The organism is Streptomyces sp. So13.3, from assembly GCF_005860785.2.
GTDB classification, from domain to species: Bacteria; Actinomycetota; Actinomycetes; order Streptomycetales; family Streptomycetaceae; genus Actinacidiphila; species Actinacidiphila fildesensis.
Map to the genome: position 1 here is coordinate 8,209,599 of NZ_CP048835.1, position 913,565 is coordinate 9,123,163.

Genomic DNA, 913,565 nt, shown 5'->3' on the forward strand with positions numbered 1-913,565 from the left:
TCCCGTACGGCGCGGCGTCCCGGTACGGCTCGATGCCGTCAGCGCCCCTGCGCAACAGGGTCGCCGCGCCCGACGCGTTGCCCCGCAGCGCGTGGGTGAGCCCCACGGCGAGCTGTGCCAGGGCGCGCCACAGCGCCCGCTGCGGCTCGTCGGCCGCCTTCCACGCGTCCTCCAGCACCTCATGGGCGTGGAACGGCAGCCCCGCGTCGAGCAGTCGCTGCGCCTCGGCCAGCGACTGCCCGGGGGAGCGCGGCACGCCCTCGGGCTGCCGCTCCACGCCGGGCGCCCCGTACGGCAGGGGCCGGCCGAGTCCGTCGCGTGGCCGGGCGTTGCGGGCCCGCCCTGACGGGTCGCGGTCGCGGTCGTCGGGCAGGGCACTGTCGTACGGGGAGGTCTCGTCCATCGTGCGATTGTTCATCAGTTCCCCTCCCGGATGTGTGAGGGACGGGTCAGGACATCTGGGACGGATGTCGGCCCGGAGGCCCCCAGCGGGCCCGGACTTTGCGAGTATCGCTGCCCATGAGGCCCGTCACAGTGCCCGAAACGCGAACCAGCCATGGCCGCCACCGCGCGCGGCACCGGTCCCGGCGTCGCGCTTCCGGCCGGACGGCCGCCCTGGCCGGGGTGACGACGGTGTTGTCGCTGGCCACCGCAGCGGCCTGGTTCGGGTTCGGTTCCATCGGCCCGATCGACCCCCTCATCGGCCCGCGGTCGCAGGACCGGGCGGCCTCGGTCCCCGCCGTCGTCAGGACCGGCGCAGGGCCCCCGTCGGCGACCGTGGCCGACGCCGCCCAGGACAACGCGCCCGCCGGCCACGCGACCGACCGGATCCCCGGTCTTGGCCCCGCCACCCTCGCGGCGATCCCCACCGCCTCCCACCAGGTACTGCTCGCCTCGGGCCGGGCGAAGGACTCCTCCGACTCCACCGTCACCCTGTGGACCCGGGCCGCCGACGGCCGCTGGCGGGCGGGAGCCGCCTGGCCCGCGCACAACGCCCTGCGCGGCTGGACCGGCACACACCAGGAGGGCGATCTGCACAGCCCCGTAGGGGTCTTCACGCTCAGCGACGCCGGCGGCTTCAAGCCCGACCCGGGCAGCGGACTGCCGTACCACCGCTCCCAGGGCTTCACCGCGGGCGGCACCGGATTCCGCGGCGAGGCGCTGGGCGGGTCCTTCGACTACGTCGTCGCCATCGACTACAACCGCGTGCCGGGTGCGTCCCCGCTGGACAGCAGACAGCCGCTGGGCAAAAGCCGCGGCGGCGGCATCTGGATCCACGTCGACCACGGCGGCCCGACGCACGGCTGCGTCAGCCTGTCCGCAGCACACATGGTCGACCTGCTGCGCGCCCTCGACCCGCGGAGCCACCCGGTGATCGCCATGGGCGACGGGGCCTCACTGGCGCGCTGAACCGACCCCCGGGCCGCGAAAGTCATGAGATTCGTGCCGGAGCCGGGGAACTTCACGGGCTGGGAACACGTCTGAACGGTGGGGAGTTGGAGCATGAAGAGATGGTGCGGCGGCCCGGTGGACCGGAGCCGGGATACTGGCCGGCGTCTCGCGCCGGGCGCGGGCATGCCGGAGTTTCGAGCCGGCCCTGAGGTCCCTTGGGCTCAGGGCGGCGGGCGGGGAGAATCCTGGCCGCGTCCTTGCGGGGGCGCGGCCAGGAACCTCAGAGCTTCGTTACCTTCGAGTACGGCTTGATGATCCGTACCTGGCGGGATCCGAAGTCGGCAAGCACGGCGACCTCGTCCTCGACACCGATGATTCGGCCGAGTCCATAGACGTCATGCGTTACCCGGTCACCCACCTCGAAGTTCTCGACGGGAGGGGCGACCGGAATCCGGAAGGGGCTGGCGGGCAGGTGGCGGCGGGTCACGGCTGATTTCGTCATTACCCCCAGTATGGCCCCTCTCAGGCCCCTACGGTCCTCCCAGCCGGATCGCTTTCTTCCGGACCACCGTCGCGGAGTACCGCCCGGTAGGCAGCTGATGGTGCCCGGCGGGGCCATCTGCTGAGTTCATCGCGGCAGCGGTCACTGAGCGTGAATCACCGGTAACGGCCTTGGAGGCCGCCACTGGATCTTCCGATTTCCGCCTGCGCGACATCTGTCCACGCCGGAACGCTCCTGTACAGCGTGCTTGCGACTACCGTCGGTTCCGTATCATCACTCTCGGCGATCGTCCTTTTTGTGGGCCCTAGACAAGCCGCTGCAAATAGCCGTTGGCCACCAGCCACATGACGTTGAGAGCGGTCGGGGAGCCGGGCACGAGGGTCGCGTCCAGCTGGTACTGGAGGCCGTAGCCGGGCTGTGCGAACCAGGGTGCGATCGGTCCCGCGTCCACGGTGAAGGGCTTGAGGACGCGGTAGTCGTGGTAGTTGCAACCGGCCGCGGGAGTGCCGTCCAGGCTCTGCGGCGGGATGGAGCGGTTGGCGTACGGCAGGCCCTCGGGTGCGAGGAAGGAGCCGTACTCACTGCCGAACCGGTCGATGTCCTGGCCGGGGAGCAGGGTCTGCTGCCACTCGACGGGCCGGCCGTCGGGGCCGATGACGTAGCCGTTCTGGGGCGGGTAGATCCAACTGGTGCCGGTGTTGTACGTCGACAGGAACGCCTGCTCGGAGAGCCCGCCCGTGCGCTGGTACAGGAACAGCTCGTTCCCGACGGCGCCCCTGGTGGGCAGCACCTCCGGGCCGAGCCGTGGGTCTCCTTCGAAGAGGGACGCCGAGCACTCGGTCCGTGCGGTGCCGGCGTTCGCCGGCTCGGTGGTGGTGGCAGCGGCGGCACCGGCGGTGGAGAGCAGTAAGGCTCCCGCCACCAGTGAAACGAACAGCTGACGCAGCCTCATATAGCCCCTGGTCAATCGGGTTGGTCACGAGTTGCAACCGGAGGATCACAGCAGACGCAGTGGGGGGCGGGCAATGGCGCCCAAGCGTTCGAACGGCGGCGAGGGGGCCGGGATCGGAGGCGTAGGGGTTCGAAATGCTGCCGAGCTATTTGTGGGCCGCCAGGCCCGTAAATAGTCGATTTCGAACCCCTGCGCCGGAGAGCCCGGCCCCGGTACCCAGGACGCACCCGGCTACCCCGCAAGCACCCGCGCCCGACACTCGGCCGGCGTGCCCCACGCCGTGCGCAGCGCGGTCGCCTTGCCGATCCACAACGAAAGGTCGTACTCGGCCGTGTAGCCGATCGCCCCGTGCAGCTGGAGCGCGGTGCGGGCCGCCGCATAGGCGGCTTCGCCGCAGGCGACCTTGGCGGCGGCGATGTCGCGGCCCGCGCCCGGCGAGCCGCCGGCCAGTGCCACCGCCGCCCCGTAAAGGAGCGGGCGGGCGAACTCCAGACCGAGGAGGGCGTTCGCGAGCTGGTGCTTGACGGCCTGGAAGCCACCGATGGCGGTGCCGAACTGGGTGCGCTGCTTTACGTAGGCCACCGTCTGTTCCACCAGGGCGAGGCCGGTGCCCAGGGACTGGGCGGCGGTCGCGAAGGAGGCCCAGTCGGCCGCCTCGCGCACGGCGTCCCGTACGGCCGGGCCGGACATGAGCGGTTCGCCCCCCGTGGGGCGGGCGAGCCGGCGGGCGGGGTCGAGCGAGGCGCGGACCGGCCCGTGGCCGGTCGCGAGCGCGAGGCCGTCCGCCACGACATGGAAGACCGCGTCAGCGGCATCCGCGTCCAGGGCGTACGAGCCGGCCGGCGCCAGCGTCACGAGCACCTCGCCGGAGGCGATGCGCGGCAGCCATTCCTTCGCCGGACCGCGGTCCCCGAGTCCCCGCAGGAGGGCGCAGACGGCGATGGTCTCGGCCAGCGGCCCCGGCACCGCGTGCCGGCCCAGCTCCACGAATGCCGCGGCGAGTTCGACGGGGAGCGGTCCGAGGCCGTCGTACTCCTCGGGGACCGCCAGGGCGAAGACGCCGGTCCCGGCGAGACGTTCCCACAGGGCGCGGCCCGGGCCGTGGTCGCCCGCCGACCAGGCGCGGACGACGGCCGGGGTGTCCGCCGCGGCCAGCAGCTGGTCCAGGGTGCGGACGAAGGCGGTCTGTTCGGCGTCGAGCAGGAACCGCATCACCGGCGTCCCTTCGGGAGGCCGAGCAGCCGCTCGGCGATGATGTCGCGCTGGATCTCGTTGGTTCCGGCGTAGATCGGCCCGGCGAGCGAGAAGACGTAGCCCTCCGCCCAGCCGCCGCCGTCGTCCCCGTCGGCGAGTTCGCCGTCGGAGCCGAGCAGGTCGAGGGCGGTTTCGTGCAGCCTGATGTCGAGTTCCGACCAGAAGACCTTGTTGAGGCTGGACTCGGCGCCGATGTCCCCGCCCTCCGCGAGACGGGAGGCGTTGGTGAAGGTGAAGAGCCGGTAGGCGCGGGCGCCGATCACCGCGTCGGCGACCCGGTCGCGCAGCGCCGTGTCGTGCGGGTCCGCCCGCTCGCGCCACAGCGCGGTCAGACGGTCGGCGGCGGCCAGGAAGCGGCCGGGGCTGCGCAGGGTGAGGCCGCGCTCGTTGCCCGCCGTGCTCATCGCGACCCGCCAGCCCTGGCCGGGGGCGCCGATGATGTCCTCGTCGGGGACGAAGACGTCGTCCAGGAAGAGCTCGGCGAAGGCGGGCTTGCCGTCGAGGCGTCCGATGGGCCGTACCGTCACGCCCGGCGCGTCCAGGGCGAACATCAGGTACGTCAGACCGCGGTGCGGCCGGTCCGCCGCCGGGTCGCTGCGGAAGAGGCCGAACGCGCGGTCGGCGAAGGCGGCGCGGGACGACCAGGTCTTCTGTCCGTTCAGCAGCCAGCCGCCGTCGGCGCGGGTAGCGGTGGAGCGCAGCGAGGCCAGGTCGCTGCCCGCTTCCGGTTCCGACCAGGCCTGCGCCCAGATGGTCGCGCCGCTCGCCATGGCGGGCAGGATGCGGGCGCGCTGCTCGTCGGTGCCGTGCTCGAAGAGGGTCGGGGCGAGCAGGTTGATGCCGTTCTGGCTGACCCGGCCGGGCGCGTTCGCGGCGTAGTACTCCTCCTCGAACACCAGCCAGCGCAGGATCGAGGCGCCCCGGCCGCCGTACTCCTCGGGCCAGGACACCACCGACCAGCGGGCGCCGGACAGCTCGCGCTCCCAATCGCGGTGGGCGGCGAAGCCCTCGGCGGTCTCCAGGGAGGGCAGCGCGGTGGCGGGGACGTGCGCGGCGAGCCAGGCGCGGGCCTCGGCCCGGAACGTGTCCTCCCCGGGCGTGAAGTCGAGGTCCATCGGATTCCGTCCTCCCCTACGAGCCTTCCCTAACAAGTGTTTGGTAGATTAACGTACGCCCCGTCAGCCGTCGAGGAGGAGTTCCGCGTATGACCGCGAACCTGGGTACCCCGCCCCCGTATCCGCAGGGGCACGACCTCCTGGCCGGGCGCACCGCCGTCGTCACCGCGGCGGCGGGCGCCGGTATCGGCGGCGCCACCGCGCGCCGACTGCTGGAGGAGGGCGCGAGCATCGTCATCGGCGACGCGCACCCCCGCCGGATCAAGGAGTCCGCCGAGGCGCTGGCGGCGGAGTTCGGCGCGGACCGGGTGGCGGGCGTGGCCTGCGACGTCACCAGCGAGGACGACGTCACCGCGCTGTTCGACCTCGCCGAGGAGCGGCACGGACGGCTCGACATCCTCGTCAACAACGCGGGGCTCGGCGGGACCACCGAGCTCGTCGACATGACGGACGAGCAGTGGTCCAAGGTCCTCGACGTCACTCTCGGCGGCACGTTCCGCTGCACCCGTGCCGCACTCCGCCGGATGCGGCGGGCCGGCAGCGGCGGCGTCATCGTCAACAACGCCTCCGTGGTCGGCTGGCGCGCCCAGGCGGGGCAGGCGCACTACGCCGCCGCCAAGGCGGGCGTCATGGCGCTCACCCGCTGCGCCGCCGTCGAGGCGGCCGCCTACGGGGTCAGGGTCAACGCGGTCTCGCCCAGCCTGGCCATGCACCCGCACCTGGCGAAGGTCACCACCCCCGAGCTGCTCGCCGAACTGACCGAGCGGGAAGCCTACGGGCGGTACGCAGAACCGTGGGAGATCGCCAACGTGATCGTCTTCCTGGCCAGCGGCTACTCCTCGTACCTGACCGGCGAGACCGTGTCGGCCAGCAGCCAGCACGCGTGAGGCGAGAATGACCCGGTGCCGAAAAGCAGCCAGAGCAGCAAGAGCAGCAAGAGCAGCAAGAAGACGACGATGACCGCCGCCCCCGAGCGCCGCGGCGAACTCCTGGCGACCGCGGCCGAGGTGTTCGCCGCGCAGGGCTACAACGCGACGACCGTCCGGCGCATCGCCGACGAGGCGGGAATGCTCGCGGGCAGCCTCTACTACCACTTCGACTCCAAGGAATCGATGGTCGACGAGATCCTCTCGACCTTCCTCAACGAACTGTGGGCCGGGTACGACGAGGTGCTGGCCGCCGGCCTCGGGCCCAGGGAGACCATCGAGGCCCTGGTCACGCAGTCCTTCAAGGAGATCGACCGGCACCGGGCGGCGGTGGCGATCTACCAGAAGGAAGCCAGACACCTGGCCGCCCAGCCGCGCTTCGGCTATCTCGCCGACTCGCAGGTGAAGTTCGAACGGGCCTGGCTGGGGACGCTGGAGCGCGGGGTGGCCGCCGGAGTCTTCCGCGCCGACCTCGACGTCCGGCTCACCTACCGGTTCGTCCGCGACACCGTCTGGGTCGCGGCCTCCTGGTACCGGCCGGGCGGACAGCACAGCCCGGAGGAGATCGCCCGGCAGTACCTGTCGATGGTGCTGGACGGCGTGGCCGTCCGGAGCTGAGCCGAACAACCGGCATGGACGACCGGCATCGACAACCGACATGGACGAAGCGACATTCGTGAAGGACACCGAGGAGTAGTCATGGCCGAGGCCTACATCGTCGAAGCGGTCCGCACCCCGATCGGCAGGCGCAAGGGCGGACTGTCCGCCGTGCACCCCGCCGACCTCGGCGCACATGTCCTCAAGGCGCTCATGGAGCGTTCGGGAGCCGACCCGGCGGCGGTCGAGGACGTGGTGTTCGGCTGCCTGGACACCGTCGGCCCGCAGGCCGGCGACATCGCCAGGACGGCGTGGCTGGCGGCGGGCCTTCCCGAGGAGGTGCCCGGGGTGACCGTCGACCGGCAGTGCGGCTCCTCCCAGCAGGCCGTGCACTTCGCCGCCCAGGCGGTGCTCTCCGGCACCAGCGACCTGGTGGTCGCGGGCGGTACCCAGAACATGTCGATGATCCCCATCGCCTTCGCCAGCCGGCAGGCCGCCGACCCGCTCGGCCTCACCGAGGGCCCGTTCGCCGGCTCGGAGGGCTGGCGGGCCCGCTACGGCGACCAGCCCGTCAACCAGTTCCACGGCGCCGAACTGATCGCCGACAAGTGGGGCATCACCCGTGAGGCGATGGAGGAGCTCGCGCTGCGCTCCCACCAGCGGGCGCTGCGCGCCATCGACGAGGGACGGTTCGACCGCGAGATCGTCGCGTACGGCGCTGTGACCACCGACGAGGGACCGCGCCGGGACACCAGCCTGGAGAAGATGGCCGCCCTCAAACCGGTGGTGGAGGGCGGCAGGATCACCGCCGCCGTCTCCTCGCAGGTCTCCGACGGGGCCTCGGCGATGCTGATCGCCTCCGAGCGCGCGGTCGCCGAGCACGGCCTGACGCCGCGGGCCCGGATCCACCATCTGTCCTGCCGCGGCGAGGACCCGATCCGGATGCTGTCCGCGCCGATCCCCGCGACGGCGTACGCGCTGAAGAAGACCGGGCTGTCCATGGACGACATCGACCTGGTCGAGATCAACGAGGCGTTCGCCCCCGTCGTGCTCGCCTGGCTCAAGGAGACCGGCACCGACCCCGGAAAGGTCAACGTCAACGGCGGCGCCATCGCGCTGGGTCACCCGCTCGGGGCCACCGGCACCAAGCTGATGACGACGCTGCTGCACGAACTGGAGCGCACCGGCGGCCGGTACGGCCTGCAGACCATGTGCGAGGGCGGCGGCCAGGCCAACGTCACCATCATTGAGCGGTTGTAGGGCCGGTCCTGGAACGGCGGGGCAATTCGTTCGACGGCTCCCACACCCGGTGGCAGGCTTCCCGGTATGACGTCGACTCCCGCCACGACGCGTGATCTGCGCGCGCTTCCCAAGGCCCACCTGCACGTCCACCTGGAAAGCACCGTGCGGTGGCAGACCCTGGCGGAGATCGGGGCCGCGAACGGGGTGGAGATCCCCGCGCATCTGGTGGACGGCGGACACGCCTTCGAGAGCTTCGCGGACTTCTTCGCGCAGAACGACCTGGTCCGGTCCTGCCTCCGCCGGCCGGCGGACTTCCACCGGATCGCCTACGAGTTCTGCGAGGACGAGGCGGCCAACGGCACCCGCTACGCCGAGGTGTCCTTCACCGCCGCCGGCCACGGCGAACGGCTCGGCGATCTCGACATGCCGCTGGTGAGCGTGCTGGAAGGGCTGGCGGCGGGCCAGGAAACGTTCGGCATCGAGTGCCGGGTGCTGCTCGACCACTCCCGCCGCCGGTCGGTGGAGCGCGCCTGGCGCACCCTGGAGCTCGCCGAGCGCCACGCCGGGGCCGGCGTGGTGGGCATCGGGGTCGCGGGGGACGAGGCGCACCCCGTCGAACCGTTCGCGGAAGTCTTCGTCGCCGCCCGCAAGGCCGGGCTGCACATCGTGCACCACGCGGGAGAGGCCTGTGGGCCGGAGAGCATCCGTGCGGCCCTGGACATCGGGGGAGCCGAGCGGATCGGACACGGCATCCGGATCCTGGACGACGAGGCACTCGTCGCCGAGGTGCGGGAGCGGCGGATCCCGCTGGAGGTGTGCCCGTCGTCGAACGTCGCCCTCGGCTTCGCGGCGTCGCTGCGCGCGCACCCGCTGGAGCGGATGCGCGCGGCCGGGCTGTTCGTCACGCTCAGCACCGACATCCCGTCGATGATCAACGTGTCACTGGCGCGCGAGTACGAGCTCGTCCGTGACGCCTTCGGCTACGACGACGAGGTGCTGGCCGAACTGGCCCGCGCCGGAGTGGACGCCTCCTTCGCGCCGGACGGGACCAAGGCGCGGCTGCGGGCGGAGATCGACGACTGGCTGGCCCAGGGCGCCTGACGACCGGGCTGCGGGGGCTTACCGCACCGGCTCCCGGGGCAGCGCGCCGAGCGCCGCCCAGGCCTCCGTCATGATCCGGCCGACGAGCTCCGCGCACGACGGCAGGTCCTCGATCAGGCCCGCGACCTGGCCCGAGGCCATCACCCCGAGGTCAGTGCGGCCCTCGACCATCGACGCCTTGAGCATCATCGGGGTGTTGGCGGCCAGCAGCACCTGGCTCCAGGTCAGCTCCTTGCCGTGCTTCATCGCGAGACCATCGCGGACCATCTGCCGCCAGCCGAGCCCGGAATCGTGCTTGAGCCCGGCCGCGTGCCGCAGGGCGCGCAGCAGGGCGGCGGGCCGGCCCGAGCGTTCCAGGGCGTCGACGAGTTCCGAGCGCAGCATCCGGTGCGGCAGGCCGTCGACCTTGGTGGTGACGGTGACGTCCTTGACCGACGCCGCCAGATAGCGGGCCTTGACCGCGGCCGGGACCGTGCTGTCGGAGGTGAGCAGGAAGCGGGTGCCCATCGCGATCCCGGCCGCCCCGTACGCCAGGGCGGCGACCAGCCCGCGGCCGTCGAAGAAGCCGCCGGCCGCGATGACGGGGATGCCGACGGCGTCCACGACCTGCGGGAGCAGCACCGTCGTCGCGACGTTGCCGGTGTGGCCACCGCCCTCGCCGCCCTGCACCAGAACGGCGTCGGCGCCCCACGCCTCGACCTTCTCCGCGTGGCGGCGGGCGCCGATGGACGGGATGACGACCACGCCCGCGTCCTTGAGGCGGGCGATCAGGTCCCGGGACGGCGCCAGGGCGAAGGACGCGACCCGCACGCCCTCCTCGATGAGGATGCCGACCCGCTCGGCGGCGTCGCCCGCGTCCGCCCGCAGATTGACGCCGAACGGTGCGTCGGTCCGCGACCGGACCTCTTTCACGGCAGCGCGCAGTTGCTCCGTCGTCATGGTGGCGGAGGCGAGAATGCCCAGCGCCCCCGCGTTCGCGGTGGCGGACACCAGCCGGGGGCCCGCCACCCAGCCCATCCCGGTCTGCACGATCGGGTACCGCACTCCGACGAGCTTGGTCAGCGGGGTCTCGAACGAGGCCGGGGTGTCGAACGACGCGGGGGTCCCGTCGGGCGGCCCGCTCATGCCCGTACCTCGCGGTCCCGCAGGCCCCGGGGGTCGATCACCTCGCGGATCAGCCGCAGTTCGGCGTCCGTCGGCTCACGGGTGAACGGGACGTCGGCGGGGATCACGAGCGGGAAGCCGGTGGCGTCCTGCACCTGTTCCGCCGTTACCCCCGGGTGCAGGGAGCGGATCCGCATCGACCGGTCCGGGGTGTCGAAGTCGAAGACGGCGAGGTCGGAGACGACCCGGCGGATCTCGTGGAACCGGGTCGCGGTCTTCCCGGCCGTCGCCGCGCGGTCGTAGCCGACGCCGCTGACCATGTCGACCCGCGCGACGAAGACCCGGGAGGAATGCCTCGGCACCCAGTAACTGGTCGGATTGTTGAGGGTGTTGACGGGTGCGCCCCGGGAGCCCAGCAGCTGGCGCTTGGGCTGTTCCCAGTCGCCGATGCAGGAGATGTTCTGATTGCCGAACCGGTCCACCTGGCTGGCGCCCATCATTACGTGCCGTTTGCCACCGGTGACCATCGCCAGGTGCTGGCGGTACGGCAGCCAGCCCTCGATCAGCTCCGACGCGCCCCCGATCGCCGGGACGTCGCCGATCAGCATCGCCTCGCCGTCGGTGAGCAGCAGATCGGGCGAGAAGGTGAGCTTCGCCAGCCGGGCGCCGATCGCCGGCACGGTGCCCATCGGGCTGGCGAGGATCTCACCGTCCCCGCGCCAGGCTTCAGCACACGCCACCACGCAGTACTCGGCGCGGGTCACGCCTGAAGTGTCCTTCGCGTTCATGCGCCCTCCTTCGCGAACGCCGCCACGGCGGCCTGGTAGGTGTCCTCGTCGCCGGACAGGAAGCGGTCGGTGAACTCCCGCCATGCCGCTGGGTCGGCGGCGGCCTTGGCGTACGCGCTCTGGAACGCCTCGTCCCGGTCGTAGTCCGGGGCGCAGGACGTGAAGTGGGCGCCGTTCGGGGTCTCGACGACCCCGGTGACCGAGTGCCGCTTCACCAGCAGTGTCTGGGGCGCGCCTGCCTGCAGGAGCTCGGCGCTGTCGACGATGCGTTCGCAGCTGACGTACGCGGTGTCGGCCGCCTCGCAGAACAGGTCGTCGAAGTACGGGTCGGGGCCCAGGTACTGGCCGTTGCCGAACGCGTCGGCCCGGTTCAGGTGGACGAGCGCCGCGTCGAGCCGGAGGGCGGGCACGGCCACCAGTTCCTCGCCGTCCTCGTACGGGGAGACGACGGTCCGCAGGCCGGGGTTGACCCGCATCAGGTCCGAGCCGAGCCCGGCCCGGATCGGCATGAAGGGCAGCCGGTGGACGGCGGCGGTCAGCCCCCACATGAACATCGCCTCGTCCAGCTCCGTCATCTCGAAGGCGGCGCTCTCGCGGGCGGCCCGGAAGTGCGGTTCCAGCGGGATCGAGTCCAGGGTGGTGAAGGCGGCGACCAGTTTGCGGATCTTGCCGGCCGCGGCCAGCAGTCCGACGTCGGGGCCGCCGTAGGAGACCACGGTCAGGTCCGTGACGTCCGAGCGGAGCAGCGCCCGGATCAGGGCCATCGGCTTGCGGCGTGACCCCCAGCCGCCGATGCCGAGGGTCATCCCGCTCCCCAGCCGGCCGACGACCTGGTCGGCGGTCATGGTCTTGTCCGTACTCACCGCTCCTCCTTCACCGGTTGCCCGGGGGTGGTGGCCTTCGCCGGTTCAGCAGACTTCGCCGGTTCAGCAGACTTCGCCGACTTCGTCGACACGAACGCGTCCCGGTGCCGGTCGGCGAGTCCGCTGAGGTTGGCCTCGAAGGTGAAGCCCTGCTCGAAGCGGTAGCTGCGGCGGACGTCCACCGGGTCGATACCGTTGATCGCGGCCTTGGCCAGCCGCAGCAACTCGCCGTCCTTGGCCGCCATTTCGCGCGCCAGCGCGAGCGCGGCGTCCAGCACCTTCTCGCGGGGCACGACCTCCCACACCGAGCCGTGCCGGTGGAGCTCCTGGGCGGTGGCGGTGCGGGAGGTGAAGTACAGGGCGCGCATGAGGTGCTGGGGGACGAGCCGGGAGAGGTGGGTGGCGGCTCCGAGCGCCCCGCGGTCCAGCTCCGGCAGCCCGAACGTCGCGTCGTCGCTGGCCACGATGGCGTCGGCGTTGCCCACCAGGCCGATGCCGCCGCCCAGGCAGAAGCCGTGCACGGCGGCGATGACCGGTACCTCGCAGTCGTAGACGGCGCCGAACGCGTCGGCGCAGCCGCGGTTGGCGCCGATCAGCGCCTGGTGTCCGGGGGTGCGCTGCATCTCCTTGATGTCGACGCCCGCGTTGAAGCCGCGGCCCGCGGCGGTGAGCACGACACAGCGGACGGCCGGATCGGCGCCGGCCGCGCGCAGCGCGTCGGCCAGGTCGAACCACCCTTGTACGGGGAGGGCGTTGACGGGCGGGAAGTCGACGGTGATGACGGCGATTCCGTCTTGCGGGGCCGAGGTGGAGACACCCATGATGAGGATCAGCTACCTTTCCACCAAACATTTGTTAGGTAGAAGGTAGCAGCGGATCGAGCGCTGCGGGAGGTGCCAGTTGACGGTCACCGTCGATCTGTCCGGACGCGTCGTCGTCGTCACCGGCGGCACGAGAGGCGTCGGTGCGGGGATCGCCCGCGCCTTCCTGGAGGCGGGCGCCGAGGTGGTGGTCTGCGCGCGCCGCCCCCCTGACGAACCCGTCACGGCGGACGGCCGCACGGCCCGCTTCGTCCCCCTCGACCTGCGGGACCCCGGCTCCGTCGACGCGTTCTTCGCGCGGGTGAAGGACGACTGCGGGCGGCTCGACACCCTGGTCAACAACGCCGGCGGGACGCCGTTCCGGCTGCTCGCCGACGGCGGCGCCGCCCGGCACGCCCGGGTCCTCGAACTCAACCTCACCACCCCGCTGACCGCGTCACTGGCCGCCTACGAGGTGATGCGCGATCAGGAGACCGGCGGCTCGATCCTCATGATCGGCAGCGTCAGCGGCGGCCGGCCGTCACCCGGGACCGCCGCGTACGGCGCCGCCAAAGCGGGGCTGGACAGCCTCGCGCGCTCCATGGCCGTCGAATGGGCCCCGGCCGTACGCGTCAACACCCTGGTCCTCGGCATGGTCCGCACGGAGTTGTCCCATCTGCACTACGGGGACGACGCCGGTATCGCGGCCGTCGGCCGGACCGTGCCCGCCGGGCGGCTGGCCGAGCCCTGTGAGGTCGGCGACGCCTGTGTCTTCCTCTCTTCGGAGCGCGCCGCGTACATCACCGGGGCGAGCCTGCTCGTGCACGGTGGCGGCGAGCGCCCGGCCTTCCTCGACGCCGCCACCGTCAACCGCGATCAGGACATGGCGACATCGTCACCGCCATCGTCATCGTCACCATCCCCGTCAACCGCGAACAAGGAGAGCTGACATGACCGAAGCCGGAATCTGCGAGGGCCGGGTCGCCGTCGTCACCGGTGCGGGGCGCGGTCTCGGCCGCGCGCATGCGCTCGCCTTCGCCGCCGAGGGCGCGCGAGTCGTCGTCAACGACCTCGGGGTCGGGCTGGACGGTGCCGGGGGCTCGGGGGGTCCGGCCCAGCAGGTCGTCGACGAGATCCGCGCGCTGGGCGGCGAGGCGGTCGCCAACGGCGACGACATCGCCACCTCGGCCGGGGCCGCCGCCCTGGTCGACACCGCGCTCGACACGTTCGGCCGGCTCGACACCCTCGTCAACAACGCGGGGTTCCTGCGCGACCGGATGCTCGTCAATCTCGACGAGGACGACTGGGACGCGGTGATGCGCGTCCATCTCAAGGGTCATTTCCTGCCGCTGAAGCATGCCGCCGCGCACTGGCGTGCCGAGGCCAAAGCCGGCCGCACCCCCGATGCACGGGTGATCAACACCAGCTCCGGGGCAGGGTTGCTGGGCAGCGTCGGGCAGGGCAACTACTCGGCGGCCAAGGCCGGGATCATCGGCCTGACGCTCGTCGCCTCCGCCGAGATGGCCCGGTACGGCGTCCGCGTCAACGCCATCGCGCCCGCCGCCCGTACCCGGATGACCGAGCGGACGTTCGCCGACACCATGGCCGCGCCAGGGGATGACGCCTTCGACGCCATGGCGCCGGAGAACGTCTCCCCGTTGGTGGTCTGGCTCGGCTCCGTGGCCTCGGCCGCCGTCACCGGCCGGGTCTTCGAGACCGAAGCGGGCCGGATCACCGTCATGGAGGGCTGGCGGCCGGGACCGACGGCCGACAAGGGCGCCCGGTGGACCCCGGCGGAGGCCGGCGAGACCGCTCTGAAGCTGCTGGCCGACGCCGAGTCCCCGCAGCCGGTCTATGGGGCGTGAAGATCCCGTCCGTGCCATGAAACGGTTCTGCGACAACGAGGGGCCGGTGATCCAACTCCGTCGGGGAAACGGCATAGTGGAGGCCGCCCCGGATGGGGGCATGACAAGAAACGTACAAAAAGCACGTACCTGCACGTACATGGGGGAACAACTCAATGCCATTCATTCGACGGTCCGCCCGAGCCGCGGCGGCGGTGACCGCGCTGCTCGCGCTCACCGCCACCGCCTGCGGCCCGGACGACAGCGACGCGGCGGCGAAGCCGACCGCGGCTGCCAGTACCTCGGCCAAGGCCGACCCCGGTTCCGACGCCAAACTTCCGAACGGTCTGCCCACCAGCATCAAGGACCTGGAGAAGTGGAAGCAGGGCGACTGGAAGAACTGGGACAAGTGGGCGCGTGAGGCGGCCGACTTCGCCAACCCGGTCATCAAGGACCTGTGGAAGCCGGCCCGGATGTCCGGGGCGAAGGAGAACCAGAACACCGTCCAGTCGAACTTCGGCTCGGACCAGGGGACCACCGACCCCGCTCCGCGCCCGGTGGCGGCCAAGGAGGTCGCCCGCCCGTACCACCAGCACGCGGCACCGGTCGGCAAGATCTTCTTCGACAGCCCCGACGGCCCCAAGGTCTGTTCCGGCACCGTCGTCGACGACCCGGCGCACCCGGGCAAGTCGAACCTCGTCTGGACCGCCGGCCACTGCGTTCACAGCGGCTCCCGGGGCGGCTGGTACCGCAACCTCATCTTCGTCCCGTCGTACAACGACAACGGGCTGTCCGCCTCCCGCGTCGACAGCTCCCCGCAGCGCAACGTCACTCCGTACGGCGCATGGTGGGCCGACTGGGCGCAGACCTCCTCGCAGTGGATCGCCACCGGCACCCACTCCGGCGGCGGCGGTTCGCCGTACGACTTCGCGGTGCTGCACGTCAAGCCGGAGAACGGCGGCGGCAAGTCCCTGCAGGAGACCGTCGGCGCGTCCCTGCCGGTGTGGTTCGGCGCCCCGTCGCCCACGCTGTTCAGCGGCATCGGTGCCTGGGGCTACCCGCAGGCGCCGCCGTACGACGGTGCGCGGATGTTCGACTGCATCGGCAAGCCCGGCCGGCTGTCGATGGGCGCGAGCATGCCGACCGAGTACCGGGTCGGCTGCACGATGACCGGTGGTTCCTCGGGCGGCGGCTGGTTCACCACCATGCCGAACGGCAAGACGGCCCTGGTGTCGAACACGTCGATCGGCCCGTCCAACGACACCTGGCTGGCCGGTCCGCATCTGGGACCCGAGGCGCAGGGCGTCTACAACGCGATCAGCCGGAAGTTCCGCTAGCCCGACGGCAGGTGGGACGGCTCCGGTGATCACGGCGGCAACGCGGTGAAGTGAATGAGCTGAAGAGGAGGCCCGCCCCCCGGATTCCAGGGGGCGGGCCTCCGTGCGTCAGGTCTGGGTTCAGCTCTGACTCAGCTCTGACTCAGGTCGACGCCCGGGTAGAGCGGGAACCCGGCCAGCAGGTCGGCGGAGCGCCCCGCGACCTGGTCCGCCACGGAGGGGTCGAGCACATGACTCGCCTTCGACGGAGCGCCGCTCGCGGTGGTGCCGGGGCGGGTGTTGGCCAGCACCGTGTCGATCAGGCCCGCGATCTCGTCCATCTCCTGCACACCGAGCCCGCGGGTGGTGAGCGCCGGGGTGCCGATGCGGACCCCGGACGTGTACCAGGCGCCGTTCCGGTCCTGCGGGACCGAGTTGCGGTTGGTGACGATGCCGGCGTCCAGCAGCGCGGCCTCGGCCTGGCGGCCGGTGAGTCCGTAGCCGGAGACGTCGGCGAGCACCAGGTGGTTGTCGGTGCCGCCGGTGACGAGGGAGGCTCCGCGCCGCAGCAGCCCCTCGGCCAGCGCGGACGCGTTGTCGACGATGCGCCGGGCGTAGTCGCGGAAGTCGGGCCGGCGCGCCTCGGCCAGCGCCACCGCCTTGGCGGCCATCACGTGCGGCAGCGGACCGCCGAGCACCATGGGGCAGCCGCGGTCGACGTGCTCGGCCAGTTCGGCGTCGCACAGGACCATGCCGCCGCGCGGCCCGCGCAGCGACTTGTGGGTGGTGGTCGTGACGATGTTGGCGTGCGGCACCGGGTCGAAGTCGCCGGTGAGCACCTTGCCCGCGACCAGGCCGGCGAAGTGCGCCATGTCGACCATCAGCGTCGCGCCGACCTCCTCGGCGATCTCCCGCATGATGCGGAAGTTGACCAGCCGCGGATAGGCGGAGTAGCCGGCGACCAGGATGAGCGGGCGGAACTCGCGCGCGGTCTCGCGCAGCGCGGTGTAGTCCAGCAGGCCGGTCTTCGGATCGGTGCCGTAGCTGCGCTGGTCGAACATCTTGCCCGAGATGTTGGGGCGGAAGCCGTGGGTGAGGTGGCCGCCCGCGTCGAGTGCCATGCCGAGCATCCGCTGGTCCCCGAGCTCGCGGCGCAGCGCCGCCCAGTCCTGCTCACTCAGGTCGTTGACGTGCTTGACCTGGGCCCGCTCCAGTGCCGGGCTCTCCACCCGCTGGGCGAGCACGGACCAGAAGGCGACCAGGTTGGCGTCGATGCCGGAATGCGGCTGCACGTAGGCGTGCGTCGCGCCGAACAACTCGCGGGCGTGTTCGGCGGCGAGCGCCTCGACGGTGTCGACATTGCGGCAGCCGGCGTAGAAGCGGCGGCCGACCGTGCCCTCGGCGTACTTGTCGCTGAACCAGTTGCCCATGGTCAGCAGGACTGCCGGGGAGGCGTAGTTCTCGCTGGCGATGAGCTTGAGCTGGGCGCGCTGGTCCTCGATCTCGGCGCCGATGGCGTCCGCGACGCGCGGCTCGACGGCCCGGATGACATCCAGCGCGCTGCGGAAGGCGGTGGATTCGGTCGATTCGCCGGGCTTGATGCTGAAGGACGACGGTTCTGCGGCCATGCGGGGCCTCCGGAACGAGAAGGGAAGGGCCCAGGCGCGCGGCAGCACATCGTCAGGAGACGGAGCCGCTCCCCGATGGTCGGTCCCATCCAAGCGCCAGTCACGGCTCACGCCGACCCTAGCAGCGCGGCCTGCGACGTGCCCGGTGCGGACTCAATCCGTCCGACTGCCGAGATAGCGGCGCAGCACCCGCTTGCACTCGGCGATCAGCGCCGGGTCGCCGTCCGGGTCGGTACGGAAGGCCAGCCGCAGGACGGCGTCGGCGCACTCCAGGGCGACGCGGCCGGCCAGCCGCGAGGCGGCGGGGTCCAGCAGCCCGCCGGTGAGGGCCCACAGCCGGTCGGCGACCGCGGTGTTGTTGTCGATCTCGGTGTCGAGCAGATGCCGGGCGGTGGGTTCCTCGCGGCCCACGGCGCCGAAGTCGACGACCCCGAATCCCGGCACCGCGCGCCGCATCGCGACGAACTCCTCGACGGCGAGATCCACCAGGGTGGCGATGTCGTGGGGGGACTCGGCCGCGATCCGCCGGGACAGGCGGTCGGTGTAGCGCTCCAGATTGCGAGTGGCGAGCGCGCCGAGCAGCCCGTCCTTGCCGGGGAAGAACTGGTAGAGGGTGCCGATCGGCACCTCCGCCCGGCGGGCCACCTCCTTGGTGGTCAGCGCGGTGTAGCCGACCTCGTCCAGCAGGACGGCGCACGCGCTGAGGATGCGCTCGACGCGCTCGGCGCTGCGCCGCTGCACCGGACTGCGGCGGACGGCGGCGGAGGCGGGTCCGGTGGTGGAGCCCGCGGCCGGTCCGGCGGCCGGTTCGGCGACGGGGGCGGCGTTCTGTGTCTGTTCCTGCATGGGGCCACTCTGCCGGATCCCGTCCGCGATCGGCGACCCGCTATCGTGAGCATTGCTCATGTTCTGCGTTCGTCCTGCGCCATGCGCCATGCGCCATGCGCCATGCGCCAGGTCATGCCATCTGCCATCTCGTGCCCGTTCCCGTCCCGTCAAGGAGTGAGCCAGTGCCGGACCCGTCGACACCGCAGCGCCCGCAGCTTCCCGAATCGTTCGTCTGGGGCGTCTCCACCGCCTCCTACCAGGTCGAGGGGGCCGTCGCCGAGGGCGGCAGGGGGCCGTCCGTCTGGGACACGTTCACCGCGCGCCCCGGCACGGTCCGCGACGGCCACACCGGAGCGGTGGCCTGCGACCACTACCACCGCTATCCGCAGGACGTTGCCCTGATGAAGGACCTCGGGCTGGACGCGTACCGCTTCTCCGTCGCCTGGCCGCGCGTCCAGCCGTCGGGCAAGGGTCCGGCGAGCGCGGCGGGGCTGGACTTCTACGACCGGCTCGTCGACGAACTGCTCGCCGCCGGCATCGCGCCCACCCCCACCCTCTTCCACTGGGACCTGCCGCAGGCCCTGGAGGACGAGGGCGGCTGGCTCGAGCGCGCCACCGCCGAACGGTTCGCCGAGTATGCGGGAGTGGTGGCCGACCGACTCAGTGACCGCGTCCGGCGCTGGATCACCCTCAACGAACCCTTTGTGCACATGGTGTTCGGCTACGCCTTGGGCGTCCACGCGCCCGGCCGCGCCCTGATGCTGGACGCCCTGCCGGCCGCCCACCACCAGCTGCTCGGCCACGGGCTGGCGGTCGCGGCGCTGCGCGAGCGCGGCGCCGCCGAGGTCCTCATCGCCAACAACTGCACGCCGGTGCGCGTAGTGGGGGACTCCGCCGCCGACCGGGCCGCGGCCGCCGCGTACGACGCGCTGCACAACGGCCTCTTCAACGACCCGCTGTTCCTGGGCCGCTACCCCGACCTGTCGGCCTATGGCGTCGGCCCCGACCTCGGCGGCGCGGTCCTGGACGGCGACCTGGAGATCATCGCCGCACCGCTCGACGGCCTCGGCGTCAACTACTACAACCCCACCTGGATCCAGGCCCCGGCCGACGACCCCGCCCTGCCCTTCGCCGAGGCCCGGGTCGAGGGCTACGAGCGGACCGCCTTCGACTGGCCGGTCGTACCCGACGGCCTCACCGAGCTCCTCACCGGACTGAAGGAGCGCTACGGAGCCGCCCTGCCACCGGTGTACATCACCGAGAACGGCTGCTCCCAGACCGACGAACTCGTGGACGGCCGGATCACGGACACCGCGCGGATCGGCTATCTGGACGGCCACATCAGAGCGGTGGCCGACGCGGTGGCCCTCGGGGTGGACGTACGCGGGTACTTCACCTGGTCCCTGCTCGACAACTTCGAATGGGCGGAAGGGTTCCATCAACGATTCGGGCTGGTCCACGTCGACTTCGAGACCCAGGTCCGCACTCCCAAGGACTCCTACGCCTGGTACCGCTCCCTGATCGCGGCTCACCGGGACGCCGGACCCGCCGTTGGAAGCGGATCCGGATCCAGCGCCGGGTGAGAAGTCTTGGCGGCGCGGGGTGGGGTGGCTACACTCGCGCCAACATGAGCAGTACTCATGTTCTGCCCTGGACTGAGGAGAGCTCATGCGCGCCGTGACCGCACGTCCGCCGGCCGCGCTCGACGAACCCACCGTCCGGGTGCGGCCCGGCTGGACCGCCGCGCTGAGCCTGGCCAGCCTCGCGGTGTTCATGGCGTTCTTCACCCCGATCCAGATCCTGCTGCCCCTGCAGCTGGAGCATCTCGACGAGGCGCACAAGGCGGCGAACCTCGCGTGGGTGACCGGCGCCGGCGCGCTGGTCGCCGTCGTCGTCAATCCGCTGGCCGGCGCGCTGTCGGACCGTACGACCGGGCGCTGGGGCCGCCGCCGGCCATGGATCGTGGGCGGCGCCCTCGCGGGCGCCGCCGGGCTGCTGATCACCTCGGCGCAGCACACCCTGCCCGGCATCGTCGCCGGCTGGTGCCTGGCGCAGAGCGGTCTGAACGCGATGCTCGCCGGGGTCACGGCGCCGGTGGCCGACCAGGTGCCGGTCGGGCAGCGCGCCGCGGTCTCCGGCTGGACGGGGATCATGCAGTCACTCGGCCTGGTGCTGGGCGCGCTGCTGGTGACCACGGCCGTCTCCGGCGTCGGGCCCGGCTATCTGCTCACGGCACTGCTGGCCGTCGCCCTGGCCCTGCCGTACGTGCTCTGCTTCCGGGACCCCGTCCTGCCGCGCGCATTGCGCCCCGCCTTCCGTCCGCGGGCGCTGCTGAGCGGCCTGTGGGTCGATCCGCGCGCCCACCCGGACTTCGGCTGGGCCTGGCTCACCCGGTTCCTGATCAACCTCGGCAACGCGCTGGGCACGCTCTATCTGCTCTTCTACCTCACCGACGAGGTGCACCACCCGGACCCGGACACCGGAGTGCTGGTGCTGACCGTCATCTACACCGTCTCCGCGACCCTCACCGCGATCCCCGCGGGCATCGCGTCGGACCGCATCGGCAGACGCAAGGTGTTCGTGGTCGTGTGCAGCGTGATCATGGCGGTGGCCGCGCTGCTGCTGGCGGTCGCCCACACCTGGACGGCGGTGATGATCGCCGCCGCGGTCCTGGGCGCCGGGTTCGGCATCTACCTCGCCGTCGACCAGGCGCTGATCACCCAGGTGCTGCCGTCCGCCGCCGACCGGGCGAAGGACCTCGGCGTCATCAACATCGCCAATTCCGGACCGCAGGTGCTGGCCCCCGCCGTGGCCGCGCCGATCGTCGCCCACTTCGGCGGCTATCCGGGCCTGTACGTGGCCACCGCCCTGGTGACCCTGCTCGGCGGTGCGCTGGTGCTGCGTATTGTCGGGGTGGACTGAGGATCACCGACGAATGCCAGAAGCGGGCGCGGCGACGCGGCTGCGGAGAACCCACGGAGCACCGGCACCATGTACCTCCCCGTGCAGACGCACGTCGCCCACGGCACCGGCGTCATCGCCCTGGACCGGCCCGAGGCGCTCAACGCGCTCGACCTGACCATGGTCCGGGCGATGACCGAGGCCCTCGAAGAGTGGCGGGAGGACGACGGCGTCCGGTCGGTCGTCGTCCGCAGCACCTCGCCGAAGGCGTTCTGCGCGGGCGGCGACATCCGCACGATCCGGGCGGCGAGCCTGCGCGGTGACCATGCGGCGGTACGGGAGTACTTCGCCGCGGAGTACGGGCTCAACGCGCTGATCGCGGCCTTTCCCAAGCCGTACACCGCGCTCATCGACGGTTTCGCGCTCGGCGGCGGCCTCGGGATCTCCGTGCACGGCACGGCGCGGGTGGTGACGGAGCGGGCGGCGCTGGCGATGCCCGAGACCGCGATCGGCTTCTTCCCCGACATCGGGGCGAGCCACTTCCTGCCCCGGCTGCCCGGCTCCGTCGGCCGGTATCTGGGGTTGACGGGCGCCCGGATCGCGGGCGCGGCGGCGGTCGGCTGCTCGCTCGCCACGCACTATGTGCATTCCAGTGAACTGCCCGCGCTGGAGGAGGCGCTGACCGGCGGCGGTGAGCCGGCCGCGGTACTGGACCGCTTCGCGGTGGCGGCACCGGCCTCCGAAATCGGTGCGCACCTCGACGCCATCGACCGTTGCTTCTCCGCACCCGAGCTGCCGGAGGTCCTCGAACGGCTGGCGGCGGAGGACGGCGACTGGGCGGCCGACACGCTGGCCGGACTGCGGCGCATGTCGCCGACGAGTCTGTTCGTCACCTTCGAGCTGCTGCGGCGCGGCGCCGGTTCCGACCTCGGCGCCTGTCTGGACCGGGAGCTGCTGCTGGCCTGCCGTACCGCCCGCGCCCATGACTTCATCGAGGGCGTGCGGGCCGCGCTGGTCGACAAGGACCGGAACCCGCGCTGGTCGCCCGACCCGCTCACGGACGCGGACCGGGCCGAACTGCTGAGCTGGTTCGACGCGTAGGGCCCGGCCGTCCGGCCACGAGCGGCCGGTCACGAGCGTCGGGCCGCCGGTCACGAGCGGCCGGCGGCCGCTCCCCGGATCCCAGGTCCGGGGAGCGGCGTTCTTTTCCGGGGCTGCCTCAGCTCACGGCTTGGGCAGGGTGCATCCCGGCAGACTGAGGTTGATCTTGTTGCCCGCGCCGACGCACTGGGTGATCAGATACGTCTCCTCGGCGTAGTTGATGCCCTGGTGCACGGTGATGTTGCCGTTCTGGTCGACCTCGCACGGGTTGTCGAGGGTGCAGCGTCCGCCGTCCTCGTTGCCCGTGTTGTTGATGGCGACGACCTTGCCCGTCGCGGCGTCGACCACCGGGGAGCCCGAGGTGCCACCGATGGTGTTGCACGACGAGGTGTAGCGGACCGAGTCCTTCCAGATCCAGCTGTCCTCGTGCAGCCGGTAGACGAAGGCGTCGATGTTGCAGCTGTAGATCCGCTTCCAGTAGCCGGACACCACCTTGATGGCGGTCCCGGCGACGGGGTGGGTCGCGGAGAGCTCGAGCGCCGCGATGCCGTAGCTCGACTGGATCTGCGCGTACGTGGTGTTCAGCTGGTAGAGCGAGATGTCGGTGTCGGTCATGGTCGCGTAGGCGACCTTGGTGGCCCGCAGTGTGGCGACCTTGGTCCCGGCCGAGTTGAGCAGGCTGAACGTACGGCTGGACGCCACGTTGACGATGGACTCGCCCGGGTCCAGGAAGCCGCCCGACAGGCAGTGCCCGTTCGACATGACGATCGCGGGGTCGGTCGGCACCGAGGTCGGCATCTTCACGACGGAACCCGAACAGTTGCTGAGCGCCACGGTGCCCGCGAAGTTGACCGTGACGGCCGCCTTCGCGGTGTGTGCGGGCGCCGCATCCCGGCTTGTGGCCGATGCGGACGCCGCACCGGTGCCTGTGAGAGCCGCGCCGCCGAGCAGCAGGGCAGCCAGGACGCCGACGAGAGGTCTTTTCATGTGGGGGGTCCTCTCCAGACCGAAGTTCTTTCGGCATTGTCATGAGCATTGTCGGGATTGGCTGGTGCCCCGGCAATAGGGCCTCATGTCCGGTCCGTTCGCGGCTCGGCCGGTACGTCATGATCGGTTCATGGACAGGACGCTGCGGGATGTCGCGGAAGTGGGGCCGTTCTTCGCCGTCCGGACCGGGCCCGGCGAGACCGGTGCGGACGGCGGGGGCAGCGCGGACCACGGCCCCCGCGCGCACGGCTACCGGCCGCTCGCCGAGCTCTACGCCACGGACCCGAGGCGCGCGGTGCACCCCGTCCGCGAGCGGGCCGCCGACGTCGCCGGGCGGCTGGGCACTCCGGAGCTCCGGGTGGGCGCCTCCCTCGCCTTTCAGGGGCTGGCCGCCCGGCTGTGGTCGGTGGCCCTGGGCGCTGCCGTCCTGGCGGGCCGGGTCCCCGACATGGCCGCCGACCGGGTGTGGTGGAACCCGGCTCTCAGTGCCCCGAACGACCTCTGGCTGCCGCACCCGTCGGCCCTTCCCGACTCCGACGACCTCGCCGGCCAACTGGCCGGGACGGTGCTGGCCGGGCATCTGGTCCCGCTGCACCACGCGACCCGCGAAGCCTGCCCGGTCTCCGGCGGGCTGCTGTGGGGGAACGCCGGCTCCGCGCTGGCCGGTTCCCTGCGGGTGCTCCACACCTGGTGCGTCGCACGGGGCCGGACGGCGGAGGCGCGCAGCGCCCTGGACCTCACCGCGCGGCTCTTCCAGGAGCCGCTGCTGAGCGGCACCGGGACTCTGGACGCAGGGGATGTCAGCTTCGTGCGGCGCAGTTGCTGTCTGTACTACCGGGTCCCGGGCGGCGGCCTGTGCGGCGACTGCGTCCTGCGGTGATCGCGTGCGACCACGTGCGACCACGTGTGTCCGCTCACCCACTGGCCGCACCTCGCACGGGATTCGGCCATCGCCTGTAAGTCGCGGGCGGATGACCGAATCCATGTCACGACGCTCTGCCGCACGGCCGGTTGCCCGCTCCGAACGCGGGAGCGGGCCGCGGCCTTTCGTCGGTATGTCAGTGCATGATGCGGCTGTTCTGGTAGGCGCTGTCCCGCCACTCGTGGCCCTGCTTCACGATCGTCCATGTCTGACGGCCGACCCGCTCCGGTGGGACATCGATCTCGCCAGGAAGCTTCAGGCCGCCCTGGGTGACCACGATTCCGACATCCTTGCTGATGCACTTGACATTGAGGACATTCGCGACCGGAAGGACGTCCTTGTAGGGGCCCGTGAAGATGGCCGACATGTACGCCCGGATCTCGTCACGGCTCTTCAGGTAAGTGTCCTCACCCGGCACGATGAAGCTCGCGTCCTCGGTGAACACATCACCGAACGCTGTTAAATCATGGGCGACCCACGCCCGGCTGACTCGCTGCGGTACGTCCGCGAGGGCGGCCTTTTCCGCGTAGCACGAGCCGTGGCCATGCCCGGCGCCCTCTGTATCGGCCGTGGCGCCGCTGGCGACGCCACCGGGGACGACCACGGCGAGTACGACGATGCCAAGGCCGGCGATGATCGGCGAGCGGATATGTCTGCGCATACTGTCTTCCCGTCTCTCCTGGTGGAAACCTGCCAAGGAATCTGACAGGTGTCGGCTATCGCCGCAACGCCTTCCAGGAATAAGCCCGCCGGCATGCGCCTGCACCGGAATGGATCATGCTGGCCCAGGAATGTGTAATTCCACATTCGGGCGACCCCGCGGGCGGCCGGAAGGCCCGCTGGTGGCGGGCGCGGTGCGCCGATAGGAATTCCGCTGGCCTGCGAAGTAGTCACGAAATCTCTGGAAATTCAACGATCGGGAGAAGCGGGGTAATTACGCGTCATCTTCCGGTGCGATGGGCGGTCTGTCGCGAGGCCCTGGCGCGGGGGAGGATTACGCACGGAACCGGGCGTGCTGATGATGCGGCCCTGAGACCCTGAGCAGAGGTGGGACACCCATGCCGAACGGCGCGCAGACCCTGATCCGTACGCTCGTCAAGGGTGGGGTCGAGGTGTGCTTCGCCAACCCCGGTACGTCCGAGATGCACTTCGTCGCCGCATTGGACGACGTGCCGGAGATGCGCGCCGTGCTGTGCCTGTTCGAGGGGGTCGCCACCGGCGCGGCCGACGGCTACGGCCGGATGACCGGCCTGCCGGCCTGCACCCTGCTGCATCTGGGCCCCGGGCTCGCGAACGGTCTGGCGAACCTGCACAACGCGCGCCGGGCACACAGCCCGGTCGTGAACATCGTCGGCGACCACGCCCTGCCCCACAAGCCGTTGGACGCCCCGCTGGAGTCCGACATCGACGCGCTCGCTGGCACGGTCTCGGGCTGGGTGCGCCGGACGACGGACGGCGCCGATCTGCATCTGGACGCGACCCAGGCGATCATCGCCGCGTCGAGCGGGTCCGACGGCGCCGTCGCCACGCTCATCCTGCCCGCCGACGTGTCCTGGTCGGAGCCGGGACCGTCCCACACGGCCATCGCGTGGCTGCGCAGCGATGAGCCCGGTCCGGTGTCCGAGCAGGCCGTGACCGCCGCCGCCAAGGCGCTGCGGTCCGGTGAGCCCGCGGCGATCCTGCTCGGCGGCGGCGCGACGCGTGAGGCCGGGCTGCTGGCCGCGGCCCGGATCGCGGCCGCCACCGGAGCGAAGCTGCTCTGCGAGACCTTCCCCGCGCGGCTGGAGCGCGGTGCGGGGCTGCCGGAGGTCGAACGGCTCGCCTACCTCGCGGACTTCGCCACCGCCCAGCTCGAGGGCGTGAAGCACCTGATCCTGGCCGGTGCCCGCTCGCCGGTCTCGTTCTTCGCCTATCCCGGCAAGCCGGGCGACCTGGTGCCGGAGGGCTGCGAGGCGCGGGAGCTGGCCGGCGCCGCCGAGGACGTCACCGCCTCGCTCCAGCGGCTCGCCGACGAGGTGGCGGCGGATGTGAAGGCGGCGGACGTGACGCCGGCGGCCCGTCCGCGGCCCGCGCGTCCCACCGGCCCGCTCACCGCCGAGTCCGCGTCCCAGGCGATCGGGGCGCTGCTGCCGCCGGGCGCCGTCGTCGTGGACGAGGCGAACACCTCGGGGCTGTGGCTGCCCGGCGTGACGGCCGGCGCTCCCCGGCACGACTGGCTCACCCTCACGGGCGGCGCGATCGGCCAGGGCCTGCCGCTGGCGACCGGCGCGGCGGTGGCCTGCCCCGGCCGGCCCGTGGTGTGCCTGGAGGCGGACGGCAGCGCGATGTACACCCTCTCGGCGCTCTGGACGCAGGCGCGCGAAGAGCTCGACGTGACCACCGTCGTGTTCAACAACGGCTCCTACGCGATCCTCAACCTGGAACTCGAGCAGGTGGGTGCCGCCGCGGCGGGTGAGCGCGCCCGGCGGCTGCTCGACCTGTCCGGGCCGGCCCTGGACTTCGTCGCCCTGGCCACGGGAATGGGCGTGCCGGCGACCCGGGCCACCACCGCGGAGGAGTTCACCTCCCAGTTCGAGCGGGCGCTGGCCGAGCCCGGTCCACATCTGATCGACTGCGTCGTGCCGCCGGTCTTCTAGGGCGTGTTGCGAAAGTCCCGCCTGGCCCACGGCGTCTGGCACGCGTCCTCGCTGCGTTGTCGGGCTCGTCCACGTACGTCCGGTACGAGGACGACCCTCCGCCTTGCGAGCGCACGCACCGGACGCCGTGGGCCACGCCCTCCGGGCGAACGGCGCTCCTTTCGCAACACGCCCTAGTCCGAACCGGGGCCGGCCTCCACCGGTCCTCCTCGATCAGCCGCCGTGCGCGCGCAGCCACTCGTGGACGGTGTACGCGGCGCCGGTCCCGGTGCGCGCGCCGCGCACCCGGGTGCCGCCGTCGACCACCAGATCCGTCCCGGTGATCCAGCCGGCGTCGTCGGAGACCAGCCACAGGACGGCGCGCGCGACGTCCTCCGGCTCTCCGATCCGGCCCATGGGCAGCCCGGCGGCGATCTGCGGCTCGGCGCCCTCCCACACGAAACGGGCCATCTCCGTGCGGACCAGGCCGGGGGAGACCGCGTTGACCCGGACGGTCGGGGCGAGTTCGCCGGCGAGTTGGCGGGTGAGGTGGAGGAGGGCGGCCTTGCTGGTGCCGTAGGCGCCGATGTTGGGGCCGACGCCGTGCGCGCCCTCGGTGCAGATGTTCACCACCGTGCCGCCGTGCTCGCGCATCCAGGCCCGCCACGCGCACTGGACCAGCCGCAGGGGTCCGTCCACGTTGACGGTGAAGGCGTCCCGCCAGGCGTCCGGGTCGACGTCGACGAGCGGGCCGAACGGGGCGTTGGTACCGGCGTTGTTGACCAGGATGTCCACCCCGCCGAGCTCCTCGACCGCGAGCGCGACACACGCCTCCGGATGCGCGGGGTCGCCCACCGATCCGGCCAGGCCGGTGGCCCGGCCGCCGAGCGCGCGTACCTCCATGACGGCGGCCCGCAGTCCATCCGGGTCGCGGGCGGTCAGCAGGACCGCGGCGCCCGCCCCGGCCAGGGCGTGCGCGACGGCGAGGCCGATGCCCCGGGAGGCGCCGGTGACGAGGGCGGTCCTGCCGTGCAGCGGGGGAGTTGTCGCCGGTGTGGTCATGGGGCACCGTCTCATGATGGTACGTCAGTTCGAAAGGCGTCACCGTCGTCTCCTCGTCGCCTCCCCGTCGCGTCAGCGCGTCGACCGCGCCACGGAAGCGCCATGGAAGCGGCCGTTCCTGCACGAAGTCTTGACGCGCTCAAAGCGCACGAGTTAACTCACGCCTCGAACTAAGCAGTAAATCAAGGTCTGAATTAAGTCACGCACCAGGGCAAGTGCCGTAGAAAGGCAACCGGACCCATGCGCTCACTCACCCGTCCCCACACGGGCAGTACCAGGCTTCACCGCACCGGCCTCCGCCGCGCCGTCACCGGGCTGCTGGCGGCGGCGGTCGCCGTCGTCACCCCGATGCTGGCCACGCCGCTCACCGCGCACGCGGCGGGCGAGAGCGTCCAGGTGTGGCTGACCACCACGTCTGACTCGGGCGGCCGCAACGTCGTCAAGGGGCTCGAACAGCAGGCGCCGATCGCCTTCACCGCGGGCAGCGGTTCCGGCCAGTCCGTCACCGTCGACGAGAACACCCGCTACCAGCAGTTCGAGGGCGCGGGCGCGTCGTTCACCGACACCGCCGCCTGGCTGATGAACTCCAGCGGAGCGCTCAGCGCCGCCACCCGCGACGCGGTGATGAAGAAGCTCTTCGACCCGGTCAACGGCATCGGCATCGACTTCCTGCGCAACCCCATGGGCGCCTCCGACCTGGCGCGCGACAACTACACCTTCGACGACATGCCCAGCGGGCAGACCGACCCGGGCCTCGCGCACTTCTCCATAGCCCACGACCTGGCCGACGTCCTGCCGCTGACCAAGCAGGCCCGCCAGCTCAACCCCGCCGTCAAGGTGATGGGCGTGCCCTGGAGCGCGCCGGCCTGGATGAAGGACAACGGCAGCATGAGCCTGGGCTGGCTGCAGGCGCAGTACTACGGCGCTTACGCCCAGTACTTCGCGAAGTACCTGCAGGCCTACCAGGCGGCCGGCGTACCGGTCGACTACATCTCGGCGCAGAACGAGCCCACCTGCTGCGGGGGCTATCCGTCCATGCAGTGGAACGGCTCCGGTCTGGCGTCCTTCACCAAGAACAACCTGCTGCCCGCGCTGCACACCGCCGGGCTGTCCACCAAGGTCCTGGCCCTGGACTGGAACTGGGACCAGTACGACGCCTTCGCCGCCCCGACCCTCGACGACGCGGCGATCCGCAACGACCCGAACTTCGGCGGCATGGCCTGGCACGGCTACGGCGGCGACGTCGCCCAGCAGACCACCGTCCACAACAGGTACCCCACCGTGAAGGCCTTCGACACCGAACACTCCGGCGGCACCTGGATCGCCAACCAGCAGAAGGAGGACATGCACAACCTGATCGACTACACCCGCAACTGGGGCCAGAGCTGGGTCAAGTGGAGCCTGGCCGTCGACCAGAACATGGGACCGCACAACGGCGGCTGCGGCACCTGCACCGGCCTGGTCACCGTGCACAACGGCGACAGCCGCAGCGGACAGGTCGACTACACCGTCGAGTACTACACGATGGGCCACCTCACCAAGTTCGTGAAGCCCGGCGCCTACCGGATCGCCTCCACCGCCAACACCTCGGTGCCCAACGTCGCCTGGCGCAACCCGGACGGCTCGAAGGCGCTCATCGCGTACAACGACACCGGCAGCGCCCAGCCCGTACGCGTCAACTGGGGCAACCAGTCCTTCGCGTACACCCTGCCCGCCGGCGCCTCGGCGACCTTCACCTGGACCGGGACCCCCGGCAACGGCGGCGGTTCCACCGGAGCGATCACCGGCTTCGGCGGCAAGTGCGCCGACGTGGCCGCGGGCAGCAGCGCCAACGGCACCGCCGTCCAGCTCTACGACTGCAACGGCAGCGCGGCCCAGCAGTGGACCGCCTCCGCCGGCACCTACAAGGCGCTCGGCAAGTGCCTGGACCTGGCCGCCGGGGGCACCGCGAACGGCACCAAGGCCCAGCTGTACGACTGCAACGGAACGGGCGCCCAGCAGTGGCAGCCCGGCAGCGGCGGAACACTGGTCAATCCGGTGTCCGGCCGATGCCTGGACGCCACCGGGATGAGCTCCGCGAACGGGACCCGGCTGCAGATCTGGGACTGCGCCGGCGGCGCCAACCAGCAGTGGACCGTTCCCACCGGCTGACCTGCACGTAGGCTTCCGGGTGTCATCACACGCCCAGCAGGAAGAGGCCGCACCGTGTTCGCTCTGCACGCGCTGTGGAGAGCGGATCAGCGGCTCGCCCTGTGGGCCGAGGGCTCCCGGCAGCCGCCGGTCCCCGCGCCGGGCCACCCGTACGCCGTTCCCGGATCCGCCGTCGCCGAGTTGCTCGGCGACGGCGGATCCGCGCTCGGCTGGCTCGCCGGCCGGGCCCACGCAGGCCCGACCGGTCTGCTGCTCCCCACCCGCGACGGCGCGCCGCTGGCCTCGCCGGAGCTCGGCGGTCCCACCGCCGCCAGGGGCGTGCCCGTCGCACCGTGGACCGTCCCCTCGCTGCTCTTCGAGCCCGCGGAGGCCGCACTGCTGCTGGGCGAGCTGTCGACCGCGGGACTGCCCGAGGCGCCCTACGGTGCCGCGCTGCGCTGGCTGATCGCCGCCCACGACCTGGCCTGGCGCACGGTCGGACGGGGCAGGCTGCTGCCCGTGCTGGTCAGCGAGGCCGGAGCGCCGTACGCCCGCTGGCGCCCGGTCCGCGACGACGCCGGCTGGCAGGAGGCCGGCGAGCTCGCCGCCGCCGCGCCGCAGGAGTGCCGCGCCGAGCACCACGACGGCCGGCCCGACGGCCGTGCCGCCGCCACGATCCTCACCGACCTGCTCGACGTCCTCACCGACCGTGAGGCCCGCGCGGTCCTCGACGACGAACCCGAGCTGCTGCGCACCGCGCGCGGCCGGCGCCCCGCCACGACCGCCACCGAGCTGTGGCTGCGGGCCCTCACCTCGCCCACCGGCCGCGTCGAGGGCGCCGACCCCGACGAACTGGCCGAACTGGAGGAGCGGCTCACGGCCTGGCACCGCTCCGAGCCGCCCGTCCACGGCCCGCTGCGCGTCTGCTTCCGGCTGGTGGAACCGGTGGGCCCGGACCCCGCCGACCCGCGCGGCCACCCCTCCGACGACAACTGGCGGCTGGACTTCCTGCTCCAGGCGTCCGACGAGCCGTCCCTCATGGTCCACGCCGACGACGTCTGGAGCGAGGGCCCCGCGCTCAGCGCCCTGGAACGCAAGACCGCCCGCCCCCAGGAGGCGCTGCTGTCCGGTCTCGACCGGGCCGGCCGCGCCTACCCCGAGGTGCGGCGCGCGCTGCGCGGCAACCGGCCCGCCGGGCTGCCACTGGACCGGGCCGGCGCCCTCGGCTTCCTCCGGGACGCCGCTCCCGCACTGGCCGACGCGGGTTTCGGCGTACTGCTCCCCACATGGTGGCAGCGCCCCCAGAAACTCGGCATGACCCTGACCGTGCGCACCCCGCAGCCCGGCGCCGTGGACATCGGCAGCCTGGCCGACCAGGACGCCATCGTCGCGTTCCGCTGGCAGGCCGCGCTCGGCGACCAGCCGCTGACCCCCGCGGAACTCGCCGAGCTGGCGGCCGCCAAGCAGCCGCTGATCCGGATCCGGGGCCAGTGGACCGAGGTCGACCCGGACACCATCGCCGCCGCTCTCGCCTTCCTGGAACGCGACGGCAGCGGCGCCACGGACTCCGGGCGGATCCTGCGGATCGCGCTCGACCCGGACGCCACGGCGGGCGGGCTGCCGGTCGCGTCCGTCAGCGCCGACGGCCGGCTCGGCGAACTGCTCTCCGGCCGCGCCGACCAGCGGCTGCGCCCGGTCGCGGTGCCCGCCGGATTCGGCGCGACGCTGCGCCCGTACCAGGAACGGGGGCTGGCCTGGCTCAAGTTCCTGTCGGAGCTCGGGCTCGGTGCCGTCCTCGCCGACGACATGGGGCTCGGCAAGACCGCCCAGGCACTGGCGCTGCTCGCGGTGGAGCACGCGGAGCACGCCGATCGCGCGGATCACCCGGATCACACGGCTGAGATCCGGCCGACGCTGCTGGTCTGCCCGATGTCGCTGGTCGGCAACTGGCGGCGCGAGACCGCCAGGTTCGCCCCGATGCTGCGGGTCTACGTCCACCACGGGGCCGGCCGGCTGTCCGGCGCCGAGTTGCGGGAAGCGGTCGCCGGCGCCGATCTGGTGATCACCACGTACGGGCTGGTGCAGCGCGACACCGAGGCGCTCACGCAGACCGTCTGGCGGCGCGTCATCATCGATGAGGCGCAGCACATCAAGAACTCCGCCACCCGCCAGTACCGGGCGGTCCGCGAACTGACCGCCGACCACCGCATCGCACTCACCGGCACTCCCGTCGAGAACCGGCTGGCCGAACTGCACGCCATCCTGGACTTCGCCAACCCCGGCCTGTTCGGTTCGGCGATCCGCTTCAAGGAGCGGTACGCCGTTCCCATCGAGCGCGACGGCAGCGAGGCCGCCGCGCAGGCGCTGCAACAGCGCACCCGGCCGTTCGTCCTGCGGCGGCTGAAGGGCGATCCGGCCATCTCGCGGGACCTGCCCGCCAAGCAGGAGATGACGGTGCTGTGCAATCTCACAGCCGAACAGGCGGCGCTGTACCAGGCGGTCGTCACCGACCTCCTGGAGCAGATCAAGGAGAGCCGCGGCATCGAGCGCAAGGGTCTGGTGCTGGCGTCGCTCGGCAAGCTCAAGCAGGTGTGCAACCACCCCGCGCAGTTCGCGCACGACGGCTCGCCGCTGGCGGGGCGCTCGGGGAAGGTCGCCCGGCTGGAGGAGACGCTGGAGGAGGCGCTCGCCGAGGGCGACAAGACGCTGTGCTTCACGCAGTTCGCCGAGTTCGGTTCGCTGCTGCAGGGGCACCTGGCCCAGCGGCTGGACACCGACGTCCTGTTCCTGCACGGCGGGGTGCCCCAGCGGGCCCGCGACGAGATGATCGAGCGCTTCCAGGACCCGGACGGCCCCTCGGTGTTCCTGCTCTCCCTCAAGGCCGGCGGCACCGGCCTCAATCTGACCGCCGCCAATCAGGTCATCCATGTCGACCGGTGGTGGAACCCGGCGGTCGAGGAGCAGGCCACCGACCGGGCGTTCCGGATCGGACAGCGCCGTGACGTCCAGGTCCGTAAGTTCGTGTGCGTGGGCACCGTGGAGGAACGCATCGACGCGATGATCGAGGCGAAGCGGACCGTGGCCAGGGCTGCCGTCGGATCCGGCGAGAACTGGCTGACGGAGCTGTCGACCGACGCGCTGTACGACCTGGTCGGTCTCGGCGCCGACGCGGTGAGCGAATGACGGGGCGGCCGGGGCTGCCCGGCAGGGCGCGCTCTTGGTCCCAGCGGTTCGCCGACCGGCTGGAGGCCATCGGCGCGACCGTGCCGCCGGGCCCGCCCGCCGCCGGGGTGACCGGGCTGGAGGTCGAGGCCGGCGCCGTGACGGCCCGGGTCAGGGAGGGGCAGGCGCGCTACGACGTGCGGATCGGGCTGGCGGAGTTCACCCCGGCGCAGTGGACCCGCGCCGTACGGGCCGTCGGCGCCGACCCCGACTGCCGGGCGCGGCTGCTCGACAACGAACTGGCTCCCGACGCGGAGGACCTGTTCGCCAGGGCCGGCCTGCGGCTCTTCCCGGCGCGCACCCCGGATCTCGCGATGGAGTGCTCGTGCCCCGACTGGGCGCTGCCCTGCGCCCATCTCAGCGCGGTGCTGCGGAGCCTGGCCGACGCGTTCGACGCCGATCCGTATCTCGTCCTGACCTGGCGCGGGCGCACCCGCGAGGAGCTGCTGAAGGAGCTGCCGCCCGCCGTGCCGCGGCGCGAGCCGGCGGACTCGGCGCTGTTGCTGCTCGGCCGGCCGGCGATCACCGTCCGCGGCCGCGGTCTGACCGAGGTGCTGGGGCCGGCCTACGAGGCGTTCACCGGCTGGTGACCCGGTCCTGAGGCACGTCGAGCAGGCGGGCCATCGCCACCGGCCCGCCGGGATCGGATCTCCGATGTCCCGCTGCGACTGCGGCTATTGGTCGGGATCCGAGTGCCTGTTCTAGGCTTGGATCATGGAATTCGAGATCGTCAGGGAAAGCATCACCATTCCGTCCGGCGACGGCTCCATGGGCGCCCACCTGGTCCGGCCGCAGGCCCCCGGCCGTTACCCGGGTGTGGTCGTCGGCTTCGAGATCTTCGGGCTGACCGCGCACATCCGTGACGTCGCGGAGCGGATCGCCCGTCTCGGCTACACCGTCATCGTTCCCGACTTCTACCACCGGGCCGGAACGGGCATCGACTTCACCGACGACCCGGACGGCCGCGTCAAGGGACTCGAACTCAGCGGCGGGCTCACCCGCGAGGGGGCCGTCGAGGACATCCGCGCGGCCGTGGACCATCTGCGGGGCGCGGAGCTCGCTGCCCCGTCCGTCGGGATGATCGGCTTCAGCTTCGGCGGCCATCTCGCCTATCTGGCCGCCACTCAGTTCGATCTCGCGGCGACCGCGGTCTTCTACGCCGGCTGGCTCGCCAGCTCCGACATCGGACTCGGCCGCCCGGGGCCGACCCTCACGCTCACCGAGGGCATCGCCGAGCACGGCGGCCGGCTGGCCTTCTTCGTCGGTGACGAGGACCACGCCGTCCCCGCCGCGGACCGTGCCGCGATCGGCGCCCGGCTGGCGGAGGCCGGCGTGCGGCACGAGATCATCGTCTACCCCGGGATCCCGCACGGGTTCTTCTGCGACGTCCGTGACTCGTACCGCAAGGAGGCCGCGGACGACGCCTGGATCCGCGTCCAGGAGCTCTTCGCGGCGGAACTCCCGCGGCCCGCGTAGCGCGTGGCGCTTCGTCCAGCCGGCCGGGCTTCCCGGCCGGCTGGGGAGCGCTCTCCCTGAACGTCCGATGTGTCATCAGGGCTGTCGATGCGCGTAACGAACTCCCCTCGGTTCATCGAACAATCGGGCTCAACTGGTCCGATCTATTGACGCAATTGGAAGGTTTCTTTACCGTCCTGTGCGGTAGAGGTTCGGCCCATCCGCCGCAGTTCGACTGTGACTTGTCATGCCTTGATCAAGTACTGGGCCGAGCACGGATTCCGTAGGAGGACGCGCAATGCCGAGGCCCCCCACCCCTCGCCGATTCACCCCGAGAGCCCTGATCGCCACCGGGGCGGTCACGGCCACCGCCGCCGGACTGCTCGTGGCCGTCGCCGGAACAGGCAGTGCCGCTCCCGTGCTGCTCAGCCAGGGCAAGCCCGCCACCTCGTCGTCCGACGGCGGCACCGGATACGCCGCGAAGCTCGCGTTCGACGGCGACACCGCGACCCGCTGGGCGAGCGTCAGAAACGTCGACCCCCAGTGGATCAGGGTCGATCTGGGCACAGCGGCCACCATCAGCTCGGTCAAGCTGGTCTGGGACCTGTCCTGCGCCACGGCGTACAAGGTCGAGTTCTCGACCGACGGCAGCACCTGGAAGAGCGTCTACTCCACCACCACGGGCGACGGCGGCACCGACGACCTCGCGGTCAGTGGAACCGCCCGCTACGTCCGCACCACCGGCACCGCCCGCTGCCGGCCCACCATGGGCTACTCGCTGCAGGAGTTCCAGGTCTTCGGCGGCGGCAGCGCCGACACCCAGCCCCCCACCACCCCGGGCAACCTGCACTCCACCGGCTCGACGCCGACCAGTGCCGCGCTCGCCTGGAACGCCTCGACGGACGACGCGGGCGTCGCCGCGTACGACATCTACAACGACGGCAACAAGATCGCGGAGGCGGCCGGCACCGCCACCACCAAGAACGTCACCGGGCTGACCCCCAACACCGCGTACCGCTTCACCGTCTTCGCACGGGACGCGGCGGGCAACGTCTCCCCGGCCAGCAACCTGGCCACCGTCACCACTCCGCCCAGCTCTGACACCCGGCCGCCCACCGCGCCCGGCGGGCTGGCCGTCACCGGGACGACCTCCGGCAGCGCCTCGCTCAAGTGGACGGCCGCGACCGACGACACGGGCGTGACCGGGTACGACGTCTACAACGGCACGGACGTCATCCTCCCCGACGTCACCGGCACCACGGCCACCGTCTCCGGACTCGCCGCCGACACCTCGTACACCTTCACCGTCAAGGCCAAGGACGCGGCGGGCAACGTCTCGCCGGCCAGCAACCAGGTCACGGCGAAGACCCTGCCCGACAGCGGCAGCGACAAGACCCCCTCCAGCATCAAGACCGTCTCCACCGGCTGGACGATCCCCTGGGGCATGAGCTGGCTGCCCGACGGCTCCGCGCTCATCACCGAGCGCGACTCGTTCAAGGTCTTCAAGCTCACCCAGGCCGGTGCGCGGACCCAGATCGGCACCGTACCGAACGCGGTCACCACCGACGGTGAGGGCGGCCTCCTCGGTATCGCGGTCTCGCCCAACTGGAGCAGCGACCACTACGTCTACATCATGCACACCGCCTCGGAGGGCAACCGGATCGTCCGGATGACCTACGACGGCTCGACGCTGAGCGGCTACACCCAGCTCGTCGGCGGCATCAAGAAGAGCAAGTACCACAACGGCGGGCGCCTCAAGTTCGGCCCCGACGGCTACCTCTACGCCACCACGGGCGAGGCCCAGACCCCCGACCTCGCGCAGGACAAGAACTCCCTCAACGGCAAGATCCTGCGGATGACCACCGCGGGCAAGGCCGCCCCGGGCAACCCGTTCGGGACGCTCATCTACTCCTACGGCCACCGCAACCCGCAGGGCATCACCTGGGACCCGCAGGGCCGGCTGTGGGAGGCCGAGTTCGGCAACTCCAAGTACGACGAACTGAATCTGATCACGCCGGGCGCCAACTACGGCTGGCCCACCTGCGAGGGCAAGTGCTCCACCTCCGGCATGACCAACCCGAAGGCGCAGTGGGCGGTCGCCCAGGCGTCGCCCAGTGACATCGCCTACTCCGACGGCGCCATCTACATGGCGGCGCTGAAGGGCCAGCGGCTGTGGCGCATCCCGGTCAGCGGGACCACCGCGGGCACTCCGGCGGCGTACTACGTCAACCAGTACGGCCGGCTGCGGACCGTCGAGAAGATCCCCGGCAAGAGCGCGCTGTGGCTCTCCACGACCAACTGCGACAACAACGGCAACGCCGCCGACGGCGCGGACAAGGTCTTCCAGATCGAGCTGAAGTAGCAGAACCGGAACCGGGGCCGTGAGGCCACCGGTCGCAGACCGCCGGGCGGGGAGCAGGGGGCCCCGCCCGGCTTTGCGTTTCCGCGGGTGCGTTTCCGCAGGTGCGTCACCCCTTTGGCGGTGGGAGCGGGAGTACTCCTTCACGGAGTGTTCGGCCCGCGGACCCCCGCTCTTTCCGTGTGCGGGGCATGAATTGACGCAGTGGCGGGAACGCGCACAGCCCGCCCGGCAGCCGGTCGTGCGGGAGTCCGGGTGCCGGGACACGCTTACGCTGGGCGGATCGCCGCATCGCCGTAACCGCATTGTCGCTGTATCGAGACCACCTGTACCGAGGAGGGGCCATGACGCTTGCCCAGGCTGAACGGGTCAAGTGGCAGGGCGGGTGGCAGCGGACCTCGGTACGCTCCATGGCCGTCCTGATCCCCGTACTCGCCCTCGCGGTGCTCGCGGGCCGCCGTTGGTCGCTGATCGACTCCAGCGCCGACCAGCTCGGCGCCGCCGACCGCCAGTGGCTGGCCGTCGCGGCCGCCGCCGCCGTCATGACCTGGATCTGCTCGGCCACCGCCCAGCAGGGCGCGGTGGTGGAGTCGCTGCCGCCGGGACGGCTGCTCGCCACCCAGTTCGCCGCGTCCGCCGCCAACCACCTGCTGCCGGCCGGAGTCGGCGGCAACGCCGTCAACCTGCGGTTCCTGCTGCGCCGCGGACTGCCACCGGGCCGCTCGGCCGCCGCCCTGGGGGTACGTGCCGTGGCCGCCGCGGTGGTACGCGTCGGCATGCTGCTGATACTGCTCGCCGTCTTCCCGCACGCGCTCAAGGTCGACCGGGTCACCCCGGCCGGCCCCGCCCACCCCGTCGTCATCGTGTCGGTGGTGGCGGGCTGCGCCGTGGCCGGCGCGCTGCTGCTGCTCCTCGCCGGCCGGGTCCGGGACCGGGTGCGCACCTTCTTCGGCACGATGGTGGTCGATGTGCGGGCCCTGCACTGCAAGTCGGCACGGGTCGCGGCCCTGTGGGGCGGATCGCTGGCCTTCCCGGTGATGCACGCGACCGTGCTGGTGGCGGTGATCCAGGCGCTGAACGCTCCCGTGCCGGTCAGCGGAGTCGTCCTCGCGTACCTCTTCGCGAGCACCGCCGCGGCCTGGCTGCCCGCCCCCGGCGGCCTCGGCTCGCTCGACGCCGCCCTGGCCTTCACCCTGGTGACCGCCGGCGCCTCGGCCGTCGTGGCCACGTCGGCCGTCCTCGGCTACCGGCTCGTGACGGTCTGGCTGCCGCTGATCCCCGGTGTCCTGGTGCTCGCCGCGCTGATGCGGCGCCGCGTGCTCTGAGCGCCTGCTCCGCGCCGGCCCGAGCTGCGGCCGGTGGTCACAGCGGCCGGGAGTATGGTGCGGTCCCATGGTGGAACCACGGGTCGATCCGGCAGGTCGGGGGCGGGTCCTCGTCGTCGACGACGACGCGGCGATCCGCCGCTCGCTGGGCCGCGGCCTGCGCCTGGACGGCTTCCGCGTCACCGAGGCGGACGGCGGGCGGGCGGCGCTCGCCGGGCTGCGCGACGACCCGCCGGACGTGGTGGTGCTGGACATCTCCATGCCCGGCATCAGCGGTATCGAGGTGTGCCGGACGCTGCGCGAGGACGGCAACGACATACCGGTGCTGATGCTGTCGGCCCTGGACGAGGTCGCCGACCGGGTCGCCGGGCTGCAGGCGGGCGGCGACGACTACCTCGTCAAGCCGTTCGCCCTCGACGAGCTGGTGCTGCGGCTGCACGCGCTGCTGCGCCGCCGCCCGCCCCGGCGGACGGACACCGTGCGCGCCGGCGGCCTGCTGCTCGACCCGGCGGCCCGCACCGCACACCTCGACGGCACCGAGCTGCACCTCACCCGCCGTGAGTTCGAGCTGCTGGAGACCCTGGCCCGCAACGCGGGGATCGTGCTCACCCGCGACCAGCTGCTCGACCGGGTCTGGGGCTACGACTTCGACGTGCGGACCGATGCCGTCGACACCTTCGTGAGCTATCTGCGCCGCAAACTGGAGGCCGGTGGCCGGTCGCGGATCGTGCACACGGTGCGCGGGGTCGGCTTCGTGCTGCGCGACAGCCCGGCGGAGGGCGCGCGATGACCATGCGGCTGTCGACGCGGATCGCGATCGCCGTCGGCGTGCTCGTTCCCCTCCTCGTGCTCGCGTCGGGCTGGCTGCTGGTGCGGCTGGTCGCGAACGATCTGCACGCCCAGGCCGACGCCCATCTGCGGGAACGCGCGGCGGCGATGGCGCAGGACGCCCGCAACCTGCTGCGGGTCACCGCGGCGGACCGGTCGGCCGCCGCCGAGCAGGCCAAGGAGAAGCGGCTGTTCACCTCGGCGCTGGACGTCGGCATCCGGCTCATCGGCCCGGATGGCACCGTGACCGGCGGGCCGCAGCCCGGCGCGTCCTTCACGCTGCCCGCCGACGCCCGCCGGCCGGTCACCGTCCGCGACGGGCAGCGGAGCTGGCGGGTGCTGTCGGTGCCGGTGGTCGCCAAGCGCCCGGCGGCGACCGGCACCCTGTGGATCTTCTCGCCGGACACCGCGAGCCAGTCGCAGATCCAGCTCGTGCGGCGGCGGGTGGTGATGGTGGCGCTGCTGGGCGCGCCGCTGGCCGCGGCCGTCACCTGGCTCGCCGCCACCGCCGCCGTACGCCCGCTGCGCAGGCTCCAGCGGCGGGCCGCCGGCCTCGACCCGGGCACCAGCGCGGCCCGGCTCGACCACGAGCCGTCCAGGATCGCGGAGGTCGACGACCTGGCGCTGACGCTGCGGACGGTGCTGTCCCGCTACGACGAACAGGCCGCGCGCACCGCCGAGGCGCTCGCCACGGCCCGCTCCTTCTCCGCCGCGGCCTCGCACGAACTGCGGACCCCGCTGATGAGCATGCGGATCAACCTGGACGTACTGGGCGGCCACCCCGGCCTTGACCCCGCCGAACGGGCCGAGATCGTGGCGGACCTGAGCCGGGAGCACGCCCGGCTGCTCGGCCTGCTGGTGATGCTGCGGGCGCTGGCGCAGGGCGACCTCGTGGAGGCCGACGCCTTCGGGCCCGTCGATCTCGCCGAGGTCGTGGAGTCCGCCGCCGCCGCGCTGCGCGGCAGCCGGCCGGGCACGGCACTGACCGTGCGGAGCGGGCCCGGGCTCCTGGTCCACGGGTGGGAACCGGGGCTGCGCTCGGCCGTCGACAACCTGATCGTGAACGCGCTGACGCACGGGGGCGGCGCGGTCGACGTGACGCTGAGCGCCGGGGAGGACGGGCACGGGCCGGGTGAGGTCGCCGGTCCGTTCGTCGTGCTCACCGTGGACGACGACGGGCCCGGGGTGCCGCCGGCGTCCCGGCAGCGGGTCTTCGAGCGGTTCCGGCGCGGCTCCGACAGTTCCGGCTCCGGCCTCGGTCTGACGCTCGTCGCGCAGCAGATCTCCCTGCACCGGGGCACGATCCGGATTCTGGACCGGCCGGCCGGCGAGGGCCGTGCCGCCCGGGGAGCCCGGTTCGAGGTACGGCTCCCGCTGGCCGTGACCGGCCGGCCGGACTCCGGACTCCCATCGCGCAGGGACTGGTTGAGCGGGGAAACGGCGACGGGAACGGGACCAGTGACGGGACCAGTGACGGACCGGTGACGGGAACGGCGCCCGGTCAGGCCCCACAAGGTTTCCACAAAGACCGCTCCTAGCGTCGTTCCGCGGCCGGGCACCGTGCCCGGTCCGTCGAGGAGGACACCATGCGCACCACTCGCACCACCCGGACGGCGATCGCCGCGTGCGCGGCCGTCGCCGCGCTGCTCGGCGCGGCGGGAAGCGCGGCCGCCGCGCCGTCCGCGCCCCCGACCGGGGACGGCGCCAAGGCGGTCTGCAAGCGCGCCCCCAAGGCCGACGCGCGGATCGACAAAGCGCTCGCCCGGCTCAACGGGAACGCCGCCACGAAGGGATCCGTCGCCCGGCTCACCCAGCGCGTCGCCAACGCCAAGTCGGCCGGTCACAGCGAGATCGAGACCTATCTCAACGACCGGCTGACCTTCCGCAAGTCGCTCGTGCCGACGCTCCAGCAGCGCCAGAAGGACCTCAAGTCGGTCCTCGTCTGGTGCCAGGCCAACAACAGCGGAACCTCGAAGTGACCACGGGATCACGGCTGGCCGCGGTCACCGCGACGGTGCTGCTCTGCGCCGCGCTCGCCACCGGCTGCGGTGACAAGGGCGGTGGCGCCGACGGGTCCGCCACCATTCCCACGCCGTCCGGTTCGCAGCTCGCGCACCTCGACAAGGTCGTCGGCGACGCGGAGTCGGCGGCGAACGCGGCGGAGTCCGATGCCGCGTCCGACGCCGCGTCCGACAACTGACGGACGGCTCACGTAACCTGTGCGGCCATGGAGTCGATGGCACGGACTTTGTGGCTGCGCACGGAACCACTGCACGCGGTGGTCTACTTCGACGCGCAGTGCCGCGAGATGGGGCGCTCGCTGGGTCTCAAGGGCTACTGGATGGGGTACTTCGCCACCCGGTCCGCCCCACTGGGCCGCGCACAGCCGTCGGTGGTGACCGCCGCGTTCGGTGTGTTCGCCCCCGGACCGGTCGCCCGCGCGCTGCCCGCGTCCTGGGACATCACCACCCCCGAGCGGGCACTCGACCTGCGGGTCGAACGCTCGGCCGCCGCCCTGCGGGCGCTCGATCCGGAACTGGAGCGCCGGGCGGAGCGGCTGACCGGTCCGCTGGGCGCGATGGTGGCGGACGCACCCGCACTCGCCCGGCCGGTGTTCGCCGCCAACCGGGCCCTCCCCGACCGGGCGGACCCCGTGGAGCAGGTGTGGCAACTGACCACCTCACTCCGTGAGTTCCGCGGTGACGCGCATCTGGCCGTACTCGCCGACCGCGGCCTCGACGGCTGCGAGGCACTGCTCCTCGCGGCCGCCGACGGCCGGGTGCCCGCCGACTCCATCCGGCAGGACCGCGGCTGGACGGCGGAGGAATGGGCGGGCGCCGGTGCCCGGCTGCGCGAACGCGGACTGCTCGCGGCGGGCGGTGCCCTCACCGAACGCGGACGCGACGAGCGCCGGTCGATCGAGGACGACACCGACCGGCTGGCCGGCCGTCTGCTGCGCCCGCTGTCCGGCGACCGCGCGCAGGCGCTGTTCAGCGACCTGGCCCCGGTGGTGGACCGCGTCCTGGCCGGCCAGGTGCTGCCGTTCCCGAACCCGATCGGCCTGCCCCGGCCGGTGCGGCCGCTGTAGCCGGGTAGCCGATCGGAACGAGCCGGGTCGTCGGACCGCGAAGCTACTTGGCGTCGGCGTAGCACTCCACGACGTTCGTCTCCAGCGGGAAGCGGACCGGGGTGTCGCCGAAGACCAGGCGGCGGGCCTCCTCGCCCGCCGCGGCGACGGCGGCCTCGACGGGGCCCGCGAGGCCGGTCGGGGTGTGCACGATGATCTCGTCGTGCTGGAAGAAGACCAGTTGCGGCTCGGGGCCGATCGCCGCGAGGCGGCGCCGGGTGGCGGCGAGCATCGCCAGGGCCCAGTCGGAGGCGCTGGCCTGGATGATGAAGTTACGGGTGAAGCGCCCCCAGGAACGGGCGGCCCGCCGGTCGGGCGAGGAGCCGTCGTCGGAACCCGATCCCGAACCGGATCCGGAACCCAGGTCCGCGTCCTCCGTGTCCAGCCAGCCGGAGGCCGGCGTCGGGGAGGTGCGGCCCAGCCGGGAGCGGACCACGCCGCCGCCTTCACCGATGCGGGCGGCGGATTCGACGAGGCCCATCGCGTCGGGGAAGCGGCGGCGGAGAATCGCGAGCAGCTGACCCGCCTCGCCGCTGGTCTGCCCGTACATGGCGGCCAGCAGGCCGATCTTGGCGCGGCTGCGGTCGCCGCCGAACGCGGTGCGCGCGATGCCCGCGTAGAGATCGCCCTCCGCCGCCGCGGCGGCCAGGCCCGTGTCGGCCGACATCGCCGCGAGCACCCGGGGCTCCAGCTGGCCTGCGTCGGCGACGACCAGCCGGTGGCCGGGGTCGGCGACGACGGCGGACCGCAGCAGCCGGGGGATCTGCAGGGCGCCGCCGCCCCGGGTCGCCCAGCGGCCGGAGACCACCCCGCCGACGACGTACTCGGCGCGGAACCGGCCGCCGCGCACCCAGCTCTCGCGCCAGGCCCAGCCGTGGGCGGCGTGGATCCTGGACAGTTCCTTGTAGCGCAGCAGCAGCGCCGCCGCCGGGTGCTCGACCTCGCGCAGCACATGCGAGCGGGTCGACGGCAGCTGGACGCCGACCCGGGCGAAGGCGGGCAGCACCTGGGCGGGGGAGTCCGGGTTGACCGGGCTGCCGAGCGCCTCCTGGACCTGGGTCGCGAGTTCGCCCAGCAGCTTGGGGCGGGCGCCGCCCGACGGGCGCGGGCCCAGCAGACCGGTCAGCAGTTCGTCGTGCACGGCGGCGCTCCACGGCAGTCCGCCGCGGCCCATCTCGGCGGCGGCCAGCGATCCGGCGGACTCGGCGGCGCACAGCAGCCGCATCCGGCCCGGGTGCTCGCCCTCCTGGAGCCGGCGCTGCTGCTCGGCGTGCACGGCGACGACGGCCGTCAGCGGATCGGCGTCCTGCGGCAGGTGGTGCCGGTCGGCCGCGAAGAGCACCGGCTGGTCGTCGGCCGCGCCCTCCCGGGCGTCCTCGGGGACCGGCAGATCCTTCAGCCGCGCCCACGCGGCGCCGAGCGAGCGCGGCTGTCCGTGCCGGCCGTCCCGGCCGAGCAGCAGCGTTTCGACGAGTTTCAGATCGTGGCAGCGGGCCGGCCGTACCGGCAGCCGGTCGAGCAGCCGGGGGTACAGGTCCTCGGTCGCCGCCCACACCCAGCGCGGCCCGCCGGACGCCTCGCGGGCGGCGATGGCGGCGGCGAGATCGGCCACCCGCTCGGCGGACCCGGTCGGTACGCCCTCCTCGTCCAGCACCAGCAGCCGCCCGCCGTGCCCCACGGGGTCGGGTGCGACGGCGACGCGTGGCGCGGAGGGCAGAGGAGTGCTCACGGGTCGAGCGTAGAGCGGGGCACTGACAACGGGCCGTGTGCAAGGCGGCCGGTCAGCGGTCCAGGAGCGTGTCGCGGTGCTGGGCGCGGTACTCGTCGAGCAGCGCCATCCGGTCCGCCGTGGTGAAGGGCCGGTACGCCGCGCCGCAGGGGCCCGCGTCCGGCGGGGACCACCAGACCGGATCCGCGCACGAGAAGCCGGTGCGGCGCAGGCCGACCCGGTGGACCTTGTTGGTGGCGGTGACCGGCATCCGCGCGGTCACGCGCACGAAGCGCGGCGGCATCTTCGTGCCCAGATCCGGCTGGGCGGCGAGGAAGGCGGCGAACGCGGCCGGGTCGAAGGCGGCGCCGTCGTGCAGGGCGAGGGTCGCCATGACCTGGTCGCCCGCCACCGGGTCAGGGACGGCGTAGACGGCGGCCGAGGCTGCGTCCGGGAAGCGGGCCAGGATGTTCTCGATGACCGCGGCGGCCAGGTTCTCGCTGTCGACGCGCAGCCGGTCGTCGCTGCGCCCGGCGAAGTGGAAGAAGCCCTCGGCGTCACGGAAGAACAGATCGCCGGTCCAGTACCAGTCGCCGCGCAGCCGGTCGGCGACGGCCTGCTCGTTCTTCCAGTAGCCCTCGAACGTGCTCCGGCCGCGGTTGACCAGCTCGCCGATCGCCTCGTCGCCGTTGAGCAGCCGGCCGTCGGCGTCGAAACGCGCGGGCGGGCGTTCCCGGCCGGTGCCGGGGTCCACGACGGCGAGATCCGCACCCGGGGCGGCGCGGCCGATGGCGCCGGGTGGTGTGCCGGGGGAGCGCTGGATGGCGGCGCCGCCCTCGGAGGAGCCGTACCCCTCGATGAGCGGGGCGCCGAAGCGGGCGGCGAAGCGGGTGGCGTCGACGGCCCCGGCCTCGGTGCCGAAGCCGTGCCGCAGTGGGTGGTCGCGGTCGTCGGGGCGTTCGGGGGTCGCGAGCAGGAACTGCACGGCGCGGCCGACGTAGGTGAAGTACGTGGCCCCGTAGGCCCGTATGTCGGGCAGGAACCCCGAGGCGGAGAACTTCCGGGTCAGGGCGACTGCGGCCCCGCCGGTCAGTGCCGGGGCCCAGTTGGCCATGACGGCGTTGCCGTGGAACAGCGGCATGCAGATGTAGTGGACGTCCTCGGGCACCACGCCCAGGAAGTCGACCAGTGCCTGCCCGGCGTGGGCGAGGCGGCCCTGGGAGCAGATCACCGCTTTGGGGGTGCCGGTCGAGCCGGAGGTGAAGTACAGCAGCATCCGGGTCCCGGGCGTGACCTCCGGCGCGGGTTCCGGCTCGGCGCCCGCGTACGGGGCGAGCAGCGCGTCGTACGCGGGGTCGTCGACGACGAGGACGCGGTCGCGGGCGAGCGACGGTCCCAGGTCGAGGCCGTCGAGCAGCGGGAGGTGGGCGCGTTCGGTGACCAGCAGGGCGCATTCGGTGTGGGCGATGTCGCGGGCCAGTTCCGGGCCGCGCCGGGTCGGGTTGACGCCGACCACGGTGGCTCCGGCGAGTGCGGCCGCGCCCAGCCACAGGGGGTACTCGGGGACGTTGTCCAGCAGGACGCCGACATGCGGCTGCGCTCCGGGCGGCAGCAGATCGCGCAGCAGCGCGGCGCGGGCCGCCGACGCGGCGGCGGTCTCGTGGTGGGTGAGGACCAGATCGCGGTACTTCAGGCCCGGCCGGTGGTCCTTCCACCGCGCGCGCACCAGCTCCGCGACCGTGGTGCCGGCCGCGGAGCCGGTGTCCGGGGTGTGAGCGGCCCCCGCCGTGTGCGTGCTCCCCATCGCCGCCTCCCGTCCGTTGGACAGCAAGCGGCACCATAACTGACTAGTCGTCAGATGTGGAGGGGGCGATCGACGGCGGGGGCCGGTGCGAGCGGTCGGGGTGCTGCGTCAGGAACCCTGCTGAGCCTGCTCGACGGACTTGCGGACCTCGTCCATGTCCAGCGCGCGCGCCTGGCCGATCACATCGTCCAGGGCCGCGGCCGGCAGCGCGCCGGGCTGGGCGAAGACGGCGACGCGGTCGCGGACGATCATCAGCGTCGGGATCGACTGGATGTCGAACGAGGCGGCCAGCTCCGGCTGCGCCTCGGTGTCCACCTTCGCGAAGACCAGGTCCGGATTCGCCTCGGCGGCCTTCTCGTAGACCGGGGCGAACATCCGGCACGGGCCGCACCAAGCGGCCCAGAAGTCGATCAGGACGAAATCGTTCTTGGTCACGACCTCGTCGAAGTTGTCCTTGGTCAGCTCGACAGTGCTCATGGTGCGCATAACGGGGTGTGCCGATCGGATATTCCGGCGACTTCACTCATCCGGGTGATGGGGTGACCGGGTGCAGTGGCGATCAGTGGGTGGGTCTCGTTGGTCCTGTCATGGGAACGACGGAATGGGCCCGGGACAGCGGCGGTGCGAACGACGGAGCCGCCTGGCGCGTCACCCGGGGTGGAACGATTCCGCACGGCTCGGACGTCCCGGTGTACGCCGCCCTGGCCGACCAGTGGCGGTCGGCCGGGCGGATGGTACCGGGGCAGATCGACGCGGAGTGGGCCGAGCTGGTCGGACGGATCCCGCGGTTGACGGGGGTGTGACGACCGGAAGCGGGATGTGACGGCCGCAGTCGGGATACGGCGGGAGAGCGGCCACGAACGGCCCTGCCGCGGTCCGGGACGCCTCAGCCCTCGTCGAAGACCAGGTCCTCGGGCGGACGGTTCATCCGCACCGTCTGGCCCGAGACCTCCACCACCGTCTCGAAGCCGGTGTACTGGCCGCGGGACACGATCAGCACGCGGTCGCCCCGCTGGTCCAGGAAGGCGGCGAACCCGGCCAGCGACGGGTCTCCCGCGCCCAGCGCCAGGTAGTCCGCCAGCCGACGGAACAGCTTCGGCATGATCACGGCCTCCGAGGTGATCGACTCCAGGCCGTCGATCCGCGCCCCTGACTGGGTGACGTCCAGCGACCACAGCCCGACGCCCTTGGACCGGGCCGCGTCCACCGCCGCGGTCAGCGCCTGGCGCAGATCCACGTACAGATTCCGGTAGTACGTCGGATAGGCCAGGCCCTCCGCGAGCTGGTGGAAGTTGGCCGTCTCCTCCAGCAGCGCCGCCTCCACCCGGATCCGTTCCCCGCTGGTGCCCGGCGCCGCGCCCTTGCCGACCAGGGCCACGCACCGCCCGTACAGATCGGCGCCGCGGCTGAGGAGGTAGCCGGGCAGCTGCGCCGGCTCCGCCGCGCTCACGGTGCCGTGCCCGTCGCGGGTGACCCCGGTGAAGCCCAGCCAGGACAGCAGCTCCCCGGCGGCCTGGTCGGCGTACGGCGCCGGCTGGTGCAGTTCATGGCCGTGCGCCGGTATGTAGTGCGTCTCCAGGGCGTCGATCGCGTCCAGCCGCAGCTGCGCGCCGCCCGTCGCGTTGCGCTGCACCCGGTGCTTGCCCTCCACCAGGTCCCAGTGCGCCGGATCGGTGGGGTAGAAGCGGATGGAGTCCCCGTCGGGACGGGCTCCGGTGATCCGGTACGTGCCCTCGATGACGAGCATGGGCATGGCGACGCCTCCTCAGCGTGTCCACGTATCCGCCCGGTCGGCGCGGCCGGCTGTCCGCCGCGGGCCGCCCGCGGATCCTCGGTGGATGTCCCGCGCGGTTCCCTTCCCTCCAGCGTGACGCAGAAATCCCGGCGGCACCGGGGACCGGCCGGTAACGGCGGGCTGAATTCTTCTCATCAACCCACAGCGTGGACGCCCCCTTGAGCTGGATTCGAGGGCCGGTACACATCCTCGGACGCATCGCCCGGAGTGACCCGAAAGGAACCTGCTGTGAACGTACGCGCGACGTTCCACAAGCCGGGACGGCGGCCATGGTGACGGTCCTGCGGCGCGCCGGTGCCGGGGAAGGCGCCCTGGCGGTCCCGCAACTGCGCCATTCGTCCTGGGAGCTGGCGGCCCGCTTCGACCGGGAGCTGGGGGACCCGGGCGACCCTGCCACCGTCTTCTCCTACCAGGAAGCCGTCCGGCTGGACGACGCCGAGGAGTTCCCCGACGAGGCGTGCGCCGCCCTCGACGCCTGGGGCCTCGCCGACTACTACGTGCCCGCCGACTACGGCGGGGTGCTCACCGGCTTCGAGGACCTGCAGCAGCTCATCCGGATGCTGGCCCGGCGCGATCTGACGGTCGCCGTCGGACACGGCAAGACCTTCCTCGGCTCGGTGTCGGTGTGGGTCTCAGGCGACCACGCGGCGGCGGTCCGGCTCGGTGCGCTGGTCAAGGCGGGTGCCCGCGTCTCGCTCGGCCTGACGGAGCGCACCCACGGCAGCGACATCATGGCGGGCGAGCTCACCGCGGAACCGGTCGGCCCCGGCTACCGCGTCAACGGCGAGAAGTGGCTGATCAACAACGCCACCCGCGGCCGGCTGCTCAGCCTGCTCGCCCGAACGTCGCCCGTCGGCGGCCCGCGCGGCTTCACCCTGCTCCTCCTCGACAAGGAGGAACTGCCCGAGGAGACCTACCGCTGCCTGCCCAAGGTGCCCACCCACGGCATCCGCGGGGCGGACATCAGCGGCGTCGTCATCCAGGACGCGGTGGTGGGCCCGGAGGCGGTGGTCGGCGGGGCCGGCGGCGGTGCGGAGCTGCTCCTCAAGTCGCTCCAGCTCACCCGGACGCTCTGCCCGTCGCTGTCGCTCGGCGCGGCCGACCACGCGCTGCGGCTGGCCATGGAGTTCGCCAGTGAGCGGGTGCTCTACGGCCGACGGCTGACCGAACTCCCCCTCACCCGGCGCACCCTGGCCGAGGCTTACGCCGACCTGCTGGTCTGCGAGGCGCTGAGCACGGTGGCGACCCGCAGCATCCACGCGCTGCCGAGCGAGCTGAGCGTCACCTCCGCCGTCGCCAAGTACCTCGTGCCGACCATCATCGACGGACAGGTCGCCTCGCTGGGATCCCTGCTGGGCGCACGGTCGTTCCTGTCGGGCGAGTTCGCCCACGGCAGCTTCCAGAAGGTGGCCCGCGACCACCGCATCGTCGGCATCTTCGACGGCAACACCCTCGTCAACCAGTACTCGTTGGTGGCGCAGTTCCGTTCGCTGGCCCGCAACTACCTCGGGCCGCTGGACCACCGCCCGCGGTTGGGCACCCTGTTCAACCTGAGCCGGCCGCTGCCGCCGTTCGACCCCGAGCGGCTCACCCTGCTCTCCCGCTACGGCAGCAGCGTCCTGGGCACCCTGCCCGCCTCCGTGACCCGGCTGGCGGACGCGGCGCTGCTCGACCCCGCGCTCGGCGGCGCCGCCCGGTGCGCCGCGGAACTGCGGGTGGCGGCCGACGCGCTGCACCGCAGGATCGCCCGCCGGATGGAAACGGTGGCGGCCGCGTCACCCGAGAGCTTTACCGACGCACGCAAGTACGGGCTCTGCTTCGCCGGGGCCGCCTGCCTGGGACTGTGGCTGCACAGCCACCGTGAGGCGGAGGCGGGCGGGACCGGCGGGCTCTGGCAGGACGGTCTGTGGCTCGAAGCCGTACTGAACCGGCTGCTGGCCCGCCTGGAGGCGCGCCCGGCCGCGGGCGCCGCGGAGGACCCGCTGTTCGAGCGGCTCTACACACAGCTGACCCAGCAGTACCAGGACGGCAGTCTCTTCTCGTTGCTGCCCTGCCCGATAGCCGAGGGACCGCCATCATGCTGAAGGACAACAGCTCCCGCCCGCAGCCGGGCCCCGTCCCGGACGCCGGACCGGCGCAGCCGGCCGGGCTCCGGTCGGTGGACCCGGCGGAAGTCGCCATCCAGGCCAGGGTCGCCGAACTGGAGCAACTGCTCGGCGACCCCCGCGACCCGGACAACCCCTTCGGGCACGACGCGTTGCTCGCCGCCGACGACCGCAGCGAACTCCTCCCCTCCGCGGAGGACGCGCTCACCGGCTTCGGCCTCAACCACGAGTTCGTGCCGGTGGAACTCGGCGGGCGGCTCGCCCGGGTGGACACCCTCGCCCGGGTGCTGCGACCGGTCTTCCGCCGGGACGCCTCACTCGCGCTGGGCTACGGAGTGACGTCCTTCCTCGCCGCGGTCGCGGTGTGGGCGGCCGGTACGCCCGAGCAGCGCCGCTGGACCGCCGACCTGCTGATGGGCGGCGGCCGGCTGGCCATCGCCTACCACGAGCTGGCACACGGCAACGACTTCGTCCGCAACGAGTTCACCGCGCTCCCCGACGGCACCGGCTTCCGGCTGGACGGCCGCAAGGAAGTGATCAACAACGCCGGGCGCGCCGAGGCCCTCGTCCTGTTCAGCCGCACCGCGAAGGAGGCCGGCGCCCGCAGCCACTCCGTGCTGCTCGTCGACAAGAGCGTGCTCCCCGCCGACCGGTTCGAGCATCTGCCGCGCTACCGCACGGTCGGGGTGAAGGGCTGCGAGATCGGCGGCTTCCACTTCCGTGACTGCCCGCTGCCCGGCGACGCGCTCGTCGGCGGGCTCGGCGAAGGCGTGGAGATCGCCCTGCGGTCCTTCCAGATCACCCGCAGCGCCATTCCCGCGATGGTGCTGGCGGGCGCCGACACGGCGCTGCGCACCGTGGTCGGCTTCGCCGTCGACCGGCAGCTGTACGGCCGTTCGGTACTGGAGATCCCGCACGCCCGGTCCACCGTGGCGGGCGCCTTCACCGACCTGCTGATCTGCGACTCCCTCGCGCTGGCCGCCACCCGGGCGGTCCATCTGCTGCCCGGCCAGACCAGCGTGTACGCGGCGGTGGTGAAGTACCTGGTGCCCAAGTTCCTGCAGGACGCCACCTACGACCTCTCGATCGTGCTGGGCGCCAACTTCTATGTACGCAACGGCGAGTACGGCATCTTCCAGAAGCACGTACGCGACCTGCCGATGACCAGCCTCGGACACGCCGGGACCGCCGCCTGCCAGGCCACGATCATTCCCCAACTGCCGCGGCTGGCCCGCAAGTCGTGGTTCGCCGGCGAACCCGCCCCCGCCTCGCTCTTCCGCAGCTGGGAGGGTCTGCCGCCGCTCGACACGAGCCGGCTGTCGCTCGCGGCGGACGGTGACGCGCTCGCCGCCTCCCTGGTGACCGGGTACGACTGGCTGCGGGCCACCGGCAGCGGGGGGACCGACGCGGCCGCACTGATCGAACTCGTCCGCTCGCTCGTCGAGGAACTGCGCGAACTGCAGGGCGAGTGCACGGAGATGCCGCCCGAGGACCGCACCGTACTGGCCAGCCCGCACGCCTACGCGCTCGCCGACCGGTACGCCCTGGTGCTCGCGGGATCCGCCGTCCTCAACGTATGGCGCGAACAACTGGGGGGCGGCTCGCCGTTCCTGGCCGACCCGGCCTGGCCGACGGCCGCGCTCGCCCGGATCGCCCGGCGGCTGGGGCTGCCCGTCCCGGAACGCACCCGGGACGAGGTGGACTGGCTGCTCGGCGAGGTCCTCGACCGCTACCACGGCGAACGCAGCTACGACCTCTACGACAGCCCCCTGGCCGGTTGAGCGGCACCGAGACACAAGAGGAGTCGGACATGGTGGTTCCCGGCAGCGCTGTCCAGGAGCGGGAGTTTCGCGGGTGGCTCCTGGAGAAGCTCGGCCAGTACCTGCGGCGCCCCCCGGCGGACATCGACATCAGCGTGCCCTTCGCGGAGTACGGCATCGACTCGGTGGCCGCGCTGAGCATCTTCGGTGACATCGAGGACGGATTCGGGCTCTACCTGGAGCCGACGGTGGCCTGGGACCACCCCACGGTGCAGTCCCTCGCCCGCTATCTGGCCTCCGAGTCCGCCCGCAGCGCCACCGGCCCGCTGACGCAGGCCCCTTACGGCGAACCGATCGGCGGGAACCAGGCGGGCGGCGACCCGAGCGACCCCCGCGACACCCCCGGGACGGCGGGCTGGACGCGGAACACCCCGGGAGGTGGACCGCGGTGAACCCGATCGCCGTTCTCGGCCTGGACTGCCGCTTCCCAGGGGCCCCCGACCCGGGGGCGTACTGGGACCTGCTCGCCGCCGGAGCCGACGGGGTCGGGCCGAGACCCGCCTCCCGCCGGGTCGGGGACACCCGGCGGGCGAGTGTGCCCGCGGCCCGGCCCGACGGCGGATTCATCGACGACGCCGACGCGTTCGACCACGCCTTCTTCGGCATCGGCCGCGCCGAGGCCGCCGCCATGGACCCGCAGCAGCGACTGCTGCTGCAGACCGCCTGGCGCGCCCTGGAGGACGCCGGCATCAACCCCAGGGACCTGGCCGGCAGCGGCACCGGGATCTACGTGGGCGCCATGGCCGACGACTGGTCCCGGCTGCGGCTGGCCGACGACGCGGCGATCACCCCGCGCACCGGCACGGGCGCCGGCCGGGCGATCCTCGCCAACCGGCTCTCGTACCAGCTGGATCTGCGCGGTCCGAGCCTCACCGTCGACTCCGCCTGCTCGTCCGCGCTGATCGCCGTGCACCTCGCGATGGGCGCGCTGCTGTCCGGCGAATGCGACATCGCCCTGGCCTGCGGGGTCAACCTGGTGATGTCCGACGTCCTGGACGAGATCTACGGCCAGTCCGGGCTCGCCGCCCCGGACGGCCGCTGCAAACCCTTCGGCGCGCAGGCCAACGGCATCGGCCGGGCCGAGGGCGTCGGCGCCGTCGTCCTGCAGCGACTGGAGGGCGCCCGCGACGAGGGCCGTCCGGTCCGCGCGCTGCTGCTGGGCAGCGCCGTCAACCAGGACGGCCGCAGCAACGGCATCATGGCCCCGTCCCGGCGCGCCCAGCGCGAGGTCATCCAGGCCGCCTGCAAGCGGGCCGGGGTCGAGCCGCAGCGGATCGGCTGGGTCGAGGCGCACGGCACCGGCACCCCGGTCGGCGACCTCATCGAGGCCCGCGCGCTCGGCGACGTGTACGGCGGGCTGCGGCCGGAGCCGTGCGCGATCAGCTCGGTGAAGGGCAACATCGGCCACGCCGAGGGCGCGGCGGGTATCGCGGGCCTGATCAAGGCCGTGCTGGCGCTGGAGCACCGGCTGGTCCCGCCGGTCAGGACCGTGGGCGGCGAGCACCCGGGACTCGACCTGGCGGCGCACGGCCTGCGGCTGCTGACCGAACCGCTGCCGCTGCCCGAGGGCGAGATGCTCGCCGCCGTCTCCAGCTTCGGCATGGGCGGCAGCAACGCCCATGTGGTGCTCTCCTCCGCGCCCCGGCAGACCGCCCCCATCGCCGCCCCGCAGACCAACAACGGTGAGAGCGGTGAGAGCCCGGGGGTGTTCACGCTGACCGCGCCCACGGCCGAGGCGCTGCGCCGCAATCTCGTCGTCCAGGCCCGCTCGCTCGCGGCCCGCGCCCAGGAGCCGGTCACTCCGCTGTGCTGGACCAGCAACCTGACCCGCACCGGCATGGCGTACCGGATCGCGATCCCCGCCGAGGACACCGCCGGGCTCGCCGCCGCCCTGGACGCCGCCGCGGAGGCGGGCGAGGGCGTGCCGGAGCCGCCGGAACCCCCGGTGGTGGCGTTCCTCTTCACCGGCCAGGGCGCCCAGTACCCCGGGATGACGAGCCGGCTGTACCGCGAGTCGCCGCTCTACCGGCACTACCTCGACGAGGCGTCCCGGGCCCTGGAACCGCACCTCGGCGGTTCGATCACCGAGCTGCTGCTCGGCCGTGACGAGCGGGTGCACCGCACCGGCTGGACCCAGCCCGCCGTCTTCGCCGTGCAGTACGCGCTGGCCGGCTACCTGGAGGAGCTGGGCGTGCGGCCCGGCGCCGTACTCGGGCACAGCATCGGCGAGTTCGCGGCGGCCGTCACCGCGGGCGCGCTCGGTCTGGAGGACGCCGCGGCGCTCGTCGCGGCCCGCGGCACCGCCATGGAGGCGCTGCCCGAGGGCGGCGGGATGCTCGCCGTGCGGGCGCACCCCGACGACCTGCGCGAAGTCCTCGCGGGCGAACCGCTGGTGGGTCTGGGCGCCGCCAACGGCGCTGCCGCGTCCGTGCTGTCCGGCGATCTGGCGGGCCTCGCCAGGATCCGCGAACAGCTCGCCGCGCGCGGCGTCGGCTGCACCCCGCTCAAGGTCTCGCACGCCTTCCACTCGGTCCTGATGGAGCCGGTGCTGCCCGGCTTCCGCACGACGGCTGATGGGATCACCGCGGGCGAGCCGCGCATTCCGTTCTTCTCCACCGTCCGCGGCGGCCTGCTCGCCGGACGCCCGCTCGACGCCGACTACTGGTGCGAACACATCACCGGCAGCGTCCGGTTCGCCGACGCCGCCGCCGCGCTGCTCGGCTCCGACGTCACGCATCTCGTCGAACTCGGCCCCAAACCCGTCCTGCTGCCCCTTGCCCGGCGGCTGCCCGGAGGCAGCGGGCTGCCCGGGATCTCGGTCGTCCGTGACGCCCACAGCGGCGCGCTGACCGCGGCCGAGGCGGCGGCCGCGCTCTACACGGCCGGGGTCGACATCCGCTGGGAGCTTCTCTACCGCCCCGAGGACAAGGTGCACGCCCAGCTGGCGCCGCAGAGCTTCGATACCTCGGCCCGGTTCTGGTACGAGCCACCCCGACCCGCGGCGGCGCCGGCCGGCGAACCGGGGAGCCCGGTCCTGTCGCTGGTGCGCGCGGACTCCGGCCCGCGGGCACCCGAGCACGACGGCGGCGGGCTCGCCGAGGCGGTGCGCGAGACGGTCGCCGGGATCACCGGCGCCGAGGAGGGCACCCTGCGCGACGACGACCGGTTCTACGACGACCTGGGCTTCGACTCGGTGATGTTCATGGAGCTCAAGTACCGGCTGGAGGAGGCGGTACCGGCGCTGGGCGAGCTGTCGATCCCGGAGATGATGTCGAGCCTGGTCTCGGTGACGACCCTCATCGGCTACCTGCGTGAGCAGCTCGCCAGGGTCCCCGCCTGATGACCCGGCGCCCGCCCTCGGAGCCCGGCATGCACCTGCTCGCGGCTGCCACCGCGCTGCCCGGCCCGGCGATCGGCAACGAGGTGCTGGCCGGGCGGCTCGGGCTCTCCGCCGAGTGGGTGGAGATGTTCATCGGCACCCGGACCCGGCACTTCGCCGTGGACCTCGCGGGCGGCGTCGGCTGCCTGCTGGCCGACCTGTGCGAACAGGCCGCCGTCCGCAGCCTGGAGCGGGCCGGGCTGACCGTGCGCGACCTCTCCTTCGTGGTGCTGGCCACGGCGACCCCGGACTCCCTGATGCCCACCACGGCCGCCGTCGTCGCCGACCGGCTGGGCGCCGCCGGCATCCCGGCCTACCAGCTGCAGTCGGGCTGCTCCGGCGCCGTCCAGGCGTTCACCCTCGCCGAGGCGCTGCTCGCCCAGCAGCCCGCCGGGCCCGGCGGGCCGTACGGACTGGTCCTCGGCGGGGACGTCTGCGCCAAACACCTGGACCTGGAGCAGGACTTCCGCCGGATGCCGCCCGCCCAGCTCGTCAACTACGTGATCTTCGGCGACGGCGCGGGCGCCGCCGTGGTGAGCGCCGCCCCGGCCCCCGGCAGCGCCGCCTTCCACGGGCTCGGGAACCGGCTGGCCCTGCCGGGCCAGCCACCGGGCCAGCACGTCGAGTGGTACGGCGCCGCCGACCGCGACAGCGCGCTGCCGCCGGTCTCCGAGGACTACAAGGCCGTCGAGTTCCTGGTCCCGGAACTGGCCCAACAGGTCTGCGCCGACCTGCTGGACACCCTCGGCTGGTCGGCGCCCGACCTGGGCTACCTGCTGCCACCGCAGCTCGGCGGTCTGATGACCCGGCGCATCACCGCCGCGCTGCGCGCCGGGCTCGGGGTGGAGAAGGCGGTCGAGATCTCCTGCGTGGCCGACACCGGAAACACCGGTAACGCCCTCGTGCTGAGCCAGCTGGAACAGCTGCTGCCCCTGCTGACCCCAGGAGCGCGGGCGCTGTGCGCCTGCGTCGAGTCCAGTCGGTGGATCTCGGCCGGTTTCGCCCTGGAGGCGTCATGAGGACCGTGCAGGACAACGGAATGAAGGAGGAGGCACAGTGACAGGAGTCGAGGACATGATCACCCTGCTCAACCAGGAACTGGGCCTGTTCCTGCGCCCGGAGGACGCCGGGTCGCCCCTGGACGCGCTCCCGGGCTGGGACTCGCTACTGCTGTTCCGGCTCGTCGCGGTACTGGAGGAGGAGGCCGGGCGGCCGCTGCCGGTCGCCGAGGTCGTCACGGCGGGCACCCTCGCCGAGATCCACGCGCTGGCGGTGGGGCTGTGACGCCCCAGGCCGCGTCGGGTCAGGCCGGGACAGGCCGGACCACGGCACGTCAGGACACCGCGCGGTCCGACCGGGCCCGCCGCCACACCCGGTACTTCCTGCGGTGGGCCCGTGCCGCGGCCCCCGTGCACCTGGGCGCCGACATCGACATGACCGGCGTCCAGGCACACCGGGCCGCGGCCCGTGCCGAGGGCCGCAGGTACTCCGTGGTGAGCTATCTGCTGTACGCCGCCGGCCGGGTACTGGCCGACCACCCGGAGGCCAACGCGACGACGGCCGGCGGTATCGTGCCGCGCACCCTGCGCTACGAACGGGTGCACGCGAAGCTGGCCATCGACAGCGGAACCGCCGACGAGGGCCGGCGCGCGGTGCGCGTGGCGGTGCTGCCCGACGTGGACCGGCTGGACCTGGCCGGAATCCAGCAACTCGTCGACCGCTACCGGAACGGAGCCGCCGAGGACCTGCCGGGAGCGGAGGGGGTGCGCCGGCTCGGCCGGCTGCCCCCGCCGCTCGGGCACCTCGCCTTCCGGACGGCCGTGAGCAGCGGGGCCCGCCGGGCCGAACTGCTCGGGACCGTGGCGGTCAGCTCTCTCGGCCACCGCAGGGTGGACACCTTCCACTCCTACGGTGGTACCGCGGTCACCCTGACCGCGGGCCGGATCGCCGAGGTTCCGGTGGCCCGTGCGACGCGAGTCGCCGTGGCGCCGGTGCTGCGCCTGGGTCTGACCTTCGACCACCGCGTGCTCGACGGCGCGGCGGCCGCCGACGTACTGGACGACCTGGCACTACTCCTGGAGGCATGCGATGCCGCTCTTCCCGGGGGGTGGGACGCCCCCCAACGCCGTTCCGGTGATCGGCCGGCCCATCAGGGTGACCAGTCCGGAAGGCCCGTGGCACCGCGTGGTTGAGGCGCTGGACGAGCGTGGCAGCGTCATGGTCCACGCCCTGCTGTCGGACTGGGTGCCCGAGAACCTCGACGACCCGGAGCTGCGCCCGGTCCTCGGACGGGACTGGCACCGCTACCAGGCGATGCGCCACCACCATGTGCGGGAGCGCTTCGCCGCCTCCCGGCTGCTGCTCAAACACGTGGCGGCGCAGGCGATCCAGGCCCCGCCGGCCACCGTGGAGCTGGCCTACAAGCCCGGTGGCCGCCCGTACCTGCGCGGCTGCGACCAGATCGACATCAGCCTCAGCCACACCGAGGAACTGCTGCTGGTCGGCATCACCCGGCGCGGCTGGATCGGCGTGGACGCCGAGCTGGAGGACCGCTCCATGCTGGTCTCCGGCATCGAACGGCAGGTGTGCACCCCGTACGAGCGCACCATGCTGTCCCAGGTCAGGGAGAGCGACCGCAACCAGGAGATGGTGCGGCTGTGGACGCTGAAGGAGGCGTACAGCAAGGCCATCGGCCAGGGCATGCGGTTCCGGTTCAACGAGTTCGGCTTCGGCCCCAGCGGGCATCCCGTCCAAGTGCTCAGACCGGACGGCTCGCCCGGCACCGGTGAGGAGTGGGCGTTCGGCACCTGCCGCGTCGAAGGCCGCTACACCGCCAGCTGGGCGCTGTACGACGCGGGCTTCGGCGACACCGACGACACCCGGGCCGGCACCATGCTCGACGAGGGCCTGGTCACCGCGCTGCTGCACCAGCCGGCCGAGGCGCCGCAGCCGGCCGCCGAGGCCACCGCCGCGACCGACGTGCCGCTGACCGGAGCCGGAGTGGCGGCATGACCGCCGCCCCGCCGCCCGCCGGGACCGACGTGGTCGTGGTCGGCGGCGGGCCGGCCGGACTCGCGCTGGCCCTCGCACTGGTACGGCTCGGGGTGCGCACGACCGTGCTGGAACGCTCCGCCGGCGGCCGCCGCGACTTCCGCGGCGAGTCGCTGTCCCCGGACGGCGTCCGGCTGCTGGACCGCTGCGGCGTCCTGGAACAATTGCGCGCCATCGCCCTGCCGGTGCGCCGGCTGGAGGTCGCCGACGGCGGCAGGACCGTACTCGACGTCGGCTTCGAGTCCTTCCCCTATCCGTACCGTTTCCCGCTGGAGATCCCGCAGTCCCTGCTGCTCGCGGAGATCGAGGCCGCGGCGCGGTGCCAGGACGGCTTCCGGATGCTGCGCGGCTGGACCGCCAAGGGCCTGCTGTCCGCGGACGGACGGATCACCGGTGTGCGGGCCGCCGGGCCCGGCGGGGTGGAGTGCGAGATCCGCGCCCGGCTCACCGTCGGCGCGGACGGCCGCTACGGCAGGATCCGCAAACTCGCCGAACTCGACGCCCGGGTACGGCCGCTGGACCGGGACGTGATCTGGATGCGGCTGCCGCGCCCCGTCGAGTGGACGGACGCGGCCTACCGGATCCGGATCCGCGGCGACCGGCACGCCCTGCTGCTCCCCGACTCCGGCGGCACTGTCCGGGTGGGCCTCAACATCCCCAAGGGCGGCCTGCGCGAACTGCGCAGATCAGGGCTGGACGCGTTGCACGAACGGCTCGGCGAGCTGGCCCCCGAACTGGCGGAGCCCGCCCGGCAGACGCTGCGGGACTGGTCCGACACCGCGCTGCTGGACATCTTCAGCACCACCGTGCCGCATTGGTCGGCGCCGGGCATCGTGCTGATCGGAGACGCCGCGCACACCCTGTCGCCGGTCCTCGGGCAGGGCGTCAACCACGCCCTCGCCGACGCGACGGCCCTCGCGCCGCTCGCCGCCGCGGCGCTCCACAGCGGGGAACCAGCCGGACTCGACCGCGCCACGGGACAGTTCCAGCGACAGCGGTCCCGCGAGGTGGCCCGCTCCCGGCGGCTGCAACTGCGCCAGGAGCGGATCTTCACCTGGTCGGCCCCGGCCGCCGTGGCGGTGCGCCGCGGCGTCTACCGGGCGCTCGACCGCTCCGCCCGGCTGCGTGCCCGGATGCTGGAGCCGGCGTACTTCGCCGACCAGCGGGCCGAGCGGGCCCGCGGCGCACGGCGTGAGGACCACGACGAGCACGAGCAGGAGGCGCGGACATGACCACACGGCTCGGTGCCGACGACGCCATCGGCCTGGAGGAACTGCGCGGGCTGTCCCTGCTGCACGCACAGGCCCAGGGCATCGAACCCGGCGCCGCCCAGGAGCTGCTGGCCCGGATCACCGAGCCGTGGGGCGACCGTCCGCGCTCCTGGGGACGCGTCTGGAGCGCGGAGGGCGACCGGCTCACCGGCCAGGGACTGCACCTGGAGGCCTCCCGCCACTACGCCATGGCCCGCTTCCCGTACCCCGGGGACGCGCCCCGCCAGGAAGCCCAGCGCCGCTGCGTCGCCGCGTTCGACACCTGGCGGGCGGAACAGGGCGCGGGCATCGAGCGGTTGGAGGTCCCGCTGGAGGACGGCACCGCCGTCTGCTGGACCGCCGGGCTGTCGGCCACCGACCCGAAACCGCTGATCGTCGTCATGGGTGGCATCGTCAGCGTCAAGGAGCAGTGGGCGCCGCTGCTGGTGCACGCCGAGGCGTTCGGTGTCGCGCTCGCCGTCACCGAACTGCCCGGCGTGGGCGAGAACACCGTGCCGTACGGGCCGCGTTCGCCCCGGATGCTCTCCGCGATCCTTGACGCGCTCTCGGGCCGGGCCGATGTCAGCCGCACCGCCGCCATCGCGCTTAGCTTCGGCGGCCATCTCGCGCTGCGCTGCGCCCTGGTGGACTCCCGGCTGGCCTGCGTCGCCACCGTGGGCGCCCCGCTGCGGCTCTTCTTCGAGGACGAGGCCTGGCAGCGCCAGGTGCCCCGCACCACCCTCGCCGCGCTGGCCCACACCACCGGCGTCCCGCCGTCCCTCGTCTTCGGGTACACCCGCGGCTGGGGCCTCACCGACGAGGAGCTCGGCGCGCTGCGGATCCCCGTCCACTACATCGCCGCGCTGCGCGACGAGATCGTGCCGCTGGGCGAGGCCGCCGTGCTCCGCAGAGCGGCCGTCCCGGGCGAGGTGACGGTCCTCGACGACGTGCACGGCGCGCCCGCCCACCTCGACCACACCCGCGGGCTGCTGCTGGGGGCCGCGCTCGCCGCCGCCGCGCCGGCGACGCCCGGCGCGGTACCGGAAGCCGCCTGATGACCCTGAACCCCCGCGGCGCAACCGCCCCGCCGGTCACGCACACCGCCTCGCGGGGCCGGCCCCCGACCCCGCCGTCGGCCCCCGCCACGGCCCGCTGGAGCGGCGCTCCGGCCACCTGGGCGCACCGCCACCCCGTCGGGCGCGCGGTGAGCCTGGCAGTGGGCCTGGGCGCGCTGGGCGGCGCGGTGGCGCTGGGCGGGAGACACGACAAGGTGCTGTGGTTCTGCGCGGTGGCGCCGGACACCGCCCTGCTGCTCGGCATCGCCGGAGCGCCCACCTGGCACCGGATGCCGTCCTACGCGGTGCGCCCGTACAACGTGCTGCACTCGCCCGCGGTCCCGGCCGTCCTGCTGACGGCGGCGGCGCTCACCGGGCGCCGCCGCCTCGCCGTCGCGGGCCTCGCCTGGCTCGGGCACATCGGCTGGGACCGCGCCTGCGGTTACGGACCGCGGGACGCGGCCGGCTACGTCACCAGGTGACCGGCAGCGCCGTCAGCCGGTTCACCAGCAGTCCGGTGTGCATCGTGATGTCCTGCTCGGGAACGGCCAGCCGCAGCTTCGGCAGCGCGCGCGCCAGCGTCGTCAGAGCGATCTCCAGTTCGGCGCGGGCCAGCGGCGCGCCCAGGCAGTGGTGCACACCGTGACCGAACGCCAGATGCGACGGGCCGGGCCGGCCGGGGCGGAAGCTGTCCGCGTCCGGGAAGACCCGCTCGTCGCGGTTGGCGGAGCAGATCGACGCGATGACGGCGCTGTTGGCGGGGATCGGCACGCCCGCGACCTCGGTGTCCCGCAGCGTCACGCGCAGCGGGCCGCCGTCGCCCATCGGGTTGTAGCGGAGCAGTTCCTCCACCACGGAGGCGGGCCGGCGCAGCAGCGCCGCGAAGCCGTCCGGCTCGCGCAGCAGGGTGAACGCGCAGGTGCCGATCATTCCGGCGGTCGTCTCGTGCCCCGCGACCAGCAGCGTCATCGCCATCGTGAGGAGTTCCAGATGACTGAGGCTGCCGTGCTCGTCGTGCGCCTGCACCAGCGCGCTGAGCAGATCGTCGCCGGGCTCGAGGCGCTTGGCGCCGACCAGGTCCGCGAGATACCCCACCAGTTCGTCGCGGTTGGCCCGCATCACCTCGGGGGAGTGCGCGGTGAGCGACAGCAGCGCGTCGGACCAGCCGCGGAAGCGGTCCCGGTCCTCGTAGGGCACCCCCAGCAGTTCGCAGATGACGAAGGCGGGCAGCGGGAACGCGTAGGCGCCGATGAGGTCGACGCCCTCGCCCGCGGTGATCATCTCGTCGACGAGCCGCTCGGCGGCCTGCTCGATCCGCGGCCGCAGCGCGCGCACCCGGCCCGCGGTGAACTCGGCGGTGACCAGGGCCCGCAGACGGGTGTGCTCGGGCGGGTCCAGGGTGAACAGACCGCCGGCGTCGAACGGCATCGCGGTCAGTTTCGGCGCCTCAGGGAGGACGGTGGCCGCTCGGCTGAAGTCGGCGCCGCCGAGCACTTCACGGACATCCTCGTAGCGGCTCACCAGATATCCCGGGTCGCCACTGGGCAGGGTGACCCGGGCGACCGGGCAGCCCGCGCGGAGTTCCTCGTAGGCCGGTGGCACCTGCGTCGCGGACGGCCGGGGCGGCGGGTAGGTGGTCACAGTGACACTCCTCGGGGGCGGTGGAGCGCCGGAGCGCGCCCCGGCCGAGCGTCCGCCGCCGGGCTCGTGATCCGGTCGACGTCCCGTCAAGGAGATCCGGTGGAACCGGATCAGAACTTCCATGACTCGTGCTGGAGTCGTCCTTGAGCGGCTGCGGACACCATGGACGCAGCGCCGGACGGAGGCGCGGAATCCCACGGAGGCCTTAGATGAGCCAGCTCGCCAAGTGGTCTGTCACCTACTTCCTGGGCCCGGTCTACCGGGCGTTGGTGACCTACGGGACGTTCTACGTGCCCATCACCCCGTACCTCTACCCGTCGGGCCGGACCGCGGGGCTGGGACGGCAGCAGCGTAAGCCGGGCCACGACTACGCAGACCCGATCGCCGGCTACGCGGGCCCTGCCGACGGGCACCCGGAGACGGTCCGTCCGGACGTCCCGCTGAGTGCCTTCGAACGGGAAGCCGCCCGCCAGCTGGGCCTTGTCCACGAGTTCGAACGCCCCTGACCACTCAGGTTCAAGGCGGGTTTGAGGCGACGAGCTCATTCTGACCCCGTACGGCGACGCCAACGGGGGAGCAGCCTTGTCTGGACAAGCGGACTTCGCAGAATTAGTGCGGCAGCAAGCGCAGGCGCGGACCGGCCAAGAGGCCTTCGCCTTCACCGGGGAGGGACGCGACGGGGCCGCGACCGTCGACCGGATCACCTACGGCCGCCTCGACCGGGAGGCCCGGCGGCTGGGCGCCTGGCTGCAGGACCACAACGCGGCCGGTAAGCGGGTGTTGATACTCCAGGACCAGGGTCCGCTGTTCATCGCCTGCTTCCTCGGCTGTCTGTACGCCGGAGCGGTCGCGGTGCCCGCCCCGCCACCCGGCGGCACCCGCCGGCACATCGAACGCGTGGCCGGCATCGTGAAGGACTCCGCCGCGTCGTTCGCCCTCACCGACTCCCGGCACGCGCCGGTCATCTCCCAGCTGCTGGCCGAGGCCGGCCACGGCGACGTGGTGTGCCTGGCGACCGACGCGCTGCCCGCCGACGCCATCGCGCCGGCCGACCCGGACGACTGGCGGCGCCCGGACCTCTCGCTGGACGACCTCGCCTTCCTGCAGTACACCTCGGGCTCCACCAGCGAGCCCAAGGGCGTGATGATCTCGCACCGCAATCTGCTCGCCAACCAGCGGGCGATCCAGCGGGCGATGGGCACCGGGGCCCGGTCCAGGATCGGCGGCTGGCTGCCCTTCCACCACGACATGGGCCTGGTCGGCCATCTGCTGCACCCGCTGTGGCTGGGCGCGCAGGGCGTGATCATGCCGGCGATGAGCTTCGTACGGCGTCCGGTGCGCTGGCTGCAGATGGTCTCGGAGTACGGGATCACCACCGGCGGGGGCCCCAACTTCGCCTATGAGCTGTGCGTACAGCGCGTCACCGACGAGCAGGTCGCCGAACTGGACCTCTCCCGCTGGGAGAACGCCGTCAACGGGGCCGAGCCGGTGCGGGCGGAGACGCTGTGCGCCTTCGCCGAGAAGTTCAAGCCCGCCGGTCTCGACCCTTCCGCGCTCTACCCCTGCTACGGCATGGCGGAGGCGACGCTGCTGGTGTCCGGCGGCATCCCCGGCAGCCGGGCGCCCCAACTGCCGGTGGACGCCGGCGCGCTGGAGCGGCACCGGCTGGAGGACCCCATGCCCGGCCGGTCCGTCCGCACCCTCGTCGGCTCCGGTCTGGTCCGGGACTTCGACCTGCGGATCGTCGACCCGGAGAGCGGCCGGGTGAAGATGCCCGGGGCGATAGGCGAGATCTGGATCCGTGGCGACAGCGTCGCCCAGGGGTACTGGAACCGGCCGGCGGAGACCGCGTACTCATTCCAGGCGGTCACCTCGACCGGTGAGAGCGGCTTCCTGCGCACCGGAGACCTCGGAGTGGTGCGGGACGGCGAGCTGTTCGTCACCGGCCGGCTGAAGGACGTCATGATCGTCGCCGGGCGCAATCTGTACCCGCAGGACGTGGAGCGCACCGTGCAGCGGGTGAGCGCCCTGTTCAGCTCGACGGTGGTCTTCGCCGTCGACTCCGACCGCGAGCATGTGGTGGTCGTCCAGGAGGTGAGGTCAGGGCGCACCTTCGACGCGGATCTGCCCGGCCTGGTGTCGGCGGTCCAGCAGAGCGTGTCGCGGGAGTTCGCGATGCCGGTGCGGAACGTGGTGCTGGTCCGGCCCGGGACGGTCCGCCGGACCACCAGCGGAAAGCTGCAACGCGCCGCCATGCGCCAGCTGTTCCTCACCGACCGGCTCCGCCCCCTGCACGAGGTCGTCGACCCGGACCTCAAACGTCTGGTGCGGCACGGGTAGGACCGGCTCAGGACCGGGCCGGAGGTCGTTTCCTGCGACCATTGGTATCGGCCGTTCACGTAATCTGCTCATCCGTATGCCTAACGTGGCTGAATCTGCGATCCTGTGACCCGGAAGTTGGCAGTTGGGAGCCGGGAGGCGCGACGCATGATTCACGTTCTCCTCGCGGAGGACATGCACATGGTCCGCGGTGCGCTGGTCGCCCTGCTGAACCTCGAGGTCGACATCAAGGTCATCGCGGAGGTCGAGTCCGGGGACGAGATCGTGCCCACCTCCGTTCGGACACGCCCCGATGTGGCAGTGATCGACATCGACCTGCCGGGCATCGACGGTCTGACCGCCGCCGCGGACCTGCATGAGCAGATGCCGTCGTGCCGGACGTTGATCCTCACGAGCCTCGGCAGACCCGGCAACCTCCGCCGGGCCCTGGACGCGCATGTCTCCGGTTTCATCCTCAAGGACGCGCCGCCGGCCAAACTGGCCCAGGCGATCCGCAGCGTGCGCGCCGGAGAGCGGGTGATCGACTCCCAACTGGCCCTGGCCGCCTGGGACACCGGCGAGAACCCGCTCACCCGGCGGGAGGTCGAAGTCCTCCGGCTCACCGCCAACGGTGCGGAGGCGGTGGAAATAGCCGCCCGGCTGTTCCTGTCGGTCGGCACGGTCCGCAACTATCTGACGACGATTCTCGCCAAGCTCAACGCGCGTAACAAGGTCGACGCCATCAGGATCGCCCGCGACGCCGGTTGGCTGTAACGGCCCGGCGTGAGCTCTACGCCGCCGCGCCACTCAGCGGTACCAGGGCGGTCAGCCGGAACCAGCCGTCCTCGGCGGCCGCGGCGTTGAGCGTGCCGCCCAGCTCGCCGAGTCTCGTACAGAGGTTGTCGAGGCCCCTGCCGTCGCGCCGGGCGGTGACGGACGGGGAGGTGTTGAGCCCGTCGTTCTCCACCCGCAGGCGCACCACGCCCTTGTCCAGGATCGCTTCTATGACGCAGTTCTGCGCCTTGCTGTGCCGCAGCAGATTCGACACCCCCTCACGCAGCACGGTGGAGAGCACGGTGTTGACCCGGTCCTCGAGCGGGCCGCAGTCGACGGTCACGACGGTGGCTATGTCGGCCGAGACCAGCACGGCCCGGGTGGCGGCTATCTCGGCGGCCAGCGACATGTCGCGGTAACTGCTCGCCACCATGCGGACGTCGGACAGTGCCTGGCGGGAGATGGCCAGCATCGTCGAGATCTCCTCACAGGCGCGTTCCGGGTGGCTGTTGACCAGCCGGTAGACGAGCTCCCCCTTGAGGGTGATCGCGGAGAGGCTGTAGCCGAGCAGATCGTGCAGATCCCTGGCGACCCGGTCCCGCTCCCGGGCCACCGCCAGCCGGGCGAGTTCGGCGCGGGCGGCCTGTACCTCCACCAGCAGGTCTCCCAGCCGGGTGAGGCCGAAGACGGAGAGGCCGATGGTGCCGACACCACACGCGTAGTAGAAGGCGCTGAACCCGTCGGACCCGAGGTGCTGTTCGATGAAGAACATGCTGATCGCCACGGCCGACGCGCTGAGCCAGGAGACTTTGCCACGAAGGAACAACAGGAGTGATCCGGCGAAGTAGCCCGGCATCCCCACCCAGCTGTCCTTCAGGATCAAGAAGGGGATATAGGTGAGCAGCCCCTGCATCGACAGCGTCCAGATCCAGTAACGAGGTCTGTCACCGCCCCGATTGGGGAGGGAATGGAGGTTCTGCAGCAGGAATAGCGCAACGAGTATGCCGGCGCCCCATGCCATCTCCGAAGTCGGCACCTGGCGGGCCAGCATGCTGACGATTCCCAGCAGCAGATACCCCAGCATGGTCAAGGCCACGATCGCCCGGCCGAGCCGGGGCACAGGAATGTCGCCCCCTGGAAAATCGTGTTCTACCTGCCCCCGTACACCGACCATTACCTGTCTCCCCTGCAGCAATGGATCAGCGGTCATCGTGCTGAGCACCAGGCCGTGCCGGAAGACTACTCGCTACAGGCTGAACATGACCTGCTGTTGCCGCGCATCGTTCGCCCCAATCACTGTCATTGACGGGGTATCCCATGGCACTTTCTGCCTCCGCGGAGGTGTCGTCCGGTGCCAGCGGGCCGAGAAGGAGCTCGCCGATACTGGATTCCTCGCGCCAGTCCAGTCCGAAGGCCTGCGCCGACGTTTCGATGTCTCCGCTGCCCAGCGGCAGGGGAGCGAGCCGCATCGCCGTGGCGACCAAGCACATCGTCTGCTGGACCACGCCCACATGCTTGAGCGCGAGGGCGTACCACATACCGCTGTACTTCCATGACAACCTGCGGAAGCGGGCGGTGATGGTGATCAGGACCTGTGGCGTCGTGGTCATACCCGCGGCGGCGCTCGCCTGTGCGAGCAGTTCGGCAGCGGAGTTCGACGGGTCGTCCAGCCGTACCAGACAGTGGCCGTAGGGGTCGTAATAGTAATTGCCGGCCGCCAGTCCCACGCAGCGGCTGAGAGTGATGTAGCACTCCAGCTCATAGGCCGATCCGCCACTCGGATAAGGACGGCTACTGGCGGGATAGGAGGCGGGCTCCAGACCGATGCTGCTGTAGAGGGAACGGATGCGCGCTATCCGGTAGAGGAACTCACCCAGTTGCCGATCACTGAGCGGCTCCTCCGCATAGGTGCGGGTGGACCGGCGGGTCTCCAGTACCGCGGTCAGCGGCGGGTCCGCCGCCAGCACCGTGTCGAGATCGGGCCGGTACAGCGGGATGCGTACGCCGTCGGGCGCGCTCTTGACCGCCGGTTCCGGGGACAGCTGTCCGAGATAGGGGAAAGTGGCCCCGAAGTCGCCGTCATGGCGGCCGAGCCGGGTGCGGGTGTGGAAGAGCAGTTCGTTCGGGGTCCAGGTGATGAGCGAGGGATCGTGGTCCTCGGCGAAGACCACCACCCCGTTCCCGTCCTGTTCGCCGAGCGTGACCATGCCGGCGGCGGCGAGGTAGGCGATGATGTCCGCCACCACGCCCTCCGCCACCGGCAGCGCGGCCGTTGCCGCTTTCAGAGTGGTCGCCTTGCCGAGCACCCCGATCACCCAGGCCGCCTCGGGCCGGCGGAACTGCGCCCGGTGCAGGGACAGCGCCGAGTCCAGGACCAGCAGCTCGTCCTTGGTCTGCAGTACGGCGAACCGGGAGAGTCTGATCGGCTGGTCGGGCGGCACCGCCCGGATGTCCAGCCGGGCGCCGCGGGCGATCGGGACCATGTCCAGGAGTTGCGGTTCGGTGTCGTCCAGGCCCAGCGAGCGGACGACGAGGTAGGAGACGCTGTCGAGGAGTGTGAGCAGGCGGGCCCGGTCGCTCGCGGTGATCTCGCCGTGCGGCCGGGGGGTGGCGCGCAGGATGTTCTCCAGGTCCACCGGCCCGAAGCTCATCCTGCGCAGCGATTCGTAGACCAGCTCATCGGGACCGGTCAGGAGCACGTCCCCCCACCGGCTGTGCAGCACCGCCCCGCCGGCGGAGGATGCCCGTTCCAGATGGACGTCCTCCCGTAGCGACCACAAGGAGACCCTGCGCAGGTCGGTGCCTACGTCCGGGCGTGGTTCTGAATGCACAGGAGGTCTCCTTCGGATGCGGTGTTGCGGACGCGATGTCAGAGGAAGAGAGGAACCGGATTGAGGTTCTCGTACCCCAGCGGCGTCGTGCGACGGCCGAGCAGGACCGGAACGTCGAACAGGCGGCCCGGTGCGAAGCGGGCCCAGAAGTGGCGCAGCCCCGGCACGATGACCTTGACGACCGGCAGGCCGATGTCGGGCCGCGTCTGATCGAGGACGAGCAGTTCCATTCCCTTGGCCTCCACCAGACGCTGGATTCCCATGACGTCGTCGAGCAGGTCCGGATGGGCGGTGTACGGGTAGTCGTCCGGGGTGGACATCGGAGCCAGCGGATCAGGCAGCAGATACGGTTGGTTGGCGACGGTGGCGGTACGGCACCAATCCAGGATGTCGTTGCCCGAACACTCGTAACCCCCGCCGTCCGGTCGGGCGTTCATGACAAAGGGCAGCATCTGGTCGAGCTCGGTGAGTGCCCGGCGCAGCGCGACACGCATGTCGAAGTGGGCGCCGAGCCCGATCACGATGTCCTCGTCCTCCTTGTCCGTACGCCGGGACAGGGCCGCAACCGCGGGGATGCCGAAGTCGGCGGTCAGGTCCAGGGCCCACAGCTCGCGGTTCCGGCCCGCGTACAGGGAGCGCCGCTCGGCGATCCAGGGCTCCTCGAACGCGCTGAGACTGAGCCCCGGATGGCGGGTGCGGTTGTACCACCACAGGGCCGTCGAATCGCGCTCCACGAGTTCGAGGAAGCCCTGCACGATGGCGTCCTCCAGGCTGCTTCCGGCCGCACACCCGTTGGAGTCGGCCGAGCAGAAGCCGCCGGAGGATTCGGGGGTGTTGTAGTACAGCATGCTGGTCGGCAGCAGCCGCTGCCGCTGCTCGGTGAGCGACCAGACCGGTGTCCAGTCCACGTCGGCGGTGACGTCGAACTCCTCGTTCACCTGTTGGAAGTCCCCGTGCGCAGCGTTCCAGCGGTCCCGGTCCGCGTACTGGCGCTCGTCGAAGAGCTGGCAGCGGTTCGGGTGGATGGCCGGCTCGCCGAGGTTCCGCAGCGAATCGCGTACGCGCAGTTCCTCGCCGGTGAACACACCGGAGAACCTCTCGAGCGCCTCGCACAGCGCCCCGACCTCGGCCTCCACCGAGGTCACACCTTTGCCGGCGCTCATACCGCGGAAGCCGTGCCGCAAGGAGCGCAGCCCCGGCGTCCCCAGCGCCATGTTGTGGCCCGCCCGGTACACCTGGAGTCCGGGTGGCGCGGCCGGGTCGGGGTCGAGCCGGCTCACCACCCCGGTCAGCGGGCTGACCTGCGTCCGGTAGCGGGCCAGGACGTTCTCGGGAGAGGCGGACCGGTCGCCGCTGCCGTTCGCGTACGCCTTGGAACGCGAACGCAACGGCAGCGGACGTCCGATCCGTTCGGTACTGAGAGAGGGATCCCCGCAGAAGGCGCACTGCGGGCGGCGCTGTACCGCGTGATGACGGGCCGTCATCGTGAAGTTGTCCAGGGTCAGTACGGACTGCTGCCCGTGGTAGCGGTGCCCGGCCATCCATTTCGCCGCTTCGAGAGCCACCATGTGCAGTCCCACCCCCTGGCTCGGGGGTATGGAGGCCTGCGGAATCAGCAGTGGACCGGAACGCCCCAACGTGCGCTGGACGTGATTCTCCACTTCCCGGTGACCGCGCAGTCGGTGGGCGAGGCAGTTCCAGCACGGGCCCTCACCCGGCTGGAACACGGGGCCGAGCCAGATGTCGGCCCCGTGCGGCTTCGCCAGCAGCCACGGCCGTCCGGCCGCGCGATGCGATGCGTCGACCGCGGCCAGTTCGCTGGCCAGGTAGTCGTCGCAGACCACGACGGACAGGTCGGCGCCCGGGATTCCGCAGCTGGACCCCGTCACCGCGGAGGTGGCGTGGACCGACACCCCGGTGGCCTGCAGCGCGGCCCTTACCGCGCTGCCGTCGACCGCGCCGACCGTGAGAATGCGAACCGATCCGTCCGCCAGCCGGGCCGCGGTCTGCGCGCCGTCGAGCCCGGCCAGTTCCCAGAACGCGAGCCCCGTCCTGGCCGGGTTCTCCAACGTGCGTGCGGTACGCCGGAAGTCGACCAGTGCGGCATTGGCGAGTTGGGCCAGTACGTATCCGATTTGCTCCGGGGCGAGTTCCCGTCCGGCGTCCCGGATTATCTCGTTGATTCCCCGGCGGCCGTCCATGAGCGGAGCCATGAGCTCCAACTGCGGACAGTCGATCATCTTCACGTCCCGCTCGGAGAAGAGATATGTCCCCTCGCCCGGTATTACCTCAGCGCGCAGATGAGCCTTGAACTCCGTCATAGCAGCATCCCCCTGTGCCGGCACGGTTTTAGTGGATCATCCCTTGGCGCAGAAACAACTGACGGAGCCGCGTGCCTTCATCTCTCCCGTGAAGTCCTCGATCACCAGCGCCAGTTGCGGTGCCGGCGGGAGGGCGGGGGTGCTGACGTCGCCGGCGACGTGCAAGCCGAACTCGGCGAGTACCTGGGAGGGGTTCTGTGCGTACCGGAGGCTTAAGGCCGGCTCGATCCAACTGAGCGCCACCAGCTCCGCGAAGCGCCAGTCCTGCTCTATTGCGTCCATTCTCGTTCTCCAGTTCTGTGACCTGTTCATGGCCGGTTGATGCGTTCCTGGCGGTACACCGAGGAGTGTGCGGCTGAAAATCGGGCAGCGAACAGTGGGTCGGTCATGGAACTCATGTGAAGATTTCATGATCTCGGAATCCCGCCCTCCCCTGAAACCCGTGAAGATCTCACTGTTCAGGTCAATGCCCTCGATGGGAACCTTTGCTCGTGCTCCTATGTGCGCAGCGATCGCCGGGTCGAGACGACACAACGGCGGCGTGGAACGGGGAGAGGACGGCACCGATGGAGATCAACGTCTTGGGACCATTGACGGCGAGCGAAGCCGGCACTTCGATTGTGCCGAGCGCCGCCAAGCCGCGGCAGATCCTGGCCGTTCTCGCTCTGAACGCCAACCATGTCGTGACTGTCGCCAGGTTGATGGAGGAGCTGTGGGGTTCCGATCTGCCGCGCAGTGCTCCGACGACGCTGCAGACGTACATTCTGCAGCTCCGCCGGAAACTGAGCGCGGCGCTGGGGTCGGTCACCGGAGCGAAGGACGTGCTGGCCACCCGGCACAGCGGCTATCAGCTGAGCATGGACTCCGCGGCCATCGACGCCTGGCAGTTCGACCAGCTGACGGTGGCGGGATACGCGGCCTACGAGGCCGGGGACGTCGCCCGGGCCTCCCGCCGGCTGAGCGATGCGCTGAACCTGTGGCGGGGGCCGGCGCTGGTCGACCTGCAGCACGGAACGCTGCTCGAGGTCGAGGTCATGCGGCTGAGGGAAAGCCGCCTCGCGGCGCTGGAGCGCCGGCTCGACGCCGACCTGGCCATGCGCCGGCATCATGAGTTGCTCGGCGAACTGGCCGGTCTGACCGCGGAATTCCCGCTGCACGAGAACCTGCACGCACAATTCATGCTGGCGCTCTACCGGTGCGGCCGCCCTTCGCAGGCGCTCGAGGCATTTCGCCGGCTGCGGTCCGGTCTCGTGGACGAGCTGGGGCTCGAGCCTTCCGCCCGGGTGCAGCGCCTGCAACGGGCGATTCTCTCCGCGGACCCGGTACTCGACGGGGTTCACCCCGGCGCGGTGGTCGGAGTGGCGAGTATCGGCTGAGGCCCGGCCGGCTGCTCCAGCCTGCGTCCAGTGACCTTCCAGGCGGCCTGTGGACGATCGCGGCATCCGTCCGGATGCGGGCGGAACAAGTCCAGGAGGCGGTCGGCTGTGGGTGGATATCTGGCGGTGAGACCAAAAATGGCCGCCAGGCTTCGGCTTTTCTGCTTTCACCACGCGGGTGGCGGCGCAATGTCGTTCGCTCGATGGCAGAATCGTTTCGGCTCTGACATTTCCGTTATCCCGGTACGGCTCCCCGGACGTGAGACGCGATTGCGTGAAGAGCGCGTCACCGATGGAGAACAGTTGTCGCGCGAACTGGAAGCCGAGCTGGGGCCCTTTCTCGACCGACCGTACGCCCTCTACGGGCACAGTCTCGGCGCCCTGGTCGCCTACTCCTTCGCCCTCCACCACCACAGGTCGGGAGGACGTCCGCCCGAGGTGCTGACGGTCGGAGCCTGCTCCGCACCGCACTTGGGGATGCCGGACCTGGAGGGTGCGGAAGGGTCCGACGAACGGGTGCTCTCGGTGATGAGGGCGTCCGGCGGCATCACCAGCCAGCTGCTGGACCGGCCGCAGTGGCTGCAACTCACGATGGCGATCATGCGGGACGATCTGCTGCTCGCCGCCGGCCTGCGGGCCGCGGCGGGAGACCCGCTCCCGTGCCCGGTGCTGGCCGTGTCCGGCCAGGACGACCTGCTGGTACCGCCGGGTGCGGTACATGCCTGGTCCCGCTACGCGCCCGAGGGTTTCCGGACGGGCTCGGTGCCCGGGGACCACTTGTTCGTAAGGGACGCCGACCTGGCCGATCTGCTGCGCGCCGAGCTCGAAGAGCGGCGTCCGCTGGAACCGGCCATCTGACCCTCGAGAGGAGCCGAGAAGATGGACATTGGTGTGCTTGGCCCCTGCCGGGTGACGCAGGCGGGACAATCAGTCGTCCCGACTGCGATCAAGCCCCGCAAGGTGCTCGCCCTGCTCGCCCTGCAGCCGGACCGGGTGGTCTCGGTGAGTTCGCTGATCGAGGAGTTGTGGGGCGGCAATCCGCCGCGCAGCGTGCAGACCACCCTGCAGACGTACATCCTGCAGATCCGGAACCTGATCACCAGGTCACTGGCCGGTGAGGACCAGCGCGATCTGCCGCTGGGAGCCAAGAGCGTCCTGGTCACCGAGGCGGGAGGCTACCTGCTAGACACCCAGGGCGGTGTGGTGGACTCCGTGGAGTACGAGCGGCTGGCGGGTGCCGGCCACCGGGCCCTGGAGTCCGGCGACCACTCCGGGGCAGCGCTGCTGTTCCAGCAGGCGCTCGCACTGTGGCGCGGCCCGGCGCTCGTGGACGTGCAGGTCGGCCCGTTGCTGGAGGCGGAGGTGACTCGGCTGGAGGAATCGCGGATGAGCATCCTCAGCCAGCGCATCGAGGCCGATCTGCAGCTCGGCCGGCACCACGAGATTCTGGGCGAACTGGCCGGGCTGGCTGCCCAGCACCCCACGCACGAGAGGTTGCAGGGCCAGCTGATGCTCGCCCTGTACCGGGCCGGCCGCCGGGGCGGCGCCCTTGAGGCCTACCACCGCATGCGCGTGGTGCTCGGCAGGGAGCTGGGACTCGACCCGTCCGCGGCGTTGCAGGAACTGCAGCAGGCGATGCTCGCGTCGGACCCGGGACTCGAATGCGACCCGGTCGGTTCGCTGACCGGCGGGGGACCGCTGCGAGTGGTGCGCGCCGGCTGACCGGCACAGTGACAGGGCGGGCCGGCGCGTGGATCAGGATTCGCGGGCCGAGATCTGGGTCAGGCAGGTGAGCAGGCTCCGGTTGAAGGTGGCGATGAAACCCTCCGGCGTACCGGTGTCGCGGGGCCGTGAGAGATACGGGGCGAGCTTGCGCTCCACCTCCTGGACGCCGGGCTGGGAGGCCATGAAGCGGGCCACGTCCTGGAGGTCGCCTTCGTACTCGATGACCCGGACCATCGTGGCGTCCCTGATGAAGACAGCGGTGGCGAGGATCCGGGTCGTCTCCGCGCCGTCGGCGCCCTCGACGACGGGGGAGCCCACCCGACGGAATCCGCCGAAGATCTCCCCGATCTCCTTCTCATAACCGGCCTTGATGTCGTAGGTGATGGCGGCGAACGGCATGGGCGGCCTCCGAAGGCGGCAAGGGGGTCGGCGGACCTGCTCGGTCCCGCCGATGCGGGCCGGGAACGGCCCCGGCACCTATCGTCACCCTCGCGCTCTCGCGGCACTGGAGCGCTGCTCGGCCCCCGCACGAGACGTTCGCGCGAGGGCCGGGCCGACTTGGGTGATCGTGGCTATGTGCCGGCTGCGTCCTGCGCCCCGGGATGCGAGGGGGCAGGAGGCCGGGGGGCGGACAGTCGTACGTCGATGAGACTGAGCCCGTACCGTTCGACCGCGTCCCGCAGATCCGCGGTGGTCGGCGGGCGGTCCGGGTGGATCGTGAGGTCGAGCCGGCGCTGCGCGGCGGGACCGTAGAGGCGGATCAGCCGGAGATAGCCGTTCGCGATCCGGACCGGGTCCGTCACCAGATCCAGGCGGGCGGGCCGGCGGTCCCCCTGCCAGGTGATCTCGGCATCCCCACCCCCCGCGAAGTTGTGCCGCCAGTTGCCCGAAGTGGCCAGCACCAGATCCTCGTCGAGGGTGTGCGCGCCCACCGGGATGGTGAACGCCCGCCCCGTGCGCCGGCCGGTGAAGTGCAGCAGCAGCAACCGCTGCGCCATGGGTCCCGGAGCAGGCGCGGACAGCGCGGCGATCACGGCCGCGTTGTCAGGCAGGCCCTCGTCGCCAGGCCGTCCCAGTTCGATCAGGGGCCGCGCGGTGGGGCTCATCGGAGCACTGCCACGGCCGAGGCGGTCAGGATCAGGGCCACGATCGCGAACGCGGTACGCAACGCATGCCAGTTGCGCCACTGCTGGCGCGGGTCCTGCCAGTCGGGGCTGAGGTTGTTCTCGTCCTGGCTCTTCACCCGGTTGTTGATCGGCACGTTCCGGGTCTGGGAGACAACGGCGACACCCACCATGAAAGCGCCCGCCACGGCGAACAGCGGCCGGCTCGCGGTGGACTCGGTCCGGAAGGCCGCGAAGACGTCGACGACCACGGAGGTCATGACGAGGTACGGCATGATGTGGTCGTAGCGGCGGCCGAGAAGCCTGTGCGTCGTGATGTACCGGTCCGCAGGCATCGCGATCAACGCGGGCATGACACTGATCGCCACGGCGAACAGCACTCCGGCGACGATGCCGGTGCCCAGGATCACGGCGACGCTCAGCACTTGCAGCAACACCATGCTCATCCCTCTCTCGACTGTGGGTCCACGGTCAGTTCGCGGCAACGTCGCAGGGATCTCTCGGCGGGTACTGGAAGACCGGTCGAATCCGGGACGCGGCCGCGGGCCGGGCTCCGCAGCACCACGGCGCCGGGGGAGCGCTCGCGACCGCCCCGGCCCACTCCGGCTCAAGTCCTTCTGGAGGAAGGGTGGTCACGCTGCCGTCCGGGTCCTTCAGCGGGCTCACGACAGTGAGGAGAGGAAACCGGATGAGTGATTTCACTCTGCAGGAGCTGACCGCGAAGCTGCGCGAGTGCGCGGGCGAGCCCGACGGTGTCGACCTCGACGGAGACGTCCAGGACACCCCCTTCATGGAACTCGGATACGACTCGCTCGCGCTGCTCCAGGTGACCGGTGTCATCAAGCGGGAGCGCAGGATCGACCTTTCGGACGACGCCGTGGTCGAGGCGGAAACACCGCGCATCCTGCTGAAGATGATCAATACCAGCCTGGCGCAACCCAGCTGACCAGCACAGCACGGCCGTCCCGCCGGGCGACCGGTCGCTGTCGAGATCGAATTCTGTGGGAGGAATCGGATGCCGTACGGAGCGATCATGTACCGGGTGAAGCCCGGTCACGAGGATGAGATCGCCAAGATCTTCGAGAATTTCAACCGGGTGGACACCGCGGACCTGCGGTCCGACGACGGTCAGCAGACCGGTCGCATTCTCGGGACCGGACTCTTCATCAAGGACGATGTGATGGTCCGGGTCATCCACTACGAGGGTGATCTGGCTGCCGTGGGCAAGCACATGGCCACCCAACCGGGCGTGCATGCGGCCGAGGCCCGGTTGGCTCCCTATCTGCAGGAGGAGCGGGACACATCGTCCCCGCGGGCGTTCGGCGAGTACTTCCGGAATGCCTCCATGCGCAGCCTCCTCCAACTCGACGTGGAAACGCTGGAGACCAAGGCGTGACCGCACCCTGACGGGGTCGTCTCCCGGAGCTCCGTGCGATCGGGCCGATCGCACGGAGCTCCGGCGCGTCCCCGGCCGGCCGCCCGGCCCACCGGCTCCGACGCGCTCCGATGCGCGATGCAGTCCGATTCGAGCAGGTCTTTAGAGCCAGCTGTGACGGTTCCGGCTGATGGTTCGAGGAACTCGTATGAAGGAGGTCGACGGTGCACCGGACATTAATCGTGGCGAAGATGCAGCCGGGTAAGGCAGACGACATCGCGAAGATCTTCGCTGAGTCGGATGCGTCGGATCTGCCGCACATGATCGGCGTGTCGCGACGGACCCTCTTCGCTTTCCACGATCTGTACTTTCACCTGGTCGAGGCGGACGAGGACATCACCGACGGCCTCTACCGGGCGCGCAGCCACCCGCTCTACGACGACATCAACCGCAAGCTCGCGGAGTGCGTGTCACCGTACGACCCGAACTGGAAAGAGCCCAAGGACGCCATGGCCGTGCCCTTCTACGTGTGGACTCCGGAGCAGGGGAGGATCCAATGACCACGCAGCAGCCTGTGCGCATCTCGGCGAACGAGGTCGCGTCCAACCGCAAGCGCGGTGGCGACATCCGGGTAACGCTCAGTCCGGTGACTGCGGGCTCGACCTCGGGCTTCGGCGGAGTGATGTACCTGGACCCGTCGGAGTTCGTGACCGAGCACTACCACCCGTACTCCGAGGAGTTCATCCACGTCATCGCCGGAGAACTGGAGATGACGCTCGACGGTGAACCGCTCAAACTCGGCCCGGGGGACTCCCTGCTGGTGCCGATCGGTGTACGCCACCGGCTGGTCAACATCGGTGAGGTCCAGGCGCACTGTGCCTTCCACCTCTCCCCGTTGGCACCCCGGCCCGACCTCGGCCATGTGGACACCGAGAAGCCGACCAACCCCCAGGCGCCCAACCCGAACGTGGGCGGGGCCCCGTGAGCCGTCGCGCGGTGGTCACCGGGATCGGTGTCCTGGCACCAGGAAGCCTGGGCCGAGAGGGCTTCTGGGATCAGCTCTCCGCCGGCCGCACCGCCACCCGGCGCATCACCCTCTTCGATCCCGCGCCGTTCCGCTCCCAGGTGGCCGCGGAAGTCGACTTCGATCCGGCCGCCGCCGGTCTGACTCCCCAGCAGATCCGCCGGATGGACCGTGCCGCGCAGTTCGCCGTGGTGTGCGCACGCGAGGCGCTCGCGGACAGCGGAGCCGAACTCGCCGCGCTCCCGCCGGAGCGGATCGCGGTGTCCATCGGCAGCGCGGTCGGCTGCACCATGGGCCTGGAGGAGGAGTACGTCACCCTCAGCGACGGCGGCAAGAACTGGCTCGTCGACAGCAGTTACGGGGTACCGCACCTCTACGGCTACATGGTGCCCAGCACCCTGGCGGTGGAGGTCGCCCACGCGGTGGGAGCCGAGGGCCCCGTGTCCCTGGTCTCCACCGGCTGCACCTCGGGTCTGGACTCCATCGGACATGGAGTGCAGCTGATCGAGGAGGGTTCCGCCGACATCGTACTGGCGGGCGCCACCGACGCCCCGCTCTCCCCGATCACCGCCGCCTGCTTCGACGCGATCAAGGCGACCACGCCGAACAACGCCGACCCGGAACACGCCTCGCGGCCGTTCGACCGGGACCGCGACGGCTTCGTCCTGGCCGAGGGCTCGGCGGTCCTCATCCTGGAGGAGAAGTCGGCCGCGGAAGCTCGCGGCGCCCGCATCTACGGGGAGTTCGTCGGGTTCGCCGGACGCAGCAACGCCTTCCACATGACCGGTCTCAAGGCCGAGGGCCGGGAGATGGCGGAGGCCATCAGGGCCGCCCTCGACCAGGCGAAACTCGACCCGACCGCCGTCGGCTACATCAACGCCCACGGCTCGGGCACCAAACAGAACGACCGGCACGAGACCGCCGCGTTCAAGCGGAGCCTGGGCGACCACGCCTACCACGTGCCGGTCAGCTCCATCAAGTCCATGGTCGGCCACTCGCTGGGAGCGATCGGTTCCATCGAGGTCGCGGCCTGCGCGCTGGCCCTGGACCGCCAGGTGGTCCCGCCCACCGCCAACCTGAAGAACCCCGACGCCGAGTGCGACCTGGACTACGTGCCGGTCACCGCCCGGGACCACGCCATGGATGTGGTGCTCAGCGTGGGCAGCGGATTCGGCGGCTTCCAGAGCGCGATGGTGCTGGCCAGGCCCGGCGCTGTCCCGTATGAGAGGAGCTGACGGTGAGCAGCGCGACGAACGGATCGTCGGCCGCCCCGGTGATCACCGGTCTGGGAGTCACCGCGCCGACGGGTCTGACGGCGGACGAGCACTGGGCGGCGGTCCTGGCCGGGAAGCCGGCCATCGGCCGGATCACCCGTTTCGACCCGTCCAGCTATCCGGTCCAACTCGCCGGAGAGGTAGCGGACTTCGACACCAAGGCCAGGGTGCCCAGCCGGCTGATCCACCAGACGGACCGCTGGACCCACCTGGGTCTGTCCGCCGCCGCCGAGGCGCTGGAGGATGCCGAGGTGGTGCCGGCCGAACTGCCCGAGTTCGAGATGGCCGTGGTCACCGCGGCTTCCTCCGGCGGCACCGAGTTCGGCCAGCACGAGATGGAGAACCTGTACCAGCACGACCCGTCCTGGGTCGGTGCCTACCAGTCGATCGCCTGGTTCTACGCGGCGTCCACCGGTCAGATCTCCATCCGGCACGGCATGCGCGGACCCTGCGGTGTGCTCTGCTGCGAGCAGGCCGGCGGGCTGGACGCGATCGGGCAGAGCCGTCGGCTGCTGCGTGGCAGCTCCCGGCTGGTCGTGACCGGCGGAACGGACGCCTCGCTGTGTCCGTACGGTCTGACCGCCCAGTTGAGCACCGGGAACCTGTCCACCGTCAGCGACCCGGGACGGGCCTACCTGCCGTTCGACACCGCGGCCAGCGGCTATGTGCCCGGTGAGGGTGGCGCGATGCTGATCCTGGAACGGGCCGCGGACGCGGAGGCTCGCGGCGCCGGCGGCTACGCCCGGGTGCTCGGTTACGCGGCGGGGTTCGACCCGGCGCCCGGATCCGAGCGCCCGCCGGCGCTGCGCCGCACTCTGGAGGCGGCCCTCGCGGACGCCGGAGTGACACCCGCCGGGGTCGACGTGGTCTTCGCGGACGCGTCGGGTGTTCCCGCACAGGACGCGGCGGAAGCCGCGGCGATCCGGGCCGTTTTCGGGCCGGGCAGCGTGCCGGTCACGGCTCCCAAGACGCTGACCGGACGGCTCTACGGCGGTGGTGCGGCCCTCGACGTGGCGACCGCCGCGCTGGCCCTGCGTGACCAGGTGATCCCGCACACCGTCGGACCCGAGTCACCGGTTCCCGGGTACGGCCTGGATCTGGTGCTCGGCGAACCACGGGCCGCCGCGCTGCGCACCGTACTGGTCCTGGCCCGGGGACACGGCGGTTTCAACGCGGCCTTGGTACTGGGACGTCCGGCTTCCTGACAGCGGAGCGGGACGAAGGCGAGAGACAAGGGAGAGTGGCGATGGCCGGGCACACCGACAACGAGATAGTGATCAACGCACCGATCGACGAGGTCTGGGAGACCACCAACGACGTGGTCAACTGGCCGGATCTGTTCAGCGAGTACGCCAAGGCCGAGATCCTGGAACAGGACGGGCAGACCGTGACGTTCCGGCTGACCATGCACCCGGACGACGAAGGCCGGGTGTGGAGCTGGGTGTCGGAGCGCACCCCCGACCCGGTGACCCGCACGGTGCGCGCGCACCGGGTGGAGACCGGGCCGTTCGAGTTCATGAACATCTACTGGGAGTACACCGAGACACCCGAAGGCGTGCGGATGCGCTGGGTGCAGGACTTCCACATGAAGCCGCAGGCACCCGCGGACGATGCCGGCATGACCGAACACCTGAATCGGAACACTGCCATCCAGATGAAGCTCATCAAGGACAAGGTCGAGGCCGCTTCCCTCCGGAAGTAGCCGCGGACGTACCCCCGGAGGTCACCGGTGCCCGCTCTCCTCATCCCTCTCGTGCTGCTGATGAACGGGCTCGCGGCCGGATGCATGCTCGGTACGCTGCTCGGCGGCTGGCCACTGCTCGCGGGTCTGCCCGACGACGGCTACGTCCGGACCCACGCGTTCTTCTCCGGCCGCTACGACCCGTACATGCCCATCTGCACGCTGGGCACCCTGCTGGGCGACAGCGTTCTCGCCGCCGGTGTGGGTGACGGCTGGGCCAGGGCCTGCTTCACCGCCGCGGCACTGCTCGCGCTCTGCACCGTGGTCATCTCCTTCGCCAAGAACGTCCCCGTCAACCGGTGGATCCGCACCGTGGACCCGGACAACCTGCCTACCGGCTTCGACGCCACGGAGCGCCGCAGCCAGTGGGGCCTGTGGAACAAGCGGCGCAGCGTGATCACCATGCTCGCCCTGCTGTCCAACTGCGCGGCGCTGGCCACGCTTCTTTGAGGAGGAACAGATGGATCTCGAACTGCAAGGAAAGAAGGCGCTGGTCACCGGCGGCACCCGTGGTGTCGGACGCGGCATAGTGCTCGCACTGGCCCGCGCCGGCGTCGATGTCATCACCTGCTACCTACAGGAAGGGGAGCGGGTCGCCACCCTGGAGCGCGAGCTCAAGGAGATCGGCGGCGACCACCACGTGCTGCGCGCCGACCTGAGTGACCCCGCGCAGGTCGCGAGCCTGCTGGAGCAGGCGGGCAGCCTGTACGGCCACCTCGACCTGGTGGTCAACAACGCGGGCACCATCAGCCACATCCCCTACGCGAAGCTCCCGTTCGAGGAATGGCAGCGCATCGTCGCCACCAACCTCACCGCCACCCACCTGGTGACGCAGAACGCCCTGCCGCTACTGGGCGAGGGCTCCTCCGTCGTGAGCATCGGATCCAAGGGCGCGGAGGCGGGGATCCCGCTGCGGGCGCACTACACGGCGACGAAGTCGGCACTGGTCGGGCTCACCCGCTCGCTCGCCAAGGAGCTGGGCTCCCAGGGTATCCGGATCAACGTGGTCGCCCTCGGCGTCATCGAGACCGAGGCGCTCTACGACCTGCCGCAGGAGCAGCAGGACCTGATGGTCCAGCGCTACAGCAGCAAGACCGCGCTCGGCCGGCTCGGCCGGACCGACGAGGTCGCCGGCGCCATCCTGTGGCTCGCCAGTGACCTGTCCCGCTACGTCACCGGTGCCACCATCTCGGTCGACGGGGGAATCTCCTGATGGCCGGCGGAGCCTTCCGGGTGATGCTGGAAATGACGATCAAGCCCGGTCTGTCGGCGGAGTTCGAGCAGGAGTGGCGCAGTGGTACCGACGCGGTCACCGGCCACCCCGCGAACATCGGCCAGTGGCTGGCTCGCAGCACCGCCGACGAGGACACCTACTACATCGTCAGCGACTGGGTCGACGAGACGGGCTTCCGGGCGTTCGAGGACGGCAAGGCGCACGTCGCCCATCGCGAGCGACTGCACGCCTACCGCGCCTCGGCGACCTTCGACACCATGCGGGTGGTCGAGCACATCCAGGGAGCCGCCCATGCCGCCTGAGGCGGGCGAGGTCCTGGTGATGATCCATCACCAGGCCCGGGACGAGGCCGAGCTGGCCGCGGTGCGCGAGGCGTACCACGTGGTCAGCCGGCGGCTCGCCGACGTGCCGGGAATGCTCGCCAATGAGTTGCTGCAGTCCGCCCTCGACCCCTCGGCCCTGACCGTGGTGAGCCGGTGGGCGGATCTCGCGGCCTTCCAGTCATGGGAAGAGGGCGCCGGGCACCGCGCGGACACCGCTCCGCTGCGGCCGTACCGCGACACACGACTCTCCGCTCCGTTCGGTATCTACCGGGTCGACGCGGCGTACTGAAGGAGGAGCAGATGGAGCAGGGACTGGCCGGCAAACGCGTACTGATCACCGGCGGTACGCGCGGCATCGGAAGGGCGGCGGCACTGGCCTTCGCGCGCGCCGGCGCTCGCGTCGTGGTGGTGTCGCGCAGCGCGGGGGAGGACGGCGAGTCACTCGCCCGCGAGTTGAAGGAGACCGGTGACGGACATCTGCTGCTGCGCGCGGACGTGACCGACGCCGCCGACGTCCGTACGGTGGCCGCACAGGTGAGGGAGGCCGTCGGGGGGCTCGACGTTCTCGTGAACAATGTCGGAGTGGACGGCCAGGTCTGGTTCGCGGAGCTGCCCGAGTCCGAATGGCACCGGGTTTTCGACCACAACGTCACCTCGGCCTACCTGATGACCCAGGCCGCGCTCGACCTGCTCGTCGACGGTGCCTCGGTGGTGAACATCGGATCCTCGGTGGCGCTGCGCGGCCGGGTCCGCGGAGTGCACTACACCGCCTCCAAAGCCGCGCTGATCGGGCTCACCCGCGCGCTGTGCAAGGAACTCGGGCCTCGTTCGATCCGCGTGAACACCATCGCGCCGGGTCTCACCGAGACCGAACCGGGCGCCGGTCTGCCGCCGGAGGCCGTGGAGCGGATCGTCGGGATGACCGCGCTCGGCCGGATCTGCACTCCGCAGGACGTGGCGGGCGCCGTGCTCTTTCTGGCCGGCGACACCTCCCGCTACATCTCGGGCGCCACGCTCAATGTCGACGGCGGGGTCTGACCGTGGACATCGGACTCGGGCTGCCCACCACCGTTCCCGACAAGTCCGGGCCTGGACTGGCCGCCTGGGCGCGTGCGGCCGAGGACTCAGGTTTCACCACTCTGGGCGTGCTGGACCGGCTGGTGTATGACAACTTCGAACCGTTGATGTCGCTGGCGGTGGCGGCCGCGGTCACCACCCGCATCAAGCTGGCCAGCACCATTCTCATAGCCGGCTATCGCGGTGGGGCGGCGCTGCTCGCCAAGCAGACGGCGACCCTCGACGCGGTCTCCGGGGGGCGGTTCACGCTCGGTGTCGCCGCCGGAGGCCGTGACGACGACTACAAGGCCACCGGCGCCGACTACGCCGGTCGGGGGGCGCGGCTGGACGAACTCCTCGGTGAACTCCGCGACATCTGGAGCGGGGAGGGTCCGGGGCCCGTCATCGGTCCGCTCCCCGCCGGGCAGGGCGGTATCCCGCTGCTGGTCGGAGGCCATTCCCGGACCGCGATGAGGCGTTCGGCGAGATTCGGCACCGGCTGGATCGCGGGCGGCAGCTCGGCCACGGCCTACGGGGAACTGGTCCGCCAGGCACAGCACGAATGGACGCTGGCCGGGCGCACCGAACGGCCCAGGATGGTCTCGCTGGTGTATGCGTGCCTCGGCCCGGACGCCGGATCGACGGCGGGCCGCTATCTGCGCGACTACTACTCGTTCATCGGCGTGAAGGCCGAACGGGCCGCCAGCGGCGTGCTCGTGGACGCGGCGCAGATCCGTGACGCGGCCCAGGCGTACGCGGAGGCCGGTTGTGACGAGCTGATCCTGCTGCCGTGCACCGCGGACTCCCAGCAGGTGAGTCTGCTCGCGAAGGCGGCCCTGTAGCCCCTTTTCAGGGACTTCGCACACAAGATTCCGGCCCGGACTCGTACCATGAGTCCGGGCCGGGATCTTGTGTGCGTGTTGGCCTGCGGGTGGGGCCGCGGGGCGGTGGAGTGCCGGAGGCGCCCGTCACGTCAGGTGTGACGGGCGCCTCCGGCGGCTGTGGGACGGAGCTGTGTTACCCGAGGCCGGCGGCCCGGGAGAGGACCTCGGTCAGCACCTGCTGCGGGTCCGCCACCGGCCCCTGCGAGCGCCATGCGACGAACGCGTCCGGGCGGACCAGTACCGCGCCACCCGGGCCCACGCCGTACACCGAACCCCAGTCGCGCTCCTCGCCCGGTGTCAGCTCGGCGCCAGGGCCCACCAGGTGGGCCCTGAGCGGCACACCGAGCTCTGCGGCGGCCTTCACCGCGGACTCGGCCCACGCGGCGCCGGAGGCGTCCGTGAGGAGCACGTAGGAGTCCCAGAACAGGTCGATGGTGGAGAGCTTCGAACCGTTCCGCTCCACCCATAGGTGCGGCGCCCTGGTGCCGGGCTCGCCCTTCAGTTCCAGGTGCGGAGTGAGCACCGGACCGGTCTGGTCGTGAGTGATGGCCTCCGACTTGTACCGGTACCCGAGGGTGATGATGATGTCGTCCACCATCGTCGCCCGGTCCTCGTCGGTGGCGTAGCCGTGCCGGATGCGGTTGCGCACCATGGCCTGCTCGGCCATGGCGGAGCCGACCGCGTGCCGCTCCTCGTGGTAGCTGTCCAGCAGGACGTCCCCGGCCCAGCCCTTGATGACGGCGGCCAGTTTCCACGACAGGTTGTGCGCGTCGTGGATGCCGGTGTTGGCTCCGAACCCGCCGGCAGGCGGGTGCAGATGGGCGGCGTCCCCGGCCAGGAAGATCCGTCCGGTCCTGAACCGCTCGGCGACCAGCTGGGCGCCCTGCCAGGGAACCTTGGCGACGATCTCCACGTCCATGTCGGGACGGCCGGAACCGGTCCTGACGATGTCGATGCAGCGCTCGTCGGTGAAGTCCTCGGGCTTCTCGCCCTTGTCCGGGAAGTAGATCGGGGCGGCCAGGAAGGGGTCGCAGCCGTGCAGCCGGGACAGGCCCATCAGAGTCCCGTTGACATTGGCGTAGCACAGGATGAACGGGCGGTGCTTGATCAGTGATTCCAGCTCCGGAGCCTTGAAGTAGATGCTCAGAGCGTCGAACACCGTTCCGCGGCCGCTGCGTTCCACGCCCAGCTCGGTCCGCACATGGCTGTTGGCGCCGTCCGCGCCGACCAGGTAGCCGGCCCTGATGGTGTAGCGCCGACCGGTCTCCAGCTCCTCGGCGACGGCCGTCACGCCCTCGTCGTCCTGGGTGAACTCGATCAGCTTGGTTCCGAACCTGATGTCGGCACCGAACTCCCGGGCCTTGTCGACCAGGACCCGCTCGTAGCGGTCCTGGCCGCAGCCCATCACGCGTTCGGGGCTGACGGTGGGTCCGTCCAGTGAGGGCGACTCGAGGACGACGGCGTTGTCGATGTCGGCGAAGGTGTCGACCTGGATGATCCCGCCCTCGAAGAAGGGGTGCGAGTCTCCCATCTCCAGGGCCCGGATGTCCTTGCCGATTCCGGCGGCACGGAACAACTCCAGGGTGCGCGACTGCAGGCCGGGGGCCCGCGGCAGCGTGGAGGTCGCCGTGCGCTTTTCCAGCAGAAGAGTACTGATCCCGTGGCGCCCGCTGAACAGGGCGGTGGACAGCCCGACCGGTCCGGCACCGACGATCAGTACAGGGATGTTCACGTCATACATGCGTATCCCCTCAGGAACACTGCCATGCGGACTGTCCGCGGCACAGGTAAGGGGTACTGACCGGTGCTCAAGGATGCCTGGCCTCCCGGTCGGGTCCGTTGGCCCGCCTGCGGTTCGAGGCGTGTTCGAGGTCAGCTCCACGGCCGGCTGCGAGCGTCACGACGATGACACCGGCGCCTGGTGGCCAGGCGTCCAGGAAGGAGTCCGCCCGATGACGACCACCCCCCCGGACGTCAGTACGGCCGCCGGGATCCTCCGGCTCGGCAACGCGTTCTGCGATGCCAAGGCCCTGCTGACCGCCGTGGAACTCGATCTGTTCACGCAACTGCAGGAGGCCCCGTCCGGCGGGGCGACCGCCGAGGAGATCAAGGGGCTGCTGTCACTGCACGGCCGGGGCCTCAGCGACTTTCTCGATCTGCTGGTGGCCCTGAAGGTGCTGCAGCGCACCGACGGCGTCTACCGCAACGCGCCGGGTACGGCCAAGCACCTGGTCCGCACCGGGGACGCCTATGTGGGTGGCTTCCTGCTGCGGTCCAGCCGCAACCTCTACCCGGCCTGGGGTCGGCTGGAGGAGGCGCTGCGCACCGGCAAGCAGCAGTCGGGCAGCCACTACGACGAAGTCACGCAAAACCCCGCGATCCTGCGCCAGTTCATCGGCAGCATGGATGCCTTCACCAACGTTCTCGGTGCCCAGCTGATCGAGGCGTTCGACTGGTCCGGATTCACGTCCGTACTGGACGTCGGTGGCGCCCGGGGCAATCTGTGCTCCCAGATCGTCAAGGCCCAGCCGCATCTGGCCGGGCATGTCTTCGATCTTCCGGAGATGGCGCCCTTCGCGAAGGAACTCGCGGAGGAACTCGGCATCCCCGGCAAGGTGGAGTTCCACGGCGGCAGCTTCTTCAGCGACCCGCTGCCGCAGGCTGAGATCGTGGTCATGGGCCATGTCCTGCACGACTGGGACCCCAGCCAGCGCAGCTACCTCATCCACAAGGCGTACGACGCTGTACTGCCCGGTGGAACGCTGCTCGTCTACGACCGGATGCTCGACGACGAGCCGGAGCACGCCGAGAACCTGGTGATCAGCCTCGACATGCTGCTGGTCACCGACGGCGGTTCCGAATACCCGGCCGCGGAGATCGTCGGATACGCGGAGCACGCCGGCTTCGCCGGCACCGAGGTCAAGCTGCTCGGCGACTACGACACGCTCGTTGTCGCCCGTAAGGCCGCCTGAGCACCGCCACTGCCGTACACAGCACTCCGCCCCCGGTCCTGGAAGAGGACCGGGGGCGGAGTGCTGTGTACGGGGCTGTGTCAGCTCGCCGGCTCGGGCTCCGGCTGCTTGTCCGCGACCCCGGCGCGGGACCGCGGGATCTGCGTGCCGAACACGCGGCGGGACGGCCACCAGGTGCGGTCGTCCAGCTGCAGCGCGAGCGCCGGAACCAGCAGGGACCGGACCACGATGGTGTCGAGCAGCACGCCGAACGCGACGATGAACGCCTGCTCGGCCATCGACACCATCGGCAGGACCGCCAGCGCCGCGAAGGTCGCGGCCAGCACCACGCCGGCCGAGGTGATGACCCCGCCGGTGCGCTGCAGCGCGGTGAGCGTGCCGGCCCTGGTGCCGTGCGCCAGCGACTCCTCCCTCACCCGGTGCATGAGGAAGATGTTGTAGTCCACGCCGAATGCCACCAGGAACACGAAGCCCATCAACGGGACCGACGGGTCGGCGTTGGCGAAGTGGAAGACGTGATTGAACACCAGTGCGGAGATTCCCATGGTGGCCGCGTACGACAGCACCACGGTGCCGATGAGCAGCAGCGGCGCCACCAGCGCCCGCAGTAGCAGCGCCAGCACGATCAGAATCGCCACCAGCACCAGCGGAACCACGACCTTGAGGTCCCGGATTCCACCGGCCCGGGTGTCGATGGAGATGGCGGTGAAGCCGCCGACCTTGGCATCCGCGTCCGGAACCGCGTGCACCGCGACCCGGATCTGCTTGACGGTGTCCACGGCCGCCGGTCCGTCGGGTGTGGCGGCGAGCACCGCGTCGACCTCGGCCAGCCCGTTGACCACCTTGTTCAGCCGGGTGACGGAGGTGACACCGCTCACCTTGCTCGTGGCCGCGACGACCTGGTCCGCCGTGGCGGCCTTGGTGATGATGGACACCGGCGTGCCCGAGCCGCCCGCGAAGTGGGCGCCGAGGATCTTCTGGCCGGTCGAGGAGTCGGTCGTCTTGGTGAAGCTGTCGGTGATGGCGATCCCGGACGCCTTGAACTGCGGGACGAAGCAGGCAGCGAGCAGCAGCACGACGCCCGCGGTGAGCCAGACCCTCCTGGGCTTGCGGCCGACCAGGCCCGCGACCCGGCCCCACAGACCACTACCGGTGCGCTCGGCGGTACCGAAGGCGGGCCGGAACGGCCAGAAGACGCCACGGCCGGCGAGGGCCAGGACGGCGGGGATGAAGGTCAGTGCGGCCAGCATGGAGGCCGCGACGCCGATCGCGGCGACCGGTCCCATGCTGCGGTTGCTGTTGAGGTTGCTGAAGAGCAGGCACAGGGTGCCCAGGATGACGGTACCGCCCGAGGCGAGCACCGGCTTGAGGATCGCTCGCCAGGCGGTGCCCAGGGCCTCGTACTTGTTCTGGGTGCGGCGCAGTTCCTCCTGGTAGCGGGCGATGAGCAGCAGCGAGTAGTCGGTGGTCGCGCCGACCACCAGCACTGACAGCACGCCCTGGCTCTGGCCGGTGAAGGTGATCGAGCCGTGCTTGGCGAGCCCGTAGACCACGGCCCCGGCCACGCCGCTGGCGCACATGACTCCGAGCAGGACCAGGAACGGCAGCGTGGGACTGCGGTAGACCAGCAGCAGGACCAGGATCACCAGTCCGACGGCGACCAGCAGCAGCTGCCCGTCGATATTGCTGAACGCCCCGGCGAAGTCGGCGAACATCCCGCCGAGTCCGGTGACATGCCCGGCCAGCCCCGGGTGCTGCGACGCGTTCGCCCGCAGCACCTTGACCGCGTCGCTGACCGGCTTGGCCTGGTTGACGAGCGGAACGGTGAACTGCAGGGCGCGGCCGTCCTTCGACACGCTCACCGGGCTCACGGGGCCGCGCAGGCCGGCCAGCTTTCCCGCGGCGGCGGCGTCGGACCGTACGGCGGCCTGGTCGGCGGAGGTGACACCGGACGCCCGTTCGTAGACCACTACGGCGGGGTAGGTCTTGTTGTCGGAGAACGTGGACTGCAACTGGTCGGCGTGTACTGACTCGGCCTTGGCGGGCAGGTACGCCGCGCCGTCGTTCGTGGCCACATCGCCCAGTTTCTGACTGAACGAGCCGGTCGCACCGCTCACCAGGAGCCATCCGAGGATGAGCAACAGCGGCACCAGCCACCGCAGCCGGCGACCTGACGCCTCCGTGCGCCTAGGGGTCATGGTGGGGTTCCTCCGTACATTCGGTGACACATCGCGTGATGCGGGGGTGCTCATGGTCCCGCTCGGGGCTTGAGCGCAGGTCGAGCGACCGGCGCGTACAATTTCGGCCCCTGTTGGCCTGAAGCGGGCCTGTATCGGGGGAGTCCCGCCCGCTGGCCCGGCCGGTGACCGGCCCTTTCGAGCACCCGTCCAGCGGACCTCCACCCGGTGGGGACACGGTGTGCCGATCGCGTGCCCTCACTACCTGAAGTTGCATTCGTCGGAGGATGGAGATGTCCATGCGTGAGTCGACCCAGATCCTCGTAGTGGGAGGCGGACCCGCGGGAGCCACCGCGGCCGGCCTGTTGGCGAAGGAGGGATTCGAAGTCACGCTGCTGGAGCGGGAGCGCTTCCCGCGCTATCACATCGGCGAGTCGATCCTGCCGTCCTGCCGGCCGATCCTGGAGCTGCTCGGCGTATGGGACAAGGTGGAACGCCACGGCTTCCAGCCCAAGGGAGGCGCCTACTTCTTCTGGGGGGACGAGGAGTGGGAGGTCCGCTTCAGCGCCATGGGCGATGACAACCCCAGTGCCTGGCAGGTCGTCAGGTCCGAGTTCGACGAGATCCTCCTGGACCATGCCCGCGAGCTGGGCGTCGAGGTCGTCGAGGGCATCTCCGTCAAGGAGCTGGAATTCGACGGGGACCGTCCGGTGGCCGCGCTGTGGGCCGAGACCAAGGACGCCGCCAGTAAGGGCCGCATCGCCTTCGACTACATCGTCGACGCCTCCGGCCGCAACGGTGTCATCGCCACCAAGCACCTGAAGAACCGCAAGCTCCACGAGGTCTTCCGCAACGTCGCGGCCTGGACGTACTGGAAGGGCGCCAAGCCGCTGCCCAAGGGCCCCGCGGGCGCCATCGGGGTGGCCTCGACGGCCGAGGGCTGGTTCTGGGTGATCCCGCTGCACGACGGCACCACCAGCATCGGGCTGGTCACCGGCAGGGACAGGTTCAACGCGCAGCGCGCCGAACTGGGCAGCATCCAGGCCGTCTACGACCAGTCGGTCGAGCAGTCGGCCATCATTCAGGAGCTGATCGCCGGCGCGGAGCGGGTCGCCGACTTCAAGGTCGAGCAGGACTACTCCTACGCCGCGGAGTCCTTCGGCGGCCCCGGCTTCCTGCTCAGCGGCGACGCCGCCTGCTTCCTGGACCCGCTGCTGTCCACCGGCGTCCACCTCGCCACCTACAGCGCCATGCTGGCCGCCGCCTCCATCTCCAGCGTGCTGCGCGGAGAGGTGACGGAGGAGCAGGCCTGGGAGTTCTACGGGACGGTCTACCGCCACGCCTACGAGCGACTGCTGGTCCTGGTGTCCGTCTTCTACGAGAGCTACCGCGGCAAGGACTACCACTTCTACAACGCGCAGCGGCTCACCGAGCAGCAGCGCGACGGGCTCAACATCCAGGATGCCTTCGACCGGATCATCACCGGCATCGCCGACCTTGAGGACGCCCAGGACGTCTACGCCAAGGTGCAGCAGCACCTCACCGGCGCGGAGAGCGGCGACCCCATCCCGTTGAACAACCTCAACCGGGTGCACGAGCAGAAGGCGGCGCCGATGACCGAGGAGAGCGCAGTGAGGGGGCTGTATCTCTCCTTCTTCCCCAAGCTCGGTCTGCGGCGGGCCGGCGAGTGAGCGCGGTGTGGGCGGCGTCCTGACACTGGTTGTCCGTGAAGGACCCGGGAACGGCCCAGCGGCCGGGGGCGGGAGCCGAGGCTCCCGCCCACAGCCGTTCGCCGTGCACACTCGGCAGCACGGCACGGCACGGCACGGCACGGCACGGCACAGCACGGCAGCGGGCGGAAGGGGAGTTCCCCCTCCGCCCGCTGCCGTGTGGCCCGACTTCTAGGCCGAGTGCGCGACGCGCTCGGCTTCCCGCTCGGATTCCAGGTTCGGTTCCACCACCACCAGTGATGCCGGCAGGGTGTCGCGTTCGATCTGCTCGGTCGGGTAGATCAGCCGCAGGATCGGTCCTGCCATGAAGGTAGTGACCATGGCCATCACGACCATCAGCGAGTACAGCCCCTTGTCGAGGACGCCGAGCTGCACGCCCACGGTGAGGATGACCAGCTCCGTCAGCCCGCGGGTGTTCATCAAGGTGGCCAGTACGCCGGAGTGCCGGGTGGAGACGCCCTGCAGCTTCGCCCCGGTGAAGGCTCCGATGAACTTGCCGGAGATGGCCACCAGCAGGATCAGTCCGAGCTCGCCCAGATCGCGCGTGCTCAGGTGCGACAGGTCGACCTTCAGCCCGGCGGTGACGAAGAAGACCGGGAGCAGGAAGACCATGCCGACGTTCTCGAAGCTGTTCAACAGTCCTTCGCGGACGACCTGCGGGCCGCCGCGCGGCATGACGAGTCCGAAGAGGAAGGCGCCGAAGATGAAGTGCACGCCCATCCACTCGGTGGCCCAGCAGGACAGCATCAGCCCGATCAGCACCGGGGTCAGCACCTGCGGCGAGAGCCGGCCGGACGTCGAGTGCGTGGCGAACAGCCGCCGGAACAGTGGTCGGACCACGCCGATCATCAGGGCCAGATAGACCGGTGCGAGCAGGGTGTGCCACTGCCCGGTACCGCTGGCGATGGTGGTCACCACCGCCAGCAGCGACCAGGCCAGCAGGTCGTCGACGGCCGCGCAGGCCAGCGCCAGGCTGCCGACGGGTGTGCGCTGCATTCCGCGGTCCGTCAGGATCCGTGCGAGCACCGGAAAGGCGGTCACCGACATCGCCGCTCCGAAGAAGAGGACGAAACCGGCGGTGCTGTGGGCCGGGTGACGGTGGCTCAGGTGCAGTGCCAGTACCACCCCGAGGCCGAACGGCAGCAGGATCGAGCTGAGTGACACCGCGGCGGCGATCCGGCCGCGGCCGCGCACCAGGGAGTGTTCGAGCTCGAAGCCGATGACGAACATGAAGAGGATCAGCCCGAGGTTGGCCAGTGCCGAGAGGAACGGACCGACCGAGGCAGGGAAGAGGTGCCGGGCGACAGCGCCGTTGAAGAGCGTGGGGCCGAGCAGTATCCCGCCCAGGATCTCACCCAGCACGGGAGGTTGGCCGATGGCCTTCGCGCCGGCGCCCAACAGTCGGGCTAATAGCAGGATTACGGCGATTCCCAAGAACAGTGTGGCAGCCTGACTTCCTGTCATGGCGTCTACTCCTCGTATGTGGCGGACAGTGTCATGTCATGCCCCGCGGGGAGCGGGTGACCGGGACCCGTCGGGGCCCCGCCCGTCGGTCGGTACCGGGCTCCCACACCACTGGATGTCGCGTCACCTGACTGACATGCCTCCGATGAGTACCGGGCCTGCCTCAAGGACGCCTGGCAGACGAGTCAGGACCCGCCGCCACGGGGCCGCCGCGCCCGCCCGGGCGGCACCGGTCGACCGCAGCCCCATCGGAGTTCGAGCGGGAGCCGGGAACCTGTGCGCGGAAGCCTGGAGGAATGGAACCGTCCCACCGCCGATGGCCGGCCCCGAGCCGGCCGACGAACCGGTCCGGGGCGACATCGCCCTGCTGGAGTACCGACCGGTGCCAGGGTCTGTCCGGCTGGACAGGCCCTACCCGGCCCCGGTACGGACCCGACGACACAGCAAGAAGGTGTGTGGATGCCCATCCCGCTGCCCGACCCGATGAACCTGCCGGCCGAGCGACGCTGCCCGCTCGATCCGCCGGAAGAATACGCGCAGTTGCGTGCCGAACGGCCGCTGAGCCGTCTGCGGCTTCCGGGCGGGCGGATCGGCTGGCTCGTCACCCGCTACGAGGACGTGCGCGCGACGCTGGCGGACCAGCGCTTCAGCCCGCCCCTCATCCAGGTGACCCCCGCGACGGACCTGCCGCTGCCCGAGGAGGAGCTCCAGGTACCGCCCGGGGTGTTCTCCGCGATGGACCCTCCCGAGCAGAGCCGGTACCGCCGGCAGGTCAGCCGGTACTTCACCCGCAAGCGCACCCGTGAGATCACTCCCCGACTCACACAGATCATCAACGACCAGCTGACCGCCATGATCGACCACGGCCCGCCCGTCGATCTGGTCAGCTGGTTCTCCCAGCCCATCCCGACCCGCGTCATCACCGAGATGCTCGGCATCCCCGAGCCGCACCGGGCCGAGTACCAGCGCTGGATCCTGGCGATGCTCTCCCTGAAGACCGACGCCGACCAACTGCGCGAGGCCAGCGACGGCCTCTACGGAAGCCTGGGCGAACTCGTCCGTGCCAAGCGCACGGCGCCCGGGGACGACATCGTCAGCGACCTGCTGCACCACGGCACCAGTCCGCTCAACGACGACGAAGTCGTCGGCATCAGCGCGCTGCTGCTGATCGCCGGGCTGGAGACCACCGCCAACATGCTCGGCCTCGGCACGTTCGCCCTGCTGCAGAACCCTGACCAGGCCGCGAAACTGCGGGCCAACGAGGATCTGCTCGACACGGCTGTCGAGGAGCTGCTGCGATACCTGACCATCGTGCAGTTCGGCCTCACCCGCACGGCGCGTGAGGACACCGAGATCGCCGGGCAGCTGATCAGGGCCGGCGAGACCGTCGTCACCTCACTGGCCGCGGGCAACCGTGACCCCGGTGTGTACCCCGATCCGGACCAGCTGGACGTGAGCCGCCAGGGGGCGCCGCACATGGCGTTCGGCTTCGGTGTGCACCAGTGCCTCGGCGCCCATCTCGCGCGGGTGGAGATGAAGATTGCCTTCGAGGCCCTGCTGCGCAGACTGCCCGGGCTGCGGCTCGCGGTGCCGGCCGAGGAAGTGCCCACCGGTGTGGACAAGGTCTTCTACGGAGTCCACTCGCTCCCGGTGACCTGGGACACCTGATCCACCGCGGGAAGTGACAGCGCGAAACGAAGCCGGTCCCGGTCGAAAGCCGGGGCCGGCTTCTCGCTGCGCCACTGGGCCGCTCCGTCGCATCGGCTTCGCCAGGGCAGCGCCGAGCGGGCCCGGAGCTGCTTGCTCCGGGCCCGCCCGACCGACTGCCCTGCTGCGGATTCAGGAGGCGGTGGCCTCCAGCGCGTAGTAGAGCCAGGGGCAGGGAAGCGCGGTCGCGGTCGAGAGCTTCAGACCCGCGTCGGTGAACAGCTGGGCATACTCGCTCTGGCTGCGCTCCAGACCGGTGGTCATCACCAGCATCTCGATGTCGGAGATGGCACCGCCCAGCGCGTCGCCCGGGTCCTCGTCCTCGCCCTCGGAGAGCACTGAGGACAGCACGACCACCCGCCCGCCCGGTGCCATCGCCTTGCGGATGTTGGAGAGGATCTGGACGCTCTCCTCGTCGTTCCAGTCGTGGAGGATGTTCTTCAGCACGTACAGGTCGGCGCCCTCGGGAACCGAGTCGAAGAACGAGCCCACGACGACCTCGCAGCGGTCACCGACCCCGGCGTCCTCGATCACGGCAGCGGCCTCGACCACACCGTTGGCGGTGTCGAAGATGGTGCCCTGAAGGTGTGGATTGGCGGCCAGAATGGCGGTCAGGTGGGTGCCCTTGCCGCCACCGCAGTCCACGATGGTCTTGAACCGGCTGAAGTCGAAGTGCTCGACGATCGCCGGCACCTGGGCGTCGCTGCCTGCGGACATCGCGGCGTGGAAGGTGGCCGCGAGCTTGGGATTGGTCTTGATGTAGTCGAACAGCGGTGCGCCGTTGGCGATCTGGAACGCGTCCACACCGGTACGGATCGACTCCTCGAAAGCTCCCCAGGCCGCCCAGATCTCGGGCGCGGCGTGGTAGTCGGACAGCGGGCCGAAGAAGGCCGACAGCGGAGCGAGGTGGTAGCCCTCGCTGTCGACGGTGAGCAGCTTGGCCTTCGTGGCGGCGTACAGCAGGCGACGCAGGCTGCCGGCATGTGCGTCGGTGACCTCGACCAACTGTGCGGCGGTACGCGGCCCGTCGGCCAGGGCGTCGAGGACGCCGAGCGATGACACGGCGGCGCCTATCTGGTGCAGGGCGAAGCCGAAGGAAAGCGGAAGGTATTCCGCCGCGGTCGCCGGCTGTCCAGAGATCTGACTGCTCATTGCACTCCCCATGGTTCCTTAGTTCGGCCCGCCGCGCGGCGCGGCGGCGGTCAGTCCTTCCGGCACGACACCAGCGTGTCGTGGTCGGCCAGTGGCCGGTGGGTGATGGAGCTGAAGCCGGTGGCTCGGGCCTGTGCTCCCAGCTCGGCGACGGTGTACTCCCTGCCGCCTTCGGTGACCAGCAGCATGTTCAGGCTGGCCACCAGGTTCTCGGTGTCGTCCCGGCGTTCGCCGAGCATCCGGTCGTAGACCAGCACTGTGCCGCCGGGGCTCAGGGCCGTGTATGCCTTGGTCAGCAGCAGCCGGCGTTGGTCCGGGTCCCAGTCACTCAGGTTGTGGCCGAAGATGATCACGTCTGCCGGCGGCAGCGGATCTCTGAAGAAGTCTCCCGCGTGAAAGTGCGCCCGTTCCGTGAGGCCGAGTTCGGCCATGTGCTCGTCGAAGACCGGCTCCATCTGGGGCAGGTCGAAGACATGCCCGACCAGGTCGTCACGGGCGGCGAGCAGCTGCCCGGTCAGATGGCCCCGGCAGCCGCCGACGTCGAGGACGGTGCGGAACCTGGTGCCGTCCAGGGCGTCCAGAAGCTTGGCGCCGAACCCCTCGGTGAGGCCGTCCATCATCCGCGCGAAGCGGTCGACCGCCACCGGGTCCTGCAGCATTCCGGCGAAGTCGCCGTCGGCCTGCGGCTTGCCGGTGCGCAGTGCCTCTCCCAGCCGCCCGTAGACGTCGTACAGATTGATGTCCGCGCCGATCAGGAAGCCGGTGACGGCGCCCGGACGGCCGGCGACCAGATGGCGATCGGCGCCCTCGGCGTTGTGGTAGCGGCCGTCCACGTCCCGGCGCAGCAGGCCGCGGGCGGCCAGCAGGGCAAGGAACTCCGGCAGCCCGCGGCCGTGCAGGCGTAGGAGCGTGCGCAGTTCACCGGCGGTCGCCGGGTTCTGGGCGAGGACCGTGAACAGATCCAGACGGACGGCGGTGAGCAGGGCCTTGGCGTCGCAGAACGCGGTGCCGAGCCGGATGATCCCCGCTGCGGTCCCAGGGTCCGCTCCGGTCGATGTCATGGGCGGTTCTCCTTTCACCGGCGGCAATCTCGCAGCGGCGGACCGAGGATTGCTCGACTGGCGCTAGGGCCTGTCCGGCCGGACATGGGGCGGACATGAAGGGCACCTCATAGCTACCGCTGGGAGGTGGTCCCCGCCTCGGGCGGGTGCGGTGGGGCGGGTATCGACCGGGCTTCGAGCCGGTCACCAGACCGAGCGCCCAAGCTGTGCGCGATACAAGCGGTGAGTGTATTGAGAGGGCGGTTCCCGTATGAGTGAGTCGTGCCCCGTCGGCTACCCCATCCCCTGGGCCCCGACCCCGGACATCCCTGAGGAGTGGAAGGCACTGCGCGAGCGGTCGCTCGTGGAGATCACTCTGCCCAGCGGCGAACCCGCCGTGCTGGTCACCAGGTACAAGGACGTACGGCGGTTGTTCGCAGACGAGCGGCTGAGCCGCAACACGTTCGGCCGGGCGTCGAGGGTGTCCGCCAGCAACGACCTGTTCGGCGACCCGAATGTCGACAACGATCCACCGCGCTATCTGGAGGAGCGCTCCGTGGTGATGCGGGCGTTCAGCGCCCGCCGCATCGAGGCGCTGCGCGTGTTCGTCAAGAAGGTCGTCATCGACCTGCTGGACGAGATGGAGGCGGGACCGCAGCCCGCCGAGCTGATGGAGGCGTTCGCATATCCGCTCCCCATCCTGGTGATCTGCCAGATGCTGGGAGTGCCCGCGGAGGACCGCACGAAGTTCCGCCGACTGATCGACGGCTATCTGTCGGTGACCCGGCTGCCGGAGGACGAGGTCGAGGAGTGCCGCAAGCAGTACTGGGACTACCTCACCGAACTGATCGACTCCAAGCGGGCCCAGCCCGGTGACGACCTGATCAGCGAGCTGATCGAGATCAGCCGGGAGGACCCGGGCAAGCTGACCGACTACCAGCTGCAGAACTGGGTCAAGACCCTGCTGATCGCGGGCTATGTGACCACGGCCTCGCAGCTCGGTACCAGCATGGCCGTCCTGTTGCACCGCCCGGAGGTCGCCGACGATCTGAAGGCCGACCTGTCGCTGGTGCCGTCGGCGGTGGAGGAGCTGCTGCGCTACCAAATCATGGGCACCTCGCTGGGCACGCTGCGGTACGCGGTCGAGGACATCGAACTGTCCGACGGCGCCGTCGTCCCGAAGGGCTCCTCGGTCCTGCTCTCCCAGGAGTCCAACCACGACGAGGAGGTCTTCGAGGACCCGCTGACGCTGGACATCCGGCGCGAGGACAACCACCACCTGACCTTCGGTGCCGGCATCCACTTCTGCGCCGGCGCGGCACTGGCCCGCATGGAGCTGCAGGAGGCGACCGAGGGCCTGCTGCAGCGCTTCCCCGGACTGAAACTGGCCATCCCGGGTGACGAGTTGGTGCGTCCCGAGGGCGGCTTCCTCGCCGGGTACACCAACGTCCCTGTGACCTGGTGACGGCGGTGGGCAGCCTGAGAGTCTCCGCCAACCAGGACACGTGTGTGACGAGCAGCCTGTGCGTCTACCGGGTGCCCCAGGTGTTCGACCAGGACGAGGACGGCCTGGTACTCGTCGTGAACGCGGAGCCGCCGCAGGAGCTGCGTGAGGATTTGCTGCACGCCCAGCGGAGCTGTCCGACCCGGTCGATCCGGATCGAGGAACCGGCGGTCGGCGCCGGCGCCGACGGCGCCGACAGCGGTTCAGGGCAGGCCGCGACCGGTTGAGCACCGGGCAGAGTTCCGGCCGGGCCCCGCCGTTCCCCTCCTGGGAGCGGCGGGGCCCGGCCGTGTCCGCCGGGCCGCCGCACTCCGTACCCGGGGCCGGGGTGCGGCGAGCCCTCAAGCGGCAATGGAGGCAGCGGCAAGCGCCGCGTGCTGCCATGGCGGTATGCGTATCGTCTTCACTTCCTGGGCGTGGCCGTCACACCTCTACGCGATGGTGCCTCTCGCGTGGGCCTGCCGGGTCGCCGGTCATGATGTGCTGATGGCCAGTCAGCCGGCCCTCACATACGCCGTTCTGCGTACCGGCCTGCCCGCCGCACCGGTCGGGCAGAATGTGGACGCGGAGGCGGTCTTCCGGAACATCGTGCTGACGCCGCCTTCCGCGCAGCCGGGATCCGGCGGCGGTCCGCGCGTCCTCGACCTGCTGAGCAACCTGGCCCAGGCCATGGTCGACGACCTCGTCGAGCTCGGAAGGGAATGGCGCGCCGACCTGGTCGTCTTCGATCCCACGGCCTTCGCGGGGCCGCTGGCCGCCGCCAAGCTGGGCATCCCGGCCGTGCGCCATCTCTACGGCACCGATCTGATGAGCGTCGTCGGGCGGTTCGTGACCGGTGCGCTCGGTCCGCTGAGCGAGAAGCTCGGCCTGGACGGCGTGGACCCGTTCGGGGTGGGGACCGTGGACCCGTGCCCCGGGGGACTGCAGGTCCCCACCGCCTCGCGGCGCCTGCCGATGCGGTACATCCCGTACAACGGCCCGGGGCTGGCGCCGCCTCGGTTGCCCGAACGGTCGGGCCGGCCCCGTGTCTGCATCAGCTGGGGTACCACCATGGGCCGGCTGGATCCCGGGCTCTTCCTCGCCGGCGACGTGGCCCGGGCGATCGACGGCCTCGACGTGGATGTGGTGGTCGCGAGCACGCGCGGCCAGCGGGAGCTGCTCGGCACGCTGCCGGACGGCGTCGACGTGGTGGAGTCCGCACCATTGCACCTGCTGCTGCCCCAGTGCGACCTGATGGTCGCCCACGGCGGCGCGGGGACGCTGCTGACCGCCCTGTCCCAGGGTCTGCCTCAACTCCTCGTTCCCCGGCTGCCCGACCATGTGCGGCACTCGGGCCGGCTCGCCGAGGCGGGCGCCGGAGTCGTCCTCCCGGCGCCGGTGGACGGACCGGAGCCGATCCGCGAGCGGCTCGCCGAGTTGCTGGCCGGGCCCGGATACCGGGAGAGCGCCCAACGGCTGCAGGAGGAGATGCGCCGGCAGCCCGCACCGGCGCAGGTCGTCGGAGAGCTGGAGAGCATCGCTGCGGGCGCACCCGCGACGTGACGGTCGCGGCCGGCCGCCCCCCGACTCCGTGTCCAGGATTCTTCGACCGGCTCTCAGTGCCCCGGTGCGAGCCTCGCAGGACTTCCGGCCGGCCAGGGCCCAGGCCCTGTCCGGTCGATCACCCCTGGATGAGGAGTTCCTCATGTCGGCGCCCACCTCCACTCTGCATGTCGTCATCATCGGCGCGGGAACGGGCGGGCTGTGCCTGGCGCACGGCCTCAAGCGCGCCGGAGTCAGTGTCGCGGTCTACGAAAGGGACGCCACACGGGCCGACGGGCTGCAGGGATACCGGGTCGGGATCAACCCGGACGGCACCCGCGCCCTGCGCGACTGCCTGCCCCCCGATCTGTACGCCACGTTCCTGGCCACCTGCGCGCGGCCGCCGGAGTACGTGAACTTCCTGACCGAGGGGCGCAAGGAGGTCCTGTCGCTGGACGGCTTCAAGTCCGACGACGCGGTCGACAGCGAGAAGTCCGTGTCCCGGATGACGCTACGTCAGGTACTGCTGACCGGCCTGCAGGACATCGTCCACTTCGGGAAGACCTTCAAGCGCTACCGGACCAATGACGACGGTTCCGTCACGGCGTTCTTCGAGGACGGCAGCTCGGTGGACGGCACCGTGCTGGTGGCGGCGGACGGCAGCAACTCGCGGGTCCGGCGGCAGTACCTGCCGCACGCCCGGCTGGAGGACTGCGGGCCGATCGGCATCACCGGCAAGGTACCGGTCACCGATGAGACCGTGGCGCTGCTCACCCCGAAGATGCGGCGCGGCATCTCGATGATCTACGCACCCAAGGGCGTCTTCTGCATCTACCACGCGATGGAGTTCCCCTGGGACGCCGATGGCGCCCCCAAGGACGGCATCGGTTCCAGCGACGCCGAGCTCCTCGGGCAGTGGCCCGGGCTGACCTTCGACAATACCCGTGACTACATCAACTGGGGCTATGTCACCCGTGCCAAGCGGCTGCCGGACGACACCTTGAAGATGAAGGGCCCCGACCTGTACCGGCTGGTCAATGAGCGCACCACGGACTGGCACCCAGACCTGCGCAAGCTCTTCGAGCTCGCCGACCCCAACAGCTGCTTCCCGATCAAGATCCGTACCGCGGTCCCCATTCCGCAGTGGGAGACCACCCACGTCACGCTGATCGGCGACGCGATCCACACCATGACCCCCGGCCGGGGGGTCGGCGCCAACACGGCACTGCGCGACGCCCGGCTGCTGTGCCGGATGCTCGTCGCCGCCCACGAAGGGCGGGAACCGCTGCTGGCGGCCATCCGCGACTACGAGACGAAGATGATCGAGTACGGGTTCGACGCCGTCAAGGAGTCCCGTAAATCGGGCGGCGGCACCGGGCCCGACCAGCCGTTCGTCGGCCGGATCCTGCTGGCCGCGCTGCGTACCACGATGCGCGTCGTCAATCACCTGCCTGCCCTCAAGCGCCGACTGGCCGACTCCGACCGGTCCTACCGCGGGCACGGCCGGGAGGACTAGGACGGTTCGGCCGGTCAACCGTCCAGGACGCCACCAGGCTCATTCGAGCAGTGGTCGATACGGTCCCTCATCGGGAGAACACGGCGCGCGGGAGGGAACAGATGCTGTACGAGGAACTCGCCGAGATCTGCGGCCCGGTGCTGCGGAAAGTGCTGGACCATCCCTTCTGGGCCGGCCTGCGGGACGGCTCGCTGCCGGTCGGGTCACTGGCACGCTTCGTCGAGCAGGACGCCGGATTCCTGCTGCCGGCCTACGCCCGCGCGCTGGCCCGCTGCGCGGCCGTCGCGCCCGACGAGGCGGACACCTTTCTGTTCGGGCAGTCGGTCACCGGCACGCTGGACGCCAGGGACGAGTTGCGCTCGTCGTACCTGTCGCTGGCTGGCGAACTCGGCCTGCCGGAACTCGACGCCCGGCCGGCGATCCACGCGGCCACCCACGCGCACACCTCGTTCTTCACGGCTGCCAGCGCCTCTTCCTTCCATGCGGGCGTCGGCGCGCTGCTGCCCATGGTGTGGTTCAACGCCGAGGTGTCCGACAACCTCCTGCGGAACGCCGTACCCGGCACGCGCTACGTGCCCTGGATTCGCAGTTACCACCCCGGTGAGTCGTACCAGTACGCGGTGCAGGCCTTCCGCGACATGGCCGACCGGGTCGGCGAGAGCTCCTCGGCCGCCCAGCGCCGGGTGATCATCGACCAGTTCTCCCTCAGCATCCGGTACGAGTGGGCATTCGCCGAATGCTGCGCGGGACAGCCCTCGTGGCCGGTCTGAGACGAGCGGCCACCGCACCGGCGGGCCGACGAGAAAGGCGAGCAATGGCCACCAACGATCTCGACCTGATGGATCCCAAGGTGTTCAACAACGGGATCCCCTACGACTACTTCCGCCAACTGCGCCATTCCGAAGGGCTGCCGCTGGGCAAGGACACCGACGGCGAGCGGTTCTGGTACCTGACGCGCCATCGGGACGTGTCCGAGGTCTCCCGGGACACCAAGCGGTTCTCGTCCAGCCCGACCACCATGACCTCCATCCGCAAGGTGGACCCCAGCCCGCCGATCATCACCTTCCTGGACAGCCCCGACCACACCAGACTGCGCAAACTGACCTTCAAGGCGTTCGCCCCGGCACGACTCGCCGCTCTGGAGGGGCCGATCCGCCGCATCGTCGACTCGCTGCTCGCCGAGGTGGCCGAGAAGGGCGAGTTCGACCTGGCGGAGGACATCGCGCTGCGTCTCCCCTTCGAGGTCCTGCTCGAGCTGCTCGACATCCCGGCCGGCGACCGGGCCATGATGCTCGGCTGGGCCGGCCAGACGGTGAACCTGGGTGACGCGGAGTACGAGGCGGCCGCCGCCGAGGGCGGCCTGGACTCCTTCCAGAAGATCTACGAGTACCTGCTGGACTTCGCCCGTTACCGCGCCAAGAACCTCACCGACGACTGCTTCTCCGTCCTGCTGTCCGCCCGCTTCAACGGTGAGCGGCTGGGGCTCCCTGACCGGCTCACCCCGGACGAGGTCGGGCTGTTCGCCTCCACGCTGATCACGGCCGGCAGCGAGACCACATACTGCTCCGTCACGGGCGGCGTCCTCGCCCTGATGGAGAACCCCGACCAGCTGACCGCGTTACGGGGCGACCGCACCCTGATGCCCGGCGCCGCGAACGAGGTGCTGCGCTGGGTAACTCCGGTGACCCACTTCGCCCGCAGGGCCCTCGTCGACACCGAGATCGCCGGCCAGCCGATCGGCGCGGGCGAGCGGGTGGTGATGTGGTACACGTCGGCCAACCGGGACGAAGAGGTGTTCACGGACCCGGACCGGTTCGACATCGCCCGCACTCCCAACCCGCACCTCGCCTTCGGCGGCGGCGGTCCGCATGTGTGCATCGGCAACGCGCTGGCCACCATGGAGCTGCGCCAGTTCCTCGAAGGCATCGTCGACCTGCTGTCGCGGCTGGAGATCGCCGGTACGCCGGTGCGCCCCGAGACCAACTTCATGAACAGCATCAAGTACCTGCCCATGCGATTTCGCTGACCCGGGTGGATGTGACGAATGACCAGTGAGAACGCGGCGACCCCGCCGCGTACCGCCCTGATCACCGGAGCCAACCGCGGCATCGGCCGCGCGGTCGCCGCCGAGCTCCACCACCGGGAGCTCCAGGTTGTGGTGGCCGCGCGGCTGGCCGGCGAGGGCCGCGGCGCGGCTGCCGGGATCGGTCCCGGAGTGCGGTCGTGCGTACTGGATGTCACCGATCCGGACAGCGTGAAGCTGGCCGGATCGGAGGCCGGGCCCGTCGATGTGCTGGTGTGCAACGCCGGCGTACTGCTGGACGCCCGCACCGATCCGCTCTCCGTGCCGTTGGAACTCGTCGAACGGACCTTGCGGGTGAACCTGCTCGGCACCTGGCGCGTTCTGCAGGAGTTCGTTCCGCCCATGGTCCAGCGGGGATGGGGCCGGGTGGTGATCATCTCCAGCGGCACCACCGCAGACTTCGGGGGCCGGCTCTTCGCCGGTACTCCCGGCTACTCCCTTTCGAAGAGCGCGCTCAACGGGTTGACGACCATGCTGGCGGCCCAGACCGCCGGGACCGGTGTCCTGGTGAACGCCGTGAACCCGGGCCGGGTGCGCACCCGGATGATGCCGACCCAGGAGCAACTCCCTGAAGCTGCCGCCCGGTTCATCGCCGAGGTGGCGACCCTTCCGGACGACGGACCGACCGGGCACTTCCTCACCGAGAAACGCGGATCGGGCTGAGCCCGCGGCGTCCCAGGAACAGGAGATCCGATGCAATTCGACTTGACCGGCAAAACGGCCGTGGTCACCGGGGCCGGCAGCGGGATCGGGCTGGCGTCCGTCCAGGCACTCGCCTCGGCGGGCGCCCAGGTGCTCGGCGGTTCCCGGACCATCAGCCCGGAGCTGCTGGACGCCACGCCGCACGTGTTCGAGGTCGATCTGCTCACCGAGGCGGGACCGACGGCGCTGCTGGAACACGCGCTCGGCACATTCGGGGGCGTCGACATTCTCGTCAACAACGTCGGTGGCGGGGTGAAGCTGGCGACCGGGTTCCTCGACATCGAGGACGAGACCTGGCGCCACACCTTCGAGCTGAATGTCTTCAGCATGATCAGGACGACCAGAGCGGCGCTGCCCAGTCTGGTCGAGCGAAGGGGCGCGATCATCAATATCGGCTCGATGAACGCGAGCATGGCGGACCCGGCACTCGGCCACTATTCGGCTGCCAAGGCCGCACTGGCCAACATCAGCAAATCGCTCTCCCTGGAATTCAGTTCGCAGGGCGTCACCGTCAACACCATCTCCCCGGGACCGGTGCGGACGCGGCTGTGGACCAATCCGGAGATCGCGCGCCGGCTCGGGATCACGACCGAGGAGTTCCTGGAGACCGTCCCCAAGATGGCCGGTCTCTCCACCGGCAAGATGATCGAGCCCGATGAGATCGGGGCGCTGGTGCTGTTGCTGGCCTCCGGCAAGGTGCCGAGCATCACCGGCTCCGACTACTTCATCGACGGCGGCATGAGTCGGGCCGCCGTGCGCTGACCGGGTCACCCGCGAGCGGGAACAACAAGGAGTCGGCCCCAGCCATCAGGCTGGGGCCGACTCCTTGTTGTTTACGTCAGCCGGCGGTCGCGGTGAAGATGGCGACCGCACCGCGAATCGTCACACGGTACTCGGGGAAGTACTTCGCCAGCTGCCGTTCGAGGCCCGCCGGGTCGTCCCCCTGGTTCTGGAAGTTGCCGCGCCGGTGCTGCTCCAGCACCATTTTGCTGGTCAGCCTGTTCATCGGAACGCCCTCGGCGAGCACGGTGGTGCCGAACAGCACACCACCGGGCCGGAGGGTCTCCGCGACATGCTTGAGGATGATGCCCTTGGTGTCCCAGCCGCCGGGGATGGTGTGGAACACGAGGTTCATGGCGGCCGAGTCGAAGTGCCGGCTCGGCAGTGGCAGCGGTTCCATCAGATTGGCCTGGCAGATCGCCGGCCGGTAGCGGGCCAGTCGGCCCGCGGACATGTCAAGGCATTCGGAGTTGAGGTCGAGCAGGGTGAGTTCCGGCGTCTTGGTCGGGAACCGGCACTTGTCCACGAAGTAACCGGTGCCGGGGCCGATGTCCAGGTGACGGTTGCCGGCGGAGGAGTTGTAGAGCCGCCGCATGACTCCGGCCGGGCAGCGCCACACCACACGGCAGAACACCCCCAGCACCCATTTGTCGTAGATCCCCAGCCTGCTGCGGCTGTACACCTGTTGCGCATGAACGATCCGTGGGTCCAGCTCCGCGGACTCGGGAGCGGAGGCGGGAGTGTCGCTCGTCATATGGCTCTCCAGTGTTCTCAGCGGCGCCGGAAACGGGCGCTGCCCAGGGCAGCGAAGACAACCGTGATCCCGGCGGTCCAGATCAGCGAACGTGAGACGAAGTACCCGGCGTCATGACCGAGCAGAGCATGGGCGTGGCTGCCCAAGGTGAGCGCCCGCACCGCGTCGGCCATCACGGTGACCGGCTGGTTCTCGGCGAATGCCTGGAGCCATCCCGGCATGGTCCCGACCGGCACGTAGGCGCTCGATGCGAAGGTCACGATGAAGACGACCATCGACACGCCCTGTGCGGACTTGACGTTGCCGGTGAACAGCCCGACGGCGATGAAGACCCAGCTGAAGGCGACCCCGAACAGCAGGCACAGCGCGAACGCCGCCAACCCGCTCAGGACGGATGCGTGCAGCCGGAAGCCCACGGCGAAACCGACCCCTGTGGTGATCGCCAGGACGAACGCCAGGATCCCGGTGTCCGCCAGTACCCGGCCGGTCAGCACGGCCGAGGACGGAAAGGGCATCGACCGCAGCCGGTCGATGAAGCCGCCCTCGACGTCCTCGGCCATCCCGATGGCGGTGCCCAGCGTCTGGAAGAGCACACCGGCGGTGATGAAGCCCGGGACGGAGAAGTCGACGTAGTCCAGGCCCTGACTCGTGCCGATGGCGCCGCCGAAGATGTAGCGGAAGGTCAGCATGATCGACGTCATCTGCAGGACGCTCAGCACGATGAGTTCGGTCCTTCGCCAGAACGTCAGCGTGGTCCGTTTCGCCAGGAGCCCCGTACTCGTCAGCAGGCCGGCCCTGCTCTGTGATGTGGCGACCGCGGTCGTCATGGGCATTCCATCCTTCCGGATCCGGTCACACCGATTCGGCGGCGGACAGGGCGTGCTGCTTGTTGGCTCCGACCTCTTCCTCCGGCCGCTGATCGGTCAGCGCGAGGAACACCTCGTCGAGGCTGGGCTCGCGCACGCTGATGTCGGCGAGATCCACGGCCGTTCCCTCGATCGACCGCAGTCCCGCGATCAGCCACTGGGCCGTGTCGTCGTTGCCGGGTCCCGCGGCCACGCTGACGCACCGCGTCGCCTCGTCCACCTGCGGCTCGGCGCCGTTCTCGCGGGCCAGCGCGGCGGCGACCTTGGGCAGGTCCGCGCGGTCGTGCACATGGACCTCGAAGACCTTGCCACCGATCCTGCTCTTGAGCTCGGCAGGGGTCCCGGAGGCGACCGTGCGCCCCTCATCGATGATCACGATGTGGCTGGCAAGGCGATCGGCCTCGTCCAGGTACTGCGTGGTCAGCAGGACATCGGTGCCCTGTTCGAGGAGGGCGTCGATCGCGTCCCACAGATCGAGCCGGCTGCGCGGGTCCAGCCCGGTCGTCGGCTCGTCCAAGAGCAGCAGGCGCGGGGCGCTCACCAGGCTGGCGCCCAGGTCCAGTTTGCGCCGCATACCGCCGGAGTAGGTGCGCACCAGCCGGTCGGCGTCGTCGGTCAGGTCGAACAGCTCCAGGATGGCGGTGGCATTGGCGCGGGCCTGCTTGGCCCGCTGGCCGAACAGCCGGGCCACCAACTCCAGGTTCTCCCGGCCGGTCATGGCCTGGTCCACGGCGGCGAACTGGCCGGCGAGGCCGATCGCCCGGCGGACCGCTTCCGGCTCTCGCCGGGTGTCGTGGCCGACGACGCGCAGCTCACCCTCGTCCGGGTAGAGGAGGGTCGCCACCGCCCGCACGAAGGTCGTCTTCCCGGCCCCGTTGGGGCCCAGCACCGCCACCACCCTCCCGGACTCGACCTCCAGGTCGAGTCCGTTGAGGGCGGTCTTCTTTCCGAAACGCTTGACCAGTCCCCGAGCTTCAATCGTCAGCGCCACAAGATTTCACCTCGTTTGCTTCGCATCCGTGTGAGGGCATGGCCTCCGGCCCATGGTGTAAAACGGCACCGGAGTGCCACTGGAGCGGGACTTGATCGGCGGCACGGCGGCACGACACGCGATCGGCTGTCCGTCAGACCACCAGTTCCACGTTGTAGTGCGACAGCCAGGAGTTGAACTGCAGCGCCGTCTCGATGTGCATCCGGCTCGGCCAGTCATTGGCGGCGCCCGGGTTGCGCAACGTGTGTTCCACCGCCTTGTTGTCCAGGTACGGCAGGATCGGTGAGTTCGGATCGCTGATCAGCGCGGTCAGTTCCTCGTGCAGCATCGCCGTGTAGGCGGGATCCTGGGTGACCGGCCACGGGCTCTTCTTGCGCTCCAGCACGGACGCCGGCAGCAGATCGCGCACGGCTGCCCGGAGGATGGACTTCTCCCGGCCGTCGAAGGTCTTGAAGCTCCACGGAGTGTTGTACAGGTACTCGACGAGCCGGTGGTCGCAGTAGGGCACCCGCAGTTCGAGGCCGTGGGCCATGGAGAGCCGGTCGCTGCGGTCCAGCAGCATCGGCATCCACCGGGTGAGCGTGAGATAGCCGATCTCCCGCATCCGGTACTCCTCGGGGCTCTCGCCCTCCTGGTGCGGCGCCTCCGCGGCGGCCTCGTGGAAGGAGTCCGTGTAGTAGCGGCGCATGTCCAGCTTCTGCAGCAGCCCGTCGTCGAAGAGCCCCCGGCCCTGTCCCTTCATGGAGCTCGGCTGCAGCGCCTCATGCGCCACCCAGGGGAAGGCGTCGGCGCCCACGGTCTCCGGATTGAACATCCAGTTGTATCCGCCGAATATCTCGTCCGCGACCTCGCCGACCAGCGCCACCGTGGAGTGCGTCCTGATCTCGCGTGAAGTGAGGTAGTTCGAGGTGTCCATGTCGCCGAGCGTCGAGGGCGCGTCCTGCGCGAGCAGCGCCATCAGACGGGTCTTCGGGTCCATCAGGTCGTGGCTGCTCAGCCGGATGTTGACGTGGTCGGAGGAGAGGTGCTCCGCGACCTCGATCGCGAAGGGCTCGTCCGGCGAGAAGCGGACGTCGTCCGCCTGGAACTTCTCGGCGTAGTCGTCGAATGTGGTCACGAAGGTGCGCAGCCGCGCGCCGTCCAGCTTCCAGCGCCACTGGGCGGCGATCGCGGTGAGCGAGCTGGAGTCCAGGCCGCCGGAGAGCGCGGTGCACAGCGGCACGTCGGCCACCAGCTCGCGCAGCACGATGTCCTCCAGCAGCGAGCGGACGTTGGTGATGGTCTCCTGCAGGGTGTCGGTGTGCGGCCGGGCCTCGAGCTCCCAGTAGGTACGGTCGACGACGCCCGCGCTGCCGATGGTCAGGGTGTGGCCGGGCAGCAGCTCGCGCATGTCGCGGAAGACCGCCTGCCCGGGCTTCTTGGCGACGGCGAACATCTCCCGCAGGCCGTCGGCGTCGACGACCGGGCGGATCAGCGGGTTGGCCAGCAGGGATTTCGGCTCGGAGCCGAACAGGACGCCTTCGGGCAGCCGGTGGTAGAAGAGCGGTTTGACGCCGAACCGGTCGCGGACCAGGAGCAGTTCCTCGCGGCGCAGGTCCCAGATGGCGAAGGCGAAGATCCCCTCCAGCCGCTTGGCGCAGTCCGGGCCCCACTCCAGGTAGGAGCGGAGCACCACCTCGGTGTCGCTGCGGGTGCGGAACTGGTGGCCGCGCCCCTGCAACTCGGTACGCAGCTGCTTGTAGTTGTAGACCTCACCGTTGTAGACGATGACGGCGACGGGGCGCCCGTCCTCCTCCACCGTGAGCGGCTGCACGCCGTCGGCCAGATCGATGATCGCGGTACGGGTGTGCCCGAGCGCGGCGTGCCTGCTGACCCACAGCCCCTGGTCGTCCACACCTCGCTTGGCGACCGCGTCGGTCATCGCTTGCAGCACCGACCGCTTCTGCGACAGGTCCTGCCCGAAGTCCACCCAGCCGGCGATGCCGCACATCTGTGTCTCCCTCAGTTGTGTTCTGAAAGCCGTCTGTCTTCCAAAAGTCGTCGGCAGCATGCGGGTGCCGGTTCGAAGGGACCTTGACGCCTGCTAGATCCCGCCGTTCCACCAGGCCTCCACCGTGGTTCAAGTGAGGTTCGAGGCGGTGCCCCGAACCTGTGCGGACGTTGATCCGGACGAGAGGTGGACGTCGATGACCGCGCAGGACAGCGCTTCCGGGGCCCAGGGCACAGCCGGATGGTTCGACGCGAGCCTCCCCCCACAGCAGCAGGTGCTCGGATTCCTCTACGCCAAGTGGGTCATCGGGGCGCTGCGGGCGCTGGTGGAGCTGAAAGTGCCCGACGCGCTGGCCGACGGACCGCGGACCGTCGCGCAGATCAGCGAGACGACGGGCACGGATGCCGACGCCCTCTACCGGGTGCTGCGTGCGGTCGCCGCGGCCGGCGTGTTGGAGGAGCGGACCGACGGCAGCTTCGTACTGACGCCCGTCTCGGCGGGTCTGGTTTCGGACGCCACCGACGGCATCCGGGACATGTTCCTGTTCGCCTCCGACCCCACCCTCTGGCGGCCGTACGAGAATGTGGCGCACAGCGTCCGCACCGGCGAAGCGGCCTTCAACAACGTCTTCGGGATGTCGTACTACGAGTACACCAAGGCCAATCCGGCCAGCGGCGCGGTGCTGGACCGGGCGATGAAGCAGAACCACTATCCCGGTACCGACCGGATCTTCGCCGAATTCGACTTCGGGCGCTTTCCCCGGATCGCGGATGTCGGCGGCGGCAGGGGCCAGTTCCTGGCCGAGGTGCTGCGCCGCCACGCCGGAGTCACCGGCGTACTGGCCGACCAGGCCCACACGGTCGCCGACGCCAAGGAGACCTTCGCGGACGACGGGCTGGCGGACCGGGTCGAGATCGTCCCGACCGACTTCTTCGTCGAGGTGCCCGCCGGCTGCGACGCATACTTCATCAAGCACACGCTGCACAACTGGGCCGACGACAAGGCCGAGCTGATCCTGCGCCGGATCAGGGAGGCCATCGGCGGCAACGGCGAGGCGCGGCTGCTCATCGTGGAGAACCTGCTGCGCGGTCCCGGCGAGTGGGACATCGGCAAGCTGATCGACGTCGAGTCCCTCGCCGTGCTGGGCGGCCGTGAGCGCAGTCGCGAGGAATGGAACCACCTCACCGCCGCAGCCGGTTTCGCGCCGGCCAACGAGCCGGTCCCGGGTGACATCGCCCTGCTGGAGTACCGGCCGGTCTAGGAGCGCGCGCCGGGAATCCGTGCCAGGCTCCAGTACGGGGAGCCCGTGGCGCCGGACCGGCAGGGGCGGCGGGCGGGACCGTACGGCGGAGTTGTGGTAACGGCCTCAGGAGTTCGAGATGGATCTGGGTTTGACGGACAAGCGGGTGCTGGTCACCGGCGCCACGCGGGGCATCGGCCGGGCCACTGCCCGGGTGTTCGCCGCGGAGGGCGCACGGGTCGCGGTCACCTACCACAGCAACGAGGTGGCGGCGAAGGAGCTCGTCCAGGAACTCGGCGGAGCGGACCGGGCCTGCGCGGTCCCCTACGACCTCGCGGTACCCGAGTCGATCGAGCAGGCTGTGCGCTCGATCGAGGACCGGTGGGGCGGCGTCGACGTGGTGGTGGCCAACGCCCAGACCTGGGAGTGGATCAACCCCCAGGAGATGCCCCAGTACCAGGACTTCCCGATGGACTTCTGGCTGTCCAAGTACCGGGAGAACGTCGAAGGCCATCTGTGGACGGTGCGTCAGGCCCTGGGCGGGATGCGGGAACGCGGCTGGGGCCGGGTCGTCCTGCTGTCCTCGGTCACCGCGACCCACGGAAACCCCGGTTCTGAGATCTACAGCGCGGCCAAGGCGGCCCTGCACGGATTTGTCCGCGGACTCATGTGGACCGGCGACGGCGTGCTGGCGAATGTGGTGGCGCCCGGCGGCACCCTGACCGAGAGCCTGGAGGCGGTGGACCCGGCGCTGCTGGAGGTCGCCGTACGGGAGACGCCCAGCGGCCGTCTGAGCACCGCGGACGATGTGGCCCGGCTCATCGTCTTCCTGTCGTCCGAGGCGAACGGCAATGTCAACGGGCAGGTCATCCATCCCGCCGGCGGGCGCTGAGATGCTGCGGGACGAGCTGTCGGCGATCGCGAAACCGGTGCTGGCCGCAGTGTTGGAGCATCCCTTCTGGGACGGTCTGCGCAAGGGCACGCTGCCTGCGGACTCGCTGTGGTACTTCGCGGAGCAGGACGCGCGCTATGCCGTGCCGGCCTATGCGCGGGCGCTGGCCCGCACGGCCGCGATCGCCGACCAGGACGCGCACAGCGCCCTGATGAGCGGAGCGGCGAGCGTCACCCTGGACGCGGTCGGCAGGATGGACGGCGAACTGGCCGCCCTGGCGGCGGAGCTCGGCAGGACGGTGCGGACCGTGGCGGTGAGTCCCGCGACCCATGCACACACCTGCTTCATGCTGGCGGCCCCGGCGGTCTCGTTCGGCGCCGCGTTCGGCGGGCTGCTGCCCATGACCTGGTTCCACCAGGCCGTCTCGCGCGATCTGCGGGAACGGTGCGTGCCCGGGTCGCGGTACGAGGCGTGGATCGATCAGTACTGCCCGGAAAGCGGTTTCCACGACTACGTGGAAGCCTATCTGAGCATGATCGATGAATTCGGCGAGCAGTGCTCGCCCACCGACCGTGCCACGCTGGCCGAACACTTCCTGTTCGGCGCACGGCATGAACTGGCTTTCGCCGATTCTGCTTTCCGGCTGCAAGCCTGGAGCGTCTGACCTTCCGCCCGGTTCACGCAATTCTTGAGCAAGGGTTGACCACGCCGTCGCAGACTCGCCGAGACAACGATTTTCGGCCAAAGTTACCGCGAGGAGCAACGGCATGGTTATCACCTGGCGCTCGAACAGAGCGCGTCGCGGGGGTCAGGACAGAAGACCGGCCCGGAGAGTACTCGCTCTCGTTCTCGGCCTGATGGCCGGAATGACCCTCGGTGTGTCAGGCACCTCGGCCGCCGCCGATTCACAGGGCGGCCAGCGGTACTACCTCGACTGCGCGGCCGGGAACGACGCGGCGGCCGGTACGGCGCAGGGGTCGGCATGGCGGACTCTGGACCACGTCAACGCGCTGGTCTTCCACCCTGGTGATTCCATTCTGCTACGCAGCGGCACCACCTGCCAAGGCACCTTTTCGCCAAAGGGTTCCGGTACCGAGGACCGGCCGATCGTCGCCGGTTCCTACGGTTCGGGAGCGCGTCCGGTCATCGTCGCCGACGGCGCCCGCGCGGTGGTCTTCCTGCACAACGTGCAGTACTGGGAGCTCCGGAACCTCGACATCTCCGACCGGGCAGCCGGCAACGGTACCTCGCGCACCGGGATCTACGTGCTGCTGGAGGATTACGGCACCGGCCATCACTACGTGATCGACGGCGTGAACGTCCATCACGTGGTGGGCATCGACGCCACGGGGCCGGCGAACGAGGACAGTGCGGGCATCCTGTTCAAGGCCACCGGATCCACCGTGGCCACCGGGTTCGACGGGATCCAGGTCACGGGAAACACCGTCTCCGGCGTCGACGGCTACGGAATAGCGACATCGTCCCAATGGTCGCTCCGCCCGCTGCTCACCTCCGGAACGAACACCTTCGTGCCGATCTCCCATGTGCGGATCGCCGGAAACCGGCTGTCCGATCTCGGCGGTGACGGGATCGTCGTACAGAACGGCATCGACCCGCTGGTCGAAGGCAATGTGATCGACGGATTCGGGAAGCGCGCCACGGCCTTCCACGCCGGAATCTGGTCGTGGAACTCCGACCGTCCGGTGATGCAGTACAACGACGTGTCGCACGGCTCCTCCTCTCCGCCTGCCTTCGCCTTCGACGTCGACATCGCGGCTGCCGGTGTTCTCTACCAGTACAACTACAGCCACGAAAATGCCGGGTTCATGCTGCTGTGCACGAATCCGGGCGAGAAGAGCGCCGGGGCGACCATCCGCTACAACGTCAGCGAGAACGACCGGGGCGCACTGTTCGGTACCACCGAACTCCCGCTGGTCACCAATGGCTGCGGCAGCGTGCAGCCGGATGTCCGCTTCTACAACAATGTGATCCACACCAAGTACGCGAGTGGGCTGATCGGGAACTTCGGGGAGACGGCTGTCGCGTACAGCAACAACATCTTCTCCGGAAAGCCGGGCGGTTCGACGATCGGCGACCCGATGGCGTCCTTCGACCACAACCTGTACTTCAACGTCACCTCCGCACCGACGGTCGACGCACACGCCGTCGCCGCGGACCCGGCGTTCGTCCGGCCCGGCGCCGGCCCCCTGGGGTACCTGCTGAAGTGCGGATCGCCCGCCATCGGTGCGGGTGTCCTCATCGCCGGTGACACCGGACACGACTTCCTGGGATTCCCGGTGCCGCACGACGCGCCGCCGAACATCGGGCCGCACCAGTCACCCTGCGTCCACGTCTAGGACACGGCGCAGGGCCGTCAACCGCGGCTCGACCGGCTCCCCAGCCGTCACTCACACAATCACGGGACACGAGCTCGAGGAGGAACGCCATGGATATCGGGGTCTGCCTGCCGACCGCCGTGCACGGCGCCGACAGTAGTCAGTTGATCGAGTTCGCGCGCCGCGCCGACCGTCTCGGATTTCACAGCCTGACGGTGACGGACCGGGTCGTCTACGACAACTACGAGGGCATTGTGACGCTCGCCGCAGCAGCGGCGGTCACCGAGCGGATCAACCTGGTGACAGCGATTCTGCTGGCCGCCACCAGGCCCAGCCCGGTGGAGCTGGCCAAGCAGCTCGCCAGTCTGGACCGGCTCTCCGACGGGCGGCTCATACTCGGGCTCTCCGCGGGGATGCGCGAGGACGACTACGTGGCGACCGGAACCGACTACGCGACGCGCGGGCGCCGCCTGGACGCCATGATCGAAGAGATGCGCGAAGTCTGGCAGGGCAGGGGCCCGGTTCCCGGTGTCGGTCCCCGCCCCACCAACGGTGACATCCCGTTCTGGGGTGGCGGCCACTCGCCGGGCGGCCTGCGCCGTTCCGCGAAGTACGGCATCGGCTGGATCTCACCCGGTGGACCGCCGCACAAGTTCGGCGAACTGGTCGCGAACTTCGCGAAGTTGTGGGCCGAGGAGGGCCGCACCGGTACGCCGAGAATGGCCGCCAACTGCTATGTGTCGCTCGGTCCCGGCGGCAAGGAACTCGCCACCGAGCACATGCTCAGCTACTACGCCTACATGGGCAAGGTGGCGGAGCACCTCGCGGCGGGCGCGATCACTGAGGAAGACCGGCTGCGCCAAGTGGTGGACGCCTACGCGGCGAACGGCTGTGACGAGCTGCTGCTGCTGTCGGTCACGGCCGATCCCGATCACCTGGACCGGATAGCCGACGTGGTGCTGCGCTGACAACCAGCGCCTCCGCATCACACCCGCATCCGGCCCCGACCTCGTAACAGGAGTAGTTGATGGACACTGCCCGCGATTCGGGCCGGCCGCTTCGGATCATCATCATCGGTGGTGGCATCGGCGGACTGTGCCTCGCCCAGGGGCTGAAGCAGGCCGGTATTGAGGACGTCGCCGTCTATGAACGCGATCAGTCCGCCCGGGGCCGGATGCAGGGGTACCGGCTGAGGATCAGCCCCGACGGGGAGCAGGCGCTGCGAGAGGTCCTGCCTCCCCGGTTGCAGGAGCTCCTCAGCGCCACCTCGAACCAGCGCGGCGAGGAGGGCCTGGCGGCGTACGACGAGCACCTCGAACCGAAGTGGGCGCCCACGTTCAGCGATCCGCGCGGAGATTCACCGGACAAGGTGGACGCCGTGGACCGGGCGACGCTGCGCCGGATCCTGCTCGCCGGCCTGGACGACACAGTGCGCTTCGGCAAGCGGTTCACCCACTGCGAGCAGGTGGGCGGCCGCGTGGTGGCGCACTTCGACGACGGCGACTCGGACGTGGGCGATGTGCTGGTCGCCGCCGACGGGGTGAACTCCACGGTGCGCACCCAGTTGCGGCCGGCTGACCGCGCGCTCGACCTGGGCGTGCGGGGTGTCCTGTCGCGCACCCCGAGGGCCCAGGCCGTCGCTGCCGGGTTGCCGGATGCCTTCAAGGACCGCTTCGTCTATGTGATCGGTTCGGACGGATACCACCTCGGACTGATGCCCATGGTCTTCCGCGAGCAGCCGGACGACGCCTCGGCCCGGCTGTGGCCAGGACTGGAATTCGAGAAGACCGACGACTACTACATGTCGGTCTTCAGCGTGCACCAGGACTCCCTGGGGCTGTCCGACGACACGTTCTTCGCGATGAGCGGCGAGGAGCTCAAGCAGCTGGTGCTGGAACGGACCACCAACTGGCACCCGGACCTGCGGGCCGTGTTCGCCCACGCGGAACCCGAGGAGACCCACCCGGTCGCGCTGCGGGCGACGTCGCCGGTCGAGCCCTGGGAGCCCGGCAATGTGGTCCCGCTCGGGGACGCGGTGCACACCATGCCTCCCACCGGTGGGGTCGGTGCCAACACCGCGCTGCGCGACGGGGCCGCACTCACCCGGGCACTGACCCGGGTGAGCCGCGGTGAGCAGTCACTGACCGATGCCGTGACGGAGTACCAGACGGAGATGGTCAAGTACGCGACCGAGGCCGTCGACATGTCGTTGAAGATCGCCAAGTGGTCCATCCAGATTGATGTCGACGGGGGACAGACACCTTCGAGCGTGTCCAGTGTCTGATCGGAACGGTTCGGCCGGTGCCGGCCGCCATGCCGTGGTGGTGGGCGGCGGCATCGGCGGCCTGTCCGCGGCTGTCGGGCTGCACCGGCTCGGCTGGCGCGTCACCGTACTGGAGCGCGCCGATCGGATGCGTGAGTCGGGGGCGGGTATCTCGCTGCTGACGAACGCCCAGCGCGCGCTCGACCGGCTCGGGGTCGGCGATGCGGTACGCGCCCTCTCGGCGACCATGGATCCCGGCGGCGAGGGCCTGCGGGCGGCGTCCGGGCGGCGGCTGCAACGGCCGGCCGATCCGGCCTTCCTGCGCGAGCGCGGACTGTCGATCATCGTCCTGCCCCGGCCGGACCTGCACGGCACGCTGCGCGCAGCCCTGCCGGAGGCATCGCTGCACACCGGCGCCGACGTCACCGAGGTCACCGACGTGACCGACGGCGCCCGCGTCAGCTACCGGACCGAGGGCGGCGAGCGGACCGTGCACGGCGACATGGTGGTCGCCGCGGACGGCACGTTCAGCCGGATCAGGAGCGCCCGCTGGCCGCAGGTGCCACCGCCGGTCTACAGCGGCCACAGCGTCTGGCGGGGTATCGCCGAGGGGTGCGACGGCAGCGCCGAGCCCGGCGGCAGCACCTGGGGCCGGGGCCGGGAGTTCGGGCGGATGCCACTGGCCGCGGACCGCGTCTACTGGTTCGCCGTGGCCAATCTTCCCGAAGGTGTCCGATACCCCGACGAACACGCGCAGGTGCGAGAGCGGTTCGGCTCCTGGCATGACCCGATCCCCGCGCTGATCGCCGCCACGCCGCCCGACCGGGTGCTGCGCCACGACGTCTTCGAGCTGGCACAGCCGCTGCCCAGCTATGTCTCGGGCCGTGTGGTGATGCTCGGCGACGCCGCCCACGCCATGACCTCGGACCTCGGACAGGGTGCCTGCCAGGCGCTGGAGGACTCGGCCGTGCTCTGCTCCGTGCTGGCGGCCGAGGCCGACATCCCCCGCGCGCTCGCCGGCTACGACGAACTGCGGCGGCCCCGGTCACAGGCGATCGTCGAGGCCTCCCGCCGGATGGGAGAGCTGAAGCTGAACGAGCGGCGCCTGGAGCTACTGGTGCGCAACGTGAAGCTGAGAATCGCGCCACCGCGTGCCGGACAGAAAGGGGTGGCCGGTGTTGGCGACTGGCACCCCCCGGCGCTGCCGGAACCGGTCCCGGTTCCGGAACCTGCCGGGCCGGTTTCCACCCGGCGTCCTTGAGGAGGACGAACGATGATCCTGGTCTTCGGAGCCACCGGCAATGTCGGCAAAGAGGTGGTCAACGGGCTGGTCGAGCGCGGGAAGCAGGTCCGGGCCTTCACCCGGAACCCGTCCCGGGCCGTCTTCGACAGCGAGGTGGAGGTCCGCACGGGAGACCTCGACGACAGCCGGAGCATCCGGGCCGCGCTGGAGGGGGTGGACGCGGTGTTCATGCTCTCCGCGGGCCCCGACGCCCTGTCCTACGACCTCGCCGTGGCCGAAGAGGTGCGGCGCGCGGGTACGGCGCGGGTGGTGCGGATGTCCTCGGTGGCCGCGCTGCCGCCGGTCGAGACTTCGTACGGCCGCGCGCACGCCGAGGCGGACCGCGCGTTCCAGGACTCGGGCGCGGCGTGCACGATGCTGCGCGGTGCGACCTTCATGACCAACGCGCTGCAGTGGCGGGCGTCGATCAGGTCCCACGACACCGTCTACGGGGTGTACGGGACGATCGCCCGCGCCCTGGTGCATCCGGCGGACGTCGCCGCGGTGGCCGCCACCGCCCTCGTCACCCCGGGCCACGAGGGCCGTAACTACACGGTCACCGGCCCGGAGGCGCTCACCACCGACGACGCGGTCCAGCGGATCGCCAAGCTGCTCGGGCGGCCTCTGAGCTACGTGGAGATGCCGGTGGAGAAGGCCCAGCAGGCCATGGTCGGCGCGGGTCTGTCCGCCGAGTTCACCGAAGGGCTGCTGGCCGTGCAGAGCGATCCTGATCCGGCGCGCGGTGGTATCCCGCTGCCGACCGTGGAGTCCGTCACCGGTCTTCCTCCCCGCACCTTCGACAGCTGGCTGAAGGACCATCAGGAGGATTACAGCTGAGCGGAGTTGACTTCACAGAAACGGCCCTCGGGCATGCACACCTCCGCGCGGCGGGGTGCGTGCCCGAGGGCCGTCCAGCGTCCTGACCGCCGGCCGTCACATCGCGACAGGGGTGCCCCTTGAGCCGGTCTCGATCGGGTCCTGCCAGCGTTCCGCCGACCACCGGAGGTGCTCCGGCGGCGTCCAAGAGACCGGCGGTGAGACGTGAACGGCAAAACGAGCAGTGGCGGCACCGATGCCCCGCCCTTCCGGGTGATTCTGCGGATGGAGATCCGCCCGGGGGCGGCGGTCAACTTCGAGCACGCGTGGCTGGAGGTCGCAAGGGTGATCGCCCTCGATCCCGCCAACCTCGGCCAGGTGCTGGTGCGCAGCGCCGAGGAGGAGTTCGTCTACTACGTCTTCACCGACTGGATCGACGAACCCAGCTTCCGGGCGTTCGAGCGCAGTGAGGCGCATGTCGAGCACCGTCGCCGACTGAAGCCCTTCCGGGTCGGGGGTCAGATGATCCTCAGCCAGATCGTGTACGACCTCGGCGGTCTGGGCGCCGCCGCAGCGACCGCCTGACCTCAGCGAGGAGTGACATGGACGCGAAGCAGCTCGCCTTCATCGGACTGGGAAACATGGGTGGCGGAATGGCGCACACCCTGCTCGACGCCGGTTACCCGCTCACGGTGTACAACCGCACGGCAAGCAAGGCCGAGCCGCTGGTCGCCGCAGGAGCCCGGGCCGCCGCCACCCCCGTCGAGGCGGCGACCGGCCATGGGGTGGTGATACTCAGCCTGAGCGACGAGCACGCCGTGGAGCAGATCCTGTTCGGCCTGCTCGCGCCGGTGCTGGAGCCCGGCACCGTGGTGATCGACACCTCCACCGTCTCGCCCCGCTACGCCAGGGAGTCCGCGGAGCGCCTCGCGCAGCTGGGCGTACGCCGGGTGGAGGCGTGCGTGGTGGGCAATCCCTTCCAGGCCCGCAAGGGTGAGCTTCGGGTGTTCGCCTCGGGCCGGGACGATGACATCGCCGACGTGCGGGACATCCTCGACACCATCGGCTCCGAAGTGGTGCCGGCCGGGGCACCCGGCATGGCCACCACCATCAAGCTCATCTTCAACCTGCTGCTCGGCGCCCAGGTAGCCGCACTCGCCGAGAGCGTCGCCTACGGGGTGAGCGCCGGACTCGACCGCGACATGCTCATCTCCTCCATCGTCGGCAGCGGGTTCAGCTCGGTCGTGATGCGCTTCCGGGCGAATCTGATGCTCAACGGAACCTACGAACCAGCCTTCTTCCGCGCCGAGTTGATGGAGAAGGACCTCCGGCTGGCCAACCAGGCCGCACAGGAGGCAGGTGTCACGCTGCCGGTACTCGACATGGTCCGCGCCCGGTTCGCCGAGGTCATCGAGGCCGGGGACGGCGACAAGGACGCGTCCGTCCTCGTCGAGCACACCAAGCGTGACCAGTCCGCGTTCGGCTCCTGAGAGCCGCCCCCCGACGCCGTAACCGCGTCAACCCCGTCTTGAGCGGCCTTGCAGGCACTGCACGCAACATGGCCTGAGGTTGCCGACCATCTGGAGGAACCGTGTCCCGCCGCCTGTTCACATCGGAGTCCGTGACCGAAGGTCACCCCGACAAGATCGCCGACCGGATCAGCGACACCATCCTGGACGCGCTGCTCCGGCAGGACCCGACATCCCGGGTCGCCGTGGAAACCCTGATCACCACCGGGCAGGTGCACATCGCCGGAGAGGTGACGACCAACGCCTACGCCGACATCGCCACCCTCGTCCGGGAAGCCGTGCTCGACATCGGCTACGACTCGTCCGCCAAGGGCTTCGACGGCGCCTCGTGCGGTGTCTCGGTCTCCATCGGAGCGCAGTCCCCGGACATCGCCCAGGGCGTTGACACCGCCTACGAATCCCGCATCGAGGGTGGCGAGGACGACCTCGACCGCCAGGGCGCCGGCGACCAGGGCCTGATGTTCGGCTATGCCTGCGACGACACCCCGGAACTGATGCCGCTCCCGATCGCCCTCGCCCACCGGCTGGCCCGACGGCTCACCGATGTGCGCAAGGACGGCACCATCGCCTATCTCCGGCCCGACGGCAAGACCCAGGTCACCGTCGAGTACGACGGCGACAAGGCGGCGCGGCTGGACACCCTGGTGGTCTCCTCCCAGCACGCCTCCGACATCGACCTTGACGGTCTGCTCGCACCCGACGTGCGCGAATACGTCGTGGAGCCGGAGCTCAGGGCACTTGCCGAGGCCGGCATCGGCCTGGACACCGACGGCTACCGGCTGCTGGTCAACCCGACCGGCCGGTTCGAGGTCGGCGGTCCGATGGGTGACGCGGGGCTGACCGGCCGGAAGATCATCGTCGACACCTACGGGGGTATGGCGCGGCACGGTGGTGGCGCATTCTCCGGCAAGGACCCGTCCAAGGTGGACCGTTCCGCCGCCTACGCGATGCGCTGGGTCGCCAAGAACGTCGTCGCCGCCGGCCTGGCCCGCCGCTGCGAGGTACAGGTCGCCTACGCGATCGGCAAGGCCGCTCCGGTCGGGCTGTTCGTGGAGACCTTCGGAACCGAGACCGTACCGGTCGAGCAGATCCAGGAGGCCGTCGGAAGCGTCTTCGACCTGCGTCCCGCCGCGATCATCCGGGACCTCGACCTGCTGCGGCCGATCTACGCCCAGACCGCCGCCTACGGGCACTTCGGCCGGGAGCTGCCCGACTTCACCTGGGAGCGGACCGACCGCACCGAAAAGCTGGTCGCCGCAGTGCGGGGCTGACCTCAGCCAAAGGAGAGAAACAGTTGTGAAGATCGCCGTCACCGGATCCATTGCGACCGACCATCTGATGTTCTACCCCGGCCGCTTCACCGAGCAGTTGCTCGCCGACCGGCTCGACAAGGTATCTCTTTCCTTCCTCGCCGACGACCTGGAGGTCCGGCGGGGCGGGGTGGCGGCCAATATCGCCATCGGCCTGGGACGGCTGGGAATCCGGCCCCTGCTGGTCGGGGCGGCGGGCGTCGACTTCGCGGAGTACAGGCAGTGGCTCGAGGGCAACGACGTCGACACCGCCTCGGTACGGGTGAGCGAGACCCGGCACACCGCGCGCTTCGTCTGCACCACCGACGCGGACCAGAACCAGATCGCGACCTTCTACGCGGGTGCGATGTCCGAGGCCCGGGAGATCGCCCTCGCCCCGGTCGTGGAGCGGGCCGGTGGTCTCGATCTGGTCGTGGTCTCGCCCAACGACCCGGACGCGATGCTCCGGCACACCGCGGAGTGCCGTGAGTTGGGCATCTCGTTCGCCGCCGATCCCTCGCAGCAGCTCGCGCGTCTCGACGGACCATCGGCCCGGCAGTTGGTGACCGGTGCGACCTACCTGTTCACCAACGACTACGAGGCCTCGCTGCTCCAGGAGCGCACGGGATGGACCCACTCCCAGCTGCTCGACCAGGTCGGCACCTGGGTGACCACCCGCGGCGCCGACGGTGTGGACATCGCGCGGGCCGGCGAGCCGACCCTCTCCGTGTCCGCGGTGCCGGACGCCACGGTGGTGGATCCGACGGGAGTCGGTGACGCCTTCCGGTCGGGCTTCCTGGCAGGCGTCGCCTGGAAGTGGTCCGACATCCGCTCCGCCCAGCTCGGCTGCGCGCTGGCCTCAGTGGTGCTGGAATCCATCGGGACCCAGGAGTACGAGATCTCACCTGCCGAGCTCACCGCCCGTATCCAGATCGCCCACGGCGACGAGGCGGCCGATGCGATCGAGCCCCAACTGGTGGGCGTGTCATGAGCGCGGCCGCCCGGTCGGACGCGCTGCGTCGGGCATTCGCCACCCGGGTGGTGGTGGCCGACGGCGCGATGGGCACGATGCTGCAGGCCCAGGACCCCTCGATGGACGACTTCGAGAACCTGGAAGGGTGCAACGAGGTTCTGAACGTCACCCGGCCGGACATCGTGCGGTCGGTGCACGAGGAGTACTTCGCGGCGGGTGTCGACTGCGTCGAGACCAACACCTTCGGCGCCAACCTGGCGGCACTGGGGGAGTACGACATCCCCGAACGGATCCACGAACTGTCCCTGACGGGCGCCCGGTTGGCCCGTGAGGTGGCGGACGGCTTCGCCACGCCCGACCGGCCGCGCTGGGTGCTCGGCTCCGTCGGCCCCGGCACCAAGCTGCCCACGCTCGGCCACGCACCCTACGTGGCGCTGCGGGACGGCTACGAGGCGAATGTGGCCGGGCTCGTCGAGGGCGGCGCGGACGCGATCCTGGTGGAGACCACTCAGGACCTCCTGCAGACCAAGGCCGCCATCCTCGGCGCGCATCGCGCTCTGCGGAAACTCGGAATCAACCTGCCCATCATCACGCATGTGACCGTCGAGACGACGGGCACGATGCTGCTGGGTTCCGAGATCGGTGCGGCGCTGACGGCGCTGGAACCGCTCGGTATCGACATGATCGGTCTGAACTGCGCTACCGGGCCGGCCGAGATGGGCGAGCACCTGCGCTATCTGTCGCAGCATGCCCGTATCGCCGTCTCGTGCATGCCCAATGCCGGCCTGCCGGTGCTGGGCAAGGACGGCGCGCACTACCCGCTGTCGCCGGAGGAGCTCGCTGACGCGCACGAGACCTTCGTGCGGGAGTACGGGCTGTCGTTGGTCGGCGGCTGCTGCGGCACCACCCCCGAGCACTTGCGGCGGGTCGTGGAGCGGGTGCGGGGCCTGGACCTGTCGCCGCGCAACCCGCGCCCCGAACCAGGTGCCGCGTCGCTCTACCAGACGGTGCCGTTCAAGCAGGACGCGTCGTATCTGGCGATCGGTGAGCGGACGAACGCCAACGGGTCGAAGAAGTTCCGTGAGGCCATGCTCGAAGGCCGTTGGGACGACTGCGTCGAGATGGCCCGCGACCAGATCCGCGAAGGCGCGCACCTGCTGGACCTGTGCGTGGACTACGTCGGCCGCGACGGCGCCCTCGACATGAGTGAGATCGCGGGCCGTTTCGCGACCGCGTCGACGTTGCCCATCGTGCTGGACTCCACCGAAGTTCCTGTACTGAAGGCCGGGTTGGAGAAGCTCGGTGGTCGCGCCGTCATCAACTCCGTCAACTACGAGGACGGTGACGGACCTGAGTCACGTTTCGCGCAAGTCACCGCACTGGCCTCGGAGCACGGTGCCGCGTTGATCGCGCTGACGATCGACGAGCAGGGCCAGGCCCGCACCCCCGAGCACAAGGTCGCCATCGCTGAGCGCCTCATCACGGATCTGACCACCAACTGGGGCATCCATGAGTCCGACATCCTGGTGGACTGCCTGACCTTCACGATCGCCACCGGCCAGGAGGAGTCCCGCAAGGACGGCATCGCCACCATCGAGGCGATCAGGGAGTTGAAGCGCCGCCACCCCCTGGTGCAGACGACCCTCGGCCTGTCGAACATCTCCTTCGGGCTCAACCCGGCCGCCCGCGTCGTACTGAACTCCGTGTTCCTCAACGAATGCGTTGCGGCAGGTCTGGACTCCGCGATCGTGCACGCCGCGAAGATCGTGCCGATCGCTCGTATCCCCGAGGAGCAGCGGGAGATCGCCCTTGATCTGGTCTATGACCGGCGCCGTGAGGGCTACGACCCGCTGCAGGCCTTCTTGGAGGCCTTCGAGGGCGTCGACATGAAGTCGGTGAAGGCCGGCCGGGCCGAGGAGCTCGCCGCCCTGCCACTGGACGAGCGGCTGCAGCGGCGGATCATCGACGGTGAGAAGAACGGCCTGGACCGCGACCTGGACGAGGCGCTCGCGACCCGTCCCGCGCTGGCGATCGTCAACGACACCCTGCTGGAGGGCATGAAGGTCGTGGGCGAGCTGTTCGGTTCGGGTCAGATGCAGTTGCCGTTCGTGCTGCAGTCCGCGGAGGTCATGAAGACCGCGGTCGCCTACCTCGAACCGCACATGGAGAAGTCCGACGCGGAGGGCAAGGGCACGATCGTGCTGGCCACGGTCCGTGGCGACGTTCATGACATCGGTAAGAACCTCGTCGACATCATCCTGTCCAACAACGGCTACAACGTCGTGAATTTGGGGATCAAGCAGCCGGTGGCGGCGATCCTGGACGCGGCGACCGAGCACAAGGCCGACGTGATCGGCATGTCGGGACTCCTGGTGAAGTCCACCGTGATCATGAAGGAGAACCTGCAGGAGCTCAACCAGCGCAAGATGGCCGCCGACTACCCCGTCATTCTGGGTGGCGCAGCATTGACCCGCGCCTATGTCGAGCAGGACCTGCACGAGATCTACGAGGGCGAGGTCCGCTACGCCCGCGACGCGTTCGAGGGCCTGCGGCTGATGGACGCGCTGATCGCCGTCAAGCGCGGTGTGCCGGGAGCGACGTTGCCGGAGCTTAAGCAGCGGCGGGTACCGGTACGTCCGGCCATCGTCATCGAGGAGCCGGACGAGGAGCGCGGCTCGGTCCGGTCGAACGTGGCCACCGACAACCCGGTCCCCACCCCGCCGTTCTGGGGCAGCCGCATCATCAAGGGCACGCCGCTGAAGGAGTACGCGGCCTGGGTGGACGAGGCCGCGCTCTTCAAGGGCCAGTGGGGCCTGAAGTCGGCTCGCGGCAGCGGTCCTTCGTACGAGGAGCTGGTGGAAACCGAAGGCCGGCCGCGGCTGCGGATGTGGCTCGACCGGCTGCACACCGAGAACATGCTCGAAGCGGCCATCGTCTACGGCTACTTCCCCTGCGTGTCCAAGGGCGACGATCTGATCATCCTGGGCGAGGACGGCGGCGAACGGACCCGCTTCACCTTCCCCCGGCAGCGCCGCGGGCGCCGGCTGTGCCTGGCGGACTTCTTCCGCCCGGAGGACTCCGGCGAGACCGACGTCATCGAGATGCAGGTCGTCACCGTCGGGAACCGGGTCTCGGTCGCGGCCAACGAGATCTTCGCGGCGAACGCGTATCGCGACTACATGGAACTGCACGGGCTGTCGGTGCAGCTGACCGAGGCACTGGCGGAGTACTGGCACGGACGGGTCAGGTCCGAGCTGGGCATCGCCTCAGCGGACCCGGACAACCTGGACGCGATGTTCCGCACCGAGTACCAGGGCTGCCGCTACTCCCTCGGCTACCCGGCCTGCCCCAACCTGGAGGACCGCGCCAAGATCATGGACCTGCTCCAGCCGGAACGCATCGGGGTCAACCTCTCCGAGGAGTTCCAGCTGCACCCCGAGCAGTCCACCGACGCGATCGTCATCCACCACCCGGAAGCCAGCTACTTCAACGCTCATGGAGGCCCCTCATGAGCACGCTGCGCGAGATTCTGGCCTCGGGAACCCGGTCCTTCTCCTTCGAGTTCTTCCCGCCGAAGACGGACGCGGGCGAGCGCTCGCTGTGGGAGAGCATCCGGCGGATCGAGGCCGTCGCCCCCACCTTCGTCTCGGTCACCTACGGCGCCGGCGGCTCGTCCCGCTCCCGCACCATCGCGGTCACCCAGCGGATCGCCGCCCAGACGAGTCTGCGCCCGGTGGCCCATCTCACGGCGGTCGGGCACTCGGTCGGTGAACTGCGGCGCATCATCGGGCAGTACGCCGACGCGGGCGTCCGGGACGTCCTGGTGCTGCGCGGCGACCCGCCGGGCGATCCGCGCGGTGCGTGGGTGCCGCACCCGGACGGGCTGAACCACGCCCGGGAACTGGTCACGCTGGTCAAGGGGTCGGGGAACTTCAGCATCGGCGTCGCGGCCTTCCCCGAGCGCCACCCGCGTTCACCCGACTGGGAGACCGAGGTCCGGCACTTCGTCGCCAAGGCGCGGGCCGGGGCCGACTACGCCATCACCCAGATGTTCTTCCGGGCCGAGGACTACTTCAGGCTCCGGGACCGGGTGGCCGCCGCGGGATGCGATCTGCCGATCATCCCGGAGATCATGCCCGCCACCGACGTCCGGCAGATCCGGCGCTTCGCCGAACTGAGCAATGCGACGTTCCCGGACGATCTGGCAGCCCAGTTGGCGGCGGCCGAGCACGACCCGGACGTCGCCCACCGGATCGGGGTGGACCACGCTACGCGGCTGGCCCAGCGCCTGCTCGACGCCGGCGCTCCGGGGCTCCACTACATCACCCTCAATCGGTCCACGGCCGCCTTGGACATTCACCGAAACATTAGGAGTGCAGATGCCGTTCCTCACCGCCGCTGATTTCAAGGTCGCGGACATCTCCCAGGCCGCTTACGGCCGCAAGGAGATCACGCTGGCCGAGCACGAGATGCCCGGCCTGATGTCGATCCGTGCCGAATACGCGGCCTCCAAGGCGCTGGCCGGCGCGCGGGTCACCGGTTCACTGCACATGACGATCCAGACCGCCGTCCTCATCGAGACGCTGGTCGCGCTGGGTGCCGAGGTCCGCTGGGCGTCGTGCAACATCTTCTCCACCCAGGACCACGCGGCCGCCGCCATCGCGGTCGGCCCGAACGGCACCCCCGAGAACCCGCAGGGTGTGCCGGTCTTCGCCTGGAAGGGCGAGAGCCTGGAGGAGTACTGGTGGTGCACGGAGCAGGCGCTGACCTGGCCGAACACCCCCACCGGCGGCCCGAACATGATCCTGGACGACGGCGGCGACGCCACCCTCCTGATCCACAAGGGCGTCGAGTTCGAGAAGGCCGGCGAGGTCCCGGCCACCGCCGCCGACGACTCCGAGGAGTACGGCCACATCCTCCAGCTCCTCCGCCGCACCATCGGTGAGAACTCCCAGAAATGGACGCAGCTGGCGTCGGAGATCCGCGGCGTCACGGAGGAGACCACCACCGGTGTTCACCGCCTGTACGAGATGATGCAGGAGGGCTCGCTGCTCTTCCCGGCCATCAACGTCAATGACGCGGTCACCAAGTCGAAGTTCGACAACAAGTACGGCTGCCGCCACTCCCTGATCGACGGCATCAACCGTGCCACCGACGTCCTCATCGGCGGCAAGGTCGCCGTCGTTCTCGGCTACGGCGACGTGGGCAAGGGCTGTGCGGAGTCGCTGCGCGGCCAGGGCGCCCGCGTGGTGATCACCGAGATCGACCCGATCTGCGCCCTGCAGGCGGCGATGGACGGCTACCAGGTCGCCACCCTCGACGACGTCGTCGAGACCGCCGACATCTTCATCACCACGACCGGCAACAAGGACATCATCATGGCCGCCGACATGGCCAAGATGAAGCACCAGGCCATCGTGGGCAACATCGGCCACTTCGACAACGAGATCGACATGGCCGGCCTGGCCAAGATCCCGGGCATCGTCCGGGATGAGGTCAAGCCGCAGGTCCACACCTGGAAGTTCACCGACGGCAAGGTCCTGATCGTCCTCTCCGAGGGCCGTCTGCTGAACCTCGGCAACGCCACCGGTCACCCCTCGTTCGTGATGTCCAACTCCTTCGCGGACCAGACCCTGGCCCAGATCGAGCTGTTCACCAAGCAGAGCGAGTACCCCACCGGCGTCTACGTGCTCCCCAAGCACCTGGACGAGAAGGTCGCCCGTCTGCACCTGGACGCCCTCGGCGTCCGGCTGACCACGCTCCGCCCGGAGCAGGCCGCCTACATCGGCGTCCCGGTCGAGGGCCCCTACAAGGCGGACCACTACCGCTACTGAACCATCGGCGCAGTCCGGCAAACCGACAAGGAAACCATGAGCATCTTCGAGCTGGAACGACAGATGACCGGTGCTCCACCGGAAATCGTGCCGCCCGCGTCACCGAACCTGGACCCGGACTCCGTCGACCTGCCAGCCGGGACCGCGACCGCTCCGGCGCCCGCGGACATGCTCGGCCGGATCGCCGAACTGGAAGGCCGCAAGGCGGAGGCGGAAGCGGGGCCGAGCGAGCAGGCCACCCGCAACCAGCACGACCGCGGGAAGTTCACCGCCCGCGAGCGGCTGGAACTGCTCTTCGACGAGGGCACGTTCAACGAGGTCGAGCCCTTCCGCAGGCACCGCGCGACAGGGTTCGGCCTGGAAACCCGCAGGCCCTACACCGACGGAGTGGTGACGGGCTGGGGAAAGGTGCACGGCCGTATCGTCTTCGCCTACGCGCATGACTTCCGGATCTTCGGCGGTGCGCTCGGCGAGGCGCACGCCGAGAAGATCCACAAGTTGATGGATCTCGCCGAGTCCTCCGGCGCCCCGCTGGTCAGTCTCAACGACGGCGCGGGCGCCCGGATCCAGGAGGGCGTCACCGCGTTGGCCGGATACGGCGGGATCTTCTCCCGCAACACCCGGTCCTCCGGAGTGATCCCGCAGATCAGTGTGATGCTCGGCCCGTGCGCGGGCGGCGCCGCGTACTCGCCGGCGCTCACCGATTTCGTGTTCATGGTGCGCGGGACATCACAGATGTTCATCACGGGGCCCGATGTGGTGCACGCGGTCACCGGCGAGGAGGTCACGCAGGAGGTACTCGGCGGCGCCGACACCCACGCGGCGACCTCGGGTGTCGCGGCGTTCGCCTACGACAACGAGGACGAGTGCCTGGAGGAGGTCAGGTTCCTGCTCTCGTTGTTGCCGGCCAACAACCGCGAGCTGCCGCCGGTCTGGCCCTGTGACGACCCGGTCGACCGGCCCAACGACGTGTTGGTGGATCTGGTGCCGGCCGATCCGACGCAGTCGTACGACATGCGGGCCGTCATCGAGGAGATCGTCGACGAGGGCGACCTGTTCGAGGTCCATGAGCGCTGGGCCACCAACGTGGTGTGCGCACTGGCCCGTATCGGCGGCAATGTCGTCGGTATCGTCGCCAACCAGCCGGCCTCGATGGCCGGAGCACTGGACATCCAGGCTTCGGAGAAGGCGGCCAGGTTCGTGCAGACCTGCGACGCGTTCAACATCCCGCTGATCACCTTGGTCGACGTGCCAGGCTTCCTGCCCGGCAGGGACCAGGAGCACAACGGCATCATCCGGCACGGTGCCAAGTTGCTGTACGCGTACTGCAACGCGACCGTCCCGCGCATACAGGTGATCGTGCGCAAGGCGTACGGGGGCGCGTACATCGTCATGGATTCGCGCTCCATCGGCGCCGACCTCTCCTTCGCCTGGCCGAGCAACGAGATCGCGGTGATGGGGGCCGAGGGCGCCGCGAATGTGGTGTTCCGCCGTCAGATCGCGGCGTCGGAGGATCCGGAGGCCACCCGGCAGCTGCTGGTCGAGGAGTACCGACAGGAGTTGGTGCACCCCTACTACGCGGCGGAGCGCGGGCTGGTCGACGATGTGATCGACCCCCGCTGGACCCGGCGCACACTGACCCGCTCCCTGGAGATGCTGCGGTCCAAGCAGCAGGTCCTGCCGGCCCGCAAGCACGGGAACCCCCCGGTATGAGCGAGCGATGGGCGGTGGAGCGCGGCGACGTCGGCCAGGAGGAGTTGGCGGCCCTGGCGGTGGTCCTGGCGAGTCTTTCGACGCGCGCCCAGGTACCCGGGCCCGAGACCGAACCCTCCCGCGCCGCATGGCGCCAGGGCTACGGGTACCAGAGCGCGGGCTCCTGGCGGGCGGCCGGACGATGACGCCGGGCCCGCCGGCCGCGGCGCGGTGGAGGGCGCGCGGGATGCAGCCGCCCTCCATGGCTGTTCGAGCGGGAATGCCGACCCTGGCACTCCCGCGCGTCGGACTTCAGGAGCGGAGAGGACGGCAAGGATGACGAAGGTGCCCTGGGACAAGGCGTTCGACGAAATACTGAGATCCAGCCTTCCCCTGCTGAAGCAGGACGAGGCGCTGCTGCCGAGCACGCCGCTGTCCGAGTACGGTCTGGACTCGATGGGGATGATGCAGCTCATCGCCCGGCTGGAGACCTCGCACCGGGTGACGTTTCCGCCCGGCACGATGCCCTCCTCCGCGTTTGCCAACCCGGGAGTGCTCTGGGGCATGGTGCAGGCCGCACAGTAGGCGACGGAGTGGGGGGAGCCGGACGGCGGGCACCGCGGTCCCGCACATCGGCGCCGGACCGGGCTCGCCGGTTGGTCGGAGCACGGTTCCCGGGGGACGGTCGCCGGGGCGTCCTGGCAGTACTGAGAAGAGGGTCCCGCACGCGAATCGCGCCCCGCCGGTGACACGGACCCGGCGGGGCGTACCCGTGTGCCGGGTACTACCCGTCGAGTTCGGCGCGAACGCCTTCCAGGACCGCGTGCAGGGCCCGGGCGTTGACCTCGGGTGCGATCATCGGCACCGACCGCCCGGCGAGCAGGGCCTCGCTGTCGGCGACCATCGACGTGACGTCGCCGCAGCCGTCCTCGATCCACTGCTCCATGCGCATGCGTACGGCGATCCGCAGTTCGTCGCTGATCCCGGTCCAGTCGAACATCGGCAGTTCTGCGGTGAGGACCGGAATGCGCAGTGTCCGCTCGATGTAGAGGCCGGCCGCCTCGCTGTCCGTGATGCCGATCTGTGCTGCTGCGAAGTAGGAATAGGTGCGCGGGCCGAGATGGTGCGTCCACTCCACCTCGTCGAGCGGGGCGTCCGGGAACGCACCGGCCGGCGCGGAGGCGAGCAGCCGCTCGGCCTCGGGCCACCGGCGATTGCCGTACATGTAGGGGATCCGGGAGAACGCGTCGTTGTGGACGAGGATCAGTGCCGCGGGGGCGGCCAGCCGGACCAGCCGGCGGAAGTCGGCGGCATGGTGCTGGGCGGGTGTGACCGGAACGGCGGTGTGCGCGAACTCCGTCTGCTCCTCCAGCGGCTGCAGATAGCCGGTCCGCAGGAACTCCCGGAAGTCGCACGGCAACGGGAAGCACCGGTCGGCGGGCGGCGGATCCACCGGCCAGACCACCGCCACCTGCCCGCACCCGTCGGCCAGCTTCTCCAGCGGCCGGTGCAGGGCGTACCCCAACGGTTCGTTGGCGTGCGGCATCAGCGCCAGGGCGATCACGGGATCGCCCGAGCCGAACCACTCGATGGTCATCTGCGGGCGGCCGGGCCAGGCGTACTCGGCGTCGTCGAGCGGAAGCCGGTAGCGGGGCCGGGAGATCCATTCCATGAAGGCACTCACCAGATGCTGTAGCCGCCGTCCACGACGAGTACGTGGCCGGTGACGTGGTCGGACATGGCGGAGGCGAGGAAGAGCAGCGGTCCGTTGAGCGCGTCGGCGGGGCCGACTTTGCCGTCCGGCATGAAGCGCTCCTGGAAGCGCCGGCCCGCCGCGGAGGCGAAGTAGGCGGCGTTCTTGGGGCCTTCGAGGTAGCCGGGGGCGAGCACGTTGATCTGCACGCCGGACGCCGCGTATTCGAGTGCGGCGCTGCGCGTGAAGCCGATCAGGGCGGCCTTGGCCGCCGCGTAGGCCGGGACGGTGGGGACGGGGTGCAGGGCCAGGACCGAGGAGACGTTGATGATCTTTCCCCGGCCACGGGCGGCCATCCGCGGCGCGAAGCGGCGGCACAGCCCCGCGGCCGTCTTGAGGTTGATGTCGAGCATCCGGTCGATCAGTTCGTCGTCGGTGTCGGCCAGCGGCCGGGCGTCGCCCGCGCCGACGTTGTTGACCAGCACATCGGCATCGCAGCAGTCGGCGGCCGCGTCCTGGACGGCCTGGTCGCACAGGTCGCCGCAGAGGTGGTCGGCGAGGATCCCGGCCTTGCGCATCTCGCGCAGCGGTTCCTCGTTGCGGTCGATGCCGACGACCGCGGCGCCCGCGGCGGAGAAGGCGGCGGCAGCTTCCCGGCCCACCGCTCCCGCGGCGCCGGTGAGCACCACCCGGCGGCCGGCCAGCAACCAGAGATCCGGCCCGGTCATACGGCGCCCTCCTTCTCCCCGGCCGGTGCGGGGGCCCGTCGGCTCCGTGCGGCTCCGGACCGGATCACCAGCGTCGCCCCGGCGCAGGAGAAGAGCAGCGCGCTGACCAGCGCCAGCCCGTCCGGTTGCAGCCGGGCGACGAGAATGCCGAGGAACGGGGCCAGGACGGCGAATCCCAGGCTCGACGCCGTGGTGACCACGCTCATCGCGGTGGCGTCGCCGCGGTCCGCGAGATCCCGCAGCACCAGGGCCCGGTACGAAGGCAGCAGCCGCCCCTGGGCGCACTGCACGACGAGGATCCCGGCCAGGACGAGGGTGACGGATGTCGAGGCCAGGGCGGCGGACGCGGCGACGGCGGCCAGTACCACCGTGCCGGTGCCGAGCCCGCCGGGTGCCAGGTGCAGCAGCAGAGCGGCCCCCAGCGCCACGGCGGCGGCGACCAGGCCGACCAGCCGCTCGTCGATCCCGGCGGCCACCACGTACACGGGCATCAGATACAGCAGGATCGAGAAGGCCGTCCCGGTCAGCACCATCGCGGTCAGGTCCCAGCGCAGTCCGGCCGTCTCGCGCACGGCGCGCACGACGCCGGTCAACTGGGCGGCCAGACCGGGACGTTCGCCGTCCGGGGCGGCGCCGCGTACGTCGGGGACCGTCAGGACCAGGCCGACGGTCAGGCAGAGCACGATGCCGCTCGCCACGAAGGTGGCCCGCAGGGAGATCAGCGAGAACGCGCTGGCGGCGGCGAAGACCACCGCGTTCCAGCCCAGCGCCCCGGCCTGGAACAGCCGCTCCCCGGACTCGAATTCCGCGTCGCGTCCGGCACGCCGCAGCAGGGCGCCGGCCAGGCCCGCGTCACTGCCCTGGGTGAGCGCGGTGGCCGCCGCGAACAGCGGCTGCATCAGCCAGAAGACCAGCGCGTGCGGCCAGCAGCCCAGCAGCAGCGCGGCGGCGCCCTCCATGCCGGCCCCGATGGCCAGCGCCTGGCGCGGACCGATCCGGTCGGCGAGCAGCCCGGCCGGCAGGTCCACCAGCACGATCAGCAGTGCGAAGACGGCCTCGATGACGAGGAGAGTGCCCAGCGACACCCCGACCTGGCGGGCGTACAGCACGATGTAGGGGAGGAAGAAGTAGCTGCGCAGCAACAGCCGCGCGCCCAGCAGGCGTCCGTACGCGGTGGGCCAGGGGCGGTTCACCGGCGGGCTCCGGACGGGCTCAGCGCCTCCCAGCTGCCGGGCTCCTTCACATCGAGCCAGATCAGCTCCCGGTAGACGCCCTTGTAGTACGAGCAGTGCTCCGACTCACGGTCGAGCCGCTTGAAGTGCGTGTAGCTCTTGTGCACGCAGCCGCCGTGGCACATCTGCTTCCAGGTGCACTTCGCGCACTCGTCGATCTCCTCGACATGTCGCTCGCGGAGCTGCCGCACCACGGGGCTGGTGTCGAGGACGTCGCGGATCGTCTCGCTGCGCAGGTTCCCGATGACGAACTCCGGCTTGCCGACCATCTCCTCGCACGGGTAGAGGTCGCCGTTGGTGTCGACGGTGATCATGTTGACCCCGGCGCCGCACGGGTTGCGCATGCACATGTACTCGCGCTTGAAGGAGCGCAGCGAACCCAGCTCGCCCGCGGTGAGGTTGGCCAGCGGGACGCTGGGGGCGCCGGACCGCCCGAGGCGGGCCACATGCCGGACGACGCCGAGGTACGCGGCCAGGTACCGGTCGCCGGTGAGCCACTGTTCGAGGCCGGCCTTCCCGGTGGTGAACACCGGCAGGAACCGTACGCTGGCGACGTCCAGCGCGGCCATCGAGTCGTACATCTCGACGATGCGGTCCGCGGTGCCGGCGTGCACGACACACACCGCGTGCACCGCGATCCCCAGCTCCTGGAGCCTGCGGATCCCGCGCACCACACCCCGGTACGAGCCCTTGCCCGCGTGGTCCACCCGGAACTCGTCGTGCGTCCCGGGAGTGCCGTCCAGCGAGACCCGGACCGAGAAGTCGTTGTCGGCCAGGAACCGGCACACCTGCGGGGACAGGTTGTAGGCATTGGTCTGGATGGAGAACCGGACCTCCTTCCCCGCGCGGGCGTAGACCCGCTGGGCGTGCGCGGTGACCTCGCGGATGGCCGGCATGGCCATGGTGGGTTCGCCGCCGTGGAACTCGAAACTGGTGAACCGGGTGGGCATCTCGACGAGTTCGTCGACGGCCTTGCACATCACCTCGGCGGAGAGCTGCTCCCGGGGGATGCCCTCCTCGATGGTGTAGCAGTAGGTGCACGCCAGATTGCACCAGTTGTGCACATGGAAGATGCCCAGCACCGGATAGCTGTTGTGAGCGGCCTTCGGGGAGATCAGTTCCAGGCCAGGGGCTGGGCGGGTGGCGGAGGTGCCGCGCACCCGCTGGTCCAGCTCCAGCAGGCCCCGGTCGAAGAGCTCGCGGACGGTGTCGTGGGTGACGCGGGCGATCGGGTCACCCAGCGCATACAGGTCGCTGAGGGAGGCGGGGCCGTTCGCGTCGAGATGTGCGAGCAGGGCCAGTGCGCCGGCGTCCTCGGTGACCGTCCAGCCACCGGTGCCGGGCGCGACCACCAGTGTCTTCCCCGTGGCTACGCCGTCGCCGGCTTCGAGCTGGAGATGGTCGGAGACCCCGATCCGGGTGTCCGGCGCCAGGTCGATCGGCATGTGGCGGCCTTCCCTTCCCTACCGTCCGGCTTCCGCTCGCTCTGCGTGGTGCCGCGCTGCCACCTCCGGCCGGTGCCGGAAGGGGTGTGGCGCGGGCGTGCCCGCCCATGGCGTACGGGCACGCCCCTCGTTGTGCCGCTGCTCAGGTGGCCACCCAGGAGGGCTCCACCGACTCCTCGTTCTGCTCCGACTCCTCCAGCTCTTCCGGCTTGCTGGAGGGGGACGACATCTTCTTCTCCGACATGAGATTCACCTCCTCCTCGATCCGTGGGACGGGTAGGTGAAGGGAAGGTGGCGAACGGCTCTCGAGCCGGGGTCGGGAGGTGCTGGACGTGCAGGTGGGTCACGGCAGCGGCTGGGGCGGCGTGGGTCCGGTGTAGTGGCCACTGGGACGCAGTCGCAGCGGGCGCTCCTGGTACTCCTCCAGCGCGTGGGCGATCCAGCCGGCGGTGCGGGCCACCGCGAAGACCGCCTCACCCGCCTCCGCGGGCATGCCGGCCGAGACCGACAGCACGGCGAGCGCGAGATCGACGTTGGCGTGCAGCGGGGTGTACCGCGCGGTCGTCTCCACCACTTCGCGGGCGGCGGTGAGTGCGGGGGCCGCCTGCGGCAGGTCCTCGAGGAGACCGAACAGCATCCGGGCACGCGGGTCCTCGCCCGGGTACAGGCGGTGGCCGAGCCCCGGGATCCGGCGCCCTTCGCGTAGGTGGTCGGCGACGACCGCCGCCGCGCTGCCGCGTTCCAGCACCTCGGTCAGCAGCCGGTGCGCGAGGCCGCTGGCGGCTCCGTGGAGCGGTCCGTCGACCGCGCCGAGGCCGGCGGAGACGACGGCGTACGGGTGGGCGCGCGCGGAGGCCGCGACCCGGGCGGCGAGGGTGGAGGCGGCCAGGTCGTGGTCGATGAGCAGGGTGAGCGCGGCGTCGAGCACCCGCACCGACGCCTGGTCGGCGGGGTGCCGGGTGAGCCGGGGCCAGAGCCGCTCGGCCAGCGCGCTCTCCGGTCCGTCCGCCGCGTCGGCCTCCCGTACGGGCAGGGCGCTGACCAGGGTGGCGATGAGGGCGGGGGCGGCGGCCAGCACGGTGGGCGCCGACAGGTCGAACCGCAGCGGATCGGTGACGGCCGCCGCGATCGTCGCCGCCCGGAGCCGGTCCACCAGCCCGCTGTGTCCGGGCAGTGCCTCGACGGCCCGGCGCGCGGCGGCGAGGCTCTCGGGCGGCGCGGTGAAGCGGATGCCCGGCGTCAGTTCACCGGTCCACAGCCACGCGGCGGTCTCCTCGTAGCCGTAACGGGCGGCGAGGGCGCAGGCGTCGACGCCCCGGAAGTAGTAGCGGTCGGTGCCGATGAGGGTGATGCCGGTCCTGGCGGTCAGGGCTCCGTCCGACAGCCCGTCACCGCCGGAGCCCGCGGCCCGGTCCGCCGCCGTACCGTCGCCGGCCGGCCGGCCGCGTCCGGACCGGCGGGCGAGCGCGTCCACCTCGGCGGCATCGAAGGTGCTGCCGCGGCCGCCGGGCGCGCGCCGGCTGGTGAGCAGCCCGCGGCTGACGTACGCGTAGACCGTCTCGGGCTTGACCCCGAGCCGGTCGGCCGTCTCCCGGGTACTCAGCCGCTTTCCGCTCCCGCTCGTTCCGCCGCCCGTGTCGTCCGTCATGAGCCACACCGTATCCAGTCGTGTCCATATTGATTCAATCAACGTTGACAAGCATTGAATCAATCATAGACAGTCGAATCAACATCCAGGGAGGAAAACCATGGCCACCACCGAGCGGAACGCCCCGATCGATGTACCCCGCGGACTGAAGGGAGTGGTCGTCACCGACACCGCGCTCGGCGACGTCCGGGGCCTTGAGGGCTTCTATCACTATCGCCAGTACTCGGCCGTGGAGCTGGCGGAGACCCGCACCTTCGAGGACGTCTGGCATCTGATGTTCCACGGCACGCTGCCCGACGCGGCGGGGCGCGCCGCCTTCACCGCGCGGACCGCCGAGCTGCGCCGGCTGCCCGCCGACGTCCGGGACGCCCTGCCCGCCATAGCCCGCTCGTGCGCGCTCGCCGGACCCCTCGCCGGACTGCGCACCGCCCTGTCGCTGGCCGGCGCCTCGGCCGGCTTCCGGCCGCTGTACGACATCGACGCCGACCGCCGCCGCGCGGACGCGCTCGCGGCGAGCGCCCTCGTGCCGACGCTGCTGACCGCGCTGCACCGGCTCGGCCAGGGACTGGCCCCCGTCGAACCGCGCGCGGACCTGCCGTACGCGGCCAACTACCTGTACATGCTGACCGGGCAGGAGCCCGAGCCCGCCCGGGCCCGGGCGATCGAGCGGTATCTGATCTCCACGATCGACCACGGCTTCAACGCGTCCACCTTCACCGCCCGGGTCATCACCTCCACCGGCGCGGACCTGGCCGCCTGTCTGGTCGGCGCGATCGGCGCGCTCTCCGGGCCGCTGCACGGCGGCGCGCCGAGCCGCGCGCTGGACACCCTGGACGCCATCGGCACGCCGGAGCGCATCGACCCGTGGATCCGCGAACGCGTTCTGGCGGGCGACCGGATCATGGGCTTCGGGCACCCGGTCTACCGCACGGAGGACCCGCGCTCGCGGATGCTGAAGGAGATCGCCCGGGGCTTCGGCGGGCCGCTGGTGGACTTCGCCGTCCAGGTCGAGGAGCGCGTCGAGGCGATCCTCGCCGAGCTGAAGCCCGGCCGGGAACTGCACACCAACGTCGAGTTCTACGCGGGCGTGGTCATGGAGCTGTGCGGGCTGCCCCGCGAGATGTTCACCCCGACCTTCGCCTCGGCCCGGGTCGTCGGCTGGTGCGCCAACATCCTGGAGCAGGCCGAGGACAGCAAGATCATCCGTCCGGCGGCGCGCTACACCGGGCCCCCGCCGCCGCAGCCGGTCCCGGCGATCTGACCGGCGAACCGCGGTCCGGCCGGGCGCCGGTGGTGGCCCGTGCGGCCCGTGCGGCGGGTCAGCCGACGGGCCGGCGGTCCACCGGCGTCACCGGATTGCGGATGGTCACCGAGGTGCGGCGCGGACCCGACCACGGAGCCGGAACGGCGTCGATGTCCCGCGCCAGCCGGTAGGCCAGCGCCTCGTAGTTCACCCGCCACCCCCTGAAGTGCGGCCAGGCCTCCTGCGGGGTGCGCTCCATCGGATAGCCCTGGTCCGCCATGCGCTGCACGCCGCGCAGGTACTCCGCGTACTCCAGGATCAACGGGTCGTCCGGCAGCGGATCGTGGTTGTACGCGACACCGCGCATGTCGGCGATGTCGCGCAGGCAGACGAAGCCGCCGCGCAGCGCCATCCGCACCTCGGCCTGCGGCCGGGAGGGGTTGAGCGCCAGCCGCAGGGCGGCCGCGTCCATCACCGACAGCAGGCTGATCAGCCAGTTCCGGGTGGCCCGGGGCGAGCGGAACATGATGAGCACCGGGTAGGTCGTATGGCTCTCGCTCACCTCGGCCGCCCACCGCTCCCAGTTGCGGAACAGCTCGGTGAGGCTGTCCAGCAGCTCCACCTGGGCGTACCGCGCCAGGATCTCCGGCCCCCACGGCGGGCTCCCGGCGCGGGCCTGCAGCATCGTCACCTCGGTCTCGCGGCGCGCGTACGCCCCGTAGAGCGTCGGCAGATAGCCGATCTGCAGACCGATGACGATCGGGCCGGTGGCCGCCGCGCAGAAGTCGATGGCCGTCAGCGTCGGGCGGCTGCTGCTGGCGAAGCCGAGGGTGAACAGCGAGGAGCCGGCCTCGAACAGCGACGTCTGGGGGCCGAGCCCGCTGACCGCGGCCTCCAGCAGGGCGTAGCCGCCCATGAAGCACGCCAGCCAGCTCATCAGCGTGATCACGATCGCCAGCGGGGCCGCGGGCGCGAGTACCCGGTCCTTGCTCTCGATGCTGTCGCAGTGGTCCGCCACCAGTTGGAAGGGCGCGTGCACCAGCCGTTGGACGATCTGGGTGAATCCCGAACGGCTCGCCCGCGGTATCACCAGCGTCCGCAGCACGGAGGAGTAGATGCCGAGCACGATGGCGGTACCCACAACGCCCAGCAGTGCGCGCAACACGGTGTCCTTCCAGGTCGGAGCGGGCCGGAAGATCGACTCGCTTCGCGGGAAAGCGTAAGCGCGGCCGCACCGGAACCGGCCGGGGCACGCGCGGCACAGATCACATACCGACTGGTCGGTCACCCATTCCCCTGGCGCCGCGCACGCTCTACCGTGAAACCTGCGGGAACACGGCCCATGACGGACCGGGAACGACCAGGAACGACGAGGAACAGCGGAAGGAGTCGCGTTGCGCGCGATCCAGATCACGGAGTTCGGCGGACCCGAGGTACTGCGGCAGGTGGAACTGCCGGCGCCCGAGGCACAGCCGGGACACCTGCTCGTGGAGGTGTCGTCCGCGGGGATCAACTTCGCCGACACCCACACCGTCGAGGACAGCTACCTCTCGCGCTCCACCCTGCCGATGGTCCCCGGCGCCGAGGTCGTCGGCCGCACCTCCGACGGCCGCCGCGTCGTCGCCCTCGCCGACAACGGCGGGTACGCGGAGATCGCCGCCGTCCGCGAGTACCTGGCGCACGACGTCCCCGAAGGCGTCAGCGACGGCCAGGCACTCGCGCTCATCGTCCAGGGGCTCACCGCCTGGCACCTGCTGCGCACCTCCGCGCGGATCGCCGCGGGCGAGAGCGTCGTGGTGCACGCGGCCGCGGGCGGCACCGGGTCGCTGGCCGTGCAGCTCGCCAAGTCCTTCGGCGCGGGCCGGGTCATCGCCACCGCCTCCACCAAGGAGAAGCGGGATCTCGCGCTGGAACTGGGCGCCGACATCGCGGTCGACGCCGACGCCGAGGGGATGAAGGAGCGGCTCGTCGAGGCCAACGACGGCAAGAAGGTCGACATCGTCCTGGAGATGACCGGCGGTCCGGTCTTCGACGCGTCACTCGCCGCCCTCGCGCCCTTCGGCCGGCTGGTGACGTACGGCATGGCCTCCCGCGTCCCCCCGACGCCGGTCCAGGCCGCCCAGTTGATGGGCCGCTCCCGCGCGGTCGTCGGCTTCTGGCTGATGCACTGCCTCGGCCGCCCCGGCATGTACCGCGAGCCGATGGCCGAGCTCCTGGCGATGACGGCCGACGGACGCCTCAAGCCCCAGGTCGGCGGCGTCTACCCGCTCGCCGACGCCGCCCGCGCCCACGAGGACATCCGCGCGCGGCGCACCCACGGCAAGCTGATCCTGGACGTGACGCGCTGAGCCGCCGCCGGCGGCAACTGCCCGCAGGGCCGGCCGGCGCCGAATGACCCGCTGATCCGGAAACCCGTGGCCCGTCGTGTTCGTTGTCCAAGATGCACCATGGACAACGGAGTACATCTCTCCCGCCGGTTCCCGGTCTGGGGAGCGTTGGGCCTGTGAGCCGACGCGCCGTGAAGCGCGGAACGGAATCCCTGATTCCCGGCCGGTTTTGATCCCTTTGTTCCGCCCCGAGCGGCCTAGGGTGGAGATCACATCCGAGAACGACCTGGAGGCAGTGGCGTGACGGCGTACAACGAGAAGGAAGTACAGATCAGCCCGACGGAGTGGGTGGCCACGCAGGCGCGGACCTACGAGGAGTCCGGTGGCACCAAGGGTACCGACATGAACGGCTCGCCCTGCCTGCTCCTGGACTACCTGGGCCGGCGCAGCGGCAAGTGGCACCGGACGGTGCTCATCTACGGCCGGGACGGCGCCGACTACCTGATCGTCGCCTCGAAGGGCGGCGACGACAACCACCCACTCTGGTACCTGAGCCTGCAGGACAACGCCGAGGTCCATCTCCGCGTGGACACCGAGCGGTTCGCCGCCACCGCCGAGACCCTGTCGCCCGACGAGAAGGCCCGCGTCTGGCCCCACCTGGTCGACGTCTACGGCCCGTACGCGGACTACCAGCAGAAGACCGAACGGGACATCCCCGTCGTGCGGCTGCGCCGGGTCTGATGTGACATCGGCCGGGGGAGGCGGAGGCGCTGATGGTCTGCGCCGCCGCTCCTTCGCCGCCCCCGGAGGCGGGGTCTCGTAGGCGGGCCCGGCGGCCGAGTGCCCGGCCGGTCGTGCGACGTGCGGAGGATCTTCGGCCCCGCGGCCGTCAAGCGGGCGGGGTAGCGACGTCAGCCCGCAGGTCGATCCCCGGCAGGTGAGGCCGACGGAACACTGATGGCATGTCAACCAACACGGTCTGCTGACCCTGTGGGAGCCCCTGGTGCTGGCCTTGGCCTACGGCTACTACCGCCGTCGCTGCCGCCCGGCCGTCCGAGCGGTGGCGGACGTACGGCTGTCAGCCGCGGTTGCCCTGTACTCCGAAGTTGCATGGACCCCACTGGGTGAGCCCGGAGAAGACGTCCTTCTCCCAGGTGTGCGCGAACAGTTGGAACTGCTGGATGTTGTCGGGCGAGAACGGGATGCTGATGCGCAGGACGTGCGGCAGACCGGGGTCAGGACCGCCGTCGACGGCGAGCCCCTGGCCGTCCGCCGCCGTGTACGAAACCGCGAAGGGAACGGCCGAGGTGATGTCCAGGGTGCCGCGCCAGCCGTCGTGGTCCATCTGCCAGCGGCCGACCCAGAAGGCGTCCGTCTGCGGGGCGGCGTCCTGGGCGGCGACGTCGATGATGTAGCGGCCGCCGAGGATCGGCCGGTCCGCCGAGTCGTAGGACAGCTCGATGAAGGCATAACCGATGGAGTGAAATCCCGGGCGGCCGCGCATGTTCCGCTCCGGTGCTTCATGCACCGGCGGGCTCCGCCGCGGCCCGGGCGGTGGCGGGCGGCGGCTACGCGCTCGGCCGTGGCTCCCGTTCGTCGATGACGCGCTTGATCTTTCCGACCGAGCGCTCCAGGGTCTCCGGATCGACGACGGCCACCTCCACCGTCACGCCCACTCCGTCCTTGACTCCCTGCGCGATGGCGGCCGCCGCCGCGGTCCGCTGCTCGGGGCTCGCGCCCGGGCGTGCCTCGGCGCGTACGGTGAGCCGGTCGAGACGGCCCTCGCGGGTGAGCCGCAGCTGGAAGTGCGGTGCCACGCCGGGGGTGCGGAGCACGATTTCCTCGATCGCGGTGGGGAAGAGGTTCACCCCGCGCAGGATGATCATGTCGTCGCAGCGGCCGGTCACCTTCTCCATCCGGCGGAAGGGGCGCCGCGCCGTGCCGGGCAGCAGCCGGGTCAGATCGCGGGTGCGGTAGCGGATGACCGGCATCGCCTCCTTGGTGAGGGAGGTGAAGACCAGCTCTCCGCTCTCGCCCTGCGCCATCACCTCGTCGGTGAGCGGGTCGACGACCTCGGGGAAGAAGTGGTCCTCCCAGATGTGCAGCCCGTCCTTGGTCTCGACGCACTCCTGCGCCACCCCGGGGCCGATGACCTCGCTGAGCCCGTAGATGTCGACCGCGTCGATGTCCATCCGCTGCTCGATCTCCCGCCGCATCTCCTCGGTCCACGGCTCGGCCCCGAAGATGCCGGTCCGCAGGGACGTCGAGCGCGGGTCGATGCCCTGCCGCTGGAACTCGTCCAGCAGCGTGAGCATGTACGAGGGAGTGACCATGATGATGTCGGGCTTGAAGTCCTGGATGATCCGGACCTGGCGCGCCGTCATACCGCCCGAGGCCGGGATGACCGCACAGCCCAGCCGCTCGGCACCGTAGTGGGCGCCGAGGCCGCCGGTGAACAGGCCGTACCCGTAGGCGATATGGATCCTCTGTCCGGGCCGCCCGCCCGCCGCGCGGATCGACCGGGCGACCATGTCCGCCCACATGTCCAGGTCGTTGCGCGTGTAGCCCACGACGGTCGGGGCGCCGGTGGTGCCGCTGGACGCGTGAATCCGCCGGATGTCCGCCTCGGGCACGGCGAACATGCCGAACGGGTAGTTGTCGCGCAGATCGGCCTTGGTGGTGAAGGGGAACCGGGCGAGATCCTCGAGAGTGCGGCAGTCCTCCGGCGACACCCCGGCCGCGTCGAACGAGTTCCGGTAGAAGGCGACGTTGTCGTACGCGTGCCGCAGGGTGGCCCGCAATCGCCGCAGCTGAAGATCCCGCAGCTCCGCGCCGCTCAGCTGCTCACCGGCGTCGAGGAGGGCGCCGCCCGCTCCCGACCGATCGTTCGGTACTGTCGTCACGGGCTCAAGTAATCAGGATCCGCATCGCAGGTCAAGAGACGCGCGATGATCCACAGACTTCCGTGCGGCCGGACCGGCGCACCGTGCGGTAGTGCTTGACCCGGGCACCCGTGCCGTCCGAAGGTGGCCCGGGGCAGGTCCGGCAGCGGGGAGGCGTCATGGTCGCGGTGCACAGCAATACGGTCGACGGGGTGTTGCGGCGCAGCGCCCGGCGGGTACCCGACCGGGTGGCGGTGCGGTTCGGGGACCGGACGTGGACCTATCGGGAACTCGACGAGGCGGTGTCCGCGGCGGCGGCCGTCCTCCTGGAGCGCGGGCTGCGGCCGGGCGAACGGGTCGCGGCCTACGGGCACAACTCCGACGCCTATCTGATCGGCTTCCTCGGCTGTGCGCGCGCCGGCCTGGTGCACGTGCCCGTCAACCACCATCTGGAGGGCGAGGACCTCGCCTACCAGCTCGGGCAGTCCGGCAGCGTGCTGGTGCTCAGCGACCCGCAGCTGCGCGACCGGCTCCCCGCCGGCGTCCCCGTCCTGGCGCTCCGGGACGACGACACGTCGCTGCTCGCCCTGCTGCCCGCCGCCGGGCCGGCGACCGGTGCGGCGGAGGCCGGGGCCGAGGATCTCGCGCAGCTGCTCTACACCTCAGGGACCACCGCGCTGCCCAAGGGCGCGATGATGACGCACCGCGCGCTCGTCCACGAGTACGTCAGCGCCGTCACCGCGCTCGGCCTGCGGGAGGGCGACCGGCCGGTGCACTCGCTGCCGCTCTACCACTCGGCGCAGATGCATGTCTTCCTGCTGCCGTACCTGATGGTCGGCGCGGAGAACACGATCATCGCGGGACCGGATCCGCAGACGGTCTTCGACCTCGTCGAGGAGGGCCGGGCGGACAGTCTCTTCGCGCCGCCCACCGTATGGATCGCCCTCGCCAACCACCCGCAGTTCGCCGAGCGCGACCTGAGCGGACTGCGCAAGGCCTTCTACGGTGCCTCGATCATGCCCGTTCCGGTTCTGGAACGGCTGCGCGCCCGGCTGCCGCACCTCGCCTTCTACAACTGCTTCGGGCAGAGCGAGATCGGCCCGCTCGCCACCGTCCTCGGCCCGGACGAGCACGAGGGCCGGATGGACTCCTGCGGCCGTCCGGTGCTGTTCGTCGAGGCCCGGGTGGTCGACGAGGCCGGCAAGGACGTACCGGACGGCACACCGGGCGAGGTCGTCTACCGCTCACCGCAGCTCTGCGAGGGCTACTGGGACAAGCCCCAGGAGACGGCGGAGGCCTTCCGCGACGGCTGGTTCCACTCCGGCGACCTCGCCGTGCGCGACGCCGAGGGCTATCTCACCGTCGTCGACCGGGTGAAGGACGTCATCAACTCCGGCGGCGTGCTGGTCGCTTCCCGGCAGGTCGAGGACGCGCTCTACGGGCATCCGGCGGTCGCCGAGGTCGCCGTCGTGGGACTGCCCGACGAACGCTGGATCGAGGCCGTCACCGCGGTGGTCGTGGCGCGCGGCGACGTCACCGAGGACGAACTGCTGGAGTACGCCCGCGGACAGCTCGTCCACTTCAAGGCGCCCAAGCGGGTGCTGCTCGTCGACGAACTGCCGCGCAACGCGAGCGGCAAGATCCTCAAACGCGAGCTGCGCGACCGCTTCGCACCGGACGCCGGGACCGCCTGACGCCCGGCGCGCGATGAGAGGATCGGCGCATGATCTTCCGCACCGCCACCCGCGACGACCTGCCCGCCCTCATCGCCCTGCTCTCCGAGGACACGGTCGGCCAGCCGGTGCCCGCCCAGGACGCGGCCGCGGTCGACGAGGCCTACAGCCGCGCCTTCGACGCGGTGGACAGCGACGCGCGCAACGAAATCGTCGTGCTGGACGACGGCGCCGGCACGGTGCTCGGCTGCCTCCAGCTCACCTACATCCCCGGTCTCGGCCGGCGCGGCGCGGAACGGGCGCTCATCGAAGGCGTCCGGGTGCGGTCCGACCGGCGCGGCGCCGGACTGGGCCGCGCACTGCTCACCCACGCCGTCGAACGCGCCCGCGGCCGCGGCTGCGCCCTGGTCCAGCTCACCAGCAACAAGCGGCGCACCGACGCGCACCGCTTCTACGACTCGCTCGGCTTCGTCCGCAGCCACGACGGTTTCAAGCTCGCCCTGTAGGTTCCGCGGCCGGGCGCACGGCCGCTCATGGTCCCGGATTTCCCCGTGGAGTTGGCGGTCACTAAGCTCCCCGGATGATCACCAAAAGACGGCTGGCGGCCGGCCTGTGCGGCCTTGCCGCAACTCTCGCCGCCGGACTGTTCCCGGCGTCCGCCGCCGCGGACGAGCCCACAGCGCAGGAACCACCCAAGATCGACCTGGTCCTGGACGTCAGCGGGTCGATGAGCGCGCGGGACGTGGACGGGAAGTCGCGGATGTCCGCGGCGCAGCAGGCGTTCAACGACGTGCTGGACGCGGTGCCGGACGATGTCCGGCTCGGCATAAGGACGTTGGGGGCCACCTATCCCGGCAAGGACATGAAGACCGGCTGCCAGGACAGCAAGCAGCTGTACCCCGTGGGCCCGGTCAACAGGACCGAGGCGAAAGCGGCCGTCGCGACGCTGCGCCCCACCGGCTGGACCCCCATCGGGCTGGCGCTGCGCGGCGCAGCCCAGGACCTGGCGGGCGGTGACGCCACCCGCAGGATCGTGCTCATCACCGACGGCGAGGACTCCTGCGGCCAGCCGGACCCCTGCGACGTCGCCCGTGAACTCGCCGCGCAGGGCACCCACCTGGTGGTGGACACCCTCGGCCTGGTGGCGAACGACAAGATCCGCAAGCAGCTGAGCTGCATCGCCGAGGCCACCGGCGGCACGTACACCTCCGTCCAGCACACCGACCAGCTCTCTTCGCGCATCAAGCAGCTGGTACGGCGCTCGGCGCAGACTCCGCCGGTCGTTTCGAAGGCGGTCCAGGGATCGGCACAGTGCGGGAACGCGGCCGGCATCACCCCGGGCGTGTACACCGACCGCGAGGAGTTCGGGCAGCACCGCTACTACAAGGTCGCGGTGACCGACGGCCAGGAACTGCGGGCCACGGTCAGCGTCGGCGCCGACCGGGCGGTGAACGCGGACTACGGCGTACTGCTGCGCGCGGTGAGCGGTGAGGGCCAGGAACTGGTCCGCGGCTCGGACGCCGGCAGCGGCCGGACCGATGTGATGTCCTCCGGACTGCGCTACGTCTACCCGGAGAAGGACACCGACTCGGACGACGCCCCGCCGCCACACACCGTGTGCCTGGAGGTCAGCAACTCCTTCTCGGCGCCGGACGCCGTCAAGCGCACCCCGGGCCTGCCCGTCGAGCTGACGCTCGACCTGGTCGACGCCCCCGACGAAGCCGGTGATGTCGCCGCGTTCGGCCTGGGCCGCGGCTGGGTGCTGCTCGGCGTCCTGGCGGTCACGGGACTGTTCGCCGGACTGATCTGGGGCTGGCTGACCCGCTGGCGCGTCGCCGTATGGAGGAGCAACTGATGCGTACGACACGTCTGGTGACCGCCGCACTGCTCACCGGGGCGGCCCTGCTCGGGCCCGCCGCGACCGCGCTGGCCGACACCCCCGGCGCGAGTCCGAGCACGGACCCCGCAGCGAGCCCCAGCGGGAGCTCCGGCACCGAGGAGGAGGCCGCGCCCACCGAGGCCGGCACCGCCTTCCGTACCGCCACCGCGATCCGGCAGGGACAGGCCGCCACGGCCGCCGCCTCGACCGGCGACTACCTGTACTGGATGTTCCCGGCCGCCGCGGGGCAGACCGCCACCGCCAAGGCGACGGTGACACTGCCCGACCAGGCCAACCGGCACGGTGCGCAGACCTGGCAGATCGACGTCTACGACGGTCTCCGCCGCCGCCAGCCGTGCGTCTCGGGCGACCGGACGGTGAAGAGCCCGGACTCGGGTCCGTCCGTCACCCTCACCTGCACCCTGCGCACGGTGCGGCCGATCGCCGACACCAGGTCCAACGACCCGCTGCCGGGCGCGTACTACGTACGGCTGACCGTCATCGATCTGCCCGCCGACGATCTCGGGCAGCCGTTCAAGGCGGAGGTGCTCGCGACGACGAAGGACGCCGGGGGAGCGCACTCCGAGGGCGGCGAGCTGGCCGTCCCGCTGACCCCCGCGACGCAGCCGGACGCGCTGGCCGCCCCGGAGGGCGGGTGGACTTCCGGCTGGTGGTCCGACCGCTGGCTGTGGACCGCGGGCGGAGGTGTGCTCGGCGCGCTCGCCGCGATCGGCGGCTACACCCTCACCAGGGGACCGCGCCGGTCCTCGGCCCGGGTGCCGTCCCAGGGGTACGCGGGGCCGCCCAGCGGTTCACGGGACGCCGAGGCGTACTCGAGGCACTGAACGGCCGGGAGAAGGCGGTCGGAGGTCGGACCGCCTTCTCCCCACCGTCAGGGCGAGACAGTCAGGGCGACAGGGTCAGGGTGAGACGGGCGATCCGGCCCTTCTCGCCCGACGCCCAGCAGCTGAGGTCGGGGGCACAGTCGACCGTGTCGAAGGACCCGGAGTCGAACTGCCGCCAGCCGCGCCCCGAGTCGAGGGACAGATCGCTGCCGGTGGGCCCGACCGCGATCGCGGCGAAGCCCGGATAGGGGAGCCACGCGACACCCGAGCGGTACGCCTGCGGTGGCGTCGCGGACACCGTCCAGGTGGCGCCGCCGTCCCAGCTGACCGCTCCGGCGCTGGGCGAGGCCTGGTCGGCGCGGTAGTCGCCGCCGACGGCCAGGCCGTGCCGGGCGTCACGGAAGGCGAGGGCGAAGACGCCCTTGGCGGGGTCACCGGCCGGGATCACGGTCGGCGCCGCCGTCCACGTCAGACCCCGGTCACCGGAGTGCAGCACGCGGGAGGCCGCGCCGCCGCCGGTGGCCAGCCACACGTCACGGCTGCCCGACGTGACCAGGCACTGGCCGCTCGCCGCGAAGGAGGCCTCGCCGTCCTGCGCGGCGGGCATGCCGTCGGAGGGCAGCACCCGCCAGCTGCGGCCGCCGTCACCCGTGGACAGGATCCGGTACTTGCCGTCCACCGGGTCGCTGACGGCCAGTCCGTTCTTCGCGTCGAAGAACGTCAGGCAGTCGTAGAACGCCTTCGGGTCGGGGTTGCGGAAGGTCTCGGTCCAGCTGGCGCCGCCGTCCTGCGTCCGGTAGACGCGGGAGGTGTCGCCCTCGCCGATCGCCAGGGCCACCGCGTGCCGCGCGTCGAACGCCTCGATGTCGCGGAACTCCAACTCCGCAGCGCCCGGCGGGGACACATTGCCCCAGCTGGCGCCGCCGTCGGTGGTCCGCAGGACGGTGCCGGCGGAGCCCGCCGCCCAGGCGGTCCTGCTGTTCACCGCCGACAGGCCGCGGAACCGGGACGTCGTTCCGGTCGCCTTGAGCTCCCAGCCGAGCTTCGGCAGGCTCACCTTCGCCCCGTTCGCCTGTGGCGCGGCCGGCTTCGTGCCGCCCGGCTCCGGGCCGGCCTGCGCGGGAAGCGCGGCCACCGCGACCAGTGCCGCCCCGCACAACCCGATCGTCACCGTACGTCTCAGTATCCCCATGGCACTCATGCCGCGGAACGTAGCCGACCCCCTCGATGCCGTCCAGACGGCACCGAGGGGGTCGGCGGATGCTGACCGGGTGGATTCATCCCGTGCTGGCCGCCTTGCGGGGCAGCAGCAGGACGAGTGCGGCGAGGGCGACTTCGACGGCGATGAGGAAGCCGAGACCGAGACCGAAGGCGTGCGGGAAGGACTCCGGCTGTCCGCTGCCGACCGCGTCGTAGAAGATGATGCCGATCAGCGCGACGCCCAGCGCTCCGCCGATCTGCTGGATGGTGGCGACGGCGCCGGAGGCGGAGCCGACCAGCTGGGGCGTGACGCCCCGGAGCACGATGGTGGTGAGCGGTGCGATGACCATGCCCATCCCCAGTCCGTCGAAGAACAGCCCGGGGACCAGCCAGCCGATGCCGCCGGTGGTGCCGATGCGGTGCGAGGCCTCCCAGAGGAGTGCCAGGCCGAGGACCATGCCGAGGGCGCCGACCGAGATGGTGTGCCGGCCGAGCCGTGCGGACAGGTGGTGGGCGGTGGTCGACGTGATCATGTAGCCGGCGCCGATCGCGGTGAAGACCACTCCGGAGGCGAGTGCGTCCAGACCGCGGCCCTGCTGCAGATAGAGGGCGAGCACCAGGAAGAACGACGCCTGGCCGATCCAGAACACCAGCTGGGCGAGGACGCCGACGGTGAACGTCCGCTCCCGGAACAGCGCGGTGTCGACCAGCGGGTCGGCGCCGCGGCGGCCCAGGCGGTGCTGGTGCACGGCGAACTCCGCGAACAGCAGGGCGGACAGCGCCAGGCACAGCCAGGTCCACAGCGGCCAGCCCTGCTCGCGGCCCTGGATCAGCGGCAGTACGAGGGCGACGACGGCGAGGGTCGACAAAGCGACACCGGTCACGTCGAGGCGGGGGCGCTGCGGGGCGCGGGACTCGGTCAGGGCGCGCGGGACGAGCAGCAGTGTCACGGCGCCGACCGGCAGGTTGATGAGGAAGCAGGTGCGCCAGTCGAGTCCGAAGAAGTCCGCCTTGATGAGCAGGCCGCCGATCAGCTGGCCGAACACCGCGCCGATACCCATGGTCAGCCCGTACATGCTGAACGCGCGGGCCTGGGCCTTTCCGGCGTAGTCGGTCTGGATGATGGAGAGCACCTGCGGGCCCATCAGCGCGGCCGCCAGGCCCTGCAGGACGCGGGAGGCCACGAGTATTCCGGCGGTCGGGGCGATGCCGCAGGCCACGGAGGTCAGGGTGAACAGCGCCAGCCCGACGGCGAAGATCCGTCTGCGGCCGAACATGTCACCCAGCCTTCCGGCGGTGATCAGCCCGGTGGCCAGGGCGAGTCCGAAGCCGGCGACCACCCACTGGATCGACGCGGTGCCGGCGTGCAGGTCCACCTGCATGGACGGGATCGCGACATTGACGATGAAGAAGTCGAGGGCGGTCATGAAGGTCGCGATCAGGAGAACCAGCAGGCCCAGCCCCGGCCGGCGGGCGGGCGGCCGCTGACGGTCGGCGGCGGAGGGGATGGTGCGTTCGTCGGTGAGGGGCGATGCCATGGCGGAACTCCTGTGGACGATAGGGCGACGGGGCGTAGGGCTGCGGCGGGGGCGGGCCGGACGGGCCCGCCCCCGGGGCGGTTGCTCAGGCCGCCGGAACCTTGTCGAGGAAGCCGAGGACGCTGCGCAGCCGGCCGTCCCCGGTCAGCACCGCGACGTCGAACCCGATCACCAGCGACTCGCCGCCGGCCGGGCCCAGTTCCCAGGTGAAGCGGGCGATGTTGTGATGGGCGTCGACGGGCCCGCCCAGGGTGAACACCAGTCCGGGGAACTGGGCCTGCACGGCGCCGATGGTCGCGTCGATCGCGTCACGCCCCTCGGCGACCACCAGCGGGTCGGTGTACTCGGCGTCGTCGGCCCACAGTTCGTCGATCGCCGCGCGGCGGGCAACAGGGTCGGTCTCGTTCCAGGTGGCGAGGTAGCGCTCGACGAGGTATTGGGTGTCGCTCATGTCCGGGGTCTCCCTGCGGGTCGGTGCGCGGCGTGCGCTGTCGTGTTGTTTGCTGTGCTGCGTTCCTGCAGGTCAAGACGTTACGGAGATCGAAGGGACGCGGAATCAGTCATCGTTAGGTACTTGGGTGCGGATCGGCGGCCGTCTCCGCGCTCGGGGCGGCAGCGCGGTACGGGATGATTCGGGCGTCGGCGCGAGCCTCCCGGCGGTAGCGCCGGCAGCCGCGGAGGGCGATGCCGAGACGGCGGAGGAGCGCCCGTCGCTCGCGTTCGTGCCGCGCTGCGGTGGTGAGGGCGTTGCTGGCGGCCACGACCAGGGCGACGTTCGCTTCGGCCAAATGCCGCTTCGCGGCCGCCAGGTCGGCGAGCGCCTGCTCGAGGCAGGCGTCCCGCCGGCGGATGGTGGTGAGTCCGAGCACGGGATCCCTCCTGCTGCGCTGGTCGAAGGGCTCGCCTGCGCGGCGCTCCCGGTGTTCGTCGGCGTGGACGTAGTACGCGACGGCCTCGTCGCGGGTGAGTCCCTGGGCCTCGGCGATCTCGTCCCAGGTGGCAGCGCCCTCAAGGGCGTCACGCACTGCCTTCCACCGGCCGTCCAGCAGCCGGCGGACGAGCTCGGCGTTCGCCGCCAGCGACTGCAGCGGAGTGACGTGCGGCACGGCCAGTTCCAGGGCCGCCCGGTCCGCCTGGTCGTGGTCGCCCGACTCGACGGCGAGTACGTGAACGATTTCGATCCGGGCCAGGCGAGGGCCCTGGTTCCACCGTGCCAGCAGCTGCTCCAGCGTCATGGGCTCAGGCATCCGCGGTCACCGCCTCCGTGCCCTGGGCAGGGGTGCCGGGCCCGGTCGCGGCGAGCCCCTCGGTCAGCGAGATGACGGCGCCGGCCGGGGGAGCAGCGGCGGCCACGGGAGCAGGGGCGGGTGCCGGCAGATAGGGCACGGCGGGCCGGAGCGGGCCCACTTGGTGGACCACGTTCGCCAACGAGCACGGAACGTTCTGCCCGGCGGCGACGAGGAGCGGCATGTCGTCCGGACCCCTCCGGACCAGGTACTTCCAGCGGCAGCCGTCCCGGTCGACCATCGGGCGGCCGAGGTCGTGGACGCGTCCGTACAGCCGGTACGGGTCGATCGCGGCGGCGGCGAGAGCGTCGAGCAGCTCGGGCACACCGTGTGCGACCAGCCGTACTTCGGTGTCCTGCAGCCGGCCGTACGTGACCTGGGCGTTGCCCACGGACCGCCCGGAGTCGTGACGGGAGACGCCGGTCTCGGCCATCCAGTGGTCCCAGTCCTCAAGGGACCTGACCCGGACGGCGACGACAGCGCGGTCGTAGTCGGTGCCGATCTCGATCACGTCGGCGTGTGAGACGTACTGCGAGAGAAGCCACCCGGTGACCTGCATGGCTCGGTCGCACCGCTCGTCCCACGCCGTGGCGGTGAGTTCGAGCTCGGTGGCCTCGCCCTCGGCCTCGGCCATCGGCGCCCGAGCCGGGCGGCCAAGACCCTCGGCGGACGTGATCAGCCCGGCCGCGTCCATGGCCGTCGCGATGCGCGTCGCCACGTCACCGGTCGTGAACTGCGCCAGCCCCTCGTGAATGACTCGCGCGGCGCGGGAGAGGTTCGGATTCATCAGGCCGACCGCATCCCTCGACGGCACGGTCGGCTTACGCAGCGCAGCGCCGGCTTCCGGCCCGCCGAAACCTCCTCGATAGCCGCCAGGCCGAAGGCCTCCAGCTCGGGCGGGAGATGCCCGCAGTGATCCGGGGCCGTCACCATCGACTCATGGCCCAGGCGCCGCTGCACAGCCATGCGGCTGCCCCGCAGGGGTCACAGCAGCCGCATGGCTGTGCCGTGGATCGCGGATCGCAGGCGTCTTCTCCCGGCCCGGCGCCCGTGCCCGCCCGCTGCTCCCCGGCCGGAATCCCGTAGGGGACTACAGGGAGACAACAGGCGTGGTCTTGAAGCGGACCTGTGCCTACCGGTTGGCTGTGGACGATCACTGTTCGTAACCCGCCCGTGGAGGCAGCCCGCGGATGAGCCCACCTCCGCCCCCCTTCGGCTTCTCCCGGGCCAAGGACGACTTCGGCTTCGATCCGGCCCTCGACGACGTCGAGCTGGTCGCGGCGCGCAGCGCCCTGGGACAGGGCCACTGGTCCGAGGTACGCACCTTGCTGGCCGAGACCGGCGACCACTGGGACCGCCGCGGTCACCGGCTGGTCGTGCTCGCCGAGGGCCCGGCCACCGCCGCGTGGACCCGCGAATGGCAGCTCGCGGAACCGGACAGCCAGGACGCGGCGATGCTGCTCGCGTGCTCCACGGTGTTCCGCGCCGTGGCCGGCAAGGCGAACCCGGAAGTCGCGCGGGAGGCCTGTCTCGCGGTGGCCCGGCTGGCGCCGGCGGACCCCTCCCCGTGGCTGGCGCTGCTGATCCTGGCCCGCCGCACCGGTACCGACGAGGACCAGGTGCGCGCCTTCGACCAGGTGCGCGGCCGGCACCGTAGCCACCACCACGCGCACCATCTGATGACCGCGTGCCTGGCCGAGCGTCAGAAGACGGACCGGAACGACCCGTTCCATGAGGTGTACGAGTTCGCCGAGTGGGCCGCGGGGGAGGCACCCGAGGGTTCGCCGCTCGCCGGACTGCCGCTGCTCGCCCACATCGAGCGCTACCGGGTGCTCGCCGGGACCGGCGCCGAGCCGAAGGATCCCACCGGCCTGCCGCACTGGACCAGCGGCCGCGGCCGGCAGAGCCTGCGCACGGCGTTCGACTGGTGGCTGGAATGGCACGGTGGCGACCATCCCCGGCTGGAGCTGGATCTCAACCTGCTCGCCTTCGCCATGGTGCACAGCGGCCGTCCGGTGGAGGCCGCCGCGCTGTTCAACCGGATCGGCCCGCACGCCACCCGGCGGCCCTGGTCGTACTTCGGCCGCGATCCGAAGAAGGCATTCCGCGCCGCGCGCAGCTCCGCGCTCGGTTTCGGTTCTCCGTAGGACCCGACGCTCACCTCACCGGAAGGACACCGCAGCCATGCTGACGGGCAGTAAGACCGAGATCAGCACCTTCAAGGGCCAGGAACGGGCGCTGCGCGCCGACCGGATCGGTACGACCGGGCTCCTGCTCTCGGTGCTGGCGGCCAGCGCGCCGCTCATGGTCGTCGCGGGCGTCATGCCCACGACGTACGGTGCGACCGGCATCGTCGGGCAGCCGCTGCTGTTCGTGATCCTCGGTGTGGTGATGGCGCTCTTCAGCGTCGGCTACGCGGAGATGAGCCGCCATGTGCACAACGCGGGTGCCTTCTACGCCTACATCGCCCGCGGCCTCGGCGCCACGGCCGGTGTCGGCGCGTCCTTCGTAGCCCTCGTCTCGTACAGCCTCATGCAGGTCGGCATCTACGGCATCTTCGGCTTCGAGGTCGTCGGCCAGCTCGACCAGCACTTCGACATATCCGTCGACTGGTGGATACCGGCGCTCTTCGCGGTACTGCTCACCGGCGCGCTGGGCGCGCTGAAGATCGACCTGAACGCCAAGGTGCTCGGCGTGCTGCTGGTCGTCGAGTGCGCCCTGGTCATCGTGTGCGACATCGCGTTCGTCGCGGATCCGGACAAGAGACAGGGCCTGACCCTGACCGGCTTCGACCCCAGCACGCTGACGGGCGCCGGCCTCGGAATCGCCCTCTGCTTCGCTGTCGTCGGCTTCGTCGGGTTCGAACAGGCCCCCGTGTACGCGGAGGAGACCAGCAAGCCGGGGCGCGCGGTGGCGCGCGCGATGTTCCTCGCCGTCGCCTTCGCGAGTGTCTTCTTCGCCCTCACCTCATGGCTGATCGGCGTGGCCGCCGGTCCTTCGCAGGTCGTGGGCGCCGCGCAGGAGCAGAGCGCGGGCCTGCTGTTCGGTCTCACCGAGTCCCGGCTCGGCGGCACCTTCACCGACCTGCTGCACGTGTTCTTCCTGACCGGCATCTTCGCCTCGATGCTCAGCTTCCACAACGTCGTCGCCCGCTACGCCTTCGCGATGGGCCGCGAGGGCCTGCTGCCCTCCGCCGTGGGCCGCACCTCCAAGTCGAGCGGCGCCCCCGCGATCGGCTCGATGCTGCAGACCGTGATCTCCCTCCTCGTCGTGGTCGCCTTCGCGGTCACCGACGACAAGCCGGCCGGCGACCCGACGGTGCCGGTGCTGCGGCTGTTCACCTGGGGCGGCAACGTCGGCGCGGTCGGCGTCATCCTCCTCATGGCGGTCGCCTCGGCCTCCGTCATCGCCTTCTTCGTCCGCCGCGGAGCCGGCCGCGCCCAGATCTGGCGGCTGCTGAGCGCCGGGGTGGCCGGGGCCGCCCTGCTCTTCGTACTCGTCTACGCGGTCAAGGACTTCGACGTGCTGATCGGTCCCGACCAGGACGCGGCGCTGGCCTGGATCCTGCCGGGCATCGTGGGGATCTCCGGCGTCGTCGGCATCGTGCTGGGCCTGGTGCTGAAGGCACGGAAGCCCGAGGTGCACGCCCGCGTGGGCCTCGGCAACGAGGCGTTCCAGCTGGAGAAGGCCGCGGTCTCCGAGACCTCCGCCTGACCGCTCGCACCGGCCCGCCACGCCCTGGAGGCGCGGCGGGCCGGTGTCGTTTCCGGGCCCCGCCCGTCCGGCCCTTGCCAGGACTGGAACACGTTCCTAACATCACTGATGTGACATCACTACTGTCAAAGTGATCGGGGAGCCGATGGACGTGCAGGCAGGTCCCGGCCCACTGGCCGGCGTCAGGGTCGTGGAGCTGGCCGGCATCGGCCCCGGGCCGTTCGCCGCGATGGTGCTGGCCGACCTGGGCGCCGATGTCGTACGGGTCGACCGGCCCGGCGGTTCCGGGCTGGCCATCAACCCGACGTACGACATCACCAACCGCAACAAGCGGTCGGTGCTGCTGGACCTGAAGTCCCCGCGGGGCCCCGCCGCCGTCCTGGACCTCGTCGAACGCGCCGACATCCTGGTCGAGGGCTACCGGCCGGGCGTCGCGGAACGGCTGGGCGTCGGCCCCGAACAGGCGCTGGCCCGCAACCCCCGGCTGGTGTACGGGCGGATGACCGGGTGGGGCCAGGACGGCCCGCTCGCGCACACCGCGGGCCATGACATCGGCTACATCGCCATCACCGGCACGCTCGGCATGATCGGCCCGGCCGACGGCCCGCCGGCCATCCCCGCCAACCTCGTCGGCGACTACGCGGGCGGCTCGCTCTACCTCGTCATCGGCGTTCTCGCGGCTCTGCAGCACGCCCGCACCACCGGTACCGGACAGGTCGTCGACGCCGCGATCGTGGACGGCACCGCGCATCTGACCTCGATGATCCACGGCATGGTCGCGGCCGGCGGCTGGCAGGACCGGCGCGGCGCCAACCTGCTCGACGGCGGCTGCCCGTTCTACGGCGTCTACGAGACTGCGGACGGCGGCTACATGGCGGTCGGAGCCCTGGAGAAGCGCTTCTACGCCGAGTTCACCGCTCTGCTGGAGCTCGGCGAGGACGCCCCGGACCGCGGCGACCTCGCCCGCTGGGGCGATCTGCGCGCCGCCGTCGCCGCCCGCTTCAAGACCCGCACCCGCGACGAGTGGACGGCCGTCTTCGAGCAGTCCGACGCCTGCGTCGCCCCGGTCCTGTCGCTGCGCGAGGCCCCCGGCCACCCGCATCTCGCCGCCCGCGGCACCTTCACCGAGGACGCGGCATCGTCCAGCCCGCCCCGCGCCCCGGTTCTCCGCCACCCCCGGCGCCGTACGCCTCCCGCCCGCCCAGCCGGGCGCGCACACGGCGGAGGTCGCCCGGGACTGGCAGGTGCCCGCGCTCGGCCAGGGCGCCGAGCCCGGCCACGGCCCCGCGTCCGACGCGTCCGAAAGCCTTCGAGGAGACACATCCGTATGAAGCGTGAGATCTTCACCTCCGACCACGACGCCTTCCGTGAGACCGTGCGGACGTTCCTCGCCAAGGAGGCGCTGCCGCACCACGAGCGCTGGGAGAAGGCGGGCATCGTCGACCGGGAGGCATGGCTGGCCGCGGGCCGCCAGGGTCTGCTCGGCGTCGCGGTACCCGAGGAGTTCGGCGGCGGGGGAGAGCCGGACTTCCGCTACGGGGTCGTGCTGGGCGAGGAGTTCACCAGGGCGGGCGTCTCGGGGCTGGCCATCGGCCTGCACAACGACATCATCGGCCCGTACCTCACCTCGCTGGCCACCGACGAGCAGAAGCGCCGCTGGCTGCCCGGCTTCTGCTCCGGCGAGATCATCACCGCGATCGCCATGACCGAGCCGGGCGCCGGCTCCGACCTGCAGGGCATCCGCACCACCGCGGCCGACCACGGCGACCACTGGATCCTGAACGGCTCCAAGACCTTCATCTCCAACGGCATCCTCGCCGACCTCGTCATCGTCGTGGCCCGCACCGGCCACGAGCCGGGCCAGGAAGGCGCCAAGGGCCTGAGCCTGCTGGTCGTCGAACGCGGTATGCCGGGCTTCGAGCGTGGCCGAAACCTGGACAAGATCGGCCAGCACGCGCAGGACACCGCGGAACTGTCGTTCAGCGATGTGCGGGTGCCGAAGACCAATCTGCTGGGCGGCGAGAACCAGGCGTTCCTGCACCTGATGACCAATCTCGCCCAGGAGCGGCTGGCCATCGCCGTCTCCGGGATCGCCGCCGCCGAATCCGTCCTGGAGCTGACCACCGAGTACGTCAAGCAGCGCGAGGCGTTCGGCCGTCCGCTGGCCAAGCTCCAGCACATCCGGTTCGAGATCGCGGAGATGGCCACCGAATGCGCCGTCACCCGGTCCTTCATCGACCGTTGCATCACCGAGCACAGCGCCGGCGGCCTCGACGCCGTCCATGCCTCGATGGCCAAGTGGTGGGCGACGGAACTGCAGAAGCGCGTCGCCGACCGCTGTCTGCAACTGCACGGCGGATACGGCTACATGGCCGAATACCGGGTCGCGAGGGCGTTCACCGACGGCCGTATCCAGACCATCTACGGCGGCACCACGGAGATCATGAAGGAGATCATCGGCCGTTCCCTGCTCGCCTGATCCCCCGACCGGTCTCCGGACCCCTCATTCCCGAAAGGCACCCGACGTGAGTCCCGAAGCGTACGTATTCGACGCCATCCGCACCCCGCGCGGCCGCGGCAAGGCCAATGGCGCACTGCACGGCACCAAGCCGATCGACCTGGTGGTCGGCCTCATCCACGAGATCCGCCGCCGGTTCCCCGGCCTGGACCCGGCCGCGATCGACGACATCGTGCTGGGCGTCGTCGGCCCGATCGGCGACCAGGGTTCCGACATCGCCAAGATCGCGGCGATCGCCGCCGGGCTGCCCGACACCGTCGCCGGCCTGCAGGAGAACCGCTTCTGCGCCTCGGGCCTGGAAGCGGTCAACCTGGCGGCGGCCAAGGTGCGCTCCGGCTGGGAGGACCTGGTGCTGGCCGGCGGCGTGGAGTCCATGTCACGCGTCCCGCTCGGCACCGACGGCGGCGCCTGGGCGATGGACCCGATGACCAACTTCGAGACCGGCTTCGTCCCGCAGGGCGTCGGCGCCGACCTCATCGCCACCATCGAGGGCTTCTCCCGCCATGACGTCGACTCCTTCGCGGCCCTGTCGCAGGAGCGGGCGGCCGAGGCGTGGAAGGACGGCCGCTTCGCCCGGTCCGTCGTCCCGGTCCTGGACCGCAACGGACTGACCGTCCTGGACCACGACGAGTTCATCCGCCCCGGCACCACCGCCGAGACCCTCGCCGCCCTCAAGCCGTCGTTCGCGACGGTCGGCGAGGCGGGCGGCTTCGACGCCGTGGCGCTGCAGAAGTACCACTGGGTCGAGAAGATCGACCACGTCCACCACGCGGGCAACTCCTCGGGCATCGTGGACGGCGCGGCGCTCGTCGCGATCGGCAACCGCGAGACCGGTGAGCGCTACGGCCTCACCCCGCGCGCCCGTATCGTCTCCGCCGCCGTCTCCGGCGCCGACCCGACGATCATGCTGACAGGCCCCGCGCCCGCCGCCCGCAAGGCGCTCGCCAAGGCGGGCCTCAGCATCGGTGACATCGACCTGGTGGAGATCAACGAGGCGTTCGCCGCCGTCGTGCTGCGCTTCGTCCGCGAGATGGGCCTGAGCCTGGACAAGGTCAACGTCAACGGCGGCGCCATCGCCATGGGCCACCCGCTCGGCGCGACCGGCGCGATGATCCTCGGCACCCTCATCGACGAACTGGAACGGCGCGATCTGCGCTACGGCCTGCTGACGCTGTGCGTCGGCGGCGGCATGGGCATCGCCACCGTCATCGAGCGCGTCTGACGCCGCGTCCAACCCCCTTACGGAGAGCCTGAGATGAGCGAGTCCACCACCATCCGCTGGGAGCAGGACGGGAACGGCGACGGAATCGTCACCCTGATCCTCGATGACCCCAACCAGTCCGCCAACACCATGAACGCGGCCTTCGCCGACTCCCTGGACGCCGTCCTGGACCGGCTGGAGGCCGAGGCCGACACCGTACGCGGCGTCATCATCACCTCCGCGAAGAAGACCTTCTTCGCCGGCGGCGACCTGCGCGACCTGATCCGTGCCACGCCGGAGAACGCCGCCGAGGTCTTCGCGGGCTCCATGCGCATCAAGGGCCGGCTGCGCCGTCTGGAGACCCTCGGCAAGCCGGTCGTCGCCGCCATCAACGGCGCCGCGCTCGGCGGCGGGTACGAGATCGCGCTGGCCTGCCACCACCGGATCGCCCTGGACGCCCCCGGCTCCAAGATCGGTCTGCCCGAGGTCACCCTCGGGCTGCTGCCCGGCGGTGGCGGCGTCGTGCGCACCGTCCGGCTGCTCGGTATCGCCGACGCGCTGCTCAAGGTGCTGCTGCAGGGCCGGCAGTACGCCCCGCGGCAGGCGCTGGAGGCCGGTCTCATCCATGAGGTCGCCACCGACCGCGAGGAGATGCTGGCCAAGGCCCGCGCGTTCATCGACGCGAACCCGCAGGTGCAGCAGCCCTGGGACGTCAAGGGCTACAGGATCCCCGGCGGGACCCCCAAGAGCCCGGCGTTCGCGGCGAACCTGCCGGCCTTCCCGTCCAATCTCCGCAAGCAACTGGCCGGCGCCCCGTACCCGGCGCCGCGCAACATCCTCGCCGCGGCCGTCGAGGGCGCCCAGGTCGACATCGACACCGCTCTGGCGATCGAGGGCCGCTACTTCACCGAACTGGCCTGCGGCCCCATCTCGAAGAACATGATCCAGGCGTTCTTCTTCGACCTGCAGGCCGTCAACTCCGGTGCCAACCGTCCGCAGGGCATCGACCCGCGCCCGGTCACCAAGGTCGCCGTCCTCGGCGCCGGGATGATGGGCGCCGGCATCGCCTACTCCTGTGCCAAGGCGGGCCTGCAGGTCGTCCTGAAGGACGTGTCCGCCGAGGCCGCCGAGCGCGGCAAGGCGTACTCGGCCGCGATCCTGGACAAGGCGCTCGCCCGTGGCCGCACCACGCAGGCCAAGCGGGACGAGCTGCTGGGCCGCATCAGGGCGACCGGCGACCCGCGGGACCTCGCGGGCTGCGACGCCGTCATCGAGGCGGTCTTCGAGGACCCGTCGCTCAAGCACAAGGTCTTCCAGGAGATCGAGGACGTCATCGCCCCCGACGCCCTGCTCTGCTCCAACACCTCGACGCTGCCGATCTCGCTGCTGGCCGAAGGGGTCAAGCGCCGCCAGGACTTCATCGGACTGCACTTCTTCTCGCCCGTCGACAAGATGCCGCTGGTGGAGATCATCAAGGGCGAGCACACCAGTGCGGAGGCGCTGGCCCGCGCCTTCGACCTGGTGCGGCAGATCCGCAAGACCCCGATCGTCGTCAACGACTCGCGCGGCTTCTTCACCTCGCGCGTCATCGGGCACTTCATCAACGAGGGCGTCGCGATGGTCGGCGAGGGACTGGATCCGTCCTCCGTCGAGCAGGCCGCCGCCCAGGCCGGCTACCCGGCCAAGGTGCTCTCGCTGCTCGACGAGCTGACGCTCACCCTGCCGCGCAAGATCCGCGCGGAGTCGCAGCGCGCCATCGAGGCCGAGGGCGGCAGCTGGCAGACCCACCCCGCCGAAGTGGTCCTGGACCGGCTGATCGACGAGTTCGGCCGCACCGGCCGCAGCGGCGGCGCCGGGTTCTACGACTACGAGGACGGCAGGCGGACCCGGCTGTGGCCCGGTCTGCGCGAGCACTTCAGCAAGCCCGACGCGCGGATCCCGTTCCGGGACATGCAGGAACGGATGCTGTTCTCCGAGGCGCTGGACACCGTCCGGCTGCTCGAGGAGGGCGTGCTGACCTCCGTCGCCGACGCCAACATCGGCTCGATCATGGGCATCGGCTTCCCGGCCTGGACCGGCGGCGTCCTGCAGTACATCAACGGCTACGAGGGCGGACTGCCCGGCTTCGTGGCCCGCGCCGGTGAGCTGACGGCGGCGTACGGCGAGCGCTTCACCCCACCCGCGCTGCTGGTCGCGAAGGCGGAGAAGGGCGAGACCTTCACGGACAGCTGAGGCTTTCCCCGCCCTTGGCGTACGGGCTTCGGTCTCAGTCCCTGCCGGACGAGGCCGAAGCCCGCAGCTCCTCCGCCAGCGACCGTTGGAAGGCGGTCACCAGGGCCTGGACCAGGGCCGGCTGGATGTACTCGGTGAGCGAGCGCATCCGGGCGGTCTCCTCCGGGCTCGGGTCACCGTCCAGATACGGCTGCCAGACCTGCTCGCGGAAGAGCTTCTGCAGCTCATGGGCGACGGCCCGGGTGTGCTTCAGCACGATCTCGCGGGTGGCGAGCACCGTCTCCAGCGGGATCGGCACGTCCAGCAGCCGCACCCCCAGGTGCAGCATCGCCGGATTGACCAGGAAGACCTCGGGGCGGTCGGTGCGGTCGAGCACACCCATCGCCGACAGCCGGTCCACATCGTGGTCGGTCAGCGCCCGGCCCGCCCGCCGCTCCAGCTGCGCGCGCGGCGTCTCCTCGGCGGAGTCCGGCACCCAGGCGGCGACCAGCGCCCGGTGCATCGCCAGATCCTCCGCGGTGATGTCGGCCGGCAGCTGGAGGAGGTAGCGCTCGATCGCCGCCAACGTCAGCCCCTGGTGCTGCAGTTCCTCGATCAGCGACAGCCGCGCCAGGTGCTCGGGCCCGTAGAGCCCCACCCGTCGCGGACCCAGCACGGGCGGCGGGAGCAAGCCCTTGCTGCTGTAGAAACGAAGCGTACGGACGGTGACTCCGGCCCGCGCCGCCAGCTCGTCGACGGTGAGGCCGGCCGGCTGGATCAGGGACTGCGCCATGCGCTGCGCCTCGCTTCCGTCGGTACCCCGGTGCCGCCCCGGTCGATGCGGCGGATCGTGCTCAACAGTATTGCTGTCTCAGCGATGGTGTGAAAGCTTGCGGTTCCCGTACTCCACCAGGTTCCAGGAGACCGGCCGCCAGGCCGGCCAGGAGGCCGTCATGCCCACGATCCTGCGACTCCCCGCCGAACCGTCCGAGCTCACTCTCCCCGCGCTGCTGCTGCGCAATGCCGAGGACCACGGGGATCTCCCCGCGCTGTCCTGGCGCACCGCCGACGGATCCGGCTGGACCACCCTCACGTGGTCGGATGTCCGCCGCAAGGTGGCCGTCCTCGCCTCCGGCTACGCCGCGATCGGCGTGGAGCGGGGCGAGCACGTCCTGCTGATGATGGGCAACCGCCCCGAGCACTGGCTCTCCGACCTCGCCCTCGTCCACCTGGGCGCCGTGCCGGTCTCCGTCTACGGCACCGCCGCGCCCGAACAGATCGGCCATATCGCCCGTCACAGCAGGGCCCGGCTCGTGGTCGTGGAATCGGCGCGCGAGGGCGCCCGGTGGGAGCCGCTCCTCGACGACCCGCAGACCCGGCTGCGGCGGATCGTCGTGGTGGAACCCGGCGAGGCGGGGCCGCACGTCGCGTACTCCTCGATCGCCGCGCAGGGCGTCCGGCTGTACGACGCCGACGCCTTCGAGAAGGGCTGGCGCGCGGTGGACCCGGCCGACCCGCTCACCGTCGTCTACACCTCCGGGACCACCGGCGACCCCAAGGGCGTCGTGATCTCGCACCGCAATGTGCTGCTCAACGGCATCGCGCTGGACCGCGTCGCGGACTTCCCCGGCCACGCCGCGAGCATCTGCTATCTGCCGTTCGCCCACATAGCCGAGCGCATGCTCGGAATCTATCTGCCGGTCTTCCGGGCCGGGCACGTCCACCTCTGCGCCGATCCGCAGGCCGTCGCGGCGACCGCCAGGGAACTGCGCCCCGTGCAGTTCTTCGGCGTGCCCCGGGTCTGGGAGAAGCTCACCTCCTCGGTACGGGCCGCCCTCGGCCTGCTGCCCGAGGAGCGGCGTGCGGCCGTCGGGGCGGCCGCGGAGACCGCGCGGGCCGTGGTGAAGTGCCGCGAGCGCGGCGAGGAGCCCGCACCGGCCCTGGCCGCGGCCTACGCCGAGGCGAAGGCCGCGGTGCTCGACCCGGTGCTGGCCCTGGCCGGCTTCGAGCGGCTGACCTGGACGGCGAGCGCCGCCGCGCCGATGCCCGTCGACATCCTGGAGTTCTGGGCCGGCTTCGGCCTGGTCATCGTCGACGCGTGGGGCCTGACGGAGACGACCGGCGTTGCCACCACCAACAGCCCCGGCGGCTTCCGCTTCGGCTCCGTCGGACGCCCGCTGGACGGAGTGGAGGTACGGACCGCGGAGGACGGCGAGATCCTCGTGCGCGGGCCGATCGTCTGCGCCGGCTATCTGCGGCCGGACGGCACGGTGCTCCCCGCCACCGACGCCGACGGGTGGTTCCCCACCGGGGACGTCGGCCGGATCGACGAGGACGGCTATCTGTGGATCACCGACCGCAAGAAGGAGATCATCGTGCTCTCCTCGGGCAAGAACGTGGCCCCTGCCGCCGTCGAGAACGCCCTGAAGGAGCACCCGCTGATCGGCCAGGCCCTGGTGCACGGCGACGGCCGCCCCTACCTCGTCGCCCTGCTCGTCCTCGACCCCGAGCTGGCTCCCGCCTGGGCCGACCGGGAGGGCCCGGAGGCGCTGCGCGCCGAGATCGCCCGCGCGGTCGCCACCGCCAACGCCCGGTTGAGCCGGCCCGAGCAGATCAAGCGCTACCACCTGCTCACCGATGAGTGGGGGCCGGCCACCGGAGAGCTCACCCCCTCGCTGAAGCTGAAGCGCCGGGTGATCCGCAGTACGTACGCTGAGGAGATCGATTCCCTGTACGAGGGGTAGGACCTGTGCACCACCGACTCCTGCGCGCGGCGCTCTCCGGGCTGCTCCTCGTGACCGCGTGCGCCGCAGGGCGCCCCTCCGCGTCACCGCCGTCCGCGGACAGCTCCTCCGGAGTCGGCGACCCGCTGTTCCCGCTGGCGGGCAACGGCGGGTACGACGTCTCGCACTACGGCCTCGACCTGGACTACGACCCCGCGACCCGGGTGCTGCGCGGCACCGCGCGGATCACCGCGCGTGCCACGCGGGGTCTGCCGACCTTCAACCTCGACCTGTCGGGCCTGGAGGTCGGCAAGGTCACCGTCGACGGGGCCGGGGCCGTGAGCTCCCGCGCCGGGGCCGAACTGACCGTACGGCCGGCCCACGCCATCGGTTCGGGGGCGGAGTTCACCACCGTCGTCGAGTACTCCGGGGTCCCCGGCACCATCAAGGACGCCGACGGCTCGCACGAAGGGTGGGTCCGTACGGACGACGGCGCCGTCGGCCTGGGCGAACCGGTCGGCTCGATGGCCTGGTTCCCGGGCAACAATCACCCCTCGGACAAGGCCGCCTACGACATCACGGTGACCGTGCCCGAAGGCCTGACCGCGGTGTCCAACGGGGAGTTGACCGAGACCCGCACCACGGGCGGCCGGTCCACGTTCCGGTGGCACAGCGCCGAGCCGATGGCGAGCTATCTGGCGACCGTCGCCATCGGGAAGTTCCAGGTGACCCGGTCGGCCACAGCCTCGGGACTGCCGGTCTACGTCGCCGTCGACCCCCGCGAGGCGGGCGAGGAGCGGTCCGGTGTGCTCCGCAGGATCCCGCAGATCGTCGACTGGGAGAGCGGGCTGTTCGGCCCGTACCCCTTCTCGTCCACCGGCGCCATCGTGGACCGTGTCGACGGCGACACCGTCGGCTACGCCCTGGAGACCCAGACGAAACCGGTGTTCCCCGGCGACCGGAAGGGCACCACCCTGGACGAGCCGACCCTGGTGCACGAACTGGCGCACCAGTGGTTCGGCGACTCCGTCACCCCCCGCACCTGGCAGGACATGTGGCTCAACGAGGGCTTCGCCACCTACACCGAGTGGCTGTGGGACGAACAGCACGGCGGTGACAGCGTTCAGAAGCACTTCGACGCCACCTACCGGGACGACGCCCAGTGGGCGTTCCCGCCGGCCGACCCCGGCAAGCCGGAGAACGTCTCCGACGCCCCGGTCTACGGACGCGGCGCGATGGTCCTGCACAAGGTGCGGCAGGCCGTCGGGGACGAGCGGTTCTTCGCCATCCTGCGCGGCTGGGCCACCGGGCACCGGGGCGGGAACGTCGACTCCGCCGAGTTCACGGCCTGGTGCGAAAAGCAGTCCGGCAAGGACCTCAGCGGCCTGTTCGCCGTCTGGCTGTACGGCGACGGCCGCCCCGGAACGCCTTAGGAGCAGCAGGCGTTCGCCCTAAGAGGTGGGGGCCGCTTCGCGCAGCGGGGCGCCGACCTCGTGCATGTGGCTGAGCGCCTGGGCGTACGAGTCGAGCAGCCCGGTCTCGGTGTAGCGGACGTCCAGCCGGTCGCAGTGCTCGCGGACCAGCGGCTGGGTGAGGCGCAGATGCGGGCGGGGCATGTTCGGGAAGAGGTGGTGCTCTATCTGGTAGTTGAGCCCGCCGAGGAACCAGTCGGTGACCAGCCCGCCGCGTACGTTGCGCGAGGTGAGGACCTGACGGCGCAGATGGCCCCAGCGCGACCCCGGCTCCGGCATCTCCATGCCCTTGTGGTTCGGGGCGAAGGCGGAGCCCAGGTGCAGACCGAACAGCGCGTGGTGCAGCAGCGCGAAGGCGATGGCCTGGCCGACCGGCATCGCGATCAGCAACAGGGAGATGTAGCCGAGGAGATGGGTGGACAGCAGGGCGCCCTCGACGCCGCGCTCGCGTGCGGGGCGGCTCTTGAGGCTCTGGAAGCTGGACACCTTCAGCGCGATGCCCTCCAGCAGCAGCATCGGGAAGAACAGCCGTGCCTGGTGCCGGGTGAGGAAGCGTGCGAAGCCCTGCCGTTCGACGGCCTGGGCCCGCGTCCAGACCAGTGCGCCCACCTCGACGTCCGGGTCCTTCTCGATGTGGTTGGGGTTGGCGTGGTGCCGGTTGTGCTTGTCGTTCCACCAGCCGTAGCTCATACCGAGCAGCAGATTCGCGTGCACCAGGCCGATGAGCCGGTTGCGGTCCCGGCTGCGGGCGATCTGCTGATGTCCGGCGTCATGGCCGAAGAAGGCCGTACGGGCACCGAAGACCGCGGCCGGCAGGGCGAGGAGCAGCACCAGCCAGGAGCCGCCGAGCAGCAGCACCCCGCTCCATATCGCGCCCAGCGCGACCAGGTTCAGGGCGATCGCGGCGGCGTAGTACCCGGGCCTGCGTTTGAAGAGCCCGTGCTCCTTGACGACCCGCAGCAAGGGGGCGAAGTCGCTGCCCGCCGGACAGTCGGCGCCGTCGGCGGCGTCGGTGACAGGGGCTGCGAGAATGCTGACGGGGGGCATGGGTGCTCCTCGATGCTGGCGTGCGGAATCCGTATGTCGAACCTACGGATCAGCGGCCCGGAGCAGCCATGACGGCATCACCCCAACCGCTGGGGTGCCAAGCCCCCGGATATTCGGGGGCTAACCCCCGCACGGTCCTGCAAGTATGGGCTGCGTGACGGCAACAACAGACCACGCTGCCCGGTGGGAGACCGTCCCCCTGGCGCCGGGGCATCCCGAGGCATCCGCGCTGCTGCGGCAGTACTACGTCGAACTGGTCGCCCGGTACTACGACCGGCCGGCGACCGACGCGGAGGTGGACCAGGTCCTGCTGGACGAGCTCAGCGACGACTTGGTCGTTCCCACCGGTCACTTTCTGGTCGTACGCCGTGACGGCGTGCCGATGGGATGCCTGGGCGTGCGGGTGCTGGACCGGGACACCGGTGAACTGACCCGGATGTTCGTTCGCTCCGAAGCCCGGGGCCAGGGCGTCGCGAGCCGACTGATCGCCGCCGCGGAACTCGCCGCGCGCGACATCCTGGGCGTGGCCGTGCTGCGGCTCGACACCCGCAAGGACCTGGTGGAGGCCCGCGCGCTGTACGCCAAGCACGGATACCGCGAGATCCCCGCCTACAACGACAGCCAGTACGCCGACCACTGGTTCGAGAAGACGCTGGTCTGACTCCGCCGGGGGCGCGGTACGGCTGCGGGCCGTCCGCGCCGTCCCGGCCCGCGCGGGCATAATGCACGCAGAAGTCCAGCGGAGAGAGCAGGTTCAGCATCGTGACGATGTCTGTTGCAGGGTCGGTCGGGCCGTCGGTCGAGCGCAGGATCGCCGAGGAACTCGGGGTACGGCAGGCACAGGTGCAGGCGGCCGTCGATCTGCTCGACGGCGGCGCCACCGTGCCGTTCATCGCCCGCTACCGCAAGGAAGCCACCGGCACCCTCGACGACGCGCAGCTGCGCACCCTGGAGGAGCGGCTGCGCTACCTGCGGGAGCTGGACGAGCGGCGGGCCGCGATCCTGGAGTCCGTGGAGTCGCAGGGCAAGCTGGACGACGCGCTGAAGGCGCAGATCCTGGCCGCCGACTCCAAGGCGCGGCTGGAGGACATCTACCTGCCCTTCAAGTCCAAGCGGCGCACCAAGGCGCAGATCGCCCGTGAGGCCGGTCTGGAGCCGCTGGCGGACGCGCTGCTGGCCGACCCGGGGCTCGACCCGCAGACGGTGGCCGCCGGTTACGCCGACGCGGAAAAGGGCGTCGAGGACGCGGCCGCCGCGCTGGAAGGGGCCCGCTCCATCCTCACCGAGCGGTTCTCCGAGGACGCCGACCTGGTCGGCGAACTGCGCACCCGGATGTGGTCCAGGGGCCGCCTAGTGGCGAAGGTGCGCGAGGGACGGGAGGAGGCCGGCGCCAAGTTCTCCGACTACTTCGACTTCACCGAGCCGTTCGCCAAGCTCCCCTCGCACCGCGTGCTGGCCATGCTGCGAGGCGAGAAGGAGGACGTCCTCGACCTCACCCTGGAGCCCGAGGAGCCCAGCGAGGGCCCCAGCAGCTACGAGCGCAGCATCTCGCACCACTTCGGCATCGCCGACCGGGGACGGCCGGCCGACCGCTGGCTGGCGGACACCGTGCGCTGGGCCTGGCGCACCCGCTTCCTGGTCCGGCTCGGCATCGACCTGCGCGGACAGCTGCGCCAGGGCGCCGAGGACGAGGCGGTCCGGGTCTTCGCCTCCAACCTGCGCGACCTGCTGCTCGCCGCACCTGCCGGCACCCGCGCCACCATGGGCCTCGACCCCGGGTTCCGCACCGGTGTGAAGGTCGCCGTCGTCGACGCCACCGGCAAGGTCACCGCCTTCGAGACGATCTACCCGCATGTGCCGCGCAACAAGTGGGACGAGTCGGTCGCCACCCTCGCCCAGCTCGCCCGCGAGCACTCCGTGGACCTGATCGCGATCGGCAACGGCACGGCGTCACGCGAGACCGACAAGCTCGCCGCCGACCTGATCCGGCTGCACCCGGACCTGAAGCTGACCAAGGCCGTGGTCTCCGAGGCCGGCGCCTCGGTCTACTCCGCGTCCGCCTACGCCTCCGCGGAACTCCCGGAGCTGGACGTCTCCATCCGCGGCGCAGTCTCCATCGCCCGGCGCCTGCAGGACCCGCTGGCCGAACTCGTCAAGATCGATCCCAAGTCGATCGGTGTCGGCCAGTACCAGCACGACCTGTCCGAGCTGAAGCTGTCGCGCTCGCTGGACGCGGTCGTCGAGGACTGTGTGAACGGTGTCGGCGTCGACGTCAACACCGCCTCCGCGCCGCTGTTGCGTCGGGTCTCGGGCATCACCGAGGGCCTGGCGGGCAACATCGTCGCCCACCGTGACGCCAACGGGCCCTTCCGGTCCCGCAAGGCGCTCAAGGACGTCGCCCGGCTCGGCCCGAAGGCGTACGAGCAGTGCGCGGGCTTCCTGCGGATCCCCGGCGGCGACGACCCGTTGGACTCCTCCAGCGTGCACCCCGAGGCGTACCCGGTGGTGCGCAGGATCAGCGCCACGGCCAAGACGGACATCCCGTCGCTGATCGGCAACGGCACCGTGCTCCGGGCCCTGAAGCCGCAGGACTTCGTCGACGACTCCTTCGGGCTGCCGACCGTCACCGACATCCTCGCCGAGCTGGAGAAGCCCGGCCGCGACCCGCGACCCGCCTTCAAGACCGCCACCTTCAAGGACGGCGTCGAGGAGATGAAGGACCTGCAGCCCGGCATGCTGCTGGAGGGCGTGGTCACCAACGTCGCCGCCTTCGGTGCCTTCGTCGACGTCGGCGTTCACCAGGACGGCCTGGTGCACGTCTCGGCGATGTCCCAGAAGTTCGTCTCGGACCCGCGCGAGGTCGTCAAGCCCGGTGACATCGTGCGGGTGAAGGTCCTCGAGGTCGACATCCCCCGCAAGCGCATCTCGCTGACGCTGCGGCTGGAGGACGAGGCCACGCCGCGCGGTCCGCGGGACGACCAGCGTCAGGGCGGCGGCGGTGGCGGCGAGCGCCGGGGCGGCCCGCCCCGTCAGGCCCGGGGAGGCCAGGCCCGGGCGGCCAGGGCGGCGGCCGGGGCGCCCGCGACGACCGCGGTGACCGGCGCGGCGGCGGTTCCGCGGCTCCGGCGCCCGGCGGCGCCATGGCCGACGCGCTGCGCCGCGCGGGCCTGGACCAGGGAAAGGGCGGCCGCTGACCCGTCGTCACTTTCTACGGCCGGCGCGGGCGCGCCGGCCGTAGAGTGGGTTACCGCCGGTGCCGGGAACCAGGGGGTATGCCGTGGGACGCTACGACCACTTACGCGAGATCCGCCGGCTCGATCCTGAGCGGGACTTCCTGCGGATCTACCGGATCAGCGCGACCCTCGAATTCCCCTGGGACTTCGCACGGGCCCTTGAGCTCGCCCTCTACCGCACCTACGCCGTCCCCAGCATCGGGCGGCTGCTCGCGGAGACCGCGGAGCTGACGGACCGTTCGCAGAAGCGCTACGACGACACCGCGCTGCTGCTCGACGCCGTCGTCGAGCACGGCTTCGCGAGCGGGAGCGGCCGCACCGCGATCCGCCGCATCAACCAGATGCACGGGCGCTACGACATCAGCAACGACGATCTGCGGTACGTGCTGTGCACGTTCGTCGTCATGCCGAAGCGCTGGCTCGACGTGTACGGCTGGCGGCGGCTGTCGCCGCACGAGCTGCGCGCCACGGCCGCGTACTACCGCACCCTCGGCGCACACCTGGGCATCACGGAACTCCCGCGGACCTTCGAGGAGTTCGAGTCGCTCCTCGACGCCTACGAGGTGGCGCACTTCGGCTGGGACGAGGGCGGCCGCAAGGTTTCCGACGCGACCCTGGACCTGATGGCGTCCTGGTACCCGGCCCCGCTCGCCCCGCTGGCCCGTGCCGGTGCCCGCGCGCTGCTCGACGACTCGCTGCTGCGCGCCTTCCGCTACCCGGCGCCGTCCCCGGCGGGCCGGGCCGCGGTGCGCGGAGCGCTGCGGCTGCGGGCCCGCGCGGTCCGGCTGCTGCCGCCGCGCCGCACTCCGCACTACGCCCGCCAGAACCCGGAGATCAAGGGATACCGGAACGGCTTCGACATCGCGGAACTGGGCACCTTCGGGCCGGGCGGCTGTCCGGTGCCGCACGACCGGGCCGGGCACAACCGCCCCGGCTGAACCAGAAGTTGTCTCGTATCCCCCTTCTGTCATGGCGGGTACAACCGCTACGGTCCGCCCGTGCTCATACATGCGCGGGGAACCCGCACCCATTGGATATCCGCCGTGGTGGCAGTACTCGCCGCCCTGGCCGCCGTACTCACCGCACCGACCGCCGCACACGCGAACACCCGGGACGCGGGGACGGTACGGCAAGGACTGAGCCAACCCGACTACTCCTATGCCGACGCCATCCGCGAATCGGTATGGGTGGACACCGGACTCGACGGCGACGCGGACGGCAAGGCCGACCGCGTCGCCGTCGACATCGTCCGGCCCAGTGAACCCGCCAAGGCCGGCCGGAAGATCCCGGTGATCATGGATGCCAGCCCCTACTACTCCTGCTGCGGACGCGGCAACGAGGGTCAGCTGAAGACGTACGACGCCAACGGCCACATCGTCCAGGCGCCGCTCTTCTACGACAACTACTTCGTACCGCGCGGCTACGCCGCCGTCCTGGTCGACCTGGCGGGCACCAACCGCTCCGACGGCTGTGTCGACGTCGGCGGCCGGTCCGACATCCAGTCCGCCAAGGCCGTCGTCGACTGGCTGAACGGCCGCGCCAAGGGCTACAGCGCCCGTGCCGGCGGCCAGTCCGTCAAGGCGAGCTGGACCACCGGCGCCGTCGGGATGATCGGCAAGAGCTGGGACGGCACCATCGCCAACGGCGTCGCCGCCACGGGGGTCGCCGGTCTGAGGACCATCGTGCCGATCAGCGCGATCAGCTCCTGGTACGACTACTACTTCCACCAGGGCGCGCCGCTCCAGGACGGCCCCGAGTGGCTGTCGGACGCCGTCGAGAGCCCGGACGCCCAGGCCCACTGCGCCGCCCAGCAGCAGAAGATCATCGCCGGTTCGCCGCGCACCGGTGACTGGACCCCGTTCTGGACCGAGCGCGACTACGTCAAGGACGCGGACAACGTGCGCGCCAGCGTCTTCGCCGTCCAGGGCATGCAGGACCTCAACGTCCGCACGAAGAACTTCGGTCAGTGGTGGGACGCCATCGCCGCCAACGGCGTCGAGCGCAAGGTCTGGCTGTCGCAGACCGGACACGTCGACCCGTTCGACACCCGCCGCACCACCTGGGTGCCGACCCTGCAGCGCTGGTTCGACCACTACCTGCTGGGCGTGCGCAACGGCATCGAGCGCGAGCCGATGGCCGACATCGAGCGCACCCCCGACCACTGGACCACCGACCGTGTCTGGCGGCCGGCCGCGACCACCGGCACCCGGCTGAACCTGCGCGCCGGCACCACGCCCGGCGTCGGCACCCTCGGCACGAAGCCCGCCGCCCACGGCAGCACCGCGTCGTTCACCGACGACCCGGCGCTGTGGGAGGAGGACTGGGCCGCCCAGCCCGACGCCGCCAACCCCGCCAGGACGGCGTTCACCACCGGGGTCCTCACCAAGGACCTGCGGCTGTCCGGCAACGGCACGGTCACCGTCACCGCGACGTCCTCCACCACCAGCGCGCACCTGTCGGCGGTGCTGGTCGACCTCGGCCCGGCGACCATCCGGAACTATCTGGGGGCGGGCGAGGGCATCAAGACCCTGGCCACCCGTTCCTGCTTCGGTGACAGCACGGCCGGTGACAGCTCGTGCTTCCTCGACACGGCGGCGGACACCACCACCGTCGACCACACCGTGTTCAGCCGGGGCTGGGCCGACCTCGGCCACTACGCGTCCCTCGACCACGGAGTGCCGCTGACCCCGGGCAAGCCGTACACGATCACTCTGAAGCTGGCCGCCACCGACCATGTGATCCCGGCCGGCCACCGCCTCGCCGTCATCGTCGCGGGTACCGACGGCGGGCTGATCCTGCCCGCCGACACCACCCCGAAGATCACCGTCGACCTGGCCCGTTCGGGTGTGAACCTGCCGCTCGTCGGCGGCTACGGCGCTCTGCGCACCTCCACCGCGGCGGTGACCCCGCAGGCCCGCGGGCTGCGCGCGCCGGCCGTCCCGCGCCCGGCGTTCGACGGGCTCCCGGCGGCGGCGCGGCTGCGCTGACACCGAACGGTCCCCGTCCCGGCCGGACCCGGCCGGGACGGGGAATCGTGTCATGGCGGGCACCGTGCTCCTCGTAGACTGCCCGGATGACTGCTGCTGCCCTCGACGAGACGTCCGAGACGAGCGACGCGCTGCGCGTCCTGCACCGTGTGTTCGGCTACGGGTCGTTCAGAGGGGCGCAACAGGAGATCATCGATCATGTGGTCGCGGGCGGTGACGCCCTCGTCCTCATGCCGACCGGCGGCGGCAAATCGCTCTGCTACCAGATCCCCGCCCTGGTCAGGGACGGCGTCGGTGTGGTCATCTCGCCGCTGATCGCCCTTATGCAGGACCAGGTCGACGCGCTCACCGCGCTCGGTGTGCGGGCCGGATTCCTGAACTCCACGCAGGACATGGACGAGCGCCGGTCGGTCGAGGCGGCCTTCCTCTCCGGCGAGCTGGACCTGCTCTACCTGGCGCCCGAGCGGCTGCGCTCCGAGGCGACGCTGCGGCTGCTGGACCGCGGCACGATCTCGCTGTTCGCGATCGACGAGGCGCACTGCGTCGCCCAGTGGGGCCACGACTTCCGGCCCGACTACCTCATGCTGTCGGCGCTGCACGAGCGCTGGCCCAAGGTGCCCCGCATCGCGCTGACCGCGACGGCCACCGAGGCCACCCACGGCGAGATCGCGTCCCGGCTGAACCTCAAGGACGCCCGGCACTTCGTGGCGAGCTTCGACCGCCCGAACATCCAGTACCGGATCGCCCCGAAGGACGACCCGAAGAAGCAGCTGCTGGAACTGCTGCGCACCGAGCACCCCGGTGACGCGGGCGTCGTCTACTGCCTCTCGCGTGCCTCGGTGGAGAAGACCGCCGAGTTCCTGGTGGGCAAGGGCATCGACGCGGTGCCGTACCACGCCGGTCTCGACTCGCGGGTCCGGGCGGCGAACCAGTCGCGGTTCCTGCGCGAGGACGGGGTGGTGGTCGTCGCGACCATCGCGTTCGGCATGGGCATCGACAAACCGGACGTGCGCTTCGTCGCCCACCTGGACCTGCCCAAGTCCGTCGAGGGCTACTACCAGGAGACCGGCAGGGCCGGGCGTGACGGCCTGCCGTCCACGGCCTGGCTCGCGTACGGCCTCCAGGACGTCGTGCAGCAGCGCAAGATGATCGAGACGTCCGAGGGCGACGAGGCCCACCGCCGTCGGCTGGGCACGCACCTCGAAGCCATGCTGGCGCTGTGCGAGACCGTGGAGTGCCGCAGGGTGCGGCTGCTGGCCTACTTCGGCCAGCAGAGCACCGCGTGCGGGAACTGCGACACCTGTCTGACCCCGCCGGAGTCGTGGGACGGCACCATCCCCGCGCAGAAGCTGCTCTCGACCGTGCTGCGGCTGGAGCGCGAGCGCCACCAGAAGTTCGGCGCCGGCCAGATCATCGACATCCTGCTCGGCAAGAAGACGGCCAAGGTCATCCAGTTCGACCACGACACACTGTCGGTGTTCGGCATCGGCACCGAGCTCGGGGTGTCCGGCTGGCGCGGTGTCGTCCGCCAGCTACTGGCCCAGGGGCTGCTCGCCGTCGAGGGCGACTACGGCACGCTGGTGCTCACCGACGCGAGCGCCGAGGTGCTGGGCCGCAAGCGCGAGGTGCTGCTGCGGCGCGAGCCGGAGAAGGCCGCCCGTGCGGAGAAGTCGGCCAAGTCCCGCCGGGCCGCTCCCGTCGACCTGCCCGAGGCACTGCTGCCGGTGTTCGAGAAGCTGCGCGCCTGGCGTGCCGCCAGCGCGAAGGAGCAGGGCGTCCCCGCGTATGTGATCTTCCACGACGCGACCCTGCGCGAGATCGCCACGGCCGCTCCCGCGGACCTGGCGGCGCTCGGCACGATCAGCGGCGTCGGCGAGAACAAGCTGGCGAAGTACGGGCAGCAGATCCTGGACACGCTCTCCGGCACCGAGCGCGAGCCGGAAGCGGCGGACGAGCCGGAGGGGTTCGGCGACCTGCCGGAGCCGGAGGACGCGGAGGATCCGGCGGGGGAGCCCGACCCGGAGTTCTAGGGAGGCGGCCCCTGGCCGGCCCGCGCCGAGCGGACCGCACCCGCGAGGGCGAGGACCCACAGCGCGAGGGTCGGCCACAGCAGCGCGCGCCCGGCGGTCTCCGCCGCCGGGACGTCCGCCGCGGCGGCGACGGCGAGGCAGGCCACCGCCGTCATCCCGAACGGGAAGACCGTCGACCAGCGGCGGACGTCGTAGTGCGGGCGCGGCCACCGCACCTCGCACACCAGCAGCACGGCGAACCAGCACAGGTCCAGCACCAGCAGCACGACGGTGACCACGCGCAGTGTTCCGTGCGCCGAAGGGGCCCAGCGCAGGGGTCCGTTCGCGGCCGACGCGGTGACGAGTTCGGAGCCGGCGAGCGCGGAGATGGCCAGCGCGCCGCCGGCCACCCACTGATCGCCGCTGCCGGTCCGCAGCTGGCGGACGTCGAAGCGCGGCAGCACAGCGGCGTAGAGCAGCAGGCCCAGCACGAAACACGCCAGCGCCGCCCACATCAGCCAGGTCTGCCGCTCGGCGAGAGCGAGGCTCCCGGCCAGTACGGCCAGGCCCTCGGTGGCGACGCAGACGAGGAAGCCCGCCCCCGGCAGCCGTGGCTTCCAGTGCCGGACGACGGACGGCAGCAGCACCGGCCACAGCGCGGCGGCCACGATCAGCAGGGCCGCCGCCACGCCCTGGCGGCCCTGGAGCGACAGCCGGGTGCCCAGCACGGTCGTCGCGGCGATCGAGGTGAGCGCGGCCGGGGTCCCGGCCTGTGCCTTCCAGGTGCCGCGGTCCAGCAGCAGCCGGTCGGCGAAGAGCACGGCGAGCAGCAGCCACGCCGCGACCGCCACCACGAGGAAGACCGCGGAGGCCGCGTCGTACCCGGTCAGCCGCAGGCCGACCGAGATGATCGCGGTCGCCATCGCGGCCCCTCCGGCGGCGGGCGGGCGATCGGCCCACCAGTGCCGCGCGGTCACCCGTGCGGGCACCGGACGGTCAGTAGCGCAGGACGAGGGCGACCCGGCCGTCGTCGCTGAGCGAGTCGTCCGGGACGAAGCGGACCTCGGTCTCCTTGTCCAGGGCGGCCTCGATGAGCTGGTCGACGACGTCCTCCTCGACGCCGTCGGCCGCCGTGCCGCCCTCGACCGGCACCAGGTGGCCGTCCTGGATGCGGGCCGCGGCCTGGAAGTGCTCCTCGACCAGCAGCAGCGATCCGCGGCCCTCGGTGACCGCCCGCCAGGCCTCGTCGAGGCCGCCGGCGAAGCGGCGCCGGCCGCGCGCGGAGTCGAGCTCCTCCAGCCCATCGGCGTTCCGCTTGGCCGTGTACTCCTCGAACACCGGCCGCAGCCGTTCCGAGAGCTCGTGCGCGGGCGCCTTGTCGAGCCCGGCGCGGTCGAGGCGGCCCACCAGATCCTGCGGGTGCTGGGACAGCTCCGCCAGGAGGGTGACGGTGCTGGCCGTACCGACCAGGAAGACCGGCCGGCGCTCCTGGTTCAGTGCCTTGTCCAGGGCGGCGTCGACGGACCGCAGGTACTGGCGCATCCGCTCTTCGCGCTGGTGGCCGGGGACGGAGCCGATGTTCGGCCCGGGGACGGCGTCCTCCGGGTCCGGGATCCCGGGCTTCAGCGGGAAGCCGTGGCGCTCGACGGGCACCAGCCGTTCGCCGGATCCCTCCCAGAGCAGCGTCGCCTCCTCGGACACCACGAGCACCCAGTACGGGCGGGCGTACAGCCGCGCGGCGACGAGGTTGCGGGTGAGGAAGGTGTTGGCGAAGACGAGGCGTTCCTGGATCTCCACGGGGGAGGACAGTTGCCAGATGTGCCGTTCCCCGGGGGCGAGCAGGACCAGCAGCCCGTCCTCCGCGTGCAGGAAGTCGACGTCCTGAGCCACCAGGTCCAGCTGCCCCTCCAGGTCGAGCCGGTCCGCGCGCGAGACCTGCGGGTCGTCCGTGAGGCGCTTGCGCGCTTCCTCGAGCAGGTTGCGCAGCCGGATGGGGTCCTGGGCGTTGTCCGGCCGGTGCCGGTGGGTGGGCATCAGCAGCGAGACCGCCGGATAGGGCCGCGGCCGGCGCAGACCTTCGAGGATCGCGGGGGTCAGTTCACTGGTGTGCATGCTCGCCCTCTCCACATGCCCGCCGCGGGAGCGGGCGGATCCGTCCTACCAGGGGAACAGGCTTACGGGCGGAGCGCGACTCGCAGAGCACCACTCGCGGGGTGCCGGGCGGGCCTCGGGAGCCCCGATTCCATCTTCTGAACGCCGTTCCGCGGGTCAAAGGGAATCCTTCGCCCGAAACCCGGCCAATCGAAGGCCGGGTCGACGCGAATCCTTGACGTGTTCACGGGTTTCTTCTAACTTCGCCTCTCACCACGATGGTTCATACCAATGCACATAGTTCACAGGTGTGAATCTCGGGGAGTTGACGCCACCCCCACCGGAAGGCACCCCCCATGCGCACCGGAACCACTCCGCGCCCCCCACGCAGGCGGAGAACCCTGGTCATCGCCTTCGCCGCCGTCGCGGGCCTGCTCTCGGCAGGCCTGGTCGCGGGCCCTGCCCTCGCCGCCAGGACGGCATCCGCCGCACCGCAGAGCCGAACCGTCGCCGCCGCACCGAAGAGCCCTGCGGTCGCCGGCGCCCCCGCCACGTTCGCCCATCCCGGTGTGCTGGTGAGCCGCGGTCAGCTCGACTTCGTCCGTGCCCAGGTCCGGGCGGGTGCCCAGCCCTGGAAGGCCGCCTACGACAAGATGCTCGCGAGCCCGTACGCATCCCTGTCGCGCACCCCGAAGCCGCGCTCCGTCGTCGAATGCGGCTCGTACTCCAACCCCAACTACGGCTGTACGGATGAGCGCGAGGACGCCATCGCCGCGTACACCGACGCGCTGGCCTGGTACATCGGCCAGGACCACCGCTACGCCGACAAGGCCGTCCAGCTCATGGACGCCTGGTCCGCGGTCATCACCAACCACACCAACAGCAACGCACCGCTGCAGACCGGCTGGGCCGGCTCGACCTGGCCCCGCGCCGCCGAGATCATCCGCTACACCGGGGCCGGCTGGTCCTCGGCCGGTGTCACCCGCTTCGCGACCATGCTGCGCAACGTCTACCTTCCGAAGGTCATCAACGGCTCCCAGAGCAACGGGAACTGGGAACTGAGCATGATGGAGGCGGCCGTCGGCATCTCGGTCTTCCTGGAGGACCGCGCCAGCTACGACAAGGCCATAGCCAAGTTCCGCGGCCGGGTGCCCGCCTACATCTACCTGCCCTCCGACGGCGCCCTCCCCAAGGCACCGCCCGGCGGCAGCATCGACACCAGCGCGGAGATCATCAGCTACTGGCAGGGCCAGCGCACGTTCACCGCGGGCCTGACCCAGGAGACCTGCCGCGACTTCACCCACACCGGTTACGGCATCTCGGCGATCTCGCACATCGCGGAGACCACCCGCATCCAGGGCCAGGACCTCTATCCCGAGGTCGGTGAGCGACTGCGCCAGGCGCTGGGCTTCCAGGCCAAGTACCAGCTCGGCGCGGCCGTACCGTCCTCGCTGTGCGGCGGACACCTCAACCTGGGCCTCGGCCCGGTCACCGAGGTCGGCTTCAACGCGCTGCACAACCGGCTCGGCATCGCGATGGCCAACACCCAGCGGCTCACCGAGCAGCAGCGTCCCGCGGGCTCGAACAACCTCTTCGTGGCCTGGGAGACCCTGACCCACGCCGCCAACGCCGGCTGACCACCGGGGCGACAGATACGGGGCCGGGCCGGTAGGGCGCCGAGGCTCTCCTACGCTGGGGGGTTCGATCACCCCTCCAGGAAGCAGCGCGCGATGCACCAGCCCGGCCCGGTACCCGATGCCACCGATGTCCCACCGTTCCCCGCCACCGGCCGCCGAGTACTGGTCAGCGGTGCCTCGCGCGGCCTGGGCAGGGCGCTTGCCCAGGCATTCGCGGCCAACGGCGACCGGGTGGCAGTGCACTACGGCTCGCGCCGTGAGGAGGCCGAGGAGACCCTGGCGGAGCTGCCGGGCACCGGCCATGTCCTGCTGGGCGCCGATCTCGCGGACCCGGCGGCCACGGCCCGGCTGGCGGCCGATGCGGCCGACGCTCTCGGCGGCATCGACGTCCTGGTGAACAACGCGGCCGTCAACACCCCGCACCCGCCCGCGACCACCGGCTACGAGGAGTGGACCGACACCTGGCAGCGGCATGTCGCCGTCAACCTGCTCGGCACGGCCAACCTCAGTCATCTCGCCGCGAACCGGATGATCGCCGCGGGCACCGGCGGCCGCATCGTCAACATCGGCTCGCGCGGTGCCTTCCGCGGTGAGCCGGACCATCCCGCCTACGGCGCGACGAAGGCGGCGGTCCACGCACTGGGCCAGTCCCTGGCCGTCGCACTGGCACCGCACGGCATCGCGGTGGCGTCCGTCGCGCCCGGCTTCATCGAGACCGACCGGGTCGCCCACCGGCTGGCCGGCGCCGGCGGCGAGGCGATCCGCGCGCAGAGCCCGTTCGGCCGGGTCGCCGCGCCCGCCGAGATCGCGGCCGCCGCCCTGTGGCTCGCGTCGCCCGCCGCCCTGTGGGCCTCCGGGACCGTCCTGGACGTCAACGGCGCCTCCTACCTGCGGACCTGACGGACCGGGAGCCATCCGCTCGCCGGTCGCCGCGGGCGGCAATCCTCCGTACGGGGTCTTCACTCGAACGTGTGAAACGCGCGGCGTCTGCGCGGGGCGAGTCGTCGGGGACGGCGTCGGCGTGCTTGCCCGGTGCGGACAGCCGGACGCGCCTCCGGCCGCCGTCCGCTCGCGACGAACGGTCCTGACACGCCCCGACCTGACGTGTCCCCAGTCGGCGCATTCCAGCGGGCGATCACCGGGGGCCGCCCTCATGGTGAAGGGAAGGCCGCCGCACGAGCGGCCGGATCCACCGTTCGAGAGGCACCACCGTGACCGACAGCTTGCACGATCTGCGCCGCTGTACCTTGGCGATCGATCTGGGGGCTGCACGGACCCGCGTCTATGCCAAGCGCGCCGGACTGATCGTCGACGAACCGAGCCTGGTGGCCGTCGACATCCGTAACGGGCGCCTTGTCGCGATAGGCGGCCTGGCCGAGCGCATGGCCGGCCGTACCGCCGAATACGTGCGCGTGGTCCGTCCGTTCTCCGGCGGAACCGTCGTCGATGTGGACATGGGCATCCTGATGCTGCGCCACCTCCTCGGCGACAAGGCGCGCAGGGCCTGGCTCCGTCAGTCCAAACCGCGGATAGCGGCGGCCGTCCCGTACGGCGCAGGACCGCAGGCACGCCGGATCCTGTCCGAGACGCTGACGGACCTGGGCGCCCGGCAGGTGGAACTGGTCCACGCCCCGCTCGCCGCCGCGGTGGGTTCCGCGATCCCGGTCGGACAGCCCGAAGGCAGCATGATCGTGATCTGCGGTGCGTCCGAGACCCAGGTCGCGGTGCTCTCCTTCGGCGGGATCATCGCGGGCGAGGTCCTCCCGGTCGGGGGGAACGCCATGGACGACGCGGTGCTCGAACACCTGCGGATCCACCACGATCTGATACTCCCGCACCAAGGGCTGCTGCCGCTGCACCAGGTGCTGTCCGAGGCGGTGGCGGAGCCGCAGTCGAACACCGAGGTGCACGGCAAGGACGTGTCCAGCGGACTCGCCCGCTCCCTGAACCTGGAGACCGGCGGGGTGCGGGAGGCGATGCGCGATCCGCTGTCCGCGCTGGTGAGCGGTATCGGCCGGGTGCTGCGGCGCTGCCCGCCGGACCTGGTGGTCGACATCGCCGACCGCGGCATCATCCTCACCGGCGGCAGCGCCGTCCTGCCCGGTCTCGACACCATGCTGGGGACCGCGACCGGCATGCCGGTGCACATCACGAAGGACCCCGCGCTCTCCACCGTGCTGGGTCTGGGCATGATGATCGAATCTGCCGAGGCCACCGAACCCGCCGTCGAAGAAGAGGTGGCGGAGGTCCGGCCGGAGAGCGCTGTGCGGGCGGCGAGCCAGGAACTCGCATGACCACCCGGTCGTACGGGCCGGCCACGTCCATATCTTCCGGGGAACTCCCCGGGGTCGGGAGCGCGTGATGACCCTGGCACCGGTTCTGGAGCGCTTGCGACGGTGCACCGTCGCCGTGGACCTGGGAGCCGACAGGACCCGGGTCTACCTCAGGGGCCACGGCCTGATCGCCGACGAGCCCAGCGTCGTCGCGTTCGACACCGAGCGCGGCGAGGTGGTCGCGATCGGCACCACCGCGGAACAGCTGACCGGCCGCGCGCCGGAGCACCTCCTCGTCATCAAGCCGGTGGCGGGCGGAATGGTGGTCGACGTCGAGATGGCGCGGCGTCTGCTCCGGCATGTGGCGGGGTCCAGACTGCGCCGGGCCAGGCTGCGCACCCCGGTGCTCAGGGCAGCCCTGAGCCTTCCGTACGACGCCCCGCCGGTCGCGCGGCGCACCGCGCTCGAGACGCTGGCGGGCCTCGGACTGCGCCGTGTCGAGCTGGTGGACTCGCTGCTCGCGGCGGCCGTCGGCTGCGGACTGCCCGTGGAGTACCCGGAAGCGGCCATGATCGTGCTGGCGAACGCCGACAGTACGCAGGTGGCGGTGCTCTCGATGGGCACGGTGGTGGCCGCCGAGACCGTGCCGGTGGGAAGCGACACCATCGACCGGGCCGTCGTGGAGTACTTCCGCGGCCACCACGAACTGGCGCCGTCCTTCCAGACCGTGAAGTCGCTGCGCGAGGCGATCGGCGGGACCGCGCCCGCGGCCGAGGCGGACGTCGAGCTGAACGGCCGGGACATCGTCAGCGGCCTGGCCCGCTCGGTGACGGCCGACGCCCACGCGGCGCGGGACGCGATGCGTGGCCCGCTGCGGCCGATCCTCGACGGGGTCAGCATGGTCCTGCGGCGCTGCCCGCCGGACCTGGTGGTCGACATCGCGGACAGCGGACTCACGCTCGGCGGCTCCATCTCCCGGATGCCGGGCCTGGACTCCCTGCTCCGGTCCGCCACCGGGCTACGGGTGCAGATCGCGGAGCATCCGGACGGGTGTGTGGCGCGGGGAATGGGCGCGATGATGGAAGGGCGGATCCTTCCGGCGCGGCAGAGCGTGGCGGTCAGGTAACCGGCACGCCGGATTCCCCCCGGAGCAGGGGTGTTGCCGGCCCCACCCCCGTCGGGTGTGTGGGGCCATGGAGCGGCGTAGCGCGGGACGGAAGGCTGAGGGGAGCAGAAACCCAGTGCTCACCGCACCTTCACCGCAGGGGAAGCCCATGTCCCGATCCGCTCGTACCGCCCGCAGCACCCACATCGCCCGGGCCGCGGCCACCGCGCTCGTCCTCGCCCTCGTCGCCGGTGTGCCGGCCGCCGCACTCGCGGCCGACGGCCGCCCCGCCGCCGCGGGATCGGCCGCTCACCACGCGGACGGCCGCGGCACGTTGCTCTCCGCCGTGCCCGTCGCCCTGCTGAACCGTACGAAGACGGACGCCTACGTCGAGAGCCAGGGATTCGACGTGCCCGGCGCGCGGTACGCGACCGCCTCGTACCGCATCACGTACCGCACGATCGGCACCGACGGCCGGCCGACCACCGCCAGCGGCCTGGTCTCCCTGCCGGTCGGCGGGCCCCGCGAGCTGCGGACCGTCTCCTATGAGCACGGCACGCGCGCCGAGAAGAAGGGCGTGGCCTCCACGGACCCGGACACCGCGGACCGCGCGGTCGCGGTGATGTTCGCGGGCGCCGGGTTCGCCGCCGTGGCCCCCGACTACCTCGGGCTGGGCACCGGCCCCGGACATCACCCGTACATGGACATCGGCACGGAGACCAGCGCCTCGCTGGACATGCTGCGCGCGGCCCGTACGTTCGCGGCCGGCCACGGCCGGACGCTGCAGCGGCAGGTGCTGGTCACCGGATTCTCCCAGGGCGGGGTGGCCTCGATGGGGCTCGGCCGGGCGCTGCAGGGCGGAGCCGACCCGTACTTCAGGCTGCAGGCGCTCGCGCCGGTCAGCGGCCCGTTCGACGCGCGCGGCGCGGAGCTTCCGGCCGCGTTCGACGGCCGGCTCGACCCGGCCATCGCCGCCTACTACCTCGGCTACTTCACGACGTCCTGGAACCGCCTGTACCCGCTCTACGGTTCGACCTCCGAGGCGTTCCTGCCGCCTTACGACCGGACCGTGGAGCAGCTCTTCGACGGCAGCCACAATGACGAGGAGATCCTCGGCGCGCTGCCGGGCGACCCGCGCAAGCTGTTCACCCCGGCCTTCATCGACACACTGCAGCACCCCACGGGCGCGTTCGCCGAGGCGCTGCGCGTCGGGGACTCCACCTGCTCGGACTGGACGCCGCGGGTGCCGGTACGGATCTTCGCCACCGAAACCGACCGGGACGTGGCGATCGCCAACAGCGAGCACTGCCAGGCGCAACTGCGGGCGAACGGGGTGCACGCGCCCCTCCTCCACGCGGGCGAGGCGGGGCACATGTCGTCGCCGTTCGTGGCCTACCCGCAGATCCTGAGCTGGTTCGAGGAACTGCGCCGGGGCTGAACCGGAGTCGGCCCCGATCGTATTCGGGGCCGATCCGGAGCCGATTTCGGGCCGAACCCGAACGGATCCGGAACTGATCATTGAACTGCCTCTTGGCGTTCCTTCGTTGCGGTGCTTGAATACACCCGCCCGGTTAGGAAAGTTTCCTAACTAAGGCGTGAGCAACCTCCTGAGCCCCGAAGTGGCCGCCCCCCGGCCGGAAGCGGAGAGCACGTGAACGACCACCGCGCAGGACGATCCCGTAAGCGCCTGACCCTTCTCATAGCTACCGGACTGCTGGCAGCAGGCGCCACCCCCCTGGTGATCGCGGCCAACGGCAACGCCGCGACGCCGGTGGCCGCGCACAGCGCCGGTGTCAAGGCTGCGGCGGGCGTCGGTCTCGACGACGCCCACAAGAAGGACATCGCGATGCAGCTGGTCTCCAGCGCAGAGAACTCCTCGCTGGACTGGAAGTCGCAGTACAAGTACATCGAGGACATCGGTGACGGCCGCGGCTACACCGCCGGCATCATCGGCTTCTGTTCGGGCACCGGTGACATGCTGGACCTCGTCCAGCTGTACACGGACCGCAAGCCCGGCAACGCCCTTGCCAAGTACCTCCCCGCGCTGCGCAAGGTCAACGGCACCGAATCGCACTCGGGCCTCGGCTCCGCGTTCGAGAGCGCCTGGAAGACCGCCGCCAAGGACGCCGCGTTCCAGACCGCGCAGAACGACGAGCGCGACCGGGTCTACTTCAACCCGGCTGTCAACCAGGCCAAGTCCGACGGCCTGCGCGCGCTCGGCCAGTTCGCCTACTACGACGCGATCGTGATGCACGGACCGGGCACCGACAGCACCAGCTTCGGCGGAATCCGCAAGACCGCCATGAAGAAGGCCAAGACCCCCGCCCAGGGCGGAAACGAGACAACGTACCTCAATGCCTTCCTCGACGCCCGCAAGGCCGCGATGAAGACCGAGGAGGCGCACAGCGACACCAGCCGTGTCGACACCGAGCAGCGCGTCTTCCTCCAGAAGGGCAACTTCGACCTCAACCCGCCGCTGAGCTGGAAGGTCTACGGCGACAGCTACAACATCGCCAACTGATCGCCGGCGGGGCGGGCCGCACCGGAAGCCATCCGGTGCGGCCCGCCCCAACAGCCGCTCCACGTGCGCCCCTTGTGGTGGCCAAATCGTTGCGTCTACCCTGTGGGGCGCCAGTCCGGCCCCCGGTCGTGGAAGAGGACGAGGTCTATGCCCTTACGTGGTCGTCACCGCCGCTACCGGCCCAGCCGGGTCTCGCAGGCCTCCCTGACCGTCACCGCCGGCGGAGCGGGTCTCGCCCTGCCGCTGATCAGCGTCAGCGGCGCGGCGGCAGCGCCGCTCAACACCTGGGACAAGGTCGCTCAGTGCGAGAGCACCGGGGACTGGAACATCAACACCGGTAACGGGTACTACGGCGGGCTGCAGTTCGCGTCGAGCACCTGGAAGGCCTACGGCGGCACCGCGTACGCCTCCCGCGCCGACCTCGCGTCGAAGTCCGAGCAGATCGCCGTCGCGGAGAAGGTACTGCGCGGCCAGGGACCGGGAGCATGGCCGGTGTGCGGCCCCCGGGCCGGGCTCACCCGCGACAGCGCGGCTCCGCAACAGGCCCCGGCGCACCCGAAGAAGACCACTCCCGTGAAGACACCGGTGAAGGTCTCCACGAAGGCCGCGCCCGCCAAGTCGGCACCGGCCGCCAAGCCCTCCTCGCCCTCGACACCCGGCAGGACCACGGCCGACGCGTATGTCGTCGTCAGCGGCGACACGCTGTCCGGTATCGCGGCGGACCATCACACCAAGGGCGGTTGGCCCCAGCTGTACTCGGCCAACCGGCAGATCGTCGGCGGCGATCCCGACCTGATCTTCCCCGGCCAGCATCTCAGCCTCACCGGTACCGAGCGTCCCGTGGCCAGGACCCAGGCGCCCGCCGTGAAGCCGCAGCAGCACGAGAAGGCGGCGCCCGCCAAGGCCCCCGCCAAGCCGGCGGCGACCCACAAGGCGGCGCAGAAACCGGCCCAGAAGCCGGCGCAGTCCGGATCGACCTTCATGGCACCGGTCAGCGGGGTCAGCCCGAGCACCCCGTACCACGCGTCCGGCGCCAGCTGGTCGAGCGGGTACCACACCGGCGTCGACTTCCCGGTCTCCACGGGCACCTCGGTGAAGGCCGTCGGCAACGGGACGGTCGTCTCCGCGGGCTGGGGCGGCGCGTACGGCTACCAGGTCGTCATCCGCCACACCGACGGCAGGTACAGCCAGTACGGGCATCTGTCGCAACTGTCCGTACGGTCCGGGCAGCCCGTCAACCGCGGTCAGCAGATCGGGCGTTCCGGCTCCACCGGCAACGCCACCGGACCGCATCTGCACTTCGAGATCCGCACCGGGCCCGAGTACGGCTCGGACATCAACCCCCTCACCTACCTGCGGGCACACGGCGTCAGCATCTGACGCCGGCGGGACCGCCGGTACCCGGCGCCGGGCCGCCCCGGCACACCCGTCGGCCGCCGGGGCGAGGGAATTCACTCTTTCGAGGGACAACGCGCAGCGGGCACCACCGCGCGCGTGAAGGCGGGCATGCCTTCATGACGACAGGTCAGGCCCGGCCCAGGTATCCCTCCGAGGAGTCACCATGACGCTCCCTCAGCTGCTGAACGTCTTCACCAGCCGGCAGCAGACCGACTCGCCCGTCCCGCACGGGGCGTCCAGCGCCCTCGACCTCGTGGTGGACCTGGGAACGGCGACCACCCGGGTGCACAGCCGGAACGGCCCGGTGAGCGAGGGCGCCTCGGTGGTGGCCGTGCGTACCGGGACCAACAAGGTGCTGGCGATCGGCGAGGACGCCCGGAAGATGCTCGGCCGCACCCCGCCCGGCATCGTCGCCACCTCCCCGCTGCGCCACGGGGCGATCACCGAGTTCGAGGCGGCGTCACGGCTGCTGTGGCACGTGCTGGGACGCAGACGGCAGTGGACGGCGTGGGCGCCGCCCCGGGTGATGGTCACCGTCCCGGTCCTGGCCACTTCGGTGGAGCGCCGGGCCCTGCAGGACGCGCTGCACGCGGCCGGCGCCCGCCAGGTGCGGATGCTGCCCAAGCCGATGGCCGCCGCGCTCGGCGCCGGGCTGCCGGTGTGGGACGGCGACGGGTGCATGGTCGTCGATGTCGGAGCGGGCACCACCGACGTGGCCGGGTTCGCCTTCGGCAGCATGGTCGCGTCCTCGTCCACCGCCGCGGCCGGGGACACCTTCGACGAGGTGATCGCCGCCCACCTGGAGAGCCGGCACGGGCTGGCACTGGGCGTCCGCCGGGCGCAGGACATCAAGACCGGCCTGAGCGGTACGCCCGGCGCACGGGGCCCGGCCGCGCTGTCGGTGACCGGCCTCGACGGCGACACCGGCCGGCCCCGTACGGTGCAGGTGACCATGGCCGAGCTGACCGAGGTCGTCGCGCCCTACGTACGGATGATCGCCGAGACGGTCGGCGCGGTACTCGAACAGAGCCCGGCCAGCGTCGCCGACGACATCGCCCGGCAGGGGCTGGTGCTGACCGGCGGCGGCTCGCTCATGGGCGGCCTGCGCGAACTGCTCGCCGAAGTGGTCGGCATGCCCGTCATCCCGGCGGCCGATCCGATGTCCTCGGCGATCCTCGGTGCCCGCAAGTACCTCACCGAGGCGAAGTTCCTGCCCCAGCAGATGCTCCCGGTCTGATCCGGCGGCCGGGTGCGCCGCGGCTCAAGGCGCTTCGGTGCCGGGGTCGCCCAGGACGTACAGCCCCGGGAGGTTGACGACGACCGCCTCCTGGGTGCTGCGCGCGATCACGACGACGGCCTCCTCGTCGTCGCTCGGGTTCTCCTCGCGGTGCGGGACGAAGGGCGGCACGAAGATGTAGTCGCCGGGCGAGGTGCGCAGCCTGACCTCTTCCCTGACACCGTTCGACTCGTCGAGGAAGACGAACTCGGGGTGGCCGCTGACGACATGGATCGCGGTCTCGGACGCGCCGTGATGGTGGTCGGAGGACGCGGTGGCCGGCGCGACGTGCGTCTGGCCCATCCAGATGCGCTCGGAGCCGACCGCGGGCCGGCCGCCTACCGGTCGCCGGACGGCCGTCCGTGCGAGTCCTGTGGCGTCCCCGTTCCCCCTGTTGACGGCGGTGCCGCTGCCGCCTGCTCCAGGCCCCTCCTCGTCGCCGTACCGCTGCACGTGCACCCGCGCGCCGTTCCCCCGCCGACACCGCACGCCCGCACGTTCCGCACACCCTCACTCCGAATCCTTCCGCGCCCTCGGTACCCGACGAGGCGCCGTACGGCGCTGCCCCCATGCCCCCGCCCGCGCATGTTCCGCACGGCCGAAAAGGGTGGCGCACGCCCATGCAGTTCTTCCGCACCCCCTCCACCACCGCGGACGCCGACCTACCCGCCACGCTCCCCGCGGGCCTCGGCAGACGCTCGTTCCTCGGGCTCGCCCTCGGCGCCGGCGCCGTCCTCACCCTGGCCGCCTGCGGCTCGGACGCCCCCCGGCCACCGCCGGCGGCACCGGAGGAACCCTCAAGTGAGGCTGGGCGCTGCCCACTTCATGGGACCCGGTGATGTCCTCGGCGGGCTGGGACGTGCACGTCCTGTCGCTCGTCTACGCGGGCCTCACCAAGGAGAACGAGAAGGGCGACCCGGTTCCCGCCCTCGCCGAGTCCTGGGAGTACAACGCCGACGGCACCTCGGTCACCTTCACGCTGCGCAAGGGGACGACGTTCAGCGACGGCACCCCGCTCGACGCCACTGCCGTCAAGAAGAGCATCGAACGCGGCCGGGACCACCCGAAGTCACTCATCGCCGCCCAACTGGCCAACTCCGACTCGGGGCGACCCTGGGGGATCCGGTCCGGCGCCGCCCCGGCCGGGCGCCGGCCTGCGGGGCGGCCGTCCGGCGCCCGTCGCCTCCGCGCCGCATAGGGTCTCCGGCATGAACGACTCCTTGAGGCGCGGCGGACCATTGTCGACACGGCTGTTCGCCGTCGGCGCCGCCGTGCTGACGGTCGCGGTGGCGCTGGGCGTCAGGGCGGGCGCCACAGGTGCGACGGAAGCGGTCGGCAAGTACGCCGGGGACGCGCTGTACACCGTGCTGCTCCACGCGCTGGTCGTCCTCGCCGCGCCTCGGGTGAAGCCCCTGGTGGCGGTCGCGGTCGCCCTCGGCGTCAGCTGGGCCGTCGAGTTCGCTCAGCTCAGCCCGGTACCCGGCGAACTGTCCGCGCGCAGCACACTCGCGCGCCTGGTCCTCGGGTCCACCTTCAACGCGCCCGACCTGTTCTGGTACGCCGTCGGAGCGGTGTTCGGCTGCGTCGTCCATTTCATGTTGAACGCGTTCAGTTCTCGGCGTACAGTCGGCGTCGTACGGGAGAATTGAACGCGTTCAACGTAGGGGTGGGGCGCCGTGACGGCTCTGGTGAACCTGATCGTCATGCTGGGCATGCTCGTCGTGGTCCCGTGCGGACTCACGCTGATCCACGGGCCGGGTATCGCCGCGGTCCGTGTGTTCTGGCTGGTCGGCGCCGTGCCGGGGAGCGTGGCGCTGTGGCTGCCGCGCGGCGGTCCGGCGACCGGGCTCGCCGCCGTCTACGCCGCCGCCACCGTGGTCCTCGCCGCCACCGCTCCGTTGCGGCTGGCCCGCACCCGGCCGCTCGCGCCCCGCGAGATCGCGGTCCTGACCGCGCTCGTCACCCCGTCGGTGGCGGGACTGGCGCTGGTCGCCGAGCGGTCGGGCCACCGGCTCCTCGGCTTCGATCTGAAGATCCTCGAGCTCACGGTGCCGCACTTCCACTTCGCCGGCTTCACCGCCGCGCTCATGGCCGGGCTGGTCTGCCGCGCCACCCCAGGCCGGGTCGCGGGCCGGCTCGCCGCGTTGAGCGTGCCGGTGGGAACGCTGCTCGTCCTGGCCGGCTACTTCATCGACGACTGGGCCGAGCTCGCCGGAGCCGTCGTCCTCACCGCCGGAATGTGGCTGGTGGGCCTGCTCACCTGGCGCGAGATCCGCACCGGCGCCCCCGACCGGCTCACCCGCGGTCTGCTCGGCACATCGGCGGCCGTCCTCCTGGCGACGATGCTGCTCGCCCTGAGCTGGGCCCTGGGGGAGGCCACCGGCATTCCGCACCCCACGCCGGCCTGGATGGCGGCGACCCACGGTCTCGGCAACGCCCTCGGCTTCGCGCTGTGCTCGGTGCTCGCCTGGCGCCGACTGCGGCCGTCGGATGAACAGCCATACGAACGGCGGGATGAACAGCGAGTTGAACGGCCGGTCGAGCGGACGGCCGCTCAGCCGGACGTACGGCTGGAACCCGATGGACGGCTGGAACCCGGTGGACGACTGGAACCTGGCGGACGACCGGAGCCGGACGAAGGGCCGGAACCGGTCCGCGACGGTGCCGAGAAGGGCGTCCTGACGGCGGGTACCCCCGCATGACGCCGAACCCCGGGCGGAAGCCCGTCGCGAACGCCGGTCCCCGCCGGGATCCGGTCCCGAGCTATCCCGAGTTCGGCGCCACCCGGCACGGGGAACTGCCCGACGGATACCACCACCTGCACCACGAAGTCGTGATCGGACGGGGCCGGGAGGTCTTCGAGAGGGCGGGCGCCGCCGTCACCACCTGGCAGATGCACCGCGCGGCCGGTGTCCGGATCCGGGCCGGAGCGCCGCGCGCGGAGCCCGGGATCGCGGTGGAATGCGCGATCGGCGTCGGGCCGTTCCGGATCGCCGCCCCCTGCCGCGTGGTGTGGACCGCTGACGAGGCCCAGCGGATCGGCTTCGCCTACGGAACGCTGACCGGGCATCCGGAGTGCGGTGAGGAGTCCTTTGTCGTGGAGCTCCTGCCCGACGACTCCGTACGGTTCACCGTCACCGCGTTCAGCCGCCCGGGCCGCTGGTACACCCGCCTGGCCGGGCCGCTCGTACCGCTCTGCCAGCGCCTCTACGCCCGACACTGCGGCCGGACCCTGCGGCGGCTGGCCGCCGCGCCGCCGGTGGATGCGGCTCCGATCGGGTAGCCCGAACCCTGGAAGGGACCCGGACAGGACCGGGGACAGCAGGGCCGGGAACGGGCGCTGTCGCAATGATGTGTTCACTTCTTGAACACACAGTCGTGCATCACGGATCCATTGCTTCGCGAACCGACCTCTTACATTGCTGACACGTGTCATCTACGCTCACCGACAACGCCCCGCCGCGGCCTCCGGAGCCGGTCGGTTCGACTACTGGCGCGCGTTCCCCTCGCTCTGCCCCCGTTCCGCCGTCTCTTCCGTTGAAGGGTCCACCGATGAGCACACTGCTTCCCGAAGAAGGGTCTTCGGTCCTCGCGCCCGGAGGTCCGGACGAGGTCATGCGCCCCGTCAACCGCTACCGCCTGGGCCCGCTGTACGTCACGCTCCCGCTCGCGAACATCGCCCTGTACCTGCTGTGGCTGGGCGTGGGCAGCTTTCTGCTGCCGATCCAGGTCGCGCAGATCACCGGCACGAACGACACGGGGGCGCTGTCCACGGCGAGCACCACGGGCGCCATCCTGGCGACCGTCGGCAACCCGATATTCGGCCAGCTCTCGGACCGCACCCGATCGCGCTTCGGCCGCCGCGCCCCGTGGATCCTGCTCTGCGCCGGGATGGGCGCGCTGGCACTGATCGGCCAGGCGCACGCGAACTCGATCGCCATGCTCGGACTGAGTTGGGGCGTCGTGCAGTTCATCATGAACGGCTACCAGGCGGCGCTCACCGCCTGTATGCCGGACCGGGTCCCGCAGTCCAAGTACGGCACGTTCTCCGCCCTCGTCGGACTCGGTGTGCCGCTCGGCACCATCGTCGCGGCGCTGGTCATCGGTGGTGTGCCGGGCAGCAAGTTCGGACTCGACGGTGTCATCGGCGGCTTCGGCGGCCGGTTCGCGGGGGAGAAGGGCTACTACCTGATCGCGGCCTGTGTCGTCGTGGCCGCGCTGATCTTCACCGTCGTGTCGCCCGACACGTCCGCCCGGGACCTGCCGCGGCAGAAGTTCGACCCGCGGGCGTTCCTGTCCAACTTCTGGGTCAACCCGAAGGAACACCCCGACTTCATCTGGGCCTTCCTGTCCCGGCTGGGGGTCATGCTCGGCTACTTCGTCGTCCTGACCTACAACATGTATCTGCTGGCCGACTACATCAAGATCCCACCGCAGGACCTGCTCCCGACCGTCGGGTTCCTGATGATCGTCAACGCGGTCTGCACGATCGCCGCCGTGATCCTGATCGGCCCGCTCGTCGACCGTGTCGGCAGGATGAAGCCGTTCGTCCTGGCCTCCGGCATCGGGGCTGCGCTGGCGCTGACCCTTCCGATGATCTCGCCGACCGAGGGCGGCATGGTCGCCTACAACGTCGCGGGCGGAGTCGCCTTCGGCGTCTACATGGCCGTCGACATGGCCCTGATCACCAAGGTCCTGCCGGCCACCGCGGACGCGGGCAAGGACATGGGTCTGATCAACATCGCCAACGCGGGCCCGCAGATCCTCGCCCCGACCGTCGCCGGCTGGATCGTCAGCGCCGCCGGGTACGAGGCGCTGTTCCCGGTGGCCGCCGCCGTCTCCCTCGCGGGAGCCGTCCTCGTGCTGCGCGTGCGGGGTGTGCGATGAGAATCCGTGACCACCGCGGCACCGTCACGACGCTGCTCGCCGCCGGAACGCTCGTCCTGCCGCTGAGCGGCAGCGCGAACGCCGGAACCGGCAACCACCATGACAGCGAGCCGCTCGCCGGGATGCGGATCCTGATGAGCAACGACGACTCCATGCAGATGGCCCGCCCCAACGCCTCCGACGGCAAGGGCCTTTACGAGGTGCGGCGCGCGCTGTGCTCCGCCGGAGCCGACGTCGTCGTCATGGCGCCCTGGGCCAACCAGAGCGGCGCCGGTACGGGCGCGGCCGGCAGCGGCTCGCTCACCGTGCAGCGGCGTACGGTCCTGCCCGCCGGCTACGGCCAGGACTGCGCTGGTGCGCCCGCCGCCGGCGCCGTCTTCGGAGTGTGCAAGGGCGCCACCGCCTGCGACGCCGCGAGCGTCAGCGCCACCCCGGTCGACACCGTCCGGCTCGCGCTGAACGGCGGCCTCGCCGCCAAGGCGGGCTGGACGACAGCCCCCGACCTCGTGGTCACGGGCAGCAACTCCGGGCCCAACGTCGCCTCGGTGGTGAACGATTCCGGCACGGTCAGCGCGGCTCTCGCCGCGATCGAGGAGGGCACGCCCGCCGTCGCCCTCAACAGCTCCTACGACCCGACGGTCACCACCTCCCTGGAGGTCGCCGACCGCACCTACCGGCAGACGGCCGACTTCGGTGCCGCCTTCATCGGCTCCCTCCGCCATCGCGGGCTGCTGACCACCGACTTCGTCGTCAACGTCAACTACCCGTACCTCGCCGAAGGGCAGCAGCCCCGGAGCACCGTCCGGTCGTCGGTGGGCAGCCAGAAACTGATCCAGCCCAGCTACGCACAGACCGCCGCGAACGGCGACACGTTCACCGTGGGCGACGCCCTCTGCGCCGCCGACAACCCCAAGTGCCGTCCCGCGACCAAGCGCGACGCCGACTACCGGCTGCTGCAGCAGGGGAACGTCACCGTCACCCCCATCACTCCTGACCGGACGTTCGAGGGCCGCGAGGCCGGGCGGCTCGAACGCTTCGTCAGGACCGGCCGCTGACTTGACCTCAGCGGCCGGACGAGGACACCGGCCCCGGCACTCCGGAGGGGAAGTGCCGGTGCCGGTGGCCCTCGCACCGCACCACCGCCCAGCGCGGGCCGAAACCACTGCGCACCACCGCCGACCCGGCCGACCTTTTTCACGGTGGCGGCGCCCGTGCGCGGCGGTGAGCCCACAGAGCCGACAGAACGGAACCAACCCCTGTGTCCCAGCATCCGACGACCCGCCCACCGACCCGCGCACCCCTGCTCCAGGCACCCGACGGCACACCCTTCCGGGACCTGAACGGCAACGGCGTCATGGAACCGTACGAGGACCCCCGGCTGCCGGCCGGCGAACGGGCGGCCGACCTCGTCGGGCGCATGACGCTGGAGGAGAAGGCGGGTCTGCTCTTCCAGACGATGGTCGGGATCAACGCCGACGGCACCCTCGTCGAGCCCGAGACCGGCGCCGCAGACGACGACCCGATGCGCGCCTCCACCTCCCGCATGGTGACCGGCAAGCTGATGAACCACTTCAACCTGTTCGGCGCCGCCGCCCCGCGCCGGATGGCCGAGTGGAACAACCGCCTGCAGGCGCTCGCCGCGACCACCCGGCTCGGTATCCCGGTGACGATCTCCACCGACCCGCGCAACGGGTTCATGGACAACCCGGCCGCCAGCGTGCACACCGAAGGCTTCTCGCTGTGGCCGGAGCCGCCGGGCCTGGCCGCCATCGGTGACGAGGAACTCGTGCGGCAGCACGGGGACATCGTCCGCCGTGAGTACCTCGCCGTCGGCATCCGGCTCGCCCTGCACCCCATGGCCGACCTGGCGACCGAACCGCGCTGGGCGCGCGTCGTCGGCACCTTCGGATCCGACGCGGGCCTGGCCGCCCGCATGGTCGCCGCCTACATCCGCGGGCTGCAGGGCGAGACCCTCGGCACCACCAGCGTCGCGGCGATGACCAAGCACTTCCCCGGCGCCGGGCCCCAGCTCAACGGCGAGGACGCGCACTTCGCCTACGGCCGTGAGCAGGTCTACCCCGGTGACAACTTCAAGCACCACCTGATCCCCTTCGAGGCCGCGTTCGAGGCGGGGACCTCGCAGATCATGCCGTACTACGCGATGCCCGTCGGCACCGAGTACGAGGAGATCGGCTTCGGCTTCAACAAGGGCGTCATCACCGGGCTGTTGCGCGGCACCTACGGCTTCGACGGCATCGTCTGCACCGACTGGGGGCTGGTCACCGACTCCGAGATCTTCGGCGCGCCCTTCCCCGCCCGGGCCTGGGGCGCGGAGCACCTGGACCGGCTGACCCGCGTCGAGCGCATCCTGGACGCCGGCGCCGACCAGCTCGGCGGCGAGGCCTGCCCCGAACTCGTGGTCGAGCTGGTGCGCGGCGGCAGGATCAGTGAGGAGCGCATCGACGAGTCGGTGGGCCGGCTGCTGCGGGAGAAGTTCGTCCTGGGCCTGTTCGACGATCCGTTCGTGGATCCCGACGAGGCCGCCCGGATCTGCGGCAGCCAGGAGTTCAGCGACGCGGGCACCGCGGCGCAGAGCCGCTCGGTCACCGTCCTCACCGACCGCCCGGCCGCATCCGCCGCGCCGCTGCTGCCCCTCGCCGCCGGACTGCGGCTGTACACCGAGGGCGTCGACCCCGAGGTCGCCGCGCGCTACGGCACCGTGGTCGCCACGCCGCAGGAGGCGGACGTCGCGGTGCTGCGGATCGCCACCCCGTTCGACCGGCGCACCGAAGGCTTCGAATCCTTCTTCCGCGCCGGCCGGCTGGACTTCACCGAGGACGAACTCCGTCCGATCCTCGATGTCGTCTCAGCGGTGCCCACGGTCGTCGACATCTTCCTCGACCGGCCGGCGGTGATCCCGGGCATTGCCGAGCAGGCGGCGGCCCTGGTGGGCACCTTCGGGGCCTCCGACGCCGCGGTGCTGGACGTGCTCTTCGGCAGGGCCGCGCCCGAGGGGCGGCTGCCCTTCGAACTGCCCCGGTCCATGGCCCAGGTCGAAGCGGGCCACGAGGACATGCCCAACGACTCCGGCGACCCGCTCTTCCCCTTCGGGCACGGGCTCACCATCGGCTGACGTCCTGCCCGCCGGTGCTCCGCTGTCCGCCGTCCGTCCGCCCGTACCGCGGGCGGACGGCGGATTCACGCTCTGGTGATGACGGAGAACTCCGTGCCGAACGGATCGGTGACGGTCGCGATCCTGCCGTAGGTCATGTCCTCGGGGACACCGGCCGTGCCGCCGGCCGCCGTGGCCCGCTCCACCGCGGCGTCGGTGCCGTCGACCTCGAAGGTGGTGGCCCAGGCGGACGACGGAGCGTCCGGCAGGCCGAAGATGCCGCCGATCTCGTAGCCGTCCGGACGGCGCAGGAAGGTGAAGTCGACGTCCGGGAGATCCTTGTTGGAGTCGAGCGTGTAGCCGAACACCGCTGTGTAGAAGGCACGGGCCGGGCCGGGATCCGGGGTGACCAGGTCGTTGCGGACCAGGGACCCGGGCTCGTTCACGATCTCGCAGCCGACGTGCGCCCGGCCCTGCCAGAGACCGAACCGCGAGCCGACCGGGTCCTCGGCAAGAGCCATGCGGCCCTGGTCCATGACATCGCCAGGGGCCGTGATCAGGGTGCCGCCGGCCTCGGTCACGCGCTTGGCCGTCGCGTCGCAGTCGTCGGTGGCGATGTACATGGTCCAGCGCGGGGACGCCCCGGCCGGTTCCCGCTCCGGGTCCTGCACGAGCGCCGCGACCGGCTTTCCGCGCAGCAGACACATCGTGCAATGACCGCTCTCCGCCGACCCCACGGCGTACTCCCAGCCGAACAGCGCGCGGTAGAACTCCATCGCGCGCTCGCGGTCGGGGACGACGAGATCGATCCACGTCGGCGTACCGTCCGGTGGATTGCTGGTGACGTAGCTCATCGCACGACCCTTCGTCGGAACCTGTGGGTCTGACGTTAGGAGTCATCGCGGTCAGGTGCTGTCCGCAATGCGGCCGCGGCGGCGGGCGGGTTTACGTCGTCGGGGCGCCGCGCACGGTCAGCTCGGCGAGGAGCTGCCGGGTGGCCTCGGCCACCGCGTCCACCGCGTGGTCGAAGACCTCGCGGTTGTGAGCGGCCGGGGCGCGGAATCCGGAGACCTTACGGACGTACTGCAACGCCGCCGCCCTGATGTCGTCGTCATCGACGTCGGGGGTCATCGGGGGTCGGAGAGTCTTGATGCTTCGGCACATGACTCCAGTGTGCTCCGCCCCTCGGACAGTCGGCCGGGACAGGCTCCCGGCCGACCGGTCGGTACTGTCGTCCCACAGGGGGCGGCAGACCACGCCCCGCCGCACGACCGACACCGGACGGGGGTGGACATGACCAAGCAGCCGACCGTGGCCCAGCGCCGCCTGATCACCGCCGCCGACCCGAACACCGGGCTGCTCCGCGGCTCGCAGGCGCTGCTCGACGCGCTCTGCGGCCAAGGGCTCGCCGTGAAGCACCCACGCGCGCCCCACCGCTGCTATCTGACCCCGGCCGGACTCGCATTGCGCACCGAACTGCTCACGCCCCCGCCCGAGCCCACCGCCGACCCGCCGCCCGAGGTGGAGACCTTCGCCGCGCGCACCGGCGACGAGCCGGCGACGGCCGACGATCCGCGCCGGGCCCGGGAGGTCGCCGTCGCCTGGGAAGGGCTCCTGGAGCTGCGCCGCGTCACCAACCGAGGGATCACCGACCAGCCCTGCCCGTGGGAACGCGCCCACCTCGTCTCGGGCGCCGCCCTGGCGCTGGAGGCGGCCGGCTGCTCCCCGGCGGTGGCAGGCGAGGGCGGATATCGGGTCGGCCCCGCGCAACAGCCCGAGGCCGTGAGCGTGGAGTGGACCGGCGGCGGCGCCGAGCCCGCCGCGGTCGGAACGGCCGCCTGCGCGGCCGCGCTGGAGCGCGCCGGCTGGCAGGTCACCGAGCATCCGGACGGCGCGGGCGGGCGCTTCCTGCTGGCCTCGCCGCGTCGCGCGTGACGATCCTCTCGCCGCGTACAGCACTATCGCTGTACGCTGGTGCAATGTCGAAGCATGTGACGATCCGCCTTGACGAGGAATTCCTCGAGCGACTCAAGGTCCGCGCCGCTGAGCAGGGCACCACGGTCACCGCTCTGATCACCGAGGCCGCCAGGCGCGAGCTGGACGAGAACCGTGACCGGTTCCTGGCCGCGGCGGCGGACTTCAACAACGAGGAAAACTGGGCGTACGTCCAGGAGAGGTTCGGCCCCAAGTCGTGAAGATCGACCTGACCTGGGCCTGGAACGTCCTGGCCCATCACCTGCCGTCCGACCCCACGGTCTGGGACCCTTCGGGTATCGAGGCCGCCATAGCGCGTCATGCGTCCGACCTCGTCATGGCGCCCGACAGCCCCGGCCACGACACGGCCTGGCGGGCCGCCGCGCTGCTGCACACCCTGACCGTGTGCCCGCCGCTCGAATCGCCGATGAACGAGTTCTACGCCATGGCCATGACCCGTTCGTACTGCGCCGCGGCGGGCTGGAAGACGCTGCCGGACACGGTCGCCCTCGGCGATCTGGTGGACCGCGTCAAAACCCACAGGACCGGGATCCAGCAGGTCGCCGAGGTGCTGCGGCCACTCAGCTGAGTGCGTAGGGGCCCGTTCTCGCCGGGTCCGGCACCGGCAGCGGGTTCGCCGCGCAGCTGGTGTCGTGGGCCGGAGCGGCTCCGGTGAGCAGGTAGCCGGTGACGATGCCGTCGACGCACGCGTTGCCGTTCAGATACTGGCCGTGGTCACCGCCGCCGGTGACCGTCACCGCCGCCGCGGGCAGCGCCGCGGCCACCATGGCCGCCACCACCGCGCCGGACTCCGCGGAGATCCTCCACCGTGACATGCCGAACCTGAACAGCGTTCCTCCTGGAGGGTGTTGCCGTCGCACTCCCGCTGTTCCGGCGTACCGGGACGAAGACCGATCCCGCTGGTGCCACTCCCGCGGTGGCATCAGTGCCACCGCGGGCGACCGGTGCCACCCCGGCCCCCGGTCACCGTGATCACCCGGCTCGGTATCCTGCACCCGACGCCGGCGAAGAACTCTCCGCGCCGCGCCCCGAAGGCCGCAGGAAGGGACCGGTGACCCATATGGCCAGCGTGCCGAACGTGCCGAACACCCGTGACGTCTACATCGTCGACGCCGTCCGCACCCCCGTCGGGAAGTACGGTGGCGCGCTGTCCGGCGTCCGCCCCGACGACCTGGCCGCACACGTCCTCAAGGCCCTGGTGGACCGCACACCGGAACTGGACCCGGCCAGGATCGGCGATGTCTTCTTCGGCAACGCCAACGGCGCGGGCGAGGAGAACCGCGATGTCGCGCGGATGGCCGTGCTGCTCGCGGGCCTGCCGGTTTCGGTGCCGGGCGTGACCGTCAACCGGCTGTGCGCGTCCGGGCTGGAGGCGGTGGTCCAGGCGTACCGGGCGGTCGCCCTCGGGGACGTGTCGATCGCCGTCGCCGGCGGCGTCGAGTCGATGAGCCGCGCCCCCTGGGTGCTGCCCAAGCCCGACCGCGCCTTCCCGGCCGGCCATCAGGAGATGTACTCCACGACCATCGGCTGGCGCATGGTCAACCGGCGCCATGAACCGGCGTGGACGATTCCGCTCGGCGAGGGCGCGGAACTGATCGCCGACAAGCACGGCATCACCCGTGAGCAGCAGGACGCCTTCGCCGTCGCGAGCCATGAGAAGGCGGCGCGCGCCTGGAAGGACGGTCTTTACGACGACGAGGTCGTCGCCGTCGAGGGCACCACCCTCGTACGGGACGAGACGATCCGCGACAACACCTCGGTGGAGTCGCTGGCCAAGCTCAAGACGGTCTTCCGTGCGGGCGGCACCGTCACTGCGGGCAACGCCTCGCCGCTGAACGACGGCGCCGCCGCCCTGCTGATCACCGACGAGGAGGGTCTGGCGGCCACCGGCCGTGAACCGCTGGCCCGCATCCGGGCGAGCGCCGTGTCCGGCATCGAACCGCAGTACTTCGGGCTCGGCCCGGTGGAAGCCGTCAACCGCGCGCTGACGCGGGCCGGCCGGGGCTTCGGCGACCTGCGCACCTTCGAACTCAACGAGGCGTTCGCCGCGCAGGCCCTCGGCTGTTTCGCGGAGTGGCCCGGCCTCGATCCGGCGGTCGTCAACCCGCGCGGTGGCGCCATCGCCATCGGCCACCCGCTCGGCGCGTCCGGCGCCCGTATCGCCGGTGCCGTCGCGCACCAGCTGAAGGCCGCGGGCAGCGGTACCGGGCTCGCCGCGCTGTGCATCGGGGTGGGGCAAGGGCTCGCCCTGGTCCTGGAGCGCTGATGCGCACCACGGTCGGGATCATCGGCGGCGGTCCCGCCGGACTGCTGCTGGCGCGGCTGCTGCATCTGGCGGGCGTCGACAGCGTCGTCCTGGAGTCCCGCGACCGTGCCTACGTCGAGCAGCGGCAGCGCGCGGGAATCCTGGAGCAGGCCACCGTGGACGCGCTGCGCGCGTGCGGGGCGGGGGAGCGGATGGACCGGCAGGGGCTGGTCCATGACGGTGTCGAGCTGCGGTTCGACCGACGGGCGCACCGTATCGACTTTCCGTCCCTCACCGGCGGGCGCCGGGTGATGGTCTACGCCCAGACCGAGGTGGTCAAGGACCTCATAGCCCTGCAACTGGACGGTGGCGGGCCGCTGTTGTTCGAGGCGAGGGCCACTGCCGTCGAGGGCGCGGACACCGACACGCCCGTCATACGGTTCACGCACGAGGGCCGCGAGCGGACCCTGGAGTGCGACTACGTGGTGGGCTGCGACGGCTTCCACGGCGTCGCCCGCGACGCGATCCCCGAAGGCGTGCGGCAGACCTTCGAGCGGGTGTACCCGTACTCGTGGCTGGGGATCCTGGCCGATGTGGCGCCGTCGTGCGACGAGCTGATCTACGCGCACTCCCCGCGCGGGTTCGCGCTGCACAGCATGCGTTCGCCTTTGGTGAGCCGGCTGTATCTGCAGGTGCCCAACGGCGAGGATCCCGCCGACTGGCCGGACGGGCGGATCTGGGACGAGCTCGACGCCCGTTTCGCGATCGACGGCGACTGGAAGCTGGACCGGGGGCCGATCACCGCCAAGTCCGTGCTGCCGATGCGCAGTTCGGTCACCGAGCCGATGCGGTACGGGCGGGTGCTGCTGGCCGGGGACGCCGCGCACATCGTGCCCCCGGCGGGTGCGAAGGGCCTGAACCTGGCCGCCGCCGATGTCATCGTCCTGGCGCGGGCGCTGGCGGAGCTGCGGGACACCGGATCGGCGGAGCTGCTCGACGCCTACTCCCGGACGTGTCTGCGCCGGGTGTGGCGCGCGGAGCACTTCTCGTACTTCTTGACGACCACGCTGCACAACGAGCCCGGGCAGTCGCCGTTCGCCACCCGGCTGCAGACCGCCCAGCTCGACCGGATCACCGGGTCCACGGCCGCCGCCACCGACTTCGCCGAGAACTACACCGGCCTGCCGATCGGCTGACGGGACCTACGGCCGACGGGGTCGGCGTGGCCCGTGAACGCGCTCACCGGAACCCCCTCCCCCCGTGGGAGCGGGTGCCGGTGAGCGTTCGAGCCGTGGGACGGCCGTCGGTGCGTGCGGTCAGCCGGCGTCCGGCGCCGCCCCGGTGAGCAGGGCGAACTGGGCGCCCGCCGGGTCCAGGAGCATGGCCAGCCGGCCGACCCCGGGCGCGTCGTCCGGCGGCATGATGGCGGTGGCTCCGTGCGCGACGGCCGTGGCGAAGGTGGCGTCGCAGTCGGCCGTCCCGAAGTACGGGTGCCAGTTCGGGGTGCTGCCGGGCCCGGTGCCGCCCGGGGGCAGTTCCATGAGGCCGCCGTGCTCCGCCTCGGCGTCGGTGCCCGCCGGGCGGATGAGCGTGTAGGTCATGCCGGGCATCGGGGCGTCGTTGAAGTCCCAGCCGAGGACCTGGTGGTAGAAGGCCTTCGCGGCGGCCGCGTCGGTGGTGTGGAGTTCGACCCAACACAGCGCGTTGTCGGCGGTCACCAGGTCCAGACCCTTGTTGTCGGCGGGCTGCCAGACGTTGAACCCGGCGCCGGCCGGGTCGGTGAAGACGGCCATACGGCCCATCGTGAAGACGTCCATCGCCGGGAACGGCACGGTGCCGCCCGCCTGCTCCACGGTCTTGGCGGTGGCGTCCGCGTCGGGCGTCATGAAGTACGGCGTCCAGCGCGGTTCCACGCCCTCGACCATGATCGGTCCGACACCGGCGACGGTCTTCCCGTCGAGGACGAACATTCCGTAGCCGCCCGCGTCGGGGCCGGCGGACTGGAAGTCCCAGCCGAAGACCGCGTTGTAGAACGCGGCGGACGCCGGAATGTCGCGGCTCGCGAGGTCGAGCCAGTTCGGCGCGCCCGGGACGTAGTCGGTGGAGAGCATGAGGGGTTCCTTCCAGCTGTTCTCGCGGTGCCTGCCCGGCGCGGGGTTCGGGCGCGGCTGTCTGTGAGGTAGACGATCCGCCGCCGCAGAACTCATCGTCCCTGCACGCCGCATTTCTGGCGACTTATGGTTCTTGGTAATACATCCGATATCTGATGTCTGGCATGTCCGAATCATCGAGGCTCTGGTTCGTCCCAGGGGTCACTCTGGGAGCCATAGATCCAGCCAGTTGTTGGTTCGACGATAATTGTTAGGGTTATTGACAGATGTTTCAGCGCTGCTAGATTCCGTTTAAAGGTCCAACCTTTGCTACCCGATCAGCCCCCGATGCAGGGGATTCAGGGTGAGGGGATCATGAACGGATTACGTGCTCTGACGGCCGCGCTCGCGGCCTGCGCCGCGCTTGTCGCGCTGAACGGTCCACCGGCGGCGGCTGTACCCGAGAAAGCCTCGGTCACGGTTCCAGCCCCGGTTCCGGTGTCCGCTCCCGGCGTCGCCGCCGCCGGTACCGACTGGTCGGTCGCGATGACCGACTCGACGATGGCGCGCTTCACTCCCAGCCAGATCGGCGGCTGGTCGTACCCCGTAGGCCTCTACCTCTACGGCCAGTACCTCGTCTACCAGCGCACCCACAACCCCAAGGACCTGGCGTACATCAAGAGCTGGGTGGACCGGTTCGTCGACAGCAAGGGCGCCATCGGCCAGAGCTTCAACAACCTGGACAGCATGCTCGCCGGCCGGCTGCTGGTGATCATGCGCCACGAGACCGGCCAGGCGAAGTACGGGACGGCCGCCACCAAGATCCGCAATCGGCTGGCCACGTACCCCAGGACCTCCGACGGCGGATTCTGGCACTCCACCTCGGACAGCCGCGCCCACCAGCTCTGGGCCGACGGCACGTTCATGGTCAACCCGTTCCTCGTCGAGTACGGGCGGGAGTTCAACGACACCGCGTACGCCGACGACGAGACGACCAAGCAGCTGGTGGTCTACGGCACCCATCTCCAGCAGCCGAACGGCCTGCTCAAGCACGCCTACGACGAGTCGAGGACCGCGAGCTGGGCGAACCCGTCCACCGGGCTGGCCCCGGAGTACTGGTGCCGGGCGGTCGGCTGGTACGGAATGGCGGCCATCGACGTCCTCGACAACATCCCGGCGAACCAGCCGCGCCGGGACCGGCTGCTGGCCATCCTGCGCAACCTGGCGGCCGGTATCGAGCACTACCAGGACCCGGCCACCGGGCGCTGGTTCCAGGTCGCCGACAAGGGCACCCACTCGGACGACTGGACCGAGACGTCCTGCTCCAGCATGTTCACCTTCACCCTGTCGCGCGCGGCGGAGCAGGGCTACATCGACCCGCACTACGCGGCGGTGGCGCGGCGCGGCTACCAGGGTGTGCTGGCCAAGGTCGCGCTCGGCACCGACGGCCGGACCAACCTCTCCGACATCTCCATCGGGACCAACGTCGGCACCTACGCCTACTACATCGGGCGCACCCGGGCCACGAACGACTTCCACGGCCTCGGCGCCTTCCTGATCATGAACGAGCAGCTCCGGGGGACCACCGGCAGCAGCTCGCCGAAGGCCGGGGAGTGACGTGATGAAGCGAATCGCAGTTCTCGTGGGTCTCGCCCTGTTCGTCTTTCTCGGACTGGCGCAGGCACCCGCCATGGGAAGCACGGCCGGCTCCGCACCCGGTTCCGCACCCGGCGCGGCGGCCCGGGCGGCCGCCGAGTTCAACGTCCGGGACTACGGTGCGACGGGCAACGGCTCGACGAACGACACGGCCGCCGTCAACAAGGCGATCACCGCCGCCAATGCCGCCGGCGGAGGCACCGTCCGCTTCCCGTCCGGCAGTTACAAGTCCGCCAACTCGATCCGCCTGAAGAGCAATGTGACCCTCCAGCTGGACTCGGGCGCCACGCTCACCGGTTCCAGCGCCGACACCTACGACGCGGCGGAGTCCAACCCGTACGACGCGTACCAGGACTACGGGCACAGCCATTTCCACGACGCCATGATCTGGGGCGACCGGCTCACCAACATCGGGTTCACCGGATCCGGGACGATCGACGGCGGCGGCAACCTCATCACCGGCAACCCGAAGGCCGGCGAGGCGGACAAGATCATCTCGCTGACGCGCTGCAACGGCCTGACGCTCAGCGGGATCACCCTGCGGCGCGGCGGCCACTTCGCCGCGCTCATCAACGGCTGTTCCAACGTGACCTCGGACCGTCTGACGATCGACACCGCGAGCGACCGGGACGGCTGGAACATCATCAGCACCACCAACGCCGTCATCACGCATGCCGACATCGCCGCCAACGACGACGCGCTCGTCTTCAAGAGCGACTACGCGCTCGGCGCGAAACTCCCCAACGGCCATGTCGTCGTGCATGACTCACATCTGTCGGCGCGCTGCTGCAACGCCCTGATGTTCGGCTCCGAGACCTGCGGGGACTTCACCGACTACCAGTTCCAGGCGATCACGATCACCGGCGCCGACAAGTCGGGCCTCGGCATGGTCTCCATGGACGGCGCCGACATCTCCGACGTCCACTACCGCGACATCACCATGACCGGTGTGCGCTCACCCATCATGCAGAAGATCGGCACGAGAAAACGCTGCGGCAACAGCCCGGGCGTCGGTCACATCAGTGACATCACCTACGACAACATCACCGCGACCGGCGCCTCGCCCGCGTTCAGCCCGACCCTGTGGGGCGAGTCCGGCGGCAACCACATCGACGGTGTGACGTTCCGGAACGTCAACATCACCGTCCCGGGCGGCAGCGGCACCACGGCGGTCACCGTCCCGTCCAACAACCCCACCGACTACAACCCGAACAGCATCGGCACCCGCCCCGCCTACGGCTGGTACCTGCACAACGCCAACAACATCACCTTCACCGACAGCTCGGTGCGCTTCGCCGCCAACGACGGCCGGCCCGCCGTCCTGGCCAACACCGGCAGCACGGTGAAGTTCGACCACTTCACCGCCCAGCGCGGCACCAACAGCCCGTACGACCTCGGCTTCCAGGGCGTCACCGGCTACTGCGTCGCCAACAGTGCCAACACCACCGGCGGGGCGCTGCGCGTCAACGCCACCGGCTCGACCGCCGGTTGCGCGCCGCCGTCCGCCGCGCGGTACGAGGCGGAGGACGGCTCGTACTCCGCGGGTGGCACGGTCGACACCGATCACACCGGCTACAGCGGGACCGTGTTCGTGAACTCCGCGAACGCGGCCGGCGCCTACGTCCAGTGGACGGTGAACGCCGCGCAGGCCGGCACCGCGGACATCACCCTCGGCTACGCCAACGGCACCACGGCCGACCGCCCGATGGACATCACCGTCAACGGCGCCGCGGTCCCGGCCGGCACGGCCTTCGGCGGCACCGGCAGCTGGAACACCTGGCACACCGCCGTCGTCACCGTCCCGCTCCGCGCGGGAGCCAACACCATCCGCGCCACCGCGCCGACCGCGGCGGGCTGCCCCAACCTCGACTACCTGGACGGTCCGGTATGAACGCGATGGACAGGAGGGCGGACCGGAGGACGTTCGTGCGGCTGCTGGCCGTGGTCGCGCTGATCCTCGGTGCCCTGCTGCTGCCCGGCACCGCGGCGCGCGCCGATCTGCAGAACCCGCGGCAGGACTTCCTGCGCGGCTCCACCAGCGGGCTGTTCCTGCACTGGGGCGAACGCACCGCCCCGGCGCACACCGACTGCGCCCAGTGGGAGTCCGATGTCACCAACGGCGGCTGGACCCCGGCGTACTGGGTCAACGAGGCCCAGAAGCTGCATGCGCAGTACCTGGTGCTCGCCACGTTCCACAGCCGGCTCGGCTACGCCCGGCCGTGGCCGTCGGCGATCCCCGGCAGCTGCAGTACCCACCGCGACTTCCTCGGCGAACTGATCACCGCCGCGAGCGCGAAGGGCCTGAAGGTCATCCTCTATATGACCGACGACCCGCAGTGGCATGCCGAGGGCGGCCATGAGTGGCTCAACTCGGGTGCCTACTCGTCGTACAAGGGCAAGACCGTCGACCTCACCACCCGTGATGGCTTCGGGGAGTTCTCCTACGACAACTTCTTCGAGGTCATGAACCGCTATCCCACCCTGGGCGGGTTCTGGATCGACAACGACAACGCGTACTGGGAGAGCCACAACCTCTACGCCCAGATCTACCAGAAGCGCCCCAACTACACGATCAGCAACAACAACGAAGACACCCCCATCATGGACATGATCAGCAACGAGCAGAAGACCGGCATGTCCCCGGCGTACGACTACCCGCAGGCGCTCTACACCGCCGGCCCCCGGCTGACCGAGGCCGACTTCAAACTGCCTTCCACCGGGGCCTGGTGGTACGACGGCTCCAACCCCGCCGTCGACCGGGCCCTCACCCTCGGCCGGCTCATCACCAACGCCGGATCGTCCGTGAAGGCGCTGATGGCCGAGACCGCCCAGGTCAACGGCAGGTTCCCGTCGAACCAGGAGGCCTTCAACACCTTCGCCAACAGCTATCTGAACCCGATCTGGGAATCGCTGCACGGCACCGAGGGCGGCGGCTATCTGTACGGCGGCCTGCAACCCGGAGCCTGGAACGACGGCGCCCGCGGCGTCACGACCATCAGCACGTCCGACCCCGACCGGCAGTACATCCATGTCGTCACCCCGCCGTCGACGAGCACGCTGCGCCTGCGCGACAACGGGTACCGGATCTCCGCCGTCACCGATCTGCGCACCGGCGCGCCCATCGCCTTCAGCCAGTCCGGCGGCAGTCTCACCCTGACCGGGCTGGGCGGCTGGGATCCGTACGACACGGTCTTCAAGGTGACCGCCGACGGCCGTACGGGGATCTATCCGGCCTCCTCGTACACGATGAGCGCCAGTGCCTCGGCGAGCGGCCACGGCGCCCCGGCGGCGGCCGACGGCAGTTATCTGACGTACTGGGACAGCAATCAGACGCTGCCCGTGCGGCTCGACTTCGACCTCGGATCGTCGAAGCCGGTGCGGTACGTCGGCATCAACCAGCGGGAGGACTCGGTCAGTTACGCCCGCTCCGCCACCGAGCAGTCGGCACGCATCAAGGGCTACAACGTGTACGTCAGCAGCGACGGCAGCACGTGGGGGAGCCCGGTGAAGTCCGGCACCCTGCCCAGCGCCCGCGGGGTCGCGACCATCGACATCCCGGCGGTCACCACCCGTCATGTCCGCCTCCAAGTGACCAGCACCTACGCCGCCTCCACCGACACCGCGCGCTACAAGCGGCTGCGCATCGACGAGACCTGGATCGGGTCCGGGTACGCGACCGGGAGCACCGGTCCGTCCCCGGCCCGCTACGAGGCGGAGGCCGCCGCCTTCTCCGCGGGCAGCTCCGTCGACTCCGACCACACCGGGTACACCGGGACCGGCTTCGTCAACACCGGCAACGCGTCCGGCGCGTACGTGGAATGGACGGTCGACGCGGCGGCCGCCGGAAACGTACCGCTGGCCGTCCGGTACGCCAACGGCACCACGGTCAACCGTCCGATGGACATCGCGGTCAACGGCACGACCGTGATGTCCGCAAGGGCGTTCAACGGCACCGGCGACTGGAACACCTGGGCCGACTCGACGCTGACGGCGGCGCTGCACGCCGGGGCCAACACCGTCCGGGTGACCGCGACCACGGCGACCGGCGCGCCCAATCTCGACCATCTGGACGTGGGGTAGCGGGATCGCCCCGGGAGGGCCGTTCGCCGCGATCGGCTAACGGTTCTCCCGGGGCCCCTTGACAGAAGGCCCGCGTGGCGCTCCCATGCATTCTTGGTTAGGAAACTTTCCTAACCGTGTCCCGCGTCCCGTCCCGCTGTCCTGAGGGAAGGTCCCCACGTGCGCATCCCCATCCCCCGAAGACTCCTCGGTCTGACCCTGACCGCATCGCTCGGCCTGCTGTTGCCGCTGGCCGCCGAGGTACCGCAAGCCCAGGCGGCCACCACCCGCTACGAGGCCGAGAACGCGACACTGTCGCAGTCCTCCGTCGCCACCAACCACACCGGGTTCTCCGGCACCGGCTTCGTCGACTACACCAACATCGCCGGCTCCTCCGTGGAGTTCACCGTGACCGCGGCCGCCGCGGGCAGCGGCACCCTCGTCCTCGGCTTCGCCAACGGCACCACGGTCAACCGCCCCATGGACATCGCGGTGAACGGCACGACCGTCGCGTCCGGGGTCTCCTTCGCGGGCACCGGCTCCTGGGACACCTGGCAGACCAGGACCCTCACAGCGACGCTGCTGGCCGGCAGCAACAAGATCCGCGCCACCGCGACCACCGCCAACGGCGGGCCCAACCTCGACTACCTCGACGCGAACCCCCAGGGCGGAGGCGGCGGCGGTGGACCCACCGTGCCGTTCGGCAGCCACCAGTTCCCGTACACCGCGGGCACCCTCAAGCCCTCGGGCGCGCAGAGCACCATCGACCAGGCGGTCGTCACCACCTACAACCAGTGGAAGGCCGCCTTCGTCAAGCACAACTGCGGCAACGGCTGGTACGAGGTCATCTCGCCCGACGCCGACCACCCGTACGTCGCCGAGGGCCAGGGCTACGGCATGGTCGTCACCGCGCTGATGGCGGGCGCCGACACCAATGCCAAGACCGTCTTCGACGGCCTGGTGAAGTTCATGCTCGCGCACCCGTCGGTGAACAACCCCAACCTGCTCGCCGCCGAACAGGACAGCTCCTGCAAGAGCGTCGACGGCTCGGACTCCGCGACCGACGGCGATCTCGACGTCGCGTACGGCCTGCTGCTCGCCGACCGGCAGTGGGGAAGCACCGGCACCTACAACTACAAGAACCTCGCGGTCCAGCACATCAACGCCATCAAGGCCAGTGAGGTCAACTCCACCACTCACCTGATGCTGCTCGGCGACTGGAGCGGCTCCGGGGAGTCCCACCACTGGATCACCCGGTCCTCCGACTGGCTGATCGACCACTTCCGCGCCTTCAGGACCGCGACCGGCGACAGCGCCTGGGACACCATCCGCACCGCCCACCAGAACCTGATCACCCAGCAGCAGGCGAGCTACGCGCCCAGTACCGGACTGCTCGCCGACTTCGTCGTCAACACCAACACCACCCCCAAGCCCGCCGCGGGAGAGGTGCTCGAAAGCCCCAACGACGGGGACTTCGGATGGAACGCCTGCCGTGACCCCTGGCGGGTGGCGACCGACGCCGTCACCAGCGGTGACCCGGCGTCCCTCGCCTCGGCCCGCAAGCTCAACGCCTGGATCAAGACCAGGACCGGCGGCAACCCCGCCAGCATCGTGACCGGCTACCACCTGAACGGATCGACGTTCGACAGCGGCCACGACATGGCCTTCACCGCACCGTTCGCGGTCGCCGCCCTGACCGACCCCGGTTCCCAGGCCTGGCTCGACGCCCTGTGGAACAAGCTGGCCGGCACGCCCCTTGACGCCTCGCTCTACTACGGCGGCAGTGTGCAGCTCCAGTCGATGATCGTCGTCTCCGGCAACTACTGGATTCCCTGACGGGAACGACTGGGGCACCTCCCAGCGGTAGCTGGGGGAGGGCCCGGTGGAGAGCCTTCCGCCGGGCCCGTCGGTGCGACAGGACCTACGGCGTGGCCCGCCCGTAGAGCACCAGCGCCCAGATCAGACAGCCGAGCGCGCCCGTGGCGGCCACCGCGCGGAAGAGGTTCCAGCGGACCCACCGCGTCTCGAAGCGCTCACGGACCGCGGCGAGAGCGGAGGCGCCTGCCGACCCCGGGTCGCCGGCCGCGGCGAGCTCGTCGTTGAGCGGGATGTTGACCGCGAACGTGGAGACCAGCGTCAGCACGTACAGGACGGCAGCGGCGCCGATCCAGGGCAGCGGACCGTCCGGGGCGTCCCCCGGCAGGTGCAGCGCCCCGGCCAGCAGGGTGAGCACCAGTGACCCGCCGAAGCCGAGGGCGAACCAGCCGTTGAGGATACGGACGTTGATCCACTGCATGCCGTCGACGAACGTCCGGTCGTCGGCCCTGCGCAGACCGGGCATGACGGCGCAGGCGAAGCCGTAGTACAGGCCCGCGATCAACCCGGTGGTGATCGTGGCGCCCACCAGTGCGACCGTGCGGAACTCGTCCATCGTCGAAACCTCCCTCAGCGGACCGCCGGGCCGCCGTGCGGCTGATCGGTCATGAGGACAGTCAAGCCGTAACAGCCAGGACCGGCCATGATGCAGAGCCTCAACTCCATACGCGTGCGTCCACCCGGACGTCTAGGCTGAAAGACATGGACGCACTCGCCGGTCTCCTGGACGGGCCCCGGGCCCGTGGCGCATTCCTGATGCGGTCGGTCCTCGACCCGCCGTGGTCGCTGCGGATCGAGGACCGCGCTCCGCTGACCCTGATCTCCCTGGTGCGCGGCGAGGCGTGGGTGCTGCCCGAGCACGGTGCCGCGGTGTGCCTGCGCCCCGGCGACATCGCCGTTGTCCGCGGCCCCGCCCCGTACACCGTCGCCGATACTCCGGACACGCCGCCGCGGATCGTGATCCACCCCGGGCAGCTCTCCACCTCCACGGAGGGCGACGAGCTGTGCGAGACCATGGACTTGGGGGTTCGTACCTGGGGCAACCGCCCGGACGGCGCGACGATGATGTTCACCGGCACCTATGCGATGGACGGCGAGATCAGCCGGCGGCTGCTGGAAGCGCTGCCCACGCTCCTCGTGATGCCCGCCGACTCCTGGGACTGCCCGCTCGTCGCGCTGCTCGGCGAGGAGATCGTCCGCGACGAGCCGGGTCAGGAGGTCTTCCTCGACCGGCTGCTGGACCTGTTGCTGATCGCCCTCGTCAGAGCGTGGTTCGCCCGGCCGGAGGCCGAAGCGCCCACCTGGTACGTGGCGTTGGCCGATGCGGTGGTGGGCCAGGCGCTGCGGCTGCTCCACGACCACCCGGCGCACCCTTGGTCGGTGGCCACGCTCGCGGCGAAGACCGGGGTGTCGCGTGCCGCGCTCGCCCGGCGGTTCACCGAACTCGTCGGCGAGCCGCCGATGGCGTACCTCACCGGATGGCGGCTGTCGCTCGCCGCCGACCTGCTGCGGGAGCCCGATGCCACGGTCGGCTCGGTGGCCAGAAAAGTAGGCTACGGAAGCGCGTTCGCCCTGAGCACCGCCTTCAAGCGGGTCCGCGGCATCCGGCCGCAGGAGCACCGGGCGGGCGTGTGACGGCCCAGGATCCAAGGAGAGGAAACGGCGCGATGTCCGAACGGCGCGACGCGGCCGGCACGGCGCAGGTGCGGCTCGAGACCTGGGCGGAGCGGGATCTGGAGCTGCTGCGGCTGACGAACTCCCCGGAGATGACGGAGCACCTGGGCGGCCCGGAACCCGAGGAGAAGCTGCTCGTACGCCATCAGCGCTACCTGGACATCGAAGGCGCCGGAACGGGACGGATGTTCAGCGTCGTCCTGCTCCCGGAGGGCGTGACGGTCGGCACCATCGGGTACTGGGACCGGGTCTGGCAGGGCGAGACGGTGTACGAGACCGGCTGGGGTGTGCTGCCGGGGTACCAGGGCCGGGGGATCGCGGTGGCGGCTGCGACCGCGGCCATCGCCGACGCCGCGGCCCGGCGCACGCACGGGTCCCTGCACGCGTACCCGTCCGTCGACCACCCCGCCTCGAACGCGATCTGCCGCAAGGCCGGGTTCACCCTGGTCTCCGTCTGCGACTTCGAGTACCCGCCCGGGAACCCGATCCGGTGCAACGACTGGTGTGTGGACCTGACCGCGGTCGGCCGCTGAGGGCCGGTGGAGGACGGTCCCGCCGCAACGCGGCCAGGGAGTTTCGACATGGCGAAATGTCAGCATTTGGCACCATGGCCGCAGGTGGCAGGGTCGGACGTACACTGAAGAGGTGTCGGGCAGGCCCCTGCTCCGCCCGGCCACCTGTATGCACCACCTGTATCCAACCGTCTGCGGCCAGACCAGAGAGTGCTGCCGCCCGGAACTCGGCCGACCCCGGAACGGGTCCTGAGCCGGTCCGGACGCACGCCGCAGTTGTTGCGCAGTGACAGGTAGCGGTCCTCGGCCGATCCGGCCCTTCGGTCCGCACGCAGATCGCCCCCCTGTGGGGACCGCTCGCCTTCACGCGTACCACCGCCGGTGCCCCGGCTTCCGCGTCGCATGTGCACCGCACTGCGCCGGAGCGGGTCCGCACCCGGCCGACAGCACGATCCCCGGCAGCCGGGTACCGGACGACCGGTGCCGGGACGCCGGGTCATGGTCATCATCGCGGTATCCGGTTTGCCCTCACCCCTGCCGACAGGCCGGGCCACCCGCAGTGCACCACCGGCCGCTTCCGAGGGGATAGTTGTGAAACTCAGTGCACTGCTCGACGGTCACGACCACCACGTACTCCAGGGCGACCCGGCGACGCCGATCACCGCGGGAATGAGCTTCGACGCCCACCGGGTGACGGCCGGCTCGCTGTACATCGCCGTACCGGGCCACGAGGACGGCGGCCCCGAGCTGATCGGGCGGGCGCTGGAGCTGGGCGCGGTCGCGGTACTGGCCGAGGGCGACGCCCCGCACCTCGCGGGCCTGCCCGCGGCGGTCTGCGTGGTCCGGGTGACCGACATCCGCGCGCTGGCCGCGGTCGTCGCGTCGCGCTACTACGGTGAGCCCGGCCGCGCGATGGACGTCGTGGCGATCACCGGCACCAACGGCAAGACCTCGGTCTCGTACATGGTCGAGGCGGTCCTGCGGATCGCCGAGGGCGTGAAGGTCGGCGTCATCGGCACCTCGGGCAGCCGGATCGGCGACGAGTCGATCCCGATGCCGAGGTCGGTGCTGACCACCCCGGAGGCACCGGACCTGCAGTACCTGCTCGGCCACATGCGTGACCGCCGGACGCCCAGCGTGGTGCTGGAGGCGACCTCGATGGGGCTGCTGCAGCGCCGGGTCGAGGGCGTGTTCATCGACGTCGGCGTCTTCACCAACCTGACCCAGGACCACCTGGACGACCACGGCACGATGGAGCACTACAAGAACGCCAAGATGCGGCTGTTCCAGGGGCTGTGCCGGCGTGCGGTGGTCAACGCCGACGACCCGGTCAGCGCCGAGATCATCGCGCTGATGCCGGACACGGTGACCACGTACGCCCTGGACGCCCCGGCGGACTACCGTGCCACCGACCTGGTCGTGGACGCGGCGGGCAGCCGCTTCACGCTGCACCACGCCGGCCGCAAGTACCCGGCCGCGATCCCGGTCCCCGGCCGCTTCTCGGTGGCGAACGCGCTGGCCACCCTGGCGGCGTGCCATCTGCTCGGCCACGACCTGCAGGGCCTCGTCAGCGCTCTCGACCGGATGCCGCCCACCCCCGGCCGCTTCGAGCGCTACACCACCCCGCAGGGCTCCTGCGTGATCGTGGACTACGCGCACTCCCCGGACTCGCTGGAGAAGGTCCTCACCACCATCCGCAGCTTCGCGGCCGGCCGGGTCATCACCGTCTTCGGCTGCGGCGGCGACCGGGACATCACCAAGCGCGTCGCCATGGGCACCATCGCCGGCGAGCTCTCCGACCTGTGCGTCCTCACCTCGGACAACCCGCGCTACGAGGACCCCGAGGGGATCCTTGACCAGATCGCCCCCGGCCTGGTCCACACCGGGATCCCGTTCCAGCGGATCACCGACCGCCGGGACGCGATCCGCTACGCGCTGTCCGTCGCCGGTCCCGACGACGTCGTGCTCGTCGCGGGCAAGGGCAGCGAGCCGTTCCAGATCATCGGTGACGAGCTGCTTCCGTTCAGCGACATGGGCGTGGTCCGCGAGCTGGCGCTGGAGCCGGCCGCAGCGGCCCTGTAGCCACCGCCGGCCGTGCCGCGATGCGACAGCCGGTTCTTGCTCAGGCCAGTCGCATCGCGAAGGTCACGACAGCGCCGGGGGAGGCCGCGGCGATCACCAGCCGGTCGGCGAGCAGGCGGGTGAGCCACAGCCCGCGGCCGGCCGGGCCGCCGTTGATCCCGGGCGCCAGCTCGGGGATGACGTCCTCGGAGAAGCCGGGACCGGAATCGCTGATGCGGCACTCCAGTTCGTCGCCGACCCTGGTCAGCGCCAGGGCGCCGTCCCCGCCGGCGTGCTCCACCACGTTCGAGGCGAGCGCGTCCATGGCGAGGACGAACTCGCCGCGGCGCGGTTCCGACAGCCCCGCCAGGGACGCGCGCTGCTCGATGAGGACCCGCAGCCGTGGCAGGTCCTCCCCGGTGAACGCCACCTTCAGCAGGCACTCCGCCGGTTCGCCGGCACGGCCGCCGGCCGGGTCGGTCAGCATCGGCGCCCCATCCCGGTCAGCACCAGCCGGGCCGAGCCGTGCTCGCCCAGCGCGCGCAGTACGCGGAGCTGGCCGCTCTCGCAGCGGACCTCGACGCGGTCGTGGCCGTCGGCGGCGCGAACCAGCCGGAGGAGGTCGTCGGCGCACCGGACGCTGAGGAAGCTCAACTGCGTCAGATCCACGACGAGTTTGCGGGCGTCCGCGGTGCGCGTGAGCGCCTCGCCGACGGCGGCACCGAACTGCTCGCCGGTGGCGAGGTCCGCCTCGCCGATCAGCCGCAGCGAGCCGTCCCCGTGCACCGCTCGCAGTTCGCCGAGCCGGGTGAGCAGATTGACGGGGTGTGCCCGGCACATCCGCGCCAGGACGTCCTCGTCGAACCAGCGGCGGTCGTACGCGCAGATCTCGCTGTAGGAGCCGTCGGTGAACAGGTGCCCGGCGTGGGACTCGCGATGCATCATCACGTCGATGTCGGCGTCCAGGTCCGGCACCCAGTGCATGTCGATGAAGGTGCGCAGCCCGGTGTACCCCTGCCGGCCCGAGAGGGCGGTCTCCTCGCGGATCCGCTGCCACTGCCGCTCGGGGGTGAAGCCGACGTCGGGGCGGATCAGCGACCGCATGCTGGTGAGCACCAGCTGGCCGCGGGCTCTGACCCGGGCCATCGAAGGGCTGTCGGCCTCCAGCCGGGACCACACCTCGTCATCGCTCACCTGGGGAGCGGCGAAGACCATCACCTTCTCGCCGCGGGCCAGCCCCGTCCAGGCGAAGGTGGTCAGCACATCCCAGTTCGACTCGTCGTCGCCGTAGCTGACGAAGCAGTGGTCGCCGGCTCGCATGCGTTGCACGGAGATCGTGGCGGGATGGACCTCATCCCAGACAGGCATCGCCCCTCGCTTTCTGCGACCCGTACCGCTGTTTCCGCGGACCGGAGTCGTGGCAAAGCTAGCGAGTCTGCTTCCGGACGCGACATGCGCCGGCGGAAGTGAACGATGGCGTAAGGAAGTTGCCCTTCCGTTTTCAGGAAGGGTCGCGATTGGTCATTGCCTGATCACATCTGACCGTTCGCCGGGGCGCGGCCAGGGGCGCGGCCGAGGGTGCGGGGCGCGGGTCAGCGCGGAGCGCCGCGTCCTACCACTTCGAGCGCTGCATGAAGCGGCGGTGCGCCGACTGGGCGGAGTCGGAGCGCTGGACGGGCACGGGCGAGGGCTTCTGCTGCGGACTGTCGGTGGACTGGCTCGGGCCGCTGGTGGTGCCGGGCATGATCTTCGTCCTCCCTGTCGGTGTCGGTGGCGCTGTACATCAGGAAGGCGCCAGGTTAACCGCCGGGTGTGCGGTACTGGCGTCTCTCCGGGCCGTATACCCCCGTTCGGGGGACGCATCCGCTGTTGTCCGAACTGTTGACGGGACACGGTCACGGTCTTACCGTCCGATGGCGGTGGACTGAGTTGTCTTCTGTTCGCTTTTCGCAACCCTTCTCCACAAACCCCAACGGCCGTCTCTGTCCGGCCGCGAAGAAGGAGCCCCGCGTATGCGAAGCCCGCACGCCGTACCGCAACAGCGCGCCGTAGCGCACCCGCGCACCTTACAAACCCTGCGAACGCCCCTGACCGTACTGCTCGTGCTCGTCATGGCGGCCTTCGCCGTCCTGCAGGCCCCGCCCGCCCACGCGGCGGTGAACACCGCGATCGCCGTCGACGGGAACTCCGCCGGCCGGATCTTCGACGGAGTCGGAGCGATCAGCGGCGGCGGAGGCAACTCGCGGCTGCTGGCGGACTATCCGGAGCCGCAGCGCGGCCAGATCCTGGACTACCTGTTCAAGCCCGGCTACGGCGCGGCGCTGCAGATCTTCAAGGTCGAGATCGGCGGCGACACCAACTCCACCGACGGCGCCGAGCCCAGCCATGAGCACACCCGCGGCACCGTCGACTGCGGTACCGGGTACGAGTGGTGGCTGATGGAACAGGCCAAGGCCCGCAACCCCGCGGTGAAGCTGTACGGCCTCGCCTGGGGCGCGCCCGGCTGGATCGGCAACGGCAACTTCTGGTCCCAGGACATGATCGACTACCTGATCGCCTGGATGGGCTGCGCCACCCAGCACGGACTCCGGATCGACTACCTGGGCGGCTGGAACGAGCGCGGCTACAACAAGGCCTGGTACGAGAATCTGCACGCGACCCTCGCCGCGAAGGGATACGGATCGACGAAGATCGTCGGCGCGGACTCCGACTGGTCGGTCGCCGGGGACATCCGCGGCGACGCGGCCTTCGCCGCCTCCGTGGACATCGTCGGCGCGCACTACCCCTGCGGCTACATGTCCGCCATGACGTCCTGCTCCACCACCTCAGACGCCCTGGCGACCGGAAAGCAGCTGTGGGCGAGCGAGAACGGTTCGGAGGACTACAACACCGGTGGCGCGCCCATCGCCCGTGCCATCAACAGGGGTTATCTGGACGCCAAGTTCTCCGCGTTCATCAACTGGCCGCTGGCCGCCGCGCTCTACCAGAACCTCCCGTACAACACCGACGGAATGCTGACCGCCACCCAGCCCTGGTCGGGTACGTACAGCGTCGGAAAGAGCACCTGGGCCACCGCGCACACCACCCAGTTCACCCAGCCGGGGTGGCAGTACCTGGATTCCGGCAGTGGCTACCTGGGCGGCGACCGGGCCAACGGCAGCTATGTCAGCTACAAGTCACCGGGAAAGACCGCCTGGAGCACCGTCATAGAGACCCTCGACGCCACGGCCGCGCAGACCGTCAGCCTCAAGACCGCCGGAGGACTGCCCGGCGGCACGGTGCACGTCTGGTCCAGCGACTTCGCCTCCGGCCGGCAGAGCGACTACCTCGTGCACACCGCCGACCTCACACCCGTCAACGGCGCCTACCAGCTGACCCTGCAGCCGGGCCGGGTGTACTCGGTGACCACCACTGCAGGACAGGGCGCCGGAACAGCCGCCTCACCCACCCGCGGGCTGCTCGCACTGCCCTACTCCGACGACTTCCAGTCCACCCGGCACGGCGGCGAGGCCCGGTACCTGGCCGACATGAACGGCTCCTTCGAGGGCGCGGCCTGCGGCGCGGGCCGCACGGGCACCTGCGTACGGCAGATGGCCACGACGACCCCCATCACCTGGGACAGCGGCAGTGACCCGTACGCGACCCTCGGCGACCTGAGCTGGTCCGACTACACCGTGTCGGCCGACGCGATGCTCGAACAGGCGGGCGCGGTCCAGCTGATGGGCCGGGTCGGCACCCAGAAGGGCTTCTCCCCGGGCAGCATCAACGCCTACTACCTCAAACTCACCAACACCGGGGCCTGGTCCATCCTGCGCAACAGCGCCACCGGAGCGGTCACCACCCTCGCCTCCGGCACCGTCGCCGCGCCCGGCACCGGCAGCTGGCACCGGCTCGCGCTCACCTTCGCCGGCCGCACCATCGCCGCGACCATCGACGGCACGAAGGCCGGCTCCGTCACCGACGACTCCTACGGGGCGGGTCAGGTCGGTATCGGCACCGCCGGGTACGTGGCCGCCCAGTTCGACAACCTCAGCGTGACGCCCGGCTCCCCGGCCGCCGTGTCGGGTACGTACACGCTGGTCAACCGCAACAGTGGCAAGGCGCTCGACGCGGCCGAGCAGGGCACTGCCGACGGCACGCCCATCATCCAGTGGACCCGCAACGGCGGCGGCAACCAGCAGTGGAAGATCACTCCGGCCGCGGGCGGCTACTACACCGTCACCGGAGTGGCCAGCGGCAAAGCGCTCGACGTACCGGGCGCCGCCAAGGTCGCCGGGACGCAACTCGACCTGTGGACGTCCAACGGGGGCGCCCACCAGCAATGGCTGATCGTCCCCAGCGGTGGCGGCTACTACACGCTGGAGGGCCGCGACAGCGGCCAGCTCGCCGACGTCAGCGGTGCGTCCACCGCCGACCAGGCGCCGGTCGTCCAGTGGCCGGCCAACGGCGGCAGCAACCAGCAGTGGCAGCTGGTGCCCGTCTCCTGATCCGTTCCGGCCCTTCGCCGTGCCTCCGGGGCGGCCGGTCCAGACCCTGCCAGTGGTAGGAACCGCGCTGGTACGTGCCGCGTGCGTACGCGGTACAGGGGGCTGGGTCGGCCGCGCCGGGCGGCGAAGTATTCCTTCCGGGAGCCCGCGGCACGATCGGTGCGGCGGGCCCGGTATCCGGAGGGAACGGGACGATGGCGATTGTCGAAGGGGTGCCGGCCGGCGTGGAGGCGCCGGCCGGCGGGTCCGTACGGGAGTCCGTGCCCGACCGGATGACGGGCCGGCTGCGGCTGGTCCTGGTGGTGCTGCTGGTCGCGCAGTTCATGCTGGCCGTGGACTTCTCGATTCTCAATGTGGCGCTGCCGGTGGTCGGCCAGGGGCTCGGGTTCCCGCTGACGGACCTGCAGTGGATCGGTACGTCGTTCGCGCTGGCCGCCGCGGGGTTCACGCTGTTGTTCGGCCGGATCGCCGACATCGTCGGCCGCCGCCGGCTGTTCCTCGCCGGGCTGGCGGTGCTGGGGGTCTCCTCGCTGGTCGGCGGGCTGGCGGTCAGCCCTGGCATGCTGCTGGCCGCCCGGGTCGCCCAGGGGCTGGCGACCGCGGCCGTCACCCCGGCCGGGCTGTCGCTGCTGACCTCTTCCTTTCCCGAGGGCCCGCTCCGCGACAAGGCGCTCGGTCTCAACGGCGCCCTGATGTCGGCCGGCTTCACCGCCGGCGCGGTCCTCGGCGGTGTACTGACCGACCTGCTCTCCTGGCGCTGGGCGTTCTTCGTCAACGTGCCGGTCGCCGTCGCGGTGCTGATCGTGGCCCCGCTGGTGATCAAGGAGACCCGCCCGGCGGTCCGCCCGCGGCTGGACGTACCCGGCGCGATCGCGGTCACCCTCGGCCTGCTCGCCCTGGTCCTCGGGCTGACCACCGCGGGGGAGAAGGGGTGGGGTGACCCGGTGGCTCTGGTCTCCCTGGCGACCGGCGCCGTACTGCTCGGCGTGTTCTACCTCGTCGAGAAGGGCGCGTCCGCTCCTCTGGTGCCGGTGGCGATGCTGCGGCGCCGCACCGTGATCTGGGGCAACGTCGCGGGCCTCATCGCCTTCGTCACCGAGACCTCGCTGGTCTTCCTCATGACCCTCTATCTGCAGAAAGTGCTCGGCTTCTCCCCGCTGGCGGCGGGTCTCTCCTTCGGTGTGCTGGGCCTGGGCACCGTCGCCGGCGGTCTGGTCGCGGCCCGGGTGATCGGCCGGATCGGCACCAGGGCCACCCTCGTGACCGGTGGTGTCGTCCAGGCCGTGGCGACGGTGGCGCTGGTCGCGCTGGGCGACGACCGCGGCTGGATGGCGCTGCTGCTGGCGGGCACCTTCCTCGGCGGGATCGGCAACATGCTGGTGATCGTCGGCTTCATGGTCACCGCCACCTCCGGCAACCCCGACGCCGAGCAGGGCATGGCGACCGGGCTGGCCACCATGACCCAGCAGGTCGGCATCACCATGGGCGCCCCGGTCATGAGCGCCATCGCCACCGCCGGGATCACCGTCTCGTCCGGCACGGGCGCGGTGCTGGACGGCATCGGGAACGCGGTCCTGGTGAACGCGGCCCTCGCGCTGGCCGGAGCGGTCCTCGCGGCCCTGTTCCTGAGCGGCACACGGCGGACGTGACGCGGGTCTCACACCCCATTCCGGCGGTGTGCCACAAGGGCGCCGCGCACCCGGGTCGCCGCCGGAAGGCCCGCATCCGCCATGGATGCGGGCCACGTGCTATCGTAGATCTCAGTTGCAGTTGTGGTACCCATGAAACTTTGTGTGCACCTGACGGTTACATCCCTCAGGTGCATTTTGTTTTTCCGGTCATCTCCGGATGGGCTCATTGCGGCGACGCGGAACACGTGAAGTGCGTGTTCCGGCTGTGCCCCCTATCAGAGGAGATTTGACATGGCTACTGGCACCGTGAAGTGGTTCAACGCGGAAAAGGGCTTCGGCTTCATCGAGCAGGACGGCGGCGGCGCTGACGTCTTCGCCCACTACTCGAACATCGCCGCCCAGGGCTTCCGTGAGCTCCAGGAAGGCCAGAAGGTCTCCTTCGACGTCACGCAGGGCCAGAAGGGCCCGCAGGCCGAGAACATCGTTCCCGCCTGACGCTGACAAGAGCTGAGCCAGGGCCCGCACCTCACGGTGCGGGCCCTGGCCGTTGCCCGGACTCCGTAGGACCTCCCGGGCACCATTCACCACACGGACCTCATCGGTCCGGTATTCCGGCCGCCACTTCTCAGTAGGCGCCGTTTTCATCGGAGTTCACCGCGCGGATATTTCCGCCGAACTCCGCATTCGTCATTTGCTTCGGTTCGTTTCTTGCGATTCCTTGCGCGGCTGCCGGCCGCCGGGACTTCCTCGACACGCGCCGCCTCGAGGAAGGTTCCGCATGAACCGCACCACGCGCTCGAACAGCCCCTACTCCCGCAGCAGCCGCACCGGCGGCTCGGGCAGTGGCGGCAGCTACAGCAGCCGCTCCGCCGGCTCGGGCAACAACACCGCCGGTTTCACCGGCCGCTCCCGCTCGCAGTCCCCGAACCGCTCCGGCGGTTCCGGACGCCGGCCGGCCGCGCTGCAGGGCGAGTTCGCCCTGCCCGTCACCATCACCCCGGCGCTTCCCGCCGTCACCACCTTCGGCGCGCTGGACATGCCCGTCGAGGTGCTCAAGATGCTCACCAGCCTGGGCATGAACGAGCCGTTCCCGATCCAGGGCGCGACGCTGCCGAACTCGCTGGCCGGCCGTGACGTCCTCGGCCGGGGGCGTACCGGCTCCGGCAAGACCCTCGCGTTCGGTCTGGCGCTGCTCTGCCGCACCGCCGGACAGCGTGCCCAGCCCCGCCAGCCGCTCGCCCTGGTGCTGGTGCCGACCCGTGAGCTGGCCCAGCAGGTCACCGACGCCCTGACCCCGTACGCCCGCTCGCTGCACCTGCGGCTGGCCACGGTCGTCGGCGGTATGTCGATCGGCCGCCAGGCCAGCGTGCTGCGCGGCGGCGCCGAGGTCGTCGTGGCGACGCCGGGCCGGCTCAAGGACCTGATCGACCGGGGTGACTGCCGGCTGGACCGGGTGGCCATCACGGTGCTCGACGAGGCCGACCAGATGGCGGACATGGGCTTCATGCCGCAGGTCACCGCGCTGCTCGACCAGGTGCGCACCGACGGCCAGCGGATGCTGTTCTCGGCCACCCTGGACCGCAACGTCGACCAGCTGGTGCGCCAGTACCTGCACGACCCGGTGGTCCACTCGGTGGACCCGTCGGCCGGTGCGGTCACCACGATGGAGCACCACGTGCTGCACGTGCACGGCGCCGACAAGCGCGCCACCACCACGGAGATCGCCGCCCGTGACGGCCGGGTGCTGATGTTCCTGGACACCAAGCACGCCGTCGACCTGCTGACCCGCGAGCTGCTGGCCAGCGGTGTGCGCGCGGCCGCGCTGCACGGCGGCAAGTCGCAGCCGCAGCGCAACCGGACGCTGGAGCAGTTCAAGACCGGCCACGTGACCGTGCTGGTGGCGACCAACGTCGCCGCCCGCGGTATCCACGTCGACAACCTGGACCTCGTCGTCAACGTCGACCCGCCGAGCGACCACAAGGACTACCTGCACCGCGGCGGCCGTACCGCCCGCGCGGGGGAGTCCGGTGTGGTCGTCACGCTGGTGCTGCCGAACCAGCGCCGCGACATGACGCGTCTGATGGCCGACGCCGGCATCACGCCGAAGACGACCCAGGTCCGTTCCGGCGAGGCCGAGCTGACCCGGATCACCGGTGCCCAGGCCCCGTCCGGTGTTCCGGTCGTCATCACCTCCCCGGTGTCCGAGACCGCGAAGCGCAGTGCCGCCTCGACCCGCGGGCGCCGCAGCCGTACGGCCCAGGCTCGTCGCGCCGGTGCGCCGGATCGTTCCTCCAGGCCCCGTACGACCGCCGTCTGACCGTTGCCGGCCAACGGCCGGCAGCACCCCGAATACCGCCGGGCCCCACTGACGAGTGGGGCCCGGCTTTTCGTTGTCGCTGTCAGGCGGAAGGGCCGTCAGGCGGAGGCGTCGTCAGGCGGACGCGTCGCCGGTGCGCGGCTCGGGCGGAGCGACCGGGAGCAGGGCTTCGCCCACCCCGTCGGCGAGCGTCAGGACCTGGTCCGCACCGGTCAGTTCGAGCGTGCGCAGCAGTTGCGGGCTGACGTCGGCGAGGACCAGGACGTCCCCGCGGTCCTGCAGCGTCTGCCGGATGGTGAGCAGCAGGCCCAGCCCGCGGGAGTCGCAGAAGGTGAGGCCGGCGCAGTCCAGTACCAGGCGGGACCGGCGGGTGTCGCCGTCCTGCTGGGCCGGCAGCTCGCCGTTCCCGGCCCGGCCGTCCTGCCGGGCCCGGAGCAGCTCGGCCACGGCGGTCGCCAGGACGTCCTCGCTGTCGAGGTCGAGCTCGCCCGCCAGCGCGAGTACGTCGACATCCCCCTGGCCGTGGCGTACGGGCCGCACCTGCAGCCGAGTCATGGTCGTCTCCCGAAGATCAAGATCGAGGAAATCTGGGTGTGCTCACGTCGCCCCCACCCCGCCTTGCCACGGGTCGGCCGACTCCGTGGCGAGGTAGCGCGAGGGAAGCGTACCTGGCTTCCCGGCGTGCGTAAATCTGCCTCGGCCACGATAGACATTTCCCGATCGGGTTGTTAGGTTTTCTGACGTAATGCAGGACGTCGGTGATCTCCGGCTGTCGCCTCCCCCGAGTGGGCTGTCCGCCGCAGAGGTGCAATGACCCCCAGAACCCGTACGAACACGACCGACAGGTTCGACGACGACGACTACCCCGCCTACACCATGGGCCGGGCCGCGGAGATGATCGGCAGCACGCCCGCCTTCCTGCGGGCGCTGGGTGACGCGCGGCTGATCACCCCGCTGCGTTCGGAGGGCGGCCACCGCCGCTACTCGCGCTACCAGCTGCGCGTCGCCGCCCGCGCGCGCGAACTCGTCGACCAGGGCACGGCCATCGACACGGCCTGCCGCATCGTCATCCTGGAGGACCAGCTCGAGGAGGCCCTGCGCCTCAACGAGGAGCTGCGCCGCGGGGCCGGCGGCCCGCCGCCCGGGGACGACTGACCGTCCGGGCGGCGCATCCGGGCCGGACGGGGCGGTGCGGGCCCGTGCCACGACGGCGCCGGAGCGCCTAGGGTCGGTGCTGTGCTGAGCATCGTGGATGAACTGACCGGCCCTGGTCCGCTGCGGATCTGCGCCCATGCCCCGCAGGACGGCGATCCGGGCGATCTGACCGGACTGCGGGTGCTCCTCGTCGCCGACGTGCTGGCGCGCGTCGTCGAGCTGCGCGGCAGGGCGGTGCTCATGGGGTGGACCGGACCGCAGGTGCCCTCCGCCGACGGGGCGGGCATCCGTCCGGCCGACGCCACCGGCACCCTCGAGGAGATCACCGAGACACTGGGCGGCCCACCGGTCGTGCACATCACCCATCGCGCCTACGAGGGCGCGGGCGGCGCCAGCCTCCGCGTCGGCGAGGCGAGCGCCACGGGTCCGGACCCGGTGAACGGGGACATGCTCGCCGTGCGCGTGCTGCTCCTCGGCCACCCGCACCACGAACCGATCGCCGTCACGTCCGAGGAGATCGCCGTGGCCGGCCGCCTGCTGGCCCGCTGGCGGCGAGCGGTGGCCGACTGGGCCGAGGAGCCGTCCAAGCCGATGGCCGCCGACCTGGTGCGAACGGCCCGGGCCACGCTGGAGGACACCCTCGACACCTCCGAGGTGCTGCGGCTGCTGCGCGGGCTGGAGACGGCCGGTGAGGTACCGTCCGGCGCCAAGTTCGAGACCTTCGCGCATCTCGACCGGGTTCTCGGCCTGGAAGTCGTCCGCGAGATCGGCCGCCCGCGCTCCGCCGGGGCACCGGCATGAGCGGGACGCGGCGACTGGTGATCCTGCGGCACGCCAAGTCCGCCTGGCCCGACGGCGTTCCCGACCACGACAGACCGCTGAACCGGCGCGGCCTGCGCGATGCCCCCGCCGCCGGCCGGTGGTTGGACGAGGCGGGCCGGCTGCCCGACCTCGTCCTGTGCTCCTCCGCCCGCCGGACCCGCCAGACCTGGGAACTGGCCGCCGCCGAGCTCGACGGCGCTCCACCGGTCCGCTACGAACCGCGCCTCTACGCGGCGGACGACGACGATCTGCTCGACGTCGTCCGCGAAGTGGCCCCCGATGTCGGGACGTTGCTGCTGGTCGGCCACAACCCCGGCCTCCAGGAACTGGCCCTGCTGCTCGCCGGCGAGGCGGCCGGCGACACCCTGGAGCGCGCGCGGACCAAGTTCCCCACGTCCGGCACCGCCGTGCTCACCTGGAGCGGACCGTGGTCGGCCCTCGAGCCGGGGTCCGCCCTGCTGACCGACTTCGTGGTTCCGCGCGGGCGGCGTGAGGAGCGTTCCTGACGGCCGGCGGCCGGAAGGGCGTTCCCCGCCTCAGCGGAAGGTCCCGGCGGCCGCGACGGTCGCCGGGGTCGCGACGCTTCTGACGGGTCCAGCGGCCTTGACGGGTCCGGCCGTTCTGACGGGCGCGGTGGTTCCGAGGTGCGCGGTGGTTCCGACGGGCCTGGGAGCGGGGGCGACCAGCGCCGGGTCGACGGTGAGGGCGGTGACGCCCAGCGGCGCCCCGAGCTCGTGCAGCGCGGACGCGGACAGTCTGATCCACTCCTGGCCGGCGCCCAGCGCCGCGACGAGCCGCCGCTCGGTGGTGAAGGCGACGGCGGTGCGGCCGCCGAGCGGGGTGCGGAAGAAGCGGGCGCTGCAGCCCGCGGAACCCGGCCGGACAGGGACGAGAAGTGGTCCGGCCGGGATGCGTTCGGAAGGTTCGGGATCCTCCGCGTACTGGTGCTCGACCATCACAGTGCTCCTTGAAAGAGGCGAAGCGTACTCCGGCGTGATCGCCGGCGCCGCTCCGATGAAGGTATCCCCGCGCGGGGGGTCGTCGATCACGCTCCTTACGGGGGCTTGATGCGGCACCGGCCCCTTTGACGCGCTCCTGACGGGCAGCTGACGGGGCGCGGAGCGGCGTCCTGAGGCCTGCGCCGTCAGGGGTGCATCAAAGCTCCGGCCTGCGCGTCAAGCACGCGTCAGGGAGGGAGGCGGGGCCCGGACCTGCGGGCATAGCGTGATGGCAGTGCTCCCGGCGATCACGCCGGAGAGCATTTCGTCTCCCTTCCGGAGGACCGCCATGTGCCTGTGCCAGTACCAGGACGAGGACGAACCCGAGCCGACCGAACGGATCGCGGCCGGTTCCTTTGTCGTCCCGGCGCCGTCGGACCAGCCGGCTCCGTACGTCCGCACCACCCTCTGCGCCCGGTCGGCCCCGGCGTACCCCGCCGCCGGCCCTGACGTCGTCGCTCCCGCTCCCGTCAAGACCCTGGCGCCGGACAACTGGCGCCACGCGGACCGCACGACGCCGGCGCGCTGCGCATGACCGCCACCTCGCTCGTACCGGCCCTGGCCACGGCGCCGGCGGTGGACCCGTCGTCGCTCGTCGTCTGGCCCGCCTCCGCCCGGCCCGCCGCCCACGGCGATGTCACCGTCGCGTGCGTCTCGCTTGCGGAGGCGGCCGACCGCTTCGGCACCCCGCTCTACGTCCTGGACGAGGGTGAGATCCGCGACCGCTGCCGCACCTACCGCGCCGCCTTTCCCGAGGCCGATGTGATCTACGCGGCCAAGGCGTTCCTCTGCCGTGCCCTGCTGCACTGGGTGGAGGAGGAAGGCCTGGGCCTGGACGTCTGCTCGGCGGGCGAGTTGGAGCTCGCCGTCACCACGGGATTCCCGCCCGAGCGGATCGTCCTGCACGGCAACGCCAAGAGCCCCAAGGACCTGAGCGCTGCCGTACGGCTCGGCGTCGCGCGGATCGTGGTCGACAGCGCCTCGGAGATCAACCACCTGGCCGTGCTGGTGCCGAGGGGCACCCGGCAGCAGGTCATGGTGCGCGTGGTGCCGGACGTCTCGGCGGGCGGCCACACGGCCGTCAGAACCGGCACCGACGGGCAGAAGTTCGGCCTGTCGATCACCGACGGCTCCGCCGAGGAGGCCGTCGACCGGATCCTCGGCCGGCCCGAGCTGGAACTGGTCGGCCTGCACTGCCACATCGGATCCCAGATAGCCGACGTCGAGCCGTACATCACGGCGTTGCGCCGGCTGATCGGCCTGATGGCGCGGATCCGGGACGACCACGGCGTCGCCCTGCCGCAACTCGATCTCGGCGGCGGGCACGCGGTGGCCTACCGGCCCGGCGAGGACGTCCTCGACGTGGCCGCGCTCGCCGCCCGGGTCCGCGCCGAACTCGCGGAGGGCTGCGCCCGCGCCGGGCTGCCGGTGCCACGGCTCACCATCGAGCCGGGACGGGCGATCGCCGGCCCGGCGGGCGTCGCGCTCTACCGCGTGCTGTCGGTCAAGGACACCGGCGGGCAGCGCTTCGTCGCCGTGGACGGCGGCATGAGCGACAACCCGCGGCCCGCCCTGTACGGGGTGCGCTACGCGCCCCGGCTCATCGGCCGCGGCTCCACCGCCCCGGTGCGCCCGGTCACCGTCGTCGGCCGGCACTGCGAGGCCGGTGACGTCCTCGCGGCCGGTGCGGCACTGCCGGACGACGTCCGTCCCGGCGACCTGCTGGCCGTCCCCGTCGCGGGCGCCTACCACCTGTCCATGGCCTCCGGCTACAACCTGGTGGGCCGCCCGCCCGTCGTCGCCGTCCACGACGGCACCGCCCGGCTCCTGGTACGCCGCGAGACGCTGACGGACATGAGCCTGCGCGACATCGGTCTGTAGGACGCGTCAGCCAGGACCCGTCAGCCAGGAGCCGTCCGTCTGGACCATTCCGTCAGGACCCGTCGTCCTGCCGCGTCCGGGCGTGAGGCTGTCAGAGGGCCGTCAAGGATCCCGCCGGCCGTATATCGGGTCCGTCAAGGGATGCCGCTGCCCGCGCTTCGCGGGGATCCACTGGAAGGACAAGGAACCGGGGCGCAGGGTCCACGGTTCACCGGTCTCAGTAGAGAAGGAAGCGAAACCACCATGGCCGAGGCCACGCGGATCATCGTCGGCGTCAGCGGATCGCTGAGCAGCCTGGCCGCCCTGCATCGCGGCGTCGCCGAGGCGCGCCGCTCCGACGCCCTCCTCGTGCCGGTGCTCGCCTGGGTGCCGGTGGGCGGCGAGATCGCCTACCGCAGGACGCCCTGCCCGCCGCTGCTCAAGGAATGGGAGCGCGCGGCCGGCAAGCGCCTGGACACCGCCTTCGAGCAGGCCCTCGGCGGCTACCCCAACGGCCTGCGTATCCGGCCGCTGATCGTGCGTGCCGGGGCCGGTCAGGCGCTGGTGCGGATCGCCGACCGGCCGGACGACCTGCTCGTGGTGAGTGCGGGCCGCCGCGGCCCGCTGACCCGGATGTTCCACGGCTCGGTGGCCCGCTACTGCCTGGCCCACGCCAAGTGCCCGGTGATCGCCGTACCGCCGTCCGACCTGCTGGAGACCCTCGAACGCGCGGGGCGCCACGGGTTCCCGTTCCCCAACACCCGCTTCGGAGCGCGCTATGCGACGCGGCGCCCCGACGAGATGAGCCCTGTGGGTGAAGATCCGTATCGCCCGTCATCAACCTCATGACGGTTTGTCAGGCCCGGCGGGCCTTCTTTCGCGTCGCGGCCTTCGCTGTGCCCGCGGCCTTCGCTGTGCCCGCGGCCTTCGCCGTGCCTACGGCCTTCGCCGTGCCCGCGGCCTTCCGTGCCGGCTCTTTCCTGCTCGACCTGGTCGACCAGGTGAACTCGATCTCGAGCTCGATCTCCCCATCGCCGATCTCGACCTCGATCTCGCTGCGAAGGTCGTCGGCGATCCGCAGGCTCAGCGTTCCCGGGCTGAGTTCAAGTTCGGCATCCTCACCTTTCCTCAGCGCGGCTGCGAGTGCTGTGAGCTGGTCAGCCGCCTCAAGGCGTGTCAGTGAGCGCTTCTGCTCGAACTTGAGGTCTTTCATGGGTGTCTCCGATCCGGAAACGGGATGGGCGTCGGGCGTCGTATCAGGGCCATGCGCGGGCGCGTAGGGAACACGTCGTCCTCAGCGATGGCGGCGATGCCCACGAAGATCATTACCGCGCGTCCGCGCTCGGCCGCCCGGCCTACTTCCAATGTCGACCCACCGGGATCACTCCGCACCTCGGGGTGCCTGACCGACAGCGCTCGATGAGCAACTCGCAGCCCATCTGTGCAGGTCGGAGCGGTGTCGTAACGCATACGGCGACGACGTGACCGATCACGACAAACGGGCTCTCCCCATCCGGGCCCGCACCTGGTCGGACGCCTGCACCCATGGCCCGGCGGACCATGCGCCCCCATGCGGGAGCCCACGATGGGTTCTACGATTGGGGAAGCTTCACGCTCGCGGAACGCGGTTCTCTCCGCCTCATATCTCCCTCTCTCCCTCGAGATATCTCCCTGAAGCTCGAAACTCACCAGGAGGCCATGCGACATGTCCACTGCGTTGGAAACCCCTGTCCTGGACACCCTTGCTGCCATGACGGTCGACTCGATCGAGCGATGCGGGATGGCACCCGACATGTTCATCGTCACGCGTATCGCGGCACTCGCCGCCTCGGATGCCCCGCCCATCTCTTACGTGGCGCATATCGACCCCGCACTCCAAGCCGGTCTGACCGCCGAACAGGTGCAGGACATCCTGGTCGCCATTGCACCCATCGTCGGCACCGCCCGTGTCATGACGGCAGCAGGCAACATCGCCACGGCGCTCGGCATCGCCATCGCCGTCGCCGATGCCGAGATGGACGCCCAGGGCTGAATCTCCGTCCGCTCGTCCCGCCGCAGCAGCAGTCGATGTCCGAAGTCACTCCGCCGACCTGAGTCCACCAACCGGTCCACCAACCGGTTGACCTCCGTGGTGGGTCGCGGGTCCGCGCTCCGGGACAGCTGGGACGATTCGGCCCATGGCATCCAAGGCAGGAACCGCCGCGAGTTCGGCAACGGCGCGAATCGTCCTGCTGGCACTCGCTGCCGGCCAGTTCCTGATGGCGCTCGACAGCTCGGTCATGAACGTCTCCATCGCGACGGTGGCCGAGGACGTGGGCACGACGGTGACGGGAATCCAGGGTGCCATCACGGCCTACACCCTCGTGATGGCGATGTTCATGATCCTCGGCGGCAAGGTGGGGGCGCTGATCGGCCGCAAACGCGCGTTCATGATCGGCTGCGTCATCTACGGCTGTGGCTCCCTGACCACGGCGATCGCACCGAACCTGCCCGTGCTGCTGTTCGGCTGGGCGTTCCTCGAGGGGATCGGGGCGGCACTGATCCTGCCCGCCATCGTGGCACTCGTGGCGAGCAACTTCGTCGCCGAGCGCCGTCCCGCCGCTTACGGTCTCGTCGCGGCCGCAGGGGCCGTGGCGATCGCGGTCGGGCCGCTCATCGGGGGTGTCGCGACGACGTACTTCTCCTGGCGATGGGTCTTCGCCGGTGAGGTCGTGGTGGTGCTCGGCATCCTGGTGCTTGCCGCCCGCATCGTCGACACGCCGATCAGCGAGCGGCCGCGCATTGATCTCGTGGGCGCCGTGCTCTCCGCGCTCGGGCTCGGGATCTTCGTCTACGGCGTACTCCGCTCGGACGAATGGGGCTGGTTCCAGCCGAAACCCGACGCGCCCTCGTGGCTCGGGGTTTCGCTGGTCGTGTGGCTGATGCTGGCCGGCCTACTGCTGATCTGGCTCTTCCTTCGCTGGGAGGCCCGCATGGTGGAGCGGCACAGGGAACCTCTCGTCGACCCGGCCATGCTGCACAACAGGCAGCTCACCGGCGGACTGACCATGTTCTTCTTCCAGTACCTCGTTCAGATGGGCGTCTTCTTCGTCGTACCGCTCTATCTGTCCGTCGCCCTGGGCCTGTCCGCGCTCAAGACCGGCGCCCGCATCCTGCCGCTCTCCGTGACGCTGCTGGCGGCCGCGATCCTGATTCCGCGCCTCTTCCCGGATGTCTCGCCGCGGCGGGTGGTGCGGCTCGGGACCCTCGCGTTGCTCGCGGGCGCGGTGATCCTGATGGCCGCGCTCGACGCGGACGCCGGCGCGGAAGTCGTCACCATTCCCCTCCTGTTGATCGGACTCGGCATGGGCGCGCTGGCCTCCCAGCTCGGGTCGGTCACCGTGTCCGCCGTGCCCGAAGCCCAGAGCTCGGAAGTCGGCGGCGTTCAGAACGCCGTCACCAACCTGGGCGCCTCGATCGGTACGGCGCTCGCCGGGTCGATCATGATCGCCGCGCTGTCGACGTCGTTCCTGACCAGCGTGGAGCAGAATCCGGCGGTCCCGGCCGACGTCAAGAGCCAGGCGGCTGTCGAGCTCCAGAGCGGCGTACCGTTCTTGTCGGACGCCCAGCTCAAGTCCGCCCTCGGCGACGCCGGCACGAGCGCGAAGGTGACTCAGGCGGCACTCGACGCGAACGCCGACGCCAGGATCGACGGCCTGCGCGCCGCACTCGCCATCCTCGCCTTCAGCGCTCTCCTGGCGATGTTCTTCACCTCACGGATCCCGACGACCCAGCCCCGTTCGACGGAGCCGTAGCGGGCGACCTCGACGGCGGGTTGAGACCGAGTGCGGGGCCATCGCGGGGCTGGGACGGTCCGGTGAGGAATCCGCTGAGCAGGACCGGGGCTGTTGCCGTGATCCTTGCGTCCACGGACGGTCCACGGACGTGGCCGGATCAGAAGGGAGCAGTGCCGATCTCCTTGCCCTGGGCGTCCCGCAGTTTGATCTCGGAGGAGTGGTCGGTGCCCTGGGTACCCGGCAGTCCCAGGGCGAAGTAGGTCTGGGTCAGGCCCGGGAGCCGGAAGGTCGGGGTGCTGTAGTGCACGCCCTTCCAGACACAGTCCACCGACTTCACGCTGGGACTGACCTGCCCGATGGTCACCCACCCCACGGAGCCGTGGCCTGACGGAGCGTCGATCGTGTAGCCGGTGGTGCTGACGCCGCCGTCCGAATTGGCCGGCTGCTGGTCGCAGCCGAACATGCCGGCTGTGCCGGTGTCCGGGCCGGTCGCTGCCACGACCGCGGTGCAGGAGGTGCCGCCGCCGGCGTGCACCAGCCCCAGCTTCCAGGGGACGCCCGCGATCTTTCCCGAATGTTCGGGGAAGGTTCGGTAGATCGGGAAGGGCGGATCCTGCGGCGTGCGCGGGGCCTTCGTTGTCGTGATGCTTGGCCGGGGGATCGCCGGGGCCTTCGGGGTCGTAGCGGCCGGTGGGGACATCGGGGTGGCCGTGGTGCCCGCGGAGTTCGCCTGCGCCGCCAGCCAGCCGCCTCCCCCCAGCACCGTCGCGACAGCTACCGCCGAAAGCCCCAGCAGGGCCCGCCGCGTCCGACGTTGCCGCCGGCCGGAGGTCACGATGGCTCCCAGCGGCACCCGGCCCACCTCACTGTCCTGCGACAGCCGCTCGAACACCGCTTTCAGACCGTCCTCGGTAGGGCTCGTGGGGTCGTTCATGACTGTCCTTCCGAAGGGTCGAGCCGCAGCGCGGGATCGAGCCGAAGCTTGGCCAGTGCCTTGGAGGTCTGGCTCTTCACGGTGCCCACCGAGCAGCCCATCGCCGCAGCGACCTGCGCTTCGGTCAGGTCCGACCAGAAACGCAGCACCAGAACCGCGCGCTGCCGCGGCGGAAGCGCCGCCAGCGCCCGGTTGACCGTCACCCGCCACGCGGCGGCGGGTGCGAAGTCCACCGAGGCGGCCGCGCTCGCCTCGGTCCGGCGGTCCCACGCCACTTCCCGCACCCGACGCCGACGCATCCGGGTGCGGTGCGCATTGACCAGGACCCGATGCAGATAGGCGTCCACGTCCCGCGCCCGCGACACCTTGTCCCAATGGGCATAGCAGGACGCCAGAGCGGTCTGGGCCAGATCCTGCCCGGCGCCGACATCACCGGTCAGCAGATAACCGGTCCTGACGAGCGATGGCCACCGCCTCGCCGCCAGCAGGTCGAAATCCGGTATCCCCTCACCCTCCTCGACCGGTTCCGCAGCAACTCCGGGGGGCGCCGTGCCACGCGCTTTCACGTTGAAGATGCTCATGACCCCCTTAGAGTCACGCGACACCGCAAATGGTTGCCCGGTCACCTCAGATCACCGACTGAGCGGTGCCGCGGGCACCACGAGGAGCGCGCCGGCGGCACTGAACCGCTGCCCCTGGCTCTACGGCAGCAGCGGCGCCAGGAGTTCTTCGCCGGCGGGGTAGGGGAGTTCGGCGGGCAGGAGCCGGTCCGCGGTGTGCAGGTCTCCGGCGCGTACGAGGGTGTGGATCTCCTGGGCGAGCGGCGTCACGTCGGTGATGGTGACCGTCCACTCGTCCGCGTATCGGCGGGCGGCGTCGCCGGTGAGGCCGAGTTGGAGGGAGCGGTACGGCAGCGGCTGGAGGTGGAGATCGCGTTCCGGGTCCCATTGGACGCGGGCGGGGGAGCGTTTGAGGTCGCGCTTCCAGGTGGCCAGGTTGGGTTGGAGCCCACGCTCGTAGTGGGAGAGGCAGGCATGGCGCAGCGCCCACTCGAAGCCTTCACGGGAGATTTCGACGGCGAGTACCGTCTCCTGGTCCTCCTTCATGCCCCAGCCGCAGCGGTACATCATCCAGAGGAACGAGGGCTTGATCCACGTCAAGCCGCGTTCATAGTCCCTTTCGGACTTGGACCGAGAGGATGTCCTCGTGCTGGATGCGCCTGCCAAGGGAAACGTCGTGCGACATCAGCCCAGGTAGGGCTCAGCGCGGTGCTCCATGAAGTGGCGGATTCGGAGCTGCTGAGTGTGATGCATCGGAAGCTCGGCAATCTCAGCCTGGGCGATGAATCGGAGCTCCGTCGACTCATCCGACATGGCGAGTCGACCACCAACGACTCGGGCGGTGAAGCAGATGTTGAACTGCCGTCGTACTTCGCCGTCCGAGTAGGCGATGACGTGCCGCGGGTCGGTGTACGTGCCGACAAGCCCGGTGATCTCCACGTCCAGGCCGGTCTCTTCCTTGACTTCACGGACTGCGGTACCTGGAAGCGAGTCCGTCATGTCCATACCGCCGCCCGGCAAGGCCCAGAGGTCGTTGTCCGTCCGCCGCTGAAGCAGGATACGGCCCTCCTCGTCGGTGACGACAGCGGACGCTGCCACGACCAAGCTGTTGGGCTTGGGCGCTTTGGGGTCGTCGTAGTACTCAGTCCGGCTCGCGGTCACGTCTCCTGTACCTGCGTCGCTGTCGCCCACACCGCATCGAAGCTTCCCGCGTAGGTGTCGAACATTCCACCATCGCCGTGCCGGCGGAGGTGCCAGACGGGTGCGCCGTATGCGTTCACTCCCCAGACATGGGCATTGATCAGGGCCTGGTCATCGGCGCGATACAGCGAGTTGTACAGGGTGGTCCCGTGCGTCCGGACCTCGATCCCGGGCACGCCGACGAGTGGCGTGTAGTGCATGAGGGCGAGTCGGCAGCGTGATTCGATGCCGTGCCCGAAGCGTTCCTCCTGGCCGCGCTGCCGGACGTTGGGATCGTCCGGATCCCCAATGGCGATGCGAACCGCGCAGCCATCGGCGGCTCGCTCCCGCAGAAGCTCATTGAGGCGGGGATACGCCTCGTGCAGAAAGATGGCGGCGTACACCAACACGTCGATCTGCTCGTGTGCCTGCGACAGCATGTCGACGAACGTCGACGCGGGAATGTCAGCGCGCTGGTCATAGAGCGCTACCAGTTCGGGACTGACTGCTCGGGCAGCACGGGCCTGCCTGAGCGCTGGCCACAGAGCGTGCACGTCTTCTCCTAAGGTCTCTGCCGCCAGCATGGCTGTGACGCGGCGTGGTGTGCGGCCGAGATTGACCCATCGCTCAACGGACTTCGGGTCCACCTCGGCCTTTACCGCGAGGGCGGCGTATGTCCAGCCTCCGGCTGCCATGGCGGCACGTAATCTCTCGTTCGGCATCTGAGTCTCTCCCCACCTGACGGGACGGCACTAGGGACGTTCTACCCGGTGTGGGACGTCCCGAAGTGGGTTTTGGGGGAGGTTCCAACGTCCTGGTGATGCGCGTGATGATCCCGGCATGAGCAATGACGGGATTCCTGAAGTCGGCGCGCTGGCAGTGGATACAGCCAAGCGGCGCACGGGCCACGTCATGGGCCGCGTAGGCCCGTACATCCAACTGCGGCCAGTCGGCGGTGGAACGGAATGGGGCGCCTGCCCGGAGGACGTCAAGCCTGCCGGGACTGACGGTCAGACTGGTACGCGGGTCGACGACGCGAGCAGCGTTGAGGACCGGTGGTCGTGATGGCCCGCGTTGCGGCGCTGAGGGTACAGCGCGGGGACCGGGTCAGTGTGCGCGGTCAGTGGCGAGAGGTGAAGGCGGTTCGTTCGGACCGGTTTGCCTCGGGTGGCCTGGTAGTCGTGCTGGTCTTCACCTCTGGTCTGGCCCTGCGGCTCAATGCGGCGGACGGCCTGGCGGTCGAACGTGGTGGCCGGGGGCTGCGGTGATGGTGGGCAGGGCGGTCTATCGGTACACGGATTGGTCGCTGGCCACGGACACAACGGCTAGCGGCCCGATCTATGCGGCGGAGTGCACTTCGTGCGGCGAGGCGTCGGCGGCAGCGGATGAGCAAGAGGGTCCGGAGGTGTGGTGCTTGCGCCATGCCGGGCTCACCGGGCACACGGGATTCCGTGGCGTGATCACGAGCTTCTTCCGGGCCTCGCTGGTGGAAGGTCCACGGTGAGGGGCGTGGGTGCGCGCGAGCGGGTGGCGTCAGCCGCGTTCGTGCTGGAGGTCTGGTGGTGGCGCCACGTGACGGATCGCAGGTTGTTCCGCTTGCTGGATGGGGAGCGTGCCCGGATCGCTGCCGGGATGTCCGATGCCCGCGCGCAGGAGGGTCTGCGGAGGTTGCCGGGCGGGTTCGCAGAGCTGGTGCGGCCGAAGCGCGGGAGGGTCGCTCCCTGCCCCCATAGGTCGGGCCGGGGTCGTCGTTCCGGGAAGGTCCGGCGGCTTCCGTTCTTGACCTTCCCTGGCGCAGCGATGTCACCGTGAGTTCGAATCTCACATCCTCCGCAGCCAGAGACACCAAGTCGGCCCCCGACCAGGGACATCGGTCGGGGGCCGTTCTCATGCGTGTTGCCTGCGGGCGACCGTGGTTCCCCGTGGTTCCCCGTGGCTTCCCGGCAGATCGGGCACGGAAGGGGCACGGGGATCAACGCTGGGCGCTGGCCGAGGTCTGGTAGTCGAGGGTCGCGTCAGGGGGGCCACAATGCAAGATCGCGTCGACTGCGGCCCAGTCGCTGAGAGGCACGTCGTAGCAGTAGAGCATCCAAGGATCGTCCGGGTCCGGAGTGATCACTTCTCGGAGTTGGATGATCTGCTCGCGGCTGATCGGGCGCTCAGTTCGCAAGAACTCGTCGTCCTTGCTGAAGCCGTCCAAGGACCAGACGACGGACGGTTCATCTATTGCCATGCACCGAGCCTAACGGCGCCCTCGGCCTGATCATGCGGTGCCCGCCACGCTGCTCTTGGCTGCCATCCCGTCTGCCGTCGTCCCGCTTTGTCGTATCCGCTGTGGCATCTTGAGGAACATGATCGAACCCGATTGACGCGCGCGACCCGGCGTCAGATCGAGCGCAGCGACGTCGGTCAGCTTCGCACGGTCCTGAGACGGCCCGCGAGACAATCCTCTACGGACTCACCCATTCGTCCAGCCTGAGCTTCACCTGGTGATTGTGGTCGGCATGCCAGATCACCTGACCGGTGACTACAGCGCCCATGCGGGGTAGATCCATCTCGGGTGGCATGAGTGTGACCTCCGCCAACCCCACTGCGTTTGGCACGCCATCTATCCGGACAAACACGCCGAAGCGTTGGCGACCGATGACCTGGCAGCTGATCGTTGCTCCTACCGGGAGTGCGAACACGGTCGCCGGCCAATCTCGGCGAACGTCCTCTTCGGCCGGGATTCCGGGCCCCGCCGGCCACGCGTACTCAGACATGGGCCGATCATGCCAGTGCGAGGCTGGCCTGTAGAGCCCTAGTTTGGAAGACCAGGGATGCGGATGCTGGCCGACCTGGGAAGCGTCTGACCTGCCCCAGAGCGGAAGCGTCGCCGGGATTCCCCGCGAATCTCCGCCGCTTCCCGCCGGACCGGGCACGGATCGGGCAGGGGGTTGCTTGCTAGTAGCGCAAGCGAGCTTCATCTCCGTCGATGGTGAGGATGTACTCGGTGAGCGGGGTGCCGCCCCCGGCTGGAACGAGCGTGAGCCCAAGATCACGGATGGGCCTCAGGACGCGCATCATGGCGGTCCCCTCAGGATCGGGCCCGCGTAGAGCCGCGAAGGCATCAAATAGCGGCCTGATCGGCTCCCAGGCCGGCGTGGGAGCGAAGCGCAGGAGAAACCTCGGCTGGTCGACGTCATATCCGGTGAGCCGGCCGAGTAGCGTCTCGCCGTCCATGAGATCCCAGTCCGACGTTTGCCAGTGCTCGTTCATATTGCCCCCGGTTGTCTGAGGCACATCCGCTGTGGGGGAGCGCCGAGGTGCGGATCATATGAGTTCGGCCGGTGGTGCCGGGCCACCCCTTGACGGCTCGGAGACGGCCCGGGTGGATCAGCTCGTTCGGCGGCGGGTTTGTACGCACCTCCGCTTCAATGTCCACCATGGAACTCCGAGAGGAGTGCCCGTGGACGGCTGACAACCACAGGGCCGACGATGGTATGCGCCGCGTCTGAGTGGTCAAGGAGACCAACACCCCATGCAGGCCATACCTGTGGACACATCCCGGCTCGGCGTACTGCGGTGCGCGGTGGCGCCGGAGGCCTCCCGGCAGATGCTCTCCTGGCGCTCCACGCCGGTCTGGTCGTCGTCGTTCACATGGGAGATCCGGCAGTAGATCGCGGCCGGCTCCCCTTCCCAGTCGGTGCGGCTCTTCTTCGTCCGCTGTGGTCCGGCTGCCTGGTTGGCACGCAGCGCGCGCCGCAATCGTGCTTCGGACTGCTGGTTGTTGGTGTCGGGCGTCATGGAAAAAGACTATGAGCGCGGCTTGATCCACGTCATCCGGTCCCGTTGCCAGGCCGCCGGGAACCGGCCGGTGCTCGCCGCCGGGAGTCCGATGTGCGGCGAGTACGCCTGGTAGACGGTGACGGTCGTCTCCGTGTGCAGTGCGCGGATCCGGTGTTTCGGTTCGGCCAGGAGGTGTTTCGGTTCTTCCACGGGATACAGGGTGCGGCCACCGGCCGCGGGGGCGCCAACGGTTTCTACGGGTGGGTCGGGCCCAGGGTCCAGTAGACGACGGACAGGGTGGCCATCGAGACGAGGGTGGAGACCATCACGGAGTCGCGGGCGAGATCGGTGTCCAGGTCGTACTGGCGCGCGTAGATGAACGCGTTCTGGGCGGTGGGCAGCGCGGAGCAGAGGACCACGGCGAGCAACTGGTGCTGCGGCAGGTGCAGAAGGAGGCCGCCGACCGCCAGGGCGATGAGGGGCTGAACGAGGGTCTTGAGCACGACCGTCACGCCGACCTCGGTGAGCCGGCCCGTGCCGGTCGCGGCCGGGCGGCCGTGCAGCGACATGCCGAGGGTGACGAGGGCGGTGGGAACGGCGGCCGCGCCGAGCAGTTCGCAGGAATGGCCGAGGGCCGTCGGAAGCTGCCAGCCCGCGGCGGAGACGACGGCGCCGAGGGCGGAGGCCATGATGATCGGGTTGCGCACCGGCATCCTCAGCATCCGGGTGAGGCCGCCGCTCCTCCAGCCGGCGCCGGTGCCGGCGTCGAGCAGGGTCAGGATGAGGGGGGATATCAGCAGCACCTGGAAGAGCAGGATCTGGGCGACGAACGAGGCGTCTCCGAGTACCTGCAGGGCCACCGGGATCCCGAGGTTGGCCGAGTTGACGTAGCCGGCCGCCATGCTGCTGATCGCCTGGTCGGCGAGCTTGTGGTGGAAGAGCCGGCGAGCGGCCAGGAGGCCGAGGGCGCAGACCACGACGGTGCCTGCGGCGAAGGCGATCATCGAGGTGTTCGCGAAGGTGTCGAGGCGCGCCTTGGAGATCATGACGAACAGCGCGGCCGGCATGGCCACATGGAAGACGAACCGGCCGAGGACGGGTTCCGCCTGCTCGCCCAGCAGACCCGTGCGGCTGACCAGGTAGCCGGCCGCGGTGAGTATCCAGATCGGGGCGAAGCTGGAGAGCAGGGAGGGCATGAATCCTCGGGTCCGGTGGGTCACGGGCGCGGCCCGAAGGGGCCGCGGGTCGGCGGTTTGCCGCCGTCCATGATCCCCGCCCGCTTCCCGGCGCCTCCGGCAGGGCATGCCTGAGGGCGCCGCCGCGCCGACCCGCCGCCGCGACCCGCTGCCGCGCCGCGCCGCCGCGCCGCCGCGCCGACCCGCGGCGGCTCCCGTCGACCCGGCCGGCCCCGGCCTAGGCCGTCAGCGCCTCGGGGGCGTCCTCTGCGCTCTCCGCGCACGCGGTGACCAGCTCGTCCAGGGAAACGTCCAGCGCGGCGGCCAGCGCCGCCACGGTGAAGAAGGCCGGGGTCGGTGCCCGGCCGGTCTCGATCTTGCGGAGGGTCTCCGCGGACAGTCCCGCCGCGGCGGCGACCTCCACCATGCTGCGGTCGCCGCGGGCCCGGCGCAGCAGCGCGCCGAAGCGCTCACCGCGTTCACGTTCCCAGGGGGTCAAAGGAGTTCTCACCATGACCGTGATACTAATACCGGTATAAGTATTGGGCATCATCGAGGTCATCAGTCAGGGGTCAGCAACATGGTGGAGATCAAGACCGACGCGGCGCTGGAGGCGATGCGCGAAGCCGGGCGCGTCGTGGCCCAGGCGCTCGGCGCCGTCCGCGCGGCGGCGGCCGTAGGGGTCCGGCTGCGGGAGCTGGACGTCGTGGCCCGTGGCGTTCTGCGCGCGGCCGGGGCGCGTTCGCCGTTCCTCGGCTATCGGCCGGAATTCGCCCCGGTGCCGTTCCCCGCGGTGATCTGCGCCTCGGTCAACGACGCGATCGTGCACGGCATCCCCGGCGACCACCGGCTGCGCGACGGCGATCTGGTCAGCATCGACTGCGGAGCCGAGCTCGACGGCTGGACCGGCGACGCCGCCATCAGCTTCATCGTCGGCACGCCGCGTCCCGCCGACCTGCGGCTCATCGACGCCACCCAGCGGGCGCTGGACGCCGCCATAGCGGCCGCCGTCCCGGGCAACCGGATCGGGGACATCTCGCACGCCGTCGGCACCGTCGCCAAGGCGGCCGGCTGCGGGATGCCCGCGGACTTCGGCGGCCACGGCATCGGCCGCCGGATGCACGAGGATCCGGGGGTACCCAACCGCGGCCGTCCCGGCCGCGGCTTCCCGCTGCGGCACGGTCTCGCGCTCGCCATCGAACCGATGCTGATGGCGGGCGGACGTGACGACTACCGTACCGATCCCGACGGTTGGACGCTGCGCACCGTCGACGGCAGCCGGGCCGCCCACATCGAGCACACCGTCGCCGTCACCGCGGAGGGCCCCCGCGTCCTCACCCTGCCCTGACCCGGGTCAGGGCCGCAGGTCGCTGTGCCCGCAGACCCAGGCCAGCGCGTCGTGCACCCCCTGGATGTAGTCGCGCGGGATCGTGCGCTGGGTGGCGTCCGCCAGCTGCACGACCGCGGCGTCCGCCTCGGCCGTCAGCAGGGGCAGATCCGGTGCCCCCTCGCACGAGGCGCCCGTGACCGGCGCCGGGTCGCCGCGGCCCAGCGCCCACAGGTAGCCCGTCAGGGCGCCCCGGGAGAGCTGCGTCTGCTGGGCCGGCCCCGCCCCGACGGCCTCCAGGGCGTGAAATGCCTCCTCGACCTCGGCCAGTGACCTGGTGCCGACGGTCTGTTCCTTGTGCGGCTCTGCGCTGGGAAACCTCATACCTGTACGTATGTCCCCTCCCGCGCCGCTGATGTGTGCCCGGGCGGGGGACAGGATCCCGTCCGGGTAGACCGGCCCGTCCGGTGGTCAGACACACCCGGCCGGTGCGTCCGGCTTGACGGTGTCGAGGTGGGTCTCCACCCACGCGCGCAGCACGCCGAGCGGCACGGCCACACCGCGCCCCAGCTCCGTCAGTTCGTACTCCACATGCAGCGGGACGGCCGGGTAGACGGTGCGGTCGACGAACCCGCTGTCCTCGAGCCGGCGCAGGGTGCTCGTCAGGACCTTGGGGCTGATGCCCTGGAGGCGGCGCTGCAGTGCGCCGAAGCGCTGCGGCCCTTCCTCCATCGCTCCGATCGCCAGCGCCGTCCACTTGTTGGCCAGCAGGTCCAGCACGTCGCGGCACGGGCACAGCGCGGCGTAGACGTCGTGCTGTGCGTGGTTTCCTGTCGTGCACGCGATGGTCATGGCCACTGCCTTTCCCGGTCGTGGAGGGTGGGCGACACGCCGGTTGCGTTGCCGCTCACGGCTCCCACCTGTGATGCTTTCCAAAAGATAGTAGTAGCCCTTGCAGGTAACCACTACCCCATGGGTAGCGTCCACGGTGTTGACGATAACCGGTCGGCGCGCTGTGTGCGCGCCGGCCCCACCCCCCCCACCGGGAGCCATCAGATGAACGAGAAGCCGACCATGCGCGCGATCACCCAGGACACCTTCGGCGGCCCGGAGGTGCTGCATCTCACCGAGCTGCCGCGCCCGGAGCCGGTACCGCACGAGGTGCTGGTGCGGGTGCGTGCCGCCGGGGTCAACCCGGTCGACTGGAAGACCCGGGAGGGCGGCGGCATGGCCGGTGCGCTGGGCGCGCCGCCGTTCGTGCTCGGCTGGGACGTCTCCGGCGTCGTGGAGCAGGTGGGGTTCGGCGTGCACACCCTGGAGGTCGGTGACGAGGTGTACGGGATGCCGTCGTTCCCCCGGGAGGCCGGCGCGTACGCCGAGTACGTGACCGCCCCGGCCCGGCACTTCGCCCGCAAGCCCGCCACGCTCGACCACGACCACGCCGCCGCGGTACCGCTCGCCGCGCTGACCGCCTGGCAGGCCCTGACCGTCACCGCCGGAGTCACCGCAGGTCAGCGGGTACTGATCCATGGCGCGGCGGGCGGGGTCGGGCACTTCGCCGTGCAGTTCGCCAAGCATCTGGGAGCGCACGTCACCGGGACCGCCCGCGCGCCGAAGCACGCCTGGCTGCGCGAACTGGGCGCCGACGAACTGGTCGACTACACCGCGGTCCGCTTCGAGGACGTGGTGCGCGACATCGACGTCGTCCTCGACCTGATCGGCGACGAGCACGACCGTACGAGTACCCGCTCGCTGGACAGGCTGCACCCCGGCGGGATCGTCGTCGCCGTCCCGTCGGGTGTCTCACCCGCGCTCATGGAGGCGGCGCGGGATCGCGGAGTGCGGGCCGCGGCGTATCTCGTGGAGCCCGACGGGGCCTCGCTGGCCACGATCGCCGAACTGATCGACAAGGGCGGCGTCACCGTCGAGGTCGAGGACGTCCTGCCGCTGGCGGAGGCCGCCGAGGCGCACCGTCGCGGCGAGCAGGGCCGCACGCGGGGCAAGCTCACCCTCCACGTCGCGTAAAGGGTCGGAAAGGCGTTCAAAGTGAACGTCAACCCTGAGGGATATCAAGGGTTGAGGGGTGGGGCTCCGTGAATCAACCCGGGCCTCTCCCCGCATTCCCGACGGGGAGCCAGAAGGGCCGGTGACGAGGCGGCCTGGATCAGGACGGGTCGTGGTTGACCTCGGAGGCCATCCGCGGGTGGAGCACGCCGGGGTAGAGCCGGGCCTTGGCCACCGGCTCGGCGACGCCGCCCTGCGGCACCATCTCGACGACGCCCCAGGGGCTGTCCGGCAGGAGCACCGGGATCACGTACGAGGCCGAGCAGCCGACGCAGTCGTACTGGTCCTCCCAGACCTCCACGTCGACCAGGCTGCCGGGGTTGCGCGCGACGTGCTTGTGCAGGGCGTGGCAGCGGCCGCACTTCTCGCCGGGCTCGCAGGTGCTGCCGCACGGGCACGGGAGGTCGAGCCGGACGGGGGGCTGCCAACGCTGGACGCGGCACGCCTCCGCCGTCTGCGAGGTGTGGCGCATCGCCAGGATGTTGCGGGCGGCGACGTTGTACGTCTCGCCCGTCGCGGTCATCCGGTCGCGGATGACGTCCTTGCGGGCACGGTTCGTCGTCATACAGTCCTCCAGCGGTTTTCCACGCGGTCCCGCAGAAGGCCGGGAAGACCGGACTGAGGCGATGGCGTGAGTCGATGACCCTTGTCCTCGCCCTCGTGACCCACCAGCGCGGGCCCAGGCTCGGAACAGGCAGACGCGGCTGCCGTCCTCCACGGTACCCGGAATCGGTCACGCCGATTTCCCCCGCCGTGGCGGTGCCACGGCGGGGGACGGGCGGTGGTGGGCCGGCGCCGGTTACGCCGCGGCTCCGTCCGGGTGCGGGACGGCGGTGACCGGGGCGTCCCAGTCGATGCGGTAGCCGGCCTGCCAGGCCGACTTCTCCGGCTTGTTCAACTTCATGACCAGGGGGAGGAGCAGATCCCGCAGCACCCGGCCGACCGGTCCTGCGGCCTTGTTGCTGTTGGTGCGGTTGGCTTCCTTGATGATCCGCTCGACGCGGGGCCTGCGCAGGTCCTCGTAGGCCGCGAACGCCTCCTCGTGCGGCAGGTCACGCAGGCAGCGGGCCAGCTGGACGGCGCTTTCCATGGCGAGCGAGGCGCCCTGTCCCGAACTGGACGAGGCCGCGTGCGCCGCGTCGCCGATCAGCACCATCCGCCCCCGGCTCCAGGCCGGGACCCTCGGCATGTTCTCCATGGGGCCGGCGATCAGCAGGTCGGCGGGGTCGGTCTTCAGCAGCAGGTCCGCAGCGGGGACGCGATCGCCGGTGAACGATCCGGCCAGCACGCGCAGCCACTCCTCGGCGCCGGTCCGCCCGGCTTCGGCCACGGTCATCGGCTCGGGGTGCGGCAGGTTCACGAACCACACACCCGACGAGTCCTCGTGCACCTGGTAGCCGAGGAAGGCGCGCTTGCCGAACATCATGTACATCTTGCCGCCGGTCGGGGGCAGTCCGGTGTTCCTCACCGGGGCGCCGAAGCTGACCAGGCCGCCGTAGTTGGGTTGGGGCGCGTCCGAGTCGATCAGCGAGCGCACCGTGGAGCGGATGCCGTCCGCCCCGATCAGCACATCGGCCGTGGCCGTCGTCCCGTCCGCGAAGTGCGCGGTCACACCGTCGTCGCTCTCCTGCGCGGAGACCAGCCGCTTGCCGTGCACGGTGCGGACACCGCGGCGGGCCGCCTCGTCGTAGAGCACCCGGTACAGATCGGCGCGCCAGACGAACTGCGACGACTCGACGCCGGGCGGGCTGCCGAACTCGCCGAGCCGCTTGCCGTTCCAGCTCTGCAGCACGATGTGCGTGGTGGGCGTGCCGATGGCGCGTACGAGGTCGCCGACTCCGATGACGTCGAGGGCGCCCAGACCGTTGGGCGCCAGGCCCAGCCCGCCTCCCACACCGTCCGCCCTGCTGTCGTAGGCCTCGTACACGGTGGCTTCGATACCGGCTTGGTGCAGGGCGATCGCGGCAACCGGGCCGCCGATGCCGCCGCCGATGACGAGGGCGGTTCGGATGGTGGAGCGCATGACGTGGTCCTTTCCCAGCGGGTTTGTGCGGACACCGCAAGCATCGCATATCCACTAGTTGCAAGTCAACTAGTGGATATGAACCTATGCATCGGTTCATGGTTCACAAGGAGCGCAGGCGAAGCCTTCCCGCTCAAAACGCGAAAACCCCCGCGCCGTCACGGCAGCGGAGGTTTTCGGGCGGAGTTCTTCGGAGGGAGCGTCCGGTCGTCGGGGACCTGGGAGCGGGCACCCTGGTTGCGGCCGGTCAGCCGACCACGGCGACGGGGGCGTCCCAGGCGTTGTGGTCGACGGTGACCGTGGCCCCGCCGAAGGTCTCCTTCTTGTTCACCGCGTACTGGTGGCCGCGGCGGTGGCCGGTCCACAGGGTGGAGGCGAAGGGGAAGCCGGTCGTGGTGTCGGCGTTGTTGTCGTAGCGGGCGTACCAGAGGGCGTTCGGGAGGTCCGCCGTGTGGTTGCCGGCGGCGGTGGCGATCGCGGCGGCACTGGACTGGCTGAACCCGTAGAAACCGGCCCAGTAGCCCTTCGCGTGCGCCGCCCGGTCCCAGGCCTGCACATAGGTCAGCACGGACTGGACGCACGAGGCGTTGCTGATGTCGTACGCCTCCATGTCCAGATAGATCGCACTGCCGGAGCGCATCCCCAGCGCGGACGCCTTCGCGACGGCGTCCGCGCCGTCCGACGTGCCCAGCGAGGCGGCGTTGGCGGCGGTGATCCGCTCGGGGTTGTTGCTCGTCTGGCACGGCGGCTGCGCCCCGACGTACAGCGGGATCAGCTGCCAGCCGGCCGCGTGCACGGACCGTACCCAGGAGTTGGTGAGCTGCGGCTGCGCACAGCCGCGGTTCTTCCCGCCGATGTAGACGGCGGCGGCGCCGTACGGCGAGCTCTTGCGCCAGGCGTTCATGGTGGTCAGGTTCGGGGCGGTGCAGGTGTCGAAGGCCTGACCGGTGAACACCCGCGACGCCGGCAGCTGCACCAGGCTGTTGGACTGCCCCGGCGGCTGCTTGACACCGGAGTGCGTGCCCGCGGCCGTGGTGGCGGCCGGGGTGGCGTGGGCGGACGGGCCGCCCGGGGCTCCGGCCGGCGGCGTGGTGCCTCCGGGGGAGGAGGCACCCGCTGCCGGCTCGGCCGCTCCTGAGGCGGACGGCTTGGCGGTTCCGGCGGTGGAGCCGGTGCCGGTGGCGCCGTCCGGCGCCGTCCCGTCGGCGAGGTTCTTGGACTGCTGCGTGCCGTCGTGCCCCCGCGAGGACACGGCCTCGGCCGCAACGGCGCCGCCGCCCGCGAGCAGGATCAGGCTGGCGACGGACAGCGCTATGTAGCGGCGCTGCTTGGGCTGGCGACGGTTCGGCACGGAGTCCTCAACAGGTGGGCGGGACGGCCCGGATCAGGACCGGCGGTTCGGTGATCGACTGAGTACATATCACTTTCTCCGCCGTGTCACCAAAACCCTGGAGGTCGAGCTGGTATTCGGCGGACCGGTGGGTCGGCACGTAGCCCAGTCCGTCGTCCATGGCGCGGCGCGACGCGGCGAACGTCCCGGCGAGGTCGTCGGGGACGGTTCCGGCCCAGGAGACCAGCCGGCAGCCGGGGTGCGGGCGTTCGGTGAGCGCGGCGAGGTCCGCGCGCTCCAGCGGGAGCCGGGCGTAGGTGAGTGCCAGGACCTTGCGGGGCCGGTGCGTGCGCACTCCCGCCCGCCCGAACCGGTCAGCCGGTCCGGGCAGTCGGCCACCCGGTCGGCCGGTCAGCCGGTCCGGGTCAGCGTGAGGTCGTCGACGTCGAACAGGAATCCGCCGCCGCCGTTGAAGACGAGGAACAGGCCGGTGCCCGCCCTCGGGGTGAGAGACGCGGCGGTATCGGTGAAGGTGTCCCAGCTGCCGGTGACCGGGACGGTGACGGTGCCGAGCAGCGGTCCGGTGGGGGATCCGGCGTGGACGGCGGTGGTGCCGCCGGAGCCCGCCGAGGCGACCCGCAGGGAGATCCGGGTGAGGTGGGAGGTGTCCTCGGCGGCGAAGCCGATCCAGTCGCCGGCCTCGATGTAGCCGGCGGTGCGAGCGCCGTGGGCTCCCGCGTGGTCGGCGGCCTGGACTCCGTTCTGGCTGGTCCAGTTCTCGGCCTGGAGCGTGGTCGTGGTGGGGGCCGTCGAGCCGGGGGTGAGGGTGATGTCGTCGACGTCGAACAGCGCGCCCTGGCCTCCGGAGTAGGTCAGGTACAGGCCCGGTGCGGTGCCGGACGTCAGGGGCGTCGACACGTTCGTGAACGTCTCCCAACTCCCGGTCACCGGCACGGCGACGGAACCGAGGAGCGGACCCGTGGCGGAACCGGAGTGGAATCCGATGGTGCCGCCCGCGCCCGCGGAGGCGACCCGCACCGTCACCGTCGAAGCGGTCCGCGGGTCGAGGGCGGCGTAGCCGCTCCAGTCACCGTTGTCGATGTAGCCGGCGGTCGCTCCGCCGTGCGCCGCCGCGTGCGCGGCGGCCTGGACCCCGCTCTGGCTGCTCCAGGCCTCCCCTTGCACGGTGGTGCCGACGGGGGTGCCGATGGGGTTGTCGCAGGCGGAGCTGACGGCTCCCGCGACGGTGCGGATGCCGCCCAGGACCAGCGTGGTGAACGCGGGATCGGCCCAGCTCTCCTGGGTGTGGCCCATGCCGGTGTACCAGGCGCGTCCGCCGTCGTAGGGGTGGCACCAGGTGTTGGGATGGTCGCCGCCCATGGTGCCGCCGGAGTAGCTGCTCTCGTCGAGCGCGGTCAGGACGTGCACCTGCGCCCGGGGGTTGGCGCGGTAGTTGTACCACTCGTCGGTGCGGGTCCAGCGGGCCGGAAGGTGCGCGGTGGCCGGGTCGGTGCGGTCCTCGACGGCGACGGCGGCCTGCTGGATGGCGGGATGCGAGTCGAAGTACGCCCCGACCAGGCTTCCGTACCAGGGCCAGTCGTACTCGGTGTCGGCCGCGGCGTGCACTCCCGCGTAGCCGCCGCCCGAGCGGATGTACTGCTCGAACGCGGACTGCTGGGCGGCGTCGAGGACGTCCCCGGTGGTGCTGAGCCAGATCACCGCCTGGTACTGGCCGAGGTTGGCGGTGGTGAAGGCGGCGCTGTCCTCGGTGGCGTCGACACCGAAGCCGTTGTCCTGGCCGAGTTTCTGGATGGCGGCGATCCCGGCCGGTATGGAGTCGTGCCGGAAGCCGGCGGTCTTGGAGAAGACCAGCACCTTGAAGGCCGGAGCGGCCTGGGCGGAGCAGGTCAGGGCGAAGGGGGCGAGCAGGCCGAGCAGCGCGGCGGCCAGGGCCGGCAGCAGCGGCCGGCGGGGCGCGCCGTGCGTGCGGCGGAACCGGATGGATGGGTACATGGAGTGCCTTTCCGCAAGATAGGTGAGTCAGGCGCTGCGGGTGAGGGTGAAGTCGTCCACGTCGAAGAGGTAGTCGCTGCCGCCGGTGAAGGTCAGGCAGAGCGTCGTGGCGGGGTTGGCGGTGAGCGTCGTGGAGACGTCGGCGAAGGTCTCCCAGCCGCCGGTGCCGGTGACGGCCACGGTGCCCAGGACCGTTCCGGTGGCCGATCCGGCCCGGATCTGGAGGGTGCCGCCGGCTCCGGCGGAGGCGACCCGGGCGCTGAAACCGGTGACCTTGGACAGGTCGGTGCCGGCGTACGTTGCCCAGTCGCCGCTGTTGATGTAGCCGGCGGTCTTCCCGCCGTGCGCGGCCGCGTGGTCGGCGGGCTGCAGTCCGCCGGTGGCGGTCCAGCTCTCCGCCTGGGTGACGGTGGTGAGGGCGGCACCGTTGGTGACGGTGAAGTCGTCGACATCGAAGAGCGAACCGCCGGTGCCGCCGTGGAAGACCAGGAAGAGCCCGCTCGTCGTGGAGGGGGTCAGTGGGAACGTCAGGCTGGTGTAGTTCTCCCAGCCGCCGGTGACGGGGACGGTGACACTGCCGAGCAGCGGTCCGGTGGCCGATCCGGCACGGGCTTCGAGGGTGCCGCCGATGCCGCCGGAGGCGACCCGTACGGTCAGCCCGTTGGCATGTGTGAGGTCGGTTCCGCCGTATCCTGCCCAGTCGTTGTTGTCGATGTAGCCGAGGGTCTGGCCGCCGTGCGCGGTGGCGTGCGGGGCGATCTGCACGCCGGCGGAACTGGTGAACGCCTCACCCTGGACGGCGCCCGGCACCGTGCCGGACCCGCCGAACGTGAACTGGTCGAGGTCGTAGAGGTTCCCCGTACCGCCCTTGAACACCCAGTACAGGGTGTGGGTGCCGGTCGGGGCGGTGACGGTTCCGGTGACGTCGGTGAAGGTGTTCCAGTCGCCGGTGACCGGGACCGTGGCGGATCCGATGAGCGTGCCGGTGGGGGAGTCGGCCCGCAGTTCGAGGGTGCCGCCGGAGCCGGCCGAGGAGGCGCGGGCGGTGAAGGTGGTGATGCCGGCCAGGTTGTAGGGGGTGAACGAGATCCAGTCGCCGTTCTCGATGTAGCCGACGGTCGTGCCGCCCCCGGCCGCGTCATGGCCGGCGGGCTGGACGCCGCTGGAGCCGGTGTAGTACTCGGCCTGCTTGGTCGCGGTGGGTGTGACGTTGGTGGCGGTGCCGGTCAGCGCGGGCTGGCCGTTCGCGCCGTTGTCGGTGTACGAGGCGCGCCAGACGCCGAACAGGTTGGCGGAGCCTGCGTGTTCACCGTCGACGACGGTCTGGATGGTGCCCGAGCAGCCGGTCGCGTCGGTCATGGCATGCGCGTGGCTGTCGTGCCCGAGCAGGTACTGGACCTGCACCCGGGAGCAGTCGACGGCGCTGTCCTCGGCGTCGGTGACGGTGACCCGGAAGGGGACGGCGTCGCCGAAGTGGAAGATCTGGCCGTTGGCGGGCGCGGTGACGGTCAGCACCGGCGCGGTGTTGCCGACGGTGACCGTGACGCTCGCGGTGCCGGTCAGCCCGTGGGTGTCGGTGACGGTGAGCTTCGCCGGGTACTGGCCGTTGGCGGCGTAGGTGTGCGACGGGTCCGCGGCGGTGGAGTCGGTGCTGCCGTTGCCGTCGAAGTCCCAGGCGTAGGTGAGCGCGTCGCCGTCGGGGTCGGTGGTGCCGGCGGAGGAGAAGGTGACCGCGAGTGGCGCCCGGCCCGAGGACGGGGTGGCGGCGGCCTGGGCGACGGGTGCGCGGCCGCCGGCGCCGATCGCCTCGATGCGGTACAGCCCGGAGAAGGAGTCGCCGTCACCGAAGCCGGTGCCGTAGTCCAGGACGTACAGGGCGCCGTCCGGGCCGAAGGCCATGTCCATCACCTGGGTGCCGGTCCAGGGGAAGTCGGTGATGGTGCCCGCGCTGCCGTCCGCGTTGACCTGCACGTCCTTGATCCAGCGGCGGCCGAACTCGCCGATGAAGGCATGCCCGTCGTAGGACTGCGGGAACTTCACCGAGGAGGAGAGGTTCGGGTCGTAGTGGTAGACCGGGCCGCCCATGGGTGACTCGCTGCCGCAGCCGAACTGGGCGACGCTGCAGTCGTCGTACTTGATCCAGGACGACCGGGCGGCCGGCAGCTTGCTGATGCCGGTGTTGTTGGGCGAGCTGTTGACGGGGCCGCCCGCGCAGTCGAACTTCGCGCCCGAGGTGCTGGTGCCGAAGTCGAAGGCGTTGTACGTCTCGTTGGTGGTGTTGGTGCCGGTGCAGTACGGCCATCCGTAGAAGCCGGGCGAGGTCACCCGGTCGAACTCGACCTGGCCGCCCGGTCCCCGGGTGGCGTTCAGCGCGCCGGCGTCGGGCCCGTAGTCGCCGATGTAGACGGTGCCGGTGGGGCGGTCGACGCTCATACGGAACGGGTTGCGGAAGCCCATCGCGTAGATCTCGGGCCGGGTCTTCGCCGTGCCCGGCGCGAACAGGTTCCCGGCCGGGACGGTGTAGGTCCCGTTGGCCTCGGGGTGGATGCGCAGCAGCTTGCCGCGCAGGTCGTTGCTGTTGGCGGCGGAGCGCTGGGCGTCGTAGGCGGGATTGCGTGACGCGCGGGTGTCCAGCGGGCTGTAGCCGTCGGAGGAGAAGGGGTTGGAGTCGTCGCCGGTGGTCATGAAGAGGTTGCCCGCGGCGTCGAAGTCCAGGTCGCCGCCGACGTGGCAGCACATGCCGCGGTTGGTGGCGATCTGCAGGAGCTGCTTCTCGCTGGCCGGGTCGATGGTGTTGTCGGCCCGCAGGGTGAAGCGGGAGAGCTGGTTGTGCCCGGCGAAGGGTGCGAAGTCGGCGGCGGTCCCGTCGGAGGGGGCGTCGGCCGCCGGGGTGTTCAGGACGGGGGAGTAGTAGACGTAGATCCAGTGGTTGGTGGCGACGGCCGGGTCGGTGGTGATGCCCTGGATGCCCTCCTCGTCATGGGTGTAGACGGGCAGCGTGCCCGCGACGGACGTGGTGCCGCCGGCGTCGGTCTTGAAGATGGTGCCGCGCCGGTCGGTGTGCAGGACCGTGCGGTCGGGGAGCACCGCCAGGCTCATCGGCTCGCCGGTCTGCGCGGTGCCCCGCGCGAGCTGGACCTGCTGGAAGGCGGCCGCGGCGGCTGCGGCGTCCGGGTGCGGGCCGTCGTGCGCGGCCGCCGGGGTGATGGCTCCGGTGGCGCCCAGCAGGAGCAGCGCCGAGGCGAGGAGAGCGGTGAACAGGGTGCGGAACCGGACGCGGCGTGGACGTGGACGTCTCGCGGGCCTTGCGGGCAGGACTGAACGCACGGGGTTCCCCTTCCAGGGCAGCGCGAAGCCGCCTTGCGGAAAGGACGCCCCGCCGAGGCGTCCGGTGACCGGTCCTCCTGAACTCTCAGGAGGTGTTCGTTAGTTGAGGGGAGAAAGTAAGTGGGCCGGGAGCAGTCGTCAAGAGGTCCCGCACCGGTTATCGGTGCGCCGCGGAGCCGCTGCGCGGCAGCGGGAGCCGCGCGGTGTCGATGGCGTCGATGATCGACGACGCTCCGCCCCTGGCCGCCGCGGTGAAGCCGAGGGTGGACAGCGCGACCTGGCAGCCGCCGAGGTGGGGCGCGATGGTGTGCGCGGCGAGCGTCCGCCGGGCGGGCGGCATGATCCAGGGCGCCAGCGTCACGAAGTAGCCCCCGAGGATGAGGGCCTGAGGGTTGAACAGATTGAGCAGGATCGCCGATCCGCGGCCCAGCCACTCGCCGACCCGGACCAGCGCGGCGGTCGTCCGCGGGTCGCCGGCCTCGGCCCGGCGGGCCACCTCGGCGACCTTCGCGGCCAGGTCGGTCAGCGGCTGCGCCGTACTGCCGGCCAGGTCCGGAGCCGCCTGCTGGATGATCGAGCCGATGCCGACCAGCGCTTCGAAGCAGCCTCTGCGGCCGCAACCGCACAGCGGACCGTCCTGCATCAGCGTGATGTGCCCGACCTCGCCGCCGTACCCCGAAGAGCCGCGCATCAGTGCGCCGTTGATGATCACGCCGCCGCCCACGCCGACCTCGCCGGTCAGATAGACGAGGTTCTGGGTGTGCGCCAGCGCACCGCGCCGGTACTCGCCGACCGCCCCGAGGTTGGCGTCGTTGTCCAGCGACAGGGCGACGCTGCTGTCGTCGAGCTGCTCCCGGAAGCGGTCGACGAGCGGGAACTCGTGCCAGCCGAGGTTCGGCGCCTCGGCCACCTCGCCGTCGGAGGTGCCGATCAGACCGGGGACCGCGATGGTGATGCCGAGCACCTCGCGGTGCTGGCGTGCCATCTCGCCCATCGCCCGGCGGGCCAGGTCGGCCAGTCGGACGGCACAGCCCTCGGCGCCCAACTCGGCTGCCTGGACCGGCTCGTGCCAGGTCAGGACGTCGCGTTCGGCCAGGTCGACCATGACCGCCGACAGATAGTCGACGTTCACCTCCAGGCCGAGCGCGGTGAAACGCCGGCCGTCGAGGGTGAGCATGACGGCGGGCCGGCCGATCCGCCGCTCCTCGCTCGCCCCCACTTCGACGACGATGCCACGGGTGATCAGCTCGGCGACGATGTTGGAGATGGTGGCCTTGTTCAGCCCGGTACCGGCGGCCACTTCGGCCCGCGAACACGGTGCTTCGCGGCGGATGAAGCGCAGGACGACGGCGAGATTGGTCTCCCGGACATCGATGAAGTCGACAGCTCCGCTGCTGACGGGCCGCATGGCACACCCCTTTGTGCGAAGCATTGACAGTCGTTAGTCGCGACCACAAACTAAGTCGCACCGCACCGGGGCGTCAAGGTTCCGACTGCCCCTCACGTCACCTTAATCGACCGGTAATCGCAGGTCACAGAGGTGCGCCAGGACCGGTGCCGCTCCGCCGCACAGCCGCACACGTACCGCCGCTCAGCACCACAGCCGCTTACGTACCGCCGCTTTCTGGCGCCACCGAGGAGGTCCCCGTGACCGCCACCGCAGATCCACCCCTGCTCGCGATGCGGGGAATCGTCAAGGAGTTCCCGGGCGTCCGCGCCCTGGACGGGGTGGACCTCGAGGTCCGCGCCGGCGAAGTGCACTGTCTGCTGGGGCAGAACGGGGCCGGCAAGTCCACGCTGATCAAGGTGCTGTCCGGCGCTCACCACCCCGACGCGGGCGAACTGCTGTGGCAGGGCGAGCCGGTACGGCTCTCCCACCCCACCGCCGCCATGCGGCTCGGCGTCGCCACCATCTATCAGGAACTCGACCTCGTGCCCGGCCTCAGCGTGGCCGAGAACATCTTCCTCGGCCATGAACCGGCTTCCTTCGGTGTCACCCGGCGCGGCGAGATGCACCGCAACGCCCGTGAACTGCTCGGACGCCTCGGCCACGCCGAGATCCCGCCGTGGAAGCCGGTCGGCCAACTGCCCGCGGCGGCGCAGCAGGTCGTCAGCATGGCCCGCGCGCTGTCGCACGACGCCCGGCTGATCGTGATGGACGAACCCTCCGCCGCCCTCGCGCACGACGAGATCACCAACCTCTTCCGGATCATCCGCGAGCTCGCCGCCACCGGGGTGGCCGTCGTCTACATCTCGCACCGGCTGGAGGAGATCCGCGAGATCGGCGACCGCATCACCGTCCTCAAGGACGGCCGCACCCGGGCCGTCGGACTGCCCGCCCGCACCACCCCGACCGCCGACGTGGTCGCCCTGATGACCGGCCGCGCCGTGGAGCACACCTTCCCGCGCCGGCCCGCGCCGGGAATGCGCAAGGGCGGTCCCGAAGTGCTGCGCGTCGAGGGGCTGTCGGTGGCGGGCCGCGTCCACGACGTCTCGTTCAGCGTCCGGGCCGGCGAGATCGTCGGGATCGCGGGGCTGGTGGGCTCCGGCCGCTCCGAGATCCTGGAGGGGATCTACGGCGCCCGTACCCCGCTGGCCGGCCGCGTCCTGCTCGGCGGTGCGCCCCTGCGCCCCGGCAGCACCACGGCGGCCGTCCGCCGGGGCATGGGCTTCGCCCCGGAAGAACGCAAGTCGCAGGCGCTCCTCATGTTGGAGAGCGTCGGACGCAACATCACCGTCGCCTCGCTCAGCCGCTACACCCGCTACGGCTGGTTCGACCGCCGCCGCGAATCGGCCGACGCGGCCCAGCAGATCGCCGCCGTACAGCTGCGCCCCGACGATCCGGAGCGGCCGGTACGCACCCTGTCGGGCGGCAACCAGCAGAAGGCGGTGCTGGCCCGCTGGCTGCTGCGCCGCTGCAAGGTGCTGCTGCTGGACGAACCGACCCGGGGCGTCGACGTCGGCGCTCGCAGCGAGCTGTACGCGCAGATGAGAGCGCTGGCCGACGCGGGTCTCGCGATCGTGCTGGTGTCCAGCGAGGTGCCGGAGGTACTCGGTCTGGCCGACCGGATCCTCGTGCTCCGCGAAGGCCGGGTGATCCACGCCTGTGACGCGGTGGACATCGACGAACACGGGGTCCTCGACCTGGTGATGGAAGGAAGCGCGCTATGAGCGACACACCACACGCCCCCGCCCCGGGCCTCTCCGCTCCCGCCGACATCCCCACCGCCGTTCCCGAGGCGGACGAGCACCGCCGGGTGGAGGAGCTCGCCGCGCACGCCGCCAAGGAGGGCGTACGCACCGGGCCGTTCGCCTCCCCTGGGCGGGATCGGCGGGCTCGGGGACGCGGCGGGGATCCGGCGGCGGCCGGGGCGCCGGCGCGCTGCGGCATCTGGCGCTGGTGATCGCCCTCGGCATCCTGTGCGGCATCGGGGCCGTCACCAAGGGCAGCAGCTTCGCGACCACCAGCAACATGGTGCTGATCCTCAGCCTCGCCGCGGTGATCGGGGTGGTCACCGTCGGGATGACGTTCGTCATCATCGGCGGCGGCATCGACCTGTCGGTCGGCGCGCTGATCGCGCTCGCGTCGGTGTGGTCGACCACCACCGGCAGCCAGGCCCAGGGCCCGGCCGTCATGATCTTCACCTCCGTACTGGTCGGCACGCTCTGCGGGTTGCTGAACGGTCTGCTGATCGCCTACGGGCGGCTGGTCGCGTTCATCGTGACGCTGGCGACGATGGTCGCCACCCGCGGTCTGGCCGAACAGCTCTCCGACCGCAAGTCGCAGATCGTCACCGCGGACACGTTCCTGTCCATCGCCGAGACCCGCTGGCTGGGCATGCCGCTGCTGGTCTACATCTTCGCCGCGGTCGTCGTGCTGGGCTGGCTGGTGCTGAACCGCACCACGTTCGGCCGCCGCACCTTCGCCGTCGGCGGCAACCCGGAGGCCGCCCGGCTGGCGGGCATCAACGTCCGGCTGCACACCTGTCTGCTCTACGTGGTCTCCGGTTTCTGCTGCGGAATCGCCGCCGTGATGCTCACCGCGCAGGCCAACACCGGTGCGAGCACCCACGGCATGCTCTACGAACTCAACGCCATCGCCGCGGTCGTCGTCGGCGGGACGCTGCTGACCGGCGGCTTCGGCTCCGTGCTCGGCTCGATCCTCGGCGTCCTGGTCTTCACGACCATCACCGACCTGTTCATCCTCAACAACCTCACCACCCCCATCCAGGAGATCGCCCAGGGCGCGATCATCATCGCCGTCCTGCTCATCCAGCGCTGGGGCCGTGGCCGGTCCGTCACCACCTGATTCGGAGACCGATATGAGCACCAGCTTGGACCGCAGACACGTCCTCTTCGGCGGGGCGGCGATCGGCGCGGGCGCCCTCCTCACCGGATGCACCAACAGCAGCGACAACGACAAGAGCGCCCCGCAGGTGAAGGCCGGCGCGTCCTCGTCGGGAGCGACCGCGGGCAAGGCGGTCACCATCGGGTTCTCGGCCCCGGCCGCCGACCACGGCTGGACCGCCGCGATCACCATCAACGCCAAGGCACAGGCCCAGCAGTACTCCGACGTCACCCTCAAGGCGACCGAGGGCACCAATGACGTCGCGGCTCAGATCCAGCAGGTGCAGTCGCTGATCGACGCCAAGGTGGACGCGCTCGTCATCCTGCCCTTCGACGGCAAGGCCCTCACCGAGATCGCCAAGAAGGCGATGGCGTCCGGCATTCCGGTGATCAACCTGGACCGGATCTTCGCCAGCGGACTGGCCTACCGGACCTGGATCGGCGGCGACAACTACGGCATGGGCGTGAACGCCGGCAACTTCATCGCCCGCCGGATGAAGGCGGCGGGCAAGAGCGATCCGGTCATTGTCGAGGTCGCCGGGATCGACAACCTCGAACTCACCCAGCAGCGCAGCAAGGGCTTCAAGGACGCGCTGGCCGCCAACGGGCTGCGGCTGGCGGCCCGGCAGGCCGCCGACTTCACCGCCGCCACCGGCCAGCGGGTCACCGCGCAGCTGCTGCAGGCCACTCCGAAGATCGACGCGATGTGGAACCACGACGACGACCAGGGGATCGGCGTGCTCGCGGCGATCAAGCAGGCGCAGCGTGACAAGGAGTTCGTCGTGGTCGGGGGCGCCGGATCCCGCAAGGCCATGGAGTCGATCAAGGCCGACGACAGCCCGGTGAAGGCCACCGTGCTCTACAGCCCGAGCATGGCGTCGTCCTCGATCACCGTGGCCCGGCTCATCGCCCAGGGCCATGGCATGGCCGACCTCGTCGAGCACGAGGTACCGGCCTCGGTCACCACCTTCTCGGCGGTGGTGACGAAGGAGAACGTCGACCAGTACATGGCCGTCGGCTTCTCGTAACCACCCGGCCGGACGGCGGCGCGGCCGTTCCGGAAACGAACGACGGAAACGAAATCCGGAAACGAACGACGGAAAGGGATCGACGACGATGTCCCCAGCACAGCCACCGGCCCTCGGCGTCGGCCTGGTCGGGTACTCCTTCATGGGGCGCGCCCACTCCCAGGCCTGGCGGTCCGTGGGCGCGTTCTTCGAGCTGCCGCGCCGCCCCGCGATGGTGGCCGTCGCCGGCCGGTCGGGTCCCGATGTGGCGCGCGCAGCGGAACAGCTCGGCTGGGCCGAGGCCGTCACCGATGTGAAGGAGCTGCTGGTCCGCGACGACATCCACGTCCTGGACATCTGCACTCCCGGCGACAGTCATGCCGAGCTGGCCGTCGCCGCGCTGGAGGCCGGCAAGCACGTGCTGTGCGAGAAGCCGCTCGCCAACACCGTCGCCGAGGCCGAGGCGATGACGGCGGCCGCCGAACGGGCCGCCGCCCGCGGTGTCCGCTCCATGGTCGGCTTCAACTACCGGCGGGTGCCGGCCATCGCGCTCGCCCGCCAGCTGGTGGCCGACGGCAGACTGGGGCGGATCCGGCACATCCGCGCCCAGTACCTCCAGGACTGGATCACCGATCCGCTGTTCCCGCTGGTGTGGCGGCTGCAGAAGGAACGGGCGGGCTCCGGCGCCCTCGGCGACATCGGCGCGCACATCATCGACCTGGCGCAGTTCGTCGGCGGCTCCCGGATCACCGGCGTCTCGGCGGTGACCGAGACCTTCGTCAAGGAACGCCCGCTGGCCGGCACCTCGGACGGGCTCGCCCCGGGAGCGGCGGCCGGCGGGACGGGTCCGGTCACCGTGGACGATGCCGCCCTGTTCACCGCGCGCACCGCGGCCGGCGCGCTCGCCTCGTTCGAGGCCACCCGGTTCGCCGCGGGCCGTAAGAACGCCCTGCGGATCGAACTCAACGGATCCGATGGGTCACTGGCCTTCGACTTCGAGTCGATGAACGACCTCTGGTTCCACGACCACACCGAGAACGCGCGGACCGCCGGTTTCCGCCGCATCCTCGTCACCGAACCCGACCACCCCTACGCCGGCGCCTGGTGGCCGCCCGGCCATCTCCTGGGCTACGAGCACAGCTTCACCCATGAGATCCGGGACTTCGTGCAGGCGATCGGGGACGGTTCCGATCCCGCACCGTCGTTCGCCGACGGACTGCAGGTGCAGCGGGTGCTGGCCGCCGTCGAGGCCAGCGCGCGCGACGACAGCCGGTGGACACCGGTCGGCTGACCCAGGACCTCGTTCGACCGCCCCCCTCAGCGCGGGGTGGTGGCTCCTGCCGCCGACAGGCGCCGCCGCCCCGCTTTCCACCGGCCGTCCGACAGCCGACGACCGGACCGACCCGCTTCCCGCCGGAGGACCGCCATGCCCCGTCCCGTCACCCTCTTCACCGGCCAGTGGGCGGACCTGCCCTTCGAGGAGGTCTGCGCGCTCGCCTCCGGCTGGGGATACGACGGCCTGGAGATCGCCTGCTGGGGCGACCACTTCGAGGTCGACCGCGCGCTCGCCGACAGCAGTTACGTACCGCGGCGGCTGGAGATTCTGGAGAAGCACCACCTCAAGGTGTGGGCGATCTCCACGCACCTCGTCGGCCAGGCCGTCTGCGACCACCCCATCGACCAGCGCCACCAGGACATCCTCCCGGCCCGGATCTGGGCCGACGGCGACGGCGAAGGGGTACGCCGCCGTGCGGCGCAGGAGTTGAAGGACACCGCCCGCGCCGCCGCACTGCTGGGCGTCGACACCGTGGTCGGATTCACCGGCTCGTCGATCTGGCACACCGTCGCCATGTTCCCGCCCGCGCCCGCCGCCATGATCGAAGCGGGCTACCAGGACTTCGCCGACCGCTGGAACCCGATCCTCGACGTCTTCGACACCGAGGGCGTCCGGTTCGCCCACGAGGTGCACCCGTCGGAGATCGCCTACGACTACTACACGACGGTCCGCGCGCTGGAGGCCATCGGCCACCGGCCCGCGTTCGGTCTCAACTGGGACCCCTCGCACTTCGTCTGGCAGGACCTCGACCCGGTGAACTTCATCCTCGACTTCGCCGACCGGATCTACCACGTCGACTGCAAGGACGCCAAGGTCCGCACCGGGGACGGGCGGCGCGGCAGACTCTCCTCGCACCTCCCGTGGTCCGACCTCCGGCGCGGCTGGGACTTCATCTCCACCGGGCACGGCGACGTGCCCTGGGAGGACAGTTTCCGGGCGCTGAACGCCATCGGCTACACCGGACCGCTGAGCGTCGAATGGGAGGACGCGGGCATGGACCGGCTGCTCGGTGCCCCCGAAGCGCTGGCCTTCGTGCGCCGCCTGGCGGCGATCGAACCCCCCACCGCCTCGTTCGACGCGGCGTTCTCCGCGAAGTGAACGCTCAGCGGGAGTCGGTCGACGGCAGCAGCAGGTACGTTCCGCCGGTGTCGTCGACATGCACGACATGCGCGCCGACCCGGACGACCTGCACCGGTCCTGCCCGCCAGGCGCCGCACGGGCCGCCGCCGTCCGGGAGAGGTCCCCAGATCTCCCGGAAGGTGCTGCCGTCGGGGTTGGTGCCGGTCTCGGTCAGGTTCTCGCCGTCCGGCCTGAGCGTGCCGGTGTCGTCGCCGGCCTCGCCCACGTCATGGTGGAAGCGGACCTGCTCACCGTCGTACGAGGTACGGCCGGCGAAACCGCGGCTGTCCGCGTAGTACGCGCCGGCCTGCAACCACACCACATGGTGGTCCTCGCGCAGCGGTCCGCCGTCGCGGCTGATTCCGGCGCGCAGCCACGCGCCGCGGGTGGGAACGTTCATGCCGCCCAGCCTGCCCGACGCGGTACCACCCCGTCGGTCATGCGAGGAGCTTGCCGGCCCGCGCGTACGCCCACTGCAGCAGACCCGCGGTGACGGCCGCGCTCACACACACCGTGAGGAGGAGATGCTCAGCCGTCGGTGTGTGCAGGGCGAGCACGAAGGGAACGATCAGCGCGGCGATCGCCACCAGCGGTCCCGACAGGTACCAGGCCAGGAAGAGCACCGGGCCGACGCTGCCGGTCGGACTCTGCGCGGGCGACAGCAGCAGATGCTGCTTGGACACACCCCGGCAGGCGTTCACCAGGCCGGCGGCGACGAACGCCGGCACCACGGCCGGCGCCAGCGCAACGCGCACCCCGCCGCCGAGCAGCACCACGCAGACCCCCGCGACCAGGGCGAACACCAGCCCCAGGACCACGGGCACGATGGTGTGCCGCAGCATGAGGCCGCCGTACGGGTACGGGGACCACGAACCGCGCCGGGTGTCGTCGGTCTCCAGCCGGGCCGGTTCCAGAAGCTGTGCGACGGCCCAGTAGCCGAAGACCAGTGCGGCGGCCGTGGCAGCGACGCCCCCGGCGTGCCGTGAGTCGGCGGCCACGACCGCGCTCAGGACCGCGAGCACGGACAGCAGAACGGAACGCCCGATCCGGCCGGGGGCGTGGATCAGCGCGAGCGCGTCGCGCCACGGCACGGCCAGGGCCGCGTGGCGCGGGGCGGGCAGCTGCAGCCGCGCGGGGCGCGGCGTCCCGGAGGCGCCCGCGGCGACCTGGCGGGCGGTGCGCAGTTCCACCGTCTGCAAAGCGGCCAGCACACCGGTCGTGGTGCGGGACCGCTGCCGCACGGTGGCCAGCGGTAGCGAACCCGCCGCCCGCCGCGCCAGCTCGATCGCCGCCGCCGTGACGGCCAGCGCCAGCAGCGCCGCGACCGGACCGCCCGGCACGGCTGCCGGGGTCGGCGACAGGGCGGCGATACCGCTCCAGCCCCACGGCCCCGACCACAGCTCGATCCGTTCCAGCCAGGTCACCCGGTGACCTGCCGCCGCCAGCGCGCTCTGCGCGGCGAGGGCCAGTACGAGGAGACCCGCGTACGGGGTCGCGGTCCGCACCCACCGGGCCACGGACTCGCGGGCTTCGACGGCCACGGCGAGCGCGGTGGCGAGCAGCGGTACGCACACGCCGCCGACCCCGCACCAGGCGAAGGCGGCCGCGAGCCCGGTCTTGACCGTCAGTCCCAGCGTCACCATGCCGATCACGGAGGCCAGCAGCCCGACCGAGAGCGACACCCCGCAGGACACCCAGAACCACGGCAGCAGGATGCGGGAGATCCGCACCGGCTGGGTCAGCAGCCAGTCCGCGGTGTCGCGTGGCGGCACCACCGGTCCCCGCCACAGCGCGTCGCGCGCGGCGACCAGTAGCGCGCCGAGTGCCAGCGCGCAGACCCCCGACGGGACGGCGGCGAGGATCGCCGCGCCGTGCACGGTGTAGTCCGCGCCCATGGAGCTCTTGATGAACAGACTGAAGCCGGGGAGCACACCCCACACGACCAGGATCAGCAGGACGCAGTAGACCGCGAAGCCGACCTGGCCGGCCCGCTTGCGGCGGTGCGGGGAGCGCAGATTGCGCAACAGCAGCAGCGCCTCGGCGGTCCAGTCGTCCTCCTCCTCGTCCCAGGAGGCGTCCCGCTCATCGTCGAGGCCGCCGTCGGCTCCGTCGTTTCCGGCCTGTTCCCCGGTGTGCCGCGTCGTCGTACTCACCGGGCCGCGCCCGCGACGCCGGTCTGCCACGTGGTGTCGGCCGCGTCGTCGGAGAGCACCTCATCGGGTGTGCCGTCGGCGACCAGCTTGCCCTCGCGCAGCACCAGCACCCGGTCCGCGACCGCGCGCGCCAGCTCGGCGTGGTGGGTGACCAGCAGGACGCCCACCCCGTCGGCCGCCTCCGCGGCGATCAGGTCGGCCAGCCGCCGCCGCGCGTCGGGGTCGAGCCGCTGCTCGGGCTCGTCCAGCAGGAGCAGATCCCGCGGCCGCACGAGCGCGGACGCCAGCAGCAGCGACTGCAGCTGCCCGGAGGAGAGGCCCGAGGGCAGCGACCTGGCGTGCTCGCTCAGCAGCCGGTCGGCGAGTACATGATCGATCCACGCGTCCGCACCCTCCACCCCGTGCGCGACGGCGACGAGCTGCAGGTGCTGGCGCACGGTGAGGTCCGGGTAGCACGCCACGGTGTCCCCGACCACCGCCACCCGGGCCCGCACCCGGGCGTCGTTCTCCGTCATGGGCCGGCCGTCGAAGGTGACCTTGCCCTTGGTGGGCTTGTCCCGCCCGGCGGCGATCCGCAGCAGTGTGGACTTCCCCGACCCGTTGTGGCCGAGCAGCGCGACGCACTGGCCGCCGTCCAGCGAGAGGTCCACCGGATGCAGCACCGTGCGCTTTCCGTAGGAGCGGCTCACGCCGGTGAGTTGCAGTAGCGGTGCGCCCATCGGCCGTGCTCCTCAGAACGTGTCCTTCACCTTGCTGAGGCGAACGGTATCCGAACACGAAGGTGTCTCCCGCAGCGACGGGGGCGCTGCGGGAGACACCCGTCCGGTTGCCGGGCGTACACCAAGGGGGTGTCAGTCCTCCCGATGGTGCGTCCGGCTCGGGAGCAGGAAGGCTGACGCGAAGGCCGCGGTCAGCAGCCCGGCCGCGATCCAGAAGGTCACCTGCATGGCCCCGTCGAATCCTCCGGTGCCCCCGTGGGTGAGGCAGCTCAGGAAGACCGTGCCCAGAGCTGCCACCCCGATACTGTTGCCCACCTGCTGGAAGGCGTTCAGCAGTCCGGAGGCCGAGCCGGTCTCCTTGATGGCCACGCTCCCGATGGCGATGTTGTAGTAGGGCGTCAGTACGCCGCCCATACCCAGTCCGATCACCAGCAGCGCCGGCAGCAGCTGCCACGCTGTCACCGTTTGATCGCTGGAGTGGATGTTGGCGACGACGACGGTCAGGGCCACCGCCCCGACGGCCAGGGCCCCCAGCCCCGCCTGCAGGGTCGCCCGGTCACCCCACCGGCGCACCAGCACCGCTCCGGCGAGGGCCGCACCGATGGCCGAGCCGAGTGTCCAGGGCATCATCACCAGCCCGGCGTCCAGGGCCGAGAACCCGTGGCCGAGCTGCAGCTGAACGATGAGCGCGAACATCATGCCGCTCAGCGCCACGTAGTACAGCATGCCCAGCAGCAGCGCGACGACGAACCGCATGTTGTTGAACAGCCCGAGTTCCACGAGCGGGGTGCGCCCTGCCGCGGCACGGCGCCGCTGGTGCATCCCGAAGACGACGAGCACGGGTAGTGCGGCGGCCATGCTGATGAAGCACCAGGCGGGCCAGCCCTTGTCGCGTCCCTGCATTAGGGGGTAGGCGAGCAGGAGCATCGCCGCCGCCGCCAGCGCCGTACCCACTCCGTCCAGCCGGCGCGATCGGCCTCGGTCGGTGGGGCCGGTGCCGGGGATGAGTTTGATCCCGCCGATGACCGCGGCGAGACCGATCGGTGCGTTGACGAAGAACACCGCGCGCCAGCCCAGGCCGAACAGGTCGCCACTGGCCAGAGCGCCGCCCAGGATGGGTCCGATGATCGCCGCCATACCCACGACCGGGCCCATCATGCCGATCGCCTTCGGGAGTTCACGCCCCGGGAACAGCTCCCGCATGATGCCGAGGCCCTGCGGGACCATGATGGCGACGAAGAACCCCTGCAGGCTGCGCATCCCGATGAGCATGTCGGTGTTCACGGAGAGTCCGGCGACCACCGACGCGACGGTGAAGCCGGCGGTGCCGACCAGGAACACCCGCTTGAGGCCGAAGATGTCGCCCATCCGCCCCCCGGTGATCAGCATCGTGGCGAAGGCGAGGGTGTAGCCGGCGGTCATCCACTGGAGATCGGAGTAGCTGCCGTGCAGTCCGGTGCGGATCGTCGGGCCGGCGGTGCTGACCATCATGGAGTCGAGCAGGTCCATGCAGTGGGTGGCCAGGACCGCGGCCAGCGCGTACCAGCGCAGGCGGTGCCTTGCCGGGACGGCGGTGGTGGTGGCCTCCGCGACGACAGCCATGAGGGATCCCTTCGAAGAACTGCGCAGGCAACTGCGAGCAGGGTTCCCCGAAGCGCTCCAGCATCGCTTGAGACTCCCGGACCGCCGAAGCGATCAGGCCCGGATGCGGTCCGGGCCGGACGTCAGTGGGCGGCGAAGTCCTGGGTCCACCAAGGGCCGCCGGAACCGAGGTGGGCGCCCACTCCGATGTGCGTGAACTGGCAGTTGAGGATGTTGTCCCGGTGTGCGGCATCGCTCATCCAGTCGGCGACGGCACGGGAGGCGGTCGACGGGCCGCGGTCGATGTTCTCGCCCCATCTGCTCCACGTGTAGCCCGCGGCGGTGATCCTCGCGTCCGGGCCCACCCCCTCCGGGGTGTCGTGCTCGTAGTAGCCACGGGCGGCCATGTCGTCGGAGTGTGCCTGTGCCGCCGCATGCAGCTTCGCGTCCGCGCGCACCGGGCGGCAGCCGTGCAGCGCCCGCTGCGCGTTGACCAGCTCGGTGACCTGCTGTTCGAGGGTGGGCCGGGGACGGGCGGGCGGCGCCGCGGGCTTGGTGGTCGGAGGTAGGCGTCGCGGTCGGCGTCGGAGATAGGGGGGCGGGCGCGGTGGTCACGGGTGCGGTGGCCGCCAGGGGGGGCGCGCGGCAGCGGCGCGGGGACGCCTGACCGGGTCCCCACCGCAGCGCGGCCACCACCGCTGTGCCCGTCACCAGCATAGCACGCCGGCGACGACGGCTGGCGTACTGGGGCCGCCGGGAGCGCGGCGGTTTTCCGCGCGAGCCCGAGCCGCGTGAGCCTCCCGAGCCGCCACCGGGCGGTGCGAACCGCCGGGGCCGTGCGCACCGGCGGGACCATGGGCACCGCTTGAACCACCCGAGCCGTGTGCTGCGAGCGGTGAGCCGGTCTGGGGGGGCCGGCAGGCTTGGCCGGGGAGCCGAGGCCGGGGGAGTGGAGGACGGGCACCAGGCTGAGCCGGGCGAGCAGCCCCTCGGCCGGTACCAGGTCGGCGGCGCGCCCGGAGCAGTCCGGGCAGTCGCGGGCGTGCCGGGCGATGCGCTTGCGCCACAGCGCGGACGGTATCTGGTCCCAGGGCGCGACGAGGTAGCCCAGCTCGGGGCAGCGCGGTACGGCGGCCAGCGCCCGCACCACGAGTAAGGCCGGTCTCCAGCTGCTCCTTCATCCGCTGGACGCGCACCGCCGCGTGCCGTGCCGGGACCCCGAGCCCGGCGGCCAGCTCCTCGCGGGTGATGACGTCGGCCGCCTCCAGCCACCACAGGGACAGCAGCTCCCGGTCGTCGGCGTCGAGCCAGCGGGTGGCCTCGGCCACCTCCCGGCGCTGCCCGGACAGGCCGAGCCGCCAGATCGTCAGGTCGGTGAAGTCGGCCGTCGGGTCGGCGATCTCCCGCGCCTGGTCGAGCCCATCGGCGCGGGGCGTACCGCTCGCCGACCGCAGCCGGCGGACCTGGTTCATGGCGATGGCGACGAGCCAGGAGCGGAAGGCCGCCGGATCGCGGAGGTCGGGCAGGGAGCTCAGGACGCGCAGCATCGTCTCCTGCACGACGTCGTCGACATCGGCATGCCCGTCCAGCGCCCGGCCCACGATGTTGTAGACCAGCGGCAGATACGCCGCGACCAGCTCCTCGCGGGCCCCTTCGTCCCCGGCCCTGGCGGCCGCCACCAGCGCGGCCCCGCTGTCCCGCTCCACGTCCGACCGCTCCCGTCCACCGTCTCGTGCCGTGTTGCCCCGCACCGTCCGTGACCTCAGGAGGCCGCGCCGAAGTCCTGGGTCCACCAGGGACCGTTCGCACTCATGTTGATGCCGACGCCGATCTCTTTGAAGGCGCAGTTGAGGATGTTGTCACGGTGTCCGGGGCTCTTCATCCAGCCGTCCATCGCGGTTTGGGCGTCCTTGGGGCTCTTGTAGATGTTTTCGCCCCATGTGCTCCAGTGGTAGCCGGCGGCCGTCATCCGCGCGCCCGGCCCGACGCCCTCAGGGGTGTCGTGCTCGTAGTAGTTGCGGGCGGCCATGTCATCGGAGTGCGCCTGGGCCGCGGCCTGGAGCTTCGCGTTGACGGTGACGGGTTTGCAGCCCTGTCGGGCGCGTTCGGTGTTGACCATGTCCACGACCTGCTGCGCGTACCGGGCGGTGGTTCCGCCGCCGGACAGCGTGCCCGAGGAGGGTGCCTTACGGGAGCCGACGCCCGTGCCGGTCCCCCCGGTGCCGGTGCCCGTTCCGGTGGTGTGCGGCACGGTGGTGGCCGGGTGGGTGCCCGGCCGCTGCGCGGAGGGGGTCGCCGTGGCGGAGGCGCTGTGGGAAGGGGTGGCGGGGGCCGCGGATCCCGTGGCGGCCGAGGCGCCGCCCGGGGGTGTAAACCGGATCGGGGGCGTCCGTGACCGGCGCGGGTCCGGCGGCCGCACGCGTCTCGTCGGTCCGGTCCGTCGTCGACTGGACCACGGTGTACCCGCCGCCCGCGACGGCTATGAGCGCGGCGGCGCCACCGACGGTCGCCGCCCACCGCGAGCGGCGCCCCCGGTGCTGCCCGCTCCGCCCGCTGTGCCGCCCGGCGCTGCGGCCCCGCCCGGCGGCCGAATGCGTGCCCCGGCCGTCCGGGCGCTGCTGGTACGGGGCGCTGCTCGCGCCCGGTTCCGGGGTGGACGTCGGGGGCTGGGTCTCACGGTTCACGCGGCTTCACTTTCCGGTGCGGGGTCTGCTGGGTGCGGGTGCACACACAGGAGATCCGGCGGGCGGAGGCCGATAACAGAAATCCGCGGACGAGTTCCGGCAGGCCGTCAGGCGGGGGTGCGGCTCCGCGCCCAGAGCATTGGCGGCGGCATGCGGTGGAAGACACCGGAGCAGGGCACGGCCACCTCCGTGCTGGTCGCGACCTCGCCGCTGCTCGACGGCATCGGCGGCCGGTACTTCGAGGACTGCAACGAAGCCGCACCGAACGAGCCGGGCAGCTGCAGTGGGGTCGCCCCCTAGGCCCTCGACCCCGAAGCGGCCGAGCGGCTGGTGTCCGTGGGGACGCCGGCCTCGTAACCGGACGCTCCGTCCTCCGGACCACGGGGCCGGCCCGGGGACCTGAGGCGTCCGGTGCCCGCGCCGGCTCCGGGCGGCGTGCCGGGATCCTCCCGCGGCCACGGAGCCACCGGATTGCCCACCCACCGGGACCCCGCCGGCACACCCTCGCCGCGCATGACCAGCGAGGCGGCGCCGACGCAGGATCCGGCGCCGAGCACCGAGCCGGGCAGCACGATGGAGTGCGGGCCGAGCGTGGCGCCCGCCCCGACGTGGACCGCGTCGAGACGCATCAGCCGGTCGTGGAACAGATGCGTCTGCAGGACGCACCCGCGGTTGACGCTGACGCCGTCGTCCAGCCGCACCAGATCCGCCTCGGGCAGCCAGTGGCTCTCGCACCACACCCCACGGCCGATGCGCGCACCCAGGCTGCGCAGCCAGATGTTCAGGAACGGTGTGCCCGTCAGGGTCGTGCCGATCCAGGGCATGGCCAGCTCTTCCACGAAGTTGTCGTACAGCTCGTTGCGCCAGACGAAGGACGACCACAACGGGTGCTCGCCCGTGCGGAAGCGGCCCACCAGCATCCACTTGGCCGCGGTCGTGAGGAGCAGCGCGACGATGCCGGCGCCCACGCTCACCAGACCGGAGACGGCCGCGCCGACCAGCAGCCCGTACGTGGTGAAGACGGCCTGCAGCACCGCGAGGGACCCGGCGCCCAGCAGCGCGGAGCACAGCACCGGGACGACACGGCACAGTTCCACCGCCGAGCGGGCCAGCACCAGCCGGCGGGGCGGGTCGTAGGTACGCCCGGGATCGGCGTGGTCCGGGACGCGGGGCAGCGGGAAGCCCGGCCGTCCGGTCCAGGACGAGCCCGGCTCCGCGTGCTCGGGGGCGTCGGACAGCACTCCGATGAGGGCGTGGTCGGGCAGCTCCCGTCCCGGGCCGACGATGCCGGAGTTCCCGACGAAGGCCCGGCGGCCGACCCGTGCGGCGCCGAGCCGCAACCAGCCGCCACGGATCTCGAACGGGGCGACGAGCGAGTCGTCGGCCAGGAACGCGCCGTCGTCGGCGCGCAGCAGTCCGGGCAGCGCCAGCACGGTGGACGCCTCGACCCGGCGGCCCACCCGGGCGCCGAGCAGCCGCAGCCAGACCGGGGTGAACAGGCTGGCGTAGAACGGGAAGAGCGAGCCGCGCGCCGTGGTCATCAGACCCGACACGATCCAGGTGCAGAAGGCGACACCGCCGTGCGCGCGGTGATGACCGGGCTTCACCGGGATGCCGAACAGCCGCACGAGGACGACGATCAGCCCCGCGTACGCCACGACGCCCACCACCATGAGCAGCGGGGTCAGCCCCAGCAGCCGCACCAGGACCCCGGTGAGCGTCCCCTCGCCGCGGACCGCCTGGTACGTCATCCACAGCGCGGGCGCCGCCGCGATCAGCGGCAGCAGGTTGAAGACCGGCAGGGCGAGCGCGTAGGCGAGGTCCCAGCGGCGTGCACGGCGGTGGTCGGGGAGCGGCCAGCCGTCGCCGGCCTGCGGTGCGCCGGTGACGGGGCGGGCGGGGGAGCCGTGCCACTGCCGGTGGTCCGGGACGTCGCCGAGGACGCAGCTGCCGGGCGCGATGTCGGCGCCGTCGCCGATCCTGGCACCGGGCATCAGGGTGCTCCGGGTGCCGACGCGGGCACCGGCCCCGATCTCGACGGCGCCCAGGTGCAGGACATCGCCGTCCAGCCACCACCCGGCCACGTCGGCCTCCGGTTCGACGGCGCATCCGTCGCCGAACCGGGCCATGCCCGTCACCGGCGGCGCGGTGTGCAGATCGACGTCCCGCCCGACCCTGCAGCCCAGCGCGCGGGCGTAGTGCCGGGCCCAGGGTGTGCCGAGCAGCGAGGCGATGTTGAACATGGCCACCGTCCGCTCCGCCGCCCACAGCCGCAGATGGAACCGGCCGCCGCGCGGATAGGAACCCGGTCGCATCCCGGCGGTGAGCAGCCGGGCCGCCGCCGAGCCGATGGCGACCCGGCCGGCGGCGCTCGACAGCACCATCCAGCCGCCCAGGATCAGCCACCAGGAGGTGTGCGGCGCCCAGGGCAGCGGCCCGATCAGGTTGTCGACCGTCGCGAGGCCGAGCATCCACCGCAGTCCGCCGAGCGTGTACAGCACGGACAGCACCAGCAGTTGAACGGCTCCGGCGCGGCGCGGCGTCGGCCGGACCTGCCGTTCCTCGCGCGGGCCGCCGCCGAGTTCGTCGAGGTGGGCGGCGAGGTCGCGCAGCCGGGGGCGGCCGTAGACCTCCGCCACCGAGACCCCGGGGTACCGCTCCCGCAGGACCGAGACGAGTCGCGCGGCGGCCAGGCTGGTGCCGCCGAGCGCGAAGAAGTCGCTGTCACCGGTGACGGGCAGGCCGAGCGCCTCCCGCCACTTCCCGGCGAGCCAGGCCGCCGTCTCCCCGAGCGTGGCGCCGTCGCCCGACGGGTCCGCTCCGGTACCGGCGGTCGTCGGCAGCGGCCAGGGCAGGGCGTCGCGGTCGACTTTTCCCGAGGTGCGGGTCGGCAGTTCGTCCACCACGGCCAGGGCGGGGACCAGCGTCGCCGGAAGCCGTTCGAGCAGCAGGGCACGCGCCGCAGCCGAGTCGAACCGCGGCGGGTCCTGCTGGGCGGTCGCGTCTCCGCCGTCCTGTCCCTTCTCCCCGTCCGGTGGGTCCAGGACGAGGTAGCCGACCAGTACCTGGCCGCCCGCCGCCGTGTTCCGCACGGCCGCCGCGGCGGAGCGCACCCCGGACAGCGCCCGCAACGCCGCGTCGATCTCACCGAGTTCGACCCGGCGGCCGGCCAGCTTCACCTGCTCGTCGGCGCGCCCGACGAAGACCAGGCCCTCAGGTTCCGCCACCACCAGGTCACCGCTGCGATAGACGCGCGGGCCGCGCAGCCACGGGTGCGGACAGAACTTCTCGGCGTCCTTGGCGGGGTCGAGGTACCGGGCGGCGCCGACCCCGCCGATCAGCAGTTCTCCCGTCTCGTGCCAGGCGACGGGCTTGCCCTCACTGTTGACGACGGCGATCTCCCAGCCGTCCAGCGGTGTGCCGATCCGGACCGGCTGCCCCGGCGTCAGCAGCGCGGCGCACGCGACCACGGTGGTCTCCGTCGGCCCGTAGGTGTTCCACAGCTCGCGGCCCGGCGCTGCCAGCCGGTCGACGAGTCCGGCCGGGCACGCCTCACCGCCGAGGATCAGCAGCCGCACCCGGGCCAGCGACTCCACGGGCCACAGCGCCACCAGCGTCGGCACCGTGGAGGCGACGGTGACGCCCCGTTCGACCAGCCAGGGCCCCAGGTCGACGCCGGCCCGCACCAGCGACCGGGGGGCCGGTACGAGGCACGCCCCGTGCCGCCAGGCCAGCCACATCTCCTCGCACGAGGCGTCGAACGCGACGGACAGCCCCGCCAGCACCCGGTCGCCCGGGCCCAGCGGCGCGTCCGTGAGGAAGATCCGCGCCTCGGCGTCGACGAACGCGGCGGCCGAACGGTGGCTGACCGCCACTCCCTTGGGACGGCCGGTGGTGCCGGAGGTGAAGATGATCCAGGCGTCGTCGTCGGGTCCCGGGCGGCCCGGCCGGCCACCGGGCCGCTGCGCGGGGCGCGGCACGATCTCGCATCCTGCGCCGATCACCGCGCACACCGCGGCGTCGGCCCAGATCAGCTCCGCGCGCTCGTCCGGATCGTCGGCGTCCACCGGTACGTAGGCCGCCCCGGTGTGCAGCACTGCCAGGATCGCCAGATATAGCTCCGCCGTGCCCGACGGGACGCGCACCCCGACCCGGTCGCCCCTGCCGATGCCCGCGGCCGCCAGTCGGTCGGCCAGTTCCGTGACCCGGGCCGTCAGGGCGCGGTAGTCGAGCAGCCCGGAACCGCCATCGGCCCGCGAGCCCGTGCTGGTGTCCAGAGCGGGCGCGTCGGGATGCGCCCGGGCCGACGCCTCCAGCACATCGAGCAGAGTTCTGGCCGGTGCCGCCCCGGCCACCGGCCACACCGCCCCGGCCGCGAGTCCTGGGGCGCCGCCACCGAAGCCGCCGGTGCCGGTTCTGGCTGGGACTTCGCCACGTTGTTCCGGTGCTTTCACTTACCTTGCTCTCGCAGTGTGGCTCAGATATCGGTGCGCGGCGCCCGGTCCCGCCGCCGCGGGAGTCGGGGCCCGCACGGCCCCGCGAGACCGTGAGACGACACTGGTGGTGGATGCACGTTCCCGCGGTGTCCCACGCAGGGGAACGCCTTGTATGCACCCAAATGATGTCATTCACTGATGTGATGGGGCGGTCGGCCGGCTGCTGCGGCCGACGTGCCGCGGCCGGGGGCCGGGGCCAGGGGAGTTCGGCCGCCGGCCCGGGCCGGCCCAGGAGCCCGTCACGTCCGCGGACGTGACCTCCGGTACAGCACGGTGCCGCCGATCAGCAGGGCAGCGCCCGCCGGTACGGTGAAGCCCAGGGAGTCCGTGCCCGTGTGCGCGAGCGACTCGCCGGCCTCGGCCTGGACGAGCGGGGCCTGATGACCCGCCGGTACCGGCACGGTCAGCCGCGGAGGCGCGGGGAGGGTGCGGACGGGAGGCGTGTCCGGCCGGTTTGAAGAGACGTTTCCGCTCGACGGGTTCCCGATACCCACGACGCTGACCGCGTTCCCCGTGATGTTCACCGGCAGATCGATCGGCAACTGCAGGCCGTTGCCCGACAGGAGCCCCGGCGAGCCCTTCGTCGCGCCGTGCGCGGCCGAGTCGCCGGTGGTCGTGGACCGGGCGCCTCCGGTGCCCTGGCCGGCGGCCGGACCCGCGGCAGGACCGCCACCGTGCGAGACGTCGGCACATCCGTTGCCGGACGACGGGTTGAGCAGGCCGACCACACTGACCGTGTTCCCGCACAGGTTGACCGGAACGTGCACCGGGATCTGCACCGAGTTGCCCGACAGCACCCCGGGAGATCCCACCGAGTCACCACCGGCGCCCGCGTCGGCGTGCGCGTATCCGGCACTGGCCAGTGCTCCGCCGGCGACCATGGCGGTGAGCAGTCCCTTTCTGGCGACCTGTTTCATAGGTTTCCTGCCTTCCGGAATTCCACGCGGACCGAACGTCCGCACCCGTCACAACGCACCGGAGGCATTCGGGTTATGGCTCATATGTATTTCACTCCCTTCGAGTGGTCGTGTACGGCCCGGCCCAAGTGGCCTGGGGTTCCGGCCTCGCGCGCGGCGGAGCACCCGGCCCGAAGCGGCGAACCGCACGTCCTTTAGCATGTCGGAGCATGACGTTCACCCACCGCCCGAGCGGCGTTCCCGAGAGGCCCGTCCTCGACGGGCTGGAAGAGAAGTGGTCTCAACGGTGGGACACGTCAGGCGTATACGTATTTGACCGCTCCAGGACGCGCGAGCAGGTGTTCTCCATCGACACCCCGCCGCCCACCGTCAGCGGTTCGCTGCACGTCGGCCATGTCTTCTCGTACACGCACACCGACGCGATCGCGCGGTACCAGCGCATGTGCGGCAAGGAGGTCTTCTACCCGATGGGGTGGGACGACAACGGCCTGCCGACCGAGCGGCGCGTGCAGAACTACTTCGGTGTCCGGTGCGACCCGGCGCTGCCCTATGACCCGGAGTTCACCCCGCCCGAGAACCCGGGGAAGCAGCAGCTCCCCGTCTCCCGGCGCAACTTCATCGAACTGTGCGAGCGGCTGACCGTCGAGGACGAGAAGGCGTTCGAGGACCTGTGGCGCCGGCTCGGCCTGTCGGTGGACTGGACGCGGACGTACCAGACGATCAACGACGAGGCCCGTGCCACCTCGCAGCTCGCTTTCCTCAACTGCCTCGCCCGCGGCGAGGCGTACATGGCCGAGGCACCGACGCTGTGGGACGTCACCTTCCGCACCGCCGTCGCCCAGGCCGAACTGGAGGACCGCGAGCGGCCGGCCGCTTACCACCGGCTGGTGTTCCACGGCGCCGACGGCCGCCGCGTCCTGATCGACACCACCCGCCCCGAACTGCTCCCCGCCTGCGTCGCGCTCGTCGCCCACCCCGACGACGCCCGCTACCAGGACCTGTTCGGCACGACGGTCCGCACCCCGCTCTTCGATGTCGCCGTGCCCGTGCTGGCGCACCAGCTGGCCGACCCGGAGAAGGGCTCGGGCATCGCCATGGTGTGCACCTTCGGCGACACCACCGACGTCACCTGGTGGCGCGAACTCCGGCTCGACACCCGCCCGGTGATCGGCTGGGACGGCCGCTTCACCGCGGATCCGCCCCCGGGCGTCGACTCCGAAGCGGCGCGCGCCGCCTACGGCCGGCTGGCCGGAGCCACCGCGCACACCGCCCGCGAGCGCGTCGTGGAGATGCTGCGGGCCGGCGGCGAGATGGAGGGCGACCCGCGGCCGGTCACCCACACGGTGAAGTTCTTCGAGAAGGGCGACAAGCCCCTGGAGATCGTCACCACCCGCCAGTGGTACCTGCGCAACGGCGGGCGCGACGTCCCGCTGCGTGAGGAACTGCTCCGGCGCGGCGCCGAACTGCGCTGGCACCCCGAACACATGCGGGTGCGCTACGAGAACTGGGTGAGCGGACTCAACGGTGACTGGCTCGTCAGCCGCCAGCGGTTCTTCGGCGTGCCGATCCCGGTCTGGTATCCGCTGGACCAGGAGGGCAACCCGGAGTACGACCGGCCGATCGCCCCGGACCCGGCGGCGCTGCCGGTCGACCCCAGCACCGAGGCGCCCGCGGGATACACCGAGCAACAGCGCGGCGCGCCCGGCGGGTTCACCGGCGACCCCGACATCATGGACACCTGGGCCACCTCGTCGCTCACCCCGCAGATCGCCGGCCGGTGGCTGAAGGACCCGGATCTGTTCGAGCGGGTCTTCCCCATGGACCTCCGCCCGCAGGCCCACGAGATCATCCGTACCTGGCTGTTCTCCACCGTCGTCCGCTCGCACGCCGAACACGGCGTACTGCCCTGGAAGCACGCCACGATCTCCGGGTGGATCCTCGATCCGGACCGCAAGAAGATGTCGAAGTCCAAGGGCAATGTGGTCACCCCCGCCGACCTCCTCGTCCAGCACGGTTCCGACGCCGTCCGCTACTGGGCCGCCAGCGGCCGTCCCGGCACCGACACGGCCTTCGACACCGGCCAGATGAAGATCGGCCGCCGGCTCGCGGTGAAGATCCTCAACGCCAGCAAGTTCGTCCGCGGCTTCGGCGAGGTGCCCGACGGGACCCCCGTCACCGGTCCCCTGGACCGCGCGATGCTCGCCGAACTCGCCGCGGCGGTCGAGGAGGTCACCGCCGCGTTCGAGGACTTCAACTACGCGCGCGCCCTGGAGCGAACGGAGCACTTCTTCTGGCGCTTCTGCGACGACTACGTCGAACTGGTCAAGGACCGTGCCTACGGCGCCGAGGGCAGTGCCAACGGATCATGGGACATCGACGGGACGCACTCGGCCCGCGCGGCCCTGACCACTGCCCTCGACACGCTGCTGCGGCTCTTCGCCCCCGTGCTGCCGTTCGTCACGGAGGAAGTGTGGTCCTGGCACGCCGAGGGCTCGGTCCACCGTGCGGCCTGGCCCGCGGCGGCGGAGATCCGCGCCCTGGCCGCCGACGGGGACGGAGAGCTGCTGGCGACGGCGGCCGAGGTCATCGCGGCGGTCCGCAAGGCCAAGTCGGAGGCGAAGGTGTCCATGCGCGCCGAGGTGAAGGAGGCCGTGGTCTCCGGTCCGCGTGAGGTGCTCGACCGCTACGCCCTCGTCGACGCCGATGTGCGTGCCGCCGGCCGGATCGGCGCCGTGGAACAGCAGGAGGACGCCGGACCCTTGGCGGTGCGCGTCAGTCTGTGACCGGCCGGACGGCCAGTCCGTGACCGACCGGACGGACCGAAGCGGCTGCCCCGGGCCCATGAACCGGGGCAGCCGCGGCTGCGGGGCGCGATCACACGCCGGGGGGGAGCGGTCAGTTGTGGTCGGCCCGGCGGCGGCGCAGCATCACGACGCCGCCGGCCGCGACGCCGAGGAGGGCGATGCCGCCCGTGATCCGGCCGGTGTTCATCCCGCCGACCGAACCGCCCAGACCGGTCCTGGCACCCTTGCTCGCCGTGCCGACCTCGAACTGGTAGGTGCTGGTTGCGCCACCGGGACACGCGACGTCGATCGAGTACGTGCCGGCCTTGATGGCGGACCTGATCGTCGCGGTGCCGGTGTAGATGCGCGCCGAGCCGGTGGAGAGCTCGACCTTGCCGGTGAAGGCCTCCGACGTGGCCGAGGCCGAGGAGGCGGTGCAGCCGCCGCTGACGGAGATGACGACGGTGGAGCCGGGCATGGCCGGGCTCGGGGTGACGCTCAGCGAGGGCTGGTCCGCGGCGTACGCGGCACTGGCACCGGCTCCGATCGCGACGGAGGCGAGGGCGGTGGCAGCCAGGACCGTGGCTATGCGACGCATGGTGCGAACTCCGTTCACCGACACGGGGAGCGCACGATGTGCACGCAGTCGACTCCATGCCTGAGATCCATCCAAAGGGGATATGTATCGGCCCGCGCATCCTCGCCGGGGCCCGAGCGTCCCTCGGACGGCGGCACCCGACGTCGTCCTGGGCAGCGATCCGGCAGGTCACAGCATCATGGGCGGGAGGGACGGCCGCTGCCCGGCGCACCGCCGAACGAGTGGGAGCGCCACGGCCGGGGCGCCACTCGGCGACCGGAGGGGCGACCGGGCGGGTTCGGACCGGGGTGGGACCGGGGCGGGATCGGTCGCCGCGACACAGGCCGCACCTGCACAAAATGTGCCGACCGGCAAGGCGTTCGGCGAAATTCACCCACAGGACTGAACCGCCAGCTGCCTGCACGTTTCTGCTTTTCCCACGGTCCCTTAGAGTTCAGGGATGTCGCCCGGGACTCCGGTGGTAGTCCGTATGGCTGAGTGCTTCCGTCGATCCGGAAGCTGTTGGACAGGGGACCGCGCATGGATGAGGACACCCAGCCCGCCACCGCGGGCCAGACCTCCCTCCGGTCGGACTCCGCGCTGTCGCGGCGCCGGCTCGTCCACACCTACGAGCGGGGCGAGTTCACCGTGGTGGAGTTACGCGGGGAGATCGACCTGTCCACGATCGAGGAGGTCGGCGCGGGCGTGTCCGCCGTGACGGAGTCGCCGGGCGCCCTGGTGGTCGTGGACCTGCGGCCCGCCCAGTTCTTCGACTGCGCCGCCTGACGCTGCTGGTCCGCACCCACCGCCGGCTTCTGGAGCACGACGGCTGGATGGGGCTGGTCTGCACCCATCCCTGGCATCTGCGGATCCTGCGGCTGGCCGGCCTCACGATGGACCTGCGCCCCGTCGCGACGGTGGAGGCCGCCTGCGCCCGCGCACCGCGCAAGCGCCCGGACTGACGCAGCGCCCGCAGTGACGCCGGCGGTACGGCGGCCCGGAGTCGGACGGGCTCAGCCGCAGGTGATGTTGGCGTGGTCGAAGGACGCCGTGAAGGGCCGCTTCTGCGGATCACCCTGGGGCGACTGGGCGCGGTTGACGACGGAGAGGCCGATCCGGAGTTCCGGTGTCCCCTTGCCTCCCGACGTGCCCGGAGTCGGCGCCTGCCCCAGCTGCTGCCAGTCCGCCGCACCGCTCGCCCGCCAGGACGCGGTCACCGTATCTCCGGCGCGCCGCAGCCGCAGTTGGAGGCTGGTGGCGTCCGTCCTGACGAGCGTCCTGCCCTTGGCCGCCGCGGTGGTGAAGGCGTAGTCCACGGTGACGTACTTCCCGTCGTCCCTGAAGTACTCGAAGGTGATGCCGCCGGTGTCGCCGTAGCCGCGCTCCAGGCGGATGTACCCGAAGTCGGCCGCGCTGAGGAAGAGGCCGGCTCCCTGGTAGGTGTAATGCGGGGACGCGTTCACTTCGGTCTCGGCGGTGAAGTTCCCGTTCACCTCCCGGTAGAACATGGGCGCCCTGGCACCGATCGAGGGGATGTCGGCGCGCAGATCGGCGCCGTCGGCGGCGGTGATGTCGAGCTTGCCGCCGGGGAGCGCGATGGTGTCTTCCATCTTGTTGATCGGATGCCAGCCGGCGGCGCTCACGTTCGAGGTGAAGGGGTCGTTGATGCCGCCGCAGGGCAGCGCGGTGGCCGGGCCGTCCGGGGCGGGTGAGGCCGTGCTCGGCGCGCCCGAAGCCTTGCTGTCCCCACCCGTGTCGTCCTTGTTCCCCAACTGGTTCAGCGCGATGGCCACACCGCCGCCGATCAGCAGCACCGCGACGGCCACCGCGAGGATCGCGCGGCGGCGCTTCGGCGGCCGCTGGACTCCGGGATGCTGCGGGGCCTGCGGGGCCGGGACGGTGGAGTACGCGCTGTGGCTGCCGGGTCCGTTGTACCCGGTCCCGCCGGAGGCCGGGACGAACGGCGGCGGGCCGAACCCCGCGGGCGGGCCGGCTCCCTCCGCACGACCCGATCCCTCCGCCGGACCGGGATAGCCGTAGCCGGACGGCGCCGGTGCGGTGAGCGGAGCGGTGGGGGCCGGAGGGGGGTCCAGCACGGTCCGTTCCTCGTCGAGCATCCCCGACTGCCGCAGGATCGCCCGGGTCAGCGGCGCGGGCAGCCAGCGCCCGCCCGACGCGAACGCCGCGGTCGGCGCCTGATCGGGGGAGTCCAGCCCGTCCAGGATCTGCGCCGCGCTGGGCCGTTCCCACGGGTTCTTGGCCAGACAGCTCCGAGCCAGCGGGCGCAGTCCGCCCGGCAGGTCGTCCACCTCGACCTCGTCGTTGACCACCCGGTAGAGCAGCGCGGGGGTGGGGCCGGTGCCGAAGGGGGACCGGCCGGTCGCGGCGAAGACCAGCACCGCGCCCAGCGCGAAGATGTCGGTGGCGAAGGTGACCTCGCCACCGGTGACCTGCTCGGGCGCCATGAATCCCGGTGAGCCGATCGCCGATCCGGCCATCGTCAGCCCCACGGACTCCAGCGCCTTGGCGATGCCGAAGTCGATGACCTTGGGACCGTCCAGGGCGAGCAGCACATTCGACGGCTTGAGGTCCCGGTGGACCAGCCCCGCCCGGTGGATGGCGACCAGTGCCTCGGCGAGCCCGGCGACGAGCATGCGCACGGAGTCCTCGGGCAGCGGGCCGAACTCCGTCACGGCGCTGGTGAGGGACGGTCCGGGGACGTAGCCGGTGGCCAGCCACGGCGGGTCCGCGTTCGGATCGGCGTCGATGACCGGTGCCGTGAAGACCCCGCTGACCCGTTTCGCGGCCTCGACCTCACGGGCGAACCTGATGCGGAACTGCGGGTCCTGGGCCAGATCGGCCCGGACCACCTTCACCGCGACGGACCGGCCGCCCGGTGAGCGCGCCAGATAGACCTGCCCCATGCCGCCCGCGCCGAGCCGTGCGCTGATCCGGTACTGCGCCACCTGCCGCGGATCCCCGGGCCCCAGTTGTTCCACCGTGCCGCACCCCCTCCGGAACCCGTGCCGGCCGGGCGCCGCAAGCTCCCCCGCCGACGTCGCATCCGGCCCACGATCAGAGTAGAGCCGCGCGGCCCGCGGTGGGGTGTGTCGCGCAAGTCGGCGTGCCGCCGGATCCGGCGGGGCTGTCGAGCCCCGCCTGCCCGCCCGCGCTGTTGGCTATCGTGGCTGATCTGGGAGAGAGGACCCCTGTGGGCGAGAACAAGGAACGCATGCTGGCAGGCGACTGGTACCTCCCGGACGACCCCGACCTGGGTGCGGATTCCGAGCGGCGAGCCGAGCTGTGCGCGGCCTACAACTCGGTCGACCCGGGTGCGCGGCCCGCACCGGCCGAGCGTCGCAAGCTCCTGGAGCACCTGCTCGGCGCGGTGGGCGAAGGGGTGGTGATCCGTGCGCCGTTCCAGTGCGACTACGGGCGTCAGATCACTGTCGGCGCCCGGACGTTCGTGAACTTCGGTGCGGTCTTCCTCGACGCGGCGCCCATCACCATCGGAGCCGACGTGCAGATCGGTCCTAACGTCCAACTGCTGACGCCGGCCCATGAGCTGGACACCGAGCGGCGGCGGGCCGGCTGGGAGAAGGCGGTGCCGATCACGATCGGCGACAACGTCTGGCTCGGCGGCGGGGTGATCGTCTGCCCCGGAGTGACCATCGGCGAGAACACCGTGGTCGGCGCCGGTGCGGTGGTCACCAAGGACCTGCCGGCCGGCGTCCTGGCGGTCGGCAATCCGGCCCGGGTCATCCGCTCGCTGGACACCTGACCGCCCTGGTCGGAGGGGGTTGACTTAGAGCGCTCTCCAGGATGCAGACTCCTGCTCAAAGCCCGGCACCGATGGGCTCGACGAGGGGAACGCACATGCGGTACCGCACGATCGGCAAGGACCCGGCGACCCGCCGCGAGGTGAGCGTGCTGAGTCTCGGCGCCATGCTGTTCGGCACGATCACCGATGAGGCGACATCGTTCGCGATCCTCGACCGGTTCGTCGAAGCCGGCGGCACCTTCATCGACACGTCCAACAACTACGCCTACTGGGTCAACGGCACCCAGGGCGGCGAGAGCGAGGAACTGCTCGGCCGTTGGCGCCGCAGCCGCGGTGCCGGTGACGAGCTGACCATCGCCACCAAGCTCGGGGGGCGGCCGCTCGCCCCCAGCGCCACCATGGCCCTCGACGTCGAAGGCCTGTCGGCCAAGACGATCCGGGAGTCCGCGGAGCGCAGCCGGGAGCGGCTCGGTATGGAGAAGCTGGACCTGCTGTACGCGCACACCCAGATCACGAGCGTACCGACGCAGGAGATCGTCGAGAGCTTCGCCGAACTGGTCGCCGAGGGCGCCGTCGGTCTGCTCGGGGCGAGCAACCACTACGCGTGGCGGGTGGAGCAGGCCCGCAGCCTGGCCGCGGCGGCCGGCCTGCCGGGGTACGAGGTCCTGCAGTTCCACCACAGCTATCTGCGGCAGCGCACCGACTTCCCGAGCCGGCGCTCCCCGGACGGCCAGGAGGGCGTGCTCAGCGGCGACCATCTCAGCTATCTGCGCTCCGACCCCGAACTCGCGCTCGTCGCCTACTCGCCACTGCTGGGCGGTGCCTACGTCCGTGAGGACAAGCCGCTGGGCCCCGAGTTCGACCACTCGGGCACGCCGGTCCGGCTCGCCGCACTGCGGCAGGTGGCCAAGGAGACCGGGGCGACCGCCAACCAGGTGGTGCTGTCCTGGCTGATCGGATCCGAGATCCCGGCGATCCCGCTGGTCGGCGCCTCCTCGGTGGCGCAGCTGGACGAGAGTCTGGCCGCGGTCGACCTGGAGCTGACGGCGGAACAGCGCGAGCGGCTGGACGCGGCGCGGTAACCCGTCGCCTGCGGCGGGCACCCTCGTACCGCCGGTGTGATCTCCGACCCCGCCCCGATGCAGGACCGACGGCCACGGCGTTGCGGCTCAGCGGAACTCGTGGACCACGTCGATCGTGCCGGCGATGTGGGCGTTGAACTTGTCGAGCTCCTCGGCCGGGACCCACAGTTCGAGGATCGTCCGGCCGCCGGCCTGCTGGACGGGGTACCGGGCCACGAAGTCGGAGTCGACCTCGAAGCGGGTGACGAAGCCCGCGCCGTCGTGCTTGACGTTCCAGTCCCGGGCGATCCTGACCGCGTAGTCCTCGTTGAGCACCGGGTAGAAGATCGGCTGCTCCGGCAGGCGCGGCGGCCAGGCACGCCACTCCAGCTCCCGGACCAGCTCCAGCTCCTTCGGACCGGTCGGGCGCCAGAGGGTTGTCGTCGGTCGGCCGGTCATGGTGAGTGCCTTCTGCGGAGGGGCGGAAGTCGGTGATTCCGCTGGTCAGGAGAGTGCAGGATAGCGGCGCCGCGCGTCGGGCGGCCAGGGAGTTCTCCGGGGCCGGGGCCGGGGCCCGTGCGCCGGGAGTGCCGATTACCGCTGGGGCCGCCGCGTTCGGCAGGATGCGGGTATGACCGAAATCCGTACCCCCCGCCTCATCCTCCGTCGCTGGCATGACGACGACCTCGCGCCCATGGCGGAGATCAACGCCGACCCGCAGGTGATGCGCTACATCGCGGACGGCTCGGTCCGTGATCTGGAGAGCACCGCAGAGGCCATCGAGCGCTGGGAGGAGGAGTGGGACGAGGAAGGCTTCGGGCTCTTCGCCGTCGAGCTGCTCGCCTCCGGTGAACTGGCCGGATTCACCGGGCTGTCCGTGCCCAGCTTCCTGCCGGAGGTGCTGCCCGCCGTGGAGATCGGCTGGCGGCTCGGCCGGCAGTTCTGGGGCCAGGGCTACGCGTCGGAGGCCGCCCACGCCACGCTGGAGTTCGCGCTCCAGGATCGCGGCCTGGACCGCGTCATCAGCATCGCCGCGGTGGGCAACGACGCCTCCGAGAACGTCATGCGGAAGCTCGGCATGGTCGTGGAGCGTGAGACCGTGCACCCGGAGTACGGGACGCCGCTTCGCGTGCACAGCATCGACCTCACCGAGTACCACGCCTGACGCGAACGGGCCCCGGATCAGACGCCAGGGATCGAGGCCGTGGCGAGCTTCCGGAGCTCCTCGTAGTCCCAGGTGAGAGAGCCGTCGCGCAGGGAGTCGAGGACGCCGGTGACCCATGCCAGTTCGGCGCCGGTGATCGTGCGGACGTATTCGGTCTCCAGCATGGTCACGCGGGGAAGTTGGAAGCCCTCGGCCTCGGTGGCCAGTGCCGCGTCCAGTTCGGCGATCTCCCGGAGCAGCAGGTCCCGGCGCTCGGTGAGCAGCTTCTGAGCGGTCTCCGGGGTGAGCATCAGGAAGAAGGAGAGCGCGGCGGGGAACTCCGGGAACTCGTTGCGTGGCGTGGAGAGGATCTCCGCGAGCCACTGGCGTGCGGCGTCCCGGCCGCTGTCGGTGACCTGGTAGGTCGTGCGCTCGGGATACCGGTGATCGCGGTCGGTGTCCTGGACTTGGATCAGCCCTGCCTCCTGGAGCCGGCTGATCATCTTGTAGAGGGTCGCGCGCTGGCCGACGTTGACGACCTGGTCCTTGCCCCACTGCTTGATGAGGCGCTGGATGCCGTACGGATGCATCGGGCCGTTCTCCAGAAGGCTGAGGATCGCCAGGGCCAACGGGGAGCGCCGGAACTTAGTGGTCACAGAGATAAATGTACACCGCCCTCCTACTAGTTGCCGGAACACTAGAGGGTGTGCCACTATGAAGCCATGGCGAACACAGAGAACCTCCGCGAAGACTTCACTCCCGACAACGGCCCGGTCTGCATCGACGCGGACCACACGATGACCAAGCACCTCGGCAACTGGACCAAGGCCAACCGCTTCCAGATCCGCACCCGGCGCGGCGCGGTCGTCCTGGACCTGCGCTCTCCCGAGATCGCCGACGGCGACATCCACGTCCACGTCGACATCGACCACGGCATGCTCAAGCTGCTCGTGCCCTCCGACGCGACCATCGACCACTTCGGGAGCCTGTCCTGGGTCGGCCGCGGCCGCGTCAAGGACCTCGAGAGCGCCTCGGCGACCCCCAGCGGCCGCCGGATCCACATCAGTGGCAAGGTGCACGGCGGTGAGATCCGCGTTCACCGCAACGGCATGGCGCACCTGTCCGCGATCTTCTCCCGCGCCTTCCTCGAAGACGCCAAGCGCGCCCGCCGCGAAGGCGTCCTGCCCACCGTCGACGACCCGACCCGCTCCGTCTCCGGCACCACCGATCGGTGACCCGGTGCCGCCACGTCAGTAGTCAAGAATTCCGTTCCACGAACATGGTGAGGGCGGCGCGGATCCTCCACGGATCCGCGCCGCCCTCATTGCTTTGCAGACCGCTTCCGGGCAGTCGGGCAGCCGGGGAGCCGGTCTACTCGGGCCAGGGCGAGTTCTGGATGGTCTCCACGAAGTCGCCGCGCTCGAACCCCGGGACGAAGTGCTGGAGGACATCGGCCTTCACGTTCCCGAACGTCGTCTCCGGCTTCGGGGCGATGCCCGCGGTGAACGCCTCCAGGATCCGCCGCTTGAAGTCCGGGCGGGGGTGCAGCGCGGTGATCTCGGCGCGGTCGCTGTCACGGATGTCCCGGTATCCGATGCCCAGGACGTCGTACTCGACGCCGGCGGTGAGCAGCGCGACCTCAGGCTCCATGAAGCCGGGGATGCCGGGGGTGGTGTGCAGGGCGATGGCCGTCCAGACCCGCCGGATGCCGTCCTCGGGGAGACCGTGGCCGAGCAGGAAGCGGCGTGCCTCGTCGGCGCTGTCCACCTCGAAGCGGCGCCCGCTGCCACGGAAGGTTTCGCCGAGGCCCAAGTCGTGGAACATCGCTGCGACGTAGAGCAGTTCCGCGTCGAACCGCAGACCGCGGTTGGCTCCCTGCAGGCTGCCGAACCAGTAGACGCGGCGGGAGTGGTGGTAGATCAGCTCGCCGACCGTGTCGCGCACCAGCTCGGTGGCCTCGGCTGCGAGTTTGGTGTCCGGAACGGACACTCCGGCGGCGCTGGACTCCTGGACCGTCATGGAACGGCTCCTCTCCTCTGCTCGGGGAACGGGCCCGACCGGCCCTGGTGACTGTTCCAGCCTGCTCGCGGTGCCGGACGCCGCGCCATGTCGCTGAAGACAGGAACCCCACAGATGCGGACATGCGGCTACCGTGGACGGGTGCAGCGCCAAGTGATCGTCTTTGCCTTCGACGGGGTGCGGCTGATGGACGTCGCCGCTCCGCTGGAGGTCTTCGCCACCGCCGCGCGGGACACGGGCGCCTACGCCGTGCGGGTGTGCACCCCCGGGGGACGGGACGTCATCACCTCCACCGGCCTGCGGATCGCGGCCGACCTCTCCGCGGAGCAGGCCGAACGCACTCGGTGGACGGACGGGGACGCCCCGGCGGAAGCGGTTGGCCCCGGGGAGCGGGCGGGCCAGGAGGTCACGCTCATCGTCCCCGGCCCCGCCGAACTCGACACCCTCCGGAGGGAACCCGCCCTGGTCGAGCAGGTGGCTCGGCTGGCGGCGCGGGCGCAGCGCGTGGCGGCGGTCTGCACCGGGGCGTTCGCGCTCGCGGCGGCCGGCCTGCTGCACGGCCGCAGGGCGACGACGCACTGGGAGCACGCGGCGGAACTCGCCCGCCGGTACCCGGACATCCGGGTCACGCCCGATGCCATCCACGTCCAGGACGGGACCGTCCTCACCTCGGCCGGGGTGACGGCCGGCATCGACGTCTGCCTGGCGATGGTCGAACAGGACCACGGCCCGGAAGAGGCCCGCCGGGTCGCGCGTGACCTGGTGGTTTTCCTGCAACGGCCGGGAGGGCAGTCCCAGTTCTCCGCCGCCTCCCGCATCACCGCGACGCTCCACCCCGTCGTGCGTCCGCTGTTGGACGCCATCGCGGCCGACCCGGCGTCCGACCACAGCCCGCAGGCCCTGGCCGGGCAGGCCGGTGTGAGCCCGCGTCATCTGTCCCGGCTGTTCCGCGATCACACCGGCAGCACCCCGGCCGCGTACGTGGAGACCATGCGGCTGGAAGCCGCCCGGATGCTGCTGGAACGCGGCGAGAGCGTGACTTCCGCGGCCCGCCACAGTGGACTGGGCAGCGACGAGACCCTCCGCAGGACCTTCGCCCGCCACCTGGGAACCACGCCCTCCGCCTACGCCGCGCGCTTCCGCAGCACGCGCACCGAGGTTCCGCCGGCTCCGGCAACCTGACGTAACGCCTCGTGAACGCCTGTGGGGCCGGTCCCGTCCGGGGCCGGCCCCACGGGCAGTGTCAGACCTCCGCGGTAGCGTCGAAAACCGGTCCGTGAACCGGCGGACGGCGTATGGCTGAGGAGGACCACGATGGGAAACAGGATCACGGTCGACCGGCAGGGCCTGGGCCGGTCACTGACCCAATGGGGAGACGTCTACGGCACGTCCTACCAGCGCGACTTCGCCTCCCTCAGCCGATCCCACCGCGGCCGGCCCGTCGCCGAGATACTTCCCCTGCTGCGCCGGGCGGCCGAGAACGCGAGGCTCGGCTTCTCCCCGGCCGACCTGCTGGAACAGGCCGAAGCCATCAGCACCGGCGCTCCGTACGAGGTGCGGATCGGGTGAGGTGAGCGGTGGCGGGCCGGGGAGGCGGGCGAGTTACGGCCGGGGCTCGCCGAACCAGCGCCATGTGGTCACGCGGGGGTGGCCGGGCAGTTCGGCTCGCCCGGTCGCCCACAGCAGGGTGGGCCAGGGGTGGGTGGTCCGCGGCGCCTCCGGGAAGAGCCGGTCGAGCACGCGCGAGCAGATGTCGGTGGGCGGGGTCCAGGCGAGGCCGAGTCCCTCTGCCAGATCGTGGGTGTGCACCAGGGTCTCCACGATCCCCATCGCGGCGAACCCTTCCGGATCCGACACGCCGAAGCCGTGGAAGGCGCGAGTCCGCGATGGCGTCGTGCGCACCATGGCGACCAGCAGGGCACCGCACGCCTCCAGCACCTGCAGCAGTCCGTCAGGTCCCGCCGTACGGTCCGCGTGGACGGCGTTCGCCGGGCCACCGGGTCGCCGGCTCTCCCAGACGAACGGCACCTCACCCTCCAAAGGCGGTGTCCTGGGGCCCAGTTGAGCCGCGTAGGCGAACAGATCGTCGCTCAGGTGCTCGACGGTCTCCCAGCAATCCCACTCCAGCGAACCGGCCTTACCGTCCCAAGCCGTCGTGGGCGCGTTCCGCAGGGCGGCGACGGCGAGCTGGACCGACCGGTCGAGATCGTCCGCAGTCACGGCGGAAGGCGCGGATGACGGTGCGGCGGACGGCGACGCGGCGGCGGAGGGCGACGGTGAGGCTTCCGATGATGCAGACATGGCAGGACCGTACCCGGCCGGAAGCGTTGCGCGCCGCGCTGCGGTCCCGATCTGCGCGCCGCGCTGCCGTGCCGCTGACCGCTTCCGGATACGACTAGCGCTTGTCGATGTGCACGTCGGTCGACTTCACCCGGGCGGTGACGGTCACCCCGACCGCCAGCCCCAGCTCCTCCACGGCCTCCCGCGTCACCACCGACACGATCCGGTGCGGCCCGGCCTGGATCTCCACCTGAGCGGCCACATCGTCGAGCGTCACGCCCGTCACGATCCCGCTGAACGCGTTCCGCAGGGACGTCGCGACCGCGTCGGGCCCCGTCGGTACCCCGGCGGCCCGCTCCCCGGCGAACGCGGCCAGACTCACCCCGTCGATCACCCGGTTCCCCGGGCCGTGCCGGTCCATCCGGATCTGGCCACCGTCGGCCCATCGCCGGACCGTCTCGGGACTCACACCCAGCACTCTCGCTGCCTGGCCAATGCTGTAGGACGACACGTCCGCACGATACCCGTGCGCCGCGCGCCGGCGGCTTCCGATCCGCCGGATCCCGGACGCGCCACGGCACGGCCAACTTCGGCGGCAGCACCGGCAGGTGTGTACGTTGGCCCAGTCCAAACGGCTCACTTCGCTCCGAGATCCGGACATCGGTGCCGTACGGCGGGGCAGCACACACCTCAGCAGCTCTCTACGCAGGAGAATCCGCATGACGACCGTCGAGGACCACGAGCAGACGCTGCCCGGGGCCGGTGCGCCAACGGTGCCGGGCGAGCTGTCGTACCCGGAACGGAAGCAGCGGATACGGCGCCGGCTGGAGCGGCTCATCGGTATCGCGGCGACCGAGAACAACGCCCTGGTGCCGCTGCGCAACGGTGACGAGATCTTCGCGGCGATGCTGGGCAGCATCCGGGCGGCGCGGTACACGGTCGACATGATGACCTTCGTCTACTGGCGCGGTGCGATCGCCCGGGAGTTCGCGGCCGCGCTCGCCGGCCGGGCCCGCGAGGGCGTGCGGGTCCGGCTGCTGCTGGACGGATTCGGCAGCCGGCTCATCGAGCAGGAACTGCTGGACGAGATGGAGCAGGCCGGGGTGCAGGTCGCCTGGTTCCGCAAGCCGCTGTGGCTCTCACCGCTCAAGCAGAACCACCGCTGCCACCGCAAGGTCCTGGTCGTCGACGAGTCGACCGGGTACACCGGCGGCGTGGGCATCGCCGAGGAGTGGTGCGGCGACGCCCGCGACGAGAAGGAGTGGCGCGACACCCATGTGCAGGTGCGCGGCCCGGCGGTGGACGGTATCGCGGCGGCGTTCGCCCAGAACTGGGCCGAGTGCCACGCCGACCTCTTCGACGACCGTGACCGCTTCATCGAACACGCTCCGCAGGGCGACGCGATCGTCCAGGTGGTGCGCGGCTCCGCCAGCTTCGGCTGGCAGGACATGCAGACCCTGATCCGGGTGGTCATCGAGTCGGCCCAGGAACGTCTGCGCCTGGCCACCGCGTATTTCGCACCCGACGCCTTCTTCATCCATCTGCTGTGCGAGGCGGCCCGGCGTGGGGTGGAGGTGGAGATCCTGCTGCCAGGACCTCACACCGACAAGCGGGTGTGCCAGCTGGCGGGGCAGAACTTCTACGAGGAGCTGGTCGCGGCCGGAGTGAAGATCTGGCAGTACCAGCCGACGATGATGCACGCCAAGGTGATCACCATCGACCATGTCGCCTCGCTCATCGGGTCGACGAACTTCAACCGGCGCTCGCTGGACCATGACGAAGAGGTCATGCTGGCCGTTCTCGACGAGACCTTCACCGCCACCCTCGACGGGCACTTCGAGGAGGACCGGGCGGTCAGCGAACTGATCGAATCCGGCTCGTGGAACCGGCGTTCCTCCATGCAGCGGCTTCAGGAAGTCGCGGTCATCCCGATCCGGCGTTTCCTGTGATGCCGGTGGCGCCGGGAGGCAGCAGGAGTCCGGCGGCCTCCTCGACGCCGTCGGTCAGCGTGAGGACCTGGTCGGCGCCGGTGAGTTCGAGGGTGCGCAGCAGCTGATCGCTCGGCGCGGCCAGGACCAGGGAGCCGCCGCGGTCGTCCAGGGTCTGCCGCAGGCTGAGCAGCAGCCCCAGTCCGCGTGAATCGCAGAAGCTGAGTTGGCCGCAGTCCAGGATCAGCCGCACCTGGCCGGTGTCCAGCACCGATGCGGTGGCATCGGCCAGCACCTGCTCGCTGTCCAGGTCCAGTTCACCGACGACCGCCAGAACGGCCACGCCGTCATGACGGTGTATCCGTCGCGCCTGCAAGCGCGTCATGGAGCACTCCCACTCGAAGATCGACTGCCCCGTGCCGTCATTCTGCCAGGCGGTCCGCCTCCGGTCAGGCGCTTCGCACACTTGTGCCCTCGTGCACCGATGGAACCCGGCCGGACCAGCAGAACAGGACCGGGGCCGGGGACTGGGATGGAGTGGTGAGTGGTCCCCCGGCCTTCCGGAGACCTTTCGGGAGCCTTTCCCGGAGCACGTCCCAGAACAGTGTCCAGAGCACATCCGAGGAGAAGCGATGATCACCATTGTGTGTCACTGCGGCGACAACATCGGCCTCCCGAGCGGGACCGAAACCGATCAGGACGATGGGCGTATCTACCACGGTGACGACGACGGCAGGCCCACGGCCTGCCCGCTCGACGACGAAGGGGAGATCCGCGCCTAGCGAGACGTGGGCCGGCCCTGGGCCGTGCACGTCGTGGCGTGGTCGTTCACGACGCCGACCGCCTGGAGATAGGCATAGGTGATGGTGGTGCCGACGAAGGTGAAACCACGCCGCTTCAGGTCCTTGCTCAGCCGGTCGGAGAGATCGGTGCGCGCCGGCAGCGGATCCGTGGGCCGGGGACGGTTGACCACGGGCGTGCCGTCGACCCACTGCCACAGGTAGGTGTCGAAGGAGCCGAACTCCTCGCGTGTCGCGATGAAGGCGCGGGCGTTCTTCACCGTGGAGGCGACCTTGAGACGGTTGCGGACGATACCCGCATCGGTCATCAGGTCGTCCAGCTTGGCCTGCTCGTACCGGACGATCTTCCGGTAGTCGAAACCGTCGAGGGCCTTGCGGTAGTTCTCGCGCTTGTTCAGCACCGTGGACCAGGACAGACCCGCCTGGGCGCCTTCCAGGAGCAGCAGCTCGAACAGATAGGCGTCGTCATGGGACGGGACGCCCCATTCGGTGTCGTGATAGTCGGCCATGAGCTCGGAGCCCTCGGACCAGGCACAACGGGTGACGGTACCGGCGGTCGCTGCGCTCACGGGCTGTCCTCGGGGCTGCTGGGTCGGGCAGGGAATGTCGGGCAGGGCATACGGACTCGGCCGCCGCCCCGGAACTGCCGGCCCGGGGCGGCCGCCGGTCCGGATACACCGGATGCTACTGCGGGGCACTGACAGTCGCGGGTGCGCGACACCGCACTGCGGGGTGGTGGCGCGCACGGGCCGCCGGATCTTCTCCGGACGCCGCGGAACCGTGGTGTGATGGCGCCGTGAGCAGCGCAGCAGAAGAGACCAACCGCCGCATGCTGCGGGCCCGGGACGCGATGGACCGTGCCTACGCGCAGCCGCTGGACGTCGCGGCCCTGGCCCGGATCGCCCATGTGTCGCAGGCCCACTTCGCCCGCACCTTCCGGGCCACGTTCGGGGAGACGCCGCACCGCTATCTGCAGCGCCGCCGGGTCGAGCGCGCGATGTTCCTGCTGCGGGAGACCGACCACAGCGTGACGGACATCTGCTTCGAGGTCGGCTTCGGCAGCCCGGGGACCTTCAGCCGCACGTTCCGGGACATCGTCGGCCGGTCACCGAGGACGTACCGCAAGGAGGCGGCGGCCGCGAACGTACCGACGTGCTTCACGATGGCGTGGACGCGGCCGAGCGCCTGACCGCAGTCACTGCCCGTCGGCGCTGTCGGGCCCCTCCGGAGACCGAGCAGTTTTGGATAAGTTTTCGCCCGGCCCGCTCGGTAGCGTGATGCACATGTTCACCGCAATCACGCACTCACAGATCTACGTCCTCGACCAGGACGAAGCCCTCGACTTCTACGTCGGTAAGCTCGGCCTGGAGGTCGGAGCCGACATCGACATGGGCTTCATGCGCTGGCTGACCGTCAGCATCCCGGGTCACCCCGAGCGGCAGATCCTGCTGGAGAGGCCGGGCACTCCGGCGATGTCCGAGGAGACGGCACAGCAGGTCCGCGAGCTGGTGACCAAGGGCGCCATGGGCGGCCACCTCATCTTCAGCACGGACGACTGCCGCAAGACGTACGAGACGCTGCTGAGCCGGGGCGTCGAGTTCACCGAAGAACCCACCGACCGCCCGTACGGAATCGACTGCGGCCTGCGCGACCCCTTCGGCAACAGCATCCGCTTCACCCAGCCGAAGGCCTGAGGCCCCTCCGGGTCACGACCGCTCCAGCGGCTGCTGTCGGACAGCAGCCGCTGGAATGGCACGGACTAGAGGAACTGCCAGGTGGGCTTCGCCGCGTACGTGGCGCGGAAGTAGTCCGCGAGCTTGAGGCCGGACGCGGCCGCTTCGTCGATGACGACGGTGGCATGCGGGTGCAGCTGCAGCGCCGAGGCCGGCACCATCGCGGACAGCGGGCCCTCCACGGAGAGCGCCACGGCCTCGGCCTTGGCCTCGCCGGTCGCCAGCAGCACCAGGTGGCGCGCTTCCAGGATGGTGCCGATGCCCTGGGTGATGACGTGGTGCGGAACCTCGTCCAGCGAGTCGAAGAACCGGGCGTTGTCCACGCGGGTCTGCTGGGTGAGCGTCTTGATGCGGGTGCGGGAAGCGAGCGAGGAGCAGGGCTCGTTGAACCCGATGTGCCCGTCCGTGCCGATGCCGAGCAGCTGCAGGTCGACACCGCCCGCGGCGGCCAGCGCGCGGTCGTAGTCGGAGCTGGCGGCGGCGACGTCCTCGGCGGTGCCGTCGGGGCCGATGAAGGACGCCTCGGTCAGTCCGAGCGGCTCGACGACCTCGCGAAGCACCACCGAGCGGTAGGACTCGGGGTGCCCCTTGGGGAGGCCCACGTACTCGTCGAGCTGGCAGATGCGTGCCCGCGAGGCGTCGAGGGTGGCGGCGCGGACCCGGGCGGCCAGCGCTTGGTAGATCGGCAGCGGCGTCGATCCGGTGGCAACGCCGAGCAGGGCGTCGGGCTTGCGGGCGAGCAGGCCGGCGATCGCGGAGGCGATGAGTTCGCCGCCCGCTTCGGCGTCCGGAACGATCACTACTTCCATGCTGATTCCACCGTTCTGAGGCATACATATCGTGGTGTAGACCAATTTACCGGAGGAGGGCGGCGGACGGGGCGGCGGTCCAGCACTCGGAACCCGCGGTACGGCAAAGGTTCACGACCAGGTCACGCGCTATCCGCCGGCCGCCAGGATCCGTTCCAGCACGTCGGCATAGCGCGTCCGCCGGTCCGGTCGGGCGTGGTCGGCCGCGTACCGCAGAGCGGGGACCGCCGGTGCGCCCATGACGATCAGCCCCTCGGCCGCTGTCTTCCGGACAACGGGATGGGCGTGCTCCAGCAGTCCGGTGATGGCGGGGATCGCGGGCTCCCAGCGCGCGTGGCTCAGGGCCAGGACCGCCGTGCGGACGACATTCGGCTCGGGGTCGTCCAGCAGCACCGAGGTGTGCCGCAGATACGTCCGCCGGTCGAGCACCGTCCGTGAGGTCCGGTGGGCGTGCAGGCGCACCCTGGGCCGGGGATGGCGCAGCAACTCGCCGATCAGTTCCGTCAGTTCGGCATCGTCGGGGTGTGCCCCGGCCAGCCGGGTGAGCGCCCGGCGGATCTGGTCGGGGGTACCGGTACGGGCCAGGTTCATCATCTCGTCCCGGGACGGACCGGGCACGGCTCCTCCCGGCGTGTCCTGGGCGCGGGCGCGGAGCGCCGCCAGAGCGGCGGCGTCCTGCGGCCCGGCGTCCGGGCCGCGCAGGGGGCCCTCGACGAGAAGGAGCCCGTCAGCGAGAGCGTCGTGGCCCTCGGCGCGCAGCCGCCGGCAGATCCGTTCCAGCGCGGGGGTGCGCAGCGGCGCACGGCCGGTGAGCAGATCGAGGAATCCCCAGGCGCCGGCGTCCAGGCGGCCGGCCAGGTGCTCGGCCAGCGCATCGGCGGGCACCCGGCGGAGCAGGTCACGGGCGGTCGGACGGAACGCGGGCGAGCCGTGCTCCCAGTACTCCAGCAGCAGCGGGACCAGCGGAAGCAGATCCCCCTGGTGGAGCTGCCCGGCCACGCGGGTCACCCGGTCGGGCAGGATCTCCGGGCCGCGCAGTTCGACCAGGCCGATGCCGGTCAGCAGACGCGCCACCTCACCGCCTACCCGCACCGTGACACGGCCACGGAGGAACGCCCGCAGTACGAGAAGCCGGGTCTCCGGCTCGGGCCACTCCAGGAGCGCCCCCGCGGCGGTGTCCCGGCGGTCCCGGTCGGCGGAGTCCAGCAGGGTCAGCAGGCGCTCCCGAAGGGCGGTCGAACGGGGCTGGTCCAGGTCGTCGACCCGTACGGTGCGCGGTGCGGGGACTGCCTCGCGGGCGGTCTCGGCGAGGGTCCAGGCCGGTGCGTCGAGCGGCTGGAGATCCGTCATCCAGTCGAGGAGCGCATCGCGCGCGCAGGGGCGGGCGAAGGCGTACGCGTCGACCAGCGCGGCCAGCCGCTGCCGGGAGCCAGGGACGTCGTCGTTGCGGTGGCGCAGCTCCTCCAGTGCCAGGGTGCTCGGGGCGCGTACCGCGGAGTCCAGCGCGCCCTGCCATGCGGCGACCTCGGCGGATGCCTCGGCGGCCTCCCGGGTGCCGGCCCGGGCGGGGGAGTGAGGGTCCGGAAGGACGGTGAATGCCTCCCGCAGGACAGCGGACTCGGCCTGCCAGGCGTCGGCACCGAGCCGGGCCGCGGCGAGCGCCTGGTCGAGGTCGGTGCGCAGCAGTACCGCTCCGCACCGGCGCAGCAGCGTCAGCGTGCAGCGGTCGCCTGCCGGAGCGGGCGGCAGCGCGCGCACCGCGTCGGCGAGAACCGACCTCCCGACGGCGGACAGCTTCGGTGCGAGGGCTTCGAGAACGGCGAGGAGGGCGTCGCGATCGGCGGCCGCGAGGGCGCCGGGTCCGCCGGCGAGTTCGTCGAGCACGACTCCGGTGGAGCGGGACAGGACCGTCAGCTCGTCGTCCGTCCACGGCGCCGGGCACAGGCGCAGGGTGAACCGCAGGACAGGGCCTCGGACGCGGGGTTCCGCGGCGGCCAGCCGGAGCCAGTCAGCCAACAACGGGCGCAGCGCCGTCAACTGCCCGGCGGTCGGCGGATCCGGCCGCTCGGCGATACGGAGGGCGACCGAGGGGTCCCAGCCCCGGGTCGTCAACGACCGTACGTCGCGGTCCGGTTGACCGTCCCCCGCCGGCCGGCTGCCGGGAGGTACGTCGATTCCGTGCCGGGTCATGGCCGTTGCCAGATCCTCGACGGTTCCGGCCGTGAGGTGGACCCGGCCGGCTGCCACCAGGGCGAGCAGAGCGGGTGCGACAGGGGAGGCCTGGTGCTCCAGCGCGCGGACCGCGCGTGCGGACAACTCGCCGTCGAGGCCCGCCAGCAGCAGTCCCCGGGTGCGGTCTTCCCCGTGGTGACCGGATCGGGGCCCGGAGTCGTGCCCGGAATCGTCCTCCGGAGGGTGCTCGGCGGCGGCGAGGACGGTCGCCGCGTACGCGGCGCCGAGGATGGCGCGCAACGCTGCGACCAGTGCGTCACGTAGCCCCGGATTGTCGTGGTGGCCGAGCCGGAACAGCAGTTTCGGCACCGTCGCCGGCGTGCCCACCAGGGCCAGGACCCCGGCGGCGGTCTTCTTGATGTTCATGTTCGGATGGTCGAGACACGCGGCGACCGCACCGGCGGCCCCGCGGGCCCGCGCATGGCCCAGGGCCAGCAGCGCCTGCCGTACCGTCTGGATGTCCTGGACGTCCCGGGTGGCGGTCAGCGCGATCAACGACGCCGACAGCGCCTGGGCGTCGTCGCCGGTGGTGTCACGGGCGAGCAGCGCGATCACGTGCTTGCGCACCTGCGGGTCGCGATTCCGCAGCAGGCGGTGCACCCGTCGGCGGGTGCGCGCGTAGGGCACCCGCAGCAGCAGTTCGAGCAGGATCGTCCGCTCACCGTCCGACACGCCCGGCCGGTCCAGCAGATCGAGCGCCATGCTCGCGACCAGCGCATGACCGGCCGCCCGCGCGGTCGTGGCGTCGAGCAGACAGGCAGGCCGGATCCTCCCGCGTTCGTGGAGACGAACCCCCAGAGCACACACGGCATTGAGGACTTCGTCGGGAACCGCAGGCTCGCCGGCCGGCGGCCGGTCGCGGACGGGCCGCGCCGCGCCGCTCGCCTCCTCGGCCGCGAGATCGGCCACGACGCGCAGCAGGAGGTCCGCGACGACCGGCAGGGTGCCGACGGCCGCGTGGGCGGCCAGTCTGCACAGGGAGGCGACCGGCTCGTCCGGGTCCAGATGGGAGCTCAGGAGCGCCAACTCCTGTTCGTCCGGGCCGCCGAGGTCGGCCGCGATACGGCGGGGGAGATCGGCGGCGTCGAGACGGCCGAGGAGAGCGCGCCGCTGCTCCGGATCGGTCGTCAGCAGCCAGAGCAGTTCCAGGGCGCGCTCGCGTACGGCGCGCAGGTGAGGTGCGATGACCCCCGGGTTCTCCGCTCCGGCGAGACCGAGCCCTTCCCGCAGCGCCGCCACCGTCCGGTGCCCGCCGATGGCTTCCAGGGCGTCGAGAGCAGCCGCGGGCACCGAGGTCAGGTGCGCGATCACCGTGTCCTCGGCGCCGGTGTGCCGCAGCCTGCGGATCGCGTCGAGCAGCGGTCCTGGCTCGGGAGCGGACGGAAGCAGACGCGTGATCGCCTCCCCGATCCGCGGCTCCTCGCTCCCGGACCCCTGCTCGGACAGAGCGACGAGCAGGTCCATCCTCCGTGGCCGGTCGGGGTCGGCGGCGGCTGTCTCCCGCTCCAGCAGGACATGGGCCATGGTCCGACGGCAGGTGAACAGGATCGTCGCGAGCTCACCGGCCGGAATCGAGTGATCGGCCAGCGCCAGGCCGACGATGGCCGGCACGTCCGTCTCCGTGGGGAAGTGCCCGCGCCGGTGGAGACCCCGCAGACACGTCACCACCGGTGCGGCGAACAGCAGCGGGTCCTGCGCGGCGCTCGCGGTCAGGCGGGCGATGTCAGCACGGTCGGCCAGGTCGCCGAGGAGTTCCATCGCGCGCCGCCGGAGAGCCGGCGACAGGTCGGGATCGTCGACGACCCGCAGGAGGTGGTGGCGGTGCCCGTGCCGGGCCGCGGTCGTGAGCGCGGCCTCGGCTGCGGCCGGCCCGGCGTTCGCCGAAGCCGGGCCGAGAAAGGGGGCCAGCAGCCCGGCCGGCAACCGATCCAGCGCCGCCCATGGCTCGGCTAGCTCCTTGAGCACGTCGGCCGTGACGTCGGTGACGTCCGTGGTTCCGGCACCGAGCAGCCGCATCAGCTGTTCGCGGACCAGCGCCGGAGCCAGCAGCCCGGCGTGCAGGCCCTGCCGGGCCAGTCGCAGCGCCGCGGCCGTCAGCACCGGGTCGTCGGTGCGCGCCAGCTCGTCCACGAGCTGCCCGGGTCGGTGCGCGTCGGCGACGGATGCTCCCCGTACGGCCTGGTACAGCAGCTCTCCCGGCGGTTCCTCGCGGAGCGCCGCCGGATCGTTGAGGAGCTCCGCGCGCAGCCAGGCGATCCGCACCCGCACCGGCAGCGGCGCCGCACGCCACAACGGCCAGGGCCGCCCGTCGAGGTGCGGCCCCAGCCGTTCGTAGAGTCCTGCCAGTACGAGCGCCGCCTCCGGCGGTCCGGCCGCCGATCCCGGCAGCTGCGCGGCGAACGCGGCCGACTCGACGTCGTCGGGTCGGGGGTCCGAGGCGAGCCGCTCGCTCAGCAGGGTCAGCCCCAGGTACCGGACCCGGGGATTCTCGTGCCGGACGAGACGTCCGAAGACGTCCGGCGAACAGTCCCGCACGTCCAACCGGGCCGCCAACCGGACGATGTCGGCCCGGCGGAGCGCATCGTGGAAATCTTGGTCTGCCGGAGTCGTCATCACCGGATGCTAGCCGCGGCGATTCCGGCTCCACCAGCCGGTTTCCGGTAGCGGGTATCCGGAGGACCCGGCCTCAGTTCACATCGATCGCGGTGATCACGGGATTCCCCAAGGGCGCGGACTGCTCGTCCAGACCGGCGCCGCGCAGCGCGCTCTCGGCGAGGGCGAGGGCCTCCGCACGTGCTGTACCGCTGTTCTCCGCCTCCACTTCCAGACGGAGGGTGAACGTGGAGGTGTCCGGGTTCAGGCTCAGCGCGTCGAGGTCCGCGGACTCGCCCTCCGCGACTTCATGGGGATCGGTGCCCTGGAGAGCGGCCAGGATCTTCCCCCTGGTCTCAGGGGTGAGCGGCGCCTTCAGGGTGCCCGGCAAGGAGACGACGAAATTACTCATGAGCGTCGACTACCCACTGCCGGGCATTTCCCACCAGGCCGGTGCCGGTGAAGCGCCCGGACGGGGCACAGCGTGCGCGGCGGCCCCTGGGCGACATTCCCGCAGGCGGCGGGCCATGGACGGGAGTCCGCGTCGATCGTTCCCCGGGAACGGTCCGGCCGTTCCAATCGTCTACAGTGCTGTAGACAGACAGCTCCGCCGCGGGCCGCCGGTAACGGACCGTGCCGGGCGCTCGGTGGGTGAGGAGGCAGGCCGGCATGATCGCGAACCGCGTCGACCCCGGCGATACGCGGCCGCGCGCCCACTTCCCGCTCTCCCTGGCCGCCGCCGCGGTCTGCGCAGGGGCCTTCGTCCTGCTGGCGGTGTTCGTCCTCATCCGCCACGGAGCGCCGTTCCCCGGGGACGGGGCCGCGCACACCTGGTCGATGGTCCACCGGCCGCACCTCGCGTTGACCGTGGCGCGCCGGATCACCGCGAGCGGTACGGGGTTCTGGCCGTACGCGATGGCGGTGGCCGCCGGGCTGATCGTGGGGCGTGACACCCGGCAGCGGATGTACGCGGTACTCGGGGCCGCGGTCTTCCTCGGCGTCGGGCAGGCCGTCCGGTACGGCCTGATGGAAGCGATCGGCCGGGCCCGGCCGGCCGTCGGCGACTGGGCCGGCCACGCGTCCGGCTTCGCTTTCCCGTCCGGGCACGCCACCACCTCGGCGATGGCCGCCGGTCTGCTGGCCTGGGCCGCGGCCGTCCGCGGCCGCCCGGCGGTCGCGCGAGTGTGCTGCGCCGTTCTGCTGTGCTGGGCCGCGGCCGTCGGCGGCACCCGGGTCTACCTCGGCATGCACTGGCCGAGCGACGTCCTTGCCGGATGGCTACTGGCCGCGGCGTGGATCGGTCTCGGCGCGACCCTTTACGCGCGGTACTTCGCGCGCCGTGGCCTGGATGGCGGCAGGCCCCCGAACTGACGATGCGTCACCCTGCCGCCGGTCAGCGGACGGCGTAGCCCCGCAGGCCGTTCTCGACGAGATCGAAGGCGGCCTTGGCCCGTGCCACCGCGTCCTCGTACATGGCGCCCGGGCGGGCCGTCGCGTTCACCGGGGTGCCGCTGCCGCCCGGCCCGGGTCAGGTACAGTGTTGCCGTCGTTACCAATGATCAACTGAGGAGGTGGGACCCATCACCGCTGTATCAGGTCGGGTGCTCCCCCTTCGCGGCCGTGCGGCTCACCGTCAGGCATAGGTGACCCGCGGGAGCGCCCAGAGGCGTTCCGAAAGGCTCATCGTGCCGGCTTCACCATCAGTGTTTCCCTTCCCCGCCATCGTCACCAGGCTTCGCGCCGCCGGCTGTGTGTTCGCCGAGGACGAGGCGGAGTTGCTCGTCTCCACCGCACGGACCCCCGCCGAACTCGCCGCCATGGTGGAACGGCGCGTCGTCGGTCTGCCCCTCGAACACGTCCTCGGCTGGGCGGAGTTCCACGGCCACCGGTTCGTCGTCGACCCCGGGGTCTTCGTGCCCCGCCGCCGCACCGAGTTCCTCGTCGATCAGGCGGCGGCCCTGCTCCGGCCGGGGTCCGTGGTCGTCGACCTGTGCTGCGGCTCGGGCGCCCTGGGCGCCGCGCTGGTGTCCGACCGGAACGGGGACCCGGGTTCCGGGCCCGGCCCGGTGGAGTTGTACGCCGCCGACATCGACCCGGCCGCGGTGCGGTGCGCCCGGCGCAACGTCGACGCCGTCGGTGGCCAGGTGTACGAAGGGGACCTCTACGCGCCGCTGCCCGGTCCGTTGCGGGGCCGGGTCGGAATCCTGCTCGCGAACGTGCCGTACGTACCGACCGAAGAGATCGAACTGCTCCCCACGGAGGCCCGGGTCCACGAGGCCCGGGTGGCACTCGACGGCGGTACCGACGGACTGGACGTCCTGCGGCGGGTGACCGCGGAAGCGGCCCGTTGGCTGGCCCCGGGCGGCCATCTGCTCTTCGAGACCAGCGAGCGGCAGGTACCGGAGGCCGTCGGCATCGTCGCCCGCGACGGACTGATTCCACGGGTGGCAACTTCGGAGGAGCTGTACGCCACCGTCGTCATCGGCACCAGGCCGCCGGGGTAAATCCGGGTGTGCTCCCGGCAGCGCGCGTGATACTCCTCGATGCCATGGAAGATCTTGTGACGGCGCGGCTGGTGCTGCATCCGATGAGCGTCGTCGAGGCGCGGCAGGTGATGGCGGGAGTGCCCGGGGAGGGGGCCCGGTGGGCGCCGGGGTATCCGGACCAGGGGGATGTCGCCGGCGCCCGGCGCTTCCTGAACACCTGTGAGCAGAGCGGGGATCCCCAGCCGTTCGGCGCGTACGAGCTCCGCCGCCGCGAGGACGATCTGGTGATGGGCGGGCTGGGTTTCCACGGCCCCGCGGACGAGAACGGAGGCGTGACCATCGGCTACGGCCTGGTCCCGGCCGCCCGGGGGCACGGCTACGCGGGCGAGGCGCTGCGCGCACTGCTGGTGTTCGCGCGCGCCCGCGGCATTTCCCGCGTGCACGGTGACACCGCGCGGGAGAACATCGCGTCGCAGTGCGTCATGGCCGCGGCGGGCATGCGGCTCGTCGCGGAGGACGAGCGGCTGCGGTACTACACGATCGAGTGGACGGGGATGCCCGGGACGACCTCGGAGAACGCCTGACCGCGCCCCGGTGGCACCGGCTGCCCGCCCTCACGCTGCTACGTCCCGGAGGGTGGGTTGTTCATGGTTTGCGTGCCCTCTCGGCGTCCCGCGCGTTACATCGATCATGAACGTTCGTCGATTTCTCACTGCCGCCGCCGCAAGTTCCGCGCTTCTTGCCGCCGCCGCCCCCTGTGCCCAGGCTCTTGACTTCGGAGGAACCCTGAGTGGCACGGCGCAGACCGCCGCGACCACCGGCCAGCAGGCCAAGGAAGCGGCGCAGGGCGTCGTCGGAGACAAGCTGGACAGGAAGGTGGGAGCGGTCAAGGACACCGTGAAGGCGGGCAAGGACGCGGTGAAGGCCGGCCACGAACTGGTCAGCTGAGCGCACCCGCAGTTCGGGCGCCGTCTCCCGGTCCTCCTGTTCCTCCCGGTCGGCGACCGGGTGACGCTGCCGGCGACACCAGGAGGATGCGTCGCGGCCCGGACCGGCGCGGGTAACTTCACACCCACGCCGGTCCGCCCGAAGCCCCGTGCCGGTCACCGGCTCAGGTCCGATGCCTGAGCCCTCCATGATCGGGAAGGGGTGGGAGATGCCCGTCGTACCTGATCCCGTCGTCAAACTCGTCCAGAGGTCCAACGAACCGGTCGTCGCCCAGACCCTGCGCTCCACCGCGGCAGCGGTCATCGCCTATCAGGCCGCGGTGTGGCTCACCCCCCAACCGGCCCCTCTGACGGCGCCGCTGACCGCGCTCCTCGTCGTCCAGGTCACCCTGTACGCCACACTGACGACGGGGATCCGCCGCGTCAACGCGGTGGTGGCCGGCGTCCTCATCGCGAGCGCCTTCAGCTCCCTGGTCGGGCTGAACTGGTGGACTCTGGGCCTGACGATCCTCACCTCGCTGGTCATCGGACGCTTCGTACGGGTGGATGAGTTCGTCCCCGAGGTCGCGATCAGCGCCATGCTCGTCCTGGGTGTCAGCCAGGTGGCGAACACCGCGTGGGACCGCATCCTGGAGACCCTGATCGGGGCCGGCGTGGGTCTGCTGTTCAACCTCCTGTTCGCGCCACCCGTCTGGGTGGAGTCCGCGGGGGAGTCCATCGAGGGGCTGTCCCGCCGCATGGGCCGGCTCTTCCGCGACATCGGCGCCGAGCTGTCCGGGCACACCCCCGTCGAGCGCGCCGCCGGCCGGCTGCACGAGGCCCGCCGTCTCGACCACGACATCGTCGAGGTGGACGCCTCCCTGCGGCAGGCGGAGGAGAGCCTGCGGTGGAACCCGCGGGTCCGCGAGGGGCTGCTGTCCCGGGTCGTCCTGCGGACGGGCCTGGACACGCTGGAGATCTGCGCCGTGGTGCTGCGGGTCCTGACCAGGACGCTGACGGACCTCGCGAAGGAGCGCACCGAAGAGGCGCTGTTCCCCGCCGACGTGGCGGTCGCGCTCAACGAACTGCTGCGCCATGTGGCCATCGCCATCGAGAACTTCGCCGTGCTGATCACCACGCAGGTCAGCGCCAACGCGGAGGAGGCGGAGGACGAGCTGAGCCGGGCGCTCGAGCAGAGCGGCGCGCACCGCGAAACGGTGGCGCATCTGCTGCTGGACAAGGTGCGCGAGCACCCGCGCCAATGGCAGCTGCACGGGGCGCTGCTGGCGGAGATCGACCGGATCCTGGACGAGCTGGACGTGGAGAAGCGCTCGGTCCGGCTGGTGGAGGAACTCGACCGTTACTCCCGTGAGCAGCGCGAGCGCTTCCCGCGCCTGGACACCTTCAAGCGGCGCCTGCTGGGCTCGGGTCCGCGCCTCTCCCGGGCCGATCCGTGATGCCGGATACGAGCCCGCAGGGGTGTCGGGCGGTCAGTCGACCTTGACCCAGTCCAGGGTGCGTTCCACCGCGCGCTTCCAATCCGCGTAGCCCGACTCGCGGCGGTCCTCGTCCCATTCGGGATCCCAGCGGTGGGCCTGGTTCCAGTTGGCCCGCAGCTCGTCGGTGTCGCGCCAGAAGCCCACGGCCAGGCCGGCCGCGTAGGCCGCGCCCAGCGCCGTGGTCTCGGCGACCTGCGGACGGATCACGGGCACGCCCAGTACGTCCGCCTGGGTCTGCATGCACAGGCTGTTGGCGGTGACGCCGCCGTCGACCTTCAGTACGGCCAGGTCGACACCGGAGTCCTTGGCCATGGCCTCGACGACGTCGCGGCTCTGGTAGCAGATCGCCTCCAGGGTGGCCCGCGCGATGTGCGCGTCGTTGTGGAAGCGGGCCAGACCGACGATGGCGCCGCGCGCGTCGGAGCGCCAGTACGGCGCGAACAGGCCGGAGAACGCGGGCACGAAGTAGACGCCCGCCGAGTCCTCGACACGGCGGGCCAGGGTCTCGCTGGCCGCCGCGTCACCGATGATGTGCAACTGGTCCCGGAGCCACTGCACCGCGGATCCGGTCACCGCGATCGAACCCTCCAGCGCGTAGACCGGGTCCTGGCCGGCGAATTGGTAGGCGACGGTGGTCAGCAGCCCGTGCTGGGAGCGCACCGGACGGTTGCCGGTGTTGAGGAGCAGGAAGTTGCCGGTGCCGTAGGTGTTCTTCGCCTCGCCCTCCGCGAAGCAGACCTGGCCCACGGTGGCGGCCTGCTGGTCACCGAGGATTCCGCTGATCGGTACGCCTGCCAGCGGGCTGACGTCGGGCGACTGACCGTACCCGGCCGGTTCGCTGGACGGTTTGATCTCCGGGAGCATGGCGCGGGGGATGGCGAAGAACGACAGGAGTTCGTCGTCCCAGGCCAGCGTCCGCAGGTCCATCAGCATGGTGCGGGAGGCGTTGGTGACGTCCGTGATGTGCACGCCGCCCCTCGGGCCGCCGGTGAGGTTCCACAGCACCCAGGTGTCCATCGTGCCGAAGAGCGCGTCGCCGCGCTCGGCGTCCGCGCGGACCCCGTCCACGTTCTCCAGGATCCACTGGACCTTGCCGGCGGCGAAGTAGGTGGCAGGCGGCAGCCCGGCCTTGGCGCGGATCACCTCGCCCTTGCCTTCGCGCTCCAGGGCGCTGGCGATCCGGTCGGTGCGGGTGTCCTGCCAGACGATGGCGTTGTAGTACGGCCGCCCGGTGTGCCGGTTCCACACCAACGTCGTCTCGCGCTGGTTGGTGATGCCGAGGGCGGCCAGGTCGCTCGCCGCCAGATGGTGCTTGTTCATGGCGGTGGCGACGACCGAGCGGGTGCGCTCCCAGATCTCCACCGGGCTGTGCTCCACCCAGCCGGCCTTGGGCAGGATCTGCTCGTGTTCCAGCTGATGGCGGCCGACCTCGTTACCGCCATGATCGAAGATCATGAAACGGGTGCTCGTCGTGCCCTGGTCGATCGCGGCGACGTAGTCCGCCATGTCGGTTCCTCCACGCGTGATCGCTGCTGACGGCCGGCCGGGACGGCCGGTGGAACGGCTCCGTGCCGGGGACGGGATCCGGGTATCTGTCGGAGACGGCCGCGGTCACTCGTCCTCGGGCAGGATGCTGCCCGCCGGCTGTTCGGCGTGCTCCGGCAGGAACGGTCTGACGACGTAGTGGTAGACGGCGGCGCCGATCGGGCCGCCGATGAGCGGGCCGACGATGGGCACCCAGAAGTAGAGATCGCCGTACTGGTCGCGCCACGCGCTGTTGTAGCCGGTGATGTAGCTCGCCAGCCGCGGACCGAAGTCACGGGCCGGGTTGATCGCGTACCCGGCGTCGGTGCCGATGGCCATGCCGATCGCCACCACGAGGAACCCGATCAGCAGGGGGCCCAGGTTCGCCTTGGGAGCGGTGTTGAGTACATCGGTCAGCGCCATGATGACGAGCAGCAGGATGGCCGTGCCGATGATCTGGTCGCGGAGCGCGCCCCATTCGCTGATCGGGAAGACGCCGTTGCCGGGCAGGGTGGAGAACACCCCCTGGGTCTTGATGGTGTGACCCGGGTCCGCCTTGGCGAGGACTTCGGAGGAGTTCCAGCGCACCAGCAGCGCGGCGGTGAAGGCTCCCGCCGTCTGTGCCAGCGCGTACGGGGCGACCCTCGCCCATGGGAAGCCGCGGAAGATGGCCAGCGCGAGGGTCACGGTCGGGTTGAGATGCGCGCCCGACAGCCGTGCCGCGACGTACACACCGAAGGTGACGCCGAACCCCCACGCCCACGCGATGCTGTCGTGGTCGCCCAGGTCGGCGGCGACGACCTGGGCGACCACTCCCACGCCGAACAGGATGAGCACCAGGGTGCCGAGGAACTCGGCGAGCAGTTCGCCCAGCAGCCGGTGCGAGGCCAGCCGGCCCACCACTTTGGGAGCATCTGTCGTATCGGCCATCGGTCCAGCCCTTCCCGACGCGTGGGCCCGCTCCCCGTCGCGGTGCCGGTACTGCGATGTGCCGGCGTCACGACGTGTCGGTGGACCCGCTTCCGACTCACGTCTGACCCATTCGACAGGTACAGCGGCCCGGCGGCACCGCGGGGAGCCCCTCGTGCTGCCGAACGAGTGACGCGGCGCTTCCCGCCGCCCCGCGGCGGCCAAAGGCCGAGGTCATGGAGGGGCGGCGGGGCGCGGCCGTTCCACCGGGGAAGAGAAGTCCGCAGAAAGCCCGAGAGGACTTGAGTCGTGCTCGAATACCGGTCGAATCGTGGCCAATTCTTTCTCAATGGCACGTCAACTCGAAGTAATGGATCGTATGTTCATATTGCGGAGCCGGAATCCGCCTCGCTACGCTTCCGGGGATTCGAGAGGAAACACTCCCCTTTTCCCCATCTCTGCGGGTATTCCGCCCGGGACGTAGGACGGCCTCGCCATGACCGCTGCACGTCGCACGTCGCCCGGCAGCCAGTCCCGGGACTTCTGGCTGTACTGGTCGGCGGGCACCTCCGACGCGCTCGGCACCCAGGCCTCGGGCCTGGTACTCCCGCTGCTGCTGCTCGGTCTCGGCTCGTCGCCCGGCACCGTCGGCGTCCTGGCCTCGGTCTCCGCGATCGGTGGACTGCTGGCCGGGCCGCCCGCGTCCGTGCTGGCCGACCGGCGCTGGCGACGGGGGATGATGGTGGGATCCGCGCTGGTGGCGGCAGGTGCGATGGGTGCGATAGCCGCTGCCGCGGCCTGGGGCCGGCCCTCGCTGCTCCTTCTGTGCTCGGCCGCGCTCGTCGAGCGGGTGGCCACGGCGTGCTACGAGGCGGCCGCCCGCGGGACGCTGGTCACCGTGGTGGCGCCGGTCCACTATCCGCGTGCCATCGCGCGGCTGGAGGCGGGGGAGCAGGGCGCGCTGGTGGCCGGCCCCGCGCTGGGCGGCCTGCTGTTCCCGCTGGCCCGCTGGCTGCCGTTTCTCATGGACGCTCTTTCCTATGTGTTCTCCGCTCTCTGCGTACGGGCCATCCGAGCCGATCTCAATCCGCACCAGAAATCGGAGGATTCGCCTCCGCGCTTTACCGAAGAATTCCTGGCCGGATTACGTTTCGTGCGCAACGAATCGTTTCTTCGATTTGTGCTGCTGTGGACGGCAGGCGTCAACGGGCTCTTGACAGCGCTGTATTACGGCGCGGTGTTCAGCATCCGCGGCCAGGGCTCCGGCACCGCGTCCACCGGTCTCGTCCTCGCGCTGTCGGGGGCCGCCGGGCTGGTCGGCGCCGCCGCCGCGCCCCGGCTCGCACGGCGGATCCCCGCCGCGCGGATCGTGATCGCCGCCTCCTGGACCATGGTGCCGGTCGCCGCCGGCCTGGCCTTCGCCACCCACGCCTGGGTCTACGGCCTGCTGTTGGGCTCCGTGTCGCTGACCGTCCCGGCGGTCGCGGTCGTCCTGCACTCGCGGGCCGTCCTGGTGACCCCCGACCAGCTCCAGTCCCGGGTCGGCACCACGCTGGACACCGCCTGCGGAGTCGCCTCCGTCCTGGCCCCGGCCGCCGCCGGACTGCTCACCGACCACCTCGGGTCCACCCGTACGGCACTGCTCTGCGCGGCCGGGCTGGCTGTGCTCGCCGCCTACGCCACCGCGACCGCGGCCCGCCGGTTCCTGCCCTCGGACCACGACCCCGACCGTGAACCCGGCTCCGACAACGACCCGGCCACCGACCCGAACCACGACCCCGCCCTGCTGTCCCGTCCCCAGCCGCTGGAAGCCGGTGAGCCCTCATGAGCGATCTGCCCGCCGTCCCCGCCACCCCCGTCGGCCGGGACTCCGGACTGGGCTACCAGGTCTACCGGCCCGTGCTGCCCGCCACCTGCCGGCGGTCGCCCGGTCTGATGGTGCTCACCGGGGACGTCGACGGCCGCTGCGAGGTCTTCGCGTGGGACGCCGCCACCGGCGCCGCCCGCCAGGTCACCGACCGCCCGTACGGCACCCTGCTGTACGCCATCGACGCCGATGCCGTCATCTGGTGGTTCGACGAGGACCGGAACGGCCGCGGCACCTGGTGGATCCAGCCCTTCTCCGGCGGTCCCGACACCCCGGGGCTGACCGGCACCGGACCTGGCCGCCCCTGCGGGCTGGCCGTCAGCGACAGCGGGACCGTCGCGCTCGGGCTCGGGGACGAGCACGGACTGCGCGTCCACCTGGGCCCCCGGGGCGGCGCCGGACGCGAAGTGCTGCGCACCGACGGTCACGGCCTGCTGGTCGATCTCGCCCCGGCGGGCGACCTGCTGGCCGTCGCGCGCGGTGCGGCCGGAAAGGACGCGGTCACCCTGCTGACACCGGACGGCGCTGTGGTGGAGAGCCTGCCGGGCACCGACGGTCGGCTGTGGGCACTTGGCTTCGCCCCCGGGCGCAGCACCCCCGAACTGCGCCCCGGGCGCAGCACCCCCGAACTGCTGCTCGTCGCCGAGCGCGACGGCCGCTACGTGATCGCCACCTGGCGCGCCGACACCGGACTCGAACTGCACCGCTGGTGCTCCTTCGACACCGAGATCACCGCCCGCTGGTGCCCGCAGGGCCGCACGGTACTGGTCCGCCAGGACCGGCACGGCCGCAGCAGGCTGGTCACCGCGGACCTCGACCGGCGTGAACTGGCGCCCGTCGCCGTCCCCGTGGGCACCGTGCTCGACGCGGCCCCGCAGCCCGGCGGCGATGTGCACTACCTGTGGACCGACGCGCTCACCCCGCCGCGCACCCGCTCCCTGCTCGGTGCGCCGCTGCCCGGTCTCGAGGCGGTACCGCCGCCGATCGCCGGCCGCGCCGACGATGTGTGGACCCAGGGTCCCGACGGCCCCGTGCACACCCTGCTCACCGTGCCCAGCGGCACGGCGGGACCGTACCCGCTGGTCTTCCTGGTGCACGGCGGCCCCGCCGCGCACGACCGGGACGCCTACGACCCGGCCGTGCACTCGCTCGTGGAGTCCGGCTTCGCCGTCGCCCGCGTCAACTACCGCGGCTCCACCGGCTACGGACCGCGCTGGCGGGCCGCGTACGGACAGGGCGTGGGACTGACCCAGGTCGCCGATCTCGCGCTGGTCCGCGCCGACCTGGTGCGCCGCGGCATCGCCCGCGCGGACGCGATCGGCCTGTGGGGGACCTCCTGGGGCGGCTACCTGGTGCTGCTGGCGCTGGGCACCCGTCCCGACCTGTGGCAGGCGGCCGTCGCGGTCAAACCGCTGGCCGACTGCGCGACGGCGTTCGCGGCCGGCACCCCGGCGCTGCGCGCCCTGGACACCGAGCTGTTCGGCGGCACCCCGCTGCAGGTGCCCGAGATCTACGCGCGTTCGTCCCCGTCGAGTTACGCCGCCTCGGTCCGGGCACCGCTGCTGGTGGTCGCCGCGACCCAGGACGCCAAGTGCCCGCCGGAACAGGTCGAGACGTATCTGGCGGCGCTGCGCGCCTCCGGCGTCCGGCACGACGCGCTGTGGCTGGACAGCGGTCATGACGGGCACGACGGCGGCGACCACGTACAGGTGCTGCACCGGGCGCTGGTCTTCCTGGACCGGCATCTGCGCGGCCCCCGTCGTCCGCAGCGCGCCGCGTACGAAGAGCTCCCCGCCCCGTCAGGGGTGGGGGCCAGGGGACCGGCGGCCGAACCCGCCGGTTCCACCCGCCGGAACGCAGAGAGGAGGTAGCCACCATGCAGAAGGACGTCATCCACAACGATCCGCTCGAGGACGAGGCGGAGAACCGGAAGCCGGGCGTGGGGGTGGTCATCAGGATCCCCTTCCGTAACGCCGACGAGCCGGAGAACAGCTGAGTCCGGAGGCCGGCCCGGCTCAAGCCGCCGGGCCGGCCCACTCCGCACCACCCGATGCACCCCGTTACCGAATCCCTGTGCTGAACCCCTGTGCGACGAGGAAGAGAAGAAGCCGTGCGCGTACTCCTGGTGAACATGCCCTGGTCCCCCATCGACCTTCCGTCGCTCGCGCTGGGCATCCTCAAGCGCAGCGTCGACGAGAAGACCCCCGGAGCGAGTGCGGAGGTGTTGCACGCCAACCTCGAATACGTGGACTGGATCACCCGACGGCGGGAGTTCACGCTGGAGGACTACGAGTACTTCTCGCTCTCCTCCTACTTCATGGGATGCGGCGACTGGGTCTTCTCCGCCGCCCTGTACGAGGACCCGCAGTGGCGGGTCGCCGAGTTCACCGAGGCGATGAAGGGCCGGCTGCGCAAGGAGCGCATGGCCATGACCCTCGAACTGCACGAGGACGCGGCCGAGTTCGTCCAGCTGATGGCCGACCGGATCGTGGCGGCCGAGCCCGACGTCGTCGGCTTCACCTCGACGTTCCAGCAGAACACCGCGGCGCTGGCCGCGGCCAAGTACGTCAAGCGCATGGCCCCGCACATCCGCATCGTCATGGGCGGCGCCAACTGCGACGGCGCGCAGGGCGAGTCGGTGCACCGGAACTTCCCGTTCGTCGACTTCGTGATCCGCGGCGAGGGCGAGCAGACGTTCCCCGCGCTCCTGACCGCGCTCCAGGAGGACACCGACCTGACGAAGGTCCCCGGTCTGTGCCACCGGGTGGACGGGCGGAGCGTGGCCAACCCGATGAGCACCGTGCCGATGCCGCCGGCCGCCATCCTGCCGCCCGACTACACCGGCTACTTCGAGCGGCTGGTCGCGTCGAAGGCCCGGTCCTGGGTGGAGCCCAAGCTGGTGGTCGAGGGCGCCCGCGGCTGCTGGTGGGGCGAGAAGCACCACTGCACGTTCTGCGGCCTCAACGGCTCGTCGATGCAGTTCCGCAGCAAGAGCCCGGACACCTTCTACGAGGAGATCATCGGCCTCGCAGAGAAGCACAAGGTGCTGGACATGTACGTCGTCGACAACATCCTCGACATGGGCTACCTCAGCACCGTCCTGCCGTGCATCATCGAGAGCGACTACGACCTGCGCATGCACATCGAGATCAAGTCCAACATGCGCGTCAACCAGCTGCAGATCCTCGCCGACGCCGGACTGATCTATGTGCAGCCCGGCATCGAGAGCCTCAACAGCCGGGTGCTCGACCTGATGGACAAGGGGGTCAGCGGCACCCAGAACGTGCGGATGCTGCGCGACGGCGCCGCGGTGGGGCTGTCCATCTCCTGGAACTACCTGCACGGCTTCCCCGGCGAGACCGCCGCCGACTACGACGACGTCATCGCCCAGATTCCGGCACTCGAGCACCTCAACCCGCCGGTCGACCTGTCGGCGCGGATCGCCATCGAACGGTTCAGCCCCTACTTCAACAAGCCCGAACTGGGCTTCTCCGAACTGCGTCCCGCGGAGCCCTACCGGCTGACGTACGACCTGCCGGAATCGGAGATGCTCGATCTGGCGTACGTCTTCGACGTGCCGCCGCGCGGCGTGGGCGACGAGACGGTCAAGCCGCTCAACGACGCCCTTGCCGCCTGGAAGACGAACTACCGCAGCAGCCGTCTCACCCACGCGGACCTCGGTGACCGCGTCATCCTGGTCAACCGCCGGCGCGCCTTCGACTGGACCACCCTCGAACTCGCCGACCCCGTCCAGGTGTCCGCGTTCCGGCTGCTGGAGCAGCCGCACGCGCCGGCCGCCCTCACCCGCAAGATCGCCGCCCGTAACCCGGGGGTGGCGGTCACCGAGGCGTCGGTCGAGGAGCTGCTGCTCGAATGGCGCCGGCTGGGAGTGGTGTTCACCGACGGCGGCCAGTACGTCCACGTGGCGCCGCCGGCGGTCAACGAGGACATGCTGCGGCTGGACTTCATGCGCTACGCCCACCAGGTCCGGCAGGTACAGCCCCCGGCCCTGGTGTGACCGGCCCCGGCACCTTCTCGTCGCTGGATCAGCACCGGCCCCGCACACAACAGCACCAGCGTCCGCGCACGCGAAGGAGACTCCGTTGAGCATCACCACCGACACCACCCGGCCACCGGCCACGCTGACGATCACCGCCTGGCGCGACCACGATCCGGCCGCCTGCGAGCTTCCCGGCATGCTGCTGGGACGGCTGGAGGTCCAGGGCGGCGGATCGGCGGCGGTCCGGCAACTGTGGGACCAGGGCGCGCGCCGGGTCGAACTGCCGGGCGTCGTCGATCTGACCGACCCCACCGCGGCCGCGGACACCGTCCGTACTCTGTGCCTCATCCGCGATCTGACCGCCCGCGCCGTCTACGTCGACTGGCGGCTGCGCACCGGACCGGATCCGGAGGCCTGGCTGCCGCTGAACCATCTGCACCCGCCCCTGGAGGTGGAGGGTCCGCCGGACCCCGAGGAGGTGGTGCGCCAATGGCGCGACGGGCACTACCTGTGCAAGTGCATCTGGCGCAACGGTCCCGGCTTCGTGCAGATCCGCGACCGGCGCTGGGGCGAACTGCACCGCTTCACCGCCGAGGAGCCGCACTACCACCGGGCGATCACCCTGCTGGAGCACGGCGCACCGGCCGCGGAGCTTCCCGCGGACGTGCTGGCCGACTTCCGCGAGGAGCGGCTGATCGGTGAGGTCGGCGAGCTGGCGTGGTGGCTGCCGTACCGGATCCAGCGCTGGATCCACACAGCGATGGTGGTGTGAGCTCCGCTCTCCTTCAGCTGGTGTCGTGGCGGCCTCCTGCGCAGGCGATCGATCGTAACGATCGGAAAGCGATCGATATGATAGAGGCGTAGAGTGCGGTCATGTCGTGAGCGGATCGCACACGGCTGGCCATTGCTGCCGCGACCAGGGGGAATCCAATGCGGATGCACGTCGACCAGCGTCATGAACTGGTGCTGAAGCTCGTCCGCGAACGGGGCAGTATCCGGGTCGCCGACCTGGCCGCCGAGCTGGGCGTCTCCTCCGTCACGCTACGCCGGGACGTGGAGACGCTGGCCGAGCAGGGTCGGGTGCGCAGGCTGCACGGATCGGTCGTCTGGCCGCACGATCCGCAGGCCGCCGACCGGGCCGCGCCGAGCGCTCCCGCCGCCCCGGCCGGCGGCGGCCAGGGGCCCGTGATCGGCATGGTCGTGCCCACCACCGACTACTACTTCGCGGCCGTCGTCGCCGGCGCCCGCGAGGCCGCCGCCGCCCGTGGCGCGCGCCTGGTCATCGGCCTGTCGCAGTACCTGCCGCACGAGGACCGCGCGCAGGCCGCGCGGCTGCTGTCGACAGGCGCCGACGGGCTGCTGCTCACCCCGAGCTGGGGGCACGGCGTGCCGGAGCCCGGCCAGGAGGAGTGGATCGCGCAGCAGGGCGTTCCCGCCGTGCTGGTGGAGCGCTGGGCGCCGCTCGGCAGTCCGGCGGCGGCGCTGGACCGAGTGCGTACCGACCACGCGCACGGCGCCGCGCTCGCCGTGCGCCATCTGGCCTCGCTCGGGCACCGTACGGTCGCGCTGGCCGCCCAGGAGAGCCCGACCGCCGTGCAGTTGGCCATCGGGCACGCGGCCGCGGTCGAAGCGCTGGGACTCGACCCGGCCCCCCGGTCGCCGCTGGAACTCGAGCCGTCGCGCGACGAGTCCGACCGGTTCGACCGGACGTTGGAGTACCTGTGCGACGCGGTCGGCAAGCACGGGGTGACGGCGACGCTGGTGCACAGCGACGCGGACGCCATCGTGCTCATCCCACGGTTGCAGGCGCGCGGTGTGCGGGTGCCCGAGGACCTGGCCCTGATCGCGTACGACGACGAGGTCGCGGGTCTCGCGGATCTGCCGCTGACGGCGGTCGCCCCGCCGAAGCGCGTGGTCGGGGCGCTCGCCGCCGACCTGCTGCTCGACCGGCTCGCGGAGCACTCCCAGGGGGCCCCGGCGCAGCCGCGCCGGCATGTGGAGCTGCTGCCGGAGCTGCGGGTACGGCAGTCCTGCGGTGCGGCGGCCGGTAGCACGCTGAGCGAGTGATCGCAGTTATCTGATCGATATTCGATCTAGACGATCGAATCACTCATTCGCTCTTGACGGCGATCGATGTTGCGCAAATGATGGCCTGCATTCACCTCATCTGTCGGGGTCACCGTAGGAGCACGCGCAATGAAGCCCATCTCCCAGCCCACCTCCCGTACGACCCGTCTCGCGCTCGCGGCCGTTGTGGCCTCCCTCGCGCTGGCCACCACCGCCTGCGGTGGGGACAAGGCCGCGGCCGGCGGCGCCGCGCCGGACGCCAAGCCGGTCACCCTGACGTACTGGGGGTGGGCCAAGGGGGCCCAGGCGACCGTCGACGCGTTCAACAAGACCCACAAGGACATCCACGTCAGGTACTCGGAGATCGCCGGGGGTCCGGACGGATACTCCAAGATCACCAACGCGGTCAAGGCCGGCAACGCCCCCGACGTGGCGGGGATCGAGTACACCCAGCTTCCGGAGTTCGCCAGCCAGGGACTGCTCGAGGACCTGACCGAGCGGGCCGGCGACACCGTCAAGCAGAAGTTCCCGGCCTCCATCCAGGACCTGGTGACCTTCGGCGGCAAGACCTGGGCCGTGCCCTACGACGTCGCGCCCCAGCTGTACTACTACCGCACGGACCTGTTCCAGAAGTACGGCATAGCCGTCCCCAAGACCTGGGCAGAGTTCAAGACCGCCGGCGAGAAGCTCCAGCAGGCCGACAAGAACGTGCACATCGCGTCCTGGCCCGACAACGACGCCGTGCTGCTCGCGGCCCTCGCCTGGCAGGGCGGCGGCAAGTGGTTCAGCACCGAGGGCGACGCCTGGAAGGTCGGCATCAACGACGCCGCGTCCCAGAAGGTCGCCTCCTACTGGCAGGGACTCGTCGACAGCGGCGTCGTCAACTCCATCCCGGCCGGCAGCGAGGACGAGACCAAGGCCAGGACCTCCGGCACCGTCGCCAGCTTCCTCGGTGCCTCCTGGAGCGCGGGCGGCATGACCGTCGCGATGCCGAAGCTGAGCGGCAAGTGGGGGATCGCCCCGCTGCCCACCTGGGACGGGAAGCCCGCCAGCGGCGGCTACGGCGGCACCACGTACGCCGTGCCGAAGGGCAGCAAGCACGTCAAGGAAGCGGCCGAGTTCTCCCGGTGGGTCACCACGGACGCCGCCGCCGTCACCGCCCGCCTCAGCTCGCTGACCTCGCCGAGCAGCGCCCTGCCCGCCAACGTCGAGATGCGTGACGTGGCCGCGAAGGCGTTCAAGGGCGGGGCCTACTACGCGGGCTTCGACGTCTACAAGATCGCCGGTGCGCAGGTCGACACCATCGTCCCGGGCTGGACGTTCGGCCCCGTGCAGATCGCGACCAACACCGCCATCACCGACGCGGCGGCCAAGGGAAACCTGACTCAGGGACTGACGGCAGGTCAGGCGTCCGCCGAGAAGGGCATCAAGGAGCGCGGGCTGAACCTGGTCAAGTGACCGCCGGGCCGGCGGGACCGCCCGCCGGCCCCGTCGTCCGGTCTCCGGCCACCCGCCGGGCACGCGCTGACGTGCCCGGCGGGCCCCACTCCCCACGACCCCGCTCCCAAGGAGTCCCCCGTGGCAGTACCACTCGCCCGGACCCCGCGCCGCCGCGCCGCCGCCCGACCGGGCCAACGCGGCGCCGTGACCGTGCTCCTGGTCCCGTTCTTCGCCCTGTTCGGCCTCGTGATGGTGGCGCCCATCGGCTACGCGGTGTGGATGAGCCTGTTCCAGGAACGCTCCTCCGGTCTCGGCTTCGGCGGCACCGAACGCGTCTTCTCGGGCCTGGGCAACTACTCCAGAGCCCTGTCCGACCCGGCGTTCCGTACCTCGTTCCTGCACATCGCCGTGTACTGCGTCGCCTACATCCCGGTGATGATCGGCGGCGCGCTCGTCCTCGCGCTACTCCTGGACTCCGCCCTCAGCAGGGCGAAGCGCTTCCTGCAGCTCGCCCTCTTCCTGCCGCACGCGGTGCCCAGCATGATCGCGGCGATCATCTGGATCTACCTCTACACGCCGGGCCTCAGCCCGGTCACCGGCTGGATCGAGAGCCTCGGCGGCAACTGGGCCTTCTTCTCCGCCGACCACGCGCTCTCCTCGATGATCAATATCGCGGTGTGGCAGTGGATCGGCTACAACATGGTCATCTTCTACGCCGCGCTGCAGGCCGTCCCGCGCGAGACGCTGGAGGCGGCGGTGGTCGACGGGGCGGGCGAACTGCGGATCGCCTGGCAGATCAAGGTGCCGGTGATCCGCTCGTCCGTGGTGCTGACACTGCTGTTCACCTGCGTCGGCGCGGTCCAGCTCTTCAACGAGCCGAAGATCCTCTCCAGTCGGGCCTCCTCCCTCGGCTCGACCTGGTCACCGACCATGTACATCTTCAAAGCCGCCTTCGAACGCCATGACTACGGTCTGGCCGCCGCGTCCTCGCTGCTGCTGGCCCTGGCCGCCGCCGCACTCTCCTTCATCGTCAGCAGGATCGGAAACCGGGGGAAGACGGCATGAGCACCCTTGATCTCGACGGCCGCCAGGCCGTCCCCGGCACGCTTCCGGCCACCCCCGTTCGCGAAGGACCCGGGCCGGACCACCGCCCCACCGGACGCTCCCGGCGCCGGCGCCCCACCGGCGCCCTGCTGTCCCGGGCGGCAGTCAACGGCCTGCTCGCCGTCGCCGCCCTCTACACCCTGATGCCGCTGGCCTGGCTGCTGATCGCGGCGACCAAGGACCACGGCGATCTGTTCGGCACCGGCGGCTTCACCCTCGGCGCGTTCCACCTCTTCGACAACCTCCGGGCCGTGTTCACCGCCGACGGCGGCATCTACGGCCGCTGGCTGCTCAACAGCCTGCTGTACTCGCTCGTGGGCTCGCTCGTCTCGACCCTCATCTGCGTGGCCGCCGGATACGCCTTCGACAAGTACCACTTCGCGGGCAAGGACAAGCTCTTCGGTGTCGTCCTGGCGGGCATCCTCGTACCCGGCACCGTCATCTCGCTGCCCATGTACCTGCTCGCCTCCGAGGCCGGCCTGGTCAACACCTACTGGGCGGTGCTGATCCCGTCCCTGGTCAACCCGTTCGGGGTCTATCTGGCCCGGGTCTTCTCCGAGGGCTACATCCCGAACGAGGTGCTGGAAGCGGCCCGGATGGACGGCGCGGGCGAGCTGAAGACGTTCCGGACCGTCTCGCTGCCCATGCTGGCGCCGGGCTTCATGACCATCTTCCTGTTCTCGTTCACCGGCAGCTGGAACAGCTTCTACCTGCCGCTGATGATGCTCAACGACCAGCACCTCTACCCGGTCGGCCTGGGCATCTACAACTGGAACACCGTCGTCGTGAACAACCCCGAGTACTACAGCCTGGCGATCACCGGAGCCCTCGTCGCCGTACTGCCCCTCATCGCCGTCTTCATCGGCCTGCAGCGCTTCTGGCGCTCCGGCCTCACCGCCGGAGCCGTCAAGTGAACCGTCCCCGCACCGTCCTGGCCATGAGCGCCGAGACCCGGGACTCCGTCCTCGACCCGGCCGCGCTGCGCCGGCTGGAACGCACCGTGCAGATCGACACCGGCCTGCTGGCCGTTGACTTCAGCCCCCGTGACACCGCGCTGACCAGGGCCCTGAGCGAAGCGGAAGTGCTGTTCACCGGCTGGGGCTGCCCGCCTCTGACGCGGCAGGCGCTCGCCGGGATGCCCCGGCTGCGCGCCGTCGTGCACGCGGCCGGCTCCGTCAAGGGCCATATGACGGAGGCGGCCTGGGAGTGCGGCATCACGGTGTCCACGGCCGCGGCCGCCAACGCGCTGCCGGTCGCCGAGTACACGCTCGCCGCCGTCCTGTTCGCCAACAAGCGCGTCCTGGCGGGCGCCGAGGCCTACCGGCGTACCCGCGACCGGGTCCGGTTGCTCGAACATTTTCCGACGGTCGGCAACTACCGCCGCACCATCGGCGTGGTCGGCGCTTCCGCCGTCGGCCGCCGCGTCATCGAACTCCTGCGGCCGTTCGATCTCACCGTCCTCGTCCACGACCCGTATCTCGAACCGTCGGAAGCGGCCCTTCTGGGCGCGACCCCGGTCGAGCTCGACGACCTGGTGCGGCGCAGCGACGTGGTCACCATCCACGCCCCCGAACTGCCCGAGACCCGGAACCTGTTCGGCGCCGCCAGGATCGCCCTGATGCGGGACGGCGCCACGCTCGTCAACACCGCGCGCGGTTCGCTCGTCGACACCCAGGCGCTCACGGCCGAACTCGTCTCCGGCCGCCTGCACGCGGTCCTGGACATCACCGTCCCCGACGTCCTCCCGGCGGGCTCCCCGCTCTACGACCTGCCGAACGTCCTGCTGACCCCGCACATGGCCGGCTCGCTGGGCGGCGAACTGCGGCGGCTCGCCGACACGGCCATCGATGAACTGGAGCGGTACGCGCAGGGGTTGCCCTTCGCGCACCCGGTGCACGCCGCCGCACTCGTGCACTCCGCCTGATCCGTCTCGTCCGCCACCACCGGCCACGTACGTTCCGCCCGAGAGGAAACCCCGTTGTCCGAGCCGTCCCAGCCCGCATCCACGCCGGAGAAGGCGCGTCGTGTCCTGGTCGTCGGGATCGACGGTGTCCGTCACGACGTCCTCCTCGCGCTCCCGACCCCGCACATCGACGCGGTCGCGGCCGCCGGCTTCCTGGCCGCCGTCGAGGTCGCCGACGGCACGCCCACGATGTCGGGGCCGTGCTGGGCCACGATCACCACCGGGGTCACCGTCGACAAGCACGCGGTCTGGAGCAACGACTTCTCCGGGAACCGGCTCAGGGTCTTTCCCGACTTCGCCACCCGCCTCGCCCGGCAGGACGGCAGGCGCACGTATGTCGCCGCCGGCTGGGACCCGCTGGTCACCGTCGCGAACGGCGGGCCACTCTTCGCGCACCCGTCCCGGCTGAGCTACAGCGCCCCGGCCGCCGACACTCCCCAGGCGTGGGAGGACTGCGACGAGCAGATCACCGAGGACGCCGTGCGGGTCCTCGGTACCGACGACCCCGAGGCCTCGTTCGTCTACCTCGGAGCCCCGGACGAGACCGCCCACTTCCTGGGCTGCGGGGCGGAGTACGAGCGGTCCGTCGTCCGGGCCGACGAGCGGCTGGGCCGCATACTGGCCGCCGTTCGCCACCGGGCCGGCTACGACGACGAGACCTGGACGGTGATCGTGGTGACCGACCACGGCCACGTCCGGGCCGGCGGCCACGGCGGTCGGTCGGGCGCGGAACGCACCGCCTGGGTGGCCTGCTCAGGACCGGACGTCACTGCGGGCCGCACCCCGGACCGGGTACGCCACGAGGACGTGGCGGCGCATGTGTACGCGGCCCTGGGCCGGACCGCCGACCGGCACTGGACGCTCGACGGACGTCCGTTCACCGCGGCGCCGCGCGCGGTGCTGTTCGACATGGACGGCACCCTCGTCGACACCGAATCCCTGTGGTGGCAGACGGTCGCGGCGCTCGCCCAGGAGCTCGGCCACGAACTCGGCGACGCGGACCTGCCGGCCGTCCTGGGCCGGAGCGTCCACGACACCGCCGCCCATCTGCACGACGTCACCGGCACCGGCCGCGAGCCGGCCGGGCTCGCCGCCGAACTCGACCGCCGGTTCCTCGCCGCCGTCCAGGAGCGGACCGTCGCACGGCCCGGTGCCGTCGAACTCCTCGACCTGCTGGAACGCGAGGGCGTTCCGGTCGGGTTGGTGTCGGCGTCGCCGCGAAGTGTCATGGACGCCGTACTGAAAACCCTGGGCGCGTACCGCTTCCAGGTCACCGTCGCCGAGGGCGAGACCCCCGCCACGAAGCCGGCCCCCGATCCGTATCTCGCCGCCGCCGGGTCACTCGGCGTGCCGCCCGCCGCCTGCGTCGCGGTGGAGGACACCCCGGTCGGGGTGGCCTCGGCGGAGGCCGCGGGCTGCGTCGTGCTCGCGGTGCCGTCGCTCGCACCCATCCCTGCGGCGCCCGGCCGGACGGTGCGCGGCAGCCTCGAAGGGATCGACCTCGACTGGCTGAGGACGCTCGTCGCCGCGGGGAACGCGTCAGGACCCCTCAGGCAGGGTGGTTGAAGTAGCGGTCGCCCTTCTCGATGAGATGGGACGAGTAGATCCAGCCCAGAGCGGGCTTGCCGCGGAAGAGTCCGACGTAGTGCCGGGCGGTGTCGACCACGACGGGCCGGGCGAAGCAGGCGAACTGGTTGCGCTGCTTCTCCTCCGCCCACGCCATCGCGGCCGGATCGACGCGCTCGCTGACGAGGACGGGGAAGACGGCGACCCCGGTCTGCATCCCCACGGGGAGGCCGCCCTTGTTCTTCTTGGCGAAGCTCAGGGTCTGCGTGGTGAACGTGTCGATGGTGGCCGCGGTTATCTCGGGGACGGCCGCGGCGATCGTGAACACATGCAGATTGGTGGCCATCCAGCGCAGCCGGAAGTCGGACCGCCGGCCGACCAGCACGCGGACACCGGACCAGTCCTGCCACTGCGGGTTGCAGCCGTCGGCCGTCAGCCGGCTTTCCACCGCGGCCAGATAGTTTCGTGGTGACTCTTCGCTCATGGACGTGATTGTCCCCGGAACCGCCGCCCCCGTGAAGATCCCGGGAGGGACGGACCCGAAGCGGGTCCGTCCCTCCGTACGACCGGGCGGGCTCCGCCCGTTACACGGAGGAGGAGGCGGGAACCTCGGACCGCGCGGGGGTCACGGAACCGGTGTCGTTGCCGTCGTGCGAGCCGGAGGCGAAGACCGCCGCGGCCGGTGCGACGGCCGTCACGGTGTTGTTGGCGGCGATCCGCCCGAACAGCGCGTCGAGCGACCAGCGGCCCGGCCCTGCGACGACGATCAGCAGAAACGTCCAGGCGTACAGCGCGGCCGGCTCGCCGCCGTTCTGGATCGGCCACAGGGCGTGCTGCTGGTGCTCGGTGAAGTACGCGTAGGCCATCGAGCCGGAGCAGATCAGCGCGGCGTACCGGGTCCCGAGGCCGAGCATCACCAGCCCGCCGCCGACGAACTGGATCACCGCCGCGTACCAGCCGGGCCACGTACCGGCAGCGACGGTCCCGCCGCCGAACGCACCACCGAGGACACCGAAGAGCGAAGCGGCGCCATGGCACGCGAAGAGCAGCCCGACGACGATCCGGAACAGCGACAGCACCTGCTCCTGAGCGAGGGCGGCCGACGTCCGTGAAGTGGAGAAACGCATGGGGGGTCTCCTACGGCAGAAAGGGAGGTACCGATGCGGGAAGAGTAGGAAGATTGGTTGAAGCCGGGCTTAAATCCCGTGCGGCACCCGTGTGTCGCCGACCGCGGTACAGCCGAATGGCGGAACGGCGTGTTGACGCCCACGGCATGCCACCCCACCGCCAAGGGCGCGGGGGCACGGCTCAGTGCGGGAACGTACGCGGCGGCCGCTGCCGGGGCAGGTCGTCGCGGAACTCCGCTATTCGGCTGCTGATCTGACGCACGAGCTGGGTGTCCTCGATGCGGTCGAGGTAGCGGGAACGGCGAGCGACACCGTCCAGATCGAACGAGAAGTACAGGGTCATGAGGGGGTTGATGAAGAGTTCGGAACGCCGGGTGCGGTCGGTGAACCGCACATCGCCGAACTCCCCTCGTACCGCCGCGGCGATCGAGCCGTTGACGATGCTCGGGTGCACGGCGGTCTCCGCCTGGGCATGGGCCACCGCGTCCAGGTACAGGGCGCCCTCGGGGGTGTCCCGGGGGACGGACAGCGCCCCGAGATACGCGCCGTCGCGGTCGAGAGCGGCGATGTTCTCCAACACGTGGGAGTGGTTCACCCCGTGGTACGCGTCGATGCCGAAGCCCAGGCACACGACGAGCCGGTTCGGTACCGCGAGTCCGCGCACGGCCGCGAGGCTCGCCATGTCCTCCTCCGGCGTGCCGAGCCCCGACTCGTCGCCGCGCATGAGGATGTCCGTGCCCCCGTCGACCAGCACGATCGCATCCACGGCGAGGTGGCCGACCAGCGCCTCGTAAGCCGCCCGCAGCGGCTGCACCCCGATCGACGGGAAGGCGTACACGGTCTCCGGCATGCCCTGCCGCCGCAGCCAGCGCGCCAGCGTCCGCTCGGGAAAGTACTCCGCGGCCGACACGGTGTCCGGCCCGATCTCGGCGACGTCCGGCGCGAGCCACACCTCGGAGTCGAGCCCGTGGAGATCGCTGAACGAGAAGTTCGCCAGGTGGACGTCCTTGCCCTGGGCCCGGAGCGCCAGCGCCAGCGGCAGACCGGCGTACACATCGAAGCCACCGCCCGCGCCGGCGATGAGCACCCGGCGGGCCGGTCCGAGGCGTGCGAAAAGGGGCGGTACGGCAAAAGAGGACATGGCAGGGGATCGTACCGGCGTAGCCGGAACCCGGAGGTGCTGTGGTGTATCCCTTGGCGTGGAGGACGGATCCGGCGCTGCCCGGACGCCGTCCCCGCATCACCCGAAGGGAGCCGCCGCCGTGGCCACTGTCCTGCGCGATGCCTGGAAGACCCTGGTCCCTGATCTCGACAGCCGGCATGGGCCGCTGCCACCGCTGCTCCTCGCGCTGACCGTCGTCACCGGGCTCGTCGACGCCTTCAGCTATCTGGTGCTGGGACATGTCTTCGTGGCCAACATGACGGGCAACGTCGTCTTCATGGCCTTCTCACTGGCCGGTGCCGAGGGTTTCTCCCTGATGGCCTCGCTGGTGTCGCTCGCCTCCTTCGTCGTGGGGGCGGTGATCGGCGGGCGGAGCGCCAACCGCTTTCCGGACCACCGCGCACGACTGCTGCTCGCGGCGACCGCCCTCGAAGGCGTCCTCGTCCTGGCGGCCTACCTGAGCAGCGAACTGACCGCCGATCCACCGTCCACGGCCGCCCGCTATCTGCTCATCGTTCTGCTCGGCCTGGCCATGGGCGGGCAGAACGCCGCCGCCCGACGGCTGGGCGTCCCCGATCTCACCACCACGGTCCTGACGCAGACCATCACCGGTATCGCCGCCGACGGGCGGCTCGCGGGAGGCACCGCCGGCAAGACCGGCACCCGTGCCCTGTCGGCGATCGCGATGTTCCTGGGAGCCGTGGCCGGCGGGCTGCTCATCCACAACTCCGACCCGGCGCTGCCGCTGCTGATCGCCGTTCTGACACTGGCGGCGATGGTCGCGGTGGCGGCTCTCCAGGTCCGCTCCACGCGGCCCTGGATCGCCGCCTGACGCCACTGCGCGTCCGCTACGCGTGCGGAGGCGGTGTCACTCCGTGCCGTGCACCGGCCGCCAGAGCGGGTACATCGCCTCGGGGTCAAAGGGCAGGGCCAGCGGCTCGCCGAGATCGGTGTAGCCGTGCCGCAGGTAGAGCTTGCGGCTGGCGGGGCTGGTCGCCTCCAGATAGGACGGGCGGCCGGCCCGGTCGAGCGTCTCGTGGTGCAGCCGGAGCAGCAGCGAGCCGATGCCGTTGCCCTGCAGGTCCGGGTGGACGACCAGGAACGCCAGGTGCTCGTAGTCGCCGAGATCGGTGGGATGGGCGCGCTCCATGGCCTCATCGAGCTCGTGGAACCGCCCGACGTGCTCCTGGCACGCGGCCGACAGCAGCTCGTCGTAGCCCTCAATGGCGGGGGAGGGCTCCGGGAGCCAGACCGCGGCGGCCCGCAGATCGTCGGTCACATGGACCGTGCCGTGGCGCAGCGCGTGTCCGACGAGGATCCGGAAGAAGTGCGGGAAGATCGCCGGGTGCCGTTCGCGCACGGGGACCAGCCAACTGTGCAGCGGCAGTTCGTCGAAGACGGTCGCCAGGAGCCGGGCGACGGTCTCCTCCTCGGCGATGACGGCCTGTCGGACGGATATCCCGGTCACGCGCGCACTCCTATGGTCGGCTTCTGGCGGCCGGCCCAGATCCTATCCGCCGTCCGTCGGCAACCGGTCATCGACCAGGGCGACTTCCCCGTCCGCCCCGGGCCGGCGGGGGAGGGCCGGTGCCGATTCCGTAGACTCCGGTTTCGGAACGGGGCCGCCGTAGCGGCCGCCGCACAGCCGCTGGGCGGGACGACGTACGCCTGAGTCCATGAATGCGAGGCAGACCGATGACCGCCGATCAGCACCCGTACCCCCTCATTCCCGGCACCACGGGTTCGGAGACCGCCGATTCCGTCGACGAGGCGCACGCCGTCCGGTCGTCGGTCCGCCGGGACGCGCGGGGCATGGTGCATCACGAGGCCGAGGAAGCGCTGGAGAAGGCCCGGTCCGAGGAGGACGGTGGCGAACACGGTCGGGATGGCGAGGACGGCGAGGACGGTCCCATCAGCCCGGCGGTCGAGGAGTGGGAGCGCATCGTCGATCTGCTCACCACGCACGCCGGCCCCTACGACCCGGACTCCGATCCGTTCGTGCAGGGCGAACTCACCGCGCACGCCAACCGGGCAGCGGCCCGGCGGACCGAAGGCAACGGCAACACCAACGGCACCGACGGCACGGACACCGGCGAAGCCGGCGCCGATGACGCCAGGGACACCCTGTTGCGCGCGCTGGCCCGTACCGGGGTACGGGACGGAGCCGGCAGCGAGAACGAGTCCGTGGTGTCCCGGATCGTCCAGGCCGACCCGGCCGCCGCGCTCGCCGTGAGCCGCTGGCTCGACGCCGCCTTCGCCTCCGGCCGCGCCCGGACCGAGGACTGAGGACCGGCCTTCTCCAGGGACCTAGCGCCGGCCGAGCAGAGCCATGTCCGCCTCGTCGAGTACGAGGGCGCCCGCCGCCATGTTCTCCGCCAGGTGGGAGAGCGAGCCGGTGCCGGGGATCTGAACGATCGAGGGCGAACGGGCCAGGCCCCAGGCGATGGCCACTGGGATCGCGGTCGCACGGTGCCGCTGCGCGACCTTGTGCAGGTTCTCGTCGGAGAGCGGGCTGTGACCGCCGCCGAGCGCGAAGAACGGCATGAAGGTGAAGAACGGTATGAAGGTGCAGGAACCGGCGCGCGAAGCGTGGGGCACGGCAGTGGAATCCCGGGGCCGAGCAGTGCGGGAGGGCCGCGGGGTTGGCTGCCGGGCCGGGCGGTCCGGCAAGGGCCGTCCAGTTGGTACCACAGTGTTGTGCGCCGGCGTGGGCAACGCCGTGTGGATGAGGCGGGAAACCGTATGGGGCTCCGGAGCCGGCAGGCGGCTCCGGAGCCCCACGCACGTTTCCCCGAGCCGTGGCCGGTTGTCCGTCCGCCCGGGACCGGGCGCCGGGGTCCGGTGCGGAGCTCAGGGGGAGGAGACTGCACCAATGACAGTTCAACGCCGCCCGCTGGGCACCGGACCGCTCCCCGACACCGATCCGGACGAGGGGCGGGCCCAACGGGCGATGACGCCCGCCGAACGCGCGGCCGCGGAAGCGGCGAGAGCGGCGGTGGAGGAGCAGCTTCCGGCGGAACCGGCGTCCGTGAGGCGCCCACTGGGCGACGGCTCGCAGCCGGACGCCTGATCCCGGGCCGCCGCCCTCGAAACCCCTGACGCATCGGCCGGCCGTCAGGGGCCGGGCGGCGTGGCGGCCTGGAGTCGTCCGCGTAGGGACTGTTCTCGCGCGGGCTCCGCGGATCACCGGGCTCCGGATCACCGGGCCCCGGACCGCCCGAGCCCCGGATCACCTGGTTCCGGTCATCCGGGTTCCGGATCACCCTCCGCGCCGTCGCCGTGCTGCTCGTACCAGCGCCGGATCCGTTCCATCTTCCAGATCACCGCCCGGTCGATCTCCTCCGCGCTCAGCCCCGTGGCGGCCGACAGGGTGTCAGGACCGATGAGGTCCTCGGGGCGGCCCTGCAGCGCGCGGCTGATCTTTCCCGCCCACAACTCCTCGGCCACGAACGGGCGCCTCCGGTACTCGTCCCGCAGTGCGGTCAGGTGCTCGGGCGAGCAGACGACGATCAGCCGCTTCCCGTCCTTGCCCGGATCCCGGGCATGCACCGCCGAGGAGTCCGGCACCAGATCGAGGCGGCCCTGCGCACCGATGCGCTGGCCGCAGAGGTCGCAGATGTCCGGGAACGGTGCGGGCTCGTCCGATGCCATACCCAAGGGCTACCCCGAAGTAGCGCGCCGATAGCGGCCCACCCGCCGGCGTGGGGTGGTCACGGGGGCGCTCGTCGCGGGCCGGGCTCCCAGCGCCCACGCGGCCCGGAATCCCCACTCTAGAGACATGGGATGTCTCAGTCCAGCCCACCCCTGCCTCGATGGAGACAACCGCGCTTCCTTTTGTTCAAGATGGCATCGCACAAGCGATATTGGCCACTTGCCTTGGGGTTCGAGGGCGACGTAGAGTCCGAGCGAAAGTCGAGACATCGGATGTCTTCCAGGCTCCGGTTCTCCACTGCCCGCGCTCCACACCCCGGCCGATCAGAGAGAAAAGCTCCGTGAAACTGCTGCGCTTCGGCGCCTCCGGCCATGAGCGGCCGGGCGTCCTCACCGACGAAGGTGCGGTGCTCGACCTGTCGGCGCTCACCTCCGACATCGACGGGGCGTTCCTCGCCTCCGGCGGTCCTGACCGGGTCCGGACCGCGCTCGCCGCGGGCACCCTGCCCGTCGTGGACGTCACGGGGCTGCGGGTGGGTGCCCCCGTCGCGCGCCCCGGCAAGGTGGTCTGCGTCGGCCTCAACTACCGCGGTCACGCCGAGGAGACCGGCGCGGCCATCCCGCCGCGACCCGTGGTCTTCATGAAGGATCCGGGCACGGTGGTCGGGCCGTACGACGAGGTACTGATCCCGCGCGGATCGTCGAAGACCGACTGGGAGGTCGAGCTCGCGGTCGTCATCGGCAGCCGGGCCCGCTATCTGGAATCGCCGCTGCACGCTCTCGACGCCGTCGGCGGATACGCGGTCAGCAACGACGTCTCGGAGCGCGAGTTCCAGCTGGAGTTCTCCCCGCAGTGGGACCTCGGCAAGTCCTGCGAGACGTTCAATCCGCTGGGCCCCTGGCTGGTGACGCCGGACGAGGCCGGCGACCCGCAGAAGCTCGGCCTGCGGCTGTCGGTCAACGGCACGCAGCGGCAGAACAGCGCGACCGGCGACATGATCTTCGACGTGGCGTATCTCGTCTGGTACCTGAGTCAGTACATGGTCCTGGAGCCCGGCGACGTCATCAACACCGGCACTCCGGCGGGGGTCGCCCTCGGCCTGCCGGGGACCCCGTACCTGCGCCCCGGCGACACCGTGGAACTCGCCATCGACGGTCTCGGCGCGCAGCGTCAGACGTTCGCCCAAGCGTGAGAGGCCCGTTCATGACGCCGACCACCGCCCGGATCACCGCGGTCGACACGTACGACATCCGGTTCCCCACCTCGCGTGAGCTGGACGGCTCGGACGCGATGAACCCGGATCCCGACTACTCCGCCGCGTACCTGATCCTGCGCACCGACGCCGGTGACGGGCTGGAGGGCCACGGGTTCACCTTCACCATCGGGCGGGGCAACGACGTGCAGGTCGCCGCGATCGACGCGTTGCGCGGGCACATCGTCGGCCGGCCCCTCGACGCCCTGTGCGCCGACCCGGGATCATTGAACCGCGACCTGATCGGGGACAGCCAACTGCGCTGGCTCGGCCCGGAGAAGGGCGTCATGCATATGGCGATCGGTGCCGTCGTCAACGCGGTGTGGGACCTCGCCGCGAAGCGCGCGGACAAGCCGCTGTGGAAGCTGCTGTCCGACGCCGACCCAGAGTGGCTCGTCTCCCAGGTCGACTTCCGCTACATCGCCGATGTCCTCACCCGTGAGGAGGCGCTCGGCCTGCTGCGCCGGGCCGCGCCGGACCGGGCCGCGCGTGAGGCGGACCTGCTGCGACGCGGCTACCCCGGATACACCACCTCGCCCGGCTGGCTCGGCTACTCCGACGAGAAGCTGACGCGGCTCGCGCGGCAGGCCGTCGCCGACGGTTTCAGCCAGATCAAGCTGAAGGTCGGCGCCAACCTCGGTGACGACATCCGGCGGCTGCGGGCCGCCCGTGCCGCCGTCGGTCCCGACTTCCGGATCGCCATCGACGCGAACCAGCGGTGGAACGTGGGCGAGGCCATCGAGTGGACGAAGGCGCTGACCGAGTTCGACCCGTACTGGGTCGAGGAGCCCACCAGCCCCGACGACATCCTCGGCCACGCGGCGGTGCGCGGCGCGGTGGCGCCGGTCAAGGTCGCCACCGGGGAGCACGTCCAGAACCGCATCGTCTTCAAGCAGCTGCTGCAGGCGGAGGCGATCGACATCCTGCAGATCGACGCTGCCCGGGTCGGCGGCGTCAACGAGAATCTCGCGATCCTGCTGCTCGCGGCGAAGTTCGGGATCCCGGTGTGCCCGCACGCCGGCGGAGTCGGACTCTGCGAGTTGGTGCAGCACCTGTCGATGTTCGACTACGTCGCGCTGTCCGGTACGACCGAGGACCGGGTCATCGAGTACGTCGACCATCTGCACGGGCACTTCGAGAACCCGGTCGTCATGCGGCGCGGGCACTATGCCGCGCCGCTGGCACCCGGATTCTCCGCCGAGATGCTTGCCACGTCGATCGAGGAGTACACCTATCCGGACGGCACCTTCTGGGCCGCCGATCTCGTCGGCCGGGAGACCGCGGCATGAGTGACCTTTCCGTCGGGAACAGACACAGCCGGGAAGAGACACGGAACGGGCCCCAGCAGGATCAGGCCTGACCACGAACAGGCACGGAGGGAGACCCGCCATGAGAGTCGCGCTGCACACGAAGGTCCGCGAGGACCGCATCGAGGAGTACGAGGCCGCGCACCGGCAGGTGCCGGAGGAACTGGTCACCGCGATCCGCGCGGCCGGTGCCACCTCATGGACGATCTGGCGCAGTGGCACCGACCTCTTCCATGTCCTGGAGGTCGAGGACTACGCGGCGATGATCGCCGAACTGGCCAAGCTCCCGGTCAACGTTGCCTGGCAGGCCCGGATGGGTGAGCTGACGGAGATCGCGCACGACTACTCGGCGGGCGGCTCCGACGCGTCGCTGCCCGTGGTGTGGGAGCTGTGACCCGGATGCGCATCGTCGATTCCCATCACCATCTGTGGGACCTGGCGGTCCGCGACCAGGACTGGATCACGGGTGACGCGCTGGCCCCGCTGCGCCGGAACTTCGCCCTGGCGGACCTGGAGCCCGAGGCGCGTGCCGCCGGAGTCGAAGCGACCGTCGTGGTCCAGACGGTCACCGTCCCGGAGGAGACGCCGGAACTGCTGGCTCTCGTGAACGGCGACAACCTGGTCGCCGGTGTGGTGGGCTGGGCCGACCTGACCCACCCGGGCATCGCCGACACCCTCGCCGCCCTGCGGGAACTGCCGGGAGGCGACCGGCTCGTCGGCATCCGGCACCAGGTGCAGAGCGAGCCGGATCCGCGGTGGCTGCTGCGCCGGGACGTGCTGCGCGGGCTGGCGGCCGTCGCCGCGGCGGAACTCGTCTACGAGCTGGTGATCCTTCCGCACCAGCTGCCCGCCGCGTACACGGCCGCCGAGCTGCGGCCCGAGCTCACCTTCGTCCTCGACCATCTCGGCAAGCCGCCGATCGCGAGCGACGAACTCCGACCCTGGGCCGATACCGTGCGCCAGCTGGCCACGCTGCCCAACACCGTCTGCAAACTCTCCGGGATGATCACCGAGGCCGACTGGGACACCTGGACGACCGCCGGTCTCGCACCGTACGCGGACACGGTGCTCGACGCGTTCGGCCCGGACCGGCTGATGTTCGGATCGGACTGGCCGGTCTGCCGGCTGGCCGGCTCGTACGCCCAGGTCGTCGCCACCGCACGGGAGCTGACCGGCTCCCTCGGCCCGGCCGAGCGCGAGGCGGTCTTCTCCGGCACCGCCACCCGCGTCTACGGCCTGTGACGGAAGCGGACCAGGAGTGGGCCGGGAGCGGGACCAGAATCGGGACCAGGAGTGGACCCGCAACCGGCCACCCGCCCTTCCAAATGGCTGATGGCTTGGAAAACCATTAGGAAGAGGTTTACAGTCGGGACCATGGACACCTCGGATCCGCAGCCCGGCGCGCCGCTGCTCGGTGAGCCGCTGCCGGTCGAGCTGATGAACACCGTCTGGGCCGACCGGGACGGTCTCCATGACGCGCTGGCCGACACCGACGACCTGGCGCGATGGCTGCGAGCCGTGGCCCCGCGCTTCGAGCCCGCGCTCGCCCTGGACGAACCGGCCGCGGCTTCCGGGCCGTCGCTGCCGGCGCCGCTCCTGGACCGGTATCAGCAGCTGCGTGACGCGCTGCGGCGGCTGGCGGCCGTCGTCACCGAGGACCCCCGCCCGGCGGCGGCCTCGGCGGCTCCCGATCTCGCGGCGGCGGTGGAGGCGGTCAACCAGGCCTGCGCCTACGCGCCCGAGTGGTCGCGGCTGGTGTGGCCCGAAGGGGGAACGCCGTCCCTCGCCACAGCCAGTGCGCCGTCACACGCCACCGCGGCGGCCGCAGCCCTGTCGCGGATCGCGGAACAGGCCGTCCAACTGTTCGCCGGACCGGACCGGGGAGCGCTGCGGGCCTGCCGGGCTCCCGGCTGCGTGCTGTATTTCGTGCGGGCCCACCCCCGCCGGGAATGGTGCTCGGCGAACTGCGGAAACCGCGCCCGCGTCGCACGCCACTACCAACGGCACCACGCCGATTCCCCCGCGTAGTTCGGTCGGGGCACGACCCGGCCGGCTGAACGGTCGGCCGGCCGGGTCGTGCGTCACTGATCAGGAGCAGCTGATGATCAGCGAGGTGATGACGGTGCAGGTGCGGGTGGCGCTGTTGTTGGCGGAGTTCAGGTCGACCGGCGCACTGGCGGTGCGGGTCGCGGTGACGCTGTAGGGCAGGTTGAGCGACAACAGGCCCACGGGGACGGTGAAGTGGCGCGTGGTGGCGGCGCCGGAGGCCAGCGTTCCCACGGTGCAGTTGATGTGGCCCGCGCTGACACCGCAGTCACTGGAGGTGGCGGTCATCGGCGTGGGCAGAGCCGCGGTGACCGCTGCGGAGGTCAGTGCGGAGGGACCGTGGTTGGTGACGGTCAGCGTGTAGTTGATCTTCCCGCCGAGCAGTCCCGGCGCGGGGCCGGCCACCAGGGCGACACTCACATCGGCGGCGGCGTAGGTGAAGTGGTCGGCGGCACTGACGGCACTGGTGCCGGCCGCCGTGGTGACCCGCACATCCACCGTGCCGACCGTGCCCGCCGGAGCGACCGCGGTGCAGGAGGTCGGCGAGCAGGTGACGGCGGCGGCGTTGTGCCCGGCACCGAAGGTGACCGCGGTGGCGTCGGACAGGGCCGTACCGGTGATGGTGACGGTGGTGCCGCCCGCGGGCGGGCCCGTGTTGGGGCTGACCCCGGTCACGACGGGCGGCGGAACGGGCGCGACGGTCGTACCGATCGCCACGCCGATCGGGTTGCGGCCGACCGCGGTGGTGGTGGCGACCGCGGCGGTCGCGGTGTCGATGACGGAGGCGGTGTTGGAGCCGAGGTTGGCGACGTACACATGGGCGCTGTTCGGGGTGACCGCCACGGCGGTCGGGCTGGAGCCCACCGGTGTGGTGGCGACGACGGAGTCGGTGGCGGTGGTGTCGATGACCGACACGGTGTTGGAACTGACGTTGGGTAGGTAGACATGCGCACCGTCCGGTGCCGCCGCCACGCCCTGGGGGCCGAAGCCGACGGGAATGGTGGCGGTGACGGTGTTGGTGGCGGTGTCGACCGCCGACACCGTGTTGTCGCTGGCGTTGGCGACGTAGGCGGTCGTGGCACCCGCCGGGACCGCGTGGGCCGGGGCGGCAACCGCCGTGAGGCCGGTGAGGCCCAAGGCGGCCGACGCGGCCAGTGCGGTGAACCTCTGACGCCTTCCGGGATGCGGATTTCTGGCGAGACCCTGGCACTGCCTGGCGAATTACGGACCGTGTCCACCCGCGCGGGTGGGCGCGCCCGGGACCCGGTTCGGTGCTCGGTTCGTGGCGGCCGGGACGATAGGCTGATCAACGCCACATGCCGCACTTCCGGCGTACGGTCGCGGCCGGGGGGCCGTCCGACCGGCCGGGACGGCAGGGGGAAACCTGCGACCGATGGACGGTCTCTACGCCAACTACATGCACCGGCCTGCCCTCGCACTGCCTCCGGGCACGAGGGCCGGGGAGGATCCAACGTGTCACGCCAGGTACACACCGTCGGTCCGGACCGGCCGGATGCCTTCCGCACCATCGGTGAGGCCCTGGAACGGGCCCGGTCCGGAGCCGTACTGCGGATCCTCCCGGGCAAGTACGAGGAACGGCTCACCATCACCTGCTCGGTGACCCTGCTCGCCGCCGAGGGTCCCGGCACGGTGGAGATCGCCCCCCGGCACGGAACCGCCCTCACTCTCCTCACCGACGCCGTCCAGCTGACCGACCTCGGACTGCGCGGCTACGATGCCGAGCTGCCGGTCGCCGACACACCGCGCGGCCAGCTCGCCATGGACGGCTGCGACATCACCGGCTCCGCCTGGACCGCGATCCTCAGCCGTGCGAGCGGCTCGCTGGCACTGCGCGACTGCCGGATCTCCAACTCGACCGGTGCTGCCGTGGTGATCACCTCTGGCGCGGAGAGCTACCTCGAAGCCTGCGTCATGGAGAACCTGGGCACCTCCGGTGTGGTGATCGCCGAACGCGGCAGCGCGACGGTACGCCGCTGTGTCCTCCGCGACGCCCGGGGGAACGGCATACTCGCCAACGGCGAGGCGCAGGGCGTCGTGGAGGACTGCCGGATCTCGGGAACCGAGAAACCCGCGGTGGCGCTCGAGGGCGAGAGCGCCCTGCGGGTCGTCAGGACCGAGGTGCACGACGCGGTGGTCGGCGTCTACATCACCTCCGGCGGCCGCAGCGTCCTGGAGGACGTGTCGGTCACCGGAACCACCGGCCACGGCTTCGTCCTCACCGCCGGCACCGCACCGCACCTCACGCGCTGCCGGAGCGAACGCACCCGCGGCCACGGCCTGCTGGTGACGGACCGGGCCCGTGGCACGTTCGAGGAGTGTGTGTTCCACACCGCCGAGGGCGCGGCGATCCGGGTCGCGGGACCGTCCTCGCCGGTGTTCACCGGGATCCGGGTACAGAACAGTGCCGCGGTCGGCGTGCTCCTGGAAGAGGAGTCGGCCGCGGAGTTCGACGGACTCGACGTCGAGGGAGCCGGGGAAGCGGCCGTCCGCGTCCGGTCCGGCGCCGCTCCGGTGCTGCGCCGCGTACGGATATCCGACGGCGCGGGACCCGGGGTCGAGGTCACGGCCGGCGGCCGCGGCCGGCTGGAGGACAGCAGCATCGACCGGACCGGCGGAGCGGCGATCCGGGTGGAGGCGCAGGGCACCCTCAGCGTGGCCGGCACCGTGGTGCGCGCGCCGGAGGGTTTCGGGGTGTCGGTGGGGTCGTCCGGCACGGTCACGCTGCGCGACTGCGATGTCGAGGGCGCCGTGGCCGGGGGCGTCCTGGTGGAGGACGGGGGAGAGGTCGCGGCGACCCGCGTCCGGGTGGAGAGGTCCGGAACCCACGGAGTGCTGGTCGCGGCTGGCGGCCGCGCCTCGTTCACCGCATGCGAGGTGTCGACGAGCGACGGTGACGGGATCAGGGTGCAGAGCACCGGGCCGGTGACGATCACCGCCTGCTCCGTACGGGAGAACCGGGACAGCGGACTGCGGCAGACGGTGGCCGGCGAACGGCTGGTCGTGGCGGAACTCGACAGTTCGGGCAACGGAGTTCCCGACATCTGGGGCACCCCCGAGGCCGCGCGGGAGGCGGGCGGTGGCCGGCTGCCCGCCGGGACGGCACCCGCGCCGGTCCCCGGGCGCGCGACCGAGGGTCCGATCGGCGAACTGGAGGCGCTGATCGGCCTGGCCGGCGTCAAGCAGCAGGTGCTGACACTGATCAATCTGAACCGGCTCGCGCAGCGCCGGGCGAGCCTGGGTCTGCCGCTGCCGCCCATGAGCCGTCATCTGGTGTTCGCGGGACCGCCCGGCACGGGCAAGACCACGGTCGCCCGGTTGTACGGCAGCATCCTGGCGCAGCTGGGCGTTCTGCGCTCCGGTCATCTGGTGGAGGTGTCGCGGGCGGATCTGGTGGCGCAGGTCATCGGCGGCACCGCGATCAAGACCACTGAGGCGTTCACCCGGGCGCTGGGCGGTGTGCTGTTCATCGACGAGGCGTACACCCTGCTCTCGGACGGGAAGGGTTCGGGCGCCGACTTCGGCCAGGAGGCGATCGACAGCCTGGTCAAACTCATGGAGGACCACCGCGACGACGTTGTGGTGGTGGCCGCGGGCTACGGCCCCGACATGGAGTCGTTCCTGGCGTCCAACCCGGGACTCGCCTCGCGGTTCACCCGCAGTATCGAGTTCGTCGACTACACGACCGACGAACTGGTCACCATCGTCGACAGCATGTGCACCGCGCACCGCTACGAACTGGACCCGTCCGCCCGTGAGGCGCTCGTGGTGTGTTTCGACCGGATCCCGCGGGACGCGCTGTTCGGCAACGGCCGGACCGCGCGCAAGACCTTCGAGGAGATGGTCGACCGGCAGGCGTTCCGGCTCGCGGAACTGCCGGACGCCAACGAGCGCGACCTGACGCTCCTGGTGGCCGAGGACGTCGGGGTCTCCACGGAGGACGACACCGCCGGAACCGCCGGGCCCGGACCGCTGGACAGGCTCCAGGCGATGGTGGGTCTGGCCGCGGTCAAGCGCGAAGTGACGGACCTGGTCAATCTGCTGGCGACGACGAAGCGCCGGACCGAGGCCGGGCTGCCGGGTCCCCGGATCAGCAACCATCTGGTGTTCGCCGGGCCGCCCGGCACCGGCAAGACCACGACCGCCCGGCTCTACGGGGAGCTGCTGGCCTCGCTCGGGGTACTGCCGCAGGGCCAGTTGATCGAGGTGTCCCGGGCGGACCTGGTCGGCCGCTACATCGGGCACACCGCGCAGCTGACCCGGGAGGCGTTCGACCGGGCGCGCGGCGGTGTCCTGTTCATCGACGAGGCCTACGCGCTCACCCCGGAAGCGGGGAGCGGCTCGGACTTCGGGCAGGAAGCGGTGGAGACCCTGCTGAAGCTGATGGAGGACCACCGGGACGAGGTGGTGGTGATCGCGGCCGGCTACACCGAGGAGATGGACCGCTTCCTGGCGTCCAACCCCGGTCTGGCGTCGCGGTTCACCCGGCATGTGGAGTTCGAGAACTACACGTCGGAGGAACTGGTCACCATCGTCCGCGACCACGCGCTGGCCAACGGGTACGAGTGCGCTCCGGGAACCGCGGCCGTGCTGACCGAACTCTTCGACGCGGCGCCCAGGGGCAGATCGTTCGGCAACGCCCGGCTGGCGCGGCAGACGGTCGAGGCGATGATGACCCGTCAGGCGGGCCGGGTGGCCGCGCTGGCGGAGCCCGATGTCGAGGATCTGCGCATGCTGCTGGTGAAGGACATTCCGCCGGCCGGTGCCCGGCACGGAGTCGGCGGATGAGTACGAACGGCGGCCGGACGGAACCGGCCAACCGGCGCGACCCCGAGGAACACTGCGTGAATGCCACCGTCCCCGCCCGTCCGCGCCCCTTCGCGCAGCGCCGCTGGCCGGCCGCGGCCGCCGGTGCGGTCCTGCTGACCGTCGCCGCCGTACCGTCCGTGGCGTCCGCGGACGGGATCGACCTCCCGCCCGTCCCGACGGCGGTGGACCGGGACAAGCCGTGCACAGCTGCCTCGTCGACGGTGGCCCGCGCGGTTCCCTGGGCGCAGCAGAGCCTCGATCTCACCCATGTGTGGAAGCTCGGCCAAGGCGCTGGAGTGACGGTCGCGGTGGTCGGCACCGGTGTGTCCGGCACCGCGCCCACCCTCACCGGACAGGTGTCCGCGCTGGGGGACGCCGGTACGGACTGCGTCGGCCACGGTACGTTCCTGGCCGGTCTGATCGCCGCGCGGCCGAGCGCGGGCCAGGGATTCTCCGGGATCGCGCCGCGCTCCCGGATCCTCGCGGTGCGCGGTACGGGTGATCGCGGGGAGCCGGACGCCGGCCGGCTGGCCGCCGGTATCACCTCGGCCGCCGACGCGGGCGCCAAGGTCATCGTGGTCGGAACGGCGCTGTCGAAGGAGACCCCGGCACTGCGGGCCGCCGTGCGGCACGCGGTGGACAAGGACGCCCTGGTGGTGGCCCCCGCCGCGCCGGAGACCTCGTCACCGGACGCCGCACCGGCCCCGGCGTATCCGGCGGCGCTGCCCGGGGTCCTCTCGGTGGTCGACACGGGCCCGGAGGGCGTCAGGCCGCAGAATGCGCCGGTGCCGGAGCGGGCCGATCTGTCGGCGCCGGGCGACGGAATGGTGAGCGTGGGACCGCGCGGCGGCGGCCATTGGACGGCGTCCGGCAGCGCGGAAGCGGCAGCCGTGGTGGGCGGGGCGGCGGCGCTGGTCCGTTCGTACCACCCGGAGCTGACCGGGGCCGGGGTACGGGACCGGCTGCTGGCGACGGCGTACCCCGGAGCGCAGCCCGCGCTGGATGTGTACGCCGCGGTCTCGGCGGTGCAGCCGCCGAGCGCGCGCCCCGAGCGAGCGGTCGGGCCGCGCACGGTAGCGGTGCCTGCCGCGGTCGTGGGCGGCGGTGCGCGGCACACCGCGCTGCTCGTCGCGGGCGGTGCGGCCGGTGTACTGGTGCTTTCCGTGGTGCTGATGACCGTGGTTCCCCGGGGCCGTGCCCGCCGCTGGCGGCCGGGTACCTTCGGAGCCTGAGCACATACACCGGGACGCCCGGCCGCCGGAGCGGCGGCCGGGCGTCCCGGGATTCCTACGGTGCGGTCGCCGGCTCCTGCGGAGCGTCCGGGAGCGCCAGTTGGACCATCGTCGTCCTGCGGCGGGCGATCCGCAGCGCCCGGCCCGGCGGCAGGGTGCGCGGCTTGACGTTGCCGAACAGATATCCCTCGGCGGCCGGGCAGGACATCAGCAGGGCGGGTGTGTTGACCTCCTGCATGCGGCGCAGCAGGGCGTCGTTGAGGCCGCGGCCCGCGCCGGCCGCCGAGCGGGCGACGATCACATGCAGTCCGACCTCGAAGCCGAGCGGCAGATGCTCCAGGATCGCGTCGAACGGGCTGCGCATGGCGGTGGAACCGATCATGTCGTAGTCGTCGACCAGGACGAAGATACGAGGCCCGGTCCACCAGTCGCGCAACCGCATCCGGGCGGGGGTGATGTCCTCGCCGGGCAGCCGGGTGGTCATCGCCCGGCCGGTGCCGTCGATGAGGTCACGCAGCGGGTCGGCGGAGACCGCGTGTCCCAGCCGGTACTCCTCGGGAACGGCGTCGATCAGACCGCGGCGGTAGTCGACCACCAGCACCTTGGCCTCGGCCGGGGTGTAGCGGTCGGTGATCGCCTTGGCGACCAGCCGCAGGACGGACGTCTTGCCGCTCTCGTTGTCGCCGACCACGATCAGGTGCGGGTTGTCCGCGAAGTCGTGCCACACGGGGGCGAGCAGATCCTCGTCCACCCCGATGGCCATCCGCAGATCGCCGTCGGGTGCGGGCATTTCGGTGGCGCTGAGTGAGGTCGGCAGCATCCGGACCCGCGGGGCCGGCGGGGCATCCCAGCTCTCGGCGACCGCCTCGACGAACGCGGCCACGCCCTCGGAGAGGTCCTCGGGATCCTCGATACCGTCGATGCGCGGAAGCGCACCGAGGAAGTGGAGCTTGTCGGGCGTCAGCCCCCGGCCGGGTACCCGCGGAACCGCGGCGGCCTTGCGGATGTCGATGCCGGACTCCATGGGGTCGCCCATCCGCAGTTCGAGGCGGGTACCCGTCTGGTCGCGGACGGCGGGGGAGAGTTCGGCCCAGCGGGCGGTGGTGATCACCACGTGCACGCCGTAGTTGAGGCCACGGCCGATGACCCCGTTGACCACGGAGACCAGGTCGTTGAAGTCGTTGCGCAACGTGGACCAGCCGTCGATCACCAGGAAGACATCGCCGAACGGCTCCTCGGGGAACTCCCCGGCCGCGCGCCGCCGGCGGTAGGTGGCCATCGAGTCGATCCCGCGCTCGGCGAAGAACAGCTCGCGCTGGTTCAGCAGTGAGGTGACCTCCGAGACGGTGCGGCCGATCCGCTCGGTGTCCATCCGGCCCGCGACGCCGCCGATGTGCGGCAGGCCGGTGAGCCCCGCTAGGGTGCCGCCGCCGAAGTCCAGGCAGTAGAACTGCACTTCGCGCGGACTATGGGTGAGGGCGAGAGCCGAGATCAGGGTGCGCAGCAGGGTGCTCTTGCCGCTCTGCGGACCGCCCGCGATACCGACATGGCCGCCGGCTCCCGACAGGTCCACGGTGAACAGTTCGCGCTGCTGCTCGAAGGGCTTGTCGACGATGCCGACAGGGACCACCAACCGGGCCCGTACCTGGGGATCGGAGACGGTCAGTCCGTGTGCGGCGTCGGGCTCCAGCGGCGGAAGCACCTGGTCGAGGGTGGGTGGCAGACCCAGCGGCGGCAGCCACACCTGGTGGGCCGCCGGTCCGGCGTCGGCGAGCCGCTCCAGTGCGACGGAGAGCAGCGTCTCCCCGTTGTCGGGTTCCGGTCCGACGGGATCCGGGTCCGGGTCGGGCGTCGAGGGAAGATCGCGGGGGACCGTCCAGGAGGTGGTCCAGGGCACGATCTGGCCGGCGACCCGTGACGGTGGAATGGCACCGGCCCTGCTGCCGCGGTGCGGTCCTGACACGTAGGCGGCCCGGAAGCGGGTGAGGGCTTCGACTCCGCTCTTGAGGTAGCCGCTGCCGGGCTGCGGCGGCAGGTGATAGGCGTCGGGGACGCCCAGAACGCCGCGGCTCTCCATCGCGGAGAAGGTGCGCAGTCCGATCCGGTAGGACAGATGGCTCTCGAGTTGGTGCATGCGCCCCTCGTCCAGGCGCTGGGAGGCGAGCAGCAGGTGTACGCCGAGGCTGCGCCCGAGCCGTCCGATCATGACGAACAGTTCGATGAACTCCCGGTGTGCGGCGAGCAGTTCGCTGAACTCGTCGACGACGACGAACAGCGAGGGAAGCGGGGCGAGCGGTGTCCCGGCGGCGCGGGCCTTCTCGTACTCCAGAACCGAGGTGTAGTTCCCGGCCTTGCGGAGCAGCTCCTGCCGACGCATCAGTTCACCGTGCAGGGCGTCCTGCATACGGCCGACCAGCGCGCTCTCGTCCGCGAGGTTGGTGATGACCGCTGAGGTGTGCGGCAGGCTGTCGAGTCCGAGGAAGGTGGCGCCGCCCTTGAAGTCGACCAGGACGAAGTTGAGTGTCTCCGAGGAGTGGGTGAGGGCCAGGCCCAGCACCAGCGTGCGCAGCAGTTCGCTCTTGCCGGAGCCGGTGGCGCCGATGAGCATGCCGTGCGGTCCCATGCCGCCGAGCGCCGACTCCTTGATGTCCAGCTCCACCGCGGTGCCGTCCTCGCCGATCGCGATGGGCACCTTGAGCCGGTCGGGACCCTCGGCGCGGCGCTGCCACAAGGTGGCCGGTACGTGCCGCCGCAGATCGGGGATGCCGAGCAGGGCGGTGAGTTCGGTGTCCGCGGCCATCGGCTCGCCGGCATCGGTGTTGATGCCCACGCGGTACGGGGAGATCAGGGCGGCGAGGCCACGGGCGCCGACCGGTCCCAGCGCGTCGGGGCGGCCCAGGTCGGTGGTCTGTTCCTTGCGTTCGCGGTCCGTGCGGACCAGCCCCACCGTCCCGTCGTCCACCTGGAGCCGCAGGGTGGTGCGGCCGGGCTTCCAGGACAGTTCGCCGGACAGGTCGATGACCACGGTGTTGCGGTAGCCGGGGCCGTCCGCACGGTGCCCGCCGGGAACCTTGCCGCCGTCGACGATCAGGACGGTGTACGGCTCCTCCCTGCCGGGCATGGCCTCCGGGTCGAAGGGCGATCTGGCGGTGAAGTCCGCGCCGAGCCGGTCCTCCAACTCGCCGAGGGTGGCACCCACCAACCGGGCGGGGCCCGCGCCGTCCTGCTCGCCCGGGTGCTGGGTGTGCGGCAGCCACTTCACCCAGTCCCACTCGGCGCGCCGTTCGTCACTGACGCACAGCGCGATCCACAGATCCTCGGGCGAGTGGAAGACGGCGAGTTGGGCGAGCATCGCGCGGACCAGGGCCCGGCTCTGCGCCTCGTCACCGCGCAGCAGTACCCGTGACCAGGCCCGCAGATACAGCGCGATGGGCTGGTCGGGCACGGTGCCGTAGGCCCGGATGAAGCTGCGCAGTGCGTGCGCGGACAGCGGTTCCAGGTCCTCGACCGGCTTGGTGGACATCGGTGCCAGCCGGACGGACAACCGCTGGTCGCCGACCGCGACCCGGATCTCGGCGAAGTCCTCGTCGGTGGGCCGGCGCTCCCAGAGCCGGGTGGTGCGGACCAGGGCCCACAGTCCGGCCGGCTCGGGATGGCGCCAGGCCAGGGCGAGTTGCTGTTCACCGATGGTGCGCCGGACCCGGCGCCGGGTCTGGGCCAGGTACCGCAGGTAGTCGCGGCGCTCGCCGCGCAGCCGGCGCTTGCGGTCTCCGGAGGTGCGCACCAACTGGCCGACGACCATGGCGACGGAGGAGAGCAGCATCAGGCCGATCGCCATGTAGCTCATGACGGTGGCCTCGCCGGGGCGGACGAACATCAGCAGCATCGCGACCGAAGTGAGTCCCATCGGCAGGTACATCCACATCGCCGAGGAGTTCGGCTGGGCCTCCGGGAGCGTCGGCGGCTCCTGCAGACTCAGCTCGCCCTGGGGCATGTCGGGACCCCGGCGCCGGGCAGGCCGCCGGAACAGAACCGTGCTCAAAGGGGAAGACTCCTACGGATCGGGGCTCTGTCCTGCCAAGGCGCTCACGCGCGGGGCGAAGCCATCTGCGTACTGGTTTCGCACGACGATCGATCGTCCAGGGATCTCCGCGTCACGGGTTTTCCCATGGCGTGGCGGCGGACTGCGAACGACGGGCTGGTCTGGCTGAGCCGATCCGGGGAACCCCTTCCCGATCACGGCTCAGGGAGACCGTACGTCAGGAGTGCGCCCGATGGCGAGCTAGGGTCTCGAATCACCGCTCTGTCATGATGCTGTCCGATCGTCAGGTGATCGTGAGGCAACGCCACAGCGGTAACGTGCCTCCTCATCCTCGGAACAACCCCTCATCGAAGTGTGGCGCTCCCATGACTGAATCCACGGTGGCCGGCCTGTGCCGGCTGACGGTCCGCACCCCAGAAAGGGTCGTTGACCTGGCAGTACCCGTCGCGGTCCCGATCGCCGACCTGCTGCCTGCCCTCGTCTCCTACGGTGGCGACGACTTGGCGGAGAGTGGCCTCGAACACAGCGGCTGGGTACTCCAGAAGCTGGGCGGCGAGCCGCTGGACGAGGAGAGCACCACACAGTCGCTGGGACTTCGCGACGGCGAAGTGCTCTACTTGCGGCCTCGCGCCGAGCAGTTGCCCGAGGTACATTTCGACGACCTCGTCGACGGTGTCGCCACGACGATGCGGGCCCGTGGGAACGCCTGGGACGCGCGGTGCAGCCGGGTGGTGCTCCGCGCTGTGGTGATGGCGGTGCTGGCGGCGGGTCTGCTGGCGCTCGCGCTGCCCGGCGGCGACCGGCAACTGCGTGCCGCGGTGGCGGCGGTGGCCGGAATCGTCGTGCTGGCCGGCGCCGCAACGGCGAGCCGGGCGGTGGGAGACTCCGCCGCGGGTGCGGCGATCGGCCTGATGGCGGCGCCGTATCTGGCCCTGGCCGGTGCCTTGTTGCCGTCCGGCGGCGCGGCGAAGGCGCCGGTGGGAGAGCTGCTGGGCGCCCAGCTGCTGGCCGGTTCCGCCGCCGGAGCGGGTGGCGCCGTACTGGCGGTGGCGGCAGTGGCCGCGTATGTGCCCCTGCTGACGGCACCGGCTCTGGTGGCCCTGGCGGGGGTGGCGTGGGGTTCGCTGATGCTGCTGATGGAGGTTCCCGCGTCCCATGCGGCGAGCATGACGGCCGTACTGGCCCTGGTGTTCGGCGCGTTGGTGCCGGCGCTGTCCGCGCGGCTCTCCGGACTGCGACTGCCGGCGCTGCCGACCAATGCCGAGGAGTTGCAGCAGGGCATCGATCCGCACAGCAACGAACTGGTCGTGGTGCGTGCCGCGCTCGCCGAGGAGTGGATGACGGCCCTGTTCGCGGCGGCCGGTCTGGTCTGCGGCGGCTGCCTTGCGGGTCTGCTGCTGGACCACCCGAAGCTCCCGGCCCTGATCACGGCCGGAGTGCTGGCCCTGGTCCTGCTCCTGCACGCACGCGGGATCGGCGGTGCGTGGTCCCGGCTGGCGGTGCTGCTGCCAGGACTGGCCGGCGGGCTGCTGATGGCCTGCGTCGCGTCGGCCGCGATCTCCCCGGGCACGCGACCGGTCCTGGTGGGCGTCCTGTTGGCGGTGGCGGCCGCCGCGGCGATCGCCTCGTGGTCCGTGCCCGGCCGGCGGTTGGTGCCGTACTGGGGCCGGATCGCCGACCTGCTGCACTCGATCGCCGCCGTCGCGCTGCTGCCGCTGGCGCTGTGGGTGCTCGGCGCGTTCGGCGCACTCCGCGGCCTCGGCAGCTGATCCGGTGACGGTGCGTTCCTCGGCAGCGCTTCCGACGGCGCTTCCGACGACTACGGCTCCGGCGACTACGGCTTCGACGACTACGGCTTCGACGACTACGGCTTCGACGACTACGGGGGAGGGACATCATGCAGTCCAGGCGTGATCAGGTACAGGCGCACATGTTCGTCGTCGGCAGGCTCACTTCGGGCATGCTGCGGGCGGACCCGGACGCCCCGGAGAGCCCGGTGGGCCGCACTATGCGCGGGCTGGGCGTCGGCATCGCGGTGTCGCTGCTGCTCTCGGTGGGCTTCGGGCTGTACGGCATGCTCTCGCCCGGCGGCGGCCAGTCGTTCGGAGACGGCCGGTCGCTGATCGTGGAGAAGGAGACCGGCAACCGGTACCTGCTGCTCGAAGGCACCCTGCGGCCCGTCACGGACTACGCCTCGGTGCGGCTGATTCTCGGCGAGCAGCCCAAGGTGCGGACCGTCACGGTCCGTTCGCTGAGCGGGCTGCCGCACGGACTGCCGATGGGCATCGCCGGCGCGCCGGGAGCACTGCCCGCGCCCGGTGATCTCAATCAGGGCATGTGGTTCGTGTGCGCCACCACGGTCGCGGACCCGTCGGGAACCCCGCTCGCGCGGACCTCACTGAGGATCGGGACTCCGCGCTCCGGTCCCGACCCGGTGGCTGCCGGCCGGGACCCGGGCGACCAGGCACTGCTGGTGTCCGCTCCGGACGGTGCCCGGTACGTCCTGTGGCGCAATCAGCGACTGCGGCTCGACACGGCCCACGGCGCGGCACAGGCACTCGGCTACGCGTCCGCTCCTGCCCGCCCGGTCAGCGGAGCGTTCCTCGACAGTGTGCCGGCCGGCCCCGATCTGACGGCGCCGGAGATCTCCGGCGGTGGCACTTCCGGGCGCTCGCTGGGTGGAGCGGCGACGAGAGTCGGGCAGGTCTTCCTGGTCCGTCCGCCCGGTGGCCAGGAGCAGTACTACCTGATGACCACGGGTGGACTGCGGCCGGTGTCCGCGACGGTGGCGGCCCTGGTGCTCGGTGACCCGCGGACCACACAACACGCCTACGCGGGAAGGCCGGCCACGGCCCTGCCGCTGGGCGCCGACCAGTTGGCGGGCGCCGTGCCGCCCGCGACCGGGGGGACGACGGTTCCGAGTGCCTCGGACGGGCTGCCGGCGGTGCCTCCCCGGCTGCTGGCACCCGCGGACGGAGACGGACTGTGCGTCACGGTGCTGCCGGACGGGGCCAATCCCCGTGTCGGGCTCACCGTCGTGCCGGATGCGCGGGCCGCGGTCACCACGGTCGCTGTGCCCACCGGACTGGGTACCGCGCCGGCCTGCCTGCCGGTGGACCAGGTGTCGGTGTCCGCCGGGGGAGGAGCACTCGTCCAGGCGCTGGGCGCGGGCGGCGGCAGCATCGGATCCACCGCGTACCTGGTCACGGACACCGGAGTGAAGTACCGGTTGGCGTCGAAGGCCACGGCCAAGGCACTGGGCTACGACGGGACCGCCGCTCAGGGGGTGCCGTCCCGGTTGCTGGCCATGCTCCCCACCGGACCGACGCTGGATCCGGCTGTCGCCGCGCGAACGGTGACGGCTCCGCCTCTCTCCACCGGGTGCCGGGGCTGACCCGGTACAGGACCCGAGCCGCGGCACCAACGCCCGGTGGAAGGGAAGTTGACGAACGGCAGATATCAGACGTTGTCGAAGTTCGGCCGGATATATTGCGCCACGGTGGAACCGGACGGTTCCTGCGGCACTCTCCCCGGTCACATGTTTGATCATCGCGACTCCGCATGTCAGATGTGCAGCGCCAGACCTCAGACCTCAGCACCGCCCGTCAGAGCGGTGCCGACTCAGGGAAGGACTCCTCCATGGCGGAAGAGAACATCATGAACGGGCAGAAGTCGTCCGTCGCGTCGACCCGCAGCGGTATCGCGGCGCTGGAGCAGGCCTTCAGCGGCATCATGCGGATCCGCAACGACGTCAACTCCACGCAGCACACGCTCGGTTCGGGCTACCAGGGCTCCGACGGCGGCGGCTTCCAGAAGCTGCTCACCGCCTGGGACGAGCAGGTGGACGTGATCCTGCGGAACCTCGACAGCATGGTCGACACGCTCAACCAGACCATGGCCAAGCACAACGAGCAGCAGGGGTCCACGAACCAGGACATCGACTCGGCGTTCAGCCGGTCCGAGGCCGCCTTCAAGGCCATCACGGGCTGATCGCCCGACTCCGGTCGGCCAGGGCTGACCCCGGCCGAATCAGGTTCCTGACGAATCGTTCCCCCAGCACGGTGCCCGCGAACCGCGGGCACGCTCACCGAGGAGAGACCCCGTATGGCCGGCAACACGAGCGACGGCTTCATCCACGTCGACTACAGCTCCATGAACAACTCCGCCGACGACATGGTCCAGCAGACCAAGGCCATCGCGGCGACCATCGCCAGTCTCGACCAGGAACTCAGCACCCTGAAGGCCAGCTGGTCCGGTACCGACGCCGAGACCTACACCGGCAAGCAGCAGGCGTGGGACAACGCGGTCAAGGCACTGGAGCAGATGCTCACCTCGCACGCCGGTCTGCTCGGCCAGATCTCGGACAGCTACAAGTACACCGAGAACAGCCTGCAGCAGATGTGGAGTTCCGTGAAGATCGGCTGACGCCGGTCCCCCATAGCCGCGGCGCCGGCCGCCGCCCGCCCCCGTGGCGACAGCCGGCGCCGCACCCGACTCCCCCCTTCCCCCACCCTGTCAGCGGGGTCCGGACAACCAGCAGGAGCAAGTCGTGGCAGAGGCCGTAAACCTGACGCACTTCGACGGGGCGTCCCTGAAAACCTTCCTCCAGGACCACCTGATGCCGTTCGCCAATGATCTGAAGGCGATCCAGGACGACACCAGCGACGGCATCGCGTCCATGCCTCACGTGGCCGAGCGGCTGGCCGACACCAAGGCGGTTCATCTCTCCCCGCCCCTGAACATCGGGTACATGGGAAACGACGGCGGGGGCATCGTCGGCCATGCGCTGATCGCGAACACCGTGGCGGTGGCGAAGTCCGTCGGCGATGTCATGACGTCGCACGAGAAGCTCTTCAGGGACATCAACAAGGACCTCCTGGCGACGATCGACAAATACCTGAAAGCCCAGGGCGACAACCTCGATTCCATCGACGGCCAGAAATTCCTGGAAGGCATGAAGGACGTGGACCTGGACCTCGTGCCCAAGGGCCAGCCGCCGACGGTCCCGCCGACCGTACCGCCGCCGGTGACCAAGCCGTAGAACACCACCGGCCCGGTCCTTCCGCCCTGTTCCGCATTGCTTCTGGAGACGCACCGTCATGGCAGAGAAAACACCCGCCGACCCCCACACCTGGGAGGGGGCGGTCGCGTTGGTCACCGGCTTCGTCGGACCCACCCGGGAGGAGGTCGGGAAGATACCCGGAAGCAGCGAGATCCCGTGGCTCAAGGTGAACATTTCCAAGAGTTCGCCGTCGACCTCCCACACCTTGACGCTGAAGTACTGCGACGAACCGGACGGGGCGTGGAGTGTGACTCTCCTCGAACCCACCTACAAATACATCACGGTCGACTTTCCGTTCAGCGGGGCGACCCGCGGCCAGGACTTCAGCAACGGTGGCATAGCGGGGGTCTACGACTGGGGGTACGGAAACGCACTGGCCAAGCTCAAGAGCGCTCCGTACACCACCAAGGGATTCTCCGTCGGCCTCGACTACATCGTGGACGACACCGCGGCCGTCGATCTGACGAGCTTCGAGAAGACGGCCAGGGCTTTCGACCGGGCGGGAGAGTTCTTCAGGAAGCACGCGGACACTCTCGCGGCCTGGTCCAAGAGCCTGGGTGAGCCGGAATCGGCCTGGCGGGGAAATGCCGCAGGAATGTTCGCCCATCTGATCGACGAACTCGACACGGCTTATCAGAGCTACCAGAAGCAGTTGGAGCCGACCGGCTGGACCACCACCAACCATTCGGTCACCGACCCCTCGTACTCAAGCCTCACGCTGCAGGGGGACGGGCTGATCCGGGCGCAGATCGCCCTGCACACCTGTGTGGAGACCCTCCAGACCGCATGGGACAAGTGGATCAAAGCCGACAAGGCGACAGTGGCTTCCACGCTGCCGGACGGGACGGCGGGCACATCGGGTGCCCACTACCTGCCCACCAACACCACCACTGTTCTGTTGAACGAAATTGTCGACTGGGTCAATGCGAACAACACCGGGAAGATCCAGTACGGCACGTTCGTCACTACGGGCGAGAGCACGTTCAAGTCCACGACGACATGGGGAAAGCTCAGTGACATGGCCACCTGGAAGGCCATTGCGGACGAGGCGGTCAATCGCTGGAAACTGAACATCAAGGCGCAGCTCGACGCCCAGGTGGTCATCGCTCTGTCCGCGCTCAACGATGCCTGGAACGACATCAGCGACGGCAGCTCCGTCACGGGCGGCGGATTCAATCCGGGCGTGATCCACACGCTGACCCAGGACCTCGCCGACGACGTGACGAAGGGGACTCTCGACGACAAGAAGGACCCGGACGGCAACGACACCAAGGACAAGGACGGGTCCGGCGGGGCGGGCGACAAGGACGATCCAGGCGGTAAGGGCGGCCACATTCCGCCGAATCAGGTGACCTCGCACATCAAGCCGCCCGGCGGTCCCGGTCGGACCATCAAGAACCCGGACGGCAGTACCTCCACCCGTAACCCCGACGGCAGCACCACGACACACAACCCGGACGGCAGCGTGACCGTCCGCAAGCCGGACGGCAGTCAGATCACGACGGAGCGGAACGGGCAGACCCATGCAGGGGGTCCCAACGTGCTGCTCCCGCCCCCGCCGCCGCAGTCGCACATCCCTCCCGGCTCCGACCCGCGCAACCCCCTCAATCCGGGCGGCGGCGGTCCGCGGACGGTACGGAACCCGGACGGCAGCCAGACCACGTACAACCCGGCGGACGGCTCCCGCAGCACGAAGTTCCCCGACGGCACCACCACCACGATCGCCAAGGACGGCACCACCACGACCGTCAACCCGGACGGTGCCACCACGGTGCTGCACAAGGACGGCAGTGAGACCGTCACCTACCCGGACGGCACCCGCACCACCATCACCAAGGACGGCACGTCCAGCACGCACTACCAGGACGGCAGCAGCACCACCCATACCAAGGACGGGAAGCTCGTCACCACCGACGCGTCCGGCCACAGCACGGTCACCCGCCCGCCACCCGGAACCGTGGTCCACAACCCGGACGGCGGCACCACGACCTACAACGCCGACGGCAGCACGACCTCGACGCATATCAACGGGACGAAGACCACCATCGACCCGAAGGGCATCGTCACCACGACGGACCCGGACGGCACCAGGACCGTCTCCGATCTGCAGCACGGCACCTCGACGATCCGCTATGCCGACGGCAGCACGGCCGAGGTGGGCCAGGACGGCAGGGTCACCACGCACCACAAGGACGGCAGCAGCACTGTCCTCGCCCAGGACGGCACGCTGACGACCAAGGACCCGTCGGGCCACAGCACCACGACTCACCTCGGGGCCACCGACGACGGTTCGGCCGGCAACCCGGGCGGTCCCACCGTGCGCCACGGCAACGACGGGTCGACCACGACGACCTACTCCGACGGGACGGTCACCAAGAAGCTGGCGGACGGCACGGTGACCACCACCTATCGGGACGGCAGCACCTACACCACGGCTCCCGACGGCCGGGTGACCACCACACCGTCGAACGCCACGAGACTGCTGCAGGACTCCATGCACCGCGGCGGACCGTTGAACACGCCGATCCCGCTGGGCTCTTCGCATCCGCCGCCCGGCCTGGGAGGCGGCAGCGGACTGTCATCGCGGCCGGCCGGCGCGCCGGGCGAGACCGCCGGCGGGCCGGCGGTCCGCACCACGTCGACGCGTGCGTCCGGCTCGGCACTGGCGGCGGCCGAGGAGGCCGCCGCCCTCAAGGCCGGAGCCCGTCCGGCGACCACCTCCGGATCCGGAATGCCGATGATGCCGCCGGGCGGTGGCGGTGGCGGCGCCCCCGGTGCCGGAACCCAGAGCGACGAACGGGAACGCGTCACCTGGCTGGCGGCGGACGAGGACGTCTGGGGCACCGACGAAGGCGGCGCACCGGCCGTCATCGGACGCTGACCCACGCACCTCCCGTACCCTGCACCGCACAAACCGCACCCCACCGCACCCGCAGTCAGGAGGAACCACCGTGGGCAGTTCCATGGAGGAGAGCATCAACAAGTCGCTCGCCGAGTTCGAGGAGCGCCGCGCCCAGATCATGGAGCTGCAACGCGAGTTCCAGAGCGCAGCGGTCACCTCCACCAGCAAGGACCGGACGGTGGAGGTCACCGTGGACGCACAGGGCGGTATCACGGGACTGCGCTTCCTGAACACGAAGTACCGCACCATGCCGTCCGCCGAACTGGCGGCCGTGCTCATGCAGACGATCGGTGACGCCCGCGCGCAGGTGGCCCAGCAGGTGCTGGAGGCCTTCCAGCCGTTGAGCGGGAAGCAGCTCGGTGGTGGCGGTGCTGGAGGCGGCGGCCTGGACTGGGAGCAGTTGTTCGCACCGCTGCGGGCGGAGGGGATGACCACCCCGCCCGTCCGGCCCCCTTCGGGCAGTGGTCCCGCACGCACCGCACTCTCCGACGAGATCACCGAGGACGACGAACCCGCCGCCCCGGCAGCCCCTTTCCCCACCGACCGGAAGGACGAACGATGAGCGCCCTGAACGCCTCGACCCACGGCATGAAGGCGGGGGCCGTCACGACGAGCGATGTGTCCGCCTATGTCCACGAGATGATCAAAGACTTCACGCAGGGTGTCCAGGGCTGGTCCTCCTACGCGGGCACCGATGAGATCGGCGCCGCGTTCCGCGAGAAGTACGACCAGTCGGGACGCGCACTCGCGGACGCGGTCACCGGCTACGGCACCGCCGTCGAATCCAGTGCCCAGACCGTTCTCGACGGGGCCGCCCGGCTGCAGCACACCCAGAACAACGCGAACGGTGCCATGCCGCACCACAGCGGGAAGAAGTAGCACCCAGTGGCGATCCAGATCCCGTCGGAGTTCAAGTCCTTCATGGAAGTGCTGAGCGGCATGAAGATGCCCGACGGCAACGAGGACAAGATGTTCGCGCTCGCCGGCGTGCACCGGGATCTGGAGAAGCGGCTCAACGATCTGCCACAGATGCTCAACGACTGCGTGTCCTACACCGCCGGCTCGTTCAGCGGCCCGGCCGCGCAGCAGTACCGGGAGGCGATGGCGCCCTTCCTGAACAGCACCGGCATCGACTACATCAAGTCGATGTCGGGACAGGCCGCCATGATCGCCGAGTTCACCTCGGACACGGCGACCCAGATCCAGTACGCCAAGTACATGATCATCGCTCAGTGCATCGAACTGATGCTGGAGCTGGCCATCGCGCTCGCGCTCGCCTTCTTCACCGGCGGCGCCTCGATCCTCGAGTATCTGGCGAGCCGCGCCGTCGTCGAGTTCTTCATGAAGAACATGCTGGCCAGGATCCTCGGCCAGATCCTGCTGCACGAAGTCATCAGCATCGGCATGGGTGCGGCGATGGACAGCATGGTCCAGTGGATCCAGTTGCTGCAGGGCACCCGGGACCACTTCGACACCAAGTCGCTGATCGAAGCGGTGAAGTTCGGTGCCATCCAGGGTCTGATCACGCTGCCGATGGGCGCGGTGGGCGGGCTGCTCGGGAAGGGTCTCGGCAACCTCTTCGGCAAGAACATCTCCAGGGAGATCAGCAACACGGTCGGCAACACCCTCGGGAACAAGGCGTTCGGCAAGGAGTTGGGGGACATCCTCGGCCCCGCGCTGACCCGCGGAAACGGCCCGCTCAGCGAAGCGGCGGCCAACGCGCTCACCAGGAACGTCGGGAAGGCCTTCGCCGACCGGCTGGGCACCGCGGGCGAGCGGGAGATCGCACGCGCAGCAGGTGAGAAGTGGGCCAGAGAACTGCTGGGCAACTTCGGGAAGTCGACGCTGCCCGCCGCTCTGCGTACCTCGCTGGCCGGGCTGGAAGGCGTCATCGGCAAGGACCTGATGAAGGCGCTGAGCAAGGGCGTGCCCGACACGCTCGCCCGCGATCTGGCCCGCTCGTTCGGCAATCACCTCGGCCAGGGCCTGACCGAGGGCGTGACCCAGGTACTGGCCGAGGGCACCTACAACCTCATCTTCGGCGAGAACCACACCTTCGAATCGTCCGCGCTGACCTTCGGCTCCGGTGTGGTCGGGGGCCGGCTCGGGCATCTGGCGGAGACCGCCGGCAGTCATATCGGCGTCGGGCTCCACGAGAAGGTGTTCGGCGGATCACCGCAGGCAGCGGGCATCGGTACCCCTCCCACAGGGCTCACGGCGGGCTCCGGGAACGGCGGGACAGCGGCCGCCGCGACGACCGGCGGCGACACGACCACGACACAGGCCCCGACCACGACCGGCGATTCCACCACCGGAACGGGGACCGACGAGACGCTCCCCGTGCTTCCCCTCAGTGAAGTGACGGACAGCGACTGGGAGGAGTACTGGGGTGCGCCGGACGCTCATTCCGGCGCGGATGACTCCACGATGGACAAGGGCGACGGGGAGAGCAGCCCTCCTGTTCCCGTCATGGCGGCACCGATCGCCGTTCCCACGGCCTCCGGACCGGCCAGCTCGACTACTCCTACGACCCCGACGACCGCAACCCCGGGGAACGCGGGCCGGACCGTATCCGGACAGCAGGAGAAGCCCGGCGGCACCCCCGTCGCCGCGGAGACTCCCGGCAGCACCGGCACCGGCACCGGCAGCGGTACGTCCGAGGGCGGCGAGAGCTCGCCGACGCCGATCACCACGACGGACTCCTCGCCGGACCTGAACCCGGACGTGACGCCGGATGGAACCCCGGACGGGAATCCGGACGGGACGCCGGATTCCCCCCGGGTTCAGCCGGACACCGAGTCGGGGGAGCTGCAGTACCTCGCCGTCGGAGACGATCACCACACCGCGCCGCCGGAAACCGAGGCGCCCGTCTCCGTGGCCACGACGTCGGCGAACGACCCCACAAGGCCGCCCACCACGCCACCGACCGAGCCCCCCGCCGCCGTACAGCCACCGCCGACCAGGATGCTGGGAGCCCTGCCGGGCACCCAGACCGCACACGCGCCGGATGTGACCACGTCACAGGATCACTCCCAGACCCCCGTCGTCACGGCGACGCCGGACGTCGCCGTCGTTCAGCCCCCCGTTCAGCCCCCGGTGCAGGCCCCGCCGCTCCTGCGGATCGCCGGCCGCTACTACGTGCCCACCGAGGGCCCGAGGGCGGGCGAATACACGTGGCAGAGCTATGAGGACTCGGCGACGGTGAAACTGCTGGGGCCGAACGGCGAGGAGGGCCTCACACCCGACAAGGTCACCGACTGGTTCGCGGAACACGGCATCGCGCTGCCGCCGGGTGGTATCCGGGACGCCCTGGACCACTTCCTCTACGACACCGCGCGGGACGCTCCCGTCGTCTACACACCTGATCAGGCGCGGCAGTTCAGGACGGAACTCGCCGCCCAGTCCTCGGCGAAGCACGCCGAGGCGCAGGAGCGGGTCCTGCAGGCGGTGTCAGGGCTCGCCAGGAGGATCACCGAGACGTATCCACCGGAAGAGCACGTCTACATCGGGCTCGGACGCAGTCCGGGCGCGGTGATCGCGGCACTTCAGGTGCACGCGACCACGGAGACCCAGGCCCACTCGATACCCCTGTCGGCGTTCCGCCCGGGGCCGGAGAGCCCCGGCTCGATCCAGTACCAGGCGTTCCTGCAGGGGCCCCAGCGCATACCGTCGGCTCCCTTGACGCTCGAACAGCGGGACATGCTGTTCGCTCACTTCGACGAGTTCGTCCCCGAGATCCCGCTCGGCAAGAGCGTGGTGCTTATCGACTACACCCAGGGCGGCCTCTCCCTGTTCGCGGCCGAACGGTTGCTGGGTGAGTACTTCGTCGACAAGGACCGGACCGACGTCGTCGTCAACTCCCTCGCCCTGCACCAGGACATCAACACGGACAGCATCCACCGCACCTACGCCGGGATCGGCAAGCCCCGGGGCATGTTCCAGGACCCCGGCGACTGGTTCGCGAACACGTCGGCCCGCGAGGAGTGGGCACGACGGGTCGAACTGCTCTCCCTCCGGGCGGACGGAGAACTCGGCCCGGACGGAAAGGTGCTGGGGGAGTCCTTCAAGCACGAGGCGTTCGACGGGCTCTCCGAATTCGGCTCGTACAAACTGCTGGAAGTGGACCCGGCGACCTTCGATGCGGAGCGGCCCCGGCGCGTGGACGGTGAGCAGGCGACGGGCTACCACCAGACGCTCAAGCGCCAGCTCGGGGAGAACCAGGACGCCCCCGCCCCGATCCACACCACCAGCGAGGAGCCGACGGCACCGACCGCTCTCCACAGCCCTGACCAGGTGGGCGCCACACACCCGGACTCCCCGCACCCCGCGCCGGATTTCGGCGACCGGCAGGTGGTGTTCAAGGGTTCCGTGCAGGAGCAGATCCGGCAGGTGACGGAACGGTATCCGTGGCTGCCGGACGTGAACCCGCACCGGGACACGATCGAGGAGGCGCGGACCAACTGTCTGCTGACCGCGATCGCCACCGACATGTCACTGGCGGAGAACGTCGGCCACCAGGCGCCGCCCGCGGAGCTGAGTCCGGCCGACCATCTGGCCAACTACCGGCAGGACCGCCCTCCGCTGCCCGTGCACTCGTACGAGGACGTGGTGGCGGCGATGCACCAGGCCGGTCCCGGCGCGCGCGGCATGGTCGTCATCGGGACCGCCGGCGACCCCGTCGCGCACGTCCTCAACGTCGTTCACGACGAGAACGGCATCGTCTTCCTCGACGGCCAGACCGGCCTTCTCGCCGATCTCCCGCATGCCCCCGACCGGCTGGAGTTCTTTCCCACCCACGGCGATTTCAGCGAACCGACCACCCCGCACCATGAGGGCGTACCGGACGGCGGAAGCGGGCCACTGGGCGCCATCGTCAGCAAGAACCGCTGGCCGGCGGAGGTGCCGTCCGAGAAGCAGTGGAAGAGCTCGTCGAGTGTGGCGCTGGCGACCCGGCCGGACGCGCTGACCGCCCTCGACCACGCCGTCACCGCCTTCCACACCGCCCCGTCGGCCACACCGTCCGAGCGCCGGAGCCGGCTCGACGCCCTGCAGACGGCCGTCGAGAGTTGGGAGGACAAGCACCGGACGTTCACCGGCGAGGAGATCACCGAGAAGCGGGTGGGCGCGGTCCGGGACCTGCGCGGCTCGGTGGACGCGGCGCGGGTGCGGCTGGCTCTTGACCTGCGGGGTCCGCAGGCCGGCGACCCCCTGCCGTTCGTGGAGTACCGCCGGGTGGCCGTTTACTCCGCCGGTGCCATGACCGAGCGGGACGGGACGTTCCTGGGGGAGCCGAGGACGGACTACGAGGCGGCGAGGCAGGAGCTTCCCGGCTCGGCCCGCGAGGCCGACATCCGGGTCCGGATGCTGGAGACCAGGATCCGGGAGGCCCACGCCGACTTCGTGCGCAAGCAGGAGGCGCATCCGCCGGGTGAGGACCTGCTGGGTCTGTTCACCGCGCCCGAGTGGTTCTTCAAGCGACCGGAGATCCCCTTCACCCTCGGGGAGAAGGAAATGATCATCACGTCGATGCTCAACCTGAGCGCGGAACTCCCCGGGCTGCTGATCGTGCCCGGATCGACGGTGTGGTCCGAGCCGGGCACGCCCGGGAGCGTTGCCGCCGACGGGCAGGTCTTCCGCGGCGACACCACGTTCAAAGCCGGTACGTCCGCTGTGCTGAACGGACGGCTGGTCCATGAGACGACGAAGAAGTCCGAGGGCATGGACGTCACGGGCTATACGCCGGACCGGGACACCCGCCGGACCATGGGCCCGGACCGGGCGGCCGTCGCGCAGAAGCGAGGTGAGGACTTCGCCCATGACTTCAACCGCGCGGGATCCGGCGTCACCGACACGGCGGCCTTCACCGTCGGAAACCGGACGATCACCGTCGAGATCTGCCTCGACCACGCCAAGAGCCGGGCGTTCGACGAATTGAGCGCAGCCCCGAAGGCCGATCTCCAGATCGTTGTCTCGCACGGCGCCGCACTCACCCGTTCCGCCCTGCGGGCGGGCGGTATCGCCGTCCACAACGATGCTTCGGACCACTCCGGGAACACGGCCGGCGCCGTCCGCTCGGTGCACCGGGTCGACGACGAGGCCATGGTGCACTTCCCGCGGCCGCCGGGGAATGCCAGGCCGGCGACGGAGGTGCGTGAGTTCCACACGTACGCCGACGTGCGCAACCTCGACATGGGCATCCACGACCTGCCCGGCGCTGCCCAGCACCTCCTGGGTGCCGTGTCCGGCGGCCACCACGTGCCGACGGTGGGAGCGGAACCGGATCTGGGCACGCAGCGCGTCGTGCACGGGGGCTCGTCCGACGAGCTGACCCGCGCCGGGCTGGTGGAGCGGGACTATCCGTGGCTGCCGGGCGTGAACCCGTTCCGGGACACGATCGAGCAGGCCCGGACGAACTGTCTGCTGACCGCGATCGCCACCGATCTGTCGCTGTCCGAGGGCGTCGGCCACCAGGCCCCGCCCAGCGAGCTCAGCCCTGCCCACGACCTGGCCAACTACCGGGACCGCCCGCCGGTCACCGTCACCTCGTACGCGGAGGTCGTGGCGGCGATGCACCAGGCAGGGCCCGGGGCCCGGGGCATGGTGGTGGTCGGGACCGCCGGCGATCCCGTCGCACATGTCTTCAACGTGGTCCACGACGAGAACGGTGTCGTGCTCCTCGACGGCCAGACCGGGCGTCTCGCCGACCTCCCGCCCGCGCCCGACCGGCTGGAATTCCTCCCCACACACGGCGACTTCCCCGAGCGGGACCCGTCGCCGCACCACGTGGCGGACGCGGGCGGCGACGAAGGACGGGAGGGGCCGCTCGGTGCGACGGACCGGGACAACCCGTCGGTCAGCACGCCGCCCAGGATGCCGTCCACCGCCGAGTGGAAGGCGTCCTCGGAGGTTTCGGGCTCCTTGAGGTCGCGGCGACTGCGGGACATCGATGCCGCTCTCGACGCCTACCACGCACCGTCCGGATCGGAGCGGACACTCACTCCGCAGGACCGGCTGAGCAGGCTCGGCACTGTACAGAAGGCCATCGAGGCCTGGGAGAGCACGAAACGGGACTTCACCGGAGCAGCCGTCGTCAGCGACCGTTCCGGCGCGGTCGCCGGGCTGCGGGGGTCGGTGGACGAGGTCCGCAGGAACCTCACACTCGAACTGCGGTCGTCCCTCGCCCCCGATCCGGGTCCTGCCCGGCGGTTCGAGCGGATCGCCGTCTACGGGGCCGGCGCCATGACGGACCGGAACGGTGCCTTTCTCCGTGAGTCGGAGGCCGCGCACGACCGCGTCATGACACGACTGCCCAGCACGGCCACCGAGGTCGACATCCGCATCGAGATGCTGAGCGACCGGGTCCGCGAGGCGCACCGTGATTTTCTGGTGCGGCAGCGGTCGGAGGCCGACCCGGACGCCCTTCTGGGGCTGTTCACCGCCCCCGAGTGGTACTTCAAGCGCCCGAAGATCCCGTTCACCCTGGGCGAGAAGGAAATGATCATTACGTCCATGGTCGCCCTGAGCCGGGAGCACCCGGATCTTCTGATCATTCCCGGGTCGACGGTGTGGGCGGAGCCGCACCCTTCCGGGAACGGCATCGTCATCAAGGCCGGATCGTCCGCGGTGCTGAACGGCCGGCTGGTCCATGAAACGACCAAGATGCGGGAGGGACTCGACGTCGACGGCTATACCCCCGGCCGGGAGGACCGCGCCGACTGGAAGGAGGACCGGAAGCGGCAGGCGCAGGCCCTGGCCAACGATCTCTACAACGGGTTCAACGCCGCGGGCAGTCAGGTCACCGACAGAGCCACGTTCACCGTCGGCAATCGCACCATCGCTCTGGAGATCTGCCAGGACCACAACAACCGGCGCGCGGTCAACGAGCGGACTCCCGCCGATGTCCAGATCCTCGTGGCGCACGGCTCCGATCTCCGCAACTCCGCTCTCCGGGACGGTGGCATCGGCGTCTTCAACGACGCCACCGACCACAGCACCATCATCGAGGACCCCAAGCCCGTGGGGGCGATGCGTCAGGTGAAGGTCGCCGACGGCGCCGAACGCCCGAACGCCTCCAGACTCCTGACGAACCGCACGCGATTCATCGAGTACGGCGATGTGGACTCCCTCTACATGGGCGTCTACGACCTGCCGGCGAACCCGGACCCCGTCCCGGGCGCCGTCGCGGAACCGGTTCCGGACACCGTTTCCTCCGACGGCCTGCTCGGCAGTGTCTGGAACATGAGCACACTCTCCTCGGAACTGCCGACGGAGACCGGCGGTCCCGGTTCCACGACGGTTTCCACCCGTCCCGGTTCCCTCGCCGACGAGACGTTCCTCGCCATCATCGGCGGCCAGGACACGGCAGCCCCGGAACACCCACAGGGCACGAAGCGACTCCGCGACGCGGACCCGGACGCGCACACCGATCCGTCGCAGGAGACGCCACCGGCCAAGCGCCCGTACACCGACGCCCCCCAGGGCGACCGGGGACTCATCGACCGCGGACTCGTGCCGCCCACCCCGGAACAGCACCGTGCCCTGAACGACCACGTCGCCTCGCTGAACCTCGCCGACGGCCAACTGCCGCACGTCACCTCCGAGTTGCTGCGCTTCGTCGCACCCACCGAGGACCGGGCGAACTGTCTGGAAGCGAACCTGTCCCTCTGGGACACCCTCGACGGCCGCCCCCGTGCGGCCGGCACGCTGCCCGGCAGCAGCCCCGAGCGGCTCGCCGTCTGGTCCCTGAGCAAGCTCCAGGGTCCCGCCTGGCACTTCGGCGAGGGCCCCCAGGGCATGGAGCAGGTCCGCACGCTCGTCCGTGACGGCGGCCCCGGCACCCGTGCTCTGGTGCTCGTCGCCGGAAACGGTGAGGTCGGGCACGCCGTCACGGTGCTGCACACCGCCGACGGGCGGATCCAGCTGATCGACCCCCAGCAGCGGACCGTTCACGACATCACGCAGGGCGACACCACCCCGCCGCTGCCCGACGACTCGTCGCGGCACAGCGTGTGGGCGCACGTCCGTGACGGTGACGGCATGCTGCTCAGGGGTGAGGGACAGTACGACGAGTCGCTGTACCACGACCATGCGGAAGGCACGTCGGGCCGTGACTTCGGCATGCTGCCCGGCGGGGAGGGCGAGGGCCTGCAACGGCTCTTCCCCCGGCGGCCGGCCGTCGAGCTTCCCGGCTGGAAGGCAGCCGCCGAGTCGTTCGAGACCCGGGTCGCGAAGCACGCCTACCGGCTGAGCAGGGGTGCCGGCCCCGCTCTGGACACCAACTCGCCGGTCACCAAGGCCCTCGCACGGCTCAAGAACGGGCTTGACGAGTTCTTCGGTACCGCGTCGGCGGCCGTATCCCTGCGGCCGTTCCTCAAGAACGACCGTGGCAGTGCGGGCCAGATCCAGCGCACCGGTCTCGCCGACGGCCATGTCGTGGAAATGCTGACGGGCGGAAATCCGCGGGAGAAGTTCACCGCCTTCTACAACGCCGCCTATTACGCCTCCAACGCGGGAACTCCCGCGGAGGACCGCGGGTTCAAGAAGGCCCTGATCGAACTGATGAGGACCGAGGACTGGGCCGCCGCGGGAAGAATGGGACTCGACGTCGACGCGTTGAAGTCCTACCGGGCGCAGCTGTACGGACCGCGGCGGGAGAACCTCCACGGTTTCCTGGAGCGGGCGCTCCCCGGGCAGGCCTACATGTTCGCCAACGATCCCTTCGCGCTGGGCAATCTGATCCTGTCGAAGGACGGTGCGACCTCGAGCCTGGTCGAGATGGTGCTCAGCCAGATATACCGCACGGCCCGCCCGGTGGACGACCACGAGTTCGGTTCCGGGAAGCTCACACCGGCTCAACTGGAGCGGCACGAGGCCGAACTCAGCGCGCGGGAACTGCGCTTCCTCCAGGACCATCAGGAGCTGGTCCGCATTCTCGGGGTCGACCTCGCCGCCGCCGAACTCGCCACCGTCCCCCGACTGCCCAACGGACTGCCCGACATCGAACAGATCATGCGCGATACGCCGGGGGCGGTGAACGTGAGGTACCGGGCGTCGGTGGAGCTGCCCGGAGCCTTCGAGAGCCATTTCACCCTCCACGAAGTGACGGTCCTGGTGGAGGCGCGGATGCGGCCGCGGGAAGGTGACCTCCCGCCGTTCATCAACGGACTTCCGGTCTCGGGGCCGGAACTGCCGCTGAGGTCGATCGGAGGCGAGGCCTACTACACGCTGGCCGAGTCCCGCTGGACCCGGGACATGGAGCAGCGCGGCATCCCCGTGATCGCGGGACTGTCCGGCACCACGACGAGAATGCTCAGCGCGTTCCAGTGGCTCAACGTCAGCGGCGCGACCCAGGCGGAATTCCTGGTCGGCCTCATCGGCTGGATGCGCCTGCACAACGACCACTCGCTGTACGAGATCCTGCGCGGCGCGCAGATGGCCGGTTTCGAGGGGGAGGGCGGCCGGAAGTTCGACCTGACCGACGCGGCGTCGATGTACCGCAGCCTCAGCGCGCTCGGACCGGCCTTCGACATGCGGACCTTCCGCGAGATACCCGTGGCCGACCGGCTGGGACCGGACAACCCCGACCCGATCCCCTGGCGGTACGGCCTGCTGCCGCACGAACTCCTCTACCGCGATGCGGCGCACAGCCCCGAAGGGTTCCTGGCGCTCGAGCGTGATCCGCTCGATCCCCAGGCGGACGATCCGCTGGAGCTGGCGACGGATCTGACACGGGAGCTGTTCGAGGAGAGCGTGACCCCCGGAAGTTCGGGAAACACCGAACTCGCCGACTGGTTCACCGCCCACCACCTCGATGCGGCGGACCTCGTGGTGACCTTCAACAAGGCGCACATCATCGCGCTGCTCGCGTACACCGGAAGCAACCACACGCTGATCAACCTGGCGATCGAGAGGCAACTTGGCGCGGACAGCAGGGTTCCGCTCCTGGACTCGATCTCGGTCGCCGCTCGCCTCAAGCTCCGGGGTTTCGTGGCCAAGGAACTGGCGGGGACGGATCCGGAGCTCCCCAGCATGTTCTTCCACGACCGGGCCGTGGCCGAGAACATCAGGGACTTCCACGCGGCTCCCGCGACCGACCTCGTGACGAGAGGCAGGCTCGAAGCGGAGCTCTACGCGAGGGTCGACGAACTCCTGCCCCGCATCGTCAAGGAGGCCAAGCTGCACGCCGACATGGCCGTGGAGGCGCTCCGTATCCTTCCCGGCGCCACCGCCGGACCCTTGTGGCGCGGTGACTGGGCGGCCGGCGCCGACACGACGTCACTCGGGGTCCTGGGTTCGCTGATGTTCACCTATTCCGGCGACACCGTGACGACCAGCAGCATCGCGAGCAGCAGCACCGACCATGACGTCGCGCTGGGCTTCGCGACCGACAACCCTTTGCTGCCCATGACGCACCGCGTGCTCCTGGAGATCACGCCGAACGGAGCCAACGGGCGGGACATCCACCCCTTCTCCGCGATCGACGGGGAGGGGGAGGTCACCTTCCTCCCCGGTGCCCGGCTCCGGATCACCGGGCGGGAGTGGCGAACGAGGTACGTCCCAGGGCCGAACGGCGCGCTGGAGCCACGGAAGTACGAGCTGATCACCTTGACGGAAGTGTGATCCGCCGCGCGCACGGTCGTACGCACACCATCGCAGGCACCGGACATCGGAGTACACGCATGACAACTGGCCGCCACGGCTGCCGCCCGCGCGTCGGACCGCGGAGCGTCGTATGACGCCGCGACGTCCCGCGCTGCCGCGCTGGTTCGGTGCGGCGGAGCGGCCGCAACCAGGAACCGACGGAACACCGGACGCTGCCGCCGGTGCCCCCGCCCCGGCGATCGGCCGACCCACCGCGGTCGCCCTGGCAGCCACCGGCCCGGGCACCGGCGAACCGGAAGCGTGCGCACCCGGCACACATCGGCTCGGCAGCACCGTGCTGCTGTGCGACCCCGGGGCCGCAGCCGAGCAGACCGACGCGCTGATCGCGCTGGCCGGCCGCGTCGAGCCGGTGCCCGGGCTGCCGACGGTGCTGGTCGCCGTGCCCGATACGGCGGCCGACGCCCTCTGGCCCGCGCTGGGCGCGGCACTGCGGCGGCTGACGGACGAGGGGCTGCGAGCGCGTCCGGCTCGTGATGTCGGGCGGCGGCCGGGCGGCCGGCCATGCCTCCTCGGCCCAGCAACTCGCCGACGCCTGGCGGCTCACCGTCGTGGCGCCCGACGCGCCGGCGGTCGTGACACCCGGCGGCACCCTCTTCGTCCCCGACCCCGCCTCTCCCGGCGGCGGTTGGTGGGAATGCGCCCCGGTCTCCCGCCCGCGCCGCTCGGCCGGCGGCACCCGGCCCCGGCCTGGCAGTCCGACATCGCCAGGATGGGGACCCGTGACGTCGGTGGCTGCGTCGTCGAACAGATACCCGCGGGCCTGCTTCTGCGACCCGCCGAGTCGTCCGCCGCGGCGGCGGGCGACCTGGCCTTCGCGGTGCCCGCCGACGCGGACCGCCCCACCCTGCTCGTCGGCAGCGCCCGCAGCCGCCCCGTACCCGCCGGGGATCTCGCCGAACTGCTCGCCGCGCTGCCGGCCCGGTCCCGCACCGCCCTGCGGCTGGCGCCCGCCGACCACCGGGACCTGCTCCCGGCCGCGTACGAGGTGGCGGACCTGCTGGGCGCGGACATCGAGGTGCTGACGGGACTGCCCCTCACCACGTCCACCACCAGTGCCGCACCGGAGGCAGCGGAGAGCGCGACGCGGAAGACGGCGGTCCGGCGGACGCAGGTGCTGGTCGGCGGGGTCGACGGGGCCGCGCTCTGGCGCCCCTTCGTCGAGTCGGTGTCCTGCGCCCCTGTCGGTGCGGACGGCATCCGCCCGCCGGACTCGCCGATGTCCTGGCGGAGCCCGCCCATCCGCGGGGCCCGCCCCATCGGCGACGGCACCTTCGATCTGGGCGACGGCTGGAACGTCCTCCTCACCCGCTGGGGCCTGTGGTTCGGCGCCGGGGACGGGCTTCCCACGGATCTCGGCGCCCGGCCGGTGAACCCGGAGACCGCGGTGGTCGTCGTGTCCGCGGCCGGTACCGAGTCCGCCCAGGACGCGACGTTCTGGCTGGCGCTGACCGATGTGCTGGACGCGTTGGAACCGGACTTCCGCGACCACGCCCTGCTGACGGCCGAGGGCGCCTTCACTTTCCAGGACCGGCACGCGCTGCGCCGACTGGCGTCCGGCCGGCGGTTCACCCTCGCGGCGGACCAGCCGAGGGGGCACGGTTTCCCGACCGCGCGCAACGAGGCCGCCGCCGTCACCGGGGCGGTACGGCCGGAACGCGGGACAGCGCCCGAACCACTGCCGACCTCCGCTGCCGCGCCTCCCACGGGAACGGTGGCCGAGCCGGCCGCCGCCGTGGCGGCCCGCTCGGTCACCGTTGCGACGTGCGGAGTTGCGGCCGTCGCCCAGGTCGCCTCATCCCAGGCATCGCTGAGCGCCCAGCCGGCCGCGTCGCCGTCCGCCACCGGCGGTGCAGCGACCCGGGAGGAAGTGTCGACGGCGGGCCGCACCGTCGTTCCCGCCCTGTCCGTGGGACATCGCCTGGAGAACGCCCGGAGCAAAGGACGATCCGAGCTGCCTGCATCCGTCCTGGCCTCGACGGCGGAGCCGCTCGTCGCACCGGACCGGACGGCTTCGCCGAACTCCGTGCCCCTCACGGGCGGGGAGTCGCCGGCGCGGGAGCCGGACGGGCAGGCAGCGGCGACACCCCCGGCGCCGGTACCCCTGACGACCAGCAGCGCCACCGTGCCCTCCTTCGGCGGGGCACAGGCGTCCGTGACCGAGCCCGCGGTAGCCGCGACGGGCGGTCCCGCGACCGCTGCGGCATCTGCGGCTGCCGTGGCCGCACCGGTAGTCCGGTCGGCCGCACCGGTCCCGTCGTCCCCGGCGTCGACGCCGTCCCGGGTGTCGCCACTCCCAGTGTTGCCATCCTCGACGCCGGCACTCCCGGTGAGTGCGCCTTCGTTCTCCCCTCCCGCCGCGGAGTCCGAAGCGGTGCAGGCGGAGTCCTGGCCCGTACCGGCCTGCACCGCTGCCGACCGGGCAGCCCTTCGTGACCTGGTCGGCGACCGCTGGGAGCGGCATGCGGGCGCGGTATCCCGGGCGATGGTCCGGATGCCGGCACTGCGGGCCCGTGACGAGGACGTGGCCAGGGTCGAACTGGGCGCCGCGCACCTCTTCCTGGGTTCCGGCGACGCCGATCCGTTCGGCCCGGAAGCCCTGGTGGCGGGCATGCGGCGCGCAGACGCGGGGACCGCGGCCTATTGGGCCTGTCTGACCGCCGGACTGCGACGGCTGCCGGTGTACCGCGGCCCGGTGCTGCGAGCCTGGGACCCCGGCACCGATCCGGCCGGCGGGCAGGAAACCGGCGGATCGCTCCTGGTGCGGGAACCCGTCACCGCGCTGCCCGCAGCCTCCGCCGCCCGGTACCTTCCGGCAGCGGTGGGGCGCTACGCGGTCCACACCACGACCGGTCGCCGCACCGGCGCCCTGCTGGGTGCGCCGGACAGCGGCGGCGCTCCCGAACAGATCGTCATCCTGCCGGGCACCCGGCTGCTCGTCTGCGCCGTCCACGCCGCCACCGGAGAACTCCCCGGGCGGCTGCTGCTCCATGAGACCCCGTCCGGCGCCGGCGGACGATCGCTGCCCGCCGCGACTCTCTCCCGGCTGGAGGAGGCGGCCCGCTGCGGCACCGACGTCGCGTCCTCCGCGACCGCCTGGCCGCGGCAATGCACCGGCCGACTCGGCTCGTACCTCTCCGCCTCGTAACCCTGGAAAGCAGGTCAGCACCATGAGTACCTCTACACCCCGGACGCCTGAGAACGAGTCAGGTGACGGAGGCGGACGTCCGGCGACGAGCGGGGAGTCAGGTGCCGAGCAGGCACGCCCCGCCGTGCTGCACGCCGCCGTGCTCCCCGTCGTCAGCGGTGAACCGGGCGCGGGCGCGCTGCCCGGCGCGGCGATGCCGGGTGCCGGTATACCGGCGGTGGCCGCCGCGACCGCTGCCGCGACCGCCGCTGCCGCGACCCCATCGACCTCTGCTACCCCATCGACCTCCGCGACCACAGCCGCGGTGCCGGTCGCTCCGGCCACCGTGGCCGCTGCCGTCACCGCGCCGGATCCTGCGACCGGCACCGTCCCCGCGTCCGCGTCCGCAGCGACCGGGGAGCGGGAGCCGGCCGCGGCAGCCGCGAGTGCTTCGGAAGGCGCGACCGCTGAGGCGACGGCTGCCGCGACCGCGACCGCAACGGCGGAGGGCGAGGCGGAAGGCGAGGCCGAGGCGGCCGCTGTGGCCGCGGGCGGTACGGGGAGCGGTCCGCGTGGGTTGCTGGCTTCTGTGCCGGGCCGTCCGGGCAAGCCCATGCTCGCGGCGGCCGCCGTGGTGGGTCTGCTCCTGGTCGCGGTGCCGTTCCTCGTCTCGGGCTCGGACGACGCTCCCGCCAAGAACACCGCCAAACTCGCCGACGGCAGCCCGATCGGCCCCGACAGCACGCTGCCGGGCCTGGTCCCGGGCACGCAGTCCTCCGCATCGCCCGGGACGACCGGTAATCCGGGCGGGGCGCCCACCCAGGCCACAGCCGGCGGTCCGCCGCAGGCCGGCGCACCGGCGGGTGACGCGCCCTCGGGCCAGGGCAACACCAACCGGCAGGCATTGCCGGACGGGCCGCCGCAGACGTCCGGTTCCGGCGGCTCCTCCGGCTCCGCCAGTTCCGGAGGCGCGTCCGGCGCGGCGCCGAACGGCTCCACCGGCGCCCCGCAGGGCCGGCCGAGCGGCAGCGGCACGACGGGCCCCGCCAACTCGCGTCCGGCGGCTTCCGTACCGGTCTTCAGCATGCTGATCGGTCCCGGTTGCGGAAGCGGCGGACTGACTGTGAAGGGCACGTACAAGGACGGCACCAAGGGCTGGCGGTACGGCAGTTCCGGCTGGATCGGCAACGGCTGCGACGGTGATTTCAACGCCATGCCGATGAGCGGTTCCGCGACCAAGGCCGACAGCGGCCAGTACGCGAGCTGGCTGTTCTCCACCGGCTCGGTGAAGAGCGGGACGTGCACGGTCTATGTGTACGTCCCGTCGTCGAAGGACATCACCATGGTGGGCGGCAACCCCGCCCACTACGCGGTCCGCGGATCGTCCTCCAGCGACCACCTCGGGTACTTCAAGATCGACCAGGCCGCGAATCCCGGCCGCTGGGTCAACGGGGGTACGTACAACATCGCGACGCCCCGGCTCGAAGTCTTCCTGGACAACCGGGGCGTGGACTGGGGCAGTGGCAACACGAACCGTCACATCGCCGTCGGCCAGGTCAAGGTGGACTGCAAGGGCAGGTGAACGACGTCCGGCCCGGCGGTACGGCACGAGCCGTTCCGCGGACCGGACGGGACGGCTTCCCGGCGGCGGCGGTGAAATCGCCGGCCCGGACGTCCGCGGGTCTGGGAGGATGGCTCATGATCGACATCACCTTCGCCCTCGGCGACATCACCGGACAGCACGCCGACGCGATCGTCAACGCCGCCAACTCCTCGCTGCTGGGCGGCGGGGGAGTGGACGGGGCGATCCACCGCAAGGGCGGGCCCGAGATCCTGGCGGAGTGTCGTGCGTTGCGGGCGTCCCACTACGGGAAGGGGCTGGCGACCGGCCTGGCCGTGGCGACCACCGCGGGACGGCTGCCCGCACGTTGGGTGATCCACACCGTCGGCCCGGTCTGGTCGCCGGACGAGGACCGTTCGGACCTGCTGGCGTCCTGCTACCGGGAGTCGCTGCGGGTGGCCGACGAGCTGGGAGCGCGGACGGTGGCCTTCCCGGCGATCTCCACGGGCGTGTACGGATGGCCGATGGAGGACGGGGCACGGATCGCCCTGGCGACGGTCGGGGCGGCGCAGACGGCGGTGACCGAGGCCCGGTTCGTGCTGTTCGACCAGGACGCCTACGACGTCTTCGCCGCACAGGCCTGATGCCCGCCGCCCCCTTGAGGGCGGCGGGCGGCGGGAGCGGGAGAGCCCGGCTCAGTCGCCGAGGAGTTCCCATTCCAGCTTGGCGAGCCGGTCCGGGTCGGCGAGGAGGTTGATCTCGGTGACCTTGCCGTTGGCGACGTTGAAGCCCATGACCGAGAACAGCTGCCCGTCGGGGACCGTGACGATCCCTGGTGCTCCGTTGATGAGCGCGGGCCTGGCGTACGGGGCGTAGGCCGCGAAGGTGACCGCCTGCTGAGCCACTTCCCGTGCGCCGCGGATGAGCCGGGAGACCTTGCCGGCCTCGGAGGCGGTGCCGATGTCGGCCCGCATCAGGACGTCGGGGTGGAGCACCGCCACCAGCGCGTCGAAGTCACCGCCGCGCGCCGCGGTCATGAAGGCGTCGACGACCTCGCGCTGACGGCTCAGATCCGCGTCGGGAGCCGGCGCCGCTCCCTGGACGCGGCGCCGGGCCCGGCTGGCGAGCTGCCGGGTCGCGGCGGGGGAGCGGTCCACGATCGGGGCGATGTCGTCGAACGGCACGGCGAACATGTCGTGCAGGACGAAGGCGAGCCGTTCGGCGGGCGGCAGCGTCTCCAGGACGACGAGCAGTGCGAGACCGACCGAGTCCGCCAGCAGCACCTCGTGCTCGGGGTCGAGTCCTTCCGCGCTGCTGATGACCGGGTCGGGCACATGGACGTCCAACGGGTCCTCGCGGCGCGTGGTGCGCGACCGCAGCGTGTCGAGCGACACCCGGGCGACGATGGTCGTCAGCCAGCCGCCCAGGTTCTCCACACCGTCGGTGCCGGCGCGGCTGGCCCGCAGCCACGCGTCCTGCACGGCGTCGTCCGCTTCGCTCAGCGAACCGAGCATGCGGTAGGCCACTGCGCGCAGATGGGTGCGGTGGGCCTCGAACCGCTCCGCGAGAAACTCTTCGTCGTTCATCGGTCACATTCTCCCGTCGCCCGGTGTCCTATCCATGACCCGCGAAGCCCCGTCGATGTGACCGGAGAACGGTCCCGGCGCGATCCTGGCACGGTCCCGGCGCGCTATTCGCTGCTCTCGGTGGTGTCGCAGGCGAGCTCCTCCGGCTGGATGATGCGGGTGAGCAGGGCGATGAGCTGCTCACGTTCCGCGGGGGAGAGAGCCGCGGTCAGTTCGGCGTTCGCCTCGTCCCCCAGCGCCTCCGTGCGCCGCAGGCGCCGCCGGCCGCTCACCGAGATGGCGATGGCGTTCTTGCGGCGGTCCTTGGGGTCGGGTGTACGGGTCACCAGACCGCGGCTCTGGAGTTCGTTGACGATCGCGACCATGTCCTTGGGGTCGATGCTGAGACTGCGGCCGAGCTCCGCCTGCGACACCGGCCCCAGCTCGGCGACGGCCGACAGGACCGCGTGATGCATCATCCGCAGGCCCTCGCGGGCGAGGGCCCCGGCGACCAGGTGGTGCCCCCGGGCGGCGGCACGCCCCAGGAGCCAGCTGGGCAGTTCACGGATCCGGGCGGGGGCGTACGGGTCTTCGGCCATGCCGTCAGCGTACCGAACAAATCATTGGGGCGCCCAATGACATTCTGATACCGTTGGGCTCACCAATGACCTGGAGGTGCGTTCATGCGGCGTGTCCGCTTCTACGAGTACGGCGGCCCGGAAGTGCTGCGCGTGGAGGAGGCCGAGGAGCCCACGGCCGGACCCGGTGAACTGCTCGTCCGCACGGAGGCCATCGGCGTGACGCTGCCCTCGGTACGCAAGGTCCGCGGTGAGGGCGGCGGAACGCCACTGCCGGGAATTCTGGGCGGGGAGGTCGCCGGAGAGGTGGTCGCGCTCGGGCCCGGCGTGACGGACTTCGCGGTCGGGGACCGCGTCACGTCCCTCACCTTCACCGGCTCGTACACCGAACTGGCCGTCGCGCCCGCCGTCATGGCGAGCCGGCTGCCGGACGGCGCGAGCGCGGTGCGGGCCGTCGCCCTGGTGCGCGGCGGGCAGGTCGCCCTCGCCGCCCTCGCCACCGCCCGTACCGCGCCGGCCGAGTCGGTCCTGATCACGGGAGCCGCCAGCGGGGTGGGGCACCTGGCGGTCCAACTGGCCCGGATCCAGGGCGTTCAGCGGATCGTCGCGGCCGTGAGCTCGCCCGCCAAGGCGGACTTCCTGCGCGCGCAGGGTGCGGACGAGGTCGTGCTGTACGACAGCGAGAACTGGGGCGAGCCCGTCGATGTCGTCCTGGACGGCGTCGGCGGTGATCTTCTCCCGCGGGCCGTGGCCGCTCTCGCGCCCGGCGGACGGATGGTCTTCTTCGGCTCCGGTGGTGGCACGGTCTCCGCCTTCGATCTCCTCGCGGGCGCCAAGACCATCACCGGTCTCACCATGGCGCGATTCTCGACCACCCAGCGGGAGTTGTACGACCGGCACGGCGAGCTGCTGTGGGAGCTCGCGCTGTCCGGGCGGCTGCGGCCCGCGGTGCACGCCGAGATCCCGCTGGCCGAGGTCGCGCGGGCGCACGAGATCATCGAGGCGCGGGCCAACCGCGGCAAGGTCGTTCTGATTCCTTGAGGCTCCCGGATGCGGGGCCGGCCGTGTCTGCAGCGAACGGCCGTGTGCTGCAGACGCAGGGGACGAGGCCCGGTCCCGCCGCTCCGCTGGAGCGGCGGGACGGACCGGGGCTGCGGGCCGTACCGGTGTCGCCGACCGATCGGGCCATCGGGCCGGACCCCGGCCGGGGTTGCGGAGATCCTCAAGCCGTGGCGCCATCAGCCCCGCGATGCCAGGGCGGCCAGCGACGCCAGCGTGCCGGGCCAGTCGGCGGTGATGCCCGGGCCGATCTGCGGTCCCGCCTCGTCGGAGCCGGCGCCGCTGATCTCCATCCGGTACACCACTCGGATCCGGTCCTGGCCGAGCCGTTCGATCCGGTGCATGGTCCGCAGCAACAGATCGCCGAACCGGGCCTCGTCGACGAACATCTCGTTCTCGACCGCCTCGGCGACGACGAGCAGTACCGGGTCGTCGCCGGGCGGCGTCATCGTGATCCGCGCGCCGGGTGCGAACGGGCCGCTGATCTCGATCTTCTCGATCTCGGCGTTCCAGGCGCCCCAGTTCTCGACGTCCGCCCAGAGCCGCCAGACCGCCTGGGGGGTGGCGCGGGTCTCGATGCTGCTCTCGTATTCCCACATGGTGGCCTCCTCGACTAGTTAATCTATCCATAGATTATCTGCGCGACGACTATCTGTCCAGCGGTTGGTGCCCCGCTTCTGCGGCGATCTACGATGCGCTGATGATCGAAGGAAACCTGGTGAGACTCCGCGCGTTGCACGCGGAGGACCTGGACCATCACGTCCGCTGGCGCAACGACCCGGAGGTGGTGCGCTGGGCCACCGGCGGCGATCCGCGCTTCGGCCCCGTCACCCGGGTCGCCGTGGAGCGCGGCTTCGACACGATGCTGGGCCTCGATCCCGCCGACTCACGGGTCTTCACCGTGGAGGACCTGGTCGGCGGCAGGCCGATCGGCATGGCCGACTACCGTGACCTCGACCCGTTCGCGGGGCGGGCCACGGTCGGCATCACCATCGGTGAACGGGACCGCTGGGGCCGGGGACATGGGACCGAAGCGCTGCGCCTGCTCGTGGGGCATCTCTTCGACACCTGCCGACTGCACCGGGTCGAACTCGACACCTGGAGCGGCAACGAGCGGGCCGTCCGCGCCTTCACCAAGGCCGGGTTCCGTGAGGAGGGCCGGCGAAGGGAAGCCGTGCTGGTGGCGGGGGAGTGGTACGACAACGTGCTGTTCGGGATGTTGCGCGAGGAGTGGCGGGAATCGTCCGGCGGTCCGAGCGGGCGCACGGAAAAGGATGCCGCTCCGATCGCGTGAGCCGCCGATTCTCCGGGAAGCGGCCGGGAAGAGACCCAGAGGAGGCGGGAAGAAGCCCTGAAGCGGTGCGGCCACGTCGATGGAGGAAATCCACCCGCGGCCGCGGGACGCGCCGATAGGCTCCGGGTCCGTAGCCCGCATTGCGCTGGGGAGTGATCGTATGCACGTATTCGAGGTACGCCGCGGCGAGCTGATGGAGTCGATAGCGGACCAGGCGGCGACTGCGGGCATCGCGGACGGGGCCATCGTGTCCCTGATCGGCGCGGTGGACGCTTTTACCGTCTCGACGATGTCCGGGACCGATGCCACGAAGGATCAGCGCACGTACTACACCTGTCCCGCCGAACTCGGCGGAACGGGGGAGATCCGGGACGGCGACGTTCACATTCATGCCGTTCTGGCGATAGCAGGCGATAAGGCCATCGCTGGGCATCTGCTCCATGCTCGGGTGGAAACGCACTTTGTGCGGGCCTACGTACTCCCCGCGCTTCCCGCATAGTTCGGGCGGCCGTCCGTGAACTCCCGGCGGGGCGCTATGCGGAGCCGGAGGGAGCTCCTATAGCGGCCCGGGCGCAGCACCGGATCGCTCTGTCGTGCTACCCGTCCGTACACGTGAGCGGACGGTAAGTGATTTCTATACGACCCCCCGCATTACTGCTAATCTGCGGCCTATGGCTCAGAAAATCGTAACCATTTACACCGACGACCTCACCGGCAAAGAGTCGGCGGAGGCGGCCACTCACACGTTCGCCGTTGATGGCGTTGTCTATGAAATCGACCTCGCCCCTGACAGCTTCGACTCTCTTCTCGAAGCGCTGAACCCCTTCATTGCGGCCGGACACAAGGTGGGCCGGAACAAGGGCGCGAGCGGACCGCGCAAGCTCGCCGGCGCCGGTTCCGAGGACACCGCCAAGATCCGGGCCTGGGCCAAGGAGAACGGCTATGACGTGAACGACCGCGGGCGCGTCCCCGCGGCGGTTCGCGAGGCATACGAAAAGGCGCACTGAAACCCGTACTCGTCTCGTCCTACGACGGCCCCGTCGCTCTTCCGGAGCTCCGGGGCCGTCGTCGTCCGTTGCCATGGCTGCCGTTGCCCGCGCAGCCGGAATTCCGCGTCCGCGACGACGAGTACCCGAAGTCCTTCTGTCGTCGGCGAGTTGCCGGGCCGCGGACGGTCCGCCACCCGATTCCCTCGGCAGGCTCTCAGCCTCTGACGGTCCGGCCCAGCGCCAGTTCGGCGAGGAGCGCCGCCGCGTCGCCCAGGACGCAGTCGTCGAAGGCGGCCTGCGGGGAGTGGTTGTACGCGGCGGTGGACGGGTCGCGGTCGGCCGGGCAGGCGCCGAGCATCAGATAGGCCGACGGGACGAGTTCGGCGACGACGGCGAAGTCCTCGGAGCCGGCGACCGGGCGCGGCATGTCGAGGTAGCGGCCCGCTCCCAGGAGTTGGCGGGCCGTCTCGGCCGCGAAGGCCATCTCCTCGGGGTCGTTGACGGTGACCGGGTAGCCCTCGGTGACGACCGCCTCCACCGTCAGCCCGTGTGCCCGGCCGATTCCCTGGACGACCAGGGGCGCCTCCTCCAGCACGCGGGCCCGCGCCTCGGGCGAGAAGGAGCGGATGGTGGTGCCGAAGACCGCCTCGTCCGGGATGACGTTCTCGGCGGTGCCGGCGTGGAAGCTGCCGACGCTGACCACGACCGGATCGAACGCGTCGAAACGGCGGGTCACCATGGTCTGCAGTGCGGTGACGGCCGCGCAGGCGGCCGGGATCGGATCCAGGGCGAGATGGGGACTGGAGCCGTGCCCGCCGCGTCCGTGCATCGTCACAGTGAGGGTGTCGGCCGCAGCCATGATCGGTCCGGGGCGGGTGGCGACCCAGCCGTTGGGCAGCTGCGAGGCGGCGACATGCAGGGCGTACGCGGCGACGGGCCTGCTCCCCGCTGCCTCCAGCACACCTTCCTCGATCATCAGCCGGGCGCCGCCCAGGCCCTCCTCGCCGGGCTGGAACATGAACACCACCGTCCCGGCCAGCTCGTCGCGCCGCTCGCAGAGCAGCCGTACGGCGCCGACCAGCGCCGCGGTGTGCAGGTCGTGGCCGCAGGCGTGCATCACCCCGGCCACGGCGGAGGCGTACGGCACGTCGTTGGACTCCTGCACCGGCAGCGCGTCCATGTCCCCGCGCAGTAGCACCACAGGTCCCGGCAGCGCGCCACGCAGCACGGCGGTGACGGAAGAGAGCTGCTTGCCGAGGGTGATCTCCAGCGGCAGCCCCTCCAGCGCGGCCAGCACCCTGGCCTGCGTCAACGGCAGGTCCAGTCCGATCTCCGGCTCCCGGTGCAGCGCCCGGCGCAGTGCCACCAGCTCGGCCTGGAGCGCGGCGGCGGACCGGCGAAGGCCGGCATGACGGTGTGCTGCATCAGTCATGGCATCTCCTGACGAGGTCGTTCTCCCATCCTCGCCGCTATCGGGCGTCTTGGCAGGGAAGGTCGAGGACCGGCCCGTCGGGGCGGGCCCTGCCCCGCCACCCGGGCTCCCACATTTTCTTCCTGAGTAGCGATGACTTTCGACCGGTGCGACGGTCAATACAGGAGCAGGGCAGAACACCGACGAAGCGAGGAGAGTCCCATGCCGCGGATCACCCCCAACCTCTGGTTCGACACCGAGGGCAAGGAGGCCGCCGAGTTCTATGTCTCCGTGTTCCCGAATTCGGAGATCACGAGCATCACGCACTACAACGACGCCGGTCCGCGGCCGGCGGGAACGGTGCTGACGGTCGCCTTCGTGCTCGACGGCCAGGAGTACATCGCGATCAACGGCGGTCCGGAGTTCACCTTCACCGAGGCGGTCTCGCTGATGATCAACTGCGCCGACCAGAAGGAGATCGACCACTACTGGAGCAAGCTCTCCGAAGGCGGCGAGGAGGGCCCGTGCGGCTGGCTGAAGGACCAGTACGGGCTGTCCTGGCAGGTCGTCCCCGCCGGAATGGACGAGCTGCTGAACGACGCGGACCCCGGCCGCGCCCAGCGGGCGATGTCGGCCGTCCTCGGGATGAAGAAGCTCGATGTGGCCGCCATCTACGCCGCCGCGGACGAGGCGTAGCCGCGAACGGTGACAACTGCGGGAGCCGCGGCGCGGGCCCGGACGGACGTTGTCCGGACGCGGCCCGCGCCGCCGCTCCGACCGCCTGCGGCTCCCCGCCACTCCCTGCGGTTCCTCGCGACGAACCGGGAACGGGCTCCAAATCGGTTCGCCGGACGGGGGGTTGCTAGGGTGCGCCGGTGTCAGTTTCTTCGCGCGATTCAGCGGCCGGTGCCGGATGGCACGGCCAGGAGCCCGGCCAGTTCGAGAGCCTGATGCCGGAGCGGGTCAAAAAGCTCTCCTGGCTGAACCCGGCGACCCTGTGGAGCGCCCGCAACGGACCGCTCGCCTCCCTCTTCGGTGACCCGACCAACGAGGAACGACAACGCTGGGTGGCCGGGCAGCTAGACCGCGGGGTCCCGGCGGACTTCGTCATCGAGCGGGACGACCCGGAAACGTACTCCTTCATGCTCATCGCGGACACCGGCGAGGGCGACGCGCCCCAGTACGCCGTGGTTCCCGGACTGCTGGAGGCGGGCGAGGGCTCCCGGTTCGCGGTGCTGTCGAGTGACGTGATCTACCCCGTCGGCAGCGCCGACGACTACGGGCCCAAGTTCTTCCGGCCCTACCGGGACTACAACGCGCCGATCTACGCGATACCCGGCAACCACGACTGGTACGACGGTCTGACGGGATTCATGCGGGTCTTCTGCGAGGCACTGGCGCTGCCCGCGGCCGCCCGCCCGAAGGTCCTGTCGGCCGGCTGGTGGCGGACGCTGCTGTGGAAGAGCCCGGCGGCCGCCGACGAGCAGCGGCTGGCGGAGGCGCGCTCGCTGCGGTCGGCCCCCGCGCAACAGTCCGAGCAGCCCGGACCGTACTGGGCCATCGATTCGGGGCCGCTGCGCATCATCGGCATCGACACCGGGCTGCTGGGCGGGATCGACAAGGAGCAGGGGGAGTGGCTGCGCCGCGTCTCCCAGGGCCCCAGGCCCAAGATCCTCGTGACCGGTTCACCGATATACGTGGACGACAAGTACCATCCGTGCGCCATCGAGGGCGGCGGCACCGTCGATGAGATAGTCCGCGACGCGGACTGCCACTATGTGGCGGCCATCGGCGGTGACATCCACAACTACCAGCACTATCCGGTGGATGTGGACGGCCGCACCATCGAGTACGTCGTCTCCGGAGGCGGCGGAGCGTTCATGCACGCCACCCACATCATTCCGCGGGTGACGGTGGCCGGAGTCACCGAGCAGGATTTCCGCTGCTATCCGCTGCGCGGGGACTCACTGGCCTTCTACGGCGGGCTCTACGGTCGGCGGTTGCGGATGAAACGATTCTTCGCACTCACCTCCGAGCAGGCGTCGGCGGTCATCGCCAAAAGGCTCGGCATTCCCCCGACGCGCACGACGACGGCTGCGGTGACCCTGCGGACCCGGCTGGTCGCCTCCCTTCTCGGGGTGCCCTCCCGTCCGCACGGCAGGTCCTGGTTCCGGCTCCCGGTCCGCAAGATCTACACACAGGTGCTCTCACCGGGTTCGGTGACGTACACCCCGCCGTTCTTCAAGAGCTTCCTGCGCCTGGACGTCACCCCGCAGGACCTGCGGATCCGGTGCTTCGCGGCGACCGGCTACCGCGAGCAGGAAGTCGCCCCGCCGGTCGAGGACGACTTCACGATCCCACTCGGCTGAGCGGGGCCACCGGCGGGCAGTTGGCGGGGCGGACGGTGGCGCGGTGTTTCCGCCGGTTGCCGCCACCTCCGCTCCACGGCGCTGCGACGACGGTCAGGCGCGGCGAAGCCGCCGCAGGGCCTCCTCGGCGCTGAGGGAGTCGTCGTCCTTGCTGTCGTTCCAGCGGGCGAGGGTGCTGGCGGCTGCCCGCAGCAGGTCGTCCGGCAGGCTGGCGGCGGCCGCCAGGTCGGCAGCCTCCTCCAGTTCGGGTCCCCAACGCCAGGCCCGGGCGGCCGTACCCGCGATGCGACCCGGTTCGGCGAGTGGGGAGCCGGTGAGGCGCGACGTGAGGGCGATGAGCTCCTGCCCGACGCCGTGCTCCTGTGCCATCCCGAGCGACAACGCGGCCATCACCTCGGACGTCTTCCGAAGGCCCGCATAGGCGAGTTTGAGTGCGGAGGCCTGGCCGACCTCGGCTCCGAGCACCTTCGTCGTCACGTCCGTTCCGGCGAAGAGCTTCTCCACGACGGCCGCCGCGGGCGCGAGCCCTGAGAGGTAGAGCGTCGGCGCCTCACGGCCGGACGGGGGAGTCCCGGTCACCGCGCCGTCGAGGACCAGCGCCTCCGGCAGCAGGCCCACGATCCGCTCCATGCGCTCCGGCGAGATGGCGTTGGCCTCCACGTACAGGCCCTCGAACCCGTGCGTGCCGGCCTCCCGCGCCACGTCCTCGGCCGCGGCCGGCGGGCACAGGCTGATGACGATGTCCGCCCGTTCCAGCAACTCGGCCGCCGTCGGGACGGGTTCCAGCCCGAACCGGGTGGCGCGGGCCACGGTCCGCTCACTGCGCCCGGCTCGGCACCACAGCACGGTCGCCGCGTGGGTCGCGGCCTGGGCGGCGACGGCCGCACCCATGCTGCCCGGGTGGAGGATCCCGACGATCGGCTTGGCCACGGGTGAGGCTCCTTCATAGGTGTTCGGCAGGGCGTCGATCGCGTCGACGACCGTGTCGACGGTACGGGCCCGGGCGGGCTGTTCGTCAAACCGGGATCTTCCTCATGGGGCTTGTCGGAGTTGGAGCAGTTTCTGTCTGGACCATTGACAGGGCACTGCTGCGCTCGCATTCTGAGAGCGCTCTCAGCCCGGGTGGTCCGGACCACCCGGCCAGGAGCCGGCCCCCGGGCGGCCGTACCGGCCCCGACCCCCCACCTCCCCCCACGTGGTGTGCAAGAGCAAGGAGCAAGCGTGTTCGCCAAAAAATGGAAGCTGTTGGTGTCGCTGATATCGGCGGCGGTCATCGGCACAGGTCTCGCCACCATCGGGCCCATCGCGCCCGCCGGAGCCGCGATACCCGCGACGATTCCGCTCACCTTTACGAACAACTCCGGCCGCGGCGAGCAGATCTACATCTACAACCTCGGGACGCAGCTCTCGACGGGCCGGCAGGGCTGGGCCGACGCGAACGGTACGTTCCACGCCTGGCCCGGCGGTGCCAATCCCCCCGCCCCGGCGCCGGACGCCGCGATCACGGGACCTGCCAACGGCAAGTCCATGACGCTCCGGATGCCGAAGTTCTCCGGACGGGTCTACTTCTCCTACGGCCAGAAGCTCGTCTTCAAACTGGCCCTCGGCGGGCTGGTGCAGCCCGCCGTGCAGAATCCCAGCGACCCGAACCACAACATTCTCTTCAACTGGTCCGAATACACGCTCAACGACTCCGGGCTGTGGATCAACAGCACCCAGGTCGACATGTTCTCGGCGCCCTACGCCGTAGGCGTCAAGCTTCCCAACGGTTCGACCAAGTCCACCGGCCACCTCAAGCCGGGCGGATACAACGGCTTCTACAGCGCGTTGCGCGGTCAACCGGGCGGCTGGGCCCATCTGATCCAGACCCGCGCCGACGGCACCGTGCTGCGCGCGCTCGCGCCCGGCCACGGCATCGAATCCGGCGCGCTGCCGGCCACCGTGATGAACGATTACATCAACCGGGTGTGGAGCAAGTACACGAGCTCCACGCTGACCGTGACGCCGTTCGCCGACCAGCCGAACACCAAGTACTTCGGCAAGGTCTCCGGCAACGTCATGAACTTCACCAACAGCTCAGGCGCGGTGGTCACCACCTTCCAGAAGCCCGACGCCGACAGCATCTTCGGCTGCTACAAGCTGCTGGACGCGCCGAACGACCTGGTGCGCGGCCCGATCTCCCGCACCCTGTGCGCGGCGTACAACCGCTCGACGCTGCTCGTCAACGCGAACCAGCCCGACACGAGCTCAGCGAGCTTCTACCAGGACGCGGTGACCAACCACTTCGCCCGGAAGATCCACGCGCAGATGGTCGACGGCAAGGCGTACGCCTTCGCCTTCGACGACGTCGGCAACCACGAGTCGCTGGTGAACGACTCGAACCCGCAGCAGGCGTACATCACTCTGGACCCGTTCAACTAGGCGCGGTCCTGAGTCCTGTCGTCGCAGTAACGCCGCCCGCCCGGAAGCCCCCGGGCGGGCGGCGGCGCGTGGCCGCCGTGGCTGTCGCGGCTGTCGTCGGGTCGTCCGCCGGCGTCAGGCGGCCGGTGAGTGCGTTCGCTGCCGGTGGACGTACACATAGACGAGGTCGAAGTAGAGCTCGACCCAGGAGACCCTCTTCGCCGGAAGGCCGGTGTCCGCGCCTACGATCCCGCTGTCACTGGGCATGGGCCCGATAGTAGTGATCAGCGATCACCCCACCGGGCCGCCCGGACGGCCCCAAGAGCTGTCGCAGGCATCCATGGGGGACGCCGCTGTCCTTCTGGGGGCGCCGACCGGCATCATGATCGGACGTCAGCAGCGCGCGGAGCGGGGGAGACAACACGATGGCGGCTCCACCACAGGCCGGGCCCGACGGGACCGCCGACCCGGCCGGAGCGTCGAGGACGCCCGGCGGCCTGATCATCTTCTTGAACGGCACGTCGAGTTCGGGGAAGTCGAGCATCGCCAAGGAACTGCTGGCCATCCTTGACGAAACCTATTTCCACATGCCGGTGGATGCCTTCCACGCGATGCGATCACGACGGGACCTCGGACCGGACCAGCTGCCGACCATGCTCGAACGCACCTGGATGGGGTACCACCGTGCGGTCGCCGGCATGGCGGCTGCCGGGAACAACGTCGTGGTGGACCATGTCCTGAGCGCCCGGTGGCGGCTGCTCGACTGTCTCGACCTGTTCGCTCCCGAGGACGTCGTCCTGGTCGGGGTGCACTGCCCCGTGCAGGAACTGGAACGCCGTGAGCAGGAGCGGGGCGACCGCCCGCCGGGTCTTGCCGCAGGCCAGCTCGCCCAGGTCCACGCCCATGGGATCTACGACGTCGAGTGCGACACCAGCGCGGCCGGTCCGCTCGACTGCGCCCGGCGGATCAGGGATTTCCTGCCGCGGCGGCCCACCCCCACCGCCTTCGAGCAGTTGCGACGGGTGGTCCGGGGTGCGAGCTGATAGACCTGGGGCCATGCTTCACGAACCGGACTCCGACCCCGCGACCTTGCCCGGCTTCGCCACCCCCGACGAGCCGGTCGGCGGGCGTCCGCGGGTGCTGTGTCGGCTCTGTGGGCGGCCGTTGAACGATCGGGAATCGCGGTTGTGGGGGCTGGGGGAGGGGTGCCGGAACAAGCTTGATACCCGTAGTGCGCCCCGGCCGGGGGTCAATGATGTCGAGCAGGAGCAGCTGCCCGGGACCTGACTCCGGGCCCGGGGGCGGGGAGGCGGCCGGGTCAGGCGGAGGGCGGGTCTGTCAGGTCGGAGATGCGGGAGCCGTCGAGAGGGGCCCGGTACCAGACCTCGGTGGGGGAGCCGGAGCCCCAGTACTCGGTCACGACCACCGTCGCGTGGCCCGCGCCGCTGCCCTCGTACCGCACGGACCTGTCGGCCGGAACGTTCTGTGCTCGGAAGACCGGGTCGGCCACGTTCGTCTCGGCCCAGGCATCGAGCTTGTGGTTCAGCGCGGGGGTGAGGAACTCGTTGCGGACCTCGCGCGGGTTCATGGCCGGGTTGGTGCCTTCGACGGCGGCCCGGTACTGGTCGTAGAAGGCTGTGACCCGCTTGACGGCGTTCGACTCCTGACGAACGGCCGCCACGGTGGCGGGCGCCGCCCCGTCGGCGGCCTGCGCCGGAAGGACCAGCAGGCCACAACTCGCCACCAGAGCCGCGGTACAGGCGCCGATCACGGCACCGCGCAGCTTCGAGCGGTAGGTCATACGTGTCTCCTCGACGACAGGGCCTGGCGGCCGCGAACCGATCCGTTACGGACGGTGACCAGCTAACCACTCACGGACGACACCGCCCAGAGCGCCTGGGGGAAGGTGTCGTCCGCGAGCTGTGCCGTCGGAGGGTGCTGTGTCAGTGCCTACCCGTGTCGGCGCGGCGGCGCAGGACGAACAGACCGCCGGCGCCGACGAGGAGGAACGCGCTGGCGAGCGCCGCGATCGTCGTGCTGTCGCCGCCACCACCGGTCGTCGCGAGGACCGTTGCGCTGGAGGAGTCCGAAGGGGACGGCGTGGCGGGACGCGTGGTGGACGGCGTCGCGGAGACGGGTGTGGCCTTCGTCGGGGTCGACGACGGCTTCGCCGGCGTGGTCGTCGGCTTCGTGGGGACCGTGCAGGCGGTGTCGGGGGATGTGGGGAGAACGTCCAGGTTCTGCGCGACGAGGTTTCCGGCCGTCACCTGGACGTACCACTGATATCCGGGAGCCCACTCCACGAGGATCTTCCTGGTGACCCCGGCCGCGGTCGGGTGCGCGATGTGCACGGTGCCGAACACCGGTCCCGCCATGCCGGACGCCATGCGGAGCACCACGGAGATGTCGGCCGGAGTACCCGAAGGGTCCTTGTCTGTGACCGTGATCGCAGCCATCGGCGTACCGGTGCTCGTGTCGCACGCCGCTACGGCGTTCGCACTGAAGTCACCGATGCTGCAGGCGACGGCGGGACCGGTGGCGAGCAGAAGCGCGCCCGCCCCGGCTGCGGTGGCGGCGACCAGCCCGCGCTTGGATATCACAGATTCCTCCACACAGTTCATGACGGCGGGCGCGCCAAAGGCAACGGTGTCCGCACGGTGCCCCGCGCCATCGCGTGAACTTCGAGACCGTCAGAAACCGGTCTCGGGCACGCGGGCTTTGGGGGCGTCACTCATCGTCAACGCCTGCGCGGCTCCTGTCAACTTGGTGATCGCAAAGGCGAATGCAAAGGAACCGCAAAGGCAAAACCCAAGGCAAACAATGATGCAAGCACCGTGTCAGAAGGCCGTTTTGGGCGGGTCAGCCGATGGGGATTCCCGCGAAGACACGCCCGCGGTCGGTCCACCCGCCGTGACCGTCGCCGCCGTTCCAGCTGTACACACCTGCGGCGTTGGTGCCCGCCTCGGTGAGGACGTAGTCCGCGTTTCCGTCACCGGTGAAGTCGGCGAAGGAGACCAGTGCGGCGTTGCTGGTCACGCCCGACGCGATCCCGCCGAGCGACAACCAGCTGCCGTGGCCGTCACCGCCCCGGTTGAGGTACGTCTGGACGGCACCGCTCGCGGCGATCGCGCTGTAGTCGGCGCGGCCGTCCGCGTCGAAGTCCGCGAACCGGACTTTGGTGGCGTCGGTGGTGACGCCGGTCGCGATCTGGCCGAGCGAGGACCAGCCGCCGTGGCCGTCGCCTCCGCGGTTGAGGTAGACGGTGACCGAGCCGTTGGTGTTGATGAGGACGTAGTCCGTTCTGCCGTCTCCGTCGAAGTCCGCGAACCGGACCCTGGAGGCGTCGGTGGTGACGCCGGTGGCGATCTGGCCGAGTGAGGACCAGCCGCCGTGGCCGTCGCCTCCGCGGTTGAGGTAGACGGTGACCGAGCCGTTGGCGTTGATGAGGACGTAGTCGGCGCGGCCGTCTCCGTCGAAGTCCGCGAACCGGACCCTGGCGGGATCGGTGGTGAGACCGGCGGCGACCCGGCCCAGGTCGGACCAGCCGCCGTGCCCGTCGCCACCGCGGTTGAGGTGCACGGAGACCGCGCCGCTGCTCGCGACGGCCAGGTAGTCCGCCTTGCGGTCACCGTCGAAGTCGGCCCAGCGGACCTTGCCCGTACCGCCCGCCTCGGTCCCCGCGCCCAACGGAGCTCCGCCCACCGCCCAGCCATCGGTGAAGGCCCGGTCCAGCGCCCCGTAGAACGGCTGGGCCATGCGCCGGTAACCGGCGTCGTTGGGGTGCAGACGGTCGACCCGCTCCGCGGCGGTCAGCGCGGGCGGCTCGACGTAGCGGAACTCCTTGCCGGCCTGCTGCTCCGCGCCCGCCAGGGCCCGCAGCCGCGCGTTGTACACGCCGGTCTGCGTCTCCAGGCCGGGAGTGGTCGGGATCAGACCCATGGTGAGGACGGTGATGCCGGGCCGGTCGGCGAAGATGCGGTCGACCAGTGCGGTGAGCCGGTCCGGGGCATGGGCGATGTCGATGCCGCGGTCCAGGTCGTTGATGCCGATGTGGAGCAGCACGACATCCGGCCGCGTCCCCGCCAGCCAGCCGTCGACACCGCTGCGGATCTGGTCGATGGTGTAGCCGCTGTGCCCTTCGTTGGAGAAGTCCGGCAGGGTTCCTGAGGCCTGGGAGCCCACGAGCCGCACGGAGTAGCGGGACTGGCCGGCCACCAGGTTCCACAGCGGCAGCCGGTACGACGAGCTCGTGGCGCTGCCGACGCCCCAGGTGATCGAGTCGCCCAGCGGCATCACCCGGAGGACGGGCGGCGGGGCGGGCTGCGCGGCGTGCGCTGCGGAAGGCAGCAGCGCCAGCGCCACGGCTGCGCCGAGGGTGACGGTGAGGGCGCCGCCGATCCGCCGCGTCCTGGTGCGCGGGCTCATGACGCCGCGTTCATCAGGTCGAGCGCGCTCTGCTGCCGGGCCGCGTCCGCCGCGTCCGGTGGGCCCGACCAGCGCAGGCCGTACTGGTCCAGCGGGTTGCGGTCGGCCGCGTACGCGCGATCCGCCTGCCGGTGCAGGTAGGCGGTGAACGGATGGTCGGGCAGGGCCGCGTCGAGCCGGGCCAGGCCGCGCACGTGAGCGCCCTTGAAGGACGGGCCGTCGGCGCCGCACCCGCCCGTCTCGCAGGGGTCCCGGAGAATGCCGTCGGCGGTGTTGAGGACCGTGGACGTCGTCGCCGCGACCGCGATCCGGCGGGCCGCGGCCAGGACCGCCGCGTCGTTCGTCGCGCGGTGCAGTTCGGTGAGGCCGGCCAGGAGCGTCCCCTGGTTGTAGGACCAGACGGTGCTGCCGTTGTTCCTGCACGTGGACATGCTGATCCCGTCGTTGACGAGGTGCGAGGAGTTGACCAGGCCGGTCCGCTGGAACCAGGACCAGCCGGCCTGGGCCCGCTGCAGATAGCCGGTGTCGCCCGGAATCCGGTTGTGCAGCGCGGAGTTGAGCTGGATGTACAGGGAGTTGGGAATGGCGTTCTTGGTGGTCCGCGAGGTGTTCCACCAGACCCCGCCGCCGCAGGTGGTGTCCCAGTACGCGGCCATGTGGTCGGCGTCCGCGCGGGCGGTGCTCAGGTACCGGCTGTCGCCGGTGAGGTCGTAGGCCGCCACCCACGCCAGCCCCCACCAGCCGGAGTCGTCGAGATAACCGTTGCGGAACTGGCCGCCCTGGGCGTTGATGTTCAGGTCGTAGGTGCGCGCGACGGCGTACGTGTAGCTCGCCATGCCCGTTACACGGATGTTGTCGATGACCGCGGTCAGGGCGTTCGCCGAGTTCCACCAGCCCGTCGTGTCGAACAGTCCGGTGCCGTAGTCGTAGAACTGCATCTGCGCGGTGGCCGCCGCGGTCCGCCGTTCGCCCGCGTTCCAGGTGGAGCGCGCCCAGGCGGTGCAGGCGAAGTCCGCCCGGTCGCCGGCCTTGCCGCAGGCGCGCAGGGCGCCGACGCCGTGGGCGTTCCAGTCGTCCACGTTGTACATCGGCGTCCGCCGGCCGCGCAGGCCCGCGGGCACGGTGCCGTCCCCGAGCCGGCTGCCCGAGCTCCAGGTACGGCCGCCGTCGAAGGACCGGTCGAGCCAGACCTCATCGCCGGCGTTGCCGTTGTCGATCGACGCCCAGCCCATCGCGTCCTGGTCGTCGAAGTGCAGGGCGATGACACGGGAGAAGACGCCCGCGGTCACGGGCGCGCGGTCCTGCGGGGAGAGGGCGGGATCGCGGCCGTCGCAGTACCTGTTGCAGACGGGCGCCATGACGGCCTGGACCGGAGGGAGGGAGGATGCCTCCGGCGAAGCCGACACAGCAGGCACTGACAACGTTGTCGACAGTGCTCCGGCGAGCACGATGACGAAGAACCGGACTGCCTTCACGGGACCTCCGGAGACTTGACGGCCGGGGGAGCGACGGGCACGAAGTCGGAGAGCGCTCACAGAAGTTAATGCGGCCGAAAGGGTCCGTCAATGTGCCCGGACATGATGATCTTTCGACGGGCGGGGACCGGCCACGGCGGCGTGGTGTGATCTCGGCTGATTCGTACGCGTGTACCTTTCGGGTAGCGCTGCCCGTTCGCCTCAGCGGACGGGACCGATTGTCAGAAGGTGCCCATGTCTTCGTTGTTCTCCGAAACGCTCCGCCCGGAAACCAGCCCGAACCAGCAGTCCCCGGGACCGTCGACGGATCCGTTCCTCTCGCCGGCCCTTCTCCCGTTCACCGCGGCGGAGTCGGACGGTGAGTTCGACCAGGAACCGGAGAACGCCCCGCGATAGCCCCGGCCAGGGCATCCCCGACCGGGGATGTGCTTGTATCCAGGAACGTGATGGGGTCTGTCCCGCAGTGCTGCGGGGCCCGTTGGACCTCTGCTGAGAGCAGGAGCGGTGATGGCGAAGAGCTATCGGGTCGGTGCCGGTGCACGGGTGGTGAACCGGGTGTTCGCGGTGATGACCCGCTTCGGTATCGGCAAGGGGTACCGGCACATACTGACCGTTCGGGGCCGGAAGTCGGGGCAGCCGCGTTCGACGCCCGTCGATGTGATGGAGTCCGACGGCCGGCGCTGGCTGGTCGCCGCGTACGGAGTCACCAACTGGGTGCACAACACCCGGGCCGCGGGGCAGGTCACCATCAGCCGGGGCGGCCGCTCAGAGGACCTGCGCAGCGTCGAGCTCGGGCCGGCGGAGAGCGTCCCGGTGCTGCGCCAGTACCTGCGCGAAGTCCCGGTCACCCGTGCGTACTTCGATGTGACTCAGGATTCGACGGACGAGGAGTTCGCCGCCGAGTCCGTGCTTCATCCGGTGTTCCAGCTGCTGCCGTCCGCCTGAGGAATGCCACCGCCGGCCGCCCCGTTGAGCAGGGCGGCCGGCGGTGGGTTCATCGAGGTGCGTGGATGCTGTCAGCGGCCTGCGGGCCGGAGTGCCGTCAGCTGCTGTGCGAACGGCACCACTTGTTCGGCCGCGGCCGGGGCGGCGGCGGGCCTGCCGGCCAGCTGGTCGGCCGGCTCTCCCGCCGCGCGGGCGATGCGGGCGGCGAGACCGTCCGTCGTCGCGTCCCCGCCTGAGCCCCAGTCCTCCGATGCGGCGTAGACCGCGGTCGGCATGACGAGCGCCCGCAGATAGGCGAAGAGCGGTCGCATCGCGTGCTCCAGTGCGAGCGAGTGCCGGGCGGTACCGCCGGTGGCCGCGATGAGTACGGGTTTTCCGGCCAGCACCCCGTTGTCGAGCACGTCGAAGAACGACTTGAAAAGGCCGCTGTAGGAGGCGCTGAAGATCGGGGTCACGGCGATCAGGCCATCGGCCTGTTCCGTCGCCTCGATGGCGTCCCGCAGTGCCGCACCGGGGAAACCGGTCACCAGGTGGTTGGCGATGTCGGCGGCGAGTTCGCGCAGTTCGATGACGCGGACCGTGACCGTACGGTCCTCGTCCCGGTCGCTCAGCGCGCGCCGGGTCGCCTCACCGAGCCGGTCGGCCAGCAGCCGGGTCGAGGACGGCTGGCTCAGGCCGGCCGAGACGACGACGAGATGCACGGTGTTCATGGGCTCCTTCTCTCCGGAGGGTCGACAGGGGTCGACGGATACGACGGCTCAGGCGGCGTCGGCCGGGCCGGCCGGGTCGGCGGCCCGGTCGCGGGCGACCAGAGCGGCGTGGGTCGGGCCGTCGGGCACCCCGGCCGGCCGGGCCGAGGCGAACTCCTTGCGCAGGACCGGCACGACCTCCTCGCCGAGCAGGTCGAGCTGTTCCAGGACGGTCTTCAGCGGCAGGCCCGCGTGGTCCATCAGGAACAGCTGGCGCTGGTAGTCGCCGAAGGTGTCACGGAAGGTCAGGGTCTTGTCGATGACCTCCTGCGGACTGCCCACGGTCAGCGGTGTCTGGTCGGTGAACTCCTCCAGCGACGGGCCGTGGCCGTAGACGGGCGCGTTGTCGAAGTACGGGCGGAACTCCCGCACCGCGTCCTGCGAGTTCCTGCGCATGAACACCTGCCCGCCGAGACCGACGACGGCCTGCTCGGGGGTGCCGTGGCCGTAGTGGGCGAACCGCTCCCGGTAGAGCTCGATGAGCCGCACGTAGTGCTCCTTCGGCCAGAAGATGTTGTTCGCGAAGAACCCGTCGCCGTAGTAGGCGGCCTGTTCGGCGATCTCCGGACTGCGGATCGAGCCGTGCCAGACGAACGGCGGAACGCCGTCGAGCGGCCGGGGCGTGGAGGTGAAGGACTGCAGCGGCGTACGGAACGTGCCCTGCCAGTCGACCACCTCGTTGCGCCACAGCTCGTGCAGCAGCGCGTAGTTCTCGACCGAGAGCGGGATGCCCTGGCGGATGTCCTTGCCGAACCACGGGTAGACCGGTCCGGTGTTGCCGCGGCCGAGCATCAGGTCGACGCGGCCGTCGGCGAGGTGCTGCAGCATCGCGAAGTCCTCGGCGATCTTCACGGGGTCGTTGGTGGTGATCAGCGTCGTCGAGGTGGAGAGGATGATCCGCTCGGTGCGCGCCGCGATGTAGCCGAGCATGGTCGTCGGGGACGACGGCACGAAGGGCGGGTTGTGGTGCTCGCCGGTCGCGAAGACGTCGAGACCGACCTCCTCGGCCTTGAGCGCGATGGCGACCATCGCCTTGATCCGCTCGTTCTCCGTGGGCGTCGCCCCCGTGGTGGGATCGGCGGTGACGTCGCCGACGCTGAAGATCCCGAACTGCACTGTGCTCACCACATCCATGTAGTTGCTGATTCAACTATCACCGGGAACGACGGGGCCCGCGTCTCTATTCCCGGCCTTTTCCGCAGGTCGGGCCAGGGAACCCGCTCCCCGCACGGGCGGCTACCGAGTGTGATGGTCGACTCGTTCCCGGCGGAGCCGTCACGGGCCGGGTGATCGCTTCCGAGGCCTTGCGCCCGTTGGCCCGAAGGGGTGCGGGCCGCGGCCGGAGGCCCGCTGAGCGGCCGCACGCGGCAGGGTGACGCATCACGCGAAGATGGCGCAAACTGCCTTCCCCAAGGGCGATTTGGCCAATTGGCGCCTTTGCCTCCGGCTGCGTCCGGTGACTAGGGTGTGCGGTCTGTGGTGGATCCACCTATCCGGCGCTCCCTTCCCTCGCCCGGTTCCCCGCGCGCCGGGCGCCCCGATCACCCCGAACACTCCGAGGCAGCAGCACCATGAGTTCAGCGGCACTCTCCGCCCCGCGGTACGCGACACGCGAGACGGACGAGCGGTTCACCGCTTTGATCGGACCCCACCGCCAACCGCTTCTGCGCTACGTGCGCTCGCTCCTGCCCAGCGACCCGCAGCGGGCCGAGGACGCCGTGCAGGAGACCCTTCTGAGGGCCTGGCTGGCGTCCCCCACCGGCTCGGGGTCGCGGCGCGCCGACGGCTTCCAGCCCGGTCTGCCGTGGCTCTGCACCGTGGCCCGCAACGTGGTCATCGACTGGAGTCGCAGGGACGGTGTCCGCCCCGCCCTGCCCACCGCGTATCTGCCCGAGACCGCCGCCGTCGCGGACGACCAGGCCCGGGTGGTCGACCGCACCCACCTCGTCGAGCTGCTCGCCCCACTCTCCCGCCCCCACCGTGAGGTTCTGGTGTACACGTACCTGCTCGGATGTTCCGGCCCTGACACGGCACTCGCCCTGGGAATCCCGACCGGAACCGTCAAGTCCCGTCTGCACCACGCGATGCGCGACCTGCGACGTTCGGCCGCCTACTCGCGGGAGTGCGCGTGACCGGCCGGACGGCACCCGTCGCCGGCCCGCAGCCGCTCGCCCTGGCGATGCCGGACCGGAACTCCTGGCTGATCATCATCGGCCTGCTGGTCGCGCTGGTCCTGCTGATCTGGGTGGCCGCCCGGATCATCAAGTCCCAGGGCGGGTTCCGGCGAACGTGCCGGCGCGTCGTCTGGGAGACCCGGATGACCCGCCTCGCGTTCTCCCAGCCGTTCCGCGCCTACCGGCTGCACCGCCGCTGCGCGCGGATGCTGACGTCCTTCCTCGCCGACCCGGAGGCCCGGGTGCTCGCCGGCGCGGCGCTCGACCGCGCCGACGCGGCCCAGGGCGTCGGCTGCTACGCCCCGACCGTGTGGATCGCTCCGTCGCGTGACCGGACGCGGGTGGTCATCGCCGGCCGGGATCCGCTCGGCCCCTCCGGGGAGTGGACGGATGCCACCGACGGGCCGGGGGAGTGGACCTGGTCCGCCCCGGCGCAGGCGGAGCCGCCGGAGCCCTCGTCCGTCGCGGAGGACCGGGACCGGCTGCTGCTCGTCGTCGGTGTCGACCGCCGAGTGCCGGGGGTCGTCCTCGTCGACTGGCTGAGCGGCCCGCCCTCGCTGGTGGTCGAAGGCGACGGGCGGGTGGCGCGCAGCGTCGTGCACGCGCTGACCGCGCAGCTCGACAGCCTGCCGGACGGGCCGGAGGTCCTCGTCTCACGGGGCCTGCATCCGCGTTTTCCCGGTCCTGAACTCGACGAACTCATCGATGAGTTGTCCGTGCGCGAGCGCACGGAGGCTTCACCGGAAGTCGATCCGGACAGGGAATCGGACGGAGATACGGACGGGGACACGGACCCGGACGGTGGCTCGTACGCCGGGCTGCCGCCGATCCTGGCGTGCTGGATGCCGACACCGGAGCAGGCGGAACGGCTGGCCGTGCTGAGCGCCGAGGGCAGGGCCCGGGTACTCGTCGGCGGCAGCCTCCCCGGCTCCAGCTGGACCCTGCACGCGGAGTCCGACGGGCGGTTGCTGGGCCCCGGCATGCAGATCGACGTCGAGGCGGCCTCGCTCGGCCGGGCCGTGGGCCGCACCATCCGGCGCCTCCGGTCGCGCGCTCGTGCCACGGCTCCGGTGACGACTCCTTCCGTGAGCGCAGCGCCTGGAGCTGCGGAAACGCCGCCGGTGGCGACGACCGCCGAAGCGACGGCCGGCGAACCCGGTTCCGGCGACCCGGACTTCACCGAACCAGCCGCCGTATCGCCCGCTGCCACCGCCGGCTCTTCGACGCGGCCCGCGGACCCTTCCCGGAACGAACGCGATCCGCTCCCCGCGACGGCCGTCGTCCCCGCCCCCGCGCCCGCACCGGACTCCTCCCCGGACCCGTACCCGTACCCGGACCCGGAAGGGGAACTGGACCCGGAACCCGCTCAAGCGCCGCCCCGGCCGCCGCCTCCGCCGCCGTCCCAGCCCTCTCCCTGGACCCGGACCTCGACCTCGCGGGCCCAGGCCCGCCGCCGCGCCCGCGCGGTCAGCGGGCATCTCCGCCGCGTCACGTCCCCTGCCCGCCGCCCCCGGCGAAATCCCGGATCGGACTTCTTCCACCCCGTGAGACTCTTCCTCAGCATCACTCCGGCCGAAACGCCGGACCAGGGCCGCGATCTCATGATCGACGCCACCGGCGCCACCACCGTCGGCGCGCTCGTCGCCAGACTGGCCTCTGCCGGCCGGGAGACGACGGGTGCTCACGGCGGCGATGAACTGCCCCCGCTGTATCTGGGGGACCGCCGGCTTCCCGCCGAGCTGCCGCTGTCCGCCGCCGGGGTGCGGGACGGAGCCAGGCTCGGCCTCGGTGGACCGGCCGCGCCGGAGAGCGGGGGTTACGGCCCGCTGCGCGACCTGCTGCCGCCGCCGTCCCGGTCCGCGGACGGCGAACGGCTGCCGCGCGGCCCCCGGGTGGAACTCCAGCTGGTCGGCGGCCGGGACGCCGGGCGGGTCTGGCTGCTGGAGCCCGGCACGCACGGTGCCGGCCCGCTGCCGGGCAGCGCGGTCCTCCTGGAGGGCCGGGACGTTCCGTCGCAGGGAGTGCGGATCACCGTTCGTCCCAACGGGACCGTCCTGCTCAACACCCATCAGGCCGAGGGCGTCGCGCTGTCCGCGCCCGAGCCGCCGCCGGCCCGGCCGCGCGCCGACGCGATCCCGCTGCCGCCCGCCCCCGCCCCGGAACTGCCCGATCCGTACGCCGACGCCCATGAGCCGCTGCCACGCGGCTGGCAGGAGTGGCCGCTCGGCGGTGAACTGGTGCTGGGCGAATTCCTGCTGCGGGTGGCGGAACCCACCGAGGCGGACGCGGCCGTCACCGTCTCCGCCGACGGCGCGTTCCTCGACTTCAACCGGCCGCCGCGGATCATTCCGCCGCTGCTGCCGGAACGCTTCGTCCTGCCGTCGCCGCCGAGCCCGCCCACCAAGCGCCCGGTGCCGCTGCTGGTGGTGTTCGCGCCGCTCCTCCTCGGCGTCGGCATGGTCACCATCCTCCATTCGTACTTCTACCTGATGTTCGCGGTCTTCAGCCCGGTCCTGGCCATCGGCAACTGGATGAGCGGCCGCAAGAGCGGACGCCGGGAGTACACCGACGGCGTCGCCAGCTACCGCGCCCGGCGCGCCTCCCTGGAACAGGACATCCAGCAGAAGGTCGACCGGGAACGGCGGTTGCGGGTGGCGGGCGGGCCCGACCCGGCCGACGCCGGACTGTGGGCGGTCGGCCCCGGCGCCCGCCTGTGGGAGCGCCGCCGCGGTCACCCGGACCATCTCGTACTGCGGGTCGGAACGGTCAACCAGTCCTCGCTGCTCACTGTCGAGGACACCTCCCGCGAGGACAACCACCGCTCCGTCAACTGGCGGATCCCCGACATGCCGGTCGGCGTCGACCTGGCCGGTGACGGTGTGCTCGGCATCGCCGGCGAGCGCGACGCGGCCCGCGCGCTCGCCCGCTGGGCCGTGGCCCAGGCGGCGATCCTGCACAGCCCCCGCGATGTGCGGATCACCGTCCTCACCGATACGGCGGGAGCCCCGGCCTGGGAATGGGTGCGCTGGCTGCCGCACGCCCGGCCCGGCCGTGGCGGTGTCTCCGCGGAGAACTCCGGCGGTCCGGCCGTCACCCTCGGCAACGACCCGGAGACCGTCGCCAACCGCGTCTCGGAACTGGTCTCGGCCGTCCGCGCCCGGATGCGCGCCCGCAACTCCGCGATGAGCGGGGCGCTGCTCAGCGAACCGGACCTCGTGGTGGTGCTCGACGGGGCGCGGCGGCTGCGTGACGTGCCCGGTGTCGTGCAGGTGCTGAAGGAGGGCCCGGCCGTCCGGGTCTTCCTGATCTGCATCGACCAGGAGGAGCGCATGCTCCCCGAGGAGTGCGTCTCGGTCTGCGTCGTCAACGCCCGGGACGTGACGCTGCGCCGCACCGGCAGCGCCGACCTCACCGAGATCCGCCCGGACCTGGTCGACACCGACTGGTGCGAGCGGATCGGCCGGGCCCTCGCGCCCGTCCGTGACGTCACTCCTGACGGCTCCGACGGTCTGCCGGACCGGGTCGGGCTGCTCGGACTGCTGGAGCTGGAGCCGCCGCGCGGCGAGGAACTGGCCCGCAGGTGGTCCAACCGGCCGGCCTCCACCGCGGCGCTGCTGGGCGTCGGCTACACCGGTCCCGTCACCTTCGACCTGGTCAAGGACGGCCCGCACGGGCTGGTCGCCGGTACCACCGGCGCCGGCAAGTCCGAGCTGCTGCAGACGCTGGTCGCCTCGCTCGCCGCCGTGAACCGGCCCGACGAGATGACGTTCGTGCTCGTCGACTACAAGGGCGGCAGCGCGTTCCAGGACTGCGTGCGACTGCCGCACGTCCTGGGCATGGTCACCGACCTCGACAGCCACCTGGTGGAGCGCGCCCTGGCGTCCCTCGGCGCGGAACTCACCCGGCGTGAGCGGATCCTGGCCAATGTGGGCGCCAAAGACCATATCGAGTACCGCGCCATGCGGCGGCGCGATCCGTCGCTGGCCGCGCTGCCCCGGCTGCTGCTGATCATCGACGAGTTCGCCACGCTGGCCCGGGACGTCCAGGAGTTCATCCCCGGCCTGGTCTCCATCGCCCAGCGCGGCCGCTCCCTCGGCCTGCACCTGATCCTGGCCACGCAGCGGCCCGCCGGCGTCGTCACCGCCGACATCCGCGCCAACACCAACCTGCGGATCTCGCTGCGTGTCACCGACAGCATGGACAGCATGGATGTTCTGGAGGTCAACGACGCGGTGACCATCTCCGCCGCGACTCCGGGCCGCGCCCTGGCCCGGATCGGACACCGTTCCGTCCTGCCGTTCCAGACGGCCTTCGTCGGAGCGCCCCGCGCGGGGAAGAGCGCCGAGGGCGAGCTGCCGCGTCCGGACGCGGCAGCCGGTACCGGGGTCGAAGCCCGACCGACGGCTGAGCCTCCCGTCTGGACCAGCGAGGTCAACTGGTCGCTGCTGGGCCGCACGGCCGCCGAGCCCGGCCCCGAGCACGCCTCGGACGCCGACGCCCCGGACCACTCGGACGACCCCGACGCCCCGACCGATCTGACGGCGCTGGTCGAAGCGATCCGGGAGGCGGCGGAGGAACTGGACGTGCCGCACCAGCCCAGCCCGTGGCTGCCGGCGCTCGAGCACGCCGTCTCGCTGCACGACCTGCCCGACCGGCCGGACCTGCCGAACGGCCGGCTGGCCGCGGTCCCCTGGGCACTCGCCGACCTGCCGGGCATCCAGCGACAGGAGCCCCTGGAGCTGGACTTCTCCCAGTTCGGGCACTTGTACATCATCGGCACCCCGCGGTCGGGGCGCTCCCAGGCGCTGCGGACGATCGGCGGCGCGCTGGCCCGCCGGCACTCCTCGGCGGACGTGCACCTGTACGGGATCGACGCGGCGGGCGGCGCGCTCGCGGCGCTCAGCGCGCTGCCGCACTGCGGTGCCGTCGTCCCCCGGGCCGACCTGGAACGCCTCAACCGCCTGCTGGCCCGCCTCCTCGGGGAGATGGGCCGCCGTCAGGAGCTGCTGACCCAGCACGGCGTGGCCAACCTCGCCGAACTGCGCACCCTGCTGCCGGCGGCCGAGCGGCCCGCCCACCTGGTGGTCCTGATCGACGGCTGGGACTCGTTGACCGCCCTGCTCGGCGACCACGACGGCGGCCGGCCCGTCCAGGAGCTCACCGCGCTGATCCGCGAGGGCGCGCCGATGGGCGTGCACGTGATCGCCACCTCGGAACGCGCCCTGCTGTCCGGCAAGGTCGCCTCGCTCAACGACGAGCGGCTGCTGCTGCGGCTCACCGACCGCAGCGAGTACATGCTGGCGGGTATCCCGGCGAAGCTGATCCCGGCCGTGGTCCCGCCGGGGCGCGGCTGGCGCGGCGGCAGCGCCGCGGAGGTGCAGGTGGCGCTGCTCGGCGAGGTGTCGGGCGGCGTGCCCACCGGCCGCGAACAGGCGGAGGCGCTGCAGCGCATCGGCGCCGAGGCGACGCGCCGCGACCGGGACGTCCCGGCCGCCCGGCGCCCGGCCCGGGTGATGACGCTGCCGAAGCAGGTGACGTTCACCGATGCCTACGCGAAGGTGCCGGCGGCCCAGCGGCGTCCCCTGTGGGGGCTGTTGGGCATCGGCGGCGACGATCTGGAGCCGGTGGGTGTGGACTTCGCGGCGGACTCGCCGTCGTTCCTCATCAGCGGTCCTCCCGGGGCGGGCCGTTCCACCGCGCTGGCCAGTCTCGCGGTCTCGCTGCTGGCCGGCGGGACCCGGGTGGTGGCGATCACCCCGCGCGAGTCGCCGCTGCGCGGGCTGCGCAGGCACCCGCAGGCCGTCGTGCTGGAGTCGCCCGACCCGATGGCCGACGAGGTCCGCGAGGCGCTGGAGTCCGGGACCGGGCCCGCGGTCGTGCTGGTGGACGACGCGGACCTGCTCGCCCAGATGCCGGCCGCCGACTCGGTGCTCCGTGACATCGCGGCCACCGGACGCGACCGCGGCTACGGGCTGGCGGTCGCCGCCACCGCGGAGACCCTCACCTCGGCGGGCATCGGCTGGCTGGGCCAGGTACGACGGGTCCGCAAGGGCGTCCTGCTGTCCCCGCAGTCCCCGGCCGAGGGCGATCTGCTGGGCATCCGCGTCCCGTACGACCTGCTGCGCGGCCGGCCGACGCCCGGCCGCGGGCTGACCGTCGACCCGGTGTCGGGTCTGCTGGTGTCGGTGCTCGTCCCGGAGACGGTGCTGCGGGCGGACGACGCCTGATCCGTCGTCGGCCTGTCGCGGAAAACGCGCGCGCCCGCGGCCACCCGGAAAGGTGGCCGCGGGCGCGCGCGTTGCCGTCAGGCCTGGTTGGTGCTGGCCGCGATGTCGGCGTCCATCTTCTCGACGGACTCCTTGATCTTGGTGAACTGCATCGCGAAGCTGTTGATGCTCTCCACGGCCTGCTGCAGCGAGGCCGTCAGCTTCTCGTAGGCGGCCTTCATCGCGGGACTGCTCTGCTGCATGAACAGGCCGTTGTCCAGCAGCCCTTCGACGGAGGTCTTCGTCGACAGCAGGTGCGGGTTGATGTCGTTGACCGCCTGGTTCATCACGCCTGAGACGCGCAGGATCTCGGTGTAGTCAAGGTTGATGTTGCCTGCGGGCATGGTGCGCTCCCTTGGTTGTGGGGTGACCGTGGTGCCGTTCCCGGCTCACGGGTCGGGCCGGTTCCGGCCCTAGTCGTCGTCGGACGTCGTCCAGCCGCTGTCGTGGTCCGCGCTGTCGCTCTTCCACTCCTCGGTCCGGCCGTCGGTCACCACGGTCTTGGTGCCGCTGCCGTCCTCGTTGACCTCGACGGTCGTGACGACCTCGTGGCCGTTGAGGTCCACCGAGGAGTGCGTGGTGCCCTTCACGGTCTGCTGGTTGCCGTCCTTGTCGGGGCCGACGGTGGTGTAGGTGGTGTCCGAGTCACGGTGACCGGTGGTCGTGTCGTAGACCGACGTGGTCGTGCCCGTGGTCGTGCTCTCCTTGCCGTCGGGGTCCTTGGTGGTGCTGGTGAAGTGGTCGTTGGTGTTCTTGGTGTTCCCCGACTCGGTGGTCTGGCTGTTGCCGGTCGTGGTCGTGACATTGCCGTAGACATCGGTGGCGGACGAGTCGTACGTGCCGTCGGCGTGGTAGTTCGTGGTGTCCGTACTGGTCAGGCCGGTGTTCGTGTGCTGCGTCGTGGTGATCTTCGTCGGCTTGCCGTCCGGGCCGTACTCGTACGTGGTCGTGGTGGTGTTGCCGTGACCGTCGTCGGTGGTCCAGGTGCCGGGCCGGTCCGCGGGCGGCTTGGGCGCGTGCGGGTCGTTGGGGTCGGCGTTTCCGGCCGCGACCGCCGCCTGCCAGTCGTCCCAGATCTTCTTCTGGGTCGTGTACAGATCCGCGGCGAGCGACGCCTCCTGCTTGCTCGCCTCACCGGCCAGCCGGAAGTCCCAGTCCGCCCAGCCCCGCGCCACCCCGTCGTAGAGGTTGCCGAGCTTCTCCAGCTTCTCCTCCGAGCGCTTGAAGGAGCTCTTCCACACGGAGTAGTAGGCGCGGATGGCCGTGGAGACCGACGCCGCACCGGTCTCGTTGACCGTGTAGTCCTGCTTGCCCTCGCGCGCCGCCTGGACCTGCCCCTTGAGGGTGCGGGCCTTCTGGGCGACCTGGTTGAGCAGTTCGTAGTCGACCGCGATGTCGGGCACAGCCACTCCCGGGGGACGGAGTCGGGGACGGGACGCGTACGTAAGATCAAACGCACCCGGGATCCGAACGGTTCAGTGATCCGGATTACACCCGGCTCCGCGGCCTGTGACGTCGTTCACAGAGTGAACCGATCAGGCGCGCTCTGCGTAGACATGATGTCCGGTGCCGTGGAGACCGGCTCTTGCCTACGGCCGATCGCCGCCAGGGGGTGCTTGAACGTGGGAACGCGTCCAGGGGACTGGAGTGCGCTCGGCCTGGACGGCGATCCCACCCCGGGAGACCCCGCCACCCTCACCGTCGTCGCCGACGCGATGCGCGATCTCGCCACCTCGGCCGGGACCATCAACACCGGGCTGAAGGAACTGCAGGTCACCGCGGGCGACGGCCAGCGCTTCATCGGCAAGACCGCCGACGCGCTGCGCGACAAGGTCGACGACCACCTGTTCAAGTTCGTCGGGCGGGTGGAGGAGTCCTTCCACACGGCGGAGACCGCGCTGCGCACCTACAGCACCGTCGTCACCAACGCCCAGGCCGAGGCGGACCAGGCGTTGTCCGCGGCGCAGGGGCTGCCGCAGGACGACGCGCAGCTGCCCGGCCTCAAGCAGCGCGCCAGTGACGCCAAGGGCGACGTGTCCACCGCGGCGAAGGAACTGCGCAAGCAGCTGCACACGGCGGGCGAGCTGATGGTCCAACCGGTCAGCGACTGCGACCTGTTCTGGGAAGTCTTCCAGTGGCTGACGATCATCCTGTCGGTGCTCGCGATCTTCACCGGCGGCATCCTCGCCGTCATCGCCTGGGGCATGAACGCCGTCCTGCTGATCAAGACGATCGTCGCGTTCAGCCAGGGAAAGGCCAGCGGTCTGGAGCTCGGACTCGCCTTCCTCGGTGTGCTCTTCCCGACGACCAAGGGCATCAACGTCGGCGCCTTGCTGAAGGGGCTGGGCAACAGCCTCAAGGGTGGCGTCAACGGCCTGGCGATGGCCGGGAAGAACATCTGGTCGCAGATCGGCCACTTCTCCACGCTCACCGGCCTGCCGAAGTTCGTCATCGCGCCCATGGTGATCGGCTCCCACCTCGGCCCCGCCCTCAAGATCGACCTGTCCGGCCTGCTGCGCGGGATCAGCAACGGTGCCAAGGGCGGCTGGAACACGATGGTCACCGCCATCCACAGCGACTGGGTGAAGTTCACCGGGAACGTCGTCGGCGACTGGGCGAAGGTCGGAACCTACGGGCTGGTCAACATCCAGCGGATGGGACGGTTCGGGATCGCCGCCCTCGTGCCGCTCAACGCCACCGAGATCGGCGTCCTCGGCTTCGGCGGCGCGGCCCGGCTCGCGTTCGGCGAACGTGTCCTGGGCATTCCCCACCCTGAGCTGCACGAACTGCTCGTCAACGCGGGCCGCACGGACGCCGCGCTGCACTTCGGCTCGCCGCTGGCGGGTGGCGGACACGGCACGATGGTGCCGTCCCCGATGGTGTCGCCGGGCGGACTGCACTTCTCGCCGGGGACGTTCAGCCCCAACTCCTCGCTGGGCGCGCTCTTCCGGCCGGGCGCGGGGTTCGGCGCGGCCGGCACCACCAACCTCGTCCACCTCGCCCTGGGCTCGATGCCCACCGTCAACCTCGCCCACCTCGGCATCGGTTCGCTCGGCACCATCCGCGGCGCCGGGCTCGACGGCCTGCACGCGCCGGGAGCCTCCCTCAGCGTCCCCACCGCGGTGAACCCCGGCTCGGGCGCGCTCAGCATCGGCGGTCTGCACGGCATCGGATCCCCCTCCGTGGTCGGCCACGCCGGCGGTGCGCCCGGCCTGCACATCACCGGTCTCGGGGCGCCGCACCCGGGCGGACTGAGCGTCGGCGGGTTGTCCCTGGTCACCCCGCCGCTGCCGCACGGCATGACGATGCTGCCGGGCGGTCTGAGCGTGCCGCTCACCCACGGCGCCGGCATCTCCGCCGGGTCGCAGCTCGTCCACAACGCGGACCTCGCGGCCGGCCACGTACGGCTCGACAGCAATCTGCTGCTGCCCGGCCACACCGCCATCGACCTGCTGCGCGACGCGCACGGCTCGTCCCCGATGGTGCACATGGACCAGGTGGTCTCCGGGGTGCACCCGGGAACGACGAGCGTGCCGCACACCGTCGGCATGGGAGAAGGCGTCACCATGGCCCGCGGCGCCGTCGGCCACGCCGAAGCGCTGAACGACCTGACCTTCCCCGAACTGCGCGCCCTGGCCTCGGGGGACGTCGCCGTGACCGGTATCCGGGCCGACGGCATCACCCTGCGCATCGGGGACTCCGCGCCCAAGACGATCGACGCGCACGCGGTGGCCAACACCGCCCCGGTCCCGCCCGCGCCCGTCGCCCATGTGGCGACCGGCTCCGTGACGGGCGTGCCCTCGGCCGGGGTGCACGGCGTCCAGGGCGAGCACGCGCTCACGGTGCCGGTGCAGCCGGGCGTCCGGACCACGCCCACCGCTCTGGCGGACCGCCCGTTGCCGTCCGTCACGCATGGGGCGGCGGTGCACCCTGCCCCCGCGCCGCGCGCGTTCAACACCCCTGGACCGCTCCCGAAACCCACCCTGTCCACGCACGACCTGGCGATGAGCCTGCTGCGTGGTGACGACGAGCTCCGTGCGCCGGTTCCCACCGGGCTCAGCGCCCACTCCGGTGCCCCGGCCGGCGTCTCCGCCAAGCCGGGACTGGACGCCGCTGGCGCCGGCCACTCCGGCTCCGCGAAGGGCGCGCTCGACCTGGTCGCCCGACCCGGCACCCCGGTCAAGGCCGACGAGGTGCCCCTACCCGGCACCCTGCACGTGGCGGTGGCCGAGGTCCCGGTGCCGCATCTTCCCCCGCGCGTGGACAAGGGCAAGGGCATAGCGGTCGATCAGCCCGCCGTGGTCACCCCGCTGCCGCCCGGCGGGCGGTTCGGTGGCCGTGCCGCGGAGTTGGTGATGAACCAGCGGATCCACGCCGCGCGGCAGATCGTCATCGGCGGCTCCAGCGGCTCCGAGGCCGTCGCGAAGCTCAACGCCTGGGCCAGGTACGAGCAGTCCACGACCAAGCTGGGCAAGGCCGAGCAACAGCTCGACCACGTGACCCCGCCGCCCGGCCAGGGCGCCTCCACCGGGCCCACCGCCGCCTACCGGACGGCGCTGGCCGACGTCGAGCGGACCGGAGCGGCCGTCGACAAGGCCGAGGACGCCCTGATCGCGCTCGGCATCGACGCCCGTGCCACCCGCATGGAGATCCGCTCCGTCACCGGCAAGATCTTCACCGACCGCGGCGGCCTGCTCGGCGGCGCCCCCTCGACCCGCCCCCGTCCGCCGCGCCCCGGCGCAGCCGACCTGAACACACCGTCACCGACCGCCTCGCACACCGCCGCCGACGACGCGATGGACGTCGACGTGCCCTCCACCGGCCCGCACACCACCGGCCGGACAGTCCCGGGCGGCTCCACCCCGCACACCGTGCCGCACCCGGCCGGCCACGACGTCACCATGTCCCCGCCCGCGCGGCACGGCGACGACGCGATGCAGATCGACACGCCCGCCCCGACCGGCGGCGCCCATACCTGGCACCCGCCGGCGGGTGCCACGGCCGATCAGCACACCGCGGTCAACGACGCCTTCGCGCACCTGGGCGGGCACACCCCCGAACCGCTGACCGCCGACCGCTATGCGGCCCTGGTGCACGGAAGCGTCGAGGAGTCCCGGCCCATCGCGTACGTGGTGAACGCGATCGTCAACTACCGGGAGCTGCGCGGCCTGCAGTCGTTCCTGGACTCCGTCACCCACAACCTGACCGGCTTCGACGGCCGGGTCGCCGTCGTCATCGGCGTCAACGGCCCGCGCAGCGAACTCGCCGCGATCCGCGGGGCCATCGACAACGCGCTCGGCGGGGCTTCGTTCCCGCACCCCCTCGCCCTGGTCGCCACCCCGATGGCACCCAGCGCCAAATTCGCGTACGGCACGGCCCGCAACGCGACCATGACCAGCGCCGCCAGCACCCATCTGGCGGAGACGATGATCAAAGAGGGTAAGCACCCCTACTTCTCGATCATGGACTTCGACGCCCACCCGCACACGGTGCCCAGCGGTGAGCACGTCTTCCGGCACTTCGACGAGGCGCTGGGCGCTCACGGTTCGCCCGGGTTCCCGCCGCTGCGGCCGCTGATGATGTCGGGCGGCTACCGCATGCCCGACACCGCGGTGGCCGGCGTCTCCGAGGACCTGGTCAAGGTCACCAACGAACGGCTCGCCGCCGATGCGGCGAAGGCCCCGAAGCCGGCGAAGGCGGCCACCGACGGGGCGGTGAAGAAGCCCAGGGTGCCCAAGGTCAAGGGCGATGTCACCGAGGACTTCCTGCCCACGCTCGACGCGCGGATCCGCCTCGACATGCGGATCCGCGACCGGCTGGCGGGCATGCACCCGCAACTGCCCTACTCCCCGGAGCCCAACCTCTTCGTCGACGCGGCCGCCGTCATGCTGCACCGCCCCGACGCGCCGCCGGTCCGGTTCGGCAACGGGGGCGCGGAGTTCCAGACCCTCAGCGAGCGGCTCAACCTGCTCAACGCGTGGGAACTGGACCGGAACCTGCCGCTGCCGGCCTTCGGCGGTGTCAGCCACATCCAGCTGTCGGACCTCCTGAGCCGGATCGACGACGCCTTCCGGACCGACCGCCCGCCGCTGAACCAACTGGAGCTCCACCAGGCCCAGGCCGTGCTGCACGACCTGGCGAACGCCGTACGCAACGGCGACCCGCTGGTCGGGGCGCTCAAGGCCGACCGGGCACCGACGGTCCTCGACGGGCTCGCCGACGCGCTGGGCCGCGGTGCCCACCTGCCGGGCGTCCCGGCGGCCGCCGCCCGCGAGGCACGGCAGATCCTGTGGCGCACCGGCGAGGCGCTCGACGCGCGGCTGACCCTGCGCGAGCTGAACGCGGCCAACCACGTCCTGCCGGAACGCGGAACCGCGTTCCTCACCGACTTCCAGGGCGCCGCGATCCCCACCGACGTGTCCCGGCTGCTGAAGGACCTGTGGAAGGACGGCACCCTTCCGCAGGACCACGCGCACATCAAGAAGCCGCTGGACCGGCTGTTCAACACCGACGCGTCGGGCGGCAACGCGCAGGCGGGCCGCAGCGGACTCGCCCTGGCCCCGCACCGCGACGACTGGATCGCGAAGCAGTACGCCAAACTGCGGCCGGACCTCAACAACGGCCGGCCGTTCGACCCTCTGTGGCCGTCGCGCCACGGCGCCGGCGACCCGCCGCGTCCCACGGCCGGGGCCCTGTCCGACGGTCTCGACCCACGGCTGGGCACTCCGGTGACGCACCCGGTGGGCACCGCGGTCTCCACCCCGCTGCCCGGCGAGGGCGCGGCGGTGTTCGCCGGGATCGACCCCGCCGAACTGCGGCTGGTGTCGCACAGCCTGGCGCTCAGCGCGGACACCACCCACTTCCTGCGCCACCTGCGGTACTTCGCCGCGGAGCACCTGCCGACCCGGGCCATCGACCTCTCACCCGGCTCGCTCTTCGCGGCGCTCGACCGCGCCGACGGAACGGCGGGTGATCTGGACCCGGCCCGGATGCTGCAACGTGCCTTCGACCGGATCGACAGCGTCGGCGGGGTGACGGCGGCGACCGCACAGAAGCGGCTGAAGCTGTTCACCGACGGTCTGAACGCCCACAACATCGGTGTCGAGGACTTCTTCGTCCGGCTCGTCCAGGGACGGATCCACCCGCCGACGGACACCCTGCAGGGTCTGCGCGCGACCGTCGGTGGTGCGCACTTCGCCATGGACGAGGGCAGCCTGCATGTACTCAGTTTCTACGCGCACGCGGTGGGCCGGGACATCCGGGTGACGGGCGGCGACGGAGTCGCCCACCTGATCAACGGGCCCACCAGCGGCAAGCGCGCCCGCGACCTCCTGGACATCACCTGGCACGACGGCCCCGGGGGCGGCGGCTGGCACGCACGGCTGTCCGACGGCTCGGATGCGCCGCTGCCGCCCGTGGAGCGCGGCGGCCCGCCGCCGGGCGCCGACGGTCGCGGTCCGACCAAGCGACCCCGCACCGACGCGCCCGGCGGCCGGCCCCCGCACGCGCCAGGACGCCCGGACCACAGCGTGCCGTCGACGGACCCGGGCACTCAGGTCAAGGGGAAGGGCCGGGCGTCGGCCACCGCTTCGTCGTCCACACGGGGCGTGGAGCCCGGCGGCTCCACCTCGGCCGCTCCCCAGGTCACGCGCGTCGATGCCGAGGCTGCCGCATGGCGCGCGTACACCGAGGCCACCGGTGAACTCGGCTCGGCACAAAGGGCACTGCAGGCGCTGGAACGGGGGACCGGCAGCGCCGGCGCGGGCACTTCCCGCGCCACGTCCGGCGCCTCGCACGCCTACAACCAGGCGATGGACCTGATGCGCCGGGCGAACACGGCCCTGAACCGGGCCGAGGCCGAACTGGGCAGACTGGGCATCGACCTGCAGGCCGCCATGCACAATCTCACCCTCAACCCCGGCCGCCACCGGCCGCCACCGCCCTCCGGAGACGCCCCGTGACCCCGCCCCCCGCCCGACCGGCGATCCTCTACGTCGCCGATCCGGAACGGCAGCCGACGGCGCACCCGACGATCACCGCGGCCCTGAACGCCGCGGCGGACGGCGACGAGATCCGGATCGCCCCCGGCGACTACGCCGAGGCCCTGCGCGTCGAACGGAGTGTCTCGCTGCTGGCCTGGACGGCCGATGGTGAGGACGCACCCGTCCGCCACGGCCCGGTGACCGTCAACGCCCCCGACGAGGACCGGCCCGGCCTCGAAGTGGCCGCCGGCGCCAGGGTGGTGCTGCGCGGGCTGACGATCCGCGGTGGCGCGGCGAACCGTCCCGCCGTACGACTCGCCGGCGGCAGCACCGCATGGTCCGGCGGCGGCATCACCCGCGGCCGGCTGGAAGTCCTGGGCGACGCGGCGGCCCGGCTGTGCGACACGACGCTCACCGGAGCGACCCTCACCGGCGCCCTGCTGCGCACCACCGGCACCGTGCATCTGACCGACTGCGTGCTGGCCGACGCCGACGGCACCGGACTGGTGGCCGGCGGCTCCACCCACCTCGAACTGGAACGCACCACCGTACGAGGAGCGTCGGGCTCCGCGCTGCGCATCCGCGAGAGCGCCAGGGTCCTCCTGCGCGACAGCCGGATCGACCGCGCGGGCCGCAGCGGCCTGCTCGTCGAGGACCAGGGCTCCGCGCTCCTGACGGACTGCCGGATCCGGGACTGCGGCGCCGAGGCGGTCCGCGTCCTGGGCAGTTCGCCAGCCCCCGTGGACCCCGCCGGGGCCGACGACCGGACGGTCCGCGCCGACGACGGCGTACGCCTGCACGGCTGCGAACTGACCGGCTCCGGCACCGACGCGGTGAGCGTCACCGGCCCCGGCCATGTGCTGCTCACCGCGTGCGTGCTGCGCGACAGCGGCGGTTCGGGCGTGAGCGCCGGGGACGACTCCCGGGTGTGGCTCGCCGACACGCGGATCGTCCGCACAGCCGCCGCCGCGCTCCGGGTGCACGGCGCCGCCCGGCTGACCGCCGGGCAGAGCACCGTACGGGACTCGGCCGCCAACGGCCTGCTCGCCGCGGACGACGCGACGGTACGGCTGGAGGACTGCGAGGTCGGCGAGTGCCGCTTCAGCCCGGTCCACATCGGAGGGCGGGCCACCGTCGTCCTCACCAGGCTGCGGGCGTCCGGATCACCGGAGCACGGCGTGCACGTGGTCGGCGACGCGACCGTGGAGATGACGGACGGGTCGATCGCCCAGTGCGGGATGTCCGGTCTCGACATCGCCGGGGAGTCACGCGCGGAGGTACGGGGACTGAGCGTGCTGCGCTGCCGCAACGGCATCACGTCCGCGTCCCGGGGTCCGGTGCGGCTGCTCGACTGCGAGGTGACCGACGGGGAGCGGGCCGCCGTCGTGCTGGGGCCCGGCGAGATCGAGCTGACGGGCGGGCGGCTGCTGCGGCCGGGCACCGCCGGGCTCGTCGTCGAGGCGGGCGCGCGGCCACGGGTGACGGATCTGGAGGTCCGGGAGGCGGCCGGCTCAGGAGTGGTGGTGGCCGGGGACGCCGAGCCGCGGCTGAGCGGGGTCCGCATCGTCCGGCCCGGCAAGAACGGCCTCATCGTCGAGGCCGGGGGAGCGGGACTGTTCGAGGACTGCGACATCACCGGACCCGGTTTTCCCGCCGTGCACCTAGGCGCCGGGGCGACTCCCGTGCTGCGGCGGATCCGGGTCCATGACGCGGACGAGGACCTGAGCGCCGACCCCGGGGCCGATCCCGTGGTGGAGGACTGTGTCTCGGTCCGGGTGACATCCCCCCTGTGGCCCGCCGCTTCGCTTCCGGTCGCGGTGGCGTCCGGCCCGTCGGGAGCACCTGAGGTGAAGGGCTCCGGGGAGAGCGAGCCGGCCGGGGAGCCCGAGGAGAGCCTGGACAGTCTGCTGGGCGAACTCGACGAACTCATCGGACTGGCCCGCGTCAAACAGGATGTGGCGTCGCTCGTCAAGCTGATGCGGATGGTGCAGCGCCGCAGTGCGGCGGGACTCGCGGCGCCCCCGCTGAGCCGGCACCTGGTCTTCGCGGGGAACCCGGGGACCGGCAAGACCACCGTGGCCCGGCTGTACGGCCGGATCCTGGCCGCGGTCGGGTTGCTGGAGCGCGGCCACCTCGTCGAGGCCGACCGCTCGGCGCTGGTCGGCGAGTACGTCGGCCACACCGGGCCGAAGACCCAGCGGGTGTTCCAGGAGGCCATGGGCGGTGTGCTGTTCATCGACGAGGCGTACTCACTGGCGCCGGTCGGCGGCAGCGCGGGCAACGACTTCGCCCAGGAAGCCATCGCGACCCTGGTCAAGCTGATGGAGGACCACCGGGACTCGGTGGTGGTGATCGTGGCGGGTTACCCCGCCGAGATGGAGCACTTCATCGACTCCAACCCCGGGCTGGCGTCGCGGTTCAACCGGACGCTGCTGTTCGAGGACTACGACACCGCCGAACTGGTGCGGATCGTCGAACAGCACGCCGCCTCGCACCAGTACGACCTGACGGACGCGGCCCGGGCGATGCTCGACACCTACTTCGCCCATGTGCCCAGGGACGGCCGGTTCGGCAACGGCCGCTCCGCCCGCCAGGCGTTCCAGGCGATGACGGAGCGGCAGGCCTACCGGGTCGCGGAGATCGACGAGCCGACCGATGACGATCTGGTGACGCTGTCCGAGCTCGACCTGCCGGAACTCGACACCCAGCCCGCGACGTAGCGCCCGGGCGGCTGCCCCTGTCGGGTCAGCGCAGCCGCCACTTCTGGTTGGGCGTGCCCTTGCAGGTCCACAACTGGACCTTGGAGCCGCTCGCGGTGGCGTTGTTCGCCACGTCGACGCACTTGTTGGCCTGCGGGTTCACCAGGTCGCCTGCGCCGCTCATGATGAAGCGCTGGGCCGGGTTGCCGCTGCACCGGGCCAGCTGGATGAGGGCCCCGTCGTCATGGGATCCCCAGGCCACGTCCATGCAGTAGCCCATCGACCGCACCGTGCCGTCGGACTGGAAGTCCCAGCGCTGGCTGTTGGCCCCGTTGCAGCTGCCGATCTGCAGAGCGAGGCCGTCGGTCCCCGTGCCACCGGGGACGGTGATGCAGCGACCCGAACCCGTGCCGACCACGGCCGAGCCGGGAGCGATGGAGGGCTTGGGCTTCGGCGCGGGCGCCTTGGACGGCACCGAAGCCGGCGGAGCGGGCCGCGGCCTGCTCTGCGGCTGCCCCCCAGCGGCGATCGGCGGGGCCGCGACCGAACCGGGCCCGTTCGGGGCGGCGGGCGGCTGGGCCGTTGCCTGTGACTGGGGCTGCGTCCCGGAGGACGTCTGCCGCGGGGTCGCGGCGGGGGTGGTCGGGGTCCCCTTGGACGGCGCGGCGACCACCGGACGGTCGGCTGCCGCCGTCTCCATCGTGAGGTCGATATGGCTGATCAGCGGCACCGTCAGGGCGGCGATACCGACCACCGCCGCCACGGCGACGGTGGTCGCCCAGACCCGCCGGCCGGGCAGCAGCCCGCTCCGGGGCACCGTGGGGCGGCGCGCGAAGGTGTCGGAGAAGCGGGGCTCGGAGCTGTCGGGACGCTCGGAGGACTGCTTCGGGGGAAGGGACGCCACGTGGTCTCCTGTCGGGATCAGGAGGTGTGCGCAGGAGGCGCCGGCGCAATGCCATCAACCGTTCCCAGAGGGCGGGTTGAGGCACTGACCACTCGCTCTGACCTCGCTCACCGGATACGTGGCCAGTGTACCTATCTCCCGCCCGCGCCTTTCGCGGGACCCCACCGGGCGGACCCGCGGACATTCACCGGCCGTGTGCCGCGCACCCGTCCCCGCCCTGGCGCCCACGTCTCCATATCGCCCTGATCCGGACGGAGTTCTCCGGGCCCGGGTATTGACCCGCACCGTGTTGCCCATCATTCTGAACGCATGTTCAGAACGAACGTTCAGAACGAACTCGGGCCGGCCGACGTCGCGGTGATCGGCGGCGGTATGGCGGGAATGGCGACGGCGTTGCGGCTGCAGGCCGCCGGAGTGTCCACGGTGGTGCTGGAGGCGCACGGTCATGCCGGCGGGTGTGCCGGCTACTACCGCAAGCGGGGCTTCTCGTTCGACGTGGGGGCGACGACGCTGGTCGACTTCGCGCCCGGCGGGGTCGGCTCCGAGCTGCTGGAGAGCGTCGGTATCGCACCGCTGGACGCACACGAACTGCCGGGCTACCGGGCCTTCCTGCCCGACCGCGAGGTCGTACTGCACCGCGATCCGGCCGCCTGGCATGCCGAGCGGCTGCGGATGCTCGGTGACACCGACCGGCACCGGCGCTTCTGGGACCTGCTCGACCGGTTGGCGGGGACCTTCTGGCGGGCCAGCCGGTCGGGTGTGCGGCTGCCGGTCCGCGGTCCCGCCGACGCGCTGCGGGACCTGCGGGCGATCGGCATCGCCGGGATTCCGCTCGCCCGCCATGTGAACCGGACCCTCGGGGACGCGCTGCGCGCCCACGGCCTGCGGGACGACGCGGCGCTGGTCGGGCTGCTCGGCATGCTCGTCGAGGACACCGTGCACACCGGTGTCGACGACGCGCCGCTGATCAACGCGGCGCTCGGGGTGACGATCCGGGGCGCCGGACTCAGCCGGCACACCGGCGGTATGCACGGTTTCTGGCGGGTCCTGGTGGCGCACTACCGGGGACTCGGCGGCCGGCTCCGCACGGGGTGCGAGGTGTCGCGCGTCGACGGCGCGGCGGGGAGCTATCGGGTGACGACCCGGCAGGGCGTTCTCCTGGCCCGGCGCGTGGTCTGCGCGATACCCGCCGTCACCACCGCCAGGATCTGCGCCACACTGCCGGTCGCCCGCAGGCTGCGGCCGTTCCTGGAGCGCGACGCGGACGCGTCGGGCGGCGCGTGCGTGGTGTTCCTCGGGGTGCCCGACTCCGAGGTGTCCGGCCAGGAGCTGACCCACCATCAACTGCTGCAGTCGTACGACCGGCCGCTGGGCGACGGGAACAACATGTTCGTCTCCGTCTCCGAGCCGGGGGACCCGCTCAGCGCCCCGCCGGGGCACCGGGCGGTGATGATCTCCACGCACACCGATCTGGCCGACTGGGCCGGGCTCGACGCGACCGCGTACGAGCAGCGCAAGAAGGAGATCGGCGAGCGCCTCGTCACCTGTGCGCGGCGGGCCTACCCGCGGTTGGGGGAGCGGGCCGTGATCGCCCAGACCGGCACGCCCCGCAGCTACGAGCGCTTCGGGTTCCGTCCCGCCGGCGCGGTCGGCGGTCCGCGCCAGCACCTGCGCAACACCAATCAGCACGCCGTCCCGCACGATCTCGGCGGACCCGGCCTCTGGCTCGTCGGGGACTCGACCTGGCCAGGACTGGGCACCGTCGCCTGCGTGCTGGGCAGCCGCATCGTCGCCGAGGGCATGCTGCGTGAGAAGGGATCGACCCGGTGAAGCAGTCCGACCCGGTGGACCGGCCCGACGCCGTCCACCAGCCCAGCCTGGCCGAGCTCGGTGCGGACCTGCTGGTCACCTCGCGCCGGCGGCGGCTGATCGCGCTGTGCCGTCCGTTCGCGGGGGTGTCGCTCTTCGCGGTCGTGGCGTGGCTGCGCTGGTGGTGGCTCACACCGGTGATCGTCTTCGGCGTCTTCGTCTCGGTCGTCACCGTCACGCACGACGTCGTGCACCGGACGATCGGCCTGTCGGCGCGGGCCACCGACTGGGCGCTGTTCGCGACCGGGCTGGTGCTGCTGGAGAGTGGGCACGCGTACCGCGCCACGCACACCCAGCACCACCGGCTCTTCCCGCACCCCGACGACCCGGAGGGACACCCCGCCGACCTGTCGCTCCTCGGTGCGCTGCTGCACGGACCGGTGTTCCTCGTCCGCCTGTGGTTCTGGTCCTACCGGCGCGGCCGGGACCGCGGTTGGCTCCTCGCGGAGGCGGCCGTGCCCGTCACGGTGCTCGGCGGCGGCGTGGTGCTCTGGCCGTACACGCCCGGAGTGCTGGCCTACGCGGTGATGATGATCGTCGGAAGCTGGGTGTACCCACTGCTGACGGTGTATCTGCCGCACCACGACTACGGTGACACGCCGCTGACCCAGACCCGTACGCTGCGGGGCCGGATCATCCCCGCGATGTTCCTGGAGCTGACCTACCACCTCGAACACCATCTGTACCCGCAGGTGCCGAGCCACCATCTGCCGGAACTGGCGCGCCGGCTCGAGACGTACCTCGCCGCCAACGGCGTCCGGGCGGTGCGTGTTGTCTGACACCCGTGGCCGGGTACTCGACGCCGCCCTGTCCTGCCTCGTGGCGCACGGCTTCGGCGGCACCACCGCGCGGGCGATAGCGCAGGCGGGCGGCTTCGCGCCCGGCGTCATCTACTACCACTTCACCGATCTGGACGACCTGTTGGTCGCGACGCTCGCGCACACCTGCGAGGCGCGCGCCAAGCGGTACCGGGCCGAGTTGTCGGACGTGGACCGCGCCGGGCGCGCGGTCGAGGTGCTCCGGATGCTCTACGACGAGGACACCGCGGTCGGGCACATCGCCGCAGTCCAGGAGATCTACGCCGGAGCGCGACCGGGGTCGCGGCTCGCCGCCCAACTGTCGCTGGAGACCCGGCGCTGGGAGGAACTGGCGGAGGAGCTGCTGACGACGCTGCTGCGCGGCAAGCCCCTCGCCTCCGTGGTGCGGGTGCCCGTGGTGGCCAGCGCGGCCGTGGCGTTCTACCTCGGCATGGAGACCCTCACCCACCTCGACGGCGACCGGTCGCGTCCGGCGGCGCTCTTCGACCAGGCCGCTCGGATCGCCACCGTCTTCGACCGGATCCCGCGGCTGCGCCGGCGATCCTCGTAGCGCCTCGCCCGCACCCCCATTCACCGTCTGCCGCACCCGCTGTGAGACTGGCTGCCTGATCGCCGTCAAGGAAAGGCCGCTCCTCATGAAGATCCTGGTCACCGGGGCCTCCGGCCACGTCGGTGGGGAGCTCGTCTCCCAACTCGCCGCGCAGGGGCGTGCGGTGCGCGCCCTGGTGCGCGACCCGTCGGCGTTCGAGGCGCCGCCGGGCGCGGAGGTGGCCGCGGGAGACCTCAACCGGCCGGAGAGTCTGACGGAGGCTCTGAACGGGGTCGACGCGATGTTCCTGCTGGGCGGGTTCGCGGACATGCCCGGTGTGCTGGCCGGCGCGCGAGCCGCCGGCGTGCGGCATGTCGTGCTGCTGTCCTCACGTTCCGTCGTGGGCGGCAACCCGGAGAACGCCGTCGTCGCGATGCACCAGGGCTCCGAAGTGGCGGTGCGCGAATCCGGCCTGGGCTGGACGCTGTTGCGGCCGAGCGGATTCATGTCCAACACCTTCGAGTGGCAGGGCCAGCTCCGTGCGGGCGACATCGTGCGCGCGCCGTTCGCCGGGGTGCCGATCGCCGCGATCGACCCCCACGACATCGCCGCGGTCGCCGCGGCCGTGCTGGGCCGTGACGAGCACCACGGCCACAGTCACCCCCTCAGCGGCCCCGCCGCGCAGCGCCCCGTCGAGCGCGCCGAGATCCTCGCCAAGGTGCTGGGCCGGCCGCTGCGCTTCGAGGGGCAGCCCGATGACGAGGCACGGGCCGAGATGCTCGGCAACGGGGTTCCGGAGCGCTATGTCGACGCGTTCTTCCGCTTCTTCGTCGACGGCGAGTTCGACGACACCCCGGTTCTCCCCACGGTCGAGGACCTCACCGGGCGTCCGCCCCGGACCTTCGAGGACTGGGCCCGCGCTCACGCCGACGCCTTCCGGTGAGGTACGAAACGCTCGGTCACCGTACCGGTCCGCCGCGTCGGACGAGGGTCGCCGGCTGCGGCGTGATCACGCACCGAGGCGGTCGTATAAGCGGGCCGCAGGTGGGGTAGAACGGTGGCGGACATCCTGATCCGGGGTGTCCGCGGCGCCCGTTGCGGGCGGCACTGTCACGGACGAAGGATGCAAAAACGATGGCCAGCGGCACGGTGAAGTGGTTCAACTCGGAAAAGGGCTTCGGGTTCATCGCCCAGGACGGCGGCGGCGCCGACGTCTTCGCCCACTACTCCAACATCTCGGGCACCGGCTATCGCGAGCTCGCGGAGGGCGAGCATGTGACCTTCGATGTCACGCAGGGCCAGAAGGGACCGCAGGCGGAGAACATCGTCCGCGGCTGACACCCCGGGTGCGGGAAGAGACCGGCGCCCCGCCGGCCCGGTCTCTTCCCGGAACCCCGCTCTCTCCCGCAGGCCGTCCCGGGCCGCGGACGAGACGTGGGCCACATCCCTGGCGTGGATGTCACATCGCGAGTGGCCGGGCCGCTCTCAGATGGTGACCACGACACAGGGAGCACCCAGTGAAACTCACCATCTTCGCCGCGACCGGCGGGATCGGCCGGCAGATCCTCGACCAGGCCGTCGGGGCGGGCCATGACGTCACCGCGGTCGTGCGGAACCCGGCCAAGGTATCCGGACCGATACGCATCGTCACCGCCGACCTGGCCTCCGCCGATCCGGAGACACTCCAGTCCGCGATCTCCGGCGCGGACGCCGTTCTGTCCGGTCTCGGTGCCCGCTCGAAGTCCGAGGCGGGCGTGGCCTGGCAGGGGACGCGGGCCATGGTGCAGGCGATGCGGGCGACGGATGTCCGGCGCATCGTCGTCGTCAGCGCGGCCCCGATCGGCACAGTGGCCTCGCCCGGCGTTCCGAACCCGCCGAAGCACGATCCCGGCGACGGATTCCTCATGCGTCATGTGTTCGGCCCGCTGGTGAAGGCCGCACTGCGGGACCACTACGCCGACCTCGCGCGGATGGAGGACATCCTGCGCGGGAGCACCCTGGACTGGACCGTGGTCCGGCCCCCGAAGCTGACCGACAAGGCCCTGACCGGGACCTACCGCACCGCGTACGAACAGAACGTACGAGGCGGTTGGTCGGTATCGCGCGCCGACGTCGCCCATTGCATGCTCGACGTCCTCGAGCGCCCCGAGACGGTCGGCCGGGCGATCGGCATCGCCGGCTGAGTCCGAGAGCCGACAGGGCCGGTGACGTGACCGGCCATCGGCGACCGGCGACCGGCGAAGAACCCCGCGGAGAGCCCGGCCCGCACGGGGGGCCGGGCTCCTCGTCGTGCGGGACGACCCGTGGTTCAGCGTGGGGCGAGGGTCGTCCCGAGCCGCTCGGTGGTGTTCCCGTACGGCAGATCGGAGAGCGACAGGTCGGTGCAGAACCGGGTGACGAGGTCGGCGAAGTCCGCGATGCGCTCGACGGGCGCCAGGTGATCGGTCTCCTTGATGGTGGTGAACCACGCCGCGGGCAGCTGGGCGGCCACCTCGCGGCCCATCTCGGGCGTGGTCAGCGTGTCGTACTCACCGGTGACCACCAGGCTGGGGATGGCGGGCGACGGTTCGGGGCGGTACCACTCGTGGCGCATCAACCGGGTGTTGTGCTCGGCGGACTTGCGCAGCTCCTCGGGGCTCTGGCCGACGATCTGCTGGTAGACCAGCCGGGAGACGGCGGCGTGCTTGCGGACATGGCCGGTGCCAGGAGGGGACATGAAGCGGTCCGCGAGTTCGCGCGCGATCGGCTCCGTCTCACCGCGTTCGATCATGACGGACCAGCGCTCCATCGCCTCGGCGTAGCCGGCGGGGATACGGGTGGTCATGCCGACCAGCAGGAGGCGCTTGACGAGTGCGGGGTAGTGCTGGGCGAAACGCAGACCGATGGCCCCGCCGTAGCAGGCGGCGACGAGGTTGATGCGGGGCAGGCCGAGCTCCTCGACGAGGTGGCGGACGGCCGCCGCCAGGAAGTCGACCCCGTACTTGGCGGGCAGGAAATCGGCGGTGCCGTAGCCGGGGAGGTCGACGGTGATCACCTGGCCCAGCGGGGCCAGCCACTTCTCGTGGCGCACCCAGGAGTTGCGGTCCTGGGACGATCCGCCGAGAACCAGGACCGGCTCGGTGCGGGGGGTGCCCTGGCGCACGATGCGGCAGGTGAAGCGGAAGCCGTCGAAGGTCAGATCCCGCTCCTCCACCCGGACGGGTGGGGTCGTCCCCTGGTCTCCCAGGACTCCGTGGGCCGCCTGGGCCTGTCCGGGGAGGGTGGCGGTGGCGCCGAGCCGGTCCGCCCCACGGTCCTGGGGAGGTGCGGTGTCGGTGGACATGAAGGGCTCCAGAATTCAGGGAGGGCGGTGTGACGCCGTCCCCGGCCGCGGCGGGCGGGAACGGCGTCCGGACCGTTCCGCCTGTATGACGTGACCCGGGAGGAGTCGGCGGACAGCCCGGTGACGAAGAGCGAACGCCCAGCGCCCGCCGTGCGCTGCGTCCACGCACAAGGGGCCGATCGCCGCTTCGATCACCAATAGGTGTTCGTTGCAGTCTGTTTGCCCGGATTGGTCGGAACACCCTTTGCGGGGTTGATTCACCTGTTCAGGTGATGGGAGACGTCACTCTGGGTGAACGTTCCGAGGAGCTCTGCTGACGTTCGTCACACGAAGGAGCCATCTGCCGCGGCACTCCGTACAGGAGCTCGCGTTGAACCTCCGACCCGTTGAGGCGCCGGGCCGCGCACGCTCCCAACAGGGTCCGGGGCCCGGCGGGTTGGACGTACCGTTCTCCCAAGGTCGCTTTCGCAGCTCGCACGGGGGAATCTCATGGCCATCGACTACGTCAAGCGTCCCGCCGCCCCCAGCCCGGCGATCGATCTCGTGAAGGTGCGGGCCAGTGCGCCCCGGCTCGTCGATCTGTACAAGTCGGCCCGGGTCTCGCTGGAGAAGGCCGGGATGGCCGGTCAGCGCGCCGCGGTCTATCTGGTCCTGGACCGCTCGGGGAGCATGCGCCGTTACTACAAGAACGGCACCGTCCAGCATCTCGCCGAGCAGGCGCTCGGCCTGGCCGCGAACCTCGACGACGACGGTGTCGTGCCGGTGGTCTTCTTCTCGACGGAGGTCGACGGTGTCGCGGACCTCGGCCTGACCGACTACGAGGGCCGGATCGGCGCCCTGCACGCGGGCTTCGGCCGCATGGGCCGCACCAACTACCACCTGGCCATGCAGGCGGTCATCGACCATTACGCCGACTCGGGCGCCACCGATCCGGCCTTCGTCATCTTCCAGACCGACGGCAGCCCCAGTTCCAGGACCGCCGCCGAGCATGTCCTGTGCACCGCCGCCCGGTTGCCGATCTTCTGGCAGTTCGTGGCCTTCGGGAACCCCGACGACCGTCAGTTCGACTTCCTCCGCAAGCTCGACGACCTGCCGGTACCGGCCAAGCGCGTGGTCGACAACGCGGGGTTCTTCCCCGCGGGAGACGATCCGCGCGCCCTGTCCGATGCCGAGCTCTATCAGCGGCTCACGCAGGAGTTCGGTTCCTGGATCACCGCCGCCACCGCCGCGGGCATCATCCGCTGACCCTCGTGTCCCGAAGCAACAGGCCGGGCGCGCTCACCTCGGCGCCGCTCACGCGTCGTCCCAGCGGAACAGCCGCACCGCCAGCAGGGTGAGCACCGCGGTGAAGAGCAGCAGCCCGCCGATCGTCGGCAGCGCGTCGCCCCAGCCGCCGCCCCTGGTCAGCACGTTCTGCATGGCCGTGGACAGATGGTGCAGCGGCAGCACCGTCGAGATCGTCTTGAGCCAGCCGGGAGCGCTGTCCAGCGGGAAGAAAGATCCGGACAGGAACGCCATCGGCAGCACGATCAACTGTGCGGCCGCCGTGGCCGTCTGCTCGGTCTTCGCCCAGGATCCGACGAGCAGGCCGATCGACATGAACGCCAGCGACCCGGACAGCACCAGCGGCAGCGCGATCCACCACTGTCCGGTGAGTTTCAGCCCGTAGTACGGCAACGTCGCCACCCCGAGGAACACGGCCATCTGCAACAGCGCCACCAGGAGCGTCACCGCGACCGGGGCGGCGACCACGGCGGGCAGCCGCACCGGAGCCAGCCGCAGCCGGCGCAGGATGAACTTCTTGCGCCACACCACCAGGGTCAGCGCGGCCGTGAACGTGCCGGAGGTGGCGATGGCCCAGCCCAGCAGGCCCGGGGTGAGGTACTGGATCGGCTTGGTCGACAGATCCTCGACCTGGGACGCCTGCAGGACGTACGTGGGCGGAGCGTGGCTCGCGTCCTGGTTGGCCTGCTGGACGATGCCGTTGACGACACCCTGCACGGTCGCGGCGCGGGTGGCGTCGGCGACGGAGTAGCGGAGCACCAGCCGGCCGTCGGGGCCCTGGCTGACCAGTCCGTCGTCGTCGCCGTTCCTGACCTTCTCGAGGGCGTCCGCCTGGTCGTCGTCCCGGACCAGTGTCACCTCCTCGTTCAGCTGCGCGCGTTGGTCCGGCGTCATGGAGTCGAAGAGGACGACCGGGCCGTTCTGCAGCAGCGTGATGTGGGGTGCCGAGGCGCCCTTGAACAACGAGCCGAACAGCAGCAGGAACAGCAGCGGGAACAGAACCGTGAAGAACACCGCGGCGCGGTCGCGGCTCCAGCCCAGCAGTTGGGCTCTGGCGAGGGAGCGGAAGGCGGTCATGCGCGGTACTCCCGTCCGGTGAGCTGCAGGAACACATCCTCCAAGGTGGCCCCGCGCACCTCCAGGCCGCGTAGCGCGTCCTGCTCCGCGAGCAGGGCGAGCACCGGGGCCGGGGTGCGGGTGGCGATCGTCAGGGTGACGCCGTCGTCGGCGACGTCGGCCCGCGTTCCGGACCCGGCCAGCAGCTCACGCGCCCGGTCGGCGGTGAGCCGGCCGGACTCCACGGTCAGCCGGGTCGGTGCGTCCAGCTCCCTGACCAGGGTGGCCGGCGGATCGGTCTTCAGGATCCGGCCGTGGTCCATCACCGCGACCCGGTCGCACAGGATCTCGGCCTCGTCCAGGTAGTGGGTGGTCAGCACGACGGTCCGGCCCTCGGCGTTGATCTCCCGCAGCAGATCCCACAGATTGCGGCGGGCCTGCGGGTCGAGACCCGTGGTCGGCTCGTCGAGGAACAGCAGCTCCGGGTCGTGGACCAGGGCGCAGGCGATGGCCAGGCGCTGCCCCTGGCCGCCGGACAGCTTCTCGGCCGCGGTGCCCGCCGAGTCGGCGAGTCCGACCCGGGCCAGCATCGCGTCCGCCCGCGCCGCTCCGACGCCGTACAGCGAGCCGAACGTGACGATCTGCTCGCGCGCGGTCAGCCGTTCGAAGAACGCGGACGCCTGCAGCTGCACCCCGATCCGCGGCAGCAGCGCGGAGTTGCGCGGCCAGGGGCTCAGTCCCAGTACCCGCGCACTGCCCTCGTCCGGCTTGCGCAGCCCCTCCAGGATCTCGAGGGTCGTGGTCTTCCCGGCCCCGTTGGGCCCGAGCACCCCGAAGAACTCCCCGGACTTCACCTCCAGGTCGACGCCGTCGACGGCCTGGACGTCCCCGTACCGCTTGCGCAGCCCTTCGGCCGCGATCGCTGCAGTCATGGGCACACCTTAGGGGCGGTATTCGGCCCCACCGGGCTCGATCGCCTGTTCCCGTCCCACCGGTTCCGAAGCGGAACGGGAGCGTCCGGGGCAAGCGGGGGGAGTGCGGAGGCGGTGGATCGCGCCGGGGTGGGCAGGCGCAGGGCAGGCGTGAAATGGCCGGGAGGCGCTGGGTGGTGGGGTCGCCGGTCCCAGGAGGAAGGCTGACGAGGGTGATTCTCGATGATGGTTGAGCGGTTCTTGAAGGTCTCCGTCGCGAAGGGCGGCGTCGCGGAGGCGCGGGCCTGGGCCTGTGCACAGCTGGAGGGGTTCAGCTGGCCCGCGCACTGGCGGCCGGACTACAACGTGGTCGCCCTGTTGGTGTCGGAGCTGGTGACGAACGCGGTGCGGCACGCCTCCGGCGCCGTGGGCCTGCGGCTGATGTGGGACGAGCGGCGGCTGCGGATCGCCGTGGACGACTCCTCCACGGTCCTGCCCGTGGTGCGACCGGCGCGGCCGGACCTGCCCGGCGGGCACGGTCTGAACCTGGTGCAACGGCTGTCCGGCGGCTGGGGTGTGGTCCCGCGGGCCGGAGGCAAGCGGGTGTGGGCCGATCTGGTCCCGGGCTAGGCCGCCGTATCCCTGATAGCAGCGACGCGCTTCCGTACACTTGGTCCAGCTGTGGGCCCGGGCTCCCTCCGGGCCCATCAGTATGTCCGCCCGCTGCTGTCCGCCCGCTGCTGTCCGCCCACCGGTGTCCGCCGCCCGGGTGGTCCGCGTCCCTCGATTGGCCTGCCGGTGTGGCGCGACCGCGGCATCCGGGTCATGATCGGCTCGGTAGCCCCTGCTGTGAGGAGCGGATGTTCATGTCGGAGCGCAGCCGTCGCCAAGGAGCCGTAGAGGCCCCCTCCAGCCTGCCCATGGGCCACCCGCTCGGCGAGGTCGGCGACGAGTGGCTGCCCGGCGCCCCCACCCGGCCCCGCGAGGACGGCGACCGGACGGCCCCGCCCACCGGGAAGCACACCCCGTCCCGCAACCTCGCGTACGGCGACTACTGGGTCGAGAAGGACGGTGCCGACGGCGGCAGCGGCCGCAACGGCGAACGGAACGCCTGACCGCTGCGGAACGCCTGGCCGTTGCGGAAGGCCCGGCCATGGCGGAACGCCCGAGCACTGCGGAGCGGACGCCGGTGAGCCCCGGGCCACTCGCGGCTCAGGGGACCCGGACCAGGTGCACCGCCGTGCTCGCCCAGTCGCCGTGCGGCAGGTCGGGGAGCAGGCCGTACCCGGTCAGTACCGCCGCGGAGTGCACGGAGCCACTGTCGGCGTCGCGGTAGCGGGCGGTGGGGTCGAGGCCGGCCAGCCGTAGCGGCAGCCGCGGACCGCCGTGCCGCGGAGTGCGCCGCCAGACCAGCAGCAGCGCCTCGCTCCGGTCGGCCGCGGTGTACTGCACGGCGGCCGGGCCTTCGTCGACGGGACCGCGCGGCCGGTGCAGGGTGCCGTGCTGCACCAGATGACGTACCCGCTTGTACTGCGCCAACAGGGCCGCGCCTTCGGTCAGTTCGTCGTCCGACCAGCGGGTGAGGTCGCCTCCGATGCCCAGTACTCCGGCCATCGCGACATGGAAGCGGAAACGCAGCGGCACGGTGCGGCCGGTGAGCTGGTTGGGCACATCGGTCACCCAGGCGGCCATGGTCCGGGCCGGGTAGATCTGGCCGTAGCCGTGCTGGATGTGCATCCGGTCGGCCGCGTCGGTGTTGTCGGAGGTCCAGGCCTGGTCGGTGCGGGACAGGATGCCCAGGTCCACCCGGCCGCCGCCACCGCTGCACGTCTCGATCCGCAGGCCGGGGTGGTCGGCGCGCAGCCGGTCGATGATCTCGTAGAGGTGGTGCACGTACGCCGTTCCCACGCGGTCGGCGCCGTCCGGCTGATCCGGCCAGCCGGCTTCGCTGAAGGCGCGGTTCATGTCCCATTTGAGGAAGTCGATGCCGTTGTCGCCGACCAGCCGGGTCAGCCAGCCGTACGCCCAGTCCGCGACGTCCCGGCGGGCGAAGTTCAGCACCAGCTGGTTGCGCAGCTCGGTCCTGGCGCGGTGCGGGAAGTGCAGCACCCAGTCCGGGTGCGCCCGGTAGAGGTCGCTGTCCGGGTTGACCATCTCGGGCTCCACCCACAGGCCGAACCGCATGCCGAGCTGGTGCACCTCACGGACCAGCGGGGTGAGGCCCTGGGGGAAACGGTCGGGGGACGGGGTCCAGTCGCCGAGTCCGGCCCGCTCGCTGCGGCGCGCGCCGAACCAGCCGTCGTCCATGACGTACAGCTCCACACCCAGCGCCGCCGCGCGGGCGGCCAGCTTGAGCTGGCCGGGCTCGTCCACGTCGAAGGCGGTGGCTTCCCACGAGTTGTAGAGCACGGGGCGCGTCTCGTCGGCGTGCGGCAGTACGTGGGCCAGGGTGTACGCGTGCCAGGCCCGGCTGGTCGCGCCGAAACCGCCGTCCGAGTGGAGCCCGGCGAAGCGGGGCGTGGTGAACTCCTCGCCGGGGCCGAGCGGCAGGACCGCCCCGTCGTGGCCGGCGCCGCCGGTGAACCCCGCCCGGCCGTCGGGGGACCGCTGCACGGTGATGCGCCAGCTGCCGCTCCAGGCGAGGGCCGCACTCCACACCTGGCCGTGGTCCTCGGTCGCGTCGCCGGCGTCCAGCATCACCCAGGGGTTGGTGTGATGGCTGGTGATGCCCCGGCGGCTGGTGAGCGTCGTCTCGCCGAACGGCACGCGGTCGCGGTGCAGTTGGGTCTCGGCCGACCACTGGCCGGTGACATGGCTGAGCCGGTGGTCCTCCCGGGCCGGAACGGTCCACGCGGCGGAGTCGGCACGGGGCAGCGTGACGGTGTCGTCGCCGGTGTTGCGCAGCACCGTCCAGCGTTCGATCACATCGCTGTCGTCGTGGACGCGGTAGTGGAGCGCGATCTCCAGGGGGTAGTGGCGGTCGCGGAACTCCAGGACCAGTTCGGCGGCCCCGGGCGCCGGTTCGTGCACGTGGTGGCCCGTCGCGAGCCATTCGAAGGCGCGGGTCCCGTCGGCGAAGCGCACCTGCAGCGACGGGACCCCGAACCGCGCTCCGCCGTCGACGGGCAGTTCCTCACCGACGGGTGGCGGTCCCTCGAAGCTGCTGGCAGGCGGGGGCGGGGGAGTGGCGAGCTCCTCGGCCTCCGCGAGGGTCAGCCGCGGTCCCCACGCGAGGTGGCAGGGCGCTCCCGTCCCGTCGACGCGCAGCGCGTACGAGGTGCGCGGGGTGCGGAGCAGCCAGACCCCGGTGTCGGGGGCGAAGGAGATCACAGGCATGGATCCTTACGTTCAGATAGCGCCTCGAGAGCAGTCGGCAGCCAACCCCGCTTGCGATCACCTGTCAATACCCATGACGGCACCTGCATTTGGAGGTCAAGATCCCACTGGGGCGACATCTTGAAAGGAGCTTACTTCTTTCATTGACAGCGGAAAAGAACCCCCTTACGTTTCGGCCATGCACTCGTCGCCTCGTACCGACGTGGTTCCGGCAGCGACGCCGGCCGCCTCCCTGGTCTTCACCACCGTGCTGTCCCACGGTCCGCTCACCCGGATCGAGATCGGCCGGCGGACCGCGCTGTCACCGGCGGCGGTCACCAAGGCGGTACGGCCGCTGATGGCGGCCGGCTATCTCGTCGAAGGCGTGGACGAGGAGGCGCGGGCGTCGCTGGGACGGCCCGCCAATCCCGTACGCGTCGACGGCGGCCGGGCGCTGTTCATCGGCGTCAAGGTGACCGGCGACGAGATCATCGCGGTGCTCACCGATCTGTGCTGCCGCATCCGGGTGGCCCGGCACGTCCAGCTCACCGCCCGCGACCCGGGCGCCGTGCTCGCCTCCATCGGCGCACTCGTCCAGGAGCTCCTCACGGAGGCCGAAGGGTTCGGTGTGCAGGTCAGCGGGCTGGGGCTGGCGGTGTCCGGCGATGTGGACCGGGTGGCAGGAGTGGTGCGCTACTCACCGTTCCTCGACTGGCGCGACGTGCCGCTCGCGGAACTGGCCGGCACGGTGACCGGCCTGCCGGTCACCGTCGACAACGACGTCCGCGCGCTCACCGTCGCCGAGCAGTGGTTCGGGGCCGGGGCCGGCGTGTCCGACTTCGCGCTGGTGACCGTCGGTGCGGGTATCGGCTGCGGACTCGTGGTGCACGGACGGGTGGTCTCCGGCGCGCACGGCGTCGCCGGTGAGATCGGCCATCTGTCCATCGACCCGCTCGGGCCGCTGTGCCACTGCGGAAACACCGGGTGTGTGGAGGCGATCGCCGGTGACGCCGCCATCATCCGCCGGGTCCGTGAGGTGACCGGACTGCCGGTCACCGACTCCGCCCGGGCCCTGGAGCTCGCGCACCAGGGCGACCCCGGCGCGCGAGAGGTGTACGCGCGGGCCGGGGAGGCGATCGGCCGGGCCATCGGGGCCGTCGTCAACGTCCTCGGACCGGAACGAGTGATCATCTCCGGCGAGGGACTGGCGGCGTACGACCTGTTCGCCGAGCACATCCGTGTCGCCTTCACCGCGTCCGCCTTCGGTACCGCCGCCCAGTGCGACGTCATGACCCGTCCACTGCCCTTCGAGGAGTGGGCGCGCGGCGCCGCGGCCACCGCGATCCAGTCCTTCATCGGCATCGACACGTAACGCACGTCCCCCGACCCCCACGGCGTGCCCCCCACGCACGCATGCCCCCCCACGCACACGTACGACCACCATGCCGCTCCGCAACGCCCTGCGCACGCCCATGCCCTCACAACAGGAGGTCCGACCCATGCGGTCATCCTCGTACCCCTCCACACCCCCCATGTCCGTCACCGCGTCGCCGGCCCGCCGTGCCACCCGGGCCCTGCTCGTCCTGGCCCTCGCCGCCGGCCTGACGGCGACCGTCCCGGCCGCGATGGCCTCCTCTCCCGCGGCGGCCAGGACCTCCACCGCTCCCACCACCGCCCGGGCCGCCGTAGCCGCGCCCGCCCAGAAGCCGTTCATGGGCTGGTCCAGCTGGAGCATGCAGTCCTCGAAGTACCCGGGGCTCAACCCCGACGGCGACTACAGCTACCTGACCGAGAAGAACGTCCTCACGCAGGCGGGCGCGCTGGCGTCGAAGCTCAAGAAGTACGGGTACGAGTACGTCAACATCGACGCCGGCTGGTGGCGTGACACCACATGGAAGCCGGAGTTCGACGGGTACGGCCGCCAGGCACCCGACCCCGTCCGGTTCCCGCGCGGCATGAAGCCGGTCGCCGACGACATCCACGCCAAGGGTCTCAAGGCCGGTATCTACCTGCCCGCGGGGTTGGAGAAGGAGGCGTACGGCGCGGGCAAGGTGCCGGTCTGGAACGCGCCGGGCTGTACCACCGCCGACATCGTTCACGGCGACCTGCGCACCACCAACGGCTGGGACAGCGCCTACAAACTCGACTTCTCCCGGCCCTGCGCCCAGAAGTACATCGACTCGCAGGCCCAGATGTTCGCCGACTGGGGCTACGACTTCCTCAAACTGGACGGTGTAGGACCCGGCTCCTTCAAGAGCGGTGACAACTACGACAACGTCGCCGACACCGCCGCCTGGCAGAAGGCGATCGCCACGGCCGGGCGTCCCATCCACTTCGAACTGTCCTGGTCGCTGGACATCAACCACGCCGCCGACTGGAAGAAGTACTCCAACGGCTGGCGGATCGACACCGACGTCGAGTGCTACTGCAACACCCTGGTGTCGTGGGAGAACTCGGTCGACGACCGATGGGCCGACGTGGCCGGCTGGACCCGGCACGCCGGACCCGGGGGCTGGAACGACCTCGACTCCCTCGACGTGGGCAACGGCGCGATGGACGGCCTGACCAAGGCCGAACGGCAGAGCTACGCGACCCTGTGGGCCATCGCCAAGTCCCCGCTCTACACCGGTGACGACCTCACCCGCCTCGACGACTACGGCGTCTCGCTGCTGACCAACCGCGAGGTCATCGCGCTCAACCAGGGCAGCACCCCGCCCGCCCGGCCCATCACCGCCTCCGGCGACCAGCAGGTCTGGAGCGCGAAGAACGCCGACGGCAGCTACACCGTCGCCCTGTTCAACCTCGGCAACGGGCCCGCCGCCGTGACCGCCGACTGGTCGTCCCTCGGCTTCTCCGGCCAGGGAGCGGTCCGTGACCTGTGGAACAAGGAGAACCTCGGCACGTACAAGGACAAGGTGACGCAGGCGCTGCCGGCCCATGGCTCGCGGCTGTTCACCGTCACGCCGCACGGTCCCGCGCAGCAGATGACCGGCTACGAGGCCGAGTCGGCGGCCAACACCCTCAGCGGCAACGCCGGGATCGGTGACTGCGCGGCCTGCTCGGGCGGCCACAAGGTCGGCAACCTCTACCAGGGCGGCAAGCTCCAGTTCAACAACATCGTGGTGCCGAAGGCCGGCCGCTACGTCATCAACGTCGCCTACATCAGTGGTGACGCGCGCCCGGCCCAGATCTCCGCGAACGGCAACGGGGCCACCGGTCTGAAGTTCCCCTCCACCGGTGACTGGGGGACCGTCGAGACCGTCGGTGTGCCCGTGACCCTCAAGGCGGGCAGCAACACCGTCACCTTCGACAGCGGCGACGGCTACGCCCCGGACATCGACCGGATCGACGTGCCGAAGCTGTCGTGACGACCGGGTGCGGGGTCCGACCTCCTCCGGGCCCCGCACCCCCGTCCGCACCCCCACAACGTCCCGCCACAAAACGGAGTGCACCGTGGACGACCAGAACACCGACTCATCCCCCCGCCGGCCGAGCCGGCGGGACATCCTCTCCCTCGCCGCCGCGGCGGGTGCCTTCACCGCACTCGGCAGCCTGCCCGCCTTCGCGGCCACCGCGCCGGCGGCGCGACCGTCCGAGTCCCCCCTGCTTCCCGAGGCGTCGACCACGCGGTTCTGGTACCCGGCGCCCGCCTCCGACACCGCGATGATCGAGCAGGGGCTGCCCATCGGCAACGGGCGGCTGGGCGCGCTCACCGGCAACGACCCGTCACGCGAACTGCTCCTCCTCACCGACGCCACCCTGTGGACCGGCGGCCGCAACGCCGTGCTCGACGCGGACGGCCAGTTCCCCTACGCCCGGGAGAACTTCGGCTCCTTCACCCTCCTGGGGCGGCTGACCGTCGACATCCCCGACCACGACCTCTCGGCGGTCTCCGACTACCGCCGTGACCTCGACATCAGCCAGGGGATCGTCTCCTCGTCGTACGTCCGCTCGGGAGTGACGTACGAGCGGCAGATCTTCGCCAGCCACCCGGACGACGCCATCGTCCTGCACTTCTCCCAGCGCGGTGGCGGCCGGTACACCGGAACGGTCACCCTGGCGGGCACGCACGACGAGACCACGACCACGGACGGGGCCCGTACGTACGCGTCGTTCGGTGCCGCCTTCCCGGACGGCGGACTGCGCTACGGCGCCGCGGTGACGGCGTACAGCTCCACCGGCACGGTGACCACCGACGGTGCGCGGATCTCCTTCGCCGGCTGCAAGGACCTCACCGTCGTCGTCAGCGGCGGCACCAACTACGCGCCCGACGCCGCCGCGGGCTACCGCGACCCCGCCCTGGACCCGCAGAAGCTGGCCCGGAGCAAGGTCCTCACGGCGGCCCGCCACCCGTTCACCTCGCTCCTGCACTCCCATGTCGCCGACCACCGGGCGCTGTTCGACCGCATGGGCATCTCGCTCGGCGAGTCGTCCTCCGTGCAGCGCGGCCTCGACACCTGGGAGCGGGTACGCGCCCGCGCCAGGGACGGCGAGGCCGACCCCGAACTCGAGGCGTCCTACCTGCAGTTCGGCCGCTATCTCATGATCGCCGGATCGCGTGACAGTCTGCCGCTCAACCTCCAGGGGCTGTGGCTGGACGGCAACGACCCGGACTGGATGGGTGACTACCACACCGACATCAACATCCAGATGAACTACTGGATGGCCGACCGGGCCGGCCTGTCCAGCAGCTTCGACGCCTACGCCGACTACTGCCTGGCGCAGCTCCCGTCCTGGACCGAGCTGACCCGCACCCTCTTCAACGACCCGCGCAACCGCTACCGCAACTCCAGCGGGAAGATCGCCGGCTGGACCGTCGCCATCTCGACCAACATCCATGGCGGAGGCGGCTGGTGGTGGCACCCGGCGGGCAACGCGTGGCTGTCCAACTCGCTCTTCGAGCACTACGAGTACACCCAGGACGCGGCCTACCTCGCCAGGATCCACCCGCTCCTGAAGGGCGCCTGCGAGTTCTGGGAGGCGCGGCTGCTCACCACGACCGTCACCGACCCGGCCACCGGCAAGGACCGAGAGGTCCTGATCGCCGACAGCGACTGGTCGCCCGAGCACGGCCCCCTCGACGCCAAGGGCATCACCTACGCGCAGGAACTGGTGCGGGCGCTCTTCGAGAACTACCGCACCGCGTGTGCCGTCCTCGGCCGGGACAGCGGCCACAGCAGGACCATCGCCTCCCTCCAGGAGCGGCTGTACCTGCCGCAGGTGAGCCCGAAGACGGGCTGGCTGGAGGAGTGGATGTCACCCGACAACCTCGGAGAGACGACCCACCGGCATCTCTCGCCGCTGATCGGGCTCTTCCCCGGCGACCGGATCCGCCCCGACGGCTCCACCCCCAAGGCCGTCGTCGACGGCGCGACCGCGCTGCTCACCGCGCGCGGGATGGAGAGCTTCGGCTGGGCGAACGCCTGGCGCAGCCTGTGCTGGGCCCGGCTGAAGAACGCGGACAAGGCGTACCAGCTGGTCGTGAACAACCTGCGGCCCTCCATCGGCGGGACCAACGGGACCGCGATGAACCTGTTCGACATCTATGAGGTGTCGACGGGCCGCGGCATCTTCCAGATCGAGTCCAACTTCGGCACCTCGGCCGCCATGATCGAGATGCTGGTCTACTCCCGCCCCGGCCACATCGAACTGCTCCCCGCGCTTCCCGACGCCTGGGCGCGTTCCGGCTCGGTCACCGGCGTCGGGGTACGCGGCGGTTTCGTCATCGACCTGCGCTGGCGGGACGGCAAGGTCACCGAGGCGCGGTTGCGCAGCGTCGGCGGCCGCAGCACCACAGTGTCGTACGGGGGAGTGTCCCGCGCTCTCAGCCTCAAACCGGGCGGTTCCGTCACACTGCGGGACTTCAGCCGGTGAGCCGCCGTCCGTGGTTCCCGCTCGGTGGCCGTGCGGCAGGAGTCGTCGGCGCCCTCGTCGTCGCGCTGTGCGCGCCGGCCGCCATGTCCTCGGCGTCGGCAACTTCTGCGGTGCGTCCCTCCCACCAGGTGGTGACCTGGGGGGCGAGCGCCGACCGGATGGGAACGGCGGTCGCCGACCACAGCTACCGGCTCGTCGTGCGCACCAGGGTCGGCGGCGGCAGCCCGCGGATCCGGCTGTCCAACGCGTTCGGAGACCACCCGGTGACGTTCGACAGCGTCTACGCCGGGCAGCAGAAGGACGGTGCCCAGCTTCTCCCCGGCAGCAACCGCCGCCTCACCTTCGGCGGTGGTCAGGCCGTCACGGTGCCGCCCGGCGCCACCGTGTACAGCGATCCGCTGTCCGGATCGCTGGCGGCGCAGAGCAATCTCGTCGTCAGCCTCCATGTGGTGGCGGCCGAGGGGCCGGCGACCGGCCACGGCATGGCCATGCAGACGTCCTACGCGGCGGGCGGCGACCACGCAGGCGAGGAGGGCGCGGGCAGTTGGACCGAGCGGATCGGATCCTGGTTCTACCTCGACGCGGTCAGCGTGGAGACCGGGGCGGACACCGGCGCCGTGGTCACGCTCGGCGACTCGATCACCGACGGCTGGCAGTCGAGCACCGACACCGACCGCCGGTGGCCCGACTACCTCTCGCGGCGGCTCCAGGGCGCGACCGGCATCGGCATCAAGGGCGTCGCCAACGAGGGGATCTCCGGCAACAAGGTGCTGGCCGACGGCGCCGGACAGAGCGCCCTCGCGCGGTTGCAGCGCGATGTGCTCTCCCAGCCCGGGATCCGCACGGTGTTCCTCTTCGAGGGCATCAACGACATCAAGGCGCACAGCGGCGTCACGGTCGACGACATGATCGCCGGCTACCGGCAGATCATCGACCGGGCCCACGCGGCGGGCGTCTGCGTCGTCGGCGGGACGGTGCTGCCCTTCAAGGGGTGGTCGGAATTCGATCCCGCCAGTGAGGCCGTACGCCAGGGCGTCAACTCCTTCATCAGGAGCGGCGGTGCGCTGGACGCCGTCACCGACTTCGACAAACTCCTGCGCAGCCCGTACGACCAGGAGCGGCTGCTTCCGGTCTTCGACGGCGGCGACCACCTGCACCCCAACGACAAGGGCATGCAGGCGATGGCCGACTCGGTCGACCTGACGAGCCTGCGGTGCACCCGCTGAACTCCGCCGGGCCGGCGCCGTCCTGAGCCGGCGCCGACCCCGGAATCCGACGCTCCGACGCCGGGCCCGACCGGGCCCGACCGGGCCCGGCGTCCGCCGGATGTCACTGTTCGGAACTGTTCGAGAGATCTAACATTTTCCTCATAACTGTCTGCAACGCTCTTCCCTGTGCGACTCAGGATCCGCACATCAGGGGAGAGGGACGCAGATGTCAGGCGCGCGGGACGAGACGCACGAACACGACGGGGCCGCACGCGAGGAGATACCCGAGGCCACGGTCGACGGCCCGCCCGCCGCAGCAGCGCGCGGAACCCGCCGTCGGGCCAAGAAGATCGTCGCCTGGACGGCCGTCGGCACACTGGTGCTGCTGGTCGTCTCGGGCGGCGCGATCTACTACCGGCTCAACAGCAACATCAAGAGTTTCCCCGCCGAGGCGATGAGCGCGGAGCGCCCGCCCGCCGCCGTACCCGACGCCACCGGGAACACCCCGGTCAACGTCCTGCTCATCGGCTCCGACTCACGCGGCGGCGCCAACAGCAGCCTCGGCGGCGGAGAGAGCGGCACGGCCCGTTCGGACACCACGATCCTGTTGCACGTCTACGCCGACCACAAGCACGCGATCGGCATCTCCATCCCCCGCGACACCCTGGTCACCATCCCCGCCTGCCGGCTGCCGGACGGGAGCTGGACCAGCGAGCGGACCCACACCATGTTCAACGAGGCCTTCTCGGTGGGGGAGACCGACGCGGGCAACCCGGCCTGCACACAGAACACGGTCGAGAAACTCACCGGCCTGCGGGTGGACCACACCATCGTGGCGAACTTCGAGGGCTTCGCGGCGATGACGAAGGCCGTCCACGGGGTGGAGGTCTGTCTGCCGAACGACATCTACCAAGGTGACGTCAACCCGAAGCTGGGCGCCAGGGGCGATCTGGTCCTCAGCAAGGGCAAGCAGAACGTCCAGGGCCAGCAGGCGCTGGACTACGTGCGGCTGCGGCACGGCATCGGCGACGGCTCCGACATCGGCCGGATGCTGCGCCAACAGGCCTTCCTCGGCTCGCTGGTGTCCAAGATCAAGGGGCAGGGCATCAACCCCACCACGCTGCTGCCGCTCGCGGACGCCGCGACCAAGTCGCTGATCGTCGACCCCGGTCTCGCCTCGGTGGCGAAGCTGCTGGAGTTCGGCTCGTCGCTGAAGAACATCGACCTGCGCGACCTCAAGTTCCTGACCACGCCCTGGCGTTTCAGCGGTGAGCGCGTCGAGCTGGTCCACCCCGCCGTCGACACCCTGTGGGCCACCCTCAAGGCCGACCGGACCATCGACGGGCAGGACGCCGCAGGGTCGCCGACCACCCCGCCCGCGACGTCGACACCGTCTGCTCCGGCATCGCCGTCCGGGACCCCGGGCGCGGGCGTCAAGCTCGTCGTGCTCGACGGCACCGCGACCACCGGTCTCGCGGGCAAGGCGGCGACCACCCTGGAGAAGGCCGGCTTCAGCGTCAGCGGGACGGTCACCGCCTCCTCCCAGACGTACGACACGACGGTCGTCGAGTATGGAGCCGGCCGGCGCGCCGACGCGCAGAAGGTCGCCGCCCTCTTCCCCGGCGCCACCCTGTCACCGGTCTCCACCGCCGGGATCAGGCTCGTCCTCGGCAAGAACTACACCCTCGGCCAGGATGCCGCGCAGCCGACCGGAACGCCCACCGCGCTGCCCTCCACCGTCGTGGCCGACGCCCGCTCCGCGGACCAGGACACCTGCGCCAACACGGTCTTCGGGTCCGGCGGCTGACGGCCCCCGCAGGTTCTCGGCCACGCGCGCCTGACGGAGCCCGGCGGACGGTCCCGCCGGGCGAACGGCGCGATCCTGTCCGGCACCCCGCCCCACTCGGTGCTCCGAAGGTGGATGCTGGAGGGGAGGAGATGTGTCGCCATGCGTACCGGGAGTGAACCGCTGACCGCGCGCAGTGCCCTGCGCCTGCGGCTGGGACTGGCCGCGTTCGGGCTGGCCTGGGCGGTGGTGGGCGCTGTGGGGTTCGCGGTGGCGGGTCATACGGCGTGGGCGGTCACGTTCGCGGTGGTGGGAGTGGTGGCCGTCGTGGACATGCTCGTTGTGGGCCGGCACATCCACCAGGGCGCGCACTACCAACCGGGCCGGGACATTCCGCCGTATCGGCCAGACCGTGGCGGCGACACCCACCTGCGGCACCACGGCCCCTAGCCGGGCCCGCCCAGCAACTCTCCGGTCAGGACCCGCTGCAGCCAGGCGTCCGGCGGCGAACGCGTCAGGACCGGTCCGACACCGCCCGCTGTCAGGGGGCCGATGCGCCGGGCCAGGCACCGTTGGCGGCCAGGCCGAGGATCAGCGCGGCGATGTTCCAGGCGTCGTCCTCACCTCGGTGGTGGCGCCCCTCCAGCGGCAGCCCGGCGATCCGCAGCGCCTGCGCCATGCCGGGGCGCTTGCGCAGTCCGTGCGCCTCGGTGAAGACCAGCTTCGCGTTGGTGTGCCGGCTTCCGAAGGGGTACTCCGTGCCGGTCGCCAGGCACTGCCGGGTGAACTGGTGCCGGTCGTAGTCGCCCCAGCTGGCCCACGGCCGGCTCCCGGCCCGGTGTTCGGCGGCCAGCAGCCGGCAGGCCTCGGAGAAGCCGACGCCGGTGTCCACCTCGGCCTGGGTCAGACCCGTCAGTTCGGTGCAGAAGGCGCTGACGGCGGACCGTGCGGGCCGCACCAGGATGCGGTGCCGCGCGACCCGTTCGCCCGTGTCGAGGTCGACGACGGTCAGCCCGATCTCGATGATCTCGCTCACCGCCCCGGGAGGCGGTTCGCCGGCCCAGCAGGTCGCCTCGACATCGATGACGTTCAACAGTCCTGTGGCGCTGTCCATGCTGCCGAGGGTAGGAGACGCCCACCCGCAGGTCACGTCGGTTTACTCGCCTTACTCGCCGGTGGTGCCGTCGATGCACTCCCGGAGCAGATCGGCCTGACCGTTGTGCCGCGCGTACTCCTCGATCATGTGGGTCAGGATGTAGCGCAGCGAGTACACCTCGTCGCCGTAGTGCCCGGTGTCGTCCAGCGACGCGGCCGCGTCCACGATCGCGCGGGACCGCGCGCACTCCTCGTGCCAGGCCCGGAACGCCTCGTCGGGATCGGCCGAGTCGACGTCCCATTCGCTGAACCGGCCGGGCTCCGGACGCGGCCAGTAGGGCTGGACGTTCTCGTCGTTCAGTATTTTCCGGAACCAGCCCCGCTCGACCTCGACCAGGTGCCGGACCAGTCCGAGCAGCGACAGCTCCGAGGGCGGAACGGCCCTCTCCCGTAGCTGCTCGGTGGTCAGTCCGGTGCACTTCATCTCCAGCGTCTCGCGCTGGTACTGCAGGAAGGCCGTGAGGCTGGCGCGCTCGTCCGCGATCCACGGCGGCTGGGTTCTCTCGTGATCTTGCATCGGGTCATCATGCCAACCGGGGTGGCCGCTCGCCGGGATCAACCGGCCGGTTCCCGAGGCCGGGGCGCGATGCTGTGGGCGTCCATCTCGGGCCTCCTGGTTGGTTACACTGTCAAAGAATCTGCACGACTGAAGTATCTGCATGTGTGCAGATATTATTGAAGGGGAGGCTGCCCGGGATGTCAACCGTTCGCCGGGAGGACGCTCATCGCATCTACCGCCGCTACGTGGACGCGGTGGTGCTCAACGGGCAGGCGAGTGCCGAGGCCGCCGGGCTGCACACCACCGACCTGCGCGCCCTGAGCGTTCTCGACCTGGCCGGCAGCCTCACCTCCGGCGAACTCGCCGAGCGCACCGGACTGACCACGGGCGCGACCACCCGGCTGATCGACCGCCTGGAGCGCCGGGGCCTGGTGCGCCGGGCGGTGCACCCGGCCGACCGGCGCAAGGTCATCATCGAGCCGGTGGCCGGAGCCACCGGGGGCGTGGACGTCGAAGCGGTGGCCGGTCCCGCCCGCCGCCGGGTCGGCGCGGTGCTCGCCCGGTACACCCCGGAGCAACTCGACGTCCTCTTCGACTACTTCGAGCACGCGGCCACGGCCTACCACGAGGCCACCGAGGAGCTGCGCAGTGACGCCGCCCGCCCGGCCGGCGTCACTCCGGAGGGTGCTCAGGAGTGACGGCAGCCGGATAATTCGTGGTGGATCCCGCGCTGATCACCGATGATGGCTGGCATGTCCATCCGTGGGAGGACCAGGCAGTGACAGGCGATCGGGAGGAATCTCTCGAGGCGGCGCCGACCGGCCGGCTCGTCGAGATCGCCTGCGACGAGTCGGGTTCCGACGGCGAGAATCTCCTGGGCGGCAACACGGATGTGTTCGCCCATGCCAGCGTGCGGTTGGACGTCGCGCTCGCGGCGGACAGCATTCAGGAGATACGGAACAGAATTCGCTCGCCCGCGCAGGAGTACAAGGCGAATCACCTGCTCCGCGAGAAACACCGGCCGGTTCTCACCTGGCTGCTCGGACCATCGGGACCGATCCACGGCCATGCGCACGTCCATCTGACCGACAAGGCGTTCTTCGTCGTCGGAAGGGTGGTGGACCTGCTCGTCGGGAAAGCGACGCACGCGGCCAGTGCGGGTCTGAGCCAGGACGAGGAAGCCCATTCCCTTGCCGTCGCCCTGTATCGCGAGGGTCCCCGGTCCTTCGGGCCGGAATTGTGGCGCGAGTTCCTGGAGTCGTCCAACCATCTGATGCGCACCAAGAACCTCTGGGGCACACGGACCCCGGTCGACTCGTTCTTCCGCACCATCGACAACCTTCGCAGGACCGCCGCGGGCGGGTCGGTCGACGACATCCTGGAACGGCTGGCGGCGGCCCGATCGCCCGCGGATTCCTTTCGGGCCCGGCTCCTCGACGACCCGACGGTGATTCCCGCGCTGGACCCGCTGATCCCCTCGATCGTCCGGACCGTTGCGCACTGGAGCGACGGCAACAAGCCTGTCTCCATCGTTCACGACCGGAACAACACGCTGACGGACGAGCGGATCGCGCAGCTCAAGGAGATCTTCAGCAGGCCGCACCCTGCTGATCCCGGGTACGGTCCGCGCGGCCGGCTGACGAGCGTGACGCTCGTCAGCTCCCGCTCGGACGCCCGCATCCAACTCGCCGATTTCCTCGCCGGCGTGGCGCGGAAGATCGCGTCGGACGAACTCAACCAACGGGGAGATGCGGAGCTCACCGCACTGCTGCGACCGTATGTCGATGAGTCGTCATTCTGGGGAGACGGCAGAAGCTGGTCCCTGCTGAGTCCCGTGCCGAGTGCCCGGCGATAGTGCCGCCCCAGCACCCCGGTCCTGCCGGTCCCGCCGCCGGAAATGCCGGCCACCTCGGCGGGCACCCCTGTTACCGTTGGCGTATGGAGATCACCAGGCACATCACCACCGCGACCGCGCGAGCTACCAGCTCGTCGGTTGCCGCCGCCTGACCTCACTCCTCATCCCCGGCGACCGGAAACGGCCGCCGGTGCGCTGTACGACTCCTGTTTCGCAGTCCGTGCCCACGGTTCCTTTTCCGGTCCCCACGACCCGAAGGAACCGCCGCCATGAACACCGACCGGACCGTCAGCACCTTCATCGACTTCTTCCGCGACCGCGGACACCAGCGCATCACCGGTGACTCGCTTCTCCGGCCACCCGGAGACCCGGTGCTGTTCACCACCTCCGGCATGCACCCGCTCACCCCGTACCTGCTCGGCCGCCCGCATCCGCTCGGTCAGCGGCTGGTCGGCCTGCAACGCTGTCTGCGCACGACCGACCTGGACGAGGTCGGCGACCGTACCCACCTGACCGTCTTCGAGATGCTGGGTTCATGGTCGCTCGGGGACTACGGAGGCCCGCAGAGCCTGCGCTGGGGCTACGAACTGCTGCGCGACGGCTTCGGCATCCAGCCCGGCCGGCTGCATGTCACCGTCTTCGGCGGCGACGACCAGGTCGGCCCCGACACCGAGTCCCTGCGGACCTGGAACGAGCTGAGCGTGCCGGTGGAGCTGACACGCGAGGACAACTGGTGGTCCAACGGCCCCACCGGGCCGTGCGGACCCGACTCGGAGATCTTCGTATGGACCGGCGACACCCCACCGCAGGGCACCCCGACCAGCGATCAGCGATGGGTCGAGGTGTGGAACCACGTGAAGATGCGGTACCACCGCCACGACGACGGAAGCCTCCAACCCCTGCTCCGGCCAAGCATCGACACCGGGCTGGGTCTGGAGCGGCTCCTGACCGTGCTGCAGGACAAGCCATCGGTCTACGAGTGCGACATCTTCGACCCCTGGACGAGCACGATCTCCGGCCTGTGGGACCTGGACGAGTTCTCGCTCCGTGTCGTCTGTGACCACCTGCGGTCCAGCATCGTGGTCATCGGCGACGGCGTCCTCCCGTCGAACACCGGCCGCGGCTACGTCCTGCGCCGGCTGACGCGCCGGGTGCTGACCACCTTGTGGCGGGACGGCCCCTCGCGGACGTTGTCCGACCTCCCCACGGAGCTCTTCGAGCACACTCTCGACCACTTCCGGCAGACGGGCGAGGTCGGATCCGTGCGCGATGTGCTGCTCGACGAGGAGCGCCGCTTCTCGAAGCTGCTGGAGCGGGGCCGGCTGGTGCTGTCCCGGCAGGGGTTCGACGGGCCGCTGCGCGAGGAGGACTACAGCTATCTGCACGAGACCCACGGGCTGCCGCGTGAACTGGTCGTCGGACTCCTCACCTCCGAGGGGCGGTGACCAGAGGGCTCACCATCAGAAGACCGGCCGTCGCGGCCGTCGGCGGGCGGACCCGACGGCGAGCAGGAACCACCCCGTGTGCGGGATCCACTGCTCGGCCCAGCGCCAGGCGTCCCCCGGCGGGGCGTCGGATGGAAGGAAGGCGATGTCCACCTCGTCGGACCACCCCGAGGTGATGCCGTTGACGATTCCGCCGGGGATGTTGGGGAAGTCCGACGCGTAGTCGACGTTGTTACGGCCGCGGCCCTGGATCATCGACGCGTCGAACGGGTTGCGGCCGGTGATCCACGCCAACTGGTCGTCGGCGAACGCGCCGAGCCGGGCGCGGTCGTCCTCGGCGACGCCGTCGAGGGCGGCACACGCGGAGGCGGCCGCGGCCAGTGAGGCGATGGTGGCGTTCTCGCCCTGCCACCAGTAGCCCGTCTCATTGGCATGGGGGAAGAAGAACGCGTCCTCGGCCGATTCGCCGGCGGGCTGCACCCGCTGGCGCGGATAGCCGAACGGGTTGGGGACCGCGTGGGTGCGGCGCAGCGTGTCGAGCATGGCTTCCAGAGCCAGTGCCCGGGCCGGACCGGCCTCGGGGGAGCCGGGCAGAACGGTGGCGAACCGGGTCAGCGCGAGCACGGGCAGTCCGGCCTCGGCGGCGTGGAAGAACGGGCGTCCGGCGGCGTCCCCGGTGAACCATCCGGGGCCGTCGGGGGGTCGTACGTACCGGGTGAGGAGTGAGCGCACCCGTCGGCTGGCCGCTTCCCGGGCTCCGGTCTCCGGGGCTCCGTTCTCCCCGTCCGCGCCCGCCGCCACGAGTTCGGTCGCGGCCAGCAACGCCGTGTAGTCGTCGACGATCGACTCCGTGCCGTCGTCGAGATACTCCAGGTTGTGGGCTTCGAGATGGACGAAGCCCTGGACCGCGGCGGAGAGGTACTCGGGGCCGGTGAAGTCACCGTGGTCGTCGAGGGTCGCGGCGCGCGCCAGGGCCGCGATGGCCAGGCCGCCGCCCTGCCGGTAGGCGGCCTGGTAGCGGTCGGTGCGTACGCACTCCGCCAGCGGCGCGGTCACGACGCGCTCGTCGAGCTTCTTGGTCAGCGCGTCGAAGATGCCGGTGTAGAAGTACCCCTCCGGCGCCCGGAAGCGGACGAGGAAGTCCGCGCCCCACAGCGCCTCGTCGCGCAGCCGTGCGCCGAGGGAACGGACCAGCGCCGAATGGCGCTCGGCGATCGCGTCACGGGCGGCCATCATGGCCCACGCGCACAACGGCATCTGCTGCGGGCTCATCGTGCGGGTGTACGTGAGGTGGTTGAGGAACTTGCTGGTGTCGCCGCTCGCGTCCAGCCAGCCGCCGCGCGCGTCGACCTCCCGGCGGGTGTCGTCGCCCCACAGCACGGCGTGCCGGTCCTTCCGGTCGATCTCGCCGCTGGATCGCATCGCCTTGAAGTACGCCAGCACGTCGGACATCGTTTCGCGCTGCAGCCGGTCCTCCGCGACCTCGAAACGATCCGAGACGGTCCGGCGGCCGTCGCCGTCGACGACACGGACCGCGTAGCGGCCCGGCTCCAGGTCCTGCGGCAGCTCCACCCGCGCGAACGGGCCGCGCCGCCAACCGGGCACCGCCTGGACGGGACCGGCCGTGAGGCGGCGGACGACGAGCGCGTCGGCGGTGAGCAGTTCGACCCGCTGTGGAGCGCGGCCGTCGGGCAGGACCGCCACGACGGCCTTCGACGCACCGAGCCCGTAACCGAGATGGCCGAGCAGAACGGCCGGCCGTACGGTGCTCGCCCCGTCGTTCACGTCGTTCACATCGTCAAGGTCGTCCATCGAGCGCATCCGCGAGCACCGCCCCTTCCACCGCACCGAAGCTCTACGGCGAACCTACGCCCCTCCACCGGCGACGGTGCTGAGCGGCTGCCCGGCCGTACCGGCACCCTGCGCGGATCCGGGACACCGTGGAGCGGATATTGTCTCCGCCATGTCAGTCGATCTCGGATTCCTCTGCTCCACTTGCGGCGAGCACCACGAAGAGCTCCCGATGAGCTACTCCACCATGGCCCCGGACATCTGGGAGCCGGCCTTCGCCAACGACCCCGACAGCATCCTGTCGTTGGACCAGTGCGTGATCAGGAACCAGGCCTTCTTCGTGCGGGGTCTGATCGAGATACCCGTGATCGGACGCACGGACGTCTTCGCCTGGGGCGTGTGGATCTCCCTCAGCCGTGAGAGCTTCGCGCGGGCGAGCGAGCTGTGGGAGACCCCGGGCCGGGAGACCGAACGGCCGTACTTCGGTTGGCTGTCGACGGAACTGAGCCTGTATCCGGAGAGCACGACCGACCTCAAGACGAACGCCCACACGCGCCCCGTCGGCCGGCGCCCGCGGGTGGAACTCGAGCCCACGGACCACCCGCTGGCGGTGGAACAGCGCACCGGCATCACCATGGACCGGGTGCGGCAGATCGCCGAGGCGGTCCTGCATCCACAGCGCTGACAGGCTCGGTACCCGGCTCGCCACCTGGCTCGTGGGCACCCCATGAGATCCTCCTCGCATGCTTCTCGACACGCCCCGGCTCCGCCTGCGCCACTTCCGGCCCGCCGACGCGCCGGCGCTCTCGGTGTACCGCTCGGACCCGGAGGTGGCCCGCTATCAGGGCTGGTCCGCCCCGGTGTCCGCCGAGTCGGCGGACGCGCTCATCGCGAAGTTCAGCGACGATCCGACCCGGCCGGGCTGGTTCCAGTACGCGATCGAGCTCAAGGAGGACGGCTGTCTGATCGGCGATGTCGGGGTGAACCTGAACGAGAACCTCATGCAGGCCGACCTCGGCTTCACCCTCGCCCGCGACCGGCAGGGCCACGGATACGCGACCGAAGCCGTGAGCGCCGTGCTGCAGGACCGGTTCGCCGGCGGTCTGCGCCGGATGTCGGCGGAGTGCGATGCCCGCAACGTGAGTTCGGCCCAGCTGCTGGAACGGCTGGGGTTCCAACTGGAGGGGCGGCGCCCCGCGTTCACCTGGATCAAGGGCGAGTGGACGGACGATCTCCTCTACGGACTGCTCGCCGACAGGCCGTTCAATCCGGATGCGCCGGCGGACGGCTTTCGCGCAGAATTCACGGATGAGCGCTGATACACCCAGGTCGCCGCAGGCGAGAGCCCTGCGGCACGTCGCTGCCCGGTCCACGGGCGGACCGCTCGACGCCGGGCTGCGCGTGACGATGAACCTCCACCCCGACCGGTGGACAGGCGGACTGCCGATTCTGCGGCGACTGGCGCAGGACGGCGTCTACTCCTCGCAGTTCGTGACCGGCACCAGCAACGGCGGCCTGACCGCCCACCCAGGCGGGGACCGGTGGCGCTGGGAGAGCCTGATCTTCGGCGGCGCCTACGACGATGCCGCCGCGCACGAGCGCCCGGTCTATGGCGCGCTCAACTTCCGTCACGAGCACATCGGTGCGGCACCGCGATTCGGCTCCTCGCACTTCCGGCTGACCGCCGAGGCCGTCGCCCGGGCCACGTTCTGCTATCCGGACAGCTCCACCGAGCCGTCCGACTTCGGCGTCGCCACCAGCTGCGCACTCGTCGAACTGGCCGCGGCCGGGAAGCTGGACGCCCTGGACGGCCATGTCGAGGCGCAGATCCACGGGCCGGTCCTGCTCGACCGCGATGTGGAGGCGTTGGTCCTCGATCCCAGCTATCGCGGCACGGAGGTGGAGGCCGAGGCCGCGCGGCTGCCGTGTCCCGTCGAATGGCACGGCGGCTTCCGGCTCACCGTCGAGAACCTGCGGCGCCACCCGGACTTCCGCGGCCAGGAGTACGTCGATCTGGGCGCCGCCATCGCGGTCGACGGCCGGCTCGATCCCCGGATCATCGGAGACGCGGCCCGCACCGGCCGCTACGACGCCCAGGCGCTCAAGAAGGTCTGGCACTGCCTGGCGCGCTTCGGCGCGCCGCTCCGGCCGTCACACCGGTCAGTAGTAGCCCTTCTCGCCGTCGACGAGCTCCCGGACGGTGTCCATGTGGCCGGCGTGCCGGGCGGTCTCCTCGATCATGTGGAGGAGCATCCAGCGCAGTGACGCGGCGGCGGCGCCGAAGTCCGGGTGCTTGCCCACCGTGTCCAGCGAAAGGGACGCGATGATCTCGTTGGACACCTCGCAACTGCGCTCGTATTCCGCCAGGAGCTGCGCGAGGGGGATGTCGTCGACCATCATGTCGGCATCCTCGGGCCCGTCGTCGAACTGCGGACCCTCGGCCTTCCTGCCGAGCAGCAGGACCTCGAACCAGCAGTGCTCGACCCACCGCATGTGGGAGACGATGCCCGCGATCGTCATGTGGGGAGAGGTCGGGAGGACCGACCGGTGGGCGTCCTCCTCGGACACGCCTTCGCATTTCCAGCGGATGATCGCGCGCTGCATGTCGAGCCAGCCCACCAGTTGGGTGCGTTCGTCGGCGTCGTAGGGAGGGCGGATGCGGGGAGAAGGAGTCATGGGCGCCGACGGTATCGCAGCCCCCGGCGCGGGCGCACGGGAGTTTCCCGGGCGCACCGGTGCTCTCCGCCGGACGGATCCGGCCGGCCGCGTCAGACCAGCTCCGCCGGCCGTCGCCGCTGGTCCACCCCGGCCTGCTGCGCAACCGCGGCTACACCGGCGGGATCCTGGTCGCCGTGGCGTTCTTCGCCTCGTTCACCGGGCAGATGCTGGTCCTGTCGGTCTTCCTGCGGGGACCGCTGGGGCTGTCCCCGCAGAACGCGGCTCTGTCCATCGCACCCCTCGCCCTCGGCATCGCCATCACGGCCGGCCCGGCCCGAGGTCTGGGCCCCGGGCGCCCGCCGGTGCGGCCCGCACTCACCGGCGGGCCGCACCGAGGGCGGTCACTCGGTGTCGACGGCCGCGGCCAGGGAGATGTCGATGTGCCGCAGCGCGGCCACTGTGAACGACGTCGCGAACTCGCCGGCCAGCCGCGGACTGAGCGAGCCGGTGCCGAGAGCGCACCGCGCGCCCTCCACGGCGAGACCGACGATGAAGGAAGCGCACAAGGTCGCGCTGGCCCCCCACGGCGGCTGCCCGTGCGATGCCGCGAACTCCCTGATCAGGTGGGCGATCCGGTCGGTGGCGGCGGTCATCAGCCGGTGCCGGGCGGCCGGGACGGTGCCCGAGGCCTCCGAGCCGAACAGGAGGCGGAACTCATGGGGATGCGCGGCGGCATAGTCGAAGAATGCGAGGGTTCCGGCGCGCACCTGGTGTTCCAGCGAAAGGCGCTCCGCCGCGACCTGGGCATCGAAGAGCTGCCGGGCAAGAGTCTCCGCGGCCCGTTCGCTGCAGCGCTTGTAGAGGTCTTCCTTGCTTCCGAAATGCGCGTACAGCGTCGGTTTGGTGGAATGGGCGCGCGCGGCGATGGCCTCCATGGTGGCGGCCAGATAGCCTGCCTCCGCGAAGATGACGCATGCGGCGTCCAGCATGTGCGCTTCTCTGGAATGGGAGGCCGCGCGTATGCGTGGCCGTCCGGTTACGGAGAGATCTTCAGGTGATGGCGTGGCGCTCCCCGCATCGATCATGAATGGCACTTTACTCCACGGTAAAGTCGACATAGGCTTTACTTCGCGGTAATGCTGCCCTGTGCGGTGAAACCGTCAAGATCTTTTGAGTACGCATAGGTATCCCGTACTCGGCACGACCCACTCCCCCTTGGGAAGTGGCCCCATCCCGTGTCCCGGCCGCCCACGCGAGGGCGTCCCGGGCCCAGTGGAGGCCCTTATGCGCCGACCTCGCCCTTCCACGGGCGCCCCCGCCGAAGCAGATCTGCTGGGGCAGCTGGGTAGTGGGCGGCATTATGAAGGCCCAGCCCTGCACCAGGACCGGTCCCTGCCGATGGTGCCGCGGCAGGATCTCCTGACGGGTGGCCCCTGGCCGTTGCCCCGTACGCCGACGGCGTGTCGCCAGGCCCGGTCGGCGCTCCGCCAGGTGCTGCGGCAATGGGGGATGGAGCATTTCACCGATACCGCGGAACTCCTCGTCAGCGAACTGGTCACCAATGCGGTGCGTTACGCGCCGGGCCCCATCCATCTGACCGCCCGGGGCGGCCATGCGCTGCGCTGCCACATCGATGACGGCAGCAGGCTGCTTCCCCGGCTGCACAACGCCCGTCCCGACGACGAATTCGGCCGGGGCCTCGCCCTGGTCGACCAACTCGCCAGCGACTGGGGTGTGGACCTCACCGACTGCGGCAAATCCGTCTGGTTCGAGCTCAAGGGCGCGAAGCCCCTGAAATGAGCGACAGCCGGACGGGCGGGTCCGGAATTAACTTTCCTGCCGATGACCCGGGGCGAATGGGCCGTCCAGCGCGGCCCATTGAAGCAGCATGATGGTTTTGGCGTCGGCGATGTCGCCGGACCGGATCAGGTCGAGGGCCCGGGTGAAGGGGAGTTCGACGACTTCGATGTCCTCGCCTTCCTCCGCCAGTCCGCCGCCACCCGTGTCGCGTGTCGCGGAACTGTACGGCGCCGCGTAGAAATGCAGGCGTTCGGTGACCGATCCAGGGCTCATGTAGACGTCGAAGACATGCTCCACCGCACCGATGGTGTGCCCTGTCTCCTCCGCGGCCTCGCGCCGTATCGCCGTCTCGGGGCCGTCCTCGTCGAGCAGGCCGGCGGCGGTCTCCAGGAGCATGCCGTCCGGGTGGCCGTTCGCGTAGGCGGGGTAACGGAACTGGCGGGTGAGCAGCACGGTGCCACGGTCGCGGTCGTGGAGCAGTACGGTGGCGCCGTTGCCACGGTCGTACGTCTCACGCTGTTCGGTGCTCCAGTGGCCGTCCGAGTGCCGGTAGTCGAACGTGGTGGTGCGCAGGACGTACCAGTGGCAGGACAACAGCCTGACGTCCCGGACCACGACCCGGGGATTGCCGGTCAGGTCGAGGCCGTCCTGGTCCAGCCGGGTCCGGCCACGTCGGTCGGGTGTGTCGATGCCGGCCGTCATCGGGCGGCGGGGATCTCGTCGAGGTGGTGGAAGACCTGCTTGCCCAGCGCTTCGGCCTGGCTGGTCATCAGATCCGCCCCCGCGGAAGGTCCGCCGATGCGCCAGACGGCGTCGCACCTCGCCAGCAGGCGCTCCGCGACGGGATGGAAGATCTCGTCGAACGCCGGGTCGCCGATGCCGGCGGAACCCGCGGTCTCGATCAGCGGCAGGGCCAGCGCCTCACCGGTGACGGGCAGGTGCCCGGCCCGGAACAACGTCAGGGCGGCCTGGTTCATGGCGTGGACGTTGGCGGCGAGCTTCACCGGGTCGTCTCCCGTGCCGGACCGGTAGGGGCCGGCGACCAGGATCATCAAGGGGTGGAACGGGGCGGGCATCAGGCGCCTTTCGTCGGTACGTGTGGTGCGGCAGAGGCGGTGCGTCGGCCGTTGTGCGGTGGGCGCGAGCGGCGGACCCGGTCGGATCGGACCTGGTCGGATCGGGACCGGTCAGATCAGGTGGGTGCGGACGCCGGCATCGCGCAGTGCGGCGAGCGTGGCGGGTCCGCCGGGGTGCGTGTCCGGGTCGTCGCCGGCCGCGTCGGTGACGAAGGTGTCCACGGCGTTCAGCGGGGCGACCCGGCTGAACGCCTGCACCCCGAGCTTGGTGGCGTCGGCCACCGCGACGGTGCGGCTGGCGCGGGCCAGCGCGGTCTGCTTGACCGCGCAGTCGTCCAGGGAGAACTCCGACCAGCCGTGATCGGCGTGCACGCCGCCGATCGACATGACGAAGCAGTCGAAGGCCAGTCCGTCCACGGCTCGCAACGCCAGCGGTCCGATCAGGGACCGCTCGCCCGGACGTGATTCCCCGCCCAGCACGAGCAGCCGGATGCCGGGCTGGTCCGCCAGCCGTACGGCCGCCTGCAGACTGAGGACCGCGACCGTCAACGGTGCCCGCGCGATCAGATGCCCGGCGACGTGCACGGTGGTGGTGCCCGCGTCGAGCAGTACGGTCTGCCCCGGTTCCACCAGTTCGGCCACGGCCGCACCCAGCCGGTCCTTGGTGGCGGCCTGCCAGGGCTCACGCGCCGCGAAGCCGGAGCCCTGCTCGGGGAGACCGGCCGCGACCGCGCCGCCGTGCACCCTGCGCACCATCCCCTGGCGTTCCAGCTCGTCCAGATCCCGGCGCACGGTCATCTCCGACACGCCCAGCCGCCGGGCCAGCTCGGCGACCCCCATCCGCTCGGCCCCCTGGACCAGGCGCAGCGTGACGTCGAGGCGGTTCGCAGTACTCATGCCCCCAGTTCTAACATGAGTGTGTTCGTTTTGGTAGATCAATGTGAGATACGCTTGAGCCTGGCCAGGGGGAAACGTGCCGGGGCGGACGGCGGGAGTGCTCGCCGTCCGCCCCGGTTCAGGCCGTTCGCTCTGTCCCGGTCAGCCGGTGAAGCCGATCCCGAACAGGTGCAGCGTGCCGTCGGCCGTCACCGGCAGGGTGACGCCGGCGATCTGCTTGCCCGCGGTCAGCGGGAGCTTGCTGCTGAACAGGTACGTTCCGACCATGTCCTTGGATCCGTCGCCGACGTTCCGGTACGGGGTCCCGACGACCGTGGTCGTCCCCGGGAGCGGCGTGCTCCCCCCGGCGTTCAGCGTCCAGTCGGACATGGCCAGCGTGACCTTCTCCGTGGAGCCGTCGGTGTAGGTGACGGTCACCGCGCCGCTGGTGCCCTTCGAGGGGGCGTTGATCGCGGCTCCCAGGAAGCCGATCGCGGTGGCCTTCGCCGGGGCGGCGACCGGGATGGTCTGGCCCGCGGCCGCGATGTTGTCCGGCTTGCCGCTGCCGCCCGGCCAGGGGTAGGCGATGCCGTCGGCCGTCACGGTGCCGCCCGTCTTCACTCCGGCCGCGTCCAGCGCGTTCTGCGAGTAGGCCCAGCCCTGCTCGTCGAAGCCGCCGCCGAAGGTCTTGCCGTCGGGGTACACGCCGGTCCCGGTCGCGTACGGCCACAGCGCACCCGGTGCGGCCACCGCCACGTGCAGCGCGGTCGACGGAAGGGTGCCGCCGTCGCTGCCGGTGAGACTGATCGGGATCGAGTAGGCGCCCTCGGTACTTCCCGCGGTCACCTGGAGTTGCTGCTCGGCCGGGGAGTGCGCCGGGACGGTGAGGGTGCCGCTGGAGGTCGCCATCGTGACACCGCTCGGCGGCGTGGCGGTCCACGCGACGGTCACCGGGCTGTCGGAGATGTTGGCCAGGTTCAGCGTCCCGGTCCCGCTCGCGCCCGGTGCCAGGACGAGCCCGGCGCCGGACGGCCCGGTCGCGGCGATGACGTCGCGCTGTCCTGTGCTGTCGGAGGGCGGTGCGTCGGCGGCCGCCGAGCCCCAGGACGTGTTCGGGGTGGCCGCGAGGGTGTAGTCGAGGGTCGCGCCGCCGGACAGCTTGCTGAAGCTGGTCCACGGCTTGTTCCACGCCGCGCCGTTGACCTTCAGCCCCTGTACGTACGGGCTGCCGGTGGCCGCGGCGGGAGCGTTGATCGTCACGGTGCGACCGTTGCCCAGGGTCACCTTCGCGGTCGGGAAGACGGGGCTGCCGAGCACCAGGGTATCGGTGCCGGGGGTCTCCGGGTACATGCCCAGCTCGGACCAGACGTACCAGGACGACATGGCGCCCAGGTCGTCGTTGCCGAAGGAACCGACGGGGGCGTTGAAGTACAGCTGCTGCTGCACGTCCCGCACCGCCTTCTGCGTCTTCCAGGGCCGGCCCAGGTAGGCGTACTCCCAGGGGATCTCCACACTGGGCTCGTTGCTCAGATCCGCGTGGGTGCTGTCCGGCTCGGTGAGAGCGGACAGCAGGCCGTCCAGATAGCTGCTGTAGGCGGCGGCCCCGCCGCGCGACTGGATGAGCGCCTGGAGGTTGAACGGGACCATCGGGGTGTACTGCGCCGAGGTTCCCTCGACGAACCCGTTGGACGTGCCGGGGGTGAAGCCGGCGGCGAACTCGCCGCTGGCCAGCTTCGCCTGCAGGTAGCCGGTCTGCGGGTTGAAGACGTTCTGCCAGTCCTGCGCCTGGCCGGCGAAGGTGGAGTAGAGGTCCTTCTTCCCGAGGGACTTGGCGAAGGCGGCGATGGCGTAGTCCGCGCTGTCGTACTCCAACTGCGTCGAGACCGGCCCGTAGAAGTTGCAGCAGCCCCATGTGCTGTTGTCGATCGGCAGATAGCCCTTGGCGTCGCGGACGGCCTGGCCCGGACGGTCGCCGTTGGGGTGCGTGGCCTGCCACGTCATCGCGGTCAGCGCGTCCCCGGTGTCGAAGCCGCGGGCGCCGAACGCGTAGGCGCCGGCGATGATGCCGTCGGCGGGGTCGCCGACCATCACATAGCTCTCACCGTTGTTCTGCGCCCACTTGGGCAGGATCCCGATCTGGTGGTAGCCGTTGAGCATCGACGTGACCACGTCGGAGGTCACGGCCGGAGCGACCATCGCCATCAGCTGGGTCTGCGACCGGTAGGTGTCCCAGCCCGAGTAGTTGGCGTACTGGACGTGACCTCTGGCGGTCGTATGGATCTGCCGGTCCATCCCCATGTACTGCCCGTTGCTGTCCGAGAACACGTTGGGGTGCAGCAGGGAGTGGTAGAGCGCGGTGTAGAACTGGGTCTGCTGGTCGGTGCTGCCGCCGCCGATCCTGATCCGTCCGAGGGTCTGGTTCCACGCGTTGTGCGTGGCCTGCCGGACCGTGTTGAAGTTCCAGCCGTGGATCTCACTCGCGACGTTGCCCGCGGCGTTGGCGTCCGAGGTGTACGAGATGCCGACCTTCGCGGTGACGGTCGCGGACTTCGACGTGTCGAATCCGAGATAGACGCCGTTGGCGCCGACCACCGGCGGGTTGGAGGGGGCCTTCACCTTCGACGCGCCGGCCCCGCCGTGGGTCGTCGGCCGCTGCTTCGACGGGAGGGTGAAGTGCGCCCCGGGCGTGGCCGCCCGGGTGGTGGCGGCGGGCAGCTGCTGCTGGGGAGCGCCCAGCTTCAGCGCCTTGGCGTTCGGGTCGACCGTGCTGCCGACCCAGGTGCCGCTGCTGCTGAACGGCCGGTCGAAGCTGATCGTGAAATGCAGGGTGTATGTGTTGTTCGCGCCGCAGAAGTGGCCGCTGTCGATCGCGCCGGTCACTTCATGGTCGTTGACGATCTGCGCCCGGGTGCCGTCGATCTTGGTGGCGCCGCCGCTCAGCTTGAGCAGGAGATGGGCGTCGGAGCCGCTGGGAAAGGTGAAGCGGCCCATGCCGGCGCGGGCGGTGGCCGTCAGTTCGGTGTTCACGCCGGAGCCGTCGGTGAGTGCGTAGTAGCCGGCCTGCGCGGTCTCCTTGGCGTGGTCGAAGCCGACCGAGGTCGCGGCCAGGTCGCCGGTCAACGCACCGGTGAACGGAAGAATGGGCAGATCGCCGGCGGCCGGACATCCGGGCCCGGACAGGTGCGTCAGGCTGTAGCCGGAGATCTTCTTGTCGTTGTACTCATAGCCGCCGCCGTCGGGCCGGTGCGGGGTCGTGTCCGGACTCCACTGGACCATCCCGAACGGCGCGTCTGCGCCCGGGAAGGTGTCGACCGCTCCGGAGGTTCCGATGATCGGGTTCACCAGCGAGGCGGGATCGTCGACGAGTCCGGCCGCGTGCGCCGCCGGGGCGCCGAGCGCCTGAACCGGCAGCGCCACCAGAACGGCCGCGGAGAACGCGGCCACAGCGGTACGGAGGACGGGCGCGCCAGTGCGCCCATATCGTGTCATCACGTGGCTCCAGGAGACGATTGGGGATCTTCTAGGTGACATACGTGCGCACTTACCGAAGGCAGAGTTGTGAACTGTCCAGAACTGTTGGTCCACCGACTGACAACGTTGTCAGACCGGATCAACAAATAGTGAAGCCGCCCCCTGAGGGAAAGTCAACAAGGCCTGCCACCAACCGAGTCGGGCCACCGGTGGGTCGCCGATAGGGGGTGCGCGTGCACGCATTCGGTGCAGAACGTACAGAAGCGCGGCAGTCAAGAGGGCATGTCAGGGCGGTGGTTGGCCGCAACTGTGGGCGCCGGTGCCTGGTATTCGGAGCAATGAAGAGAGCGGCGAATTCAACGCCGCCGGGTAATGCAATCGCCGTTGCACGGGAGTCATTTCCCCGTTCTGGGGTGCCTTTATCGCGCGGGTTCGAACCGTTCGTAGCCCGGCGCCGGGACGGGCTTGGGGGACGGGCCGTAGGCGTTCGTGTAGGGCTTGCTGTCGCTCACCAGGTAGATGAGCAAGAAGATCCAACCGACGAGCGGAATGACGCCCGCAAGGAGATACCAGGCCGACCGGTCGGTGTCGTGCAGTCGGCGCCAGATCACGGAAATGCACGGCAGAAGGGCGGCGATGCCGTACGCCGTGGAGAGGTACGGGCCGGCGCCGAGCGACGACTCGGCGACCTGCAATGCGAAGCTGATGATCATGGTGACCAGGTAGAACTGCCAGAACTCCTTGCGGCGTGCGCGCCCGCGGAAATTCAGATGGTTCCGGAGCGCTTCCAGGTACCAGTTGATGGGGTCCTTCAAGGACGGCGATGGAGCCTGTCCGTGCGGACCAAGCCAAAGAAATGAATTTATGGGGCGGGAGTCCGCAGGTCAAGCAGTTGCCCGCCGGGCCGGAGAGGTGCGGGGGAGCGCTGTGCCGGGTCCGTTCTGGCCGGCTGAAGTGGTCGTGCCGACGGTCTGGCGTTGACGTCAGGGTCAAGGTCTACCGTCGGGGCATGCGGATCGGTGAGTTGGCGGAACGGGCGGGTGTGACGACCCGTGCCCTGCGGTATTACGAGTCGCTCGGGCTGCTGCCCGCGCGGCGCGCCGGGAACGGATACCGGTCCTACGGCGAGGACGATCTGCGCCTTCTGGCGCAGATCCGCACGCTGCAGGATTTCGGCTTCGGGCTGGAAGAGACCCGCCCCTTCGTCGAATGCCTGCGTGCCGGACATCCGGAGGGGGACTCATGTCCCGCTTCGCTGGACGTCTACCGGCGCAAGCTCGCCGAGCTCGACGACGTCATCGCGCGGCTGCGCGAGGTGCGCGAGCAGGTCGGGGCGCAATTGGCGCGCGCGGAGGTGGAGGCCACCGCGCAGGCGCCGGAGAGCTCACCGCCGCGGTGCGAATGGGCCGGATACCCGGACAACGAGGGGAAGAGGAGCTGAGATGGCGCAGGCGACAGGATTGGCCACGGTGACGGATGCGACGTTCGCCGAGGAGGTGCTGGCGGCCGAGGGACCGGTGCTCGTGGAGTTCACCGCGGACTGGTGCGGACCGTGCCGGATGATCGCCCCGGTGCTGGAGGCGGTGGCCGAGGAGCAGGCGGGCCGGCTCAAGGTGGTGCTGCTCGACGTGGATACGAATCCGGAGACGCAGGCGGCGTACGGCGTGCTGTCGATGCCGACGCTCATGGTCTTCAACGGCGGGCAGCCGGTGAAGTCGATGGTCGGAGCCCGCCCGAAGCGGCGGCTCCTCCAGGAGCTCGACGACATCCTCAACTGACCGTCCCGGCCGCCGGGCGCTCCCCGCCCGTACGCCGGCAGCCCCCGACCGTGCAGCACGGCCGGGGGCTGCCGGTGTGCCGGTCATCCGTTGGTGTTCACCCAGCCGTCGCCCCCGAAGTCCTGGCTGATCTGACACATGGCGATGTTGTAGCCGCCCGACGCCTCGGCCTTCGAGATCACCTTGCCGTTGACGAGGATCGAGCACTTCACGTGGCCCCCACCCTGCAACTGCGCGGTGATCGAGTAGTACATGGGCGTCCCCAGCGGCTTCGTCACCTTCAACGGCACCTTCCCCGAGAAGCTCGACCCGGCCGGTCCGTAGGTGACCTCGGCCGTGCTGCCCTCCACCAGGTACGTCACGGTCTCCGCGGCGGCCTTCGTCTCGGCAGCCGGAGCTTTCGACGGCGGCTTTGTCGCCTGCCCGGTCGTCGCGGCCTTCTGCGAACCGGGTGCTGCGGCCGGTGCGGACGCGGTCGGAGTGCCGGCCTTGTCGTTGCTGTCCTTCTTGCCCCCGCCGGCCACCGCGGCGATCACGCCGATCACGACGCAGAACGCCGCGACCGCGATGAAGGCGGTCAGGCAGCCGTTCCTCTTGCGCCTGGCCGGTGGTGCCTGCGGCGCCTGAGGTTGTTGAGGTTGGCCCCAGCCCTGTGGTTGCTGATACGACACGATGCCCCCAAGGTCTCAAAAAGTTGAGGATTGAAGCATCTCGCCCCACATGTCACCCAGTACTCATAGTTACCAGTCCGTGACACAAAAAACCAGGAGAGGTACGGAGAAAGGCGGATATTCGGTCATCAACCGCCTCCTGGAATGTTATTTCCAGAGTTCGGGTAGCCCGGAAAGCCGGTTCTGCCTGCCCGCCGGCCCCACTCACCCGTCCGTAGCGGTGGGGCGGGCTCGTACGTGCATGCGTTCGCCCTGTGCTCCGAACAGGCTGAGGAACTCGACCGGGTGCGTTCCGGCGTTGGCGAAGCCGTGCGGGGTGCGGGTGTCGAATTCGGCGGCCTCGCCGGCGGTGAGGACGAGGTCGTGATCGCCCAGGGCGAGTCGCAGCTTGCCGGACAGGACGTAGAGCCATTCGTAGCCCTCGTGCGTCCCCTGCTCGGGGCGGACGTCGGCACCGGTCCCCACCGGGAGGATCTGTTTGTAGGCGTGCAGCCCGCCGAGGTGGCGGGTCAGGGGCACGAAGGTCTGGCCGTGCCGGGTGAAGGGGCGGGGGCGGATGCGGGGGTCGCCGGTGTCCGGCGCGCCGACGAGTTCGTCCAGCGCCACACCGTGGGCCTTGGCCAGCGGCAGCAGGAGCTCCAGGGTCGGCTTGCGCTTCCCGGACTCCAGGCGCGAGAGGGTGCTGAGCGAGATGCCGGTCATCTCGCTCAGCTGCGCCAGCGTGGTGCCGCGGTCGTGCCGCAGCGCCCGCAGCCGGGGTCCCACCGCGGTCAGTACACCGGGAATGTCGTCGTCTGCCATATATCCATTTGCCATCCCGGCAAGAAACTTTGTCAAGCGGGTGCCGATGGGATGACGATCGCGGTGAACGGAGGCGAGCGACATGACGACACACGCACAGCAGACGACGACCACCGCTGCCCTGGACGAGGAACAGCGCTACGACGTCGTGATCATCGGAGGCGGCGCCGCGGGACTGAGCGGAGCACTGACCCTGGCCCGCGCACGGCGGTCGGTCCTGGTGATCGACGCCGGACAGCCCCGGAACGCCCCGGCGGACGGCGTCCACGGGTATCTGGCGCGCGAGGGCACACCACCCGGGGAACTCCTGGCGGCCGGCCGCCAGGAGGTGATCGGTTACGGCGGCGAGATCGTGTCGGGCACCGCGGCGACCGCCTTGCGCCGCGCGGGCGGGGACTTCCGCGTCGTCCTCGCCGACGGGACCGCGGTCCTGGCGCAGCGGCTCCTGGTCACCACGGGCCTGGTCGACGAGCTGCCCGCGGTCCCCGGTCTGGCCGAACGGTGGGGGCGTGAGGTGCTGCACTGCCCGTACTGCCACGGCTGGGAGGTACGCGACCAGCGGATCGGCATCCTGGGGACCGGTCCCCTCGCCGTCCACCAGGCACTGATGTGGCGGCAGTGGAGCAGCCACGTCACTCTCTTTCTGCACACCGCGCCGGAACCGGGTGACGAGGAGTACGAGAAGCTCGCCGCCCGCGACATCACGGTCGTCACCGGCGAGGTGTCCGGTCTGATGACGGGCGGCGACGACCGGCTCTCCGGCGTGCGGATGGCCGACGGCCGGAAGGTCGCGTGCCAGGCGCTCGCGATCACCCCGCGACTCACCGCCCGCTCGGCGATCCTTGCCGGCCTCGGCCTCGAGATCACCGAGCAGGAGATGGGCGGCCAGGTGCTCGGCAGCTACATCGCCGCCGATCCTCTGGGCGCCACCGCGGTGCCCGGCGTGTGGGTGGCCGGCAACGTCACCGGCCTGTTCGAGCAGGTCATCGGATCCGCTGCCGCAGGAGTGCGAGCGGGCTCGGCGATCAACGCCGACCTGACGGCCGAGGACACCGACCGGGCCGCCGCCGCCCGTCGCGCCCCCTTCTCCCCGCAGGTGGAGCGCGAGGTGTGCGAACGCGTTCTCGGCGACCGCCGGCACGGCTTGTGATCCGGCCCCACCGGATCCGAACTCATTCGGCCCAGCTACGCACCATCCCCAACGACACCGCAGATCTGACGAAGGATGCCCCGATGACGGATCACCTCGACCACGCCTCCGCCGAAGAGTTCTGGGACGCCCGCTACGGTTCCAGCGACCGCATCTGGAGCGGCAACCCCAATGCCGCCCTGGTCCGCGAAACGGCCGGACTGACCCCGGGAAGCGCCCTGGACCTCGGATGCGGGGAGGGAGCCGACGCGCTGTGGCTGGCGCAGCAGAACTGGAAGGTCACCGCCGTCGACATCTCCCGGAAGGCACTGGAGCGAGGGGCCGAGCATGCGGCTGCCGCGGGTGTGGCCGACCGGATCGACTGGCAGCGGTGCGATCTGGCGGTGTCGTTCCCCACCGGCGCCTTCGACCTGGTCTCCGCCCACTTCCTGCACTCGCCCGTCACGATGCCGAGGGAGCAGATCCTGCGCAGCGCCGCGGCGGCCGTCGCCCCGGGCGGTGTGCTGCTGGTCGTCGGGCACGCCGGATCCCCTTCCTGGGTGGCCGACAAGGGTCACGCCCCGCACTTCCCCACATCTGAAGAGGTCTTCGCGGGCCTCGATCTCCCGGCCGGGCAGTGGGAGGTGCTCCTCGCGGACGTCCACGAGAGCGGGATGACCGGTCCCGACGGGCAGCCCGCAACCCGCACGGACAACACCCTGAAGCTCCGGCGCTTGGCGCAGTGATCCCCTGCCCGTAGGACTCGCCTCGCCCCCGTCGGTAGGTGCCGACGGGCCGGGTCACCTGGACAGCGGGAAGCGGCGGCAGCAGGACGGTCAGCGCGATCAGCACCGCGATGCTCAGGACACCCATCACCCCTGTTCGGTGGTGTTCGTTCGAAAGGCCATGAGCCCATGGAACAGTCGCAGCCCGCTGCGATCCGGCGGGTTTTCGACCTCACCCTGAGCGTTCGCGAGCGAGCCGTCACGTCAGCGATGCCGATGAGCCGTTCAGCCGGAGGCTCCGTCGGCATCGGCGGCCTCGGCGGCGGTACGCTCGGCCCGGCGCGCGACGGCGCGCAGCACCTCGAGCCTGATGAACGCGGCACCGCCCAGCCGGATGAAGAGCCAGTAGGGGCGGAAGATCCGTCGCGAGCGGGCGTCGGTGGCCCGCACCCTGGTCTCGAAGGAGACGACGGTGGCGTCACCGTCGGGCACCACCCGCAGACTCATGGCCGCCTTCGCCCACCCCGGCTCCGCGAATCGGGCGAAGGCATCGGCGTCGCCCGGCTCGATCGGTGCGGACGGGGGCCGAAGCCGCCAGAACTTGGCGACCATGCCCTTGACCAGCTCCGCTCCCTCCACGGTGCTGAGGGTCGGCGTCGGGAACGTGTCGAGAAACGGGCCTTTGAGCCGGTTCCGGCCGGTCGTCCGCAGCAGCATCAGCCGGCGCGAGACGGGGAGTTCCTCGGCGGTGACGTCGAGCAGGGCCCGCCATACGGTGGCCGGGTCCGCCGCGATGTGCCGGGTGAAACAGGAGCGGAAGTCGTGGACCGGAAGCAGGCGGTCGAGTTCCATCGGGTCACTCCGGAGTGTCGAGCCCGGCGGCCACCGCGTCGGCCAGCCGCCGGGGCAGGTCCGACGGCGGTGTGCCGCCGAGCATGAACAGATGGACGAAGACGGTGCCGAGCAGTTGCGCGTGCGCCAGTACCGGATCGGACCCGCTGCGGATCTCACCCCGCTGGGTGGCCCGTTCGAGGATCCGGGCCAGTACGTTCTGCTGACGGTCGATGAACGTGGCGGCGAACCGGGTCGCCAACTCCGGGTCGGCGGCGATGTCGGCGATCAGCCCCGGCAGCGCCTTCCGCGCGTGCGGCGCGGACAGCAGGACGATGATCTGCTCGACGAGAGCGGTCAGATCGGCCCGCAGACCGCCGAGGTCGGCGGGCGGGGCGATCTCCGTCCCGTGCACCACGGCCACGAACACCATCTCGGCCTTGGACCGCCACCGCCGGTAGATCCCCGCCTTGCCGACCCCCGCCCGGGCCGCGACGCGGTCGATGCTCAACTGCTGGTACCCGACCTCGTCCAGGATCCCCCGTACGGCGTCACTGACCGCCGCGTCGACCTTGCCGTCCCGCGGGCGTCCTCGGTTCATGGCCTCAGCATAAACGAAACGGATCGATCCGTAAATGAACCGGCGAGGACAACGGGCCCGATGCGCCCGGGGCTCACACGTCCCGGCGCCGCACGACAACGATGGCGACGACCACCGACACCAACGCCCAGCAGCCGAGGGCGATCCAGGACCCGGTGATCGTTGCCGGGTACTTACCCGGGTCGAAGTACGGGTTGTCCGGGTTCTCCTTCAGCCGGTCCACCGCGGCGATGGGCAGGCAGTGGCCGATCTCCTTGAGGAGCTTGTACCGGTCACCGCCGAACATCAGGGGAGCGATGAACAGCAGGGACACCAGGCCGACGATCGTGGCCGTGGCGTGCCGGATGACGGCGGCGAAGGCGATGCCGATGAGGGCCGACACCGGGACGATCAGCGCGTACGCCGTGACGGCGCGCAGACAGCCGGGGTCGTTGATCGAGAGGCCGACATGGCGTGAGGCCAGCATGGCGTTGGTGCCGAAGAAGGACGCCGTCGAGATGATCACGCCCATGACGAGGGTGACCGCGGTGACGACGACCACCTTGGCCGCCACCACCGCTCGCCGGTCGGGTACGGCGGCGAACGTCGTACGGACCATTCCGGTGGCGTACTCGCCGAAGATCGAGATGGCGCCGACGCTGGCCGCCGCGAGCATCATGAGGTAGACGGCGATGCTGTTGAGACCGTGGAAGAGCGGGTCGTACCGGTACGGGGGCATCCCCGGCCTCGCGGACTGGTCGATGTAGGTCAGGTCGGTGTGGACGGCGTTGAGATTGACCGCGATGGCGACCAACGCGCTGACCACCAGCACCCAGTAGGTCGACCGGAGCGACCGCATTTTGATCCACTCGGCCGCGAGCAGGTCCACGAACCGCACCGCGGGATCGGTCATTCGCGCCGGCGGCGTTACGGCGGTCGAGGTCATCGTGCTCATCGGGGATCTCCTGCGAGGTATTCAACGCTGTCGGCGGTGAGTTCCATGAACGCGGTCTCCAGCGAAGAGGTCTGGGTCGCGAGTTCGTGCAGCATGATGCGGTGCAGGTGGGCGAGTTCGCCGATCCGGGCCGCACTCAGTCCGGCCACCCGCCCCACCGTGCCGCTCTCATGACGCACCGACGCACCCTCGGCGGTCAGTACGGTTGCCAGCGCGTCGAGTTCGGGCGTCTGCACGGTCACGCCCGTGCCGGTGCTGCGGGCCGAGAAGTCCTCCAGGCTCTGGTCGGCGATGAGCCGGCCCTGACCGATCACGATCAGATGATCGGCGGTGTGCTCCATCTCGCCCATCATGTGGCTGGAGACGAACACGGTGCGGCCCTCGGACGCCAGCCGTCGGAACAGGCCGCGCACCCACAGCACGCCTTCCGGGTCCAGGCCGTTGAGCGGTTCGTCGAACAGCAGCACCGGAGGATCACCGAGCAGAGCGCCCGCGATGCCCAGCCGCTGCTTCATCCCGAGGGAGAACCCGCCGATGCGGCGCCGCGCCGCCTTGGCCAGCCCGACCTCCGCCAGGACATCGTCCACGCGGTGCAGCGGGATGCGGTTGCTGCGCGCCAGGGCGGACAGATGCGCCGCGGCGCTGCGCCCGCCGTGCACGTCCTGCGCGTCCAGCAGCGCGCCGACATGGCGCAGTCCGCGCGGCCGGTCCGCGAACGGGACCCCGTCGACGGTGACGGACCCGCCGGTCGGGGTGTTCAGTCCCAGGATCATCCGCAGAGTGGTGGACTTGCCCGCACCGTTCGGGCCGAGGAATCCGGTCACCTGTCCAGGTCGCACGGTGAAGGTCAGGGTGTCGACGGCGAGGGTGTCGCCGTAGCTCTTGGTCAGTCGGTCGGCTTCAATCACGATGCCAACGGTGCCGGTCCGGCAACCGGTGCCGCATCGGGCCGGCGGCCACCTTCCGCAAGTGCCGAGGTGGCCCCGGGGACTACATCCACGGGCCAATGCGCAGGTGGAGGCCGGTGACCTACGATCGGGCCATGACCGTCACCCACCGTCCTCCATTGCTGAAGCGCTTGCCCATGGGCGTGTGGGTCGGCGCCTTCTGGTCGACGCTCATCCTTGTGCGCTCCTTCCAACGGCCGGACGAGTTCCGTCATCTGACCGAACTCGACGGCAACATCGAGGGTGGCCCGCTGCTCATCGTCGCGGTCGTCACCACCTTCGGCGCCCTGCTGCTGTTCCGCGCGCCGCTGGCGTCACTCGGCCTGGCGCTCGCGGGCGTCGTCGTCGCCCTCGGATCGCGTGTGGTGGAGGCGCCGATCGTGGTCTTCCTGCTGGCCGACGGAGTGGTGGGCTACATCGCGGCCACCCGCTCGCGCCGGATCTCGATCCTCGCCGCCATGCTGCCGGTCGTTCTGGTGACGGCTTTCACGGTCACCCGGCTGATACGCGAAGGGGACGCCGGGATCGCGGCGGAGGCCGCCGTCGCGTCGACCGCGGTCATCGCCTGGCTGATCGGCAACACGATCCACCAGAGCCGCGCCTACACCGAGACGCTGCGCTCCCGGGCCACTCAACAGGCGGTCACCGCCGAGCGGCTGCGGATCGCCCGCGAACTGCACGACATGGTCGCGCACAGCATCGGCATCATCGCCATCCAGGCGGGTGTGGCCAGCCGCGTCATGGACAGTCAGCCCGACGAGACCCGCAAAGCACTCGACGCCATCGAGGCCACCAGCCGCGAGACCCTGTCCGGGCTCCGGCGGACGCTGCGCGCGCTGCGCCAGTCGGATGCGGACTCGGCGCCCCTCGACCCGGCGCCGGGACTGGCCGACGTCGGACAACTGGTCGCGAAGACCAGGGAAGCCGGTGTGCGCGTCGACGTCCGGTGGCGCGGCGAACGCAGACCCGTGCCCGCCGACATCGACCTCTCCGCCTTCCGCATCATCCAGGAGGCGGTCACCAACGTCGTGCGGCACTCCGGCACCCGGGACTGCAGCGTGAGCGTCGACTACCGGGACGAGGAGTTGTCCATCGAGGTCGTCGACCTCGGCTGCGGCGGCGAGGGGGGAGCGGGGTACGGCATCGTCGGTATGCGCGAGCGGGTCAGCCTGTTGCACGGCGAATTCAGCGCCGGCCCGCGGCCCGAAGGCGGCTTCCGCGTTGCCGCACGGCTCCCGGTGCCCGCCGGGGCCGGGATGGCCGGGGTGACCGCCCGATGATCCGCGTCATCCTCACCGACGACCAGCCCCTGGTCCGCACCGGCCTGCGCGTCCTGATCGCCGACACCCCCGACATCGAAGTCGTGGGTGAGGCCGCGAACGGCGCCGAGGCGGTGTCCCTGGCCACGGAACTGCGCCCCGACGTCGCCGTCATGGACATCCGCATGCCCGTGCTGGACGGCATCGGAGCCGCGCGACTCATCACCGAGGACCCGCAGTTGCCGACGCGCGTCCTCGTCCTCACCACGTTCGACGACGACGAGTACGTCTACGCCGCGCTGCGCGCCGGAGCGAGCGGATTCCTCGTCAAGGACATGCCGCTGGAGTCCATTCTCGACGGGATCCGCGTCGTCGGCGCCGGTGACGCCCTGATCGCCCCCAGCGTCACCCGCCGCCTCATCGCGGAGTTCGCCGGCCGCCCCGAGCCCACCACCCCGCACCCCGCCCCGGTGGACGGCGTCACCAACCGCGAGCGCGAAGTCCTGACACTCGTGGGCCGCGGTCTGTCCAACACCGAGATCGCCGAGGAACTCGTCATCAGCGTCTCCACCGCAAAAGCCCACGTCGCCCGCCTGTTCACCAAACTCGCCGCCCGCGACCGCGTCCACCTCGTCATCATCGCGTACGAACTCGGCCTCGTATCCCCGCCCCGCTGACGCCTACTGCCAGGGCTTCCCGCCTTTCCCTGTATCAGGCGGCGGCCCATGCCGGGTCGCGTCCGGTGAGCGCGACGATGCGGTCGAGGAGCGGGGCGTCGGAGGGGATGGCGACGGCGGGGCCGAAGATGCCCTGGCGGGCGGGGGACTGTCCCGGGGCGGCCAGGGGCTCCACGAACTCGCGGCAGCCTTCGAGCGTTTGGACGTCGGCGGAGAACGGCTGCCCGGTGGCGCGGGCGATGTCCCAGCCGTGGATGGTCAGTTCGTTGAGGCCCACCCTGCCGATCATGCCGGCGGGCATCGTGACACCGCCGACCTCCGTCATCCCCTCCCAGGCGGCCGGATCGCGCCAGGCCTCGGCGAGGGTGGTGAGCTGCTCGGGGATGCGGGTGCGCCAGTCCGCGCCGAGCCGGGAGGCGTCGGGGGAGGGCGGTTGGGAACCCTCGCTGAGCGGCGTTTTCCGGGCGGCGATGAGGAAGGCGTGGGAGAGGCCGTCGACATGGTCGAGGAGGTCGCCGAGGGTGTACTTGGCACACGGTGTCGGCGCGGTGAGCTGTTCGTCGGGGATGGCGCTCAGCAGGTCCGCCAGTCGCTGGGCCGCGGGACCGAGGTCGAGCATCGCTGTCATGGGAGTGACTCCTTCGGCGCGTGTTCGCAGTATGCGTGGCAACGAAGGGGTAGACGGCATGGCGCCGCGGAACTCATCGGTCGCGCCGATGGTCGCGCCGATATTGTTTCGCGCGGCAGCCTGGAGGCCCCCGGACGGCCGCGTCCGACCTGGTGGAGCCCGGCCTAGTGGAGACTGCGCTGCATCCACGGCACGAGGTCGCGCTCCTCGTGCAGGAGGTACTGGTCGATCTCGCCGAGCACGAGCTGCGTGGTGAGCGTCATGCCCTCGACGGCCACCTTGCCGGCGATGACGTCGTCCAGACGGCTCAGCAGCTGAGCACCGTCCTCGCGATCGCGCACCACCGCCACGGAGGCCTTGTCGTGCCGCTCCAGAAGCGGGTGGACCGTCGCTTGTTTCGCCGCGTAGTGCGCCCGGAACGCCTCCCGGAACGCGGGCAGGCCCTCCGGTGCGCCCGTGGGAACCCTGTGCAGGTCCTGCAGGGTGGCCCGCAGGGCGCGGCTGCGGGCGATGAGAGCGTCCGTCGCGACGGTGTGAATCTCGTGCGCCTGCGCCTCGTCGTGCCGGCGCTTCTCGGCGTTGGCGTTGAATTCCGCCCCGTGCTGGTTGATCTCGTGCGGACCCTGGGGGTGGTCCTGCGACGGGCGGTTCTGCGACGCGTGGTCCTGATCCGAAGCGGTCATGGTGGGCGACACCTCCTGGTTGCATCCACTCACGCTGTCCTGGTACCCGCAATCCAGGAGCGGACGCCGCCGCGGACGCCACGTCCCCACGAATGGACGCCCGGCCGGGGCCGGGCGTGTCCAGGGTGATCGGGCCGGCTTCCGCCGCGCGCACGGATGGCCGTCCCCGGCATTCGCCGGCCCCTCCAGGACGACCATCAGTACTTTGTCCGCGTCGGATGTGGTCCCGGCGTCAGGACTCTCTCTTGTTCCTCATCATCATTCCTGCCGCCGCGAGGCCGAGCAGGCAGATGACGGCGCCGGTGATGATGTTGTTCCACATCGCGCCGGTCTCGGGGTGACGGATGACCACCCACGGGGAGACGATCAGCCAGACGCCGATCGCCGCGCACGCCAAACTCATGCCCTGCATGCGATCCGGGGCCATGGTCAGACACAGCGCCAACACGGCGACCGCGATGCCCATGATCAGGTTGTTCTGTGCCAACTGCGGGGACGTGGGCGCGAAGTGCACCGTCCAGGGCGAGATGGCGGCGTACAGCCCGGCCAGGAGCAGCAGTCCGTCGACTCCTACGATCCCCCGGCCTCCGAGCACGCGGGCGTAGCGATCACGCATTTCCGATACGTCCGGATGTGCTGCGATATCCCCCGGGCGGTGTGACACGTCGGCCATACGACTCGCCTCCTTCGGCTTATGCAAGTCTGACCGCGTTTGCGGTATCTACCGCGAGTCCATTGTGCGCCTAAGTTGCCGTTATGTGTAGGTTCTGCCGTGCCGTGCTGGCGGCCTCCGCCGGACGGGGTGTCCGACATGATGTTGGACACCATGTCCGACTGCCATTAACTTAGGAAATGTCCGATCTGGAGGGAGTGCGATTCGGAAACGCACCTCACCGGAAGGACCGGAAGGAGGAAGGAATGGCCTCGATCACCCGTCCCCGTTCGCAGCAGTCCCAGCGGCGCGCCGGCACCGAGCGCGTGGTGTTCGCCGCGGTGCAGCGCCTCCTCGACGCGGGGGAGTGCTTCACCGAACTGGGTGTTCGGCGCATCGCCAGCGAAGCGGGGATCGCGCGCTCCACCTTCTATCTCTGCTTCCAGGACAAGACCGAGGTCCTGATCCGGCTGACCGCCACGATGAAGGACGAACTCTTCAGCAGGGGCGCGGCCTGGCGCCCCACCGGTCCGGGCGGCGGACCCGAGGCGCTGGCCGCCGTCTACGCGGGCCGGCTCGCGTACTGCCGGGAGCGGGCGCCACTGCTGGCCGCCGTCGCGGAGGTCGCCGCGTACGATCCGGTCGTTCGCGAGGCCAGGGCGCAGGAGATCGAGCGCTTCGCGCACCACATCGCGTCGCTGCTGGAGGAGGAGCAACGCGAGGGCCGGCTCTCCGCGGACGTCGACCCGGTGACCGCCGGACAGGTGCTCGCCTGGGGCGGGGAGCAGGTCATCGCCCGTCAGGTGACGACCGGCGGCGCGGAGGACGACGCCAAGGTCGCCCGCGAGATGGCGTACGGCCAATGGTTCGGCACCTACCGCCGCCGGCCTGGCCCTGACGGGACGCCGACCTGAGCCTGGCACCGAAGTGATCATCCCTGCGATGCTGATGCCCCGGACCGGCTGGAGGGGTGTTCGTCCTGATACCAAGCACGACGGGGAGCCGATGAGCACGCGGTCGGCACGTCCGCCCAAGGCCTTCGGCTATCTGACCGTCATGTCCGTCGTCATGATCATCGTGGGGCTGGGCGGATTCATCATCACCCTGGTGTTCACCATCCCCGGTCACGCCAAGGTGACATCGTCCCTGAAAAGTCGCGGAGTTGAGGCTCAGGGCACGGCGACGAGGTGCCAGCAGGGCACCACCGACGAGAGCGGTACGGAGCAACCCGTCACGTGCTGGGTACGGTTCACCCCGCCCGGCGGGCACTCCGTCGAATCGTCACTCGCCTTCAAGACGGAGCGAGTGGGCGACGGCACGGCCATGGCGATCGTGTACGACCCGGAGGACACGGCCGTCGTCGCCCGCCCCTCGGACCTCGGCTACTGGAACTCACTCGTCCGGAATTCGTTGGACGTGGTTCTGCTGGCCATCTCCGCCGTCATGGTCCCCCTCGGAATCGCGGGGCTCCTTCTGCGGCGCTTCCTCTCGCGGTTCAGCCTGCGGCCGGTGCGGAACCTGGCGCCCCGCCCCTGAAAACGCCCCCTGAACGCCCCTGAGAAACGGCAGGGAAAACGGCACTGGCCGCCGGTGGTCACCGGCGGCCAGAACGTTCGAGCGGGGTGTGTCAGTGGTTCGCGACACCGTTGCCCGACAGGACCGGGATCTGGTCCAGGATGTGCGACAGCGGCTCGTCGCCCTTGATCTGCGACGAGTTCTCGGTGCACTGCTGGTTCTGCGGCGAGGACAGGACGTTGATGTCCTGCACGCTGATCGGGACCAGGCCGACGAGCGAACCGACGTTGGCCTTCGCCGGCAGGCCGATGCAGGGCTTGTTGAGCGAGCCCTGGATGAGGCCGAACGAGGGGCTCATGTAGCCGCTCGTGTAGGTGTTGCCGTACGACTGCTCGGAACCGTTGCCGTTGGTGGTGCTGGCGCCGCCCGAGTCGCCGATCGCCATCGCGGGCGCGGCCATCGCGGCGGTGGCGCCGACGACGGTGACAGCCACCGCGGCCGTGGCGAGGAACTTCTTGATCATCACAAGTCCTTTTTATGCGAAATTGACCTGGTACCGGGTCTGCCTGATCAACTGTCCCGCGCGGATTTGGTTATGGGGCTTCACCCGTATGGAGGCAAACGAAAGGGGCTCCTGGGACTTGGAGTCCAAGTCCCAGGGGCGCCGGGGATCCTGCGTGCTGAGGTGTTGTCAGGCGGCGTATTGACGTTGATGGGTGCAGGGATCCGCGGCGAGTCCCGAGAGCTCTTCCTCCGCGACGGCCGGACCGGCCTGGAGCGCGGCGCTGACCAGGGTGATGAGCAGGTCGATGTCGGTGCGGCAGTCGAGCCGGACGGTCACCCAGCCGGAACCGTGGTGCACCCGCAGTGCGGTGGACTCGCTCAGCGCCGGCAGCAGTTTGGCGACCATGGTGCGGGACAGGTGCACCTCGGCTTCCTGCGCGCTGTGGAAATGGACTATCTCCTGGGCGCCTGTGCGCACGCAGTACTCACTGCCGCAACTGGCCCGGCCACCGGTGAGACCAGGCCAGCTCATCAGCTGTTCCCTGGCATGTCTGGCAGAGTTCATGGCATCAGCCTGCCGCAGATTCCCCGTCGCGCACAGAGGTTGGGGGCGCCATCCGGCCGCCGGTAGGCCGCCGTATGCAACGTCACTGGTCAGGGCCGCCGAATGCGGCCGAAATTCTTGCTGTGGTCGATGCCGTTCTGCCCTCCGGGGATGTGTGACCGGAGGGCGGCCGTGGGTTCGTCGAATGTCACGAAGGCTGACCTGTCCGGGTGAAATCTGCCCTGCATGAGGGTGTGCCTCGCCCCATGAGTGGTCCGAGTGTGCCTGCCGGTGGAACGTTGCCCGCTCGACGGCCCGTGTCGATGCGACCGTCCCGAGCCGAAGCCCATACAGCACGACAGCAAAGGTCTGGCATGCAGAAAATTCGAAGTGCCCTCGTCCTGGGTCTCACTGCCGCTGCGGCGATGGCCCCCACCGTGGCCATCGCCGTACCCCTGGTCACCGACTCCGGCTCCTCCCATCACCGCAGCGTGCTCCCCCGTTCCGGCCACGGCGACACCTCCTGGACCGACTGGTACGGGTGGAGCGACTGGAACCTCTGGAAGGACTGCGGCCACGGTCCGTGCGGGCCCACCGGTCACGCCGGTGACACTCACAAGGAGGAGCACGCGAAGGGCGGCTACGGCAGCGATTCCGGTGGCAGCACCGGGGGCTCCAGCTCGGGCGGCTACGGCAGCACCTCGGGCGGTTCCAGCGGCGGTTCGTCGGGCGGTTCCGGCGGGTCCTCCGGCGGCCACAGCACCGGTGGTTCGACGACCGGCGGTTACGGCAGCACCACGGGCGGATCGTCCGGCGGTTCGTCCGGCGGGTCCAGCGGCGGATCCTCGGGTGGCACCCATGGCGGGACCACCGGCGGGACGCACGGTGGAACGACCGGCGGCTCCACGTCCTCGGGCGGTAGCAGCTCGGGTGGCACCAGCGGTGGGTCCTACGGCGGGACGACCGGTGGCAGCACGTCCACGGGCGGTTCCACCGGCGGTACCCACGGAGGGACGACCGGCGGCACCCATGGCGGAACGACCGGCGGAACGCACGGTGGCACCACGTCCTCGGGCGGTTCCTCGTCGTCCGGTGGCTCGTCGTCCTCCGGCGGCACCTCGTCCTCGGGCGGCACTTCGTCGTCCGGTGGCACTTCGTCGTCCGGCGGCACCTCGTCCTCGGGTGGTTCCTCGTCCTCCGGCGGCTCATCGTCCTCCGGCGGTTCCTCCTCTTCGGGCGGCACCAGCACGACCGGTGGCAGCACGTCCACGGGCGGTACCTCTGGTGGCACTCACGGTGGAACGACCGGTGGCAGCCACGGTGGAACGACCGGCGGCAGCCATGGTGGGACGACCGGCGGGCTCGCCGAAACGGGTCTGGGTGGCAACGAGCTGGGGCTGGAGATCGCCGCGGCAGCCAGCCTGGTCGCCGGTGGTGTCTTCGTGGTGGCAACCCGCCGCCAGCGCCGTCAGCAGTAGCCGGCCGTTGTCCAACGGCGTCGCGTGAGCGGCGCCAGGGAGACCGTCGGATCCCCGGATCCCGTCCGCCCGGATGCGCTGAGCGCTCCGGGCGGACGGGCCGAACCTCCCGACCTCCCGCAAGAGATCAGCTGACGAATCAGCCGGCGCATCAGCCGGTGAGGTCGACCGGCACTGTCAGAAGATGCGTGCCGTTTCGTTGCCGGAGTGTCCGGCGGTGGACCCGGTGCTTCCCGTCCGGTCAGTACGGCCCGGCCGTGGGGCGCTCAGAGGTGCGCGTCCAGGAACGCCGTGAGCTGCTCGCGGGTCATCGGTCCGGTCCCGGTCGCCGTCACCTCTCCTTGGACGAGCAGGAGAAAGGTGGGTGCGCCGGTCACGCCGTAGCGCTTGGTGGCCGCGGGGCAGCGGGTGATGTCGGTCTTCACGGTGGTGAGACGGTCCCCGTACGCGCCGGCCAGTTCGCGCACGATGGGGTCCATCTCCTTGCACGCCTCCGACCAGATCCCCCAGAAGTAGGCGAGCACCGGTCCGTCGGCCCTCGCGAGGATGAAGTCGAACTCCTCGTTCTCCATCGGTTGGTGGACCCGGCTGGCCATCGACTCTCCTTGTATTGCGATCGGTACGGCAGCGATCGCCCTGGCCCGCTCCCGCGGGCTCGCTGCTGTGCCACATCACATCACGAGGTCAGTTGGCCAGCGCTCCCAGCAGGATCAGGAGGACGATCAGCGCCGCCACGATGATCATGGAGTTGCGGAGGGCGTGCGACTCCTTGGGAATCGCCGGCGGCGGTGGAGGCGGCAGAACGACGTTGAAGTCGTCCTGGCCGGTACGCCCCGCGCGCTCGCACCAGGGGCAGGCGTGCAGATGCGAGCTGTAGGTGTGGCGGGGCCGGACGGGGCAGCTCTGGACCCGGCCGCGTTCGTGGTCCAGCGCCCGCAGCCAGTCCTCGGCGGAGGGACGGGCCTGCGGGTTCGACACGCCGGGGCCGAAGGCGGCGCGGGCGAGGTTCAGCAGGGTCGGCGGCAGGACGGCCGGGTCGATGACCCCGCGCGGGACGATGATCCGCTCCGGCTGGACCACGTACGAGCAGCTGGCGGCGATGTTGTCCTTGACGGTCGACTGCGAGTCGCTGTCGTGCGGCACACCCCCGAAGGGATGGTTCCCCACCGTCAGCAACTGGTAGACGAGCACGGCGAGCGCGAAGTCGTCGCTGGCCGGAGTGGCCGGCCCGCCCTTCTGCCGCTCCGGGGCGCAGTAGTCCGCGGTCTGCATCAGGCAGGGGAAGTACTCCTGGGTGGCGGGATCGGTGAAGGCGATGGAGTCGCAGTCCAGGAACGTGACGAAGCCGTTCGCGTCGACCACGACGTTGTTGCTGGAGAAGTCTCCGACGACCAGGCCCTCGTGGTGCATCCGGGCGGTCATGAAGGCCAGGTTCCAGCTGACGCCCAGCAGGAATCGCCAGTCCACCCGCTCGGGGAACAGCCGCAGCCGCTGCGCGCGGGTGAACAGCCCGACCAGGCGGATGTGCTGCGGCTCGCCGAACCGGTTCATGGCGTAGCCGAGGAAGTCTCCGCCGGGGCTGCGCGCCGGAGCCGTCGGCCAGGCCAGCTCGGACGGCTGGGCGCGGTCGGTGGGCCGGCCGCCCAGCGGGGTCATCGTCAGCATCCGGGCCAGCCGTCGTTCCTGCTCGGGCCCGGGGGTGTCCCGGTAGAGCTTGACGACGATCCCGTCGTTGCCGACCACGGTGTACACGGCGGCCTCGCCGCCGCTCTTGAGCGGCTGCTCGGAGAGTTCCACCGGCAGGCCGTTCAGCAGAATCCTGTGCCCGGTCATGGGCGCACCGCCCTCAGCAGCGTCTTGTCGTCGGCGTTGACCGCGGTCAGCTTGTCCGACCGCAGGAGTACGGCCAGCGCCTCGTCATCCTCGTCAGGGTCGTCACCGGGGGAGTCGAGCGTCCGCAGCATCGCGGCGACGAAGGACGCCCTTGGTTGGTGCGGCTGTCCGTCCACCCAGGTCAGGGCGATCTGCGCGAGTCCGTCCGTCGACAGCAGCACACCGTCGACCTCGGGGTCGCGGACGCAGGCGGTACGCACCCACCGCTCCGCGTCCGTCGAGGTGAGGAACACGGTCTCGTTGCTGTACTCGCTGGCCGCGGCCGGCTGGGGCAGCAGATGGAACTGCGGCACACCGTCCACGGTCCCGGCCCTGAGCACGACGAAGCCGTCGCCGACGCTGAGATAGCCGATCCATCGCGGGGTGAGCACCGCCACCGTGAGCGTGGTGGCGAAGTCGTTCGACTCGTCCCCGGTGCGCCGCAGGAACTCGTCGCGGACGTCCAGGAACGCCTCGCGCAGCGCCGCGCGCACACCGGAGGCGGTCGGGGGCAACTCGGCGGAACGCCGGGTGAAGCACTCGACGGCCAGCTGCACCGCGAGCGCCGAGCCCTCGTCGGAACGGGCGCGGCTGCCCGCTCCGTCGGCGACGGCCAGTACCGTCACCGAATCCTCCGGCGGTCCGGAGACCGTGTACAGCCAGGAGTCCTGGCACGGGGTGCCGGTCCGCCGGTGGCGGTAGCCCTCGACGCTGACGCCGCGGACCCGCCACTGCGCGCCGGGGCCGCCGCTGCTGTCATCGTCCATGTGTCGTCTCCCAGTACCCGTCAGTACTCTTCAGGTCCCGTCGGTTCCGGTCCGGATCAGGATTCCCAGGCGGGCCGCTGGGTCTTGAACTGACTGAAGATCTTCTCGAAGACCTCGTCCCCCGCGCCCCTCTGCTCGGCGTTGGCGCTGGCCGACATCATCTGCAGCAGCTCGCGGAACGGGAATCCGTGCAGCCGGGCGTTGAACGTCGGGGCGAAGGCCCGCAGGACCTCCTCACCCCGGTCGGTGATACCGCCGACGCCGATGGCGTAGAGCCGGAACCGCCGCGCCCGCTGCTCCTCGGTGAGCACCGGGACGACGCGCCGCCAGGCATCGGTGGGGTGCCCGGTCGCGTCCGTCGGCAGGCCGTCGGTGACCAGACAGATCTGCGGACGGTAGAACTGCAGGCCGAGCTGGCGCAGTTCGGCCTTGCGGGCAGCGACGATCTGCATCGACAGCTCCAGCGCCTCGGCCATCAACGTGACCCCGGCCGCCTTCAGTTGCGGCGGCTGGAACAGGTGTGCGGGGACGAACGGACTGACCGGGCTGTTGTACGGCAGCAGATTGGGGCCCTGCCAGGCACTCACCCCGGCGTCGCCGAAGGTCAGGACGGCGACCTCGACGCTGTAGCTGAGGCTGACGTCGTCGTGCAGTTCCCGGGTCCAGTCACGCAGCGCCTCGTTGAGGGAGGCGATGGGCGCGCCGAGCATCGAGTGCGAGGTGTCCAGACACAGGACGAGCGGGAGGCGCTGCGCGTTGTTCTCGATCTCGATGTCCGCGTACTGGTACGGCAGGGTGCTGGCCTGCTGGTTCACGCGCACGGTCATGGGGTGGGTGTTATCGCGCATGGTCTCTCCGTCGGGTGTCGGCCGGGAAGGCGAGCAGGACGTGCGGGTCGTGGGAATCGTCATGGGGGTCGGGGCGTGCCACGTCGACGGGCTCGCCCGTCCCCGGCGCGGATTCCGCGGGCTCCGACCAGACCGCGCGGAACAGACACTCGTCGATCTCGACGTAGCCCTGCGGATGGAGGTCGGTGGCGACCGTGGCGCGACGCAGGTTTCCCGGCCGCGGTGCCCGGCGGGCTCCCGGCAGGTGCGTGGGCACGGTGGGGGCGCGGGATGCCATCGGATCGGCCTCGTGGCGGGATGCCGGGGCGTCGTGGTGTGCCGGGGCGTGGGCGGAGTGGCGGCCGGTGCCCGAACGGCGGACGGCCACCGCGAGCAGGGCGAGGAGCACCCCCAGGAGGGCGGTGATGGAGCCGATGAGCAGCCAGTTGGTGTGCTCGCCGGCCGGTGTCTTCTCGCCCGGGCAGGGGCTTGTCGAGCTGGATCCCGGTTTGGTGGTGGCCGGTTTGCCGGTCGTCGGTTTGCCGCCGGGCGGCTGCTTGGCGGGCGTCGTCGTCCTGGGCGCGGTCCCGCCCGCGGACGGCGTCACACAGGTCGGTGACGTGGCCGGGCAGTGCGCCTTCGGGTCGGCGGGCTTCGCCGGGGCCGTCGTGCAGGGCGCCGGTGGGTCGGCGGGTGCCGCTGCCGCCGGCACGGCGGCCGTGAGGCCGAGCAGCAGCACCGCTGTGAGGATCATGGCGATCGGACGACCGCGCTGCGCCGTGTCGGATGGCACGAGAGGCTCCCCAGCTCCTTCTACTCGCGGATTTCTACAGTTCGAAGACGCGGTGGCACCGGGTGAACATCTGGCGTGCGTGCTCGGTCCATTTGGTGGCGAGTACACCGAACTGCTGATGGTTCATCCGGCAGGTGAGGGGAAGGGTGCAGACGCCGGCGAGGCACGGGCCCGGCCCTCGTACGTCCCAGACCGAGAGCATGGGGATCAGCTGCTCGGTGTTCCAGGCATTGGACGCCGCGGCGGCCAGAGCCAGTTGGTCGGGCTTGAGGATGTGACCGTCCGTCATGAAGGCCACCAGCAGATCCCTGGTCGCCATGAAGCGCACGGTCACCGGGTGGTCCGAGCCCGCCAGGTCGAACTCCAGCGAGATCGCGGCATCGTCCTCGGTCGACCGGTAGTGGCTCCGGTCCGCCCAGGCACGCACCAACCTCCGCCAGCTGGACCCGAGCTCCATCTCGCCGGTGGGCGCGGACTCAGAATCCGCCACGGCCCACCGCCTCTGCCACCATGCGGTCGGTCAGCCCGGCATCGAGGAGGGTCTGCGCGTGGAGCAGCAGGCAGGACGGTACGGACGTCACCGATCCCCGGCTGTGGTTACGCGCGTTGAGGTCGTCGGTGCGTACCCGGATGCCCTCGGCGACGGCGGGCGGCGGCCACGAGGGGACGGGTGCCGGTTCGGGATCGGGCTCCGGCGCGTCCGGTGCCGTTTCGCGGGGGAGGACCTCGTCCAGCAGCGCGGCTAGGTCCGGCCGGTCCTGCGGGGACTTGGCCAGGCAACGTTCCAGCAGGGGGCGGAGCCCCTCAGGGACACCGTCCAGCGCCGGCCGCTCATGGATGATCCGGTACATCACGCCGACGCCCGAGCCGAACGGCGCGACCCCGGTCGCGGCGAAGGCCAGCACCGCCCCGAGGGAGAAGACGTCGCTTGCCTGCTTCGCCACCTCGCCCCTGAACTGCTCCGGGGACATGAACGGCGGTGTACCCATCACCGTTCCCACCTGGGTGATCGTGTTCGCGGCGGCGCCGAACAGCGAGATCCCGAAGTCGATGACCCGGGGGCCGTCCTCGGCCAGCAGGACGTTGGCAGGCTTGAGGTCGCGGTGCACGACGCCCGCGGCATGGATCGCCTGCAACGCCTCGACCAGCCCGGCAGCCATCACCCGCACCGCCGACTCGGCCAGCGGCCCGTCCGCCCGTACCGCCTCGGCGAGTGACGGACCGGGGACGTACAGCGTGGCCAGCCACGGCGGATCGCCTTGGGTGTCGGCGTCGACGACGGCCGCGGTGAAGGCACCGCTGACCGCTCGTGCCGCCTCGACCTCCCGGGCGAAGCGGAGCCGGAATTCCGCGTCGGCGGCGAACTCGGGACGCACCACCTTCACGGCCAGCGCCCGGCCGCTCGCAGACCTGCCGAGGTACACCCACCCCATACCGCCCGAGGCGAGCCGACCGACAATGCGGTAAGGCCCCACCATTAGCGGATCACTTATCGGAGTCCGCACTCCGCCCCCTGTTCACGGCTTCCGTCCCCGGCTCGCCACAGGCAGTCCGCGCCCCGCCGTCGTGGTTGCTCAGAGTGTCCCGCAAAACGCATCAGGAAGTTATGGGAACCGTCGGATATTCTCGGGATCTCGCCGTGTTCGGACCGGCATTGGCGCCTGCCCGCCGATACGGGCCGTTCCAGCTCCGTCGGTCGAACACCTGACTCGGTCCCAGGCGCAACACCGGACCCGACCGCCCCCGTGGGACGCGCAGGTCGCAACCGGGCCCGGTTCGAGCCTCATCCGGCAGCGTGCGTGGCGCCGGCCGGGAGGATCGGTCCCGGCCGGCGTTTCGCGTGGTCTCGCGTGATCAGTGGTCCTTGGTGAGGAATGCGCCGACGAACCGGCGGATCAGTTCGGCGGCGATCAGGGCCGGCAGGGTCGGTGCCGGGAAGGCGATGTCGAGGTGGATGCGGGGTGCCAGCTCGGCGCCGAGGATGGCGACGGCGAGCAGCAGGACGAGTGCTCCTCGCAGCCGGAATCCGCGGTGGGGCTGGTGGTGGTGTTCGCAGGTGGGTTGGTCAGTGTGCCTGTGTATGGGCACTCGGCGGGTACCTCCCTGGCTCGTTGCCACTCGTCGGCCCTGAATACATCGGACGGAGGGTTGCAGCCTTCCGCCCGTAGGGCTTCTCAGAAGAATGGGGCGCCGGGGAAAGGGCCGTCCACCGGATATCGCGAATTGACGCTGATCCCCGGGCGAGGAGGGGGGTGTTTCGGCCATTCATTGCCGCGGTTCGTAGATCGAATCGTCAACAGGGCTGGTCGCAGGGGGTGATGGGCATTCGTGTCGCATATCGGCCGACCTGCTCGACCGCGGCATCCATGGGGTTAAGGGCTTGCGCGAAGCAAAATGATCTGCTGACATTGTTGATGAGACCGCGCTGAATCCGGGTCCACCGGATCAAAGCCTTGTGCGGCACCCGAGTCGGTGCCGAAGGCCGATAGCGGTCGTTTTCATGGCTGACCCCGGCCGTTGCCACTCGTCAACAGGGGAACTGCCGGGCTCCGTTGCAGCGGAGGCCGGCCGCGCCGTCATCACTCCGCAGGACGCAACCTCATGGGGTTGCCGCGCCCGGGGAGATCAGGCCGGTCTCGTAGGCGAGGACGACGGCCTGGACCCGGTCGCGCAGCCCGAGTTTCGACAGGATGCGCGCGACATGTGTCTTGACCGTGGTCGCGCTGAGGGTCAGCCGCTCGGCGAGCTCGGCGTTGCTCAGGCCGGTGGCGAGCAGGCGCAGCACTTCGAGCTCGCGTGGTGTGAGCCCTGACAGGTCGCGGTGGACGGCGGACCTGACCTCGTCGCGGTGGGCGAAACGCTCGATCAGCCGGCGGGTGATCGTCGGTGCGAGCAGCGCGTCGCCGGACTGCACCAGGCGTACCGAGGCCACCAGATGCTCGGGAGACACGTCCTTGAGCAGGAAGCCGCTGGCGCCCGCGGTGAGCGCGGCGTAGACGTAGTGGTCGAGGTCGTACGTGGTCAGGATGAGGATGCGGGTGCCGGCCGCGCCGTCGCCCAGGATCTGCCGGGTGGCTTCGAGGCCGTCCATCTGCGGCATCCGGATGTCCATCAGCACGACGTCGGGCCGGGTGCGCCGGACGGCCGCGATCGCTTCGGCGCCGTTGGCCGCCTCGGCCACCACCTCGATGCCGTCGGCGGCGAGGATCATCCGGAACCCGGTGCGCACCAGTGCCTGGTCGTCGGCGATGACGGTACGCAGGGGCTGCTGGCTCATAGGGCTCTCCACGCGCTCATACGGCTCTCCACGGGACTCGGGCCTCGATCTTGTATCCGCCGCCGATTCTGCGCCCTGCCACAAGCGTTCCGCCATAGACCGCGAGCCGCTCCCGCAGACCGATCAGCCCGCGCCCGTTGCCGCCCTGCGCGTACGTCCCCTGCGTGCCGCCGGTGTCGGTGACCTCGATCTCCAGCCACGCGTCGTCGTGGCCTATGGTGACGGACGCCGTCGAGCCGGCGGCGTGCTTCATGGTGTTGGTCAGCGCCTCCTGGACGACGCGGTAGGCGGTCAGATCGACGCCGGGTGGCAGCGGCTCCGGCGGGGGAGACAGGGCGACGGTCACCGGCAGCCCGGCGGCGCGGACACGTCGGACGAGGTCGTCCAACTGGTCGAGTCCCGGTTGGGGTTCGAGCGCGTCGCCGGTGCTTTCCGAGTGTCCGGTGCCCGAGGCCGCGATGAGGCCCATGACATGGCGCAGTTCACTCATCGCGGCCCGGCCGCTCGCCTCGACCGCGAGCAGGGCCTCCTTCGACTGCTCGGGCGCCGTGTCCATGACCTTGCGCGCCGCCCCGGCCTGGATCACCATCACGCTGACGTTGTGGGTCACCACATCGTGCAGTTCGCGGGCGATCCGGGAGCGCTCCTCGTCGATGGCCTCGCGCATCGCCTTCTCCTGTGCCACCTGCAGTTCGGCGAACCGCAGCTGGGTGGCTCTGAGCCGCAGCTGCCAGTAACGGACCACGCTCGCGATCAGCGCGACGACCAGCAGGACGAAGAGCCGGCCCGACCAGAACGGCAGTGCGGGGTCGGTGGTCCGGTCGAAGGTGGCGGCGAGCACCGCCGCGAGCGCGAAACTGCCCATCGTGGACGTCAGGTTGCGGCTGTGGACGAGGGCACTGCAGGCGGCGATGAGGCACACCACGAGGGTGAACCTGGTCGTGTAGTCAGGACCGGCCAGCGTCGCGCACATCACCACCCAGAAGACGGCGAGCGGAAACCGCCGGCGCGCCGCCAGCGGCAGCGCTGTCAGCGCCCCGAGGACGTAGGCCTGTATCGCCGGGTGGAACTCGGTGCCCGGCACGGGAGCACCGGGTGGGAAGGGCGGCCGTTCGGGCGGGAGGGGCCGGCCGGGCATGGAGCAGGGGTCCAGCGCCGGATCGGGCCCTGCCGGCCAGCCGGCGTCGAAGTGCAGCCTGGACACCGCGAACAGCACCAGCGCCGTGAGGGCCAGCGCGAGCGCGGCATCGGTGACGACAGCCCGCCTCGACAACCGGGGAGCCTGGCCGTCCGGGCGCAGCGCGTCGCGCACCTGCCGGCGCCATCCCTGTCGTTCATCCGTTTCCACCAGCACATTGTCGGCGCCGCCCGCCCTGGGCACATCGGCCTCAGCGATCAGGGCTCCGGCCGTGCGGAGTACTTCGCAAGGATGACGCCGCGGCCGGGTCCTCCTCGTGGGCGACCCGATGTCGGTGCACCGGCCGACGCGCCTCCGCAGCGGGCGCACCTAGCTTCGGTCCTGCCAGCGGGCCGCCCGGGGGAGTCCCCCCGAGGACGCGGCCGTTGCGACCGGAAGGACCGACACCCCCATGGGGAACGTGATCGAACTGCGTGGCGCCGTCAAACGCTACGACAACGCGGACGGGCCCGCGCTCGGCCCGCTGACGCTCACCGTCGAAGAGGGTGAGGCCGTCGCCGTCACCGGGCCGTCGGGCAGCGGCAAGTCCACGCTGCTGAACCTGGTGGCCGGGCTGGACAAGCCGACGGAGGGCACCGTGACCGTCGGCGGCACACGGATAGACAACCTCGGGGAGGGCGGGCTGGCGCGCTTCCGCCGCGAGCGCATCGGGATCGTGTTCCAGTTCTTCAATCTGCTGGACGACCTCACCGTCCTGGACAACATCGTGCTGCCGGCCCAACTGGCGGGTACGGCCCGGGGCAAGGCGGCGACCCGCGCGCACGAACTGCTGGAGACCCTCGGCATCGACCAGCACGCCCGGGCCTACCCGGGCCGGCTGTCCGGAGGCGAACGCCAGCGCGTCGCGGTCGCGCGGGCGCTGATCAACCGCCCGGCGCTGCTGCTCGCCGACGAACCGACGGGTGCGCTGGACATGGCGTCCGGGCGCGACGTCCGTGAACTGCTGATCGATCTGCACCGGGGCGGGCAGACCATCGTGCTGGTCACCCACGACCTCGATCTCGCCGAATCGTGCGCGGGCCGGACCGTCCATCTGGTCGACGGGCATGTCGCCCTCGACCGGAACAGCGGCGCGGGGGCCGTCCGATGAGCGCACTGGGCAAGGTGGTGCGCGCCGGCGTCGGACGGCGCCGGGTCCAGACCCTGGTGATGATGCTGACCACGATGATGGCGGTCACCGCGTCGGTACTGGCCGGCGGGCTGCTCGTAGCGTCGCAGGCGCCGTTCGACCATGCCTTCGCCCGCCAGAACGGCGCACACCTGACCGCGCAGTTCGACGCGGCGAAGGCCACCGCAGCACAGGTCACGGCCACCGCGCACGTCGCCGGCGTGACGGCCGCCGGCGGCCCGTATCCCGTCCTCTCGCTGCGCCCGCACATCGGCGAGAACGGTTCCGGGATGCCGCCGGGCGGCCGGACGCCGGAGCTGACGTTCGTCGGTCGTGCGGACGCCGGCGGGGCGGTCGACGACCTCGACCTCGTCGACGGCAGATGGGCGACCGGGCTGGGGGAGACCGTGCTGCGCACCCTCGACTCGCCGTTCGGCGTGGGCGACCGGATGACCTTCCCCGAGCTGCCGGGCAGTCCGACGCTGACCGTGGTCGGGCTGGCCACCTCGGTGGGCGACAGCGCCGAGGCGTGGGTGTCCCCGGCGCAGCTCACGCAGCTGACCGCACTCGGAGCCCGGCCCGAATACCAGATGCTCTACCGCTTCACGAAGGCCGCCACGGACGCCCAGATCAGCGCCGATCGTGCCGCGGTCGCCGCCGCGGTGCCACCGGGATCGATGACCGCGGCGGCGTCGTACCTGACGATCAAACTGGCCGCGGACAGGACGTCGGCGACGTTCGTGCCGTTCGTCGTCGCCTTCGGTGTGCTCGGTCTGTTCATGTCGGTCCTGATCATCGGGATCGTGGTCAGCGGCGCGGTCGGCGCCGCCACCCGGCGGATCGGCATCCTGAAGTCCCTGGGCTTCACTCCGGGCCAGGTCGTGCGTGCCTATATCGGCCAGGCACTGATCCCCACGACGGTCGGTGCCGCGCTCGGCGTCGTCCTCGGCAATCTGCTGGCGATCCCGGTCATGAGCATCGAGGGCAGCGCCTACGGCACCGGGACCATGACGGTTGCCCCGTGGATCGACATCGCCGTGCCCGCCGTCGCCCTCGCCGCGGTCGTCGCCACCGCGCTGGCCCCCGCCCTGCGTGCCGGGCGGCTGCGTACGGTCGAGGCGATCGCCGTCGGCCGGGCCCCGCGGGCCGGGCGCGGGCGGGTGGTCCGGCAGCTGCTCGGCCGGCTGCCGCTGCCGCGTCCGGTGAGCCTGGGCCTGGCCAACCCCTTCGCCCGTCCCGGGCGGTCGGGCACGATGGCCGCGGCCGTGATCTTCGGAACGGTCGGAGTCACTTTCGGCGTCGGGCTCGCCCTGTCGCTCAACGGCATCGAGAGCGGCCTCAACCAGCGAACGGCCGACGACGTCCTCGTCCGGACCATGGGTGCGCCCCCCGACGACGCCGGAGGGGACGTGGGACCGAACAGGGCCGGGAACGGGCCTCCGGCCCTGGCCGATCCCGCCGCGATCGCCGCGAAGATCGGCGCGCAATCGGGGACCCGGCGATATTTCAGCACCGGTGAGACCAAGGTCGGCGTCGCGGGGCTCGCCGGCCGGACGACCGTGATCTCGTACCAGGGCGCCTCGTCCTGGGGCTCGTACCGGATGATCTCCGGATCCTGGTTCGACGGCCGCGGCCAGGCGGTCGTCCCGTCCGGCTTCCTCAACGCCACCGGGACCCACGTCGGGGACACCATCACCCTGAGCAACAAGGGCCGCAACGCCCCGGTACGAATCGTCGGCGAGGCCCTCGACCTGCGGGACGAAGGGATGAGCATCCTGACCGACAACGCGTCCCTGGCCGGACTCGGCGCCGTCGTCGCCCCGGAGTCGGTCGAGTTCCACATCGACCTCGCGCCGGGTACCGACCCGCAGGGCTATCTGCGATCGCTCAACACCGCCCTGAAGCCGCTGGGCATCACCGCCGTACGCAACTCCACACAGACGAGCAGCACGGTGATCGCCATGGACACGCTGGCCGCGATGCTCACCCTGATGCTGGTCGCGGTGGCGGGCTTGGGCGTACTGAACACGGTCGTCCTCGACACCCGCGAACGCGTCCATGACTTCGGGGTGTTCAAGGCGCTCGGCATGTCGCCGAGGCAGACGATCACGATGGTCATCACCTCGGTCGCCGGGATCGGACTCGTCGCCGGTGTGGCCGGGGTCCCGATCGGCATCGCGCTGCACGACTACGTGCTGCCGGTGATGGGTGACGCCGCCGGTACGAGGTTCCCGGCGCAGGACCTCGCGGTCTACCACCTTCCCGTGCTGGTCCCGCTCCTCCTGGGCGGACTGGTCATCGCGACCGCGGGCGCACTTCTCCCCGCCGGATGGGCGGCCGGGACCCGCACCGCGACGGCGCTGCGCACCGAGTAGCCGGCTACGGGCGGGAGGATCCGGAACGCCGTGTCGTCCCTCCGGGACGGGCCGGGTCGGCGGGGCCCTGGCGGGGAGGGCCCCGGCCGGCCGGCCGTATGCGCCGTGCTCAGCGGGTGGCGGAACACCTGACATCATCAGGGGATGGAACGCGTTATTGGAGCATGTGACGGAGCCGCCAAGGGGAACCCGGGCCCGGCGGCGTGGGCCTTCGTGGTCGCGGACGCCCAGGGACGGCCGCAGCGCTGGCAGGCGGGGCCGCTGGGACACTCGACGAACAACGTCGGTGAGCTGACGGCACTGGAGCAGCTGCTGACCGCGACGGATCCGGCCGTGCCCCTGGAGGTCCGGCTGGACTCCACCTATACCCGTGACGCCGCAACCAAGTGGCTGGTCGCCTGGAAGAAGAACGGCTGGAAGACGGCCGCCGGGAAGCCGGTGGCGAACCGGGAGATCATTCAGCGCATCGACGCCCTGCTGGCCGGCCGCGACGTCGAATTCGTGTACGTTCCCGCGCACCAGGTGAACGGTGATCCGCTCAACGCGATCGCCGACAAAGCCGCCAGCGACGCCGCGATCAGCCAGCAGCCGAGCAGCGGAACCGGCGCCGAACTCCCCGTGCCGGATGCCGTGACCCAGGCCCCGGACGGCGCTCGCTCCGGTCGCAAGGCCGCCGCGTCGAAGCCGCGGACCGGCAAGGCCTCGTCCGGCACGATCGAGGCGAGGTACCCCGGACGGTGCCACTGCTCCGGCTCCTACGCCAAGGGCGAGTTGATCGCCAAGGTGGCGGGCGGCTGGGGTCACGCCGCCTGCGCGGAGGCGGCGGGCAGAAGCTGAGCGCGGCGGGGCTCACCGGGACGTCACGCGGACCCGATGTTCACCACGCGTGCCCAGTCGGGCGGAGAGCCCGGTACATAGTCGGGATCGTCCTGCCGGGCCCAGGACCGGGCTGAACGCTGCCGGGGGAACAGACCCACTACCGTCCGGCACGGCGGCCGTGAGCTCGGCCAGGGTGTCTGCCCGTCGGTCAGGACCACGATGACGTCCGGCCGGGACTGCGCCCGGAGCGCCTTGGCGAAGCCCGAGCGCAGATCCGTCCCCCCGCCGCCCATCAGCGGGATTCCCTCGCCCTGGCAGAGCGGGTGCACGATGCGGGCCGCCGCGTCGCACGGCACCACGGTGATCAGGTCACGACGGCCGCCCACGGCACGGGAGATGGCGGCGACCTCGAGGAGCGCGCTGCCCAGCTCGGCGTCACTGACCGAACCGGACGTGTCGATGACCACGGAGACCCGGGGCGGTCTGCACCGGAGGCTCGGCAGCACGGTGCCGGGCACCCCGGCCGAGCGCCGCGACGGCCGGCCGTAGCTGTAGTCCTCGCCCGCGCCGGAACTGGAGGCGGCCGAGCGGACCGCCGCGCCCAGCAACTCCCGCCACGGCTGCGGCGGGTGGAACACCTCCTCCGCCCACCGTTTCCACCCCTTCGGGGCGTTCCCCGGACGGCCGTTGATGCCCTCCGCCACCCGGAACCGGACCGCGTCCCGCTCCTGCTCGCTGAGTCCGTGCGCGCCGTCCGGTCCCAGGTCCCACTCCCGGTCCAGCTCGTCGGCGCCACTGCCGCAGTCCAGCCAGGCCGCGGCCAGGGTGAGCGGCCCGAGGCTGAACCGGGGCAGATAGTCCTCCATGAGCTTGCCTTCCGGCAGCCCCAAGGAGACCGGTTCGACAGCACCTTCGGGCCGGACCAGTCCGTCACCGAACGCGTCGTCGTTGATCTCGCAGTCCGCGGCGATGTTCATCCGCAGCCGTTCCCCCGGGCCGGTGAGTCCCTGTTCCCGCGCGACCCGGTCGCTGCGCCCGTGGTGGTCGCGCAGGAGGTGCGAGACCTCGTGCACCCATACCCCTGCCAGCTCCTCCACCGGCGTCCGGTCCACGAATCCCGGCGAGACGTAGCACCGCCAGTGCCGGTCGACGGCCATGGTCGGTACCCGTTGCGACTCGACGGGGTGCAGGGCGAACAGGGCGGTCGCCAGGTACGGCCGGGCCCGGGCGGCGTGCAGCCGGGCCGTGAAGAGCTTGTCGAGGTCCAGGGTCCCCGCTGTGTCCGGGATCATCGGCTTGCCTTCGTGGTGACCGAGGCCCGGGCCGCCGCCTGGTCCGCCCGCCGGGACATGGTCACCGCTCCGGCGAGCCCCTCGATCGACGCCGGAACGTCCCAGTCCGCGCGGCGCAGCGACGCGAGGGTGGTCGCGGGGACGACCACCAGGTCCGGGGCCCCGGTCTCCACCGCCCGGGCCAGGAGCTCCCATGCCGCGTTCCAGCGGGACTTCTCGGGACGCTTGCGGACCGCGTCCACCACACCGTCGAGCACGGCCTGACGCAGATCCCCCCGCTCGGGCAGCACGGCACTCGCGGGGTCGGCGAGCAGCGTCTCGGGGTCCGGGAGGTCCATCCGGTCCAGGCTCGCCAGCAGCTCCAGCCCCGGACCGTCTCCCACGGTGCCTCTGACCAGCAGGGAGAGCACCTCCCGGGAGGAGCCGGCCGCGGTCGCGAAGGCGATGAGGCACAGCGTCATCTCCCAGCTCCGGGGAGACGGCCAGGCACCGCCGCGGCGCGTCTCACTGCTGGGCAGCCGGTGCACGAGCGCGGGGCGGACGGACAGCAGCCCGCACACCGCGCGACGGGCGAAGTCCACCGCCACCGGCAGCCTGTCCGGGTCGAGCAGCGGCAGGGTCGCCCGGGGCCAGGTCCCGCCCAGGCCGCGCACCACGACCTCGTGGTCGTGCGTCCACTGAAGGTGGACGAAACGGTTGGCCAGCGGCGGGCTCAGCTCCCAGCCGTCGGCGGCCGAGGAGCGCGGGTTGGCGGCGGCCACGATCCGGACCCCGGGAGGCAGTTGCAGGGAGCCGATCCGCCGTTCCAGCACCAGGCGGAGCAGCGCGGCCTGGACGGCCGGCGGCGCGGTGGACAGTTCGTCCAGGAACAGCAGCCCCCGACCGGCCCGTACCAGCCGCACGGCCCAGTCCGGCGGGGCCATCGGGACCCCCTGCTCCGCGGGATCGTCTCCGATGACCGGCAGGCCGGAGAAGTCCGACGGCTCGTGCACGCTGGCGATCACCGTGGTCAGTGGCAGGTCCAGAGCCGCGGCGAGCTGCGTGAGAGCCGCGGTCTTGCCGATACCCGGCTCGCCCCACAGGAGGACGGGCAGGTCGGCGGCGACAGCAAGGGTCAGGGCCTCCAGTTGGTTGTCGGGGCGCGGTTCGGTCGTCGCGTTGCGCAGCAACGTCAGCAGGTCGCCGGCGACATCGAGTTGGGGGGCGCGAACCGGGTCGGAAAGGGTGTCGGGGGCAGCGAACGGAGTGCATGTGGGCATGTTTGATCACCTTTGGGTTCGTGAGGGGTCGAGCGGGGGGCAGGGGAGGGCGATCCCCGAGGTCAGCGGAGCGTCATGTGGCGCGGGTGGGAGCGGCTGTCGCGGGGACGCAGACGATCCGGGGAATTCGGGGGGATGCGGCCGGGTCCGGGGCCGATCAACCCCGACCGGTACAGCCCGTAGGTGATCCGCCGCTGCGCCGCCGTCTCCAGTTCGTCGCGCAGCGCACCGGCGCGTAGCAGCGCGTCGGGGCCCAACAGGCCCTCGACGACGGCCAGCGCACCGGCGGTGTCGCCGTGGTCCAGGCGTTCGCGGACTCCGGTGAGGCAGTCAGGACGGCGGTGCGCCGCATCGATGGCCTGCAGACAGGGAAGCGGAGTGCCGGTCAGAGCGACCAGCAGTTCCTCCCGCCGGATCTCTGCCGGGTCGTGGTCCAGTGGGGCCAGTACCCCGTCGACCAGGGCGATCCGGTGCTGAGCTCCCCGGCACTGCACGAGGCGCGGCTGTCCTGGCCGGTGCGGAGACGGGGACGGACCGGCCGGCGCATGATCCGGTACCAGCGCCGAGGCGACCAGCGGATGCAGCCGGTCGACGTCGATCGAACCGGTGCGGATCAGTTCCAGGTCGGGTGGCACCCAGGCCGCCGCGTCGGGCAGGACCGGCAGCGCGGGATCCCCGCCATCCATGGTCGCCGCCGCGATCCGCAGCGTGGGTGGCCCGCCTCCGTCCCTGTCGGCGACGAGGTCCAGGACCAGCCGATGCCGGGCCCCGAACCGCACGGCGACGGGACCGGTCGGCCGCCGCTCGGCGTGGAGCAGGATGCCGGCCTCGGCAGCCCACCGGTCAACAGCGCAGTGGCGCCCCGGTGGTACTACCGACAGCAGCTCGGTCCCCAGGAGCTGAGTTCCCGGCTGCTCAACGCCGGTCAACTCCGCGTCCATCACGGCGGGTTCGGGCGCGGGGTGGCCGTCGGCGGTCCACCGATCGGCCCCGGACCGGATCCACAGTTCACCGGTCCTGCGCGCGTCCCACAGGTGGCGGTGCAGATCGAGGCGGAACCGCCGGTTGGGATGGGGATGCGGATGGCGGGCGGTGCCGGCCTCGGAGTGGGTTCCGTCCCACAGCGCGAGGCTGATCCGCTGACCCGCGTCCGCCCAGGCCGGCGGAGTCCGGGCCACGAGGTGCAGCGGCCTTGCGCCGTCACGCCCCGCGTCGTCGTACCGAGCCAGGGCCATGGTCAGGCCCGGGCGCAGCAGCCCGTTGGGAGCGATGCGCGGCATGTGCCAGCGCAGCAGGTCGGGCACCAGATGGCGGAGGTCGGCCCGGAGTTGGGACGCGATGGCGTGGCCGTACGTACGTGCCACGGAACGCAGACGGAGATCGACGTCGATGCCTGCGGCAGCGCAGGCCCCTGCCCAGTCCCCGGCACGGCGGCGGGCGGTCGCAGTCTCGATCATGGACGGCGGCACGGCGAACTCACGCACGCGCAGCCAGAAGGAAAGGCGGGAATCCCTGTTCGCGGTCTCAGTGAGCATCAGCACTCACCTTGCGCGGACGGGTCCCCCAATCTGTGAACAGAGTGAGTCATCATCGCGGTGATCGTAGCGCTCCTGACGACGATCTGCCAGCTCCTTCCGGTCCGGGCCGACGCGCGGTCGGCTGATGTGACAGCGGCCCCGGCGCCCCTCGCGCATCCGCGAGGGGCCCCGAGGCCGGCGTTCACGTCAGGTCACCGCCACCGGGTCATGGGTAGGCGACCACGTTGCTGGGAGTGGTGTTCGAGGCGGTCAACGCCCCTGTGTCGTTGATGACATGGGTGATGGTGCCCACGCCGCCGAGCGACACGGTCAGCGCGTCATGGAACCGGACGCCCGGGGTGTTGGGAACCTCGAAGGCGTGGTAGCTGTTCACCGCCGGATTGACGTTGAAGTAGCAGTAGCTGCCGAGTCCCCACGCCTCGTGCGTGGTGACACCCGCACCCACCTTGTACGCGGCGTACCCGTTGACTCCCGCCGCGCTCATCCACGCGCCCTGGTTCGGCACGTCGTACGGCATCTCGTTCTGGAAGAAGATCGTCTTGCCGTTCTGGCCGTTCCAGATGACCTCGTGCTTCTGGTAGTGCTCGACGAACAGTCCGGTCGCCAGGACGCTGCCACCGTTGACGATCACGCCGGTGTCCGCCGTGTTGGTCGTCCAGCCGATGGTGCCGGCGTTGCCGTGGTCGGCCCGCCAGGCCCAGATGTGGTCGATGATCGTGTTGTTGCTGTTGACGATCAGGCTGGTCGTGGCCTTGCCGGCGATCTGGCCGCCGATCCGGAAGAACACGTCCTGGATGGTCGTCGGGTTGCCCGCGTGGTTGGCGGACGATCCGGCCGGCCCGACGGTCAGCAGCGCCGCCGAGTTGGTGGTGCCGGCGTCGATCAGCAGGCCCTTGAGCCGGACACCGTCCACGTCGGCGACCTGGATCGCGTCGACGCCGTTGTCCGGAACGAAGGTCGGGTAGCCGATGCCGAGGACGACGGTGTTGGCACGGTTGATGTTGAGCGTCTGGTTCAGGTGGTAGACGCCCGGGGTGACGAACAGGTTGCAGCCCTGCGAGAGCGCGTTGTTGATGGTCGCGGCGGTGTCGCCCGCCTTGACCACGTAGAACTGGCTCATCGGCTGCGAGGTGCCGGGAGTGCTGCCGTTCGCCCAGCTCGCGCCGGAGGCGTTGGTCCGCAGCGACGGGAGGAACACCCGGTACTTGCCGGTGCCGTCGACGTACAGGTACGGCACGTCACGGGAGACGGGGGTGGTGGCCAGCGTCGTCTCGGGCGGGTTGGGGAAGGTGTTCGCCGGAGCGCCGGTGGTGCCGGAGAAGACCATGTTCCACACGCCGCCGGCCCAGCTGCCCAGGTTGCTGTCCCGGGTGTACCACTGCTGCTGCGAGATGGACGCGGCCTGGCCGCTGACCTTGGTGTCGGCGACATAGCCGCCGCTCGCCCAGCCGTAGCTGGCCGGGTAGAGCTGCAGATCGCCGTGGACGTCGATGCGGCGGAACGGGGCGGCCTGGGCGACGGCCCAGCGGTTGCCGCCGACCGGGTTGATCGCCAGGTTCTCGGCCGAACGCCAGAAGTTCTGCGTCGCGTTGCCCGCGTCGGAGGCGTTGAAGGCGTCCACGGTGACGTGACCGTTGATCGTCACGTCGTCCGGGTTCTGCCCGAGACCGGCCACCGAGGTGTAGAAGCCGACGTTGTCGTTGACGGCGTACGTGCCCGGCTTGAAGAGCTGTGCCACGCGGTTCGAGCTGAACTGCGCGGTGTTGGTGTCCTTCATCTGGGCGAACTGCGCGTCGAGCTGCGCCTGGATGGTGGCGCTGGACATGCTCGGGTCGTAGATGTGGACGTTCGGGCCGAAGTTCGGCGTGTCCGACTGCGTGGGGCAGCCGGCCGATGCGCCGATCGTGTAGGTCGCGCTGGCCACGGCCGAGTCGGTGAGGCCGGACTTGACGGCGATGGCCTTGACGGTGGTGGTGGCCGTGACACTGATCGGCGCGCTGTACAGCGTGGACGCGGCGGTTGGGGTGGAGCCGTCACGGGTGTAGTGGATGCTCGCGCCGGCGGTCGCGTCCGCGACCGTCACGCTCTGGGCCGACGTGTAGCTGCCGCCCGCCGGATTGAAGGTCGGTGTGGCCACCGAGCCGGTGCCGCCACCGCCCTGGGTGTACGTGAAGTGGGGCGTGTCGTACTGCGGCCCGCTCTTCTCGTAGGTGAACCAGTACTCCAGGACCGACCCGTTGGTGAGTGAGCTCACGGTCTGGGTCCAGGTGCCCGCGCTGTTGGCCATACGGACGTTCTGCTGGCCGGCGCTGTTGACGAGGTAGTGCACATCGACGTAGAGCGCGGCCGTGGTGGGTGTGAAGGAGATCTGCGCCTGCGTCGCGTTCAGTTGCGTGACGCTCTGGGTGTAGTCGGCCGCGGCAGCCGAGGCGGGACCGGCGAGCTGGCTGAGGCCGAGCAGCCCGGTCAGCACGAGCACGAGCGCACTCAGGAAAGCGACGCTGCGCTGGTGGAGACGTGGTGGCGGACGCATGCGGCCGGGAAGGGCGGTGCTGCGCATGGGTGGGGGGTCCTTTCGCCTGGTTTCGTGAAGTGAACACCGAGTCGGCGCGGAAGAAAGGTGAAGATGGTCTCGAAACTGCGGATTAGAGTTACGTGAGACCAATTAGCCTTTGATTCAAGCTATTGAAAACGCTCTCAATCTACGGATCGCCGAGACACTGGATCTGTTTAGGCAGTGTTAAGTGGCAGCGGCGAGCCGTCAAGACGATGCGCAGAATTCAACTCTTGAACGCCAACTCCGGCGAGGTGGGCCAATGTTCGGCCGCGGGCGTCATCACTTCACGGGTCGGGCGAGGGAGCTCAGGACCCACCGGTCGGTTCGAGGCGGATCAGGATCCGCCGGTGGGGCCGAGGGGGATGAGGACCCGACGGTCGGTTCGAGAGAGCTCAGGACCCGCCGGCCAGAACTCGCAGCAGGCGTGCCACCTCCACCGCGACCGCGTCGCGGGCCGGGCCGAGGTACTTGCGGGTGTCGGAGACACCGGGATCGGCGTCGAGGTACGTCCGGACCGCCCGGGTGAACGTCTTGTTGAGGTGGGTGGAGATATTGACCTTCGTCATGCCCGCCGCCACCGCCCGGATGAGGTCCGCGTCGCCGACTCCGGACGAGCCGTGCAGGACGAGCGGGACGCTGACGGCGTCGCGCAGCCGGGTGATCAGCTCGAAGTCGAGGACGGCGTCGCGGGTGTGCATCGCATGGGAGCTGCCCACCGCCACGGCGAGCGCGTCGACTCCGGTGGCGGCGACGAAGTCCCGCGCCTCGTCAGGATCGGTGCGGACGCCCGGGGCATGCGCGCCGTCCTTGCCGCCGACCTCGCCGAGCTCGGCCTCGACCCACACCTTCCGGCTGTGGCAGTGCGCCGTGATCTCCCGGGTGGCGGCGACGTTGTCGGCGTAGGGGAGCTTGGCTCCGTCGAACATGACGGAGGTGAAGCCGAGTTCCACCGCCTCCCGCACCAGGCCCGCCGATTCCGCGTGGTCGAGATGGACGGCCACGGGGACGCTCGCGGCCCGCGCGATGGCCAGCGAGGCGAGGGCGATCGGTTCGAGGGCACCGTGGTAGCGGGCGGTGTTCTCGCTGATCTGCAGGATCACCGGACGCCCGGCCGCCTCGGCGCCCGCGACGATGGCCTGGGCGTGCTCCAACTGGACGACGTTGAACGCGCCCACGCCCGCGACCCTTCCGGCCGCGTCGTCGGCGATCTCATGGGTGGGTGCGAGCGGCATGGACTTCCTCCACAGGAACGGCGGTACGGAAACGGCGGTAGGCGTCGGCGTCGAAGTCGCCCGCCGTGGGACGCAGGACGGCTGCGGCCGACAGGGCGACGGCCTCGCACAGGACGGCGGGCCACGGTGCCCCGGTGGCGAGCCCGGCCGCGAGCGCCGCGACGCATGCGTCGCCCGCCCCCGTCGGGTTGCCGGTCAGCCGCTCGGGCGGCGTCGCACGCCAGGAGCCCTGCGGGGTGATCGCGTGCAGCCCGTCGGGACCGCGGGAGGCCACGACGGTACGGGCGCCCATCGCCCGCAGTCCGGCAGCCGCGGCCGCGACGTCCTCACGGCCGGTGACGGCGGCGAGTTCATCGGTGTTGGGTTTGACCACGTCGGGGCCGGCGGCCAGCGCGGCGCGCAGTGCGGGGCCGCTCGTGTCCAGGACCGTGGCGACGCCCTTGTCGCGGGCGAGGGTGACGAGGTGTGCGTACGCGTCGGCGGGCAGGCCCGGCGGAAGGCTGCCGGAGAGCACCACCACATCGGCGTCGCGAAGGAGTCGTGTGTACCGCGCGGTGAAGGCCTCCCACTCGCCGGTCGTCACGGACGGCCCGGTCTGGTTGAACACGGTGGCATCACCGTCCTCGCGGGAGACGACCGTCACGGTGCGCCGTGACTCGCCCGCCACGGGCACCAGTTCGTCCCGCAGTCCGGCCGCCCGCAGTTCACCGCGCAGCCGGACGCCGGTGTCACCGCCGCACAGTCCGGTCACGACCGCCGGCCAGCCCAGCGTGGCGAGCACCCGGGCGACGTTGACGCCCTTGCCGCCGGCGCGCTCGTGCACGGTGTCGACCCGGTGCGAGGTGCGGGGCACGAGGCTGTCGACGAAGTACGTGACGTCGAGGGCCGCGTTGAGCGTGACGGTCAGGATCACCGTGACCCGACCCCCGCGGAACCGGCGGTGGCGCCGCGCATGGCGAACTCCCCGTCTCCGGTGCCGGCGCCGGTGCCGGTGCCGGTGCTGGTGCTGGTGCCGCGCGTCGCGGCGTCCACGGCCTGCCACGCGTACAGTCCGGCGCCCAGGCAGCCGGCCATGTCGCCCAGGGCCGCCCGCACGACGGCCGGCCGGCGCTGGAACGTCAGCCGCTGGGCCAGCCGGGCACGGACCGGCTTCAGGAGGGTGTCGCCCGCCTGGGCGAGGCCGCCGCCGAGGACGACGAGTTCGGGGCCGAGCAGCGAGGACGCGGTCGCCAGGGTCGACGCGAGCGCGTCGACCGCGCGGTCCCAGACCGCCACGGCGTCGGCGTCGCCCTGCGCCACGAGCGCCGCCACCTCGTCGGCGCCCTGGAGGGTACGGCCGGTCCGTGCGGTGAAGGCCGCCTTGATCGCGACCGCCGAGGCCACCGTCTCCAGGCAACCGCGGCCGCCGCACTGGCACTTGGCGCCGTCGGGATCGACGACCACATGGCCGAGTTCGCCCGCGTGACCGCCGGCCCGGACGGGCCGCCCGTCGCTGATGACGGCGGCGGCGATGCCGGTGCCGATGGCCACGAAGAGCACATCGCGGGCGCCGCGGGCCGCCCCCAGGACGCATTCGGCGAGCCCCCCGGCCCGGACGTCGTGCCCGAGCGTCACGGGGAGCCCCGTGCGGCGTTCGAGAAGGTTCGCGAGCGGGAGGTCGCGCCAGCCGATGTTGGCCGAGTAGACGGCGTGCGAGAGGTCCTCGTCGACGTGGCCGGGGACCACCACGCCGACCCTGCGGACCCGCAGTCCCTCGTCACGGGCCTGCCGGGCGAGCGCCCGGAGCGTCTCGGTGATGACGTCCACCACCGCTTCCGGTCCCGCTGCCCGGGGGGTCGGCCGGCGCACGGTGGCCAGCAGCAGTTCCCGGTCGAGAAGCGCGCCCTTGATACCGGTGCCGCCGACGTCCAGCGCGATCACGCACTCGCCGGCGTCCTGTCCCTCACGCATGGCGGCCCTCCAGAACGACGGAGCGGGTGAGGTTGCGCGGCCGGTCCGGGTCGTAGCCGCGGGCCTCGGCGATGGTGACCGCCAGCCGCTGGGCGCGCACGAGGTCGGCCAGCGGGTCGAGATCCCCGGCCCTGGCCCCGTGCTGGGTCTGGGTCTGGGTCTGGGAGTGGGCGACGAGCGTGCCGCCGACCCGGGCGACATCGTCCTCGAGCCCTTGCGGCAGCGAGCCGAACATCCACGTCACGCGCCCGGGTCCGGTGATGCTGATCGGGCCGTGCCGGTACTCCATGGCGGGGTACGCCTCGGTCCACGCGCCCGCGGCCTCGCGCATCTTCAGCCCCGCCTCCAGCGCCAGACCGTAGGTCCAGCCACTCCCGAGGAAGGTGAACTGCTCGGCGCCGCACACCTCGGCGGCCAGTTCCTCGGAGACGGCTCGCTCGGCGTCCTGGGCGGCCTCGGCGACGGAGCGCACCCCTGGCGGCAGCGCGCCCTCGGCCTCCAGATGGGCGCGGAGCAGGGCGAGCACGGTGGTGGCGAACCGGGTCTGTACGACCGATTCCTCATCGGCGAAGTCCAGGACCACCAGGGCGTCGGCCGCGGTCATCACGGGAGTCGCGGGGTCTGCGGTGATCGCGGTCGTGGGCACGCCCGCGGCTCGCGCCCGGCCGAGCAGGTCCAGCACCTCGGTCGTGGTGCCGGAACGGGTGATCGCGAGGATCCGGTCGTAGCGGCGCCCGGCCGGGAATTCCGAGGCGGCGAAGGCGTCGGTCTCGCCGTGGCCACCGCTCTCGCGCAGCTCCGCGTAGGACTGCGCCATGAACCAGGAGGTGCCGCAGCCGACGACCGCCACGCGCTCGCCCCGGCGGGGGAGTGCGGCGGCATGGGCCGGGAGCGATCGGGCCGCCTGCCGCCAGCAGGCGGGCTGGGTGGCTATCTCGACGGAGGTACGGGAGGGGGTGGCGCTGGGCATACGACGCTTCCTTCAGAGTTGGTGACGACGGCACTGCACTCGGGGGAGGGGTGATCGAAACTGATTCAATCATGCCTTGTTCGAGCAAATATGAGCGACTCTGCTGGTCTTGCGGAGTATTCACGAGCTGGGCGCCCAGGTCCAGCCGCCGTTACTCGAATGTTGCGAATCGGCAGGTGGAGAGCGCTTACTGGCCAGGTTGGGCGGCGTGAAGCCGGTAGTCGCCCGTGTCTGCGGCTTGCACGGTGAGCCTGATTCGCATGCGCACAGTTGTTGACTCGCCAGCGAGTCTGAGCAGATTATGTCAATCGCTCGTAGCGCCCCGCCCCCGTGCCGTACGGCGACCCCCCACCCCGAAGGAGCCACCCACCGTGGCAACCAGACTCCGCAGACCGCTCACCGTGGTCCTGAGCGCCGCCCTGATACCCGCCGGCTGTCTGCTGGGCACCGGCCCGGCCGCCGCGAACGACGGCGTGAGCCAGCCGGCGGCGAACTACTCGTCCGCGGCGACGCCCAGCACGCCCATCGCCGCCCTCCCGCCGATGGGCTTCAACAACTGGTCCCGTTCGACGTGCGCGCCCCAGGCGCCGCTGGACGGCTCCAACCGGCTGGACTACTCCTTCCAGCAGTACATGAAGGACAACGCCAAAGGGCTGGCCGACACCGGTCTGATCGCCAAGGGCTATCGGACGATCACCGTCGACGACTGCTGGATGTACCGCAACAGCTCCGGCTATCTGCACGGCGGGCTCAACTGGGGCGGCGCCACCGACGTCCGCAACCCCGCGAAGCAGCCCGGCTTCGACTACGAACTGACGGCCTACGGCGACTACCTGCACAGCCTTGGCGCGAAGTTCGGCATCTACGAGACCTCCGGCACGCACACCTGCAGCACCGCCACGCCGACCGCACCCAACCTGCCCAACGGCAGCGAGTACTACGAGCAGAAGGACGCCGACTCCTTCGTCTCGTGGGGCGTCGACCAGCTCAAGTACGACAACTGCGGCGACGAGGAGCCGGTGCAGACGCTCGACACCCGCATGTCCAACGACCTGCGGACCGCGGTCACCTCCGCGGCCGGCAGCGGTGCCACGCCCAACATCACGTTCAACATCTCCGCCCCGGCCGGCTACGGCAACGGCTCCACGAAGTTCGCCGCGATGAACTGGGTGCGCGGGCTCGGCCAGCTCTGGCGGGTGGGCCCGGACATCTGGAACTACGGCGACGGCAAGAATCCGTGGAACGTGCCGCTGGCCGGCTACAACTTCGGTGCGTACCAGAGCTTCGACAACACTCTGGAGCTCAGCCGCTACCAGGGGCCGGGCAACTGGAACGACGCCGACATGCTGCTGATCGGCGACAACGGTATGACCACCGCCGAGGAACGCAGCCAGATGGCACTGTTCTCCGCACTGGCCGCACCCCTGGTGATCAGCACCGATGCCCGTAAGTTCCAGCCGTCGTACATCGCCGCCCACCCGGCGGAAGCGGTGCACCTGAACGCGTCCGTCGCGATCCTGGGCAACTCCGAAGTGATCGCGGTGGACCAGGACCCGCTGGGCGCCGGCGGCTACCGCGTCTCCGGCGGTGGGGCCGACGCGGACGGCTCCCCGGCCGCCACGACCGGTGACGACGTCGTCCTCAAGCCCCTCGCCGACGGCAGCAAGGCCGTCGTCGTGCTCAACAAGGGCTCCGCGGCCACCAACTACTCGCTCTCCCTCGCCGGTCTCGGCTTCAGCGCCGCGGGCTGCGGCTACGACGTCCGCGACCTGTGGGCACACAGCAGCAGCACGTCGACCGGGTCGGTGCCGCTCACGCTCGGCGCGCACGACAACGCGATGCTCAAGATCACTCCGCACGCCGGCTGCGGCAGCTTCACCCCGAGCGGACAGATCACCGCTTCACGCGACAACTGGGGCAAAGCGTCGCTGTGCCTCGACAACTACCGATCCGGCACCGCCACCAACAACCCGGTCGACCTCTATCCCTGCACCGGTGGCTCCAACCAGCAGTGGCGGCGCAACTCCGACGGCACGGTCCAGCTGCTGCAGTCCGGCACCACGAACCTCTGTCTGACCGCACAGAGCGGTACGACCACCGGGGCGATCAACGGGAAGTCCGGTCAGTGGGCGGGCGTCGCCCCGTGCGGGTCCGCCGCCGGCTACCAGACCTGGACGTACAACCGGGACGGAAACCTCAAGCTCAGCGGCACCACCAAGTGCCTCGACAGCTATGGCGGGGCGACGACCACGAGCGGCACGCCCGTCGACCTGTACACCTGCGGAACCGCACCCGGCTCGCTCCAGACCAACCAGACCTGGGCGGCTCCCTTCAACGCTCCACCCGCCGCCTGACCTGACGGCGACCGGTCCGGCCCACGGGGTCCGCGGCGATGTCCAACGCCGCGGACCCCTTCTGTCGTGTGCTCTCCCGGCTGTCCCGCCGGCGGCGGGAATGCTCACCTCACTGCTCTGACCTGGAGCTAGACTCCCCCCATGCTCAAAGTTGACAGAATCGCCCGGATCCTTGATCACGTTTCCAAGGAGGGCAGTGCCGACGTCCATGTGCTCACCGAGCTGCTCGGAGTGTCAGGGGCGACGGTCCGGCGCGATCTGCAGACGCTGCACGAGCAGGGGCTGCTGCACCGCACCCGCGGTGGCGCGGTGACCGGCACGTTCAACCTGGAACTGCCGCTGCGCCACCGGGCGGGACGCCAGCAGGACGAGAAGCGGCGGATCGCGCTCGCCGCGGCCCGTCTGGTCCCGGACGGAGCGGTGGTGGGGATGACCGGGGGCACCACGGTCACCGAGATCGCCCGGGCGCTGGCCGACCGCAGCGGTATCACCGTCGTCACCAACGCGGTCAACATCGCCGCCGACCTGATCGCCCGGTCCGAGATCCGTCTCGTGGTCGTCGGCGGGAACGCCCGGACGGCCAGCTACGAACTGGTCGGACCGGCGGCCGAGCGGATGCTCGCCCAGTACAACCTGGACATCGCCTTCATCGGGGTGGACGGCCTGACCGCGAGCGAGGGCTGCACCACGCACGACGAGATGGAGGCCCACACCGACCGGGCCTTCCTGCGCAACAGTGCGCGCTCCGTGGTCGTCGCGGACAGCACCAAGATCGGCCGGGTGACCTTCGCGGAGATCTGCCCGCTCGCCGACATCGACGATCTCGTCACCGACGACAGCCTCGACGAAGCGCGGGAGCAGGCCATCGTCGAGTGCGGCGTCCGGGTGCTGCGGGTCTGACGTGGGGTAGCGGCACTCAAGGATCAGGTAGCCGCCTGAAGTTGGTCCAGACCTATTGACGGTAGGTCTGGACCAATCTACCGTGGGCGACGCTCGCGACGAGTCCTGTGCCTTCTGCCAACTCACCCACTGTCCTGCGCCCGTGGACGCCATGTGGACCCGGTGATGGTGTTCATGGAGAGACGGAGCGAAACATGATCGGTCGGACATCACGTCTGCTGGGAGTCGGCCTGGCGACGGCCTTCGCCGTCCAGATGCTCGTCGCCGCGGCGCCGAGCGCCGCACCCCAGGCCACCGTGTGCGCGGTCAAGTCGAAGCCGGCGGGCAAGGTACTCCAGGGGTACTGGGAGAACTGGGACGGCGCCGCGAACGGTGTGCACCCCCCGCTCGGCTGGATCCCGATCACCGACGCCCGCATCCATGATCACGGCTACAACGTCATCAACGCGGCGTTCCCCGTCATCCACTCGGACGGCACCGTCCTGTGGCAGGACGGGATGGACTCGACCGTGAAGGTGCCGACCCCGGCCGAGATGTGCCAGGCCAAGGCAGCCGGTCAGACGATCCTGATGTCCATCGGCGGTGCGGCGGCAGGGATCGACCTCAACTCCACCGCTGTCGCGGACCGGTTCATCGCGACCGTGGTGCCGATCCTCAAGGCGTACAACTTCGACGGCATCGACATCGACATCGAGACCGGTCTCATCGGCAGCGGCACCATCACCAAGCTGTCCGCCTCGCAGGCCAACCTCGTGCGCATCATCGACGGCGTCCTCGCCCAGATGCCCTCGAACTTCGGTCTGACCATGGCGCCCGAGACCGCCTACGTCACCGGCGGCAGCGTGGCCTACGGCTCGATCTGGGGCGCGTACCTGCCCATCGTCAAGAAGTACGCGGACAACGGCCGGCTGTGGTGGCTGAACATGCAGTACTACAACGGCAGCATGTACGGGTGCTCCGGCGACTCCTACTCCGCCGGCACGGTCGCGGGGTTCACCGCGCAGACCGACTGCCTGAACAAGGGACTCGTCGTCCAGGGCACCACCATCAAGGTCCCCTACGACAAGCAGGTCCCGGGACTGCCCGCCCAACCGGGCGCCGGGGGCGGGTACATGGCACCGAACCTGGTGTCCCAGGCCTGGAACAAGTACAGCGGCGGCCTCAAGGGGCTCATGACCTGGTCCATCAACTGGGACGGCTCGAAGGGATGGACCTTCGGGAACAACGTCAAGGCCCTCCAGGGGCGCTGAATCGGGCTTCATAGCATTGCGACGATGACCTGGCAAACGTGCAGGTCAAGAGGGGTCCGGTTTTTCGAAGCCGGGCCCCTGGTTTTTCCCGTGCTGGGATGGTGCTGGGATAACTCACCCTTCGACACCTGTCATCACCCTTGATCATCTCTACCGTGCTGGGATCGTGCTGGGACGGCTGCGAGGCCCCGTGCCGGGCCGCAGGCGTCGTTCACTGCAGACGAGGTAGACCCAGCCGGACGGGCCCGAACCCATATATTTTCGTCTCCACTCCGAGGTTCTCTGCGCTGTGCCTCTCGGCTTTGCCAGGCAGGATCACTGACCTGTGGAGCTGCCAGCGCTCTCGCAGTGCTACGGAAAACATCATTGTCGGCGTAGGCGCGACTCGCCCCTCGGAAACCTTCGTGGCTGTCTATGTGCGACGAACCCCACAGGGCTGATGACGACACTTGTCCGCCGTCCCGCGAGCCAGCCGCGCCGGCTAATGAGTCGGACGTCCTGGGAATCTGAATGAAGTAACGGAAATCCGCTATGTGCCCCGGCGCGAGGGCGGATCCGCGCCGGAGGGGAGAGGCCGACGACCTCGGCGCGTACGTCGTGAAGTTGTCCAGCTGACGGCTTTGACCTGGAGTGATGTCGCTGAACGGGGCTCTGGCCTGGGCGGATCCGTCTTTCTTTCAGACTCGTGCCCGGTTGTGCAGTTGATACTCCCCACGCGCTCCCCAGAGGCGCTCGCACTCCCCAAATTCTCCCCAAGAGGTACTGCCGTAGGAGCATCGCCTGTCCCGTCTGGCGGTGCAGGTGTGGGTCGTGCCGATTCGCTTTGCGTAAGCGCTCAGAGGAGGTGTCCGCATTCGCCCAGTCAGATGTCGCGGAAGGGACCACGCGAGTCCGTGACCTGCCGGAATGGCAGGCTGCTGGGCGCCGACCAGCGAATATGGTCTTTCGGTTGTTTCACGGTAATGCCCGTTGATGCGGCCGGAAGTCCCAGAAGAGTCCCAGGGTCGGTGGCCATTCTTGGGGCTCTGCGCAGTGGTCGAGGCTGCATCTGGGCTGGGGTTCGTGCATCGGTGCTCGGCCTGGAACGAACGGCATCGTACGTGTCTGCAGCAGCTCGACGCTGGGGCAGACAGCTTGCTGGCTGCGCGGGCATGGTAGTTACCGGTTGGTTCATGGCGTTGGCTAGGTCATCCTCGAACTACCCCCGCTCGCGCGGGGAGACCTTGATGGTTGACAGGTTCAAAGCACGCGAGTTCGCAGAATCCTGGACGCCCCTGGTGGGGAACCCGCACGGGGATGGCCGCTTTCTGCCGCGTTCCGCGGCGGGTTCGCGCGGTGACTTGCCCGGCGTCGCGGTGTTTCAGAAGCCCGTCTGAATGCAGTCACGTAATCGGGCCGGGTGGTGAGGACCGGCCAGCTCGGCCGCAGCCCGTTAGCCAGGTCCCCTCGCCTCCATAAAGAGCTGCCGTGAGTAATAAGACGACGTTTCCTTTGGCGGGGGTTGTCATTGTGTTGGTATGACGAGTCTTGCTGAGCATCTGGTCTCGGATGAGTTGTGGGAGTTGTTTCGGCGGGTGGTGCCGGAGACGGTGGTGGTGCGTCCGCAGGGCGGGGGCCGTCGGCGGGCCGGCGACCGTGAATGCCTGACCGCGATCGTGTTCGTGGCCACGTCTGGATGCTCCTGGCGGCAGTTACCGCCGGTGTTCGGGCCGGCCTGGCCCACCGTCTACCGACGTTTTGCGCGGTGGACCCAGCTGCGTGTCTGGGCCCGCCTGCACCGCGTCATCCTCGATGAACTCGGTGCTCAGGGGGGTTTGGACTGGTCACGATTCGCCGTTGACTCCGTAAGTGTCCGCGCCCTCAAAGGGGGCAGCTGACCGGACCGAATCCGACCGATCGCGGCAAGTTGGGATCGAAAATCCATCTCGTCGTCGATCGTGCCGACCTGCCCGTCTCTGTCGCCATCTCGGCCGCCAATACCCACGACAGCCTGGCCCTGCAACCGCTGGTCATGGGGATCCCGCCCGTCCGCAGCCCTCGCGGTCCGCGGCGTCGCCGCCCGGCAAAGCTCCGCGGCGACAAGGGCTACGACTATCCCTACCTGCGTCGATGGCTCCGCGAGCAGAACATCATTCCTCGCATCGCCCGGCGCGGCGTTGAGAACTCACAACGCCTGGGCCAACACCGCTGGGTGGTCGAGCGCACCATGTCCTGGCTCGGCGGATGTCGTCGCCTCCACCGACGCTACGAACGCAAGCCCGAGCACTTCCTGGCGTTCACTGCCATCGCCACCAGCCTCATCAACCACCGCCGACTCACCAAATGAAACGACTTCGTAGCCTCATTGATCTTGATGCTGCCGGGCACGGGCGGCGCGAGACCCGCTCGGTACGCACGCTCACGGTCACCGGCCTCGGCCTGGAGTCCCCCACGTCGTCCAGGCGGCGAAGATCCTGCGGCATCGCACCGACGTCAAGACCCGCAAGGTCACCCGACAGACCGTCCACGCCATCACTGACATGACCGCGCGTGAGGCATCGCCGCAGCTCATCGGCCGTCTCGCCAGGTCGCAGTGGGGCATCGAGGCCGTCCACCACGTCAGAGACGTGACGTTCGCCGAGGACGCCTCCAAGGTCCGGACCGGACACGGACCGGAGAACATGGCCACGCTGCGGAACTTCGCGATCAACACCCTTTGGGACGCCGGCCACCACAGTATCGCCGCCGGACTGCGGGAGGTCTCCTACACGCCGTTCACCCGCTCGCTCGACCTGCTCGGGCTTGCCTGACCAGCATTGCCACATGATCACCTGGACTTTGAATCAGCCCTGCCGGGCGACCCGCTACCGGCGCGATACCGTCGACCAGGGCGGGGCTCTGCGTGACGTCGTTGACGTTGGCCGCGGTGGTGATGACCTTGAGCGGGGTGCCGCGTCCGTCGCAGATCAAGTGGTGCTTGCTGCCCGTCTTGCGCCGGTCGACAGGGGACGGACCGGTGTCGGCAAAACCTCTTTCGCGCGGATGTGGGAGCCGTCCACGCGTGCCCGTGACCAGTTGAGTCCGCCGACCACGTTCAACTCGGAGAGCAGGATGCGGTGCAGCTGGTCGAAGACGCCGGCCTGCTCCCACCGTCCAGGCGGCGCCAGCAGGTCTGCCCGGAACCGAACCCCAGCTCCAGCGGCAGCAGTTGCCAGGCAATATCGTTGTAGAGGACCTACAGAATGCCCTGCAGACGGAGCCTGTCTGCCACCGGCCGTTGCTGCCGCCCTGGGGACCGCTCGGGCCAGGGCGGCAGCAACGGCTCGATCAGTGCCCACAAGTCGTCATCCACGATTCACGGCCGAGTAATCACACCATCACGAACGGCCGAATCATCTTACCGGTTACGCCCGACCAGGGCATCTCAACAAGATCGTGTTACGACCTCTCAGACCTCGTTGGTGCTGCTGCCGGGCGACGGCTTCGACCGGCCCGGGTGGTCGGTCGGGGTATCACCTAGCCAACTTGCACTGCCTCAAGATCGGCCACCGGCTTTGCAAGATCCTCAACGGCTGCCGCGCGGATCGGTGGGGCCTCGACGTCCTGACGCGCGGCGGTGGCCCTCCGGCGCCGCGCCTGCCGATGGGCCGCCGGCGGCGGGACTCAGGGCCGTGCGACGAGGCGGGAGGCGAGCCGGCCGCGGTAGTGGTCGACCACCACGGCGACCATGATGACCGCGCCGGTGATCATCTGGCGCTGGAAGTCCGATACACCCATCAGCAGCAAGCCATTGGTCAGTACACCCAGCAGACAGGCGCCCAGCAGCGTGCCGACCATCGAGCCCTTGCCGCCGGACAGCGAGGCGCCGCCAATCACCACGGCGGCGATCGCGTTGAGCTCGTAGCCGCTACCCAGGATCGGGCTGGCGATGTTGAGGCGGGCCATGTACGTCACGGCGGCGATGCCGACGGTGAAGCCCGCGATCACGAACGCGGCGACCTTCACCACGCCGGTGCGGTGCCCGGAGAGCCGGACTGCTTCCTCGTTGCTGCCGATCGCGAAGACGAGCCTGCCGAAGACGGTCCGGGTGAGTACCAGATGTCCGACCGCGACCATCAGCAGGGATATCCAGAAGAGAGTGGGGATCCCCAGCAGCGTCGAGGTGCCGAAGCGGTTGAAGCTCTCGGGGAAGTCGTACAGCGTCTTGGCGTCGGTGTACTGCAGTGCCGCGCCCCGCGCCACGTTGAGCATGCCCAGGGTGACGATGAAGGACGGCACACGCCAGCGTTCCGAAACCAGCCCGTTGACCAGCCCGCAGCCCATGCCCACCAGCGCGGAGACCAGCACGGCGAGCAGTACCGCGGCGGACGTGGACAGTCCGCCGGCCGTCAGTACGTCGCCGGAGACGACGGCCGACAGTGCCATGACCGACCCGACCGACAGATCGATGCCGCCGACGAGGATGACGAAGGTCATGCCGACCGCGAGCATCGTGTTGAGGGTGATCTCGGTGGCGATGTGCGTGATGTTGTCTGAGGTGGCGAACTTCGGTGCGGACAGCGTGAAGATGGCCACCAGGGCGAGCAGGGCGATACCGATACCGGCCTCGCCCATCACCTGCTGAGCCAGCGAGGAGGCCGGGTGCGGTTTGCGGCCGAGCGTTACGGAAGTCATGGGGTGTCACCGTTCGTGGGTGCCGGAGAGTCGGCGGAGGTGTAACCGGAGTAGGCCAGGGCGAGGATCTGTGAGCTGTCGAAGTCCTTCCGCTGCACTTCGCCGACGACGCGGCCTCGGGAGAACACGAGAATGCGGTCACAGATCCCCATGAGCTCCGGCAGGTCGGAGGAGACGACCAGGAGCGCTTTGCCGTCGGCCGCGAGGTCGACGAGTTGCTGGTGGATCTCGTAGCGGGCACCGACATCGATGCCGCGCGTGGGCTCGTCGACCACCAGGACATCGGCGCCGGCCAGCAGCCAGCGGCCCAGGACAACCTTTTGTTGGTTGCCGCCTGACAGCGTCCTGACGGGATGGCGCACCCCCGGGGTGCGCACCGCGAGCCGGTCGACCGCCTGGCGGGCCAGCCGGTTCTCCTCGGCGCGCCGCAGGACTCCACCGCGTGAGATCTTCCCGATGGCGGCCAGGGTGATGTTCGCGGCGAGGGGCATGTCGAGGACCAGACCCTGACTCTTGCGGTCCTCGGTCAGCAGGCTGATGCCATGCCGGACCGCGTGCTTGGGGGAGGCGATGCGGACCGGCCGGCCCTTGACCAGAACGGTTCCGCCCTGGCGCGGATCCGCGCCGAACAGGGCGCGCACGGTTTCGGTGCGCCCCGAGCCGACGAGCCCCGCCATGCCCACGACCTCACCGGCATGCAGGGCGAATGAGACCGGCTCGCCGCCGCGTGGGTGCAGCGCGTCGGCCCGTAGCAGTTCAGGACCCGGCTCGCGTGGCACGTGCGGCGGGTACTCGTGCTCCATGTCGCGGCCGACCATGAGTTGGATGACGTCGGCGGTGCTCGTCCCGGCCAGTTCCTGGGTGGCCACATGGCGGCCGTTGCGGAAGACCGTCATTCGGTCCCCGAGCTCGAAGACCTCCTCCAAGTGGTGGGAGATGTAGAGGACGGCGGTGCCGCGCGCGGTGATCGCCCGCAGCAGGGTGAACAGGCGAGAGGTCTCCCGCGGGGTGAGGGTCGCGGTGGGCTCGTCCATCACCAGGACCCGGCAGTCCTGCCACAGGGTCCTGGCAATCTCCAGCAACTGCATCTGGGCGATGCCTAGCCGCTCCACCTTCGTCTGCGGCCGGACCTCGAGCCCGACCTCGGCGAGCAGCTCCTCGGCCCTGCGGTGCAGTTCCTTGCGGTTGACCAGCCCGTGGCGACGCGGGAGGTTCTGGAAGAACAGGTTCTCGGCCACGGTCAGGTTGGGCAGCAGGTTGAGTTCTTGGTGCACGACCTGGACGCCGGCCTGCATGGCCGCCGCCGGGTCGGCGGGCTGGTAGGGCTTCCCGCCCAGCGTCATGCCGCCGGCATCCGGCTGCTGGATGCCGGCGAGAATCCGGACCAGGGTCGACTTGCCCGCGCCGTTCTCGCCCAGCAGGGCGTGCACCTCGCCGGGGAGCAGTTCGAGCCGCACGTCGTCGAGGGCCAGTACGCCGGGGAACTGCTTGCGGATCCCGGTCGCCTCCAGCACAGGGGCCGGGGGGCTCGGGAGTCGTGCGGTCATGAGGTTCTGCCTTCCGGCATGGGGTTCCGCCTTCCGGTCCTGGTCAGCCGAGGTCGGACGCGGTGATGACCTTGACGTCGGTCTTCACCCAGCCCTGGACCTTGTCGCCGGCGATGAGCTTCATGGCCTGGTCGATGCCGTCACCGGCCTGCTTCGCGGCGAACTGGTCGACGGTCGCGACGACGCTGCCGTCCTTGACGTACGGCCGGATGGCCTCGATGTTGTCGAACGAGGCGACCTTGATCTGGTTCTTCTTGCCCGCTGCGGCCACGGCCTTGACCGCGCCGAGCGCCATCGAGTCGTTCGAGGCGAGGATCCCCTGAAGGTCCGGGTGTGCGGTCAGCATGTTGCTCACGACGGTGTAGGCCTCGTCGGTCTCCCAGTGCGCGGTCTTGGAGTCGAGCACCCGCAGACCGCCGGCGGCGGCCGCGGCGACGAAACCGGCTTTGCGCTGCTGGGCGTTGGCGGCGCCGGGGTTGCCCTCCAGGATGACGACCTTGCCGTCTTTGCCGAGCGCCTTGGCGAGCACCGCCCCCGACAGCCGTGCGCCCTCGGTGTTGTCGGGTCCGACGAACGGGACGTCGAGACCGGCGGCCTTCAGCGCGGCGTCGTCGAGCTTGACGTCGATGTTCACGACCTTGATGCCGGCCTTCACGGCGCGCTTGAGCGGGGCGACGAGTGCCTGGGAGTCGGCGGGAGCCAGCACGAGGGCGGCGGCCTTGTCGGTGATGCACCGGTTGATCGCGGCGACTTGGCCGTCGATGTCGGTCTCGTTCTGGATGCCGCTGGCGGTGAGGGTCAGGTCGCCGCGCTGTCTCGCGTGGTCCTGCGCCCCCTTCTCCATGGTCTGGAAGTACTCGTTGCCGAGCGACTTCATTACCAGGCAGACGGTGGGCTTTCCGCCCTTCGAAGTGCCGTCGCTCGTGGCTCCGTCGCCCTCCTGGCCGCAGCTGGTGAGAGCCGTCGCGAGCAGGAGTGCGGCGGTGGCGGACAGGACAACAGGCTTGCGGATCATCGTGGACTGCCTTCCATTGGAGGTGCGCTGAGGGTGTGCCGAGGGTGCGGCGGGGTGGCCCGCCGCAGGATCTGCGGGAACGGAACAGGGTCAGGGCCTGTTGTCGCCCTCTGACGTCGCGCTTTGGCGTCGAGTCGGGCGTCGGGGTCAGAACGGGACGCCGGCGCGGAGTACCGCGTTGGCGTAGGGGGTGGCCTCGCCTGTCCTGACGACCACGCGGGCACCGAGGGTGAGTTCCTTCAGCCGGTCGTGCGGTACCCGGTCGACGCTGATGCCGGCGAACTGGCGGTCGAGACCATCCAGGAGGGCTGGGTCCCGAGCCTCTTGGGCGACGCTGGCGTGCTCGACCACAAGCTCATGGAGCACAGCGGCCAGCACCGGGAGGAACGGCGGATCGCCGCGCTGCCACACCAGGTCCACGGTCTCGGTTCCCGGCCGGACGGGAAGTCCGGGGTCGGCGACCACGAGGAGGTCGCCGTGGCCGAGCGAGGTGATCAGATGCAACAGCCGGGGGTGCCACAGCCCGTCAGGACGCATGGCGCGCCTCCGTATCTGTACCCGCACCGATACCGGTATCTGGATCGGCGTCCACCACCAGCGCGTCGACCTCGGCCCGGGAAGGGAGCGACTGCTGGGCGCCGTGCCGGGTGGCCGCCAGGGAGCCCGCTGCGCAGGCCAGACGCACGGCCCCGGGCAGCGGGCGGCCGAGGCCCAGTGCGATGGCGAGTTGCGCGCAGAAGGCGTCGCCCGCGCCGACGGTGTCGACCGCGTCGACCTTGAAGCCCGGTTCCGTGTGGAGACCTGCCGCGTCGGCGGCGACCGCGCCGGCCGCGCCGAGGGTGATCACGACGGTTGCGGGCCCCAGCAGCCGGAGCTTCTGCGCGCGTGCCGTCCACTCCTCGTCCGGGACCGTTCCGGCAGCGGCGCAGGGGGGGCCGAGCAGGCCGACTGCCTCCGTCTCGTTGACGACAAGGACATCGGTCTCCCGCAGCAGGTGGGAGAGCAGCGGGCTGGGCTCGGGCAGCGGAGCGGCGTTGAGTACGGTCAGCGCTCCGGCGGTGCGAGCCGCGCGGGCCGCGGCCAATACGGAGGGCAACGGCACTTCGAGCTGGAGCAGCACGGTGTCAGAGCGTTGGGCGGCCTTGCCGCCGGTGAGCGTGCACAAGGTGGCCTCGTCGAGGCGCCGGTTGGCGCCGGGGGACAGGGTGACGGTGTTCTCCCCGTCGTGCTGGACCACAATCAGTGCCAGCCCGGAGGACGTGTCCGGGACCGAGGCCACCGCCCGGTCGTCGATGCCCTCGGCAACCAGGGCGGCCCGGAGCTCCGAACCGTGGGCGTCGTCGCCCAGCAGTCCGACCATCAGGACCGCCGCGCCGAGCCGGGCCGCGGCCACCGCCTGGTTGCCGCCCTTGCCGCCGGGGCCGCGCACCACATCGGCGCCGGAGACCGTCTCCCCCGGCCGGGGGAGACGGGGGACGGTGACCGACAGGTCCATGTTGAGGCTGCCGACTACGATCAGTCGTTCATTCATCGCTGTGCTCCGCCGCTTTCATCGCTGTGTTCTCCGCCTGCCGGATCGGGGCAACCGCAGGAGCCGCGGGCCAGCAGGGTCACGGGCAGGACATCCCGGCTGAGCGCCAGGTCCGGGTCCTTCATCCGGTCGAGCAGCCGCTGGACGGCGGTGCGTCCGAGGGCTTCGAAGGGCTGACGCATGGTGGACAGCGCCGGGCAGGTGTAGGCGCCGGCTGCTATCCCGTCGAACGAGACCACGGCCACGTCATCGGGGACCGACAGCCCCAGTTCGGTCGCGGCCCGTAGCACTCCGGCGGCCTGTTCGTCGGAGGTGACGAACAGGGCGTCGACGGAACGGTCGCGTGAGAGCAGAGCGCGACCCGACCGGTAGCCGTCCAGCCGACCGAAGGAACCGTGCAGCAGTGGCGCGGCGTCCGGGCAGGCCTCCCAGCCGGTGCGGCCGCCGGAACCGGACCCGGCCTTGAGCCCGGCCTGCTCCAGGGCGCTGCGCCAGCCCGCCACACGGTCGACGGTGGGATGGATGCCGAGCGGCCCGGCGATGCAGCCGACCCGGCGCCGCCCGTGGGCCAGCAGGTGGTCGGTCGCCTCCTGGGCGCCGCGCACGTTGTCGACCAGTACGTACGAGGTCTCCACACCGTCGAGTTCACGGTCGAAGACCAGACTGGGCACTCCGGAACGGGCCAACTCGGCCCGCCAGGGCTGGTCACCGTGCGAGGGGATGAGGACGAGCCCGTCCACCTGCCGGTCGACGAAGGTCCTGATGTACCCCGCCTCGCGCTGTGGATCGTCCACGCTGTTGCCGACCAGGAGCGTGTATCCGGCTGCCCAGGCGTGGTCCTCCAGAGCGCGGGCCAGCTCCGCGAAGAAGGGGTTCGCGGCGTCGGGAACGACCAGACCGAGCGTCATGGTGTGGCTCATGCGCAGCGACCTGGCTACGGCGTTCGGCCGGTATCCGAGCTGCTGCACCGCCGCCAGTACCCGTTCCCTGGTCGCCGGAGCGACCGAGCGGGGCCCGTTGTTGAGTACGTAGCTGACGACCGAGGGGGAGGTGCCCGCGAGCTGGGCCACGTCCTGCCGTGTTGCCATGGTGCGGCTCCTGGAACGGTCATGGAATGGGAGGGTCCGGATGCCGCAACACGAATTGGCAACTCGTGTTGCGGCGGGGTTACGAGATTATGAGAAGCAACGCACGCAACCGCAAGAGGCCGGACGCACCGGATCGCACCGGATCACCTTGGATGACGGCAGATCGCTCCGGACGGCCGTCAGGGCCGTCGCAGCAGACCGATGTAGAGGTCCCAGAATCGCCGCATGTCCAGGTCCAGGATGAGCGTCGCCCGCTGGGTGCCCACCGGGTTCGCGGGCGCGGAGAACTCGTCCAGCCCGTACCCCAGCGCCCGCCCGTAGTCCGGACCGAAGGACGCATCCACATCGACATAGCGACTCTGCGATGTCTTGACGACCTGGGGGTCGAGGAAGACCGCGGCCGTCAGCGCGTCCCACAGGAAGGTGCTGCGCCGCGGGTCTGCCGCGAACATCGGCCCCTGAAGGTCCTTGAACATCGTCTTGACGGGAGTCGGCGCTCCCGCGGTGATCGCGTCATACTGGGCCTTGGTGTAGCGCACCTTCACGCAGACGTCATCGGGCACGATCGTCTGCTTCGGGAAGGGTGTCCGCAGTGCGATGCGCGCCGACTCGGGGTCGAACCACCAGTTGAACTCGGCCGCGGGCGTGATGTTTCCCGGCTTGTCGAAAGCTCCGCCCATGTAGATGACTTCCTTGACGAGCGGCACGATCTCCGGGTGCGTGCGTACCGCCAGCGCGAGATTGGTCGCCGGGCCCACCTCCAAGAACGTGACCTGGCGCGGATAGCGCTTCACCTGGTTCACGATGAAGTCCGCGGCGGCCGAGGTGCTGGGGTGCGTGCTGGGATAGCCGCCGTAGGGCGGGCGGGGGAGCCGGTCGTACGCGGGAGGACGGGGGCTGTCGAACGCCCCGGCCCAAGGGGCCTTGCCGTACAGGGCGTTCTCGGCGGCCAGCCGCACCTTGCGGCCGGGCATGAGCGGCTCGCCCGCGCCTGCGACGACCGGGACATCGCGGCGTCCGATCAGTTCGAGCTGGCGCAGCGCGTCCGCTGTGCCTTCCTCGACCCAGGTGTTGCCGCTGACCACCGTCACGCCCAGCAGGTCCACCGAGGGATGCTTGGCGAGCATGAACATGGTGACCGCGTCATCGTTCAGCTCACCCATGTCGGCGTCCAGGATCACCTTGCGCCGGTCGGCAGGGTGCCGCTCGTCCGCTTGCTCGGCCGCTCGCGCGGTGATCACCGGCCCCGGCGTGGGTGACAGGGTCTGGCCCGAAGCCGAGACGGTGGGCACGAGCAGGATGAGGACGAGCAGTGGACCGAGTGTTCTCTTGCGCATGGAGCCTCCTCGATATGCGGTGCGCACCGACGGCGCGACCGGCCGCGTGATTATGGGAAGCAACCCCGGCAACGGCAAGGCGCACCGCACTTCCCCCTGACGTTCGCGGCCGAAGCCGGAGGCGCGGCAGAGTGGCCGTCAGAGGAAAGTGCCTGGGAACAGTAGCGGTCACCGGTGCTGCCGGGCGGAGAGGATCCGCGGTGCGCGCCGCTCTGCAGGACGACGTGTCACGTCTCGCGCTCATCGATCGGGTCGACCTCAACGCGCAGGCGCTGACCGCCCTGCGCCCGGCCGGGGCGACAGGTGCGGACGCCCAGCCTGCTGGCCCCCGGGAACGCACGGCGCTGACCGGGCCGTCCCCGCCCCCACACTTGCAACCGGTACCGAGGTACAGGTTTACCGTCGGAGGTGTCCCCGCTCTGGGGACGTGACGACGGGAGTGAGTGCGATGAGCGATCTGGCTTGGGTGCCGCAGTCCTGCACGCTGCCCACCGAAGAGCGACCCCTGCGGGTCGCGGAGTGGGACGCGCTGTTCTCCGAGCGGCTGACCTCCTCTTCGAGGCCCGAGCCGCTGCGACTGCGCCTTGACCTGGCTAACGGGCCGGGCATTGAGGAGCGGGTCCGGGATCTGGTGGCGCGCGAGAGCGGCTGCTGCTCGTTCTTCACCTTCACCACCACCCCCGGTGAGGACCTGATCGGCCTGCACATCGCCGTGGACCCCGCGCACGAGACGGTCCTGGACGCCCTTTCCGCGCGGACGGCCGACCGGGTGCAGGAGTGAGCGCGGGCCTGCGCAGTGGCCAGGTCGCCGAGGCGGCCGGGGTGAACATCCAGACCCTGCGCTACTACGAGCGGCGCGGCCTGCTGGCCGAGCCGAACCGCAGCAACGGCGGCCACCGCCTTTACAACGAGGACGCGGTGACCGCACTGCGGGTGATCAAGGCCGCCCAGCGCCTCGGGTTCACGCTGGAGGAGGTCGCCGAACTCCTGGAGGCCGGCCGCCACCGGCACGGCCGCCCCGTGGCAGGACTCCAGGAGCGCGCCGCGGCCAAGCTCGCCAAGGTCGACGCGAAGATCGCCGACCTGACCACCATCCGCACCGCCCTGACCGCGGCCGTCGAGGCGGGCTGCAACGACCTGACTGTCTGCGCCGCAAGTGCCTGCTGCCCCATCCCTTTCACCCACCTCGCCGAGGAGAACCGCCATGCCGGACCATGCTGCTGACCCCCGCCCCCACAAGACGCCGAAGGCCCTGGGCGGATTGGCCGCGCTGGCCTGCGTGGCGTGCTGCGCACTGCCCGTCCTGATCACGGCGGGCGTCGTCGGGGCCGGCGCGGGGCCGGTGGTGGGCTGGCTGCCCGCCCTCGCCATCGTGCTGGCGGTGCTCGCCGCCGGCACCTGGTGGCTCGGCCAGCGCCATGGTTCCTGCTCCTGCGCGCCCAAGACCGCTGGCGAGGGCGGGTGCGGCTGCCAGGCGTCCGGCGAACCGCTTAAGATCAGCGGCGCGGGCCGCCAGTAGGGTCAGCCATCTGGTTACTGAGGTTGTAGACGTGGTGTCGTGAGTGTGAGGCCGGTCGCGGCGAGGCATCCGTCGATGATGTCGCTCCGGTATTGGATCTGACGGAGGCCATGTCGGAGTCTGCGGATGAGGTGGTCCGGGTCGGTGAAAGCCGTGTTCGCCTGGCTGGCCCGGCGGAGAACCGACCAAATGCTCTCGACGGGGTTGAGATCAGGCGCGTAGGGGGGCAGGTGGTAGCCGGTGATCCAGTCGTGCGCGTCGATGAAGGCCCGCATCCGGCGGTCCTTGTGGACGTTCAAGTTGTCCCAGATGAGGACGATCGGACCGTCGAGCTGCTGGTGCGCGGCGATGAGGAGGTCGCGGTACTCGGTCCAGGCGAAGCTCTTGCGACCGCCACTCTTGTGATCCGTATGCCGTCTGGGCCGGTAGATCAGACGGGATCGTTCGCCGGGCTTGTAGCAGCAAGGGCCGCTATAAAAAAGCGGCGCTGGGAACGGCCCCGGACCCGGATGACCGGGGTCGATCCACGGCGGCCCCAGGTGCGGGAAGTCGGCGGCGTCATCGAGAACCCGGCCTCGTCCTCGAAGACGAGCCAGGTTCCGAGCGCCGCTGCGGTGGTTCCAGGTGCGGCTACACCTCCTTCACCCAGCCGGCCACGGCCGCCTGAGGAGCCCCGAGGTTTCCGGACATGGGTCCAATAGGATCTGTGTAGCAAGGAAGCGAGGGAGAAGTGGCGCCATTAAGTAAGTACTCACCGGAGTTCCGTGATGAAGCTGTCCAGTTTGCGTTGCGGTCGAGTAAGACGATCTCCGAGGTTGCCCGAGACCTTGACCTGAACCCGGAGACCCTCCGCGGCTGGGTGAAGAAGCACGAAAAGCAGCTGGAGCCGACCCCTGACACGGAGTTGACCGTGCCTGGGCGGGCTCGCTTGAAGGAGCTCGAACGGCGCAATCGTGAACTCGAGATGGAAGTGAGCTTCCTGAAAGAAGCCGCCTTAGATTCAACGGGTCAAGGCAACACTCTCTGCAGGTGTGCGGAATCCCAGGCACTTGCGCGGACGGTTGTTGAGCTTCGTCGCGATGGCGTCAAGATCGTCCTGGCTGAACGTCGACAGGTTCGTCCCCCTGGGCAGGTACTGCCGGAGCAGTTTGTTCGTGTTCTCGTTGGTGCTACGTTGCCAGGGGCTGCGCGGGGTTGCGAAGAACACGTCAACACCCGTAGCGGCGGTGAACTGCTTGTGCGCTGCCAGTTCCATGCCGCGATCCCAGGTCAGGGTGGCGTGTAGTCGGGAGTCCATGCGGGCGTAGGTTTTGGCGAGGGCGGGAACGACTACGGCGGTGTGACGGCTGGCGAGTTTCACGACGGTGAGGAAACGCGACTTCCTGTCGACCAAAGTGGCGACCTGGCTGTTGTTCGAGCCGATCATCAGATCGCCTTCCAGATGCCCGAAATCGCTGCGGTGCTCCGCCTCTTGGGGCCGCTCCTCGATCGGTCGGGCATCGATGATCTGCGAACGCCACTGGCCTTTCACCGTGTGGCGCTTGTTCTTCCGGATCGGGCGGCCAGTTCGAAGGCGCTTGCACAATTCGCGGGGAACCACCTTCCAGCGGGTGGTATAGATCGACCGATAGATCGTCTCGTGACTGATCTGCATGCGCGGGTCGGTCCCGTGATGTAGACGGAGGTGTCCGACGATCTGTTCAGGCGACCACTCCTCCTTCAGCAAGACCAACACCTGCTGCCGCAAAGCGGGTTCACGAGCAAGCAGGCAGTGCTTCGGACGCTTCGCATGAGCGAGCGACCGTTCCTGCGCGGCAATCGCCCGGTAGACGTCGCGTCCGCCGTTTTTGTTGACCTCGCGGCTGATCGTCGACACCGCACGCCCCAGGCGGCCGGCCAAAGTCCGGTAGGACTCGCCGGCACAGAGCCCGCGCGAGACCTCCTCCCGCACCCACGGTCAGACTGCCCGCGCGCGCCTTGCGGAGTGAGGGAGCGATCCCTCCGTGATGCTTGAGGACGGTGAACACCGAGCCGGGCGGCTTGCCGATCTGCCGCGAGATGACACTGATCGACTCCCCGGTCTTCCACCGCCGCCACAAGTCAACCTTCATCTCGTCCGACATCCCCGGCCGACCCATCTTCGCCATACATACCGTCCTCAACCAGCACCGTTGCGTTGATCCGTTGAATCTAAGCCCGCGCCGGCCCCGCCTGCGGGCAACGCCCCCACAACCTCAACCTGAGCCCGCGCAAGCTGGCCACCAGCGGCACGTCCGGCCACCAATCCAGTCTTCGGCCGGCAACGAATGACTAGTGGGAGGGCCGCACCGAGTACCGGATCTTGATCCCGGGTCCGGGTCCTCACGCCGGAGCAACCGGTCGGCCGCTGCACCGGCACCCCCAGAAGGGCTGTGTGTCATGACCAGGAGCGAGTTCGAGAAGATCGTAGCCGAGGCCGCTGCTCGCATACGGCGCACAGCATTCCCGGCGCCCACATGTGCGGAAGAGCGAGAGCACGCGGTTCATACCCAGCACGCCGAGTACGGCGGATCCGCCCATTAGGGGCCTTTGCCGGCAGAGGGTTTCGGCGGTTGGACGTTGCCCGGTCCACCATGTCGCAAGTGGCCCACGGCATCCGGCATCGATGGGACGTCAGAGCCGTAGAACAGCTGACTCCGATCATCTGGCGGCGCCAGGGATCCTCTGTTCCGGTTCTCATGGTCCCCCGAGGCCTCAGAGCACCACCGTCCCAGCGGTCGCGTAAGCCTTCCGAGGCTCCATCACCCGTACGAGGGTTCTGCACCGTAAGGAGTACGCGCACGGCTACGGGTACTGACGGGTGGGCGCTCGGACCAATCGGGGAGTACTGCCGTTGATGCGCAGGACGGCCCTGAATCCGTCCTGCCGCCCCGCGTGGCCCCGGCGACGAGTCGTGGCTTCAGCGGTTGCGCCGAGGGGATGGCCGGCCGTTCCTGGCCCGGGGCGCCCTGCTTCGGTGAGACGGCCAGACGCACCTCCCTCCTCTGTACCTCAGGTCACACGAGGGTGATGATGCCGTCGACCCGAGCGGAGTGGATGACCACGGAAGTCTCGCGCACGTACCGCTCACGCAAGGCAGCGGTCCGCTCGTATTCCTCCTCCGTCGCCAGCGTCTCGGCCGCTTCCCTGATCATCACCAGGATGGTCGACATGCTGGTCGCGCAGCGCGATGCCATCCGGATTCTGCAGGCGAATCCGTCGATCAGCATCCAGCCGGAGACCGACACCGCCCCCTTCGACGCGATGCGCGAAGCGCCGTCACGGTTCTCTAACGTCGCCGTCGCCGATCACTGTCCGTGGTGAGTGGACAGGCATCCATGACAGACGCCAGCCGTTCGCCAGAGGAGAGATCAGGACACTGGCTGACGAGAACCGCGTCGGATGTCGGGCCTGTACCTGCGGCACGCGTCGATTGCCGAAATCCTGAGCACGAACCGGCTGCCCATCGTCGAGATGCCGCCGACTGTGCGACATCCGGGAGTTCGCGGAGGCCGTCGGCCGCGCCTTCTTCGGTCCTTCGAGGATCCCCTTGTTCACCCGGGAGGGTGAACCTCGCCGATGCGCGGGTGATGCGAGCAATCCGCTGGGGCCGTGGCACCGAAGGGGCTGTGGACGTGCCTGCGACGGAGTGGGCGCCGAGAGAGATGGGGCGTGATGGGCGTAGAGCGCATCGACACCCGGCTGCTGGAAGAGCTCAGCGAGCAATCCGAGGACCTCAACAGCGACGCACTGCGGATCACCGGCAGCGCGTTGGACGACTTCACCGAGGCCACCGCGCCCCGGTCGCGTCGTTGGTGGCAGCGGTCGGGGACGCTCGCCGGTGTGGCGGGGGCAGCGGCAGTGCTGTCCTCCGTGCGGGCCTCGGCCACCACCGCGGACGACATCATGGCGCTGCAGACCGCGGCGTCTCTGGAGAATCTGGCCATCAGCGTCTACCAGACCGCTGCGGGGCTGCCGTTCATCAAGGACGGCAACAAGACGGTCGCGGCGTTCATCGCCAAGACCACCACCCAGCACCAGGCCCACGCCAAGGCGTTCAACGCCGCCGCCACCCAGGCGGGCGGCAAGGCCCAGACCGGCCCGGACCCCAAGTACGCGGCCGTGGTCAAGGAAGCCCTGCCCACCATCAAAACTCCGGCCGACGTGGTCGCGCTGGCGATCACGCTGGAGGACGTCGCCGCCCAGACCTACACCAAGAACGTCGGCCAGGTCAGCGACGCACAACTGCGCAAGCTCTTCGCCTCGGTCGCCCCGGTCGAGGCTCAGCACCGTGCGACACTGCTGGCCGTCCAGGCGCTGCTGGCCGGAAACCTCCCCGACCTCATCGCCATCCCCACGGACGCGGCCAAACTGCCCGCCGCCGCCGGCAGCGTCGGGTTCCCCGACGCCTTCTACCCGACCAAGAACGCCTCGCCGATCTCCGAAGGAGCCGTGAAGTGAGCACTGCACACGACGGCTGGGAACTGCAGATCAGCGAGCAGCAACTCACCCGACTGACCCGCGACATGGACGAAGCCCACCGCGAGACGCTGCCCGCCATGCGGGCCGGCGCCGTCGACCTGGCCGAGGAGATCCGCACAGCGGAGCGAACGAACCTGGGGCGCCGCCGCTTCCTGCTCGGCGCCGGAGGTGTCGCGGCCGCCATGGCCCTGGCGGCCTGCTCCAGCAGCGACAAGAAGTCTGGCTCGTCGGCGTCGCCGTCGTCCTCCGGAGCGGCATCCGGCAGCGGCCAGTACACCGGGGACCTGAAGGTCGTCGCGCTGGCCACCGCGCTGGAGAACCAGGCCGTGGGCGCCTACCAAGCGACCCTGGCCGCAGCCAAGGCGGGCAAACTCGGCACCGTACCGCCCGCGGTGGCGACGTTCGTCACCACCGCGATGGCCCAGCACGCCGACCACGCCAAAGCCTGGAACGCGGTCCTGACCGGCGCCGGCAAGCCCGCCATCACCAATGTGCCGCTGTCCAACCAGGCCGACGTCACCGCCGCACTCGGCAAGGCGACCGATGTCGGCTCCGTCGCCAAACTGGCCCTGCAGTTGGAGGACCAGGCCGCACAGACGTACCTGTTCGCGACCTACAACGTCATCAGCCCTGCCGGGATCAGCACCGCCGCCACCATCGCCCCCGTCGAGGCGATGCACGCCGCGATCCTGCACTACGTGCTCGGTCAGTACCCCGTCCCGGACGACTTCCTGCCCGTGGACAAGGCCGCCAGCACCACCCTACTGACGGTCTGATGATGCATGGTGCGCCCCGGGCTCCCAGCGTGTCGGGGACCGGGGCGCACCACGTCCTTGGTATCGCTATCCCATGTCAATCATTGCCGTCGATGGATGGGGCCCGCAGATGAACGTCAACGCCAACCGAGTACGTCCCCGTCGCGGACGCCTGGCCGCCGCGAGTGCCATCTGCGCACTGCTCGCTGTGACGGGCTGTTCCAGCTCCAGCTCCGGCGGCTCGTCCTCCTCCACCGTACCGGCCTCACCTCCCGCGGGCACCGCGTCCGGAGCAGCGGCCCGCATCGTCATCAAGGACTTCCTGTTCAACCCGGCCTCGCTGACCGTCGCACCGGGCACCGTGGTCACCGTCCTCAACGAGGACAAGACCCCGCACACCGCCACGGCCACCGACTCCAAGGCCTTCGACACCGGCACCATCGCCGGCGGCAAGTCCGCAACGTTCAAAGCCCCCGCGACAGCGGGGAACTACAGCTACATCTGCAACATCCACCAGTACATGAAGGGCACCCTCACCGTCCGCTGAGGTATCCCAGCCCCGTCGGCCGTCGCCGCAGACACCGAAGGAGTCGGCCATGACACCTGCCCCAACGTCCCGCAGCGCCCGCCGGACCACGCGCCGGGCATGCCGGGTCACTGCCGCAGTGGGCTTGGCCGTCGACGCGTACGTCCATGCCAAGTCCCCGACCCCGACATCGAGGGCCGATACCTGGAAGAACTCATCCACGCCCCCCTTCCCGAGTGGCTGCGGTCTCGGCACCCATTTCGGCTTCGGCCTGGGCGGCGATCGCCTCCTGGCGGGCCCGGTCCTGCGGGTCCAGGTAGTCCAGGTGGTTCCAGCGCGCGGTGTCGTAGCCGGTGTCGGCGTTCCACGGGTAGACCGCGCTCCACGGCCGGTTCCACGCGCGTTGCAGGTCCTGCCGGGAGCTCAGGCGGTCACGGCTGTCGAGGAAGATGTCCTTGGCCAGCTTGTCCAGCTGCCAGTGGGCGGTGTTGGCCGCGTCCTGCACGAGGCTGTCCAGGGCGAAGGCCATCTTGTAGCCGGTTGTGCCGTAGTGGTCGTCGCGCTGGACAGCCAAGAGCGGGGCGAGGAATGCGTCGATGGCCTCGGTGTCGGCGGCGGTGATGTCGTCGGTGTAGTGAAGGGTGCGGTTGAGTGCGGCGGGGTCGGTCACGGGCGGGGGAGTCCCGTCGGTCGCGGCGCCGGTCGGACGGGGCGTCATGTCCCGGTTTATCGCCTCGGATATGAGAGGACATACACCGCCTATGTCTCGATTTAGGTAGATCTGTAACCTGGCCGAAATCACCCTGGGTGGGGCCTTTAAGGAGAAAGTCGCGACTGATCGAGCGCACCCGGCTGTATGGTTCGACCACCTTTAGCCTGATAGCTCCTATCCGGTTCGAGGATGCCGCGAACGAGGCTTTCGTCTCACTCGAACGAGCGATATCCCTGCCAAGTGCACTGTGGGTCAGCGGACTTATGGCCAGTCAGCCGAACCGCAGCGCCTACCTCAGCGACCTTACCGATGCCTGCTGGGCCCTGATGGAACCGACCATGACGGCATGGAGGGCCGAACGGCAGAAGACCTCGCTCGGACTGGGCGGTCAGGTCACCGACCTGCGCGAAGTCATGAACGCGATTCTCTACGTGAACCACACGGGCATCCCCTGGCGCTACCTGCCGCACGACTTCCCGCCGCCCAGCACCGTCTTCTCCTACTTCAGCACCTGGACCGCCGACGGCACGATCGAGAACCTCGGCGTCCGGCTGCGTCGGAGGGTCCGTGAGCAGGTGGGACGCACTGCCGAGCCGACCGCCTGCGTCATCGACGCCCAGAGCGTCAAGACCGCCCACAGCGTGCCCAGCAGCACGCAGGGCATCGATGCCGGGAAGAAAATCGTGGGCCGCAAGCGGAGCATCGTCGTCGACACCCTCGGCCTGTTACTGCTGGTCACAGTGACCGCAGCCAGTGTTTCGGACAACGACGCCGGCAAGCAGTTGCTCACCCGGATCGCCGTCGCCCACCCCACGATCACCAAGGCCTGGGTCGACACCGGCTACAAGACCCGAGCCATCGAACGCGGAGCGGCCCTGGGCATCGATGTCGACGTCGTCCCGCGGAACACCCAGGTCAAGGGCTTCTCCGTGGTCCCGAGACGCTGGGTGGTGGAACGAACTTTCGGTTGGATCATGATGCACCGCCGACTGGCACGGGACTACGAGACGAAACCCGCACACTCCGAGAGCATGATCCGCCTCGCCATGATCTCCAATCTCCTGAAGCGGGCAACCGGCGAAAGCACCATAACCTGGCATAATCCATGAAATGCCACTCAAGCAAGCCCCTGCGAAGTTCCGAGCAAGGTGTATCGGTAGCCGATGACAGTGAGCCTTTTCCATCATCGCTCTGAGCTGGCTGGGCGCAGGGTGGGGACGGCTTGAACGAAGGCGGTGGCCGACAGATCAAACACCAGGCACCAAGGGCCAGCCAGAATACGAGTCAGGCCCCGCGTCGGGACGGCACACCCATACTCACAGCCGGAGTAGTACGGGCGGTCCGCGGCGAGGCGATCGATGGGCAGCAGCGTGCCGTCCAGCAGGACGAAGGCTTTCGTCGACGCGGTGCGGGCGGCGTCGGCCAAGGCGGGCGCGAGGTCGGCCAGGAGGTCGATGGCCTCGGCGACGTAGAGGTAGGCGGTCGTGACTCCGACGCCGAATCCGGCAGCGAGCTGGGCGTAGGTGTGTCCCACGCGCAGGTGGGCGAGTGCGAGCAGGGCTCGGCGGCCCGCGCTCAGCCGCCGCCACCTGGACCCGATCGCACGGCGGTGCCGCCGCAGTTGTTGCGCGAGGAAGCGCAGCGTGGAGCTGGACACGTCGACGCGGACGGGTAGACCAGCATGCGAAGCCTCTGGTGGAGACGGTTCTCTTGGTCGAAAACTCATCTACCAGGGGCTTCACCCTGTTGTCAGCCCAACGGGCGCACTGCTGACGCAGGTTGGAAAAGGCTCAGTAGCTCGAAGCGGCCACGCCGATCAACGGAGCGGAGACAGAACCCGGCGTATATGGCCGACTCGTCCGCCGCCTTATATCGCCGCAGGTCAGAGCGTGATTTTCAGGGCGGTCATTCCGGCCGGATCGAATCCGGCTCGAATGTGCCATCAAGAGCGCCCGCCGCACGCGCGGCTTGGTTGCGCAAACGTGGAGGCCCTGACCAGGGACGATTCCGGAGCGGAGAGCGGAAGGCCATACTCCCCGTACATCCGTGTTTTGTCCGGAAGACTCGGAGAGGACGCGATCGCCGCACGACGGTCTTCTGGGCTTTACCGCAACCCAGACCCATCCGGTGCTGGTGTCAGTTCCGAATACAGGGTGTGAGTTGATCCCGGCGGCCTTGGTAAAGCCCCTTCGGTCGCTGTTCCTCCCTATGGCACAGGAGCCCCTCATCCCATACGGCACCGGACTGCCGCGGGGCTTCGTTTGGAGCACGCCATGAACAAGACTCTCCTCCCCCTGGTGGGTATCGCCGCGTTCGCCATCCCGCTGGCGCTGCCCGCGGTGGCATCCGCGCAGTCCACCGGCGGCGGTGCGAACTATCAGGCCACCCTCGACCCGGTGGCCACCAACATGGTCGACGGATCCGGCATGGCCACCGTCACCCTGTCGGGCAACCAGGCCACCGTCTCGGTGACCGCCAACCAGCTGCTCGACGCTTCCCCGCACGCCCAGCACATCCACATCAAGGGCTCGGGTGAATGCCCGAAGGCGGACGCGGCCCATGACCACAACGGGCACAAAGCCATCAGCACCACCGACGGTCTGCCCGCCTACGGCAAGATCGGCACGTCCCTGACCACCAAGGGCGACACCAGCCCGAACAGCGCGCTGGCCATCGATCGCTTCCCGGCCACCGGCTCGTTCCACTACACCCGCACGATCACCGTGACCCCGGACGTGGCGGCCGCAGTGCGGGCCGACAACGCCGTGATCGTCGTGCACGGCATCGACTACAACCACAACGGCAAGTACGACAACGTCCTGGGCGCCAGCGAGCTGGACCCGAAGCTCCCCCAGGAAGCCACCGCCCCCGCCATCTGCGGAGCCCTCAACGCCATGCCCACCGGGGGAGCGGGCACCGGTGACGGAGCCACCCAGGCCTCCACCGGCGGCAACAGCGCTGATCTGATCGCCACCGGCCTGGGCGCCGCAGCGGTCGCGGCACTGGCCGGCACCCTGATCCTGCGGCGCAGGAACGCCGCAGCCCAGCGATGACCGACGGGACCGGGCCCGGCACCAGCCCCGAGCCGGACCCGGAAGCCGCCGCCCCCCGTCCGGCGGGGGGCGGCACCCGCCGCCGCACCATCATCGGACTCACCGCAGCACTGGCCCTGGCCGCAGCCGGCGCCGCCGTCGCCCTCACCGGCGGGCCCAGCAGCAGCGTCCCGCCACCCCAGCCCCCAGCCGTGGCAGCACCGGCCGCAGCGGCGCAGCCCACCTCACTCCAGCCGCCCGGCCCACCGGCGCCGCACTCCTCCACCGGACCCGTACTCTCGGCATCCGTACCGGTGGCCCTGGATATCCCCGCCATCGGCGTCCACACCACGCTGCTGTCCCTGGGCCGCAACCCCGACGGAACCGTCCAGGTCCCCTGGAAGCCCCTGCAAGCCGGCTGGTACAAGAACTCACCCACCCCCGGACAGCTCGGCGCCTCCGTCATCCTCGGCCACGTCGACTCGAAGGAGACCGGGCCCGCCGTGTTCTACCGGCTCGGCGCCCTCAAAGCGGGCACCCGCATCAGCGTCACCCGGGCCGACGGCACCACCGCCGCCTTCACCACCGACTCCGTGCGGGCCTACCCCAAGGACGACTTCCCCACCCTCGACGTCTACGCCACAAACGCTGACCGGCCCCAACTCCGCCTCATCACCTGCGGCAATTGGGACCCTGGAACCCACACCTACCTTGGCAACATCGTCGCCTTCGCCACCCTCACCGGCACCGCCTAAGATCACCTTGCCCGGGTGCCAAGCGGCCAACCGCCGGCCTGACTCACCTGCTCAGAGGACGACTGCACGAACAACTGTCAAGACAGGGGACCGTTCGGGCAGGTCGGCGTCATCGAGTGGGCAGATCCCCTGGATGCGTTGGGCGGCGTCACCGACGCCCCTTAAAGGAGACGAAATGTTCGGTTATCGCGTTCCCGCCCCCGACGAGGCGATGCTGATTTCAGGCGGCAGGCGGGGACTGGAAGGTGCGCCGTTCCGCGTGGTGACCGGCCACGGAAAGTTCGTGCTCCCCGTCTTCCGCAAGACCCGCTTCCTCACCCTGGCGATGTGCGAGGCCGAGGTCGCCGAGACCTGTGTGACCAAGCAGGGCATCGCCCTGTCGGTGACGGCCGTGATCGCCTTCAAGGTCGGCAACGACAGGGAGAGCATTGTCAACGCCGGCCAGCGGTTCCTTTCCGACCAGGACCAGATGTCGGTACTGACCGGCCGGATCTTCGCCGGTCATCTGCGCTCCATCATCGGCTCGATGACGGTCGAGGAGATCGTCACCGAACGGCAGAAGCTCGCCACCGAGGTGCTGGAGACCTCCAAGACCGAGATGGCGAAGATCGGGCTGACCGTCGACTCGCTGCAGATCCAGTCGATCGACGACGGCAACACCGGATACATCGCCGCGATGGCCGCACCGCACAAGGCGGCCATCCAGCGGCAGGCCCAGATCGCCCAGGCACAGGCCACCCAGGCCTCGGTCGAGGCGGAGCAGGTGGCCGCACGGAACCAGGCCGAGTACGCCCGGCAGACCGCCGTGGTGAAGGCCGAGTACTCGGCCCAGGTGGACCGCGCGCAGGCGGAGTCCGCGCAGGCCGGCCCGCTGGCGATGGCCCACGCGCAGCAGGAAGTGCTCATCGCCCAGACCGAACTGGCGCACCGCCAGGCCGAACTCAGGCAGCAGCAGCTGCGGGCCGAGATCGTGAAGCCCGCCGAGGCCGAGGCCGAGCGGATCAAGGTGCTGGCGATCGCCGAGGCCGAGCGGATGAAGATCCAGGCCGAGGCCGCGGCCTCGTACGACCGGGTGGCACTGGACCGGATGCTGATCGACCAGCTGCCGCTGATCGTCAAGGAGGCCGCCGGCGGCCTCGCCGGGGCCAATGTCAACGTCCTCAACGGCGCCGACGGCCTCAGTGAGATCGCGGCGGGACTGGTCGGCCAGGGGCTGACCATCCTGGACTCGGTTCGGAAGAACCTGAGCGGTTCCACCGAGTACCCCCGTCCGGGCAAGGACAACGGCCTGCTCGAGCTGCAGGGTTACCTGAAGCCGGCCGCCGGGCCCACGGAGCCGGTGAAGCCGAAGCCCACAGACAAGGACACAGAGAAGGACACCGGCCGGGACAAGCCGACCGACGGCCCGATCACGATCGACTAGCGGTCCAGGCTCACAGTGCCCACAGGGGTGACGCCGAAGGTCAGAGCCGCGACAGTGTGGTGGCGTAGTTGGGGGCGGTGTGTTCGGGCTGGCTCCCGTTTCGGTAGGCGCGCAGGAGTGTTCCGGCGAGGACTACCCCGGCGGCGATTCCGTAGGACCAGGGTTGGAGTAGTTCGCTGGGCAGTGCCATGGCGTTGCCGATGTAGAGCACGGTGCCCGCGAGGGGGACGGCGAGCCATTCCCAGCGGCCGTCGAGGGCGACCAGCGCGATCACCAGCAGGGCGTACCAGTAGTAGGAGGGCGAGGTCAGGAGCAGCGCGGTGCCGGTGACGAGCAGCGCGCCGCTCCACGGCCGGTCCGGGTCGCCGCGGCGCATGACGTAGAGGGCGGTCAGCGCGATCAGGGCCACCGCGACCGGGGCGGCGACGCCGTCCGGCAGGAACAGCCGCAGCAGCGCGAACCGTCGGACGCTGCCTGATTCGTACCCCTCCTCCTGCAGATAGCCGGGCAGGTAGCCGAGGACGCCGAAGCCGGAGGTCAGGATGTACGGCAGATAGGCGAGTGCGATCACCAGGACGGCGGGTACCAGGACGCGCGCGGCGTCGCGGGGGCTCCGGCGGGCGAGGGCGCCCGGCAGGACGACGGCGGGCAGCAGTTTGACGGCGATGGCCGCGCCGAGCAGCGCGCCGCGGCGCGGCAGGACGGACGTACCGAGCGCGAGCACGGTCAGCAGCACGCCGAGCGTGTCGATGTGCGCGTCGTTGACGGCCGCGAAGGACACCGCGGGACACCAGGCCCACAGCGCCGCGCGCCGTGGATCGCCGCGCCGCCGCAGGACGAGGAGCAGGGCGGCGGTGGTCCCGACGGTCAGCAGGGCGCCCGCGATCTGGGTCGGCTTGTGGCGGGCGCCGTCGGGGGACAGGGCGTGGACGGCGAGGAACCAGCCTTCCGCCACCGGTGGGTAGATGGTGTTCACGGCGGGCCGGTTGATCCGGGTGCAGTCCGCGCCGACTGCGCGCAGATCGGGTGCCGGGCAGTCGGGGCCCGGCGGGAAGAGCCAGCGGTCGCGCAGCCCGGCCAGTTCCGGCGCGGCGGGCGGGTGGGCGTACGGGGAGATGCCCGCGGCCTGCACCCTGCCGTCCCAGGCGTAGCGGTACATGTCGCTGCTGGTGCGCGGCGGCCCGCTCAGCGCCGCGAGCGACAGCGCGGCGCTGCCGGCGAGCACCAGGACCACGGCGGCGCGCACGGGCACCTTGCGGACGGCCCACACGGCTGCGGCGAACAGCACCCAGGCCGCCGCGTACCAGTACAGGAGGTGGCGCGGGTGTGCCTCGGAACCTCCGATGCGGATGGTGACGGCGACGACGGCGGTCAGCGCGGCGACGAGGACTGAGGTGCATACGGTGCGGACTCCCACACCGTCCACCGTGGCAGGCGGATGCCTGGATGGGCTCACGACGGGCCCGGTGTCCACAATCCGTAAGGACTGATCGTCTCCTGGGGGGCTGATAAGTAGTGAGATGAGCGGCATCCCTGCCGGTGCGGCCGTGGCAGTTGTCTCAATGCGTTTCGGGAAACGAACTCGGACCGGCGGAAGCGGTCCCATGTCGCGTGCATCGACCCCGCTGAAGTAGACGTCTGATCGCCGATCCGCAGGAAGTCGTTGTGGAGTCAGTCGTTCCGCAGTTCTGTGAAGTGGCGGCCGTCCACGGACCACTCCTCGATCGTCGTCCAGCCCGTGCCGTCGGCGGCGGATCGCAGCGCGGCCGCGCCCAGCCGGGCCCAGGGGAAGTCGCGGCCGTACCGGCCCCGGCCGTCCTCCACCCGTACGGTGAAGCGCTCGTCGACGTCGTAGGCCGCGGCCTCGACGAGCAACCGGCCACCGGGGGCGACCAGTTCGCCCACCCGTGCGAGCAGTGCGCGCGGGTCACCGCCGATGCCGACATTGCCGTCGATCAGCAGGGCGGTACCCCAGCGGCCTTCGGCGGGCAGCCGGTCGAAGACCGACCGGCACAGCACCGCTCCCCCGATGCCACGGGTGCGGGCCACGGCCGCCGGGCTGACGTCCACGCCGAGGGCCGGTACTCCGGTGGCCGCGATCGCCGCCACCAGCCGGCCGGGACCGCAGCCGATGTCGAGCACCGGGCCGCGCCGGCACCGGAACAGCAGCGCGGTGTCGGCGGCGTCCGGCGCCGCGCACCACCGCTCCACGTCGAGGGGCAGCAGCCAGCCGTCGGCCCTGCGCAGGAAGAGCGGGCCCCGGCCGGAGCGGATCGCGTGCGCGTACGGGTCGTCGATCCAGGGCGCGGGGGCCGGGACGGGGGCACCGGTTCGCTGCGCGATCGTCGCGGTCGCGCCGTCCACCGGCGTCACAGGGCCTCCGTCCGGCCGGCATCGGCGTGTCCCGCCGGCATCGGCAGGATCCGCAGCGGCCCTGGCGGAAGGTCGGCCGCGCGCAGCGCGGCGGCGAAACGTGAGCCGGGTGCGCGGGCGGCGACCTCTGCGGCGTCGGCGGCGGTGTCCACGTCACGCAGCACCGGCAGGTCCCTGACGCGCAGCCCGGCGTCGGTGAGACGGGCGCGCTGGATCTCGCCCGTCCGGTCCGTCGACATCGGCACCCCGGGGAACAGCGTGGGATCCGGCTCGGCGAGGCCGACCGCCCAGAAGCCGCCGTCCTGCGCCGGGCCGAACCACGCGTCGCAGCCGAGCCAGGCGTCGGGCCGCAGCGCCGGCTCCAGCAGGGCCGGGGTGAGCTGCGGGGTGTCCATGCCGACCAGCAGCGTGGGCCCGGTACAGCCGGCGAACGCCGCCGCCAGCCGTTCGTCCAGACCGCCGGACACCTGCGGAACAACATCGAAGCCCGGCGGCAGCCACGGGCCGGGCGCGCCGTCCAGCACCAGCACCCGACGGCGGGCCGGGGCGCGCAGCACCGCGTCGAGGGTGTCGGCGAGCGCCGCCTCGGCCAGCGCCGCCGCCTGCCGCGGCGAGTACGGCGGGGTGAGCCGCGTCTTGACCCGTCCCGGTACCGGCTCCTTGGCGATCACCAGTAGCGTCGTCATGCCGGGAGCGCCGGTCATCGGGCGGCCTGACCGGCTCGAACGGCCTGGGCCGGCCGGACGGGCTGCGCGGGCTCGGTGACCGCGGGAATCCGGCCGTCCATTGGCGTGCCGACCGCAGGCTGCCGCAGCACGGCGCTCATGTCCCGGACCGCGTGCCAGGTCCCGCGCCAGGTGCCGGTCACTTTGGAGCGGCCGGTCCTGGGCGCGTACGGGACGTCGGTCTCGGCGATCCGCCAGCCGGCGTCGGCCGCGCGGACCAGCATTTCGAGCGGGTAGCCGGACCGGCGGTCGGCCAGTTCCAGGCCGAGCAGCGCGGTCCGCCGGGCGGCCCGCATCGGGCCGAGGTCGTGCAGCCGCAGACCGGTGCGGCGGCGGATGCGCCGGGCCAGTTCGAGGTTGGCGAGCCGGGCGTGCGGCGGCCAGGCGCCACGGGCGGTCGGCCTGCGGCGGCCGAGCACCAGGTCGAGATCACCCCGCAGCACCGGGTCCACGACGGACGGCAGCAGAGCGGGGTCGAGCGAGGCGTCACAGTCGCAGAAGCAGACGATGTCGGCGGTCGCGGCGAGCAGTCCGGCGTGGCAGGCGGCGCCGAAGCCCCGGACCGGCTCGCGGACCACCGTCGCGCCGAGGGAGGCGGCCAGGACGGCGGAGCCGTCGGTCGAGCCGTTGTCGACGACGATCGCCCGCCAGCCGGACGGAATGCGCTCCAGCACCCAGGGCAGGGCACCGGCCTCGTCCAGGCACGGCAGTACGACGTCGACGGGCGGTGTCGGTGGGTTCGTCACGCTCCTCACCCTACGAAGCAGAAACCGACATTCCGGGCTTTGGATCCTTACGAAACACGTACATCGGCCTTCTGGGCCTACGGACCTGCCCGGTCACGCTGTTCTGACACGCTCGACGCGGCCAGACGTGCTCACACCGTTTCAGGCTTCGTCATCCGGTGCCTTGTGCCCAGGTGGAGGTTGAGGACCTGGTCCGGCAGATGGAGAGCCAGTTGGCGGTGCGCCAGGACCGGGCTGCATGGGTGGCTGGGGGCGCGGGGTGCGTTGGCGCCACATGGAGGTAATCAGGCAGAGGGCTGAGGCGGCGAAGAGTGCGGCGGTGATGAGCAGCCAGCGGCCGAGGAATACGTCGGAGGGCAGGCCCGTAGCTAGGTGATAGCCGGGGACCTTGTTGAGGATCAGGGGGTACCAGGTGATCAGCAGGAGCAGTGCGACGAAGGTCGGCACGCGCAGGTAGTTGATCCACTGCTTTGGGGTGCGGTGGTGTTTCCCGGAACCGCCGCGGGAGCCCAGAAGGGCTTGTGTCGCACGGTCGGTGACGGTGTACAGGGGGAGCAGCACCAGATCGTGGATGAGGGCCGCTCCCACGAACCAGATCACGATGCGGAGGGTGTCACCTTCGAGGAGTCGGGTCCCTGCGTATGCGGTGAGGGCGAAGGAGCACAGGATGAGCAGCAGGTGCAGGGGGGAGGCGCCGTAGCGGGCGCGGACGCTTTTCACAGGGTGCTCCCGAAGGTGAGGCGGGTGACCCATTTGGTGTTGTGCACGCCGGGGTTGGCGGGGACGATGATGCGGGCGGGGTAGCCGTGGTCCGGGGTGAGATCGGCGCCGTTGACCCGCAGTGCCAGCAGCGACCGGGAGTCGCGGACCTGGTTGTCCCGCAACACCGTTGACCGGAAGGCGCCGCCACGCTGTACGGATTCCACCGCGACGCCCGGCGGGCTGGTGTGCAGGCCGACGAGCGCGGCCAGGTCAACAAGCCGCACGCCGGACCACTCCTGGTCGTCGGTGGACCACCCCTCCACGCACGCGATCGGCAGTGAGGCTCCGTGTTGTGGCAAAGCCAGGACCTGGGCTCGGGTGAGGACGATCTGCCGGGTGCCGGCGCGCACGGTCAATCGCCACTCCGGCCCGATGTCACGGGCCCGGATGCCGACGTCGGCCGCCGTCTTGTTGATCTGGAAGCCGCCTGGACCCGAGCCAGGGTTCGGGCCGCCGTGCGGGGCCAGCAGCGCGACGCGGCGCAGTGGCCCGCCGATGCTCTGCCCGGCCGTGACGACCAGCAGGGCCGCGGATCCCAGGCCCACCATCCCCAGCGCGCCGCGTCGCGACATCGTCGGCGGGGCCGGCCGCGGTGAGACCAGACCTGTCGCGTCCATGGGTTCGGGCTCGGCCCGCCCCAGGGGGGTGCGCAACTCTGTGCGCATCCGACGGCTGCGCAGGGCGCGGACCATGGCCGGAATGCGGAACGCGATGTGGACGACGAACGCGCCGATGAACACCCATGCTCCGTAGAAGTGCAGGGTGTAGAAGGAGCCGGGGAAGATGTAGTGCAGTTGGATGTTGAGGATGCCCGTGATGAACTCGAACAGTGCGCCGCCCACCAGGAGCAGCAGTGACAGGCGCTCCAGCGCGTGGCTGACCGAGCGCACCGGAGGCCACGAGAACAGCTTGGGGATCACCGACCACAGCTTGGCCAGCAGGATCGGGATCAGTACCACTCCCAGCGTGACGTGCACGCCTTGCAGGAGCCGGTAGAGCCAGTAGGGGTGGGTGGGCCAGGAGAACAAGTAGAACCCCAGAATCCCCTTGTCCGGGGTCTGGTCATTGACCGGCGACAAGTCCGGGTTGTACGCGGCGTAGGACAGCAGCCCGGTCAAGAACATCACCGTGATACCCACGAGCAGAATCAACCCGAACACCGACGTCAGCCACGGGCCGCGCAACGGGCTGCGCCAGAACCCCGGCCGGGCAGGACCCGGCGGCGGGCCCGCCGCCAACAACGCACGCAACCGACCAGGCCGCTCAGGCTTCGCCGCCGGGTTGGCACTGGCGGGGGAGGTATCGGGCTGCTGCGTAGCTTTGGGCGGGGGTTTCGCTGCTGGCTGCCCGGGGGTGCTGTCTGCCGGTGTGCTCGCCCCGTCCGCCGGAGGCTGCGGCTGCGGCTTGGGGGGTGGGCGGCGGGCGTCCTGTCCGTCGTCAGGGGCGTCCATCTCGGTTCCTTCCCAGTTACACACAGTGTCCGGGAAGACCGTACGTCGTAACCATTGGCGCACGGCGGTAGCGACTCCTTACGATTCGCGCCGTTCTGCCCGCAAAGGGCACCGGGTGCGTCACTGGCTGGGGCGCACTGCGGCGCCGATCGCCTGCAGGCCATAGAAGTGGTTTGTCGGCCACCGACCAGCGGCGGAGACTTACCCCGGCCTGTCGGGGAGCCACAAGAGCAGGGCACCGTCTGCTATCTCGGCGAGCTGCCTTCTGCTTCGTGGATGGCGCGGGCGGCGTTGACCAGGCCAATGTGGCTGAGGGCCTGCGGGTAGTTCCCAAGAGCCTCGCCCGTGGCGCTGGAGACTTCCTCAGCGAGTAGGCCCACATCGTTGGCTTGGGCCAGAGCTGTTTCGAACACCTGCCGTGCTCCGGAGACATCACCGCTGATCGCCAGGGCGTGGGCGAGCCAGAAAGTACACAACAGGAAAGTGCCCTCCTGCGTCGGCATGTCGTCCTTGAGGTAGCGATGTACCAGCCCCCGCGCGTCCGTGAGTTGCGATCGGATTGCTTCGACGGTTGACCGCACACGGGGGTCGTTGCCGGGAAGGAATCCCACCAGGGCCAGCACGAGGGCGGAGGCGTCCAGTTCCTCGCTGCCGAAGGATTGGGAGAACGCTCCCATCTGATCGTTCCAGCCCTCTCCCTCGATCGTGGTGCGGATCTCCTCCCGGATGGCCTTCCAGTCCTGGACGCGATCGGCTGCTTGCAGGGCCGGTGCCATGTCGATGGCACGGTCCAAGGCGACCCAGCACATGAGCTTGGAGTGCAGGAAGTGCCGGCTCGGTCCGCGCACCTCCCAGATGCCCTGATCGGGTTCGCTCCACCGGCGAGCCGCCGCCTCCACCGCCTGTACGAGAAATGTCCGGACCGGCAGGTCGAGCGGCATCTCATGGGGCAGGCACTGGTGGGCGGCGTCGAGGAGTTCGCCGTAGACGTCCAGCTGCCGCTGCCGCCAGGCGTCGTTGCCGGTACGCACCGGGGCGCTGTGGCGCCACCCGGTCAAGTGGGGCAGGGGCCGTTCGCTCAGGTCACGTTCGCCGCCGATGCCGTACATGACCTGTAGGTCCACGCCGCGCTGCAGCTGGGTGGCTGCGGCGCGGGCGAGGAAACCGAAGAAGGCGCCCTTCTCCATGTCGCAGGATGCGGTGGCCAGGGCTTGGAGGGTGAAGCTGGCGTCGCGTACCCAGGTGTAGCGGTAGTCCCAGTTGCGGTCTCCGCCGATGCTCTCGGGGAGCGAGGTGGTGGCGGCCGCCACGATCGCCCCCGTCGGGGCGAAGGTGAGCGCCTGCAGTACCCGCCCGCTGTGCTCGACCTGCTCCTGCCACGGCCCGCGGTGGTTTCGGCACCCATTTCGGCTTCGGCCTGGGCGGCGATCGCCTCCTGGCGGGCCCGGTCCTGCGGGTCCAGGTAGTCCAGGTGGTTCCAGCGCGCGGTGTCGTAGCCGGTGTCGGCGTTCCACGGGTAGACCGCGCTCCACGGCCGGTTCCACGCGCGTTGCAGGTCCTGCCGGGAGCTCAGGCGGTCACGGCTGTCGAGGAAGATGTCCTTGGCCAGCTTGTCCAGCTGCCAGTGGGCGGTGTTGGCCGCGTCCTGCACGAGGCTGTCCAGGGCGAAGGCCATCTTGTAGCCGGTTGTGCCGTAGTGGTCGTCGCGCTGGACAGCCAAGAGCGGGGCGAGGAATGCGTCGATGGCCTCGGTGTCGGCGGCGGTGATGTCGTCGGTGTAGTGAAGGGTGCGGTTGAGTGCGGCGGGGTCGGTCACGGGCGGGGGAGTTCCGTCGGTCGCGGCAAGGGTCCGGCGGGGCGTCTTGTCCGGTCTGCTGCATCGAATAGGGAATGTTATCCGAGGCGATGGACCAGGAGAGGTCGCGACGAACTCGCGTCACGGTTTCGCGGACAAGCGGCATCCGGACGCTGGCTGCCCCGGCGAACAGGACCGAACGCGACCGGAATCCCTGCCCCGGCACAGGGCCCGACTCCGTTCCGGTAGCGTCGCGAGCACCAGGCCTTGTTGTCGCAGTACTCCGCGTCCCGCACGAATTCCGGCACGGCACGCTTCTCCCGCTGTACCCATAGAGGGCAAAACGGCAGCCCGATGCGATACGGCGAACTGGATGATCACTGACGCGTTCCGGGAGGTGCCCGGCCCTGAGGACGGGCGATTCCGCCGACCGGTTGTACTCGATGGCATCGCGTCCGGCACGCTGGAAGGGTCTGCCCGGCTGAATCACGCTCTGGGTCGGTGTGGTTATCCGTCCGGGCCTGCGGGGGTGTGAGAGACCGGGGCATGGAACCGGTCCCGAAGGCGTTGCCGCGACGATTCATCCTGGCCACCGGCGTCAGCCTCCTGATGGCCGGCTGCGCCCAATCCGCCGAACCTGCCGAGGGAGAACCCGGCGCTACTCGTACGGGCCGGACGCCCATCACACCGACCACAAACGCCATGCCACTTCCACCAGCAGCCGCGGCGGCACCCCCCGCGGCGGTGCCCGTTCCCGCTGAGCCGGCTGAACCCGCTCTACGTACGTCACCGTTGTACGAACTGTCGAACCCGGATCGCACGGCCATCGCGCTGACGTTCGACGATGGCCCGAACACGGAGTACACCCCGAGGATTCTGGCGCTTCTGGCCCACTACGACATCCGTGCCACGTTCGTGGTGGTGGGTCAGAACACCGCTGACAACCCGAGTGTCCTCGCACGGATCTATGAAGCCGGGCATCAGATCGCCAACCACACCTGGTCCCATCCCGACCTGCGTCGTCTGTCGTCCGGGGGCGTCCGCGACGAACTGGAGCGCACCAGCGACGTCGTCGAGTGGGCCACCGGTGGATGCCGTACCCGTTGGTTCCGTGCTCCTGGTGGCGACTTCTCTCCCAAGGCGCTGGATGCGTGTTTCCAGCTGGGGATGAGTCCTCTGGCGTGGAGCGTGGATCCTCAGGATTGGCGATGCCCCGGCCAGAATTACATTGCCTCGACCGTGTTGAGCACGGTCAAGCCGGGGGCCATCATCCTCAATCACGACGGTGGCGGAAACCGGGCCCAGACCCTTGCCGCTCTCAATGACTACATCCCACGCCTGTTGGACGCCGGCTACACCTTCACCACGCCGTGACCGCGCGCGACCGACCCAGCACAGCGGAGGCCAGGAGACAAGTCCGGGGGTTGAGGCACTCCTGGGCGACCGTGCCGTCAGGGCTTGGTGAGGTTGGTGTAGAGCTTGGCCCAGGCGATGTCCTGTGCGGTGGCGGGCTTGGTGTCGCAGAAGGGCAGCGTTCCCTTAGCGGTGTAGTACTTCATCATCGCCAGGACGGCCAGGGTCTTGGCATCACTTCCCCCGGTGTAGTCCTGGCTGGGCAGCACGCTCTGGTGGGTTCGGCAGGTGGGTTTCTTGCTGTCGGAGGTGGTGTCGAGTGCCCCGGTGCGTGCGGCGGAGGAGCCGCAGTCGGTGAGCGCGAGCGCGCCGAGCACGAACAGGGTGGCCCAGCGGGTACGAGCACGTGATGCCATGGTGGTCTTCCTGCTTTCCGGAGTGATGGAGAGGCCGAGGTGCCTGTTCACAGCGGCATGGCCCGCAGTGCGGTGCCCATCCCGACGGCCAGGATGAGTAGTGCGGTGCTCAGCGGGGTGATGCGTGCGCCCCACGTCGCGAGCCGGCCGGCCCGTCCGCCGTTCAGGGCCGGGATCCGGTCGCGCAGTTTCAGCAGGAGCAGGCCGGCGGCGGCGAGGGTGGCGGCCATGCCCAGGCCGTAGCAGAGGACGAGGACGACGCCGAAGGCGGTTCTGCCCAGGGCGATGGAGCCCAGCAGGACGATCAGGGCGGAGGGGCTGGGTACGAGGCCGCCGGCGATGCCGATCCCGATGAGGCCGCCCTTCTTACGGCCGCTCGACCCGCCGAGATGATGGTGACCGAACAGCCCATGGCTGTGCCCGTGCCCCCCATGGCTGTGGCCGTGTGGGTGATCGTGGCCACTGTGGCTTTGGTGGCGCTGCTCGTGGTGCTGGTGAGCAGTAGCGCTCGGCGCCGCATGGTCGTGGTGTGACTCGGGTCCCGTGGCGAGCGCTGCCTCTGTCGTCGTGCCGGCTGCGGCGACGGCCGGGTTTCCGACAGAAGCCGTGACGAGTTCGCCGGCTCCGACGGGCTCGGCGGCGGCGGCGACCGCCACGTCGTGGCTGTGCGGATGGTCGTGGCCGTGCTCGTGGTTGCCGTGGGTGTGGCCGTCGTGTGCGGGGGCCCGGTCCGCGGACCGGGCCCCCGCCCGGGTGCGCGCGGTGCGGAGGGCTGCGGGTAGGAGCCAGATTCCGGCGGCGATGATGACGAGGCCGCTGATGGTGCCGAGCCAGGCGAGTGCCTGTTCGCCGACGAGTGCGGAGGAGACGCTCAGCGCGGTGCCCAGGACCAGGACGGACGCGGTGTGGGTGAGAGTGACGGTCGTGGCGACCGTGACCGCGTCGCGCGGCCGGCCCTGCCGGCCGGCGAGGTAGGCGGCCATAATGGTCTTGCCGTGTCCGGGCAGCGCGGCATGTCCCGCACCCAGGACGAGGGCCAGCAGTACGGCGAGCAGTCCGACGGGAAGGGTGAGCCGGTCCCGGTCCGTGAGGGACCCCAACCGTGCGTCCAGAGCCGCGTACCAGCCGCCCAGCAGTCCCGAACCCGGCGCGTTCGCCGCGACGGCCCCCGGGCCGTTGCCGAGGGTGACGCGGGTGTGGCGGGCGTCGGGCGGATTGGACAGCAGGTCGGCGGGGTACTTCCGCAGCTCGTTGGAGATGGAGGCGGCGGGGACGTCCGAGGAGCCGATCCGCGTCCCGTCGCCCTGGGCGGTGATCTCGTGCCAGCCGATGTGGGACGGATTGACTCCGGTGGTGAGTTCGAGGGTTCCGGTGGCACCCAGGTCCGCGGGCGCGCTGAACCGGCACTCGAGCCGGCCGGTGTCGAGACCGGCCTGGCCCCGCACGAGCCGGTAGTCGGTCGTCATGACCTGGAGGTGCAACGAGACGGCGCGTGAGGACCCGGTCCCTTGGGGTTGGGCGGTCGCACGGATCGCGCGGGCGATCGTGGCGCAGGTGGTGCGGGCGTGGGTGGCGGCTTCGGCGGCGCTGAGCCGGCCGTCGTGATCGCTGTCCAGGGCGGGCATGGCCTGGAGGGTGGGGATCTCGGCGGTGTCCACCACTACCAGGTCATCGACCCGGTCGGAGTGGAGCGTCAGACCGTCGTACCGGTTGACGGTGAAGTTCCCCAAGGGGTGGGCGGACGCGACCGGTGCGGCCAGGAAGAAGAGCACCGGGATCCCGGCGAGGAGAAGTGCGGCGCGTCGTGAGTGGGCACGGATACGGGTCATCGTTGTCCTTGGAGGCGGGCCAGGCGCGCTTGTGCGTCGGGTGCGCGCAGCGGGGAGAAGGCGGGGTTGGCCGACAGGGCGCCCGTCAGGTCGGTACGCGCGGCCTGGTCGTCGCCGATCGCCTGTTCGATGACGCCGCGGTGGTAGCGCAGCGTGGCATCGCGCCAGCCGAGCCGGTTGGCCTCTTTCGCCAGGGGCAGCGCTTCTTCGTCGCGTCCGGCCCGGTGCAGGGCCCAGCTCAGGGCGTCGGCGACCAGCACGCTGTGGCGGCGGCCCCATTCGGCGGTGAGCAAGGTGACGGCGAGCCGCGGGTTGCCGTGGTCGGCCTGGTACTGGCCGAGGTTCAGGTCGTCGACGACGCCGTTGGCGGCGAACAGCTTCTGCTCGGCCTCCAGGACGCTGTACTGCGCGCGGGCCTCCGCGGTGCGGCCCTGGGACTCCAGGAGTTCGCCGAGTTCGAGCACGTACTGGGGTTGGGGGACGCGGGTGATGGCTGCCTGGTAGTCGGTGACGGCTGCGGCGGTCCGGCCCAGCGCGGCCTCGGCGCGGGCGGCGCCGGCGAGGGCGGCGGTGTAGGTCGGATCCAACGCCAACGCCTTGCGGTAGTGCGTCAACGCCACCGTGGTGGAACCCGTGTTGAAGGACAGCTCGCCCAGGTAGTGCTGACAGAAGGCCTGGTCAGCCGGGTTGGACGCGTCCTCCAGTCCGCGTTGGAGGGCTTGTGCCGCCTCATCGGTCCGGCCTTGCAGTTCCAGCGTGTAGGAGGCGCGGGTGAAGGACGCGGTCGAGGGGTGCAGATCCAGCATCCGCTGGACGGCGGCCTGGGCTCCGGCGTCGTCGCCGAGTTGGGTCAGGGCGTCGGTGAGTGCCCCGTAGGCGGCCCATGCGTACGGATCGTCGGCGACGGCCTGATCGGCCCAGGTGCGAGCCTGAGTGAACTGGTGCCGGGCGTTCGCGAGTCCGGCCATGCCGGTCTGCGCGGTCGTGTTGACGTCCGGTTGCAGCGTCAGCGAGCGCCGCAATGCCGTTTCCGCCTTGGGGTACAGCGTCGGGTCGACGGTGAGCCGGGCCTGCTCGACGTATGCGGAGCCCAGTTGCGCCCACGATGCGGCGTCGGCCGGCTGCAGGCGCAGCTTGTCCTGGAGCTGGCTGACCACCGCACCGATCGACAGCGCGGTATGGGCCGCGTCGGCCGCCGGAGCGGGCGCCGCCGTGGGGGGAGAGGAGTTGGAGGTGTGTTCCAGTGCCGCGAATCCGGACAGGCCGGCACACAGCGCGGCGGCGGTGGCGATCAGGGCGAGGCGGCGCATGAACGACATCCCTCATTGGCGGTTGTTGCGTACCGGTATGAACGACAGATCCGGGCCCTGCGCGGACGAACCTGCGGCTGGATCGTTGACAAGGGCCGGTGCGGGCAGGTGGCGTCGGCCCGCACCGGCCTGTGGGGGACTAGCCGGGATTAGCCGGCCTGGTTGACCGAACCGGTGTACGGCAGGGCGACGTACGGGAACGTGGTCCCGAACGGGGCGCCCGGCCCGTTGACGCCGTCACCGGCGGCCAGTGCCTGGATCAGGTGACCGGGAGTGGCGCCTTCGAGTGCCTGGATGGCGATGTCGATGACGTCGTCACCCATGCGGCGGCCGTTGGGGAAGCCCTGGAAGTCACCGTTGAGCACACCGAGCCGGTCCGGGTTGGCCGTGACCGGTGTCGACATGTTCAGCCGCAGTTCCTCGGCGGGAACGAACCGCTTCTTGTTGATGTCGAGGTTCATCAGCTGCGAGTTCAGGTCCACGGCCAGCGGCCCGTTGGTCGCCTTCGCGATGCCCGTCAGGAAGATCTCCTGGAGGTCCTTGCGGGGGGTGGCGGGTGCCGGGATGCCGTAGATGCCCTGGATGAGCTTGGGCAGCTCCGGGTCGAGGACCTTCGCGACGACCTTCGGCTGGTTGTGGTCCTCCGACGGCGGCAGCGCGTTGAAGGCGTTCTTCAGCCCGGCCGGCACGACGGCCTCGTTGACCAGCGGGTTGCCCAGACGTGAGACCTGCACGTACTTGCCCGTGGGGGTCTGCTTGCCGGGGCTGAGCTGCATGGTGCGCCGCTCGGTGGAGCTCCACACGCCGATGACCGGGTTGCGCTTGGCGTTGCCCTTGTAGGCGAGCTTGGACTTGGGCACCTGGATGGACAACGTGTTGACGTTGTAGCCGTTCAGGGTGTTGTGGCCGGTCTCGGAGAGGTCGCCTCCGTAGAGCAGGTCGAAGACCCGCAGATCCAGGAAGAACGGGTCCGCGGCCTGCGTGGCGACGGTCTGGCCGCCACCGGGCAGCTTCTGCGTCGCCTGGTTGCGGAGCCTGCCGTAGTTCGGCATGGACGCCTTGCCGACGTTCGAGGGCGTGGCGATGCCGTCCGCGACGAGCGTGACCGGCTTCTTGCCCGCGCGGATCTCCTGCAGGCAGTAGTGCTGGCGGAACAGCAGCGTCTTGTCGTTGAGGTTGTTCACGACGCCGTTGTTGTACAGGAACGTCTTCTCGCCGCGCAGGTCCTCGTTGCGGAACGTCCATCGGTAGGTCAGGTCCGGCTTGCCGGTGCCCTGGCTGTCGATGTTGATGTCGTAGTGCGCGTCCTCAGCGAATGGATAGAAGTTCGGCCCGCCGTTCGGCTCCTGGAACGGGATCCAGTTGGCCGTGAGCGTCACCGTGTCGGACTTGTCCGGGCTGGTGAACGCGTACAGGTCGGTGTTGTCGACCTGCGGGTCAGCCGCGATCAGCGGTGCTTCCCGGTGACTGGACGCCTGGCCGACACCCGTGCCGGGTCCTGCCAGCGCGGCGCCGGCGACTGCCGAACCGAGCGCGAGCAGCATCGCCGCGGACTTCCACCGACTGCTGCCGGCGGGTGATGCGTTTGCGGTCATGAAGATTCTTTCTCTCGCGAACGTGGGGACGGTCTCGGAGGTTTGGACCTCCGCATGCTCTTCGGAGCCAAGCGCACTGCGGATTGGCTCCGATATGAAACTCCACTCAATGGAGAGAGTTTTCCAGCCACCCCGCCGATGGATTTAATGGGACTATTTTCTGCCCAGGAATCAAGATGCCCAGGTCATGCGGGTGGTCGAGGAGGCTGGATGATCGTTTCTGCTCTGCATCCCGTGCTGCGCAAGAGGATTACGCGTTTAATTCTCTCGACCGGAACCTCCGACCAGCGGGTCCATAAAGGTATCGCCGTTGGCCTGAACTTATGCGGCCATTTGAGGGTTGGCATCGCCCGGTCGCACAGGTGGACGATATTGTGAGTGGCCTCGGACTTGAGGTTCGGTAAATTGCTTATTCTTTACTGCGCATCAGTTGCAAGTAGGAACTCCGTGCTTCTACGGTGAATGAGCTACGCCTGACCGGACCGGAAGAAAGCAGTCCCATGGCGCTCACCTCCACCTCCCCCGCTCCTTCGTCAACTCTCGTCGCGCCGGTATCGCGCTGGGCGCGCCTGCGCACATCGATGACCAGGCAGGAATGGACGCGCCTTGGCGGCATGGCCGCGTTCATCCTGGCGTTGCATGTGATCGGCTGGTTCACGCTGGTGGTGATCGTCGCACCGGAGCACTACACGGTGGGCACCAAGGCGTTCGGCATCGGGATGGGGGTGACCGCGTACACCCTCGGCATGCGGCACGCTTTCGACGCCGACCACATCGCGGCCATCGACAACACCACCCGCAAGCTCATGGGTGAGGGTAAGCGCCCGCTCTCGGTGGGCTTCTGGTTCTCCCTCGGCCACTCCAGCATCGTCTTCGTCCTTGCGTTCCTACTCTCGCTGGGCATCAAGGCCCTCGCAGGACCGGTCCAGGACGACAACTCGAAGCTCCACCACCTGGCCGGCCTGATCGGCACCACCGTCTCCGGCGCCTTCCTCTACATCATCGCGGCCATCAACCTGGTGATCCTGGCCGGGATCTGGAAAGTCTTCCGGAAGATGCGCACCGGTCACTTCGACGAAGCGGCCCTGCAGGAACAACTGAACAACCGTGGCTTCATGAACCGCTTGCTCGGACGGGTGATGAAGTCGATCACCAAGCCCTGGCAGATGTATCCGCTCGGCCTGCTGTTCGGCCTGGGCTTCGACACGGCCACCGAGATCGCCCTGATGGTCCTTGCCGGTTCCGGCGCGGCCTCCGGACTTCCCTGGTACGCGATTTTGTGCCTGCCGGTCTTGTTCGCCGCAGGCATGTCCCTGCTGGACACCATTGACGGATCGTTCATGAACTTCGCCTACGGCTGGGCGTTCTCCAAACCGGTCCGCAAGGTCTACTACAACCTCACCATCACCGGGCTGTCCGTCGCCGTCGCTCTCATCATCGGGACCGTCGAACTGTTCGGACTGCTCGCGGACCAACTCGATCTGCACGGCCCGTTCTGGGACTGGGTCGGTGGTCTGGATTTGAACATCATCGGCTTCATCATCGTCGGCCTGTTCTTCACCACCTGGATCATCGCCATTGGGGTCTGGAAGTTCGGCCGCATCGAGGAGAAGTGGACAGTCGGGCTGCACTCCGCCGAGCCCTCCGCCGACTGAACCCCTCGCGGGCCCCGGCCGTACGTCAGCGCTCACGTCGGTCACCGAATGTGAACCTGGCGGTGTGAGCGTGCTGGTCTGCGGCATCCCCCGGACGGTCTTCGTGACGGGCCATGCAGGAATTGGTGTGTTTGTGTCACGGAGTGACGCCCGGCGTCCGGTTCGGGCTGCTTCCCCTGGGAGACTCGTATGCGTGCAGCGATAGTCGTTCCTGCTCTGGCGCTCGCGTTGGCCTGTCCCTTTGCGTCGGCCACCACAGCGGCGGCAGGCGACGGGCACGGTGACGGCTTGAAGGTGATGGGCCTCACCGTCGACCAGCGGCTCGTCAGCTTCTCCGAGGACGCGCCGTAGTCGCTCCGCTCGGGCGGCCGTGTGCACGGCCTGCAGGGGGACACCAAGCTGGTCGGGATCGACTTCCGTGTTCAGGCGGGGAAGCTGTACGGCGTCGGCGACAAGGGTGGCGTCTACACTGTCGACCGCGACGCGAACGCCAGCAAGGTCTCGCAGTTGACCGTGGCGCTGCAGGGCAACAACTTCGGCGTCTTCAACCCGGCTGCCAACCGTCTGCGGGTGATCAGCGACACCGGTCAGAACCTGCGCCACAACATCGACGATCCCGCCGCCCCTCTCACCACCACCGTCGACGGCACCCTGACCAACCCCGCCGTCCCGCCCGCCACCACGCCCACCACCGCGCTTGGTGTCACCGGCGCCGCGTACACCAACAACGACCTGAACACCGCGACCGCGACGTCACTGTTCGACATCGACACCGTCAACGTCCGCGTCTCGCTGCAGTCCCCGGCCAACGCCGGAACCCTCGCGCCCACGGGCGGTCTGGGAGTCAACGCGGGCCCGTCGGCCGGTTTCGACATCTACTACTCGCCCAAGGCCGGAACGAACCGGGGCTTCGCCGCGCTGCAGGCGAGCGGCACCTACGGCTTCTACCGCGTCAACGTCCTGAACGGAAAAGCCGACCGCGTCGGCAACTTCCCCACCGGCCAGCAGGTCTTCGACATCGCCCTCCCGTTGGCCCAGGACAACTCCCAGCCGCTGGGCAGCATGGATGCCAGCTTCGTCCAGTAGACCGAACGCGGCCGGGATCCCTGCCACGGCACACGGCCTGGCCTCGTTCGAGCCCACCGGCCTCGCAGCGCTCTGGCCACCAGCGCCATAGGAGTGGCCCTGCACCCAGTGCGCGGATCAGCCCGCGTGCTCCCCGCTCCCGCGGAGCATCTGCTGGACGTCCCCGTCCGCCTCGGCCAGTCCCAAGGGTCTTCGAAGGTCCGGCTGGCGTCCTCCAGTATCTCCTCCCCGGCCGGGCAGGACCCGGCGGCGGCCCGGTGTTCGCCAGCCGGCCGGTTGCTGCTGGCATCCGCCCAGGCGAACCCGGGCGAGTGACCTCTGTGTCGAAGACGCCGCCGCACTACTACGTACCCGCGCCCGCTCGCACGTGTGGCCGTCCACGCCTGCAATGTCGTTTACGCAATCATGCGCGACGAAGCACGGGCTGCGTCTGAGAGGTTGCGCAGGAAGTCAAGGGCGGCAGGTGACGCTAGGCAGTTGCCCGTTCCGGGGGGTCAGTAGCCGCACGCAGCGGGTGGTCCCGTCGAGTGTGTCGGCCAGGTGCCGCAGCGTCGTAGCGTCATCAAGGTCCGCGTCCACGTACCGCTGCGCGATCTTCTGGTAAATGGAGATGACTTCCCTCATAGCGGTCAGTGTCCCGGCGGAAGGGCTGACAGCCTCACGGCGGTCAGCCGCCGCGACGCATTGCGCGGTGCGTTCCAATTGCCGCAACAGCGCATCGCCCCGCTCCACGAGCTGGACCAAACGAAGCCGTGGATCGGGGTCCGTACAGCCGACGACAGCTTGATACATCCAGGAAGACTAACGGGCCGTCGGAGGCCGACTGGCGGGCTGAGGCTCGTCCGGAGCGCAGCGCGCTGCTCAAAGTGCCAGGCCAGCACGGGCGCGGACCTTCTTGCCGTCAGTCAGACCGACAGCCCAGGTGGGTGCGCTCACGCGGTTGACGATCTCTCAGCCGTGCCTTCCCACCTGGGCCGGGTTCGTTACGGAGTGCTGGGAAGCGCGGCGAGAATGGCCCGCGCGTTGGGGGCGTGCAGCGGGTTGAATCGGGAGTTGATGGTCAGGGTCAGGGTCAGATCCGTCCGCGCTGCCGCGCTGTCACCGAGGGACTGTTGGATCAGGGCTCGGTGGTAGTGGAACAGCGCGTTGCGGGTGCCCTGGGCGAGTGCCTCGTTCGATTCTTCCAGTGCTTCGCGGTCACGGCCGTTCGTGTGCAGGGCCCAGGCCAGCGCGTCGTGGGATTCGAGGAACGGGCGGGTCCGCAGACCTTGGCGGGCGATGGTGAGGGCGTCCTGCGGGTTGCCGTGGTCGGCTTCGAACAGGGCGGCGTCGGAGTCGAGGGCGACTCCGCCCGCGGCGAAGAGTTTCTGCTCGGCCCTAAAGACCTGGTACTGCTGGTTTGCCTCCTGGGTGCGGCCGAGGGACTGGTAGAGCTCACCGAGCGCGAGGACGTACTCGGGCTGCGGGACTCGCTGCACGGCTTGGGTCAGGTCGGCGATCGCGGCGTCCGTCTTGCCGAGCGCCGCTTCGGCCTGGGCCTTGGCCTGGAGCAGGGCGACGGAGGAGGGGGCTTCGTGCAGTCCGGCCTGTGCCTGGGCCAGTTCACCGGCCGGATCGCCCGTGTTGAAAGCGAGTTCGCCGAGGTAGTAGTGGGCGAAGCCCCGGTCGGCGGGCCCGGCCGCGTCCTGGAGAGCGCGTTGCATGTCGGTGCGGGCGGTGTCGGTGTCCCCGCGCAGTTCCGCGACATACGAGGCACGAGACAGCGACGGCGTCCCCGGTTTGAGGTCGACCATGCGCTGCACGGCGTCGGCAGCCTCGCCGTAGCGGCCGAGTTGGGTGAACGCGTCGGCGAGGGTTCCGTACAGCGAGGAGTTGTACGGGTTGACGGCGACGGCCTGCCGAGCCCAGTTAAGTGCGGGGGTGAAGTGGTGGCGGGCTGCCTCCAGGGCTGCCATGCCGCCCAGTGCGGTGAAGTTGTCTGCCTTCTGCACGGCCAGCGAGTGCTTGAGCAGCTCCTCCGCCTTGGGGTAGTACGACGGGTCCGCGGTGGCTTTCGCCTGCTGGACGTAGTCCAGGCCGAGCGTGGCGAGCGCGACGGGATCCTGCGGGGTCTTGCGCAAGTGGTCCTGCAACCCGGTGATGTCCGCCGCGAGCGGATCACTGACCGGAGCACTCACCGCGTCGGCGGCGGGAGTCCCCTGCTCGGATCGTGCGGCCGGCCACGGAGAGAGGCCGAGGCCGCCGGCGAGGAAGAGACCCACTCCCAGGGCACTGGTGATCACCGCGAGCCGGATGTGGTGACGGCGTGCGGGGCGCATGCGTTCGGACTCGGTCAATTCCCGCTCCGGTCTGGGACATCTGATGGGGAGGCGGCTGATGGCGGTGCCGCGGGTTGTGGGTCGGCGGGGGTCGCGTAGACGACGATGTTGTCGCGGTACTCGTGCAGGGCCTTGTCGTAGGTGCCGCCGCAGGTGATCAACCGCAATGCGGGGGCGCCGGCGGTGGCGTAGACCTGGTCGTCGGGAAAATCCTCTTTGTCGTACTGCCGCAGCGCCCGGACGGTGAAGGCGAGGTGGGAGTGGTCCTCGCGGTCGATGGTGATCGCGTCCCCCGGTCGCAGGGAGGACACGTTGTAGAACGCGGCCGGGCCGGTACGCGAGTCGACGTGGCCGACGATGATCGCGGCGCCAGGATCCCCCGGACGGGGGCCCTCGCTCCACCACCCGACCTGCTGCGGGCCCTCGGGGACGCCGAGGTGGCCGTCCTGCCGCACCTGCAGATGGATCAGGGTCTTGTCGAGGTCGATCCCGGGTATTCGGATACGCACCGGCGCCGGAGCCGAAGCTCCGGCAGAGGCGGTCCGGCCCCCGCCCTGGGAGACGGGGAGGGTTCCGACGTCCGCGCTCCTGGCGGGTCCTGGCCCGGCGGTGATGAGGGCGCAGGTGCCGAAGGAGGCCAGCGATATGCCCGTCAGGACGGCGAGGGACGCGGCCACCCGGCGGGGGCGTGCCGGGCGGAACCTGCACAGCCCCCGCGGCCGCCTGCGCTCCAGTGCGGAGCGCAGGCGGCCAGGTGCGGCAGGGGTGGTCACGGACGGCCTGCGTGCCTGCGCCGGCGCAGGTACAGCACTCCGGCCACGGCCAGCAGCGCGCCGCCGCCCAGTGCGGTGGCGGGAACGACGGTGGATCCGCTCAGGGCGGTGCCGCCGAGGCCGGCTCCGATGCCGCCGTCCGGCCGCTGCGAGTCGGCCTGGTTGACCGCGGCGGTGTTGGGCAGTGCGACGTACGGGAAGGAGGTGCCGGTCTGGCGGTAGGGCGTGTCGACGCCGTCACCGGCCGCGAGCGCGGGAACGATCTTCCCGGTCTGCGCGGCGCCTTCCAGGGCCTGCAGCTCGATGTCGACGACATCGTCGTTCAGGCGTCGGCCGTTGGGGAAGCCGGCCAGGTCCTGACCCAGGACCCCCAGACGGCTGGGGTTGCCGGACGGCGGCACGGCCATGTTCAGCCGCAGCTCCTCCGCCGGGGTGAAGGCGTCCTTGTGGACGTCGGCGTTGAGCAGCTGCGAGTTGAGGTCTGCCTTGATCGGTCCGCAGTCCTTGCACACACCGGTCAGGAAGATCTCCACCAGGTCGTCGCGGGGCGCGGCCGGGGCGGGGATACCGTAGATGCTCTGCACGAGCTTCGGGACGATCGGGTCCTTGACCTTGTCGACGACCGGCGTGACCGTGTGGTCCTTGTCCGGGGTCAGCGCGTTGAAGGCGTCCTTGTACTTCAGCGGCACGACCACCTCGTTGACCAGCGGGTTGCCCAGCCGGGACACCTGGTGCCAGCCCGCCTCGGTGGGCGGCCCGCCCTTGGCGTCGTTGCCCTCGCTGCCTTCATTGCCCTTGGACTGCGAGCCCTCGTCGCCCTTGCTGCCGGAAGCGGCGACCTGGACACCCTTGCGGTCGGTGGTGGACCACACGCCGATCACCGGGTTGCGGGTGGCATCACCCTTGAGGGCCAGGTCCTTCTTGGGGACCTGCAGGGCGATGGTGTTGACGTTGTAACCCGCGAGCGTGTTGTGGCCGCTCTCCTTGAGGTTCCCGCCGTAGAGCAGGTCGAAGACCCGCAGGTCCAGGAAGAACGGGTCGGACGCCTGACCGGCGTAGGACTGCCCGCCCTCCGCCAACGGCACCACGGCCTGGCTGCGCAGCGCGGCATAGTCGGGCATCGAGGCCTTGCCGGTGTTCGACGGGGCCGCCGGCGCGTCCTTGAGCAGGGTCTTGGAGTTCCCGCTCGCGTCGGTGACGGTCAGGTTGTACGTCTGGCGGAAGTTCAGGTTCGCGTCGTCCACGGAATTGACGACGCCGGTGTTGTAGAGGAACTGGTTGGCGTCGTCCCGGATGTGATCGGTGAACGCCCAGGTGTAGGTGGCGTCAGGCTTACCGTTACCATCGCTGTCGATCTTGATGTTGTAGCGGGCGTCGTTGGCGAACGGGTAGAAGTTCGGTCCGCCGTTGGGCTCCTCGAACGGGATCCAGTTCGCCACCAGGGTCACGGTGTCGGGCTTGTCGGGGCTGGTGAAGGCGTACACGTCAGTGTTGTCGACCTTCGGGTCACCGGCGGTCAGCGGTGCCTCGCGGTGGCTGGAGGCGGAGCTGACCCCGGGACCGAGGGTCGTCAGAATGCCGGCGGCGACCAGGGCGAGAGTGCCCACGGCCGCGAGGGTTCGCTCGGCGGGGCGGGTCGGACTCTTGCGGCGTCGCGGATGGGATCGTGGCATGGGACATCCGTTCCAGGTGAGAGCCGGTGCCTGCCCAGTGGCCGGCGTGGCGGCGGTGTGCAGCGAGCGCTCGGAGCCGCACACGGAGCCATGCACAGAATGCCCGTAATGTGACTTAAGCTACGAATAAAGCACCATGGACTCAGAGCCCCCGCAACGCTCCTGGGCCGAACGTGGTCACCCGGCGCTCAACCGTGTCGCCACCCGAGTGACCGGCAGCCACGTGCGGTTATCGGACGCCTCTTGCGGGCAGCGTCCGCCGGCGGGCCGTCTTCGCGCATGGCCGCCGACAGGGCCGGCCCAGGCGGCCGTCGTCCCGCGCGCAGGGAGGTCCGAGCACCGCCACCCCTATGGCCATCGGCGCACAGCCGACCGCATCGGGCGTCACCGTCCCGATATCTGGGTATTGCGTCCTTCGCTGGATGGTTGTGCGGGAGTGACCGTTTCCAGCCTGGGCACGCGGGCGGGTCGAACTCCTCCCGCCGCCCAGCTGAGGCGAAGGGGGAGCGGATGAGCCCACGGTTTCCCGACCTGAAGGATCTCGGCCTGCTGAGCAGTGAGGAGTCGGGGGCGCTGCGATGCCTGAACCGCGCGCACGTAGAGCTGCGTGGAGAGTGGGAATGCGCCCGCGCCCTGACGCGGAGACTGCTGGCCAAGGCCGATCTGGAGGAGGGATACACCGGACAGGGCCCAACGCCGCATCATCAGCTCGCGGCGCGAGCGGCCTCTTCGGCAGCGGTCGCCTACGAGCGGACCATCGGGGAGATCACCTGGCGATACGCCAGCGCGGCCACTGTCCTGGGCATCACCATCTGGGACCGCCTGACCTGCGGCCGACCACCCCTCAGTACCCAGACCCTGGAAGTCCTGGCGGCGGAAGAACCCACCTTGGGCCAGTTGCGCGGCATCTTCTCCGGGCCCTACGCGCGGCTTCTGGCGTTTCGAGCCGACGAGCCCTGGAGGTCCGCGGGCATGGAGCAGGTGGACCTGCTCGGTCTGCTGGAGAGCGCCTCCTTCAACGTCACCCACACCAAGACGAACGGCCGCTATCCGGAAGAGTCCGAAGCCGCCGACTGCCGGCTGACGACGGCATCGCCCCCCGACGTCGATGCCTTCTGGGAAGACCTCCTCCCCCCAGCACTGCACCTTGCGGAAGCAGTACCGTTCGCGATCGCACAGCGACTCACGAGCGGCAGCTCACCAAGACGCTGACCCCAGGAGGCAAAGACGCGTACCGGCCGGCGGGGCAGCTCCTTCCGGTGACACTGCCCCTCCCTGCTTTGGCATCCAACGACCGTCTCCGCTAACGCTCTTGGCACAGGTATGCCGGCATCTCGTTCGCAGGCCACCCGGATGGCTACGACGATTGCACCAACCCCGCCCACACACCCGGCGGGCGGCTCCTGCGCACGCCACACTTCACAAACGGACCCGCGCATCATGAACAAGGGGTCGTGGAACGCGAGCGAATGCGCGTGCCGTGCCAGGTCGGCAGGGAAGGCTTCGTCCGGTGCTGTGGTCACCGAACGAAGCCCCCGACCCTTCCCGGGGCAGCGGGAAAAGCAGACCGTGCACCGACCACATCACTCTGGAGGGCTGGCATACGATCCGGCAGAAAGTGGATCACCCGTAGGCCGGCCGCGCACGCCGCACCGCCGCACGACGCTAGACCGGCAACCCGATCAGGCGCGCCCCACGCGCCGGAGCGCGATCAGTGGTCGCAGTTGGCCATGCCGGCGCCGTGCATGTCGCTGCCGTGGTGGTCGTTGCCCCACTGGGCCGGACCGCTGTGGTCATCGCCGCCGCGGTTGTCCTGGCCCCAGTTGCCCTCGCCGCGGTTGTCCTGACCGCCCTGGTCACCCATGTGGTGGTCTGAGGTGTTCTCGCAGCGGTTGCCGAACGCCGGGTTCAGCGCACCGAGCACGCTGACGGTGTTGCCGCACACGTTGACCGGAATGTGGATGGGCACCTGGATCAGATTCCCCGACAGCACACCGGGCGAGCCGATCGCGTAACCCTGCGCGTCGGCGTCGGCGGCGGCCAGTCCCGCACCGCCGAACAGGGCGGCGCCCATAGCTGCAATGACCGTGGCGGCCTTGGCGATACGCAACATCAAATCTCCCTGAGGGTGAGACAGCTCCGCACCGGGTGCGGTACGGACCTCACGATCAAGACCACACTCAGCACCATGGACCGCTCCGTGACACGCCCTTTGCGTCCGGGTCGAAACCATATTCACCGCAACAGCTCTCTTCCGGTGCTGTCGACCCGTTCATCGACCGTGCGCGGGGCCTTCCCGATCAACCACGACAACGCCGCAACTATCGGATAACTGCTGGCGGCGCTCCTGCAGGCTTCACCCACCGAGGCACACCTCGACTTCACGCAGGTCCCCCGCTTGGGCACGGCGGCAGCCTCGGTGTTCTTCCCCCTGATGGCCGCCGCCCGCGCCCACCGCACTACCCTCATCGTCCACCGCGCCGACCTGTCCCTGCGCGCCGCGCTCCACGAACTCGGCCTGGACCGAACGGGACTGTCCTACAGCGGCGATCCCATCTGACGCCGTTCGCCGATCGGCGCGGGGGCAGCGTCTGGAGACGCGTCACAGCCGTGTCATGATCTCGCTGGCGTCCGGCGTGGGTCCGGCGCGCGGGAGAGAGATCATGAACCCCTACCTTGCTCTGCCCCTTCTCCTCATAGCGTCGCTCATCGCCGCCGTCGGCCTCGCGGCGGTCACCCGTGGCTGGGTGCTGCCCAGGAATCGGCGTCACGTCCGCAACCCTCGTCTCTATGGCTGGGGCCAGCTGATAGTGGCCTTCGCCCTGTGCTGGCAGCTTGTCTTCGGCATGCTGAGCCGCGATCCCGAAACCCGGGCGTGGGGCACCCTCACCGGCGCGGTGATGCTTGTGGCCGGCTTCATCGTCGCGTTCATGGGCCAGCTCACGAGTAGTAGACGCAAGGGCAGCAGCACGCGGTAGAGGAGCGCGGTGGCAGGGGGATCGCCAAGGCAGCGTCTGTTCGTGATCTGCTGAGCTGAGCGGCCTTGATCCGACCTTGGCGGGGTCTGTGGAAAGGTGGGCCCGCGGATCCCAGGTTTCGATGGGGGAGGCACTGCGGCTGCTGGACGAGCTGAACCTGGCTGTCCGGGTGCCGGAAGGGGGCGCCTCAGACGACGCGCGATCGCGCTGGGCAGACAGTATGGAGAGCGAGGAGAACCCCGTCGTGCGGGCACGTGGGGCGCGCCGGTATCGCGGGCCGGACAATGTCCGGCCCGTGCGCACAGCCGGTGCGGCCAGGAACAGAAAGCACGTGAACACGGTGATGCCGATCCGGCGCCAAGTCATAGGCGATGAAGCCCCTGTACTGAACTTGATCGGGTGATGTCGGGCTGTTTGCCGGACAGCGCGTGGGTGGCTTCGGTAGTCCTGGTGGGGTGAGATATCCGCAGGGCGGCGGCTTGACCGACGCCGAGAGGGCCGGGCGAGAGCAGGTCCGGCTCCAGGCCGTGGCTGGCTTCGAGGCTGGCGAGAAGAATCGGGAGATCGCTGCCTCGTTGCGGGTCTCGGAGCGGTCGGTGGAACGCTGGCGGCGCCAGTGGCGCGAGGAGGGCCTGGCCGGGGTGGCGTCGAAGGGTTCGCCTGGCCGGCCTCGACTGTCGGAGACGCAGATAGCGCGGCTGGAGCGGGAGTTGGAGCGTGGCCCGCTGACGCATGGGTGGGCCGACCAGCGGTGGACGCTGGCCCGGGTGAAGACGATGATCGGCCGCCTGTTCCATGTCTCGTACACCGTGGAGGGCACGTGGCGGCTGCTTCGGCGGCACGGTTGGTCGTGGCAGCAGCCCGCCCGGCGCGCGATCGAGGGGGACGACGACGCGGTGGAGCTGTGGCGGCGGGAGGTCTGGCCGCGGGTAAGAGCACCGCGGCGGTGAACAGAGCTTGGGTAGTCTTCGAGGACGAGGCCGGCCAGTCGATGACGCCAGGAGTTCACGTCGGGTGTCGGGATCCGTGGCGATGTTCACGACCGTGCCTCGGCGTAGCCGGGAGTGGCATGGATGTCCGCGCCGTGGCGTAGGAGCAGGTCGGCCGCGCGGAGCTGACCGCCGGGTAGTAGCCGGGCCAGTCGGTGGCGATATGCAGCGCAGTGCGTCCTTTTGAGGTGCCGCCGAAGCGGGCCGTCGCAAGGGCGGGGCGTTCACCGAGCAGTCGGTGCACGGTGGGGAGGTCGCCGCCGCGGATCGCAGCAATGAGGTCTGACACGGCTGGGTTTTCACTGTCCAAGTCCATGCGGGGATTTTCTTCCGGCGGTTCGACCTTCGGCTGTGTTCCCACCCGCCAAGGACCGGCGGCCGTGATACCGCCTGGCACCAGGACGACCGGCCGGCAAACACTGGCTTCGTACGTGTAGACGGCGGGCTCCATCAGGTGGGTTCTGACTCCTGGCGGTCGCTCCGTGATCGTGCGGGTGACGGGGCCGTGGCGGGCGTTTTGCCGCGGCCAGGCGTCGGCGTGGTGGAGGGGAGCCAGGGGGTGTGCGGGTCGTGGCGAGCGCGTTCGCTCTGATGGCGGATGGTTGTAATACCGGTTGCGCCATGGGCACCGGTGTTCGGCATATACCAGTTTGATCATGGGTGGACATGCGGACGGCGATGATCGCGTGGAGCCTTTGTTGACGGGACGATGATGCTGCCTCGCCCGCCCCAGGCGGCCGCTCCTGGCGCCTGGTGCGGCTTGGCGCCGGGTCGGCTGGTGTCCGTCGCCGTTCATCGGCCGTCCCGGTTTCGTCTCTGAGCTTCACCCGCGCGCCGCGCTCGCTACGGTCGCGCGGTGTCATTCCTCCACGCATTGATCTTGGCCTGCGCTGGTGGTTCGACGCTTGCAGTATCGATTGTCCTGCCGCGCGTGTGACGGCCTTGACCCCACCGGAGGTGCGTGTCCCTGTGAACACCGACGCCAGCCCCACCAGCAAGCGGTGCCAGCTGGGTGCAGTGCTCCGCAAGCTTCGGCAGGCCAAGGGCATGACGTCTACCAGGGCAGCGGCATTGTTGTTGGTCTCTCAACCGAAGATGACCAGGTTGGAACTCGGCCAGCGCCGCATCAGTCAGCGCGATGTCCGTGATCTCTGCCGGATCTATGAAGTCGAGGAGCAGCAGGTCGTTGACGCTCTCATGCAGTTGGCCCGCGCGTGCGGGCGGCAGGCTGAGGCCAGCCTGCCGCCGGCGCGAGAATCTGGCGTTTGTTCTCGATGTGCCGGCTTCGTGTCCCCAGCCTCCCCACCACCAACAGCGGGGGACGGAGGGGATGGTAGGAGGGAAGTCCGAGCTTCAGTGGGGCTGCGAGAGCATCACTGGTGCAGGTCAGAGACCTGTCCGAGGACGGGTTCACATGAAAGCGGCGAACGGGTGGATGCCGGGTCGGTTGAACGGGTGGCTGCCGCCCTCTGAGCAGGTCCGAACGTCGCCAGATACCCCTGCAGGGACCTCTCACTGCATCTAGTGCCGCATCAGGCAACGTTTGCCCCGGCTTGAGTTGCCCCCCGCCCTTGCGGTGGGGATGGGCGATCTGGAAGGCTCCCGCACATGCCGATCTTGGTGAGGGCCGCCGAGTGGGAGGACGTGCCGGCGCTTGTCCGCCTGCGTCTCGCGAATGCCGAAAGGCATGTTCAACTCGATCCGGCCGTCTACCGCGTGCCCGACATCGAGGCTGTGCGCAGGCATTTCGAGGAGGTGCTTGCGGCCGAGTCCAAGGTACTGATCTTGGTTGCCGAGGTGGTGGGCGACGTGGTGGGCATGGTGGAGGTCATCCTGCTGGCGGATCCTCCGGACCATCAGATCCTGACTCCCCGCCGTGCGGCCGACATCCACACCGTCGTCCTGGACGGGCATCGCGGCGAGGGTGTCGGGGCGGCCTTACTGATGGCGGCGGAGAATGCTGCCGCGGAGCATGGTGTCTTGATCATCTATGCCGGCATCTTCGCGCCGAATGAGGGAGCCGTCCGTTTCTACGCTTCGGCTGGCTTCGGACCGCGCGGAACCTTGCTGAGCAAGGAGCCAGGCGCGCCGTCGGTAGAAGGAGATGACACATCACCGGATACGGCCGCAACAATCCCTTCTCCTTGCCCCACAAGCGGGCATCCACCCGCCTGCTCAGCCCCGTCGCACCCTTGAGCTCAACCACGCTCCAGAGATACCAACCGCCACTGACAACGAGCCCCTGAACTACGCCCGGGGGCCCACGGCGGCGTCGAACCGGACGGGCGATCGCTTTGAGGGTGTCTCGACCGGCGCGGACCACCCCCGCTCGCACGGGGAGAACGGACACTGCGACCTCGACGAAGGCGGCCCGGACGGAACACCCCGCTCGTGGGGGGAGCACTGCGGTCGGCGCCCGCCAGAGACTACGGGATGCCCTTGACGAGACCGCCCCGTGAACTTCGCCGCGTACTCGCCGCAGCCACCCGCAGAAGTCCAGCCACGGCCCGACGCAGCCCGTGGGCACCTGCTCACGGGAGGGGGTGCACCGGATACGTCGAGAGGTATCACCTCTACCCTGACCTGTGAAAAGGGTTCGTCCGGCGGGCAGGCCAGATGGGTAAAGGGGTGGTGCGCCCAGCAGGACTCGAAGGTGCGGCCAAGTGCTTAGAAGGCACTCGCCCTATCCACCGAGCGATGGGGTCTGACCTGCGAAAACGGAGCCCTCCGGGCGCTCGCACCACGATCTTGTGGGACGTATGTGGGATTTCGATCCCCGCGAGCCGTGGGAAGTCGGACTCCACGCGGCGGACGGAGATAGCCTCTCACGCCACCTTCACACCCCCGAAGTCCCTCGCGGAAACAATCCTGCCCCGACTCGGCGTTGATGATCTCCGAGGCGAGGAGGGGAAGGTGTCGGGCCTGAAGCTGTTCCGCACGGATACGACCATTGGCGGCATGACCGAGGTCATGCCGCATCTTGCTGAGGTCGAGGCCGATGTGCAGGGTCTGGTCGAGGCGCACATGGAGACGCTGCTAGGCGTCCGGTTCCTGGCCAGCGAGTACTGCACTGGGCCGATTCACGGCGGTCGGATCGACTCGCTTGGCCTGGACGAGAACGGGTCGCCGGTCATCGTGGAATTCAAGCGCGGGGTCGACGCAGGGGCGATCCATCAAGGGCTCTTCTACATGGCCTGGTTGATGGACCACCGCCGCGAGTTCGAGCACCTGGTCCGCGACCAGCTCGGGGCAACGGCCGCAGCCCAGGTGCTCTGGAGCGCGCCAAGGCTGATCTGCATCGCCGGCGACTTCACGCGCTACGACGTACACGCCGTACGCGAGCACCGCAGGTCGATCGACCTGGTCCGCTACCGGCTGTTCGGCAGCGACCTGCTCGGCCTGGAGACCCTCGCGTCCGTGAGCAGCGGGACTCAGGCGCCTCGGCGGGCACGTCGACAGGCCGGCGCACGCACGGCAGCCGACATCCAGGGCGCGTCGATGGCCGACCTGGCGACGGCGGTTGACGAGGCGTTGCGTGGTCTGGGCGACGGCGTGAGCCGCGTGGAGCGCAAGCAGTACCGGGCGTATCAGCGGCTGCGGAACTTCGCCTGCGTCTGTCCGCCCCAGCGGAGCAAGCTCCTGGTCTACCTGAAGGTCGACCCGAAGCGCGTCGACCTGGCTCCCGGGTTCACCCGGGACGTGTCTGGGCTCGGCCACCACGGGACCGGCGACTTGGAAGTACAACTCCGCACGACGAGGGACGTGGAGCGTGCGCAGGACCTGTTCCGTGCGAGCTACGCGGCGGGGTGATCGTCGAGGGCGTGGGCGGTGGGCGGTGGGCTGTGATCGTCGGTCGGTCCTTTCGCCGAACGGGTATCTCGTGGCGGTGGACTACTAATGATGCGCGGGATCGCCGGTTTGGCTAACCGGCGATCCCGCGCTATGTTGCCCCGCTTGGGTCCGCCGCGGCCAGGTCCCAGACTCGCGATCGTGCTGCGGCCCGCGCCGACCGGATCGCGGCCAGTGCCTTGGGTCCGGCTGCGGCAAGGGCGTCAATGAGCCGGGAGACCGGGGTCGGATGCCACCGGGCCGAACACGTCGGGCTCGGCCCGCAGCATGGCGACATCGGCCAGGCAGTCCCCGCCCAAAGCGACTGCGAGCGCGACATCCAAAAGGACCTTGCCCGGGTCGTGCACCGCCCGCGGCTTGCGCCACGGCGCCAATGCCGCCGATATCGCGGTGTCCAGGCCGGACTTGCGGACCGTCTCGACCAGCAGCACCGCCCCGGCCTGCGAGACGGCTCCGCTGCCACCGCCCTCAACGCGGACACGCGGTACAACCCGATACGCTTGCTCACCTGGAGAGTGCTCTTTTCCGTGCAGCCAGCAGGACCCTAGACAAGTCCCATCGTTGCAGGTCAGGAGCACTCTCCGCTGATTTGATCAAGTATCGGACAACCTGCCTCGTGAAAGCGCGAGGTTAGGCACGCCAGGCCGACTGGAGCGCGATCGGCGTACTCTCCCCCGGTCAGGCCCCGAAGGCGCGATCGCACCGCCCAGCCCTGCTCCGAAACGGACCGCCAGATGTTCGGACGTGCGGGCTTCGCCCTCTTGCGAAAGCGCGTCCATCCAGCCACAACCCGGTAAGGCCGTAAGTCTCTTGCTTCACCTGGCCGATCTGGTCCCCGGGCAAGTCTTCTGTAGTCACGGCGTACTTGTTGCTGCGGGCGCCCCGCGTGGCGGACGGCACCCGTGGGCTGTTCCGGTGCGGATGTGCCGCGGGGTGCCCACCGCACCGCGGGTCAGTACGCCTGACCGCTGAACGGGAGCCGGACGTGGAACTCCGCGCCTTTGGGTGAATCGGCGATCCACGCCCGCCCGCCGTGCGCGGCCGCCACGTCGCGGACGATGGCCAGCCCGAGTCCCACGCCGCCGCTGTCCCGGTCGCGGGCGCCCTGGACCCGGAAGAACCGGTCGAAGACGCGCTCCCGGTACTCGGACGCGACTCCGGGACCGTCATCGGCCACGACGAGCTCCACCCCGTTCTCGTCGGCGGCGAGGGAGACGCGGACGACGGAGTCCGTATGCCGCTCCGCGTTGTCGAGCAGGTTGCGGACCACGGCCCGCAGTTGCCCGGCGCGACCCCTTACCCGTACGGCGGACAGCCCGGACAGGTCGACCTCGACCTCGCCCCTGGCCCGGATCGCCGCCGCCTCCAGCAGCACCAGCTCGTCCAGGTCCACTTCCGAGACCTCACGGGGGTCCTGGGGTGCGCCGGTGCCCGAGAGCAGCAGCAACTCCGTGACCAGCCGGTCCAGCCGGTCGGTCTCTCGGTGCACATCCCGGGCGAGAACGTGCCAGTCGGTGCCCGCGGGGTGCGCCAGCCCGACCTCGGTACGTGCCTTGAGCGCCGCCAGCGGGCTGCGCAGCTCGTGCGAGGCGTCGCTGACGAACTGCCGCTGGCGCTCGCCCGCCTGCTGGAGGCGCTCCAGCATCGCGTTCATCGTCCTGGCCAGCCGGCCCAGTTCGTCGGTGCCGGGGAGCTCGGGAACTCTGCGGTCGAGCTCGCTGGAGGTGATCTCCGCGACCTGCCGGCGCATCGCCTCCACCGGCCGCAGCGCCCGGCCCACCAGCAGCCACGCCGTACCGCCGCCCACGAGCAGGAGGGCCGGGCACGCGATGAGCAGGGCGGACAGCGCGGCCTGGACGCCTTCATCGACGGGTTCGAGCGAGGCGGCGGCGTAGACCGAGACCGGCTGGCCGGCGTGGTCCGCCGGAAGGCCGACGGCCCAGTACGCGGCGCCGTCACCGATCGGCGGCTTGTGCAGCGTCGCGCTGACGGAATGCTGGTCCGTGGCGCGCTGCGGCAGGAGCGGGCCGTGGCCACGCAGCTCGGGGCTCGATGCCAGCACGTTGCCGTGCCGGTCCACGATCTGTACGACCGGGCTGTCCTCACCGGCGTCCGGCGGCCTCGGCAGCGCCCCCGAGCCCAGCTCCGCCACCGTGTCCCGGGCCCGCTGCCGGGCGGCGGTCTGCGCGTTGCCGGTGAGGTCGTGCCGGACCAGGAGGAGGACCAGCACCGAGGCGATTACCAGGCCGATGCCGACGACGAGGACGGCGAGCAGGGTCAACCGGAGCCGGATGCCGCTCAGCCAACCCCGGGGCCGCCACCCCGGGCGGCCGCCGGTCCGGCCGGTCACCGGCTAACCGCCTTTGGGATCGAGCCGGTAACCAACCCCGCGCACCGTCTGGACCGTGTGCCGGGCGAAGGGCAGGTCCACCTTCCGGCGTAGGTACCCGATGTAGACGTCCAGCACCTTCGACTCGTCGTCGAGGGCGAAGTCCCACACCTCGTCCAGCGCCGCGCGCCTGCCGACCGTGTGCCCGGCGCGGGCCATGAGCAGCTCCAGCAGGGCGAACTCCCGCGGCGTCAGCTCGATGTCGACCGCGCCTCGCCGGCAGCGGCGCGCGCCGCGGTCGAGCACGAGGTCACCGGCCACCAGCAGGTGCGCGTCGGCCGCGGTCGAGCGGCGGGTCAGCGCCCGGATCCGGGCCAGCAGCACCCGGTACGAGAACGGCTTGGCCAGGAAGTCATCGGCCCCGGTGTCGAAGGCGCGCAGCTGGTCGCGTTCCGCGGTACGGGCGGTGAGCACCAGCACCGGTGTGGTCACCCCCGCGTCGCGCAGCCTTGCGCACAAGGTGAGGCCGCCGAGCCCCGGAAGCATCAGATCGAGCAGGACCAAGTCGTACGAGTGGTGCAGCAGCCGGTCCCATGCGACCAGTCCGTCGCCCACCGTCTCGACGCTGAAGCCGTCCTGCCGCAGTCCCTCGGCCAGCGCCGTGGCAAGGGCTGTCTCGTCCTCCACGACGAGCACCCGGCCGGACCGCTGAGCTGCCACCGCCACACCTCCACCCTACCTGGCACCGACCGTAGGCACCCTCGGTAAGAGAACGGCAAGAGCCCGTCCCGGCCGGTCACGGGCGCTGTCCTGGGCGTCCGCAGAAAGCGCCGCGCCTCTTAATCGTCCCTTACCCGTCCCTGCACACGATGTGGATCCACCTCATCCCCAGGGAGGGGCCATGACCACCCGCAAAGCCACTCCGCCGGCGCTGGCCGCCGTCGTACTCGGCACCACCCTCGTCCTCGGCGCGTGCGGTTCGAGCGGCTCGTCGCAGTCGTCCAGCACCACTCTCCCGTCGGCCACCTCACCGGCCTCGCCGACCACTCCCGCCGACCCGGCGTACCACCCGACGATCGTTCCGTCGGCCTTCACCTCCCACGTCACCAACCCGTACTTCCCGCTGCGCCCGAACACGACCGACGTCTATCAGGGCACGCGCGACGGTCAGCCGCAGCGCGACGAGGTGGTCATCAGCTCCGAGATCCGGACGATCATGGGCGTGCGCTGCCAGGTCGTCAGGGACACCGTCACCAGCAACGGGGCGCTCGTGGAGAAGACCACCGACTGGTACGCGCAGTCCTCGACCGGAGATGTCTGGTACTTCGGCGAGGCGACCGCGGAGTACGTCAACGGCCAGATCAGCAGTACCCACGGAACATGGGAGGCCGGAGTGGACTCCGCCCAGCCGGGCATCATCATGAAGGCCCACCCGAAGCCGGGCGACAGCTACCGCCAGGAGTACCGGCCAGGCCAGGCCGAGGACACCGCGAAGGTGCTGCAGACCACGGCAACGGTGAAGGTGCCGGTGGGGACGTTCCACAACGTGGTCGTCACCAATGACACCGATCCGCTCAACCCCGACAAGTCCGACCACAAGTCGTACGCGTCCGGTGTCGGCATGATCCACTCCGAGCGTGTCCGCAGCGGCCACCACGAGGTGATCGACCTGGTGAGGTACGGCTGATGTCCGCGCCCGCCACCCACGCCGCCCTCGCCATCGAGGCCGACGGGCTGTATCTCATCTACCGCGAGCGCGACGTGGAGACCGTGGCGTTGCGCGGAGCGGAGATCAGCCTGCCCGAGGGTGCCTGGACCAGCCTGATGGGCCCCTCGGGCAGCGGCAAGAGCACGCTGATCCATGTCCTGGGGGGTCTGCTCGACCCCAGCGGCGGCCGGGTGCTGATCCGCGGGGAGGACCTCACCCGGCTGCCGCAGGCGGAACGTGCGCTCCGCCGTCGCCGCCACATCGGCATGATCCTCCAGCGGGACAACCTCCATCCCCTGCTCGACGTAGCCGGCAACGTCGCCCTGACGCTGCGTCTGGACGGGCGGCCGGCCGCGCAGGTACGTGCTCGGGTTGCCGAACTGCTGGCGCGGGTGGGCCTGTCCGCCCACGCCCGGCAGCCGATCGGCAAGCTTTCGGGCGGCGAGGCCCAGCGCGTGGCGATCGCGGCGGCCCTGGCGCCCCGCCCCGACGTACTGCTGACCGACGAGGTCACCGGAGAGCTGGACGAGGAGACGGCCGGCGAGGTGCTCGACCTGCTGGCCGACGTCCGTGCCCGTGAGGGCACGGCGATTCTGACCGTCACCCACAACCCGCTCGTGGCCGAGCGGGCGGACCGAATGCTGAGGATGCGCGATGGGATCGTCATCGAAGCCGGGCGCGGCACGGACTCCGGCTGACACTCCGGCTGACGGACTGGCCGCCGGGGCCGTGCCTGCTGTGCCCGTACCCGCCGTGCCTGTGCCTGCTGTGGAAGCCGTCCAGCTCACCCGTGTGCACCGCGACGGGCGGCGGGAGTTGAAGAGCCTGGACGGGGTGTCCCTGACGGTGGCGGCCGGGGAGGTGGTGGCCGTCACGGGCCCGAGCGGGGCCGGCAAGACCACGCTGCTGCACCTGCTCGGCGGCCTGGACCGGCAGCACGAAGGGCGGGTACGGGTCGTAGGGGTGGACTGGCAGACGCTGCGAGGCAGTGACCGTGCCCGCTTCCGGCGGCGCAACTGCGGCTTCGTGGTCCAGGGTCTGGCCCTGCTGCCGCAGGCCACGGCCGCCGAGAACGTCGAGGTGCCGCTGCTCCTGGACGGAATCCCCGCCCCGGACCGGCGGGACCGGGTGGCGCGGGCGCTGGGCGGGGTGGGCCTGGCGGATGAGGGTGCGAAGCTCCCCGACCAGCTTTCCGGCGGTCAGCAGCAGCGGGTGGCCATCGCGCGGGCGCTGGTGAACGATCCGGCCGTTGTCCTCGCGGACGAGCCGACCGGCAGCCTCGACTCGGAAACCGCCGCGTCGGTCGTCCGGCTGCTGCTCGCGGCAGCCAGAGAGCACGGAGCGGCCGTGGTGCTGGTGACCCACGATCCGGCCGTCGCCCGTTACGCGGACACCGTCGTCCGCCTGCGCTCGGGGCGGCTCGAAGCGCCTGGCGGCGAGGGCGGCGTCCCAAGGACCGGTGCAGGCCCGACCGGCGGCGCCCCAGGGACCGATGCAGGCCCGACCGGCGGAGGCCCGGCCGATGCAAACCCGACTGCAGGGAGCCCACCAGGCGGAGACCCGACCGGACGCGGACCGAGCACCGAAAGCCCGACCCTCGACGACCCGACCACCGCGGCCGGCGAGCCCCGTACGGAGGAGTGATCGCGATGTTCTGGCTGGTCCTGCGGACCGTACGCCGCGCGCCGCTGCGCCTGCTGCTGGCCGCGCTCGCGGTCGCTCTGCCCGTGGCGACGCTCGCCGCGACCCTGCTCTACGTCGACGACAGCTCCCACGTCATGACGAGGGTCGCGCTCTCGCCGGTCCAGGTGGAGATGCGGGCCGTGGGCACCTCCCTCGGCATCGATCCGCAGGTGCTGAGCAAGCAGCTGAGCACCGTGCCGGGGGTGAAGAGCGCGGATGTGTTCGGAAGCGCGGACGTGGTCGTCTCGGCGCCCGGCGCCTCCGGGCGGGTGAGCGCACGGCTGTCCGCCGTATCGCCCTCGTACCTGGCGCATCACCCGTGGGTGCACACCAACGGCGACCTGAGCAAAGGCGTCCTGCTCAATGACGCCGTCGCGGGCTCGCCCGACTTCAAGGGGGCGACCCGAGTCTCGATCGACCTGCGCGGCGACGTCAAACCGCTGGGCGTGTCGCTGCCCGTCGCCGGACGCGCGGACCTCCGGGACGCGACGACGTGGTTCGCGATCCCCGCGGGCGATGTGCAAGGTGACGTCGTGGTAGCTCCCCGCTCGATCATGGTGGACTACGACACCTTCCGGCGCCTGATCCTGCCCGCCGCCCGTACGGCACTCGGCGGCGCCACCTCGATCACCAACCCGGGCCTGTCGGAGCTGCCACCGGTCAGCCTCGAATCGCATGTGGCCGTCGACCACCGGGCCTACCCCACCGATCCGGGCGCCGCCGAAGTATGGTCGGGACAGCTGCGCAGGTCGCTGGAGCGGCAGGTGCCCGGCCAGGCCCTGGTCGCCGACAACGCCGCCGAACCCCTGCACGAAGCGGGCACCGACGCCACCAACGCCAGGACGCTGTTCTTCCTGCTCGGCGTCCCGGGCGTCCTCGTGGCCGCCGCCCTGGGCCTCGCCGTGGCCTCGGCCCTCGCCGAGGCGCATCGCCGCGAAGAGGCGCTGCTGCGGCTGCGCGGCGCGTCGGACTCCCACCTGGTGCGGCTGGCAGTCGGCCAGGGGACGCTTGCCGGAGGGGTGGGGACCGTCATCGGCCTGGGCGCCGCCGCCGCAGCCGTCTCCGGTGGCGTCGGCCACGCCGTGTGGCACGGGATCCCCGCGGGTCAACTGGCACTCGCCGTCGCCCTGTCCACCCTGGTGGGGACGGTCGTCACGGCCGCCCGCCTCGTTCCCTTGATTCGGGCCGGCCGCAAGGCGGCCCTGGTTACCGACCGCCGCCTGCTGGCGCCCCCGCGCCCGCCGCTGTGGCGCCGCGGGCACCTGGACATCGTGGCAGTGGCCGTCGGGCTGGCCATCCTGGCCGGGAACGTGATCGTCGGCGGGCTCAAACCGGCGCCGGTCCAGGGCCCCGCGCTGGCGCTGGCCTTCTACGTACTGCTGGCACCGCTCGCGCTGTGGCTGGGCATCAGCCTGCTCACCGTCCGCGGTCTGCTGCGGCTGCTCGCCCGGTACAGCCGTCCCGACCGGCCGCGCCCGTTGACGACGTGGCCGGCGACCGCCCTGCGCTGGCTCGGCCGCCGTCCCGCGCGTGCCTCGGTGTCCCTGACTCTCGGCGTGCTCGCGGTCGCGTTCGGGACCCAGACGGCGACGTTCGCCGCCACCTATCACACGGCAACACGTACCGACGCCCGGGCGGCGTTCGGCGCCGACCTGCGGCTGACCCCGAACACCGAACTCGTCCAGCCCCCGCCCCACCCGGGACCCGGCGTCCACGGCGTGACGCCGATCCACTCGATCCCGGCCCGCGCCGGAAGCGACCGCAAGACGATCATGGCGGTCGACCCCGCCTCGTACCGCTCGGCCACCGCCATCGCCCCGCAGATCACCAGCGGCGGCGGGCTCGACGCACTGGCCGGCAGGCCGTCCGGTGTGCTCGTGTCGCAGGAGATCGCCACCGACTTCGGGGTGGCCCCGGGCGACACGATTCCCGTCACCGTCTTCCCCGACGACCTGGACCTGTCCCAGCAGCTCGATCTGCACGTGGTCGGCGTGTACCGGGCCTTCCCACCCACCGACCCGCTCTCGGAGATGGTCATCAGCACCTCGACCGTGCCCAACCCGGTGCCGCCGGCCGACTTCTACCTCGCCCATGTGGCCTCCGGGCACAACCCGGCCCAGGTCGCGGCCCAGCTGCGGCACGACGGTTCGACCGCCGGCTATGCGGTCTCCACGCTTGCCGAGCGCATCCGCCAACAGCAGCGGGGTCTGACCGCGCTCAACCTCGACGGCCTGAGCCGGATCGAAGCGGTCGCGTCCGCCGGGATCGCCTCTCTGGGGGTCGGCGTGCTCGGCGCGTTCCTGGTGATGGAGCGCAGAAAGGAATTCGCCATCCTGCGAACCGTCGGCGCCGACACTCCGCGCACGCTCGCCGGTCCCCTCACCGATGGTGCCGTCGCCGTGGTCGGCAGCCTCGTCATCGGCATTCCCGTCGGCCTGGGCCTCGGCGTCCTCTCGGTCCGCGTCCTCAGCCTCTTCTTCGCCCTCCCCCCGCCCCTGGCCACCGTCCCCTGGGGCGCCCTGGCCGCCCTCGGCGTCCTGGTCCCGGCGATCTCCGCGATCGGCCTCACGCTGGCGCTGCGCAGAATCAACCGGACCGAGGTCACGGCGCTGCTGCGTGAGCCGTGAGATGCGAGGCACGGGGCCCTGGAGCGGAGAGCGCGAAGGTACCGGCCGGGACGGGGAACAGGAAGGGGTGGTCGTGGATGGGGTCGCTGGGGTCGGCCGGGCGGTGTCGACGCGGTCGGTGACCGGGTGTATGGGCTGGATGCGGGCGCGGATGACTACCTGACCAAGCCGTTCAGTTTCGCGGAGCTGTTCGCGCGGCTGCTGGCGCTGGTCCGCCGCGGCGCGAGCGAGCGGCCCGTGCTCCTTGCCGTCGGGGATCTGCGGCTGGACCCGGCCGGCCCCAGGGTGTGGCGCGGGCGGGAGGAGTTGCGGCTGTCGCCGAATGAGTTCGCGCTGCTGGAGCTGTTCCTGCGGCATCCGGGCGATGTGCTGACCCGCACCAGGATTCTGGAGCATATGTGGGCCTTCGCGTACGACGGGGTGTCCAACGTCGTCGACCAGTACGTGGCCTATCTGCGGCGCAAGATCGATGAGCCGGGCGGGGACGCACATTTGGAGACCGTTCGCGGAGCCGGATGCCGGCTGCGGGTTCCGAAGCCCGAGACGGGTGGGTGAGCGGTCATGCCCTTGCGGTGGCGGCTGGCGCTGCTGTTCGCCCCGGGCACCGCGGTGGTGATCGCCACGGCCGGACTGCTGATTCTTCAGCAGCTGACCGCGGGCCTGAATTCCTCGCTGGATGCCACGCTGCGTACACGGGCCGCCGCGCAGGTGCCGTGCCTGGCCTCCTCCCACGGGTGCCTCAAGAGGTGCACGGCTCAGAGTGTTGTGGGCTGGCCGGGCCGGGAGCGGTTGTTGGGGCCGCCGCGGCTGCGGAGGGTGACTCCGGCGTCTACGAGCACGCGGTGGATGAATCCGTAGGAATGGCCGGTGAGCGTGGCCAGCGTGCGGATCGAGGCACCGTTCTCGTAGTCCGTGGCGAGTTGGGTGGTGACCTTTTCGCGTGCGGCGCCGATGAGTCGTTTGCCCGCCACTGCGCGTCCCCCTCTCCAATGGGTCGTTGGCGGAGGTTCATTAAGGAACCTCCAACGGTTGGCAGAGGTCTGCCCCGAACCGCGAGGCGCACACCGGTGACGATGACCGTGTTGTCGGAAGGTCCCGTGCTGTCCCTCCCCGCCTAGTGCTGAATTCCTCAAAGGCAGTAGACGTAGCGTCGGCGTAGGTGTCGGGTGGGTGGGGCGGGTCTGCCCCAGATCCAGGGTTTGGCGCGGGCGTTGAGTTGGGTTGTCGCGAGTTCGGTGGCGTGGGTGATTTCGTCGGGTCCGGCGAAGCTGTGGCCGGCGAGTGCGACTTTGCGGAAGATGCGCCACCAGCCTTCTTGGAGGTTGAGCCAGCAAGCGCTGACGGGTATGAAGACGTGGTGAATGCGGGGGTGGTCCTCGAGCCAGGTTCGGGTCGAGAGGCTGTTGTGCGAGGACAGGTTGTCGGTCACCACATAGATGTCGCCTGCAGGGTTGGCTTCCTCGATGCGTTGGAGGAACTGCTGGTAGAAGGCACTATTGCGAGACGGAGCGGTCATGGTGACCTGCTGTCCGTCGCGGATGCGGAGGCCGCCGTAGACCCAGGTTTTCTCCGGGCCGCGGCCGTAGTCGAGTTCTGCTTTGATGCGATGTCCGTCCGGCGACCAGCCCGGCGCCGCATGGGAAGGTGCGCGGGATTACCGGTCCGAGCTCGTCGACGCAGATGACCGTCGCGTCGGCGGGCGGGCAGGTGTAGAGGCCGACGACCCGCGTCCTCGAAATCCCGGTCCTTTGAGCGGATCCAGGAACGGGTGCGGCGCCATCGGACGCCTTCGGCCACCAGGATTCTGCGGACTTGGGACCGGCCCACTTCGATGCCGCCGCGGCGGGCAGCCTCAGCCAGGGCGTCGAGTGTCCACTGCGGTGCCCCTGACTCGTCCTGCGCCGCCAGTTCGCCGTCCTCGTGCCTGGTCAGACGTCCCGGTGGCTCCTGTCTGACCAGCGCGATGATCCGGGACCTCTCGGCCTCGGTGATCCGGCGCGGCGACCGGCCCCGCGACCGGCCGGTCCTCCAGCCCTTCCACCCCCAGCTCATTGAAACGGTGCAGCCACCACCGCACCGTCTTCGCATGACACCCCAGCTCCACGGCGATCGCCGCCACCCGCAGACCGTCCCAGCTCAGAACAATGATCTGTGCTCTGAGCACCAGGTCAGCCGGTGCCTTCCGAGCCCTCGTCAGCCGGTCGATCATCAACGCCTCATCCGGACCCGAAGCAGGCCGAGCCCGCAGCAATGTCGGCACCATCCACCCCCCCAGCGCACTCCTCAACACACCGTGTATACCCATAAGTTGAGGAATTCAGCACTAGTACTGCAACGGTCTTTGCTCTGATGTGTGTGCAGTTTCTGGTGGTGTGTGGCCGCGTCGTTTGTAGTGGCTGATGCGGGCTTGGAATTGTCGTCGTCGGCGCCAGTGTGACCAGTGCAGGATGTGGTCGGTGAGGTGGGCGCGGGGCCGGGTCAGGCGGGTGGTCAGGCGCCGGATTTCGGGGAGGGTCAGGGCGATGAGCTGGGAGGATCCGTTTCTGCTTTCTCTGTGTGTCGAGCGCGCGGGCGCGCAGGACGGTCAGGCAGGCGTGGGCGGCCATGGCGAGGGTGATGTGGCGGTGCCAGCCGGGGTAGCGGCGGACCTGGTAGTCGTCCAGGCCGCATTCCTGCTGGCGGTCTGGAAGCACTCCTCGACGGCCCACCGGCTACGGGCGACGTGGATCAGCTCGTCGAGGGTGGTCTCGGCGGGGCAGTAGGCGATGTAGTAGGAGATCTCCTGCGGTCGGCTGACGCTGCGGCGGGCGATGACCCAGTGCCGGCGGTCCTCGCGGTGCCACGGGCGGACTTCCACTCTGGCCCAGTCGTAGACGCGGGGCCGTGGGCGCCGTTGCCGCAGGAACGGCGTTTCCACTTCTGCCGGGACAGTCCGGGAAACAGGTCGTGAACCGGGTGGTCCATCGCCCATCGGGTCACGACGGTGTCGTGGCGGGTGGTGGCCATGACGTGGAAGACATCAGCCTGCTCGAGTTCGGTCCGCCAGCCTTTGGAGAAGCCGTAGGCGGCGTCCGCGGTCACCCACCGGAAGGGGATCTTCTCGGTGATCGCCCGGCGGACCATGGCCTTGGCGGTCACCACTTTCGTCTCGAAGGCGACCGTGTCCTCGATCCCCGCGGCCCGGCAGCGTTCCCGGTCATCGGTCCATGACGTGGGCAGATACAGGCGGCGGTCGATCAGCGTGCGACCGCGGGCGCATTAAGATAGGCGAGGAAGACGCCCACCTGACAATTTTCTGTTCGGTGGCGGTTCCGGAGTATTGGCGCTGGACTCCGGCCGAGCGGACGCCCTTTTCAGGAACCCGGTGTCGTCCACGATCAGCACCGCTTCGGGTCGCCGAGATGTTCCACGACGTAGTCGCGGACATCGTCGAGGACTTCGTCGGCGTCCCAGTCGCACCGGTTCAGCAGCCGGTGCATGCGATCGGGGGCCGCGTGGCCGGCCTCCTCCGCGAGCGTCCAGCCGTTCTTCCGCTCGAGCGGAGCGATCAGCCCCTGCATATACGCCAGTGCCGACTCCCGGGGCTCCGACCGGGCGAATCGGTGGACGAACCGCTCGTGCAACTCACCCAGACCCGCCGCCCACGACCTGACATCACCCAGTTCCCCACCCATAGTCAGATCAACGACTGTCCTGGCCACCAGTCACGCCAAACGCCGTTGCAGTACTAGGGCGTGTGTGGGGTTGTGATCAAGGCTGTGATTCGAGGTGTCGGATCCAGAGGAGGCCGGCACATAATTCGAGTCCGGCCTGGTAGCTTTCGGGTTTTTTGTCGTAGCGGACGGCGAGGCCGCGCCAGTCCTTGATCTTGTTGATGGTGCGTTCGACGCTGTTGCGGAGCTTGTACAGCTGCTTGTCCCAGGTGACGGGCCGCCCGCCGCGTGAGCCGCGGTTCTTGCGGTGGGCGGCCTGATCCTTCTTCTCGGGGATGACCGCTTTGATCCGACGTTTACGCAGGTGGGAACGGTTCTTGCGGGACGAGTACGCCTTGTCGCCCGCGACTGCGTCGGGCCGGGTGCGGGGTCGACCGACTGGGCCGGGGACGCGGATCTTGTTCAGGACGGGGATGAACTGCGGACTGTCCCCGGCTTGCCCCGCGGTGATCTTGAGGGAGAGGGGCAGGCACTGCGGCACGCAGGACAGGTGCGTCTTGGTGGTCAGTCCGCCGCGGGAACGCCCCAGGTCAGCGGCGGCGAGCCGGGCCTTGCGGCGACGCCTCACCCGTCGTCGTTCCTCCCGCTCCGGGTCCGGTTGTCCGTCTTGTTCCTGGCTGGTGCCCCTTTTTCTGCGGCGGCCTTCTCCAACGCGTCCAGGATCTCGGGCTCCACGATCATCCCGGCAGCATCGTGATGGGCCCGGACCGTAGTCGAGTCCACGCTGACCAGCGACAAGTCCACCAAGCCCCGCTTCGCCGCCTCGGCGATCGCACCCTGGAACACCGCGGTGAACACCCCGGCATCCCGCCACTGTCGAAACCGGCCGTAAACGGTCGACCAGTGCCGAACCGTTCGGGCAACTCCCGCCATTCGCCCCGTTCCTGAACCGCCACGACGCCCTCGAAGTGCGCCCGCAGGTTCTCCGGGTACGGCCCGTACTCACCGACCGGCAGGAACGGAGAGACGAACTCCCACTCAGCATCCGAAAGTTGAGGTCGAGACACCCCACCGTTCTACCCCAAAGCCCCCCGCCCCTACCGCCCGGGGACCCACGAGATCACAACCCCACACGCGCCCTAGTACTGCAACGGTCTTTGCTCTGATGTGTGTGCAGTTTCTGGTGGTGTGTGGCCGCGTCGTTTGTAGTGGCTGATGCGGGCTTGGAATTGTCGTCGTCGGCGCCAGTGTGACCAGTGCAGGATGTGGTCGGTGAGGTGGGCGCGGGGCCGGGTCAGGCGGGTGGTCAGGCGCCGGATTTCGGGGAGGGTCAGGGCGATGAGCTGGGAGGATCCGTTTCTGCTTTCTCTGTGTGGCGCGCGGGCGCGCAGGACGGTCAGGCAGGCGTGGGCGGCCATGGCGAGGGTGATGTGGCGGTGCCAGCCGGGGTAGCGGCGGACCTGGTAGTCGTCCAGGCCGCATTCCTGCTTGGCGGTCTGGAAGCACTCCTCGACGGCCCACCGGCTGCCGGCGACGTGGATCAGCTCGTCGAGGGTGGTCTCGGCGGGGCAGTAGGCGATGTAGTAGGAGATCTCCTGCGGTCGGCTGACGCTGCGGCGGGCGATGACCCAGTCTTAAGCGGTCCTCGCGGTGCCACGGGCGGACTTCCACTCTGGCCCAGTCGTAGACGCGGGGGCCGTGGGCGCCGTTGCCGCAGGAACGGCGTTTCCACTTCTGCCGGGACAGTCCGGGAAACAGGTCGTGAACCGGGTGGTCCATCGCCCATCGGGTCACGACGGTGTCGTGGCGGGTGGTGGCCATGACGTGGAAGACATCAGCCTGCTCGAGTTCGGTCCGCCAGCCTTTGGAGAAGCCGTAGGCGGCGTCCGCGGTCACCCACCGGAAGGGGATCTTCTCGGTGATCGCCCGGCGGACCATGGCCTTGGCGGTCACCACTTTCGTCTCGAAGGCGACCGTGTCCTCGATCCCCGCGGCCCGGCAGCGTTCCCGGTCATCGGTCCATGACGTGGGCAGATACAGGCGGCGGTCGATCAGCGTGCGACCGCGGGCTTAAGCATAGGCGAGGAAGACGCCCACCTGACAATTTTCTGTTCGGTGGCGGTTCCGGAGTATTGGCGCTGGACTCCGGCCGAGCGGACGCCCCTTTTCAGGAACCCGGTGTCGTCCACGATCAGCACCGCTTCCGGGTCGCCGAGATGTTCCACGACGTAGTCGCGGACATCGTCGAGGACTTCGTCGGCGTCCCAGTCGCACCGGTTCAGCAGCCGGTGCATGCGATCGGGGGCCGCGTGGCCGGCCTCCTCCGCGAGCGTCCAGCCGTTCTTCCGCTCGAGCGGAGCGATCAGCCCCTGCATATACGCCAGTGCCGACTCCCGGGGCTCCGACCGGGCGAATCGGTGGACGAACCGCTCGTGCAACTCACCCAGACCCGCCGCCCACGACCTGACATCACCCAGTTCCCCACCCATAGTCAGATCAACGACTGTCCTGGCCACCAGTCACGCCAAACGCCGTTGCAGTACTAGGGCGAAGCTGCGTTGCCAGTGTCGGCCGACGGGGGGTGGGGTGGGTTGAGGGCGAGATGACTCAGCATGGCAGCACTGTGACGGATCTCGGGGCATGAGGTGGCAGCCGGCTCCGGGGGGCCTGTGCATAGGCGGCCAGGGCGGGCGCTCGCATGCCTCGTTACCGAGTGTCGGTCCGACCGCCGAGCGCCGTATGAGGACGGGCGCTGGGGCTATGCCAAATATCGTCGGGGCAGGCCAAGGTGGTCTAGGTTTCCCCCAATTCCCTTCCGCAAGCCATGTGTCTTGTCACCTCGTCGAGGGGGAGGGGCACATGTGATGCTTGGCATCGGCCGATGTCAGCATTTCAATGGAATGTTTCCATATGGAACATGTATTCGCAGGTAAGATACGCGAAAATCCTTGATTTGACGGTCAATGAGGGCGCTTACTGCAAGAAGTTGTTGGTTCGGAATCCGTCATTCCGGTGTGACGATCCTGCAAGATCCTCAAGTTGCGTGCCGTTCGGGTGCGCCGATGCAGGGTGGGGAACGTCGTGGGGCGCAGGAAACGGATGATCGGGCGCTGGCCGAGTGCGGGCTCGGGCCGGATGGCTGTGGTGGGCGGAATGACGACCGCAGCGTTGCTGGCTGCGGGTGTTGCGGCGGTGCGGGCGGTAGCGGCGGGGCCGGATGTGCCCACGCAGGCCGAGGCGTTGGTGGACAGTGTGAAGCCGGTGCTGACCGCGACGGTGTCCAGCCCCGCCGGGGGCAGGTCACGGCGAGGTTCTTCGCCGGCACCTACGCGGCGAACGGCGCCTGGGACCTGGTCAACGGCGGCACCGTCACGGTCGCTTCAGGGTCAGTGGCCCGGTACACGATCCCGACGTCGATGCCGTTGAACACCGAGTTCGACTGGCAAGTCCAGGCATGTCAGGGCAGTGTGTGCTCGGCCCTGACGCCGCTGGCGGACACGCACGTGTCGCCCATGCTGGGCGCCGGGGCGCGGGGCAACGCGACCCGGCTGTCGTTCTCCGCCGGGGATCACGTTTCCGCACAGGTGGAGGTCGGCTCGGGCAACCTGCTGGTCAACACCTCGGACCTGACGCTGCCGGGCATCAATGGCAATGTCGGCCTCGGGGCGGCGTCACGTCAGCCGCCGATGCAGGTGCTGTTCGAGCAGGCGGACGCGCAGGTGGACGTGCAGTTGTCGCTCGTGTCGTTCAGCAGTGAGCCCAAGACGGGGACCGCGCCGACGGTTGACACGTCGAGGTCGAAGTCCCCGTCGGGGCGGTAGTCCGTCGCCGCCTTGAGGACGGAACCGGTCGTCTGTTGTGCCATCTCATGCCTCCAGAAGAGGTGGGTAGGGATGTGCCTTGCGTGCTGTGCTGCCTGGCCGTGCGCCCGAGGAGGGGCTAGGGCCAGGTGATCGTGACCCGCGTGTGCCGTCGCTCGATGCGGCGTCCGGCGGGGAGTCGGTCCTCCGGCGTGCCCGCCGGGCGGACCTCGATGTGGGCGCGGTCGCTGCGGTGCTCGCGGTCCCAGGTCTGGATCTCGGAGACGACGCGCTGGGCAAGCTGCTCCCCGTGTTGGCCGTGCCCGATCGCGCCCAGCTCGAAGCGGTCCTCTTCTTCCGTGGCCCGCACGGTGCGGTAGGCGAAGCTGCCGCCTTCTACGAGGGTCGGGACACCGAGGGGCGAGGCAGAGGCGACCAGCCCGCGTTTGCGGGCGCCGGGCTTGGCTGCCAGCAGTGGCAGGTTGTCCAGCGCCGTCGTCAACCACAGCCCAGGTGCTCGTTGGACTCCATGCCGCCCAGAGTTACCCCCGACCACGCCGTTGCCCGTGGCGCGAACAGCGCCTCGGACAGCGCCTTGGTGTCCGGCTCGGGGTGGCCGTCGATGCGCAGGCCGATCTCCTCGCCCTCCGTGTCGTGCAGGACGGCAAGCCCTACGCGGTTCTCGCCAGCGCCCTGCATCGGGACGAAGCCGCACAGCTCGAAGCCGTCGCTGACCAGGTGATCGCCCTCGCGGACGAAGGCGACGGTGCGCGTCAGGCCGCGCATCCGCAGGGGGACGACGAGCCGACCACCCTCCTTGAGTTGCTGCATCCAGGCAGGAGGGATGTCGGCGGCTTGCACCGTGACGACGATCCGATCGAAGGGTCCGTGGTCGGGGGCGCCCTCTTCCGCGTCGGCGGTGAGAACGGTGACGTTCTGGTAGCCAGCCGCTGTGAGGAAGGTCGTTGCCCGGTCCGTCACCTCGGAGTCGATGTCCATGGTGACCACGTGGCCCTCCTTCCCCACCATCTCGGAGAGGTAAGCCGCGTTGGGGCCGCCGGAGCCGACCTCCAGCACGGCCATTCCGGGCTCGATCCGGGCCTGCTCGATCTGCATGGCCTGGACCCTCGGGGCCGAAACTGAGCTGATGTCCACGCCGGTGGCATCCGTCTTCGTCACGGCCGCGAACTCCGCATCGTACGACTTGGCTGGCTCCACCTCGGGGGTGGCCAGGTGCCGCGGGACGGCACGGAAGGCGGCAACGACGCGGGGGTCCCGGGCAGCTCCAAACTCGATGAGGCTCTGCACCATGGCGTCACGCAATTGCTGTTCGTTGAGAGCTGCTTGGCCCGTGTCGGTCGTCATGCCGGGGACGTTAACCACCAGTGATCTCCTTCGTGGCGTTGCGCCATGCTTCGAGCGGATTTTGCAGGGTGGCGCGGGAAACGAGGGCAAGCTGCCCGCGCCGGGTGGGTAACCGCCCGTCGGTCCGATCGGTCACGTCAGGACCTACGAGCGGTGGCTATGGTCAGCGGCAGCGGCCGACCGGGCGGGTTGGCATGCCGCGCGGACAGCGGCCTTGCTGTAGCCGTAGAACCGGCCGCGCGCCGCGTCGTCGTAGTCGCAGGCCGGCGGTCGGCCGCCCCACTCGACCAAGTGGCAGGTGTCGCGGTAGGGGGAGGGGCGAAGACGCAGGTCGGGGAAGCCCGGTAGGCCCTCCAAGAGGCCGCGTGTCTTCTCCGCCAGGATCAGCAGGTCGAAAGACATGAATCCGCCACGGCGCGCTCCGCCCACGGGGACGGCCAGGAGCGGTGCCCGGTGGACGCAGACGGCTACGGCGTGATCAAGCAGCGACGGATCAGCGAGACGACTGCCGATGTACTCGAAGTCGTAGGCGAGCCGTGCCGGAACAAGGCGCGGGATAAGCGGGCGGATGACGGTCACGCCACCCCCTTGATGGAGTCGAACGCGACCAGCTGGTCCAGTAACTCGCCGACGACCCATCCCATCTGCCGCAGATGCAGCACGGCGTGACGGTAGTCGCCAGGCATCTCGCTTGCCCGCAAGGTGCGCGCCCGCTGAATGAGCGTGTTCGCGTAGGCCGACTCCTGCCATGCCCGAGTGGAAACAGCGATGTTCACGAGCCTCATGAGGTGGCCGCGGGATCGCTGAACGAAGTCCTCGATGACGTCCTCGGAAGGGGCGATGTCGTCCAAGGCCGTGGCGACGTCGTCAAGGAGGTCTTCGCTCTCATGCGCAGTCCAGGCCCAGCGGAGCAACAGGCCATGCACGTCGGTCAGGCCAGCAGCGTCCAGCGGAGGTTTCCACGGGGTGACGGTCTGGGCTTCGGGTTCGGCGGCCTGCGGTCCGGTCGTCGCAGGGCACGCCAACCTGCGGTGGTGAGTGCGAACGGTCATCGGTCCGCCCCCGGAAGGCTCAGCGTGCACCAGGTCGTCGTACCGTCGGCGCTGACCCCCCAGTCGTCGGCAAGGGCAGCAACGAGGAAGAGGCCGCGGCCGGTCTCGCTGGAGTCGCCCACCACACGCAACTGCGGGCGGAGGGCGGAGCCATCGTTGACCGCGAGCAACAGGCCCTGGAGGGTGATGACGAGGCGGAACTCGATTTCTCCACCCTCGCCGTACCGCAAGGCGTTGGTGACGAGCTCGCTGACCAGCAGCTTGGCGTCATCCAGGAGCGCAACCAGCCCCCAGGACCGCAGCTTGGACGTACTGATGCGGCGAAGCCGTCCCACCCACTGGCCGTCAGGGTCCCGTTCGAGTGCGCCGCCAGCCGCCGCGCCGCTGGAGATCCGCACCGCGAACTCGTCGCAGATGGGCTCGGCCACGCCAGGAATGGCCGCGGTGGGGGTGGTGATGCTCGCCGCTGAGCGCGTTACCCGGGTCATGAGAGCGGCTCCTCTCGTCTGGTGCGGAGGAGACGCGACACTTTCAAGGCCGAGGTCCGATGCGCGGCGATGACGCCCGTGCCGACCGGGCGCATGCCGGTGGCGGTTAAGCGGACCTGTATCAACCGGGCGCCGGCGCTGAGGATGATCCGCGCGCGATCAGTGGCCGTTCGGGCGGGGCCGAGGTGGACGAGAGAAGGGACAACGACACCGTAGGCGTCCGCCAAGGCGAGGGTATCGAGGAGTCCGACGAAAGCCGGCGAGTAGAAGTCGTCGGGGGCGTGCTCGACGAACAGGGCCGCCATCCTCAGCTCGTGAGTTCGGCAGTAGTCATCCAAGACGGCCGACAAGGCGAGACGGCGGCCCCGCGTCGTGCGCGTCAGCCGCACGAAGCCGTACACGTCCGGGTGGGGGACGGGGCAGTGCTCAGTGAGGGGGACCACGCGGCTGACCTCCACAACGGGACGGGTGGACTGAACCCTTCGAGCCTGACGCGGTCCCACCCCACAGGGAATGAACGGCTGTTGCACCTTTGTGGCACTTCCGTGGCCGCTCGCATACCGTCCGTGATTCCATGGCGGCAGGAGGGAGGCGCCCCGTGGTGAGCGTGAGGCGATGGACCGGCCACGAGGCAGGCTTGCTGCGACAGGCGCTGCGCATGAGCGTGCGTGCCTACGCAGCGCACCTCGGCGTCGGCATCCGCACTGTCTCCAAGTGGGAGAAGTTGGGCGCGGCCACCGGTCCATGGCCCGATACGCAAGCCATCCTCGACACAGCCCTCGCTCGTTCTGATGCTGCCGCACAAGCCCGATTCGAGCAGTTCCTCGGGTTGTCCTCGGGGCAGCGACCGAGGGGAACTTCGTCGCCCACGATCGCCGACCACGAGACTTGGACGGAGGATCTGGAGCGGATCGTGGTGTGTCTCGACCGCCAGGACTTCTCCTTCGCCGCCACCCTTCTGGAACGTTGGCTCGGCCGCGCCCAAGCGCGCGAGCTCGACGATCGTGGCCTGTACCTGTACGGGCGCTCGTTGGTCCTGTCCGGCGACCTGCGCCGCCTCCAGGGCACCCTTCAGGACTTGATGACCGCCAAGCGGCTCTACTCCGACGCCCACGACGTATTCACCGAACTCGACATCCCCCGCCGAGCCGCGCAGATCGAACTCTCCCTCGCGGTGGTCACCGAGATGGCCGGACACCTCACCCCAGCGGCCTCCCTCTATAAACAGCTCACCGGCGACGAAAGGCTCGGCTCGGCCGACCGCGCCCGTGCCCAACTGTGGATCGGCACAGCTCTGGCCAAGGACGGCCGAAATGAGTTCGCCATCCAGGTCATGGGGCAGGCGGCCCAGTGGTTCGAGGAACTGGACGAACCGGAGGACTGGGCGACCGCCCAGCAGAAGCTCGCACTTGCGCACCGCGGCGTTGGCGACCTCACCCGGGCCTTGGCTTACATCGATACGGCTCGCAGCAATGGGCGCTTCGAGACCCCACTCCAGCGCGTCCAGATCGAAACTGCGCACGGCCACATCCTGCTCACTGATCCGGCCACCCGCAGCGCCGGGAACACCGTGCTCGACCGGGCATCGGACATCGCCACCCAATACGGCCTGAAACACCAACTGCGAAGCATCAAGACCGTTCGCAATAGCAAGGAGTACACGTGACTGACCAGGCCCCAATCAGCGACGCGGATCGAGCTGACGCCCGCGCCATCTGGGACTTCCACCAGATGGGCCACGAGCTGAGGCCGTGCTCCGCCGCGATCACCCTCGGCAGCCTCGATCTCGGTGTGGCCACCAACACCGCCGACCTCTATCACGCCTGCATGTTCCCCACCGTGGTATTCACCGGCGACACCAGCACGGCCACCAAGGCTAGGTTCCCCCGCGGCGAGGCCAACCACTACCGCGAGCACGCGCTCTTCCTGGGGGTGCCGGATGCGGCGATCTTGCTGGAGCCCAAGGCCACCAACACCGGTCAGAACATCGGCTTCTCCCGCGAGGTGCTGGAGAACGCAGGCATCGCAGTAACCACCCTGCTCTTGATCTCCATGCCCTATATGCAGCGCCGCGCCTACGCGACGTGCCGCAAGCTGTGGCCCGAGGTGGAGCCAGTCTGCGTCTCCCAGCCCTTGACGTACGACGAGTACGTCAAGACGCACGATGACGAGAAGCAGTTCATCGACATGCTGATGGGCGACATGGAACGGGTGATGGAGTACCCCAAGCGCGGTTTCGCCATCGAGCAGCACGTTCCGGAAAGGGTCCGCGATGCCTTCGACCGCCTCCGCACCCGCGGCTACGACAGCTGGCTCCTGCCCGCTTGACCATGCCGCGCTCTTGAGTGCACCGCCGGTGCGCACGTGCGCGATTCATCAGCCCAACCTCCTGCCCCGCCTTTCCACACTGGCGAAGCTCTACGTGGCTGACGTCTGGGTGGTCCTCGATGATGTCCAGTTCGTCCGCCGCGACTACCAGCACCGGGCCCGCCTCGCCGCACTCGATGACCCGCAGCAGCACCAGTGGCTCTCCTCGAGACCCACCTCCCGCACGGCCGCGCAACGTTGATCCGCGATGCTCGACTCGCGGACCCGCAGCGCGCGGCCCGCCGCCTCCACCAGCTACCCGCGCAGCACTACCGCGCCAGCCCCCACTGGCAGGTGCTGCATGCTGCGCTCGAACCAGCCGTCCGCACCATCGCTGAAACCGCTGGCACAGCAGCCGTCGCCGAGGCCACCACCGTTGCCTGCTGAACCTCCTGGGCTGGCGCGGCTCCGTCGTGCGCAGCAGTGACCTCGCCGCTTCCTCGGACCGCTCGGTACGTCTGGCTGACCTCACTACGGCGGTCGGCGCCGACACCTACCTCTGCGGCACAGGCGGCCTGCGATACCTCGACCGACGCCCCTTCGCGGAGCGGGAGCTCAACGTCCACGTATTCCGTCCGCCAGCCGCCGAGGACCTGTGGGCCGGAGCGGCGAAGATCTCTGCTCTGTGGGCGCTTGCCGCGTATGGGCCTTCCGGAGTGGGGGCAGCGTTCAACGACCTGCGCACGACCCGCTGATTTGACGCCGATCCCGCCTAAACCTCATCTGGGCGGGGGCCGAACGCCCGTCCGCAGCGCGGGTGCGAGATGGGCCAGGCCGCCGCTTCCTCAATGCTGCATAGCGTCCCGGTCGCCTTGTCGGGGTCCTGGTGACTGGCCCACCCGCAGCCAGGCCCTTCGAAGACTTCCATGAACCGCACGCCGGCCTCGCGGGACCGGTTCAGGGTGCCGGCAATGGCTGAGGACGACGGAGGCGCCGAGTTCTTGGTCGACAACCCGTCTGCCGGGAGCTGCACCTCTCCCTCAACGTCGCCTCCAGCCAACTAACTTGCTACGCCGCCAGGTTGGAAAAGCCTCATAGTGTTAAAGACGAGATCACCGAGTGGCCGTCGATATACCGCGCCAGCGGACGTGACCCACCGGGCGACGGGGGACAGCACGTGGGAACGTGCGAAGGGGAGTGTCGGAGCTCCGGTGCCGTCTCGGGCGCGGCCAGTCTTGCTCGGCTCTTGACCAACTACCCGCGTCTCAGCCGAATGTTCGCTGAGTATTCGCCCACGGCAGACAAGAAAGAGCTCGCAAGGACTGGAAGCTTTCACCGAAAGCATGCCAACATTGCATGATCCGGAAAACCACCATGGCGGACAGGTAATTGCCCCTGTGTGGGGGTGCCCATATTTTTCGAGACACCGAACTGCACAGGATTCGCCTCGCTTTTCTTATCCTTGCCCTAGGAGGCTCGTCTGCTGAATCCTACGATCCAATCCTCTCGCTTCGTCTCCCCGCCCTCTCGAAGCGCCGCGGGATGAGTGCTTTAGGCAGAAGGCAGGGGAGTACCGCTCCGTACCCACCGCGCTATGCCCTCTGTCTATGCGGCCAGCCTGTTGATGAGGATCTCCTGCAACGTGGGTACCGCAGCGACCCGGCGGTCAAGAGACATCAGTGGCGCATGCCGGAGCCGCAACTCTCCATGCGAGCTGTGCTGTGGGCGCCACTGCGCGTGTCGGGGGCGAAGCCTGAACGCTAAACGGCCCGCTGGAGATCGTCACGGACGATGCGGCCCCGGCACAGGGTCCGTGAAGGCTGGCTTCCTGGCTGCGGCCGGTCCGACGGCTTGCCTTACCTGCTGATGTGGCGCGCAACATAGACGACAATCGCCGGTTAGCCAAACCGGCGATTGTGGGGACCATCGAAGAGTTCGCATCAGCTGCGCTTGGCGGCGGAGCTGGAGCGGTGCAGCGCATTGTGCCAGCGTCGTGACTTAGGAGAACGGCACCGTTCGCTGCTACCCAGATCACCGCGGTGCCCGTCGCTGAACTGCAACGGCGCCTCTGCACGATGGAGAGTCACGTAATGCAGTGTCGACCGAATGGCTCCGCTGAGGTAGGCGGAGAGGTGACGAGTTGACCGCCGCGGGGAGCAATCGCCTGCTCACACCGGAAGAAGTTGCCGCCTGGCTGAAAGTCAGCGAGACCACCGTGAAGAACAAGTATCGGGCATGGGGGCTCAAGGCTCAGAAAGTCGGCCGCCTTTTGCGGTTTCGCGAGCGCGACATCATTGCCTACCTTGATGACAACTACGGATAACGGCTGCTCTGCCGTTATATAGCCGAAAGGTGCCACGCATGGCTACGGTTTTCCAGCGATGCAAGTCTGATCCGAAGGCCGCCGCATATCCTTGCGTGAAGCCCCGTTGCGGCCACTCGTGGACAGTGCGATATCGCGAGCCGGGCGGTAGGACAGCGCGTCAGCGCGAAAAAACCTTCGCCAAGAAGACGGGTCCGGGCGGGGCCGATGTCTTCGCGGCGAGGGTCGAAACCGACAAGGACGACGGTCTTTACGTTGACCCCAATGCGGGCAAGATTACAGTGGGCGCCTATGCTGAGGACTGGCTTGCCCGCCGAATAATTGGGGAGTCTACGTATGTAAATTACAAGGGCTTTATCGATAACCATCTCATACCGATGCTCGGCCATAGGCCGATCGCAGGGGTAGCAAAGAGAGAGAAACGGATCCGGGAGGATCCGGCCAGGGATGTGAAGAACGCCGCCGGAAGCCAAGCAGTCGACGAGGACGAGATTCCGACTCTTCCCGAGGTCCGCCGTCTTCATGAGTGCATGCCACAGCGGTACAAGTTGACCGTCTGGCTTCAGGCGGGGGCTGGGTTGCGGGTCAGCGAAGCTCTGGCCTTCCATGTCGGGTGCCTACGCCGCGACGTGATCCGGGTTCGTTGGCAGGTCAGCCGGAGGGCGTATCGCGAGGACTGCAAGGCTCGCCTCATACCTCTGAAGCACCGAGAAGAGGGGGAGTACCGCGAGGTCCCGGCCGCCCCCTTCCTTTGCGCCGAGATCGACGCCCATGTTCAGGTGTGGGCTCCGATCCCGCTCACTTTCCAGAATGCGGTGGGGAAGATTCGGCAGGTCGAGGTGTTCTTCGCCCCTCGCGAACCGGGGAGGGAGGTCATGCCCACCGCAAATACCTACGGCCATTACTTCAAGAGGGCGTGCGTGGCCGCCGGTTTGGTCGATGCAGAGGGCAGGCCGCGATACCATCCGCACTCGTTGAGGCACTTTTTTGCTTCGACCGCACTGGCGGCCGGCATCCCGATTCACGAGGTTTCGCGCTGGCTCGGCCACCAGGGCTTCGGCGTGAAGTCGGTATGACCGGTTCGCGATCATGGAATGTCCAGAATGTGCAGCGGTCGGGTGGCGTCGCGGGCGTTTCTCCGGAGGGCGGCGGCGATGCATTGTCGGCCGATGAGGCGGAGTGCTCCGATGGCGAGGTTGCGCCAGGTGGCCATGGCGCGGGGCGCGTTGCCCGACCGTAGTTGCGATGCGTCCTCGGCGAAGGTGGTGTCTCGCACGTGATGCAGAGCTTCCACCGACCAGTGCCCGCGGATCAGGGCCGCGAGCTCGGTCGGGTTGGCCTGTCCGGCGTTCAGGCTGGTAACCGCGTACACCGTCTTGATGCTGATCTTCCCGGTCTTGCGGTTCACCCGCCGACGTTTGAGCTCGATGGCCTGGGCTGCTCCGGGAAAGAGCAGGCCGGCGACGGTGCAGACCTTGATGCGGCGGATCTCGCCTCGGCCGTGTCCCTTCTCGGTAGTGCGGTTCTGTAGCGGGATCTGCTTCCAGGGGAGGGACTTCATCTGCTTGCGGAGCTTCTTCTGGTTGCCCTTGACGATCACGATGTAGTGGGCTCCCCGGCCGGTCAGGTACTCGGCGTGCTCGCGCTGGGTGTGCATCGCATCGCTGGTCACGACCGCCCCGCGCAGATCGATGTCGTCCAGCAGGGGCTGGAAGCATGTGATCTCATTTGTCTTGTTCTCGACATCAACCTGCCCCAGGACGACGGAGGTTGCGTGGTCGACGGCGGACAGGAGGTGGATCTTCCGGCCGTGCGCGCGGGCGGCTCCGCGCAGGGACTTGCCGTCCACCGCGATCGCCCGCAGCAACTTCCCGGCGCTCTGCGGGAGCCGGGAAGACAGCCAACCGCCGACGGCCCGATCCAGCACATCGCCGTCGACCTGGGTCAGGACCCGGCGGATCGTGGTCTCGCACGGGGCCTGGTGACGGCCGGTGAAAGGGTCGCGACGGGCACCGAGCCGAGCCAGGACCAGTTGCGGTGCGTCGGCCGCCCACTCGCTGATCGCCAGCAGAGAGGTCGCACCAGTGAGCACCGCGGCCGCACAGATGGCGAGCACGCCGACCAGAGGATGCAACCGGCCCCGTGGATCACGGGGATCAGTCACCCTCGCGAGACAGACCAGCAGGCCGGGACACTCCTGAGCCGCCAGAGACGGCGAGGCGGTGAGCTGGTCAAGCCCGGCGGGCATGGGAGATGATTCAGCGAGAGCAGGCACGGTCTTCCAGCAAGGATCATGGGACGTAGACACTCACATGATCGCTGGCAACCGCGCCTGCCGCATGTTGCCACCTACCCCACCAGCAAGGCCAGTTGGGGCGAACCCGCTCAAGTCGACTTCACGCCGAGGCCCTGGCTCGGCCACAAGTCGATACGGTCGACATCTACGGTCACCTCGTTCCAGAGTCATGGGACCGATGTCGAGGCATCATGCAGTCGGCATTGGCAGAGGCGACCTGACCGGTGCCTGCGCTTGCTGTGCTGGGACGCCGCTCCCGTGCTGGGTTGGTGCTGGGATACTCGCCCCGGAAACCGTGCTCTCGCAGGTGAGAGCTCTGCATGTGGCGTTCGGGAACAACGTCAAGGCCCTGCAAGGTCGTTGACGCTGTTCCCGGCCCGGACGCGGTCCGCCGCACGGTCGGCGGCGGACCGGTCTACGAGGTGCGCTCCAGGACCATGGCCATGCCCTGACCTCCCGCGGCGACGACGCTGACCAGGGCGGTGCTCCGGTCGTCATGGCGCAGCGCCGTGAGCGCGGTGGTGGTCAGCCGGGCCCCGGCCGCTCCGTACGGCTCGCCCAGGGCGATGGACCCGCCGTGCGGGTTCATCCGCTCGGGGTCCAGGCCCAGTTCGGCGCAGTAGGCCAGGACCTGGGCGGCGAAGGGCTCGTTCCCGGCGACGGTGTCGAGGTCCGACAGCGACAGCCCGGCCCGCGCGAGTGCCGTCCGGGTCGCGGCGACCGGGGCCGGGCCTTCGGTCTCGGGTGTGGCGGCGCTGACGCCGGTCGAGAGGATCCTGGCCAGCGGGATGTGGCCGTGGGCGCGGGCGTACTCCTCGGACATCACGACGACGGCCGCGGCTCCGTCCGACAGTGGCGCGCTGTTGCCCACGGTGATCCGGCCGTCGGGACGGAAGCGCGGCGGCAGGGCGGCGAGGGTCCGTTCGGTCACTCCGGTGCGGGGGCAGTCGTCCGTCGCGGTGGTCGTACCGTCAGGGCTCTTCACCGCGACGATGTCACCGAAGTGGAAGCTCTCGGCGAGGGCGAGTTGGGTGAGCCGGTGGGAACGGGCGGCGTAGGCGTCCATGTCGGTGCGGGTGATGCCGTAGACGTCGGCGACGTTCTCGGCGGCGAGACCTACCGGGATGTAGGGGTCGGGCGTCCCGCCCTTGTCCCGAGGGTCGCTCCAGGGCGCCGTGCCCGGGCCTGAGCGCTCGACGGTGCGCTGCCCGGCGACTCCGAAGGCGGGGTTCTCGGTGCCGGGCCAGGTGTCCGAGCTGCCGTGGGCGAGCCGGGACTGGGACTCGACCCCGGCCGCGACGACGACATCGGCGTCACCGCAGCGCACGGCCTGGGCGGCCATGCGGACGGCCTGCAGGGAGGAGGTGCAGAAGCGGTTGACGGTGACGCCGGGGACGTGGTCCCAGCCGAGCAGGATCGCGGCGATCCGGGCGATGTTGAACCCCTGCTCCCCGCCGGGCAGCGCACAGCCGACGACCAGGTCGTCCACGCTTTCCGGTAGCAGCCCCGGAACGCGGGCGAGGGCCTCGGCGACGGTACGGGCGAGCAGGTCGTCGGGGCGCACCGCGGCCAGCGAGCCCTTGTGGGCGCGGCCGATGGGTGTGCGGACGGTGGAGACGATCACGGCGTGCTGCATGGCGGACATCCTGTGCGATCGGGGTGGTGGGAGGGGACGTTCGGGGCGGTGTTCGTAGTGCCAGGAGAAGTTCCGGCGCGTGTCCGGAGGTGGGCGGAGATTCAGAGGTGCAGAGCGGGCCGGTGGGTGCGCAGCCACAGGTCCAGGTCCAGGACGAGCTCCAGCCCCTCACGGGGGAAACGTTTCGTGCCGGAGGGTTCCAGCAGCAGACTCCGCACCGCGCGCACGTCGAGCAGGTCGGTGGCCGGGCTTCCGGTGGCGAGCAGCCGGCTGACCTGACCGGTGAGCGCGGCACGGTAGGCGGGGTCGCGGACCATCGGATAGGGGCTCTTGCGGCGGGCCAGGACCGGTGGGGGGAGCAGGTCCGCGACGGCGGCGCGCAGCAGGCTCTTCTCGCGGCCGTCGAAGGTCTTGAACTCCCAGGGGGTGTTGAAGACGTACTCGACCAGCCGGTGGTCAAGGAACGGAACCCGGACCTCCAGGCCTGAGCCCATGCTGAGACGGTCGGTGCGGTCCAGCAGGCAGGGCAGGAAACGGGTCAGGTTGAGGTAGCTGTCGCGGCGCAGCGCGGCCTCGCCGGGCGTGGTGCCCGGCAGGTGCTCGATCTCGGCGGCTGCGGCCGCGTGCAGGTCGGCGCGGTGCGCGGGCAGTTCCAGAGCCGCGGCCAGAGCGGGGTCGAGCAGCCGGGTGAGGTCCGACCGGTCCAGCACGGTGTCCCAGGGAAAGGATTCTACTGCCGTAACCCGAGGGGTGAACCAGCGGTAGCCGCCGAAGATTTCATCGGCCCCCTCTCCGGACAGGGTGACCGGGAAGTGCTCGCGGACCGCGCGGAACAGCAGCATCAGCGACGTGTCGAAGTCGCCCATCGTCAACCCGTCGCGCAAAGAGCCGACACGGGAGCGGTGGGACGGATCCGCGAGATCCTGGGCCGCCGGGGCGACCGTGCGGTGCGCGGTGTCCAGATGGCGCACCATCAGGTCGGCGTAGGGTCCGTCCGGGTCGCGCTCCATGGCGTCCTGGCCGGAGGCGCCGGCGCCCAGGTCCACCGACAGCGTGTGCAGGACGTCGACCTCGGGGCGGGCCAGGGCGGCGATGGCGCTGGAGTCCAGCCCGCCGGACAGCAGGACACTGACCGGGACATCGGCCCGCAACTGCCCGGTGACGGCCTGGCCCAGCAGGGTGCGCACCCGCTCCACCGTGGTCGGAAGGTCGTCACGGTGTTCGGCGGGCGTCAGCGACCAGTAGCGGCGGGTACGCACACCGTCGGGAGTCAGGGTCGTCACGGTGCCGGGCTCGATCTCCCGTAGCCCCGCGAAGGCGCTGCGCCCCGGTGTCTTGATCATCGGGTGGGCGGACAGCAACAGTTCCCGCAGCCCGTCCAGCTCCAGCCGGGCCGGCACGGCAGGGTGCGCCAGCACCGCCTTGGGCTCGGAGCCGAACACCACCCCATCGCTGGTCCGCGCGTAGCACAGCGGCTTGATCCCGAACCGGTCGCGCACCAGGGTCAGCCGCCGGTGCGCGGGCTCCCATGCCGCGTACGCGAACATCCCCTCCATGCGGGCCGGAGCCTGTTCGCCCCAGGCGTCGACGGCCTGCAGTACCACCTCGCTGTCGCAGCGGGTCCTGAACCGGCGCCCGCGCGCGGTCAGTTCCGCCCGCAGCTCCGCGTGGTTGTACACCTCACCGGTGAACACCACCGCCAGAGCCGTGCGCCCGCCCCGCGTCAGCACCAGCGGCTGACGCCCGCCGATCAGGTCGACGGTGGCCAGGCGGGTGTGCCCCAGCCCCGCCGCATCCCCGGTCCAGGCAGCCGAGGCATCCGGCCCCCGGCAGGCCAGCGTCTCCGTCATCTCCTTGAGGGAGACCTCTTCGGTCCCCGAGGGCGCGCAACCCGCGAACCCGGCATAGCCGGCCAGCCCACACATCGGTGAAACTCCCCACGCCTCCGCACGCGCGGCAGGCTGTAAATCCCAGGACCCCGCCCCGTGACGCGTGTGCCGGCCGCGGCTACGGATCCGCGACCGGACTCACTGCGCCGGCCGCCATCACTGAAACGATCAAGGCCCGACCAGGTCACCGTCGGAGCACGGTGATCCGGCGCGCAGGGCGTCCGGGGTGCGCCGGCAGCGGTGCCGGGCGAGAGTGGAACGGTGCGGCGGGCCCGCCGACGTGCCGCTCCCGCGGCGACGGCGACCGGCGGAGGCAGGCGGCCGGCCCGAGGAGGCCACGATGGAACCGGTGAAGGCGCTGGACCGGATCGCCTTTCTGCTGGAGCGCGCCCAAGCGGCGACGTACCGGGTGGATGCGTTCCGTACGGCGTCGGAGGTGGTCGCGGGGCTAGGGCCCGAGGAGGTCGCCGCACGGTCGGCGGCCGGCACGCTGCAGGCGGAGAAGGGCATCGGTCCCAAGACGGCCCAGGTCGTCAAAGAGGCGCTGGCCGGGGCCGTGCCCGGCTACCTCGAACGGCTGGAGGCGGAGGCGGCGGCGCCGCTCGCGGAGGGCGGAACGGCGCTGCGCGCCCTGCTGCGCGGCGACTGCCATCTGCATTCGGACTGGTCGGACGGCGGCAGCCCCATCGAGGCGATGGGCCGGACCGCGGCGGAACTCGGGCACGAATGGGCTGTGCTCACCGACCACTCGCCCCGCCTGACCATCGCCAACGGACTGACGGCCGAGCGGCTGCGCCGGCAGCTGGAGGTGGTGGCCGAACTGAACGAGCGGTGGGCTCCGTTCCGCCTGCTGACGGGTATCGAGTGCGACATCCTCGCCGACGGCTCCCTCGACCAGGAACCCGACCTGCTCGACCAGCTCGATCTGGTGGTCGCCTCGAGCCACTCCGAGCTGCGGATGGACTCTCCCGCCATGACCCGGCGCATGATCAATGCGGTCGGCAACCCGCTGATGGACGTCCTGGGGCACTGCACCGGCCGTCTGCTGTCGGGGCGGAACCGCCCGCCGTCGCAGTTCGACGCGGCAGAGGTCTTCGCGGCCTGCGCGGAGGCCGGAACGGCGGTCGAGATCAACAGCCGCCCGGAACGGCTGGACCCGCCGCGCGACCTGCTGGTCCAGGCCGTCGACGCCGGGGTGTTCTTCGCCGTCGACACGGACGCCCACGCGCCCGGTCAGCTCGACTGGCAGATTCTGGGATGCGCGCGCGCCGAGACCTGCGGAGTGCCGGCGGAGCGGGTCGTCAACACCTGGACCGCACCCCAGCTCACGGAGTGGACACGTACCCGGAAGCCGCCCTCGGACGGTGACTCTGCGTGACGACCCTGTCGGCCGTGACCGCCGTTCGCGGTACCGGTCCGCGGCCGCTGTCGGGTCCACGTGCGGCATAAGGGTGTCAACGCCAGCGAACAGGCATGAACAGTGGCAAAGTGAACGGTGTCCCCCTGCGTGAGGCGAGGCTGCAGACATGGCTCCTTCTGAAAGCGCGGTCCAGGGAGCGCCGTGTTGGGTGACCCTGACCGCCGCCGACCTGCCGGCGAGCAAGGCCTTCTACAACCGCGTGCTCGGCTGGCAGTACCGGCCCGGATTCGGGCTCGACGAGTACGCCGAGGCGATCAGCGACGGCGAACCGATCGCCGGTCTCGGCGAGACAGGACACTCCTTCGGCGTTCCGGCCTGCTGGTCGGTGCACTTCGCGGTCGACAGCGTGGACCGTGCCGCCGGGCGGATCCGTGAACGGGGCGGTACCGTCGCCGTCGGCCCACTCCCGTTCGGTCCGGGCCGGGTGGCCTGGGCCATCGATCCGGCAGGCGCGCCGTTCGCCCTGTGGGAAGGGCCACGGGAGCCGCACTGGTCCCCCAGGGGCGGCGGTCGGGGTCTGTGGATCGAGCTGCACACCCGGGATGTCTTCGCGGCGGCGATCTTCTACAGCGAGGCCCTGGGCTGGGACACCGAACCACCCGAGCGCTGCACCCTGCGGTACGAGAACGACCAGGTGTTCGTCGACATCAACGGCCGCACGGTGGCCGCCCTGCACGGCGGAGCGGTGGAGGAGGCCCCGGACCCGAAGGTCCGCCCGCGCTGGCAGGTCACCTTCAGAACCCCCCACCCGAACATGGCCGCAGAACGCGCCGAAGCGGCGGGCGGAGCGATCGTCAGCGCGCCGGACGACACCGCGCCGGGTTTGGCGACACTCCTCCGGGATCCGGAAGGCACGCTGTTCAGCGTCGCCGCACAGACCGCGGAGATCGGCCCGGAGGAAGCGACGCCCCACCAGCCGTCGGACACGGTCTAGGCCGAACCGCCGGGTTCGGGGAGCTGTGCGTGCTGGTACAGGGCGAACAGCATGCCGTGCACCGGTTCGGACTCGGCGTCCTCCTCGGTCTCGTCGATCAGCCGGGCCAGCCTTTCGCCGAGACGTTGCGCCTTGGCGGGGCTCAGGTGCAAGTGGCGCAGGGTCAGATGGGTCTCGGCGGGGGAGCGGTCCAGTTCCTGGGCGAAGGCGCCGAGCATCGCCGCCGTGCCGGCCGCCTCGGGTTCGGCGACGATCATGCGCCGGGCGACGCGCTGGTAGTACTGCTCGGTGCCGCCCCGGACCTGCCGGGTCTCGGCGACGTGGACGAGGCCGGCCGTCCGCAGCACCTTCAGGTGGTGTGCGACGTTGCCCCTGGCGGTCTCGAGGTGCGCCGCGAGCTGGCTGATGGTGGCGGGGCGAAGGCCCAGGGCGAACAGCAGCCGTTGGCGCAGCGGGTGGGCGAGCGCCGCGAACTGCTCCGGCGAGCCGATCTCCTGGACTTCCTGAGGCGTCGGGGGGTAAGAGGGTTGCTCGGGCATGAGCTAAGTGTCCAATACTCTTGACGCTTTTGGAAGAGCGGTGTTCTACTCCCTGCCATGACCACCATGACGCAGATCAGTACCGCTCCCGTCATCGAGGAGACGGCCCAACTCGTTCTGGAGCACTACGTTTTCCCCGAAGAGGCCGAGCGCCTCGCGACCCTGTTGCGGCGGCGCCTCGCCGAGGGGGCGTACGACGTCGACAGCGCGGAGGAGCTCAGCCGGCTGGTCACGACCGACCTGCAGTCGGTCAACGGCGACCGGCACCTGCGGCTGCTCCATCACACCGAACCGGTGCCGAAGGAGCGGGGCGCTGCCGCCCTGGCCGCCATGCGCAGGGATTTCGACGCCACGCTCGGCGGTGTTCCCCGGGTGGAGCTGCGGGACGGCGGGGTCGCCGTGCTGGAGCTGACTCCCATGCTCTTCCCGCTGGACTGGGCCGCCGAGCCGCTGGCGGCCGCGCTCACCCTGGTCGCCCGGGCCGACGCCCTCGTTCTGGACGTGCGCGGCAACCGCGGCGGGGACCCGGACACGGTCGCGTTCGTCTGCAGCTACCTGCTCGATGAGCGCACCCACCTCAACACCATGTACTGGCGCGACGGTGAACGGTTCGGGCAGTCCTGGAGCCTGCCGTACGTCCCCGGAGCACGCTTCGGCGGCAGCAAGCCGCTGTACGTGCTGACCAGCGGCAGCACCTTCTCCGCTGCGGAGGAACTGGCCTACGACCTGCAGCAGTTGGGCCGTGCCGTTGTCGTCGGCGATGTGACGCTCGGCGGTGCGCATCCCCGCCAGGGCTGGACGGTGCACCCGCATCTGGAGGCGAGCATCCCGACCGGCCGCGCGATCAACCCGGTCTCCGGCACCGACTGGGAGGGCACCGGCGTACAGCCGGACGTCGTCTGCGCCGCTGCCGACGCCCTCGACCGCGCCCACGCGCTGGCCCGTACCCGGTTGACGGACGCTACCGGCTGACGCGTCCCTCGGGCTCGCGGCGGCGGGGATCCGGGGGACCTCAGCCCCGGATCCGGTCCAACTCCCGTTCCGCGAAAGCGCGGAAGCTGTGCGGTGCGCGACCGGTGAGGCGCTGGACGGTGTCGGTGGTGCGGTCCTCGGCGCCTTCGGCGATGGCGCGGTCCATGCCGGCGAGCATCGCGGCGAACCCGGCGGGCATGTCGGCGGCCAGGCGGTCGCGCATCTGCTCGTAGGTCAGCCGGTCATGGGTGACGGTCCGGCCGGTGGCCCGGGTGAGGACGGCGGCGATGTCGTCGTAACTCAGGGCCTGCGGACCGGTGATGATCAGGTTGGTGTTCGGGGCCTGTGCCGCGGTCAGTGCGTGTACGGCGACGGCGGCGATGTCGTCGGCGTCGACGAACCCGACGCGGCCCTCACCGGCCGCCGTTCGGATGGTCCCGTCCGCTCTGATGGTCCGGGCGTGCGCGTGGTCGCCGGTGAAGTTCTGCATGAACCACGAGGGGCGCAGGACCGCCCACTCGGAGAACAGGCCGGGCAGGGCCTGGTGCACCTGCCCCACGGCGGGGCCGCCGGCGGGGATCGCCGACGAGCTGAGCAGGACCGCCCGGTGGACGCCGGCGGCGCGGGCCTGCCGGAGGAAGGGCAGCATGACGGCTGCCGGGTCCGGAGCTCCGAGCGGCGGGATGAGATAGACCCGGTCCGCGCCGTCGAGCGCGGCTTCGAAGGAGGTGGGGTCGTCCCAGTCGAACCGTACGGGAACGGCCCCGGCCACGGGGGTGGCGCGTCGGCCGGCGGCCCTGACGCGCCGCCCTTCGGCGGCCAGCCGCGCGGCGACGCGGCTGCCGGTGGTGCCGGTGGCACCGATGACCAGGGTGAACTTCTCGGACCCGGTCATCGGTTGCTCCCGGCGAAGTCGGTGGCGGGGTCCTGGACGGCGAGCGGGTTCCAGTAGTCGCGGTAGCCGGTGATGAGGCCGTTCCTGACGGTGACCACGGCGATGTAGGTCATCTCGAAGGGGCCGTCGGTCTCCACCAGGCGGCCCACGGCGCGCATCTCGACCACGATGGTCTCCGGGACGACGGTCTGGTGGATCTCCACGGAGGGGAAGTCGTGCAGGTCTATGTGGTCGGGGTAGCCGCGCATGTACTCGGCCACGGCCGCCTTGCCCTCCAGCCGCTTCGGCCAGCCGTCCGGGGCGAAGGGGAACTCGAGGATCCCGTCCTCGTCCCACAGGTCGGTCCAGGCGGGGATGTCCTTGTCCAGCAGTAGCTGCAGGCCGTGGCGGTAGAGGTCCGCCGGTGCGGTGGTCACGCTCATGGTTGCTCCATCCCGTACGATACGGACCGTGGGTCCGTTTCATATGGGAGACGATACGGACCCGGGGTCCGTTTTGCAACCGGAGGAACCGCATGACCGAACGCAAGCCACGCGCGGACGCCACGCGCAACCGGGAGGCCGTTCTCGCCGCCGCCGACACACTCTTCGCCCAGTGCGAGAGCCCTCAGTCGGTCACCATGGCCGACATCGCGGCGGCGGCCGGCGTCGGCAAGGCAACGCTCTTCCGGGGGTTCGGCGACCGCACCGGTCTGATCCAGGCGCTGTACGAGACGCGGCTCGCGCCGATCCGGCTCGCCGCCGAGGAGGGGGCGCCACCTCTGGGGCCCACCACCCCGCCCCTCCAGCGGGTACCCGCCCTCCTCGACGCCCTTCTGTGCTTCAAGCTCGACAACCGCCACCTCGCCCTCGCGCTGGAGGGAACCGGCGGCGACAGCCCTTATGCGGCAGAGCACTACGAGCTGTGGCACGGCACCCTCCGGACCGCGCTGGAACGGATTCCCGGATTCGCCGACAGCGACTTCACCGCCCACGCGCTGCTCGCCGCCACCCGCGCCGACCTCGTGGAACACCTCGTCGGCCAACAGCGGACGTCTCGCAAGCAGTTGCGGGCCCACCTGGCGGCCTTCGCCGCCAGGGTCCTGAGATCACGGGCAACGGACGGCTGATCCGGTGCTTCCGTGCGGGGCGCGGCCTCGGCCGTGGTCGTCGGCCCTGATGAGCCGTCACCCTCCGGCCGCCCGGCGGGTGACCCGCATCAGGTACTCCCTGCGGTGGAGCGGATCGTGGTCCGACCGCGGCCGGTCGGGGACCGCACCGCAGACCGGTTGGTAGTGGTCGAATGCGCACTCGAGTACGCCTTCGCCGCGCGTCAGCGACGGCATCTGCCGCTCCAGTGCGTGCACCGAGGCGGCCGGGATCTCGCCCTCCACCACGTACGACGAGCCCCGTACCGCCGAGGTCTGCGGTACGGCACGCAGCCGTGCGAGCACGGGCAGCACCAGCCCGAACATGTCCGCGGGGATGTCCAGGCCGAACCGGTGCATCGGCTCGTACACCCGGCTCACCGCCTGCTGCAGCGCGCTCATCAGCACCAGAGGCGTCAGGTTGCGGAAGTCCCCGGCGGTGCTCGACATGCTCTTGTCGAAGACGGCATGAGCGTGACTCTGCCGTGCCGCATAGCCGGAATGCGTCATGGTGACCGTGCAGTCGGTGACCTGCCAGCCGTGGATCCCCTGCTCCAGCGTCGTCCTGACGGTCTCCTCGACCGCCTTGAAGAACGAGTACGGCATCGAGCCGAGTTCGACCTCCAGCCGGAACCCGACACCACTGCCGACCGGTGCCGGGTCGATGCGCAGTCCCACCGTCGCGAGGAACGGATTGGGATCGACGTGGATGAACTCGGCGGCCGCGCCGGTGCCGACCGGCCGTTCGATGTGAATCGTCGTCGTCTCGCGGAAGGCGACGTCGACGCCGAAGTCGTTCGCCAAAGTGGCCTGGATGACCTCTTTCTGTACTTCGCCGTAGAGCGAGACGGAGGTCTCCTGGCGGAGACCGTCCTGGCGCAGGTTGATCAACGGGTCCTGCTCCGCGAGCTGTGTCAGGGCGACGTGCAGTGCTCCCTTGTCGGCGGGGCGAAGCGGCGCGACGATCGTCTCCAGGGTCGGCGGGGCGAAGTGGTGACCGTCCGGTCGCGTCGCGCGCGGAACGCCGATGGCGTCACCGATACGGACATCGCCGATTCCCCACAGCTTGCCGATCTGACCCGCGGTGAGGGCGTCACCCGGGACGTCCGAGCCGCGCTCGTAGACGCTGAGCGCGGTGACCTTCCCCTCCTCGTCCCCACGGAACGGCAGGCGGTCCCGCACCCGCACGGTCCCCGAGAACATCCGGACGTATGCGATCTTCTCCCCGGCAGAACCCCGTTCGACCTTGAAGACGGTGCCCGAGACCGGACCGTCGGCATCGTCCTCGGCGGTGGGCAGCAGTTCGGTGATCCCGGAGATCAGCGCATCGACCCCCGCACCGGTGATCGCCGAGCCGAAGAACACCGGATGCACCAGCGCCCGCTTCGTCTGCGCCGCGAGTTCGCCCCGCAGCCGGGGACAGGAGAGCGCGGCCTCGTCGTCGACATACGCTGCCAGCAGCGCTTCGTCGCGACCGGTGAGGAGATCGACGAGTCCGGACCTGAAATCGGCGTCGGCGGCGTTGTAGGGCCGGGACGTTGCGCCGCGCGTGCCGAGCGCGGTGGCCGGGCCCATCGAGATGCTCGCCGGAGCCAGTTTCTCGGCGATGCTACGGAGCACGTCGTCGTACTGGGCTCCACTGCGGTCGATCTTGTTGACGAAGATCAGCGTGGGAATCCCCAGCCGCTGCAGCGTGCGCATCAGCACACGGGTCTGCGCCTGCACGCCCTCCACGGCGGAGATGACCAGCACAGCTCCGTCGAGCACGTTCAGCACCCGCTCCACCTCGGCGATGAAATCCGGGTGGCCGGGGGTGTCGATCAGATTGACGGTGACGTCGTCGACGACGAACGAGGCGACGGCGGACTTGATGGTGATGCCGCGTTGCCGTTCCAGCGACATCGAATCGGTCTGCGTACTGCCGTCATCGACACGGCCGATCGTGTCGATGACCCCTGCGGCGTGGAGCAGCCGCTCGGTCAGGCTTGTCTTTCCGGCGTCAACATGCGCCAGGATTCCCAGGTTCAGCGTATGCACTCGGTGTCATGTCCTTGAGATAGATGGCAATTCCCTCCTGGATGGACATGAACGTTCCGCACATAATCGGGACTCCTGGATCGATCGGGCTGTCAAAGGGAAGTGCAGCAGACGGCCGCCCCGGGAGGCAACCGCTTTATGGCCCCGGGGTTCGAAGCACCGGAACGCCGACTGCCCACCGGCGAGGCCGGCGGGCAGTCGGAGAAATGCGGGCGGCATCGGCCGCTCAAGGTCAGGCGAAGTGGGCGTCCCGCACCGGGACGGCCTTGGGGTTCGGGCCGAACGCGTTCGTCTGCTGCTCGCTGTCGGCGCTCAGCATGACCAGCAGGCAGATGTCGCCAATGAGCGGGACGGCTCCGAGGAGCACCCACCACCCTCTGCGCCCGCTGTCGTGCAGCCGGCGGACGGTGACTCCCAAGGCGGGAAGGAATGTCGGAACGATGTACACCAGTACGAGCCACGGCGATCCGATCGCCCAGTCCAGGATCATCAGGGCGGCGATGATGATGCTGTGGAACAGGGTGAACATCCAGTATTCCCGGCACCGTGCGCGCCCGCCGAATACCGCATATTTCTTGAGTACGTCGAGGTAGTAGTGCATTTCGTCCCCCCATAGGACTGATAGGCCCGTCCTAGTGGATCAAGCCAGACGGGAGAACCATATGGGGGTGATGTGCACTGGTCAAGGGGAAATGTCCCCCTGGTTGAGGACCGGCTGGTCCCGGTCGGCGGGCAGGCTTCTCGCGGATCTTATGAGGCCCCCTGGCCCCTGGGTGCCAGGGGAACCGGGAGGGTCAGGGGGCTCAAGAGACGCGTGGAAGGAAGCTGTTGCCCGCCGGCCGGGATTGCGGTCAGAGCCTCGGGTCGACCGGTTCTGACTCCAGGGCCAGGACCGCGAAGACCGCCTCGTGGACACGCCACAGGGGTTCGCCCGCCGACAGTCGGTCCAGGGCTTCCAGGCCGAGGGCGTACTCGCGCAGCGCGAGTGAGCGCTTGTGGCCCAGGAAGCGGGAGCGCAGCTTGGTGAGGTTGTCCGGACGGGTGTACTCGGGGCCGTAGATGATCCGCAGGTACTCGCGGCCCCGGCACTTGATGCCGGGCTGGACGAGGCGCCCGTTCCCGCCCCGGACCAGGGCCTGGAGCGGCTTGACGACCATGCCCTCGCCGCCGGCGCCGGTCAGTTCCAGCCACCACTCGGTACCCGCCGCGACCGACTGCTCGTCGGCGGTGTCGACGACGATCCGCCGGGTCGCCTGCAGCAGTCCCGTCGGGTCGTTGGAGACCAGGCGGTCGATCAGCGTGAGCTGCTCGTCGTGCGGGAGCGCGGCGAGGCTGCGGCCCTGGACGGCCAGGATCTGGAAGGGCGCGAGACGCACCCCGTCCAGGCCCTCGGTCGGCCAGCAGTAGCGCCGGTACGCGTCGGTGAACGCGGCGGCGTCGGTGGCCCGGCCGCGCTGGCGCGCGAGCAGGTCCGACACCGCGGTGCCACGTGCGGAGGCGGCCTCCAGGGCGGCGATCGCGCCCGGGAACACCGCGCCCGACGCGGCGCCCACGGCGGCGTACTGCCGGCGCAGCAGACCGGACGCCTTCAGCGACCAGGGCATCAACTCGGCGTCGAGCAGCAGCCAGTCCGTCTCCAGTTCGTCCCACAGCCCGGCGGTGGTGACGGCTTCCCGCAGGCGGGCCAGGATCTGCTCGGTGACCGCCGGGTCGTCGAAGAACGGGCGCCCGGTGCGGGTGTGCAGCGCGCCGCTCACCCCCGGCTCGGTGACACCGAAGCGTGCCCGTGCCACCTCCGCGTCACGGCAGACCAGCGCCACCGCGCGCGAGCCCATGTGCTTCTCCTCGCACACCACCTGGCGCACACCGTCCGCACGGTAGGCCGCGAAGGCCTCGTGCGGGTGCTCCAGATAGCCCTCCTCCTGCGAGGTCGCGCAGGGCGACATCGTCGGCGGCAGGTAGGCGAGCAGCCGCGGGTCGACCGCGAACCGGCTCATGACCTCCAGCGCGGCGGCCGCGTTCTCCTCGCGGACCGCGACCCTGCCGTGCTGCGACGTCTCGACCGCGCGACGGCCCGCCACGTCGGCGAGGTCCAGCGGTCGGCCGTCGTGGCCGCCCGGTGTCTCGGTGACGAGCGGCTTCACCGGCTCGTACCAGACGCGCTCGGCCGGCACGTCGACGAGTTCGCGCTCGGGCCAGCGCAGCGCGGTCATCTTGCCGCCGAACACCGCGCCGGTGTCGAGGCAGATGGTGTTGTTGATCCACGACGTGTCGGGGACGGGCGTGTGCCCGTACACGACGGTGGCGCGGCCCCGGTAGTCCTCGGCCCACGGGTAGCGGACGGGCAGGCCGAACTCGTCGGTCTCGCCCGTGGTGTCGCCGTAGAGCGCGTGCGAGCGGACCCGGCCGGAGGTACGGCCGTGGTACTTCTCGGGCAGGCCGGCGTGGCAGACCACGAGCTTGCCCTCGTCGAGCACGTAGTGGCTGACGAGCGACTCGATGAACTCCAGCGCGCGGGCGGCGAACTCCGGCTCCTCGCCGGAGATCTTGTCCAACTGCTCGATGGTCTCGGCGAGCCCGTGGGTGTGCTGCACGTTGCGGCCCTTGAGGTAGCGGCCCAGCTTGTTCTCGTGGTTGCCCGGCACACACAGCGCCGAACCGGCGGCGACCATGCCCATGACGAGGCGCAGCACGCCGGGGCTGTCGGGACCGCGGTCGACGAGGTCCCCGACGAAAACGGCGGTGCGCCCGAGCGGGTGCACGGCGCCCACCGGCCGGCCCGCCGCGTCCCGTTCCAGGGCGTAGCCGAGCTTGTTGAGCAGCGTCTCCAGCTCGGAACGGCAGCCGTGGATGTCGCCGATGATGTCGAACGGCCCGCTCAGGTGCCGCAGGTCGTTGTAGCGGCGCTCCAGGACGATCTCGGCGTCGTCGATCTCCTCGGTACCGCGCAGGATGTGCACCTTGCGGAAGCCCTCACGCTCCAGTCCGCGCAGGGAGCGGCGCAGTTCGCGCTGGTGGCGCTGGACGACGTGCTTGGGCATGCCGGCCCGGTCGGGGCGCGCGGCGTTGCGCTCGGCGCAGATCTGCTCGGGCACGTCGAGGACGATGGCGATCGGCAGCACGTCGTACTGGCGGGCGAGGCCGATGAGCTGCTTGCGGCTCTCGCTCTGGACGCTGGTCGCGTCGATGACGGTCAGGCGTCCTGCGGCGAGCCGCTTGCCCGCGATGTAGTGCAGCACCTCGAAGGCGTCACGGCTGGAACCCTGGTCGTTCTCGTCGTCGCTGACCAGGCCGCGGCAGAAGTCGGAGGACAGGATCTCGGTGGGTTTGAAGTGACGGGCGGCGAACGTCGACTTGCCGGAGCCGGTGGCTCCGATGAGGACCACGAGGGACAGGTCGGTCACGGGAAGTGTGCGCTTGCTGGTCATGCGGCCGACTCCTCCTTCGGGGTCTGAGCGGTCGGTGAGGTCTGGTCGGATTTCCGGGTGAAGGCCGCCAGCTGCGTCGGCGGCCCGACCTCGGGGTCGTCCGGTCCTACCGGGACGTACGCCACGTGGTAGCCGTGCCGCTGTGCGACGCGGTCCGCCCAGTCGCGGAACTCCGCGCGGGTCCACTCGAACCGGTGGTCCGCGTGCCGGACGTGTCCCGCGGGCAGCGTCTCCCACCGCACGTTGTACTCGGAGTTCGGTGTCGTGACGATGACGGTCCCGGGCCGGGCGGCGCCGAAGACGGCGTACTCCAGGGCCGGCAGCCGCGGCAGGTCGAGGTGTTCGATGACCTCGCTGAGCACGGCGGCGTCATAGCCCTTGAGCCGGGTGTCGGTGTACGTCAGCGAGCCCTGCAGGAGCTTGACGCGGGCGGCCCGGTGTTCTCCCATCTGCTCCAGACGCAGCCGGCGGGACGCCGTGTGCAGCGCCCGCACCGATACGTCGACACCGACGATCTCGGAGAAGCGGACGTCCTTCAGCAGTTCGCCGACGAGCTGACCCTGCCCGCAGCCGAGGTCCAGCACCCGGACCGCGCCCGCGGAGCGCAGCGCTTCGAGGATCGCGTCGCGCCGCTGAGCGGCCAGCGGCGCCGGCTTCTCCTCGGTGTCGGTGCTCTCGTCGACCGCGTTGTCGATCTCCTCGACCTCGATGTCGTCGGCGTCCGCGAGCCGGGCCAGCTCCAGACGCTCCATGGCCTGGCGCGTCAGGGCCCGGCGGCGGGACAGATAGCGGCTGGCGATCAGCTGCTGCTCGGGGTGGTTCTCCAGCCAGCCCTCACCGAAGCGCAGCAGTTTGTCGACCTCGTCGGACGAGATCCAGTAGTGCTTGGAGTCGTCCAGGACCGGCAGCAGGACATACAGGTGCCGCAGCGCGTCCGACAGCCGCAGCTCACCCTCCAGCGTCAGCCGTACGTACCGCGAGTCGCCCCACTCGGGGAACTGCGGGTCCAGCGCGATGGGTTCGGCTCCGACGGTCCAGCCCAGCGGCTCGAACAGCGCCCGCACCAGGTCGGCGCCACCGCGGGCGGGCAGCACCGGTACCTCGATGCGCAGCGGCAGCGGGGCCGCGGCGCGTTCGGGGTGCGTGCGGCACTCTCCGCGCAGGGCGCTGGAGAACACAGTGCGCAACGCGACGGCCAGCAGTGACGAGGCCGCGTACGGCCGGTCGTTCACATACTGCGCGAGCGCCGCGTCGGGCGCCCCGCCCCGGTCCTTGCCCGTGCCCTTGGCACGCCGCACCAGCGCCACCGGATCCACCTCCAGCAGGAGCGCTGCCGTGCAGATCTGTGCGGACGCCTCGGGGTAGAAGACGTGCGCGTCGCCGTAGGAGGTCGAGAAGGCCTGGGCCTTCTCCGGGTGCTTGTGCAGCAGGAAGCCGAGGTCCGTTGCGGGACGCTCGTCGTTGCCGGTGAGAGATATCGTCAGGAACACATGCACGAGTATTAATGGCTTCACCCGCTGCCACCAGGCATTTTTGGTGACAGAACAGGCTCGGCGCCCCCTGCGGAGCGACGGCCCGGTGGTCAGACGCTCCGGGCGATGCGCTCGAGCAGCGGGATGGCGGCGGCCAGTTGTGCCCGCTCGGCAGGGGTCAGTTCCTCGGAGATGGCCCGGGTCAGCCGGCGGGCGCGTTCCTTGTGGGCCCCCAACAGGCCTTCCCGTCCCGCATCGGTGAGCGAGAGCACGATCCGGCGGCCGTCGTCCGGGTCCGGAGCCCGGGCCACCAGCCCACGCTCCTGCAGCCCGGAGATGATCGTGGACATCGACTGCGGGCGGATGCCCTCACCCGCGGCGAGCTCGGCCGCGGCGGCGGGGCCTTCGCGGCCGAGCCGCACCAGTACCGAGGTCTGCGACAGGGTCAGTTCGCCGTCCGGCTTCACCTGCCGCAGTCTGCGAACCATCGGCCCCAGACAGGCGCGCAGGTCGGCCGCGATGCGTGCCGCGTCACTCTGGATCATCACAGTCATCAGTATAAACTTATCAGTTCTCCCTTATGATATAGGTGTCTCATGAGTGATTCCCTGACTGCCGAAACCATCCGGATCACCGGGCACGGCGGCGACGAGATGGAGGCGTACCTGGCCCGGCCCCACGGTCAGGAGCAGCGTGGTGGTGTGGTCGTCATCCACCACATGCCCGGCTACGACCGAGGCACCAAGGAGATCGTCCGCCGCTTCGCCGAGCTCGGCTACGACGCGATCTGCCCCAACCTCTACTTCCGCGAGGCACCGGGCGCCGCTCCCGATGACGCGGCGGCGGTGGGCAGGGCGAACGGCGGAGTCCCGGACGCGCGGCTGATCGGCGACGTCGCCGCCGCGGCGGCCCACCTGCGGGCGCTGCCCACCAGCAACGGCAAGGTCGGCGTGATCGGCTACTGCTCGGGCGGCCGGCAGAGTGTGCTGGCGGCCTGCAACCTGGACCTGGACGCCGCGGTGGACTGCTACGGCGCGTTCGTCACCGGCACCGTGCCGGCGGAGTTCCCGCTGCGGATCACCAACCTGGTCGACCAGCTGCCCCGGCTCCGCGCTCCGCTGCTCGGGCTGTTCGGCGCCGAGGACAAGTACCCCACCCCCGAGCAGGTGGCCGAACTGGGGCAGATCCTGACCGCCAACGGCAAGGACTTCGAGTTCCACAGCTATGAGGGCGCGGGCCACGCCTTCTTCTCGACGGACCGCCCCGCCTACAACGTGGCGGCGGCCAACGACGGCTGGGAACGGATCACCGCCTTCTACGCCGACCACCTGGGGGCCTGAGCATGTGCACCTACACGACCGTCAAGGACTCCGTCGACGGCAGCGCCAAGGGGCCGAACGGCTCCTGGTTCCATGTCACCGATGTGACGGTGTACTTCGACCACCCCGTGCACGCCATGGCCGAGCACACCCTCAACATCGACTTCGCCGACCCCTCCAAGGGCCCCTCGGCGCGCGTCGCCCTCGAACTGACCGAGGAATCCGGCCGCCGGCTGATCGCCGCCATCCAGGAAGCCCTGGCGGCGGTCCCGGCCGAGCTGACGGTCTGACGGCGGGTCGCTGCAGCCTTCTCGTGGCCGCCGACGATTGACCAGGCGGGAGCCGTAGGGCGCTCGTCAGCCGTGTGTGGTGTCGATGACGCAGAAGCGGTTGCCCTCCGGGTCGGCGAGCACGATGAAATCCGCGTCGTCGGGATAGAAGTCCCAGTCGACGCGCTCGGCGCCGTGGGACACCAACCGCTCGACCTCGGCGGCCTGGTCGGCCGCGTCTCCGGCGTAGAGGTCGAGATGGATCCGCGGCTGGTCCTGGACCGGCGTCTCGCTGCGGCCGAGGGACAGCTGTGCCCCGGTGCCTTCCGCCGGTACCAGGACCACCCAGTCGTCCTCGGCCTCTTCACGCGGCACGTATCCCAGGGCTTCCATCCAGAAGGCCGCCGCGCGCGGCACGTCCGAGACACCCAGCACGATGGAGCCGATTCGCAGCATGGGTCGATTCTGGCAGTCGCCGGCAGCCGGCGGCAGCACCGGCACAGCGACTGAGCCGCGCGGACGGGGAGCCCTCGTCGCGTCGGGCCCCGGCTCTCAGGCGTCCGCCGCGTAGCGCCAGAAGTCCCGCATCACGGCGGGCGGGGTCGGGCCGGACATCTCCAGTTGGCTGAGCAGGATGGTGACCGCGCCGGTGGACGGGGTGATGTGAGCCGCCGTTCCGGTGCCGCCGACCCAGCCGTAGCGTCCCGGCACGTTCCACGGGTCGACGGCCGCGACGTCGACGGAGCCGCCGAAGCCCCAGCCCTGGCCCTCGAGGAACAGCAGGCCGGCATCGCGCTGCGACCGGGTGAGGTGGTCGGTGGTCATCTGCCGCACCGATGCGGAGGACAGCAACCGGCGGCCGTCGACGGTTCCGTCGGCGAGCAGCAGCCGGGCGAAGGCGTAGTAGTCGTCGACGGTCGAGACCAGTCCGCCGGCGCCGGACGGGAAGGCCGGCGGGCTGCTCCACTGCCCGTCGGGGGCGTCGACCAGCTCGGGTCCGCCTGCCGGATCGGTTCGGTAGTAGCTGGTGAACCGGTCGAGTTTGCCGGCCGGTACGTCGAATCCCGTGTCGGCCATGCCGAGCGGCTCGAAGAGCCGGTCGGCCAGGAACTCGGGCAACGGACGGCCCGCAACCCGGGCGATCAGCACACCCAGGATGTCGGAGCAGGTGTTGTACAGCCAGACCTCGCCCGGCTGGTGGAGCAGCGGAATGCCGGCGAGCGTCGCCATCCAGGCGTCCGGCGCCGCGGTGAGCTGCGGCTGGGGCGGTCCTTGCTTCAGCTCGCTGAACAGCAGACCGACCGCGGGCAGCGAGAAGTCGGACGGGAAGCCGTACCCGGCGCGGAAGGTGAGCAGATCGGCCACCGTGATCGCTCTGGCGGCCGGGACCACATCGTCGACCGGGCCGGCCGGGGTACGGACGACCGTCGGCGACGCCAGTTCCGGCAGCCACTGCCCGACCGGGTTGTCCAGCGCGATCCGGCCGTCGTCGACGAGCATCATGAGCGCCGCGGCAATCACGGGTTTGGTGATCGAAGCGATGCGGAAGATCGAATCCCTCACCATCGGAGAGATGCCGTCGACGTCGGCGGAACCGACGACCTGCACCTCCACCTGGTCGCCGCGAGCCACCAGACCCACCGCTCCCGGCGTCGGCCCGTCGCTGACATGCGTTTTGAGGATGTCGTGCAGGTTCGTCATCGGTCCACCTTCTCGAGTGTGCGGTCGGAAACAGGACTCCCGGCGCGGCACGGAGTCATCGGTCCCGAGCCGTCCGATTCGATCCGGCCCGGCGCGACCCCGGTCCAGCCGCCCGCCCAACCCCCCGTCACGACAGTGGCTTGTCCAGCACCGCCTTGCTGTGGCTGAAGGTGTCGATCGAGTACTCGCCGTGATACCGGCCCATCCCGCTCTCGCCGACGCCGCCGAAGGGGAGTTCCGGGGCGGTGAGGTGAGCCACCGGGATGCCGAAGGTGAGCGCGCCGGAGGAGGTCTCGGTCAGCAGGCGCTGCTTGGTGTCGTCGGACGCGGTGAACGCGTACAGGGCGAGCGGCTTGTCGCGCTCGTTGATGAACGCGATCGCGGCGTCGAGGTCCGGCACGGACACGATGGGCAGGACCGGGCCGAAGATCTCCTCCTTCATGACGGGGGAGTCGGGGGCGACATCGGCGAGCACGGTGGGTGCCAGGTAACGCGTCGCGCGGTCGTGCGTGCCGCCGGTCACGGTGCGTCCGCTGTCGAGGAGGCCGGTGAGCCGGTCGAAGTGCCGCTCGTTGACGATGCGCCCGTATTCGGCGGAAGCGGCGGGGTCGGCGCCGTACAGATCGTGCACGGCCGAGGCGAGGTACGGCTCGACGGCCTTGGCCGTGTCGCCGATGGCCAGCACGTAGTCGGGGGCGACGCAGGTCTGGCCGGCGTTGAGGAACTTCCCGAACGCGATCCGCTGCGCGGCCGCGGCCAGATCGGCGTCCTGGTCGAGGACCACGGGGCTCTTGCCGCCGAGCTCCAGCGTGACCGGCGTCAGGTGCTTGGCGGCGGCGGTCATGACGATCCGGCCGACGGCACCGTTGCCGGTGTAGAAGATGTGGTCGAAATGCTGCTCCAGCAGCGCGGTGGTCTCCGGGATCGCGCCTTCGACGACCGCCACGGCCTCGGTGTCGAGGTAGCGGGGGAGGAGCCGGGCCATCGCGGCGGAGGTCGCGGGCGCCAGCTCGCTGGGCTTGACGACGACGCAATTGCCGGCCGCCAGCGCTCCGACCACCGGCGTCAGGGCGAGCTGGAGGGGATAGTTCCACGGCGCGATGACCAGGACCACGCCGAGCGGGTCACGGACGACGTACGCCTGCGCCGGCAGGAGCTTGTCGGGAAGCGCGGCGGGGCGCGGGGCCAGCCAGGTGTCGAGGTGTGCGAGGGTGTGGTCGATCTCGTTGATCGTGAAGCCCACCTCCGTCCGGTAGCCCTCCTTGAGGCCCTTTCCCAGGTCCGATCGCAGAGCAGCGGTGATCTCGTCGCTGTTGTCCACGAGGAGGGTGCGCAGGGCTTCGAGCTGGGCGCGGCGCCAGGCCGTCGGCTTGGTGCGACCGGTGGCGAAGGCGGAGCGCAGGCGGTCGACGACGCCGGTGGCGTCCAGGTCCGGGGTTTCGTCATGGTGTGTCATGAGACCCAACGGTACACAAAACGAAAAGCTTTCGTTTCGTATACCCTGATGACGTGACCGAGCACACCGAGAACGATTCCCCCGTACGGGGCAGGCGCCGTGACATCGGCCGTGACCGCGTCCTGCTCGAAGCCACCCTCGAGGTCCTGTACGAGAAGGGCTACGGCGGGCTGACGACGGCCGAGGTCGCCAAACGGGCCGGCGTGTCCACGGCGACGCTCTACCGCCGGTGGAGCTCGAAGCAGGACCTGGTCATCGGCACGGCCACCCAGTGGGCCCGTGACCTCGGACCGGGCGAGGACACCGGCACCCTCGACGGAGACCTCACCGCGCTCCTGCGGGACAAGGCGAGAACCCTGGACGGACCGGGAGGCCGGCTGCTGCACGTCCTGATCGGTGAGGCAGCCCACAACCCGGCGCTGGCCCAGGTCCTCGACGACGCCGTCGTCCAGCCCGTCCGGGACCGGGCCGCCGCGCTGGTGGCGCGCGCGGTCGGGCGGGGCGACATCCCGCCCCTGGAGGACACGCACGTGCTGGCCGACCTGGTGGTGGGAGCGATGGTCAGCCGGGTGTTCCTGACGCCCGGCCCGTCCTCGCCGTCACCCACGGGCGAAGCGATGGCCCGCGAACTGCGCCCGTTCCTGCTGCGAGCCCTCGGGGCCCGCCCCGCCTGACCGCCGGGTCCGCCGATCGTCCGCTCCCGCCTTCAGACATCGTCGAGCAGTGCGAGAACCCGTTGGAGACCGTCCTCGCCCACCGGCACCTGCAGGACGAGCAGCAGGTCGGGATCCTCGACCGGGCGCACCTGGTAGATCTCCAGGTCCAGCCGCCCGATCCGGGGGTGATCGATCGCCGTTGTGGCCGGGCGGAAATAGCGGACCGGGTACTCCGCCCACCACGCCCGGAACTCCGGGCTGGCCTCGGACAGCTCGGCCACCATGACGGCGGATCGCGGATCGTCCGGCTGCTCCCCGACGGTGGCCCGGAACTGGCTGAGCACCGCACGCGCGGCCGTGCTCGGTGCCGGAGGTCCGCCCGACCAGGCGGAGATCGCGGCGATCCGGGCCCGTCACGACATCCAGCAACTCACCCCGCTCACCACCACGCCGCCCACGCGCTGAGCGAGTCGAAGGCCGCCCCCAAGATCCCCGGGGGCGGCCTTCCTTCGGGGTTCTCTACCGCGCGGTGTTCGTGCGGGCCTTGCGGCGGTGGATCAGCAGCGCGAGGCCGGCGCCGCCGGCCGCGAGTACTCCGGCGGTGATGCCGAAGGGGAGGACGGCCGAGGAGGAACCGGTGTCGGCGAGCGTCTGCGGAGCCATGTTGCTGGCCGGACCCGTGGACGCTGACGGCGCGGGCACCGGCACCGGGTTCTTGGGGATGTCCTTGACGGACGTCACCGAGCCGTCCGTGTTGAGCAGCACCTGCTTGCCGTTGGGGTGCTGGAAGTCGAAGGCCGACGCGAGCGATCCGGCACGGGTGTCGAAGGAGGCGTCGCCGATGCGGTCGGTGTGCCAGTTGTCCTCGATGAACCGGGTGATCGAGGCCTGCTCGGTGCGGGTGTGGTCAACGGAGTTGACCTTGCTGTAGGGGGAGATGACCAGTAGCGGCTGACGCGTGCCGGGGCCGCAGCGGTCGGCGTAGCCACCGGCCGCGGCGGGGCCGGCCTGGCAGGCGGGGCTGTCGACCGTCTTGCCGTTGGAGCCGATCGCGGTGTTCTTCGAGCCGTTCGCCGGCTTGGCGTAGGCATGGTCGTACCAGCCGTCGGAGTCGTCGTAGGCGACGACAACGGCGGTGTCCTTCCACTGCGGCGACTGCTGCACCTTGTTGATCTGCTCGACGAGGAAGTGCTGCTCATCGATCGGGTCGGAGTAGGCGGCGTGGCCGTCCTGGAATTCCGGCGCCTTGAGGAAGCTGACCGAGGGCAGGTTCCCCGCCTTCAGCGCGCTGTCGAAGTCGGTGAGGTCGTAGGTGTGGTTGGCCGGCCCGTTGTGGCCGATCTCGGCGACGCTCGCGGGCGCCAGGTGGTGCGGGTTCGACGTCGACCTGTAGTACTGGAACGGCGAGTGGTGCGGGCTGTAGTCAACGACCTGGGCGCCGCCCAGGTTGGCGTGGGTGGTGCCGGCGCACTTCGCGTAGTGGCCCTGCTGCCCGTCCCAGGCGGTACTGGGGCGGAATCCGCCCTGGAACCAGCCCCAGCTGACCTTCTGGGCGTTGAGCAGATCACCGATGTTGCGGCCCTGCAGAACCGCGAGGGCGTTCTTGCTGCTGTGGTCGGCGTCCGAGCAGTCGTCGAAGGCCGGGTCCGGGTCGTTGATCAACGTGCCGACGCCCTTGGCGTCGGGCGAGACGACGGCGTACGGGTCGGGCGTCGCCGTCTGCTTCGGGTGCTCGGTGCCGGAGGCCGGGTCGACGGAGATCACTCCGTGGGTCTGCGCGGAGATCAGATTGATGGCCCCGGGGGTCGACGGTCCGTAGGTCGTGCCGTAGGAGTTGTCGCCGAGCGAGTAGTGCTGGGCGTAGTTCCACATCGCGGTGACGGTGTTGCCGTCGTAGTAGTCCATGACCAGGCCGGGCTCGCCGAACAGGTTGCCGGAGCACTTGCCGGAGTCGGTGTTCTGGACGTACTCGTCGGCCTTGCCGCCGTTGGCCGCGTACTGCTCGGGGCCGTAGTTGTGGTTCTGGTCGCAGGTCATGGCCTGCTCCGGGCCGAGGCGCTTGGGCAGGTACTGGTTCGGGTTCTTCTTCAGCAGGCCGGCGGTGCGCAGGGTGTCGATGTTCTTCGGGGTGCGCTTGTCCGCGGTGAACGTCGTACCGTCGGTGTTCGCCGCCACCGGGTAGGTGCCGAAGTAGTGGTCGAACGAGACGTTCTCCTGGAAGATGACCACCAGATGCTTGACCGGGGTGGTCGTCGCGGCGCCGCCGGGGTGGTAGTTGGGGGAGTCCGCCCGGGCGGGGCCCGCCCCGCTGAGGAGGGTGAGTGCCGCGGCACCTGCGCATGCTCCCCAGCGCGCGGCCCGGCGTCCGGGATCCGTCGCTCTTCCTGCGTTGCCCATGTTCTGTCAGCCTCCGCTGTCGACCGGTCGCGATGTAGGTTACGGAACGCGATCCTTCGTTCGGCCCGCGACACCCTGACCGCCTATCAGTGTCGTGCGGATGAACAGCCGGTCAGGAACAACAGGCCAACGCTTGACTTGCCGTTGACCGTTCCGGGCGGGGCGTCACCGAAGTCTTCGACTGCTATGGGCGTATATGCGGGTTCTGGGTGAGCAGGGCCCGTCCCAGCCAGTCGGTGCGGTCCCGGACTCCGGGCAGGACGAAGAAGTAGCCGCCCCCGAACGGCTGGACGTAGTCCACCAACGGCTCGCCCGCGAGGCGCTTCTGCACGGTCTCGAACTGCCGGACCAGGTCCTGCTGGTAGCAGGAGAAGATCAGCCCCATGTCGAGGTTGCCGTTGCTGTCCATGCCCCGGTCGTAGTTGTAGCCGCGGCGCAGGATGCGCTGGCCCTCGGTCTGCGGGGTGCGGGGGTTGGCGAGGCGGATATGACTGTCGAGCGGGATCACATCGCCTTTGGGATCCTGCGTGTACCTGGGCGCGTCGAACTCGGCGTCACCGTCCAGCGGCGCGCCGGTGTCGCGGCTGCGGCCGAACATCCGTTCCTGCTCGGTGATCGAGACCCGGTCCCAGAACTCGACGAGCATCCGGATCAGCCGCACCACCTGGTAGGTGCCGCCGGCGGTCCACCGCGGTTCGGCGCCCGCGCCCACCCAGAGCAGCCGGTCCGCCTCGGTCGCCTTCGCCGTGTCCGGGTTGGCGGTGCCGTCCTTGAACCCGAGGTGGTTGCGGGGCGTGCCGCTCGGGCGGGGCGGGCTGGTGAAGCCGTCCATCCGCCAGCGCACCTGCAGACCGCCGCGGGTGTGGCGGGCGATGTCGCGCAGCGCGTGCAGCACGACGTCCGGGCTGGACGCGGACAGTTGCAGGCTCAGATCGCCGTGGCACCAGGCCGGGTCCAGATCGTCGTCGGGGAACGACGGCATCACGCCCAGCCGCGACGGCTTGAGGTCCGTCAGTCCGAAGCGGCCGTCGAACAGGGAGCTCCCCACCCCGGCCGTGACGGTCAGACCACCTGACGGGACCTGCGGGCCGAGCACGCCGGAGTCGGACGGCGGTGCGGTGATCCCGACCGGGGGCGGGGTCCCGCCGGCGGCCAGGAACCGGGCCCGGTCGGTGAGCGTACGGAGGAGCTCCGTCAGCTCCCGGCGGCCCTCGGCGGTCACGTCGAACGAGACCATCGCCGTGGCGCGCTGCGGCGGCGTGAGGATTCCGCCCTGATGCGCACCGTGAAAGTCACCGGGCGCGGTGGGCGTGTCCGTGGAGTCGGCGGCGGACGTGGCCGCGCTGGGCCCGGCGTCCGACACGGCGGCTCCCGACACCGCGGCTCCGGCCACCGCCGTACCGATACCGGCGGCCGCACCGCGCAGGAATCCGCGTCGTCGCACCTGGCTCATGTCGTTCTCCGTACATCGCACATGGCCGCCACCGGAGCCAGCCGCTCCACCAGTTCACTCATGTCGCTGTTGATCCGCTGCCGGTCCGCGCGGGGCAGCGTGCCCAGCGGAGCCCAGGTCCCGTCGTAGTCGAAGGAGTCGAGGGTGTGCTGGGTGCGGTCCAACCAGGCGTCCAGTCGCGGCAGTTCAGGGAACCGGGTCGCCAGCAGCGGGTGCAGCCGGCCGAGCAGCTCACGTGTCCCGTCGAGATTGGCGCGGGCGGTGGCGAGGTTGCTGCCGCTGCCGTAGTCGGTGCGTCCGGTCAGTTCCCGCTGCACGGTGTTCTCCAGGATCTCGTGCGCGCGCAGCCCCAGATCCCCCGGATCCATCCGCTCCTGCGGCCACCCGTCCCGCAGCGCCCGCACCGCCTCGGCGAGAGCGTCAGCGGGCCCGCGCAGCGACGCCGCGGACTCCCCGTGCCACAGCCCGTACTCGACGCGGTGGAACCCCGCGAAGCCGGGGTCGGCAAGGCCGCCGGGCAGCCCTGCCGTCGTTCCGTTGATCGCGGAGTCCGCGTCCCCGAACGTTCCGTACGCCGCGCCCATCCGCTCGTAGACCAGATGCGCGGGCAGCCACGCGCGCCGGGCCGCCGCCAGGTCGCCGGCGTCGACGGCGTCCTTCAGCGCAGCGGTCCGCTCCGCCAGCTCGACGGTTCCGGCCTGGATCCACTGCTGGTAGGCCAACGTCGGCGGGATGAGATCGTGCGCCGTCACGGGCACGGCGGCCGGTCCCCGCGCGGCCGACCCTCCGCTCACCCGTACCGTGGGACCGGTGACGGCGTCCGCGTCGTCGGGCAAGCACTTGAACGCGTACGTACCGTTCCCCAGCAGCACGCGCATCGGCCGGGTCGTGCCGGGCGCCAACCCCTCCACCTCGCCGTAGACCGCGCCGGTGGCCGGATCCAGGAGGTCGACCTCGGCGGCCCCGCTGGAGGTGTTGCGGAGATCGAACACCTGCGTCCCCGGCTGGGGGCGTACCCAGCCCTGTCCGCAGCTGCTCCGCGACACCTCCACGGAGGTGTGCGGCAGACCATCGTCCGCGTGCGGCGGCGCGGGGTCGTCCGCCGTCTGCGGGCCGTCCGGCGACCCCGCCCACAGGGCGACCCCCGCGATCAGTGCCACGGAGGCGACCACGCCTCCCGCCAGCCACACCTGCCGGCGGCGTCGGTGCCACGGCGGCCGGCCAGGATCTCCGACCTGCCCCGCAGGATCGTCGGTGTCCTGGCCGGGGTCGGAGACGGGGCCGGGGCCGGGCACAGCGGGCCTCCAAGGATGTCGGCGGTGGGAAGGCGGCGTCGTTGCATGGTAGGGCGAAGCGCGGGAGTCGAAGGACGGGTTTACGCTGGTAGTGAGGTCCGCTCCGGAGGTGCGCTGTGCCCCGACGACATCATTTCCACCTGGATCATCTCGGCCATTCGATCACCGTCAATATCCGCTCCGGCGTGAGCCGTGACGTCGAGGTGTTGGTCGACGGCAAGGAAGTCGCCCACCAGCGTGTCCGCGCCGGGTCGAGTGTGCTGACGGCCGAACTGCCGGAAGACCCCGCCCAGCCGTTCCAGATCCGCATCCACCAGCCACGCTTCGGCTCCAGCGTGCCCCAGTGCGTCCTGAGCCTGGACGACGTGGACCGGACGATGCCGCCCCGCCTCGTGGCGTGAGCCTCCGTTACTTCACCCTGTGCAGGCCGGCAACGACGGGACGGCGCGCTGCACTCCGTGGTTCTGATCCACGAGGGTGATCCGTCGCAGGTGTCATGGTTGAAGTCCGGTCAACGGCCGGGTCCCGGGGCGTGATGGTGCGCCCTCAGGGCCCGGCCGCGCTGTTTGATCCAGCCCGTGATCCACCTCGTGATCCACCTCCGCGTCCGCCGCCGCGGCGCTCCTGGCGGCCGGTCCGCTGCTCACCGTCGAACACTTTTGCGTCGTGATCTTTTGGTGGGGGACATCACCATAATTCCCGTACAACCCGAGGATTTGTCGCTCCTTCGGCTTCATTCAGGAGATTTTCGCGTCTGAACCCGTATAGCGCCGGACGTTCTGCAAGATCCACTCCGTTCAACTTTCCACATCTTGCGAGGGAATGTCCGGTAAGGAGCCAACGGGTAAGACACTCCTTTCCACTCGCGGCCGCCGCCTGCGAACATCCCGGTCGGGAGATCACGAAATGTGACTACCCGTTGGGATTCCTGCCTTCTGGGGTCGATGTACCCGAAGGCGACAAGATGGGGGCCGTACATGTCTGAACTCACCCGCCGCAGCGTGCTGCGCGGCGCCGTCACGGGCGTTGCCGCCGCCGCGTTCACCGGGGTCGCGCTGGGCCTGCCGGTGGCGCTGGCCGCCCGGGGCACCGGGAACGACACCGGGAACGACATCGACAACACCGCGGGGTCCGTCCCGCACACCGGACCTGAGGCGTTCGACGAGACCTACCGGGGCCGGCGCATACACGGCGCGCCGCGGGCCGCCGGCGGACACCACCACGGGGGGCCGGGCTACGCGGTGTTCGTGGACGGCAAGGAACTGCATGTGATGCAGAACGCCGACTCCTCCTGGATCAGCGTCGTGAACCACTACGAGACGTTCGCCACGCCGCGTGCTGCGGCCCGGGCCGCGGTGCTCGAACTGCAGGGCGCCGCGCTCGTCCCGGTCGCTGTCTGACCCGATCGTCGCCCGACCCGAACCGCCGCACCTTAATCCGACCCGTCGCGACGCGACCCGTCGGAACCCGAACCACCCGCAAAGGACGAAGACTCTTCATGGCAGTCCGTCAGAACCAAGCGAACCTCACCGCCGCACAGAAGCGTGCCTTCACCGACGCCGTACTGGAACTCAAGCGCAGTGGCCGGTACGACGATTTCGTCACCACGCACAACGCGTTCATCATGTCCGACGTCGACAACGGGGAGCGGGTCGGCCACCGATCGCCGTCCTTCCTGCCCTGGCACCGCAGATTCCTTCTCGAGTTCGAGCAGGCGCTGCAGTCCGTCGACTCCTCGGTCATGCTGCCGTACTGGGACTGGACCCGGGACCGTACGGCGTCCGCCTCCCTGTGGGGCGCGGACTTCCTCGGCGGCGACGGGCGCGCCAGCGACGCGCAGGTGACCACCGGCCCGTTCGCCTTCAACTCCGGACGGTGGGCGGTGAACGTCCGCGTCGACTCCCGCAACTATCTGCGCCGCCAGCTCGGCGGCGGAGGCCGCCCCCTGCCGACCCGGGCCGAGGTCGATTCCGTCCTCGCCATGCCCGTGTACGACATGGCGCCGTGGAACAGCCAGTCGAACGGCTTCCGCAACCACCTGGAGGGCTGGCGCGGAGTCAATCTGCACAACCGGGTCCATGTGTGGGTCGGCGGCCAGATGGGCACCGGCGTGTCGCCCAACGACCCGGTGTTCTGGCTGCACCACTGCTTCATAGACAAGCTGTGGGCGGACTGGCAGCGACTGCACCCGACCTCGCCGTACCTGCCGGCCGCGGGGACGCCGGACGTCGTCGACCTGCGCGACACCATGAAGCCGTGGAACGACATCACCCCGGCCGACCTGCTCGACCACACCTCCCGCTACACGTACGCGTGACCTGACCCGCCCGGCGGCGGAGGCGCGGACCAGGAGCGGTGGCGCTGTCGGAGGTGCGGTCTATCGTGACGTCATGAGCGCTTTGAGCCATGACCGCCATTGCTCCGAGATCGTCGCGCAGACCGGCTTGTTGTACGCCTCCATCGAGGGTGCGGACCTCACGGTCCCGGTGCCCTCCTGCCCCGGGTGGAACGCCGGCCAGCTGCTGCGGCACCTCGGCGGCGGCCAGCGCTGGGCCGAGGAAGTGGTCCGGAAGCGGGTCCTGGAGCCGATCCCGGACGATCACTTCCGTGATCTGTCCGCGTACACCCACGAGGATCCCGCGGTGCTCGGACCGTGGCTCGTCGAGGGCGCCGCGCAGCTGGCGGAAACGCTGCGCGGCGCCGGGCCGGACACGAAGGTGTGGACCCCGGTCACCGGGGGCACCACCGCGTTCTACGCGCGCCGGTTCCTGCACGAGACGCTCATCCACCGGGCCGACGCGACCCTGGCGATCGGCAAGAAGTTCACCGCCGAGCAGGAGGTCGCCCTCGACGGCATCGACGAGTGGATGGAGCTCGGCGCTCTGCCGATGCACTTCGAGGTCCACCCCTGGATGCGCGAACTCCTCGGCCCCGGCCGCACCCTGCACTTCCACGCCACGGACACCCCGCCGCAGGCGGCGGCGGAGTGGCTGATCGATCTCACCGGCGACGCCATCGTCTGGCGCCGGGCCCATGAGAAAGCCGCAGTCGCCGTACGCGGCCCGCTGTCCGACCTCCTGCTGATCATCTACAAACGCCTCCCGGCCCGGACCGAAGGCATCGAGATCATCGGCGACGTGGAACTGCTCGACTTCTGGCTGGAACGCATCGGCTTCGGGTGACGCGCCCTCCCGGATTTCGACGCGGTATCGGCCCGTCGACCGCGACCCGGCCGAGCCCGTCCCGGCGCTGTCCGGCGGGTTCTCGCCGAAGGGCGTAGGTTCCGGCAACTTCCTCCCCCCGCTGGATCTCCAGGCCGACCCGGCGCTCGCCGGGGAACTGCGCACCCTGGTCGCCCGTGCCACGCCGGCCCGTCCGCCGACGTGGCTGACGGATCCGGTGGTGGCGTGCCGCGTGGGCCAAGCATCCCTCCCGGCCGGCGCGGACGGCGGCCCTGGCCCAACCTCGTGTCCCGCTGCGCCCCGGAGTCGTGGAAGCCCTGGCGGGCGGGTTGGCCGTGCAGGTGGCGTGGGGTCATGTGGCACTGGCCACCACCGAGTCGGGCCTGTCCCATGCGGGCAACAGCTGGTCCACCGCACTGCAGGTCGGGTGGAGTGCGGCGGTGGCGGCGCTCCTGGCGGTCTCGGGCCGGCGGTACGCCGAGTTCCGGCGAGCCGGCGGGAACGTCCGCGGCCTGCCGGCACTTGTCGGGCTCGCTCTCGGCCTGGGACTGTGGCGGGCCGGTTCCTGGATCTCGACACCGGCGTCAGCAGCCGGTCACTGCCGTTGACCTGGATCGGAGCGATCGACGCGCTGTTGCTGCTCGGCTTCTCGGTGGGGCTCGCCACCTGGGTGGCCTACCTGGCCGGCGCCGGGCTCGGGATCCCGGTCGGAGCAGGTCGCAGTCAGGTCCCGGAGGGCCCGAACGGCAGGCCGGGCGGTGCCCTTTGTCGTCGCGGTCGCGTGTGTCGCTCATGGCGGCCACGCCGGCGGCTTCGCGGGACGTGCTCAAGGTCGGCGAGGTGTCCCGGACCACGCCCGTGGGACGGGGCGGCGGAACTGCACATCTGGGTCGTCGGAGGCGGGGACCGGCGGAAGCAGCTGCTGACGATGATGATCGATTCGCTGACCCACTGATGCGGCTGCGGCCCGGGGTCCCCGGTCCGCACCACCCTCCCGATGGGGTCAGGCAGTTCGGGGGCGGGGCTTGAGGACGGCGAAGGGCGCGCCGAACGGGTCGGCGAGCCAGGCGATCCGGCCGACGTCCGGTACGTCCTCGGCGGGTGCGAGGACGGTGCCGCCGTTCTCCTGCACCCGGGTGACGATGTCGTCCGCGTCAGCCGCGTCGAAGTACGGAATCCAGCGCGGCTCCATGCTCCCCTGGGCGGCGACCATTCCGCCGAACGAAGCGTCCTCCTGCTCGCCCTCGGCGGTGGAGAGCACGGTGTAGGTCATTCCGGGCATCTTCATCTCGCTCGACCGCCAGCCGAAGAGCGAACGGTAGAAGGACAGCGCGGCCGACGGGTCAGGAACGTGCAGCTCGACCCAGAGCAGCGTGTTGTGTTCCGACGTCTTCTCCAGGCCTTTGACCGCCCCCGGCTGCCAGACGGCGAACTCGGCGCCGCCCGGGTCGGTGAGGCAGGACATCCGTCCCGCGTCCATGACGTCGAAGGGCTCGACCCGCACGGTCCCACCGGCCTGCTCGACCGCCTTGGCGGTGGCGTCCGCGTCCGGGGTCCGGAAGTACACCGTCCAGGCCGGGGCGGCGCCCTCCTCGGTGAGCTGCCCCAGGGCCGCGACCGTCTTGCCGTCCTTCTGGAACAAGCCGTAGCCGCCCGCGTCGGGGCCGGCGGACTCGAAGGTCCAGCCGAAGACCGCCGCGTAGAAGCCGGCCGTCGCCGTGGTGTCGGGGCTGGCGAGGTCGAGCCAGTTGGGTGCGCCGGTGGTGAAGTCGGTCGTGAGCATCGTGACGATCCTGCCTCTCGCGAATGCGGTCGGAGCATGAGCGCGGGGAGATCCACCCCGAGGTGAACGATCCCTAGCGGATCGTAGCGAAACGCCCACCGGAGGACATCGCGAATGGCGGAGCGGCGGCCTCGAAAACGGGGGCCGGCGGCTCCTGTGGGCCTGGAGCCGCCGGCCCGCCGGCCGCGCGGTGCGGGGTCCGCGGTGCGGGGTCCGGGTCCTGGGCGGGTCAGATGCCGTCGGTGAACAGCAGCTTGTTGGGGGAGGTCTTGCTGACCGAGCTCAGGACGCCCTTGGTGGCGGTGTCCGCCAACCAGGCCGTGATGTCCTGCGGAGTCGCGGCCGGATGGGTGGTCTTGTACAGCAGCGCGGTCCCGGCGACATGCGGAGAGGCCATGGAGGTGCCGTCCAGAGCGACGCTGCCGCCGCCGAGCTTGGCCGACACGATGGCCTGTCCGGGGGCGTAGAGCGACACGCACTTGCCGTAGTTGGAGAAGTCGGTCTCCTGGTCCTGCCGGTTGCTCGCGCCGACGGCCACGACGCTCCCCGCCGACGCCGGGGAGGTGGTGCAGGCGTCGGTCGCTTCGTTGCCCGCCGCGACGACGGGCAGGACGCCCAGGTCGAGGAGGGAGCTGACGGCGCTGTTGACCATGGAGGACACCGGGCCGCCGAGTGAGGCGTTGAGGACCGCCGGCTTGCCGGGGTTCATCGCCGCGTTCGCTCCCGCCCATTCGAGTCCGGCGATGACTTTCAGACTGCTGCTCTTGCCGGCACAGTCGAGGACCCGGACGCTGATCAGCGTCGCCTGGCGTGCGACGCCGTACGTCTTGCCGCCGATGGTGCCCGCGACGTGGGTGCCGTGGCCCTCGCAGTCCGCTCCGTTGCGTCCCTGGGACGGGAACGCGTCGAAGCCGGGAACGGCGCGGCCCTCGAACTCACTGTGGTTGTAATCGATGCCGGAGTCGAGGACATAGGCGTTGGCGCCGGCACCCGTGGCGGTCACGGTGAAGGTGTTGTCCAGCGGCAGGTTCGGCTGGTCGATCCGGTCCAGGCCCCAGGACACCGAAGGCGCCACCGCGCCGGCGGCCGCGGTCGTCTTCGCCGGGGTGCCGGGCTCCGGCGCGCGGAACTCGGCGTCCTGCTCCACGGCCAGGACGTTCGGGTTCGCCCTGACCTTGGCCAGCTGAGCGGCCGACATCTTGGCGCCGAAGCCCCGGAGCACCCTGCTGAACCTGAACAGGGAGGACACCCCGGACTTGGTCACCGCATCGGCGACGTTGGCCTTCGGCTTGAGCTGGACGATGTACTGGTCGGCGATGGGGGACGACGCCGGGACGCGGAGCGGCGCGAGAACGGGTGCGCCCGCCCCGGCGGGGCCGGGCTTCGCGGCGGCGGACAGCGGACCTGCGGTCACCAGGGCAGCGGTGACGGCGGTCGCGATAGCGAGCTTGCTTCTGGTTTTCACTGGCGCAGGCAATCATGCGCGAACATTCATATTCCAGGTCATATGCCGCGAGTCGCGTAATTTCTGCGCGAGGGGCACGGGCCCGCTCCTCGAACCGTCAATGGAACGCAAACCGAATCGGGCCGAATGAGTTCGCCGGTAGCGGGTGCCTTGGGGAAGTCTGCGAGAAGTGCTGTGGAGGATAAGGGTTTCTCCTAATCTGTCCAGTGGGTGTTCGAGCCGTAGTGGCCAGGAAATGGATCTCGCGCTCCGCGGCGTGATCTTGGGGAATGTCCGGACCTGACTACGGCGCGAGTCCGTCCAAAACTCTGGGGGGAACCAGATCATGTCCAATCAGTCCGGCACCACACGGCCGAGCGCTCCGGAGCCGAGCGATCCGACCCCGAGCGATCCGACCCCGAGCGATCCGACCCCGGGCAATCCGGCCCCGGGCAATCCGACGCCCGGTATTCCGCGACCGGGCAATCCGCCGCGACCGGTAAATCCACCGTAGGGTGCCCCGCCGAACGCGGCCGCCGGCCGGAGCGACCTCAACACGACGCTGACGAACATCAGAGAACTGCTGACCAACGTCGTCGGCATCGTCACCGTGCTGGCCTCCGCGCTGGCGACCTTCGGAGTCGGCGCCGTCGTCGGCCACAATGTCGCCTCGCCCGAGCCTGGCCCGACCATCACCGTCACGGCGCCGCCGGCCAAGGTGGCGACCCCGCCGACCACTCCCGGACCCGATCCGACCACTTCGTCGCCGGAGTCGCCGCCCGCCTCGACCAACGGAACGGTTCTCGGCAGCTACAGCGTCAATCTCGGTTTTGGCCACTCCATACCCCTTGGCCCCACGAAGCCCACGCAGTCCCAGTTCAGCACGACGGGATTAGGGGATCTGGGCACGGCCGCGCCCGCGGACCATCTGGTGTTCGTGCCCATCAACGGGGACAAGATGCTGAGTCTTCCAGCCGGCAGCACACCCAATTACGAGGCCTGTGCGAGTAACACCGTGTTCGCCAATCAGGCCGACAGTGCTCCGGGAACATCGTTCTGTCTGATCGAGAACGGCAGAATGGCCGGCGTCACGATCTCGTCGGCCCAGCCGGCCTATGTCGTACTGAACGTCACGGTGTGGGCGAACACCGCCTGATCGACGAGCGACCCGGGTGAAATCCGCCGGGTCGTGAATTCCGCGACCGAACGGTGTTCCCCCGGTTCACCCGGGGGAACACCGGTCCTTCAGGTGGGGAGATGCCACTGCTGGTTGGCGGCGGCGCTGTTGCAGGTCCAGATCTGCAGCCGGGTGCCGTTGGCGGAACTCGGTCCCGAGGCGTCGAGGCAGCGACCGGAACCGGCGTTGACCAGGGTGTTGTTGGTGCTCGGCGTCCACTTCTGAGCGGTGGTCCCGTTGCAGTCGTACAACTGGACCTTGGTGCCGTTCGCGGTACCGGCGGCAGTGACGTCCATGCACTTGCTCAGCGCCTTCACGCTGCCGTCCGCGCCCACCGCCCAGCTCTGCGCGCCGGTTCCGTTGCAGTCGTAGAGCTGCACCGCGGCACCGTTCGTGGAACTCGCACCCGCCACATCCACGCACTTACCGCCGTAGCCCGTGATCGCACCCGAGCCGCCGCCGGTGCCCGTCACCGTCAAGCTGTAGGTGGCTGTCTGGGCACCCGACGAGCCGGTGCCGGTGACGGTGATGGGGTACGTGCCAGGTGCGACCGCCGAGGTCGTGGCCACGGTCAGCGTCGAGCCGCCTCCCGAGGTCACCGACGCCGGGCTGAACGACACGGTCGCTCCCGACGGGGCACCGCTCGCGGTCAGCGCCACGCTCTGCGCCGTACCGCCGGACGTGACGGCCGTCGTGACCGTGGCGGTGGCCGACGCGCCGGGTGCCACCGTGCCCGAGGCGGGCGTCACGCCGAGCGTGAAGCCGGCACCCGGATTGGACGCACCGCCGCCACCGAGCCACTTGATGCCGTTGAGGAGGAACTGGTTCTGCTGGGCGCTCGCGAAGGTCGACGACAGCGCGGTGTTGGTGTCGTAGTTCATCGCGTTGTGACCGAAGTTCGCGTACAGCATCTTGTACTGGCGGTTGGTCCAGATGATCGGGTAGTAGCCGCTGTTCCAGGTCTGGGCGGGGTCCGTCCCGACCGGGAAGGTGGACGGGTCGAGGGAGGCCAGGATGTCGATGTTCGGGTTCTGGCGCAGATCGTTGTTCCAGCTGTACCACTCGCTGACCGACGAGGCGATGGTGGCCGGCAGCCCTGCCATCGACGGGTGTGCGTGGTCCTCGACCTTCAGCGTCTCGGCCGTCGGGCCCCAAGTGTTGCTCTTGAAGGTGCCGGTGCCCAGGAAGGTGTTGTGGTACCAGGACCAGCTGTTGGAAGTGGAGTCGTTGTAGGCCGAGACGTGGAAGCCCATCCAGCCGCCGCCGTTGTCCATGTACGTCTTGAACGCACTCTGCTGGGCTGCGGTCTGCGGGTGGTTGTCCAGGAACAGGACCACTTGGTACTTGGTCAGGTTCGCGGTGTTGAGCTGGCTCCAGTCACTGGTCGCGGTGTACGTGAAGCCGTTCTCCGCGGCGTGCTGCGGGAACCACTGGTTGGCCTCGTGGACGAAGCTGATGTGCGCCGCGTCGTAGGTGCCGTCGTAGAACGCCAGCACCTTGAAGGTGGGGGCCGCGTGCGCGGTGCCCGAGTCCGGGACGGCGGTGAGGCCGAGCAGGAGCATGCAGAGCGCGAGCAGCCGTATCAGTACGCGTTGCACGGGGAGTGCCGTGCGGGTTCGCAACATGGGACGGGGTTCCTCCTGGGCACGGCGGAGTGACAGTGGGGGGATCGTGCGGAGAGACCGAGGTGCGGGCGTCGGCAGCGAACAGGTCGGACGGCCTACCGACGTTCTCCTGACGGAGCATCAGTAGAAGACTTCACTTTGTTCACGACTTAATCCAGGTGGTGATTTAACCGAGGGGACACGACCCCGTCAAGACCTCGCACAGGCCCCGCAGTTGCCGCTCGCCGGCGATTGCCGGCGGCTCACGCAACCCATGGGGGCGCTGTACTGCACTGATGGCCCCGGAAAGGCGGGAAGGGGACGCCGTGGTCTTGACAGCGTCGTGGTCTAGTCCAAGCATGGTCGTGGTCGTACAGCGTTTCAGGACACTGTCCCGACCCGCTCGGGCCGCACCTCGACCGGCCGTACATCAACCGTGGGACTCTGCCTGGGGCTTGTCGTGTACCGACTGTTCCGACGCTGCGGGGCGCCGGAAGCGGTACCTTGCCTCAGCTGACCCCTCGTACCCGCGTGCCCGCACGGGCCGGTATGTGTAGCCCAGGTGTCGCCATGTCCCGTCCGTCATGCCCTGTCATGTTCTGTCGTACGACGAGGACGTGAGTGCTTACCCCCCGTCGTCTCTGTGCCCGGAACCCGCAGCCCCCCATCCGTGAAGCGAGGAGCACGACTGCCTTCCGGCTTTCCACCGTCCCCCACTGAGGAGCCCGTCATGTCGGCGTCACCCCCCACCCGACGCATCAGCCCCCGCCCCCTCGCACTGTTCGCCGCCGCCGTGCTCCTGCTCTGCGGCTGGCTCCAGCAGGCGCTGTCCCCCCAAGCCTCCGGAGCCGAGAACACGTCTCCCGCGGCGGCCGCCGCCACGTTCACCGATGACTTCAACGGTGCCGCGGGAAGCGCGGTCGACAGCTCCAAATGGGGCTACGAGACCGGCGACAACGTCAACAACCACGAGCGGGAGTACTACACGAGCGGTAACCACAACGCTGCCCTCGACGGCCAGGGCAATCTCGTCATCACCGCCCGCAAGGAGAACCCGGCCAACTACCAGTGCTGGTACGGCACCTGTCAGTACACCTCCGCCCGGCTCTCCACGCCCACCAAGTTCACCCAGGCGTACGGCCACTTCGAGACCCGCATGAAACTCCCGCGCGGCCAGGGCATGTGGCCCGCGTTCTGGATGCTCGGCAACGACATCGGCACGGCCGGCTGGCCCGGCAGTGGTGAGATCGACATCATGGAGAACGTCGGCTTCGAGCCCGGCTCCGTACACGGCACCATCCACGGCCCCGGCTACTCCGGAGCCGGCGGCATCGGTGCCGGTTTCACGCTCCCCGGCGGCCAGAGCTTCTCCGACGCCTTCCACACCTTCGCCGTCGACTGGGCGCCGAACTCCATCAAGTGGTCCGTCGACGGCAATGTCTACGAGACGCGCACCCCCGCCGACCTCAACGGCAACCGCTGGGTGTTCGACCACCCCTTCTACCTGCTCCTCAACCTCGCGGTGGGCGGTGACTGGCCCGGCGACCCCAACTCCGGCACCACGTTTCCGCAGCAGCTCGTCGTGGACTACGTGCACGTCACCACCAGCGACACCTCGGGCGGCGGCACCGGCCACCCGCTCACCGGAATCGGCAACAAGTGTGTCGACGTAGCGGCGTCGAACAGCGCCAACGGCACGCCCATACAGCTCTACGACTGCAACGGAACGGGCGCGCAGGCCTGGACCTCCTCGTCCGACGGCACCCTGCGAGCGCTCGGCAAGTGCATGGACGTCACCGCCGCGGGCACCGCTGACGGCACCAAGATCCAGCTCTACGACTGCAACGGCACCGCAGCGCAGAAGTGGACCGCGGGCGCCGGAAGCACTCTCGTCAACACGGGATCGGGCCGCTGCCTGGACGCCACCGGCGCCAGTTCCGCCAACGGCACCCGGCTCCAGATCTGGGCCTGCAACAGCTCCGCCGCCAACCAGCAGTGGCACCTCGCCACCTGACCGACACGTCGGAACGTCAGGTGCCCGGCCGGCCCTTGAGCCGGCCGGGCACATCTCGGAGCGCTACGGTCGTTCGCTCGGGACCGGCTGAATCGCGGACCACCGGGCGAGCATCCGCTGACGCATGTCCGTGCTGAGGCTGCTCACGCCCTGGAGCGAGGCATGGCCGGCGGCCATCCTGCCGACGACTCCGAGTCGGTGGACGAGCCGCTGCCGAGCGGTTGCCGTACCCCACTTCCAGTCCCGCCTCGGGACACGTGCCAGGTGGTCGGTGCCGTCGCGGTGTGCACGCTGGACCAGCGCGTCGCCGCGGATCAGCCAGCCGGCGCACGCGTCGGTGAGGTCGCCCTGGATCTCCGATCCGGTCGCCGCGCGCCACGCGGTTCGGTAGGCGTTCTCGGCCCGCTCCAGCAGCGGTTCGTTCGCCGAGGTGACGCACCAGCAGGTGGGAAATCCGATGCGCAGATAGGCGAGCTCCATGACGCCGCTGCCCAGCGAGGCCTGCTCGAAGTCGATGAACCTGACTCCCGCCGTGGTGTGCAGGTCGTTGCCAGGGCACGGATCCCCGTGCAGAAGCGCATGCCCGGGTGCTCGGTCGAGCCGGTCGATGAGGGCTTCGAGTTCTTCGGACACTCCGGGCGGCACGGGAGCCTCCAGCACCGCGGCCAACCGGAGGAACGCGTCGACGTCGTCCTGACCCGGACCCTGCCAGCGGGGGAGCACGCCGACATCCTGCGGACCGGTGGTGGTGTGCAGCTGGGCCAGCGCGGCGGCGTAGTCGACGATCCAGTCGCCGGCGGGTTGTTGGTGCTCCCAGTGCTCCAGCACCACCACACGCTCGCCGGGATCGGTGGCCAGCAGCGCGGGCACCACGGGTGATGCGGCCCGGCCGGCCAGCCGCAGAGCGGTCACCTCACGTGTGTACCGCTCGGCGGCGTCGGGGCCCTCCACGAACTGCTTCACCACGGCCGACGCTCCAGGCAGCTCAACGCGCCACACACGTGAGCGGGGGCTGCTGCCCAGTCTGCGTGAGCGACCGGGCGATCCCAGTTCACTCCTCAACTCGTCCCCGAACGGCAGCCGCGATCCCATGGGCCCATCCTTCCATGCGGCTCCGCGCCGGCCGGCTGCCCCTGGACCCTGGCGCTCCACCCTGCTGCGAGCGGGCTGGGCCGTCATGGTGAGGGGCGGACAGGCCCGACTGTTGATCATCGCACTGATGTTCCGAGCATGCGCGTCCAACGAGATCGTGATCTGTGACGGGAGTGATCTTGAGCGAGTGGATGGCCCATTGCGGGCTTCAGTTCGAGCTGCGATTGTTCACGTTCAGTGCTACGGATTTGGTTTAGAGTCCCATCATGCAACTTCCTGCCTTCGTTGACCTCCGGCCAATCGGCAGGTGCAACTTGACTTGTCCCTTCTGTTTCGGGCCCAGGCATGAGGTTCCCTCCATGTCTCGAAGGGACGCCCTGCGGGTTGCCGAAGTATTACGAGATGCCTGCGTGCAGGGAGTGGTGGTTTCTGGGGGCGAGCCCACGCTTCTGCCTTATCTGGCGGACCTTGTCGGCGCGTTGCATCGATCCTCTCCCTCGGGAGACCCGGGGCCGCGAGTCGTCCTCAGTACCAATGGGCTGGCGCCTCTGCGAACGATGGAGCGCATCCTCCCCAGCCTCTCCTGGATCGCCCTGCCCCTGGAATCCGCGGACCCCATCGAACACGCGGCCTTGCGGACAGGCGTCGCACCGCATCGCGAGAAGGTACTCGCGCTGCTCGCGGAAGTGCGAAAGAACCACAAGCCGGTTCAGGTCAAATTGGGGACGGTTGTCACGCATCTCAACCTTTCTGGGGCTTCTAGGGTTCTCGACCTGATTGAGGAGGACTCCTGGCTTCCCGATGTGTGGAAGGTGTACCAGATGTCGGAGACCAACTACGGTGCGGACAATCGGGACTGGCTCGCGGTCAGCCAGGAGGACTTCGACGAAGTGGTCAGGAAGTGCGAGAAGGCCGCTGCCGAGCGTGGAGTCACTCTGCGTGTCTATCGGAACTCCACCCGCACGGGCAGCTACTTCTTCATCGACCCGGACTGCGAGATGGTGGTGGTCGACGAGGCCGGCGAGCGGCGTATCGGAAACCTGTTCGACGAGCTGGCGAAGTGCTCGGAGGGGATGAAGGGCGCATTTCCCTCAGGGGAGCTGATTTCTCTGACGAGAAACATGGACAACTTCGTGAACACCTACCCTGATGCGTGAGGGACGGGGATGGCGGAGCACGTACGGGTAGGCGTCCAGGCGATCGTGCGGGTCGGGGATCGTGTACTCCTCGGACTGCGTGCCAATGCCTTCGGTGCCGGCACGTGGGGACTGCCCGGCGGTCATCTCGAACTGGGTGAGACCTTGATCGAGGCCGCCCGCCGGGAGTTGGAGGAGGAGACCGGTGTCCGCGCCATCGGCGCGCGGGTCGTCTGCGTGACGGATCCTGATCCGGCTGCGAATCACCATATACAGGTCGGAGTAGAGGTGCTGGCGTTTGAAGGGGACATCCGGGTATGCGAGCCGGAGCGCTGTGTGAGGTGGGAGTTCTGGCCGCTGGATGCGTTGCCGGAGGCGCTCTTCGTCGGTTCGGTCGGCGTTGTCCGAAGTTTCAGCGCGGGCGCTCTGCACCTTCCTTGACGGCTCTTCCCGGCTTGTCGTCACTCAGCGCGGACACCACATCGCGAAGAATCTGCTTGTGCTGTTCCTCGTGGGCGCCGAACTGCCCCCAGGTGCTGGCCAATTCCCACTGGGTATTGAATGCGGCCACGCTGTCGTCGTAATATCTGCTGCTCTGGCTGAACCGGATCTCGAAGGCACTCAGTCCTCGACGGGTCCGGAAGTCAGGGTTGGCCGTCAGATAGGGTTCAAAGAATCCCATGTCCGTGGTGAGGAGCGTGGACCCGGAGATGTCCATCGGGGTCAGCCGCAACTCGATGAGGTCTCCGTACTGTTCCTGAAGCCGCAAGTAGGACTGGATCACCGGGAGGAACGTTTCCAGGTAGTACTGGCTGTCCTCGACGAGGTCCACGATGTTCTGAACGTTGGCCTTCTCCGTCGTCGCGTCCCGCTTGCTGAAGACGGCCAGGCTGTTCCATGGGCTGCTGAGCACGACATGGAAGTGGATATGTCGTTCGAGAGCACGAATGATCGCTGGGTAGAACAGATCCACGTGGCTGAGAAAATATGAGGCACCGGCATGCGCGATCAGCCGGATGATGGATCGCTCCCTCGTGAGCGCCGACTTCTTCGCTTCGTTGCGCTCGGTGTTCTGCTGAGGTCGGTACACCTGATCGATCAGGTAGGGAAGTTCCTGGGCGGGTGTCACGGCGGCACGCAATTCAGCGAGTTTTCGACGCACTTCGCGTGTCTGGGGATGATCCCTGCCGAGTGTCGCCGAGGCGTTGTCCGCGACTGTCTCCAGCATGGCCACGGCGCGTTTCCTGCGAGCGTCGAACGTCGGGCCTTGCTCCGCTGCAGTGAACTCTGCTTCCGCCAGGGACGCCTGCGTGACGATGGTCTGCCGATGGTCGGAACCGAGAATCGCCGAGGCGTTCAGGGAGATGGTCTCCAGATCACCCAGGGTCTGTTCGCTGACGTCGGTGTCGTCGGATGCTGCGGCCACCTCGAACTTCGCGGCGGTCAGGGCCGCCAGCGCCGCGATGGCTCTCGGATGTTCACTTCCCTTGACGCGAATGAACTGCTCGGCCGAGGTGCTGAAGTCGTCCAGTGCTCGCCCGATGGCCGGCTGGTCCTGCTGGATCCTGGCTATCTCGAGCAACACCCAGTCGGTGGTCAGCCGGGCTTCCGGATTGTCGACGCTCCAGTACTTCCCCATGGCCCGCACCGACTGTTCGGCCCATATTCGGGCGTCCTCCAGGTCGTCCGCCCGCAGACTCACGGCACTGAGGTTGGAGAGGATCCGGGCGAGCTCAGGGGCGGCGCTGCGGCGCGCCCTGTTGAGGGCGCAGCTCAGGACGAGCCGGGATCGCTCCACATCACCGTGTTCCGCCAGCAACATGCCGAGGTCGTTCCAGACGGCGGCGGGATAGATCTCCTGGTCGGCCTCCGATATCTCCATATGGCGCAAGGTCAGATCGGCTATGGTCAGCGATCCCTGCTTCAGGCCGATGGCCGACAGGAGCTTCGCGAAATGGGCGAGTCGCTGAGCGATCGCCTGGTGAGGTTCCCCCACCAGGTCGCGGTGGCGGAGACACGCCACGAACCGTACGAGGAGGTCATCTCCCGTCGGACGGGATTCGCCGGCTTCCAGGAGGTAGCCCTCCGCCAGTTCTATGGCGTCGTTCAGGGTCTCGAGTGCGTTCACGTTTCCTTCCGGAGCCCCGGCGCCCATGGGTGATCGTTCTGTCATGACAGCCGTCCCCTCCACAACGGGTATATGTTGCCGCCCAGATCGGATTTTTCGAGGGCCTCCGCTATGGCCTTTCTGGATGAGGAGTCGTCTTCCAGATCGCTTTCTTCCGCTACGGCGTAAGGCTTGACCAGCGGGGAAGTCTGGATCCCTGCTGTGCCGTTCGCTGCCGAGCCGGCGCCGGTGCCCGGCCATACGCCGGTCGGGACGACCAGTCTGATACCTGCCAGGCTGCGGACCGCCTCCTCTATCGTCACGGCGAATGCCGAGTCGGCCGGCGCCGTGCAGTACGGCGGCCTCTTGACGAGGAGGCCCAGTACGGTGGATGCGCGATGAGGGGCTTCTCGTTCGATCGGACTGCCGGAGAACTGGCGGTGGTCGTCGCACGGACCGTCGCACTGCAGGCGGAGGGCGTTGACGACCCTGTGCTTCGTACTGCCGTAACGCAGGGAGACTTCGACGACATTGCCGGACAGAAAATCGTCGGAGTCCGATAATCGATGAACGGCCTTCCAGGGGTCGCCGTGCTTCACACGATCGAAGAATGCTTCGGGAAGCGGTGGCGGCTGTTGGAATCCAAGCCTCAGTAACGCCAGGTCGGACAGCATGTCGTAATCCTTCAGCAGCCCCGTCGCGAACGTGCTGTCCGGTAGGCGAACCTTCAACAGCTCACTGTCGGAAGGGCGATCCCGAAGGCAGTGCTCGGCGGTGACAGCGAAGTTCCGTGTCAGTCTTACCCCGAATCCCAGGAGGAGATCGTCACGGAATATCTCTATGAAGTTCTCATTGTGCGTCACGCGTCGGGCCCCCCGTTCGGTTCCGGAATCGAACCCCCTTGCGCTTTCCGTGCCCATCGGCACGCGCCTCCGCGCGCAGCAGTTCCACGAAGCGCCGGTCCGCCTCCTCCGCATTCCTGACCCCCTCCGTGACGATCACCCATAAGGGATCACGGTCGGAGCGCCGGGGGTTGGTCTCCTCCTGGGTCTTCCATATACCCCAGGCATTGATCCACTCACGCATGGCCTCGAAGGTCTTTTCATGCGCCGCGAGGAGCTGATCGGAACCATAGATCTCGAGCTTGGCCAGTACGGGGGTGATGTCCGCCCGGTCGGTCTGGGGATTCCGGCGTTCGGGGAGGATTCCCGTCCGGAGCATCTCCCCGCGGTCGTGGGCAATACGGTGGATCAGGATCAGGGCTTCGTCGTAGACCGCCATCCGCCGATCCCAGACGCGATGTTCGCGCTCACGCCTGGTCGTGGAGCGCTGCGCGATCCCCACGCTGAGGAGCGAAGCGAGGGCGCCCAGCGCTGTTCCGATCAGTACGGCCTCAGGGGGAGTCAGTCTCACGCCGCCATCGTGGCGCCCAGCCCGGGTGTACGGGTCCGTAATCAGCGAAGTGCGGTTCGGGACAGGGCTCCGTGAGCGATTTTCAGCCTGTCGGCAGAGACGGGGGATGTCCCGTGCCGTGGGACGGGGGCAGCCCGGCGGTGCGGCGCAGCCAGTCGTCGAGAGCGAAGAAATCCCGGTCGGTCAAGCCCCAGCGGGGGTCGACCCGGTGGAGGAGGGCTTGTCCCTGATGCTGTGCGGAGACCCAGGTGCGGTCGGCGTCGGTGATCTCATCGTCGACCCAGACGAAGGCGCGACCTGCGGCCCATTCGACGAGCGCGCGGGTCTTCCAGTGCAGTCCGGCCCGCTCATCCAGAGCATCCGGATCATACGGCTGGTTCGGGTCGTTCCGTTCGTCCTGGTCCTCGTCCTCGTCGGAGGGCTCGGGCCAGTTCACGACCGGCAGATCCGGCAGGCCGAGCAGCGGGGCGATGCACTCGTTCGCGTCGGCCATCCATGTCGTGGCCCAGACCAGATCGCACGGCAGTGCCGCCAGTCGGGGGCCGTACTCGGGATTGATCCTGGCCAACAGCGGATGCGATCCGGCTCCCTGCCGACCGGTACTCGTCCGATACGTCGGATAGCCGTTCGGATGCTGTTGCGGTGTCGCCCCGAACGGGATGAGCGGGCCGTCGACGTCGAGGAAGAGCAGTGGGCGCTGGACGGATCCGTTCACGGTTGCACGATAGTGGTCCCTTCGCCGGGGACTGTCGCTCGACGCGAGCCACCGACTGGTGTGTCAGCGGCAGCTACTACGGTGGTGGGCAACGAACGGCACGAGCGAACACCCGGGCGACCAGCGGGGGCACACATGACGGACCGGCCCGGACTTCCGGAGGACCTGGACCGGCCTGCGGTCGAGGCCGTTGCCGCCGAGATCCGCCGCCGCGGTGGCACCCGACTCACGACCAGCCGGCACCCGGGCGAGGACGGCCCCGAGCGCTTCTACCTGGGGGCTCGGTGTCCGGCCGACGGGTGAGATGAGCGGAGACCAGACGGTCGGGGAATGGGACCTGAGCCAGCACTGATCCGATCCTCTGCGACGCCGGGGCTGCCGCGTCGGATGCGCTCAGATCAGCAGGAACCCCGCGATGACCGACGCCGCGTTCGCCGTCACGGATGCCGCGTACGGGACCGGGCCGTTCAGCCGGAGCATACGGCGGAGGAGCAGCGCCTCCACCATGCATACGGTTGCCTCGGCCACGGCGAAGTATCCCCAGTAGTCGGCGGCCGGGACCTGGGCGAGGAACCACCAGAGGGGTGGGTGCGTCACACAGTTGACCATCAGGGCGGCGGCACCGGCGCGCGCCGGCCGGACGCGGGCCGATACGGTGAGCGCCGCGATGTAGACAGGGACCTCGACGAGCAGCGTCAGGGCGAGGGCGAACAGGTACGGCACGGCGGGATCGTGTCACGGGGAGGGGACGGATGGCGAGCGCGCAGGCGGCGGGCCTGCCCGCCGTGCGGGGGCTGGGTGCCGCGCCGGTGGCGGGGTTCGTGTGCGCGGCGGCCGTCGCCCTCGTGGCGGCGTTGCGACTGCCGGCCGGGACAGCGGTCATCGGGCTGGCGACGTTCGGAATCCTGCACAACGTGCTGGAACTGCGGTACGTGGCCGGCCGCTTCGAAGGGGTGCTGCGCGGGCCGTTCCTGCGGCTGCTGGGCCTGCTGATCACGGGGATCGTCGTGTGCCGCCTGCTGCCGCCGTCGACGGCGACGCGCACCGGCGAGATCCTGCTGGCCTACGGGCTGCTGGGCACCGCGTGTGCGCACGCGCTGCGCTCCCGGCTGCAGCTCCTGGTGGCCTCGGTCGCCGTGCTCGCGGCGGCGGCCGGCACCTCACTGGCCTTCCCCGCCTACCACTTCGTGGTGCTGACGCATCTGCACAACGTCGTCCCGCTGCTCTTCCTGTGGGAGTGGTCGCGCCGGTTGCCGCAAGGGCGGGCCACCTTCCGTGCGGTGCAGTGCGGATGGGTCCTGGTGGTGCCCGCACTGCTGATGGCCGGGGCGTTCGACCACTGGCTGGCCGCCGGTACGGCCTGGACCGACCGGTTGTCCGCCGCGTACACACCGCCGGCGTGGCTGGACTCGACGCTGAGTCTGCGCTTCGTCGCGGTGTTCGCCTTCCTGCAGACCATGCACTACGTGGTCTGGGTCTGGTTCCTGCCGCGCTATGCGCCCGATGCGACGCGGTCGTTCGAGCGACGGGTGCCGGTCGTGCGCGGCTGGCGGGCCTGGGCGCTGGGCCTGGGCGTGGCCGTGGTCCTCGCGTCGCTGTTCGCGACGGACTACGCGCAGGGCAAGGCGCTGTATGCGGCGATCGCGAGCTACCACGCCTATCTGGAGTTTCCGGTCCTGTTGATGCTCATTCTGGGACTGGGGCCGGTCCCGGCTCCGGTCGCCGGGCCCGTCGAAGGGAAGAACACACGTGTCTCTACTGGCTGATGTCGCTCCTGATCCGCCCTCCTCGGGCGGGCATGTCGTCCTCACCGTGGTGGGGGTTGTGCTGCTGGTCGGTGTCCTCGTGCTGGTCATGGTCGCGCTGTCCCGCCGCAAGTGAGCGGTGCCGGGGGCGCGCGTCAGCGACGGATCAGGCGGACGTGGGTGACTGCTGCCGAGCTGACCTGCTCGGCCACCTGGTAGCCGTCGATCGATTTGCCCCAGTTGTCGAACAGGCGCACGCCCTTCCCGGCGAGCATGGGCGTGACGACCAGGTGCAGTTCGTCGAGCAGCCCGGCACGCACGTACTGCTGGATGGTGCCGGGGCCACCGCCGAGGCGCACGTCCTGGCCCGCCGCGGCTTCGAAGGCCCGCCGCAGCACCGTTTCGGCGGGCTCGTCGGTGAAGTGGAAGGTCGTTCCACCCTTCATCGGCAACGACGGCCGCAGGTGATGGGTGCGGACGAACACGTCATGGTGGAAGGGCGGGTTGTCACCCCACCAACCGGTCCATGACTCGTCCTGCCACGCTCCCCGCACGGGCCCGAACATGTTGCGGCCCATGATGGTGGCGCCGATGTTCTCGTCGCCCCGCTCGACGTAGTCGGCGTCGATCCCCGCTGTGCCCTCGTCGCGGGCGCGCAGCGCGGCGAACATCCACTCGTGCAAACCGTCGACGCCGTCCCCGAAGGGTGCGTCCAGGCGCTGGCCCGTGCCGGTGGCGTAGCCGTCCAGGGTGATCGTGATGTTGTGTGCGCGCAGCTTGCGCATGGCGTTCTCCTTGGTCCGTCTCTCGTTGTTTTCCGCTCTCACCTATGCGTCGAACGAGATACGGCCGAATCGACAGCTCCTCCGAGAATTCTCCCTCAGGCGAGATCGATATGGACGCTGGTGGACTTCACGCGGGCAGTCGCCTGCATGCCGACCTGCAGTTGCAGTTCCTCGACGGCCTCGCGGGTGAGCAGTGAGACCAGCCGGTGCGGGCCGGCCTGGATCTCGACCTGGGCGGCGACGTCGCCCAGTTTGACCGCGGTGACGATGCCGGAGAAGGCGTTGCGCGCGGATGTGTACGCCTCGCCGTTCTCCGCGGCGGCCTCCTGCGCGACTTCGACGCAGAAGGCGGCAAGGTCCGGGCCGTCGACGAACCGGCGGGTGTTCTCGCGGCGGGTGGGAAAACGGCCGGCATCCGCCCAGCGCCGCGCCGTGTCGACGCTCACGCCGAGCAGGTTCGCCGCCTGACCAATGGTGTAGGACTCCATGAGCCGAAGACTAAGCCCAACTCCGCGCGTCCCCGTCGGCGGCAGCGCTGGTGGACACGGTTTTGGAGACCCCCGGGCGACACGCCACCACCCGCCCCACGACCGGTGGCCGGTGCTCCGGTCCGCTGACCGGAACGCGGCATGACAGGGGGCTCCCGTCACTCCCATGCTGCAGACCGTCAGTCCGACTCCTTCGTGGGATTCGGCGATGTCGAAGCGGGGGCGGGTCATGAGCGACGGAGCGGATTCCACGGTGGAGGGTGCGGTGCTGTCGCTGCCGAAAGGCGGCGGTGCGGTCGGCGGCATGGGGGAGACGTTCACTCCGGACCTGTTCACCGGGACGGGGAATTGCACGGTGCCGATCACGGTCCCCGCCGGCCGGCTCGGATTGGCACCGCACCTGTCGCTGGGATACAGCACCGGCAACGGGAACGGGCCGTTCGGCCAGGGATGGCAGCTGAGCCTGCCGGGGGTGTCCCGCAAGACGTCCCGAGGCATTCCCCGATACGCGGAAACGGAGACGGCCGGGCCTGCCGGGCCCGGGGCGGACCGGGCCGATGTGTTCGTCCTGTCGGGGGCCGAGGATCTGGTGCCCGTCGACGGTGGCCGGCCGGGCCGGGTGCGGTACCGGCCGCGGACGGAGGGCCTGTTCGCGCGGATCGAGCACGTCAGGGACGCCTCCGGGAACTACTGGGAGGTCCGCGGGAAGGACGGTCTGCTGACCCGTTACGGGACGCCCCGTCCGGCCACCGCGGACGCCACCTGGCGCGACCCCGCAGTGGTCGCTGATCCCGATGACGCGAGCCGGGTCTTCGGGTGGCGGATCACCCGGACCGAGGACGCGCTGGGCAACGTGATCCGCTACGACTATCTGCGCGACCACGGCCAGGAGGCGGGGCACACGTGGGACAGTCCGCTGCTCGCCCGGATCTCCTACGCGGACTACGGTGACCGGGCCGAACCGTCGTTCCTCGTCGCGGTGGACTTCGACTACGAGTCGCGGCCCGACGCGTTCTCGGACCACCGGTCCGGGTTCGAGGTGCGGACGTCGTTGCGCTGCCGCACCGTCCGGGTGACCACCCACGCCGCGGACGGCATCGCCCGGGTGGCCCGGGAGTGCCGGTTCACCTACCAGCAGGCCGGGTTCAACGGTGTCTCACTGCTCATCCGCGTCGACGTGGTCGGGATCGACGGCCAGGATCAGCCGCCGGGCCAGGACCCGTTACTGGAGAACCTGCCGCCGCTGACCTTCGGGTACTCGGGGTTCGATCCGGCCGTGCGCCGGTTCGAAGCGCTGGCCGGGCCGGCCCTGCCGACGGCGTCGCTGGGCGACCCGACGCTGGCCCTGGTCGACCTGCGGGGGACGGGACTTCCCGACCTGGTCGAGTTCGGGGCCACGAAGCGTGTCTGGCGCAACGCCGGCGGCGGTCGGTTCGAGCTTCCCCGGCAGATGGCCGAGGCGCCGCCGGTGTCCCTCGCCGATCCCGGGGTGCGGTTCATGGACGCCGACGGTGACGGCCGCGCCGACCTGGTCGTGCCTGTGGTGACCTCGGGCGGCCGGACTTCCGGTGCGACCGCGGGCTACTACCCGATGACTTTCGCGGGCGGCTGGAGCCATCGCTCGTTCCGGCCCTACCGGCAGTCGCCGTCGGTCCGGCTCTCCGATCCGAACGTGAGACTGCTCGACCTGGACGGTGACGGGCTCACCGACGTGCTGCGTTCGGGTACCCGCCTGGAGTGCTGGTTCAACGATCCCGACCCCCGCCAGGCGTGGCAGCGCACCTCACAGAGCACCGGACCGCTCGTGGATCTGGCGGATCCCCGGGTGCGGTTCGCGGACATGACCGGCGACGGACTGCAGGACATCGTGCTGCTCCGCAACGGGAACATCGCGTACTGGCCGAACCAGGGCCATGGCCGCTGGGGAGCGCGGGTGACGATGCGCCGGTCGCCCCGGCTGCCCGACGGCTTCGATCCGCGCCGGGTGCTGCTCGGCGACGTCGACGGGGACGGCGCGGCCGACCTGATCCATGTCGACCACGGGCGGGTGCTGCTGTGGGGCAACCAGTCCGGCAACGCCTGGACCGAAGAGCCCGTCACCATCACCGGCACTCCGGCCGTCACGGGAAGCGATTCGCTCCAGCTGTCCGACCTGTACGGAACCGGGATGGCCGGCCTGCTCTTCAGCCGGGCCGACGACGGTTCGGGGAGGCCGCACCTGCGCTTCCTGGACTTCGCCGGTGGCGTCAAGCCGCATCTGCTGACCGGTATGGACCACCACCTCGGAGCCACCACGCAGGTCACCTACGCGCCGTCGACGCAGGAGTACCTCCGTGACCAGCACCATCCGGAGACTCGCTGGCGCACCACCCTGCCGTTCCCGGTGCAGGTGGTGTCCCGGGTCGAGGTGAGCGACGCGCTCTCGGGCGGCCGGCTGACCACGAAGTACCGCTATCACCACGGCTATTGGGACGGCGTGGAGCGGGAGTTCCGCGGCTTCGCGATGGTCGAACAGCTGGACAGCGAATCCTTCGGGACGGCGCCCACGACAGGGCCCGGCGCCGTGCCGGACGGGCACTTCTCGCCGCCCACCCTCACGAAGAGCTGGTTCCACCCGGGACCGGTCGCCGCCGTGGAGGCGGGGGAGTGGACCGAACTGGATCTGTGGCACGAATACTCCGGCTTGGACGTACCGATGCTGTCCCGCCCCCCGGGGCAGACCGCCTTCCTGGCCGCCTTGCCCCGAAGCGCCCGCAGGGCCGCGCTGCGGACGCTGCGCGGACAGCTGCTGCGCACGGAGCTGTACGGTCTGGACGGCACCGACCGCGAGCACCGCCCCTACACCGTCACCGAGACGATCTCCGGGGTGCGGGAGGAGTCGCCACCGCCGGCCGGCTCCGGGGACGGGCTGGAGGACGTGCGGGAACGAATCTTCTTCCCGTTCAGCCTCGGCAGCCGGACCACCCAGTACGAGCGCGGCGACGACCCGATGACCCGGTTCACCGTCCCCAGCGGCTACGACGGGTACGGCTTCCCGGCAGGGCAGATCTCCATCGCCGTTCCCCGGGGCCGCGACCCGATGGCCGCCGTCACCGCCGCACCCCAGCCGTACCTGGCCACGTATGCCACCACCGAGTACTCCCGCCGCGACGACGCCGACCACTATCTGATCGACCGGGTGGGCCGGACGACCAGCTACGAAGTGGTCAACGACGGCCGGCTCAGCGTCGCGCAGCTGCGCGACGCGATCCTTTCCGGCCCGACGGAGGCCGGTCTGTCGCTGCGGGTGATCGGCCACGCCCGCACGTACTACGACGGCGACGCGTTCACCGGACTGCCACTCGGCACCCTCGGCGACCACGGGCTGCCGGTCCGCACCGAGTCCCTCACGTTCACGGATGCCTTCCTCAACGCCCTCTATCCGCCCGGCGACCCGCTCGCGATCGGACCGCGGCCCGTGTATCTGGCCCCCGGCGGGGTCGCGACCTGGCCGGCCGAGTACCCGCCCGGGTTCCGCGCGGCGCTGCCCGGTCTCGCCGGCTACACGCACCACACGGACACCGACGTGCCCGGATCGCCCGGCGGGTACTACGTGACCGGCGCTCGGCGCCGCTACGACGTGCACGTCGCCGGCCGGGTGCCGCGAGGACTGCCGGTCGCGTCGCTCGACCCGCTGGGCGCGCAGAGCCAGATCGTCTACGACCAGCACGATCTGCTGCCGGTACGGCTGATCGATGCCGTCGGCCTCGAGACCCTCGCGGTGCACGACTACCGCATGCTGCAGACCAGGGAGACGACCGACGCCAACGGCAACACCGGCACGGTGACGTTCTCTCCCATCGGGCTCGTCACCGCCCACTTCGTGCGCGGCAAGCGGGGCGAGGGTGACCGCGACGCGGCGAGTTCGCGGACGACCTACGATCTGCTCGCTTTTGCCGAGCGCGGTCGACCCGCCTCCGCGCGCACCGTCCGCCGGGTGCGCCACGACACGGACACGAACGTCCCGGCCGCCCAGCGCGACGAGGTGATCGTGTCGGTGACGTACTCCGACGGGTTCGGGCGGCTGCTGCAGACCCGCTCCCAGGCGGAGGACACCCTCTTCGGCGACCCGACCCACGGCGGCGGCGCCATACCCGGCGAGGACCTCGCGCCGGTCGGCGACACCACCGGTCGAACACGCGGCCCCGCGGACCCGGACAACGTGATCGTCTCCGGTGCGCAGGTCTACGACAACAAGGGCCGGGTGGTGGAGAAGTACGAGCCGTTCTTCTCCACCGGCTTCGACCACGTCCCGCCGCTCGGTACCCGGACGGGCCAGAAGACAAGCATGTTCTACGATCCGCGCGGGCAGGTCGTACGAACGCTGAACCCCGACGGCAGCGAACAGCGCGTCATCCTCGGAATCCCCGCCGACCTGGCGGTTCCCGAGGTGTTTGTACCGACGCCATGGGAGTCCTACACCTACGACCAGAACGACAACGCGGGTCGCACCCACGGTGACACCGCGGGGGCGTATCGCGGTCATTGGAACACCCCGGCCAGCACCGAGGTCGACGCCCTGGGCCGTACGGTGCGCACCGTCGCCCGCAACGGGGTGGCGGACGCCGACCTGTTGACCTCCAGATCGGTGTACGACATCCAGGGCAATCTGGTGACGGTCACGGACGCGCTCGGACGGGATGCGTTCCGGTACCGCTTCGACGTGGCCAAGCGGCGCTGGCGTACGGACAGCATCGACGCGGGGCGCCGGGACAGCGTTCCGGACGCGCTCGGCAATCCGGTCGAAGCCCGCGACAGCAAGGGTGCGTTGACGCTCGGTGTGTCCGATGTTCTGGGCAGGCCGACTCATGTCTGGGCGCGGGACGACTCCGCAGGGTCTGTGACACTGCGCCGGCTCATCGAATACGGGGACGGTGGTGCCTCCGACCAGCCGGCCACCGACCGGGCCGCGGCCCGCGTGGTCAACCTGCTCGGCCGTCCGGTGCGCCAGTACGACGAGGCGGGCCTCGAAACCGTCACCTTGGTCGACTTCAAGGGCAACGTGCTGGAATCCGCCCGGCGGGTGATCGCCGACGCGCCGATCCTCGCCACGTACACGGCGGCGAAGACCAAGGGCTGGCAGGTGGTGCCGTTCCAGGTGGAGTGGACACCCGCGGCCGGACAGGGGCGGGCGGCGCGCGATGCGCAACTGCTCGAACCCGGTGGCTACGTCACGACGACGGGCTACGACGCGCTCAACCGGGTCGTCAGACACGTGCTGCCGACCGACGTGGAGGGCCGACGCAGAGAACTCCACCCCACGTACAACAGGGCGGGCGCACTCGAGGGGATGCGCCTCGACGACGCGGTCCATGTGCAGCGGATCGCCTACGACGCCAAGGGACAGCGGTCCCTGGTCGCCTACGGCAACGGGGTGATGACCCGGTACGCCTACGACCCGCACACGTTCCGGCCGACCAGGCTGCGGAGCGAGCGGTTCACCCTCGCCGCTGACGGGCTGACCTACCGTCCGACCGGAGCCGCACTGCAGGACTACGGCTACGACTACGACCTCGTCGGGAACATCCTCACCGTCCGCGACCGGGCACCTGGCAGCGGCATCCCCAACAACCCCGACGCGCTCGGTGCCACCGACCCCGTCCTGCGCAAACTGCTCGGCAGCGGTGACGCACTCGACCGGCGGTTCAGTTACGACCCGGTCTACCGGCTGCTCGCCGCGACCGGCCGCGAGTACCAAGCGCAGCCCGCCGGGGATCCGTGGAGCGACCTGCCGCGCGGCACTGATGTCACGAAGGCGCAGGCGTACACGGAGACGTACCGCTACGACGCGGTGGGCAGCGTCCTCAGCCTCGGCCACAGTGGCACGGGCGGCTTCAGCCGCGCCTTCGACGTCGCGACCGACAGCAACCGGCTGCGGGCGATGGCCGTGGGGAAGACGCCGTACACCTACACGTACGACAGCAACGGCAACCTGGTCGCCGAGACGACCTCGCGGCACTTCGCGTGGAACCACGCCGACCGGCTGAAGGCGTTCGCGACCCAGACTCCGGGCGCCGAACCCTCCGTCCACGCCCAGTACCTGTACGACGCGTCCGGCCTGCGGGTGAAGAAGATCGTCCGCCGCCAGGGCGGTGCCGTCGAGGTCACCCACTACGTCGACGGCACCTTCGAGCATCACCGCTGGGCCGCTGCGGCGCCCGCATCGGCGGCCGCCCCGGGAGTGGGCGAGAACAACCAGGTCCACGTCATGGACGATTCCCGGCGGGTCGCGCTGGTCCGCCTCGGCCCCGCCCACCCCGAGGACCGCGGCCCGGCGGTCGCCGTCCAGCTCTCGGACCACCTCGGCAGCAGCACTGCCGTCGTCGACGGCGCGGGCACTCTCACCAACCGCGAGGAATACACCCCGTACGGCGAAACCAGCTTCGGCAGCTACACCCGCAAGCGCTACCGCTTCACCGGTTGCGAGCGGGACGAGGAGAGCGGTCTGGCCCACCACTCGGCGCGCTACTACCTGCCGTGGACGGCTCGTTGGAGCGGCTGTGACCCCAGGGGACCGGCCGGCGGCGTCAACCAGTACCAGATGTGCGGCGGTGGCCCGATGAACAGGACCGACACCGCGGGGACGGACTGGGAGTTCACCTGGGATCCGCGGGAGTGGGAGCCCCTCGAGTTCACCAAGGAGGAGATCGCCCCCCGGGTGGAGGGCGGGGCCAAGGTACTGGGTGGCGCGGCGGCCTTCGTCGCGGGAGCGGCGTTGTGCGAGACGGGCGTGGGCTGCGTCGTCGGCGCCCCGCTGATGGTGGCAGGCGCTGACGTCGCAGGTTCGGGGGCGGTGCAGGCGCTGGGCGGCAGGCCTCGGCCCACCGCGGTCGGCGCTCTTCTCGGCCCCTCGGCGCAGCGTCTCGAGGAGAACTTCGTGAGCGCGGCAGGTCTGGCTCACACGGCCGCTCAGGGATATGTGATGTGGAAGACGGGCCGACCGCTGGGAGCGGTGCCCAGCGGCTCGGCTCCGAAAGGTCCCGGCGCGACGTCCGCCGACGGTGGCGGGCGGTCAGGTTCGCCGGGCGGGGCGGGTGCGCCGCCGGCCGAGCCGACCTACCTCAAGTCCACGGCCAGTGACCCTGCTGCGACTGTTCAGCCGGCAGCCCCGAGCGGTCCGGCACTCTTCCGGGGCACAACACGCGGTTATCAGGGCAGCGCCGGAACGCAGCGGGTGGGGATCACTCCCACGACCACCGATCCGGGAGTCGCCACCGTGTTCGGCGCGCACGCCGAACAGTTCGGGCAGTCGGTCATCCAGATCGCACAACCGGGGGATCTGGTAGGAGTCGCCACTCACGAGGGATACATCGCCTCGGAGCTGGAAGTCGGAGTCGAGCTGAGCCCCGCGGAGTTCGCGAGCCGCGCCAGCATCGAGATCCCGACGAGTGCCGCCCGTGCGATTCTGGGGCGGATGGGAATCGAGATACCGGGGCGGATGAGTATCGAGAACATCTCGCCGACTTTGGCCAATACCCCGAAACTCACTTTGGCACAGACCCAGCAGTTCATCAAGGAGGCCGCCGCCCATGGCAAATAGAGCCCGCATCAGCGTCGAGGACACCGAGGAAGCGACCGTCGACCGCGCTGTGTGCATCGTGCGCTGCCTGGAGGGTGTGGTGTCCCCCGGGGACATGTTCGACGTGGCCACGTCCACCGGCGGCGAGGACGCTCGGGTCGCCTTGTATGTCACTCGCATCTGGCGCTACGGCAGGCCGATCGACCTGCTCGGTCCTCCGCACTCGGCGAAGGTCGAACTGACAGGTCAGGGGACGCTCTCACTGCCGGGCGTGACGCACCTGACCATGACGACAGGCGCATAGCACCGTGTCGCGCCCATGCCTTGTCATGAAACCGCTCATTTCCAGCAGATCGACTATCGGACGGGGTTTCTCGTGATGGACAGAGAATTATCAGCAGTGGACTCCGGGCCGGTGGAGTCCATCATCGAGCAGCCGGGGCCGACGCCGGACCCCATCCAGCCGTCGGTGAGCGTTTCCGCGCAGGCCGGGCGGGTGGTGGCGGGAATTGCCGCCACGGTGTCGGTGGATGCCTTCCGAGGTGCGAGCTTCAGATGGGATTTCATCAACGGGAAATGGATATCGACTCCTCTCGTCGCGTACGTACAGACCGCCGTCAGCATCGACGGCGTCGAGAAGGCACGGGAGAACCGGAGCGGTGGGGACTTCGCTCTGACGTTCCCGACGCCTGGTACCCACACGGTCACAGCTCAAGGCGTCACCGACACGGGGCGGGTCTTCGTCTCCGGCCCGGTCAATTTCCAGGTGGCGGCGGCGGTTCCACCGGCTTTCACGGTGACGGCGCCGGCCGAGGGTGCGGTGGTCGATCTGGGGGAGAGCCCTGGGTCGGTCGATCTGAGGGTCAGCATTCCGGCCGACCAGTTCTTCCCGGTCACGGTCAGTATCGCCGTGGACGGTCAGTTCGTTTCGGCCGAGACGATCTCCAGCACCCAATACCAGAAGACCCTCACCCTCAGCTCCCTGCCGCTGGGACCGCGGCCGATCGCGGTGACCGTCGGCGACCGGGACGGTTTCACGTCGACAAAGGTCCGCACGATAACCGGCCGTGACGTCGGACTGCCCCGCGCGCCCGTCGTTCCGCAGGCCGACGTTCTCGGTGACAAGGACGGGCAGGGGACCGCGCACATCAGCGGAACCGCGGAGGACCCCCAGAGCGGGATGATCGGCGGAAAAGCGGCGGTGGCCTGGGCCCTGAGTCCCGAAGGAACCAGAACGACGGCGCAGGCACTGACCCCCGGCGACTTCCGCAAATGGCTTGCCGACGTGCCGCTGAAAGGGTTCGGCGCGCACACGATCTATGTGTGGGCGACCGACGCGGCAGGCAACACGATGCTCAAGCCGACGGAGTTCCCGGTCGTGGTCATCAGCGACTTCAAGCCGAAGACGCTGGAGGAGCGGCTCAACGAACGGGAGTATCTGGTTGCCCTGCTGTCCTTCGCCCAGGAGCAGGTCAAGGTTCCGGGACCACCGGAGGCGTCGCTGGACACCGCCACCCTTGTCCGTGTTCTGGGCCAGCCGCTCGACCGGCTGAGCCAGCCGCTGTCCGCGGCCGCTGACCAGGGCAACGTCGACATCAACCAACTGCGTGTGCCCGTGGAACTGCTCCGGGCACGCATCGCGGCCACCGGGACCCCTGCCGGGCCCGGAGCGGCAGGCGAGGAGGCCTACCGCAATGCGGCGTACACGTCGCTGCTCGCCGCGGTGGGCACCTCCTACGCGGAGCTGCGGCTGGTCCGGGGCGCCGCGCCCGCCGTTCGCCAGGCATTGGCGGCACGACTCGGCATCCGGTTGTCGGCGGCCAAACCCGATGAGCTGGACCAGCTGGTACTGGATGGCCCGGGCCTCACCGAAGCGGCGCTGGAAACCCTCTTCGGTCTCACCTCCACCACCCGGTCCGACCCGCTGCGTACGCCATCGACCCCGCTGCTGCTCACCTGGCAGCTGGCCGGGCTGGCGCTGTCCTGGGCCGATCAGGACCAGCACCCGACGACGCCGCGGGCGTACGGGGTGCTCGCCGACCCGGATGTGATCAGCGCCGCCGACGTCATCGAGGGTCCGAACGGTGACCCCGTCCGGCTGTTGCTGACGCAGCGAGCCGGGACGCTCGCCGGCTACGAGCAGATGCTCGACGCACTGCGCGTCAATGCCGCCACCGCGATCCTGGGACTCACGGCCATGGTGACCCAGGCGTTGCCCGGTGCCGACCTCGCCCGTTGGGAGAGCAAGGAGAACCAGGGCGCCGACATCAGTGGCCTGCTCGCGTCGGTCGGACTGAGCCGCCCCGGTTTCCTCCTCCTGCGGAAGCTCGCCCGGCTCGCCGCCACCGGGAACCTCTCGGCCGCCGAGTGGAAGGACGCCGTCTCGGTCCTCACCGGGGCCCACAAGCGCCAGCTGTTCCCGGTCTGGACGACCCAGGAGACCGCGTTCGCGCTCTCCCCCGACTACTTCGTCCTCTCCGGTGCCGGTCCGCGGGTCAGCACGTACCGCGTCGACAGCGATGCCCGTCACGACTGGCAGTCCGTGCTGCGCAGCCGGACCACGCAGCGCGCGGACATCATCGAAGGGAACGGGCAGGCAGTCATCGCGGCCGAGCAGGTCGCCCTGCCGATTCTGCGCGACGCCCTGCTCGACGACCTGAAACCCACGACCACGGGTGTCATCGGGGAGGAGATGACGGCCCTGTTCCTCGTCGATGTCCTCGCCGGCGGATCGCTGCGCACCACCCGCGTCAAGCAGGCGCTGGAGAGCATTCAGTCGCTCCTGTCCGCCAAGAGATCCGGCGAGATGCTGCCGACGCATCCTGCGTTCAGCTGGAGACTCGGCAACCCGGACACGTTCACCCGCGCATGGGTCTGGATGGGTGAAATGGGAAGCTGGCAGGCCGCCACCACGGCGTTCCTGTTTCCCGAGCGGAATCTCGACCCGACCCTGCTGGTGCCGCGCGGCAGGCCGCAACTGGCCGCCTTCTTCGAGGCCATCCGCGGGCCGGGCGTCTTCAGCGCGCAGAAGGCCGTGAAAGCAGCGGGCGACTACGCGGGCTCGGCCTTCAAATATCTTGATCCCCCCAGGTCGGCCACGCACCAGGACGACCTCAGGAGGCTTCAGGTGGGCAGGCCGGACGCGGAGAACCGGGAGACCTTCTGGGCCGTGCCTCTCCTGCTGGCCCAGCGGCTGCAGACCGCCGGTGACTACCGTGCGGCGCTCGACTGGTACTGGCTCGTGTACCCGTACGACGACGGCGTGGCCAAATCCTGCTACCTCCGGATCGCCACCGAGACAGCGGTCCGCCCCGATCTCAAATTCCCTCCCCAGTGGACGGAGAAGCTGGATCCGTTCGGGCTCGTGGACAACCGTCCGGCCCCCTACACCCGTGCCACGCTGCTGGCGGTGATCCGGTGCCACATCGACTTCGCGGACTCCGAATTCAGCCGCGAGACGGGTGAGTCGGTCGCCCACGCCAGGACCCTCTACCTCGCCGCCCGCCGACTGCTCTCCGTTCCCGCGCTGCGCCCGCTCGAGCCGATGAATCCCGGTGAGCCGATCCTGCCGATCCCGGAGCTGGAGTCGCTGTCGGCGCGGGTGAACGTACAGCTCGCCAAGTTGCGTCAGGGGCGGAACATCGCGGGCATGCCCCGTACGCAAGGTGTCGTCGGGACGATCACGGTGAGCCAGCCCACGCCCTTCCGCTTCAAGACGCTGATGGAGCGGGCGCATCAACTCGTGTCCCAGGCAACCCAGATGGAGGCGGGCTACCTCGCCGCACTCGAGAAGTACGACGATCGCAGCCTGCGGGCCTTCGACGCGGGCAAGGGGATCGATCTGACCAACGCACAGATCGGCCTCGCCACCAGTCGGGTGACGGAGGCCAACGACGCGGTCAAGGCGGCGGCAGCCCAGCGTGCCAAGGCCGACGTCATGGTCAGGACCTACGAGCGGCAGATCGGTCTGCCGCCGAACCAGTACGAGCGCGACCTCCTCGACCAGTACGGCGAGATGAGATCCATCCGGAACACCATCAACGCCGTCGACACGGCGGTCGGTGTCCTGCAGCAGGCGTACAACGCGGCTGACCTCGCAGGTGCGGTCTTCTCCGGCGGCGCCAGGCCGGCCATAGCGATGTCCATCACGGCCGGACTTGTCAGCAGGGGCATCTTCCAGGCCAGCGAGAACACCCTCCAGGCACGGATGGATGCCAACCAGCTCAAGGCCGGCATCGAGCAGCACAAGGACGAGTGGCGCCTGCAGAAGACCTCTGCCGAGCAGGACTCACTGGTCGCGGCCGCGCAGATGGTGACGGCCAACGACCAGGTGACGATAGCCACTCAGGAGCAGGCGATCGCCACCCTCCAGCGCGACCAGGCGACAGCGACGCTGAAGTTCCTCAACGACCAGTTCACCAACGCCGATCTGTATCTGTGGATGAGCAACACGCTCGGCGGGACGTACCGGTACTTCCTGCAGCAGGCCACCGCCACCGCGCGGCTGGCGCAGGCGCAACTGGCCTTTGAGCGGGCCGAATCGGCCCAGACACTGATCGGCAACGACTACTGGCAGACGCCGGCCGAGACGACCGACACCAGCAATCAGGTCAATCGCCGGGGGCTGACCGGAGCGGAACGGCTCAGCCAGGACCTGAGCGGCCTGGAGGAGTACGCCTTCCGGTCGGAACGCCGGCGTCTCAACCTGTCCCAGACGTTCTCCCTCGCCCAGCTCATGCCGGTGGAGTTCCTGGAGTTCCGTCGTACCGGATCCATCGCCTTCGCCACCCCGATGTCCCTGTTCGACGGTGATTTCCCCGGTCAGTTCTGCCGGATGATCAGCCAGGTACGCGTCAGCATCGCCGGGCTCTTTCCGCCGGAGCGGGGCGTTCGCGCCACGCTGGCCTCCAACGGCATCTCCCGGGTGACCACCCGGCAGGACAGCGGCTTCAAGGACATCGTGGTGCGGCACGACCCCGGAGTGGTCGCTCTGACGTCACCGGTCAACGCCAGCGGGGTCTTCGAACTCGACGCCCAGGCCGACATGTTGCGGCCGTTCGAGTCCAGCGGCGTGGACACCACGTGGGAACTCCACCTTCCGCCCGCCGCGAATCCGATCGACTTCGCCGCGATCGCCGATGTGATGCTCACGATCGACTACACGGCCCTGTACGACGACGGCTACCGCAGCCAGCTGATCAACCGGTTCAACGGATCCCGGGAGCGCGGTTCGGACCGGGTGTTCAGCCTGGCGACCGACTTCCCCGACCAGTGGTACGACCTCAACAACCCCGCAGACCCGAAGGCCCGCTCGGTCACGCTCAACCTGCGGGACATCGATTTCCCGGTCGGGATCTCGGGCCTCGTCACCTCCGCGGTCGCCGTCCGGCTCGACAGTGGTGAACCGGTGCCCAACACGCTGCTGTCGCTGCGTCGCATCAAGGGCGGTGGAAGCGCCACCACCACGGAAGGCACGGCCAGCACCCGGCGGGGCAACGCCGCGACCTGGGCCTCGCTCTCCGGAACCAGTCCCAGGGGAGACTGGCTGCTCGGATTCGGCGAGGACGCCGCTGCTCTGTTCGACTCCGGCAAGCTGGACGACATTCAGCTGGTCATCAGCTGGACCGGGCAGGGACCGGCCTGGACGTCCTGACCCGATGACCATCCGCCCGGACGGGCGGCCGCGCACAGCGGCTGCCCCTCCGGGCGGTGCCATGAACGTCAGGCGAGCCAGCCGTAGGGCAGCCGGAGGACGGCGGCCACACGATCGGCGACGACCGGAGCGTGCGGTGGAACGCCTCCGTCGGCAAGGCCGCGGGTGAGATGGAGATGCAGGGACTGGAGCGTGGCGAAGGTGTTGAAGGCCCAGGGTGGAACGGGGCCGGGGCCGCCACCGTCGAGGGCGTCCGTCACGATGCCCAACCAGCCGGTGGCCTGCTCGGCCGTCAGGTCCGGAGCGAGCAGGATGCGGCTGAGCGCGTGGGCGAGACGGGCATCCTCCAGCTGCGCGTAGCGGTAGTCGGTGTGTTCGGCCGTCATCCGGCGGGCGCACAGTTCCAGCAGTTCGGTGCGGCGGGCGGGCAGCGCCTGTCCGAACGCGGCGGCCGCGTCGGCGCCGTGTGCGACGGCGTGCAGCCAGCCGAGGGAGTCGTCCCAGCCGCGGGTGTCGAGCTCCGACGGGTACCAGGAGGCGAAGCCGGCGTACCAGCGCTCCGCGGCCGTCCGCGGCACCGTGCCGGGGGCGGCCTGTCCGCGGGTCAGAACGCACCGGAGCACGAGGGGCGCGAAGGTCCTGGCCTGGATCTCCCGATGGGTGAAACGGTCCGCGGCGGCGTCACCGAGGTCCTCCAGAACCTCGTCGAGGTGACCTTCGCGTATCCAGCGCGCGGCGGCGGTGTAGGCGTGCTCGTCCCGGACTTCGGGGTCGGGGGACACGAGCATGGCCGACAGCTCGTCGCCCAGCCGGGCGACCGGTACGGCGGCGGGGAACGGGAAATCCGTGGCGGCGATCGACGACCAGTCGACAAGATCCGTACTCATCGCCCGAGCCTTCCACGCCCCTCGAAGACCGGCAAGGAAAGCGATCGGCTTTCGGTTCCGCCTCCGCGCCGCGAGATGAGCCTCAACCCCGTGGGCCGGGCGTACTACGACCTGTCCACGTCGCGCTGCGTACGGAACTCACGCTCCGCGGTGCTGAACTCGAGTGTCGTCGGAACCGTATTCCCTGCGAAGCCGGGGTGCGGGGTACGAGCCGGCGTTCGGTCAGGGTGGGCGGCGCGCGCGGCCGTGGGGGTCGGTCGACGACACCACGGGCAGCGCCGGCAGCGTGGTGATCGCATCGAGACGGGGGTCTCATCGATGAGGCAGTTGAACGAGCCGTTGAACCGGCCAGGCGCGTACGAGCCGGAGACAGGGGTCCTGGCGGATCTCCCGCCGTGGGCCGGCGGGCGTGGTGTGCTGCAGGGCGCATTCGGACTGCTGGGGGCTGTGGACCGGGCCGGGGAGGCAGGACTGACGAGGCTCGCGTCGGAGTGCGGGCTGCCCAAGACGACCGCGTACCGGCTGCTGGAGCAACTGGTCGCGCTGAACGCCGTCGAGCGGTGCCACGGGGGATACCGGATGGGTCCGCGCATGTTCCAGCTCGGGCAGGAGTGGCAGCCGCATCCCGGGCTGCGGGCCGCGGTGCGGGAGCCGGTGCGCCGCCTGCTGGGTGCGACCGGCGCGACCGTGGGCATCAGCGCGTTACGCGAGGGTCAGACGCTGGTACTGGACTGGACGCCCGGCGAGAACACGGTGGTGCCACCGCCACGCAGCGGCACGGTCTGGCCGTGGTTCACCGCGGCGGGCAAGGTGCTGGTGGCCGGGGCGGACCGCGCTCTGCCGCTCGACCGGCTCCCCGCGTCCTGGCCTCGCGAAGCGGCGGCGATCCGGGACCGCGGTGCCGCGTTCGACCGTGAGGAGGTGGTGCCGGGAGTGTGCTGTGTGGCCGTTCCGCTGTACGCCGCGGACGATGTCCCGGTGGCGGCGTTGTGTGTCCTGACGCATCCCGCACAGCATCTGGAACGGCTCGCGGATGTCGTGCAGCGGACGGGCAAGGCCATCAGCGCGTCGCTGCGCGTCCGGTGAGCGGGTCCGCCGACCGGCACGGCGCGCGGTGCGTCATCGGTGCTCGGGCGCCGGCTCGGCGTCGTCGGCGAGAGCGGCACGTACCTGCTCCCGCGCAGCCGGCCGCGCCGGGACGTCAGGACGTGCGGCGCGCCGGCGAAGGCGGCCGGGGTGAGCGGCTTTCCGGCGAGGGGGTGCCCGCGCCGGACGACGGCGACCATCTCGTCGGTGAACGACGGCGACCATCTCGTCGGTGAACAGCGTCTCGACGAGGGGTTCGGGCGCCGGTGAGGTGATGACCCGGATCTCCAGGTCCGCTGTCCCGTCGCGCAGGACGAGGTCGTCGTCCGCCCTGGTGTGCGCACATGTGCGCATGCATCGGCACTTTCTTCCTGCGGCGCAAGCAAATGCGGCGGACGGTTCGCTGGGGCTGATGACCTCCGGCGAACCCGGCCTTGCGAAGTGATGGGTGCCCTCTTCGCCGCGGGCAGGCCTCTTCACCTTGGACGGGTGGGCTCCTATCATCCGTGCGGGGTGCGCGCACTCGATGACGACGGCGAACCGGCGTCATGGAACATCCGCGACGGTGCGCCGGACGTGAAGGACCCGGTGAACGCCTGCTCGGCCGGGACCATGCTGGAACCGACCTCGCAGGCGCCGAGGCACGGTTGCAGCATCCGGTTCGCCAGGCCGGACGGGCTCGGCGCCGGGAAGGCGACACTCGACATCAAGGTCACCGTGCGGTGCGTGTCGCGTTCACCCCGCCCGTGCTCGCTGCTCGGCGGGCAGTACGCGCCGTCCTCCGGGCATCCCGTGACGGCGCTCGTCACCACCACACACACGATGACCTTCGCTCCGGACTCCTCGGCTTCCGCCGGTGGCACCGATTCTCCCGACCCGTCGGATTCGGCCTCGGACGACACGCAGGGGCCGACCGGTGACCCCTCCGAAGTGACGCCGTCCGACTCGGCAACGCCCTCCGAAGGCGGGACGTGACCCCGGACCCTGAACCGAATCCGATCCCGGATCCTGAACCGAATCGGGGCCCGGAGCCCGACGCTCCACTCGTGGACAGCCAGATCTGGGCACGCCTGTGGACGGTGGCCAACGTCATCGCGCCGACCACCGCACTGACCACCCTGCTGTTCTACTTCGGCTACGTGGCGACGACGGCGCGCTTCCGCTACTTCGGTGTCTACCTCGACATGGTCGACCTGTCGTTGCAGGAGATGCTGCTCTACGGCGTGGAGGTCGTCTATCCGCCCCTCATCGTCCTCGCGGTCATCAGCCTGCTGGTCATCGCCGCCCACACCACGGTCCGCTGGATGGTGTCCTCCTCGGATCGCGACGCCATCACCGGTTGGGTGGGGCTGTTCACCGTTCTCCTCGGGCTGCTGGTGTTCACCAGGGGCGTCGTCGGGCTCCTGATACCGCGCGTGGCGCGCACCGAGACGATCGCGACGACACCGGTCTGTCTGGGGTGCGGCGCCCTCGCGATCGCCTACGGCCTCGGACTGCTGCGCACCTTCGCCATCCGCTGGGACCGGCACCGTGCGGCGGTCGGCGACCCGTCCGCGGATCCGCCTCCTGCTCTGCCTCCGCCCGCGCCTCCTTCGCCCGCCGCGCACAGCGGTGAGCTCGCCGTTTGGCTGGAGTCCCCCGCTGTCCGGCGCATCAGCCGCTATGCCCTGGCCTGGGTCGCCGTCATCGTCGTAGCCGGCTCTTTCTGGACGGCCAACAGCTTCGCCGCCGCGTACGGCCGGGGCCGGGCGCTGGACGACGCGGCGTCACTCGAGCACCGTCCGGAGGTCGTGCTCTACACCAAGGAACCCCTGCGGGATGCCCCCAGCGGAGTTGAGCAGACGGAGGTCGCCGGCGCGGCGAAGGACTCCTACCGCTTCCGCTACCGAGGGCTGCGCCTGCTGGTCGAGTCGAACGGCAGGCTGTTCCTCGTCCCCGCGCAGTGGATCGCCGGCAACAGCGAGACCCTGGTCGTCCCCTACGACGACTCCATCCGCATCGGCCTCATCGCGGGATGACGGGGTCCGGCTCCGCGTCCGGGCAGCCGATTTCGGCGCGGTGTCAGTGCCGGCTGCAATGCTGATGGGCATGGGTGAACTGATCTGGCGCCGGGTCTACGGTGCCGACCATGACGATCCGGATCCGGGGCCACGGACCGGTCACGTATACCGGGAACTGGTCGGCGGTCCCCTGGACGGACTGCTCCTCGACGTCACCGGCTGGACGAACCGGCAACTGCAGGAAAGTGCCGCGCTGATCACCGAGATCGGCAGGTTCGGCCCGGGAGGCCGTGCCCTCTACGGCCCCCGCGCGGGCGACCCGGATCACTGGGACTGGGAAGGCGACACCCGGTGACACGGTAGGTCCTGTGCGGCAGACCGCGGTGAGCCTGAGACGCCGGGTCGGACGGTCCTGGCCATGGTCCTGTCCAAGGCCATCCGATCCGGCGCATCTCGATGCCACCGCGGGCCGGGTCGAACCGCGCACTACGCTTTGGCGTCGCCGTCCCACAGGTCGGTGCTGTGAGCGTCGACGAGAGCGGAGATGCGGGCCAGCACCTCCGCGGCGGGCAGGGCGTCCAGGCGGCGGCCGTCCCGCAGGCGCAGGGCGACCTGGTCGTCGACGGCCTCCTTGGCACCGATCACCGCCTGGTAGGGCACAAGCCGTGCGAGCCGGATGCGCGCACCCAGGCTGCCGCGCTCCGGCCCGGCGAGTTCCGCGCGCAGCCCCTGGTCGAGACAGCGGTGGACGAGTTCGGCGGCCTGCGGCAACTCGGCGTCGGAGACCGGGAGAACGACGAGCTGGGTGGGCGCGAGCCAGGCGGGGAAGGCGCCTCCGTGCTGCTCGATGAGGTGCGCGACGGCACGCTCGACGCTGCCGATGATGCTCCGGTGGACCATGACCGGCCGGTGTTTCGCGCCGTCCGCGCCGATGTAGTGCAGATCGAACTGCTCGGGCTGGTGGAAGTCGATCTGGATGGTGGACAGGGTGGACTCGCGGCCGGCGCCGTCGACGACCTGGACGTCGATCTTGGGTCCGTAGAACGCGGCCTCGCCCCCGGCGGCTTCGTAGGGCAGGCCGGAGCGGTCCAGGACCTCGGTCAGCAGGGCGGTGGACCGCTCCCACTTCTCCGGGGCGGCCACGTACTTCCCGCCGGGGCCGGGGAGCGAGAGCCGGTAGCGGCTCGGGCTGATGCCGAGCGCCTCGTACGCCCGGCGGATCATCTGCAGCGCCGACCGGGCCTCGTCGGCGACCTGGTCCAGGGTGCAGAAGATGTGCGCGTCGTTGAGCTGGATGGCCCGCACGCGGGTCAGCCCGCCGAGCACGCCCGACTGCTCGGAGCGGTACATGCCTCCCAGTTCGGCCATACGCAGCGGCAACTCGCGGTAACTGCGGGAGCGTGAGCGGTAGATCACCGCATGGTGCGGACACAGGCTCGGCCGCAGCACGACCTGCTCACCGCCGAGGTCCATCGGTGGAAACATGTCGTCGCTGTAGTGGGACCAGTGCCCCGAGATCTCATAGAGCTCCCGCTTGCCGAGCACCGGCGAGTACACGTGCCGGTAGCCCGCGCGCCGTTCGGCGTTGCGGATGTACTCCTCCAGCGCGTGGCGCACGGTCGCACCGTCGGGCAGCCAGTACGGCAGCCCGGCACCGATCAGCGGGTCGGTGTCGAACAGTTCCAGCTCACGACCGAGTTTGCGGTGATCATGCATCGTGGTCTCCTCGCGGACAGTGAGGCGAGTGACCACACGGCGAAGCCCCGGGGCACTCGCCCCGGGGCTTCGGACTAAGACATCAGTCAGCGCGCCGGGACACTCTCCGGCGTCGTCGTCATAGCAGCGCGCTTCATGCGTTCACGCTAGTGCGCTGTCCACGAACGTTGGCCGGGCTGGTGATCCCTGAATGATTTTTGGGGTGTTGGGGCTTGGCGGCGGCGCTGTGGTGGCAACGTGGTTGTCATCCAAGGTGAGCGAGGTGCCTCATGGCTGAGCGGGTTCGAGCACGACGGTTAACTGATCAAGAGGGTCAGAAACTTCAGCAGCTGGTCCGGCGGGGCCGCCACGAGTCGGTGCGGGTTCGCCGGGCACTGATCATCATGGCGTCGGCATCCGGCACCACCGTGCCGGCGATCGCGCACCTGGTCGCCGCGCACGAAGACACCGTGCGCGATGTGATCCACGCCTTCAACGACAAGGGCCTGGCCGCCCTGGACCCTCGGTGGGCGGGAGGCCGTCCCCGCCTGATCAGCGATGACCAACGCACTTTCATCATCGCGACGGCCACCACCCGCCCCATCACCCTGGGCTGCCCCTTCACCCACTGGAGCCTGCGCAAACTCACCGACTACCTGGCCCGCAACCGGATCAAGACCGTGAAGATCGGCCGGGAACGGCTCCGGCAGATCCTGCACGAGCACGACATCACCTTCCAGCGCACCCGCACCTGGAAAGAGTCCACCGACCCCGACAAGGACACGAAACTCGACCGTATCGAGCACGTGACCAGCCACTTTCCGTATCGGTGCTTCGCTTTCGATCAGTTCGGCCCGTTGTCGATCCGCCCCTGGCACGGCTCCACCTGGGCCGCTCAAAACAGACCGGACCGGATGCCGGCCACCTACCACCGCACCCACGGCATCCGGTACTTCCACGGCTGTTACTCCCTCGGCGACGACCAACTATGGGGCGTCACCCGTCGCCGCAAAGGCGGTGACCACAGCCTGTCCGCCCTGAAGTCAATCCGTGCTGCCCGACCCGACGGCGCCCCCATATACGTGATCCTGGACAACCTGTCCGCGAACAAGACCCCAACCATCCGCACCTGGGCGCGAAGGAACAACGTCGAGCTGTGCCTGACGCCTACCAGCGCGTCGTGGGCCAACCCGATCGAGGCCCAGTTCGGTCCCTTACGCACCTTCGTCATAGCCGGCTCCGACCACCCCAACCACACCGTGCTCGAGCGAAGACTCCAGAACTACCTGCGATGGCGCAACCTCAACGCCCGCCATCCCGACGTCCTGGCCGCCCAACGCCGAGAACGTGCCAAAGTCCGCAGCGAACGCCAACAACGCTGGGGCCGCCCACGACCCAAAGCCGCCTAACCACACCCGGCCAACGTTCGTGGACAACGCACTAGTGTCCTGCGCCAGTAGTTGATCGTTAGATGCTGTGTGACTTCTACTGCTGGTGCATCGGTGCCTCGTCGGGGCCCGAAACTGGAGCCGTTACTGCTGTGTGCGGATGAGCGGGCGGTGTTGGAGAGGTGGACGCGTCGGGCGACATCGGCCCAGGCCCTGGCCTTGCGCGCGCGGATCGTGTTGGCGTGCGCAGGGCCGGAGGTACCGCCGATCGTTACGGTCGCCAGGGATCTGCGGGTGAGCGCGGACACGGTTCGCAAGTGGCGGCGGCGGTTTCTCGTCGACCGGCTGGATGGTCTGGTCGACGAGCCCCGGCCGGGCCGGCCACCCACGATCGATGTCGGTCAGGTGGAGGCGGTCGTGGTCGCGACGCTGGAGGAGATCCCGAAGAACGCCACTCACTGGTCGCGGAAGTCGATGGCGGACCACAGTGGTCTGTCGAAGTCCACGGTCGGCAGGATCTGGCGGAGGTTCCAACTCAAGCCGCACCTGACGGACACGTTCAAGTTGTCGACCGACCCGTTGTTCGTGGAGAAGGTCTACGACGTCGTCGGGCTGTACTTCAACCCGCCCGAGGGCGCCGTGGTTCTCTCGGTGGACGAGAAGTCCCAGATTCAGGCACTGGACCGCTCTCAGCCGGTGTTGCCGATGATGCCGGGCATGCCGGAGCGCCGTACTCACGACTACGTCCGCAACGGCTTGACCACCCTGTTTGCCGCGTTTGATGTCACTACCGGGCAGGTCATCAGTGCCCTGCACCGCAGGCACCGGGCGGCGGAGTTCAAGAAGTTCTTGATCCGCATCGACAAGGAGGTGCCCGCGCACCTGCAGGTGCACCTGATCGTGGACAACTACGGCACGCACAAGACTCCCGCGATCAGGGCCTGGCTGAGCAAACACCCGCGGTTCCAGATGCACTTCACGCCGACCGGCTCGTCGTGGATCAATCAGGTCGAGCGATGGTTCGGCTTCCTGGCCGACCAGATGATCCGTCGGGGTGCCCACAAGAACGTCCAAAACCTCGAAGCCGACATCCGCGCCTGGGTGAAGAACTGGAACGAGGATCCCAAGCCATTCATCTGGACCAAGACGGCGGAAGAGATCCTCGACTCCCTCGCACGCTTCTGCCGACGGATCTCCGGCGCAGGACACTAGCAGAGGCGCGGCAGACATCGCTGGCCCATTTTCCGATGGCGCGCAGGGCTCTCACCAACCCTGCGCTCAACCCTTCGGACTACTTCGCCGCGTCGAGAGCGGCGCGCCACACCGGGCTGTCGACGTAGTGGTTGTCGTACTGCTCGGAGGAGTCCTTGATCTCCTGCGGGCTCGCCTCACCGCGCATCACCCGGCCGAGCAGCCGCAGGTAGTCGAAGCGCGGCATGCCGGGGGTGAACACGAACAGCACGTCGGCCTCGGCGCCGGGGGCCGCCGCGAAGGCGTGCGGGGTGTGCGGCGGCACGAGCAGAAGGTCGCCCTCGTTCAGTATCTTCACCTCGTCATCGACGAGCACCTGCAGGGAACCGCCGATGACGAAGAAGAGCTCCGAGGCCCGCGTGTGAAAATGGGCCGGAGCACCCACCGCCCCCTCCGTGAACTGCGAGCGGTAACTCGTCAGCGAGCTGCCGTCGGTGCCGCAGTCGGCGAGAAGGGTCATGACGCTGCTCGGGTCACTGGTGGTCTCAGCGGTGGCGGCGCGCGTCAGAACCGGCGTCAGTGCGTTGGCGTTCATGGTGGTACTCCCTGCTCCGGGCGGTTGCCGCGGGGTTGTTCCGTTGCTTGATGAGATAACTCTAGCCAACCAATAGACCTCGTGCGGGGTGCATTTCGGAGCAGGAAAGATGGGTCAATCGGAGGGCCTGGATCCGGCGTGAAGCGTCCGGCGACGCGGCATCGCAGTGCGTGCGATGAGTTCCGGGCCGTGGCAGCGTCTAACGTTGTGGCGGCTCGATACGCGCGTCGCCGGGCTGCGTGAGGACTGACGATGGCGACCTATGTGCTGATTCCCGGTGCGGGAACCGACTCCTGGTACTGGCACCGGGTGGCGCCGCTTCTGCGGGCCCGGGGGCACGACGTGGTGACGCCGGATCTGCCGTGCGCGGACGAGACGGCCGGGCTGGCGGAGTACACCGAGGTGGTGCTGGAAGCCATCGGTGACCGTAAGGACCTGGTGCTGGTGGCGCAGTCGATGGGCGGGTTCACCGCCCCGCTGGTCTGTGCGCGGGTTCCGGTGGAGCTGATGGTGCTGGTGGCGGCCATGGTTCCTGCGCCAGGGGAGTCGCCGGGGGACTGGTGGGCCAACACCGGGCAGCCCGGTGCCAGACGGGAGCTGGATGTGCGGGAGGGGCGTGACCCGGATGCCGAGTTCGATCCGCGGATCACTTTTCTGCACGATGTTCCCGAGGATGTGGCCGCCGCTCTGATGGTGCGGCCAGCGCCGCGTCGTCCAGGAACGGCTGGGCTTCACCCCGGACGAGATGGACGGCGGCCACCTCCCGGCGCTGGCCCACCCGCAGGAACTGGTCGAACATCTGGAGGCCTACCGGATCTGCAACCACGCCGAGTCCAGCCGGTGACGCCGGTGCGCAACGGCAGGATCGCAGCTTCGCGGGAAGCGGCGATCCTGCCCGGCCCTGATGCGGCGCGGTCACCTCAGGAGTTCCACAGGTTCAGATCTGCGTCGTGATTTCGCTCGCGGCACGTTCGCCGGAGGCCACCGCGGCGTTCAGGGTGGAGTTGTCGACGTCGGTGTGCTCGCCGGCGAAGTGGATCCGGCCCTCCTGGACGCCCTCGTAGCCGGCGAACGAGGTGTACTGGCCGACCTTGTAGCAGTGATAGGCGCCGAGGTGCCAGGGGCTGTAGCGGGCGGTTCCCGCCGCGCCGTACGAGGCGCTGAAGGCGTTGTACACGTCGCCGTCCCAGTCGCTCTGCTGCTGGGCCCCGGTGTAGGTGCTGTTGTTGATCCGGGTGACGTAGTCACCGGTGTCCAGCGCGCCGCAGTTCGCGTACTCGCGCTTGAGGCCCAGGGTCGCGGCGAGCTTGAGGATCGCGGTGTCGGTCGAGCTGATGAAGACCCCGCCGTGCTCGCTGACCTGGCCGTTGTCGAAGAAGCCGCGCAGGGACCAGCGGCGGCCGCCGAGGTGGGTAATGTCCGCCTCGTACACGGTCGCGGCCACCGGCTTGCCACGGTTCCACAGCTGGTGCGCACAGCGGAGGCCGGCGAGGCCCGCGCCGACGCTCGGGCGGCGGGGTGGAGCCCGCCGCGGGTATCCGAGTCGAGGGGGAGTGAAGCGCTGGCACATCAGTGTTGCCAACAGCATTGCGCCAACGCGGCAATGCCAACGCTCAGCCATCCGTGGGGATCCGGGCGGACCCGCGTGGCGTTATGCCCCGCGAACGGCCTCGGCCTTCCGCTCGATCGCGGCGATCAGCGACTCGACCCTGGCTTCGAAGATCTGGTCATCCGTCACTTCGGCCAGCTGGGAGCTGAGTTGGGTGATGTTGGGGAACGCGGTGGCGTCGACCCGCCGGTACTCGCGGTTCCACGAGGACTCGTCACCGGCCCGTACGTCCGGGTCGAACAGCAGATAGGCGGCGCGCTGGCCGACGTGCGCCAGCAGGGAGTCGCCGACCATGCGGTAGTGCACGGCCGCGTCCTGGCCCGAGAGCCCGGCCTCCATGACGGCTCCGAGGATGAGTTCGACGATGCGGAACTCGTTCGTGCGCCGGGTGGTGCGGCTGGCCATGGCCGACGCGACCGCCGGGTATTTGAGGGCGACCCGCAGGGAGCCGGCGGCCAGGGCGCGCAGCCGTCCCTTCCAGTCGAGGCCGCCGGGGATGCCGTCGAGCACCTCTCCCAGCGTCCGGTCGGCGACGGACAGCAGCAACTCGTCCTTGTCGCGGAAGTGTCGGTAGATCGCGGTCGGGTCGGCGCTCAGCTCCTCGCCGAGGCGGCGGACCGTGAAGGCGTCGGCGCTGCCGCGAGCCGCGATGCGCAGGCTCGCTTCGATGATCGCGTCGGGTGACAACTGCGCGCCGGCGCGCTTCGTCCGGGCGGGGGTGGCGGCGTGTGGGTTCGGCATGGTGCGGCCAGTCTAACGACGCCCGCACCAATGCGCGCAACGCCGTTGACAACAGTGTTGCGCTGCCGTTCACTCCTCCTCAACACACACGCAGTGCGGGCCCGGCCCGCCGAGCCGGAGGGTACGTCGATGGGGAACACCAGGCAGCGGGCCGACACCGTCTTCGTGGGGGGCCGGGTCTTCACCGGGACCTCGTCGGCGCCGATCGATGCCGCTGTAGCGGTCGGGGGCGGACGGATCCTGGCGGTCTCCGACGAGACGTCGGTCCGCGCCCTGGGCGACGGGGACACCGAGGTCGTCGATCTCGCGGGTGGCCTGCTCGTCCCCGGTTTCCAGGACGCGCACATGCACCCGGCGGTGGCCGGGGTCCAGATGCTGCGCTGCGATCTGTCCGAGGAGCGTTCTGTCGAGGGATATCTGGCGGTGGTCGCCGAGTACGCGAAGGCGAACCCGGACACGGACTGGATATCCGGCGGTGGCTGGTCCATGGACGTCTTCCCCGGCGGCACTCCCACCCGCGAGATGCTGGACGCGATCGTCCCCGACCGGCCGGTACTGCTCAGCAACCGGGACGGCCACGGCGCCTGGGTCAACTCGCTCGCACTGCGGCTGGCCGGCGTCGGCCGTGACACCCCCGACCCGGTGGACGGCCGGATCGAGCGGGAGCCGGACGGCACTCCGGCCGGCACCCTTCAGGAGGGTGCCGTGGGCCTGGTCGGCGCGCACCTGCCCGTCGCGACACCGGACGAGGCGCTCGCCGGACTGCTGGTGGCGCAGGAGTATCTGTTCTCCCTCGGGGTGACCACCTGGCAGGACGCCATGATCGGCGTCTTCCCCGGAAACCCGGACAATTTCGACGTCTATGTGCGGGCGGCCAGCGAAGGGTCGCTCCAGGCGAGGGTGGTCGGCGCCCTGTGGTGGGACCGCGAGCGCGGGCTGGAGCAGCTTCCCGAGCTCGAGGAACGCAGGCGAACCGGCCAGGTCGGGCGGTTCAACGCGACCACCGTGAAGATCATGCAGGACGGCATCGCGGAGAACTTCACCGCGGGCCTGCTGGAGCCCTACCTCGACCACTGCGGCTGCGCCACGGACAACTCCGGCCTCAGTTTCGTCGATCCTCAGCTGCTGGACGACGCCGTGCGGGTGCTCGACGAAGCGGGCTTCCAGATCCACTTCCACGCGCTGGGGGACCGGGCCGTCCGTGAGGCGCTCGACGCGCTGGCCGGCGCCAAGGCGGCCAACGGCACCAACGACAACCGCCACCATCTGGCCCATCTGCAGCTGATCCACCCCGATGACCTGGGGCGTTTCGCCGAGCTGGGGGCCGCCGCGAACATCCAGGCACTGTGGGCGGCGCACGAGCCGCAGATGGACGAGCTGACGATCCCCTTCCTCGGATCCGAGCGGGCCGCCCTGCAGTACCCGTTCGGCGACCTGTTGCGGGCCGGCGCCCGGCTGGTCGCCGGCAGCGACTGGTCGGTGAGCAGCCCCAACCCGATGTGGGGTATCCATGTCGCGGTCAACCGGGCGGTGCCCGCCGAAGCCCCCAACGCTCCGCAGGCGCAAGACACCGCCGAAGACGTCCACAGCCCCGACAGTTCGACCGCGCAGGAGCCCGCCAAGCCGTTCTACCCGGAGCAGGCACTGACGCTCGCCCAGGCCCTGACCGCCTACACCGCGGGCAGCGCGTGGGTGAACCACCTCGACGACGTCACCGGGACGGTCGAGGTGGGCAAGTACGCCGACCTCGTGGTGCTGGACCGGGACCCCTTCGAGCGGCCCGCCCTGGAGATCGCCGAGACCCGGGTGCTGCGGACCTACATCGACGGGCGGCTCGTCTTCGCCGCGACCGACTGAGCTGTGCCGCCCGCACGCCGAAGCCGTTCCCGCTGTTCCCACGCGCACCCTCAGGCGCACCACTCACGGAGGAACACCATGCCAGCAGTCTGTCCGAGAACTGTCCTGCGACCTGACCGGCGACCCGTCCGCCGCACCCTGACCGCCGCTGTCGCCGCGGCCGCCGCACTCGCCCTCACCACCCTGAGTGCCTGCAGCGGCACGGCGCACCCGCCGGCCGGGACCGCCGACGCCGCGTACCGGCTGACGGCGAAGACCCCGGCCGCCGCGGGCCCGGTCAACTCGTTCACCTGGTCGCTCTTCGCCGAGCCGACCTCGATCGACTACGCCTACGCGTTCGACTACCCGCCGAACCAGATCCTCGCCAACGTCTGCGAGAGCCTGCTGCGCTGGAACCCGGACCTGACGACCTCACCCGGCCTGGCGACCTCCTACACCCACCCCACGCCGACCAGCTGGGTGTACCAGATCCGCTCCGGCGTGCGCTTCCACGACGGTACGACGCTCAGTGCCGACGACGTCGTCGCCTCGCTGCGCCGCAACCTGGACCCCGAGGTGGCCAGCAACTGGGCCTACCCGTTCCGCAATGTGAAGTCGATCGACCGGACCGGACCGTCGCAGGTCACCGTCAGCCTCAAGTCACCGGACTCGACGTTCAACAAGTACCTTGCCGCGAGTCCCGGCACGGTGGAGTCCGCGGCCACCCTCAAGAAGGACGGCAAGGACTACGGCAACCCGGCGAAGGGCGTGAACTGCACCGGACCCTTCTCGTTCGGGTCCTGGACCTCGGGCCAGTCGCTGGTGCTCAAGCGCTTCGACGGGTACTGGGACGCCAAGCCCAAGGCCGGCGAGGTCAAGTTCGTCTTCCTGTCCGACCCGACGACCCGCGTCAACGCCTTCCAGACCGGTGAGGTCGACGGTGGCTGGATGGTCCCGCCGCACGCCTACGCCCAGTTGAAGGCGAGCCAGGCGGGCACGCTGTACTTCGGCCGGAACACCACGGTCGCCTCCGAGATCGTCAACAACCTCAAGGGACCGCTGGGCGACGCCCGGGTACGGCAGGCCCTGCTGATGGCCATCGACCGCAAGGGCATCGTCAAGGCGGGCGCGGGCGGGGTCGCCGATGTCGCGGACTCACTGGTCAGTTCGAACACCTGGAGCGGTACACCCGACTCCACCGTCAAGGGACTGCTCAAGGCGCTGCCGAGCTATCCCTACGACCCGGTGAAGGCCAAGGCGCTGGCCGCCCAGGCCGGAGTCGCCGGGCAGAAGGTCGTGATCGCCAGCAGCCCGCTGGACTCCCAGACCACCATCATCACCCAGGCCGTCGCGCAGGCGGCCAAGGCCATCGGGCTGAACCCGCAGATCGACACCATCTCCGCCGACAAGTACACGGCGCTGTTCACCGACGCGGCCGCCCGCAAGGGCATCGATCTGTTCCTCACCTTCTGGTACACGTCCATCACCGACCCGCTGGACATGTACGGCTCGCTGCAGACCGGCGCGTTCAGCAACTACGGCAACTGGTCGAACCCGCAGTTCGACGCGGCCATCGACGAGGCAACCGTCGCCCAGGATCCGGCAGCGGTGGCCGCCGCGACCGGGAAGGCGCAGCAGACGGCCATGGAGCAACTGCCCTGGCTGCCGCTGTACACCGAGCCGGTGAGCGTCTTCCTCGGCAAGCGGATCACCGGGGTCCAGCCGTCCATCGCCTACCTGTACTACCCGTGGGCCGCCGAGATCGGAGCCCGCGGATGACAGCCGCCCTGGCGACCACCGCGGTGGACGGTGCCCGGCGGGCCGGGAGGTTCGGCGCCCTGGCGGTGTCGACGCTGCGCAGGCTCCTCACGATGGCGGTGACGCTGCTGGTCACCTCGTTCGTGGTGTTCTCCTCGCTGTACCTGGCACCGGGCGACCCGGTCAGCTTCCTGGTGCGCGGGCGCAGCCCGAGCCCACAGGAGATCGCCGCGATACGGGAGCAGTACGGGTTCAACGACCCGTTCCCCGAGCGGTACTGGCACTGGTTGCAGGGCGTGCTGCAAGGGGACCTCGGCCGCTCGTACCTGTTCCACCAGAGCGTCGACCAGGTGCTGTGGTCCCGGCTGCCCGCTTCGATGCTCCTGGTGGGCACGGCGGCGCTGATGATCGCGGTCGTGGGGGTCGGCGCCGGGATCGTCGGGGCGCTGCGGCGCGGAACGCGCACCGACACGGCGGTGCTGCTGATGGTCACCGTGGGGGCGGCGGTGCCGTCCTTCGTCGCGGCGATCACGCTCCGCTCGGTGCTCGGCGTACGCCTGGGCTGGTTCCCGACGATCGGGAACGGCACCGGTCTGCTGGACCGGATGCACCATGTGGTGCTTCCCGCCATCGCCCTGTCGGTGACGTTCATGGCACTCGTGACGCGGGTGACGCGCTCGGCGATGCTGGACGAGCTGCGCCGTGAACACGTCGAGGTCGCGCTCAGCCGGGGGATGTCCAAGTCGTCCGTGGTGCGGCGCCATGTGCTGCGCAACGCGCTGGGGCCCATCGTCACTGTCTCCGGGCTGCTGCTCTCGGGAATGCTGGTGAGCACCGCGATCGTCGAGACCGCGTTCGGGATGTCCGGGGTGGGTTCGCTGCTGGTGCAGGCCGTGAACGAGATGGACTTCCAGGTGGTCCAGGCGATCGTGCTGCTGGTGGTCGCGGCGTTCGTCGTCGTCAACACCTTGGTGGACCTGGTGTATCCGCTGATCGACCCGCGCGTCGCGGCAGCAGCAGGGAGCGCACGATGAATGCCCCTTCCTCCACCATGGCCGACCGCCGGGCCGACCCACCCGCTCCGTCGCCGTCCCGGCTGCGACTCCCGCTGGTGTGGCTGCGGCGGGCCGGTGGCGGCTGGCTGATGCGTGGCTGTCTGCTGCTTCTGGCCCTCTTCGTCCTGATCGCTCTGTTCGCGCCCTGGATCGCCCCGCAGGACCCGACCTTCGGCGAGCTGGGCAACGGCTTCGCCGGGCCCGGCCCCGACCACTGGCTGGGCACCGATCTGGGCGGGCACGACACGTTCTCGGCCCTGATCGAGGGCACCCGCACCAGCCTCGCCGGCCCGCTCGCCGTGGTGCTGTTCTCCACCACTCTGGGGGTCGCCGTCGGTCTGTTCACCGCGTGGCGCGGCGGGTGGGTCGACACGGCGGTCGGCCGGGTGCTCGACATCCTGTTCGCCTTCCCCGCGCTGCTGCTGGCGATCCTCGCGGTGGCCCTGTTCGGCAAGGGTCTGACCGCACCGGTGCTCGCCATGGCCATCGCGTACATGCCCTACACGGCCCGTCTGGTGCGCGGTCTGACCGCGCAGGAGAAGACCCGGCCGTACATCGCCGCCTACCAGGTGCAGGGCCACTCGGCGGTGTTCATCGCCTTCCGCCGGCTGCTGCCCAACATCACCCCGACCGTGCTCGCCCAGTCGACGGTGAACTTCGGGTACGCCCTGCTCGACCTCGCGGCCCTGTCGTTCCTGGGCCTGGGCGTGCAGCCGCCGACACCCGACTGGGGCTCGATGATCAACCAGGGGCAGGCAGCCGTCCTCCAGGGACAACCGCTGTCCGCGATCGTTCCGGCCGTCGCGGTCGTCCTGGTCGTGGTCGCCTTCAACGTCGTCGGGGAGAACCTCGGCGACCGGCTCGCGGGGAGGGAGTCCTGATGCCGCTGCTCGAATTCAACGACCTGAGTGTGGCGCTGCCGGGCATGGCCCGTCCGATCCTGAACGGCGTCAGCCTGACCGTCGCCGCCGGCGAGGCCGTCGCGCTGGTCGGGGAGTCCGGCTCGGGGAAGTCGGTCACGGCCCGTGCCGCGCTGGGCCTGTTCCCGGCCGGGGCGGCGATCGGCGGTCACGTCCGCGTCGACGGGGCCGATCTGGTCGGAGCGGACGCCGGATGCCTGCGCGAGGTGCGCACCGGCAAGGCGTCCATGATCTTCCAGGACCCCCGGGCGGGCATCAACCCGGTGCGACGCGTCGGGGACTTCCTCACCGAGTCACTGCGCCTGACCGGCGGCTGGTCCAGGGCACGGGCGGGCGCCCGCGCGCTGGAACTCCTGACCGCAGTCGGGCTGCCGGACCCCGTCCGGCACCTGCGGCAGTACCCGCACGAGCTCTCCGGCGGAATGCTGCAACGCGTCATGATCGCCGGGGCGCTCACGGCGGAGCCGCGGCTGCTGCTGTGCGACGAGCCCACCACGGCGCTCGATGTGACCACCCAGGCGGAGATCATGGCGATCCTCCGCCGACTGCAACGCGAGCGTGGCCTCGGCCTGCTGCTGATCACGCACGACATCGATCTCGCCGCAGCGACCTGCGACCGGATCTACGTGATGTACGCCGGGAGGATCGTCGAGACCGGGACCGCGACCGAACTGCTCACCGCGCCCCGGCACCCCTATACCGCCGGGCTGCTCGGTTCGACGCCGCCTCTGGACGGACCGCTCGGACGACTCACGCCGATCCGCGGCGTCCCCATGGGCCTGCTGGAAGCCGCACCGGGCTGCTCCTTCGCCGCCCGCTGCCCGCACGCCCGGCCGGGACTCTGCGACAGGACGGCGCCCGACCTGGCACGGCCTGCCCCCGTCCAGGTCCCGGCGTCCACGGCGCAGCGTGGCCCCGCGCTCGTCGCCTGCCATCTGGCCGATGAGATCGATGGCCGGCCGGCGATGACGGCCGTCTGCGCCTCACCCAGCGAGGAGGACCGTTGAACACCGCACCCGCTCCCGCCCCTGTGCCCACCCCAGCCCCCGCATCGCCCGGAAGACCGCTGCTCCAGGTCAGCGGTCTGCGCAAGGCCTACTCCACCGGCGGCACCCAAGTGGTCGCCGTCGACGATCTGTCGTTCTCCCTGCATCCCGGCGGGGCCCTCGGCCTGGTCGGCGAGTCCGGCTCGGGCAAGACGACCACGGCGCGGATGCTCGTCGGTCTCGAACGCCCCGACCATGGACAGATCCTGGTCCAGGGCGCCCCGATCGCCGCGACGGTGCGCGGACGGGCGGCACGGCTCGCCCGCGCGAAGGCCGTGCAGATCGTCTTCCAGGACCCCTACCTGTCGCTGGACGGCCGGATCAGCATCGGGACGACCATCGACGGGGTGCTGCGGCTGCACGGCTGCGGTGACCGCGCGGCGAGGGCCGGCCGGGTCAGGGAGCTCCTGGCCCAGGTCGGCCTCGGCGACCGCGAGTCGGCGGCGCTGCCCCGTCAGCTGTCGGGCGGTCAGCGCCAACGCGCCGCCATCGCCCGTGCGTTGGCAGTCGAACCGGCTGTTCTGGTTCTCGACGAAGCGGTGTCGGCACTCGACGTCTCGGTGCAGGCCCAGGTGCTCAACCTGCTGTCGGACATCCGCCGCGACACCGGCATCGGCCTGGTCTTCGTCAGCCACGACCTGGCGGTGGTGCGCTACGTCTGCGACGAGGCGCTGGTGATGTACCGGGGGAGGACCATGGAACACCAACCGGTCGCCGATCTTCTCACCGCGCCACGGCACCCCTACACCCGCCTGCTGCTGGCCTCCGTACCCCGCCCCGGCTGGGACCCCGACGCCATCGGCCGCCGGCGGCGCGCGCTCGACGTCCTCCCGGGCGATACGGGTTCCCCGACCGCCCCGACCGCCCCGATCGCGTAGGTCCGGCGCATAGGGGCCGCGGGGTCCGCGTCCTACGGACGGAACGTAGCGTTCGGCCGGCCGGATTGTTCACGGTGGAGCGGGCCCCGCCCCGGCCCCGCCCCTAGCCTCACCGAAACGGCACGGACGAGGGGCGGTACCGGTGAACTGGCTCATCCACGATTACCGCGAGAGCGATCTCGCGGCAGTGGTCCACCTGATCGACACCACGGCCGAGCTCGGGCAGGAGTCGGTCTTCTCCCTCGCCGAGTGCATCGGCGCGCTGACGTCCCGGCAGCCCGCGGTGGTCGCCGTTCACCAGGGCGTCCCGATCGGCGCGGCGCTGGCGTGCGTGGCCGGTGAGCGGGCCTGGGTGATGCGTATCGCGATCTCCTCGGTCTGGCGCGGGCGAGGACTGGCCAGTGCCCTGCTGGTGGAGTTGGAGCGGCGGCTCGTCGCGGCGCGGGTGGGCCGGATCGCCTATGTGCTGCCCGAGGAGGACCTGCTCGGCGAGGGCCTCCTGAACGCCGGCTACACCCGGCAGCCCGCGGTGGCCTACTTCGAGAAGGTCGAACCGTCGCACGGCCCCGCGGCGAGCCTGTTGGAGGACCTCGGCGGCCGGTTCCTGCCGGGTGACCTGTGGGGCAAGGTGGCCGGGATGGAAGCGGAGAAGGACCTGATCGAGCGGCGGGTCGTGCTGCCGCTGGCGGAGCCCGAGCGGGCGGCCCGGCACGGGGTCCGGCCGCCGCGTGCCATCGCCCTGTTCGGCCCGCCCGGCACCGGCAAGACGACGTTCGCACGGGGCATCGCGTCCAAACTCGGCTGGCCGTTCGTCGAGCTGCTGCCCTCCCGGCTGGCGGACGAGGGCAACCTCGCCGCCGCCCTCCGCAGCGCCTTCGCCCGGATCGCGGAGCTGGAGCGGGTGCTGGTCTTCATCGACGAGGTCGAGGAGGTCGCCCCGGTCCGCACCGAGCCGGTGCAGCCGGGCGGTATGCACGGGGTGACCAATGAACTCCTCAAGCTCATCCCGGGATTCCGGGAGGGCGACGAGCGGCTGCTGGTGTGCGCGACGAACTCCATCCGCTCCCTGGATCCGGCGTTCCTGCGTCCTGGCCGCTTCGACTACCTGATCCCAATCGGTACCCCGGACGCGGCCGCCCGCTCGGCGATCTGGTCCCGGTACACCGGCGGCCGCCCCGACGTGGAGGTGCCGGCTCTGGTGGTGGCCAGCGAGCTGTTCACCCCGGCGGACATCGAGCACGCGGCGCGCACCGCCGCCCAGGCGTCCTTCGAACGGGATCTGGAGTCGATCGGCGGCGGGGCGGGCATGCAGAGCCCGCCGGGGGCGAGTACCGGTGACTACCTGGCGGCGATCGCCCAGTGCCGGCCGACCGTCACCCCCGCGATGACCGAGGAGTTCAGCGCGGACATCACCGCCCACGCCCGCCTCTGAGCACGTCATGACCCAAGGGGCGCCTAAGGGTGAGGCGGGTGAGTCGTCGCTCTGCCGGGCTGCCGGCAGGTCCCGTACGAAACGGAGGCCCGGGCGACCGCTCAGCTGGATGTCGCCGATGGGCGTGAACCCCGTTCGCGCCAGCACTGCCCGGGAGCCGGCATTGTCGAGTGTGGTCCTGGCCCTCAGCGTGGTCAGGCCGTACTCCGTGGCAGCCAGTTCGCAGATCTGGTGAACAGCGGCGGTGGCCAGCCCGCGCCCGGCGGCCTCCTCGGCGATCCGGTACCCGAGTTCCGCCGAACCCCCTTCCACATCAACCAGGTTGACCCGGCCCAGCACCGCGCCGTTGTCGGCGACCAGCACGTGAAAGTAGAGCAGCCCTGCGGCCTGGTCGGTCAGCAGCTCATCGAGCCGGGCATCGAAGTGGGCGAAGAAGTCGTCGCCGCGGTCGGGAATCGACGCGGCGAAATAGGTCCGGTTCTTCTGCTCGAACTCCAGCAGCGCCGGGGCATGTCCGAGGTCGAGGAGTTGCATGACAGGCATGGCGCAAGGTTACGCACCGGTGCCGCGGAGCCCCGTTGGTTCGGCATGACTCACCCTGCTGTGATCGTCCGGGGTGGTGGCGCCGACGCCCCCGTAGGCCGGTCACGATCCCGGTGCGTCGAGACCGTCGTGGCCCGGGGTCATGCGCCCGGCGCGGTCGGTGAGGAGGCCGGTGACCAGGGCCAGCGGCGGCCAGTTGAGCCGGCCCTGCCGGGCGACGGCGTAGGAGTGCAACTCGACGCTGGGGGAGGTGAGGGGCAGGATCCGGATGGCGGGGTAGGTGGCATGGCCGATGGGCAGCAGGCCCACGCCCAGGCCCGCGGCGATCATGTCCTGCACGAGGTCGAGACTGTCGGCCTGGTGGGTGATCCGGGGGCTGAAGCCGGCCATGGAGGCGAGCGTGCGAATGACGTGCTCGTCCGCGGTGTTGCGGGAGTTGACGATCCAGTCGTGGTCGCGGAACCCGGCGAACACCTCCTGGGCCGTTCCGGTGGGGGCGGTCGAGGCGGTGGCGAGTGCGGGGACGCCGAGACCCCATGTCGCCGTCCACAGCGGTGTCGCCCTCAACGACGGGTCGACGGTCGCGGGAGCGAGGTTGTAGTCGTAGGTCAGCGCCAGGTCCGTCTGGTCGCCGGTCAGCAGCGCGAGAGCCTCGGCGGGCTCGTGCTCCCGGATCAGGATGTGCACCCGTGGATGGTTCGCCGCGAGATCGGTGATGACCGGCAGCAGGAAGCTGCGGATGGCGGTGGCGAATCCCGCGATCCTTATCGTGCCGTTGGGTTCCGCTTCCGGGCCCAGGTCGAGCCGCGCCGCTTCGACCGCGGCGAGGATGGTCACCGCGTGTTCGGCCAGCCGGCGCCCTGCCGGCGTCAGCCGCACCCTGCGCCCGTCGGGCTCCACCAGCACGGTGCCCGTCTCCCGGGACAGGGCTGCGATCTGTTGCGACACCGTCGAGGTCGTGGTGCCGAGAACGTCGGCGACGGCCCGCATCGACCCCAGCCGGGACAGTTCCGCCAACAGTTCCAGCCGCCGGGTCTCCATTCCGTCATTGTTCAGCATTCCTGAACGGACTGTCCATGATCGCCACGTGGACATCAACGATGTGTCGGCCCTCTACTGGAGCCATGACCTCCGCAGCCACCGCCGCTCCGACCGTTCCCGCGGCTCCCTCCGCCCTCGGCAGGCTGCCCGGCGGGGCCCGGGGTGGAGCGCTCATGGCCGTCGCGTCCATGTCCTGCGTCCAGCTCGGCCTGGGGTTGTCGGTCCCGCTGCTCGACCAGCTCGGTCCGCTGGGAACCGCGTGGCTGCGGCTCGCCTGGGCCGGAATCCTGCTCCTGGTGCTGGTCAGGCCCCGCCCGTCGGACTTCACGCGGAAGGACCTGCTGGCGTGCACCGTCCTGGGCGCGGCGACAGCCGGCCTGATGGTGCTCTTCATGTGCGCGGTCACCCGGATCCCGCTGGGCACCGCCAGCGCGCTCGAGTTCCTCGGGCCGCTCGGCCTGTCCCTGTACGGCGCCGCGGGCGGGCGCAGGATATGGGCCCTGCCGGCCGGGGTCGGGGTGGTGCTGCTCACCGAGCCCTGGCACGGCGGCACCGACCTCGTCGGGGTCGGGTTCGCGCTGGCCGCCGCGCTCTGCTGGGCCGTGTACATCGCGCTCACCCAGAAGGTGGGCGACCAGGTCACCGGGCTGAAGGGCCTGGCCCTGTCCATGCCGGTCGCCGCCATCGTCGCCACGTTCTTCGCCGCGCCGACCGAACTGGGCCACGTGACCTGGCCGCTGATCCTCACCGGTCTGGCGCTGGCCGCGCTGCATCCGGTGCTCCCGTTCAGCCTGGAGTTCCTCGCCCTGCGCCGGCTCACCACCACGGCCTTCGGCACCCTGATGAGCCTTGAGCCGGCCATCGCGCTCGCGGTGGGCCTCGTCGTCCTCGGGCAGATCCCCGGCCCGGCGTCCGCGGTCGGCGTCGGATTCGTCGTGGTCGCGGGAATCGGCGCCACCCGCACCGGCGCGCGCACCGCGGCACCGGCTGTCGTCGTCGACGACGGCTGAGTACGTAAGGCGCCCGGCACGCATGGCTGAGAGAGTCATTCGGAAAGACGCTGGGACATGTAACAGAGACGGAAGGCTATTCTGCGGCTCATTCGATCTCCCTAGGGTTGAGGACATCAAGCAGGCAGCCGGGCCGGGCACCAGCCGGACCCAACCCAGGGAGAGTTACCGTGCGCGCAGTCATCCAGAAGTCCTTCGGCGGTCCCGAGGTCCTCGAGGTCGTGGAGACCGAGCGGCCGAAGCCGCTGTCCGGTGAGGTCCTCGTCAAGGTCCACGCCAGTGCGGTCAACCCGGTGGACGTGGCCGTCAGGTCCGGCGCCTTCCCGCTGCTCGGTGAGCCGCCGTTCGGCGTGGGCTGGGACATCTCCGGAGTGGTGGAGGAGGCCGGCCCCGGCGCCAGGTTCGAAGTGGGCGACGAGGTGTACGGGATGCCGTTCTTCCCCCGTGCCGCCACCGGGTACGCCGAGTACGTGGCCGTCCCGTCCCGTCAGGTGGCCCGCAAGCCCGCCTCCATCGACCATGTGCACGCCGCCGCCATCCCCCTCGCGGCGCTCACCGCTTGGCAGGGTCTGGTGCAGGCCGCCGAGGTCACGAAGGGCGACCGGGTGCTGATCCAGCGGGCGGCCGGTGGCGTCGGCCACTTCGCGGTGCAGATCGCGAAGGCGCGCGGCGCCCATGTGATCGCCATCGCCAGTGCCGCCCGGCACGACTTCGTCCGCGGTCTCGGCGCCGACGAGGTCATCGACTACCGGACCACCGACTTCACCGAGGCCGTCAAGGACGTCAAAGTGGTCTTCGACTCCACGGCCCAGGGCGACCTCTCGCTCGGCGTGCTGCGCCCCGGCGGCGTGCTCATCAGCATCCTGGAGCACGGCAACCCGGAGCTCGCCGCACGTGTCCAGGCGGCCGGGCGGCGCTTCGCCGGCATCTCGGTCGAGCCGGACTACGCCGCGCTCGAAGCGATCGCCGAGCTCGTCGACGCCGGGCTGATCCGTCCGTACGTCGAGGAGACGTTTCCCCTGGCGGAGGTCGGCAAGGCACACGAGCTGGTTGCCTCGGGGCACGTACAGGGCAAGATTGTCCTGACGGTCTGACCACAGCGGGCCGCACCAGGAAGGGCGAGGCCGGATGGACATCCTCACCGAGGCGCTGGCCTCGATGCGCACCGGGCACCCGGCGTCCGTGCGGACCAACGGCCGCGCCCCCTGGGGCCTGCGGCTGCCGCCGGTCGCGGGCGCCGGGTTCCATGTGGTGCTGTACGGGACCTGCTGGCTGATCCCGCTCGACGAGGGGTCGTCGCGTCTCAAGCCGATCCCGCTGAGCCCCGGCGACGTGGTCTTCCTGCGGGACGGACGCGGCCACATCCTCGCCGACCATCCCTCGACGCCGGCCGAGGAGCCCAACGACGAGCAGTTCGAGGGCGGTTCACCGATCGGCTCGGTCACCCTCGGCGGCGACGGCCCCGAGACCAGCCTGCTGTGCGGCAACTACCACCTGGACCAGGGCCGCCCGCACCCCCTGGTACGGCAGCTGCCCGAGGTGATCCATCTGGCGACGCGGCACGGCCGCCACCCTGAGCTGAGCGCAGCCGTCCAGCTGCTCGGCAACGAGCTGGAGAACCCGCGCATCGGCTCGGACGGCATCGTGCCCACCCTGATCGACTCGCTGCTCCTGTACATCCTGCGGGCCTGGCTCGACGATCAGCCACCGGCTGCCGCCCAGGGCTGGGCGGCGGCCCTGGGCGACTCGGCGGTGGCGCCCGCCCTGTCCGCGATGCACGACGACCCCTCGGCCCAGTGGACGGTCGAGTCGCTGGCCGAACGGGCGGGCCTGTCCCGTGCCGCCTTCGCCCGGCGGTTCGCCGCGCTGGTCGGCGAACCGCCGATGGCGTATCTGACCCGCTGGCGCATGACGACCGCGGCCCGTCTGCTGCGGGAGTCCGACGCTCCGCTCACGACGGTCGCCGCCCGCACCGGCTACGGCTCGGAGTTCGCCTTCGCCAAGGCCTTCAAGCGGGAGTACGGCCTGGCCCCGGGCGGCTACCGCCGCCAGGTCAGGGCGGCCTGACGGCGGTAGCCCCGTTCTCTGCTCTCCGCTCCTCAGTCCTCCGCGCTCGCCAACAGGACCTTCAGCAGCTCATCGGGAGCGTCCCGCATCACGTTGTGGCCGGAGGCCAGGGCGTGCGTGCGCCAGGTGGGGTCGTCGAGAAGTCGCTCGTAGAGCCCGGTGAACGGGGATTGCCCGTCCCAGCCGGTGGCGTAGACGTAGTCCCTGCTCCGGAACCGGTCGAGTCCGCCCGCCAGGCGGACCGACTGGAGCAGGGAGGCCAGCGGGTGCGGAGTGGCTCGGGGGTCGAAGAACGGGAGTGGCGCACTGGTGAAGCCGGTCTCGTGCGCGCCGCTGAGATACCACTCGCGCTCCTGGTCGGTGACCAGGGACCAGCACGAGTCGCCGTCCTCGGGGACCATGGCGTCGACGTAGACCAGACCGGCCACCCGCTCGGGGACGCGGTCGGCGGCGCCGGTGATCACCATGCCGCCGTAGCTGTGCCCGACGAGGACGGCGTCGGTGATCTGCTGGTCCGTCAGAAGGTTGACGTCGTCGTCGATATGGGTGTCGAGATTGACCGAGTGGGTGAGCAGGTGCTTGCGGTCGCCCACCCCGGTCAGGGTCAGGGGGAAGGCCTGGTGCCCGTGTGCGCGCAGCTGACGGGCGAGCGGTTCGAAGGTCCATGCGCCGTGCCAGGCGCCGGGTATGAGGACGAACGTGGTCATCGGGCGAGTCCTTATGCGGGTCGGTCGTTGACGATGCGGGTCAGTCGGTGACGGTGAGGACGATCTTGCCAGTGGTGCGGCGGCTGTCGGCGAGTTCATGGGCCTTGGCGGCCCGTTCGAGCGGGAGCACCGTGTCGATCTCGGGGCGCAGCAGGCCCGTCTCGGCGAGGGCGGCGATCTCCCGCATGCCCGCCTGGTCGGGTTCGACGACCATAAAGGCGGCGCGCAGCCCGAGGGGTCGGGCCTGGTCCGCCAGGTACGCCTCGGCCGGGGAGGCGAGGGCGACCAGGGTGCCGCCGGCGCGCAGGGTGCGCAGGGAGCGCGGCCCGTACTCGCCCCCGATCGTGTCGATCACGACGTCGACCGGTTCGAGGGCGGTCTCGAAGTCGGCCTGGGTGTAGTCGACCAGTTCGTCCGCGCCGAGACCGCGCAGGAAGTCGTGTTTGGCCGAGCGGGCGGTGCCGATGACGTGGGCGCCGCGGGCCTTGGCGATCTGGACGGCGAGGTGGCCGACGCCGCCCGCCGCGGCGTGGATCAGCACGCGCTGTCCGGGGCGCACGTCGGCGACGTCCACCAGGGCCTGCCAGGCGGTGAGCGCGGCCAGCGGCAGCGCGGCGGCCTGCACATGGGTCAGTCCGGCGGGCTTGCGGACCAGGTGCCGGGCCGGGGAGGTCACGTACTCGGCGTAGGTGCCCGCCGGCAGGGGGTGGCGCGGCATCCCGAACACCGCGTCGCCGGGGGCGAGTGTGGTCACCCCGAACCCGACCGCCTCGACGACGCCGGAGACGTCCCAGCCGAGCCGGATCACGGTACCGGCCAGGCCGCCGGTGGCCCGGTGCCAGGAGTCGGTCGGATTGACCCCGGCCGCGTGCACCCGCACGAGCACCTCGGCCGGCCCGGGCTCCGGGCGCTCCACCTCGATGACCTTCAGCACCTCGGGTCCGCCGAACTCGTCCTGGCCGATCGCACGCATCGTCATTCCCCTGATCCCCTGTTCCGCCGGGCCCCTGTGGCCCGTTGAGATCAAGGTTTTCGCATTCCGCCATGAAGAACGAGTGGCAAGATTGCCAGCATCTGAAAGAATCTTGCCATGCATCGTGTCGTGGTCCTGGCCCTCGAAGGCGTCTATCCCTTCGAACTGAGCATCCCGATGAGAATCTTCGGCACCGCCGCCGGGCGCGACGGCGAAGCGCTGTATGAGGTCATCACCTGCAGTCTGGACGGGGAACCCGTCAGCACCAGCGCCGACTTCACCATCACCGTGGCCCATGGGAGCGAGGCGCTCCGGAGCGCCGACACGCTGGTCATCCCGCCCTTCGCCTGCGGCCCCGACGAGGAACGGGACTGGCTGCCCGACGAGTTGGCCCAGGCGCTCGCCCTCCTGCCGCCCGGAGCCCGCATCGTTTCGATCTGCACCGCCTCCTATGTGCTGGCCGCGGCCGGTCTGCTCGACGGCCGCTCCGCGACCACCCACTGGAACGAGGCCGACCACTTCCAGCGCACGTTCCCGAAGATCCAGGTCGACGCGAACGTGCTGTTCGTCGACGACGGACAGGTCCTCACGGCGGCCGGTGTGGCCGCCGGGATCGACCTCTGCCTGCACCTGGTGCGCCGCGACCACGGCAGTGACATCGCCAACCAGGTGGCCCGGCTGTGCGTCGTACCCCCCTGGCGGGAGGGCGGCCAGGCTCAGTACATCGAGCGCCCGATGCCGCAGCCCTCGGCCGCCACCACCGCCGCGACCCGCGACTGGGCCCTGCAGCAGCTGCAGCGGCCCATCTCCCTTGCCGAACTGGCGGAGCACGCCCGCATGAGCGTCCGGACGTTCTGCCGGCGCTTCCACGACGAGGTCGGCATGCCCCCCGGCCAGTGGCTCGCCCAACAGCGCGTCGGCCACGCCCGACGCCTGCTGGAAACCACCGACCTGCCGGTCGACCAGGTCGCCGCCCACGCGGGCTTCGGCACCGCCGTCTCCCTCCGCCAACACCTCGCCACCACGATCGGCGTCTCCCCGACGGCCTACCGCCAGGCCTTCCGCGCCCGTTGAGGCGCGTAGGCGACGTCTTGTGCGAAGTGTCGGGCGCGGTTCGCCCGGTCGCCGGAACACTCCCGAAGGAAGCCTTGTGACCGGAGTGCGTCGAGCACGTCGTCCATGGCGATGTCACGGTGATGGAGAGCCGCGAGGCAGTGCGCGTAGGCGTCCCGGCGATGCTGCCTGCGCCACTGATCGAACTGCGAGCGTGCCGCAGAGCGTCCGTTCACCATCGCGGCGCCGAGGGTGGAGAGCGATCCTACGGCGGCGCCGAGCAGCGCGGCGATTCCAGCATCCATGGCCCCATTTCGTATGAACGGACGACCGGCCGGACCAGCCCCATCGGCCGCGCCCGGCCGGTCGCCGCAGGACCTCAGTGACGCAGCAGGGCGCAGGCGAAGTCTTCCTGGACGGTGCGGACCTGGGCGAGGAGCTCGGGCTTGATGCTCTTGCTGGTCTGGGTGGTGATCGAGAAGGTCAGGGACCGTTTGCCGTCCGGGGTGGCGGCGGCCAGTTGGGTGTAGCCGGCGGTGTTGCCGGTGTGGCCGTAGAGGATCCCGCAGCGGGTGGTGTAGCGGAAGATCGACAGACCTGCCGCGTTGACCCCAGGGCCGGCCGGTTCCGACGCTCCGCCGGGGACGAAGGTCAGCTGCTGCTTGCGGGTCTGCGGTGACAGGAGGCTGCCGCCGGCGTAGCCGCGGATGAACGCGGTGAGGTCGTTCGGCGTCGCCACGACGGCGCCGGAGGCCCACACGCCCGAGGAGCCGAAGAGCTCGGTGACGTCCTCCGGCGGGGCGGGCGGGTCGACCGCGTAGCCGTGCAGGTAGGGGCGGGGGAGCCGGAAGCCCTGCGGGAGGCTGGTCCGCCGCAGGTTCAGCGGCTGGTACACGAGCTGCTTGAGGAGGTCCTCGTAGCGCCGGCCGGTCGCCGCCTCGGCCATCAGCGCGACGGCGATGTTGTCGGAGTTGGAGTACTGGTACCGCGCGCCCGCCGGGAAGACCAGCGGCTTGTCGGCGACGAAGTCGAGCAACTTACGGGAATCGAAGACGTGGTGCGGGTCCACGCCCAGGAGCCGCCGGAATTCGGCGGAGCCGGTGTAGTCGGGCAGCCCGCTGGTGCGGTTGAGCAGTTGGCGGAGCGTCACCTTGCACCAGGCGGCGGGCAGCGAGGGAAGCCGCTCGCCGATCGTGGTGTCGAGCTTGAGCCGCCCCTGGTCCACCAGCTGCAGGGCGACCGCCCCGCTGTACGCCTTGGAGACACTCGCGAGCCGCATGTGGTCGGTCGCGTGCAGCGGGCTGCCGGTCTTGAGGTCGGCGACTCCGGCCCGGTAGACCTCGGTCCGGTCACCGCGCGTGAGCACGGCGATCACTCCGGGCGGGCCGCCCGCGGTGTCGACCAGCTTCTGGATGCTGCGCTGCAGCGCCTGGCCGGGGTTGGGACGGGCCTCATCCCCGGCGTGCGCGGGCTGGACGAGCCCGCCGGCTGCCGCGGCGGCGATCACCACGGCGACCGGCATCAAGCGGCGGGTGTGGCGGCGTCCGGACGATCGTGACAGCACGTGCGTACCTCCCGGGGAGCGTGGCGCGGGGTCCGACCTCGCACTCACGTGCCCAGCTTCAGGTGACGCGTCCGGCTGCACCTTTCACGGTGCTCCATCCGGCCGAGGAACATGCCTCGGCCGGGTGCAAGCGCGTCGACGGAGCCTGCCCGCGGGATCAGGTGTGCTCACGGCTTCGTGGCCCGGCGCGCACGGAACGCGGCCGTCTTGGAGCGGTTCTGGCAGGCCGTCGAGCAGAACTGGCGGCCGGCGTTGCGTGAGGTGTCGACGTAGACGCGATCGCACTGGGTCGCCTGGCAGACGCCGAGGCGGCCGGCGAGGTCGCCGCCGATGACCATGGCCAGGCCGGTCGCACAGCCGGCGCTCCACCCCACCGCCAGGGTGTCGTCCGCGCCATGGAAATGGACCTGCCAGGGCTCTCCCTCGACACGGTCCAGCTGCGGGCGGGCACCGTTCGACAGCAGCAGCTCGTTCAGCACCGCGACCGCGTCATCCATGCGGCCGCCGCTCACGCCCTCGAAGACCAGTCGCAGCTTCTGCGCCGTGCCGGCCAGGTGCGCGGCCTGCGCCGGTTCGATCGTGCCCGGGCTGGTGCTGGAGGCGGTCAGCGCGGCATCGACGGCGGCGGGGAGGTCCGCACCGCGCGGTGCGGTGAACGGCTTGCCGCGCGCCTCGCCGTCGGTCAACGCGTTGACGAGCGAAACGGCCGCGTCGAGCAGGATCGCCATGTGACTGTCGAATAGCACTTGACCAGTTACTCCCTTCGGGCCTAACGTCCGTCACTGACAATAGTCGATTCACCAGTGACGAGGATGCGGAGACGTGCATGGGACTCATGGCGCGCGGTGGCCGGCTGCCCCGCACCGTCTGGCTGCTGCTCGCCGCCCGGGCGATCAACCGGCTCGGGGCTTTCTGCCTGTCGTTCCTCACCGTCCTCATCAGCACGGACTTCGGGGCGAGCGTCGCCACCGCCGGGCTGGTCTCGGCCGCCTTCGGGCTCGCGACGATCCCGTCGCGCCTGGCGGGCGGCCGCCTCGCGGACCACCTCGGACGGCGTCGCACCATCGTCCTCGGCCTGGCCGGCTGCGCCGTCGCCCAGCTCGGCATCGCCGCCGCGGGCTCGCTGGCGGAGGTCGCGGTCTTCGCCGTGCTGCTGGGACTGGTCTTCGAGCTGTACGAACCGCCGAGCCAGGCGATGATCGCCGACTCCGTCGGCCCCGCCGACCGGGTCCGCGCCTACAGCCTGCTGAACGCGGCCCTGGCCGTCGGCGGGATGGGCGCCGGTCTGATCGCGGCGGGTCTGGGCCGGTGGGACCTGCGCTGGCTGTTCGTCGCCGACGCACTGAGCTGTCTGGTCTGCGCGGTCATCATCCGGTTCGTTCTGCCCGCCGACCGTCCCGTGCGACGTGGCCGTGCCGAGCCCGGCCCGGCGTCCCCCGAACCTGCCGCCGGAATCAAGCCGTGGCGCGATCGCGTGCTGCTCCTCATGCTCGCGTCCGGCACCGTGTACGCCCTGGTGTACCTGCAGGTGATGATGGCGCTTCCGCTGTCCCTGGCGCGCCGCGGCATGCGACCGGCGGACGCGGGAGTGCTCTTCACGGTCTCCGCGGTGACGATCGTCGCCGCCCAGCCCCTGCTGCGTGTCCAGCGCCTCTCGGCCCTGTCCGCGCCTGCGGCGCTCGCGCTCGGCTATGTCCTGCTCGCGGTCGGCCTGGCCGGTTACGCGGTAGCGCACACCTTGACGGCCTCGCTGGCGGCCACGGTCGTCTGGAGCCTGGGCGATCTGGTGATCCTCGGACGGTCCTACGCACTTGTCGCCGACCTTGCCCCGCCCGGTGGCACCGGCCGCTACTTGGCCGTCTACGGCATCAGTTGGGGTTTCGCCGGCGTCGCCGCGCCGATCGTCAGCACCCAGATCCTCGAACACGCGGGACCGGCGGTGCTGTGGTCGGGGCTGGCGGCCGTCTCCGTGGCGCTTGCCGTCGGGCAGGTGCCGGTCGCCCGGGTGCTCGCCGCCCGGGGACGGGAGCAGCGGGTGGCGGATTTCGCCGCCGTCCCCGGAATTTCTTGAGGAACGGCAGGCCGAATGTTGTGCCGGTGGGCGGCCGGAGAGGGAAGAACCGACCGCCCCCGGGCGCTGCACTGGGTATGACGAATGGACACCGCATCACCATCGAAGAGGGCACGACCCCGGTTCGTGTCGTGCGCGACGGACAGGTCCTGGCGGAGAGCAGTCGCCCGCTGGAGCTCCGCGAGACGGGCTGTCCGGTGCGCTACTACCTGCCGCCCGAGGATGTGCGCACGGAGCTGCTCACCGCCTCCGACACCAGCACGCACTGCCCGTTCAAGGGGGACGCGTCGTACTGGTCGGTGCCCGGCGCGGCCGACCTGGTCTGGGCGTACCGGGAGCCGAAGGACGACGTGGCCGCGATCAAGGACCACTTCTGCTTCTACGACACCGAGGTCGTCACGGCGGGATGACCTTTCCGCACAGCGTCCGTGACCGCCCGTCAGGCTCCTGAGGCCGCCGGGCAGGGCTTGTACACCGGCGTGACGCGCTGAACCCCGGCTCCGGATCCGCCCTGAGGGCGGAACGGAGCCGGGGTTCGCGTGTGTCGGCCGGGGACGTGGTCCGGCTCAGGCGGTGGCGACGGCCGGCAGCCGGTAGGCGCGGTGCGCCAGAGTGATGGTGCGGGTCAGCAGCATCGCCACGGCCATGAAGATCAGCCCGTCGGTGATGGCCGCTCCGGTGACGTCGTGGCTCACGCACCAGTCGGTCAGCTGCCGCGGGAACCAGTGGGCCGATCCGTAGGAGAACGCGGCGCGGGCGCCGATGACCGCGGTCCACAGAAGCGCGTACGGCGCTCCGGAGCCGCTGACCGGCAGGCCCGTCCGGGGGCTGCGGTAGACCCGCATCAGGCCGATGGCCGCCAGGCCGCAGAGGAATCCGACGGCGATGGCGCCCATCTCGAGGACCAGGCCGGTGCCGTGCGTGGCCGGCCGATCGAGGAAGAGCGGGATGACAGCGCCGGCGATCAGTGCGGGCCGCAGGATCCGCAACGTGCCGATCTTGCGGTGGCCGCCGAGGTCGCTCTCCAGCACGGCCACCAGCACGGCGCCGTTGACGATCATTGCCTCGGTCAGTTGCGACAGCATGGTGTGCTCCCTGGGGGTGAAGGCTGCATTTCCTGCGATGCCCTCACCTTCGGCCGTTCGGCCGCCGACGGAATCGGAGCACGGGTCCAGATCGGGTACGACCTGTCCGGGCCCGCGTAGTACCCAGGCAGCCTGCGGGGCCCCGATACGGCTCCAGGGGTGATCCGGACGTCACCCCGGACCTCACCCCGCGGTGTGACGCCCGAGCAGGGGCTCTCTCCCTAACGTCGCAGGTGTCGGGCTGGACGGCCCGCCACTCGCATCGACAGAAGGAGGGCGCAGACATGTGGGAAGTGCTTGCCGTCATCGCGATCGTGGCTTACGTGATCGGACGCCAGCTGCTCGGAGAGCCGCTGCGGGGCAAGCGGGTGATCCTGCTGCCGGCCGTCCTGGCGGTGGTCGGTCTGACCCGGCTCGGCGGGCACGGCGCGGTGCAGCCCGCGGACGTGGCACTGCTGGTGGTCGGCGCGGTGATCGCCGCCGCGATCGGCACCGGGCAGGGATCGATGATGCGGCTCCGCAACCGCGACGGTGGCCTGTGGGGCCAGATGCCGGCGCGCAGCCTGTGGCTGTGGGCGGCCCTGATCGGCTCCCGGCTCACCCTGATGCTGCTCGCGAGCACCATGGGAGCCCATGTCGCCGCGTCCTCCGCACCCATCGTGCTGATGCTCGGCATCAACCGCCTGGCACAGGCCGCCATGATCACCCGGCGCGCTCACCGGTCCGGAATCCCCTTCGCCCAGGAGAAGGACGGTTCCGTCTTCCTCGGTGGCCGTCTGCAGGAACTCAACTCGCGCCTTGACGGACTGACGGGCACCCCCTCCGAGCCGTCCGGCCCGTCCAGCCCGTCCAACTCTGCACACCCGTCCAACCCTTCACACCCGTCGAACCCGACGAACCCGTACGATCGGCCGACCACCCGGAGGTAGTGATGGGACTCCACCCTGCGGAGCTCCCGGTCGCGTCCGGCCGCCCCGTCCTGCCGGCCGGTCCCCGCGGCGCGGACCTCGTGACGGCCGCCCGTGATCGTGACCGCTATCGTGAGCTCATGCTGCGCACGGTGTCCTGGCTCATCAGGGCGGGGGCGTACGGCCTGATCGGGGTCGACATCTTCCTCCGTGCCTCGCTCGGGCCGGTGGCGCTTCCCGTCACCGTCGCGGCTTACGCCCTGTGCGGGATCCTGCAGGTTGTCTGCGCGGCGGTGATCAACCGCAGTGGCACAGCACCCGCGCTGCCGGTGCTTCTCGGACTGATCACGGTGGTCGCCGCAGGGGTGTGCGCCCAGGAGGACGTCACCTCCCTGGCGGCGCTCGGCGTGATCGCCGTCATGGACGCCGGCACCGAGGCCCGGTTGACGGCCGCCTGGGCCGTCTTCGGAGCCGGGGTGGTCGCGGCCGCGACGGGTGCCCTGATCACCGACGCGAGCCCGGCGAAGGCGCTCGGCATCCCGCTGTTGCTGATGCTCGGCCTGCAGGCCGGCTTCAACCGCCGGGCCTACCGGCTCCGCGCGGACCAGAGCGCGGCCCTGCTGGCCCAGTCCGAGGAACTGCGGGCCCGGTCGGAGGAACTGCGGGCCGAGCAGCGCCGCAGTGCCGTCCTCGACGAACGCACACGCATCGCCCGCGAGATCCACGATGTGCTGGCCCACTCGATCGGCGCGCTCGGCATCCAGATCCAGGCCGCCCGCGCCCTCCTCGCCGACACCCCCGATGTGGAACGGGCGGACGGCGTGCTCGCGGTGGCCCAGCGGATGGCCTCCGACGGACTGACCGAAACACGCCGTGCCGTGCACGCGTTGCGCACCGACACGCTCCCCTTGGACGAGGAGCTGGCCCGGATGACCGCCACCCACGAGCAGCGCCACGGCACACCGGTCGCCCTGCGGGTGGACGGCGGCCCGGTACCGCTGCCGCCGGACCAGACGCTGGCCCTGGTGCGTACGGCCCAGGAGTCCCTCGTCAATGCCGCCAAGCACGCGCCGCACCAGCCGGTGACGCTCACACTGACCTATGGGGACGACAACGTGACCATGAGTATCGCCAATCCGCTCGGAGCCGCGGCCGCGCACGGCTTCGCGACCCTCGACGGCGGTTACGGCCTGACAGGCATGCGGGAGCGCCTGCTGCTGCTCGGCGGCACCCTCACGGCGGACGCCGCGGACGGCAGGCGCTGGACCGTGACCGCGACGGTTCCCCGATGACCACGCCGGAGAAGCCGCTGCGGGTGATCGTGGCCGACGACCAGGCCAGCGTGCGGGAGGGTCTCGCGCTCATGCTCGATCTGCTCCCGGACCTCGACGTCGTGGGCACGGCCGCCGACGGCCAGGAGGCTCTGGACCTGGTCGCCCGGCACCACCCGGACGCGATCCTGCTCGACCTGCACATGCCCGTGATGGACGGCATCGAGGCCACTCGGCGGCTGACCGCCGAGCACCCGGAGGTGGCCATCGTCGTCCTGACCACCTATGCCGACGACCGCTCGGTGCTCGACACGCTCCAGGCCGGCGCCCGCAGCTATCTGACGAAGGACGCGGACCGGCGGGACATCGCCCACACCCTGCACAGCGCCGCCGCCGGCCTCAGCGTGCTCCACCCTCAGGTTCAGGCGACCCTGCTGGCCGCCGCGCAGGCCGGCCCACGGCAGTCCGAGGAACCGCCCGAGCAGGCACCGCCCGCCGAACTTCCGGACGGTCTGACGCGTCGCGAGGCGGAGATCCTCACCCTCATCGGCCGCGGTCGCAACAACACCGAGATCGCCGCGGAGCTCTTCCTCAGCGGCAACACCGTCAAGACCCACATCAACCGGATCTTCGCCAAGACCGGCTCCCGCGACCGGTCGGCGGCCACCCGCTACGCCCAGCAGCACGGCCTGATCTGACCGCACTCCGCTTCGGCCTGCCGCGGCCGCGTGCGGAGTCCCCACCGGCGCAACGCCCGTCCACCACCCCAGTTCCCAGGCAGGTGCCCAGTGAACGATGCCGTCCGACTGCCGCTGTCAGGCGTTCTGATCGCCGACTTCGGCCGTGTGCTGGCCGCCCCGTACGCCACGATGCTCCTCGCCGACCTCGGCGCGGACGTGGTCAAGGTCGAGCATCCCGACACCGGCGACGACACCCGGGCGTGGGGCCCGCCGCATGCCGAGGGGGAGGCCACGTACTTCCTGTCCGTCAACCGCAACAAGCGCTCCTTCGCCGCCGATCTGCGCGACGGGACGGGCCGTCGGCGGGCGCTGGAACTGGTCCGACGGGCGGATGTGGTGTTCGAGAACTTCCGGCCGGGGACCATGGCCAAGTACGGGCTCTCCTACGAGCAGGCCCGCGCGGTCAACCCGGGCATCGTCTACTGCTCGGTGACCGGCTTCGGTTCAGGCAAGGGCGCCGCCCTGCCCGGCTACGACCTGCTGCTGCAGGCGGTCGGCGGACTGATGAGTGTGACGGGCCCGGAATCCGGGGAGCCGGTGAAGACGGGCGTGGCCGTCGTGGACGTGCTCACCGGCCTGCATGCCGCGATCGGCGTGCTGGCCGCGCTGCGGCACCGCGATGCGACGGGCGAGGGACAGCATGTCGAGGTCAATCTGCTGTCGTCCCTGCTGTCCAGTCTGGTGAACCAGTCCGGCGGCTTCACGCTGGCGGGCGCGGTGCCGGGGATCATGGGCAACCGGCATCCCTCGATCGCCCCGTACGAGGTCTACCCGGCCGCCGACCGCCCGATGGTGATCGCCGTTGGCAACGACCGGCAGTTCGCCGCCCTGTGCCACGGGCTGGAAGCACCGGAGCTGGCGGCCGACCCCCGGTTCGCCACCAACACCGGCCGGGTCGCGCACGTCGACGAGCTCGCCGGACAGCTCTCCCGGCTGCTCGAACGCCGCACCGCAGCCGACTGGTTCGAGGTCCTCACACCGCTGGGCGTGCCGTGCGGGCCGGTGAACGACCTGGCGGAGGCCTTCGGGCTGGCTGAACGCCTGGGTCTCGCGCCGCGCGCCACGATCACCACCGACGACCGGCCGATGCATCTCGTGGCCAACCCCATCGGTCTGTCCCGCACCCCGCCCCGCTACGACCGGCGGCCGCCCCGGCTGGGAGAGCACACCGACGAGATCGGCGCGTGGCTGGACTCGTGAACCAGGCGACGGGACCGGTCCCGGCCGAGGGAACAGCCGAATTCCGCGGGCACTACGGTCCTCGCATGGGCCATGACGCGCGAGGCTTCGCCGGTGTGGAGGTGCACTCCGCCAACGGCCATCTGCTGCACCAGTTCCTGGCGCGGAACACCAACCGCAGGACCGACGAGCGGGGCGGCGGGGTGGAGGGACGCATTCGTTTCACGGCCGAAGTGGTGCGGGCCGTCGCCGAGGCCATCGGCCCGGAGCGGGTCGGCCTTCGGATCTCGCCCGGATCCGGTGTCAACGCCGTCGAGGAGGGCTATACGGACTACCCGGTGCTGGCGAGGGTGTGAAACGAGCCGGGCGGGAAACCGCCAGGTGCGGGGCGTCGGGATGGGCGCTCCGCACCTGACGGTCAGGGCAGCCGGTGATCGGTCCAGGTCGCCGGGACCTGTCCCGCGCCGTTCCGGACGGTGGGTTCCGCCGGGACATCGGGACTGCCAGGGGCCTTGCTCACCGTGGTGCCCTCCGGAAGATCAGGCGGAGGCCTTCTTCAGGCAGCTTTCCAGCAGGGTGCGGGGCTTTGCCAGGTTCTTGACCGCGGTCATGGCGGCCAGTTCGGCCTTGTCGGCGGTGGCGTTGAGGGTGATGGCCTTGGTGGCCTTGGTGGCCTTCTGCGCCAGGGCAGCCTGACGCGTCAGCCGGTCGGACTGGTAGGTGCCGTCGGCGCCGCCCTTGCTCTTGGCGAGCTCCGCCAGCTTCTTGAGCGCCGTGGCCGTGGCCGCGGCATCCCGGGCGTCGGTGGCTTTGGAGACCGCCATGCCGGCCTGCAGCCCCTGCGAGCCGTACCGCGCTCCCAGGTCGCCCGCCACGTGCGAGCTCTCCTTCAGGACAGCGACGTCCTTCTCGGCCGCGTCGGCCGCCTTCCGTGCGGTGTCCGCCTGGATGGCGGCTGCCATCGCCTGGTCCTCGGCTGTGAGGTAGGCCAGTTGCTCCTTGGCACACGCGGCCGGGGCAGCGGCGGGGGCGGTCGGGGCGGGCGGCGCGGTCTGTGCCACGGCGGGGGAGGCCAGGGCGAGCAGAACCAACGTGGTCGTGGCGGCTGACGCGGCAGTGCGCAACTTCATGGGGGATCTCCATCGGGACGTGATGCGGTGTGCGGCGGGACGCCGGCACGGAAGGAGCTGTGCCCCGAGTGAGGTGGCTTCTACTGCCCCATGGGCCCGGATGGAGCAGTTCCGACACCCGAGCGGCCCCCTGCACACGTTCCGGCCGGCGTGCGACGGCAGGTGGCGAGGGGGCCGACAGGCCTCCTCGATGCCGCCGGATTTCCGGTGCCGCGTGCCGGTGATCGACCTCGCTGACAGTGGGTGGGTCTACCGTGGATGGCCCGAGGAACCCAGCGTGATCAGGAGGACCCATGACCACACTCGAGAACCGACCGAACACCGCACTCCTCGTCGTCGATGTGCAGGTCGGCGTCGTCCAGGAAGCCCATGAGCGCGACGCGGTCGTCGCCAATGTCGGCAGCCTGGTCGAGCAGGCGCGGGGGGAGCGGGTCCCGGTCGTCTGGGTCCAGCATTCCGACGAGCACCTGGTGCGGGGGAGCGACAGCTGGCGGATCGTCCCCGAGCTGACTCCGGGCGAGGCCGAGCCGTTGGTCGAGAAGAACTACGGCGACGCCTTCGAGGACACCACCCTGGAGACCGTGCTGTCGGGACTCGGAGTCGGACGGCTCGTCGTCGCCGGTGCGGAGACCGATGCATGCATCCGCTCGACCCTCCACGGCGCGTTCGCGCGGGGGTACGACGCGACGCTCGTCAGTGACGCCCACACGACGGGGGACCAGTCGGAATGGGGCGCGCCGCCGCCGGACCAAGTCATCGCGCACACGAACCTGTACTGGACCTACCAGACGGCGCCGGGACGGACCGCCGGGGCGGTCGCGACCAAGGACGTCGACTTCGGTGGCACCTCCTGACGCCTGGGAACGGGGATCGGAGGAGGACCGCTAGTCACCGGCGGGCATCAGCCTGGTGACCTTGCCCTTGGGATCTGCGTCCAGGTAACCGCCGTCGTAGGCATCGGCAAGGTAGACGCCGATGCCCGCGGGGGTATGGAAGATGTTGTTGGGCTGGCGGAGCACGAGGTAGCGCGTCGTGGGCTTGGGGACTTTCAGGTCCTTCTGTGCCCGGCTGAGCAGGGCGGGCAGGGCGTCCCAGTTGTAGAGGTCCAGGCTGACGGGCTGTTCACCGCCCAGGAGTGTTCCGCTGATCGTGCCGCGGGTCACGCCCTGTCCGACCCGGTAGTCGTAGCTGTCGTAGTGGGTGGCGCTGCCTTTGACCATGCCTTCGGCGGAGATGTACTCCGGGTAGACCACGAAGCGGCCGACCTTGTCGGTCCCCATCTGCGCCTTCAGTTCCTTGATCGCCGCACGGATGCCGTCGGGCGTCAGCAGGCTCACCTTCACCGGATCCTTCTCCGGTTGCGTCGTGGACGGTGCGGTGGTCGGTACCGGACCCGACGAATGTGACGTGGAGGCGTCCGAGCCGGGCTTCCCGGACACGATGTTGTCGCCGTTCTGCTCCGGGAGCAGCGTCCACACCAGCACGCCCGTCAGCACGGTTCCGCAGACCGCCGAGCCGATCGCCACCCGTCGCGTACGGAGCCTGCGCCGCTGGTTGCCGATGGACGGGCGCGTCGCGCCCGGCTCCGGCGAGGGGTACTGCGAGGCGTAGGGGGAGGGGTACTGCGAGGAATAGGGCGAGGGATAGGCCGAGGAACCGGCACCGTGGGGAACGGCGTCGTGGGGCATGGGCGGCCCGAAACCGTCCGGCCGGGCCGCCGTGGGCTCGGCGACGGGAGATCCCAGCCGGAAGGACGTTGCCTCGGGCACGGGTCCGTGTCCTTGCACCGGTCCAGGACCGGATACCGGTCCGGTCGGCTGCTGTTGGGCTGCGACCGCCAGCATGCGGTCCAGGGACTCGGCGTCCGGCCGGTCGCCCGGGTCCTTGACCAGAAGGGCGTTGAGGAATTCTGTCAGCGGCCCGGCCTGTCGCGGCGGCGGAAGCTCCTCGCTGAGGACGGCCGCCAGCGTGGCCAGGGTGGTTGCCCTGCGCAGCGGGTGATGGCCCTCCACCGCCACATACAGCATCATCGCCAGGGACCACAGGTCCGAACTCGGCCCGCCGCCGTCCCCGGTGATCCGCTCGGGGGCCATGAAGTCGGGGGTACCGATCATCGATCCGGTGGCCGTCAGGACCGTGGACTCACGGATCGCGGCAATGCCGAAGTCGGTGAGCACCGGGCGCCCGTCGGGGCGCAGCAGGACGTTGGGGGGTTTGACGTCCCGGTGCTGGATTCCCACGGCGTGCGCGGCCCGCAGCGCGGCCAGCAGTTCGCGGCCCAGCAGAGCCGCCTCCACCGGCTCCATCGGCCCGCGCGCGAGCCGGTCCTGAAGCGATCCGCCGGTCACCAGCTCCATGACGAGCCAGGGGTAGGTGCCCTCACCGCCGTCCACGACGTGGTGGATGGTCACCACATTGGGATGCTCGACCCGGGCCAGCGCACGGGCCTCCCGCAGCACCCGGGCCCGCAACAGGCTTGCGGCGGGCGGGTCGTACTCGGCCAGCCCGGGATCCGACGGCCGTACTTCCTTGAGCGCCACCGCCCGGTCGAGCACGAGATCGCGTGCCCGCCACACCAGCCCCATGCCACCGCTGCCGAGCCGCGCTTCCAGCTCGAAGCGCCCGTCGATGACCCGTCTGCCGGATTCCCCGTTACTCATGGCCCGGAGCCTACGAGACACGCGGGACGATCACGCACCCAACCCGTCCGGGCTGGCTTGCGCAGCAAGGAAAATGCGGCGAACTTGCTCAAGAGGACGAGAAGGCCGCGTTCGGCGACTGCAGGTGGCTTGTCGGCCCCGAGTGGGCGAGGAGGGCAGGAGGAATATCCACTCCTTGCCACTTTCAACTTATAGCGCAATGGGGGGCTTGCGGCAAGGCCCCGGTCGTGGGGCACAATCACGGGCCGAGGTCATAACCTGCAGAAATGGGAGATTCACGAAGTGCATGTGTTGTTGTCGGTTTACGGGTCGTGCGGTGACATCGAGTCGGTGGTGATGGGATACGCATTGCGGGTGCGAGTCCCCGGCACCGGGATGCGGGTGTGCGCTCCGGCCGTCGCGGCAGCGACCTCGGACCGGAGGCGATGAACATGAACCCTCTGACCACCACCAGCGCGTTCGACCTTCCCGACCGCCTCGCGCCCAAGGCGGAACCGGCGATGATCGCCGGCGACGAGCAGCACTTCGCGGCCATCGCGGAGAGCCTCGAGCAGGCGATCGCCGAACTGTCCGCCCTCCTCGACGCCGAGCGCAGGGCACCCGGCGGCATCGGCCGCGGAGCGATGGACCGCGACACGGAGATCCACCGCCTGACCGGTCGGCTGCGCGCCCTGCGGCGCTTCGGTCTCGACCTGTGTCTGGGCCACATCGTCAGTGCGGAAGACTCCGAGCCGGTGTACATCGGACGACTCGGCCTCACCGACAGCACTGGTCGCCGGCTGCTGCTCGACTGGCGTTCCCCCGCGGCTGAGCCGTTCTTCGCGGCGACCCACGCCAATCCGATGGGTCTGGCGAGCCGCCGCAGGTACCGCTGGACGCGCGGCCGGATCAGCGACTACTGGGACGAGGTGTTCACCGCCGAAGGGCTCGAAGGGCGCGCCGCGCTCGACGACCAGTCCGCGTTCATCGCCAGCCTGGGCAGCAACCGGTCGGCCCGGATGCGGGACGTGCTCTCCACCATCCAGACTGACCAGGACGCCGTCATCAGGGCGGGATCCCGCGGCGCTCTCGTCGTCGACGGCGGCCCGGGTACGGGGAAGACCGTCGTCGCCCTGCACCGCTCCGCCTACCTCCTCTACTCCGATCCCCGCCTCGGGCACCGTCGGGGCGGCGTGCTGTTCGTCGGCCCGCACCAGCCCTACCTGGCCTACGTCGCCGATGTCCTGCCCAGCCTCGGAGAGGAGGGCGTGCAGACCTGCACCCTGCGGGACCTCGTCGCCGAGGGAGCCGGAGCAGTGATCGAGCCCGACCCGGACGTGGCCCGTCTGAAGTCGTCCGCGGACCTGGTGAAGGCGATCGAGGCGGCCGTCGGCATCTACGAGGAGCCGCCCACCAAGGGGATGACGGTCGCGACCCACTGGTCCGACCTCTGGCTGAGCCCCCGCGATTGGGCGGTCGCGTTCGAAGCGGTGGAGCAGGGCACTCCGCACAACGAGGCACACGAACAGATCATGGAGGAGCTGCTCACGATCCTGATGGACAAGGACGACAGCGAAGCCTCGCCCGAGCTGCTGCGGAGGTCGCTGCTGCAGGACAGGGCGCTGCTCAAGGCCCTCCACCGGGCGTGGCCCCTGGTCGAGGCGACCGACCTCGTCGCGGATCTGTGGTCGGTGCCCGCCTATCTGCGCAAGTGCGCGCCCTGGCTCGGTCCCGATGACGTCCGCAAGCTGCAGCGCGCGCAGACCGAGGCCTGGACGGTGTCCGACCTGCCGCTGCTGGACGCGGCACGGCAGCGGCTCGGCGACCCGGAGGCGTCCCGGCGCATGCGGCGGAACGAGGCCGCCGTCGCCGCCGAACGCGCGACCAGGGCCGCCGCCATCGACAGCCTGCTGCAGAACATGCTGATCGACGAGAGCGAAGGCGCGGTGGGGATGCTGCGCGGACAGGACCTGCAGGACACCCTGATCGACGAGAGCGCACTGGTCGGCGCCGAACCCGATGTGCTGGCCGGCCCGTTCGCGCACGTCGTCGTGGACGAGGCGCAGGAACTGACCGATGCCGAATGGCAGATGCTGCTGCTGCGCTGCCCGTCCCGGAGCTTCACCATCGTCGGGGACCGCGCCCAGGCCAGGCACGGGTTCACGGAGTCGTGGCAGGAACGGCTCGAGCGGGTCGGGCTCGACCGGATCACCGTGGCCTCCCTGAGCATCAACTACCGGACGCCGGAAGAGGTGATGACGGAGGCCGAGCTGGTCATCCGGACCGTACTCCCGGACGCCAATGTGCCGACCTCCATCCGCAGCAGCGATCTCCCCGTCGTCCATGGATCCGTTGCGGAGCTGGACTCGATCCTCGACACGTGGCTCACCGCCCATGACGAAGGCATCGCCTGCGTCATCGGCGATCCCACGTTCCGGGCGACATCCCGCGTCCGGTCGCTGACCCCGGAGCTGTCGAAGGGGCTCGAGTTCGACCTGGTGGTCCTCATCGACCCGGAGTCGTTCGGCACGGGCATCGAGGGAGCCGTTGATCGCTATGTCGCGATGACCCGCGCGACTCAGCAACTCGTCATCCTCACGAGCTCCTGACCTCGGCCAGGACGACCTGAGCGCCACTCGGCGGTGGTGAAGGCCGCCGCCGATGCGCGGTGCGGATGCAGCGGACCTGCGCGCGGGGTGGGCGCGCAGGTCGGCTGGTTCGCGCTGGTCCGTTGGTCCGCGTTACGCCGGCAGCGGTGCCGGCCCGGCGGGGCTCTTCCACCAGACGAAGACCTCGGTGCCCGGCTGTCGTTCGGAGAACCGGTCTGCCGGGGACACGTCGCGCAGTAGCCGACGGAGATCCGCCTCGAAGTCGTCGCGGTGCGGGCCGAACAGATGGGGAGCCGAGGACGACATGGAGAACGCCCACGCGACGATGTCGTCGGACGTGCGTTCCAGCGCTTGCCCGCCGGGGACGACATGGCGTTGGGGGCCGGAGAAGCCGGCCCGTGTGAGCACCGCCGCCTCATCACCGGGTGTTCCGTGCGTCAGCACCCCCCGCCCGGCTCGTCGGACCGGTCCCAGGTGGTGCCTGACCAGCGTGTCGATCGCGGCGTAGGGCACGGCTGGATACGGAAGTCCGTTGACGGTTCGGATCTCCGTCTTGAGGTCGGAGATGTGCACCAGCGCCCCGCCGGGCCGGAGCATGTCCCTGACTGTGGCCGCCACCAGGTCGCGATCCATCCAGTGGAAGGACTGGCCGAACGTCGCGACGGTGAACTCTCCAAGACCCACGGGCAGTTCCTCGGCCCGGGCCTGCACCCACCGCGCCTTTCGGGCCGCTCCCGCCCGTGCGGCCCCGCGCTCGGCTTCGGCGAGCATTCCACCGTCCGGGTCCAGACCGACGATCTCGCCGAACAGGTGCGCCAGGCTCAGGGCGGGGGTGCCAGGACCACATCCCACATCGAGCAAACGCCCCCGCCCGTCGAGCTGTACGGCCGTGGCCAGCAGGTCCGCGAGCCCGGGAGCGTAGGGCAGCCTCCCGCGCCCGTAGTAGGTGGCCGTGCCGAGGAACAGCGTGTCGTCCCACTCCCAGTCGCCCATCACATCCTGATGATTCCACGGCGCGGCCGGCGTCCGGGACGGTCGGTGACGGGTCGGGGACCACTCGGAGGGTGGGCCGTCTGATGGATGCAGTCGAGATCTACGCACCGCAGGCGCTGTCCAAGGCCGGCTGACCAGGCCGCGCGCGGGTGTCCCCGCTCTTGAGCGGGGACACCGTGGATTGCACGGTCAGTAGGACGGGATCCGGTCACGCTCCTGCGTCGGCACGTTCGTGTGGTGTTGCGGGTGACGGCTTGCGTGCTTGCCGGGGCGGACCGGCCACCAGATGCTGCGGCCGAGCAGGGCGGCCAGTGCGGGCACCAGCACGATCGACAGGACGAACGCGGAGAGCATGATGCCGAGGGCTGTCGCGAAGCCGACCTGCTGGCTCGACGGAGTGGCCGCGAGACTCGCGAAGGAGCCGGCCAGTACCAGCCCCGCGGTCGCGATGGCCGGCGTGGTGTGTCGTACGGCACGGGCCACGGCTGCGCGGGCCGGTCCCGGCCGTTCCATCTCCTCCCGTATGCGGTCGCTGATCAGGATGTTGTAGTCGGTGCCCAGCGCGACGACGAACAGGAACAGCACCAGGGGCAGGGTGAAGGCGACGCCCGGCTTGTTCAACAGGTGCTGGAACAGCAGGGTGGAGGCGCCGAGGGTGGCGGCGAAGCCGAGGCCGACGGAGAGCATGAGGATCATCGGCGCGAGCAGGCTTCGCAGCAGCACGAGCAGGATCAGAGAGATCAGCACGGCCGCGACCGGGAACACGATCTTCAGGTCATGGTCGACCGCGGTCGATATGTCGGCGAAGATCGCTGCCGTCCCGCCGACATGTGCTGTCAAACCGGTGGGTGTGTGCGCGGCGACCGTATCCCGGACCGGCCCGGAGACCAGGTCACGAGCCTGCTGGCTCTGCGGATCCGCTGTCAGGTAGAGGTCGATCCGAGCGGCGCGGTGGTCCTGGTTCAGGGTGGTCTTGCCCACCTGGCCCACGCCCTTGACCTTGGTGAGCGCCTGCGAGAGGGCGTCGAGCCGGTCCGAGCGCAGGGTGCCGCCGTCCTTGGCGGTGACGAAGACGCTCGTCGGGTCCGATACGCCGGCCGGCAGGGCACGGGAGATCTCGGTGGCGGTGGTCGCGGCCGCGGTCTGCGGTCCTCCGTTGTGCAGGCCGTAGTCCATCCGGATCCCGACCAGCCCGGCGGACAGCGCGCCCAGCATGACGACGGAGGCGACGAGCATCATCAGCGGCCGGCGTGCGACCAGGTCGCCCAAGCGGGCGGCAGAGCCCGGACGGGGCTCGCGCTTGAGGGCCCGGGAGGGCCAGAACATCTTGCGGCCGGCTGCCGCCAGCATGGCCGGCATCAAGGTGAGACTGCCCAGCAGCATGACCAGGACCGAGACGGCGATGGCCGGACCGAGCACCCGGAACTGTCCGAAGGACGCAACCCCGAGTGTGGCGAAGGCGGCCACGATGGTCAGCGCCGCCGAGGTGATGGCGTTGCCCACTCGGCCGGATACCTCACCGGCCACCGTGCGGGCGTTCTGCTCCGGGTGCGCCCGCAGCTGTTCGCGGAAGCGGAACAGCAGGAACAGCAGGTAGTCGGTGCCGATGCCGAGCAGGACCACACTGATCAGTGAGGGGGTGCCCGGGTCCAGTTTGATTCCGGTGAGCATCGCGGCGCCGACGACGGCACCCGACGCCGCACCGCCGATGAAGACGACGGCGAGCAGTGGCAGCAATGCCGCGAGAACGCTGCGGAAGACCAGCACATTGAGCAGCACGATGAGCCCGATGACGAGCATCGACGTGATCTTCGAGGCGGTCTCACCGGCGTCGGTGGTGTCGACGGTGTCGGCCAGGCCGCCAGTGAATCCGGTGCGCATTCCCGCGTCGGTGAATTGCGCGCGGGCGTCATCCCGGAAGGCCCGGTAGAGGTCCTGCATTCCGGGGGCCGTGGAATTGCCGACCAGCTCTGCGGAGAGCAGCTCGAAACTCCGGTCGGGCGCCATCATGGCCGGGGTGACCCGGGGCGTTTGTGAATAGTCCTTGAGCAGGAAGGACGGTCCGCCGTCCTTGGGTTTTGGCATGGTGACCCGGTGCCGGCCGAGTTTCTCGGCCTCGGCGCCGACCCGCTGCTGGTCCGCCGCGGTAAGGGCCTTGCCGTCCGGTCGGGCGACGAGCACGGTGACCGTATTGGCGTCGGATTTCACCCCGAATTGGTCCTCGGCGATTTTCAGCGCGGCGGCCGAGTCATACGTCTTGGGCAGGAAATCCCCGGTCTGGTTCTGGGTGACCCGATAGATCAACGTCGAACTCAGAGCGGTCAGAACGATACCCAGCACCGCCCAGACGGCGATGACCTTCCACGGGTTTCTGGTGGAGAATCCGGTCAGGGCGCGGATCACTGTGTCCTCCGGCAAATGGACTTCATCGCCGGGGGATCCCGGCCGGTTTCCAGACCATCACGCGGGGGCCCTGGAGATCGTCCGAGCAGAGGATGAACACGATCAGGGGTCCGGGGTCCGGCAATGCTCCCCGACCAGGACCGTGGTCCTGGTCGAAGATCAGCCGCAGGGGGAATGTCCGGCCCTCGGCCCGATGCGAGAATGGATCAGCCAGCAGGTCGTCCGCCCGGGGGAGCACCCGGAGGGCCGAGAACAGGGAGGGGCACCATGCGAACGCGCCGGTACACCGCGCCACTGATTCCCGGCGCGCTGCCGTGGACGCGCAACGACGGGCTCGTTGCCGTCGGGGCCGCAGTCGTGGACCTTCTCGGTTACCTGATCGGCAGCCAGACCGAGGACGGTTCCGTCACGGTCCCTGGAGTCCTTCTCGTCGTCCTGTCCGCTCTGCCGCTGCTGGCCCGCCGTAGCCATCCGATGCCGGCGTTCATCGCCGTGCTGGCCTTCACCGCGGTGCTGAATCTGTCCTCGTCGCTGCCGAGCCACTTCGGAGCGGTCATCACGGTGGGCCTGTACTCGGCGGCCCGAGTCTGCTCCGGTCCGATGACAGCGGTGGTGTCCATCGTGACGGTGCTCCTGACGCTGCTGAGTCAGAGTTTCGGGCGGACCACGTCGAGGACGGACGTCCTTGCCAATGTCCTCGCCGTCCTTATCGTCGTCATAACGGCGATCGTGGTCAGCCGCTGGCAACAGGAGGTCGCGGCGACCCGCAGGTTGCTGGCCGACCGAGCGGTGGCCGACGAACGGCGTCGCATCGCCCGGGAACTGCACGACATCGTGGCCCACCACATCACCACCATGCAGCTGATGGCCGGCGGGGCACGAGCCAACCTCGCGGGCAACCCCGAAGCCGCGCGGGACGCGCTGCTCACCCTGGAGTCCTCCGGGCGGATGGCCCTGGGCGAGATGCGCCAGCTCCTCGACGTCCTGCGCGCAGGCGACGAACCGGAGCTCGCGCCGCACGCACCCCAACCCGGAGCCGATGACATCGACCGTATCGTCACCGAGTCCCGGCTGGCCGGCCTGCCCACCGAGTTCCGGGTCTGCGGCCAGGAGAGACCACTGCCGCCGACCGTCGGGCTCACCGTGTTCCGGGTCGTACAGGAAGCACTCACCAACGCTCGCAAACACGCCGGCCGGGCCCGCGCGTCGGTACAGCTGACGTATCTCCCGGACCGCGTCGACGTCGAGGTCCTCGATGACGGCGCGGGCGCGCTGGTGCCCGTGGGAGCGCTGGAAACGGCAGCGGCGTCCCGTACCGGCTACGGGCTGATCGGCATGCACGAACGTGTCGCCCTGCAGGGCGGCACCCTGGAGACCGGCGGGCTGGACGGCGGCGGATTCAGGGTGGCGGCCAGCCTGCCACTGGCAGCGGATGAGAGAGCGGAACTCCTCCGATGAGCGCAGTCCCGCAGCAGAAGATCAGCGTGCTGATCGCCGACGACCAGCCGCTGGTACGGCGCGGCCTGGCACTCATCCTCTCCCCCGACCCGGCGTTCGAGGTGGTGGCCGAAGCTGAGGACGGCGAACAGGCCGTCGCCCTCGCGCACCGCTTCCGGCCGGACGTCGTCGTGATGGACATCCGGATGCCCGTCCTCGACGGTGTCCAGGCGACCGAGCAGCTCGCCGCCGCGCTCCCCGACTGCCGTGTGCTGGCCCTGAGCACCTTCGACATGGACGAGTACGTCGTGGGCGCGCTCCGCGCCGGCGCCTACGGATTCCTGCCCAAGGACATCTCCCCGGAGGAACTCGTCGCGGCGATCCACATCGTCCACGCGGGTGAGGCCACCGTCGCGCCCCGGCTGCTCACCCGGCTCATCTCCACCTACGTCAGAGCCCCGCACCGTCCGCAGAAGCCACCGATCAGCCTCAATGAACTCACGCCCCGCGAGGTCGAGGTGTGGCGCCTGATCGCCACCGGCCTCGACAACGCGGAGATCGCCCGCGCGCTGGACATCACCGTCTCCACCGTCAAGAACTACATCACCAGCATCTTCGACAAGCTCAGCGTCCGGGACCGCGCCCAAGCGGTGATCGCCGCCTACGAGTCAGGTCTCGTGGAGACCCAGCAGAACTAGGGGCAGGCCCCGGACAGGACACCATCTCCAGGACCCGTCCGCTGGTGTCGTGTCTGCCTGGCAGTATCGAGGGTGTGGAGGTGGGGGAGGAGATGGTGCCGGGATTCGCCATCCGCGAGGGCAACGCCGTGTACCGGGGCCCGTCGGCGGCGGGCTCGCTGCATGCCCACGCCGCCTTCCAAGTCGCCATCGCCGTCCAGGGCGAGGTGACCATGATGGACGCTTACGGCACCCACCACCGCGCCAAGGCGCTGATCGTGCCGCCGATGACGCGGCATCGCATCCTGGCGATGACGACCCTGGTCACTTTCTTCATCGAGCCGCATTGCGCGTTCGCGGACCGGCTGCGCGACCGCTGCGGCAACGGCATCACCCCGGCCCCCGAGCTGCGCGGCCTCAGCGAGAAGGACATCAGTGCCGCCGGTGCGCTTCCGTCGGCCGAGCTCGATGCCCGGCTGGTGAAGGCGATGAACACACTGGCGGAGCGGAAAGTTCCGATGCCGGGCCTCGCCGCGACGGCCGGGCTGTCACCCCAGCGCCTTCGCCCCTTCATCACGACCGGACATTGGTGAAGGGCCAGGCTGGAGACCACGGTGCTCGCCACATCCGCGCCGAGGACCTCCACCAGCGCGTCCCCCATGCCGACCCGCCATTCCGGTGCCGCACCCGCCCCCGCACCCGCACCCGGGCGACGCGGCCCAGTGCTGGGGTGAAGGTTCGTTCGGTCATGCGGGCAGTCTCGATCGCACGGTGCCACCCGGTCTTGAACGAAGCGCTCGTCCACCGGTCGGGTTTCCGGGACATCCCGAACTGCTCCGTCCACAGGGCCGTCGCAGGTCGCCTGTGCAGGCGGTAGTTCGGTGCGCTACCGGGCGTGAGATGGCGAGGTGGGGAATCTAGGGTGGGTTCATGCCCACCACAACGTCCGGCCCTCCGCAGTCCTTTGACCCCGCCGAGCTGATCGACGATCCGCACGCCGTGTACGCGCGGTTGCGCGAGGCCGGGCCCGTTCACCGGATCACCGGTACGGACGGACTGCCGGCCTGGCTGATCACCCGCTACGCCGATGTGCGCCGGGCGCTGGCGGATCCGCGGCTCGCTCTGGACAAGCGCAACGCGCGGCCCGGCGGCTACCAAGGACTCGCCCTGCCGCCCGCGTTGGACGCGAACCTGCTGAACATGGACCCGCCGGACCACACCCGTATCCGCCGGCTGGTCTCGCAGGCGTTCACGCCCCGCCGGATCGAGGAGCTGCGCGCCCCGATCCGGCGGATCGCCGACGACCTGCTGGACGCCATCGCCCCGCACGGTCGTACCGATCTGATCGCCTCGTACGCGGCCCCACTGCCGATCACCGTCATCTGCGACCTGCTCGGGGTGGCCCCGGCCGACCGCCAGGACTTCCGGTCCTGGACCGACGCCCTCATCACGCCGGACCCCGCCCAGCCCTCGCGCGCCAAGGAAGCGGTCGGGAGCATGCTGGGGTACTTCACCCACCTGATCGCCGCCAAGCGGTCCCACCCCGCCGACGACCTGCTCTCCGCGATGATCGCCGCACGGGACGAGAGCCACCAGGACCGCTCCGGGGCCGGGGAGGGCGACGAGGACCGGCTCAGCGAGGACGAGTTGATGTCACTGGTCTTCCTCATCCTGTTCGCCGGCTACGAAAACACCATCCACCTCATCGGCAACGCCACCTTGGCCCTGCTGACCGCCCCCGACCAACTCGAAGCGCTGCGGGCGGAACCGGGCCGGGTCGGCGGCGCGGTCGCGGAGCTCGCCCGGTACGACGGGCCCGCACCGCTGGCGATCCGTCGCTTCCCACTGGAGGACATCACCATCGGCGGTGTCACGATCCCGGCCGGCGAGACCGTCCTGCTGTCCCTGGCCGCGGCGAACCGTGACCCCGGCCAGTTCGCCGATCCCGACCACGTCGACATCACCCGCGACGCCACCGGCCACCTCGCCCTCGGGCACGGCATCCACTACTGCCTCGGCGCGCCACTGGCCCGCATGGAGACCGAGATCGCCCTCATCGCGCTCCTCGACCGCTTTCCCCACCTCGCCCTCGACGTTCCACCCGACACTCTGCGGTGGCGGCCCTCGATGCGGGCCCGGGGACTGCTCGCTCTCCCGGTGCGGTACTGAACGGCCCGTACAGCGCCGGTCGTTGACCATGGGGCCTGGCCGCGATGCACGCCGGCCCGGCCAGGCCGGCGGGCTCAGCCGGGCCAGTTGAGGTCATCGTGGCGCGAACCGCTCGAAGGTCTCGTACAGTGCAGCGCTCATCGTGGCGCTGCCCTTGTGCCCCGAGTCGTCGATGACGATCAGTTCCGAGCCGGGCCAGGCGCGGCTGAGTTCCCAGGCCGTGTCCAGCGGTCCGCTCATGTCGAGGCGGCCGTGGATGAGGACGCCGGGGATGTCCGCCAGACGTCCCGCGTCGCGGATCAACTGGCCCTCCTCCAGCCAGGCTCCGTGTGCGAAGTAGTGCGCGCAGATCCGGACGAAGGCGAGCATGGCGAGGGGCGGCCTGTCGCTGTACGGGGTGGGCGCGCCGTTGGGTTCCGCGGACAGGACCGCGTCCTCCCAGGCGCACCAGTCGAGCGCGGCCTTGGTCCGTACGTTCAGGTCGGGGTTGTTCATGAGGCGTGCGTACGCCCCGACGAGGTCACCGTCGCGGTCGGCCGTGGGAACACCGTCGCGGAACCGCTCCCAGGCCTCGGGGAAGAAGCGGCCCACACCCCGGTAGAGCCAGTCGATCTCGGTGCGACGAGTGCTGGTGACGGCGACGAGGACGATCTCCGAAACTCGTTCCGGGTACCGCTCGGCGTAGGCGAGGCTGAGCGTGGAACCCCAGGAGCTGCCGAAGAGCAGCCACCGTTCGACACCGAGATGCTCGCGCAACTGCTCCATGTCGGCCATCCGGTGTTCGGTGGTGTTGAGGTCCATGTCGGCGGCCGGATCGCTTGCGTGGGGTGTGCTGCGTCCACATCCCCGCTGGTCGAAGAGGATGATCCGGTAGCGCTCCGGGTCGAAGGAGCTGCGGCGGCCGGTCGAGCAGCCCGAACCGGGGCCGCCGTGGACGACCAGGGCGGGCTTGCCGTCGGGGTTGCCGCAGGCCTCCCAGTAGACGAGGTTGCCGTCCCCGGTGGGGAGCATGCCGTGGTCGTAGGGTTCGATCGGCGGGTAAGGCGCGGCCATGGTCTGACTCTCTTTCCTACGAGGTCGCCCGAACAGGCACAAGCCGCTCACACTACCTTCGCGACCGGATTCAGCTCAGGTCCGCGAGCACGGCCGGCTCCTCGTCAGGCCCCTCTCCGAGCGGCTCCTCCCTTCTGTGACAGGCCTGTTACCACCGCTGTGACTCCCGTCATGGCTGACCCGGTCCAGGCCTGATCGACTCACCGAATGCGTAGCGTCTCCCTCACCCTTCCCCTCGTCGTCGCCGGCGTTCTTGTGCTCACGGCTTGCGGAACGCAGAGGGTCGCCTCGTCGGGCGACGGCTCGCCACGGGCGGAGGGGGCCGACTCCACGGATCCCGCCAGCACAGCCTCCTGCGGGGCGCGGTCCTCCGACACGTGGGTCGCGCCCAGCGATATGGCGCCGCCTGGATCCCCTTCCGGTCTCGAGAAGGACGGAGTGAGGATCACGGGATTCAGCAGCGGTTCCAGCGCCTGCGCCGAGTTCGAGGTCACCAACCACGGGGCCGAACCCTTCACCTACACGATCGCTTTCGCGTTCCTGTCGGACTCCGGCAGGGAACCGTCGTCCATGGAGCAGACGGTTCCGTCCGTCGCACCGGGTCGGTCCGTGAAGCGGGTCTTCGCTGTCGACACGATGCACTCGCATACGGACGGGAAGGCCAAGGGTAAGGCAGGCGTGCGGATCACCAAGGTCAGGAGCGTCCCCACCGCCGAAGCGGCCCCGGCGGGTGGCGTCTGTCCGCTCTCGGGAGTGAGCGTGTACGTCGACAAGGGCGACGCCGCCATGGGACTGCGCGCCGTCGGTCTCCACCTGCGGAACTGCGGTACGCAGACCTACCGGCTCAACGGCTACCCGCAGCTTCAGATCCTCGACGAGGGCCACAAGCCCGTCAGCAGCGTGAAGGTCCTCCATGGCGGCAGCGCGATCACCGCGAGCTCCGGAGCCGACGGGGTGCCCCAGCCACTGGTCCTGAAGCCGGGCGAGAGCGCTTACGCCGATATGGTCTGGCGCAACACCTACGAAGCCGGCGCCGGCGATCCGGTGAACGCCCCGTACGTGAGGGTGTGGGCGAAGCCCGGTGCCGCTCCGATGACGGTGATCCCCGAACTCGACCTGGGCTCGACAGGGAAGCTGGGTGTCGGCCCCTGGAAGAGGGACGACACGATGGGGCCGGTCACCGGCGGCACGTCCGGCAGGCCGGCGCCGCCGTCCCTGACCGCCGTCCCCAGGCGACCGTGAAGACCAGCCTGCTCAGGCGCCCTGGTCCTTCCGCCGCTCTGCCACTGTCCGGATGTCCTGGGGTATCCCGGTAGGAGCGTGTCCCGGCGCAGGATGTTCTGGATGACCTAAAATCACCGGATGATCTTTATTGTCGTCAAGTTCCCCGTGAAGCCCGAGTATGCGGATGAGTGGCCGACGCACGTCGACGCCTTCACCAGTGGCACCCGGGCCGAGCCGGGCAATCTGTGGTTCGAGTGGTCGCGCAGCCTCGAAGAGCCCAACACTTACGTTCTGGTGGAGGCATTCCAGAACGACGCGGCCGCAGCGCACGTGAACTCCGATCATTTCCGGGCGGCGTTGGAGCACATGCGCCCCCTGCTGCGCCGTACGCCCGACATCGTGAGCACGACGATCGAAGACGCGACCGGCTGGAGTGCGATGGGCGAGCTCTCCATCGACTGACTGCGGGCTCTCCCGCCGGAATCAGTCCGCGATCCGCCGTGTCCGATGATGGCCGAAGGTGGTCATCGGCTTGATCCCTGCTGTGGTTCGGTTGGTTCGTCAGTGGTGTTGGGTCATGTGGGCGAGCGTCTGGTCGGCGCTGTCGGGAGCGAAGGCTCCGTCGATGCCCTCCGCCGCTCCTTCGGCGGCTTCGACGGAACGGGGCAGCAGGACGTCCTCGTAGGCGGTGATCGCGTCGTCGATGGTGGGGTGCCTGATGACGGCGCGGGCGAGGTCGGCGCCGTCGAGCATGGCGAGGTTGGCGCCCAGGCCGGAGAAGGGGGACATGAGGTGGGCGGCGTCGCCGAGCAGGGTGACGCCGGGGGTGTGGCGCCAGGTGTGGGGGACGGGCAGGGCGTACAGAGGGCGGTTGGCGTAGCCGGTGTCGGTGTCGGTGATGAAGGCGAGCAGGTCGGGGCTCCAGCCGGCGAACTCCTTGAGGAGGGCCTCGCGTACGGCGGTGGCGTCGGTCAGGTCGAGTCCGGCAAGCTGGTGCCAGTTCTCGTCGGTGCGCATGCCGAGGTAGGTGCGGATGTGTCCGCCGCTGGTGCGCTGGGCGATGACCCCCTGGTTGTTGTCGAGGGCCAGCATCGTGCCGTCGCCGGTGAGGGCGGCGAGCTGGGGATGGCGGATGTCGGCCTCGTCGAGGCCGGCCTCGACGAAGGTGACGCCGGTGTAGACGGGCAGGGCGTCGGACAGGAGCCGGCGGACCTTCGACCAGGCGCCGTCGGCGCCGATGACGAGGTCGACTTCCGCGGTGGTGCCGTCGGTGAAGTGCAGGCGGTGGGTGCCCTCGTCGCCGAGTGATGCGGCGCGGGTGAGCTGGTGTCCCCATCGCACGGTGTCCGGCTTGAGGGAGTCGCGCAGCAGGTCGCGCAACTGGCCACGGTCGATCTCGGGGTTGCCCACTTCGGGGTCGGTCCCGGGCGGGGCGGCGTCGAACAGGACGCGTCCGTCGCGGCTGACCAGCCGCACCTGCTGGCCCTCGGGGCGGGCCAGGGTGAGGAACTCCTCCAGGAGACCGGCTGCGCGCAGTGCGTGTTGGCCGGATTCGGGGTGCATGTCGAGGGTGCCGCCCTGGTTGCGGGCGGTGGGGGAGGCGTCCAGGTCGTAGACGGTGGGGGTCAGGCCGTGCTGCTGGAGGATGCGGGCGCAGACGAGGCCGCCGGGGCCGGCGCCGATGATCGCTATGCGAGGGGTGGTGGTGTTCATGGGTGTGCTCCGTTCGCTGTGCGGATGGGTGCGAGGGGTGGGGAAGCGCGGGAGAAGGGGTTCAGGAGCCGGGGAGTGTCACGCGGCCCTCATCCAGAAGAGCACATCAACTCAATAACTGCAACGGTACAACTTTTGCAGTTGTTCAACTTAGGAGTAGAGTGCCGGCATGACCGAAACGACGACCGGCACTCCGCAGCAGGCGCCGACAGGACGCCGCGAGCGCAAGAAGGCCGCCACCCGTCAGGCGCTCGCCGATGCGGCCCTGCGTCTGTTCCTCGAGCGCGGATACGACCAGGTCGGCATCCGGGAGATCGCGGACGCGGCCGATGTGTCCACCACGACGCTGTTCAAGCACTTCCCGGTCAAGGAGGCCCTCGTCTTCGACGAGGAGACCGACCAGGAAGCACTCCTGCTGGCCGCTGTGCGTCAACGGGCCGACGGCCAGTCGATTCCCGCGGCGCTGTGCGAGCACGCCCTGCGCCACCGGATCGTCGCCGCCGACACCGACGGCCGTTTCGCCGCCTTCAGCAACCTCGTGGACAGCACCCCCGCCCTGCGCGACTACGGCCAGAGCATGTGGCTGCGCCACGAAACCGCCCTCGCCCACGCGATCGCCGAGGAGGCCGGAGCCCCAGCCGCCGATCCGACGTGCGCCGCCCTCGCCCACTTCGCCCTCGAAGCCCCCCGCGCCGTGCGCGGGCAGGCCGACTCCCACCAGGCGCTCATCCGCGCCTTCGAGCTCCTCGAACACGGGTGGAACGCCGGCCGGCCGGGCGCCTGAACAACTCCGCGGCGTCAACGCGTTCTCACTGCGGCGCGGACCGCCCCCTGTGCGTCCGCGATCAGCGTTGTCAGTGATCGCCACTATGTTCAGTCGCATCCCGCCGATCTGGTGCGGAAGGCCTTCTGGTGCATAGGAGACGGTGAGTTGTCAGATTGGGAGAGGTCGAGCACGGCGCGGGTGACGGCACCCTCGCGGCCGCGCAAGCTCGCCAAGGTGCCGTTCGTCGAACTGGCCGACGGACGCCTGCAGGGTGTGGTGTCCAGCGGCTCGGACATCGAGCGGGTCTATGTCTCGTCGGTCGCGGCCGGGACCTACGCGTTCGCGTGCAGCACCAACAACAACCGGCCGTGCGGGGGCGCTCGGGGCTCGTTCTGCAACCACATCCAGGCCCTGATCAACGAGGCGGTGCTTCAGTACGGTGCCGACCGCGTCGCCCGCTACCTGCGGGTCGACATCGCGGACGGGGACATCGGCGCGCAGACCATCACCGCCGCGATGAGCTCCACACGTCCGCCGCAGGCGGACACCAAGGCCGCGGCGCCCGTCTTCAGCCGGTTCCTGCGTCACCTGGCCTACCTGGAACTCGCCCCGACCACCGCGCCGTTGCCGGAGATGCAGTGGTTCCCGCCGACCAGGCAGGTGGCGTGATGCGCGCCGACCTGCTCGTCGAGAACATCGCCGGACTCGACGAAGCCCTGACAGCCGTCGACGCGTTCGACCGGGCTCTCGTCACCGGTCTGCTCCGTCCCCAGCCCGCCCAGGCCGCCGGCCTGACCGAACTGGCCAACGCCGTCTCGGGTACGCCGCTGGCCGCCAGGGTCGCCGAGGCGGCCGATAAGGCGGCGGCCGGATCCGCGGGTGAGGACCACTTCGTCGCCCTCGCCGCCGCCCGCACCGCACTGCTGGGCTCGGTCCATGACGCACTGATGGCCCGCGTCGCTGAGGCGTCCGGCCGGCCCCGCGGTGCGGAGACCGCCCCGGCGCCCGGCGGTCGGCAAGGGGCGAACCTGCTGGCCGCCGCCCGGTCCTGGCTGTCCGACCTGGCACGCGCCGGGTGGCAGGGCATCGACCACGACACGGTCTCCGGAGCGGCGCATGTCGTCTCCGCGATGCTTCCCGACCCGGCCCTGCGCCGCCTGGCCACGCTCCTCGACGGCCTCGCCGCCGAACTCGCCGCTTCCTGCCCGGGCTCCGCCCTGGAACGCATCCCGGCCCGCCGCTGGGGCGACCTGTGGTCGCGCGCGATGCTGCTCACTCTGCCCGGTGTGGCGGACGCGCCGGTCACCGGGACGGTCACCGGCCGTCTGCTGCCCCTCGGCATCGACGTGCAGGAACACGCGACCGCCGTGCAGGCCCAGGTCCACGCGGTGTTCGAGCCGGCGGACGGCACCGCGCCGCGCCTGGTGCGCGCCAGTGTGTCGGTGCCGAAGCCCGACACGGTCGTCGGAGCCGGACTGTGGCAGCTGCTCCGGCCGCACATGTCGCTGCTGGCAGCGGTCAGCGACGGCCGCTCCATGGACCTCGCCGAGATGCCGGTCACCGCCGAGGGCGACCTGCTCTGGAGCGATGAGCACGCCCGCCCGAGCGAGCCCGCCGACGCCTTCGCCACGGCCCGCGTCGCCCTGCCCACCGCCATCGACCCGGCAACCGCGCCCATGGACCGGCACCCGGCGCGCATCGCCGTCCCCGTGTTCCTCGAGGGGTACGCCGCCCAACGGGACGACGAGGCACTGACGTTCACCGTGGCCGGTCATCCGCTCGCTGTCGACACCGACCGCATTCCGGCCGCCGGTCCGCTTACCCCCGAGGCCGTCGCGGCGTCCGGTGCCTGTATCGGACTGCTCCGCTGGGACGCCGGGACGTATCGCGTCCAGCCCCTGGCCGTCGAGACGACGGTACGGAAGAAGGCTGTCGCGATCCACGCCGGGGGCTGGGCCGGGGGCACGACCGACAAGGCCGGCGTCCGATCCGAGAAGGCCGCCACCGACGCCGTGGCCGTACTGCGGGAGCGCGCCGGAAGGTTGCTGCGGAAATGACGGAGCACGCGACCGCGCGAACCGCCGGCAGCGGGCCTTCGGCCGAGCACCCGGACGCACAGAACCCTGAGGTGGATTCCGACGACAACCGCCGTCAGGTCCTGTACTGGCGACTCCTCGCCCGTCTCTTCGACGGTGAGGAGCAGGCCTCGCTGGAATCGTCGAGCCTCGCTGTCGTCGAGGACATCGGTCTGCCGTCCGCGCTGCTGGACCCGCAGGCTTCCGTCGACTCGGTCGTGCAGCGCCACCCGGAGCTGGCCGCCGAGTTCGACGGACTGATGGTGCCAGGGCCGGACGACGATGGTGCACGCGACCGCGCCGCCGAGGTACGGCGTGCGGCGCTGGTGTCCAAGGTGCTGCTCAACGTCTTCGCCTCCGGCTCCGGCACTGTCACCGCAGGACAGTTGACGCGTTGGCAGTCGGACGCGGGCTGGCTGGAGCGCGCGCTCGGCTGCCGGCCCGGCGAGCTGCGCGGCGGCCGCGCCGGCGCGAAGGCCGCGGGACGGGGTGCCGGCCCGGCCGGAGCCGGCGGCCCGGGCACGACGCCCGATCTCAGCCGGCTCATTCCGGCGATCGGCCCGGAACTCGGCGCCATCGAGGCCGACCTCGTCAAGCGGATGCACCTGCGCGAGGTACTGGCCGACCCCACGCTCGCCGCGCAGCTGACCCCCAGCATGTCGCTGATCGAACAGCTGCTGCGGGACAAGAGCAACCTCTCGGGCGTGGCCCTCGCCAACGCCAAGTCCCTGATCCGCCGCTTCGTCGACGAGGTCGCCGAAGTGCTGCGTACCCAGGTGGAGAAGGCCACGGTGGGCGCCCTGGACCGTTCGATCCCGCCCAAACGGGTCTTCCGCAACCTCGACCTCGACCGCACGATCTGGAAGAACCTCACCAACTGGAGCCCGGAGGACGAGCGGCTGTACGTCGACCGCCTCTACTACCGGCACACCGCCCGCAAGACGACGCCGCAGCGGCTGATCGTCGTCGTGGACCAGTCCGGTTCGATGCTCGACTCGATGGTGAACTGCACCGTCCTGGCGTCGATCTTCGCCGGCCTGCCGAAGGTGGACGTCCATCTGATCGCGTACGACACGCGGGCCATCGATCTCACACCGTGGGTGCACGACCCCTTCGAGACCCTGCTGCGGACCAACCTCGGGGGCGGCAACGACGGCCCCGTCGCGATGGCCATGGCCCGCCCGAAGATCACCGAGCCCCGGAACACCGTGATGGTGTGGATCTCGGACTTCTATGAATTCAACCGCTCACAGCCGCTGTTCGAAGGCATCGAGGCGGTGCACCGCTCCGGCGTGAAGTTCATCCCGGTCGGCTCGGTGACCAGCTCCGGACGCCAGGAGGTCAACCCCTGGTTCCGGGAGCGCTTCAAGGCCCTCGGTACGCCGGTGGTCTCCGGTCACATCAGCAAGCTGGTCCACGAACTCAAGACGTTCCTCGCTTAGAAAGGCCCTCATATGTCCGACCTGTTGCGCGCCCCCGCCGAGATCAAGTACGCCGAGGAGCTGGACTGGCTGGAGTCGATCGACGACAACCCCAAGCCCTTCTCCTGGCGGCTGTCCCCGAAGATGGTCCGACTGTTCATCCTGGGCTCCGAGCGTTCCGACGGCCTGGACCGGGAGATTTCGCAGAAGTGGTTCGGCGACCGCAGCTTCGTCGAGCGCTCCATCGTCACACTGGCCTCCGACCGCGGTCTGCTGCTCATCGGCGACCCCGGCACCGGCAAGAGCTGGCTGGCCGAGCTGCTGTCCACCGCGATATGCCGTAACTCCACGCTGGTGGTGCAGGGCACGGCGGGCACCACCGAGGATCACATCAAGTACTCCTGGAACGTGTCCATGGTCATCGCCAAGGGTCAGTCGCGGCAGTCGATGATCCCCTCGCCGATCATGACCGCGATGGAGACCGGCGCCATCGGCCGCTTCGAGGAACTCACCCGCTCCACCAGTGATGTCCAGGATGCGCTGATCTCGATCCTGTCCGAGAAGTACATCTCCGTTCCCGAACTCGACAGCGACAACATCGTCTTCGCCAAGCCCGGCTTCTCGATCATCGCCACCGCCAACAGCCGTGACCGAGGCGTCAATGATCTGTCCTCGGCGCTCAAACGCCGCTTCAACTTCGTCCGCATCCCCGTGATGACGAACCGGAAGAGCGAGGCGGAGATCGTCCGCTTCCGCACCGAGGAACTGCTCCACCGCCACCAGCTCGAACTGGACGTGCCGCCGACGCTGCTCGACGTGCTGCTGCAGAGCTTCGCCGACCTGCGCGCCGCCGCGGCCGCGGCCGGCAGCGACGACGAGAAGCTGGAGTCCGCGCTGTCGACCGCCGAACAGATCGGCGTGCTCGAGGATGCGATCCTGCACAGCAACTTCTTCGGCGAGCGCGCCCTGACCGCACGCACGCTGGCCTCCTCGCTCGTCGGGTCACTGGCCCGGCGGGAGCCCGAGGACCTGGCGATCCTCAACAAATACCTGCACGGTGTCGTCGAGCCGCGCAGCAAGGAAGAGGGCGGATCCTGGCCGGAGTTCCTGGAGGGCGGCCGCGACGCGATCGCCACCCTGTCATGAGCGGCACCCACGAGGGGGCCTTCGAAGCGCTGCGCGCGCAACTGCAGGAGACGGCCGCGACGTTCGCCGACGGACCCGGCGCCCTCGAGGGCATCCTCCTCGGCATCGTCGACGACGTCGACCGGGCCGTGCGCGAGCCGCTCGAGATCTTCCCCGTCTGCCACCACTCGCCCGCCTCGGCGATCGCGATGGCACGCCGGCTGCGCGAGAAGCAGCCGAAGGTCGTGTATCTGGAACTGTGCGAGGACATGGCGCCGCTGCTGACCGAACTGCGCAACTGCAGGCTTCCGGTGGCGGTCCAGTCGTTCGCCACCGAGGTCGGCGGCTTCCCTGCCGAGTGGTCACCGCTGTCGGTGGTCGCTCCGATCACCGAAGCCTCGGCCGAGTACCAGGCGATCGCCTACGCACTGGACACCCCGGGCGTCGAACTGGTCCTCGTCGACCGGTCCTCCGACCACGTCTTCCAGTGGGACGCGCGCGCGGACCACCCGGCCGAGCCCGGCGCTGATCCAGGAGCGCCGGAAGCGCCGCCCGCCGAGGAGGAAGCCGTACTGCACGGCGACGCCATCGGTGTGGAGATCGGTGACCTGCGGCCCCGGTTCGCCGAACTGGAGGAGCACCTGCTGCGCCACGGCCGGGTGCGGCACTGGTCGGAGTGGTGGCACCAGTACGTCGAACTGCCGCTCGGCGACAGCGATCACGACACCTACCGCCAGGTCATGCTGCTGATCGGTAGCCTCTTCCGGCGGCTGGCACCCGGCGACGCCGACCGGGTGCGCGTGGACGAGGACCGTGAGCGGTTCATGTGGACCAGGATGCGCGAACACCTGGCCGCGACCGGCACCGATCCCGCGGACTGCCTTTACGTCTGCGGTGCGTTCCACGCGGCCAGCCGCGTCGCGGAGTTCGGTATCGACGGCACCGACACCTTCGAGATCAGCCCGCGCAGTGCCACCAAGTGGCTGCACGGGCTGATCCCGTCCAGCCATGCGGCGATCGAGGCGCAGTTCGGCCTCGCCGCAGGCTCGGTGTCGATCGCCGCGACCGTCTGGGCGAAGAACGTCAAGCGCACGCGCGTGCAACCGTACCGGCTGACAGGACAGGCGGGTGCGCCGTCGAAGGCCAAGAAGATCGCGGCCGGGGCTCCCGTGCCGGCGGTCCCCGCCTCGGACAAGCTGACGGGCTTCCTGCGGCAGCCCCCCGTTCTGGACCGGCTGGACGAGGCCGAACTGCTCGGCTGGTCGGTGGAGATCGTGCGCGCCGCGCGCCGCAACGGCTATCTCGCCTCCACCGCCGACGCCATCGCGGTGTTCGAGACGTCGATCCTGCTGGCCGGCATGCGCGACCGGGCCAGGCCCACGCCGTACGACTTCCAGCACGCGGCGGTCACCTGTATCGAGAAGGACTCCGTGCCCGGCCGGCGGGACGTGCGCCGGCTCGTGGAGATCATGATGGGTGGCGACCGGGTGGGCCAGGTCGGCTACGACGCGCTGCCACCGCTGGCCCGCGACGTGCACGACCGGCTCGCGCCGCTGAACCTCAAGCTCCAGCAGCGAGGAGTGCAGCGGGCACTGCTGGACATCACCTCCCAGCCCGCACTGGAGCAGTGCTCCGACGTGCTGTGGATGCTGCGCTACCTGATGCCGCACGGCGCCGCGCGACCGATCATGGGCGAGCGGAAACTGGGGGAGCGGCCGATCCAGGAGTCATGGGACGTGGCGCTGGGCACCCACCAGCGTGCGCTCATCGAGCTCGGCTACGAGGGCGTCAGCATCGAGCAGGTCCTGGAACAGCGCCTGCGCCGCACGGCCTACAGCCCACAGGCCACCGCAGCGACCGTCCTGGAAGCCGTCGAGGACGCGACGCTGTACCTGCGGAGCCGCCGCATCGCCGACGAACTGGGCACCCGCGCTCTGGAGGTGCTGTCGGCCGAGCGCAGCGTCGACGGCGCCCCGGAGGTCCTGCGCCGGGTCCGGCGGCTGCTGGCGTACTACCGCACCAGCGAGCCGGTGCTGCCGCCATGGATCGAGTCCTTCGTCAAGACCGGCTACGCGCACTACTGCACCCTGCTGCCGACCGCGTTCACCGACGACGACGCCACCGTCCGCCAAGTGGCGGCGATGCTGGGATTCCTGTTCAGCATGGAGAGTCTGGCCCTGTCCCTGGGCTGCGACCGCACCCAACTGGAACTGGCGGTGGCCCAGTCGCATCCGCAGGACCCGTCGAGGACGGCCCTGCTGTGGGCGGCCCAGGTACAGCTCGGGCACCTGAGCCGCACGGAGCTCCGGGCACGCTGCGACGAGCTGCTCAGCAACCCCATGGTGGTACCCGCCTATCCGCGCTACCTGAGCGGCTTCGTCCACGCCCTGGAGCCCGTCCCGGGCCTCACCGACTTCGTCGTGGAGGCGGTGTCGAACGCCTTCGGCCGACTGCCGGACCCGGTCCTCCTGCCGTGGCTGCCGACCCTGATCACCACCCTGCGCTCGGGCGGCGCCGAACTGGCCCCGCTACTGATCCGTGAGGCCGGAAGAATCTTCCCCGGCCGGCTCGCGGCGCTGGACGCGTGGGTGCCCCCATGGCGGGCACCGCAGGGAACGGAAGCCGTACGGGTGGCACGCCGCACGGACGCCGACCACGGCTGCACGCTCCTCGCCGCCCACCCCGCGACGTGCGACGCGATGGCAAGCTTGCTGGGCTGCGAAGAGCCCTGGCAAACCACCGTTCCCCAGCCGCGGGGCGCGGCGCTGGCGGCCCTCCACCCGGCCACGGCTGCGGCACTGGAGGCGGTGCTGTCCGGACCGGGACACCTGTGAGCACAAGCCCTCCGGATGCGGCCGGACCGGCGAACCGCGGTCCGGCCGCGAATGGTCCGGGTTTCGCGTCAATGCCCTGCCGGAACCAGTCCTGGCATTCTCCGGACAGTACGCCGGTATGGTCGCCGTCACGCGTGAGGATCCGACCGCCGACTACGAGAACAACATTGCGCGGCTCTACATCAAGGCGGGCAAGGCCGGTGAACAGACGCCCGCGTCGTCCGGCGGCCCGTCAGCGGACAGCGGCCTGTCAGCGGACGGCAGCCATTCCGGTGACAGCCTCGCCGAATCCGGTGGCGGCAACGGGATGACCTGGACGGCTGCCGGTGGAGCCACCGTGCTCGCGCTCGGCGTCGGCGCCGTGATCATCACCTGCCGCCGTAAGACCACACGCAGCGCCTGATCGACGGCCCCTTGTGGCAGGTCTCCCGTCGCACCCGTGGCCGGGCGGGATCCCCTGGCGGAACTCGCCCGGCCACCGCTGAGCGGGGCCGCGGTGACACCGGACGGCGATGCCGCGGCCTGTGCCGGATTCCGCGATGGCGGTCTGCCTTTGCTCGAACCGGCAGCCAATGCGGTCCCCTGCGTCCTACGATCATTTACATGCTGCTTCGCCGAATGCTGCGCATGGTCATGGTTCTTGCTGTGGTTCTCACCGGAGTGGTTCAGGGGGGTGTGGGGACCGCGTGGGCCGGGGAGAGCCGGACGTCGTCCGATCGGCAGTTGCTGTTCTACAACCATGCCTACGGCGTGTTCGACCGCGAGACGGCCGATGCCATCGAGCACTCCGAATACCTGCGGAACTTCGCCAACTTCCAGGTCCGCACCACGACGGGTACCGGCGGCGAGACCTGGACCGGTCGTTATCTGATGGGCCGCCAGACCTACCTCGAACTGTTCGGGATCGGCGATCTGCCCGGCCAGGACTTTGTTCTCGGTTCCGCCGGGATGGGGGTCTCAGCAGAGCGGGCCGGCGACCTGGCGACGGTGACCCAGCGCTTGCGGGATCAGGGGACCCCCAACCCGATCGGGTTCCGCCAGACGCGAGACTTCGGCGCCGGCGTGCCGGTGCCGTGGTTCGACGCGGTGTTCACCACCGACCAGTACGACACTTTCGGCGCCTGGGGGATGGAGTACCTGCCGGAGTACTTCGCCGACCCGCGCAGCAAGACCGAGCCGGCCAGCTACCCCGGTGACGTCGGCCGGGAGCGGTACCTGTCCGACGACTACCGCAGCCATCTGATGCGCGATGTGACCCTGGTCCGTCTCGCGGTCACCGAACGCGACCTTGCCAGTACGGTGCCGTTGCTGAAGGCCGGCGGGTTCCGCGTGCACTCCGTGGCAGGCGGCGTCGTTGCGCAGGGCGGCGGCACCACGATCCGACTCGACGCTGTCGCCCGCGACAAGGTGGGTCTGCGCCAGGTCGAGATGTCGCTCAACCGGTCCGTCCTGTACCGGCACGAGGAGCGGCTCGGCCACTCGACGCTCACCGTCGGCCCCGGCCCCCGCGCCGTCTGGAATTTCGGCGACACGAAGTAACCGGAATCCTGCGGATCCGTTGTAGGCGCCGTGCCGGCTTCGGCACGGCGCCTACGCGTTGCGGCGCGGGTCGCCCGGCCTCATGAGGCCGGTGGCCCAGCCAGTCGCACCAGGTCCGTCCACCCATGGTCAGCGAGCGGTCAGCGCGCGGTGCGCGGCCCCAGGGAGTCTCTGAGCAGCGCACGGGATCGGCCCGAGCGGCACTCGCAAGGAGCACACCATGCAGAGCAGCACCGTCCTCATCTCCGGTGCCAGCATCGGCGGACCGGCTCTCGCCTACTGGCTGGCCGAGTACGGCTTCGAGGTCACCGTCGTGGAACGCGCCCCTGCCTTTCGACCGGGCGGTCAGGCGATCGATGTGCGCGGCCCGGCGCTGGAAGTCGCCGAGCGGATGGGCGTGCTGGACGAGCTGCGGAGCCTGGCCACCGACATGCGAGGCATGTCGATGGTCGACGCCACCGGTAAGGAGCTCTACCGCAGTACGGAAGGCACCATCAGCGGCGGTGAATTCGCCACCCCGGATGTCGAGATCCTCCGCGACGACCTGTGCCAGGTGCTCTTCCGGGCCGCCGCCGACCGCGTCGAGTATCTCTTCGACGACTCCATCGTCGCCCTTGCCCAGGACGCGCAAGGGGTCCACGTCACCTTTGAGAACGCCGATCCGCGCACCTTCGACCTGGTGGTGGGCGCCGACGGGCTGCACTCCAACACCCGGCGGCTGGCCTTCGGCCCGGAGTCCGAGTACATCACCCACCTCGGCACCTACCTGTCGGTCTTCACCGCCCCCAACTACCTCGAGCTGGACCGCTGGCAGGTCTGGCACCAGGGCGGCACCGCAGGCGGTGCGATCATGACCGCCCGCGGCAACGCCGAGATCCGGGTCTTCGCGGGATTCGAGGCACCGGAACCTGTCGACTACGACTACCGCGACACCGAGGCGCAGAAGAAGCTGGTCCACGACCGTCTGTCCGATGTCGGCTGGGAGTTTCCCCGTGCACTGCAGTACATGTGGGACGCGCCCGACTTCCACTTCGACTCGATGAGCCAGATCCACCTGGACCAGTGGTGGCGCGGGCGGGTGGTCCTGGTCGGTGACGCCGGTTACTGCGGTTCGCCCATGTCGGGGCAGGGCACCAGCATGGCCATGGTCGGTGCCTACGTGCTGGCTGGCGAACTGAAGGCCGCCCACGGTGACCACCGGATTGCCTACCCCGCCTATCAGGACGCCCTGCGCGGCTACGTGGCGGAGAACCAGCAGCTCGCCCTCACCAACAAGGCCCGCATCGCGGCCGAGACGGGTGCTGCTCAAGGTGAGGCCATCGCCGATATCGAGGTCCAGGACTTCGGCCAGGTGGTCAATGGCCTCGTCCTGAAGGACTACTGATCGGACCAGCCACCGGGGGGCGGAGACCAGCGTTCCGCAGCCGGTCGACGCGGTGGAACCGGGGACGTCCGGGTCAGCCGGTCACCCAGGTGCCGGTGAGGCTCTGGATGGTGGAGCCGTCGAGGTCGGCGAGCTTGGTGCCGACGAAGTCGCGGGCCCGGTCGGAGGTCTGGACGCGGAACGCCGGCCGGTCCGCCGTGAGGGCGTCGATGATCGGTGCGGCGGCCTGGGCCGGGGTCTGCGCGGAGCCGAAGGCTTTCATGGTCCGGTCGATGTAGGCCTGGAGGGCGGGTCCGTACGGTCCGGCTGCCGCGGTCAGCGCCGGGACGCCGAGGCTCTGGCTGGCAACGAACTCGCTGGCCACGGCGCCTGGTTCGATCACGGTCACCGAGACGCCGACGGTGGCTGCCACCGGGGCGAGGGACTCCATGAAGCCTTCGACCGCGAACTTGGCAGCGCAGTAGGCCTCGTTGAACGGCTGCCCGACCACGCCGCCGACGCTGGTGACGGTCAGCACCCGTCCCTGGGATGCCCGCAGGTGGGGCAGCGCGGCCCGGGTGACCTCCACGACGCCGAAGAAGTTCACTTCCATCGTCCCGCGGACGTCCGCGACGGTGCCCTGTTCGATGGTGCCCACGTGTCCGGCTCCGGCGTTGTTGACCAACGCGTCCAGCCGGCCGTGCTCGGCGATGACCTCGGTCAGGCAGTCGGCCACGGAGTCGGGGTCGACCACGTCCAGGCGCTTGATCTGGATGCGGTCGGTGACTCCGGCCTCGGCGGCCGCCTTGCGCAGGGCGTCGGCCTTGCCCGGGTCGCGCATCGTGGCGACGGTCAGCCATCCGGCCTGAGCCGCGGCCACGGCGGTGGCCAGGCCGATGCCGGAGGAGGTGCCGGTGATCAGGACGGTCTTCTGGGGCTGGGCGGGCTGGGCGGACATGCGGGCCTCGTCTCTGCCGGGGGTCGGGAGATGACCCCCGGATATAGTGTGCGTGCACACACACCATACGTCTGTGTGTGCACGCACGCAAATCGCGTAGGATTGCGCCATGCCACGAGCCGACATAAACCTGGGTGATCTGGCCGCCCGGGATCACGCCTTCTACGGCCTGGTCTGGGCCGGCACCACGCTCACCGCGCGCGTCGACCGCGCCCTCGTCCGCGCCCATGACCTGCCGCTGTCGTGGTTCGAGGTGATGCTGTGGCTGCACGGCCAGAGCGAACCGGTGGCCGCGTCCGACCTCGGCGCGAAAACCCTCCTCAGCCGCAGCCAGGTCTCCCGCGTCGCGGACGCGCTGCAGGCCCGTGGCCTGATCGAGCGCAGCACCGCCCCATCCGACGCCCGCTCGGTGCGGATCACCCTCACTCCGGCCGGCCGAGAGGCCTTCGCGGCGGCCGACGCCACCCGCAGACAGGCTCTGGCCGAGGTCTTCAACGACCTCCTGGACGACGACGACATCCAGTCACTGGAGACCGTCTGGCAGAAGCTGAAACAGCACCGCGACGACTGAGCGCCCGCCGGTTCCGTGGCCTGACGGTCGCCCTGCGCGCGAGGGGGGAATCAGTCGGTGAGGGTGACCAGGACGCGGCCGCGTACGCCGGCGTCGACGCGGTCGTGCGCCTTGGCGATCTCCTCCAGCGGGTAGCGGTAGCTCACGTTCGCCGTCAGAGCGCCGACGGCAGCGGCGGCGGTGAGGTCGCGGACGGCCTGCCGCTTGGCGGGTAGGGGGAAGTCGTCGCTGCCGAGCAGGCGCAGCGTCACGTTGGCGAACAGCAGCGGCCAGAACGGCACTTCGGTCCGGTCGGTCCGGGTGGCGTAGGCGGCGATGACGGCATGGTCGGCGACGACCGCCGCGTCCAGGTCGGCGTTGTCGGACAGGGCCACCTCGATGACGCGATGCACGCCCTGCGGTGCGTGGGCGCGGATCGCCTTCGCCGGGTCGCCCTCGTCCAGCGCGACGGTGTGGGACACCACGGCCGGGTCGACGTGGGGGAGGTCGCTACCGCGCGTTACGGTGCCGATGACGGTCGCACCGCCCCAGCGAGCCAGCCGGGCGGCCACCGAGCCGACGGCCCCGAGGACGCCCTGCACGAGGACGATCCGGCCGTCCACCGGACCGTCGCCGAACACGGCCCGGTGGGCGGTGATCCCGGGGATGCCCAGGCTCGCTCCCAGGTCGTCGCTGAGGTGGTCAGGAAGCGGCACGGCCAAGTGCTCCGGGACGACCGCGTACTGGGCGGCGGTCCCGAAGGGCCGGTAGGACTGCGCGCCGTACACCCACACCCGCTGGCCGCGGCGGACGGTGCCGACTCCGTCGCCGACGGCATCGACGACACCGGCGGCATCGCTGTGCGGGATCACCCGGGGGTAGGGCATCGCCGAGCCGAGCCAGCCCTGGCGCTTCTTGGTGTCACCGGGGTTCACGCCCGACACGTGCACACGCACCCGGACCTCGCCGGGTCCGGGCTGCGGGTCGGGCAGCTCACCGACCCGGAGGACGTCGGCGGCCGGGCCCTGCAGGTCGTACCAGGACGCGATCATGGGGAACCTCCGTGGCCGGTGAGCGGGCGTGCTTCCGAGAGTAGGCGTGGTGCGGGGCGCGTGCTGTGCAAGAGACGACGTATCCCGCGTGGGGGGAGGTGCACTGCTCTCGGACGGCGCGGTCGGGCGCCCATCGGCTCCCACCGGTGAGCCGGGAGGGGTGCCGGGGGTGTCGAGCCGGTCAGTCCGTGGCCTTGCGGGCGGCGATCGCACGGCCGCGGGCCGCTCTGCGCTTCGCCGCACGTCGTTCGTCCTCGCTCAGCCCGCCCCAGACGCCTGCGTCCTGACCGGCCTCGAGGGCCCAGCTCAGGCACTCCTCCCGCACCGGACAGCGGCGGCACACCGCCTTCGCCTGCTGGATCTGCAGCAGGGCCGGGCCGGAGCTGCCGACGGGAAAGAACAGTTCGGGATCCTCTGCACGACAGGCCGCACGGTGTCGCCAGTTCATGGGATTCCCTCCGATGCGTGTCGCGGGCGGCGGATCCGCCGGTCGGACCCGCTCCATGCCGTGTGGTCACGCGTGCCCCAACTTCGGTGATCCATTCAGTGATCCGCGGCACCGGATGCAACGGGCTGCTGGCACGTCCTACGACGGCCGCTCGGATCCTTGCGCCACCTCGGGTCCTCGTGGACCGTTCGAGTCGCTCCGCTCCCGGTGGCGCAGCCAGGCAGCCGGCAGGAACCAGCAGACCGCGAACCACGCCACCATGACGGTCACCCACACCACGGCGGTCGTACCGGACGCGGTCACGCGCAGAATCAGCAGCAGCGCCGAGGCGACCGTGCCCAGCAGGAGAATCAGCCCGACCACGGTGAACCGGGAGCCCCAGACCACCGCTTCGGGCTTCAGCCGGTGGCCCGCGACGATGCGGTGCAGGGAGACGGGTGCGATGAGAGCGCCCGTCGCGGCCGCGCCCAGCAGGACCGTCGTGATGTAGATGTTCCGGTCGAAGCCGTTCAGGTCGGCGAAGCGTGGCGTGAAGGCCACCGTCAGCAGGAACCCCAGCAGGATCTGCACACCGGTCTCGGCGACCCGCACCTCCTGCAGCAGTTCGAGCCATAGCCGGTCGGCGCGTTGATCCGGATCCTCGTTGTGGCGTGTCGGCGGGCGGTCCGCGGGTGGGGTCATCCGTGCTCGCCCGCCTTCTTGCGGTTGTCGGGGAGGAATTCCTGGATCTTGGCTTTGACGCCTTGCTTGATCATATCGGCGCGGTCGCTGTCTCCCTTGAGGATCGCGGCCGCCGTCGACTCCATCTGCTCCCAGGTGGCGTGCGACGGGATCGGCGGCACGGCGGGATCCGTGCGGAACTCCACCACCACGGGGCCATCGGCGGTGAGCGCGGCGTCCCAGGCGGCGGCGGCCACCACCGGGACGTGGTCGAGCTTGGCGTCGTAGCGGCCGACCTGCTCGACACCCCACTCCCGTAGTCGGGCGAGCAGACGGTCCGAAACCGTTGTGCTCATGGAGCGGCTCCCCTCGATCTGCGTCGGTCTTCGACGCGCGCGGCGGGTCATGAGGGTGTTCGCGTAACCCGCGCAGCCCGGGACAAACCTCAGGGCGGAGCCGCCCGGTTGCGCCGGGCCGCCGAACGACCGCGCCAGGCGCGTGCTAGTCGGAGGATTTGCCATCCTTGCCGTGAGATTTCCCCTTGCCCTTCCCCTTGGCATTTTTGTGGCCGTTGCCGGTTGCAGCGGTGGAGGCTCCCGGGCCCTGGGGCGATGAAGCCGATGGATGGCGTGAGGTGTGCGCCGGCGCCGTGGCGGGCGTCGCTGGGGAAGGCGGGGCCGGAGCACCGTGCGACGGTGACGACAGGCCAGGAGGGCTGCTGCTGGGTGTGGGGTGCCGGACGGCCGCGTCAGGGGTGGCGGTTCGATCATCCAGGGCCGACAGGGTGACTCCGGCGGCGCCCAGGAGAACACCGGCTGCCAGCGCGGCGAGCAGAGCGCGCCGTCGCCGCGGAAGACCTGCCCGGCCCGGGGGAGGGGCGGGGTGGCCGGAGCTGGATTGCGTGCCGTGGAGCGCCGTGCCACTCAACGGCACGACGACGGTTGCGTCCGCCGTGTCGAGGGGAGGCGGGTCGGCCGCGTCCTGGAGCAGTTGGGCACATCGGGTGGCGTCGGGCCGGGCGCCGGGATCGGCATGGGTCATCGCTTCGATGACGGACGCCAGCGGTTCGGGCACGCACCGGGAGATCTCCGGGGGGCGCAGCAGTCGGGCGGTGCCGACCTCCGGGGAAGATCCCTGGTACTCCCGCTCGCCCTTGAGGGCTTCGAGCAGGACCAGGCCCAGGCCGTAGATGTCACTGGCGGGTCCGGAAGCCTTGCCGAGAACCTGCTCGGGAGACAGGTATGGGATGGTGCCGACGATCGTGCCCGGCTCGGCGCGTGTGGGTTCGTCGATGAGACGGGAGAGTCCGAAGTCCGCCAGATACGGGGCGTCGTCGGGGCCGATCAGGATGTTGGAGGGTTTCACGTCGCGGTGGATGATGCCTGCCGCGTGTACATGGGCCAGCGCGGAGGCCAGTCGGACGCCGAGGCGCGCCACGTGCTCGCCGCTGAGGGGGCCGTCGGTTAACCGTTCGCGCAACGTGACGCCCTTGACCAGATGCATCACCACGTAGGCACCGCCCTCGTGCCGTCCCATGTCGTAGACAGGGACGAGGGCAGGGTGGGCGAGCTGGCCCAGGAGCACCGCTTCCTTGCAGAATCCGTCCGCTGTCACCGCGGTCGCACCGGGCCTGAACACCTTGACCGCGACCTCACGCGGCAGTTGCAGGTCGGTTCCCTGGAAGACGTCCGCGGTGCCGCCCGCACCCAGCAGTTCGTCCAGGCGGTAGCGGCCGCCGACGATCTCGCCGGCTTGAGGGCCGGGGTGCTGAGGTCGGCGGGGGTGGGCCGTCATGCGATCTCCCTGACTGCGTCCTGCGGTGGCCCGCCGTCCACCCGGCCCCTCGAGGCACATGCGGACGGCGGGGATGTGCGACATCAGTCTGATCCGGGGCGCACGGTTCCGCCATCATCCGGCCACTTGCATTCCCACCGGCCTTCTGTTCAGGGCCTGTTGGCCACGAGAGCAGCAGGGCATGGTCCGGCGTCGGCCCGGGGAAATCGATTCGTGCGGGCGATCAGGGACCCCTACGCTCCGGTACATGCTGCCTGCCGTGCGTACGGACGAAGAGTGGGACGCCGTTGTCGGCGACGAGGCGGTCATGCGACGCGGGAGCACCTGCTGGTGGATCCGAGCCGGTGGACGCTGAGCGGGCTCTTCGATTTCGAGCCCGCCATGCTCGGTGACCGCGCCTACGAATTCGTCGCCGTCGGCCTGTTCGTCTCGCGCGGTGATCCGCGGCTGCTCGGCCGGGTCATGGCTGCCTACGGCCGGACCTTCTCACCTCACGAGCTGATGGCGCACACGCTTCCGCACGTCTACAGCAACCTGCCCTGGTACTTCCGAGAGCTGCCGGCACCGCCCGAGGACACGCTGGACTCATTGGCCGAGACCTGGTTCGGCAGCGCCTGACTCGGCGGGCCGCCCCAGCGACCTCGCCGCGCGGGTGTGCGCCGCGTCTCGGGCCGTCTCGCCCCGCCGCGGATCGGGCGAGTGTGTGCCGGAGGTTGCAGGGCAGGCGCCTTTCGAGGGGCACCCACCGAACAGACCGGAAGGGTCCCCTCGCGCCACCGCACCACGACGGAAGGACTCTTTGTGACTGACAGCATGTGGGGTTACCAGGCAGCGTCGGGTCACCAGGCCGGAACGGACCTGACCGGGTTCAAGGTCGAGGCGACCAACGGCAGCATCGGCAAGGTCGACAAGCACTCCGACGAGGTCAGCGCCGCATACATCGTGGTCGACACCGGAGTGTGGATCTTCGGCAAGCACGTCCTGCTCCCGGCGGGGACGATCCAGTCCATCGATGTCGCGGAGCGGAAGATCTACGTCGCCCGCGACAAGGACGAGATCAAGAACGCCCCGGAGTTCGACAAGGACAAGCACACCGGCCACTCGGGCTACCACCAGCAGGTCGAGGCCTACTACGGCACCCACCGCGCCTGAGCGACGTTCCGCCGTGACACAGCGCCTCGCCTCGCCTCGCCAAGGTTTGGCGTCCCTCGGCGTCACCCACCCGGCGCAGCTGCGCCCGCACCTGGTTCACCGCCGCACTTCGCACCACGCTCCGGTCTCGTACGCGGACCTGTGTGCGGCCGTGCGGCGGTTGCCGGTGTGACCTTCCGTGGGACGATGTTGGGCATGGACGTGGTCAGCAGGAACAACGTGACGGTCACCGGGCAAACGGGTGCGCCGGTGATCATGCTGGCGCACGGGTTCGGCTGCGACCAGAACATGTGGCATCTGGTGGTGCCGGTGCTGGCCGAGCGCTTCCAGGTGGTGCTGTTCGACTACGTCGGCTCGGGGCGCTCGGACCTGACGGCCTGGGACCAGCAGCGCTACGGCTCGCTGGACGGCTACGCGACCGACGTGCTGGAGATCTGTTCGGAGCTGGAGCTGTCCGACGTGGTGTTCGTGGGGCACTCGGTCAGCGCGATGGTCGGGGTGGTCGCCGCGGCCCGCGAGCCGCAGCGGTTCGGCAAGCTGGTGATGGTCGCGCCCTCGCCCTGCTACATCGACGACCCGCGGACCGACTACGTCGGCGGGTTCAGCGCCGCGGACATCGATGAGCTGCTGGAGTCGTTGGACAGCAACTATCTGGGCTGGGCGGCGGCGATGGCGCCGGTCATCATGGGCAACCCGGACCGGCCCGAGCTCGGGCAGGAACTGACCAACAGCTTCTGTGCCACCGATCCGGGCATGGCCGCGGTGTTCGCGCGCACCACGTTCCTGTCGGACTCCCGCTCCGAGCTGGCGTCGGTCCGCGTACCCACGCTGGTGCTGGAGTGTGCGCAGGACGCCATCGCCCCACGAGAGGTCGGTGCGTTCGTGCATGCCGCCGTGCCCGGCAGCCGACTGGTGACGCTGGAGGCGACCGGGCACTGTCCGCAGCTCAGTGCCCCGCAGGCCACCGCCCGGGAGATCTCGGCGTTCGCCGGCGCCGCCCGGTGATGTGCGGGACCACGGACGGCGAATCCGACCGCGCCGACCGCTCCGCCCACGACAAGGACCAGGACCAGGAGCCGGGCAGGGAGCAGGACAAGGACTCGGACGCGTCCGGCGACGACGTGCACGACGCGGAGCGGGCGCAGTTCTCGGCGCTGCTGGAGGACAGCGCCGAGGACCTGTACGACAACGCTCCGTGCGGATACCTGTCGACGCTGCTCGACGGCCGGATCGCCAAAGTGAACACGACGCTGCTGGACTGGCTCGGCCACACCCGCGCCGAACTGGTCGGCCGCAAGCGCTTCTCGGATCTGCTGACGGTGGGCGGCCGGCTGTACCACGAGACCCACTTCGCTCCGCTGCTGGCGATGCAGGGCCAGGTCTCCGGAATCGCCCTGGAGCTCAAGGCCGCCGACGGCAGCCGTCTGCCGGTCCTCGTCACCTCGGTGGTCAAGACCGGTACGGACGGGCAGCCGCTGCTGATCCGCACCACCGTCTTCGACGCCCGCGACCGCCGCGCCTACGAGCAGGAGTTGCTGCGCGCCCGCAAGGAGGCCGAGCGGGCCCAGGAGGTCGCCGAGGCCGAGCGGATGCGCCTGCACCAGGTCCTGGCCATCCTGCAGAACAGCCTGCTGCCCCCGGCTCTGCCGGAGGTGCCGGGCATGGAGGCCGCCGCGTACTACCACACCGCCTCCGCCGACCAGCTCGGCGGCGACTTCTACGACCTGTTCGCACTCGGCGACGGCCGATGGGGCTTCTTCCTCGGCGACGTCTGCGGCAAGGGCCCCGAGGCCGCCGCGGTCACCTCGCTGATCCGCTACACGCTGCGCGCCGCGTCCCTGCACGCCGGCGACCCGGCCCAGGCGCTGGACACCCTCAACGCCGCGCTGCTCGAGCGCTACACCGGCAACGATCCCCGCTACTGCACCACCATCGCCGGCACCCTCACCCCGCGCGGCGGCGATCTCCACGTCACGGTGGCCAGCGGTGGCCACCCACCCGCACTGCTGCTGCGCGCCGATGGCACCGCGCACTATCTCCCCACCCCCGGCGGCATGCTCGTCGGCATCATGCCCCGACCCCACTTCACCCCGGCCACCACCGTCCTGCGCCCGGGCGACACGATGCTGCTCTACACCGACGGTCTGACCGAGGCGCGCACCGCCGACGGCCCCCGCTACAGTGAGGAAGCCCTGCACGCCTTCGCCGGGACCCTGGCGCCGGCCGGCGCGCAGCAGACCGTCAACGCCATGACGGGCCTGCTGGAGAGCTTCGGGGACGGTCTGGACGACGACACCGCCCTGCTCGCCCTCGGTATTCCCGCCCCTGACACCCACACCGGCGGCGCACGATGACCGATCTGCACCTGACCACTCAACGGACACCCGCGGGCTCGGTCCTGGCGGTGGCCGGCGATCTCGACCACGACAGCGCCGGCCGGTTCCGCGGCGCCGTGGCCCTCATCGCCCTCCAACCCGGTCAGCTGCTGACCGTGGACTTCGGCGGCCTGACCTTCTGCGACTCCAGCGGCATCACCGCGCTCATCGCCGCCCGCAACCAGGTCCATGAGCAAGGCGCCGACATCGTGCTGACGGAGGTTCCCGCGGTCACCGTCCGCATCCTGCGTCTCCTCGGCCTGGACCAGATCTTCCGCATCCAGCCCGTGCCCGGCGCGGACACCGACCCCGTCGGCTGACCGACCCCTGCGGACGCCCGCAAAGGCCTGGACCTGGGGCAATATGCCTGACTCTCGGCAACACGAAAATCTATCGTGGGTGCGGTAGACATTCGATTCCGAGTGTGGGTAATGTTCCTCTCGTAGCCAAGAAGACAGCAAGGAGCGGCAGACACGAACTGCCGCTCAGCGTGCAGGGCACGGCAAGGGAATCCGGCGGCCGGTGAGCGCGGATGGTCGCAGGGTTGGTTGCCGGGTCCGGCGGCTCGACAAGGAGCCGCCGTGCAGGACCGCAGTTTCTGGAGTACCAGCAGTTCCGCAGGATCCGATGTCCAGATTCGAGCAGGAAGGTACGGCAGCAACGCCATCAGGATCGCTCACACGTCGCGTTCGTGTGGGCACTCGCAAGGCCCCGGATTGGAAGGTGGTCCCCGGTCAGGCATTCACGATCCCCGCACCCCGCGTTCCCCCGGCGCGGCAGTGCGGATACGGCAGGACCGGCGTACAGACGCCGGTAGATGTAGATGGTGTTGAACCGCCCTTTGGGGCCCCGGAAGCCGAGTTCGGCTCCCGGGGCCCCTCCATGTGTTCTCCAGGAGGCCGTATGACCGTCAGACATGAAGAGGTGTGATGAGCGAGCAGCCGCCCGCGACCCCAGCGGACCGGTTCGACGACGAGGACTACCCCGCCTACACCATGGGCCGGGCCGCCGAGATGATCGGCACCAATGCCGCGTTCCTGCGGGCGATCGGTGAGGCCCGCCTGATCACCCCACTGCGGTCCGAGGGCGGCCACCGCCGCTACTCCCGCTACCAGTTGCGCATCGCCGCCCGGGCCCGCGAGCTCGTCGACCAGGGCACCACGATCGAGACAGCGTGCCGCATCGTGGCGTTCGAGGACCAGCTCGACGAGGCGTTGGCGCTCAACGAGGAACTGCGCCGGCGTTCCCACTGATCCCTCCACCGGCGGGTGGGCGCGCCGATCCGGTGCGATGACCGGTCCGGCTCAACCCCGGTCGCTCTCTTCCACGGTGGCCACCTCGATGGTCCCCCTCGGAGAAGCCGGGCCGGCGGACAGGAGCCGGGTTCCGGTCGCGCCCGTCAGCAGCAGTCCGGTGATCATGCAGGTCAGGGACAGTCCGGGGCCCGATGTCCAGTCGACGTCGGATGCGTGGACGCCCAGCACGACAGCCGCGGCGAGCGCGACGCCGGGGACGGCGAGGAGCGCGGGGCGAAGTCGGTGCAGGTCGTCCTCGACCAGTGCGCCGAGGACCCCGATGCCGAGCGCGAGGGCCCAGACCCCGAGTGCCTGCGCGTCCGACCGGTTGACCGTCCACGGAACGAAGTCGGCCCAGAACCGCGGCCGGGCGAGCAGGCCCGCACCGATGCCGAGCCATGATGAACCAAGGACGGCCAGGAGCGGCTTCGACCAGCCCGGCAGCGGGGTGACCCGCTCCTTGAGCGGCAGGGCGGGCTTCGTGTACTGCCAGCCGACGCACGCGACCGCGGCTGCGGCGAGCACGCCGAGCACGACGATCCAGCCGAGGCTGAACAGGACGAGGATCACGGAGCCGCCTTCCGCCAACTGGAGGTTCCCGGCGTTGCCCAGGCTCACGCCGAGCAGGCCGACGAGCACCACGGCAAGCGGGAGAACGAGGGTACGGACCTCCTCCCAGACGCGGGCCCGGCCGATCGCCAGCAGGCCGGGCGACACGCCGAGCATCGCCGCACCGATCAGTCCGGGGGTCAGCGCCTCGGGCGACTTCCAGGCTCCGAAGGCGTGGCCGGCGAGGCTGACCGCAGCCATGAGCGCGCCGACCAGGAGGCTGACGATCGCCACGGCGACGGCCAGCATCGCTACGGCCGGAGTGAGTTCACGGCCACCGGAATCCGTCGCCGGTGTGACAGCGGGACCCGTGGTCCCGGACAGGTCCATTGCCTCGGTCATCTGCACTCCGTCTCGGATCGTCCCTCAGATCGTCTCTCGGGTGGTCCGGGCTACGTGCGGTGCGACGACCGGTGCTGCGTGCGGTGCGACGGCCGGGGTGGTGTGCGCGGTTGGCGACGGGACCTGGCGCGTGCTGCGCGCGGTGGTCAGGCCCTGCCGCTTGACCAGCTCGCGGCCGTACATGACGCGCAGACTGACCACGGCGGTCGCCGCGAAGGCCAGCACACCGCAGCCGATGCCCACTCCCGCCGACAGGGCGGTCACCCGGTCGAGATCCAGATAGCGCTCCAGGGGCAGTGCCGCGGCGACGGAGAACGCCGGGGCCAGGCACAGGCCCACCAGATGTACGCGCCACTCCTCACGCGCCCAGTTCCTCCGGTTCCGGCCCGCGCTCCGCTGGCGCACGAACATGACCGTGTACGCCGCGGCATACGGCACCAGGTACGCCGCCAGAAGGCGATGTCCTTCCGCGCCCCGGCCCAGGTAGAACCTGACGATCCAGGCCATCGCGGCCGCGCCGGCGAGATGCGCCGCGACGAGCACGGGCGTCGGCACCCAGGTCCCGGTCACCCCGGTCACGGAGGTCCGCCGGTCCATCGCCCGTGACGCGACCAGCGCTCCGAACACCACCACGGAACCGAGATGCATGATCGCCACCCGGTTGATCTCCTCCATGGACAGGCCCGGGAAGAACCAGGGGAGCGCGCCCCACTCGAAGCGCAGCAGCGGCGCGGTCATGAGGTAGCCGTAGCACAGCAGCATCCACCGTTGGTGCAGGTCGGGGAAGCTCCCGACCGCTGCGAAGATGCCGAACGTCACGCTCATCACCGTGCCGATCAGGATGGTGGTGAGATCGATCCAGAACGCCGCCCCGCTGAACGCGTCAGCCGGTGCCGTACGGACCAGGTAGATCGCCGCGCCGGTCATCGAGACGTAGACCGTCACCGCGAACACCACCCCGGTGGCACGGTGCAGACGGGTGCGCCGCCGTACCGCCGTGAGGAACTGGACCGGCCCGAGCAGCATCAGCGCGCCGCCGAGGACGGAGTGGATGATCATCGGCAGCAGGACGCGACCGTACGGCCCGACCCGTGTGGCGACCGCGTCGGCGACATAGCGCCCGGACACCATGCGGGACAGGAACCACTCCCCGAAGGCCGGGGCGCCGGGGCGCGCGTACGGCCACAGCTCGGTCATCGCCATCGGCGCGTAGCCCACGCAGACGGCCACGAGGGCGATCGTGGCCACGCGGGCCCAGGGGATGCTCCTCGGACGCTGCACGGCGGCTCCCTCGATCGCGACCCTCGATAGTCCTCTTTGGACTATCGAGAAGGTAGAGGCGATCCGCCGTCGTGGTCAACCTTCCCGGCATCACGATCCGCGCTGATCCACCCACTGCCAGAAATCGACCATCATGCGCTCGTAGCGGAGCCCGAACTCGAGCGCTTCGCGCTGCCCGCGCGTGAGCAAGTCGCCCACGCTCCCGGTGAGTTCCTCGTACTCGGCGAGCGTGCGGTGGTGCTCGGCGATCTGCACCGGGGCGATGACCTCCGGTCTGGCGCCGAACCACAGTTTCAGGATGCCGCGCTCGCGCGCCTCGACCGGTACGAAGGCCGGGTCGGCGAGCCACTCCTCCAATGCGGTCTTACCGGCCGCCGTCACCTTCATCACCCGTCGGTTCCGCGCGTTGGTGTCCCGGACCTCCGACAACAGGCCCGCTCCCAGCAGCCGGTCGCACTGCGCGTACACCTGCGCATGGGGCATCGACCAGAACGGAGCCACCGTGCGGGCCGCCTCGACCTTCACGTCGTACGGGCTGGCCTCGCCCAGCTTGTCGATGATGCCGAGCACGAGGAACGAAGGTGGAGTCAACCGCACATCAGCCATGTCACGACCGTATCGCGGGGGCCGGCGGGGGGAGTACGGCGCCGGCTCAGGCGCCGCCGTAGCCGGGTGAGTCGTCCTCCGGACGGTCGGTCGCGCTCAGAGTGGGACCGAGCCGCGACTCCAGTGTGCCTGGGGGCAGTCGTGCGCCCTCCGACGCCTTCCCGTCGATATCCGACGTGATCCCGGCGTAGTACAGCGCGCGGAATGCGGTGGCCGTTGGGCGGTCGCCGCCGGTAGCCCGGTCGTCCGGACAGCGCACGGGGCCGCAACCGTTCACGGCTGCGGCCCCGGGACGTGCGGTGCTCGTGGGTCAGTGCTTGAAGGCGTCCTTGATGTGTTCGCCGGCCTGCTTGACGTCGCTCTTGGCCTGGTCGGCCTTGCCTTCCGCTTCGAGGCGTTCGTTGCCGACGGTCTTGCCCGCGGCTTCCTTGATCTTGCCCTTGGCCTTGTCCGCGGTGTTCTCGGCCTTGTCTTCGGTGCCCATGCGTTTCCTCCAAGATCGGTGCCGGTGTGGTACTGGGCCGCCTACCCAGGTCGGCCACGGCAATGCCCGTTCTTTCCGATTCCATCGGTAGCAGAACCCTGCTGTCCGCGCAGCCCGAGGCGCTGCGCCGCAACGAGCGAAAATTCGGGTGACTGAACGATTCAGTCGGGGGTATCCGCTGGTCAGGAGGTTGATAACCATGGGTCCACTGCTTTTGGTTCTACTGCTCGCCCTGATTCTTTTCGGTGCCGGTTTCGCACTGAAGATTCTGTGGTGGGTTGCCGTTGTCGTACTGGTGGTCTGGCTGCTCGGTTTCGTCATGCGCGGTTCCGGTGCCTCCGGTAGCCGCGGCCGTTGGTACCGCTGGTAGCGGTCGCACGGCACACCACAGAAAAGGGTCGGGCCCCGGTACTACCGGGGCCCGACCCTTTTCTGTTCAGGTTCCGTTCAGGCCGGAGCGTAGCGCTGCAGGGTGATTCCGCTGCGAAATGCCTTCGAGTCCAGCAGCTTCAGTCGCGGGACTTCGTAACCCTCGGGGAAGAGCCGGCGGCCGCGGCCCTGGACCGTCGGATAGACGAATAGCCGGTACTCGTCGACAAGGCCCGCGTTGATCAGCGAGTGGGCCAGGCTGATGCTGCCGGTGAGCACGATGTCCTTGCCGCCCTCCTGCGCCTTGAGTGCGGTCACCTCCTTGATCGGGTCGCCCGCCAGCACGGTCGAGTTCTCCCACTGCGGGTCGGTGAGGGAGGAGGACACGACGTACTTCTGCACCTGGTTGAGGTAGTCGGAGATGCCCGTGGTGTCGTCGGTCAGCCGCGGCCAGTAGCCGCGAAAGTCCTCGAACGTCTGCCGGCCCAGGAGCAGGGCGTCGGCCCGGCGGTCCTGCCGGTGGCTCTCCTCCAGGACGTCGGCCATGTCCATCTGGCCCTGGCCTTGTGGGTCGAACCAGTTCGTGAGCATCTCGATCGAGCCGTCGACGGTGATGTTCTGGGTGATCGCGAGTGTGCGCATGTCTCGCCTCTCCTGCGAGGGTGCTCGTTCCGACCCTTGTACGACTGCCTCGAACGCCGAAAGTCATCGCTGGGAGCCCCGCCGGCGGCTTGTCGCACCCGCACGTGGCACGTGGCACGCCGCACGTGGCTCAGCTGGCGAACCGGTTGACGTTGGTGACCTTGCAGGTGATCGTGCCGCTGACCTGGTCCGAGCCCGCCGCGGATGTCTGCACCTTCTGGCCGGAAGCCACGCTGGTGCTGCCGGTGATTCCCTCGGAGACGCGGGTGCCGTCCGGTTTGTCGAACTCCACGGTGACGACGTAGCTTGACCTCTTCGAGGAGTGGTTGGTGATCTCCAACCTGGCCGTGGGGAGGCCCACGGTGGAGTCCACGTCACAGGCCGTGATCCGGACGTCGTCGGCAGGCGGGTGGTCGCTGTTCGTCACTGAAGGGATATCGGTCTTGGAGCTGGTCCCGGCGAACACCAGGATCAGGACGACGACGAGCGCGATGACGGCGACGACCGCTCCCAGGCATCCGAAGACGCAGCCCCGCCCGAATCTGCTCTTGTTCTCCGGCGGGGCGGGCGGCCCGTAGTTGTGCGGCGGCTGCCCGGCGGGCGGCTGCTGCCAGCCCTGCCCTCCGGGAGGAGGGTTCCGATGCTGCCATCCGGCCCCTGAGGGAGGCCCGGGAGGCTCGGGAGGCCCCGTCTGGGCGCCTTTGGGGGAGCCCCACGGCTGCTCAGGCGGCGTGGGCTGCTGCGGCGGAGTCGGCTGATCGTCGCTCATACACCCACACTGCGGCCTCGGCCGAGCGCCAGCAGGAGGACTAGGCCGAACGGGGAACCGCCCGGGCCCGTCCCCGGAGGCTGCTACGCAGAGTCACCTCTCCCGTTCGGATGCAAACGGTGACTCAGAGTCTCCGACGGGGATTCGATGGAACAATCGCTACCGCAGGGCTCTGTCCGATGGCAGGGCCGAACGGATCCGTGGTGAGGGGCGGCGAACGTGAAGTTCCTTCTCGAAGTGAACATGGCTGACGGGCGGTTGGCGGAGGATGCCGCGAGCGAGCTGGGCCGCATCCTCCGGTACTGGGGCGGAAACCTGCACCATTACCCCCTGAGCCCCGGCGATGGTTCGGCCATCTACGACTCCGACTACGCGGAGGTCGGCCAGTGGCGCATTGTTGCGGCCCCTGAGGCCTGACCTCTCCGCCCCGTAACGGTTGCGCCGGGCCCTCCGCTGTTCGGCGAACGGCACCGAACGGAGCCGGCTGAAGAGCTGAAGAGAGGATCGATCATGTCCACTGCAGAGCCCCCGAGAAGCCCGGACGCCCCACAGATCGCGGACACGGAACGGCAGACCGGCGCAGGCAAGGTGCTCTGGCACTTCACGATGTCGTTGGACGGGTTCGTGGCGGGTCCGAACCACTCGATGGACTGGATGACCGGGACCTCGTTCCGCCCGGACCTCGTCGAGGAGTACGCCGGGACGACCGGCGCCGTGCTGGGAGGCCGCGACGGGTTCGATGCCTACCCCGACGTCAGCGGTATCTACGGCGGCGCGTGGCAGGGGCCGGTGTTCGTTCTCACGCACCACCCCGATGACGCGCAGCCCACCGATGGCGTGACGTTCCTGACCTGCGATGTGGCCGAGGCGGTCCGGATCGGGCTGAAGGCCGCCGACGGCAAGAACCTCGAGGTCTTCTCACCCACGATCGGCCGGCAACTCCTCGAACGCGGACTGATCGACGAGATCGACCTGCACGTCGCCCCGGTGCTGCTCGGCGACGGGATCCGGCTCTTCGACAACCCCGGCGGCGTCCCCGTCCGCCTCGAACTGCGCAACGGTGACGGTCCCTCGGCCGCGGTGAACGTGCGGTACCACCCGGTCGCGACCAGGTAGGCCGGAGCACCTGCCGCCACTGGCCAGTGGTGCCCCGACTAACCGCGCACGAGAGGCGGTTCGGCGGGCGCTCGCCGCCGCAGGCGCACGAAACCGTGGGCTCCGCAGCCCGCGTCCCGCATGGCCCAGCCGATGACTTCGGTGAGCCAGGCCAACACCTCGACCGACCACTCACGGACCGTGCAGCCGACGTGTCCGAGGAATTCCAGCGGAACGTACGAAGAGCCCCGGAATTCCACCACTGCGTTGTGGTGGGGCGCAGTTGCCGCTCCTTCGATGGAAAGCCGTTCGCTCGGGACCGACGAGTTTCCCGCCGGAGGGGAGTCTCCCTTGTGTGAGCCCACGCATCGTCGCCCCGCACGCTCTCGCGTAACCGGGGAAACCACGTTTCCCGCATGTCCCGCACCAGGAGGATCAGAATGAACCCGACGTCTCCCGTTCCCGCCACCGTTGCGACCCTCCGGGTCCCCGACGCCCACTTGCACTACGAGGTACGAGGCCAGGGTCCTCTGGTGGTGCTGGTCGGCGCGCCGATGGACGCCGGATCGTTCGCGCCGCTCGCGGAGCGGCTCGCGGCCGACCACACCGTACTGACCACCGACCCCCGGGGCATCAACCGCAGCCCGGTCGACGACCCCGACCAGGACTCGACCCCCGAGATGCGGGCCGACGACCTGTCCCGGCTCCTGGCCCACCTCGACGCCGGCCCGGCCACGGTCCTCGGCTCCAGCGGTGGCGCCGTCAGCGCCCTCGCCCTCGTCCAGGCGCACCCCGGACTCGTTCACACCGTCATCGCCCACGAGCCCCCGCTGAACGATCTGCTCGACGACCGCGAGCAGATCCATGAGCGGACCGAGGACATCGTCGCCACCCACCTGTCCGGAGACGTGACGGGTGCATGGAGGAAGTTCATGGCGCTGGCCGACATCAACCTGCCCGACGGCGTCTTCGAGCACATGTTCGGCGGGGAGTGGGAGCCGCAGCAGATCGCGGACGACCACTTCCAGTTCGCGCACATGCTGTGCCCGACCACCCGGTGGCGCCCGGACCTCGCCGCCCTGCGCTCGACGTCGGCACGTGTTCTCGTCGGCCTGGGCAAGGAGTCGGGTGGTCAGCTGTGCGAGCGCACCTCGATCGCGCTCGCCTCGGCGCTCGGCGGCGAGCCGACGATGTTCCCCGGTGGTCACATCGGGTTCGCCGAGGATCCCGACGGGTTCGCGATCCGGCTGCGCGAGGTGCTGAGCGGCGGCTGAGCGTCTTCACGGCGGACTCCTGCACCATGGAGTGTGTGACCGACGTGCGAACCGCCCATACCGCGGAGCTCGACGCCGCTGATCTCAGGGCGGCCCGGGCCCTGCTCGAAGAGGTCTTCGACGACGGCCTGACGGACCACGACTGGGAGCACGTGCTGGGCGGGGTCCACGTCCTGGTGTGGGAGGGAGCCGAGCTCATCGGGCACGGTTCCCTCGTCCAGCGCCGGCTGCTGCACGGCGGTCGGGCGCTGCGCGCCGGCTACGTCGAGGGAGTCGGCGTGCGCGCGGACCGCCGTGGGCGCGGGCATGGCGCGACCGTCATGCAGGGCCTGGAGCGCGTGGCGCGTCGCGCCTACGATCTGGGCGCGCTGGGCGCCACCGACGAGGCGGCGGCCTTCTACGTGGCGCGCGGCTGGAAGCGATGGCAGGGGCCGACCTCGGCGCTGACGCCCGGCGGGATCGTGCCCACGCCGGCGGAGGACGGCTGCGTCCACGTCCTTCCGCTGACGGTCCCGCTGGAGCTGTCGCGGGAACTCACCTGCGACTGGCGCGACGGCGATGTCTGGTAGCTCTGACGTCATGCGGGTTCTCTGACTAAAGTCAGAGAATGGATGGGGAGCAGATCGACCAGGTGCGGCGGTTCAACCGCACCGTCACCGAGCGCGTGGGCGTGCTCCACGACCGCTATCTGGGCCGCGACCGGCCCATCGGCGAGGCCCGGCTCCTCTGGGAGATCGGTGAGCAGGGGCAGGACGTCCGGCGGCTGCGGGAGCGCCTCGGGCTCGACTCCGGCTATGTCAGCCGGCTGCTGCGCTCGCTGGAGACCGACGGCCTGGTGACGGTGGAGCCGCAGCCGCACGACAGGCGGGTGCGCACCGTCCGGCTCACCGACGCGGGCCGCGAGGAGCACGCCCTGCTCGATTCCCGCAGCGACGAGCTGGCCGGCTCCCTGCTGGAGCCGCTCAACAGCACCCAGCGGGCCCGGCTGGTCGCCGCCATGACCGAGGTCGACCGGCTGCTGACCGCCGCAACGGTCACGCTGACCGTCATCGACCCGGATCACCCCGACGCGCAGCACTGCCTGCGGTCCTACTTCACCGAATTGCAGGAGCGCTTCGAAACGGGCTTCGACCCGGCACGCAGCCTGCTGCCCGACGCGGGTGAACTCCAGTCACCGTACGGCCTGTTCCTGGTCGCCCGGCTGCACGGCGACCCCGTCGGCTGCGCCGGCCTGAAACTGCCGCCCGGCGCCCCCGCCGAGATCAAACGCATGTGGGTGGCCCCCCAAGCCCGCCGACTCGGCCTCGGCCGCCGATTCCTGACCGAACTGGAGGCCCGAGCCACCGAGCACGGCCGCGACGCCCTGCGCCTGGACACCAACAAGGCACTCAGCGCCGCGATCGCCCTGTACCACTCCTGCGGCTTCGAAGAGGTCGCCCCCTTCAACGACGAGCCCTACGCCGACCACTGGTTCGAGAAGCGGATCACCGCGGCGCCGTCGGAGTGAGAACCGGCGGACGAATGGCGCGCAGCCCTGGGCCGGGGCTGAGAGCGCGGCTGCAGGGACCGGACGGCGCCGTCGGCGGGTTCTGGCGTCATGCCCGCTCTCCCTTCGCGGGAGCAGGATGGTCGTCGTGCCGCGGCGCCGTAGGGGCGAGTACGGGAGTGGGGTCGGCTGGGGTGTGGCAGATGTAGGAATCGGTGTCGAAGCGGCTCAGTTGGCGGGTGAGTCGTCCGGTGGACCATGGCCAGGCGAAGGTGTTCCGTCCGCTGGGGCTGAAGTAGTAGCTGGTGCAGCCGCCGGAGTTGTACACGGTGGTCTGCAAGGCCTCTTGCACCGCTGTGTTGTGTGCGGCCTGCGCGGCCGGCCGGACCTCCAGGACTCGGTGGCCGTTTTGGTCGAGGTGGGCCAGGGCGGCGGTGAGGTACGTCAGCTGGGCTTCCAGGACGGTGATCGCGGAGGTGGAGCCGCCGAGCAGGTTCGGGCCCAGAAGCAGGAAGAGATTGGGGAAGCCGCTGACGGTGGTGCCCAGATGCGCTTGTGGTTCGCCGTCCCAGGTCTCGTGCAGAGTCCGGCCGCCCGTGCCGTACAGGCTCCGGGCCAGCGGCAGTTCACCGATGCGGAAGCCCGTCGCCGTGATGAGAACGTCGGCCTTGGTCACGGTGCCGTCGGCGCCGACGATCTCGTCCCCGCGTACGGCCGTCACAGCGGTGGGATGCAGGCGGACATGCGGCTCGGCCAGGGCGCGGTAGAAAGTGCTGGAGGTCAGAAGACGCTTGCAGCCCAGCCGGTAGTCCGGGGTGAGCGACTGGCGCAGGCTCTGGTCACGGACCGCGAGCCGCAGATGCGCGCGGGCTCCCGACTCGATGAGGCGGGCGATCGGTGGGTGACGGAAGGCATAGCCGAAGCCTTCCTGTAGTGCGTACTGCCCGGCGCGCAAGGTGGCACGGGCACCGGGTAGGCGGTTCAGCAACCTGTTGAACACCGCGGGTACCGGAAGGTCTGGCTTGGGCAGCACCCACTGCGCGGTCCGCTGGAAGAGGTGCACGGTCGCCGCCCGGCCCGCGATGGCCGGGACGACCTGGACCGCGGAGGCACCACTCCCGACCACGGCCACACGCCGCCCGGTCAGGTCGACGCCGTGGTCCCACTGGGCGGTATGGAGCACGGGCCCTGTGAAGTCCTCGATCCCGGGGACGTCCAGGTGACGTGGTACGTGCCACGGTCCGGTGGCCAGGACCAGTACCGCCGCGCTGTAGGGCCCGTCGCTCGTCTCCAGTAGCCAGCGCCCAGCCGCCGCATCCCACCGGGCGCCCCGCACATGCACCCCGCAGCGCAGGGCATCGCCGAGCCCGTACCGCTCGGCCGTCGTCCGTAAGTAGGCGTGGATCTCCGGCTGCCCGGCGAAGACCCTGCTCCACGCGGTATCCGGGGTGAACGAGTAGCTGTAGAGCGTCGAGGGCACATCACAGGCGCAACCCGGATAGGTGTTCTCCCGCCATGTGCCGCCGAGTTGCGACGCCTTCTCCAGAATGACCACATCGCGGAACCCGGCCTCGCGCAGCCGGATGGCGGCCCCGATACCGGAGAACCCCGCTCCGACGACCACGACGCGTACGTCCTTGGCAGGTCGCGTGGCCTGCGCCGGGATCACAGTCCTGGTCCGGTCAAGCGGAAAGCGGACGGGATTCGGTCTGTTGTATTCATCGTGGTCAAAGGCGGACCTCGTGCATCTGGGCCTTCCTTCCGTCGTTTCCGACATCTACCGGCGAGCTTCGTCGTGATCAGCCCAACCATGATCCCGAAGCGCGCGCCCGGCTGCTCTCGGAAGCCGACGACGTCACTCGTCCGTGGCACGGGGTGCTCGCGCGCGCAGTCCTGGGACTTCCCGGCTCCGCGGGCCGTCGGAACCGGACGTAGTTGAGGAGAGTCCGGACCAGTGAGCCCAGGGGCCCACGAACCCGTATTCCACCGGTTGAGCAGGATGTGCACATGACGGACGGCAAACACTGGCTGACCAGGCGGGCAAAGGGCAGCGTGGCGTCGAAATCGCAGACCGTGGGGCCCGGGTGGTGGCGATGGGACAAGGATGCCAAGGGCCGGTCCTCCTGGGCGCGTGGACGGGTTCTCGCAGCGCTTGCCGTGCTGGTCTCCGGGCTGATGGCCTTCCATGCCGCCGTCCCCAACACCATCGGCCACCTGGGAAGTCTGTTGGAGGCGTTCCTGCCCTGGCTCGGCCTGGCCGTCCCGATACTGCTTCTCCTGGCCCTGCTGCGCCGCTCCGCGACCGCGCTGGTGGCCCTGTCGCTCCCCATTGCCGTCTGGGCACAGCTGTTCGGCGGGCCGTTCCTTCCCGGGGTGCGCGGCGCACACGACATGACGGTGCTCCAGCACAACGTCAGCGACGAGAACGCCGATCCGGCCGGCACCGCGAAAGCTCTGACGGACGCCCGGCCGGAACTCATCGCCCTGGAAGAGCTGACACCCGCCGCGCTGCCGCGCTACGAGAGCGCACTGGCATCCGCATACGCCTATCACGCAGTCCAAGGCAGCGTCGGTCTCTGGTCGAAGTACCCGCTGACGGACGTGCGCGTGTTGGACATCAAACCGAAGGGGATCGACGCGAGCTGGAGCCGGGGGCTGCGGTCCAGCGTGCGGACGCCGTGGGGCGAGATCGCGGTCTACGTCGCCCATCTGCCGTCGGTCCGCGTCCGGCTGAACGGCTTCGATTCCGCCTATCGGGACGAAAGCGCCGAGCTGCTGGGCGTGGCCCTCGCCGCCGAGAAGCTGAACACGGTGATCCTGCTGGGTGACCTCAACGCAACGGTGGACGATCGCGGGTTGGCCCCACTCACGGCGCACATGAATCTGCCGCCCCGGGACTTCGCCTTCAGCTGGCCTGCTGCCTTCCCCGTTTCCCGGATCGACCAGATCATGACCCGCTCGGCGACCGTCACCGACGTCCGTACCCTGCCCGCCACGGGCAGCGACCATCTCCCAATCACCGCCGGCATTAAGCTCGCCCCCTGATCGCCGAGCATGCCCGTTCGCGGCACTTGCTCTCCCGCCTGTCCGTCTGCTGAGGAGTAGCTTCCGTGGCCGTCGTCCCCGCTCGCCGTCTGGCCCTCCTCGGGGGCGGCTTCTCCACCGACGACGACGGGCTGTTGGACGACTGGGTGCTGAGCCACGCGCGTACCCCTCGGCCACAGGTGTGCTTCGTCCCCACGGCCAGCGGGGACGCCTCCGCCTACATCGAGCGCTTTCTCGACGCGTTCCGGTCACGCTCGTGCGAACCCTCCGTCCTGCCGTTGTTCCAGCGTGAGCTCGACGACGACGCTCTGCGAACCTTCCTGCTCGCTCAAGACGTCGTGTACGTCGGCGGCGGCAACACCGCGAATCTCCTGGCGGTCTGGCGCGCACACGGGGTGGACCGGCTGCTGCGTGAGGCCTACGGCCGCGGGACGCTTCTGTGCGGTATCAGCGCCGGCGCCAACTGCTGGGCCGAGGGCTCGCACACCGACTCCTTCGGGCCCCTGACGTTCCTGCCGGACGGGTTGGGCCTGCTGCCCGGCTCGGTATGCCCGCACTATGACAGCGAACCGGGCCGCCGTCCCTCCTACCGTGCAGCCGTGGCAGTCGGCGCGCTGCCTGCCGGGTGGGCGCTGGAGGACGGCGTGGGTGCTCTCTTCACCGACGGTCTCCTGACAGAGGTGGTGACCCGGACTGCGGGGGCCAACCTGTACCGGGTAGAGCCCGACGGGGAAGACGGAGCCGGCGAGCGGGCACTGGATTGCCGACTGCTCGGCTGAAGTGGCGCGTCAAAGGGCTCTGTTGAAGAGCTGAAGCCCGGACAAAAGCGCTGGTCAGGTCACGCCGGAGCGCGCTACGGTCGGGTCGCCACCGTGTCGCCGACCCTCGGTGTGCCGCTGCGAGGAGACGCCCCGATGACTGCCGAAGCCGATGCCGACGCCCAAACCATCACGCGATCTGCGGCGGCGCTGCTCCTGCTCAACGAGCTGCACTACCCCTTGGCGCATCGCGGTGCCGAACTGATCCGAGTCCTGCACGAGTTGGCCGACAGCGCCGAGTTCCGTGCGACGGGACCACACTGGTGGAGTGCCTTCGACGAGCACGCACGCCATGTCCGTCGGTCGCTGCTGGGCGCCACCGCGCCGGCATCCACGGCTCCGTCCACGGGCTCGACGGCGCCGGATAGTCAGGAGCTGTCTCCGGCCTGGGACTGGGCGCTGGCGGTCTGCGCCGCCGACGGTCGCACCCGCCAGCGTGCCCTCGCCCAGGAAACTCTCCCGCTCGGGGCGCGCGCTCTGATCCCACTGCTGGTGTTGCGCTGCTCGGACTGGGCCGCGCCGGTGCGGGTCGCCGCCCAGGCGGCGCTCACCGACGTGCTGGCGAGCTCCGGGCCTGCTGAGCTCGTTCAAGCGGCGGTCATGGCGTGGTCGTGCGAGGGGCGTCAGCGAGGTGAGGACGCCGTTCGTATCGTGGCCGCCTGCCTTGCCGGCGCGGCCCCGGAGGTGTGGAGTGGACTGCTCACGGATCCCGATCACCGGGTTCGTCGGCGCGCCCTGAGCGCGGCGGTCGACCTCGACCGGTGCGAGACGGCGCAGCTGCTGGCGCTTGCCGGCTCCGACCCAGATGCCGTCGTGGCCCGGCACGCGGCCGAACAACTCCTCCGCTCTTTCGTCCCGCCCGGGCCCGATACGCCGGCCACCGCGCAGGCAGAGACCGTGCTTCGCCGATTGCTCGCCTCCCGGGTGTCGGCGGTGCGGGCCGTCGCCGTCACCGTGCTGCGCCGGGCCCAGCGCCCCGACCTGGCCGAACCGTTCACCGCGGACCGCTCCAGGCAGGTGCGTGAGATCGCGCGCTGGGTTCTGCGCAGCCACGGCCAGGACCCCGCGCCTGCCTGCCGTGCCCGCCTTGCCCGCCCGACCGGTGAGATCACGCCCGGCGCTATCGCCGGCCTGGCGGAATGCGGTGACGTCACCGGCCCCCAGGCCGCCGATCTCTTGCGCCCGCAGCTGACCCATCGGCGCCCGGGCGTACGCGCGGCCGTTCTCCGCGCGCTCGGCACGATGCGGCCCCCCGCGGTCACCGCCGCGGAACTCCTCGCCGTCATGGACCGCGACCCTGCCGCCCGAGTCCAGCGGACCGCCGCCACCCTGTTGGAGGCGGCGGCCGCCACCGTCCCCCGGCAGCGTCTCAACGACCTGCTCGCCCCTGGGCGCCCGGCCCCGCTCCGGGCTCAGGCAGCCCGGATCATCCGGGCCGCAGGCACCTGGGACCGGCTGGAATTGAACCTGCGGCTGCTTCACGACGCCGACCCCGCCCTGGCTGCCGCAGCACACCGCGACGTCCGAGCCTGGGCCACCTCGGCCGCAGCAGCCCACAGCCGGCCCACGGACGAGCAGCGACAGAGCCTTCTCGGCCTGCTGCACGACGCGGCCACCTCCGTCGACGACGAGGACGTCAGGATCATCCGCTTCCTTCTCACCGGTACGGGACGGCCGTAGCGGCAGCATCCGGCTGACGGGGAAGCCCCGGCAGCCACCGCAGGATGCCCAGCCGGTTCTCGGGACCAACCGTCCAGTCGATCGCGGCGCGCTCTCGTTCCGAGAGTCCCGGGCGGGCGGAGACTGCGAGTCGCACATCGGGGTCTTCGTGTGTGGCGAGCCGCGCAATGAGATCGCCGGAAACCCGGTGGTGTCGTCCGCTGGAGTCAGTACTGATCCCGCCTGGCGCAGTCGCAGTCGCAGGCCGGCGGGAGTTGAACGTATCCCTGAGGGCGGTTGGGCCGCAGGTCTGTCGCTGCGCGCTGTCGTGCGCGAACAATCTCCCCTGACAGGGCGAGCGCGGAGGCGAGGACGCCGAGGAGGCCGTCTACGGTGAGGAGGATCAGGTCCATGGGAGGGATCCGTTCTCCGGGACCCCCTGGCGCTGAGGCGCCGGCCCGGATTCGACGGTCCGCGTCGTCGGCCCCCCGGGGTGTTCCCTCGTTCCCCATGATGACGACCCCCGCCGATTTACGCCAGGCCTTCCCCCTTCGAAAGCCCAGCAACAGCAACTCGCCCTTAAGGCAGGGCAAGCCGCATTGCTGCGAGCGGTCGGTGCACAGTGGGTTGGTCTGCGGGGGAGTGCCAGGCTTTGGCGGAGTCGACCGGTGGACGGTTGGCCATCCGGCGCGAGGGAGCCGCGCGGGTCACAGCATCTCGAGGGGCTGTTCGCGCGCTGGGGCGGGAAGGCCTTGTCGAGGGTGCGGAGGTCGTCGTCCGTCAGGTGGAGGTCCAGGGCCGCGTGGTTCTCCTCGACGTGGGCGGCGGTGGAGGCCTTGGGGATGGCGATGACGTCGTCCTGGCGCAGCACCCAGGCCAGCGCCACCTGGACCGGGACATTCCATGGGCGGCGGCGACGGTTTGCAGGGCCTTGTGGCCCAGTAGACGGCCCTGTTCCACGGGGGAGTAGGCCATGATCGGGATGGAGCGTTCCCGGCAGTAGGGGAACAGATCGAACTCCGGGCCGCGCCGGGAGAGGTTGTAGAGCACCTGATCGGTCTGCGGCAGGGCGCCGTCGGGCAGCTCCGTGAGGTCGTCGACGTCCAGGTTGCTCACACCCCAGGCGCCAATGCTGCCTTCCGAGACCAGTGATTCCAGGGCCTCGACGGTCTCGTGGAGGGGGATGCCGCCCCGCCAGTGCAGCAGGTAGAGATCGATTCTGTCCGTCCCCAGACGGCGCAGGCTCGCATGGCAGGCGTCGACCGTGCCCTTTCTGTCGGCATGGGACGGCAACACCTTGCTGACGAGGAAGGCCTCGTCCCTTCGGCCGCGAATCGCCTCGCCGACCAATTCCTCGGCGGCGCCGCTTCCGTACATCTCCGCCGTGTCGATCACCGTCAGCCCGAGGTCGAGGCCCCGCCGGAGGGCGGCGATCTCCTCGGCACGCCGTGCGGGATCGTCCCCCATGCGCCACGTGCCCTGCCCGAGGGCGGGCACCCGGACGCCGGAGGGAAACGTCACGGTCCGAGCCTGTGCCATCGTCTGCTCCTTGTCGGCCACGAAGGCCTGTCGCCAGCGGGTGATCATCATGATCGCAGCCCGTTGCGCCATGTACGTTCCCGTCGAGCTGAGGACAACCACCCGGGCGGCTGTAGCGCTCGGCGGCTGCTTCGTCCCGTACGGCTGCTTCGTCCCGTACGGCGGCCGCTCCCCGTGCGGCCAGGCGCGACGCAGGCAACCCCGGCGCCCGTCCGGTGCGGTGGCGCGGCGTCACGCAATGGAGAAAACTCAAGTCCTGCGAGCGGGAAACAGCCCGGTGCAATGAGCAAGGCGTGACGGAGGGTGTCCGATGTCGAAACCGCCGCTTCCCGACGATGCAGTCGCGATGTTGACGAAGGCCAATTCGGCCGTCGTCACGACTCTGCGGTCGGACGGTCAGCCCGTGTCCACGGCCACCTGGTACCTCTGGGACGACGGCCGGGTACTGGTCAACATGGATGAGGGCCGCAAACGGCTGGAGCATGTGCGCAACGATCCGCGGGTGACGATCACCGTGCTCGACGAGAGCAGCTGGTACACCCACATCAGCATCATCGGCCGCGTCGCCGAACTGCGCGAGGACAAGGACCTGTTCGACATCGACCGGTTGTCCCAGCAGTACCTCGGCAAGCCCTACCCCCGTCGGGACCGCCGCCGATTCAGCGCATGGATCGAGATCGACCGCTGGCACGGGTGGGGCACCTTGAAGGACAACGACCAGATCGGCTGATGCCCGGCCGCGGGCCTGGAGATCTGCCATCGGAACGGCCGCGCGTGCGGCCCGTATCAGGCCCGCGCGGCGGAGGCGGCGCCCGAGGCGTCGGGTTCTGCCGCGGCGCGCAGCTGGTCCAGGTCCAGGGTGCCGTCCGTGGCCTCGGCGTCCGCGGGCAGGGCCAGGGCCTCCGTGACGTCGGCCGGCAGGGGTGTGAGACCGAGGAGACCGGTGACCAGGGTGGTCGCCAGGCGGTGCCATGACGGGGCGCGTCGCAGCATCGCGTGGTCGCTGTCCCGGATCGTGATGAAGCAGGTGCGGGCTCCTGCCTGGCGGGCCCGGGTGGTGAGGGACCGGGTGGCCTGGGGGCTGGTTATCCGGTCACGGCTGCTGTGGATCAGGACCGTGTCGCGGCCCGCGAGCTGGGTGAATGGATCGCCTGGCGGGCACCACGGGGCGAGGCCGACCACTCCGGTGACCAGGGGATGACCGGCGGCGCGGAGGGCGGCGCGGCCGCCCATGGAGTGGCCCAGGAGCACCACCGGGATCCCTCCGGTCTCGTCCTGGAGGGCGTCGAGGGCGCGCACGGCATCGTGGAGGGGGTCCTCGCGGGCGCCGTTCCAGCCACGGTGGGTGTACGGCGTGCTGCGGATCAGTACCGGTCCTCCGTTGTCGCCGCCCGGATCGCGGGTGGCCCGTGCGAGGTGCCGGACGAACGGGCGCATCCGTACGGCGGGCAGATTGAGCAGGCCGGGCGGGGGTGGCTTGAGCCCCGTTTCGCGACCGCCGTGCAGGATGAGGACCGCTGCCGACGGCGGTGCTGGTGCCACATGAACCTCCTGATCGGGGCGCGGGACGGATACCCCCGCACTCCCTATTCGGATCTGACCGGCCTGCGGATGGGTCCGGTCCGTGCGGGCGGCGGCACGCCCGAGCAGCTGCCCGCACCTGGCCACGATACTTCGGCGAGGTGACTCACCCGTTCGGATCATGCGGGGAGCCGCAACCGCAGCCGCAACTGTCGGGTCGTGGCGGGCTCGGAACCGGAACCGCTCCCGCCGGCGAGGGAACAGGCGGGAGCGGTGTGTGCGCCCCCCTTTGTCGCTCAGCACGGGGACGGCACGGCCTTCCGGAGGGAAGGTCCGACGCCAAAGGCGTCCGGTCTCCCATTTGGCGGTCATCGGCGCCGCCCGCGCAGGCGGATGAGGGAAGTTCGCCTGGAAGAGTGCTCAACTCGGCATCATGTCCTGCTGCCTTGGAGGCGAGCGGTGGTGAGCGGCCTGGGGATCCCCGGTCATTGTTCCCTGATCCCATGATCACATGGCGTAGCGGGTGGTCTTCCCACCATGCTGGCGTCCCGGCTCCTCGACGGCGCGTCAGCACCGCCGCGAAGAGGCCTTCCGGATGCCCCTCGTCGTCGGAATGGGAAAGGTCTCGATGTCCAGTAAGCAGGTGTTGACCGTCATCGTGTTGGTGTCGGTCTTCTCATGGAGTGCGGTCATGGCCGCGCTCGGGCAGCTGACCGCGGTGGCCGCGTTAGTGCCCTCGCTCGCGTTGCTGGTGCAGCAGGTCGTCCATGCGTCCGCCTGCGGGAAGCCCGAATCCACCGCCGCGGGGGCCGGGCCCGTCGCGGGGCCGGACGAAGGTGCCGCCCGGTGAGCCCCCATGCGATTCCGCCCGAGCAGACCGAGGGGGAGCCTCCCATCCGGCGGGGCCGGAAGCCGGAACCGATCACCGACCAGGCCGGCACCTCCCACCGCGCCTGGCTCGAGCCGGTGCGTACCCGGCTCTTCACCAGCGGCTTGACGCTCGACGACCTGGTGGAGCGCTCGGGGTACTCCAAGACGCGGATCTCGGAACTGCTGCGCGGCGCCGGCCGGTACCCGCGGTGGGAGATCACCTACAGCGTGATCCGGGTGCTGGGCATACCGGCCCGTCCGATGCGGCGCCTGTGGGTCGCGGCGGCGCGCGAGGCGCAGAAGAAGAAGGACTGGATAGACGGCTGCATAGCGGAGGTCCCGCCGTCCAAACGGCCCGACGTCCGGCCGCTGGACCACCAGGGCTTCACCGACACCCACCAGGCCCCCTACACCTCCTACGCCAAGGCGCTCCTGCTCACCGACGAGCGGGCCGCCTGTGTGGTCCTGGAGACCTTCGACATCCTGTGGCTGTGCTGGGACGAGGCACTGGGGAGCTCGAACGTCCAGCGGTTCGCCTGGAGGCTCCTGCGGGCCCGGGTCATGGCGCGCACCCCGCACATCGACAACCACCCGCTGCTGGCCGCCGCCGCCTTCGCCACCGTCGCCCAGGACCGGGCCGTGGACCCCACGGCCCGCTTCGCCCAGGTCGGTGAGTCGCTGATGCTGTTCGACGCGGTCAGCCGCCTGCCGGACAACCAGATGGACGTAACGATCCTGCGCTACCTGTGCGGCATGGACACCACCGTCGCGGCCGAGGTGCTGGGCGTTCCGCTGGCCTCGGCGCGCTCCGACGACCGGCACGCCAAACGCACGCTGACCGAGACCCTCAACCTCCACGACCGCCCGGGAGGCGCTTCCCTATGACGTCGATCGATCAACTCCTCGCCCGCGCGCTCCTGATGACGGAGCCCGGGATTCCGCACGACGTCGTGACGTACGAGGACGTCTACACCTCGGCCGGTTCGCACGACGTTCTGTCCTGGCCGTCGTCGAGCCCCTTCAACGAGAACCCTCCCGGGCGGGACGCGGCCTACGATCTGCAGACGCTCTGCGAGACCGTCGTGACCCAGACCGCCGCGACGTCGCTGAGCGACTTCGTCACCGAGCAGCTGCCGGAGCCGCGCGGTGCCCGGGTCCTGGGCTGCATCCTGCATCTGGCCGACTCCGAGGACGGTGCCCGCTTCTGGTGGCAGTACGCCGCCGGGGCCGGCGACGACGTCGCCTCGTACTGCCTGTACCTGCACCACCTCGCCCTGGGGGAGACCCACGCCGCCGCATGGTGGGGTGAGCAGACCGGTATCGACACCCAGCCGGCGCCGGAAAAGGTCAACCTTCCCGGCTACACGGACCCGGCCGACAACCTCGACCTCGACTCCAGCACCCCGACCGTCCTGCGTATCCTGGGCCGGCTCCTGAGCCCGGCCGACCGTTCCAGAACCGAAGTCGTGACCGCGGTGATGGAGTACGTCCCCAGCGCCGTCGCGGCCGGCTACGCCGACAACCCCGACTTCGAGATCCCGCTGCCGGGGCCGCACTTCGCCGATCACATCGCGATCATCCTGGCCGCGGCATCCAGCGTCGGCGGCGCCGTCTGCCAGCGCCAGAAAGCACGCTCGCCCTCGCTACGGCGGCGACCCGACCACACACGCGCCGACGCCGCACCTGACGACTCCGCCCGCGGTGGGCACCGGTGACGCAACGATCCCCGGAATCACGGCCATTGATCCATTCTGCAGGCTTTCCGATGCCACTGGCTCCGCACTACCGCTCGCCCGACCGACCCTGTTGACTTGTCCGCAGGATGCGCCGTGCTGACCGTGCTGGTGATCGTGCCGCTCTGGCCGTGCTGCTTACGTGGGGCATCGGCATGCCGTCGATGGACGGGCTGCCGGATGGCCTTGTGGGGGAGTGTCGTCCATGCCTGCGCGCTCGCCGCGCTCGTCGCCGCCCTGGTCGTGACCTGGCAGGCGCGGGGCGCGCATTGCGAAGCGCACCCGGCGAGCAGGCAGTGTCAGCCCGCGTTCGACGGGGATCTCTGACGCCGCGCGGCAGCGCGCACGGTGAAGCCGGTGTGCGGCCGGGGGAGCGGCGCCGGCGCTACGCGATGGTGAGGACGATCTTCCCGCGTACCCGGCCGGACGCGCTCAGCTCCTGGGCCCGGGCGGCCTCCTCGAGGGGCAGGGCCTCGGCGATCTGAACGCGTACGGTGCCCGCCGCCGCGAGTTCGCCGAGCTCGGCGAGATCGGCGCCGGAGGGTGTCATGCCGAAGAGTTCGTAGCGCAGGCCGCGGGCCGCGGCGGACTGCGGGGTGACCCGCTCGTCGGCTCCGGTGCCGTTGACGGCCAGCAGGAGGCCACCCGGGCGCAGGGTCTCCAGCGAGCGGGGGCCGTAGTCGTCGTTCATCGAGTCGAGGACGACGTCGACGCCGCGGACGGTCGCGGCGAAGTCGGCCTCGCGGTAGTCGATGAGCTCGTCTGCGCCGAGCGAGCGCAGCAGCGCGTGCCCTGGGCCACTCGCGGTGCCGATGACGTACGCGCCGTGCGCCTTGGCGATCTGTACGGCGAGGTGGCCCACGCCGCCGGACGCGGCGTGCACCAAGATGCGCTGACCGGGCTTGAGTTCGGCCGCGTGCACCACCGCCTGCCAGGCCGTCAGCCCAGCGATGGGCAGTGCGGCGGCGGTGATGTGGTCGAGGGACGCGGGCTTGAGGGCGAGCGCGGGAGTGGGTGCGACCGTGTACTCGGCGTAGGCGCCGTTCGGGCTGGAGAGGGCGGCGAAGACCTCGTCGCCGCGCCGGAACCCGGTCACACCGGGACCGACCTCGGCGATCTCGCCCGACACGTCGAAGCCGGGGGTGATCGGCGGCTGTCCCCACTTGTCGAGGATGCCCTGGCGGACCTTCCAGTCGACCGGGTTCACACCGGCTGCGCGCACGCGGACCAGGACCTCGCCGGGGCCGGGTACCGGGCGCTCCAGCTCGACGAGCCGGAGGACTTCGGGACCGCCGAAGGACTCGTAACGGATGGCACGCATGGCTTGCTCCTTGCGGAAGAGAGTGATCGGTTCCAAGGAACATCCTGCGTACGAGTGGTATCTCTTGTGAAGAAGGCACTTTCTTGGTACCTAGGTACCTCATGGATACCACTCCGTCGGCCGGACTCCCCATCTACCAGGCCGACTGCCCGGCCCGTACCGTCATCGAGCTCCTCGCCAACAAGTGGGTCTTCTTCACGCTCATCCTGCTGCGCAGGCACGACGCGCCGATGCGGTTCAACGAGATGCGGCGGCAACTCGGCACCGTCACACAGAAGATGCTCGCGCAGACCTTGCGCTCGCTGGAGCGCGACGGCCTCGTTCGCCGCGAGGTCTACCCCACCGTGCCGCCTCGCGTCGAGTACTCACTCACTCGACTCGGCGGCGAGGCGGCACGGTTGGCCCTGGCCATCGGGGACTGGTCGCAGGAGCACCTCGGGGAGATCGAGGCCGCGCGGTGTGCCCACGATGCGAAGGCGGCGGCCGAGCCGCAGCCGCTCCTCTAGCGGCGGCTGCGGCTCCCTTCGTCGGCCAGGATCACGTCCAGTGAACGGTCAGCGCACGACGTCCACGAAGACCGGGTTGGTGTAGAGCCAGGTGTCCAGCCACGGGTCGCCGTTGCCCGGCTCATGGGTGATCGGGCCGTGCGGGTCGATCGACGCGCCCAGCAGCCCGGGGCCGTTGCGCTTGCCGTCGCTGCCGCGCAGCCGCAGGTAGGACGACTCCTCGGCGTGGCCCAGGGGGATGCGCAGGGTGTAGCGGCCCCTGCGGCCCGAGACGTCGGCGCTGTGCACGACCCGGGTGTCGGGTGCGCGCCACGCGTCGCGGTCGGCGACCGGGCCGCGGACGGCGCCGCGGATCACATCCAGGTGGGCCAGGCCCGGCACTTCGCCGTGGTGGTTGGGGCGTGAGGCGGTGGTGACGGTGACATTGAGGACGATCCTCTCGCCGCGGCGCACCCGCAGCCGGCCGCCGAGAGTGACACCACGGCCGGAGCCGTGCTCCCTGTTCACCCGGACGTCGATGCCGTCGACGAGCTGGCCGTGGTCGACCCAGACGCGGCCCGCCCGCATCCCGGCCATCACGTGCCGGTAGCCGTAGTGGGTGACGCCGACGTGGGTACGGCTGAACTGGCCGGGCCAGAAGTCGCTGCCGGGCTGCGGCTCCGTGGTGTTGACCGGGTCCGGGAGCCGTCCGGTGTTGTCGAAGTTCTGGCCGGGCAGCCAGTCGCCGTTCTTCCAGGTGTCGAACGTGACCCGGTGCACGTCGGAGTTGGAGGTGACCGAGAAGAGCTTGCCCTCGGCGAGCATGGCGTCCCACAGGCCGCCGACCGTCGCGGTCGCCCAGTCGAAGCCGCCGTACGTCTGATAGGCCTCGCGAGGATAGCCGGGCCAGGAGTTCTCGGACGGGGAGTTGTCGTACTCGCCGCGGTGGCTGGTCGAGCCGCGCTCCGGCATGGCGGCGCACTGGGCGCCGGGCGCGCCCTCCATGCCGATCATGATCCCCGGAGCCGCGTCGCGCCAGGCGCGCATCTCGTGCGGAGAGTCGATTCCCAGGCGCAGCGGGTGGTTGGCGAGGACGAGGACGTCGTCGACGTAGCCGCTGCGGCGCTGCTGCTCGAGCCACTTGATGGCCTTGACGGCGTGGGCTTCGTTGCGCGGGGTGTCGGGGTGGCCCGGCGCGCCCGCGGTGTAGCCGAGGAGTTTGCCGTCGAAGGCCTCCTCGAAGCGCGTCAGCAGGTCGACCTCGTGGCGTCCGGGCGGTGAGAAGACGGTGCCGTGCTCGGCGCCGGGGATGTACCACTCGAGGCCCTGGAAGATCAGTGTGCGCCGGTTGTCGCGGCGGGCCTTGAGGATCTCGCGGTGCTCGGCCTGGGCGCCGCCGGCCCTGGCGTGTCCGAAGTTGCTGTGCTCGGTGAGGACCATCCAGTCGAGGCCGTACTGGGAGGCGGCCCGCGCCAGCTGGGAGAAGGTGTACTTCGCGTCGTGGCTGTAGACCGAGTGCACATGGTGGTCACCGACGAGATAGGCGAGGTCCGGGTCCCCGCCGCCGTCGGTGTGCGCTTCGGCCGCGGTCGGAGCGAGCAGGCCGGCCCCGGCGAAGGCCGCGCCGAACAGGCCGGCGCTGCGGAGCAGCCGGCGGCGCGAGAGTCCCTGCGGGTCGAGCGAGCCGACCGGTACGTCGGGGTCCGCCCAAGTCGGGAGCGGCTGATTCGATCGCGCCATGAGGTGTCTCCTTGAGGGGTGGTGCCATATCGGCGGTGGTGCTGTGAGGTGGTGCTGCCAGGTGGCGAAGTGGGTGGGGTCCGGTCAGGAGTTCATGAAGTCGCGCACGGGCAGCGCGCGTTCGGTGATCCTGATGTCCCCGATCCAGCCGTGCATCAGCTGGTCGAGGACGCCCCCGTACTCGTAGGCGCCGAGCAGCCAGGGCAGTCCGAGCGTCGCGAGACCGTTGGTACGCGTCGCGGGGTTGCGGGCGACCCGGCAGCCGTCGACGTACAAGGTGGTGTGCCTGCCGTCGTTGACGACAGCGACATGCCACCAGGTGCCCCGCGCCAGCTCGTGGCTCCAGTTGGTGACCAGGCCGGGCTGGTCGAGCGGCGCGGCCGCCCACTGGAGGCCCGGCCCGTCGGACAGGGACAGGGTGGCGACGGGCTCTTCCGGGTCGCCTGCGGTCTTTCCGGCGGCGCCGAGGGTGCCGCGGCGGCTGAGGATCGAGGCCCACGCGTGGTGGCCGGCGTCCCAGTCGGCGGGGAGCTTCACGAAGGCTTCGACGGTGTAGCCGGTGCGGAAGGTCTTGCTGTTGAGCGGGGCGTCCTTGGCGGTCTGCAGATACGCGCCGTGCAGCGGGGGCTTGCCGCCGTCGAAGTAGAGGCTGCCGTGGCCCGGCTGGTCGGGGTGGTGGTCGGCGGACCAGCGCAGGGCGTCCGCCGGCGAGCCGGGAACGGGCCCCCGGGTCAGGTGGTTGCCGTGACCGGACAGGTCGTCGACCCGCAGGGCGGCGTCGGCCGGGGCGCCGTCCGAGTGCGGGCCGTCGAACCGCCAGTACGCGACGGCGCCGGGCACCAGCAGCTGCGCGGCGGGGCGGGGGCCGCGCGGGGTGACGGGTGCGAAGCCGGCGAAGCGCTGCTCGAAGTCCAGCGGCACGGAGAAGCTGTCCTGCGGCCCCGTGAGCTCGATCTCGCGGCGCTCCAGCTCGTTGAGCCCCTCGCCCGCGCGGCCGAGGATCCATGGGGAGACGGTCTCCACGTCGATGGTGTTCCTGGCGAGGTCGAAGCGGTAGAGGCGGATCATCGCGCTGCCGCCGTAGTAGCGGTTCTGGTAGTTGGTGATGTGCAGATGCACGTCATGGCCCGCCGCGTTCTTTCGCGTGGTGCGGGCGGCGGGCCAGTAGTGACCGTTCAGGGTCAGGAAGATCTGGTCGTTCCCGGCGATCAGTTCGTCCCACAGGTGCCGGCCGTGCTCGGAGAAGTCGGCCTCGTCGCCGTCCCGGTCGGCGTACACGAGCTCGTGGGTGGTGAGGATGACCGGCCTCCTCGGGTGCTTCCGGATGACGTCCTGGGCCCAGGCGAGTCCGGCGGCTGACGGCCGCCAGTCGAGCGCGAGGACCAGCCACTCACGGCCCGCGGCGCGGAAGAGGTGGTACGTGTTGTAGCCGTCGGGTGTCGCTCCGCCGAAGGTGGGCAGCTTGCGCAGGCGCCGCGGGCCGAAGGCGTCCAGATAGGGGGTGGGGCCGCGCTGGTCGTCGGTCGACGAGTTGATGTCGTGGTTGCCCGCCAGGACGCTGTAACCGACGCGCCGCCGGTCGAGCAGCTCGAAGGCCTTGCTCAGCGGCCCGAACTCCTCCTTGAGTCCGTGCTCGGTGAGATCGCCCAGGTGGGACAGGAAGGCGATGTTCTCGTCGCGTCCGTGGTCGAGGATGTAGCGCAGGGACGCCTCGACGGGCGCGGCGTTGATGCTGGCGCCGTCGAAGAGGTACTGGGTGTCCGGCATGACGACCAGCGTGAAGCGGGGGCTGTCGGGGTCGGGACTCCGATTGGCAACGTTGTCAGCCGTCTCCTGTCGGGGCAGGGCGGCCGCGGAAGCGGCGGTGGTGAGCCCTCCGGCCGCTGCGGCCGCGGCGGCACCTGTGAGTCCGGTGACACGGAGGAACGTACGACGGCTGGCTCCGGTCGGGAGGGCACCGTCGGGCTGGTGGAGCGGACTGCACATGGAGGTCTCCGCGGGCGTTTCGTCGGGTGATCGCTGAGCACGCTAGGCGAAAGACTCGTGCACGACGGGGCCCGGGCGACGACCTCATGGCGAAGACTGCGTGAACGGGTGGGCGAAACGAAAGGGCCGCACGTCCCGACGCCGGGACGTGCGGCCCTTTCGTTTCGCCCACCCGTTCACCCACGACGGCCGGGGCCGGCCGACGTGGTCTCGGGAGGATCGTCAGCGGTGGCCCAGCACGTTGACCACCCGGCCGTTGGGGTCACGGACGAAGAACCGACGCACCCCCCACTCCTCGTCCTGCAAGGGGTGCACGATCTCCGCACCGCTGTCCCGCATGACCGCGTAGGCCGCGTCCACGTCGTCCACTTCGACACTCATGTCGGGCGTCACCGGCGCGGTCTTGTCGTCGGCCATGAAGCTGATCTGCGCCGCCGGACTGGACGGGGAGGCGAGCGTCATGATCCAGCCGTGGTTCATGACCTCCTCGAAGCCCAGCAGGCCGTAGAATTCCCGGCTCTCCGGCACCGCTTCCGACTGGACGTTGGGCACGACTCGGCGAACGGCCATCGCAACTCCAAGTGAGAACAGATGTGTTTCCAGGATTCTCCAGGACGCCTACGACACACCCGCCGCACCACGCTCCCGTCACAGCCGGCTTCGCAGCCGCTGACGGGTTACGAGAGCTCGACGGTGAAGTGTTCCGAGCTGAGCGACTGCAGGAAGTCCGCCGCGTCGGGGATCGCGCCGACGGTGATGACTCCGACGGGCGGCACGGGGCTTTCGAGGAGGCGCCGCGTCGCTTCCACCACGATGGGGGCGGTGACCGCGTAGATGTCCTGTCCGCGCGCGACCGCGCGGCGCCGCTCGTCCCCGGACCGGACGATGACCTCGACGAGGAACTGCTGGTCCGACCGGACCCCGGTCGGCTCCGTCAGCTGGGTACCGGTCAGGTCCTCGAGCGGGGCGATCGTCATATGGCTGCTGATCTCGGAGACGTTCAGGTGATGCGGGAGGGTGACGCTGTCCGCGGTGGTGAAGTCCGCCTGGACGCGCTGGGTTCCGAACGGTTCGGGGAACGTCCATTCCGTGGTCGCGGGGTCGTCGGAGCGCAGTTCCAGCCGGCCCTGGCTGAAGACCAGGCGCTTGCTGTCGCGGCGCGTGTCGGAGACGTAGCCGGTCGCCACGGTCCCGTGCGTGGGACGCCAACTGTCCAGGGCATAGGCGATGGATACCTCGTCCGCGGCGGGCCAGTCTCCCATCGCCGCAGTGGCCAGGAGGTCGACGAGACCGCCGTAGAAGGCAGCTGCGGGAACGATCGCGACCCCCGCCTCCGGTGCGGCCTTCGCGTACTGGTCGACGGTGGACAGAGCGACTTCCACCTCGGCCGCCACGTCCAGGTAGGGGATCCCGGCCCGCAGGGCGGCGTCTATGACCGGCGTCGCCGTGGCGGCGAAGGGTCCGGCAGCGTTGATGACGGCCGCCGCACCGACGAGAGCGCGGTCCAAGGAAGCCGGGTCGTCGATCGACGCCGGGCGGGTCTCGAGGTCGTGGTTGTCGGCCGCGAGAACCGCCAGCTTCCCGGCGTCCCGGCCGGAGAGGATGGGGGTCCATCCACGGCGGAGCAGTTCAGCAACGACGAAGCGCCCGGTGTGCCCGTAGGCCCCGAAGACGGTGACCGTCGGATTCGATGTCATGGCGGAACTCCTGGTCATGGTGTGGATGGAACGGTTCGCTCGCCGACCGCTGGACACCATCCTGGTCTCGTCGCATCCCCTGCGGCAGTGGCAAGAACGCCACATGATGCTAGATTCGTGCCATGCAGAAGCCCCACCGCATCGTCGTGCCGCTCACCGCGAACGTCCCGGTGTTCGAGGCCGCTGTCGCGTTCGAGGTGTTCGGCCGTCCCCGACAGGACTTTCCCGTCCCCTGGTCAATGCCGTTGCTTGAACTCGTTAAGCAGTTCGCAGTGACGCTGCAGGGGCGGGGTCGTTGGACCAAGCATGCATCCTTGGGTGGGGTTGTCAGATCATGTGCGGCTGGGGGTGGTGACGCGGTGGGTGACGCCGGAACTGGTTGCCGGGGTGCTGGAGAAGTGCCGGGTCCGGGACAAGAAGCCCGGCGCGCTGCCCGCTGGGTTCATGGTCTATTTCACCCTTGCGCTGGCACTGTTCCAGCAGGACTCATACGACGATGTAGCTGAACAACTGGTCGGCAGTGTGCCAGAGTTGAGTGCGTGCATTCCGAACAAGTCGTCGTTTACCCGGGCGCGCGGGCGTCTGGGGCCCCTGGTGCTGGAGGCCGTGTTCCAGGAGCTGGCCGGCCCGTTGGCGCCGGTCGGGCTGGAGGGCTCCTTCTACCACGGTATGCGGCTGGCGGCGGTGGACGGGTTTGTGCTGGACGCGCCGGACACAAAGGTGAATCGGGCTGCGTTCGGCGGACCGACCAAGAACGGCCAGTCGGCGGGGTTTCCCCAGGTGAGGGTGGTGACACTGACCGAGTGTGGCACCCACGCGCAGATCGACGCGGCGGTGGGCGGCTTCAACGGCGGCGAGCGGGAACTCGCGATCACTCTGGCCGGCTCGGCAGCCGGGATGCTCGTGGTCATGGACCGCAACTTTCCCGGAGTCGCCTTGTGGAAGGCGTATCTGGAAGCCGGGTCACATCTCCTGCTCCGGGCCCGTTCACCAGTGGCCCACCGTCCGGTCGAGCATCTGGCTGACGGCACCTACTTGGCGAGGATGAACCTGGCCGGGCAGAAGGGCGCGCACCCCGGCGGTGTACTGGTCCGGGTGATCGAGTACCGCATCGACGGCGGTGAGATGGTCAGGCTACTGACCGACCTGCTGGACCCGGTGGAGTACCCGGCGGCGGAGCTGGCAGCTCTGTACCGGGAAAGATGGGAGGCGGAGTCGGCATTTCGGCAGATCAAGACGTTCCAGCGCGGACCGGCCGAAGTTCTGCGCTCTGGCGACCCCGCCCTTGTCCGGCAGGAGGTCTGGGCTCATCTGACGGTGCACCACTGCCTGACCCGGGTCGTCATGCAGCTGGCTGACGACAACGGTATCGACCCGGACCGGGTGTCGTTCGTCAAAGTCCTCAAGCACACACGCCGTAGCGTGGTCCGCCAGTGCGCGGACACGCCGACGAAGATCAAGAAGTTCCTGGCCGTGATGGCGGCAAAGGTCCACCGCAAGCTTGACAACGGCACCCGGCGTCTACGGGAGGCGGACCGGCACCTGAAGCGCCCGGACTCGAAGTACTCCTCCAAGCTTTCCTACCGAATCAACACCCGGGACCGGCAACCCACACGGAGGGTCGAGCCCAAGGTCATCACTCTGCATCCCGGGATAGTTCACTAATCAAGCAACGGCATTGGTCCCCTGGTACGAAGTGACGCTGTGCGCGATGGTGAGCGACGGTCCGGTTCGCACGGCGGAGGGGCTGTCGTTCGACGGTGCGGATCTCGCGGAGCTGGAGCGGGCCGACACCGTGATCGTCCCGGCCTGCGCCGACCTGCAGGGCGATCCGCCGCCGGAGCTGCTGGGAGCTCTGCGCAAGGCCTACGCGCGAGGGGCCAGGATCGCGTCCATCTGCACCGGAGCGTTCACCCTGGCAGCAGCGGGTCTGCTCGACGGCCGCCGCGCCACCACCCACTGGATGTACGCCGCCGAACTCACCCAACGGTGGCCGGCGGTGAAGCTGGACCCGAATGTGCTCTACACCGAGGACGAGCGGATCTTCACCTCCGCGGGTGAGTGCGCGGGACTGGATCTGTGCCTGCACCTCGTTCGGCTCGACCACGGCAGTCGCGTCGCCAACACTCTCGCCCGCCGCATGGTCATCCCGCCGCACCGCGAAGGCGGCCAGGCCCAGTACATCGACCAGCCGGTGCCGGCCGGCGAGTCGACCAGTCTGGCTCCGGTGCTCGACTGGGCGCGCACTCAGCTCCACCGCCCGCTGACGATCGACGAGCTGGCCCTGCGGGCGGCGATGAGCAAACGCAGTTTCCTGCGCCACTTCCGCGCCAGTACCGGAACCACGCCTCTGCAATGGCTCGTGCACGAACGCGTCGCCCGCGCCCGCGACTTGCTGGAGACCACGAACGACACCGTCGACCGCGTCGCCGAACGATGCGGCTTCGGTTCGGCGCAGAGCCTCCGCGTGCACTTCACCCGGATCAACCAGACCACTCCGTACCGGTATCGGCAGGCGTTCGATCCGGCGCGCTGACCGGTCGTACCGGGGGCTAGCCCTACCTGAGCTGGGCAGTTAGCAGGATCGTCCGGGCGGTCGCTTCCGGAAATGCTGGACCGGTACACACAACTGGTCCCAGTGATTCCCCAGGAGTTGGCGCGTGAGCGAGCAGACATGGCAGAAGTTCCGTTCTTCCGGGCGACCGCAGGAGGGTCGGCGCAGAGTCGTGGCGGCCGCCGCCGCGGTGGTCGTGGGTGTCATGGCGATGGGTGCCCTGGCGCCGCCCGCGGCGTATGCCGCCGGCAGGCCGGACACTGTTGCCTCAGGCCGCTCGGACAGCGTCCAGCAGGGTCTGAACGCGCTGGTGCACTCCGATGGACTGCCCGCCGCACTCGCGAGCGTCCAGGACCGTTGGGGTCACACCCGCACCTACACCGCGGGGGTCGGCGATGTGGCCAGCGGATCCGAGGTGCCCGTCGACGGGCAGGTGCGGATCGGCAGCAACACCAAGGTGTTCACCGCGGTGGTCGTGCTGCAACTGGTCGGCGAAGGGAAGATCCGCCTCGACGCCAAGGTCGACACCTACCTGCCGGGCCTCGTACGCGGGGAGGGCATCGACGGACGCCGTATCACCGTCCGCCAGATCCTCCAGCAGACCAGCGGACTTCCCAACTACACCAACTACCTCGGCGACGACGTCCGGTACTTCGAGCCGCGCGAACTCCTCGACCTCGCCCTCCAGCACAAGGCCGACTTCGACCCCGGGAAGAAGTGGGCGTACAGCAACACGAACTACGTGCTGGCCGGCCTGCTCGTCCAGAAGGTCACCGGCCGCTCCATCGCCGAGGAGATAGACCAGCGCATCATCAAGGAGATCGGGCTGCGTCACACCTACTTCCCGGCCCCGGGTGACGCCACCATCCGAGAACCCCATCCCAAGGGTTACTACCAGGATGCAGCGGGCGCGCCGCTGGTCGACGTCACGGAGATGGATCCGTCCTGGGCCTGGTCGGCAGGTGGGATGATCTCCACGAACTCCGACCTCAACGGGTTCTTCACCGCGCTCCTGGGCGGCCGCCTCCTCCCTCCGGCCCAGCTCGCCCAGATGCGTACCACGGTCCCGGCCGGATACCCCTTCGCCTCCGGCGCCCGCTACGGACTGGGGCTCGTGAGCACACCGTTGTCGTGCGGCGGTGTCTACTGGGGCCACGGCGGCAGCTTCCCGGGGTACGAGACCCGGGGCGGCGTCACCAGCAAGGGCCGCGCCGCCAACGTCGCGGTGACCATTCAGCCGACCGACGAGGCAGCCATGAAGCACGTGGAGAGCGTCGTGGACACGGCCCTGTGCGGCCGCTGAACCACGATCAGTGGTCTGGCCTGTTGATGCAGATCAGGGTCTGCTGACCCTTCGCGACGAGCGTCCGCTCGCCCCCCTGGACGCCGAACACCTCCAACTGGCACACGGTCAGGATCCGTCACGACCTGAGAACCGTCCCAACGGCCTCAAGGTGCTCGCCGACGGCCGGTGCCAGCGGGTTGATCCTGTATTCGACCGTGAGCACCGAGGTGTCCTCGGGGAACAGAGTGAATGCCGCGTAGCCACCGGCGCTGTCCGCGGCAGCGCTGGTGGCTCCGGCGTGGAAGCAGCCGTGCTGCTGGGTCACTCACGGCGTTCAACGGACATGGCGTTCAACGGGCGTTGATCCGGTGGGGATTGTGCGGGACCGGTCAGCCGATCAGTCCCTCGGCGAGGAGGCACCCGCCGATGACGATCACCATGGCACCGGAGGCGCGGGTGACCGCGCGGGCCGCGGAGGGCCGCGTCTTCGGAGACGCGGGTGACTGCGCGGGCCGCGGAGGGCCGCGTCTTCAGCACGGTACGCGCCAGCACGCCGACGGCGAGGTAGACGACAGCGCACAGGGTCATGTGGAGCGTCCCGAGCAGGCCGGTCTGCGCGGCGACGGGCCAGCCCGCCGCAGGGTCGATGAACTGCGGGAACAGCGAGAAGTACAGCAGCAGCGCCTTGGGGTTCAGACCACTGATCCCGGCGCCCTTCAGCATGATCTGCCGGCGCGAGGCGGCCACGGGCTCGGTGGACGCGGTCAGGGCGGCAGGCCGGGCCAGTACGCCCCAGCCGAGCCACATCAGATAGCCGGCCCCGAGCATGGTCAGCGCGGTGAGCAGGCCGGCCGAGCCGGCCACGATCACCACCGGACCGGCCACGGCGAGCAGGGTGTATCCGGCGTATCCGGCTATCAGCCCGGCAACCGCGGGGACGACCGACCGACCGCTCGCGCAGCCCGCCGTCCCGCATGTGATCCAAGCCCAGCGCCTCTTCGGAGAACCCGACTACCTCCTGCGCGTGGCCACCGCCGGCCTGGCCGCCTACCAGCAGCTCTACGACCAGCGACTGGCCACTCTGCCGGGCGTCCAGCGACTGACGTCCACCCTCGTCATGAAGGGCATCGTCGACGACCGTCCACTGCCCGAATGGCAAGGCTGCTGCCCACGATCCCGGGCTGGACCGCCGGCTGACGCGTCGGCCTGATGTTGCGCTGTCCGTCATGGCGGTACGGGCCACCTGGTAGCATGCTTTGCATGGTAGATGGTTATGCAAGCATCCCTGGAGCAGACGGCCGAGTGGCGAGTCAGCTCCGTAAAGGGGTGCTGGAGTACTGCGTCCTGGCGCTGCTCCGGGACGGCCCCCGCTACGGGGTGGAGCTGTTGGCGGAGCTTGCCCGGGTCGACGTCATGGCGACCAGCCAGGGCACGATCTACCCCCTGCTGTCGCGCCTTCGGCGCACCGGACTCGCCGACACCCACCTGCAGGAATCCGAGAACGGGCCGCCGCGCAGGTACTACACACTGACCGACGCCGGCCGCAGCGCGCTGGAGGAGTTCACCGCGAACTGGCCCTCCTTCCGCACCGCCGTCGACCACTTCCTCACCCCCGGAGAGACGACGTGAGCGACACTCTCGCCCACCCCCTCGTGCAGGCCTATCTGTCCTCGGTCGGACAAGGGGTCGTGGCGCTTCCCGACGTCCGCCGCCAGGAGCTGCTGGCAGATCTGCGGGAGCACATCGAAGTGGCGCTGGCGGACGCCGACACCGTCGACGAGGGCAGTGTGCGCCGAGTCCTGGACCAGCTGGGGACGCCCGGGGAGGTCGTCGCGGCCGCCCTGGCCGAGGAGGCCGGCAGCGGCCCTGTACCGGAGAGCGGCAGGCGCACCGCGGTCACCCTGTGTCTGATCGTCGTCGCGCTTCCGGCCTCACTCATTCCGGTGATCGGACCGTTCTTCGCACTGGCCGCCATGATCGCCGCACTCGTACGGCTGTGGAAGTCCCCGCAGTGGGTACGACGGGAGAAGCGGCAGGCGACGCTGCTCATGCTCTCGCCGGTCATCGCCGTCCCCGTACTCGCCGTCGTCTTCTCCGTGGCAAGCGGCGGTCTGACTCCGGTCGCGTTGATGGCCGCCCTGCTGGCGGCAGTGCCCCTTCCGGTGGCTGCGGCGGTCCGGCTGCACCGATCAGCCGCCCGGGTCCGGCAGCAACTTCGCTAGACCCGTGTGCCCGGCTTCCGGCTCACGCTGCACCGCCACGACCGTGGCGGTGCAGCGCCGTCTTCCGGGAGCCCGGCCGACCTGGGGCCGTGGAAACGTCGACCTGGGGGCGTGTCGCCGGTCAGCTGTAGGCGTGGTGACTGCCCGGCATCGCTGCCTCGGGCTCGTCCGGGCTCGGCTCCGTGGCGGCCGGGACCGTGCTGACCGGGGCCGTGACAGCGGCGGGCGCGGGACGGCAGGTGAAGCCGAGTCGGTTCATGGCCCGGGTGATCTGTTCGGCGGTGAAGTCACGCCGGTCCTGTCGGGTGAGGATCTGGCCGACCTGCTTGACGGGGTAGGTGCGGCGACTGATGATCACGGATTCTCCGGTGACCGGTTCTGGCTTGATGCCCTGCATCTTGTGCAGCACCTCGCTCTTCATCAGGTCGAACGGGAAGCCGGCGATGATGCAGCGCATAGTGCCTCAGCAAGGAAGGGGGGTGGTGGTATAGCCCAGAGTCCCACATCAAGTCCCGTTCAGGAAGGACCGACTGAAGGAAGGGGAACCCGCACCGAGGCACCGTCTGTGCTATCTTTATGCCAGTTGCAGTTGTGGTACCCATGAACTTTGTGTGCACTCGACGGGCGTGACCCGCGGGTGCATTTTTTGTTTGGCCGGTCATCTCCGGATGGGCTCATCGCGGCGACGCGGACTCCGCACAGTGCGGGTTCCGGTTCTGCCTTGTCTTAAGGAGACACACATGGCTACTGGCACCGTGAAGTGGTTCAACGCGGAAAAGGGCTTCGGCTTCATCGAGCAGGACGGTGGCGGCGCTGACGTCTTCGCCCACTACTCGAACATCGCCGCCCAGGGCTTCCGTGAGCTCCAGGAAGGCCAGAAGGTCTCCTTCGACGTCACGCAGGGCCAGAAGGGCCCGCAGGCGGAGAACATCGTTCCCGCCTAAGCACTGACGCGCATCAAACGGCCAGGGCCCGCTCCGCAAGGTTGCGGGCCCTGGCCGTCGCTTGCACGTCCCCCAGCCCCCCGTTCAGTGCCGAGCGGGGCAGGGCCGCTGCAGCATCAGTTCCACGCCGTACGGCAGGCGGCTCCGCGGTTCACGACCGCGATGTGCTCACTGCCCCGGACCCGCCTCCTCGCGCGTCCAGTTCCCGGCCGCCATCTCTGGCAGTGCCGCTCGTGGCGAAGTGTGTTCGCGCGGTTGATTCCGCGCCGCTTCGGTCCCGTCTCGTTCTTGCTCGTTCTTCCGGTTCGTCTCTGCGATGCCTTCGTGCGGCGTGTTCGCTGCTGGGGCCTCCTGGATACGTGCCGTATCCAGGAAGGTTCTCCGTGAACCCCGTTCGTTCCACCGCTCGTATTCCAGCCCCAGTTCCACCAGCCGCGGCGGCACCTCCAGCGTAAGCGGTTACCTTCGTTCGGCGCCGAGCCGCTCCGGTGCGCCGAGCCGTTCCGGCGGTTACGCGGGCTCCGGTGGCTCCGGCCGTTCCGGTAGCTACGCGGGCTCGGGCCGCTCCGGCAGTTCAAGCCGACGCCCGTCCGTTCAGGGCGAGTTCGCTCTTCCGGTCACGCTCACCCCGGCGCTGCCCGCGGTGGAGAGCTTCGCCGCGCTGGACATGTTAAGCCCGCTCTGCTGGCGACGCTGGCGCACGGGGGCATGGCGGTGCCGTTCCCCATCAGGGCGCGACGCTGCCCAACGCCCTGGCGGGACGTAACGTGCTGGGCCGTGGCCGTACCGGTTCCGGCAAGACCCTCGCCTTCGGTCTGGCGCTGCTGGCCAGGACCGCCGGTCAGCGCGCCGAACCGCTGCAGCCGCTGGCTCTGGTCCTGGTCCCGACGCGTGAGCTCGCCCAGCAGGTCACCGACGCGCTGACCCCGTACGCCCGCTCGCTGCGCCTGCGGATGGCCACGGTGGTCGGCGGCATGTCCATCGGACGGCAGATCCACCTGCTGCGCGGTGGCGCCGAAGTCGTCGTCGCCACGCCGGTAGGCTCAAGGACCTCATCGACCGGGGCTCCTGCCGCCTGGACCAGGTCGGCATCACGGTCCTCGACGAGGCCGACCAGATGGCCGACATGGGCTTCATGCCGCAGGTCACCGCCCTGCTGGACCAGGTGCGCCCGGACGGGCAGCGCATGCTGTTCTCCGCCACCTTGGACCGTAACGTCGACCTTCTGGTGCGCCGCTACCTGCACGACCCGGTCGTGCACTCCGTCGACCCCGTCGGCGGCGCGGTCACCACGATGGAGCACCACGTGCTGCACGTGCACGGCGGGGACAAGAACGCGGTGACGACGCAGATCGCCGCCCGTGACGGCCGGGTCATCATGTTCCTCGACACCAAGCACGCCGTGGACAAGCTCACCGACCACCTGCTGAACAGCGGAGTGCGCGCCGCGGCACTGCACGGCGGCAAGTCCCAGCCGCAGCGGACCCGCACCCTGGAGCAGTTCAAGACCGGACACGTCACCGTGCTGGTCGCCACGAACGTCGCCGCGCGCGGCATCCACGTCGACAACCTCGACCTGGTCGTCAACATCGACCCGCCGAGCGACCACAAGGACTACCTGCACCGCGGCGCACCGCGCGCGCCGGTGAGTCCGGCAGCGTCGTGACCCTGGTCCCGCCCAACCAGCGCCGCGACATGATCCGCTTGATGCGGGACGCCGGCATCGCCCCGCAGACCGCACAGGTCCGCCCCGACGAGGCCGAACTGACCCGGATCACCGGAGCCCAGGCCCCCAGCGGCATCCCGTGTGTCATCGCCGCACCGGTCGTGGAACGCGCCAAGCGCAGCGCCACCGCCACCCGCGGCCGACGCAGCCGCTTCGCCCAGGCCCGCCGCTCCGGATCAGGCGAGCGCCCCGCGCCCCGCACGACCACCACCGCCGCGTAACGCCGCAGCCGACGCTGCCGAAGAGCCGTCCCATCTCCGATGTCAGGGGTGGGGCGGCTCTTGGCATTTCCTGGCGTTCAGGCGGTTTCTTCGGCGCTCGCTCGATCCGGAGGGACTCGGGGGAGTGACGGAAGGTAAGCGGGGCACACGAACAGTCACTGACATATCGTGCGGGGAAGGCAGAGCGATGATGACTGATCCTGGTACTGCGACGCTGGTCGAAGAGCTCCGCGAGCGGGCCGGTGCGTTCGTGAACTCCCATGTCGACCTGTGGGTCACCGTGGAGGACGACGGGACGCTGATCCTGGCCGGACAGGACCCCGCCGCCCTGTTCCAAGCGGCCGCGGACTGGCTGAGCGACGGGCCCGCCTGCACCGTCGCCGATACCCGCTGGGACCGAGGGACGGCCGAGCCCGCCCACACTCTGCGCCTGTATCTGCGCCCGGTCGGGGCGGAACTGACGCCGCAGCGGACGGCTGAAAGGGTCTAGGACCGCTCCCTGGGCCCAGTGAAGTCCGGCAGGTGACGGCGGCGGCGCCGATTTCCGCGCCGCCGCCCGTGTCCGGCCGAGCGCCGCGACCGGGCCGAAGGGGTGCTGAAAGGCAGGTCGGACGGCACTGGGTGACATCTTCTTCTCTCGGTCCTGGCGGGCCGCTACCGTCGCATGCACCGCGGTGGCGTGGTGTGCAGGCAGGGGGAGGGACAGCTGTGATCGCTTACATCGCGCCGCTGTGGATCTTCGGTGTGGGGTGCCTGGTCGCGTCCGTGGTGGGGAAAGCGGTGAAACTGGGCGGGGTGGAGATCCCGGCCATCACAACGACCAGGGCTCAGCTCGTGGTTGCGCTCGTCGGAGTGGCGGCGATCGTGCTGGGGACGGTGCTGTTCCAGCACGAGGGATCATCGTCGACCGCTGGCTCGTCGGCAGCGGTCCCGTCCGGTGCGAGCTCGGCGAGCGGCGCGAGCGCCCCCGCCCCCGGCACCCACGCGGGACCCGCCGCGCACCCCGACCACCGCACCCTCCACCACGACCCCGCCGCCCTCCACCGAACCCGCTACGCCGCCCGCCACCGAGCCGCCCGCCTCGACGGCTCCCGCGGCCGTACACGTGCGCTGGCAGGGGACGTTGACGCTGGATGACGGGAGCACGAGCGGGAGTCCGATCACGGGCTGGTCGCTGGATTCCGTACCGCCCCAGCGGGCACCGATGGGGGATCTCGGACTCGCCTGCCAACTCAGCTGCGAACCGGGCCAGATCGTCGGCACCACAGTCGTGTCCTGGAACGGCGCGACCCCGCCGAAGCGGGAGCAGTGCGTCACCCTTCTCAATACGCACCTGGGGCAGCGAACGGCGGACGTTACGGCGGGCTCCATCGTGTGCTTCGGGACGGACGGCGGTCGGGTCGGGTTCTTCACGGCGGGCGGCGGCGCGGGCGGCGGCCGGCAGACGCTGGCGGTGACGGTGTGGGAGCGGCCCTGACCGTGCACGTGGCCGGAGCCGCCCTCAAGGACGCCCGCCACAGCCTTCCACTCGATTCCGAGAACGCCCCGTCCTCGTCGCCGCGACGCCGGAATACTGGCGGGACGGCATTCGGTCGAATCCGAGGTGCTCGTTGATCGATGACCGGGGGAGATCGGATGAGCGGTGACCGTCCGGGCCGGCGCCGGGAGATGGCGGTCCTGGCGTCCGGGCCCGTGCTCGGCGCCGCGGTGGGGGTGGTCACCAACATCATCACCTCGACCTGGAACTGGTGGCTCTTCTCCTCGCTGCTCGTCCTCATCACACTCGCAGCCGTGGGCGCGGCCCTCGTGCCGGGCTCAGATCGCACCCCGGTCTCCACCGACGACGATCCGCCTCCTCATCGGGCCCGGGTCAACACCCTCCCGCCGGAAGCGGCAGTCTTCTCCGGCCGACAGGAGGAGCTGCGCCGGCTCGTGGAAAGCACGCCGGAGCTCAGCGCGTCACGACCGTTCGTGTGTTCCATCACGGGTCCGTCCGGCAGCGGGAAGACGGCTCTGGCTGTGCAGGCGGCTCATCGCCTCGTGGCCCGCTACCCTGACGGCCAGCTGTTCCTGAGGTACCGGAGCCATTCGGAACCGGCGGGAAGACTCAGCGCCCAGGACGTCCTGGCGAGTGCCTTGACCACCATCGGTGCGCCCGCTCCGCAGACACGGTTCGGTGTCGACGACATGAGCGGCCAGTGGCGGTCCGCGGTGGGGAACGGACGATTCCTCATCGTTCTCGACGACATCACCCGGGCGGAACAGGTGCGGCCCTTTCTGCCGAACTCCCGCCACGCCATGGTGATCGTCACGAGCCGGCGTGTTGTTGCCGGCATTGATCCCGACCTGCACCTCGAAGTGGGGGGTCTCACCCGGGACGAGGCGTGCTCCGTCATCACCGCCGTCCTGACGAGAGCCTCACACGACATCGACACCTCCGTCATCAGCGCGTTGGCTGAGATCTACCGGCTGCCTCTGACCGTCAGACATGTGGCGGACCGCCTCATCACCGCACCGGACGGATCCGGGCTCCGTAGCGGGGACGGCGTCCCGCACCGAGCAGGAGACGATGTGAACATGGATCCCTTCGGCTGGTCAGTGACGGCGTTGGACACACGTGACCAGCTGGTCTTCCGTCGGATGGCGCTCCATCCCGGGCCGCATGTCACCGGCGAAACGGCGGCGGTGCTGGCCGGCATCCCGGTGGAGGAAGCAGATCGGTCGCTCAACGAACTCCACCGCCGGGGCATCATCGGCCGACCGGACCCGCATGGATACGGCGTGCACGATTCGGTACGCGCGCTTGCGTTAGGGGAGTCCGAGCTTCATGACAGCAGTTCATCGCGTACGGCGGCAATGCGGCGGCTGTTCCGGTTGACGGCACGCCAGCTTGCCCTGGCGAATGCCGCCATCGGTTCTCCTCTGGTCATCGACCTCCCGGCCGACGCCGCCACCGAACCCGATGTTCCCACGGAGGAGAAGGCAGCTCTGGAGTGGCTGGAGATCTATCTGGTGGACTTCAGGGCGGTCGCCCGGCTCGCGGTCGACGAGGAATGGGCGACGACCTGGCAGCTGACCTGCGGTCTCAGCTATTTCCTGCGGATCCACCGGAACATCGTCCAGGCCGAAGAGCTGAACGAGTCCTCGTTGCACTTGGCTGTCACGACAGGGGATGTCCTCGGACAAGGCTGCAGCCACAGCCAATTGGGGGTCCTGCACCGGTGCACCGGACGGTACCGCAGCGCACTCGGACACACACAGGCGGCATTGGGGCACTTCGAGACCCTGGGCGACGATCGTGGCCGCGCGTTCTGCTACGCCGAACTGGCCGTCATTCACTACCATCTGGCGGAGTATGCCCCCGCGCGGAACGCGATGGAGCGTGCTGTCACCCTCCACGGACGGATGGGCGGGCTCCGGGGCGTCGCCAACGGCCGCGGCACGCTGGGGTTGTTCAGCAGGGCGACCGGCGACTATGCCGCGGCCCGGGTCTCCTTCGACGAGGCGCTCGGCATCTATCAGAGCCTGCGGAACCTGCGTAACGAGGCATGGATCCGCATCGAACTCGGCACACTCGACCGACTCCTCGGTGACTATCCGAGTGCCTTGGACCAGTTCGCGGCCGCGCATGCGATCTGCTCCGACACCGGCGACCGCAGCGGACGAGCGTGGGCCGAGCGTGAGACCGGCATCACGAAGCGGATCCTCGGACAGTACGCCGATGCCCAGGCCCTGCTCGAAGGAGCTCTGGACGTCTTCACATCCATGGACAGCGCCAGGAACGCCGCCGACGCGCGGGTGGAGCTCGGTTCCCTGTATCGCTCCATGGGAGATCTCGCCGCCGCACGACGCCATGTGACGGACGCCCGGGATGAGTACGAGCGCCTGGGGAACAGGCGCGGTACGGCGTGGGCGAACATCGAACTCGGTGTGCTGGACCTGCGGGAAGCACGGTGGCAAGCGGCCACGGAGCGCTTGGAACAGGCCGGGAGGACCTACGCGGCGATCGGTGATCGATCCGGAGCCGCCAGGGTTGAACTGGAATCGGGCCGGCTCGCCCTGGCACGCGCTGACCCAGTGACAGCACGCGAGCATCTGCAACGGGCCGTATCGGCGTACCGGGACCTGGGCACGCCCGAAGCAGCCACAGCCCAGGACCTCCTGAGCGGTCTGTGAGCATCATGACGTGTCCAGTGTTCCACTGCGCAGAGGTCGGCAAGGTGTGAAACTGGCTGCCTGTAGCACCAGTTGTGCGGCCGGCCGATACCAGGCCGATTCGGTTCGATGACGGGGCGAGGATGTCTGGAGTGGAGTTGGTGATGGCCGCGCTGGCCGCGGGTGCTTCGGCGGGGCTCACGGATACCGCGAGCAGTGCGGTCCGGGACGGCTACGCGGGGTTGCGTGAGGCGGTGCGCCGGCGTCTTGCCGCTGGGGGTGAGGACGGCGCACGGGTCCTGGACGCCCGTGAGGTCGAGCCCGGGGTCTGGGAGGCCCGGCTGAGGGAGCGGCTGGCCGCGACGGGTGCGGATCAGGACGCGGAAATCCTCGCCGCCGCGCGGTTGTTGCTGCGGGACCTGGGAGTGGCCGGGGCGAATGTCGTCGACGCCAGGGACGCCAAGGGCGTGCAGATCGGCGACAACAACACGCAGACCAACACGTTCAACTGACCGGGCCTGCCAGTGGGAGCGGACGAGAGCGGCCACCACGTCGACGCCCGTGGTGCGCGAGGGGTGCAGATCGGCAGCGGCAACACGCAGATCAACGTGTTCGCAGCCGCCCACCCGGTTGCGCAGTCCGGCTATCTCCACCAGGTACGGACGATCGCCCCCGAGATGCTGCTGGGCCGGGAGGAGGAGCTGGCCGAGCTCGCGGACTTCTGCACCCGGCCCGATGCCGGTGACTACCTGTGGTGGCGCGCGAAGGCGTGGGCGGGGAAGTCCGCCTTGTTGTCCTGGTTCGTTCTGAACCCGCCACCGCGCACCCGCATCGTCTCGTTCTTCATCACCGCGCGCCTGGCCGCCCAGGACGATCGTGAAGCCTTCCTGGACGTCGTCATCGAGCAGCTGGCGACCCTCCTCGGCGAACCTGTCTCGCCCTACCTGACTGCCGCCACCCGTGCCGCGCACATGTGGCAGTTGCTCGACGCCGCGGCCGCCGCCTGCCGGCAGCGAGAACAACGCCTGGTGCTGGTCGTGGACGGTCTCGACGAGGACAGGGGAGCCATCGCACACAGCATCGCCGCGCTGCTTCCGACCCGGCCCGTGGCGGGGATGCGCATCGTGGTGGCCGGACGGCACGACCCGCCGCTCCCGTCCGACGTGCCCATCGGGCATCCGCTGCGTGACCCCGGGGTCGAACGGACGCTGAAGGAGTCCCCGTACGCCCAGATCGTGCGCAACGACGCGGAGCGGGAGCTGAAGCGGCTGCTGCGCGGCACGACGGCGGAGCAGGACCTCCTGGGGTTGGTGACCGCTGCCGGCGGCGGCCTCAGCGGCCGGGACCTGGCCGAGCTGACGGGACGCCTGGAGTGGGAGATCGAGGAGGTCCTGGGCGCCGTGGCCGGACGGATGTTCGCCTGGCGCCCCGCCCCCGCCCCCGCCCCCGCCCCCGCTCCCGGCTCGTCCGGCCAGGTGGCAGTGCGTGGGGTCTACATGCTCGGCCACGAGGAACTCCAGCAGATCGCCGTACGGTTCCTGGGCGAGCGGCGCCTGACGGAGTACCGGGAGCGCCTGCACACCTGGGCCGACCGGTACCGGGCCGGACACTGGCCCGCTCACACCTCCGGTTATCTGTTCCGCGGCTACTTCCGGTTGCTGCACGCCGACGGCGATCTCACCAGGATGATCGCCTGCGCCCTCGACGAGGCCCGCCACGAACGGATGCGCGACGCGGGCGGCGGGGATGACGCCGCGCTCGCCGAAATCACGACTACGCAGGACGCGATACTCGACCGAGGCGATCCGGGCCTCGATCTGAGAGCCATGACCCTCTTCGCGGTGCGTCGCGACAGCCTCGCCCAACGCAACACCAACATCCCCGTCGGGCTGCCCGCCGTCTGGGCCCTCCTGGGGCGCCCCGCGCACGCCGCGGCCATGGCGCGATCCATCCCTTCCCCGGAAAGACGCGCGCGTGCGCTAGGGGCACTCAGCGAGGCGCTGGCCGAGTGCGATGCCGGCAACCGGCCTCCCAGCAGGACCGACGACACCGCTCACGATGCCGGCAACCGGCCTCCCAGCAGGACCGACGACACCGCTCACGACGCCGGCGACGTCGCCCACGAAGCCGAATCCGTGGCCCGGACGATCATCAACCCGGAACTTCGGGCATCCGCGCTGGCAGCGGTCGCACGCGTGGTGGCACGGATCGGGGACGCCGATCGCGCTCGGCACCTCGCCCGCGAGGCCGAGGCCCTGGCCCTGACCGTCACTCACCCGGAACTGAAGGACTCGGTGCTGCGGATGGTGCGGGAGGTGAACGAGGCGGACCGCACCGGGGACCTCGGCCGTGAGGCCGAAGGCATGCCGATGAACCACGTCGGTACGTACAAACGGGCCCACGACCTGCGACGGATAGCGCACGCGTGGCCCCCGGCTGACGACGTCGACCGCGCCGAGGCCCAGGCCCGCTCCCGCAGCATCGAGAAGGACACGGAGGTGCGGGCGATGGTGCTCACCGCCACGGCACGGATGGCGGCGCGGACCAACGCTGTCGACCGTGCCGGACGGCTGGCCCGAGAAGCCGAAGCCGTGGCCCGGACCGGCACCGATCTGTACCGGAGGCAATTGGCGGAAGCGGCACACGCGTTGGCGGCGGGGCTGGCCCGGGTGGGAGAGGTGGACCGCGCCGTGACCGTTGCCAGGACCATTCCCGGGCAGGCCATGGGGTTCGAGCAGGCAAGGGCATTGGAAGAGGTGGCGCAGATCGTCGCGCGGACCGGAGACGTCGACCGCGCTCTCGCGGTGATCCGGACCATCCATCGCTCGACGCCGATGGAGCTGGCACGCGTCGCGCGGGCGCTGGCCGAGGAAGGCCACACCGCCGCCGAGACCGTGGCCGGAACCATCACCGACCGTACCGAGCACCCTCTCGACCGGCAGTTCCAGGCGGAGGGACTGGCGCAGGTGGCGGAGGCGCTGGCGGGCGCGGGAGATGTCGCCGCCGCCGGGAGGCTGGCCGGCGTGGCCGAGTCGAGGGCTCGTGCCCTGCCTCCCACGAACCTGTGCGCGCAGGAGAACGCGATGACAGCGGTGGCACGGGCGGTGGCGCGGATGGGGCAGGCGGACCGTGCCGAGGAGCTGACCCGCGAGGCTGAGGCCATGGCCCTGCGCCAACCCGGGTTTACCCAGGCGATGGCGTTGGAGGTGGTGGCGGGAACCGTGGCGAAGCTCGGAGACCTCGACCATGCGGAACGCCTGGCCCGCATGATTACCGAACCGGGACTTCGGGCATCGGCCCTGGCGAACGTGGCCCGGGAGACAGCGCACCAGGGTGACGTCGACCGTGCGGAACGCCTGGCCCGCACGGTCGCCGACCCGCGATGGCAGGCATGGGGTCTGACGGGCGTGGCGGAGGCGATGGCCGAGGCAGGCGACTTCGACAGCGCCGAACTCGTGGCCCGTGAAGTCGAGATGATGGCCGGGGACGCGATCAACCCGGGGCCACGGGCGAGGGCACGTGCACTGACGAGTGTGGCGGAGGTGATGGCGCGGGGCGGGAACATCGACCGCGCCGAGTCGATGGTCAGAACCATCCCCGACCCGGACCGTCAGGCGTGGGCCCTGACGGCGTTGGCCCGCCATGCCGGGAAGACCCGTGCGCGCCCGCTGATCGCGTGGGCGCTGCGACTGGGGCCGTGGCATGCGGCAGCCGATGTCCTTGCCGTGCTGCAGCCTGATGTCCTGACGGTGATTGCGGACGACCTTCTCGCGTGACTGCGCTCCCGGGCCAACGGTCTGGACATCCCGTTGGCGCTGCCACTTTGGACGGATGGATGCTGAAACCAGTTTCGGACTCGGCCGGGAGTTGGAGAACTGGGGCGGTGCGGAGGACCTGCCGGCGATGAGGACCCACTACCGCGATGCCGCCGAAGCGGGCCTGGTCGAGGCCATGGGCCGACTCGGGCTCCTCTGCGAAGGCCGGACTCAGGCGAAGCTGGAGAACAGGCTCCCCGCCGAGGTCCAGGGGGATTTCGTCGAGGCGGCGCGCTGGTACCGGACGGCTGCCGACCGTGGGGACCTCTACGCGGCCTTCTGGCTGGGGCGTCTGTACGCGGAGCGGCTGGGGGCTGGGCCCAGGCGGAGCCCTGGTATCGGCAGGCGGTGGACGCCGGACATGACACGGCGAGGAAGCGGCTGGCAGCAGGAGCGAACGGCGCGGCCCGGCGGGTCGCGGAGGATGCCTACCTGATGCACATGGACAAGTTGCGTGGCGGAGGTCGTTCCTAGCGGTGATGGCGGACGCGACGCACTGCGGGCAGCGGTTTGAACCGCTGCCCGCAGAGTCGCCGCCTGAAGACGGGTAGGAGACAGGAGTCAGTACTTGGTGGTGACCGTTACACCGCTGAAGGCTGTCTTCGCGTACAGGCTGATGTACCGGTATCCGGCGGTGGTGTTGGTGACCGTGATGGCTTCGGTGTTCCCGGCCTTGGCCGAGCGTGCCGTGTAGGCGGTGCTGGTCGCCCACGTGTTGGGGTTGTAGTAGAGGTCGGCGTTGCCGGTGCCGCCGGTTGTCGTGATGTTCAGCGTCGTGGTCCCGGCCGGCAGGTAGAGGTACAGGTAGTCCAGGTTGCCCGTCGAGGCCGACCGGGCGGAGCGGGAGCAGTTCTGGCCCATGACGCGGGGGTCGGCGCTCGTGCAGGTCGGCAGCGCGCCGCTGACCGTGACGGGCTTGGCCGTGGTGGAGGTCAGGCCCTTGGCGTCGGTGACGGAAAGGGTGATCGTGTACGTGCCGGCGGCGGTGTACGTCTTGGCGGGGTTGGTGGCGGTGGAGGTGGTGCCGTCGCCGAAGTTCCACGAGCGGGCGGTGATGGTGCTGCCGGCGTCGGTGGACCTGTCGGTCAGGTTCACGGTCAGGCCGGAGACGGCGGCGTCGAAGGCTGCGGTCGGTCCGCTGCTCGTTCCGCCGCAGGCGCCGGCCGCGCACGCGTCGAGCCAGGTGTTGAAGTCGGCGTCGTAGCGGGTGCCGATGCCGGTGCTGTAAACCGCGTAGGCGCCGTTGTAGTCGCCGGTGCGGAACTTGGCGAGCATGTTCTGCACGTCGGCGGGGTGCTTCTCGATCATGTAGCGGACGGCCAGGTAACCCCACGGGTAGGTGCGGTCCAGGCTGCTGTTGCCGTAGGTGCTCTGCCAGAGGGTGCTCAGCGCGAAGGTGTGCTGTCCGGCATCGGCGATCGCCTCGGTGTCGGGGAGGTTGCGGTAGCTGTAGGAGACGTACTCGGCGAAGCCCTCGATCCACCAGATGTCCGGGACGCCCTGGCCGGCGGTGAAGTCGCCGTACATGTCGTAGCGTCCGTCGAGGTAGTGCGTGTACTCGTGGTTGAGGTTCCAGATGTCGCCGGGGAAGCCGTCGTTGACGCTCTTCACGTAGGACAGGAACCGGGCCTGGTTGCCCGGGGTGGCGGGGTCGCCCTCCAGGTACTCGCCGCCGTTGTCGGTGCTGTTCCCGAAGATCCAGCCGGAGTAGACCTGGTAGTCCTTGGGGCTCGCGAACGTCACGATCTGGATGTTCGTGTTGTTGTCGTTGGCGACCGGGCCGCTGTCCTTGACGATGCCGTGGAAGTACGCGTCCTGACCCTTGAGGCTGGTGCACGCGGCGGACAGCGCGGCGTTGGTCAGGGACTGGGCGCGGAAAGTGTGCCCGGCGTCGCACGGGTAGGTGATCGGCAGTGATGCGGCGGTGAGTTGGGCCGTGAAGTTGCACGTCGTGTAGTACGAGCACTGGGCCTGGTCGTGGGCGTCGGTCATGCCGGCGACCCCGACCCACAGCGGTGCGGTCGTGCCGGTGATCGACGAGGCGCCCAGCAGGCCCTTCGCGAGCGGTCGTACCTTGGCCTGGAGCGCGGGGGTGTCGAGGAAGCGCGCCATCTCGGTGCCGGCGTTGGCGTCCAGCCAGAACCAGCTGCCGTTCAGGATGTCCCGGTGGTTCAGCGCGAACGTGCTGAGGGTGTCGATGATGCTCGGGTCGGCGGTGACCGCGGTGATGTACGCGGGGTTCCAGTGCCCGCGGAAGATCGGGGTGAACACGCTGTTGACGGCCGAGTCCATGCTCCAGTAGGCGTCGTAGGAGCTGTTGTAGGCGTTGAGCACCCTCTTGTAGGTGCTGAGGTAGCGGCCCTGCTCGTTGGCGCTGTCCGTCAGGACCAGGACTTCGCCCAGGATGTCGCCGTTGGCCGAGCTGACGTCCAGGAAGTGGGGGGACGCCACGAAGGTGTCGAGCGCGCCCTCGGAGGCGGTGGCCAGGGTCGGGCCGTACGGTCCGACGGCGGAGGAGTTGTAGGACTGCACGTAGTAGCCGGCGCGCAGGAACAGCACGAGCTGCCACACGTTGCCGGAGTTGTCACCGGGGTAGGTCCTCGCCGTGTTCTTGAAGGCGTTGGCGATGGTGACCATCTGTGCTTCGCGGAAGGCGTTGTACGCGTTGGTGCCGGTGAGGCCGAACAGGGTGTTGACACAGGCCGTGGTCGAGGCCTGGACGAATGCGACCAGCGCGGATCCGGTCCGGCTGAAGTCGGCCGGGGTGCAGGACGCCGCGGCAACACCGCTCGCCGTGTTCCCTCTTGGTGGGGCTTTCGACGGGGCCCGCGAGGTGACCGGGCTCTGCGGAGGAAGCTGAGCGGTGTCGAGCGGGTGGCGTTGCACCTCGGCGCGGTCCGATATGTCGGCGGTCGAGCCGAGTGGCGGGGGAACCTTGGGGGACTGCGTTGCCGGTCCTTGCCGGCTGTCCGCTGCCGTGGCTCGGCCCGGCTGGATCAGCATGGCTATGCCCAGGCACAGTGCGAGGGCAAGTATCAGGAATCCGGTGAGACTTCGTCGTAGCGGTTGGGTGTTCACGTGCCGCCTCCCAGCGGTGTGAAGGCCGTGCTGCACTGCACGGCGTGGGGGGATCCGCGGGCTTCGAGCGTCCCGGTCGCCGATGACTTCCGACGGGTTCGGGGCGTGACGAGGGCTGCCTGCGGGCCGCGCTGTGTCGTTTGACATGGACACAGCCTGCGCGCAATAACATTGCACATGTCACATCGCAGGAGAAGGGGGTGGAAGTAAATCGGAGGCAATATCTGGGCCGCATCCAGGTCGCATCTGGGCTGCATCCGAGGCGGCATCCGGGACCGCGAGGCTCCGGCAGGACCCTGATGGCACGGCACCCCTGATGGCGGCGACGGTCGGCACGGGCAGGGATCTCGCGTGGATGACAATGGAGCCGCAGGGGCCGGTTGTGGCGGTAATGCCACTGCGTCCGGGTGCTCCTGACGGGTCCTCGGATCCTGGGTACGCTGCGGAGTTGTGACAGTGAACGGGGGAGAGTCGTTGGACGTCAGTGGCAGTGGGGCCGAGCCACTCGAAGGGGAGGACCCGCGGCGGATCGGGACGATCCCGCTGCTCGGCAAGCTCGGTTCCGGCGGCATGGGGCGGGTGTATCTGGGCGTCGTCGACGGCCGCTACGCCGCGGTCAAACAGGTGCTGCCGCACTTCGCCGCGGACGAGAACTTCCTGCGGCACTTCGGCCACGAACTCGACAACCTCGCCCGGTTGCCGAACGAGGTCAGCACGCCGCTGCTGGCGAGCGACCGGCAGGCCCGGCCGCCGTGGTTCGCGACCGCCTACATTCCCGGCCTCACCCTGACCGAGGCGATGGCCCTGCACGGCGGGCCGCTTCCGGTGCAGGCCCTGTGGCTGCTGCTCCGGGAGGCGGCCGCGGGACTGCGAGCGGTGCACGCCCTCGACATGGTGCACCGGGACCTCAAGCCGTCCAACGTGATGCTGACCCAGGACGGCGCCACGCTCATCGACTTCGGGGTCGCCCGCGCCGCCGACCAGAGCCGGCTCACCCGGACCGGCGTGGTGGTCGGCACACCGGCCTATATGTCGCCGGAACAGGCCTCCGCGTCCAAGGAGTTGACGGGCGCCACGGACGTGTTCGCGCTCGGCGCGCTGCTCGGCTACGCGGCCGTCGGCAGACCGCCCTTCGGCGAGGGTTCCGGCGTGGACGTGCTCTATCGCATCGTCCACGGTGAGCCCGACCTGGACGGGTTGCGCGCACTGGACCAGGACCTGGCGGAGGTCGTCGAGGCGTGCCTGGACAAGAACCCGCTCGGACGCCCCACGGCGGACCGGCTGTTCCTGCTCGCGGAGCAGAGGGCCGTCCCGGCCAGACCCGGCTGGCCCGCGCTGGTCATGGACCGGCTGGCCGGGCGCGCGGCGTTCGCGGCCCGGACGGCACCGCAGGTGGTGCTCGAGCCGGAGCCGGACTCTCCGGAACAGGCCGAGCCCGTAGTAGTGGGGCGGAACGCGCCGATCACCGCGGCCGGGCGACCGCGGCGGCGAACCCGACTGCTGCTGGCGGTGGTTCCCATCGTCCTGGTGGCGGGCACGACGATCGGCGTGCAGTTGCTCCCCAAGCTCACCGCACCCCGCGCGGCGGAGAGCGGCCCGCCGGCCTCCGGCCCGGGCGGGGCGGGCCCAGCGGCATCCGCGTCCTCAGGTTCGCCGTCCGCAGGTACGAGCCCCTCGGGCGTGCCGTCCGCGAGCGGCCAGCCGTCGGCCGCGCCGTCGCCGGGCAGCGTTGCCGGAGTCCCCGCTGCGAGCGGTGGCGGGGGTGCCGGCGGCGCCAACGGGACCGGCAACAACGGCACGGGCAACACCGGCACCGGTAGCAATGGCTCGGGCAACACCGGCACTGGCAGCGCGGGAAGTACCGGCGGGCCTGGCAACACCGCCGGCCCCAGCACCAAGCCCACGGCGGCGCCACCACCGGCCCCCACCCCATCGAGCGGGTCCCGCTTCTACGTACTCAGAAACGGCAGCAGCGGGGACTGTCTGGGCGTCAACCAGTTCGGCAACGCCCTCACCCTCGGGTCGTGCACCGGCAACGCGGTCCTGTGGTCGTCCAGAACCGTCTCGGGCGGCGGCTTCCAGGTGGTCAACAAGGGGACCGGCCAGTGCCTCCAGGCAGGCATGTTCAACAACGTGTCCACGATCAGCGACTGCGCCCAGAGCGGTCTCAAGTCCTGGTACTCCGGCTCCCACAGCAGCCTCGCCGACCAGTACGACGGCAAATGCCTGGACCTGGCTTTCGGCGGTGGCGCGACCACCGCCAAGTGCTCGGGCTCCGCGTCACAGCAGTGGAAGCGGCAGTGACAACCTGACAGCGGCCTCCGCGCGGCCATCTCCGGCCGCCGCGCGGGGCCTTCCCGATCGTGGTGGGAGGGAACAGCGACGCGGCCGCCGAAGGACTGTCACTTCACCGAGCCGGCCATCACCCCCTGGACGAAGTGACGCTGGAAGGCGAAGAAGACGATCAGGGGAACGACCAGCGACAGAAAGGCGCCCGGAGCGAGGACGTCGATGTTGGACCCGAACTGCCGCATCTGCGACTGCAGCGCGACGGTGAGGGGCTGTGAACCGCTGTCGGCGAAGATCAGTGCGACGAGCATGTCGTTCCACACCCACAGGAACTGGAAGATGCTCAGACTCGCGATCGCCGGTTTGGCCACCGGGAGGATCAGCCGCCGGAAGATGAGCCATTCGGAGCCGCCGTCCATCCGCGCCGCCTCCAGCATCTCGCGGGGGATGTCGGCGAAGTAGTTCCGCAACAGGAAGATCGCGAACGGCAGCCCGTAGGCGACGTGGAACAGGATGACGCCGGTGAGCGACCCGAAGATGCCGAGCGCGCCGAAGAGTTTGGCCACCGGCAGCAGCCCGATCTGCACCGGCACCACGAGCATGGCGACGACCAGCAGGAAGATCACGTCGCGCCCCGGGAACTCCAGCCAGGCGAAGGCGTATCCGGCCAGGGACGCGAGGACGACGACGGCCATCGTGGTGGGCACGGAGATCAGCACCGTGTTCCAGAAGGCATGGGTGATTCCGCTGTCCGCCAGGATCGAGCTGTAGTTGGAGAACCCCAGGCCGCCCGGGTGGGCCAGCGCCGTCCACCAGCCGGTGGTGGCGTTGTCGGTCGAGGGCCGCAGCGACGAGACGAAGAGACCGAACGTGGGCACCAACCAGACCAGGGCGACGACCACCAGGAGCGCCTGGACCAGGCCCTTGCCCAGAAAGGCGGTGAGCCGGGAGGTCAGCCGCACGGGGCGGCGCGCGGCCGGGGGCGCCGCGGTCGTGCGCGGCGCGGCCCCGACAGGTGCGGTGTGCTGGGTCGTCATGTCTGGCTCCTGCGGAAGCGACGGATGTTGAGGACCATGACGGGTACCACCAGGAGCAGCAGCACCACGCCGATGGCGCTCCCCAGCCCCTGGTTGTTTCCGCCGCCGAAGGAGACCAGCCACATCTGCAGCGCCAGCACGTTCGCATCCTGCTGGACCGGACCGGGGGCGATGATGTAGACGAGGTCGAAGACCTTCATCACATTGATCAGCAGCGTCACGAAGACCACGGTCATGACCGGGCCGAGCAGCGGCACGGTGATCCGGCGGAAGATCTGCCACTCGCCCGCGCCGTCGATGCGGGCCGCCTCCAGGACCTCGCGGGGAAGCGAGGACAGTCCGGCGCCGATGAGGACCATGGCGAATCCGGTCCAGATCCACAGATAGGCACCGATGATGGCGGGGGTGATCAGTGCCGGTCCCAACCAGGACACACCGCCGTACGGTTCGGCGAAGTTCGCCGCCGGAAGGCGCACGGTGTAGGAGCCGTCAGGCACCGCGTCGAAGCGGAAGGTTCCGTCCGGCCCGGTCGCGGCGTGTCCGACCACCTGCTGGTCGCGGACCAACTCGACCGTCATCTGCGGCAGTCCGCGTTCCCGGGCGTCGACCGCGTCGGGCCGGCCGCCGCCTCCGGGGACGAAGTCCAGGAAGACGGTTCCGGTGACCGCGCCCGCCGCGGCCGAGGCGGTCTTCGCCTGGGCGGCCGTGGCGGGAAGGGCGGTCGGTTTGAGGCCGACCAGCCCGAGGGTGAGCGAGTCACCGGGACGCACCGGCCGCGCGGTCCGGTACCCGCCGCCCTTCTGCGCTTCCAGCACCTGGGAGCCGCGGGTGCGGGCACCGGGGTAGGGGGAGGCATCGGTGAAGGCGTCGTGGGCGCCGACGGCGACCGCGTTGAGCACCCCGCGCTGCGGGTCCTGTTCGTAGACGAGCCGGAAGGTGATGCCGGCGGCGAGGAAGGAGATCGCCATCGGCATGAAGATCAGGACCTTGAACGCGGTGGCCCAGCGGATCTTCTCGGTGAGTACCGCCAGCATCAGCCCCAGGCCGGTGAGCAGTGCCGGGGCCACCGCTATCCAGATCGCGGTGTTGCGGATCGCCTTGAGCGTTGCCGGGTCGCCGAACATCTCGGTGTAGTTGTCGAGGCCGGCGAAGTGTTCCCCCGAGGCGTCGAACAGCGACCGCACGACGGCGAAGACGATCGGGTAGCCGACGAGCGCGCCCAGCAGCAGCAGGGCGGGGAGGGCGAAGACCACGGCGTTGATCTTGCGGCGGCGTACCGACCGCTGACGGGCGGTGCGGGCGCCCCGTGCGGCACCGCCCGGCCGGCTCCGGTGGTTCATGACGGACATGTCGGCCGCCCTCAGCCCTTGTAGGCTTTGAGCGCGGCCGTCTCCAGGACCTGGGCGGTGTTCTTCGGGGACGACGGGTCCCGCAGGAAGTCCTGCAGGATCTTCCACTCGCCCGAACCCTGGGTGCCGCCGAAGGCCGCCGGGGCCTGGTCGGACATGTCGAAGCGGACAGTCTCACCCGCGTCGACCAGCGACTTGGCGGTCTGCCGGGTGGTGTCGTCGGTGTAGTTGGCGATGTCCAGCTTCTGGTTGGGGGAGAGGAACCCGCCCGCCTTGGCCCACACGGCCGCCGCCTCGGGGGTGGCCAGGTACTCGATGAACTTCATGGCGGCTTCCTGGTTCTTGCCCGCCTTCAGCGCCACGGCGGCGTCGCCGCCGCCGACCACCGGAGCGGTGCCGCCCGTCACGGCGGGGAACGGGAAGAACTTGGCGTCCTCGCCGACGTTCTTGTGCAGATCACCGGAGATCAGGCCGCTGACGAAGTCGCCCTCATAGACCATCCCCGCCTTCGGCTGCTTGCCGAAGACCTGTTCCACCGACTCGGGGAAGTCGGTCTCCAAAGCGCCCTTGCGGCCGCCGGAGATCAGCTGGTCCTTGGCGAACAGAGCGCCCAGGGTGCTGAGCGCCTTGACGACCGTGGGGTCGTTCCAGGGCATCTTGTGCTGCGCCAGCTTGTCGTAGTTCTGCGGTCCCGCCTGGGACAGGTAGATGTTCTCGAACCAGTCGGTCAGCGGCCATCCGGCCTCACCCGCGACGGAGAAGCCGGGGAGCCCGGAGTCGGTGACGGCCGAAGCGGTGGTGATCATCTCCTCGTAGCTCTTGGGGACGGTGGCCCCGGCGTCAGCGAGCGCCTTGGGGCTGTACCAGACCGTCGACTTGTTGGAGGCCTTGAAGTACAGCCCGTAGAAGGCGGAGTCGACGGTGCCGTAGTCCTGCCACACCTTGGCGAAGTTCGCCGCTGCGGCCGTGCGGGCGGCGGGGGACAGCGGCCGCAGCCAGCCCTTGCGGGCGAACTGCTGGACCACGCCGACCTGCGGGACCATGACGACGTCGGGTGCGTTGCCGCCCTCGATCTTGCTGCCGACGACGGTGGAGACGTTGTCACCGGTGGAGATGAAGGAGGTCTTGGCACCCGTCTTCGCCGAGAAGGCGTCCAGCACCTTCTTGAAGTTCTGCTGCTCCACACCGGTCCACACCGCCGCCACGGTGAGGGACTGGCCCTTGAGTTCCTGCTTGCCGTCCTGCGCGGCGGTTTTGTCCTGGCCGCCTCCGCAGGCCGTGGCCGTCATGGTGAGGCCGAGTACCACTGCTGTCGCTGCCACGATGCGCTTCATTGGGTAGATCCCTTCGTCGAATCCGCCCGCGGAACCGGGGGCGGTGGTGAGGTTGTCCGGTCGGGCCGGGGCCGGCGGACCGGCTCAGGACGCGGGCAGGTCGCAGACCCACCAGGCGGCGGTGTTGCCCGGAAGCAGCCCCGCCGGGCAGGGGGCGCTGGCCAGCAGCGGCGGCCCGGGAACGGGGGCGGGTACCGGCTCTTCGCCGAAGTTGACGGCGCAGACCATGCCGTCGCCGCGCACGAAGGCCAGTACCTGGGGTGGTGACTCGAGCCAGCGCAGGCTGCCTTCGCCGAGCTGGGGAAGCTGTTCGCGCAGGTTGAGGCCGTCGCGGTACAGGTGCCAGAACGAGCCGGTGTCGCTCAGAGCGCGGTCGGTGGTGTGTTCGGCGAACCAGGCGGGCTGCGGCAGCCAGGGCTGCACGGTGGAGCCCGGCGCGGTGAACCCGAACGGTGAGGCGTGTCCTGACCACGGGAGGGGGACCCGGCAGCCGTCACGGACGTAACGGCGGCTGCCGGTCCGGCGGAAGATCGGATCGGTCAGCGCGTCGTCGGGCAGGTCGAGCACCTCGGGCAGGCCGAGCTCTTCGCCCTGGTAGATGTAGGCGGCGCCCGGCAGCGCCAGCATCAGCAGCGCCGCGGCCCGCGCGCGGGTGGCGCCCACGCCGCCGCTGTCGGCGTCGTAGCGGGTGACGGTCCTGACCTGGTCGTGGTTATTGAGCACCCAGGTCACCGTGGAGCCGGTTCCGGCGATGTCGCGCAGCGCCTCGACGATGGTGCGGCGGAAGTCGGCGGCGTTCCACGGGGCGCTGAGCAGGTGGAAGAAGAACGCCTGGTGCAGTTCGTCGGGGCGCACGTACAGGGCCTGATCCGCGGCGGTGGGTACGGAGACCTCGCCGACCAGCAGCCGGTCCTGTCCGTCGTGGGCGGTGTACGACTCGCAGAGCGCTCGCCACCGGCGCCACACGTCGTGCACCTCGGGCTGGTTCCAGGCCAGCGGGTTCACCGAGTCGCGGGTGCGTTCGTCGGCCTCCGGGTCGGGGGAGTCCGGCAGTTCCGGGTGCCGGAACAGCCCTGCGGCGACATCGATGCGGAAGCCGTCGACCCCCCGGTCGAGCCAGAACCTCAGCACCTCCTCGAAGTGGTCCCCGACCCGCGGGTCACGCCAGTTGAGGTCAGGCTGCTCGGGGGTGAACAGATGCAGGTACCACTGGCCCGGGCTGCCGTCCGTCTCCTTGACGCGTGACCAGGCCGGACCGCCGAACATCGCACGCCAGTTGTTCGGCGGCAGCTCCCCGTGCTCCCCCCGGCCGTCGGCGAAGTGGAAACGGGACCGGGCCGGGCCGCCGGGGCCGTCGGCGAGCGCCGCCCGGAACCAGGGATGGGCGCTGGAGCAGTGATTCGGGACGACGTCGATGACGACCTTCAGCCCGAGCCGGTGCGCGTCGGCGACGAGACGGTCGAACTCGGCGAGGTCTCCGTAGAGCGGGTCGACGGCGCTGTAGTCCGCGACGTCGTAACCGTGGTCGTGCTGGGGGGAGGGATAGAAGGGGCTGAGCCAGATGCCGTCCACGCCGAGCTTGCGCACGTAGGGCAGTCCCACCCGGACTCCCGCGAGGTCACCGACGCCGTCCCCGGTGCTGTCGAGGAAGCTGCGGATGTAGACCTGGTAGACCACGGCGTCGCGCCACCAGGGGCGCTGCCCTTCGGCCGGCCGGGCCGCAGGTGTGCGGCCTGCGGGGTTCTCGACTGGGACTGCGAGCATCCCGTCACCATCCTGAATCTGACGCGCGAGCGGCCGTCGTTGGAGTTGGAACCGTGAGAACCGATCGGTGTGCCGGGACCGGCCCGCGGCATGCGGGCAGGGGGCAGCGGCGCACCACGGTGCGATCGGCGGGGTTGGGGTGGGGTGCGCACTGCCAACGGCAGCCGCACCCTGTGATGCATGCATGCATGTTAAGTAGGAGAGTCGGGGAGGTGTCAACGCTCTCGGGCCATAAGGCCTTCATAGAGGGGTATTCATCCCGATATGTGCGGGAAATTGGAGCGACTCGTCCCGACGGAGATGCCTAACAAGTAACTAGGAAGGTGAATCTGGAGCGGGGGTCAGCCGCTCCGTACGACGTCCTGGAGCTCTCGCTGCAGCCGGGCCAGCGCCTGCTCGGGCGTCTGCCGCAGGGCCAGCGCGTCATAGGTCACGGCGGCGACCACCAGGCTCACCTGCTCGTACCGTGCGCTCTTGGGGCGCGGCCTGGCGGTGCGGACACTCTCCTTGAGGACCGGCAGATACGGGTAGCGCCGGATGAGAGCCGGGTCCGAGTACAGCGATGCCCACACCGGCGGCAGCCCGCCGTCGGTCAGGACCTGGCGCTGCACGCCTTCGCTGGACAGGTAGGCCATGAGTTCCGCCGCCGACCGCTGGTGCTGCGAGTGCGCGTTGACGGCCAGGTTGGAGCCGCCCAGCACGCCGCTGCCGGGCCCGTCCGGGCCGGGCAGCGGGACCACGCCGAACTTCCCCGCCACCGCGGAGTCACGGGCCGAGGCGAGGTTGTAGACGTAGGGCCAGTTGCGCAGGAACAGCAGCTTGCCGTCCTGGAACGCCTGCCGGGATTCCTCTTCCTTGAAGGTCAGCGCCTCGCGGGGAATCCAGCCGTCGGTCACGCCCCGGGTCAGGAACCGCAGGCCCTCCAGTGCGGCGGGGGAGTTCACCGTCGCCTGTCGCCCGTCACCGCCCAGGATCGATCCGCCGGCCGACTGGACCGCCTCGGCCACGTTCACCGTCAGCCCCTCGTACGGCAGGAACTGCCCGGCGTAGCCGCCGATCCGGTACTTGGCCGAAAGGGCGGAGGCCTCTTTCTCCAGCTCGGCCCAGGTTCGCGGCGGTGGCAGGCCCTCCCGGTCGAGGATGTCCTTGCGGTAGTACAGCAGCCCCGCGTTGGTCACGTACGGCATGGCGTACAGCCGGCCGCGGAACGTGGCCGTGTCCGCGACGGAGGGCAGCAACCGGTCCATGGGCAGACCACGCCCGTCCACGGGGGCGATCCAGTGATTGCCGGCGAACTCGGAGGTCCAGGCCACATCGATGTTGAGGACGTCGAAGCGGCTGCTGCCCGACCGCAGACTGTCCGCCATCTGCGCGTGGACCTCGTCCGCCGCCTCGGGCAGCTCGACCAGCTTCACCGGCTCGTCGGGGTGGCTCCGGTTCCAGCCGTCCAGCACCGGCTGCAGATAGCCGGTGAGGTCCCGGCCGGTGACGAGGGTCAGGGGCCCCCCGCCGTCGGAGGCGCCCGGCGGTGCGGCGTCCGCACCGGCCCCCGAACCGGCGTAGCCGGCCATCACCAGGGCGCCCACGAGCAGTCCCCTGCCCATGATTCGCGCCCAGCGCATCGGTCCCTCCACTCCTCGCTCCGCCCGCGACATGTTCCGCATGGCCGAGGCGTCCTGTATACCTGCTGAGCATGCGCGATACTAGGGGCCGCGGTCAGCTGCCTGTCCGGGCACGGCCAATACCCCTAACAAGCAGGTAGCCGGGGAGGAGGCTCAACCACCGTGCGTCTTCCGCTGCTCGCCCTGCTCGCCGCAGGTCCCGCTCATGGTTACGAACTGAAGCAGGGCCTGGAGAAGCTCTTCGGAGCGGCGTACCCTCAGCCCAACATCGGTCAGATCTATGTGACCCTGGGCCGACTGGAAAAGGCCGGCCTGATCGCGGGCGAGGACATCGTCCAGCCGGACCGCCCCAACAAACGCATCTACGAACTGACCGAGGCGGGCCGCGAGAGCGTCGACGCCTGGTTCGAGGAGCCGTCCCCGACCCCCCGGGTACGGGACGACTTCTTCATGAAGCTCGCCCTGGCCCCCCGGACCGGCAGGGCGGACCAGGTCACGCTGATCAACAAGCAGCGCCGTCACTACCTGAACCTCATGCGGGCCCTGTCCAAGCTGGCCGCAGGGGAGGACCAGGACAACCGCATCGCACAACTGCTGATCGAGGGCGCGAGCCTGCATCTTCAGGCCGACCTCGACTGGTTGGAGCGCTGCCAGGAGGAACTCGAATGACACGAACCGAGCCGGCCACCGGTCCAGCGCCGCACCTGCTGAGCGTGACGGGCCTGACCAAGACCCATTCCACCGACGGCGCCAGGGTACGGGCCGTACGCGGTGTGGACCTGAACGTGGCGCGGGGCGAGTTCGTGGCCGTCACCGGGACCTCCGGAGCCGGGAAATCCACCCTGCTGCACCTCCTGGGGGGACTGGAGCGCCCCGACAGCGGGCGCATAGCCCTCGACGGACGCCGCGTCGACGATCTCAGCGAAGCGCGCTGGGCCGTACTGCGCCGCCGCAGGATCGGCATCGTCTTCCAGTTCTTCAACCTCGTCTCCACCCTCACCGTCGCGGACAACATCGAACTGCCCGCCCTCCTCGCGGGTCGCACGCCCCGCCAGGCGCGGGCGTCGCGGGAGGAATTCGTCGGCCGGCTCGGACTGGGCGGCAAGGAGAACAGCCTGCCCGGCGACCTCGCCGGCGGCGAGCAGCAACGGGTGGCGCTGGCGAGAGCCCTGGTCAACGAGCCGGATCTGCTCCTGGCCGACGAGCCCACCGGTTCCCTGGACGGCAAGGGGACCCGGGAGGTGATCAGGCTGCTCACCGAGCTGCACCAGCAGGGCCAGACCATCGTCCTGGTCACCCACGACGCCAGGGTGGCCAGCGCGGCCGACCGCGTCATCAGCTTCTACGACGGCCGGATAACCGACGACACCACCCTCGACACCACGGACCAGCACCGGGCAGCCGCCGCCGACATCGTGAAACTGACGGGCTGACCAGATGCGCGCCATCACCCGCTGGGCACTCGCCGACCTGCGCACACACCGCGGCCAGGCCCTGTCCATCGTCCTCGCCACCGCCGGGATCACCGTGGCCCTGCTGCTCTCCGCGGCGCTGCTGCAGTACGCGGTCAGCCCCTGGCAGCGGCTGTTCACCGAAACGCAGGGCGGCCATGTGTGGCTGCGCACCACGGCAGGCACCCCTACCTGGCCGCTGAGCGGGCTCGACGGAGTGCAGGCGCTGTCCGGCCCGTTCCGCACCGATTCGGTGACTGTCCGTCTCGGCGCCGAGACGGCCGCGCTCGACCTGCGTGCCGCCGGACCGCACAGGGAGGACATCGCCCAGCCCAAGATCGCCGCTGGGCGCTGGCTGGACGGCACGCAAGGCGACGGGATCGTGCTGGAGCAGTCCGTGGCCGGCGCCTTGTGGGCCCAGCCCGGTGACACCCTGCAGATTGAAACCGGCGGTACGAGCGTCCGTACGCTGCGCGTGGTCGGAACGGCCAGGACCGCAGAACGGGGATACGTCCGCGGCGACGTCCCCGGCGTGGGCTGGGCTTCGCCCGACCTGGTCGGTGCCCTGGCCTCCGCGCAGACGCACCCCGGGCAGACCGTCGGACTGCGGCTCGCCGACCCGGGCGACACGGACTTCGTGGTGCAGCGGGCGGTCGCCGCGGTGGGCCCCGACCATGTGCTCTCCGTCTCCACCTGGCGCGATGCCCGCTCCGCCGCCGAAGGCGACAACCGGCTGCTGGGGCTGCTGCTGAGGATCTTCGGGCTCGGCGCGCTCCTGGCCGCCGCGGTGGCGGTGACCGGAGGTGTCAGCACCCGCGTCCTCGCCCACGTCCGGGACATCTCGGTCCTCAAAGCGGTGGGGTTCACCCCCGGACAGATCGCCGGGATGTTCTTCGCGCAGCACGCCGTGCTCGCGGTGCTGGGCGCCGCCGTCGGGACGGCCGCCGTCCAGATCGCGGGCACCGCCGTGCCCGGCCCGATCGGCGAGGCGGTGACGCTCTGGCAGGCGCTGCCCGGACAGAGCTCGTCCCTGGTGTACACCTGCGCCGCCACCGTCTCCGCCATCGCCGCCGCCACGATGTTCGCCGCCTGGCGTGCTGCCCGGATCCCGCCGATACCCGCCGCCCGGATCACCGCACCGGGGCGACGGAGCTCGGCTCGGTCACGAACGGCGTTCCGCTTCAGGACACCCCCGTCGCTGGTGCTCGGATGGCGCGGAGCCGTGCACCGCCCGGGGCGCTTCGCGGCGTCCGTGGCCCGGCTCGCGCTGCCCATCGTCATGATCACCGTGGCTCTCTCCGCCGCCGCCACGCTGGACCGTTTCCAGCATCCCCCCGAGAGGGCCGGACTGACGGCACAGCTGACGGCGCGCGAGGACGGCGCGTCCACCACCGGGCTGGAGACCCGGCTGACACAGCTGCCCGGCGTCTCCGGCGTGTACCCGGCGACCGAGGTCGCCGCGCTCGTGCCCGGGCAGACCCGCACCATCACCCTGCGCGGGCTCGGCACCGCCGAGCACCGCTACCCCTTCGCCGCGGCGGAAGGGCGGGTCGCGACGGCACCGGACGAGGCGATGGCCGGACAGGGACTGCTCGACGCCATGGACGTCCGGGTCGGCGAATGGGTCCGGGTCACCGTGGCCGGCACACCGCACATCCTGCACATCGTGGGACGCAGCATCGAAACCGAGCACAACGGGATGGTCATCTCCACCTCCCTGGACACTCTCCAGGAAGGGCAGGACTCGCTGCGCCCGCAGTTCTACCATCTGGCGTTGCGGCCGGGCGCCGACCCGGCCGCGGTGTCCCGCGCCCTGCCCCAGGCCTCGGACGGCCGGCTGGAGATCCGCACGACGGCCGGCCCCGCCGACGAGCTGTCCCCGATCCGCGGTGTGATCGCCGGGCTCGTCGCCGTGCTGGCACTCATCGGCCTGGTGGACCTCTCCACCTCGATCACCGCCGCCGTGCGGGATCACAGCCGGGATCTGCGGGCCCTGCGCGCCATCGGGCTGACTCCCCGCCAGACGGTCGCGGTCATCCAGATCAGCGCCGCAGTCATCGCCCTGGCGGCGGCACTGGCCGGCACCGTCGTCGGTGTCCTCACCTCGCACTGGCTGATCGACCTGCAAGGACGCTCCAGCGGCATCGGCGCGGGCATAGCGCGGACGCCCGCCCTGATGACGCTGCTGCTGGCCGGGGGAGCGGTGGTCACCGCCGCCGTCACCATCGCCACGCTGCCCGCGCTGCGGGTGGTCCGGGGCCGTGGGGCGGACACGGGGATCACCATCTACTGACGTCGGCCCGCGGGGTTTCGCGTACCGCCGTTCAGTAAGGATTTCAGCGGGGTAAGAAGCCCCCCATACGAGGCAAGCGCCCCGCCCGGGCGCTGGGGGTGACCCCTTCGACGTGCACGTACGCCTCGGTACGTGCATCGTGGAGGAGAGGTGATCTTCACATGCCCCTGTACATAGCTGTGGCTACGTTCGAGGCGAATGGACCGTTGGGTACCGTGCACATCGCCGACCACCCGGAAGAAGCCCCCGACGCGCAGAGCTATGCGAACACCAAGCGCGACGAGATCCTGGCCATGGACGAACACCCTGAAGTCGATCCGTCCCAATGGTCGGACCTCCGCCTGGTGCGCATCGACGTCTGGCCGGACGGCGTCGACATCGCCACCGCGGACCCGGAATTCGCCCTGCCTGTGGCATGAGGGCGGCACCTGTGCGGTCCCCTTCGCCGAGAAGGGGACCGCACAGGTGCCGCAGGCGAGCGATGACGTTCACCGGAACGGCTTCGGTGCCCACCCGAATGGCCTAGTGCTGAATTCCTCAAAGGCAGTAGACGTAGCGTCGGCGTAGGTGTCGGGTGGGTGGGGCGGGTCTGCCCCAGATCCAGGGTTTGGCGCGGGCGTTGAGTTGGGTTGTCGCGAGTTCGGTGGCGTGGGTGATTTCGTCGGGTCCGGCGAAGCTGTGGCCGGCGAGTGCGACTTTGCGGAAGATGCGCCACCAGCCTTCTTGGAGGTTGAGCCAGCAAGCGCTGACGGGTATGAAGACGTGGTGAATGCGGGGGTGGTCCTCGAGCCAGGTTCGGGTCGAGAGGCTGTTGTGCGAGGACAGGTTGTCGGTCACCACATAGATGTCGCCTGCAGGGTTGGCTTCCTCGATGCGTTGGAGGAACTGCTGGTAGAAGGCACTATTGCGAGACGGAGCGGTCATGGTGACCTGCTGTCCGTCGCGGATGCGGAGGCCGCCGTAGACCCAGGTTTTCTCCGGGCCGCGGCCGTAGTCGAGTTCTGCTTTGATGCGATGTCCGTCCGGCGACCAGCCCGGCGCCGGCGGGAAGGTGCGCGGGATTACCGGTCCGAGCTCGTCGACGCAGATGACCGTCGCGTCTTCGGGCGGGCAGGTGTAGAGGCCGACGACCCGCGTCCTTTTCCCTCGAAATCCCGGTCCTTTGAGCGGATCCAGGAACGGGTGCGGCGCCATCGGACGCCTTCGGCCACCAGGATTCTGCGGACTTGGGACCGGCCCACTTCGATGCCGCCGCGGCGGGCAGCCTCAGCCAGGGCGTCGAGTGTCCACTGCGGTGCCCCTGACTCGTCCTGCGCCGCCAGTTCGCCGTCCTCGTGCCTGGTCAGACGTCCCGGTGGCTCCTGTCTGACCAGCGCGATGATCCGGGACCTCTCGGCCTCGGTGATCCGGCGCGGCCGGCCCGCGACCGGCCGGTCCTCCAGCCCTTCCACCCCCAGCTCATTGAAACGGTGCAGCCACCACCGCACCGTCTTCGCATGACACCCCAGCTCCACGGCGATCGCCGCCACCCGCAGACCGTCCCAGCTCAGAACAATGATCTGTGCTCTGAGCACCAGGTCAGCCGGTGCCTTCCGAGCCCTCGTCAGCCGGTCGATCATCAACGCCTCATCCGGACCCGAAGCAGGCCGAGCCCGCAGCAATGTCGGCACCATCCACCCCCAGCGCACTCCTCAACACACCGTGTATACCCATAAGTTGAGGAATTCAGCACTAGGCGCCGCCGGACAGGTCCCTCCGCCCATCGCGTCGGCGCTCAGGCCCGGGCTCGTGCCAGGACTTCACACCAGGACTCAGGCCGGAGCGGTGAAGGTGTGGTTCCCGGCGGGAAGCCGGAAGGCCGCGGCGCCCTGGGCGTAGCCGAAAGGCACCGCCTGGGCGGGTGCGGTCACCGCGGCCGCCGAGCCGGCCGGCACCCGGACGGTCGCCGACGTACCGGCGGGCACGGTGATCTTGAGGGTGAACACCCCGCCGGAGACGGACCAGTCGCTGACCGCCTGACCGTACGGCGTCTCGTACGCGGCACGTGCCGAGGTCAGCCCTCCGCCGGGCCGGGGTGCGACGAGCAGCGCCCGGTAGCCGGGGGACGCCGGGCCGAGGCCGCCGACCTGGCGGTAGAGGAAGTCGCCGACCGAGCCGAGCCCGTAGTGGTTGAACGAGTTCATCCCGGCGTCCTGGAGGCTGCCGTCGGTCCGGATGCCGTCCCAGCGCTCCCAGATGGTGGTCGCGCCCCTGCTGATCATGTACCCCCAGCCGGGGTACCCGGGCTGGAGCAGGATCTGGTAGGCGATGTCGGCGCGGCCGTGGTCGGTGAGGACCGGCAGCAGGTCCTTGACCCCGAGGAATCCGACGGACAGATGGCCGCCGGAAGCGGCGACCTTCGAGACCAGCCGGTCGACCAGCGACTGCACCCGGTTCTCCGGGACCAGTCCGAAGGCCAGCGCCAGCACGTACCCGGTCTGGGTGTTGCCGGACACCGTTCCGTTGGCCGCGACGAAGTAGTTGGTGAAAGCGGCGGCGACCTGGTCCGCGAGGGTGCCGAAGGTGGTGGCCTCCGCGGTGCGCCCGGTGGCCCGCGCCATCCTCGACACCAGCCGAGCCGCCCAGGCGAAGAACGCCGTGGAGATGACGTTGCGGGCGGTGTCGTCGTTGACGTTGAGCCAGTCCCCGAAACCGCCCTGGTCACGGATCAGATTCGCGTCGGCGGTCGACCGGAGGTACTCCACCCACCGGACCATCGCGGCGAAGTGCTCGTCGACGACGCGTACATCACCCGTGCGCTGCCACAGGGTGTACGGGACGATGACGCCCGCGTCCCCCCAGCCGGCGACGCCCGAGCCGTCCTGGGTGTCCGGTGCGGTGTTCGTGAACGATCCGTCGGCGTGCTGGGCGTCCGTCAGGTCGTCGGTGTACTTGTTGAGGAACGACGACATGTCGATGTTGTACGTCGAGGTATCGACGAAGGCCGCGATGTCACCGGTCCAGCCGAGCCGTTCGTTACGGCTCGGGCAGTCGGTGGGGACCGCGAGCATGTTGGACCGCTGTCCCCATACGATCGCCTGCTGCACCTGGTTGAGCAGCGCGTTGGACGTGGTCAGAGTGCCCAGTTGAGCGGCGGACGTCCAGGCGGTGCGACCGGTGAGGGCGGACGTCGTCGGGGTGCCGGGGAAGCCGGTCACTTCGACGTACCGGTACCCGTGCAGGGTGAACCGTGGCTCGTAGGTTTCCGTCCCGGTGCCCGCGAGGGTGTACCGGTCGGTTCCCAGGCCCGCCACCCGCAGGTTGTCGGTGTAGAGCGTGCCGTCCGCGTTGAGGATCTCGCCGTGCCGCAGCGTCACGACGGTGCCCGCGGGCCCCGACACCCGCAACCGGTCCCAGCCCGTGGCGTTCTGCCCGAGATCGAAGATCCACACACCGGGTTTCGGCTGGGTGAGGGCGACAGGGACGCGGTCGTACTGCACCCGGACCCCCTCGTCGACCTGCGACACCAGGTTCGGGAGCGCACCCGAGCGCACCGTGACGGCGCTCCAGGCCGCGTCGTTGAACCCGGCGCCGTCCCAACCCGCCACGGCTGACCGGGCGTCGTACTCCTCGCCCATCTGCAGGTCGTCGACCCGGATCGGGCCGGGCGCGTACTTCCAACTGCTGTCGGTGGCCACCAGCGAGGTCGTTCCGTCGGTGTAGGTCAGGTGCAGTTGCGCCGAGTACCAGGGCTGCGCACCGTAGAACTGGGGCCCGTGCCAGCCGATATGGCCGGTGTACCAGCCGTTGCCCAGCCACGCGCCGAGCGCGTTGGCGCCCTGCGCGATCTGGGCGGTCACGTCGTACTCCTTGTACTGCACGCGCTTGGAGTAGTCCGTCCAACCGGGTGCGAGCGCGTCGTTGCCGACCTTGGCACCGTTGAGCCGCGTCTCGTGCAGGCCCAGGGCCGTCGTGAACAGCCGTGCCGTGGCCACCGGCTTGGAGACCGTGAACGCCTTGCGAAGCAGCGGGGACGGCTTGGCCTGCGGTATCGCCACACCGGATCCCCAGGGCCCGCCCCCATACACCGCCACCGCTTTCGCCTGCACCCAGGCGGAGTCGTTGAAGCCGGGCTGCTCCCAGCCGGCCGGTCCCGTCTGCGCGGCCTTCCAGGTGGCGTCGGTGTTGACGACCGGGCTGCCGGTCGCGGTCAGTTGGGCGATCATGCCCGCCGGCGACTGGCTGGTGTTCTGCGTCGACACCGCGATGGTGTTGGATCCGGCGTGCAGTCGGCTCGTGACGTCGACGACGGAGGCCTGCTGCCACGCGGTGGCGGAACTGACCTGGGTGCCGTTGACCCACACAGTGGCGGTGTCGTCGCCGGAGACGACGAGGGTGGCGGACGACGGGGCGGCCGTGAAGCTGACGGTCCTGCGGAAGTAGCGGGTCCCGGCCGGGACGCCGGAGGCCGGGTCGCCCTCCGGGTACCAGATCCAGGTGGCGCCGCTCAGTCCGGCGGTGGACAGCGGCTGCCCGATGAAAGCGCCCTTCCACTCGGCGGCCGGGGCGAGCAGACCGGTCTCGAAGGTCCGGACGGCACCCCACCCGCTGACGCGTCCCTGGGTGTCCCATATCTTGACCCGCCAGTAGTAGCGGGTCCGCGAGGCCAGCGTCGGGCCGCCGTACACGACATCGACGGACTGACCGCTCGGTGCGCGGCCGCTGTCCCAGACGTCGCCGGTACCGGCATCGGCCAACGCACCGGAAGTGGCGACGATGACCTGGTAGGCGCCCTGCGCCTGCCCACCGGCCCCGGTGAGTTTCCAACCGAACCTGGGCCGCGCGGCGTCCAGTCCGAGCGGGTCGGTGCGGCGCTCAGTGGTGGCCGAGGCGACGCTCAGCGGTGAGGCGGCCGCCGGGTCGGGCGCGGCGACGCGGCTTCCCCACGGACCCGACCCGTAGGCCCCGAGGTCGGCGGCGGCAGGCCAGGACGCGTCGTTGAACCCGGGCTGCTCCCAGTCACCCACCGGGGTCTGCGACGCCTTCCAGGCCCCGTCCGTGACGAGGTCTACGCCGGTGCCACCGGCCACGACGTGCACCCGCCCGATGAGGCCGGCCGGACCGGTGGAGGTGTTGCGGGCCACGACCGCGAGGGTGTTCGCCCCCGGGAGCAGTGCGGACTGGAGGTCGACGTACAGCGCCTGGGCCCAGGAGTCGGCGGCCCGGGGAGAGGAGGCCAGGGGAGTGCCGTTGAGCCAGACGTCCACGGTGTCGTCGCCGGTGACGACGAACTGCGCCTCGGTGACAGGGCCCGCCGGGATGGTGAACGTCCGGCGGAAGTACCGGTCACCGGTCGGGGCGGAACTCGCCGGGCTGCCCTCCGGGAACCACACCCAGTGCGCACCGGTGAGGGCGACGGGCAGCACGGTTCCTGCGGCCGGTGCGGCGCTCGCGGAGGCGGCCGTCAGAGCGGGGAATCCCGCCGCGGCGAGTGCGGCTCCGCCGAGCCCCCATTTCAGAATCATGCGTCGGTCGTGCCCGGAGGGGGACGGCTCGTCCAGCGGCATGGCTACTCCCACGTAGGAATGAATCGATTCATTCGGCGGGATGCTACGGCGTCCACCCCCATGCCGTCCAGGGATTCGACAGCCGCTCTCACGGCGGGACCTGAGCCCGGCAACCCGGGGTCGAATGGGCTGGTGGCCTGATCCCTACGGGTCGATCGGCAGGGTCAACACCCGTAATCTAGATGGTTGTTGTTGTCCAGAGACCTGCGCCTGCCGGCCCTGTTCTCGGAACGCGGCCCAACTGCCACCGTTCGCCTGCGCTTGCTTCCGTGCGATCGGGCGTACTCCACCGTGTCGACACACTCCGCCGATATCGTTTCAATTCATGGCCATGGGCCCGATCTCTGGAATGCGGCACTCGCCCGGCGATCGGGAGTCACGGCAGTCACGGGAGTCAACGTGGCGTCATGGTGCGTTGCGGAGTGCGGTGGCGAGCTCATGAAGATGGCGCGCGACGGGGCCGGCGGTGAGCAGGCCGCTGGCCGCGCCGCCCAGTTCCGCTGCCGCGGGGGTGAGCGCGCCTCATGCTTCCGAGCGGCGACCCGCGCGGATCGCGTGATCCGCGGCAGGTCGCGCACTCCGCATGCCCCTCTACGCGTTCTGGATCGCGTTCACCAGGCCGGCGACAAGATGCGCCCGCTCGGCCATCGCTTCGATCACCAGGTACTCGTGGTCGGCGTGGGCGCCGCCGCCGACTGCTCCGAGGCCGTCGAGTGTCGGCACGCCCAGGGCCGCGGTGAAGTTGCCGTCGCTTCCGCCGCCGACCGCCGTGCCTACGAGGTCGGGAAGCAGCTGCTGTGCCAGCGCGAAGAGCTGCGTCGATGCCGACTCGGGCATCGGGGGTCGGCCGACGGCTCCCTGAACGGTGATCCGGGCCCCTTCGAGATGCGGAGCGAGGGCCGCGAAGGCGGATTCGATGCGTTCCTTCTCATCGGCCGACTCGACGCGGACGTCGACGAGGACGGTCGCTTCCGCGGGAACGACGTTGTCCTGGGTTCCCGCGGAAGCGACGGTCGGGGTGACGGTCGTGCCGATGCCGGGTCGGCCGAGCGCCGCGATGTCCAGGACCTGGTGGGAGGCTTCGATCAGGGCGTTGACGCCGGCTTCGGGCTCAAGGCCCGCGTGCGACGCCCGTCCCGTGATGGTGACGTGGAACGTGCCGCAGCCTTTGCGGCCGGTCTTCAGAGCGCCGCCGTCAGCGGCGCCCTCGAGCACCAGCACGGCGCCGCAGGCGATGGCTCGTTCTTCGAGGAGGGCGCGCGAGGAGCGGGAGCCGACCTCTTCGTCGGCGGTCATCAGGATCTCGACGCCTGAACGGTCATCGAGCGTCGCCAGGCCGTGAACGGCCTGCACCAGACCGCCCAGCATGTCGAAGACTCCGGGGCCGGTCGCGTGTCCGTCTTCGACCCTGAACGGGCGGCGTTCAAGGGTGCCGAGCGGAAACACCGTGTCATGGTGACCGAGGATCAGCACTTTGGGATCCCCGCCGGCCGACCAGTGGACGTGCGGTCCCGCTTCGCTCTCGACAAGGACGGCCGCCCCGCCGAGGCGGCTCTCGATGACGGCGGCGACAGCTTTGGCCGATGCCGTCAGGGCGTTGAGGTCGCGCGATGGAGACTCGATTTCGACGAGTGTCCTGAGGTCCTCGAGCATCGCTTCAACACTCGCGTCGGCAGTTCTGTGCATCGTCACGGCGCAAGGTTACTCGGGAACGTCGTGCTGGTCGGCGGTGCGGAGGGCGGTCTCACGTGTGCGAGGACGGGGACGACGGCCGAAGCGCCCGGGCCAGGCGGTCGGCGGCGGCGCCGTCCGCGGGTGCCGTTCCGGTGAGGGTGCCGACCAGGCTCGCGGGTGATCACAAGGCCACCCGCGACTACGTCCTGGATCTGCGGGAGCTGCACGCCATCCATGCGGCACTCACGGCGGCAGCCACCGTCTTCCTCATCGACAGGACATACTTCGCGGCGGAGAACTTCCACGTGAAGTTGAGTTTCCATCGGGAGAACTTCGACGCCCTGGCCTTGAGCCTCGTCCAAGCGGTATCGGACGTGACAGCCCCGGAGTAACAGAACCCGCGAGTGGCCTCTCCAGGAGGAGAGGCCACTCGCGGGGATGAGTTCCCGACCCTCGGCCCGCCGGACCAAGTCCGGCGGGCCGACGCATTCCCGGCGAGGGGTTACGGCGTCACGATCCGGTCGACCGCTGCCGCGACGAGTTGTTCGCGTTCGGTCGGTGAGAAGACTCCGGGCAGGGTGAGCTGTTCGTCCGGTCCGACGGTGAAATCGTCGGGCGGTCGCGCAGAAGTTCCTCGTGCCTTGCCGCGTAGATGTCCACGGCCTCACGGATGGAGCATCCCAGGGAGTCGCAGATTCCCTTGATGGCGACGATGGTTCGGCCCTCGGCGATGTCGTGGTCCACGCTTTCGGGCAGTCCGCCGCTCATGAACCCCTCCGCTCCGGTCGTCGGTACAGCAGCGAAGTACAGCAACCACCCTGATCACCGTCAACCGGATATGACCTGTGGACGGGGCGCCGTCCGTTCGAATCTCAGTAGTCTGCCCCGATGGCACCATCAGACATCCTCTCCCGAGCTCTTCACGACTCTGCCGACCCGCCACTGCGACCGCTCCCGCCGCCGGTGGCAGACCTGCTTCTGTCCCTGAACGCTCCGCCGCGGTTGGCTGCCCATTTGCGTGCTGTCCACGATGTCGCAGGTCAGCTGGTCGAGTGGGTGGTTCATCGCTGCCCCGGCCTCGCCCTCGACCGCGAAGCTGTTCTCTTCGGGGCGGCGACGCATGACATCGGCAAAACGGTGCACATAGCTGAGCTGTCCGGGCCCGGCTCGTCGCACGAAGAGGCGGGGAGGGAACTGCTCTTGGCGCACGGGTTCGTCCCGGAGCGAGCCCGCTTCGCCGGCACGCACGCGGCATGGTCGGATCCCGATATCACGCTCGAGGACCTGTTGGTGAGCGCAGCCGACAAGGTCTGGAAGAACAAGCGCGTCCCAGACCTCGAAGACCTCATCATCTCGCGGCTGGTCCGAGCAACCGGCAGCCCGCGCTGGGACGAGTACCTCGCGCTTGAAGGGCTGCTGGAGGACATCGGCAACGGCGCCGACGGCCGATTCGCCTTCCAAGCGTCCTTCCCGGTGCACGCATAGCGGCCGCGAAACCCTCGCCGGGAGTTGGCTCCCACCCTGGGCCGGGGCGCGTTCCCTCACGTGGCCTACGGGGAATCGACGAGGAACCGGGGGCCGATAGGAGCTGCCGCAGGCGTGGTGGGAGGCGCCGTGTTGGGGGTTGCCTCACCCGAAGGGACCAGCGACCAGGCACACGCACCTCGGCGATGGCCAGGTGGAGTGCTGGGGAGCCGGACGGAACACCGGCCAAGGGGTGGTTCCTTGGCGGGCGGAGCCAGGGCCAGGGCCAGGGTCGAGGGGCCGGGGGCGGGCCAGTCTGCTGGGCTCGCTGGTGCCCGTGGGACTTTCCCTCAACACTGATCACTAACAGGTGGCGACACCTGCGGAACGAAGCAAACGCAGTAACGGCCAGACGAGGTTCGCCACCGCACACCGCCGTCATCCCGGCACGTTCAGAGGAGCACTTGTGACGCCATCCCTGCAGCAGCCCACCAGGCGCTCGGCCATCAGCCGGAGAGGAGCCCTTGTCGCGGCAGGCCTCCCCATCGCCGTCGTGGCGCTCCTTGCCTCCGCTGCCGGGCCCGCGGCGGCCGGCACCGCCGGCTCGCCCGGTGTGAACGACCCGTACTTCCCGTTGGCGGGCAACGGGGGCTACCACGTGAAGCACTACGACCTCACCCTCGGCTACGACCCCGGGACCCGCCATCTCGACGGGCGGGCAGTCATCACCGCGCGTTCCACCCAACAGCTGAGCCGCTTCAATCTGGATCTGAACGGGTTGAAGGTCACGAGCATTACGGTCGATCAGGCCACCGCGGCCTTCTCCCGTGACGGACAGGAACTCGTGGTCACCCCGAGGAAGTCCATCGCCAAGGACCGGGAGTTCCGTGCCGTCGTCACGTACGCCGGCATACCCGAGCCGGTCACCGACCCGGACGGTTCCCTGGACGGGTGGATCCCCACGGACGACGGAGCGTTCGTCGCCGGGGAGCCGCAGGGCGCCATGACGTGGTTCCCCGCCAACAACCACCCGAAGGACAAGGCGAGCTACGACTTCACCGTCACCGTCCCTCAGGGGCGCAGCGCTGTCGCCAACGGTGTCTTCCTCGGGCAGACGACCTCCGGCGGACGCACCACGTTCCGCTGGCGGCAGTCGGAGCCGATGGCCGCGTACCTGGCCACCGCGACCGTGGGCACGTTCAAGGTCGAGCAGTACACCACCCCGGGCGGCCTCAAGGTCTACAACGCCGTCGACCCTCGTGAGGCGGCCGCCTCGGCACCCGTACTCAAGAAGCTTCCGTCGGTTCTGGACTGGGAGAGCAAGGTCTTCGGCCCCTATCCCTTCCGGGCCGCCGGAGCCATCGTGGACCACGCGCCGAAGGTCGGATACGCGCTGGAGACCCAGACCCGGCCGGTGTACGACCGGGCGCCGGACCTGAGCACCCTGGTCCATGAGAGCGCGCACCAGTGGTTCGGTGACTCCGTCTCCCTCACCACGTGGAAGGACATCTGGCTCAACGAGGGCTTTGCGACCTACGCCGAATGGCTCTACGACGAGCAGCACGGCGGCCAGAGCGCGCAGAAGACCTTCGACGACCTGTACGCCACTCCCGCGGACGACGAACTGTGGTCGTTCCCGCCCGCCGACCCCGGCAGCGGGGAGCACATCTTCGAAGCACCCGTGTACTCGCGCGGCGCCATGGCGCTGCAGAAGCTGCGCCATGCGGTCGGTGACAAGACGTTCCTCCGGATCCTGCGTACCTGGGCAACCGACAACCGCGACGGTCACGGAACCACCGCGCGGTTCATCCGTCTCGCGGAGCGGCAGTCCGGCAAGAACCTGGACAGGTTGTTCCACACGTGGATCGGTACGGCGGGCAAGCCGTCCCAGCCCTGACACGACAGGCAGCGCATGACGGACCTCCCGCCAGGGGCTGACGGCGGGAGGTCCAGGCCCACGCGGCCGAGATCCAGGGCACGAGACCCACGGCAGACGACCGACTGCGGGACGACCGGCGCGACCGGCGACAATGGCGCGGTGCAGCCAAGCGACCCGATCATCGTTGCCCTGGATTTCGACAGCCGCCGAGCAGCTGAGGAGATCGTCGACCGGCTGGGCGACCAGTGCCGTTTCTACAGGGCTGGCCGACCGGGCCGGGTGCCATGGTGTGGTCGCCTCGCCGCAGGAAGCCGCGCAGCTGCGCGGCGTGCTGGGTCCCGGCTCCGCCTCGTACTTCCAGCCCTCGGCCAGATGTTCCTCGAGCGCCTCCGCCGGGTCGAGGCCGTCCGGAGGGGCGCCGGCGGAGCCGAGGGCGTCGACGGTGATGATCCGGTCCACGCGGAGGACCCGTCGCGCGTTCTTCGTGTGTGACCAGCACAGCAGATACCAGCGGCCATGGCGCACGACGACCGCCCACGGGTCGACGTCCATGACCCGTTCCCGGTCGGGGCCCATCCGGTAGCCGAGCCGCAGCCTGCGGTGCGCGGCGCGGGACTCGACGAGCGCGGCCGTGGTTTCGGGGCTGGGGGCCGCCCGGTTGGGAGTCCGGGCCCAGCGCGGTGACCGTTCTTACGGCCTGCGCCGGGTTGGCGACCAGCTCCGGGAGCACGCGCATGATCTTGCCCAGCGCGCTGCCCACCGGATCGGTGGGGCAGGGCGCCCCGCACCGGAAAGGAGAACCGGTGCGGGGCGCCGAGACGTGGGTCAGATTCCTACGATGTTCTCCGCCTGCGGGCCCTTCTGGCCCTGAGTGACGTCGAACTGGACCTTCTGGCCCTCGAAGAGCTCACGGAAGCCCTGGGCGGCGATGTTGGAGTAGTGGGCGAAGACGTCCGGGCCGCCGCCGTCCTGCTCGATGAAGCCGAAGCCCTTTTCCGCGTTGAACCACTTCACGATACCGGTGGCCATGTTTGTCCCCTTGTCCAGGATCTCGGGGCACTGTCTTGTCAGTGCCCCCGTGTTGAGGTGATCGCCCTGGTCCTCGGACATTGCCGCACAGCACGACGCCCACGGTGCGAACCGCGGGCGCTGAGACTTCGGATCCACGACTACTAGCAGGAAAGTTAGCCGATTCGTGCGCGGCTCGCTACATGGAGCAGCCGGACCGGCGCCGGAACCCGCATCGGAGAGCCGGGGTGATGCGTCGGCCCGTCAGTGTCGGTCCGCGCGGACCCATACCGATTTGCAGTGGCCGTGTCGGTGCGCGAGACCGTCAAGGCGGTGGTGCGCGCGGCGGACTTCGCGCACCTGGCCGAGGAGTGGGAGCTGCTGCAGGAGCTCTACCGGCGTCATCCGGAGCTGTTCTCCCGGATGCGGCTGGACCAGGTGGACGCCACCATCGCGGCCCTGGCCGCGGAGGTGGCCGAGCGCGTCGGCCCGCCACCGTCCGCCGGCATGTACCCCTCGCTGCTGATCGGCGCGGCCTTCGCCGCACTGCAGGCAGCGGAGAACCACGGCCGGGTGGACCCGCGCGATCTGGACGACCTTCTCGACGAGGCCTTCGACATGCTCATCGCGGGGCTGTGACCCGACCCGGTCCGGCGGTCCGTCATCCCCTGCGTTCACAGGAGAAACGGGGAATACGGGGAATACGGGGAATCATGTCCGAATCGAACTACGAGTCCGCGATGCGGCAGGGGCACCAGGCCCTGACCGCGCGGGACTTCCGCTCGGCCTACCGGCACTTCGGCCAGGCCCACAACGTCGTCACGACGTCCTGGCGCATCACCTGGCCGCGCACCGCGCACTGGCGACGACCGCCTGGCGACAGCGCCGTCCGGACAGGGTGGCCTCGCAGATATTCCTCTACGGCATGGCAGCCCTGTCGACCGGTCCGGAAGTCCGGGCCGTCCGTAAATGGCTGGCGGGCATCGTGGTGCAGCGGGATGATCCGAGTGTCCGGGCCGACGCGAATTCCTGGTGCCCGGGCCGAGGCGAACCGCTGTGATCGCGCCCCACCTGCCCAGCGAGGGAATTGTGATGAATGTTGTCGCGTCCGAGCCGTCCGGGTCCCAGCCCGAAGTCCGCGCTGCGGCCGGGGCGCTGCGCGGCAGCCGGGAAGAGGGCGTCGCGGTCTTCCGCGGGATCCCGTTCGCCGAGCCGCCGGTCGGCTCGCTGCGGTTCGCGGCGCCGCGGCCCGTGCCGGGATGGGACGGCGTGCGGCCGGCTGTGTCGTACGGCCCGCCGCCCCCTCAGGGCGGCGCTTTGGGCATGGCCGCGCTGGCGCGGGACGCGGTGGGCGACGACTGGCTGACGGTCAACGTCTGGTCACCGGAGCCGGGCCCCGGTGCGGGGCTGCCGGTGATGGTGTGGATCCAGGGCGGCGCCTACACGGTCGGCATGTCCGGTCTTCCCGAGTACGACGGCGGCCGCCTGGCGCGTGACGGTGCCGTTGTCGTGGTGACGTTCAACTACCGTGTGGGCCTTGAAGGGTTCGGCCAGATCGAAGGGGCGCCCGCCAACCGGGGCCTGCTGGACCAGGTCGCCGCTCTGGAGTGGGTGCGCGACAACATTCGGGCCTTCGGCGGCGACCCGGACCGCGTCACCGTCTTCGGCGAGTCGGCCGGCGGCGGATCCGTCGCCGCGCTCCTGGCGATGCCGCGTGCGGCCGGGCTCTTCGACCGGGCCGTCGCGCAGAGCGTGCCGGGCACGTTCTTCTCGCCGGAGCTCGCCGCCGACATCGCCACCGCCTGCGCCACCGAACTGGGGCTGCGGCCCACGGTGGCGGATCTGTCCACGGTGGCCCCGGCCCGGCTGTCCGCCGCCGGCGATGCGGTCGGCGCCAAGATGGCCCAGTGGGTGGAACGCTGGGGTCAGGTCGCGCACCGGTCGATCCCGTATTCGCCGGTCGTCGACGGAGACACGCTGCCGGTCACGCCATGGCAGGCCCTGGCCGCCGGCGCCGCCCGGGACATCGAACTCCTCGTCGGCCACACCCGCGACGAGCAGCGGCTGCTCACCGCGCTCGAAGGCCTGCTCGGCCAGGTGACGCCGGATCAGGCGGCCGCTGCCCTGCAGATCTTCGCCCCGGACGGGGACGGCGCACGCCGATACCGTGACGGGTTCCCGGCGGCCGGCCCGGACGAGCTGTACGAACTGGTCCACTCCGACTGGCTGTTCCGTATGCCGACCCTCCATCTGGCCCAGGCCCAGACCGCCGGCGGCGGCCGTGCCCACGTCTACGAGCTGACCTGGTCCGCCCCGGGCATGGGCGGTGCGTTCGGCGCCTGCCACGGACTCGACGTGCCGCTCGTCTTCGGCAACCTGGACCGCGGCCAGCCCGCCCTGCTGATCGGCGAGAGCCCGTCCCCGGAGGCAGAGGCGCTGTCCGCCCACATGCGCGCCGCGTGGACGGCATTCGCCACCCACGGCGACCCCGGCTGGCCCGCGTACGACACCGAGCAACGCCTCGTGCAGCTCTTCGACACAAGCCCGGCCGTCACCGCCTACCCGGAGGAGACCTCCCGCCTGATCTGGCAGGACCACACCTTCCCAGCGCTGCCGCTGGTCGGCCGATAGGTCCGGAAGTACCGTCCGAAGGGCGCGAAGAAACGTCGGTGAAGCGCGGCGGCCAGGGGCTGTGGCCTTCAGAAGCCATGCGCCACGTTCCGGACCTGCCGGTGGTCAGTCGCGGACCGGGGAGCGGTGGGCGAAGACGAAGGCGCGGGGCGGGACGGTCAGGGCGTCGGGCGTCAGACCGGGCTGGGCGTCCAGTTCGGCGGTCACTGCCCGCCAGGCCGACAGGAGCGCCGCTGCCCGCTCTCGGTCCGCGGTGCGCGGGGTCCGTACCCGCAGACGACCCGACGGGGCCGCCTCCTGCGAGCAGTGGAAGGTGCCGGTGTCCGGGAAGAACCAGGACCGCAGCAGCCAACCCGGGGGCGGTTGTGGGGGTGGGGTGTGGTCGAGGACGAAGGTCGACTCCTGCTCATCGCGGAGCAATGGGTGCTCGGCAACCGGCGTGCTGTGATGCGGCCGGCTGACCGGATCCAGACGTCCCGGAGTGGTGCACGTCGGATACCCCTCGCGGAGCGGTCGCGCGGCAGGTTCACCAGGGGACGGTTCCGGCCCCGGGCCTCGCCACGTGGAGCCGTTCCAGGACCAGCGTTCTCCCGCCGAAGACCACAGGAAGAAGACCGGAACGCGTCAGAGGGTGTGACCGGATTCGTCCACCGGGAACGGGAGCCCATCGTGCCGATCCCTTGAGGCGCGCTCTTTGCCGACGTGGGTGCTTACCGCGCCCCGACGACAGAGCCGACCGTGGTCAGGCGTTCGTCGAGGCGTCCAGATCGCGCTTCAGGTTGCGGAGCGTCCTGTCGATGTTGCGGACCTGGAACGCGGCGAAGGTGTGGCCGCCGGTGGCGACGCGGTCGAAGGCGTTGGCCACGAAGGTGGGCCACGAGCGGCGGTCGTCCGTCCAGGTCTCCGTCACCTTGGTGCCGGTTCCGGAGTCCTCCAGGCGGTACTCCCAGGAGGCGATGGGGGCGGACAGACGGGGACGGCGCAGCCCGATCGCATGGACGCGAAAGGCGAAACGGCGGCCGGGATCGGAGGCGGTCACCGTGCAGCGGGTGGTCCAGCGGAACGGGCCGCGCTTGTTGTGCCCGTCGAAGACGAGACCGACCGGCGCGCACTCGTCCTCGCCGGAGAGGGTCGCGCCGAGGTTCTCGGGGCTCCACCGTCCCATCTGCGCGGGCCGGCTGACCTGTTCGTACACGGTCGACGCGGCGGCCTCGATCAGGATGCTGCGCGACACGGTGAACGTGCGGGCCATGGGAACTCCATTCGTCGGAGCCTGACCCTACTCGCCAGTAGCGAAGGTGTCACCATCGTCAGGCACTCGCGCAACGAAGCGGTAGGCATGCCGCGCTCAGCCGGGGGACATGCCCCGTTCCACGTCGACGAAGTAGCGCATCCGGTACTCGGTCGGCGCCACGACGATGTGAGGGCACCCGCGTCGCAGTTCCTCCACCAACGGCCACATGGTGGCCGTGGAGAGGTGGGGTGCCTTGTACGTGGTGTGGGACACCTTGCCCACCTCCAGGAGCAGCGCCATCTCGTCGGTCTCCTCCCGCTCGTCGTCCTCTCCCGCGTCCACCATGACCCTTGAGACGCTTCCCACCTGCCGCACCGTAGTCACCGCGTCCAGCGGGTAGGAGCGGGTGCGCCCGTACCGCTGCCGCAGCAACAGCCGTCGCCGGGCACCCGTCTCCACCCACACATCGACCACCGACCTCCAGGTACGCACCCATTCGCGTCCCGAACACCCGATCCCGTAGATGACGCAGAGCACGAGCAGGAAGGCCACCACCGGCAGGACGAACGAGAACAACACCGTCAGCGGGAGCAACACGCAGACGGTGACGGCTCCTTCCTCGAAGACCCACGGCTTCTTGTACGGCGCCTGCCAGCGGAACACCACGGTTCGCGTGTCAGCCATCCACACAGGATCCGCGCCCACCCCACGGAGCACCACCCTTCAGGGCGCCGGACGTCCGGCCAACTCGGGCCGGACGTCCGGTCCGACCGGCGCCGGCCCGGAACTCACGGTGTGTTGGAACCGCCGGGGCGCGCGAGGCCGGTGGCGAATGCGGCGATGTCGGCGACGACGCGCCCGGGCTGTTCCCAGTGGACGACGTTGCCCGCGCCTTCGTAGGTGAGCAGACGTGTGCCGTGGATGGCGTCCAGGATGGCCTGCTGGTCGCTGCGCGGGAGAAAGTCGTCCTGGTCGCCCCAGATGACGAGCGTCGGCACCAGGATGCCTGCGAGGGTCGCGGCGAGGTCGGCTTCGAGCAGTCCGTGCAGGGTGTCCTTCCAGACGCGGGCGGGGACCTTGAGACGCTCGTCGATCATGGTCTCGATGAGTCCTCTGGCAACGGGGCGGGCCATGATGCCGGACAGGGGGGTCTCGACGAATGCGCGGGGGACAGGGTCGGAGAGGCTTTGGACCGTCTCGTTCATTTCGGCCGTGGTGGGTTTGTCCGCGAGCGTGGCCGGGACGCCGATGAGGACCAGTCCGGAAATCCGGTCGGGGTGGCTGCCGGCGACGATCCGGGCGGTGACCCCGCCGGTCGAGGATCCGACGAGAAGAGTGCGCTCGATGCCTACGGTGTCGAGGAAGGACACCAGGTCCGACGCGAAATCCTCCGGTGTGTATCCGTCGGGGGGACGGTCGGCGTCGCCGTGGCCGCGCTGGGTCGGCGCGTAACCGTGCAGGGACGCCGGGAGGCGTTGCAGCAGGGGCTCGAAGGACCACCAGGAGTCGGAGAGCCCGTGCACGAAGACCACCGGTGTGCCACCGGGATAGCCCGCCTCGGCGTAGGGCAGGGTGACGCCTCCCCGCACCACGGCGGACTTCAGGGAGATCACGGTCATGACAGCCTGCCTCCCTCCGCTCGGCCGCCCCGGTCCGCGCTCCGGGCGTGGGAAGCGAGCGGCGATCCCTTCCGACACTACCGATCAACGGTATGAGCCGCTCTGCGACAGTGGGTGTCCGACGAGGGTGAGGGCCCCTCCTCCGGGGCGGGCGGCGCTGCGGTCACGCGGGGCCGGTGACGTGTCGCGAGGATCTCCTTGGGGCTCCTGACCTGGGGATTCATCGCCCGGTTCCCTGGAAACAGCGGCTGAAGCCCATGAACTCGGTGACGGTCGGCTGGTCCTGGTCCGTGGTGCGCCTGTTGGCTGGAGCAGCCGGCTTCCGTCTGGTCTGATACGGGCAACGAAGTCCGGTTCCGCGGACAACGCATCGCGGCCCACCGCGAGCACCGGCGGGCCGCCCGACGCAGGGAGACGACCATGGACCGGACGGCCCCGGAGGACGCGGACGAGGGTGACAGCGTGCTGCGCGCCTGGCGGACCATCGCGCCGCTGATGGATCTGATCACCCCCATGGCCCTGCGGGCAGCCGCCACGCTGCGCCTCGCCGACCTGATCGCCGACGGCTCCGGGCAGATCGACGAACTCGCCCGGCGCTCGGAGGCCGATCCGGACGCGCTCGGCCGGATGCTGCGGCACCTGGTGTGCCATGGCGTCTTCACCGAGCCGGAGCCAGGGCACTTCGCGGTCAACGAGATCGCGGAGCTGTTGCGCTCCCGGCATCCGGCGGAACTGCGGCGCGGGCTCGACCTGGACGGTTTCGGCGGCACGATGGATCTGGCGTTCGTCGGCCTGCTGCACACCGTCCGCACCGGGGAGCCTGCCTGGGAGACGGTCTTCGGCGCCCCGTTCTGGCCTTATCTGGCGGCCAATCCGCGGATGGGCGCCTCCTTCGACGCCAACATGTCGTCCAGCGCCGCTTTCGTGACGGACGAGGCGGGAGGCTACGACTGGTCCGCGGTCCGGCATGTGACCGATGTCGGCGGGGGCACCGGCGCCCTGCTCGCCGAGCTGCTCGAAACCCACCCGGACTTGCGGGCCACTCTGGTCGACCTTCCGGCGACCGCCGAGCGGGGCCGGGAGTTCCTCGCCACGCGCGGGCTGACGGACCGGTGCGAGGTCGTCGGGCAGAGCTTCTTCGACCCGCTGCCGGCCGGTTCCGATGTCTGCGTCCTTCGACGGGTGGTGCACGACTGGGACGACGCGCAGGCCCGCGGCCGGGTCGTCGTCATCGAGGGGCACGGTACGTCCGGCGACGATCCGGCGGGCTTCGCGGAGATGGACCTGCGCATGCTGGTGTTCGCGGGCGGCCGGGAGCGGAGCGTCGACGAGTACTCGGCCCTGGCGGCCGGCAGCGGGCTGCATGTCGCGGGCGTCCGCACGACACCACTCGGCCACGTGGTCCTCGACTGCGTCCCGCAGTCCGCTGCCGCAACGTGTGGTGCGTGAGGAGCTCGGCGTCGGGGGAGTCCGCGAGCGGCGACCGCGGGCTGTTCGCTACGGCACGTGGGTGAAGGAGCGGCGGTAGGAGCGGGGTGGCACACCCCGGCGGCGCACGAACTGTTCACGCAGTACGGCGGCGCTGCCGTAACCGACCCGGTGGGCGATCTCCTCGACCGGCAGGTCCGTGGTCTCCAGGAGCTCCTCGGCGCTGCTCAGTCGCAGGCTCCGCAGCCAGGCGTGCGGGGTGGTACCGGTCGCGGCGGCGAAGCGGCGGGCGAAGGATCGTTTGCTCATCACGGCGCGCCGGGCCAGTTCCGCGACGGGAAGCGGCTCGTGGAGGTGTTCGCGGGCCCAGGCGATCACCTCGGTGAGGCGTTCGTCCTGGCAGTCCTCGGGGACGGGGGCTGCCAGGTACTGGGCCTGCCCGCCGTCCCGGTGGGAGGGCAGCACCATGTCCCGCGCGACGGCGTTGGCCATCGCGGCCCCGTACTCCCGCCGCAGTAGATGCAGGCACAGGTCGAAGCCCGCGGCCGCTCCCGCACCCGTGGTGATCCGCTCTTCGTCGATGTACAGGGCGTCGGGTTCGACGGCGACATCCGGGTAGCGGCGGGCCAGCAGTTCGGCGAACCGCCAGTGCGTGGTGGCCCGTCGGCCGTCGAGCAGTCCGGCGGCGGCGAGCGCGAACGTGCCGACGCAGTGGGCCGCGACCAGCGCGCCGTTCTCGTGCGCGGCCGACAGCGCGTCGAGCACCGCGGGTTCGAGCGGCGTGCGGAAACCGGCCCACGGCAGGGCGATGACGAGATCGGCCGCGGCCAGGCGGTCCAGGCCGTGCTCGATCAGGAGCGGCACGCGGAGGTCGGTGGGAACCGGCCCCGGCCGGTCGCTGCACAGGGCGAAGTCGAAGCCGGGCAGCCCCTCCCCGTGCGGGCCGAACACCTCCGTGACGATGCCGAGGGCGAGCATGCCGACACCCGGCGGGACGTACGCGGCGACAGTCACGAAAGGCGGCACAGGAGCAGTGTCGCATCTGTGGCACGAATCCTGTGATCAGGGGCAGCAGTGCCACTCGTGAGCGGCCGGCCGGCCCGGAAGGATTGGGGGCATGACAGACGCACCGCTCGGCCGCAGCGCCGTGTACACGATCCTGACCACCGGCTACGTCGGCTCCACGGGCCCCGGAGTCGCCGCCACGGTCTCCTACATCACCGACGGCGAACGGCATGTGATCTTCGACCCGGGCATGGTGGCGAGCCGCGACCGTATCCTCGACCCGCTCGCGGAGCTGGGCCTCGGCCCGGACGACATCACCGACGTGGTGCTCAGCCACCACCACCCGGACAACACCATGAACGTGGGCCTGTTCGGACGAGCCCGGGTCCATGACCACAAGGTGGAGTACCTGGGTGACCAGTGGACGAACCGGGACGCGGAGGGCTACGAACTCACCCCGTCGCTGCGGCTGATCCGCACGCCGGGACACAGCCCCGAGGACATCACGCTGCTGGCGGGCACGGATTCGGGAGTGGTGGCGTTCGCGGGCGACCTGTGGTGGCACTCGGAAGGCCCGGCGGACGACCCGGTGGCCCCGGACCGCGACGTACTGCGCGCCTCCCGGCTCAGGGTCCTGGCCGCCGCGGACCTGATCGTGCCCGGCCATGGTGGCCCGTTCACGTCCGACGACACCGCGCCGCGCTAGCCGCGTCATCGGGCCCGGCGTGTCCGGCGTGCCCGTCGTGCCCGATTCAGCAATCGTGCCCGGCCATGGTGGCCCGTTCACGTCCGACGACACCGCGCCGCGCTAGCCGCGTCATCGGGCCCGGCGTGTCCGGCGTGCCCGTCGTGCCCGATTCAGCAGTGGCTGGACCGGGTACGGGCCGCGGCGTCCAGGTGCTGCAGGTGGTGCCAGCGCGCGGTGTCGTAGCCCTCGGCATCGCGCCAGGGGGACACCGCTTCGCACAGCAGGTTCCAGTCCCGCTGAATGTCCAGGCAGCGGTCGAGGGCCTCGGCGGCCGCCTCGCCGGGCCGGGCCGAGCGCTGCTCCAGATGGTGACGCAGCGACGACATCAGATGGTGCGTCACGTTGACCAGCCCCAGGGTGGCGCGCTGCTCCTCGGGCTGGCCCCGGTGCCGGCTGGCCAGGGCCTTGAGCCGGTCGTCGAGGAAGGCGGCCAGGGCGTCCACGTCGGCGGCGGAGATGTCGTCGGCGTAGTGCAGGGTGCGCTCGGGTTCTGCGGGCTCGGCAGACTCGGCGGGCTCGGTCACGTGCAGCGGTTCCCCTCGGTCACGGGCGCCGGTCCGACAGGGCGTCATATCCGGTTTGTCGCCTCGGGTATGGGATGTTATCCGAGGTGTGAGCGCTCAGACGGAGGGTCTGACGACAGCTTCTGCGTCGGTCGCGGCGTCGCGCATGCTATTTTGTGAGCGATCGTTCAACTACGAGGAGCGGTGATGGGTCGTCAACAAGTGTGGGACCGGGGGGAGGTACTGGCCTCCGCCATGGGGCTGTTCCGTCGTCGTGGATACCTCGGCGCCTCGCTGCGCGACCTCGAAGAAGCGACCGGGATGCACCCGGGCAGCTTGTACCGCGCGTTCCAGAGCAAGGAGGGGTTGTTCAGTGCCGCACTGGACGCCTACAACGATCAGGTGGTCGAGGGCAGAGTCCGCGTCCACCTGCTCGACACGCAGGACCCGGTGGCCGGCATCCGCTCGTTCTTCACCTCGGCGTTCGACGCGAACCCCGGCCCGGAACCCGATCCGGGGTGCCTGCTCACCAACACCGCGGTGGAGTCCTACACCGTTCCGCAGGCCTCGGAAGGCGTACGCCGGGGGCTGGAGACGATCGAGTCGGGTTTCGCCGACGCACTGACGCGCGCCCGCGCCCAGCAGCTCCTGCCGGCGGAACTCGACGTCGAGGTGTCGGCCGTCCAGCTCCTGACCCTCTACCAAGGCCTCCTGGTCCTCGTCCGCTCCGGTACGGCCGCCGCCAAACTGCACGCCATCACCGACGGGGCCCTGGCCTCGATCGGCGCCGGGCAGGCCAAGGCACCCCAGCAAGCCAACGCATCAAGAATGAGGAACAACGATGAGTGATCAACAGCAGCTCTGGAACGACTACGCCGCGTGCTGGTCGGCCGACCCCGCGATACGGCTCACCGCGCTCGGCGCGGTCGCGGTGGACGACGTCGCCTACCGGGACCCGGGAACCGAGGTCGGCGGTCTGGCCGAACTGGACGCCTACATGAACGGCTTCGCCGGGGCGTTCCCCGGACATCGCTTCCGCATCGACGAGGTCTTCGACCACCACGACCGGTCGCTGGCCCGCTGGACCCAGATCGGACCGGACGGCGGGGCTTTCATGTCAGGCGTGAGCAGCGCGGTGCACCGTAATGACCGCCTCGCCGACGTGACCGGGTTCTTCCTTCCCGCCTGAGCGCGTCACGCGGCCTGATGGGAACGCCCTTCCGGGTGGGCTCGGCGACCACCTGTTCCAGGTGCGGGACCCGGTCAAGGCCTTGCCGGCCCGGGCCGGCCCACTTCGGAGCGGACGTCAGGTCAGGTCAGGACCTTTTGGGTGTGTTCCCAGGCGTGGTCGCTCAGTAGCGGCCGCAGCCGGGTGAGCAGACCCAGCAGGTCGTCTCCCGATTCTGCGGGGAAGGCCGGGTTGATGGCGGCAAGGTCCAGTTCGTTCGCCGCGGTGAGTTCGGCGAAGTCCCGCCGTTGGTGCGGGCCAGGGAGGAAGGTGCGCCCGGTGAACCTGTCGCGGAACGTCCCGCTCTCGCTGGTGAGGGTGCGGTAGGAGGCCTTCCGGTCGCAGCTGGCGTAGAAGTACACGAGCTCCTCCGCGCCCGCTCCGATGCGTCGGACCAACTCGCCTCGGGACTCCAGCGGCAACAACGCCGTTGCGAATCCGTCGGTTCCGTAGAAGGCGTGGCACAGGCCGGCCAGTTGCAGATCGCGCCGGGCGCCCCATGCCTTCAGCAGCCGGCTGACCCGTAGGAGATGCTTCAGCAGCGTCCCTCCGGGATGCTCGATCTCTGCCGCACCCAAGGTGCGCATGAATGCGACGGCATCACTTACGGCGTTGTCCCGCGCCGGACCGTGTCCGGTCGGCGCTGATGCTGCGTTCTCCATCGACAGCTCCCTTCGGACGGTCGGGTCGGCACCCTTCCAGCGCCCGGGCGAGGGTCCGGACCCTCGCCCAACCGCTGGGCGGGTTGCCGCCCTGGTACCGGAAGCGATCGTCGTCCGCGACAAGACCCAAGTCAATCCTCTGATTTGCTTGCAACTCCCCAAGCGATACCTTGAATCGCGTGACTCTTGACGACCTCCGTGTCTTCGTCGCGGTGTGCAGAACAGGCAATCTCAGCGCCGTCGCCCGGGACCTTTCGTGCACGCAGTCGGCGGTGAGCCAGCACGTCAGGCGACTGGAACGGGAACTGGGCCTCAGCCTGCTGGAACGGCATCCCCGAGGTGTCGCACCCACCGCTGCCGGACGCATCCTCCACGAGGCGGCCTGCGACGGAATCGGCGGCATCGACCTGGCACTGCGCCGACTGCGGGACCTTGCACGTGGGGACGGCGGATCAGTACGGATCACGACCGGTGCCACGACCGTCCGGCACTTCATGTCCGAGGCCGTCGTCGCTTTCAGGCAGCGCTTTCCCCAGGTGAGCCTGGAATTCCAGACCGAGACCTCCAGCCGCAGTTGCTTCGACGCACTCGCCGCCAACGACCTGGACCTTGCCTGGATCACCATCGGTGCCACCGTCCGCGGCATCGAACAACGTCCCGTCGTCGAACTGCCCTGGGTGCTGGCCGTCAAAGCCGACGATCCGCTGGCAGCCAAGAACCGCATCGAGCCCGCCGATCTGGCGTCCGTCCAGCTCATCCGGCTCCCCGAGAACTCGACCTCGCGCGCCCATCTCGACACCTGCTTCGCCGAGTTGGGGATCCAGCTGGCGTCCGACACCAGTGTCGCCGACTGGGACACCGCGATCCTCCTCGCGGAACTGGGGCTCGGCCATGCCGTCGTGCCCGCCCTTCCCGGCTGGAGCGGGCCCAGCCACCCCGGACTCCGGCTCATCCCGATCCCCGTACTACGCGCCCTGTCCGCCGGATGGGCCGTGCGCCGCTGGGACGCCCTGAGCCCGCTGGCCCGCACCTTCGCCGACACCGTCGCCCACAACTGCACCCCCTGGCCGACGGGCGCCGCGCTGGGGGCGTCGCCGTGCACGGCGGCGCAGGTGACGGAACCGGTCAGGAATCGAGAAGCGCCGGCCGCACCGCCACGCCTAGCGTGAAGCCATGTCCTCCATCGAATCCATCACCCTTGACGTGGCCGACCCCAAGGCCGCCACCCACTTCTACACCGCCGCCTTCGGCCTGGACACCCAGGTGCGCCTGCGGGCCTCGGAGGCACCCACGACCGGCTTCCGCGGGTTCACACTGTCGCTCACCGTGTCCCAGCCGGCCAACGTCAACAGCCTCATCGACGCCGCCGTCGAAGCCGGTGCCACGCCGCTGAAGCCGGTCACGAAGTCCCTCTGGGGCCACGGCGGCGTCGTACGGGCCCCGGACGGGACGATCTGGAAGGTCGCCACCTCGGCGAAGAAGGACACCGGCCCGGCCACCCGGGAGATCGACGACATCGTGCTCCTGCTGGGAGTCACGGACATGGTCGCGAGCAAGCGGTTCTACCTCGACCGCGGCCTGACCGTGGCGAAGAGCTTCGGCCGCAAGTACGTCGAGTTCGCCACCCCGTCGAGTCCCGTCAAGCTCGCGCTGTACGGGCGCCGTGCCCTCGCCAAGGACGCGGGCGTCCCCGTGGACGGCACCGGCTCGCACCGGCTCATGATCGGCACCGATGGCGAGCCTTTCACCGACCCGGACGGCTTCGCATGGGATGCCGCATCGGCCTGACCCGGGCCGCGCACCACACATGCGATGCGGCCCGATTACGGGGCAGGACAACTGCTCAGCAACCGTGGACGGTTGTGGTCGGATCGGGCGACCGGACCGATCAGGAATCGAGAAGCGCCGCCCACCGGACCGCAACTAGCGTGAGCGTCATGGACATCACCATTCACTCGACGTTCCTCCCGCACGACGACCCGGACGCCGCCCTGGCGTTCTATCGCGACATCCTCGGCTTCGAGGTCCGCAACGACGTCGGATACGGCGGATTGCGCTGGATCACCGTCGGGCCCGCCGACCAGCCCGGCACGTCCATCGTCCTGCACCCGCCGGCCGCGGACCCCGGGGTCACCGACGACGAGCGGCGCACCATCACCGAGATGATGGCCAAGGGCACCTACGCCATCATCACCCTGGCCACCGCCGACCTCGACGCCACCTTCGAACGGCTGCAGGCCGATGCCGAAGTCGTCCAGGAGCCGACCGAGCAGCCGTACGGGGTGCGCGACTGCGCCGTCCGCGATCCCGCGGGCAACCTGATCCGCATCAACGAGATCCGCTGAGACGAGACCGATCTCCGGTGCGACCTCACAAGGTGCCCCTGGCGCTCCGACGCCTCGTCCCCCACGCCTACCGGCCGGTCCTCGCCCACCAGGTGTTCCGGCGACTGATCCTCGGCTTCGCGGTCTCGTATCTCGGGGACGGGATGAGCTTCGTCGCGGTCGCGTGGCTCGCCATCGAACTCGCGCCGCAGGCGACCGCGGGGCTGTGGGTCGGCGGCGCGGTGGCCGCCTACACCCTGCCCGGCGTGATCGGCGCCCTGGCGTTCGGTCGCCGTCTGCGCCGGATGCCGGCCAAACGGCTGCTGCTCGCCGACAACGTGGTGCGCGGTGTGTTCCTCGGCGCCGTACCGCTGGCGTGGCTCGCCGGGCTGCTGACGCTGCCGCTCTACCTCGGGCTGCTCGCCGTCTCGTCGCTGCTGCACGCGTGGGGGAGCGCGGGAAAGTACACCCTGCTGGCCGAGCTGCTCCCCGACGAGCAGCGACTCGCCGCGAACACCCTCGTCAGCTCGCTCGGCTTCGCCGCCACGATCGCCGGGCCGGCGATCGCCGGTGTGCTGGTGGCGTACGTCAGCTCCGCGCTCGTGCTCGGCCTGGACGCTCTCACCTACGTGTTCCTCGCCGTGCTCGTCGTCCGCACCCGGCTGCCGCCGTCGGGGCACGTTTCCCCCGTCGACCAGGCGGCCGCCCGCGGTGGGCTCGCGGTGCTGCGGTCGTACCCCGAACTGCTCGGGCTGCTGACGCTCACCTGGTTCTTCAACCTCCTGTACGGTCCCGTCGAGGTCGCCCTGCCGCTCCACGTCACTGCCGACCTGCACGCACCGGGAACGCTCCTCGGCCTCTACTGGATGCTGTTCGGCATCGGCGCGCTGCTCGGCGGGCTCACGGTCGGCGCGCTGCGCCGGCTACCACTGTGGCCTGTGACCGTGTCTATCGTGGTGGCCTGGGGGCTCTGCCTGCTGCCGTTCGGGTTCGACGTGCCGACGGCCGTCACCGTCGCGTGCTTCACGCTCGGCGGCGCTGTCTACGGACCGTTCGTGGCCCTCTCGGTGACGCTCATGCAGGAGAAGTCGCCCCCGCAGAACCTCACCGCGATGCTCGCGGCCCGGAGCGCGGCGCTGCTCACCGCATCGCCGCTCGGCACAGCACTCGGCGGACCGCTCACGACAGCGCTGGGCCCGCGAGCGACGCTCGGCGGCTCAGGACTCGCCACGGTGGCGCTCGGCACTGTTGCCTGCGCCCTGCTGCTGGCTCGGCGCCGAGGGTCTACTCCAGCAGCGCCGGCGGTTCGGCGCGCACGACCTCGGCCGCCATGTCCTGCGGATTCTCGTCGTCGATCATCGTGATCGTGGCGCCGCCCGTCTCCGAGAGATCGCGGTCGGCGGTGTAGGGCGCCCAGGCGGCGAGTTGCCCGGGCTCGGTCAGCGCGGCCCACACCTTCTCGGTGGGGTGGCGCAGGTCGCGGGTGAAGACCAGCGTCCAGCGGCCTTCCGTCGCCTCGCAGTCGGCCTGGGCCAGGGGGCTCGGGTGGGGCGGGAGCCCGCCGGCCGAGATAATTCGGAGGTGGTCATGGACCCCGGCTGCGTAGGCTCCCCCCATGGCAAGCTCAGAACTACGGCGGATCAACGCCTTTTTGTCGGACTTCGCCCGGCGTCAGGCTGCGCGCACCGTCTCCCTCCCGGGAGGCTTCGCCGTACTGGACGACGCTTTCGCACACTCCCGCGCGAACAACCAGGTCGTCATCGACCAGTCGTCGGTCGACCCCGAGGCGCTGCCCGCCATCGCCGACGAGGCGCTGGCGCATCTGCCGCACCGCATGATCTCCGTGCTCGACGACGCGGTCGGGACAGCGTGCGCAGAGCCGCTGCTCCGGGCCGGATACACCCAGTCCACCCATCTGGTCATGCTGCACACCGGCTCGGTGCCGGCCGACGGCCGGGCGGAGGAGGTGGACCTCGACGCACTTCGCCTGCCGCTCACCCGGCGCTGGCGGGGCTTCCTGCCGGACGTCGACGACGAGGTCATCCGCCACCTCGTCGACCGACGCGAGGCCCGCCGCCGTGGCGCCGACGTCGTGCAGTTCATCGGTGCCCGCATGGAGGGAGGAGAGGTCGCCTCCTGGGCAGATCTCTATCTGGATCCGGCATCAGGCGTCGCCCAGATCGAGGACCTGATCTCCTCGGAAGCCCACCTCGGGCGCGGATACGCGAACGCGGTCCTGGCCACCGCCCTGCGCCGGGCCGCCGACGCGGACTGCGATACGCGGTTCCTGACCGCCGACGCGGTGGACTGGCCGCGTCATTGGTACGAGCGCCACGGCTTCACGGCCATCGGCCAATCGCACTGCTTCGACCGCGGCTGATCGTGGGCATGGACATCAACGGCCGGCGCCGCTCCGGTTGCCTGCCGGCGGACGCTTCGCGACGCTCTACTGCGCAGTGATCCGCAGCACCCCTGTGGTCGTCCCCTGGAGCACCACCCGGCCCGGTGCGATGGTTCCGGCCATCTGGAGGGTGTCGAAGATGAAGCCTGCGCCCAGGTACTTGGTGCGCACCACCTTGCCGGTTTCCGGGTCGATCTCGCCGTAGTAGTAGGGGTCGAGGATCGAGGTTCCGTTGGTACCGGGGATGACGGGGTTCCGGATGACCGTGTGGATCATCCCGTCGCTGGTCGACAGGCGCGGCACCGCTGCTGAGCGCACCTTGTTGTCCCATGTGAGGTCGCAGCCCGAGCCGTCCGCCCGGACGTCGACGCGGGAGAAGCCGCCGTAGAAGGTGTCGGAGGCGGGCACGCCGGCGCCCGCGTCGGCGGGGAGTTTCGGGTAGGGGTAGCCGTAGGTGCCGGCGACGAAGACGGAGTTGCCGGCGGCGATGGGGGAGTTCTCGCTGCCGCTGCCGCCCGCCTTGAGCACGGGCACCGAGCAGACCGGTTCTCCGGTGGCCGCCCGGTAGACCAGCAGACTCACGGTCGGCGCGGCGTTGTCGACGATGGTCAGGTAGTCGGTGCCCGTGCCAGGGCCGAAGAAGGTCGGGGTCGAGCCGGTGCCCCAGCTGCTCCGGTGACGAGGACGATGTCCCCCGCGCGGACGTCGGCGAGCCGGGTCAGTGCTCCGTAGGCGGCCGATCCGGGGGAGAGGTACGCGACGGGATCGGGAAGCGTGTCGTCCACAGGGGTGCAGTCGGTTGCGCTCACCAGCGCGTAATCCCGCCAACCGAGCATATGGACAACGGCATCGCCGGTGCGCAGCGGGCTGTCGGCCGGAGCGGCCACCACCTCGCCAACGGCGGGACCGAAGAGCGTGTCTCCGCTGCGCAGCGGCGGGAGGGGCAGGTCGTCACCGTCTGCGCCGATGAGGGTGCGCAGGCCCGGGAAGACCAGGAAGTGCCGGTTCCTGACGAGGACTTGGTCCGGACCGGGCTGGGACAGCGGCGTCGTGGCGACGGTGAAGTGTTCTCGCGTGGGCAGTCCCTCAGGGACGGCGGCGAGGCGGACTTCGCGAGCGGTGCGGGGGAGGGATGCGGTCATGGTCGAGCTCCGTGGGCAGGTCGGGGCAGCGGAACGTGAAGCGTCCGCAGCCGGGGCGCGGTGACGCTAACCCCTGACCCGCACGTCAGGGTCAAGCCGGTCCTTGCCGTTGCCCACCGCGGGCCGACCATCCGAGGTCACTGTCGGCTCCTCGGCACCGGCGACGGATAGCGCGTGAAACGCACCACCCATTCCACGCGGCGACGACAGGCAGAAATGCCCTTGTCCGCCACTGCGGCACCCCACTACCGTGCCTATGTGGATCTCTTCTCACGCTCCTGGGCGGCGTTGCGCACGGCGGTCGCCGAACTCCCGGACGAGGCGTTCGCACTGCCGTCCGGTTGTACCGGCTGGCTCGTACAGGACCTGGTGTGCCATCTGGTCATCGACGCCCAGGACGTTCTGATCACCCTCGTCACCCCCGCCGAAACAGAGCCGACCCGCGACGCGGTGACCTACTGGGACGTCGCCGATACCCCGCCGACCGGCGACGACCCGCTCGACGCGCTGACCGTGCGGCTGGCCGCCGCGTACGGGGAGCCGTGGCTGCTCAAGTTCCATCTCGACGACGTCGGCTCCGCCGCCGGCCGCGCCGCGGAACTCGCCGACCTGGGCCTTCGGGTCGCGACCCGCGACCAGGTCCTCACCGTGGCGGACTACCTTTCCGTCTACGTCCTGGAATGGACGGTGCACCATCTCGACCTCGTCGCGCACCTCTCTGACGCGGCGGAACCGCCCGCGGAGGGGCTCGCACGGTCCCGCGAGATGCTGGAGAAGATCGCCGGGGCCGCGTTCCCCGCGTCGTTCTGCGACACGGACGCGCTGCTGGTCGGCACCGGACGGCGTGCCCCGACCGACGAGGAGAAGGCCGAACTGGGCGAGCTGGCCGCGAGACTTCCGCTCATCCTCGGTTGATCGTCCAGCTGGGCGCCCAGCTGAGCGGGACCTTCGGTTCGGGACGGACGAGAGCTGGCTTGTCCCCGGCTATGCCCATCAGGTAGAGACGGAAGTCGGCCGGGATACGGCTCTGGTCATGGATCGCCGCCCGCGGCCGCCCCAGATCCCCCGCGGTTCCGTGGGCCTCGTCGACGACCGTGAGGTCGAAGGGGGCCATGGCCTGCCCGTACAACAACTCGCCACCTGCCAGCGCCAGTTCCAGCTCCAGGGCCCTCGCGCCTTCCGAAGGCCCTCGGGGTCCGTCGGGCTCTCCCGGTCCACCAGGGACGCGTACGTGGCGAACACGACGACAGGACCGGATCCCACCCACAAGGCCAGCCGGACCGGATTCGTGGTGCCGCGCACCCCGAGCCGCTCCAGAACCTCGTCCGACTCCAGCGAGCACACCGCGACCATCGGGCCGCGGTGGCCGATGGTGCGCCACGCGGCGGCGGTCTGCACCAGCAGGTCCAGCGTGGGGACCATGACCAGGATCCGGCCGTCCCGGAAGCAGTCCAGTGCGGCAGCCGCGGCCGTGTAGGTCTTCCCGGATCCGGTCGCGGACACGACCGTGGCTCGAGCACCGTTGACGGGCACGGCCGACGGTGCAGGAAACCCCAACCACGTACGGATACGGGAATTCGCTTCAACCTGGTGTTCTCGAAGCTGAATCACTAACACCTTTCAGCGGTCACTGAACACACCCGGCGCCCTTGGCCGTCCCCGGGTCAGGACGACCGTCCGCCGAACTGCCAGTTGTGCACCTCGATATCGGCGTACCGGTCCTGGGTCAGGACGGCGCGGGCCGTGTCCGGGTCCGGTGCCCGGACCAATGCCGCCGTGCCCAACCAGGTGTCGCCGTCGTCGGACAGCAGTGGCCCGTAGGCGATCAGCTCGTCCTGGTCGGTCGGTACGGCGAGGTCGGCGGCAGGCCCCGTGCCAAGACCGAGCACCAGGTACCGGTTGCCACCGGTCCGGCCGCCGGGGAAGTCCCACATGGTGCGCCCCAGCGCGTTGCGCCACCGTCGCAGCAGCACATCCCGGTACACGCCCGCCTGGTAGCCGGGCTCGTCGAAGGCGAACGCGCGGGCGGCGGCGGGATCGGGAAGGTCGACGATGTGCATGCTGCCGGTGGGTGTGTCGCCGTCGCCGTCGAGAGTCGGGCCGCGGGCGATCAGCTCCTTCGCGTACCGGTCCATATAGGACCAGTGCTCTTCCAGCAGCTCGTCGCGCAGCGCTACGGAGTCGGGCCGGTCGCGGTGGTAGCAGAAGAACTCCATGCCCCAGGGTCTCGTCAAGGAGGCCATCAGGTCGAGGGGGTTTCACTGCGAGAGTGGTGGGGCGGAGCGGATGTCGGGCTTCTCCTCGATGCCCCTGACGGAGCAATGCCCGGTGGGTCAGACTGCCTGCATGGATCAGGGGGTCGCCGCACTCGTCGGCGCGGTCATCGGTGCGGCGGGTGCTGCCGCGGCGGCCCTCGTCACGGTGCGCTTGAGCCTCCGTGGCGTGCTGACCCAACTGCAGCAGCAGCGGGCGCAGTTCGAACAGCAAGGACTCGCGGACCACGTGCGGGTCCGCCGGGACTCCCGCAGGGGTGCGTACGCGGCGTACGCCGCGTGCTTCTACACCTTCATGGAGATCGTGGCTCGCATCCATGAGATCGCCGAGACGGGCGACACGCGAGCGGCCCTCGCCCTCATTCACGGCGAGGCCGCCGCCGCGCATGCTCAGCTACTGCGCGCCCGCTCGGTCATATCGATCGAAGGCCCCGACGACGTCATCGCGGCGGCCGAAGCCGTCGGTGACCGCGTCCACATCTGGATGGAGATGCCCCTACGGATCGCCGGCGTCTCGCGGCAGTCGCTCCGGACCTCGGACTACGCGTCGATCGAAACCGGATTCCACACCGCCTTCCGCACCTTCACGGAAGCCTCCAACCGGGCCCTTGACGACGAAGGTTCCTGGTCCGCCGCCTGACCCGGATCCCATGGCCGGGCAGTCCCGCATGAAGCGCCAGGGCGCCCCATCCCGTACGACCCCGGGCCACACAGCAACCGCCGTGCGGCCCGAGCCCGGGGGGTGCGAATGCGCCGGGCTCAGTACGCCGAGTCGACGTTGTCGATCGAGCCGTAGTTGGCGGCCGCGTAGTTGCACGCGGCGGTGATGTTGGCGACCGGGTCGTAGATGTCCATCGAGGTTCCCTCGACGTGGTAGGCCTGGAAGGTCGGGTCGATGACCTGGAGCAGGCCCTTGGACGGGGTGCCGGCCGCGGCGTTGGAGTCGGTCAGGTTGATGGCCTGCGGGTTGCCCGAGGACTCGCGGATGATGTTGCGGTAGATGCCGTCGTAGGTGCCGGGTATGCCGTGGGCGGCCATGACGGCCAGCGATTCCTTGATCCAGCCGTCGAGGTCGTCGGTGTAGTTGCCGGCCGAGGGTGTGGCCGACGCGCCGGCGGTCGGCTTCGCACTGGCAGTGGGCTTCGGCGTCTGCGATCGCGCGGCGCGCTCTGCGGAGTCCTGACGCTTCTGCGCGGCCTCCTCGGCACGCTTGCGAGCCTCGGCCTTGGCCCGGGCCTCCGCTTTTCTGGCGCCCTCGGCCTTTCTGATGGCCTCGGCCTTCTTGCGGCCCTCAGCCTGCGACCGTGCGGCCGCCTGCGCCTGCGAGCGGGCCCTGGCTTCGTTCTCGGCCGTCTGCAGATTCTGCCGGGCGATGCCGGCCTGCTGAGCCATGACGTGGTTCGCGGGCACCAGGTCGCGCCCGAGCGCGGCATCCGAAGCGGACGCGTTCTGCGCATCGGCCTCCGGAGTTCCTGGCAGCACGGTGCAGGCGATGGTCGCCGTCACAGCGGCAGCCGACGCGGTGGCAACGACGGCAACGCGAGTCCGATTCGGTCGTTTCCGGGCGTGTTTGCCCATGACTGACCCCATCTCTCCGGGTGTGCGAGTGGCCTCAACGGGCAGAAATGGGACGGAAGTTCTGCGGGCGCACTCTTCGGTTGGGGGAGATGTCTAGCGTCAGGTAAAACGACTCAGCAACCACCCTTGCTACTAATCGGCATCGTTGGCCGCTGAAACCGCAACCGATTCCCGCCATATCCTCGCCAGGCGTACTGGAAGAATCGACCACTATCCGGAGTCGTATGTGGCGTGCGTCATATGACGAGGCTCACACTGGGCTCGGCGATTGCCCTTCTGTCCGCCAGAGTGGGACAAAAGCACCTGCCGTCCACGTCGATCCGTACGGCGGAGCAGGTCGCCGGCAGGCTCACACCCGGCATCGGATGAGGCCGCCGAATTTGCCGGGTCAGCGGCTACGTAGATCGCGGGCGAGCTGTTTCCGGCCCTCGTCCGAGAGCACTTCTCCTCCTTCGGAATCCTGACTTCGGAATCCGCAATGCCGCTCAGAAACCGAGACCAGGGCGACCTGCTCGCCCACGCACTCGGAACGTGGCCGAACCAATGACCACGGGAGCAGAACTGCACAGCGCGCACGAGCGGCCCGGCGACACTCCACGGGCGGCGCAACATCCCCGGTCCCAGGGCTGACGCTGCCTCAGAAAGGGACCAAGTGAACCGCACTCACTTCCATGGGCCCGTCCTCCCGGGCGGCAGAGCGAGTCAGCGCATCAAGGGCCGGTGTTCCGGGACCAGACCTGCTGGATCGCTCTGTAGTCGATCACCACAATTCCCTCCTCGCGGAGAACTTCATAGGCCTGTGGCGATGTCAGGAACTCATGATCCGTTCGGCGCACCAGCCAGCCGTCATCCACCGCTTGTGACTCCTGGCCGCCGAGGCCGGGATGCACCGCCCATTCATTGAGGCCGGCCGGCAGATCGTGCAGCAACTGTTCGTATCGGGCGGCCTTTCCCGCGATGTCGAGGGAAAAGCTGTCCAGAAAGTCGTTGTCGATCACCGGCCGGCCTAGGCTCCGTACCGTCCGACGCCCGGGAGCAAGCCAGACCCGCACCGCAAGGCCGTACTCGGCAGCCAGTCCTACGGTCAGGTCGAGAATGTCATCGCGACCTCCGTCGGCCAGGCAATGGAAATCGAGATGGGTCGGCGTGAGTCCTCGGTCGGCGACGGCATTGATCTGTGCGCGGAACTCGAGTTCGACTTCGTCAAGCCGGGCTTGGCCGAGCAGGGTCGCCCGTCCGGCGGGCGTCGGTGCGAACAGCTCCCCTTCCTTGTTCAGCAGGGAGGGCACCTTCTCTCGCGCGGTGATCGGTGCCCACCGGGAGTGGGTCACCTCGCAGACCAAGGTGAGGTGGATGCCGAATGCCATCCCGGGTCGTCGGCCGAGAAGTTGCATGGCGTGCGGTGCCGACGGGCACAGGGCCATCAGACTGCAGGAACTGGCGATTCCCTGCTCGATCGACTCGACGACCGCGGTGTTGATTTCGGGGTACATCCCGAAGTCATCGCAGTTGACGATCAGCAGTCGGGCATCAGGCGGAAACCCCAGCAACTCACTCGACTGAAGAGAAGGCGGGACGACGGAGGGGCTGAGAGCATCTGCATCCATGCTCGCAGTGTGAGACCCGGGCAGGGCATCGTGCACGGGGATTTGGCTGCTCCCGGAGATCCCGGCGACAGCGTGGTTCGTTGGAGAATGCGACGGTGCGGTGCAGACGGCGTCGGGGCGCGCTGAGGGCAGCGATGTCGTGCGCGGGAAGGTGGTCGGCGGCTATGCGGAGGTCGCGAGGATCTCCCGGATGACGTGTCGGGCGTTGGCTGAAATGATCGGATTGGTCGTCCGGTAGTAGGGCAGTTGGATGACTGCCATGGAGAGCGCCCAGCCCCGGCTGCGAGCCCAGGTCGCGTCGTCCACGTCCACCGTTTCGCGATACACCCGCCGCGCGGAGGCGGGCAGCAGGTTCCAGGCGGGGATGAGGTCGGTGGCCGGTTCGCCCATGCCCACGGTGCCGAAGTCGATGACTGCCGAGACGCGGTCGCCGGCGAGCAGCAGATTGCTCGGCATGAGGTCGGAGTGCGTCCAGCAGGCCGCGCCAGTCCACAGCGGTGCCGCGAGTGCCTTCTCCCAGGCCGCGGCGATCTCGTCGGCGTCGAAGGGTTCGTCGGTGCGGCGCAGCGCCTCGATCGCCGCCCGCATCTCTTGGTCTTCGGCGATCAGCGGTTCGCCCCGGTGCGCGGGCGGGCCGTCGGGGAGATCGATCGTGCGAATGGCGACTGCGAACTCCGCGAGGGAGCGGGCCACGAGCTCGGGCTCGGCCAGGTCACCTTCGGCCGGGTTACGGCCGTCGATCCACCGGTGTACCGCCCAGGGCAGGGGGTATCCCTCGCCCGGGGTGCCGGTCGCCACTACTTCCGGGATCGGCAGTGGCAGCAGCGGTGCCAGCCGGGGGAGTAGCCGCGCCTCCATCGCGATGGCCTCGCCGCCGCCGGGGCGCAGTGGCAGCCGTACGGTCAGGTCCTCACCGAGCCGGTAGATGGCATTGACGGTGCCTCCGGAGGCGAGTCGGGTGATCGGCAGGTCCGCCCACTGGGGGAACTGCGCACGCAGCAGGCGCCGAACCAGGTCGGCGTCGGTCTCCGCTTCGTCCGCGTGCATCGTGCCCATGCCCCTACCAGATCTCTCGGTTCCTACCAGGATCGTTCCCCGCCAGGATCATCGTATTGCGGGCGTCATGAGCGCGAACCGCAGATGTTTGTGCTCCCCATCTGCTCCCCAGGCCCCGTCGACTCCTCCAGGTGCCGTCAGCACGCCGCCGCTTGCTCATCAGTCAGAGACTCCAACGGCACGTGGCGGCCGGCCGCCTCCGGCCGGACAGCTCAACGGATCTCCCTGAACCTCCACAGCAAGACCCGCGGGAGCAGCGGTAACCGTGGGAAAACCGGAGATCCGAGCCCGGGTTGCCACGGGCAGGACGATCACAGGAGGACATGCCGTGCGGGCAATCGGATGCGAAGTCAACGGCGGGCCCGAGGTTCTGCGCACCATCGAGGTGCCGACCCCGGAAGCCGGCCCTTGAGAAGTGCTCGTCCGCGTGGCCTACGCAGGAGTGAACTACGCCGAAGTGCAGCACCGCCTCGGTGACTTCGGCCCGCCGACCCGCTCGACATCCCCGGTATGGAGGCGTCCGGGCACATAGCCGCGGTCGGCGCGGGTGTCACCGGACTCGCCGTCGGGGACCCCGTCGCCGTGTACCTTCCCGAAGGCGGGGGCTACGCCGAATACGCGGTCGCCCCAGCCCGCTTCGCCTTTCCGCTGAGCACGCCTGCGGGAGCGAGATCGACCTGAAGACCGCAGGCGGAGCCGCACTCGTCCTGCCCACGGCCTACGGCATTCTCGCCGAGGCGGCGCGGCTCCGCGCCGGCGACTCCGTCCTGGTCCGTGCGGCGGCAGGAGGCGTGGGTTCCGTCGCCGCCCAGATCGCACGTGCCCTCGGCGCGGCCACGGTGTACGGCACGGTCAGCAGCATCGACAAGGCCGAGTACGCGAAGCGTCGCGGCTACGACGCGGTGTTCCGGCGCGACGGCTTTCCCGACGCGGTGCGGGACACGACCGGCGGGCGGGGCGTGGACGTGATTCTCGATCCGGTCGGCGGACCCACGCGCCTGGCCAGCCTGGCCAGCCTGGACACACTGGCTCCCTTCGGTCGCGTCGCCGTCTACGGTGAAGCCGCTCGCCACTCCGACCTGAACCTGCCGATCCTGGGGCTGTGGAAGAACAATCGCGCTCTGACGGGCTACAACATCGGTGACGTCTCCCGTTGGGCCCCCGACCTCCTGCGCACGCACGCTCCGGCAGCACTCGAACTTGTCGCCGTGGGAACCGGCACCCTCTACCGCAACTTCCCGACCCGGGAGGCACTGATCGAGGCGGCGTACCGCAATGAAGTGGCCCGGCTGTGCGACGCCGTCCCTGGTCGCCTCTCGGAGATGTCGCCGCCCGAGGCTCTGCGTGCGTGGACCCGCCGCTTCATCGACTACGCGACTGCCAAGTTCGGCATGGCGGACGCCCTGCGAGCCGTCGTCGCCTCGGGAACCAATCCCTGTGCCGACAGTCACGAGATGATGCAAGCCGCCCTGACCGCCCTCATGGACGCCGGCACTGCTGCCGGAGCGATCCGGGCCGACATCAGCCCGACCGACATGTTCGCTGCCCTCGCCGGCATCGCCCTCACCTCGGCCAGGCCCGAGCAGCGAGAGCAGGCCGAACGCCTCCTCGACCTCACCCTGGACGGACTGAAACCCGTGCAACCGCCGCTCCCCGAGAACTGACCGAGGAACCGGGAGGAAGCCAGCGGCCTCGCCGCCCGAAGGTCGTAGGGGCGCGCCGTTGTGTGAGCGCATTCGCATCGGGGGCACCACAACCTTAAGGAAAGTTAAGGAAGTTGTGGTGAGTCGGCTGAGAAGAACCGGAACCGCTACTCGTACTTAGCGTCACACGGAACCGACCCCACAGGAGTCCCACGTGTCACGCAAGAAGACGCTCACCACGAAGAAGAAGATCGCTCTGCTCATCGGGACCGCCGTAGCGATCGGCGGTACGGCAGTGGTGATGACCGGCACCAGCCAGGCATCGGGTGTCTGCGACGGGCTGACCACCGCCCTCCAGAACAACGAGCAGTTCATCGCAGGTCAGCGCGCCCAACCCGATGCCCAGTCCGAGGCGCGCATCGCCAACCGGCAGGCCGTCATCCAGCAGATCAACCGCATGCAGGCGGCTTCCGGGTGCGAGGTCACAGGAGGCGGCGAAGCTGCCGCGCCGCCGGCCCAGGAGCAGCCGCCGGCGGAGGCGCAGCCTCCGGCCGCGGAAGAGCCGCCCGCCGAGGAACAGCCTTCCGGCGCTGACCAGGCCGGTGGTGACCAGACCAACGTGGGTGACGTCGTCTGCGTCGGATCGACGGTGACCCTCTCCGGTGAGGGTGGCGTCCCCGCCGCATCCAGCAATCAGTTCCCGGTCGGCACCACGCTCAAGGTGACCAACCTCGACAACCAGAAGTCGACGACCATCAAGGTCGCTTCCACGTCCGGCAGTTGCGCCCTGCTCAACAACGCGGCCTTCGAGCAGGTCCGCGAGCCCGGCAAGTTCCTCATCCGTAAGGCCCGGATCGAGCGCGTCGGCTGACCTGGACGGATCTCAGGGCGTGCCGTTCCTCCGTCCACAGCCAGTACGGGCTACGGGTTATGGGCATTTCGGCCGAAGGAAATGTTCCCCGGAGGAGCGGCCGCGCCGGACCGGATATTCGGCGGCTCGTGCTGCTGAACGGAGATCGACCCGGTCCCGGTGATGGACGTCGTCGAGGACAGCTCGACGTTCGCCAGCTCTCACATCCTGGCGCCGTGGATACCGGAGGGCGACCACAGGTCATCGGCGCACCGGGCGGCGGCCGCGCTGGTGGTGCCGAGACAGGTACTCACCTTCTCCTCAGGGCTTGCTCGGCACCAACGAGCCGGCGGCAGTGCCACCCTCGGTCGCCGGCTCCTCCCCGTAGGACGGCAGTTCGCGCATGCGGCGCAGCGGTGACAGGAAGACGGGCAGGAAGGTGAGCGACTGGCCGATCGCTCCGGCCAGCAGCGTGCCGCGGACGCCGATCGTCGAGCCGAGCAGGCCGCCGAGCAGCGCCCCGAAGGGCATCGTGCCCCAGACCAGGAACCGCATCGTCGCGTTCATCCGGCCGAGCAGCCCCGGCGGGCACAGCGCTTGCCGGAAGCTGACCTGGTTGATGTTGTAGACCACGATGCCCATCCACATCGCGATCTGCGCGACCGCGAGCAGCCCCACCGTCCAGTCACGCTGTACGAACGGGGTGACCAGCGCGCAGGGTCCGGCGACCGTGCTCGCGATCCAGATGGCCGGGCCCTGGCCGACCTTCGCGGCGAACCGTCCGGCCACCAGCGCGCCGATCAGGCCGCCGACCGCCGCGGTCGAGGTGAGCAGGCCGATGACTCCCGGCGAGAGCCGCAGTTGGCGGGCGAGGAACACGTAGAAGGCGGCGGAGATCACCGAGCCGAACAGGTTGGCCGAGCTGGTGCACATGGCGATGGCGCGGAGCATCCGGTTGCTGAGCACGAACCGCAGGCCGTCGCGGATCTCGCGGAGCAAGTGGGCGTCGGGGCTGCGCTCGGGGCGCGGTGGCCGGACCTTGATCCGGGTCACCCACGCGGCCGACCACAGAAAGCTCACCGCGTCGACGAGTACCGCGTACGGCGCTGTGAGCGCCTGGATCAGCGCGCCGCCGAGGCTCGGGCCTGCGATGTGACTGACCGATTCGCTGGCCTGGAGCTTCGCGTTGCCCTCGACCAGCAGCTCCCGGTCGACCAGTTGGGGCAGGTAGGACTGGTAGGCCACGTCGAAGAAGACCGTGCAGACCCCGGTGGTGAGCGCGACCACGTACAGCTGCTCGATCGTCAGCACCCCGAGGAGCTGTGCCACCGGGACCCAGGCCAGGACGGCGGCCCGGAGCAGGTCGTTGACGATCAGTACCGAGCGGAAGCGCATCCGCTCCACCCACGCGCCGGCCGGCAGGCCCACCACGACGAACGCCGCGGTCTCGCACGCCGTCAGCACCCCGACCTGCCAGGTGCTGGCGTGCAGCGCCAGGATGGCGACCAACGGAAGGGCCAACTGGCTGACCATCGTCCCGAACTGACTGACGGTCTCGCCGGCCCACAGCCGGCGGAAGTCGGCGTGCCGCCACAGTCCGCCCCGGTTGGGCGGCCGGCCGGGACTGGTCTCGGGAGCGGTCATGGGGACCACCTTGAAAGAAGTGATTGAGGTTTGTCAATCACTTATTCTTCCGGCGTCTCAGTAGGATGTCGACCATGACCGAACGCCGGCCGGCCACCGACGAGGAGGCGAAGGCGCTCGCTTCCGCCCTCCGCCTGCGCATCCTGCGCATCTGCCTCGGCGGGGCGCGCACCAACAAGGAGATCGCGGCGATTCTCGGCCGCGATCCCGCCAGCGTGCTGCACCACACCAGGACGTTGGTGCGCACCGGTTTCCTGGAGGCCCAGGAGGAGCGGCGCGGCGCGCGCGGCGCGCGGGAGATCCCGTATCTGGCGACGCAGAAGTCCTGGCGGCTCGATGCGGCCGCGCAGGACGGGTCGATGCTCGACGCGTTCCTGGAGGAGCTGGCCCTGGCCCCCGCGGCCGACGTCGACAGCACCCGGCTGGGGCTGCGCCTGCCGCCGGCGGAGATGGAGCAGTTCCAGGCCCGGCTCCACGCACTCCTCGACGAGTTCGCCGGCCGCCCGGACGACCCGACCGCGCCCGCCTGGTCGCTCTTCGTGGTGCTGCACCCTGACCCGAACCGGCCCTGAACAAGGGCCGTCACCCGCGTCCTATCAGCCGAGCCCGGTTGGGCGCGTATGGCCGCACTTTCGCCCCGAGGTTCCGAACGCCGGTCATGGATGCGCGTCTGGCGGGCAGGCTCCCACCGCTGGAGGTCCGTGTGCGCAAGGGGCCGGTTCGCGGGTGCGGGCTTGCCCCGTGAGGCGACTGCGGTCACACGGAGCTGAGTGTATCGATCGCAATTTTTTGTGCAGGAAAGGGGCATTTCGATGAGCATCGTGGTCACCACACCGACCGGACACGTGGGATCGCGCGTGGTGCGGTTACTGCTGCAGGCGGGCGTTCGTCCGCGCGTTCTGGTCCGTGACCCTGCCCGCCTGGATGAGGAGACCCGAGCGCGGGTCGACGTGCGCCAGGGTGATCTGACGGACGCCGGGTTCGTCCGTGAGGCGGTGGCGGGCGCGCGTTCGGTGTTGTGGGTGGATCCCACTCCTCACGCGGTGGAGGATCCGATCGAGGTCTCGGTGCGCACCGCGACGCCGTTGGTGGAGGCCGCCCAGGTGGGTGATGTGGCGCGGGTGGTGCTGCTGAGCAGTATCGGGGCGGAGAAGCGGCACGGGGCCGGACACATCGACGCCCTGGCCGCGATCGAGGAACAACTCGATGCCACCGGAGCGGATGTACTGCATCTGCGGTGCGCGTACTTCTTCACCAACCTGCTGCTCGACCTCGAAGGGCTCTCGAAGGGCGTTCTGACCACGGCGTTCGACCCCGACCACCCGATGCCGTGGGTTGATCCGCGCGACATCGGCGACGTGATCGCGGCCCGGCTGCTCACCGACACATGGCAGGGCCGGGTGGTGCAGGCCGTTCACGGGCCGGAGGACCTCACCTTCAACCAGGTCGCACAGATCCTCACCGAGGCGCTCGGGCACCCGGTCCACATCAACCCCGTCACCGACGACGCGGCGCGGGACGCGATGCGCTCGGCCGGCCTGCCTCCGTCGGCGGTGGAGGGCATCGTGGGGATGGCCGCCGGATCACGCGACCTGGTGCCGGAGCAGCCCCGCGACCTGGTCACCACGACCCCCACCCAGCTCAACGGTTGGGCCTATGCCCAGCTGCGTCCGCTGCTGGAAGGGTGACAGAGGTGACGAACGCCAGCGCGGTCGATCAAGGCTGTGGAACGCTTCGCGAAGCGGGACTGCCTGCCCGGAGGTGAGAAGTGAGCGCGGGGGAGCGGCACACCGAGCCACTCGACGTCCACCTGATCCTGCGCCGCGACAGAGAGGGCGGGCCGGAGGTGCTGCTGTCCCGCAGGGCCGGGACGGTGTACGCGGCCGGACTCTGGCACCTCCCGTCAGGCCACCTGGACGGACCGCACGAGGACGTCGTCACCGCGCTGATCCGCGAGTCGGAGGAGGAGACCGGTGTACTCATCGATCCTGTCGACGTCCGCGCCACCGTCACCGTGCACCACCGCAGCCCCGGCGGGAGCGCCCGCATCGGCCTCTTCTTCGAAGTCCGGCGCTGGCAGGGAACACCCCGGGTCAGGGAACCCGCCGTGTGCGACGCGATGGACTGGTACCCGTTCGATGCCCTGGCGGCGCCGATGGTGGCCTACTGCCGGGCCGGCCTCGACGCCTATCGGATGGGCGGCGGACTTGCCGTCCACTTCCAGCAGCCTGGCGACCCGATCGCGTACGACGCGGCGGCCGACCGGCTGCACGTGATCCCCCGAGCCGGCGACGTAGGCGCAGCGCTGCCCGGGCCGGCGGGGCGAATCCGAGGCCGACCCGTCAGTCCCGCCGGTGGGTGTTGAGCCGGGCGGCCTGGCGCGTCAGATGGTCCCGCTCGGCGAGGTTGGGTGCCTTGAGGGCCGCCTCGGCGTACAGCCGTGCCGCGGTTGTCAGATCGCCGTCGCGCTCATGGAGGTAGGCCGCCACCGCGGTGTGGCGGGGCAGGGAGTCGTCCAGTGCGACGAGCGCCGCCAGGCCGGCGCGCGGTCCGTCGGCCTCGCCGACGGCCACCGCGCGGTTGAGCCGGACGATCGGGCTGTCGGTCAGGCGCGCGAGTTCGTCGTACCACTCGACGATCTGCACCCAGTCGGTCTCCTCGGCGGTGGGCGCGTCGGCGTGGAGCGCCGCGATGGCCGCCTGGGCCTGGAACTCGCCCAGCCGGTCGCGGACGAGGGCCGCCTGCAGGATCGCGACGCCTTCGGCGATCGACCGGGTGTCCCACCGGCCGCGGTCCTGCTCGGCGAGCGGTACCAGGCTGCCGTCGGGCGCGGTCCGGGCGGCGCTCCGGGCGTGGTGGAGCAACATGAGGGCGAGCAGTCCCGCCACCTCGGGGTGGTCGATCGCGGCGGCGAGCTGCCGGGTGAGCCGGATGGCTTCCGCGGCGAGGTCGACGTCGCCGGAGTAGCCCTCGTTGAAGACCAGGTAGAGGACGCGCAGCACGGTGGCGACGTCGCCGGGCTGGTCGAACCGCACGCCGGAGACGGTGCGCTTGGCCCGGCTGATGCGCTGAGCCATGGTCGCCTCGGGCACCAGGTAGGCCTGGGCGATCTGGCGGGTGGTCAGCCCGCCGACGGCGCGCAGCGTGAGCGCGACCGCCGACGACGGCGTGAGCGAGGGGTGGGCGCACAGGAAGTAGAGCTGGAGCGTGTCGTCCACCGCGGGTGCGGGTCCCGGCGCCGGTTCCTCGTCGACGACGTCCTCACGCCGCCGGCGGGCGGCGTCCGCCCGCGTCGCGTCGAGGAACCGGTGCCAGGCCGCGGTGATCAGCCAGCCCTTCGGGTCCCGCGGCGGGTCGGCCGGCCAGACGCTCATGGCCTTGACCAGCGCGTCCTGCACGGCGTCCTCGGCCGCCGCGAAATCTGCTCCGCGGCGGACGAGGATCCCGAGCACGCTCGGTGTGAGGCTCCGGAGCAGGGCCTCGTCCATCGTTGTGGTCACTCCGTGATGGTGTGCTGCTCGGCGCTCATGAACGGGCGCAGTTCCAGCCACTCGTGGATCGGCTTCCCGCCCGCGCCAGGCTCGGCCGACAGTTCCCCGGCCAGCTCGACGGCGCGCTCGTAGCTGTCGACGTCGATCACCATCCACCCCGCGATGAGGTCCTTCGTCTCGGCGAACGGGCCGTCGGTGACCGGCGGGCGCCCCTCGCCGTCGTAGCGGACCCACGCTCCCTCGGGGGCGAGCGCCTGGCTGTCGACGAACTCGCCGGTCTTCACCAGCCGAGCCGCGAAGTCCTTCATGTACTGCACGTGTGCCGAGATCTCCTCGGGCGTCCACTGGTCCATGGGCACGTCGTTGACCGACGCCGGGGCGCCTCGGTAGTGCTTCAGCAGCAGGTACTTGGCCATCGTGGTTCTCCTCGGTACTGGTGCGACCATTGTGGTCGCCTTCACCGCGGGGACGGAGCCGGACACAGGATCTCGACATCGCCGGCCGATCTTTTCTAGCTCGCGTGGATGGGCCGGGGTGAGCCGCTGCATGTACTGACCCTCGGGCATGGGCGGCGGCCATCCGTGAGCGCTCGGGGACATGCGAGAAAGGGCCCGCCGGTGACGGGCCCCTCGGGGTGGTGCGGCGTGAATCGGGCAGGCTCAGTCGGACGACTCTTGATGGTCGACCATGGTGTCGGGCCCGGGGGTCATGATGGTTTCATGGCCGTTCTCGGCCCTCACCCGGTAGGGCGGCGTTCCGTCCGGGCCGAGTACCTCGACGATCTCGACGACTCGGTCGTGCTGGCCTACGACGCGCCCGTGCATGACGAGGCGGTCCCCTTTTGAGGCGTGCATCGTTGCTCTCCTCTCTGCTCAATGACACTGCAAGATGAAGTTACGCCATGCATGCGAAGAGTAGCTCTTTGTGCGCGGGGAGCCGCCTGCGGAGAGCTTCGAGGCCTTGCCCCTGTGCCACTGGGGCCCCTGCGCCACTCGGGTCCTGTGGCACCGGGACCCTGCCCCACCGGCCGGTCCGCGTGCCCCGGCGGTACGGTCACACGTCGCGGTGTCGCACGGCGGTCACCGCGAGGACGACTGCGATCAGCGGCCAGAGCGCGTACACGGTCCAGGAACCGGGGACTGTGGCGCTGTAGGCGAGGGAGTGCGGATCCGGGGGCCAGTTCTGGACCAGGCGCTTCCAGGCGGTGACCGGCATCGCGTGGCTGACGGCGGCGGACCAGTGGGCGCTCTGCGAGAAGATCGGAGGCAGCATCAGGAGCGTGAAGACGCTGGTGACCACGGTGGCGGCGCTGTGCCGGATCAGGGCGCCGAAGCCGAGGCCGATCAGTGCGCAGACCGGGGCCAGCAGCGCGGATGCGGCCAGCGCCCGGAATACACCCGGGTGAGTGAGGGGGACCCCGGCGTGGTTCGTGTTCAGGATGGCTTGGGAGACCAGGAAACCACCGGTGGAGATGACCGTACCGACCGCGGTCCAGAGCGCGGCGGTGACGACCGTCTTGGCCAGCACCACCGTGCCGCGGGCCGGTACGGCCATGGTGGTGGTGCGGATGAGGCCGCTGCTGTATTCGCTCACGACGGTGAGGGCACCGATGCTTCCGGCGACGAGCATCAGCGTCATGTAGCCGGCCGGCGGGAACGCGTCGAACACCATGAACCCCTGGTCGGTCCTGGCCGCTGGGCTCATTTTCTTCAGGGTGTTGTTCTCCGCCAGGGCGGCGACGGCGGCGGACCCGATGACGAACAGGGTGGTGAGTGCGAGCGTCCACGGGGTCGAGCGCAGGGACCGTATTTTGATCCACTCGGAGGCGAGCAGGTCGCGGAAGTGGGCGGGCGGCTCGGCGAGGGGTGCGGCCGAGGTGGTCGGGGGGACGGTGGTGAGTGTGGTCATCGGGGCTGTCCTGCCAGGTATTCGACGCTGTCGGCGGTGAGTTCCATGAAGGCCTCCTCCAGCGAGGCGGTCCGGGTGGTCAGCTCGTTCAGCAGGATCCGGTTGTCGAAGGCGAGTGCCCCGATCCGGTCCGCCGGCAACCCGGTCACGGCGAGCTTGTCGGCGTCCGGTGCGCCCTCCACCTCGACCGACGCGCCTGCGGCGGTCAGTACCGCCGCCAGCTCGGCGGTGCGCGGGGTGCTCACCACGACGCTGAGGCGGGTGCTGCGGGCCGCGAAGTCCCGTACCGACTCGGCAGCGATGAGCCGGCCCCGGCCGACGACGACGAGTTGGTCGGCGGTGTTCTCCATCTCCGACATCAGGTGGCTGGAGAGGAAGACCGTGCGGCCTTCGGCGGCCAGGCGCCGGAAGAGGCGGCGCATCCAGAGCACGCCCTCCGGGTCCATACCGTTGACCGGCTCGTCGAACATCAACACCGGTGGGTCGCCGAGGAGGGCGGTGGCGATCCCCAGTCTCTGCTTCATGCCGAGCGAGAACCCGCCGATGCGGCGGGTCGCCACGTCGGCCAGCCCCACTTCCTGCAGCACGTTGTCCACCCGGCGCAGCGGGATGCCGTTGCTGCGGGCGATGGCGGACAGGTGGGCCACCGCGCTGCGTCCACCGTGGACCTGGCCGGCGTCGAGGAGGGCACCGACGTGCCGCAGTCCGCGCGAGTGGCTGCGGAAGGGGACGCCGCTGACGGTGGCGGTGCCGCCGGTCGGCGCGTCCAGGCCGAGGATGATCCGCAGGGTGGTGGTCTTGCCCGCTCCGTTGGGGCCGAGAAACCCGGTCACCTGACCAGGCCGCACGGCGAAGGACAGTTGGTCGACGGCGGTCTTGCCGCCGTAGCGCTTGGTGAGTTCGTTGACTTCGATCACAGGAGCAACCCTGCCGGGACACCCACCCCCGGTCATGCGGCCAGGGACGGCAATCGCACGGCCGGTTCCACCCAGGGACGTACGTCCACGGGCCAATGCCGGGCGGGCGGCGACAGGTTAATGTCGCGGCATGGACGCCATACCGACCACCCTGTTGTCCGTGTGCCTTGCGCATCGCGGTCTCCCTGTCGACCGAGCACACCGCCGATGACGAGAACGAAGGCCATGGCCTGGGTGGGGGGCGTCCTCTACGTCCTGGTGGTGGGTCTGCTGATCGGGGGTGCGAGCCAGGCTTCGGGCACGCTCCACGCTGTCGGTGCGATGCTGGCCGTGAGCCTGCTCGTCGGGGTGCTGCGACGGATGCCGCTGCCGGCTCTGGCCATGGCGCTCGTCGGATCCACCGCCGTGGTGGTGGGCACTCCGAGCTCCGTCCATGTGAACCGGGCCGTGGGATACCAGGGCCAGTTCCTGTCGTATCTGGCGGTGGACCTCGTCCTGGGCTTCATCGTCGCCACCTGCACCCGGCGAGCTGCGATCGCAGGCGTGGCCGTGTCGTTCGCCGTGCAGCTCCTGGTCATCGGCGGCTTCGCTCACGGCGACAACGTGACCGTCAACGTCGTGATCGCCCTCCTGGCGATGGCCGCAGCCTGCACGGTCGGTCTGCTCAGTCGCGAGCGCCGCGAGCACGCGGTGGCGCTGCGTTCGCAGGAAGTGGCCGAGGCCGTGACCGCCGAACGGCTGCGGATTGCACGGGAACTGCACGACATGGTCGCACACAGCATCGCCATCATCGCCATCCAGGCCGGCGCGGGAAGCCAGGTCGTCCAGACCCGGCCCGCGGAGGCCGGTGAGGCGCTGCGGGCCATCGAGGCCACCAGCAGAGAGACCTTGTCGGGCCTGCGGCGCACCCTGGTGGCGCTCCGTCAGGCCGACCTCGACGCGGCGGCCTCGGGGCAGGCACCGCTCGCGCCCTCACAGGGTCTGGCAGACATCGAACGGCTGGCAGCGGCCACAGCCGAGGCGGGGGTGCGTGTCGACGTGCACCGCAGTGGGGCACAGCGTTCCTTGCCGGCTGACATCGACCTGTCCGCCTACCGTATCGTCCAGGAGTCGCTGACCAACGTGGTCCGCCACGCGGGCATCGGACGTTGCCGGGTGCTCATCGACTACGGGGACGAGGAGCTGTCCGTGGAGGTCGTCGACGACGGGCGCGGCACCGCTACGAACGGCTCGGCCCACGGCTTCGGCATCGTGGGCATGCGGGAGCGGGCCGGCCTGCTGCGCGGTCACCTCAGCGCCGGGCCGCGTCCCGAAGGCGGCTTCCGGGTGACGGCCCGGCTGCCGCTGCCCGAACTTGTCGCCGCCCCCGTGGAGGCCCGATGACCGTTCGCGTCGTACTCGCCGACGACCAGCCGCTGGTGCGGTCCGGTCTGCGCATGATCATGGCCGATCATCCCGACCTGGCGGTCGTCGGCGAAGCCGCCACCGGCATCGAGGCGGTCCAACTGGTGCGGGACATCAGCCCCGACGTCGTGGTGATGGACATCCGGATGCCGGGCATGGACGGCATCGAGGCCACTCGCCTGATCACCGCCGGCCCGGCAACGACCCGGGTCCTCGTCCTGACCACCTTCGACGAGGACGACCTCGTCTACGGCGCGCTCCGGGCCGGCGCGAGCGGCTTCGTGGTGAAGGACATGGCGCTGAACGACATCCTCGCGGCGATCCGCGTGGTCGCCGCCGGCGATGCGCTGATCGCGCCAGGTGTGACACGCCGACTGATCGCCGACTTCGTCGGGCGCCCCGGTACCGCCCCGAAGCGCTCCCCACGACCCGTCGAGGGCATCACCGAGCGGGAACGGGAGGTCCTGACCCTCATCGGACTCGGCCGGACGAACCACGAGATCGCGGACGATCTCTTCATCACGGTGGCCACCGCCAAGTCGCACGTATCACGACTGATGGCCAAACTGGGCGCCCGGGACCGGGTTCAACTCGTGATCACGGCATACGAGATGGAGCTCGTCCTGCTGCCTCATTGAGTGCATCCCCAGGGCCTCGGGGCGGGTCGCTGCTCGGCGGCGGTGCCAACCCGGCAGTTGATGTTCTCAGACCCGCTCCGAGCGGGCGATCGCTTCGGCAACCGAGGTCTTGTTGCCGTACTCCCAGCTGCGATGTTGGATGAGGCGCTCGATCCGCCAGCCGTCCGGAGTGCGGAGCAACACCCCGGGCGGCGCCGCCGTCGGCCAGGCGGGCACCCGTGGTCCGTCCGGGTGGCCGGGCCGAGGGGACGAACACCTGCCGGCAGCGCCCCGCCGGGTGGTTTCCGATTTCTGATTTCCGTCGGGCACGTGAATTCGATTCCGTCCGGTCGCCCGCAGCAATGCTCTTTCCGGTCGAAGCGATTGTGGCCGGTATCTCTGCGGTCGAATTCCGGGCGGCTATCCGCGGCCGGTTCTCGCTCTGTTCAGCAAGGCCCCCGAGGTGCTGGCATGTACACGGCCTTCACTGGAGGCTCACCCAGCCTCCACGACGTGAACACGGCCGATTGGAGAATTCATGTCCGGATTCCTTGCCGCAGGCGGAGCCATCGTGGCCCTCATGGCCGCGACCGTCTCCCCCCAGCAGGCGTCGGCAGCGGAACCGCCGCCCGACAAGATCGTGATCAAGGTCGCGACCGTCAACGGCTCCGGCTGTCGTGAAGGGACGGCCGCCATCGCCGTCTCTCCCGACAACACTGCCTTCACCGTCACCTACAGCGATTACCTCGCTCAGGTGGGCGCCGGGGCCCTGCCGACCGACTTCCGCAAGAACTGCCAGCTCAACCTGCGGGTCTTCGTGCCCCAGGGCTTCACCTACGCGATTGCCCAGGCCGATTACCGCGGCTTCGCGTCCCTGGAGCGAGGGGCCAGCAGCGAGGAACGGGCCGGCTACTACTTCCAGGGCTCGTCGCAGACGGACCGCAAGGTCCACTCGTTCCGCGGCCCGTACAGCGACAACTGGCAGACCTCGGACGTGACCGACGTCGGCGCGCTGGTCTGGGCCCCCTGCGGGGAGATTCGCAACTTCAACATCAACACGGAGTTGCGGGTCAATCTCGGGAGCTCGGACAAGAAGACCACGAGTTTCATGACGATGGACTCGACGGACGGCAGCGTCAACACCATCTATCGCCTCGCCTGGAAGGAATGCCCGGACAATCCGAACCCGTGGCCGTAACCGGCCCGCGCGACGGCTGACACCCCCGTTCACGCCCTCGCGGATGCCTTTCCTCGCTACGGTCGGGCCCCGGATCCGCTCGCGGAAGCACTCCGCCCGCGGGTCCGGGGCCCGACGGCGCGGCTGCCGGCCCTCAGGTCGGTGCCGGTCAGCCGGACAGGTCGGTGCCCGCCTCCGGGAGGCGCACCATGAAGACATCGATCGGGTCCTGGGCTTCCACCACGAATCCGTGGCGTTCGTACAACCGTCGGGCGGCGCTGCCCTGCAGGACGTTCAGGCGGACGGTCGTACCCTGAGCGTCGGTGCGGGCGAATACCGCGTGCAGGACGGCCGATCCAAGGCCCCGGCCCTGATGGTGCGGCGCGAGGTAGGGCGCGGTCCGCGCTCCGTCCACCCGCGCTCGCTCATCCGTGCCCGGAGTATTTCCCGGCAGAGTGCACGCCACGGACACGGGGTCGGAGAGCAGCTCGGGCGGGAACCGTCGCCGGCCCCCGCCCGAGTCGCGTCACGGCCGGATCACAGAGGCAGGTTCCACTTCTGGTTGGATCCGTTGTTGCAGTCCCAGATCTCGAGCTGGGTGCCGTTGGTGGTGGTGAAGCCGGGGATGTCGAGGCAGCGGCCGCTCGCGGGGTTGACCAGCGTGCCGTTGCTGACCGTCCATTGCTGGTTTGCGCCGCCGTTGCAGGTCCATAGGTTCACGAGCGATCCGTTGGCGGTGGCCCCGCCGATCACGTCGAGGCACAGGCCGGCGGCGCGCACGGATCCGTTGCTGATGGTCCACTGCTGGGCGGAGGAGCTGTTGCAGTCCCAGAGGTCGACGACGGCGCCCGGGGTGGTCGAGGCGGTGTAGTCGTCCAGGCACTTGGCGGCATTGAGCACCGAGCTGACCTGGCCGGTTCCGGTGCTGCCTCCGGTGCCGGGGGTGATGGACAGGTTGTCGAACTGGTCGGTGCGGTAGCCCTGGATACCGAGACCGGCCTGTCCGGTCTGGAAGGAGGAGTCGGTCACCGACCCGAACTGGTTGCCGTCGAGCTTGGCGCTGATCTGCGAGCCCTGGAAGGTGAACGACAGGTTGTGCCACTGCCCGGTGCCCAGCGCGGTCGTCGTCCCGGTGGCCAGGGTGTGGTTGGATCCGTCGGTGTACATCTTCTCGATCCACCACCGGCCGGTGTCACGGATCCGCAGGTAGTACGCGTTCATGTGCGACTGCGGCCGCTGCTGGGTGTTGGCGCGCCCCAGCAGTTCGGTCGTTCCCGCGCCGCGCAGGTAGACATCGGAGCTGACGGTGTAGTTCGACCAGGTGGGATCGCCGATCAGCGCGTAGGAGTCGGAGTCGTCCTGCCACTCGATCGGCTTGACCGGAGCCATCTGCTGCACGCACTGGCCGGATCGGCCGGTGCAGGGCTGGACCTCGAAGGAGCCCTGCATGTCCGAGAGGTACTTCGCCTCGGTGCCACTGCCGTTGCCGTCGAAGGTGTCGCTGTACGGCAGCGCCAGGGCATGGGCGGCCGGCGCGGTCGCGGTGCCCTTGCCCTGGCCGCCCAGGGTGCTCACCGTGTAGACATAGCCCGGCTGCATGGTCAGCGAATACGACCCGTTGTTCGGTGTGATGTCCTGGGTGTGCACGAACGACGACGCGCTGCTGGGGCTGTTGACGTCGGTGGCCCACACGTGGACGGTGCCCGTGGACAGGCCGCCCTTGACGGTGAAGTTCGCGGTCTGCGAGGAGCCGGAGGTCGTGGTCTCCAGGATGGTGGAGTAGTCCGCGCTCGTGTTGGACTTGACGGTCACGTAGGTGCCGTTGGACTCGGTGCCGCCGAGGTACCCCGACGCGGAGTCGATGAACTTCCAGCCAGGCTTGGTGAACTGGGTGACCTGCGCGGTGGCCCAGGTGCTGGCCCCGATGGTGTAGTTGCCCGACCAGGGGGAGCCGGCGGTGGCCAGCCCGACGGTGTTGTAGGGCAGGTTGGGGTAGATCGCGGCGATCAGCGGCCAGTTGAAGTAGCTGGTCATCTTCGCGTCGATGTAGCCGCGGGTGATGGAACGGATGAGGGCCGGGGCCCCGGTGTTCATGTCCTGCGAGCCGTTCTCGCTGTCCCACAGCGGCTTACCGTTGTTCTTCGCCGCCGTGGTGCTGGAGCAGGTGTGGGCGTTGCCGCCGTCACCGCCCTCGCACGAGTAGTGCGCGCCGATGATCGAGACGGCGTTGTTGAACGCGGAGTTGTTCGCCATGTCGTCGGCGACGCCCCAGCCGCTGTCGTCGGCGACCAGCTGGACGCCGCTGTAGCCGTGCGAGTTGAGCGCGGAGCGCAGCTGGACGAACCAGTTGGCGTCATGCCCGCGCTCGTTCCAGCCGCCGAGGTACTTGATGGTCAGGTTGTGCTGCTTGGCGCAGTCCAGCCAGGAGATCAGATAGTTGACGGTGTCGGTGGACCAGAAACCGCCGTTGATCCACCCCGGTGCGGCCCAGGCCAGACCGTACAGCCCGATGTCGGGGTTGCGAGCCTTGGCCTGCTCGGCCAGCCAGAACTCGTACCCGGCGTTGCAGTTGACGGTGCCGCGGGAGTGCTCGATCGACGGTTCCGACCCGTCGGTGGAGTTCGCGTCCCCGCCGATCTCCACTTTCAGCAACTGCAGGTTCGCGCCGTAGCCCGGCTTGAACATGTAGTCCAGGATCTGCGACTGCTGCGCGGCCGGATAGTCGGTCAGCAGCCGTGAGTTGCCGCCGCCTCCGCTGATCGCGCCGATGCCGTCGAAGGTCCGCCCGCCCTGGCTGCCGTCCACGCTGATCGACGTGGTCGCGGCCTGCGCCGGCTCACTGCTCACGGCCAGCACGGTGGCCAGCAGCGCCAGCACCCACAGGGGTGCGAGTCTCCACAGGTGTCTCATCGTTGACTTCCTTCAGTGGGGGAGGAGGAGTTCATGAGGCGCTTCGCTTCGTGGTCGCTCTGCCGTCCACAACCCATTGACAACGTTGTCAGACGTGACCAGGGCGGCGGGGTCGAGGCCCAGCAAAGGGGAGGACCTGAACACCTGTCAACACAACCGACCGAAATTGCGAACACATGCAAACAGGCCTCGGTCCGACTACCCACGGGTCCTCGGCGAGGCCACCGCTTCCGTGACGCCGCGCAGGAAGCGGTCGATGGTGGCGAGTTCGGTGGCATCGAACGCATCGGCCACGCCCAGCACGTTTTCGATCAGCGGTCCGAAGAACGACCGCCCGAGGGCGGCCGCCGCATCGGATACCTCGATCAGCACGCGTCGTCGGTCCTGCCCGTCCCGCGTGCGCCGCACATGTCCCAGCCGCTCCAGTCGGTCGACCAGTGCCGTCGTTCCGGCCGAGTTGAGGCCCAGTTGGGCGCCCAGCCACCCCGGAGTCGCCGGCGTGCCCGCGCGCGCGGCGTCCAGCAGGGAGATCAACGCCCGCAGGTCCGTGGGGTGCAGGCCATTGCGTTCGGCGAACCCACCGGCGGACAAATGCAGTTCAACGGTGATCGCGCGCAGCAGATGCACCGTCTGCATCCGGGGGTCGTCTGCCTCGCCCATGCCACCGGCCTTCCCCTGATCGACGTCGGTGCATAGTATCTCGCCAAACGAGTATCTCGTCGAACGAGAGACGTTTGGGGTGTGCTGGAGGAGGTCCGATGACAGGCAGCCCGACGCGCGGCGACAGCGCGCGGTTCGACGCTGCGTACCATGCGGTTCTTGCCGACTGGGGAATGCTGGTCGAACCGCTCGCGCTCACCTCCCCGTATGGCGTCACCCACGTGAACACCTGCGGACCGCAGGACGGCGAACCTCTGGTGCTGCTCCACGGAGGCGGGACGACGGCCGCGAGCTGGTACGCGAATGCGGCCCGACTGAGCCGCACCCGGCGCCTGTACGCCATCGACCGGATCGGCGAGCCCGGACTCAGCGTGCGCGGCGGGCAGAGCATCCGCACCACGACGGACCTGTGCGACTGGCTCGACGCAACCCTCGACGGCCTCGGCCTGGAACGCACCGACGTCTGCGGGCACTCGTACGGGGCCTGGATCGCGCTCAACCACGCCCTCCAATCCCCTGAGCGAGTGCGCCGCCTGATACTGCTCGACCCGACGCAGAGCTTCGCCGGGTTCAAGCCCGGCTACCTCCTCCACGCACTCCCGATGCTCGCGCGGCCCACGGCACGGCGCGCCCGCGCGTTCCTCGCATGGGAGACCGGCGGTGCCGCATTCAGCGACGCGTGGCTCCAGCTGTACGGCCGGGCCGCAGAATTCCCGCGCGGCCGCATCGTCACCGGCGGCCGCCCCCAGCCCGCCGGGCTACGGGCGCTCGACGTACCGACCCTGGCCCTGTTCGCGGAGAACAGCCGCGCGCACGACAGTCACAAGGCGGCCGCCGTTGCCCGCATGCTGCTGGGCAACGCCACGGTGGCCATCATTCCCGGGGTCTCCCACCACGGCCTCCCGATGACCGAGGCGGAAGAAGTGGACACCCGGATCCTGGAATTCCTCGCCTCGACCGCGGCATCGGAGTCCCACGGCTGACCCGTCGTCGAGCGAGCATTCACCCGCATGATCCCCACGGACAAGGAGAGTTCATGTTCGCCGCCTACGTCACGGTCACCATCCTCGGCGCGGTCTTCAACGGCATAGCCGCCGTCACTTACCTGATCGGCCACGACTACCCCAAGGCCCAGGCGGACATGAAGCGTGTGCCCCGGTCCTGGGTACCACGGTTGGGCACGTTGCTGGCGATGGGATCCTTGGGGCTGCTCGCCGGGTTCGCGGTGCCACTGCTGGGCACGCTCGCCGCAACCGGCCTCGTGCTGTACTTCACCGGCGCACTCATCGCCCACCTGCGGGTGGGCTCCCGTCAGCTCCAAGGATGGGCCGTCTTCTTCGTCACCGCGGTGGCAGCCCTGACGGTGAACCTGGCCTACCACGGCCCCTGGTGACATGCTCCGCACGCGGCACGTGTCTGCCTCTCTTCGGCCGTCGTCCGAAAGGGGCTCGCTGGGTTCGAGCCACCTCTCAGCTCAGGCGCCTCGCCTCGTGTGCCCCTACCGGTTCCCCCGCCGGCACGCCATGAAGGACATGTGCGAGCACCTCCACACCGCGGACGACACGCGGGCCCGGCCGGTTGAAGTACGCCGGACCGTCCAGGACCCACACCTGGCCGCTGCGTACGGCGGGCAGTTCGTCCCAGCCCGGCAGCCCGGTGAGCAGCTCGCGCTCGCGTTCGGTGCGGTCCGGGTGGAAGCCGCACGGCAGCAGCAGAAGGACTTCGGGCTGTGCGGCGCGCACCGCCTGCCACTCCATCGGCTTGGTGTGCTCGCCCGGCGACGCGAGGAGCGGTTCGCCTCCCGCACTGGTGATCTGCTCAGGAACCCAGTGGCCGGCGGGCCACAGCGGGTCCAGCCATTCGATGGCGACCGTGCGCGGCCGGGGTCGTCCCGCCACCAGTGACCGCACGGTGGCGAGGCGTCCCCGCAGCTCGGCCCGGCGTTCCAGAGCGATCCCGCGGACGCCCAGCAGATCCCCCACGCGTACGAGACAGTCCAATACGTCGTCCAGCGTGCGGGGTTCCAGACTCAGGACCTTGGGCCCGTCCCCGCCCTCGTCCCCGTTCAGCACCCGCACCGCTTCGACCACGCTGCTGTACGACACCGCGCACACGTCGCAGAGGTCCTGGGTGAGTACGACGTCGGGAGCCACGGCGGCCAGCGCGTCGACGTCGAGGGTGTAGAGCGAGGACCCGCTGTGCGCGCTCCCGCCGACGGCGGCCGAGATCTCCCGACTGCTCAGTTCCTCGGAGGAGAATCCGGCCGAGGTGACGACCGGCACGGACGAGATCTGTGCCGGCGGCCAGTCGCACTCGTGCGTGCGGCCCACGAGTTCCGCGGCCAGACCGAGTTCGGCCACGATGTCGGTGGCCGCGGGGAGCAGGGAGACGATGCGCATGACCCGACCGTACGGCCTGGGGGTGCCCGGCATCGCACCGTCGCCGCAGTGGGGTGGGCTTCCTCCCCAGTAGTCCGGGTCTCCCCACCGACCGCCGGCCCCGGTCGGCACCAGGCGGACGCGCAGGAGGAACGGCGTTGCTTCCCGTGTCGCGGGCGAGGACGAACTGCTGGTGCGGTGGCCGAACGGGGGGCCGGGCTCCCGGGCAGGTCGACACCGGGGTCCGGGGGCGAGACGCGGCCGGCTTCCCACCGTCGCGGGCGGCTCACCTCACATCGGCGGGGGCTGTGCCGTCATAGAGGTATGAACACAAAATTCCGGTACGCCAGTCTCGGCCTCCTGGCCGTGGTCGGCCTGTACACAGGGGTCTGGGCCTATTGCTCCCCGACCGGGTGGTACAGGAACTTCCCCGGCTTCGGGCTGAGCTGGCTGCCGCAGCTGGGCCCGTACAACGAGCACCTCGCCAAGGACGCGGGGCCATGTTCCTGGCGCTGTCCGTGCTGACGCTCATCGCGCTGGGCCAGGTGCGGAACAACCGGCTGGTGCAGACGGCGGGTGCGGCGTGGCTGGTCTTCAACGTGCTGCACTTCAGCTATCAGGTACAGCACCTCGACATGTACGGGACGCGGGACCAGGTACTCAATGTCGTCTTCCTGGCCGCGCTGGTTTTGTCGGCGGCGCTGCTGCTGGTACCGATCCTCCCCGCGCGGCAGGGTGATGCACGATGAACGACGGAAGCGTGAGCGCGAAGAAGGGGCCCGGCATGAGAGTGGCAGTGGCAGGCGGAACGGGACTCGTCGGACGGTACGTGGTCGAGGAGCTGACCGCGGCAGGGCACGATCCTTTGGTGCTGGCCCGGTCACGAGGTGTGGACCTTTTCGCGGGCGGGGCGGGGCTCGACGCCGTGCTGGAAGGGGTGGAGGCGGTCGTCGACGTGAGCAACGTGACGACCACGAGTGCCAAGAAGGCGGTCGCGTTCTTCGACACCGTCGGCCGCAACCTCCTGGACGCGGGCGTACGGGCCGGCGTACGGCACCACGTGGTGCTGTCGATCGTCGGCATCGACCGGGTCGGCCTCGGCTACTACCAGGGCAAACTCCGTCAGGAGGAGGTGTTGAAGGAGGGGTCGACGCCGTGGACGGTGCTGCGGGCCACGCAGTTCCACGAGTTCGCGGGGCAGATTCTCGATCGGGTTCCGGGCCCCTTCGCGGTGGTGCCCCGGATGCAGACCCAGCCGGTCGCGGCCCGGGAAGTGGCACAGCACCTCGTGCAACTCACTCTGGCCCCGGCGCAGGGTATGGCCCCCGATCTCGCCGGGCCGCGCGTCGAGCAGCTCGTCGACATGGCGCGCAGGCTGCTGCGAGCCAGGAATCAGCGGCGTCTGCTGCTGCCGGTGAAGATGCCCGGTGCCACCGGTGCGGCCATGACCGGGGGCGGTCAGCTGCCGAACGGGCCGGGCCCTCGGGGCACTCGGACCTTCGACGAATGGCTCACCCAGTACGTCACCCAGGAAGGATGACGACGCCGTGCCCACCCCACCCGGTTCGGTCCAGAACCCCACGCTCGGCTCCCTCATGGCCGAGCGGCGCGGGCTGCTGAACCTCGGCTACCGGATGCTCGGTTCCGTGCAGGACGCCGAGGACGTCGTGCAGGAGACGTACGCCCGCTGGTACGCCCTGTCCGAGGAGGAGCAGCGGGCGATCGCGGTACCGCTGGCCTGGATGACCCGGGTCGCCTCGCGGATCTGCCTCGACCAGCTCGCCTCGGCGCGGGTCCGCCGTGAGCGCTACACGGGTGAATGGCTGCCCGAGCCCGTCCGGCACAGCGCCACCTGGACCAGCACCGGGGGAGCGGGGGCGGACGATCCGGCGGACCGGATCACGCTCGACGAATCGGTCGGCATGGGGATGCTGGTGGTCCTGGACTCGGTGACGCCCGCGGAACGCGTCGCGTTCGTCCTCCACGACGTCTTCGGCATGCCGTTCGCCGAGATCGCCGAGACGGTGGGCCGCACCCCTGCGGCCTGCCGCCAGCTCGCCTCGTCCGCCCGCCGACGGCTTGCCGAGCGACGACCCGGCCCCAGCACGGCGCGGGAACACCGCCAGGTCGTCTCCGCGTTCCGCGAGGCGTGCGAGACCGGCGACCTCGACACCCTCGTCGCCCTGCTCGATCCCGATGTCGAGTCGCGCAGCGATGGCGGCGGCAAGGTCCGGGCGGCTCTGCGCCCGGTCGTCGGCCGGGACAAGGTGGCCCGCCTCTTCCTCGGTCTCATGCGCAAGGAACCTGAAGTCGATCTCGTCGAGGACGAGGTGAACGGCACTCCCGGCGTGGCGGTGCGCGTGGCCGGTACCACCGTCGCGGTCCTCGCCCTGGAGGTGTGCGACGGTCTGATCACGCACGTGTGGCTGGTGGTGAACCTGGACAAGCTCCACGCGTGGACCGGCTACGACACCCCGCCGGCGTGACCAGGCCGGTCGGCAGGTTCATCCCGAGGTAGTCGTTGGCGGTCACCGCGTCGAAGTGCGCCGCCGCCCGGGGCAGCATGTACGGCGCGGCGGGGTGGTGCGCGCCGCATGCGTCGTGGGGTAGAAGACACTGGCCCCGCCCCACCGCCCTGGTACCCCGACCGACGACCCGCCGTGCGCGCCTGCTCACGTCGCCATCTCTCACCGGGCAGTGCGTGCCGGACGAAGAGCACCCGTCCCTGTGCGGTGACCGCACGACGGTGACCACCGCATGGCGCCGATGAACCCTCCGGCCTGGCCCCGCACTTCGCGGGGCCAGGCCGGATCTGAAGCTCGCCCCGGGACGCGGTGCTATTCGGCCCGCGCGGTTTCCCTGGGCGATCCGTACGACTCGTGGAAGACGTTGCGTTCCCGGCCACGGCGGCCGGGGTGGCGTCGTTCCTCCGCCGGATATCCGACGGATACGAGCAGCGCGATCGCCAGGTCGTCGCGATCACCGATGCCGATCGCCTGCTTCACCTGGAGCTCGTCCCAGCCGTTCATCGGGGAGGTGGCCAGTCCCATCTCTGTGGCGGCGAGCATGACGTAGGTGGCTGCGATCATGGCGTCCTTGACCGCGTACTCACGCAGCAGGCCACGTTCCTCGAGGTCCTCCTGGAATGCGTGTGATGCCCCGGCGAACATCGTGGCGAACTCAGCGCTCCACGCTCCATTGCGGAGCGCCTGTTCATGGACATCGCTGTGGTCGTCGCGCCAGGACGCGGGCTCGGCCACGAAGACCAGCAGGAGTGGCGCCTCCTGCGGTTGGGGCTGACCGCCGGTGGCCAGGGCCAGACCCTTGCGGACCTCGTCGCTGGTGACGGCGACGATCGATCGATCCTGAAGGTTCCAACTGGTGGGCGCTTCTATGGCGAGAGCAACCAGTCGGTCGAGGGCGGCGGCAGGGACCGGATCGGGCCGGTAGTGGCGGACGGTGCGGCGGGTGAGGATCGCTTCGGCAACGGACATGGTGGGATGCGTCATGTGAGTCACTATTGGAGAGCGGCTCTCCAACGGGAAGAGGGCACTAATTAGTGCCCTACTCTCCCTTCATGAAGACCATCGTGGAGTCCTCAGGACTGCCGGCCGACGCCTTCTCGGCGAAGTGCCCGACCCGCCAGGTGCTCGACCACATCGCAGGCAAGTGGACGATCCTGGTCGTGGACGCCCTCATTGGGGGCACCATGCGACACACCGACCTGAGTCGACGCATCGAGGGCGTCTCGCAGAAGATGCTGACCCAAACCCTGCGCAGTCTCGAGGCCGACGGGTTCGTCACCCGCACGATCCATCCCACCATCCCGCCCCGGGTCGACTACGACCTCACATCGCTCGGCCGCAGCCTGGCCGAGCCCATCAGTGCGCTCCGCGAGTGGACGGAGAATCACATCAACGAGATCGAACACGCGCGGCGACAAGCGCACCCGGCTAGCTGACGCCGAGGTCCCGGCGGGGTTCCGCCTGTCGGCGTTCTTCCTGGTTCATGACCGGGAACAACTCCAGGGCGCCGGTGATGGTCAGGACACGCAGAACCGGGGTGCTGGGAGCCAGCAGGATCACGCTCCCGGAGCGCTCCAGCGCGTGGAGGCGGGCCTGCAGAAGGGTGCTGAGGAAGGTGGAGTCGCCGAAGCTCACGCCGGCCAGGTCGAAGACCAGATGCGGGTGATGGTCCAGGGCGCGATCCACCGCGTCCCGCACGGGACCGACCCCGTCGAGGTCGACTTCTCCGGCGACCGTGACGACACTGGGTTCGCCCAGGGTGAGGGAAACCGTCAGGCGGGCGCCCCGTGGAACGGGGGCGAACATGGATTCCACGGTCGCTCCAAGTGATCTGTTGTCGTAAGACAACAATCTTGCCACAGCTCCGGCCGGATTCGAACAACGGCGGCCATTGAGCGGGCGGAACGCGGCGAGTGCGCTGGGCGGTTCGAAGACCTGCCCATGCCGTCCGGTGCTCGCATTGCGATGCGATCACCCGCTTGACTTGAACCCCACTTGAAGTACAACGATGATCCACATGACCACGGAATCCACGGCCCACGCGGCAGCCATCGAAGCAATCACCGAACTCGTCGCCACCGTCGAGCGCTCCCAGCGGAACAAGGACCCCGAGGAGTTCCTCGGCCTCTTCCACCCGGACGCGGTATGGACGACGGCCCACGGCAAGGTCCTCATCGGACTCGACGCGATCTCGGAGTTCACCCGCGAGGTGCTCCCTGCGGCGAACTGGGACGGCAAGGTCACCTACGAGGTGATCCACGTGTTCTTCATCCGCCCCGATGTCGCGGCGGTCAAGGTCCGTCAGCGTTACCTGGCCGCGGGGGAGGAGAGCGAGGGCGCTCCGCTGTACGTCGTCTCCCGGCAGGCCGACGGCCGCTGGCTGCTGACCGTCGGCCAGAACACGGCGGTCGTCACCGACTGACGTGCCCGTCCATCAGGATCCCGTCCCGGATCAGGCGTCGGTCTTCTCGATCGGGCGGACCGCGACCGCGTCGATCTCGAAGAGCATCCCGGGCAGCGCGAGCGCGGCGACCCCGACGAGTGTCTGGGCGGGCAGCCGGTCGGCCCAGGCGCCGTGCAGCGCCTTGCCGAGGATCTCCAGCTTCTCCAGGTCGTGGTCGACGATGTACGAGCCGAGTCGTACGACATGTTCCAGGCCGAGACCGACGCCGGCGAGCGCGATGCGCAGGTTGGCGACGGAGCGTTCGACCTGGGCGGCGAAGTCGCCGGGAACGACCTGGCCGCTTTCGTCGGAGGCGTACTGACCGCCGATGAACACCGACTCGCCGGGTGCGGAGGCGGCATGGCTGTATCCGAACGGGGTGGGATCGTGCAGTCCGGCAGGGTTGGTGAGGGTGCGGTTGTCGCTCATGTGTGGTGGCTCCTTCGATTGTGGGTTGTGCGGCGGTGCCGCGGTGGTGGTACGTGTCGTCAGGTGTCCTGGCGTCGCCCGCACGGTCATTGAACAGGTGCGACAGGTTCGACAGCATGGGCAGGCGCGCCGAGGAAGGCGGTGAGGGCGGCGTCGGCCGCGGTGAGCGCGAGGGGGCCGGCGCTCAGGGAGTCGTGGACGAACTCCACCGTGGCGTCCTTGATGCCGCAGAACTCGGATATGCCCAACCGGGGTTGGCGGTCGATGACGGAGTCCCAGCCGCGCTCCGTGAACTGTTCGCGCGGGTAGCTGGAGAGCCCGATCCAGAGCATTCTTTTGGCGCCCAGACGAGGACGGCTGCGGCCGTACGCGAAGCCGTAGTTCCACACCCGGTCGATCCAGCCCTTGAGAATGGCGGGGAGGGCGAACCACCAGAGCGGGAAGACCACGACGATGACGTCGGCGGTGTCGATCCGTGCCATGTGGGCCCGGACCTCGGGGGAGTAGTGCTTGTCACGGTCTGCCCAGTCCGGCTCGTCCTCAGGGCCGGTGCGGGGATCGAAGCCCTCGGCGTACAGGTCGAGCAGGTCGACGGTGTATCCGTCGGCGATCAGGCGTTCGCGGGTGCGGTGGGCGATCTGCGCGGTGAGGGAGTCACTGCGCGGGTGGGCGAGCACCAGCAGGGCGTGTTGTGTCATGGCCGTCAGCCGTCCAGCCGGACGAGCATCTTGCCGGTGTTGGCGCCGCGCATCATGCCGAGGAAGGCGGCCGGGGCCTGGTCGATGCCCTCGAACACGGTCTCCTCGGTGCGCAGGGTGCCGTCGGCCAGCCACCCCGCGGCGCGCCCGATCCACTCGGGGAAGAGGTCGAAGTAGCTGCTGACCAGCATGCCGCGCAGGGTCAGCTCCTTGGCTGCCGCCTGGAACAGATTGTCGGGACCGGCGGCCGGCATGGTGGCGTTGTACTGGCTGATCGCGCCGACCAGGGCGATCCGGCCGCCGGTGCGCATCGCGCCGATGGCTGCCCGCAGGTGGTCACCGCCGACACTGTCGAGGTAGACGTCGATCCCTTCCGGGGCGGCCTGGGCGAGTTGTTCCTCCAGCGAGCCCGCGCGGTAGTCGATGGCGGCGTCGTACCCGAAGTCGGTCTCGCAACTGCGGCGCGCGCTGGAGCTCGCCGAGCCCGGCGGCCGGGAGCTGGTCGTCCACCGGCCGGCCGGCTACCTGCTGCAGATACCGGACGGCGCGCTGGATTCCGGTCGGTTCGCCGCGCTCACGCTGCAGGCCCGCCGGATGCCGGACGCGCACGGCCGGGTGCCGCTGCTGCGGGAGGCTCTGGCGCTGTGGCGCGGGCCGGCGTTCGCGGAGTTCCGCGACCACGCCTTCGCGCAGCCGGCCGCCATCAGGCTGGACGAGCAACGGCTGACGGCGGTGGAGGAGCTGGCCGGGATACGCCTGGAGCTCGGCGAACACCGTTCGCTGGCCGATGAGTTGGGCGACCTCGTCCGTGAGCATCCGCTACGGGACAGGCTGCGGGCCGTCCACATGCAGTCGCTGTACCGCTCGGGCCGGCAGGCCGAGGCACTGGAGAGCTATCGCGAGTTGACGGAACACCTGGCCGATGAGCTGGGGCTCGATCCCGGCCCCGAGTTGGTCGCCCTCCACGGGGCGATCCTGCGGCAGGACCCGGACCTGGTGCCCGACCCGACTCCTACTGCCCCCTCCGTCCACGCGGCTCGGATGCCCGGCCCGGACGTCGCCGACGCTGCGCCCCGCACCAACCTGCCAGCCGCATCGACCGACCTGATCGGACGAGGCCAGGATGTCGTCCAGGTGCGCGGGTTGCTCGCCTCGGGTCGCCTGGTCACCCTGACCGGGCCCGGTGGCGTCGGCAAGACCCGGCTCGCACTGGCGGCCGCTGAAGCGGCCCGCGACGCCTTTCCCGACGGGACCTGGCTGATCGAACTCGCGGCCGAGACCGTACGGACCGGAGGTACCGCCGACGTGGCCACTGCCGTGGCCGACGTGCTGGGCATCCGCGATCACGCCGCCGGTGACCCGCCGTCCTCGCGGACCGAAGACCGGCTCGCCCACGCGCTCGGCACCCGACGCCTCCTGCTCGTCCTGGACAACTGCGAACACCTGGTCCAGCCGGTCGCCGACCTGGCCGAGTCCCTGCTGCGGCACGCTCCCGGACTGCGCATCCTGGCCACCAGCCGGGAGCCGCTGGCGATCTCCGGCGAGACACTGCACGCGGTCGAGCCGCTGCGGGAGTCCGACGCCGTGCAGCTGTTCGCTGCACGGGCGGCGGCTGCCGCCCCGGGATTCGCCCTCGGCCCTGCCAACGCCGACGCGGTGGCACTGGTCTGCGAGCGTCTCGACGGCATGCCCCTGGCGCTGGAACTCGCGGCCGCCCGGGTGCGCGCCCTGGGCGTCCACGAGCTGGCCGAGCGCCTGAGAGACCGCTTCCGCCTGCTGAACGCGGGGCGCCGCGACGCACCGGCGCGCCACCAGACCCTGCGCGCGGTCATCGACTGGAGCTGGGGGCTGCTGACGAACTCCGAGCGCTCCGTTCTGAGCCGCCTGGCGGTCTTCGCCGGTGGATGCACGCTGCCCGCAGCCGAAGAGGTCTGCGCCGCGCAGGACGTACCCGCCGACGACGTCCTCGACGTCGTGACCCGGCTGGTGGACCGCTCGCTGGTCACCGTGCTGAACAGCGAGGACGGCCCCCGCTACCGGATGCTGGAGTCGATCGCCGCCTACAGTCTTGAACGGCTCGACGAGGCCGGTGAGACCCGGCCCGCCCGCCGACGGCACCGGATCCACTACACCGAGCTGGCCGAACGCGCCGAACCGTGGCTGTACGGCCCCGACCAGCGCCGCTGGCTGCGTCGGCTCGACAGCGACAGCGCCAATCTGCGCAGCGCGCTGGCCGATGCCACATCCGGGTCCAGGCCGGACGGGGGCGCCGACGGGGATGCGGATCTGGCGGTGCGGCAGGTCAACGCGCTGGCCTGGTACTGGTTCCTGCGCGGCCGCATGGGTGAGGCCAGGCGATCGTTCGACCTGGCACTGGGTTGCGGGGGCTGCGGCGCCCTCGGTGACGACGTCCCTGCCCTCGACCGGGGTTCCGCGGGCCGCAGCAGCGCGCTGGCGCGGCAGGCCGGGTTCGAGCTGCTGGCCGGCGACCACGCGCAACCGAAGCAGCCGAACGGCGGGGAGTACGACGCGGCCGACCCCAGGGCGCGATGGTTCCTGGCCCACGCCCGGTGCGGCTTCGCCGGTCCGTCCGATGAGATCCCGTCGGATGGGGTTCCGTCGGATGGGGTTCCGTCCGATGGGGTTCCGACGGCAGAACTGCTGGCCGAGTTCCACGCCGCCGGCGACTCCTGGGGTATCGCGGCGGCGCACAGCACCCGCGCCACGGAAGCCATCTACCGGGGCGACCTGACAGCCCTCAGAGAGCACGCCGTCGACAGTGCGGCCCGGTTCGCCGAACTCGGCGACCGATGGGGCCAACTGCAGTCCGCCGAACAACTGGGGATCCTGGCCGAGATCGCCGGCGACTACGACGAGGCCGCGCGTCTGCACCGCGACGGCGTGCGCATCGCGGAGGAACTCCAGCTGTGGACGGATGTCTCGTTCCGGTTGTCCAGATTGGGCAGGATCGCACTGCTCACCGCGGAGTACGGGTCCGCCGCAGAGCTCCACGAACGGGCCCGACGGCTGGCCGCCGAGCAGTCCCACCGACCCGCCGAGCAGTTCGCTGAGACCGGACTCGCCCTCGGAGCCCGTCGGCAGGGCGACCTCGATGCGGCGGAGAAGCACCTGCGGCCCTGGCTGGACTGGAACCGCAGGATGGGTGTGCATTCCGGAATGGCGCTGATCCTCGCGCAGCTCGGCTTCGTCGCCGAGCAGCGCGGCGACGCCCAGCAGGCGTACGTACTGCACCTGGAGGGCTTGACCGCGGCACGCAGGACAGGCGATCCCCGGGCGGTCGCGCTCGCACTCGAAGGGCTGGCCGGCGCTCAGGCACTGGCGAGCCGATCCACCCCCGCCGCCGGCCTGCTCGGCACGGCCGCCGCCCTCCGGGAGTCGGTCGGCACCCCGCTTCCCCCGGCCGAACGCGGCGACGTCGCCCGCGCCACCGCGCGCGCGACCGAGGCCCTGGGCATGGACGCGTTCGCCACCGCCTTCCAGCAGGGCCGCGACCTGGACCCTGACGACCACCTACGCCACTTGCCCACGCTCCCTGTGGGAGAGGCGGCGGCGCAATGACAACGGACGTGGGCGACGGACGGCGAAGGTCCGTCCCGGGTGCCCGCTCCGTCGCGGCCACCCGGGCGAAACCCGTCGAGCCGGCCGGTGCGCCGCGAGTACTGCCACATCGCCGCAGGTGACAGTGGTAACGGTCCCCATTACAACCTTTGGTGGAAGCGGCGTTGCTGCGGTTCACTTGACCCCAGCCGCATCCGTCCGCACACCTTGGAGGTCCTTGTGAGTGACCACGGGCATGATCACGCCGCCGGACCCGACGGCGGTGGGGGCGGTCATGCGGGGCACTCGCACGGGGTGGCCGCGGATGCGGACCGGCGGTGGCTGACGATCGCCCTGGTGCTGATCGGCGTGTTCATGTGCGCCGAGGTTGTCGTCGGGGTGGCCGCGAACTCCCTCGCGCTGATCTCGGACGCCGCGCACATGCTCACGGACGTCGTCTCGATCGTGCTGGCACTGGTCGCGATGCGCCTGGCGGCCAGGCCGGCGAAGGGGCACTACACCTACGGTCTCAAGCGCGTGGAGATCCTTTCCGCACAGGCCAACGGCTTGACGCTGCTGCTCCTGTCGGTGTGGCTGGCCTACGAGGCCGTCCAGCGGCTGATCTCGCCGCCCGCCGTCACCGGCGGCCTCGTCCTGATCACCGCCCTGGTCGGCGTGGCGGTCAACCTCGTCGCGACCTGGTCGATCTCCAAGGCCAACCGCACCTCGCTGAACGTCGAGGGCGCCTACCAGCACATCCTCACCGACCTGTTCGGCTTCATCGCGACCGCGGTCGCCGGAGCGATCGTGCTGACCACCGGGTTCGAGCGCGCGGACGCCATCGCCTCCCTTCTCGTCGTCGCGCTGATGCTCAAGGCCGGGTACGGACTGATCCGTGACTCGGCGCGGATCTTCCTCGAAGCCGCGCCCGTCGGAGTGGACCCCGACGCCCTCGGCGACCGCCTCGCCGCGCAGGACACCGTCGTGGAGATCCACGACCTGCACGTCTGGCAGATCACCTCCGGCCAGAACGCCCTGTCCGCCCACGTGCTGGTCCAGCCCGGCAAGGACTGCCACGCCGTACGCCGCACGCTGCGGCAGTTGCTCCAGGACGAGTACCGCATCGAGCACGCGACCCTGCAGGTCGACCACGTCGGCGAGGAGGACAATTCGGACCTGTTGCAGATCACCACGCCGCCCGGCGGTGACGAGGACCCGCACTGCGACGACTCCCACGGACCCGTCCACCGCTCGGTCCCCCACGACCACTGACCTCCCGGTTGCGGCTGTCTTCGCGGGTGGCACCGCGCAACGCCCGGAGCCATCTCCGGACCGTCCGCGCCGCCGGATGCCCCGGCAGCGTCCGGTCGCTGACCTTGGACGAGGCTCTGCAGCAGATGGGTCCGATCGCCGAGGTGTTCGCACTCGACCAGCAACTCACCGGCGCCCGCGCCCAACGCGAGCTCGGCTGGACGCCCACTCGTCTCGATGCCCTGGCCGAACTCGCGCACAGCTGAACGGTCCGCGCCGGCCAGCTCGATCGGGCGGGGGGAGGGGGCATCTGCCGTGATCGGGAAGGGTGCGGCTCGTGGGGGAGCACAGGGCCCGGGCCGACCCCCGATCATCTGGTCGGCGGGTGCCGGCCCCGTCCTGAGCCCCGCGCGGTCACAAAAGGTGTTGGCGGTCGATCGTCGGGCCGGGATAATCCGGCTTTCCAGGGGCGGGGGAGTGCGTATGGCCGGAGTGTTCGCGTGTGTGGGGTGCGGCGCCGTGCTGACTGCTCCTCTGTCGCGGGTGGCGCTTCCCGACCATGCTCACCAGAGTTATGGATACGGGCTGTTCCCCGTGCTGATGGACCCGGGGACGTACGCCGTCGATCCGGAGCCCTCCGGGCCACCGTGGCGGTTGTGGGACGAGGTCGGTGAGGGGGAGGCGGAGACCCGCGGTGTGTTCGCGCCGGTCTCTGCCCTGTCCCTCGGGGCGCCCGGAGCGATCCTCGTCAGCCCCGGTGACACCCGCGGTACCGTCCTGATGCTCGAGCAGTGTGATGGCGGCTGCTGCGGGCTGGACGGGAGGGACGGCCCGAATCTGGCATGCGAGGGGTGCGGGCGGGCGGTGGCGACCCGCATCGACGACTGCTCGCGCTGGCAGGCGGTGTGGCTCGACCCGAAGGCAGTACACCGGCTTCCCACTGACGGCCCCGAGACCCAGTGGATCGGTTGGGAGGCACTGGCGAACGACCGGGAGGGCACACCGCCGGTCGAGCCGTCCGGGGTCTGGAGCCCTCGATGGGCGGCGGCGGTCGGCACGGCGCTGGCCCACCTGGTGGCGGCCTCGGCGGGCACAGCGGTGTCCGTCCCCGACGGCCCTGTCGCGGACATCTTCCGACGTTCGCTCGACGCGCTGCTTCCGTCCGGGCCGACGGCGAAGACAGCCGTCCTGGCCGGACCGGGCCTGCAGGCCCCGGACCCCGCCGCCGCCATCGTCCTGGTTCCGCGGCATCCGCAGACGGGGAGGGCATGGCAGCCGTCCGGCACCGCGGATACCGTGCCATTGGCCGCCGAGGTGTGGGCGTATCTGGCTTTCCACAGCGAACAGTTGCTGGTTCCCGCGAGTGGTCGACTGCCCGACGGTGTCTTGCGCGATGATCCCCTGCCGCTCCACCCATGGGGGCCGTTCCGGCCCGACTCGGGAGTCTTCCGCAGCACGCTGGCCCGGCTGCCCGTCGTCCGTCAGCCCTGGTTGCACCGGATCTACGACGACGTGAGCGCGCAGCCGTACGCCCGCCCGTTCTAGTGGCGCGAGGCCAGTGCCGCGAAGCCGGCCCGTTGAGCGGGAAAGGGGCTGGGCACTTTCACGTCGTTGGGGGTCTGGTGTCCAGGCAGCAGTGGACGAAGTCCTGGATGACGGGATTGGTGTCGTCGGCGGGTGCCCAAGCGACGCCGACCTGACTCGGGCTGACGCCGCTGACGGGTCGGTAGGTGACGCCGGGGCGGGCGTATAGGCGGGCGGCGGATTCGGGAGCGAGGGCGATGCGCCTACTTTTCTGGGGCCGTCGCCTCTCTCGTCCTTGCCGCCATGAGATGGGCGTAGGTGGCCGGTCGGCGCGGGTGGCGGAACGGTCGGCTCCCGCCGCGAGGTGAAACCGCCGCCCGACCTCCGGTCCAGGACTTCGATAGATTCCCATCGTAGCTCGATGGATGGATGGGTCATGGGAAAGCTGGCAGTGGGTGCGCTGCGCGCCGTGCTCGTGGTGGTGATCACCGGCACCGCGCTCGTACAGGTGTTGATGCTGTGGACGTTGATCAGCGGGAACGACCCGGAGGACGGATCGATCCCGCTGACCCCACTGCGCGTGATCACGATCCTGGGGATGGTGTCGGCCCAGGTCGCCCTGGTCTGTGTATGGCGGCTGGTGGCGATGGTGCGACGCGGAACCGTGTTCTCCCACGCCGCCTTCCGCTACGTGGACGGCGTGATCGGCGCGATCGTGGGGGCTGCCCTCGTGTGGTTCGCGGTCACGGCCATCAACGCGCCGGGCCAGCGGGAGGACCCAGGTGTCACCGTGATCATGGCCGGGATCGGCGTGGCCATCCTGGGGGTCGCGCTCATCGTGCTCGTGCTGCGAATGCTGCTCGCCCAGGCCGTGGTGCGCGACGTCGAAGCGGCGCAGATGCAGGCCGAGCTGGACGAGGTGATCTGATGCCGATCACCGTCGACATCGACGTGATGCTGGCCAGGCGGAAGATGTCCGTGGGCGAGCTCGCGGAGCGCGTAGGGATCACTCCCGCCAACCTGGCGGTACTCAAGAACGGCCGCGCCAGGGCGGTACGCTTCGCCACGCTCGCCGCGCTCTGCGAAGTGCTCAAGTGCCAGCCGGGCGACCTGCTGCGCTGGGAGGCCGAGGATGCCGCGGGCGGGTGACGTGCCCCGGGGGCGGGCGTAGCAACGTTGGGCACCACCGGCCCCTGCCGCGGCACGTGGACGTCACCGCGCTCCGGCCCCGCGGCCGCCACGTTCGGTCCCGGCTTCCGGTACCCGCCGTTCCGGGCCACAGCCGTAGAGGGCGGCCGTACTGCGTTGATTGGTCGGCGATGACCCCGGCCATGCGACGTCGTCGATGGCGAGCCACGGTGCGGCGGCCACGGCTGTGGGGGTGAGCCCGGTGAAGGCCTTGACCTCGTGGTGGAGGTGGGACTGGTCGACGTAGCCGCTGGCGGAGGCGACGCTCGCAGGGGCGAAGCCCGCCGCGAGGAGGTGAGCGGCATGGTCGAACCGGACCAGCCGGGCGGCTCGCTTGGGTGTGATGCCGAGCTGGGACCGGAAGCGGGCCGACAGGCGCTTGCGGCTCCAGCCGGCCTCGTCCGCCAGGCCGTCCACCCGCATACGCCCCCGGCTGGTGAGCGTCCGCCGCCAGGTGTGGGCGACCTCCGCATCGACCGATGGGCGGCGGTCCGTCATCCGTCGGCCGAGGAATTCCACCGCGATCGCGAAGCGCTCGTCCCACGAGGCGGCGGCGCGCAGTCGGTCCTCGGCCCGCTCGGCGTCGTGGCCCCAGACATCCCTGAGGGACTCCACCGTCCCGCAGAACTCCGTCGACGAGCCGAGCACCGCGGCCGCCGCGACCGGGTCCAGCCGGATCTGGAGGCACTCGCCCACCCGGCCGGAGGCCCGAAGATCTCCGGGGAGGAGCCCCACGATGACACTGCCGCGCCCATGCCGACCAGCGGTGCCGTAGACGAGGCCGTCTCCCTCGCTGAGATCGACGAGCAGGGTGACGGACGGGTGCGCGACCATGGCGATGTCCACGAAGGTGGGGACACGCTGGCCGAAGCCGGCCATGCTGATTCCCGGCAGCCGATCAGAGGGGCGGGGGACCGTGACGTCCACGCTCGCCCAGTCGAAGGCAACCCCGGTCGATAACACGCAACCAGCCTAATCCTTTGAGGGGATCGCGGAGGGGGTGTCGGCGCCCTCCGCAGCGAAGCCCAGCAGCAGTCGGCCGGTCGTCTCGGGCGCCTCCCACATGGGTATGTGGCCGACGCCCGGCAGCAGCTCGACCCGCGCGGTCGGCACCGCGTCGTACTGATGGGCCGAGGACGGCTCCCAGCGGGGATCGGCGGCGCCGAAGACCGCCAGCACGGGGACATCGAGGGTGGTCAGACGCTCGGGTACGTTCCGTTCGGTGATGTACGCGAGGTTCCGGCGCAGCACCGTCCTGAACGCTCGGTACGTGATGCCTTGTAGGTCGGCGACCACAGCGTCCGGGATGTCGACCGGGCGGGCGAGCGTCGCGTTGATCCCTTTGCGGATCATCGCGTCCGAACGCCGCGACCACACGAACGGCCCGAAGGGCGGGGTCAACATGACCCGCAGGATGAGCGGCTGCGGAAGGAACGCATCGATGCTCGGGCCGGTGCTGATCAGCGCGAGCGACCCCACCAGATCGGGGCGCTGCTCCGCGAGCGCGGTGGCGACGTAGCCGCCGCTGGAGTGCCCGACCACATTGACGCGACGAAGACCGGAATCGTCGAGCAGCGCCGCAACCCGGCTCGCCTGCACGGGCACGTCGTATGACGATGCGGGCGGGGACTGGCCGCACCCGGGGAGGTCGACCCGGATGACGTGATGGTGGCTGGCCAGTGCCGGGACCAAGGGACTCCACGAGGCGCCCGAGGCGCCTGATCCGTGGATGAGCAACAGCGGCGGCGCGTGCCGCGGGCCGTTGTGGACCACATGCATTCCGTGCGCGTTGTACTCAACGTCGTCCTGACTCATGCAACGGATGATGCATGGGCCGCGGACCACCCGTCTTGTACAAATGTCGTCGCGGAGCCGACGTCCGCATGCCGCGCTCGTCCGGCCGGTGTGCGGGGAGGGGAGTCGGAGGCCCCTCGGGGTCAGGAGCTCCGGGTGTGGTGGTCCAGCAAGCGGTTGAGAAGTTCCACGAACTGGTCGCGTTCGGCCGGACTCAGCGGCGCGAGCAGTTCGTCGTGGAGGCCGTCCAGGACCTTGTCGAGGCGCAGCAGGTGAAGGCGCCCCTGGGCGGAGATCGTGATGATGTTGCGGCGCCGGTCGTCGGGGTCCGGCCCCCGCTCGACGAGGTCACGCTCGACCAGTTCGTTGAGCACGCCGACCATGTCGCTGCTGAAGATGCCGGTGCGCCTGCTCAGCGCCGCTTGGCTGGCCGGCCCGTACTCCTGCAGTGAAGCGAGCGCGGCGTAGTGCCACTTGCGGGCGTCGGCCTGGGCCAGTCCCTCGGTTATCAGCCGGTCCGACCGCGTGGACAGCTGCGACAACAGTCGGCTCGCCCGTCGACGCAGCCTGTCGGGCGTCTTGGGCGCGCCGTCGTCGGGCATGTCGGCTGTTTCGGCGTTGCTCATGGCGCCCATCCTACCCGTTGCGTTAGTTCGACTAGCGATATACGTTCATTCGCGCCACAACCGTTAGTGCAACAAACGTTGTCTGAGTGAACTCCAAGGACGGAAGATTTTGCCCACCAGAACACTGCGGATTCCCACCCCGGACGGCCAGGCCGACGCTTTCGCCGCCTTCCCCGACCATGGCGAGCGGCACCCAGGGGTGCTGTTGTACACGGACGTCTTCGGCGTGCGGCCCGAGCTGGAGGAGAGGGCCCGCGAACTGGCCCGGCACGGGTACTACGTGCTCGTCCCCAACCTCTACTACCGGCACGGCCCGGCACCGGTGATGGAACTCCCCGCGCACATCGGACACGAGATCCGGCCCGCCGTCGTCGCCCAGCTGATGCCCCTGGTCGAGGCGCACACCACCGAACGTGCTCTGCGCGACGCCGACGCCTACCTCGCGTTCCTCACCAGCCGGCCCGAGGTCAGTGCCAGACCGGTCGGCGTGATCGGCTACTGCATGGGCGGCGTCCTGGCGCTGCGCACCGCAGCGGCCCGCCCCGACCAGGTGGCCGCCGTCGCCGGGTTCCACTGCGGCAACCTGGTCACTGCCGCGCCCGACAGTCCGCACCGCCTCGTCCCCAAGATCGCCGCCCAGGTCCACCTCGGCCACGCCGAGCACGACATGACGTCCGAGGCCATCAGCGAGCTCGACCAGACGCTGAATGCCGCGGGTCTCGGCTACACCTCCGAGATCCACCCCGGCACCGTCCACGGCTTCACCATGTCCGACACCGACGCCTTCAACCCCTCCGCCTTGCAGCGCCACTGGGACGGCCTGCTCGCCCTCCTCGACCGCACCTTGGTCAGCAGCTGAAACTCCGGCTCGGAAACCGAACCGCAAGTCGCGCCTGAGCGTGGCGAGTTCGGGGGAGTCCTTCACCTTGTTCGCCGGTCGCGCGCTCCCGTCAGAAGACGCCGCAGGAGGCCGACGGGAGGAAGCCGTAGCTCTGGATCGCGGCCTGGGTCGTGGTGTTCTGGCAGATCCAGCCGCTGCTGATGAAGAGCGCCTTGGGGGTGATGGCGTGGCTGTCGCCCGCGTTCCAGTCTCCGGAGCGGACGTCCCTTCGGGAAGACAGGAGCCGGGTATGCCGATCCGGACCCACGATGAGACCAGCCGAACGCAACCGGAAGACCGCTCCGATGGAGGCCGCGACTCCGTATGCCCTGGCCGGCCCGCGCTGTGGCGGGCCCGGGTCACGTCCTCGACGACCCCCGCGTTCGCGCCGCCGATGCCAATCCGCCGACAGCAGATGGGGGAGCAGCGTCTTGGGGGACATCACGAAGGCCGTGGTCCTTGTGGATCACGGCCTCCGTCGGAGCTCCGGCACCTCCGGCACCTCCGGCACCGGGGCGGGGCGGTTGACGGCCGCCCCGTCCCGTCCGGTGGGTGTCAGGGGGTGCAGTTCAGGGTGCCGGCGCGCAGTGCGTGGCCGCCGTCGTTGCTGTCGTCGGACCAGAGGACCGGCTTGTGGCCGGCGGTGCAGGTCGTCTGGGGGGCGATGGCGAAGCCTTCGTTGTTGTAGTTGGCCATTCCCGTGGGGCGGTTGTAGGTGTGGGTGACGGCGAACTTGCCCTGGGCGTTGATGTCGAGGGTCGAGGTGCGGCCCTGGCACGTGTCGTCGCAGGCCGCCCACAGGTGTCCGGTGGCGGGCTCGAACTCCAGGTCCATCACGCTCGGGAAGCCGCTGGCGAAGGTGGCGATGCGGGTGTAACCGCCGCCTGACAGGTTCAGGGCGTAGGCGTAGGCGGTGCCGTTGTCCTCGACGCCGGCGAAGAACAGGCCGCTGCCGTGGCCGGGGTAGGCGGCCGGGTTGTAGGTGGCGCCAGCCTGTTCGTCGTGGAAGCCGTGCGCGGTCAGGAAGGTGTCCGGGATCCAGGAGATGCCCTCGGGGCCGGAGTTGGCCGGCAGGGAGGGCAGGTCGGAAGTGAGGTTCCACTCGGCGGTCGCGTTCAGTGAGGACGCGGTGGAGGAGGCGTCGAAGCGCAGGATCTTCGGCAGGCTGGTGGAATCGTGGCTGCCGTCGCGTTCGGTGGCGACGAAGATTCCGTCGGGGGTGACGACCACGCCCTCGGCGTCGGGGTCACCGCTGCCGCCCGCGTAGTGCAGGGCTTTGCCCGAGGACCAGCCGCCGGCCGTGTCGGGACGCCACGTCGTGCCGTTGGGGACCAGTCGGTAGAGCTTGCCCGGGCCGTTGTTCACCGCCCACAGCACACCGGGGCTTTCGAAGGACAGACCGCTGAGGTTCTCCCCGAAGGCGTTCGAGGTGTCGGCGATGGTGACCCCCGCGCCGCCCGGCCACACGGTGTCGGACGGCTGTCCGCCCCCGCCGCAGGCGTTCGCCGCGCCCTTGGTCGGGGCGGTGGTGGTGGTGAACGCGCCGGTGCCGTCCGGACAGCGTCCGTAGGTGGTGGTGGCGTGGGAGGTCCACGTGTAGGAGTCCACCACGGTGGAGCCGTCCGCCTTGAACAGCCGTGCCGCATCCGAGCTGCCCAGGCCGAACGACGACTCGACGTTCAGCGCGAGGTAAGCATGCGGGGCCAGTGATGTGCCGGAGGGGATCTTGTAGGAGTGGGAGTTGTCGTTGTCCTTGACGATCCACTTGGACACGTCGACCGCGGCGGTGCCGGTGTTGACGAGTTCGATCCAGTCGCCGGGGCTGCCGCCGTTGGACTCGACCTCGTTGATGCGGACCGTGGACTGGGCTTGCGCCGAGGCCGGCGCGCCGGACAGGCCAAGGGCGAGCCCGAGGACGGTCAGGGCGGCGGCGGTGTTGCGGGCTTGTGTGTGCCAGTGTGTACGCAAGGTGGCCGGTCTCTTTTCAGGAGTCGGGCAGGGGGAAGCGCGCTCGCGCTCCCGGCGAAGCTTCGGGCATGCCGGCGTCCAGGGGCTGAGCGGGCTGCGAACGGTGCGGGTGAGTTACGGAACGGGCTTGCTTCCGGTCCCCGGCCGCCGGATCGGCTTCGGTGAACACGGCGAACACGGCCCGCCCCACGGCGAATACGACCTGTTCCACGGCGAACTCGGCCTGCCCAGGGGAGGCGCCGATGCTGCGGGCTGGAGCACCTCGCCACCGCGGTCGGGCATGCCGGTTTTCGGTCGCTCCGGGGGGTGTGCGCGGCCGGGGTCACGGTCGCCGCGTGCCCTGACCTCGCCGTGTTCCGTGGTTCCCCTCGGGAGACATCTGTTAGTTAACTTTCCTATCCGGAAGAATTATCAGCGCTTGCGATACCTCGTCAAGAGGCTGCGCCAAGTCGAACCGGACCGCTTGACAGGGCATCGTCGAGCCGCGTAAGAATCCGGTCAGCGGCTCGGCGCGGACGTTCCGAACTTGACGCGCTCACCTGCATGCGTGGACATGCAGCTGACCCGGCCGTCGCGGTCGTATCCCGCCATGCCTGTTGCCGCAGTGCCGTCTGTCCCGCACGCGTTCACCATGCCGCGCGTGCCGGCTCGCCGCCCTGCCGGATGTCGCCCAGGCGCTGCTCAGGTCGGTCCATCGCACCGACAGCACTTCCGCCTGTTCAAGGAGATCAGCATGACGCCTCCCTACCCTCCCCTGCGCTCCCGGCGCACCGAACCCCCACCCGGGGGGCACGGGGCACACGCGCGGCGCGGCGAGCGGTCGCGGCGCGCCCTCATCGCCGCCGGCATGAGTGTGGCTGTGGGCCTGCTCGGTCTGACCGCGACGGCCATGGCGTCCTCCGCCGGCACGAAGGGCGCGACGGCGTCCCCGGCGGCTGTGACCGCCAACGGGATCCCCCAGTTCGACCACGTCGTGGTCGTGACGGAGGAGAACAAGTTCTACGAGGACGTCGTCGGCAGCTCCAACGCCCCGTACATCAACTCCCTTGCCGCTCAGGGCGCGTCGTTCTCCAACATGCACGGGACGACGCACCCCAGCCAGGGCAACTACATCGCGCTCTTCTCGGGTTCCACGCACGGCGTCAACGACGACGACTGTCCGCACGACTACACGTCGGACAACCTCGGCAACCAGCTCCTGACGAGCGGGCACTCCTTCGTCGGCTACTCCGAGGACCTGCCGGCCGACGGATCGAAGGACTGCGGCGACGACGGAAGCAACGGCTACGCCCGCAAGCACAACGGCTGGGTCAACTTCACCAACGTCCCGGCGACCTCGAACCTGCGCTACAGCCGCTTCCCCACGGACTACAGCAAGCTCCCCGACGTGTCGTTCGTGACGCCGAACCTCGACAACGACATGCACGACGGCACCGTCAAGCAGGGCGACGCCTGGCTGAAGAAGAACTTCGACGGCTACGTCCAGTGGGCCAAGACGCACAACAGCGCACTCATCCTGACCTGGGACGAGGACGACGGCGACGACTCCGACAACAAGATCGCCACCATGGTCGTCGGTGCGAACGTCAAGAAGGGCGTCACCTCCAGCACCAAGTACAACCACTACTCGATCCTGCGCACGCTGGAGGACATGTACGGGCTGCCCGCCCTGGGCAGCGCGGCAACGGCGAAGCCGATCACCGACATCTGGGACGTGACGGGCACGCCGCCCACCACCCCGCCCACGACTCCTCCCACCACCCCGCCCACCACACCGCCCTCCGGGTCGGTGAACCTGGCTCGGGGGAAGCCGACCAGCACCTCGTCCACCGAGAGCACGTCGTACTCCGGCGCCAAGGCCGTGGACGGCAGCGCCACCACGCGATGGGCCAGCAAGGAGGGCTCCGACGCGCAGTGGATATCGGTGGACCTCGGCGCCGACACCGCGCTCAGCCGCGTCAAGTTGACCTGGGAATCGGCGTACGGGAAGTCGTACAAGATCCAGACCTCGACGGACGGCAGCACCTGGACGACGGCCTACTCCACGACCACCGGCAACGGTGGCACCGACGACCTGGCCATCAGCGGTCACGGCCGCTACGTGCGGATGTCCGCCAGCCAGCGCGGCACCGCCTACGGCTACTCGCTGTACGAGTTCGAGGTGTACGGCGCCGGGAGCACCACCGCGCCCCCGACGACGCCGCCCACGACTCCTCCTACCACGCCGCCGACCACACCTCCCACCACCCCGCCCGGGGGGTCGAGCGCCGATCTGACGGACCCGCACAAGAAGGAAATCGCGATGGAGCTCGTCTCCAGCGCGGAGAACTCCTCGCTGGACTGGAAGTCGCAGTACACGTACATCGAGGACATCGGTGACGGCCGCGGCTACACCGCCGGGATCGTCGGCTTCTGCTCCGGCACCGGGGGCATGCTCGACCTGGTCCGGCACTACACCGACCTCAAGCCCGGGAACGTCCTGGCCGCGTACCTCCCCGCGCTGGAGAAGGTCAACGGCAGCGCCTCGCACACCGGACTCGACCCGAACTTCGAGGCCGCCTGGCACACCGCGGCCAAGGACACCGTGTTCCAGCGGGCGCAGAACGACGAACGCGACCGGGTGTACTTCAACCCGGCCGTCAGCCAGGCCATGACCGACGGCCTGCACGCACTCGGCCAGTTCGCCTACTACGACGCCATCGTGATGCACGGCCCCGGCGACGACGCGACCAGCTTCGGCGGGATCCGCAAGACCGCCATGAAGAAGGCCAAGACCCCGGCCCAGGGCGGCAACGAGACCACCTACCTGAATGCCTTCCTCGACGCCCGCGCGGCGGCGATGAAGACCGAGGAGGCGCACAGCGACACCAGCCGGGTCGACACCGAACAGCGGGTCTTCCTCAACAACGGCAACCTCAACCTGAATCCGCCGCTGCAGTGGAAGGTCTACGGCGACCCGTACACGATCAACGACTGATCCATCTCCTGCTCACGGGCCCGCCGGCCGGAACGGTCCGGCCGGCGGCCCCCCGCCCCGTGAAGGCTCCTGCAAGAGAGGACAGTCATGTACATCTCGACGAGCCGGGCCGCGCGTCCTCCATCCTCCGAGGCTCCTGCCGCTCCTGCCGCTCCTGTTGTCCCTGCCGCCCCTGTCACCTCCGGCCGGCGCCGGGCGTGGGCCGGCGTGGACTCCAATGTGCTCGCGCTCGGATCGGTCAGCCTGGTCACGGACATCTCCTCCGAGATGATCACCGCGGTGCTGCCGATGTACGTCATCTTCACCCTCGGTCTCAGCCCCCTGCAGTTCGGTGCGCTCAACGGCATGTACTTCGGGGTGACCGCCCTGGTCCGCGTCGCCGGAGGTCACGCCGCGGACCGCTGGCAGCGCCGCAAGCTGGTGGCGGGCAGCGGGTATGCGCTGTCGGCACTGTGCAAGCTGGGCCTGCTCGCGGCCGGCTCCTCCGTACCGGCGCTCGGCGCGGTCATCGCGGCCGACCGTACGGGCAAGGGCCTGCGCACCGGCCCCCGCGACGCGCTGATCTCGCTGAGCAGCACCCCGGAGACACTGGGCCGCTCCTTCGGCGCGCACCGGGCGCTGGACACCACCGGCGCCTTCCTCGGACCGCTGGCGGCCTTCGCACTGCTGCTGGCGACGCCAGGCCGGTACGACACGGTGTTCGTGGCCAGCTTCTGCATCGCCGCGTTCGCGTGCGTGATCCTGGCACTGTTCGTCCGCGACCGGCGACAGCCGCTGGAACAGCACGAGCGGGCGACCGTACGCGACGTGCTCGGCCTGCTGCTCCGGCCCGGATTCCGCCGGGTGGGCATCGGCGTGCTGCTGCTCGGCGCGGTGACGCTCAGCGACTCGTTCGTCTACCTCCTCATCCAGCAGCGCCTGGACATCTCCGCCGAGTACTTCCCACTGCTGCCCCTGGGCACCACCGGCGTGTACCTGCTGATGGCGATGCCGCTCGGGCAACTCGCCGACCGGCTGGGGCGTTTGCGCGTGTTCGTCGCCGGCTACGGGGCACTGCTCCTCGCCTACCTGGCGCTGTTCGGCCCGGTGGGCGGCCCCGTGCTGGTGATCACCACTCTCGTGCTGCACGGGCTGTTCTACGCGGCCACCGACGGGGTTCTCATGGCGGCCATCGGTCCGATGGTGCCCGAACACCTGCGGGCCGCCGGGATGTCGCTGATCCAGACCGGCCAGTCACTGGCCACGCTGGCGTCCTCGGTGCTGTTCGGCGCCGCCTGGTCGGCGTGGGGCCTGCACACCGCACTCGCGGTGGCCCTCTCCGTCCTGGCCGTCGCGATCGCCGCGGCCCTGATGACCCTTCCCCTGCGTGAGGAGAGCACGGCATGAGTGCCAGGAACCGGCTTCTGATCCTGTTGGTGACGGCCCTGGTCGCGGCCACCACCGTCACCGGGTACGTGCTCCGGTCGCGTGCCGACAGCGCCGCCGGCGGTGCGAGCGGGATCGTACGGCTGGACATGTCCGGGCAGATCCTCTTCCGCGACACCTCGCCGGGCGCCTCGTTCGGCCGGATCGCCTCGGTACCCCGCGACCGCCCCGACGCGGCACGGACCACCGGCACCGTGCTGTGCGACCGGCTCTACGCCGCCCACGGCACCGGCATCTGCATGCAGCGCAAGGGCCCGGTCCCCTCCACCCACGTCACGGTGCTCGACCGCGACCTGCACCAGGTACGGCAGGTCAAGACCGAGGGTTTCCCCAACCGGGCCCGGGTCTCGGCCAGCGGAGCCATGCTCTCCTGGACGACCTTCGTCCAGGGCGACTCCTACCTCCGGGACGACTTCTCGACCCGTACCTCGATCCTCGACACCAGGACCGGACACCTGGTCAACAGCATCGAGCAGATCTCGCTGACCCTCGACGGAAAGCCGTACCACGCCGCGGACCTGAACTACTGGGGCGTCACCTTCGCCTCCGACGACAACACCTTCTACGCCACGGCACGCACCTCGGGCCGCACCTACCTGATCCAGGGCGACCTCCGGAAGTGGACCGCCCACACCCTGCGCACCAACGTCGAATGCCCCTCCCTGTCGCCCGACAACACCCGCATCGTGTTCAAGAAGCGGGTCAACGCCAGCGCCAACAGGCCCTGGCGCCTCTACGTCCTGGACCTGGCCACCATGAAGGAGACCCCGCTGGCGGAGGAGCACAGCGTCGACGACCAGGCCGCCTGGCTCGACGACCACACCGTGATGTACGGACTGCCCCGCCACGGAGGAGGCTGGGACGTCTGGTCCGCCCCCGCCGACGGCAGCGGCGCCCCCCGCCTCCTCATCCACGACGCCAACTCCCCGGCCGCGGTGACCCCACAGCGGTGACGCATTCCCGGTGGACTTGCGGGAGCCCAAGGCTGCCCCTGCGACGGCCCCATCAGGAGGCGGCCCGCTGCGTTGCCGATCGGCGAGGATGGCAACATCACCCGCCACGGGGGTTGTGCCGGCACCGGAATGCGCCGATACCTGAGGGTGCGGTCCGCCGAGGGGCGGGGTGCTCTTCAGCATGGAGGTGGCGCAGATGACGCAGCGTTCCGGGGCGACGCAGCCCTCGATCCCGCCCGCGGTCCAGGAGACGTACGGTCCGGCCGATCTCAGTTCGCTGTCGCTGTTCGGCGGAGGGTTCATCAATTTCGGTTACTGGCAGGGCATCGACCTGGACCGGCCGCTGACCGAACACGACCGGATCAGCAGTCAGCAGGCCCTGTACCGCCATGTGCTCAGTACCTTGGCGCCCACGGAGGGACTACGGGCTCTGGAGGTGGGCTGTGGGCTGGGGGTCGGTGCTGGGGTGGCGCTCGAGGAGTGCGGCTTGGCGCATGTCACCGGTATGGACATCCATCCACAGCAGCTCGAGCGCGCCGGGCGGGTCAACGCCGATCTGCTGGCCCGTGACCCCGAGCAGCTGCGCTTCGCACAGGGCGCGGCCGAGGAGATGCCGTTCGGTGATGGCGAGTTCGACTGCCTGTACAGCGTCGAAGCCGCCCAGCACTTCCGCGACCTCGGCGCGTTCGCCCGAGAGACCGCACGCGTGCTGAGGCCCGGTGGCCGCGTCGTCGTCGCCAGCTTCTTCGTCCCCGGCGCCGATCCCGCCGGCGCCGGTCGGCTGGCCGAGTTGCTCGAAACGTTCGCGAACGGTCTGGATGTCGCGCACACCATCCCGTTGCTGGTCGGCAGCCTTGAAGGGGCCGGCCTGGCCGAGGTGCGTGTCGCCTCGATCGGGGCGTCGGTGTGGCCCGGTTGGGACCGCTGGCTGGCGCGAACCTGGGAGCCGGGCACTTGGCCGCGCAACTTCCTGCATGCCTTCCACGAAGGCACCCTCGACTACTTCACGGTCACCGCGGAACGCCCTATGGCATGACGAGCCCCACATCGAGTCGACGGGGACCGCGCCTGCGGTGATCGATAGGTTGTTCGCATGGTCGCGAAAGAGGGTGAGGCCTTTGCAGGGGCGGATGTTGATGACCAGGGATGGTCCGCCACGCGGGCCTGGGTGGAAGAGCGTGTCGGCGCGGGGTGCCGCGTCGACGCCGCCGAACGGTTGCGTGGCGGATGGACTTCGGAAATGCGGCGGGGTGCGCATCAGCGGAACGGGAGAGCCGCAGTGGCTGGTGCTGAGGTCGTTCGTGAAGCCGTTCTTCGTGCAGCACGCCGAGGGGTTGCTCACTCGCGAAGCGGACATCCTGCGCCTGCTCAGCGATACCGATGTGCCAGTGGCGGAATTCCACGGGGTCGACGCGACGGCGGCGTACTGCGACCACCCGTCGTTGCTGATGTCGCTGCTGCCCGGCAGTGTGCGGTTGGGTGGGGAAGAAGCGGGGCTGCGGTCCGAGCTCCTGGCCCGCCAACTCGTCGCCATTCACCAGGTACGGCTCCCGGTCGCGTCCCGACCGCGCGTGTACCAGGCCTGGACGTCGCCCGATCGGGTGCGGCTGCCCGAATCCACCGAGCGGCTGGAGTTGTGGCAGCGCGCTGTGGACGTCATCCGGCGCGATCCCCCTGACTACCGGCCCTGTTTCCTGCACCGGGATTTCCACCCCGGCAACGTGCTCTTCACCGGGCAGGGCGCCCGTTTGGAGATCACCGGCGTCGTCGACTGGGTGGAGACGTCCTGGGGCCCTGCCGATCTGGACGTGGCGCACTGTTCCACGGCCCTGGCTCTCCTGCACGGCGCCCAGAAGGGAATGCGGCTGGCCGATCGGTATCTGGCATCCGGAGGCACGCTGGACGAGGACCCGGCAGCTCACCTGTACTGGCGCGTCCTGGATGCGCTCGCCTTCGCGCCGGACGCCGAGAAGGTCGCGGTGCCCTGGCGGGAAGTGGGACGCGATGACCTGACTCCGGACCTGCTCGCCAGCAGGCTGGAGGACTACCTTGAGGAGCTCTTCCGCCGCTTCGGCTGATCGTCTCCCACCTTGCGGCGCCCGAAGGGGGCCGGGCTCCCACGTGCGGTGTCCGTGAAATCGACGCCCCCTGACGCGGCGAGGGTGAGCGGTGGCGGCACCTGTTTGCGTTTAGTGTGGCGGTTCGAGCGAGGCCAGTTGAACGTCTGGAGCCCGGTATGAAGGCCAACCGTTCCATTCCCGCGGCCACGGTGGTCCCCGTCCTGATCTATCCCGATGTCCGTGCGGCCGTCGGGTGGCTCGGCACACGAACCTGACGGACGGCATGGTGCTCACGGCGTTGGCCACCATTGCGGCCACCGGGGCCGTCAGCGTCCCGGCTCCCGGTATCTGGCGCTTCCATCCCGACAGCGACGGCCTCGACGCGGATGCTGCGCGGGAACGGGCGACGACGGTCATCGACCTGTTCATCTCGTACGGCATTCCCGCGCGGATACCCCGGCAGAGGGGGCCCGTCGACTGACGGGCGCGGGTCGCCAGCGGCGCGGCCGGCGGCGTCAGCGGCCTGGTCGAAGTCCGGCTGGACAGCCAGACCGCCGCCCCGATCGGCAGCTTGTCCGTCGCCAACTCCGGCGGCCGGCAGGCCTGGAAGACGGTGCCGGCGAACATCTCCGCCGTGACGGGCACGCACAACGTGTATCTCACCTTCACCAGCGGCCAGCCGGCCGACTACGTCAATGTCAACTGGTTCGACTTCGGTCACTGAGGAGGATCGAGGGCCTCTCCGTTCTGCTCCCCGCCGCTCGGAGAGGCCCCGCACGCCGTGCGGAACTGCTACCGGGCGCGGCGGGTACCGTGCCGGAGCGACGGATCAGAGGACCGGTGACGACGGCGCGCCGCCAGTCCGGCCGGTGCTGCCCACGGTGGTGCCGGAACGTGGGTGTCAGGTCGCCGGCGGTTCGCGGACCAGCGCGGCCAGGGTGCGCACGCCGAAGCCGGTGGCGCCGTGCACCCACTCGCCGTCCTCGGCGTCGCACAACGCGGTGCCCTGGATGTCCAGGTGGGCCCAGGGGACGCCGGCAGGGACGAACTCCCGCAGGAACAGGCCGGCCAGCAGCGCGGTGCCGTGCCGGTTGCCGATGGTGTAGTTGACCAGGTCGGCGACCGGTGACTCCAACTGCCAGCGGTAGCGGTCGGACAGCGGCAGCGGCCAGACCGGCTCGCCGGCCCGCCCGGCGGCCTGTCGGATGCGGTCCACCAGGACGTCGTCGGTGCCCATCACAGCGGCGATCTTCCGGCCCAGGGCGATGGGGGCGGCGTCCGTCAAGGTGGCCACGTCGATCATCGCGTCCGGCGCGCACTCGCCGGCCAGGGTCAGGGCATCGGCCAGGATGAGCCGTCCCTCGGCGTCGGCGTTGCGCACCTCGACCGTGCGGCCGCCGCGCATCCGCAGCACATCGCCGATGCGTACCGGGTCGCCGTTGGGCATGTTCTCCGTCAGGGGCAGCCAGGCGTCGACCTGCGTGCCGCACCCCAGCCCGGTCAGTACCGACATCGCGCCGAGCACGGCCGCGGCTCCCGCCATGTCGGCCTTCATGGTGAGCATCTCGGCGCTGGGCTTGAGGGACAGTCCGCCAGCGTCGAAGGTGACGCCCTTGCCGATCAGCGCGTACCGGCCCACCGGCCGGTCCGGCCGGTAGGTCAGCCGGACCAGGCGGGGCGGGCGCAGCGAGCCGCGGCCGACCGCGAGCAGGCCGCCGAGGCGTTCGGCGGCGATGCGCTCCTCGTCCCACACCTCGCATCGCAGCCCGCTGTCGGCCGCGACCTTCGCCGCCTGCTCGGCGAACAGTGCGGGCGTCAGGTCCTGGCCGGGCTCGTTGACCAGGTCCCGGGCCAGCAGGGTGGCGGCGGCCAGCCGCTGGCCCTCGTCCAGTGCGGTGCGCTCGGCCGCCCCGCCGCCGCCCGGCAGGAGCAGGTCGACGTGGTCGGGCCCGCACGAGCCGCTCGCGGCGGACTTGTGGCGGGTGAAGCGGTAGCCGCCGAGCAGGAACCCCTCGACGGCGGCGCGCACCGCCGACGGGCCGGGCGCCCGTCCGCCGGGCGCGGGCAGCGGTAGGCCCAGCCGTCCGAACCCGCTTACCGCCCGGGCCAGTTCGGCGACCGCGGACCGGACCGTGTCGTCGTCCAGGGTGGCGCCGGCCCCGAAGCCGAGCAGCACCTGCGCCGGACCGCCCGCCTCTCCGGGCAGCCGGAGCACTTCACCGGGCCGCCCGGTGAAGCCGCAGGCCGCCACGAACCCGGCGGAGGGCACCTGCCCCGGCCGGTCCGTGAAAGCGGGCACGACCACCGCGTCGGTGCCGGTCCGGGACTTCTCCGCGAGCGACCAGCGCATCAGGACCGGTTCCCCTGGCCCGCGTCCGCCGATCCCGTGGCGCCGACCGCAGTCACCTCGTGCGCAGTGGCGCCCCCGTCCGCCGTCACCGCGTGCGCCGCGGTACCCCCGCCCGCCGTCGTCCCCTTGCGGGCCTGGGTCCTGGCCGCGCGTCGCGTCGCGGCCCACGCCTCCAGACCGTCGCGGTACTCCCGGCCCAGCGCCCCCATGCCGTCATCGCGGCCGGTTCTGGCCCAACCGCGGGCGGACGAGACGGCGTACGGGTCGATGCGCAGGGACTGGATGAAGCAGTCCTCGGCCAGTTCCGGCAGTCCGGCCTTGGCCAGGCACTCGCCGGCCAGGCCGTAGCTCATCGCGGTCGAGGTGGGCCCGAGCCGGGCGGCGCGCAGGTAGGCGTCGGCGGCCTCCCGGTGCAGGCCCTGGCGCACCAGGGACTCGGCGAGCTCGATATGGCTCTTGGGCTCGTACGGGTCGAGGGCGATCACTTCCGTGATCCGCCGGTGGGCGAGGTCTTCGCGGCCGAACCCCAGCGCCTCCTTGGAGCGGCTCTCCAAACAGGCGCGCAGGTTCTCCCGCCGCAGGAACTCCTCGTACGGGGTGGCCGACGTGATCGCCCTGGCCAGTTCCTCGGCCCGGTCCATCTCGGCGGTCAACCGCGCCTCGTCGCGCTGCAGGAACGGCACGTAGGTGACGCTGCGGTAGAACCGGCTCTCCAGCATCAGCCGGTCCAGCGGTGTGCAGTCGGGGTCCGCGAGCAGTTCGGTCAGCGCCTGCTCGGCTATGGCCCGCCAGGCCAGCGCCTCGTCCAGCGACTTCGTCTCCCGAGCGTGGAAGACCACGGCGAACACCGCGATCACGAACCGCAGCCGCAGTGGGCAGTCGGGGTGCCGGGCGACGTCGAAGGAGGTGGTGGGGGCGGCCACCTGCTGCCGGCCGCCGCCGACCGAACCCACATAGCGCACCAGGTCGCGCCAGTGGTGCAGCCGTAACTCGGCCGGACCGGACAGTTCAGCGGCGGGGCGCTGCGGGATGAGGTCGAGCACCAGCCGGCCGAAGCCGAGCCGGAACAGCAGCGCGGAGGTGAGCAGCTGCCGGTCCGGGTCCGCCTTCTCGAAGCCGTCGACCCACTCGCACAGGTGCTCCCAGGCGGGGGTGCGCAGGTGCTGGGGCAGCTCCGCCGGATGCGCGACGGCGAACTCCGCGAGCCCGGACTCGCGCACCAGGTTGCCGCGGAAGGCCGGTGGCATCAGGCGCTGGTAGGTGATCTCCGGGGCGGTGCCCGCCGCTGCGTGCCGGTAGGCGAGCGTGGGCAGTTCGGCGTACAGGTTCGGTGACCGGGACCGGCCCAGATTGAAGTAGGACGCGTACATCTGGTAGTGCCAGTTGTTCTCGTACCCGGGCGGCCGGCACGTGCGGCGGCCGGCCCGGCGCGCCACCTTCGCCAGCGCCTCCTCACCGACCCGGGCGTAGCCGTCGACGAGCAGCTGTTTGGTCCTGGCTGAGCGCGGCGCGGCCCGAAAGGCCCGCTCCGCGAGCAGCAACGCGAACTCCTCGTGGCCGGCCTGCCGGGCGCACTCGGCGGCTGCCACCAGCGCGAAACCGGTGCCGAGCGGACCGAGCCGGGCGGCGTGCAGATAGCCGGCCAGTGCCCGATCGGGCCGGCCCAGCCGCTGCTGCGCCTGCGCGGCCTGCATCCGGATCTTGACCGAGTAGGGGTCCAGGGCGATGCCTTCGGCCAGCGCTTGCTGCTCGCCTGCGGCGTCCTCGCGGCGCACCGCGATCTCCAGCCGGCGGTCGATCAGCCGCCGCCGTGCCTCCAGCAGGAGCAACTCGTCATCCGGGCCGGCCGGGGTGAGCGGCTCCAGCGAAGCGGCCGCCGCGGCCAGCAGCGTCGCGGCGCCGTCGAAGTCCTCCTCGCGCTCGGCGCGCATGACCTCGCGCAGGTCCAGCCGGACCGCCGCGATCGCGCACTCGAACGCGGTGCGCCCGCCGGCCGCTCGCGCCAGCAGCTCCCGGGCCTGGCGGGCCAGATCGGGTGCTGCCGCGTCGTCGCCGGCGTGCCGGGCCAGCAGGTAGCCCCAGGAACCGGCGGCCTGGGCGTGGCACAAGGTGTCCGGCGGGTCCTCGACCAGAACCTGAAAGGCCGCGGCGGTGCGCGCGGACAGCCCCTCGGCCTGGAACAGCGCGGCGGCCCGTGCGGCCTGCGCGGTGGCCTCGACCTCGTCGCGGCAGCGCAACCGGTCCAGATCGTCCGGCACGACCTCCAGCACCGCCGCCGGCAGGCACACCGCCACCAGCCACTGGGCCAACGTGGCCCGGTCGACGGGGTCGAGCTCCGCGCGGCGGATGTACGCCTGCGTCAGCCGGGTCCAGGACGCCGAAGCCAAGTGCGCCGGGAGGTCGGTGGGGACCACGGCCCGGTATTCGCGCAGCCGCGACTCCTCGATCAGCAGCCGGCGGTAGCTGGTGGGCATGTTCATCCCGAACCGCAGGGCGGTCGCTGCGCGCTGGTCGAACCGGCGGGCGGCCAGCAGCGGGGCGCGGGCCTGGATCTCGGCCAACGGCGAATCGGCGCCGTCGAGATACGGCCGGTGCACCTCGAACGTCAACCAGCTGGGGGCGTTGACACCGACCACGCCGTGGCTGAACCGCCACCGTTCCATCCGCAGCTCCCGGGTGAGAAAAGGTCTCCCCGCGGCCGCGCACAGGGCGCGACCGCGGGGAGCGTGGTGTGCGGGGCGACGGTCAGGCGCCGCTGTCGATCAGACAGGTCCAGCAGTCAGCGGCACCGGTCGTGATCTCGACCTCGTCCTCGAGCTGCTCCCAGCTCTCGTATTCCTTTTCCATCGGGAATCCCCTCCGTCGCAGCAAGACCCGCACATGTCTGTGCGGGTACGCGTCCTTTGTCGCACGGCGAGCCAACGGCCGCAAGACATTGGGCAGTTGCTGCCACGCCGATTGCCCCTTCAGAGGCGGGCATCGGAGCCCGCCATGGGTCCGGCCAAGGCGTCGAGCAACAGCTCGACCTCGGCCCCGTCCGTCCAGTAGTGCGGCGAGACCCGGATCATGCCGTCCGGGTACGACACATGGATGCCGCGCGCCACCAGCTCCTGAACCAACCGCCCACCGTCCCTTCGCGGATCGGTGAAGCTGACGATGCCCGACCACGCGCCCGCGCCCGCCGGGGACTCGACCCGATAGCCCCCTGCGGCCAGCCCCTCGCGCAACCGCCCCGTCAGCGACTCGATCCGCTCCGCCACCGCTCGGGCGCCCACCGCCGCCAGTTCGTCCAGTGCGGCCGACAGCCCCACCATGCCCAGCACGTCGTACATGCCCCCCTCCACGCGGCCGGCGCCGGACCGCAGCGGCAGGTCGTACCGGAAGTGACCGGGGCCCTTGCTGAGCATGTCGTTGGCCCCGTCGTAGCCGAACCAGCCCGCGGGAACCGAGCGCAACAGTGGCAGCCGCCCGGCCCGGCAGTAGAACAGGCCGGTGCCCGGCGGGCCGCCCAGCCACTTGTGCGCCCCGGCGGCGACGAAATCCACCGGGGTACGGGCCGTCGACAGCGGCAGCGCGCCCAACCCCTGCACCGCGTCCACACAGACCAGCGCGCCCACCGGGGCGGCCAGAGCACACAGCAGGTCGAGGTCGAGCCGGAAACCGGTCGCGAAGTTCACGTGGCTGGCCGCGATCAGCCGGGTCGACGGCCCGATCGCGGCGGCGATGTCGTCCGGCTCATAGCCGCCGTGGCGCATCGCCACCCACCGCAACCGCACTCCCCAACGCTCCTCCAGGGCCCGCCAGGGGTGCACATTGGCCGGGAAGTCCCGATCGAAGACCACGACCTCGTCGCCGGGCGCCCAGCGCAGCCCATCGGCCACCAGATGCAGGCCGGTGGAGGTGTTGGGCACCAGAGCCACCTCGTCCGGGGAGCACTCCAACAGAGCGGCCGCGGTCGCCCGGGCCGCGGCCCGGGCCGGGAAGATCCGCCCCATCCGGGCGCTGCCGTGCGGATAGACCTCGTACAGGGCGCTGCGCATCGCGTCGGCGGCCGGAGCGCGGACCCGGCCGAGCCCGGCGTGGTCGAGGTAGGCGCGCGGCGCCTGGTCACGCCCGTCGGCGGCGGTCATGTGGGCTGCTCCTGAACCCGGCGCGACCGCCGGGAGGTCAGCACGAGCCAGCCGGCCAGCACGATCGGCAGGCCGTGCAGCAGCAGCACCCAGCGGGCCGCCAGGTCGGGGGTCAGGACCACGCTCGTCACCGCCAGCCCCGCCATCAGACCGCCGTTGACGACGATCTGGCAGAACCCGAACGCCTGCCCTCGCTCCTCGTCCGGCAGCTGCTGCAGGGCCTGTTTGAAGGTGATCTCGCTGAACGCGTCGCCCACCCCGGCGACCAGCGCCGCCAGCAGCCGCGGCCACCAACCCGGCAGCCAGAACACCCCGATGAACCCGAGCGACATCACGATGGTCGACAGGCAGAACACCAGCGCGGGAGCCCGCGCCACGATCTGGGTGGCCATCGGCCGCAGCAGGAACCCGGCCACGAACAGCCCGATCGCCCAGACGCTCCACATCGTGCCGGCGAACAGCGCCGGCTCGTCCGGCCGCAACCGGCTGCCCAGAATGGGCAGGCCCACCTGCTGCGAGGCGCTGCCGAACGCGTCGAACCCGCGCAGCACCACCAGCGACGCCACCCCGGTCAGCACCAACAGTGGCCACGTCGGCCGACCGACATCCCGGCCCGCCGCCCCGGCGCCGGCCGGCACCGGCACGGCGGCCGCCTCCCGCAGCGGCAGCCGCAACGCGATGAGCACGACCCCGGACAGCGCATACGTGCCCGCGTCGAGCGCGAACACGCCCCGGAAGCCGAGGACCGGCACGACGACCGTGGCCGCGCCCATCCCCACCACGAACGCGATCCCCTTGAGCCCGGCCAGCACGCTGTTGACGGTTTGCACCCGATCGCCGGCCAGCACCGGCGTCGCCGCCGACAACGTGGCCTCGAAGACCGAGCGGCCGACCCCCAGGAAGAACACCACCGGGTACAGCCACGCCAACTGCGCCCCGGCCGGCAGCACGGCGAGCAGCACCAGGACCGCCATCCGGACGGCGTCCGCGCCGATCATCACCCCGCGCCGGTTCCAGGCGCGCCCGTAGCGGTTGCCCGCCTGTCCGCCGAGGATCGCCCCGGCGTAGAGCGCGACGCTGACCAACCCGGTGGCCAGCGCGGAGCCGGTCCGCTCCCAGACGAACACCGACAGGCAGACGAAGTCCAGCGCGTACCCGGTGTCCGACGCCGCCTTCGCGGCGAGGAACACGGCCAGGCCTGGCCGTGCAGCAGTCATCGCCCCCACCCCCCGGTTCGTCGGCGCCGTCGAACCCGTGAGTATCCTGGCCGATCCCGCCCCGGGGCGCAGGCCGATCGCCGAAAGCACCAGCCCCTCGTCGGGCCGGTACCGCGCCGCGAACGCGCGAATTGCCGTGCAGCGCTGCGTTGATGACGGACCGTCACAGGTACAGCAAGGCCGTGAGAGCGGCGGCGGTGCTGCGGGATCGCTGGCGGTCTCGGGGCTACTCGGCGCGCTCGCGACGGAGCCGGGCCGCGAGGTGGTGCTGGAGCGGTTGGCCGACCGCCGCGAGGTCGTGGACGAAGTCGAGGGTGTCCTCGTCGACCAGGGTGTAGCGACGGCGGGTGGCGGTGACCTTCTTGGCGGTGGGGGCGAGGGCCACCTGATCGCTGGCGAGGTCGATCACACCTGCGGCCGCGCTGCCGACCGAGATCTCCGCGATGCCGGTGGGCTGGGTGATCAGCGCCTCGACGCGCCCCTCGGGCTGGATGCGCCACCACCCGCTCTCCCGGGCTGACGGACGCAGCGGGGCGCCGTCCGCGTCGAGCAGCCAGGCACGCGATTCGTAGTGGAGGAAGGGCCGCCCGTCATGGCTGAAGGTGACCTCCTGCGCGTACTCGAACTCCTCGCCGATCGTGGGATACCCGCCGCGGCCCCGGCCGGCCCAGGTCCCCAGCAGCCCGCTCACCGGGGCGAGCAGTGCGTGTGGCGCCGGCGCTTCGTCCGGTCCCAAGGCATCGGGAAACGGGTACTTCCGGGCGGGGCCGAACATGGCGTGCCTTCCTGGCTGGGTTGGGGCCGGCACCGGCCGGCACGGGCCCAGAGTATGTCCTGCGGATCAAGGCGGGCCCGCTACGTGGGGCACCACACGCCGCCCTGGCGCATGTTGCCGCTTTTTGATCAGCGCAGGCCTCCGGACCGTCACAGGATCGCCAACCGCGAGTGAGCCTCCCGCCCCGGCCAGGGGTGGGAGGCTCACTCGAGTCGGGAAGGTGGATGAGCGGTTCGAAGGGTCGACCGGCCGGATCGTCTTCTTATGGAGCGGCAGCTGCTGTCGCTGCATCGGCCACTACTTCATGCAGTGACGGAGGCCATGAGGTGCGGCTCAGCCGAAGTCGGGAATCGGGTGGTCCGGGACCAGGGCGGCGGCGATTCGCTGGGTGATCGTCTGGGCGGTGTGGCCGTCGGGGGTTTTGGGGCCCGTGGTGGTCGAGACGGCGATGGCCAGGTGCTTAGCGTGGAGGTATGCCTGGGCGGCGGTGTAGCCGAAGAACAGCGGGTGCTGAGAGACCCAGTCGTTCAGGACGAGCAGACCCATGCCGTAGTGGGTGGCCTCGGTGTTCGCGATGCAGATCGTTGCCGGGCAGGTCTTGGTCGGATGGCCCAGGCCCACCGTCCCCGGATTGAGCATTTCCTGGTAGGCGGCGGGGGAGAGCAACTCGCCCGAGCCGATGCCTGCGGCCGTGCGGGCCAGGTCGCAGATGTCCGTGGTCTGTACCGCGCCGGGGGCAGTGGTCCATGAGGGGTTCCAGAAGCTGGACTCCTCGTACTTTCCGCGGTCGGAGGTGAAGGCATGCAGGACGGGCGTCGGAATGTCGGGCGTGAAGCTGTTGCGGGTCTCGCTCAGCCCGAGCGGGCCCATGACCTGCTGTTGGAGCAGGACGTCGAGCGGGGTCCCGGTGATCTTCTCCAGGGCGGCACCGAGGAGGACGAAGTTGGCGTGCGAGTAGCTCCAGTTGGTACCCGGCTCGTACCACAGCGGCTTACTGGTCGAGATGGCCACCAGCTCCTTGGCCGTCCACTGGCGGAACGGGTCCGCATAGACGGCGTCGGAGAAACCGGGGGAGGTGACGTAGTCGATGAGACCGGAGGTGGAGGCGCCGAGCATGCGCAGGGTGATCTGGTGGCCGTGCGGAAGGTCGGGCAGCCAGCGCGCGACGGGATCGTCGAGGTCGACCCTGCCTTCGTCGACCAGCCGCAGGAGCGCCGTGCCCATGTAGCTGATCGCCACGTTGCCGTTCCGGAAGTGCATGGCGGGCTCGGCCGGCACCCCTGTCATCGACTCGCCGAGCGCGGTGGTGATGACCTCGCGACCGTCGACAGTGACCCGCAGGATCACGGACTTGAGATCCATCTCGGCCTTGGCCTGCTCGGCGATCCGCAGGATGTCCCGTGCCGGGCCGCGGCCGGGCAGCGGAGAACTGACGCAGGGCCGGTGGCGGTGATCGCGATCGCTCGCCGCACCGCTGGCGGTCGTGACCGGGGCGCAGAGGGCAAGGAGGGCGGTGGCTGCGGCGAGGCGGAGCAGCGTAATCGGGCGGGCTGGTCTCATGGGCGCAGTATCGGCTTGGAGTGCCCGGAGACCGGCTCAGCGGCCACCCGACCAGCACGAACATCACCCATCGGGCCCGCATCGACGGTCGGGGGACGTGGTGATCGTTCGCAGCTTCCAAGGTGGCGGATGGAGTGGGCTGAGACGCGTCGATCTATCGGGGTGCGAGCGTGCGCAGTAGCTGCTCCGCGGGCGGAGCGCTCACCGAAACGATGTACGCATTTCGGTGTCACAGCCCCGATCGTGGTCATAGCCTGACGGGTGTGACGCACAGGTTCCGTGAGGCGATGCGGTTGATGCGAACTCGCGATCCGCAACGTCGTGAGGACGGGTTCCACCAACTCCTACCGCACGCCGCAGAGCATGTCGACGAGCTCATCGAGGAGTTCGAACAGGAGCAGGACGATCACGGATTGCGCTGCTGGCTGCTCGAGCTCATCGGGGCAGCCCGATCTCCCGCCGCTCTGCCGACTCTCGGCGCTCAGCTCAACAGCCCTGACGAGTCCCTACGACTCCGGGCGGCCGCCGGCCTGACCGAGCTCGACACCCCCGAGGCCCGGACCTTGCTCTGGAAAGCCCGAGCCAACGGCATGATCACCTAGGCTCTCGACGTCGGGTCGGCTGCGGTCAGAGAATGAGTACGCGGACAAGCAACACGACCAACGTGCCTGCTGCCAACACCGACCCCAGCACGGTGAACAGCCGGTCGACCGTCGCTACGTCCCAGCCCTTGATCGCAAACCGACGGGGATCCTCCGGGTCGTATTGGACCGTGACAAAGTTCCCGACTCCGAAGTCGCCCCCGACGCTGCCGCGGCCGAACCTGGATGCGTACTCATACTCGCGGCCGTCCCGGGTCGTCCAGGCTGCGACCGGGTGGTGGAACGTGGCGCCTTCGTTGTCGCGCCTGACATCGTGGCGGACGATTCGCCCCTCTGCGATGACACCTGTGCGACGGAGCGTGCTGGAGCGGCGGAGTCCGTACACGCCGAAGCTGAGGAAGACCGCGCCGATCGTCAGCGGGATGAGCGAGAAGAGCCATTCACGTTCCATGGGTGGTGCGACGCCTTTGTCGGGATGCTGGTTGCGGGTGGGGCTGTGGCAGCCTGCTGGCCACTCTCGACCGGCCGAGCGGTTCGGCGCCATGGGCCACAGGGTGGGTCAGAGTGGCTGGAGTTGGGTGCGCAGGAGGCAGAATTCGTTGCCTTCCGGGTCGGCCAGGCAGTGCCAGCTCTCCGTGCCGGTCTGGCCGACGTCGGCGGGCCTGGCGCCGAGGGCGAGCAGCCGCTCCAACTCGGCGTCCTGATCGCGGTCGGTGGCGTTGACGTCGATGTGCAGGGGGAGCTTGCCGGCCCGCGGGTCGCTGCTGGGGCTGAGGACGAGGGTGGGCTGCGGGCCGCCGAAGCCGGCGTCGGGCGGCCCGATCTCGATGCTTCCGTCGTCCTCCCGGCCGAGTTCGACGTAGCCGAGGACCTGGCTCCAGAAAGCGGCGAGCCGCTCGGGGTCGGCGCAGTCGATGACCAGTTCACTGATGCGGCATGCCATGCGTGTCAGTGTACGGAGGCAACCCGGGAGTCGGTCGTCGGCCGCGCGCCGGAGGACGACGCTGCTACCCGATCGCGTCCTGTGCAGGTCGGCGAGCGCGCGGTCAGAACCAGTGCAGGCAGTGCGGGGACCGTTCGGAGCGGAAGAGGGTGTCGGCGAGGGTGGCCGCGCCCGGGTGGTGGGCGCGGATGTGTCCGGCACGCACGAGCGTGCTCGGGGTGGTGCCGCCGAGGTAGACCGAGCCCAGGTCGCTCACGTCCAGCGACAGGTCGGGCGCCCGGTCCGTCGGGACGCACTCGGCCTTGCCGTCCCGGACGGTCAGCAGGTAGCGGCCGTGCTCGCCGAGGAACGGGTCGTCGACGTCGAGGACGAGCTCGCCGTCCGTGAACCAGCCGCGCGCGGTCAGCGCACGCGGGATGTCCAGCAGCCGCACCCAGAGCCAGTCGGTGTCGCCGCTCACCTCGCCGGCGCGGAAGTCCGCAAGCTGCCAGCGCAGCGGGTGCTCCGGCGGGAAGTGCTTGAACACGACCTGATGGACCAGGTCGTGCCCGAGCACGAACCGGGCCAGGGCCGTGGAGGCGGCATCGCCGGTCGCGATGGTCTCGTCGACCGTCAAGGTGTCGGGCTTGTCGGGCTTGTCGAGCGAGTAACTGGCGTACCCGTCCGGAATGCCGTCGGCGTCCCGGTGGACTGCGACGTAGCGCGGCGCCGGAGAGATCGGGGGCTGTCCCGCGCCCGAGGCCCACCAGCGGTGCGGCCGGGACAGGGCGCCGGGCTGTGCGCGACGGTACCGGTCGTAGACCTCTTCGAGGATCTCGCCGCACTCGGCACGCCGCAGCAGCTCGATCGCGCCGATGTCCGAGCCGGTCGCGGGGGCGTCGGCCGTTCGGTGCGCCCGGGGGAGGGCGAGCCCGGCCTGGTGGCGCGGCACCGTCAGCCGCTGCGTGTAGGTCGCCGGACCGTAGCCGAACCTGCGGTAGATCAGGGCCTCGGAGGCCAGCAGCACGGAGAGGAACTCCCCTCGGGCCCGCAGCTCGCTGAGCTGATGCCGCATCATCGCGCTGAGCACGCCCTGGCGTCGGTGCGAGGGAACGACGCCGACGGCGGTCACCCCGGCGGCCGGGACGAGGACCTCACCGGGCAGAGTGAGCTCGAAGGAGTACGCACCAGCGGTACCGACGGGCCGCCCGTCCGCCGTCATGGCGAGCAGGCTGCGGTCCATTTCGAGCGCCGACCACCAGACCCCGCCACCGTTCTCCTTGGGGGTTTCCGGGAAGCGCCCGAACGCGGCATGGAGGGTGTCGACGAAGACGTCGAGGTCCTGGTCGGTCGTGGGACGGATCTCCATGCTGCCGCTGTCTCCTCGGGATACCGGCACCACGACTCGTGGTGCCCCGCCACAGTGCAGCGTTGACCTGTGGCGGGGTCAAGCGAATTACGGCTGGGCTTGTGTCCAATGGCTGGGTTGGCCGGATCCGGGACGATGGCGACGCCGCTGGACGCAGGACGGGCTGCTGAGCGATGACGGCGGCACGGTCGATCGCCGTCCGTGTGATGCGTTACGAAGGTGCCACTGAACGTCACCAGCGGCCCGTGCTCGCCGTCGAAGTGACCCCGGGCCGGGCGGAAACGACGCACGCCAGAGGTCCTGAAACGGCGCGGCGATCGCTGCTCTTCCTGGACCTGGTGAGCCGGTCGGCGAGGGCACCAGGCACACTGCTGGTACGCAGTCTCATCATCAAGAGGATCACGCATGATCACGCTCACGAAGGAAGACGGCCCGGCGGACCTGGACGGGGTGACCCACCTGTCCATCGGAGCGTCCTGGGATCCCACCGTCGGAAGCAGTGGTGGACTGATAGGGAAGCTCCGTCAGAAGACCGGCACCGACCTTGATCTGATCGCCATCGCCATGCAGGGGACGGAGCCGGTGCGGCTGGCCGGTCTGGACTCCCTGGATCCGTTGGGCAACGGATCGTTGGTGCACAGTGGGGACAATCAGACCGGCCGTGGGGACGGCGACGACGAGACGGTGACCGTCGACTTCGCCCGGGTGCCGACCAACATCACCTCCATCGTGTTCGTTGCCGCCGCGTACAAGAAGCACAGCGCTTTCCAGAAGGCACGGAACATCAGCTTCAAGGTGTACGACGCGACGGGCGGCAGCACCCAGCAGGTCGCCGACATCTGGCCGAGCCTGCTCAGCAACGACAACGGGTGCGCCGTGGCCAAGGCGATCCGGAGCGGTGCGGGCTGGAAGCTCCAGGTGATCAACGAGACCGGGAAGATCAAGCAGGGCGACGAGCAGGCCCTGATGCGCTTCGCCATGAGCAAGTAGCAGAAATGCGGGCAGGCCCCCGGCTCGCGGACGCGAGCCGGGGGCTCCGGCGTGGGCACGGTCTGCCGGTCCGCCCGCCCGCAGCCGTTGGTGAACACCCACCAGTGCTGCCTGGCCGGCCCGCGAGCGGTCGCGTTGGGGCTACAGGCTGTGGGCGGTGATGTTGCCGTGGGCGGTCGTGGCGTGGATGGTCAGGTCGGCGGTGCCTTCGGTGTTCTTGAGCGTGTTGTGGATGCGGCCGTAGGTGGTGCCGGCGTCGAGGCTGGCGGAGACGCCGCGGGCGGCGCCGACCGAGATCTCGCCGACCTGGGTGTGCAGTGTGACGGTGCTGCGGACGGCTTCGGTGATGCGGATGTCGCCCCTTGCGGTGCTGATCTGCGCGGGTCCGCCCAGCCGCCCGATCTCGACGTCGCCGTCGATCGCGGTGAGGTTGACGTTCGCGGCCTCGTCGAGCTTGATCTGTCGGTACGCGCCCTCGAAGGTGACGTCGCCGAGGCGTCCGACGCCCCGGAGCTCGGAGCTGGCGGTCCTGGCCTCGATGTGGGAGCCGGCGGGCAGTTGGACGGTCACCTCGATGGATCCGCTGTTGCCGACGATCCGGTTCTGCGCCGGTGAGGCCTCGATCCGCAGGACGCCGTCGTCATATTCGATCGTGGTCTGTTCCGCGGCTTTCACGTCGCGGCTCTTCGTGGTGTCCGCGGGGAGGATCTCGACCGTGGTGTCGGCGCGGTCGGCGGCGATGAACCGGATGCGTCCCGCGGGGATGTTCAGGACGGCGGAGATCGGGTTCGGGGTGTTGAACTTCTGCATCATGTTCTCCTGCAACTCGTCGTTTCTGATGAAGGAAACGCTACGTTGCATTCAAAGATCTGACAACGGAATCGTTGCGCCTGGACAGTGTAATCGCAGGTGGTGGCCCATAAATCGTTGCAATGGATCTGGAGTTGAATGCAACGACGGCTGCCTGTTCGTTGCAATGAGCTGAGAGTGAACGCTACACTTGAGGCACCACGGAGCACGAAGGAGACCGCGATGCCCGGAGGCAGACTCACCCAGCAGGAACGCCGGCAGATCGCGCTGGGACTGGCCGACGACCTCGCCTACGCCGAGATCGGCAGACGCCTCGACCGTCCGACCTCCACGATCACGCGCGAGGTGACACGTAACGGCGGCCCCACCGGCTACCGCGCCGACCTGGCTCACCGCGCCACCGAACACCGCACCCATCGGCGCAGCCAGGCCGCCCCCCCGGGGTTGGAAGCGCCCGAGCAACCTCACGGACGTGATGCCGAGGCCGTGCGTGAGTACGAGGAAGTGTTCACCACCGTCCTCATGCAGGCGGGGACGCCCAAGATGATGGCCCGGGTGCTGGTCTGCCTCTACACGACCGACGCGGGCAGCCTGACCGCGTCCGAACTCGTGCAGCGCCTCCAGGTCAGCCCGGCGTCCATCTCCAAAGCGATCACGTTCCTCGACGGCCAGGGCCTTATTCGCCGCGAACGTGACGAACGCCGCCGCGAGCGCTACGTGGTCGATGACGACGTCTGGTACCAGGCGATGATGGCCAGCGCCCGGTCCAACGCCCAGATCATCGAGACCGCACGGCAGGGCGTCGGCATTCTCGGCTCAGGCACTCCGGCCGCCGCCCGCCTGGAGAACATCGCCCGCTTTCTCGACTTCGTCAGCGAGAGCATCACCCGCGCCGCACAGCAGGCCCGCGAGGTCCTCCACACACAAGCCGGAACGACCCCGGGCGGTCCTGCCGAGCCGTCTGAGGAGACCTTCGGGACGCGGGAGCCATCCGAAGGGGAGGAACAGGCGGGCACTGCCGGGCCGAACTGACCTTGCCTCCCCTTGCGATGGGGCGTTCGGGGAGGATCGGACCGGGTGGGGGCCACCCGGAGCTTCCGTCCGAGCTCGGCTCTGCGGTGCCGGTCCAGGGCGCGCGCTGAGGATGGGGCGGCCGGCCGGGAAATCCGGTCGACAGGCCGGCCCGGGAAGCAGTGTGATGGCTGCGAGTGCCTGCCGTACCGTGCGGGCCGACCGCAGGAGCTGTTCTTGGCAACGGGGACAACCGCCCACGCCCGTCCGGCGATCGATGCGGAACTGGTCAGGCGCCTGGTCGATGCGCAGTTCCCGCAGTGGGCCGCGTTGCCTCTCAGCCTGCTCGACCCGGCCGGTTCGGACCATGCGATCTACCGGCTGGGCGAGGAACTGTCGGTCCGGCTGCCCCGCCATGCCGGGGCCATCGGGCAGGCCGGGAAGGAGCTCCAGTGGCTTCCCCGGCTCGCCCCGCACCTGCCGCTGGCCATCCGACCGTCCTTCTGGTCCCTTGCCGGTGCTGCCGGGACGGTTCCGCGGCTTGTGGAGTGGGGCGAACATCCTGCCGTCCGACGATGGGGCCGGTCGGACCTCCGGAGGGTCCTGATAGGCCCTGCTGCGCCCACCCCGGCTGCCTCAATGTGGAAGTGGGGACCGGTTCCCGCCGGGTCGTGTCGCCCCTGATCCATCTGCCGAAAAGACGTGAGACCGTGCAGCACCGCACCGTACGAGATGTCATCCTCGGCAGAACGCTGCAGATCACCGAGGGCGCGGTCCAGGTCCAGGTGCAGGAGGGCGTCGTCACCCTCCGCGGAACGCTCGGCCTGCGCAGCCTGGGCCCGCTCGTGGTCCGGCTCGCGCAGGGCGTCGACGGGGTGGTGAACGTCCACGATCCGATGGCCTTCGACGTCGACGACGCCCCGGCCCTCCCGGAACCGTCGGCCGCGCTGCCGGCGACCCCGTGACCGTTCTCGCACCCGCACCGCAGGCCACCGGCTCCGGAATCACCGCGGCGGCCGGCCGGTCCGGCGACGACGCCCTCCGGGCGGCGGGTACGACGCGGGACGGTCTGTCGGCGCGCGAGGCGGCCGAACGGCTGCGCACCTGGGGGCCGAATGCGGTCACCTCCCATCAGGCCAGGCTGCCGGCGGTGCTCTGGCGTCAGCTGCGCTCTCCCTTGCTGGGGTTGCTGCTCGCGGCGGCGACGGCCTCCTACTTCGTCGGGCAACGCGGTGACGCGGTGATCATCGGTGCGATCGTGGCCCTGTCGGTGGGGCTCGGCTTCGTGAACGAGTACCGCGCGGAGAAGGCCGCCGAGGCGCTGCACGGCCAGATCCACCACGAGGCGGTGGTTCTTCGGGACGGCCGTCCCTGCAAGGTTGACGTCACCGAGCTGGTGTCGGGCGATGTGGTCGAGCTGAGGCTTGGAGAGATCGTTCCGGCCGACATCCGGCTTCTTGACGTTGTGAGTCTGGAGTGTGACGAGTCGGTCCTCACGGGGGAGTCGCTGCCACTGCCCAAGGGCACGTCCGCGGTGCCGTCCGGTACCCCGTTGGCCGAGTTGTCGGGCTGCGCTCTGATGGGCACTGTCGTGCACGCCGGCAGTGGCCGGGGGGTGGTGGTGACCACTGGTGCCGCGACGGAGTTCGGGAAGATTGCGGCGGGCCTGGGCACGCACCAGTTGGAGACCGAGTTCCAGGTGGGACTGCGCCGATTCTCGATGATGCTGGTCTACGTCGCGGGCGCGCTGACCACGTCGATCTTCGCCGTCAACGTCCTCCTGCACAAACCGCTGTTGGAAGCGCTGCTGTTCTCGCTGGCGATCGCCGTCGGGATCACGCCGCAGTTGCTGCCGGCCGTGGTGTCGACGAGTCTGGCCGCCGGGTCCCGGCGGATGAGCCGGCGGAAGGTACTGGTCAAGCGGCTGGTGTGCATCGAGGACCTCGGGGACGTCGATGTGCTGTTCACCGACAAGACGGGCACGCTGACCGCCGGCCGCATCGACTTCATGCGAGCGCTGCCCGCCGACGGTTCCACGGCGGACGCGCTGCTGCGCTGGGGCCTGCTGTGCACGGAGAGCGGCGGTGCGGACGGTCCGGCGGTGGGAGGCAATCCCCTGGACGAGGCCCTGTGGGAGTCGGCCGCGTCGCAGAGCCTCCGCGGGACCCTGGCGGGCAGTACTCGGCTCGGGTTGCTGCCGTTCGATCACGACCGGCGTATGGTCTCCGCCGTGGTGCGTGACAGCGCGGGTGTGACGACGCTGGTCACCAAGGGCGCTCCTGAGAGCGTGCTGGAGCGCTGCGTCGATGTTCCTGACGCGGCCCGCGAAGCGCTGGCCGCCGAGTTCGCCGCAGGGAACCGCGTGGTCGCCGTGGCCACCCGTACCCCGGTGGGCGAAGAACGGCCCACTGCCGTGGATGAACGAGGCCTTCGTCTCGCCGGCCTGTTGGTCTTCCTCGACCCGCCCAAACCCGACGCTGCCGCGGCGCTGCTGAGGCTGGCCGGTCTCGGGATCACGGTCAAGATCGTCACGGGGGACAATCCGGCGGTCGCGGTCAAGGTCTGCGACGACCTCGGACTGCCCTCCGGACGAGCGCTGACCGGGGTTGACCTCGACGCGCTGGACGACGCCGAACTCGCCGCGGCGATCGTACGCACCACCGTCTTCGCCCGGGTCAGCCCTGAGCACAAGGCACGGATCGTCCGGATCCAGCGGACGACCGGCGGCGACGTCGCGTTCCTGGGCGACGGAGTCAACGACGCGCTGGCTCTGCACGCCGCCGACGTGGGCATCTCCGTGGAGTCCGGCACCGATGTGGCGAAGGACGCCGCGGACGTGATCCTGCTGGAGAAGGACCTGGATGTGCTCGCGGACGGCGTGGTGGAGGGGCGGCGGATCTTCGCCAACACCATCAAGTACGTCCTCATGGGCACGTCAAGCAACTTCGGCAACATGTTCAGCGCGGCCGGTGCGTCGTTGTTCCTGGGCTTCCTGCCGATGCTGCCGTCCCAGATCCTGCTCAACAACCTGCTCTACGACACCAGCCAGCTGGCGATCCCCACCGACCATGTCGACGAGGAGCAGCTGCGCAGGCCCTCGCACTGGGACATCGGGTTCATCCGCCGCTTCATGGTCTGCTTCGGTCCGATCAGCTCGGTGTTCGACTTCGCCACGTTCGGCGTCATGCTGTGGGTCTTCCACTCCGGACCGGTCCAATTCCGCACCGGGTGGTTCGTGGAGTCCCTGGCGACCCAGGCGTTGGTGATCTTCGCGATCCGCACCCGCCGCAGCCCGTTCTGGCGCAGCCGTCCCAGCCTGCCGCTGACACTGGCCGCCTTCGGGGTGGTCGCGGTGGGAGCGGTACTGCCGGCAACGCCCCTGGCGCACACACTCGGCTTCGCGCCGCTCCCGCTGGGCTTCTTCGCCGCCCTGGCGGCCATGGTGGGCTGCTATCTGGGTCTCATCGAGATCGGCAAACGGCTCTTCTACCGACAACAGTCCGCCGCTCCGACCGATCCGATCCGCAGGCGGGACCCCTGGCGCCATCTGCGGCGTCGTCGGGCCGGCTTCAGCGTTCCCGGCCGGTTGGGCCACCGCCGGCCCCTCGTACGGGCCGGCTGAACAGGGAAGGCAGGACCTGCGCGGCTGAGCCCTGGGGCCCAGCCGCGCAGGTTGACCGGCCGCACTCCGCACGTCCGTGAAGTGCCTTTTCGCGGACCCGGATTCAACGCAGCCGGCGCAGGTACGGATCGTGGACGCGGCGGGGCAGCAGGCGGATGCGGGCGTCGCGCGCGGTGACGCCGCTGGGCCCGGCGACGACCGTGTCGATGGCGGCTTCCGCGAGTTGTGGCAGATCTTCGGCCATCCGTGACAACCGCAGCAGCAGCGTCTTCACCCCCCCGATGTCCGCGCTACCGCCGTGGCGCCCGGGGAGCAGCGAGGAGCAGCGCGGGTCGGCGAGCAGCGCTCGAGCGTCACGCTCGGTGAGCGGGGCGGGCCGGGTGGCCGGTTCGGCAAGCGGATCGCAGGCGATACGGCAGGCGTCGGCGGCCATGATGCCCGCGCCGCGTGAGTTCGACACCACGGCGACGTTGGTCCCGGGCGGCAGCGGCTGGGAGTGCAGCATGTCCGCGGCGTCGAGGAGTTCGCCAAGGGTTCGGGTGACGATGACTCCGGCTTGGGTGAACAGCGCCTGTCGGGTCGTGGCCGGGACGTCATGGTCCGCGCTGCCTACGGCGGCCGAACGCCGGCCGGGGTGCGGGCCGCCGTGTCGACGGTCAGGACCGGCAAGTGCCGGGCGAGCTCGGGTTCCGTTCCACGATCCTGCCGACGGTGGGCCAGCGCGCAGGGGCTGGCCGGGGCAGCCGCGAGGGCCGTTCGGCCCTGATGGGTGCGGAGGTCCCGACAGGCTGTAAGCCGGGCAGGGCCGAACGGCTGCTCCGCGGGGACCTGCGGACCCTGGGCGGCCTCTCGTCGGCGAACGAGCATGGAGACACCTGAACTGTGAAGGAGTGAGGCGACGATGACTGTGACAACGCCATCCACCATGGGCGTGTCCGAGGCCGCGTGGCAGGGGTTCTCCGGCCGGTCCTGGCGCGACCGCATCGATGTACGCGACTTCATCCAGACCAACTACACACCGTACGAAGGCGATGCCTCCTTCCTGGCAGGCCCGACGACGCGCACCCTCGCGGTATGGCACAAGGTCTCCGCGCTGTTCCCCGAGGAACGCCGCCGAGGCGTTCTCGATATCGACGCCCGGACGCCTTCGACCATCACCTCGCACCGTCCCGGATGGATCGACCGGGAGCGTGAGCTGATCGTCGGTCTGCAGACGGATGCCCCGCTGAAGCGGGCGATCATGCCCAACGGCGGCCTGCGGATGGTCGAGAACAGCCTGCGGGCCTACGGATACGAGCCCGACCCGTTCGTCACGAGGGTGTTCGGCACCTACCGGAAGACCCATAACACCGGCGTCTTCGACGCCTACACCCCCGAGATGCTCCGCGCACGCAAGGCCGGCCTCATCACCGGCCTGCCCGACGCCTATGGCCGGGGACGGATCATCGGCGACTACCGGAGAGCCGCCCTGTACGGCACGTCTCGGCTGATCGAGGTCAAGCGTGCCGAGCGGGCCCTGCTGGACGCCCGGCCCTCCACATCCGATGTCATCCGCGACCGTGAGGAGATCGCCGAACAGATCCGCGCGCTGGGCGAACTGGAACAGATGGCGGCCACCTACGGCTGCGACGTCACCCGCCCGGCAACCACCGCCCACGAGGCCGTGCAATGGCTCTATCTCGGCTATCTGGCGGCGGTGAAGGAGCAGAACGGCGCCGCGATGTCCCTGGGCCGCACCTCCACGTTCCTGGACGTCTATCTGGCCCGGGATCTGGCCGAGGGACGGATCGACGAGAGCCGCGCCCAGGAGCTGATCGACGACTTCGTGATCAAGCTGCGCATCGTCCGGTTCCTGCGCACCCCGGAGTACGACACCTTGTTCTCCGGCGACCCGACGTGGGTCACCGAGTCCATCGGCGGCATCGGCGACGACGGTCGGCCGCTGGTCACCCGTACCTCCTTCCGGTTCCTGCGGACCCTCGCCAACCTCGGGCCCGCCCCCGAGCCCAATCTCACCGTCCTGTGGTCCCCGCGATTGCCCGAGGGCTTCAAGCGGTTCTGCGCCCAGGTGTCGATCGACACCAGCTCCATCCAGTACGAGTCCGATGAGCTGATGCGCCCGCGGACCGGTGACGACACCGCGATCGCCTGCTGTGTCTCGGCGATGGCGGTCGGCAAGCAGATGCAGTTCTTCGGCGCCCGGGTGAACCTCGCCAAGGCCCTGCTGTACGCGATCAACGGCGGCCGGGACGAGATGACCGGCGAGCAGGTCGCACCGGTGTCCACTCCGTTGACCGGCGAGTATCTCGACCATGACGAGCTGACCGCCGCGTACGACCGGATGCTCGACTGGCTCGCCGGCACGTACGTCAACGCCCTCAACGTCATCCACTACATGCACGACAAGTACGCCTACGAGCGGCTGGAGATGGCGCTGCACGGCCATCCCGTGCAGCGCACCATGGCCTGTGGAATCGCCGGCCTCTCGGTGGCAGCCGACAGCCTGTCGGCCGTCAAGTACGCCCGGGTGAAGGTGATCCGGGACGACACCGGACTGGCCACGGACTACGAGGTCGAGGGCGAGTACCCCGCGTACGGGAACCACGACGACCGTGCCGACAGCATCGCCGTCGACCTGGTGCACACCTTCATGGCCAAGCTGCGCCGGCATCCCACCTACCGGGGCGCGGAGCAGACCCAGTCGGTGCTCACCATCACCTCCAACGTGGTCTACGGCAAGCACACGGGCAACACCCCGGACGGCCGTCGCGCGGGGCTGCCCTTCGCGCCCGGTGCCAACCCCATGAACGGCCGTGATCGCCACGGGCTGGCGGCCTCCGCCCTGTCGGTGGCCAAGATCCCGTACGAGCAGGCCCGTGACGGCATCTCGCTGACCTCGACCATCACCCCGGAAGGGCTCGGGCACGACCCCGCGGAACGTGCCACCAACCTGGTCGGCATCCTCGACGCCTACACGGCTTCCGGCGGCTTCCACATGAACGTCAACGTTCTGGACCGGGCCACTCTGGAGGACGCCATGGAGCATCCGGAGAAGTATCCCGAGCTGACCATCCGGGTCTCCGGTTACGCCGTCAACTTCGTCCGCCTGACGCGCGAGCAGCAGCTCGACGTGATCAGCCGCACCTTCCACGGTGCGATGTGAGCACCGGCCGGATCCATTCCTGGGACCTGTCCACGGGCGTGGACGGGCCCGGCACCCGGTTCGTGCTCTTCATGAACGGCTGCCCGCTGCGCTGCTCGTACTGCGCCAACCCCGACACCTGGAAACTGCGCGACGGGCGCAGTATGACTGTCGACGAGGTGATGGCAGAGATCGCGAAATACCGCTCCTTCATCGACACCGCCGGCGGGGGAGTCACGCTCAGCGGAGGTGAGCCGCTCCTGCAGGCCGACTTCACCGCCGAAGTCTTGCACCGCTGCCACGAGCTGGGTCTCCACACCGCCCTGGACACCTCCGGCGCTCTCGGCGCCCGCGCCGGTGACGCGCTGCTCGCCGATACCGACCTGGTCCTGCTCGACATCAAGTCCTTCGACATCGAGGCTTACCACCGGCTCACCGGCGGCCACCTGGCCCCCACCCTGAGCTTCGCCGGACGGCTCGACCGACTGGGAATCCCGGTCCGGATCCGCTATGTGCTGGTGCCGGGCCTGACCGACGACCGGGCCGCGGTGGACGGCCTGGCCGCCTTCGTCGCCGGTCTGGACAACGTCGAAGGGGTGGACGTGCTGCCCTTCCACACGATGGGCACCCACAAGTACGACGACCTCGGCATCCCCTTCGTGCTGCGCGACACCCCCGCACCGGGGCCCGCGCTCCTGGAACGGGTGCGAGGTCAGTTCCGGGTGCACGGCGTGCCGGCCGTGTAGGCCGCGGGCAGGGACGTTCGGCCCCCCGGAGGGACCTGCAAGGCCCCTCTGCATCCGCTCCTGGGCCTGTGAGGCTGGAAGCGAGCGGGAGACCGCACATCACTCCATGACTTCGTGCGGTACACCATCGACCGCGGTCCGACGACTCTCCGGAGGGCTCCATGTCCGACACGAGCGCGAACACTTCCGACGGCCCCATCGTGGTGGGCACGGACGGCTCACCGTCCGCCCGCCACGCCGTGCTCGTCGCGCTGCGCGAAGCACAGCTGCGCGGCACCGGACTGCGGGCCGTCTGCGCCTACGACTACGGGCCCGACCGCTATGCCGGCTACGAGTGGCTGACCGCGTCGGACAACGCCGGTCTGTACGTGCAGCTGCGTGACATCGCGGAACAGGCTGTGACCGACACCGTCGCCGAACTCCAGAAGGAGCTCGGCGGTACCCCGGTGGAAGTGGAGGTCGTGGTCGAACCGGGACGCCCTTCGCAGGTGCTGCTCGAAGCCAGTGCGGACGCCTGTCTGCTGGTGGTCGGCACCCGGGGAGCGAGCTCCTGGGGGCGCCTCAGGCTCGGCTCGACCAGCACGGAGGTCGTGCACCACGCACACCTTCCGGTCCTGGTCGTCCCCGGCGACGACCCCGACGCCGCGTAACTCCGATCGCAACGACACCGGGTCCCGGACCCGGGGACAGGTTCGCATCATGACCACCATCAGCTTGTCGCAGGCTTCGCACCCGGACGTGACCGCCATCCCCGAGGTCCGGATGCTGCTGAAACCGCAGTGCGCGGACCGGGGAATGGTCGACGGTGCCTGGTGGCCGCGCACACGTGACCTGGCCCGTGAACTGCCGTTCCTGGTCGCGGTCCTGGACGAGCGCTGGGGCCGGATCACCCGGGTCGCGGTGAATCCCCACAGCTGGCCGGAGATCCCGAAGAAGGTGCCCGCGGGAATCCATACCGTGAGCGTCGGATGGTTCGACGCCGAGCAGGACCCCGACGACCTGCTGCTGCTCTCCTACACCGTCGGGCGCTGGGACCTGCTGATCGTGCCGCCGGAGTGCGACCCCGAGCGCGCCGCTTGGCTGATGTGCGCCGCGGGCGACGTGGACAACCGGCAGAGCGTCCGGGAGCTGATGGCCGGCCCGCGGTCGGTGCGGCACACCACCACGCACGCGGCTCCGTGGGAAGCCCTCTGAGGGCGACAGCAGTCGACGACAGCCGGGGCCGGCCTGCGGGCCGGCCCCAGCTGCAGTGGTTCCAGGGCTATGTGTCGTTGTCCTCGGGGGAGTTCATTCGCAGTGCGGCGCGTCCGGACTCCAGCCGGGCGGCCGGCAGGCGGAACGGGGAGCAGGAGACGTAGTCGAGTCCCGTCCGCTCGAAGAAGTCGATCGAGTCGGGATCGCCGCCGTGCTCGCCGCAGACGCCGATTTTGAGGGCTGGCCGGGCCGCACGGCCTTCCCGTACCGCGATCTCCACCAGGCGGCCGACACCGTCCCGGTCGATCGTCTCGAACGGCGAGGCGGCGAAGATGCCCTGAGCGAGGTAGGTGGCGAAGAAGGACCCTTCCACGTCGTCGCGGGAGAATCCCCAGGTGGTCTGGGTGAGGTCGTTGGTGCCGAAGGAGAAGAAGTCGGCCTCCTGGGCGATCCGGTCGGCGGTCAGGGCCGCTCTCGGAAGTTCGATCATGGTGCCGATGGGGCACGTCACCGTCACTCCCGCGGAGAGGGAGACCTGTGCGAGGACGGCTTCCACCTCCCGGCGCACCATGCGCAGTTCCTCGACCGTACCGACCAGCGGAACCATGATCTCGGCCTGCGGGTGCCCGCCGTCGTTCAGCCGCTGGGCGACCGCCTCACCGACGGCCCGTACCTGCATCGCGACCAGGCCGGGCACCACCAGACCGAGACGGACGCCGCGCAGTCCCAGCATCGGGTTCTGTTCGTGCATACGCTCGACGGCGGCGAGAAGGTCGACGTCGTGCGGGTCCGGAATCTGTCCGGTGGCGCGGACCGAGGCGACCCGTACGGCCAGTTCGACGCGGTCGGGCAGGAACTCGTGGAGCGGGGGGTCCAGCAGCCGGATGGTGACGGGCAGCCCGTCCATCGCCGCCAGGATGGCGGTGAAATCCGCGCGTTGGAGGGGCAGCAGCGCGTCCAGGGCGCGCTTGCGTCCGGTGTCGCTGTCGGCCAGGATCATCGACTCGACCAGCCGCCGGCGTTCGCCGAGGAACATGTGCTCGGTGCGGCACAGTCCGATGCCCTGGGCGCCGAAGCGCCGGGCGCGCGCGGCGTCCTCGGGGGTGTCGGCGTTGGCAAGGGTCTCCATCCGGCTCACCTCGTCGGCATGCGCGAGGATGCGGGCCACCGCGTCCACCACGCCAGGAGGTCGCTCTCCGGTTTCGAAGTAGTGCATCACAGGTGACTCGACCAGCGGCTGTGCGCCGAGGTGGACGGTGCCGGCCGAGCCGTCGATGGACACCACCGTGCCCTCGGCGACCACGGTGCCGTCGCGCGTGGTGAAGTGCCGGGCCGTCTCGTCGACCGTGATCTCCTCGGCTCCGCAGACACAGACCTTGCCCATGCCTCGCGCCACCACGGCCGCGTGACTGGTCTTGCCGCCCCGGCTGGTGAGGACGGCTTGCGCGGCGATCATTCCCGGCAGGTCGTCGGGGGTGGTCTCACGCCGGACGAGCACCGTCCTGGAGCCCGCGGCAGCCAGGCGTACCGCCTCCGCCGAGGTGAAGACCACGGCGCCGACGGCCGCACCCGGCGATGCCGGGATGCCACGCGCCAGCGGTGTTCCCGCTGCCGCGTCGTCGAAGCGGGGGAACATCAGATGGGTGAGCTGCTCACCGGTCACCCGGCGGAGGGCCTCTGCCGGGGAGATGACGTCCTCGTCGATCAGCTGGGCGGCGATACGGAAGGCCGCTTCCGCCGTGCGCTTGCCGACGCGGGTCTGCAGCATCCACAGCCGGCCGCGCTCGATGGTGAACTCGATGTCGCAAAGGTCCCGGTAGTGGTGTTCCAGGATGCCCAGGTAGTCGCGCAGCTGTGTGTACGAGAGCGGGTCGATGGCCTCCAGCTCCTGCAGCGGAACAGCATTGCGGATGCCGGCGACGACGTCCTCGCCCTGGGCGTCGGACAGATAGTCGCCGTAGATGCCCCGGCGGCCGGTGGCCGGATCGCGGGTGAACGCCACGCCGGTGCCGGAGTCCGGGCCGAGGTTGCCGAAGACCATGGTCTGGATGTTGACGGCCGTGCCGAGGTCGTCGGGGATGTGCTCGCGCCTGCGGTACAGCCGGGCCCGCTCGCCGTTCCAGGACTCGAAGACGGCGAGGATCGCGCGGCTGAGCTGGTCGGCGGGGTCCTGCGGGAAGTCCTCACCCGTCGCGTCACGCACGATCCGTTTGAACTCCTCCACGACGTCAGGCAAGTCGTCCGGGTCCCGGTGCTCCGCCAGAGCGTCGGCGAACAGGGAGCCGTCGACTCCCATCGCGGTGCTGCCGAACATCTGGATGAGTCGCCGGTAGGAGTCCCAGGCGAAGTGCTCGCGGCCGGTGGTCTTCGCCAGGCCGTGCACCGAGTCGTCGTTCAGACCGATGTCGAGGATCGTCTCCATCATGCCGGGCATGGAGAAACGTCCACCGGAGCGTACCGAGAGCAGCAGCGGGTCGTCCGGGTGGCCCAGCTTGCGCCCGCCGGCGAGCTCCAGGGCTGACAGCCGGGCGGCAACCTGTATTCCGAGGCCGTCCGGCTCGCCTCCGGTGGCCAGGAAGGCCCGGCAGGCTTCGGTGGTGACGGTGAAGCCGGGTGGCACGGGCAGGCCGATACGGGTCATCTCGGCGAGATTGGCGCCCTTCCCCCCGAGGAGGCCGGCCATCTCACGGCCACCCTCGGTGAAGTCGTACACGTACTGGACCATGGTGCGGCCGCCTCACTTCGCAGGATTGAATCGGGGCCGGGAGCGGCCCCGCCGTCGACGCGCCGTTCAGTGGGCCTGACTCAGCTGTGCGATGGGCCGGGCAACGAGCCTTGTGGTGTCTCGGGGACGAGCAGGACCGGGCAGTGGGAGTGGTGCAGCAGAGTGGTGACCGGGCCGAGCTGAGGTCCCAGCAGGCCCTGTCTGCGGTGCGCGGTGACCACGATGTGATCGTTCCCTTCATCGAATGCGTCCGGCGTCCTGCTGCGGCTTCCGCCGGGGGACCTCGGCCCGCGTGCCGTGGGAACGGGCCGGCGGGCCGGTGTCCGTTCCGCAGTCCCTCAGGTACAGCCTGGCCCGGCACCGGTGCCGGCCGCTTGGGCCACTCGGACCCGGTACAGGGGTCCAACCGGCCCGCATCGCGGAGAGAGGTCCGTGACGTCGGAGTGCCTGGCCGAACCGGCCGCGTCTCCTCAGCTGAAAGCGGTCTTCAGCGCCTCGAAGGCGGCCTTCGGGTCGGAGAGGGCGTGGTAGATGCCCGGGATCTCCTTGTCCACGTCCAGCAGCCCGTACACGGCGTGCATGGCACCGCGGACCGAGTACTCGACGGTGAACACCACGTCCTCGGGAATCTCGACGAACTGCCCGAGGAAGGCGAAGTTCGCCGCTCCCGCGGGGATCACCAGCGGCCTGTCCCGAACGCTGCGGCGCTCGAACTGGCTGGTGATGTACGGCATCATCACGGTTCTCACCGTCGTGGTCGCGGCGACTTCCTGCGCGATGTCCTGGAAGCCGAGGTGGCCGAGGAGCTCGGTGAGGATCTCCTGGCCGGTAGCCTCCGACATCTTCTTCCCGGTGTTCTCGCCCTCGTTGTCGACGAACAGGCCGTAGCCCCAGAGGGTGAAGACGTCGTCGGGCTGGCCGTCGAAGTGCGGCTGGGAGGGCACCACGATGGACATCAGCCAGTTGGAGTCCTTGAACGTCATCAGGCCGCCGGTACCGGGCGCGTTGCCGGAGAACTCCTCGATCCGTTTCAGCAGTGCCGGGCTTCGCATCGTGAGGGTGAAGGACTCCCATTTGGCCTCGTCGACGTCGGCGTTGAAGGAACTGGGGCGGCCGAAGTCCTCCGCCTTGCGGGCCAGGGTCTCCCACAGCGTCCAGCCGCCGTCGCGCTTGTCGCGGATCAGCTCGGGGGCGGTGTCGTCATCGCCGTACGTGCTGTCGGCGGTCATCGAGCCGAGCGTGATGAACGCGTAGTCCTCCGGGCCGAGGTCGTAACCACCGTTGCTGCCGTTCTGCTGGAACTCGATCCGTGACGCGCGCCGGTCACCGATGTCCCCGACGAAGTCCACGTTGGTCACCGTCACGCCGTACTCGATGCGTACACCGCGGCTCTCCAGCCACTTCTGCACCGGGCGGACCAGGGAGTCGTACTGGTTGAGACGGGTGCGCCGCACTCCGGCGAGAGTGTGGATCCGCGGGAACTCCTGCATGAAGCGCAGGAAGTACCGCTTGAGTTCGATGGCGCTGTGCCAGTTCTGGAAGGCGAAGGTGGTGCGCCACATGGCCCAGAAGTTCGTGTCGAAGAAGTGCTGTGAGAAGAAGTCCTCGATCCGGCGGGGGCCGATCACGGACTCCGGGAGTGCCAGAAGGCGGGCCAGGTCGACCCGGTCACGCGTGTTGAACCCGAGTTGAGCCGCGTCGAGGATGGAGTGATCACCGGCGATGAGCCGGGCCTTGGCGCCGGTGACGGTCTGCCGGTTGAACTCCCGCGTCTCCTGCAGCACGGAGACGTTCTCGTCGTCCAGCGTGGGGATGGTCTCCAGCAGGTTCCAGAGGCAGACGTACGCCTCCTCTTCCAGCATCCGCCCGCCACGCGTCACATAACCAGTTTCCGGGCCACCGCCGCCGTCCAGGGAACCGCCGGCGATGGGGAGTTCCTCCAGGATGTGGATGTTCTCGCCCTGGAGGCCGCTGTCACGGATCAGGAACACCGCTGCCGCGAGTGCTCCGATGCCGCCGCCGACCAGATAGGCCCGGGTGTGCCGTGCTGTGTCCATGTGCTGGTTCCCCTTTGATGCCGCCCAGAGCGCTGGGACCGATGCGTCGGAGCCCGCTCCGCCTGATCGACAGGTGTGCGGTCCGATGCTGGATCCCCAGCCAACGCCACGAGGGTCACCGCCGTCGTGGGCTGTCCGGTACCCAGGTCCAGGGACCTTTGTCCCTCGGAGCGAAGGGGGTGCCGGGGTGATGGCCTGGGGGCAGAGGGCGGGCAGGACCATCAGCCGTTCACTCCTCCCACCTGCGGGACCAATGGCCCTCCTTCTGGTCCCGGCGGGCCCTCCAGCCCGGCTCGAACCCGCATCAGGATGAGGGCAGACGGCGATCCGGCCGTGCTCTGAAGTGGCGAGACGCACCGGCAGGCCTGAGGACCACGGCCGCCAGCGACGCTCTCGCCCGCCAATCGAACCGAGGCACGCCATGCCCGTCCTGATCATTACTGTCGTGGTCCTGCTCCTCCTGCTGATCTGTGCGATGGCCGTGAAGATCGTCAAGCAGTACGAGCAGGGGGTGCTGTTCCGGCTCGGCCGGGTGCTGGGCGAGCGCAAGCCCGGTCTGCGGCTGATCATTCCGTTCGTCGACGTCCTGCACCGGGTGTCGCTGCGGATCGTCACCATGCCGATCCAGTCGCAGGGCATCATCACCCGCGACAACGTCAGCGTCGATGTGTCCGCGGTCGCTTACTTCCGGGTGGTCGACCCGGTGAAGTCCGTCGTCGCCATCGAGAACGTGTACGCGGCGATCGACCAGATCGCGCAGACCACGCTGCGCAAGGTCGTGGGACAGCACACCCTGGACGAGACGCTGTCCGAGACGGACACGATCAACCTGGACATCCGCGAGATCCTCGACGTCACGACGGTCGAGTGGGGCGTCCAGGTGACGCTGGTGGAGCTGAAGGACATTCAGCTGCCCGACAGCATGAAGCGGGCGATGGCCCGTCAGGCCGAGGCCGAGCGGGAGAAGCGCGCGAAGATCATCAACGCTGAGGGCGAGTCGCTGGCCGCCGCGGCCCTCGGTGACGCCTCGGACGTGATGATGGCCCACCCGCTGGCCCTGCAACTGCGCAACCTGCAGAGCCTGGTGGAGATCGGCGTGGACAAGAACACCACCGTCGTCTTCCCGGCCCCGCTGATGAGCACCATCGGTGAACTCGGCTCCTTCCTCGCCCGTGAGACCGCGGCGGCGATCCCGGTCGTCCCGCCGACGGCCAGGAACACGGAAGCGGAACCTGCCACCGAGCCCGCGTTCGTGGACATCACGACAGCCGACACCCCGGCCGTCTCCTCCAACGGCGTTCCTCGCGCGATCAGCAAGTAGTCCGCCGACCGCGACCGTGTTCAGAAGTGAGGAAGATCCGTGCCTGAGATGACCAACAACCCGCCGGCTGACAACGATACGAAGTCCGACCTTCCAAACCAGGAACCGAGGAAGGGGATGTTCGGACTGCCGACCGCGACCGCGCTGGTCATCGGTTCCGTGATCGGTACCGGGGTGTTCGCCCTGCCGACCGCGCTGGCTCCGTACGGGCCGATCAGCCTGGTCGCGTTCGTGCTGGTCACCGTCGGCGCGCTGGCACTGGCCTTCACGTTCGGTGCGCTGTCCAAACGGGTGCGGGGATCCGGCGGCCCCTACGTCTACGCCCGGGACGCCTTCGGCGACTTCGCCGGCTTCCTCAACGCGTGGTCCTACTGGATCACGGCGTGGGCGGGCAACGCGGCCATCGTCGTGGCCTGGGTCGGGTACGTGGAGGTGTTCTGGAACACCGGCCACGCCAAGACCTGGTCGATCGTCATCGCCATGGTCGGACTGTGGATACCGGCGGTCATCAACCTCTCCGGTATCCGGAACATGGCGGTCACCCAGATCGTCACCACCGTGCTGAAGTTCGTGCCACTGCTGTTCATGGCCACCGTCGGGCTGCTGTTCATCAAGGCGCACAACTTCGGCGCCTTCAACGCCAGCGGCACCTCCGCCGGTGCCGCGATCTCCGCCGCCGCGGCCATCGCCCTGTTCAGCTATCTCGGGATCGAGACCGCATCGGTGGCCGCAGGACGGGTACGGGACCCGCAGCGCAACGTGGGCCGGGCAACGATCCTCGGCACCGTCGGCTGCGCGGTCGTCTACATCCTGGGCACGGTGACGGTGTTCGGCACCGTCTCCAACGCGGCTCTGCAGAAGTCGGCCGCGCCGTTCACGGACTCGGCGGATGCCATCTTCGGCGGCCGATGGGCCGGCCAGTCCGTTGCGGTCGCCGCGATCGTCTCCGGACTGGGCGCCCTGATCGGCTGGACCCTCATCGTCGCCGAGATGCCGATGGCCGCGGCCAAGGACCGCCTGTTCCCGGCCGCCTTCGGTCGCACCCGTAAGGGCGTCCCGGCATTCGGGATCATCAGCTCGACGCTGCTCGCCTCCGTCCTGACCGCCGTCAGTTACAGCCAGTTCGAGAAGGTCTTCACCACCCTCGTCCTGCTGTCCGTGGTCACCGCCGTGATCCCCTACATCTTCAGCGCCGGCGCCCAGCTGTACTGGCTGCTCACCCGCGGGCGCCAGACCCGGTGGCCGCACCTGTTCCGCGACTGCGGGGTGTCCGCCGTCGCCCTGGCCTTCTCGTTCTGGTCCCTCGCCGGCAGCGGCTACCAGGCCGTCTACTACGGGCTGTTCTGCCTGCTCCTCGGTCTGCCGGTCTACATCTGGCTCAAGGCCGCACGCAACGAGTACGGCGAGACCCCCGTCATCCCGGACGGTGAGCCCTCCGTCGCAGGCGCGGTCCCGCTCCCACCCGCGGCTCCGGCGGACACCCCAGTGGGGCACACGACGTGACCCGGCCCCTGACACCTTCCGGAACCGGCGCCCGACCTTCGCCGCACATCAAGGAGACCACCATGACCCGCACCCTCGGCGTGCATTCCGAAGTCGGCCCGCTGCGCGAGGCCATCGTCCACCGCCCCGGGCTGGAGCTGAACCGCCTGACGCCCGGCAACTGCGACGAACTGCTCTTCGACGACGTGCTGTGGGCCGCCAAGGCCCGCGAGGAGCACGACACCTTCGTCCAAGTACTCCGCGACCGCGGCACGACGGTCCACCACTTCGACCAACTCCTCGCCCGGACGCTGGAGCGCCCGGAGGCACGGGCCTTCGTTCTGGACCGCATCTGCACCCCGGAACTGGTGGGCCCGACCCTGGCGACACCCCTGCGACGGCTCGCCGACGAGGCGGACCCGGCGACGCTGGCCGAACTGCTCATCGGCGGAGTGACCCGCGCCGACCTGTCGCCCCTGCGGGTGCGCAGCCTGCGCTGGCAGAGCCTGGAACTGGACGACTTCGTCCTCGCGCCGCTGCCCAACACGCTGTTCCAGCGCGACAACTCGGCCTGGATCTACGGAGGCGTCACGATCAACCCGATGGCCAAGGCCGCCCGGCAGCGCGAGTCCCTGCACAGCCGTGCCGTGTACACGTTCCACCCGTTGTTCGCGGACGCGACCTTCCCGGTGTACTACGGCAACGACGACACCAACCACCAGCCGGCCACCCTCGAAGGTGGCGACATCCACGTCCTGGGCCGAGGTGTCGTCCTGATCGGGATGGGGGAGCGGAGCACTCCGACGGGCGTGGAGATCCTGGCCCGCGAGCTCTTCCGCAGCGGACAGGCCAGCACCGTGATCGCCGTCCAGCTCCCCAAATCGCACGCCTTCATGCACCTGGACACCGTGCTGACGATGATCGACGTCGACACCTTCGTCCGCTATCCCTACCTCGACCCGAAGGCCCTGCGTACCTGGGTGATCGTCCCCGCCGACCCGCAGGAGACCGTCGAGCACGACACCGGCGGCCTGCACGTCGAGCAGCGCGACGACCTGTTCGCCACCATCGCCGACGCCCTGGGCCTGGACAAGATCAGGGTGCTGTCCGCCGATGAGGACGCTCGGGCGGCCGAACGCGAGCAGTGGGACGACGCCAACAACTTCCTCACCGTCGCACCCGGGGTCGTGGTCGGCTACGAACGCAACACCGTGACCAACGCGATGCTCCGGGACAACGGCATCGAGGTCATCAGCATCCCTGGCAGCGAACTGGGCCGCGGCCGGGGCGGCGCACGCTGCATGACCTGCCCCACCCAGCGCGACGGAATCTGACCCACCCCGCGACCCGTGCCCCGGCGAATCCGCCACCATCCACGATCAGCCCCCTGTGAGGACTTCCCCCATGCCTACGTCGACGCCCACGACCGCCACCCACCACCGGCCCGGCTCCCTCCTGAAGGAACTCGACCTCGACAAGTCGGGATTCCTGGCGCTGATCACCGCGGCCGGGCAGCTCAAGGCAGCCAAGGCGAACGGCTCCGAGCGCCCCCAGCTGGAGGGCAGGAACATCGCGCTGGTCTTCGAGAAGAGCTCCACGCGCACCCGCTGCGCGTTCGAGGTCGCTGCTCACGACCAGGGCGCACATGTCAGCTACCTGGGCCCGGAGGGATCCCACATCGGACGTGAGGAGTCGATCCGTGACACCGCCCGGGTGCTGGGCCGGATGTTCGACGGTATCGAGTTCCGCGGATTCGCCCAGGACACCGTGGAGGAACTGGCCGACCACGCCGGCGTCCCGGTGTGGAACGGGCTCACCGACGAATGGCACCCGACCCAGATGCTCGCCGACGTCCTCACCATGACCGAACACCATGCCGGCCCCGTCGAGGAGATCGCCTACTGCTTCCTGGGCGACGGCCGCAACAACGTGGCCCGCTCCCTGCTGATCACCGGGGCACTGCTCGGCATGGACGTCCGCATCGCCGCACCGCGCGACCTGTGGCCCCCGGACGACGTGATCGCTGAAGCGGACCGGCTCGCGGTGACCAGCGGGGCACGGGTGATGGTGACCGAGGACGTCGAGCAGGGCGTGGCGGGCGCCGACTTCGTCTACACCGATGTCTGGGTCAGCATGGGGGAGTCGGACGAGCAGTGGAGTACCCGCATACCGCAACTGCTGCCCTACCGGGTCACCGAGAAGGTGCTGCTGGCCTCCGGCAAGCCCGACACGAAGTTCCTCCACTGTCTGCCGTCCGTCCACGATCGCAGCACGCAGCTCGGCCGGCGGCTGTTCGACCGCTTCGGCCTCGACGGGGCGGAAGTCACCGACGAGGTCTTCGAGTCGCCGCGCTCAGTGGTCTTCGACCAGGCCGAGAACCGCCTGCACACCATCAAGGCCGTCCTCGTCGCCGCGCTGGGTGCCTGAGATGCGCATCGTGGTCGCGATCGGCGGCAACGCACTGCTGCGGCGCGGTGAGAGGCCCGATGCCACCGTGCAGGTCGACCACATCCGAGCCGCCGCCCAGGCACTCGCGCGGCTGGCACTGGAGCACCAGCTGATCATCTGCCACGGCAACGGTCCCCAGGTCGGGATGCTCTCCCTGGAGAGCGAGAACGACCGCGAACTGACGCACCCGTACCCGTTCGACGCACTGGTCGCGCAGACCCAGGGCATGATCGGTTACTGGCTGGCCCAATCGCTGCGCAACGCGGGGGTGATCAAGCCGGTCATGAGCCTGGTCACCCAGACGCTCGTCGACCCGTCGGACCCCGCCTTCGCGACCCCGACGAAGTTCGTCGGGCCGGGATACCCGCACCGGCAGGCCCAGCAGCTCGCCGACCGGCACGGCTGGACGATCGCAGTGGACGGCGACCGATGGCGCCGGGTCGTCGCCTCACCCGAACCACTGCGGATCATCGAGCAGGAATCGATCGACCTGTTGCTCGACCACGAAGCGACCGTCATCTGCGGGGGAGGCGGCGGTATCCCGGTCACCCAGGACGGTACCGGTCAGTCGAAGGGTGTCGAGGCGGTGGTCGACAAGGACGCTACGGCCGCTCTTCTCGCGGTGGCCGTCAAGGCCGACCGACTGCTGATCCTGACGGACGTGCCCGCGGTGATGGAGGGCTTCGGCACCCCGCAGGCCACCCCACTGCGCCGGCTGGCCCTGGACGGTTTGGCAGCGCTGCACTTCCCCGCAGGCTCCATGGGACCCAAGATCGCGGCCTGTCGGCACTTCGTCGGGGCCACCGGCAGAACAGCCGCCATCGGATCGCTCGACGACGCCGCGGCGGTACTCACGGGCGACGCCGGAACGGTCGTCGTCCCCGGCGATTCTTCGGATACGAGCAGCGGGATGACGGCCGGGGCGGACGCGGCAGTCGGGCGCTGATGACCTCCGCCGGCCCGGCTGCTGAGCTGGGCCGGCGGAGGTGCCGTGCCGCAGGCTGCCCACGGTCAGCAGCTGTGCCCCGGCCGCAGCCCGTTGAGCGTGCGCGGCTCCGGGTGACCGACGGGGTCAACGGACGTGAATCCGGCGTCCGGTGATCCGGTCCGGGGCGATCCGCACCCACATGGCGCGGTCGCCGCCGGCCCATGGCCCGCTGTGGGTCCGTTCGATGAGGTGCCGGACAGTGTCCGGGTCCGTGACATGTTCGGCGTTGCCGACGACGAGCACGCTCCATCCCTGGCTCAACGCCTCGTCGATGTGATCCACCTCGAAGGCGACCCGGGCCCCGATGGACAGTGCGGGCGCGGATCCCGGCGATGTTCTGAAGACCAGCGATCCGTCCGCCATCTGGTAGTTGACGGGGACGATGGCGGGACCGTCGTCCCCGGTCACGGCAACGCGTCCCACCCCGTGTGTGGACAGCCGTGCTCGGCATTCTTCCGGCGTCATCTCCACCAGTTCCGGATGGCGCGCCGCCTTTCCGAGGCCGGGTGGCAGATCCGTGCCGCCCCCGCGCAGCTCGGACACCGTGGTCTGCAGCGCGTCGGCGAGGCTGAGGAGGAGGACCGCGCTGGGGACTGCGGTCGGCTGTTGCTCCAGGTACTCCAGATAGGGAGTGGCCATACCTGCCAGGTCGGCCACCTGTTCGCGGGTGAGGCCCAGTTGCTCGCGACGCAATGCCATGCGCCGTCCCATGTCTCCGACAGGCCGGTGACTGACGGAAGCGGCGTCTGTTCTCGTCTGCTGGTTCATGGCCAATCGCTTCCCTGGTGATGTCGGTGGGTCCCCGGGTTCGGTGTCAGTTCCGGTGTCAGCTGTCGTCCTCCGGACCGCCCACCGATACGGAGGCGCCGTGGTTCACGCCGAAGGGGCCGTACAGGTCGAGCAGCCGGGTGCGCGTGGAGTGCAGCCGGTCTCCGATGACCGCGGCGCAGAGCAGGACGAACTCATGTCCCAGAGCGGGATCGGCAGCACACAGTTCACGGACCGCCGCCGCCGGGAACTCGGTGGCCTGCACGGCGGTGTGTGCCTGGGCGCCGAGTTGCCACCGGAACGGCGGGAACAGCCAGGACCAGCCGAGGAGTTCGCCCGCCGAGACGGTCTGCACCACGGCTGCCTGCCGTCCGGGGACGTGCAGGTCCAGGGTCACCTCGCCGCGGTCCAGGACCCAGAAGCGTTCAGCGGCCTGGTCGGCGTCGAAGATCCGTGCGCCCGCGGGAAAGGCGACCGGTCTGGACAGCGCCATCAGCCGGTCACGGTGTGCGGTGGTCAGCGTGTCAAGAATGGAGTGTGTCGTGGACATCGCACTGTCCGTTTCCGCGGCTCCGCGGTCTTCGACGTGTGCAGGCGTGGTCGCGCTTCGCCGCTTTGGTCGACCGTCGTTCCTGCCTGCCCTCTCATCCTCACCCCGGGGCGCGGACGCGGGCAGGGGCCGAACGTCCTCAGCCGGCGGCAGGGCGGCCCGGGTACGATGATGTTGCAAGCTGGTCACGGAAAGTGACGATCCCCCCGCCCCGCCCGCACCGCCCCTTCAGTGTTCGATGGGCTCACAGGTGGTCTCACCGCCACCGCACCCCATCCCGTCCGCGGGCAGCTGGAGGGTGCGGGAGGTTCCCGGGGCGAGGGTGAGGGCGCGGCCCGCGAGCCGGATGCGGACGGGAGGCTCGTCGGACGGCGGAACGTTGATGCTCAGGCTTCCGGCGTGCATGGTCAGCCCGATGCCCCAATGGCTTCGGTAGCGGATGGAGAGGCCGTATTCCGACAGTTCCGGGAGCGGCGCCGGGTCGAGTGACAGCTCGTCCTCGCGGAGTTCCAGTCCGGTCAGACCGCGCTGGACGAGGTCGAGCGTGCCGGCCATGGCGCCCAGGTGGATGCCCTCGGCGGTGGTGCCGCCCTGAAGGTCGGCAACGTCGCCTGTGAGCGCTTCCTGGCAGTACTTCCAGGCGCCGGCTCGGCGGGCCCGGGCCAGTACCCATCCGTGGACCAGCCCGCTGAGGGTCGAACCGTGGCTCGTTCTGCGCAGGTAGTAGTCGACGGTCGTGCGCCAGGTGTCGTCGTCGAGTCCGTACCCGAGGCGTCGGAAGAGCGTGGTGAGTTCGGCCGGTGAGAAGAGGTAGCCGAGCATCAGAACGTCGGCCTGCTTCGACGCCTGGTACCCGTTGACGGTGTCGCCCTCGGCCTCCAGGATCCGGTCGAGGCGCCGGATGTCGCCGTGCCGGGCACGGTAGCCGTCCCAGTCCAGTTCGGCCAGGTCGCCATAGCCCTCGAACTGGCTGATGATCCCGCGATGGAAGGGCACCCGCAGCCGGTGCGAGACGTCCTCCCAGAGTTTGAGTTCTCCCGTGTCCAGCCCGATGCGCTCGAACAGCGCCTGGCGGCGTGGGGCCGGCAGGCTCGTGGCGAGTTCCAGAGCGCGGGCCAGGACCCAGGCGGCGGTCACATTGGTGTACGCGTTGTCGTCGAGGCCTGGCTCTGCGGCACCGGGGTACGCGTCGTGGTATTCGTCCGGGCCGACCACGCCGCGGATCCGGTAACGGCCGTATTCCTTGTCCCAGACCGCCCTGTCCGCCCAGAAGCGGGCGATCTGCAACAGCATCTCCGCGCCCGCCGTGTGCAGGAACTCGGTGTCCCCGCTGGCCTGGCAGTACTGCACGACGTTGTAGGCGATCGCCGAACCGACATGGTGCTGGAGGCGTGAGTGATCGGGCAGCCACCGTCCCGACCGGGGATTCAGGTGCAGTGTCTGGGTCTCCTCGCGGCCGTCGCTTCCGCTCTGCCACGGATACATGGCGCCGGTCCGGCCGGCCGCGGTCGCCGACCGGCACGCCTGGCCCAGCCGCCGGTAGCGGTAGGACAACAGGGCCCGGGAGACCTCCGGGAGATGCAGGTTCAGAAAGGGCAGGACGAACAGTTCGTCCCAGAAGACATGGCCGCGGTAGGCCTCGCCGTGCAACCCGCGGGCCGGCACGCCTGCATCGAGATCGACGGTGTGCGGGGAGAGGGTCTGCAGCACATGGAACAGATGCAGCCGCAGCACCTCCCCGGCCTCGCCCGGCACCTCCAGCTCCGCCCGCTGCCACAGGCGCTCCCACGCGGCTTCGTGGGACGCGAGCAACGTGGTGAAGTCGCCGGCCCGCCGCACCCGGCCGATGGCCGCGTGCAGCGGATCGCTGATCGCCGGATCGCGCGACGTGTGCAGGCCGACGGTCTTCTCGACGACGACAGGGGCGTCGGGCGCGATCGGCAGCCTCAGCGCATGGGTGGCGGTGCGGTCCCCTGCGACGAGCCGTACCGAGGTGGGGATGCTGCCGGCCACCTGGGTTCGGGCGGCCAACGCGATGAGGATGTCGGAGGTGGTGGTGCGGCACTCCAGCCACACGGTGTCCGGCGCGGTGACCCCGGTGTGCCAGCGGCCGAGGTGCCGGCCGTTCAGATCGCGATAGCGGTCGACGCCCGAGTTGGTGACATCGCCGTCGAGGGCGGATTCCACCTCCAGCTCGCCTGCCCAGCCCTCGGCGGTGAACTCGGTTCGCAGGGCGGCCAGATGTGGATCGCCCATGTGCACGAGTCGGGACTGCACCACGGTGATCCGGCGGCCCCGCACGTCACACAGCCGCATCCGTCGCGTCAGCGTTCCCTGGCGCAGATCCAGGACCTGTCGGTACTCCAGCAGCGAACCGTCGTCGGGGGAGAACCAGGGGCCGGGCGCGGTGCCGCCGTCGGGATCCGGGTCGGAGGCCGCGTCACGGGCGCGAAAGCGCAGCGGCAGCCAGTTCGGCAGGTTGACGATGTCCTCGTTCTCGACCGTACGTCCGGATATGTTCGAGGTCAGCCGGTTGTAACAGCCCGCCGCGTAGGTCCCCGGATAGTGCGCGGTGCCCGCCTCCTCCTCGGGGGCGGCGCCGCGGGTGGCGAAGTAGCCGTTGCCGAGGGTGCACAGCGATTCGCGCAGCCGCTCCTGCGCTGGGTCGTATCCCTCATAGTTCCAGGTCCGGTCCGGCATCGTCAGCTTCCTCCACCGATCAGCAGTTCGGCCAGGTCGCGGACCACGATGCTCGCGCCGTGTTCGCGCAGATCGGTGGCGCTGGTCGGTCCCGCGGTGCGGTCGACGCCGACCACCAGGCCGAAGCCGCCCCGCCGGCCCGCTTCCACGCCCGCCAGAGCGTCCTCGATCACGGCCGCTTCCGCCGCGGGTACGCCCAGGCGACGGGCGGCTTCCAGGAACAGTGCAGGGTCGGGTTTTCCCGCCAGTTTCAACCGGGCGGCTTCCTTGCCGTCCACCACGGTCCGGAACAGGTCCTGTACGCCCGCGCCCGCGAGGAGTTCGGGCGCGTGGCGGGAGGCGGATACGGCGGCGCAGGGCACACCGGCGGCACGCAGCGCGTGCAGTACCCGCACGGTGCCCGGCCAGGCGGCGATGCCACCTGACCGCAGCTGCCGCGTGAACAGTTGCTCCTTGCGGGCGGTGACCGCCTGCACGGTGCTCGTTCCGGGCGGGTCGTCGGGATCGCCCAGGGGAAGCCGCAGGTCGCGCGAGGCGAGGAAGGCGGCCGCGCCGTCGAGGCGGCTCCTACCGTCGACGTAGCGCCGGTAATCCTCCACCGGGTCGAACGGGCGGTCGTCTCCCGCTGCCCGCAGGCAGGCGTCGAATGCGGTCTGCCAGGCGGCGGCGTGCACCCGGGCCGAGTCGGTGATGACCCCGTCGGTGTCGAACACCACGGCCCGGACCGACTGCAGGATCGGCAGCATCGGCGTCGCCGCTGACGCGTCGGCGTTCTCCTTCGTCAGGGGGCGCAGCCGTCGCGCGGCGTCGTGGCCCGCCGTCGTCACAGCCGGGCCGCGACGTAGGTGGTGAGGTCCAGCAGGCGGTTGCTGTAACCCCACTCGTTGTCGTACCAACCGAAGACTTTCACCAGGTCACCCTGCGCCTGCGTGAGCCCCGCGTCGACGATGCACGACGCCGGGTCGCCGATGATGTCGCGCGAGACGATCGGCGCGTCGGTCACTCGCAGGACGCCTCGCAACGTCCCCTCGGCGGCCTCCGTGAATGCCGCGTTGACCTCCTCGGAGGTGACGTCCTGCCGGAGCAGCACCGTCAGGTCGGTCAGGGACCCGTCCTCCACCGGAACCCGTACCGCGATGCCCTCCAGGACCCCGGCCAGTTCGGGGAGCACGATGCCCACTGCGCGGGCGGCGCCCGTGCTGGTCGGGATGATGCTCACGGCGGCGGACCGGGCGCGCCGCAGGTCCTTGTGGGGGCCGTCGAGCAGTGCCTGGTCGTTGGTGTAGCCGTGGACGGTGGTCATCATGCCCTTGATGATCCCGAAGCGTTCGTGCAGAACGTGGACCATCGGTACGACGCAGTTGGTGGTGCAGGACGCGTTCGAGACGATGTGGTGCCGGCCGTGGTCGTAGTCGGTCTCGTTGACGCCCATGACCACGGTGAGGTCCACGTCCTTGGCCGGCGAGGAGATCAACACCTTGCGAGCCCCGGCCTTCAGATGCAGCGATGCCTCGTCGCGGGTCCGGAAGCGGCCCGAGGACTCGATGACGATGTCCACCCCGTAGGTACCCCAGGACAGTTCCGGCGGATCGCGGACCGCGGTCACCACGATGCGCCGGCCGTCGACCGTGATCGACTCCTCGTCGTGGCTGATCGCCCGTCCGAGGCGTCCGAAGGTCGAATCGAACTCCAGCAGGTGGGCCAGTGTCGCGGCCGGGGCGATGTCGTTGATGGCCACCACCTCGACCGGGGCGGTGCCGGCGTCTGCCCGGTCCAGGACACAGCGCAGGTAGTTGCGCCCGATGCGGCCGAATCCATTGATGCCTACACGTATGGCCATGATGACGTCTCCTCGTTCGGTCGGTGATGGTCCGTCGTGTCCCGCCGGGTCGTGCGACGTGGCTGGACGCAACGGTGCTGGGCGGGTGTCGGGGTGGGGGTCAGAGCAGCCTGCGGTGGTCGCGGACGACCGGCAGTCGCGCCCAGATCCGGCCGAGGCCCCAGACGGTGCCGGCGGAGGCGACGGCGAGCGCGATCATGACCGCCGCGTAGAGCAGGTGGTGGTCGACGAGCGGGTTGCTGGACATGCTCAGCGTTCCGTCGGAGGCGTGGCGGGCCGGCGGCCATTCCGCCATCCACATCAGCGCCATCATGGCGGTGCCCCTTCCGGGATCTGGAGGAGGGACGCGGCAACCGCGTCCGCTCTCAATGTGCCGTCGCGGCAGCCGGGACCGCAGGGGCCCGCAGTCCCGACGACCGGGCCGAACGTCCCTACTCCGAGGGCCCGTTCAGCCGGCCGGGTACGTTGAGTCCGACCTGTTCGGTGCTGGCGTCGAGGCGCGGTTCGTCGTCACACCGGACGCCGGCCCCACTCGGGAGCGGTCAACGCCCAGGCCCTTTCCCATTCCGTCATGCGCCGCCGATCGGCACCCCGGCGGACCAGTCCGCGCACCATGACGATCGCGAATGCCGCGCAGCCGACGCCCAGCGCACCACCGACCAACGTCATCGACGTGAGCTCTTCGCCGGCCACGGGCGCCGGGACCTGCCGGCCGGTCCGGTCCAGCCACACCGTGGTCCTCGAACCGCGCAGACTTCCGGCATCTGCTTGCACCGCACCGGTCCCCGTGGTTCCGGCGGCGGCGGTCCAGCGCACCTTGACGTCATAGTGCACAGTGCCGCCGCCCGGTCGCGGAACCGCCTCCGGCGCGTTCTCCAGCAGGACCGCAGTTACGGGATGCCGCGACGCCCGCTGCTCCTTCGAGGCCTGGAGTGCGGCGGTGTGGGCCGCGCGCCCGGCGGTGAAGGCGGCCGCGGGCAGAAGGAGCAACAGCGCAAGTGCCGTTGCCAGGTTCACCCAACTCTCGATCACGTCCGAGCGGCGGCACAGCGGATTGCTCCGCCGCTGCCGCCACCGCAGTTGCTTCTTCACGGTGTCGCGACCTCCTTGACCAGTTCGCGTGCGACACCGCGTGCCCACAGCCGGATCTGCTCCGGGTCGCGGAAGTCTCCGCCCCGGCCGGACTTGACGATCATGCGGGCGATCCGGCCCTTGGCGCCGTCCTGCAGGCAGCCGCCGAACGTGACGTGTCCGCGGGCCTTGAGACGGTCGACGAGGCGCTGGACACCTGACACCGGAGAGATGAGGCCTCCACGGGCTGTGGCGTCGAGAGGTCCGCTGCTGAACAGCCAGACGGGCCGCTCGGTCAGATCCGCCTCGTGGTGCCCGGCGAAGCGGACCGCCTCGCGCCGCCACCGGCCCGCGTACAGGGCGCTGCCGAGGACAACAGCGTCGTAGGGGCCGACTCTCTGCACTTCTCCGACAGCCCGGGCCTCCGCCGCCAGACCCTGCTCACGCAGCGCCTCGGCGATCATCGTGGCGATGCCCGCGGTGGAGCCGTTCTTCGATGCATACGCGACGAGTACGCGTTCGGTCATCACAGGTCTCCTGACAGCTTTCACAGCCGGCGAATTCGGTGCGGCGCGGCAGCGCGCTCCGTCCCCGAGCCCGCCGGTGGCCGGCGGACCGGCTCCGTTCCAGCGTGCAGGCCGTGAACCCGGTGGGGGAGGGGCCGCAGGGCCCTGCCAAGGGCCCGACCGGCCCCATGAACCCTGGCCATCACGCGGCGGTGGTGGCGGCGATGTTCACAGGGTTGGGCCTTGGTGTTCATCGTTCGGCTGGTCGGGCGGTCCGGGTGACCAGCAGGCCCGCCCGACCGGCCCAACATGACTTACACTTGAAGAGTTCTTCAATTTGGCATTTAACGGACTGCTTAATGGATGAGGATTGACTGGCGAGGTGTGACGAGGCCCTTCATCGATGTGAGGTGTGAACAGGTCGACTCGCGTGGCGTGAGGGCAGCGGCTGGGGGACCGGAACGCTGCCCAGCGTTCGTGGCGGAGCTCGGCGTAAGCGAAGGCTGCAGAAGGCGGGAGATGAGACGTTGCCAAACGTGCAGATTCCGCTTTATCAGGCGAAAGCGGAGTTCTTTCGAATGCTGGGGCATCCGGTACGCATCCGTGTGCTGGAGCTCCTCCAAGCTGGGCCCATGCCGGTTCGGGATCTCCTGGCCGCAATTGAGGTTGAGCCGTCGAACCTTTCGCAGCAGTTGGCTGTTCTACGACGTTCGGGGATCGTGGTCGCCAGCCGTTCGGGGGCAACCGTGAACTATGAGTTGGCGGGCGCGGATGTGGCGGATCTGCTGCAAGCCGCACGGCGGACCCTGGGGCAGTTGCTGGCGGGCCAGGAGGGACTGCTGGCAGAACTTCACGCGGACCAGGGAGCGGATGACGCAGTCAACGGGGATCAGGTCATCCGGTGAAGCGCCGTGGCGCGACGTCCGGTACCGCGCCCCGGGTGCCGTGGCCGTTGGCGAACTCACCACAGTCGATCGCGCGATCAACTACCGCCACCCTCAGAGGGCTGGGGCATTGCCGCGACGGTTCGGTGCAGCGGCTCGGCAATGCTCCGTGTCATGGTCCGGTGACCAGCGTTGCGTCCGCGTGCCGGGAGGCGGATCCGGCACGAGTCGTGGCGATGAGGCCTCCGCGACCCGCCCGGTGTCGCGGATCCCGCGCAGCAGGATCATCCAGGCCCTTGCCCGTCGATCGATGGTGCGCCTTGCACGTGGTGCAGCGGCCACCCCGCATTGCCGGAGCGGGGGTTCTCCTGCAGGGCGGCCGCCGTTCGTGGGTGTCAGGTCGAACCAGGCGGGCGCAGGAAGTTGGCCCTCTGGGGTGGTCCGTTGGCCACCTGAATCTACGAGACTCGTTAATTGCCAATGTTAGCAACTATAGAGCCTGTGCAGAGCGGGAACGCGCAAGCTGTGCCTGCGGTGGGACCGTAATGCAGGGGCAGGCACCGCTAGGCGGCATGTTGCGGGCGGTAGGGCCCAGTTCCCCGCCCGGGCCGCAGGTTGGCCACAGCATGACAGGTGAGCGTTTCTTCGGCGGAACCGCTTCCAGCTGCTGCGCCGGTGGCCGTCACGCCGCCGTCCTTGGATTCGGACCGAGGGTGAGGACGCCGAGCGCAACGCCGTCGTCGTCCACTACGGGCCACACGGCCAGTGACCTCTCGCGCATAGTGGCCTCGGCCTCGCTGAGGGGCATGTCTGAGAGGGCGAAGGGACTGCAGTCGTGGGGGATGTCGCGCACGCGGGTGGCCTCGGTATACCAGGGCTGGGCGCTGTGGGCGGTGAGCTGATCGCGGGTGACGATGCCGGCGCAGTGACCCTCGTCGTCGCGGATGAGGACGTGGTCGGTGCGGGCGCCGTGGAGCACGGCGAGGGCTCGGTCGATGGTCGTGTGGTCGCTCACCTGTAGCTCGGGGAGCGCCATGGCGTCGGCGACGGTCGGGCGGGCGGCATCGGTCATGGTCGGCTCCGCAAGGTTCGGGCCCGCGGTCCGGTCAGGAGTGGCCGGGTGGCGAGGTCGTCAGGGTGGGATTGGTGGCACGGAGGTCTTGCAGGAGCTCGGCCTGGCCGGCCAGGACGCCGCTGAGGATGGTGCGGGCGACCGTCAGGAGCTCGGCCACCTGGGGGCTGGTGAGCCGGTAGTAGACGGTGGAGCCCTCCTTGCGGGTTGCCACGAGGTTCGCGCGGCGCAGCACGGCGAGTTGCTGGGAGAGGTGGGCGGCTTCGATTCCCACCTCGGGCAGCATTTCCGCCACCGCGTGTTCCCGCTGGCTGAGCAGTTCCAGCACGCGGATGCGGACCGGGTGGCCGAGGGTTTTGAAGAAATCGGCCTTGAGTTGGTACAGCGGGGCGCTCACGTGGGCCGCCTCCAGGGTTCCGGGGCCGGGTCCCGGCACATGGTCGGTGGATTCCGGGCAGCAACGGCGTGCGAGCACCCTGTCCCGACCCGGGCGAAGCAAGGAACTGATCTCTTGCCGACTTTAGCAATTCCGTGCGGTTCTCCTCGTTCAGGCGGCGCGCGAGGGCCCCGCCTGCCGCCGTCGGCCGGTTTCCGCGGGCTCCGGAGCCTGGGCAAGAGCCGTCAAAGCGACATCCAGGTCGGGGAAGACCCGGACACCGACCAGGGCATTCTCCGTCAGCAGCGGGGTGGGGCGACCTCGGAGCCCGCACAGCGCCAAGCCGGCGGGCGCTGCAGCGAGGATCGCGGCCTCTCCGTCCGGGCTCCAGCCCATCAGCCCGGACACGTCCAGCACCAGCGTTCCCGTGGTTCGCGCCCGGGCCCAGCCGACCGCTCCGGCGAAGCGGTCGGTAACGCGTCGGCCCAGATGGCCGTACAGATGCAGCACGCCGGTGCCGTTGCGGTCTTCGAAATTCCACTCCATGGCTACTTCCGCCCCCGTCGCTCACTGCTGGGGCTCGCACCCGCAGGGCCGGCGGTGGCCACCGATTGCCCTGCTGCCAGGTGCCCGTCGCGAAACCGCCGCGCCCATGTGGAGGGGAGCCATCCCGGCCAGGGGTGATGTTGATCGAGGTCGCCTCCGGCTTGGCCGTTCTCATGGGGCGGCATCGCGTGAGCGCTCCGGCCCGCACGGCGTGCGGTGCTGGAGAACGGGTGCAGCATGCGGTCGTTCCCACACCGCGGACAGCGGCTGCTCGCGTCGAGGGCGGCGGGCCTGCAGCGCAGGGTGCAGGCGGGGCAGAACAGGACCGGAGCTTCGTCGCCGCGGATGGGTGTGATGCGCATCCGCCTCTTCATTCCATTCTTCATAGTTGCCAATCTTAGCAAGTGCTAAGGTTGTCATCTAGTGGCCGCTCCGGGGCCCTGACATCCGGAGCGGCCACTTCACCCACTGCACAGGTGCGCCGATGGCTGTTGCCGGTCCGTCGTTCCCCGCTACCGGGTGTGGGCGGAAAACAAGGGAGTTGCTGATGGGCGAGGGATTCAGGGCCGCTCTGCAGCGGCAGGCGGCCACGCTGTGTCAGGCGCTGGCTGATGCCGCCGAGGCGGGAGACGTGTGGATGGTCGCCGTGTACTCGGTCGACCTGGAGGAACTGCAGCGTCTGGGACGGACGCACGATGTCGAACTGCCGGTCCCGGTGCCGCCTGCCGCGGTGAGGCAGAGGTGATCTTGGTGTCGTGCCGCGGCTCGAGCTCCTCCTGCCACCACCGCGGATCCCCGTGCCGGGGCCCGGGGCGAGGGGGATCTGGCGCCGAGCCATGACGTGGGCTCGTGCGCGACAGGAGGCGCGGGTATTCGGCCCGACCTGTTCCACCGCAGGCGATCCGGCCGTGGGAGCTCGCCCGCGCACCCTTGCGGCCTCGGCCGCCCCATGCCCACAGAGCGCTTCCCACATTGGAGCCCACCGATGACGCAAGCTCTGCCCAACCTGCTGCCCGTCTCTGCGGACATGGCCCGGTCCCTGCTGGCGTCCGACAGGGCCGGCCGGCTGACACGCTGCGATCCTGCCCTGGCGGCCATCCCGGTCCAGCATCACCTGCTCGACGACGGACAACTCATCCTGCGCGCGCAACGGCCCGCCCCGGCATCCCGGTTCGCCTTCCCCAGGCAGCTCACCTATCAGGTCGACCAGATCAACATGCGGGACCACACCGGATGGACCGTCATCGTCACCGGTCTCGCCGACCAGATCACCGGCACCCGCCTGAGGCACTACCGGGCGCGACTGGGTGCCACAGCAACGGTGCACGCCGAGCATTTCCTGCTCATCCACCCCCGGCGCATCACGGGATACCGCCTTACCCGCGACACCTGATGACGGGTGCACTCCGGGTGCCGCACCGGTCGGCAGCGTCCAGCAGCGGGAATGCCCGATGACCCAGCCCCCTGCCCGAACGCGACCCGAGTACGGCCTTGAGGTGACGTTCCGCTGTCCGGCGTTCTCCACGGTGGCGGCGATCCTCGCCGTGACCGCAGGGGCGGCACTGGTCGCTGAGGACATCCATCCGGACACCGGTGCGCAGCGCGTGATGGTCGACACCGATGGTCCGCAGACCCTGCACCGCCTGCGCAACCTGCTGCGTGACCGGCTCGGCGACGACCTGATCCACCTGGCGGACCCCGTGTTCGAAGCGGCCGCCACCGGCAAGACCACGCAGCGACTGTGCGTGCCGGCCGCCTCTGAGCGCGATCGGGCCCTGCTGGACAGCACGGCGGACCGGCGCGTCATCGAGCACCTGCTCCTCCAACGCGGTGACGTGGACCGGTACACCGGCCGGGGTCGGCGCATCGCGCTGCTGTCCAACGCCTCCGCAGTCGCCGGCCTGGGTCCCCTGCCGGTCACCTGTGTGCTGCCCGCTCTGGAGTCCGCCGCGGTCCATTTGCTCCGTGCCACCGGCCTGGACATTCACCCCCTGCCGGTGGCGGCAGCCACCCCTGGGGCCCTCGCCACGATCGCCACAGCTCTCGCACCCGGCTTCGCTGTCCTGTGCCTGATCCACACCCATCCGCTGTACGCCCATGCCGTCCGGGCGGCGTTGGAGGGCTCCTCGACCCCCGTCGTCGATGCCGTCTGCCACGCCCATGCCGTCGCCACCGCGGCAGCCGCGCTCAACGCCCTGGACCGCAAAGGGATTCCGCTGGACACGGCGCGGGTGGTGCTGTCCGGGCCCGAAGCCGGCTGCGAGTTGTCCGGTCTACTGCTGTCCGCGGGTATCCGTGACCTGACCATCGATACGTCCGGCTCACCTATCACGCCGTTTCCCGCTGATCTGGTGGTGGATCTATTCGGTCTGCCGGCACCCCGGGACGGGACTCCGGTCCTGCGTGCCTGCCCGCAGGAGCTGCCGCCTCTGCATGCGAGCACTCAGCAGCCACACCCCTTTCACGCACTGCCGGCCCTGCTCACCGTCGCTGCCCGCACCCGCCACTTGGGTCCGCACGGCCTGGTGAGCGCGGTGCGGGCGCTGGCCGCACGGGCTCCGGCAGGGGGCCTGCTGCCGCCGGTCGGGCAAGCCGGGCTGGTCCAGGCGCTGACGCTCGCGTTGCTGCCCGGCTCCTCGCACCCCACCGATGTCTGACCCCAGGGATCACACCCCTGGTCGCTCTCTACCCGTAAGGCGATGCGCATGCAGGTGACCCAGTCCGCCAAGCTGGCGAATGTCTGTTACGACATTCGCGGAGCAGTCCTCCACGAGGCAATGCGGCTGGAGGCTGCGGGGCACCCCATCGTGAAACTCAACACCGGCAACCCGGCGGCCTTCGGCTTCGAGGCCCCGCCGGAGCCAGCCCTGACGAGTCGGTCCGGCGGTGGTTCAGGTGGTGGGTGTCAGACCGTTCTCCGGCCAGCCGGTGGTCCGCCACTCCTGCTGGCCGCTCGAGTCCTCAGCAGACACGGAATGGGCTGACAAGGCCGCGGCCAGGTCGTAGTGGATGGTCACCGGCGGATGCGATTCGCCGGGGACGACCAGCCCGTCGGCGGGGATCGCAGCGAGTTCCAGCGGCCGGCCGGCGGCAGCGAGGCGGCGGGCCGCATCGGTCACGGCCTCCTGCCCCGCTGCTGACCATCCCCGCAGGAGAGCCAGGTCGAGAATCACGGGGCCGGCGCCTCGGGCCTGCACCCAGCCCACCGCTCCGCCGAAACGGGAGACGGAGTCAGCGCCCAGGAAGCCGGAGACGGACAGGAGCCCCAGACCCTCGAGGGTGGTGTAGTGCCATTGGATGGTCATGTTCTGCTTCTCGCTCTTCCTTCTTCGATGTGACCGCTGCGGGCCGGGCTTCTACAGCGGCAGGGTGATCCACATGTTCTTCCCGCCTCCGTCGGCGTCGGGACGCACCGTGCAGGTACCCCCGAGCTCGGCGGTCAGCTCGGCGATCATCGCCAGGCCACCACCGGCGACGGCGAACTCGACCAGGTCCGGCTGATGGGGATGACGGTCGTGGACCGCGAAGGCCAGAACATCCGCCCCGGCCGCGTACGTGACGGTGGCCTGCGGGGACGCCGTAGCGGCGTGCCGGACACTGTTCGCGACCAGTTCGCTCAGGATGAGCAGCGCGGGCCCCATGACGGGGTGAGCCCGGTTGATGCCCCAGGCGCGGTAGACGTCTTCGGCGGTCTCACGCGCCCGGGCCACCGCACCGGGCGCCATGGGAACGGTCATCACGTGCCGGTGATGCAAGTCAGCGATCCGGGTCACGAACCGTTCGACCTTCCTGAATCGGCAATCTCCGCAGTGGCGGCCGTAGCAGCGGCGAGCCGATAGCCGCGAACGGTTTGCGGGCTGATGTGGGCGAGCGTGTCATGCGGACCGAAGACCCAGCCGGGGAGCGTACGGCGGTAGTGTGCGGCCTCGTCGACGTCAACGATCAGTCCGACCGGTCCGGTGACGCTGATCGACCACCCGCTGCGCCGTGCCGCAACGATCTCCTCGGCGTTGTACGTCACAACGGCTGGTCCCGCGAGGGCGCCTTCGGGCGCCGGGACACGGACGATGAGACGACCGTTCTCCAGGACATGGACTGCGGGCCGGACCTGGGTCAGCCCGCGTTGGACGAACACCAGACGGCCACCGGTGGTGCCTCTGAGCAGCCACAGGGCTTCGGGCCCCATCATTTCCGTCATTCTGTGGGACATGGAGGTCATCCGGCCGGCTCCTCGGTAGGGATTTTGGCGGCTTCAGCGGGGATCACCAGAACTCCCGTGCGCTGCAGGTGGGTTCGGGCCGCGCGGATCGCCTCCGGCGTGGTGCTGAAGACTCCGCCGTTGGCATACAACGGATCCAGGACACCGAGCGCGTCCAGAGCCTGCCGTTGGCCGGCCTGGATGCCCGATGCCATCACGGTGATCCCGCGACGACTCAGTTTGTGCACCGCGTCCTTGAGGACCAGTGCCCCCGTGGCATCCATGGCGGTGATGCGTGACAGCCGCAGGATCACCACCCGCACATCGGCGACATCGGTCAGCTCCAGCAGGAACCGGTGCGCGGCGGCGAAGAACAGCGGCCCCTCGATCCGGTACGCCACGATGTGCTCGGCCAGCAGCTCATGCTCCTCGACGCTGTGATCGCCCGCCGGGTCGTGCTCCAGCGGGACCCGGTCCAACCGGGCGTGCTGGGCGACCGCGCGCAGGGCGACCACCGCCGCGACCACCAGCCCCAGGACTACCGCGTACACGAGGTCGAGTGCCAGTGTCGCCAGCGCGGTGAGGATCAGGACGAGTGCATCACCCCGCGTGGCGCGGACCATTGCCCGCAGCGAACCGACCTCGATCATCCGGATCGCGGTGGCCAACAGGACCCCCGCCAGCGCGGCCAACGGGATCCGGGCCACCAGCGGCGCCGCCGCGAACACGATCGCCGCCAGGACCACGGCGTGGGTGAGGGCGGCAAGCCGGGAACCCGCCCCGGAGCGCACATTGACCGCGGTACGCGCGATGGCAGCCGTCGCGGGAACTCCACCGAACAGCGGAGCGGCCAGGTTGGCGAGGCCCTGCCCGAACAGTTCACGGTCCGGATTGTGCTTCTGCCCCACCGTCATGCCGTCGGCCACGGTCGCCGACAGCAGCGACTCCAGGGCGGCGAGCGCGGCCACCGCGATCGCCGGACCCAGCAGCGAGGACACTGTGGACAGGTCCAGGAATCCGAGGGAGGGCGCGGGAAGGCCGGCCGGCAGATGCCCGATCCGGGCCACGTCGAAGTGGGCGGCTTGTGCCGCGAGGGTCGCTGCGATGACCCCGACGATGGAGAACGGCACCGTCGGACGCCAACGGGCACCGGCCAGCATCAGCGTCGCGACACCGGCCGACAGGCCGACGGCCGTCCAGTTCGGATGCGCCGCGAACTCCTCCACCGCGCGCCAGGCCACGACGAGTACTTTCTCTCCTCTTGGCGTGGCCACACCCAGCGCGGCCGGCACCTGCTGCAGTCCGATCACGCAGGCGATACCCAGCGTGAAGCCCTCCACGACCGGCGCCGGAACGTACTTCATGTACCGGCCGGCCTTCGCCACAGCCAGTGCGATCAGGATGAGCCCGGCCATCAGCCCGACGGTGAGCACCCCGCCCGGTCCGTACCGCGCCACGATCGGGACCAGCACCACGGTCATCGCCCCGGTGGGCCCGGACACCTGCAGATTCGACCCGCCGAAGACGGCAGCCACCGCGCCGGCCACCACAGCGGTGGCCAGCCCCGCCTCCGCGCCGAGCCCGGACGAGACCCCGAACCCCAAAGCCAGCGGCAATGCCACGATCGCCACTGTCAGCCCGGCCAGCAGATCCCGGCGCGGCTGCCGTCGCATCCCGGAGAAATCCGCCCGGACCGGGAGCAGCGAGCGGATCGAACCCCAGGCATCGTGCAGCACCGTAGTCACCGGGAGACGACCTCGTTCTTCCGCAGCTCGGCAAGAAGCTCGTTCTGGCCGGTGAGAACCTGCGCGAGGATGGTGCGCGCCACGGACATCAACACGGCCACGTCTCCGCCGGCCAGCGCGTACACCACGGTCGAACCGTCCCGGGTGGACGTGACGATCCCGGACCGCCGCAGCACGGCGAGCTGCTGCGACAGGCTCGACGGCTCCACCTCGATCGCCGTCAGCAGCTTGCGGACCGGTATGGGCCCCTCCTGCAGCAGCTCCAGCACCCGGATCCGCACCGGATGCGCGAGCATCCGGAAGAAGTCTGCCTTGGCCTGATACAGCGGAACCGCCACAGCGCGCCCTCCTCATCGCCGGCTTCCACCGGACTGGGCTTCGTCCTGTGCCATCGATGACTGCAGACACAGCACTCACAGCATGTAATGAATTGCCATTTTTTGCAATTCTATCAAAGCGCATGAGGATGTCGGAGCTGGAGGGCGAGCAGTCGCCGCGCACACCGGTTGTGAGCTCAACGGCCTTGGCCGTGGACGCACCGCCTCCGTTCGGGGGCTGTGCTCCGCGTTGTCAGTCGTGGGCGATGACGGCGACAGGGGCGGTGGCGTGGTGCAGCACGGCGTGGGCGACCGGCCCGAGATGGGCGCCCAGGGGCGAGCGGCGCAGATGCCGGCCGACGATGACGAGGTCCGCGCCCACCGAAGCCTGAACCAGTCGGCTGCCGGCAGGTCCCATGAACGCCTGGGAGTCCGCGCGAACGGAGGGGAACTTGTCTCGCCACGGCTTCAGCATGTCGTCCAGCATCTGCGTGACACTCCGGCCGATGTCCCGTTCGTTGTCGGGGTCGAAGAAGGGGATGTACTCGTAGGCGGGAGGAAGCTTCCAGCCATGCACGGCCCGCAGGGCGCACTTGCGACGGGCGGCTTCCTCGAAGGCGAAGGAGAGGAGTCTGTCGGCGGCTTCGTGGATGTCCACGCCCACGACGATCTCGCCGTACCCGGCGGGCTCCGTGGGCCCGGTTTCCCGCGGCGGCCGTACGAGGGCCACCGGGGTTTCCGTGGCCGCGAGCGTCGACATGCCCACCGAACCGACGAAGAAGCCGACCAGGCTGCCCAGGCCTCGGGAGCCGAGGACGAGCAGCTCTGCGTCGGTGGCCTCGGCCGCCAGGGCTGCGGCCGGCCTGCCGGAGAGACAGCGGATGGTGATCTCCAGGCCCGGGTACCGGCGGCGTACGTCCTCCGAAGCCTCGGTGAGCGCCTCGTCGGCCCATCGGTCGGCGCTCTCCCGGCCCGACCGCGGAATGGCTGGGCTCATGGGCCAGTCGACCGCGTGGACGAGTCGCAGCGGGACCTCCCGCAAGGATGCCTCCCGTGCACCCCATATGGCTGCTGTCCGGCTCTCGAGTGACCCGTCGATGCCGACGGTCACATGGTGTTTCATGGCGGGAGCCTCCTGGGGGCACGTTCCAGCGGTAGCCGGCGGAGCGGGGGGTCTGCGGTCTTTCAGAGTGGCCCGGGACAAGGATGCGGAGGAGGGGCCAAACGGCCCCTGGTCGGACCGACCAGCCCCCTGCCCACCCCCGGGATGCCGGACCGGATCACGCACTCCGCACGCAGCAGCCTGCTGTTGGGGAGGGTGCACTCGGGGACTCTTGGCCCACGTCTGAGACCTGAACGGCCCTCCGCGTGGAGAGTCCGCTGTGGCAGCGTGAGAGCTGGACCCTTGGTGGTTCTCGGTGAGGAGGAACCGTGGAAAGTACCACGAGCGGCTCGGAACTCGGCTCCGTCGTACACGGACTGCTCCACCGGGCACACTGCCCGGTGCTCACGGTTCCTCTCGGCTGAGGATCACGACGGCGACGGCCCCAGCCGCGCAGGAAGCACTCGGTGTTCGGGACAGCGGTGATCTGTAGGGGAGTTGGAGAGGGAGGCGATCAGGATGTACCACGGGATCACCCCGAGAACGCCGACGGCTGATCGCACCGCAATCGGGCCGCGGCATACGGCGACGCTCGAACCCGACGAAGCCCTGAGACTGCTCGGCACGGTCGCTCTCGGCCGCATCGTCTTCACCCGCCACGCACTGCCGGCAGTATGCCCGGTCAACCACATCATCGACGCTGGGGACATCGTCCTCTGGGGTTTCGACGGCGGAGATATCGCCGCGCTCACGGCGCCCGACGACTGCCCCGGCATTGTCGTGGCCTATGAGGCCGATGCCATCGACCCGAAGACGGACCTCGGTTGGAGCGTGGTCGTCACTGGCTATGCGATGCCCGTTACGGACGGCCGCGACGGCCAGCGGTATGGGGAACTGCTCCGTCCGTTGATCGGCGGCCCGATGGGCCGCGTGCTGAGCATTCGGCCCGGTCTCATCACCGGATTCCGTCTTGAGAAGGCCTGACCACCACGTTGGGTGGTACCAGGTCACGGTGAGTGTGTCGTCCACCCGGTGCGTTCCGAAGCGCCACAGAGCCGGCCGACGGGGGACCCGCCGGCCGGCTCTGTGGGGCCGGACTGTCTCCTAGCGTCGAGGGCAGCGGCGGACCGTGGTCTCGGCCTGCCAGGTGCTCACCGGGTGCTGAGTACTGATCGCGCGTGATCGCCGTGCGACGCCATGACCAGTACTTGATAACGGCTGGGAATGACGGCGCTTCTGGACGTGAAATCCCGGCGTCCCGCGGTCATGGCGAACTGGAACAGCGCGAAGATCCCGCCGAACAGCACACCCCAGCTCAGGCCCCAGACCATGGCCTTCCAGAAGGCTGTCGTGCTCAGGATGCTCAGCAGCAGGCCGACGAAGGCTCCGAACCATGCTCCGCTCGTGGCTCCGTACAGCAGAGCGCGCTCCCAGTTCAGCCGCCCGGTGATCTGCTCCACCATCCGGAGGTCGCTTCCGACGATCTGGGTGGTCTCCACTTCGAATTCGTGGTCGGCGAGGTAGTCGACGACGCTCTGCGCCTCGTCGTAGGTGGGGAAGGAGCCGAGTGACACCTGCTCGCCCGGATGCCGTTCGACGGGTCCTCGTCCTGGTTTCACTGCTGTCGTGTTCATCATGGCTGCCTCCCGGCATGATCGATGGTCCGCGGATCCGATGGCGCCGGTGTGGCGATGGGCAGGGGCCGACCAAGCTCTCTTTCGCGGGGCGGTACGGAGGAGCTGGCCGGCAGGCATCTCATTCAGGAACGACGACGACCGGGCACGGTGCGTGCTGGACGCAGTGCTGGCTGACCGAGCCGAGGAGGATCCCGGCGAAGGTGCCGTGTCCCCTGGTGCCCACGGTCAACAGCTGGGCTCCCGCTGCTGCGGCCAGCAGGACCTCCGCGGGATGGCCTTCCACCACGCGGGCCAGCACTTCGACCGGCCGGTCGAGGCGCTCCGACTCGTTCGCGACGACCTCGTCGAGGTTCTTCTGGATGCTGGCGGCGATGTCACCGAGGTCGATGACGCCGGGTACCCACCCGTAGCTGTACGTGTACATGTCGGGGTTCTGCCATGTCATCGATGTCACGTGCACCGGTGGAGACACGCAACGTGTACGAAACGTCCTGGAGTCGCCGGTGAAGGTCCGGGTTGGAAGTGGCGCTGTGAGCGAGTGCCTGTTGCTCTGCACCCAGCGTGCTCTGCGGTCCCCGGATGCGTGAGGGGCCGAAGGTCCCGCTGAACGCCGAATGGTCCTCGTGGATCAGTCTGGTCGGGCCCTTCAAAGGCGACGACAACCGTGCGTGCAAGGACCAGAACCTGCGATGCACCGGGCCGTATCGCGGCCGCTGCGTGGTGTGCGCCCCCTGAGTGGTCCTCCCTGGTGCAAGGCGGCCGCCTCCGGCGGCGGGGGTCAGCGAGCGGGCACGATCGCCACCGGGCACGGGGCATGGTGCAGCATGGCGTGGCTCACCGAACCGAGTTGGAGGCCCGGATGCTCGTGCCGGCGGCGTGCGCCGAGTACGAGAAGGTCTGCTCCGGCAGCCGCACGCAGCAAGCTGGAGGCAGACCGGCCCTGCACAGCATTGCGCCGTACCCGCAGACCGCTGACTCCCGTCTCGGGAAGGGGCACTGCGCCCAGCAGGTTCTGTGCGCGGTCGGCCGCCGCACCGGCGTCCATCACCACTGACACCCCCGACATGTCGATCTCGGGGCGCCATGCGTGCACGAGCTCCAGGTCGGCATGTCTCCCCGCCGCTTCCTCGACCGCGAACTCCGCCGCTGCTGAAACATCGTGCGACCCCACACCCAGCACCACACGGCCGCGCCCGACCTCCGCGGGCTCACGTTCACCGCGAACCACCACGACGGGGTACGCGGCCCTCGCGGCGACCCGCAGGCTCACCGAGCCGAGCAGCAACCCGGGGAATCCGCCGTGGCCGCGGATTCCCAGCACCAGCAGCGGGGAGTAGCGCTGCAGGCCCAGCAGCGCGGACAGGACGTCCTCGGCGAGCAATTCGGTATCCACCGCTACGCCGGGCCGGCGCGCGGACGCCCGTTCGGCCGCGGAGTCCAGGATGTCCTCGATTGCCTTACGCTCGGGCGCGAGTTCAATGTCGTCCACGGTTTCCTGTTCGAACTGCTCCCAGACGGAAGCGTGGACGAGCCGCAGCCGCGCTCCGCGGCGGAAGGCGTCGTCCACCGCCCAGTCCACGGCTCGCAGACTCTCCGGAGAGCCGTCAACGGCCGCCAGCACGCATGCAATGCTCATGATCTTCTCCACACCTCGACAGGCCGATTCCGGCCATGTGTGCGACGACTGCCGACCGGTCGCTTGACTCGATCCGTCGGCGGGTGCGAAACCGCACCTTCTGTCAGTTCACACGCGGTGTGCCGCACGCGGTAGGGCCGGTCGGTCCCGCTCGCCCGCGCAGTAGGCCCCTTGCATGGGCCGGTGCCCGACCCCGGGGTGAGCGGTCAGTGTGCGCGGGTCACCGTCGGTGACCGGCGTCGTGCCGGCCTTCCTGGCGGCGCCCTCCTGCAGACTTGCTCGCGCTTACAGGGCGCACTTGACGGTCGAGCGATACTGCGTCAACCGTGCCGCGGGTAAGGCCGATCGGTCCCGGAGCGGGCCGTGCGGCCCCTGTCCCGGGCGTGTGGAGAGCTGGAGGCTGCTGTCGAACGAGTTCACCGAAACTCTCTTCTGGAGGTAACTCTCGTGTCCGCTCCCATTGCTGTCGGCCTGGACGGCTCCCCTGAAAGCATGTCCGGCGCTCGCTGGGCGGCCCGTGATGCGCTGCGCAGGAACCTGCCAGTGCGGCTCGTCCATGTCTGGAACTGGCATCCCCATCCCGGCGAGACATCTGACGGCTTGGAAGCACAACGCCACTGGGCCCAGCGGATACCGCGCGAGGCCGCCGCTGAGCTCACCCGGGAGTACCCCGCGCTGGAGATCGTCATTGACCAGGTGGGAGGGCAACCCGCGGCTGTTCTCCCGGTCGTCGCGGAAGAAGCCGAGCTTCTGGTTCTCGGCTCCCTCCAGGCGAAGGGCATTTCGGGCTTCCTCGTCGGATCAGCGTCGTTGGCAACGGTCGCCTGCGCCGAGCGGCCGGTGGTTCTCATACGGTTCGGCGAGACCGCGCAGGACGAACACCAACCCGACGAAGCCGGGCTTGCGTCGACCGTCACTCCGTACCGCGATGTGGTACTCGGCCTCGATCTCGCACGGCCCTGCGACGAACTGCTCGAGTTCGCCTCGACGCAGCTCTGCAACGCTCCGCGAGGTTGCGCGTCATCCATTGCTGGAAGCTGCCGTCGGCCTACAAGCACCGCGACGCAACGGTCGGCAGCACTCCGGAATCCGCTCTCGTAACTCAACAGGCGCATGCCCTGACCGAGATGCTGCGTCCCTGGCGGGACAAGTATCCCGCAGTAGAGCTGATCGAAGAGTCCGTGCCGGGAAGGCCTGCGGAGCACCTGCTGACCGCCTCTGCGGACACGTCACTCCTGGTCGTCGGTCGGCGCACCAGCCACTCACCGATCGGCAGGCATATCGGCCCCATCACACTCGCCGTGCTCCACCACTGCTCGGCACCGGTCGCGGTGGTACCGCACGCCTGAGAGCCCTGGCGCGACGGGGCTGGGGTTCCGGGCCCTGCGGCTCGATCTCATGAACACTGTTGGACCGGTCGGACGGGCCGGGGGTGGCCATTAGGCCCTGGCCGCAGCATTGATCACCGCGAAGAGTGGTGATCCCGGGGGACGAGCCGCCGGCGGCCCGCAGCAGATGGCGTTTCGGCCGGTGACAGCTGTGGGCGCAGTGACGATGAAGAGGAGCATGTTATGGCCAAGGCATATCTTGTGGGGAGCGGCATCGCTGCACTGTCAGCCGCCGCTCTCCTGATCCGCGACGGCGGATTCGCGGGCTGTGACATCCACCTGCTGGAGGAGCAGGAGGTGATCGGTGGCAGCCTGGATGCGGGAGGCACCGCGGAGACCGGGTACTCGATGCGGGGCGGCCGAATGTTCGAGGGCCAGTTCCGTTGTACCTACGATCTGCTGTCGTCCATCCCCTCCGTCGACGACCCGTCGATTTCGGTTACCGAGGACACCTTCGCTGCTCACGAAGCCTTTCCCTGGGATGACGCTGCCCGCTTGGTCGACAGCGACGGGAAGATCATCGATGTCCGCTCCATGGGCTTCTCCGAACGCGACCGCCTCGAACTGGTCGCCTGCATGGCCACTCCCGAGCGCCTCCTGAACCGAAAGCGGATCTCCGACTGCTTCGGCGAAGAGTTCTTCACCACCAACTTCTGGTACATGTGGTGCACGACCTTCGCGTTCGAGCCATGGCACAGTGCCATCGAGTTCCGGCGCTACCTCAACCGCTTCGTGCACCTGTTCCCGACTTTCGGCACCATGTCAGGGATCTACCGGACCCGGTACAACCAGTACGACTCCATCGTGCGTCCGCTCCAGAAGTGGCTGAACGACCAAGGCGTGACCACCCGCACCGGCTGCCTGGTCACCGACCTGGCGTTCGCACCGGGTGACGCGACCACCGTCGAGCGGATCCTGTACACCCACGGTGGTCTCAGAGAAGACATCCACGTAGCGCCCGACGACCTCGTTCTCGTCACCAACGGATCCATGACCGCCAATTCCAGTCTGGGATCCGATACCGCGGCCCCGATACCCGTCATTGCTGCCTCCGAACAGCCGGGGTCCTGGCGGCTCTGGCAGTGGCTGGCCCGAGGACGCGACGACTTCGGTAACCCTCACGTCTTCGACCGGAGTGTGAAGGACTCCACTTGGGAGTCCTTCACGGTCACCTGCAAGGACCCACTGTTCGTCGAGCTCATGGAGGCGCTGAGCGGGCGCGAGGCCGGCGAGGGCGGTCTGATGACCTTCCCGTCCTCCAGTTGGCTGCTCACCATCGTGCTGAACCACCAGCCGGTGTACCGCGAGCAGCCCGACGGCGTCACGGTCTGGTGGGGCTACGGGCTCTTCCCGGATCGATCCGGTGACTACGTCGGCAAGCCGATGACCGACTGCACAGGGCAGGAGATTCTGCGCGAGGTCCTGCACCACCTGAAATTCGAAGCGAACCTGGACCGCATTGCGGAGACCTCGACCGTCATCCCGTGCCTGATGCCCTACATCACCAGCCAGTTCCTGGTCCGTGAGCACGGTGACCGTCCGCAGGTAGTACCGAAGGGCTCCACCAACCTGGCCTTCATCGGCCAGTTCGCCGAGGTTCCCGATGACGTGGTCTTCACGGTGGAGTACTCGGTACGCACCGCCTGGACCGCCGTCAACACACTCCTCAAGCTCGGCAAGGAGCCGCCGTCGGTCTATAAGGGACAGCGCGATCCGCGAGTGCTCATGAACGCGCTGACCACGATGCATCAGCGGTAATGCTCCCAACCGGTCTGCGGCCTGCTGCAGACCAGGGACTGACCGACCCAAGCGGAAACTCCTATGTCGAGCCGAAAGTGGAGTCCGGAGGTGAGCTCCATGGGGGAGCGTTGTGTGGTCGCTGGTGTGGACGGTTCCGTTCAGGGTCTGGAGACTGCTGAATGGGCAGCGGCGGAGGCGCAACGGCGTCGCTGCGCATTACGGTTGATGGGTTCCGATTTACCTGGTGGCCTTGACGGGGTGCTGGCCGCTGTAAGGGTGCGGCATCCCGCGCTGTCGATGACGACTCAGCGAGATGAGCGCCCGCAGTCCGCCCTCCTTTCGGCTTCGGCCGGTGCCGGCCTCCTCGTGATCAGTGCGATGAACCGCGATGCCAGACAGATTGCCGCCGGCGCACAGTGCCCCGTGGTCCTGGTACGGGAAGCCACAGCCGGCGAGATCGTCCTTGGGTTTGACGCGCGACACCCGGCGGCAACTGCGACCGGCTTCGCTTTTGACGCCGCGCAACGGCAGGGCTGTCGGCTACGCGTGGTGCACGCCTGGCGGCTGCCGGCGCCAGTGAAGGGCCGTGCGCGGTACACGGTTCTGGAGGAGGACCGGGCCGAATGGGAGGACGAGGAAGTGCAGGTCCTCCATGACGCGTTGCGTCGCTGGCGGGAGAAGTACGCCAAGGTGGATGTTCTTCCGGATGTGCGGCTGTTCACCGCGTCGTGGGCTCTGGTGAACGCGTCTGCGCACGCGGGACTGGTCGTGTTGGGACGCGGACCGGACGGGCTCGGCCCGGTGGGGCACGCGGTCGCCGAATTCGCGGAGAGTCCGGTTGCGTTCGTTCCGGCCTGACGCACACCGCCGGTGACAGGACCGGGTCGATGCCGGTTCCACCACCGAAGCCGCGCAGCGTTCTGGCCTCAGGGCTGGGGACAACCGGCATGGGACAGGCTGCGTGGCGTCGGGGTCGCCTTCTCGAGGTGAGCCGGACTGGACGGATCCCGCTGCGGCGGGGTGCCCGCTGATGAGTGGACCGTACGGCCCACGCCGCAGGGCCGGGCGGCCTCTGGAAAGGCGGCTCGCACAGGTGGACGCTGAAGTCGTCACCGCAGAAGGGCGTTCACACCGAGATGGGGAATCAGTGATGAGGCACAACAGGATCACCGACGTGATGACGGCCAATGTCGTCAAGGCCGTCTACGCCACGCCGTTCAAAGTGGTTGCAGAGCAGCTGTCCCGGCACGGCATCAGCGGACTTCCCGTCGTCGACGGCGACGACAAGGTCATCGGTGTCATCTCCGAGACGGACCTGATGATGCGCCAGGCCGCGAGCGTCGCTGAAACCGCTTCGCGGTGGAGCCGGCTCTTCCGCGGCCATCGCCGGGAGCAGATCAAGGTCCGGGCCCGTACCGCGGGGCAGCTGATGTCCCAGCCGGCGGTCACGGTGCACGCAGAGGACTCCATCGCCGAGGCCGCCCGCACCATGATGGAGCAGAAGGTGGAGCGGCTGCCCGTCGTCGACGAGCAGGACCGCCTGATCGGCATCGTCACCCGCCGCGACCTGCTCCAGGTCTTCCTGCGGCCGGACAGCGACATCCGCCGCGATGTGATCGACCAGGTGCTGGTCCGCACCCTGTGGGTCGTCCCGCAGGCCATCGGCGTCACCGTGGATGATGGGGTGGTGACGCTGGAGGGGCGGCTGGAACGCCGCAGCGAGATCGGCATCGCGCTACGTCTTACCCCGCTGATCGACGGAGTGGTCGCCGTGGTCGACAAGCTCACGTACCAGCTCGACGACTCGCACCTGAAGGTTGCCGAACCGGCACTGCACGGTGTGGCCGACGACTGGATCCGGAAGCTCTGAGGAACCGCGGAACGGGCACAGAGGCGACGAAACCGTGAAGGAAGTCCGGCGATCGTGGCGTTGGCGGTCCGATCGCTACGACGCTGTTCCGGCAGGATCGAAGGATGGGTGAATCCGGTGCCGAGTGGTCGGAGCGGCGGCCTTCTTGCCGTTCTGCCGCACGGATCCCGCCCCCGGTCCTGCCCTTCGTCAGGGAGCGCCTGCCCCGTGGCGCTTCGTGAGCCAGTCCTGATAGGCCGCCACGGCAGTGGGCAACGTGGCGAAGATCCTTTCCGGGCCGATCGCCTCGGTCAGTCCGTACGCGTCCAGGTCGTCGCGCAGTTCTTGCTTCACACGGGCGAGGGCGAACACGATGCCGCGCCGGCCGAGTTCCTTGCGCAGGGATTCGACCGCGTCCAGTGCGGTGATGTCGACCTCGACATTGGCTTCTGTGTTGAGGATGAACCAGGCCACCGGCCCCCGGTGTTCGTCGACGGCGGACAGGGCGCGGCGGCGGAAGTTCTCGGCGTTGGCGAAGAAGAGTGGTGAGTCGTAGCGGTAGATGACCAGCCCGGTGATCGTACGAGCCTGCGGATAGTCGTCGACATCATGCATCCCGGCCATCCCGGGGACCCGTCCCTCGATCGCGTCGTGCGGGCGGGCCACCCGGGCCAGCATCTCGGCGACGGAGAGGCCGACGGCGACCAGCACGCCGTAGAGGATGTCCAGAGCCAGGACGCCGACGAGGCAGCCGAGCGCCAGCAACAGCTCTCTGCGGCGGAATGCGGCCAGCCGCCGGAAACCGGGCAGGTCGATCAGCCGTAGAGCGGCGTAGACGACGATGGCGCCCAGCACGGTCGCCGGGATATGGGCCAGCAACCGGCTTGCGACCAGCAGCACGGCGAGCACGGCGCCGAGCGCTACGAGGGAGTAGGCCTGGGTGCGGCCGCCCGCCGCGTCGGCGAGCGCCGTACGGCTGGCGCTGCTGCTCACCGGGAAGCCGTGCAGGGCTCCGGCGCCGAGGTTCGCGGCGCCCAGCGCCAGCAGCTCCTGATTGGCGTCGAGCTGGTGACCGCCGTCCTGTGTCGCGAAGGCGCGGGCGGTGAGGATGACGTCCGTGTAGCCGACCAGCAGTACGCCGAGCGCGGGCAGCAGCAGGTGCGGCAGGTCGCCCGGGTCCGGCAGTGCGGGTCGGGGCAACCCCGAGGGGATGGCGCCGATGACGGTGATCCCGTGGTGCTCCAGCCCGAAGACGGCGACAACAGCGGTTCCCAGGACGACGAGGAGCAGCGGCCCCGGCAGCCGGGGGAAGTAGCTCTGCACCGCGAAGAGGAGGACCAGGGCCGCCGTGGCGAAGGCCAGCGTGGCCGGATGGGCCTGCGGAACGTGCCGGGCGAAGGAGAACAGCTGCGGGAAGAACTCCGTCCCGTGCACGGGCACGCCGGTCAGCCGGGGTAGCTGGTCCACGATCATGATCAGGGCCACCCCCGCCATGTAGCCGACGAGAACCGGCCGGGACAGCAGATCGGCGACGAAGCCCAACCGCGCCGCCCAGGCGACGAGGCAGAGCAGCCCGACCGCGACCGCGAGAGCAGCGCACAGAACCGCGTACCGGGCCGGGTCCCCGGCGGCGAGCGGCCCGATGACGGTGGCGGTCATCAGCGCCGTGGTGGACTCCGGCCCGACCGACAGCTTCCGGGACGAGCCCAGCAGCGCGTAGAGCAACAGCGGCGGCACGATCGCCCACAGGCCGGCGACCGGCGGCAACCCCGCCAGCCCCGCATACGCCATCACCTGAGGAACCAGGTAGGCCGCCACGGTCACCCCGGCGAGCAGATCTCCGCGCAGCCAGGCCCGCCGGTAGCCGGACAGCACGACAAGCCCCGGCAGCAAGTGCCTGCCAGCCTCTACCACCCGGGCACGCAACTCCCCCCGCTCCGGTGGACGGTCGCCGCCGGAGGATCCTGGCGTGGGACCGGTATCTCTGGGAGCGTGCGGCCGCCCCGACCGCGGACCGGAGTCGCGCGGTCGGGGTCGTCGTTCCCCGTCCCGGCCGTGCCGGGGGATCACGGGGTTCTCACGCGTCGGCGCGCTGCACCTTGATGGTGCGCGCCCCGGTCTTCGGCTCTGTGACCGGGACGTTCACGGTGAGGACGCCGTCCTTGTAGTCGGCCGTGGTCTCGTCCGCCCGGGCGCCCGCGGGCAGCCGGACGGAACGGGCGAACGCTCCGTAGCGGAACTCCGAGTGGTGCCTGCCCTCGGCCTTCTCCGTCCGCTCGGCGCGGATGACCAGCACATCGCCGTCGATGCTGATCTCGACATCCTGGTCCGGGTCGATTCCGGGCAACTCGGCCTTCACGACGTACGCGCCCTCGGCCAGCTTCTGCTCGATGCGGATGCCGTGCAGTCCGGGCACGTTCCGCATTCCCGGCACCGCGGGGATGCCGGCCTCGATCCAGTCGAACAGTTCCGGCAGCAGCGGCGGCCATCCCTGGCGCCGTTCCAGTTTCGCACTCATCGCTTCCTCCTCGCGTCGAACGTTCACGGACTGTGCGGGTGCGATTCCAGGATCCTGTTCCCTGCTGTACCGCATCAGGGGCCGTACGGCCTACACATGACCGGCCGTACGGGTCCCGAATGACCCATCCGGCCCCGGGCGGAGGGCGCGCAGCGGGGGGAGGCTGAGGGACGGAAGCTCCTGTTGACGAGCAGATGTGAGGAGATGACCGCCGTGTATACGACCCTGACCGCGGACTTCTGGACGCTCTTTGTGTACATGTTGGGCGCCGCAATGGTGCTGGTACTGGTTGCGACCCTCGCCGCCGAGGCAGTCGTGGACCGGCTGTCCGCTCGGCGCACGCGGCGGTCGCAGATCCGCCGGATCCCGGATGCTGTCCTGGCCCGGCCCCGGCAGCCGCACCACGCGCACTATTGAGCGCAGGGGCTGCGCAGGAGGACCGAACTGCCCGTTCCTGTGCCTGTACGGACGACGTACGGCCGCGGATGTTCCGCGGCGCGGCCGGGGCTCTCGCCGGCCGCGCCACTGTGCCGTGGAGCCGAAGAACGCTCAACGGCCCGTGAAACAGGACCGATGTTCCCTGTCGGCCACGTCAGGGGAGGGCTCTGCTGGGGGGAAGGTGAGCGGGACGCCGCGCTCGACGCCACGGACAACGTGGAAGCCGCGTACCGGACCTTCCGCCGGTCCGGCGTGCGACGGCTCCCGGCCCTGGACGGAGAACGCCTCGTCGTCGCACTCACCGTCGATGACCTGCTCCTGGACGTCTTCCAGCGCCTCGCGGACTCGCTCGGAGCGGCGCAGGGAACGGATACGGGCGCAGCAGCGTGACGCCCTTGGCTGCGGACGCAAGCCGGTCACATGTCCAGGACCAAATCGGCAGGCGGCGTCGAACAACAGATGAAGGCGCTTCCCTCGGCGGGGAGGTCTACGGGCTCCGGGGAGTAGTCGACGTGGCCCGAAAGCAGCCCGGTCTCGCAGGTGTGACAGACCCCGGTGCGGCAGGACCAGCGCACGGGCACGTCGCATGCCTCGGCGAGCTCTAGCAGGGTCCCGTAGTCGCGGTGCCAGGGGACGGTCAGCCCGCTGCGAGCGAAGGACACGGACGGCCCCGCCTGTCCGCCGGGAAGATGGGCCGGCTGGTGCGGTGCCCTGGCGGATCCCGCCACCACACCGGGGGTGACGGCGGACGCGGCCCCGAAGATCTCGGTGTGGATACGCGAGGACGGCATGCCACAGGACTCCAGGGCTTCGGACAAGTCCTGCATGAACGCGCCTGGACCGCAAAGGTAGGCGTCGGCGTCCGGAGGCAGCTCGAGGGCGCGGATCCGCTCGACGCTGAGCCGCCCCGTCATCGTGTAGTTGATACCTGGGCGGTCAACGCTGCGCGGACGGCTGTAGGAGACAAATGACCGGCCTGCGGGCAGCCGGGAGAGCAGCGCGTGCACTTCGTCGGCGAAGGGGTGGTTCTCGCCGTCTCGAGCCGCCTGCAGCCACCACACCGGGCGCCGTGAGGGTTTCGCGGCCAGAGCGTGGAGCATGGCCAGGACCGGAGTGGCGCCGACACCGGCGGACAGCAGCAGAACAGGAGTATCCGCGTCCGCCAGCAGGAACGTACCGCGCGGAGCGGCGACATCGAGAACATCGTCCACTTTCACGTGCTGAGAAAGGTAGGTGCTGGCGAGACCGTGCGGTTCCTGCTTGACACTGATGCGGTAGGTCTCGGCGCCCGGTCGGCCGGACAACGAGTAGTTCCGGATGACCGGGGAGGCCTGTGGGTCCGGCCGCAAGCGGACTCCGAGGAACTGCCCCGGCAACGCGGCTGGGAGCGGTTCACCGTCAACTGACGCCAGAGTGAGCGAGAAAATACTCGCGCTCTCCGGTTCGATGCGGACGACTTCGAGCGGGCGGAACCCGGGCCATGCCGGAGGCGGGCTGGTGACGCTGAGCCCACTGTTGCCGCCCACGGCGCCAGGGCCGCGATCCGCGTCGTCGAGCAAGGCTCGCAGCGATGTCTTCCACCCAGGGCTCAGTGCTGGGATGCGCAAGGCGCGTTCGAGCTGCGGCCGGGCGTGACCGGGCAGGTAGAGCAGCGCGTCGATCTCTGCGACCGTCATCTCCTCGGGGCCCGAGACGACTTTTACGATCTCGTCTCCGGCCTGCACCTGCCCTTCTGCCAGCACGCGCATGTAGAAGCCCGGGCGGCGGTGGGACACGAGCAGGGCGGCCATCCGAGGTTCTCCCAGCCGCAACCCCACCCGGTAGCACGTCACCCGGGGTTGCGTGACCTCGAAGAGCGCACCGCCGATCTCGTAGCGGTCGCCGATGCACACCTCGTCGTCGGCGAGTCCCTCCACGGTGAAGTTCTCGCCGAACTGGCCGTACGTGAAGTCGTCCCGCTTCATGTGCTCCTGCCAGTGGCGGTAGGAGTCCAGCTGGTAGACCAGTACGGCACGCTGCTCGCCGCCATGCCCGGATAGGTCGCCTTGCCCGTCGCCGTCCAGATTGAGCCGCCGCGCCATCAGGGGTCCGGCGACAGGGTGCTTCCAGATGGCGGTATGCGTGGTCCTGCCATGCCAGGCAACGCCTTTCGGCATGCCGACGTTCACGGCGATCAGAGTGGCCATACGATATCCATTCTCTCGAGCGCAGCCGCCATATGGGCGCGAACCCGACATTACGCCCGCTAGGCGCATACATACGCGGGTCTCGACTGGCCCGTCCGGCGTTCGATGACCTCCCTCGGGCCCTGGCTCTCTGGAGTGCGGCTCGAAATCGCCCTGAGCCGAGCGGGGCGTGTGCCGTCGCGCGGCCATCCTCCGGTCGGGGCGCCCCTGCGGCGTCACGGGCAACTGCCCGCGGCGATGGAATGGTGCGCCATCAAGGAAACCTCCTCGCACGGTTCAGCTGACTGCCGGCTTCAGCGGGCCCCAGACGGTGACGAGGGGGCCATTCCACGTATGCCGCACGGAACCCGCTAGGCGTGGCGCACCGGTCCCTGCACACCAGCGAACGCCAGCACGTGCGTGACCACGACCACGGATGGGCCGGACGGGTGACTTTTGAGGTAGTACTCGAGGGCAGATGTTGTGTCAGGGCGGTGGCCACGTCGTGCAGAACTACCAGCCTGGTCGATCACGCCCACTTGGCCGTCCCCTCCGTGCTCGCTCACTGACCAAGGGTGGACTCCGGTCCGCCCCGAAGGCTCTCGCGTTCGAGTACGCCACTCGCGGGATCCGCAGCAACGCGGGCTGCCTGAGCGTCGGTTGCTGACCCCTCACCGCACGAGCCGTACCTGGCACGCGGGACGCTCTGGCCCGTGACCTCCCTGGCCCACATCGACCCCTGCCATGCGCTGGGGGTGCCCCGGTGATCGGGCCGTGCAAGTCTCGCCTTGTCGGCATTTTCGGACGAGCGCAGGAGGCGCGGGTCATGGACATGAAGCTCGAAGTCGTCGTGGTGCCGGTGGCCGATGTCGACCGGGCCAAGGACTTTTACACAGGGCTGGGTTGGCGGCTCGACGCCGACGTCGCCACCGACGAGAACTTCCGGGTGGTGCAGGTGACCCCGCCCGGCTCGCCGGCGTCGGTCATCTTCGGCACCTCGGTCACCTCCCAGGCACCGGGCTCGGCTCAGGGACTCCACCTGATCGTCAACGCGATCGAGGCCGCCCACGACCAGCTCAAGCAACTCGGCGCCGACCCGAGCGAGGTGTTCCACGACGCAGGCGGTGTCTTCCACCACGCCGGAACCGACGCCCGAGTAACAGGCCCGGATCCGCGACGCAGCAGCTACGGCTCGTTCCTGTCATTCAGCGACCCGGACGGCAACGGCTGGGTCCTGCAGGAGATCACCACCCGGCTTCCGGGACGAATGGACCCCACGGTCACCACCTTCTCGTCTTCCTCGGACCTCGCGGCCGCGCTGCGCCGCGCCGCGGCCGCACACGGCGGGCACGAGGCGCGCACCGGCGCGCAGGATCCGAACTGGCCGGACTGGTACGCGGACTACATGGTGCGCGAGCAGGCCGGAACCGAGCTGCCTTCGTGAGCGCCCGCAACTCCGCCCGACGCCAGGGATGGGGAGTGATCGAGCGCGGAGTGTGCCCTCATCGGGCAGTGCACCTGTCCGGAGAGCGTCAACTGGTGCGGTGGCCGTCGTTCGATGGGAGGACAGCGCCCGCAAGGGCCGTTCCAGGTCGATGTAGCGGAACTCGTACACGACCTCGTCGAATGCACAACGGATGAAACTACCCGCACCGGGTTGGGTGCCCAATGGGATATGAACGGCAATTCGTCTGACATGGGTGTGCTCCGGCAGGGGGCTCCTCCTCGGCAAGGGGGCCTTCGCGATCTTCCGGGGGCTTGCTGTGTCGGCGGGGTCGAGGGTGCAGGGTTTGGCGGGCGCTGGGTGCGGTGGGTCTCGGGTCTGCACCGGTAAAGGCCAACTCGGCCGGTGCCAAGACCGGATGGCGGACGGGGTGGGCTTCTTTCGCTCGTCCGCCCTCCGGCTGCGGAGCGATTACGCCTCGCGACCAAAGCGTTCACGAATGCCCGTCCGGGCGAATCGGGGTGCCGGTTCCAGAAGCCTGGCGCCCGCGCCCGCCCGTCGTCCGGTGGCCCGGACTCTCCCCGGATGGGATGCCCGAGGAACCGCACTGGGTCCTGTGCGCCGGCGACAACGTTCGTTTCCGTCCGTTTTGGGTGGAGCATGCTACTTGCCTTGGGTCATGGGGGCAGCGGATGATCGACGCTTGGATTAGGTTAGCCTGTCTTAACTAAGATGGGCGCCTGTCTTCGACGGCTATGCGTCTGTCCGGCTGTGTGTACCTGTGGCTTGTGAGGATGTACGGGAATGCGTGCTCGGGTGTCTGATCGGCCGCCTCGGGCGGTGAAGGCGCAGCGTTCAGCGGGGACGACCGGTATAGCCGCGTCGGACGCGCGCCGCGCGGGGTGGCTGCTGGCGTGTGTGGCGCTCCTCGCGGTGGCGTGCCTGTTGAGCATCGCGGTGGGGACACGGACGATCGGAGTGCACACCACCTGGGACGCGTTCGCCCACTACACCGGCACCGATGAGCAGACGATCGTGCGGGAACTGCGGGTTCCGCGGTTGGTGCTGGGACTGCTGACCGGGGTGGCGCTGGGGGTGTGCGGCGCGCTGATCCAGGCGGTGACGCGCAACCCGCTGGCCGACACCCAGATCCTCGGGGTCAACGCGGGCGCGGCGCTGTTCGTGGTGTTCGCCGTCGGCGTGCTCGGGCTGACCAGCATCTGGTCGTACGTCTGGTTCGCCTTCGCCGGGGTGGCTGTGGCGATGGTGGCGGTGTACGCCCTGGGGTCCATCGGGCGCGGCGGTGCCACGCCGGTGCGGCTCACCCTGGCGGGGGTCGCGCTCGGAGCGGTGATGGACGGACTCTCCGCCGGCATCCGTCTCGTACGGCCGCGGGCCTTCGACTATCTGCGGTTCTGGGACGTGGGGACGCTCGGGGGGCGTCCGATGAGCATCGCGCTGGCGGTGGCACCGTTCATCGGGGTGGGGCTGCTGCTGGCGCTGACGGTCGCGCGGTCGCTGAACGCCGTCGCGATGGGTGACGACATCGCGCGCTCGCTGGGCGCGGACATCACCCGTACCCGGGTACTCGCGGTTCTGGCGGTGATGCTGTTGGCGGGTGCGTCGACGGCTGCGGTCGGGCCGATCGGGTTCGTCGGGCTGATGGTGCCGCACGCGGTGCGCTGGCTGGTCGGCCCCGACCAGCGCTGGATCCTCGCCTTCACGGTCGTCTGCGCGCCCGTCCTGATGCTGAGCGCCGACGTCATAGGGCGGCTGGTGATCCGGCCGGCGGAACTGCAGGCCGGGATCGTCACGGCGTTCGTCGGAGCGCCGGTGCTGATCTGGATGGTCCGTCGTTCGAACGTCAGCGCGCTGTGAAGGCCCTGACGCGCCGCCAGGACGGCGCTCCCCGGGTCGACTTCGGCCACCGGGTCATGGTGCTCCGGCCGTCGGCGGCTGTCTCGGTGCGGCTGAGCGTCCGGACGACGGTGGTCTGCGCGATCCTCCTGCTGCTGACGCTGGTGGTCGGTGTGCTGGCGCTGGGTACCGGCGAATTCTCCCTCCCTCCGGACCAGGTCGTACGCGCCCTCACCGGCCAGGAATCCGGCTGGGCCCGGCTGGTGGTGGTGGAGTGGCGGCTGCCACGGGTGGTCCTGGCGCTGCTCATCGGGTCCGCGCTGGGACTCAGCGGCGCGGTGTTCCAGTCCCTGATGCGCAACCCGCTGGGCAGCCCCGACGTGATCGGTTTCAACACCGGTGCGTACACAGGCGTCCTGGTGGCCACGGCCTACGTCGGCCATGACTACGCGCAGACCTCGGTGGGCGCGCTGGTCGGCGGGCTGCTCACCGCCGCGGTGGTCTATCTGCTGGCCTACCGGCAGGGGGTGCAGGGGTTCCGTCTGATCATCGTCGGGATAGCGGTCAGCGCTGTCCTCGGCTCGGTCAACCAGTGGTTCATCATCAAGGCGGATCTGCAGACGGCCTACGCGGCAGCGTTGTGGGGCCAGGGCAGCCTCAATGACCTGAGCTGGGACCAGGTGCCACCGGTGGCGTACGCGGTCGGGGCGCTCAGTCTGCTCCTGGTGGCGATGGGCCCGTCGCTGCGGCTGCTGGAACTCGGTGACGACGCGGCCTCCGCGCTCGGGGTCCGGCGCGAGCCGGTGCGGCTGGCGTATCTGGCGGTCGGGGTGGCGCTGACCGCGGTGGCGACCGCCGCCGCCGGGCCGATCTCCTTCGTCGCGCTGGCGGCCCCGCAGATCGCGGCGCGGCTCACCCGGGCCCCGGGGATCGCGCTGGTGCCCTCCGCGGTGACCGGAGCGCTGCTGCTCCTGGTCGGGGACTTCCTCGCGGTGCGGCTGTTCGCTCCCACTCAACTGCCGGTGGGAGTGGTGACCGTGAGCTTGGGCGGCGCTTACTTCGCCTGGTTGCTCGCCAGGAACACGAGAGGCCGGAAATGAATGCCACCCCCGCACCGAGCGACACGGCGCAGAGCGATGCCGTTGAGACTACTGGGTCCGCACAGACTGAGGCCGGCCTTACGCCCGCACGACTGCACGCCCAGGGCGTGACCATCGGCTACGACCAGCGGGCCATCTGCGAGGACCTCAGTGTGGAGGTGCCCGACGGGCGATTCACGGTCATCGTCGGTCCGAACGCCTGCGGGAAGTCGACGCTGCTGCGGGCGCTGTCCCGGCTGCTGCGCCCGAGGCGCGGGCGGGTCGTGCTGGACGGCCGGGATATTCACGGCTATCCGGCCAAGGAGGTCGCCCGGCGACTGGGTCTGCTCGCCCAGTCGTCGACCGCACCCGAGGGAATCTCGGTGGCCGACCTGGTCGCCCGCGGACGTTTCCCGCACCAGAAGCTGATCCGGCAGTGGTCGGCCCACGACGAGGCCGCGGTACTCGAGGCGATGGAGGCCACCGGGGTCACCGACCTGTCCGGTCGGCTGGTCGACACTTTGTCCGGCGGGCAGCGCCAACGAGTGTGGCTGGCGATGGTCCTGGCACAGCAGACCTCGATCATGCTTCTCGACGAGCCGACGACCTTCTTGGACATCGCCCACCAGGTCGAGGTGCTGGAGCTGTGCGTACGGCTCAACCGGGAGCAGCGCGCCACGATGGTGGCGGTGCTGCACGACCTCAACCACGCCTGCCGCTACGCCGATCACCTGATCGCGATGAAGGCCGGGCGGATCGTGGCGCAGGGCGACCCCCGGGAGATCGTCACCGCGGAGCTGGTCGAGGAGGTCTTCGGGCTGCGCTGCCGCATCATCGACGACCCCGAGACGCACACCCCGCTGATCATCCCCCGGTCCGGAATCGTGACCGCACCCCGGACCGCGACCACGATCCATGGTTAGGTTAGGCTAACCTCTGCGCATCTCGCGCATCACTTACATCGTGCAGATCGCGCCTGTTCCGGGGCGCCCAGCGGCCATTTGAGGAGACCCCGTGTCCGACAACCCCTTCGACGACGACAGCGGCAGCTTCTACGTGCTGGTCAACGACGAGGAGCAGTACTCGCTGTGGCCGACCTTCAAGGAAGTCCCGCGGGGCTGGGCGATAGCCCTCGGCCAGGGACCGGGAGCCCCGCGCCAGGAGTGCCTGGACTACATCGACCGCACCTGGACGGACCTGCGTCCCCGGAGCCTGCGCGAGCGGATGACCGCCGACGCCGACTCCGTCGCGCACTGACCGTGGCCGGGCCCACGACACCACCGGCCACCGGCGGGCGCGTCCTGCGCCGGACGACGACCCGCAACGCCCGGCGGCTGACCGCCGGAACCGTACTGATCAGCCTGCACCAGGTGTGCGAGGCGCTCGTTCCGGTGCTCATCGGCGTGATCGTGGACCGCGCGATCGGGCCGGGTGACGGGACGTCACTCCTGTGGTGGCTCGCCGGGCTGGCCGGGCTGTTCACGGTGCTGACGATCGTCTACCGGTACGGGGCACGCACTCTCATGCGGGCCCTTGCCGAAGAGACGCACCTGCTGAGGCTGGAGGTCGCCGGCCGCATCATGGATCCGCGCGGCATCGAGACCGAACTGCGCGCCGGTGACCTGCTGACGATCTCCTCCAGCGACGCCGAGAAGGCATCGTACATCATCGACTACATACCCCGGGCGACCGGCGCGGTGGTGGCCACGGCGGTCTGCTCGGTGACCCTGCTGTTCATCGACGTCCCGCTCGGCATCGCCGTGCTGGTCGCGACACCGCTGGCGCTGCTGGCACTGCACCTGGCGACCCCGCGCATCACCCGCCGGGTCGCCGAGCAACAGGAGATGATGGGCACCGCCGCGTCCTTGGCGACCGACCTGGTCAGCGGGGTCCGGCCGCTGCAGGGCATCGGCGCCGAAGCCGCCGCGTCCCGGCGCTATGCGGAGGTCAGCCAGAAATCCCTGGCCGCCGCCCTGCGGGCAGCGCGCACCCAGGGCGTCTACAACGCGGTCTCGAACGCGAGCGGTTCGCTGCTCGCCTGCGGAATCGCCGTCGCTGCGGGCTGGTTCGCGCTGCGCGGGCGGATAACCATCGGCGAGTTCCTGACCATCATCGGGGTGGCGCAGTTCCTGATGGCACCGGTCGGCCTGCTCGCCGTCATCCCCGGCTGGATCGCCGAGGCCCGCGCGTCGGCAGACCGTATCGCGCGGGTGGTCTCCGCCCCCGTGCTGCACACCGACGACGGCGCCCCTGCCGGCCCGGCCGTCGCCGCCTCGCCCGGACTCGCGGTGCGCGGACTGCGCTACGGCACCCTCGACACGATCGATCTGGACGCCCGGCCCGGTGAGTTCGTCGGGATCGTGGCCCACCGCGGCACCGACGCCGACGCCCTCGTCCGGGTCCTGTCCGGGCGGGTGGTGCCGCACGAGTACGACGGCCAGGTGCTCCTCGGTGGGGAGCCGCTCGGCGGGATCAGCCTGGCCGACGCCCGGCGCACGATGCTGGTGGAACCGCACCGCACCGACCTGTTCGAGGGGACGCTCGCCGCCAACCTGACGGCGGGGGCGGACGGCGACGCCGACCCGGCGGCGGTGTCCGGCGCACTGGCCGCCGCCGCGGCCGGCGATGTGGTCTCGGCCCACCCCGAGGGCCTGGCGTACGAGGTGGTGGAGCGCGGGTCCGGTCTGTCCGGCGGACAGCGTCAACGGGTCGCCCTGGCAAGGGCGTTGCTGGCCCGCCCGCCGATCCTGGTGTTGCACGACCCGACGACCGCGGTGGACACCGTCACCGAACAGGCCATCGCCCAGGGCGTACGCGACCTGCGCCATCTCGCGGGGACGGCGGCGTTCACCACCGTGCTGGTGACCAACAGCCCGGCGATGCTGGCGGCCACCGACCGTGTCGTCGTCCTCGACGGCGGCCGGGTGGTCACCGAAGGGATCCACGCCGAACTCGGTGCCACCGATGACGACTACCGACGGGCGGTGCTCCGATGAGCCAACAGAGCGAACAGAGCCATCAGAGCGAGCAGAGCGAACAGCCGGACGAACACCTGCTGCCGATCGCGAACTCCCGTACCACCTGGCGCTGGCTGGGCGGCCGGCTCCGTGAACGCCCCGCCGCCCTCGCCCTCACCCTGCTGGTGGGGCTGCTGGGCGCGGCCGCGGCCGTCGTCCCGGCGTACGCGCTCGGCATCCTCGTCGACCGGGTGCGCGACGGGGCAGGCTCGTCGGCGATCCTAGGGATCGCGGTCACGATCGCCGCGGCGGCGCTCGTCGGTGGCGCCGCCACCGGCCTGACCTCGTATCTGGTGGCCCGACTCGGCGGACAGATCCTGGCCATGCTGCGTGAGCGCACCGTGTCCAGGGCTCTGACCCTGCCGGTCACCACCCTCGAACGGGCCGGCCGGGGCGACCTGCTGTCGCGGGTCAGCGCCGATGTCGCCGAGGTGAGCAACGCGCTCGTCGAACGGATCCCCGTCGTCATCTCCTCGACGTTGCTCGGCACCCTCACGCTGGCCGCCATGTCGAGCCTGGACTGGCGGCTCGGGCTGGCCGGCGCCGTGGCCGTACCCCTCTACGTGCTGGCGCTGCGCTGGTATCTGCCCCTGGCCATGCCCCGGTACGCCAAGCAGCGCAAGACCGTCGCGCGGTCGTCGCAGCGCCTGGTGGAGAGCATGCAGGGCCG

Annotated in this window: 819 protein-coding genes, 40 pseudogenes and 1 riboswitch (2 of these 860 cut by a window edge); of the genes and pseudogenes, 482 read left to right on the top strand and 377 right to left on the bottom strand. The window is 70.4% G+C overall.

Going from position 1 to position 913,565, the window contains the following annotated elements:
• On the bottom strand, positions 1 to 418 hold the 5' portion of the coding sequence (locus C8250_RS36610; RefSeq protein WP_198357601.1) for a DUF309 domain-containing protein. 104 nt of this gene lie to the left of the window's left edge; the window shows 418 of its 522 coding nt (coding positions 1-418); it begins with the start codon at positions 416 to 418; its stop codon lies off the left edge, out of view.
• A gap of 206 nt (positions 419 to 624) precedes the next feature.
• On the opposite strand from C8250_RS36610, the gene C8250_RS36615 reads away from it, so the two are divergent.
• Positions 625 to 1,410 (top strand): L,D-transpeptidase family protein, encoded by a 786-nt coding sequence (locus C8250_RS36615; protein WP_244809601.1) that lies wholly within the window; start codon positions 625 to 627, stop codon positions 1,408 to 1,410.
• Between the two features lie 262 nt (positions 1,411 to 1,672).
• On the opposite strand, the gene C8250_RS36620 is transcribed toward C8250_RS36615, so the two are convergent.
• The 4 genes from C8250_RS36620 to C8250_RS36635 all read right to left on the bottom strand — a co-directional run bounded on the left by C8250_RS36620 (position 1,673) and on the right by C8250_RS36635 (position 5,215).
• Positions 1,673 to 1,894, bottom strand: a complete 222-nt coding sequence (locus C8250_RS36620; RefSeq protein WP_138354203.1) for a hypothetical protein — start codon at positions 1,892 to 1,894, stop codon at positions 1,673 to 1,675.
• A gap of 304 nt (positions 1,895 to 2,198) precedes the next feature.
• Positions 2,199 to 2,816 carry a TNT domain-containing protein gene (locus tag C8250_RS36625; protein ID WP_198357600.1) on the bottom strand — a complete coding sequence of 206 codons (618 nt, stop codon included), beginning with the start codon at positions 2,814 to 2,816 and terminating at the stop codon, positions 2,199 to 2,201.
• Between the two features lie 261 nt (positions 2,817 to 3,077).
• Entirely contained in the window at positions 3,078 to 4,058 is a 981-nt protein-coding gene (locus tag C8250_RS36630; protein ID WP_138354201.1) for an acyl-CoA dehydrogenase family protein, read from the bottom strand.
• On the bottom strand, positions 4,058 to 5,215 hold the full coding sequence (locus tag C8250_RS36635; RefSeq protein WP_138354200.1) for an acyl-CoA dehydrogenase family protein: 1,158 nt from the start codon (positions 5,213 to 5,215) through the stop codon (positions 4,058 to 4,060). Before C8250_RS36635 ends, C8250_RS36630 begins: the two co-directional genes overlap by 1 nt.
• A gap of 89 nt (positions 5,216 to 5,304) precedes the next feature.
• Between C8250_RS36635 and C8250_RS36640 the strand changes: the two genes are divergently transcribed.
• From C8250_RS36640 to add, 4 genes are all read left to right on the top strand, one after another.
• On the top strand, positions 5,305 to 6,102 hold the full coding sequence (locus C8250_RS36640; RefSeq protein WP_138354199.1) for an SDR family oxidoreductase: 798 nt from the start codon (positions 5,305 to 5,307) through the stop codon (positions 6,100 to 6,102).
• 69 nt (positions 6,103 to 6,171) lie between these two features.
• Complete coding sequence (locus tag C8250_RS36645; RefSeq protein ID WP_138354248.1) at positions 6,172 to 6,759, top strand: TetR/AcrR family transcriptional regulator; 588 nt, start codon at positions 6,172 to 6,174, stop codon at positions 6,757 to 6,759.
• 81 nt (positions 6,760 to 6,840) lie between these two features.
• Complete coding sequence (locus tag C8250_RS36650; RefSeq protein ID WP_138354198.1) at positions 6,841 to 7,998, top strand: acetyl-CoA C-acetyltransferase; 1,158 nt, start codon at positions 6,841 to 6,843, stop codon at positions 7,996 to 7,998.
• Between the two features lie 66 nt (positions 7,999 to 8,064).
• Complete coding sequence (gene add, locus C8250_RS36655) at positions 8,065 to 9,081, top strand: adenosine deaminase (protein ID WP_138354197.1); 1,017 nt, start codon at positions 8,065 to 8,067, stop codon at positions 9,079 to 9,081.
• 18 nt (positions 9,082 to 9,099) lie between these two features.
• Here the strand turns inward: add and C8250_RS36660 are convergent, their stop codons facing one another.
• Genes C8250_RS36660 through C8250_RS36675 form a run of 4 tightly spaced genes read right to left on the bottom strand, consistent with a single transcriptional unit; the run spans position 9,100 to position 12,657 of the window.
• Entirely contained in the window at positions 9,100 to 10,206 is a 1,107-nt protein-coding gene (locus C8250_RS36660) for a nitronate monooxygenase (RefSeq protein WP_138354196.1), read from the bottom strand.
• On the bottom strand, positions 10,203 to 10,973 hold the full coding sequence (locus C8250_RS36665) for a CoA-transferase (protein ID WP_138354195.1): 771 nt from the start codon (positions 10,971 to 10,973) through the stop codon (positions 10,203 to 10,205). The genes C8250_RS36660 and C8250_RS36665 overlap by 4 nt, the downstream gene beginning before the upstream one ends.
• Positions 10,970 to 11,818, bottom strand: coding sequence for a CoA-transferase (locus C8250_RS36670; protein ID WP_138354247.1), 849 nt, complete (start codon positions 11,816 to 11,818; stop codon positions 10,970 to 10,972). The genes C8250_RS36665 and C8250_RS36670 overlap by 4 nt, the downstream gene beginning before the upstream one ends.
• 14 nt (positions 11,819 to 11,832) lie before the next feature.
• A complete protein-coding gene (locus tag C8250_RS36675) occupies positions 11,833 to 12,657 on the bottom strand; it encodes an enoyl-CoA hydratase family protein (protein ID WP_138354194.1) in 825 nt (274 codons plus the stop codon).
• A 79-nt stretch (positions 12,658 to 12,736) separates the two neighbouring features.
• On the opposite strand from C8250_RS36675, the gene C8250_RS36680 reads away from it, so the two are divergent.
• The 3 genes from C8250_RS36680 to C8250_RS36690 all read left to right on the top strand — a co-directional run bounded on the left by C8250_RS36680 (position 12,737) and on the right by C8250_RS36690 (position 15,817).
• Positions 12,737 to 13,585, top strand: coding sequence for an SDR family oxidoreductase (locus tag C8250_RS36680; protein WP_138354193.1), 849 nt, complete (start codon positions 12,737 to 12,739; stop codon positions 13,583 to 13,585).
• Position 13,586: 1 nt separating this feature from the next.
• Positions 13,587 to 14,501, top strand: coding sequence for an SDR family oxidoreductase (locus C8250_RS36685; RefSeq protein WP_138354192.1), 915 nt, complete (start codon positions 13,587 to 13,589; stop codon positions 14,499 to 14,501).
• Positions 14,502 to 14,656: 155 nt separating this feature from the next.
• Positions 14,657 to 15,817 carry a hypothetical protein gene (locus C8250_RS36690; protein ID WP_138354191.1) on the top strand — a complete coding sequence of 387 codons (1,161 nt, stop codon included), beginning with the start codon at positions 14,657 to 14,659 and terminating at the stop codon, positions 15,815 to 15,817.
• Between the two features lie 131 nt (positions 15,818 to 15,948).
• On the opposite strand, the gene C8250_RS36695 is transcribed toward C8250_RS36690, so the two are convergent.
• On the bottom strand, positions 15,949 to 17,424 hold the full coding sequence (locus tag C8250_RS36695) for a glycine hydroxymethyltransferase (protein ID WP_138354190.1): 1,476 nt from the start codon (positions 17,422 to 17,424) through the stop codon (positions 15,949 to 15,951).
• Between the two features lie 21 nt (positions 17,425 to 17,445).
• Positions 17,446 to 17,538: riboswitch (ZMP/ZTP riboswitch) on the bottom strand.
• Between the two features lie 39 nt (positions 17,539 to 17,577).
• Positions 17,578 to 18,270, bottom strand: a complete 693-nt coding sequence (locus tag C8250_RS36700) for a TetR/AcrR family transcriptional regulator (RefSeq protein WP_138354189.1) — start codon at positions 18,268 to 18,270, stop codon at positions 17,578 to 17,580.
• A 164-nt stretch (positions 18,271 to 18,434) separates the two neighbouring features.
• On the opposite strand from C8250_RS36700, the gene C8250_RS36705 reads away from it, so the two are divergent.
• From C8250_RS36705 to C8250_RS36715, 3 genes are all read left to right on the top strand, one after another.
• Positions 18,435 to 19,835, top strand: a complete 1,401-nt coding sequence (locus tag C8250_RS36705) for a GH1 family beta-glucosidase (protein ID WP_244809603.1) — start codon at positions 18,435 to 18,437, stop codon at positions 19,833 to 19,835.
• An 85-nt stretch (positions 19,836 to 19,920) separates the two neighbouring features.
• On the top strand, positions 19,921 to 21,174 hold the full coding sequence (locus tag C8250_RS36710) for an MFS transporter (RefSeq protein ID WP_138354187.1): 1,254 nt from the start codon (positions 19,921 to 19,923) through the stop codon (positions 21,172 to 21,174).
• Between the two features lie 69 nt (positions 21,175 to 21,243).
• A complete protein-coding gene (locus C8250_RS36715; RefSeq protein WP_138354186.1) occupies positions 21,244 to 22,254 on the top strand; it encodes an enoyl-CoA hydratase/isomerase family protein in 1,011 nt (336 codons plus the stop codon).
• A gap of 123 nt (positions 22,255 to 22,377) precedes the next feature.
• Here the strand turns inward: C8250_RS36715 and C8250_RS36720 are convergent, their stop codons facing one another.
• Positions 22,378 to 23,241, bottom strand: a complete 864-nt coding sequence (locus C8250_RS36720; RefSeq protein WP_138354185.1) for a serine protease — start codon at positions 23,239 to 23,241, stop codon at positions 22,378 to 22,380.
• 130 nt (positions 23,242 to 23,371) lie between these two features.
• Between C8250_RS36720 and C8250_RS36725 the strand changes: the two genes are divergently transcribed.
• Positions 23,372 to 24,121 carry a (2Fe-2S)-binding protein gene (locus C8250_RS36725; protein ID WP_138354184.1) on the top strand — a complete coding sequence of 250 codons (750 nt, stop codon included), beginning with the start codon at positions 23,372 to 23,374 and terminating at the stop codon, positions 24,119 to 24,121.
• 178 nt (positions 24,122 to 24,299) lie between these two features.
• Here C8250_RS36725 and C8250_RS36730 read toward each other — a convergent pair whose 3' ends face one another.
• Positions 24,300 to 24,824, bottom strand: a complete 525-nt coding sequence (locus C8250_RS36730; RefSeq protein WP_138354183.1) for an SgcJ/EcaC family oxidoreductase — start codon at positions 24,822 to 24,824, stop codon at positions 24,300 to 24,302.
• A gap of 397 nt (positions 24,825 to 25,221) precedes the next feature.
• Between C8250_RS36730 and C8250_RS36735 the strand changes: the two genes are divergently transcribed.
• On the top strand, positions 25,222 to 26,799 hold the full coding sequence (locus tag C8250_RS36735) for an acetolactate synthase large subunit (RefSeq protein ID WP_138354182.1): 1,578 nt from the start codon (positions 25,222 to 25,224) through the stop codon (positions 26,797 to 26,799).
• 213 nt (positions 26,800 to 27,012) lie between these two features.
• On the opposite strand, the gene C8250_RS36740 is transcribed toward C8250_RS36735, so the two are convergent.
• Entirely contained in the window at positions 27,013 to 27,840 is an 828-nt protein-coding gene (locus C8250_RS36740) for an SDR family oxidoreductase (protein ID WP_138354181.1), read from the bottom strand.
• A 348-nt stretch (positions 27,841 to 28,188) separates the two neighbouring features.
• On the opposite strand from C8250_RS36740, the gene C8250_RS36745 reads away from it, so the two are divergent.
• From C8250_RS36745 to C8250_RS36795, 11 genes are all read left to right on the top strand, one after another.
• The gene (locus tag C8250_RS36745; protein ID WP_138354246.1) at positions 28,189 to 29,991 is read left to right on the top strand and encodes a ricin-type beta-trefoil lectin domain protein; all 1,803 of its coding nucleotides are present in this window, start codon (positions 28,189 to 28,191) and stop codon (positions 29,989 to 29,991) included.
• Positions 29,992 to 30,045: 54 nt separating this feature from the next.
• A complete protein-coding gene (locus C8250_RS36750) occupies positions 30,046 to 33,153 on the top strand; it encodes a DEAD/DEAH box helicase (protein ID WP_138354180.1) in 3,108 nt (1,035 codons plus the stop codon).
• Positions 33,150 to 33,782, top strand: coding sequence for a hypothetical protein (locus C8250_RS36755; protein ID WP_138354179.1), 633 nt, complete (start codon positions 33,150 to 33,152; stop codon positions 33,780 to 33,782). The genes C8250_RS36750 and C8250_RS36755 overlap by 4 nt, the downstream gene beginning before the upstream one ends.
• Before the next feature lie 124 nt (positions 33,783 to 33,906).
• Positions 33,907 to 34,668: a dienelactone hydrolase family protein gene (locus C8250_RS36760; RefSeq protein WP_138354178.1), complete on the top strand. Its 762-nt coding sequence runs from the start codon at positions 33,907 to 33,909 to the stop codon at positions 34,666 to 34,668.
• Positions 34,669 to 34,945: 277 nt separating this feature from the next.
• Complete coding sequence (locus C8250_RS36765; protein WP_138354177.1) at positions 34,946 to 37,009, top strand: PQQ-dependent sugar dehydrogenase; 2,064 nt, start codon at positions 34,946 to 34,948, stop codon at positions 37,007 to 37,009.
• A 341-nt stretch (positions 37,010 to 37,350) separates the two neighbouring features.
• A complete protein-coding gene (locus tag C8250_RS36770) occupies positions 37,351 to 38,331 on the top strand; it encodes a lysylphosphatidylglycerol synthase transmembrane domain-containing protein (RefSeq protein WP_138354176.1) in 981 nt (326 codons plus the stop codon).
• 67 nt (positions 38,332 to 38,398) lie between these two features.
• Positions 38,399 to 39,121, top strand: a complete 723-nt coding sequence (locus C8250_RS36775) for a response regulator transcription factor (RefSeq protein WP_138354175.1) — start codon at positions 38,399 to 38,401, stop codon at positions 39,119 to 39,121.
• Complete coding sequence (locus tag C8250_RS36780; protein WP_306665030.1) at positions 39,118 to 40,644, top strand: HAMP domain-containing sensor histidine kinase; 1,527 nt, start codon at positions 39,118 to 39,120, stop codon at positions 40,642 to 40,644. Before C8250_RS36775 ends, C8250_RS36780 begins: the two co-directional genes overlap by 4 nt.
• Before the next feature lie 101 nt (positions 40,645 to 40,745).
• Positions 40,746 to 41,138, top strand: a complete 393-nt coding sequence (locus tag C8250_RS36785; protein ID WP_138354174.1) for a hypothetical protein — start codon at positions 40,746 to 40,748, stop codon at positions 41,136 to 41,138.
• On the top strand, positions 41,135 to 41,359 hold the full coding sequence (locus C8250_RS36790) for a hypothetical protein (RefSeq protein ID WP_138354173.1): 225 nt from the start codon (positions 41,135 to 41,137) through the stop codon (positions 41,357 to 41,359). The genes C8250_RS36785 and C8250_RS36790 overlap by 4 nt, the downstream gene beginning before the upstream one ends.
• A 36-nt stretch (positions 41,360 to 41,395) precedes the next feature.
• On the top strand, positions 41,396 to 42,247 hold the full coding sequence (locus tag C8250_RS36795) for a hypothetical protein (RefSeq protein ID WP_232485764.1): 852 nt from the start codon (positions 41,396 to 41,398) through the stop codon (positions 42,245 to 42,247).
• 43 nt (positions 42,248 to 42,290) lie between these two features.
• On the opposite strand, the gene C8250_RS36800 is transcribed toward C8250_RS36795, so the two are convergent.
• From C8250_RS36800 to trxA (C8250_RS36810), 3 genes are all read right to left on the bottom strand, one after another.
• Positions 42,291 to 44,015: a bifunctional 3'-5' exonuclease/DNA polymerase gene (locus C8250_RS36800; protein ID WP_138354171.1), complete on the bottom strand. Its 1,725-nt coding sequence runs from the start codon at positions 44,013 to 44,015 to the stop codon at positions 42,291 to 42,293.
• A 52-nt stretch (positions 44,016 to 44,067) separates the two neighbouring features.
• Positions 44,068 to 45,798, bottom strand: coding sequence for an AMP-binding protein (locus C8250_RS36805; protein WP_138354170.1), 1,731 nt, complete (start codon positions 45,796 to 45,798; stop codon positions 44,068 to 44,070).
• A 108-nt stretch (positions 45,799 to 45,906) separates the two neighbouring features.
• The gene (trxA, locus tag C8250_RS36810; protein WP_138354169.1) at positions 45,907 to 46,275 is read right to left on the bottom strand and encodes a thioredoxin; all 369 of its coding nucleotides are present in this window, start codon (positions 46,273 to 46,275) and stop codon (positions 45,907 to 45,909) included.
• A gap of 110 nt (positions 46,276 to 46,385) precedes the next feature.
• Here trxA (C8250_RS36810) and C8250_RS36815 point away from each other — a divergent pair, with 110 nt between their 5' ends.
• On the top strand, positions 46,386 to 46,601 hold the full coding sequence (locus C8250_RS36815; RefSeq protein WP_138354168.1) for a hypothetical protein: 216 nt from the start codon (positions 46,386 to 46,388) through the stop codon (positions 46,599 to 46,601).
• 83 nt (positions 46,602 to 46,684) lie between these two features.
• Here the strand turns inward: C8250_RS36815 and C8250_RS36820 are convergent, their stop codons facing one another.
• Positions 46,685 to 47,551 (bottom strand): thermonuclease family protein, encoded by an 867-nt coding sequence (locus C8250_RS36820; protein ID WP_138354167.1) that lies wholly within the window; start codon positions 47,549 to 47,551, stop codon positions 46,685 to 46,687.
• A gap of 311 nt (positions 47,552 to 47,862) precedes the next feature.
• Here C8250_RS36820 and C8250_RS36825 point away from each other — a divergent pair, with 311 nt between their 5' ends.
• Genes C8250_RS36825 through C8250_RS36875 form a run of 11 tightly spaced genes read left to right on the top strand, consistent with a single transcriptional unit; the run spans position 47,863 to position 60,735 of the window.
• Positions 47,863 to 49,677: an acyl-CoA dehydrogenase family protein gene (locus C8250_RS36825; RefSeq protein ID WP_138354166.1), complete on the top strand. Its 1,815-nt coding sequence runs from the start codon at positions 47,863 to 47,865 to the stop codon at positions 49,675 to 49,677.
• Positions 49,671 to 51,479, top strand: a complete 1,809-nt coding sequence (locus C8250_RS36830; protein ID WP_138354165.1) for an acyl-CoA dehydrogenase — start codon at positions 49,671 to 49,673, stop codon at positions 51,477 to 51,479. Before C8250_RS36825 ends, C8250_RS36830 begins: the two co-directional genes overlap by 7 nt.
• Before the next feature lie 29 nt (positions 51,480 to 51,508).
• Positions 51,509 to 51,910 (top strand): acyl carrier protein, encoded by a 402-nt coding sequence (locus C8250_RS44980; RefSeq protein WP_138354164.1) that lies wholly within the window; start codon positions 51,509 to 51,511, stop codon positions 51,908 to 51,910.
• Positions 51,907 to 54,858 carry a type I polyketide synthase gene (locus tag C8250_RS36840; protein WP_138354163.1) on the top strand — a complete coding sequence of 984 codons (2,952 nt, stop codon included), beginning with the start codon at positions 51,907 to 51,909 and terminating at the stop codon, positions 54,856 to 54,858. The genes C8250_RS44980 and C8250_RS36840 overlap by 4 nt, the downstream gene beginning before the upstream one ends.
• Positions 54,859 to 54,887: 29 nt before the next feature.
• Entirely contained in the window at positions 54,888 to 55,916 is a 1,029-nt protein-coding gene (locus C8250_RS36845) for a 3-oxoacyl-ACP synthase III family protein (RefSeq protein ID WP_138354162.1), read from the top strand.
• A 37-nt stretch (positions 55,917 to 55,953) separates the two neighbouring features.
• Entirely contained in the window at positions 55,954 to 56,181 is a 228-nt protein-coding gene (locus tag C8250_RS36850; RefSeq protein ID WP_138354161.1) for a phosphopantetheine-binding protein, read from the top strand.
• Positions 56,178 to 57,089, top strand: coding sequence for a 2-oxo acid dehydrogenase subunit E2 (locus tag C8250_RS36855; RefSeq protein WP_203673877.1), 912 nt, complete (start codon positions 56,178 to 56,180; stop codon positions 57,087 to 57,089). The genes C8250_RS36850 and C8250_RS36855 overlap by 4 nt, the downstream gene beginning before the upstream one ends.
• Positions 57,082 to 57,909 carry a 4'-phosphopantetheinyl transferase superfamily protein gene (locus C8250_RS36860; RefSeq protein WP_244809605.1) on the top strand — a complete coding sequence of 276 codons (828 nt, stop codon included), beginning with the start codon at positions 57,082 to 57,084 and terminating at the stop codon, positions 57,907 to 57,909. Before C8250_RS36855 ends, C8250_RS36860 begins: the two co-directional genes overlap by 8 nt.
• Positions 57,906 to 59,180: an FAD-dependent monooxygenase gene (locus tag C8250_RS36865; protein ID WP_138354159.1), complete on the top strand. Its 1,275-nt coding sequence runs from the start codon at positions 57,906 to 57,908 to the stop codon at positions 59,178 to 59,180. Before C8250_RS36860 ends, C8250_RS36865 begins: the two co-directional genes overlap by 4 nt.
• Positions 59,177 to 60,253 carry an alpha/beta hydrolase gene (locus C8250_RS36870; RefSeq protein ID WP_138354158.1) on the top strand — a complete coding sequence of 359 codons (1,077 nt, stop codon included), beginning with the start codon at positions 59,177 to 59,179 and terminating at the stop codon, positions 60,251 to 60,253. Before C8250_RS36865 ends, C8250_RS36870 begins: the two co-directional genes overlap by 4 nt.
• Positions 60,253 to 60,735 (top strand): DUF4260 family protein, encoded by a 483-nt coding sequence (locus C8250_RS36875; RefSeq protein ID WP_187145134.1) that lies wholly within the window; start codon positions 60,253 to 60,255, stop codon positions 60,733 to 60,735. Before C8250_RS36870 ends, C8250_RS36875 begins: the two co-directional genes overlap by 1 nt.
• Here C8250_RS36875 and C8250_RS36880 read toward each other — a convergent pair.
• Entirely contained in the window at positions 60,725 to 61,894 is a 1,170-nt protein-coding gene (locus C8250_RS36880) for a cytochrome P450 (RefSeq protein ID WP_244809607.1), read from the bottom strand. The genes C8250_RS36875 and C8250_RS36880 overlap by 11 nt on opposite strands.
• 209 nt (positions 61,895 to 62,103) lie before the next feature.
• Between C8250_RS36880 and C8250_RS36885 the strand changes: the two genes are divergently transcribed.
• The 3 genes from C8250_RS36885 to C8250_RS36895 all read left to right on the top strand — a co-directional run bounded on the left by C8250_RS36885 (position 62,104) and on the right by C8250_RS36895 (position 64,987).
• On the top strand, positions 62,104 to 62,400 hold the full coding sequence (locus tag C8250_RS36885) for a DUF6059 family protein (protein WP_138356856.1): 297 nt from the start codon (positions 62,104 to 62,106) through the stop codon (positions 62,398 to 62,400).
• Between the two features lie 106 nt (positions 62,401 to 62,506).
• On the top strand, positions 62,507 to 64,234 hold the full coding sequence (locus tag C8250_RS36890) for a fatty acyl-AMP ligase (protein ID WP_138356861.1): 1,728 nt from the start codon (positions 62,507 to 62,509) through the stop codon (positions 64,232 to 64,234).
• Positions 64,235 to 64,381: 147 nt separating this feature from the next.
• A complete protein-coding gene (locus C8250_RS36895; RefSeq protein WP_138356855.1) occupies positions 64,382 to 64,987 on the top strand; it encodes a response regulator transcription factor in 606 nt (201 codons plus the stop codon).
• Between the two features lie 16 nt (positions 64,988 to 65,003).
• Here C8250_RS36895 and C8250_RS36900 read toward each other — a convergent pair whose 3' ends face one another.
• The 4 genes from C8250_RS36900 to C8250_RS36915 form a co-directional block, all read right to left on the bottom strand.
• Positions 65,004 to 66,071, bottom strand: coding sequence for a histidine kinase (locus C8250_RS36900; protein ID WP_232485772.1), 1,068 nt, complete (start codon positions 66,069 to 66,071; stop codon positions 65,004 to 65,006).
• A 115-nt stretch (positions 66,072 to 66,186) separates the two neighbouring features.
• Complete coding sequence (locus C8250_RS36905; RefSeq protein ID WP_138356853.1) at positions 66,187 to 67,818, bottom strand: SagB family peptide dehydrogenase; 1,632 nt, start codon at positions 67,816 to 67,818, stop codon at positions 66,187 to 66,189.
• Positions 67,819 to 67,856: 38 nt separating this feature from the next.
• Positions 67,857 to 70,139, bottom strand: a complete 2,283-nt coding sequence (locus C8250_RS36910; RefSeq protein WP_138356852.1) for a TOMM precursor leader peptide-binding protein — start codon at positions 70,137 to 70,139, stop codon at positions 67,857 to 67,859.
• A 36-nt stretch (positions 70,140 to 70,175) separates the two neighbouring features.
• Entirely contained in the window at positions 70,176 to 70,421 is a 246-nt protein-coding gene (locus C8250_RS36915; RefSeq protein ID WP_138356851.1) for a hypothetical protein, read from the bottom strand.
• 284 nt (positions 70,422 to 70,705) lie between these two features.
• Here C8250_RS36915 and C8250_RS36920 point away from each other — a divergent pair, with 284 nt between their 5' ends.
• The 3 genes from C8250_RS36920 to C8250_RS36930 all read left to right on the top strand — a co-directional run bounded on the left by C8250_RS36920 (position 70,706) and on the right by C8250_RS36930 (position 73,237).
• Entirely contained in the window at positions 70,706 to 71,515 is an 810-nt protein-coding gene (locus tag C8250_RS36920) for an AfsR/SARP family transcriptional regulator (RefSeq protein WP_138356850.1), read from the top strand.
• 138 nt (positions 71,516 to 71,653) lie between these two features.
• Positions 71,654 to 72,373: an alpha/beta fold hydrolase gene (locus tag C8250_RS36925; protein ID WP_138356849.1), complete on the top strand. Its 720-nt coding sequence runs from the start codon at positions 71,654 to 71,656 to the stop codon at positions 72,371 to 72,373.
• 21 nt (positions 72,374 to 72,394) lie between these two features.
• Positions 72,395 to 73,237 carry an AfsR/SARP family transcriptional regulator gene (locus C8250_RS36930; protein WP_138356848.1) on the top strand — a complete coding sequence of 281 codons (843 nt, stop codon included), beginning with the start codon at positions 72,395 to 72,397 and terminating at the stop codon, positions 73,235 to 73,237.
• 33 nt (positions 73,238 to 73,270) lie between these two features.
• Here the strand turns inward: C8250_RS36930 and C8250_RS36935 are convergent, their stop codons facing one another.
• From C8250_RS36935 to C8250_RS36945, 3 genes are all read right to left on the bottom strand, one after another.
• Positions 73,271 to 73,639 (bottom strand): SchA/CurD-like domain-containing protein, encoded by a 369-nt coding sequence (locus C8250_RS36935; RefSeq protein WP_138356847.1) that lies wholly within the window; start codon positions 73,637 to 73,639, stop codon positions 73,271 to 73,273.
• 173 nt (positions 73,640 to 73,812) lie between these two features.
• Positions 73,813 to 74,346, bottom strand: a complete 534-nt coding sequence (locus tag C8250_RS36940; protein WP_138356846.1) for a hypothetical protein — start codon at positions 74,344 to 74,346, stop codon at positions 73,813 to 73,815.
• A complete protein-coding gene (locus tag C8250_RS36945) occupies positions 74,343 to 74,804 on the bottom strand; it encodes a DUF1772 domain-containing protein (RefSeq protein WP_187145135.1) in 462 nt (153 codons plus the stop codon). The genes C8250_RS36940 and C8250_RS36945 overlap by 4 nt, the downstream gene beginning before the upstream one ends.
• Positions 74,805 to 75,052: 248 nt before the next feature.
• Here C8250_RS36945 and C8250_RS36950 point away from each other — a divergent pair, with 248 nt between their 5' ends.
• From C8250_RS36950 to C8250_RS37010, 13 genes are all read left to right on the top strand, one after another.
• The gene (locus tag C8250_RS36950) at positions 75,053 to 75,310 is read left to right on the top strand and encodes an acyl carrier protein (RefSeq protein ID WP_138356845.1); all 258 of its coding nucleotides are present in this window, start codon (positions 75,053 to 75,055) and stop codon (positions 75,308 to 75,310) included.
• 69 nt (positions 75,311 to 75,379) lie between these two features.
• Complete coding sequence (locus tag C8250_RS36955) at positions 75,380 to 75,760, top strand: SchA/CurD-like domain-containing protein (RefSeq protein WP_138356844.1); 381 nt, start codon at positions 75,380 to 75,382, stop codon at positions 75,758 to 75,760.
• A gap of 203 nt (positions 75,761 to 75,963) precedes the next feature.
• The gene (locus tag C8250_RS36960; RefSeq protein WP_138356843.1) at positions 75,964 to 76,299 is read left to right on the top strand and encodes a TcmI family type II polyketide cyclase; all 336 of its coding nucleotides are present in this window, start codon (positions 75,964 to 75,966) and stop codon (positions 76,297 to 76,299) included.
• Positions 76,296 to 76,724 carry a cupin domain-containing protein gene (locus C8250_RS36965; RefSeq protein WP_138356842.1) on the top strand — a complete coding sequence of 143 codons (429 nt, stop codon included), beginning with the start codon at positions 76,296 to 76,298 and terminating at the stop codon, positions 76,722 to 76,724. The genes C8250_RS36960 and C8250_RS36965 overlap by 4 nt, the downstream gene beginning before the upstream one ends.
• A complete protein-coding gene (locus tag C8250_RS36970; protein ID WP_138356841.1) occupies positions 76,721 to 77,998 on the top strand; it encodes a beta-ketoacyl-[acyl-carrier-protein] synthase family protein in 1,278 nt (425 codons plus the stop codon). Before C8250_RS36965 ends, C8250_RS36970 begins: the two co-directional genes overlap by 4 nt.
• 2 nt (positions 77,999 to 78,000) lie before the next feature.
• On the top strand, positions 78,001 to 79,242 hold the full coding sequence (locus tag C8250_RS36975) for a ketosynthase chain-length factor (protein ID WP_138356840.1): 1,242 nt from the start codon (positions 78,001 to 78,003) through the stop codon (positions 79,240 to 79,242).
• A gap of 41 nt (positions 79,243 to 79,283) precedes the next feature.
• On the top strand, positions 79,284 to 79,739 hold the full coding sequence (locus C8250_RS36980; protein ID WP_138356839.1) for an SRPBCC family protein: 456 nt from the start codon (positions 79,284 to 79,286) through the stop codon (positions 79,737 to 79,739).
• Positions 79,740 to 79,766: 27 nt separating this feature from the next.
• On the top strand, positions 79,767 to 80,228 hold the full coding sequence (locus C8250_RS36985) for a DUF1772 domain-containing protein (RefSeq protein WP_138356838.1): 462 nt from the start codon (positions 79,767 to 79,769) through the stop codon (positions 80,226 to 80,228).
• Between the two features lie 10 nt (positions 80,229 to 80,238).
• Positions 80,239 to 80,991 (top strand): SDR family NAD(P)-dependent oxidoreductase, encoded by a 753-nt coding sequence (locus C8250_RS36990; RefSeq protein WP_138356837.1) that lies wholly within the window; start codon positions 80,239 to 80,241, stop codon positions 80,989 to 80,991.
• Complete coding sequence (locus C8250_RS36995) at positions 80,991 to 81,314, top strand: antibiotic biosynthesis monooxygenase family protein (RefSeq protein ID WP_138356836.1); 324 nt, start codon at positions 80,991 to 80,993, stop codon at positions 81,312 to 81,314. Before C8250_RS36990 ends, C8250_RS36995 begins: the two co-directional genes overlap by 1 nt.
• Positions 81,304 to 81,624, top strand: a complete 321-nt coding sequence (locus C8250_RS37000; RefSeq protein WP_138356835.1) for an antibiotic biosynthesis monooxygenase family protein — start codon at positions 81,304 to 81,306, stop codon at positions 81,622 to 81,624. Before C8250_RS36995 ends, C8250_RS37000 begins: the two co-directional genes overlap by 11 nt.
• An 11-nt stretch (positions 81,625 to 81,635) precedes the next feature.
• Complete coding sequence (locus C8250_RS37005) at positions 81,636 to 82,373, top strand: glucose 1-dehydrogenase (RefSeq protein ID WP_138356834.1); 738 nt, start codon at positions 81,636 to 81,638, stop codon at positions 82,371 to 82,373.
• A gap of 2 nt (positions 82,374 to 82,375) precedes the next feature.
• Positions 82,376 to 83,233, top strand: a complete 858-nt coding sequence (locus C8250_RS37010) for an LLM class flavin-dependent oxidoreductase (protein ID WP_138356833.1) — start codon at positions 82,376 to 82,378, stop codon at positions 83,231 to 83,233.
• Between the two features lie 175 nt (positions 83,234 to 83,408).
• On the opposite strand, the gene C8250_RS37015 is transcribed toward C8250_RS37010, so the two are convergent.
• Complete coding sequence (locus C8250_RS37015) at positions 83,409 to 85,016, bottom strand: FAD-dependent monooxygenase (protein WP_138356832.1); 1,608 nt, start codon at positions 85,014 to 85,016, stop codon at positions 83,409 to 83,411.
• A 211-nt stretch (positions 85,017 to 85,227) separates the two neighbouring features.
• On the opposite strand from C8250_RS37015, the gene C8250_RS37020 reads away from it, so the two are divergent.
• Positions 85,228 to 86,247, top strand: a complete 1,020-nt coding sequence (locus C8250_RS37020) for a methyltransferase (RefSeq protein ID WP_138356831.1) — start codon at positions 85,228 to 85,230, stop codon at positions 86,245 to 86,247.
• 80 nt (positions 86,248 to 86,327) lie between these two features.
• Here C8250_RS37020 and C8250_RS37025 read toward each other — a convergent pair whose 3' ends face one another.
• On the bottom strand, positions 86,328 to 88,445 hold the full coding sequence (locus C8250_RS37025) for an MMPL family transporter (protein ID WP_138356830.1): 2,118 nt from the start codon (positions 88,443 to 88,445) through the stop codon (positions 86,328 to 86,330).
• A 278-nt stretch (positions 88,446 to 88,723) separates the two neighbouring features.
• On the opposite strand from C8250_RS37025, the gene C8250_RS37030 reads away from it, so the two are divergent.
• Positions 88,724 to 90,115, top strand: coding sequence for an NAD(P)/FAD-dependent oxidoreductase (locus C8250_RS37030; protein WP_138356829.1), 1,392 nt, complete (start codon positions 88,724 to 88,726; stop codon positions 90,113 to 90,115).
• Between the two features lie 210 nt (positions 90,116 to 90,325).
• Here the strand turns inward: C8250_RS37030 and C8250_RS37035 are convergent, their stop codons facing one another.
• A complete protein-coding gene (locus tag C8250_RS37035; protein WP_138356828.1) occupies positions 90,326 to 91,618 on the bottom strand; it encodes a cation:proton antiporter in 1,293 nt (430 codons plus the stop codon).
• Positions 91,619 to 92,077: 459 nt separating this feature from the next.
• Here C8250_RS37035 and C8250_RS37040 point away from each other — a divergent pair, with 459 nt between their 5' ends.
• Complete coding sequence (locus C8250_RS37040; protein ID WP_138356827.1) at positions 92,078 to 93,286, top strand: cytochrome P450; 1,209 nt, start codon at positions 92,078 to 92,080, stop codon at positions 93,284 to 93,286.
• A 171-nt stretch (positions 93,287 to 93,457) separates the two neighbouring features.
• Here C8250_RS37040 and C8250_RS37045 read toward each other — a convergent pair whose 3' ends face one another.
• Positions 93,458 to 94,477 carry a methyltransferase gene (locus C8250_RS37045; RefSeq protein ID WP_187145136.1) on the bottom strand — a complete coding sequence of 340 codons (1,020 nt, stop codon included), beginning with the start codon at positions 94,475 to 94,477 and terminating at the stop codon, positions 93,458 to 93,460.
• 50 nt (positions 94,478 to 94,527) lie between these two features.
• Positions 94,528 to 95,538: a methyltransferase gene (locus C8250_RS37050; RefSeq protein ID WP_138356825.1), complete on the bottom strand. Its 1,011-nt coding sequence runs from the start codon at positions 95,536 to 95,538 to the stop codon at positions 94,528 to 94,530.
• A gap of 250 nt (positions 95,539 to 95,788) precedes the next feature.
• Here C8250_RS37050 and C8250_RS37055 point away from each other — a divergent pair, with 250 nt between their 5' ends.
• The 8 genes from C8250_RS37055 (at position 95,789) to C8250_RS37090 (ending at position 103,605) form a co-directional block, all read left to right on the top strand.
• Positions 95,789 to 96,982, top strand: coding sequence for a cytochrome P450 (locus tag C8250_RS37055; protein ID WP_138356824.1), 1,194 nt, complete (start codon positions 95,789 to 95,791; stop codon positions 96,980 to 96,982).
• A 5-nt stretch (positions 96,983 to 96,987) separates the two neighbouring features.
• On the top strand, positions 96,988 to 97,248 hold the full coding sequence (locus C8250_RS37060; RefSeq protein WP_244809609.1) for a ferredoxin: 261 nt from the start codon (positions 96,988 to 96,990) through the stop codon (positions 97,246 to 97,248).
• Between the two features lie 211 nt (positions 97,249 to 97,459).
• Positions 97,460 to 98,563: a nucleotide disphospho-sugar-binding domain-containing protein gene (locus tag C8250_RS37065; RefSeq protein WP_343240943.1), complete on the top strand. Its 1,104-nt coding sequence runs from the start codon at positions 97,460 to 97,462 to the stop codon at positions 98,561 to 98,563.
• Positions 98,564 to 98,705: 142 nt separating this feature from the next.
• Entirely contained in the window at positions 98,706 to 100,058 is a 1,353-nt protein-coding gene (locus C8250_RS37070; RefSeq protein ID WP_138356822.1) for an NAD(P)/FAD-dependent oxidoreductase, read from the top strand.
• 101 nt (positions 100,059 to 100,159) lie between these two features.
• Positions 100,160 to 100,828, top strand: a complete 669-nt coding sequence (locus tag C8250_RS37075; RefSeq protein WP_138356821.1) for a TenA family transcriptional regulator — start codon at positions 100,160 to 100,162, stop codon at positions 100,826 to 100,828.
• A gap of 44 nt (positions 100,829 to 100,872) precedes the next feature.
• Positions 100,873 to 102,084 (top strand): cytochrome P450, encoded by a 1,212-nt coding sequence (locus C8250_RS37080; RefSeq protein ID WP_187145137.1) that lies wholly within the window; start codon positions 100,873 to 100,875, stop codon positions 102,082 to 102,084.
• Positions 102,085 to 102,102: 18 nt separating this feature from the next.
• Positions 102,103 to 102,804 (top strand): SDR family NAD(P)-dependent oxidoreductase, encoded by a 702-nt coding sequence (locus C8250_RS37085; RefSeq protein WP_138356819.1) that lies wholly within the window; start codon positions 102,103 to 102,105, stop codon positions 102,802 to 102,804.
• 30 nt (positions 102,805 to 102,834) lie between these two features.
• Positions 102,835 to 103,605, top strand: a complete 771-nt coding sequence (locus C8250_RS37090; RefSeq protein ID WP_138356818.1) for an SDR family oxidoreductase — start codon at positions 102,835 to 102,837, stop codon at positions 103,603 to 103,605.
• A gap of 76 nt (positions 103,606 to 103,681) precedes the next feature.
• On the opposite strand, the gene C8250_RS37095 is transcribed toward C8250_RS37090, so the two are convergent.
• From C8250_RS37095 to asnB (C8250_RS37110), 4 genes are all read right to left on the bottom strand, one after another.
• Complete coding sequence (locus tag C8250_RS37095; protein WP_138356817.1) at positions 103,682 to 104,377, bottom strand: class I SAM-dependent methyltransferase; 696 nt, start codon at positions 104,375 to 104,377, stop codon at positions 103,682 to 103,684.
• 17 nt (positions 104,378 to 104,394) lie between these two features.
• Positions 104,395 to 105,204: an ABC transporter permease gene (locus C8250_RS37100; RefSeq protein WP_138356816.1), complete on the bottom strand. Its 810-nt coding sequence runs from the start codon at positions 105,202 to 105,204 to the stop codon at positions 104,395 to 104,397.
• A gap of 25 nt (positions 105,205 to 105,229) precedes the next feature.
• Positions 105,230 to 106,234, bottom strand: a complete 1,005-nt coding sequence (locus C8250_RS37105) for an ATP-binding cassette domain-containing protein (protein WP_138356815.1) — start codon at positions 106,232 to 106,234, stop codon at positions 105,230 to 105,232.
• Positions 106,235 to 106,367: 133 nt separating this feature from the next.
• Positions 106,368 to 108,224, bottom strand: a complete 1,857-nt coding sequence (gene asnB, locus C8250_RS37110) for an asparagine synthase (glutamine-hydrolyzing) (protein ID WP_138356814.1) — start codon at positions 108,222 to 108,224, stop codon at positions 106,368 to 106,370.
• Between the two features lie 196 nt (positions 108,225 to 108,420).
• Here asnB (C8250_RS37110) and C8250_RS37115 point away from each other — a divergent pair, with 196 nt between their 5' ends.
• The 18 genes from C8250_RS37115 (at position 108,421) to C8250_RS37200 (ending at position 128,955) form a co-directional block, all read left to right on the top strand.
• Entirely contained in the window at positions 108,421 to 109,485 is a 1,065-nt protein-coding gene (locus C8250_RS37115; RefSeq protein ID WP_138356813.1) for a methyltransferase, read from the top strand.
• Between the two features lie 118 nt (positions 109,486 to 109,603).
• Positions 109,604 to 110,356: an SDR family NAD(P)-dependent oxidoreductase gene (locus tag C8250_RS37120; RefSeq protein WP_138356812.1), complete on the top strand. Its 753-nt coding sequence runs from the start codon at positions 109,604 to 109,606 to the stop codon at positions 110,354 to 110,356.
• A gap of 1 nt (position 110,357) precedes the next feature.
• Complete coding sequence (locus tag C8250_RS37125) at positions 110,358 to 111,020, top strand: TenA family transcriptional regulator (RefSeq protein ID WP_138356811.1); 663 nt, start codon at positions 110,358 to 110,360, stop codon at positions 111,018 to 111,020.
• A gap of 193 nt (positions 111,021 to 111,213) precedes the next feature.
• Positions 111,214 to 112,713 (top strand): right-handed parallel beta-helix repeat-containing protein, encoded by a 1,500-nt coding sequence (locus tag C8250_RS37130; RefSeq protein ID WP_187145138.1) that lies wholly within the window; start codon positions 111,214 to 111,216, stop codon positions 112,711 to 112,713.
• Positions 112,714 to 112,802: 89 nt separating this feature from the next.
• Entirely contained in the window at positions 112,803 to 113,660 is an 858-nt protein-coding gene (locus C8250_RS37135; protein WP_138356809.1) for an LLM class flavin-dependent oxidoreductase, read from the top strand.
• A gap of 59 nt (positions 113,661 to 113,719) precedes the next feature.
• Entirely contained in the window at positions 113,720 to 114,976 is a 1,257-nt protein-coding gene (locus tag C8250_RS37140; RefSeq protein ID WP_138356808.1) for an FAD-dependent monooxygenase, read from the top strand.
• Positions 114,969 to 116,216 (top strand): FAD-dependent monooxygenase, encoded by a 1,248-nt coding sequence (locus C8250_RS37145; protein WP_244809611.1) that lies wholly within the window; start codon positions 114,969 to 114,971, stop codon positions 116,214 to 116,216. Before C8250_RS37140 ends, C8250_RS37145 begins: the two co-directional genes overlap by 8 nt.
• A gap of 12 nt (positions 116,217 to 116,228) precedes the next feature.
• Entirely contained in the window at positions 116,229 to 117,074 is an 846-nt protein-coding gene (locus tag C8250_RS37150; RefSeq protein WP_138356806.1) for an NAD(P)H-binding protein, read from the top strand.
• A 204-nt stretch (positions 117,075 to 117,278) separates the two neighbouring features.
• Complete coding sequence (locus tag C8250_RS37155; RefSeq protein ID WP_244809613.1) at positions 117,279 to 117,638, top strand: antibiotic biosynthesis monooxygenase family protein; 360 nt, start codon at positions 117,279 to 117,281, stop codon at positions 117,636 to 117,638.
• A gap of 17 nt (positions 117,639 to 117,655) precedes the next feature.
• Positions 117,656 to 118,543 carry an NAD(P)-dependent oxidoreductase gene (locus tag C8250_RS37160; RefSeq protein ID WP_138356805.1) on the top strand — a complete coding sequence of 296 codons (888 nt, stop codon included), beginning with the start codon at positions 117,656 to 117,658 and terminating at the stop codon, positions 118,541 to 118,543.
• 101 nt (positions 118,544 to 118,644) lie between these two features.
• The gene (metK, locus tag C8250_RS37165; RefSeq protein ID WP_138356804.1) at positions 118,645 to 119,853 is read left to right on the top strand and encodes a methionine adenosyltransferase; all 1,209 of its coding nucleotides are present in this window, start codon (positions 118,645 to 118,647) and stop codon (positions 119,851 to 119,853) included.
• 25 nt (positions 119,854 to 119,878) lie between these two features.
• Entirely contained in the window at positions 119,879 to 120,862 is a 984-nt protein-coding gene (locus tag C8250_RS37170; protein WP_138356803.1) for a carbohydrate kinase family protein, read from the top strand.
• On the top strand, positions 120,859 to 124,356 hold the full coding sequence (gene metH, locus C8250_RS37175; protein ID WP_138356802.1) for a methionine synthase: 3,498 nt from the start codon (positions 120,859 to 120,861) through the stop codon (positions 124,354 to 124,356). Before C8250_RS37170 ends, metH begins: the two co-directional genes overlap by 4 nt.
• A complete protein-coding gene (gene metF / locus C8250_RS37180) occupies positions 124,353 to 125,246 on the top strand; it encodes a methylenetetrahydrofolate reductase [NAD(P)H] (protein ID WP_138356801.1) in 894 nt (297 codons plus the stop codon). Before metH ends, metF begins: the two co-directional genes overlap by 4 nt.
• On the top strand, positions 125,224 to 126,678 hold the full coding sequence (ahcY, locus tag C8250_RS37185; RefSeq protein ID WP_187145139.1) for an adenosylhomocysteinase: 1,455 nt from the start codon (positions 125,224 to 125,226) through the stop codon (positions 126,676 to 126,678). The genes metF and ahcY overlap by 23 nt, the downstream gene beginning before the upstream one ends.
• A gap of 168 nt (positions 126,679 to 126,846) precedes the next feature.
• A complete protein-coding gene (locus C8250_RS37190) occupies positions 126,847 to 128,391 on the top strand; it encodes an acyl-CoA carboxylase subunit beta (RefSeq protein WP_138358445.1) in 1,545 nt (514 codons plus the stop codon).
• Positions 128,388 to 128,576: an acyl-CoA carboxylase epsilon subunit gene (locus C8250_RS37195; RefSeq protein ID WP_138358397.1), complete on the top strand. Its 189-nt coding sequence runs from the start codon at positions 128,388 to 128,390 to the stop codon at positions 128,574 to 128,576. Before C8250_RS37190 ends, C8250_RS37195 begins: the two co-directional genes overlap by 4 nt.
• A 130-nt stretch (positions 128,577 to 128,706) precedes the next feature.
• Positions 128,707 to 128,955: an acyl carrier protein gene (locus C8250_RS37200; RefSeq protein WP_138358399.1), complete on the top strand. Its 249-nt coding sequence runs from the start codon at positions 128,707 to 128,709 to the stop codon at positions 128,953 to 128,955.
• Positions 128,956 to 129,154: 199 nt separating this feature from the next.
• On the opposite strand, the gene C8250_RS37205 is transcribed toward C8250_RS37200, so the two are convergent.
• The 5 genes from C8250_RS37205 to C8250_RS37225 form a co-directional block, all read right to left on the bottom strand.
• Positions 129,155 to 130,042: a hypothetical protein gene (locus C8250_RS37205; RefSeq protein ID WP_138358401.1), complete on the bottom strand. Its 888-nt coding sequence runs from the start codon at positions 130,040 to 130,042 to the stop codon at positions 129,155 to 129,157.
• 8 nt (positions 130,043 to 130,050) lie between these two features.
• Positions 130,051 to 130,791 (bottom strand): SDR family oxidoreductase, encoded by a 741-nt coding sequence (locus tag C8250_RS37210; protein WP_138358403.1) that lies wholly within the window; start codon positions 130,789 to 130,791, stop codon positions 130,051 to 130,053.
• Entirely contained in the window at positions 130,788 to 131,984 is a 1,197-nt protein-coding gene (locus C8250_RS37215; protein WP_187145140.1) for an MFS transporter, read from the bottom strand. Before C8250_RS37215 ends, C8250_RS37210 begins: the two co-directional genes overlap by 4 nt.
• On the bottom strand, positions 131,981 to 133,468 hold the full coding sequence (locus C8250_RS37220; protein ID WP_138358407.1) for a radical SAM protein: 1,488 nt from the start codon (positions 133,466 to 133,468) through the stop codon (positions 131,981 to 131,983). Before C8250_RS37220 ends, C8250_RS37215 begins: the two co-directional genes overlap by 4 nt.
• Before the next feature lie 343 nt (positions 133,469 to 133,811).
• Positions 133,812 to 135,116, bottom strand: coding sequence for a citrate/2-methylcitrate synthase (locus tag C8250_RS37225; RefSeq protein ID WP_138358409.1), 1,305 nt, complete (start codon positions 135,114 to 135,116; stop codon positions 133,812 to 133,814).
• A gap of 100 nt (positions 135,117 to 135,216) precedes the next feature.
• Between C8250_RS37225 and C8250_RS37230 the strand changes: the two genes are divergently transcribed.
• Entirely contained in the window at positions 135,217 to 136,377 is a 1,161-nt protein-coding gene (locus tag C8250_RS37230) for a citrate synthase/methylcitrate synthase (RefSeq protein ID WP_138358411.1), read from the top strand.
• 58 nt (positions 136,378 to 136,435) lie between these two features.
• Here C8250_RS37230 and C8250_RS37235 read toward each other — a convergent pair whose 3' ends face one another.
• Entirely contained in the window at positions 136,436 to 137,524 is a 1,089-nt protein-coding gene (locus C8250_RS37235) for a hypothetical protein (RefSeq protein WP_244809615.1), read from the bottom strand.
• 229 nt (positions 137,525 to 137,753) lie between these two features.
• Here C8250_RS37235 and C8250_RS37240 point away from each other — a divergent pair, with 229 nt between their 5' ends.
• Both C8250_RS37240 and C8250_RS37245 read left to right on the top strand, forming a co-directional pair.
• Entirely contained in the window at positions 137,754 to 138,707 is a 954-nt protein-coding gene (locus C8250_RS37240) for an NADPH:quinone oxidoreductase family protein (RefSeq protein WP_138358415.1), read from the top strand.
• Positions 138,708 to 138,986: 279 nt separating this feature from the next.
• The gene (locus tag C8250_RS37245; protein WP_138358417.1) at positions 138,987 to 139,427 is read left to right on the top strand and encodes a nitroreductase family deazaflavin-dependent oxidoreductase; all 441 of its coding nucleotides are present in this window, start codon (positions 138,987 to 138,989) and stop codon (positions 139,425 to 139,427) included.
• Positions 139,428 to 139,764: 337 nt separating this feature from the next.
• On the opposite strand, the gene C8250_RS37250 is transcribed toward C8250_RS37245, so the two are convergent.
• Both C8250_RS37250 and paaK read right to left on the bottom strand, forming a co-directional pair.
• The gene (locus tag C8250_RS37250) at positions 139,765 to 140,214 is read right to left on the bottom strand and encodes a hypothetical protein (protein ID WP_138358419.1); all 450 of its coding nucleotides are present in this window, start codon (positions 140,212 to 140,214) and stop codon (positions 139,765 to 139,767) included.
• A 40-nt stretch (positions 140,215 to 140,254) separates the two neighbouring features.
• Positions 140,255 to 141,589 (bottom strand): phenylacetate--CoA ligase PaaK, encoded by a 1,335-nt coding sequence (gene paaK, locus C8250_RS37255; protein ID WP_138358421.1) that lies wholly within the window; start codon positions 141,587 to 141,589, stop codon positions 140,255 to 140,257.
• Between the two features lie 158 nt (positions 141,590 to 141,747).
• On the opposite strand from paaK, the gene C8250_RS37260 reads away from it, so the two are divergent.
• From C8250_RS37260 to C8250_RS37275, 4 genes are all read left to right on the top strand, one after another.
• Entirely contained in the window at positions 141,748 to 143,262 is a 1,515-nt protein-coding gene (locus tag C8250_RS37260; RefSeq protein ID WP_138358423.1) for a fatty acyl-CoA synthetase, read from the top strand.
• Between the two features lie 29 nt (positions 143,263 to 143,291).
• Positions 143,292 to 143,747, top strand: a complete 456-nt coding sequence (locus C8250_RS37265; protein ID WP_138358425.1) for a GNAT family N-acetyltransferase — start codon at positions 143,292 to 143,294, stop codon at positions 143,745 to 143,747.
• 74 nt (positions 143,748 to 143,821) lie between these two features.
• Entirely contained in the window at positions 143,822 to 145,096 is a 1,275-nt protein-coding gene (locus C8250_RS37270; protein ID WP_138358427.1) for a VWA domain-containing protein, read from the top strand.
• Positions 145,096 to 145,965 carry a hypothetical protein gene (locus C8250_RS37275; protein ID WP_232485095.1) on the top strand — a complete coding sequence of 290 codons (870 nt, stop codon included), beginning with the start codon at positions 145,096 to 145,098 and terminating at the stop codon, positions 145,963 to 145,965. The genes C8250_RS37270 and C8250_RS37275 overlap by 1 nt, the downstream gene beginning before the upstream one ends.
• A gap of 61 nt (positions 145,966 to 146,026) precedes the next feature.
• Here C8250_RS37275 and C8250_RS37280 read toward each other — a convergent pair whose 3' ends face one another.
• The 5 genes from C8250_RS37280 to C8250_RS37300 form a co-directional block, all read right to left on the bottom strand.
• Positions 146,027 to 147,166, bottom strand: coding sequence for an oxidoreductase (locus C8250_RS37280; protein ID WP_138358429.1), 1,140 nt, complete (start codon positions 147,164 to 147,166; stop codon positions 146,027 to 146,029).
• Between the two features lie 76 nt (positions 147,167 to 147,242).
• Entirely contained in the window at positions 147,243 to 148,703 is a 1,461-nt protein-coding gene (locus tag C8250_RS37285) for an MFS transporter (RefSeq protein ID WP_138358431.1), read from the bottom strand.
• A gap of 85 nt (positions 148,704 to 148,788) precedes the next feature.
• Entirely contained in the window at positions 148,789 to 149,154 is a 366-nt protein-coding gene (locus tag C8250_RS37290) for a nuclear transport factor 2 family protein (protein WP_138358433.1), read from the bottom strand.
• Positions 149,155 to 149,269: 115 nt separating this feature from the next.
• Positions 149,270 to 149,950, bottom strand: coding sequence for a hypothetical protein (locus tag C8250_RS37295; RefSeq protein WP_138358435.1), 681 nt, complete (start codon positions 149,948 to 149,950; stop codon positions 149,270 to 149,272).
• Positions 149,943 to 150,776 (bottom strand): BN159_2729 family protein, encoded by an 834-nt coding sequence (locus C8250_RS37300; protein WP_138358437.1) that lies wholly within the window; start codon positions 150,774 to 150,776, stop codon positions 149,943 to 149,945. The genes C8250_RS37295 and C8250_RS37300 overlap by 8 nt, the downstream gene beginning before the upstream one ends.
• Before the next feature lie 403 nt (positions 150,777 to 151,179).
• Between C8250_RS37300 and C8250_RS37305 the strand changes: the two genes are divergently transcribed.
• The 6 genes and pseudogenes from C8250_RS37305 to C8250_RS37330 all read left to right on the top strand — a co-directional run bounded on the left by C8250_RS37305 (position 151,180) and on the right by C8250_RS37330 (position 159,654).
• Complete coding sequence (locus C8250_RS37305) at positions 151,180 to 152,136, top strand: hypothetical protein (RefSeq protein WP_138358439.1); 957 nt, start codon at positions 151,180 to 151,182, stop codon at positions 152,134 to 152,136.
• A gap of 37 nt (positions 152,137 to 152,173) precedes the next feature.
• Complete coding sequence (locus tag C8250_RS37310; RefSeq protein ID WP_138358441.1) at positions 152,174 to 153,703, top strand: APC family permease; 1,530 nt, start codon at positions 152,174 to 152,176, stop codon at positions 153,701 to 153,703.
• Positions 153,704 to 153,848: 145 nt separating this feature from the next.
• A pseudogene (locus C8250_RS37315) lies at positions 153,849 to 155,034 on the top strand (CaiB/BaiF CoA-transferase family protein).
• On the top strand, positions 155,031 to 156,182 hold the full coding sequence (locus C8250_RS37320) for an acyl-CoA dehydrogenase family protein (RefSeq protein WP_138355206.1): 1,152 nt from the start codon (positions 155,031 to 155,033) through the stop codon (positions 156,180 to 156,182). The pseudogene C8250_RS37315 and the gene C8250_RS37320 overlap by 4 nt, the downstream one beginning before the upstream one ends.
• A gap of 46 nt (positions 156,183 to 156,228) precedes the next feature.
• On the top strand, positions 156,229 to 157,443 hold the full coding sequence (locus C8250_RS37325; protein ID WP_138355207.1) for an acetyl-CoA C-acetyltransferase: 1,215 nt from the start codon (positions 156,229 to 156,231) through the stop codon (positions 157,441 to 157,443).
• Positions 157,444 to 157,476: 33 nt separating this feature from the next.
• Positions 157,477 to 159,654, top strand: a complete 2,178-nt coding sequence (locus C8250_RS37330) for a 3-hydroxyacyl-CoA dehydrogenase NAD-binding domain-containing protein (RefSeq protein WP_138355208.1) — start codon at positions 157,477 to 157,479, stop codon at positions 159,652 to 159,654.
• A gap of 34 nt (positions 159,655 to 159,688) precedes the next feature.
• Here the strand turns inward: C8250_RS37330 and C8250_RS37335 are convergent, their stop codons facing one another.
• Entirely contained in the window at positions 159,689 to 160,426 is a 738-nt protein-coding gene (locus C8250_RS37335; protein ID WP_138355209.1) for a MerR family transcriptional regulator, read from the bottom strand.
• A 160-nt stretch (positions 160,427 to 160,586) separates the two neighbouring features.
• Between C8250_RS37335 and C8250_RS37340 the strand changes: the two genes are divergently transcribed.
• Together C8250_RS37340 and C8250_RS37345 are read left to right on the top strand one after the other, a co-directional pair.
• Positions 160,587 to 162,377: an AMP-dependent synthetase/ligase gene (locus C8250_RS37340; RefSeq protein ID WP_138355210.1), complete on the top strand. Its 1,791-nt coding sequence runs from the start codon at positions 160,587 to 160,589 to the stop codon at positions 162,375 to 162,377.
• 5 nt (positions 162,378 to 162,382) lie between these two features.
• Complete coding sequence (locus C8250_RS37345) at positions 162,383 to 163,789, top strand: M1 family metallopeptidase (RefSeq protein ID WP_138355211.1); 1,407 nt, start codon at positions 162,383 to 162,385, stop codon at positions 163,787 to 163,789.
• Positions 163,790 to 163,807: 18 nt separating this feature from the next.
• Here the strand turns inward: C8250_RS37345 and C8250_RS37350 are convergent, their stop codons facing one another.
• Positions 163,808 to 164,875 (bottom strand): acyl-CoA desaturase, encoded by a 1,068-nt coding sequence (locus C8250_RS37350; protein ID WP_138355212.1) that lies wholly within the window; start codon positions 164,873 to 164,875, stop codon positions 163,808 to 163,810.
• A gap of 154 nt (positions 164,876 to 165,029) precedes the next feature.
• Here C8250_RS37350 and C8250_RS37355 point away from each other — a divergent pair, with 154 nt between their 5' ends.
• The 5 genes and pseudogenes from C8250_RS37355 to recQ all read left to right on the top strand — a co-directional run bounded on the left by C8250_RS37355 (position 165,030) and on the right by recQ (position 173,125).
• Positions 165,030 to 165,536, top strand: coding sequence for a GNAT family N-acetyltransferase (locus tag C8250_RS37355; RefSeq protein ID WP_244809617.1), 507 nt, complete (start codon positions 165,030 to 165,032; stop codon positions 165,534 to 165,536).
• A 107-nt stretch (positions 165,537 to 165,643) separates the two neighbouring features.
• Positions 165,644 to 168,069 (top strand): annotated as a pseudogene (locus C8250_RS37360) (Tex family protein).
• A gap of 83 nt (positions 168,070 to 168,152) precedes the next feature.
• Entirely contained in the window at positions 168,153 to 169,046 is an 894-nt protein-coding gene (locus C8250_RS37365) for an oxygenase MpaB family protein (RefSeq protein ID WP_138355214.1), read from the top strand.
• Between the two features lie 60 nt (positions 169,047 to 169,106).
• Positions 169,107 to 171,095 (top strand): Xaa-Pro dipeptidyl-peptidase, encoded by a 1,989-nt coding sequence (locus tag C8250_RS37370; RefSeq protein WP_244809619.1) that lies wholly within the window; start codon positions 169,107 to 169,109, stop codon positions 171,093 to 171,095.
• A gap of 86 nt (positions 171,096 to 171,181) precedes the next feature.
• Entirely contained in the window at positions 171,182 to 173,125 is a 1,944-nt protein-coding gene (gene recQ, locus C8250_RS37375) for a DNA helicase RecQ (protein ID WP_138355215.1), read from the top strand.
• On the opposite strand, the gene C8250_RS37380 is transcribed toward recQ, so the two are convergent.
• Complete coding sequence (locus tag C8250_RS37380; RefSeq protein ID WP_138355216.1) at positions 173,122 to 174,093, bottom strand: tellurite resistance/C4-dicarboxylate transporter family protein; 972 nt, start codon at positions 174,091 to 174,093, stop codon at positions 173,122 to 173,124. The two genes, recQ and C8250_RS37380, sit on opposite strands and share 4 nt — an antisense overlap.
• A gap of 7 nt (positions 174,094 to 174,100) precedes the next feature.
• Positions 174,101 to 175,216, bottom strand: a complete 1,116-nt coding sequence (locus C8250_RS37385) for a hypothetical protein (RefSeq protein ID WP_138355217.1) — start codon at positions 175,214 to 175,216, stop codon at positions 174,101 to 174,103.
• Positions 175,217 to 175,551: 335 nt separating this feature from the next.
• On the opposite strand from C8250_RS37385, the gene C8250_RS37390 reads away from it, so the two are divergent.
• From C8250_RS37390 to C8250_RS37425, 8 genes are all read left to right on the top strand, one after another.
• Positions 175,552 to 176,832: an alginate lyase family protein gene (locus tag C8250_RS37390; protein WP_138355218.1), complete on the top strand. Its 1,281-nt coding sequence runs from the start codon at positions 175,552 to 175,554 to the stop codon at positions 176,830 to 176,832.
• A gap of 93 nt (positions 176,833 to 176,925) precedes the next feature.
• Positions 176,926 to 177,732, top strand: coding sequence for an SDR family oxidoreductase (locus C8250_RS37395; RefSeq protein ID WP_138355219.1), 807 nt, complete (start codon positions 176,926 to 176,928; stop codon positions 177,730 to 177,732).
• A gap of 311 nt (positions 177,733 to 178,043) precedes the next feature.
• The gene (locus tag C8250_RS37400) at positions 178,044 to 179,126 is read left to right on the top strand and encodes a rod shape-determining protein (protein WP_138355220.1); all 1,083 of its coding nucleotides are present in this window, start codon (positions 178,044 to 178,046) and stop codon (positions 179,124 to 179,126) included.
• A 67-nt stretch (positions 179,127 to 179,193) separates the two neighbouring features.
• Positions 179,194 to 180,231 carry a rod shape-determining protein gene (locus C8250_RS37405; RefSeq protein WP_138355221.1) on the top strand — a complete coding sequence of 346 codons (1,038 nt, stop codon included), beginning with the start codon at positions 179,194 to 179,196 and terminating at the stop codon, positions 180,229 to 180,231.
• 148 nt (positions 180,232 to 180,379) lie between these two features.
• Positions 180,380 to 181,648 carry a lipase family protein gene (locus C8250_RS37410; protein ID WP_232485096.1) on the top strand — a complete coding sequence of 423 codons (1,269 nt, stop codon included), beginning with the start codon at positions 180,380 to 180,382 and terminating at the stop codon, positions 181,646 to 181,648.
• 303 nt (positions 181,649 to 181,951) lie between these two features.
• Entirely contained in the window at positions 181,952 to 182,731 is a 780-nt protein-coding gene (locus tag C8250_RS37415; RefSeq protein WP_244809906.1) for a chitosanase, read from the top strand.
• A gap of 147 nt (positions 182,732 to 182,878) precedes the next feature.
• Positions 182,879 to 184,111, top strand: coding sequence for a transglycosylase family protein (locus C8250_RS37420; RefSeq protein ID WP_138355224.1), 1,233 nt, complete (start codon positions 182,879 to 182,881; stop codon positions 184,109 to 184,111).
• A gap of 181 nt (positions 184,112 to 184,292) precedes the next feature.
• Positions 184,293 to 185,366: a rod shape-determining protein gene (locus tag C8250_RS37425; RefSeq protein WP_138355225.1), complete on the top strand. Its 1,074-nt coding sequence runs from the start codon at positions 184,293 to 184,295 to the stop codon at positions 185,364 to 185,366.
• Positions 185,367 to 185,390: 24 nt separating this feature from the next.
• Here C8250_RS37425 and C8250_RS37430 read toward each other — a convergent pair whose 3' ends face one another.
• Entirely contained in the window at positions 185,391 to 185,864 is a 474-nt protein-coding gene (locus tag C8250_RS37430; protein WP_187145142.1) for a cupin domain-containing protein, read from the bottom strand.
• A 379-nt stretch (positions 185,865 to 186,243) separates the two neighbouring features.
• Between C8250_RS37430 and C8250_RS44055 the strand changes: the two genes are divergently transcribed.
• The 7 genes and pseudogenes from C8250_RS44055 (at position 186,244) to C8250_RS37465 (ending at position 193,425) form a co-directional block, all read left to right on the top strand.
• The gene (locus C8250_RS44055) at positions 186,244 to 186,603 is read left to right on the top strand and encodes an ABC transporter substrate-binding protein (RefSeq protein ID WP_232485097.1); all 360 of its coding nucleotides are present in this window, start codon (positions 186,244 to 186,246) and stop codon (positions 186,601 to 186,603) included.
• 10 nt (positions 186,604 to 186,613) lie between these two features.
• Positions 186,614 to 187,054, top strand: coding sequence for a DUF2809 domain-containing protein (locus C8250_RS37440; protein ID WP_138355226.1), 441 nt, complete (start codon positions 186,614 to 186,616; stop codon positions 187,052 to 187,054).
• A 27-nt stretch (positions 187,055 to 187,081) separates the two neighbouring features.
• Positions 187,082 to 187,888 (top strand): annotated as a pseudogene (locus tag C8250_RS37445) (YndJ family protein); the annotation flags it as partial.
• Positions 187,889 to 188,103: 215 nt separating this feature from the next.
• Complete coding sequence (locus tag C8250_RS37450) at positions 188,104 to 188,688, top strand: DUF1990 domain-containing protein (RefSeq protein ID WP_138355228.1); 585 nt, start codon at positions 188,104 to 188,106, stop codon at positions 188,686 to 188,688.
• A gap of 269 nt (positions 188,689 to 188,957) precedes the next feature.
• Positions 188,958 to 190,292, top strand: coding sequence for an MFS transporter (locus C8250_RS37455; protein ID WP_138355229.1), 1,335 nt, complete (start codon positions 188,958 to 188,960; stop codon positions 190,290 to 190,292).
• A complete protein-coding gene (locus tag C8250_RS37460) occupies positions 190,289 to 191,347 on the top strand; it encodes a 5'/3'-nucleotidase SurE (RefSeq protein WP_138355230.1) in 1,059 nt (352 codons plus the stop codon). Before C8250_RS37455 ends, C8250_RS37460 begins: the two co-directional genes overlap by 4 nt.
• Positions 191,348 to 191,550: 203 nt before the next feature.
• Positions 191,551 to 193,425, top strand: a complete 1,875-nt coding sequence (locus tag C8250_RS37465) for a glycoside hydrolase family 3 N-terminal domain-containing protein (RefSeq protein ID WP_346268783.1) — start codon at positions 191,551 to 191,553, stop codon at positions 193,423 to 193,425.
• Between the two features lie 65 nt (positions 193,426 to 193,490).
• On the opposite strand, the gene C8250_RS37470 is transcribed toward C8250_RS37465, so the two are convergent.
• Positions 193,491 to 194,258 (bottom strand): VOC family protein, encoded by a 768-nt coding sequence (locus C8250_RS37470; RefSeq protein WP_138355231.1) that lies wholly within the window; start codon positions 194,256 to 194,258, stop codon positions 193,491 to 193,493.
• A 91-nt stretch (positions 194,259 to 194,349) separates the two neighbouring features.
• The gene (locus C8250_RS37475) at positions 194,350 to 194,568 is read right to left on the bottom strand and encodes a DUF2277 domain-containing protein (protein ID WP_138355232.1); all 219 of its coding nucleotides are present in this window, start codon (positions 194,566 to 194,568) and stop codon (positions 194,350 to 194,352) included.
• Positions 194,569 to 194,697: 129 nt separating this feature from the next.
• Between C8250_RS37475 and C8250_RS37480 the strand changes: the two genes are divergently transcribed.
• The 3 genes from C8250_RS37480 to C8250_RS37490 are packed head-to-tail and all read left to right on the top strand — an operon-like array spanning position 194,698 to position 195,967.
• On the top strand, positions 194,698 to 195,339 hold the full coding sequence (locus tag C8250_RS37480; protein ID WP_138355233.1) for a hypothetical protein: 642 nt from the start codon (positions 194,698 to 194,700) through the stop codon (positions 195,337 to 195,339).
• A 44-nt stretch (positions 195,340 to 195,383) separates the two neighbouring features.
• Entirely contained in the window at positions 195,384 to 195,599 is a 216-nt protein-coding gene (locus C8250_RS37485; protein ID WP_138355234.1) for a ribbon-helix-helix protein, CopG family, read from the top strand.
• Positions 195,596 to 195,967 (top strand): hypothetical protein, encoded by a 372-nt coding sequence (locus C8250_RS37490; RefSeq protein ID WP_138355235.1) that lies wholly within the window; start codon positions 195,596 to 195,598, stop codon positions 195,965 to 195,967. The genes C8250_RS37485 and C8250_RS37490 overlap by 4 nt, the downstream gene beginning before the upstream one ends.
• On the opposite strand, the gene C8250_RS44565 is transcribed toward C8250_RS37490, so the two are convergent.
• A complete protein-coding gene (locus C8250_RS44565; protein ID WP_346268784.1) occupies positions 195,960 to 196,214 on the bottom strand; it encodes an alpha/beta hydrolase in 255 nt (84 codons plus the stop codon). The genes C8250_RS37490 and C8250_RS44565 overlap by 8 nt on opposite strands.
• A gap of 245 nt (positions 196,215 to 196,459) precedes the next feature.
• Between C8250_RS44565 and C8250_RS37500 the strand changes: the two genes are divergently transcribed.
• Complete coding sequence (locus C8250_RS37500) at positions 196,460 to 197,665, top strand: thiolase family protein (protein ID WP_138355280.1); 1,206 nt, start codon at positions 196,460 to 196,462, stop codon at positions 197,663 to 197,665.
• Positions 197,665 to 198,840, top strand: coding sequence for a 4-hydroxybenzoate 3-monooxygenase (locus C8250_RS37505; protein ID WP_138355236.1), 1,176 nt, complete (start codon positions 197,665 to 197,667; stop codon positions 198,838 to 198,840). Before C8250_RS37500 ends, C8250_RS37505 begins: the two co-directional genes overlap by 1 nt.
• Positions 198,841 to 198,960: 120 nt before the next feature.
• Here C8250_RS37505 and C8250_RS37510 read toward each other — a convergent pair whose 3' ends face one another.
• Entirely contained in the window at positions 198,961 to 199,755 is a 795-nt protein-coding gene (locus tag C8250_RS37510) for a VOC family protein (RefSeq protein ID WP_138355237.1), read from the bottom strand.
• A gap of 354 nt (positions 199,756 to 200,109) precedes the next feature.
• Here C8250_RS37510 and C8250_RS37515 point away from each other — a divergent pair, with 354 nt between their 5' ends.
• From C8250_RS37515 to C8250_RS37530, 4 genes are all read left to right on the top strand, one after another.
• The gene (locus tag C8250_RS37515) at positions 200,110 to 201,351 is read left to right on the top strand and encodes a glycoside hydrolase family 88 protein (RefSeq protein ID WP_138355238.1); all 1,242 of its coding nucleotides are present in this window, start codon (positions 200,110 to 200,112) and stop codon (positions 201,349 to 201,351) included.
• Positions 201,352 to 201,355: 4 nt separating this feature from the next.
• Positions 201,356 to 203,281: a glycosyl hydrolase family 28 protein gene (locus C8250_RS37520; RefSeq protein ID WP_138355239.1), complete on the top strand. Its 1,926-nt coding sequence runs from the start codon at positions 201,356 to 201,358 to the stop codon at positions 203,279 to 203,281.
• 5 nt (positions 203,282 to 203,286) lie between these two features.
• A complete protein-coding gene (locus C8250_RS37525; RefSeq protein ID WP_232485121.1) occupies positions 203,287 to 205,470 on the top strand; it encodes a discoidin domain-containing protein in 2,184 nt (727 codons plus the stop codon).
• Positions 205,471 to 205,629: 159 nt separating this feature from the next.
• The gene (locus tag C8250_RS37530; RefSeq protein ID WP_244809621.1) at positions 205,630 to 207,285 is read left to right on the top strand and encodes a glycosyl hydrolase family 8; all 1,656 of its coding nucleotides are present in this window, start codon (positions 205,630 to 205,632) and stop codon (positions 207,283 to 207,285) included.
• An 85-nt stretch (positions 207,286 to 207,370) separates the two neighbouring features.
• Here C8250_RS37530 and C8250_RS37535 read toward each other — a convergent pair whose 3' ends face one another.
• A complete protein-coding gene (locus C8250_RS37535) occupies positions 207,371 to 207,880 on the bottom strand; it encodes a DUF1772 domain-containing protein (RefSeq protein ID WP_138355240.1) in 510 nt (169 codons plus the stop codon).
• A gap of 146 nt (positions 207,881 to 208,026) precedes the next feature.
• On the opposite strand from C8250_RS37535, the gene C8250_RS37540 reads away from it, so the two are divergent.
• The 3 genes from C8250_RS37540 (at position 208,027) to C8250_RS37550 (ending at position 211,592) form a co-directional block, all read left to right on the top strand.
• Positions 208,027 to 208,959, top strand: coding sequence for an AraC family transcriptional regulator (locus tag C8250_RS37540; protein ID WP_138355241.1), 933 nt, complete (start codon positions 208,027 to 208,029; stop codon positions 208,957 to 208,959).
• A gap of 32 nt (positions 208,960 to 208,991) precedes the next feature.
• Positions 208,992 to 209,531 (top strand): GNAT family N-acetyltransferase, encoded by a 540-nt coding sequence (locus C8250_RS37545; protein ID WP_138355242.1) that lies wholly within the window; start codon positions 208,992 to 208,994, stop codon positions 209,529 to 209,531.
• Between the two features lie 570 nt (positions 209,532 to 210,101).
• The gene (locus tag C8250_RS37550) at positions 210,102 to 211,592 is read left to right on the top strand and encodes a UDP-N-acetylmuramoyl-L-alanyl-D-glutamate--2,6-diaminopimelate ligase (protein ID WP_138355243.1); all 1,491 of its coding nucleotides are present in this window, start codon (positions 210,102 to 210,104) and stop codon (positions 211,590 to 211,592) included.
• Positions 211,593 to 211,632: 40 nt separating this feature from the next.
• Here the strand turns inward: C8250_RS37550 and C8250_RS37555 are convergent, their stop codons facing one another.
• The 3 genes from C8250_RS37555 to C8250_RS44570 all read right to left on the bottom strand — a co-directional run bounded on the left by C8250_RS37555 (position 211,633) and on the right by C8250_RS44570 (position 213,315).
• Positions 211,633 to 212,058, bottom strand: coding sequence for an ATP-binding protein (locus tag C8250_RS37555; RefSeq protein ID WP_138355244.1), 426 nt, complete (start codon positions 212,056 to 212,058; stop codon positions 211,633 to 211,635).
• Complete coding sequence (locus tag C8250_RS37560) at positions 212,052 to 212,891, bottom strand: MEDS domain-containing protein (protein ID WP_232485124.1); 840 nt, start codon at positions 212,889 to 212,891, stop codon at positions 212,052 to 212,054. The genes C8250_RS37555 and C8250_RS37560 overlap by 7 nt, the downstream gene beginning before the upstream one ends.
• A gap of 292 nt (positions 212,892 to 213,183) precedes the next feature.
• Entirely contained in the window at positions 213,184 to 213,315 is a 132-nt protein-coding gene (locus C8250_RS44570) for a hypothetical protein (RefSeq protein ID WP_269288301.1), read from the bottom strand.
• 268 nt (positions 213,316 to 213,583) lie between these two features.
• Here C8250_RS44570 and C8250_RS37565 point away from each other — a divergent pair, with 268 nt between their 5' ends.
• The 4 genes from C8250_RS37565 to C8250_RS37580 all read left to right on the top strand — a co-directional run bounded on the left by C8250_RS37565 (position 213,584) and on the right by C8250_RS37580 (position 220,006).
• Complete coding sequence (locus C8250_RS37565; protein WP_138355246.1) at positions 213,584 to 216,058, top strand: RICIN domain-containing protein; 2,475 nt, start codon at positions 213,584 to 213,586, stop codon at positions 216,056 to 216,058.
• A gap of 272 nt (positions 216,059 to 216,330) precedes the next feature.
• Positions 216,331 to 217,707 (top strand): MFS transporter, encoded by a 1,377-nt coding sequence (locus C8250_RS37570; protein WP_244809908.1) that lies wholly within the window; start codon positions 216,331 to 216,333, stop codon positions 217,705 to 217,707.
• Positions 217,708 to 217,980: 273 nt separating this feature from the next.
• Entirely contained in the window at positions 217,981 to 218,184 is a 204-nt protein-coding gene (locus C8250_RS37575) for a cold-shock protein (RefSeq protein WP_034275260.1), read from the top strand.
• Between the two features lie 283 nt (positions 218,185 to 218,467).
• Positions 218,468 to 220,006: a DEAD/DEAH box helicase gene (locus C8250_RS37580; RefSeq protein ID WP_138355248.1), complete on the top strand. Its 1,539-nt coding sequence runs from the start codon at positions 218,468 to 218,470 to the stop codon at positions 220,004 to 220,006.
• A 114-nt stretch (positions 220,007 to 220,120) separates the two neighbouring features.
• On the opposite strand, the gene C8250_RS37585 is transcribed toward C8250_RS37580, so the two are convergent.
• On the bottom strand, positions 220,121 to 220,561 hold the full coding sequence (locus tag C8250_RS37585) for an STAS domain-containing protein (protein ID WP_138355249.1): 441 nt from the start codon (positions 220,559 to 220,561) through the stop codon (positions 220,121 to 220,123).
• Positions 220,562 to 220,816: 255 nt separating this feature from the next.
• On the opposite strand from C8250_RS37585, the gene C8250_RS37590 reads away from it, so the two are divergent.
• From C8250_RS37590 to C8250_RS37600, 3 genes are all read left to right on the top strand, one after another.
• A complete protein-coding gene (locus C8250_RS37590) occupies positions 220,817 to 221,161 on the top strand; it encodes a MerR family transcriptional regulator (RefSeq protein ID WP_138355250.1) in 345 nt (114 codons plus the stop codon).
• An 81-nt stretch (positions 221,162 to 221,242) separates the two neighbouring features.
• Complete coding sequence (locus tag C8250_RS37595; RefSeq protein ID WP_138355251.1) at positions 221,243 to 221,962, top strand: hypothetical protein; 720 nt, start codon at positions 221,243 to 221,245, stop codon at positions 221,960 to 221,962.
• Positions 221,959 to 222,489, top strand: a complete 531-nt coding sequence (locus C8250_RS37600) for a histidine phosphatase family protein (protein WP_138355252.1) — start codon at positions 221,959 to 221,961, stop codon at positions 222,487 to 222,489. The genes C8250_RS37595 and C8250_RS37600 overlap by 4 nt, the downstream gene beginning before the upstream one ends.
• 30 nt (positions 222,490 to 222,519) lie before the next feature.
• Here the strand turns inward: C8250_RS37600 and C8250_RS44060 are convergent, their stop codons facing one another.
• Entirely contained in the window at positions 222,520 to 222,939 is a 420-nt protein-coding gene (locus C8250_RS44060; protein WP_244809623.1) for an SAV_915 family protein, read from the bottom strand.
• Between the two features lie 331 nt (positions 222,940 to 223,270).
• Here C8250_RS44060 and C8250_RS37610 point away from each other — a divergent pair, with 331 nt between their 5' ends.
• The 3 genes from C8250_RS37610 (at position 223,271) to C8250_RS37620 (ending at position 225,690) form a co-directional block, all read left to right on the top strand.
• Positions 223,271 to 223,516, top strand: coding sequence for a hypothetical protein (locus C8250_RS37610; RefSeq protein WP_138355253.1), 246 nt, complete (start codon positions 223,271 to 223,273; stop codon positions 223,514 to 223,516).
• Positions 223,513 to 224,862, top strand: coding sequence for a diaminopimelate decarboxylase (lysA, locus tag C8250_RS37615; RefSeq protein ID WP_138355254.1), 1,350 nt, complete (start codon positions 223,513 to 223,515; stop codon positions 224,860 to 224,862). The genes C8250_RS37610 and lysA overlap by 4 nt, the downstream gene beginning before the upstream one ends.
• Positions 224,863 to 225,105: 243 nt before the next feature.
• Complete coding sequence (locus C8250_RS37620; protein ID WP_138355255.1) at positions 225,106 to 225,690, top strand: universal stress protein; 585 nt, start codon at positions 225,106 to 225,108, stop codon at positions 225,688 to 225,690.
• A gap of 7 nt (positions 225,691 to 225,697) precedes the next feature.
• Here C8250_RS37620 and C8250_RS37625 read toward each other — a convergent pair whose 3' ends face one another.
• Entirely contained in the window at positions 225,698 to 226,054 is a 357-nt protein-coding gene (locus C8250_RS37625) for an amphi-Trp domain-containing protein (protein ID WP_138355256.1), read from the bottom strand.
• Positions 226,055 to 226,546: 492 nt separating this feature from the next.
• Between C8250_RS37625 and C8250_RS37630 the strand changes: the two genes are divergently transcribed.
• Positions 226,547 to 226,873, top strand: coding sequence for a carboxymuconolactone decarboxylase family protein (locus C8250_RS37630; protein ID WP_138355257.1), 327 nt, complete (start codon positions 226,547 to 226,549; stop codon positions 226,871 to 226,873).
• A gap of 145 nt (positions 226,874 to 227,018) precedes the next feature.
• Positions 227,019 to 228,635: an MFS transporter gene (locus C8250_RS37635; protein ID WP_138355258.1), complete on the top strand. Its 1,617-nt coding sequence runs from the start codon at positions 227,019 to 227,021 to the stop codon at positions 228,633 to 228,635.
• A gap of 139 nt (positions 228,636 to 228,774) precedes the next feature.
• On the opposite strand, the gene C8250_RS37640 is transcribed toward C8250_RS37635, so the two are convergent.
• From C8250_RS37640 to C8250_RS37660, 5 genes are all read right to left on the bottom strand, one after another.
• Entirely contained in the window at positions 228,775 to 229,551 is a 777-nt protein-coding gene (locus C8250_RS37640; RefSeq protein WP_138355259.1) for a hypothetical protein, read from the bottom strand.
• Positions 229,548 to 230,132 (bottom strand): SigE family RNA polymerase sigma factor, encoded by a 585-nt coding sequence (locus C8250_RS37645; RefSeq protein WP_138355260.1) that lies wholly within the window; start codon positions 230,130 to 230,132, stop codon positions 229,548 to 229,550. Before C8250_RS37645 ends, C8250_RS37640 begins: the two co-directional genes overlap by 4 nt.
• A 120-nt stretch (positions 230,133 to 230,252) precedes the next feature.
• Positions 230,253 to 230,777, bottom strand: a complete 525-nt coding sequence (locus C8250_RS37650; RefSeq protein WP_232485099.1) for a DUF4291 domain-containing protein — start codon at positions 230,775 to 230,777, stop codon at positions 230,253 to 230,255.
• 18 nt (positions 230,778 to 230,795) lie between these two features.
• Positions 230,796 to 231,272 (bottom strand): NUDIX domain-containing protein, encoded by a 477-nt coding sequence (locus C8250_RS37655; protein ID WP_138355261.1) that lies wholly within the window; start codon positions 231,270 to 231,272, stop codon positions 230,796 to 230,798.
• Positions 231,269 to 232,012, bottom strand: a complete 744-nt coding sequence (locus C8250_RS37660) for a helix-turn-helix transcriptional regulator (RefSeq protein WP_138355262.1) — start codon at positions 232,010 to 232,012, stop codon at positions 231,269 to 231,271. Before C8250_RS37660 ends, C8250_RS37655 begins: the two co-directional genes overlap by 4 nt.
• A 333-nt stretch (positions 232,013 to 232,345) precedes the next feature.
• Between C8250_RS37660 and C8250_RS37665 the strand changes: the two genes are divergently transcribed.
• Positions 232,346 to 232,558, top strand: a complete 213-nt coding sequence (locus C8250_RS37665) for a hypothetical protein (RefSeq protein WP_164298834.1) — start codon at positions 232,346 to 232,348, stop codon at positions 232,556 to 232,558.
• A 704-nt stretch (positions 232,559 to 233,262) separates the two neighbouring features.
• On the opposite strand, the gene C8250_RS37670 is transcribed toward C8250_RS37665, so the two are convergent.
• From C8250_RS37670 to C8250_RS37700, 7 genes and pseudogenes are all read right to left on the bottom strand, one after another.
• Positions 233,263 to 233,523 carry a hypothetical protein gene (locus C8250_RS37670; protein WP_138355265.1) on the bottom strand — a complete coding sequence of 87 codons (261 nt, stop codon included), beginning with the start codon at positions 233,521 to 233,523 and terminating at the stop codon, positions 233,263 to 233,265.
• Positions 233,524 to 233,740: 217 nt separating this feature from the next.
• On the bottom strand, positions 233,741 to 234,052 hold the full coding sequence (locus tag C8250_RS42880; protein ID WP_194445645.1) for an RNA-binding protein: 312 nt from the start codon (positions 234,050 to 234,052) through the stop codon (positions 233,741 to 233,743).
• A 181-nt stretch (positions 234,053 to 234,233) separates the two neighbouring features.
• Entirely contained in the window at positions 234,234 to 234,548 is a 315-nt protein-coding gene (locus C8250_RS37680; protein WP_138355266.1) for a hypothetical protein, read from the bottom strand.
• 243 nt (positions 234,549 to 234,791) lie between these two features.
• Positions 234,792 to 235,076 carry a hypothetical protein gene (locus tag C8250_RS37685; RefSeq protein WP_232485100.1) on the bottom strand — a complete coding sequence of 95 codons (285 nt, stop codon included), beginning with the start codon at positions 235,074 to 235,076 and terminating at the stop codon, positions 234,792 to 234,794.
• Positions 235,077 to 235,094: 18 nt separating this feature from the next.
• A pseudogene (locus C8250_RS37690) lies at positions 235,095 to 235,247 on the bottom strand (DUF4291 family protein); the annotation flags it as partial.
• A gap of 65 nt (positions 235,248 to 235,312) precedes the next feature.
• On the bottom strand, positions 235,313 to 236,254 hold the full coding sequence (locus tag C8250_RS37695; RefSeq protein ID WP_138355267.1) for an AEC family transporter: 942 nt from the start codon (positions 236,252 to 236,254) through the stop codon (positions 235,313 to 235,315).
• Between the two features lie 217 nt (positions 236,255 to 236,471).
• Entirely contained in the window at positions 236,472 to 236,747 is a 276-nt protein-coding gene (locus C8250_RS37700) for a helix-turn-helix transcriptional regulator (protein WP_138355268.1), read from the bottom strand.
• Between the two features lie 66 nt (positions 236,748 to 236,813).
• Here C8250_RS37700 and map point away from each other — a divergent pair, with 66 nt between their 5' ends.
• Positions 236,814 to 237,581 carry a type I methionyl aminopeptidase gene (gene map / locus C8250_RS37705; RefSeq protein WP_138355269.1) on the top strand — a complete coding sequence of 256 codons (768 nt, stop codon included), beginning with the start codon at positions 236,814 to 236,816 and terminating at the stop codon, positions 237,579 to 237,581.
• A 6-nt stretch (positions 237,582 to 237,587) separates the two neighbouring features.
• Here map and C8250_RS37710 read toward each other — a convergent pair whose 3' ends face one another.
• On the bottom strand, positions 237,588 to 237,944 hold the full coding sequence (locus C8250_RS37710) for a hypothetical protein (RefSeq protein ID WP_138355270.1): 357 nt from the start codon (positions 237,942 to 237,944) through the stop codon (positions 237,588 to 237,590).
• Positions 237,945 to 238,031: 87 nt separating this feature from the next.
• Positions 238,032 to 238,412: a helix-turn-helix domain-containing protein gene (locus C8250_RS37715; protein WP_138355271.1), complete on the bottom strand. Its 381-nt coding sequence runs from the start codon at positions 238,410 to 238,412 to the stop codon at positions 238,032 to 238,034.
• A gap of 204 nt (positions 238,413 to 238,616) precedes the next feature.
• Here C8250_RS37715 and C8250_RS37720 point away from each other — a divergent pair, with 204 nt between their 5' ends.
• Entirely contained in the window at positions 238,617 to 239,585 is a 969-nt protein-coding gene (locus tag C8250_RS37720) for an NADP-dependent oxidoreductase (protein ID WP_138355272.1), read from the top strand.
• Between the two features lie 139 nt (positions 239,586 to 239,724).
• Here C8250_RS37720 and C8250_RS37725 read toward each other — a convergent pair whose 3' ends face one another.
• The 7 genes and pseudogenes from C8250_RS37725 to C8250_RS37755 all read right to left on the bottom strand — a co-directional run bounded on the left by C8250_RS37725 (position 239,725) and on the right by C8250_RS37755 (position 249,725).
• The gene (locus C8250_RS37725) at positions 239,725 to 240,189 is read right to left on the bottom strand and encodes a hypothetical protein (RefSeq protein ID WP_138355273.1); all 465 of its coding nucleotides are present in this window, start codon (positions 240,187 to 240,189) and stop codon (positions 239,725 to 239,727) included.
• A gap of 234 nt (positions 240,190 to 240,423) precedes the next feature.
• Positions 240,424 to 241,647, bottom strand: a complete 1,224-nt coding sequence (locus tag C8250_RS37730) for an NAD(P)/FAD-dependent oxidoreductase (RefSeq protein WP_138355274.1) — start codon at positions 241,645 to 241,647, stop codon at positions 240,424 to 240,426.
• A 247-nt stretch (positions 241,648 to 241,894) separates the two neighbouring features.
• On the bottom strand, positions 241,895 to 242,626 hold the full coding sequence (locus tag C8250_RS37735; RefSeq protein WP_232485127.1) for a glycoside hydrolase domain-containing protein: 732 nt from the start codon (positions 242,624 to 242,626) through the stop codon (positions 241,895 to 241,897).
• Between the two features lie 523 nt (positions 242,627 to 243,149).
• Positions 243,150 to 243,314: pseudogene (locus C8250_RS37740) on the bottom strand (GNAT family N-acetyltransferase); the annotation flags it as partial.
• A gap of 74 nt (positions 243,315 to 243,388) precedes the next feature.
• Positions 243,389 to 244,990 (bottom strand): ThuA domain-containing protein, encoded by a 1,602-nt coding sequence (locus C8250_RS37745; RefSeq protein ID WP_138355275.1) that lies wholly within the window; start codon positions 244,988 to 244,990, stop codon positions 243,389 to 243,391.
• A 27-nt stretch (positions 244,991 to 245,017) separates the two neighbouring features.
• Entirely contained in the window at positions 245,018 to 248,218 is a 3,201-nt protein-coding gene (locus C8250_RS37750; protein ID WP_346268805.1) for a carbohydrate-binding protein, read from the bottom strand.
• A gap of 256 nt (positions 248,219 to 248,474) precedes the next feature.
• Positions 248,475 to 249,725 carry an ROK family transcriptional regulator gene (locus tag C8250_RS37755; protein WP_138355276.1) on the bottom strand — a complete coding sequence of 417 codons (1,251 nt, stop codon included), beginning with the start codon at positions 249,723 to 249,725 and terminating at the stop codon, positions 248,475 to 248,477.
• Between the two features lie 272 nt (positions 249,726 to 249,997).
• Here C8250_RS37755 and C8250_RS37760 point away from each other — a divergent pair, with 272 nt between their 5' ends.
• The 6 genes from C8250_RS37760 to C8250_RS37785 all read left to right on the top strand — a co-directional run bounded on the left by C8250_RS37760 (position 249,998) and on the right by C8250_RS37785 (position 256,105).
• Positions 249,998 to 251,488 carry a sugar ABC transporter ATP-binding protein gene (locus tag C8250_RS37760; protein ID WP_138355286.1) on the top strand — a complete coding sequence of 497 codons (1,491 nt, stop codon included), beginning with the start codon at positions 249,998 to 250,000 and terminating at the stop codon, positions 251,486 to 251,488.
• Positions 251,485 to 251,721, top strand: a complete 237-nt coding sequence (locus C8250_RS37765; protein WP_187145143.1) for a hypothetical protein — start codon at positions 251,485 to 251,487, stop codon at positions 251,719 to 251,721. The genes C8250_RS37760 and C8250_RS37765 overlap by 4 nt, the downstream gene beginning before the upstream one ends.
• Positions 251,718 to 252,626 carry an ABC transporter permease gene (locus tag C8250_RS37770; protein WP_346268785.1) on the top strand — a complete coding sequence of 303 codons (909 nt, stop codon included), beginning with the start codon at positions 251,718 to 251,720 and terminating at the stop codon, positions 252,624 to 252,626. Before C8250_RS37765 ends, C8250_RS37770 begins: the two co-directional genes overlap by 4 nt.
• 13 nt (positions 252,627 to 252,639) lie before the next feature.
• The gene (locus C8250_RS37775; protein WP_138359321.1) at positions 252,640 to 253,692 is read left to right on the top strand and encodes a substrate-binding domain-containing protein; all 1,053 of its coding nucleotides are present in this window, start codon (positions 252,640 to 252,642) and stop codon (positions 253,690 to 253,692) included.
• Positions 253,693 to 253,780: 88 nt separating this feature from the next.
• Complete coding sequence (locus tag C8250_RS37780) at positions 253,781 to 254,962, top strand: Gfo/Idh/MocA family oxidoreductase (RefSeq protein WP_138359319.1); 1,182 nt, start codon at positions 253,781 to 253,783, stop codon at positions 254,960 to 254,962.
• Positions 254,963 to 255,097: 135 nt separating this feature from the next.
• Positions 255,098 to 256,105: a sugar phosphate isomerase/epimerase family protein gene (locus tag C8250_RS37785; RefSeq protein WP_138359317.1), complete on the top strand. Its 1,008-nt coding sequence runs from the start codon at positions 255,098 to 255,100 to the stop codon at positions 256,103 to 256,105.
• Between the two features lie 4 nt (positions 256,106 to 256,109).
• Here C8250_RS37785 and C8250_RS37790 read toward each other — a convergent pair whose 3' ends face one another.
• The 7 genes from C8250_RS37790 to C8250_RS37815 form a co-directional block, all read right to left on the bottom strand.
• Positions 256,110 to 256,526, bottom strand: coding sequence for a hypothetical protein (locus tag C8250_RS37790; RefSeq protein WP_138359315.1), 417 nt, complete (start codon positions 256,524 to 256,526; stop codon positions 256,110 to 256,112).
• Positions 256,527 to 256,563: 37 nt separating this feature from the next.
• Positions 256,564 to 258,279: a hypothetical protein gene (locus tag C8250_RS37795; RefSeq protein ID WP_187145144.1), complete on the bottom strand. Its 1,716-nt coding sequence runs from the start codon at positions 258,277 to 258,279 to the stop codon at positions 256,564 to 256,566.
• Positions 258,276 to 258,998: an ABC transporter ATP-binding protein gene (locus C8250_RS37800; RefSeq protein WP_138359313.1), complete on the bottom strand. Its 723-nt coding sequence runs from the start codon at positions 258,996 to 258,998 to the stop codon at positions 258,276 to 258,278. The genes C8250_RS37795 and C8250_RS37800 overlap by 4 nt, the downstream gene beginning before the upstream one ends.
• 132 nt (positions 258,999 to 259,130) lie before the next feature.
• Positions 259,131 to 260,600: an MFS transporter gene (locus tag C8250_RS37805; RefSeq protein WP_138359311.1), complete on the bottom strand. Its 1,470-nt coding sequence runs from the start codon at positions 260,598 to 260,600 to the stop codon at positions 259,131 to 259,133.
• Positions 260,601 to 260,722: 122 nt separating this feature from the next.
• Positions 260,723 to 261,076, bottom strand: coding sequence for a CAP domain-containing protein (locus tag C8250_RS44075; protein ID WP_274599429.1), 354 nt, complete (start codon positions 261,074 to 261,076; stop codon positions 260,723 to 260,725).
• 210 nt (positions 261,077 to 261,286) lie between these two features.
• On the bottom strand, positions 261,287 to 262,285 hold the full coding sequence (locus C8250_RS44080; RefSeq protein ID WP_244809627.1) for a sigma-70 family RNA polymerase sigma factor: 999 nt from the start codon (positions 262,283 to 262,285) through the stop codon (positions 261,287 to 261,289).
• A gap of 56 nt (positions 262,286 to 262,341) precedes the next feature.
• Positions 262,342 to 262,830 carry a CAP domain-containing protein gene (locus tag C8250_RS37815; RefSeq protein WP_244809629.1) on the bottom strand — a complete coding sequence of 163 codons (489 nt, stop codon included), beginning with the start codon at positions 262,828 to 262,830 and terminating at the stop codon, positions 262,342 to 262,344.
• A gap of 583 nt (positions 262,831 to 263,413) precedes the next feature.
• Between C8250_RS37815 and C8250_RS37820 the strand changes: the two genes are divergently transcribed.
• The gene (locus tag C8250_RS37820; protein ID WP_198357519.1) at positions 263,414 to 263,563 is read left to right on the top strand and encodes a hypothetical protein; all 150 of its coding nucleotides are present in this window, start codon (positions 263,414 to 263,416) and stop codon (positions 263,561 to 263,563) included.
• Here the strand turns inward: C8250_RS37820 and C8250_RS37825 are convergent.
• Together C8250_RS37825 and C8250_RS37830 are read right to left on the bottom strand one after the other, a co-directional pair.
• Positions 263,560 to 267,618 (bottom strand): Pls/PosA family non-ribosomal peptide synthetase, encoded by a 4,059-nt coding sequence (locus C8250_RS37825; RefSeq protein ID WP_244809916.1) that lies wholly within the window; start codon positions 267,616 to 267,618, stop codon positions 263,560 to 263,562. The genes C8250_RS37820 and C8250_RS37825 overlap by 4 nt on opposite strands.
• Positions 267,619 to 267,998: 380 nt before the next feature.
• On the bottom strand, positions 267,999 to 268,676 hold the full coding sequence (locus C8250_RS37830) for a chaplin (RefSeq protein ID WP_138355614.1): 678 nt from the start codon (positions 268,674 to 268,676) through the stop codon (positions 267,999 to 268,001).
• 209 nt (positions 268,677 to 268,885) lie between these two features.
• On the opposite strand from C8250_RS37830, the gene valS reads away from it, so the two are divergent.
• Entirely contained in the window at positions 268,886 to 271,459 is a 2,574-nt protein-coding gene (gene valS / locus C8250_RS37835) for a valine--tRNA ligase (protein WP_138355615.1), read from the top strand.
• 112 nt (positions 271,460 to 271,571) lie between these two features.
• Here valS and C8250_RS37840 read toward each other — a convergent pair whose 3' ends face one another.
• Positions 271,572 to 272,057, bottom strand: a complete 486-nt coding sequence (locus tag C8250_RS37840) for a hypothetical protein (RefSeq protein ID WP_138355616.1) — start codon at positions 272,055 to 272,057, stop codon at positions 271,572 to 271,574.
• A gap of 519 nt (positions 272,058 to 272,576) precedes the next feature.
• On the opposite strand from C8250_RS37840, the gene C8250_RS44085 reads away from it, so the two are divergent.
• Entirely contained in the window at positions 272,577 to 272,822 is a 246-nt protein-coding gene (locus C8250_RS44085) for a hypothetical protein (RefSeq protein ID WP_232485101.1), read from the top strand.
• Between the two features lie 47 nt (positions 272,823 to 272,869).
• Positions 272,870 to 272,998: a hypothetical protein gene (locus C8250_RS44575; protein WP_269289141.1), complete on the top strand. Its 129-nt coding sequence runs from the start codon at positions 272,870 to 272,872 to the stop codon at positions 272,996 to 272,998.
• Between the two features lie 51 nt (positions 272,999 to 273,049).
• Here the strand turns inward: C8250_RS44575 and C8250_RS37850 are convergent, their stop codons facing one another.
• Complete coding sequence (locus C8250_RS37850) at positions 273,050 to 275,035, bottom strand: protein kinase (RefSeq protein WP_138355617.1); 1,986 nt, start codon at positions 275,033 to 275,035, stop codon at positions 273,050 to 273,052.
• Between the two features lie 212 nt (positions 275,036 to 275,247).
• Here C8250_RS37850 and C8250_RS37855 point away from each other — a divergent pair, with 212 nt between their 5' ends.
• Together C8250_RS37855 and C8250_RS37860 are read left to right on the top strand one after the other, a co-directional pair.
• Positions 275,248 to 275,817, top strand: coding sequence for a sugar O-acetyltransferase (locus tag C8250_RS37855; RefSeq protein ID WP_138355618.1), 570 nt, complete (start codon positions 275,248 to 275,250; stop codon positions 275,815 to 275,817).
• 95 nt (positions 275,818 to 275,912) lie between these two features.
• Complete coding sequence (locus C8250_RS37860; RefSeq protein ID WP_138355619.1) at positions 275,913 to 276,899, top strand: aldo/keto reductase; 987 nt, start codon at positions 275,913 to 275,915, stop codon at positions 276,897 to 276,899.
• Positions 276,900 to 276,986: 87 nt separating this feature from the next.
• Here the strand turns inward: C8250_RS37860 and C8250_RS37865 are convergent, their stop codons facing one another.
• Positions 276,987 to 277,337 carry a hypothetical protein gene (locus tag C8250_RS37865; protein ID WP_138355620.1) on the bottom strand — a complete coding sequence of 117 codons (351 nt, stop codon included), beginning with the start codon at positions 277,335 to 277,337 and terminating at the stop codon, positions 276,987 to 276,989.
• A 172-nt stretch (positions 277,338 to 277,509) separates the two neighbouring features.
• On the opposite strand from C8250_RS37865, the gene C8250_RS37870 reads away from it, so the two are divergent.
• A complete protein-coding gene (locus tag C8250_RS37870; protein WP_138355621.1) occupies positions 277,510 to 278,043 on the top strand; it encodes a GNAT family N-acetyltransferase in 534 nt (177 codons plus the stop codon).
• 17 nt (positions 278,044 to 278,060) lie between these two features.
• Here the strand turns inward: C8250_RS37870 and C8250_RS37875 are convergent, their stop codons facing one another.
• Positions 278,061 to 278,678 carry a PadR family transcriptional regulator gene (locus tag C8250_RS37875; protein WP_138355622.1) on the bottom strand — a complete coding sequence of 206 codons (618 nt, stop codon included), beginning with the start codon at positions 278,676 to 278,678 and terminating at the stop codon, positions 278,061 to 278,063.
• 66 nt (positions 278,679 to 278,744) lie between these two features.
• Between C8250_RS37875 and C8250_RS37880 the strand changes: the two genes are divergently transcribed.
• Positions 278,745 to 279,257 (top strand): hypothetical protein, encoded by a 513-nt coding sequence (locus C8250_RS37880; protein ID WP_138355623.1) that lies wholly within the window; start codon positions 278,745 to 278,747, stop codon positions 279,255 to 279,257.
• A 136-nt stretch (positions 279,258 to 279,393) separates the two neighbouring features.
• Here the strand turns inward: C8250_RS37880 and C8250_RS37885 are convergent, their stop codons facing one another.
• Positions 279,394 to 280,041, bottom strand: a complete 648-nt coding sequence (locus C8250_RS37885) for an HD domain-containing protein (RefSeq protein ID WP_138355624.1) — start codon at positions 280,039 to 280,041, stop codon at positions 279,394 to 279,396.
• Between the two features lie 141 nt (positions 280,042 to 280,182).
• Between C8250_RS37885 and C8250_RS37890 the strand changes: the two genes are divergently transcribed.
• On the top strand, positions 280,183 to 281,223 hold the full coding sequence (locus tag C8250_RS37890) for a DJ-1/PfpI family protein (RefSeq protein ID WP_244809631.1): 1,041 nt from the start codon (positions 280,183 to 280,185) through the stop codon (positions 281,221 to 281,223).
• A gap of 132 nt (positions 281,224 to 281,355) precedes the next feature.
• Positions 281,356 to 281,610: a hypothetical protein gene (locus tag C8250_RS37895; RefSeq protein WP_138355625.1), complete on the top strand. Its 255-nt coding sequence runs from the start codon at positions 281,356 to 281,358 to the stop codon at positions 281,608 to 281,610.
• A gap of 33 nt (positions 281,611 to 281,643) precedes the next feature.
• Here the strand turns inward: C8250_RS37895 and C8250_RS37900 are convergent, their stop codons facing one another.
• Together C8250_RS37900 and C8250_RS37905 are read right to left on the bottom strand one after the other, a co-directional pair.
• Complete coding sequence (locus C8250_RS37900; RefSeq protein ID WP_138355626.1) at positions 281,644 to 282,342, bottom strand: hypothetical protein; 699 nt, start codon at positions 282,340 to 282,342, stop codon at positions 281,644 to 281,646.
• A 94-nt stretch (positions 282,343 to 282,436) separates the two neighbouring features.
• A complete protein-coding gene (locus C8250_RS37905) occupies positions 282,437 to 282,832 on the bottom strand; it encodes a TOBE domain-containing protein (protein ID WP_138355627.1) in 396 nt (131 codons plus the stop codon).
• 208 nt (positions 282,833 to 283,040) lie between these two features.
• On the opposite strand from C8250_RS37905, the gene C8250_RS37910 reads away from it, so the two are divergent.
• Complete coding sequence (locus C8250_RS37910) at positions 283,041 to 284,270, top strand: phospholipase D-like domain-containing protein (RefSeq protein WP_138355628.1); 1,230 nt, start codon at positions 283,041 to 283,043, stop codon at positions 284,268 to 284,270.
• Here C8250_RS37910 and C8250_RS37915 read toward each other — a convergent pair.
• A complete protein-coding gene (locus C8250_RS37915; RefSeq protein ID WP_164293936.1) occupies positions 284,245 to 284,634 on the bottom strand; it encodes an STAS domain-containing protein in 390 nt (129 codons plus the stop codon). The two genes, C8250_RS37910 and C8250_RS37915, sit on opposite strands and share 26 nt — an antisense overlap.
• Before the next feature lie 247 nt (positions 284,635 to 284,881).
• On the opposite strand from C8250_RS37915, the gene C8250_RS37920 reads away from it, so the two are divergent.
• Positions 284,882 to 285,031, top strand: coding sequence for a hypothetical protein (locus C8250_RS37920; RefSeq protein ID WP_164293935.1), 150 nt, complete (start codon positions 284,882 to 284,884; stop codon positions 285,029 to 285,031).
• On the opposite strand, the gene C8250_RS37925 is transcribed toward C8250_RS37920, so the two are convergent.
• A complete protein-coding gene (locus tag C8250_RS37925) occupies positions 285,028 to 285,618 on the bottom strand; it encodes a DNA-3-methyladenine glycosylase I (protein WP_244809632.1) in 591 nt (196 codons plus the stop codon). The two genes, C8250_RS37920 and C8250_RS37925, sit on opposite strands and share 4 nt — an antisense overlap.
• A gap of 227 nt (positions 285,619 to 285,845) precedes the next feature.
• Between C8250_RS37925 and C8250_RS37930 the strand changes: the two genes are divergently transcribed.
• Entirely contained in the window at positions 285,846 to 286,238 is a 393-nt protein-coding gene (locus C8250_RS37930; RefSeq protein ID WP_187145145.1) for an AraC family transcriptional regulator, read from the top strand.
• A 94-nt stretch (positions 286,239 to 286,332) separates the two neighbouring features.
• On the top strand, positions 286,333 to 286,743 hold the full coding sequence (locus C8250_RS37935) for a VOC family protein (RefSeq protein WP_138355630.1): 411 nt from the start codon (positions 286,333 to 286,335) through the stop codon (positions 286,741 to 286,743).
• Between the two features lie 65 nt (positions 286,744 to 286,808).
• On the opposite strand, the gene C8250_RS37940 is transcribed toward C8250_RS37935, so the two are convergent.
• The 3 genes from C8250_RS37940 to C8250_RS37950 all read right to left on the bottom strand — a co-directional run bounded on the left by C8250_RS37940 (position 286,809) and on the right by C8250_RS37950 (position 292,827).
• Positions 286,809 to 287,591, bottom strand: a complete 783-nt coding sequence (locus C8250_RS37940) for a glucosamine-6-phosphate deaminase (protein ID WP_138355631.1) — start codon at positions 287,589 to 287,591, stop codon at positions 286,809 to 286,811.
• Positions 287,592 to 287,720: 129 nt separating this feature from the next.
• On the bottom strand, positions 287,721 to 292,436 hold the full coding sequence (locus C8250_RS37945) for a HEAT repeat domain-containing protein (RefSeq protein WP_138355632.1): 4,716 nt from the start codon (positions 292,434 to 292,436) through the stop codon (positions 287,721 to 287,723).
• A gap of 73 nt (positions 292,437 to 292,509) precedes the next feature.
• Positions 292,510 to 292,827, bottom strand: a complete 318-nt coding sequence (locus tag C8250_RS37950) for a hypothetical protein (RefSeq protein WP_138355633.1) — start codon at positions 292,825 to 292,827, stop codon at positions 292,510 to 292,512.
• A 257-nt stretch (positions 292,828 to 293,084) separates the two neighbouring features.
• Between C8250_RS37950 and C8250_RS37955 the strand changes: the two genes are divergently transcribed.
• The 5 genes from C8250_RS37955 (at position 293,085) to C8250_RS37975 (ending at position 297,284) form a co-directional block, all read left to right on the top strand.
• On the top strand, positions 293,085 to 293,786 hold the full coding sequence (locus C8250_RS37955; RefSeq protein WP_138355634.1) for a phosphatase PAP2 family protein: 702 nt from the start codon (positions 293,085 to 293,087) through the stop codon (positions 293,784 to 293,786).
• A gap of 332 nt (positions 293,787 to 294,118) precedes the next feature.
• The gene (locus C8250_RS37960; protein WP_244809633.1) at positions 294,119 to 294,919 is read left to right on the top strand and encodes a putative protein N(5)-glutamine methyltransferase; all 801 of its coding nucleotides are present in this window, start codon (positions 294,119 to 294,121) and stop codon (positions 294,917 to 294,919) included.
• Positions 294,920 to 294,963: 44 nt separating this feature from the next.
• Positions 294,964 to 295,485 carry a GNAT family N-acetyltransferase gene (locus tag C8250_RS37965; protein WP_138355636.1) on the top strand — a complete coding sequence of 174 codons (522 nt, stop codon included), beginning with the start codon at positions 294,964 to 294,966 and terminating at the stop codon, positions 295,483 to 295,485.
• Positions 295,486 to 295,591: 106 nt separating this feature from the next.
• Positions 295,592 to 295,849: a hypothetical protein gene (locus C8250_RS37970; RefSeq protein WP_138355637.1), complete on the top strand. Its 258-nt coding sequence runs from the start codon at positions 295,592 to 295,594 to the stop codon at positions 295,847 to 295,849.
• Between the two features lie 208 nt (positions 295,850 to 296,057).
• Positions 296,058 to 297,284 carry an aromatic acid exporter family protein gene (locus C8250_RS37975; protein WP_138355638.1) on the top strand — a complete coding sequence of 409 codons (1,227 nt, stop codon included), beginning with the start codon at positions 296,058 to 296,060 and terminating at the stop codon, positions 297,282 to 297,284.
• A gap of 33 nt (positions 297,285 to 297,317) precedes the next feature.
• On the opposite strand, the gene glpK is transcribed toward C8250_RS37975, so the two are convergent.
• Entirely contained in the window at positions 297,318 to 298,832 is a 1,515-nt protein-coding gene (gene glpK / locus C8250_RS37980) for a glycerol kinase GlpK (protein ID WP_138355639.1), read from the bottom strand.
• 105 nt (positions 298,833 to 298,937) lie between these two features.
• Positions 298,938 to 299,780 carry an MIP/aquaporin family protein gene (locus C8250_RS37985; RefSeq protein WP_138355640.1) on the bottom strand — a complete coding sequence of 281 codons (843 nt, stop codon included), beginning with the start codon at positions 299,778 to 299,780 and terminating at the stop codon, positions 298,938 to 298,940.
• A gap of 475 nt (positions 299,781 to 300,255) precedes the next feature.
• Here C8250_RS37985 and C8250_RS37990 point away from each other — a divergent pair, with 475 nt between their 5' ends.
• The 10 genes from C8250_RS37990 (at position 300,256) to C8250_RS38035 (ending at position 313,766) form a co-directional block, all read left to right on the top strand.
• Entirely contained in the window at positions 300,256 to 301,587 is a 1,332-nt protein-coding gene (locus C8250_RS37990; RefSeq protein WP_138355641.1) for an MFS transporter, read from the top strand.
• On the top strand, positions 301,584 to 303,497 hold the full coding sequence (locus C8250_RS37995; RefSeq protein ID WP_138355642.1) for an alpha/beta fold hydrolase: 1,914 nt from the start codon (positions 301,584 to 301,586) through the stop codon (positions 303,495 to 303,497). The genes C8250_RS37990 and C8250_RS37995 overlap by 4 nt, the downstream gene beginning before the upstream one ends.
• Before the next feature lie 239 nt (positions 303,498 to 303,736).
• Entirely contained in the window at positions 303,737 to 305,644 is a 1,908-nt protein-coding gene (locus C8250_RS38000; protein WP_138355643.1) for a RiPP maturation radical SAM C-methyltransferase, read from the top strand.
• Positions 305,645 to 305,822: 178 nt separating this feature from the next.
• Positions 305,823 to 306,398 (top strand): DUF5825 family protein, encoded by a 576-nt coding sequence (locus C8250_RS38005; RefSeq protein WP_232485138.1) that lies wholly within the window; start codon positions 305,823 to 305,825, stop codon positions 306,396 to 306,398.
• A gap of 158 nt (positions 306,399 to 306,556) precedes the next feature.
• Entirely contained in the window at positions 306,557 to 307,693 is a 1,137-nt protein-coding gene (locus C8250_RS38010) for a substrate-binding domain-containing protein (protein WP_138355644.1), read from the top strand.
• A gap of 129 nt (positions 307,694 to 307,822) precedes the next feature.
• Positions 307,823 to 309,151, top strand: coding sequence for a sugar ABC transporter substrate-binding protein (locus C8250_RS38015; RefSeq protein ID WP_138355645.1), 1,329 nt, complete (start codon positions 307,823 to 307,825; stop codon positions 309,149 to 309,151).
• A gap of 120 nt (positions 309,152 to 309,271) precedes the next feature.
• Entirely contained in the window at positions 309,272 to 310,198 is a 927-nt protein-coding gene (locus C8250_RS38020; RefSeq protein WP_244809634.1) for a sugar ABC transporter permease, read from the top strand.
• 182 nt (positions 310,199 to 310,380) lie between these two features.
• Positions 310,381 to 311,151, top strand: coding sequence for a carbohydrate ABC transporter permease (locus C8250_RS38025; protein WP_232485139.1), 771 nt, complete (start codon positions 310,381 to 310,383; stop codon positions 311,149 to 311,151).
• A gap of 23 nt (positions 311,152 to 311,174) precedes the next feature.
• Positions 311,175 to 312,161, top strand: a complete 987-nt coding sequence (locus C8250_RS38030) for a hydroxyacid dehydrogenase (protein WP_138355647.1) — start codon at positions 311,175 to 311,177, stop codon at positions 312,159 to 312,161.
• A 54-nt stretch (positions 312,162 to 312,215) separates the two neighbouring features.
• A complete protein-coding gene (locus tag C8250_RS38035) occupies positions 312,216 to 313,766 on the top strand; it encodes an HAD-IA family hydrolase (protein ID WP_138355648.1) in 1,551 nt (516 codons plus the stop codon).
• On the opposite strand, the gene C8250_RS38040 is transcribed toward C8250_RS38035, so the two are convergent.
• From C8250_RS38040 to C8250_RS38050, 3 genes are all read right to left on the bottom strand, one after another.
• On the bottom strand, positions 313,750 to 314,250 hold the full coding sequence (locus C8250_RS38040; RefSeq protein ID WP_138355649.1) for a levansucrase: 501 nt from the start codon (positions 314,248 to 314,250) through the stop codon (positions 313,750 to 313,752). The two genes, C8250_RS38035 and C8250_RS38040, sit on opposite strands and share 17 nt — an antisense overlap.
• 100 nt (positions 314,251 to 314,350) lie before the next feature.
• Complete coding sequence (locus C8250_RS38045) at positions 314,351 to 314,893, bottom strand: DoxX family protein (RefSeq protein WP_138355650.1); 543 nt, start codon at positions 314,891 to 314,893, stop codon at positions 314,351 to 314,353.
• A 181-nt stretch (positions 314,894 to 315,074) separates the two neighbouring features.
• On the bottom strand, positions 315,075 to 316,034 hold the full coding sequence (locus C8250_RS38050) for a DUF1152 domain-containing protein (RefSeq protein ID WP_138355651.1): 960 nt from the start codon (positions 316,032 to 316,034) through the stop codon (positions 315,075 to 315,077).
• A 121-nt stretch (positions 316,035 to 316,155) separates the two neighbouring features.
• Between C8250_RS38050 and C8250_RS38055 the strand changes: the two genes are divergently transcribed.
• Positions 316,156 to 316,887 carry a YoaK family protein gene (locus tag C8250_RS38055; RefSeq protein WP_138355652.1) on the top strand — a complete coding sequence of 244 codons (732 nt, stop codon included), beginning with the start codon at positions 316,156 to 316,158 and terminating at the stop codon, positions 316,885 to 316,887.
• A 36-nt stretch (positions 316,888 to 316,923) separates the two neighbouring features.
• Here the strand turns inward: C8250_RS38055 and C8250_RS38060 are convergent, their stop codons facing one another.
• Positions 316,924 to 317,523, bottom strand: coding sequence for a GNAT family N-acetyltransferase (locus C8250_RS38060; RefSeq protein ID WP_138355653.1), 600 nt, complete (start codon positions 317,521 to 317,523; stop codon positions 316,924 to 316,926).
• A 227-nt stretch (positions 317,524 to 317,750) separates the two neighbouring features.
• On the opposite strand from C8250_RS38060, the gene C8250_RS38065 reads away from it, so the two are divergent.
• Positions 317,751 to 318,341 (top strand): hypothetical protein, encoded by a 591-nt coding sequence (locus C8250_RS38065; protein WP_138355654.1) that lies wholly within the window; start codon positions 317,751 to 317,753, stop codon positions 318,339 to 318,341.
• Positions 318,342 to 318,362: 21 nt separating this feature from the next.
• Here the strand turns inward: C8250_RS38065 and C8250_RS38070 are convergent, their stop codons facing one another.
• Positions 318,363 to 318,653 (bottom strand): aldo/keto reductase, encoded by a 291-nt coding sequence (locus C8250_RS38070; RefSeq protein ID WP_244809635.1) that lies wholly within the window; start codon positions 318,651 to 318,653, stop codon positions 318,363 to 318,365.
• Positions 318,654 to 318,927: 274 nt separating this feature from the next.
• Here C8250_RS38070 and C8250_RS38075 point away from each other — a divergent pair, with 274 nt between their 5' ends.
• Positions 318,928 to 319,125, top strand: a complete 198-nt coding sequence (locus C8250_RS38075) for a hypothetical protein (RefSeq protein ID WP_138355655.1) — start codon at positions 318,928 to 318,930, stop codon at positions 319,123 to 319,125.
• Positions 319,126 to 319,298: 173 nt separating this feature from the next.
• Here the strand turns inward: C8250_RS38075 and C8250_RS38080 are convergent, their stop codons facing one another.
• Complete coding sequence (locus tag C8250_RS38080) at positions 319,299 to 319,706, bottom strand: hypothetical protein (RefSeq protein ID WP_244809636.1); 408 nt, start codon at positions 319,704 to 319,706, stop codon at positions 319,299 to 319,301.
• Between the two features lie 341 nt (positions 319,707 to 320,047).
• Here C8250_RS38080 and C8250_RS38085 point away from each other — a divergent pair, with 341 nt between their 5' ends.
• The 5 genes from C8250_RS38085 to C8250_RS38105 all read left to right on the top strand — a co-directional run bounded on the left by C8250_RS38085 (position 320,048) and on the right by C8250_RS38105 (position 324,294).
• Positions 320,048 to 320,899 carry a fumarylacetoacetate hydrolase family protein gene (locus tag C8250_RS38085; RefSeq protein WP_138355656.1) on the top strand — a complete coding sequence of 284 codons (852 nt, stop codon included), beginning with the start codon at positions 320,048 to 320,050 and terminating at the stop codon, positions 320,897 to 320,899.
• Positions 320,900 to 320,910: 11 nt separating this feature from the next.
• The gene (locus tag C8250_RS38090) at positions 320,911 to 322,248 is read left to right on the top strand and encodes an enolase C-terminal domain-like protein (RefSeq protein WP_138355657.1); all 1,338 of its coding nucleotides are present in this window, start codon (positions 320,911 to 320,913) and stop codon (positions 322,246 to 322,248) included.
• 100 nt (positions 322,249 to 322,348) lie between these two features.
• Positions 322,349 to 322,660 carry an L-rhamnose mutarotase gene (locus C8250_RS38095; RefSeq protein WP_138355658.1) on the top strand — a complete coding sequence of 104 codons (312 nt, stop codon included), beginning with the start codon at positions 322,349 to 322,351 and terminating at the stop codon, positions 322,658 to 322,660.
• A gap of 5 nt (positions 322,661 to 322,665) precedes the next feature.
• Positions 322,666 to 323,508 carry an amidohydrolase family protein gene (locus C8250_RS38100; RefSeq protein WP_138355659.1) on the top strand — a complete coding sequence of 281 codons (843 nt, stop codon included), beginning with the start codon at positions 322,666 to 322,668 and terminating at the stop codon, positions 323,506 to 323,508.
• A 132-nt stretch (positions 323,509 to 323,640) separates the two neighbouring features.
• Positions 323,641 to 324,294, top strand: coding sequence for an ABATE domain-containing protein (locus tag C8250_RS38105; RefSeq protein ID WP_138355660.1), 654 nt, complete (start codon positions 323,641 to 323,643; stop codon positions 324,292 to 324,294).
• 60 nt (positions 324,295 to 324,354) lie between these two features.
• On the opposite strand, the gene C8250_RS38110 is transcribed toward C8250_RS38105, so the two are convergent.
• Positions 324,355 to 325,449, bottom strand: coding sequence for an IPT/TIG domain-containing protein (locus tag C8250_RS38110; protein ID WP_244809637.1), 1,095 nt, complete (start codon positions 325,447 to 325,449; stop codon positions 324,355 to 324,357).
• A 336-nt stretch (positions 325,450 to 325,785) separates the two neighbouring features.
• Here C8250_RS38110 and C8250_RS38115 point away from each other — a divergent pair, with 336 nt between their 5' ends.
• Entirely contained in the window at positions 325,786 to 329,118 is a 3,333-nt protein-coding gene (locus C8250_RS38115) for a right-handed parallel beta-helix repeat-containing protein (RefSeq protein WP_138355662.1), read from the top strand.
• Positions 329,115 to 330,371, top strand: coding sequence for a S8 family serine peptidase (locus C8250_RS38120; protein WP_138355663.1), 1,257 nt, complete (start codon positions 329,115 to 329,117; stop codon positions 330,369 to 330,371). Before C8250_RS38115 ends, C8250_RS38120 begins: the two co-directional genes overlap by 4 nt.
• Positions 330,372 to 330,426: 55 nt before the next feature.
• On the opposite strand, the gene eccCa is transcribed toward C8250_RS38120, so the two are convergent.
• Positions 330,427 to 334,413 carry a type VII secretion protein EccCa gene (gene eccCa, locus C8250_RS38125; RefSeq protein WP_198357533.1) on the bottom strand — a complete coding sequence of 1,329 codons (3,987 nt, stop codon included), beginning with the start codon at positions 334,411 to 334,413 and terminating at the stop codon, positions 330,427 to 330,429.
• 365 nt (positions 334,414 to 334,778) lie between these two features.
• Here eccCa and eccD point away from each other — a divergent pair, with 365 nt between their 5' ends.
• The 12 genes from eccD (at position 334,779) to C8250_RS38185 (ending at position 359,367) form a co-directional block, all read left to right on the top strand.
• The gene (eccD, locus tag C8250_RS38130; RefSeq protein ID WP_138355664.1) at positions 334,779 to 336,182 is read left to right on the top strand and encodes a type VII secretion integral membrane protein EccD; all 1,404 of its coding nucleotides are present in this window, start codon (positions 334,779 to 334,781) and stop codon (positions 336,180 to 336,182) included.
• 128 nt (positions 336,183 to 336,310) lie between these two features.
• Positions 336,311 to 337,807, top strand: coding sequence for a type VII secretion protein EccB (gene eccB / locus C8250_RS38135; RefSeq protein ID WP_138355666.1), 1,497 nt, complete (start codon positions 336,311 to 336,313; stop codon positions 337,805 to 337,807).
• A 245-nt stretch (positions 337,808 to 338,052) separates the two neighbouring features.
• A complete protein-coding gene (locus C8250_RS38140) occupies positions 338,053 to 338,403 on the top strand; it encodes a WXG100 family type VII secretion target (RefSeq protein ID WP_232485105.1) in 351 nt (116 codons plus the stop codon).
• A gap of 114 nt (positions 338,404 to 338,517) precedes the next feature.
• Positions 338,518 to 338,838 (top strand): WXG100 family type VII secretion target, encoded by a 321-nt coding sequence (locus C8250_RS38145; protein ID WP_138355667.1) that lies wholly within the window; start codon positions 338,518 to 338,520, stop codon positions 338,836 to 338,838.
• 124 nt (positions 338,839 to 338,962) lie between these two features.
• Entirely contained in the window at positions 338,963 to 339,454 is a 492-nt protein-coding gene (locus C8250_RS38150; protein WP_187145147.1) for a type VII secretion system-associated protein, read from the top strand.
• 58 nt (positions 339,455 to 339,512) lie between these two features.
• The gene (locus tag C8250_RS38155; protein ID WP_138355670.1) at positions 339,513 to 342,356 is read left to right on the top strand and encodes an AAWKG family protein; all 2,844 of its coding nucleotides are present in this window, start codon (positions 339,513 to 339,515) and stop codon (positions 342,354 to 342,356) included.
• Positions 342,357 to 342,426: 70 nt separating this feature from the next.
• On the top strand, positions 342,427 to 342,939 hold the full coding sequence (locus C8250_RS38160) for a YbaB/EbfC family nucleoid-associated protein (protein ID WP_138355671.1): 513 nt from the start codon (positions 342,427 to 342,429) through the stop codon (positions 342,937 to 342,939).
• The gene (locus C8250_RS38165; RefSeq protein ID WP_138355673.1) at positions 342,936 to 343,256 is read left to right on the top strand and encodes a hypothetical protein; all 321 of its coding nucleotides are present in this window, start codon (positions 342,936 to 342,938) and stop codon (positions 343,254 to 343,256) included. The genes C8250_RS38160 and C8250_RS38165 overlap by 4 nt, the downstream gene beginning before the upstream one ends.
• 6 nt (positions 343,257 to 343,262) lie before the next feature.
• Entirely contained in the window at positions 343,263 to 353,996 is a 10,734-nt protein-coding gene (locus tag C8250_RS38170; RefSeq protein WP_138355675.1) for a toxin glutamine deamidase domain-containing protein, read from the top strand.
• Positions 353,997 to 354,108: 112 nt separating this feature from the next.
• Positions 354,109 to 357,183, top strand: coding sequence for a hypothetical protein (locus C8250_RS38175; protein WP_187145148.1), 3,075 nt, complete (start codon positions 354,109 to 354,111; stop codon positions 357,181 to 357,183).
• 22 nt (positions 357,184 to 357,205) lie between these two features.
• Positions 357,206 to 358,744, top strand: coding sequence for a hypothetical protein (locus tag C8250_RS38180; protein ID WP_138358539.1), 1,539 nt, complete (start codon positions 357,206 to 357,208; stop codon positions 358,742 to 358,744).
• A 116-nt stretch (positions 358,745 to 358,860) separates the two neighbouring features.
• Positions 358,861 to 359,367, top strand: coding sequence for an O-acetyl-ADP-ribose deacetylase (locus tag C8250_RS38185; protein ID WP_138358537.1), 507 nt, complete (start codon positions 358,861 to 358,863; stop codon positions 359,365 to 359,367).
• Positions 359,368 to 359,418: 51 nt separating this feature from the next.
• Here C8250_RS38185 and sigJ (C8250_RS38190) read toward each other — a convergent pair whose 3' ends face one another.
• Positions 359,419 to 360,309, bottom strand: coding sequence for an RNA polymerase sigma factor SigJ (gene sigJ, locus C8250_RS38190; RefSeq protein ID WP_138358535.1), 891 nt, complete (start codon positions 360,307 to 360,309; stop codon positions 359,419 to 359,421).
• A 104-nt stretch (positions 360,310 to 360,413) separates the two neighbouring features.
• The gene (locus tag C8250_RS38195) at positions 360,414 to 360,887 is read right to left on the bottom strand and encodes a MarR family winged helix-turn-helix transcriptional regulator (RefSeq protein WP_138358533.1); all 474 of its coding nucleotides are present in this window, start codon (positions 360,885 to 360,887) and stop codon (positions 360,414 to 360,416) included.
• A gap of 84 nt (positions 360,888 to 360,971) precedes the next feature.
• Between C8250_RS38195 and C8250_RS38200 the strand changes: the two genes are divergently transcribed.
• On the top strand, positions 360,972 to 361,907 hold the full coding sequence (locus tag C8250_RS38200; protein WP_138358531.1) for a zinc-binding dehydrogenase: 936 nt from the start codon (positions 360,972 to 360,974) through the stop codon (positions 361,905 to 361,907).
• A gap of 197 nt (positions 361,908 to 362,104) precedes the next feature.
• Here the strand turns inward: C8250_RS38200 and C8250_RS38205 are convergent, their stop codons facing one another.
• Positions 362,105 to 362,524: an SRPBCC family protein gene (locus C8250_RS38205; protein ID WP_138358529.1), complete on the bottom strand. Its 420-nt coding sequence runs from the start codon at positions 362,522 to 362,524 to the stop codon at positions 362,105 to 362,107.
• A gap of 101 nt (positions 362,525 to 362,625) precedes the next feature.
• Here C8250_RS38205 and C8250_RS38210 point away from each other — a divergent pair, with 101 nt between their 5' ends.
• The 3 genes from C8250_RS38210 to C8250_RS38220 all read left to right on the top strand — a co-directional run bounded on the left by C8250_RS38210 (position 362,626) and on the right by C8250_RS38220 (position 364,226).
• Positions 362,626 to 363,219 (top strand): GNAT family protein, encoded by a 594-nt coding sequence (locus C8250_RS38210; protein WP_138358527.1) that lies wholly within the window; start codon positions 362,626 to 362,628, stop codon positions 363,217 to 363,219.
• 160 nt (positions 363,220 to 363,379) lie between these two features.
• Complete coding sequence (locus tag C8250_RS38215) at positions 363,380 to 363,718, top strand: DUF296 domain-containing protein (RefSeq protein ID WP_138358525.1); 339 nt, start codon at positions 363,380 to 363,382, stop codon at positions 363,716 to 363,718.
• Between the two features lie 172 nt (positions 363,719 to 363,890).
• A complete protein-coding gene (locus C8250_RS38220; protein ID WP_138358523.1) occupies positions 363,891 to 364,226 on the top strand; it encodes an Lsr2 family protein in 336 nt (111 codons plus the stop codon).
• A gap of 196 nt (positions 364,227 to 364,422) precedes the next feature.
• Here the strand turns inward: C8250_RS38220 and C8250_RS38225 are convergent, their stop codons facing one another.
• A complete protein-coding gene (locus C8250_RS38225; RefSeq protein WP_138358521.1) occupies positions 364,423 to 365,640 on the bottom strand; it encodes a M20 family metallopeptidase in 1,218 nt (405 codons plus the stop codon).
• Between the two features lie 201 nt (positions 365,641 to 365,841).
• Here C8250_RS38225 and C8250_RS38230 point away from each other — a divergent pair, with 201 nt between their 5' ends.
• Both C8250_RS38230 and C8250_RS38235 read left to right on the top strand, forming a co-directional pair.
• Positions 365,842 to 366,315 (top strand): VOC family protein, encoded by a 474-nt coding sequence (locus tag C8250_RS38230; protein ID WP_138358519.1) that lies wholly within the window; start codon positions 365,842 to 365,844, stop codon positions 366,313 to 366,315.
• 179 nt (positions 366,316 to 366,494) lie between these two features.
• Complete coding sequence (locus C8250_RS38235) at positions 366,495 to 367,988, top strand: metallophosphoesterase (protein WP_138358517.1); 1,494 nt, start codon at positions 366,495 to 366,497, stop codon at positions 367,986 to 367,988.
• A 93-nt stretch (positions 367,989 to 368,081) separates the two neighbouring features.
• On the opposite strand, the gene C8250_RS38240 is transcribed toward C8250_RS38235, so the two are convergent.
• Positions 368,082 to 368,918 carry a DUF1932 domain-containing protein gene (locus tag C8250_RS38240; protein WP_138358515.1) on the bottom strand — a complete coding sequence of 279 codons (837 nt, stop codon included), beginning with the start codon at positions 368,916 to 368,918 and terminating at the stop codon, positions 368,082 to 368,084.
• Positions 368,919 to 369,245: 327 nt separating this feature from the next.
• On the opposite strand from C8250_RS38240, the gene C8250_RS38245 reads away from it, so the two are divergent.
• Positions 369,246 to 370,409 (top strand): glycoside hydrolase family 64 protein, encoded by a 1,164-nt coding sequence (locus C8250_RS38245; protein ID WP_244809918.1) that lies wholly within the window; start codon positions 369,246 to 369,248, stop codon positions 370,407 to 370,409.
• A 114-nt stretch (positions 370,410 to 370,523) separates the two neighbouring features.
• Here the strand turns inward: C8250_RS38245 and C8250_RS44580 are convergent, their stop codons facing one another.
• Complete coding sequence (locus C8250_RS44580) at positions 370,524 to 370,655, bottom strand: hypothetical protein (RefSeq protein ID WP_274599414.1); 132 nt, start codon at positions 370,653 to 370,655, stop codon at positions 370,524 to 370,526.
• A 158-nt stretch (positions 370,656 to 370,813) separates the two neighbouring features.
• Here C8250_RS44580 and C8250_RS38250 point away from each other — a divergent pair, with 158 nt between their 5' ends.
• A complete protein-coding gene (locus C8250_RS38250; protein ID WP_138358513.1) occupies positions 370,814 to 371,431 on the top strand; it encodes an AAA family ATPase in 618 nt (205 codons plus the stop codon).
• 13 nt (positions 371,432 to 371,444) lie between these two features.
• Positions 371,445 to 371,675 carry a DUF6011 domain-containing protein gene (locus C8250_RS44090; protein WP_244809639.1) on the top strand — a complete coding sequence of 77 codons (231 nt, stop codon included), beginning with the start codon at positions 371,445 to 371,447 and terminating at the stop codon, positions 371,673 to 371,675.
• A gap of 31 nt (positions 371,676 to 371,706) precedes the next feature.
• Here the strand turns inward: C8250_RS44090 and C8250_RS38255 are convergent, their stop codons facing one another.
• The 4 genes from C8250_RS38255 to C8250_RS38270 form a co-directional block, all read right to left on the bottom strand.
• Positions 371,707 to 372,189: a hypothetical protein gene (locus C8250_RS38255; RefSeq protein WP_138358511.1), complete on the bottom strand. Its 483-nt coding sequence runs from the start codon at positions 372,187 to 372,189 to the stop codon at positions 371,707 to 371,709.
• Between the two features lie 142 nt (positions 372,190 to 372,331).
• A complete protein-coding gene (locus C8250_RS38260) occupies positions 372,332 to 372,988 on the bottom strand; it encodes a hypothetical protein (protein WP_138358509.1) in 657 nt (218 codons plus the stop codon).
• A gap of 259 nt (positions 372,989 to 373,247) precedes the next feature.
• Positions 373,248 to 374,813, bottom strand: coding sequence for an FG-GAP-like repeat-containing protein (locus C8250_RS38265; protein ID WP_138358507.1), 1,566 nt, complete (start codon positions 374,811 to 374,813; stop codon positions 373,248 to 373,250).
• Positions 374,810 to 376,171 (bottom strand): glycoside hydrolase family 76 protein, encoded by a 1,362-nt coding sequence (locus C8250_RS38270; protein ID WP_138358543.1) that lies wholly within the window; start codon positions 376,169 to 376,171, stop codon positions 374,810 to 374,812. Before C8250_RS38270 ends, C8250_RS38265 begins: the two co-directional genes overlap by 4 nt.
• 351 nt (positions 376,172 to 376,522) lie before the next feature.
• Between C8250_RS38270 and C8250_RS43080 the strand changes: the two genes are divergently transcribed.
• Together C8250_RS43080 and C8250_RS38275 are read left to right on the top strand one after the other, a co-directional pair.
• Positions 376,523 to 376,684, top strand: coding sequence for a hypothetical protein (locus C8250_RS43080; protein ID WP_164293887.1), 162 nt, complete (start codon positions 376,523 to 376,525; stop codon positions 376,682 to 376,684).
• Positions 376,685 to 376,795: 111 nt separating this feature from the next.
• Positions 376,796 to 377,233 (top strand): nitroreductase family deazaflavin-dependent oxidoreductase, encoded by a 438-nt coding sequence (locus C8250_RS38275; RefSeq protein WP_138358505.1) that lies wholly within the window; start codon positions 376,796 to 376,798, stop codon positions 377,231 to 377,233.
• 71 nt (positions 377,234 to 377,304) lie between these two features.
• Here the strand turns inward: C8250_RS38275 and C8250_RS38280 are convergent, their stop codons facing one another.
• On the bottom strand, positions 377,305 to 377,943 hold the full coding sequence (locus C8250_RS38280) for an FMN reductase (protein WP_138358503.1): 639 nt from the start codon (positions 377,941 to 377,943) through the stop codon (positions 377,305 to 377,307).
• Between the two features lie 48 nt (positions 377,944 to 377,991).
• On the bottom strand, positions 377,992 to 379,098 hold the full coding sequence (locus C8250_RS38285; protein ID WP_138358541.1) for an LLM class flavin-dependent oxidoreductase: 1,107 nt from the start codon (positions 379,096 to 379,098) through the stop codon (positions 377,992 to 377,994).
• A gap of 455 nt (positions 379,099 to 379,553) precedes the next feature.
• On the opposite strand from C8250_RS38285, the gene C8250_RS38290 reads away from it, so the two are divergent.
• Both C8250_RS38290 and C8250_RS38295 read left to right on the top strand, forming a co-directional pair.
• A complete protein-coding gene (locus C8250_RS38290) occupies positions 379,554 to 380,114 on the top strand; it encodes a sigma-70 family RNA polymerase sigma factor (protein ID WP_138358501.1) in 561 nt (186 codons plus the stop codon).
• Positions 380,111 to 386,383, top strand: a complete 6,273-nt coding sequence (locus C8250_RS38295) for an FtsK/SpoIIIE domain-containing protein (RefSeq protein ID WP_244809641.1) — start codon at positions 380,111 to 380,113, stop codon at positions 386,381 to 386,383. The genes C8250_RS38290 and C8250_RS38295 overlap by 4 nt, the downstream gene beginning before the upstream one ends.
• A gap of 77 nt (positions 386,384 to 386,460) precedes the next feature.
• On the opposite strand, the gene C8250_RS38300 is transcribed toward C8250_RS38295, so the two are convergent.
• Positions 386,461 to 386,766 carry a hypothetical protein gene (locus C8250_RS38300; protein ID WP_138354356.1) on the bottom strand — a complete coding sequence of 102 codons (306 nt, stop codon included), beginning with the start codon at positions 386,764 to 386,766 and terminating at the stop codon, positions 386,461 to 386,463.
• Between the two features lie 69 nt (positions 386,767 to 386,835).
• Positions 386,836 to 387,825, bottom strand: a complete 990-nt coding sequence (locus C8250_RS38305; RefSeq protein WP_138354357.1) for a hypothetical protein — start codon at positions 387,823 to 387,825, stop codon at positions 386,836 to 386,838.
• A gap of 219 nt (positions 387,826 to 388,044) precedes the next feature.
• On the opposite strand from C8250_RS38305, the gene C8250_RS38310 reads away from it, so the two are divergent.
• On the top strand, positions 388,045 to 394,383 hold the full coding sequence (locus tag C8250_RS38310) for a putative T7SS-secreted protein (RefSeq protein ID WP_138354358.1): 6,339 nt from the start codon (positions 388,045 to 388,047) through the stop codon (positions 394,381 to 394,383).
• Positions 394,380 to 397,124 (top strand): right-handed parallel beta-helix repeat-containing protein, encoded by a 2,745-nt coding sequence (locus C8250_RS38315; RefSeq protein WP_138354359.1) that lies wholly within the window; start codon positions 394,380 to 394,382, stop codon positions 397,122 to 397,124. Before C8250_RS38310 ends, C8250_RS38315 begins: the two co-directional genes overlap by 4 nt.
• Before the next feature lie 25 nt (positions 397,125 to 397,149).
• Here C8250_RS38315 and C8250_RS38320 read toward each other — a convergent pair whose 3' ends face one another.
• Positions 397,150 to 398,007: an RICIN domain-containing protein gene (locus C8250_RS38320; RefSeq protein WP_244809643.1), complete on the bottom strand. Its 858-nt coding sequence runs from the start codon at positions 398,005 to 398,007 to the stop codon at positions 397,150 to 397,152.
• Positions 398,008 to 398,316: 309 nt separating this feature from the next.
• On the opposite strand from C8250_RS38320, the gene C8250_RS38325 reads away from it, so the two are divergent.
• The 6 genes from C8250_RS38325 to C8250_RS38350 all read left to right on the top strand — a co-directional run bounded on the left by C8250_RS38325 (position 398,317) and on the right by C8250_RS38350 (position 403,406).
• Positions 398,317 to 399,837 (top strand): NAD(P)/FAD-dependent oxidoreductase, encoded by a 1,521-nt coding sequence (locus C8250_RS38325; RefSeq protein ID WP_138354360.1) that lies wholly within the window; start codon positions 398,317 to 398,319, stop codon positions 399,835 to 399,837.
• Positions 399,834 to 400,655, top strand: a complete 822-nt coding sequence (locus C8250_RS38330) for a fatty acid desaturase (protein WP_198357547.1) — start codon at positions 399,834 to 399,836, stop codon at positions 400,653 to 400,655. Before C8250_RS38325 ends, C8250_RS38330 begins: the two co-directional genes overlap by 4 nt.
• Positions 400,648 to 401,244: a TetR family transcriptional regulator gene (locus C8250_RS38335; RefSeq protein WP_138354361.1), complete on the top strand. Its 597-nt coding sequence runs from the start codon at positions 400,648 to 400,650 to the stop codon at positions 401,242 to 401,244. Before C8250_RS38330 ends, C8250_RS38335 begins: the two co-directional genes overlap by 8 nt.
• An 85-nt stretch (positions 401,245 to 401,329) precedes the next feature.
• Positions 401,330 to 402,166 carry an NAD(P)H-binding protein gene (locus tag C8250_RS38340; protein WP_138354362.1) on the top strand — a complete coding sequence of 279 codons (837 nt, stop codon included), beginning with the start codon at positions 401,330 to 401,332 and terminating at the stop codon, positions 402,164 to 402,166.
• A gap of 191 nt (positions 402,167 to 402,357) precedes the next feature.
• Positions 402,358 to 402,561: a cold-shock protein gene (locus C8250_RS38345; protein ID WP_138354363.1), complete on the top strand. Its 204-nt coding sequence runs from the start codon at positions 402,358 to 402,360 to the stop codon at positions 402,559 to 402,561.
• A 179-nt stretch (positions 402,562 to 402,740) separates the two neighbouring features.
• On the top strand, positions 402,741 to 403,406 hold the full coding sequence (locus C8250_RS38350) for an NAD(P)H-binding protein (protein ID WP_138354364.1): 666 nt from the start codon (positions 402,741 to 402,743) through the stop codon (positions 403,404 to 403,406).
• A gap of 125 nt (positions 403,407 to 403,531) precedes the next feature.
• Here the strand turns inward: C8250_RS38350 and C8250_RS38355 are convergent, their stop codons facing one another.
• On the bottom strand, positions 403,532 to 404,545 hold the full coding sequence (locus C8250_RS38355; RefSeq protein ID WP_138354365.1) for an alpha/beta hydrolase: 1,014 nt from the start codon (positions 404,543 to 404,545) through the stop codon (positions 403,532 to 403,534).
• A 489-nt stretch (positions 404,546 to 405,034) separates the two neighbouring features.
• On the opposite strand from C8250_RS38355, the gene C8250_RS38360 reads away from it, so the two are divergent.
• Complete coding sequence (locus tag C8250_RS38360; protein ID WP_138354366.1) at positions 405,035 to 405,790, top strand: VWA domain-containing protein; 756 nt, start codon at positions 405,035 to 405,037, stop codon at positions 405,788 to 405,790.
• Between the two features lie 48 nt (positions 405,791 to 405,838).
• Here the strand turns inward: C8250_RS38360 and C8250_RS38365 are convergent, their stop codons facing one another.
• The gene (locus C8250_RS38365; protein WP_138354367.1) at positions 405,839 to 406,906 is read right to left on the bottom strand and encodes an ABC transporter permease; all 1,068 of its coding nucleotides are present in this window, start codon (positions 406,904 to 406,906) and stop codon (positions 405,839 to 405,841) included.
• On the bottom strand, positions 406,903 to 407,817 hold the full coding sequence (locus tag C8250_RS38370; RefSeq protein ID WP_138354368.1) for an ABC transporter ATP-binding protein: 915 nt from the start codon (positions 407,815 to 407,817) through the stop codon (positions 406,903 to 406,905). Before C8250_RS38370 ends, C8250_RS38365 begins: the two co-directional genes overlap by 4 nt.
• Before the next feature lie 222 nt (positions 407,818 to 408,039).
• Here C8250_RS38370 and C8250_RS38375 point away from each other — a divergent pair, with 222 nt between their 5' ends.
• Both C8250_RS38375 and C8250_RS38380 read left to right on the top strand, forming a co-directional pair.
• The gene (locus C8250_RS38375; RefSeq protein ID WP_138354369.1) at positions 408,040 to 408,426 is read left to right on the top strand and encodes an ATP-binding protein; all 387 of its coding nucleotides are present in this window, start codon (positions 408,040 to 408,042) and stop codon (positions 408,424 to 408,426) included.
• A 236-nt stretch (positions 408,427 to 408,662) separates the two neighbouring features.
• Positions 408,663 to 408,911, top strand: a complete 249-nt coding sequence (locus C8250_RS38380) for a hypothetical protein (RefSeq protein ID WP_138354370.1) — start codon at positions 408,663 to 408,665, stop codon at positions 408,909 to 408,911.
• 97 nt (positions 408,912 to 409,008) lie between these two features.
• On the opposite strand, the gene C8250_RS38385 is transcribed toward C8250_RS38380, so the two are convergent.
• Positions 409,009 to 411,132 carry an alpha-galactosidase gene (locus C8250_RS38385; RefSeq protein ID WP_138354371.1) on the bottom strand — a complete coding sequence of 708 codons (2,124 nt, stop codon included), beginning with the start codon at positions 411,130 to 411,132 and terminating at the stop codon, positions 409,009 to 409,011.
• Positions 411,133 to 411,310: 178 nt separating this feature from the next.
• Here C8250_RS38385 and C8250_RS38390 point away from each other — a divergent pair, with 178 nt between their 5' ends.
• The 6 genes from C8250_RS38390 to C8250_RS38415 all read left to right on the top strand — a co-directional run bounded on the left by C8250_RS38390 (position 411,311) and on the right by C8250_RS38415 (position 420,429).
• Entirely contained in the window at positions 411,311 to 412,483 is a 1,173-nt protein-coding gene (locus C8250_RS38390; RefSeq protein ID WP_138354372.1) for an ROK family transcriptional regulator, read from the top strand.
• Positions 412,484 to 412,643: 160 nt separating this feature from the next.
• Positions 412,644 to 414,479 carry a CBM35 domain-containing protein gene (locus C8250_RS38395; RefSeq protein WP_138354373.1) on the top strand — a complete coding sequence of 612 codons (1,836 nt, stop codon included), beginning with the start codon at positions 412,644 to 412,646 and terminating at the stop codon, positions 414,477 to 414,479.
• Positions 414,480 to 414,564: 85 nt separating this feature from the next.
• Positions 414,565 to 416,985, top strand: a complete 2,421-nt coding sequence (locus C8250_RS38400; protein ID WP_138354374.1) for a glycoside hydrolase N-terminal domain-containing protein — start codon at positions 414,565 to 414,567, stop codon at positions 416,983 to 416,985.
• An 83-nt stretch (positions 416,986 to 417,068) separates the two neighbouring features.
• The gene (locus tag C8250_RS38405) at positions 417,069 to 418,211 is read left to right on the top strand and encodes an SGNH/GDSL hydrolase family protein (protein ID WP_138354445.1); all 1,143 of its coding nucleotides are present in this window, start codon (positions 417,069 to 417,071) and stop codon (positions 418,209 to 418,211) included.
• Between the two features lie 208 nt (positions 418,212 to 418,419).
• On the top strand, positions 418,420 to 420,000 hold the full coding sequence (locus C8250_RS38410; protein ID WP_138354375.1) for an LCP family protein: 1,581 nt from the start codon (positions 418,420 to 418,422) through the stop codon (positions 419,998 to 420,000).
• A gap of 141 nt (positions 420,001 to 420,141) precedes the next feature.
• On the top strand, positions 420,142 to 420,429 hold the full coding sequence (locus C8250_RS38415) for a DUF6343 family protein (protein WP_138354376.1): 288 nt from the start codon (positions 420,142 to 420,144) through the stop codon (positions 420,427 to 420,429).
• Between the two features lie 91 nt (positions 420,430 to 420,520).
• On the opposite strand, the gene C8250_RS38420 is transcribed toward C8250_RS38415, so the two are convergent.
• Both C8250_RS38420 and C8250_RS38425 read right to left on the bottom strand, forming a co-directional pair.
• Positions 420,521 to 421,093: a 3'-5' exonuclease gene (locus C8250_RS38420; protein WP_138354377.1), complete on the bottom strand. Its 573-nt coding sequence runs from the start codon at positions 421,091 to 421,093 to the stop codon at positions 420,521 to 420,523.
• Positions 421,094 to 421,144: 51 nt separating this feature from the next.
• Entirely contained in the window at positions 421,145 to 421,651 is a 507-nt protein-coding gene (locus tag C8250_RS38425) for a DinB family protein (protein WP_138354378.1), read from the bottom strand.
• Between the two features lie 179 nt (positions 421,652 to 421,830).
• Here C8250_RS38425 and C8250_RS38430 point away from each other — a divergent pair, with 179 nt between their 5' ends.
• From C8250_RS38430 to C8250_RS38440, 3 genes are all read left to right on the top strand, one after another.
• Complete coding sequence (locus tag C8250_RS38430) at positions 421,831 to 422,331, top strand: MarR family transcriptional regulator (protein ID WP_138354379.1); 501 nt, start codon at positions 421,831 to 421,833, stop codon at positions 422,329 to 422,331.
• 20 nt (positions 422,332 to 422,351) lie between these two features.
• Entirely contained in the window at positions 422,352 to 423,488 is a 1,137-nt protein-coding gene (locus C8250_RS38435; RefSeq protein WP_346268786.1) for a DUF3800 domain-containing protein, read from the top strand.
• Between the two features lie 269 nt (positions 423,489 to 423,757).
• Positions 423,758 to 424,933: an alanine--tRNA ligase-related protein gene (locus C8250_RS38440; RefSeq protein ID WP_138354380.1), complete on the top strand. Its 1,176-nt coding sequence runs from the start codon at positions 423,758 to 423,760 to the stop codon at positions 424,931 to 424,933.
• Positions 424,934 to 424,948: 15 nt separating this feature from the next.
• Here C8250_RS38440 and C8250_RS38445 read toward each other — a convergent pair whose 3' ends face one another.
• Entirely contained in the window at positions 424,949 to 426,745 is a 1,797-nt protein-coding gene (locus C8250_RS38445) for a glycoside hydrolase family 9 protein (protein ID WP_138354381.1), read from the bottom strand.
• A 151-nt stretch (positions 426,746 to 426,896) separates the two neighbouring features.
• Here C8250_RS38445 and C8250_RS38450 point away from each other — a divergent pair, with 151 nt between their 5' ends.
• Genes C8250_RS38450 through C8250_RS38460 form a run of 3 tightly spaced genes read left to right on the top strand, consistent with a single transcriptional unit; the run spans position 426,897 to position 428,989 of the window.
• The gene (locus C8250_RS38450; protein ID WP_138354382.1) at positions 426,897 to 427,409 is read left to right on the top strand and encodes a DUF2199 domain-containing protein; all 513 of its coding nucleotides are present in this window, start codon (positions 426,897 to 426,899) and stop codon (positions 427,407 to 427,409) included.
• Between the two features lie 58 nt (positions 427,410 to 427,467).
• Positions 427,468 to 428,043 carry a GNAT family N-acetyltransferase gene (locus tag C8250_RS38455; RefSeq protein ID WP_138354383.1) on the top strand — a complete coding sequence of 192 codons (576 nt, stop codon included), beginning with the start codon at positions 427,468 to 427,470 and terminating at the stop codon, positions 428,041 to 428,043.
• Positions 428,033 to 428,989 (top strand): DUF3626 domain-containing protein, encoded by a 957-nt coding sequence (locus C8250_RS38460; RefSeq protein WP_187145150.1) that lies wholly within the window; start codon positions 428,033 to 428,035, stop codon positions 428,987 to 428,989. The genes C8250_RS38455 and C8250_RS38460 overlap by 11 nt, the downstream gene beginning before the upstream one ends.
• Here C8250_RS38460 and C8250_RS38465 read toward each other — a convergent pair.
• On the bottom strand, positions 428,885 to 429,400 hold the full coding sequence (locus C8250_RS38465; protein ID WP_138354384.1) for a DinB family protein: 516 nt from the start codon (positions 429,398 to 429,400) through the stop codon (positions 428,885 to 428,887). The two genes, C8250_RS38460 and C8250_RS38465, sit on opposite strands and share 105 nt — an antisense overlap.
• 383 nt (positions 429,401 to 429,783) lie before the next feature.
• A complete protein-coding gene (locus C8250_RS38470; protein ID WP_187145151.1) occupies positions 429,784 to 430,467 on the bottom strand; it encodes a TetR/AcrR family transcriptional regulator in 684 nt (227 codons plus the stop codon).
• A gap of 313 nt (positions 430,468 to 430,780) precedes the next feature.
• On the opposite strand from C8250_RS38470, the gene C8250_RS38475 reads away from it, so the two are divergent.
• Positions 430,781 to 431,182, top strand: coding sequence for an ATP-binding protein (locus C8250_RS38475; RefSeq protein WP_138354386.1), 402 nt, complete (start codon positions 430,781 to 430,783; stop codon positions 431,180 to 431,182).
• A gap of 27 nt (positions 431,183 to 431,209) precedes the next feature.
• Here C8250_RS38475 and C8250_RS38480 read toward each other — a convergent pair whose 3' ends face one another.
• The 5 genes from C8250_RS38480 to C8250_RS38500 all read right to left on the bottom strand — a co-directional run bounded on the left by C8250_RS38480 (position 431,210) and on the right by C8250_RS38500 (position 437,420).
• Positions 431,210 to 431,884 carry an NUDIX domain-containing protein gene (locus C8250_RS38480; RefSeq protein ID WP_138354387.1) on the bottom strand — a complete coding sequence of 225 codons (675 nt, stop codon included), beginning with the start codon at positions 431,882 to 431,884 and terminating at the stop codon, positions 431,210 to 431,212.
• On the bottom strand, positions 431,881 to 432,258 hold the full coding sequence (locus C8250_RS38485; RefSeq protein WP_232485108.1) for a DUF4406 domain-containing protein: 378 nt from the start codon (positions 432,256 to 432,258) through the stop codon (positions 431,881 to 431,883). The genes C8250_RS38480 and C8250_RS38485 overlap by 4 nt, the downstream gene beginning before the upstream one ends.
• A 111-nt stretch (positions 432,259 to 432,369) precedes the next feature.
• Entirely contained in the window at positions 432,370 to 433,155 is a 786-nt protein-coding gene (locus C8250_RS38490) for a DeoR/GlpR family DNA-binding transcription regulator (protein ID WP_138354388.1), read from the bottom strand.
• 141 nt (positions 433,156 to 433,296) lie between these two features.
• A complete protein-coding gene (locus C8250_RS38495; protein ID WP_138354389.1) occupies positions 433,297 to 436,623 on the bottom strand; it encodes a lectin in 3,327 nt (1,108 codons plus the stop codon).
• 401 nt (positions 436,624 to 437,024) lie between these two features.
• Complete coding sequence (locus C8250_RS38500) at positions 437,025 to 437,420, bottom strand: DUF805 domain-containing protein (RefSeq protein ID WP_244809645.1); 396 nt, start codon at positions 437,418 to 437,420, stop codon at positions 437,025 to 437,027.
• Between the two features lie 194 nt (positions 437,421 to 437,614).
• Between C8250_RS38500 and C8250_RS38505 the strand changes: the two genes are divergently transcribed.
• Entirely contained in the window at positions 437,615 to 438,046 is a 432-nt protein-coding gene (locus tag C8250_RS38505) for a MerR family transcriptional regulator (RefSeq protein ID WP_138354390.1), read from the top strand.
• A 1-nt stretch (position 438,047) separates the two neighbouring features.
• Positions 438,048 to 438,383 (top strand): thioredoxin, encoded by a 336-nt coding sequence (gene trxA, locus C8250_RS38510; RefSeq protein ID WP_138354391.1) that lies wholly within the window; start codon positions 438,048 to 438,050, stop codon positions 438,381 to 438,383.
• Positions 438,384 to 438,466: 83 nt separating this feature from the next.
• Here trxA (C8250_RS38510) and C8250_RS38515 read toward each other — a convergent pair whose 3' ends face one another.
• Together C8250_RS38515 and C8250_RS38520 are read right to left on the bottom strand one after the other, a co-directional pair.
• Positions 438,467 to 439,054 (bottom strand): hypothetical protein, encoded by a 588-nt coding sequence (locus tag C8250_RS38515; protein WP_138354392.1) that lies wholly within the window; start codon positions 439,052 to 439,054, stop codon positions 438,467 to 438,469.
• Between the two features lie 204 nt (positions 439,055 to 439,258).
• Entirely contained in the window at positions 439,259 to 439,855 is a 597-nt protein-coding gene (locus C8250_RS38520; RefSeq protein WP_138354393.1) for an XRE family transcriptional regulator, read from the bottom strand.
• A gap of 82 nt (positions 439,856 to 439,937) precedes the next feature.
• Here C8250_RS38520 and C8250_RS38525 point away from each other — a divergent pair, with 82 nt between their 5' ends.
• Positions 439,938 to 441,005 carry an NAD(P)/FAD-dependent oxidoreductase gene (locus C8250_RS38525; RefSeq protein WP_138354394.1) on the top strand — a complete coding sequence of 356 codons (1,068 nt, stop codon included), beginning with the start codon at positions 439,938 to 439,940 and terminating at the stop codon, positions 441,003 to 441,005.
• Positions 441,006 to 441,088: 83 nt separating this feature from the next.
• Positions 441,089 to 441,730 carry a class I SAM-dependent methyltransferase gene (locus C8250_RS38530; RefSeq protein ID WP_138354395.1) on the top strand — a complete coding sequence of 214 codons (642 nt, stop codon included), beginning with the start codon at positions 441,089 to 441,091 and terminating at the stop codon, positions 441,728 to 441,730.
• A 264-nt stretch (positions 441,731 to 441,994) separates the two neighbouring features.
• Here the strand turns inward: C8250_RS38530 and C8250_RS38535 are convergent, their stop codons facing one another.
• From C8250_RS38535 to C8250_RS38550, 4 genes are all read right to left on the bottom strand, one after another.
• Positions 441,995 to 442,561: a hypothetical protein gene (locus C8250_RS38535; RefSeq protein WP_138354396.1), complete on the bottom strand. Its 567-nt coding sequence runs from the start codon at positions 442,559 to 442,561 to the stop codon at positions 441,995 to 441,997.
• A 4-nt stretch (positions 442,562 to 442,565) separates the two neighbouring features.
• The gene (locus C8250_RS38540; protein ID WP_138354397.1) at positions 442,566 to 443,141 is read right to left on the bottom strand and encodes a TetR/AcrR family transcriptional regulator; all 576 of its coding nucleotides are present in this window, start codon (positions 443,139 to 443,141) and stop codon (positions 442,566 to 442,568) included.
• 73 nt (positions 443,142 to 443,214) lie between these two features.
• The gene (locus tag C8250_RS38545; RefSeq protein ID WP_138354398.1) at positions 443,215 to 444,075 is read right to left on the bottom strand and encodes an ABC transporter permease; all 861 of its coding nucleotides are present in this window, start codon (positions 444,073 to 444,075) and stop codon (positions 443,215 to 443,217) included.
• Complete coding sequence (locus C8250_RS38550; protein WP_138354399.1) at positions 444,072 to 444,983, bottom strand: ATP-binding cassette domain-containing protein; 912 nt, start codon at positions 444,981 to 444,983, stop codon at positions 444,072 to 444,074. Before C8250_RS38550 ends, C8250_RS38545 begins: the two co-directional genes overlap by 4 nt.
• Before the next feature lie 134 nt (positions 444,984 to 445,117).
• Between C8250_RS38550 and C8250_RS38555 the strand changes: the two genes are divergently transcribed.
• A complete protein-coding gene (locus C8250_RS38555) occupies positions 445,118 to 446,302 on the top strand; it encodes a histidine kinase (protein WP_138354400.1) in 1,185 nt (394 codons plus the stop codon).
• On the top strand, positions 446,299 to 446,958 hold the full coding sequence (locus C8250_RS38560; RefSeq protein ID WP_138354401.1) for a response regulator transcription factor: 660 nt from the start codon (positions 446,299 to 446,301) through the stop codon (positions 446,956 to 446,958). Before C8250_RS38555 ends, C8250_RS38560 begins: the two co-directional genes overlap by 4 nt.
• Before the next feature lie 34 nt (positions 446,959 to 446,992).
• Here the strand turns inward: C8250_RS38560 and C8250_RS38565 are convergent, their stop codons facing one another.
• The 3 genes from C8250_RS38565 to C8250_RS38575 all read right to left on the bottom strand — a co-directional run bounded on the left by C8250_RS38565 (position 446,993) and on the right by C8250_RS38575 (position 448,942).
• Positions 446,993 to 447,586 (bottom strand): TIGR03086 family metal-binding protein, encoded by a 594-nt coding sequence (locus C8250_RS38565; protein WP_138354402.1) that lies wholly within the window; start codon positions 447,584 to 447,586, stop codon positions 446,993 to 446,995.
• A gap of 164 nt (positions 447,587 to 447,750) precedes the next feature.
• On the bottom strand, positions 447,751 to 448,269 hold the full coding sequence (locus C8250_RS38570) for a hypothetical protein (protein WP_138354403.1): 519 nt from the start codon (positions 448,267 to 448,269) through the stop codon (positions 447,751 to 447,753).
• A 232-nt stretch (positions 448,270 to 448,501) separates the two neighbouring features.
• Positions 448,502 to 448,942: an SPW repeat protein gene (locus C8250_RS38575; protein ID WP_138354404.1), complete on the bottom strand. Its 441-nt coding sequence runs from the start codon at positions 448,940 to 448,942 to the stop codon at positions 448,502 to 448,504.
• Positions 448,943 to 449,187: 245 nt separating this feature from the next.
• Between C8250_RS38575 and C8250_RS38580 the strand changes: the two genes are divergently transcribed.
• Complete coding sequence (locus tag C8250_RS38580; RefSeq protein WP_187145152.1) at positions 449,188 to 449,835, top strand: TetR/AcrR family transcriptional regulator; 648 nt, start codon at positions 449,188 to 449,190, stop codon at positions 449,833 to 449,835.
• A 91-nt stretch (positions 449,836 to 449,926) separates the two neighbouring features.
• Positions 449,927 to 450,457 carry a DUF3592 domain-containing protein gene (locus C8250_RS38585; protein WP_138354406.1) on the top strand — a complete coding sequence of 177 codons (531 nt, stop codon included), beginning with the start codon at positions 449,927 to 449,929 and terminating at the stop codon, positions 450,455 to 450,457.
• Positions 450,458 to 450,548: 91 nt separating this feature from the next.
• On the opposite strand, the gene C8250_RS38590 is transcribed toward C8250_RS38585, so the two are convergent.
• Positions 450,549 to 450,959 (bottom strand): rodlin, encoded by a 411-nt coding sequence (locus C8250_RS38590; protein ID WP_138354407.1) that lies wholly within the window; start codon positions 450,957 to 450,959, stop codon positions 450,549 to 450,551.
• Positions 450,960 to 451,127: 168 nt separating this feature from the next.
• Positions 451,128 to 451,505: a luciferase family protein gene (locus C8250_RS38595; protein ID WP_138354408.1), complete on the bottom strand. Its 378-nt coding sequence runs from the start codon at positions 451,503 to 451,505 to the stop codon at positions 451,128 to 451,130.
• 353 nt (positions 451,506 to 451,858) lie between these two features.
• On the opposite strand from C8250_RS38595, the gene C8250_RS38600 reads away from it, so the two are divergent.
• A complete protein-coding gene (locus C8250_RS38600) occupies positions 451,859 to 452,962 on the top strand; it encodes a hypothetical protein (RefSeq protein ID WP_187145153.1) in 1,104 nt (367 codons plus the stop codon).
• 266 nt (positions 452,963 to 453,228) lie between these two features.
• Here the strand turns inward: C8250_RS38600 and C8250_RS38605 are convergent, their stop codons facing one another.
• The 10 genes from C8250_RS38605 to C8250_RS38650 all read right to left on the bottom strand — a co-directional run bounded on the left by C8250_RS38605 (position 453,229) and on the right by C8250_RS38650 (position 461,846).
• Entirely contained in the window at positions 453,229 to 453,558 is a 330-nt protein-coding gene (locus tag C8250_RS38605) for a thioredoxin domain-containing protein (protein ID WP_138354410.1), read from the bottom strand.
• An 88-nt stretch (positions 453,559 to 453,646) separates the two neighbouring features.
• Positions 453,647 to 454,795: a hypothetical protein gene (locus C8250_RS38610; protein ID WP_138354411.1), complete on the bottom strand. Its 1,149-nt coding sequence runs from the start codon at positions 454,793 to 454,795 to the stop codon at positions 453,647 to 453,649.
• Entirely contained in the window at positions 454,792 to 455,601 is an 810-nt protein-coding gene (locus tag C8250_RS38615) for a PP2C family serine/threonine-protein phosphatase (RefSeq protein ID WP_138354412.1), read from the bottom strand. The genes C8250_RS38610 and C8250_RS38615 overlap by 4 nt, the downstream gene beginning before the upstream one ends.
• Before the next feature lie 56 nt (positions 455,602 to 455,657).
• Positions 455,658 to 456,449, bottom strand: coding sequence for a hypothetical protein (locus tag C8250_RS38620; RefSeq protein WP_239069565.1), 792 nt, complete (start codon positions 456,447 to 456,449; stop codon positions 455,658 to 455,660).
• Positions 456,439 to 457,221, bottom strand: a complete 783-nt coding sequence (locus C8250_RS44585; RefSeq protein WP_138354413.1) for a hypothetical protein — start codon at positions 457,219 to 457,221, stop codon at positions 456,439 to 456,441. The genes C8250_RS38620 and C8250_RS44585 overlap by 11 nt, the downstream gene beginning before the upstream one ends.
• Positions 457,222 to 457,255: 34 nt before the next feature.
• The gene (locus C8250_RS38630; RefSeq protein WP_244809647.1) at positions 457,256 to 457,711 is read right to left on the bottom strand and encodes a hypothetical protein; all 456 of its coding nucleotides are present in this window, start codon (positions 457,709 to 457,711) and stop codon (positions 457,256 to 457,258) included.
• Positions 457,698 to 458,699 (bottom strand): serine/threonine-protein kinase, encoded by a 1,002-nt coding sequence (locus tag C8250_RS38635; RefSeq protein WP_187145154.1) that lies wholly within the window; start codon positions 458,697 to 458,699, stop codon positions 457,698 to 457,700. Before C8250_RS38635 ends, C8250_RS38630 begins: the two co-directional genes overlap by 14 nt.
• A gap of 376 nt (positions 458,700 to 459,075) precedes the next feature.
• Positions 459,076 to 459,309: a hypothetical protein gene (locus C8250_RS38640; RefSeq protein ID WP_138354414.1), complete on the bottom strand. Its 234-nt coding sequence runs from the start codon at positions 459,307 to 459,309 to the stop codon at positions 459,076 to 459,078.
• A gap of 511 nt (positions 459,310 to 459,820) precedes the next feature.
• The gene (locus tag C8250_RS38645) at positions 459,821 to 460,498 is read right to left on the bottom strand and encodes a response regulator transcription factor (RefSeq protein WP_138354415.1); all 678 of its coding nucleotides are present in this window, start codon (positions 460,496 to 460,498) and stop codon (positions 459,821 to 459,823) included.
• A 16-nt stretch (positions 460,499 to 460,514) separates the two neighbouring features.
• Entirely contained in the window at positions 460,515 to 461,846 is a 1,332-nt protein-coding gene (locus tag C8250_RS38650) for a histidine kinase (protein ID WP_138354416.1), read from the bottom strand.
• Positions 461,847 to 462,087: 241 nt separating this feature from the next.
• Here C8250_RS38650 and C8250_RS38655 point away from each other — a divergent pair, with 241 nt between their 5' ends.
• From C8250_RS38655 to C8250_RS38665, 3 genes are all read left to right on the top strand, one after another.
• Positions 462,088 to 462,786 (top strand): ABC transporter ATP-binding protein, encoded by a 699-nt coding sequence (locus C8250_RS38655; RefSeq protein ID WP_138354417.1) that lies wholly within the window; start codon positions 462,088 to 462,090, stop codon positions 462,784 to 462,786.
• On the top strand, positions 462,783 to 465,179 hold the full coding sequence (locus C8250_RS38660; protein WP_138354418.1) for an ABC transporter permease: 2,397 nt from the start codon (positions 462,783 to 462,785) through the stop codon (positions 465,177 to 465,179). The genes C8250_RS38655 and C8250_RS38660 overlap by 4 nt, the downstream gene beginning before the upstream one ends.
• A 144-nt stretch (positions 465,180 to 465,323) precedes the next feature.
• On the top strand, positions 465,324 to 466,016 hold the full coding sequence (locus C8250_RS38665) for a ribonuclease H (protein ID WP_138354419.1): 693 nt from the start codon (positions 465,324 to 465,326) through the stop codon (positions 466,014 to 466,016).
• 23 nt (positions 466,017 to 466,039) lie between these two features.
• On the opposite strand, the gene C8250_RS38670 is transcribed toward C8250_RS38665, so the two are convergent.
• From C8250_RS38670 to C8250_RS38705, 8 genes are all read right to left on the bottom strand, one after another.
• The gene (locus tag C8250_RS38670; protein ID WP_138354420.1) at positions 466,040 to 467,290 is read right to left on the bottom strand and encodes a VWA-like domain-containing protein; all 1,251 of its coding nucleotides are present in this window, start codon (positions 467,288 to 467,290) and stop codon (positions 466,040 to 466,042) included.
• The gene (locus tag C8250_RS38675) at positions 467,287 to 468,549 is read right to left on the bottom strand and encodes a MoxR family ATPase (protein WP_138354421.1); all 1,263 of its coding nucleotides are present in this window, start codon (positions 468,547 to 468,549) and stop codon (positions 467,287 to 467,289) included. Before C8250_RS38675 ends, C8250_RS38670 begins: the two co-directional genes overlap by 4 nt.
• 62 nt (positions 468,550 to 468,611) lie before the next feature.
• Entirely contained in the window at positions 468,612 to 470,084 is a 1,473-nt protein-coding gene (locus C8250_RS38680; protein WP_138354422.1) for a hypothetical protein, read from the bottom strand.
• A 208-nt stretch (positions 470,085 to 470,292) separates the two neighbouring features.
• Positions 470,293 to 472,647 (bottom strand): chitobiase/beta-hexosaminidase C-terminal domain-containing protein, encoded by a 2,355-nt coding sequence (locus tag C8250_RS38685; RefSeq protein ID WP_232485112.1) that lies wholly within the window; start codon positions 472,645 to 472,647, stop codon positions 470,293 to 470,295.
• 389 nt (positions 472,648 to 473,036) lie between these two features.
• Complete coding sequence (locus C8250_RS38690) at positions 473,037 to 473,876, bottom strand: class II fructose-bisphosphate aldolase (protein ID WP_138354423.1); 840 nt, start codon at positions 473,874 to 473,876, stop codon at positions 473,037 to 473,039.
• Positions 473,854 to 474,789 (bottom strand): 1-phosphofructokinase family hexose kinase, encoded by a 936-nt coding sequence (locus C8250_RS38695; protein ID WP_138354424.1) that lies wholly within the window; start codon positions 474,787 to 474,789, stop codon positions 473,854 to 473,856. Before C8250_RS38695 ends, C8250_RS38690 begins: the two co-directional genes overlap by 23 nt.
• Positions 474,786 to 475,826: an ROK family protein gene (locus C8250_RS38700; RefSeq protein WP_138354425.1), complete on the bottom strand. Its 1,041-nt coding sequence runs from the start codon at positions 475,824 to 475,826 to the stop codon at positions 474,786 to 474,788. The genes C8250_RS38695 and C8250_RS38700 overlap by 4 nt, the downstream gene beginning before the upstream one ends.
• Positions 475,819 to 476,796, bottom strand: a complete 978-nt coding sequence (locus C8250_RS38705; protein ID WP_138354426.1) for an SIS domain-containing protein — start codon at positions 476,794 to 476,796, stop codon at positions 475,819 to 475,821. Before C8250_RS38705 ends, C8250_RS38700 begins: the two co-directional genes overlap by 8 nt.
• A 371-nt stretch (positions 476,797 to 477,167) precedes the next feature.
• On the opposite strand from C8250_RS38705, the gene C8250_RS38710 reads away from it, so the two are divergent.
• The 5 genes from C8250_RS38710 to C8250_RS38730 all read left to right on the top strand — a co-directional run bounded on the left by C8250_RS38710 (position 477,168) and on the right by C8250_RS38730 (position 484,089).
• Positions 477,168 to 479,150: an alpha-galactosidase gene (locus C8250_RS38710; RefSeq protein ID WP_187145155.1), complete on the top strand. Its 1,983-nt coding sequence runs from the start codon at positions 477,168 to 477,170 to the stop codon at positions 479,148 to 479,150.
• A 141-nt stretch (positions 479,151 to 479,291) separates the two neighbouring features.
• On the top strand, positions 479,292 to 480,050 hold the full coding sequence (locus tag C8250_RS38715; RefSeq protein WP_138354428.1) for a DeoR/GlpR family DNA-binding transcription regulator: 759 nt from the start codon (positions 479,292 to 479,294) through the stop codon (positions 480,048 to 480,050).
• Between the two features lie 194 nt (positions 480,051 to 480,244).
• Positions 480,245 to 481,300 (top strand): chitinase, encoded by a 1,056-nt coding sequence (locus C8250_RS38720; RefSeq protein ID WP_138354429.1) that lies wholly within the window; start codon positions 480,245 to 480,247, stop codon positions 481,298 to 481,300.
• Positions 481,301 to 482,817: 1,517 nt separating this feature from the next.
• Positions 482,818 to 483,626 (top strand): IS5 family transposase gene (locus tag C8250_RS38725; protein ID WP_138354430.1). Its coding sequence is split into 2 segments (ribosomal slippage): positions 482,818 to 483,165 and positions 483,168 to 483,626, totalling 807 coding nucleotides; the frame shifts between segments, so codons are not numbered across the junction.
• A 127-nt stretch (positions 483,627 to 483,753) separates the two neighbouring features.
• Entirely contained in the window at positions 483,754 to 484,089 is a 336-nt protein-coding gene (locus tag C8250_RS38730; RefSeq protein ID WP_346268806.1) for a hypothetical protein, read from the top strand.
• A 49-nt stretch (positions 484,090 to 484,138) separates the two neighbouring features.
• Here the strand turns inward: C8250_RS38730 and C8250_RS44110 are convergent.
• From C8250_RS44110 to C8250_RS38770, 8 genes and pseudogenes are all read right to left on the bottom strand, one after another.
• Positions 484,139 to 484,354 (bottom strand): annotated as a pseudogene (locus C8250_RS44110) (transposase); the annotation flags it as partial.
• A 588-nt stretch (positions 484,355 to 484,942) separates the two neighbouring features.
• Positions 484,943 to 485,953, bottom strand: a complete 1,011-nt coding sequence (locus C8250_RS38740; RefSeq protein WP_138354432.1) for an ABC transporter permease — start codon at positions 485,951 to 485,953, stop codon at positions 484,943 to 484,945.
• Entirely contained in the window at positions 485,950 to 487,500 is a 1,551-nt protein-coding gene (locus tag C8250_RS38745; protein ID WP_138354433.1) for a sugar ABC transporter ATP-binding protein, read from the bottom strand. Before C8250_RS38745 ends, C8250_RS38740 begins: the two co-directional genes overlap by 4 nt.
• Before the next feature lie 43 nt (positions 487,501 to 487,543).
• Positions 487,544 to 488,515, bottom strand: a complete 972-nt coding sequence (locus C8250_RS38750; protein WP_138354434.1) for a sugar ABC transporter substrate-binding protein — start codon at positions 488,513 to 488,515, stop codon at positions 487,544 to 487,546.
• 147 nt (positions 488,516 to 488,662) lie between these two features.
• The gene (gene rbsD / locus C8250_RS38755; protein ID WP_138354435.1) at positions 488,663 to 489,052 is read right to left on the bottom strand and encodes a D-ribose pyranase; all 390 of its coding nucleotides are present in this window, start codon (positions 489,050 to 489,052) and stop codon (positions 488,663 to 488,665) included.
• The gene (locus C8250_RS38760; RefSeq protein WP_138354436.1) at positions 489,042 to 490,046 is read right to left on the bottom strand and encodes a ribokinase; all 1,005 of its coding nucleotides are present in this window, start codon (positions 490,044 to 490,046) and stop codon (positions 489,042 to 489,044) included. Before C8250_RS38760 ends, rbsD begins: the two co-directional genes overlap by 11 nt.
• A complete protein-coding gene (locus C8250_RS38765; protein ID WP_138354437.1) occupies positions 490,043 to 491,134 on the bottom strand; it encodes a LacI family DNA-binding transcriptional regulator in 1,092 nt (363 codons plus the stop codon). The genes C8250_RS38760 and C8250_RS38765 overlap by 4 nt, the downstream gene beginning before the upstream one ends.
• Positions 491,135 to 491,313: 179 nt before the next feature.
• The gene (locus tag C8250_RS38770) at positions 491,314 to 492,471 is read right to left on the bottom strand and encodes a nucleoside hydrolase (RefSeq protein ID WP_138354438.1); all 1,158 of its coding nucleotides are present in this window, start codon (positions 492,469 to 492,471) and stop codon (positions 491,314 to 491,316) included.
• A gap of 448 nt (positions 492,472 to 492,919) precedes the next feature.
• Between C8250_RS38770 and C8250_RS38775 the strand changes: the two genes are divergently transcribed.
• Genes C8250_RS38775 through C8250_RS38785 form a run of 3 tightly spaced genes read left to right on the top strand, consistent with a single transcriptional unit; the run spans position 492,920 to position 493,990 of the window.
• Complete coding sequence (locus C8250_RS38775) at positions 492,920 to 493,252, top strand: hypothetical protein (RefSeq protein WP_138354439.1); 333 nt, start codon at positions 492,920 to 492,922, stop codon at positions 493,250 to 493,252.
• On the top strand, positions 493,249 to 493,695 hold the full coding sequence (locus C8250_RS38780) for a MerR family transcriptional regulator (RefSeq protein ID WP_138354440.1): 447 nt from the start codon (positions 493,249 to 493,251) through the stop codon (positions 493,693 to 493,695). Before C8250_RS38775 ends, C8250_RS38780 begins: the two co-directional genes overlap by 4 nt.
• Positions 493,676 to 493,990 (top strand): hypothetical protein, encoded by a 315-nt coding sequence (locus tag C8250_RS38785; protein WP_138354441.1) that lies wholly within the window; start codon positions 493,676 to 493,678, stop codon positions 493,988 to 493,990. Before C8250_RS38780 ends, C8250_RS38785 begins: the two co-directional genes overlap by 20 nt.
• 14 nt (positions 493,991 to 494,004) lie before the next feature.
• On the opposite strand, the pseudogene C8250_RS38790 reads toward C8250_RS38785, so the two are convergent.
• The 3 genes and pseudogenes from C8250_RS38790 to C8250_RS38800 all read right to left on the bottom strand — a co-directional run bounded on the left by C8250_RS38790 (position 494,005) and on the right by C8250_RS38800 (position 497,181).
• Positions 494,005 to 494,552, bottom strand: a pseudogene (locus C8250_RS38790) (transposase).
• 438 nt (positions 494,553 to 494,990) lie between these two features.
• Positions 494,991 to 495,941 carry an IS30 family transposase gene (locus C8250_RS38795; protein WP_198357581.1) on the bottom strand — a complete coding sequence of 317 codons (951 nt, stop codon included), beginning with the start codon at positions 495,939 to 495,941 and terminating at the stop codon, positions 494,991 to 494,993.
• Positions 495,942 to 497,025: 1,084 nt separating this feature from the next.
• On the bottom strand, positions 497,026 to 497,181 hold the full coding sequence (locus tag C8250_RS38800; RefSeq protein WP_187145157.1) for a hypothetical protein: 156 nt from the start codon (positions 497,179 to 497,181) through the stop codon (positions 497,026 to 497,028).
• On the opposite strand from C8250_RS38800, the gene C8250_RS38805 reads away from it, so the two are divergent.
• The 4 genes from C8250_RS38805 (at position 497,171) to C8250_RS38820 (ending at position 499,792) form a co-directional block, all read left to right on the top strand.
• A complete protein-coding gene (locus C8250_RS38805; protein ID WP_187145158.1) occupies positions 497,171 to 497,332 on the top strand; it encodes a hypothetical protein in 162 nt (53 codons plus the stop codon). The genes C8250_RS38800 and C8250_RS38805 overlap by 11 nt on opposite strands.
• Before the next feature lie 351 nt (positions 497,333 to 497,683).
• On the top strand, positions 497,684 to 498,469 hold the full coding sequence (locus C8250_RS38810) for a ferritin-like domain-containing protein (protein WP_187145159.1): 786 nt from the start codon (positions 497,684 to 497,686) through the stop codon (positions 498,467 to 498,469).
• A complete protein-coding gene (locus C8250_RS38815; protein WP_244809650.1) occupies positions 498,466 to 499,266 on the top strand; it encodes a ferritin-like domain-containing protein in 801 nt (266 codons plus the stop codon). Before C8250_RS38810 ends, C8250_RS38815 begins: the two co-directional genes overlap by 4 nt.
• 73 nt (positions 499,267 to 499,339) lie before the next feature.
• Positions 499,340 to 499,792: a cupredoxin domain-containing protein gene (locus C8250_RS38820; RefSeq protein WP_232486325.1), complete on the top strand. Its 453-nt coding sequence runs from the start codon at positions 499,340 to 499,342 to the stop codon at positions 499,790 to 499,792.
• 193 nt (positions 499,793 to 499,985) lie between these two features.
• Here the strand turns inward: C8250_RS38820 and C8250_RS38825 are convergent, their stop codons facing one another.
• Positions 499,986 to 500,489: a hypothetical protein gene (locus C8250_RS38825; protein WP_138359491.1), complete on the bottom strand. Its 504-nt coding sequence runs from the start codon at positions 500,487 to 500,489 to the stop codon at positions 499,986 to 499,988.
• Between the two features lie 257 nt (positions 500,490 to 500,746).
• Between C8250_RS38825 and C8250_RS38830 the strand changes: the two genes are divergently transcribed.
• Positions 500,747 to 501,592 carry an IS5 family transposase gene (locus C8250_RS38830; RefSeq protein WP_138359495.1) on the top strand — a complete coding sequence of 282 codons (846 nt, stop codon included), beginning with the start codon at positions 500,747 to 500,749 and terminating at the stop codon, positions 501,590 to 501,592.
• Between the two features lie 212 nt (positions 501,593 to 501,804).
• On the opposite strand, the pseudogene C8250_RS38835 reads toward C8250_RS38830, so the two are convergent.
• A pseudogene (locus C8250_RS38835) lies at positions 501,805 to 502,166 on the bottom strand (transposase family protein); the annotation flags it as partial.
• 590 nt (positions 502,167 to 502,756) lie between these two features.
• Here C8250_RS38835 and C8250_RS38840 point away from each other — a divergent pair.
• From C8250_RS38840 to C8250_RS38850, 3 genes are all read left to right on the top strand, one after another.
• Entirely contained in the window at positions 502,757 to 503,536 is a 780-nt protein-coding gene (locus C8250_RS38840; RefSeq protein WP_138359489.1) for a hypothetical protein, read from the top strand.
• Positions 503,533 to 504,270: a class F sortase gene (locus tag C8250_RS38845; protein ID WP_138359487.1), complete on the top strand. Its 738-nt coding sequence runs from the start codon at positions 503,533 to 503,535 to the stop codon at positions 504,268 to 504,270. The genes C8250_RS38840 and C8250_RS38845 overlap by 4 nt, the downstream gene beginning before the upstream one ends.
• Before the next feature lie 175 nt (positions 504,271 to 504,445).
• Positions 504,446 to 505,693 carry a flotillin family protein gene (locus tag C8250_RS38850; protein WP_187145160.1) on the top strand — a complete coding sequence of 416 codons (1,248 nt, stop codon included), beginning with the start codon at positions 504,446 to 504,448 and terminating at the stop codon, positions 505,691 to 505,693.
• A 40-nt stretch (positions 505,694 to 505,733) separates the two neighbouring features.
• Here the strand turns inward: C8250_RS38850 and C8250_RS38855 are convergent, their stop codons facing one another.
• The 7 genes from C8250_RS38855 to C8250_RS38885 all read right to left on the bottom strand — a co-directional run bounded on the left by C8250_RS38855 (position 505,734) and on the right by C8250_RS38885 (position 513,294).
• Entirely contained in the window at positions 505,734 to 507,110 is a 1,377-nt protein-coding gene (locus tag C8250_RS38855) for a glycosyltransferase family 87 protein (RefSeq protein ID WP_244809652.1), read from the bottom strand.
• A 254-nt stretch (positions 507,111 to 507,364) separates the two neighbouring features.
• Positions 507,365 to 508,036: a methyltransferase domain-containing protein gene (locus tag C8250_RS38860; protein ID WP_244809922.1), complete on the bottom strand. Its 672-nt coding sequence runs from the start codon at positions 508,034 to 508,036 to the stop codon at positions 507,365 to 507,367.
• A 26-nt stretch (positions 508,037 to 508,062) separates the two neighbouring features.
• Positions 508,063 to 508,752: a DUF2064 domain-containing protein gene (locus C8250_RS38865; RefSeq protein WP_138359653.1), complete on the bottom strand. Its 690-nt coding sequence runs from the start codon at positions 508,750 to 508,752 to the stop codon at positions 508,063 to 508,065.
• Between the two features lie 14 nt (positions 508,753 to 508,766).
• Positions 508,767 to 509,546, bottom strand: a complete 780-nt coding sequence (locus C8250_RS38870; protein ID WP_187145062.1) for a glycosyltransferase family 2 protein — start codon at positions 509,544 to 509,546, stop codon at positions 508,767 to 508,769.
• A 132-nt stretch (positions 509,547 to 509,678) separates the two neighbouring features.
• Positions 509,679 to 510,257 (bottom strand): hypothetical protein, encoded by a 579-nt coding sequence (locus tag C8250_RS38875; protein WP_346268787.1) that lies wholly within the window; start codon positions 510,255 to 510,257, stop codon positions 509,679 to 509,681.
• Positions 510,254 to 511,549: a molybdopterin-dependent oxidoreductase gene (locus C8250_RS38880; RefSeq protein ID WP_138359587.1), complete on the bottom strand. Its 1,296-nt coding sequence runs from the start codon at positions 511,547 to 511,549 to the stop codon at positions 510,254 to 510,256. The genes C8250_RS38875 and C8250_RS38880 overlap by 4 nt, the downstream gene beginning before the upstream one ends.
• Positions 511,550 to 511,995: 446 nt before the next feature.
• Entirely contained in the window at positions 511,996 to 513,294 is a 1,299-nt protein-coding gene (locus tag C8250_RS38885; protein WP_187145163.1) for a glycoside hydrolase family 15 protein, read from the bottom strand.
• 1,043 nt (positions 513,295 to 514,337) lie between these two features.
• On the opposite strand from C8250_RS38885, the gene C8250_RS38890 reads away from it, so the two are divergent.
• Positions 514,338 to 514,919, top strand: coding sequence for a polysaccharide deacetylase family protein (locus C8250_RS38890; RefSeq protein WP_164294194.1), 582 nt, complete (start codon positions 514,338 to 514,340; stop codon positions 514,917 to 514,919).
• A 77-nt stretch (positions 514,920 to 514,996) separates the two neighbouring features.
• On the opposite strand, the gene C8250_RS38895 is transcribed toward C8250_RS38890, so the two are convergent.
• From C8250_RS38895 to C8250_RS38910, 4 genes are all read right to left on the bottom strand, one after another.
• Complete coding sequence (locus C8250_RS38895; protein ID WP_138358173.1) at positions 514,997 to 515,314, bottom strand: hypothetical protein; 318 nt, start codon at positions 515,312 to 515,314, stop codon at positions 514,997 to 514,999.
• Between the two features lie 47 nt (positions 515,315 to 515,361).
• Entirely contained in the window at positions 515,362 to 517,143 is a 1,782-nt protein-coding gene (locus C8250_RS38900) for a nickel transporter (RefSeq protein WP_138358172.1), read from the bottom strand.
• Positions 517,140 to 518,453, bottom strand: coding sequence for a tetratricopeptide repeat protein (locus C8250_RS38905; RefSeq protein ID WP_138358170.1), 1,314 nt, complete (start codon positions 518,451 to 518,453; stop codon positions 517,140 to 517,142). Before C8250_RS38905 ends, C8250_RS38900 begins: the two co-directional genes overlap by 4 nt.
• A gap of 149 nt (positions 518,454 to 518,602) precedes the next feature.
• Complete coding sequence (locus C8250_RS38910; RefSeq protein WP_138358168.1) at positions 518,603 to 520,048, bottom strand: DUF4331 domain-containing protein; 1,446 nt, start codon at positions 520,046 to 520,048, stop codon at positions 518,603 to 518,605.
• A 581-nt stretch (positions 520,049 to 520,629) separates the two neighbouring features.
• Here C8250_RS38910 and C8250_RS38915 point away from each other — a divergent pair.
• Both C8250_RS38915 and C8250_RS38920 read left to right on the top strand, forming a co-directional pair.
• On the top strand, positions 520,630 to 521,703 hold the full coding sequence (locus tag C8250_RS38915) for a HoxN/HupN/NixA family nickel/cobalt transporter (protein ID WP_138358183.1): 1,074 nt from the start codon (positions 520,630 to 520,632) through the stop codon (positions 521,701 to 521,703).
• A 189-nt stretch (positions 521,704 to 521,892) separates the two neighbouring features.
• Positions 521,893 to 522,789, top strand: a pseudogene (locus C8250_RS38920) (DUF4394 domain-containing protein).
• A gap of 450 nt (positions 522,790 to 523,239) precedes the next feature.
• Here the strand turns inward: C8250_RS38920 and C8250_RS38925 are convergent.
• The 4 genes from C8250_RS38925 to C8250_RS38940 all read right to left on the bottom strand — a co-directional run bounded on the left by C8250_RS38925 (position 523,240) and on the right by C8250_RS38940 (position 527,553).
• Complete coding sequence (locus C8250_RS38925) at positions 523,240 to 523,581, bottom strand: hypothetical protein (RefSeq protein WP_138358166.1); 342 nt, start codon at positions 523,579 to 523,581, stop codon at positions 523,240 to 523,242.
• 191 nt (positions 523,582 to 523,772) lie between these two features.
• Positions 523,773 to 525,125, bottom strand: a complete 1,353-nt coding sequence (locus tag C8250_RS38930; protein WP_232486261.1) for a tetratricopeptide repeat protein — start codon at positions 525,123 to 525,125, stop codon at positions 523,773 to 523,775.
• A complete protein-coding gene (locus C8250_RS38935; RefSeq protein WP_244809656.1) occupies positions 525,122 to 525,880 on the bottom strand; it encodes a class F sortase in 759 nt (252 codons plus the stop codon). Before C8250_RS38935 ends, C8250_RS38930 begins: the two co-directional genes overlap by 4 nt.
• Positions 525,877 to 527,553, bottom strand: coding sequence for a DUF4331 domain-containing protein (locus tag C8250_RS38940; protein ID WP_138358164.1), 1,677 nt, complete (start codon positions 527,551 to 527,553; stop codon positions 525,877 to 525,879). Before C8250_RS38940 ends, C8250_RS38935 begins: the two co-directional genes overlap by 4 nt.
• A 510-nt stretch (positions 527,554 to 528,063) precedes the next feature.
• Here C8250_RS38940 and C8250_RS38945 point away from each other — a divergent pair.
• Entirely contained in the window at positions 528,064 to 528,765 is a 702-nt protein-coding gene (locus C8250_RS38945) for a hypothetical protein (protein WP_138358162.1), read from the top strand.
• A gap of 499 nt (positions 528,766 to 529,264) precedes the next feature.
• Here C8250_RS38945 and C8250_RS38950 read toward each other — a convergent pair whose 3' ends face one another.
• A complete protein-coding gene (locus C8250_RS38950) occupies positions 529,265 to 529,666 on the bottom strand; it encodes a chaplin (protein WP_138358160.1) in 402 nt (133 codons plus the stop codon).
• Between the two features lie 285 nt (positions 529,667 to 529,951).
• Between C8250_RS38950 and C8250_RS38955 the strand changes: the two genes are divergently transcribed.
• From C8250_RS38955 to C8250_RS38980, 5 genes are all read left to right on the top strand, one after another.
• Complete coding sequence (locus C8250_RS38955) at positions 529,952 to 530,113, top strand: hypothetical protein (protein ID WP_187145164.1); 162 nt, start codon at positions 529,952 to 529,954, stop codon at positions 530,111 to 530,113.
• A 103-nt stretch (positions 530,114 to 530,216) separates the two neighbouring features.
• A complete protein-coding gene (locus C8250_RS38960; protein WP_138358158.1) occupies positions 530,217 to 530,531 on the top strand; it encodes a hypothetical protein in 315 nt (104 codons plus the stop codon).
• A gap of 455 nt (positions 530,532 to 530,986) precedes the next feature.
• Positions 530,987 to 531,481 (top strand): winged helix-turn-helix domain-containing protein, encoded by a 495-nt coding sequence (locus tag C8250_RS38965; protein WP_138358156.1) that lies wholly within the window; start codon positions 530,987 to 530,989, stop codon positions 531,479 to 531,481.
• A gap of 1,647 nt (positions 531,482 to 533,128) precedes the next feature.
• Entirely contained in the window at positions 533,129 to 533,716 is a 588-nt protein-coding gene (locus tag C8250_RS38975) for a GNAT family N-acetyltransferase (protein WP_138358152.1), read from the top strand.
• 717 nt (positions 533,717 to 534,433) lie between these two features.
• On the top strand, positions 534,434 to 535,330 hold the full coding sequence (locus tag C8250_RS38980) for a DUF5655 domain-containing protein (protein WP_187145165.1): 897 nt from the start codon (positions 534,434 to 534,436) through the stop codon (positions 535,328 to 535,330).
• Positions 535,331 to 535,487: 157 nt separating this feature from the next.
• Here C8250_RS38980 and C8250_RS38985 read toward each other — a convergent pair.
• The 3 genes and pseudogenes from C8250_RS38985 to C8250_RS38995 all read right to left on the bottom strand — a co-directional run.
• Positions 535,488 to 535,902: pseudogene (locus C8250_RS38985) on the bottom strand (transposase); the annotation flags it as partial.
• A 419-nt stretch (positions 535,903 to 536,321) separates the two neighbouring features.
• Positions 536,322 to 537,719 (bottom strand): HAMP domain-containing sensor histidine kinase, encoded by a 1,398-nt coding sequence (locus tag C8250_RS38990; protein ID WP_138358148.1) that lies wholly within the window; start codon positions 537,717 to 537,719, stop codon positions 536,322 to 536,324.
• A gap of 3 nt (positions 537,720 to 537,722) precedes the next feature.
• Positions 537,723 to 538,418 (bottom strand): response regulator transcription factor, encoded by a 696-nt coding sequence (locus C8250_RS38995; RefSeq protein WP_198358876.1) that lies wholly within the window; start codon positions 538,416 to 538,418, stop codon positions 537,723 to 537,725.
• Positions 538,419 to 538,599: 181 nt separating this feature from the next.
• On the opposite strand from C8250_RS38995, the gene C8250_RS39000 reads away from it, so the two are divergent.
• The 5 genes from C8250_RS39000 to C8250_RS39020 all read left to right on the top strand — a co-directional run bounded on the left by C8250_RS39000 (position 538,600) and on the right by C8250_RS39020 (position 544,271).
• Positions 538,600 to 539,385: a hypothetical protein gene (locus C8250_RS39000; protein WP_138358146.1), complete on the top strand. Its 786-nt coding sequence runs from the start codon at positions 538,600 to 538,602 to the stop codon at positions 539,383 to 539,385.
• The gene (locus tag C8250_RS39005; protein WP_138358144.1) at positions 539,385 to 540,104 is read left to right on the top strand and encodes an ABC transporter ATP-binding protein; all 720 of its coding nucleotides are present in this window, start codon (positions 539,385 to 539,387) and stop codon (positions 540,102 to 540,104) included. Before C8250_RS39000 ends, C8250_RS39005 begins: the two co-directional genes overlap by 1 nt.
• Positions 540,105 to 540,165: 61 nt before the next feature.
• Positions 540,166 to 541,050, top strand: a complete 885-nt coding sequence (locus C8250_RS39010; protein ID WP_244809658.1) for an ABC transporter ATP-binding protein — start codon at positions 540,166 to 540,168, stop codon at positions 541,048 to 541,050.
• 5 nt (positions 541,051 to 541,055) lie between these two features.
• Positions 541,056 to 543,716, top strand: coding sequence for an ABC transporter permease (locus tag C8250_RS39015; RefSeq protein WP_138358140.1), 2,661 nt, complete (start codon positions 541,056 to 541,058; stop codon positions 543,714 to 543,716).
• 126 nt (positions 543,717 to 543,842) lie between these two features.
• The gene (locus C8250_RS39020; RefSeq protein ID WP_269289289.1) at positions 543,843 to 544,271 is read left to right on the top strand and encodes a response regulator transcription factor; all 429 of its coding nucleotides are present in this window, start codon (positions 543,843 to 543,845) and stop codon (positions 544,269 to 544,271) included.
• Positions 544,272 to 544,471: 200 nt separating this feature from the next.
• Here C8250_RS39020 and C8250_RS39025 read toward each other — a convergent pair whose 3' ends face one another.
• The 7 genes and pseudogenes from C8250_RS39025 to C8250_RS39050 all read right to left on the bottom strand — a co-directional run bounded on the left by C8250_RS39025 (position 544,472) and on the right by C8250_RS39050 (position 549,858).
• Positions 544,472 to 544,687: a helix-turn-helix domain-containing protein gene (locus C8250_RS39025; RefSeq protein WP_138358136.1), complete on the bottom strand. Its 216-nt coding sequence runs from the start codon at positions 544,685 to 544,687 to the stop codon at positions 544,472 to 544,474.
• 158 nt (positions 544,688 to 544,845) lie between these two features.
• Positions 544,846 to 545,319 (bottom strand): transposase, encoded by a 474-nt coding sequence (locus C8250_RS39030; RefSeq protein ID WP_187145309.1) that lies wholly within the window; start codon positions 545,317 to 545,319, stop codon positions 544,846 to 544,848.
• Positions 545,229 to 545,684, bottom strand: coding sequence for a hypothetical protein (locus C8250_RS44115; protein WP_244809924.1), 456 nt, complete (start codon positions 545,682 to 545,684; stop codon positions 545,229 to 545,231). Before C8250_RS44115 ends, C8250_RS39030 begins: the two co-directional genes overlap by 91 nt.
• Complete coding sequence (locus C8250_RS44120) at positions 545,569 to 546,021, bottom strand: helix-turn-helix domain-containing protein (RefSeq protein WP_346268788.1); 453 nt, start codon at positions 546,019 to 546,021, stop codon at positions 545,569 to 545,571. The genes C8250_RS44115 and C8250_RS44120 overlap by 116 nt, the downstream gene beginning before the upstream one ends.
• Positions 546,022 to 546,230: 209 nt before the next feature.
• Positions 546,231 to 547,390, bottom strand: a pseudogene (locus tag C8250_RS39040) (IS701 family transposase).
• Between the two features lie 76 nt (positions 547,391 to 547,466).
• Positions 547,467 to 548,436 (bottom strand): annotated as a pseudogene (locus C8250_RS39045) (IS5 family transposase).
• A gap of 263 nt (positions 548,437 to 548,699) precedes the next feature.
• Positions 548,700 to 549,858: pseudogene (locus tag C8250_RS39050) on the bottom strand (IS701 family transposase).
• 927 nt (positions 549,859 to 550,785) lie between these two features.
• Here C8250_RS39050 and C8250_RS44125 point away from each other — a divergent pair.
• Positions 550,786 to 551,190, top strand: a complete 405-nt coding sequence (locus C8250_RS44125; protein ID WP_244809660.1) for a hypothetical protein — start codon at positions 550,786 to 550,788, stop codon at positions 551,188 to 551,190.
• A 118-nt stretch (positions 551,191 to 551,308) separates the two neighbouring features.
• On the opposite strand, the gene C8250_RS44130 is transcribed toward C8250_RS44125, so the two are convergent.
• From C8250_RS44130 to C8250_RS39080, 6 genes are all read right to left on the bottom strand, one after another.
• Positions 551,309 to 551,671, bottom strand: a complete 363-nt coding sequence (locus C8250_RS44130; protein ID WP_244809662.1) for a hypothetical protein — start codon at positions 551,669 to 551,671, stop codon at positions 551,309 to 551,311.
• Entirely contained in the window at positions 551,668 to 552,534 is an 867-nt protein-coding gene (gene fxlM / locus C8250_RS39060; protein WP_244809664.1) for a methyltransferase, FxLD system, read from the bottom strand. The genes C8250_RS44130 and fxlM overlap by 4 nt, the downstream gene beginning before the upstream one ends.
• Before the next feature lie 144 nt (positions 552,535 to 552,678).
• Positions 552,679 to 553,113 carry a DUF6302 family protein gene (locus C8250_RS39065; protein ID WP_138359277.1) on the bottom strand — a complete coding sequence of 145 codons (435 nt, stop codon included), beginning with the start codon at positions 553,111 to 553,113 and terminating at the stop codon, positions 552,679 to 552,681.
• The gene (locus C8250_RS39070) at positions 553,110 to 553,586 is read right to left on the bottom strand and encodes a DUF6415 family natural product biosynthesis protein (protein WP_138359275.1); all 477 of its coding nucleotides are present in this window, start codon (positions 553,584 to 553,586) and stop codon (positions 553,110 to 553,112) included. The genes C8250_RS39065 and C8250_RS39070 overlap by 4 nt, the downstream gene beginning before the upstream one ends.
• On the bottom strand, positions 553,583 to 554,074 hold the full coding sequence (locus C8250_RS39075; RefSeq protein WP_138359273.1) for an ATP-binding protein: 492 nt from the start codon (positions 554,072 to 554,074) through the stop codon (positions 553,583 to 553,585). The genes C8250_RS39070 and C8250_RS39075 overlap by 4 nt, the downstream gene beginning before the upstream one ends.
• The gene (locus C8250_RS39080) at positions 554,071 to 554,475 is read right to left on the bottom strand and encodes a hypothetical protein (RefSeq protein WP_138359271.1); all 405 of its coding nucleotides are present in this window, start codon (positions 554,473 to 554,475) and stop codon (positions 554,071 to 554,073) included. Before C8250_RS39080 ends, C8250_RS39075 begins: the two co-directional genes overlap by 4 nt.
• 197 nt (positions 554,476 to 554,672) lie before the next feature.
• Here C8250_RS39080 and C8250_RS39085 point away from each other — a divergent pair, with 197 nt between their 5' ends.
• The 6 genes from C8250_RS39085 to C8250_RS39105 all read left to right on the top strand — a co-directional run bounded on the left by C8250_RS39085 (position 554,673) and on the right by C8250_RS39105 (position 559,780).
• Complete coding sequence (locus C8250_RS39085) at positions 554,673 to 555,740, top strand: hypothetical protein (RefSeq protein WP_138359269.1); 1,068 nt, start codon at positions 554,673 to 554,675, stop codon at positions 555,738 to 555,740.
• On the top strand, positions 555,737 to 556,402 hold the full coding sequence (locus C8250_RS39090) for a YdcF family protein (protein ID WP_244809666.1): 666 nt from the start codon (positions 555,737 to 555,739) through the stop codon (positions 556,400 to 556,402). The genes C8250_RS39085 and C8250_RS39090 overlap by 4 nt, the downstream gene beginning before the upstream one ends.
• A gap of 94 nt (positions 556,403 to 556,496) precedes the next feature.
• On the top strand, positions 556,497 to 556,643 hold the full coding sequence (locus C8250_RS44135; protein WP_244809668.1) for a WbqC family protein: 147 nt from the start codon (positions 556,497 to 556,499) through the stop codon (positions 556,641 to 556,643).
• Between the two features lie 211 nt (positions 556,644 to 556,854).
• Positions 556,855 to 557,136: a WbqC family protein gene (locus C8250_RS44140; RefSeq protein WP_244809670.1), complete on the top strand. Its 282-nt coding sequence runs from the start codon at positions 556,855 to 556,857 to the stop codon at positions 557,134 to 557,136.
• Positions 557,137 to 558,521: 1,385 nt separating this feature from the next.
• Positions 558,522 to 558,704 (top strand): helix-turn-helix domain-containing protein, encoded by a 183-nt coding sequence (locus C8250_RS39100; RefSeq protein WP_138359267.1) that lies wholly within the window; start codon positions 558,522 to 558,524, stop codon positions 558,702 to 558,704.
• A 38-nt stretch (positions 558,705 to 558,742) separates the two neighbouring features.
• Positions 558,743 to 559,780, top strand: coding sequence for a site-specific integrase (locus C8250_RS39105; protein ID WP_138359265.1), 1,038 nt, complete (start codon positions 558,743 to 558,745; stop codon positions 559,778 to 559,780).
• 11 nt (positions 559,781 to 559,791) lie between these two features.
• On the opposite strand, the gene C8250_RS39110 is transcribed toward C8250_RS39105, so the two are convergent.
• The 3 genes from C8250_RS39110 to asnB (C8250_RS39120) form a co-directional block, all read right to left on the bottom strand.
• The gene (locus tag C8250_RS39110) at positions 559,792 to 560,952 is read right to left on the bottom strand and encodes an ISAs1 family transposase (RefSeq protein WP_203673445.1); all 1,161 of its coding nucleotides are present in this window, start codon (positions 560,950 to 560,952) and stop codon (positions 559,792 to 559,794) included.
• A 463-nt stretch (positions 560,953 to 561,415) separates the two neighbouring features.
• Complete coding sequence (locus tag C8250_RS39115; RefSeq protein ID WP_138356684.1) at positions 561,416 to 562,636, bottom strand: acetyl-CoA C-acyltransferase; 1,221 nt, start codon at positions 562,634 to 562,636, stop codon at positions 561,416 to 561,418.
• A 101-nt stretch (positions 562,637 to 562,737) separates the two neighbouring features.
• A complete protein-coding gene (gene asnB / locus C8250_RS39120) occupies positions 562,738 to 564,561 on the bottom strand; it encodes an asparagine synthase (glutamine-hydrolyzing) (protein WP_138356683.1) in 1,824 nt (607 codons plus the stop codon).
• A 304-nt stretch (positions 564,562 to 564,865) separates the two neighbouring features.
• Between asnB (C8250_RS39120) and C8250_RS39125 the strand changes: the two genes are divergently transcribed.
• Positions 564,866 to 565,903: a PHP domain-containing protein gene (locus C8250_RS39125; protein WP_138356682.1), complete on the top strand. Its 1,038-nt coding sequence runs from the start codon at positions 564,866 to 564,868 to the stop codon at positions 565,901 to 565,903.
• A 190-nt stretch (positions 565,904 to 566,093) separates the two neighbouring features.
• Positions 566,094 to 566,879 carry a VOC family protein gene (locus C8250_RS39130; protein ID WP_244809672.1) on the top strand — a complete coding sequence of 262 codons (786 nt, stop codon included), beginning with the start codon at positions 566,094 to 566,096 and terminating at the stop codon, positions 566,877 to 566,879.
• Here C8250_RS39130 and C8250_RS39135 read toward each other — a convergent pair.
• Complete coding sequence (locus C8250_RS39135) at positions 566,876 to 567,418, bottom strand: winged helix-turn-helix domain-containing protein (protein ID WP_138356680.1); 543 nt, start codon at positions 567,416 to 567,418, stop codon at positions 566,876 to 566,878. The genes C8250_RS39130 and C8250_RS39135 overlap by 4 nt on opposite strands.
• Before the next feature lie 57 nt (positions 567,419 to 567,475).
• Here C8250_RS39135 and C8250_RS39140 point away from each other — a divergent pair, with 57 nt between their 5' ends.
• Complete coding sequence (locus tag C8250_RS39140; protein WP_138356679.1) at positions 567,476 to 568,390, top strand: S41 family peptidase; 915 nt, start codon at positions 567,476 to 567,478, stop codon at positions 568,388 to 568,390.
• Between the two features lie 40 nt (positions 568,391 to 568,430).
• Here the strand turns inward: C8250_RS39140 and C8250_RS39145 are convergent, their stop codons facing one another.
• Both C8250_RS39145 and C8250_RS39150 read right to left on the bottom strand, forming a co-directional pair.
• On the bottom strand, positions 568,431 to 569,285 hold the full coding sequence (locus C8250_RS39145; RefSeq protein WP_138356678.1) for an NAD(P)H-binding protein: 855 nt from the start codon (positions 569,283 to 569,285) through the stop codon (positions 568,431 to 568,433).
• A complete protein-coding gene (locus C8250_RS39150) occupies positions 569,282 to 569,707 on the bottom strand; it encodes a nuclear transport factor 2 family protein (RefSeq protein ID WP_138356677.1) in 426 nt (141 codons plus the stop codon). The genes C8250_RS39145 and C8250_RS39150 overlap by 4 nt, the downstream gene beginning before the upstream one ends.
• Before the next feature lie 92 nt (positions 569,708 to 569,799).
• Between C8250_RS39150 and C8250_RS39155 the strand changes: the two genes are divergently transcribed.
• A complete protein-coding gene (locus tag C8250_RS39155) occupies positions 569,800 to 570,393 on the top strand; it encodes a TetR/AcrR family transcriptional regulator (protein ID WP_138356676.1) in 594 nt (197 codons plus the stop codon).
• A gap of 57 nt (positions 570,394 to 570,450) precedes the next feature.
• On the opposite strand, the gene C8250_RS39160 is transcribed toward C8250_RS39155, so the two are convergent.
• The 5 genes from C8250_RS39160 to C8250_RS39180 form a co-directional block, all read right to left on the bottom strand.
• The gene (locus C8250_RS39160; protein ID WP_138356675.1) at positions 570,451 to 572,448 is read right to left on the bottom strand and encodes a TetM/TetW/TetO/TetS family tetracycline resistance ribosomal protection protein; all 1,998 of its coding nucleotides are present in this window, start codon (positions 572,446 to 572,448) and stop codon (positions 570,451 to 570,453) included.
• Between the two features lie 232 nt (positions 572,449 to 572,680).
• Positions 572,681 to 573,049 (bottom strand): DUF805 domain-containing protein, encoded by a 369-nt coding sequence (locus C8250_RS39165; RefSeq protein ID WP_138356674.1) that lies wholly within the window; start codon positions 573,047 to 573,049, stop codon positions 572,681 to 572,683.
• 250 nt (positions 573,050 to 573,299) lie between these two features.
• Complete coding sequence (locus tag C8250_RS39170; protein WP_138356673.1) at positions 573,300 to 575,876, bottom strand: polynucleotide kinase-phosphatase; 2,577 nt, start codon at positions 575,874 to 575,876, stop codon at positions 573,300 to 573,302.
• Positions 575,873 to 577,366, bottom strand: a complete 1,494-nt coding sequence (locus C8250_RS39175) for a 3' terminal RNA ribose 2'-O-methyltransferase Hen1 (RefSeq protein ID WP_138356672.1) — start codon at positions 577,364 to 577,366, stop codon at positions 575,873 to 575,875. Before C8250_RS39175 ends, C8250_RS39170 begins: the two co-directional genes overlap by 4 nt.
• Before the next feature lie 92 nt (positions 577,367 to 577,458).
• The gene (locus tag C8250_RS39180; protein ID WP_138356671.1) at positions 577,459 to 577,902 is read right to left on the bottom strand and encodes a MarR family transcriptional regulator; all 444 of its coding nucleotides are present in this window, start codon (positions 577,900 to 577,902) and stop codon (positions 577,459 to 577,461) included.
• Positions 577,903 to 577,944: 42 nt separating this feature from the next.
• On the opposite strand from C8250_RS39180, the gene C8250_RS39185 reads away from it, so the two are divergent.
• Positions 577,945 to 578,688: a dienelactone hydrolase family protein gene (locus C8250_RS39185; RefSeq protein ID WP_138356670.1), complete on the top strand. Its 744-nt coding sequence runs from the start codon at positions 577,945 to 577,947 to the stop codon at positions 578,686 to 578,688.
• 2 nt (positions 578,689 to 578,690) lie between these two features.
• Positions 578,691 to 578,957: a DUF6295 family protein gene (locus C8250_RS39190; protein WP_138356669.1), complete on the top strand. Its 267-nt coding sequence runs from the start codon at positions 578,691 to 578,693 to the stop codon at positions 578,955 to 578,957.
• A gap of 66 nt (positions 578,958 to 579,023) precedes the next feature.
• Here C8250_RS39190 and C8250_RS39195 read toward each other — a convergent pair whose 3' ends face one another.
• The 3 genes from C8250_RS39195 to C8250_RS39205 form a co-directional block, all read right to left on the bottom strand.
• Complete coding sequence (locus C8250_RS39195; protein WP_138356668.1) at positions 579,024 to 579,392, bottom strand: VOC family protein; 369 nt, start codon at positions 579,390 to 579,392, stop codon at positions 579,024 to 579,026.
• 96 nt (positions 579,393 to 579,488) lie between these two features.
• The gene (locus tag C8250_RS39200; RefSeq protein ID WP_138356667.1) at positions 579,489 to 580,637 is read right to left on the bottom strand and encodes a serine hydrolase domain-containing protein; all 1,149 of its coding nucleotides are present in this window, start codon (positions 580,635 to 580,637) and stop codon (positions 579,489 to 579,491) included.
• Positions 580,638 to 580,764: 127 nt separating this feature from the next.
• A complete protein-coding gene (locus C8250_RS39205; RefSeq protein WP_138356666.1) occupies positions 580,765 to 582,093 on the bottom strand; it encodes an aldehyde dehydrogenase family protein in 1,329 nt (442 codons plus the stop codon).
• Between the two features lie 53 nt (positions 582,094 to 582,146).
• Between C8250_RS39205 and C8250_RS39210 the strand changes: the two genes are divergently transcribed.
• Positions 582,147 to 582,767 (top strand): TetR/AcrR family transcriptional regulator, encoded by a 621-nt coding sequence (locus C8250_RS39210; protein ID WP_187145166.1) that lies wholly within the window; start codon positions 582,147 to 582,149, stop codon positions 582,765 to 582,767.
• Positions 582,768 to 582,799: 32 nt separating this feature from the next.
• On the opposite strand, the gene C8250_RS39215 is transcribed toward C8250_RS39210, so the two are convergent.
• The gene (locus tag C8250_RS39215) at positions 582,800 to 583,093 is read right to left on the bottom strand and encodes a hypothetical protein (RefSeq protein ID WP_203218450.1); all 294 of its coding nucleotides are present in this window, start codon (positions 583,091 to 583,093) and stop codon (positions 582,800 to 582,802) included.
• Here C8250_RS39215 and C8250_RS43035 point away from each other — a divergent pair.
• Entirely contained in the window at positions 583,032 to 583,214 is a 183-nt protein-coding gene (locus C8250_RS43035; RefSeq protein WP_203218481.1) for a hypothetical protein, read from the top strand. The two genes, C8250_RS39215 and C8250_RS43035, sit on opposite strands and share 62 nt — an antisense overlap.
• 54 nt (positions 583,215 to 583,268) lie before the next feature.
• Here the strand turns inward: C8250_RS43035 and C8250_RS39220 are convergent, their stop codons facing one another.
• The 3 genes from C8250_RS39220 to C8250_RS39230 all read right to left on the bottom strand — a co-directional run bounded on the left by C8250_RS39220 (position 583,269) and on the right by C8250_RS39230 (position 587,789).
• Positions 583,269 to 585,146 carry an alkaline phosphatase family protein gene (locus C8250_RS39220; RefSeq protein WP_138356664.1) on the bottom strand — a complete coding sequence of 626 codons (1,878 nt, stop codon included), beginning with the start codon at positions 585,144 to 585,146 and terminating at the stop codon, positions 583,269 to 583,271.
• Between the two features lie 184 nt (positions 585,147 to 585,330).
• A complete protein-coding gene (gene efeB, locus C8250_RS39225) occupies positions 585,331 to 586,599 on the bottom strand; it encodes an iron uptake transporter deferrochelatase/peroxidase subunit (RefSeq protein ID WP_138356663.1) in 1,269 nt (422 codons plus the stop codon).
• Positions 586,596 to 587,789, bottom strand: a complete 1,194-nt coding sequence (locus tag C8250_RS39230; RefSeq protein ID WP_138356685.1) for an EfeM/EfeO family lipoprotein — start codon at positions 587,787 to 587,789, stop codon at positions 586,596 to 586,598. Before C8250_RS39230 ends, efeB begins: the two co-directional genes overlap by 4 nt.
• Positions 587,790 to 588,079: 290 nt before the next feature.
• Here C8250_RS39230 and C8250_RS39235 point away from each other — a divergent pair, with 290 nt between their 5' ends.
• From C8250_RS39235 to C8250_RS39255, 5 genes are all read left to right on the top strand, one after another.
• Positions 588,080 to 588,295: a hypothetical protein gene (locus tag C8250_RS39235; RefSeq protein ID WP_232485944.1), complete on the top strand. Its 216-nt coding sequence runs from the start codon at positions 588,080 to 588,082 to the stop codon at positions 588,293 to 588,295.
• 576 nt (positions 588,296 to 588,871) lie between these two features.
• Positions 588,872 to 589,294: a tyrosinase family oxidase copper chaperone gene (locus tag C8250_RS39240; protein ID WP_138356661.1), complete on the top strand. Its 423-nt coding sequence runs from the start codon at positions 588,872 to 588,874 to the stop codon at positions 589,292 to 589,294.
• Positions 589,295 to 589,392: 98 nt separating this feature from the next.
• Entirely contained in the window at positions 589,393 to 590,211 is an 819-nt protein-coding gene (locus C8250_RS39245) for a tyrosinase family protein (RefSeq protein ID WP_138356660.1), read from the top strand.
• A 73-nt stretch (positions 590,212 to 590,284) separates the two neighbouring features.
• Positions 590,285 to 591,076, top strand: coding sequence for a maleylpyruvate isomerase family mycothiol-dependent enzyme (locus C8250_RS39250; RefSeq protein WP_138356659.1), 792 nt, complete (start codon positions 590,285 to 590,287; stop codon positions 591,074 to 591,076).
• A 308-nt stretch (positions 591,077 to 591,384) separates the two neighbouring features.
• Positions 591,385 to 591,684 (top strand): hypothetical protein, encoded by a 300-nt coding sequence (locus C8250_RS39255; protein WP_138356658.1) that lies wholly within the window; start codon positions 591,385 to 591,387, stop codon positions 591,682 to 591,684.
• 395 nt (positions 591,685 to 592,079) lie between these two features.
• Here C8250_RS39255 and C8250_RS39260 read toward each other — a convergent pair whose 3' ends face one another.
• Positions 592,080 to 592,859 (bottom strand): VOC family protein, encoded by a 780-nt coding sequence (locus tag C8250_RS39260; protein WP_138356657.1) that lies wholly within the window; start codon positions 592,857 to 592,859, stop codon positions 592,080 to 592,082.
• A 229-nt stretch (positions 592,860 to 593,088) separates the two neighbouring features.
• Positions 593,089 to 594,324, bottom strand: a complete 1,236-nt coding sequence (locus C8250_RS39265; RefSeq protein ID WP_244809674.1) for a S8 family peptidase — start codon at positions 594,322 to 594,324, stop codon at positions 593,089 to 593,091.
• Between the two features lie 589 nt (positions 594,325 to 594,913).
• Here C8250_RS39265 and C8250_RS39270 point away from each other — a divergent pair.
• On the top strand, positions 594,914 to 595,459 hold the full coding sequence (locus C8250_RS39270; RefSeq protein ID WP_138356655.1) for a hypothetical protein: 546 nt from the start codon (positions 594,914 to 594,916) through the stop codon (positions 595,457 to 595,459).
• A gap of 89 nt (positions 595,460 to 595,548) precedes the next feature.
• Here the strand turns inward: C8250_RS39270 and C8250_RS39275 are convergent, their stop codons facing one another.
• On the bottom strand, positions 595,549 to 597,105 hold the full coding sequence (locus C8250_RS39275) for a ThuA domain-containing protein (protein WP_138356654.1): 1,557 nt from the start codon (positions 597,103 to 597,105) through the stop codon (positions 595,549 to 595,551).
• 709 nt (positions 597,106 to 597,814) lie between these two features.
• On the opposite strand from C8250_RS39275, the gene C8250_RS39280 reads away from it, so the two are divergent.
• Entirely contained in the window at positions 597,815 to 599,098 is a 1,284-nt protein-coding gene (locus C8250_RS39280) for a glycoside hydrolase family 16 protein (protein ID WP_138356653.1), read from the top strand.
• Between the two features lie 63 nt (positions 599,099 to 599,161).
• On the opposite strand, the gene C8250_RS39285 is transcribed toward C8250_RS39280, so the two are convergent.
• Positions 599,162 to 600,190 (bottom strand): aminoglycoside phosphotransferase family protein, encoded by a 1,029-nt coding sequence (locus C8250_RS39285; protein WP_138356652.1) that lies wholly within the window; start codon positions 600,188 to 600,190, stop codon positions 599,162 to 599,164.
• Between the two features lie 266 nt (positions 600,191 to 600,456).
• Between C8250_RS39285 and C8250_RS39290 the strand changes: the two genes are divergently transcribed.
• A complete protein-coding gene (locus C8250_RS39290; protein WP_138356651.1) occupies positions 600,457 to 601,347 on the top strand; it encodes a radical SAM protein in 891 nt (296 codons plus the stop codon).
• Between the two features lie 9 nt (positions 601,348 to 601,356).
• Positions 601,357 to 601,767, top strand: coding sequence for an NUDIX domain-containing protein (locus C8250_RS39295; protein ID WP_138356650.1), 411 nt, complete (start codon positions 601,357 to 601,359; stop codon positions 601,765 to 601,767).
• Here C8250_RS39295 and C8250_RS39300 read toward each other — a convergent pair.
• The 4 genes from C8250_RS39300 to C8250_RS39315 form a co-directional block, all read right to left on the bottom strand.
• Positions 601,739 to 603,454 carry a tetratricopeptide repeat protein gene (locus C8250_RS39300; protein ID WP_138356649.1) on the bottom strand — a complete coding sequence of 572 codons (1,716 nt, stop codon included), beginning with the start codon at positions 603,452 to 603,454 and terminating at the stop codon, positions 601,739 to 601,741. The genes C8250_RS39295 and C8250_RS39300 overlap by 29 nt on opposite strands.
• Positions 603,455 to 603,495: 41 nt before the next feature.
• Positions 603,496 to 604,296: a hypothetical protein gene (locus tag C8250_RS39305; RefSeq protein WP_138356648.1), complete on the bottom strand. Its 801-nt coding sequence runs from the start codon at positions 604,294 to 604,296 to the stop codon at positions 603,496 to 603,498.
• Positions 604,283 to 604,777 carry a hypothetical protein gene (locus tag C8250_RS39310; RefSeq protein WP_138356647.1) on the bottom strand — a complete coding sequence of 165 codons (495 nt, stop codon included), beginning with the start codon at positions 604,775 to 604,777 and terminating at the stop codon, positions 604,283 to 604,285. The genes C8250_RS39305 and C8250_RS39310 overlap by 14 nt, the downstream gene beginning before the upstream one ends.
• 151 nt (positions 604,778 to 604,928) lie before the next feature.
• Entirely contained in the window at positions 604,929 to 605,561 is a 633-nt protein-coding gene (locus tag C8250_RS39315) for an HAD domain-containing protein (protein ID WP_138356646.1), read from the bottom strand.
• Positions 605,562 to 605,732: 171 nt separating this feature from the next.
• On the opposite strand from C8250_RS39315, the pseudogene C8250_RS39320 reads away from it, so the two are divergent.
• Positions 605,733 to 605,913 (top strand): annotated as a pseudogene (locus C8250_RS39320) (GNAT family N-acetyltransferase); the annotation flags it as partial.
• 41 nt (positions 605,914 to 605,954) lie between these two features.
• Here the strand turns inward: C8250_RS39320 and C8250_RS39325 are convergent.
• The gene (locus tag C8250_RS39325) at positions 605,955 to 606,284 is read right to left on the bottom strand and encodes a hypothetical protein (protein WP_138356645.1); all 330 of its coding nucleotides are present in this window, start codon (positions 606,282 to 606,284) and stop codon (positions 605,955 to 605,957) included.
• Positions 606,285 to 606,313: 29 nt separating this feature from the next.
• On the opposite strand from C8250_RS39325, the gene C8250_RS39330 reads away from it, so the two are divergent.
• Together C8250_RS39330 and C8250_RS44590 are read left to right on the top strand one after the other, a co-directional pair.
• Positions 606,314 to 607,327, top strand: coding sequence for a hypothetical protein (locus C8250_RS39330; protein WP_187145167.1), 1,014 nt, complete (start codon positions 606,314 to 606,316; stop codon positions 607,325 to 607,327).
• Positions 607,311 to 607,442: a hypothetical protein gene (locus C8250_RS44590; RefSeq protein ID WP_269285412.1), complete on the top strand. Its 132-nt coding sequence runs from the start codon at positions 607,311 to 607,313 to the stop codon at positions 607,440 to 607,442. Before C8250_RS39330 ends, C8250_RS44590 begins: the two co-directional genes overlap by 17 nt.
• A 19-nt stretch (positions 607,443 to 607,461) precedes the next feature.
• Here C8250_RS44590 and C8250_RS39335 read toward each other — a convergent pair whose 3' ends face one another.
• Positions 607,462 to 608,091, bottom strand: coding sequence for a dihydrofolate reductase family protein (locus tag C8250_RS39335; protein WP_138356644.1), 630 nt, complete (start codon positions 608,089 to 608,091; stop codon positions 607,462 to 607,464).
• Positions 608,092 to 608,186: 95 nt separating this feature from the next.
• Complete coding sequence (locus C8250_RS39340) at positions 608,187 to 608,579, bottom strand: TOBE domain-containing protein (RefSeq protein ID WP_138356643.1); 393 nt, start codon at positions 608,577 to 608,579, stop codon at positions 608,187 to 608,189.
• 229 nt (positions 608,580 to 608,808) lie between these two features.
• Here C8250_RS39340 and C8250_RS39345 point away from each other — a divergent pair, with 229 nt between their 5' ends.
• The 3 genes from C8250_RS39345 to C8250_RS39355 are packed head-to-tail and all read left to right on the top strand — an operon-like array spanning position 608,809 to position 621,790.
• The gene (locus tag C8250_RS39345; RefSeq protein WP_187145168.1) at positions 608,809 to 616,158 is read left to right on the top strand and encodes a SpvB/TcaC N-terminal domain-containing protein; all 7,350 of its coding nucleotides are present in this window, start codon (positions 608,809 to 608,811) and stop codon (positions 616,156 to 616,158) included.
• Complete coding sequence (locus C8250_RS39350) at positions 616,148 to 616,441, top strand: hypothetical protein (protein ID WP_138356641.1); 294 nt, start codon at positions 616,148 to 616,150, stop codon at positions 616,439 to 616,441. The genes C8250_RS39345 and C8250_RS39350 overlap by 11 nt, the downstream gene beginning before the upstream one ends.
• A 15-nt stretch (positions 616,442 to 616,456) precedes the next feature.
• The gene (locus tag C8250_RS39355) at positions 616,457 to 621,790 is read left to right on the top strand and encodes a neuraminidase-like domain-containing protein (RefSeq protein WP_138356640.1); all 5,334 of its coding nucleotides are present in this window, start codon (positions 616,457 to 616,459) and stop codon (positions 621,788 to 621,790) included.
• 68 nt (positions 621,791 to 621,858) lie between these two features.
• On the opposite strand, the gene C8250_RS39360 is transcribed toward C8250_RS39355, so the two are convergent.
• Positions 621,859 to 622,677 (bottom strand): DUF2785 domain-containing protein, encoded by an 819-nt coding sequence (locus tag C8250_RS39360; RefSeq protein WP_138356639.1) that lies wholly within the window; start codon positions 622,675 to 622,677, stop codon positions 621,859 to 621,861.
• 318 nt (positions 622,678 to 622,995) lie between these two features.
• Here C8250_RS39360 and C8250_RS39365 point away from each other — a divergent pair, with 318 nt between their 5' ends.
• From C8250_RS39365 to C8250_RS39385, 5 genes are all read left to right on the top strand, one after another.
• Positions 622,996 to 623,763 (top strand): helix-turn-helix domain-containing protein, encoded by a 768-nt coding sequence (locus C8250_RS39365; protein WP_138356638.1) that lies wholly within the window; start codon positions 622,996 to 622,998, stop codon positions 623,761 to 623,763.
• 39 nt (positions 623,764 to 623,802) lie between these two features.
• The gene (locus C8250_RS39370; protein WP_138356637.1) at positions 623,803 to 624,033 is read left to right on the top strand and encodes a hypothetical protein; all 231 of its coding nucleotides are present in this window, start codon (positions 623,803 to 623,805) and stop codon (positions 624,031 to 624,033) included.
• A 243-nt stretch (positions 624,034 to 624,276) separates the two neighbouring features.
• Entirely contained in the window at positions 624,277 to 624,738 is a 462-nt protein-coding gene (locus C8250_RS39375) for a hypothetical protein (RefSeq protein ID WP_138356636.1), read from the top strand.
• 71 nt (positions 624,739 to 624,809) lie between these two features.
• Positions 624,810 to 625,781 (top strand): hypothetical protein, encoded by a 972-nt coding sequence (locus C8250_RS39380; RefSeq protein WP_138356635.1) that lies wholly within the window; start codon positions 624,810 to 624,812, stop codon positions 625,779 to 625,781.
• Between the two features lie 70 nt (positions 625,782 to 625,851).
• Positions 625,852 to 626,118: a hypothetical protein gene (locus C8250_RS39385; protein WP_138356634.1), complete on the top strand. Its 267-nt coding sequence runs from the start codon at positions 625,852 to 625,854 to the stop codon at positions 626,116 to 626,118.
• A gap of 131 nt (positions 626,119 to 626,249) precedes the next feature.
• Here the strand turns inward: C8250_RS39385 and thrS are convergent, their stop codons facing one another.
• Complete coding sequence (gene thrS / locus C8250_RS39390) at positions 626,250 to 627,569, bottom strand: threonine--tRNA ligase (RefSeq protein ID WP_138356633.1); 1,320 nt, start codon at positions 627,567 to 627,569, stop codon at positions 626,250 to 626,252.
• 179 nt (positions 627,570 to 627,748) lie between these two features.
• Between thrS and C8250_RS39395 the strand changes: the two genes are divergently transcribed.
• Both C8250_RS39395 and C8250_RS39400 read left to right on the top strand, forming a co-directional pair.
• Positions 627,749 to 628,867 carry an IS630 family transposase gene (locus C8250_RS39395; RefSeq protein WP_138356632.1) on the top strand — a complete coding sequence of 373 codons (1,119 nt, stop codon included), beginning with the start codon at positions 627,749 to 627,751 and terminating at the stop codon, positions 628,865 to 628,867.
• Positions 628,868 to 628,960: 93 nt separating this feature from the next.
• Positions 628,961 to 630,058 carry an IS630 family transposase gene (locus C8250_RS39400; protein ID WP_138359673.1) on the top strand — a complete coding sequence of 366 codons (1,098 nt, stop codon included), beginning with the start codon at positions 628,961 to 628,963 and terminating at the stop codon, positions 630,056 to 630,058.
• Between the two features lie 79 nt (positions 630,059 to 630,137).
• Here C8250_RS39400 and C8250_RS39405 read toward each other — a convergent pair whose 3' ends face one another.
• On the bottom strand, positions 630,138 to 630,632 hold the full coding sequence (locus C8250_RS39405) for a cupin domain-containing protein (protein WP_138355363.1): 495 nt from the start codon (positions 630,630 to 630,632) through the stop codon (positions 630,138 to 630,140).
• A gap of 252 nt (positions 630,633 to 630,884) precedes the next feature.
• Between C8250_RS39405 and C8250_RS39410 the strand changes: the two genes are divergently transcribed.
• Complete coding sequence (locus tag C8250_RS39410; protein ID WP_232485970.1) at positions 630,885 to 631,586, top strand: alpha/beta hydrolase; 702 nt, start codon at positions 630,885 to 630,887, stop codon at positions 631,584 to 631,586.
• Here the strand turns inward: C8250_RS39410 and C8250_RS43040 are convergent.
• Complete coding sequence (locus C8250_RS43040) at positions 631,570 to 632,253, bottom strand: FAD-dependent oxidoreductase (protein ID WP_346268789.1); 684 nt, start codon at positions 632,251 to 632,253, stop codon at positions 631,570 to 631,572. The two genes, C8250_RS39410 and C8250_RS43040, sit on opposite strands and share 17 nt — an antisense overlap.
• Before the next feature lie 30 nt (positions 632,254 to 632,283).
• Entirely contained in the window at positions 632,284 to 632,982 is a 699-nt protein-coding gene (locus C8250_RS39425; RefSeq protein WP_138355364.1) for a TetR/AcrR family transcriptional regulator, read from the bottom strand.
• Positions 632,983 to 633,111: 129 nt separating this feature from the next.
• Here C8250_RS39425 and C8250_RS39430 point away from each other — a divergent pair, with 129 nt between their 5' ends.
• The 7 genes from C8250_RS39430 (at position 633,112) to C8250_RS39460 (ending at position 641,907) form a co-directional block, all read left to right on the top strand.
• Positions 633,112 to 634,839 carry an amidohydrolase gene (locus tag C8250_RS39430; RefSeq protein ID WP_138355365.1) on the top strand — a complete coding sequence of 576 codons (1,728 nt, stop codon included), beginning with the start codon at positions 633,112 to 633,114 and terminating at the stop codon, positions 634,837 to 634,839.
• Between the two features lie 78 nt (positions 634,840 to 634,917).
• Positions 634,918 to 636,597, top strand: a complete 1,680-nt coding sequence (locus tag C8250_RS39435) for an ABC transporter substrate-binding protein (RefSeq protein WP_138355366.1) — start codon at positions 634,918 to 634,920, stop codon at positions 636,595 to 636,597.
• A complete protein-coding gene (locus C8250_RS39440) occupies positions 636,594 to 637,610 on the top strand; it encodes an ABC transporter permease (protein WP_138355367.1) in 1,017 nt (338 codons plus the stop codon). Before C8250_RS39435 ends, C8250_RS39440 begins: the two co-directional genes overlap by 4 nt.
• Entirely contained in the window at positions 637,607 to 638,512 is a 906-nt protein-coding gene (locus C8250_RS39445) for an ABC transporter permease (RefSeq protein ID WP_232485969.1), read from the top strand. The genes C8250_RS39440 and C8250_RS39445 overlap by 4 nt, the downstream gene beginning before the upstream one ends.
• Positions 638,512 to 639,558, top strand: coding sequence for an ABC transporter ATP-binding protein (locus tag C8250_RS39450; RefSeq protein ID WP_138355368.1), 1,047 nt, complete (start codon positions 638,512 to 638,514; stop codon positions 639,556 to 639,558). Before C8250_RS39445 ends, C8250_RS39450 begins: the two co-directional genes overlap by 1 nt.
• Positions 639,555 to 640,475, top strand: a complete 921-nt coding sequence (locus tag C8250_RS39455; RefSeq protein ID WP_244809680.1) for an ATP-binding cassette domain-containing protein — start codon at positions 639,555 to 639,557, stop codon at positions 640,473 to 640,475. Before C8250_RS39450 ends, C8250_RS39455 begins: the two co-directional genes overlap by 4 nt.
• Before the next feature lie 142 nt (positions 640,476 to 640,617).
• Positions 640,618 to 641,907 carry a bifunctional GNAT family N-acetyltransferase/ATP-binding protein gene (locus tag C8250_RS39460; protein ID WP_138355369.1) on the top strand — a complete coding sequence of 430 codons (1,290 nt, stop codon included), beginning with the start codon at positions 640,618 to 640,620 and terminating at the stop codon, positions 641,905 to 641,907.
• 66 nt (positions 641,908 to 641,973) lie between these two features.
• Here C8250_RS39460 and C8250_RS39465 read toward each other — a convergent pair.
• Positions 641,974 to 642,450 (bottom strand): annotated as a pseudogene (locus tag C8250_RS39465) (GNAT family N-acetyltransferase); the annotation flags it as partial.
• Positions 642,451 to 642,552: 102 nt separating this feature from the next.
• Entirely contained in the window at positions 642,553 to 643,491 is a 939-nt protein-coding gene (locus tag C8250_RS39470) for a LysR family transcriptional regulator (protein ID WP_138355370.1), read from the bottom strand.
• 83 nt (positions 643,492 to 643,574) lie between these two features.
• Between C8250_RS39470 and C8250_RS39475 the strand changes: the two genes are divergently transcribed.
• From C8250_RS39475 to C8250_RS39485, 3 genes are all read left to right on the top strand, one after another.
• Positions 643,575 to 644,501 carry an EamA family transporter gene (locus C8250_RS39475; protein WP_232485966.1) on the top strand — a complete coding sequence of 309 codons (927 nt, stop codon included), beginning with the start codon at positions 643,575 to 643,577 and terminating at the stop codon, positions 644,499 to 644,501.
• Positions 644,502 to 644,671: 170 nt separating this feature from the next.
• Entirely contained in the window at positions 644,672 to 645,595 is a 924-nt protein-coding gene (locus C8250_RS39480) for an NADP-dependent oxidoreductase (RefSeq protein ID WP_138355371.1), read from the top strand.
• Between the two features lie 34 nt (positions 645,596 to 645,629).
• The gene (locus C8250_RS39485) at positions 645,630 to 646,568 is read left to right on the top strand and encodes an AraC family transcriptional regulator (protein WP_138355372.1); all 939 of its coding nucleotides are present in this window, start codon (positions 645,630 to 645,632) and stop codon (positions 646,566 to 646,568) included.
• A 32-nt stretch (positions 646,569 to 646,600) separates the two neighbouring features.
• On the opposite strand, the gene C8250_RS39490 is transcribed toward C8250_RS39485, so the two are convergent.
• Positions 646,601 to 647,275: an alpha/beta hydrolase family protein gene (locus C8250_RS39490; RefSeq protein ID WP_138355373.1), complete on the bottom strand. Its 675-nt coding sequence runs from the start codon at positions 647,273 to 647,275 to the stop codon at positions 646,601 to 646,603.
• 40 nt (positions 647,276 to 647,315) lie between these two features.
• On the bottom strand, positions 647,316 to 648,248 hold the full coding sequence (locus C8250_RS39495) for an NADP-dependent oxidoreductase (protein WP_138355441.1): 933 nt from the start codon (positions 648,246 to 648,248) through the stop codon (positions 647,316 to 647,318).
• Positions 648,249 to 648,365: 117 nt separating this feature from the next.
• Between C8250_RS39495 and C8250_RS39500 the strand changes: the two genes are divergently transcribed.
• Positions 648,366 to 649,322, top strand: coding sequence for a helix-turn-helix domain-containing protein (locus C8250_RS39500; protein ID WP_138355374.1), 957 nt, complete (start codon positions 648,366 to 648,368; stop codon positions 649,320 to 649,322).
• Here C8250_RS39500 and C8250_RS39505 read toward each other — a convergent pair.
• The 3 genes from C8250_RS39505 to C8250_RS39515 all read right to left on the bottom strand — a co-directional run bounded on the left by C8250_RS39505 (position 649,295) and on the right by C8250_RS39515 (position 651,611).
• Entirely contained in the window at positions 649,295 to 649,606 is a 312-nt protein-coding gene (locus C8250_RS39505) for a hypothetical protein (RefSeq protein ID WP_232485964.1), read from the bottom strand. The two genes, C8250_RS39500 and C8250_RS39505, sit on opposite strands and share 28 nt — an antisense overlap.
• 74 nt (positions 649,607 to 649,680) lie before the next feature.
• Entirely contained in the window at positions 649,681 to 650,823 is a 1,143-nt protein-coding gene (locus C8250_RS39510; protein ID WP_138355442.1) for a serine hydrolase domain-containing protein, read from the bottom strand.
• 209 nt (positions 650,824 to 651,032) lie between these two features.
• Complete coding sequence (locus C8250_RS39515) at positions 651,033 to 651,611, bottom strand: CGNR zinc finger domain-containing protein (RefSeq protein WP_244809682.1); 579 nt, start codon at positions 651,609 to 651,611, stop codon at positions 651,033 to 651,035.
• An 80-nt stretch (positions 651,612 to 651,691) separates the two neighbouring features.
• On the opposite strand from C8250_RS39515, the gene C8250_RS39520 reads away from it, so the two are divergent.
• Together C8250_RS39520 and C8250_RS39525 are read left to right on the top strand one after the other, a co-directional pair.
• Positions 651,692 to 652,936 (top strand): MFS transporter, encoded by a 1,245-nt coding sequence (locus C8250_RS39520; protein ID WP_232485963.1) that lies wholly within the window; start codon positions 651,692 to 651,694, stop codon positions 652,934 to 652,936.
• Positions 652,937 to 653,007: 71 nt separating this feature from the next.
• Positions 653,008 to 653,346: a DUF427 domain-containing protein gene (locus tag C8250_RS39525; protein WP_138355445.1), complete on the top strand. Its 339-nt coding sequence runs from the start codon at positions 653,008 to 653,010 to the stop codon at positions 653,344 to 653,346.
• Positions 653,347 to 653,502: 156 nt separating this feature from the next.
• On the opposite strand, the gene C8250_RS39530 is transcribed toward C8250_RS39525, so the two are convergent.
• Positions 653,503 to 654,021 (bottom strand): hypothetical protein, encoded by a 519-nt coding sequence (locus tag C8250_RS39530; protein ID WP_138355375.1) that lies wholly within the window; start codon positions 654,019 to 654,021, stop codon positions 653,503 to 653,505.
• A 284-nt stretch (positions 654,022 to 654,305) separates the two neighbouring features.
• On the opposite strand from C8250_RS39530, the gene C8250_RS39535 reads away from it, so the two are divergent.
• The 5 genes and pseudogenes from C8250_RS39535 to C8250_RS39555 all read left to right on the top strand — a co-directional run.
• Positions 654,306 to 654,950, top strand: a complete 645-nt coding sequence (locus C8250_RS39535; RefSeq protein WP_187145169.1) for a hypothetical protein — start codon at positions 654,306 to 654,308, stop codon at positions 654,948 to 654,950.
• Positions 654,951 to 654,952: 2 nt separating this feature from the next.
• Positions 654,953 to 656,221, top strand: coding sequence for a histidine kinase (locus tag C8250_RS39540; protein WP_138355376.1), 1,269 nt, complete (start codon positions 654,953 to 654,955; stop codon positions 656,219 to 656,221).
• Positions 656,218 to 656,898 carry a response regulator transcription factor gene (locus C8250_RS39545; protein ID WP_138355377.1) on the top strand — a complete coding sequence of 227 codons (681 nt, stop codon included), beginning with the start codon at positions 656,218 to 656,220 and terminating at the stop codon, positions 656,896 to 656,898. The genes C8250_RS39540 and C8250_RS39545 overlap by 4 nt, the downstream gene beginning before the upstream one ends.
• 90 nt (positions 656,899 to 656,988) lie before the next feature.
• Entirely contained in the window at positions 656,989 to 658,140 is a 1,152-nt protein-coding gene (locus C8250_RS39550) for a CoA transferase (protein ID WP_138355378.1), read from the top strand.
• Positions 658,141 to 658,217: 77 nt separating this feature from the next.
• Positions 658,218 to 658,448: pseudogene (locus tag C8250_RS39555) on the top strand (alkene reductase); the annotation flags it as partial.
• A 210-nt stretch (positions 658,449 to 658,658) separates the two neighbouring features.
• Here the strand turns inward: C8250_RS39555 and C8250_RS39560 are convergent.
• On the bottom strand, positions 658,659 to 659,249 hold the full coding sequence (locus C8250_RS39560) for a hypothetical protein (RefSeq protein ID WP_138355379.1): 591 nt from the start codon (positions 659,247 to 659,249) through the stop codon (positions 658,659 to 658,661).
• A gap of 293 nt (positions 659,250 to 659,542) precedes the next feature.
• Between C8250_RS39560 and C8250_RS39565 the strand changes: the two genes are divergently transcribed.
• Positions 659,543 to 660,103, top strand: coding sequence for an isochorismatase family protein (locus C8250_RS39565; RefSeq protein ID WP_138355380.1), 561 nt, complete (start codon positions 659,543 to 659,545; stop codon positions 660,101 to 660,103).
• A gap of 30 nt (positions 660,104 to 660,133) precedes the next feature.
• On the opposite strand, the gene C8250_RS39570 is transcribed toward C8250_RS39565, so the two are convergent.
• On the bottom strand, positions 660,134 to 661,909 hold the full coding sequence (locus tag C8250_RS39570) for a serine/threonine-protein kinase (RefSeq protein ID WP_138355381.1): 1,776 nt from the start codon (positions 661,907 to 661,909) through the stop codon (positions 660,134 to 660,136).
• A gap of 431 nt (positions 661,910 to 662,340) precedes the next feature.
• Here C8250_RS39570 and helR point away from each other — a divergent pair, with 431 nt between their 5' ends.
• Entirely contained in the window at positions 662,341 to 664,497 is a 2,157-nt protein-coding gene (helR, locus tag C8250_RS39575; protein ID WP_138355382.1) for an RNA polymerase recycling motor ATPase HelR, read from the top strand.
• A 132-nt stretch (positions 664,498 to 664,629) separates the two neighbouring features.
• Here helR and C8250_RS39580 read toward each other — a convergent pair whose 3' ends face one another.
• Positions 664,630 to 665,490, bottom strand: a complete 861-nt coding sequence (locus C8250_RS39580) for a class I SAM-dependent methyltransferase (protein ID WP_138355383.1) — start codon at positions 665,488 to 665,490, stop codon at positions 664,630 to 664,632.
• A 189-nt stretch (positions 665,491 to 665,679) separates the two neighbouring features.
• Complete coding sequence (locus C8250_RS39585) at positions 665,680 to 667,908, bottom strand: MMPL family transporter (RefSeq protein WP_244809684.1); 2,229 nt, start codon at positions 667,906 to 667,908, stop codon at positions 665,680 to 665,682.
• 252 nt (positions 667,909 to 668,160) lie between these two features.
• Between C8250_RS39585 and C8250_RS39590 the strand changes: the two genes are divergently transcribed.
• The 4 genes from C8250_RS39590 to C8250_RS39605 all read left to right on the top strand — a co-directional run bounded on the left by C8250_RS39590 (position 668,161) and on the right by C8250_RS39605 (position 672,176).
• On the top strand, positions 668,161 to 669,351 hold the full coding sequence (locus C8250_RS39590; RefSeq protein WP_138355384.1) for a sensor histidine kinase: 1,191 nt from the start codon (positions 668,161 to 668,163) through the stop codon (positions 669,349 to 669,351).
• Positions 669,348 to 670,028 carry a response regulator transcription factor gene (locus C8250_RS39595; RefSeq protein WP_138355385.1) on the top strand — a complete coding sequence of 227 codons (681 nt, stop codon included), beginning with the start codon at positions 669,348 to 669,350 and terminating at the stop codon, positions 670,026 to 670,028. Before C8250_RS39590 ends, C8250_RS39595 begins: the two co-directional genes overlap by 4 nt.
• Positions 670,029 to 670,108: 80 nt before the next feature.
• Entirely contained in the window at positions 670,109 to 670,600 is a 492-nt protein-coding gene (locus C8250_RS39600; RefSeq protein ID WP_138355386.1) for a hypothetical protein, read from the top strand.
• A gap of 337 nt (positions 670,601 to 670,937) precedes the next feature.
• On the top strand, positions 670,938 to 672,176 hold the full coding sequence (locus C8250_RS39605; protein ID WP_138355387.1) for a cytochrome P450: 1,239 nt from the start codon (positions 670,938 to 670,940) through the stop codon (positions 672,174 to 672,176).
• Positions 672,177 to 672,269: 93 nt separating this feature from the next.
• On the opposite strand, the gene pip is transcribed toward C8250_RS39605, so the two are convergent.
• Positions 672,270 to 673,229 (bottom strand): prolyl aminopeptidase, encoded by a 960-nt coding sequence (gene pip, locus C8250_RS39610; RefSeq protein WP_138355388.1) that lies wholly within the window; start codon positions 673,227 to 673,229, stop codon positions 672,270 to 672,272.
• Between the two features lie 438 nt (positions 673,230 to 673,667).
• Here pip and C8250_RS39615 point away from each other — a divergent pair, with 438 nt between their 5' ends.
• On the top strand, positions 673,668 to 674,471 hold the full coding sequence (locus tag C8250_RS39615; RefSeq protein WP_331284057.1) for a DUF4232 domain-containing protein: 804 nt from the start codon (positions 673,668 to 673,670) through the stop codon (positions 674,469 to 674,471).
• 120 nt (positions 674,472 to 674,591) lie between these two features.
• The gene (locus C8250_RS39620) at positions 674,592 to 674,915 is read left to right on the top strand and encodes a putative quinol monooxygenase (protein WP_138355390.1); all 324 of its coding nucleotides are present in this window, start codon (positions 674,592 to 674,594) and stop codon (positions 674,913 to 674,915) included.
• Positions 674,916 to 675,014: 99 nt separating this feature from the next.
• On the opposite strand, the gene C8250_RS39625 is transcribed toward C8250_RS39620, so the two are convergent.
• Positions 675,015 to 676,166 carry an NAD(P)/FAD-dependent oxidoreductase gene (locus C8250_RS39625; RefSeq protein ID WP_138355391.1) on the bottom strand — a complete coding sequence of 384 codons (1,152 nt, stop codon included), beginning with the start codon at positions 676,164 to 676,166 and terminating at the stop codon, positions 675,015 to 675,017.
• 169 nt (positions 676,167 to 676,335) lie between these two features.
• Here C8250_RS39625 and C8250_RS39630 point away from each other — a divergent pair, with 169 nt between their 5' ends.
• The 9 genes from C8250_RS39630 (at position 676,336) to C8250_RS39670 (ending at position 687,310) form a co-directional block, all read left to right on the top strand.
• Positions 676,336 to 676,950 (top strand): TetR/AcrR family transcriptional regulator, encoded by a 615-nt coding sequence (locus C8250_RS39630; RefSeq protein WP_138355392.1) that lies wholly within the window; start codon positions 676,336 to 676,338, stop codon positions 676,948 to 676,950.
• Between the two features lie 147 nt (positions 676,951 to 677,097).
• Positions 677,098 to 677,601 (top strand): hypothetical protein, encoded by a 504-nt coding sequence (locus tag C8250_RS39635; protein ID WP_138355393.1) that lies wholly within the window; start codon positions 677,098 to 677,100, stop codon positions 677,599 to 677,601.
• Positions 677,571 to 678,989, top strand: coding sequence for a hypothetical protein (locus tag C8250_RS39640; protein WP_138355394.1), 1,419 nt, complete (start codon positions 677,571 to 677,573; stop codon positions 678,987 to 678,989). The genes C8250_RS39635 and C8250_RS39640 overlap by 31 nt, the downstream gene beginning before the upstream one ends.
• On the top strand, positions 678,986 to 680,449 hold the full coding sequence (locus tag C8250_RS39645; protein WP_187145170.1) for a VWA domain-containing protein: 1,464 nt from the start codon (positions 678,986 to 678,988) through the stop codon (positions 680,447 to 680,449). Before C8250_RS39640 ends, C8250_RS39645 begins: the two co-directional genes overlap by 4 nt.
• Positions 680,450 to 680,461: 12 nt before the next feature.
• A complete protein-coding gene (locus C8250_RS39650) occupies positions 680,462 to 681,574 on the top strand; it encodes an AAA family ATPase (RefSeq protein ID WP_138355395.1) in 1,113 nt (370 codons plus the stop codon).
• A complete protein-coding gene (locus tag C8250_RS39655) occupies positions 681,571 to 684,387 on the top strand; it encodes a DUF5682 family protein (protein ID WP_138355396.1) in 2,817 nt (938 codons plus the stop codon). Before C8250_RS39650 ends, C8250_RS39655 begins: the two co-directional genes overlap by 4 nt.
• A 118-nt stretch (positions 684,388 to 684,505) precedes the next feature.
• A complete protein-coding gene (locus C8250_RS39660) occupies positions 684,506 to 684,790 on the top strand; it encodes a hypothetical protein (protein WP_138355397.1) in 285 nt (94 codons plus the stop codon).
• 224 nt (positions 684,791 to 685,014) lie between these two features.
• The gene (locus C8250_RS39665; protein ID WP_138355448.1) at positions 685,015 to 685,926 is read left to right on the top strand and encodes a DUF5829 family protein; all 912 of its coding nucleotides are present in this window, start codon (positions 685,015 to 685,017) and stop codon (positions 685,924 to 685,926) included.
• Between the two features lie 220 nt (positions 685,927 to 686,146).
• Entirely contained in the window at positions 686,147 to 687,310 is a 1,164-nt protein-coding gene (locus C8250_RS39670; protein WP_138355398.1) for an FAD-dependent monooxygenase, read from the top strand.
• Between the two features lie 73 nt (positions 687,311 to 687,383).
• Here C8250_RS39670 and C8250_RS39675 read toward each other — a convergent pair whose 3' ends face one another.
• Entirely contained in the window at positions 687,384 to 688,247 is an 864-nt protein-coding gene (locus tag C8250_RS39675) for an SDR family NAD(P)-dependent oxidoreductase (RefSeq protein WP_138355399.1), read from the bottom strand.
• A 109-nt stretch (positions 688,248 to 688,356) separates the two neighbouring features.
• Between C8250_RS39675 and C8250_RS39680 the strand changes: the two genes are divergently transcribed.
• Positions 688,357 to 688,818: a MarR family transcriptional regulator gene (locus tag C8250_RS39680; RefSeq protein ID WP_138355400.1), complete on the top strand. Its 462-nt coding sequence runs from the start codon at positions 688,357 to 688,359 to the stop codon at positions 688,816 to 688,818.
• Positions 688,819 to 688,868: 50 nt separating this feature from the next.
• Here the strand turns inward: C8250_RS39680 and C8250_RS39685 are convergent, their stop codons facing one another.
• The 5 genes and pseudogenes from C8250_RS39685 to C8250_RS44145 all read right to left on the bottom strand — a co-directional run bounded on the left by C8250_RS39685 (position 688,869) and on the right by C8250_RS44145 (position 692,751).
• Positions 688,869 to 689,849 carry an NADPH:quinone reductase gene (locus C8250_RS39685; protein ID WP_138355401.1) on the bottom strand — a complete coding sequence of 327 codons (981 nt, stop codon included), beginning with the start codon at positions 689,847 to 689,849 and terminating at the stop codon, positions 688,869 to 688,871.
• A 181-nt stretch (positions 689,850 to 690,030) separates the two neighbouring features.
• Positions 690,031 to 690,297, bottom strand: coding sequence for a WhiB family transcriptional regulator (locus C8250_RS39690; RefSeq protein ID WP_138355402.1), 267 nt, complete (start codon positions 690,295 to 690,297; stop codon positions 690,031 to 690,033).
• A 138-nt stretch (positions 690,298 to 690,435) separates the two neighbouring features.
• Positions 690,436 to 690,978 carry a DUF6328 family protein gene (locus tag C8250_RS39695; RefSeq protein ID WP_232485960.1) on the bottom strand — a complete coding sequence of 181 codons (543 nt, stop codon included), beginning with the start codon at positions 690,976 to 690,978 and terminating at the stop codon, positions 690,436 to 690,438.
• Positions 690,975 to 691,205, bottom strand: a pseudogene (locus C8250_RS39700) (thiamine pyrophosphate-requiring protein); the annotation flags it as partial. The pseudogene C8250_RS39700 and the gene C8250_RS39695, both read right to left, overlap by 4 nt.
• A gap of 253 nt (positions 691,206 to 691,458) precedes the next feature.
• Entirely contained in the window at positions 691,459 to 692,751 is a 1,293-nt protein-coding gene (locus C8250_RS44145) for a serine/threonine-protein kinase (protein ID WP_232485959.1), read from the bottom strand.
• Between the two features lie 315 nt (positions 692,752 to 693,066).
• On the opposite strand from C8250_RS44145, the pseudogene C8250_RS44150 reads away from it, so the two are divergent.
• The 6 genes and pseudogenes from C8250_RS44150 to C8250_RS39730 form a co-directional block, all read left to right on the top strand.
• Positions 693,067 to 693,369 (top strand): annotated as a pseudogene (locus tag C8250_RS44150) (phosphotransferase); the annotation flags it as partial.
• A gap of 183 nt (positions 693,370 to 693,552) precedes the next feature.
• A complete protein-coding gene (locus C8250_RS39710; RefSeq protein ID WP_138355405.1) occupies positions 693,553 to 693,903 on the top strand; it encodes a PRC-barrel domain-containing protein in 351 nt (116 codons plus the stop codon).
• 195 nt (positions 693,904 to 694,098) lie between these two features.
• Complete coding sequence (locus C8250_RS39715) at positions 694,099 to 694,908, top strand: alpha/beta hydrolase (RefSeq protein ID WP_138355406.1); 810 nt, start codon at positions 694,099 to 694,101, stop codon at positions 694,906 to 694,908.
• Positions 694,908 to 696,257, top strand: a complete 1,350-nt coding sequence (locus C8250_RS39720) for a SpoIIE family protein phosphatase (protein ID WP_138355407.1) — start codon at positions 694,908 to 694,910, stop codon at positions 696,255 to 696,257. Before C8250_RS39715 ends, C8250_RS39720 begins: the two co-directional genes overlap by 1 nt.
• Positions 696,254 to 696,598, top strand: a complete 345-nt coding sequence (locus C8250_RS39725) for an STAS domain-containing protein (RefSeq protein WP_138355408.1) — start codon at positions 696,254 to 696,256, stop codon at positions 696,596 to 696,598. Before C8250_RS39720 ends, C8250_RS39725 begins: the two co-directional genes overlap by 4 nt.
• A 609-nt stretch (positions 696,599 to 697,207) precedes the next feature.
• Positions 697,208 to 697,531, top strand: coding sequence for a MerR family transcriptional regulator (locus C8250_RS39730; protein ID WP_138355409.1), 324 nt, complete (start codon positions 697,208 to 697,210; stop codon positions 697,529 to 697,531).
• A 51-nt stretch (positions 697,532 to 697,582) separates the two neighbouring features.
• Here C8250_RS39730 and C8250_RS39735 read toward each other — a convergent pair whose 3' ends face one another.
• The 4 genes from C8250_RS39735 to C8250_RS39750 all read right to left on the bottom strand — a co-directional run bounded on the left by C8250_RS39735 (position 697,583) and on the right by C8250_RS39750 (position 700,895).
• Positions 697,583 to 698,524, bottom strand: coding sequence for a hypothetical protein (locus C8250_RS39735; protein ID WP_138355410.1), 942 nt, complete (start codon positions 698,522 to 698,524; stop codon positions 697,583 to 697,585).
• A gap of 24 nt (positions 698,525 to 698,548) precedes the next feature.
• Positions 698,549 to 699,805, bottom strand: a complete 1,257-nt coding sequence (locus tag C8250_RS39740; RefSeq protein WP_244809686.1) for a DUF2306 domain-containing protein — start codon at positions 699,803 to 699,805, stop codon at positions 698,549 to 698,551.
• Positions 699,806 to 699,895: 90 nt separating this feature from the next.
• Entirely contained in the window at positions 699,896 to 700,375 is a 480-nt protein-coding gene (locus C8250_RS39745; protein ID WP_244809688.1) for a helix-turn-helix transcriptional regulator, read from the bottom strand.
• 346 nt (positions 700,376 to 700,721) lie between these two features.
• Entirely contained in the window at positions 700,722 to 700,895 is a 174-nt protein-coding gene (locus C8250_RS39750) for a CsbD family protein (protein WP_138355412.1), read from the bottom strand.
• Between the two features lie 199 nt (positions 700,896 to 701,094).
• On the opposite strand from C8250_RS39750, the gene C8250_RS39755 reads away from it, so the two are divergent.
• Positions 701,095 to 701,265: a hydrophobic protein gene (locus C8250_RS39755; RefSeq protein WP_187145171.1), complete on the top strand. Its 171-nt coding sequence runs from the start codon at positions 701,095 to 701,097 to the stop codon at positions 701,263 to 701,265.
• A 77-nt stretch (positions 701,266 to 701,342) separates the two neighbouring features.
• Here the strand turns inward: C8250_RS39755 and C8250_RS39760 are convergent, their stop codons facing one another.
• Positions 701,343 to 701,906, bottom strand: coding sequence for a dihydrofolate reductase family protein (locus C8250_RS39760; protein WP_138355413.1), 564 nt, complete (start codon positions 701,904 to 701,906; stop codon positions 701,343 to 701,345).
• Between the two features lie 130 nt (positions 701,907 to 702,036).
• Positions 702,037 to 702,675, bottom strand: coding sequence for a hypothetical protein (locus C8250_RS39765; protein WP_138355414.1), 639 nt, complete (start codon positions 702,673 to 702,675; stop codon positions 702,037 to 702,039).
• Positions 702,676 to 702,894: 219 nt separating this feature from the next.
• On the opposite strand from C8250_RS39765, the gene C8250_RS39770 reads away from it, so the two are divergent.
• Together C8250_RS39770 and C8250_RS39775 are read left to right on the top strand one after the other, a co-directional pair.
• Complete coding sequence (locus C8250_RS39770; RefSeq protein ID WP_138355415.1) at positions 702,895 to 703,092, top strand: hypothetical protein; 198 nt, start codon at positions 702,895 to 702,897, stop codon at positions 703,090 to 703,092.
• A 93-nt stretch (positions 703,093 to 703,185) separates the two neighbouring features.
• Positions 703,186 to 703,791, top strand: coding sequence for a dihydrofolate reductase family protein (locus tag C8250_RS39775; protein WP_138355416.1), 606 nt, complete (start codon positions 703,186 to 703,188; stop codon positions 703,789 to 703,791).
• Positions 703,792 to 703,829: 38 nt separating this feature from the next.
• On the opposite strand, the gene C8250_RS39780 is transcribed toward C8250_RS39775, so the two are convergent.
• The gene (locus C8250_RS39780; protein WP_138355417.1) at positions 703,830 to 704,033 is read right to left on the bottom strand and encodes a hypothetical protein; all 204 of its coding nucleotides are present in this window, start codon (positions 704,031 to 704,033) and stop codon (positions 703,830 to 703,832) included.
• A gap of 177 nt (positions 704,034 to 704,210) precedes the next feature.
• On the opposite strand from C8250_RS39780, the gene C8250_RS39785 reads away from it, so the two are divergent.
• The 3 genes from C8250_RS39785 to C8250_RS39795 are packed head-to-tail and all read left to right on the top strand — an operon-like array spanning position 704,211 to position 706,551.
• The gene (locus C8250_RS39785; RefSeq protein ID WP_138355418.1) at positions 704,211 to 705,044 is read left to right on the top strand and encodes an alpha/beta hydrolase; all 834 of its coding nucleotides are present in this window, start codon (positions 704,211 to 704,213) and stop codon (positions 705,042 to 705,044) included.
• Between the two features lie 26 nt (positions 705,045 to 705,070).
• Entirely contained in the window at positions 705,071 to 705,613 is a 543-nt protein-coding gene (locus C8250_RS39790) for a GNAT family N-acetyltransferase (RefSeq protein ID WP_187145172.1), read from the top strand.
• A gap of 38 nt (positions 705,614 to 705,651) precedes the next feature.
• Positions 705,652 to 706,551 carry a helix-turn-helix domain-containing GNAT family N-acetyltransferase gene (locus C8250_RS39795; RefSeq protein ID WP_138355420.1) on the top strand — a complete coding sequence of 300 codons (900 nt, stop codon included), beginning with the start codon at positions 705,652 to 705,654 and terminating at the stop codon, positions 706,549 to 706,551.
• Positions 706,552 to 706,639: 88 nt separating this feature from the next.
• Here the strand turns inward: C8250_RS39795 and C8250_RS39800 are convergent, their stop codons facing one another.
• On the bottom strand, positions 706,640 to 708,199 hold the full coding sequence (locus C8250_RS39800) for an NAD(P)/FAD-dependent oxidoreductase (protein WP_244809690.1): 1,560 nt from the start codon (positions 708,197 to 708,199) through the stop codon (positions 706,640 to 706,642).
• Between the two features lie 506 nt (positions 708,200 to 708,705).
• Here C8250_RS39800 and C8250_RS39805 point away from each other — a divergent pair.
• The 3 genes from C8250_RS39805 to C8250_RS39815 all read left to right on the top strand — a co-directional run bounded on the left by C8250_RS39805 (position 708,706) and on the right by C8250_RS39815 (position 712,073).
• On the top strand, positions 708,706 to 709,575 hold the full coding sequence (locus tag C8250_RS39805; protein ID WP_232485973.1) for an endonuclease/exonuclease/phosphatase family protein: 870 nt from the start codon (positions 708,706 to 708,708) through the stop codon (positions 709,573 to 709,575).
• A 65-nt stretch (positions 709,576 to 709,640) separates the two neighbouring features.
• On the top strand, positions 709,641 to 710,354 hold the full coding sequence (locus C8250_RS39810) for a peptidase E (protein WP_138355423.1): 714 nt from the start codon (positions 709,641 to 709,643) through the stop codon (positions 710,352 to 710,354).
• 135 nt (positions 710,355 to 710,489) lie between these two features.
• Entirely contained in the window at positions 710,490 to 712,073 is a 1,584-nt protein-coding gene (locus C8250_RS39815; RefSeq protein ID WP_138355424.1) for a HEAT repeat domain-containing protein, read from the top strand.
• A 718-nt stretch (positions 712,074 to 712,791) separates the two neighbouring features.
• Here C8250_RS39815 and C8250_RS39820 read toward each other — a convergent pair.
• Positions 712,792 to 713,591 (bottom strand): annotated as a pseudogene (locus C8250_RS39820) (aldo/keto reductase); the annotation flags it as partial.
• A gap of 310 nt (positions 713,592 to 713,901) precedes the next feature.
• On the opposite strand from C8250_RS39820, the gene C8250_RS39825 reads away from it, so the two are divergent.
• Positions 713,902 to 714,321 (top strand): PPOX class F420-dependent oxidoreductase, encoded by a 420-nt coding sequence (locus C8250_RS39825; RefSeq protein ID WP_138355426.1) that lies wholly within the window; start codon positions 713,902 to 713,904, stop codon positions 714,319 to 714,321.
• Between the two features lie 56 nt (positions 714,322 to 714,377).
• Here the strand turns inward: C8250_RS39825 and C8250_RS39830 are convergent, their stop codons facing one another.
• A complete protein-coding gene (locus tag C8250_RS39830; RefSeq protein ID WP_138355427.1) occupies positions 714,378 to 715,133 on the bottom strand; it encodes an alpha/beta fold hydrolase in 756 nt (251 codons plus the stop codon).
• A 607-nt stretch (positions 715,134 to 715,740) separates the two neighbouring features.
• On the opposite strand from C8250_RS39830, the gene C8250_RS39835 reads away from it, so the two are divergent.
• The 4 genes from C8250_RS39835 (at position 715,741) to C8250_RS39850 (ending at position 718,042) form a co-directional block, all read left to right on the top strand.
• Positions 715,741 to 715,962, top strand: coding sequence for a hypothetical protein (locus C8250_RS39835; protein ID WP_138355428.1), 222 nt, complete (start codon positions 715,741 to 715,743; stop codon positions 715,960 to 715,962).
• On the top strand, positions 715,959 to 716,867 hold the full coding sequence (locus C8250_RS39840) for an XRE family transcriptional regulator (RefSeq protein ID WP_244809692.1): 909 nt from the start codon (positions 715,959 to 715,961) through the stop codon (positions 716,865 to 716,867). The genes C8250_RS39835 and C8250_RS39840 overlap by 4 nt, the downstream gene beginning before the upstream one ends.
• Complete coding sequence (locus C8250_RS39845) at positions 716,864 to 717,697, top strand: hypothetical protein (protein ID WP_138355429.1); 834 nt, start codon at positions 716,864 to 716,866, stop codon at positions 717,695 to 717,697. Before C8250_RS39840 ends, C8250_RS39845 begins: the two co-directional genes overlap by 4 nt.
• 114 nt (positions 717,698 to 717,811) lie before the next feature.
• Positions 717,812 to 718,042, top strand: coding sequence for a hypothetical protein (locus C8250_RS39850; protein WP_138355430.1), 231 nt, complete (start codon positions 717,812 to 717,814; stop codon positions 718,040 to 718,042).
• 58 nt (positions 718,043 to 718,100) lie between these two features.
• Here the strand turns inward: C8250_RS39850 and C8250_RS39855 are convergent, their stop codons facing one another.
• On the bottom strand, positions 718,101 to 719,036 hold the full coding sequence (locus C8250_RS39855; RefSeq protein ID WP_138355431.1) for an NADP-dependent oxidoreductase: 936 nt from the start codon (positions 719,034 to 719,036) through the stop codon (positions 718,101 to 718,103).
• 101 nt (positions 719,037 to 719,137) lie between these two features.
• Here C8250_RS39855 and C8250_RS39860 point away from each other — a divergent pair, with 101 nt between their 5' ends.
• Complete coding sequence (locus C8250_RS39860) at positions 719,138 to 719,542, top strand: helix-turn-helix domain-containing protein (RefSeq protein WP_138355432.1); 405 nt, start codon at positions 719,138 to 719,140, stop codon at positions 719,540 to 719,542.
• Between the two features lie 48 nt (positions 719,543 to 719,590).
• On the opposite strand, the gene C8250_RS39865 is transcribed toward C8250_RS39860, so the two are convergent.
• The 4 genes from C8250_RS39865 to C8250_RS39880 all read right to left on the bottom strand — a co-directional run bounded on the left by C8250_RS39865 (position 719,591) and on the right by C8250_RS39880 (position 724,944).
• A complete protein-coding gene (locus C8250_RS39865; protein WP_138355433.1) occupies positions 719,591 to 721,261 on the bottom strand; it encodes a PHP domain-containing protein in 1,671 nt (556 codons plus the stop codon).
• A gap of 84 nt (positions 721,262 to 721,345) precedes the next feature.
• Positions 721,346 to 723,247, bottom strand: a complete 1,902-nt coding sequence (locus C8250_RS39870; RefSeq protein WP_138355434.1) for a LamG-like jellyroll fold domain-containing protein — start codon at positions 723,245 to 723,247, stop codon at positions 721,346 to 721,348.
• A gap of 222 nt (positions 723,248 to 723,469) precedes the next feature.
• A complete protein-coding gene (locus C8250_RS39875) occupies positions 723,470 to 723,817 on the bottom strand; it encodes a VOC family protein (protein WP_138355435.1) in 348 nt (115 codons plus the stop codon).
• Positions 723,818 to 723,924: 107 nt separating this feature from the next.
• The gene (locus C8250_RS39880) at positions 723,925 to 724,944 is read right to left on the bottom strand and encodes a saccharopine dehydrogenase NADP-binding domain-containing protein (protein WP_138355436.1); all 1,020 of its coding nucleotides are present in this window, start codon (positions 724,942 to 724,944) and stop codon (positions 723,925 to 723,927) included.
• A 318-nt stretch (positions 724,945 to 725,262) separates the two neighbouring features.
• On the opposite strand from C8250_RS39880, the gene C8250_RS39885 reads away from it, so the two are divergent.
• From C8250_RS39885 to C8250_RS39895, 3 genes are all read left to right on the top strand, one after another.
• Positions 725,263 to 726,609: an IS4 family transposase gene (locus tag C8250_RS39885; protein ID WP_187145173.1), complete on the top strand. Its 1,347-nt coding sequence runs from the start codon at positions 725,263 to 725,265 to the stop codon at positions 726,607 to 726,609.
• Between the two features lie 46 nt (positions 726,610 to 726,655).
• Positions 726,656 to 727,480 (top strand): helix-turn-helix domain-containing protein, encoded by an 825-nt coding sequence (locus C8250_RS39890; protein ID WP_138359499.1) that lies wholly within the window; start codon positions 726,656 to 726,658, stop codon positions 727,478 to 727,480.
• A 124-nt stretch (positions 727,481 to 727,604) separates the two neighbouring features.
• Positions 727,605 to 728,801, top strand: coding sequence for a serine hydrolase domain-containing protein (locus C8250_RS39895; RefSeq protein WP_274599416.1), 1,197 nt, complete (start codon positions 727,605 to 727,607; stop codon positions 728,799 to 728,801).
• A 7-nt stretch (positions 728,802 to 728,808) separates the two neighbouring features.
• On the opposite strand, the pseudogene C8250_RS39900 reads toward C8250_RS39895, so the two are convergent.
• Positions 728,809 to 729,108: pseudogene (locus C8250_RS39900) on the bottom strand (PaaI family thioesterase); the annotation flags it as partial.
• Positions 729,105 to 729,764, bottom strand: coding sequence for a LysE family translocator (locus C8250_RS39905; protein ID WP_138359501.1), 660 nt, complete (start codon positions 729,762 to 729,764; stop codon positions 729,105 to 729,107). The gene C8250_RS39905 and the pseudogene C8250_RS39900, both read right to left, overlap by 4 nt.
• Here C8250_RS39905 and C8250_RS39910 point away from each other — a divergent pair.
• The 3 genes and pseudogenes from C8250_RS39910 to C8250_RS39920 form a co-directional block, all read left to right on the top strand.
• Positions 729,760 to 729,993 (top strand): annotated as a pseudogene (locus C8250_RS39910) (Lrp/AsnC ligand binding domain-containing protein); the annotation flags it as partial. The gene C8250_RS39905 and the pseudogene C8250_RS39910 overlap by 5 nt on opposite strands.
• Positions 729,994 to 730,043: 50 nt before the next feature.
• The gene (locus C8250_RS39915) at positions 730,044 to 730,412 is read left to right on the top strand and encodes a PadR family transcriptional regulator (RefSeq protein WP_138359503.1); all 369 of its coding nucleotides are present in this window, start codon (positions 730,044 to 730,046) and stop codon (positions 730,410 to 730,412) included.
• Positions 730,409 to 731,005 (top strand): hypothetical protein, encoded by a 597-nt coding sequence (locus tag C8250_RS39920; RefSeq protein WP_138359505.1) that lies wholly within the window; start codon positions 730,409 to 730,411, stop codon positions 731,003 to 731,005. The genes C8250_RS39915 and C8250_RS39920 overlap by 4 nt, the downstream gene beginning before the upstream one ends.
• A gap of 121 nt (positions 731,006 to 731,126) precedes the next feature.
• Here the strand turns inward: C8250_RS39920 and C8250_RS39925 are convergent, their stop codons facing one another.
• Positions 731,127 to 731,462, bottom strand: coding sequence for an SCO5918 family protein (locus tag C8250_RS39925; RefSeq protein WP_138359507.1), 336 nt, complete (start codon positions 731,460 to 731,462; stop codon positions 731,127 to 731,129).
• A gap of 283 nt (positions 731,463 to 731,745) precedes the next feature.
• Here C8250_RS39925 and C8250_RS39930 point away from each other — a divergent pair, with 283 nt between their 5' ends.
• The 9 genes and pseudogenes from C8250_RS39930 (at position 731,746) to C8250_RS39970 (ending at position 742,302) form a co-directional block, all read left to right on the top strand.
• Positions 731,746 to 731,949, top strand: a complete 204-nt coding sequence (locus tag C8250_RS39930) for a cold-shock protein (RefSeq protein WP_034275260.1) — start codon at positions 731,746 to 731,748, stop codon at positions 731,947 to 731,949.
• Between the two features lie 316 nt (positions 731,950 to 732,265).
• Positions 732,266 to 733,896: pseudogene (locus C8250_RS39935) on the top strand (DEAD/DEAH box helicase).
• 187 nt (positions 733,897 to 734,083) lie between these two features.
• Entirely contained in the window at positions 734,084 to 734,386 is a 303-nt protein-coding gene (locus C8250_RS39940; protein WP_138359675.1) for a hypothetical protein, read from the top strand.
• Positions 734,387 to 734,604: 218 nt separating this feature from the next.
• The gene (locus C8250_RS39945; RefSeq protein WP_187145174.1) at positions 734,605 to 735,033 is read left to right on the top strand and encodes a hypothetical protein; all 429 of its coding nucleotides are present in this window, start codon (positions 734,605 to 734,607) and stop codon (positions 735,031 to 735,033) included.
• 67 nt (positions 735,034 to 735,100) lie between these two features.
• Positions 735,101 to 735,373 carry a hypothetical protein gene (locus C8250_RS39950; RefSeq protein WP_138358633.1) on the top strand — a complete coding sequence of 91 codons (273 nt, stop codon included), beginning with the start codon at positions 735,101 to 735,103 and terminating at the stop codon, positions 735,371 to 735,373.
• Between the two features lie 158 nt (positions 735,374 to 735,531).
• The gene (locus C8250_RS39955) at positions 735,532 to 738,072 is read left to right on the top strand and encodes a tetratricopeptide repeat protein (RefSeq protein WP_187145175.1); all 2,541 of its coding nucleotides are present in this window, start codon (positions 735,532 to 735,534) and stop codon (positions 738,070 to 738,072) included.
• Between the two features lie 122 nt (positions 738,073 to 738,194).
• Entirely contained in the window at positions 738,195 to 738,563 is a 369-nt protein-coding gene (locus tag C8250_RS39960; protein ID WP_138358637.1) for a hypothetical protein, read from the top strand.
• A 63-nt stretch (positions 738,564 to 738,626) separates the two neighbouring features.
• Positions 738,627 to 741,827 (top strand): hypothetical protein, encoded by a 3,201-nt coding sequence (locus C8250_RS39965; RefSeq protein WP_187145176.1) that lies wholly within the window; start codon positions 738,627 to 738,629, stop codon positions 741,825 to 741,827.
• Positions 741,828 to 741,882: 55 nt separating this feature from the next.
• Positions 741,883 to 742,302: a sel1 repeat family protein gene (locus tag C8250_RS39970; RefSeq protein ID WP_138358643.1), complete on the top strand. Its 420-nt coding sequence runs from the start codon at positions 741,883 to 741,885 to the stop codon at positions 742,300 to 742,302.
• Between the two features lie 125 nt (positions 742,303 to 742,427).
• On the opposite strand, the gene C8250_RS39975 is transcribed toward C8250_RS39970, so the two are convergent.
• Positions 742,428 to 744,944 carry a collagenase gene (locus tag C8250_RS39975; RefSeq protein ID WP_331284148.1) on the bottom strand — a complete coding sequence of 839 codons (2,517 nt, stop codon included), beginning with the start codon at positions 744,942 to 744,944 and terminating at the stop codon, positions 742,428 to 742,430.
• A 450-nt stretch (positions 744,945 to 745,394) separates the two neighbouring features.
• Between C8250_RS39975 and C8250_RS39980 the strand changes: the two genes are divergently transcribed.
• Entirely contained in the window at positions 745,395 to 747,248 is a 1,854-nt protein-coding gene (locus C8250_RS39980) for a serine/threonine-protein kinase (protein WP_244809694.1), read from the top strand.
• A 98-nt stretch (positions 747,249 to 747,346) separates the two neighbouring features.
• On the opposite strand, the gene C8250_RS39985 is transcribed toward C8250_RS39980, so the two are convergent.
• From C8250_RS39985 to C8250_RS40005, 5 genes are all read right to left on the bottom strand, one after another.
• Positions 747,347 to 748,270, bottom strand: a complete 924-nt coding sequence (locus C8250_RS39985; protein WP_138358645.1) for a carbohydrate ABC transporter permease — start codon at positions 748,268 to 748,270, stop codon at positions 747,347 to 747,349.
• Positions 748,267 to 749,610 carry an ABC transporter permease subunit gene (locus C8250_RS39990; protein ID WP_232486239.1) on the bottom strand — a complete coding sequence of 448 codons (1,344 nt, stop codon included), beginning with the start codon at positions 749,608 to 749,610 and terminating at the stop codon, positions 748,267 to 748,269. Before C8250_RS39990 ends, C8250_RS39985 begins: the two co-directional genes overlap by 4 nt.
• Positions 749,611 to 749,630: 20 nt before the next feature.
• Positions 749,631 to 750,953 (bottom strand): ABC transporter substrate-binding protein, encoded by a 1,323-nt coding sequence (locus C8250_RS39995; protein WP_138358648.1) that lies wholly within the window; start codon positions 750,951 to 750,953, stop codon positions 749,631 to 749,633.
• Between the two features lie 84 nt (positions 750,954 to 751,037).
• Positions 751,038 to 752,717 carry a glycoside hydrolase family 13 protein gene (locus C8250_RS40000; RefSeq protein ID WP_138358650.1) on the bottom strand — a complete coding sequence of 560 codons (1,680 nt, stop codon included), beginning with the start codon at positions 752,715 to 752,717 and terminating at the stop codon, positions 751,038 to 751,040.
• 341 nt (positions 752,718 to 753,058) lie between these two features.
• Positions 753,059 to 754,339 (bottom strand): ABC transporter substrate-binding protein, encoded by a 1,281-nt coding sequence (locus C8250_RS40005; protein WP_138358652.1) that lies wholly within the window; start codon positions 754,337 to 754,339, stop codon positions 753,059 to 753,061.
• A 162-nt stretch (positions 754,340 to 754,501) separates the two neighbouring features.
• Here C8250_RS40005 and C8250_RS40010 point away from each other — a divergent pair, with 162 nt between their 5' ends.
• The 4 genes from C8250_RS40010 to C8250_RS40025 all read left to right on the top strand — a co-directional run bounded on the left by C8250_RS40010 (position 754,502) and on the right by C8250_RS40025 (position 758,502).
• Positions 754,502 to 755,008, top strand: a complete 507-nt coding sequence (locus tag C8250_RS40010) for a PadR family transcriptional regulator (RefSeq protein WP_138358653.1) — start codon at positions 754,502 to 754,504, stop codon at positions 755,006 to 755,008.
• Positions 755,005 to 755,772: an ABC transporter ATP-binding protein gene (locus tag C8250_RS40015; protein ID WP_138358655.1), complete on the top strand. Its 768-nt coding sequence runs from the start codon at positions 755,005 to 755,007 to the stop codon at positions 755,770 to 755,772. The genes C8250_RS40010 and C8250_RS40015 overlap by 4 nt, the downstream gene beginning before the upstream one ends.
• A gap of 4 nt (positions 755,773 to 755,776) precedes the next feature.
• Entirely contained in the window at positions 755,777 to 758,083 is a 2,307-nt protein-coding gene (locus C8250_RS40020; RefSeq protein WP_138358656.1) for an FtsX-like permease family protein, read from the top strand.
• Positions 758,084 to 758,298: 215 nt separating this feature from the next.
• Complete coding sequence (locus C8250_RS40025; protein ID WP_138358658.1) at positions 758,299 to 758,502, top strand: hypothetical protein; 204 nt, start codon at positions 758,299 to 758,301, stop codon at positions 758,500 to 758,502.
• A 118-nt stretch (positions 758,503 to 758,620) separates the two neighbouring features.
• Here C8250_RS40025 and C8250_RS40030 read toward each other — a convergent pair whose 3' ends face one another.
• The 4 genes from C8250_RS40030 to C8250_RS40045 all read right to left on the bottom strand — a co-directional run bounded on the left by C8250_RS40030 (position 758,621) and on the right by C8250_RS40045 (position 765,315).
• The gene (locus C8250_RS40030) at positions 758,621 to 759,259 is read right to left on the bottom strand and encodes an IS630 family transposase (protein WP_203218468.1); all 639 of its coding nucleotides are present in this window, start codon (positions 759,257 to 759,259) and stop codon (positions 758,621 to 758,623) included.
• The gene (locus C8250_RS40035; protein ID WP_138359669.1) at positions 759,145 to 759,756 is read right to left on the bottom strand and encodes a helix-turn-helix domain-containing protein; all 612 of its coding nucleotides are present in this window, start codon (positions 759,754 to 759,756) and stop codon (positions 759,145 to 759,147) included. Before C8250_RS40035 ends, C8250_RS40030 begins: the two co-directional genes overlap by 115 nt.
• Positions 759,757 to 759,894: 138 nt before the next feature.
• Positions 759,895 to 763,587, bottom strand: a complete 3,693-nt coding sequence (locus C8250_RS40040; RefSeq protein WP_138352066.1) for a family 78 glycoside hydrolase catalytic domain — start codon at positions 763,585 to 763,587, stop codon at positions 759,895 to 759,897.
• Between the two features lie 633 nt (positions 763,588 to 764,220).
• Positions 764,221 to 765,315 (bottom strand): M20 family metallopeptidase, encoded by a 1,095-nt coding sequence (locus tag C8250_RS40045; protein WP_138352108.1) that lies wholly within the window; start codon positions 765,313 to 765,315, stop codon positions 764,221 to 764,223.
• Positions 765,316 to 765,455: 140 nt separating this feature from the next.
• Here C8250_RS40045 and C8250_RS40050 point away from each other — a divergent pair, with 140 nt between their 5' ends.
• Positions 765,456 to 765,695 (top strand): hypothetical protein, encoded by a 240-nt coding sequence (locus C8250_RS40050; protein WP_138352065.1) that lies wholly within the window; start codon positions 765,456 to 765,458, stop codon positions 765,693 to 765,695.
• A 110-nt stretch (positions 765,696 to 765,805) separates the two neighbouring features.
• Here C8250_RS40050 and C8250_RS44155 read toward each other — a convergent pair.
• A pseudogene (locus tag C8250_RS44155) lies at positions 765,806 to 765,892 on the bottom strand (TetR/AcrR family transcriptional regulator); the annotation flags it as partial.
• A gap of 299 nt (positions 765,893 to 766,191) precedes the next feature.
• Here C8250_RS44155 and C8250_RS40060 point away from each other — a divergent pair.
• Both C8250_RS40060 and C8250_RS40065 read left to right on the top strand, forming a co-directional pair.
• Entirely contained in the window at positions 766,192 to 766,788 is a 597-nt protein-coding gene (locus C8250_RS40060) for an HD domain-containing protein (RefSeq protein ID WP_138352064.1), read from the top strand.
• Between the two features lie 445 nt (positions 766,789 to 767,233).
• Positions 767,234 to 768,664: a M1 family metallopeptidase gene (locus C8250_RS40065; RefSeq protein ID WP_138352063.1), complete on the top strand. Its 1,431-nt coding sequence runs from the start codon at positions 767,234 to 767,236 to the stop codon at positions 768,662 to 768,664.
• Between the two features lie 807 nt (positions 768,665 to 769,471).
• On the opposite strand, the gene C8250_RS40075 is transcribed toward C8250_RS40065, so the two are convergent.
• Complete coding sequence (locus C8250_RS40075) at positions 769,472 to 769,675, bottom strand: cold-shock protein (protein ID WP_138352062.1); 204 nt, start codon at positions 769,673 to 769,675, stop codon at positions 769,472 to 769,474.
• A gap of 279 nt (positions 769,676 to 769,954) precedes the next feature.
• On the opposite strand from C8250_RS40075, the gene C8250_RS40080 reads away from it, so the two are divergent.
• Complete coding sequence (locus tag C8250_RS40080) at positions 769,955 to 770,293, top strand: hypothetical protein (protein WP_138352061.1); 339 nt, start codon at positions 769,955 to 769,957, stop codon at positions 770,291 to 770,293.
• A gap of 453 nt (positions 770,294 to 770,746) precedes the next feature.
• A complete protein-coding gene (locus C8250_RS40085; RefSeq protein WP_138352060.1) occupies positions 770,747 to 772,285 on the top strand; it encodes a carboxylesterase family protein in 1,539 nt (512 codons plus the stop codon).
• Between the two features lie 105 nt (positions 772,286 to 772,390).
• Here the strand turns inward: C8250_RS40085 and C8250_RS40090 are convergent, their stop codons facing one another.
• The 4 genes from C8250_RS40090 to C8250_RS40105 all read right to left on the bottom strand — a co-directional run bounded on the left by C8250_RS40090 (position 772,391) and on the right by C8250_RS40105 (position 775,138).
• A complete protein-coding gene (locus C8250_RS40090) occupies positions 772,391 to 772,705 on the bottom strand; it encodes a hypothetical protein (protein ID WP_138352059.1) in 315 nt (104 codons plus the stop codon).
• 322 nt (positions 772,706 to 773,027) lie between these two features.
• Complete coding sequence (locus C8250_RS40095) at positions 773,028 to 773,537, bottom strand: SRPBCC family protein (RefSeq protein ID WP_138352058.1); 510 nt, start codon at positions 773,535 to 773,537, stop codon at positions 773,028 to 773,030.
• 96 nt (positions 773,538 to 773,633) lie between these two features.
• Positions 773,634 to 774,203: a hypothetical protein gene (locus C8250_RS40100; RefSeq protein WP_138352057.1), complete on the bottom strand. Its 570-nt coding sequence runs from the start codon at positions 774,201 to 774,203 to the stop codon at positions 773,634 to 773,636.
• A gap of 104 nt (positions 774,204 to 774,307) precedes the next feature.
• The gene (locus tag C8250_RS40105; RefSeq protein ID WP_138352056.1) at positions 774,308 to 775,138 is read right to left on the bottom strand and encodes an alpha/beta hydrolase; all 831 of its coding nucleotides are present in this window, start codon (positions 775,136 to 775,138) and stop codon (positions 774,308 to 774,310) included.
• Positions 775,139 to 775,558: 420 nt separating this feature from the next.
• Between C8250_RS40105 and C8250_RS40110 the strand changes: the two genes are divergently transcribed.
• Positions 775,559 to 776,587, top strand: a complete 1,029-nt coding sequence (locus tag C8250_RS40110) for a methyltransferase (RefSeq protein ID WP_138352055.1) — start codon at positions 775,559 to 775,561, stop codon at positions 776,585 to 776,587.
• Between the two features lie 48 nt (positions 776,588 to 776,635).
• Here the strand turns inward: C8250_RS40110 and C8250_RS40115 are convergent, their stop codons facing one another.
• Entirely contained in the window at positions 776,636 to 777,544 is a 909-nt protein-coding gene (locus tag C8250_RS40115) for a helix-turn-helix domain-containing protein (RefSeq protein ID WP_138352107.1), read from the bottom strand.
• Between the two features lie 139 nt (positions 777,545 to 777,683).
• Here C8250_RS40115 and C8250_RS40120 point away from each other — a divergent pair, with 139 nt between their 5' ends.
• Complete coding sequence (locus tag C8250_RS40120; protein ID WP_138352054.1) at positions 777,684 to 778,277, top strand: MBL fold metallo-hydrolase; 594 nt, start codon at positions 777,684 to 777,686, stop codon at positions 778,275 to 778,277.
• Between the two features lie 152 nt (positions 778,278 to 778,429).
• On the opposite strand, the gene C8250_RS40125 is transcribed toward C8250_RS40120, so the two are convergent.
• A complete protein-coding gene (locus C8250_RS40125; RefSeq protein WP_138352053.1) occupies positions 778,430 to 778,843 on the bottom strand; it encodes a hypothetical protein in 414 nt (137 codons plus the stop codon).
• 186 nt (positions 778,844 to 779,029) lie between these two features.
• On the opposite strand from C8250_RS40125, the gene C8250_RS40130 reads away from it, so the two are divergent.
• Positions 779,030 to 779,671 carry a TetR/AcrR family transcriptional regulator gene (locus C8250_RS40130; RefSeq protein ID WP_138352052.1) on the top strand — a complete coding sequence of 214 codons (642 nt, stop codon included), beginning with the start codon at positions 779,030 to 779,032 and terminating at the stop codon, positions 779,669 to 779,671.
• Positions 779,664 to 780,011 (top strand): nuclear transport factor 2 family protein, encoded by a 348-nt coding sequence (locus C8250_RS40135; protein WP_138352051.1) that lies wholly within the window; start codon positions 779,664 to 779,666, stop codon positions 780,009 to 780,011. The genes C8250_RS40130 and C8250_RS40135 overlap by 8 nt, the downstream gene beginning before the upstream one ends.
• A gap of 122 nt (positions 780,012 to 780,133) precedes the next feature.
• Here C8250_RS40135 and C8250_RS40140 read toward each other — a convergent pair whose 3' ends face one another.
• Positions 780,134 to 780,637, bottom strand: a complete 504-nt coding sequence (locus C8250_RS40140; RefSeq protein WP_138352050.1) for a DUF6817 domain-containing protein — start codon at positions 780,635 to 780,637, stop codon at positions 780,134 to 780,136.
• 254 nt (positions 780,638 to 780,891) lie between these two features.
• On the opposite strand from C8250_RS40140, the gene C8250_RS40145 reads away from it, so the two are divergent.
• The 4 genes from C8250_RS40145 to C8250_RS40160 all read left to right on the top strand — a co-directional run bounded on the left by C8250_RS40145 (position 780,892) and on the right by C8250_RS40160 (position 784,400).
• Positions 780,892 to 781,881, top strand: a complete 990-nt coding sequence (locus C8250_RS40145; RefSeq protein WP_138352049.1) for a LysR family transcriptional regulator — start codon at positions 780,892 to 780,894, stop codon at positions 781,879 to 781,881.
• A 4-nt stretch (positions 781,882 to 781,885) separates the two neighbouring features.
• On the top strand, positions 781,886 to 782,500 hold the full coding sequence (locus tag C8250_RS40150; protein WP_138352048.1) for a VOC family protein: 615 nt from the start codon (positions 781,886 to 781,888) through the stop codon (positions 782,498 to 782,500).
• A 149-nt stretch (positions 782,501 to 782,649) separates the two neighbouring features.
• Positions 782,650 to 783,057, top strand: a complete 408-nt coding sequence (locus C8250_RS40155; protein ID WP_138352047.1) for a VOC family protein — start codon at positions 782,650 to 782,652, stop codon at positions 783,055 to 783,057.
• Between the two features lie 17 nt (positions 783,058 to 783,074).
• Complete coding sequence (locus C8250_RS40160) at positions 783,075 to 784,400, top strand: MFS transporter (RefSeq protein ID WP_244809696.1); 1,326 nt, start codon at positions 783,075 to 783,077, stop codon at positions 784,398 to 784,400.
• On the opposite strand, the gene C8250_RS40165 is transcribed toward C8250_RS40160, so the two are convergent.
• Positions 784,321 to 784,653 carry an SRPBCC domain-containing protein gene (locus tag C8250_RS40165; RefSeq protein WP_138352046.1) on the bottom strand — a complete coding sequence of 111 codons (333 nt, stop codon included), beginning with the start codon at positions 784,651 to 784,653 and terminating at the stop codon, positions 784,321 to 784,323. The genes C8250_RS40160 and C8250_RS40165 overlap by 80 nt on opposite strands.
• On the opposite strand from C8250_RS40165, the gene C8250_RS40170 reads away from it, so the two are divergent.
• A complete protein-coding gene (locus C8250_RS40170; protein ID WP_138352045.1) occupies positions 784,652 to 785,416 on the top strand; it encodes a GNAT family N-acetyltransferase in 765 nt (254 codons plus the stop codon). The genes C8250_RS40165 and C8250_RS40170 overlap by 2 nt on opposite strands.
• Positions 785,417 to 785,482: 66 nt before the next feature.
• Here the strand turns inward: C8250_RS40170 and C8250_RS40175 are convergent.
• Positions 785,483 to 786,112: pseudogene (locus C8250_RS40175) on the bottom strand (hypothetical protein); the annotation flags it as partial.
• A pseudogene (locus C8250_RS40180) lies at positions 786,097 to 786,579 on the bottom strand (NADP-dependent oxidoreductase); the annotation flags it as partial. The pseudogenes C8250_RS40175 and C8250_RS40180, both read right to left, overlap by 16 nt.
• A 258-nt stretch (positions 786,580 to 786,837) precedes the next feature.
• Between C8250_RS40180 and C8250_RS40185 the strand changes: the two are divergent.
• Positions 786,838 to 787,494: a maleylpyruvate isomerase N-terminal domain-containing protein gene (locus tag C8250_RS40185; protein ID WP_138352044.1), complete on the top strand. Its 657-nt coding sequence runs from the start codon at positions 786,838 to 786,840 to the stop codon at positions 787,492 to 787,494.
• A 79-nt stretch (positions 787,495 to 787,573) separates the two neighbouring features.
• On the opposite strand, the pseudogene C8250_RS40190 reads toward C8250_RS40185, so the two are convergent.
• Together C8250_RS40190 and C8250_RS40195 are read right to left on the bottom strand one after the other, a co-directional pair.
• Positions 787,574 to 788,196: pseudogene (locus C8250_RS40190) on the bottom strand (DEAD/DEAH box helicase family protein); the annotation flags it as partial.
• Between the two features lie 47 nt (positions 788,197 to 788,243).
• The gene (locus C8250_RS40195) at positions 788,244 to 788,795 is read right to left on the bottom strand and encodes a YciI family protein (protein WP_138352105.1); all 552 of its coding nucleotides are present in this window, start codon (positions 788,793 to 788,795) and stop codon (positions 788,244 to 788,246) included.
• Between the two features lie 130 nt (positions 788,796 to 788,925).
• Between C8250_RS40195 and C8250_RS40200 the strand changes: the two genes are divergently transcribed.
• Positions 788,926 to 789,492: a hypothetical protein gene (locus C8250_RS40200; protein WP_138352043.1), complete on the top strand. Its 567-nt coding sequence runs from the start codon at positions 788,926 to 788,928 to the stop codon at positions 789,490 to 789,492.
• A gap of 119 nt (positions 789,493 to 789,611) precedes the next feature.
• Here the strand turns inward: C8250_RS40200 and C8250_RS40205 are convergent, their stop codons facing one another.
• From C8250_RS40205 to C8250_RS40215, 3 genes are all read right to left on the bottom strand, one after another.
• On the bottom strand, positions 789,612 to 790,358 hold the full coding sequence (locus C8250_RS40205; RefSeq protein ID WP_244809698.1) for a transglycosylase SLT domain-containing protein: 747 nt from the start codon (positions 790,356 to 790,358) through the stop codon (positions 789,612 to 789,614).
• A gap of 782 nt (positions 790,359 to 791,140) precedes the next feature.
• Positions 791,141 to 792,037, bottom strand: coding sequence for a polysaccharide deacetylase family protein (locus C8250_RS40210; RefSeq protein WP_138352041.1), 897 nt, complete (start codon positions 792,035 to 792,037; stop codon positions 791,141 to 791,143).
• A 162-nt stretch (positions 792,038 to 792,199) separates the two neighbouring features.
• A complete protein-coding gene (locus C8250_RS40215; protein WP_198358797.1) occupies positions 792,200 to 793,084 on the bottom strand; it encodes an aminoglycoside phosphotransferase family protein in 885 nt (294 codons plus the stop codon).
• Between the two features lie 519 nt (positions 793,085 to 793,603).
• Here C8250_RS40215 and C8250_RS44160 point away from each other — a divergent pair.
• The 4 genes and pseudogenes from C8250_RS44160 (at position 793,604) to C8250_RS40230 (ending at position 795,607) form a co-directional block, all read left to right on the top strand.
• Complete coding sequence (locus C8250_RS44160; RefSeq protein ID WP_244809700.1) at positions 793,604 to 793,774, top strand: hypothetical protein; 171 nt, start codon at positions 793,604 to 793,606, stop codon at positions 793,772 to 793,774.
• A gap of 158 nt (positions 793,775 to 793,932) precedes the next feature.
• Positions 793,933 to 794,196 (top strand): annotated as a pseudogene (locus C8250_RS44165) (zinc-binding dehydrogenase); the annotation flags it as partial.
• Positions 794,197 to 794,301: 105 nt separating this feature from the next.
• Positions 794,302 to 794,757 (top strand): annotated as a pseudogene (locus C8250_RS40225) (TetR/AcrR family transcriptional regulator); the annotation flags it as partial.
• Positions 794,758 to 794,950: 193 nt separating this feature from the next.
• Positions 794,951 to 795,607: a hypothetical protein gene (locus C8250_RS40230; RefSeq protein WP_138352039.1), complete on the top strand. Its 657-nt coding sequence runs from the start codon at positions 794,951 to 794,953 to the stop codon at positions 795,605 to 795,607.
• Between the two features lie 300 nt (positions 795,608 to 795,907).
• Here the strand turns inward: C8250_RS40230 and C8250_RS40235 are convergent, their stop codons facing one another.
• A complete protein-coding gene (locus C8250_RS40235; protein ID WP_138352038.1) occupies positions 795,908 to 797,230 on the bottom strand; it encodes an MFS transporter in 1,323 nt (440 codons plus the stop codon).
• A 74-nt stretch (positions 797,231 to 797,304) separates the two neighbouring features.
• Between C8250_RS40235 and C8250_RS40240 the strand changes: the two genes are divergently transcribed.
• From C8250_RS40240 to C8250_RS40250, 3 genes are all read left to right on the top strand, one after another.
• Positions 797,305 to 797,802, top strand: coding sequence for a winged helix-turn-helix domain-containing protein (locus tag C8250_RS40240; protein ID WP_138352037.1), 498 nt, complete (start codon positions 797,305 to 797,307; stop codon positions 797,800 to 797,802).
• A gap of 198 nt (positions 797,803 to 798,000) precedes the next feature.
• A complete protein-coding gene (locus tag C8250_RS40245) occupies positions 798,001 to 798,918 on the top strand; it encodes an NAD(P)H-binding protein (protein WP_331284109.1) in 918 nt (305 codons plus the stop codon).
• Positions 798,919 to 798,998: 80 nt separating this feature from the next.
• Positions 798,999 to 799,595 carry an NUDIX domain-containing protein gene (locus C8250_RS40250; RefSeq protein ID WP_138352036.1) on the top strand — a complete coding sequence of 199 codons (597 nt, stop codon included), beginning with the start codon at positions 798,999 to 799,001 and terminating at the stop codon, positions 799,593 to 799,595.
• On the opposite strand, the gene C8250_RS40255 is transcribed toward C8250_RS40250, so the two are convergent.
• From C8250_RS40255 to C8250_RS40275, 5 genes are all read right to left on the bottom strand, one after another.
• Positions 799,573 to 800,718 (bottom strand): DUF6596 domain-containing protein, encoded by a 1,146-nt coding sequence (locus C8250_RS40255; protein ID WP_138352103.1) that lies wholly within the window; start codon positions 800,716 to 800,718, stop codon positions 799,573 to 799,575. The two genes, C8250_RS40250 and C8250_RS40255, sit on opposite strands and share 23 nt — an antisense overlap.
• 8 nt (positions 800,719 to 800,726) lie before the next feature.
• The gene (locus C8250_RS40260; protein ID WP_138352035.1) at positions 800,727 to 801,137 is read right to left on the bottom strand and encodes a YciI family protein; all 411 of its coding nucleotides are present in this window, start codon (positions 801,135 to 801,137) and stop codon (positions 800,727 to 800,729) included.
• 243 nt (positions 801,138 to 801,380) lie between these two features.
• Complete coding sequence (locus tag C8250_RS40265; RefSeq protein ID WP_138352034.1) at positions 801,381 to 801,575, bottom strand: DUF1918 domain-containing protein; 195 nt, start codon at positions 801,573 to 801,575, stop codon at positions 801,381 to 801,383.
• A gap of 199 nt (positions 801,576 to 801,774) precedes the next feature.
• Positions 801,775 to 802,629 (bottom strand): ABC transporter permease subunit, encoded by an 855-nt coding sequence (locus tag C8250_RS40270; RefSeq protein WP_138352033.1) that lies wholly within the window; start codon positions 802,627 to 802,629, stop codon positions 801,775 to 801,777.
• Positions 802,626 to 803,546 carry an ABC transporter ATP-binding protein gene (locus tag C8250_RS40275; protein WP_187145177.1) on the bottom strand — a complete coding sequence of 307 codons (921 nt, stop codon included), beginning with the start codon at positions 803,544 to 803,546 and terminating at the stop codon, positions 802,626 to 802,628. The genes C8250_RS40270 and C8250_RS40275 overlap by 4 nt, the downstream gene beginning before the upstream one ends.
• 207 nt (positions 803,547 to 803,753) lie before the next feature.
• Between C8250_RS40275 and C8250_RS40280 the strand changes: the two genes are divergently transcribed.
• Together C8250_RS40280 and C8250_RS40285 are read left to right on the top strand one after the other, a co-directional pair.
• Positions 803,754 to 804,929 carry a histidine kinase gene (locus tag C8250_RS40280; protein ID WP_138352031.1) on the top strand — a complete coding sequence of 392 codons (1,176 nt, stop codon included), beginning with the start codon at positions 803,754 to 803,756 and terminating at the stop codon, positions 804,927 to 804,929.
• Positions 804,926 to 805,588 carry a response regulator transcription factor gene (locus tag C8250_RS40285; protein WP_138352030.1) on the top strand — a complete coding sequence of 221 codons (663 nt, stop codon included), beginning with the start codon at positions 804,926 to 804,928 and terminating at the stop codon, positions 805,586 to 805,588. The genes C8250_RS40280 and C8250_RS40285 overlap by 4 nt, the downstream gene beginning before the upstream one ends.
• 66 nt (positions 805,589 to 805,654) lie before the next feature.
• Here the strand turns inward: C8250_RS40285 and C8250_RS40290 are convergent, their stop codons facing one another.
• On the bottom strand, positions 805,655 to 805,804 hold the full coding sequence (locus C8250_RS40290) for a hypothetical protein (protein WP_164293149.1): 150 nt from the start codon (positions 805,802 to 805,804) through the stop codon (positions 805,655 to 805,657).
• Positions 805,805 to 806,105: 301 nt separating this feature from the next.
• Between C8250_RS40290 and C8250_RS40295 the strand changes: the two genes are divergently transcribed.
• Positions 806,106 to 806,765 (top strand): DUF4360 domain-containing protein, encoded by a 660-nt coding sequence (locus C8250_RS40295; protein ID WP_138352029.1) that lies wholly within the window; start codon positions 806,106 to 806,108, stop codon positions 806,763 to 806,765.
• Positions 806,766 to 806,913: 148 nt separating this feature from the next.
• Here the strand turns inward: C8250_RS40295 and C8250_RS40300 are convergent.
• From C8250_RS40300 to C8250_RS40310, 3 genes and pseudogenes are all read right to left on the bottom strand, one after another.
• A pseudogene (locus C8250_RS40300) lies at positions 806,914 to 807,135 on the bottom strand (GNAT family N-acetyltransferase); the annotation flags it as partial.
• 146 nt (positions 807,136 to 807,281) lie between these two features.
• Entirely contained in the window at positions 807,282 to 809,654 is a 2,373-nt protein-coding gene (locus tag C8250_RS40305) for a ricin-type beta-trefoil lectin domain protein (RefSeq protein ID WP_138352028.1), read from the bottom strand.
• A 198-nt stretch (positions 809,655 to 809,852) separates the two neighbouring features.
• Positions 809,853 to 810,314 carry a MarR family transcriptional regulator gene (locus tag C8250_RS40310; protein ID WP_232485914.1) on the bottom strand — a complete coding sequence of 154 codons (462 nt, stop codon included), beginning with the start codon at positions 810,312 to 810,314 and terminating at the stop codon, positions 809,853 to 809,855.
• A gap of 98 nt (positions 810,315 to 810,412) precedes the next feature.
• On the opposite strand from C8250_RS40310, the gene C8250_RS40315 reads away from it, so the two are divergent.
• Together C8250_RS40315 and C8250_RS40320 are read left to right on the top strand one after the other, a co-directional pair.
• On the top strand, positions 810,413 to 811,297 hold the full coding sequence (locus C8250_RS40315) for an alpha/beta hydrolase (protein ID WP_138352027.1): 885 nt from the start codon (positions 810,413 to 810,415) through the stop codon (positions 811,295 to 811,297).
• A gap of 53 nt (positions 811,298 to 811,350) precedes the next feature.
• Entirely contained in the window at positions 811,351 to 811,707 is a 357-nt protein-coding gene (locus tag C8250_RS40320) for a DoxX family protein (protein WP_138352026.1), read from the top strand.
• A gap of 76 nt (positions 811,708 to 811,783) precedes the next feature.
• Here C8250_RS40320 and C8250_RS40325 read toward each other — a convergent pair whose 3' ends face one another.
• Positions 811,784 to 812,713, bottom strand: coding sequence for a cobalamin-binding protein (locus C8250_RS40325; RefSeq protein ID WP_138352025.1), 930 nt, complete (start codon positions 812,711 to 812,713; stop codon positions 811,784 to 811,786).
• A gap of 303 nt (positions 812,714 to 813,016) precedes the next feature.
• Here C8250_RS40325 and C8250_RS44170 point away from each other — a divergent pair, with 303 nt between their 5' ends.
• The 4 genes from C8250_RS44170 to sigJ (C8250_RS40340) are packed head-to-tail and all read left to right on the top strand — an operon-like array spanning position 813,017 to position 815,178.
• Positions 813,017 to 813,217 (top strand): hypothetical protein, encoded by a 201-nt coding sequence (locus C8250_RS44170; protein WP_232485913.1) that lies wholly within the window; start codon positions 813,017 to 813,019, stop codon positions 813,215 to 813,217.
• Entirely contained in the window at positions 813,193 to 813,441 is a 249-nt protein-coding gene (locus C8250_RS44175) for a hypothetical protein (RefSeq protein WP_244809702.1), read from the top strand. The genes C8250_RS44170 and C8250_RS44175 overlap by 25 nt, the downstream gene beginning before the upstream one ends.
• A 35-nt stretch (positions 813,442 to 813,476) precedes the next feature.
• A complete protein-coding gene (locus C8250_RS40335) occupies positions 813,477 to 814,232 on the top strand; it encodes an NAD(P)H-binding protein (protein WP_138352024.1) in 756 nt (251 codons plus the stop codon).
• A gap of 55 nt (positions 814,233 to 814,287) precedes the next feature.
• The gene (sigJ, locus tag C8250_RS40340) at positions 814,288 to 815,178 is read left to right on the top strand and encodes an RNA polymerase sigma factor SigJ (RefSeq protein WP_138352101.1); all 891 of its coding nucleotides are present in this window, start codon (positions 814,288 to 814,290) and stop codon (positions 815,176 to 815,178) included.
• 351 nt (positions 815,179 to 815,529) lie between these two features.
• On the opposite strand, the gene C8250_RS40345 is transcribed toward sigJ (C8250_RS40340), so the two are convergent.
• Positions 815,530 to 816,201 (bottom strand): nitroreductase family protein, encoded by a 672-nt coding sequence (locus C8250_RS40345; protein WP_187145178.1) that lies wholly within the window; start codon positions 816,199 to 816,201, stop codon positions 815,530 to 815,532.
• 68 nt (positions 816,202 to 816,269) lie between these two features.
• Here C8250_RS40345 and C8250_RS40350 point away from each other — a divergent pair, with 68 nt between their 5' ends.
• Positions 816,270 to 816,653 (top strand): helix-turn-helix domain-containing protein, encoded by a 384-nt coding sequence (locus C8250_RS40350; RefSeq protein ID WP_138352022.1) that lies wholly within the window; start codon positions 816,270 to 816,272, stop codon positions 816,651 to 816,653.
• Here C8250_RS40350 and C8250_RS40355 read toward each other — a convergent pair.
• Positions 816,646 to 817,023 carry an STAS domain-containing protein gene (locus tag C8250_RS40355; RefSeq protein ID WP_138352021.1) on the bottom strand — a complete coding sequence of 126 codons (378 nt, stop codon included), beginning with the start codon at positions 817,021 to 817,023 and terminating at the stop codon, positions 816,646 to 816,648. The two genes, C8250_RS40350 and C8250_RS40355, sit on opposite strands and share 8 nt — an antisense overlap.
• 202 nt (positions 817,024 to 817,225) lie before the next feature.
• Here C8250_RS40355 and C8250_RS40360 point away from each other — a divergent pair, with 202 nt between their 5' ends.
• Positions 817,226 to 817,639 (top strand): SgcJ/EcaC family oxidoreductase, encoded by a 414-nt coding sequence (locus C8250_RS40360; protein ID WP_187145179.1) that lies wholly within the window; start codon positions 817,226 to 817,228, stop codon positions 817,637 to 817,639.
• A 30-nt stretch (positions 817,640 to 817,669) separates the two neighbouring features.
• Here the strand turns inward: C8250_RS40360 and C8250_RS40365 are convergent, their stop codons facing one another.
• From C8250_RS40365 to C8250_RS40375, 3 genes are all read right to left on the bottom strand, one after another.
• Positions 817,670 to 818,089 (bottom strand): RidA family protein, encoded by a 420-nt coding sequence (locus tag C8250_RS40365; protein WP_138352019.1) that lies wholly within the window; start codon positions 818,087 to 818,089, stop codon positions 817,670 to 817,672.
• An 86-nt stretch (positions 818,090 to 818,175) separates the two neighbouring features.
• Positions 818,176 to 818,787, bottom strand: a complete 612-nt coding sequence (locus C8250_RS40370) for an NAD(P)H oxidoreductase (RefSeq protein WP_138352018.1) — start codon at positions 818,785 to 818,787, stop codon at positions 818,176 to 818,178.
• Positions 818,788 to 818,792: 5 nt separating this feature from the next.
• On the bottom strand, positions 818,793 to 819,212 hold the full coding sequence (locus tag C8250_RS40375) for a zinc-binding dehydrogenase (RefSeq protein ID WP_244809931.1): 420 nt from the start codon (positions 819,210 to 819,212) through the stop codon (positions 818,793 to 818,795).
• On the opposite strand from C8250_RS40375, the gene C8250_RS40380 reads away from it, so the two are divergent.
• The 4 genes from C8250_RS40380 (at position 819,211) to C8250_RS40395 (ending at position 825,141) form a co-directional block, all read left to right on the top strand.
• Complete coding sequence (locus C8250_RS40380; RefSeq protein WP_138352017.1) at positions 819,211 to 822,366, top strand: BTAD domain-containing putative transcriptional regulator; 3,156 nt, start codon at positions 819,211 to 819,213, stop codon at positions 822,364 to 822,366. The two genes, C8250_RS40375 and C8250_RS40380, sit on opposite strands and share 2 nt — an antisense overlap.
• Before the next feature lie 219 nt (positions 822,367 to 822,585).
• On the top strand, positions 822,586 to 823,617 hold the full coding sequence (locus tag C8250_RS40385) for a cation diffusion facilitator family transporter (RefSeq protein WP_187145180.1): 1,032 nt from the start codon (positions 822,586 to 822,588) through the stop codon (positions 823,615 to 823,617).
• A 104-nt stretch (positions 823,618 to 823,721) separates the two neighbouring features.
• Positions 823,722 to 823,862, top strand: coding sequence for a hypothetical protein (locus C8250_RS40390; RefSeq protein ID WP_187145181.1), 141 nt, complete (start codon positions 823,722 to 823,724; stop codon positions 823,860 to 823,862).
• A 253-nt stretch (positions 823,863 to 824,115) separates the two neighbouring features.
• Positions 824,116 to 825,141 carry a hypothetical protein gene (locus C8250_RS40395; protein ID WP_307811567.1) on the top strand — a complete coding sequence of 342 codons (1,026 nt, stop codon included), beginning with the start codon at positions 824,116 to 824,118 and terminating at the stop codon, positions 825,139 to 825,141.
• 58 nt (positions 825,142 to 825,199) lie between these two features.
• On the opposite strand, the pseudogene C8250_RS44180 reads toward C8250_RS40395, so the two are convergent.
• A pseudogene (locus tag C8250_RS44180) lies at positions 825,200 to 825,376 on the bottom strand (LysR family transcriptional regulator); the annotation flags it as partial.
• 180 nt (positions 825,377 to 825,556) lie between these two features.
• Here C8250_RS44180 and C8250_RS40400 point away from each other — a divergent pair.
• Both C8250_RS40400 and C8250_RS40405 read left to right on the top strand, forming a co-directional pair.
• On the top strand, positions 825,557 to 826,048 hold the full coding sequence (locus C8250_RS40400; protein ID WP_138352015.1) for a DUF2975 domain-containing protein: 492 nt from the start codon (positions 825,557 to 825,559) through the stop codon (positions 826,046 to 826,048).
• Positions 826,048 to 826,269: a helix-turn-helix transcriptional regulator gene (locus C8250_RS40405; protein ID WP_138352014.1), complete on the top strand. Its 222-nt coding sequence runs from the start codon at positions 826,048 to 826,050 to the stop codon at positions 826,267 to 826,269. The genes C8250_RS40400 and C8250_RS40405 overlap by 1 nt, the downstream gene beginning before the upstream one ends.
• 63 nt (positions 826,270 to 826,332) lie before the next feature.
• Here C8250_RS40405 and C8250_RS40410 read toward each other — a convergent pair whose 3' ends face one another.
• The 3 genes from C8250_RS40410 to C8250_RS40420 all read right to left on the bottom strand — a co-directional run bounded on the left by C8250_RS40410 (position 826,333) and on the right by C8250_RS40420 (position 828,728).
• A complete protein-coding gene (locus tag C8250_RS40410; protein ID WP_138352097.1) occupies positions 826,333 to 827,187 on the bottom strand; it encodes a helix-turn-helix domain-containing protein in 855 nt (284 codons plus the stop codon).
• Between the two features lie 93 nt (positions 827,188 to 827,280).
• Entirely contained in the window at positions 827,281 to 828,123 is an 843-nt protein-coding gene (locus C8250_RS40415; RefSeq protein ID WP_138352013.1) for an alpha/beta fold hydrolase, read from the bottom strand.
• Between the two features lie 122 nt (positions 828,124 to 828,245).
• Positions 828,246 to 828,728: a MarR family winged helix-turn-helix transcriptional regulator gene (locus tag C8250_RS40420; RefSeq protein ID WP_138352012.1), complete on the bottom strand. Its 483-nt coding sequence runs from the start codon at positions 828,726 to 828,728 to the stop codon at positions 828,246 to 828,248.
• Between the two features lie 109 nt (positions 828,729 to 828,837).
• Here C8250_RS40420 and C8250_RS40425 point away from each other — a divergent pair, with 109 nt between their 5' ends.
• Positions 828,838 to 829,587 carry a dienelactone hydrolase family protein gene (locus C8250_RS40425; protein WP_138352011.1) on the top strand — a complete coding sequence of 250 codons (750 nt, stop codon included), beginning with the start codon at positions 828,838 to 828,840 and terminating at the stop codon, positions 829,585 to 829,587.
• 91 nt (positions 829,588 to 829,678) lie between these two features.
• Here C8250_RS40425 and C8250_RS40430 read toward each other — a convergent pair whose 3' ends face one another.
• Both C8250_RS40430 and C8250_RS40435 read right to left on the bottom strand, forming a co-directional pair.
• Positions 829,679 to 829,876, bottom strand: a complete 198-nt coding sequence (locus tag C8250_RS40430) for a hypothetical protein (protein WP_138352010.1) — start codon at positions 829,874 to 829,876, stop codon at positions 829,679 to 829,681.
• A 287-nt stretch (positions 829,877 to 830,163) separates the two neighbouring features.
• Entirely contained in the window at positions 830,164 to 831,576 is a 1,413-nt protein-coding gene (locus C8250_RS40435) for a lamin tail domain-containing protein (RefSeq protein WP_232485910.1), read from the bottom strand.
• 889 nt (positions 831,577 to 832,465) lie between these two features.
• Here C8250_RS40435 and C8250_RS44185 point away from each other — a divergent pair.
• The 8 genes and pseudogenes from C8250_RS44185 to C8250_RS40470 form a co-directional block, all read left to right on the top strand.
• Positions 832,466 to 833,719 (top strand): annotated as a pseudogene (locus tag C8250_RS44185) (alkaline phosphatase family protein); the annotation flags it as partial.
• 135 nt (positions 833,720 to 833,854) lie between these two features.
• A pseudogene (locus C8250_RS44190) lies at positions 833,855 to 834,553 on the top strand (chitosanase); the annotation flags it as partial.
• Between the two features lie 207 nt (positions 834,554 to 834,760).
• Positions 834,761 to 835,939: an MFS transporter gene (locus tag C8250_RS40445; RefSeq protein WP_331284142.1), complete on the top strand. Its 1,179-nt coding sequence runs from the start codon at positions 834,761 to 834,763 to the stop codon at positions 835,937 to 835,939.
• Entirely contained in the window at positions 835,936 to 836,931 is a 996-nt protein-coding gene (locus C8250_RS40450) for a hypothetical protein (RefSeq protein WP_138352008.1), read from the top strand. Before C8250_RS40445 ends, C8250_RS40450 begins: the two co-directional genes overlap by 4 nt.
• A 181-nt stretch (positions 836,932 to 837,112) precedes the next feature.
• On the top strand, positions 837,113 to 837,967 hold the full coding sequence (locus C8250_RS40455; RefSeq protein WP_232485909.1) for a class I SAM-dependent methyltransferase: 855 nt from the start codon (positions 837,113 to 837,115) through the stop codon (positions 837,965 to 837,967).
• Between the two features lie 57 nt (positions 837,968 to 838,024).
• Positions 838,025 to 839,009: pseudogene (locus C8250_RS40460) on the top strand (aminoglycoside phosphotransferase family protein).
• A 235-nt stretch (positions 839,010 to 839,244) separates the two neighbouring features.
• A complete protein-coding gene (locus tag C8250_RS40465; protein ID WP_187145183.1) occupies positions 839,245 to 839,472 on the top strand; it encodes a hypothetical protein in 228 nt (75 codons plus the stop codon).
• 3 nt (positions 839,473 to 839,475) lie between these two features.
• Positions 839,476 to 839,715, top strand: a pseudogene (locus C8250_RS40470) (carbohydrate-binding protein); the annotation flags it as partial.
• 177 nt (positions 839,716 to 839,892) lie between these two features.
• On the opposite strand, the gene C8250_RS40475 reads toward C8250_RS40470, so the two are convergent.
• From C8250_RS40475 to C8250_RS40500, 6 genes are all read right to left on the bottom strand, one after another.
• A complete protein-coding gene (locus C8250_RS40475) occupies positions 839,893 to 841,341 on the bottom strand; it encodes a leucyl aminopeptidase (protein ID WP_138352006.1) in 1,449 nt (482 codons plus the stop codon).
• The gene (locus C8250_RS40480) at positions 841,341 to 844,004 is read right to left on the bottom strand and encodes a hypothetical protein (RefSeq protein WP_138352005.1); all 2,664 of its coding nucleotides are present in this window, start codon (positions 844,002 to 844,004) and stop codon (positions 841,341 to 841,343) included. Before C8250_RS40480 ends, C8250_RS40475 begins: the two co-directional genes overlap by 1 nt.
• A 303-nt stretch (positions 844,005 to 844,307) precedes the next feature.
• A complete protein-coding gene (locus C8250_RS40485) occupies positions 844,308 to 845,471 on the bottom strand; it encodes an aminotransferase class V-fold PLP-dependent enzyme (protein WP_138352004.1) in 1,164 nt (387 codons plus the stop codon).
• Entirely contained in the window at positions 845,468 to 846,688 is a 1,221-nt protein-coding gene (locus C8250_RS40490; RefSeq protein WP_138352003.1) for an MFS transporter, read from the bottom strand. The genes C8250_RS40485 and C8250_RS40490 overlap by 4 nt, the downstream gene beginning before the upstream one ends.
• A gap of 226 nt (positions 846,689 to 846,914) precedes the next feature.
• Positions 846,915 to 847,463 carry an FABP family protein gene (locus C8250_RS40495; RefSeq protein WP_138352002.1) on the bottom strand — a complete coding sequence of 183 codons (549 nt, stop codon included), beginning with the start codon at positions 847,461 to 847,463 and terminating at the stop codon, positions 846,915 to 846,917.
• A 333-nt stretch (positions 847,464 to 847,796) separates the two neighbouring features.
• Positions 847,797 to 849,023, bottom strand: a complete 1,227-nt coding sequence (locus C8250_RS40500) for a serine hydrolase domain-containing protein (protein ID WP_138352001.1) — start codon at positions 849,021 to 849,023, stop codon at positions 847,797 to 847,799.
• Positions 849,024 to 849,286: 263 nt separating this feature from the next.
• Here C8250_RS40500 and C8250_RS40505 point away from each other — a divergent pair, with 263 nt between their 5' ends.
• Positions 849,287 to 849,625, top strand: a complete 339-nt coding sequence (locus C8250_RS40505) for a HEAT repeat domain-containing protein (RefSeq protein WP_203218453.1) — start codon at positions 849,287 to 849,289, stop codon at positions 849,623 to 849,625.
• Between the two features lie 25 nt (positions 849,626 to 849,650).
• Here the strand turns inward: C8250_RS40505 and C8250_RS40510 are convergent, their stop codons facing one another.
• From C8250_RS40510 to C8250_RS40520, 3 genes are all read right to left on the bottom strand, one after another.
• Positions 849,651 to 850,076 carry a DUF3592 domain-containing protein gene (locus C8250_RS40510; protein ID WP_187145184.1) on the bottom strand — a complete coding sequence of 142 codons (426 nt, stop codon included), beginning with the start codon at positions 850,074 to 850,076 and terminating at the stop codon, positions 849,651 to 849,653.
• A gap of 108 nt (positions 850,077 to 850,184) precedes the next feature.
• A complete protein-coding gene (locus tag C8250_RS40515) occupies positions 850,185 to 850,568 on the bottom strand; it encodes a VOC family protein (RefSeq protein WP_138351999.1) in 384 nt (127 codons plus the stop codon).
• Positions 850,569 to 850,671: 103 nt separating this feature from the next.
• The gene (locus C8250_RS40520; protein ID WP_138351998.1) at positions 850,672 to 851,916 is read right to left on the bottom strand and encodes a GNAT family N-acetyltransferase; all 1,245 of its coding nucleotides are present in this window, start codon (positions 851,914 to 851,916) and stop codon (positions 850,672 to 850,674) included.
• A gap of 405 nt (positions 851,917 to 852,321) precedes the next feature.
• Between C8250_RS40520 and C8250_RS40525 the strand changes: the two genes are divergently transcribed.
• Entirely contained in the window at positions 852,322 to 852,906 is a 585-nt protein-coding gene (locus C8250_RS40525) for a TerD family protein (RefSeq protein WP_138351997.1), read from the top strand.
• A 141-nt stretch (positions 852,907 to 853,047) separates the two neighbouring features.
• On the opposite strand, the gene C8250_RS40530 is transcribed toward C8250_RS40525, so the two are convergent.
• Positions 853,048 to 853,716 (bottom strand): DUF4097 family beta strand repeat-containing protein, encoded by a 669-nt coding sequence (locus tag C8250_RS40530; protein WP_138352092.1) that lies wholly within the window; start codon positions 853,714 to 853,716, stop codon positions 853,048 to 853,050.
• Positions 853,717 to 853,938: 222 nt separating this feature from the next.
• Between C8250_RS40530 and C8250_RS40535 the strand changes: the two genes are divergently transcribed.
• From C8250_RS40535 to mgtA, 4 genes and pseudogenes are all read left to right on the top strand, one after another.
• A complete protein-coding gene (locus C8250_RS40535; protein ID WP_138351996.1) occupies positions 853,939 to 854,748 on the top strand; it encodes a helix-turn-helix domain-containing protein in 810 nt (269 codons plus the stop codon).
• Between the two features lie 216 nt (positions 854,749 to 854,964).
• Positions 854,965 to 855,219: pseudogene (locus C8250_RS44195) on the top strand (phosphotransferase); the annotation flags it as partial.
• A gap of 179 nt (positions 855,220 to 855,398) precedes the next feature.
• Complete coding sequence (locus tag C8250_RS40540) at positions 855,399 to 855,692, top strand: BON domain-containing protein (RefSeq protein WP_164293176.1); 294 nt, start codon at positions 855,399 to 855,401, stop codon at positions 855,690 to 855,692.
• Positions 855,689 to 858,349 (top strand): magnesium-translocating P-type ATPase, encoded by a 2,661-nt coding sequence (gene mgtA, locus C8250_RS40545; protein WP_138351994.1) that lies wholly within the window; start codon positions 855,689 to 855,691, stop codon positions 858,347 to 858,349. The genes C8250_RS40540 and mgtA overlap by 4 nt, the downstream gene beginning before the upstream one ends.
• A 103-nt stretch (positions 858,350 to 858,452) precedes the next feature.
• Here the strand turns inward: mgtA and C8250_RS40550 are convergent, their stop codons facing one another.
• The gene (locus C8250_RS40550; RefSeq protein WP_138351993.1) at positions 858,453 to 858,854 is read right to left on the bottom strand and encodes an acetate--CoA ligase family protein; all 402 of its coding nucleotides are present in this window, start codon (positions 858,852 to 858,854) and stop codon (positions 858,453 to 858,455) included.
• A gap of 396 nt (positions 858,855 to 859,250) precedes the next feature.
• Here C8250_RS40550 and pflB point away from each other — a divergent pair, with 396 nt between their 5' ends.
• From pflB to C8250_RS40570, 4 genes are all read left to right on the top strand, one after another.
• The gene (gene pflB / locus C8250_RS40555; RefSeq protein ID WP_138351992.1) at positions 859,251 to 861,512 is read left to right on the top strand and encodes a formate C-acetyltransferase; all 2,262 of its coding nucleotides are present in this window, start codon (positions 859,251 to 859,253) and stop codon (positions 861,510 to 861,512) included.
• Positions 861,509 to 862,237, top strand: coding sequence for a pyruvate formate-lyase-activating protein (pflA, locus tag C8250_RS40560; protein WP_138351991.1), 729 nt, complete (start codon positions 861,509 to 861,511; stop codon positions 862,235 to 862,237). The genes pflB and pflA overlap by 4 nt, the downstream gene beginning before the upstream one ends.
• A 161-nt stretch (positions 862,238 to 862,398) precedes the next feature.
• Positions 862,399 to 862,887 carry a universal stress protein gene (locus C8250_RS40565; protein ID WP_138351990.1) on the top strand — a complete coding sequence of 163 codons (489 nt, stop codon included), beginning with the start codon at positions 862,399 to 862,401 and terminating at the stop codon, positions 862,885 to 862,887.
• 49 nt (positions 862,888 to 862,936) lie between these two features.
• On the top strand, positions 862,937 to 863,431 hold the full coding sequence (locus C8250_RS40570) for a DUF5994 family protein (protein WP_244809705.1): 495 nt from the start codon (positions 862,937 to 862,939) through the stop codon (positions 863,429 to 863,431).
• 67 nt (positions 863,432 to 863,498) lie between these two features.
• Here C8250_RS40570 and ppdK read toward each other — a convergent pair whose 3' ends face one another.
• From ppdK to C8250_RS40585, 3 genes and pseudogenes are all read right to left on the bottom strand, one after another.
• Positions 863,499 to 866,156 carry a pyruvate, phosphate dikinase gene (gene ppdK, locus C8250_RS40575; protein ID WP_138351989.1) on the bottom strand — a complete coding sequence of 886 codons (2,658 nt, stop codon included), beginning with the start codon at positions 866,154 to 866,156 and terminating at the stop codon, positions 863,499 to 863,501.
• A gap of 80 nt (positions 866,157 to 866,236) precedes the next feature.
• Positions 866,237 to 866,386: pseudogene (locus C8250_RS40580) on the bottom strand (universal stress protein); the annotation flags it as partial.
• A 240-nt stretch (positions 866,387 to 866,626) separates the two neighbouring features.
• Positions 866,627 to 868,213 carry an oleate hydratase gene (locus C8250_RS40585; RefSeq protein ID WP_138351987.1) on the bottom strand — a complete coding sequence of 529 codons (1,587 nt, stop codon included), beginning with the start codon at positions 868,211 to 868,213 and terminating at the stop codon, positions 866,627 to 866,629.
• 421 nt (positions 868,214 to 868,634) lie between these two features.
• Between C8250_RS40585 and C8250_RS40590 the strand changes: the two genes are divergently transcribed.
• The 5 genes from C8250_RS40590 (at position 868,635) to C8250_RS40610 (ending at position 874,410) form a co-directional block, all read left to right on the top strand.
• Positions 868,635 to 869,534 carry a slipin family protein gene (locus tag C8250_RS40590; RefSeq protein WP_138351986.1) on the top strand — a complete coding sequence of 300 codons (900 nt, stop codon included), beginning with the start codon at positions 868,635 to 868,637 and terminating at the stop codon, positions 869,532 to 869,534.
• 117 nt (positions 869,535 to 869,651) lie between these two features.
• Positions 869,652 to 871,037 carry an amino acid permease gene (locus tag C8250_RS40595; RefSeq protein WP_198359471.1) on the top strand — a complete coding sequence of 462 codons (1,386 nt, stop codon included), beginning with the start codon at positions 869,652 to 869,654 and terminating at the stop codon, positions 871,035 to 871,037.
• Between the two features lie 62 nt (positions 871,038 to 871,099).
• Positions 871,100 to 872,350, top strand: coding sequence for an arginine deiminase (locus C8250_RS40600; protein ID WP_138351985.1), 1,251 nt, complete (start codon positions 871,100 to 871,102; stop codon positions 872,348 to 872,350).
• Between the two features lie 70 nt (positions 872,351 to 872,420).
• Entirely contained in the window at positions 872,421 to 873,443 is a 1,023-nt protein-coding gene (gene argF, locus C8250_RS40605) for an ornithine carbamoyltransferase (RefSeq protein ID WP_138351984.1), read from the top strand.
• A gap of 1 nt (position 873,444) precedes the next feature.
• Positions 873,445 to 874,410, top strand: coding sequence for a carbamate kinase (locus C8250_RS40610; RefSeq protein WP_138351983.1), 966 nt, complete (start codon positions 873,445 to 873,447; stop codon positions 874,408 to 874,410).
• A 126-nt stretch (positions 874,411 to 874,536) separates the two neighbouring features.
• Here C8250_RS40610 and C8250_RS40615 read toward each other — a convergent pair whose 3' ends face one another.
• The 8 genes and pseudogenes from C8250_RS40615 to C8250_RS40650 form a co-directional block, all read right to left on the bottom strand.
• Entirely contained in the window at positions 874,537 to 875,151 is a 615-nt protein-coding gene (locus C8250_RS40615) for a pyridoxamine 5'-phosphate oxidase family protein (protein WP_232486254.1), read from the bottom strand.
• Positions 875,152 to 875,278: 127 nt separating this feature from the next.
• Entirely contained in the window at positions 875,279 to 875,770 is a 492-nt protein-coding gene (locus C8250_RS40620) for a cyclic nucleotide-binding domain-containing protein (protein WP_138351981.1), read from the bottom strand.
• Between the two features lie 228 nt (positions 875,771 to 875,998).
• Entirely contained in the window at positions 875,999 to 878,470 is a 2,472-nt protein-coding gene (locus tag C8250_RS40625; protein ID WP_138351980.1) for a glycosyl hydrolase family 65 protein, read from the bottom strand.
• Positions 878,471 to 878,472: 2 nt separating this feature from the next.
• The gene (locus tag C8250_RS40630; RefSeq protein WP_138352089.1) at positions 878,473 to 879,216 is read right to left on the bottom strand and encodes an HAD-IA family hydrolase; all 744 of its coding nucleotides are present in this window, start codon (positions 879,214 to 879,216) and stop codon (positions 878,473 to 878,475) included.
• Between the two features lie 77 nt (positions 879,217 to 879,293).
• Positions 879,294 to 880,310, bottom strand: a complete 1,017-nt coding sequence (gene gap, locus C8250_RS40635; protein WP_138351979.1) for a type I glyceraldehyde-3-phosphate dehydrogenase — start codon at positions 880,308 to 880,310, stop codon at positions 879,294 to 879,296.
• A 100-nt stretch (positions 880,311 to 880,410) separates the two neighbouring features.
• Positions 880,411 to 880,632: pseudogene (locus tag C8250_RS40640) on the bottom strand (hypothetical protein); the annotation flags it as partial.
• A 188-nt stretch (positions 880,633 to 880,820) separates the two neighbouring features.
• The gene (locus tag C8250_RS40645) at positions 880,821 to 881,402 is read right to left on the bottom strand and encodes a hypothetical protein (protein ID WP_138351978.1); all 582 of its coding nucleotides are present in this window, start codon (positions 881,400 to 881,402) and stop codon (positions 880,821 to 880,823) included.
• Positions 881,399 to 881,908, bottom strand: coding sequence for a flavodoxin domain-containing protein (locus C8250_RS40650; RefSeq protein WP_138351977.1), 510 nt, complete (start codon positions 881,906 to 881,908; stop codon positions 881,399 to 881,401). The genes C8250_RS40645 and C8250_RS40650 overlap by 4 nt, the downstream gene beginning before the upstream one ends.
• A 515-nt stretch (positions 881,909 to 882,423) precedes the next feature.
• Here C8250_RS40650 and C8250_RS40655 point away from each other — a divergent pair.
• Complete coding sequence (locus C8250_RS40655; RefSeq protein WP_138351976.1) at positions 882,424 to 882,792, top strand: metalloregulator ArsR/SmtB family transcription factor; 369 nt, start codon at positions 882,424 to 882,426, stop codon at positions 882,790 to 882,792.
• Positions 882,793 to 883,453: 661 nt separating this feature from the next.
• On the opposite strand, the gene C8250_RS40660 is transcribed toward C8250_RS40655, so the two are convergent.
• From C8250_RS40660 to C8250_RS40670, 3 genes are all read right to left on the bottom strand, one after another.
• Positions 883,454 to 883,843, bottom strand: a complete 390-nt coding sequence (locus tag C8250_RS40660) for a CBS domain-containing protein (protein ID WP_138351975.1) — start codon at positions 883,841 to 883,843, stop codon at positions 883,454 to 883,456.
• Between the two features lie 34 nt (positions 883,844 to 883,877).
• A complete protein-coding gene (locus C8250_RS40665; RefSeq protein WP_138351974.1) occupies positions 883,878 to 884,240 on the bottom strand; it encodes a metalloregulator ArsR/SmtB family transcription factor in 363 nt (120 codons plus the stop codon).
• Between the two features lie 150 nt (positions 884,241 to 884,390).
• On the bottom strand, positions 884,391 to 884,765 hold the full coding sequence (locus C8250_RS40670; RefSeq protein WP_138351973.1) for a hypothetical protein: 375 nt from the start codon (positions 884,763 to 884,765) through the stop codon (positions 884,391 to 884,393).
• 547 nt (positions 884,766 to 885,312) lie between these two features.
• Between C8250_RS40670 and C8250_RS40675 the strand changes: the two genes are divergently transcribed.
• The 4 genes and pseudogenes from C8250_RS40675 to C8250_RS40690 form a co-directional block, all read left to right on the top strand.
• Positions 885,313 to 885,510 carry a hypothetical protein gene (locus tag C8250_RS40675; protein WP_138351971.1) on the top strand — a complete coding sequence of 66 codons (198 nt, stop codon included), beginning with the start codon at positions 885,313 to 885,315 and terminating at the stop codon, positions 885,508 to 885,510.
• 240 nt (positions 885,511 to 885,750) lie between these two features.
• The gene (locus C8250_RS40680) at positions 885,751 to 886,158 is read left to right on the top strand and encodes a pyridoxamine 5'-phosphate oxidase family protein (RefSeq protein ID WP_138351970.1); all 408 of its coding nucleotides are present in this window, start codon (positions 885,751 to 885,753) and stop codon (positions 886,156 to 886,158) included.
• Between the two features lie 58 nt (positions 886,159 to 886,216).
• Positions 886,217 to 887,422: a malic enzyme-like protein gene (locus tag C8250_RS40685; RefSeq protein WP_138351969.1), complete on the top strand. Its 1,206-nt coding sequence runs from the start codon at positions 886,217 to 886,219 to the stop codon at positions 887,420 to 887,422.
• A gap of 48 nt (positions 887,423 to 887,470) precedes the next feature.
• Positions 887,471 to 887,626: pseudogene (locus tag C8250_RS40690) on the top strand (aminotransferase); the annotation flags it as partial.
• A gap of 30 nt (positions 887,627 to 887,656) precedes the next feature.
• Here the strand turns inward: C8250_RS40690 and C8250_RS40695 are convergent.
• The 6 genes from C8250_RS40695 to C8250_RS40720 all read right to left on the bottom strand — a co-directional run bounded on the left by C8250_RS40695 (position 887,657) and on the right by C8250_RS40720 (position 892,148).
• A complete protein-coding gene (locus tag C8250_RS40695) occupies positions 887,657 to 888,070 on the bottom strand; it encodes an anti-sigma factor antagonist (RefSeq protein WP_138351968.1) in 414 nt (137 codons plus the stop codon).
• Positions 888,071 to 888,121: 51 nt separating this feature from the next.
• The gene (locus tag C8250_RS40700) at positions 888,122 to 888,502 is read right to left on the bottom strand and encodes an ATP-binding protein (protein ID WP_138351967.1); all 381 of its coding nucleotides are present in this window, start codon (positions 888,500 to 888,502) and stop codon (positions 888,122 to 888,124) included.
• 32 nt (positions 888,503 to 888,534) lie between these two features.
• The gene (locus C8250_RS40705; protein WP_138351966.1) at positions 888,535 to 888,984 is read right to left on the bottom strand and encodes a pyridoxamine 5'-phosphate oxidase family protein; all 450 of its coding nucleotides are present in this window, start codon (positions 888,982 to 888,984) and stop codon (positions 888,535 to 888,537) included.
• On the bottom strand, positions 888,981 to 890,636 hold the full coding sequence (locus C8250_RS40710; RefSeq protein WP_138352088.1) for a SulP family inorganic anion transporter: 1,656 nt from the start codon (positions 890,634 to 890,636) through the stop codon (positions 888,981 to 888,983). Before C8250_RS40710 ends, C8250_RS40705 begins: the two co-directional genes overlap by 4 nt.
• A gap of 68 nt (positions 890,637 to 890,704) precedes the next feature.
• Positions 890,705 to 891,046 carry a metalloregulator ArsR/SmtB family transcription factor gene (locus tag C8250_RS40715; protein ID WP_138351965.1) on the bottom strand — a complete coding sequence of 114 codons (342 nt, stop codon included), beginning with the start codon at positions 891,044 to 891,046 and terminating at the stop codon, positions 890,705 to 890,707.
• Positions 891,047 to 891,278: 232 nt separating this feature from the next.
• Positions 891,279 to 892,148 carry a universal stress protein gene (locus tag C8250_RS40720; protein WP_187145185.1) on the bottom strand — a complete coding sequence of 290 codons (870 nt, stop codon included), beginning with the start codon at positions 892,146 to 892,148 and terminating at the stop codon, positions 891,279 to 891,281.
• Positions 892,149 to 892,646: 498 nt separating this feature from the next.
• Between C8250_RS40720 and C8250_RS40725 the strand changes: the two genes are divergently transcribed.
• Positions 892,647 to 893,111, top strand: a complete 465-nt coding sequence (locus C8250_RS40725) for a pyridoxamine 5'-phosphate oxidase family protein (protein ID WP_138351964.1) — start codon at positions 892,647 to 892,649, stop codon at positions 893,109 to 893,111.
• 167 nt (positions 893,112 to 893,278) lie between these two features.
• Here C8250_RS40725 and C8250_RS40730 read toward each other — a convergent pair whose 3' ends face one another.
• From C8250_RS40730 to C8250_RS40745, 3 genes are all read right to left on the bottom strand, one after another.
• Positions 893,279 to 893,764 carry a general stress protein gene (locus tag C8250_RS40730; protein WP_232486268.1) on the bottom strand — a complete coding sequence of 162 codons (486 nt, stop codon included), beginning with the start codon at positions 893,762 to 893,764 and terminating at the stop codon, positions 893,279 to 893,281.
• A gap of 118 nt (positions 893,765 to 893,882) precedes the next feature.
• A complete protein-coding gene (locus C8250_RS40735; protein WP_138351963.1) occupies positions 893,883 to 894,209 on the bottom strand; it encodes a universal stress protein in 327 nt (108 codons plus the stop codon).
• A 333-nt stretch (positions 894,210 to 894,542) separates the two neighbouring features.
• On the bottom strand, positions 894,543 to 895,400 hold the full coding sequence (locus C8250_RS40745) for a universal stress protein (protein ID WP_187145187.1): 858 nt from the start codon (positions 895,398 to 895,400) through the stop codon (positions 894,543 to 894,545).
• Positions 895,401 to 895,847: 447 nt separating this feature from the next.
• On the opposite strand from C8250_RS40745, the gene C8250_RS40750 reads away from it, so the two are divergent.
• The 5 genes and pseudogenes from C8250_RS40750 (at position 895,848) to C8250_RS40765 (ending at position 900,398) form a co-directional block, all read left to right on the top strand.
• Positions 895,848 to 896,501 (top strand): universal stress protein, encoded by a 654-nt coding sequence (locus tag C8250_RS40750; protein WP_346268790.1) that lies wholly within the window; start codon positions 895,848 to 895,850, stop codon positions 896,499 to 896,501.
• Entirely contained in the window at positions 896,396 to 896,749 is a 354-nt protein-coding gene (locus C8250_RS44985; RefSeq protein WP_346268807.1) for a universal stress protein, read from the top strand. Before C8250_RS40750 ends, C8250_RS44985 begins: the two co-directional genes overlap by 106 nt.
• Before the next feature lie 216 nt (positions 896,750 to 896,965).
• A pseudogene (locus tag C8250_RS40755) lies at positions 896,966 to 898,546 on the top strand (oleate hydratase); the annotation flags it as partial.
• 114 nt (positions 898,547 to 898,660) lie between these two features.
• A complete protein-coding gene (locus C8250_RS40760; protein ID WP_244809707.1) occupies positions 898,661 to 899,386 on the top strand; it encodes a universal stress protein in 726 nt (241 codons plus the stop codon).
• Between the two features lie 292 nt (positions 899,387 to 899,678).
• Positions 899,679 to 900,398: a CBS domain-containing protein gene (locus C8250_RS40765; RefSeq protein WP_138351960.1), complete on the top strand. Its 720-nt coding sequence runs from the start codon at positions 899,679 to 899,681 to the stop codon at positions 900,396 to 900,398.
• 189 nt (positions 900,399 to 900,587) lie between these two features.
• Here C8250_RS40765 and sulP read toward each other — a convergent pair whose 3' ends face one another.
• A complete protein-coding gene (gene sulP, locus C8250_RS40770) occupies positions 900,588 to 902,270 on the bottom strand; it encodes a sulfate permease (protein WP_346268791.1) in 1,683 nt (560 codons plus the stop codon).
• A gap of 184 nt (positions 902,271 to 902,454) precedes the next feature.
• Positions 902,455 to 902,895, bottom strand: coding sequence for an Hsp20/alpha crystallin family protein (locus C8250_RS40775; RefSeq protein ID WP_138351958.1), 441 nt, complete (start codon positions 902,893 to 902,895; stop codon positions 902,455 to 902,457).
• A 213-nt stretch (positions 902,896 to 903,108) separates the two neighbouring features.
• Here C8250_RS40775 and C8250_RS40780 point away from each other — a divergent pair, with 213 nt between their 5' ends.
• Positions 903,109 to 903,312 (top strand): hypothetical protein, encoded by a 204-nt coding sequence (locus tag C8250_RS40780; RefSeq protein ID WP_138351957.1) that lies wholly within the window; start codon positions 903,109 to 903,111, stop codon positions 903,310 to 903,312.
• 156 nt (positions 903,313 to 903,468) lie between these two features.
• Positions 903,469 to 903,723, top strand: a complete 255-nt coding sequence (locus C8250_RS40785) for a hypothetical protein (protein ID WP_187145188.1) — start codon at positions 903,469 to 903,471, stop codon at positions 903,721 to 903,723.
• Between the two features lie 26 nt (positions 903,724 to 903,749).
• Here the strand turns inward: C8250_RS40785 and C8250_RS40790 are convergent, their stop codons facing one another.
• Positions 903,750 to 905,570 (bottom strand): MOSC and FAD-binding oxidoreductase domain-containing protein, encoded by a 1,821-nt coding sequence (locus C8250_RS40790; protein ID WP_346268792.1) that lies wholly within the window; start codon positions 905,568 to 905,570, stop codon positions 903,750 to 903,752.
• A gap of 403 nt (positions 905,571 to 905,973) precedes the next feature.
• Here C8250_RS40790 and C8250_RS44200 point away from each other — a divergent pair.
• From C8250_RS44200 to C8250_RS40825, 8 genes and pseudogenes are all read left to right on the top strand, one after another.
• Positions 905,974 to 906,141: pseudogene (locus C8250_RS44200) on the top strand (3-oxoacyl-ACP reductase); the annotation flags it as partial.
• A gap of 183 nt (positions 906,142 to 906,324) precedes the next feature.
• Complete coding sequence (locus tag C8250_RS40795) at positions 906,325 to 906,942, top strand: VOC family protein (RefSeq protein WP_138351956.1); 618 nt, start codon at positions 906,325 to 906,327, stop codon at positions 906,940 to 906,942.
• 840 nt (positions 906,943 to 907,782) lie between these two features.
• The gene (locus C8250_RS40800; RefSeq protein ID WP_244809711.1) at positions 907,783 to 908,820 is read left to right on the top strand and encodes an iron chelate uptake ABC transporter family permease subunit; all 1,038 of its coding nucleotides are present in this window, start codon (positions 907,783 to 907,785) and stop codon (positions 908,818 to 908,820) included.
• On the top strand, positions 908,817 to 909,899 hold the full coding sequence (locus tag C8250_RS40805) for an iron chelate uptake ABC transporter family permease subunit (RefSeq protein ID WP_244809713.1): 1,083 nt from the start codon (positions 908,817 to 908,819) through the stop codon (positions 909,897 to 909,899). The genes C8250_RS40800 and C8250_RS40805 overlap by 4 nt, the downstream gene beginning before the upstream one ends.
• Entirely contained in the window at positions 909,896 to 910,801 is a 906-nt protein-coding gene (locus tag C8250_RS40810; protein ID WP_138351954.1) for an ABC transporter ATP-binding protein, read from the top strand. Before C8250_RS40805 ends, C8250_RS40810 begins: the two co-directional genes overlap by 4 nt.
• 91 nt (positions 910,802 to 910,892) lie before the next feature.
• Positions 910,893 to 911,135: an MbtH family protein gene (locus C8250_RS40815; protein ID WP_138351953.1), complete on the top strand. Its 243-nt coding sequence runs from the start codon at positions 910,893 to 910,895 to the stop codon at positions 911,133 to 911,135.
• Between the two features lie 2 nt (positions 911,136 to 911,137).
• The gene (locus C8250_RS40820) at positions 911,138 to 912,874 is read left to right on the top strand and encodes an ABC transporter ATP-binding protein (protein ID WP_138351952.1); all 1,737 of its coding nucleotides are present in this window, start codon (positions 911,138 to 911,140) and stop codon (positions 912,872 to 912,874) included.
• Positions 912,871 to 913,565, top strand: partial view of an ABC transporter ATP-binding protein gene (locus C8250_RS40825; protein ID WP_138351951.1) — the 5' end (the start) only. Its footprint extends 1,174 nt past the window's final position; only the first 695 of its 1,869 coding nucleotides appear in the window; its start codon is at positions 912,871 to 912,873; the stop codon falls past the right edge of the window. Before C8250_RS40820 ends, C8250_RS40825 begins: the two co-directional genes overlap by 4 nt.

Bases quoted from the DNA above. Each gene is read 5' to 3' on its own strand.
- C8250_RS38410 (WP_138354375.1), top strand. From the start codon at position 418,420: ATGTCAGGCGCGCGGGACGAGACGCACGAACACGACGGGGCCGCACGC.
- C8250_RS40525 (WP_138351997.1), top strand. From the start codon at position 852,322: ATGATCACGCTCACGAAGGAAGACGGCCCGGCGGACCTGGACGGGGTG.
- C8250_RS39185 (WP_138356670.1), top strand. From the start codon at position 577,945: ATGAGTGATTCCCTGACTGCCGAAACCATCCGGATCACCGGGCACGGC.
- C8250_RS40120 (WP_138352054.1), top strand. From the start codon at position 777,684: ATGACAGACGCACCGCTCGGCCGCAGCGCCGTGTACACGATCCTGACC.
- C8250_RS44175 (WP_244809702.1), top strand. From the start codon at position 813,193: ATGTTCCTGGCGCTGTCCGTGCTGACGCTCATCGCGCTGGGCCAGGTG.
- glpK (WP_138355639.1), bottom strand. From the start codon at position 298,832: ATGGCGGACTACGTCGCCGCGATCGACCAGGGCACGACGAGCACCCGT.
- C8250_RS36845 (WP_138354162.1), top strand. From the start codon at position 54,888: ATGCACCTGCTCGCGGCTGCCACCGCGCTGCCCGGCCCGGCGATCGGC.
- C8250_RS37695 (WP_138355267.1), bottom strand. From the start codon at position 236,254: ATGCCCTCCCTGCTCTCCAGCTTCGCCCCGATCTGGATACTCACCGCG.
- C8250_RS36925 (WP_138356849.1), top strand. From the start codon at position 71,654: ATGGCCGCCAGGCTTCGGCTTTTCTGCTTTCACCACGCGGGTGGCGGC.
- C8250_RS37150 (WP_138356806.1), top strand. From the start codon at position 116,229: ATGATCCTGGTCTTCGGAGCCACCGGCAATGTCGGCAAAGAGGTGGTC.
- C8250_RS37015 (WP_138356832.1), bottom strand. From the start codon at position 85,016: ATGTATGACGTGAACATCCCTGTACTGATCGTCGGTGCCGGACCGGTC.
- C8250_RS36650 (WP_138354198.1), top strand. From the start codon at position 6,841: ATGGCCGAGGCCTACATCGTCGAAGCGGTCCGCACCCCGATCGGCAGG.
- C8250_RS37210 (WP_138358403.1), bottom strand. From the start codon at position 130,791: ATGACCGGGCCGGATCTCTGGTTGCTGGCCGGCCGCCGGGTGGTGCTC.
- C8250_RS39535 (WP_187145169.1), top strand. From the start codon at position 654,306: ATGTGGGAAGTGCTTGCCGTCATCGCGATCGTGGCTTACGTGATCGGA.
- C8250_RS39825 (WP_138355426.1), top strand. From the start codon at position 713,902: ATGTCGAAACCGCCGCTTCCCGACGATGCAGTCGCGATGTTGACGAAG.
- C8250_RS36995 (WP_138356836.1), top strand. From the start codon at position 80,991: ATGGCCGGCGGAGCCTTCCGGGTGATGCTGGAAATGACGATCAAGCCC.
- C8250_RS38645 (WP_138354415.1), bottom strand. From the start codon at position 460,498: ATGAGCCAGCAGCCCCTGCGTACCGTCATCGCCGACGACCAGGCACTG.
- C8250_RS39860 (WP_138355432.1), top strand. From the start codon at position 719,138: ATGGATACCACTCCGTCGGCCGGACTCCCCATCTACCAGGCCGACTGC.
- C8250_RS40130 (WP_138352052.1), top strand. From the start codon at position 779,030: ATGGGTCGTCAACAAGTGTGGGACCGGGGGGAGGTACTGGCCTCCGCC.
- C8250_RS44570 (WP_269288301.1), bottom strand. From the start codon at position 213,315: ATGCCCGGCACCACCAGCGGCCCGAGCCAGTCCACCGACAGTCCGCAG.
- C8250_RS38940 (WP_138358164.1), bottom strand. From the start codon at position 527,553: ATGCCACGATCCCATCCGCGACGCCGCAAGAGTCCGACCCGCCCCGCC.
- C8250_RS39790 (WP_187145172.1), top strand. From the start codon at position 705,071: ATGGAGTGTGTGACCGACGTGCGAACCGCCCATACCGCGGAGCTCGAC.
- C8250_RS37920 (WP_164293935.1), top strand. From the start codon at position 284,882: ATGATCACCATTGTGTGTCACTGCGGCGACAACATCGGCCTCCCGAGC.
- C8250_RS40325 (WP_138352025.1), bottom strand. From the start codon at position 812,713: ATGCGCATCGTCTCCCTGCTCCCCGCGGCCACCGACATCGTGGCCGAA.
- C8250_RS38765 (WP_138354437.1), bottom strand. From the start codon at position 491,134: ATGGCAACACGGCAGGACGTGGCCCAGCTCGCGGGCACCTCCCCCTCG.
- C8250_RS38355 (WP_138354365.1), bottom strand. From the start codon at position 404,545: ATGTCCACCGACACCGCACCTCCCCAGGACCGTGGGGCGGACCGGCTC.
- C8250_RS37880 (WP_138355623.1), top strand. From the start codon at position 278,745: ATGGCGAACACAGAGAACCTCCGCGAAGACTTCACTCCCGACAACGGC.
- C8250_RS37680 (WP_138355266.1), bottom strand. From the start codon at position 234,548: ATGAACGAGCACTGGCAAACGTCGGACTGGGATCTCATGGACGGCGAG.
- C8250_RS39430 (WP_138355365.1), top strand. From the start codon at position 633,112: ATGGGGAACACCAGGCAGCGGGCCGACACCGTCTTCGTGGGGGGCCGG.
- C8250_RS38275 (WP_138358505.1), top strand. From the start codon at position 376,796: ATGGCGAAGAGCTATCGGGTCGGTGCCGGTGCACGGGTGGTGAACCGG.
- C8250_RS38120 (WP_138355663.1), top strand. From the start codon at position 329,115: ATGAGTACGAACGGCGGCCGGACGGAACCGGCCAACCGGCGCGACCCC.
- C8250_RS39335 (WP_138356644.1), bottom strand. From the start codon at position 608,091: ATGCGCAAGCTGCGCGCACACAACATCACGATCACCCTGGACGGCTAC.
- C8250_RS36715 (WP_138354186.1), top strand. From the start codon at position 21,244: ATGTACCTCCCCGTGCAGACGCACGTCGCCCACGGCACCGGCGTCATC.
- C8250_RS37055 (WP_138356824.1), top strand. From the start codon at position 95,789: ATGAGTGAGTCGTGCCCCGTCGGCTACCCCATCCCCTGGGCCCCGACC.
- C8250_RS44085 (WP_232485101.1), top strand. From the start codon at position 272,577: ATGGATGAGGACACCCAGCCCGCCACCGCGGGCCAGACCTCCCTCCGG.
- eccB (WP_138355666.1), top strand. From the start codon at position 336,311: ATGCAGTCCAGGCGTGATCAGGTACAGGCGCACATGTTCGTCGTCGGC.
- C8250_RS37425 (WP_138355225.1), top strand. From the start codon at position 184,293: ATGACGCTCCCTCAGCTGCTGAACGTCTTCACCAGCCGGCAGCAGACC.
- C8250_RS38720 (WP_138354429.1), top strand. From the start codon at position 480,245: ATGATCGGTCGGACATCACGTCTGCTGGGAGTCGGCCTGGCGACGGCC.
- C8250_RS38760 (WP_138354436.1), bottom strand. From the start codon at position 490,046: ATGAATGAACGACTGATCGTAGTCGGCAGCCTCAACATGGACCTGTCG.
- C8250_RS37485 (WP_138355234.1), top strand. From the start codon at position 195,384: ATGTCGAAGCATGTGACGATCCGCCTTGACGAGGAATTCCTCGAGCGA.
- C8250_RS38925 (WP_138358166.1), bottom strand. From the start codon at position 523,581: ATGTATCAAGCTGTCGTCGGCTGTACGGACCCCGATCCACGGCTTCGT.
- C8250_RS39660 (WP_138355397.1), top strand. From the start codon at position 684,506: ATGGTCGCCGTCACGCGTGAGGATCCGACCGCCGACTACGAGAACAAC.
- C8250_RS36730 (WP_138354183.1), bottom strand. From the start codon at position 24,824: ATGCGCAGACATATCCGCTCGCCGATCATCGCCGGCCTTGGCATCGTC.
- C8250_RS37135 (WP_138356809.1), top strand. From the start codon at position 112,803: ATGGATATCGGGGTCTGCCTGCCGACCGCCGTGCACGGCGCCGACAGT.
- C8250_RS36755 (WP_138354179.1), top strand. From the start codon at position 33,150: ATGACGGGGCGGCCGGGGCTGCCCGGCAGGGCGCGCTCTTGGTCCCAG.
- C8250_RS36885 (WP_138356856.1), top strand. From the start codon at position 62,104: ATGAGCCAGCTCGCCAAGTGGTCTGTCACCTACTTCCTGGGCCCGGTC.
- C8250_RS37350 (WP_138355212.1), bottom strand. From the start codon at position 164,875: ATGCCCCCCGTCAGCATTCTCGCAGCCCCTGTCACCGACGCCGCCGAC.
- C8250_RS38195 (WP_138358533.1), bottom strand. From the start codon at position 360,887: ATGGCCGAAGACCCGTACGCCCCCGCCCGGATCCGTGAACTGCCCAGC.
- C8250_RS37710 (WP_138355270.1), bottom strand. From the start codon at position 237,944: ATGAGGTTTCCCAGCGCAGAGCCGCACAAGGAACAGACCGTCGGCACC.
- sigJ (WP_138352101.1), top strand. From the start codon at position 814,288: ATGGCCGAGCGGCGCGGGCTGCTGAACCTCGGCTACCGGATGCTCGGT.
- C8250_RS39435 (WP_138355366.1), top strand. From the start codon at position 634,918: ATGCCAGCAGTCTGTCCGAGAACTGTCCTGCGACCTGACCGGCGACCC.
- C8250_RS38600 (WP_187145153.1), top strand. From the start codon at position 451,859: ATGCAGAAAATTCGAAGTGCCCTCGTCCTGGGTCTCACTGCCGCTGCG.
- C8250_RS38095 (WP_138355658.1), top strand. From the start codon at position 322,349: ATGAGAGTCGCGCTGCACACGAAGGTCCGCGAGGACCGCATCGAGGAG.
- C8250_RS44125 (WP_244809660.1), top strand. From the start codon at position 550,786: ATGCCGTTGAACACCGAGTTCGACTGGCAAGTCCAGGCATGTCAGGGC.
- C8250_RS39005 (WP_138358144.1), top strand. From the start codon at position 539,385: ATGTCCGCGCCCGCCACCCACGCCGCCCTCGCCATCGAGGCCGACGGG.
- C8250_RS37660 (WP_138355262.1), bottom strand. From the start codon at position 232,012: ATGCCGAACGAGAGATTACGTGCCGCCATGGCAGCCGGAGGCTGGACA.
- C8250_RS38045 (WP_138355650.1), bottom strand. From the start codon at position 314,893: ATGCGTTTCTCCACTTCACGGACGTCGGCCGCCCTCGCTCAGGAGCAG.
- rbsD (WP_138354435.1), bottom strand. From the start codon at position 489,052: ATGCGTCCTGACGGGCTGTGGCACCCCCGGCTGTTGCATCTGATCACC.
- C8250_RS39135 (WP_138356680.1), bottom strand. From the start codon at position 567,418: ATGCCCGAGCAACCCTCTTACCCCCCGACGCCTCAGGAAGTCCAGGAG.
- C8250_RS37865 (WP_138355620.1), bottom strand. From the start codon at position 277,337: ATGACCGGCCGACCGACGACAACCCTCTGGCGCCCGACCGGTCCGAAG.
- C8250_RS37720 (WP_138355272.1), top strand. From the start codon at position 238,617: ATGAACGAGAAGCCGACCATGCGCGCGATCACCCAGGACACCTTCGGC.
- C8250_RS38140 (WP_232485105.1), top strand. From the start codon at position 338,053: ATGGCGGAAGAGAACATCATGAACGGGCAGAAGTCGTCCGTCGCGTCG.
- C8250_RS38090 (WP_138355657.1), top strand. From the start codon at position 320,911: ATGACGCCGACCACCGCCCGGATCACCGCGGTCGACACGTACGACATC.
- C8250_RS43035 (WP_203218481.1), top strand. From the start codon at position 583,032: ATGACGGCGGATCGCGGATCGTCCGGCTGCTCCCCGACGGTGGCCCGG.
- C8250_RS37620 (WP_138355255.1), top strand. From the start codon at position 225,106: ATGGCCGAGGCCACGCGGATCATCGTCGGCGTCAGCGGATCGCTGAGC.
- C8250_RS36660 (WP_138354196.1), bottom strand. From the start codon at position 10,206: ATGAGCGGGCCGCCCGACGGGACCCCCGCGTCGTTCGACACCCCGGCC.
- C8250_RS38200 (WP_138358531.1), top strand. From the start codon at position 360,972: ATGCGGCGTGTCCGCTTCTACGAGTACGGCGGCCCGGAAGTGCTGCGC.
- C8250_RS39295 (WP_138356650.1), top strand. From the start codon at position 601,357: ATGGCGGAGCACGTACGGGTAGGCGTCCAGGCGATCGTGCGGGTCGGG.
- C8250_RS38850 (WP_187145160.1), top strand. From the start codon at position 504,446: ATGTTCGGTTATCGCGTTCCCGCCCCCGACGAGGCGATGCTGATTTCA.
- C8250_RS38155 (WP_138355670.1), top strand. From the start codon at position 339,513: ATGGCAGAGAAAACACCCGCCGACCCCCACACCTGGGAGGGGGCGGTC.
- C8250_RS37700 (WP_138355268.1), bottom strand. From the start codon at position 236,747: ATGGTGAGAACTCCTTTGACCCCCTGGGAACGTGAACGCGGTGAGCGC.
- C8250_RS40515 (WP_138351999.1), bottom strand. From the start codon at position 850,568: ATGGCATGCCGCATCAGTGAACTGGTCATCGACTGCGCCGACCCCGAG.
- C8250_RS39500 (WP_138355374.1), top strand. From the start codon at position 648,366: ATGCATCGTGTCGTGGTCCTGGCCCTCGAAGGCGTCTATCCCTTCGAA.
- C8250_RS37955 (WP_138355634.1), top strand. From the start codon at position 293,085: ATGATCGCGAACCGCGTCGACCCCGGCGATACGCGGCCGCGCGCCCAC.
- C8250_RS37630 (WP_138355257.1), top strand. From the start codon at position 226,547: ATGTCCACTGCGTTGGAAACCCCTGTCCTGGACACCCTTGCTGCCATG.
- C8250_RS36620 (WP_138354203.1), bottom strand. From the start codon at position 1,894: ATGACGAAATCAGCCGTGACCCGCCGCCACCTGCCCGCCAGCCCCTTC.
- C8250_RS39105 (WP_138359265.1), top strand. From the start codon at position 558,743: ATGGCTACGGTTTTCCAGCGATGCAAGTCTGATCCGAAGGCCGCCGCA.
- C8250_RS40240 (WP_138352037.1), top strand. From the start codon at position 797,305: ATGACCGAACGCCGGCCGGCCACCGACGAGGAGGCGAAGGCGCTCGCT.
- C8250_RS40350 (WP_138352022.1), top strand. From the start codon at position 816,270: ATGAAGACCATCGTGGAGTCCTCAGGACTGCCGGCCGACGCCTTCTCG.
- C8250_RS43080 (WP_164293887.1), top strand. From the start codon at position 376,523: ATGTCTTCGTTGTTCTCCGAAACGCTCCGCCCGGAAACCAGCCCGAAC.
- C8250_RS40110 (WP_138352055.1), top strand. From the start codon at position 775,559: ATGGACCGGACGGCCCCGGAGGACGCGGACGAGGGTGACAGCGTGCTG.
- C8250_RS40380 (WP_138352017.1), top strand. From the start codon at position 819,211: ATGGCGGCGTCGTACCCGAAGTCGGTCTCGCAACTGCGGCGCGCGCTG.
- C8250_RS37965 (WP_138355636.1), top strand. From the start codon at position 294,964: ATGGAAGATCTTGTGACGGCGCGGCTGGTGCTGCATCCGATGAGCGTC.
- pip (WP_138355388.1), bottom strand. From the start codon at position 673,229: ATGGCCGCGCCTTACCCGCCGATCGAACCCTACGACCACGGCATGCTC.
- C8250_RS38545 (WP_138354398.1), bottom strand. From the start codon at position 444,075: ATGAGCACGATGACCTCGACCGCCGTAACGCCGCCGGCGCGAATGACC.
- C8250_RS36695 (WP_138354190.1), bottom strand. From the start codon at position 17,424: ATGGCCGCAGAACCGTCGTCCTTCAGCATCAAGCCCGGCGAATCGACC.
- C8250_RS39695 (WP_232485960.1), bottom strand. From the start codon at position 690,978: ATGACCCCACCCGCGGACCGCCCGCCGACACGCCACAACGAGGATCCG.
- C8250_RS40570 (WP_244809705.1), top strand. From the start codon at position 862,937: ATGACCACCATCAGCTTGTCGCAGGCTTCGCACCCGGACGTGACCGCC.
- C8250_RS44980 (WP_138354164.1), top strand. From the start codon at position 51,509: ATGGTGGTTCCCGGCAGCGCTGTCCAGGAGCGGGAGTTTCGCGGGTGG.
- C8250_RS39540 (WP_138355376.1), top strand. From the start codon at position 654,953: ATGGGACTCCACCCTGCGGAGCTCCCGGTCGCGTCCGGCCGCCCCGTC.
- C8250_RS38280 (WP_138358503.1), bottom strand. From the start codon at position 377,943: ATGAACACCGTGCATCTCGTCGTCGTCTCGGCCGGCCTGAGCCAGCCG.
- C8250_RS38590 (WP_138354407.1), bottom strand. From the start codon at position 450,959: ATGATCAAGAAGTTCCTCGCCACGGCCGCGGTGGCTGTCACCGTCGTC.
- C8250_RS37020 (WP_138356831.1), top strand. From the start codon at position 85,228: ATGACGACCACCCCCCCGGACGTCAGTACGGCCGCCGGGATCCTCCGG.
- C8250_RS39240 (WP_138356661.1), top strand. From the start codon at position 588,872: ATGTCTGAACTCACCCGCCGCAGCGTGCTGCGCGGCGCCGTCACGGGC.
- C8250_RS39925 (WP_138359507.1), bottom strand. From the start codon at position 731,462: ATGCGCTGCATCATCGCCGGCTTCCCGTTCGACCTGATGAAGAGCGAG.
- C8250_RS39940 (WP_138359675.1), top strand. From the start codon at position 734,084: ATGATGACTGATCCTGGTACTGCGACGCTGGTCGAAGAGCTCCGCGAG.
- C8250_RS40000 (WP_138358650.1), bottom strand. From the start codon at position 752,717: ATGCTCGCAGTCCCAGTCGAGAACCCCGCAGGCCGCACACCTGCGGCC.
- C8250_RS37440 (WP_138355226.1), top strand. From the start codon at position 186,614: ATGAACGACTCCTTGAGGCGCGGCGGACCATTGTCGACACGGCTGTTC.
- C8250_RS40480 (WP_138352005.1), bottom strand. From the start codon at position 844,004: ATGGAACGGTGGCGGTTCAGCCACGGCGTGGTCGGTGTCAACGCCCCC.
- C8250_RS40265 (WP_138352034.1), bottom strand. From the start codon at position 801,575: ATGCACGCCTCAAAAGGGGACCGCCTCGTCATGCACGGGCGCGTCGTA.
- C8250_RS38395 (WP_138354373.1), top strand. From the start codon at position 412,644: ATGTCCGTCACCGCGTCGCCGGCCCGCCGTGCCACCCGGGCCCTGCTC.
- C8250_RS44170 (WP_232485913.1), top strand. From the start codon at position 813,017: ATGAACACAAAATTCCGGTACGCCAGTCTCGGCCTCCTGGCCGTGGTC.
- C8250_RS38605 (WP_138354410.1), bottom strand. From the start codon at position 453,558: ATGGCCAGCCGGGTCCACCAACCGATGGAGAACGAGGAGTTCGACTTC.
- C8250_RS37745 (WP_138355275.1), bottom strand. From the start codon at position 244,990: ATGTACCCATCCATCCGGTTCCGCCGCACGCACGGCGCGCCCCGCCGG.
- C8250_RS40270 (WP_138352033.1), bottom strand. From the start codon at position 802,629: ATGACCACACTCACCACCGTCCCCCCGACCACCTCGGCCGCACCCCTC.
- C8250_RS37330 (WP_138355208.1), top strand. From the start codon at position 157,477: ATGAGCGAGTCCACCACCATCCGCTGGGAGCAGGACGGGAACGGCGAC.
- C8250_RS36665 (WP_138354195.1), bottom strand. From the start codon at position 10,973: ATGAACGCGAAGGACACTTCAGGCGTGACCCGCGCCGAGTACTGCGTG.
- C8250_RS39680 (WP_138355400.1), top strand. From the start codon at position 688,357: ATGCCACGAGCCGACATAAACCTGGGTGATCTGGCCGCCCGGGATCAC.
- efeB (WP_138356663.1), bottom strand. From the start codon at position 586,599: ATGAGCCAGGTGCGACGACGCGGATTCCTGCGCGGTGCGGCCGCCGGT.
- C8250_RS38290 (WP_138358501.1), top strand. From the start codon at position 379,554: ATGAGTTCAGCGGCACTCTCCGCCCCGCGGTACGCGACACGCGAGACG.
- C8250_RS39735 (WP_138355410.1), bottom strand. From the start codon at position 698,524: ATGACCGAGGCAATGGACCTGTCCGGGACCACGGGTCCCGCTGTCACA.
- C8250_RS39560 (WP_138355379.1), bottom strand. From the start codon at position 659,249: ATGAAGTTGCGCACTGCCGCGTCAGCCGCCACGACCACGTTGGTTCTG.
- C8250_RS38705 (WP_138354426.1), bottom strand. From the start codon at position 476,796: ATGCCCAGCGCCACCCCCTCCCGTACCTCCGTCGAGATAGCCACCCAG.
- C8250_RS37715 (WP_138355271.1), bottom strand. From the start codon at position 238,412: ATGACCATCGCGTGCACGACAGGAAACCACGCACAGCACGACGTCTAC.
- C8250_RS37095 (WP_138356817.1), bottom strand. From the start codon at position 104,377: ATGACGAGCGACACTCCCGCCTCCGCTCCCGAGTCCGCGGAGCTGGAC.
- C8250_RS40200 (WP_138352043.1), top strand. From the start codon at position 788,926: ATGGATCAGGGGGTCGCCGCACTCGTCGGCGCGGTCATCGGTGCGGCG.
- C8250_RS37050 (WP_138356825.1), bottom strand. From the start codon at position 95,538: ATGACATCGACCGGAGCGGACCCTGGGACCGCAGCGGGGATCATCCGG.
- C8250_RS39645 (WP_187145170.1), top strand. From the start codon at position 678,986: ATGACGGAGCACGCGACCGCGCGAACCGCCGGCAGCGGGCCTTCGGCC.
- C8250_RS38530 (WP_138354395.1), top strand. From the start codon at position 441,089: ATGACGGATCACCTCGACCACGCCTCCGCCGAAGAGTTCTGGGACGCC.
- C8250_RS36765 (WP_138354177.1), top strand. From the start codon at position 34,946: ATGCCGAGGCCCCCCACCCCTCGCCGATTCACCCCGAGAGCCCTGATC.
- C8250_RS39650 (WP_138355395.1), top strand. From the start codon at position 680,462: ATGTCCGACCTGTTGCGCGCCCCCGCCGAGATCAAGTACGCCGAGGAG.
- C8250_RS40475 (WP_138352006.1), bottom strand. From the start codon at position 841,341: ATGCGCTGGTCGCTCGCGGAGAAGTCCCGGACCGGCACCGACGCGGTG.
- C8250_RS39565 (WP_138355380.1), top strand. From the start codon at position 659,543: ATGACCACACTCGAGAACCGACCGAACACCGCACTCCTCGTCGTCGAT.
- C8250_RS36635 (WP_138354200.1), bottom strand. From the start codon at position 5,215: ATGGACCTCGACTTCACGCCCGGGGAGGACACGTTCCGGGCCGAGGCC.
- C8250_RS40060 (WP_138352064.1), top strand. From the start codon at position 766,192: ATGGCACCATCAGACATCCTCTCCCGAGCTCTTCACGACTCTGCCGAC.
- C8250_RS40370 (WP_138352018.1), bottom strand. From the start codon at position 818,787: ATGACACAACACGCCCTGCTGGTGCTCGCCCACCCGCGCAGTGACTCC.
- C8250_RS39880 (WP_138355436.1), bottom strand. From the start codon at position 724,944: ATGACATCGAATCCGACGGTCACCGTCTTCGGGGCCTACGGGCACACC.
- C8250_RS37470 (WP_138355231.1), bottom strand. From the start codon at position 194,258: ATGAGCTACGTCACCAGCAATCCACCGGACGGTACGCCGACGTGGATC.
- C8250_RS36915 (WP_138356851.1), bottom strand. From the start codon at position 70,421: ATGGACGCAATAGAGCAGGACTGGCGCTTCGCGGAGCTGGTGGCGCTC.
- C8250_RS37830 (WP_138355614.1), bottom strand. From the start codon at position 268,676: ATGAAACAGGTCGCCAGAAAGGGACTGCTCACCGCCATGGTCGCCGGC.
- C8250_RS38770 (WP_138354438.1), bottom strand. From the start codon at position 492,471: ATGCGCAAGAGAACACTCGGTCCACTGCTCGTCCTCATCCTGCTCGTG.
- C8250_RS39275 (WP_138356654.1), bottom strand. From the start codon at position 597,105: ATGTTGCGAACCCGCACGGCACTCCCCGTGCAACGCGTACTGATACGG.
- C8250_RS38520 (WP_138354393.1), bottom strand. From the start codon at position 439,855: ATGGCAGACGACGACATTCCCGGTGTACTGACCGCGGTGGGACCCCGG.
- C8250_RS38485 (WP_232485108.1), bottom strand. From the start codon at position 432,258: ATGCCCGCCCCGTTCCACCCCTTGATGATCCTGGTCGCCGGCCCCTAC.
- C8250_RS37885 (WP_138355624.1), bottom strand. From the start codon at position 280,041: ATGACGGTCCAGGAGTCCAGCGCCGCCGGAGTGTCCGTTCCGGACACC.
- C8250_RS36780 (WP_306665030.1), top strand. From the start codon at position 39,118: ATGACCATGCGGCTGTCGACGCGGATCGCGATCGCCGTCGGCGTGCTC.
- C8250_RS39340 (WP_138356643.1), bottom strand. From the start codon at position 608,579: ATGGAGTCCTACACCATTGGTCAGGCGGCGAACCTGCTCGGCGTGAGC.
- C8250_RS40295 (WP_138352029.1), top strand. From the start codon at position 806,106: ATGTCCGGATTCCTTGCCGCAGGCGGAGCCATCGTGGCCCTCATGGCC.
- C8250_RS38255 (WP_138358511.1), bottom strand. From the start codon at position 372,189: ATGACCTACCGCTCGAAGCTGCGCGGTGCCGTGATCGGCGCCTGTACC.
- C8250_RS40260 (WP_138352035.1), bottom strand. From the start codon at position 801,137: ATGGCCAAGTACCTGCTGCTGAAGCACTACCGAGGCGCCCCGGCGTCG.
- C8250_RS39410 (WP_232485970.1), top strand. From the start codon at position 630,885: ATGGCGACCTATGTGCTGATTCCCGGTGCGGGAACCGACTCCTGGTAC.
- C8250_RS40700 (WP_138351967.1), bottom strand. From the start codon at position 888,502: ATGACCGTTCCCATGGCGCCCGGTGCGGTGGCCCGGGCGCGTGAGACC.
- C8250_RS37755 (WP_138355276.1), bottom strand. From the start codon at position 249,725: ATGCGGCCCGTCAGCAGCGGAGCTGTCGACTTCATCGATGTCCGGGAG.
- C8250_RS38375 (WP_138354369.1), top strand. From the start codon at position 408,040: ATGATGGTTGAGCGGTTCTTGAAGGTCTCCGTCGCGAAGGGCGGCGTC.
- C8250_RS40590 (WP_138351986.1), top strand. From the start codon at position 868,635: ATGCCCGTCCTGATCATTACTGTCGTGGTCCTGCTCCTCCTGCTGATC.
- C8250_RS38470 (WP_187145151.1), bottom strand. From the start codon at position 430,467: ATGATCGATGCGGGGAGCGCCACGCCATCACCTGAAGATCTCTCCGTA.
- C8250_RS38230 (WP_138358519.1), top strand. From the start codon at position 365,842: ATGCCGCGGATCACCCCCAACCTCTGGTTCGACACCGAGGGCAAGGAG.
- C8250_RS38945 (WP_138358162.1), top strand. From the start codon at position 528,064: ATGAGCCCACGGTTTCCCGACCTGAAGGATCTCGGCCTGCTGAGCAGT.
- C8250_RS40085 (WP_138352060.1), top strand. From the start codon at position 770,747: ATGAATGTTGTCGCGTCCGAGCCGTCCGGGTCCCAGCCCGAAGTCCGC.
- C8250_RS36785 (WP_138354174.1), top strand. From the start codon at position 40,746: ATGCGCACCACTCGCACCACCCGGACGGCGATCGCCGCGTGCGCGGCC.
- C8250_RS38040 (WP_138355649.1), bottom strand. From the start codon at position 314,250: ATGAGCGAAGAGTCACCACGAAACTATCTGGCCGCGGTGGAAAGCCGG.
- C8250_RS38440 (WP_138354380.1), top strand. From the start codon at position 423,758: ATGAACACCGACCGGACCGTCAGCACCTTCATCGACTTCTTCCGCGAC.
- C8250_RS38845 (WP_138359487.1), top strand. From the start codon at position 503,533: ATGACCGACGGGACCGGGCCCGGCACCAGCCCCGAGCCGGACCCGGAA.
- map (WP_138355269.1), top strand. From the start codon at position 236,814: ATGGTGGAGATCAAGACCGACGCGGCGCTGGAGGCGATGCGCGAAGCC.
- C8250_RS36725 (WP_138354184.1), top strand. From the start codon at position 23,372: ATGGACAGGACGCTGCGGGATGTCGCGGAAGTGGGGCCGTTCTTCGCC.
- C8250_RS38460 (WP_187145150.1), top strand. From the start codon at position 428,033: ATGAGCGCTGATACACCCAGGTCGCCGCAGGCGAGAGCCCTGCGGCAC.
- C8250_RS44160 (WP_244809700.1), top strand. From the start codon at position 793,604: ATGGAGGCGTCCGGGCACATAGCCGCGGTCGGCGCGGGTGTCACCGGA.
- C8250_RS38540 (WP_138354397.1), bottom strand. From the start codon at position 443,141: ATGAACCGAGGACGCCCGCGGGACGGCAAGGTCGACGCGGCGGTCAGT.
- C8250_RS39530 (WP_138355375.1), bottom strand. From the start codon at position 654,021: ATGCTGTCGCAACTGACCGAGGCAATGATCGTCAACGGCGCCGTGCTG.
- C8250_RS36900 (WP_232485772.1), bottom strand. From the start codon at position 66,071: ATGCTGGGGTATCTGCTGCTGGGAATCGTCAGCATGCTGGCCCGCCAG.
- C8250_RS39155 (WP_138356676.1), top strand. From the start codon at position 569,800: ATGACCGAACGCAAGCCACGCGCGGACGCCACGCGCAACCGGGAGGCC.
- C8250_RS39385 (WP_138356634.1), top strand. From the start codon at position 625,852: ATGGGTGAACTGATCTGGCGCCGGGTCTACGGTGCCGACCATGACGAT.
- C8250_RS37685 (WP_232485100.1), bottom strand. From the start codon at position 235,076: ATGACGCCCGACACCAACAACCAGCAGTCCGAAGCACGATTGCGGCGC.
- C8250_RS37575 (WP_034275260.1), top strand. From the start codon at position 217,981: ATGGCTACTGGCACCGTGAAGTGGTTCAACGCGGAAAAGGGCTTCGGC.
- C8250_RS38490 (WP_138354388.1), bottom strand. From the start codon at position 433,155: ATGAGTACTGCGAACCGCCTCGACGTCACGCTGCGCCTGGTCCAGGGG.
- C8250_RS37800 (WP_138359313.1), bottom strand. From the start codon at position 258,998: ATGGGCGCACCGCTACTGCAACTCACCGGCGTGAGCCGCTCCTACGGA.
- C8250_RS40360 (WP_187145179.1), top strand. From the start codon at position 817,226: ATGATCCACATGACCACGGAATCCACGGCCCACGCGGCAGCCATCGAA.
- C8250_RS37780 (WP_138359319.1), top strand. From the start codon at position 253,781: ATGTCCCCAGCACAGCCACCGGCCCTCGGCGTCGGCCTGGTCGGGTAC.
- C8250_RS38615 (WP_138354412.1), bottom strand. From the start codon at position 455,601: ATGGACGATGACAGCAGCGGCGGCCCCGGCGCGCAGTGGCGGGTCCGC.
- C8250_RS38655 (WP_138354417.1), top strand. From the start codon at position 462,088: ATGGGGAACGTGATCGAACTGCGTGGCGCCGTCAAACGCTACGACAAC.
- C8250_RS38065 (WP_138355654.1), top strand. From the start codon at position 317,751: ATGACCGCCGATCAGCACCCGTACCCCCTCATTCCCGGCACCACGGGT.
- C8250_RS37840 (WP_138355616.1), bottom strand. From the start codon at position 272,057: ATGCGTCGCATAGCCACGGTCCTGGCTGCCACCGCCCTCGCCTCCGTC.
- C8250_RS39890 (WP_138359499.1), top strand. From the start codon at position 726,656: ATGGTGAGCGACGGTCCGGTTCGCACGGCGGAGGGGCTGTCGTTCGAC.
- C8250_RS37535 (WP_138355240.1), bottom strand. From the start codon at position 207,880: ATGGACGAGTTCCGCACGGTCGCACTGGTGGGCGCCACGATCACCACC.
- metH (WP_138356802.1), top strand. From the start codon at position 120,859: ATGAGCGCGGCCGCCCGGTCGGACGCGCTGCGTCGGGCATTCGCCACC.
- C8250_RS39595 (WP_138355385.1), top strand. From the start codon at position 669,348: ATGAGCGCAGTCCCGCAGCAGAAGATCAGCGTGCTGATCGCCGACGAC.
- C8250_RS37090 (WP_138356818.1), top strand. From the start codon at position 102,835: ATGCAATTCGACTTGACCGGCAAAACGGCCGTGGTCACCGGGGCCGGC.
- C8250_RS36690 (WP_138354191.1), top strand. From the start codon at position 14,657: ATGCCATTCATTCGACGGTCCGCCCGAGCCGCGGCGGCGGTGACCGCG.
- C8250_RS38740 (WP_138354432.1), bottom strand. From the start codon at position 485,953: ATGACTTCCGTAACGCTCGGCCGCAAACCGCACCCGGCCTCCTCGCTG.
- C8250_RS39845 (WP_138355429.1), top strand. From the start codon at position 716,864: ATGACGTCGATCGATCAACTCCTCGCCCGCGCGCTCCTGATGACGGAG.
- C8250_RS39405 (WP_138355363.1), bottom strand. From the start codon at position 630,632: ATGAACGCCAACGCACTGACGCCGGTTCTGACGCGCGCCGCCACCGCT.
- C8250_RS36940 (WP_138356846.1), bottom strand. From the start codon at position 74,346: ATGAGCCCCACCGCGCGGCCCCTGATCGAACTGGGACGGCCTGGCGAC.
- C8250_RS37275 (WP_232485095.1), top strand. From the start codon at position 145,096: ATGCGTACGACACGTCTGGTGACCGCCGCACTGCTCACCGGGGCGGCC.
- C8250_RS36930 (WP_138356848.1), top strand. From the start codon at position 72,395: ATGGACATTGGTGTGCTTGGCCCCTGCCGGGTGACGCAGGCGGGACAA.
- C8250_RS36815 (WP_138354168.1), top strand. From the start codon at position 46,386: ATGGGAACGACGGAATGGGCCCGGGACAGCGGCGGTGCGAACGACGGA.
- C8250_RS38030 (WP_138355647.1), top strand. From the start codon at position 311,175: ATGAGCGCCGAGACCCGGGACTCCGTCCTCGACCCGGCCGCGCTGCGC.
- C8250_RS36640 (WP_138354199.1), top strand. From the start codon at position 5,305: ATGACCGCGAACCTGGGTACCCCGCCCCCGTATCCGCAGGGGCACGAC.
- C8250_RS39760 (WP_138355413.1), bottom strand. From the start codon at position 701,906: ATGCGCACACTCGCGATCACCCAGAACATCACCGTCGACGGCTCGATC.
- C8250_RS39205 (WP_138356666.1), bottom strand. From the start codon at position 582,093: ATGACACACCATGACGAAACCCCGGACCTGGACGCCACCGGCGTCGTC.
- C8250_RS40490 (WP_138352003.1), bottom strand. From the start codon at position 846,688: ATGACTGCTGCACGGCCAGGCCTGGCCGTGTTCCTCGCCGCGAAGGCG.
- C8250_RS39170 (WP_138356673.1), bottom strand. From the start codon at position 575,876: ATGACCAGCAAGCGCACACTTCCCGTGACCGACCTGTCCCTCGTGGTC.
- C8250_RS39505 (WP_232485964.1), bottom strand. From the start codon at position 649,606: ATGGATGCTGGAATCGCCGCGCTGCTCGGCGCCGCCGTAGGATCGCTC.
- C8250_RS39580 (WP_138355383.1), bottom strand. From the start codon at position 665,490: ATGGGCGACTGGGAGTGGGACGACACGCTGTTCCTCGGCACGGCCACC.
- C8250_RS37785 (WP_138359317.1), top strand. From the start codon at position 255,098: ATGCCCCGTCCCGTCACCCTCTTCACCGGCCAGTGGGCGGACCTGCCC.
- C8250_RS40720 (WP_187145185.1), bottom strand. From the start codon at position 892,148: ATGAAACACCATGTGACCGTCGGCATCGACGGGTCACTCGAGAGCCGG.
- argF (WP_138351984.1), top strand. From the start codon at position 872,421: ATGCCTACGTCGACGCCCACGACCGCCACCCACCACCGGCCCGGCTCC.
- C8250_RS37025 (WP_138356830.1), bottom strand. From the start codon at position 88,445: ATGACCCCTAGGCGCACGGAGGCGTCAGGTCGCCGGCTGCGGTGGCTG.
- C8250_RS38145 (WP_138355667.1), top strand. From the start codon at position 338,518: ATGGCCGGCAACACGAGCGACGGCTTCATCCACGTCGACTACAGCTCC.
- C8250_RS37555 (WP_138355244.1), bottom strand. From the start codon at position 212,058: ATGCTGACCGACCCGGCCGGCGGCCGTGCCGGCGAACCGGCGGAGTGC.
- helR (WP_138355382.1), top strand. From the start codon at position 662,341: ATGAACCCTCTGACCACCACCAGCGCGTTCGACCTTCCCGACCGCCTC.
- C8250_RS38595 (WP_138354408.1), bottom strand. From the start codon at position 451,505: ATGAACTCTGCCAGACATGCCAGGGAACAGCTGATGAGCTGGCCTGGT.
- C8250_RS39960 (WP_138358637.1), top strand. From the start codon at position 738,195: ATGTCTGGAGTGGAGTTGGTGATGGCCGCGCTGGCCGCGGGTGCTTCG.
- C8250_RS39350 (WP_138356641.1), top strand. From the start codon at position 616,148: ATGGCAAATAGAGCCCGCATCAGCGTCGAGGACACCGAGGAAGCGACC.
- C8250_RS38370 (WP_138354368.1), bottom strand. From the start codon at position 407,817: ATGACTGCAGCGATCGCGGCCGAAGGGCTGCGCAAGCGGTACGGGGAC.
- ahcY (WP_187145139.1), top strand. From the start codon at position 125,224: ATGCCGTTCCTCACCGCCGCTGATTTCAAGGTCGCGGACATCTCCCAG.
- C8250_RS38100 (WP_138355659.1), top strand. From the start codon at position 322,666: ATGCGCATCGTCGATTCCCATCACCATCTGTGGGACCTGGCGGTCCGC.
- C8250_RS39795 (WP_138355420.1), top strand. From the start codon at position 705,652: ATGGATGGGGAGCAGATCGACCAGGTGCGGCGGTTCAACCGCACCGTC.
- C8250_RS38505 (WP_138354390.1), top strand. From the start codon at position 437,615: ATGCGGATCGGTGAGTTGGCGGAACGGGCGGGTGTGACGACCCGTGCC.
- C8250_RS38025 (WP_232485139.1), top strand. From the start codon at position 310,381: ATGCCGCTGGCCTGGCTGCTGATCGCGGCGACCAAGGACCACGGCGAT.
- C8250_RS37520 (WP_138355239.1), top strand. From the start codon at position 201,356: ATGAAGCGAATCGCAGTTCTCGTGGGTCTCGCCCTGTTCGTCTTTCTC.
- C8250_RS38050 (WP_138355651.1), bottom strand. From the start codon at position 316,034: ATGTCCTCTTTTGCCGTACCGCCCCTTTTCGCACGCCTCGGACCGGCC.
- C8250_RS38690 (WP_138354423.1), bottom strand. From the start codon at position 473,876: ATGCCGCTCGCACCCACCCATGAGATCGCCGACGACGCGGCCGGAAGG.
- C8250_RS37915 (WP_164293936.1), bottom strand. From the start codon at position 284,634: ATGACGCGCTTGCAGGCGCGACGGATACACCGTCATGACGGCGTGGCC.
- C8250_RS37995 (WP_138355642.1), top strand. From the start codon at position 301,584: ATGAGCGATCTGCCCGCCGTCCCCGCCACCCCCGTCGGCCGGGACTCC.
- C8250_RS44145 (WP_232485959.1), bottom strand. From the start codon at position 692,751: ATGACGGCCCACCCCCGCCGACCTCAGCACCCCGGCCCTCAAGCCGGC.
- C8250_RS38080 (WP_244809636.1), bottom strand. From the start codon at position 319,706: ATGGCATCGGACGAGCCCGCACCGTTCCCGGACATCTGCGACCTCTGC.
- eccD (WP_138355664.1), top strand. From the start codon at position 334,779: ATGACTGAATCCACGGTGGCCGGCCTGTGCCGGCTGACGGTCCGCACC.
- C8250_RS37950 (WP_138355633.1), bottom strand. From the start codon at position 292,827: ATGAGTAATTTCGTCGTCTCCTTGCCGGGCACCCTGAAGGCGCCGCTC.
- C8250_RS37545 (WP_138355242.1), top strand. From the start codon at position 208,992: ATGTCCGAACGGCGCGACGCGGCCGGCACGGCGCAGGTGCGGCTCGAG.
- C8250_RS40695 (WP_138351968.1), bottom strand. From the start codon at position 888,070: ATGACCATCCAATGGCACTACACCACCCTCGAGGGTCTGGGGCTCCTG.
- C8250_RS38455 (WP_138354383.1), top strand. From the start codon at position 427,468: ATGCTTCTCGACACGCCCCGGCTCCGCCTGCGCCACTTCCGGCCCGCC.
- C8250_RS39510 (WP_138355442.1), bottom strand. From the start codon at position 650,823: ATGCCGGTCGCCGTGGTGATCGCCGCCGCGGCAGCCGGCGGGCTCGTC.
- C8250_RS36770 (WP_138354176.1), top strand. From the start codon at position 37,351: ATGACGCTTGCCCAGGCTGAACGGGTCAAGTGGCAGGGCGGGTGGCAG.
- C8250_RS37300 (WP_138358437.1), bottom strand. From the start codon at position 150,776: ATGAATCCGAACCTCTCCCGCGCCGCGCGAGTCATTCACGAGGGGCTG.
- C8250_RS37860 (WP_138355619.1), top strand. From the start codon at position 275,913: ATGCGGTACCGCACGATCGGCAAGGACCCGGCGACCCGCCGCGAGGTG.
- C8250_RS38820 (WP_232486325.1), top strand. From the start codon at position 499,340: ATGTCAATCATTGCCGTCGATGGATGGGGCCCGCAGATGAACGTCAAC.
- C8250_RS37640 (WP_138355259.1), bottom strand. From the start codon at position 229,551: ATGAACGACCCCACGAGCCCTACCGAGGACGGTCTGAAAGCGGTGTTC.
- C8250_RS38385 (WP_138354371.1), bottom strand. From the start codon at position 411,132: ATGCCTGTGATCTCCTTCGCCCCCGACACCGGGGTCTGGCTGCTCCGC.
- C8250_RS39620 (WP_138355390.1), top strand. From the start codon at position 674,592: ATGATCTTTATTGTCGTCAAGTTCCCCGTGAAGCCCGAGTATGCGGAT.
- C8250_RS37395 (WP_138355219.1), top strand. From the start codon at position 176,926: ATGCACCAGCCCGGCCCGGTACCCGATGCCACCGATGTCCCACCGTTC.
- C8250_RS40415 (WP_138352013.1), bottom strand. From the start codon at position 828,123: ATGAGTCAGGACGACGTTGAGTACAACGCGCACGGAATGCATGTGGTC.
- C8250_RS39970 (WP_138358643.1), top strand. From the start codon at position 741,883: ATGGATGCTGAAACCAGTTTCGGACTCGGCCGGGAGTTGGAGAACTGG.
- C8250_RS38635 (WP_187145154.1), bottom strand. From the start codon at position 458,699: ATGGTGGGGCCTTACCGCATTGTCGGTCGGCTCGCCTCGGGCGGTATG.
- C8250_RS39835 (WP_138355428.1), top strand. From the start codon at position 715,741: ATGTCCAGTAAGCAGGTGTTGACCGTCATCGTGTTGGTGTCGGTCTTC.
- C8250_RS40195 (WP_138352105.1), bottom strand. From the start codon at position 788,795: ATGGAGTTCTTCTGCTACCACCGCGACCGGCCCGACTCCGTAGCGCTG.
- C8250_RS37065 (WP_343240943.1), top strand. From the start codon at position 97,460: ATGGTGCCTCTCGCGTGGGCCTGCCGGGTCGCCGGTCATGATGTGCTG.
- C8250_RS37580 (WP_138355248.1), top strand. From the start codon at position 218,468: ATGAACCGCACCACGCGCTCGAACAGCCCCTACTCCCGCAGCAGCCGC.
- C8250_RS38825 (WP_138359491.1), bottom strand. From the start codon at position 500,489: ATGACGCCCCGTCCGACCGGCGCCGCGACCGACGGGACTCCCCCGCCC.
- C8250_RS39285 (WP_138356652.1), bottom strand. From the start codon at position 600,190: ATGGGATCGCGGCTGCCGTTCGGGGACGAGTTGAGGAGTGAACTGGGA.
- C8250_RS36945 (WP_187145135.1), bottom strand. From the start codon at position 74,804: ATGGTGTTGCTGCAAGTGCTGAGCGTCGCCGTGATCCTGGGCACCGGC.
- C8250_RS38265 (WP_138358507.1), bottom strand. From the start codon at position 374,813: ATGAGCCCGCGCACCAGGACGCGGCGGATCGGCGGCGCCCTCACCGTC.
- C8250_RS40730 (WP_232486268.1), bottom strand. From the start codon at position 893,764: ATGATGAACACGACAGCAGTGAAACCAGGACGAGGACCCGTCGAACGG.
- C8250_RS38905 (WP_138358170.1), bottom strand. From the start codon at position 518,453: ATGCGCCGCCTCGCCCTGATCGCCACCGCCGCCGCGCTGTGTGCCGGC.
- C8250_RS37340 (WP_138355210.1), top strand. From the start codon at position 160,587: ATGCCCACGATCCTGCGACTCCCCGCCGAACCGTCCGAGCTCACTCTC.
- C8250_RS39785 (WP_138355418.1), top strand. From the start codon at position 704,211: ATGAACCCGACGTCTCCCGTTCCCGCCACCGTTGCGACCCTCCGGGTC.
- C8250_RS39245 (WP_138356660.1), top strand. From the start codon at position 589,393: ATGGCAGTCCGTCAGAACCAAGCGAACCTCACCGCCGCACAGAAGCGT.
- C8250_RS38775 (WP_138354439.1), top strand. From the start codon at position 492,920: ATGAGCGATCTGGCTTGGGTGCCGCAGTCCTGCACGCTGCCCACCGAA.
- C8250_RS40775 (WP_138351958.1), bottom strand. From the start codon at position 902,895: ATGAGTGCGAAACTGGAACGGCGCCAGGGATGGCCGCCGCTGCTGCCG.
- C8250_RS40615 (WP_232486254.1), bottom strand. From the start codon at position 875,151: ATGGCATTGCGTCGCGAGCAACTGGGCCTCACCCGCGAACAGGTGGCC.
- C8250_RS39440 (WP_138355367.1), top strand. From the start codon at position 636,594: ATGACAGCCGCCCTGGCGACCACCGCGGTGGACGGTGCCCGGCGGGCC.
- C8250_RS40745 (WP_187145187.1), bottom strand. From the start codon at position 895,400: ATGAGCATTGCATGCGTGCTGGCGGCCGTTGACGGCTCTCCGGAGAGT.
- C8250_RS40255 (WP_138352103.1), bottom strand. From the start codon at position 800,718: ATGGACGAGGCCCTGCTCCGGAGCCTCACACCGAGCGTGCTCGGGATC.
- add (WP_138354197.1), top strand. From the start codon at position 8,065: ATGACGTCGACTCCCGCCACGACGCGTGATCTGCGCGCGCTTCCCAAG.
- C8250_RS39765 (WP_138355414.1), bottom strand. From the start codon at position 702,675: ATGAGCGACGATCAGCCGACTCCGCCGCAGCAGCCCACGCCGCCTGAG.
- C8250_RS40585 (WP_138351987.1), bottom strand. From the start codon at position 868,213: ATGGACACAGCACGGCACACCCGGGCCTATCTGGTCGGCGGCGGCATC.
- C8250_RS40315 (WP_138352027.1), top strand. From the start codon at position 810,413: ATGACAGGCAGCCCGACGCGCGGCGACAGCGCGCGGTTCGACGCTGCG.
- C8250_RS44055 (WP_232485097.1), top strand. From the start codon at position 186,244: ATGTCCTCGGCGGGCTGGGACGTGCACGTCCTGTCGCTCGTCTACGCG.
- C8250_RS38675 (WP_138354421.1), bottom strand. From the start codon at position 468,549: ATGCCCACATGCACTCCGTTCGCTGCCCCCGACACCCTTTCCGACCCG.
- C8250_RS37260 (WP_138358423.1), top strand. From the start codon at position 141,748: ATGGTCGCGGTGCACAGCAATACGGTCGACGGGGTGTTGCGGCGCAGC.
- trxA (WP_138354391.1), top strand. From the start codon at position 438,048: ATGGCGCAGGCGACAGGATTGGCCACGGTGACGGATGCGACGTTCGCC.
- C8250_RS39625 (WP_138355391.1), bottom strand. From the start codon at position 676,166: ATGAACACCACCACCCCTCGCATAGCGATCATCGGCGCCGGCCCCGGC.
- C8250_RS39330 (WP_187145167.1), top strand. From the start codon at position 606,314: ATGGCGAGCGCGCAGGCGGCGGGCCTGCCCGCCGTGCGGGGGCTGGGT.
- C8250_RS37525 (WP_232485121.1), top strand. From the start codon at position 203,287: ATGGACAGGAGGGCGGACCGGAGGACGTTCGTGCGGCTGCTGGCCGTG.
- C8250_RS39290 (WP_138356651.1), top strand. From the start codon at position 600,457: ATGCAACTTCCTGCCTTCGTTGACCTCCGGCCAATCGGCAGGTGCAAC.
- C8250_RS38475 (WP_138354386.1), top strand. From the start codon at position 430,781: ATGGTGCCGCGGCAGGATCTCCTGACGGGTGGCCCCTGGCCGTTGCCC.
- C8250_RS36865 (WP_138354159.1), top strand. From the start codon at position 57,906: ATGACCGCCGCCCCGCCGCCCGCCGGGACCGACGTGGTCGTGGTCGGC.
- C8250_RS39115 (WP_138356684.1), bottom strand. From the start codon at position 562,636: ATGCAGCACGCCGTGATCGTCTCCACCGTCCGCACACCCATCGGCCGC.
- C8250_RS36710 (WP_138354187.1), top strand. From the start codon at position 19,921: ATGCGCGCCGTGACCGCACGTCCGCCGGCCGCGCTCGACGAACCCACC.
- C8250_RS38810 (WP_187145159.1), top strand. From the start codon at position 497,684: ATGGGCGTAGAGCGCATCGACACCCGGCTGCTGGAAGAGCTCAGCGAG.
- C8250_RS40045 (WP_138352108.1), bottom strand. From the start codon at position 765,315: ATGCACAGAACTGCCGACGCGAGTGTTGAAGCGATGCTCGAGGACCTC.
- C8250_RS40485 (WP_138352004.1), bottom strand. From the start codon at position 845,471: ATGACCGCCGCCGACGGGCGTGACCAGGCGCCGCGCGCCTACCTCGAC.
- C8250_RS40105 (WP_138352056.1), bottom strand. From the start codon at position 775,138: ATGACCGTGATCTCCCTGAAGTCCGCCGTGGTGCGGGGAGGCGTCACC.
- C8250_RS37115 (WP_138356813.1), top strand. From the start codon at position 108,421: ATGACCGCGCAGGACAGCGCTTCCGGGGCCCAGGGCACAGCCGGATGG.
- C8250_RS39345 (WP_187145168.1), top strand. From the start codon at position 608,809: ATGAGCGACGGAGCGGATTCCACGGTGGAGGGTGCGGTGCTGTCGCTG.
- C8250_RS38210 (WP_138358527.1), top strand. From the start codon at position 362,626: ATGATCGAAGGAAACCTGGTGAGACTCCGCGCGTTGCACGCGGAGGAC.
- C8250_RS38960 (WP_138358158.1), top strand. From the start codon at position 530,217: ATGAACCCCTACCTTGCTCTGCCCCTTCTCCTCATAGCGTCGCTCATC.
- C8250_RS38480 (WP_138354387.1), bottom strand. From the start codon at position 431,884: ATGACGGCCGGCATCGACACACCCGACCGACGTGGCCGGACCCGGCTG.
- C8250_RS38345 (WP_138354363.1), top strand. From the start codon at position 402,358: ATGGCCAGCGGCACGGTGAAGTGGTTCAACTCGGAAAAGGGCTTCGGG.
- C8250_RS37130 (WP_187145138.1), top strand. From the start codon at position 111,214: ATGGCCGGAATGACCCTCGGTGTGTCAGGCACCTCGGCCGCCGCCGAT.
- C8250_RS37775 (WP_138359321.1), top strand. From the start codon at position 252,640: ATGAGCACCAGCTTGGACCGCAGACACGTCCTCTTCGGCGGGGCGGCG.
- C8250_RS38185 (WP_138358537.1), top strand. From the start codon at position 358,861: ATGATCGACATCACCTTCGCCCTCGGCGACATCACCGGACAGCACGCC.
- C8250_RS40725 (WP_138351964.1), top strand. From the start codon at position 892,647: ATGTACCACGGGATCACCCCGAGAACGCCGACGGCTGATCGCACCGCA.
- C8250_RS39260 (WP_138356657.1), bottom strand. From the start codon at position 592,859: ATGCTCACGACCGACTTCACCACCGGCGCACCCAACTGGCTCGACCTC.
- ppdK (WP_138351989.1), bottom strand. From the start codon at position 866,156: ATGGTCCAGTACGTGTACGACTTCACCGAGGGTGGCCGTGAGATGGCC.
- C8250_RS40035 (WP_138359669.1), bottom strand. From the start codon at position 759,756: ATGGTGCCGACATTGCTGCGGGCTCGGCCTGCTTCGGGTCCGGATGAG.
- C8250_RS40310 (WP_232485914.1), bottom strand. From the start codon at position 810,314: ATGGGCGAGGCAGACGACCCCCGGATGCAGACGGTGCATCTGCTGCGC.
- C8250_RS37270 (WP_138358427.1), top strand. From the start codon at position 143,822: ATGATCACCAAAAGACGGCTGGCGGCCGGCCTGTGCGGCCTTGCCGCA.
- C8250_RS39725 (WP_138355408.1), top strand. From the start codon at position 696,254: ATGACCGATCTGCACCTGACCACTCAACGGACACCCGCGGGCTCGGTC.
- valS (WP_138355615.1), top strand. From the start codon at position 268,886: ATGACGTTCACCCACCGCCCGAGCGGCGTTCCCGAGAGGCCCGTCCTC.
- C8250_RS40410 (WP_138352097.1), bottom strand. From the start codon at position 827,187: ATGGCCGGCTTCGGCCAGCGTGTCCCCACCTTCGTGGACATCGCCATG.
- C8250_RS36735 (WP_138354182.1), top strand. From the start codon at position 25,222: ATGCCGAACGGCGCGCAGACCCTGATCCGTACGCTCGTCAAGGGTGGG.
- C8250_RS40610 (WP_138351983.1), top strand. From the start codon at position 873,445: ATGCGCATCGTGGTCGCGATCGGCGGCAACGCACTGCTGCGGCGCGGT.
- C8250_RS39150 (WP_138356677.1), bottom strand. From the start codon at position 569,707: ATGAGCGTGACCACCGCACCGGCGGACCTCTACCGCCACGGCCTGCAG.
- C8250_RS38525 (WP_138354394.1), top strand. From the start codon at position 439,938: ATGACGACACACGCACAGCAGACGACGACCACCGCTGCCCTGGACGAG.
- C8250_RS40520 (WP_138351998.1), bottom strand. From the start codon at position 851,916: ATGGAGATCCGTCCCACGACCGACCAGGACCTCGACGTCTTCGTCGAC.
- C8250_RS37230 (WP_138358411.1), top strand. From the start codon at position 135,217: ATGGCCACCACCGAGCGGAACGCCCCGATCGATGTACCCCGCGGACTG.
- C8250_RS40345 (WP_187145178.1), bottom strand. From the start codon at position 816,201: ATGACGCATCCCACCATGTCCGTTGCCGAAGCGATCCTCACCCGCCGC.
- C8250_RS40450 (WP_138352008.1), top strand. From the start codon at position 835,936: ATGAGTGCCAGGAACCGGCTTCTGATCCTGTTGGTGACGGCCCTGGTC.
- C8250_RS40625 (WP_138351980.1), bottom strand. From the start codon at position 878,470: ATGCCGGACCGGACCTGGAACTATGAGGGATACGACCCAGCGCAGGAG.
- C8250_RS39720 (WP_138355407.1), top strand. From the start codon at position 694,908: ATGTGCGGGACCACGGACGGCGAATCCGACCGCGCCGACCGCTCCGCC.
- C8250_RS38665 (WP_138354419.1), top strand. From the start codon at position 465,324: ATGGAACGCGTTATTGGAGCATGTGACGGAGCCGCCAAGGGGAACCCG.
- C8250_RS37730 (WP_138355274.1), bottom strand. From the start codon at position 241,647: ATGCGCTCCACCATCCGAACCGCCCTCGTCATCGGCGGCGGCATCGGC.
- C8250_RS39990 (WP_232486239.1), bottom strand. From the start codon at position 749,610: ATGAACCACCGGAGCCGGCCGGGCGGTGCCGCACGGGGCGCCCGCACC.
- C8250_RS37895 (WP_138355625.1), top strand. From the start codon at position 281,356: ATGGGAAACAGGATCACGGTCGACCGGCAGGGCCTGGGCCGGTCACTG.
- C8250_RS37590 (WP_138355250.1), top strand. From the start codon at position 220,817: ATGACCCCCAGAACCCGTACGAACACGACCGACAGGTTCGACGACGAC.
- C8250_RS40670 (WP_138351973.1), bottom strand. From the start codon at position 884,765: ATGGAGTGGAATTTCGAAGACCGCAACGGCACCGGCGTGCTGCATCTG.
- C8250_RS39190 (WP_138356669.1), top strand. From the start codon at position 578,691: ATGTGCACCTACACGACCGTCAAGGACTCCGTCGACGGCAGCGCCAAG.
- C8250_RS37305 (WP_138358439.1), top strand. From the start codon at position 151,180: ATGAGCCCACCTCCGCCCCCCTTCGGCTTCTCCCGGGCCAAGGACGAC.
- C8250_RS36685 (WP_138354192.1), top strand. From the start codon at position 13,587: ATGACCGAAGCCGGAATCTGCGAGGGCCGGGTCGCCGTCGTCACCGGT.
- C8250_RS39495 (WP_138355441.1), bottom strand. From the start codon at position 648,248: ATGCGTGCGATCGGCCAGGACGAGTTCGGCGGACCCGAGGTGCTGAAG.
- C8250_RS38105 (WP_138355660.1), top strand. From the start codon at position 323,641: ATGGACACCTCGGATCCGCAGCCCGGCGCGCCGCTGCTCGGTGAGCCG.
- C8250_RS38700 (WP_138354425.1), bottom strand. From the start codon at position 475,826: ATGCGTGAGGGACAGGACGCCGGCGAGTGCGTGATCGCGCTGGACGTC.
- C8250_RS39165 (WP_138356674.1), bottom strand. From the start codon at position 573,049: ATGCACTACTACCTCGACGTACTCAAGAAATATGCGGTATTCGGCGGG.
- C8250_RS37870 (WP_138355621.1), top strand. From the start codon at position 277,510: ATGACCGAAATCCGTACCCCCCGCCTCATCCTCCGTCGCTGGCATGAC.
- C8250_RS40735 (WP_138351963.1), bottom strand. From the start codon at position 894,209: ATGACATGGCAGAACCCCGACATGTACACGTACAGCTACGGGTGGGTA.
- C8250_RS40600 (WP_138351985.1), top strand. From the start codon at position 871,100: ATGACCCGCACCCTCGGCGTGCATTCCGAAGTCGGCCCGCTGCGCGAG.
- C8250_RS40095 (WP_138352058.1), bottom strand. From the start codon at position 773,537: ATGGCCCGCACGTTCACCGTGTCGCGCAGCATCCTGATCGAGGCCGCC.
- C8250_RS37805 (WP_138359311.1), bottom strand. From the start codon at position 260,600: ATGGCTGTCGTCGCGGAGGCCACCACCACCGCCGTCCCGGCAAGGCAC.
- C8250_RS39140 (WP_138356679.1), top strand. From the start codon at position 567,476: ATGACCACCATGACGCAGATCAGTACCGCTCCCGTCATCGAGGAGACG.
- C8250_RS37505 (WP_138355236.1), top strand. From the start codon at position 197,665: ATGCGCACCACGGTCGGGATCATCGGCGGCGGTCCCGCCGGACTGCTG.
- lysA (WP_138355254.1), top strand. From the start codon at position 223,513: ATGACCGCCACCTCGCTCGTACCGGCCCTGGCCACGGCGCCGGCGGTG.
- C8250_RS39360 (WP_138356639.1), bottom strand. From the start codon at position 622,677: ATGAGTACGGATCTTGTCGACTGGTCGTCGATCGCCGCCACGGATTTC.
- C8250_RS36700 (WP_138354189.1), bottom strand. From the start codon at position 18,270: ATGCAGGAACAGACACAGAACGCCGCCCCCGTCGCCGAACCGGCCGCC.
- C8250_RS39805 (WP_232485973.1), top strand. From the start codon at position 708,706: ATGGCCTTCCATGCCGCCGTCCCCAACACCATCGGCCACCTGGGAAGT.
- C8250_RS37510 (WP_138355237.1), bottom strand. From the start codon at position 199,755: ATGCTCTCCACCGACTACGTCCCGGGCGCGCCGAACTGGCTCGACCTC.
- C8250_RS38495 (WP_138354389.1), bottom strand. From the start codon at position 436,623: ATGACACGATATGGGCGCACTGGCGCGCCCGTCCTCCGTACCGCTGTG.
- C8250_RS40420 (WP_138352012.1), bottom strand. From the start codon at position 828,728: ATGAGCAACGCCGAAACAGCCGACATGCCCGACGACGGCGCGCCCAAG.
- C8250_RS40170 (WP_138352045.1), top strand. From the start codon at position 784,652: ATGGCAAGCTCAGAACTACGGCGGATCAACGCCTTTTTGTCGGACTTC.
- C8250_RS38660 (WP_138354418.1), top strand. From the start codon at position 462,783: ATGAGCGCACTGGGCAAGGTGGTGCGCGCCGGCGTCGGACGGCGCCGG.
- C8250_RS38340 (WP_138354362.1), top strand. From the start codon at position 401,330: ATGAAGATCCTGGTCACCGGGGCCTCCGGCCACGTCGGTGGGGAGCTC.
- C8250_RS38575 (WP_138354404.1), bottom strand. From the start codon at position 448,942: ATGGCCGACGTGTCACACCGCCCGGGGGATATCGCAGCACATCCGGAC.
- C8250_RS38915 (WP_138358183.1), top strand. From the start codon at position 520,630: ATGACCAGGCAGGAATGGACGCGCCTTGGCGGCATGGCCGCGTTCATC.
- C8250_RS38420 (WP_138354377.1), bottom strand. From the start codon at position 421,093: ATGGACAGCGCCACAGGACTGTTGAACGTCATCGATGTCGAGGCGACC.
- C8250_RS39870 (WP_138355434.1), bottom strand. From the start codon at position 723,247: ATGTGCAGTCCGCTCCACCAGCCCGACGGTGCCCTCCCGACCGGAGCC.
- C8250_RS39985 (WP_138358645.1), bottom strand. From the start codon at position 748,270: ATGACGACCCAGCACACCGCACCTGTCGGGGCCGCGCCGCGCACGACC.
- C8250_RS36935 (WP_138356847.1), bottom strand. From the start codon at position 73,639: ATGCCGTTCGCCGCCATCACCTACGACATCAAGGCCGGTTATGAGAAG.
- C8250_RS37120 (WP_138356812.1), top strand. From the start codon at position 109,604: ATGGATCTGGGTTTGACGGACAAGCGGGTGCTGGTCACCGGCGCCACG.
- C8250_RS37765 (WP_187145143.1), top strand. From the start codon at position 251,485: ATGAGCGACACACCACACGCCCCCGCCCCGGGCCTCTCCGCTCCCGCC.
- pflB (WP_138351992.1), top strand. From the start codon at position 859,251: ATGACTGTGACAACGCCATCCACCATGGGCGTGTCCGAGGCCGCGTGG.
- C8250_RS37080 (WP_187145137.1), top strand. From the start codon at position 100,873: ATGGCCACCAACGATCTCGACCTGATGGATCCCAAGGTGTTCAACAAC.
- C8250_RS40595 (WP_198359471.1), top strand. From the start codon at position 869,652: ATGTTCGGACTGCCGACCGCGACCGCGCTGGTCATCGGTTCCGTGATC.
- C8250_RS40530 (WP_138352092.1), bottom strand. From the start codon at position 853,716: ATGCAGAAGTTCAACACCCCGAACCCGATCTCCGCCGTCCTGAACATC.
- C8250_RS37000 (WP_138356835.1), top strand. From the start codon at position 81,304: ATGCCGCCTGAGGCGGGCGAGGTCCTGGTGATGATCCATCACCAGGCC.
- C8250_RS44565 (WP_346268784.1), bottom strand. From the start codon at position 196,214: ATGTCACGGTGGAGGATCTCCGCGGAGTCCGGCGCGGTGGTGGCGGCC.
- C8250_RS42880 (WP_194445645.1), bottom strand. From the start codon at position 234,052: ATGTCTGAGTACGCGTGGCCGGCGGGGCCCGGAATCCCGGCCGAAGAG.
- C8250_RS39690 (WP_138355402.1), bottom strand. From the start codon at position 690,297: ATGAACTGGCGACACCGTGCGGCCTGTCGTGCAGAGGATCCCGAACTG.
- C8250_RS40795 (WP_138351956.1), top strand. From the start codon at position 906,325: ATGGACATGAAGCTCGAAGTCGTCGTGGTGCCGGTGGCCGATGTCGAC.
- C8250_RS37500 (WP_138355280.1), top strand. From the start codon at position 196,460: ATGGCCAGCGTGCCGAACGTGCCGAACACCCGTGACGTCTACATCGTC.
- C8250_RS40015 (WP_138358655.1), top strand. From the start codon at position 755,005: ATGACACGAACCGAGCCGGCCACCGGTCCAGCGCCGCACCTGCTGAGC.
- C8250_RS37760 (WP_138355286.1), top strand. From the start codon at position 249,998: ATGCGGGGAATCGTCAAGGAGTTCCCGGGCGTCCGCGCCCTGGACGGG.
- C8250_RS40320 (WP_138352026.1), top strand. From the start codon at position 811,351: ATGTTCGCCGCCTACGTCACGGTCACCATCCTCGGCGCGGTCTTCAAC.
- C8250_RS40115 (WP_138352107.1), bottom strand. From the start codon at position 777,544: ATGCTCGCCCTCGGCATCGTCACGGAGGTGTTCGGCCCGCACGGGGAG.
- C8250_RS38325 (WP_138354360.1), top strand. From the start codon at position 398,317: ATGTTCAGAACGAACGTTCAGAACGAACTCGGGCCGGCCGACGTCGCG.
- C8250_RS36955 (WP_138356844.1), top strand. From the start codon at position 75,380: ATGCCGTACGGAGCGATCATGTACCGGGTGAAGCCCGGTCACGAGGAT.
- C8250_RS39930 (WP_034275260.1), top strand. From the start codon at position 731,746: ATGGCTACTGGCACCGTGAAGTGGTTCAACGCGGAAAAGGGCTTCGGC.
- C8250_RS37985 (WP_138355640.1), bottom strand. From the start codon at position 299,780: ATGGCCGATACGACAGATGCTCCCAAAGTGGTGGGCCGGCTGGCCTCG.
- C8250_RS37940 (WP_138355631.1), bottom strand. From the start codon at position 287,591: ATGGAAGTAGTGATCGTTCCGGACGCCGAAGCGGGCGGCGAACTCATC.
- C8250_RS44060 (WP_244809623.1), bottom strand. From the start codon at position 222,939: ATGGTCGAGCACCAGTACGCGGAGGATCCCGAACCTTCCGAACGCATC.
- C8250_RS38005 (WP_232485138.1), top strand. From the start codon at position 305,823: ATGCTGCTGGGACGGCTGGAGGTCCAGGGCGGCGGATCGGCGGCGGTC.
- C8250_RS37935 (WP_138355630.1), top strand. From the start codon at position 286,333: ATGTTCACCGCAATCACGCACTCACAGATCTACGTCCTCGACCAGGAC.
- C8250_RS38805 (WP_187145158.1), top strand. From the start codon at position 497,171: ATGGTCGACATGCTGGTCGCGCAGCGCGATGCCATCCGGATTCTGCAG.
- C8250_RS39655 (WP_138355396.1), top strand. From the start codon at position 681,571: ATGAGCGGCACCCACGAGGGGGCCTTCGAAGCGCTGCGCGCGCAACTG.
- C8250_RS38430 (WP_138354379.1), top strand. From the start codon at position 421,831: ATGTCAACCGTTCGCCGGGAGGACGCTCATCGCATCTACCGCCGCTAC.
- C8250_RS44580 (WP_274599414.1), bottom strand. From the start codon at position 370,655: ATGCCCAGTGACAGCGGGATCGTAGGCGCGGACACCGGCCTTCCGGCG.
- C8250_RS38975 (WP_138358152.1), top strand. From the start codon at position 533,129: ATGCCGATCTTGGTGAGGGCCGCCGAGTGGGAGGACGTGCCGGCGCTT.
- C8250_RS36910 (WP_138356852.1), bottom strand. From the start codon at position 70,139: ATGACGGAGTTCAAGGCTCATCTGCGCGCTGAGGTAATACCGGGCGAG.
- C8250_RS37405 (WP_138355221.1), top strand. From the start codon at position 179,194: ATGACCCTGGCACCGGTTCTGGAGCGCTTGCGACGGTGCACCGTCGCC.
- C8250_RS39630 (WP_138355392.1), top strand. From the start codon at position 676,336: ATGACCGAAACGACGACCGGCACTCCGCAGCAGGCGCCGACAGGACGC.
- C8250_RS37005 (WP_138356834.1), top strand. From the start codon at position 81,636: ATGGAGCAGGGACTGGCCGGCAAACGCGTACTGATCACCGGCGGTACG.
- C8250_RS36950 (WP_138356845.1), top strand. From the start codon at position 75,053: ATGAGTGATTTCACTCTGCAGGAGCTGACCGCGAAGCTGCGCGAGTGC.
- C8250_RS38360 (WP_138354366.1), top strand. From the start codon at position 405,035: ATGGCCATCGACTACGTCAAGCGTCCCGCCGCCCCCAGCCCGGCGATC.
- C8250_RS40165 (WP_138352046.1), bottom strand. From the start codon at position 784,653: ATGGGGGGAGCCTACGCAGCCGGGGTCCATGACCACCTCCGAATTATC.
- C8250_RS39815 (WP_138355424.1), top strand. From the start codon at position 710,490: ATGACTGCCGAAGCCGATGCCGACGCCCAAACCATCACGCGATCTGCG.
- C8250_RS39145 (WP_138356678.1), bottom strand. From the start codon at position 569,285: ATGACCGGGTCCGAGAAGTTCACCCTGGTCATCGGTGCCACCGGCACC.
- C8250_RS38620 (WP_239069565.1), bottom strand. From the start codon at position 456,449: ATGCGCGATAACACCCACCCCATGACCGTGCGCGTGAACCAGCAGGCC.
- C8250_RS39110 (WP_203673445.1), bottom strand. From the start codon at position 560,952: ATGCCCGCCGGGCTTGACCAGCTCACCGCCTCGCCGTCTCTGGCGGCT.
- C8250_RS40215 (WP_198358797.1), bottom strand. From the start codon at position 793,084: ATGCACGCGGACGAAGCGGAGACCGACGCCGACCTGGTTCGGCGCCTG.
- C8250_RS39950 (WP_138358633.1), top strand. From the start codon at position 735,101: ATGGGGGATCTCGGACTCGCCTGCCAACTCAGCTGCGAACCGGGCCAG.
- C8250_RS40790 (WP_346268792.1), bottom strand. From the start codon at position 905,570: ATGTCGGGTTCGCGCCCATATGGCGGCTGCGCTCGAGAGAATGGATAT.
- C8250_RS36795 (WP_232485764.1), top strand. From the start codon at position 41,396: ATGGCACGGACTTTGTGGCTGCGCACGGAACCACTGCACGCGGTGGTC.
- C8250_RS36875 (WP_187145134.1), top strand. From the start codon at position 60,253: ATGACCCTGAACCCCCGCGGCGCAACCGCCCCGCCGGTCACGCACACC.
- C8250_RS39775 (WP_138355416.1), top strand. From the start codon at position 703,186: ATGTCCACTGCAGAGCCCCCGAGAAGCCCGGACGCCCCACAGATCGCG.
- C8250_RS37335 (WP_138355209.1), bottom strand. From the start codon at position 160,426: ATGGCGCAGTCCCTGATCCAGCCGGCCGGCCTCACCGTCGACGAGCTG.
- C8250_RS36805 (WP_138354170.1), bottom strand. From the start codon at position 45,798: ATGGGGAGCACGCACACGGCGGGGGCCGCTCACACCCCGGACACCGGC.
- C8250_RS39955 (WP_187145175.1), top strand. From the start codon at position 735,532: ATGAGCGGTGACCGTCCGGGCCGGCGCCGGGAGATGGCGGTCCTGGCG.
- C8250_RS39470 (WP_138355370.1), bottom strand. From the start codon at position 643,491: ATGGAGACCCGGCGGCTGGAACTGTTGGCGGAACTGTCCCGGCTGGGG.
- C8250_RS39220 (WP_138356664.1), bottom strand. From the start codon at position 585,146: ATGGGCAACGCAGGAAGAGCGACGGATCCCGGACGCCGGGCCGCGCGC.
- C8250_RS37990 (WP_138355641.1), top strand. From the start codon at position 300,256: ATGACCGCTGCACGTCGCACGTCGCCCGGCAGCCAGTCCCGGGACTTC.
- C8250_RS40495 (WP_138352002.1), bottom strand. From the start codon at position 847,463: ATGTTCGGCCCCGCCCGGAAGTACCCGTTTCCCGATGCCTTGGGACCG.
- C8250_RS37070 (WP_138356822.1), top strand. From the start codon at position 98,706: ATGTCGGCGCCCACCTCCACTCTGCATGTCGTCATCATCGGCGCGGGA.
- C8250_RS40660 (WP_138351975.1), bottom strand. From the start codon at position 883,843: ATGACCGATGCCGCCCGCCCGACCGTCGCCGACGCCATGGCGCTCCCC.
- C8250_RS37140 (WP_138356808.1), top strand. From the start codon at position 113,720: ATGGACACTGCCCGCGATTCGGGCCGGCCGCTTCGGATCATCATCATC.
- C8250_RS37035 (WP_138356828.1), bottom strand. From the start codon at position 91,618: ATGACAGGAAGTCAGGCTGCCACACTGTTCTTGGGAATCGCCGTAATC.
- asnB (WP_138356814.1), bottom strand. From the start codon at position 108,224: ATGTGCGGCATCGCCGGCTGGGTGGACTTCGGGCAGGACCTGTCGCAG.
- C8250_RS39715 (WP_138355406.1), top strand. From the start codon at position 694,099: ATGGACGTGGTCAGCAGGAACAACGTGACGGTCACCGGGCAAACGGGT.
- C8250_RS40355 (WP_138352021.1), bottom strand. From the start codon at position 817,023: ATGTTCGCCCCCGTTCCACGGGGCGCCCGCCTGACGGTTTCCCTCACC.
- C8250_RS36670 (WP_138354247.1), bottom strand. From the start codon at position 11,818: ATGACCGCCGACCAGGTCGTCGGCCGGCTGGGGAGCGGGATGACCCTC.
- recQ (WP_138355215.1), top strand. From the start codon at position 171,182: ATGACTGCTGCTGCCCTCGACGAGACGTCCGAGACGAGCGACGCGCTG.
- C8250_RS37320 (WP_138355206.1), top strand. From the start codon at position 155,031: ATGAAGCGTGAGATCTTCACCTCCGACCACGACGCCTTCCGTGAGACC.
- C8250_RS40550 (WP_138351993.1), bottom strand. From the start codon at position 858,854: ATGCTGCACTCCCAGCCGCTGCCGCCCGGGACCAACGTCGCCGTGGTG.
- C8250_RS39750 (WP_138355412.1), bottom strand. From the start codon at position 700,895: ATGGGCACCGAAGACAAGGCCGAGAACACCGCGGACAAGGCCAAGGGC.
- C8250_RS37385 (WP_138355217.1), bottom strand. From the start codon at position 175,216: ATGCACACCAGTGAACTGACCCCCGCGATCCTCGAAGGTCTGCGCCGG.
- C8250_RS37560 (WP_232485124.1), bottom strand. From the start codon at position 212,891: ATGCGAGCCGGCGACCACTGCTTCGTCAGCTACGGCGACGACGAGTCG.
- C8250_RS39000 (WP_138358146.1), top strand. From the start codon at position 538,600: ATGACCACCCGCAAAGCCACTCCGCCGGCGCTGGCCGCCGTCGTACTC.
- C8250_RS37570 (WP_244809908.1), top strand. From the start codon at position 216,331: ATGACGGGCCGGCTGCGGCTGGTCCTGGTGGTGCTGCTGGTCGCGCAG.
- C8250_RS37040 (WP_138356827.1), top strand. From the start codon at position 92,078: ATGCCCATCCCGCTGCCCGACCCGATGAACCTGCCGGCCGAGCGACGC.
- C8250_RS37970 (WP_138355637.1), top strand. From the start codon at position 295,592: ATGAACGTTCGTCGATTTCTCACTGCCGCCGCCGCAAGTTCCGCGCTT.
- C8250_RS37100 (WP_138356816.1), bottom strand. From the start codon at position 105,204: ATGACGACCGCGGTCGCCACATCACAGAGCAGGGCCGGCCTGCTGACG.
- C8250_RS40210 (WP_138352041.1), bottom strand. From the start codon at position 792,037: ATGGATGCAGATGCTCTCAGCCCCTCCGTCGTCCCGCCTTCTCTTCAG.
- C8250_RS44120 (WP_346268788.1), bottom strand. From the start codon at position 546,021: ATGGGTATACACGGTGTGTTGAGGAGTGCGCTGGGGGGGTGGATGGTG.
- C8250_RS37945 (WP_138355632.1), bottom strand. From the start codon at position 292,436: ATGACGACTCCGGCAGACCAAGATTTCCACGATGCGCTCCGCCGGGCC.
- C8250_RS38405 (WP_138354445.1), top strand. From the start codon at position 417,069: ATGTCCTCGGCGTCGGCAACTTCTGCGGTGCGTCCCTCCCACCAGGTG.
- C8250_RS37600 (WP_138355252.1), top strand. From the start codon at position 221,959: ATGAGCGGGACGCGGCGACTGGTGATCCTGCGGCACGCCAAGTCCGCC.
- C8250_RS39675 (WP_138355399.1), bottom strand. From the start codon at position 688,247: ATGTCCGCCCAGCCCGCCCAGCCCCAGAAGACCGTCCTGATCACCGGC.
- C8250_RS38900 (WP_138358172.1), bottom strand. From the start codon at position 517,143: ATGACCCGTATCCGTGCCCACTCACGACGCGCCGCACTTCTCCTCGCC.
- C8250_RS38670 (WP_138354420.1), bottom strand. From the start codon at position 467,290: ATGATCCCGGACACAGCGGGGACCCTGGACCTCGACAAGCTCTTCACG.
- gap (WP_138351979.1), bottom strand. From the start codon at position 880,310: ATGGCCATACGTGTAGGCATCAATGGATTCGGCCGCATCGGGCGCAAC.
- C8250_RS37410 (WP_232485096.1), top strand. From the start codon at position 180,380: ATGTCCCGATCCGCTCGTACCGCCCGCAGCACCCACATCGCCCGGGCC.
- C8250_RS40135 (WP_138352051.1), top strand. From the start codon at position 779,664: ATGAGTGATCAACAGCAGCTCTGGAACGACTACGCCGCGTGCTGGTCG.
- C8250_RS38680 (WP_138354422.1), bottom strand. From the start codon at position 470,084: ATGCTCACTGAGACCGCGAACAGGGATTCCCGCCTTTCCTTCTGGCTG.
- C8250_RS38745 (WP_138354433.1), bottom strand. From the start codon at position 487,500: ATGACCGCACGACTCCCGAGCCCCCCGGCCCCTGTGCTGGAGGCGACC.
- C8250_RS39015 (WP_138358140.1), top strand. From the start codon at position 541,056: ATGTTCTGGCTGGTCCTGCGGACCGTACGCCGCGCGCCGCTGCGCCTG.
- C8250_RS38895 (WP_138358173.1), bottom strand. From the start codon at position 515,314: ATGGCATCACGTGCTCGTACCCGCTGGGCCACCCTGTTCGTGCTCGGC.
- C8250_RS37190 (WP_138358445.1), top strand. From the start codon at position 126,847: ATGCTCGGCCGGATCGCCGAACTGGAAGGCCGCAAGGCGGAGGCGGAA.
- C8250_RS38010 (WP_138355644.1), top strand. From the start codon at position 306,557: ATGCGGATGCACGTCGACCAGCGTCATGAACTGGTGCTGAAGCTCGTC.
- C8250_RS38015 (WP_138355645.1), top strand. From the start codon at position 307,823: ATGAAGCCCATCTCCCAGCCCACCTCCCGTACGACCCGTCTCGCGCTC.
- C8250_RS37125 (WP_138356811.1), top strand. From the start codon at position 110,358: ATGCTGCGGGACGAGCTGTCGGCGATCGCGAAACCGGTGCTGGCCGCA.
- C8250_RS39665 (WP_138355448.1), top strand. From the start codon at position 685,015: ATGGTCATGGTTCTTGCTGTGGTTCTCACCGGAGTGGTTCAGGGGGGT.
- C8250_RS36775 (WP_138354175.1), top strand. From the start codon at position 38,399: ATGGTGGAACCACGGGTCGATCCGGCAGGTCGGGGGCGGGTCCTCGTC.
- C8250_RS36760 (WP_138354178.1), top strand. From the start codon at position 33,907: ATGGAATTCGAGATCGTCAGGGAAAGCATCACCATTCCGTCCGGCGAC.
- C8250_RS37220 (WP_138358407.1), bottom strand. From the start codon at position 133,468: ATGCCGATCGACCTGGCGCCGGACACCCGGATCGGGGTCTCCGACCAT.
- C8250_RS40650 (WP_138351977.1), bottom strand. From the start codon at position 881,908: ATGACCGAACGCGTACTCGTCGCGTATGCATCGAAGAACGGCTCCACC.
- C8250_RS40510 (WP_187145184.1), bottom strand. From the start codon at position 850,076: ATGGAACGTGAATGGCTCTTCTCGCTCATCCCGCTGACGATCGGCGCG.
- C8250_RS38465 (WP_138354384.1), bottom strand. From the start codon at position 429,400: ATGACTCCTTCTCCCCGCATCCGCCCTCCCTACGACGCCGACGAACGC.
- C8250_RS39520 (WP_232485963.1), top strand. From the start codon at position 651,692: ATGGGACTCATGGCGCGCGGTGGCCGGCTGCCCCGCACCGTCTGGCTG.
- C8250_RS40155 (WP_138352047.1), top strand. From the start codon at position 782,650: ATGGACATCACCATTCACTCGACGTTCCTCCCGCACGACGACCCGGAC.
- C8250_RS39075 (WP_138359273.1), bottom strand. From the start codon at position 554,074: ATGACCCGGGTAACGCGCTCAGCGGCGAGCATCACCACCCCCACCGCG.
- C8250_RS37075 (WP_138356821.1), top strand. From the start codon at position 100,160: ATGCTGTACGAGGAACTCGCCGAGATCTGCGGCCCGGTGCTGCGGAAA.
- C8250_RS40335 (WP_138352024.1), top strand. From the start codon at position 813,477: ATGAGAGTGGCAGTGGCAGGCGGAACGGGACTCGTCGGACGGTACGTG.
- C8250_RS40365 (WP_138352019.1), bottom strand. From the start codon at position 818,089: ATGAGCGACAACCGCACCCTCACCAACCCTGCCGGACTGCACGATCCC.
- C8250_RS39450 (WP_138355368.1), top strand. From the start codon at position 638,512: ATGCCGCTGCTCGAATTCAACGACCTGAGTGTGGCGCTGCCGGGCATG.
- C8250_RS43040 (WP_346268789.1), bottom strand. From the start codon at position 632,253: ATGGCTGAGCGTTGGCATTGCCGCGTTGGCGCAATGCTGTTGGCAACA.
- C8250_RS37045 (WP_187145136.1), bottom strand. From the start codon at position 94,477: ATGAGCAGTCAGATCTCTGGACAGCCGGCGACCGCGGCGGAATACCTT.
- C8250_RS39485 (WP_138355372.1), top strand. From the start codon at position 645,630: ATGGACATCCTCACCGAGGCGCTGGCCTCGATGCGCACCGGGCACCCG.
- C8250_RS37205 (WP_138358401.1), bottom strand. From the start codon at position 130,042: ATGGAATGGATCTCCCGGCCCCGCTACCGGCTTCCGCTCGACGACGCC.
- C8250_RS38425 (WP_138354378.1), bottom strand. From the start codon at position 421,651: ATGCAAGATCACGAGAGAACCCAGCCGCCGTGGATCGCGGACGAGCGC.
- C8250_RS40285 (WP_138352030.1), top strand. From the start codon at position 804,926: ATGACCGTTCGCGTCGTACTCGCCGACGACCAGCCGCTGGTGCGGTCC.
- C8250_RS40535 (WP_138351996.1), top strand. From the start codon at position 853,939: ATGCCCGGAGGCAGACTCACCCAGCAGGAACGCCGGCAGATCGCGCTG.
- C8250_RS37455 (WP_138355229.1), top strand. From the start codon at position 188,958: ATGAGCACACTGCTTCCCGAAGAAGGGTCTTCGGTCCTCGCGCCCGGA.
- fxlM (WP_244809664.1), bottom strand. From the start codon at position 552,534: ATGACGACCGACACGGGCCAAGCAGCTCTCAACGAACAGCAATTGCGT.
- C8250_RS40705 (WP_138351966.1), bottom strand. From the start codon at position 888,984: ATGACCTCCATGTCCCACAGAATGACGGAAATGATGGGGCCCGAAGCC.
- C8250_RS39590 (WP_138355384.1), top strand. From the start codon at position 668,161: ATGCGAACGCGCCGGTACACCGCGCCACTGATTCCCGGCGCGCTGCCG.
- C8250_RS39490 (WP_138355373.1), bottom strand. From the start codon at position 647,275: ATGACCACGTTCGTCCTCATACCCGGCGCCTGGCACGGCGCATGGACC.
- C8250_RS37225 (WP_138358409.1), bottom strand. From the start codon at position 135,116: ATGACGGACGACACGGGCGGCGGAACGAGCGGGAGCGGAAAGCGGCTG.
- C8250_RS38165 (WP_138355673.1), top strand. From the start codon at position 342,936: ATGAGCGCCCTGAACGCCTCGACCCACGGCATGAAGGCGGGGGCCGTC.
- C8250_RS37420 (WP_138355224.1), top strand. From the start codon at position 182,879: ATGCCCTTACGTGGTCGTCACCGCCGCTACCGGCCCAGCCGGGTCTCG.
- C8250_RS37585 (WP_138355249.1), bottom strand. From the start codon at position 220,561: ATGACTCGGCTGCAGGTGCGGCCCGTACGCCACGGCCAGGGGGATGTC.
- C8250_RS39755 (WP_187145171.1), top strand. From the start codon at position 701,095: ATGGGTCCACTGCTTTTGGTTCTACTGCTCGCCCTGATTCTTTTCGGT.
- C8250_RS39125 (WP_138356682.1), top strand. From the start codon at position 564,866: ATGGAACCGGTGAAGGCGCTGGACCGGATCGCCTTTCTGCTGGAGCGC.
- C8250_RS37635 (WP_138355258.1), top strand. From the start codon at position 227,019: ATGGCATCCAAGGCAGGAACCGCCGCGAGTTCGGCAACGGCGCGAATC.
- C8250_RS37390 (WP_138355218.1), top strand. From the start codon at position 175,552: ATGCGCACCGGAACCACTCCGCGCCCCCCACGCAGGCGGAGAACCCTG.
- C8250_RS39365 (WP_138356638.1), top strand. From the start codon at position 622,996: ATGAGGCAGTTGAACGAGCCGTTGAACCGGCCAGGCGCGTACGAGCCG.
- C8250_RS38585 (WP_138354406.1), top strand. From the start codon at position 449,927: ATGAGCACGCGGTCGGCACGTCCGCCCAAGGCCTTCGGCTATCTGACC.
- C8250_RS44575 (WP_269289141.1), top strand. From the start codon at position 272,870: ATGGGGCTGGTCTGCACCCATCCCTGGCATCTGCGGATCCTGCGGCTG.
- C8250_RS37790 (WP_138359315.1), bottom strand. From the start codon at position 256,526: ATGAACGTTCCCACCCGCGGCGCGTGGCTGCGCGCCGGAATCAGCCGC.
- C8250_RS40565 (WP_138351990.1), top strand. From the start codon at position 862,399: ATGTCCGACACGAGCGCGAACACTTCCGACGGCCCCATCGTGGTGGGC.
- C8250_RS38565 (WP_138354402.1), bottom strand. From the start codon at position 447,586: ATGACAGCGATGCTCGACCTCGGTCCCGCGGCCCAGCGACTGGCGGAC.
- C8250_RS38750 (WP_138354434.1), bottom strand. From the start codon at position 488,515: ATGATCCGCAAGCCTGTTGTCCTGTCCGCCACCGCCGCACTCCTGCTC.
- C8250_RS39605 (WP_138355387.1), top strand. From the start codon at position 670,938: ATGCCCACCACAACGTCCGGCCCTCCGCAGTCCTTTGACCCCGCCGAG.
- C8250_RS39865 (WP_138355433.1), bottom strand. From the start codon at position 721,261: ATGGCGCGATCGAATCAGCCGCTCCCGACTTGGGCGGACCCCGACGTA.
- C8250_RS36965 (WP_138356842.1), top strand. From the start codon at position 76,296: ATGACCACGCAGCAGCCTGTGCGCATCTCGGCGAACGAGGTCGCGTCC.
- metF (WP_138356801.1), top strand. From the start codon at position 124,353: ATGAGCACGCTGCGCGAGATTCTGGCCTCGGGAACCCGGTCCTTCTCC.
- C8250_RS37310 (WP_138358441.1), top strand. From the start codon at position 152,174: ATGCTGACGGGCAGTAAGACCGAGATCAGCACCTTCAAGGGCCAGGAA.
- C8250_RS39570 (WP_138355381.1), bottom strand. From the start codon at position 661,909: ATGAGTAACGGGGAATCCGGCAGACGGGTCATCGACGGGCGCTTCGAG.
- C8250_RS39195 (WP_138356668.1), bottom strand. From the start codon at position 579,392: ATGCTGCGAATCGGCTCCATCGTGCTGGGTGTCTCGGACGTGCCGCGC.
- C8250_RS39425 (WP_138355364.1), bottom strand. From the start codon at position 632,982: ATGCCGAACCCACACGCCGCCACCCCCGCCCGGACGAAGCGCGCCGGC.
- C8250_RS39915 (WP_138359503.1), top strand. From the start codon at position 730,044: ATGGTAGATGGTTATGCAAGCATCCCTGGAGCAGACGGCCGAGTGGCG.
- C8250_RS37900 (WP_138355626.1), bottom strand. From the start codon at position 282,342: ATGTCTGCATCATCGGAAGCCTCACCGTCGCCCTCCGCCGCCGCGTCG.
- C8250_RS37480 (WP_138355233.1), top strand. From the start codon at position 194,698: ATGACCAAGCAGCCGACCGTGGCCCAGCGCCGCCTGATCACCGCCGCC.
- C8250_RS36820 (WP_138354167.1), bottom strand. From the start codon at position 47,551: ATGCCCATGCTCGTCATCGAGGGCACGTACCGGATCACCGGAGCCCGT.
- C8250_RS37475 (WP_138355232.1), bottom strand. From the start codon at position 194,568: ATGTGCCGAAGCATCAAGACTCTCCGACCCCCGATGACCCCCGACGTC.
- trxA (WP_138354169.1), bottom strand. From the start codon at position 46,275: ATGAGCACTGTCGAGCTGACCAAGGACAACTTCGACGAGGTCGTGACC.
- C8250_RS40765 (WP_138351960.1), top strand. From the start codon at position 899,679: ATGAGGCACAACAGGATCACCGACGTGATGACGGCCAATGTCGTCAAG.
- C8250_RS38785 (WP_138354441.1), top strand. From the start codon at position 493,676: ATGCCGGACCATGCTGCTGACCCCCGCCCCCACAAGACGCCGAAGGCC.
- C8250_RS38570 (WP_138354403.1), bottom strand. From the start codon at position 448,269: ATGACCGCTTCGGATCAGGACCACGCGTCGCAGAACCGCCCGTCGCAG.
- C8250_RS38865 (WP_138359653.1), bottom strand. From the start codon at position 508,752: ATGACGACGCTACTGGTGATCGCCAAGGAGCCGGTACCGGGACGGGTC.
- C8250_RS37610 (WP_138355253.1), top strand. From the start codon at position 223,271: ATGTGCCTGTGCCAGTACCAGGACGAGGACGAACCCGAGCCGACCGAA.
- C8250_RS39355 (WP_138356640.1), top strand. From the start codon at position 616,457: ATGCCTTGTCATGAAACCGCTCATTTCCAGCAGATCGACTATCGGACG.
- C8250_RS38840 (WP_138359489.1), top strand. From the start codon at position 502,757: ATGAACAAGACTCTCCTCCCCCTGGTGGGTATCGCCGCGTTCGCCATC.
- C8250_RS36645 (WP_138354248.1), top strand. From the start codon at position 6,172: ATGACCGCCGCCCCCGAGCGCCGCGGCGAACTCCTGGCGACCGCGGCC.
- C8250_RS40710 (WP_138352088.1), bottom strand. From the start codon at position 890,636: ATGCGACGGCAGCCGCGCCGGGATCTGCTGGCCGGGCTGACAGTGGCG.
- C8250_RS38910 (WP_138358168.1), bottom strand. From the start codon at position 520,048: ATGACCGCAAACGCATCACCCGCCGGCAGCAGTCGGTGGAAGTCCGCG.
- C8250_RS40400 (WP_138352015.1), top strand. From the start codon at position 825,557: ATGGGAAAGCTGGCAGTGGGTGCGCTGCGCGCCGTGCTCGTGGTGGTG.
- C8250_RS40500 (WP_138352001.1), bottom strand. From the start codon at position 849,023: ATGAGACCAGCCCGCCCGATTACGCTGCTCCGCCTCGCCGCAGCCACC.
- C8250_RS40785 (WP_187145188.1), top strand. From the start codon at position 903,469: ATGTTCCCTGTCGGCCACGTCAGGGGAGGGCTCTGCTGGGGGGAAGGT.
- C8250_RS37280 (WP_138358429.1), bottom strand. From the start codon at position 147,166: ATGAGTGCCATGGGGATACTGAGACGTACGGTGACGATCGGGTTGTGC.
- C8250_RS36825 (WP_138354166.1), top strand. From the start codon at position 47,863: ATGGTGACGGTCCTGCGGCGCGCCGGTGCCGGGGAAGGCGCCCTGGCG.
- C8250_RS38390 (WP_138354372.1), top strand. From the start codon at position 411,311: ATGCACTCGTCGCCTCGTACCGACGTGGTTCCGGCAGCGACGCCGGCC.
- C8250_RS38380 (WP_138354370.1), top strand. From the start codon at position 408,663: ATGTCGGAGCGCAGCCGTCGCCAAGGAGCCGTAGAGGCCCCCTCCAGC.
- C8250_RS39545 (WP_138355377.1), top strand. From the start codon at position 656,218: ATGACCACGCCGGAGAAGCCGCTGCGGGTGATCGTGGCCGACGACCAG.
- C8250_RS38220 (WP_138358523.1), top strand. From the start codon at position 363,891: ATGGCTCAGAAAATCGTAACCATTTACACCGACGACCTCACCGGCAAA.
- C8250_RS39280 (WP_138356653.1), top strand. From the start codon at position 597,815: ATGTCGGCGTCACCCCCCACCCGACGCATCAGCCCCCGCCCCCTCGCA.
- C8250_RS37515 (WP_138355238.1), top strand. From the start codon at position 200,110: ATGAACGGATTACGTGCTCTGACGGCCGCGCTCGCGGCCTGCGCCGCG.
- C8250_RS38450 (WP_138354382.1), top strand. From the start codon at position 426,897: ATGTCAGTCGATCTCGGATTCCTCTGCTCCACTTGCGGCGAGCACCAC.
- C8250_RS39855 (WP_138355431.1), bottom strand. From the start codon at position 719,036: ATGCGTGCCATCCGTTACGAGTCCTTCGGCGGTCCCGAAGTCCTCCGG.
- C8250_RS38225 (WP_138358521.1), bottom strand. From the start codon at position 365,640: ATGACTGATGCAGCACACCGTCATGCCGGCCTTCGCCGGTCCGCCGCC.
- C8250_RS40405 (WP_138352014.1), top strand. From the start codon at position 826,048: ATGCCGATCACCGTCGACATCGACGTGATGCTGGCCAGGCGGAAGATG.
- C8250_RS38180 (WP_138358539.1), top strand. From the start codon at position 357,206: ATGAGTACCTCTACACCCCGGACGCCTGAGAACGAGTCAGGTGACGGA.
- C8250_RS38270 (WP_138358543.1), bottom strand. From the start codon at position 376,171: ATGGCGCCCGTCTGCAACAGGTACTGCGACGGCCGCGATCCCGCCCTC.
- C8250_RS36870 (WP_138354158.1), top strand. From the start codon at position 59,177: ATGACCACACGGCTCGGTGCCGACGACGCCATCGGCCTGGAGGAACTG.
- C8250_RS39200 (WP_138356667.1), bottom strand. From the start codon at position 580,637: ATGACGAACCTGCACGACATCCTCAAAACGCATGTCAGCGACGGGCCG.
- C8250_RS40235 (WP_138352038.1), bottom strand. From the start codon at position 797,230: ATGACCGCTCCCGAGACCAGTCCCGGCCGGCCGCCCAACCGGGGCGGA.
- C8250_RS36990 (WP_138356837.1), top strand. From the start codon at position 80,239: ATGGATCTCGAACTGCAAGGAAAGAAGGCGCTGGTCACCGGCGGCACC.
- C8250_RS37450 (WP_138355228.1), top strand. From the start codon at position 188,104: ATGACGCCGAACCCCGGGCGGAAGCCCGTCGCGAACGCCGGTCCCCGC.
- C8250_RS36920 (WP_138356850.1), top strand. From the start codon at position 70,706: ATGGAGATCAACGTCTTGGGACCATTGACGGCGAGCGAAGCCGGCACT.
- C8250_RS37160 (WP_138356805.1), top strand. From the start codon at position 117,656: ATGGACGCGAAGCAGCTCGCCTTCATCGGACTGGGAAACATGGGTGGC.
- C8250_RS36745 (WP_138354246.1), top strand. From the start codon at position 28,189: ATGCTGGCCACGCCGCTCACCGCGCACGCGGCGGGCGAGAGCGTCCAG.
- C8250_RS37645 (WP_138355260.1), bottom strand. From the start codon at position 230,132: ATGAGCATCTTCAACGTGAAAGCGCGTGGCACGGCGCCCCCCGGAGTT.
- C8250_RS38445 (WP_138354381.1), bottom strand. From the start codon at position 426,745: ATGGACGACCTTGACGATGTGAACGACGTGAACGACGGGGCGAGCACC.
- C8250_RS39445 (WP_232485969.1), top strand. From the start codon at position 637,607: ATGAATGCCCCTTCCTCCACCATGGCCGACCGCCGGGCCGACCCACCC.
- C8250_RS40305 (WP_138352028.1), bottom strand. From the start codon at position 809,654: ATGAGACACCTGTGGAGACTCGCACCCCTGTGGGTGCTGGCGCTGCTG.
- C8250_RS37910 (WP_138355628.1), top strand. From the start codon at position 283,041: ATGACGACCGTCGAGGACCACGAGCAGACGCTGCCCGGGGCCGGTGCG.
- C8250_RS38610 (WP_138354411.1), bottom strand. From the start codon at position 454,795: ATGACCGGGCACAGGATTCTGCTGAACGGCCTGCCGGTGGAACTCTCC.
- C8250_RS40140 (WP_138352050.1), bottom strand. From the start codon at position 780,637: ATGCGCACCTTGGGTGCGGCAGAGATCGAGCATCCCGGAGGGACGCTG.
- C8250_RS40020 (WP_138358656.1), top strand. From the start codon at position 755,777: ATGCGCGCCATCACCCGCTGGGCACTCGCCGACCTGCGCACACACCGC.
- C8250_RS37625 (WP_138355256.1), bottom strand. From the start codon at position 226,054: ATGAAAGACCTCAAGTTCGAGCAGAAGCGCTCACTGACACGCCTTGAG.
- C8250_RS39995 (WP_138358648.1), bottom strand. From the start codon at position 750,953: ATGAAGCGCATCGTGGCAGCGACAGCAGTGGTACTCGGCCTCACCATG.
- C8250_RS37820 (WP_198357519.1), top strand. From the start codon at position 263,414: ATGCGGTGGAAGACACCGGAGCAGGGCACGGCCACCTCCGTGCTGGTC.
- C8250_RS37565 (WP_138355246.1), top strand. From the start codon at position 213,584: ATGCGAAGCCCGCACGCCGTACCGCAACAGCGCGCCGTAGCGCACCCG.
- C8250_RS37030 (WP_138356829.1), top strand. From the start codon at position 88,724: ATGCGTGAGTCGACCCAGATCCTCGTAGTGGGAGGCGGACCCGCGGGA.
- C8250_RS44090 (WP_244809639.1), top strand. From the start codon at position 371,445: ATGCTTCACGAACCGGACTCCGACCCCGCGACCTTGCCCGGCTTCGCC.
- C8250_RS38685 (WP_232485112.1), bottom strand. From the start codon at position 472,647: ATGCGCAGCACCGCCCTTCCCGGCCGCATGCGTCCGCCACCACGTCTC.
- C8250_RS38205 (WP_138358529.1), bottom strand. From the start codon at position 362,524: ATGTGGGAATACGAGAGCAGCATCGAGACCCGCGCCACCCCCCAGGCG.
- C8250_RS39070 (WP_138359275.1), bottom strand. From the start codon at position 553,586: ATGACCGTTCGCACTCACCACCGCAGGTTGGCGTGCCCTGCGACGACC.
- C8250_RS39395 (WP_138356632.1), top strand. From the start codon at position 627,749: ATGGCTGAGCGGGTTCGAGCACGACGGTTAACTGATCAAGAGGGTCAG.
- C8250_RS39685 (WP_138355401.1), bottom strand. From the start codon at position 689,849: ATGATCGCGTCCTGGTACGACCTGCAGGGCCCGGCCGCCGACGTCCTC.
- C8250_RS40620 (WP_138351981.1), bottom strand. From the start codon at position 875,770: ATGTCCACGACACACTCCATTCTTGACACGCTGACCACCGCACACCGT.
- C8250_RS38555 (WP_138354400.1), top strand. From the start codon at position 445,118: ATGACCGTCACCCACCGTCCTCCATTGCTGAAGCGCTTGCCCATGGGC.
- C8250_RS40680 (WP_138351970.1), top strand. From the start codon at position 885,751: ATGACGCAAGCTCTGCCCAACCTGCTGCCCGTCTCTGCGGACATGGCC.
- C8250_RS36895 (WP_138356855.1), top strand. From the start codon at position 64,382: ATGATTCACGTTCTCCTCGCGGAGGACATGCACATGGTCCGCGGTGCG.
- C8250_RS37540 (WP_138355241.1), top strand. From the start codon at position 208,027: ATGGACGCACTCGCCGGTCTCCTGGACGGGCCCCGGGCCCGTGGCGCA.
- C8250_RS39875 (WP_138355435.1), bottom strand. From the start codon at position 723,817: ATGGCCGTTCGCCGAGTCGTGCCCAACGTCCAGTCGGAAGCGGTGCCG.
- C8250_RS40150 (WP_138352048.1), top strand. From the start codon at position 781,886: ATGTCCTCCATCGAATCCATCACCCTTGACGTGGCCGACCCCAAGGCC.
- C8250_RS37670 (WP_138355265.1), bottom strand. From the start codon at position 233,523: ATGGCAATAGATGAACCGTCCGTCGTCTGGTCCTTGGACGGCTTCAGC.
- C8250_RS37195 (WP_138358397.1), top strand. From the start codon at position 128,388: ATGAGCGAGCGATGGGCGGTGGAGCGCGGCGACGTCGGCCAGGAGGAG.
- C8250_RS40810 (WP_138351954.1), top strand. From the start codon at position 909,896: ATGAATGCCACCCCCGCACCGAGCGACACGGCGCAGAGCGATGCCGTT.
- C8250_RS37265 (WP_138358425.1), top strand. From the start codon at position 143,292: ATGATCTTCCGCACCGCCACCCGCGACGACCTGCCCGCCCTCATCGCC.
- C8250_RS38415 (WP_138354376.1), top strand. From the start codon at position 420,142: ATGCGTACCGGGAGTGAACCGCTGACCGCGCGCAGTGCCCTGCGCCTG.
- C8250_RS40100 (WP_138352057.1), bottom strand. From the start codon at position 774,203: ATGGCTGACACGCGAACCGTGGTGTTCCGCTGGCAGGCGCCGTACAAG.
- C8250_RS37725 (WP_138355273.1), bottom strand. From the start codon at position 240,189: ATGACGACGAACCGTGCCCGCAAGGACGTCATCCGCGACCGGATGACC.
- C8250_RS38365 (WP_138354367.1), bottom strand. From the start codon at position 406,906: ATGACCGCCTTCCGCTCCCTCGCCAGAGCCCAACTGCTGGGCTGGAGC.
- C8250_RS37285 (WP_138358431.1), bottom strand. From the start codon at position 148,703: ATGGCATCGCCCCTCACCGACGAACGCACCATCCCCTCCGCCGCCGAC.
- C8250_RS38950 (WP_138358160.1), bottom strand. From the start codon at position 529,666: ATGTTGCGTATCGCCAAGGCCGCCACGGTCATTGCAGCTATGGGCGCC.
- C8250_RS38560 (WP_138354401.1), top strand. From the start codon at position 446,299: ATGATCCGCGTCATCCTCACCGACGACCAGCCCCTGGTCCGCACCGGC.
- asnB (WP_138356683.1), bottom strand. From the start codon at position 564,561: ATGTGTGGGCTGGCCGGCTATGCCGGGTTCGCGGGTTGCGCGCCCTCG.
- C8250_RS40280 (WP_138352031.1), top strand. From the start codon at position 803,754: ATGACGAGAACGAAGGCCATGGCCTGGGTGGGGGGCGTCCTCTACGTC.
- C8250_RS38175 (WP_187145148.1), top strand. From the start codon at position 354,109: ATGACGCCGCGACGTCCCGCGCTGCCGCGCTGGTTCGGTGCGGCGGAG.
- C8250_RS37290 (WP_138358433.1), bottom strand. From the start codon at position 149,154: ATGAGCGACACCCAATACCTCGTCGAGCGCTACCTCGCCACCTGGAAC.
- C8250_RS40685 (WP_138351969.1), top strand. From the start codon at position 886,217: ATGACCCAGCCCCCTGCCCGAACGCGACCCGAGTACGGCCTTGAGGTG.
- C8250_RS39670 (WP_138355398.1), top strand. From the start codon at position 686,147: ATGCAGAGCAGCACCGTCCTCATCTCCGGTGCCAGCATCGGCGGACCG.
- C8250_RS36830 (WP_138354165.1), top strand. From the start codon at position 49,671: ATGCTGAAGGACAACAGCTCCCGCCCGCAGCCGGGCCCCGTCCCGGAC.
- C8250_RS40630 (WP_138352089.1), bottom strand. From the start codon at position 879,216: ATGCTGCCGATCCTGCAGTCGGTCCGGGCCGTGGTGTTCGACACCGAC.
- C8250_RS36740 (WP_138354181.1), bottom strand. From the start codon at position 27,840: ATGACCACACCGGCGACAACTCCCCCGCTGCACGGCAGGACCGCCCTC.
- C8250_RS38830 (WP_138359495.1), top strand. From the start codon at position 500,747: ATGGCCAGTCAGCCGAACCGCAGCGCCTACCTCAGCGACCTTACCGAT.
- C8250_RS38075 (WP_138355655.1), top strand. From the start codon at position 318,928: ATGACAGTTCAACGCCGCCCGCTGGGCACCGGACCGCTCCCCGACACC.
- C8250_RS40455 (WP_232485909.1), top strand. From the start codon at position 837,113: ATGGAGGTGGCGCAGATGACGCAGCGTTCCGGGGCGACGCAGCCCTCG.
- C8250_RS37200 (WP_138358399.1), top strand. From the start codon at position 128,707: ATGACGAAGGTGCCCTGGGACAAGGCGTTCGACGAAATACTGAGATCC.
- C8250_RS37460 (WP_138355230.1), top strand. From the start codon at position 190,289: ATGAGAATCCGTGACCACCGCGGCACCGTCACGACGCTGCTCGCCGCC.
- C8250_RS38215 (WP_138358525.1), top strand. From the start codon at position 363,380: ATGCACGTATTCGAGGTACGCCGCGGCGAGCTGATGGAGTCGATAGCG.
- C8250_RS36980 (WP_138356839.1), top strand. From the start codon at position 79,284: ATGGCCGGGCACACCGACAACGAGATAGTGATCAACGCACCGATCGAC.
- C8250_RS38535 (WP_138354396.1), bottom strand. From the start codon at position 442,561: ATGGAACTCGACCGCCTGCTTCCGGTCCACGACTTCCGCTCCTGTTTC.
- C8250_RS37085 (WP_138356819.1), top strand. From the start codon at position 102,103: ATGACCAGTGAGAACGCGGCGACCCCGCCGCGTACCGCCCTGATCACC.
- C8250_RS39250 (WP_138356659.1), top strand. From the start codon at position 590,285: ATGAGCGCTTTGAGCCATGACCGCCATTGCTCCGAGATCGTCGCGCAG.
- C8250_RS36630 (WP_138354201.1), bottom strand. From the start codon at position 4,058: ATGCGGTTCCTGCTCGACGCCGAACAGACCGCCTTCGTCCGCACCCTG.
- sigJ (WP_138358535.1), bottom strand. From the start codon at position 360,309: ATGAACGACGAAGAGTTTCTCGCGGAGCGGTTCGAGGCCCACCGCACC.
- C8250_RS38250 (WP_138358513.1), top strand. From the start codon at position 370,814: ATGGCGGCTCCACCACAGGCCGGGCCCGACGGGACCGCCGACCCGGCC.
- C8250_RS37975 (WP_138355638.1), top strand. From the start codon at position 296,058: ATGCCCGTCGTACCTGATCCCGTCGTCAAACTCGTCCAGAGGTCCAAC.
- C8250_RS40675 (WP_138351971.1), top strand. From the start codon at position 885,313: ATGGGCGAGGGATTCAGGGCCGCTCTGCAGCGGCAGGCGGCCACGCTG.
- C8250_RS37295 (WP_138358435.1), bottom strand. From the start codon at position 149,950: ATGCCTGAGCCCATGACGCTGGAGCAGCTGCTGGCACGGTGGAACCAG.
- C8250_RS38715 (WP_138354428.1), top strand. From the start codon at position 479,292: ATGCTCAAAGTTGACAGAATCGCCCGGATCCTTGATCACGTTTCCAAG.
- C8250_RS36720 (WP_138354185.1), bottom strand. From the start codon at position 23,241: ATGAAAAGACCTCTCGTCGGCGTCCTGGCTGCCCTGCTGCTCGGCGGC.
- C8250_RS40075 (WP_138352062.1), bottom strand. From the start codon at position 769,675: ATGGCCACCGGTATCGTGAAGTGGTTCAACGCGGAAAAGGGCTTCGGC.
- C8250_RS40040 (WP_138352066.1), bottom strand. From the start codon at position 763,587: ATGATTCTGAAATGGGGGCTCGGCGGAGCCGCACTCGCCGCGGCGGGA.
- C8250_RS39180 (WP_138356671.1), bottom strand. From the start codon at position 577,902: ATGACTGTGATGATCCAGAGTGACGCGGCACGCATCGCGGCCGACCTG.
- C8250_RS38300 (WP_138354356.1), bottom strand. From the start codon at position 386,766: ATGCCCGCAGGCAACATCAACCTTGACTACACCGAGATCCTGCGCGTC.
- C8250_RS39475 (WP_232485966.1), top strand. From the start codon at position 643,575: ATGACCTCCGCAGCCACCGCCGCTCCGACCGTTCCCGCGGCTCCCTCC.
- C8250_RS38800 (WP_187145157.1), bottom strand. From the start codon at position 497,181: ATGTCGACCATCCTGGTGATGATCAGGGAAGCGGCCGAGACGCTGGCG.
- C8250_RS39730 (WP_138355409.1), top strand. From the start codon at position 697,208: ATGAGCGAGCAGCCGCCCGCGACCCCAGCGGACCGGTTCGACGACGAG.
- C8250_RS38580 (WP_187145152.1), top strand. From the start codon at position 449,188: ATGGCCTCGATCACCCGTCCCCGTTCGCAGCAGTCCCAGCGGCGCGCC.
- C8250_RS36675 (WP_138354194.1), bottom strand. From the start codon at position 12,657: ATGGGTGTCTCCACCTCGGCCCCGCAAGACGGAATCGCCGTCATCACC.
- C8250_RS40005 (WP_138358652.1), bottom strand. From the start codon at position 754,339: ATGCGCTGGGCGCGAATCATGGGCAGGGGACTGCTCGTGGGCGCCCTG.